The sequence below is a fragment of the Shewanella sp. UCD-FRSSP16_17 genome, from assembly GCF_001675935.1.
Taxonomy (GTDB): domain Bacteria; phylum Pseudomonadota; class Gammaproteobacteria; order Enterobacterales; family Shewanellaceae; genus Shewanella; species Shewanella japonica.
In genome coordinates, this window is record NZ_LZFV01000001.1 from 173015 (window position 1) to 1095760 (window position 922746).

753 protein-coding genes, 24 tRNA genes, 4 pseudogenes and 2 riboswitches (2 of these 783 only partly in view) are annotated in these 922746 nt (G+C 39.6%); of the genes and pseudogenes, 350 read left to right on the forward strand and 431 right to left on the reverse strand.

Going from position 1 to position 922746, the window contains the following annotated elements; genetic code table 11:
* The 11 genes from A9267_RS00735 to A9267_RS00785 form a co-directional block, all read left to right on the forward strand.
* A protein-coding gene (locus A9267_RS00735) for an O-antigen ligase family protein (RefSeq protein WP_156669074.1) crosses the window boundary here: on the forward strand, positions 1 to 662 show its 3' portion. Its footprint begins 583 nt before the window's first position; only the last 662 of its 1245 coding nucleotides appear in the window; the start codon falls outside the window, past its left edge; its stop codon occupies positions 660 to 662.
* A gap of 10 nt (positions 663 to 672) precedes the next feature.
* Positions 673 to 2073, forward strand: coding sequence for an undecaprenyl-phosphate glucose phosphotransferase (locus tag A9267_RS00740; protein ID WP_065107882.1), 1401 nt, complete (start codon positions 673 to 675; stop codon positions 2071 to 2073).
* Positions 2074 to 2114: 41 nt separating this feature from the next.
* Positions 2115 to 3314 (forward strand): outer membrane beta-barrel protein, encoded by a 1200-nt coding sequence (locus A9267_RS00745; protein ID WP_065107883.1) that lies wholly within the window; start codon positions 2115 to 2117, stop codon positions 3312 to 3314.
* An 11-nt stretch (positions 3315 to 3325) separates the two neighbouring features.
* A complete protein-coding gene (locus A9267_RS00750) occupies positions 3326 to 3847 on the forward strand; it encodes a polysaccharide biosynthesis/export family protein (protein WP_065107884.1) in 522 nt (173 codons plus the stop codon).
* Positions 3847 to 6063, forward strand: a complete 2217-nt coding sequence (locus A9267_RS00755; RefSeq protein ID WP_055023306.1) for a GumC family protein — start codon at positions 3847 to 3849, stop codon at positions 6061 to 6063. The genes A9267_RS00750 and A9267_RS00755 overlap by 1 nt, the downstream gene beginning before the upstream one ends.
* On the forward strand, positions 6060 to 6791 hold the full coding sequence (locus tag A9267_RS00760; RefSeq protein ID WP_065107885.1) for a tyrosine-protein phosphatase: 732 nt from the start codon (positions 6060 to 6062) through the stop codon (positions 6789 to 6791). Before A9267_RS00755 ends, A9267_RS00760 begins: the two co-directional genes overlap by 4 nt.
* An 89-nt stretch (positions 6792 to 6880) precedes the next feature.
* A complete protein-coding gene (locus tag A9267_RS00765) occupies positions 6881 to 7510 on the forward strand; it encodes a hypothetical protein (protein ID WP_156669075.1) in 630 nt (209 codons plus the stop codon).
* Between the two features lie 2 nt (positions 7511 to 7512).
* Positions 7513 to 8853, forward strand: coding sequence for an O-antigen ligase family protein (locus A9267_RS00770; RefSeq protein ID WP_065107887.1), 1341 nt, complete (start codon positions 7513 to 7515; stop codon positions 8851 to 8853).
* A gap of 20 nt (positions 8854 to 8873) precedes the next feature.
* Positions 8874 to 9761, forward strand: a complete 888-nt coding sequence (gene galU, locus A9267_RS00775) for a UTP--glucose-1-phosphate uridylyltransferase GalU (protein WP_055023303.1) — start codon at positions 8874 to 8876, stop codon at positions 9759 to 9761.
* Positions 9762 to 10063: 302 nt separating this feature from the next.
* Positions 10064 to 12973 carry an ExeM/NucH family extracellular endonuclease gene (locus tag A9267_RS00780; protein ID WP_065107888.1) on the forward strand — a complete coding sequence of 970 codons (2910 nt, stop codon included), beginning with the start codon at positions 10064 to 10066 and terminating at the stop codon, positions 12971 to 12973.
* 151 nt (positions 12974 to 13124) lie between these two features.
* Positions 13125 to 13823, forward strand: a complete 699-nt coding sequence (locus tag A9267_RS00785; protein WP_065107889.1) for an RluA family pseudouridine synthase — start codon at positions 13125 to 13127, stop codon at positions 13821 to 13823.
* Positions 13824 to 14025: 202 nt separating this feature from the next.
* On the opposite strand, the gene hppD is transcribed toward A9267_RS00785, so the two are convergent.
* A complete protein-coding gene (hppD, locus tag A9267_RS00790) occupies positions 14026 to 15066 on the reverse strand; it encodes a 4-hydroxyphenylpyruvate dioxygenase (protein WP_065107890.1) in 1041 nt (346 codons plus the stop codon).
* A gap of 75 nt (positions 15067 to 15141) precedes the next feature.
* The gene (locus tag A9267_RS00795; RefSeq protein ID WP_055023299.1) at positions 15142 to 16302 is read right to left on the reverse strand and encodes a homogentisate 1,2-dioxygenase; all 1161 of its coding nucleotides are present in this window, start codon (positions 16300 to 16302) and stop codon (positions 15142 to 15144) included.
* 276 nt (positions 16303 to 16578) lie between these two features.
* Between A9267_RS00795 and A9267_RS00800 the strand changes: the two genes are divergently transcribed.
* The 3 genes from A9267_RS00800 (at position 16579) to A9267_RS00810 (ending at position 19189) form a co-directional block, all read left to right on the forward strand.
* Positions 16579 to 17493, forward strand: coding sequence for a LysR family transcriptional regulator (locus tag A9267_RS00800; RefSeq protein ID WP_065107891.1), 915 nt, complete (start codon positions 16579 to 16581; stop codon positions 17491 to 17493).
* 269 nt (positions 17494 to 17762) lie between these two features.
* Positions 17763 to 18674 (forward strand): sulfurtransferase, encoded by a 912-nt coding sequence (locus A9267_RS00805; protein WP_197495493.1) that lies wholly within the window; start codon positions 17763 to 17765, stop codon positions 18672 to 18674.
* 56 nt (positions 18675 to 18730) lie between these two features.
* Positions 18731 to 19189 carry an EVE domain-containing protein gene (locus A9267_RS00810; RefSeq protein WP_065107892.1) on the forward strand — a complete coding sequence of 153 codons (459 nt, stop codon included), beginning with the start codon at positions 18731 to 18733 and terminating at the stop codon, positions 19187 to 19189.
* A 226-nt stretch (positions 19190 to 19415) separates the two neighbouring features.
* On the opposite strand, the gene A9267_RS00815 is transcribed toward A9267_RS00810, so the two are convergent.
* On the reverse strand, positions 19416 to 19829 hold the full coding sequence (locus A9267_RS00815; protein WP_055023294.1) for a YccF domain-containing protein: 414 nt from the start codon (positions 19827 to 19829) through the stop codon (positions 19416 to 19418).
* A 279-nt stretch (positions 19830 to 20108) separates the two neighbouring features.
* Between A9267_RS00815 and A9267_RS00820 the strand changes: the two genes are divergently transcribed.
* The gene (locus A9267_RS00820; RefSeq protein ID WP_065107893.1) at positions 20109 to 21092 is read left to right on the forward strand and encodes a 1-aminocyclopropane-1-carboxylate deaminase; all 984 of its coding nucleotides are present in this window, start codon (positions 20109 to 20111) and stop codon (positions 21090 to 21092) included.
* 1027 nt (positions 21093 to 22119) lie between these two features.
* On the opposite strand, the gene A9267_RS00825 is transcribed toward A9267_RS00820, so the two are convergent.
* From A9267_RS00825 to A9267_RS00840, 4 genes are all read right to left on the reverse strand, one after another.
* A complete protein-coding gene (locus A9267_RS00825; protein ID WP_055023292.1) occupies positions 22120 to 22815 on the reverse strand; it encodes a ChrR family anti-sigma-E factor in 696 nt (231 codons plus the stop codon).
* Positions 22808 to 23488, reverse strand: a complete 681-nt coding sequence (locus tag A9267_RS00830) for a sigma-70 family RNA polymerase sigma factor (protein ID WP_065107894.1) — start codon at positions 23486 to 23488, stop codon at positions 22808 to 22810. Before A9267_RS00830 ends, A9267_RS00825 begins: the two co-directional genes overlap by 8 nt.
* Positions 23489 to 23675: 187 nt before the next feature.
* Positions 23676 to 24224 (reverse strand): LON peptidase substrate-binding domain-containing protein, encoded by a 549-nt coding sequence (locus A9267_RS00835; protein WP_055023290.1) that lies wholly within the window; start codon positions 24222 to 24224, stop codon positions 23676 to 23678.
* A 101-nt stretch (positions 24225 to 24325) separates the two neighbouring features.
* Complete coding sequence (locus A9267_RS00840) at positions 24326 to 24862, reverse strand: lipocalin family protein (protein WP_065107895.1); 537 nt, start codon at positions 24860 to 24862, stop codon at positions 24326 to 24328.
* 248 nt (positions 24863 to 25110) lie between these two features.
* Between A9267_RS00840 and A9267_RS00845 the strand changes: the two genes are divergently transcribed.
* Positions 25111 to 26052, forward strand: coding sequence for a chemotaxis protein CheV (locus tag A9267_RS00845; protein ID WP_065107896.1), 942 nt, complete (start codon positions 25111 to 25113; stop codon positions 26050 to 26052).
* A gap of 136 nt (positions 26053 to 26188) precedes the next feature.
* Here the strand turns inward: A9267_RS00845 and A9267_RS00850 are convergent, their stop codons facing one another.
* Positions 26189 to 26830 (reverse strand): hypothetical protein, encoded by a 642-nt coding sequence (locus A9267_RS00850; RefSeq protein WP_231919020.1) that lies wholly within the window; start codon positions 26828 to 26830, stop codon positions 26189 to 26191.
* A gap of 105 nt (positions 26831 to 26935) precedes the next feature.
* Positions 26936 to 27295: a DUF2750 domain-containing protein gene (locus A9267_RS00855; protein WP_055023286.1), complete on the reverse strand. Its 360-nt coding sequence runs from the start codon at positions 27293 to 27295 to the stop codon at positions 26936 to 26938.
* Positions 27296 to 27513: 218 nt separating this feature from the next.
* Between A9267_RS00855 and A9267_RS00860 the strand changes: the two genes are divergently transcribed.
* The 3 genes from A9267_RS00860 to A9267_RS00870 all read left to right on the forward strand — a co-directional run bounded on the left by A9267_RS00860 (position 27514) and on the right by A9267_RS00870 (position 29768).
* Positions 27514 to 28731: a lytic murein transglycosylase gene (locus tag A9267_RS00860; protein WP_065107898.1), complete on the forward strand. Its 1218-nt coding sequence runs from the start codon at positions 27514 to 27516 to the stop codon at positions 28729 to 28731.
* A gap of 207 nt (positions 28732 to 28938) precedes the next feature.
* A complete protein-coding gene (locus A9267_RS00865; protein ID WP_055023284.1) occupies positions 28939 to 29421 on the forward strand; it encodes an FKBP-type peptidyl-prolyl cis-trans isomerase in 483 nt (160 codons plus the stop codon).
* A 119-nt stretch (positions 29422 to 29540) separates the two neighbouring features.
* On the forward strand, positions 29541 to 29768 hold the full coding sequence (locus tag A9267_RS00870; protein ID WP_065107899.1) for a DUF3389 family protein: 228 nt from the start codon (positions 29541 to 29543) through the stop codon (positions 29766 to 29768).
* A 137-nt stretch (positions 29769 to 29905) separates the two neighbouring features.
* Here the strand turns inward: A9267_RS00870 and A9267_RS00875 are convergent, their stop codons facing one another.
* The gene (locus tag A9267_RS00875) at positions 29906 to 30934 is read right to left on the reverse strand and encodes a glutathione S-transferase family protein (RefSeq protein WP_065107900.1); all 1029 of its coding nucleotides are present in this window, start codon (positions 30932 to 30934) and stop codon (positions 29906 to 29908) included.
* A 477-nt stretch (positions 30935 to 31411) separates the two neighbouring features.
* Here A9267_RS00875 and ushA (A9267_RS00880) point away from each other — a divergent pair, with 477 nt between their 5' ends.
* The 4 genes from ushA (A9267_RS00880) (at position 31412) to A9267_RS00895 (ending at position 36823) form a co-directional block, all read left to right on the forward strand.
* Positions 31412 to 33124 carry a bifunctional UDP-sugar hydrolase/5'-nucleotidase UshA gene (gene ushA / locus A9267_RS00880; RefSeq protein ID WP_065107901.1) on the forward strand — a complete coding sequence of 571 codons (1713 nt, stop codon included), beginning with the start codon at positions 31412 to 31414 and terminating at the stop codon, positions 33122 to 33124.
* 152 nt (positions 33125 to 33276) lie between these two features.
* On the forward strand, positions 33277 to 33957 hold the full coding sequence (locus A9267_RS00885) for an alpha/beta hydrolase (protein ID WP_065107902.1): 681 nt from the start codon (positions 33277 to 33279) through the stop codon (positions 33955 to 33957).
* Between the two features lie 408 nt (positions 33958 to 34365).
* The gene (ushA, locus tag A9267_RS00890) at positions 34366 to 36042 is read left to right on the forward strand and encodes a bifunctional UDP-sugar hydrolase/5'-nucleotidase UshA (RefSeq protein ID WP_065108413.1); all 1677 of its coding nucleotides are present in this window, start codon (positions 34366 to 34368) and stop codon (positions 36040 to 36042) included.
* A gap of 322 nt (positions 36043 to 36364) precedes the next feature.
* Positions 36365 to 36823 carry an Hsp20 family protein gene (locus A9267_RS00895; protein WP_055023279.1) on the forward strand — a complete coding sequence of 153 codons (459 nt, stop codon included), beginning with the start codon at positions 36365 to 36367 and terminating at the stop codon, positions 36821 to 36823.
* Between the two features lie 139 nt (positions 36824 to 36962).
* On the opposite strand, the gene soxR is transcribed toward A9267_RS00895, so the two are convergent.
* The gene (gene soxR, locus A9267_RS00900; protein WP_065107903.1) at positions 36963 to 37418 is read right to left on the reverse strand and encodes a redox-sensitive transcriptional activator SoxR; all 456 of its coding nucleotides are present in this window, start codon (positions 37416 to 37418) and stop codon (positions 36963 to 36965) included.
* Positions 37419 to 37628: 210 nt separating this feature from the next.
* Here soxR and A9267_RS00905 point away from each other — a divergent pair, with 210 nt between their 5' ends.
* The 3 genes from A9267_RS00905 (at position 37629) to A9267_RS00915 (ending at position 38716) form a co-directional block, all read left to right on the forward strand.
* On the forward strand, positions 37629 to 37820 hold the full coding sequence (locus tag A9267_RS00905) for a hypothetical protein (RefSeq protein WP_065107904.1): 192 nt from the start codon (positions 37629 to 37631) through the stop codon (positions 37818 to 37820).
* A 66-nt stretch (positions 37821 to 37886) separates the two neighbouring features.
* Complete coding sequence (locus A9267_RS00910; RefSeq protein WP_065107905.1) at positions 37887 to 38300, forward strand: VOC family protein; 414 nt, start codon at positions 37887 to 37889, stop codon at positions 38298 to 38300.
* Between the two features lie 20 nt (positions 38301 to 38320).
* Positions 38321 to 38716 carry a VOC family protein gene (locus tag A9267_RS00915; RefSeq protein WP_065107906.1) on the forward strand — a complete coding sequence of 132 codons (396 nt, stop codon included), beginning with the start codon at positions 38321 to 38323 and terminating at the stop codon, positions 38714 to 38716.
* A gap of 90 nt (positions 38717 to 38806) precedes the next feature.
* Here A9267_RS00915 and A9267_RS00920 read toward each other — a convergent pair whose 3' ends face one another.
* The 7 genes from A9267_RS00920 to A9267_RS00950 form a co-directional block, all read right to left on the reverse strand.
* Complete coding sequence (locus A9267_RS00920; RefSeq protein ID WP_082972149.1) at positions 38807 to 40246, reverse strand: DEAD/DEAH box helicase; 1440 nt, start codon at positions 40244 to 40246, stop codon at positions 38807 to 38809.
* Positions 40247 to 40432: 186 nt separating this feature from the next.
* Positions 40433 to 40927 carry an acetolactate synthase small subunit gene (gene ilvN, locus A9267_RS00925; RefSeq protein ID WP_055023273.1) on the reverse strand — a complete coding sequence of 165 codons (495 nt, stop codon included), beginning with the start codon at positions 40925 to 40927 and terminating at the stop codon, positions 40433 to 40435.
* Complete coding sequence (locus tag A9267_RS00930; protein ID WP_065107907.1) at positions 40927 to 42645, reverse strand: acetolactate synthase 3 large subunit; 1719 nt, start codon at positions 42643 to 42645, stop codon at positions 40927 to 40929. Before A9267_RS00930 ends, ilvN begins: the two co-directional genes overlap by 1 nt.
* 410 nt (positions 42646 to 43055) lie before the next feature.
* Complete coding sequence (locus A9267_RS00935; RefSeq protein ID WP_065107908.1) at positions 43056 to 44693, reverse strand: GGDEF domain-containing protein; 1638 nt, start codon at positions 44691 to 44693, stop codon at positions 43056 to 43058.
* A gap of 3 nt (positions 44694 to 44696) precedes the next feature.
* Entirely contained in the window at positions 44697 to 45296 is a 600-nt protein-coding gene (locus A9267_RS00940; RefSeq protein WP_082972150.1) for a cytochrome P460 family protein, read from the reverse strand.
* 6 nt (positions 45297 to 45302) lie between these two features.
* Positions 45303 to 45953, reverse strand: coding sequence for a hypothetical protein (locus tag A9267_RS00945; protein ID WP_065107910.1), 651 nt, complete (start codon positions 45951 to 45953; stop codon positions 45303 to 45305).
* The gene (locus A9267_RS00950) at positions 45944 to 46921 is read right to left on the reverse strand and encodes a cytochrome-c peroxidase (protein ID WP_197495496.1); all 978 of its coding nucleotides are present in this window, start codon (positions 46919 to 46921) and stop codon (positions 45944 to 45946) included. The genes A9267_RS00945 and A9267_RS00950 overlap by 10 nt, the downstream gene beginning before the upstream one ends.
* A 16-nt stretch (positions 46922 to 46937) precedes the next feature.
* On the opposite strand from A9267_RS00950, the gene A9267_RS21705 reads away from it, so the two are divergent.
* Complete coding sequence (locus A9267_RS21705) at positions 46938 to 47084, forward strand: hypothetical protein (protein WP_197495497.1); 147 nt, start codon at positions 46938 to 46940, stop codon at positions 47082 to 47084.
* Positions 47085 to 47520: 436 nt separating this feature from the next.
* Here A9267_RS21705 and A9267_RS00955 read toward each other — a convergent pair whose 3' ends face one another.
* Positions 47521 to 48681: a multidrug effflux MFS transporter gene (locus A9267_RS00955; protein ID WP_065108414.1), complete on the reverse strand. Its 1161-nt coding sequence runs from the start codon at positions 48679 to 48681 to the stop codon at positions 47521 to 47523.
* A 299-nt stretch (positions 48682 to 48980) separates the two neighbouring features.
* On the opposite strand from A9267_RS00955, the gene A9267_RS00960 reads away from it, so the two are divergent.
* The 3 genes from A9267_RS00960 to A9267_RS00970 all read left to right on the forward strand — a co-directional run bounded on the left by A9267_RS00960 (position 48981) and on the right by A9267_RS00970 (position 52264).
* A complete protein-coding gene (locus A9267_RS00960; RefSeq protein ID WP_065107912.1) occupies positions 48981 to 50879 on the forward strand; it encodes a choice-of-anchor I family protein in 1899 nt (632 codons plus the stop codon).
* Between the two features lie 256 nt (positions 50880 to 51135).
* The gene (locus tag A9267_RS00965; RefSeq protein WP_065107913.1) at positions 51136 to 51774 is read left to right on the forward strand and encodes a GNAT family N-acetyltransferase; all 639 of its coding nucleotides are present in this window, start codon (positions 51136 to 51138) and stop codon (positions 51772 to 51774) included.
* A gap of 85 nt (positions 51775 to 51859) precedes the next feature.
* Positions 51860 to 52264 carry a hypothetical protein gene (locus A9267_RS00970; protein WP_065107914.1) on the forward strand — a complete coding sequence of 135 codons (405 nt, stop codon included), beginning with the start codon at positions 51860 to 51862 and terminating at the stop codon, positions 52262 to 52264.
* A gap of 83 nt (positions 52265 to 52347) precedes the next feature.
* Here A9267_RS00970 and A9267_RS00975 read toward each other — a convergent pair whose 3' ends face one another.
* From A9267_RS00975 to A9267_RS01025, 11 genes are all read right to left on the reverse strand, one after another.
* Positions 52348 to 53076 carry a substrate-binding periplasmic protein gene (locus A9267_RS00975; protein WP_231919021.1) on the reverse strand — a complete coding sequence of 243 codons (729 nt, stop codon included), beginning with the start codon at positions 53074 to 53076 and terminating at the stop codon, positions 52348 to 52350.
* A 303-nt stretch (positions 53077 to 53379) separates the two neighbouring features.
* A complete protein-coding gene (locus tag A9267_RS00980) occupies positions 53380 to 53700 on the reverse strand; it encodes a YdbL family protein (RefSeq protein WP_065107916.1) in 321 nt (106 codons plus the stop codon).
* An 18-nt stretch (positions 53701 to 53718) separates the two neighbouring features.
* Positions 53719 to 53892, reverse strand: a complete 174-nt coding sequence (locus A9267_RS00985) for a YnbE family lipoprotein (protein ID WP_225442272.1) — start codon at positions 53890 to 53892, stop codon at positions 53719 to 53721.
* A 36-nt stretch (positions 53893 to 53928) separates the two neighbouring features.
* The gene (locus A9267_RS00990; protein WP_082972152.1) at positions 53929 to 57021 is read right to left on the reverse strand and encodes a YdbH domain-containing protein; all 3093 of its coding nucleotides are present in this window, start codon (positions 57019 to 57021) and stop codon (positions 53929 to 53931) included.
* A gap of 285 nt (positions 57022 to 57306) precedes the next feature.
* Positions 57307 to 58152, reverse strand: a complete 846-nt coding sequence (locus tag A9267_RS00995) for a D-hexose-6-phosphate mutarotase (protein WP_065107919.1) — start codon at positions 58150 to 58152, stop codon at positions 57307 to 57309.
* Between the two features lie 182 nt (positions 58153 to 58334).
* On the reverse strand, positions 58335 to 58973 hold the full coding sequence (locus A9267_RS01000; protein ID WP_331711996.1) for a DUF938 domain-containing protein: 639 nt from the start codon (positions 58971 to 58973) through the stop codon (positions 58335 to 58337).
* The gene (locus A9267_RS01005) at positions 58943 to 59605 is read right to left on the reverse strand and encodes a response regulator transcription factor (RefSeq protein WP_055023258.1); all 663 of its coding nucleotides are present in this window, start codon (positions 59603 to 59605) and stop codon (positions 58943 to 58945) included. Before A9267_RS01005 ends, A9267_RS01000 begins: the two co-directional genes overlap by 31 nt.
* Before the next feature lie 285 nt (positions 59606 to 59890).
* Positions 59891 to 60340: an acyl-CoA thioesterase gene (locus A9267_RS01010; protein WP_065107921.1), complete on the reverse strand. Its 450-nt coding sequence runs from the start codon at positions 60338 to 60340 to the stop codon at positions 59891 to 59893.
* Between the two features lie 143 nt (positions 60341 to 60483).
* On the reverse strand, positions 60484 to 61062 hold the full coding sequence (locus tag A9267_RS01015; protein ID WP_082972153.1) for a SixA phosphatase family protein: 579 nt from the start codon (positions 61060 to 61062) through the stop codon (positions 60484 to 60486).
* 25 nt (positions 61063 to 61087) lie between these two features.
* Complete coding sequence (locus tag A9267_RS01020) at positions 61088 to 61804, reverse strand: SIMPL domain-containing protein (protein ID WP_372036833.1); 717 nt, start codon at positions 61802 to 61804, stop codon at positions 61088 to 61090.
* Between the two features lie 310 nt (positions 61805 to 62114).
* Positions 62115 to 63194: a TonB family protein gene (locus A9267_RS01025; RefSeq protein WP_065107923.1), complete on the reverse strand. Its 1080-nt coding sequence runs from the start codon at positions 63192 to 63194 to the stop codon at positions 62115 to 62117.
* Between the two features lie 207 nt (positions 63195 to 63401).
* On the opposite strand from A9267_RS01025, the gene A9267_RS01030 reads away from it, so the two are divergent.
* Positions 63402 to 64655 carry an HD-GYP domain-containing protein gene (locus tag A9267_RS01030; RefSeq protein ID WP_065107924.1) on the forward strand — a complete coding sequence of 418 codons (1254 nt, stop codon included), beginning with the start codon at positions 63402 to 63404 and terminating at the stop codon, positions 64653 to 64655.
* A 160-nt stretch (positions 64656 to 64815) separates the two neighbouring features.
* Here A9267_RS01030 and A9267_RS01035 read toward each other — a convergent pair whose 3' ends face one another.
* Positions 64816 to 65880, reverse strand: a complete 1065-nt coding sequence (locus A9267_RS01035) for a 3-deoxy-7-phosphoheptulonate synthase (RefSeq protein ID WP_065107925.1) — start codon at positions 65878 to 65880, stop codon at positions 64816 to 64818.
* Between the two features lie 213 nt (positions 65881 to 66093).
* Entirely contained in the window at positions 66094 to 66906 is an 813-nt protein-coding gene (ppsR, locus tag A9267_RS01040) for a posphoenolpyruvate synthetase regulatory kinase/phosphorylase PpsR (protein WP_055023251.1), read from the reverse strand.
* 124 nt (positions 66907 to 67030) lie between these two features.
* Here ppsR and ppsA point away from each other — a divergent pair, with 124 nt between their 5' ends.
* The 4 genes from ppsA (at position 67031) to A9267_RS01060 (ending at position 71645) form a co-directional block, all read left to right on the forward strand.
* Positions 67031 to 69400 carry a phosphoenolpyruvate synthase gene (gene ppsA / locus A9267_RS01045; RefSeq protein WP_065107926.1) on the forward strand — a complete coding sequence of 790 codons (2370 nt, stop codon included), beginning with the start codon at positions 67031 to 67033 and terminating at the stop codon, positions 69398 to 69400.
* 185 nt (positions 69401 to 69585) lie between these two features.
* Complete coding sequence (locus tag A9267_RS01050) at positions 69586 to 70401, forward strand: regulatory protein RecX (protein WP_065107927.1); 816 nt, start codon at positions 69586 to 69588, stop codon at positions 70399 to 70401.
* A gap of 168 nt (positions 70402 to 70569) precedes the next feature.
* Positions 70570 to 70860, forward strand: a complete 291-nt coding sequence (locus A9267_RS01055; RefSeq protein ID WP_065107928.1) for a putative quinol monooxygenase — start codon at positions 70570 to 70572, stop codon at positions 70858 to 70860.
* A gap of 44 nt (positions 70861 to 70904) precedes the next feature.
* Positions 70905 to 71645: a sulfite exporter TauE/SafE family protein gene (locus A9267_RS01060; RefSeq protein ID WP_065107929.1), complete on the forward strand. Its 741-nt coding sequence runs from the start codon at positions 70905 to 70907 to the stop codon at positions 71643 to 71645.
* A 41-nt stretch (positions 71646 to 71686) separates the two neighbouring features.
* On the opposite strand, the gene A9267_RS01065 is transcribed toward A9267_RS01060, so the two are convergent.
* A complete protein-coding gene (locus A9267_RS01065; RefSeq protein WP_065107930.1) occupies positions 71687 to 72613 on the reverse strand; it encodes a LysR family transcriptional regulator in 927 nt (308 codons plus the stop codon).
* 220 nt (positions 72614 to 72833) lie between these two features.
* Between A9267_RS01065 and A9267_RS01070 the strand changes: the two genes are divergently transcribed.
* Entirely contained in the window at positions 72834 to 73529 is a 696-nt protein-coding gene (locus tag A9267_RS01070; RefSeq protein ID WP_065107931.1) for an aspartate/glutamate racemase family protein, read from the forward strand.
* 98 nt (positions 73530 to 73627) lie between these two features.
* On the opposite strand, the gene A9267_RS01075 is transcribed toward A9267_RS01070, so the two are convergent.
* The 7 genes from A9267_RS01075 to A9267_RS01105 form a co-directional block, all read right to left on the reverse strand.
* Positions 73628 to 73879 (reverse strand): hypothetical protein, encoded by a 252-nt coding sequence (locus A9267_RS01075; RefSeq protein WP_055023244.1) that lies wholly within the window; start codon positions 73877 to 73879, stop codon positions 73628 to 73630.
* 1 nt (position 73880) lies between these two features.
* On the reverse strand, positions 73881 to 75506 hold the full coding sequence (locus A9267_RS01080; protein WP_065107932.1) for a PepSY-associated TM helix domain-containing protein: 1626 nt from the start codon (positions 75504 to 75506) through the stop codon (positions 73881 to 73883).
* Between the two features lie 10 nt (positions 75507 to 75516).
* On the reverse strand, positions 75517 to 75813 hold the full coding sequence (locus A9267_RS01085; RefSeq protein ID WP_065107933.1) for a hypothetical protein: 297 nt from the start codon (positions 75811 to 75813) through the stop codon (positions 75517 to 75519).
* A 373-nt stretch (positions 75814 to 76186) separates the two neighbouring features.
* Positions 76187 to 76564: a hypothetical protein gene (locus A9267_RS01090; protein WP_065107934.1), complete on the reverse strand. Its 378-nt coding sequence runs from the start codon at positions 76562 to 76564 to the stop codon at positions 76187 to 76189.
* Positions 76565 to 77029: 465 nt separating this feature from the next.
* Positions 77030 to 77566 carry a GNAT family N-acetyltransferase gene (locus A9267_RS01095; protein ID WP_065107935.1) on the reverse strand — a complete coding sequence of 179 codons (537 nt, stop codon included), beginning with the start codon at positions 77564 to 77566 and terminating at the stop codon, positions 77030 to 77032.
* A gap of 168 nt (positions 77567 to 77734) precedes the next feature.
* Positions 77735 to 78400, reverse strand: a complete 666-nt coding sequence (locus tag A9267_RS01100; RefSeq protein ID WP_065107936.1) for a tRNA (adenine(22)-N(1))-methyltransferase — start codon at positions 78398 to 78400, stop codon at positions 77735 to 77737.
* Positions 78401 to 78504: 104 nt separating this feature from the next.
* Entirely contained in the window at positions 78505 to 79503 is a 999-nt protein-coding gene (locus A9267_RS01105; RefSeq protein WP_065107937.1) for a LacI family DNA-binding transcriptional regulator, read from the reverse strand.
* A gap of 200 nt (positions 79504 to 79703) precedes the next feature.
* Here A9267_RS01105 and A9267_RS01110 point away from each other — a divergent pair, with 200 nt between their 5' ends.
* From A9267_RS01110 to A9267_RS01135, 6 genes are all read left to right on the forward strand, one after another.
* Positions 79704 to 80738, forward strand: a complete 1035-nt coding sequence (locus A9267_RS01110) for a UDP-glucose--hexose-1-phosphate uridylyltransferase (RefSeq protein ID WP_231919022.1) — start codon at positions 79704 to 79706, stop codon at positions 80736 to 80738.
* A 99-nt stretch (positions 80739 to 80837) separates the two neighbouring features.
* Positions 80838 to 81995, forward strand: a complete 1158-nt coding sequence (gene galK, locus A9267_RS01115) for a galactokinase (protein ID WP_065107939.1) — start codon at positions 80838 to 80840, stop codon at positions 81993 to 81995.
* Positions 81996 to 82423: 428 nt separating this feature from the next.
* Complete coding sequence (locus A9267_RS01120; protein ID WP_231919023.1) at positions 82424 to 82903, forward strand: cupin domain-containing protein; 480 nt, start codon at positions 82424 to 82426, stop codon at positions 82901 to 82903.
* A 346-nt stretch (positions 82904 to 83249) separates the two neighbouring features.
* Positions 83250 to 86327 (forward strand): D-2-hydroxyglutarate dehydrogenase YdiJ, encoded by a 3078-nt coding sequence (ydiJ, locus tag A9267_RS01125; protein ID WP_065107940.1) that lies wholly within the window; start codon positions 83250 to 83252, stop codon positions 86325 to 86327.
* Entirely contained in the window at positions 86320 to 86778 is a 459-nt protein-coding gene (locus A9267_RS01130; RefSeq protein ID WP_065107941.1) for a DUF1285 domain-containing protein, read from the forward strand. The genes ydiJ and A9267_RS01130 overlap by 8 nt, the downstream gene beginning before the upstream one ends.
* Positions 86779 to 86932: 154 nt before the next feature.
* The gene (locus A9267_RS01135) at positions 86933 to 87343 is read left to right on the forward strand and encodes a MarR family winged helix-turn-helix transcriptional regulator (RefSeq protein ID WP_065107942.1); all 411 of its coding nucleotides are present in this window, start codon (positions 86933 to 86935) and stop codon (positions 87341 to 87343) included.
* A 122-nt stretch (positions 87344 to 87465) separates the two neighbouring features.
* Here the strand turns inward: A9267_RS01135 and A9267_RS01140 are convergent, their stop codons facing one another.
* The 5 genes from A9267_RS01140 to A9267_RS01160 form a co-directional block, all read right to left on the reverse strand.
* Positions 87466 to 90573, reverse strand: coding sequence for an efflux RND transporter permease subunit (locus tag A9267_RS01140; RefSeq protein ID WP_065107943.1), 3108 nt, complete (start codon positions 90571 to 90573; stop codon positions 87466 to 87468).
* A complete protein-coding gene (locus A9267_RS01145; protein ID WP_065107944.1) occupies positions 90570 to 91910 on the reverse strand; it encodes an efflux RND transporter periplasmic adaptor subunit in 1341 nt (446 codons plus the stop codon). The genes A9267_RS01140 and A9267_RS01145 overlap by 4 nt, the downstream gene beginning before the upstream one ends.
* Positions 91907 to 92569, reverse strand: a complete 663-nt coding sequence (locus A9267_RS01150) for a TetR family transcriptional regulator (RefSeq protein ID WP_065107945.1) — start codon at positions 92567 to 92569, stop codon at positions 91907 to 91909. Before A9267_RS01150 ends, A9267_RS01145 begins: the two co-directional genes overlap by 4 nt.
* Positions 92570 to 92815: 246 nt before the next feature.
* A complete protein-coding gene (locus A9267_RS01155) occupies positions 92816 to 93973 on the reverse strand; it encodes an iron-containing alcohol dehydrogenase (RefSeq protein ID WP_065107946.1) in 1158 nt (385 codons plus the stop codon).
* Between the two features lie 64 nt (positions 93974 to 94037).
* Positions 94038 to 94742 carry a type 1 glutamine amidotransferase domain-containing protein gene (locus A9267_RS01160; RefSeq protein WP_065107947.1) on the reverse strand — a complete coding sequence of 235 codons (705 nt, stop codon included), beginning with the start codon at positions 94740 to 94742 and terminating at the stop codon, positions 94038 to 94040.
* Between the two features lie 152 nt (positions 94743 to 94894).
* Between A9267_RS01160 and A9267_RS01165 the strand changes: the two genes are divergently transcribed.
* From A9267_RS01165 to A9267_RS01180, 4 genes are all read left to right on the forward strand, one after another.
* Complete coding sequence (locus A9267_RS01165) at positions 94895 to 95827, forward strand: LysR family transcriptional regulator (RefSeq protein WP_065107948.1); 933 nt, start codon at positions 94895 to 94897, stop codon at positions 95825 to 95827.
* A 710-nt stretch (positions 95828 to 96537) separates the two neighbouring features.
* Positions 96538 to 96963, forward strand: coding sequence for a DUF2057 family protein (locus tag A9267_RS01170; RefSeq protein WP_055023226.1), 426 nt, complete (start codon positions 96538 to 96540; stop codon positions 96961 to 96963).
* A gap of 322 nt (positions 96964 to 97285) precedes the next feature.
* Positions 97286 to 98476 carry a class I SAM-dependent rRNA methyltransferase gene (locus A9267_RS01175; protein ID WP_065107949.1) on the forward strand — a complete coding sequence of 397 codons (1191 nt, stop codon included), beginning with the start codon at positions 97286 to 97288 and terminating at the stop codon, positions 98474 to 98476.
* Between the two features lie 160 nt (positions 98477 to 98636).
* Complete coding sequence (locus tag A9267_RS01180) at positions 98637 to 99065, forward strand: PliI family lysozyme inhibitor of I-type lysozyme (RefSeq protein WP_231919024.1); 429 nt, start codon at positions 98637 to 98639, stop codon at positions 99063 to 99065.
* Between the two features lie 86 nt (positions 99066 to 99151).
* On the opposite strand, the gene A9267_RS01185 is transcribed toward A9267_RS01180, so the two are convergent.
* The 5 genes from A9267_RS01185 to A9267_RS01205 all read right to left on the reverse strand — a co-directional run bounded on the left by A9267_RS01185 (position 99152) and on the right by A9267_RS01205 (position 104399).
* On the reverse strand, positions 99152 to 99496 hold the full coding sequence (locus tag A9267_RS01185; protein ID WP_055023223.1) for a hypothetical protein: 345 nt from the start codon (positions 99494 to 99496) through the stop codon (positions 99152 to 99154).
* A gap of 225 nt (positions 99497 to 99721) precedes the next feature.
* Entirely contained in the window at positions 99722 to 100147 is a 426-nt protein-coding gene (locus A9267_RS01190; RefSeq protein WP_065107950.1) for a CBS domain-containing protein, read from the reverse strand.
* 116 nt (positions 100148 to 100263) lie between these two features.
* On the reverse strand, positions 100264 to 101991 hold the full coding sequence (locus tag A9267_RS01195) for a GNAT family N-acyltransferase (RefSeq protein ID WP_065107951.1): 1728 nt from the start codon (positions 101989 to 101991) through the stop codon (positions 100264 to 100266).
* A gap of 40 nt (positions 101992 to 102031) precedes the next feature.
* Complete coding sequence (locus A9267_RS01200) at positions 102032 to 102964, reverse strand: UDP-2,3-diacylglucosamine diphosphatase (RefSeq protein ID WP_082972154.1); 933 nt, start codon at positions 102962 to 102964, stop codon at positions 102032 to 102034.
* 403 nt (positions 102965 to 103367) lie between these two features.
* Complete coding sequence (locus A9267_RS01205; RefSeq protein ID WP_055023220.1) at positions 103368 to 104399, reverse strand: Glu/Leu/Phe/Val dehydrogenase dimerization domain-containing protein; 1032 nt, start codon at positions 104397 to 104399, stop codon at positions 103368 to 103370.
* 264 nt (positions 104400 to 104663) lie between these two features.
* Here A9267_RS01205 and A9267_RS01210 point away from each other — a divergent pair, with 264 nt between their 5' ends.
* Positions 104664 to 105110 carry a DUF4826 family protein gene (locus A9267_RS01210; protein WP_055023219.1) on the forward strand — a complete coding sequence of 149 codons (447 nt, stop codon included), beginning with the start codon at positions 104664 to 104666 and terminating at the stop codon, positions 105108 to 105110.
* Positions 105111 to 105204: 94 nt separating this feature from the next.
* Here A9267_RS01210 and hisIE read toward each other — a convergent pair whose 3' ends face one another.
* From hisIE to hisG, 8 genes are read right to left on the reverse strand one after another with little or no spacing between them, the layout of a single operon-like run.
* Entirely contained in the window at positions 105205 to 105834 is a 630-nt protein-coding gene (gene hisIE / locus A9267_RS01215; RefSeq protein WP_065107952.1) for a bifunctional phosphoribosyl-AMP cyclohydrolase/phosphoribosyl-ATP diphosphatase HisIE, read from the reverse strand.
* 36 nt (positions 105835 to 105870) lie between these two features.
* Complete coding sequence (gene hisF / locus A9267_RS01220) at positions 105871 to 106644, reverse strand: imidazole glycerol phosphate synthase subunit HisF (protein WP_055023217.1); 774 nt, start codon at positions 106642 to 106644, stop codon at positions 105871 to 105873.
* The gene (gene hisA, locus A9267_RS01225) at positions 106626 to 107363 is read right to left on the reverse strand and encodes a 1-(5-phosphoribosyl)-5-[(5-phosphoribosylamino)methylideneamino]imidazole-4-carboxamide isomerase (protein WP_065107953.1); all 738 of its coding nucleotides are present in this window, start codon (positions 107361 to 107363) and stop codon (positions 106626 to 106628) included. Before hisA ends, hisF begins: the two co-directional genes overlap by 19 nt.
* Positions 107360 to 107986 (reverse strand): imidazole glycerol phosphate synthase subunit HisH, encoded by a 627-nt coding sequence (gene hisH / locus A9267_RS01230; protein ID WP_065107954.1) that lies wholly within the window; start codon positions 107984 to 107986, stop codon positions 107360 to 107362. The genes hisA and hisH overlap by 4 nt, the downstream gene beginning before the upstream one ends.
* Positions 107987 to 107998: 12 nt before the next feature.
* Positions 107999 to 109066, reverse strand: coding sequence for a bifunctional histidinol-phosphatase/imidazoleglycerol-phosphate dehydratase HisB (gene hisB, locus A9267_RS01235; RefSeq protein WP_065107955.1), 1068 nt, complete (start codon positions 109064 to 109066; stop codon positions 107999 to 108001).
* Positions 109067 to 109113: 47 nt separating this feature from the next.
* Positions 109114 to 110196, reverse strand: a complete 1083-nt coding sequence (gene hisC / locus A9267_RS01240) for a histidinol-phosphate transaminase (protein WP_065107956.1) — start codon at positions 110194 to 110196, stop codon at positions 109114 to 109116.
* A gap of 13 nt (positions 110197 to 110209) precedes the next feature.
* Complete coding sequence (gene hisD / locus A9267_RS01245; protein WP_065108419.1) at positions 110210 to 111496, reverse strand: histidinol dehydrogenase; 1287 nt, start codon at positions 111494 to 111496, stop codon at positions 110210 to 110212.
* 47 nt (positions 111497 to 111543) lie between these two features.
* Complete coding sequence (gene hisG / locus A9267_RS01250) at positions 111544 to 112443, reverse strand: ATP phosphoribosyltransferase (RefSeq protein ID WP_055023212.1); 900 nt, start codon at positions 112441 to 112443, stop codon at positions 111544 to 111546.
* Between the two features lie 542 nt (positions 112444 to 112985).
* Between hisG and A9267_RS01255 the strand changes: the two genes are divergently transcribed.
* The 8 genes from A9267_RS01255 (at position 112986) to rnd (ending at position 121915) form a co-directional block, all read left to right on the forward strand.
* Entirely contained in the window at positions 112986 to 114911 is a 1926-nt protein-coding gene (locus A9267_RS01255; protein ID WP_231919025.1) for an ATP-dependent DNA helicase, read from the forward strand.
* Between the two features lie 53 nt (positions 114912 to 114964).
* Positions 114965 to 115672, forward strand: a complete 708-nt coding sequence (tsaB, locus tag A9267_RS01260) for a tRNA (adenosine(37)-N6)-threonylcarbamoyltransferase complex dimerization subunit type 1 TsaB (protein WP_065107958.1) — start codon at positions 114965 to 114967, stop codon at positions 115670 to 115672.
* Positions 115673 to 115814: 142 nt separating this feature from the next.
* Positions 115815 to 116246, forward strand: coding sequence for a hypothetical protein (locus tag A9267_RS01265; protein WP_156669077.1), 432 nt, complete (start codon positions 115815 to 115817; stop codon positions 116244 to 116246).
* Positions 116239 to 116925 carry a M50 family metallopeptidase gene (locus A9267_RS01270; protein ID WP_055023208.1) on the forward strand — a complete coding sequence of 229 codons (687 nt, stop codon included), beginning with the start codon at positions 116239 to 116241 and terminating at the stop codon, positions 116923 to 116925. Before A9267_RS01265 ends, A9267_RS01270 begins: the two co-directional genes overlap by 8 nt.
* Positions 116926 to 116995: 70 nt before the next feature.
* Positions 116996 to 117871: a class I SAM-dependent methyltransferase gene (locus A9267_RS01275; protein WP_055023207.1), complete on the forward strand. Its 876-nt coding sequence runs from the start codon at positions 116996 to 116998 to the stop codon at positions 117869 to 117871.
* Between the two features lie 29 nt (positions 117872 to 117900).
* Positions 117901 to 118815: an alpha/beta hydrolase gene (locus A9267_RS01280; RefSeq protein ID WP_156669078.1), complete on the forward strand. Its 915-nt coding sequence runs from the start codon at positions 117901 to 117903 to the stop codon at positions 118813 to 118815.
* Between the two features lie 233 nt (positions 118816 to 119048).
* Entirely contained in the window at positions 119049 to 120722 is a 1674-nt protein-coding gene (gene fadD / locus A9267_RS01285; RefSeq protein WP_065107961.1) for a long-chain-fatty-acid--CoA ligase FadD, read from the forward strand.
* 80 nt (positions 120723 to 120802) lie between these two features.
* Positions 120803 to 121915 (forward strand): ribonuclease D, encoded by a 1113-nt coding sequence (gene rnd, locus A9267_RS01290; protein WP_055023204.1) that lies wholly within the window; start codon positions 120803 to 120805, stop codon positions 121913 to 121915.
* A 125-nt stretch (positions 121916 to 122040) separates the two neighbouring features.
* Here rnd and minE read toward each other — a convergent pair whose 3' ends face one another.
* Genes minE through minC form a run of 3 tightly spaced genes read right to left on the reverse strand, consistent with a single transcriptional unit; the run spans position 122041 to position 123807 of the window.
* Complete coding sequence (minE, locus tag A9267_RS01295) at positions 122041 to 122301, reverse strand: cell division topological specificity factor MinE (protein ID WP_055023203.1); 261 nt, start codon at positions 122299 to 122301, stop codon at positions 122041 to 122043.
* A 2-nt stretch (positions 122302 to 122303) separates the two neighbouring features.
* Positions 122304 to 123113 (reverse strand): septum site-determining protein MinD, encoded by an 810-nt coding sequence (gene minD / locus A9267_RS01300; protein ID WP_055023202.1) that lies wholly within the window; start codon positions 123111 to 123113, stop codon positions 122304 to 122306.
* Between the two features lie 28 nt (positions 123114 to 123141).
* Positions 123142 to 123807: a septum site-determining protein MinC gene (gene minC, locus A9267_RS01305; protein WP_065107962.1), complete on the reverse strand. Its 666-nt coding sequence runs from the start codon at positions 123805 to 123807 to the stop codon at positions 123142 to 123144.
* A gap of 120 nt (positions 123808 to 123927) precedes the next feature.
* Here minC and A9267_RS01310 point away from each other — a divergent pair, with 120 nt between their 5' ends.
* From A9267_RS01310 to A9267_RS01320, 3 genes are all read left to right on the forward strand, one after another.
* Positions 123928 to 124206, forward strand: a complete 279-nt coding sequence (locus tag A9267_RS01310) for a YcgL domain-containing protein (protein WP_055023200.1) — start codon at positions 123928 to 123930, stop codon at positions 124204 to 124206.
* A gap of 183 nt (positions 124207 to 124389) precedes the next feature.
* A complete protein-coding gene (locus A9267_RS01315; RefSeq protein ID WP_065107963.1) occupies positions 124390 to 125364 on the forward strand; it encodes a lytic murein transglycosylase in 975 nt (324 codons plus the stop codon).
* 41 nt (positions 125365 to 125405) lie between these two features.
* Complete coding sequence (locus A9267_RS01320; protein ID WP_065107964.1) at positions 125406 to 125846, forward strand: YcgN family cysteine cluster protein; 441 nt, start codon at positions 125406 to 125408, stop codon at positions 125844 to 125846.
* Positions 125847 to 125945: 99 nt separating this feature from the next.
* On the opposite strand, the gene dsbB is transcribed toward A9267_RS01320, so the two are convergent.
* Entirely contained in the window at positions 125946 to 126461 is a 516-nt protein-coding gene (gene dsbB, locus A9267_RS01325; RefSeq protein ID WP_065107965.1) for a disulfide bond formation protein DsbB, read from the reverse strand.
* Between the two features lie 82 nt (positions 126462 to 126543).
* A complete protein-coding gene (gene nhaB / locus A9267_RS01330; protein WP_065107966.1) occupies positions 126544 to 128136 on the reverse strand; it encodes a sodium/proton antiporter NhaB in 1593 nt (530 codons plus the stop codon).
* A 459-nt stretch (positions 128137 to 128595) separates the two neighbouring features.
* On the opposite strand from nhaB, the gene fadR reads away from it, so the two are divergent.
* Positions 128596 to 129312: a fatty acid metabolism transcriptional regulator FadR gene (gene fadR, locus A9267_RS01335; protein WP_372036970.1), complete on the forward strand. Its 717-nt coding sequence runs from the start codon at positions 128596 to 128598 to the stop codon at positions 129310 to 129312.
* A gap of 77 nt (positions 129313 to 129389) precedes the next feature.
* Here the strand turns inward: fadR and A9267_RS01340 are convergent, their stop codons facing one another.
* The 4 genes from A9267_RS01340 to sodB all read right to left on the reverse strand — a co-directional run bounded on the left by A9267_RS01340 (position 129390) and on the right by sodB (position 135160).
* A complete protein-coding gene (locus A9267_RS01340; RefSeq protein ID WP_065107967.1) occupies positions 129390 to 130931 on the reverse strand; it encodes a SpoVR family protein in 1542 nt (513 codons plus the stop codon).
* A gap of 10 nt (positions 130932 to 130941) precedes the next feature.
* A complete protein-coding gene (locus A9267_RS01345) occupies positions 130942 to 132213 on the reverse strand; it encodes a YeaH/YhbH family protein (RefSeq protein ID WP_065107968.1) in 1272 nt (423 codons plus the stop codon).
* Between the two features lie 94 nt (positions 132214 to 132307).
* Positions 132308 to 134242 carry a PrkA family serine protein kinase gene (locus A9267_RS01350; protein ID WP_055023194.1) on the reverse strand — a complete coding sequence of 645 codons (1935 nt, stop codon included), beginning with the start codon at positions 134240 to 134242 and terminating at the stop codon, positions 132308 to 132310.
* 333 nt (positions 134243 to 134575) lie between these two features.
* Complete coding sequence (gene sodB, locus A9267_RS01355; protein ID WP_065107969.1) at positions 134576 to 135160, reverse strand: superoxide dismutase [Fe]; 585 nt, start codon at positions 135158 to 135160, stop codon at positions 134576 to 134578.
* A gap of 237 nt (positions 135161 to 135397) precedes the next feature.
* Between sodB and A9267_RS01360 the strand changes: the two genes are divergently transcribed.
* Complete coding sequence (locus A9267_RS01360) at positions 135398 to 135739, forward strand: Grx4 family monothiol glutaredoxin (RefSeq protein WP_065107970.1); 342 nt, start codon at positions 135398 to 135400, stop codon at positions 135737 to 135739.
* A gap of 151 nt (positions 135740 to 135890) precedes the next feature.
* Here A9267_RS01360 and A9267_RS01365 read toward each other — a convergent pair whose 3' ends face one another.
* The gene (locus tag A9267_RS01365; RefSeq protein WP_055023191.1) at positions 135891 to 137120 is read right to left on the reverse strand and encodes a uracil-xanthine permease family protein; all 1230 of its coding nucleotides are present in this window, start codon (positions 137118 to 137120) and stop codon (positions 135891 to 135893) included.
* Positions 137121 to 137325: 205 nt separating this feature from the next.
* On the opposite strand from A9267_RS01365, the gene A9267_RS01370 reads away from it, so the two are divergent.
* Together A9267_RS01370 and hda are read left to right on the forward strand one after the other, a co-directional pair.
* Entirely contained in the window at positions 137326 to 138444 is a 1119-nt protein-coding gene (locus A9267_RS01370; RefSeq protein WP_065107971.1) for a DUF2066 domain-containing protein, read from the forward strand.
* A gap of 152 nt (positions 138445 to 138596) precedes the next feature.
* Positions 138597 to 139307 carry a DnaA inactivator Hda gene (gene hda / locus A9267_RS01375; RefSeq protein ID WP_055023189.1) on the forward strand — a complete coding sequence of 237 codons (711 nt, stop codon included), beginning with the start codon at positions 138597 to 138599 and terminating at the stop codon, positions 139305 to 139307.
* A 113-nt stretch (positions 139308 to 139420) separates the two neighbouring features.
* On the opposite strand, the gene A9267_RS01380 is transcribed toward hda, so the two are convergent.
* From A9267_RS01380 to A9267_RS01395, 4 genes are all read right to left on the reverse strand, one after another.
* Positions 139421 to 141376, reverse strand: a complete 1956-nt coding sequence (locus A9267_RS01380; protein ID WP_156669079.1) for a hypothetical protein — start codon at positions 141374 to 141376, stop codon at positions 139421 to 139423.
* A gap of 233 nt (positions 141377 to 141609) precedes the next feature.
* Positions 141610 to 141990 (reverse strand): DUF2069 domain-containing protein, encoded by a 381-nt coding sequence (locus tag A9267_RS01385; protein ID WP_065107972.1) that lies wholly within the window; start codon positions 141988 to 141990, stop codon positions 141610 to 141612.
* 7 nt (positions 141991 to 141997) lie between these two features.
* Positions 141998 to 142348, reverse strand: coding sequence for an arsenate reductase (glutaredoxin) (gene arsC, locus A9267_RS01390; RefSeq protein WP_055025990.1), 351 nt, complete (start codon positions 142346 to 142348; stop codon positions 141998 to 142000).
* Positions 142349 to 142443: 95 nt separating this feature from the next.
* Positions 142444 to 143913, reverse strand: coding sequence for a M48 family metalloprotease (locus A9267_RS01395; protein WP_065107973.1), 1470 nt, complete (start codon positions 143911 to 143913; stop codon positions 142444 to 142446).
* 128 nt (positions 143914 to 144041) lie between these two features.
* Between A9267_RS01395 and A9267_RS01400 the strand changes: the two genes are divergently transcribed.
* Positions 144042 to 144269, forward strand: a complete 228-nt coding sequence (locus tag A9267_RS01400) for a sulfurtransferase TusA family protein (RefSeq protein WP_055025992.1) — start codon at positions 144042 to 144044, stop codon at positions 144267 to 144269.
* A gap of 75 nt (positions 144270 to 144344) precedes the next feature.
* A complete protein-coding gene (locus A9267_RS01405) occupies positions 144345 to 145430 on the forward strand; it encodes an AI-2E family transporter (protein WP_055025993.1) in 1086 nt (361 codons plus the stop codon).
* 101 nt (positions 145431 to 145531) lie between these two features.
* On the opposite strand, the gene A9267_RS01410 is transcribed toward A9267_RS01405, so the two are convergent.
* The 13 genes from A9267_RS01410 to A9267_RS01470 form a co-directional block, all read right to left on the reverse strand.
* The gene (locus tag A9267_RS01410; RefSeq protein WP_065107974.1) at positions 145532 to 145729 is read right to left on the reverse strand and encodes a DUF2897 family protein; all 198 of its coding nucleotides are present in this window, start codon (positions 145727 to 145729) and stop codon (positions 145532 to 145534) included.
* A 25-nt stretch (positions 145730 to 145754) separates the two neighbouring features.
* Positions 145755 to 146492 (reverse strand): 8-amino-3,8-dideoxy-manno-octulosonate cytidylyltransferase KdsB, encoded by a 738-nt coding sequence (gene kdsB, locus A9267_RS01415; protein ID WP_055025995.1) that lies wholly within the window; start codon positions 146490 to 146492, stop codon positions 145755 to 145757.
* A 74-nt stretch (positions 146493 to 146566) separates the two neighbouring features.
* Positions 146567 to 147637 carry a 3-deoxy-alpha-D-manno-octulosonate 8-oxidase KdnB gene (kdnB, locus tag A9267_RS01420; RefSeq protein WP_055025996.1) on the reverse strand — a complete coding sequence of 357 codons (1071 nt, stop codon included), beginning with the start codon at positions 147635 to 147637 and terminating at the stop codon, positions 146567 to 146569.
* A 94-nt stretch (positions 147638 to 147731) separates the two neighbouring features.
* Positions 147732 to 148916: an 8-amino-3,8-dideoxy-alpha-D-manno-octulosonate transaminase KdnA gene (kdnA, locus tag A9267_RS01425; protein ID WP_055025997.1), complete on the reverse strand. Its 1185-nt coding sequence runs from the start codon at positions 148914 to 148916 to the stop codon at positions 147732 to 147734.
* Positions 148917 to 149273: 357 nt separating this feature from the next.
* Positions 149274 to 149888, reverse strand: coding sequence for a carbonate dehydratase (can, locus tag A9267_RS01430; RefSeq protein ID WP_055025998.1), 615 nt, complete (start codon positions 149886 to 149888; stop codon positions 149274 to 149276).
* A 233-nt stretch (positions 149889 to 150121) separates the two neighbouring features.
* Entirely contained in the window at positions 150122 to 151009 is an 888-nt protein-coding gene (locus A9267_RS01435; RefSeq protein ID WP_065107975.1) for an alpha/beta fold hydrolase, read from the reverse strand.
* A 92-nt stretch (positions 151010 to 151101) separates the two neighbouring features.
* Positions 151102 to 151800, reverse strand: coding sequence for a M15 family metallopeptidase (locus A9267_RS01440; protein WP_065107976.1), 699 nt, complete (start codon positions 151798 to 151800; stop codon positions 151102 to 151104).
* Complete coding sequence (dapE, locus tag A9267_RS01445) at positions 151794 to 152924, reverse strand: succinyl-diaminopimelate desuccinylase (protein ID WP_065107977.1); 1131 nt, start codon at positions 152922 to 152924, stop codon at positions 151794 to 151796. Before dapE ends, A9267_RS01440 begins: the two co-directional genes overlap by 7 nt.
* Positions 152924 to 153274 (reverse strand): ArsC family reductase, encoded by a 351-nt coding sequence (locus A9267_RS01450; protein WP_065107978.1) that lies wholly within the window; start codon positions 153272 to 153274, stop codon positions 152924 to 152926. Before A9267_RS01450 ends, dapE begins: the two co-directional genes overlap by 1 nt.
* A 150-nt stretch (positions 153275 to 153424) precedes the next feature.
* Positions 153425 to 153934 (reverse strand): PTS glucose transporter subunit IIA, encoded by a 510-nt coding sequence (crr, locus tag A9267_RS01455; RefSeq protein WP_065107979.1) that lies wholly within the window; start codon positions 153932 to 153934, stop codon positions 153425 to 153427.
* Positions 153935 to 154033: 99 nt separating this feature from the next.
* Positions 154034 to 155728 (reverse strand): phosphoenolpyruvate--protein phosphotransferase, encoded by a 1695-nt coding sequence (gene ptsP, locus A9267_RS01460; RefSeq protein WP_065107980.1) that lies wholly within the window; start codon positions 155726 to 155728, stop codon positions 154034 to 154036.
* Between the two features lie 11 nt (positions 155729 to 155739).
* A complete protein-coding gene (locus A9267_RS01465; RefSeq protein WP_055026005.1) occupies positions 155740 to 155997 on the reverse strand; it encodes an HPr family phosphocarrier protein in 258 nt (85 codons plus the stop codon).
* 223 nt (positions 155998 to 156220) lie between these two features.
* The gene (locus tag A9267_RS01470) at positions 156221 to 157855 is read right to left on the reverse strand and encodes a methyl-accepting chemotaxis protein (RefSeq protein WP_065107981.1); all 1635 of its coding nucleotides are present in this window, start codon (positions 157853 to 157855) and stop codon (positions 156221 to 156223) included.
* Between the two features lie 295 nt (positions 157856 to 158150).
* On the opposite strand from A9267_RS01470, the gene A9267_RS01475 reads away from it, so the two are divergent.
* The 4 genes from A9267_RS01475 to A9267_RS01490 all read left to right on the forward strand — a co-directional run bounded on the left by A9267_RS01475 (position 158151) and on the right by A9267_RS01490 (position 162196).
* Positions 158151 to 158849, forward strand: coding sequence for a DUF3334 family protein (locus tag A9267_RS01475; RefSeq protein ID WP_055026007.1), 699 nt, complete (start codon positions 158151 to 158153; stop codon positions 158847 to 158849).
* A gap of 87 nt (positions 158850 to 158936) precedes the next feature.
* Positions 158937 to 159971, forward strand: a complete 1035-nt coding sequence (locus A9267_RS01480) for a LacI family DNA-binding transcriptional regulator (RefSeq protein WP_055026008.1) — start codon at positions 158937 to 158939, stop codon at positions 159969 to 159971.
* A gap of 263 nt (positions 159972 to 160234) precedes the next feature.
* A complete protein-coding gene (locus A9267_RS01485) occupies positions 160235 to 161113 on the forward strand; it encodes a transporter (protein ID WP_231919026.1) in 879 nt (292 codons plus the stop codon).
* 144 nt (positions 161114 to 161257) lie between these two features.
* Positions 161258 to 162196 (forward strand): DUF808 domain-containing protein, encoded by a 939-nt coding sequence (locus tag A9267_RS01490; protein ID WP_065107982.1) that lies wholly within the window; start codon positions 161258 to 161260, stop codon positions 162194 to 162196.
* A gap of 193 nt (positions 162197 to 162389) precedes the next feature.
* On the opposite strand, the gene A9267_RS01495 is transcribed toward A9267_RS01490, so the two are convergent.
* The 3 genes from A9267_RS01495 to A9267_RS01505 all read right to left on the reverse strand — a co-directional run bounded on the left by A9267_RS01495 (position 162390) and on the right by A9267_RS01505 (position 169161).
* Positions 162390 to 164882, reverse strand: a complete 2493-nt coding sequence (locus tag A9267_RS01495; protein ID WP_065107983.1) for a glycoside hydrolase family 15 protein — start codon at positions 164880 to 164882, stop codon at positions 162390 to 162392.
* Between the two features lie 81 nt (positions 164883 to 164963).
* Positions 164964 to 166541, reverse strand: a complete 1578-nt coding sequence (locus A9267_RS01500) for an MFS transporter (RefSeq protein WP_065107984.1) — start codon at positions 166539 to 166541, stop codon at positions 164964 to 164966.
* A 523-nt stretch (positions 166542 to 167064) separates the two neighbouring features.
* Entirely contained in the window at positions 167065 to 169161 is a 2097-nt protein-coding gene (locus tag A9267_RS01505; RefSeq protein ID WP_231919027.1) for a glycoside hydrolase family 97 protein, read from the reverse strand.
* Between the two features lie 468 nt (positions 169162 to 169629).
* Between A9267_RS01505 and A9267_RS01510 the strand changes: the two genes are divergently transcribed.
* Together A9267_RS01510 and A9267_RS01515 are read left to right on the forward strand one after the other, a co-directional pair.
* Positions 169630 to 171888: a molybdopterin-containing oxidoreductase family protein gene (locus tag A9267_RS01510; RefSeq protein WP_065107986.1), complete on the forward strand. Its 2259-nt coding sequence runs from the start codon at positions 169630 to 169632 to the stop codon at positions 171886 to 171888.
* A gap of 24 nt (positions 171889 to 171912) precedes the next feature.
* Positions 171913 to 172455 (forward strand): 4Fe-4S dicluster domain-containing protein, encoded by a 543-nt coding sequence (locus A9267_RS01515; RefSeq protein ID WP_065107987.1) that lies wholly within the window; start codon positions 171913 to 171915, stop codon positions 172453 to 172455.
* Positions 172456 to 172667: 212 nt separating this feature from the next.
* Here A9267_RS01515 and A9267_RS01520 read toward each other — a convergent pair whose 3' ends face one another.
* Positions 172668 to 173111, reverse strand: a complete 444-nt coding sequence (locus tag A9267_RS01520) for a hypothetical protein (protein ID WP_065107988.1) — start codon at positions 173109 to 173111, stop codon at positions 172668 to 172670.
* Between the two features lie 180 nt (positions 173112 to 173291).
* Between A9267_RS01520 and A9267_RS01525 the strand changes: the two genes are divergently transcribed.
* Positions 173292 to 173951 (forward strand): TorD/DmsD family molecular chaperone, encoded by a 660-nt coding sequence (locus A9267_RS01525; protein ID WP_065107989.1) that lies wholly within the window; start codon positions 173292 to 173294, stop codon positions 173949 to 173951.
* A gap of 73 nt (positions 173952 to 174024) precedes the next feature.
* On the opposite strand, the gene A9267_RS01530 is transcribed toward A9267_RS01525, so the two are convergent.
* From A9267_RS01530 to A9267_RS01545, 4 genes are all read right to left on the reverse strand, one after another.
* On the reverse strand, positions 174025 to 176001 hold the full coding sequence (locus tag A9267_RS01530; protein WP_082972157.1) for an alpha-amylase family glycosyl hydrolase: 1977 nt from the start codon (positions 175999 to 176001) through the stop codon (positions 174025 to 174027).
* Positions 176002 to 176064: 63 nt separating this feature from the next.
* Positions 176065 to 177960 carry a glycoside hydrolase family 13 protein gene (locus tag A9267_RS01535; protein ID WP_065107990.1) on the reverse strand — a complete coding sequence of 632 codons (1896 nt, stop codon included), beginning with the start codon at positions 177958 to 177960 and terminating at the stop codon, positions 176065 to 176067.
* A 56-nt stretch (positions 177961 to 178016) separates the two neighbouring features.
* On the reverse strand, positions 178017 to 179513 hold the full coding sequence (locus A9267_RS01540; RefSeq protein WP_065107991.1) for a tryptophan halogenase family protein: 1497 nt from the start codon (positions 179511 to 179513) through the stop codon (positions 178017 to 178019).
* A gap of 114 nt (positions 179514 to 179627) precedes the next feature.
* Positions 179628 to 182348 (reverse strand): TonB-dependent receptor, encoded by a 2721-nt coding sequence (locus A9267_RS01545; protein WP_065107992.1) that lies wholly within the window; start codon positions 182346 to 182348, stop codon positions 179628 to 179630.
* A 504-nt stretch (positions 182349 to 182852) separates the two neighbouring features.
* On the opposite strand from A9267_RS01545, the gene A9267_RS01550 reads away from it, so the two are divergent.
* The 4 genes from A9267_RS01550 to A9267_RS01565 all read left to right on the forward strand — a co-directional run bounded on the left by A9267_RS01550 (position 182853) and on the right by A9267_RS01565 (position 189752).
* Entirely contained in the window at positions 182853 to 184481 is a 1629-nt protein-coding gene (locus A9267_RS01550; RefSeq protein ID WP_065107993.1) for an alpha-glucosidase family protein, read from the forward strand.
* Between the two features lie 78 nt (positions 184482 to 184559).
* Positions 184560 to 185828 carry a sugar MFS transporter gene (locus A9267_RS01555; RefSeq protein WP_065107994.1) on the forward strand — a complete coding sequence of 423 codons (1269 nt, stop codon included), beginning with the start codon at positions 184560 to 184562 and terminating at the stop codon, positions 185826 to 185828.
* 191 nt (positions 185829 to 186019) lie between these two features.
* Entirely contained in the window at positions 186020 to 187237 is a 1218-nt protein-coding gene (locus A9267_RS01560; RefSeq protein WP_055026021.1) for an RsmB/NOP family class I SAM-dependent RNA methyltransferase, read from the forward strand.
* A gap of 259 nt (positions 187238 to 187496) precedes the next feature.
* On the forward strand, positions 187497 to 189752 hold the full coding sequence (locus A9267_RS01565; protein ID WP_065107995.1) for an EAL domain-containing protein: 2256 nt from the start codon (positions 187497 to 187499) through the stop codon (positions 189750 to 189752).
* A 123-nt stretch (positions 189753 to 189875) separates the two neighbouring features.
* On the opposite strand, the gene A9267_RS01570 is transcribed toward A9267_RS01565, so the two are convergent.
* Both A9267_RS01570 and ald read right to left on the reverse strand, forming a co-directional pair.
* Entirely contained in the window at positions 189876 to 190295 is a 420-nt protein-coding gene (locus tag A9267_RS01570) for a secondary thiamine-phosphate synthase enzyme YjbQ (RefSeq protein ID WP_065107996.1), read from the reverse strand.
* A 550-nt stretch (positions 190296 to 190845) separates the two neighbouring features.
* Positions 190846 to 191961, reverse strand: a complete 1116-nt coding sequence (ald, locus tag A9267_RS01575) for an alanine dehydrogenase (protein ID WP_055026024.1) — start codon at positions 191959 to 191961, stop codon at positions 190846 to 190848.
* A 177-nt stretch (positions 191962 to 192138) separates the two neighbouring features.
* On the opposite strand from ald, the gene lrp reads away from it, so the two are divergent.
* The 8 genes from lrp (at position 192139) to A9267_RS01615 (ending at position 201269) form a co-directional block, all read left to right on the forward strand.
* Positions 192139 to 192645 carry a leucine-responsive transcriptional regulator Lrp gene (gene lrp / locus A9267_RS01580; protein WP_055026025.1) on the forward strand — a complete coding sequence of 169 codons (507 nt, stop codon included), beginning with the start codon at positions 192139 to 192141 and terminating at the stop codon, positions 192643 to 192645.
* A 255-nt stretch (positions 192646 to 192900) separates the two neighbouring features.
* A complete protein-coding gene (locus A9267_RS01585; RefSeq protein ID WP_065107997.1) occupies positions 192901 to 195732 on the forward strand; it encodes a DNA translocase FtsK in 2832 nt (943 codons plus the stop codon).
* Between the two features lie 85 nt (positions 195733 to 195817).
* On the forward strand, positions 195818 to 196453 hold the full coding sequence (lolA, locus tag A9267_RS01590) for an outer membrane lipoprotein chaperone LolA (RefSeq protein ID WP_065107998.1): 636 nt from the start codon (positions 195818 to 195820) through the stop codon (positions 196451 to 196453).
* A gap of 60 nt (positions 196454 to 196513) precedes the next feature.
* Positions 196514 to 197791 carry a replication-associated recombination protein A gene (locus A9267_RS01595; RefSeq protein WP_443018782.1) on the forward strand — a complete coding sequence of 426 codons (1278 nt, stop codon included), beginning with the start codon at positions 196514 to 196516 and terminating at the stop codon, positions 197789 to 197791.
* Complete coding sequence (crcB, locus tag A9267_RS01600) at positions 197784 to 198170, forward strand: fluoride efflux transporter CrcB (RefSeq protein WP_372036725.1); 387 nt, start codon at positions 197784 to 197786, stop codon at positions 198168 to 198170. The genes A9267_RS01595 and crcB overlap by 8 nt, the downstream gene beginning before the upstream one ends.
* Before the next feature lie 18 nt (positions 198171 to 198188).
* On the forward strand, positions 198189 to 199475 hold the full coding sequence (gene serS / locus A9267_RS01605) for a serine--tRNA ligase (RefSeq protein ID WP_065108000.1): 1287 nt from the start codon (positions 198189 to 198191) through the stop codon (positions 199473 to 199475).
* 433 nt (positions 199476 to 199908) lie between these two features.
* The gene (locus A9267_RS01610; protein ID WP_065108001.1) at positions 199909 to 200250 is read left to right on the forward strand and encodes a hypothetical protein; all 342 of its coding nucleotides are present in this window, start codon (positions 199909 to 199911) and stop codon (positions 200248 to 200250) included.
* A 314-nt stretch (positions 200251 to 200564) separates the two neighbouring features.
* Positions 200565 to 201269 carry a hypothetical protein gene (locus A9267_RS01615; RefSeq protein WP_065108002.1) on the forward strand — a complete coding sequence of 235 codons (705 nt, stop codon included), beginning with the start codon at positions 200565 to 200567 and terminating at the stop codon, positions 201267 to 201269.
* Positions 201270 to 201394: 125 nt separating this feature from the next.
* On the opposite strand, the gene A9267_RS01620 is transcribed toward A9267_RS01615, so the two are convergent.
* The 6 genes from A9267_RS01620 to punR all read right to left on the reverse strand — a co-directional run bounded on the left by A9267_RS01620 (position 201395) and on the right by punR (position 204708).
* Positions 201395 to 201733, reverse strand: coding sequence for a TusE/DsrC/DsvC family sulfur relay protein (locus tag A9267_RS01620; protein ID WP_065108003.1), 339 nt, complete (start codon positions 201731 to 201733; stop codon positions 201395 to 201397).
* Positions 201727 to 202017: a sulfurtransferase complex subunit TusB gene (tusB, locus tag A9267_RS01625; RefSeq protein ID WP_055026033.1), complete on the reverse strand. Its 291-nt coding sequence runs from the start codon at positions 202015 to 202017 to the stop codon at positions 201727 to 201729. The genes A9267_RS01620 and tusB overlap by 7 nt, the downstream gene beginning before the upstream one ends.
* Positions 202017 to 202373 carry a sulfurtransferase complex subunit TusC gene (gene tusC, locus A9267_RS01630; protein WP_065108004.1) on the reverse strand — a complete coding sequence of 119 codons (357 nt, stop codon included), beginning with the start codon at positions 202371 to 202373 and terminating at the stop codon, positions 202017 to 202019. Before tusC ends, tusB begins: the two co-directional genes overlap by 1 nt.
* Before the next feature lie 20 nt (positions 202374 to 202393).
* Positions 202394 to 202783 carry a sulfurtransferase complex subunit TusD gene (tusD, locus tag A9267_RS01635; RefSeq protein ID WP_065108005.1) on the reverse strand — a complete coding sequence of 130 codons (390 nt, stop codon included), beginning with the start codon at positions 202781 to 202783 and terminating at the stop codon, positions 202394 to 202396.
* Positions 202784 to 202882: 99 nt separating this feature from the next.
* Positions 202883 to 203545: a Bax inhibitor-1 family protein gene (locus tag A9267_RS01640; protein ID WP_055026036.1), complete on the reverse strand. Its 663-nt coding sequence runs from the start codon at positions 203543 to 203545 to the stop codon at positions 202883 to 202885.
* A 260-nt stretch (positions 203546 to 203805) separates the two neighbouring features.
* Positions 203806 to 204708 carry a DNA-binding transcriptional activator PunR gene (punR, locus tag A9267_RS01645; protein ID WP_065108006.1) on the reverse strand — a complete coding sequence of 301 codons (903 nt, stop codon included), beginning with the start codon at positions 204706 to 204708 and terminating at the stop codon, positions 203806 to 203808.
* 128 nt (positions 204709 to 204836) lie between these two features.
* Between punR and punC the strand changes: the two genes are divergently transcribed.
* From punC to A9267_RS01660, 3 genes are all read left to right on the forward strand, one after another.
* A complete protein-coding gene (gene punC, locus A9267_RS01650) occupies positions 204837 to 206099 on the forward strand; it encodes a purine nucleoside transporter PunC (RefSeq protein WP_065108423.1) in 1263 nt (420 codons plus the stop codon).
* An 81-nt stretch (positions 206100 to 206180) separates the two neighbouring features.
* A tRNA-Ser gene (locus A9267_RS01655) sits at positions 206181 to 206271 on the forward strand.
* 378 nt (positions 206272 to 206649) lie between these two features.
* Positions 206650 to 206740, forward strand: a tRNA-Ser gene (locus tag A9267_RS01660).
* 584 nt (positions 206741 to 207324) lie between these two features.
* On the opposite strand, the gene A9267_RS01665 is transcribed toward A9267_RS01660, so the two are convergent.
* The gene (locus A9267_RS01665; protein ID WP_065108424.1) at positions 207325 to 209358 is read right to left on the reverse strand and encodes a S9 family peptidase; all 2034 of its coding nucleotides are present in this window, start codon (positions 209356 to 209358) and stop codon (positions 207325 to 207327) included.
* A gap of 349 nt (positions 209359 to 209707) precedes the next feature.
* Here A9267_RS01665 and A9267_RS01670 point away from each other — a divergent pair, with 349 nt between their 5' ends.
* The 4 genes from A9267_RS01670 (at position 209708) to A9267_RS01680 (ending at position 212379) form a co-directional block, all read left to right on the forward strand.
* Positions 209708 to 210955 carry a metal-dependent hydrolase family protein gene (locus A9267_RS01670; RefSeq protein WP_065108007.1) on the forward strand — a complete coding sequence of 416 codons (1248 nt, stop codon included), beginning with the start codon at positions 209708 to 209710 and terminating at the stop codon, positions 210953 to 210955.
* Positions 210956 to 211128: 173 nt separating this feature from the next.
* Complete coding sequence (locus A9267_RS01675; RefSeq protein ID WP_055024612.1) at positions 211129 to 211719, forward strand: hypothetical protein; 591 nt, start codon at positions 211129 to 211131, stop codon at positions 211717 to 211719.
* Positions 211720 to 211801: 82 nt separating this feature from the next.
* Positions 211802 to 211942 carry a hypothetical protein gene (locus A9267_RS21710; protein ID WP_156669081.1) on the forward strand — a complete coding sequence of 47 codons (141 nt, stop codon included), beginning with the start codon at positions 211802 to 211804 and terminating at the stop codon, positions 211940 to 211942.
* 140 nt (positions 211943 to 212082) lie between these two features.
* The gene (locus A9267_RS01680; protein WP_065108008.1) at positions 212083 to 212379 is read left to right on the forward strand and encodes a hypothetical protein; all 297 of its coding nucleotides are present in this window, start codon (positions 212083 to 212085) and stop codon (positions 212377 to 212379) included.
* 58 nt (positions 212380 to 212437) lie between these two features.
* On the opposite strand, the gene asnS is transcribed toward A9267_RS01680, so the two are convergent.
* Complete coding sequence (asnS, locus tag A9267_RS01685) at positions 212438 to 213838, reverse strand: asparagine--tRNA ligase (RefSeq protein ID WP_065108009.1); 1401 nt, start codon at positions 213836 to 213838, stop codon at positions 212438 to 212440.
* 237 nt (positions 213839 to 214075) lie between these two features.
* Between asnS and A9267_RS01690 the strand changes: the two genes are divergently transcribed.
* The gene (locus A9267_RS01690; RefSeq protein WP_055024609.1) at positions 214076 to 214411 is read left to right on the forward strand and encodes a hypothetical protein; all 336 of its coding nucleotides are present in this window, start codon (positions 214076 to 214078) and stop codon (positions 214409 to 214411) included.
* Here A9267_RS01690 and A9267_RS01695 read toward each other — a convergent pair.
* A complete protein-coding gene (locus A9267_RS01695) occupies positions 214408 to 214992 on the reverse strand; it encodes a CoA pyrophosphatase (protein WP_065108010.1) in 585 nt (194 codons plus the stop codon). The two genes, A9267_RS01690 and A9267_RS01695, sit on opposite strands and share 4 nt — an antisense overlap.
* 374 nt (positions 214993 to 215366) lie before the next feature.
* On the opposite strand from A9267_RS01695, the gene malQ reads away from it, so the two are divergent.
* The 6 genes from malQ (at position 215367) to A9267_RS01725 (ending at position 227754) form a co-directional block, all read left to right on the forward strand.
* Positions 215367 to 217562: a 4-alpha-glucanotransferase gene (malQ, locus tag A9267_RS01700; protein WP_065108011.1), complete on the forward strand. Its 2196-nt coding sequence runs from the start codon at positions 215367 to 215369 to the stop codon at positions 217560 to 217562.
* A gap of 35 nt (positions 217563 to 217597) precedes the next feature.
* A complete protein-coding gene (gene glgB, locus A9267_RS01705) occupies positions 217598 to 219826 on the forward strand; it encodes a 1,4-alpha-glucan branching protein GlgB (RefSeq protein ID WP_065108012.1) in 2229 nt (742 codons plus the stop codon).
* A gap of 2 nt (positions 219827 to 219828) precedes the next feature.
* Positions 219829 to 221976, forward strand: a complete 2148-nt coding sequence (glgX, locus tag A9267_RS01710) for a glycogen debranching protein GlgX (protein WP_065108013.1) — start codon at positions 219829 to 219831, stop codon at positions 221974 to 221976.
* A 128-nt stretch (positions 221977 to 222104) separates the two neighbouring features.
* Positions 222105 to 224702 (forward strand): glycogen/starch/alpha-glucan phosphorylase, encoded by a 2598-nt coding sequence (locus A9267_RS01715; protein ID WP_082972158.1) that lies wholly within the window; start codon positions 222105 to 222107, stop codon positions 224700 to 224702.
* A gap of 52 nt (positions 224703 to 224754) precedes the next feature.
* Positions 224755 to 226017, forward strand: a complete 1263-nt coding sequence (gene glgC / locus A9267_RS01720; protein ID WP_065108014.1) for a glucose-1-phosphate adenylyltransferase — start codon at positions 224755 to 224757, stop codon at positions 226015 to 226017.
* A 108-nt stretch (positions 226018 to 226125) separates the two neighbouring features.
* On the forward strand, positions 226126 to 227754 hold the full coding sequence (locus A9267_RS01725) for a glycogen synthase (protein ID WP_065108426.1): 1629 nt from the start codon (positions 226126 to 226128) through the stop codon (positions 227752 to 227754).
* A 196-nt stretch (positions 227755 to 227950) separates the two neighbouring features.
* Here A9267_RS01725 and pabB read toward each other — a convergent pair whose 3' ends face one another.
* Entirely contained in the window at positions 227951 to 229414 is a 1464-nt protein-coding gene (gene pabB / locus A9267_RS01730; protein WP_065108015.1) for an aminodeoxychorismate synthase component I, read from the reverse strand.
* Positions 229415 to 229567: 153 nt separating this feature from the next.
* Between pabB and A9267_RS01735 the strand changes: the two genes are divergently transcribed.
* The 5 genes from A9267_RS01735 to A9267_RS01755 all read left to right on the forward strand — a co-directional run bounded on the left by A9267_RS01735 (position 229568) and on the right by A9267_RS01755 (position 235451).
* Positions 229568 to 231103 (forward strand): fumarate hydratase, encoded by a 1536-nt coding sequence (locus A9267_RS01735; protein ID WP_065108016.1) that lies wholly within the window; start codon positions 229568 to 229570, stop codon positions 231101 to 231103.
* Between the two features lie 290 nt (positions 231104 to 231393).
* Positions 231394 to 233454, forward strand: coding sequence for a dipeptidyl-peptidase 5 (locus tag A9267_RS01740; RefSeq protein ID WP_065108017.1), 2061 nt, complete (start codon positions 231394 to 231396; stop codon positions 233452 to 233454).
* A 665-nt stretch (positions 233455 to 234119) separates the two neighbouring features.
* Positions 234120 to 234752 carry a YchE family NAAT transporter gene (locus A9267_RS01745; protein ID WP_055024600.1) on the forward strand — a complete coding sequence of 211 codons (633 nt, stop codon included), beginning with the start codon at positions 234120 to 234122 and terminating at the stop codon, positions 234750 to 234752.
* 188 nt (positions 234753 to 234940) lie between these two features.
* Positions 234941 to 235028: transfer RNA gene (locus A9267_RS01750), tRNA-Ser, on the forward strand.
* A 192-nt stretch (positions 235029 to 235220) separates the two neighbouring features.
* The gene (locus tag A9267_RS01755) at positions 235221 to 235451 is read left to right on the forward strand and encodes a hypothetical protein (RefSeq protein WP_055024599.1); all 231 of its coding nucleotides are present in this window, start codon (positions 235221 to 235223) and stop codon (positions 235449 to 235451) included.
* A gap of 78 nt (positions 235452 to 235529) precedes the next feature.
* On the opposite strand, the gene yegS is transcribed toward A9267_RS01755, so the two are convergent.
* A complete protein-coding gene (yegS, locus tag A9267_RS01760; protein WP_065108018.1) occupies positions 235530 to 236432 on the reverse strand; it encodes a lipid kinase YegS in 903 nt (300 codons plus the stop codon).
* Between the two features lie 257 nt (positions 236433 to 236689).
* On the opposite strand from yegS, the gene A9267_RS01765 reads away from it, so the two are divergent.
* The gene (locus A9267_RS01765) at positions 236690 to 238477 is read left to right on the forward strand and encodes a DUF885 domain-containing protein (RefSeq protein WP_065108019.1); all 1788 of its coding nucleotides are present in this window, start codon (positions 236690 to 236692) and stop codon (positions 238475 to 238477) included.
* A gap of 163 nt (positions 238478 to 238640) precedes the next feature.
* On the opposite strand, the gene A9267_RS01770 is transcribed toward A9267_RS01765, so the two are convergent.
* From A9267_RS01770 to A9267_RS01780, 4 genes and pseudogenes are all read right to left on the reverse strand, one after another.
* Complete coding sequence (locus A9267_RS01770; protein ID WP_065108020.1) at positions 238641 to 238964, reverse strand: hypothetical protein; 324 nt, start codon at positions 238962 to 238964, stop codon at positions 238641 to 238643.
* 310 nt (positions 238965 to 239274) lie between these two features.
* A pseudogene (locus tag A9267_RS22240) lies at positions 239275 to 239789 on the reverse strand (arsenic resistance protein).
* Positions 239771 to 239980 carry a hypothetical protein gene (locus A9267_RS22245; protein ID WP_269454708.1) on the reverse strand — a complete coding sequence of 70 codons (210 nt, stop codon included), beginning with the start codon at positions 239978 to 239980 and terminating at the stop codon, positions 239771 to 239773. Before A9267_RS22245 ends, A9267_RS22240 begins: the two are co-directional and overlap by 19 nt.
* Before the next feature lie 180 nt (positions 239981 to 240160).
* Positions 240161 to 240499, reverse strand: coding sequence for an ArsR/SmtB family transcription factor (locus A9267_RS01780; protein WP_065108021.1), 339 nt, complete (start codon positions 240497 to 240499; stop codon positions 240161 to 240163).
* Between the two features lie 278 nt (positions 240500 to 240777).
* On the opposite strand from A9267_RS01780, the gene A9267_RS01785 reads away from it, so the two are divergent.
* The 4 genes from A9267_RS01785 (at position 240778) to A9267_RS01800 (ending at position 243468) form a co-directional block, all read left to right on the forward strand.
* Positions 240778 to 241449: a response regulator transcription factor gene (locus tag A9267_RS01785; RefSeq protein WP_065108022.1), complete on the forward strand. Its 672-nt coding sequence runs from the start codon at positions 240778 to 240780 to the stop codon at positions 241447 to 241449.
* A gap of 286 nt (positions 241450 to 241735) precedes the next feature.
* Positions 241736 to 242866, forward strand: coding sequence for a M14 family metallopeptidase (locus tag A9267_RS01790; RefSeq protein ID WP_055024592.1), 1131 nt, complete (start codon positions 241736 to 241738; stop codon positions 242864 to 242866).
* A gap of 6 nt (positions 242867 to 242872) precedes the next feature.
* Entirely contained in the window at positions 242873 to 243190 is a 318-nt protein-coding gene (locus A9267_RS01795; protein ID WP_055024591.1) for a hypothetical protein, read from the forward strand.
* Entirely contained in the window at positions 243187 to 243468 is a 282-nt protein-coding gene (locus A9267_RS01800) for a YeaC family protein (RefSeq protein WP_055024590.1), read from the forward strand. The genes A9267_RS01795 and A9267_RS01800 overlap by 4 nt, the downstream gene beginning before the upstream one ends.
* A gap of 144 nt (positions 243469 to 243612) precedes the next feature.
* Here the strand turns inward: A9267_RS01800 and ansA are convergent, their stop codons facing one another.
* Both ansA and sppA read right to left on the reverse strand, forming a co-directional pair.
* Complete coding sequence (gene ansA / locus A9267_RS01805; RefSeq protein WP_055024621.1) at positions 243613 to 244623, reverse strand: asparaginase; 1011 nt, start codon at positions 244621 to 244623, stop codon at positions 243613 to 243615.
* A 169-nt stretch (positions 244624 to 244792) separates the two neighbouring features.
* Positions 244793 to 246634, reverse strand: a complete 1842-nt coding sequence (gene sppA, locus A9267_RS01810) for a signal peptide peptidase SppA (RefSeq protein WP_065108023.1) — start codon at positions 246632 to 246634, stop codon at positions 244793 to 244795.
* Between the two features lie 164 nt (positions 246635 to 246798).
* Between sppA and A9267_RS01815 the strand changes: the two genes are divergently transcribed.
* The 6 genes from A9267_RS01815 (at position 246799) to A9267_RS01840 (ending at position 253931) form a co-directional block, all read left to right on the forward strand.
* Positions 246799 to 248814 (forward strand): oxidoreductase, encoded by a 2016-nt coding sequence (locus A9267_RS01815; RefSeq protein ID WP_065108024.1) that lies wholly within the window; start codon positions 246799 to 246801, stop codon positions 248812 to 248814.
* A 106-nt stretch (positions 248815 to 248920) separates the two neighbouring features.
* Complete coding sequence (locus A9267_RS01820; RefSeq protein WP_082972159.1) at positions 248921 to 249385, forward strand: GNAT family N-acetyltransferase; 465 nt, start codon at positions 248921 to 248923, stop codon at positions 249383 to 249385.
* Positions 249386 to 249433: 48 nt separating this feature from the next.
* Positions 249434 to 250099: an SDR family oxidoreductase gene (locus A9267_RS01825; RefSeq protein WP_065108025.1), complete on the forward strand. Its 666-nt coding sequence runs from the start codon at positions 249434 to 249436 to the stop codon at positions 250097 to 250099.
* 229 nt (positions 250100 to 250328) lie between these two features.
* Positions 250329 to 251879, forward strand: coding sequence for an AbgT family transporter (locus tag A9267_RS01830; protein WP_065108026.1), 1551 nt, complete (start codon positions 250329 to 250331; stop codon positions 251877 to 251879).
* Between the two features lie 195 nt (positions 251880 to 252074).
* Positions 252075 to 253313, forward strand: a complete 1239-nt coding sequence (locus A9267_RS01835; protein WP_197495499.1) for a sensor domain-containing diguanylate cyclase — start codon at positions 252075 to 252077, stop codon at positions 253311 to 253313.
* Positions 253314 to 253412: 99 nt separating this feature from the next.
* Positions 253413 to 253931: a YciI family protein gene (locus A9267_RS01840; protein WP_082972160.1), complete on the forward strand. Its 519-nt coding sequence runs from the start codon at positions 253413 to 253415 to the stop codon at positions 253929 to 253931.
* A 14-nt stretch (positions 253932 to 253945) separates the two neighbouring features.
* Here the strand turns inward: A9267_RS01840 and A9267_RS01845 are convergent, their stop codons facing one another.
* Positions 253946 to 255295 carry an MATE family efflux transporter gene (locus A9267_RS01845; RefSeq protein WP_156669083.1) on the reverse strand — a complete coding sequence of 450 codons (1350 nt, stop codon included), beginning with the start codon at positions 255293 to 255295 and terminating at the stop codon, positions 253946 to 253948.
* 134 nt (positions 255296 to 255429) lie between these two features.
* On the opposite strand from A9267_RS01845, the gene A9267_RS01850 reads away from it, so the two are divergent.
* A complete protein-coding gene (locus A9267_RS01850) occupies positions 255430 to 256320 on the forward strand; it encodes a LysR family transcriptional regulator (RefSeq protein ID WP_065108028.1) in 891 nt (296 codons plus the stop codon).
* Between the two features lie 124 nt (positions 256321 to 256444).
* On the opposite strand, the gene yfaE is transcribed toward A9267_RS01850, so the two are convergent.
* The 5 genes from yfaE to ubiG all read right to left on the reverse strand — a co-directional run bounded on the left by yfaE (position 256445) and on the right by ubiG (position 262704).
* A complete protein-coding gene (yfaE, locus tag A9267_RS01855; protein ID WP_065108029.1) occupies positions 256445 to 256798 on the reverse strand; it encodes a class I ribonucleotide reductase maintenance protein YfaE in 354 nt (117 codons plus the stop codon).
* A complete protein-coding gene (gene nrdB / locus A9267_RS01860; protein WP_055024580.1) occupies positions 256773 to 257903 on the reverse strand; it encodes a class Ia ribonucleoside-diphosphate reductase subunit beta in 1131 nt (376 codons plus the stop codon). The genes yfaE and nrdB overlap by 26 nt, the downstream gene beginning before the upstream one ends.
* 56 nt (positions 257904 to 257959) lie before the next feature.
* Positions 257960 to 260248, reverse strand: coding sequence for a class 1a ribonucleoside-diphosphate reductase subunit alpha (gene nrdA, locus A9267_RS01865; RefSeq protein WP_065108030.1), 2289 nt, complete (start codon positions 260246 to 260248; stop codon positions 257960 to 257962).
* A gap of 808 nt (positions 260249 to 261056) precedes the next feature.
* Positions 261057 to 261728 (reverse strand): HAD family hydrolase, encoded by a 672-nt coding sequence (locus A9267_RS01870; protein ID WP_065108031.1) that lies wholly within the window; start codon positions 261726 to 261728, stop codon positions 261057 to 261059.
* Positions 261729 to 261978: 250 nt separating this feature from the next.
* On the reverse strand, positions 261979 to 262704 hold the full coding sequence (ubiG, locus tag A9267_RS01875; RefSeq protein ID WP_065108430.1) for a bifunctional 2-polyprenyl-6-hydroxyphenol methylase/3-demethylubiquinol 3-O-methyltransferase UbiG: 726 nt from the start codon (positions 262702 to 262704) through the stop codon (positions 261979 to 261981).
* Between the two features lie 355 nt (positions 262705 to 263059).
* On the opposite strand from ubiG, the gene gyrA reads away from it, so the two are divergent.
* On the forward strand, positions 263060 to 265741 hold the full coding sequence (gene gyrA, locus A9267_RS01880) for a DNA gyrase subunit A (RefSeq protein ID WP_065108032.1): 2682 nt from the start codon (positions 263060 to 263062) through the stop codon (positions 265739 to 265741).
* Between the two features lie 107 nt (positions 265742 to 265848).
* Here the strand turns inward: gyrA and A9267_RS01885 are convergent, their stop codons facing one another.
* A complete protein-coding gene (locus A9267_RS01885; RefSeq protein WP_065108033.1) occupies positions 265849 to 267000 on the reverse strand; it encodes a serine hydrolase domain-containing protein in 1152 nt (383 codons plus the stop codon).
* A gap of 376 nt (positions 267001 to 267376) precedes the next feature.
* Between A9267_RS01885 and serC the strand changes: the two genes are divergently transcribed.
* On the forward strand, positions 267377 to 268468 hold the full coding sequence (serC, locus tag A9267_RS01890) for a 3-phosphoserine/phosphohydroxythreonine transaminase (RefSeq protein WP_065108034.1): 1092 nt from the start codon (positions 267377 to 267379) through the stop codon (positions 268466 to 268468).
* A gap of 255 nt (positions 268469 to 268723) precedes the next feature.
* Here serC and A9267_RS01895 read toward each other — a convergent pair whose 3' ends face one another.
* On the reverse strand, positions 268724 to 269914 hold the full coding sequence (locus A9267_RS01895) for an amino acid aminotransferase (protein WP_065108035.1): 1191 nt from the start codon (positions 269912 to 269914) through the stop codon (positions 268724 to 268726).
* A 394-nt stretch (positions 269915 to 270308) separates the two neighbouring features.
* On the opposite strand from A9267_RS01895, the gene aroA reads away from it, so the two are divergent.
* From aroA to A9267_RS01950, 11 genes are all read left to right on the forward strand, one after another.
* Complete coding sequence (gene aroA / locus A9267_RS01900; protein WP_065108036.1) at positions 270309 to 271589, forward strand: 3-phosphoshikimate 1-carboxyvinyltransferase; 1281 nt, start codon at positions 270309 to 270311, stop codon at positions 271587 to 271589.
* Positions 271590 to 271769: 180 nt separating this feature from the next.
* The gene (gene cmk / locus A9267_RS01905) at positions 271770 to 272447 is read left to right on the forward strand and encodes a (d)CMP kinase (protein WP_055024572.1); all 678 of its coding nucleotides are present in this window, start codon (positions 271770 to 271772) and stop codon (positions 272445 to 272447) included.
* A 92-nt stretch (positions 272448 to 272539) separates the two neighbouring features.
* Positions 272540 to 274228 carry a 30S ribosomal protein S1 gene (gene rpsA / locus A9267_RS01910; RefSeq protein WP_263863673.1) on the forward strand — a complete coding sequence of 563 codons (1689 nt, stop codon included), beginning with the start codon at positions 272540 to 272542 and terminating at the stop codon, positions 274226 to 274228.
* A 78-nt stretch (positions 274229 to 274306) separates the two neighbouring features.
* Positions 274307 to 274594 (forward strand): integration host factor subunit beta, encoded by a 288-nt coding sequence (gene ihfB, locus A9267_RS01915; RefSeq protein WP_055024570.1) that lies wholly within the window; start codon positions 274307 to 274309, stop codon positions 274592 to 274594.
* A 133-nt stretch (positions 274595 to 274727) separates the two neighbouring features.
* A complete protein-coding gene (locus A9267_RS01920; RefSeq protein ID WP_247663178.1) occupies positions 274728 to 275027 on the forward strand; it encodes a LapA family protein in 300 nt (99 codons plus the stop codon).
* Position 275028: 1 nt separating this feature from the next.
* Entirely contained in the window at positions 275029 to 276189 is a 1161-nt protein-coding gene (lapB, locus tag A9267_RS01925; RefSeq protein WP_055024568.1) for a lipopolysaccharide assembly protein LapB, read from the forward strand.
* 96 nt (positions 276190 to 276285) lie between these two features.
* The gene (pyrF, locus tag A9267_RS01930) at positions 276286 to 276981 is read left to right on the forward strand and encodes an orotidine-5'-phosphate decarboxylase (protein ID WP_065108037.1); all 696 of its coding nucleotides are present in this window, start codon (positions 276286 to 276288) and stop codon (positions 276979 to 276981) included.
* A gap of 94 nt (positions 276982 to 277075) precedes the next feature.
* On the forward strand, positions 277076 to 277903 hold the full coding sequence (locus A9267_RS01935; RefSeq protein ID WP_065108038.1) for an SDR family oxidoreductase: 828 nt from the start codon (positions 277076 to 277078) through the stop codon (positions 277901 to 277903).
* 23 nt (positions 277904 to 277926) lie between these two features.
* Complete coding sequence (locus tag A9267_RS01940; protein WP_065108039.1) at positions 277927 to 278478, forward strand: DUF2058 domain-containing protein; 552 nt, start codon at positions 277927 to 277929, stop codon at positions 278476 to 278478.
* 89 nt (positions 278479 to 278567) lie between these two features.
* On the forward strand, positions 278568 to 279356 hold the full coding sequence (locus A9267_RS01945; protein ID WP_065108040.1) for a CLCA_X family protein: 789 nt from the start codon (positions 278568 to 278570) through the stop codon (positions 279354 to 279356).
* 271 nt (positions 279357 to 279627) lie between these two features.
* Positions 279628 to 281385, forward strand: coding sequence for an acyl-CoA dehydrogenase family protein (locus A9267_RS01950; RefSeq protein WP_065108041.1), 1758 nt, complete (start codon positions 279628 to 279630; stop codon positions 281383 to 281385).
* Positions 281386 to 281504: 119 nt separating this feature from the next.
* Here A9267_RS01950 and dacB read toward each other — a convergent pair whose 3' ends face one another.
* Positions 281505 to 282947, reverse strand: a complete 1443-nt coding sequence (gene dacB, locus A9267_RS01955; protein ID WP_065108042.1) for a D-alanyl-D-alanine carboxypeptidase/D-alanyl-D-alanine endopeptidase — start codon at positions 282945 to 282947, stop codon at positions 281505 to 281507.
* A 468-nt stretch (positions 282948 to 283415) separates the two neighbouring features.
* Between dacB and pssA the strand changes: the two genes are divergently transcribed.
* The 5 genes from pssA (at position 283416) to A9267_RS01980 (ending at position 288424) form a co-directional block, all read left to right on the forward strand.
* The gene (gene pssA, locus A9267_RS01960; protein WP_065108043.1) at positions 283416 to 284729 is read left to right on the forward strand and encodes a CDP-diacylglycerol--serine O-phosphatidyltransferase; all 1314 of its coding nucleotides are present in this window, start codon (positions 283416 to 283418) and stop codon (positions 284727 to 284729) included.
* A gap of 171 nt (positions 284730 to 284900) precedes the next feature.
* On the forward strand, positions 284901 to 285716 hold the full coding sequence (locus A9267_RS01965; RefSeq protein WP_065108044.1) for a tRNA-uridine aminocarboxypropyltransferase: 816 nt from the start codon (positions 284901 to 284903) through the stop codon (positions 285714 to 285716).
* Positions 285717 to 285784: 68 nt separating this feature from the next.
* Complete coding sequence (locus tag A9267_RS01970; protein ID WP_055024559.1) at positions 285785 to 286108, forward strand: hypothetical protein; 324 nt, start codon at positions 285785 to 285787, stop codon at positions 286106 to 286108.
* Positions 286109 to 286157: 49 nt separating this feature from the next.
* Entirely contained in the window at positions 286158 to 288128 is a 1971-nt protein-coding gene (locus A9267_RS01975; protein WP_065108431.1) for a RecQ family ATP-dependent DNA helicase, read from the forward strand.
* A 17-nt stretch (positions 288129 to 288145) separates the two neighbouring features.
* A complete protein-coding gene (locus A9267_RS01980) occupies positions 288146 to 288424 on the forward strand; it encodes a hypothetical protein (RefSeq protein ID WP_065108045.1) in 279 nt (92 codons plus the stop codon).
* A 92-nt stretch (positions 288425 to 288516) separates the two neighbouring features.
* Here the strand turns inward: A9267_RS01980 and eco are convergent, their stop codons facing one another.
* The gene (eco, locus tag A9267_RS01985) at positions 288517 to 289083 is read right to left on the reverse strand and encodes a serine protease inhibitor ecotin (protein ID WP_082972162.1); all 567 of its coding nucleotides are present in this window, start codon (positions 289081 to 289083) and stop codon (positions 288517 to 288519) included.
* A 350-nt stretch (positions 289084 to 289433) separates the two neighbouring features.
* On the opposite strand from eco, the gene A9267_RS01990 reads away from it, so the two are divergent.
* Entirely contained in the window at positions 289434 to 290408 is a 975-nt protein-coding gene (locus A9267_RS01990; protein ID WP_065108433.1) for a GGDEF domain-containing protein, read from the forward strand.
* 176 nt (positions 290409 to 290584) lie between these two features.
* On the opposite strand, the gene A9267_RS01995 is transcribed toward A9267_RS01990, so the two are convergent.
* Complete coding sequence (locus tag A9267_RS01995) at positions 290585 to 293293, reverse strand: bifunctional acetate--CoA ligase family protein/GNAT family N-acetyltransferase (protein WP_065108046.1); 2709 nt, start codon at positions 293291 to 293293, stop codon at positions 290585 to 290587.
* Positions 293294 to 293353: 60 nt separating this feature from the next.
* On the reverse strand, positions 293354 to 294160 hold the full coding sequence (locus A9267_RS02000) for a LysR family transcriptional regulator (RefSeq protein WP_082972163.1): 807 nt from the start codon (positions 294158 to 294160) through the stop codon (positions 293354 to 293356).
* Between the two features lie 167 nt (positions 294161 to 294327).
* Between A9267_RS02000 and A9267_RS02005 the strand changes: the two genes are divergently transcribed.
* Entirely contained in the window at positions 294328 to 294810 is a 483-nt protein-coding gene (locus A9267_RS02005; protein WP_065108048.1) for a magnesium transporter, read from the forward strand.
* The gene (locus tag A9267_RS02010) at positions 294811 to 295884 is read left to right on the forward strand and encodes an HlyD family secretion protein (RefSeq protein WP_065108049.1); all 1074 of its coding nucleotides are present in this window, start codon (positions 294811 to 294813) and stop codon (positions 295882 to 295884) included. It begins immediately after the preceding gene.
* Between the two features lie 114 nt (positions 295885 to 295998).
* Here A9267_RS02010 and A9267_RS02015 read toward each other — a convergent pair whose 3' ends face one another.
* The 3 genes from A9267_RS02015 to A9267_RS02025 form a co-directional block, all read right to left on the reverse strand.
* The gene (locus A9267_RS02015) at positions 295999 to 296595 is read right to left on the reverse strand and encodes a YgjV family protein (protein ID WP_065108050.1); all 597 of its coding nucleotides are present in this window, start codon (positions 296593 to 296595) and stop codon (positions 295999 to 296001) included.
* A 269-nt stretch (positions 296596 to 296864) separates the two neighbouring features.
* On the reverse strand, positions 296865 to 298121 hold the full coding sequence (locus A9267_RS02020) for a Y-family DNA polymerase (protein ID WP_065108051.1): 1257 nt from the start codon (positions 298119 to 298121) through the stop codon (positions 296865 to 296867).
* A gap of 3 nt (positions 298122 to 298124) precedes the next feature.
* The gene (locus A9267_RS02025) at positions 298125 to 298532 is read right to left on the reverse strand and encodes a LexA family protein (protein WP_065108052.1); all 408 of its coding nucleotides are present in this window, start codon (positions 298530 to 298532) and stop codon (positions 298125 to 298127) included.
* Between the two features lie 431 nt (positions 298533 to 298963).
* On the opposite strand from A9267_RS02025, the gene A9267_RS02030 reads away from it, so the two are divergent.
* A complete protein-coding gene (locus tag A9267_RS02030) occupies positions 298964 to 299383 on the forward strand; it encodes a hypothetical protein (protein ID WP_055024549.1) in 420 nt (139 codons plus the stop codon).
* Positions 299384 to 299508: 125 nt separating this feature from the next.
* Here A9267_RS02030 and A9267_RS02035 read toward each other — a convergent pair whose 3' ends face one another.
* Complete coding sequence (locus tag A9267_RS02035; protein ID WP_055024548.1) at positions 299509 to 299829, reverse strand: glutaredoxin family protein; 321 nt, start codon at positions 299827 to 299829, stop codon at positions 299509 to 299511.
* Between the two features lie 352 nt (positions 299830 to 300181).
* Between A9267_RS02035 and A9267_RS02040 the strand changes: the two genes are divergently transcribed.
* Positions 300182 to 302176: a TonB-dependent copper receptor gene (locus tag A9267_RS02040; RefSeq protein WP_065108053.1), complete on the forward strand. Its 1995-nt coding sequence runs from the start codon at positions 300182 to 300184 to the stop codon at positions 302174 to 302176.
* Positions 302177 to 302258: 82 nt separating this feature from the next.
* On the opposite strand, the gene A9267_RS02045 is transcribed toward A9267_RS02040, so the two are convergent.
* Positions 302259 to 303107: an enoyl-CoA hydratase/isomerase family protein gene (locus tag A9267_RS02045; RefSeq protein ID WP_065108054.1), complete on the reverse strand. Its 849-nt coding sequence runs from the start codon at positions 303105 to 303107 to the stop codon at positions 302259 to 302261.
* A gap of 268 nt (positions 303108 to 303375) precedes the next feature.
* Between A9267_RS02045 and A9267_RS02050 the strand changes: the two genes are divergently transcribed.
* Positions 303376 to 304290: a LysR family transcriptional regulator gene (locus tag A9267_RS02050; RefSeq protein WP_065108055.1), complete on the forward strand. Its 915-nt coding sequence runs from the start codon at positions 303376 to 303378 to the stop codon at positions 304288 to 304290.
* A gap of 180 nt (positions 304291 to 304470) precedes the next feature.
* Here the strand turns inward: A9267_RS02050 and A9267_RS02055 are convergent, their stop codons facing one another.
* Complete coding sequence (locus tag A9267_RS02055) at positions 304471 to 305553, reverse strand: hypothetical protein (RefSeq protein WP_055024544.1); 1083 nt, start codon at positions 305551 to 305553, stop codon at positions 304471 to 304473.
* 153 nt (positions 305554 to 305706) lie between these two features.
* Between A9267_RS02055 and A9267_RS02060 the strand changes: the two genes are divergently transcribed.
* The 6 genes from A9267_RS02060 to A9267_RS02085 all read left to right on the forward strand — a co-directional run bounded on the left by A9267_RS02060 (position 305707) and on the right by A9267_RS02085 (position 312165).
* Positions 305707 to 306576, forward strand: a complete 870-nt coding sequence (locus A9267_RS02060) for a helix-turn-helix domain-containing protein (RefSeq protein WP_065108056.1) — start codon at positions 305707 to 305709, stop codon at positions 306574 to 306576.
* A gap of 240 nt (positions 306577 to 306816) precedes the next feature.
* Entirely contained in the window at positions 306817 to 307926 is a 1110-nt protein-coding gene (locus A9267_RS02065; protein ID WP_055024542.1) for a mandelate racemase/muconate lactonizing enzyme family protein, read from the forward strand.
* Positions 307927 to 307936: 10 nt separating this feature from the next.
* Complete coding sequence (locus A9267_RS02070) at positions 307937 to 308959, forward strand: zinc-dependent alcohol dehydrogenase (protein ID WP_065108057.1); 1023 nt, start codon at positions 307937 to 307939, stop codon at positions 308957 to 308959.
* 10 nt (positions 308960 to 308969) lie between these two features.
* The gene (locus A9267_RS02075) at positions 308970 to 309746 is read left to right on the forward strand and encodes an SDR family oxidoreductase (protein WP_065108058.1); all 777 of its coding nucleotides are present in this window, start codon (positions 308970 to 308972) and stop codon (positions 309744 to 309746) included.
* A gap of 4 nt (positions 309747 to 309750) precedes the next feature.
* Positions 309751 to 311199 carry an aldehyde dehydrogenase gene (gene aldA, locus A9267_RS02080; RefSeq protein WP_156669084.1) on the forward strand — a complete coding sequence of 483 codons (1449 nt, stop codon included), beginning with the start codon at positions 309751 to 309753 and terminating at the stop codon, positions 311197 to 311199.
* A 330-nt stretch (positions 311200 to 311529) separates the two neighbouring features.
* The gene (locus tag A9267_RS02085) at positions 311530 to 312165 is read left to right on the forward strand and encodes an HAD family hydrolase (protein WP_065108060.1); all 636 of its coding nucleotides are present in this window, start codon (positions 311530 to 311532) and stop codon (positions 312163 to 312165) included.
* Positions 312166 to 312249: 84 nt separating this feature from the next.
* Here the strand turns inward: A9267_RS02085 and A9267_RS02090 are convergent, their stop codons facing one another.
* On the reverse strand, positions 312250 to 314598 hold the full coding sequence (locus tag A9267_RS02090) for a CRTAC1 family protein (RefSeq protein WP_065108061.1): 2349 nt from the start codon (positions 314596 to 314598) through the stop codon (positions 312250 to 312252).
* Between the two features lie 464 nt (positions 314599 to 315062).
* On the opposite strand from A9267_RS02090, the gene A9267_RS02095 reads away from it, so the two are divergent.
* From A9267_RS02095 to A9267_RS02105, 3 genes are all read left to right on the forward strand, one after another.
* Positions 315063 to 317837, forward strand: a complete 2775-nt coding sequence (locus tag A9267_RS02095) for a TonB-dependent receptor (RefSeq protein ID WP_055024536.1) — start codon at positions 315063 to 315065, stop codon at positions 317835 to 317837.
* Between the two features lie 207 nt (positions 317838 to 318044).
* Complete coding sequence (locus A9267_RS02100) at positions 318045 to 319646, forward strand: tryptophan halogenase family protein (RefSeq protein ID WP_065108062.1); 1602 nt, start codon at positions 318045 to 318047, stop codon at positions 319644 to 319646.
* An 18-nt stretch (positions 319647 to 319664) separates the two neighbouring features.
* On the forward strand, positions 319665 to 320423 hold the full coding sequence (locus tag A9267_RS02105; RefSeq protein WP_065108063.1) for a SapC family protein: 759 nt from the start codon (positions 319665 to 319667) through the stop codon (positions 320421 to 320423).
* Positions 320424 to 320525: 102 nt separating this feature from the next.
* On the opposite strand, the gene A9267_RS02110 is transcribed toward A9267_RS02105, so the two are convergent.
* A complete protein-coding gene (locus A9267_RS02110; protein WP_055024533.1) occupies positions 320526 to 320954 on the reverse strand; it encodes a hypothetical protein in 429 nt (142 codons plus the stop codon).
* Between the two features lie 364 nt (positions 320955 to 321318).
* Here A9267_RS02110 and A9267_RS02115 point away from each other — a divergent pair, with 364 nt between their 5' ends.
* The 4 genes from A9267_RS02115 (at position 321319) to A9267_RS02130 (ending at position 323908) form a co-directional block, all read left to right on the forward strand.
* Entirely contained in the window at positions 321319 to 322065 is a 747-nt protein-coding gene (locus A9267_RS02115) for a hypothetical protein (protein ID WP_065108064.1), read from the forward strand.
* 94 nt (positions 322066 to 322159) lie between these two features.
* Positions 322160 to 322864, forward strand: coding sequence for a pseudouridine synthase (locus A9267_RS02120; protein ID WP_065108065.1), 705 nt, complete (start codon positions 322160 to 322162; stop codon positions 322862 to 322864).
* Positions 322865 to 322973: 109 nt separating this feature from the next.
* Complete coding sequence (locus A9267_RS02125) at positions 322974 to 323294, forward strand: YkgJ family cysteine cluster protein (protein ID WP_065108066.1); 321 nt, start codon at positions 322974 to 322976, stop codon at positions 323292 to 323294.
* A 68-nt stretch (positions 323295 to 323362) separates the two neighbouring features.
* Complete coding sequence (locus A9267_RS02130; RefSeq protein WP_231919029.1) at positions 323363 to 323908, forward strand: HEPN domain-containing protein; 546 nt, start codon at positions 323363 to 323365, stop codon at positions 323906 to 323908.
* Positions 323909 to 324065: 157 nt separating this feature from the next.
* On the opposite strand, the gene A9267_RS02135 is transcribed toward A9267_RS02130, so the two are convergent.
* The 4 genes from A9267_RS02135 to A9267_RS02150 all read right to left on the reverse strand — a co-directional run bounded on the left by A9267_RS02135 (position 324066) and on the right by A9267_RS02150 (position 332018).
* Positions 324066 to 325439, reverse strand: a complete 1374-nt coding sequence (locus tag A9267_RS02135) for an RICIN domain-containing protein (RefSeq protein ID WP_231919030.1) — start codon at positions 325437 to 325439, stop codon at positions 324066 to 324068.
* Between the two features lie 197 nt (positions 325440 to 325636).
* Positions 325637 to 328036 carry a hypothetical protein gene (locus tag A9267_RS02140; RefSeq protein ID WP_065108068.1) on the reverse strand — a complete coding sequence of 800 codons (2400 nt, stop codon included), beginning with the start codon at positions 328034 to 328036 and terminating at the stop codon, positions 325637 to 325639.
* 682 nt (positions 328037 to 328718) lie between these two features.
* Entirely contained in the window at positions 328719 to 329336 is a 618-nt protein-coding gene (locus tag A9267_RS02145) for a GntR family transcriptional regulator (RefSeq protein ID WP_065108069.1), read from the reverse strand.
* Between the two features lie 315 nt (positions 329337 to 329651).
* A complete protein-coding gene (locus A9267_RS02150; protein WP_065108070.1) occupies positions 329652 to 332018 on the reverse strand; it encodes a beta-galactosidase in 2367 nt (788 codons plus the stop codon).
* 440 nt (positions 332019 to 332458) lie between these two features.
* On the opposite strand from A9267_RS02150, the gene A9267_RS02155 reads away from it, so the two are divergent.
* The 9 genes from A9267_RS02155 to A9267_RS02195 all read left to right on the forward strand — a co-directional run bounded on the left by A9267_RS02155 (position 332459) and on the right by A9267_RS02195 (position 351354).
* Positions 332459 to 334072 (forward strand): sugar porter family MFS transporter, encoded by a 1614-nt coding sequence (locus tag A9267_RS02155; protein ID WP_065108071.1) that lies wholly within the window; start codon positions 332459 to 332461, stop codon positions 334070 to 334072.
* 2 nt (positions 334073 to 334074) lie between these two features.
* Entirely contained in the window at positions 334075 to 335025 is a 951-nt protein-coding gene (locus A9267_RS02160; RefSeq protein WP_065108072.1) for a sugar kinase, read from the forward strand.
* A 76-nt stretch (positions 335026 to 335101) separates the two neighbouring features.
* On the forward strand, positions 335102 to 336178 hold the full coding sequence (locus tag A9267_RS02165) for a glycoside hydrolase family 117 protein (RefSeq protein WP_065108073.1): 1077 nt from the start codon (positions 335102 to 335104) through the stop codon (positions 336176 to 336178).
* A gap of 82 nt (positions 336179 to 336260) precedes the next feature.
* Positions 336261 to 338624 (forward strand): alkaline phosphatase D family protein, encoded by a 2364-nt coding sequence (locus A9267_RS02170; protein ID WP_065108074.1) that lies wholly within the window; start codon positions 336261 to 336263, stop codon positions 338622 to 338624.
* Positions 338625 to 339164: 540 nt separating this feature from the next.
* Positions 339165 to 342623, forward strand: a complete 3459-nt coding sequence (locus A9267_RS02175) for a TonB-dependent receptor (RefSeq protein WP_065108075.1) — start codon at positions 339165 to 339167, stop codon at positions 342621 to 342623.
* A gap of 195 nt (positions 342624 to 342818) precedes the next feature.
* Positions 342819 to 344033, forward strand: coding sequence for an EAL domain-containing response regulator (locus tag A9267_RS02180; RefSeq protein ID WP_065108076.1), 1215 nt, complete (start codon positions 342819 to 342821; stop codon positions 344031 to 344033).
* The gene (locus tag A9267_RS02185; RefSeq protein WP_065108077.1) at positions 344030 to 348817 is read left to right on the forward strand and encodes a PAS domain-containing hybrid sensor histidine kinase/response regulator; all 4788 of its coding nucleotides are present in this window, start codon (positions 344030 to 344032) and stop codon (positions 348815 to 348817) included. The genes A9267_RS02180 and A9267_RS02185 overlap by 4 nt, the downstream gene beginning before the upstream one ends.
* Positions 348818 to 348870: 53 nt before the next feature.
* Positions 348871 to 349956, forward strand: coding sequence for a response regulator (locus tag A9267_RS02190; protein WP_065108078.1), 1086 nt, complete (start codon positions 348871 to 348873; stop codon positions 349954 to 349956).
* 114 nt (positions 349957 to 350070) lie between these two features.
* The gene (locus tag A9267_RS02195) at positions 350071 to 351354 is read left to right on the forward strand and encodes a tyrosine-type recombinase/integrase (RefSeq protein ID WP_065108079.1); all 1284 of its coding nucleotides are present in this window, start codon (positions 350071 to 350073) and stop codon (positions 351352 to 351354) included.
* A gap of 803 nt (positions 351355 to 352157) precedes the next feature.
* On the opposite strand, the gene A9267_RS02200 is transcribed toward A9267_RS02195, so the two are convergent.
* Positions 352158 to 352397, reverse strand: coding sequence for a hypothetical protein (locus tag A9267_RS02200; RefSeq protein WP_065108080.1), 240 nt, complete (start codon positions 352395 to 352397; stop codon positions 352158 to 352160).
* Positions 352398 to 352525: 128 nt separating this feature from the next.
* A complete protein-coding gene (locus tag A9267_RS22000; RefSeq protein ID WP_231919031.1) occupies positions 352526 to 352807 on the reverse strand; it encodes a hypothetical protein in 282 nt (93 codons plus the stop codon).
* Positions 352808 to 353249: 442 nt separating this feature from the next.
* Between A9267_RS22000 and ccoN the strand changes: the two genes are divergently transcribed.
* The 11 genes from ccoN (at position 353250) to ttcA (ending at position 363226) form a co-directional block, all read left to right on the forward strand.
* Entirely contained in the window at positions 353250 to 354683 is a 1434-nt protein-coding gene (gene ccoN, locus A9267_RS02210; protein WP_055024514.1) for a cytochrome-c oxidase, cbb3-type subunit I, read from the forward strand.
* Between the two features lie 11 nt (positions 354684 to 354694).
* The gene (ccoO, locus tag A9267_RS02215) at positions 354695 to 355309 is read left to right on the forward strand and encodes a cytochrome-c oxidase, cbb3-type subunit II (protein WP_055024513.1); all 615 of its coding nucleotides are present in this window, start codon (positions 354695 to 354697) and stop codon (positions 355307 to 355309) included.
* A gap of 10 nt (positions 355310 to 355319) precedes the next feature.
* Positions 355320 to 355496, forward strand: a complete 177-nt coding sequence (locus tag A9267_RS02220; protein WP_055024512.1) for a cbb3-type cytochrome oxidase subunit 3 — start codon at positions 355320 to 355322, stop codon at positions 355494 to 355496.
* Complete coding sequence (gene ccoP / locus A9267_RS02225; protein WP_065108082.1) at positions 355496 to 356464, forward strand: cytochrome-c oxidase, cbb3-type subunit III; 969 nt, start codon at positions 355496 to 355498, stop codon at positions 356462 to 356464. The genes A9267_RS02220 and ccoP overlap by 1 nt, the downstream gene beginning before the upstream one ends.
* Positions 356465 to 356578: 114 nt before the next feature.
* On the forward strand, positions 356579 to 357058 hold the full coding sequence (locus A9267_RS02230; RefSeq protein ID WP_065108083.1) for a FixH family protein: 480 nt from the start codon (positions 356579 to 356581) through the stop codon (positions 357056 to 357058).
* 5 nt (positions 357059 to 357063) lie between these two features.
* Positions 357064 to 359457, forward strand: coding sequence for a heavy metal translocating P-type ATPase (locus tag A9267_RS02235; protein ID WP_065108084.1), 2394 nt, complete (start codon positions 357064 to 357066; stop codon positions 359455 to 359457).
* Complete coding sequence (gene ccoS / locus A9267_RS02240) at positions 359454 to 359717, forward strand: cbb3-type cytochrome oxidase assembly protein CcoS (RefSeq protein WP_065108085.1); 264 nt, start codon at positions 359454 to 359456, stop codon at positions 359715 to 359717. Before A9267_RS02235 ends, ccoS begins: the two co-directional genes overlap by 4 nt.
* Positions 359710 to 360399 (forward strand): sulfite exporter TauE/SafE family protein, encoded by a 690-nt coding sequence (locus tag A9267_RS02245; RefSeq protein ID WP_065108086.1) that lies wholly within the window; start codon positions 359710 to 359712, stop codon positions 360397 to 360399. The genes ccoS and A9267_RS02245 overlap by 8 nt, the downstream gene beginning before the upstream one ends.
* Positions 360400 to 360454: 55 nt before the next feature.
* Positions 360455 to 361207, forward strand: a complete 753-nt coding sequence (gene etrA / locus A9267_RS02250) for an electron transport transcriptional regulator EtrA (protein ID WP_055024506.1) — start codon at positions 360455 to 360457, stop codon at positions 361205 to 361207.
* 81 nt (positions 361208 to 361288) lie between these two features.
* On the forward strand, positions 361289 to 362218 hold the full coding sequence (gene uspE, locus A9267_RS02255) for a universal stress protein UspE (protein ID WP_065108087.1): 930 nt from the start codon (positions 361289 to 361291) through the stop codon (positions 362216 to 362218).
* A 69-nt stretch (positions 362219 to 362287) separates the two neighbouring features.
* Entirely contained in the window at positions 362288 to 363226 is a 939-nt protein-coding gene (gene ttcA, locus A9267_RS02260; protein WP_065108088.1) for a tRNA 2-thiocytidine(32) synthetase TtcA, read from the forward strand.
* Positions 363227 to 363303: 77 nt separating this feature from the next.
* On the opposite strand, the gene A9267_RS02265 is transcribed toward ttcA, so the two are convergent.
* Complete coding sequence (locus tag A9267_RS02265) at positions 363304 to 363939, reverse strand: DUF2987 domain-containing protein (protein WP_065108089.1); 636 nt, start codon at positions 363937 to 363939, stop codon at positions 363304 to 363306.
* A complete protein-coding gene (locus A9267_RS02270; RefSeq protein ID WP_055024502.1) occupies positions 363940 to 364746 on the reverse strand; it encodes a glucosaminidase domain-containing protein in 807 nt (268 codons plus the stop codon). It lies immediately after the preceding gene.
* 173 nt (positions 364747 to 364919) lie between these two features.
* On the opposite strand from A9267_RS02270, the gene yvcK reads away from it, so the two are divergent.
* The gene (yvcK, locus tag A9267_RS02275) at positions 364920 to 365816 is read left to right on the forward strand and encodes a uridine diphosphate-N-acetylglucosamine-binding protein YvcK (protein ID WP_443018779.1); all 897 of its coding nucleotides are present in this window, start codon (positions 364920 to 364922) and stop codon (positions 365814 to 365816) included.
* Between the two features lie 141 nt (positions 365817 to 365957).
* Here yvcK and A9267_RS02280 read toward each other — a convergent pair whose 3' ends face one another.
* The 5 genes from A9267_RS02280 to A9267_RS02300 form a co-directional block, all read right to left on the reverse strand.
* Positions 365958 to 367151 carry an amino acid aminotransferase gene (locus tag A9267_RS02280; RefSeq protein ID WP_065108090.1) on the reverse strand — a complete coding sequence of 398 codons (1194 nt, stop codon included), beginning with the start codon at positions 367149 to 367151 and terminating at the stop codon, positions 365958 to 365960.
* A gap of 794 nt (positions 367152 to 367945) precedes the next feature.
* Positions 367946 to 368031 (reverse strand) — tRNA-Leu (locus A9267_RS02285).
* A 50-nt stretch (positions 368032 to 368081) separates the two neighbouring features.
* Positions 368082 to 368155 (reverse strand) — tRNA-Cys (locus A9267_RS02290).
* 17 nt (positions 368156 to 368172) lie between these two features.
* Positions 368173 to 368248 (reverse strand) — tRNA-Gly (locus tag A9267_RS02295).
* Between the two features lie 248 nt (positions 368249 to 368496).
* Positions 368497 to 369933, reverse strand: a complete 1437-nt coding sequence (locus tag A9267_RS02300) for a glyceraldehyde-3-phosphate dehydrogenase (RefSeq protein ID WP_055023938.1) — start codon at positions 369931 to 369933, stop codon at positions 368497 to 368499.
* Positions 369934 to 370135: 202 nt separating this feature from the next.
* Here A9267_RS02300 and A9267_RS02305 point away from each other — a divergent pair, with 202 nt between their 5' ends.
* Positions 370136 to 370966: a DUF2989 domain-containing protein gene (locus A9267_RS02305; RefSeq protein WP_065108091.1), complete on the forward strand. Its 831-nt coding sequence runs from the start codon at positions 370136 to 370138 to the stop codon at positions 370964 to 370966.
* Between the two features lie 236 nt (positions 370967 to 371202).
* A complete protein-coding gene (gene gap, locus A9267_RS02310) occupies positions 371203 to 372213 on the forward strand; it encodes a type I glyceraldehyde-3-phosphate dehydrogenase (RefSeq protein WP_055023940.1) in 1011 nt (336 codons plus the stop codon).
* Between the two features lie 68 nt (positions 372214 to 372281).
* Here gap and nadA read toward each other — a convergent pair whose 3' ends face one another.
* The 6 genes and pseudogenes from nadA to astE form a co-directional block, all read right to left on the reverse strand.
* Positions 372282 to 373349, reverse strand: coding sequence for a quinolinate synthase NadA (nadA, locus tag A9267_RS02315; RefSeq protein WP_065108092.1), 1068 nt, complete (start codon positions 373347 to 373349; stop codon positions 372282 to 372284).
* A 107-nt stretch (positions 373350 to 373456) separates the two neighbouring features.
* A pseudogene (locus A9267_RS02320) lies at positions 373457 to 374695 on the reverse strand (dihydrolipoyllysine-residue acetyltransferase); the annotation flags it as partial.
* 93 nt (positions 374696 to 374788) lie between these two features.
* Positions 374789 to 375055: pseudogene (locus A9267_RS22250) on the reverse strand (biotin/lipoyl-containing protein); the annotation flags it as partial.
* Between the two features lie 9 nt (positions 375056 to 375064).
* Positions 375065 to 376042 carry an alpha-ketoacid dehydrogenase subunit beta gene (locus A9267_RS02325; protein WP_065108094.1) on the reverse strand — a complete coding sequence of 326 codons (978 nt, stop codon included), beginning with the start codon at positions 376040 to 376042 and terminating at the stop codon, positions 375065 to 375067.
* A 2-nt stretch (positions 376043 to 376044) separates the two neighbouring features.
* Positions 376045 to 377223: a thiamine pyrophosphate-dependent dehydrogenase E1 component subunit alpha gene (locus A9267_RS02330; protein WP_055023944.1), complete on the reverse strand. Its 1179-nt coding sequence runs from the start codon at positions 377221 to 377223 to the stop codon at positions 376045 to 376047.
* Between the two features lie 150 nt (positions 377224 to 377373).
* Positions 377374 to 378405, reverse strand: a complete 1032-nt coding sequence (gene astE, locus A9267_RS02335; RefSeq protein WP_065108095.1) for a succinylglutamate desuccinylase — start codon at positions 378403 to 378405, stop codon at positions 377374 to 377376.
* Positions 378406 to 378576: 171 nt separating this feature from the next.
* Between astE and msrA the strand changes: the two genes are divergently transcribed.
* A complete protein-coding gene (gene msrA / locus A9267_RS02340) occupies positions 378577 to 379056 on the forward strand; it encodes a peptide-methionine (S)-S-oxide reductase MsrA (RefSeq protein WP_065108096.1) in 480 nt (159 codons plus the stop codon).
* 169 nt (positions 379057 to 379225) lie between these two features.
* Positions 379226 to 380179 carry a thioredoxin-disulfide reductase gene (gene trxB / locus A9267_RS02345; protein ID WP_055023947.1) on the forward strand — a complete coding sequence of 318 codons (954 nt, stop codon included), beginning with the start codon at positions 379226 to 379228 and terminating at the stop codon, positions 380177 to 380179.
* Positions 380180 to 380207: 28 nt separating this feature from the next.
* On the opposite strand, the gene A9267_RS02350 is transcribed toward trxB, so the two are convergent.
* The 5 genes from A9267_RS02350 to thrS form a co-directional block, all read right to left on the reverse strand.
* Positions 380208 to 380762, reverse strand: a complete 555-nt coding sequence (locus tag A9267_RS02350) for a GNAT family N-acetyltransferase (RefSeq protein ID WP_065108097.1) — start codon at positions 380760 to 380762, stop codon at positions 380208 to 380210.
* A 122-nt stretch (positions 380763 to 380884) separates the two neighbouring features.
* Positions 380885 to 381244 carry a 50S ribosomal protein L20 gene (gene rplT, locus A9267_RS02355; protein WP_012325107.1) on the reverse strand — a complete coding sequence of 120 codons (360 nt, stop codon included), beginning with the start codon at positions 381242 to 381244 and terminating at the stop codon, positions 380885 to 380887.
* An 18-nt stretch (positions 381245 to 381262) separates the two neighbouring features.
* Positions 381263 to 381457, reverse strand: a complete 195-nt coding sequence (gene rpmI / locus A9267_RS02360; protein ID WP_055023949.1) for a 50S ribosomal protein L35 — start codon at positions 381455 to 381457, stop codon at positions 381263 to 381265.
* An 88-nt stretch (positions 381458 to 381545) separates the two neighbouring features.
* On the reverse strand, positions 381546 to 382088 hold the full coding sequence (infC, locus tag A9267_RS21440; protein ID WP_080915702.1) for a translation initiation factor IF-3: 543 nt from the start codon (positions 382086 to 382088) through the stop codon (positions 381546 to 381548).
* 3 nt (positions 382089 to 382091) lie between these two features.
* On the reverse strand, positions 382092 to 384020 hold the full coding sequence (gene thrS, locus A9267_RS02370; protein WP_055023951.1) for a threonine--tRNA ligase: 1929 nt from the start codon (positions 384018 to 384020) through the stop codon (positions 382092 to 382094).
* Positions 384021 to 384380: 360 nt separating this feature from the next.
* On the opposite strand from thrS, the gene A9267_RS02375 reads away from it, so the two are divergent.
* Positions 384381 to 384581: a CPXCG motif-containing cysteine-rich protein gene (locus A9267_RS02375; protein WP_055023952.1), complete on the forward strand. Its 201-nt coding sequence runs from the start codon at positions 384381 to 384383 to the stop codon at positions 384579 to 384581.
* A 63-nt stretch (positions 384582 to 384644) separates the two neighbouring features.
* On the opposite strand, the gene A9267_RS02380 is transcribed toward A9267_RS02375, so the two are convergent.
* Positions 384645 to 385259, reverse strand: a complete 615-nt coding sequence (locus A9267_RS02380) for a riboflavin synthase (RefSeq protein WP_065108098.1) — start codon at positions 385257 to 385259, stop codon at positions 384645 to 384647.
* A 30-nt stretch (positions 385260 to 385289) separates the two neighbouring features.
* On the opposite strand from A9267_RS02380, the gene A9267_RS02385 reads away from it, so the two are divergent.
* The 3 genes from A9267_RS02385 to A9267_RS02395 all read left to right on the forward strand — a co-directional run bounded on the left by A9267_RS02385 (position 385290) and on the right by A9267_RS02395 (position 387038).
* On the forward strand, positions 385290 to 386660 hold the full coding sequence (locus A9267_RS02385) for an MATE family efflux transporter (RefSeq protein ID WP_065108099.1): 1371 nt from the start codon (positions 385290 to 385292) through the stop codon (positions 386658 to 386660).
* Between the two features lie 209 nt (positions 386661 to 386869).
* Positions 386870 to 386946, forward strand: a tRNA-Val gene (locus A9267_RS02390).
* A 15-nt stretch (positions 386947 to 386961) separates the two neighbouring features.
* Positions 386962 to 387038: transfer RNA gene (locus tag A9267_RS02395), tRNA-Val, on the forward strand.
* A 100-nt stretch (positions 387039 to 387138) separates the two neighbouring features.
* On the opposite strand, the gene A9267_RS02400 is transcribed toward A9267_RS02395, so the two are convergent.
* On the reverse strand, positions 387139 to 390075 hold the full coding sequence (locus A9267_RS02400) for an endo-1,4-beta-xylanase (protein WP_065108100.1): 2937 nt from the start codon (positions 390073 to 390075) through the stop codon (positions 387139 to 387141).
* Positions 390076 to 390566: 491 nt separating this feature from the next.
* Positions 390567 to 391667, reverse strand: coding sequence for an endo-1,4-beta-xylanase (locus A9267_RS02405; protein WP_231919032.1), 1101 nt, complete (start codon positions 391665 to 391667; stop codon positions 390567 to 390569).
* 289 nt (positions 391668 to 391956) lie between these two features.
* Between A9267_RS02405 and A9267_RS02410 the strand changes: the two genes are divergently transcribed.
* Positions 391957 to 393009, forward strand: a complete 1053-nt coding sequence (locus A9267_RS02410; RefSeq protein ID WP_082972165.1) for an SMP-30/gluconolactonase/LRE family protein — start codon at positions 391957 to 391959, stop codon at positions 393007 to 393009.
* Between the two features lie 8 nt (positions 393010 to 393017).
* Here A9267_RS02410 and A9267_RS02415 read toward each other — a convergent pair whose 3' ends face one another.
* The 9 genes from A9267_RS02415 to galE all read right to left on the reverse strand — a co-directional run bounded on the left by A9267_RS02415 (position 393018) and on the right by galE (position 406459).
* Positions 393018 to 393866 carry a ThuA domain-containing protein gene (locus tag A9267_RS02415; protein ID WP_065108102.1) on the reverse strand — a complete coding sequence of 283 codons (849 nt, stop codon included), beginning with the start codon at positions 393864 to 393866 and terminating at the stop codon, positions 393018 to 393020.
* 135 nt (positions 393867 to 394001) lie between these two features.
* The gene (locus A9267_RS02420; RefSeq protein WP_065108103.1) at positions 394002 to 395492 is read right to left on the reverse strand and encodes a tryptophan halogenase family protein; all 1491 of its coding nucleotides are present in this window, start codon (positions 395490 to 395492) and stop codon (positions 394002 to 394004) included.
* Positions 395493 to 395550: 58 nt separating this feature from the next.
* Positions 395551 to 396567: a cupin-like domain-containing protein gene (locus A9267_RS02425; RefSeq protein WP_065108104.1), complete on the reverse strand. Its 1017-nt coding sequence runs from the start codon at positions 396565 to 396567 to the stop codon at positions 395551 to 395553.
* Between the two features lie 62 nt (positions 396568 to 396629).
* Positions 396630 to 397355, reverse strand: coding sequence for a SapC family protein (locus A9267_RS02430; protein ID WP_065108105.1), 726 nt, complete (start codon positions 397353 to 397355; stop codon positions 396630 to 396632).
* Positions 397356 to 397428: 73 nt separating this feature from the next.
* Entirely contained in the window at positions 397429 to 399114 is a 1686-nt protein-coding gene (locus A9267_RS02435; RefSeq protein ID WP_065108106.1) for a tryptophan halogenase family protein, read from the reverse strand.
* 77 nt (positions 399115 to 399191) lie between these two features.
* Positions 399192 to 402203: a TonB-dependent receptor gene (locus tag A9267_RS02440; protein ID WP_065108107.1), complete on the reverse strand. Its 3012-nt coding sequence runs from the start codon at positions 402201 to 402203 to the stop codon at positions 399192 to 399194.
* 317 nt (positions 402204 to 402520) lie between these two features.
* Complete coding sequence (locus A9267_RS02445; protein ID WP_065108108.1) at positions 402521 to 403573, reverse strand: glycoside hydrolase family 43 protein; 1053 nt, start codon at positions 403571 to 403573, stop codon at positions 402521 to 402523.
* A 98-nt stretch (positions 403574 to 403671) separates the two neighbouring features.
* A complete protein-coding gene (locus A9267_RS02450; protein ID WP_065108109.1) occupies positions 403672 to 405015 on the reverse strand; it encodes an MFS transporter in 1344 nt (447 codons plus the stop codon).
* Between the two features lie 415 nt (positions 405016 to 405430).
* Complete coding sequence (galE, locus tag A9267_RS02455) at positions 405431 to 406459, reverse strand: UDP-glucose 4-epimerase GalE (RefSeq protein ID WP_065108110.1); 1029 nt, start codon at positions 406457 to 406459, stop codon at positions 405431 to 405433.
* Positions 406460 to 406956: 497 nt separating this feature from the next.
* Between galE and A9267_RS02460 the strand changes: the two genes are divergently transcribed.
* The 3 genes from A9267_RS02460 to A9267_RS02470 all read left to right on the forward strand — a co-directional run bounded on the left by A9267_RS02460 (position 406957) and on the right by A9267_RS02470 (position 412841).
* Complete coding sequence (locus tag A9267_RS02460; protein ID WP_065108111.1) at positions 406957 to 408153, forward strand: efflux RND transporter periplasmic adaptor subunit; 1197 nt, start codon at positions 406957 to 406959, stop codon at positions 408151 to 408153.
* A 3-nt stretch (positions 408154 to 408156) separates the two neighbouring features.
* The gene (locus tag A9267_RS02465) at positions 408157 to 411360 is read left to right on the forward strand and encodes an efflux RND transporter permease subunit (RefSeq protein WP_065108112.1); all 3204 of its coding nucleotides are present in this window, start codon (positions 408157 to 408159) and stop codon (positions 411358 to 411360) included.
* Positions 411361 to 411578: 218 nt separating this feature from the next.
* The gene (locus A9267_RS02470; RefSeq protein WP_065108113.1) at positions 411579 to 412841 is read left to right on the forward strand and encodes an alkaline phosphatase family protein; all 1263 of its coding nucleotides are present in this window, start codon (positions 411579 to 411581) and stop codon (positions 412839 to 412841) included.
* Positions 412842 to 412937: 96 nt separating this feature from the next.
* Here A9267_RS02470 and A9267_RS02475 read toward each other — a convergent pair whose 3' ends face one another.
* A complete protein-coding gene (locus A9267_RS02475; protein ID WP_055023969.1) occupies positions 412938 to 413186 on the reverse strand; it encodes a YdcH family protein in 249 nt (82 codons plus the stop codon).
* 293 nt (positions 413187 to 413479) lie between these two features.
* On the opposite strand from A9267_RS02475, the gene A9267_RS02480 reads away from it, so the two are divergent.
* The 15 genes from A9267_RS02480 to A9267_RS21880 all read left to right on the forward strand — a co-directional run bounded on the left by A9267_RS02480 (position 413480) and on the right by A9267_RS21880 (position 431417).
* Positions 413480 to 414295 carry a hypothetical protein gene (locus A9267_RS02480; protein ID WP_065108114.1) on the forward strand — a complete coding sequence of 272 codons (816 nt, stop codon included), beginning with the start codon at positions 413480 to 413482 and terminating at the stop codon, positions 414293 to 414295.
* Positions 414296 to 414410: 115 nt separating this feature from the next.
* Positions 414411 to 416099: an alkaline phosphatase family protein gene (locus A9267_RS02485; protein WP_065108115.1), complete on the forward strand. Its 1689-nt coding sequence runs from the start codon at positions 414411 to 414413 to the stop codon at positions 416097 to 416099.
* 155 nt (positions 416100 to 416254) lie between these two features.
* Positions 416255 to 418561 carry a tetratricopeptide repeat protein gene (locus A9267_RS02490; protein ID WP_065108116.1) on the forward strand — a complete coding sequence of 769 codons (2307 nt, stop codon included), beginning with the start codon at positions 416255 to 416257 and terminating at the stop codon, positions 418559 to 418561.
* A 455-nt stretch (positions 418562 to 419016) separates the two neighbouring features.
* Positions 419017 to 420153 carry a nickel-dependent hydrogenase small subunit gene (hyaA, locus tag A9267_RS02495; protein ID WP_065108117.1) on the forward strand — a complete coding sequence of 379 codons (1137 nt, stop codon included), beginning with the start codon at positions 419017 to 419019 and terminating at the stop codon, positions 420151 to 420153.
* 3 nt (positions 420154 to 420156) lie between these two features.
* Positions 420157 to 421860: a nickel-dependent hydrogenase large subunit gene (hyaB, locus tag A9267_RS02500; protein WP_065108118.1), complete on the forward strand. Its 1704-nt coding sequence runs from the start codon at positions 420157 to 420159 to the stop codon at positions 421858 to 421860.
* Positions 421861 to 421908: 48 nt separating this feature from the next.
* Complete coding sequence (cybH, locus tag A9267_RS02505) at positions 421909 to 422574, forward strand: Ni/Fe-hydrogenase, b-type cytochrome subunit (protein ID WP_065108119.1); 666 nt, start codon at positions 421909 to 421911, stop codon at positions 422572 to 422574.
* Between the two features lie 3 nt (positions 422575 to 422577).
* Positions 422578 to 423132 carry a HyaD/HybD family hydrogenase maturation endopeptidase gene (locus A9267_RS02510; protein WP_065108120.1) on the forward strand — a complete coding sequence of 185 codons (555 nt, stop codon included), beginning with the start codon at positions 422578 to 422580 and terminating at the stop codon, positions 423130 to 423132.
* The gene (locus tag A9267_RS02515) at positions 423125 to 425110 is read left to right on the forward strand and encodes a hypothetical protein (protein WP_065108121.1); all 1986 of its coding nucleotides are present in this window, start codon (positions 423125 to 423127) and stop codon (positions 425108 to 425110) included. Before A9267_RS02510 ends, A9267_RS02515 begins: the two co-directional genes overlap by 8 nt.
* 10 nt (positions 425111 to 425120) lie before the next feature.
* Entirely contained in the window at positions 425121 to 427649 is a 2529-nt protein-coding gene (gene hypF, locus A9267_RS02520) for a carbamoyltransferase HypF (RefSeq protein ID WP_065108122.1), read from the forward strand.
* A 104-nt stretch (positions 427650 to 427753) separates the two neighbouring features.
* Positions 427754 to 428467 carry a hydrogenase nickel incorporation protein HypB gene (hypB, locus tag A9267_RS02525; protein WP_065108123.1) on the forward strand — a complete coding sequence of 238 codons (714 nt, stop codon included), beginning with the start codon at positions 427754 to 427756 and terminating at the stop codon, positions 428465 to 428467.
* Positions 428468 to 428471: 4 nt separating this feature from the next.
* Entirely contained in the window at positions 428472 to 428708 is a 237-nt protein-coding gene (locus A9267_RS02530; protein WP_065108124.1) for a HypC/HybG/HupF family hydrogenase formation chaperone, read from the forward strand.
* A 2-nt stretch (positions 428709 to 428710) separates the two neighbouring features.
* Positions 428711 to 429841, forward strand: a complete 1131-nt coding sequence (gene hypD / locus A9267_RS02535) for a hydrogenase formation protein HypD (protein ID WP_065108125.1) — start codon at positions 428711 to 428713, stop codon at positions 429839 to 429841.
* The gene (gene hypE / locus A9267_RS02540) at positions 429828 to 430841 is read left to right on the forward strand and encodes a hydrogenase expression/formation protein HypE (protein WP_065108126.1); all 1014 of its coding nucleotides are present in this window, start codon (positions 429828 to 429830) and stop codon (positions 430839 to 430841) included. The genes hypD and hypE overlap by 14 nt, the downstream gene beginning before the upstream one ends.
* A complete protein-coding gene (hypA, locus tag A9267_RS02545; RefSeq protein ID WP_055023982.1) occupies positions 430841 to 431188 on the forward strand; it encodes a hydrogenase maturation nickel metallochaperone HypA in 348 nt (115 codons plus the stop codon). Before hypE ends, hypA begins: the two co-directional genes overlap by 1 nt.
* 64 nt (positions 431189 to 431252) lie before the next feature.
* Positions 431253 to 431417: a hypothetical protein gene (locus tag A9267_RS21880; RefSeq protein WP_167692912.1), complete on the forward strand. Its 165-nt coding sequence runs from the start codon at positions 431253 to 431255 to the stop codon at positions 431415 to 431417.
* A gap of 71 nt (positions 431418 to 431488) precedes the next feature.
* Here A9267_RS21880 and pgm read toward each other — a convergent pair whose 3' ends face one another.
* Both pgm and seqA read right to left on the reverse strand, forming a co-directional pair.
* On the reverse strand, positions 431489 to 433129 hold the full coding sequence (gene pgm, locus A9267_RS02550; RefSeq protein WP_065108127.1) for a phosphoglucomutase (alpha-D-glucose-1,6-bisphosphate-dependent): 1641 nt from the start codon (positions 433127 to 433129) through the stop codon (positions 431489 to 431491).
* Between the two features lie 20 nt (positions 433130 to 433149).
* Entirely contained in the window at positions 433150 to 433818 is a 669-nt protein-coding gene (seqA, locus tag A9267_RS02555) for a replication initiation negative regulator SeqA (protein WP_065108128.1), read from the reverse strand.
* A gap of 340 nt (positions 433819 to 434158) precedes the next feature.
* Between seqA and A9267_RS02560 the strand changes: the two genes are divergently transcribed.
* From A9267_RS02560 to A9267_RS02590, 7 genes are all read left to right on the forward strand, one after another.
* The gene (locus tag A9267_RS02560; protein WP_065108129.1) at positions 434159 to 434923 is read left to right on the forward strand and encodes an alpha/beta fold hydrolase; all 765 of its coding nucleotides are present in this window, start codon (positions 434159 to 434161) and stop codon (positions 434921 to 434923) included.
* A 112-nt stretch (positions 434924 to 435035) separates the two neighbouring features.
* Positions 435036 to 435257, forward strand: coding sequence for a DUF2788 domain-containing protein (locus A9267_RS02565; RefSeq protein WP_055023986.1), 222 nt, complete (start codon positions 435036 to 435038; stop codon positions 435255 to 435257).
* Positions 435258 to 435265: 8 nt separating this feature from the next.
* The gene (ybfE, locus tag A9267_RS02570; protein ID WP_055023987.1) at positions 435266 to 435538 is read left to right on the forward strand and encodes a LexA regulated protein; all 273 of its coding nucleotides are present in this window, start codon (positions 435266 to 435268) and stop codon (positions 435536 to 435538) included.
* A gap of 49 nt (positions 435539 to 435587) precedes the next feature.
* Positions 435588 to 436115, forward strand: a complete 528-nt coding sequence (gene fldA / locus A9267_RS02575; RefSeq protein WP_065108130.1) for a flavodoxin FldA — start codon at positions 435588 to 435590, stop codon at positions 436113 to 436115.
* Positions 436116 to 436238: 123 nt separating this feature from the next.
* A complete protein-coding gene (earP, locus tag A9267_RS02580) occupies positions 436239 to 437462 on the forward strand; it encodes an elongation factor P maturation arginine rhamnosyltransferase EarP (protein WP_065108131.1) in 1224 nt (407 codons plus the stop codon).
* Positions 437463 to 437509: 47 nt separating this feature from the next.
* Positions 437510 to 438070, forward strand: coding sequence for an elongation factor P (gene efp, locus A9267_RS02585; RefSeq protein ID WP_055023990.1), 561 nt, complete (start codon positions 437510 to 437512; stop codon positions 438068 to 438070).
* Between the two features lie 324 nt (positions 438071 to 438394).
* Positions 438395 to 439609 carry a pyridoxal phosphate-dependent aminotransferase gene (locus A9267_RS02590; protein WP_065108132.1) on the forward strand — a complete coding sequence of 405 codons (1215 nt, stop codon included), beginning with the start codon at positions 438395 to 438397 and terminating at the stop codon, positions 439607 to 439609.
* 104 nt (positions 439610 to 439713) lie between these two features.
* Here the strand turns inward: A9267_RS02590 and cls are convergent, their stop codons facing one another.
* On the reverse strand, positions 439714 to 441165 hold the full coding sequence (gene cls, locus A9267_RS02595) for a cardiolipin synthase (RefSeq protein WP_055023992.1): 1452 nt from the start codon (positions 441163 to 441165) through the stop codon (positions 439714 to 439716).
* 153 nt (positions 441166 to 441318) lie between these two features.
* On the opposite strand from cls, the gene A9267_RS02600 reads away from it, so the two are divergent.
* Positions 441319 to 442167, forward strand: coding sequence for an endonuclease/exonuclease/phosphatase family protein (locus A9267_RS02600; protein WP_055024061.1), 849 nt, complete (start codon positions 441319 to 441321; stop codon positions 442165 to 442167).
* Between the two features lie 56 nt (positions 442168 to 442223).
* On the opposite strand, the gene A9267_RS02605 is transcribed toward A9267_RS02600, so the two are convergent.
* Entirely contained in the window at positions 442224 to 443132 is a 909-nt protein-coding gene (locus A9267_RS02605; protein WP_065108133.1) for a hypothetical protein, read from the reverse strand.
* Between the two features lie 223 nt (positions 443133 to 443355).
* On the opposite strand from A9267_RS02605, the gene yfbR reads away from it, so the two are divergent.
* From yfbR to A9267_RS02625, 4 genes are all read left to right on the forward strand, one after another.
* Positions 443356 to 443964: a 5'-deoxynucleotidase gene (yfbR, locus tag A9267_RS02610; protein ID WP_055023994.1), complete on the forward strand. Its 609-nt coding sequence runs from the start codon at positions 443356 to 443358 to the stop codon at positions 443962 to 443964.
* Between the two features lie 66 nt (positions 443965 to 444030).
* A complete protein-coding gene (locus A9267_RS02615) occupies positions 444031 to 445401 on the forward strand; it encodes an anti-phage deoxyguanosine triphosphatase (RefSeq protein WP_065108134.1) in 1371 nt (456 codons plus the stop codon).
* 436 nt (positions 445402 to 445837) lie between these two features.
* On the forward strand, positions 445838 to 448450 hold the full coding sequence (gene adhE / locus A9267_RS02620; protein WP_065108135.1) for a bifunctional acetaldehyde-CoA/alcohol dehydrogenase: 2613 nt from the start codon (positions 445838 to 445840) through the stop codon (positions 448448 to 448450).
* A gap of 181 nt (positions 448451 to 448631) precedes the next feature.
* A complete protein-coding gene (locus A9267_RS02625; RefSeq protein WP_065108136.1) occupies positions 448632 to 449204 on the forward strand; it encodes a DUF1569 domain-containing protein in 573 nt (190 codons plus the stop codon).
* Positions 449205 to 449222: 18 nt separating this feature from the next.
* Here A9267_RS02625 and A9267_RS02630 read toward each other — a convergent pair whose 3' ends face one another.
* The 7 genes from A9267_RS02630 to zwf form a co-directional block, all read right to left on the reverse strand.
* Complete coding sequence (locus A9267_RS02630) at positions 449223 to 449684, reverse strand: GNAT family N-acetyltransferase (protein WP_065108137.1); 462 nt, start codon at positions 449682 to 449684, stop codon at positions 449223 to 449225.
* A 124-nt stretch (positions 449685 to 449808) separates the two neighbouring features.
* The gene (locus tag A9267_RS02635) at positions 449809 to 450804 is read right to left on the reverse strand and encodes a PH domain-containing protein (protein WP_065108138.1); all 996 of its coding nucleotides are present in this window, start codon (positions 450802 to 450804) and stop codon (positions 449809 to 449811) included.
* A gap of 44 nt (positions 450805 to 450848) precedes the next feature.
* The gene (locus tag A9267_RS02640; protein ID WP_065108139.1) at positions 450849 to 451586 is read right to left on the reverse strand and encodes a class I SAM-dependent DNA methyltransferase; all 738 of its coding nucleotides are present in this window, start codon (positions 451584 to 451586) and stop codon (positions 450849 to 450851) included.
* A 235-nt stretch (positions 451587 to 451821) separates the two neighbouring features.
* Positions 451822 to 452463, reverse strand: a complete 642-nt coding sequence (locus A9267_RS02645; RefSeq protein WP_055024001.1) for a bifunctional 4-hydroxy-2-oxoglutarate aldolase/2-dehydro-3-deoxy-phosphogluconate aldolase — start codon at positions 452461 to 452463, stop codon at positions 451822 to 451824.
* 19 nt (positions 452464 to 452482) lie between these two features.
* Positions 452483 to 454309, reverse strand: a complete 1827-nt coding sequence (gene edd / locus A9267_RS02650; RefSeq protein WP_065108140.1) for a phosphogluconate dehydratase — start codon at positions 454307 to 454309, stop codon at positions 452483 to 452485.
* Positions 454310 to 454319: 10 nt separating this feature from the next.
* Positions 454320 to 455018, reverse strand: coding sequence for a 6-phosphogluconolactonase (gene pgl / locus A9267_RS02655; RefSeq protein WP_055024003.1), 699 nt, complete (start codon positions 455016 to 455018; stop codon positions 454320 to 454322).
* A gap of 10 nt (positions 455019 to 455028) precedes the next feature.
* Positions 455029 to 456501: a glucose-6-phosphate dehydrogenase gene (zwf, locus tag A9267_RS02660; protein WP_055024004.1), complete on the reverse strand. Its 1473-nt coding sequence runs from the start codon at positions 456499 to 456501 to the stop codon at positions 455029 to 455031.
* 330 nt (positions 456502 to 456831) lie between these two features.
* Between zwf and A9267_RS02665 the strand changes: the two genes are divergently transcribed.
* The gene (locus tag A9267_RS02665) at positions 456832 to 457686 is read left to right on the forward strand and encodes a MurR/RpiR family transcriptional regulator (protein WP_055024005.1); all 855 of its coding nucleotides are present in this window, start codon (positions 456832 to 456834) and stop codon (positions 457684 to 457686) included.
* 205 nt (positions 457687 to 457891) lie between these two features.
* Positions 457892 to 459331, forward strand: a complete 1440-nt coding sequence (gene pyk / locus A9267_RS02670) for a pyruvate kinase (RefSeq protein ID WP_055024006.1) — start codon at positions 457892 to 457894, stop codon at positions 459329 to 459331.
* 140 nt (positions 459332 to 459471) lie between these two features.
* On the opposite strand, the gene A9267_RS02675 is transcribed toward pyk, so the two are convergent.
* Together A9267_RS02675 and A9267_RS02680 are read right to left on the reverse strand one after the other, a co-directional pair.
* Complete coding sequence (locus tag A9267_RS02675) at positions 459472 to 461748, reverse strand: acyl-CoA dehydrogenase (RefSeq protein WP_065108141.1); 2277 nt, start codon at positions 461746 to 461748, stop codon at positions 459472 to 459474.
* 9 nt (positions 461749 to 461757) lie between these two features.
* Positions 461758 to 462402, reverse strand: coding sequence for a TetR/AcrR family transcriptional regulator (locus tag A9267_RS02680; protein ID WP_055024008.1), 645 nt, complete (start codon positions 462400 to 462402; stop codon positions 461758 to 461760).
* A gap of 194 nt (positions 462403 to 462596) precedes the next feature.
* On the opposite strand from A9267_RS02680, the gene A9267_RS02685 reads away from it, so the two are divergent.
* Both A9267_RS02685 and A9267_RS21715 read left to right on the forward strand, forming a co-directional pair.
* Positions 462597 to 464459, forward strand: coding sequence for a M2 family metallopeptidase (locus A9267_RS02685; RefSeq protein WP_065108142.1), 1863 nt, complete (start codon positions 462597 to 462599; stop codon positions 464457 to 464459).
* Positions 464460 to 465289: 830 nt separating this feature from the next.
* Positions 465290 to 465430 carry a hypothetical protein gene (locus tag A9267_RS21715; RefSeq protein WP_156003214.1) on the forward strand — a complete coding sequence of 47 codons (141 nt, stop codon included), beginning with the start codon at positions 465290 to 465292 and terminating at the stop codon, positions 465428 to 465430.
* A 99-nt stretch (positions 465431 to 465529) separates the two neighbouring features.
* Here A9267_RS21715 and smrA read toward each other — a convergent pair whose 3' ends face one another.
* Complete coding sequence (smrA, locus tag A9267_RS02690; protein WP_065108143.1) at positions 465530 to 466120, reverse strand: DNA endonuclease SmrA; 591 nt, start codon at positions 466118 to 466120, stop codon at positions 465530 to 465532.
* A gap of 130 nt (positions 466121 to 466250) precedes the next feature.
* On the opposite strand from smrA, the gene A9267_RS02695 reads away from it, so the two are divergent.
* The gene (locus A9267_RS02695; protein WP_065108144.1) at positions 466251 to 466892 is read left to right on the forward strand and encodes a YybH family protein; all 642 of its coding nucleotides are present in this window, start codon (positions 466251 to 466253) and stop codon (positions 466890 to 466892) included.
* Between the two features lie 11 nt (positions 466893 to 466903).
* Positions 466904 to 467419: a YchJ family protein gene (locus tag A9267_RS02700; protein WP_156669086.1), complete on the forward strand. Its 516-nt coding sequence runs from the start codon at positions 466904 to 466906 to the stop codon at positions 467417 to 467419.
* 305 nt (positions 467420 to 467724) lie between these two features.
* Here A9267_RS02700 and A9267_RS02705 read toward each other — a convergent pair whose 3' ends face one another.
* From A9267_RS02705 to A9267_RS02715, 3 genes are all read right to left on the reverse strand, one after another.
* Complete coding sequence (locus A9267_RS02705; RefSeq protein ID WP_065108145.1) at positions 467725 to 469902, reverse strand: sensor domain-containing phosphodiesterase; 2178 nt, start codon at positions 469900 to 469902, stop codon at positions 467725 to 467727.
* Positions 469903 to 470149: 247 nt separating this feature from the next.
* Positions 470150 to 470437: a DUF406 family protein gene (locus A9267_RS02710; protein WP_065108146.1), complete on the reverse strand. Its 288-nt coding sequence runs from the start codon at positions 470435 to 470437 to the stop codon at positions 470150 to 470152.
* Positions 470438 to 470579: 142 nt separating this feature from the next.
* Complete coding sequence (locus A9267_RS02715) at positions 470580 to 471083, reverse strand: VC2046/SO_2500 family protein (protein ID WP_065108147.1); 504 nt, start codon at positions 471081 to 471083, stop codon at positions 470580 to 470582.
* A 124-nt stretch (positions 471084 to 471207) separates the two neighbouring features.
* Between A9267_RS02715 and A9267_RS02720 the strand changes: the two genes are divergently transcribed.
* From A9267_RS02720 to A9267_RS02735, 4 genes are all read left to right on the forward strand, one after another.
* Positions 471208 to 471292: transfer RNA gene (locus tag A9267_RS02720), tRNA-Tyr, on the forward strand.
* 30 nt (positions 471293 to 471322) lie between these two features.
* A tRNA-Tyr gene (locus A9267_RS02725) sits at positions 471323 to 471407 on the forward strand.
* A gap of 70 nt (positions 471408 to 471477) precedes the next feature.
* Positions 471478 to 471562 (forward strand) — tRNA-Tyr (locus A9267_RS02730).
* 213 nt (positions 471563 to 471775) lie between these two features.
* Positions 471776 to 472840, forward strand: coding sequence for a PLP-dependent cysteine synthase family protein (locus A9267_RS02735; protein ID WP_065108148.1), 1065 nt, complete (start codon positions 471776 to 471778; stop codon positions 472838 to 472840).
* Positions 472841 to 472887: 47 nt separating this feature from the next.
* Here the strand turns inward: A9267_RS02735 and queE are convergent, their stop codons facing one another.
* On the reverse strand, positions 472888 to 473556 hold the full coding sequence (gene queE, locus A9267_RS02740) for a 7-carboxy-7-deazaguanine synthase QueE (RefSeq protein WP_065108149.1): 669 nt from the start codon (positions 473554 to 473556) through the stop codon (positions 472888 to 472890).
* 181 nt (positions 473557 to 473737) lie between these two features.
* Here queE and queC point away from each other — a divergent pair, with 181 nt between their 5' ends.
* Both queC and rrtA read left to right on the forward strand, forming a co-directional pair.
* Complete coding sequence (gene queC, locus A9267_RS02745; RefSeq protein ID WP_082972166.1) at positions 473738 to 474427, forward strand: 7-cyano-7-deazaguanine synthase QueC; 690 nt, start codon at positions 473738 to 473740, stop codon at positions 474425 to 474427.
* 165 nt (positions 474428 to 474592) lie between these two features.
* Entirely contained in the window at positions 474593 to 475228 is a 636-nt protein-coding gene (gene rrtA, locus A9267_RS02750; RefSeq protein WP_065108150.1) for a rhombosortase, read from the forward strand.
* Between the two features lie 38 nt (positions 475229 to 475266).
* Here the strand turns inward: rrtA and A9267_RS02755 are convergent, their stop codons facing one another.
* The 19 genes from A9267_RS02755 to A9267_RS02845 form a co-directional block, all read right to left on the reverse strand.
* Positions 475267 to 476640, reverse strand: coding sequence for a hypothetical protein (locus tag A9267_RS02755; RefSeq protein WP_065108151.1), 1374 nt, complete (start codon positions 476638 to 476640; stop codon positions 475267 to 475269).
* 15 nt (positions 476641 to 476655) lie between these two features.
* On the reverse strand, positions 476656 to 477129 hold the full coding sequence (locus A9267_RS02760; RefSeq protein WP_055024018.1) for an SET domain-containing protein: 474 nt from the start codon (positions 477127 to 477129) through the stop codon (positions 476656 to 476658).
* A 164-nt stretch (positions 477130 to 477293) separates the two neighbouring features.
* Positions 477294 to 477770 carry a GNAT family N-acetyltransferase gene (locus A9267_RS02765; RefSeq protein WP_065108152.1) on the reverse strand — a complete coding sequence of 159 codons (477 nt, stop codon included), beginning with the start codon at positions 477768 to 477770 and terminating at the stop codon, positions 477294 to 477296.
* Between the two features lie 85 nt (positions 477771 to 477855).
* Positions 477856 to 478482, reverse strand: coding sequence for an FMN-binding negative transcriptional regulator (locus A9267_RS02770; protein ID WP_065108153.1), 627 nt, complete (start codon positions 478480 to 478482; stop codon positions 477856 to 477858).
* A gap of 39 nt (positions 478483 to 478521) precedes the next feature.
* Positions 478522 to 478953 carry an NUDIX hydrolase gene (locus A9267_RS02775; protein ID WP_065108154.1) on the reverse strand — a complete coding sequence of 144 codons (432 nt, stop codon included), beginning with the start codon at positions 478951 to 478953 and terminating at the stop codon, positions 478522 to 478524.
* Between the two features lie 99 nt (positions 478954 to 479052).
* Complete coding sequence (locus tag A9267_RS02780; RefSeq protein WP_065108155.1) at positions 479053 to 480432, reverse strand: Na+/H+ antiporter NhaC family protein; 1380 nt, start codon at positions 480430 to 480432, stop codon at positions 479053 to 479055.
* A gap of 235 nt (positions 480433 to 480667) precedes the next feature.
* Positions 480668 to 481498 carry a 2-keto-4-pentenoate hydratase gene (locus A9267_RS02785; RefSeq protein WP_156669087.1) on the reverse strand — a complete coding sequence of 277 codons (831 nt, stop codon included), beginning with the start codon at positions 481496 to 481498 and terminating at the stop codon, positions 480668 to 480670.
* A 200-nt stretch (positions 481499 to 481698) separates the two neighbouring features.
* Positions 481699 to 482430 (reverse strand): FadR/GntR family transcriptional regulator, encoded by a 732-nt coding sequence (locus A9267_RS02790; RefSeq protein ID WP_065108156.1) that lies wholly within the window; start codon positions 482428 to 482430, stop codon positions 481699 to 481701.
* Between the two features lie 75 nt (positions 482431 to 482505).
* Positions 482506 to 483243, reverse strand: coding sequence for a FadR/GntR family transcriptional regulator (locus A9267_RS02795; protein WP_065108157.1), 738 nt, complete (start codon positions 483241 to 483243; stop codon positions 482506 to 482508).
* A gap of 226 nt (positions 483244 to 483469) precedes the next feature.
* Positions 483470 to 484108: a 2-dehydro-3-deoxy-6-phosphogalactonate aldolase gene (locus A9267_RS02800; protein ID WP_231919033.1), complete on the reverse strand. Its 639-nt coding sequence runs from the start codon at positions 484106 to 484108 to the stop codon at positions 483470 to 483472.
* Entirely contained in the window at positions 484108 to 485142 is a 1035-nt protein-coding gene (locus A9267_RS02805; protein WP_065108159.1) for a 2-dehydro-3-deoxygalactonokinase, read from the reverse strand. Before A9267_RS02805 ends, A9267_RS02800 begins: the two co-directional genes overlap by 1 nt.
* A 21-nt stretch (positions 485143 to 485163) precedes the next feature.
* Positions 485164 to 486324 carry a mandelate racemase/muconate lactonizing enzyme family protein gene (locus A9267_RS02810; protein WP_065108160.1) on the reverse strand — a complete coding sequence of 387 codons (1161 nt, stop codon included), beginning with the start codon at positions 486322 to 486324 and terminating at the stop codon, positions 485164 to 485166.
* A 22-nt stretch (positions 486325 to 486346) separates the two neighbouring features.
* Positions 486347 to 487771, reverse strand: coding sequence for an aldehyde dehydrogenase family protein (locus tag A9267_RS02815; protein WP_065108161.1), 1425 nt, complete (start codon positions 487769 to 487771; stop codon positions 486347 to 486349).
* Between the two features lie 258 nt (positions 487772 to 488029).
* Positions 488030 to 489145, reverse strand: coding sequence for an aldose epimerase family protein (locus A9267_RS02820; protein WP_065108162.1), 1116 nt, complete (start codon positions 489143 to 489145; stop codon positions 488030 to 488032).
* Between the two features lie 9 nt (positions 489146 to 489154).
* A complete protein-coding gene (locus A9267_RS02825; RefSeq protein ID WP_055024030.1) occupies positions 489155 to 489934 on the reverse strand; it encodes an SDR family NAD(P)-dependent oxidoreductase in 780 nt (259 codons plus the stop codon).
* Positions 489935 to 490016: 82 nt separating this feature from the next.
* Positions 490017 to 491606 (reverse strand): MFS transporter, encoded by a 1590-nt coding sequence (locus A9267_RS02830; RefSeq protein WP_231919034.1) that lies wholly within the window; start codon positions 491604 to 491606, stop codon positions 490017 to 490019.
* 291 nt (positions 491607 to 491897) lie between these two features.
* Positions 491898 to 492764, reverse strand: coding sequence for an SMP-30/gluconolactonase/LRE family protein (locus A9267_RS02835; RefSeq protein WP_065108163.1), 867 nt, complete (start codon positions 492762 to 492764; stop codon positions 491898 to 491900).
* 57 nt (positions 492765 to 492821) lie between these two features.
* Positions 492822 to 493985 carry a mandelate racemase/muconate lactonizing enzyme family protein gene (locus tag A9267_RS02840; protein WP_065108164.1) on the reverse strand — a complete coding sequence of 388 codons (1164 nt, stop codon included), beginning with the start codon at positions 493983 to 493985 and terminating at the stop codon, positions 492822 to 492824.
* Between the two features lie 34 nt (positions 493986 to 494019).
* Complete coding sequence (locus A9267_RS02845) at positions 494020 to 495438, reverse strand: sulfatase-like hydrolase/transferase (protein WP_065108165.1); 1419 nt, start codon at positions 495436 to 495438, stop codon at positions 494020 to 494022.
* 768 nt (positions 495439 to 496206) lie between these two features.
* Here A9267_RS02845 and A9267_RS02850 point away from each other — a divergent pair.
* The 3 genes from A9267_RS02850 (at position 496207) to A9267_RS02860 (ending at position 501455) form a co-directional block, all read left to right on the forward strand.
* Positions 496207 to 498753: a TonB-dependent receptor gene (locus A9267_RS02850; protein ID WP_065108166.1), complete on the forward strand. Its 2547-nt coding sequence runs from the start codon at positions 496207 to 496209 to the stop codon at positions 498751 to 498753.
* Between the two features lie 612 nt (positions 498754 to 499365).
* Positions 499366 to 499839 carry an Lrp/AsnC family transcriptional regulator gene (locus tag A9267_RS02855; RefSeq protein WP_055024035.1) on the forward strand — a complete coding sequence of 158 codons (474 nt, stop codon included), beginning with the start codon at positions 499366 to 499368 and terminating at the stop codon, positions 499837 to 499839.
* A 260-nt stretch (positions 499840 to 500099) separates the two neighbouring features.
* Positions 500100 to 501455 carry a sodium-dependent transporter gene (locus A9267_RS02860; protein ID WP_065108167.1) on the forward strand — a complete coding sequence of 452 codons (1356 nt, stop codon included), beginning with the start codon at positions 500100 to 500102 and terminating at the stop codon, positions 501453 to 501455.
* 73 nt (positions 501456 to 501528) lie between these two features.
* Here the strand turns inward: A9267_RS02860 and A9267_RS02865 are convergent, their stop codons facing one another.
* The 7 genes from A9267_RS02865 to A9267_RS02895 form a co-directional block, all read right to left on the reverse strand.
* Positions 501529 to 502722, reverse strand: coding sequence for a cation:proton antiporter (locus A9267_RS02865; RefSeq protein ID WP_055024037.1), 1194 nt, complete (start codon positions 502720 to 502722; stop codon positions 501529 to 501531).
* A 235-nt stretch (positions 502723 to 502957) separates the two neighbouring features.
* On the reverse strand, positions 502958 to 504853 hold the full coding sequence (locus A9267_RS02870) for a CRTAC1 family protein (protein ID WP_065108168.1): 1896 nt from the start codon (positions 504851 to 504853) through the stop codon (positions 502958 to 502960).
* A 75-nt stretch (positions 504854 to 504928) separates the two neighbouring features.
* Complete coding sequence (locus tag A9267_RS02875) at positions 504929 to 506413, reverse strand: sulfatase family protein (protein ID WP_231919035.1); 1485 nt, start codon at positions 506411 to 506413, stop codon at positions 504929 to 504931.
* Between the two features lie 172 nt (positions 506414 to 506585).
* Positions 506586 to 507533, reverse strand: a complete 948-nt coding sequence (locus tag A9267_RS02880) for a HEAT repeat domain-containing protein (protein WP_065108169.1) — start codon at positions 507531 to 507533, stop codon at positions 506586 to 506588.
* Positions 507534 to 507634: 101 nt separating this feature from the next.
* Positions 507635 to 509002 carry a hypothetical protein gene (locus A9267_RS02885; protein WP_065108170.1) on the reverse strand — a complete coding sequence of 456 codons (1368 nt, stop codon included), beginning with the start codon at positions 509000 to 509002 and terminating at the stop codon, positions 507635 to 507637.
* 176 nt (positions 509003 to 509178) lie between these two features.
* Entirely contained in the window at positions 509179 to 510699 is a 1521-nt protein-coding gene (locus A9267_RS02890) for a sulfatase-like hydrolase/transferase (RefSeq protein ID WP_065108171.1), read from the reverse strand.
* Positions 510700 to 510853: 154 nt separating this feature from the next.
* Positions 510854 to 512392: a family 16 glycosylhydrolase gene (locus A9267_RS02895; RefSeq protein ID WP_197495500.1), complete on the reverse strand. Its 1539-nt coding sequence runs from the start codon at positions 512390 to 512392 to the stop codon at positions 510854 to 510856.
* A 712-nt stretch (positions 512393 to 513104) separates the two neighbouring features.
* Here A9267_RS02895 and rsgA point away from each other — a divergent pair.
* The gene (gene rsgA, locus A9267_RS02900) at positions 513105 to 514202 is read left to right on the forward strand and encodes a ribosome small subunit-dependent GTPase A (RefSeq protein WP_065108172.1); all 1098 of its coding nucleotides are present in this window, start codon (positions 513105 to 513107) and stop codon (positions 514200 to 514202) included.
* Positions 514203 to 514337: 135 nt separating this feature from the next.
* Here rsgA and A9267_RS02905 read toward each other — a convergent pair whose 3' ends face one another.
* From A9267_RS02905 to A9267_RS03000, 20 genes are all read right to left on the reverse strand, one after another.
* Entirely contained in the window at positions 514338 to 514754 is a 417-nt protein-coding gene (locus tag A9267_RS02905) for a GNAT family N-acetyltransferase (protein ID WP_065108173.1), read from the reverse strand.
* Positions 514755 to 515154: 400 nt separating this feature from the next.
* A complete protein-coding gene (locus A9267_RS02910; protein ID WP_065108174.1) occupies positions 515155 to 517068 on the reverse strand; it encodes a S9 family peptidase in 1914 nt (637 codons plus the stop codon).
* 113 nt (positions 517069 to 517181) lie between these two features.
* Positions 517182 to 517619 (reverse strand): hypothetical protein, encoded by a 438-nt coding sequence (locus A9267_RS02915; protein WP_231919036.1) that lies wholly within the window; start codon positions 517617 to 517619, stop codon positions 517182 to 517184.
* Between the two features lie 9 nt (positions 517620 to 517628).
* The gene (locus A9267_RS02920) at positions 517629 to 517838 is read right to left on the reverse strand and encodes a hypothetical protein (protein WP_065108175.1); all 210 of its coding nucleotides are present in this window, start codon (positions 517836 to 517838) and stop codon (positions 517629 to 517631) included.
* 501 nt (positions 517839 to 518339) lie between these two features.
* The gene (locus A9267_RS02925; protein ID WP_197495501.1) at positions 518340 to 519776 is read right to left on the reverse strand and encodes a BatD family protein; all 1437 of its coding nucleotides are present in this window, start codon (positions 519774 to 519776) and stop codon (positions 518340 to 518342) included.
* Between the two features lie 86 nt (positions 519777 to 519862).
* Positions 519863 to 520519 carry a hypothetical protein gene (locus A9267_RS02930; protein ID WP_156669088.1) on the reverse strand — a complete coding sequence of 219 codons (657 nt, stop codon included), beginning with the start codon at positions 520517 to 520519 and terminating at the stop codon, positions 519863 to 519865.
* Positions 520520 to 520617: 98 nt separating this feature from the next.
* A complete protein-coding gene (locus tag A9267_RS02935; RefSeq protein ID WP_065108177.1) occupies positions 520618 to 521586 on the reverse strand; it encodes a VWA domain-containing protein in 969 nt (322 codons plus the stop codon).
* Positions 521586 to 522581 carry a vWA domain-containing protein gene (locus A9267_RS02940; protein WP_065108178.1) on the reverse strand — a complete coding sequence of 332 codons (996 nt, stop codon included), beginning with the start codon at positions 522579 to 522581 and terminating at the stop codon, positions 521586 to 521588. The genes A9267_RS02935 and A9267_RS02940 overlap by 1 nt, the downstream gene beginning before the upstream one ends.
* Complete coding sequence (locus A9267_RS02945; protein ID WP_065108179.1) at positions 522574 to 523077, reverse strand: DUF4381 domain-containing protein; 504 nt, start codon at positions 523075 to 523077, stop codon at positions 522574 to 522576. Before A9267_RS02945 ends, A9267_RS02940 begins: the two co-directional genes overlap by 8 nt.
* Positions 523074 to 524003 (reverse strand): DUF58 domain-containing protein, encoded by a 930-nt coding sequence (locus A9267_RS02950; RefSeq protein WP_082972168.1) that lies wholly within the window; start codon positions 524001 to 524003, stop codon positions 523074 to 523076. The genes A9267_RS02945 and A9267_RS02950 overlap by 4 nt, the downstream gene beginning before the upstream one ends.
* 9 nt (positions 524004 to 524012) lie before the next feature.
* Complete coding sequence (locus tag A9267_RS02955; protein ID WP_065108181.1) at positions 524013 to 524981, reverse strand: AAA family ATPase; 969 nt, start codon at positions 524979 to 524981, stop codon at positions 524013 to 524015.
* A gap of 425 nt (positions 524982 to 525406) precedes the next feature.
* Complete coding sequence (locus A9267_RS02960) at positions 525407 to 526030, reverse strand: VanZ family protein (RefSeq protein WP_231919037.1); 624 nt, start codon at positions 526028 to 526030, stop codon at positions 525407 to 525409.
* A gap of 120 nt (positions 526031 to 526150) precedes the next feature.
* Entirely contained in the window at positions 526151 to 528718 is a 2568-nt protein-coding gene (locus A9267_RS02965) for an agarase (protein ID WP_197495502.1), read from the reverse strand.
* 45 nt (positions 528719 to 528763) lie between these two features.
* A complete protein-coding gene (locus tag A9267_RS02970) occupies positions 528764 to 529951 on the reverse strand; it encodes an SMP-30/gluconolactonase/LRE family protein (protein ID WP_197495503.1) in 1188 nt (395 codons plus the stop codon).
* Complete coding sequence (locus A9267_RS02975; RefSeq protein WP_231919038.1) at positions 529935 to 532340, reverse strand: beta-galactosidase; 2406 nt, start codon at positions 532338 to 532340, stop codon at positions 529935 to 529937. The genes A9267_RS02970 and A9267_RS02975 overlap by 17 nt, the downstream gene beginning before the upstream one ends.
* The gene (locus A9267_RS02980) at positions 532340 to 532993 is read right to left on the reverse strand and encodes a bifunctional 4-hydroxy-2-oxoglutarate aldolase/2-dehydro-3-deoxy-phosphogluconate aldolase (RefSeq protein ID WP_065108182.1); all 654 of its coding nucleotides are present in this window, start codon (positions 532991 to 532993) and stop codon (positions 532340 to 532342) included. The genes A9267_RS02975 and A9267_RS02980 overlap by 1 nt, the downstream gene beginning before the upstream one ends.
* A 50-nt stretch (positions 532994 to 533043) precedes the next feature.
* Complete coding sequence (locus A9267_RS02985; RefSeq protein WP_065108183.1) at positions 533044 to 534114, reverse strand: sugar kinase; 1071 nt, start codon at positions 534112 to 534114, stop codon at positions 533044 to 533046.
* Positions 534111 to 535463, reverse strand: coding sequence for an MFS transporter (locus A9267_RS02990; RefSeq protein WP_065108184.1), 1353 nt, complete (start codon positions 535461 to 535463; stop codon positions 534111 to 534113). Before A9267_RS02990 ends, A9267_RS02985 begins: the two co-directional genes overlap by 4 nt.
* A gap of 110 nt (positions 535464 to 535573) precedes the next feature.
* Positions 535574 to 536728, reverse strand: coding sequence for a mandelate racemase/muconate lactonizing enzyme family protein (locus tag A9267_RS02995; protein WP_065108185.1), 1155 nt, complete (start codon positions 536726 to 536728; stop codon positions 535574 to 535576).
* A gap of 43 nt (positions 536729 to 536771) precedes the next feature.
* Positions 536772 to 537482, reverse strand: coding sequence for a GntR family transcriptional regulator (locus A9267_RS03000; protein ID WP_082972169.1), 711 nt, complete (start codon positions 537480 to 537482; stop codon positions 536772 to 536774).
* Positions 537483 to 538425: 943 nt separating this feature from the next.
* On the opposite strand from A9267_RS03000, the gene A9267_RS03005 reads away from it, so the two are divergent.
* The 3 genes from A9267_RS03005 (at position 538426) to A9267_RS03015 (ending at position 539960) form a co-directional block, all read left to right on the forward strand.
* Entirely contained in the window at positions 538426 to 538818 is a 393-nt protein-coding gene (locus tag A9267_RS03005) for an SMI1/KNR4 family protein (protein ID WP_065108187.1), read from the forward strand.
* 107 nt (positions 538819 to 538925) lie between these two features.
* Entirely contained in the window at positions 538926 to 539297 is a 372-nt protein-coding gene (locus tag A9267_RS03010; protein ID WP_065108188.1) for a hypothetical protein, read from the forward strand.
* A gap of 57 nt (positions 539298 to 539354) precedes the next feature.
* Positions 539355 to 539960 carry a DUF998 domain-containing protein gene (locus A9267_RS03015; RefSeq protein ID WP_065108450.1) on the forward strand — a complete coding sequence of 202 codons (606 nt, stop codon included), beginning with the start codon at positions 539355 to 539357 and terminating at the stop codon, positions 539958 to 539960.
* 260 nt (positions 539961 to 540220) lie between these two features.
* Here the strand turns inward: A9267_RS03015 and A9267_RS21720 are convergent, their stop codons facing one another.
* Both A9267_RS21720 and A9267_RS03020 read right to left on the reverse strand, forming a co-directional pair.
* Complete coding sequence (locus A9267_RS21720; protein ID WP_156669090.1) at positions 540221 to 540364, reverse strand: hypothetical protein; 144 nt, start codon at positions 540362 to 540364, stop codon at positions 540221 to 540223.
* Between the two features lie 184 nt (positions 540365 to 540548).
* Positions 540549 to 541138, reverse strand: a pseudogene (locus tag A9267_RS03020) (transposase).
* 117 nt (positions 541139 to 541255) lie between these two features.
* Between A9267_RS03020 and A9267_RS03025 the strand changes: the two are divergent.
* Positions 541256 to 541726, forward strand: coding sequence for a GNAT family N-acetyltransferase (locus A9267_RS03025; protein WP_065108189.1), 471 nt, complete (start codon positions 541256 to 541258; stop codon positions 541724 to 541726).
* 165 nt (positions 541727 to 541891) lie between these two features.
* Here the strand turns inward: A9267_RS03025 and A9267_RS03030 are convergent, their stop codons facing one another.
* Positions 541892 to 542212: an antibiotic biosynthesis monooxygenase family protein gene (locus tag A9267_RS03030; protein ID WP_055025927.1), complete on the reverse strand. Its 321-nt coding sequence runs from the start codon at positions 542210 to 542212 to the stop codon at positions 541892 to 541894.
* A gap of 195 nt (positions 542213 to 542407) precedes the next feature.
* Here A9267_RS03030 and A9267_RS03035 point away from each other — a divergent pair, with 195 nt between their 5' ends.
* Together A9267_RS03035 and A9267_RS03040 are read left to right on the forward strand one after the other, a co-directional pair.
* Positions 542408 to 544291 carry a DUF294 nucleotidyltransferase-like domain-containing protein gene (locus tag A9267_RS03035; RefSeq protein ID WP_065108190.1) on the forward strand — a complete coding sequence of 628 codons (1884 nt, stop codon included), beginning with the start codon at positions 542408 to 542410 and terminating at the stop codon, positions 544289 to 544291.
* Positions 544292 to 544293: 2 nt separating this feature from the next.
* Entirely contained in the window at positions 544294 to 545010 is a 717-nt protein-coding gene (locus A9267_RS03040) for a 3'-5' exonuclease (protein ID WP_065108191.1), read from the forward strand.
* Between the two features lie 203 nt (positions 545011 to 545213).
* On the opposite strand, the gene A9267_RS03045 is transcribed toward A9267_RS03040, so the two are convergent.
* Entirely contained in the window at positions 545214 to 546785 is a 1572-nt protein-coding gene (locus tag A9267_RS03045) for a BCCT family transporter (protein WP_055025924.1), read from the reverse strand.
* A gap of 319 nt (positions 546786 to 547104) precedes the next feature.
* Complete coding sequence (gene uvrB / locus A9267_RS03050) at positions 547105 to 549144, reverse strand: excinuclease ABC subunit UvrB (RefSeq protein ID WP_055025923.1); 2040 nt, start codon at positions 549142 to 549144, stop codon at positions 547105 to 547107.
* Positions 549145 to 550835: 1691 nt separating this feature from the next.
* Here uvrB and A9267_RS03055 point away from each other — a divergent pair.
* From A9267_RS03055 to A9267_RS03120, 14 genes are all read left to right on the forward strand, one after another.
* Positions 550836 to 550911, forward strand: a tRNA-Asn gene (locus A9267_RS03055).
* Positions 550912 to 550950: 39 nt separating this feature from the next.
* Positions 550951 to 551026: transfer RNA gene (locus A9267_RS03060), tRNA-Asn, on the forward strand.
* Positions 551027 to 551049: 23 nt separating this feature from the next.
* A tRNA-Asn gene (locus A9267_RS03065) sits at positions 551050 to 551125 on the forward strand.
* Positions 551126 to 551152: 27 nt separating this feature from the next.
* Positions 551153 to 551228, forward strand: a tRNA-Asn gene (locus A9267_RS03070).
* Positions 551229 to 551248: 20 nt separating this feature from the next.
* Positions 551249 to 551324: transfer RNA gene (locus A9267_RS03075), tRNA-Asn, on the forward strand.
* Between the two features lie 186 nt (positions 551325 to 551510).
* Positions 551511 to 553412 carry an EAL domain-containing protein gene (locus A9267_RS03080; protein WP_055025922.1) on the forward strand — a complete coding sequence of 634 codons (1902 nt, stop codon included), beginning with the start codon at positions 551511 to 551513 and terminating at the stop codon, positions 553410 to 553412.
* Positions 553413 to 553537: 125 nt separating this feature from the next.
* Positions 553538 to 554116, forward strand: coding sequence for an electron transport complex subunit RsxA (gene rsxA, locus A9267_RS03085; protein WP_055025921.1), 579 nt, complete (start codon positions 553538 to 553540; stop codon positions 554114 to 554116).
* Between the two features lie 2 nt (positions 554117 to 554118).
* A complete protein-coding gene (rsxB, locus tag A9267_RS03090) occupies positions 554119 to 554718 on the forward strand; it encodes an electron transport complex subunit RsxB (RefSeq protein ID WP_065108192.1) in 600 nt (199 codons plus the stop codon).
* Complete coding sequence (gene rsxC / locus A9267_RS03095) at positions 554712 to 557498, forward strand: electron transport complex subunit RsxC (protein WP_065108193.1); 2787 nt, start codon at positions 554712 to 554714, stop codon at positions 557496 to 557498. Before rsxB ends, rsxC begins: the two co-directional genes overlap by 7 nt.
* Positions 557499 to 557500: 2 nt before the next feature.
* Entirely contained in the window at positions 557501 to 558550 is a 1050-nt protein-coding gene (gene rsxD / locus A9267_RS03100; RefSeq protein WP_065108194.1) for an electron transport complex subunit RsxD, read from the forward strand.
* 23 nt (positions 558551 to 558573) lie between these two features.
* A complete protein-coding gene (gene rsxG, locus A9267_RS03105; RefSeq protein ID WP_156669091.1) occupies positions 558574 to 559209 on the forward strand; it encodes an electron transport complex subunit RsxG in 636 nt (211 codons plus the stop codon).
* A complete protein-coding gene (locus A9267_RS03110; protein ID WP_055025917.1) occupies positions 559202 to 559897 on the forward strand; it encodes an electron transport complex subunit E in 696 nt (231 codons plus the stop codon). The genes rsxG and A9267_RS03110 overlap by 8 nt, the downstream gene beginning before the upstream one ends.
* A 3-nt stretch (positions 559898 to 559900) precedes the next feature.
* Entirely contained in the window at positions 559901 to 560533 is a 633-nt protein-coding gene (nth, locus tag A9267_RS03115; protein ID WP_055025916.1) for an endonuclease III, read from the forward strand.
* 269 nt (positions 560534 to 560802) lie between these two features.
* The gene (locus A9267_RS03120; protein WP_065108195.1) at positions 560803 to 562041 is read left to right on the forward strand and encodes a Vgb family protein; all 1239 of its coding nucleotides are present in this window, start codon (positions 560803 to 560805) and stop codon (positions 562039 to 562041) included.
* A 243-nt stretch (positions 562042 to 562284) separates the two neighbouring features.
* Here A9267_RS03120 and A9267_RS03125 read toward each other — a convergent pair whose 3' ends face one another.
* Together A9267_RS03125 and A9267_RS03130 are read right to left on the reverse strand one after the other, a co-directional pair.
* Positions 562285 to 562650: a DUF4345 family protein gene (locus A9267_RS03125; protein ID WP_065108196.1), complete on the reverse strand. Its 366-nt coding sequence runs from the start codon at positions 562648 to 562650 to the stop codon at positions 562285 to 562287.
* Positions 562651 to 562688: 38 nt separating this feature from the next.
* On the reverse strand, positions 562689 to 563579 hold the full coding sequence (locus tag A9267_RS03130) for an AraC family transcriptional regulator (RefSeq protein WP_065108452.1): 891 nt from the start codon (positions 563577 to 563579) through the stop codon (positions 562689 to 562691).
* A 287-nt stretch (positions 563580 to 563866) separates the two neighbouring features.
* Here A9267_RS03130 and A9267_RS03135 point away from each other — a divergent pair, with 287 nt between their 5' ends.
* The gene (locus tag A9267_RS03135) at positions 563867 to 564817 is read left to right on the forward strand and encodes an SDR family oxidoreductase (protein ID WP_065108197.1); all 951 of its coding nucleotides are present in this window, start codon (positions 563867 to 563869) and stop codon (positions 564815 to 564817) included.
* Positions 564818 to 565168: 351 nt separating this feature from the next.
* Entirely contained in the window at positions 565169 to 565579 is a 411-nt protein-coding gene (gene gloA, locus A9267_RS03140) for a lactoylglutathione lyase (RefSeq protein ID WP_055025912.1), read from the forward strand.
* A 74-nt stretch (positions 565580 to 565653) separates the two neighbouring features.
* Here gloA and A9267_RS03145 read toward each other — a convergent pair whose 3' ends face one another.
* The 7 genes from A9267_RS03145 to A9267_RS03180 all read right to left on the reverse strand — a co-directional run bounded on the left by A9267_RS03145 (position 565654) and on the right by A9267_RS03180 (position 576807).
* The gene (locus A9267_RS03145; RefSeq protein ID WP_065108198.1) at positions 565654 to 568167 is read right to left on the reverse strand and encodes a TonB-dependent receptor; all 2514 of its coding nucleotides are present in this window, start codon (positions 568165 to 568167) and stop codon (positions 565654 to 565656) included.
* A gap of 735 nt (positions 568168 to 568902) precedes the next feature.
* Positions 568903 to 569910, reverse strand: coding sequence for a Holliday junction branch migration DNA helicase RuvB (gene ruvB / locus A9267_RS03155; protein ID WP_055025909.1), 1008 nt, complete (start codon positions 569908 to 569910; stop codon positions 568903 to 568905).
* 10 nt (positions 569911 to 569920) lie between these two features.
* Positions 569921 to 570538 (reverse strand): Holliday junction branch migration protein RuvA, encoded by a 618-nt coding sequence (ruvA, locus tag A9267_RS03160; protein WP_065108200.1) that lies wholly within the window; start codon positions 570536 to 570538, stop codon positions 569921 to 569923.
* Positions 570535 to 571056: a crossover junction endodeoxyribonuclease RuvC gene (gene ruvC / locus A9267_RS03165; RefSeq protein ID WP_065108201.1), complete on the reverse strand. Its 522-nt coding sequence runs from the start codon at positions 571054 to 571056 to the stop codon at positions 570535 to 570537. Before ruvC ends, ruvA begins: the two co-directional genes overlap by 4 nt.
* Positions 571057 to 571079: 23 nt before the next feature.
* Positions 571080 to 571826, reverse strand: a complete 747-nt coding sequence (locus A9267_RS03170) for a YebC/PmpR family DNA-binding transcriptional regulator (RefSeq protein ID WP_055025906.1) — start codon at positions 571824 to 571826, stop codon at positions 571080 to 571082.
* 112 nt (positions 571827 to 571938) lie between these two features.
* On the reverse strand, positions 571939 to 573720 hold the full coding sequence (gene aspS / locus A9267_RS03175) for an aspartate--tRNA ligase (RefSeq protein ID WP_065108202.1): 1782 nt from the start codon (positions 573718 to 573720) through the stop codon (positions 571939 to 571941).
* 261 nt (positions 573721 to 573981) lie between these two features.
* On the reverse strand, positions 573982 to 576807 hold the full coding sequence (locus A9267_RS03180) for a diguanylate cyclase domain-containing protein (RefSeq protein ID WP_065108203.1): 2826 nt from the start codon (positions 576805 to 576807) through the stop codon (positions 573982 to 573984).
* A gap of 292 nt (positions 576808 to 577099) precedes the next feature.
* Here A9267_RS03180 and cmoA point away from each other — a divergent pair, with 292 nt between their 5' ends.
* The 8 genes from cmoA to A9267_RS03220 all read left to right on the forward strand — a co-directional run bounded on the left by cmoA (position 577100) and on the right by A9267_RS03220 (position 585998).
* Positions 577100 to 577831 (forward strand): carboxy-S-adenosyl-L-methionine synthase CmoA, encoded by a 732-nt coding sequence (gene cmoA, locus A9267_RS03185; protein ID WP_065108204.1) that lies wholly within the window; start codon positions 577100 to 577102, stop codon positions 577829 to 577831.
* A complete protein-coding gene (cmoB, locus tag A9267_RS03190) occupies positions 577828 to 578820 on the forward strand; it encodes a tRNA 5-methoxyuridine(34)/uridine 5-oxyacetic acid(34) synthase CmoB (protein WP_055025902.1) in 993 nt (330 codons plus the stop codon). The genes cmoA and cmoB overlap by 4 nt, the downstream gene beginning before the upstream one ends.
* A gap of 69 nt (positions 578821 to 578889) precedes the next feature.
* Positions 578890 to 579654 (forward strand): ATP-dependent zinc protease family protein, encoded by a 765-nt coding sequence (locus tag A9267_RS03195; RefSeq protein ID WP_055025901.1) that lies wholly within the window; start codon positions 578890 to 578892, stop codon positions 579652 to 579654.
* An 8-nt stretch (positions 579655 to 579662) separates the two neighbouring features.
* Positions 579663 to 581168 (forward strand): inactive transglutaminase family protein, encoded by a 1506-nt coding sequence (locus A9267_RS03200; RefSeq protein WP_065108205.1) that lies wholly within the window; start codon positions 579663 to 579665, stop codon positions 581166 to 581168.
* Entirely contained in the window at positions 581168 to 582124 is a 957-nt protein-coding gene (locus tag A9267_RS03205) for an alpha-L-glutamate ligase-like protein (RefSeq protein WP_055025899.1), read from the forward strand. The genes A9267_RS03200 and A9267_RS03205 overlap by 1 nt, the downstream gene beginning before the upstream one ends.
* A gap of 4 nt (positions 582125 to 582128) precedes the next feature.
* Positions 582129 to 583925: a hypothetical protein gene (locus A9267_RS03210; protein WP_065108206.1), complete on the forward strand. Its 1797-nt coding sequence runs from the start codon at positions 582129 to 582131 to the stop codon at positions 583923 to 583925.
* Complete coding sequence (locus A9267_RS03215; protein WP_065108207.1) at positions 583903 to 585027, forward strand: DUF3541 domain-containing protein; 1125 nt, start codon at positions 583903 to 583905, stop codon at positions 585025 to 585027. The genes A9267_RS03210 and A9267_RS03215 overlap by 23 nt, the downstream gene beginning before the upstream one ends.
* 74 nt (positions 585028 to 585101) lie before the next feature.
* Positions 585102 to 585998: a LysR family transcriptional regulator gene (locus tag A9267_RS03220; RefSeq protein WP_065108208.1), complete on the forward strand. Its 897-nt coding sequence runs from the start codon at positions 585102 to 585104 to the stop codon at positions 585996 to 585998.
* A gap of 48 nt (positions 585999 to 586046) precedes the next feature.
* On the opposite strand, the gene A9267_RS03225 is transcribed toward A9267_RS03220, so the two are convergent.
* The 9 genes from A9267_RS03225 to A9267_RS03265 form a co-directional block, all read right to left on the reverse strand.
* Positions 586047 to 587294 carry a putative metalloprotease CJM1_0395 family protein gene (locus tag A9267_RS03225; RefSeq protein WP_197495504.1) on the reverse strand — a complete coding sequence of 416 codons (1248 nt, stop codon included), beginning with the start codon at positions 587292 to 587294 and terminating at the stop codon, positions 586047 to 586049.
* A 38-nt stretch (positions 587295 to 587332) separates the two neighbouring features.
* The gene (locus tag A9267_RS03230; protein WP_065108210.1) at positions 587333 to 587617 is read right to left on the reverse strand and encodes a hypothetical protein; all 285 of its coding nucleotides are present in this window, start codon (positions 587615 to 587617) and stop codon (positions 587333 to 587335) included.
* A 130-nt stretch (positions 587618 to 587747) separates the two neighbouring features.
* Complete coding sequence (gene thiH / locus A9267_RS03235; RefSeq protein WP_065108211.1) at positions 587748 to 588857, reverse strand: 2-iminoacetate synthase ThiH; 1110 nt, start codon at positions 588855 to 588857, stop codon at positions 587748 to 587750.
* A 72-nt stretch (positions 588858 to 588929) separates the two neighbouring features.
* Complete coding sequence (locus A9267_RS03240; RefSeq protein ID WP_065108212.1) at positions 588930 to 589694, reverse strand: thiazole synthase; 765 nt, start codon at positions 589692 to 589694, stop codon at positions 588930 to 588932.
* Position 589695: 1 nt separating this feature from the next.
* Complete coding sequence (thiS, locus tag A9267_RS03245; protein ID WP_065108213.1) at positions 589696 to 589899, reverse strand: sulfur carrier protein ThiS; 204 nt, start codon at positions 589897 to 589899, stop codon at positions 589696 to 589698.
* Between the two features lie 29 nt (positions 589900 to 589928).
* A complete protein-coding gene (locus A9267_RS03250; RefSeq protein WP_065108214.1) occupies positions 589929 to 590813 on the reverse strand; it encodes a HesA/MoeB/ThiF family protein in 885 nt (294 codons plus the stop codon).
* Positions 590806 to 592488, reverse strand: coding sequence for a bifunctional hydroxymethylpyrimidine kinase/phosphomethylpyrimidine kinase (gene thiD, locus A9267_RS03255; RefSeq protein ID WP_065108215.1), 1683 nt, complete (start codon positions 592486 to 592488; stop codon positions 590806 to 590808). The genes A9267_RS03250 and thiD overlap by 8 nt, the downstream gene beginning before the upstream one ends.
* A gap of 3 nt (positions 592489 to 592491) precedes the next feature.
* Positions 592492 to 594510, reverse strand: coding sequence for a phosphomethylpyrimidine synthase ThiC (gene thiC, locus A9267_RS03260; RefSeq protein ID WP_065108216.1), 2019 nt, complete (start codon positions 594508 to 594510; stop codon positions 592492 to 592494).
* A gap of 218 nt (positions 594511 to 594728) precedes the next feature.
* A riboswitch (TPP riboswitch) is annotated at positions 594729 to 594827 on the reverse strand.
* A gap of 197 nt (positions 594828 to 595024) precedes the next feature.
* The gene (locus tag A9267_RS03265) at positions 595025 to 596332 is read right to left on the reverse strand and encodes a hypothetical protein (protein WP_065108217.1); all 1308 of its coding nucleotides are present in this window, start codon (positions 596330 to 596332) and stop codon (positions 595025 to 595027) included.
* Positions 596333 to 596668: 336 nt separating this feature from the next.
* On the opposite strand from A9267_RS03265, the gene trhA reads away from it, so the two are divergent.
* The 3 genes from trhA (at position 596669) to A9267_RS03280 (ending at position 598595) form a co-directional block, all read left to right on the forward strand.
* Positions 596669 to 597349 (forward strand): PAQR family membrane homeostasis protein TrhA, encoded by a 681-nt coding sequence (trhA, locus tag A9267_RS03270; RefSeq protein WP_065108218.1) that lies wholly within the window; start codon positions 596669 to 596671, stop codon positions 597347 to 597349.
* A gap of 98 nt (positions 597350 to 597447) precedes the next feature.
* Positions 597448 to 597792: an MGMT family protein gene (locus A9267_RS03275; RefSeq protein WP_055025886.1), complete on the forward strand. Its 345-nt coding sequence runs from the start codon at positions 597448 to 597450 to the stop codon at positions 597790 to 597792.
* Positions 597793 to 597812: 20 nt separating this feature from the next.
* Positions 597813 to 598595 (forward strand): DUF3108 domain-containing protein, encoded by a 783-nt coding sequence (locus A9267_RS03280; protein WP_231919039.1) that lies wholly within the window; start codon positions 597813 to 597815, stop codon positions 598593 to 598595.
* A gap of 193 nt (positions 598596 to 598788) precedes the next feature.
* On the opposite strand, the gene A9267_RS03285 is transcribed toward A9267_RS03280, so the two are convergent.
* Positions 598789 to 599565 (reverse strand): class II glutamine amidotransferase, encoded by a 777-nt coding sequence (locus tag A9267_RS03285; protein ID WP_055025884.1) that lies wholly within the window; start codon positions 599563 to 599565, stop codon positions 598789 to 598791.
* Between the two features lie 241 nt (positions 599566 to 599806).
* Here A9267_RS03285 and fadE point away from each other — a divergent pair, with 241 nt between their 5' ends.
* Both fadE and A9267_RS03295 read left to right on the forward strand, forming a co-directional pair.
* Positions 599807 to 602254, forward strand: coding sequence for an acyl-CoA dehydrogenase FadE (gene fadE, locus A9267_RS03290; protein ID WP_065108220.1), 2448 nt, complete (start codon positions 599807 to 599809; stop codon positions 602252 to 602254).
* Positions 602255 to 602558: 304 nt separating this feature from the next.
* Complete coding sequence (locus tag A9267_RS03295; RefSeq protein ID WP_065108221.1) at positions 602559 to 603539, forward strand: DUF1254 domain-containing protein; 981 nt, start codon at positions 602559 to 602561, stop codon at positions 603537 to 603539.
* 55 nt (positions 603540 to 603594) lie between these two features.
* Here A9267_RS03295 and A9267_RS03300 read toward each other — a convergent pair whose 3' ends face one another.
* The 5 genes from A9267_RS03300 to dapA form a co-directional block, all read right to left on the reverse strand.
* On the reverse strand, positions 603595 to 603930 hold the full coding sequence (locus tag A9267_RS03300) for a hypothetical protein (protein ID WP_065108222.1): 336 nt from the start codon (positions 603928 to 603930) through the stop codon (positions 603595 to 603597).
* Positions 603931 to 604063: 133 nt separating this feature from the next.
* On the reverse strand, positions 604064 to 607156 hold the full coding sequence (locus A9267_RS03305; protein ID WP_065108223.1) for an efflux RND transporter permease subunit: 3093 nt from the start codon (positions 607154 to 607156) through the stop codon (positions 604064 to 604066).
* Positions 607153 to 608235 (reverse strand): efflux RND transporter periplasmic adaptor subunit, encoded by a 1083-nt coding sequence (locus A9267_RS03310; RefSeq protein WP_065108224.1) that lies wholly within the window; start codon positions 608233 to 608235, stop codon positions 607153 to 607155. The genes A9267_RS03305 and A9267_RS03310 overlap by 4 nt, the downstream gene beginning before the upstream one ends.
* 322 nt (positions 608236 to 608557) lie before the next feature.
* Positions 608558 to 609658, reverse strand: a complete 1101-nt coding sequence (gene bamC / locus A9267_RS03315; protein WP_055025878.1) for an outer membrane protein assembly factor BamC — start codon at positions 609656 to 609658, stop codon at positions 608558 to 608560.
* Positions 609659 to 610546: a 4-hydroxy-tetrahydrodipicolinate synthase gene (gene dapA, locus A9267_RS03320; RefSeq protein WP_065108225.1), complete on the reverse strand. Its 888-nt coding sequence runs from the start codon at positions 610544 to 610546 to the stop codon at positions 609659 to 609661. It lies immediately after the preceding gene.
* 355 nt (positions 610547 to 610901) lie between these two features.
* Here dapA and A9267_RS03325 point away from each other — a divergent pair, with 355 nt between their 5' ends.
* Both A9267_RS03325 and bcp read left to right on the forward strand, forming a co-directional pair.
* Complete coding sequence (locus tag A9267_RS03325; protein WP_055025876.1) at positions 610902 to 611429, forward strand: glycine cleavage system protein R; 528 nt, start codon at positions 610902 to 610904, stop codon at positions 611427 to 611429.
* Positions 611430 to 611451: 22 nt separating this feature from the next.
* Positions 611452 to 611922, forward strand: coding sequence for a thioredoxin-dependent thiol peroxidase (gene bcp / locus A9267_RS03330; protein WP_065108226.1), 471 nt, complete (start codon positions 611452 to 611454; stop codon positions 611920 to 611922).
* A gap of 89 nt (positions 611923 to 612011) precedes the next feature.
* On the opposite strand, the gene A9267_RS03335 is transcribed toward bcp, so the two are convergent.
* The 5 genes from A9267_RS03335 to dnaQ form a co-directional block, all read right to left on the reverse strand.
* A complete protein-coding gene (locus A9267_RS03335) occupies positions 612012 to 614018 on the reverse strand; it encodes a cation:proton antiporter (RefSeq protein ID WP_065108227.1) in 2007 nt (668 codons plus the stop codon).
* Positions 614019 to 614254: 236 nt separating this feature from the next.
* Positions 614255 to 614331 (reverse strand) — tRNA-Asp (locus tag A9267_RS03340).
* 50 nt (positions 614332 to 614381) lie between these two features.
* Positions 614382 to 614458 (reverse strand) — tRNA-Asp (locus tag A9267_RS03345).
* 469 nt (positions 614459 to 614927) lie between these two features.
* Positions 614928 to 616223 carry a TIGR03503 family protein gene (locus A9267_RS03350; RefSeq protein ID WP_065108228.1) on the reverse strand — a complete coding sequence of 432 codons (1296 nt, stop codon included), beginning with the start codon at positions 616221 to 616223 and terminating at the stop codon, positions 614928 to 614930.
* Between the two features lie 3 nt (positions 616224 to 616226).
* Positions 616227 to 616961, reverse strand: coding sequence for a DNA polymerase III subunit epsilon (dnaQ, locus tag A9267_RS03355; protein WP_055024489.1), 735 nt, complete (start codon positions 616959 to 616961; stop codon positions 616227 to 616229).
* 68 nt (positions 616962 to 617029) lie between these two features.
* On the opposite strand from dnaQ, the gene rnhA reads away from it, so the two are divergent.
* Positions 617030 to 617503: a ribonuclease HI gene (rnhA, locus tag A9267_RS03360; protein ID WP_065108229.1), complete on the forward strand. Its 474-nt coding sequence runs from the start codon at positions 617030 to 617032 to the stop codon at positions 617501 to 617503.
* A 5-nt stretch (positions 617504 to 617508) separates the two neighbouring features.
* On the opposite strand, the gene A9267_RS03365 is transcribed toward rnhA, so the two are convergent.
* Complete coding sequence (locus A9267_RS03365; protein WP_055024487.1) at positions 617509 to 618234, reverse strand: class I SAM-dependent methyltransferase; 726 nt, start codon at positions 618232 to 618234, stop codon at positions 617509 to 617511.
* Between the two features lie 315 nt (positions 618235 to 618549).
* Between A9267_RS03365 and gloB the strand changes: the two genes are divergently transcribed.
* Positions 618550 to 619326 (forward strand): hydroxyacylglutathione hydrolase, encoded by a 777-nt coding sequence (gene gloB / locus A9267_RS03370; RefSeq protein ID WP_065108230.1) that lies wholly within the window; start codon positions 618550 to 618552, stop codon positions 619324 to 619326.
* A 143-nt stretch (positions 619327 to 619469) separates the two neighbouring features.
* Positions 619470 to 620987, forward strand: coding sequence for a LysM peptidoglycan-binding domain-containing protein (locus tag A9267_RS03375; protein WP_065108231.1), 1518 nt, complete (start codon positions 619470 to 619472; stop codon positions 620985 to 620987).
* Between the two features lie 176 nt (positions 620988 to 621163).
* On the opposite strand, the gene A9267_RS03380 is transcribed toward A9267_RS03375, so the two are convergent.
* The 3 genes from A9267_RS03380 to A9267_RS03390 all read right to left on the reverse strand — a co-directional run bounded on the left by A9267_RS03380 (position 621164) and on the right by A9267_RS03390 (position 624086).
* Positions 621164 to 621709 carry a BsuPI-related putative proteinase inhibitor gene (locus A9267_RS03380; RefSeq protein WP_055024484.1) on the reverse strand — a complete coding sequence of 182 codons (546 nt, stop codon included), beginning with the start codon at positions 621707 to 621709 and terminating at the stop codon, positions 621164 to 621166.
* Positions 621709 to 623529, reverse strand: coding sequence for an AsmA family protein (locus A9267_RS03385; protein ID WP_065108232.1), 1821 nt, complete (start codon positions 623527 to 623529; stop codon positions 621709 to 621711). Before A9267_RS03385 ends, A9267_RS03380 begins: the two co-directional genes overlap by 1 nt.
* A 62-nt stretch (positions 623530 to 623591) precedes the next feature.
* On the reverse strand, positions 623592 to 624086 hold the full coding sequence (locus A9267_RS03390; RefSeq protein ID WP_065108233.1) for a putative 4-hydroxy-4-methyl-2-oxoglutarate aldolase: 495 nt from the start codon (positions 624084 to 624086) through the stop codon (positions 623592 to 623594).
* Between the two features lie 184 nt (positions 624087 to 624270).
* On the opposite strand from A9267_RS03390, the gene A9267_RS03395 reads away from it, so the two are divergent.
* Complete coding sequence (locus A9267_RS03395; protein ID WP_055024481.1) at positions 624271 to 624585, forward strand: hypothetical protein; 315 nt, start codon at positions 624271 to 624273, stop codon at positions 624583 to 624585.
* A gap of 363 nt (positions 624586 to 624948) precedes the next feature.
* Here A9267_RS03395 and A9267_RS03400 read toward each other — a convergent pair whose 3' ends face one another.
* From A9267_RS03400 to A9267_RS03500, 21 genes are all read right to left on the reverse strand, one after another.
* Positions 624949 to 626595, reverse strand: a complete 1647-nt coding sequence (locus A9267_RS03400) for a methyl-accepting chemotaxis protein (protein ID WP_065108234.1) — start codon at positions 626593 to 626595, stop codon at positions 624949 to 624951.
* Positions 626596 to 626962: 367 nt separating this feature from the next.
* On the reverse strand, positions 626963 to 628111 hold the full coding sequence (locus A9267_RS03405; protein ID WP_065108235.1) for a GGDEF domain-containing protein: 1149 nt from the start codon (positions 628109 to 628111) through the stop codon (positions 626963 to 626965).
* A gap of 228 nt (positions 628112 to 628339) precedes the next feature.
* Positions 628340 to 629947 (reverse strand): glycoside hydrolase family 43 protein, encoded by a 1608-nt coding sequence (locus tag A9267_RS03410; RefSeq protein WP_065108236.1) that lies wholly within the window; start codon positions 629945 to 629947, stop codon positions 628340 to 628342.
* A gap of 260 nt (positions 629948 to 630207) precedes the next feature.
* A complete protein-coding gene (locus A9267_RS03415) occupies positions 630208 to 631266 on the reverse strand; it encodes a LacI family DNA-binding transcriptional regulator (RefSeq protein ID WP_065108237.1) in 1059 nt (352 codons plus the stop codon).
* Positions 631267 to 631535: 269 nt separating this feature from the next.
* Complete coding sequence (locus A9267_RS03420) at positions 631536 to 632018, reverse strand: GNAT family N-acetyltransferase (protein WP_065108238.1); 483 nt, start codon at positions 632016 to 632018, stop codon at positions 631536 to 631538.
* A 63-nt stretch (positions 632019 to 632081) separates the two neighbouring features.
* Positions 632082 to 633065 (reverse strand): Gfo/Idh/MocA family protein, encoded by a 984-nt coding sequence (locus A9267_RS03425; RefSeq protein WP_231919040.1) that lies wholly within the window; start codon positions 633063 to 633065, stop codon positions 632082 to 632084.
* A gap of 339 nt (positions 633066 to 633404) precedes the next feature.
* Positions 633405 to 634721 (reverse strand): xylose isomerase, encoded by a 1317-nt coding sequence (gene xylA, locus A9267_RS03430; RefSeq protein WP_065108239.1) that lies wholly within the window; start codon positions 634719 to 634721, stop codon positions 633405 to 633407.
* Between the two features lie 73 nt (positions 634722 to 634794).
* Positions 634795 to 636249, reverse strand: coding sequence for a xylulokinase (xylB, locus tag A9267_RS03435; protein WP_065108240.1), 1455 nt, complete (start codon positions 636247 to 636249; stop codon positions 634795 to 634797).
* Between the two features lie 1073 nt (positions 636250 to 637322).
* Entirely contained in the window at positions 637323 to 637856 is a 534-nt protein-coding gene (locus A9267_RS03440) for a cell division protein ZapC (protein ID WP_065108241.1), read from the reverse strand.
* A 187-nt stretch (positions 637857 to 638043) separates the two neighbouring features.
* Entirely contained in the window at positions 638044 to 639066 is a 1023-nt protein-coding gene (gene pyrD, locus A9267_RS03445) for a quinone-dependent dihydroorotate dehydrogenase (protein WP_055024472.1), read from the reverse strand.
* 65 nt (positions 639067 to 639131) lie between these two features.
* Positions 639132 to 643976 carry an NAD-glutamate dehydrogenase gene (locus A9267_RS03450; protein WP_065108242.1) on the reverse strand — a complete coding sequence of 1615 codons (4845 nt, stop codon included), beginning with the start codon at positions 643974 to 643976 and terminating at the stop codon, positions 639132 to 639134.
* 267 nt (positions 643977 to 644243) lie between these two features.
* Positions 644244 to 646598 carry an efflux RND transporter permease subunit gene (locus A9267_RS03455; protein ID WP_065108243.1) on the reverse strand — a complete coding sequence of 785 codons (2355 nt, stop codon included), beginning with the start codon at positions 646596 to 646598 and terminating at the stop codon, positions 644244 to 644246.
* Positions 646599 to 646730: 132 nt separating this feature from the next.
* Positions 646731 to 647741: a YCF48-related protein gene (locus tag A9267_RS03460; protein ID WP_065108244.1), complete on the reverse strand. Its 1011-nt coding sequence runs from the start codon at positions 647739 to 647741 to the stop codon at positions 646731 to 646733.
* A 48-nt stretch (positions 647742 to 647789) separates the two neighbouring features.
* Entirely contained in the window at positions 647790 to 649154 is a 1365-nt protein-coding gene (locus tag A9267_RS03465; protein ID WP_055024468.1) for a DUF1329 domain-containing protein, read from the reverse strand.
* A 13-nt stretch (positions 649155 to 649167) separates the two neighbouring features.
* Positions 649168 to 651276, reverse strand: coding sequence for a DUF1302 domain-containing protein (locus A9267_RS03470; RefSeq protein WP_065108245.1), 2109 nt, complete (start codon positions 651274 to 651276; stop codon positions 649168 to 649170).
* A 315-nt stretch (positions 651277 to 651591) separates the two neighbouring features.
* A complete protein-coding gene (locus A9267_RS03475) occupies positions 651592 to 651807 on the reverse strand; it encodes a DUF2835 family protein (RefSeq protein WP_065108246.1) in 216 nt (71 codons plus the stop codon).
* 140 nt (positions 651808 to 651947) lie between these two features.
* Positions 651948 to 654503 (reverse strand): aminopeptidase N, encoded by a 2556-nt coding sequence (gene pepN, locus A9267_RS03480; protein WP_065108247.1) that lies wholly within the window; start codon positions 654501 to 654503, stop codon positions 651948 to 651950.
* A 94-nt stretch (positions 654504 to 654597) separates the two neighbouring features.
* Positions 654598 to 656712, reverse strand: coding sequence for a carboxy terminal-processing peptidase (gene prc, locus A9267_RS03485; RefSeq protein WP_065108248.1), 2115 nt, complete (start codon positions 656710 to 656712; stop codon positions 654598 to 654600).
* Between the two features lie 22 nt (positions 656713 to 656734).
* Positions 656735 to 657370: an RNA chaperone ProQ gene (proQ, locus tag A9267_RS03490; RefSeq protein ID WP_065108249.1), complete on the reverse strand. Its 636-nt coding sequence runs from the start codon at positions 657368 to 657370 to the stop codon at positions 656735 to 656737.
* A gap of 268 nt (positions 657371 to 657638) precedes the next feature.
* Complete coding sequence (locus A9267_RS03495) at positions 657639 to 658097, reverse strand: GAF domain-containing protein (RefSeq protein WP_065108250.1); 459 nt, start codon at positions 658095 to 658097, stop codon at positions 657639 to 657641.
* Positions 658098 to 658115: 18 nt separating this feature from the next.
* Positions 658116 to 658409 carry a YebG family protein gene (locus A9267_RS03500; protein ID WP_065108251.1) on the reverse strand — a complete coding sequence of 98 codons (294 nt, stop codon included), beginning with the start codon at positions 658407 to 658409 and terminating at the stop codon, positions 658116 to 658118.
* A gap of 214 nt (positions 658410 to 658623) precedes the next feature.
* Here A9267_RS03500 and A9267_RS03505 point away from each other — a divergent pair, with 214 nt between their 5' ends.
* From A9267_RS03505 to A9267_RS03515, 3 genes are read left to right on the forward strand one after another with little or no spacing between them, the layout of a single operon-like run.
* Positions 658624 to 659253 carry a paraquat-inducible protein A gene (locus tag A9267_RS03505; protein ID WP_065108252.1) on the forward strand — a complete coding sequence of 210 codons (630 nt, stop codon included), beginning with the start codon at positions 658624 to 658626 and terminating at the stop codon, positions 659251 to 659253.
* Positions 659243 to 659893, forward strand: coding sequence for a paraquat-inducible protein A (locus A9267_RS03510; protein ID WP_055024459.1), 651 nt, complete (start codon positions 659243 to 659245; stop codon positions 659891 to 659893). Before A9267_RS03505 ends, A9267_RS03510 begins: the two co-directional genes overlap by 11 nt.
* Positions 659880 to 662519: an MlaD family protein gene (locus tag A9267_RS03515; protein WP_065108253.1), complete on the forward strand. Its 2640-nt coding sequence runs from the start codon at positions 659880 to 659882 to the stop codon at positions 662517 to 662519. The genes A9267_RS03510 and A9267_RS03515 overlap by 14 nt, the downstream gene beginning before the upstream one ends.
* A 191-nt stretch (positions 662520 to 662710) precedes the next feature.
* Here the strand turns inward: A9267_RS03515 and A9267_RS03520 are convergent, their stop codons facing one another.
* Complete coding sequence (locus A9267_RS03520; protein ID WP_065108254.1) at positions 662711 to 663937, reverse strand: nucleoside recognition domain-containing protein; 1227 nt, start codon at positions 663935 to 663937, stop codon at positions 662711 to 662713.
* A gap of 98 nt (positions 663938 to 664035) precedes the next feature.
* Between A9267_RS03520 and rsmF the strand changes: the two genes are divergently transcribed.
* A complete protein-coding gene (gene rsmF, locus A9267_RS03525; RefSeq protein ID WP_065108255.1) occupies positions 664036 to 665478 on the forward strand; it encodes a 16S rRNA (cytosine(1407)-C(5))-methyltransferase RsmF in 1443 nt (480 codons plus the stop codon).
* 344 nt (positions 665479 to 665822) lie between these two features.
* On the opposite strand, the gene A9267_RS03530 is transcribed toward rsmF, so the two are convergent.
* The 8 genes from A9267_RS03530 to apbC all read right to left on the reverse strand — a co-directional run bounded on the left by A9267_RS03530 (position 665823) and on the right by apbC (position 672488).
* Positions 665823 to 666611 (reverse strand): TatD family hydrolase, encoded by a 789-nt coding sequence (locus A9267_RS03530; protein WP_065108256.1) that lies wholly within the window; start codon positions 666609 to 666611, stop codon positions 665823 to 665825.
* Between the two features lie 44 nt (positions 666612 to 666655).
* Positions 666656 to 666982: a PilZ domain-containing protein gene (locus A9267_RS03535; RefSeq protein ID WP_055024454.1), complete on the reverse strand. Its 327-nt coding sequence runs from the start codon at positions 666980 to 666982 to the stop codon at positions 666656 to 666658.
* Between the two features lie 12 nt (positions 666983 to 666994).
* Complete coding sequence (holB, locus tag A9267_RS03540; protein ID WP_055024453.1) at positions 666995 to 667954, reverse strand: DNA polymerase III subunit delta'; 960 nt, start codon at positions 667952 to 667954, stop codon at positions 666995 to 666997.
* Between the two features lie 34 nt (positions 667955 to 667988).
* Positions 667989 to 668618: a dTMP kinase gene (gene tmk, locus A9267_RS03545; protein WP_065108257.1), complete on the reverse strand. Its 630-nt coding sequence runs from the start codon at positions 668616 to 668618 to the stop codon at positions 667989 to 667991.
* Complete coding sequence (gene mltG, locus A9267_RS03550) at positions 668615 to 669625, reverse strand: endolytic transglycosylase MltG (RefSeq protein WP_065108258.1); 1011 nt, start codon at positions 669623 to 669625, stop codon at positions 668615 to 668617. Before mltG ends, tmk begins: the two co-directional genes overlap by 4 nt.
* Positions 669626 to 669631: 6 nt before the next feature.
* Entirely contained in the window at positions 669632 to 670477 is an 846-nt protein-coding gene (gene pabC / locus A9267_RS03555; protein WP_065108259.1) for an aminodeoxychorismate lyase, read from the reverse strand.
* A gap of 247 nt (positions 670478 to 670724) precedes the next feature.
* Positions 670725 to 671363, reverse strand: a complete 639-nt coding sequence (gene udk / locus A9267_RS03560) for a uridine kinase (protein ID WP_055024449.1) — start codon at positions 671361 to 671363, stop codon at positions 670725 to 670727.
* A 9-nt stretch (positions 671364 to 671372) separates the two neighbouring features.
* Complete coding sequence (gene apbC, locus A9267_RS03565; protein WP_055024448.1) at positions 671373 to 672488, reverse strand: iron-sulfur cluster carrier protein ApbC; 1116 nt, start codon at positions 672486 to 672488, stop codon at positions 671373 to 671375.
* Positions 672489 to 672643: 155 nt separating this feature from the next.
* Here apbC and metG point away from each other — a divergent pair, with 155 nt between their 5' ends.
* Positions 672644 to 674686 carry a methionine--tRNA ligase gene (gene metG, locus A9267_RS03570; RefSeq protein WP_065108260.1) on the forward strand — a complete coding sequence of 681 codons (2043 nt, stop codon included), beginning with the start codon at positions 672644 to 672646 and terminating at the stop codon, positions 674684 to 674686.
* Between the two features lie 83 nt (positions 674687 to 674769).
* Here metG and A9267_RS03575 read toward each other — a convergent pair whose 3' ends face one another.
* Entirely contained in the window at positions 674770 to 676707 is a 1938-nt protein-coding gene (locus A9267_RS03575; protein ID WP_082972172.1) for a monovalent cation:proton antiporter-2 (CPA2) family protein, read from the reverse strand.
* Positions 676708 to 676734: 27 nt separating this feature from the next.
* Positions 676735 to 677502 carry a Nif3-like dinuclear metal center hexameric protein gene (locus tag A9267_RS03580; protein WP_065108261.1) on the reverse strand — a complete coding sequence of 256 codons (768 nt, stop codon included), beginning with the start codon at positions 677500 to 677502 and terminating at the stop codon, positions 676735 to 676737.
* Between the two features lie 198 nt (positions 677503 to 677700).
* Here A9267_RS03580 and A9267_RS03585 point away from each other — a divergent pair, with 198 nt between their 5' ends.
* Positions 677701 to 678063: a hypothetical protein gene (locus tag A9267_RS03585; RefSeq protein ID WP_065108262.1), complete on the forward strand. Its 363-nt coding sequence runs from the start codon at positions 677701 to 677703 to the stop codon at positions 678061 to 678063.
* A 106-nt stretch (positions 678064 to 678169) separates the two neighbouring features.
* Here A9267_RS03585 and A9267_RS03590 read toward each other — a convergent pair whose 3' ends face one another.
* The gene (locus A9267_RS03590; protein WP_055024444.1) at positions 678170 to 678661 is read right to left on the reverse strand and encodes a glycine zipper 2TM domain-containing protein; all 492 of its coding nucleotides are present in this window, start codon (positions 678659 to 678661) and stop codon (positions 678170 to 678172) included.
* Between the two features lie 53 nt (positions 678662 to 678714).
* On the opposite strand from A9267_RS03590, the gene aat reads away from it, so the two are divergent.
* The 3 genes from aat (at position 678715) to infA (ending at position 680429) form a co-directional block, all read left to right on the forward strand.
* Positions 678715 to 679422 (forward strand): leucyl/phenylalanyl-tRNA--protein transferase, encoded by a 708-nt coding sequence (gene aat / locus A9267_RS03595; protein ID WP_065108263.1) that lies wholly within the window; start codon positions 678715 to 678717, stop codon positions 679420 to 679422.
* Entirely contained in the window at positions 679412 to 680125 is a 714-nt protein-coding gene (locus A9267_RS03600; RefSeq protein WP_065108264.1) for an arginyltransferase, read from the forward strand. The genes aat and A9267_RS03600 overlap by 11 nt, the downstream gene beginning before the upstream one ends.
* An 85-nt stretch (positions 680126 to 680210) precedes the next feature.
* Positions 680211 to 680429 carry a translation initiation factor IF-1 gene (infA, locus tag A9267_RS03605; protein WP_011496276.1) on the forward strand — a complete coding sequence of 73 codons (219 nt, stop codon included), beginning with the start codon at positions 680211 to 680213 and terminating at the stop codon, positions 680427 to 680429.
* 133 nt (positions 680430 to 680562) lie between these two features.
* On the opposite strand, the gene clpA is transcribed toward infA, so the two are convergent.
* Together clpA and clpS are read right to left on the reverse strand one after the other, a co-directional pair.
* Positions 680563 to 682821, reverse strand: coding sequence for an ATP-dependent Clp protease ATP-binding subunit ClpA (clpA, locus tag A9267_RS03610; protein ID WP_055024441.1), 2259 nt, complete (start codon positions 682819 to 682821; stop codon positions 680563 to 680565).
* 59 nt (positions 682822 to 682880) lie between these two features.
* Positions 682881 to 683189: an ATP-dependent Clp protease adapter ClpS gene (gene clpS, locus A9267_RS03615; RefSeq protein ID WP_055024440.1), complete on the reverse strand. Its 309-nt coding sequence runs from the start codon at positions 683187 to 683189 to the stop codon at positions 682881 to 682883.
* Positions 683190 to 683385: 196 nt separating this feature from the next.
* Here clpS and cspD point away from each other — a divergent pair, with 196 nt between their 5' ends.
* On the forward strand, positions 683386 to 683592 hold the full coding sequence (cspD, locus tag A9267_RS03620; RefSeq protein WP_055024439.1) for a cold shock domain-containing protein CspD: 207 nt from the start codon (positions 683386 to 683388) through the stop codon (positions 683590 to 683592).
* A gap of 247 nt (positions 683593 to 683839) precedes the next feature.
* Here cspD and A9267_RS03625 read toward each other — a convergent pair whose 3' ends face one another.
* Complete coding sequence (locus A9267_RS03625; protein WP_065108265.1) at positions 683840 to 686065, reverse strand: NADP-dependent isocitrate dehydrogenase; 2226 nt, start codon at positions 686063 to 686065, stop codon at positions 683840 to 683842.
* A 284-nt stretch (positions 686066 to 686349) separates the two neighbouring features.
* Here A9267_RS03625 and A9267_RS03630 point away from each other — a divergent pair, with 284 nt between their 5' ends.
* From A9267_RS03630 to A9267_RS03655, 6 genes are all read left to right on the forward strand, one after another.
* Positions 686350 to 686997: an rRNA large subunit pseudouridine synthase E gene (locus A9267_RS03630; protein WP_065108266.1), complete on the forward strand. Its 648-nt coding sequence runs from the start codon at positions 686350 to 686352 to the stop codon at positions 686995 to 686997.
* A 35-nt stretch (positions 686998 to 687032) separates the two neighbouring features.
* The gene (locus A9267_RS03635) at positions 687033 to 687512 is read left to right on the forward strand and encodes an NUDIX hydrolase (RefSeq protein ID WP_065108267.1); all 480 of its coding nucleotides are present in this window, start codon (positions 687033 to 687035) and stop codon (positions 687510 to 687512) included.
* Positions 687513 to 687652: 140 nt separating this feature from the next.
* Positions 687653 to 688771, forward strand: a complete 1119-nt coding sequence (gene mnmA / locus A9267_RS03640; protein WP_065108268.1) for a tRNA 2-thiouridine(34) synthase MnmA — start codon at positions 687653 to 687655, stop codon at positions 688769 to 688771.
* Positions 688772 to 688774: 3 nt separating this feature from the next.
* Positions 688775 to 689395, forward strand: a complete 621-nt coding sequence (gene hflD / locus A9267_RS03645; RefSeq protein WP_055024434.1) for a high frequency lysogenization protein HflD — start codon at positions 688775 to 688777, stop codon at positions 689393 to 689395.
* A 40-nt stretch (positions 689396 to 689435) separates the two neighbouring features.
* The gene (gene purB, locus A9267_RS03650; RefSeq protein ID WP_065108269.1) at positions 689436 to 690806 is read left to right on the forward strand and encodes an adenylosuccinate lyase; all 1371 of its coding nucleotides are present in this window, start codon (positions 689436 to 689438) and stop codon (positions 690804 to 690806) included.
* 71 nt (positions 690807 to 690877) lie between these two features.
* On the forward strand, positions 690878 to 692008 hold the full coding sequence (locus A9267_RS03655) for a ribosomal protein uL16 3-hydroxylase (protein ID WP_065108270.1): 1131 nt from the start codon (positions 690878 to 690880) through the stop codon (positions 692006 to 692008).
* Positions 692009 to 692092: 84 nt separating this feature from the next.
* On the opposite strand, the gene lpxM is transcribed toward A9267_RS03655, so the two are convergent.
* The 4 genes from lpxM to pheS all read right to left on the reverse strand — a co-directional run bounded on the left by lpxM (position 692093) and on the right by pheS (position 696913).
* Positions 692093 to 693028 carry a lauroyl-Kdo(2)-lipid IV(A) myristoyltransferase gene (lpxM, locus tag A9267_RS03660; protein WP_065108271.1) on the reverse strand — a complete coding sequence of 312 codons (936 nt, stop codon included), beginning with the start codon at positions 693026 to 693028 and terminating at the stop codon, positions 692093 to 692095.
* Between the two features lie 194 nt (positions 693029 to 693222).
* Complete coding sequence (gene ihfA, locus A9267_RS03665; protein WP_055024430.1) at positions 693223 to 693522, reverse strand: integration host factor subunit alpha; 300 nt, start codon at positions 693520 to 693522, stop codon at positions 693223 to 693225.
* Between the two features lie 4 nt (positions 693523 to 693526).
* A complete protein-coding gene (pheT, locus tag A9267_RS03670; RefSeq protein WP_065108272.1) occupies positions 693527 to 695914 on the reverse strand; it encodes a phenylalanine--tRNA ligase subunit beta in 2388 nt (795 codons plus the stop codon).
* A gap of 15 nt (positions 695915 to 695929) precedes the next feature.
* Positions 695930 to 696913, reverse strand: coding sequence for a phenylalanine--tRNA ligase subunit alpha (gene pheS / locus A9267_RS03675; RefSeq protein ID WP_055024428.1), 984 nt, complete (start codon positions 696911 to 696913; stop codon positions 695930 to 695932).
* Positions 696914 to 697313: 400 nt separating this feature from the next.
* On the opposite strand from pheS, the gene A9267_RS03680 reads away from it, so the two are divergent.
* The gene (locus tag A9267_RS03680; RefSeq protein ID WP_065108273.1) at positions 697314 to 698822 is read left to right on the forward strand and encodes a methyl-accepting chemotaxis protein; all 1509 of its coding nucleotides are present in this window, start codon (positions 697314 to 697316) and stop codon (positions 698820 to 698822) included.
* A gap of 133 nt (positions 698823 to 698955) precedes the next feature.
* On the opposite strand, the gene A9267_RS03685 is transcribed toward A9267_RS03680, so the two are convergent.
* From A9267_RS03685 to yceD, 10 genes are all read right to left on the reverse strand, one after another.
* Positions 698956 to 699828: an NAD(P)-dependent oxidoreductase gene (locus A9267_RS03685; protein ID WP_065108274.1), complete on the reverse strand. Its 873-nt coding sequence runs from the start codon at positions 699826 to 699828 to the stop codon at positions 698956 to 698958.
* 53 nt (positions 699829 to 699881) lie between these two features.
* Complete coding sequence (locus tag A9267_RS03690) at positions 699882 to 700367, reverse strand: acyl-CoA thioesterase (RefSeq protein ID WP_055024425.1); 486 nt, start codon at positions 700365 to 700367, stop codon at positions 699882 to 699884.
* Positions 700368 to 700646: 279 nt separating this feature from the next.
* Positions 700647 to 701891: a beta-ketoacyl-ACP synthase II gene (gene fabF / locus A9267_RS03695; protein ID WP_065108275.1), complete on the reverse strand. Its 1245-nt coding sequence runs from the start codon at positions 701889 to 701891 to the stop codon at positions 700647 to 700649.
* A gap of 197 nt (positions 701892 to 702088) precedes the next feature.
* Entirely contained in the window at positions 702089 to 702322 is a 234-nt protein-coding gene (gene acpP / locus A9267_RS03700) for an acyl carrier protein (RefSeq protein ID WP_011496723.1), read from the reverse strand.
* A 159-nt stretch (positions 702323 to 702481) separates the two neighbouring features.
* The gene (fabG, locus tag A9267_RS03705; protein ID WP_065108276.1) at positions 702482 to 703228 is read right to left on the reverse strand and encodes a 3-oxoacyl-ACP reductase FabG; all 747 of its coding nucleotides are present in this window, start codon (positions 703226 to 703228) and stop codon (positions 702482 to 702484) included.
* Positions 703229 to 703237: 9 nt separating this feature from the next.
* Positions 703238 to 704164 carry an ACP S-malonyltransferase gene (gene fabD, locus A9267_RS03710; protein ID WP_055024422.1) on the reverse strand — a complete coding sequence of 309 codons (927 nt, stop codon included), beginning with the start codon at positions 704162 to 704164 and terminating at the stop codon, positions 703238 to 703240.
* Positions 704165 to 704288: 124 nt separating this feature from the next.
* Positions 704289 to 705248 (reverse strand): beta-ketoacyl-ACP synthase III, encoded by a 960-nt coding sequence (locus A9267_RS03715; protein ID WP_055024421.1) that lies wholly within the window; start codon positions 705246 to 705248, stop codon positions 704289 to 704291.
* A 9-nt stretch (positions 705249 to 705257) separates the two neighbouring features.
* Complete coding sequence (gene plsX, locus A9267_RS03720) at positions 705258 to 706286, reverse strand: phosphate acyltransferase PlsX (RefSeq protein WP_055024420.1); 1029 nt, start codon at positions 706284 to 706286, stop codon at positions 705258 to 705260.
* 15 nt (positions 706287 to 706301) lie between these two features.
* Positions 706302 to 706472 carry a 50S ribosomal protein L32 gene (gene rpmF, locus A9267_RS03725; RefSeq protein ID WP_011496728.1) on the reverse strand — a complete coding sequence of 57 codons (171 nt, stop codon included), beginning with the start codon at positions 706470 to 706472 and terminating at the stop codon, positions 706302 to 706304.
* 17 nt (positions 706473 to 706489) lie between these two features.
* Positions 706490 to 707014: a 23S rRNA accumulation protein YceD gene (gene yceD, locus A9267_RS03730; protein ID WP_055024419.1), complete on the reverse strand. Its 525-nt coding sequence runs from the start codon at positions 707012 to 707014 to the stop codon at positions 706490 to 706492.
* Between the two features lie 240 nt (positions 707015 to 707254).
* Between yceD and A9267_RS03735 the strand changes: the two genes are divergently transcribed.
* Positions 707255 to 707866 carry a Maf family protein gene (locus tag A9267_RS03735; protein ID WP_065108277.1) on the forward strand — a complete coding sequence of 204 codons (612 nt, stop codon included), beginning with the start codon at positions 707255 to 707257 and terminating at the stop codon, positions 707864 to 707866.
* 168 nt (positions 707867 to 708034) lie between these two features.
* Here the strand turns inward: A9267_RS03735 and A9267_RS03740 are convergent, their stop codons facing one another.
* Both A9267_RS03740 and rluC read right to left on the reverse strand, forming a co-directional pair.
* Entirely contained in the window at positions 708035 to 708691 is a 657-nt protein-coding gene (locus tag A9267_RS03740) for an HAD-IA family hydrolase (RefSeq protein WP_065108278.1), read from the reverse strand.
* The gene (rluC, locus tag A9267_RS03745) at positions 708688 to 709644 is read right to left on the reverse strand and encodes a 23S rRNA pseudouridine(955/2504/2580) synthase RluC (RefSeq protein ID WP_065108279.1); all 957 of its coding nucleotides are present in this window, start codon (positions 709642 to 709644) and stop codon (positions 708688 to 708690) included. Before rluC ends, A9267_RS03740 begins: the two co-directional genes overlap by 4 nt.
* A gap of 605 nt (positions 709645 to 710249) precedes the next feature.
* Here rluC and rne point away from each other — a divergent pair.
* Both rne and A9267_RS03755 read left to right on the forward strand, forming a co-directional pair.
* Positions 710250 to 713576, forward strand: coding sequence for a ribonuclease E (rne, locus tag A9267_RS03750; protein ID WP_065108280.1), 3327 nt, complete (start codon positions 710250 to 710252; stop codon positions 713574 to 713576).
* A 191-nt stretch (positions 713577 to 713767) separates the two neighbouring features.
* The gene (locus A9267_RS03755; RefSeq protein WP_065108281.1) at positions 713768 to 715327 is read left to right on the forward strand and encodes a SulP family inorganic anion transporter; all 1560 of its coding nucleotides are present in this window, start codon (positions 713768 to 713770) and stop codon (positions 715325 to 715327) included.
* A 107-nt stretch (positions 715328 to 715434) separates the two neighbouring features.
* Here A9267_RS03755 and A9267_RS03760 read toward each other — a convergent pair whose 3' ends face one another.
* Positions 715435 to 716355 (reverse strand): bifunctional methionine sulfoxide reductase B/A protein, encoded by a 921-nt coding sequence (locus A9267_RS03760; protein WP_065108282.1) that lies wholly within the window; start codon positions 716353 to 716355, stop codon positions 715435 to 715437.
* A gap of 181 nt (positions 716356 to 716536) precedes the next feature.
* Here A9267_RS03760 and A9267_RS03765 point away from each other — a divergent pair, with 181 nt between their 5' ends.
* On the forward strand, positions 716537 to 717376 hold the full coding sequence (locus A9267_RS03765; protein ID WP_055024413.1) for an isopenicillin N synthase family dioxygenase: 840 nt from the start codon (positions 716537 to 716539) through the stop codon (positions 717374 to 717376).
* 118 nt (positions 717377 to 717494) lie between these two features.
* Complete coding sequence (gene ylqF / locus A9267_RS03770) at positions 717495 to 718439, forward strand: ribosome biogenesis GTPase YlqF (RefSeq protein WP_065108283.1); 945 nt, start codon at positions 717495 to 717497, stop codon at positions 718437 to 718439.
* Positions 718440 to 718490: 51 nt separating this feature from the next.
* Here the strand turns inward: ylqF and A9267_RS03775 are convergent, their stop codons facing one another.
* On the reverse strand, positions 718491 to 718964 hold the full coding sequence (locus A9267_RS03775; protein ID WP_065108454.1) for a low molecular weight protein-tyrosine-phosphatase: 474 nt from the start codon (positions 718962 to 718964) through the stop codon (positions 718491 to 718493).
* 199 nt (positions 718965 to 719163) lie between these two features.
* Positions 719164 to 720003, reverse strand: a complete 840-nt coding sequence (locus tag A9267_RS03780; RefSeq protein ID WP_065108284.1) for a DNA ligase — start codon at positions 720001 to 720003, stop codon at positions 719164 to 719166.
* A gap of 215 nt (positions 720004 to 720218) precedes the next feature.
* Between A9267_RS03780 and A9267_RS03785 the strand changes: the two genes are divergently transcribed.
* Positions 720219 to 720593, forward strand: coding sequence for a diacylglycerol kinase (locus A9267_RS03785; RefSeq protein ID WP_065108285.1), 375 nt, complete (start codon positions 720219 to 720221; stop codon positions 720591 to 720593).
* A gap of 43 nt (positions 720594 to 720636) precedes the next feature.
* On the opposite strand, the gene A9267_RS03790 is transcribed toward A9267_RS03785, so the two are convergent.
* Positions 720637 to 721482: a LysR family transcriptional regulator gene (locus tag A9267_RS03790; protein ID WP_065108286.1), complete on the reverse strand. Its 846-nt coding sequence runs from the start codon at positions 721480 to 721482 to the stop codon at positions 720637 to 720639.
* A gap of 544 nt (positions 721483 to 722026) precedes the next feature.
* Between A9267_RS03790 and A9267_RS03795 the strand changes: the two genes are divergently transcribed.
* On the forward strand, positions 722027 to 722914 hold the full coding sequence (locus A9267_RS03795; RefSeq protein WP_055024409.1) for a hypothetical protein: 888 nt from the start codon (positions 722027 to 722029) through the stop codon (positions 722912 to 722914).
* A 193-nt stretch (positions 722915 to 723107) separates the two neighbouring features.
* Complete coding sequence (locus A9267_RS03800) at positions 723108 to 724133, forward strand: GGDEF domain-containing protein (protein WP_065108287.1); 1026 nt, start codon at positions 723108 to 723110, stop codon at positions 724131 to 724133.
* On the opposite strand, the gene A9267_RS03805 is transcribed toward A9267_RS03800, so the two are convergent.
* The 3 genes from A9267_RS03805 to pdsO all read right to left on the reverse strand — a co-directional run bounded on the left by A9267_RS03805 (position 724125) and on the right by pdsO (position 728136).
* Positions 724125 to 724736: a class GN sortase gene (locus A9267_RS03805; protein ID WP_065108288.1), complete on the reverse strand. Its 612-nt coding sequence runs from the start codon at positions 724734 to 724736 to the stop codon at positions 724125 to 724127. The two genes, A9267_RS03800 and A9267_RS03805, sit on opposite strands and share 9 nt — an antisense overlap.
* Complete coding sequence (locus tag A9267_RS03810) at positions 724733 to 727240, reverse strand: marine proteobacterial sortase target protein (RefSeq protein ID WP_065108289.1); 2508 nt, start codon at positions 727238 to 727240, stop codon at positions 724733 to 724735. The genes A9267_RS03805 and A9267_RS03810 overlap by 4 nt, the downstream gene beginning before the upstream one ends.
* An 80-nt stretch (positions 727241 to 727320) precedes the next feature.
* Positions 727321 to 728136 carry a sortase-associated OmpA-like protein PdsO gene (gene pdsO / locus A9267_RS03815; protein ID WP_197495505.1) on the reverse strand — a complete coding sequence of 272 codons (816 nt, stop codon included), beginning with the start codon at positions 728134 to 728136 and terminating at the stop codon, positions 727321 to 727323.
* A 230-nt stretch (positions 728137 to 728366) separates the two neighbouring features.
* On the opposite strand from pdsO, the gene pdsR reads away from it, so the two are divergent.
* The 3 genes from pdsR to A9267_RS03830 all read left to right on the forward strand — a co-directional run bounded on the left by pdsR (position 728367) and on the right by A9267_RS03830 (position 732501).
* Positions 728367 to 729059: a proteobacterial dedicated sortase system response regulator gene (gene pdsR / locus A9267_RS03820; protein WP_065108291.1), complete on the forward strand. Its 693-nt coding sequence runs from the start codon at positions 728367 to 728369 to the stop codon at positions 729057 to 729059.
* A complete protein-coding gene (gene pdsS, locus A9267_RS03825) occupies positions 729059 to 731224 on the forward strand; it encodes a proteobacterial dedicated sortase system histidine kinase (protein ID WP_065108292.1) in 2166 nt (721 codons plus the stop codon). The genes pdsR and pdsS overlap by 1 nt, the downstream gene beginning before the upstream one ends.
* 80 nt (positions 731225 to 731304) lie before the next feature.
* Positions 731305 to 732501, forward strand: a complete 1197-nt coding sequence (locus A9267_RS03830) for a cystathionine beta-lyase (protein ID WP_065108293.1) — start codon at positions 731305 to 731307, stop codon at positions 732499 to 732501.
* A gap of 144 nt (positions 732502 to 732645) precedes the next feature.
* Here the strand turns inward: A9267_RS03830 and A9267_RS03835 are convergent, their stop codons facing one another.
* The 4 genes from A9267_RS03835 to yegD all read right to left on the reverse strand — a co-directional run bounded on the left by A9267_RS03835 (position 732646) and on the right by yegD (position 736181).
* Positions 732646 to 733290 (reverse strand): CatB-related O-acetyltransferase, encoded by a 645-nt coding sequence (locus A9267_RS03835; protein WP_065108294.1) that lies wholly within the window; start codon positions 733288 to 733290, stop codon positions 732646 to 732648.
* 268 nt (positions 733291 to 733558) lie between these two features.
* On the reverse strand, positions 733559 to 734041 hold the full coding sequence (locus A9267_RS21730; protein WP_156669092.1) for a PH domain-containing protein: 483 nt from the start codon (positions 734039 to 734041) through the stop codon (positions 733559 to 733561).
* Between the two features lie 260 nt (positions 734042 to 734301).
* Positions 734302 to 734724, reverse strand: a complete 423-nt coding sequence (locus A9267_RS03845) for a CreA family protein (RefSeq protein WP_055024496.1) — start codon at positions 734722 to 734724, stop codon at positions 734302 to 734304.
* Positions 734725 to 734816: 92 nt separating this feature from the next.
* Entirely contained in the window at positions 734817 to 736181 is a 1365-nt protein-coding gene (yegD, locus tag A9267_RS03850) for a molecular chaperone (RefSeq protein WP_065108296.1), read from the reverse strand.
* Between the two features lie 328 nt (positions 736182 to 736509).
* On the opposite strand from yegD, the gene ppk1 reads away from it, so the two are divergent.
* The gene (gene ppk1 / locus A9267_RS03855; RefSeq protein ID WP_065108297.1) at positions 736510 to 738636 is read left to right on the forward strand and encodes a polyphosphate kinase 1; all 2127 of its coding nucleotides are present in this window, start codon (positions 736510 to 736512) and stop codon (positions 738634 to 738636) included.
* Between the two features lies 1 nt (position 738637).
* Positions 738638 to 740152: a Ppx/GppA phosphatase family protein gene (locus A9267_RS03860; protein WP_231919041.1), complete on the forward strand. Its 1515-nt coding sequence runs from the start codon at positions 738638 to 738640 to the stop codon at positions 740150 to 740152.
* A 152-nt stretch (positions 740153 to 740304) separates the two neighbouring features.
* Here A9267_RS03860 and trhO read toward each other — a convergent pair whose 3' ends face one another.
* A complete protein-coding gene (trhO, locus tag A9267_RS03865; RefSeq protein WP_065108298.1) occupies positions 740305 to 741282 on the reverse strand; it encodes an oxygen-dependent tRNA uridine(34) hydroxylase TrhO in 978 nt (325 codons plus the stop codon).
* Positions 741283 to 741560: 278 nt separating this feature from the next.
* Here trhO and A9267_RS03870 point away from each other — a divergent pair, with 278 nt between their 5' ends.
* A complete protein-coding gene (locus tag A9267_RS03870) occupies positions 741561 to 742286 on the forward strand; it encodes a glutathione S-transferase (protein ID WP_065108299.1) in 726 nt (241 codons plus the stop codon).
* A 210-nt stretch (positions 742287 to 742496) separates the two neighbouring features.
* Positions 742497 to 742703: a hypothetical protein gene (locus A9267_RS03875; protein ID WP_055024395.1), complete on the forward strand. Its 207-nt coding sequence runs from the start codon at positions 742497 to 742499 to the stop codon at positions 742701 to 742703.
* 56 nt (positions 742704 to 742759) lie between these two features.
* On the opposite strand, the gene A9267_RS03880 is transcribed toward A9267_RS03875, so the two are convergent.
* From A9267_RS03880 to hinT, 10 genes are all read right to left on the reverse strand, one after another.
* A complete protein-coding gene (locus A9267_RS03880; protein ID WP_055024394.1) occupies positions 742760 to 743308 on the reverse strand; it encodes an NAD(P)H nitroreductase in 549 nt (182 codons plus the stop codon).
* 95 nt (positions 743309 to 743403) lie between these two features.
* Positions 743404 to 743994 carry an HvfX family Cu-binding RiPP maturation protein gene (locus tag A9267_RS03885; protein ID WP_055024393.1) on the reverse strand — a complete coding sequence of 197 codons (591 nt, stop codon included), beginning with the start codon at positions 743992 to 743994 and terminating at the stop codon, positions 743404 to 743406.
* A 93-nt stretch (positions 743995 to 744087) separates the two neighbouring features.
* On the reverse strand, positions 744088 to 744933 hold the full coding sequence (locus A9267_RS03890; RefSeq protein WP_065108300.1) for a DUF6279 family lipoprotein: 846 nt from the start codon (positions 744931 to 744933) through the stop codon (positions 744088 to 744090).
* 45 nt (positions 744934 to 744978) lie between these two features.
* Positions 744979 to 745983 carry a phosphotransferase gene (locus A9267_RS03895; protein WP_065108301.1) on the reverse strand — a complete coding sequence of 335 codons (1005 nt, stop codon included), beginning with the start codon at positions 745981 to 745983 and terminating at the stop codon, positions 744979 to 744981.
* Between the two features lie 8 nt (positions 745984 to 745991).
* Positions 745992 to 746651, reverse strand: a complete 660-nt coding sequence (pnuC, locus tag A9267_RS03900; protein WP_065108302.1) for a nicotinamide riboside transporter PnuC — start codon at positions 746649 to 746651, stop codon at positions 745992 to 745994.
* A 42-nt stretch (positions 746652 to 746693) separates the two neighbouring features.
* Positions 746694 to 746954: a YkoF family thiamine/hydroxymethylpyrimidine-binding protein gene (locus A9267_RS03905; protein WP_055024389.1), complete on the reverse strand. Its 261-nt coding sequence runs from the start codon at positions 746952 to 746954 to the stop codon at positions 746694 to 746696.
* A gap of 132 nt (positions 746955 to 747086) precedes the next feature.
* Positions 747087 to 749273, reverse strand: a complete 2187-nt coding sequence (locus A9267_RS03910; RefSeq protein ID WP_065108303.1) for a TonB-dependent receptor — start codon at positions 749271 to 749273, stop codon at positions 747087 to 747089.
* A 74-nt stretch (positions 749274 to 749347) separates the two neighbouring features.
* Positions 749348 to 749457, reverse strand: a riboswitch (TPP riboswitch).
* Positions 749458 to 749773: 316 nt separating this feature from the next.
* Entirely contained in the window at positions 749774 to 750166 is a 393-nt protein-coding gene (locus tag A9267_RS03915) for a YcfL family protein (protein ID WP_080915507.1), read from the reverse strand.
* 60 nt (positions 750167 to 750226) lie between these two features.
* Positions 750227 to 751249, reverse strand: a complete 1023-nt coding sequence (locus A9267_RS22255; protein WP_080915506.1) for a PaaI family thioesterase — start codon at positions 751247 to 751249, stop codon at positions 750227 to 750229.
* Positions 751250 to 751259: 10 nt separating this feature from the next.
* A complete protein-coding gene (gene hinT, locus A9267_RS03930; RefSeq protein ID WP_065108304.1) occupies positions 751260 to 751616 on the reverse strand; it encodes a purine nucleoside phosphoramidase in 357 nt (118 codons plus the stop codon).
* A gap of 226 nt (positions 751617 to 751842) precedes the next feature.
* Here hinT and A9267_RS03935 point away from each other — a divergent pair, with 226 nt between their 5' ends.
* Positions 751843 to 753600 carry a M61 family metallopeptidase gene (locus A9267_RS03935; RefSeq protein WP_065108305.1) on the forward strand — a complete coding sequence of 586 codons (1758 nt, stop codon included), beginning with the start codon at positions 751843 to 751845 and terminating at the stop codon, positions 753598 to 753600.
* A gap of 76 nt (positions 753601 to 753676) precedes the next feature.
* Here the strand turns inward: A9267_RS03935 and A9267_RS03940 are convergent, their stop codons facing one another.
* The 16 genes from A9267_RS03940 to htpX all read right to left on the reverse strand — a co-directional run bounded on the left by A9267_RS03940 (position 753677) and on the right by htpX (position 773115).
* The gene (locus A9267_RS03940; protein WP_055024384.1) at positions 753677 to 754528 is read right to left on the reverse strand and encodes a CsgG/HfaB family protein; all 852 of its coding nucleotides are present in this window, start codon (positions 754526 to 754528) and stop codon (positions 753677 to 753679) included.
* A 1-nt stretch (position 754529) separates the two neighbouring features.
* Positions 754530 to 754937 (reverse strand): curli assembly protein CsgF, encoded by a 408-nt coding sequence (locus A9267_RS03945; protein WP_055024383.1) that lies wholly within the window; start codon positions 754935 to 754937, stop codon positions 754530 to 754532.
* 15 nt (positions 754938 to 754952) lie between these two features.
* Positions 754953 to 755540 (reverse strand): curli production assembly/transport protein CsgE, encoded by a 588-nt coding sequence (locus A9267_RS03950; RefSeq protein WP_231919042.1) that lies wholly within the window; start codon positions 755538 to 755540, stop codon positions 754953 to 754955.
* Complete coding sequence (locus A9267_RS03955) at positions 755537 to 756169, reverse strand: LuxR C-terminal-related transcriptional regulator (RefSeq protein ID WP_055024382.1); 633 nt, start codon at positions 756167 to 756169, stop codon at positions 755537 to 755539. The genes A9267_RS03950 and A9267_RS03955 overlap by 4 nt, the downstream gene beginning before the upstream one ends.
* 142 nt (positions 756170 to 756311) lie before the next feature.
* Positions 756312 to 757898, reverse strand: a complete 1587-nt coding sequence (locus A9267_RS03960) for a beta strand repeat-containing protein (RefSeq protein ID WP_065108306.1) — start codon at positions 757896 to 757898, stop codon at positions 756312 to 756314.
* Positions 757899 to 757944: 46 nt separating this feature from the next.
* Complete coding sequence (locus A9267_RS03965; protein WP_055024380.1) at positions 757945 to 758484, reverse strand: hypothetical protein; 540 nt, start codon at positions 758482 to 758484, stop codon at positions 757945 to 757947.
* A gap of 343 nt (positions 758485 to 758827) precedes the next feature.
* Positions 758828 to 760702 carry a bifunctional protein-serine/threonine kinase/phosphatase gene (locus A9267_RS03970; RefSeq protein WP_082972173.1) on the reverse strand — a complete coding sequence of 625 codons (1875 nt, stop codon included), beginning with the start codon at positions 760700 to 760702 and terminating at the stop codon, positions 758828 to 758830.
* Between the two features lie 69 nt (positions 760703 to 760771).
* The gene (locus A9267_RS03975) at positions 760772 to 762238 is read right to left on the reverse strand and encodes a NarK family nitrate/nitrite MFS transporter (RefSeq protein ID WP_055024379.1); all 1467 of its coding nucleotides are present in this window, start codon (positions 762236 to 762238) and stop codon (positions 760772 to 760774) included.
* Between the two features lie 11 nt (positions 762239 to 762249).
* Positions 762250 to 762576, reverse strand: coding sequence for a nitrite reductase small subunit NirD (gene nirD / locus A9267_RS03980; RefSeq protein ID WP_065108307.1), 327 nt, complete (start codon positions 762574 to 762576; stop codon positions 762250 to 762252).
* The gene (gene nirB, locus A9267_RS03985) at positions 762573 to 765230 is read right to left on the reverse strand and encodes a nitrite reductase large subunit NirB (protein ID WP_065108308.1); all 2658 of its coding nucleotides are present in this window, start codon (positions 765228 to 765230) and stop codon (positions 762573 to 762575) included. Before nirB ends, nirD begins: the two co-directional genes overlap by 4 nt.
* A 329-nt stretch (positions 765231 to 765559) precedes the next feature.
* Positions 765560 to 766189 (reverse strand): ANTAR domain-containing response regulator, encoded by a 630-nt coding sequence (locus tag A9267_RS03990; protein ID WP_065108309.1) that lies wholly within the window; start codon positions 766187 to 766189, stop codon positions 765560 to 765562.
* A gap of 2 nt (positions 766190 to 766191) precedes the next feature.
* The gene (locus A9267_RS03995; RefSeq protein WP_065108310.1) at positions 766192 to 767532 is read right to left on the reverse strand and encodes a hypothetical protein; all 1341 of its coding nucleotides are present in this window, start codon (positions 767530 to 767532) and stop codon (positions 766192 to 766194) included.
* On the reverse strand, positions 767525 to 768379 hold the full coding sequence (cobA, locus tag A9267_RS04000; protein WP_082972175.1) for a uroporphyrinogen-III C-methyltransferase: 855 nt from the start codon (positions 768377 to 768379) through the stop codon (positions 767525 to 767527). Before cobA ends, A9267_RS03995 begins: the two co-directional genes overlap by 8 nt.
* Positions 768379 to 771261, reverse strand: a complete 2883-nt coding sequence (locus tag A9267_RS04005) for a nitrate reductase (RefSeq protein WP_065108311.1) — start codon at positions 771259 to 771261, stop codon at positions 768379 to 768381. The genes cobA and A9267_RS04005 overlap by 1 nt, the downstream gene beginning before the upstream one ends.
* A gap of 342 nt (positions 771262 to 771603) precedes the next feature.
* Complete coding sequence (gene cctA, locus A9267_RS04010; RefSeq protein ID WP_055026312.1) at positions 771604 to 771939, reverse strand: tetraheme c-type cytochrome CctA; 336 nt, start codon at positions 771937 to 771939, stop codon at positions 771604 to 771606.
* A 312-nt stretch (positions 771940 to 772251) separates the two neighbouring features.
* Complete coding sequence (gene htpX, locus A9267_RS04015) at positions 772252 to 773115, reverse strand: protease HtpX (RefSeq protein WP_055026313.1); 864 nt, start codon at positions 773113 to 773115, stop codon at positions 772252 to 772254.
* A 440-nt stretch (positions 773116 to 773555) separates the two neighbouring features.
* Here htpX and pepE point away from each other — a divergent pair, with 440 nt between their 5' ends.
* Positions 773556 to 774266, forward strand: a complete 711-nt coding sequence (gene pepE, locus A9267_RS04020; RefSeq protein ID WP_065108312.1) for a dipeptidase PepE — start codon at positions 773556 to 773558, stop codon at positions 774264 to 774266.
* A gap of 129 nt (positions 774267 to 774395) precedes the next feature.
* Here the strand turns inward: pepE and A9267_RS04025 are convergent, their stop codons facing one another.
* From A9267_RS04025 to bioB, 9 genes are all read right to left on the reverse strand, one after another.
* The gene (locus A9267_RS04025; RefSeq protein WP_065108313.1) at positions 774396 to 776651 is read right to left on the reverse strand and encodes a TonB-dependent hemoglobin/transferrin/lactoferrin family receptor; all 2256 of its coding nucleotides are present in this window, start codon (positions 776649 to 776651) and stop codon (positions 774396 to 774398) included.
* Between the two features lie 473 nt (positions 776652 to 777124).
* Positions 777125 to 778633, reverse strand: coding sequence for an efflux transporter outer membrane subunit (locus tag A9267_RS04030; RefSeq protein WP_082972176.1), 1509 nt, complete (start codon positions 778631 to 778633; stop codon positions 777125 to 777127).
* Positions 778626 to 781793, reverse strand: coding sequence for an efflux RND transporter permease subunit (locus A9267_RS04035; RefSeq protein WP_065108314.1), 3168 nt, complete (start codon positions 781791 to 781793; stop codon positions 778626 to 778628). Before A9267_RS04035 ends, A9267_RS04030 begins: the two co-directional genes overlap by 8 nt.
* Positions 781793 to 782953 carry an efflux RND transporter periplasmic adaptor subunit gene (locus tag A9267_RS04040; protein WP_167692953.1) on the reverse strand — a complete coding sequence of 387 codons (1161 nt, stop codon included), beginning with the start codon at positions 782951 to 782953 and terminating at the stop codon, positions 781793 to 781795. The genes A9267_RS04035 and A9267_RS04040 overlap by 1 nt, the downstream gene beginning before the upstream one ends.
* A 405-nt stretch (positions 782954 to 783358) precedes the next feature.
* Complete coding sequence (locus tag A9267_RS04045) at positions 783359 to 783868, reverse strand: AAA family ATPase (protein WP_065108315.1); 510 nt, start codon at positions 783866 to 783868, stop codon at positions 783359 to 783361.
* A gap of 118 nt (positions 783869 to 783986) precedes the next feature.
* Positions 783987 to 784664, reverse strand: a complete 678-nt coding sequence (gene bioD / locus A9267_RS04050; protein WP_065108316.1) for a dethiobiotin synthase — start codon at positions 784662 to 784664, stop codon at positions 783987 to 783989.
* A gap of 11 nt (positions 784665 to 784675) precedes the next feature.
* Positions 784676 to 785449 (reverse strand): methyltransferase domain-containing protein, encoded by a 774-nt coding sequence (locus A9267_RS04055; protein ID WP_065108317.1) that lies wholly within the window; start codon positions 785447 to 785449, stop codon positions 784676 to 784678.
* A gap of 53 nt (positions 785450 to 785502) precedes the next feature.
* Positions 785503 to 786621, reverse strand: coding sequence for an aminotransferase class I/II-fold pyridoxal phosphate-dependent enzyme (locus A9267_RS04060; protein WP_065108318.1), 1119 nt, complete (start codon positions 786619 to 786621; stop codon positions 785503 to 785505).
* Positions 786622 to 786664: 43 nt separating this feature from the next.
* On the reverse strand, positions 786665 to 787717 hold the full coding sequence (bioB, locus tag A9267_RS04065) for a biotin synthase BioB (RefSeq protein WP_055026322.1): 1053 nt from the start codon (positions 787715 to 787717) through the stop codon (positions 786665 to 786667).
* 109 nt (positions 787718 to 787826) lie between these two features.
* On the opposite strand from bioB, the gene bioA reads away from it, so the two are divergent.
* The 3 genes from bioA (at position 787827) to A9267_RS04080 (ending at position 794068) form a co-directional block, all read left to right on the forward strand.
* A complete protein-coding gene (gene bioA, locus A9267_RS04070) occupies positions 787827 to 789167 on the forward strand; it encodes an adenosylmethionine--8-amino-7-oxononanoate transaminase (RefSeq protein WP_065108319.1) in 1341 nt (446 codons plus the stop codon).
* Positions 789168 to 789833: 666 nt separating this feature from the next.
* On the forward strand, positions 789834 to 792812 hold the full coding sequence (locus A9267_RS04075) for a TonB-dependent receptor (protein ID WP_055026324.1): 2979 nt from the start codon (positions 789834 to 789836) through the stop codon (positions 792810 to 792812).
* Between the two features lie 374 nt (positions 792813 to 793186).
* Positions 793187 to 794068: an NAD(P)-dependent oxidoreductase gene (locus A9267_RS04080; RefSeq protein WP_055026325.1), complete on the forward strand. Its 882-nt coding sequence runs from the start codon at positions 793187 to 793189 to the stop codon at positions 794066 to 794068.
* A 131-nt stretch (positions 794069 to 794199) separates the two neighbouring features.
* Here the strand turns inward: A9267_RS04080 and A9267_RS04085 are convergent, their stop codons facing one another.
* Both A9267_RS04085 and A9267_RS04090 read right to left on the reverse strand, forming a co-directional pair.
* Complete coding sequence (locus tag A9267_RS04085; RefSeq protein WP_065108320.1) at positions 794200 to 794802, reverse strand: glutathione S-transferase family protein; 603 nt, start codon at positions 794800 to 794802, stop codon at positions 794200 to 794202.
* A 41-nt stretch (positions 794803 to 794843) separates the two neighbouring features.
* Positions 794844 to 798269, reverse strand: coding sequence for a hybrid sensor histidine kinase/response regulator (locus tag A9267_RS04090; RefSeq protein WP_055026327.1), 3426 nt, complete (start codon positions 798267 to 798269; stop codon positions 794844 to 794846).
* A 187-nt stretch (positions 798270 to 798456) separates the two neighbouring features.
* Here A9267_RS04090 and acs point away from each other — a divergent pair, with 187 nt between their 5' ends.
* The 3 genes from acs (at position 798457) to A9267_RS04105 (ending at position 802718) form a co-directional block, all read left to right on the forward strand.
* Entirely contained in the window at positions 798457 to 800409 is a 1953-nt protein-coding gene (gene acs / locus A9267_RS04095) for an acetate--CoA ligase (protein ID WP_065108321.1), read from the forward strand.
* A 223-nt stretch (positions 800410 to 800632) separates the two neighbouring features.
* Positions 800633 to 802390 carry a DEAD/DEAH box helicase gene (locus tag A9267_RS04100; RefSeq protein ID WP_065108322.1) on the forward strand — a complete coding sequence of 586 codons (1758 nt, stop codon included), beginning with the start codon at positions 800633 to 800635 and terminating at the stop codon, positions 802388 to 802390.
* Positions 802391 to 802457: 67 nt separating this feature from the next.
* A complete protein-coding gene (locus A9267_RS04105; protein WP_055026330.1) occupies positions 802458 to 802718 on the forward strand; it encodes a GrxA family glutaredoxin in 261 nt (86 codons plus the stop codon).
* Positions 802719 to 802818: 100 nt separating this feature from the next.
* Here the strand turns inward: A9267_RS04105 and A9267_RS04110 are convergent, their stop codons facing one another.
* The 14 genes from A9267_RS04110 to A9267_RS04175 all read right to left on the reverse strand — a co-directional run bounded on the left by A9267_RS04110 (position 802819) and on the right by A9267_RS04175 (position 812861).
* Entirely contained in the window at positions 802819 to 803970 is a 1152-nt protein-coding gene (locus A9267_RS04110) for a DcaP family trimeric outer membrane transporter (RefSeq protein WP_065108323.1), read from the reverse strand.
* Positions 803971 to 804353: 383 nt separating this feature from the next.
* Positions 804354 to 804429: transfer RNA gene (locus A9267_RS04115), tRNA-Lys, on the reverse strand.
* 159 nt (positions 804430 to 804588) lie between these two features.
* A tRNA-Lys gene (locus tag A9267_RS04120) sits at positions 804589 to 804664 on the reverse strand.
* Between the two features lie 66 nt (positions 804665 to 804730).
* Positions 804731 to 804806 (reverse strand) — tRNA-Lys (locus A9267_RS04125).
* 134 nt (positions 804807 to 804940) lie between these two features.
* Positions 804941 to 805016, reverse strand: a tRNA-Lys gene (locus tag A9267_RS04130).
* A 151-nt stretch (positions 805017 to 805167) separates the two neighbouring features.
* Positions 805168 to 805243 (reverse strand) — tRNA-Lys (locus tag A9267_RS04135).
* A gap of 217 nt (positions 805244 to 805460) precedes the next feature.
* Positions 805461 to 806186: a tol-pal system protein YbgF gene (ybgF, locus tag A9267_RS04140; protein ID WP_055023790.1), complete on the reverse strand. Its 726-nt coding sequence runs from the start codon at positions 806184 to 806186 to the stop codon at positions 805461 to 805463.
* 61 nt (positions 806187 to 806247) lie between these two features.
* Positions 806248 to 806799: a peptidoglycan-associated lipoprotein Pal gene (gene pal, locus A9267_RS04145; protein ID WP_055023791.1), complete on the reverse strand. Its 552-nt coding sequence runs from the start codon at positions 806797 to 806799 to the stop codon at positions 806248 to 806250.
* 20 nt (positions 806800 to 806819) lie between these two features.
* Positions 806820 to 808148 (reverse strand): Tol-Pal system beta propeller repeat protein TolB, encoded by a 1329-nt coding sequence (gene tolB, locus A9267_RS04150; RefSeq protein WP_055023792.1) that lies wholly within the window; start codon positions 808146 to 808148, stop codon positions 806820 to 806822.
* Positions 808149 to 808157: 9 nt separating this feature from the next.
* Positions 808158 to 809093: a cell envelope integrity protein TolA gene (gene tolA / locus A9267_RS04155; protein ID WP_055023793.1), complete on the reverse strand. Its 936-nt coding sequence runs from the start codon at positions 809091 to 809093 to the stop codon at positions 808158 to 808160.
* A 4-nt stretch (positions 809094 to 809097) separates the two neighbouring features.
* Positions 809098 to 809523: a protein TolR gene (gene tolR, locus A9267_RS04160; RefSeq protein ID WP_055023794.1), complete on the reverse strand. Its 426-nt coding sequence runs from the start codon at positions 809521 to 809523 to the stop codon at positions 809098 to 809100.
* Positions 809523 to 810212 (reverse strand): protein TolQ, encoded by a 690-nt coding sequence (gene tolQ / locus A9267_RS04165; RefSeq protein ID WP_055023795.1) that lies wholly within the window; start codon positions 810210 to 810212, stop codon positions 809523 to 809525. Before tolQ ends, tolR begins: the two co-directional genes overlap by 1 nt.
* The gene (gene ybgC / locus A9267_RS04170; protein ID WP_119968336.1) at positions 810202 to 810603 is read right to left on the reverse strand and encodes a tol-pal system-associated acyl-CoA thioesterase; all 402 of its coding nucleotides are present in this window, start codon (positions 810601 to 810603) and stop codon (positions 810202 to 810204) included. The genes tolQ and ybgC overlap by 11 nt, the downstream gene beginning before the upstream one ends.
* A gap of 1388 nt (positions 810604 to 811991) precedes the next feature.
* The gene (locus A9267_RS04175) at positions 811992 to 812861 is read right to left on the reverse strand and encodes a flagellar protein MotY (RefSeq protein ID WP_055023797.1); all 870 of its coding nucleotides are present in this window, start codon (positions 812859 to 812861) and stop codon (positions 811992 to 811994) included.
* Positions 812862 to 813000: 139 nt separating this feature from the next.
* Between A9267_RS04175 and rnt the strand changes: the two genes are divergently transcribed.
* Positions 813001 to 813678 (forward strand): ribonuclease T, encoded by a 678-nt coding sequence (gene rnt / locus A9267_RS04180; RefSeq protein ID WP_055023798.1) that lies wholly within the window; start codon positions 813001 to 813003, stop codon positions 813676 to 813678.
* A gap of 58 nt (positions 813679 to 813736) precedes the next feature.
* On the opposite strand, the gene A9267_RS04185 is transcribed toward rnt, so the two are convergent.
* Positions 813737 to 814342, reverse strand: coding sequence for a peroxiredoxin (locus tag A9267_RS04185; RefSeq protein WP_055023799.1), 606 nt, complete (start codon positions 814340 to 814342; stop codon positions 813737 to 813739).
* 409 nt (positions 814343 to 814751) lie between these two features.
* On the opposite strand from A9267_RS04185, the gene A9267_RS04190 reads away from it, so the two are divergent.
* On the forward strand, positions 814752 to 816071 hold the full coding sequence (locus A9267_RS04190; protein WP_065108324.1) for a Na+/H+ antiporter family protein: 1320 nt from the start codon (positions 814752 to 814754) through the stop codon (positions 816069 to 816071).
* Positions 816072 to 816141: 70 nt separating this feature from the next.
* Here A9267_RS04190 and upp read toward each other — a convergent pair whose 3' ends face one another.
* Positions 816142 to 816768: a uracil phosphoribosyltransferase gene (gene upp / locus A9267_RS04195; protein WP_055023801.1), complete on the reverse strand. Its 627-nt coding sequence runs from the start codon at positions 816766 to 816768 to the stop codon at positions 816142 to 816144.
* Between the two features lie 240 nt (positions 816769 to 817008).
* Between upp and purM the strand changes: the two genes are divergently transcribed.
* Both purM and purN read left to right on the forward strand, forming a co-directional pair.
* Positions 817009 to 818046, forward strand: a complete 1038-nt coding sequence (gene purM / locus A9267_RS04200; RefSeq protein ID WP_055023802.1) for a phosphoribosylformylglycinamidine cyclo-ligase — start codon at positions 817009 to 817011, stop codon at positions 818044 to 818046.
* Positions 818047 to 818691 (forward strand): phosphoribosylglycinamide formyltransferase, encoded by a 645-nt coding sequence (purN, locus tag A9267_RS04205; RefSeq protein ID WP_055023803.1) that lies wholly within the window; start codon positions 818047 to 818049, stop codon positions 818689 to 818691.
* Between the two features lie 68 nt (positions 818692 to 818759).
* Here purN and cysB read toward each other — a convergent pair whose 3' ends face one another.
* Entirely contained in the window at positions 818760 to 819734 is a 975-nt protein-coding gene (gene cysB, locus A9267_RS04210; protein WP_055023804.1) for an HTH-type transcriptional regulator CysB, read from the reverse strand.
* Positions 819735 to 820036: 302 nt separating this feature from the next.
* On the opposite strand from cysB, the gene A9267_RS04215 reads away from it, so the two are divergent.
* Positions 820037 to 820822: a hypothetical protein gene (locus A9267_RS04215; RefSeq protein WP_055023805.1), complete on the forward strand. Its 786-nt coding sequence runs from the start codon at positions 820037 to 820039 to the stop codon at positions 820820 to 820822.
* Positions 820823 to 821198: 376 nt separating this feature from the next.
* Here the strand turns inward: A9267_RS04215 and topA are convergent, their stop codons facing one another.
* Complete coding sequence (gene topA, locus A9267_RS04220) at positions 821199 to 823862, reverse strand: type I DNA topoisomerase (RefSeq protein ID WP_065108325.1); 2664 nt, start codon at positions 823860 to 823862, stop codon at positions 821199 to 821201.
* 343 nt (positions 823863 to 824205) lie between these two features.
* On the opposite strand from topA, the gene astB reads away from it, so the two are divergent.
* On the forward strand, positions 824206 to 825540 hold the full coding sequence (gene astB, locus A9267_RS04225) for an N-succinylarginine dihydrolase (RefSeq protein WP_065108326.1): 1335 nt from the start codon (positions 824206 to 824208) through the stop codon (positions 825538 to 825540).
* Positions 825541 to 825606: 66 nt separating this feature from the next.
* Here the strand turns inward: astB and A9267_RS04230 are convergent, their stop codons facing one another.
* Positions 825607 to 828513: a hypothetical protein gene (locus tag A9267_RS04230; protein ID WP_231919043.1), complete on the reverse strand. Its 2907-nt coding sequence runs from the start codon at positions 828511 to 828513 to the stop codon at positions 825607 to 825609.
* A gap of 234 nt (positions 828514 to 828747) precedes the next feature.
* Between A9267_RS04230 and A9267_RS04235 the strand changes: the two genes are divergently transcribed.
* The 4 genes from A9267_RS04235 (at position 828748) to A9267_RS04250 (ending at position 833190) form a co-directional block, all read left to right on the forward strand.
* Positions 828748 to 830052: a dicarboxylate/amino acid:cation symporter gene (locus A9267_RS04235; protein ID WP_282098390.1), complete on the forward strand. Its 1305-nt coding sequence runs from the start codon at positions 828748 to 828750 to the stop codon at positions 830050 to 830052.
* A gap of 261 nt (positions 830053 to 830313) precedes the next feature.
* Positions 830314 to 831036 (forward strand): LysE family translocator, encoded by a 723-nt coding sequence (locus A9267_RS04240; protein WP_065108327.1) that lies wholly within the window; start codon positions 830314 to 830316, stop codon positions 831034 to 831036.
* 136 nt (positions 831037 to 831172) lie between these two features.
* On the forward strand, positions 831173 to 831847 hold the full coding sequence (locus A9267_RS04245) for a response regulator (protein WP_055023810.1): 675 nt from the start codon (positions 831173 to 831175) through the stop codon (positions 831845 to 831847).
* A complete protein-coding gene (locus A9267_RS04250) occupies positions 831838 to 833190 on the forward strand; it encodes an ATP-binding protein (protein ID WP_065108328.1) in 1353 nt (450 codons plus the stop codon). The genes A9267_RS04245 and A9267_RS04250 overlap by 10 nt, the downstream gene beginning before the upstream one ends.
* Before the next feature lie 9 nt (positions 833191 to 833199).
* Here the strand turns inward: A9267_RS04250 and A9267_RS04255 are convergent, their stop codons facing one another.
* Entirely contained in the window at positions 833200 to 833901 is a 702-nt protein-coding gene (locus A9267_RS04255; protein WP_065108329.1) for a 2OG-Fe(II) oxygenase, read from the reverse strand.
* Positions 833902 to 834029: 128 nt separating this feature from the next.
* On the opposite strand from A9267_RS04255, the gene A9267_RS04260 reads away from it, so the two are divergent.
* On the forward strand, positions 834030 to 835286 hold the full coding sequence (locus A9267_RS04260; RefSeq protein ID WP_065108330.1) for an HD-GYP domain-containing protein: 1257 nt from the start codon (positions 834030 to 834032) through the stop codon (positions 835284 to 835286).
* 106 nt (positions 835287 to 835392) lie between these two features.
* On the opposite strand, the gene corA is transcribed toward A9267_RS04260, so the two are convergent.
* The gene (gene corA / locus A9267_RS04265) at positions 835393 to 836340 is read right to left on the reverse strand and encodes a magnesium/cobalt transporter CorA (protein ID WP_055023814.1); all 948 of its coding nucleotides are present in this window, start codon (positions 836338 to 836340) and stop codon (positions 835393 to 835395) included.
* Between the two features lie 201 nt (positions 836341 to 836541).
* Positions 836542 to 837570, reverse strand: coding sequence for a nucleoid-associated protein YejK (yejK, locus tag A9267_RS04270; RefSeq protein ID WP_065108331.1), 1029 nt, complete (start codon positions 837568 to 837570; stop codon positions 836542 to 836544).
* Between the two features lie 276 nt (positions 837571 to 837846).
* Here yejK and A9267_RS04275 point away from each other — a divergent pair, with 276 nt between their 5' ends.
* The 4 genes from A9267_RS04275 to A9267_RS04290 all read left to right on the forward strand — a co-directional run bounded on the left by A9267_RS04275 (position 837847) and on the right by A9267_RS04290 (position 840756).
* The gene (locus A9267_RS04275) at positions 837847 to 838065 is read left to right on the forward strand and encodes a YejL family protein (protein ID WP_055023816.1); all 219 of its coding nucleotides are present in this window, start codon (positions 837847 to 837849) and stop codon (positions 838063 to 838065) included.
* Positions 838066 to 838154: 89 nt separating this feature from the next.
* Complete coding sequence (locus A9267_RS04280; RefSeq protein ID WP_065108332.1) at positions 838155 to 839957, forward strand: DUF3413 domain-containing protein; 1803 nt, start codon at positions 838155 to 838157, stop codon at positions 839955 to 839957.
* Positions 839958 to 840114: 157 nt separating this feature from the next.
* Positions 840115 to 840191, forward strand: a tRNA-Pro gene (locus A9267_RS04285).
* A 217-nt stretch (positions 840192 to 840408) separates the two neighbouring features.
* Positions 840409 to 840756, forward strand: coding sequence for a hypothetical protein (locus A9267_RS04290; RefSeq protein ID WP_065108333.1), 348 nt, complete (start codon positions 840409 to 840411; stop codon positions 840754 to 840756).
* A gap of 208 nt (positions 840757 to 840964) precedes the next feature.
* On the opposite strand, the gene msrQ is transcribed toward A9267_RS04290, so the two are convergent.
* Together msrQ and msrP are read right to left on the reverse strand one after the other, a co-directional pair.
* On the reverse strand, positions 840965 to 841570 hold the full coding sequence (gene msrQ / locus A9267_RS04295; RefSeq protein WP_065108334.1) for a protein-methionine-sulfoxide reductase heme-binding subunit MsrQ: 606 nt from the start codon (positions 841568 to 841570) through the stop codon (positions 840965 to 840967).
* Complete coding sequence (gene msrP / locus A9267_RS04300) at positions 841567 to 842601, reverse strand: protein-methionine-sulfoxide reductase catalytic subunit MsrP (RefSeq protein ID WP_055023820.1); 1035 nt, start codon at positions 842599 to 842601, stop codon at positions 841567 to 841569. Before msrP ends, msrQ begins: the two co-directional genes overlap by 4 nt.
* Positions 842602 to 842812: 211 nt before the next feature.
* Here msrP and rmuC point away from each other — a divergent pair, with 211 nt between their 5' ends.
* From rmuC to A9267_RS04325, 5 genes are all read left to right on the forward strand, one after another.
* Positions 842813 to 844291 (forward strand): DNA recombination protein RmuC, encoded by a 1479-nt coding sequence (gene rmuC, locus A9267_RS04305; protein WP_065108335.1) that lies wholly within the window; start codon positions 842813 to 842815, stop codon positions 844289 to 844291.
* Positions 844292 to 844565: 274 nt separating this feature from the next.
* Positions 844566 to 846506: a transglycosylase SLT domain-containing protein gene (locus A9267_RS04310; protein ID WP_065108336.1), complete on the forward strand. Its 1941-nt coding sequence runs from the start codon at positions 844566 to 844568 to the stop codon at positions 846504 to 846506.
* A gap of 129 nt (positions 846507 to 846635) precedes the next feature.
* On the forward strand, positions 846636 to 847547 hold the full coding sequence (locus tag A9267_RS04315) for an AAA family ATPase (protein ID WP_055023823.1): 912 nt from the start codon (positions 846636 to 846638) through the stop codon (positions 847545 to 847547).
* A gap of 5 nt (positions 847548 to 847552) precedes the next feature.
* Positions 847553 to 848626, forward strand: coding sequence for a DUF58 domain-containing protein (locus tag A9267_RS04320; protein WP_082972177.1), 1074 nt, complete (start codon positions 847553 to 847555; stop codon positions 848624 to 848626).
* The gene (locus tag A9267_RS04325) at positions 848616 to 850667 is read left to right on the forward strand and encodes a transglutaminase family protein (protein ID WP_065108337.1); all 2052 of its coding nucleotides are present in this window, start codon (positions 848616 to 848618) and stop codon (positions 850665 to 850667) included. The genes A9267_RS04320 and A9267_RS04325 overlap by 11 nt, the downstream gene beginning before the upstream one ends.
* 157 nt (positions 850668 to 850824) lie before the next feature.
* Here the strand turns inward: A9267_RS04325 and A9267_RS04330 are convergent, their stop codons facing one another.
* Positions 850825 to 851799: a linear amide C-N hydrolase gene (locus tag A9267_RS04330; protein WP_065108338.1), complete on the reverse strand. Its 975-nt coding sequence runs from the start codon at positions 851797 to 851799 to the stop codon at positions 850825 to 850827.
* A 610-nt stretch (positions 851800 to 852409) separates the two neighbouring features.
* Here A9267_RS04330 and recC point away from each other — a divergent pair.
* Genes recC through recD form a run of 3 tightly spaced genes read left to right on the forward strand, consistent with a single transcriptional unit; the run spans position 852410 to position 861983 of the window.
* Positions 852410 to 856054, forward strand: coding sequence for an exodeoxyribonuclease V subunit gamma (gene recC / locus A9267_RS04335; protein ID WP_065108339.1), 3645 nt, complete (start codon positions 852410 to 852412; stop codon positions 856052 to 856054).
* A complete protein-coding gene (recB, locus tag A9267_RS04340; RefSeq protein ID WP_065108340.1) occupies positions 856054 to 859893 on the forward strand; it encodes an exodeoxyribonuclease V subunit beta in 3840 nt (1279 codons plus the stop codon). Before recC ends, recB begins: the two co-directional genes overlap by 1 nt.
* A complete protein-coding gene (recD, locus tag A9267_RS04345; RefSeq protein WP_082972178.1) occupies positions 859890 to 861983 on the forward strand; it encodes an exodeoxyribonuclease V subunit alpha in 2094 nt (697 codons plus the stop codon). Before recB ends, recD begins: the two co-directional genes overlap by 4 nt.
* A 117-nt stretch (positions 861984 to 862100) precedes the next feature.
* Here recD and A9267_RS04350 read toward each other — a convergent pair whose 3' ends face one another.
* The 7 genes from A9267_RS04350 to A9267_RS04380 form a co-directional block, all read right to left on the reverse strand.
* A complete protein-coding gene (locus A9267_RS04350; protein ID WP_231919044.1) occupies positions 862101 to 863075 on the reverse strand; it encodes a DMT family transporter in 975 nt (324 codons plus the stop codon).
* 181 nt (positions 863076 to 863256) lie between these two features.
* A complete protein-coding gene (locus A9267_RS04355) occupies positions 863257 to 863859 on the reverse strand; it encodes a LysE family translocator (RefSeq protein ID WP_065108341.1) in 603 nt (200 codons plus the stop codon).
* 197 nt (positions 863860 to 864056) lie between these two features.
* Positions 864057 to 865274: a 2-methylaconitate cis-trans isomerase PrpF gene (gene prpF, locus A9267_RS04360; RefSeq protein WP_065108342.1), complete on the reverse strand. Its 1218-nt coding sequence runs from the start codon at positions 865272 to 865274 to the stop codon at positions 864057 to 864059.
* 119 nt (positions 865275 to 865393) lie between these two features.
* A complete protein-coding gene (gene acnD, locus A9267_RS04365; RefSeq protein WP_065108343.1) occupies positions 865394 to 868006 on the reverse strand; it encodes a Fe/S-dependent 2-methylisocitrate dehydratase AcnD in 2613 nt (870 codons plus the stop codon).
* A 111-nt stretch (positions 868007 to 868117) separates the two neighbouring features.
* Positions 868118 to 869242, reverse strand: coding sequence for a bifunctional 2-methylcitrate synthase/citrate synthase (prpC, locus tag A9267_RS04370; RefSeq protein WP_065108344.1), 1125 nt, complete (start codon positions 869240 to 869242; stop codon positions 868118 to 868120).
* A gap of 161 nt (positions 869243 to 869403) precedes the next feature.
* Positions 869404 to 870282, reverse strand: coding sequence for a methylisocitrate lyase (gene prpB, locus A9267_RS04375; RefSeq protein WP_065108345.1), 879 nt, complete (start codon positions 870280 to 870282; stop codon positions 869404 to 869406).
* 76 nt (positions 870283 to 870358) lie between these two features.
* A complete protein-coding gene (locus A9267_RS04380; RefSeq protein WP_065108346.1) occupies positions 870359 to 871024 on the reverse strand; it encodes a GntR family transcriptional regulator in 666 nt (221 codons plus the stop codon).
* A gap of 246 nt (positions 871025 to 871270) precedes the next feature.
* Here A9267_RS04380 and A9267_RS04385 point away from each other — a divergent pair, with 246 nt between their 5' ends.
* Together A9267_RS04385 and A9267_RS04390 are read left to right on the forward strand one after the other, a co-directional pair.
* Entirely contained in the window at positions 871271 to 872356 is a 1086-nt protein-coding gene (locus A9267_RS04385; RefSeq protein WP_065108347.1) for an acyltransferase family protein, read from the forward strand.
* 223 nt (positions 872357 to 872579) lie between these two features.
* Entirely contained in the window at positions 872580 to 873602 is a 1023-nt protein-coding gene (locus A9267_RS04390; RefSeq protein ID WP_065108348.1) for a D-alanine--D-alanine ligase, read from the forward strand.
* A gap of 12 nt (positions 873603 to 873614) precedes the next feature.
* Here the strand turns inward: A9267_RS04390 and A9267_RS04395 are convergent, their stop codons facing one another.
* Positions 873615 to 873920 carry a hypothetical protein gene (locus A9267_RS04395; RefSeq protein ID WP_055023836.1) on the reverse strand — a complete coding sequence of 102 codons (306 nt, stop codon included), beginning with the start codon at positions 873918 to 873920 and terminating at the stop codon, positions 873615 to 873617.
* Positions 873921 to 874364: 444 nt separating this feature from the next.
* Here A9267_RS04395 and A9267_RS04400 point away from each other — a divergent pair, with 444 nt between their 5' ends.
* Positions 874365 to 874766 (forward strand): hypothetical protein, encoded by a 402-nt coding sequence (locus tag A9267_RS04400; protein ID WP_055023837.1) that lies wholly within the window; start codon positions 874365 to 874367, stop codon positions 874764 to 874766.
* A 26-nt stretch (positions 874767 to 874792) separates the two neighbouring features.
* Here the strand turns inward: A9267_RS04400 and A9267_RS04405 are convergent, their stop codons facing one another.
* From A9267_RS04405 to A9267_RS04445, 9 genes are all read right to left on the reverse strand, one after another.
* A complete protein-coding gene (locus A9267_RS04405) occupies positions 874793 to 875518 on the reverse strand; it encodes a substrate-binding periplasmic protein (protein ID WP_065108349.1) in 726 nt (241 codons plus the stop codon).
* Positions 875508 to 877352 (reverse strand): ABC transporter substrate-binding protein, encoded by a 1845-nt coding sequence (locus A9267_RS04410; RefSeq protein WP_156669093.1) that lies wholly within the window; start codon positions 877350 to 877352, stop codon positions 875508 to 875510. Before A9267_RS04410 ends, A9267_RS04405 begins: the two co-directional genes overlap by 11 nt.
* A gap of 170 nt (positions 877353 to 877522) precedes the next feature.
* Entirely contained in the window at positions 877523 to 878122 is a 600-nt protein-coding gene (locus A9267_RS04415) for a cytochrome c3 family protein (RefSeq protein WP_055023840.1), read from the reverse strand.
* An 8-nt stretch (positions 878123 to 878130) separates the two neighbouring features.
* Entirely contained in the window at positions 878131 to 878607 is a 477-nt protein-coding gene (locus A9267_RS04420; protein ID WP_055023841.1) for a nitrate reductase cytochrome c-type subunit, read from the reverse strand.
* Positions 878608 to 878618: 11 nt separating this feature from the next.
* On the reverse strand, positions 878619 to 881108 hold the full coding sequence (napA, locus tag A9267_RS04425; RefSeq protein WP_065108466.1) for a nitrate reductase catalytic subunit NapA: 2490 nt from the start codon (positions 881106 to 881108) through the stop codon (positions 878619 to 878621).
* A gap of 2 nt (positions 881109 to 881110) precedes the next feature.
* Positions 881111 to 881371: a chaperone NapD gene (locus A9267_RS04430; protein WP_055023842.1), complete on the reverse strand. Its 261-nt coding sequence runs from the start codon at positions 881369 to 881371 to the stop codon at positions 881111 to 881113.
* A 40-nt stretch (positions 881372 to 881411) separates the two neighbouring features.
* Positions 881412 to 881570: a periplasmic nitrate reductase, NapE protein gene (locus A9267_RS04435; protein WP_055023843.1), complete on the reverse strand. Its 159-nt coding sequence runs from the start codon at positions 881568 to 881570 to the stop codon at positions 881412 to 881414.
* 455 nt (positions 881571 to 882025) lie between these two features.
* On the reverse strand, positions 882026 to 882955 hold the full coding sequence (locus A9267_RS04440) for a class I SAM-dependent methyltransferase (RefSeq protein ID WP_065108350.1): 930 nt from the start codon (positions 882953 to 882955) through the stop codon (positions 882026 to 882028).
* Positions 882956 to 883052: 97 nt separating this feature from the next.
* Positions 883053 to 884156 carry an AI-2E family transporter gene (locus A9267_RS04445; protein WP_065108351.1) on the reverse strand — a complete coding sequence of 368 codons (1104 nt, stop codon included), beginning with the start codon at positions 884154 to 884156 and terminating at the stop codon, positions 883053 to 883055.
* 422 nt (positions 884157 to 884578) lie between these two features.
* Between A9267_RS04445 and A9267_RS04450 the strand changes: the two genes are divergently transcribed.
* Positions 884579 to 885484, forward strand: coding sequence for a TIGR01777 family oxidoreductase (locus A9267_RS04450; protein ID WP_065108352.1), 906 nt, complete (start codon positions 884579 to 884581; stop codon positions 885482 to 885484).
* 21 nt (positions 885485 to 885505) lie between these two features.
* On the opposite strand, the gene A9267_RS04455 is transcribed toward A9267_RS04450, so the two are convergent.
* The 3 genes from A9267_RS04455 to A9267_RS04465 all read right to left on the reverse strand — a co-directional run bounded on the left by A9267_RS04455 (position 885506) and on the right by A9267_RS04465 (position 889748).
* Entirely contained in the window at positions 885506 to 886384 is an 879-nt protein-coding gene (locus tag A9267_RS04455) for a LysR family transcriptional regulator (RefSeq protein ID WP_082972202.1), read from the reverse strand.
* Between the two features lie 122 nt (positions 886385 to 886506).
* Positions 886507 to 888990 carry an ABC transporter permease gene (locus tag A9267_RS04460; RefSeq protein ID WP_065108353.1) on the reverse strand — a complete coding sequence of 828 codons (2484 nt, stop codon included), beginning with the start codon at positions 888988 to 888990 and terminating at the stop codon, positions 886507 to 886509.
* Entirely contained in the window at positions 888990 to 889748 is a 759-nt protein-coding gene (locus A9267_RS04465; protein WP_065108354.1) for an ABC transporter ATP-binding protein, read from the reverse strand. The genes A9267_RS04460 and A9267_RS04465 overlap by 1 nt, the downstream gene beginning before the upstream one ends.
* A gap of 49 nt (positions 889749 to 889797) precedes the next feature.
* Here A9267_RS04465 and A9267_RS04470 point away from each other — a divergent pair, with 49 nt between their 5' ends.
* From A9267_RS04470 to A9267_RS04485, 4 genes are all read left to right on the forward strand, one after another.
* Positions 889798 to 890379: an arylesterase gene (locus A9267_RS04470; RefSeq protein WP_065108355.1), complete on the forward strand. Its 582-nt coding sequence runs from the start codon at positions 889798 to 889800 to the stop codon at positions 890377 to 890379.
* 185 nt (positions 890380 to 890564) lie between these two features.
* On the forward strand, positions 890565 to 891632 hold the full coding sequence (locus A9267_RS04475; RefSeq protein ID WP_065108356.1) for a DUF3083 family protein: 1068 nt from the start codon (positions 890565 to 890567) through the stop codon (positions 891630 to 891632).
* A 283-nt stretch (positions 891633 to 891915) separates the two neighbouring features.
* The gene (locus tag A9267_RS04480) at positions 891916 to 894564 is read left to right on the forward strand and encodes a parallel beta-helix domain-containing protein (RefSeq protein ID WP_065108357.1); all 2649 of its coding nucleotides are present in this window, start codon (positions 891916 to 891918) and stop codon (positions 894562 to 894564) included.
* Positions 894565 to 894759: 195 nt separating this feature from the next.
* A complete protein-coding gene (locus A9267_RS04485) occupies positions 894760 to 895929 on the forward strand; it encodes an SO2930 family diheme c-type cytochrome (protein ID WP_231919045.1) in 1170 nt (389 codons plus the stop codon).
* Positions 895930 to 895936: 7 nt separating this feature from the next.
* Here the strand turns inward: A9267_RS04485 and A9267_RS04490 are convergent, their stop codons facing one another.
* The 3 genes from A9267_RS04490 to A9267_RS04500 all read right to left on the reverse strand — a co-directional run bounded on the left by A9267_RS04490 (position 895937) and on the right by A9267_RS04500 (position 900597).
* The gene (locus A9267_RS04490) at positions 895937 to 896962 is read right to left on the reverse strand and encodes an AraC family transcriptional regulator (RefSeq protein ID WP_065108359.1); all 1026 of its coding nucleotides are present in this window, start codon (positions 896960 to 896962) and stop codon (positions 895937 to 895939) included.
* Between the two features lie 11 nt (positions 896963 to 896973).
* Entirely contained in the window at positions 896974 to 897987 is a 1014-nt protein-coding gene (gene sohB / locus A9267_RS04495; protein WP_065108360.1) for a protease SohB, read from the reverse strand.
* Between the two features lie 120 nt (positions 897988 to 898107).
* On the reverse strand, positions 898108 to 900597 hold the full coding sequence (locus tag A9267_RS04500) for a VolA/Pla-1 family phospholipase (RefSeq protein WP_065108361.1): 2490 nt from the start codon (positions 900595 to 900597) through the stop codon (positions 898108 to 898110).
* Between the two features lie 259 nt (positions 900598 to 900856).
* Here A9267_RS04500 and A9267_RS04505 point away from each other — a divergent pair, with 259 nt between their 5' ends.
* Positions 900857 to 901594 carry a YciK family oxidoreductase gene (locus A9267_RS04505; protein ID WP_065108362.1) on the forward strand — a complete coding sequence of 246 codons (738 nt, stop codon included), beginning with the start codon at positions 900857 to 900859 and terminating at the stop codon, positions 901592 to 901594.
* Between the two features lie 103 nt (positions 901595 to 901697).
* On the opposite strand, the gene A9267_RS04510 is transcribed toward A9267_RS04505, so the two are convergent.
* The 6 genes from A9267_RS04510 to pspA form a co-directional block, all read right to left on the reverse strand.
* Entirely contained in the window at positions 901698 to 902036 is a 339-nt protein-coding gene (locus A9267_RS04510; protein ID WP_065108363.1) for a ComEA family DNA-binding protein, read from the reverse strand.
* A 157-nt stretch (positions 902037 to 902193) separates the two neighbouring features.
* Positions 902194 to 903264 carry a TIGR01620 family protein gene (locus tag A9267_RS04515; RefSeq protein ID WP_065108364.1) on the reverse strand — a complete coding sequence of 357 codons (1071 nt, stop codon included), beginning with the start codon at positions 903262 to 903264 and terminating at the stop codon, positions 902194 to 902196.
* Positions 903264 to 904706, reverse strand: a complete 1443-nt coding sequence (locus tag A9267_RS04520; RefSeq protein WP_065108365.1) for a YcjX family protein — start codon at positions 904704 to 904706, stop codon at positions 903264 to 903266. Before A9267_RS04520 ends, A9267_RS04515 begins: the two co-directional genes overlap by 1 nt.
* 211 nt (positions 904707 to 904917) lie before the next feature.
* Positions 904918 to 905313, reverse strand: coding sequence for an envelope stress response membrane protein PspC (pspC, locus tag A9267_RS04525; RefSeq protein WP_055023860.1), 396 nt, complete (start codon positions 905311 to 905313; stop codon positions 904918 to 904920).
* A complete protein-coding gene (gene pspB, locus A9267_RS04530; RefSeq protein ID WP_119968372.1) occupies positions 905300 to 905539 on the reverse strand; it encodes an envelope stress response membrane protein PspB in 240 nt (79 codons plus the stop codon). Before pspB ends, pspC begins: the two co-directional genes overlap by 14 nt.
* Before the next feature lie 20 nt (positions 905540 to 905559).
* On the reverse strand, positions 905560 to 906255 hold the full coding sequence (gene pspA / locus A9267_RS04535; RefSeq protein ID WP_055023861.1) for a phage shock protein PspA: 696 nt from the start codon (positions 906253 to 906255) through the stop codon (positions 905560 to 905562).
* Between the two features lie 178 nt (positions 906256 to 906433).
* On the opposite strand from pspA, the gene pspF reads away from it, so the two are divergent.
* From pspF to fabV, 7 genes are all read left to right on the forward strand, one after another.
* Entirely contained in the window at positions 906434 to 907534 is a 1101-nt protein-coding gene (gene pspF / locus A9267_RS04540; protein ID WP_065108366.1) for a phage shock protein operon transcriptional activator, read from the forward strand.
* Positions 907535 to 907605: 71 nt separating this feature from the next.
* Positions 907606 to 909234 (forward strand): ABC transporter substrate-binding protein, encoded by a 1629-nt coding sequence (locus tag A9267_RS04545; protein WP_065108367.1) that lies wholly within the window; start codon positions 907606 to 907608, stop codon positions 909232 to 909234.
* Positions 909234 to 910262: an ABC transporter permease gene (locus A9267_RS04550; RefSeq protein ID WP_065108368.1), complete on the forward strand. Its 1029-nt coding sequence runs from the start codon at positions 909234 to 909236 to the stop codon at positions 910260 to 910262. Before A9267_RS04545 ends, A9267_RS04550 begins: the two co-directional genes overlap by 1 nt.
* The gene (locus tag A9267_RS04555; RefSeq protein ID WP_065108369.1) at positions 910252 to 911142 is read left to right on the forward strand and encodes an ABC transporter permease subunit; all 891 of its coding nucleotides are present in this window, start codon (positions 910252 to 910254) and stop codon (positions 911140 to 911142) included. The genes A9267_RS04550 and A9267_RS04555 overlap by 11 nt, the downstream gene beginning before the upstream one ends.
* Before the next feature lie 4 nt (positions 911143 to 911146).
* Positions 911147 to 912154, forward strand: a complete 1008-nt coding sequence (locus tag A9267_RS04560; RefSeq protein WP_055023866.1) for an oligopeptide/dipeptide ABC transporter ATP-binding protein — start codon at positions 911147 to 911149, stop codon at positions 912152 to 912154.
* Positions 912135 to 912920, forward strand: coding sequence for a peptide ABC transporter ATP-binding protein (locus tag A9267_RS04565; protein WP_065108370.1), 786 nt, complete (start codon positions 912135 to 912137; stop codon positions 912918 to 912920). The genes A9267_RS04560 and A9267_RS04565 overlap by 20 nt, the downstream gene beginning before the upstream one ends.
* A gap of 105 nt (positions 912921 to 913025) precedes the next feature.
* Positions 913026 to 914228 carry an enoyl-ACP reductase FabV gene (fabV, locus tag A9267_RS04570; protein WP_065108371.1) on the forward strand — a complete coding sequence of 401 codons (1203 nt, stop codon included), beginning with the start codon at positions 913026 to 913028 and terminating at the stop codon, positions 914226 to 914228.
* Between the two features lie 86 nt (positions 914229 to 914314).
* On the opposite strand, the gene A9267_RS04575 is transcribed toward fabV, so the two are convergent.
* Together A9267_RS04575 and A9267_RS04580 are read right to left on the reverse strand one after the other, a co-directional pair.
* A complete protein-coding gene (locus A9267_RS04575; protein ID WP_065108372.1) occupies positions 914315 to 915049 on the reverse strand; it encodes a hypothetical protein in 735 nt (244 codons plus the stop codon).
* A 249-nt stretch (positions 915050 to 915298) separates the two neighbouring features.
* Positions 915299 to 917074, reverse strand: a complete 1776-nt coding sequence (locus A9267_RS04580; protein ID WP_065108373.1) for a flavocytochrome c — start codon at positions 917072 to 917074, stop codon at positions 915299 to 915301.
* Positions 917075 to 917460: 386 nt separating this feature from the next.
* Between A9267_RS04580 and A9267_RS04585 the strand changes: the two genes are divergently transcribed.
* From A9267_RS04585 to A9267_RS04595, 3 genes are all read left to right on the forward strand, one after another.
* On the forward strand, positions 917461 to 918525 hold the full coding sequence (locus A9267_RS04585) for a porin (RefSeq protein ID WP_065108374.1): 1065 nt from the start codon (positions 917461 to 917463) through the stop codon (positions 918523 to 918525).
* Between the two features lie 173 nt (positions 918526 to 918698).
* On the forward strand, positions 918699 to 919574 hold the full coding sequence (locus A9267_RS04590; RefSeq protein WP_065108375.1) for a LysR family transcriptional regulator: 876 nt from the start codon (positions 918699 to 918701) through the stop codon (positions 919572 to 919574).
* Positions 919575 to 919604: 30 nt separating this feature from the next.
* Positions 919605 to 920837 (forward strand): DUF819 family protein, encoded by a 1233-nt coding sequence (locus tag A9267_RS04595; RefSeq protein ID WP_065108376.1) that lies wholly within the window; start codon positions 919605 to 919607, stop codon positions 920835 to 920837.
* 17 nt (positions 920838 to 920854) lie between these two features.
* Here A9267_RS04595 and A9267_RS04600 read toward each other — a convergent pair whose 3' ends face one another.
* From A9267_RS04600 to A9267_RS04610, 3 genes are all read right to left on the reverse strand, one after another.
* Positions 920855 to 921733, reverse strand: a complete 879-nt coding sequence (locus tag A9267_RS04600) for an AraC family transcriptional regulator (protein ID WP_065108377.1) — start codon at positions 921731 to 921733, stop codon at positions 920855 to 920857.
* Positions 921734 to 921796: 63 nt separating this feature from the next.
* A complete protein-coding gene (locus A9267_RS04605) occupies positions 921797 to 922387 on the reverse strand; it encodes an HAD-IB family phosphatase (RefSeq protein WP_065108378.1) in 591 nt (196 codons plus the stop codon).
* A gap of 108 nt (positions 922388 to 922495) precedes the next feature.
* Positions 922496 to 922746: the final stretch of a SurA N-terminal domain-containing protein gene (locus A9267_RS04610; protein WP_065108379.1), read on the reverse strand. 1621 nt of this gene lie beyond the right edge of the window; the window shows 251 of its 1872 coding nt (coding positions 1622-1872); its start codon lies beyond the right edge, outside the window; it ends in the stop codon at positions 922496 to 922498.

Below are 922746 nucleotides of genomic sequence, written 5' to 3' on the forward strand. Positions count from 1 at the left end.
TATATGCATTTATTTATTTTTTAAGCTTTATCGGTGTTGCAAAGTCACAATCTACAACGTCTTTAGTTTTATTTGGTTTAGGATTGATTTGTTTTGTCTTTTTTACATTTATTCTAAGTTTGTCCAACCCTAAAGTCAGAGTCATTCTTTACTATTTATTTCTCGCCATTGTGTTTGTTAGTACGTTCACTTTTTCAGTGTACTTTGAGCAAATTACCTATGCTTTAGGTAAAGATCCTACGTTAACTGGCAGAACGGAGTTGTGGGAAATACTGTTTTATGTCGGTATGGATAAACCTTTATTTGGTCATGGCCTAGGCCTATTTTCAAGACCAGAGATTATGCATCAGTTTTCATTGGATTTTGGTTGGGAAGCAAAGTCTGCACATAATTCGTTTTTAGATGTTTTTCTAGGGATAGGATTTGTCGGTTTATTTGCCTTTCTATCGCTTGTTTTAACTAACATATTCAAGTTTCCATTTAGTCATTATGCATCAGCAAATAGAGTGCTTTCCGCTTCAGGAATTGTCACTATTTTGTGTTTTGGTTTTTCTGAAAGTGGTGCATTTATGGGAGTTGGCTTTATTTGGCTTACTTTCATTATATTTTTATTTTTAAGTTCGAATACCTCATTTAGTCGTAATCAACTAAATCAACATTAAGGTTTTTATAATGTTAGCTAATAACTCTTTCTCATTAGAAACTGATGGATATAGTTTTCTATATCGTTTGGTAGATATATTTATAATTATTACAACATTTGTTATAGCTGCATTATCATATGGTATTGAATTCTCGCAGGACTATTTTACTTTAATCATAAGTACACTATTAATTTACGCTTACTTGTCAGAGTCAATGCAATTATATCGCTCTTGGCGAGTAGGCAAGTTTTCAAAAATGATTTTGTTATTAAGCTGTATTGTGTCGCTTACTTTTATGTGCTTATCGGCAATTCTTTTTATTTTTAAACTTGGTGACTCATTTTCTAGGGTTGTTATTGTTGGTTGGTTTTTCTCTGCATTTATTTTATTAATCAGTTGGCGAGTCGTTACGAAAGTTATTAAAAGTAACAGACGTAAAAGTGGTCGGAATAATCAAGATATTGCAATCATTGGCCTAACAAAAAGTGGGCATCAACTTTACGATGAAATCGAGCAGCACTTTGAATTAGGTTTTCGTTTTGCAGGTTTTTACGATGACAGACAGCCGGATAGAATGACTGGTCTACCAATTAATTTGTTAGAAGGAAATATCGATAAAGCGATTGATCTAGCAAAAGCTGGTCGCATTCAAAAGTTGTATATTTGCTTACCTATGGTGGCTGAAAAAAGAATTGCCGAAATCATCAAAAAAACCGGTGATACCACAGTGGACGTTTTCATTATCCCTGACTTCATGCTTAAAAACTTGATGCAAGCAAGGATTGGCAGTGTGGGCTCAATCGATACTATTAGTGTATTTGAGTCGCCACTAAATGGAATGAAACATTTTTATAAACGTACGTTCGACATTATTTTCAGTGCCGTTGCTATTACTGCGCTTTCTCCATTATTAATCGCGATTAGTATCGCTATTATGCTGAATTCGAAAGGGGCTGTGATATTTAAACAAGACAGATACGGCTTAGATGGTCGCAAGATTAAAGTATGGAAGTTTCGTTCCATGACTGTGGTGGAAAACGCATCAGTGGTCACGCAAGCAACAAAAGGCGACGCTCGTATCACCAGTGTTGGCAGGTTTTTAAGAAGAACATCTTTGGATGAATTACCTCAGTTTTTTAATGTGTTATTTGGTGATATGTCAGTTGTTGGTCCTCGTCCGCATGCAGTAGCCCACAATGAAGAATATAGAAGCCTTGTTTCGTATTATATGCTCCGCCATAAAGTCGTGCCAGGAATTACAGGATGGGCTCAAATCAATGGTTGGCGTGGTGAAACCGATACCCTAGATAAGATGGAAAAAAGAGTTGAGTTCGATTTAGCGTACATACGAAATTGGTCCTTAATGTGGGACTTCAAAATTGTATTTATGACTATTTTTAAAGGTTTTGTTGGAAAAAACGCTTACTAACAGTTTATTTAATTAATGATTAATTATTAAGGTCAAAGGAAATGAATCCTAAGTTTAAAGTAAAAGCATTAGCATTGGTTGTTACAAGTTTTATGAGTCATTCTGCTTTTTCTGCGAATGAAAATGCGAGTGTTATTAGAACGGAATCTGGCGTTGATATCACACCAGGTTTAAATACGGCTCTGAAATACGATGATAACATTGCTAGTTCAAATGATAATAAACAAGACAGTTGGATACTAACTGTTACGCCTGCTGTTAAAGCCGAATTACTTGATGGTAATAATGCTTATTCAGTAGAAGCGGGTCTTGAGTATGCTGAATATTTTGATAGTTCAGATGATAATTATCTAGATTTCTTATTAAAAGCTAATGGCGATGTTGAGATAAATCAATCTAATAAATTTAACCTTAATGCTATGTATATTAATGGTCATGACGATCGAGGTACGGGGATTTTTGCTGGTGCTGGTGGTGTACAAGATGAGCCTAATACATATGAATTGTATTCGGTAGGGGGGTACTACGAATATGGTGCTCGTGGGACGCCAGCACGAGTTCAACTTAACGCTAAGTATTTTGAGAAACAATATACCAACTTTAAGTCAGTGACGCAGTACCGTAATTATAATGATGTCATTTTAGGGGCGACATTTTTTTATGATACTCAATCATCAAGTAGCTTTTTCCTTGAATTGAAGAACATCGATACGAGTTATGATGAACTTGACCCTACAGGGGATCGCGATAGTCAAACTCAAAATGCCAAACTTGGTATGAGCTGGGAAGCCACATCAACGACAGAAGGTCACGTTAAGGTTGGTTATCAAAATAAATCGTTTGATAATAGTGACAGAGAAGATTTTAGTGGTATTGCATGGGATGCGAAATTAACTTGGAAACCATTAACATACAGCCAATTTGATTTCACAACAGGCCGTGATAGTAAAGATCCTAATAGCTTTGGTGACTACGTTAAAGAAACCAACTATGGGGTAAAATGGAAACATGAATGGTCTGACTTTTTAGCAAGTACAGTTGCGTATACATTCACAAATGAAGAATACACAGGGGTTGCTCGAGAAGACGACACTAGCTCAGTAAGAATTGCCTTAGAGTACGCAGTTACTCGTTGGTTATTGATAAAACCAGGAGTCGACTTTAATCAAAATTCTTCAACTGAAGATAGATTCGATTATGATCGCAATGTTTATTTCATCCGTGCTGAAATGACAATGTAAAGGAGAGGTCGTTGAAAACTATAATTTGTTCACTTGTTATTTTTTTATTTGCCATAACTGGAAATGCTTATGCCAATGAAAGTTATCGTTTAGGTTCTGGCGATACCATTATTATTCAAATTTACGGTGAAGAAGCATTAACGTTAGAAACACAAATAACAAATAGCGGTAAAATTAATTACCCTTTTCTAGGTTCTTTAAATGTCAAAGGGTTAACGATTAAAGAAGTTGAACACTTAGTTTACAACGGCCTTAAAGGCGACTATTTCGTTAAACCAAATGTATATGTTGGCATGATTGAGTATCGTCCATTTTATATTCATGGTGAAGTTAATAAACCTGGTGGTTATCCTTACAATCCTGGAATGACAATTAACCAAGCTATTGCGTTAGCTGGTGGATTAACGGAAAGAGCATCGAGAGATAAAATATTCATATCTCGAGAAAACAGTAAAATCGACTCAGAAAAAGGGTCAATTAACAGCAAAATAAATGCTGGCGATACTATTACAATTGAACAGAGATTCTTTTAATGATTCAAAACGATAATCAAGCAACTTCTTTTCTTCAGCAACCTATGGATCAGATTGTTGATTTTAAGAAAATGTTTAAGCCACTTTTTCGATATAAATGGCGAATACTGACGTTCTCAGTTTTGGTATCTGTATTAGTTTCGTTTTTTCTATTAAGTATGACACCGATTTTCAGTGCGACTTCAACGTTATTAATAGAATCAGAGCAAGCGAAAGCGATTAAAATTGATGAAGTGTATGGTATAAACTCTGGTCAACAAGAGTATTATTTAACCCAATTTGAAATAATAAAATCTCGCACTATCGCAGAAAGAGTTTTTAATGATTTAGATTTAATTAATCATCCCACTTTTAATCAACCGCCTAGTTTACTTTCTCAGCTAAAATCGAATTTAAAGTTTGTCCCCAAAGAACAAGCTGGGGAGTTTAATGTCGATGAAAACGCGGTAAAACAACGTTTGATAGAAGGCTTTTCAAAGAATATTTCAGTTTCACCTGTCAGAAATACGCAATTAGTTAAAATCAGTTACGAAAGCCCTGATGCTAATCTTGCTGCACTGGTTTCGAATGCTATTGGTGATACCTATATATTAAGTCAACTCGAAGCTAAATCTGGCATGACTCATAAAGCGAACGTCTGGTTAGGTGGTCGTTTAGAAGAGTTGAGGCTTAAGCTCGATGAATCTGAAAATCGCCTTGAAGAGTTTAAAATCAATAATGGACTTATTGACGTTGAAGGTGTTACAGCACTAGATGCTAAAGAACTCGAAAGCCTGCGTGACGAAATAACGTTAGCACGGTCACGAAAAGCCCAAGCTGATAGTTTCATGTCTGTGGTACAACGATATGGTGCAACTGATATCAGTAGGCTCGAAAGCTTGCCAGAAGTGACGTCACATCAATCAATTCAAAATGTGAAACGGGAAGTCGTTTTAGTCGAAAGAAAAGTGTCTGAGTTAGAACAAGTTTACGGCCCTAAACACCCTAAAATGATTGCAGCTTATGCAGAACTCGCTACCGTTGAGAAAAACCTACATCGACAAATTACACGCCTTGTTCAAGGCATTGAGGATGAAGCAAAAACTGCCGCGCAAAAGCTACAAGATCTACAAGCACAGTTCAATGATTCAAAAGGCTCTTATCAAAATTTGAGTAGTATTGACACTGACTATCGCCGTTTGGTCCGTGAAATTGATACAAATCAGCAATTGTTTGAAAGCTTTCTTGCTCGTCAAAAAGAAACCGAAGTGACAGGGGATTTTGACTCGCCGATTGCAAGGTTTACCGATAGAGCTGTTGTCCCGTTATTACCGGTTAAACCTAAGAAGAAAGTGCTGGTTTTATTAACCTTCTTTGCAAGTTTAGTTTTTGGTGGCGTTGTGGTGCTTTTACTTGAGGCCTTAAATGACACGGTAAAGAGTAATGAAGATGTAGAAAAGCTATTGGCTCAACGTGCATTAGGTTACATTCCGAAAGCAAATAAAAAAGCCTCTTTCGAAGATATTAATTTTGCATTCTATGACAAGAACCTTCCCTTACATTCAGAAGCTGTACGTACAATTAGAACTTCTATTTCTTTGATGAGCATTGGTAGTGATTTAAATACCATTGAAGTCACTTCTTCTGTGCCCAACGAAGGCAAGACAAATGTCTCAATGAATTTAGCGTTTGCTTATTCGACGATGGAGAAGGTTCTGCTTATAGATGCGGATTTACGTAAATCAAGTTTGGGTGTGCGATTTGGTTTACCAACATATCAACCGGGTTTGGCTAATTTACTGGCTAAAACGGACACAGTTGAAAACTGTATTATTAGCGACATTAAGCCAAATGTAGACATCATGCCAGCTGGTGCAATTCCGCTAAATCCACAAGAACTTTTATCTTCTGAAACGTTTGCTGATCTATTAGCTGAGCTGAAAAAGTCTTATACAAAAATCATCATCGATACACCACCTGTGCATGCAGTCAGTGATGCATTGGTTATATCTTCGAAATGTGATGCGGTAGTTGTCGTTGTAAAATCTGCTAATACACGGATTGATGCTATTAAAATGACCTTAGCGAAAATCAATCAAGCACGTGGAAAAGTGGTTGGTGTTGTGCTTAATCAGTTTAATACTAAAGAAGCGAAGCATTACAACGGTGATTATGGTTATTATCAAGCATATGGCCAAGACTATGCCATTAAACAAGATAACGAAAAAGCATCATGATAGATCTGCATTGTCACATTTTGCCTGGTATTGATGATGGGGCTAAGTCAATAGATAAATCGATTGCTCTGCTGCAGCTTGCAGCAGAGCAAGGTATAACCCATGTTATTGCTACGCCACATATCCATTTGGGAATTTTCGACAATACGTTGGCGTCCATCAATGCCGCATACGAATTGCTGGTGAATGACACTCGATTTAGCCAGTTAAACCTTGCCCTTAATACAGCTGCAGAAGTGAGAATTTGCCCAGAAATAATCCCATTTATTGAAAACAGTCAAATTCCTTTTCTCGGAAAATACCAAGATAAAGACGTGTTATTGTTAGAGCTTCCAAGTAGTCATATACCGCCTGGTGCTGATAAATTAGTTCGCTGGTTAGTTGCTCGCAATATTATTCCTATGATTGCTCATCCTGAAAGAAATAGGGAACTTCAAACTCACCCTGAACGAATTCAAATGTTTCAAAGGTTGGGTTGTTTATTTCAATTAACTGCATCTTCACTTCTTGGTGATATGGGAGAAAAGCCGCTGCAATTAAGTCAGTCATTTTTAGAACAAAATCTTTATACTATTATTGCTTCTGACTCTCATTCGATAAACCGTCGTCCGCCTAAATTAAAACAGGCATATCAAGTCGCTGAAAAACTCGTAGGTCAACATCGCGCTGATGCATTGGTGCTTGATAATCCTAGAGCCATTTCTGAGTCATTATTTTTAAAATCATGATGAAATTTAATCTAACTATCAGAAATGGCATATATTGCATTTTAATTATATCAATGCTGGTTTCATTGCCGTTTTTAGGGCAAAAAATATTGGCGAGTGCATATCATTTTAAGTCATCGTTTTATGTTGATAAATGGCAAAATGAGCCCATTAATCAAGAACAATATTCCAATGCTTATCTTGCTGCTGAGTTTGCCGCTAATATTGAACCTGCCAACCCTCATTATTTGCTAACATTTGCCAAAGTGATGGAGTGGGGAGTGTTTGAAGGTTACTCCGTTGCCAATAATGAGTTGTTTAATCATTTATACATGCGCGCAATAGAGAACCGTCCCACCTGGCCAAATGCTTATGCTGATTACGCCTACAACTTAGCCTTTATTCAGCATGATTTTCCAAAAGCTTGGCAATACAGTGAGCAAAGTTTTGAATACGGACCTTATATTACTGAAAATATTGAACAGGCCTTGGCGATTGGACTGGCTTATTGGCCAAATCTATCTGCAACGCAAAAGAGTCGTATTTTTGATTTATCACTTTTAGCGGTTAATTCAAATTGGCGTTTACGCAAAAAATTAGAATACTTATCAACAAAATATAACAGGCAGAACACTCTTTGTTCTTTTTTTCGTTATCAACAAAAACCTTTATCAGAAGAAAATATTGATTGGCTAAATCGTGCGCTTTGTTCTGAAAACCTAATTAAAGAAGTGCATTAATAATGGCGAAAACCACTTTCTTTTCGATGCTGATGACTTGGTGCCTTTGCGCTCTAGTGATCTGGGCACCCATTCCTCTAGGTAGTAATCGTATTTGGGCACTGTCCTTACTTGAAATATTTATTGTCATATTAGGGTTAATTCACTTACTTAACTGTGTTAAGCATGATCGATTATTTCTGACGTTTAAGTGGCAAAAAAAACTGCTATTACCTGTTGGGATTTTTGTTGCCTATCAATGCCTTCAAATTGTGGGCTGGATACCTAGCATATCAACAGTTGACAGTTATCAATCAATTCAACAGCTGATAAAAACGTGCTGTTTTGTCATTTATATTGTGTTGTTATCGGAGTATTTTCAAACCCCAAAAACACTCAAGTTATTGTTGATTGCTATTGTTATTTCAGGATGTTTTCAAGCCACTTATGGTACAGGATTAAGCTTAGTAAACTTAGATGCTTCACCGGTATTTGGTTTTAATGATGGCTCACAAGCAAGAGGATCATTTGTATATCAAAATCATTTCGCTAATTATCTTGGTATGTGCCTATGTATTGCATTTGGTTGGTTAGTGTCTGAGTTAAAAACATCAAGTGCTAAATTTGATGTTAGAGAGTTTGTTGTTTCTGTCTTATCCACTTTATTTAGCCGCAAGTTAATATTGCGCTTATCCATAGTCATCATGGTGATAGGCTTAGTGCTAAGCCGGTCTAGAATGGGAAATGCAGGTTTTTTTACTGCCTTAGGTTTGACGTCATTAATCGCGATTTTTATTTATAAACGCCAGCCTAGGTTCTTTAAACCTTTGGTGATGAGTATCTTTATCCTTGATTTAATTATCATAGGTTCGATGTTTGGTGTCGATAAAGTTAAACAACGAATTCAAGATACAAGCTTTGCTTCTGAGACTCGAGACCAAGTTGTTATAGACAGTTTACCTATCATTAAAGAACACCTTTTAACAGGCACAGGTGGGGGGAGCTTTTATACGGTTTTTCCAGCTTATCAACCCCAGTTTTACAGTGGTTTTTATGACCATGCTCATAATGAATATATTCAGTTCTCAATTGAGTATGGTGTGATTATCACGGGTTTTTTAGGGCTTTGGGTATTGTATGCACTGTGGTTAGCGTGCCGAACTATGTATCTAAGAAACAATAAACTATATAAGGGAATCGCCTTTGGTTGTGCAATGGCCATCGTGTTTATGCTGATTCATATTTCGGTCGACTTTAACTTACAGTCACCTGCAAATACATTGCTATTTCTCACCATTATTACGTTGTGTTGGCAGGTTCGTTATCTGCCATCAGACAAAAAATCTCATCGACAAAAATCTTAATCTTTAACAAGGACATTGATATGAAAGTTGTAATACCAGTCGCAGGGCTTGGAACACGTATGTTGCCCGCTACCAAAGCGATCCCAAAAGAAATGCTACCTATTGTCGATAAACCATTGATTCAATACATTGTTGATGAATGTGTTAGCGCTGGTGTCACTGAAATTGTTTTAGTGACTCATGCGAGTAAAAACGCTATCGAGAACCACTTTGATAAATCTTACGAGCTTGAATCTACGTTAGAGAAGCGTGTTAAGCGCCAATTATTACACGAAGTTCAGTCTATTTGCCCTAAAAACGTAACGATTATGCATGTTCGTCAAGGTGAGGCAAAGGGACTAGGCCATGCGATTTTATGTGCGAAACCGTGTATTGGCGAAAACCCATTTGCCGTTGTGCTTCCTGATGTGATTCTTGATGGTTACAGTGCTGATCAACGAACTGAAAACTTGTCTACGATGATCAGTCGCTATAACGAAACAACGGCTAGTCAGATTATGGTAGCGCCAGTTGATGAGAAAGAAGTTAACAAATACGGTATTGCTGATTGTAATGGCGAAGCAATTTTACCGGGTCAGTCATCTCCGATCGTTAAAATGGTTGAAAAACCGAAAGTAGAAGAAGCGCCATCTAACTTAGCTGTTGTAGGTCGTTACGTACTTTCTGAAAAAATTTGGGATTTACTGGCTAAAACACCACCAGGTGCAGGCGATGAAATTCAATTAACAGATGCTATTGATATGTTGATTGAGTCAGACACGGTTGAAGCATTTAATATGTCGGGTAAATCTCATGATTGTGGTGATAAGTTGGGCTATATGAAGGCGTTTGTTGAGTACGGTTTAAGAGATCCAAAACTTGGCGCAGACTTCTTAAAAGAAATTAAAAAGACGCTGTCAGAATTTTAACCGAAAACTTTAGCGCTTAAACGTCGTGTTATATTTTAGTTGTTAGGCGTACATCAAGCTAAAAAGCCGCTCTATGAGCGGTTTTTTTGTGTCTGGCATTTAACCTAAAGCAGGTTTATAAGACTGGCAAACTACCTATCAAGTTTTATAAGTCGAAAGTGTTATTTTCAATTAATTCAGATAATTGAAACCTGAATTTAACATTTTTGCAACCGACGCTCATTATAGTCGATTGGTTTTTAGATTTACCAAAACGCAAAAAGGCGAATACATAACGAAAGAAAAAATCTAGGGGTCTCGACATGTTTTTAAATGCTAAACCAAATGACGTTAAGCAATACATTAAGCAGTACATTAAGCCAAGCCAAGTCGCATTATCGCTGGGGCTATTATCTTGTGCGGCGATAACTTCAGCATCCTTTGCAGATGATCTTATTATTTCTGAATATATTGAAGGTAGCAGTAACAATAAAGCAATTGAGCTTTATAACCCGACAGAAAGCGACATTGATTTAACGGGTTATCAGTTACAGTTTTACTTTAATGGAAATACAACCAGTGGCACTAGTATCGACTTAGTCGGCCAAGTGCAAGCTGGGGCGACGTTTGTTCTTGCTGATAATGATGCTAGCGGCGAAATACTAGACAAGGCACAGCAAACGTCAACGAGTAGTTTTTTTAATGGCGATGATGCCATTGTATTACTTAATCAATCAGAGATTATCGACTCGCTCGGTCAAGTTGGGGTTGATCCCGGTTCGCAATGGGGAGAAGGTGAGTTATCAACTAAAGACAATACGTTAAGACGTGATCATGATGGCGTAGTGGCTGATGTTGTTGTAGACGACGAGGTGACGTTAGCCAATTGGTTCGGTTTTGCTCAAAATGACTTTTCAGACTTAGGGAGCTTTAATGGCTCAGTTACTGACCCAACAGATCCAACAGACCCTGTTGATCCCGTGGAGCTAATTTGCGGCGAGACAGCAACAGCTATTCATGCGATTCAAGGTGCAACCGATATTAGCCCACTACTGGGTGAGACTGTCGTGGTTGAGGCGATTGTTACGGCTGATATGCAAGCTGGTTTAAATGGCTTTTACTTACAAATGGCAGATGCTGAATCTGATGCCGATCCGATGACGTCAGAAGGCATATTTGTCTATACCGAAAATGCATCGATTGCGGTGAATGCAGGTGCCCGTGTCCGCCTTCAGGCAGAAGTGAAAGAGTATAATAACCTAACTGAGCTCGCGGATGTCTCAGCATGGACAATTTGCCAAACCCAACAAAATTTACCGACGCCAGCAATGGTGACATTACCCACATTAGAAGGTGTGGGACTGGAACCGTACGAAGGTATGCGAGTGCGTTTTGAGCAGAGCTTAGTGGTTAATTCAGTTAGTAATTTAGGTAAATATGGTGAAGCTCAATTAGGTAGCAGCAGGCATTTTATTGGGACACAAATAATGAGTCCAGGCGCTGATGCGCTTGCACTAGAAGCTAGCTACCAATATGACCGTGTGATAGTTGACGATGGAACAACGGCTTCAAACCCTGATGTCGTCCCTTATCCTGCACCGCAATTATCCGCTACAAATACATTACGTGCAGGTGATTCTGTATCGAGCTTAACGGGTGTACTTCATTTTGGTTTTAATGAATACCGAGTGATGCCGACTGAAATGGTCAATGTCGTGTCGACTAACCCTCGTACAGTATCGCCTGTGCGCTCTTTGGCGGCTGATGTCACAATAGCCAGTTATAACGTATTGAATTATTTTAACGGTGATGGCGCAGGCCAAGGATTTCCAACCAGCCGTGGCGCTGATAGCGTCAGTGAGTTTGAGCGTCAGCAAGCTAAAATTGTCAGTGCGTTATTAAATATTGATGCAGATATTGTTGGCTTAATGGAAATTGAAAATGATGGCTTTGGCGCAAACTCAGCTATCTCTACCTTAGTTGCTGAGCTTAATGCTGCAGTGGGGGAAGCAAAATATCAATTCATTAGCGCAACTAACTCTATTATTGGTACTGATCAAATTGCAGTAGGGCTGTTGTATCAAGCGGATAAGGTAAGTCCTGTTGGTGAGGCGAAAATCCTTTCAAGTGCTAATTCGCCGTTAGATGAAAATGGCGCTGTATTTTTTGATAGTAGCAAAAACCGTCCAATGTTAGCGCAAGTATTTGTTGATGATGCATCTGGCGAATCGTTCGTGGTTGCAGTGAATCATTTAAAATCTAAAGGGGGCAGCTGCAGTAGTATTGGCGATCCAGATATGAATGACGGTCAAGGCAATTGCAATGTAACTCGTACTCGTGCCGCTCAAGGTTTAGCTATTTGGTTAGCACAAGAGTTTGCGGACAATGGTGAAGAGTTAAAGGCATTAGTGATAGGCGATTTAAATGCTTACGCTAAAGAAGATCCTATTACGGCATTGAAACAAGCTGGTTATATTGAGTTGTTTGAACACGCTGGCCAATCAAACGCTTATTCGTATCTATATAATGGTAAAGCAGGGCAATTAGATCATGCATTAGCAAATAGTGCATTAATTGAACATGTGCTAAATGTGTCAGAGTGGCATATAAATGCCGATGAACCTGTTGTGATTGATTACAATGAAGAGAACAAATCACAAGCGCAACTAAGTGATTATTATCAAGCTGATGCATATCGCTCTTCGGATCATGATCCTATGATTGTTGAGTTACAGTTTTTACCCAGCAATCAAGCGCCAATAGCTGATTTTACTTGGGCTCTGGCAGGTGGTGTTGTCAATGTTGTTTCTACATCAACTGACGATAATGATGAGCAACTAACGCATGAATGGTCATGGGGGGATGGAGCGACATCTTCAGGTAATGTGGCTGGTTATGAGTACAGGAGTAATGGCACGTATACCATCACGTTGACAGTGACAGATTCTCAAGGGTTACTTAGCAGCAAAAGCCAAGTTGTCGAGGTGGTAGATCTTATCGAGAATATTCCACCAGTTGCGAATATTCGTCATATCGACCTTTGGTTCGTTGATCTGTTCATTTCAGTTAGTACAGACGAGGATGGCTATATCACATCTCAGCAGTGGCTATTTAATGATGGCTATATGGTTAATCGTCGCTTGGTGTTAAAGCGTGCAGGAACAGCGAATAGTGTGCAACTAACGGTAACTGATAACCAAGGTGCTACTGACAGTCAATCAACTGCTTTTTAGTGAGTTGATTCGATTTAAGTTAGCTGACTCTCAATAAGAGTGGGTTTAATGTTGTAATTTCACGGTTGGCTTAATGCAAGTTAAGTACAAAAGGTGGCCTATTGGCCACCTTTTTATTACTATGCAACCTTGATTGACGGTTTAGGTAACCATGACTGAATTTATTGCCCCACCTTGCGCTGAGCAAATCTCAATTCTGTATCAAGACGAACATTTACTGCTAATCAATAAGCCCAGTGGTTTATTGAGTTTATCTGGCAAGAACCCATTGAATAAAGACTCGGTTCATTATCGGCTTGTGCAAGACTTTCCAAGTGCAACCTTAGTGCATAGGTTAGATTTTGGTACATCTGGCATTATGCTGGTGGCATTAAATAAATCCATCAATGGACTACTGACGAAACAGTTTCAAGATAAAACCATTGATAAAACATACCATGCAACCTTGCATGGTCACGTATCGAGTGCGCTCGCTCAATATGGAGAGATTAATGCCGCAATTGCGAAAGATACTGAAAACTTTCCTTACATGAAGATTTGCCCTGATTCTGGCAAACAAGCGAAATCAGAGTTTGAAGTACTTGAGCGAACTATGCTGACAATAGTAGATAGCGCCAGCACTCAACAAATACCAATCACAAAAGTGAAGTTCACTCCAATAACAGGGCGTACTCATCAATTAAGAATTCATAGCCAATATATACGCCATCCCATTTTAGGGTGTGACTTATATTGCAATAGTGAGTCACATGCTCTTGCGTCAAGGTTACTATTGCATGCTAGCTATTTAAGCTTTATCCATCCAGTTACCAAACAATTGATGAATATTGAATGTGAAGTGCCGTTTTAATTTGGTAAAAGCCAGCCGCTTGTGTCGATGAAAACTTTAGTCATCTCCTTTGCACATCAGTTAATCTTTGATAAATATTTCCTGACCCCTTTAATGTAAAAAGCCCGCTGTTAATAACAGCGGGCTTTTGCTTTAGCCTTAACATGCGCTTAAGGGCGTAATTCGGGGAGAGGATTAAGCCTTAATTCGCATGACAAATAGGTTAAAGCACACCACGTTTCATTTGATCTCGCTCGATAGATTCAAACAAAGCTTTAAAGTTACCTTCACCAAAGCCTAGATTGTTCTTACGTTGAATGATCTCAATGAAGATAGGGCCAAATAAGTTTTTGGTGAAGATTTGCAGTAAATAACCTTCATCATCGCCATCAACTAAAATTTGGTGATGTTTAATGCGTTCACGATCTTCAGTCACTTGTGGCAACTTATCAAAAATCGTGTCGTAATACTCTGGAATAATATCTAGCGTTTTAATCGCAGTGCCTTCCATCGCATCAAGTGAGCCAACAATATCACGGCTTCTGAATGCTAAATGCTGCACACCTGGTCCATTGTACTCACCTAAGTATTCATCAATCTGGTTATTGTTGTTGCCTTTACCTTCGTTGATTGGAATACAGAAGCTACCGTCTGGTGAACGCAAAGCATAAGACACCAATGCCGTTTGTGCGCCGCTGATGTCAAAGTAACGAACTTCAGTGAAAGCAAAAATGTCTTTATAAAAGTTTGCCCATTTTTCCATGGTGCCTTTATAAACATTGTTGGTTAAGTGGTCGACTTCCATGAAGCCTTTTTCTTCAACAATCATTGGCTCGGCTAAATCTTCAAAATCATTTTTGTATATGTTTTGCGCTTCACCAAACACATCAATAAAGTAAATTAAGCTGTCGCCAATACCGTAAATAGCAGGGTAAGCCATATCTTTAGCTGCATCGTCAGCTGGTTTTGCACCACGTGCAACAGCTTCGTTAAAAGCAAATTCTGCATCTTCTACGCGCCAACCCATAGAACAAATAGCAGGGCCATGTGACTTAGCAAAGTCCGCCGAGAAGCCTTGCTTAGACTTGTTCAGTAAAAAGTTAATGTCATTTTGCTTGTAGTAAACAATATCGTTCGCTTTTGCTTTTTTAAGCATAGAAAAACCAAAGTCAATAAACACTTGATGCATAAAATCAGTGTCAGGGCTGGCAAATTCTGTAAATTCAATGCCTAAAAGACCAAGTGGGTTTGTTTCGCTCGCCATTGTGTTTTCCTTAATTTATTTTGCTTTTAGCGCCACTCTTTGGTGACGTTTGATTATGTAAAGGTGAATCAGTGTTTATGATTCAATCCAAGAACGGTTGTAATCGTCGCTCATGCAGTTTTTTACATGGGCGGTTAAATTCAGTGGTGCAAAAGTGTCGACCATAACGGCGTACTCATAAGTCTCAGTTTTACCTATTGAGGCTTCGGTTTTACCTGGTTGCGGTCCGTGGGGGACACCTTTTTGATGTAAAGTCATATAACCCGCTTCAATGCCTGTGCGGCTCATAAAGTCACCGTCGACGTAATACAACACTTCGTCGCTGTCGATGTTGTTGTGGTAATAAGGTGCAGGAATCGATTGCGGATGAAAGTCATACAGGCGTGGTACAAAGTTACATACGACAAAGTTATTAGCAGTAAAAACGATGTGATCAGACGGCGGTAAATGAATTTTACCAACCTTAGGTGCATATTCGGTGATGTTAAATGCCCAAGGGTAGACGCAGCCATCCCAGCCCACTAAATCAAATGGGTGCCACTCTAAAGTGGTGACTTGGTATTTATCACCAAACTTACTGACTAATGGGAATTCGCCTTGTTCAACTATTGCATCTTTAAGTAGTGGCGTGCGAATATCTCGCTCACAATAAGGAGCAGACTCAAGCATTTGGCCGTATTCATTTCTAAAATGCTTCGGTACTTCCACCATCGAGTAAGCTTCAATGACAAACAAACGGACATTCGTTAAATCATTAAATTTAAGCTGGTAGGTGGTACCACGAGGAATGACTAAATAGTCCCATTGTTTAACGGCTAACTCGCCGTATTCACTTAGGAGTGTGCCTTCTCCATTGTGCACAAATACAATTTCGTCCGCGTAAGCATTGCGGTAAAACTCGTGAGTATCTTGGGTTACCTTAGCGGTATACATCGCCACGTCAGCGTTATAAAAAATTTTGTTACGGGCACTAAAGAAGTTACCGTCACAATCTGCTTGGCGCGAATCTAATTTGTAGTTTTGGATTAACGAATCTTGCCAAGCTTCACCGTGATCTAATGCATAAGGCGCAACAGCCAAGGCTTTAGTTGGCATGTTGTGGTGATACTTATTGGAGTAAATATTTGAAAAACCATGAGTTGAAAAAAGCTCCTCACGGTAAAGCTCGCCTGATTCTTTTTCAAAAGCGATATGGCGTTTAGCAGGTATCTGACCTTGCTGAACATAAACCGGCATACTGACTCCTTAAATTCAAATATAAGCGATCGATTTCGTCATTGGCGCATTCTTTTTTGTTATTTGTATGTGCTAAATACATGCTTTACGCATCTGCAACATGGGTTTTCTAGCGCAATTAAATCAACCACTTTGTGATCTAGTTATCAATTTAGTTGCTAGTATGAACAAAAAAAAGAATAATAAAGCGTGTAACCCCATCAGATTTTTAGATGGTATTATTTTGTTTACAAGAGTGTCACGGCAACTGAACAGCAACTGAGCTTGGGGCGTACGATGAAAATTGATGTTGAAGCGTTTAATGTACTGCAAGTACTTGTTGAGGAAGGAAGTTTTGCTAAAGCATCCGAAAAACTACACAAGGCGCAATCTGCAGTGAGCTATCAAGTTAAAAAGCTCGAGCAGCATTTAGGCGTCGAATTATTTAATCGAGATCAGTATCGTGCAGAGCTCACACCAGAAGGACGCGTGATTTTGGCCGAAGGCCAGCGTTTGCTGCAGCATTTATCCAATATCGAGCATTTAGCCAGCCGCTTTAGCGAAGGTTGGGAGCCGAAACTTGAGCTCGTGATTGATGGCGCATTACCAATGGAGCCAATCATGACTGCCCTAAAACGCATGTCAGAGAATAATGTGCCGACGAAAGTGCAACTTAATATGGAATTTTTAGGTGGGGTGCAACATAGATTTGAGCAAGATAAAGCCGATTTAATGCTAGTGAAAGACTATATCGCAGCGCCGTATTTTTCTGCCACCACATTGCCCACTGTCACCAGTTTATTGGTGTGTTCAACCCAACATGCGCTAGCTAATAAAAGTAATGTGAGCTTGTCAGAGCTGCAGCAACATGTTGAATTAACCATTGAAGATTCATCACCCACAAAGCAGCGAGACGAACTGCAATTTGGCGGTGATAAAGTATTTTACCTATCTGGCTTTATCATGAAGAAAAACGCCTTATTAAAAGGTTTAGGTTTTGGTTGGATGCCAGAGTTTTTAATCAGTGAGTTAATTGAAACTCAGCAATTAGCCATTGTCGATTTTGTTGGTGGTCACCGCTTTCGATTTACCCCACAATTGGTGTCTACACTGGAGCGGCCGTTAGGGCGAGCGGGGCAATTATTTACCGATCTTATTTTAGAAGAGTTCGCATTGTTTGATAGTAAACAACATCAATCGACAGTCGTTTAACTTAGCATTCAAGTATCTACAGTCTCTCAATAAAAGCTTGTGAATAGCACGTCTTTATCGTGTTTTTGTATCCAATGACGTTAGGGAGCTGAAAGGCCGAAGTCGTGGCGTTTTGTTGCCATCTTTTGTGAAGCATATTGATTGGGAAGCAACTGCATATCCCAATTAAAAAATCTTTTGCAAGCCAGCTTAAACCTCACCTTTTCATTGTGTTAATGTATCAAAAACAATGAGTAGCAATTAGCTAATTAAAGCATGGTTGAAAATACATGAATCGAAAACCAATTAATTACCCGTTAATGTCCGTTAGCTGCTTGTATGAAAAATGCAATGATGACGCTGTGATGATTATTGATGTCAGTATGGATAAGGTGATTGGCAAAGAACCAATTATTTATGATGAATTAGTGACGATACCTAATAGTCATTTTCTTGATATTAACGTAGATTTAGTCGATACCGATAGTGCAGGTGTGTACTCATTTCCGAGCCAAAGCCAAGTGAATAAGGTTATCAATAAACTGGGTATTTCAGAACATTTAACCCTCGTTTTATATGATAATCAGGGAATATATTCGTCTCCACGTGCGTGGTGGATATTTAACACGTTTGGTTTGAGTAATGTGTTTATTTTAGATGGCGGTCTGCCTGAATGGATTAAACAGGGCTATCCAACTTCATCTGAATATCTAACTATTGATACGAAAAACGTAGAAGGCCCAGTTAATGTAGGCAGTGATGTGATCTCATTTATGGACTCTTGTTTTGATGCCCGTCAGCTTGTGTCAAAGCAAGAAGTGTTACTCAACCTCACTGATAAACAATTTAGTGTGATTGATGTTCGAGCTACTGCGCGTTTTAATGGCTTGGTTGATGAACCAAGACAAGGGGTGAGAAGCGGCCATATTCCTGACTCAATAAATCTTCCTTTTGCCAATGTGCTAAATGGTAATACATACAAGCGTCCTGCTGAATTGCGCCATTTATTTTCCAGCATATTACCTGAAGATAGTAAGCGGGTTGTATTTAGCTGTGGCTCAGGGATTACTGCTTGTATTGGCTTGGTAGCGCTTATATCAAGTGGTACAGATACAAGGTTATATGATGCTGCCTTATATGATGGATCGTGGAGTGAGTGGGGCAGTGATGCATCTCTGCCGATTGCAAAATCAAAGTTCTAAAAAAAGAAATTTACTACAACACTCATCAAAAGTAGTTTAAACAATAGGATTGCAAAATGGCGTATTGGTTAATGAAGTCTGAGCCAGACGAGTTCAGTATTGACGATTTACAGCAATGTGAAAACCAAACTGAACCTTGGGAAGGGATCCGTAATTACCAAGCGCGTAACTTTTTACGCGATGCGGTAAAAGTGGGCGATACGGTATTGTTTTATCATTCCAGTTGCAAAGTGCCGGGTATTGTTGGCCTGGCGACAGTATCATCTGAGCCTTATCCCGACCAGAGCGCTTTTGATAATGAGTCAAGTTATTATGATCCTAAATCAGATATTGAAAATCCGCGCTGGGTTGCTGTGGATTTAACTTATCGGCAAACCTTTAAGCAGATTATTACCTTAAAAACGCTTAAAGCTGATCCTCATCTTGCTGATATGGTATTAGTGAGTAAAGGGGCAAGGTTGAGTGTTCAACCTGTGACTGAAGCTGAGTTTAAGTACATTGTTAACTTGGCGTAAGTGCGCCAGTTTAATAAGTTTGTATTTAATAAAGAAAAACACCTTATATCTAAAAATATAAGGTGTTTTCGTTATAGCGCTTTTTATTACAGTGCTGTTATAACAGCAGTTTTTATTTCAGAGCTTTTCCTGAATTTTGCAAGGCGGCATGTTTCAATACGCTAGTTTTAAATAGGGCACTTTGTAATCGGGCGCTTTGTAATAAGTCATGTGTTAGCCACTCGTGTTAGTAGCTTTCTTTTGCCACAACGGTTTGGCCAATTGGTGTTAAGCTCAGTAGAGCGAGTTTTACGTGTTGTATTGCAAACGGAATACCGATAATGGTAACAAAACAAGCTACAGCATGGGTTAAGTGACCAATCGCGAGCCAAATACCACAGAATAAGAACCAAATAACGTTGCCAATCATGCCCAATGGACCAGTACCAATATCTTCAAATCCTTTTAAATGTTTACGGTTAACGTTTTCTTGTCCAAATGGCCAGAACGCCATTTCACCAATCACGAAGCAAGCACGGCCAAATGGAATACCAATAATACTGATAAAACACAATAAGCCTGCTAGCCACCATGCTAGACCCATTACAAATCCGCCCATGATGAACCATGCGATATTAAAAATTAATCTCAAGACTGACATTGGTGCTCCCTAAGTCATACAAAACTGGTTAATGAAATGACCAATATTCCATTGGTGATAATAATCACTAGAAAGCCAAAACTATGCCAATATTTTTATTAGCTTTTTCGTTTGTTTTAAGTGGTTGATAATTATTGATTTTATTTTGATTTGTTTAGAGGGTTAGAAGACATTACTTGACTTAGTTTGGGCTGTCGACAATTGATGATAGCGAAAATCGCTAATAGTTAGTTAAAATACCACTACAGACCATAACTCTTTATTTAAGCGACGTTACTTATGTTTGCAGCTGGCTCTAATGTATCTCTTGCGGATATCTCAATCGACACGCCCGTTGATAAAATGAGATTTGCTGAACGTGAGGTTTTTGTTAAGCGAGATGACTTGATTCATCCTGATTTTAGCGGAAACAAAGCCCGTAAGTTTCAATTCTTCTTGACCCAGGACTTTCCTCATATCAATAAGGTTATTGGATACGGTTCACCTCAAGCTAATTCATTACATTCACTTGCAGTGCTGGCTAAGTTGCGCGGATGGCTGTTAGATTATCATGTGGATCATATCGCTGATTATCTTAAACAAAACCCTCAGGGGAACTACCTAGCAGCGCTTAATAATGGCGCCAATATTGTCGAGAAACCTAAACATGTAAGCGGCAATCTTGATAGCTATGTGTCTGACTTAGCGACGCAAGCATCTGCGAATGAGATCTATATTCCTGAAGGTGGACGATGTGAGTATGCTGCAGAAGGGCTTGAAACATTAGGCATGCAAATTTTGAGTTGGATGCATCAGCAGAATATGACTAGATTAAATCTGTTTTTGCCTTCAGGTACGGGCACAACAGCATTATTCTTGCAACGATTTTTTAAGCGCTACCTTCCGCAGGCGAGTCAGCCTACTGTAACAGTTAATGTAATAACCTGTAGTTGCGTGGGGGGAGACAAGTACCTAACGCATCAGTTTAGTCAGTTAACATCACAGAGTGAGTTTCACCCGCATATTGTATCAAATGGCACTAAGTATCACTTTGGAAAACTTAATCGACAGTGTTATGACATGTGGCGTCGTGTGTGTGATTCTGGCATTGAGTTTGAGCTACTTTATGATCCTGTGGGATTTATTATGCTGGAGCACTTTTTAAATAAAGATTATAAAGCGGAAACTGTCGATAATACTTGGCCTGTTATGTATTTACACCAAGGTGGTTTATTGGGTAATCCAAGTATGCTAGCTAGGTATATACGCAAATATGGTCAATAAGTTAACTGTAGCTAAAGAAAGTTGTTTAAGTATTAGTGCTGGAAGTGAAGCGAATGGGGTTGTTTCATGTTGCTCAGTTCTAATAAACGTCCGGTAAAGTGTGAGAGGAAATACCGAGAAGCGATGTTTATTGAGTAACTGAGCAAATGAATAACGCAAGCGTTATGGAAGGTGTTACTTGTTAGCCGTTATCAACCATTTCATAAACTTTAACGCTTCAGTGCGCTTTGAAAAAGTTGTTTTAGTTTTACCTTGGCTGTCAGTAAAAGCTATTGAGTTTTTGTTTGATGATATTGAATTTACAGGGAAATTGACTGTAATTTCGTGACCATTAATGTTGTATGACATATGCCACACTCCTTTTTTTAATTTTCACCTATCTGGTGAGTAAGTAATAACAATAAATATCCTTAAGCAGTTGTGTTGCGTAAGTTTGGGCTTATTGAAGCTAATGTGTGTGCTTAAGTTAACTGTGCTTATTACACTGACAAGTCGTGTTGATTATTTATTTTAATCGCCAACTTACTTGCTTTGTCTAGTTGAACACAGGCATATGACAAACAAATGACAATGTTTAACCAAAAGGCGTGACTTGTAGTGTGGGTTTACGAGTGCAGTTATGAATAACAGAAGGGTAAACAGTTAAATACAAGTTAACTTAATAACATTGTGGATAATATGCGTATATTTTTAATATAGCAATACATAWTTTACAAAATAGAACAGTTTAAGACTAAAAGGTAAGCGATACGTCTTTTTGTCGTATAAAAACCAAGCTAAAACTGAAAGGGTGTTGATAAAGTTACACTAATTCAGTGTGCTAATGAGTGGTTAACTTCGCTATTTTGTTAAATGGTATCCCTCAATTATGTCATTTCGTATCGAGTTTACGAACGTTTAAACATAAGGTTTGAGCATTGTTATTAAGAAGCCTACTTTAAAAGCTGATTACCTAGTATTAATTCGTTAATTATCAAAATAGAACAGCCTGAAATACAGGCTGTTTATGAACATTTTGATAGGCTATTTAGTAAATTAGTTCACCGATTGGATTAAGCAATTTACTGATACCTTTAGTAAAGTATAAAGGTGCATCGACGACGGTATAACATAAACAACCATCAATGGTTTTAGGACTATGTTCATGCTCAGAATCAAGCATGATAAAGTCACCGGCTGTATAGGTATTGTACTCGTCACTAAATTCACCAGCGAGTAACAAGGTTAGCTCTTGACCTTTGTGGCTGTGCTGTGGGATTTCACCATTTTCAGCAATGTGCAGCAGGCTCGCCCTCGCTTGCTTTTCACCTGTGTCTAATCGTATCCGGTTGACCTTACCGATACCTTGCCAGCTGTTGTTAATTTGCTGGCTAAATGCTCGAGGTAAGGTGTATTCATGTCCTTTAATCGATACGTTAACATGGCTAGCAACATGAGTTTGATTACTTGCTTCAACTTCTTTTGCTTCAAGTACGTCATCTTGCATCATGTCAGCGAGTAGGGCATCTAAGTCTGCGTCTAAATCAGAACTATCAGTGTCGATAGAGGACATCGGCGCGAGTGAAAAGCTGTCGTCTGAGGCTTTTAAAGTTAACGCCATTAATTGCTCAGTGCATTGGGGGCACAGCTCACAATGTGCTGATACCGCGATAGATAAAGATAACGGTAATTGACCCTTCGCATGGAGCGATAACAATTCCTGATTTGGGTGGTACTTAATCATAATGTTTCTCCATGAAGCCTTTTAACTTTTCTAAACCTAAACGTAATCTTGATTTGACTGTACCAATGGGCACTTTTAATTTGTCAGCGAGCTCTTGCTGCGTTRATTCTTGCATGTAGATGCCTTGAACCACTTGCTTTTGTAACGGAGGTAAGTCATCAACATGTTTTAGTAATGTGGCTGATAATTTGAAGTCGTTATCGGTTTCGTCACTCTCATCAGATTCAAATAGTGGCCAAATGTCATCACCGTACGCATCTTCACGATTATTTTGTACTTTACGAAGCATGTCGAAGCATTGATTTCGCATAACGGTAAACACCCAGGTGCTCACAGCGGCTTTATCGGCGTTGTATAAATGCGCTTTGGTCCACACTCGTGTCATGGTTTCTTGAACGAGATCCATTGCTAAACCTTGTTGGCTTAAACGCTGAACCCCAAAAGCACGAATTTTGGGAGAAAAATGAGCAAATAACTTGGCGAAAGCAGCTTTACTACGCTGGTTGGCCACTTGCATCATCAAATCTGCAAGGTACTTGGCTTCATCGTTGCTGGCTTGATTATCAATTGCGTTATTGTCACTGGAATCATTTGTCGTCATGGCATTATTATTTTTAGATAACATGCCTTTATCATAACGACTTTGAACAGTTTGTGATTGAAAATTTTCCATTTATTTTCGCTCGAATATTCTGACGTTGGTGATGTACATAAATGACGAAAGGTTTTGTATTAGCTGTATTAGCATTTGTTTTACCAATCAATCATGCACTTGTTATTTACCATTACGTGAGACAGCAGGAATGGATCAAAAAATTTCTAGAAAGAGTAAAAGTCAGTGTTTGTGGTATTGGCTTGGGTTACTTAATGATGCTTGTAAGTAATTCTTCGGTCATTTTATGGTTATGACTATTAATGCATTGATATTTTTCTTCTGCGGTAATCGGCATTATTTCTAACCAACGCTGGCATACCCAGGACATGTTATCGAAATCTTGTTTATTGTAATGGGACAGCTGAGCTGGGTATTGTTCAAGTATTTGCTGCAAGGTTTCGCTCAAGAATTTCTGATTGGGGACGATGTCAGAATTTGGCCAATCAGGTAATAGGCTTACGTTGCCACGTTTAAGGCCATCATCTTCGATGTTGAAATCATTGATTTTGAATCGCTGCTGCCCTTGGATACTGATCCCGAGCAAACCATCATCTAACGTTTCAAAATCAATAATGTGTACCCAAGTACCGATTGGCATTAGTTCGTTTTTGCTGTTTAGCATGCACAATCCAAAACCTTCGCCAGACTTTAATGATTCAGTCACTAGACGCTTGTAGCGTTGTTCAAAAATTCTAAGTTGCGTAAACCCCTGAGGTAGTAAGCAAATCGAAAGCGGAAACAAAGGTAGTATCATAACAGCACCTATATGATGAAAGTGTTATTTGTCGGCTAAGGTTTATTTTTAAATCAACTATATATACGCATACGAATAACACTATGATCATTATTTTTTGGTTAGTTTTGGCTTACCCATATAAGGTCTTGTTCGTTAATGCCCAATGTGCGCATTTTAGACACAAAACGCTGCTTAACATCATCAGAAATCACGGTGTCACGGGCTAAAATCCACGCATATTCGTTATTGGGACCAATGACTAACGATGCTTGATAGTCTCCGTTATCGTCTTTAACTAAATCGTGGATTTGATATGCACCATAAAACGGGCCGAAGAAAGAGACTTTTAAGCGACCTATTTTGTCAGATTCAATGAAGTAGGCTTTACCTTCTGCTTCTTTCCATTTTTGTGTGTCTGTTAAGTACCCTTTATTGATCACTATGACTTTGTCGCCTTCTACACTGTAATTAGCGGTGACTTGGTTCATACCTCGCTCAAAGGAGTGATCAAGTCTCGCTATTTCGTGCCATGTGCCTAAGTAATTGGTTAGCTGAAAATCATCCACAACGTCAACTTTAGTGTCGAGCATGGTGCAAGCACTGGTAGATAAAAGTAATACAGCAGAGGCGATAGTTTTAATGAATTGTTTACGCATCATATTTCCTTTATGTCTGTAGCAAGGGGGCTTTTTCTGATGTCAGCCAAAGACTTCAGTAATTTAAACTAATGATACGTCGATTTTGGCCGATAAGATCTTATTCAAAATGTGATTGTTTAATTTACATGCAAATTGGTATGTTTTTCTGCAAAACACTGAGTAATTACGATGAAGTCAGCAGTTTTTTGATGTAAATCATTTTATAATTTACGTGAAGCCGATGTTGAGTTAACTGAGAAATAATAATGAAGAAAGTTCTTGATACTGTAGATCAACGCACCCAGCTAGTGGGTGAGAACCGGTTGGAATTACTACTGTTCAAAATAAGCGCAACTCAATTATTCGCAATTAATGTCTTTAAAGTCAAAGAAGTCGTTAAGTTACCAGCACTCAGCGCCTTACCAGGTAGTAACAGCAATATTAGTGGTGTAGCCAACATACGTGGTATGTCGATACCTGTGATAAATCTGCGAGGAGCGATTGGGTTTAGCCCGATGCCTGTATCTGAAGATTGTAACCTAATTATTACTGAATATAATCGCAGTGTGCAGGGCTTTTTAGTAGGCAAAGTTGAGCATATCGTTAACATGACCTGGAGCGACATTATGCCGCCGCCAAAGTCAGCGGGCGCGAACAACTACCTCACTGCAATAACCAAGTTAACTGAGAATGATGTTGAGCGATTGGTGTCTATCATTGATGTCGAAAAGGTGCTTGCTGAAATTATTGATTACGATATTAGTTTGTCAGATGGCGTATTAGATGAACAACTTGCAGAGCATATGCCGGGTAAAAAAGTGCTTATTGTTGATGACTCCTCTACGGCAAGAAAACAAGTCAGAGATACATTAAGTCAGTTAGGTATTGAAATTATTGAAGCGTCAGATGGCTTACAAGCGTTACACTATTTACAAAAGTTAACTGCAGAAGGCATTGATGTCACTACTGAGTTTTTGATGATGATTACCGATGCGGAAATGCCTGAAATGGACGGTTATAAGCTTACCTCAGAAATTCGCGCTGATGAGAAAATGAACGCCTTATATATCACTTTAAACACTTCTCTCAGTGGTAGTTTTAACCATGCAATGGTTGAAAAAGTGGGCTGTGATGAGTTTATTTCAAAATTTCAACCTGATTTATTGGTTGATGTTGTGCAAAAACGATTAAAGACCTTATTGGGTTAATGATTATCGGAATTAGATAATTAAAGTAACAATGAGAGAGTTAACGATTTAAAACGCAAACTATTAAAAAATGTCAAAAAATAAAGGTTAATCATTGTTGATTAGCCTTTATTTTTGCCACTGGATTCAAGCAAGATTATTGTTCAAACTCTTCTTTTACCTGTTGTAACAATAGCTTTTGATGCTCACGGGTAATACCAATGTTCATGCGGCATAACCTGATAGCGTAAGCAAATTTCTCTTTGCCGACAATGTTGAGGAGTTCGCAAAGTAAATGCTTATTCAATGATAGTGTGTCGCAGTAATGAGTAATGGCTTTGGTTAATGAATTAAAACTAAGTCCGTCAAACTCAAACTGGGGTTGGTAGCCTTGCTCAATATCAATACCATTAAGTACTAACGGCCAACCTTTGGCGTTGATGCGTCCTTTGGCTATTTGATACATCATCCACGCACTTTCTTTAAAGCCTGATAAAATACGGCAGTCAAATCCAGATTCTGCAAGCTCTTCTTCAGTCCAATTAATACCAATAGCCAAGTCTTTGTGGTAAATCTTCATTAAATCGTCTTTAACGGCATCACGGCAATCCCAGATCGACGTTAAGAGGTGCTTTTTAGCAAGTCGACTGCATTCAGTGCATGCGGGTAGTGTTAGCGAAGGATGTGGCGTGCTTGGTTTTGCATAATAGCTGAACACATCATTGCATGGCTCTGCACAAAACCAACATTGATGTCTGAGCTCAAAAGGAATGTCGACTAAAGGAGGTAAATGATTCACTACTGGCCTATATGACATGACGTTATATAAAAAAGCTGCCAAGCATCACAGGTTTGCGATGACATCTAGCAGCTTTGTATTATGTGGCTGTTAACAGCGCAGTACTTATTCCGCTTCTACGTCTACAAGCTCTTTAGCAAGGACGATAGGGTCAACTTCTACACAATCTTCGTTAGCAACCCAATCAATACCGACTAATACGCCGTCTTCATTTAAGTCACCAACCCAATACTCTAAAAACTCATTTAAACTGATTTGTACCGCTTTATAGTCTGCCCATTCTTCAGTACAGTGGCCAGCAGCTTGTGCTTCAGTTGACCATAATGGCATCACATCAGTTTCTTCAAATTCAGAAGAGTCACAGACAACCCAACCTTCGCCCGTTTCATCGGCTAAGCCCCAAAGGACTTGGTGTTCTTTAACGTTCTCAATAAAGCTTGCAACAGCAGGGGTTTGTTCAATCATGATTAGTCTCTTTGATGAATTCAATTAACGTGTCGATTATACGGTAACTCTATTCAATACAAAACACTATTAATCTAATGTGACAAAAGCTGATGAAACATGAAGCTTAATTAACCAGATAAACACATAATTTCGATATTTAAGCCGTATAGGCTCTTGTTTCCTGTATCGCTATCAGTCACGATGTGGACAGTCATTATTTGTAGAAGTATTCATTTATGGTGAGTTCACAGTATTCTTCCGTTTTAAAGTCAGCGTTATTCTTTTCTAGCTGTTTTGTTAGTCTTCAATCTATTGCAGCTGTTGACGATTTTTCCCAATGTGTCGATAAACTCAAAGTTACAGCACGCAGTGAGGGTTTGTCTGAGCAAACTATCAATACTAGCGTGGCTAACCTGAAGTTTATTCCTCGTGTTATTGAGCTTGATAACCAGCAACCAGAATTTAGCCAAACCTTTGGTAATTACTTTAATAAACGCGTAACTGATTGGCGTGTAAAAGAAGGTCGTCGGTTACTGGCTGAAAACCGTGAATTACTTAATAAGTTAACTAAAGAGTATGGCGTTCCTGGGCAATACATTATTTCGTTCTGGGGGTTAGAAACTAACTTTGGTGGCTATAAAGGTAAAATGTCGGTGCTCAATTCGCTAGCAACATTAGCGTGCGATCCTCGACGCAGTGACTACTTTACTAATGAATTGATGCAAGCATTAAAGTTAAAAGAAAAGTATAACTTTGACGATGCGACCATGGTTGGCTCATGGGCTGGCGCTATGGGGCATACCCAATTTATGCCGACAAACTATGCCAAATATGCTGTAGACGGCGATGGCGATGGTAAAGTGGATTTATGGAACAGCACCGCAGATGCACTAACGTCAGCGGCGAATTTTTTACAGCAATTAGGTTGGAAAGCTAACGAGCGCTGGGGTCGAGAAGTGACCTTGCCCGAGAATTATGATTATCAATACCTTGGGCGAAAACACTCACAGCCTTTAACCCAGTGGGCTGCATTGAATATCACCCAAACTAGCGGCAAGCCGTTATCAACTCCTAACATGAAAGCCTCTTTGTATGTTCCATCTGGTCATACAGGGCCTGCGTTTTTAGGGTATGACAATTTTGATGTGATTATGCGTTGGAATCGTTCAGAGTTTTATGCCATTGCAGTCGGTCATTTGGCAGATCGCATCAATGGCGCTGCCCCTTTACATGTTAGTGCGCCAGAGCATGGTATGTTCAATCGTAGTGATATTAAAGTAATGCAAGTCAAATTAAATGAACTTGGTTTTGATGTGGGTAAACCAGACGGTGTGCTGGGGCGCAATTCAATTGCGGGTGTACAGGCATTTCAGCGCAGCAAAAATTTAATTGCTGATGGTTTTCCTGATGAGAAAACCTTTGCCGCATTGGGAATGGATATTGGTAACCAATAACCCAGAGTCCATTTAACGGTCAGTAACGCAGCGAAGTGAGCGATAAGTAAGATAGGTATCAAAAAGTCATGAGTCGTGTTGTTTGCTGACCAGATAATCGCTAAATCATTACCAAAGCCGATTAACATCGGCTTTTTGCTGGCAGCTTGTTAGTCGATTTGTTAAGCTGCGGCAACTATTGAAATCGAAGTGAATTAAGGATATTCGATGACAGCTCAAGATAATATGGTAGTGCGCTTTAACTACACATTACGCGATGAACAAGGCGAAGTAATTGAAACCAACGAAGGTGGTTCGCCAATCGCTTATTTACACGGCCATGACAACATGATGCCGGGTATTGAAGATGCCATTGCTGGCAAAGAAGCTGGCGCGAAATTCAGCGTGACACCGCCTGCAGCAGATACGTATGGTGAACGTATGGAATCGGCTGAGCAGCGAGTTTCGGTTAAGCATTTACAAGGTGCGAAAGTCTGGAAAGCGGGCATGCCTGCGATTGTTAACACTGAGCAAGGTCAACGCCAAGTCACAGTTGTTAAAGTGGGTAAGTTTATGGCGACGATTGATACCAATCATCCTCTATCAGGCCGTGAATTAACTTTTGACATTGAAGTGGTTGATATCCGTGAAGCCACTGATGAAGAGATTGCTCATGGCCATTCACATGGTGAAGGCGGTCATCAGCACTAATCTACACAATATCAACGCCGAGCTAATGCTTTAATAGAGCATTAATGCCAATCCCAAGTGAGTTAATCACTTGGGATTTTTATTTCCAGTATTATGCTGGTAGAGATTGGATTGTATAAATGATTATTGAGTTTTCTCAAGGTAAATTAGTCGTCACCCCATTTGAAATACAATGTCGTTTAAATGTCAGCAAGGTCGTATTGACCGCTATGGTTGATGACATCAAATGCATTGCTGAACGTTTACTTATTATCGCTGATGCTGGCGCTGTGCGCTGGAGTATACAGCTTGATAATAATCAGCAGTTTTACGAAGCCATTGACGTTCTGGGCATAGCTCCTGAATAAATGGCTTCTGAATAAATGGCTTCTGAATAAATGGCTCCTGAATAAAAATCCCTTGAATAAATGTCCCTGAATAAGTGGTTTTTAATCATTTATTCGATGAGATAAACCCAAAAGCAGCAACTGGGTTGCTGCATTTTTTATCGCTCATTTTCTAGCCTATTATTTAACTCATCACGAAAATGTGGCGTCATATAGTCAATGATAGGCCCTGCTGGCACAACTTGGGTGGGATTAATATGCTGGTGGCTATAGTAATAGTGCTGCTTTATATGTTCTTGATTGACGGTTGCTGCAATACCAGGTTGTTGGTATAAGTCTCGTAAATAGCCTGATAGTTGTGGGTAGGATTCAATAGTACGCAAATTGGTTTTAAAATGACCGACATAGACACTATCAAAACGGATCAAGGTGGTGAATAGTCGCCAGTCGGCTTCGGTGATTGTTGAACCAGTCAAATAGCGTTGTGTCGTAAGGCGTTTTTCTAACGTGTCTAAAGCATCAAACAGCGGGAACACGGCATCATGATACGCTTGCTGTGTCGTGGCAAAACCTGCTCGATAAACACCATTGTTAATCTTGTGATAAACCAGTTCATTAATAGTATCGATTTCACTACGTAAGCGCTGCGGGTAATAATCTTCTTGATTGCCAGTTATCAAATTAAACTCACTGTTAAACATACGAATAATTTCAGACGATTCATTACTGACAATGGTTTTATGTTTTTTATCCCAAAGCAGCGGCACTGTGACACGCCCGTTATAATTGGGCTTAGCTTCTTGATAAACTTGATATAAATAGTCTTTTTGCATTAATGGGTCAGAAACTGCACCGCTAATGCTTTTTGCCATAGGTGATTGGTTTTTGCCGCTAAACTCCCATCCGTTACTGAGCATGTGAGGCTCGACCACTGAAACGCTGATATGGTCTGCCAATTGCTTTAATTGCAGAAAAATTAAGGTGCGATGAGCCCACGGACAGGCAAGGGATACATATAAATGGTAACGATTTGATTCCGCTTTAAACCCTGCTTCACCAGTTGGGCCAGCCGAACCATCTTGAGTGATCCAGTTTCTAAGTTGGGCGTCTTCTCTGACAAATGTTCCACCGTTTTCTTTAGTTTCATACCATTGATCGACCCATTGACCGTTTTGTAGTAACCCCATATTACGCACCTAAAATTGATAGTGAATCATTGAGTATAATGGTCGATTAAGTAGAGCATAAGCGCAAAAATATAACCCTATCTATCGATTTTGTAGAAGGGTTAAGTTAATCGGTTCCATTGCTATCGTAATTTACTGAAATGTCAACCTGCTAATTTTGACGTTTAATTGGTCATTGGAGCGTGCGTTTTTGTTTATGCATAATTGAACCAAGCAGATGTTTTGTATAAACCTTCATGAAATTAGCAGTTTATCGGGTTTGTTTTTTCAATGTTCTTAATTCGGAACTGGTTTTTATTTACGGCATTGTTATTGTTGCTAAGTTCGATGTAATGCCCTTTGTAAGATATTGTTATTGTTGAGTTAAATGTCACGTTTTGTCATGTGGATGACATATTACTTTGTCAGTGTTTGATACCATTCAATCAGAGCTGGGTAGCTCGTAAATATAACAATATATTGATTAGGGGTTAGATCATGAAAAACACGTTATACAAAGGATTAGTGGCAACAGCAGTGATTGCTGCCTTATCAGGTTGTAGTAGCGACGACGATAAAGACCAAACAGCATGTGAAGCAGCGGGTGATGCTTGTACTAGCTTTACGGTTATTCATACCAACGACAACCATGGTCGCTTTTGGGAAAACAGCGACGGCGAATATGGCATGGCAGCACGTAAAACCGTGATTGACCAAATTCGTGCAGAGGTAGAAGGCCGTGGTGATGAAACGATTTTATTATCAGGTGGTGACATCAACACTGGTGTACCAGAGTCTGATATGCAAGAAGCGATTCCTGACTTTGTAGGGATGAACTTACTCGGTTATGACGCAATGGCGGTCGGCAACCATGAGTTTGATAACCCGCTAAGTACTTTGAATATGCAATCTACTTTAGCAAACTTCCCAATGCTTGCGGCTAACATTTACGATAAAAATGCGGATGAGCGTTACTTTGAACCTTACCGTGTATTCGATATCAATGGCCTTAAAGTTGCGATTATCGGTTTTACGACTGTAGATACGCCTAAAATCGTGAATCCTGAAAACGTTGAAGACTTAACGTTCACAGATCCTCAAGTTGAGCTACCAAAAGTCTTAGCTGAAATTGAAGCTAACGAAGAAGTCGACATGGTGTTCGCTGTAACACACATGGGTCACTATGCTGATGGCAACCACGGTACAGAGGCACCGGGCGATGTGATGCTCGCTCGCTCAGTAGAAGAAGGGCAGTTGCATGCGATTATCGGTGGTCACTCTCAAAATCCAGTGTGTATGGAAGGGGATGAGTACGCAGATTTTGCACCAGGTGATGAATGTAAACCTGATCAGCAAAACGGCACTTACATCATGCAAGCGCATGAGTGGGGTAAATACGTAGGCCGCGCTGACTTTGAATACATGGACGGTGAGCTAACGTTAGCCAACTACTCATTAATACCAATTAACTTGAAAGAAGAAGATGATAACGGTGAATTAGTCTTTATCACTGAAGAAATCGAAAAAGATAAAACGGTTTACGATATGTTAAAACCATATCAAGAACGTGGCCAAGAATTACTTGATGTCGTGATTTCATACACTGACGGTAAGTTAGAAGGCGACCGTGAAGTGGTGCGTGTTGAGCAAACTAACTTAGGTAACTTACTCACTGCGGCTTACTCAGAATTTGTGACGAATAACTTCAATGTTACAGCTGATTTTGGTGTAATGAACTCAGGTGGTATTCGCGCATCAATTGCTGAAGGTGATATCTCTTACCGTGACGTATTAACTGTACAACCATTTGGTAACTTTGTCGCTTACGTGACAATGACAGGTAGCGAAGTAAAAGATTACTTAGCTAACGTAGCAGTTAAAACTGGTGGTGGTTACCCACAATTGAATAATGTTGCTATGGATGTTCAATGTACTGAAGGTACTGTCGAAATTGCTTCACTAGGTGGCCGTGCATTTGACGAACAAGAAAACTATACATTCTCTGTGATTCATTTCAGTGCTGCTGGTGGTGATGATTACCCAATTATCAATCAACACCCTAATTATATTGATACTCAGTTAACCGATGCTGCAGTATTCCGTGAGTACTTTGTAGCTAATCCTGAGATATCAGCAGAAGATTATGCGCCAGTAGAAGGTCAATTAAACTTTTACCGTGACGGTACACTAGTTAAAAGTTGTGCTGAATAATAGGTGCTGATAGCAGCTCTTTATTTAAAGAAACTCAGTTAATCAAAAAGGTAGCTTAGGCTACCTTTTTTGTTTTTCATTATTAAGTTTCCGGTTAACGGACTAGATTGTTTAAGTTAAGATAGCCGCAAAAAATTAAAAGGGAATAAATCATGTCGTCTGCAACTACTGAACTTGAACGTATTACTGTTGAACCTACTACTGCAGCCACTGCTTGTGTCATTTGGTTACATGGCTTAGGTGATTCGGGAGCTGGCTTTGCACCAGTGGTGCCTTTATTGGGGTTACCACAAGATCACAGCATTCGATTTGTTTTTCCACATGCTCCGGAACAACCCGTAACCATTAACGGTGGTTACATCATGCGCTCATGGTATGACATTAAAAGTATGGACTTACATGATCGTGCAGATATTAACGGTGTATTAGCATCAGAAAAATCGGTTAAAGCGCTGATTAATGAACAAATTGAGTCGGGTATTGCTGCTGAAAATATTGTTTTGGCTGGCTTTAGCCAAGGTGGCGTGATGAGTTTATTTACTGGTTTGCGTTTTGAGCAAACATTAGCTGGCATTATGGCGCTGTCTTGTTATTTGCCTGCTGGCGAGGCATTACCTGAAGGTTTACATCCATCAAATAGCCAAACCCCTTTATTACAACACCATGGTGAGCAAGATGAGGTCGTCCCTTTGTTTGCAGGTAAGATGGCCTATGATGCCTTAAATAAAGCTGGTTATGCGTCGACTTGGAAAACGTTCCCTATGCCGCACAGTGTTATTCCTGAACAATTAACAGAAATCGGCCAATGGATCGCAGGGCGATTAATTAACTAGTTGTTTCAGTAAAAAGATAATGCCTCTGTTATAGCAGAAGTATCAGTTAGAGTAATAAATAGCGTTAAATAAAAGGCTTAAGTGAAGCGACTTAAATAAGTTAGCTAGCTTAAGCTTTTTTTATTTTTAATGGGTAATAGTCACTTTAATTGTTGTTCTTAAATAAAGATAATCTACTTCAAAATATATAACTAAATATTTGTTATTTAAGGTTTTGATTTAAAAAAACTGACATGAATTGATGGTAATTTGTTATTATATTCTGCGAATTTTGTAATCAATATACGTTTACTGTTAATACCAAGGTTTAAACGATTGCGCTTTATAGTGCTAATGACCTGACTCTTTACGGATAAAATAATGAAAAAAACGATTCCGACGTTTTTGGCTTCCGCTTTGAAAACCAAAATGAGTAAGACAATACTGCCGTTACTTATTGCCACGAGTGGGTTGGTGGCTTTATCGGGCTGTGAACAACGGCCACAATGTGACGATAACAACTGTACTAAATTTACTGTGCTACATACCAATGATAATCACGGTCGCTTTTGGCACAATAAAGCGGGCGAAGCAGGAATGGCTGCACGATTTACTGTGATTGACGGTATTCGTAAAGAAGTGGCTGCGCAAGGTGGTCATACACTGGTGTTATCAGGCGGTGATATTAACACCGGTGTACCAGAATCTGATTTACAAAAAGCAGTACCTGATTTTATTGGTATGAACATGATTGGTTACGATGCCATGGCCGTTGGTAATCATGAATTTGATAACCCTTTATCTGTTTTAGATGAGCAAGCAAAGCTGGCTAACTTTCCAATGTTAGCGGCAAATATTTATCATAAAGATACTCAAGAGCGCTATTTTGAGCCTTACAAGATGTTTACCTTGGGGGATTTGAATATTGCGGTAGTGGGTCTGACGACAGATGATACCCCTAAGTTGACCAATCCTTTACATACCGAAACGCTGACCTTCACTAATCCTATTGCAGAAATGAAGCAGCTTATTCCACAAATAAAGGCAAATGAACAAGTCGATCTTGTTTTTGCTGCAACGCACATGGGCCATTATGAAAATGGCGAATTTGGTAGTAATGCACCAGGTGATGTCACGATGGCTCGTGAGCTTGAAGAAGGCATGCTTGATGCGATTATCGGTGGACACTCCCAAAACCCTGTGTGTATGAGTGGTCGCAACAGTGAGTATGATAAACGCTTTATGCCGGGGGACTCATGTCGCCCAGATAAGCAAAATGGCACGTATATAATGCAAGCTCACGAATGGGGACGTTATGTAGGCCGTGCAGATTTTGAGTACATTAATGGCAAACTTTATTTAGTCGACTATCAATTAATTCCTATTAACCTTAAGCGTATGGCTTTTGGTAAAAAGTTAGCTTGGCCAGTTGCTGAGCCAATTGAACGAAATGCGGAAGTTGAAGCTGTGCTTAAACCTTACCAAGATAAAGGCAGTGCTGAACTCGATGTTGTTATTGGTCGCGTAAATGGTTTATTGCAAGGTGAGCGCAAAGTTGTACGTTCTCAGCAAACCAACCTTGGTCGTTTGATTGCAAAAGTGCACAGTGAAAAAGTGCGTGCTGATTTTGGCATTATGAATTCAGGTGGTGTAAGGGCATCCATTCAAGCAGGCGAGGTCGCATATCGTGATGTATTAACGGTACAACCTTTTTCAAATACCATAGGTTTTGCTGAAATGACTGGTGAAAAGCTGGTTAAATACTTATCAAAAGTAGCGTCCAATACGCGTACTAGCGGCGCTTATGCACAGTTTTATGGTATTGATATGACAGTGAAATGTCGCGATAAAGATGTTGAGATCCATAGCATAAACAACAAGCCTTTTGATATTAACGAAACTTATACCTTCTCGATCCCAAGCTTTAGCGCCGCAGGCGGTGATAACTATCCTAAGATTAATATTTTAGAAGCAGGCTATGTGGATGCTATTGAGCTTTATGATTATATTAAGACGCAACAGCAAATTAATATTGAAGATTATGAGCCAAATGGTGAAGTTAAGTTTGTTCAGTCTAAGAGTAGTTTAGGGTGCAGTATTTATTAATACTCACCTTTATAAGCCTCTAATGATGGCTGTAAAGTGACGCTGCAATACTCAATATAGTTAAAGGCAACCGTAAGGTTGCCTTTTTTTATTAAATAAAATAATTTTTAAGTTATTGAATTTTATTGATTAAAATTTATTTATGAAATAAAAATGAAATTAATTTATCAAGTTTACTTGAAAACAAAAATAACGTTCTCATATCTAGTTATAAGTTAGGCACGCTCAATAGAGGTACTAACTGCCATTACGCCGCAAGGGTAATGATAAACGCCAATAATGGTATATTTTTTCACATATTGCTTTAGACAAGGATATGAACATGCGTAAATTTAATGTAACTCCAGACTTAACTCCTCTTTACCGCAGTGCGATTGGTTTTGATCGTTTAGCTAAAATGGCTGAGCACGCTGCAGTGCAAAATGGTAACACTGGTTACCCTCCTTACAACATCGAATTGCTCGGTGAAAACCGTTACCGTATCACGATGGCTGTTGCTGGCTTTAGTATGCAAGAGCTTGATATTACAAGTGAAGGTGACAAGTTATTGGTTAAGGGCAACAAGGTTGCTAACGTCAATGACGAACGAAAATATTTACACCAAGGTATTGCAGAGCGTGGTTTTGAGCGCACTTTCCAGCTTGCAGATCATGTCAATGTTGTTGGTGCAGACTTAGAAAATGGTTTGTTGAATATTGATTTAGTAAGAGAAATACCTGAAGCGTTAAAAGCGCGTAAGATTAAAATCAACACAGCAAACAATACTATTGATAGTGAGTAAATTTCAACAATCTAGCGCATAAGTTTTCCCCTATTGCACTTATGCGCAAGTTTCATCTTCCCTGATTATTTTGCCCAACAAGAATCTATTTCCTTGTTGGGCTTTTTACGTTATAAGTCGAGTTTAAATTAACTGGCTGTTAATCATCATTAAAGGCTTTATCAAGAATGACAGAGCCAACACCGTCAATACCCAAATTGTCTTCAGGGTTGTAAATAGGGCAAGACTTCATAGATAGACAACCACAACCGATACAAGCATTTAGAGAGTCCCTTAAATTGGTCAAATAATGAATCCGTTGAGTTAACTGCTTGTGCCATGACTCAGACAATTTAGCCCAATCATCTTTATTCGGTGTCCGTTCATTGGGTAAATAACTAAATGCATGTTTAATTTCTTGTAAACTCACCCCCATTTTTTGTGCAGCTTTAATCACCGATATTCTTCTGATCACGTCTCGATGGTAACGGCGCTGGTTCCCTTGATTACGTAGGCTTTTAATCAAACCTTTTTTTTCGTAAAAGTGCAGGCTAGATACCCTAACACCACAACGCTTAGCTACTTGACCGACACTTAAATCCATTTCATTGAGCATCTGTTATCCCTTATATCTTTTACAAACTCTTCGCTACTAATTTCATTATTTTGTTTAAGATTCTGAAATTTAAGGTATTAAAAGTGGATTTCAAAAATATATTTCGAAAACTCAAAATATCGCTTTACCTCAACTTAGGTTGAGGTTTTATAGTAGCTTCATCTTATATAGCAAGCAAGTTAGCCCTTATATCAAGACAAGGAGGCAAGCATGATTCAGGTGATAATCAATCAACAAATGATGGATCAAGTTGTAAAAAATAAAGCCAATAAAAGAGCTAATAACAATCAGGTGCTGGATAGAGGTGATAGCTCTGCAGCATTAAAAGCCAATCAACAAGACATTGCTGCTGTGATAGCCAGAAGTCGCGTTTTGTTTCACAACACGATGGCACTGAAATAAGCCAAGTAGAACGAAGTGAAATAAAAAACGTACACAAACTAATTAATAATATTAAAGGAATAAACTATGCGATTAGAACATTTAAATTTAGTGGTGAATGACTTAACTGAGACGTTGGCTTTTTATCAAGCTGCTTTTCCTCATTGGACTGTTCGTGGTGGCGGTGAGGGCGAGTGGCATGGAGTGCAGCGTAAATGGATTCATTTTGGCGATGATAATAACTATTTGTCACTTAACGATAACGGTAAAGGAACAATGAGGCCAATAGAAGGATACGATCTCGGCCTTGCTCATTTTGCTTATGAGGTGTCAGATCTCGACGGTTTACGAAACAGAATGGAAAAAGCAGGGTTTGAAATCGCTATCGTTGGTGGAAAAGGTGCTAACTACGACAGTGTTTATTATAACGATCCCAACGGTTATGAAGTTGAGTTTGTTCAATATACAACAGATATTCCGAGTGAAAGAAACCAATACTAAGCCAAATAAATGGAGGCATTATGCGATTAAACCAAGTCACTTTACCAGTGAATGATTTGTCGCTTGCTTGCGATTTTTATCTAACGCTGGGCTTTATTCAAATTGTTAGTAGCAGTCATTATGCTCGTTTTATGTGTCCAGACGGCGACGCAACATTTTCGCTTTTTAAGCAAGATAAGCCACAGTTAGTGGATGATGCGGTAAATTCCAGTGTCATTTACTTTGAGCATGAAGCGTTAGATGAATGGGTTAATGATTTATTGACGAAAGGGGTTGAGTTTTATCAGCTACCTGTTGATGCCGGCTATTTGTGGCGCGAAGCGATTTTATTTGACCCGTCTGGTAATAAAATTAAATTGTACTGGGCTGGAGAAAATCGGCTTAACCCGCCATGGCGAGTTACTATAAAAAAGTAGTCTGGGTACTGCTTTAATCGCAACAACTAAAAAGCCTGCGAAATATAACGCAGGCTTTATCGTATTGACACCACTATACAAACGAAGCGCTTATTGCTTCCAAGGGTTAACTGCGCCAGTGCCATTTGGGACTGAAGATGTAGGTGCTGAGTCAGATCTTGTCTGTTTACGAGCATTACTTTTTGAATTCTCGTAGGGTTTTTTATTGTCTTCTTGGTTAAATTTCTTTGCTTTATTTTTATTGTAATGATTGTTCTTGGGCTTATCTGATTTACCCCGTGACAAGCGTGGTTTGTCATCCTCTGTTTTGGCCCCAGCGTTTGCTGACTTAGGTTTGGAAGAGTTTGGCATTTTAGGGTTTTTAGGGACAAAATCTAAAATTGAAATAGGCACTTCTTTACGAGGTGCAAAGCCGTCTACTTCTTTACGCTCGATGATATGGCCTAAACGACGTTCAATAGCGCATAAATTTTTAAAGTCATCCTTTGAGACTAAAGAAACAGCCAAGCCTTTTGCGCCAGCACGTCCCGTACGACCAATGCGATGAACATAGTCGTCAGCAGGAAATGGCAGGTCGTAGTTAATCACTAACGGTAGTTCATCAATATCAATGCCTCGAGATGCGACCCCAGTTGCGATTAAATAGCTGATTTTGCCAGCTTTAAAGTCCGCTAAAATTTGTTCTCGGATTGGCTGGCTACGACCGCTATGGAATGATTCAGCAATAATGCCACGCTTTTCGAGTTGAGTGACAAGCTTTGCTGCACCATGTTTAGTTTCGATAAAAATTAAGGCTTGTTGCCAATCATTTTCTTTAATTAAATGGCTTAACAATGCTGATTTTTTATCTTTATCAACCGTGGTTAACCATTGCTCGATTTTTGGCTGTGCATCTGTGTCAGCTTCGACTGATATTTGCACTGGTTTTTTCATCGCTGATTTAGCTAAAGCGCGTACTTGATTAGAAAGCGTTGCCGAAAACAACATATTTTGGCGGTCATCAGGTAAAAGTTCGATAATGCGGTTAATGTCTTCAATAAAGCCCATATCAAGCATTCTGTCGGCTTCATCTAGGACTAAAACTTCTAACTCATCAAAATTAACAGCACGTTGGGTATACATATCAAGTAAACGACCAGGAGTGGCGACTAAGATATCGATACCTTCAATTAAACGCTGCTTTTGTTGTTTACTGTCTACGCCACCATACATCACCATCGAATTGATGGATAAATTTTGACTGTACAGTTTTATATTTTGCTCAACTTGCACAACAAGTTCACGCGTTGGAGCTAGTACCAAAGCTTTAACTCGTTTCCCTCGTACTTTTTGACCCGCTTTAAAGCGCTCTAAAATGGGTAAAATAAAACTGGCGGTTTTACCTGTACCTGTTTGCGCTGCAGCAATGATATTCTTACCCGATAGAGCAACAGGAATGGCTTTAGCTTGAATAGGGCTTGGCTCGGTATAGCCTAACTTATTCAACGCACTAGTGATTGGATCGCTTAATCCCAGTTTTGCAAATGGCATGTATTTTCTCGGGTAATGTTCAACAGTTAACTGTCGCAACAGTGACTTTATGACTGCTGCAGTAAAGAATAGACGGTAAGTATACCAGAGTGCGAAAAACTTAGGCTAGTGAAGTGAGGTCAGTGTAAAAAATAGGTGTAATAAAAAAGGAGCACTAGGCTCCTTTGGTTTTTCGGCTAATGCCAATTAAGCTTTCATGGCCTTATCACCGCGTGCTAGACCCACAACGCCTGAGCGTGAAACTTCAATGACTTTAGTGACTTCGGCAAGTGCACTGATAAAAGCATCAATTTTCTCACTGGTACCCGCCATTTGAATGGTATATAAGCTTGAAGTTACGTCAACAATCTGTCCGCGGAAGATATCAGCTGTGCGTTTTACTTCTTCACGCAGCTCACCTTGTGCTTTGACTTTGACTAATGCTAACTCACGTTCAATATGCGCATTTTCAGTAATGTTGGATACTTTTAATATATCAATGAGCTTATGCAGTTGTTTCTCAATTTGCTCATGAACATTGGCTTCAGCATTGACTGTGATATTCAATCTAGAAAGTGTGGTGTCCTCTGTCGGCGCCACGGTTAAACTTTCAATGTTGTAGCCACGTTGAGAGAATAAGCCAACCACACGAGACAATGCACCTGGTTGGTTTTCAAGTAATACAGAAATAATACGACGCATTAGCTTCTCTCCGTTTTGCTTAACCACATATCTTTCATTGATTCACCACGAATTAGCATTGGGTAAACGTGCTCTGTTTCGTCGACACTGATATCAACAAACACAAGTTTGTCTTTCATTGCGAGTGCTTCAGCTAATTTTGATTCAAGCTCATTTGGATCGCTAATAGTCATACCTACATGACCATAGGCTTCTGCAATCTTGGCAAAGTTAGGCACAGAGTCCATGTATGAATGTGAATGACGGCCTGAATAAATCATATCTTGCCATTGCTTCACCATACCTAAAAAGCGGTTATTTAGGTTGATGATTTTTACGGGCGTATCGTATTGAAGTGCTGTTGAAAGCTCTTGAATGTTCATTTGGATTGAGCCATCACCAGTGACACAAACTACGGTTTCATCTGGCATCGCCATTTTAACGCCCATAGCTGCAGGTAAACCAAAGCCCATGGTGCCTAGACCACCTGAGTTAATCCAACGACGTGGTTTATCAAATGGATAGTAGAGTGCTGCAAACATTTGATGCTGGCCGACATCTGATGTGACGTAAGCATCGCCATCAGTTAATTTATGTAATGTTTCAATGACCTGCTGAGGCTTAATTCTATCGGATGACTTGTCATAAGCTAAACTATCTCGTTGACGCCACTGATTGATTTCTTCCCACCATTCGTTAATGGCTTCTGCGTCATTAGATTTTTGTGTTTCATCAAGTAGGTTGAGCATACTGTCGAGAATGTTTTCAGCAGAACCAACAATGGGGATATCGACACGCACTGTTTTAGAAATCGATGATGGATCGATATCAATATGTAAGATTTTTGCGTTAGGGCAATACTTTTCAACGTTATTGGTTGTCCGATCATCAAAACGAACCCCAATGCCAAATATTAAGTCACTATTATGCATCGCCATGTTTGCTTCATAGCGACCATGCATCCCTAACATGCCTAAACATTGTGAGTGAGTCCCAGGAAATGCGCCTAATCCCATTAAGGTATTAATAACAGGAATATTGAGGCGTTCAGCAAGTTGTAGAATTTGCTTGTCGCACTCAGAGATAATTGCGCCGCCGCCAACATATAATACGGGTTTTTTAGCCGCGAGAAGGGCGTGTAAGCCTCGGCGGATCTGGCCTTTATGCCCTGCGGTTGTTGGGCTGTAAGAGCGCATGTTTATGCTTTCTGGATAAACATAGTCATGTAAAATTTCAGGATTTAAGCAGTCTTTTGGTAAATCGACCACCACAGGACCTGGTCGACCTGTTGAGGCTATATAAAAGGCTTTTTTAATGATCTCTGGGATTTCCTGAGGATCYTTCACTAAAAAGCTGTGTTTAACGATTGGGCGTGAGATACCAATCATGTCACATTCTTGGAATGCATCATTACCAATCAAGTTACTATGAACTTGACCAGATAATACCACCATTGGAATGGAGTCCATGTAGGCGGTAGCGATTCCGGTAATAGCATTAGTTGCCCCAGGACCAGATGTTACAAGAACAACACCAACATCACCCGTGGCACGGGCATAACCATCAGCCATGTGTACAGCGGCTTGTTCGTGTCTTACAAGGATGTGTTCGACACCTGCGATTTCATGCAGTGCATCGTAGATATCGAGAACTGAGCCACCTGGGTAGCCAAAGATGTGTTTTACGCCTTCATCGATTAACGAGCGCACAATCATACTTGCGCCGGATAATTTTTCCATTGCTAAATCCTCTTAAGTTACCGTTGTGGGTAAACAGTATCTTGTTACAACGACGGTAATCGTTCTAAAAGTGAAGTTTGAACGGTAATTCAAACTCGTTTATCTCAGTGGTCAATAACCACATTTAGATAATGGACTTATTTTAGGTTGAAACTTTTCTAAGATTCAATGAAATAAGATAATTTCATCATATTTATTTTTGGCGTTGATACAAGAGGATTTTAAAAATAGTTTGCTAAACTTGAATGAAATTCATGATTATTTAATAAAATTGATTTTTTAGTCATATTAACGCGATATAACCTTAATAAATTACATTTTATTGAATAGTGTCAGAAGAGGTAACCTCGACTAGAACCATTGACGTAAGCAAATTTGTTCGTTGAAGCTTAACATCATAAGGTCAGGCTTTATTTAAATTGTGCGTATTGGTTTTTGCCATTCTCTTTAGCGTGGTACATGGCCGTATCAGCTTGTTTAATGATTGCTTCCATTCTAAATTTAACTTTTTTGTGTAATGGCAGTTGCGGATGTTTAGAATATGAAAAACCAATACTGGCACTGACGTTTAATACTTGCTCTTTATAGTGGTAAGGTTGACTGATTGTTTTGCATAAGTTTTCAGAGATTTTCTCAATACTATTAATATGATTAATGTCATTAAGTAACACTGCGAATTCATCACCACCAAGGCGACAAACAATGTCTGAATTACGCACCACATTTTTCATTCTTTTTGCAACTTCAATTAAAATAAAGTCACCCGCATCATGGCCAACATTGTCGTTTACGGCTTTAAAACCATCAAGGTCGATATACAGTAAACCAAAAAAATGACTGTTTTCATCAAGGTTATCTTTTCTTTTTGAGCGGCGATTAGAACGGGTTTCTTGATCTAAAAACATTTTAAATAGTCGATCATCAAAAAATGCCCGATTGGCCAGTTTTGTTAAAGTATCATGGTGCGCTTTATGGAACAGTTTACGCTCACTTTCTTTATGAATTAAGATATCACTCAATAAGCGTTTATTTTTAAAAGATAAGAATATCACCAAAAGTGCAATCGCTAACGCGACTTGTATTGAGAAACGAATAGTATTTTCCGCTTCACTAATTTGCTTCGACAAGGCGAGGTTACTTTCATGTATTCGACGTTGTTGCTTGGTGACGAGAACCTCTAATTCTTTTGTGAGCTCTTTGAGTGTTGGTGTGATGTTCTGCTTCATTAATTGACGATCGGCTCGCCAATTATTGCCTGCATGAATATTAATTGCTTGAACAAGCGCAGCCTGATACGCCGCGGTATTTGCTTCGAATTCATCCAATAGGTCGAGTTGATCGTCATCCATTTCATAGCGACGTTTTTCTAATGCTTCAAATGACTGATTAACGCCTGTTTTAAATAGCGCAATTTCATCTATGGTTGGTAATTGCCTAAAGGCAAGGTAGTTTCTGACTTCACTGACGAGCATTATCCAGTTATACCTAAGGTCTTCAATCAAAGGTAAGATGCTTTGCTGTTCATTAATTGCAGTTGCCAGTAATAAGTCATTAACGATCTGATTCATATTGATGGCAATAGGCTCAAGTTTTGACGATGCGATCCCAATTGCAGGCATATTTTTATTGTTGTTTTGAGCTAACTCCAGCATTGATAAATTATGAGTTATGATTTTGTCTACTAATTGCCTAATTCGTAATAGTTGTTCAGAATCATCCAGTTCGGGGTTTAAGTTTGTTAAGTTGACCAGTTCAGTTAATGTGGAATTGATGTCATTTACCTTTTCCCTATATAGGTTCATGTTGTAATCATCTTTCTCAATGAGGTAATTCCCTAAAACACTCAAGCTATGGTAAAAATGCGAGGTTAATTGCATTGCGCTGAGCATTTTAGGTTGATATTGCGATGTGACCTTGGTGAGTTTTTCTTGGGTTGAAGAAAAACTCACAAGTGAAACTAACGTGATAGAAAGTAGCACTAAGACAAGAACAATTGTGGCTGCTATGGCTTTTTGTTTGAGACTAAATCGAGTTAACATATTCATCATGGATTAGTTTGTGCCACTGTAAAAATTTGAAAATATAAAGTCTCTATCTGCAACGTTTTGGTGACAACCAGCACATTGTTGCTTCACCGTTTTATCTTTACGGCTTCCCTTGATCATTTGTTGCCCATTGACTGAAAATTGCATGTACTCCCAGTTTCCCCCTTCAGCGTCGTATCCTTGGGGGTGCTTAACCATTACTGTGATGGATTTGGGATCCGCAGGTTTGCCATTAAGCATTTGATAATTTTCTTTAATAAAAATGGTGCCAACTGGATAAGTGAAATATTCAGGCTGGTTATCTTCATCTTCTGGGTCGTCAAACCAGGCACTGAATTCTAGAAAGTTATTGCGATAAGCACGTTCTCCATGATTAGTGTAAATCACTACGAACTGTTCCCAATGCAAACCTGAGTGTTCAAAACCTGTCAGTCTCCGCCATTGCTGTTGATAATTTTCTGAATCAGGAATGAGTTGGTGATCGAAGTTAAATATATCGACTTGATAAGCTTGAGTGTTGGCTATTTCAGTTTGTGAAGCGACCCAAGTCGAAGTGGTAAGCGTCAACAATATTAGGGAAACCTTTATAAATTGATATGATTTCATGGTGGCCTACTTTTGATTAATGGTAAGAAGACCACGGACTTTACCTTTTTTGGTAATCTCAGCTGTCCAAATAGAACCTGATGTTAACTCGACGGTAAGTAAGTCATATTTGGGAATGCTAAAGACGACTTTGTTTGAGTCTGCTGGCACATTTTTGATGCTAAAGGTATATTCTTGTGTCCCTTTTTGAAATTCAAGTATTTGATGAAAGGGCGTATCTATTGCTGCTAGGTAAGTTCTCATTTTAGGGTGAATTTTACAGCCAACTCTCACAATACTGTTTTTATCCCAATCGACTTTTATTTTCTTTTCTCCTCCAGGCGACATTAATCCAACATCAAACTTTGCGGATTGACTTGTGTCATTGGCAAATACGTTGTGTTCAACATCATCTGAATTTTTAAAGGTCACTAGGTTACCCGCATTAACTACAGCCATCTTGCTAGTGAATTGTTTATCAACTTGATCGATAACCGGCGCATATTGGTCTGATTGGCTTGATGGCACATACACAATTCCTACCATTGGCGGCTTTTTTATAAATGATATTGTGCCAGTAATTTCAGTCGCGAAAGCGGCTGGCAAGGCAAACATATTGGCGAGTAGAAAAGTTAACAAGCATTTCGTCTTTGCCGTTTTTGAAGGGTTCATTTCCATATGTTTTCTCCCTTATGCTTCTCATTGGGTGATATCTGAGCCTGTGTCATGCTTGGCGGACGCGCTATAAGAACTGGATCAGTTAAGGCTGATAAAAAAGCAATTAAGTCACGAATTTCTGATTGAGACAGATTTAATGGTTCCATTAGCTTGTCTTTATTTGGACCAGAGCCGCCGCCATCATTATAAAAAGTCATTACGGACTCTAAATCAGGCAACGATCCATCATGCATATAAGGCGCGGTTAAGGTGATATTGCGAAGAGTCGGTGTTTTAAATCGGTATGCCAGAGAGTTATCTTTAATGACATTGGCTCTGCCTTTATCCTCAAATGCAATACCTAAACTATGAAAACTGTCGTCGGTAAAATTTGCACCGTCATGACACTCAATACATTTCGCTTTTCCTTCAAATAAAGCTAATCCGTTTTTTGCTTGAGGACTTAGTGCGTTTTCTGCTCCCGCGAGGTATTCATCAAATGGAGAGTTGTTGGTAATGATGTTGCGCATAAACGCCGCTAAAGCTTGGCTAATCAAATGAGGAGTGATGTCAGTTTGCTGATAAACCTGTTTAAATTTTGATTGATAGAATTGGCTCTCAGCGATTCTTTTTAATAAAACTTTCTCTGACAAATTCATTTCTGAAGGGTTATAAATTGGCATAAGCACTTGATGTTCAAGTGATGATGCTCGTCCATCCCAAAATAGGCTGCTCGACCAAGCTAAATTGTATAAAGGAGGGGTGTGTCGCGTTAATGGTTTTTCGTCATGACCTGCACTTAATTTTAATCCGTCACCAAATCCGTTATCTGGGTTATGGCAGGTTGCACATGAAATGGTGTGGTTTCCCGATAACTGTGGGTCAAAAAAAAGGTACTTGCCAAGCGTGATCTCTTCGGCACTTGGAGGCATATCGACTGGGTATTCAATATCATCAATATCAGGTGTTGATAAAGGCTCAGCGAACACGCTAGCACTCGTCAGCATGGATAGTGTGATTAAACAAATTGTTGAAGCTGACAAACGTCTTTCAAGCTTATCAGTTAATAGCCGTTTTAGTACCGAATGTATGATGGTTATTACTCCGTTAATGTCATCATGGGCTGACGTGCTTACTTTGTGTCATCCTTAAATGTTATTAGCAGCTCTGCACTAGCGTTCGCACTTCAATGTCACTATGAAATGACTGTCATTTTGACAATAGCGTGATCCATTCTATGGTGTGCAATTCACTGCCGTTTCTTGTTCATTCATTAACATATCAATAGTCAGTCTAGTAGAGTTCTGTGAATTAGCTAAAGATATGATAGTTTTTTTTACTTCAAGACAAATCTCGATATTTGAGTGCGTTAGGCTCGATTTGAATGACGAATACATGGCAGGTGACAGGCAAATGACGGGGTAAAACATGATGGCTTTGTAAGGCCAATTAGGTAAATGACTTCCTCTACAGTTCCAATGAAAGTAGAGGAAGTTAATTGAAGCGTATGATTGTTTAGCGAGTCTCAGTATGAGCTAAGGTTTTATTCTAAGTCGTTAGCTTATTAACTGTCGTTTTCGCAAGTCGTTTATGGGTTATAAGGTTGCGTGCGTTGATATAGCAAACAGGCCATGACCATCACCACTGAAATCAACATCAATGCAGAGAATGGAACAGCGGTGCCAGTATAAAAGAACGCAAGTAAAGGACCAGCTAAAGATCCAAACCCAAAACGTAATGTTCCAATAACCGCAGTGGCAGTACCCGTTTCTTTTTTAAACTTCATCAATACAATGGCATCAGCATTGACAGACATGATACCTAAACAGCCCATTAAAGGGATCAGCATTGCAACAGTGTAGTGATAACTTAAATCGACAATATTGACGATTAATAATCCTGTGGCAGCTAATGAGCCAAAAACTGTTGCCACAAATAACATACGGCTTGAACCATATCGAGTTACGATTCTAGAATTGATTATATTTGCCAGCATGAGTGCACCGACATTGGTACTAAATAAAACGGCAAATAAGGTTTTATCGAGTCCGAATACTTCCATATAAATAAATGGTGAAGCAGTTAAATAACAAAAAAACGCAAATGAGGTTAATACACCACACGTGATGTTTACTTTGACGCCTTGGCGAGTTAATACGGTTTTATAGGCAGCAAAGAAAGATTGCTTACTTCGTGTATCAGCCGCTTTATCACTGGGCATTTTTAGCTTGAACAAGACAATCATTAGCAAGGCAATTGCATAGCAACTTTGACTGAGAAAAATTAACGGCCATTCACCCAGCTCCAGTATCAAGCTACCTAAAGAGGGAGCTAATAATGGTGCGAGCATCATGATTAAGCTGACGTATGACATCCCTTTAGCGGTGTTATCACCATATACCTCTTTGATATAACCCGGAACCACCACTGTGGCAGCTGCGCCAATAAATGCTTGCACAAAACGCAATGCTAAAAACACTTCGATTGAGCTACATATTGAAATACAGAAACTGATTACGGTAAATCCGCTGAGACCAAAAATGACTAGCGGTCTGCGGCCAAAACGATCTGCAAGCGGGCCGAATGTAAGCATACCTAATGCATAGCCAGCAAGATAGATACTCAATGACTGCTGCACAGTGGTTACGTGCGTTGAGTACGTTTGAGCGATATTCGACATGGCAGGTAGATACATGTCGATAGCGAGTGGCGTAATGGCCACGATGGCAGCAAGCATTGGAATTAGCATTGCTAAATTCGGCACATTTGGCGGAGTAGTATTGTGATGCGTGTTTAAAGACTGGCTCACTCTAACCTCAGTTTATTGAAAGAATAGGGAAATATGAAGTAGATGAAGAATTAAGTGTTTAAATTTTATCATGAGAACTTGCTAATAGAGCGAAATAATTTTTATGAACTTGTATCAATTTATTTACTGGTTAACCCAAGGTTTTTGTCACAATACCTTAACAGTCTCGTCGTTTGATTGTCATTGAGTTTGCGTAGCTTACTTGAAATTTTTATAACAAGTACGCAACAGGAACAAACATGAAAACAGCAGTTTTACCTTTAGTCGCAATGATGTCTGTAATGACTTTATCAGGGTGTGATGGCGATGATGGCAGTAATGGACAGGACGGCAGTAATGGAATCAATGGTCAAAGTTCATTATTACTAGCAAGTGAGCTACTGACTGGACATGCACAATGTCCTTTTGGCGGACAACAAATTGAGACTGGCTTGGATGTCAACGGTAATGGAATACTGGACATTGACGAAATTGATTCTTCACAAACTCAAATCATGTGTCATGAGCAACAAGGTGCATTATCAGCAGAATTAGTTGGACGTTATCAGTCTGGTATTTTTGGACAAAGTGCTGCTGAAATTGTTGATTACCATACACAAAGTAGACTTGTTTTTGTGGTTAATGCACATAGCGGCCAGGTTGATGCGTTAGATATTTCAGTGCTATCTACAGAAGGTGATAACACTGTAATGACAGCTGATGATATAGCAGCGACTAATTTAGATAATCTAACTAAGGTGTTTAGTTTAGATGTGGCTACCGATGCCGAAATAACAGGCTTAGGTAATGTAAATAGCATCAGTATATATGACGACTTGTTAGCTGTTGCAGTTGAAAGGGCCGATGAGTTAGGGAATGCGACTCAAGGCAATGGCGTTATAGCCTTTTATCGATTATCAGCAACAGGTGAAGCCAGTTATATTAAAGCGGTTACCGTTGGTGCTTTGCCAGACAACCTTGTATTTAGTCATGACGGCGCTCTCGTCATCGTAGCGAACGAAGGTGAGCCCAATAGTGATTATAGTGTTGATCCAAAAGGTTCAGTTGCCGTGATTACAATTGCTGATAATAGTCCTGCTGATAGTGCGACAATCATTGATTTTAATGACTTTGATGCTGGTGGTACGCGCCATGATGAAATGAGCGACTTGATTAAGTTAAATGGTCCCGGCGCTTCGGTATCACAAGATCTTGAGCCTGAATATATTGCTGTTTCATTAGATAATAAATATGCCTATGTTAGCTTGCAGGAAAATAATGCCATTGCGGTAATTAATTTGACTGATAATACTGTTGAGCAGATTAATGCCCTAGGTCTTAAGCATTATGGTGATGTAGGAAATGAAATTGATGCAAGTGATAAAGATGATGCTATCAATATCCAAGCTTATGAAGGTGTTTATGGTATGTATCAACCAGATACGATCGCTTCTTATCAATGGAATGAACAAACATTTGTGGTCAGTGCTAATGAAGGAGATGCCCGTGATTATGATGGCTTTTCTGAAGAGGCACGAGCGGAAGATTTACTCTTAGATGCTAATCATCCTCAAGTCGCTGCAGCTCAAGATAAAACACAATTGGGTCGACTAAAGGTAACAACGACAATGGGGGATGATGATGGCGATGGAGATATGGATAGAATCGTGTCTTATGGTGCTCGTTCATTTTCTATTTGGACTCATGATGGTCAATTAGTCTTTGATAGTGGTAGTCAATTTGAGCGTATTACCGCTGCAATTTTAGCTGACAACTTCAATAATCATAATGAAGAAAGTAAAGGTGATAGCCGAAGCGATGATAAAGGACCTGAGCCAGAAGCATTAGCTATTGGTCAAATTGCAGGTAAACAATATGCATTTATCGGCCTTGAGCGTACGTCTGGTTTTATGATTTACGATATCAGTAACCCTTTTGATGTTCGATTTGTCGATTATGTTGTTAATCGTGATTTTGGCATTGAATTTGAAATAGACGGCAGCGACATTTCTGGTCAACCAGAATTAGCAGGCGATCTTGGTCCTGAAGGAATGAAATTTGTTAACCCAGAAAACAGTCCAAATGGTTTGCCATTATTGATCGTTGGCAATGAAGTGAGCGGAACGACGAGTGTTTATCAACTATCTTTTGCGCAATAAGTATCTAAAAGCATTGGTATTAAAGTCGTTAACGACTATGCCGTAATTGAGGCGTCCATTAGGTTACTCAAAGGCCAATATTGATTTATTGGCCTTTTTACGTTTCAACTTAGTAAATCTTGTCCTTTTAGGTCGCTAACACACTAATCGAAAACAATAATTATGTTTCTGTACTGATAAAGATGATTTTTTTCTGATTCAGATCATGTATTCTGTCATTGTGTGACTAAGTTAACTATTTGGTAAGGGAGTAAGAATGGCAAACATAGACAGTCATAGTGTGCTAACCGGCGACCATGTCATTTTAGAACCGCTAAGTATCGATCATGTAGCTGCTCTTAGTTTAGCAAGTACAGATGGCAACCTTTGGGAGTTATGGTTTACCTCGGTTCCACACCCAGACGAAATGAAAGCTTATGTAGAGAAAGCGCTACAACAAGAAAAACAAGGTGAGTCATTAGCGTTTGTGGTCAGGGATAAAACTTCAGGTGAAATTATTGGCTGTACTCGAATTTGTCATTGGGATCAGCCTAATCGTCGTCTAGAGATTGGCTACACTTGGTATGCTAAACGTGCCCAACGAACGTCAGCCAATACCGAAACCAAGTTATTGTTACTGGATTATGCTTTTAATACGTTAGATGTCATGGCTGTGGAGTTTAGAACACACTGGCATAACCAAGCATCAAGACAAGCCATTATGCGCTTAGGTGCTAAACAAGACGGTGTGCTGAGAAACCATAAAATTCTTAAAGATGGCACAGTAAGAGATACGGTTGTGTATTCCATTATTGATACTGAGTGGACAACGGTTCAAAAGCATTTAAAGCACCGTTTAGATTATTATCGTCAGCAATATGCTAATGCGATGCTTAATACAGAAATAAACTACTAACTAAAACAAGTCATTAAATATCGTTAGCCTTGTGAATCTAAGGTAATGATTGTCTTGTAGAAATAAAATACGTAAAGGAAATTTCATGGGCAAAAAAGGATATATGTTATCTGCCGCTGTGTTGATGACAGCAAGTTTTCAGGCAAGTGCGCAAGATAAGGCTGAAGCGGCGTTTAGTAATGAGTTAGTTCAATGTGCAGCTTATTATGAAATTGCCTCTGGGGTGATCATGGGAATGGATGCGCCGCAGATGCAAGCTGTGGGTTCTCGATTAAAAACCTCAGGTGAAGAAGCTGAAAAATTAGCTGGGCAATATATGGCTGCAGATGCTGTGACAACCGCAGTCGCTGAAGCCAAAGAGCAACAGATTGCAAGTTTAGGTGGCTCAAGTGGTTTAGGCCCTTTAATGGGAAAATATAAAGATCTATGTAAAAAAATCGTCTTAGATCCGCAATCACGCCTAGAATATTGGGCTATGGTTACTATGTAATATCAAATATAAAGCCGAACGAAATACGTTTGGTTTTTTTTACCATTAACCCCATTAATTGAACAATTAATGGGGTTAATTTTTTATCTGGGTTTTATCGCTAAATCATATTTTTTTGCTATTCGATTGAGCCGACCAGATTTCTGCAAATCAGATAACCATTTTTGCAATTTCGCTTTAGAAATTACAGCTTTGGGGTTTAACAAAATACTATGAGAATATGTTTGATCTAATTTCTCTGAAATTAACAGGTTATCTCTGACTTTTGGATACATTTTAATGTAATGCTGCAGGTAAGATAAGGTGACAGGGGCAATGTCAGCTCTGCCTTTTAATACGCTTTCAATTGATGCTCGGTTAGTATGAACAAATTGAATATCAAAATCGCTCATTAGTTCTTGTTCATTGTTATTCCACTGGGCAAATTGATAATGATAACCGCTGACTAAACTGAGTGATTTATTTCCAAAACTATCAAAGTACTGCTGATCTTTTACCCCATCTCTAAGTGTTATAAACACTTCGCCATCAACAATGTCTAGAGGAATAAATTCGGCAATGAAGCTTTTCCAGCCCCAAATAGGACTTTCAAAAAACATCATATCAAACCGTCTTATATCATAGGCTTGGTAGCGATTCTCAATACTTGTATTAACAAATTGAAACTCAACTTCAGTTTGTAGTTGATTAAAGGCAGCAATGAGATCAATAGTAAAACCTTGAAATAAGCCGTCTTCGGATACATCAACATAAGGAGCAAACAAATAGCCCCCGACGTTTACTACGGGTTTTGCTTGCAGTGGGCTTGCCACGAAAAGACAAATTGTAATTATTATAGTGAGTGTCTTATTCATATAATTTTAGCGGTTGGATGTGTGGTTATTTGGCACCAGACAAAAAATTGACATGTTACAAATGTAACACTTTTGAACTAGAAAAAATACCATTAAAAAATGTATGGTTTAAGCTTTACTTTGTAAAATACCAGAGAGGAAATGACAGGTTGCGCTTATGGTGGGGTTAAGGGCTAGCAAGAACGTTAATTAAAGACTAAATAGGTCTATTGCTGAAATCTTTGCTTGATCAGTAACCAAGCAAAGATGAGTTAACTGGCATTACTTTTGTTGCCACTTACCAGAAACCGTTTGAATATAATGATCCTTTTTTGCAGCTGCTATGGCTTTTTTTGCTGCGAGCATAGCTACATCATCAGTCGATAACTTATTCTTTTTAGCTATTTTTTGGTAGTGTAGTTTCCGTTTTGCATTGACATCATTCATGACTTGTTTGGCTTGCTCATTGTTGACGACTAACCCTAAGTATCCGTTAGTTTGTTCGCCAAGTAAGCCCTGACTCTTAGCCTGCTGTAAGGTCAATGCAAGTGCAGAACTTGAAAACAATAGTCCGGTTAGTAAAGCAATTAATTGAACTTTCATTGGTATTGCTCCCTATAACTAAAATAATTCGTCATCTTCGAGCAATACATCGAGCTCTTTATCTATTTTGATAATAATTTCGTGCTCGATTTTCACGTTTAGATTAATTTCGATGGGTTTATCTGGTGGCGCTATTTTTACCGTAGGCGAGCATGCCACAGCAGCCAAGCAACAGAAACTGATAAAAATAATATTAACAACGTAAGGTGTTTTCACTGAGTGGTCCTTTTACTTCACGGAACGTTCGATGTCATTTTGCAGTTGATTGCCAATCTGCGTACTTTTATACAGTTGAAATAAGTTCTCTTCATGAGAATAGTTCAAATGTATTGGCCTTTCAATGTCTTGGCTTTTACCTTTTACTTGCACTTTCAAACTCGCATCACCGTTATCTTTCATATCGAATGTACTGCTTAGTTGGCTATATTCGAGATGTTCTAGAGCTTGCACCACAAAATCAAGATGGGGTTGTGAATCCCTTATTTGTTCAAGTGCTGGGTTATTAGATACTTGAATTAACCCGCCAGGTTTTCTCGCGGCAAGATGACCGCCCGCTATGGTGACTTTACCATCCACTAACGTGGCGGGAAGTACACCATCAAAAATCCCATTTGCATAAACACCGACTTGGGGCTGCGCTGCTAATAAGGCTTCTAGACTGATCCCATTTAGGACAAAGTAGCCCTCTGAAATATCGTGTAACCTTAAATAAAACTCAGGAATTAGAAACTCACCATCAAGTAAGTCGCCGCTGGCAGTCAAATTGACGTCAGTGTCACTAAGGCCGCTGATTTCTTGCAACCAATTTTTTGCAGGTACTTGTTCGTTTTTACCTAAGGATAAATTGGCTGATAAGTTAATGTTGTCTAGGTTTATCCCTGCGTATGCCTCGGGAATATCTATTTGTGCTTGTTGGCATAGCAATCGACTTTGGCTGAATGTTTCGGGTCGTTCAGGTGTACTATGTGCTTGTTGCCAATTAAACTGGCAATTAGCTTGAGCTGTCGCATCATACATCACATTTTCGTGGTATTTTGCGTCGATATTGGTCAGCTGTTGCTCGAACTTCATTTCAAAAAGTGACACACCTTGGGCCTCTATTAATGCAAAGCCAGCGTTTAATTTACCGCGGCCATCTATTTTCATGTTATCAGGCAGCATCTGAGTATGTTCAAATGTCGAAAGAATATCTGCCAGCTCAGTGTCAAATGACCATTGTCCAGCGAGTGAGGCAGGCTGGTGCTTTTGGGGTAATTTTAATAAGTGATAGCTAGATAGTGAAAGGGCGTCAAGTTGCCATTGCTCAGTTCCCGTCAGTAATTGTTGTTTTAATGATAGTGTTTGATCTAAATTTATTTGATCGAATCTTAATGCCTTATAACGGCGTGTTCTCGACTTACTCGGGATAAGCTTATCAAGTTTAATATTATTCAGTTGCCAACTAAGAGTTGACTGATTGGTTTGGGATAAGGCTTGCGATAGTAGGTCAATGCTAGGCTTAGTTTCGTTCAATGTTAATTCAATGTTCTGTTTAGCTTCAATTCGAAACTTGCCTAATTGAGCCTCATAACTTGGTTTATTAAATGCTAAAGGCGTTGGCTGAGTAAATGAAAAGGAATCGAAGCCTAACGCAAAACCATTTACGTTAAACTTTATTACTGAATTCAATGGTACAGGTGAGTTCGAGGGATTAAGGTTAGATGGCTGCAAAGTAGCATTAGAAGATGTTATAGAAGGCGTTTGAGATAATGTAAAACTTGACGGCTCTGTTAGCTGCCAATATACATTTTCTGTATTTAGGTTTTTATGATTAATGGTGGCATCGAGTTTATCTGAATATATTGACGCGCTATTAATAACCATCTCGGCAGTATTATTTGTTGCCTTGATTGAAATATCCGTTGTTAGTTCACTATTTTCGAAACTGATCTCATGGGGGATAAAATCCATAGCGGTTAGGTTGATGTGTTGTTTCTGCTTAAGGTGGCTTAATACTTCTGCGTCAAAGCTGATATCTGAATTATCTTTTACGATATGATTATTTATTAGAGTGATATCAGCTGACAAAACAGGATGAGAAATGTTAATAGCGGCATCATAATTCGCTGTAATAGTTGCTTGATCATCCAATCTTGTTTGTATAGTCAGAGGTTTGGTAAGAGCGAGTTGCCAAAGAATAGGGTGCTCAAGCTGTTTTATTAATTCATGTTTCTCTGTTGGCAACACTATTGAAGGCTGCAGTAGTTGGATCAATTGTTCCAACTGGCGTTTGTCTGTACTTTGTTGCCAGCTTATTGGGGCAAGTTTAACGTTTAGGTTTGGCGAAACCGTATCTTCTTCAGGCTTGTAGTTTATTTCTACCTGAATTGGCGATGCAGGATTAAAAGCAACGTTTTTAACTGCTGATGAGCTGATAGTTAACTCATTAATTATTTGCTTGCTTTGGATTGCCCCAGTAATTAAATCTATTGAAGTTGTACTATTCCAAAGCCCCTTAATTGTCAGCATATGCGTGCTTATGGCACTTTGTAATGAGTCTAATGTTGATAAAAAAGAGGGTTGTTCTAAATAAGAACTGGCTCGCTCCTTATCCTGTATACCGTCTTTCTGAGTCTGTAAGGCATATTCGTTTAGGGTGAGGCTCAGCTGTTCCAATCCTTCACGGAGTGAGTTAAGTTCTGTGTAGTGAGTAAGCTGCCATTGAGTGGAATCGAGTGTTAGAGACAGGTTTGCAACAGCCTGTTGCATGAGTAAAAATTCACCGCTTAACGTTTTACGTATAGAAGGACTTGGTTGTGCTTGACTGAGTTTAGGTGTCAGCAAATTCAGGTGCTTAGCTTGAATAATTGCACGATCATTATTTTGAAATGGTAAATAGATATTTATTGCTGCTAATTTTATTTCGGGAATGTGCGATAAACTTAATCCTATACTCCCAGCGTTATCTGTTTGCTGTTGGGGCTGAAAAAAACTATCTCCCAAGTTAACATCAATTTTATTCACACTGAAATCACTAATATCTTCTAGTGATAACTTCATATTTTTTAAGACATTATACCCATTGTTGAGTTGGATTTTAACTTCATGAAGGGCGATTTCACTATCTTGATAACGAACTAATATGAAAGGGAAATGCCATTGATTAGCACTATCAATACTAACCTTGGCATCCAAAACTCTTACACTGTATGGCTCTGCTAACGAGTTCACGATATTCAGTGCAATCGTCCGAAAATTTTGTTGGATGAACACAGCAAATATTGTGGCCAATGTGAGACACACAATGAGAAGTCGTTTAACAGTGAAAATTCGAACTGTCATGTCAAAGTTTTGTCTTAAGGTATTGATTTATGAAGTGCGGTAAAGAATAGCATAGCTAAAAATTGATGGCTGTAGTTAGTCATATACATCAGCAACATAAAAAGGCTAATCTGATTTTTCGTGTCTTGTCTATTTGACCGTATTGTCTTTTGTGTGAAGAAAACATGGCCAATCACAGCGCATAAATCTATGTTGGCCAAGTATTTGCGACTAATAAAGCTTGGTTTTAAGCTTTAAGCTTTAAGCAAAAATCTAAACGTAGCTTCGTGAAGACTGATAGTAATGTTAAACCCAGCGGATATGAGTTGTTAATGTATGGCTTGCTCCCGGTGCTAGTCTGACTTGGTCTTCAAGTACGTTAGCCGCTTCATGGCACACCATAGTGAGGTAATCTTCATCGTTAAAGCGAGATAATCGCTGAGACTTGTCAATCCATGGGTTCCATAGCACTGCAGACTGGCTGTTCTCTCTTGCTACTTCAATTGTCCCTTCTGGTGTGTGTAAATGTTGAACAGGGGCTAAATCGGTATAGACACGATCTGTTTCACGAGTAAAGTTAACTTCATCGCCTTCTTGCGGGTAAGGGCCTTTTGCAAATTCGATGTATTTAGCCCCAGTAAAACCAGTTGCTTTAAGCTGATGAATATCACCGATAGGAAAATAAGTGTGTAATGCTTGAGTTAGATTAACATCGTAGTCACAGTTATTTTTATTAACAATGCTGACTGAAAGGGTTTCACCTAAGGTAAATAATACGCTAACTTCCGTATCATGAGGCCAGTATTGTTTATTGTCCTCTGTAATAGCCAAGGTAAAAACTAAATCGACAACTTGATTACGCATTTTTACAGAGGCGAGTGACCAAAGACTGGTTCTAGCAAAGCCATGTTGTGGGAATCCGGGGATGTCACTTGCGCCAAACCAAGGCCAGCAAACAGGGATCCCGCCGCGTATGCCATTACCAGGTTGATAATCATCAGCGCTTGATACCCATATAAGAGGTGCTTTGTCTTTTGGCTTGAAGAAATCAATTTGTGCGCCTTGAAGAAAAATGCTGGCTTGGCACAAATCGGTATTTATTTCGACATAATCTAAACCGTTAGGGTGTTTTTTAGTGGTAACCGAACCCATAATGCGCTGTCCTTGTATTGGTGAGGATCATTTAATTTCAAAATTCTAATGGTTAGCTTACAAAGTTTTTACGATAAAAAAAGCATTTCACTAATTGTTTTTACGGATTAAGTTTTTAGCGTTTAACTTAACTCTAATATCCATTTCAACTGAGTTTGTAACTCAATTACTTGCTTTTGAATTTACCGGCTGAAATGCAGTAAGCGATTATTTGCGGGCATAGCGAAGTCATGTTGAAGCTTAAACCCTTGCTCAGTGGCCAGGGTTTCTATCCATTCTATATCGCGAATACCACTCTCACGATTATTTTCTTTTAACCATTGATCGAATGACTCATTACTTTCACTGGTGTAGCGGCCTTTATAATTAAAAGGGCCATAGATAATCAGCGCTGCATCTTGTGAGATATGCTTCCCAATTTGGTTAAAAAAGGCGTTAACCATAGCTTGGCTCATAATATGTAATGTATTGGCCGTAAAGACTGCATCAATCTCACTCTCATTCAGCGCCTGAGGCCACGATTGCATGACATCTAAAGCGATTGCAGGTATTAGATTAACTGACCCTTCGAGCGTAATACGGCGATTTAAATCAGCCAGGTAGCTAGGTTGATCGCTCGCTTGCCATTGTAAGTGGGGTAATTGAGAAGAAAAGAATACGCAATGTTGCCCAGTGCCACTGCCAATTTCTAAAACCTGTTGGCGAGTGGCTAAAATCTGTTGTAACTCTTTAATGATTGCATGCTTGTTGTTCTCACAGGCTTGTGAAAACGGTAATTGAGAGAGTGAGGTTATGATAAATCTACCTTTTCCATTTCTAATTGTTGAAGTGCTATTACCGCTTGAGTGCGATTTCTGACGCCGAGTTTGCGGAAAATGGCTGTAGCATGGGCTTTAATCGTGGCTTCAGATACACCAAAGTCATAGGCAATTTGTTTATTCAGTAAACCTTCAGCAAACATTTGTAATACTCGGTATTGCTGCGGCGTTAAATCAGATAACTTGCTTGCCATTTGGCTAGTCGGGTCGTCATCAACTTCAAGGATTTCCGTGCCTTCAGGTAGCCAAATATCACCATATAACACAGCATCTAATGCTTCTTTTAGTGTATCCATAGATGCAGATTTGGGAATAAACCCTGAGCTTCCATAATGAATAGCACGGCTGATTGTTTGCACGTCTTCGTGGGCTGAAATGACGACAACTGGGATATCAGGGTAATGACCTCGAAGATGGATAAGGGTCGAGTAGCCATGTGAGCCAGGCATCTGCAAATCGAGTAAGATTAAGTCTAGATCTGCTGCTTTGTCATCAAGCACTTGCTGTAAGGCATCGGCACTGTCAGCTTCAAACCAATTAGTACCTTGAAAAGCATTATTTAATGCTTGTCGTAAGGCATTACGAAATAAGGGATGGTCATCGGCGATAATAATATTTAAGTTTTGAAGCTTCATGGCTTTTTAGTTGTCTTGGTTGCACGTGAAGGTAATTTTAATGTAACAGATAATTGGGCAATCGATCCACGATAAAGTGAAACAGTATATCGAAAACAATGATTTTAAAACTGGCTTTAGACCTTTGTCTAATAAGCAGGGTGTTTGAGTAAGAAAAGCTACCACTTTTAGGTGGTTGCAGTGTCAAAGTTAAGCTAATTGATTAGTCGAAATTATAAACAGTGTAAGCAATCATTGGGAAAAATGAATACATTCGCCAATGATTGCTATGGGATAATGAAATGACTAAGCAGGGTGTTGGACTGGCCAAACTGGAATTGGGTGACGTTCATTATCGACTGCCACGAATGTGAATACACCTCTAATAGCGTGCTCTCGAAGATCTTGATACATATCCTCAACGTAGATATTTACTTCCACTTTTAAAGATGTATTCCCAACATGAATGACTCGAGCTACGAGCTCAGCAAGGCTCCCAGCAGGAATGGCTTTTTTGAAGTCAATTCGGTCAGAACTCACCGTGACTAATGCTTTACGGCAAAATCGGGTAGCAGCAATAAACGCCGTTTCGTCCATCCATGCAAGGGCATCGCCACCAAAAAGCGTATTATGATGATTGGTATTTGAAGGGAAAATAGCTTTAATGACTTTGGCTTCAGATTGTTCGATTCTGGCTAAAATATCATCGGAGTACTGTGGTGTTTCTTCGTTTTGTTCTTTTTGGGTAAAGGGCATACAACTACCTAATTAATTGCTTAGTACATCTAGTTGGAGGCAGGATTATACGGATAAGTGATTTAAATAGGTAGGTTTGTTAACAATAACAATATTTAACGAGAGTGATGCAAAAAGTGAGTCATCTTGAGTCGCTTGAAGATTTAGTAGCGAAGAACTAATGTCGACACACTCGTTGAATGTGTGTTGTCTTGACTTTCAATAGTAAGAATATAAACACGATCATACTCTGTCGCTTCATCAATATCTTTACCTGATTCGCCTCCAAGTAAATCGACTAACGCAGGCGTGGTGTTACTGTGGCCGACGATTAAAATATGATTATCGTGTGATGATGTGAGTAATTGTGAAAACGAAGCAAGCTCTTTCGGATCGTAAGAAGTGATAGGTAATTTTTGACTATCTGCAGTTGGTTTTGCTGTGAGCTGAGTACGTTTGTAATTTGTGCTGTAAATTGCGGATAAAGAAACAGAGGATAGTAAATGGGCCAATTGCTGGGCTCGTTGTTGACCAGCTTTTGATAACTGAGGGTCTTTACCTGATAATTTTTCAGCGTGTCTAACTAATATCAATGTTTTGGTTTTTGACTCATTTACCGTGGTTTCAGCTGCAATTAAACCGCTTGAAAATACCATTAATGTTAAAATGACCAATAAGCCAAAGGTCATGAGTAAACCAGTTATATACCTTCGATTCAGTTCTTTTTTATAGTTATTATCCATTATCTGCCTTCCTTTTTTATTTTTATTAGTCAGCTAAGTAATATTCTATTGTTGATACAACTCGAACCCGTTTTATGTGAGGGTTATTTTTATCTCTATTTGTAATACTGAATTGCCCTTGAGATGCACGTTTGATTTTTCCAAGTTGGCTTTGTGAGTCGGTCGCAAATTTTTCAGCAACTAAACGTGCATTGTTGGTTGATTGCTCAATCATTTGTGGTTTCACATCATTCAATCGAGTGAAAATGTACTCGATTTGCGCATCATAGTTATTCTGCGAAAATACAATCCCTTGTTTACCGAGCTGAGATATTTCTGGCATGACTTGTCGAACGGTGTCAATCTCTGAAGAGTACACAGTCATTGTTTGTAACGCGGTATAGCGAAACTCAACTGCTTGATTGCCACCATACTGCTGAGCAAGTTTGTCGGTAATCATGGGAGCCGATATTGTAATTTCGTCTGTTTTGATTGAGTGTGAAATTAAAAAATCATTGATAAGTTTGTTCTGCTTTTCAACTTCAACATATAAATCTTCGAGCTGATTACTGGCTGCGGTAAATTGTATCGGCCAAATGACGACATCTGCAGAATATTCGTTTTCTGCTAGACCTTTAACCGTGACACTCCTATCCAGTAACTTGTATTCAATTATGGCTTGTTTTAGTAATACACCGAGCACTGCCATACCGATAAATAATAAAAGGCCAAGAATGGTGGCACTGGTTTTAGATTGTGTCATCAAGCGGTTCTCCTTAGCAGCCGGTATTGGTTTAAAATGTAAAGTTACAGTGCAAATAAAATGTGAATTAACCGAACTGCAACAATTATCTGTTTAAGACCTTAGCCGTAAGTTGACGTGCTCGTCAACTTTTTAACCTAGCGTCGTTGATAATTGACCTGTAAAAGAAGAGGTAGGGTGGAAAGGATCGGATACAATACTTTGTTATTCTGGTAATAAACAGTGGTTGGCTTAGCTAATTCTATGGATACAAAAAAGCCTTGAGTAGCGTATCATCAAGGCTTTTAAAAACAGATATTTATCAGGGTTGTTAGCCTAAAGTGAAATCGAGCCTAACCCGTGTTTCAGCCTTAACGGGTTTGCCATCTTCAAACTTAGGGGCATAGCGCCATTGTTCAAGAACTTTAATGCTTTCATCTTCAAATGCTTTACCACCTGTTGAGTTGACTATTTCAGGTTCAGATACAAAGCCTTGCTCATTAACAGTAAAGCTTAGTACCACCATTCCCTCAACGCCACTTCTTGCTTTACTTATTGGGTAGTTTGGATTGACACGGTAAATTGGAGTTTGTTGTTGCTCTTGGCTCCAAGGTTTCATGCTACCTATGGCAAGGCAATGTTCGGTAGCTTGTTCAGCTTTATTTTTTTGACTATAAAGTGTTACTAATCTCGCATGGGCTGCTAGTTCATATGGGTGAGAATAATCCAACATTTGATATTGTTTGATTACTTCCAGTAATTCTATTTCTGCTTGGTCATATTTTTTATTAGCAAGATATACCGCTGAACTTTCAAATCTTGAGTTAACTAAAACAGTTGAGTCCATTGGCAGGAGTTCGCTGTATATTTCTTTCGCTTGGAGTATATATTTACGTACTTGCTTTTTATCATATTTCGTTTGTACAAGCTTGCTATAAGATGCTGAAAGGGTGTGAGCATATAATATTGGCTGTTCGCTATCTGAAGCAATTTTTCGAGCTTTAGAAAGTAAACCTTTAGCAAGTTTCAAATCCTTAGTTTTATCAGCATAGGTTAAGAGAGGATCAACCAATTGGACACTATCTTCGCCGTAATGATTTTTATACTGCTCTAATGTTTGTTCATAATATGGCGCAGCGTCTTCATGCTGCTTATTATTGCTAAGCGCTATGGCTAAATTAAAACCTAGATTGGTCGTATCGATACTGGTTTCACCGTAGATATGTTGACCTAAGTCATAAGCTTGTTGGGCCGCGTGAGCAGCTTGTTGGGTATTCCCTGCTTTAAATGCGACATTATAAGCTTCGTAAGCTTGTTTGAATTCTTCCGGAGTTGCATTTACTTGTGAAGAAAGTAATAAGGTGCTTAAAAGTATGCTGGTAAAACTGACATTATTTGTACTACGACTCATTCCAATTCCTTTGAATATTACTCATCATTCCATGTTGTATTAGAGGAGTGTAGCCTTTGCCTTATTTCATAACAATATAATTTACTCATCAAAGTAATTGATGTGCTGATGATAGGTGCTGTCTGTTGCGTTATTGAAAAACTCGACAATAATTACTTGAAGGAAAGCGGGGTAATCGAAATACTCATGCTACTTCAGGGAAGAAATATGTCACTAGCAGATAACGTACTCATTGAAAAAACGGCTAAAGGGGATTCGCTTACATTTTGGCGCCGGGTTATCTTTTATCGTATTTTTACCTTGTTAGCTATTGCCTGTGTACCAGTCTATTTCACTAGTGTTTATCTTTGTATTCAAGCTGACTTATTTTCAATGGCTGTGTTCGATACCATAGTTTACGCTATTTTACTGTTCATCATTTACGATAAAAACCTCAGTGATAGGACTCGTTTTTCTATCGGCAGCTTATTAGCTTTTAGCATAGGTTTTGGTTTTTTAGTGGCGATAGGACCAAGTGGGGCAGGTTTTTTTTGGTTATTCATTTTTCCACCATTAACATGTATTTTGTTGGGAAAAAAAGCCAGTAACCTTGCACAGGTAATCAATGCTGTATCACTGGTCATTCTTGGTTTTGCATATCATTTTGATTTACATATATGGCCTAGTATTGATGGCTATAATTGGGTTATTTGGGCCGTTGTGGTTGTCAATTTTATTGTGACCAATGCCATTGTTACCATTTCAACCGCTTACTTGTTAGGTAAGTTATCAAGTTCACTAGAAAGCACTTCAACATCAAGGCGAGCAACCGTCATTGGGTTAGCTAAATTGGCAGAGTATAGAGACAACGAAACTGGCGCTCATATACTGAGAATGCAGCAGTATGCATCCATGTTAGCCAAACAACGTTATGTAGATCATGATGCGCCAGAAGAGCTGACTAAAGCGTTTATTACTGAGATAACCTTATCCTCGGTACTGCACGATATCGGTAAAGTTGGCATTGCCGATGCGATTTTATTAAAGCCAGGCAAGTTAACGGCTGATGAGTTTGAACATATTAAAGCGCATCCTGTCATTGGAGCCCAAGTGCTTGAAAGCATCACTCAATTTGCTCCTGAGTGTGGCTATATTAAAATGGGTCGTGATATTGCCGGTGGTCATCATGAAAAGTGGGATGGCAGTGGTTACCCAAAAGGTCTATCTGGGCTTGAGATCCCTTTATCTGCACGAATTGTAGCCTTAGTGGATGTTTACGATGCACTCACTTCACCACGCTGTTATAAAAAGCCTTTTACCCATCAACAAGCGGTTTCACTAATTTTAGAAGGTAAAGGTAAGCACTTTGATCCTAAACTCGTGGAGAGTTTTATGGCTATTAATACATTGTTTGAAAAGTTATCTCTACAATCTCTGGATGAAGATACAAGCCCGCTTAGTGTTACATTTCTGCCCAGCTAGTTAATCGGGCTTCATAAAAGGCTCAGTTATTTGGCTTTAGAAACAAAAATACCAATCATATGATTGGTATTTTGAAATATAACTCATGTTATTGTTTAAGCCATTATTATTACTATCACATTGCAGTAAATAGTCTATTTAGCATTACCCAATATTATTGTTATTTTGCTAGTAGAGCACGGCGATCTTTCGATGCTTGGGCTAGATTTCTAAGTAATTTTTCAGAATCTTCCCAGTGCAGACAGGCATCGGTGATGCTTTGACCATAGGTTAATGGCTGGCCGTCAACGACTTTCTGATTACCTTCAACCATAAAACTCTCTGCCATAATACCGGCAACAGCAGTGCTACCGTTACGCATTTGTTCCATAATACTATCGGCAACGTTGAGTTGATTTTTATGTTTCTTTTCACTATTGCCATGACTGAAATCAACAACGATACGCTGAGTTACATCCACTTTTTCAAGTTGCGCTCGAACTGATTCAATATCTTCGGCTGAGTAGTTCGGCTTTTTGCCACCACGTAAAATGATATGGCCGTATGGGTTCCCGTGGGTACGGTAAACAGCCATTGCTCCATCTTTATCTGGAGAATAAAAAATATGTGGCACTTGTGCTGCACGTACTGCATCAACCGCTATGTTGATATTGCCATCTGTCCCATTTTTAAATCCGACAGGGCATGATAATGCTGATGCCATTTCACGGTGAATTTGGCTTTCAGTTGTGCGGGCACCGATCGCACCCCAAGTGATTAAATCAGCAATATATTGGCCATTGACCATGTCTAAGAATTCAGTTGCGATTGGCAATTTAAGTTCAGTGATTTGCTGTAATAAATGGCGAGCCATTCTTAAGCCTTTGTTAGGGCTAAAACTACCGTCTAGATCAGGATCTGAAATTAATCCTTTCCAACCAACAATAGTACGAGGTTTCTCAAAATAGACACGCATAACAATGCATAAGTCTTCTTTTAACTCGTGATGTAATTTCGCTAAACGTTGAGCGTAATCTAAAGCAGCTTCCGTATCGTGAATGGAGCAAGGGCCAATAATGACTAAAAGTCTTTGATCTTCGCCTGCTATGATGGCTTCGACTTCACGACGTTGCTCAACCAAATAGTCAGCAGCATCTTGGGTTAATGGGTATTCAGATGCGAGTTGCGCAGGTGAAATTACCTTACATAAAAGAGAGGTACGTAGTTCGTCAGTTTTAATTGTCATTCATTTTACCGAGCATGTTTGCGATGAATTAACATCATATTGCTCGGGATTATAACGAATTAGCAGGCGATAGACACGTTGAAATCGACGAAGTTATTGAACAAAAGTGGATAATTTGAACTAAGTTAGCTGAAAATGCTGTTAGTTCAGCATTTTCGCTAACATGAATAATACGTTAAATTAGATTTAAGGCATTAAATAGCATAATAAAACTTAAAACATGTGGCGTTTTAAGCCTGTGACATCAAGAATTTTTGCTGAAATTTCTTCAACAGAGTGGAAGGTGGTGTTCACAAACGGGATACGTTCTTTTTTATACAACATTTCAACTTCTTTCACTTCGATTCGACACTGCCTTAAAGAAGAGTAGCGGCTATTTTCCATTCTGCCTTGACGGATCTCATGCAGGCGGTTGGGATCAATGGTTAAACCAAACAGTTTAGATTTATTACGTTTTAACGCCTCGGGTAACTTTAAGTTATCCATATCATCTTCAGTGAACGGATAGTTAGCAGCTTTAATACCAAATTGCATCGATAAATATAAACTTGAAGGGGTTTTACCACAGCGTGAAACACCCAATAAAATGATGTCGGCTTTGTCCATATGCTTCATGGTTTGGCCATCATCGTTCTCCATTGTGTAATTTATCGCTTCTATCCGAGAGTCATAGCCCAAGTTACTTTTACCATGGGTACGGTTCATCACCGGCTGGGCTTCGATACCTAATTGTTTTTCTAACGGGCTAACGAAAGTGTTTAAAAAATCATAATCCAACCCTTCGCTGGAATAAATGATGTCCCGAATTTCTGGTTTAACGATTGAGTGGAAAAGTATTGGTCTTTCGCCTGTTGTAATAAAACAATCATTTATTTGTTGCTTAACCTTCTCTGCTTTTTGAATCGTTTCGACAAACGGAATTGTAAATGTCTCAAATTCCACAGGAAATTGTGAGAGTACGGCATGACCAAAGACTTCTGCTGTGATTGCTGTGCCATCTGATATATAAAATACTTTTGGTGCCATTATGACCTCTTGTAGTAATAAAATTACAAATAAAATTATAGATTTACGTCACTTGTGTGGGAGTGTAGAATGCCGCTGCCCTCGTGTGAAGGGGCCATTGAAATAAACTTGTGGAGAGATAACTGTGCAGCAATACATACTCTGGTATCAAGAACTAGGCATGGGTGATGTAAACAAGGTTGGCGGTAAGAATGCGTCACTTGGTGAAATGATCAGTAACCTAGCAAACGCTGGTGTTCAAGTCCCTGGTGGATTTGCTACAACCTCTCATGCGTTTAATGAGTTTCTAGAGCAAAGTGGTGTTAACCAGAAAATTTTCGATATTCTAGCAACATTGGATGTTGATGACGTAAATGAATTAGCGAAAGTTGGTGCACAGATCAGACAATGGGTAATCGATACCCCATTTCAACCAGAACTAGAAGATGCGATTCGTGAAGCTTACGAGCAACTTTCTAGCGAGACCCAAGAAGCATCATTTGCAGTACGTTCATCAGCAACAGCTGAAGATATGCCAGATGCTTCTTTTGCTGGTCAACAAGAAACTTTCCTAAACGTTAAAGGCTTTGACGCTGTATTACTTGCGATTAAGCATGTATACGCTTCGCTATTTAACGACCGTGCAATTTCTTATCGTGTCCACCAAGGTTACGAGCATCAAGGTGTCGCATTATCTGCTGGCGTACAACGAATGGTACGTTCAGATAAAGCATCATCAGGTGTGATGTTCACTATGGACACTGAGTCAGGTAATAACGACGTTGTCTTTATCACTTCATCATTTGGTTTAGGTGAAATGGTTGTTCAAGGCGCGGTTAACCCTGATGAATTCTACGTGCACAAACCAATTTTAGCGCAAGGGCATCAAGCCGTTGTGCGCCGTAATATCGGCAGCAAGTTAATTCAGATGGTTTACTCTGATGATGCTTCACATGGCAAACAAGTTAAAATCGAAGATATCCCAGCTGAGCAACGTGGCGTATTCTCAATTAACGATGAAGAAGTCATGGAGCTGGCGAAACAAGCGGTTATCATTGAGCAGCATTACGGACGTCCAATGGACATCGAGTGGGCTAAAGATGGTAACGACGGCAAACTTTATATCGTTCAAGCACGCCCTGAAACAGTTCGCAGCCGTGAAGATGTACAGCTGATTGAGCGTTACCACCTTAAAACTAAAGGTGACGTAGTTTCTGAAGGTCGTGCAATCGGTCATAAAATCGGTACAGGTGTGGCTAAAGTGCTTGCTTCTATCGACGATATGGATCAAATCGAGCCTGGTGATGTATTAGTTACCGACATGACTGACCCAGATTGGGAACCAATCATGAAGCGTGCTAGTGCGATTGTTACTAACCGTGGTGGCCGTACTTGTCACGCAGCAATTATTGCGCGTGAACTAGGTGTTCCAGCTGTTGTAGGTTGTGGTGATGTGACTGACCATATTAAGAACGGTCAAACAGTGACGGTTTCTTGTGCTGAAGGTGACACTGGTTTCATTTACGATGGTAAGCAAGAATTTGAAGTTGTGACCAATCGTGTTGATTCATTACCTGAATTACCAATGAAGATCATGATGAACGTGGGTAACCCAGATCGTGCATTCGATTTTGCCCGCTTACCAAATGAAGGTGTTGGTCTAGCGCGTCTAGAATTCATCATCAACCGTATGATCGGTATTCACCCTAAAGCATTACTTGAATTCAACTCACAACCAGCTGAGCTTCAGCAAGAAATCAACGAGATGATTGCAGGTTATGAGTCTCCAGTTGAATACTATGTTGCTCGCTTAGTTGAAGGTATCGCAACGATTGGTAGTGCGTTCTATCCTAAGAAAGTTATCGTACGTATGTCAGACTTTAAGTCTAACGAATACGCTAACCTTGTTGGTGGTGACCGTTATGAGCCAGAAGAAGAAAACCCAATGTTGGGCTTCCGTGGTGCTAGCCGTTACATTTCTGAGTCATTCCGTGACTGTTTTGCACTAGAGTGTGAAGCAATTAAGCGTGTGCGCAATGAAATGGGCCTTAAAAACGTTGAAATCATGATCCCATTCGTTCGTACAGTTGACGAAGCGGCGCAAGTGATTGAACTATTGAAAGAGCAAGGCCTAGAGCGTGGTAAAGATGGTTTACGCGTTATCATGATGTGTGAGTTACCTTCAAACGCATTGCTTGCAGACCAGTTCTTAGAGCACTTTGATGGCTTCTCAATTGGTTCAAATGACTTAACTCAGTTAACGTTAGGTCTAGACCGTGACTCTGGCATCATCAGTCATCTATTTGATGAGCGTAATGATGCTGTTAAAGCATTATTATCGTTAGCGATTAAAGCGGCTAAAGCGAAAGGTGCATATGTTGGTATTTGTGGGCAAGGCCCATCAGACCATGCCGACTTTGCTCAATGGTTAGTTGAACAAGGTATTGATACTGTATCACTTAACCCTGATACCGTAATCGACACTTGGTTATACCTAGCAGAAGAACATGCATAATCGATTGTTTGAAACGTCTTCATGACGTTACAAAAAAGCCGCTTAATAGCGGCTTTTTTTTGTCTTTAAGATCAGTATTAGCGCTAAATTTACAAATGACTTGAGTGTCACTCGACAATCTATTCATTTGAATAACGTATATCTGCTAGACTCAGTAGGTTTTTGGTTATTAAAGAAATTCAACTATGAATCGGACTCCGTTAAAGCAAGCGAAAACAATTGATAATGTATTCAATAGTGCATATTGGCATCTTAGCCAACAAGATTTCACTATTGAAGAAATTCGTCAAAAGCTGCTGCGAAAAACAGACAAGATTGAATGGGTTGATAAAGTGTTGGCACACCTAATTGAAAGAGGTTACCTAAAAACAAATTACGAGTTTGCAGTACGCTTTTGTGAGCTTGCTTATAGTAACGAACAAGGTAATGGAGCGATTAAAGGTAGATTACAACAACGTGGAGTTGAACTAACCGATATTGAACGTGCAATTGAGCATGTTATGTTTGAGCAAAATATTGATCTTAATATTCTTGCTTCTGCTAGGTTGAGTAATAAGTATGATAACTTTTTAAGTACCACTAAAGAAAAAGTGTATAGCCAAATGACCACTAAAGGCTTTACGCGTGCGCAAATCGATTACGCTTTATCAATTCACCCACAAAAAGACACTTTACGCTCAAAGCTCTCTATTAAAGCTGAGAAAGCTGATTTAAAGATAGAAATCATAAAACTATATAACAAAGGCAAAGGTAAGAAAGTTATTTTACAAGAACTAACACAACGTTTAATTGATGTCAGTGACTTTGAGAACGTGGTTTATCAGTTAACCTTGTCTCAAGAGGTTGATTTTTATGAGAGCTGTCAAAAGCAACTTGCTAAAAAGAGATATGTTCTTAGTGATTACAACGAGAAATCCAAAGCTTATGCCTACTTAATGCGAAGGGGCTTTAATAGCGACGAAATTAAAGAAGCCTTCTCTGCAGCTGTCGACTCCGAATAAAAAACAACTATTTGTGTTTAGCAAACATCTCTATTTGTGATGTTAGTTGTCAATTAAAATTTGAAAATGTTTCAATCATTAGCGTGTTTTTGTTGTTTAAAAATAGCGATATTATGTATTCATCAACACGGTTCACAAAGATCCAAATACATTATTAAGGGCTAAATTATGAGTAAATTAACGATTGTTGCCAACATTATTGCAAAAGCAGACAAAGTCGAATTGGTTAAAGCAGAACTAGTAAAATTGATTGATGTAACTCGAGCTGAAGAAGGTTGTATTAATTATGACTTACATCAAGATAATGAAAATCCTGCTCATTTTTTATTTTATGAAAACTGGCAGTCACGTGAGTTATGGCAAACACATATGAACAATACACATTTAGCTGACTACATGGCTGCGACAGAAGGCGCTGTCGACTCGTTTGTATTGAATGAAATGACTCATATCGGTTAATTATTTAATAAAAGCCTTTTTGAACAAGGCTTTTTTGGCGTTTTATGATTTCAGATGTTAACTTTTATCTAGCCGCTATACCCGCAGTGTTTTTTTATGGCATGGGCAAAGGGGGCGTAGGAGGTATTTTGGGAATGCTGTCAGTACCGCTGATGGCATTAACCGTTTCGCCTATACAAGCCGCAGCAATACTATTACCTCTGTTATGCGTTATGGACTTGATTGCCCTTTATTACCATCGAAAAAATTGTAACTACCATGAGTTAAAGCAAATGCTGCCTTTTGCCATCATAGGTATTATTGTTGCTGCTTATTTTATGGGAAGTCTGCCTGCACATATCGTGGAGTTTATAATTGGTGGCTTAGCAATGGCTTTTCTAGCGCAAAAATGTCTATGTAAAAAAAGCCAGGCTCCTTCAAAAGTTAATAATCACCTGTTAATGCTGACGTCAGGTTTTGCTAGCACGATTGCCCATGCTGGTGGTCCACCAGTGAGTATGGCGTTATTACCTAAAAATTTACCTAAAGCGCAATTAATTGGTACAAGTGTGGTGTTTTTTGCCCTGATTAACTTTATAAAGCTTATTCCATATACCTATATGGGGCAGTTTGATGCAGCAAACCTGAATACCTCATTATTGTTAGTGCCAATAGCTTTTTTAGGTGTAAGAACAGGTGTTTGGCTGGTGAATCGCATTTCACAGCAGTTGATTTATACCTTTAGTTATTGGGTATTATTTCTAGTTGGCATAAAAATGATCTATTCAGGAGTCACTGGTGGATAAACTAAAAACAGAGGTTAGGGCACGTCCGTGAACACTTGATTTTAATCATTGACAATTATGCCTTTATTTACCAGTTGAGTTTTCAGTCCTGCGACTTTATCCCTAAATAAATCACGTAATCGTCTCACTGTAGGGGTGATTGACTGGCGGCTTGGACAAATTAACCACAGCTCTGTCGGGGTAGCTTGATAATCTAATAACAGTGGCGTGACGCGTTCATTGAGTAAATCATCAGCCATATCTAAGCATGATTTTATCGCTATACCTTGCCCCGAAACACACCAACGTCTCACTAAATCGCCATCATTGGAACTTCGGTTACCGACAAGTTTAGTTTTAATCGTGTCCTGCTGTTGGGTAAACGTCCACTCATCTTGAACGACCTCACGCAGTTGATACAAAAGTGCATTGTGATTTTTTAACTCGTGCGGATGCTGCGGTTTACCTTGCTTTTTAAGGTATTCGGGCGCTGCGCATACGACACGTGGAATATCGCAGATTTTAAACCCATAAGTACTGGCATCAGTGGGGGAGCCATACCTTAGCGCCATATCAACTGAGTCACGATAAAAATCGATATTACTATCGCTGATATTGCTACGTACGCTAACGTCAGGATTAGAAATAAGGAATTCATCAATCCAAGGGATGACAACATTTCGACCTAAATCTGATGATAGTGCTATTCGGATTTCTCCTTGCAGTACATCAGAGTCATCTCGTACGTTTTGTTGGGCGTTGTCGAGTAATTGAACGGCTTGTTGACAGTGTGGAAGGTAACGCTCACCCGCTGGTGATAACCTCAGCTGTCGTGTGGTTCTTATGAATAGTTCAACCCCTAAATGTGTCTCGACGCGTTTGACTGCAGCACTGGCTGTTGCAACTCGCATATCAAGGCTGTTTGCAGCAGCAGTTATACTGCGAAACTCTGCTACTTTTAATATCACTTGTAAATCTTGAATCAGCATAATATCAACTTAATTTTGAAAATCTTTTACACATTATAGTGTTGTTAATGATGACATATTGAGGCAATTGTAAAAGAAACCTGATAACAATTTGAGCCTTATTCGATAGGGTTATGAGCATATTGAATGACTGTATGAAAGAGTGGCGTATTAATGGCAGTATGTACAACAAATTGAATTGGATGAATCATGTTTTTCGCATGTAAGATGGGATGACACAATGAAAACAATAGGCTTGTTAGGCGGAATGAGCTGGGAGTCAACCAGCAACTATTACAAGGCAATCAATCAAGGAATCAAGGCGTCATTAGGTGGCTTACATTCAGCCAAAGTATGTCTGTTTAGTGTTAACTTTGCTGAGATTGAGTCACTACAGCACCAAGGTGATTGGCAACAAACTGCTGAAATTTTATCAAATGCAGCTAAATCGGTTGAAGCGGGTGGTGCTGATTGTTTACTTATTTGCACTAATACCATGCATAAAGTGGCAGAAGAAGTACAGCGAGCTATCTCTATTCCCTTGCTGCATATAGCCGATGCTACAGCTAGCACTCTGCTTCTAGATGGTATTCGTACCGTGGGTTTACTTGGCACTCAATTTACCATGTCACAAAATTTTTATAAGGGAAGGTTAACCGAACATCATGGTATTGATGTCATTGTCCCGAATGAAACACAACAAGAGGTGATTCATCACATTATTTATTCAGAGTTATGTCTTGGTGAGATTAAGGAGTCATCTCGTCACCAATATCTTGAAATAATCGATGATCTTTACCAGCAGGGGGCTCAAGCAGTCATCTTGGGCTGTACTGAAATTGCCTTATTGGTACAGCAACAAGATACTCAGGTGCCACTTTATGATACGACACAGATTCACGCAGCGTGTGCGGTGAAATTTGCCTTGCATAAGTAAGCGGCTAGCTTATTCGTCACCTATCAATAACTGCTATTAATTAACAGTTAACTCAAGAAAAAGGTGTTTTTGACCTACTCACTATTGATGCTAACAAGTTAGCTTATATCGTTGGCTGAAATTGTTGTATTACGATTGAAAAAACTCAATATAATCCCGAATAGTGCGACAACAGCAAGGTATACAAAAACGCCTCGCGCGGTACCGTATACGGTAATAAACATCACCACAGAAGTAATATTTAATAATGCCGAAAAACCTTTACGGATGTTGTTATTAGTAAATGTACCTGCCGCATTTAATAATAATGTCGCAAAATATGCCGTCATTAACGCGAATAATAATGTCATGCTAAATTCCTTCTTTAAGTTGCAGTGTTGAAGTTTGATACGTTTCATTCAACGATAAAGTGCTATTTAATTTTTGAAACATTAGTAATAAGGCAATACCCATGATGCATAATACTAAATCGACGCCAACAGAGACGTAATGACCTGTTACAAAGACATTAATAAGGTGACTGTTGGTTAAGATGGCGTCCATTGGCATGATGAGAATCAATAACCAAGATGTGGAAAGAGTGAGGCATTGCATGGCCTTTTTGGCACTCATAACAAAAGGCAGACAGCAAGCCAGAAACCAAGTTATGAAGAACACGTAAAATAATAAGCTGGTGGCATCAATACCTGGAAACCATTTATTGATAATCAATTGAGTTGGGAACAACACTACGGTAGCTAAAACTAGTCCTGCACAACTACCTATCAGTAATTTATTGAATCTAATATACGTTTCTCGACTATGTGCAGGGTGCTTGGCATTCATACCTCTTTCTATCCATAACATAATGCCTGATATTGGTATCAGTGCAGTACTCAGGCCTAATATCGCCCAAATCGCTTTAATGAAAACGCCGCCAAAATTTCCGAAATGTAATGGAAACATCGCGTCTAGGATTTTTCCTGTTATGCCTTCAAGCCGACCGAAATTTGCTTGGGTGTTAATATACTCAGCATTGCTACCTTGATAAATTAAGGTCTCACCGCCAAGCTGTTCACCACCAGTTCCGAATAAGTAGACTAAAGCATTTTTATCGCCGTAGCCCATTATTGCTACACGATTAAATGTTAAGTCTGGTCTTTGTTGTTCACTAGCTTGTAAAATTGTTGCAAGCTTTGTTGGTGCTACGACCTCAGCCATGATAGGTGGCTTTATTGCGGTAAAGGTTTCAATTAATTTTTCTTGGTCGCCATTAAAGCTGACGTAAGCTGCTGCAGGCACTAAAATGACAGTTGCTAAGCCTAAAAAAGCACCTGTAAATGCAATCATAGAGTGGAAAAGCACAGCCCAAACACTCATTACTTTATGGCCATCATTTAATGCAAGTGAAAAACTTTTACTGAGTCTAAAAGTAAATAATTGAGCCAAAATTTTTCTATGAATAACTATCCCTGTGGCGATCGACACCATTAGTGTTAAGCCTAATAATCCGGTGAGAATTAACCCAATAGGTCGCCCTAAATGTAAGTCTGCATGAAAATGAGCAATGAACGTGGCCATATTGAGTTTAATATGACTAAAAAAGCTCTCCATATCGGTTTTATTGGTGATCTTAAGTGAATTGGGTTCTAACTCATAAACTACGCCTTTGTGTTCTTCCTTGCCATTTTCATCAATAAAGTGACCTTCATAAACAAGCCTAACCGTGGCCGAGTTTTTAGCGTCAGGTAGTTGGATATGAACTTCTTCTAAATATTCAGGACCAACTTCAGCGGCATGTTGATGCACTTTTTCTGCTAATTGTGCAGAGGTACTTTCTATTGGGCCTCGAATTGCGTTATTTGCCCATACAGTTAATTCTGGTTTTGCAAAAACAGCAACGGCACCTGTAAAGGCAATAATGAACAGTAATATTCCAGTAATGATGCCAACCCAGGAATGGAGTTTATATAGTTTTTTTATTGTTAGACTTTTCATTACTTTACCGTTAACCGACTAATGAGAAATAGGCTAGAAGAGAGTGAGAAATAATTAGCGTCAACATAATTAAATACACGTACTTTACTGAGGTCGCCATATAGCTGTAGATGAAAAGAGCTGTCCAAATAAAAGAAAACAGTAAAATCGGGATACCAATAGCATCATTTTGATGAAAAGGAAGGTAAGTTGTCATCCCTGGGATCATGACAGTCGCAGTTATTAATGCCAGCACAATAGCGGCAAAGCTTCGGGCTTTTAAATGTGTGAATGTGGCATTACCTTGGTAACTATCAGTTTTATCCATAAAAGTAATTTGTCTAATCCGAGGTTAACTTAATCTAAATTCTAATGTTAATGATAATTGTTATCATTACTTATGTAAAGTGAACTTCCTATCTATTTCGGATTTGGTTTTAATCAGATGTTGTGATTCGAGTAAGGTCAGGGAGCAGTTGAGGTTTTATTGTGAGGTACTTATTCGTTGGCAAGTAAAAGTATAACGAGTTTACAGGATTGAAGTTAACTAGGCATATTAAAACAGTGGTAGCTTTTTCAGTCACACAACTTTGATTACTTGTTGACTTATACTATATATCGAATATTATTTTTAAAACAATACTAATTAAAACAGTATATTACAAGCGGTTCTCACACTTATAATATACTGGTAAACAAAATTATTCAGCAGTTTTACTCACCTTATTGTCAACATACTCGTTAATTGAAATTGCTCTTTGATTAATTCTTCCACATCCACGAGCTAGTTGTGTTCGCTCAACACTATTAACCCCTAAAGCCATGGCTTGGTAAAATCGGCTATTGTATTTATTAATTGATACACGAACTTGTTGTTGATCATATAGACTGAGCACACTTTCAATAGCACTAGTATCTTTACCAATAAAATCATATTTTACATAGCAGTCAGAAAGGTCTTTTAATAATTCGTTTGCAACGTAGTCTTTATGGTTTGGAGCTGATATGTCATCACTTGCAACTGCGCTAAAACTCAATAGGATTCCTAAAGTCGTTAATATCGATTTATATGTTTTCATGTTTAACATCCCAAAATAGTTAATGTCTAGATAAAGGTAATACAATCAAACATTTGCTCAGAAGCTTAAAAGGGGTCGTATTGCACTCCTTCCTTGAGCTATTGCATCCTCTCCTTGGTTAAATCAATAAATAATTCAGTAACTTGTATTATTACTTGGAAATAATACAATCTAAAGCTAAATTAACATTGATGAATTAATACTAGCATAAGTATATTTTCTGTCTAACCAGAATTGATTTCAGTTAACATTGAGCAATTATGTGGTTGTGTACTTATAACAATTCGCAGAATAGTTACAATAGAAATGAAAACATGAGGGAAGTCGTGCCAGCTTGCAGGGGTAGGTTATGTAATTAAGTCATAAGTTCTTGCAAGCAGGCTTAATCGGACAATTAAATCCTTATTAAATTTCATATATCAGCGTTTATTCAAAGAACGGGTAATTGAAATTATTTACAATAAATTACCAATATTTTTGTTTGTTCAGCGCATCAACACAGCTTATAACGCTGTCTTGTTTGCTAATCTCTTTCTCATTAAGCGTTTGTGCGATCCAGCCTTCTGGATACGTTAATGTGAAGGGGGCAGTAATAATGGCATCGTTAATCTGCTTAAAACCAACCTTATTGTAGTAGTTAGGGTCGCCATAACTAAACACACGTTCAACACCAGTTGCTTTAAGATAAGACAAACCTTCAAGAATCAGTTTCTGCCCGATTCCCTGACCTTGGTTCTCGGTATTAATCGCAACAGGAGACAAGATAAATGCGTTTGCGTTATTCGCAGTAACAAGTCGACTGAAGAAGATGCAACCAATAACAAACTCGTTTTCAGTGGCAACAAAACCAATGAGATCTTTTGAGTCAGTTGTTGTGATTAAATCATCAACAAGTGTGGCAATAACTTGTCCTTCATCGGCTCCCTCTGAGTCGGAAAATACATTAGCAAAAAGCTCTATAACGGTTTCTGCTTGACTTGCTCGGTACTGTGCGATTTTCATGGGTGCCTTTTTTATTTAAATGAGAACGTAATAACATCGTTAGAATTAAACTGATTAAATGTCGATTAACAGTGTAGCCAAATTTGCTTAATAGGGGCTGAATAAAATTGAACGTACAAAGATAATTATGCCAATAATTTGTGCTTTTATGTACTTACGATCATAAGCTTATAGTAACTGTTCATAAGCGTTAATGACGTTTTTGACCAGCAAGGGTTGTCCTTTTTGAATTCGCTGATAATGCGCTAACGTTTTATGCAGGTATTGCTGATTTATCAATTTTTGCTTTTCGCAATCTGTTTGCCAAAAAAGCTCACCAGTTAAACTAATTGGTCTCATCTTGTCAGCGTTATTGGTGACATGAATGACTTCATAGTAGCGGCCATTTTCTTCAATCAATACTTCCGCTTTTAACGATAAATGTAGATTTGAAAGATTTTGGCGCAGTTCAAATTGGTGATGAACAGGACACAGGAGAATATCTATTACTTGATCAGGATGAGCATGAAGTATGTTAGTGACTAAATCACTCATTAAGTCGCCGCCAATGCCTGCAATGATTACCAAGTGATGGCCTTGGTATTGAGTTAACGGTAATAAGGAAACATCGATACAGTGGGTTTGCCAAGTGTTGGTATCAGCAAAGAAATGGTTCAATTTGTGGCTTAAATTTGACATCAATTCTGGCACAATATCAACAAAATGGACCTTAGCAGATTGTTGTTTTAATAGTGCAGCGCCGAGGTAACCATGATCGCAGCAACAATCCCAAATATGATCAAACCCTGGTTCTACCATATGACATATTTGTAATAAGCGTTTACTGAGTTTCATTAGCCAGATCCTAAAAAGGCGCTATTTTAGTCGGTTTCAATGCTTTTTGCTGCAATATTTACAGCACGTACTTCAATTTTTTTACAATGAAAATGATCGATAATTTATAAGGCTTGAGTAGACTCTCTTATCACTAACTCTGGTGAATAAGATGATACTTGCGCTGTTGGATTAATAGTAGCTGACAGGGCTAATAAGGCCGCATTTTTAGCCATGGAATCAATAGGGTAACGTAAGGTTGTTAGCTTAGGTCTTGAATAACGTGATAATAACACGTCATCAAAGCCGATGACGGAAACATCATTAGGTACTGACAAGCCTTTATCTTCAAGGGTTGAGATAACACCAATGGCCATAGCGTCGTTATATACAAATATGGCACTGAAGGGAGTATTTTGTTTAAGTAAATCTTGAGCCGCTTGTTCTCCACCTTGCAGGCTAGGTGATGCATAGGTGATTAATTTATCATTGAGTGTTAAGCCATGACTTGCTAAACCACGTTGAAATCCTGCCAAACGTTCTTTTGGATCATCAATATCCAGATTACTGTTTACACACGCAATATTGCAATGATTTAACTCGGAGAAATAGTCAGCCGCTTTTTGACCACCAATGTGGTTATCAAGCCAAATACAGCGGTGACTGATTGCTTCAATATAGCGATCAATTAATACAAACTTTGGGTTATCGTTAAACAAAGCGATTAATGTTTCATCAGGTATTTTTTTGCTATGAATCACGATTGATTCACAGCGCTGTTGCATCAAAGACGTTATCGCTTTCATTTCTGATTCAGCACTCACTTGGCCAGTACTGATAAGTAGCTGCACTTTATTTTCTCGCGCAATTTGGTCGACTCCTTTGGCGAGTGCTGCAAAAAATGGGTCAGCAACATCAGGAATAACCACACCAATGGTAGCTGCTTTTTTCATGACCAATGAACGAGCATTAACATTGGGCTGATACCCCATAGTGTTAATTAGGTGTTGAATACGTTCTCGGGTTTTAGCGCCCACTTTGGGTCCATTATTAACGACACGTGATACAGTAGCCACAGATACATTGGCGGCTCTAGCGATATCTTTAATGGTTGCTTTTGACACAACATATCCTGAATGAAAATTATTAGTAGCAGTAAATTACCTTTCTAACTCGGGTTTAGCAAACAAATAGTCCAATTAAAAATAGCTATTGCACAAAAGGGGGTAAACGTTTACCCTTTTGTTATTGTATTGTTTTTAAACAGCACGTGTGACATCGAGTTATTAGCATTATTGTTTATAAAATTGAAATGGAAAGCATCATGACGTTTGATCCTACTGAGCATCCTCATCGCCGATTTAATCCATTGATAAATGAGTGGATACTTGTTTCACCACATCGAGCAAAGCGGCCTTGGCAAGGCCAAGTTGAAAGCATTGATAATGACGTTAAGCCTAGTTATGACGAGTCTTGCTTTTTGTGCTCGGGTAATACGCGAATTAATGGAGAAGTGAATCCTGAGTATCAAGATACTTTTGTATTTCAAAATGATTTTGCTGCATTAAAACCAGACACCCCTAAACACAGTGAAAACGATCCTTTATTTAAAATGGAAACAGAGCAAGGTGAAAGTCGTGTTATTTGTTTTTCGCCTGATCACAGTAAAAGCTTGCCGCAGTTATCTGTTGCTGCCATCACAAAAGTCGTGGCCTGTTGGCAAGAGCAAACTCGAGAATTAAGCGAGCAGTATCAGTGGGTACAAGTATTTGAGAATAAAGGGGCGGTTATGGGCTGCTCAAATCCTCATCCACATGGCCAAGTTTGGGCGCAAAATCATTTACCAACGTTAGTGCAAAAAAAACAATTGGCATTGTCTTCGTATTATGAGGCCCATCAATCAAGCCTTTTAAATGACTACGTTGGCAGAGAACTGGACAATGCAGAACGCATTGTAGTGGCTAATGAAGATTGGGTCGTTGTGGTGCCTTATTGGGCGGCTTGGCCATTTGAAACATTAGTCTTACCGCGTTTTAGTGTAACTCGCATGACAGAACTCAGCTGTGCACAACAGTCGACACTCGCCGATATTATTAAAAAAATTACCATTAAATACGACAACCTTTTTAATTGTTCTTTCCCGTATTCAATGGGGTGGCATGGTGCGCCATTTGATGGCAAAAACCACCCTGAATGGACATTACATGCCAGCTTTTTACCACCACTTTTACGTTCTGCCAGTGTACGAAAGTTTATGGTGGGATATGAAATGATGGCCGAATCTCWACGGGATCTCACCCCAGAACAAGCTACCACAATGCTTCGTCAGCAAAGTGATGTGCATTATAAATCAGAATAAGCGGCCATTTGGGCAAGTATAAAGACTACGAAATATAGCCAGTAGCTGGCGCATCGAAGCGCTTTATTTAAAGAGATAATACAGATAACGGATTGAATAATGAGTGAGCAATTGATAAAGAATGTAAAACACGCTTTCGAAGCGCAATTTGGTTATGCCTCTAGTCATGTCGTTACGGCGCCAGGCAGAGTCAACTTAATTGGCGAGCACACTGATTATAATGATGGTTTTGTGTTGCCATGCGCCATTAATTACAACGCAGCAGTAGCTGCAAGTCGTCGTGATGACAATGTCGTACGAGTTATTTCGTTAGATTATGGCTTAGCTGTTGATGAGTTTAGTGTAAGTGAAGAAATAACTCATGCAGAGCATGATTGGGCTAATTACATTCGTGGCGTGGTAAAGCACTTATTATTACGTGGTTATCATTTTAATGGCGCCGATATCGTTATTAGTGGAAATGTCCCACAAGGCGCGGGGTTAAGCTCATCTGCGGCATTAGAAGTGGTGATAGGTCAAACCTTTAAAACCTTATATCACTTAGCTATATCGCAACAAGAAATCGCCCTAAATGGCCAAGAAGCTGAGAATAAGTTTGTTGGGTGTAATTGCGGCATTATGGATCAGCTTATTTCGGCGCAGGCCAAAAAAGGCCATGCGTTATTAATTGATTGCCGCTCATTAAAAACTCAGCCAGTAAAACTGCCTGCTGGTTTCAGCGTATTAATTGTAAACTCCAATAAAAAACGTGGTTTAGTCGACAGTGAGTACAATACTCGCAGGCAGCAATGTGAAGATGCAGCAGCTTATTTTAATGTTCAGGCACTGCGTGATGTTGATATCGCAAGATTTAATGATCAACAAAGTGAACTTTCATCAGTTATTGCTAAGCGAGCAAGGCATATTATCACCGAAAATCAACGTACCATAGATGCTGCTGAGGCAATGAGAAATAATGACATCAAAACATTACAACGACTTATGGCAGAATCGCATGCATCTATGCGAGATGATTTTGAAATAACGGTATCGGAAATCGATATTTTAGTGGAGATCATTAAAGCTGAGATAGGAGAGGCTGGTGGAGTAAGAATGACCGGTGGAGGCTTTGGAGGTTGTGTGGTTTCACTCGTACCTGATGAGATGGTTGAGCAAGTGATTAAAGCGGTTAATGCACAATACGAGCAGCAAACAGGCCTGGCTCCAAGTATCTTCATATGCAGTGCGGAAGAGGGAGCGACTGCGGTAGATGAGTAAGTGTTATTTATTGTTATTTTTTCTTAATAAGCCATATCGTCTGTAATACCGTCTATTGTGTTATACGACAGATGTAATTTAGTATTCTGATCAACACACTTTATCACCTATCTAGTTTGCATGATGACTCGATAGGTGTTTTTTTATTGATATCTTTTCACAGGTTTTTCATAAGCTTGGCATATAAGCTGTATATAATAAGAATCTGATAAAAACAGATGGCAATCCAGCTATTGCTAGTTAGCGCTTCTGATTAAGTACTTTGGATTAAGTATTTCTGATTAAATACGTTGGATTAAGTACTTCTGATTAAATACGTTGGATTTAGCATCTCAAATTAGTGCTTCAGATAGATTTGTATAAAACAGATTTTGACTCTGCATTAATATTCATCACTGATTTAAAATCATCGACTATAAGGAAATAACATGATTTACCACTTTACAGCTAAGAAGATACCGTGCCTAGCAAGCGCTTTACGTTCAGTCATGTTTTTAGGCCTAAGCCTGACTTTCGTTTCTAGTTTTTTGAGCACAGCTGTCGCCATAGAGCCAACCGATGATATTGCAGTTGAGCAACTCCTTAAAACAACCAAAAGTTGGGATGGTCGTACACTACCTAGTTACCCAACAGGTCAACCAGAAGTCACTATTTTAAAAATAACCATTGCCCCCGGTGCGACCTTGCCATATCACCAGCATCCGGTCATTAATGCTGGCATATTAACGAAAGGACATTTAACTGTAACGACAAAAGCCGGTAAACAACTCGTTATGAAAGCGGGTGATGCAATAGCTGAAGTCGTTGATAAATGGCATTACGGTACTAACTCAGGAGTAGAACCAGTCGAGATAATTGTTTTTTATGCAGGAATAGAAGGTAAACCGTTAACAATCAAGCAGAAATAAGCGCTATTTAAATCTTGAACATTTCTCTAAAACCGATATCAACTCACTCTGTAGGAATTAACAGGTCGTTTATTGTTAGGCTCGGTTATCAATTTGGCCAATTAATTTTTGCCAATTATTGTCTACCAATTAATTACAGACATTACAATTGTGCCAATGATGCTCAATGATAAGTCATCATATTCATTAGGATGAGACAGATATTTATCAATTGATGAAATATGCAGCCATGATTTTGTAGAATATTCAATCGATATCAAAATTTAATGAATTTTACTAACTCAACTACTTAGCTGTTATTTTTTTGTTTATAATGATGACAAAATTACTATAACAGAAGTCGACTATGCTGCCGCTGCTATCTCATCATCAAACATTAGAACCTATCTATTTACGCTTTTTAGAAGCGCTTGAAGCCTCTTCGTTTGCAGGTGAAATAGATAAACGTTACAGCGCAAGGCTAATCCAAGCGACCGATAATTCTGTTTACCAGTTTTTACCTCAAGCTGTAATTTATCCGCTAAATCAAACTGATGTTGAACTGGTGTTAACACTGGCTTCAGATCCTCAATATAAGCAAGTCACTTTTAGTGCCCGTGGCGGTGGTACAGGTACTAACGGTCAGTCTTTAACTCATGGCTTTATTCTTGATGTTTCAAGGCATATGAATCAAGTGCTTGAAGTCAACGCTGAAGAAGGTTGGGTCAGAGTACAAGCCGGTGTCGTTAAAGATGCATTGAACGATGCACTGCGGCCACATGGATACTTTTTTAGTCCTGACTTATCAACCTCTAACCGTGCCACTGTTGGCGGGATGATTAATACTGATGCTTCTGGTGCGGGTTCTCTTGTCTATGGTAAAACCTCAGATCATGTATTAGGACTAACCAGCGTGCTGGTAGATGGCAGTGTACTGGCAACTTCACCAATGCAAGGTGATATTGCACTGGGTAAACAAGGTGATTTACACCAACAAGTTAATCAAAACTCCTTTGCTCAACATATTGTCAGTCATATAGCGAGTCGTTGTCATGAAAAGCGAGACTTGATTGTTAAGCAATTCCCTGCGTTAAATCGTTTTTTAACGGGGTATGATTTACGCCATGTCTGGAATGATGATCTGACTCAATTTGATTTATCGCGGATATTAGCAGGCTCTGAAGGCACGCTAGCGGTCTTAGCCGAAGCTAAACTTAATATTACACCGCTTCCTAACACGCGAATGATGCTTAATATCAAATATGATTCGTTTGAGTCAGCATTACGGCATGCACCTTCTTTGGTTGCAGCGAGTGCCACAGTGGTTGAAACGATCGATTCAAAAGTGCTTAACCTTGCCCGCGAAGATATCATCTGGCATTCAGTTTCGCATTTGATTGAAGCTGTACCTGATAAAGTCATCGAGGGGCTTAACATGGTTGAGTTTGCGGGTGATGAAGAGGATGTCAAAGCTCGTATTAGCAAACTGGAATCTGTGTTGGCAAGCCAACTTGCCAATGAAGAAGCTGGTGTTGTGGGTTATCAAATCACTTCAGATAAACCGAGTATCAATAAAATTTATGCGATGCGTAAAAAAGCAGTAGGTCTGCTAGGTGCAACAAAAGGACGCCGAAAACCACTTGCATTTGCCGAAGACACCGCAGTGCCGCCTGAAAACCTAGCGGACTTTATTATGGAGTTTCGTGATTTATTAGACGGGCATAAGCTGCAATATGGCATGTTTGGTCATGTTGATGCTGGTGTGTTACATGTTCGTCCTGCACTAGATATGTGTGATGAAGCAGATGAAAAGTTATTGAAAACCATTTCAGATCAAGTGGCAGAGTTAACGCTTAAATATGGCGGCTTGATGTGGGGTGAACATGGTAAAGGTGTTCGCGGAGAATACGGTCCAGCGGTATTTGGCGATGAACTGTACGGTGAGCTTGAAGAAATTAAAGGTTTATTCGATCCGCAAAACCGTTTAAACCCAGGTAAATTGGTTGCTCCAAAAGACAGTGGCCCTATGATGTTTAACGTTGACAGTGTTAAACGTGGCACATTCGACCGTCAAATCCCAATCCAAGTACGTGATGCGTTTCCTGATGTGATGAACTGCAATGGTAATGGCCTTTGCTTTAACTACAGCAGTTATTCTTTTATGTGTCCGTCATTTAAAGCAACGGGTGACCGTATCCATTCGCCAAAGGGGCGCAGTGGCTTAATGAGAGAATGGCTACGTTTACTAGAAGCTGAAGGTGTTGATGTTGATGCCCTAGCTAAGTCAAAACCATTAAGTTTTTTACAACGTGCTCAGAATAGCTATAACGCAGAGCGTGACTACGATTATTCCCATGAAGTGATGGAGTCTTTGAAAGGATGTTTAGCCTGTAAAGCATGCTCTGGACAATGCCCAGTTAAAGTCGATGTGCCTAAATTCAGAGCGCAATTTTTTAATATCTATTACAAGCGTTACATGCGCCCAGCAAAAGACTATTTGGTCGCAGGTATTGAAGATATGTTACCTATTATGGCCGCAATGCCAAAGGTGACTAACTTTGCATCGCAAAATAAACTCAGCCAATGGGTGATTAAAAAATCGATTGGTTATGTCGATGCGCCAGCATTATCGGTGCCGACACTCAAACAACGCTTAGATGGGCACGAAAGTCGTGGCTATGATTTAGAAGCGCTACAGGGTATTCCTGAGTCAGAGCGTGCTCAATATGTGTTAGTAGTTCAAGATCCTTTTAACAGCTTTTATGATGCGGATCTGGTGTATCGCTTTATTCAGCTAATAAAAGAAATGGGCTTAAAGCCGGTATTATTGCCATTTAAACCTAATGGTAAGCCTACCCACATAAAAGGTTTTTTAGATAAGTTTGCAAAAACAGCGCAATCCAGTGCTGATTTTTTGAATCAAGTGTACGCGCTTAATATGCCAATGGTAGGGTTAGACCCAGCCTTAGTCTTATGTTACCGAGATGAATATCAGCAAGTATTAGGCAATAGTCGTGGAAATTTTGAAGTATTATTAGCAAATGAATGGCTAACGGATGCCATCAATTCAATACCAAAACTGAATAACACGCAGCAAAAATTTAGTTGGTTCAGCCATTGTACTGAATCTACGGCAAAACCTGCCACGCCAGCAGAATGGAAAACCATATTTAGTCACTTTGGGGCTGAATTCGATGTGATAAACGTTGGCTGCTGCGGTATGGCAGGCACCTACGGTCACGAACAAGATAATTTAGGTCGTTCCACTAAATTGTTTGCTATGTCTTGGCAGCCGACCTTAGATAAGATTGACGATAAAACGCAAATTTTAGTGTCAGGCTATTCATGTCGAAGCCAAGTTAAACGTTTTGCAGGCTTCAAACCAAAACATCCAATTGAAGCCTTATTGCAATTGTTAGTTCAAGCGAAACAAGATAATGGCTGACCCCATTAACATTGCCGAAAAATTGGGGCAATTAAGCCCCAATAATAACGAAAGCCAACAATCGTCTACACGGTTATGCAGTGATGAGCCACTATTTAATATTAATAAGCAAGGCGACTGGACGTATTTGGGCAGTCCACTGCCGAAAAAGTTTGCTAAGTTATTTGCGAGTGTACTCAATGGTATTGATGGGAAGTATTTCTTGATTACGCCAGTGGAAAAGGTGCAGGTGACAGTTGAACGTCACGCTTTCGTGATTGTTGATTATATTGAAAATGATGATAACAGCTTATCCCTAATTAGCAGTATTGGTACTGAGCATATAATCAACAACCCTTCATTGGTGAGATTGTTAGAAGATGCTATTGAATTTCCAGTAGAAAGAGGCGTCATTGCAGGGTTAGGGCGTGCTTGTTACTACCGCTATATTAATCAATTTGTAACAGACTGACTAAAATAGCGGTCTTATACGTATCTTACCTAGCTTAAGGTGTTAACCTGAGTATATGATGGTAATCTAAAATACAACTCAGAAATCTGCATTCTTGGCTTGATTCGTTAATTTACCTAGTAGCTAAGGATTGCTGAGCATGTAGGAGGGTTTTATGAAGCGGTACGAAAGTCTTTATTATCAAATCTCTCACCTCAACATCACGCTACAAAATGAGCTTGATGAACGCTTAAAACGTTATGAATTAGACGTTAAGCTTTGGCCAGTGCTGTTTTCTTTATGGCAAGAAGAGGGCATAAGCCAAACTGAACTATCAAAGCTATGTGATGTGGCTAACTACACCATGACGCGTCTGCTAGACCAATTACAAGTACAAGGCTATATCACTCGCCACCAAGAGTCAGACAATCGCCGTGCATTCCAAATTTTCTTAACTGACGCGGGCAAAGCGCTAGAGCAAGACTTGATCCATGAAGCGCAGTGGGTCAATGAGAAGTGTCTGGACGCTCTCGATGAGCAAGAACAGCAAACTTTATTGCAATTGTTGAATAAAATAAATACATAGCCTGAGCATGAGTAAGAGGGAGTCTATTTACAGTTTCAGTTATATTGAACTACCAATTAAAAGGCCGTTAATGTTGTCATTAACGGCCTTTTGTTTCTTGTCAGTTTGAGCTTATGGTTTGTTTAGGCTGACAATTCTTCATGCTTATGCACGAGGTTAAAGTCAGCTAATACGGCATATGCACTTGGTATAATAAATAATACCAATAAGGTAGAGGTGAAAATACCGAACACAATAGAGATTACAATCGGTTTTACGACTTGTGCCTGTAATGAGGTTTCCATCAGTAATGGCAGTAACCCAGCAGCTGTAGTAAGCGATGTTAAAAATACCGCTCTAAATCTATCTCGGCTCGCTTTGACTACTGCTTCTTGAATGTCATCACCTATATCAACGTGGTGCCTTATGTATTGCACCAATAAGATGGAGTCGTTGACGACAATACCAGCTAATGAAACAAAGCCTAAAATTGATGGCATTGATAGGCTGTGACCTGTTAATAAGTGTCCCCAGAATACCCCAATTAAGGCAAGTGGGATGGCTAACATCACCACAAATGGTTCTAAGTAACTTCTGAATTGAAAACTTAAAATGGCGAACAAGCCAAATAAGCCAATGATGAAACCTTGCATGAAGGAGGCACCGGTTTTAGCGGTTTCTTTAGCCGCACCTTCATAGTCCACTCGTAAACCTGGGTATTTTTCTCGTAATTCATTGGCATATTCATTACGTACTTTACTGACAATCTCACTACCATTGGCTTTAGCATTATCAATATCAGCCATTACGGTTACGGTGCGCTGACTTTCAATTCGCTGTATACGTACGTAAGAGCGTTCATAATTCAATGTAGCGACAGCATTAAGTGGCAGCTGACTCCCATCACTAAGCATAATAGGAAAGTTGGCTAATGCCTGTAAATTCCCTGCTTGTTGTTTATTTAGGCGTACTTGAATTTCAATATTTTCGGGTCCTGCTTGCACGTCATCGGCAGTTTGCCCAAAGTAAGCTGCGCGCAGTTGTGATGCGATCATCTCGCCATCGACACCGAAATTTTCAGCGCCGTCACGCAATTTAACGAGCACTTCCTCTTTGCCAGGGCGCATGTCGTCCAAAATACCATTTACACCTGAGAACTGGCTTAAATAAGATTGCAGATCGACTGAGGCCATTTTGAGTAATTCTAAGTCATCATGTTGAAGTCTGACTTCCACATCACGCCCAGCAGGCCCCATACTTGGTTGCTTAAAGACGAGCGATAATGGCTCAGCAATGTCTCCACTTTCTAGACGCCAATCTCGAATAAAGTCATCGATTAAGCTTTCTCGAGTCTCCGCTGACAATAAATCTAACCTGACTGTTGCAACGTGGGGACCTGATTCACCTGCATCGGCGTTTATGTTGTATTGTTCGGTGATATAGCGAATCAAATTTGAGTCTTCTTGATTCTCTTTGGTATAACGGTCACCCACTTTATTCGCACTGGCAACTAACTTTTCGACCACTTGTTTGGTTTGATCCAGTGTTGAGCCTGGCGGCAATATAATGCGCGCTTCAGCGATATCACCATCAAGTTCAGGGAAGCCAACAAATTTCACAGCGCCGCCGGCAACTAGGGCAATAGAGACAAAGAGTAAACCTAAGGTTGCCCCCAGGCTTGCATAACGCCACTTAACCACGAAGCTGACAGCTTCAACTAAATTGTTATTACGAAAATGCTCAAATTTTTCTAAAAAGACACGCTTAAATTTAAGTGGTGGTTTTTCTTGTTTATTTGATTTTAATGAGTGGCTTAAATGGTTCGGTAAAATCAAAAAAGCTTCAATCAAACTGACGCTGAGCACCATAATTAAGACGAGTGGTACAACAGATAGTACATCGCCCATTTGGCCGTCGAGCCACAACAAACTGCCAAAAATAAATACTGTCGTTAAAAAGGATGAGAATACCCCTGGTGCGACCTTTTTAACTCCTTGAGTGACAGCATCATTAATGGGTAAGCCTTTTTCTACATGGGCAGCAACTGACTCTGCAATCACAATGGCATCATCCATCATGATACCAATGGCCATTAACAAACCGACTAGGCTCATGATGTTAATGGATACGCCAAACACCCACATTAAAAATAACCCGCCCATGAAGGCGACAGGCAGACCTGCGGACACCCAAAAAGAATAACGTAACGAGAAAAACAGCCACATTGAAAAGAACACTAAGATGATCCCTTGCCAGCCATTTTTAAGCAGCATGGATAATCTGTCTTGTAGCAATGATGACATATCATTTGTCAGCGTGAGCGTTACGCCATCAGGGGCGACGAGTTGCTCTTGGGCAACAAACTCGGTGACTCGCTCTTTAATGCGCAAAGCATCATCAGCTTTATTTTTTTGAACTTTTAATACCGCTGCAGCTTTACCATTAAATATGGTGTGCTCTTCTTCTAGTTCAAATAAGTCTTCAATTTTAGCGATATCACGTAAGCGAACCACACCGCCTTCAGGGTTTGATGATACGATTATTTTACCCAAATTTTCTGGGGTAATTTGCCGCTCATCAAAACGGATCAATAAGTTTTTATCTGATAACTCTACGCTGCCTGCTGGCATTTGAACGTTCTGACGGCCAACTTTATCGGCGACTTCTGCCACGGTAAGTCCTAAACGTCTTATGTCAGCCTCGTTTAGCTCGACTCGGATTTGATGATCTGAAAAGCCTGATACTGTGACTAAATTAACCCCTGCATCAATCTTTAATCGTCGCTTTAAATCTTCAGCGTAAGACTTTAAGTGAGGCAAACTGGCATCGGCTGCAATAGCAATATCGACGACAGGTTCTGCCCAATCAAGCTCTTTGACGGTTGGTGGGTCAATTTGTGATGGGAAGTCCTTAATGGCATTAATTTCAGTCTGAATATCGACTAAACTACGGCCCATATCGGCATCACCTGTGAGCTTAACGGTAAGCGAGGCAAAGCCTTCTTGTGCATCACATTTGGTTTCTTCAATATCGCTTAGGCCATCAATGGCATCTTCCATTCTCAAACATAAGCTTTCTTCAACCTCTGCAGGAGAGGCGCCTGGATAAACGACACTGGCAATAATGTAAGGCGGGCTAAACTCTGGGAATGTTTCTCGCTTAATTTTGCCAATACTACTTAGGCCGACAACAAAAAACGCCAGCATCATCAAGTTTGCGATGGTTGGATGTCGAGTGAAAAAATTAATCACTGGTTTGACTCCTCATCACTTTGACTTTTTTGCTGTGCCACTTTTAAACTCATGCCTGCAATGGCAGGAATAAGATCGTTAGTAACGATTTGCATGTTTTGCGTTAATGGTGCAGTTGTTGACAGGCTTTCGATTGCGACGCCCTTATCAGTGCGATATACCACTTTTACCTTAATAATCTGTAGTTTTTCTTCAAGATCCATGACATAGATTTGGTCGCCGTGGAGGGCTTTTTCAGGAATAACAAATTGCTCTGACGGGTAGCCATGGATATAAGCTGTAACAAACATGCCATTGGTTAATGGTGGGCGTTTTACCAGATCCATATCCTTAAAGTCTTGTTCAACTTCAAGGTAAAAGCCTATGGTTGCCTGATCCGGATTAATGGTATCGGCTATACGAGTGAGTTTTGCTTGCCACTGGTGATGATTTTGTCCCATGTTGATTTTAACATAAGCATCAAAGTTGACTTTTTCGATTGATGGCAATGATGCTGGATCACGTGGGATCCCAGAGATGCTGCTAATCAGTGTTTCAGCATCTTGCAAAGAGAGCTCGGCTTTGATTTCTACAGCGCCGAGCTGGTGAGCTTCAAATAACACCGAACCATTCGTCACCGCTTGAGCTCGCTCTATGTTCACCTCAGCAATACGGGCGTCAAAGGGCAGGGTAAAGCGGGTATTATTGAGTTGTCGCTGTGCATCATTCAGTAAGGCTTGATTAACTTTGACTTGAGCTTGGGTCACTTTTCTATCATCGGGCAGTAAACTCAAGCTGCTGTTTAAGTCTTGAACTAGGTTACGCTGGGCAAGTAATGCTTGCTTTTGGGTTTCGAGTTCTGACTTAGATATAAGATTTTTAACATTTAGCGCTTGTTTACGCTGGTACTCTTGATCCACTAACGTGAGCTTTTGCTTTTCAATTTGCAAACTGGTTTCAAGGTTAACTTCTTTTTGGTTTAACTGAATTAACTGCGCCTCTGCGGCATTCACATTAGCTTCAGCTTGCGCCAATTTAAGTTCGTATTCGAGTGGATCAATAGCCAATACTAAGGTGCCAGCTTTAATTAAGCGGCCAGTTTCAAGTTCTGGGTGACGATAAATAATCTTACCACCAACCTCAGCAATACCTTGCCAACTGTGCTTTGGCGCGACTCTGCCATACGCTTTAATCACTGGCATACTTTGTTGTTTGTCGAGATTAATGACTTCAACTAAACGAGATTTGTCATGACCTGCTTCCAGTTCAGGCGATGAGCGCATTGCAATAGCGATAAATAAAATAATAAATCCGGCAGCAATCCCCGGGAAAACATAACGTCTTTTTAAGCTGGTCATTTTTTGCAGTCCTGGCTTGGTTGGTTGTCATCGGCAAAAAGCCCATGACGTAAAAGTGATGCATTGTGCTTCGCAAGCTTTTGCATAAATTCAGGTGAGGTTTCGATACCAACGGCTTTTTTAAATAGCTCAGGCATCAAAAAAGGGAAAATCAGTAAGCTAATAAAACTCATTTTGGCGCACATTACATCAACATCCGCTTTTAAAATATCGGCATCTTTAATTTTGTCTATGATGGCGAATTTAGGTGATGGCATTAAGGTTAATAGCCTTGCTTGTAGCTCACGATTTTGCGGTGAGTCAGGCAAACTTGCAGTGCGATAAATGAGCTTCGGAAAATCTGGGTTTTGACTCATCATACTGTAATAAGTGCTAAGTATTTCTTCTGGTGAGTTGTGGATCATTGCTTTGTTAGTTTGAGATATTTTTTGCGTCAGTGGTGCTAATGTTTCTTTTAGCATTTCACTGAATAAGCCCAATTTGGATTGGAAATAATAACGGATCAGACTGGCGTCAACATTCGCTTGCTGTGCAATCGCACGTACAGATACTTTGTCGTAATCACTTTCAACAAAGAGTACGCGAGCAGCTTCGATTAATGCATTGCGATTATCGACCTGAGTTAACGGTCTACCAGCAGTTTTTTTAAGAATGGGCATCGGTAAGCACTAATGTATGAATAATTCTTCAAGTGTAGAATATAGTAAGCCAACCTGAGTCTTTCGTTTACTATTTAAATTCATCAATATTCCACATTTGATGAATTAATTGAAAAATTCAACACTAGATCACACTTCTTGTAGTGGTGACCAAAATATTAAAACAGTATAAAAAACAAAAGCTAGCAAGATGCTAGCTTTTAGTCACAACAGAGTAAAAATCTGTGTTCAATTAAGTTAAATCATTTATAACGCTGTTGTTAGTATTTCTCGGCTGACAGTTAAATCAATATCACCATGTTCACCTAGTTTTGTCATACCGTGTTTTTCAAGGGCATTAACCATGACATCGACTTGATCTGTACCTAAATCAATATCTCCTAAACGAATTGGCACTTGCATTCGTTTAAAGAACGCTTCTGTTGCAAGAATCGCTTGATCAATTTTTTGCTCATCAGTGCCTGTAGTGATGCCAAATACACGTTCAGCATATTGAACTAGCTTGTCATGTTTTTGTTCACGGCGCACTTTCATTACCGCAGGTAACACAATTGATAAAGTACGTGCATGATCAATACCGTGGCTGGCTGTTAATTCATGACCAATCATGTGAGTCGACCAATCTTGTGGTACGCCGGCACCAATTAAGCCATTTAGTGCCATGGTGGCTGACCACATGATATTAGCTCTGACTTCAAGATCTTGTTTTGTCTCGGCAGCCAGAGCTTTAGGGCCTTCTTCAATTAAGGTTTGCAGTAAACCTTCACTGAATCTGTCTTGTACTTTACCGTTGACGCTGTAAGTTAAGTATTGCTCCATAATATGAATGTAAGCATCAATAACCCCATTACTAATTTGTCGATCTGACAGTGATAGCGTCACAGAAGGATCGAGTACTGCAAATAATGGTCTGACTAATGGGCTACCAAATGGCAGTTTATTACCATCACGAGTAATAACGGAGCCACCATTAGACTCTGAACCTGTCGCTGGCAGTGTTAAGACTGCACCGATTGGCAGTGCTTGTTTAACACTGGCCCCTTTTGCAACGATATCCCAAGGATCTTGGCCTTCAAATTTTGCTGCAGCGGCTATAAATTTAACGCCATCAACAACTGAACCACCGCCTACTGCTAGGAGGTAATCAATATTTTCCGCTTCAATGATGGCTTGCGCTTTCATTAATGTATCGTATTGCGGGTTAGGCTCAACACCAGAGAACTCAAACCAAGTATGGTCTTTAAGTGCTTCGGTGACTTGTTGGTATACGCCATTTGACTTAATCGACCCGCCACCATAAACCATTAATACTTTGGCATCTGTTGGGATTTCTTGGCTGATTGCGCTGATTTGGTTTTCACCAAATAAAATTTTTGTATTGTTTTGAAAAGAAAAATTTAACATGTGTCGTTCCTGATAATAAAGTGATGCACTGTGTTACACAGTGGGGATCAAGACTAATTGACTGTTATGCATTGAGCTGGCTAATCAACTTTTGTGCTGTTAATGATGAGCTAGCAGGATTTTGACCTGTAATGAGTAAGCCATCTTGTACGGAGAAAGCATGCCAATCTGCCGCTTTTTGGTAATCAGCGCCACGGGCGATAAGTTCATCTTCTAATAAAAATGGCACAATATCCGTTAATTGGACAGCGTCTTCTTCTGAGTTCGTGAAGCCTGTTACGGCTTTATCAGCGACAATATGCTTACCGTTTTGGTCTTTGACATTTAATAACACTGCTGTGGCGTGGCAAACTGCTGCGATAGGTTTATTTTGAACCACAAATTGGTTAATCAGTGAGATTGAATCTGCATTGTCAGCTAAATCCCATAATGGCCCATGTCCGCCCGGATAAAATACGCCATCAAACTTTGCTGGATGTATGCTAGATAATACACGAGTGTTAGCCAGCAATGATTTAAGCTGCTCGTCGTTGTCAAAACGGTGAGTGTCCTCTGTTTGAAAATCAGCTAATTCACTTTTGGGATCAATAGGCGGCTGTCCACCAAGAGGAGAGGCTAAAACAACTTCATAGCCAGCATCGGCAAATACATAATAAGGTGCTGCAAACTCTTCAATCCAAAATCCGGTTTTTTCACCTGTATTGCCTAACTTGTCATGTGAAGTTAGCACCATTAATACTTTTTTGGTGGTTTGTGTTGCTTGAGTCATGATATTCCCTTAAACAAGTTTGTGTAATGAGGCTCTGAATAATGCTACACAGTATAGAAATACATTTAGATTCGTACAATGCAGATATTTTTGACTTCATTGTTTAATTAATTGATACAATGGCCGGAAGGTTTTAAGCGGAGTATTGTTAAGTGAACGTATCGTTTGAACAGTTAAAGAGCATGGTGGTTTTTTCACAAGTAGTGGAGCAAGGTAGCTTGAGTGGCGCGGCAAAGCACATCGGCTTATCTCGTGCTGTGGTGAGCTACCATTTAAAAAAGCTTGAAGCGCATTTATCAGTAAAGTTACTTAACCGTTCAACAAGAAGCATCAGCCTAACCGAAGAGGGCAAAGCCTATTATCAGTCATGTAAAGTGATTGCTGAGCAAGCTTTTAATGCGAATCGACAAATTGAAAATATGAAAAGTGAACCCGTAGGGCTAATTCGTATTACTTGTCCGGTTAATGCTGGGCTTGAAACCATAGTGCCAGCCTTGAATGAATTTAAAGTGATGTACCCCAAAATTGAACTTGATGTCATGTTGACTGATGAAATTGTCAATATCATAAATCAAGGGTTTGATTTAGCGATTAGAGGTGCGCCATTAGTTGATTCAAGTTTACAAGCTACAAAACTCTGTGTATTAACGACTTGTTTGTGCGGTTCTCCAGATTACTTTGAGCGTAACGGTCGTCCGAGTTCGCCGGCTGATCTTAGCTCACATGATTGGGTTATCTATAAACCTCTTAAAAAAGTGTTGGAGCTGAAGAAAGGTGCTCGCTCGTTCAGTATTGAAATGAAAGGCTCGATAACCACAAATAATGCTTCAGCACGAACAGCCTTTATTGAAGGAGGACATGGTATAGGAAGGGTGCCGACTTATGATGCTTGGCCTAAGGTTAAGCAAGGAACCCTTGAAACCGTGCTCGATGATTACCATTTATCCGATATTAATATTTATGGTGTATTCCCGCCTGGGGCGGCTGACTCAAAAAAATTGCGATTATTACTCGATTTTTTAAAGGTGTATTTTGATAAACAGATTAGTCAAATGAGCTTATCTAAAACACATTTTAATCAGTAGATGAAACGTTTTGTAAAGCAGACTTCACTGTCAGTTTAAGACGATCTTTTGGCCGTTTTAATTGTGTCTTTACACCATCTAAGACAGCAGTACCAACTAACCAAAAAACAACCTGCAGCTAATACATAAGTGATTGAATTGTGCTCAGGAAAGCTAAAAGGATGGTAAATTACATCAAGCCAAAAAAGGCTTGTGGAAATAGCCATGAGTACACTCAATGTGCCCAGTACGGTAATAGTCAGTTTGGAAAACATGATATGACGTTTTTTGCAATGACACATGGATGAAAAATCCACAATTTCTGCGTCACAATGAATGCAAGTTATTCTTTTTTTGTATGACTTACTCATCTGATTTCGAACCTGCTACACGTGAACCTGCTGTCGTGTGATTACTTAACATCAACAACTTACCTATATCAATCTTGAATATTTGTTACCTAGATAACTTTAGTGTTAATGCTTGTTGATTTCTTTGCATTAAATCAAAGAATACTGGATTAGAATTAAATTTTAAAAAAATAAAAAAATATTTTTTGATTTTTACTCATATAGATAGATGGTTTTTATAATATCTTTTTCCTCATATTTTATAGATTTAAAAAATAATTCTAAAAAATGAAATTTTAATTTTCATTTTAAGGTCTCTTTATTTAACCGGTGCAGTGTTTTGTGCCAAGTGGGATAAGAAGATATTAATTGGAGTGAAATATGAATACCAAAATAATGATTTTGACCGCTTTTAGTTTTATGCTAACCAGTTTTACGGCTCAGTCATCAAGCATTACGTTTCATGATGATTTAGATGTTGATAGTGTGAATGGTGTTGTTATCGAATTTCAGCGTGAAGTGGATCTTATCCCTGGCGAGCAATTAATTGAAGTGAGCTATAGCGATCTGTTTCAAGATAACGCCGATGACTCAGGGCATTGGGTTAAGTCTGAACCACTTTATCTTAAGCTAAATGTCGAAGGTAATGAGCAGTATCATTTAGATTTACCTGAGTTGTACTCAGCTGATGATGCAAAAGACTTTTTACAAAATCCAGTACTATCTTTGTCAGTTGATGGCGAGCCTCAAGATATTACATTATTGAGTCAATCACAGTTATTTACTTTACTATTATTAAAACAATAGCCATTGATTTTAATAAAATAATGCTTATAAGGTTATTTACATATCATCCTTAATTATTTCACTGTTTGAGATAGTTAACTCGTGAAATATTTCTTTAGAATGCTACTCAATTATGAGTAGCATTTTTATATTTAATTACCCACCACGTTAAAATAACCATTTGATTTGGATTTTTAGTTAACTTCAAATTAATGTTACTGATTCTCGATGAGTTACCTCGAGTGTATGACATTCAATTTCAAGCTATAATTTTTAGATTCTAACTTGCGTTCCCTATACAGGATCCTTATTATCCTTATCCCAATTTTAAAAAGGCACCATCATGGCAATCAGAATCAAGCTTAGACCTAAGCGTGAAAAATCACTTGAACGTAAGCACCCTTGGGTATTTGCAAGTGGTATACATAACATAAAAGGTAAACCACAAGCAGGTGAAACCGTTGATGTTGTCGCTCATGATGGTCATTGGTTAGGCCGTGGTGCTTGGTCTCCTGAATCACAAATTCAAGTGCGTGTGTGGACGTTTGATAAAGAAGAGCAAATCGATAAAGACTTTTTTGTTCGTCGTATTCAGCGTGCTCAATTGGGGCGTGATGCATTAATTGAAGAACAAGGCCTTACCGGCTATCGTCTTATTGCTGCGGAATCAGATGGCTTACCGGGTATTACCATTGATAAGTACGCGAATGTTTTAGTCTGTCAATTACTGAGCACAGGGGCTGATTACTGGCGTGATACTTTAGTTGAGGTATTAGCAGAACTCTATCCTGATTGTGCCATTTACGAGCGTTCTGATGTCGACTCTCGTAAGAAAGAAGGTTTAAAGCCTGTCACCGGTTTATTGCACGGTGAATTACCAGTAATGCCAGTGGTAATTGAAGAAAATGGTATAAAAATTTCTGTTGATGTGACAAAAGGGCATAAAACGGGTTTTTATTTAGATCAACGTGATAACCGCGCTATTGCAGCACGCTTCGTAAAAAATAAGTCAGTGCTTAATTGCTTTTGCTATACAGGTACCTTCGGTTTGTATGCTGCAAAAGGCGGCGCAGCGAGCATTGAAAATGTCGATGTCTCTAAACTTGCGTTAGATACCGCGCGATTAAATATGGAAATAAACGGCTTTAATGATGATCACGTTAATTATCATGAAGCTGATGTCTTTAAGTTACTGCGCCAGTATCGTGATGAAGGTAAAACCTTTGACGTCATTGTGCTAGATCCACCTAAGTTTGCTGACAATAAAGCACAACTGAATGGTGCTTGCCGTGGTTACAAAGACATCAATATGATTGCGATGCAGTTATTAAATCCTGGTGGAACATTACTAACGTTCTCTTGTTCAGGGTTAATGGCCGCTGATTTATTCCAAAAAGTGGTTGCTGATGCGGCGCTTGATGCAAAGCGTGACGTTCAATTTATTGATAGATTGAGCCAAGCAAGTGATCATCCTATTGGTAGTGCATTTCCAGAAGGATTTTACCTTAAAGGCTTGGTTGCAAGAGTCTTTTAAAGACTATTGCCACTGACGCTCGTGATTAAGGCTGCCATATGGCAGCCTTTTTAATGCTTAAAATTCGCGAACTGTAATAATATGAACAATGCTTAAGCTAAGGTTTTGTTGATAGTTAACTTGATGTACTTTTAAGTATCATGGATAGGAAGGGCTAATAATGAAAAATATGAAAAAGACTTCTCGAGTAAACAATATGCTGTCGTTTTTTATGATTGCGCCTTTGTTATATGGCAGCGCAAGTATGGTTAACGCCCACGAAATACACGAGTTAACTACATCAAATGGTGGCACTTATGTTAAAGCATTTTCTTTTTCTAACCAGCAAAGTGTGGTGATTGCTGAAGGCCGTATCGAGCCACGTTCTATTGGTACCATAAGCATTAAGCTATATAAAAACTTGGATGTAGGTGATTTTGCTGATGGGATAATTATTCCTAGAGATGGCACAATTTTATCGGTAGAAGTCCTTAAAGATAATAGTGATGGCCAACAACTTACTATTACTACGGTAACCGCTGGAAGTGGAAACTATCAAACAAGCCAGTTGGTGTGTATTGCAGAAAACGCTGTCAGTTTATGCGACTAAAAAACAGTAAAACAATATAATGGCTACGCTAAGGCTGCATATAGCAGCCTTTTTTAATGTGTATCTTCAATGTAATTTCGGTAGCGTTAACTAAACCAATAAAGACCTAAAACACTCATAAACGTAACCATGACACTGGCTTCAAATACTTTCTTACTGCTCAATAAGCTTTGTTTACCTTGTTTTAAACTCCCAATTAATTGGTTTTGTTTGTATAAACGACAGGTTAATTGCTCTGTTTGTGGGTCAATGAGTAACTGAAGTTGGCAAGGTTTGCCATTTTTAAGCTCAATACGGTGAGTACTTCTTTGGCTAAAGTTGATTTTACTTGATACAAGCTGATCATTAACTAAAACACGCTCTAATCCAAACCAATCACTGGCAAGCAATTCGATTTTTTCATGATTTAAATGATATTTAAAACTTGTCATTAATCTCTCCTTGGCGTGTAAACCTACCTTAAGATAAGCAGACAAATGTGACGTTTTCCACCAAGATAAATGAAGTTTTTTTGAATGGATTAGTATGTGATTGTTGAGATTGAAGAAAATTTTTTATTTTATTTTTGGAGCAAGTAATTGTTAGACAGAAACGCATAAAATAGTTTTTGCCATTAATTATATGGTTTTATTTATATATAAAACAGTTGGTTACGGTTATTCGCCATTCAGGGGCTCTAAACCACAATAATGAGCAAGTAAATCACGCCAACTCACAATACCGACAATTTCCTTATCCACTAATACAGGCAAGCAGGTGATCCCTTTAGATAAGATAAGTTCTGAAGCACTGTTAACATCCAACTCTGGAGGAATAGTGATAGGGTGGTGAGCCATCACTTGATGGACACGTTTTTGTAGCGTTTCAATATCTCGAGTTAGTTCTGCGGCCGTGCCAAGATTTGGACTGATAGCATTAACCAGATCGGCACGCGCCAAGATACCGGAGACTTGATTATGTTCATCTAACACCACAAGGTGATGAAATGGTACATTGTCAAAAATATCTTTAGCCGTGGCTAACCGATCATCCATTTCAACAGTGACTACTCTGTGGCTCATTATTTGCTCAACAGTAACCATCTTGTTCTCCTTTTCAATTAATCTATTTATATCAGACAATTGAAAAGCCGACAAATGATGAATAATTGAGTCATGTATCGTGATTGATCAGTTCATTGCTTATTTCAACAGTTATTTTATGGTTTAGTTAAGTGGTAATTAATGTATCGTTGCTGCTTTTTAGGTTTCAATGCATGCATATCAACAAGTACCAGTCCATCAATACAGTTGCCAAAATCAGTATCGATACCAAAGTCGAGAAACGATACGCCATTTTGTTCGCACAATTCGCCATATTGTTTAAACAGTGGCGGTACTGCCGCCCCCATATTCGCCATTGTGTGTTTTAACACTTTGAAATTAGATGCGTAATCGTCAGCGGAATAAAGTGCATCGAGTTGTTGGCGTTTATCTTGGGTAAAGCGGTAAGGGCAATTTGAGATTGCTAACACCTCAGGGTTACTGAATTGCTTCTGATAGAAATGGACAAGCATTTCTTTCGCTTGTTCGGGGATTTGGTCACTAATAGACACAGGACCAAATAAATAGCGAAATTGTGGATTCTTAGCTAAATAAGCGCCAATACCAAGCCATAAGTAGTCTAGGCTTCGTTTTCCCCAATACTTTGGCTGCACGAAGCTACGGCCAAGCTCTAAGCCATTTTCAAAGTAGGGGGCAAACTCATCGTTATATTGAAACAATGATTGGCTATATAAGGCCGTTTTACCTTGATGCTCGTGAACCCACTTAGCACTTGCAAAACGATAGGATCCTACAATTTCTAAATCATCCTTATCCCATAACACCAGGTGCTGATAATAAGGATCATATTGATCGTTATCTCGCCTGTTGCCGCTACCTTCCCCCACGGCACGAAATGCGATTTCTCTTAATCGGCCAATTTCTCGCATGATTGGATTGCAGCCTTGGTGCTGATATAAAAAGATTTGTTTATTGTCATTAGTCTCACCGAGCATCTCACATTGTTGCAAAGCTGATTGCAGTTCGCTTCGTGACTCTGGATGGGCAATGGCTTTTTGTGTAGCAAATAATGGCCGACGATTCTTTCCAATTCGATAAAGGTGATTCTTAAGTAACTGAACCTTGGTTTTGACATTAAAATCATGGCCAGTAATAGCTTCTTTAGGAATTAACTGTCCAATTCGTACTGGCATGGTGCGCTTTTGCTGTTTAAACATTTCTTTGACGAGCAATAAACTAGCGAGTGGCTTATAAATCATTGAAGCGCCATAGAATGAAAGTGAGTTTTTAGCATCAACAAACATTGGCAGTAGCGGAGCATTGCAGGAGTTGGCCATTTTTAAAAAGCCAGAATGCCACTTTAAATCAGTGACACCTGAGGGTCTGAGTCTTGATACTTCTCCTGAAGGAAAAATTAATACAGCGCCTTCATTTTTTAGGTGCAAGTGAATATTTTCTAAGTGCTGTCTTGGTGTACCACCGGACATGTTATTCACGGGAAGCAGCAGTGAATGTAGTGGTTCAAGTGCCATCAGCAGTTCATTCGCGACGACTTTGATATCAGGTCGAACTTGGCTAATAAGTTTGATGAGAGCGAGTGCATCAAGGGAACCAATAGGGTGATTGGCATAAATAACCACTCTTCCTTCGATGGGAATATTTTCAATTTCATTACTAGGCACTGAGTAATTGAAATCAAAACAATCTAGTACATGCTCGACAAAATCTACCCCTTTCAAATAAGCGAATTCTGCCGCGATATCATTACATTGTTTTTCGTTTAATAAATAACGCAACATGGCTTTTGTTGGTGTTGCTAGCCAAGGTGTTTGGTGGATTTTGGGTAAGTTTTTTTCTACCACATTATCTACTGTAAAAATCATGTCCATAGCCTTTATTGTTATAAGAAGTGAATAGTCAGTGCTAAGCGACTTTTTGCTTTATTGGAGTAGCACTGGCTTCACTCAATGTGATTTGATTGATGACTTTGGTCGTGCACGCTTCATCACTCCAGCGAAGCAGCTGTAACTCACCACTGTGGGTTTCAGCAATCAGCGTACAATTTTCGACCCAGTCACCGTCGTTGGCATAAATGATATTCTTGTGTTGGGATAATTCTGGTTGGTGAATATGACCGCAAACCACTGCTTGTACTTGCTGTGTTTGTGCGTAGCGCAATACTGCATCTCGATACATGCTGATGGCATGTTGTGCTTTATTGACTCGGAGTTTCACGTAACTGGCTAAAGACCAATACGAAAAGCCTAAGCTGTGTCTAATACGATGTAATTTACGATTGAGTAATAACAAAACATCATATAAGTGGTCGCCAAGTTTGGCGTAGGTGCGACTTATACACACTTCTGAATCAAATTGATCGCCATGTAACATTAAAATTTTATCGCCAGTTATGCATTCATGTATATATTGGCGGGTGATGGTAATGCCCCATATTTGGAAATTACTATAAGCTTTAAACTCTTCATCATGGTTGCCTGGTATAAACTTGATTTCGATGCCGCTTTGCGCCAGTTGGATTAACTTTTGTAGGACTAGGTTATGACTTTCAGGCCAATAAACTTTACGTTTTAGTGCCCAGATATCAATGATGTCGCCAACTAAATAAAGCTTATTAGTGTGAGTTTGATTAAGCAGATCCAATAAATATTCTGCTTTGCAATCGACACTGCCTAGGTGAACATCTGAAATCCATAAAGCATTGAAAGTTTGTTTTACTTTGCCATTAGATTTAGGGGATTTGCTGGTTGTAATCGCATGTTCAAAAGGGCTGAAGTGAGAAGTGGGATTAGATGTAAGTTCATGTAAACCGGTCTTATCTTTAGCATTTTGAGTCATTGATATATCGCTCAACGATGAATGTCTAAACTAGCATAGGAGCGGTTTTTGAACTCAAGATGACGCCAATATGTCAAAGGGATGACAATTTACAGTGAACGGAGCCGAGTTAAACGAATGCAAGTCTAAAGAAGGCAATGCTACTTTGGATAAGATTTAGTAAGGCTCTAAGAGACAATAAGAGACAAAATTTGGTCATTGGCAGTAAACAAATATAGGTAACTAATATAAGTAACTAATATAAAAACTAATATAAGAAACGAATATAAGAAACTAAAGCAAAGTTAACGCTGGATTACTAGCGATTCAATTCCAATAAAAAAGGAGCCTGATGGCTCCCTTTAGTGAGGACTTAACCGTAACTCATTTTATAAAAAATAGGTTTATAAAATGAGTGCGTTGATTATTTAGCGGCGTTAATGATCTCACGCGCCATTTCGTCAGCAACATCACCGGTGGTGCGGTTGTCTTTTTCGGCTTGCTCGAAGATTTTGATTAACGTGTTATAGATTTCTTCGACTTTGGCAGTGGCTTTAGCTACATCATAGTCACTTTCGAAAGAAACATTGATGATACCGCCAGCATTGATGACATAATCAGGCGCATACAAAATGCCTAGCTCTTTTAATACTTCACCGTGACGAACTTCAGCTAGCTGGTTATTTGCACAACCCGCAACAATTGTTGCTTTAAGCAACGGGATAGTCGTGTCGTTGATCGTTGCGCCAAGTGCACATGGTGCGTAAACATCAACATCTTGGGTATAGATATCTTGTGGTGCAACAACTGTAGCGCCAAATTCCGTGGCCACACGGTCTAAAGAAGCTTGGTGGATGTCAGTCACGATCAGTTCAGCGCCATCTTCATGAAGGTGCTTACATAAGTAATAACCAACATGTCCAACGCCTTGAACCGAAATTTTTAAGCCTTTTAAGCTATCTAGACCACGCTGATGTTTTACCGCGGCTTTAATACCTAAATACGTTCCTAAAGCAGTGAATGGAGATGGATCGCCACTTTTGCCCTCAAGACCAGCCATATAGGGTGTTTCTTCATGAGCAATCATAATATCAGCTGTGGTAGTACCCACATCTTCAGCAGAGTAGTACTTACCACCTAAAGTGTGAATAAAACGACCAAATGAGCGGAATAAGGCTTCACGATCGGTAGTTTTAGGGTCTGCGATGATAACTGACTTGCCGCCACCCATTGTTAAACCAGCAAGTGCGTTTTTATAAGTCATTCCACGAGATAGACGCAACACGTCATTGATTGCCTCGTCGTCTGAGTCATAATTCCACATACGACAACCGCCCACTGCAGGGCCTAGGTTAGTATTATGGATAGCGATAATTGCTTTTAAGCCACTTTCTTTGTCGTGACAAAATACGACTTGTTCGTGGTCATCAAACGATACATGATTAAATAGAGCCACTTGTGATCTCCGCTGTGCGATTAAATAGTCGTCAGAATAAAAGTGAATAACGACTGCTTGTTATTATTTATTGCAGAACGATAGCATTTAGCGATACTCTCAACAAAGTTAGATTCATATAATTTTGTGATCTACGTGGCAATTTAGCTTGCCACTTTACGTAAACGTAAACTTTTTTTGCGTTTCGTTGCATTTGTCACACAAATTGATATAAAGATGTAAGTGTTATGATGACGACATATAACAATAAAATAGGAAGAAAGAATGACTGAATCAGTGGCTGAGCCTAAAACAGAACAACAAGATCCAGAAGTATTAAGACAACAATGGGTCCAAGCACAATTTCAAAAAGCCAATCGATTCCTTGCCGAAAAAGGCGTTATCCCGTCAAAAGTCCTTGCTGATGAAAGCCGCTATTTAGTGCCATATTTAGCAATTTGGAAAATGGAATCGAAACAACCTACCAAGCAAACTTTTTGGGTAATGTCAGGCGATTTACCTTCTGACTATGTCGATGTAAAAGTTGCTGGTACTGCGCGTGAGGCGATTCGTCACTTTTCAATGATGTGGCAAATTAAAGCTGAAAACTTACATAAGTCTGGCGCAACTCGCGATGAGACCCAACTTAAATTTGCTAACTTATTGGTGTCTCGCGCTGAGAGCTTATATAACATGCAAAACGATGAAAAGCTGTGGCAAGACCAAGCGTAATCAAATAGATATCAGTTTTGTAAAAATTAAAGGCACCGAGTAGGTGCCTTTTTTATTGGATGCAATGTGCTTACATGGCCGGTTTAGATTAACGCTATTGACTGTTTAAATGACGTTGCATTAGGTTTTGATTAACATCAGCCATGGATAATTGTTGATCTTCAAGTAGCACAATTAAGTGATACATAAGATCCGAAGCTTCATTAATTAACTCTTCTTTATCATGTGTTGCAGCAGCTAGCGCCGTTTCTAATCCTTCTTCACCAACTTTTTGTGCAATTCTTTTTGTACCACGTTCAAAAAGCGATGCCGTGTAGCTTGAATCTGCGCTTTGGCCTTTTCGAGAAATGATCACATTGGTGAGGTTGTCAATGAAACTGTGAGCATTGCCATTTGGCCAGCAGCTTTCAGTTCCTGTGTGGCAGGTAGGGCCATTTGGAATAACCTGAACCAGTAAACTGTCATTGTCACAGTCTTTATCAATGGCAACTAAATCTAATGTGTTGCCTGACGTTTCACCTTTAGTCCATAGGCGTTGTTTTGAGCGACTGAAAAAAGTTACTTTGCCTGTTTCTAAGGTATGTTCTAATGCCGCTTTATTCATATAACCCAGCATAAGCACTTTACCGGTTAAGTGGTTTTGAACCACGGCTGGTAATAAATCGTTTTGTTTATCCCATGCTAGTGCTGAGGTATCAAATGTCATAGTTGCAGATAATGTCATAATTCAGTTTCACTTCTTATTCAGTTTCTTTGCCTGTTAAATACGAATCGCAATGTTTTCATTGGCTAAATATTGCTTTAATTCAGCGATATCGATAATTCCCTTATGAAACACACTGGCTGCTAGGGCAGCATCAACATTCGCTTGCTGAAACACTTCCTTGAAATGTGCCATTGTGCCTGCACCGCCAGAAGCAATTAATGGGACATCACAAATTGCTCTTACCATGCTGAGCTGTTTAATATCATAACCGCCTCGCACGCCATCTTGGTTCATGACGTTCAGTACAATTTCGCCACAACCTCTAGTTTGAACTTCTTCAACCCAATCTTGAGTAAACCATTGCGTATCTTTAGTTGCAGCTTCGTCACCAGTAAATTGCTTTACTTTGTAGCTATCTGATTCGTCATCATAGAATGAGTCAATACCAATCACGATGCATTGGCGGCCAAATTCATCCTGTAATCGTGAAATTAAACTCGGGTCGCTGAGTGCTGGTGAGTTAATTGAAATTTTATCGGCACCGTAAGCTAACATTTGTCGTGCTTGTTCGATGGTTTTAATTCCACCAGCGACGCAAAAAGGAATATCGATTTGCGCTGCGACTCGACTTACCCAAGACTTATCAATCACTCTATCATGGGCACTGGCGGTAATATCATAAAAGACTAACTCATCAGCACCTTCGGCCGCATATCTTGCTGCTAATGGTTCAATATCACCAATGATTTCATGGTTACGAAATTGAACCCCTTTTACGACTTGTCCATCACGAACATCGAGGCAGGGGACTAGGCGTTTGGCCAACATGTGATTGCCTCCTCAACGGTAAAATTATTTATCAGTAATGCTTTACCAATGATAATACCATTGGCGTTACTGTCTCTTACTGCCGCTACATCATCAAGGCTTGCTATACCGCCAGAGGCTTGCCAAGTAATGTTTGGGTATTTACTTGCAAGCTCAGCATAAAGAACTGTATTAGCGCCTTGTAAAGTGCCATCACGGCTAATATCGGTGACCAATGCATGTTTAAGTCCAACTGTGCTGTATTCTGACACTAATGATTCTAACGACTTTCCACCACCAGTTTGCCAGCCTGACACTGCAACCATTTTTTCGCCTTGCTCGTTAATATTGACATCTAACGCTAAACAAATGGCATCACTGCCGTATTTTACAAACCAGCTTTTGACTAATTCGGGCTCTTTGACTGCTAATGAACCAATGACGACACGTTTAACGCCACTATCTAATAATTCTTTTACTTGCTGTTCACTACGGATCCCGCCGCCGACTTGGATATCGGTGTTTAAGCCTGCAACCAATTGTGAAATCAATGCTATTTGGCGCTTTTCGGGATCCTTAGCACCTGTTAAATCTACGATATGAAGGAGCTTAGCTCCTTGGGATTCATAAGACTGAAGTTGAGCTAATGGACTTAAATCAAAAGTCGTTTTTTGTTGGTAGTCGCCTTGATATAAACGTACAACTTGGCCGTCGATTAAATCAATTGCTGGAATGATCATGCTTGGTTCCCCATATTTAGGAAATTTTGTAATATCTGCGAGCCTATTGCTGCACTTTTTTCTGGGTGAAATTGCACACCAAAAAAGTTATCTTTTGCAATGGCGGCACTAAATGCTTCACCGTATTGTGATGATGCGATGGTGTACTGACTGAGTGGCGCCTTAAAGCTATGGACAAAATACACATAACTACCGTCTTCAATCCCTTTAAACAACGGATGATCAGATACTGTTATTTGGTTCCAGCCCATGTGTGGTAATGGCAAGCCTTGGCTGTCTAATTCATTAATTTGAGTAGGAATTAATCCCAAACAGGCTATGTCTTGTTCTGTGCGCCCACCGTGCTCATTGGATTTCTCCGTGAGCATTTGCATCCCTAAACATACCCCCATGACAGGTTGGGTTAGGTTGTTAATAATGGACACTAAATCACGGCTCACAAGCGCATCCATCGCCGCGCCAGCAGTGCCGACACCAGGCAAAACGACTCTTGCGGCGGACTTAATCACTTGATGGTCAGCAGATACAATGACATCAGCGTTTAGGCGCTCAAATGCAAATCGTACCGAGCTTAGGTTGGCACAGCCAGTATCAAGAATGACGGTTGTGTTGTTATCTGACATGAATTGCGCTCCTTACAGTACACCTTTACTTGAAGGCAGCAAATCACCTTCGACTTTCACTGCTTGGCGTAACGTGCGGCCTAAAACTTTGAATAGCGCTTCAACTTTGTGGTGATCATTATCGCCATCGGTGCTGATGTGTAACGTACAACGCAGGCCATCGGCAAATGAGCGGAAAAAGTGTGGCACCATTTCAGTGGCCATTTCACCGACCATTTCACGATCGAACTGAGCATTGAATTTAATAAATGGACGACCAGAAATATCCATTAAACACTCTCCATTTGCTTCATCCATAGGCAGACTGAAGCCGAAACGGGCAATACCACGTTTATCGCCTAGTGCTTGGCGTAATGCGTCGCCTATGGCTAAGGCGGTATCTTCAACACTGTGGTGATCGTCTATTTCTAAATCGCCATCAACAGTCACATCCATTCTGAAATTTCCGTGAGTTTGAATTTGATCTAGCATGTGGTCAAAAAAGCCAATACCTGTATCAATTTTGCCTTTGCTAGTATCATCAAGGTTAATATTAACTTTAATATCCGTCTCTTTTGTTGTGCGAACAACTTCACTGATACGGCCTTGATTTAAGATTGCATCTGTAATGGCAGCCCAATCGAGTGTTTCACGTTGATATTGAAAACTACGGATCCCCATAGCACTWGCAAGTTCTACATCAGTATAACGATCGCCAATGACCGCTGAGGTCGTAAAATCGACTTTACCTTGTGTTAAGTATTCTTTGACCAAGCCTAATTTGGGCTTACGACAACTGCAATTATCAGCGTCAAAGTGTGGGCAAATGACGACATCATCAAATTTGACACCTTGGCTTTCAAAGATTTGCATCATCATATTGTGCGGTGCGTCAAAGTCTGCTTGTGGGAATGAATCTGTGCCTAAACCATCTTGGTTGGACACCATCACTAAACGGTAACCCGCTTTTTGTAGTTTCAGTAAAGAGGGAATGACTTGTGGTTCAAACACTAGCTTATCAAGTCTATCTAACTGCTTATCAATTGCAGGTTCCTCAACTAAGGTGCCATCTCTGTCGATAAATAAAATGTTTTGTTTCATCTCTTTTCCTTCAAAATATTTTTATTCTTTAAATTAGGTAATATCTATCAAACGGGTGAGTTTAGGTTGTTGATTGCATCGATAAGTCTGTCTGTGTCAGATGCATGGCTAAAACTAAATCGAATTCGACTTTGTAAACGTGGGTCTTTATAAGCCCGTGCAACTATCCCAGCTTGCTGCAAAGCGTTACTGACCGTATCAGGTTGAGTAAACTCAGCTAATACAAAATTGCCGTGGGCAGGTAATACTTTAGCGCCAGCTTGTTGCAGCGCATTGGATAATCGCTGCCCTTGAGTGCTGAGCTGTGCAACTTGCTGCTGCATTAACTCAATACCCGTTATCGACAGTGCTTTTTGCGCTAATTCTGCAACGGGAAGAGGCACTGGGTAAGGCGCAATAACCCGCATAATTAAACTGATAATATCGCTGTTGGCCATTAAAAAGCCGCAGCGAGCTCCTGCTAATGCAAATGCTTTTGAAAGGGTTCTTAACACGACCAGGTTAGGATACTGAGTCACTAAGTCAGCCACTGAGTATTGCGGAGAAAACTCAATATATGCTTCATCAACCACCACAATGGCATTTGGCATAGCTTCAACGGCCGCTGTAATATCCTGCTTTTGAATAATCGTGCCAGTTGGATTATTGGGGTTGCAAATAAAGACGACTTTTGCGCCATCAATTTGCGAGGCATAATTTTCTGGGAGTTGATAGCTATCAGTTAGGTTTAAATTGTTGACACCTACATTGTATGTTTGTGCGCTGATCGCATACATACCGTAAGTCGGCCCAAAGCAAGCTATTTTATCAACGCCTGGGGTGCAGAAGGTTCTAATAAGTAGCTCAATCCCCTCATCAGCTCCACGAGTTGAAACGATATTTTCAACAGGCACCTTAGCATATTGACTGTAAGCATTAATTAATGGCTCAGGCTGACATTCAGGGTAACGATTTAATGTATCTAAATCGCTATTATTAAAAGGCGACTCATTGGCGTTTATCCAAATATCGCCGCGACCACCAATGCGTCTCGCACTTTCATAGGGAACAAGGCTTAACAGCTCTGGTCTAGCTAACGATTCTGCTAACGTTAGCGCAGATTTTGATGAGGATTCACTGTTATTTGTCATCTATCTTTACTCTTTATAAGCTATTTAAGCGAATGGCTACGGCATTTTTATGAGCATCAAGTAACTCATTTTCTGCTAGTACCATGACTGTTTCTCCAAGACCTTGTAAGCCTTGTGGAGTTAATTCTTGTACGGTAAATCGGCGAGAAAAATCAGCTAATGACAAACTAGAAACGCTGCGACTATATCCGTAAGTTGGTAATACATGGTTGGTTCCACTCGCGTAATCGCCAACTGATTCTGGCGTATATGCCCCTAGAAAAACACTACCTGCGGCTCGAATATTGGTTAATACATCACGAGGTTTTTCAGATTGTATGATTAAGTGCTCAGGACCATAAAGGTTAGATACCATGGCTGCTTGAGACATATCATCAACAATGATAGACCGGCTGCAACTGAGTGCTTGTGCGGCTATATCTTGTCGAGATAAGACGTTAAGTTGCTTACTGAGCTCTCGGTTGACTTCATTAGCCACTGATTCAGAATCTGTGACTAACATAACCTGTGAATCAGGCCCGTGTTCTGCTTGTGATAACAAATCAGCCGCGATGAAGGCTGGATTTGCGAGTTTGTCTGCAATGACAAGTACTTCCGATGGGCCCGCTGGCATATCAATTGCGACGCTGCAGCGGCCATCTTGTGAAACTAAACGTTTAGCTTCAGTGACAAAGCGATTACCGGGACCAAAGATTTTATCAACACTTGGCACCGATTCTGTACCAAAGGCGAGGGCAGCGATAGCTTGTGCACCACCAACCTGATAAATTTCTGTGATGCCACAGACCTTTGCAGCATAAACAATTGCGTCATTAATTGGTGGAGGACTGACTAAAACACGTTGCTCACAGCCTGCAATTTTAGCTGGTAAAGCCAGCATCATTACCGTAGAAATTAGCGGCGCACTGCCGCCTGGTATGTATAAACCGACTTTCTGAATTGGCTCAGAGCGAAGCTCACAGCGAACACCGGGTTGCGTTTCTACATCAATTGCTTGGAATGTTTGTGCTTGGTGAAACGTTTCAATATTATTCACTGCATTAGCAACAGCAGACTTAACCTCTTCAGATACTCTGGTACAAGCTAGTGAGATATCATCATCAGACATAGTAATGGAATCGATACTAACCCCATCGAATTGCTGACTATATTTGACTAAAGCGCTATCACCATCAGCCACAACGGTGTTGATGATGTCTCTAACTGAACGCTCAACACTATTGTCACCAACTAATGGCGAGCGATTTAGCGCAGTTTGTTGCTTTGTTGAACTTAATTCATTCCAATCTAGAATTTGCATTGTTTGCTGTGTTTGCATGTGCTGCTCCACTACGACAAATGTGTTAGTTAACCGGCCATTTTTTCGATAGGCATAACAAGGATTGAACTCGCACCCAGTGCGGTTAACTCTTCCATTGTGTCCCAGAATAAATCTTCAGTGCTAACGGCGTGGATTGCGACCCGATCAGTATCATCATTGAGTGGTAATACGGTTGGGTTTTCAGCACCCGGTAATAGTGCAACAATTTGATCAAGAGTTTCTCTTGGTGCGTGCAGTAGAATGTACTTGCTTTCACGAGCTCGTACGACGCCGTTCATGCGCGAAAGGATTTTATCGATGAGTGCTTGTTTTGCAGGTACTTGCTCCTCAGCTGATTGAATAATGCATGCCATTGATTGATAGATGATATCTGTTTCGTATAAACCATTCGCTTCAAGAGTTGCACCTGTTGAAACTAAATCACAGATACCGTCAGCTAATCCTGCACGTGGGGCAACTTCAACCGAACCTTTTAACATACAGTCGCTATAGTTAATGCCTTTTTGTTGCATGTAACGACGTAGAAGGTTTGGATAAGAAGTCGCAATACGTAAACCTTCTAGTGAGCTTGCATCTTCATAGCTAAATTCATTTGGAACAGCGAGTGAAAGGCGACATGCTCCGAAATCTAATTCACGTAATTTTACACAGTCAGCTGGCTTACCAAGTGTTTGACGTTCTATTTGTTCTTCTTCAAGAACATTCTCGCCAATAATACCTAAATCAACGACACCATCCATAACCAAGCCAGGGATATCATCATCACGTACACGCAGTAAATCGATAGGCATGTTGTCAGCGTGTACAATTAAACGTTGTTCGTTTACGTTGAACTTTACGCCACAACTTTTAAGTAATTTCTGTGATTCTTTTGAAAGGCGACCTGATTTTTGAATTGCAATACGCAGTCTGTTATTTTCGCTCATGATGTAATTCCTATTAAATTTGATATAAAAACAATTATTTAAAGCCTAAAACTAAAAAACCCCTGAAATTTCTTTCAGGGGTTTATGTATGTTTTTACAACCGCCTGAAGGAAATAGTCCTCCGGCAGTAAGCATCCGAAGGCTACCGCAAATGGTGATGATGATGGTTTGTATTGATTCGGATGAACATAATAAATTCTCTATTAAATTAGCTTGTGTAATTTCATTACAAATAATCTAACCCCTTTTAATTTTGTTTGCAATACAGAATAAACACTATTTGCATTTTTTTGCTAAATAAAAAATATATCTTATATCAGTATGATTTTTAGGCTTATTTTTGCTCTGTTTGTATATACAAGTAAGGTGTTTAATTCAGATAAATCAATGTTTATCGTCGAAATCATCAATGAAGAGCCTTAACTCAAAGAAACTTTATTTCATTGTTTACTGTTGTAAATCATTGGATAATGAAAAGCTTGATAGATGACCGAGTACGGTTATCTGTTTTTTCCACTAAAAAGGCAAGATTAAGCATCATAGTGAGCAGCAAATTACGCAAAGAAGTCGACTTGGCTTTTTCTCCTCAGGGCGCTTTAGCAAAAAGTGTTCATCAATATCGACCAAGGCAAAGTCAGTATGACATGGCTTTGGCTGTGACGAGTGCCATCAGTGATAAACACAATTTAATTTTAGAAGCAGGTACAGGTGTAGGTAAAACGTTTGCCTATCTGATCCCAGCATTATTAAGTGGTAAGCAAGTCATCATTAGTACAGGGAGTAAAAACCTGCAAGAACAGCTTTTCTTCAAAGACTTACCACTATTATTAACCATGTTTTCTGTCGCGCCCAAAACGGCGCTACTAAAAGGTCGCAGTAATTACTTATGTCAACTTAGGTTGGAAAAGAACTTACAAAAAATAAGTCAAATGTCACCGCAAGTGGTTGATGAGCTGATCAAGATAAATCAATGGGCTAGTATGACCAAAGATGGTGATACTGGTAACTTAACCTCAGTAGCAGAACATTCGGCCACCATTGCCACAGTCACCAGCACCAAAGAAAGCTGCACTGGTAAAAAGTGCAGTTATTACGATGCCTGTTTTAGTCGTAAAGCCAAGATTAAAGCGCAAGATGCGAAAATTGTTGTGGTTAATCATCATTTATTCTTTGCCGACCGATTACTAAAAGACACAGGATTTGCAGAATTATTACCAGAAGCCGATGTCGTCGTTTTTGATGAGGCTCACTTGGTTCCTGATGTTTGCATTAACTATTTTGGTCAACAAATTGCGACGCGTGATATCGACAGAGTGCTAAATCAAATTATTGATGTGTATCGAACAGAGCTAAGAGACAGCATTCAATTGGAGCAGCTGAGTCAACGACTATTAGTGAAGTTATCTCGTTGGCAAAATGCATTACTTGAGGGGGATGTCACAGATTGGCGCCACGTTATTTCAAATAAAGATTTAGCCACACAATCTTGGGATTTATTGAATGAACTAACGACGTTGCTTGCTGTGACAACAGAACATGTTGGCCGCAGTGAAACGTTAGATAATGTAGTAGGTCAACTCTCTTCAATCGTTGCACAGCTTCAACTGTACTTTGAATGTAATGATCAAAATGCCGCTTACAGTGTTGAACCTAGTGGTCGATTTACTATGTTAAGAATGGCACCGATTAATATCGCAAAGCAATGTCAGCAATTGTTTGATAAACAAACTCAATGGATTTTTACCTCGGCGACGTTACAAGTGAACCGACAGCTTAAACATTTTGCTGACGAGTTAGGGCTGGGTAAAGCAAAGCAAATTATCTTAGATAGTCCGTTTGATTATCCAAACCAAGCATTATTTTGTGTGCCAAGACATCTTGCTAAGTCAGGCCAAACTGAAGCTAATGTTAATCAACTCGTAGATGTCTGTACTCAAGCAATTAATGCAGCTCAAGGACGGACTTTTATTTTATTTACCAGTCATCATATGCTGCAGCAAGTTGCGATAATGCTTCAACGTAAAGTGAATTATCCTTTGTTGGTACAAGGACAGGCGAGTAAGCAAAGCTTGTTAAATAAATTTCGCCAACTCGGTAATGGTGTATTGCTGGGGACAAGTAGCTTTTGGGAAGGTATTGATGTAAGAGGGCGGTTACTTAGCTGCGTAATCATCGACAAACTGCCTTTTGTTTCTCCTGATGACACGTTATATCGGGCTAGAGCGGCAAACGCTGAGAGAAGTCATAACGATCCTTTTACGTCTATATCATTACCTCAAGCCGTTATTAGCTTAAAGCAAGGTGTGGGTCGTCTCATTAGGGACGAGAAAGACAGAGGGGTATTAATACTGTGTGATAACCGTATTGTAAATAGACCCTATGGCGAAGCATTCATCAATTCATTACCGCCAATGAGCAGGACTCGTGATTTAGATACTGCGTTACGCTTTTTAAAAAGTATCCCATAAGTTATTATAGCGACCATTATTTACCGAATTACTCTAGGGTTAACACGTCTTACATGGCTCACATTGATTCAGATTTAACAATACTTGCATTAGATACTTGCACAGAATCTTGTTCGGCAGCGTTGTTGCATAACCAAGATTTACATTGTCGTTCAGCAAATGCACCAAGAGAACATAGCCAGCGTTTATTGCCAATGGTTGATGAAGTATTGAAAGAAGCAAATATTAAGATTGCAGATGTAAACTTGATTGCATATGGGCGTGGGCCAGGTAGTTTTACTGGAATTCGAATCTGTACAAGTATGACTCAAGGCTTAGCACTAGGACATGATATACCTGTTATCGGTATTTCTACTTTGGCAGCAATGGCACAAATGGCTATTGACGCTGACAGTGCTAAACAAGTATTTGTAGCCATTGATGCAAGAATGAATGAAATATACTGGGGACAGTTTACTAATTCAGATGGAATTGCGACGTTAGTTGGCGAAGAACATGTATCTACTCCCGAACAAGTAAATATACTGTTAGATACTGAGCAAACGATCACACTGTGTGGCACTGGGTTTGATGCATATCCTGATTTATTGTCAAATCTTGATTCTACACAAATGAGTGATATCAAATTACCCGATGCCAAAGCGATGTTAAAACTCGCGCAATTGGGATATAAGCAAGGTTTATCGACTCCTGTGGATGAGCTTGCTCCCGTGTATTTGCGTGATACGGTGACTTGGAAAAAATTACCAGGGCGCGAATAAAAGGTTAGCTTTATTTGCTTGATGAGTTTGTGTTTAACTCTTGGCTTATCATTAGCTAAGTATGGGCTTAATATTAGCTTTCTAATAATGTAGTTAAGTATGTGTTTAGTTAAGTATTTGTTTAGTTAAATAGGAGGACAATTTGCTTCATACAATGCAATCATCAATTCAGCCTTTGTCTTCTTATAATCCATTTACATTAAGAACTGACACAAACAAGATTGCTGATAATAATAGTCAAAATAACCAAGCGGTAAGTAATCAACAATCGACAGTTGATAGGTTAACTCGTGCTCGCCAAGTCTCTGAAGTGAATCATACTTCTGCGGCAAAACAAGAAACCTTGACCAAGGCAGCTGAACCGACTAATGCGCACGTTGTCTTTGTTGAGCAATCTGTTATTAACGATGCCGTCGATGCAAAATTGCAGTACGACAAGCAAACGCATTTTAACGCATCACAGCAACAGCATGTTCAAGGAAGTGGAGGTGCGATTAAAGAATACTTATTAAACCAACATGCTGCCCAACGAGAGCAAATTCAACAAATGGTGGGTATTGATTTATATGCATGATCCTAAGCCTGCTCGCTTATCCGCTATTCCTTCTAAAGGGCTTTTCTTTTTTGAACTACTGATTGCTTTTCTGATTACTAAACTGCCTATTATCAGCATCCCTTTCAAATGGTTTGAAAGCTATTTTCATGAGATTTCCCACGGATTAGCGGCTATAGCCAGTGGTGGCATTGTCACTCAAATTCAACTATTTCCGAATGGTGCGGGCTTATGTTTTACCCAAGGGGGCTTTGCACCTTTCATCACTTTTAGTGGCTATTTCGGTGCTGCGCTGTGGGGGTATATCATCTTCTTATTGGCGACTTGGCGAGCGGGCATTAAATTTACCTTAGGCATTCTTGGTACAACAGTCCTGGCATCATTAATTTTCTGGGCGAGAGATTTATTAACCATATTCATTTTAATTTCGTTAGCCGTTGTGTTTCTAATGCCGCTTAAATTTAATAATTTTGCATGGCTTAACAGTTTGTTACGAACACTGGGTTTGATGATTGTGCTTAATGCTATGGCGAGCCCGACAATTCTTTTTGGTTTATCAACTCAAGGAGATGCGGCTAAGCTATCACAGTTAACATGGCTACCAGCTTGGCTTTGGGTAATAATCTGGTTAGTGTTTAGCTGCACTATGTTATGGATGTGTTGGCGAAGAGTAGACGACAAAAAGCCAGAAACAGTTTAGAGTGATCAACTTAGCAATTTTTGTCGTATCAGTTGCTGTTTTTTAAAACAATTTCTTCAGGGAGAAGACAATGAAACGTACGTTATTGTTAACCACAATGTTAGGTTTAAGTTCGATTGGTCTATCGACCATCAGTACAAATGTGGTTGCACATGAGCACGGTCATTCAACAAGTGACAAAGCACAAGCTGTTAAAGTTAACCCTCAACTCGCAGAAGCTGTAGCAAGTAGCTTCAGAAGCGAAAAAAATTCAGCCCGTGATGGATATCGTCATCCTGCTGAAACCTTAGCTTTTTTAGGTGTTCAAGCGGATGATACCGTTATTGAGCTTTGGCCTGGCGGCGGTTGGTATGCCGAAATCTTGGCACCTTACCTTGCAGAAAAAGGTCAGTACATTGGTGGTATTTTTGAAACCAATCCAAAAGAAGATACTAAGCGCACTCAATATTACGCTAAAGCAGGTAAAAAGTTTCAAAGCTGGTTAGCTGATAACAAAGATGCTGTAGGTAATGCTAAAACGGTGACTTTTCAGCCACCTGCATCTGTTGTTTTAGGTGAAGATAACAGTGCTGACTATGTATTAACATTCCGTAACTTACATAATTGGGCTGGCCAGAAACAACTTGAAAATGCTTTTACAGCTTCTTTTAATGTACTAAAAGATGGCGGCGTTTTTGGTGTGGTTGAACATCGTGCAAACCCTGGTATGTCATTTGATAGCGGCTATATGGATCAGGCTGAAATGATTGCACTGGCTGAAAAAGTCGGCTTTACATTAGCGGCGTCATCGGAAGTGAATGCCAACCCTAAGGATACAAAAGATTATCCAAAAGGTGTTTGGACATTACCGCCACGTTTAGCCCTTGAAGATCAGGACAAAGATAAATATCTCGCGATTGGTGAAAGTGATCGTATGACTTTAAAATTTGTTAAAAAAGCGAAATAACCACGCTATAACTGATAAAGAAGACAATGATGAATGAGCCAATTGATGCGGCATTAGAATTTGAAGATGTTGATTTTCAATTGGCTCATATTCGTTTAGCAGCAAAGCGATATGGAAGTAGTAACAAACCCGTTTTACTGGCTTTACATGGTTGGTTAGATAATGCCGACAGCTTCGTACCGTTAGTTAATGCGCTATCTGAGCAGCAAGTACTTACAGATTATCAAATTATTGCCGTAGATTGGCCTGGTCATGGCTTATCTCAACATCGTCCAGGGCAATATCCTTTGCATTGGATTGATTACCTCTACGATTTGCACGAACTCGTTTTATTACTTAAGCAGGACCAGCCTGTAACCGTTATCGGACACTCTTTAGGTGGGATAGTTGCGGCAGCTTATAATGCGGCTTTCCCTGATAGCTTAAAGCAACTCATATTAATTGAAGCTTTATCGCCATTATTTGAAGATGTGTCGAAATTTAAAGCAAGAGTCAATAGAAGCTTTCAGCAGCATATCAGATTCAATCAAGCTGGGATTCAGGGACAGAAGATACCTGAGTCTTCATCAAACTTAATGCTTGAGCGGGCCGTAAATGCCCGTCATAAGCTCACTGGTATGGATCCTAAGTGGTGTGAGTTAATTATAAAGCGAAATCTTGAAATCAAAGATCATCAATATTGTTGGAAAAGTGATCCTCGTTTGAAACTGGATTCTCCTTATAGATTAACCTTTGAACAGGTTGATGTTTTAATGAGCGTCAGTGATACCCCTTGTTTATTAATATTAGCCGAAGAGGGCTATAAACAGTTAAAATTAGCAATACCGCAAGCTAAGCTGTGGTTTACACAGCTTACGAATGTGCAGATTAAAGGCGATCACCATTTACATATGGGAAGCGCAGCACAAGTTGCTAACACGATTAGAACATTTATTCTAAATTAAGCTTTCTTTGTTTTAAAATCACTAGGATTTTTAATTTATTTATGTGATTATGGTCTGAATTAAAACGGTCGTATGATTTTTTGCGGCTCAAGAATAATAACTATCAATAACGTTTTTACTGCAACTCATAACAATAATAAAAATATCAGCTAGTTTTAAGTGCAGTGATCTTCGACCTTGTAAAAATTGAAGCCCGTCTTCTTAGCAATGGTCAGGATAAATAGGAGAATTTTGTGGACCAGCCTTGGATTAATAATTTACCAGAACACGTACCGGCAGAAATTGACTCAGCGCAATTTTCAACGCTTGTCGATATGTTTGAATCTGCGGTAGCTAAATATGCTGACCAACCTGCGTTTATCAATATGGGGGCGACACTGACTTATAGGAAGTTAGAAGAAAGAAGTCGTGCATTTGCAGCCTATTTACAAAATGAACTCAAGTTAGAAAAAGGCGACAGAGTTGCCTTGATGATGCCTAATTTACTGCAATACCCAATTGCATTATTTGGTGTATTACGTGCGGGCATGGTCGTGGTTAATGTTAACCCTCTATATACCCCAAGAGAATTAAAACATCAGTTAGTTGATTCTGGTGCTAAAGCCATTGTCGTTGTGTCGAATTTTGCACGTACATTGGAAGAAGTGGTTTCAGAAACGCCTGTAGAATCGGTGATCATCACTGGGTTAGGTGATCAACTGAGTGCACCAAAAAGAACCTTAGTCAACTTCGTGGTTAAGTACATCAAGAAGATGGTGCCTAAATACAACTTGCCTCATGCATTGTCTTTTAGGCAGTCTTTAAGTAAAGGCCGTCGTTTACAATACGTAAAACCTGAGATTTCACCAGAGGATTTGTCTTTCTTGCAATATACCGGTGGTACTACGGGTGTTTCAAAAGGCGCGATGTTGAGTCATAAAAACGTTGTGAGTAATGTTTTGCAAGCCAATGGTGCATATTCGCCAGCTTTGAAAGATGGTACCGAATTTGTCGTTACTGCATTGCCGCTTTATCACATCTTCGCACTCACTGTTAACTGTTTGCTGTTTTTACATAAAGGCAGTAAAAACTTATTAATTACTAATCCTCGTGATTTACCAGCGTTCGTTGGCGAGTTAAAGAAGTATCCTTTTACAGCGTTGACAGGGGTTAACACGTTATTCAACGCCCTAGTTAATGATGAAGACTTTAATAGTCTTGATTTCAGCCGCTTAAAGCTTTCTATTGGCGGCGGAATGGCCGTACAAAAAGCCGTTGCTGACAAATGGCAAAGCATTACTAAGACGCGATTACTTGAAGGTTATGGGTTAACTGAAGCATCGCCACTGGTGACGTGTTGTCCTTATAACCTTGATGGTTATAACGGATCGATTGGTTTCCCTGCGCCGTCAACTGACATACAAGTGCGTGATGATGAAGGTAATGTATTAGCTCAAGGTGAAACTGGTGAGCTATTTGCGAAAGGCCCGCAAGTTATGCAAGGCTACTGGCAGCGTCCAGAGGAAACTGCAAAAGTCATCGACAAAGAAGGTTGGCTAGCGACTGGTGATATTGGCTATATGGATGAAAAAGGATTCTTTTTCATTGTTGACCGTAAAAAAGACATGATTTTGGTATCAGGTTTTAATGTATTTCCAAATGAAGTTGAAGATGTCATTGCACTGCATCCTAAAGTTATTGAGGTTGCGGCTGTTGGTGTTCCAAATGAAGCCAGCGGTGAATTAGTTAAAGTATTTGTCGTCGCAAAAGATAACAGCTTAACTGATAGCGATATTATTAAACATTGTCGTCATCATTTAACAGGATATAAGGTACCAAAGCTGGTAGAATTCAGAGATGAGTTACCAAAATCCAATGTAGGTAAGATTTTACGACGAGAGCTTCGAGACGAAGTTAAATCAGCGTAAAGTAAAGCCGGCAGTTGCCGGCTTTTTAATGCATCCTATTTAGACCTTTCATTGGCGATAAGTTAATACTGGAGTGAATTTTGTTATCGTTCGAATACATTAGTGACCAAGCAAGTTTAGAAGCGTTAGTGGCACAATATCAACAAAGTGAATTACTGGTCTTAGACACTGAATTCGTAAGAACAAGAACCTACTACGCGAAGTTGGGTCTTATTCAAGCCTATGATGGCAAAACATTGGCGCTAATCGATCCCGTTGCTCTGCCTGATTTATCGTGTTTTTGGGAGTTATTAACAAATACTTCAATTACTAAACTTGTGCATTCTTGTAGTGAAGATTTAGAAGTGTTCGCACGTTACGGACAATGTCAGCCAAGTCCTTTATTTGATAGCCAAATTGCCGCTAGCTTATGTGGTTTGGGACATGGGGTTGGTTACGCAAAATTAGTTAATATGTTTTTAGACATTGAGATTGATAAAGGCGAGTCACGAACTGATTGGATGAAACGTCCGTTAACCGATGCACAATTACAATACGCCGCGAATGATGTTTACTATTTATATAACCTTTACCCACAATTACTTGAAAAAGTTAATCAAGCCAGCCGCATGGATTGGTTGCTGGAAGAGGGTGAGCGGATGACAGAAGGGCGTTTAACGCCGCCTGATGAAGAGTTTGCTTATTTAAAGGTGAAAAATGCGTTTCAGTTATTCCCAAAACAATTGGCTTACTTGAAAGTATTGGCCACTTGGCGTTTACAAAAAGCATTAAAGAAAGATTCTGCACTTGGCTTTATCATTAAAGATCATGCCTTGATTGCTTTAGCAAAAAAACAGCCGAAAACGGTAGTTGAGTTGAATCAATTAAATGACTTAACCGATCATGAAAAGCGTTTCCATGGTAAAGAGATCATCAAACTGCTTCAAACAGCAGATTTAGAAAATTTACCAGAAGCTGTGGACGTGATAGCCCTTAAAAATGGTTATAAAGCCTCATTTAAAGAAGTTAAAGTCATCCTCACGCAACTGGCTGAGCAACATGATGTCGCGATTGAGTTTATTGGCTCTAAACGTCTCATTCATGAATTTTTACTGTGGCTTTATCATAAAAAACAAACAGACACGCCATTATTATTAACTGGCTGGCGAGCGAGCATCATTAAAGATAGCCTAGAAGAAATAAAGTTTGGTTAACACGAAAGGAACTTTTATACAGTCAGCAAGGCTATTGAGTTAACGATATTAAAAAAGCCAAGATACGTTTTATCTTGGCTTTTTTATAGTGAGGTTCAGCTTAGTAAGCTATGACCTGAAAAACGTTATTTACCATCAGGTAAAGTGACGTTTAACTCAAGTACCGACAGCTTGTCATCATTTTGGTCAAGCTGAACTGATACCTGATCCTCAGAGATATGAACGTATTTGCGGATAACTTCAATGATCTCTTGTTTCATTTTTGGGAAGTAATCAGGTGCATCACGTTCACCACGTTGATGAGCAACGATAATTTGCAGGCGCTCTTTGGCTGTCACCGCTGTGTTGGTTTTTTTATTGCTTCTAAAATAATCAAGTATAGACATAGTTAGCTACCAAATATCCTTTTTAAGAATCCCTTTTTCTCTTCTGTCAGAAAACGAAATGGTACTTCATCACCAAGTAAACGCGCCACAGTGTCAGCGTACGCTAAACCTGCATCACTTTCTTCATCGTTAATGACTGGAATACCAGAGTTTGATGCTTTTAATACTGCTTGTGATTCAGGAATTACACCGACTAACTTAATGGCTAAAATTTCTGATACGTCTTCGACACTTAACATTTCACCTGTTTTAACTCTAGCAGGTGAATAGCGAGTTAATAATAAAAACTCTTGAATTGGTTCAAGATTTTGTTCTGCACGACGAGAGCGACTTTGTAACATACCAAGAATACGGTCTGAATCTCGTACAGAACTCACTTCTGGGTTAGTCGTTACAATAGCGATGTCTGCAAAATACAAGGCCATCATTGCACCTTGTTCAATACCCGCTGGTGAGTCACAAACAATATAGTCAAAGTCTTTGCTGAGTTCATCAAGCACTCCGCCTACACCTTCTTTAGTCAGTGCATCTTTATCACGGGTTTGTGACGCTGGTAAAATAAATAGCTTATCACAACGTTTATCTTTAATTAGTGCTTGATTGAGATTAGCTTCACCGTTGATAACGTTGACGAAGTCATAAACAACTCTGCGCTCACAACCCATAATTAAATCAAGATTACGTAAACCGATATCGAAATCGATAACAACAGTCTTTTTCCCTTTAAGTGCTAAACCAGTCGCAATAGCTGCACTTGACGTTGTTTTACCTACGCCACCTTTACCTGATGTGACAACAATTATTTGTGCCATTTGTTATTATATCCTTTTATGTTGCCAACTATTGAGGCAATGATTCAACCATGAGTGTTTCGTCATTAAGACGAACACAACCGCGTTGATCGCTACAATGCTGCTGCAAATGTTCTGCTAGCCAATATTGTCCAGCAATTGATACTAATTCGGCGTCAAGGCTATTGGCTATGATGATGCTATTGCGATCACCTGAAGCTCCCGCCATTGCTTTACCTCGTAAAGCGCCATATATATGAATGCTACCATCCGCAATCACTTCTGCGCCATTACCAACCGCACCAAAAATGATTAAGTCAGCATTTTTTGCATAAATTTGCTGCCCTGAACGTACATTTTGTTTAATGATTTTGGTTTCTTTGGTTGGGGCTGGCATATTCTTGGCTTGTTTGCCCGATTTAACGACCGCAAGGCCTAACGATTTTGCTTGTTTACTAATATCATCGTTTGCAGATGTTACACCAACGATGATTAATTGGTTATCAGTAAGAAGTTGTTTTAATGCAGCAAGATTAACGTCGTGTTGTTCTATCGTACTTAAATTTAAAATTAATGGTGCGCCGATAAAGAATTGCGGTGCTTGGGATAGCTTTCTGTCTAAATCAGCAGCTATCGCACTTATATCGTGTGTATTGATATGAAGAACTGAAAGAGTAAAAGAGGTCGCTTTGAGCTCAAGACTTTGTGTGGCCATCCAGGCGTTAATCTCCAAAAATTTCAGTGTGTGAACTGATTTGCAATTAAATTATGACTGTCCATGTTATAGTGTGCGTTGTTGACTATCAAGCAAGAAACATAGGAATTTAACTTCAAAATGATATGCGCAGTATATAAAAGCAGCCGAAAAATTGATACTTACTTATTCGTTGAAAAACGTGATGTTTTTGACGCTGTACCTGAAGCATTAATGCAAATGTTTGGCACTCCCAAATTGGTTATGATGGTGCCTTTATCCAAACGTACTGAGTTAGCGATGGCTGATATTGAGAAGGTCAAATCAGAATTAGCAGATAAAGGCTTTTATTTACAAATCCCGCCACCAGTCACGAATTTGTTAGATGAACACAGAAAAAGTTTAGGGATAAAAGACTAGCGTCGCCTGTTATTACAGTGATAGTTTATTGGCCTGAAAAGCGTTTTTTTAAATGATATTAAATTTACAATAGCTTGTTTTTAATACAGTTATCAATTTTAGTATTTCGACGTTAACACAAATGTGTTAACGTTTAGTTAATAAGAACAAAAACAGCAGTAATGAGTTAACTTAGGACATTTTATGATTGGGAAGATCATTTCATCAGTAGTCATCTCTCTGATTACTTTTAACATTGCTCATGCACAGCAAACCGTTACTTTCGATGATTATTTAGCTTCATTAAAAAACAAAGCAATACAGGCTGGTGTTTCACAAAATACTATTAATAAACACTTTTCTAAAATAAAAGTGTTTAAACGTGCCACTGTTAACGGCGCTGATAAGAGCATTAATCTAGAAAGTTATATTCCACAAAATGCACCTGAAATAACAGTCAGCACTGCTAGGGCAATGTTTAAAGAACAAGAAGATGCGTTAATTGCGCTGGGTGACCGTTACGGTGTTCAGCCTCGTTTTCTCGTCGCCTTATGGGGAATGACTTCAGAATTTGGTGAACAGAAGGGGAATTTTCCTATTTTATCTGTCACTGCTTCTAATGCCTATTCAGGTGTAAAAGAACAGTTTTACATCGATGAGTTTATCGCAGCGCTGCAAATCATCGATAGCCAACAAGTTACCTATGAGCAATTAATTGGTTCCTCAACAGGTGCTATGGGCCATATGCAGTTAATGCCATCTCAATATCTAGCCTATGCCCAGGATGGCAATGGAGATGGAAACAAAGACATTTGGAACAACCAATTTGACGCTTTTGCTACTGCAGCTGCAATGCTTAAAGATACCGGATGGAAAAACGATGAAACTTGGGGAAGACAAGTTAGTTCAGTTAATCCAGTTCCGCAGTATCTGATTGGTGCTGACCACACTCAAACATTTAATGAGTGGCAAGATCTGGGCGTTCGTCGATACAACGGCAATGATTTACCTAAACGTGATGACATGCAAGTGTCTTTCTTAATGCCTGATGGCGAAAAAGGCCGAGAGTATCTGGTTTATAATAATTTCCGACTGCTGCAAGCTTGGTCAAAAAAAGAACATTTCTTACTGACTGTGACCTATCTATCTGAACGAATCAAAAATCCTCCTATTAAATAATGATACAATACTGGTATTGTAAGTTATTACCGTATTGAATTATGTCTTTTTGGGTTGAAAAAAAGCTTAACCAACTTACCACCGTGCAATGGGAATCATTGTGCGATGGTTGTGGTAAGTGTTGTCTGAATAAGTTAATTGATGATGAAACCGAGGATCTGTATTACACAGATGCTGCTTGTCATCTACTCGATGATGAAACGTGCGCCTGTCGTCATTATCCTGAACGATTTAAATATGTGCCAGCTTGTACAGCGATTACCGTCGATAATATTGCAGAGTTAACTTGGTTGCCTGACTCTTGTGCTTATAAGCGTCTGCATGATGGCAGGGAGCTTCCTTCTTGGCATCCATTATTAACCGGTTCGAAAGAGGCAATGCACGCAGCGGGTATCTCAGTTAAAGGGAAAACCATTAACGAGAAACGAGTTAAAGATGTTTTTGACCATATTGTTCTATGGCCCTTGAAAGACCTAGATTAACGCTACGGGTTAGAACAAGTGAAGTTAGATTTGATTGACCACAAAAAAGCACTCTGATTGAGTGCTTTTTTCTTTTATAAACGAATCAACTTCGTGGTGTTAGCTGCGCTTTAACGGTTTTATTGCTGGAAGTAGCATCACCGCCAGAACGAGTAGATAGATAACAAAAGTGACAACCATCCACTGCGCCATACTCACTGACAAAAATGTCCAAGGATCATCGCTACACATACCCGTTGGAGAAAAGACCGAAGGCAGCCACTGATCTAATGGCATCCAAGTTGGAAACTCTGGGAAAAACGAACAAGTAGAAAAGGGTGATGGATTAACTTGTAATTCATTTAACTCAAGCGATAACGATAAGCCCCAAACGCCGCTGACTCCCCAACCAATGAGACCAAGAAAGCGAGTTAACCAGAATTTAGGTGCTAAGGCGCCTATAATTCCTGCAATAATTAACCCTAATACAGCCACACGTACATAGATACACATGACACAAGGGTCTAATTCCATTACGTACTGAAAGAATAATGCAGCTGCTTCTAGGCCTATTGCGGATAAAAGTAGCAATAGCCATGCAGTACGAGAACGAGTAAATTCCTGTAAACCAGTCAAATCAATCTCCTGTCGATTTATGACGATAAAAAAACACCCTCGATTGAGGGTGTTTTCAGGTCAAACTTAATTCAAATTGGCATTAATGTCCAACCGAAATTCCACCAATATCTTTGGCTGAATGGTGAATAATGATTTGATTATCATAATAGTATTGCGTCATATCGGTTAAGAAACCTGATTCAATTGCAATAATACCGACGATAGATAACACAATCGTATAAGGCAAAGCCATCCAAACCATACGGCCGTATGACAATCTAACTAATGGTGCTAATGCAGACGTTAATAAGAACAAGAATGCGGCTTGGCCGTTTGGTGTTGCCACTGAAGGTAAATTAGTACCTGTGTTAATTGCAACGGCAAGTAAGTCAAATTGATCGCGGGTGATTTGACCATTGATGAGAGCGGCTTTAACTTCGTTAATATAAACTGTTCCGACAAAGACGTTATCACTCACCATGGACAGTAAGCCGTTGGCAATATAGAAGATAACCAGTTGCGCGTTTCCTTCAAAGCTTAATGCCCATTGAATCACTGGCGCGAATAAGTGTTGGTCAATGATTACGCCGACAACAGCAAAAAACACGGCTAATAGTGCAGTAAAGGGTAAGGCTTCTTCAAATGCTTTACCCAATGCATGTTCATCTGTAACGCCATTAAATGCTGTGGTTAAAATAATCACAGATAAACCAATCAGTCCGACAGAAGCTAAATGGAATGCAAGACCAATAACTAGCCAAACCCCTACCAATGCTTGAACAAGTAACTTCACTTTATCCGCTTTAGTACGATTTTGATCTTCGTAATCTGAATAGTCACTTAGAATTTTATGAACAGCATCTGGTAATTKTGCACCATAGCTGAATAATTTAAATTTCTCGACCAAGAAACAGGTTGTTATCCCAGCAATAAACACAGGCATAGTGACTGGTGACATGCGAAGGAAAAACTCACTAAACTGCCAGTGCGCTTGCGCTGCAATGATCAAGTTTTGTGGTTCACCAACCATAGTACATACACCACCAAGTGCTGTACCAACACCTGAATGCATCAGCAAGTTACGTAGAAAACCACGGAAAGCTTCAAGTTCTTCATCGTTAAGTTGTTCACGCTCTTCTGAAGTATGGTCATGTTCTTTGTCACAGCTAAAGTCTTTGCCTGAGGCAACTTTATGATAAATAGAGTAGAACCCGACTGCGACCGCAATGATGACGGCAATAACAGTTAAAGCGTCTAAAAATGCTGAAAGGAAAGCGGAAGATACGCAAAACATCAATGAAACAATAATTTTAGAGCGTACTTTAGTGATCATTTTGGTGAATACAAAAAGAAGCAACTGCTTCATGAAGTAAATACCAGCAACCATAAATATGAGTAGCAATAAAACTTCTAAGTTTGCTTCTATCTCATGCAGTACCTGTGTTGGGGAAGTCATGCCAATCATGACTGCCTGTATCGCTAGTAAACCACCAGGCTGAAGTGGGTAGCACTTCAATGCCATAGCTAAGGTAAAAATAAATTCTATTACTAATACCCACCCGGCAACGAACGGACTGACTAAAAAGAATAAAAGGGGATTTATTACAAGAAACGATAATATTGCGTATTTGTACCATTTTGGGGAGTTACCCAAAAAGTTACTAAAAAACGCAGCACCAGTGGTTGACGGCATAATAGCCTCTCCAGTTATGAATTTACGATAGTGAATTTTTGAGGAAGGAATTTTGTAGACCAATTTAAGCCAAAACAAAAACTGCTGTTATGGTTGGTGATTTTGCCCCTAAACTATTTTGTCTAATGATTGCAAAATGACAAAGCTTAACTCTATTTATGTTGTTGTTTTATATTGCTTTTGTTTGATATTTCAAAATTCGTTAGTTGTACCACTAACTTACATCCATTAATTTTGGCGCTAGTTTAGCGCAAACGGTTTCTATTGTAATGCGAATTAATTTTTGGGACGAAAAAAAATAACGAATATAACTCCTATCTCACATTCTTTACCTGTATCGTCTGTTTATTCACCAATAACGTTGTAGAACAGTGTGTTTGACCTTTATCAATAGTGCCTATTTGGAATACCTCTGGTATGATCAGTTCATTGAGTAATCACAGGATGTTCAAGTTGACAATTATCAATGCAAAAGGTCCTGCAAGTTTTGCAGAGAAGTATATCGTCCGTTCTATTTGGGAAAATAAATTCCCACCAGGTTCAATTTTACCTGCTGAGCGAGAACTATCAGAGTTAATTGGTGTCACTAGAACCACGTTACGTGAAGTACTTCAACGATTAGCACGTGATGGCTGGCTTAAGATTCAGCATGGTAAACCAACCCAAGTCAATAACTTTTGGGAAACATCAGGGCTTAATATCCTAGAAACTATTGCTGATCTTAATCCTGACGGATTTCCACTATTGGTGGATCAATTGTTATCAGCAAGGGCGAACGTCAGTGCGATTTATTTTCGTGGTGCTGTTCGAAATAACCCTGAAAAAGCGCAGGAAGTATTAGCCAAAATTCATGAGTTAGAAGAAACAGCTGAAGCGTATGCTGATTATGACTATGAATTACATCATGCTTTGGCTTTTTCATCCGGAAACCCACTTTATGTATTAATTCTTAACGGCTTTAAAGGCTTATACAGTCGTGTTGGTCGTTATTACTTTTCAAGCCAAGAAGCACGCACTATTGCGCTGGATTTTTATAAAGCGCTAGAAAAATTAGCTCAGGAAGGTAAATATACTGAAGTGCCTGCGCTGATGAAGTCCAACGGCATTAACAGTGGCATAATGTGGCAAAAGCTACGTGATGACATGCCTGCAGAAATTGCAAAAAACGATAAATAAAAACAGCAATTAAAAAACCAACCGAGAGGTTGGTTTTTTGTTGGTGTCGAAAAAGGTGAACCATCAACCATTGCTATCTATAGTGTAGTCATTTTTTGCTGTTCTTCCTTTGTGGGACATTGAGCTAAGACTGTTGTTTTACCACTTGCATCAACTTGTTCAATGCTGACATCGAAACCCCATAAACGATGTAAATGTTTTAACACTTCTTCATGACTCCCGGCTAGCGGTATTCGATTGTTTGGCACATACCGTAATGTTAATGACCGATCACCATTTATATCTACTCGTTGAACTTGGATGTTTGGTTCAAGATTGGATAGATTGTACTGCTGCGATAGTTTTTCACGAATGAGATGGTAACCTCGATCATCGTGAATAGCTGATACTGATAATCGATTACAGCTGTCATCATCAAGAATACTGAATAATTTAAAATCACGGATCACTTTAGGCGAAAGGTATTGGCTGATAAAACTTTCATCTTTAAAGTTTTCCATCGCAAAGGTAACGGTTGTAAGCCAGTCACTGCCAGCGATATCAGGAAACCACTTTATATCTTCTTCAGTAGGGGATTCACATATTCGTCGGATATCTATAAACATGTTAAAACCTAAAGCATAAGGGTTTATCCCACTATAATACGGACTGTTATACGCAGGTTGTGCGACAACTCCTGTGTGGCTTTGTAAGAACTCAAGCATGAACCTATCGGTAACAGTACCTTCATCAAACATGTGATTTAGGATGGTGTAATGCCAGAACGTTGCCCAGCCTTCATTCATGACTTGGGTTTGTTTTTGTGGGTAAAAATATTGCGCCATTTTTCTAACTATTCTTACAATTTCTCGCTGCCAAGGCTCAAGCAGCGGCGCATTTTTTTCAATAAAATAGAGAATATTTTCCTGTGGTTCATCAGGAAAGGAGGCACTGTTTTCTTGTTGGTTTTCATCGAGGTTTTTAGGTACCGTTCGCCATAAGTCATTCACCTGACTTTGTAAGTAGCTCTCACGATCTTTTTGACGCATTTGCTCTTCTTTAAACGATACCTCTGCGGGTCGCTTATATCGGTCCACACCATAATTCATTAGTGCATGGCAAGAATCTACAGTTAACTCGACTTGTTCCACTCCATATTTAAGCTCGCATTCATGAATGTAGTTTTTAGCAAAAACTAAATAGTCGATAATTGAACTTGCATCAGTCCAAGTTTTGAACAAATAGTTATTCTTAAAAAAACTGTTATGTCCAAAGCTTGCATGAGCCATCACTAAAGCTTGCATTGTGATGGTGTTTTCTTCCATCAAATAAGCAATACAAGGATCTGAGTTAATCACAATTTCATAGGCCAATCCCATTTGGCCACGACGGTAACCTTGTTCAGTTTCTATAAAACGTTTACCAAAAGACCAATGAGTGTAACCAATGGGCATACCAATACCTGCATATGCATCCATCATTTGCTCAGCAGTGATCACTTCAATTTGATTTGGGTAGCTATCGAGTTTATAAAAAGCAGCCACTTTTTCAATTTCAGTCATGTAAGCTTCAAGTAAATCAAAGCTCCAATCTGGCCCATCACTTAATGGCTGTTTTGCTTTGGTTTTATGATTCGTCATCATGTTCTCCTTAGCTAGGCTGCTTTTTAAATAACTCACGGAAAACAGGGTAGATATCATCCACCTCACGGATATGTTGCACTGCAATATTTGCATAATCTTGTTGTAGGTTTTCGTATTCGCGCCAAAGGGTTTGGTGGGCGCGTCGGGTAATTTCTATGTAACTGAAATAACGAGATACTGGTAATATCTTTTCTGCTAACACTTGTTTACAGACAGGGGAGTCATCAGCCCAATTGTCGCCGTCTGATGCCTGTGCTGCATAGATATTCCATTCATCGGCAGGGTAACGTTTCTGTTGGATTTCATGCATTAAATTCAATGCACTTGATACAATTGTGCCGCCTGTTTCTTGTGAATAAAAAAACTCATGCTCATCGACTTCTTTAGCTTGAGTATGATGGCGTATATAAACGACTTCTAAGTTTTTGTATGTTTGCGTTAGAAAAAGATATAACAAGATATAAAATCGCTTTGCCATGTCTTTTGTTGCTTGATCCATAGAACCTGAGACATCCATTAGACAGAACATTACTGCTTGGCTTGAAGGTTTTTCACGCTTAGCAAAATTATTAAAACGTAAATCAAAACTATCGATAAAAGGAACGCTATCAATTTTTTTCTGTAAGTCGTCAATTTGTTGTTTTAAATCGATTATAACTTCAGCTTGGGTACCGGGAGTGTTTTCAAGATTTGATAACTCAGCTTTTAATTGTGCGAGTTTTTTCTTTTTTCCTGCGGTCATTGCAATGCGTCTTGCATGTGAAGACCGTAAAGAACGAACGATGTTTATATTGGCAGGTACACCGACATTGGTAAAACCAGCGCGGTAGGTTTCAAATTCCACCATTTGTTTGGCGTTGGTTTGCTGTAAGTCAGGCAGAGCCAAATCTTCAAATAGCAATTCTAGGTATTCATCATTTGATATCTCAAATAAAAACTCATCTTTACCTTCACCAGAATTTGATGCATCACCTTCGCCACTTCCGTCACCTGCACCACCACCTTTAGGGCGCTCGATTTGATCGCCTTGATTAAATTGGTCGTTGCCTGGGTGGACTCTTTCTCTTATACCACCTTGTCCTTGATGAAAAATGGGCTCACTGATATCTCGTGTCGGAATACTGATCTTCTCGCCTTTATCAATGTCGGTCACGCTGCGGCGTGTCACTGCTTCACTGACAGACTTTTTGATTTGTTTTTTATATCGTTCAATAAATCGTTGACGGTTTACAGTGCTTTTACCTTTAGCGTTTAGGCGTCTATCAATAAAATTTGCCATACACAGCTCCTAATGTAGCTCGTTAAAAGATGGCCTAATGAGGGCAATTTTCAAATGAAAATCGCCCACAACGACTAGGCTCACTAAGCGACATTTATGATGACTTACGGACTCTTAAGTACCATTCTGATAGCAGTCTTACTTGTTTTTGGGTATAGCCTTTTTCCATCATTCGGTTGATAAAATCATCATGCTTACGTTGATCGTCAGCAGATGTTTTCGCATTAAATGAAATAACGGGGAGTAAATCTTCGGTGTTAGAAAACATTTTTTTCTCAATCACCACTCGCAGTTTTTCGTAACTTGTCCAAAGTGGGTTGTTGCCTTCATTATTGGCACGTGCACGAAGAACAAAGTTAACGATTTCATTTCGAAAATCTTTAGGGTTACTTATTCCTGCAGGCTTTTCAATTTTCTCAAGTTCGGCATTTAAAGCTGATCTATCGAACAGTTGGCCTGTTTCTGGGTCTCTGAACTCTTGATCTTGAATCCAGAAATCAGCATAGGTGACGTACCTATCGAAAATATTTTGGCCATATTCGGAATAGGATTCTAAATAGGCAGTTTGAATTTCTTTTCCGATAAATTCGACATATTTAGGGATTAGATATCCTTTTAAAAACTCTAAGTACTTTTCACTGATTTCGTTAGGGAATTGTTCTTGCTCGATTTGTTTTTCAAGGACATAAAACAGATGCACAGGGTTAGCTGCAATTTCTGTATCGTCGAAGTTGAATACTCGAGATAGTATCTTGAACGCAAAGCGGGTTGATAACCCGTTCATGCCCTCGTCGACGCCAGCATAATCACGATACTCTTGAAAGGATTTTGCTTTGGGATCGGTATCTTTCAATGTCTCGCCGTTATACACGCGCATTTTTGAATAGATTGATGAGTTCTCTGGTGCTTTTAGACGGGATAAAATACTAAATTGCGCTAAGGTTTCTAGTGTACCAGGTGCACAAGGCGCTTTAGATAGCTCGGAGTTTGATAACAGTTTTTGGTAAATTTCAATTTCTTCGGATACACGTAAACAATATGGCACTTTAACGATATAAACCCTATCTAAAAATGCTTCATTATTTTTATTGTTCCTAAATGTTGTCCACTCTGACTCGTTCGAATGAGCCAATATCATGCCGTTGTAGGGAAGGGCCGATAATCCTTCTGTTCCGTTATAATTACCTTCTTGAGTGGCTGTTAATAGTGGATGCAGTACCTTTATCGGTGCTTTAAACATCTCAACAAACTCCATCACACCTTGGTTTGCTCGACATAAAGCCCCTGAATAGGCATAGGCATCGGCATCATCTTGTGAGAAGTGTTCAAGCTGACGAATATCTACTTTACCGACTAGTGCCGATATATCTTGGTTATTTTCATCTCCTGGTTCAGTTTTAGCGATTGCAGTTTGATCAAGAATAGAAGGATATACTTTAACGACTTTAAATTTAGTAATATCGCCACCAAACTCATGTAACCGTTTCACTGCCCAAGGTGACATGATGGTTTTAATGTATCGAGTAGGAATATTATATTCTTTGCTTAGTAGTTCTCCGTCTTCTTCTGCGTCAAATAAACACAGTGGACTATCGTTAACAGGACTACGCACGCCATTGGCTGTTAAAATAAAAATTGGTACCTTTTGCATGAGTGACTTAAGTTTTTCTGCTAAAGATGACTTACCGCCGCCAACTGGCCCTAGTAGATAAAGTATTTGTTTAGACTCTTCTAACCCTTGAGCTGAATGTTTTAAGTAAGAAACAATTTGTTCAATTGATTCTTCCATCCCATAGAAATCTTTAAAACTTGGATAGTGAGTAATAAGTCGGTTTGAAAAAATACGACTTAAAACAGGATCTTTTGATGTATCAATTGTTTCAGACTCACCAATTGCCATTAGCATTCTTTCGGCGGCTGAAACATATGCACTTCTGTCTTCCTTACAGATTTCAAGAAACTGTTGTAATGAATATTCTTCATCTAGCTTTTGTTCATAACGTTGTTGGTAATGTTCGAATATGCCCATAAGAAACCCCTTGAAACTTAGCTGAAAGAAAGTATGTGATAGCGCATGTTTGGTTTGTTTTTACGGTGACATTTGACTGTCTTAAATGAGTAAATAAACCCACTTGCTAAATTAAGTCTAGGCTAGAGATTTGAACTTGGCGAGAAATTAGAAATAAAAATTATCAATAAAAACAATGATAAACAGTTGCAATTGCAACTGTTGCAAAAGTTTTATTTAACTATAAATGCGTTTGGTATTAGATGGGTAAATGAAAAATATCTCATTTTGAGTAATAAAAAAGGAGCCATTAGGCTCCTTTTACTTCATCTCAATTGTTACTTTGTGGGTAGATTAACCGGCGAAGTTTGCGTTAACGAAATCCCAGTTAACAAGTTCCCAGAACGCAGCCATGTAGTTAGGGCGAACGTTACGGTAATCGATGTAGTAAGCATGTTCCCAAACATCAACTGTTAGTAGTGATGTTACTGACTCGTCAGTTAACGGAGTAGCAGCATTGCTAGTGTTAACAATAGAAACAGTACCGTCAGCATTTTTTACTAACCAAGTCCAAGCGCTACCGAAGTTGTTTACAGCAGAATCTGTAAACTTAGCTTTGAACTCTTCGAAAGAACCGAAAGCTGCGTTAATTGCATCAGCGATAGGACCAGTAGGTGCGCCGCCAGCATTTGGAGCTAAACAGTTCCAGTAGAAAGTGTGGTTCCAGATTTGAGCAGCGTTGTTGAACATGCCACCAGTAGAAGTTTTAACAACTTCTTCTAATGTTTTGTTAGCAAATTCAGTACCTTCAACAAGACCATTAAGCTTAACAACGTAAGTGTTGTGATGCTTACCGTAGTGATATTCAATAGTCTCTTCAGAAATGTGTGGTGCAAGTGCGTTCTTAGCATATGGTAATGCTGGTAATTCGAAAGCCATTATTATCTCTCCATGGACATAGGTTATCGTTATTGTATGAGTACCACTTAGGCATCATTGCTCTGCCGACATTGTACTTAAAATTTTTGTGATGTGAATCATTGTTTGATGAATAATGTCGATAGTGACCATCTAAAAAAGCGTTTTTTATTATAACCCTACAAACTGTGGGATTTTGTTATGGCTCAGGGTCGAGTACAATGGGTCAAGATTATTAAGTTGCACTTAGGAATTACAATGGAAACAGTAGACAAGATTAAACAGCAAATCAGTGAAAACCCAATTATTTTATATATGAAAGGTTCTCCAAAGTTACCAAGCTGTGGTTTTTCATCTCAAGTCGCTCAAGTTATGATTAACTGTGGAGAGCAGTTTGCATTCGTTGATATTTTACAGCATCCAGATATCCGTGCTGAATTACCAAAATTTGCTAACTGGCCAACATTTCCACAATTGTGGGTTGAAGGTGAATTAATTGGTGGTTGTGACATCATCACTGAAATGTACCAAAAAGGCGAATTACAGCCAATTATCAAAGAAACTGCTGATAAGTTCCGTACTGAAGAAGGCGCTGAGTAAGCTTCAGATTATGCTATAGCCCGCACTATTGCATAAATTATAGTTTCTATGCTTGGTTCATATCGGTTGCCGTTATTAACCAGATACAAAAAAACCTAAAGTGTTTTCACTTTAGGTTTTTTATTGTCTATTTTACTGTTTGTTTTCTCTTTTATGACGCTTTAGTTGTTTCGGGGGTTTTAGGTAAAATTAAGTTCATTACAATGGCAACTAAGCCACATAAACTTATCCCAGTTAAACTAAATTCTCCGATACCGAAAGCCATACCACCAATACCAAATACTAATGTCACTCCCACAATACTTAAATTACGTGGTTCGTTTAAGTCAACTTGGTTACGAATTAACGTACCGAGTCCCACGGCTGCAATAGAACCGAAAAGCAAACACATGATGCCGCCCATCACGGGTAATGGAATGGTTTGCATGAGCGCACCTAATTTTCCTATAAAGGCTAAACAGATAGCGGTAATCGCTGTCCAAGTCATAATTCTAGGATCGAAGTTTTTAGTAAGCGTCACTGCACCAGTCACTTCTGAGTAGGTTGTATTCGGTGGTCCACCAAATGCAGACGCTGCCATTGTTGCAACACCATCGCCAGTAAGCGTGCGATGTAACCCAGGTTTCTTCATGTAATCTTTGCCAGTTACGTTAGATATAGCTAACAGATCACCGATATGTTCAACCGCAGGAGCAATAGCAACTGGGATCATAAAGAGGATGGCTTGCCAGTGAAACTCTGGTGCGACAAAATTTGGCATGGCAAGCCAGGCAGCTTGATGAACCGGGGAGAAGTCAACAATTCCGAAAAATAAACTAAGACCATAACCAACAAGAATACCTGCTAGGATTGGCATTAATTTCAATACCCCTTTGGCAAATACTGCTACTGCGACTGTGGTTGCCAATGACATTAATGCAATAAACAGTGCGATGTTAGGCTCGACCAGCACTGTACTCCCATCGCCCGTTTTACCCAATGCCATATTCACAGCCATAGGTGCAAGGCCTAAACCGATAATAATAATCACTGGACCGACAACGACAGGCGGTAAGAGTTTATGAATAAAACCGCTGCCTTTCACTTTAACTAAAGCACCTAAAATGACATAAACAAAACCTGCTACCATCAGCCCGCCCATGGTTGCAGGTATTCCCCAGGTTTGTACGCCGTACATAATCGGGGCGATAAAGGCAAAGGATGATGCGAGAAATATTGGAACTTGTCTTTTAGTGATGACCTGAAAGATTAGGGTACCGATACCCGCAGTGAAAAGGGCAACACTCGTATCTAAACCACTCAGTAATGGCATCAATACTAATGCACCAAAGGCCACAAATAACATTTGCGCACCTTGTAAAGGAATGAATAAACGGTTCATAAGCCGGTAGGTATCCTGTCTCGTTTTAATTATTCAGTAAGATAGGCCATAAAGGGGTAAATGTCTGTAATACAAATCAAGTTTAATCAGAGTTATTCGAATAATTTCAATAATAAATCTGCTTATATTGTCTTGGTTATCTCATTCTAGTCATAAAAATAATATGCTACACTTCTGATCATTATTACTTTTTTATGATTTTTATATGCCAAAATTTTTATTACAAATTTTGTTATTTGTCCTGCTTTCAGTAGGATTAACAACAAGTAGCATGTCTGCTGAAGTCGGCTTATTAGATGAAGCGGATATTGTTGTCTCTTCACGTGCTAAATCTGAACGTCAACAAGCATTAAAAACGGCACTTTCCGCTGTATTTGTAAAAAATTCCGGTTTACCTTCTGCAGTTTCACATCCATTAGTAAAGGCTCAGATTAACCAGCCTGAAGTGTTATTGACTCAATATGGTTACAGTGAAATTGACGATGAGTTAGTCCTAAAAGCTAACTTTGATCATAAAAGAATTATTTCAACACTTCGCCAGGCTGAGTTACCTGTTTGGGGCAAGCAACGTCCTTTAACCCTATTGTGGGTGTCAATCGAAGACAATGGCGAGCGTCATATCTTGTCTGACATTTCTGATATGGATACTCGTACTCAAATTGAGCTTGAATCAAGCAATAAAGGCATTCCAGTCATTTTGCCTTTGATGGACTTAGATGATGTGATGAAAATCAATGTTTCTGACGTCCGAGGTATGTTTACTGATGTTGTCTCTGAAGCCTCAAAGCGTTACCGCGCAGACTATTTTGCTATTGCGGATATGGATCAAGTCGGTGGATTTGTTCGCTTTCAAGTTTCGTTATTTGATAAAGAAAGTGACTCTGCTGTAATGCAACCGCTTATTCACCATCAGGCTGAAGTGCTTGATTATGAAACGGCTACTAATCAAATATTATCAACACTTGCCGAGTACTTTGTTAGCCAATATGCCTTTGCTGATAGTGGTAATAGTGCAACGACACATTTGTCGTTAGTTGGTGTCCAAAATATGGCTCAGTTAGTCGAGATTGAAGCTTATTTAAACCAATTAAGTGCAATAAAATCTGTCAGTTTACATCAGTTTAAAGCTGATACAGTGACTTATAAATTATCACTATTTGGTACTGCTGATGATTTACAGAAATTACTGAATATCAATAAAAGATTGACCCAACTTGATACACTAAATCAGTCTGAACCCGTTGACGCTGTGTTACCAAACCCAGAATCAGAGGAAGACTTTAAGACGGAACTAACAGAAACATTGATTTATCAGTGGCATTAAGCGTTAACAATTGCTGATTTATTCAGCGTTGAAGTGGGAAAGTTGATCTTAGTGTGTTTAGGGAACCTTTAACGCTTAGTTATTCAACAGCAGTTATTAACTTGGCTGTGTTATACTTTACTTTGCTTGTTTTATTATTAGAGAATTTTTGAGTGACCCAAAACTCACCAAAACAATTATCATTGCCTGTATATTTACCTGACGATGAAACTTTTCAAAGTTATTACCCCGCAGTGGGGAATGATGAATTGATTCAAAAACTGCAAGCGACTGCAGAGGGCAGTTTATCGTCAAGTATGTATTTGTTTGGACCGGTTAAGTCAGGTCGTACACATTTGATGCACGCTGCTTGTGCCCATGCCAATGAGCTTGATAGACGAACCCTGTATATTCCCTTAGGTATTCATGCCAGTATTTCTCCTGCTTTGTTCGAAGGTGTGGAATCGCTACAATTAATTTGTATTGATGACATCGATGCTATTGCGGGTCACCCTATCTGGGAAGAAGCGTTATTTCATTTATACAATCGTGTCGCCGAGCAGCCTGACTGTCGATTAATTGTTAGCGGCAGTTCATCTCCCACAGAAGCTGGCTTTGCATTACCAGATTTAATATCTCGAATGCAGTGGGGGCTTATTTATCAATTACAGCCCATGGCTGATGAAGAAAAGTTAGTCGCACTCCAACGCCGTGCTGCAATGCGTGGATTGCAATTATCTGATGAAGTCGGGCGTTTTTTGTTAACTAGAATGGCACGCGATTTACGTACCTTGTTTGATGTATTAGATAAGTTAGATAAAGCCTCGATGGTACATCAAAGAAAATTAACGATTCCATTTATCAAAGAAATGCTGAGACTATAATAAAAAATTTCAGCCACTAGCTTGTCATTGTCGATGTCATTTTTTACGTAAAAAAGCCACCATTTAGGTGGCTTTTTATCATTGTATTGATTTTAAATTAACTCGTAACATATTTATTGACGAATGAGTGGTGGCAGTTTTTTATGCTCTCTGCCCATTTGAACTGGACGACGTTCAACTTCAGTCGATATTGCCTCAAAGCCGCTCACTCTTGCTGGGTTACTGGAATTTACTGGCGTAATGGCAATATTATCATACCAATTTATACCAGCAGTCATATTAATGGGTTCAGGTAGTGCATTAAGCAGTGTTTTACCGTCAACCTCTGGCATGATTTCATCAATAACGAAGGCTGCTCTATTTAACAGTTCAGCTGAGCCAACTCTGCCACGTTGTCCCCAATCAACGATTAAGTCCGTTGCATCAGTTACTGCAACATCACGTTGGATTTGATATCTATGACTCATGAAGGATTCTTCAAACAGCATTGCTGCATCCTCACGAGTTGAAGAGTATGCATAAAAGTCATTTGCATGATCTGTTAAAAAGAAGCTGGTAATGTCGCTCGGTAAATAGGCTTTTTGGGTTGCATTAGCGTCAGTGCCTTGAAAGCTAACACTGGCTAAACCATACATTTCACTGCTGGTGAGTGGGTCGACATTTTGAAGTTGGTCTGACACCAATGAATTACTATCGGTTCTTCGATAAAAGTCATCAATGAGAGTTGGCCCTATTAAAGTATCATGTACTGAGCGAGGGAAAAAATCATTCGCATGAGCTAATTCATGATATAGCAAACTGGCTAGACTGGGGGTGATATCTGCAATGCTACGTGTTTGGCGCTTTGTTCGCTCAACACTGGAGTATGCGTAATCATTATCCTTTACATATCGCCAAGGCATTCTAAATTGTAACTCATTACCAAAATCACTACGGTAATCTGGTGCTTCGTTAATTGAATCTCGTTGCTCTGGTGTTAACCATAAATATTCAGGATCTAGGTAAATAGCGCCTGTCGCAACCCAATAAAATGACGGTCTAACATCGTAGCTTATTACGACGGCTGTGACTGATTGTAACAGTTTAATAAAATCACTATTGGGGTCAGCTTGAGTTAAAAATGTTTCGAAATTTTTACCCATCCAATCGTGTGAAACAACAACACGATCCATCACAGAACTGATGTTTTCAGCATTATTCATTTGGCCAATTAAAGGTAAATCTACAATCTCACAAGTTTGCTGTAATTGAGTTGAGTAAACACATGAACTGGCAATATCTGCATAACTTGATTCAGTATTATATGAATAAGTTCGTGCTACAGGTTGATCAAAGTAAGGCGAGGTAATTGATGGTTCATTGGTTACCAAAACAAACACTTCATCAGATAAACTCTGACCAGAAACTTGACCCGTTGCTTTTAAACCAATAATGCTGTCGGTGCTGACAGTTGGAGCGGTAAACAGTGGACGTTCTTCGTTGGTTAAATCAAGGTTGATTTCTTGTCCAGAGAAGTAACACCACTCAATATCATTTGCGACTTGGCCATTGATCCGCTGTAGTCTCAAACTCACGCCGTTACCTTCTACGACTTGATGGTCGCTATTGATGTTTAATTGGGCAATAGCAACGCCTGCATCAATATTGACAGTTTCAGTAAGCTCGGTTTGATTGCCTGTAACAGTAACTGAAAAAGAATAACTGCCTGGTTCAGGTATAACAAATGATAGCAAAGGGCTGTTTTCAGAAACCGTACTAATGATAGGGCCTGATAGTTGTTGCCACTTGAAGTTCATTCCAGATGACTGACCAGCGCTCATGCCTGCGATAATTGTTGCTGATTGCCCAGCCGTGTATTGCTGCTCAACATTAAAAATCRGATTTGATGCCGTTTCGACTTGAACTAAGCCTAAACTGGTTTCACAAGCGTTAATTGGCAGTGAATTGTCAGGGGTTCCATTACTTTCTGAGTCACTAGATGAACCTCCACAGGCGGATAAAACTAATGCTGTCATACTCACAGCGAGTGTTGAAGATATTGAAAGCGAATTAATAGGGCCAAGTTTCATGCACAATCTCCGTTGCTTATTACTACTTACTTCGACGACCTTTTAAGCGCTAAAGGCTAGTGCAAAGTTATTATAATTCACTATAGCATGGGAATTAAGTTACCTAAAGATTGTGTTAACCCATTGGTAACTTTAGTGTAAATATATATTCACTTATAAAATAAACCGAGATACTTGGAATAAAAATAATAAAAAAGCGCCATGAGGCGCTTTAAAAATCAACTATGACGATGTTATTTGTCTTGTTGGGATTTTTTCTTTAAGCCTAAGCCTAACTCTCTACCGCGTTTACGGGCATAAAACGGAAAGCCTATGAGTAGGGCACTAATTAGTAATGACTCAATAATGGCAAAGTATAATGCGTCTTCTGTGACCCAGACTAAAGTTAACCCATGTAATAGGTATAAGCAGAGAATGAAACTCGCCCAAGCATAAGTATAAGGCTTGCCTGTTAGGATCCCTTTAATAGGGAGCAATAGAGGAACAATCCATAATAAGCTAAACGCCATTGAATATACGCCACTAAGACCTTGTTGAATAAACCAACCTGTTAATAGCATTAGCAATGCAACATATCCTAGCCGGCACAGCTGAAACAAAGAATGTGTGCTCATGGTGATCCTATAAAATCGCTAGTACATTTTCAGGCGGTCTGCCTATTGCCGCTTTGCCATTTGCAAGCGCGATAGGACGTTCAATCAGTTTTGGTGTTGCAACCATCGCTTGAATTAGTTCTGCTTCAGTGAGCGCTGAGTCTGCTAAATTCTGTTCTTTATACTCTGTTTCTTTAGTTCGCATCAATTCGCGCGGAGTAAGATTCAGTAATGAGAGAATTTGTTGGATATCTTCAACTGTCGGCGCTTGTTTTAAATATTCAACAATTTGAATAGAGGCATTATTTTCTTCAAGTAATGCAAGCGTTTGACGGCTTTTTGAACAGCGAGGGTTATGGTACAAAGTCACAGTAGTCATGGGCTTCACTTCTATTTATATTTTGGCGACAGTCTAGCAAAGAATCTTTCAAAAAGTTAGCCACTTCTAATGGAAGTGGCTAATTCATTTAGCGGTTATTTTAATGCGTCTAATGAGCGTTTAGCTTGTCTAAATTGCCTAATGCGAGCTTCAATTCTGGCAATCTGTAAAGCTTGCCCCTCTGAATGACGATAAGCATAATTAAGCTGGTCTATGGCGCCATCATAATTTGCTGCAAGTGCCATGGCTTCTGCGTTGCTGTAGTGCTCTAGGGCTTTATTACCTAATTTACGATAAGCCTGTGTCATGATTTGATAAGGCAAGGTATTTTGTTTGTCGAGGAAAATTAAATCTTCCAACAAAGGAATTGCTTTTCTAGGTTGATCGGCTTCTACATAAATATTCGCTAAATTGGCAGCAATGACTGACGATGTTGGTTTTAATTTAAGGTGATGATTAAGCATTGCAATGGCTTCATCATAATCGTCTTTTTGGGCCAATAAATCGGTTTTGGTATCGATATAGAACAAGTTATTTTTATCTTGTTCTAATAATTTATCAATGATCTGCTCTGCTTCGTCAAAACGTTTAACTCTGAATAAAGCCAGTGCTTTACCATACTCAGCAGCACTCTTAAATGTGTAGGTCTTTTTACGCAATTGATCATCAAATAAAGACATTGCGGCTTGGTCGCTGTAATTTGAAAATCTAACCTGTATTCTTGCTTTTGCTAGTTGGTAATTAAGCTGATCTGGAATATAGCGATGAGGATATTGCGCTGCACGATTTCGAGCATCCGTGATCCGAGATTCAGGTAATGGGTGAGTAAGCAACATTTGTGGTGGCGTACTCGTAAAACGATATCGAATGGCCAGCTTTGAGAAAAAATCAGAAGCGCCGTTAGGATCAAAGCCTGCATCAGCTAAAATTTGCATGCCGATTCTATCTGCTTCACGCTCATGTAATCGAGTAAAGTTAATTCGAGCTTGAGTCGATAATGCTTGCGTGGTTGCTAGTGCTGCCATACCAGCTTGTGGGGCTGCAATTGTTAACAAAATAGCGCCTAACATACCAACAATTGTTGCTGTTGAGCTTTTGTCTTGGGCTTCTAATGACCGAGCTAAATGTCGTTGGGTTACGTGAGTAATTTCATGGGCAAGAACCGAGGCTAGCTCACTTTCTGTATCGGCATGTAAAAATAGTCCTGTATGAACCCCAACATGACCACCAAAAAAAGCGAACGCGTTAATTTCATCATTTCTCAGTAAAAAGAAATAGAAAGGGGTTTTTACCCCTGTTGCGTGCGCAACTAGCTTATTTCCTAGCTCTGATAGGTATTGATTTAAGACAGGATCACTAATAACTGGCGCCGAAGAACGAATGACACGCATGTAGGCATCGCCATATATCATTTCTTTTTCAAGGCTGAAGGTATTAACTGCGGCAGTGCCAAGATCTGGAAGGTCATTATTGGCGAAACTTTTCGCAACTCCTGCCGTCAGTATTAAGGAGACTGCAGTAGTGATAACACCTTTGGAAAACTGAGAAAACGATAATTTGCGCAAATGAAACCTTTATTATAATTATTTCAATAGGGTGGTGTGTAAAATGATAATAATACTCACACAGTTTGGCTTGTGGTTTATCTTCCTTGCTAGGATAATAGCCAGAGAATATGTAAAGCAAGTTTAGAATGAAAATTATTGATTTAACTGCTCATCATTGTCCTTATCCTTTAGTGCAAATCAAGCTCGCATTAAAAAAAATGCAGCCTGGAGAATTGCTCGGGATTAGTATCTCTGACTCTGGTTCACGTCGAGATGTTCCGCCATTTTTAAAAAAAATTGGTCATCAGGTTGAGATTACTGATGATAACCCAAAAAAGCTATCGATGGTCATTACGAAAGGTAACACTTTCTAAGTTTAATTATGTGTATAGTTAACTTAATATCATTAAATAGTGAATTCAAAGTGCGACATTTTTTAGGTATTTTACATGCTCTCTTATTTAGGCGATTGGTATAAAGCGAGATTCAGCGACCCACAAGCTATCACGCTTTTGTTTATCTTACTCGGAATTGGATTACTACTGTATTTTGCTGGTGGCTTGCTAGCGCCTTTATTGGTGGCATTAGTTTTAGCGTTTTTGCTTGAGTGGCCAGTGGCTCAAATTTCTCGTTTTGGCATTAATCGAAGTGTTGGCGCCTCGTTAATTTTAGTTTTATTTATCGGCTTGATGGTGCTGATTGCATTTGGTTTAGTGCCAAGTCTATGGCGACAAGGTATCGCTTTAGCCACTGATTTACCCGTAATGATTGATACAGGCATGCAATCTTTAGTGTCACTGAGTGAAAAATACCCACAATACATCAGTATTGAACAAATTGATGCGATGGTGATTGAGCTTAAAAAGCTACTGGATACTCAGCACTTGCTGGATATCGGTAAGCAACTTTTGGGCTATTCAGCATCTTTACTTGTGTTGATGGTGTACGTCATTTTAGTTCCTTTACTTGTGTTCTTCTTTTTAAAAGATAAAGAACAACTGATTAAAAGCAGCAAACGATTTTTCCCTAATAACCGCGATTTAGCACGTAAAGTCTGGTTTGAAATGGATCAGCAAATCTTTAATTATATCCGCGGTAAAGTGATTGAAATCGTTATTGTTGGGGCAGTGAGTTATATCTTTTTTGCCGTTATGGGCTTGAGGTATTCAGCACTTTTAGGTGTGTTAACAGGATTGTCAGTGTTAATTCCCTACGTTGGCGCCACTTTAGTGACTTTACCCATTGCACTTGTCGCTTTTGTTCAGTGGGGGGTGAGCCCTGAATTTGGCTATGTGATGATTGGTTATGGAATTATTCAGGCGCTTGATGGTAATGTCTTAGTACCTATATTGTTCTCAGATGCTGTTGATTTACATCCTGTACTTATTATTGCCGCTGTGTTGGTTTTTGGAGGCTTATGGGGCGTTTGGGGAGTCTTTTTTGCGATTCCATTAGCATCGCTAGTTAAAGCGGTTATTAATGCTTGGCCAGACAGCCAGCCTGCTGAAAGCGAACCCATAGTCAAGGCCGATTGAGCCAACGTGTTTGCACTCACAATGGCCTTAACAATCGAATATAAAAGGTGACATAATGTCACCTTTTTCTTGGGGTACTTTTACTGATAGTGAAGATAATATTACTTATCTTTTTGAGTCTCTGAATCTGATGCTGAATGCTCAGTGTTAGATTTGCCTTGGCTGTCAGAAGGCTTTTTAGGATCGCCAAACTGCGGCATTTTAAATTTAGCACTGTATTTCAATACGGCTAAATTACTCGCAATAATACCAACCACCAAAATGATAATGATCCACACTTCTAATCCAGATAAATCCATAGTTGCCTCAAATTTTGATGTTCAGTTAATCAACAGCTAAACGTTGTTCACATTTACGAATATCTTCAGGCGTATCTACTTCAGGCGAATCAAATGCACTGATTGCAACCTTAATCTTGTGACCGTACTCAAGCGCTCGAAGTTGCTCTAATTTCTCTAAGTCTTCTAATCTACCTAGAGGAAGCTTCGCAAAAGCATTTACAAAACGGCGAGTGTAAGCATATACGCCTAAATGCTTGTATACTGGATAGTCGTCTGTATCTCGACCAAACGGAATACAAGATCGAGAGAAATACAAGGCATTAAACTCATTGTCGAATACCATCTTCACGTGAAGTGGGTCATCTCTTTCTTGCTTATCGATGATTTCAAAACCTAAAGTCGCCATTTCAAACTCACCTGGGTGACGTTCAAACAAGCTAATGATTTGTTCAATTGAAATAGGATCAATTAGCGGTTGATCACCTTGTAGGTTAATGACTAAATCGTCATCATCAAGACCCAATTGACTAATGGCATCATTGATACGGTCAGTACCCGACGCAGCTTCTGGGCTTGTCATGACGACTTGTCCACCAAATGATTCAACCGCTTCTTTTATACGGTCGTCATCTGTCGCAACGTAAATATTATCTAATCCTTTGGCTAATGATGCTCGCTCAAAAACGTGCTGGATCATTGGCTTACCATTAATAGGTGCTAGTGGTTTGCCAGGAAAACGGCTAGAACCATATCTAGCAGGGATTAAAAGGGTAACTTTCATTAAAAAAACCTACTTATCATTATTCGATAAACAAAAGGGCTCAAAAGAGCCCTTAATTATAGCGAGGGGGGCGATTAAATACGACGGAAAAGTTTAGTCAGCATTTCGTCTGTTACTTTCTCTTCCCAGCCTTCGCCATAAACATTGTCCCATAATGGACCCATGCTCTTAGTTACAGCAACCATTTTAGCAATGGTTTCATCTGGTAAGTCTTTACAGATATTCTTAGGTAAAGTGATGTTGTGAACTTCCATCATTTTACGGAACTCTTTAACGCCTTCAGGGTAAAACTCTTCAAGTACGTCAAATGCTAAACAGTTACCTATACCGTGATGGTAACCCAACACGTAACCTAGACCATATGATACCGCATGACATGCACCTACTTGGCTGTATGCGATGCTCATGCCACCCATGTATGAAGCCATCATGAGTTTGTCATCTTTTTCTTCATGATTGTCTAAGAACACTTCGCGGCATAAATCCATTGATTTTTCAGCAAATGCTTTAGCAAATTCATTTAAGTAAGTGCCTTCTAATGACTCAACACAATGGATATAACAATCCATGCCTGTGTAGAACCATTGATCAGTTGGTACACCAGCAATTAACTCTGAATCCATGATAATTTGGTCAAACACAGTGTAATCTGAGTTCAAACCTAACTTACGTACTGGACCACAAAGTACAGCTGTACGTGATGCTTCTGCACCAGTACCTGATACAGTTGGAATACCAATATGATGAATAGCAGGGTTCTTAATTAAATCCCAACCTTGGTATTCAGCACTACCGCCTTCATTGGTCAGCATAAGTGACACAGCTTTAGCTAAATCAAGTGTTGAACCACCACCTAAACCAATCACACTTACAGGTGCTTTCGAATTAAATGCTTGAACTTGTGCGGTTAAGTCATCAACTTGTTTCGTTGTCGGTTCATCATCTACATTCACGTAGATTAATAAATCATGGTCCTTTGCAGGGACACGGCCTGCAAGTGGCTTATCTTGATGCACATCATCAACTAAAAAAACCACGAAATCGTTAGCTTCTTTACGCTCTTCTGCAAGTACGGCATCAAGTTGAGCAAAAGAACCGCGACCAAAAATCATTTTTGGCACACACTTAAAATTTTTGAAACTCATTACAACATTCTCCGTTGAGATTAGTACTGTAAAAAGTACTATTGAGCTATTACTTGCTTGGTAAGCTTTAGCTCAATAGAAAGAGTAGGATTAATTAAGCAAAAGCACGCTTGATGTTTTCAATACGTTGAGCAATTTCTTCTTCTGTCCAAGATAATTTGATTAACATAGAGATAGTACGGCTCATGATTGCATCAGACTTTGGCGTTTCCACTTTAGTGTAATCTGGACGATCTTGAATTAATGTGATCGGTAAAGCAGCTGGCGATTTAAGCTCTTGAATATGTTTCCAGTTGTTTAAGTAGTGCCAGTTGTTAACATACCAATAGAAACAACCATCGACGCCGTTCTCTGCTAACTTCTTGTTGATTTCAATTGTGCGCTCTTCGGTCGGCATTAAGAAGGTTAAGAAACCTGCTGAGTCACCTTCAGGATCAGGGATTTCACGGAATGTGACTTCAGGAATTTCGGCCATTGCATCTTTGATTAGCTTTTTATTAGTACGCTGGATATCAATAATTTTATCAAGCTTACGAAGCTGTGCCAGACCCATCGCTGAGTTCATTTCTGAGATGCGGAAGTTCAGTCCCATGATAGGGTGGCCTTCAGCGCCACGATCATTACCAACATGGTCATGACCGTGATCTGAGAACATGTGCGCATGGTTATAGATGGTTTCATTGTTAGTCATGATAGCGCCGCCTTCACCACAGGTGATGGTTTTAACAGAATCAAATGAATAACAACCAACATCTCCGATTGTGCCTAATGCTTTACCTTTGTAGCTGCCGCCGATAGCTTGACATGCATCTTCAAGGATCACTAGGTTATGTTTTTTACATACCGCTAAAATTTCATCCATTTTAGCCATAGAACCACACATATGAACAAGGTTAATTGCTTTAGTGCGTGGAGTAATTGCAGCTTCAATGCCTTCTGGTGATAGACATAGTGTTTCATCAATTTCAGCGAAAATAGGTACGGCACCAGCCATAAATACTGCTTCTACAGATGCAACAAAAGTAAACGGTGGAACAATAACTTCGTCGCCTGCGCCAATACCTGCAGCAGCCATTGCCGTTTGTAATGCAGCGGTACCACTAGAAACAAGATGCGCATGTTTTGCGTTCATCTTTTCACAAAGAAGCGCTTCCATTTCACGTGTTTTCCAACGATCATTACGCATGTGATCGAAGTTGTAGCGAAAGGTAAAACCGTTTTCCATCACGTCAGCGACTTCTTGCTTTTCCTCTGGTCCAAATAATTCAAAACCTGGCATGGAAATTATCTCCTAAAAAATGCAGTGCGCGAGGTCGCGCTAAATAAACCCGAAGATTATAACTGTGTTAGGCAACTAAATGCATTAACAATATGACCTTATCTGAGCGAAGTAGGTGAGTTTACTTGCCCAAGAATGCATAAACAGCTAAACCTTCTCTATTTCGATTAATATTTAACCGGCGTTATTAAAGATTGATGTTGTTCAATAATAGCTAAAGATGACAAATTTGAAGGGGTTTATTGAGTATCTAGCGATACGAGAGGGTTAAATACGAGGCAAACAAGTCCATATACCTATTATTGTAAATGTGTAAATGGACGTTGAGTTTGCTCTATGATTGATTATTACTGGTTATTACGCTTTATTGTCAGCATGCTCACTTGATACCGTGACATCTAAATCAGTCAATAATCCATTATTAATGCCGTAGATCCAGCCGTGAATAGCCAGTTCTTGACCACGATCCCATGCATCTTGAACAATTGAGGTGCTACTGACATTGGCGACTTGTTCCATCACATTTAATTCGCACAATCTGTCGAATCGTTTTTCGTCATCAAGCTGCTCTAAATCGCTACGGTGAATACGATAAATATCTTTTAAATGTCCCAGCCAGTTATCAATTAAACCAAAGCGCTCAGTAGTCATTGATGCTTTAACACCACCACAACCGTAATGACCTACCACCATGATATGTTTGACTTTTAGTACTTCAACCGCATATTGAATAACTGACAAACAGTTTAAGTCGGTGTGAATGACCATGTTAGCGATATTACGATGAACAAAGACTTCGCCTGGCATTAGGTCAATAATTTGATTTGATGGAACACGGCTATCAGAACAACCTATCCACAAATATTCAGGGCTCTGTTGTTGTGCTAGCTGTTTAAAGAATTCAGGGTCTTCTTCGTTAATGCGTTCGGCCCAGCGGCGGTTATTATCAAAAAGTGGTTTAAGTAATTTCATCGTGTTTGGTAGACCCTAATAAATAAAAGTATGCTAATTCAGACTCGTAAACTGTCTGATTAATATCATTTTTAGAGTATATCAGTATTTATTGTTATGCTGGTCTATCCATTCGTAATAGATTGAGAATACTGATTTAGAAATAGCGAACTCAGCCACTACAGCTGAGTTCTTAAGCGTATTTTTCATTGATTGACGAGTGTGAGGCACAGCGTACAAGACTAACCGTTAGGTTAGCTTTCGAAAAAATTGATCAAATGTTGATTAACCATGGCAGCCTGTTCAACATTTGCTAAGTGGCCTGCTGCAGTAAGTTGTTTTAAGGTACTTCCTGTAATGCAATCCTGCATCAAGTAAGCTTCTAAAACTGTTCTTAACTTGTTTTGCTCGCCAACTAAAATGAGGCAAGGCAAAGTTAATTGCTCCGCTAACTCGAGTGTGTCTCGCTTGTATAAAAAAAGTGGCGCCATCAATGCAAGTTCAGCAATGTTATTTGGGCTGAGATTTTGAAGCGCTTGAGAAAACCTTTCTGGGGTTAATGAGTTATTCGTGTTTGCATCACTGCTATTATCCGAATGACTCGCTTTATTGTTATGGCTCTCAATTGCAAGATTAGCGAAATACTGCTCTGTAATAAGGTCAGCCATCTCTTTAGAGCAGCTTTGTTGTTGACTAATTTGATCAATCCATTGCTGATATTTGATGCAGTTAACTTGTGGCTCAAAACCAATAAAGCCGTTCGCCATCACCATTTTTGTAACTGATGTGGGCGATATCAATGCCATCTCTGCGGCAATTGCACAACCTGAACCGTTAGCAACTAATCTGAACTGGTTAAGGCCAAGTGATGATAACAGTGATAAACATTGCTCAGCGATGGTGACCAGTGATGTTGTTCCCTTAGGCATAGGATCTGATTGACCATGTGACCATAAATCAATGGCGATACACCGATGTTGTGATTTAAGCGCATCGATTTGAGCTTGCCACATACTACTGTCTGTTAAAAAGCCATGAATGAATACAATAGGTTGTGAATCTGTATTGTGTTTATCACTATCTGAGTAATACATAGATTGGCCATCAATTGTGGCAGTTAAGTCATGTAGCGGCTTTGTCATGTGGTTCTCGATGTTTTTAGCGATAGTGTTTGATTATTTGAATACGGCCATGAGCAGCTATCGTTACTGGAATCAATAAACATTATCAATGGTTATTGATTTGGCGGCTGCGCAACGTAAAAAACATATTCTTCTACAAGTTTATCTAGTCTTTTAAGTAGCGCAGATTGTAAAGCGATTTCTGATTGAGACAAGAGCTGTCTTAAAGATTCTACCTGATAATGTGACATAAATTGCGACGATTCTGGATAATAACTTAAATGCCAAGGCTCTGGGCTAACACCACTCTTATTAGGCTGGTACGGTAGGTAGAAACCAAACTCATGGGCTTGTTGCGTTAACCAACTGGCTAACTGAGCACATGGTCCATTGCCCGTATATTCATCCGTAATCAAAGCTAAGTCAGCTTTTTGGATATTGTTGGCATCAAATATATCGATATCAGTCCCCCAATGATGGCGGGAGGCACCAGGCAAGGCTGACCAGGTTAAAATACAATCTATGAGTTCATTTTCTGAAAGACATTTGCTATCAATAGGTTGGTTATTAATATCGAGTAGTACTCGTTTACCATGAGCTTTAGCATTCCAAATTGCCATTTGCCTATTAAAATCACGATAGGCGGAGCAGATTTGAATATTAATACCTGAATCTGCCGCATGCTTTTGTAACCGCTGAAAAGCTGCAGCTGTTTTTTGAGTTAGCAGAAATTGATCAAAAGAGACAAGATGCTCAGCATCCAGCCCATAAAGAGCCGGATGAGCAATACTTTTGAGCGAAGAGGTTAGCAAAGGAGCTTTTCCAGAATAGACTCGTAACATTTGGCCAATAGTTCAAGATCTGAGATTTTTACACACTCATTCACTTTATGAATTGTCGCATTTACCGGGCCTAATTCAATAACTTGAGCACCAGTGGGGGCGATGAATCGGCCATCTGACGTGCCACCTGAAGTTTGCGGGTCGGTTTCATAGCCTGTGACTTCAAAAATGGCGTCTTTCGTTGCGTCCAGCAATGGGCCATCCCCAGTAAGGAAAGGAAGACCATTAAATACCCAATCGATATCATAATCGAGCCCATGGGCGTCAAGTATGTTTAGTACACGTTTGATTAATTCATCGGCTGTGACTTCAGTTGAGTATCTGAAGTTAAACATCACCTGTAAATCACCAGGGATAACATTAGATGCGCCTGTACCGCCGTTAATATTTGCTATTTGAAAACTGGTTGGTGGGAAAAATTCATTACCGTTATCCCAATGCATTTGCGCGAGTTCAGCAAGTGCTGGTGAGGCTTTATGAATAGGGTTATCAGCAAGGTGAGGGTAGGCAACGTGTCCTTGAATCCCTTTCACCGTTAAATTACCGGTTAAACTACCACGACGACCGTTTTTAACCACATCACCTAACTTATGAGTCGATGAAGGCTCACCGACCAGTGACCAAGTAATTTTTTCATTACGAGCTTCAAGGGTATCAATGACACGAGTTGTACCATTAATAAATGGACCTTCTTCGTCGCTGGTAATTAAAAAAGCTATGGAGCCATTATGATCTGGGTGTTTTGCCACAAAGCGTTCTGTAGCAATAACCATAGCTGCTAATGATCCTTTCATATCGGCTGCGCCGCGACCATGAACATAATCATCGATGACAGTTGGTTCAAATGGTGGAGTGTGCCATTTATTTAAATCGCCTGTGGGAACAACATCAGTGTGTCCAGCAAAACAAAAAACGGGGCTTTTAGTGCCTTTTCTTGCCCACATGTTGGTGGTGTCTTCAAATATCATTGATTCAATGTTGAAACCAACAGCAGATAACCTATCGGCCATCAAAGTTTGACAGCCTTCATCAAGTGGCGTTACTGACGGGCGTGCGAGTAAATCTTTAGTGAGCTCAAGTACTTCCTGGGTCATTAGTTAAACCACGCTTGATAGTCTGCAGCTTTAAAACCGATTAATATTTTATTATTTGTTATTAATACAGGACGTTTAATTAGCGTTGGAAACTCCAGCATCAGCTCGAGCGCCTTTTGCTGATCAATATCGGCTTTTTGATCATCGGTTAAATTTCTAAAACTCGTGCTACGTTTATTAAACAGTAGCTCCCAATCACTTAGCTCAAACCACTGGTTGATAATATCAGCTGTGATACCATCTTCGCGAAAGTCATGGAAGGTGAATGGCTGATTTTCTGCTTCTAGCCATTTACGTGCTTTACGCACTGTATCGCAGTTTTTAATACCATAAATAACACTGTTGCTCATGGGGTAATGTATTCCTTGAATTAAGTTATTGTTACGCAATGCAATTATTGCTTTTCATCTATAGCTGGATATTGCACTACGCTCTGTTCAATGATGGGTTAAAGCAAGCCTGTTTTTAGCTATAACCCATATCTACAATGTAAATCGAATTTAAAGCTCAACGGTAAAAATGACACTTTTACCAGCTGTTACAGGACCTTGAGCTTTCACTAAGTATTGAATATCTTCCATGTTGGCAAGTACAACTGGGGTAAGTAGACTCTCTACTTGATCGGTTAAGTAGTCTAAATCGAATTGTAATATCGGATCGCCAACTTTAACTTGTTGTCCTTCTTCAGCGAGTCGCTTAAAGCCATTGCCTCTAAGCTCTACTGTGCCGACACCAAAATGAACAAATAATTCGAGCCCTTGAGGGGACTCAATACTGAAAGCATGATTAGTTTCAAAAATTTTGCCAATTGTGCCATCAATAGGCGCTAGAATAAGCTCGCCTGTTGGGTTAATTGCTAATCCATCACCGACAATCTTTTCAGCGAATACTACGTCGGGTACTTTTTCAATGTCTACTAGGTCGCCAGAAACAGGCGCAAAAATTTCAATGCCGCCAGTTAAGGTCGGCTGCCCAGATATAAGTCGGCGAATACGGCTTAAAAATCCCATGAGATATAGCCTCTTTTTGTAATGTTATTATGGTTTTATTCTAGTGCTGTCTGATTTTTTTATAAACAATAATTATTGTTTTCAAGTAAATTAGTCAAATTAGCTGAATAATTGATTAAGTTGTTCAATATGGCTAAACCCTAATGCTTGTTGGGCTTGCTGATAAAATTGTTGGTATTGACCATTACAAATGGTCGCTTTTACATCCAATAAGCTGGCAGTATTAACACTGAGCTCATCAATTCCTAGACCGACGAGTAAACTAATTAATTTCGTGTCACTGGCTAATTCGCCGCAAAGGCACACTTTTGTTTGGTGTATTTTACAGGTGTCTACAGCCATTTTTATGAACTTTATCATTGCTGGAGAAACTGGCGGATAATCATTAACTAGCACGGGATTACCGCGATCAGCTGCTAGAGTATATTGGGTTAAGTCATTACTACCGATACTAACAAAATCAAGTCGTGGCAGTAGATGCGGTAAATTTAACACTGCTGCTGGTGTTTCAACCATGATGCCGATATTAAGATCACCAAAGCCTTTTTCTTCTTCAATTAACTGTTGTTTGCACCAATCAATTAATTCTAGCGCGAACTCCAACTCTTCAATTTGATTAACCATTGGGAATAGTAATCGAATACGTCCATGATTCGCTGCGCGAAGTACTGCTTTAATTTGAGTCGTAAAAAGGTGTTGGTGCTGTAAGCTATACCGAATACCACGCACGCCTAATGCCGGGTTATCTTCATATTGTTGAGTAAGGCAAGGGATTTCTTTGTCCGCTCCGATATCAAAGGTACGTATGGTAAGGACCTTGCCATTTAAGCTATGTAATGCATCGCAGTATTGTTTGAACTGCTGCTTTTCATCTGGAACTGAGTCGACTTGCATAAGTAAAAACTCAGTCCTAAATAACCCAACTCCAGCAGCGCCACTGCCCTCTATCTGAGTGAAATCACTCATGCTACTTACGTTGGCAAGCAAACAGACAGGGTGCCCGTCACGGGTGACACTGGGTTTATCGACATAATGTAAAAGTGCTTCTCGGCGTTCTTTTTCTGCGGTGGCTTTTTGCTCTAGTTGCAGCTGTGTTTCAGCAACGGGATTAACATGCAATTCACCACTAAAGGCGTCTAAAATTAGCGGGGCACCATCTTGAATGTCATAGTCATCGAATTGACAACTTAATAACGCAGGTATCCCAGCAGCTTTGGCCAAAATAGCGGTGTGGCTAGTGAGCCCGCCAGTTTTAAGCACAATGCCTTTTATTTTGTTAAGCGGAATGGTGGCAAATTCTGCAGGTGTTATATCCTCAGCCAACAAAATACTATTATCAGTGAGTTTTGATACATCCCATTGAAGCGTACCATTGACGGCAGACATTAATCGCTTACCTAAACACATAACATCATTACTACGGTTAGCGAGATAAGGATCGTCTAGCTTGGCTAGCTCTTCAGCATGTTGCGCAAAAATCCGTTCAATGGAGACAACGGCAGAGAAACGAAATCGAGTAATATATTGGGTGAGTTCATCAGCTAAATCTTCATCTTCTAATAGCATGATATCAGCATCAATTAGATGAAAATGGTCGCTTTCAGTATCAAGGTTAACTTGGCAATGCTTGAGGTGTTTTGCCAAAAAGTCTATGGCTTTAATGGCTTTGTCACATTCACTTTTAATTGACGCAACAGGCAGTAATCGGTAATCAACATGTTGATGATGCAAATTGATATGAACTGCTTGTCCAAAAGCAATTCCTGGTGACACTACGATTCCTGTTAAAGCCATAAACTATCCTGTTAACTGAGTGTAATTAGCAATTCAGACACGGTTTCTACCGCTTTTTCTGCCTGTTCTCCTTCAGCAAATACCTTAACCGATTGGCCTTGATATAAGCCAAGAGTTTGCAATTTAAATAGACTTTTGGCGCTTGCTTGTTTTCCATTACATTCGACAATGACGTCACAGTCAAAGTTTTTTGCTGCTTTGACTAATAATGCAGCAGGTCGTGTGTGAATTCCGTGAGGGGCAATAATGGTAACAGTCTTTTCGTACATCAACAGGTAACTCTTAATAATGGGCTTGCGAAGCATGATACCGCAAAGCTTTTTAGGCTGACAGAGACTTTACGTGTTAAGGCTTATTTGAAGATGAATTTTACGAGGTCATTTAGGAGAGCGACTAAGAGATATACCAGCATTAACGCCACAAGATGGCGCTTGCTGGTATAGAAAGGTGACTTATTTATTACTAATACATTAGGCTTTAGCTGTCATTACATTAGCTGGTTTTAAATTGACCTAGTGTCTCGGTAACAGTTTGGCTAATCGTTTGTAAAGATTGCGCTGCTTCAGAGTTTGTTTCATTGGTTTTTACAGCTATTTCGGTCAATTCAGAAATTCGGGTAATGTTACGGTTTATTTCTTCAGTGACTTGAGATTGCTCTTCTGTTGCACTGGCAAGCTGAGTATTCATGTCACTGATATTAGCAATAACGGCGAGTATCTCAGTCATGGCATCTTGTGACTGTAACGCCTTAGATTGCAATTGAATTGATTGTTCCTGGGTTTCAGTATTACTTTTGATAACAGACTCAACGCCGTTATGAATATCAGTAATGATTTTATTAATTTCATTGGTAGATGCTTGGGTACGTGTTGCTAACGCTCTTACTTCGTCAGCAACCACAGCAAAACCTCGGCCATATTCACCTGCTCGTGCGGCTTCAATTGCTGCATTTAGTGCTAATAAGTTGGTTTGATCTGCAATACCACCAATGGTATCTAGTATTGTACTAATTTCTACAGAAGACTTGCCTAGGTCATGGGTGGCGCTTTCTGCGTTTTTCAACTCATTTACTAACTGATCTGTTTCATGCACAGTCTGCTGCATAAATGCGTGTGATTGCTCGGCTTGCTGTTTAACATTGTTAGCACCATCAGCGGCTTGATAGGTGTTTTGCGCCATATCATGGGTAGTCGCTAACATTTCATTAACCGCAGTAGCAACACTTTGAGTTTCACTATGGATCAACTCAGAGCTTTGATTCGACTCTTCTACAGCCACTAATAAATGTTGTGCATCATTATCTAGATCACGGCCAAGTGGTTTTAAATCCGACACCATGGCTGAAATTTTGATCACAAAGTCATTGAACGCATCGGCCATTTTAGCCACTTCATCCTTACCACTGTTATCAAGTCGCTGTGATAAATCGCCTTCGCCTTTAGCAATATTCTCCATTGCTGCAATTGCTGCATTAATCGGGGAGGTAATCGATACATTCAGTAATAAGAAGAAAGTAAAGATAGGAATAGAAATCAACATCATAATAATCAGATAATTGATAACAACACTTCCCATGCTATCCATGACGTCGGTCGCACTGGCATGGGCAATAATTGTCCAGCCCCATTCTGGGTAGAACTGGGCGCCTGCGAGAATAGTTTCAACGCCAGATGTTGATGCAATATTATCTTTATATTCAACGTGACTTGTCGTTGTCGATTTAGCTTGTCTGGTCAGTTGCGCAAACGGTTTACTGCCATCAGCGGCAATATATTGCTCAAAAGAGCGGCCTTCTAGGTTTGGACTTTCAGGAAAGCTAATAATGACATTTTGATCATTGATAACAATATAAGCGTCGTTGGAGCCATAACGCAGTTGAGAAATAATATTAAGAATGTCTTGTTGTTGCTGTTGATCAGCAGATTGGGGTAAATCAGCTGATAGCGCGCTAAGCATTGAGGTAGCGGTGCTAACTTGCGCAGCAATTTGAACTTGCTTCTGTGCAATTAAATTATTGTATTGTTCGTTAATTGAAAAGCTGGCAAAGCAAACGGTTCCTATTGCTGCCAGGGCGAGCATTATGATCAGGCGCTTTAAGATAGTTAACTGTCTGAGGAAAGCGATCATGTTCGTCCTTAAAGAGAGTAAGTTCAATGTATTGCGCAAATATAGACAGAAACAGTTCCAGAAAGAACTGTTTAATAGTTGATATGTGATCTATTGAAAGGTTTTTACAAAAAGATACATATGTTGAGTGGAGTTGGCCCACAAATAAACGGCAAAGAATATACGCAATATCAGCTTGTTAGTGTAACGCTTATTAGCTTGTTTGTTTATTTTTGATAATGAGATGTTTAGTCTTTGATTTATTACTCGTTAAGCCTCAGAATGAGGGAAAAGTAAAAACTAGGTATACATTGTTATGGATTCAGTTCAAGTTGTTACAACAGATGATATTTTACTCAAATTATGTCACTCGGTTTCCCACGTTCTTTCAAGCACTAGCGACAGTCAAGTTACCCATGCCGGTATGGTGCAAAACATTACACGTACATGTTTAAAGCCTGATTTAGGGTGTTTTTCAATTTTTGATGGCGGGTTTTCTGGTTTAGTGGTGATTAACTTTTCCAAAGAAGCTGCAATAGAAATATACCGTCGATACATGATAAATATGGGGATGCCAGAGTCAGAGCTTGCTTTCTCACACACCTCTGATGACGTTGGTAATGTCATGGGGGAGTTAATGAATCAAATATTAGGTGATTTCATTAAAACGGTGTCTAAAGAATTACAAACATCTATCAGTCAAAGTCAGCCGAAAATGTTGACTATTAATAAAGAGTTAACCATATCGATTGATACTAATTTAGATGAAGCTGTATCAAGAAGAGTGTCGTTCAAAACGGCAGATAATCATATCTTTTACTTAGAATTTGCGATGGATAAAACTGAATTTATTAAATTAAAAGAGTTTGAATTAGATGAAGAATTTGACCCAGACTCATTAATTGAAGCACACAGAAATACTCAAGGCGAAGCTGATAAATCAACTGCAAAAAAAGACCCAGCAGTCGTGGTTGCTGATGATGCTGACGACTTACTGAGTGAGTTAGGATTATAAAAGAAATTAAACGGTGAAAAGAAGCGTTATTTTAGGTATAAACAATACGTGAGTATCTAAAATAACTATAAAAAGGCCTGATGCAAAATGACATCTAAAGCTACCTCAATTGATATCGCATACCGTGCTGGCGTATCTCAATCTACTGTTTCTAGAGCGTTGAGAAATAGTCCACTTGTAAACTTGGAAACGCGGCAACGCATTCAAGCTATTGCCAAAGAGTTAAATTACAAAGTCGATAAAAACGCCAGTAATCTTCGTACCCAGAATAGCCATACTTTAGCGCTGTTAATATGTGAAGATCCCACAAACGATGAGTCGTTAATTAATCCTTTCTTTTTATCTATGCTTGGTTCAATCACCCGTGCAACAGCACAGCAAGGGTATGACTTACTCGTTTCATTTCAACAGCTTTCGAGTGATTGGCATGCAGATTACGAAGACAGTAATAAAGCTGATGGGATTATTTTATTAGGTTACGGAGACTACGTAGACTATGAACATAAGCTGCAAAAGTTATTAGAACAAAATACCCACTTTATTATTTGGGGGGCAGAACATAATAACAAAGAAGTGCTGTCCATCGGTTGTGATAATCACCAAGGCGGTGTTATCGCCACAGAGCACATTCTCTCATTAAACTTAAAGAATATTGCCTTTTTAGGGGATGCATCAGAGCATAGCCCTGAGTTTCGAGACCGTTATTTAGGTCACGCCGAAGCGCTAAAAAAAGCGGGTATTAAACTCAATAAAAAATGTCAATTTGATGCCATTAGCACTGAAAGCTCAGGTTTTGATGCTGCAATGAAATTATTAGATAGCGGGCATCAATTCGATTCAATCTTTGCTGCCAGTGATTTAATCGCCATTGGTGCAATAAGAGCACTTAAACAGCGCGGCGTTAATGTACCAGAAGACATTGCCGTTGTTGGTTATGATGACATTCCGGTTGCAAGTTTTGCAAACCCTGCGCTCACCACGGTCAAACAAAATACTAAACTGGCAGGTGAAATTTTAGTTGAAAGTCTTTTGAAATTAATTCGTGGTAAGGACGTTGGACCGCAGTTAATTCCGACTAATTTAGTGGTTAGGCAGTCGTGCGGTGGCGTTGATAAGTCGTAACAAATAATGACTTTGGTTTATGTTAGCCACCTTATGATAGTCACTTTATGTTAGCCACGCTATGTTATTAAAAGTGCGGTAATCAGTGCCGCATTTTGTTTTAGTGACATTTGCCACGCTAATGACTATCGCTTAAGTCTTTGTTTCTTGTGTAAGTCCGTTTTATATCAGTCATTATGGAAAATGCTTTGTAATTTATGAAGGAATTAACCCGATTTAATCGATGTGCATTCGCATTGCTCACAAGGTTTAGCAAAATAAGTTTGTTAGGCATTACAGCGCTGTTTTGGCATACCCATGTGTATAGCCAAGATCTTGAACCTCGCAGTTATACCAATATCCCTATCGACATGCATTTTCTAGCCCTGGGCTATCTGCACTCCGAAGGGGCCTTATCGCCATCACCTTCAGTCCCACTCAAAGATGCACATTTAGCGTTAGATGCTGCCGTGCTTGGTTATGCGCACTCATTTGCGCTAGCGGGTAGTTCATCAAAATTTGATATGTCCTTATCTCGCATTTGTATGGCAGGCTCAGCGAATTATCAAAACGACATTGTTGAAGCTGACAGATGTGGTTATGGCGATCCTAAAATGCGTCTGACTTGGAACTTTTATGGTGCACAAGCATTACAAAGGAAAGATTTTGCCAAATCTAAAGATGGATTAGTTGTTGGCTCAAGTTTGCAACTTAGCTTGCCATTAGGAACCTATGATGAAGATAAACTGATCAACGCTGGTGCCAATCAATGGGTATTTAGACCAGGAATAGGGATGTCGTACCGAGTGGGTAATTGGTATTACGATGCCATGACGTCAATTCGAATCTATAGTGATAATGATGAGTTTTACAATCAAGTGTCACTTGAGAAACAAGCACAATACACGTTTCAAGCTCATGTCATATACAGTATAGGACCAGGGCAATGGGTGTCATTGAGTGGAAATTACTTTGTTGGCGGAGAAACCAGCAAAAATGGAATTGACGCTGATGATGCTGAGGACAATTCACGTTTTGGACTGACGTATTCACTTGCCTTTAATCAACATCATAGTATGAAGCTTTATGCCAGTACGGGCGTGATCACACGCATAGGGAATGATTTCGATACACTGGGATTAGTCTGGCAATACGCTTTTTAATCGCTTTGACGAAAGTAAAACGTCGACTTGAGCTATCGTTAAGCAATATTAAGCTTAGGTTTTAACCTTAAAAATACGATTAACATCATTAATCGCAACCCGATTAGTCAAAACAAGAACATTGACGACAAACAAGGACGAGATATGGCTGGCGCAAGTTTATTAATGTTATTGGATGACATTGCTGCAATTTTGGATGATGTTGCTGCTATGAGTAAAGTTGCTGCCAGAAAAACAGCAGGTGTGTTGGGAGACGATTTAGCGCTAAATGCTCAGCAAGTATCAGGTGTTGCCTCTGAACGTGAATTACCTGTTGTGTGGGCCGTTGCTAAGGGATCTTTTCTCAATAAATTAATTCTTGTTCCAGCTGCTTTATTAATCAGTGCTTTTATTCCTTGGGCAATAACACCGCTGCTCATGTTTGGTGGGTTATTTTTATGCTTTGAAGGATTTGAAAAAGTCCATCATTGGTATGTTCATCGTAAAGATCGGCAAACTGACTTGACAGAGCAGGCTGTTGTTGAAAAATCAGTAGAAGATATTGCGGCTTTTGAAAAGACAAAAGTGAAGGGGGCAATTAGAACTGATTTTGTATTATCAGCAGAGATCATTGCGATTAGCTTGGGTGTTGTGGCTCAAAGTAGTTTGTTAAGTCAGTTTTTAACCTTAAGTGTCATTGCGATTATTATGACTGTTGGCGTTTATGGATTAGTAGCAGGCATTGTTAAGATTGATGATTTAGGGTTGTACTTAACAAAACGACAAGGCAAAGGGGCCTTAGTTGCTTTTTGGCATAAGCTTGGTTTTGGTTTATTAACCTCTGCACCGTACTTAATGAAAGGACTCACAATTGTCGGCACGATAGCAATGTTCATGGTAGGTGGAGGTATTCTGACACATGGTATTCATCAAGTTAGCGGCTTAATTACACAAACAGCGCTATGGATTGCTGAAGTCGAATATGTGGGCTATGTACTGGCATTTATAACTCCAAGCATACTCAATGCGATTTTTGGTTTGATTGCCGGTGCCATTGCCGTATCGATATTTTCGTTATTTGCTAAACTAAAGCAAGGACAATAAACGACAAAACGCTTAGGTAATCGCTAGATTTGTTTTAGCAAACTCCAAAATAAAAATGCCACTCATTGAGTGGCATTTTTCGATTTGTAGGTGTTGAACAGAAGATTGTTAATTTTCTGAATTCAATAACTCACTCTTTTAGCGATAGTTAATAATATGCTTTAAAAGCAAGCCAACTATCTAAATCTACCAGTTATTCAGCCAGTTTATCCGCAACAACAGGATAGAAATCCCATACTGCCTTATCAGTCATCGAGCGTACTAACTTAACGTATTCAGCATGTGTCCACGCAAGTGGTGTTGCTGAGTTAGTGCCTTGACCCATCGCGTAGTTATAACGAGTTGGATTACCAACACCATCCCAAGCTTGTTCTGGCAACATTAAGCCTTCATTAGCAAATGTTTCCATACCTTGAACGTAGGTATTAATTAATTGCTGGTGGACTTCTGGCGTTAAACTATCGGTCGATTTGGCAAGTGCCAACTCATAATGACCACGTTCACCGGTAAAGAATGGCCATACTCTGCCTCGTTGATCGGCGGTATTACCTTGCTCAGCATAGCTGAAACCAGTTGTGATATCTTCGCCATAACCATCATTACCATATCGACGGTAACCTGGAATTTTGCTGCCATCTTTGGCAGTAAATTCATATTTAACACGTAGATTATGCTCAAGAGTTGTATCGTCAATCAGCATGACGCTGTTCTGAATGATACCATCTGTAGCATCCTTAACACCGTAACGAACTAATTCAAGAAAACCGCCGTCTAGAATCTGGCGCTGATCTAACCCTGGCTTACCATTATTATCCAGTAATTTATCAGCATTATTTGGGTTTCCGTTTGGACTGATACGCACATAGTAAGGTTTACCTTCTTTGGCAAGTTCGCCATTGTTAGTCACCATAGTGGTTTCAAGGCTTGCTTCTAGTTCTTTGGCTAACGTTAGATATTCGCCTGCTTTTTTATCGTTAACTAGTTGGGCAATATCACTGGCTGCCACTAATCCTGCAATGACTGCTGCAGTTGTCGAAGGTGAGAATCCCGCTTGTTCTTCCCAGCGCTCTTGTTGGGTATTTGGCGGGGTTATTTCAGTATCGTTCCAGTCTAATTTAACTTTACCGCCAGTGACTAAAAAGTCTGCAGCGGGTTTTAACATGTCTTGGTACCACTGAGTGATTTCAGCATCAGTTAATACGCCAGCTTGCCATAACTTCCACCCCAACATAATTGGCATAGCTGTTTGGTCTAACTGCACGCCCACCCATTCAATTTGACCGTCAACATGCGTTTTTTGTAAGAACCAACCAGGCGTGCCAACATATTCAGGCGTTTGCTGACTAACTTGCACTTTTTTCAAGTATTCAAAAGCCACTTTTGGCGTTTCAAGATCGCCCATAGCAAGAAAGGCCATTGCACATTGATAAAAGTCACGTGGCCAAACTGCTTTATAGCCTGTACTACCGACTTTAGCTGAGACTGAGTCACCCCATGGGTTTGATAGCGAAGCAATTAATGCTCCGGCATGGGTTTTATCTTCTTGCGCTTTTAGCACTAACGCACTGGTATAAAGTAATTTGCCATCATCAGTAGTATTGCTGCTCATGGCATTAAGTGCGGGTAAACCAGTTAAGTAGTCTTTCCAGCCAAGGTGTTTATCATCACCTAAATAAGCACTTAATACTTTGTCGTAACCTGCAGAAAGCGTGGCTTCAACATTAGCTAAGCTTTGGGCTTTGTCTGCACCAAAACCAATAGCCACATTCATTTCTAAGGTGTTTTCACCAGTGGCTTTGTTGAGCGTCTTGTACTGAGCAGTTAACGCAACGTTACCGACAGTTTCTGTTGCTTTACTGGTAGATTGATAGATGTTGTCCAGTACGCCATTATCTGCCAAATCCACTAAGCCGTCTGACTGACCAACAAATCCTGCTGAAGCTTTTGTAAAGGCTACATCGGATTTAATCGTCATCACAGATGAGTCTTTAGCATTGGTGTAAGCAACAAGTGCTTGCTCTTCAATACTCGCAATATCGTTAGCACCGCTATTATCCACATGCGGGTTAGCGTATAAATGAGGGGTTATTCCATCAGCAAAAGCAGTAAAAATAACCTTCATCATCATACTGTCACGGTTTGGATCAGTGAAAAAATGTTTTTCTATCTGATATTGACCGTTTTTAGCTTTATTAATGACTTTGTATGCCAATGAAAGTGGGCGACCTTGTTCATCCTGATGTAGGTATTCGATGGTGCTGATCGTGTCATCTTTTTCTGTATCGACAAACCCTTCACCAGTGATGATAAATTGCATTTCTTTTAGTTGTGCATTGTGGATCATGCCATACATGGTTTCGGTTAAGATCCCTTGTGCGAGTGAAAACCACACTTTACTGACAGGGTTCTCAGCTGTTCCTTGGTAATGACCGTCAATGTAAGGCTCATAAGATGTACCGATACCTGTCTTACCAGAAAAAGCCCATGTAGGCGCAGCACCTGGCGCGCCCGGTGCTATTTGCACTTGAGTCACTACTGAACTGGTGTCTGTTGATGCTGGAACATCTTTATTGGCTGTTGTTTCTGAACAAGCCGATAAAGCGAAAATAGAGGCACCAATCATTGCAATATTGATCGCACTTGCCAGTGTAGTTTTTTTATAACTGTTAATGCTTTTACCCATCATGTGTAACTTTCCCCAATCAAGATCCGCGTATAGTCACGAAACGTTTTATAATTTGAATAATCAGAAATATGACTCAATAAGTTATTGTTTTGGTTGGTCTACAAACAACACTGCGATACCCGCAATAATCATAAACACACCGCCAGTAATTAATGCAAAGATTGGCTCTCCATCAAATAATGTATTAAGAATTACGCCTAAAACACTGGCCGCAAGCAATTGAGGGATAACAATGAAAAAGTTAAATATTCCCATAAACACCCCCATTTTCTTAGGTGGTAAGATCCCAGATAGCATTGCGTACGGTACTGATAAGATTGACGCCCACGCGATGCCGACTCCAATCATAGGTATCCAAAGTAGGGCAGGATCGCTAATGAAATAAAAGCTGATAAGCCCCAAACCACCCAATGTTAAATTGATGGTATGTGTGAATCTTATTCCGACTGCTTTTGCTAGAAACGGTATTGCAATCGCAGCAACAGCAGCAAAACCATTATATGAAGCGAATAGCATACCGACCCAATCAGCGCCATCATTGTAGGCTTTGGTCAGTACATCACTGGTACCATAATGGTAAGAGGTGACTGCTGAAGTGGTATAAATCCACATTGCGAATAAGGCAAACCATGAAAAGAATTGTACGATGGCCAGTTGGTGCATGGCTTTTGGCATATGGAATAAATTATCAACTACGTTAAATACCATGCCTAGACTTTCGCGCTCAGCGATGTCATTTGGATTAACTTTTGCGAGGGCTTTGGCGCAGTAAAATTGCAAAGGGCCAAATACAAAAATACCGATGGTCAATATATAAAGCTGCTTATCTAACGAAAGGCCAAAAACTAAACCTGTTAAACCACCACCAATCGCCATCCAAAGCATAGAAGCAAATTGATATTGCTTAGCTGTTCTAGTGCGGCTATCGCTATTGTTTTCAGTTATTAATTCTTCATCATTTTCTTGATGAAAAGAGGCCAGTTCTTCAGGTGAATATTCTTTAGAGGTTACGATGGTCCACCCAACCGCGAGGAACAAAACGGCGCCACCAAAATAAAATGCGTAACGTACCGAGTCGGCAATTTCGCCTTCAGGAGCAGTATTCGCCACATCAAAATAGTTGGTTAATAAATACGGCAAGGCTGATGCTACAACGGCGCCGATTCCAATAAAGAAGCTTTGCATCGCATAGCCTTGAGTACGCTGAGACTTCGGTAGGTTATCTCCAACAAATGCACGAAATGGCTCCATGGCAATGTTAATTGAGGCATCCATGATCCAAAGCATGCCCGCTGCTACCCATAAAACTGGAGAATGCGGCATGATAAATAATGCGAGTGTGGTACAAACTGCGCCAATTAAAAAATACGGGCGACGGCGACCCAGTCCATTCCATGTATTATCACTTAAGTAGCCAATAATGGGCTGAACGATAAGTCCTGTTAACGGAGCAGCAATCCATAAGATTGGAATTTCATCAATCTCAGCGCCTAGCGTTTGAAATATACGGCTGACATTGGCGTTTTGAAGTGCAAAGCCAAATTGGATCCCCAAAAATCCAAAACACATATTGAAAATTTGCCAGAAGTTTAATTCTGGTTGCTGACGTAGCGGTTGTTTATTCGGTGTACCCTGATGCGATGTATTATCGGCAGACATGTATCTTCCTTTATCTTCCATTATAAATGGGCTGTTCAGCATCATGGCTGAATTCTTATTGTTACTTGTTATTTTGCTAGGTATTCATTTCGGCTTGAATAGACGATAGTTAAAAAAATGGCGAATACACATCTCCCTAAGACGGGTATTCGCCAAAGACCTCGTATTCTGACTTCGATTGATAAAGAAGTTAGAAAGGTTCTTAAACCTGACACAATCCGATGAAGGTGATGCGCCAGTAACGACCTAGCCCATTTCATCCCCACAAGCAGAGGAAGAAATTTAGCAGGTTTTATATTAGCCTTGTGGTGGATTTTGGCACAACTAATTACATACGTATTCATCATTTATGCACAACGAAAACCGATCATATTTGTAACAAGATTGTGGGGTGTATTCTTAAATGTCATAGCGTCTTTGGTGTTGTTTTTATTGTGAGCTAAGGCAATGTAAATGAAGAAAAACCTGATGGCAACAATCACTTTGCGCATCAGGTTTTTGGGGGGAGACTTAAAGTTGAGTGTTAATCGACTGGGATAAAACGAATCGCTACACCGCCGCTGGTGGCAAGGGCTAATGTTAAGGTATCTTTCGCTGTCACTTGCTTGTTTTCAATAACATAGTCGTATGGATTGGTCTTCCAATCAGCTTCGGCTCCATCACGATATATTTGTGCTTGATAGGATTTATCAGCTGATAAAAAGTCTAACTTGATTGTTAACTCCCGCTCAGATTCGTCGGTTAGCGCGCCTAAATACCAATCCTCTGAAGCGCGGTCTTTTCGTGCAAAGGCAACAAAATCGCCAATCTCGCCAGCGACCGCAATAGTCTCGCTCCAATCCGTTGGTACATCTCGAATGAATTGAAATGCATCTAATCGTTCAACGTAATTTCTTGGTAAATCAGCTGCCATTTGAATTGGACTGTACAGTACAACATACAAAGCCAGTTGCTTTGCGAGGGTTGTTTGGACGCGGTTAACGGCATCAAGTCCCTCAGGGGCAAGATTAAAAATACCCGGAGTGAAGTCCATCGGTCCTGATAGCATGCGTGTATATGGCAATATTGCGGTATGCTCTGGACTGTTAGGAGGCGTTCCCCATGCATTAAATTCTTGACCGCGAGCGCCTTCACGAGAAATCCAGTTAGGGTAGGTTCGTCTTAAACCAGTGTCTTTTATTGGCTCGTGAGTATTAATGCTAATTTGACGTTTAGCAGCTTCTGTAATGCTATGAAGATACTCATTAACCATAAATTGACCATCATGCCATTCATGGCGAACAATACCTTGCGAGTCGACTCGCTTAATGTCGCCACCAYCAGCAACATAACCTGTTTTGATTTGTGTTACGCCGTGTTGCTTATATAAATCATAAGCGTCACTCATTTGATTGCGGTAGTTGGTCACAGAACCTGAAGTTTCATGATGGCCAATTAAACGCACATTGTTGTTTGCTCCATGTGCACTGACAGCATCAATATCAAAATCATCATAAGACTGAGTAAAACTGAATACATCACCGTTATGGAACCAGCTTCCATCCCAACCAAGATTCCAGCCTTCAACGAGAACACCATCAAAACCGTACTTAGCTGCAAAATCCATATAACGTTTCGTTTCTGAGGTGGTTGCACCGTGTTTTTCGCCAGAACCCCAAGTGTTTTCATTAATGTGCATCCCCCACCAAATACCGACGTATTTACCAGGTTCAACCCATGAAACATCACCGAGTTTGTTCGGTTCATTCAGGTTAAGGATTAAATCAGAATTGAGAAGTCCAGTTGCTGCATCAGCAATTTGAATAGTGCGCCAAGGGGTACTGAAACCAGGTTGAGTTTTGACTAAGGTGCCATCAGACCAAGGGGTGAGATCGGCTTTAAGCGTGCCATCTCGGCGCTGATCTAACACCATCGCTGCATAATCTGTTAGAGCCGCTTCATGAATACTTAAGTGAAGCCCTGAAGTTAATTTGTAAGTGAAAGGTGTGTGGGCACGGTCGACTTTGTTAACCGATGTTGTTTGATATAAATACTCATAACGGTTCCAGCCTCGGCCAGGGATCCACCACGCAGTTGCTTGATGCGCATCAGGAACGGAAAACTCTGTCAGCTCATTGGTGATATTAAGGTGAGTCACTTTATCAAATGACGCTTGCTTCGGGACGAGATATCTAAATCCGATACCGTCATCAAATACTTTGAACTCCAGCGCAAATTGATGCCGACCATTAGAAAAAGTCGCTGTCAGCTTATTATGGTTGTCGTCTATCCATTCACGCTCGCCCCAAGGTTGTTGCCATCGAGAAGAGTGCGTTGACTTACTGGACTCTGTAATATCAAAACCGCTACCAAATTCACCAAATGTTTCAAAAACCAAGCCTAGTCTTGAATTAAGTACGGCTTCTTTACCGCTAAAAGTTACTTTATATTCCGGTCTGTCACCGTCATCGGTCAAGCTAACTGAAATACGCTTATCAGGAGAATTTACGGTTACTGTTTTTGCAAGGGTCGGTTGGTGGGTGCCAAGCAAAACAAGACTAATTAATAGCGGTAGACGAGCTAAATTTCTTTTGGGTAACAGCGAGACATTAGGTTGAGACTTCCTTGAAACCGGCGACATTAACAACTCCATTATAGATTTAATTATTTTTGTTACTTCATACTAGAGCTGTTCATATTTTTGCCGCAATTGACTGCATACGTATTCAAACCAAAAATTCGCAATGCTGCTTTCAAAAATTAGAATTTGTTGTTTTTAAGTACACTTTGCTGAGTGATAAATTTTGGTAAGTCATAGTTAGCACTTTTTAGGAAAATAACTGGATGTAACAGTGAATGTTTGATACTGACAATGTAAATATTGATCGCGCTGATACATTTGTTTTTATTTTTACAGCTTTAAATTTTTAATGAGATGTTTACTAACAATCACTTTTGATATGTGAAAACTTGATATCCAAAAGATGAAACTGTGATAGCGTTAAATGATTTTCTAAATGTTTGAACAGATTATATTTTTTAATCTTTTTTTGTTAACAAAACACGGTTATTTGCTATGGTTTTTTTGAATAACAATAAGGATTAAATGATGGCAATGAATAGACGTAGTTTTTTAAAAGGCAGTAGTGCTTTTGCATTTTCTGCGAGTATCATGGGGTGTTCTAGTAGCGATGATGACAATACAACAGAACCACCTGTAACAGAGCCGCCAACACCTGAACCCGACGGTGTTTTTCATACAACATGTCCAAGAAACTGTGGTGATAGATGTAGCCTGCTAGTTTCAACTAAAGATGGGGTTGCCGTTTCTGTTAGTGGCGATCCGTCGCATCCTGTGACTGCAGGTACGCCATGTGTAAAAGGCCATGCGTATCTCGAATCTATATACAGTCCTGACCGCATACAGCAACCAATGAAACGCGTAGGTCCACGTGGTCCTGGCGCAACCTTCGAGCCAATTAGTTGGGAACAAGCTAATAGCGAAATTGCTGCAAAATTAAATGAAGTTATTGATACCTATTCTGGTAATGCCATTGTGCCTTATTTCTATTCAGGCTACAGCGGCATTGGTGCTAGTTCTGGTGCTAACCGTTTCTTTAACCGAATTGCGAGTCGTAATTTACAACGAAACATCTGTGCTAGTGCGGGTTATTCTGGCATGAGCTCAATTTTAGGCGAGTTCTCCGGTCCGAGCCCAGAAGATTACGTCAATACCAAGTGTTTTGTGTCGTGGGGAACAAACGAACAAGCGACCAATATTCATCACTTAAAATTTATCAATGAAGCGCGTGATAAAGGGGCAAAAGTACTGGTAGTTAACCCAGCAAGAACGCCGCTAGCATCACAGGCCGATATCTGGTTACAACCGACACCTGGGACAGATGCAACCTTGGTTATTGGTATTGCTAAGATATTGATTGAAGAAAGCTTGCATGATACTGGGTTTATTGAATCGTATACCCAAGACTATGATGCGTTATTGGCAAGATTAGAAGAATTTACCCATGAGCAAATTGAAGCTGAAACAGGGGTGAGCAAGTCACAGTATCAGTCTTTTGCAAGAGCTTATGCTGGCGCTGAATGTGCAATGATCCGTATTGGTTATGGCTTACAACGTACACTAAATGGTGGACGTATGGTAAAAGCTATTCCAACATTAGCCGCTTTAACAGGTAATATTGGTAAAGTCGGTGCAGGCGTTGTGTATCTGAACACTCAAGCAGGTGGAATGTTTGACTGGGCATATTGTGGCGGTAATCATTTAACACCAGAAGATGCAGTAAGAGATACTGTCAATATTAGTGAAATTGGTAAATCACTTCTGCCAGAAGATTATCAGCATGAAGATGGTCAAGTCGGCCCATTAGCGTTTGATGAACCATGCGATCCGATTAAAGCGATGATTGTATATTCAAGTAACCCGATGGCTATTGCTCCTGATGCTGATTTAATTGAAATTGGGTTAATGCGGGATGACTTATTTTTAGTCGGGATTGATCTATTCCAAACCGATACCATGGACTACGTTGATTATTTACTGCCAACCTCAAGTTACATTGAGCAAGCTAATATGATTGATAGTTACCACTGTTATTATGCTAAACACAGCACCCAAGCGATTAGCCCGTTATATCAATCAAAACCAGATACCATTATTTTCCAAGATTTAGCAAAAGCCATGGGTTACAGCGACCCTGAGTTTAGTGAAAGTATTGAGGATATTTTACGTGGTACGTGGAAGGGCAACATTAGCTACGATGAACTCTGTGTTCAAAATTGGGATAGCCCAGTGGTTGATTACCCATTCCGTAAAAATTATGACTTCCCAACGCCTAGCGGAAAAATTGAATTTAAAGACACCAGTGGTACTTATTTCGATCCTGAAAAATTCAATCCTGTTATCGATACTGGTACGCCAGAGTCAGATGACTTTGCCACCAAAGGCATGACAGATGATGAAAAATCACGTGAATTCCGTTTACTTTCTCCAGCGCATCCCAAGCTGAGTAATTCGCAATGGGCAAACGTTAAATATATTGAAGGCACTTTCCCGCAGCATAGGGTTTATATTCACCCCGATGATGCTATGCGCAAAGGGATCAGTGATGGCGACCAAGTTAAGTTAACGGCGAGTCGTTATGGTCAGCGTGATGTGGTGATTCAATACACTGCAAGAGTTGAAGCTATGACACCAGCAGGAACAATTTTTGCTTGGAAAAATGCATGGAAAAAACTCAATGAAAACGGCAGTGGCACTGCTATTAATCAGCTTACCAATAGTGAATTAACCGATATGAACTTTGGTTCAACTTTCCACTCAACTCGTGTTGATATCGCTTTGGCGTAATCCATTACATTAAGGAAAAAACAAATGTCTGAACAAAAATGTTTTGTATTTCGCCAAGAAAACTGTGTCGGCTGTGAAGCATGTACCGTCGCTTGCCAAGCAGGTAACGACGTCAATGAATTCGTTACTTTGCGCGATATTAGCCAAGGCGAAAAAATAAATAGTGAAGGTAGAGAAGTCTCGGTATTTTTATCTCAGTCTTGTCACCATTGTGAGTCACCGGTTTGTGTCGAGAAATGTCCACAAGGTGCGATGATCCAACGAGATGATGGCATTGTATACATAGATGAATCTACTTGTATTGGTTGCGGTGTTTGCCATTATGCGTGTCCTTATGATGCGCCTAAGATCGACCCAAGTCGAGGTGTGCTAACCAAATGTGATATGTGCAAAGATAGGCTTGATGTCGGTGAAAAACCTTTCTGTGTAACGGGATGTCCTGTACAGGTTCTAGATGTGATGGATCTCAGTGAGGCGTTAGCGTTACCTGGTGCGAGTATGTCAGGTGATGGTCATCAAGATTTAGGTACGGCCCCAAGTACAGTCTTTATTAAATTAAGAGGTTAGTGACTGGCAAAGCGTTAATATTATGAGCATTTAAAATATTAATGTCCTTTTTAAAGCTCAAAATGAAATGCTGTTATGTAAAAGCCTGTTAATTTAACAGGCTTTTTTAATACTAAAGTATAGTTTTTTTAGACGTAAAAATAATAAATAAAGATTTGTTATTTAGGTAACAAAGTTTTTAATGTTTATTTATACACTAGCTTTAAAAATCATTACACAGTAAATCGAGTATTACGTCTTTGATTTAAATTTCTGATATGCTTATCCCAGTTATTTGCAACTTGAATAACTGAGCTTGCTTGATCTAATAATGCTTGTTCATGGGATAAATCAATATCCAATGCAAAACCTCTCGCTAAAGCAATGATAGAGTAGTCGGTTTTTGTAATGGTTTCTTGATTAATACTTTTATTAATTACTACGCTGAAGCCGTTAAAAAAAGCGCTTAATAATTCAGACTCCGTTAAGGTTTCAGGAAAGGTTTCCACACGTCTGAAGTCATTAATTACCATACTTGAAAGCTTTCTGCTGATAGCATCTATCGATTTTGCTGGGTTAGATGATGCTAACCACACAGCTTCATTCTTTAAGGTGTTTTCGATAGCACTGGCCAATTCGGCTGCTCGCCATCTTTCTTTAAAGCTCATGACTAACATAGTTTACCTATTATTAATAAACCGCATTGAAACATCATACGAATTTTTTAAGCATTGAATAATGATCTAAATCACTGTGCTTACAAATCATCGCTATTACTTTTTATAACTGGAAATGCATCACAGATATTAATAATAACCTGAAATAATATGGTGTAAATTAAATAATAAGGAATAAACATGAGTAATTCAGATAACGTTAAATCTATAGCGTTAATGTTTAATATTTTAGCTGAAATTTTTTATCGAAATCCTGATGAAGAATTTAAAAATACCTTATCTGAACTCGATACATCAATATTCATAACAAATAAAACGAATTTGCAAGATCTAGCTTTATTAAAAATAGATGAAATTAAACAGCTAGCATCACAACTGCCATTATTAGCGCTTAAACAAGATTTTAATGCCTTATTTGTGAGGCCGAAGGGCAAGTTAGCGTATCCTTGGGGGTCAGTCTATTTAAATAAACAAAATCGTTTATTTGACCATACAACGCTTGCCTTTATGGACTTTTGTAAGCTCCAAGATCTTAATTTTAATCTTGAACATAATGAACCGACAGATCACTTTAGCCTGATGTTAGTTGCTTTGGTGCATTGTTTAGAGCTTGATAGTGTCTCAGGCTCAGCATCTAGCCAAGGTGAAGAGGGGACAAGTCGAACAGAGGTGCTACTGAGCCAACATCTTTTACCTTGGAGTGAACGGTTTTTAACCTTGGTTATAGATAATGATAATAGTGGCTTATACAGTGCAGCAGCGCAGTTAAGCAAGCTATTGTTGACTGAGTTAACTGCCGAGCTGAGTATTACCGTTGTTGAAGTTGAGTTATATAAATAAGTCGTTGTAATAAATATAAATAAAAAGCCAGATAACATGGCTATCTGGCTTATACGATTAATGATGAAAGACGTTATAGTTCAATCATTAACACACTAGATTGTAATGGTTTTAGCGTTATCGATATTGTGCCAATATCTTGATTAACCGTCATCTCAGTCTGTTCTTCAGTCGTTAGCAAATCTGTCATCTTATAAACACCATCAGTTAAGCTTACTGCTTTAAGCAAGGCTTTAGGTAAACTTAACGTTAAGTCAGTTGCTTCTTGTTGACTAAAATTGCTGATGACAACGATAAATTGGTTTTCATCATAACGGCTAAATGCAAACAGCTTGTCTGAGTAACCATTTTTTGTTGCTACAGATGCATCACGGTTATGTGTATCTAGTTCAAAATATTCGCCATTGAGTGCAGATGCAGTATGGCTTAAATTTAACAATGTTTGATAGTAAGCACGAAGAGATTTCTCTGCTTCAGTTGATTGTCCGCCATCAAATTTCCCATTGTTCATCCAGCGTTGATGCGCTGGTACGCCCACATAATCAAAGATACTAGTACGTGTGGCTTGACCGAAACCTGCGTTTTCAGCGCCTTTTTCACCGACATCTTGACCGAAATACAAAAGAGTAGGTGAACGGCTAATCGTGGTCGATACGACCATAGCTGGTAAGGCTGCTTCAGGACTACCAGCAAAATCATTGGTATTAATCCTTTGTTCGTCATGGTTCTCTAAAAAGTGCAGCATATGCTCTTCAATATCAGCGACTTTTGCCTGATCAACAGCTATTTGAGATGTAGCAGTTTTATCATGAATAATGTCTTTTAATGTGTCGTATAAATCGACCTTATCATAAAGGTAATCCATCTTTCCTAGGTGAATATAGTCACGATACAGACTCGGGTTATAGACTTCGGCTAATAAAAAAGCGTCTGGATTGATGTGTTTAATATTACTGTTCAAATAGCTCCAGAATTCTACAGGAACCATCTCTGCCATATCATAGCGAAAACCATCAACCCCTTTTGCTAACCAAAACTCGGTGATGTCTTTAAACTTAATCCATGAATCAGGTATGGCTGTTGGCAGTTGAGATTGCCAAAACAAATAATGCTCAGCAAGGGTCTTTTTATTGAACCCTTCAGGAAGTGTAGGGAAGTCATAGCTACCGTCAGGTTTGACACCATAGTTAACTTTTACAGTTTCATACCAATCATTCGCATCTGGCTTTGCTAATCGCGATCCATTCCCGGTCCATTTAGCAGGGCTTTCTTCAAATATTTTATCTGAAAGTGGATGTCGTTCGCCGCCTAAAGGCTGCTTTCCTTGATGACTGTCAGGCACTTGAAATGCTTGATCTACAATATAGTAAAAGTTGTTATTTTTAGCGTATTCAACATTAGTGTCATCGTTTTGGCCAAAATTACGATGACTAGGTAAGCTAGATGATTGATCAATCGACTCATAGCGTCTTGCAACGTGATTCGGCACGATATCGATAACCACTTTCATACCATTGTTGTGAGTGCGCAATATAAGTGATTCAAACTCATTTAAGCGATTAGCAGGATCACTAGCTAAATCAGGGTTAACGTTATAATAGTCTTTTACTGCATAGGGAGAACCTGCACGGCCTTTTACAACGTCAGGATCATCATTACTGATCCCATAATCAGTGTAGTCATTGATCAAAGCATGATGGGGCACACCTGTGTACCAAACGTGCGTGGTGCCAAGTGATTTTATGTCTTGTAAGGCAACATCAGTAAAATCACTAAACTTACCGACACCATTTTCATCTATGGTTCCCCAGGGTTTATTGGTTGTATTGGTATTACCATATAAACGCGTGAAGACTTGATATATGACTGGCTTTCCAGTCAAAGCACTTGTGTTGTGTAGTGCTGTATCGTGAAGCTTATCTTCTGATTCTGCAATGTGATTATCAATCGATGTGCTGGAGTGACTACACCCTGCAGCAAAAAATACGAGTGCGCTGGCGAGTACAGAAGTCCGCAGTTGTGGTTTATTAATACTTGATAGGGGATGCATAATTATCTCTTATTATTGAAGCGGTTAAGTTGAATAATTTAATCGCTGCAGTCATTTTTGTTTTTAGTTAGATAAGCTTAAGATAATGACACCTTTTTCTTGTAAAGTGAGTGGCTTATCTAATGAATACGAATGTTGACTGAACAGTTCAACGCCTGAGGTATGCTGACTGAGCACTTCACTAAATCGATTTAAATCAAGCTCAACAGCGTTTTCATTCTTGTTGTATATGATCAGAATATCTTCATTTTTATCAGATTTTTGATAACGTCTTACTTGCACGTAAACACCGTCTTTAGGCACGTAATGAGACAGGGTACCTTGTTGGATAGCAAGTGAGTTTTTACGAAAGTTTAATAAGGTCTTATTAAACGTTAGCGCATCTAATTGATCTGGCGTTAAGTTTGTTTGCTCAAATACATTGGCTTTATCCGTTGGCCAGCCGCCAGGGAAATCACTGCGCACTAACCCATCATTTCGGTCTTTGGTTGGGCTAGTCATTAATACTTCTGTTCCATAAAACATTTGTGGAATACGGTTACTTGTCATTACATAAGTCATCGCCATTTTATATGTCGCTAAATCTTCACCCATCAAACTGTATAGGCGGTTGGTATCATGGTTGCCCTCAAATAAGACTAAATCCGTCGGTTTGGCATAAATCACATCATTGGCAAGCATTTCATATAAAGTGATTAAGCCGCTTCCCCAGTCCTCTTTATCGGTAAAGCTTATAATCATTTCTTCATATAGCGGAAAGTCCATCATGCTAGGAGTATGTGAGAAATAACCATCAGCATTTTGTTTTCCCGCTTGCCAGTAACTGACTGTAATCGGGTTTGCAGTCCATTCTTCACCGACAATATTGAAGTTTGGATATTCATCCATAATCGCTTTCGACCAGCGAGTTAAAAATGTTTTGTCGGCGTATGAATAGGTGTCTTCACGGATCCCACTTAACCCTGCATATTCCACCCACCAAATGCTATTTTGAATCAGGTAATTTGCCATAAACTGATCATGCTGATTCATGTCAGGCATGGTGTCAGTAAACCATCCGTTTTCGAACTCGGCTCTGTCACTTTTCAGTGCGTAAGGGTCTTGTACTGTTGTTCGTCGATGGCTGGTATATAAGATATCAGATGGATTTTGTTGCCATTGTTGCTGGCCGTTTATCCAAGTTGAAGTTGGAAAATCTGCCATCCAGCGATGTCCTGAACCCATATGATTGACAATAACATCTTTAATAATTCCAATTCCGAACTGCTTCGCTTCTTCGACTAATGACTTGTATTCTTCGTTACTGCCAAAGCGGGGATCTATGTTGTAAAAGTCAGTGGTGGAATAACCATGATATGAATATTTTTGCTGATTATTTTCTAAAAGCGGGTTAATCCATAACTGGGTAACACCTAATTCGCTCAAGTAAGGAAGTGATTTACGGATCCCCATAATATCGCCGCCATGTCGACCATCTTTGTCTGCGCGATTAACTTTTTCGAGCATATCTGGATGGTTATCATTATCAGGGTTACCATTAACGAAACGGTCGGGTGTTATCAGATAAATGACATCTTTATTGCTGAAGCCTTGTCTGTCTCGTGATCCTGGCTCACGTGCAAGGATAGGATAATCAAAATGCTGCACTAGTTTATCGTTATCATAAATGGCGAACGTTAAGGTTTGTGGAGTGGCGTTAGCTAGGTCAAGATCGACAAATAAGTGGTTAGCGCTACTAGATTGATGAACGTCAATTAATTTAACCCCATTAGCTTGGGTGAGTCTGATTTGTTTGTTGGCGATATTGTCACCATAAACCAGTAATTGGAGTTGGTTGTTATGCATGCCAGCCCACCATGACTCTGGCTCAACTGAAAATGATGATACTTCTGAAGCAACTGGCGCTGAAAACAGCAAACTTATTAGTAGTGGGTAAGCTAATTTAAACTGATCCGTCATATTATAAACCTTGCTTTATATATTTTATTTGGGGATGAGATTACTGGTGATAGCGTTTAAAGCCGCTGAATATAGTCATTATGTGTTGGCATATTAGTAACTGCACCAGAAATGATCTGTTTTACATTACTTAAAAACTCAGTGAGATCATTTTGGTTAATATTGTTAGCGAGTGGGTTATAATCTTTTGGTGTCACCCCTTGGCCAAGTAAGACCTGGATCCAAGCCGCTTCTGTAAACAGTTCATCTTGATATCGAGTGACTGTTCCCGTTGTTCTGAAACAGTCAATTTTTTGCTGTAATGATGCAGGTATTGGCATATCACGACATTGTTGCCATAAGTCAGTTTTATTGGATGAACTGCTTCGTTGATTCACGTGATAATGTAAAATGATAAAGTCACGAATCTGTTCAAACTCCAACTTTGATTGACGGTTATATTCGTCAACGCTGGATTGTTGAATACCTTGATGTGGGAAGAACTTTGTTAATCGAATTATTGCAGACTGAACTAAATGTAAACTGGTTGATTCAAGGGGCTCAAGGAACCCACTGGAAAGACCAATAGCAACACAGTTTTTATGCCACTGCTTTTCACGCCTTCCTGTTGTAAAGCTTATCTTTTTGGGCTCAGCAAGTGTTTTTCCATCTAAATTGTTGAGCAATAACGATTTAGCTTCATCATCTGTTATATGCTGACTGCTATAAACCAACCCATTTCCGGTTCGATGTTGTAATGGTATGCGCCATTGCCATCCTGCTTTATGAGCTATTGAGCGAGTGTAGGGGACTAATGGCTCACTGCGCTCACATGGCACTGCGTAAGCACTATCACACGGCAGCCAATGTTGCCAATTCTCGTAACCGACATTTAATTGCTGTGCTATCAATAGTGCTGCAAACCCGGAACAATCAATGAACAAATCGCCGTTAATGACCTGGTCATCTTTAAGAGTAACCGATTGAATGTCGCCTTCTTGCTTAAGCTGTACTGAGCTAATGAATCCTTCAAGACGTTTTACTGATAAGTTTTCACTATATTGCCTTAGCATTTGGGCATAAAGAGATGCATCAAAATGATACGCATGCGTTATTCCAGCAAGAGGAGAGCCCTTAATTGTGTCTATAGGAGCAAATTTATTCTCAGTAGCAGCTTGATAGTTGAGTGAGTAATCCCAAAATGAATGAGCATTTTGAGGCGAGGACTTTAACCAATAATGATGAAATTGAGTGTAGCCAATATCCTTGCCAATATTGCCAAAAGCATGCATGTAGCTGTCTTTATCCTTACCCCAATTCTCAAATTGGATTCCTAGTTTAAAACTCGCTTGGGTTTGCTTAATAAAGTCAGCCTCGTTGATTCCAAGGACGCTATTGAATATTTGAAGAGGAGGGATGGTCGCTTCACCGACACCAATGGTGCCAATGGACTCTGACTCAATCAATGTGATGTTAAGTTGAGCCTTAAATAGTTTGATTAACATGGCTGCGGTCATCCAACCAGAAGTACCGCCTCCAACAATTACAATGTCTTTTATTTTATTTTTATTCATAGTAATCGCCTTTTATTTGCCGGTTGTAATAAACAGATTATGGAATAATAAAGAGCCCCTGTAACAGGTTACAGGGGCTCTTTCAATGTTACTAACGAGACAAAAGCGCCTTAATTAGAACTTATAGTTAGCGCCTAGCATGTAGTTACGACCGTAATTTTGATAATCACGAACATGACGTGCATCTTCACCTGTATAAGATGTGAATGGCTCATTGGTTAAGTTATTCACTTGGAAAAGTACAGATAAACCATAAAGGGCATCAATACCGCTTTCAGAGAAGTCATAACCCACTTGAGCATCAACCACAGTTTCAGCTTTGATGTTCACGTTTTGACGCGTCAAACTAATTGCGGTGACTTCACCTAAGAAGTCACTACGGTAGCGAGAGCTAACACGTGCTTCAAATCCAGAGTTTTCGTAGTACACAGTCGCATTAAATGTTTTCTCAGAAAGACCTGGTAAAGTAGTAGGATCGCTGTCTGGTGTTTCTTTTACTTCACTGTCGTTATAAGAACCACTCATAACCGTACCAAAACCTGTTAATGCATCAGCAAAGAAGCCAAAATCTAGTGAGAAAGAAGCCTCGATACCTTGTACATAACCGCCGTCACCATTTTGTGGCTGAGTTACGATGCCAATAGGGTTATCGCCTGGGTTTTGCGGCAAGATAGTACTGAAATCAAATGCTGACTGTTGGTCATAGACATAGTTTTCTAAATCTTTATAGAATACTGCTATGGCAAAGTAACCTTGATCACTGAAGTAGTTTTCATAACTCAAATCGTACTGACGAGCTAACCATGGACGAAGTTCAGGATTACCTGCACCACCAGACCAGTTTACTCCGTCATTAGGGTTTTCATTGTAGCTAAAGTTAACGTTTGCATTCATTTTGTCCATTCGTGCACGAGTTAATGTACGTGCAGCTGCAAAACGAAGCATTTGTCCTTCAGCAACTTCTAAACCTAAGTTGACGCTTGGTAACCATTCTAAATAATCGTCACCTGCCGTACGTGGAGTAACGACTACTTCACCGTTTTCAACTGTTGCAACAGTACCGTCTGAAGTTTGATCTGTATGTACCGCTTGAATACCAAAGTTACCTGTTAGTGGTAGGTCAAATAACTCGCTTTCAATATTAGCCATAATGTAAGCAGTAGAAATCTCTTCGTAAACGCCCCAAGAGTTAGTGGCACGAGATAAGTCAACATTTGCTACATCAGTTTCTGTGTAATTACCGTCGTTATAAAAAGCTAGAGAATCATAGCTTAATACGTCGCCCATACCGAAGAAATCAAGAGAAGTAGGGCTCAGTAAATACTGATCAGGTACTGTCATTACATAGTTTGGGTCTGTACCGTCATAACCTTTTAAGGTTAAGTAGTAACCTTTATCTAACTTGGTTTTATCACGATCTGTACGGTTTACACCAAATTCAATACTACGGAATGCACCATCATCAAATACATATTCAGCACTCAAACGGAAAGATTTTAATTCATCTTCAATCTCTGGTTTGTTAATAAAGCCGTCTTGAGTGTTTGCGCCTAACGGGCTACCCCAACCAAGTGGATCACCTAGTTTGATAACGTTTGGATCTGAGTAATCTAAATTGTGAGTGAAGTTATAACCACCACTGCCATTGTAGGCGAAGCCTAAATCATCAACGGCACCAACACCAGTACCACGACCTGTACCACTGTAGCTTTCCATACCGATATCAGTACGTTCTGCTTTTGACAAAGCAACATCAGCTTCAACAGACCAGTTATCATTTAGGAAAAATTTATTATTCCACCCTACAGATAAAGATTCAGCATCACGCTTATTGACGTCATTACGAACAACAACTTCAGCGCCACGAATAATGCCTTCAGTTACCAAACCATCTTCAGTATTAGTGGCTTCCACACCGCCATTAGCGCCCCATGCTGCTGGGATCTCAATACCACGTAATCGCTGATCATCAGTAAATTTTGAGTAATAAAGATCAACCGTTGTGTGGTAAAAATCATTTGGAGCATATTCGAATACCGCTAGAACACCATCACGCTCAAGCTCTGATGAACGAACAAATGGCTTAGCACCACCTAACACACTATCACCAGCATCATTTTCAGGGTAACCCCAAGCCTGCCAGCGTTCTTCTTGGTTAGGTGACATCATACGAGCATAACCTAATGCAATACCGATAGTATCATCTGCAAATTGGTCAATGTATGAAATGCTGCCACGGTAACCAGTGTCATCTGAGCCGCTATTTAATGCGCCTAGATCGTTCATTTCGCCACGTAAACCAATTGCGAATGTTTGCTCGCCGTGTGCTAGCGGACTAATGGTTTGCATATCGACTGTACCACCGATAGCCTGAGCCATTACTGATGCATCTGGCGTTTTATAAACCACAACACGATTTAATAATTCAGAAGGGTATTGGTCGAATTCAACTCCACGGTTGTCGTTAACAGAAGCCTGTTCACGGCCATTTAATGTTGCAGTTGTGAAGTCAGGGCCCATACCACGAATAGAGATAACGTTAGCACGGCCATCAAGACGCTGTGCTGATACACCAGGCAGACGTGCAAGTGATTCTGCAATACTGACATCAGGTAATTTACCGATATCTTCAGCTGAAATCGCTTCAACAATTGATGAAGAAGACATTTTTAATGATTGAGATTCTTGTAAGCTTCGACGAATACCGGTGACTTTTAACACCTCAATTGATTCATCTGCAGTAGCGGCTTCTTCTGCTTCAGCTGCGTAACCGTACATACTTGTACTGGCAGCAACCATTGCTAACGTTAGTAAGCTTGGTTTAAATAGCGACATCCATCTTTCCCCTTCTGAATGGCCAGCAGCCCTTAATTAATGTGTAAGGTTGGGCTGCTAGATTTCTATTATTTATATTTACAGTCTTTATAGTATTTCCTTCAGCTTGCTTAAATGACTGCATAAGCGCTGAGGTATATGTCCGTTTTGTTGCGGAACAGTGAAGATACTACTCCTAGCATTCTTTCTACGACAACGTTATGCATACGTATTCAAAGGTTATGCAGGCTAAAAAAGGCCGTTTTTTTACTTTTAATTAACATTCAAAAGTCTTGTTGCTGATTAATTAAGTTGTTGAATTGTAGCACTTAACTTGTGGTTTTGTATTTTTAAAATTTGTATTAATTCTTTGCATACGTATGCAGCTCTATTGAACCTGATTTCCATATTCACGTATCCTCGAGTCAATTAAATAATAATGACGGCTCGTTACTGGGTCGCAACAAAGAGTTAACTATGTCTAAGTTGTTTAATAGTTAATTCTCTTATTACAGAGGGTGTGCAATGAGTCAGTTATCATGGTGGCGCGGTGGAGTGATATACCAGGTATATCCACGAAGCTTAATGGATTCCAATGGCGACGGAGTAGGCGATTTACAGGGAATTATTGCGAAACTTGATTACATTGCTAGCTTAAATGTTGATGCGATATGGATATCTCCTTTTTTTAAGTCTCCAATGAAAGACTTTGGTTACGATATTAGTGATTATCTCGATGTTGATCCTATGTTTGGCACCATGAATGACTTTGATGAGTTAATCGCCAAAGCGCACAAATTAAATATTAAAGTGGTTATTGATCAAGTATTGAGTCATACCTCAGATGAACATGCGTGGTTTAAGCAAAGTAAATTAAGCCGTGATAATGATAAATCGGATTGGTATGTTTGGGCAGATCCACAAGAGGATGGAACGGCACCTAATAACTGGCTAGCTATCTTTGGTGGTTGTGCTTGGGAGTGGGAACCACGTCGTCAGCAGTATTATTTGCATAACTTTCTTAAAAGTCAGCCAGATCTTAACTTTCATAACACAGAAGTGAGAAAAGCGGTTCTAGATAATGTGGAGTTTTGGCTTAAAAAAGGCGTCGATGGTTTCCGTTTAGATGCCATTACCTTCTGTTACCATGATGAACAGCTTCGTGATAACCCTGCAAAACCTAAAGATCAACGCCAAGGCCGAGGCTTCAGCGAAGATAACCCTTACGCGTATCAGTACCATTATTATAATAATACTCGCCCACAAACGGTTGGTTTTATCGAAGACTTACGTGCATTGATCAATAAGTATCCTGGTGCAGTGACCTTAGGTGAAGTCTCATCTGAAGATTCACTTGCGACGATGGCAGAATATACTCAAGGTGACGATCGTTTACACATGGCATATAGCTTTGAATTACTCACCAATGATTTCAGTGCTGCTTATATACGTCAAACAGTTGAAGAATTAGAAGCCAGTATTGGAAATGGGTGGCCTTGTTGGGCTATTGGTAATCATGACGTTCAACGTGTTGCGACACGATGGGGCAAAGGTGAAGCGAACCCTGACTTAGTCAAAATGCTAAATGGCTTGTTGTTTTCACTTCGCGGCAGTGTGTGTAGTTACCAAGGTGAAGAACTGGGCTTAACTGAAGCGCCTATTGAATATGAGCAATTACAAGACCCGTTCGGTATTACATTCTGGCCAATGTTTAAAGGTCGAGATGGTTGTCGTACGCCTATGCCTTGGGATCATGCCCATTTGCAAGCAGGGTTCAGTCAAAGTAAGCAAACATGGTTACCCATACCTGATGTCCACAAACAGTTAGCTGTCGATGTTCAGGAACAAAATAGCAATTCAACTTTACACGCATATCGTCATTTCTTAGCTTGGCGCAAAGATTTCCCTGCATTAATTGCAGGTGACATTAAGTTTATTGATAGCAGTGAACCTATTCTTGCTTTCACACGTCATTTCGAAACACAAACCTTGTTAGTGGTATTTAACCTGGCAAATAAAACTCACGAGTTTGATGTTTCGAACTTTACAATTAACCAAGTCATTACTGACCATGGTTTGGCGAGTGCAGTTGTAGATAAAAACAATCGCGTTTTTCTCGATGCATTTAACTGTTTCTTCGCTGTGATTGATTAAATCTTAAATAGCGATCTCACGATCGCTGTTCATATATTCAATTTACAACCATTACACAATAACAAGAGTAACAAGAATATGGCCTCTACTATCTCTAGTTCTAATACGACCGTTAGCCATTCAGGTGATGGAAAATACCGGTTTGCATTGGTTTCGCTGACCTCACTCTTTTTCATGTGGGGATTTATCACGTGTCTTAACGACATTTTAATCCCGCACTTAAAGGCTGTATTTTCATTAAGCTATACCGAAGCTATGCTGATTCAATTCTGTTTTTTTGGTGCTTACTTTTTAGTGTCTTTACCTGCGGGTAAGTTAGTCAAAAAACTCGGCTACCAGCGCGGTATCGTTACTGGATTAGTTATTGCAAGCTTCGGTTGTGCGTTGTTTTACCCTGCAGCTGATTTAGCCGTTTATGGTTTGTTTTTAGGGGCACTTTTTGTATTGGCATCAGGGATTACTATTTTACAAGTTGCTGCTAATCCTTATGTAAATGCACTTGGGAGCGAAGAAACAGCTTCTAGCCGTCTTAATTTAACCCAAGCTTTCAATGCGCTAGGCACGACAGTTGCGCCATACTTTGGCGCTATCTTGATTTTATCGGTCGCTACAGGTGCCGTTGGGGAAATGAGTCATGCTCAAGCCGAAGCTGAAGTCGTTAAAATGCCGTATCTGTTTCTTTCGGCCACTCTAGCCATTTTAGCAATTATTTTTGCCAAACTGTCTTTACCCGTTATTGAAGAGCACGTAGAACAAGAAACCACAGGTGAAGTGAGCTATAAAGGCAAAACCAGTGCGGTACAAAGCTTACATCTAGTATTAGGTGCAGTGGGTATTTTTGTTTATGTTGGTGCTGAAGTCTCTATTGGTAGCTTTTTAGTTAACTTTTTAGGTGAAGAGCACATTGTTGGCTTACAAGAAGCCGATGCTGCTAAATACATTACCTATTATTGGGGCGGAGCTATGGTAGGGCGCTTTATCGGTTCTGCTGTAATGCAAAAAATTGCTGCAGGTAAAGTATTAGCCTTTAATGGTTTGGTTGCCGCAATATTGGTGTTAGTGRCAATGTATACCAGCGGTGAAGTTGCTATGTATGCCATTTTAGCCGTGGGGTTATTTAATTCAATTATGTTCCCGACCATTTTCAGTTTAGCACTAAGAGATTTAGGGCCGCACACGTCACAAGGCAGTGGTATATTGTGTTTAGCTATTGTTGGTGGTGCAATCATTCCTTTATTGCAAGGTGTCATGGCTGATTCAATGGGCATTCAACCAGCATTTATATTGCCTGTTGTTTGTTATGCTTTTATCGTATTTTACGGTGCTAAAGGCGCTCAGATGTCATAATTCAGTTAGATAATTATGTCGTAACTAACAAGCAGCCTTATGGCTGCTTTTTAGTTTTCTACTTAGGCCTTGTTAATTCGGCTTAAAGCCTGATAAATCATAATCAATACTTGCGCTACAGCCTGATAGCTCCTATGATCCATCCGCTTTTCCTATATAAATTTCTTTTCCATAATTCTGTGAGATTTTCAATGCTGACTTTTCCACTTTCTGGCAGTTCTTCTGAGCTGGTAATCGATGTGCTAACCATGGTGTTAACTGATGGTAAACCATTAGATAGAGCATACTCTCACAATTTCTCAGGCCGCCAATTACCGCCAGCAGAGCTTGCGCGAATTACAACGGTAACGGGCGATATCCTGCGTCGATTAAACTTATATTGTGAACTTGTAGATATACAAGCTTCTGATATCGAACGTATGGGCTCGAAATTATTAAATGGCTGGCATTTGTTTCATGAATTAGATCTACCGAAAATGGAATATGCTTTACCCGTTGATCAAGACGATTTTGCGCAGAAACTCGCTGAAGCGAAAACTAAACCAGCATTGTGGGACGGTTGTCCTGAATGGTTAGATGATATTGGCGCTGCGCAACTTGGCGAAAAATGGCCAGCTGAGCGTGCTGCATTAGCAATGCCTCCAAAACGTTATATTCGAGCGAATAGTTTAAAAGCGAGTCGTGAAGAGTTAAAGCAACGTTTAACAAAAGAGCTGGTAGCAACCAACGAAGTCGAAGGTGTTGAGAGTGCATTAGAAGTGCGATCTGATTCAGCATTATTTAAAACGGCAGCGTTCAAAGAAGGTTTTTTTGAGCAACAAGATGCGGGTTCTCAATTAGTTGCAGCAGCAGTCGACGCTAAACCGGGGATGCGTGTTGTAGATGCTTGCGCTGGCGCTGGTGGTAAAACCTTACATATTGCAGCGCAAATGCAAGGTAAAGGCCGTTTGCTAGCAATGGACGTTGAACAATGGAAACTCGACAATTTAAAAGCACGTGCGAGAAGAGCAGGTGCTCACAATGTTGAGACTCGAATTATTGCCAGCAGTAAAACAATTAAACGCCTAAAGTTAACGGCTGATCGCGTACTGTTAGACGTACCATGCTCTGGTTTAGGTGTGTTAAAACGTAATCCAGATGCAAAATGGCGAGATACGCCTGAACGTTTACCTATTCTAATGGAATTACAGAAAGATATTTTGCAAAGCTACAGCAGAATGGTGAAAGTTGGCGGTATATTGGTTTATGCAACTTGCTCAATTATGCCTGATGAAAATCGTAATCAAGTCGATGCATTTTTAGCCGCTAACCCGCATTTTAGCTTTATCGATGATGAAGAAATTTTAGTTTCAGAGCACGGGTTTGATGGTTTTTACTTAGCGAGAATGGAACGCGTTAGCGAAGCGTAAACTCAGTTGTTTTAATTTAAAACAAGTTATCAAAGCAGTCATGTTAGCAGACATTACTGCTTTTTTTGTTCTTCTAAGAACAAAATATACCAAAGCATATTTTTGTAAGAGAATCATACTAGCTAGGTGTTTGTCCCAGATAGAGATGTTAAATTTTAGTAATACTTTGGTTGATCTTCTTTGTTTTTATGAATAATCTCAACAGTAAATTAAAAATAAAAACTAGTATTGTAGGCTAGCTGTAATGCTAAGGAGCTCTATGGAAAGTGCCCAATTTCAACCAATGAATATTGAAGAACATGCCGTACTAAGTCATCGTTCATCAAGTATCGTGCGTTATAGTACGATACTTTCTATGGTTTTAGATGGGTCACCACTCAGAGAAATCCTCCATTCATTAGTCCTTTCCATAGAAGCGCAAAAAATCGGTACTAAAGCCTCAGTATTATTGCTAAGCAATGATAAAAAAAGATTACTGACTGGTGCTGCTCCAAGTTTACCTGAAGAATATAACCAAGCAATTCATGGTGTTGAAATCGGTATTGATGTTGGTTCATGCGGCGCTGCTGCTGCAACCAAAAAACGTGTCATTGTTGAAGATATTGCAAATCACCCCAATTGGGCCGCCTATAAAGAACTACCGCTTAAAGCAGGGTTAAAAGCGTGTTGGTCAGAGCCTATTATCGATACCCATGGCAATGTACTTGGTACTTTTGCCATGTATTACGATACGATTAAATCTCCTGCTGGCGTTGATCTTGAGTTAATACAAGAAGCTGCAAAGCTTGGAAGCCTTGCCATAGAGCGTAGTCAGGGGCTGCATTTACAACGATTAACTAGCCGTATATTTAATAAACTGCCAATGGGCTTGATTATCACCAATGATGAACATTCAATTTTGTCCGTTAACCCTATGTTCAAAACCATCACGAGAGACTTTACTGCTGACAAGCAATGTTTCGATCCTAATGTTTTTTTTGAGCAATCCGATCCGGTAGTACTGGAGTCAATGCTGAAGAACATTCATCGTGGCAATACTTGGCAAGGTGAGTTACTTGCTTATAAGCGAAATGGGCAAACCTTTGATGCTGATGTTACGGTCACCACTTTCAGGGATTATCATGGTGAACAGAATTGTTTTTCTTGGCTTATTACTGATATTAGCGAGCACAAAAATGCAAATCGTTTGATCCATTTTCAAGCAAATAACGATGCATTAACGAGTTTAGCTAATCGTCGTTGTTTCTTAGATAAAATCTATGACTATGTTTGGCAAATAGAGCGTACCCATCAAAAAGGGGCGGCTTGTAGTGTTCTATTAATGGATATTGATAATTTCAAACAGATTAACGATAGTTTGGGACATGAAAATGGCGACGTATTACTAAAAGAAGTATCAAACCGTTTAGCCAATGTCGCTCCTTCAAATGGCTTATTAGCTAGAATCGCGGGTGATGAATTTGGTTTATTCATTCCTGGCAAAATCTCTACCTCAGATCTAATCAGCATTGCCAAAGATATCAACCAAGTGGTGACTGATAAAATTAATATAGATAATCAACAAGTTCACCCCTCTATTAGTATTGGTATTTCTCGATACCCTGAAGACTCTACCATTGTTGAATCTTTGGTCAATTGTGCCAGCCAAGCGATGTATGACGTTAAGTTAACCGGTCGTAACGGTTATCAGTTTTTTAATAAGACAATGCAGCAAAATGCTGAACGTACCGCTTATTTGCAAATGGAGATGACTAAGGCATTAAATGAGCAAGGGTTTGAATTGTACTTTCAGCCAATAGTGTCGACTCAAAATACTCATATTGCTAAGGCTGAGATTCTATTGCGCTGGAAGCTTCACGGTGAGTTTGTGTCACCTGAGGAGTTTATTCCCATAGCTGAGCATTCGGGTTTAATCGTACCAATTGGAAAGTGGGTTAGAGAAAAAGCCATCAAGCTGATTAATCAATTTGTTGAACAAAATACGCCTATTGCACTGTCGGTCAATGTATCGACCTGCGAATTCTTAAATGATGAGTTACAACATCAATTTATTGATTCAATCAAATCCTGCAGTGAACAATCATGCAAGACCGCATTTCCGTTTGAGTTATTAACCTTGGAAATTACCGAGTCGCTAATGATGGACCAGCATCAAAATATTGAAACCTTACTCATACGATTAAGGGAGTGGGGAATTAAAATATCGGTCGATGACTTCGGCACTGGTTACTCATCGTTATCTTATCTTGCCAACTTCCCAGTTGATCAGATAAAAATTGATAAAGCGTTTATCCAAAAAATTGAACAGGGCGCACGGCATAAAGCATTAGTAGAAGCCATTGCGAGTATGAGTAATGCTTTAGAGTTAACTGTTACAGCTGAAGGCGTTGAAACACAAACTCAGTTAGATTTCGTTAAAACGCAAAAAGTCGACGATATTCAAGGTTACTTTTTTTATAAACCAATGCCGCAACAGGAGTTTTTAGCATTAGTTGAAAAACAATTTTGCTCTTAAGCTAACTAAATAAATACTGAAATAAACTAAGCTTAGATAACCCTTAATACTTGATGTTATTTAACTGTGATATGTCGCCTTATAAAATCGATATAACACCGCTTTCGATGACTATCAGACATCTTACTCACCATTTATAGTAACCAGTAAACGCCGACGTCCGCCATGGTTACGATGTTCTCCAAGATATATTCCTTGCCAGGTGCCTAGCTCAAGTTGGCCATTTTTAATCGGTATGGTTACTTGGCAACCTAATAAGCTAGACTTTAAATGAGCGGGCATGTCGTCACTGCCTTCATAGGTATGAATATAATAAGGCTCATTTTCTGCAGCGACACGGTTGAAGTAAGATTCAAAATCTTGCCTTACACTTGGATCTGCATTTTCATTGATTGTGATGGAAGCGGAAGTGTGTTGTAAAAAGACATGCATTAAACCAACTTTTAGCTGATTAAGTTCGGGGATTTGATTGAGAATTTCGTCTGTGACGATATGAAATCCACGTGTTTTTGATGCGAGTTGTACTTGCTTTTGTAGCCACATAACTTAATCACTGAAATGGTAAAAATGAGTCCAAATTGTAGTTAAAATCAGTCATTTTTCCAACAGTTTAAAATTCTGTTCAAAAAAACTAACTCAGTAGAAAACACTATTAGGATGATTAACGTGATGATTTGGCGTGTTTTATTTGTTGTATTTTTTGAAACCCTTACCAGCATTGACTTACAAGGCTTCCTTTAAACGCTTAATCAAAAAACACTAAAAATGCTGTCAAGAGCAGAATTATCAAATTGTTTACTTAAGCAATAGCTAATAAAAAGATTAACACGTGTTAGCTGAGTGTAAAACAAACGATTGATACAAATTGATGCACTTTATGTTGCGTATTAAAGCCGTGTTTTTTGTGTACGTGGAGTGCATTAAACGCGCTTTTCAATGGCATTTAATGTGTTTAAAAATTGAGAAGTTTATGCATTTTGGAATAAAAAGTAAGACGTGTTTAGCTTAGGAATAACCGGAAAGGGAATAAAAAAAGCCGCTTAATTAGCGGCTTTTAAATATGATTTAATCAACTAAATCAAGCTGATATTGTTTACGCTAGCATGCTTTTAGGCTCAGTAAATTCAAGTTCTAATGCTTCTGCAACTTCTTTGCAGACAAGCTTGCCATGAATAACGTTTAAGCCATTTAATAAATGCTTGTCGTCTAATAACGCTGCTTTGTAACCTAAGTTCGCTAACTTAATGATATAAGGCAGTGTAGCGTTATTGAGTGCGAAAGTTGATGTACGTGCAACGGCACCAGGCATGTTGGCAACACAGTAATGAACAACATCATCAACAATGTAAGTTGGCTCTTGGTGAGTTGTTGCGTACGACGTTTCAACACAACCACCTTGGTCAATAGCTACATCGACAATCGCACTACCTGTTTTCATGCGTGAAATCATGTCGCGAGTCACTAATTTAGGGGCTGCAGCGCCAGGAACTAGGACACCACCAATAACAAGATCCGCTTCTAGAACATGACGTTCAATTGCATCAGCTGTTGAGTAAATCGCTTTAACTGAAGAGCCAAATTGAACGTTTAAACGACGTAAGGCATCGATACTTCTATCAAGCACAACAACGTCTGCGCCCATACCCACAGCCATTTGCGCAGCATTAGTGCCGACCATACCGCCGCCAATTATCACGACTTTAGCTGGCTCAACACCTGGAACACCACCAAGTAACATACCGCGACCACCTAAAGACTTTTCAAGTGCGCGTGCACCAGCTTGAATCGACATACGTCCAGCAACTTCTGACATTGGAGCAAGTAACGGTAAGCCGCCACGATCATCAGTGACAGTTTCATATGCGATACAGACAGACTTACTCTTAATTAAGTCTTCTGTTTGCGGCATATCCGGAGCTAAATGCAAGTAAGTAAATAGGATTTGATCTTCACGAAGCATAGCGCGTTCAACAGCTTGCGGCTCTTTTACTTTGACAATCATGTCTGACTGAGCAAAGACTTCTGCAGCTGTTTCTAAGATAGAAGCACCAGCGTCAATATAATCTTGGTTGGTAAAGCCAATGCCCATACCGGCATTAGATTGAACGAATACATCATGGCCTTTAATCGTTAATTCACGAACGCTTGAAGGAACCATACCTACACGGTACTCGTGGTTTTTGATTTCAGTAGGGATACCAATAATCATTTTGTGCCTCTATTTAAATTTGTCGGTGTCGACATCTCAATTGTTATTATATTCGGTCGCCTGAACGTGCTTATTTCAGGGAAGTCTAGTATAGTGCCCTAGACGCAGTTTATGCTGCTAAACTTTACACATTAAAAGATGAATATGTTGTTTTTGTGCTAAAGCAAGGTTAATAATATGGCAAATAATAAAAAAAATTCTGTAAAAGATTTAGATCGGATTGACCGTAATATCCTCAATGAACTTCAAGTTGATGGTCGCATATCAAACGTGGAGTTATCCAAGCGAGTTGGGTTAAGTCCGACTCCTTGTTTAGAGCGAGTTAAGCGTCTTGAAAAACAAGGTTACATTAATGGCTATACAGCATTAGTTAACCCGCATTATCTTGGTGCATCTTTACTTGTCTTTGTGGAAATCACGTTAACACGAGATACGCCCGATATTTTTGAGCGCTTCAACAAAGCAGTTCAGTTGTTAGATGATATTCAAGAGTGTCATCTAGTTTCTGGTGACTTTGATTATTTATTGAAGACTCGAGTATCTGACATGTCGGCATATCGTCGTTTATTAGGTGAGACACTACTTAAGTTGCCATCAGTTTCTGATACTCGTACTTACGTGGTCATGGAAGAAGTCAAACAAACTAATAAAGTCGCATTAAATTTATTAGCAGATAGCTACTAAACTTTCTGACCAAATAAAATAAAGGGCGTTGCCCTTTATTTTTTTATCTAAAATCCCACTTTTTGGCTTTTTTACCGCCTAAATTGCTTACTTTTTACTCCAAAACCCCTTTGTTAATTAAATATTGGTTATGCAGGCATCTATATGAAAACATTAGGTTGAGCTTGGCTTTCAAGCATTGCATAATCACTGCAACGTCAATGATATTCTGTTATTGTTATCATTCTTATTTAATTCATATTCAGGTGTTTTCGTTTGTCTCAGGGAAATAGTCTTCAAACACTTAGTGGCCTACAGCGTCTTCTTGAAGGTGGCCTAATCATTTGTTGCATGACAGCAACATATATCCTTTTAGCTTTAAGTAGCTTTGACCCAAATGATCCAGGCTGGAGCCAGTCCCATTATCAAGGGGAAATCAGTAATTTAACTGGTGCTGTGGGCGCGTGGACTGCAGATGTCTTGTTCTACTTCTTTGGCTTTATTGCTTACCTTATTCCCATCATTATTGCGGCAACAGGTTGGTTCATATTTAACCGAACTCATAAATTGTTTGAAATTGACTACTTTTCGGTTGGATTAAGAATTATTGGATTCATGCTTATGGTATTAGCCTTAGCTGCGTTAGCGAGTATGAATGCTGATGATATTTATGTTTTTTCAGCTGGTGGTGTTGCGGGAGATGTCATTGGCCAAGCTATGCTGCCTTACTTTAATAATCTTGGCACGACTCTCTTGTTGCTTTGCTTTATTGGTGCAGGCTTTACATTAGCGACAGGTATTAGCTGGCTCACGGTCATTGAAGGCACAGGTTACGGCACGATATGGTGTGTCAAAAAAATTATAAGTTTGCCTACCTACTTTTCTGGAAATACAGAAACAGAAGACACGCGAGGTTTCTTGTCTGTTGTCGATAAATTCAAGCAGGGTCGTGACAATGCCAATGTAACTGCTGACACTAATACAGAATTCAGTGCACCACAACATGATGAAAGTCAGGGCGACAATCAAATTACCCCTGCAACGACACGTGAATATGGCGGAAAACTAGAACCTCAGTTCACCGCCGACAACGAAGAATCAAACCATGATTCCGTTTACGTTGATGAAGATAATAGCGTAGATAAACCTTCGGTTTTCTCGCGTTTAAAATCTAAACTTTCACCACGTCGTCAACAAGTAAATGATGCTTTGGATGACGAATATATGAATGACTCAGAGCAGGCTCAGGCAAATATAAATGAGCAGGGCAGAGTCGAACCTCAATTAAACACAAATGACGCTATTGTAGCTGATGACACGCCCGCGTGGGCCGCAACAGGTGATGCTCCAGCGGTTGATCTTACTCAACAGAACCAACAAAACAGTGTTGCTGAGTTTGGCGATGAGTTTGAACGTACGACGTCTATTGGTGCAACGGTTATGGCTGCTGCGGTTAAAAACCAGCAATCAGACTCGGTATCAGATTCTGTGGCTTCTACTGAAAGCGAACCCGTTCAAGCAAGTGCAGCTGAAAAACCGTATGTTGCCGAGGGGATCATTGTTATTCCTGGTCAAGAGCCGCAAGTGGTCACGAGTCAGCCAAGAGTGGCAATGCCGCCATTACCGAGTATCAGTTTATTAGATGTACCTGATCGTAAAGAAAACCCAATAACTAAAGATGAGCTAGACATAGTTGCAAGGCTTGTTGAAACTAAATTAGCTGATTTTAACATTGTCGCAAACGTGGTTGGCGTATTCCCAGGACCGGTTGTGACAAGGTTTGAACTTGAACTTGCACCAGGTGTTAAAGCCTCGAAAATTACAAACCTTTCTAAGGATTTAGCGCGCTCTCTACTTGCTGAAAGTGTTCGTGTTGTAGAGGTCATTCCAGGAAAAGCCTATGTTGGCTTAGAGTTACCTAACAAATTCCGTGAAACGGTCTTTATGCGAGATGTGCTTGACAGTAAAACCTTTGATGAAAGCCAGTCGAACTTATCTATGGTGCTGGGTGAAGACATCGCGGGCGACCCTGTTGTTGTTGACTTAGGTAAAATGCCGCATTTATTAGTAGCGGGTACTACAGGCTCGGGTAAGTCTGTCGGTGTGAACGTCATGATCACCAGTATCCTTTATAAATCTGGTCCTGATGATGTTCGCTTTATCATGATTGACCCGAAAATGTTGGAACTGTCGGTTTATGAAGGTATTCCGCACTTACTTTGTGAAGTTGTCACCGACATGAAAGAAGCAGCCAATGCGCTGCGTTGGTGTGTTGGGGAAATGGAACGCCGTTATAAATTAATGTCGGCGCTGGGTGTACGTAACCTTAAAGGCTACAACACCAAGATTAAACTGGCTAAAGAAGCTGGCACACCGATCGTTGACCCGTTGTGGAAATCATCGGAAAGCATGGATGAACAAGCGCCTGAATTAGATAAATTACCTTCAATTGTCGTTGTGGTTGATGAGTTTGCCGACATGATTATGATTGTTGGTAAAAAGGTAGAAGAGTTGATTGCTCGTATTGCCCAAAAAGCGCGAGCTGCGGGTATCCATTTGATACTAGCAACCCAAAGACCTTCTGTGGATGTGATTACTGGTTTGATTAAAGCCAACGTTCCAACACGGATAGCTTTCCAAGTTTCTTCAAGAATTGACTCTCGAACCATTTTAGATCAACAAGGTGCAGAAACCTTACTTGGCATGGGTGACATGCTTTATTTACCACCAGGAACAAGCGTTCCTATTCGTGTTCACGGCGCGTTTATTGACGATCACGAAGTGCACAAAGTGGTTGCTGATTGGCATGCACGAGGTAAACCACAATATGTTGATGAAATTCTAAATGGCGTAAGCGAAGGTGAACAAGTATTACTGCCAGGTGAAACAGCTGAGACTGATGATGATACCGATCAACTTTATGACGAGGCTGTGGCATTTGTTACTGAAACGCGTCGTGGCTCAATATCTAGTGTGCAACGTAAGTTTAAAATTGGATATAACCGAGCCGCTAGAATCATCGAGATGATGGAAGCGCAGGGGATTGTTAGTACACAAGGCCATAACGGAAATCGTGAAGTATTAGCGCCACCGCCGCCTAGAGGCTAACATTAACCTGATTGGCAATGGCACCTCAGATATGAGGTAGTGTGTAATAAGCGTTCTGCACCTCAAACAAGTAGTAGGAAACAATATGACAAAAAGTGTTGGTGTAATTTCAATGGTAGCCTTGTTGCTATCTGCTAACGTGATGGCAGATGATTCACAAGCATTGCGTAGCAAATTGGAACAACTTGATTCATTAAAAGCGAATTTTACACAAGAAGTCACAGATATTAACGACAAAGTTATTCAAAGTGGTAGTGGCATCTTTGCATTAGCATACCCCAATAAATTCTTTTGGCATTTGACTGAACCTGATGAGTCATTAATCGTGGCTGATGGCTCTGATTTATGGATATATAACCCGTTTGCAGAAGAGGTGACGGTAATGGATTTTGCTGATGCAGTTGAAGCATCGCCAATCGCATTATTGGTACATCGAGATGAGAGTACATGGCAACAATACCATGTTAGCCAAGTGCAACCAGAGTCTGGTAAAGCGTGTTATTTGATTAAGCCTAAATCATTGGATACGTCTGTTGTGACTGTCACTGTGTGCTTTAACGATTCAGGCATTAGTGATTTTAGCTTACTTGATCAGCAAGGTAATCATAGTCAATTTGCTTTAAGCGAGCAGACTAATGTATCAACAGAAGAAAAGGGGTTGTTTGAGTTTGTTATCCCAACAGATGTCGATATTGATGATCAGCGTCAATCAGAGCGATAAATCATAGTGGCTAATTTAGGATTTGACTTTGCCCCTGACTTTCGCCCATTGGCTGCTAGAATGCGTCCAAGGGATATCAGTGAGTATGTCGGGCAGTCTCATCTATTAGGTAAAGGTCAACCTTTAAGGCAAGCTCTTGAAGCCAACCGTGCTCACTCAATGTTACTTTGGGGGCCTCCAGGAACGGGTAAAACTACCCTAGCAGAGCTCGTTGCCCATTATGCGAACGCACATGTTGAGCGAATTTCTGCTGTAACGTCTGGTGTAAAAGAAATTCGAGCAGCTATAGAACAAGCTCAAGCCGTGGCACAAAGCAGAGGCCAACGTACTTTATTGTTTGTTGATGAAGTACACCGTTTTAATAAAAGCCAACAAGATGCATTTTTACCCTTTATTGAAGATGGCACGGTTATTTTTGTTGGTGCCACCACGGAAAATCCTTCATTTGAGTTAAACAACGCGTTGTTATCTCGAGCAAGAGTCTATTTAATCAAACCACTTTCTGACCAAGACATTGCTACAATTATCCAGCAAGCCTTAACGGACGAAGAGCGTGGCTTTGGTACTCGTCATTTTGTTATGCCAGATGACGTGATGCAGCAATTAGCCAGTATTTCAGATGGCGATGCGAGAAAAGCATTAAACTTATTAGAGTTAATGAGTGACTTGGTTGACGAAAACGGCAGTTTTACACCTGACATGTTGACGCAAGTTGCCGGGCATCAAATGGCAGCTTATGACAAAAATGGCGATCAATTTTACGATTTAATCTCGGCAGTGCATAAATCAGTTCGCGGTTCTGCTCCCGATGCCGCTTTATACTGGTATTGCCGTATATTGGAAGGTGGCGGCGATCCGCTATATGTTGCAAGACGATTGCTAGCTATCGCTTCAGAAGATATCGGCAATGCAGATCCAACGGCAATGAATATTGCGCTAAATGCTTGGGATTGCTTCCACCGAGTGGGACCTGCAGAAGGTGAAAGAGCAATTGCACAAGCGATAGTGTATATGGCAAGTGCCCCAAAAAGTAATGCCGTTTATACTGCTTTTAAAGCCGCAAGAGCATTAGCACGTGAGTCAGGCCATGAATCAGTGCCAGATCATCTACGAAATGCACCAACTCAACTAATGAAAAATATGGGATTGGGGGCAGAATATCGCTACGCTCATGATGAACCTGGCGCGTATGCTCCAGGGGAAAACTACTTCCCAGAATCATTACAAGACAGCCAATTTTACTATCCAACAGAACGTGGTTTTGAAAAACGGATAAAAGATAAATTGGTCCATTTGGCTGAACTTGACAGAACAAGTGAGGTAAAACGATATGATTAGCTTGACCAATATCATGTTTGTGGCACTCGGCGGCTCTATTGGAGCAGTTTTTCGCTATGTTATTTCAATTTTAATGCTTCAGCTATTTGGAAGCAGTTTTCCTTTTGGTACACTGTTGGTCAATATATTGGGATCATTCATAATGGGCATTGTATATGCCATTAGTCTCGAAACCTCGCATTTAAGCCCAGAGCTAAAAGCGATGGTCGGAGTTGGCCTTTTAGGTGCTTTAACCACATTCTCGACTTTTTCCAATGAAACATTATTGCTAATGCAAGAGGGACTCTTCATTAAAGCAATTCTCAACGTGTTGTTGAATGTCATCCTATGTATATTCATGGTGTATGTCGGTCAGCAGCTAGTATTTTCTCGCATTTAACTATTAAGAATATATAACATGTTAGATCCAAAATTTTTGCGTAACGAACTTGAAGTCACAGCTGAGCTTTTAGCACGACGTGGCTTTATCCTTGATGTTAGCCGCTTAACTGCTTTAGAAGAAACACGTAAGTCGCTACAAGTGGAAACAGAAGAATTACAAGCATCCCGTAATGCAATCTCTAAATCCATTGGTCAAGCAAAGTCTCGTGGCGAAGATGTTAGTGAAATCATGGCGAAAGTGGGTGACTTAGGTTCTCAGCTCGATGCGAAGAAATCAGAACTAGCAGCGTTATTAGCAGAGCTAAATGGTATTGCGATGAGCATGCCTAACTTACCTGATGATGAAGTACCAGCAGGCGCTGACGAAAATGATAACGTTGAAGTTCGCACTTGGGGTGAGCCGACTAAATTTGATTTTGAAATCAAGGATCACTTAGATCTTGGCGAAGGCTTAGATGGTTTAGACTTTAAAAGTGCCGTTAAAATTACCGGTTCTCGTTTCATTGTCATGAAAGGTCAAATCGCTCGTTTAACTCGAGCTGTCGGTCAGTACATGCTAGATCTTCATACTGAAAAGCATGGTTATACTGAAATGTATGTACCACTTCTAGTCAATGAAGAAAGCTTATTAGGTACAGGTCAGCTACCAAAATTTGGTGAAGACTTATTCCACACAAAACCTGCTACTGAAGAAGGCCAAGGACTAAGCTTAATTCCTACTGCTGAAGTTCCATTAACTAACATGGTTCGTGACACGATTATCGATGAAGCGGATTTACCATTAAAAATGACGGCATTAACATCATGTTTCCGTAGTGAAGCAGGGTCATATGGCCGTGATACACGTGGCCTTATACGTCAACATCAGTTTGACAAGGTAGAACTGGTTCAAATTGTTAAGCCTGAAGATTCTATGGCAGCACTTGAAGAGTTAACAGGCCATGCTGAAAAAGTATTACAAGGGTTAGGCTTACCTTACCGCACAATGATTTTATGTACTGGCGACATGGGTTTTGGCGCTGCTAAAACCTACGATCTAGAAGTTTGGCTTCCTGCACAAAATACTTATCGTGAAATTTCTTCTTGTTCTAACATGAAGGATTTCCAAGCTCGTCGCATGCAAGCTCGCTACCGTGGCGTTAATGATAAAAAGCCGACATTACTGCATACATTAAATGGGTCGGGTTTAGCTGTTGGACGTACTGTCGTTGCGATTCTTGAAAACTACCAAAATGCGGACGGTTCAATCACGATCCCTGAAGTATTGCGCCCTTATATGCGTGGCTTAGAGAAGATTGGCTAATGCAATTAGCTAATAAAGTGGCTTAACATTCTGTAAGCCAGTTTTCTTTGCAAAAAAAACCAAACCCTGTGTTTGGTTTTTTTATGCCATAAATAAAATAGCGCAAAGTAAAATCTGATTTAATGAAGTTAACACGTGCTGAAATAACAAATTTCAATATGAACACTGTGATTTATTGGATTTACATAGCATGAATGGATAAGTGAAATGCACAAATTCGTCAATCTCTGCAAACAATAAGGAGAAAATGTGGAATTGCAACGACGCGCTTCATTTGACCATTGTTAAGGAGTATAAAGGAGATTCTCATAAAAGGTTATTAGTGCCTAAAGCATACAATTTATGACTTTATCGAGGCCGCTGCTTAATTTAAGTCAGTTTTTCGAATAGCCAGATTCTCCTTTTTATTACGGATCAAAAATAAGTGAAAAGAATGTCGTTATTGGTTGTTTTTGTATGCGGATACGGATTAGCAAGTTTTCAAGCAACCCGAGCTCAACTTCAAGATGAGATAAATGATTACCCGAATGAAATTGCTATCGCATCTAAGCTATTAACGCTTTATTCCGAGCAATGTGAAGGTGCTGAGCAGACAAGTTTGTCTCCGTATGTGCAACATGCCACTACGCGTTATCAGTTATTGGTTAATAAAGCTGATAAGTTTCCATATTTTTTAGATCAACATTTTGTAGAGAACCATCTTCAATCAGCATCTGAGTTTAATCAATTAATTCAATCTTCACGTAACCATTTATTTGCTTGTTCTAAATCCTAATCGAGGTAAAGGACACGCAAAATTGGTATTGATCCTTGTATTTATCTTTACTGGACTTTTAGTGTGTTTCTCATTGCCAGCGCTTGGCTCATTCAGTGATTTAGATTCAGCTTATTGTAAGTGATAGTGATGATAGTGATAGTTTTTGCGCTTTGTTAGGCGGTAAGGATGTGCAATGTACTTGTCATCAAAAGTGGTTTAATTTGATTCGCTTGTATTGATTCACTCTTGTTTATTAGTGCAGGTAAACGCTGTCGAGTTTTTAATGCTAAAATGCTTTTCAGCATTTAACACTAAACTTAATCAACGAGTTCATGCTAGAAATTAAATACACCATAGATGACATCACCACCCTAATGTATGTCGATCAAGTTCATATCTTCAGTAATTTCAACAAACAATGGATCACTGCAGCATCATTAAAAACGGGTGACAAAATAATCGCCCGTAATGGTAGCCAAGCAAGTATATTACGAATTGTTGAAGTCGATACTCGTAAACCCAATACAGAACTAGTGGCTAAATTACGTGACGTTAAGTTAAGTCATAACCATCACTTCTTCGTTACACAACAGCCTCAATCGGCTCTTGAAGTTAGCTGTGAGCAACCACCTGATGACCCACTTGAATTAATTCCATATCAACTTGCCAATAAACCTTCTTACTTACCTAATGGAGAGCCAACAGGTCATCATAGTGGGCCATGGGTTGCTGCAAAGTATGTTGATGAAGTGGGTAGTGAGTTTATTGGTTGGGGACGAGCTAATGATCGGCATTGTGCTGAGGATGCAGCTGTTATTGATCTAAAAGATAAAGTTGCAGATATCAGTTTATTAACTCAACAAAATGTCACTATTTCTCATGCCTATATTCGTAAGTACAGTAAGCGTGGTCGGTTAATTAACACCATGAGCCCATGCCAGTATTGTCGTGACAATTATGGTATGGCCCTTAACGACAGTCGAGTAGGGGATAGTAATGTGGTTAAACCTGGACGTGATCATTTGCCAATTGCTTAGTTTATTTAAGCTTATATTGAAGATATTTACCCGTTAACCCGTTAACCCGTTAGCTTGTGCGATAACGACACAATTAAAAAAGCCTGAAAGAATAAGTGTCAGGCTTGTTGAAGTCACCTAGTAGGTTAAATGCATTTCGCGGGTTTTGGTAAGCCGGCAATTTTGGTGGCTTGTTTTGCGGGGCCAATAGGGAATAATGTGTAAAGGTATTTAGAATTACCTTTGTCTGGGCCTAATGCTTGACCTATCGCTTTTACTAAAACACGAATAGCTGGGCTAGTTTTGTATTCTAAGTAAAAATTACGAACGAAGTTTATGACTTCCCAATGTTGCTCTGTAAGGACAATGTCTTCTGTGGCCGCTAGAATAGGCGCCATATCAGCTTTCCAATCGGTATAATTTTTTAAATAACCTTTAGCATCAACTTCGATTTGCTGACCGTTAAAGTCAAATGAGTTTACCAAGTGATCACCTTCGTATGTTCCAATGTGGCCAGTACAAACTGGTCATAATCGATAACCTTAATATTGTTTGTCTGAGGTAGGCGAGCGCCTAATCCTCTTGCGTCAATATCTTCAATTAACACGTAAATTTTGATGTTTGATAATCGCTGTTGCCACTCATGATTAAGTAAGCAGTTTATAGCATCGTCTGATAACAAGATGCTGTCTTGCTCTGCGATGTATCGTAAACAGCAGGTTAGTGCGTTATCTGTCGTTGCTGAGTGTTGTATTAGGTGCAATATCATTAGTACACCACCACTTCATTTGCTTGCTGAATTAAAGTTTGGATATGTTTTTCTGAGGCTAATTCAGCTTCAAAGTTAAAATCTTTAGCTGTAATACCAAATTGTACTGCTGAATCTCGGCAGACTAAAACAGTATCAATATCGTATAAACTTAATGCTTTGAAAGTCGACAGGTAATCTTTACTTCCCACAAGTTCAGGTTGTTGTTCAGGCAGTAAATGCAGTACAGCTTCATCGGTAAATATAATACTGACTTCTTGCTCGAAACTTGCACTGAGCATAGCAAAGTCTAAGCCTTCACGACTGGATGTATTTCCAATAGGGCTTTTTCTGAAGATGACGCAGATTTTTTTCATATCCATTCCTGTATGCATCACTAAAAGCAAAGCAATCTGTCTGATTGCTCAATACCCGTGACTAACTCACCTAAACCACCCATAGTAAATTGTTCACTAGCATTATATTGCTGCTTGTCATTTTCTAATGCATCTTGTGCCGATAGAACTCCACGCCTTAATGCAGCAGAGACGCAATTGACTAATTTGACATTATGTTCTGATGCCAGTTTAGTCCAAGCTCGGTGTAAATCATGCTCATCAGATGCTGGGCAAACGAGGCTATTACTGTTGAATACACCTTGCTGATAAAAGAAGATATGGCTGACTTGATGACCTAGTGATAAAACACTTTCAGTAAAACGAAGCGCTCTAAAACTGGCAGTAGACCCATAAACTGTGCCATTAACTTGGATAATAAATTTACTCATAACAATAAAAAATGGCTCCTGAATGAGGAGCCATTTTAGCCTAGTTAACTGATTAATCACAGTGGATTTATAAAGTGACTGACCCGTTACTTGACGCTATTAATCATCATTTCCCATACCAAGCAGGTGAAGAAGTGCCATGAATAGGTTGATGAAGTTTAAGAATAACGAAATTGTAGCGCGGATATAGTTTGTTTCGCCGCCATTTACGATACGACTTGTATCGTAAAGGATTAAACCAACCATAATCATAGCGACAGCAGCTTGTAATGCCATGAACATAGCACCGCTATTAACAAAGAACATATTGATTAATGAAAGGCCAATAACAACAAGTAGGCCGGCGAATAAGAAGCCACCCATAAAGTTAAAGTCTTTCTTCGTCGTTATTGCGTAAGCTGATAAAGATACAAAAATAACAGACGTTAAACCAAATGCTTGCATGATAAGCTCTGGGCCATTATTCAAACCAACATAGTGATTTAGAATATAGCCTAATGAAGCACCTTGCATACCTGTAAAGGCAAATATCCACGCTAATCCTGAAGCATTGTCAGCTTTTTTTAAGGTGACCATCATGACGACAATACTACCAAGAGATAAACCGATAGACATGAATGGGCCGATATTTAACGCCATTGCAACACCCGCCATTACAGCAGCAAATGCTAATGTCATAGACAGCAGCATATAAGTGTTTTTAATGAGTTTGTTGGTTTCCATCGTCGTGGCTTGTTGGCCCGACAAAGTTTGTTGATTCATAACAGTCTCCGAGACGTTAAAAAGAGTGTAATTTAACAAAATGCTCTCTCAGCACATGGTAAATTACTGATAACTTAACTTGATGATACAACAGCTTTGCTACAGCTTAAAGTCATCATGATGAACTAGTTGATTTTGCGCCATTAATTTATCTTCAATGTCGCAAAATCAGACAATATGTTGCGCATTAACCTTATTGTTGAAAACAATACTTAAATGAACATTAAATTGGTCAATCTTAAAGGACGACAAAGCCGTGTTTACGCTAACCATTCACGATGGAGCTTGTCTGTATCACCAAGATAGTCGAGCACCCATTCAAGTGCTGGGGACATTTTTTCTTGATTCCAAGCAAGACAACATGGGCTTGCATTTTTAGGGTTTTCTAAGGTTTTCGCAATCAATGAACCCGATTGGATAAAAGGCTTAGCGAGATTAAGTGGCATATAACCAATACCTGAACCGTCTCTAAAGCAATTAATGGCTCGAATCCAATCAGGCACAACTAGACGGCGTTGATTGTCGAGTAGCCATGTGGTTCGTTTAGGGATCTCTCTTGACGTATCTTCAAGACAAATAGAAGGGTAGATACGTAATTCATCATCAGTTAAAGGACGATCGATGTCTGCTAATGGGTGATTTTTACTGACTAAAAACGCCCATTCAATGTCTCGCATATCTTTATACTGAAAAACACCACCGACAGGTATCGCAGTGGTTGCACCAATGGCAATATCACTTCTGCCTGTAGCTAACGCTTCCCAAACTCCATTAAACACTTCAATGCGAATAATTAATTCTACATCACTAAAGTGGCGGTAAAAATCTGAGATCAGCACACTGATTCGGTCTGCTCTAACAATGTTATCTAACGCAATAGAAAGTGTAGGTTGCCAACCGTTTGCGACACGTTGAGTGCTTCGTTTTAGGTCATTCATTTCAGCCAGCAACTCTCTTGCATGTTGGACAAAATGTTTACCTGGCTCTGTTAAGCTAACACTGCGATGATGCCTTTCAAACAAAATGACACCAAGTTCATCTTCAATTTGTTTTACTGCGTAACTAACGGCTGATGGAACTTTATGCAATTGATTAGCTGCAGCGGTGAAACTACCTACACGAGCGACAATATCAATCATTTCCAATGCTTGTTCTGAAAGCATAGAGGGCGATCCTTTGCTGTGAAAAAATATGAATGCAGTCATCAAAAGTAAACGTTTCACAAACATTTTGCAAGTCATTAGACTGCACGCTGATTTTTAACAGCCCTTTATTTGGAATTATTTTTAAGATGACTAATGCGTCTTCAAACACTGCCAATGTGCAGTATTTTATTTTATTAGCCTATTTAGCTTTGTTAAGTATGTTAGGTTTTATTGCAACTGATATGTACTTGCCTGCATTTCAGAATATTGCTGATTCTTTTTCAACAAGCTTGAATAACGTCGCTTTTTCATTGACTACATTCTTAGCAGGTCTTGCCATAGGCCAATTATTATATGGTCCTTTAGTTGAAAAAATTGGTAAGCAAAACGCATTAATTGCGGGTTTAACGTTATTTGCCGCAGCAAGTGGCGTTATTGTGGCAAGTGATTCAATTATGATGTTAAATATTGCCCGTTTTTTTCAAGCATTAGGAGCATGTAGTGCTGGTGTCATTTGGCAAGCCATCGTCGTTGAAAAATACGATGCTGACAAAGCGCAAAAAGTGTTCTCGAATATTATGCCGCTAGTCGCTTTATCTCCAGCTGTTGCGCCGTTAATTGGAGCTGCGATTGTTAATTCATTTGGCTGGCGTGCGGTATTTGTTACTTTAGTTATTGTGGCCGTTTTACTTATCGTACTCACTAAATGGTTAGTGGCAAGTGAATCAAAACAAGCTGAAGTGCAGCAAGGCATCAGCTATAAAAGCATTGTGAAAAACACACGTTATTTAGGAAACGTGGTTATTTTTGGAGCGTGTTCGGCTGCATTTTTTAGTTACTTAACTGTGTGGCCAAGTGTCATGATTAAGTTTGGCTACGAAGCGCAGGCGATTGGACTCAGTTTTATTCCTCAAACCATCATGTTTATCGTAGGTGGTTATATGAGTAAGGTATTAGTTAAAAAGTGCGGAGCACAATCAGCCCTTAAATACTTACTAGGTTTATTCTTTGCTTGTGTTGCTGTAATTGCGTTAGTCACTTTAGTTATGACTATGGAAACTATATATCCATTGCTGATTTCTTTCTCTGTTTTAGCGGCGGCCAACGGTGCGATTTATCCTATTGTGGTCAATAACGCATTACAGCAGTTTAGTCAGAATGCGACTAAAGCAGCTGGCTTACAAAACTTTATTCAAATCGGAATGGCCTTTGGGGCTTCGAGCATTGTTGCTATGCTGGCTCAATATGCTGAAATGACGATTGGGTTAGGCATTTTACTAAGCGCTGTTGGAGTCTATTTAGGTTACTTGTTATCTAAGCAAGATAGTTGGGCGAGTATGTCGAATAATTTTGTAGCGCCAGATCCAGCAAGAGTAGGGCTCTATTCAGATAAAAAATCGACAGATTGATTGTAAGTCAAGCAATCGATTAGTTTTATTAGTTTTAGTACTTTACAGTAAACGTAGAGAGCATTATTATTCTCGTCGTTCGGAGAGATGGCAGAGTGGTCGAATGCACCGGTCTTGAAAACCGGCATGGGTTTGTAGCCCATCTAGGGTTCAAATCCCTAWCTCTSCGCCATATTTATCGAAAGAGCCCGCTAGCAATAGCGGGCTTTTTTGTTTCTAGATTCTAACTTTTAATGAAATGGTTTGTAGGGTGCCAATGTAGGGTTCAAACCCTAACTCTGCGCCATATTTAGAAAAGCCCGTTACTGCAAAGTAGCTGGCTTTTGGCTTTTTGTAATTTGAAATTTTGGCAATGGGTTTGTAGCGCAATAAAGGCAAGAGTAGAATCTGAGTTCCATATGTTTATTTTTTGCAGATTCTAGTATTGATTTGCTCAGCCTACGCAACTGCTCACTAAACTCACTATTTGATGCATAGTTAGCCAAACAATCATTATCTTTAAATTAATACTTTACACTAACCAGAGTGATAGCTATTATCTTGCTCGTTCGGAGAGATGGCAGAGTGGTCGAATGCACCGGTCTTGAAAACCGGCATGGGTTTGTAGCCCATCTAGGGTTCAAATCCCTATCTCTCCGCCATATTTAGAAAAGCCCGTTACTGCAAAGTAACGGGCTTTTTGCTTTCTTTATTTTGAAATATTGGCAATGGGTTTGTAGCGTCATCGATGTAGGGTTAAAACCTTATCTATCCGCCATATTTATCGAAAGAGCCTGCTAGTAATAGCGGTTTTTTTTGTGTCTGGATTCGAACTTTTATTGAAATGGTTTGTAGCGTAATCGATGTAGGGTTAAAACCTTATCTCTCCCGTCATATTTATCGAAAGAGCCTGCTAGTAATAGCGGTTTTTTTGTGTCTGGATTCGAACTTTTATTGAAATGGTTTGTAGCGCAATCGATGTAGGGGTCAAACCCTATCTCTCCGCCATATTTAGAGAAGCCCGCTATTTTATAGCGGGCTTTTTGCTTTCTATATATAGAAATTTTAGCAATAGGGTTGTAGCGTAATCAATGTAGCTTCATATTCCTTTCTCTTTGCCATATTCAGAAAGCCTATAGCGATGGGTGAGTAACCTATTGATACGATGATCTAATAAGCACCTCACACACTTTAATGAAAAAGCCAGAGCATGGCTCTGGCTTAGAAAGGGCATAATACTATTTAGCTATTGGTATTTCTCGAACCACCAAAGAATATGAGCGACTTTAGACAATAAGTTACTTGGGCGTTTATAAATCCCATGTGGCGCATCTGGAATTCTAACCATTGCTGTATCGATATTGCGAAGTTTTAGTGCTTGGTAGTATTGCTCTGTTTCTGCAATAGGCGTTCGCTGATCGGCATCACCAGTTAATAGCATAGTTGGAGTTGTAACGTTTCCTACATAGCTTATTGGTGAAAGTTTCATGTAGTGAGCTGTATCTTCCCATGGCATTTTTTTAAACCAGTTTTTGATAACAAATGGATAAATATCTGTTGTTAATGCGAAGCTGTACCAGTTAATGACAGGCTTAGCGACAACAGCTGCTTTAAATCTATCGGTGTGACCAATGATCCATGCTGTTAATACGCCTCCGCCCGAGCCACCAGTGACAAATAGTGCGTCCTCATTAATTGCCTCTTGGGCGATGACACCGTCTACCACAGACATTAAGTCATCATAATCTTGGCTTGGGTAATTGTTATGTATAGTTTGGGCAAACTCCTTACCGTAACTATCACTTCCTCGAGGGTTTGCATAAACAACAACATATCCGCTCGCTGCCATTAATTGCACTTCTGCTGAAAAATGAGGACCGTAATTTGTGACTGGGCCACCGTGAATTTCTAAAATCAATGGAAACTGTTTGCCAGCCTCTTTTGCGGCTTTGTAACCAGGAGGGTAGGCAATCCATGCTTGAATATTACGATCATCATAAGACGACTTGACGTTGATTTCTTTTATATCGGCTAATGTTTTGTAATCGAGAGCATCACTGTTGAGATCTGTTAACTGTTGAGTTTTGCCTTTTCGAGTGATTGCAATATCTGCTGGGCGTTGTGGATCAGAGTAAGTGAAAGCAATAGTACCATTCTCAGCTACATCAAAATCACTGCCTGTATAAGGTCGGCCAAATGCGAGGCCTCCAAGGTTCTTAGCTACTATCTTACGTTTACCATTTAATGGTTGATAAGCGACATAAGTTTCACCTTTATCGTGATAGCTCATATACACAGCTTTACTATTGTCAGCCCATTGGATGCTATTGATTGAGCGATCTAAATCAGTCGTGATTGCACGTTTATTGCTGCCATCAATATCCATGACATACAATAAAGTGTTCTCATAATTCATATGATGTTGATCGTAGCCTAAATAAGCAATGTAATTACCGTTAGGTGATACATGAGGTGCATTGTCAGGCCCAAGTCGGTCAGTGAGTTGGCTAACTTTTTGAGTCTGGATATCAACACTAAATATATTGCTATCAGTCCATTCTAATTCTTTATCTTCACGGGTGTTCGTTGCATAAATTATCTGTTTGCCGTCTTTTGTCCAACTGAGGTTGCTGCGATGATCAAATTGACCTTGGGTAATTTGTCGAGCAGAGCCACCATCAGCAGACATGACAAAAATATGGCTATGACCAGGTTTCGTAAAACCAGCACCGTCAAAACGGTAGTACATATCATCAATATAAACTGCTGGTTTAGCCCACTTCGCGTTATGTGGTTTACCGGGTAAAGATACAACTGACTTTGGTTTGCTTGGAACAAAACGAGTAAAGGCTATTTTTGTGCCATCTGGTGACCAAGTAAGGTTACTAGGCGCATGACTAAAATGACTCATTTGGCCTACATCACCGCTTTCTAACCATTTAATATGTATTTGAGGTGAACCACTCGCGGTTGATACATAAGCAAGCTTGCTGTTATCGGGTGATAAAGTTGGAGAAAAGTCCACATGCAAGCCATTAGTTACAGGGGTTAAACGCTTTTTGTTGTCGACCTTCCAGATATTGCCGAGCTTTTTATCACTTTGAATATCCATGTAGTTTCTAACGAAGTAAACCTCATCTCCGTCGTTATTGATTTCAAGGTTTGAGGCATATTCGAGGGTAAAAATATCCTCAAGTTGCAATGTATTGTCGGGGCTAGCTTGCGTAACCGCTGATTGAGTATCCGCAATTGCCATTGTTGAGCTAATAGCAACGGCCATAGGCGTCAGCATTAACACCAGATATATGCCTTTGTTCATGTGTATTCCTTGACGAGTAAAATTAAGCATTGGAGAAGTATGAATCTTTAGCTTTTGTATAAGCCTTTATATACTGATTTGACGAATAAAATTAGTCTTTACTGTAAATTAGCATATAAAGAATTAATATTAAAGGGATGTGAATCCTAGTTTACATTTGTGTTTTGTTAGGTATATTACCCGTATAAATAACTTATAAAAGACGCTATTCATGTTTACTCATTCCCTGATAAATCATCATAAACACTCATTTAAACCTACTATTATTCGCAGTTCTGTTAGCCTAGTATCCTTGTTATTAAGCGGCGTTATGGCTCAATCAGCATTCGCAGCAACTCAAGTTATTCATGCAGGCGAGCTACTTGCCATACCAGGGAAGTCGCCATTAACTCAGCAAACTATTGTGGTTAAAGATGGTAAAATCCTTGATGTCAGGAAAGGCTATATTTCAGCTAACTTAATTGCAAAAGACGCTAAGTTAATCGATTTATCAAACAGTTTCGTTATGCCAGGTTTAATGGACATGCACGTGCATTTACAAATGGAACTTGGTCCAGATAACACGAAAGATACAGTAAAGTTATCTGATGCTGATATCGCAATGAAAAGTGTTCATTACGCCAAAACAACGTTGTTAGCTGGCTTTACAACAGTACGTGATTTACTGAGTGAATCAGAGCAAATGTACGCTTTACGAGATGGTGTTGAAAAGGGCTGGATAGAAGGGCCTCGAATTATTGCCGCTGCAGGTATTTCTATCACAGGAGGACATTTAGATGCAGATGGAATGGCGCCAGATTTATTAGCAATGAAGTCTCCTAAAACGCTTTGTGATGGACCTTATGAGTGTCGAAAAATGACGAGGCACGCAATTAAATACGGCGCCGATGCGATTAAAGTCGCGTCAACTGGTGGAGTATTATCGGATACCAATACGGGTACGGGTCAACAAATGACTGATTTAGAGCTAAAAGAGATTGTGCAAACAGCACATGATCTTGGCCGAAAAGTAGCCAGTCATGCCCATGCAACAGCAGGGATTAATGCCGCATTGCGTGCAGGTGTCGACAGTATCGAGCATGGTAGTTATGCAGACGACGAAACCATCAAATTATTTAAGCAAACTGGTGCGTATTTAGTGCCCACATTATTGGCTGGTGCGACGGTTGTAGATATGGCTGAAACATCTGATTTTATGTCTAAACCTATCAAAGCGAAAGCGATCCGTGTTGGTGCTGATATGTTAGCTAACTTCGAAAAGTCATATAAGGCGGGCGTCAAGATTGCGTTTGGTACTGATAGTGGCGTATCAAAGCATGGTATTAATGCACAAGAAGCGGTGTTAATGCACCAAGCTGGTATGTCCAATAGTGATATTTTACAGTCTGCAACAGTGAATGCGGCTGATTTAATCGATATGTCTGATAAATTAGGTACCATTGAAACCGGTAAATTTGCCGATATTATTGCGACTAATAAGAGTCCACTTAAGGATATTTCAGCTTTATTGAGCGTCAGTTTTGTCATGAAAGATGGCAAGGTTTATAAAGATCTTTAGTTCGCTCCAAATATTAATCCATTGGTGTTTTAAAAAAGAGGCGTTAGCCTCTTTTTTTTGAATAAAACTGTCATTGTTAATGCCTTGTTATCTCGTTTTGTGCATAATAACGCCATTATAAGTAATAGACACCGCACTTTTAGCATGAATCAGACACTTTATGGGAATTAGAGATGGAAGCAGTAGCGTTTGAGCAGGTTCTTAGTAGCAATACTGCTGATAACATGACGCTGTCTGAAGCTCAGTCTTATTTTTCCTCGCAGCAAAATGCGCTTAATCTTCATGAGTTTATTGAGCCAAGTTATCTCAGTTCAAAAGAATTTAGAAAACAGGGTGTAGAACGATTAGATCATTTGTCTTTGTTATTATCTCAATACAAACGTTTTTATTGTCAGTACGTACTTAATTCTGGTAGCGATTTTTTAAATACATTAGTAAATAATAAACAGAAGGGCTTGAGTCAATCTATTCATAGCGGCGTTTCTAAAATTGAGAAAAAAGCGATAGAACAAGCAATGTTTTTTAATGCTCGTGCATCATGGATAGCCAATACACGTTTGTTGATATCTATCCTTGATGATAACGAACATTGTATCCAATTTGATGGAGAGGTTTTCGTGTTTACTGACGATAATCTCAAAACACATTTTGATGATTGCATTCTTGCAATGGAAGTCGCTGCAGATTTCGAACATTTATTTTTAAATAGTAGGAAGTCTACGCTGGGCACTTGGTTCGAAAGTGTTGTTGCACGATTTAAGTAACAACTTAAATGCTAATTAAAGCAGTGATAATGCACAATTGCATCCAATCTTCTTCTATTAGACATGTTGAAAAGGAAAAAATATGGACGTTTTGTACTTTGCATTTTCTTGGGGTTCGCCTGTTGGATTGGGTTTATTCTTTTTTCTTTCTTGTAGTGGCACGGGTATTTTATTTTGGGGATTATCTAAGTTTAAGAAGGGGAGTGAAAAAGCCAACAATTAAACGAGCTTGATATGAGTAGTTAATCATAGAGATGAATACTTAGGTTGAGGATTCATCATTTGTTACTAAAAACACAATACAAGATAACACTGAAGCTTCAAGGGATAAGAAGCTGTCATTCTATAAGGAAATATAAATCTATGGGTTTAGTAATATTGGCTTCAGCCATTCAGTTTTTGGTCGGTGGAGCGCTTGCAATGAGGCTGATATTCGGATTAAGCGCGTTAACAGGCTATAAAATTACTGAAACAAACAACTCTGTCATTATTGCCCTGTGGTTAACCTATTGCGCGAGCATTTTTGCCAGCATTATCTTGCTTATATATCAATATTCTAAAGAAGCCGCTAGCACACATTATTTATGGTTACTGCTACCTTGGATGGTACTTGTTGCTATTTATGGATATATTGAACTGTGCGTAGAGAAAATTAATTAGTTGTTTCTTATGCACAAAAAAAACGCGCATATAGCGCGTTTTTTTATAAAGCCAACGATTAAAAATTAGCTGATTTAGGTGAACGTGGGAATGGGATTACATCACGGATGTTGCTTACACCAGTAACATAAGATACCAAACGCTCAAAACCTAAACCGAAACCTGCATGCGGTACAGTGCCGTAACGACGTAAATCGCGGTACCACCAGTAATCTTCTTGATCTAATTTCATTTCTGCTAAGCGAGCATCAAGCACATCTAAACGTTCTTCACGTTGTGCTCCACCGATGATTTCACCAATACCAGGTGCTAATACATCCATCGCAGCCACTGTTTTACCATCATCATTCAAGCGCATGTAGAATGCTTTGATATCTTTCGGATAGTTTTTAACAACCACAGGTGCTTTAAAATGCTCTTCAGCAAGGTAACGTTCGTGTTCTGAGTGTAAGTCGATACCCCATTCAACATCGAATTCAAAGTCTTTATCGCAGGCTTTTAAAATTTCGATTGCATCTGTGTAATCAATTTGCGCGAAGTCACTTGTTACAAATGCTTCTAAACGTTCAATTGCTGTTTTCTCAACACGTTGTGCGAAGAACTCTAAATCGTCACGACGTTCTTCTAATACTGCACGGAAACAATATTTAAGCATGTCTTCAGCGAGTTTAGCTGCATCATCTAAGTCAGCGTAAGCAACCTCAGGTTCAACCATCCAGAACTCAGCTAAGTGACGGCTAGTGTTAGAGTTTTCAGCACGGAAAGTCGGACCAAATGTATATACTTTAGATAAAGCACATGCATAAGTTTCAGCATTCAATTGGCCTGATACAGTCAAAAATGATTCTTTACCGAAAAAGTCTTCAGCAAAGTCAACATCGCCTTTATCTGTGCGAGGTAAGTTTTCCATGTCTAGGGTTGATACACGGAACATTTCACCAGCACCTTCTGTGTCAGAAGCCGTGATTAAAGGGGTTGATACCCAAATGTAACCTTGTTCGTTATAGAAGCGGTGAATGGCTTGCGATAAACAGTTACGAACACGTGCAACCGCACCAATGATGTTAGTACGTGGACGAAGGTGTGCTAATTCACGTAAATGCTCAATCGAATGACGTTTTGCAGCCATAGGGTAAGTGTCTGGATCTTCAACAAACCCAGCTACTTCAACCTGAGTAACTTGCATTTCGAATGCTTGACCTTTACCTGGAGATTCCACGACTTCACCAGTCATGATAACTGAACAACCAGCAGTAAGCTTTAGCACTTCATCAGTATAATTATCTAAATTATTTGGTACTACGCCTTGAATAGGGTCAAAACATGAACCGTCATAAACAGCAAGGAATGAAATACCAGCTTTAGAATCGCGGCGAGATCTAACCCAACCACGAACTGTAACTTGCGAACCAATCGCGAAGTCACCTTTAAATACAGAAGCGACAGATGTAATGCTCATTGTTGCTTAGTTCTCCAATGAATCAATGATAAAAATAAGTGCTTTATATTACCTTGATATCGGCGTTTAACAAGCCGAAAACGCCCTTAGACGCAGATAAATGCGTAAGTTTTACTAATAAATGCCTCAATTGAGCCAATTTCCTGTCATATACGTACAATAGGCTGTAAAAATTATCTTGTAACCATATGAACAAAAGCGCTATTTTAATAAAACACTTGGTAGTGGGGTGAATTAGTGACCAAAACAAAATTTTTGCAAATCATATTAACCATTTTGTCTGTGGCCGGTTGGTCGTTGGCCGTATATGCGCTGCTCGTTTTTGGCGACGCAAGACCTGATCGTGCGGTAGGTTATTTTATGAGTAAAGGTGTTGAAGTCAGATTAAATTGGGATCCAGAATTAACTGTGAGACTGGAGTATGTTATCTGGGCTTGTGCTGCGATAAGTTTTGTTAACCTTGGGGTTAATTTTTATGCTCAAACGTCGAAGAAAATAGGTTTTTGGGTCAATATACCATTGCTACTGATGGTCTCTATTGCTGCTGGCTTGTATATTCGTTACGTAATTTAGCTCTTATCAGCGGTACTGATGTGTTTGCACAACAAATCAATAATTGCCGCAGTAACACCCCAAATGAATTTGCCTTTATAAGGCATGTAATGCACATCAAACGTTTGTCCATCACGCATATACCTTAATTGATATCGATTGCTGGCGGTTGTGAAAAAGCTTAGTGGCACCCAAAAAGTCTCAGACACTTCTCCTGGATCGATTTTGATCTCAAATGGTTGTTTTATTATGCCTACAATAGGGGTGATTCGAAACCCTGTGAATGTCGCATGGGCGGGGAACTGACCAATCACGTCGACATTACTTTGTTTTAAGCCAATTTCTTCTTCTGCCTCCCTAAGGGCTGTTTCGATAATGGAGTTATCTTGTTTATCGACTTTTCCGCCGGGGAAACTGTACTGTCCAGGATGTGCTCTTAAATGCAGCGCTCTGCGTGTGATGAGCATATGTAGCTGGCCATCAACCTCCATCAGCGGGATTAACACTGCAGCTTTACGTAATGCCTGTTGAATAGGGATATCGCTGGAATTGTCGCTGAGGTTTTGAAGTGCAAAATGGACATTAAACTGTTGAGCGTTCATTTACCTTCCTAACTTTAAAGTCGCATCATGGATTAATCAGTTATAACTAAATTATCATATTGCCACCAATAAGGTGTAACTTTTGCCAATGAGGTTTGATTAAACATTTACTTATGACTCCTGTAGTTGTTTATTTAACTGCACGTTATTTGTGCGTAAATTGCACCAAAACTATTGAAATATCGTGAATTATCCATTGAGTTTTAAACAAAGGCGTATTGTGCCTCTTTTACCTCTTTAGAGTAAGTTACTGAAAAGTTGTAAATATATTCTGTCATCCTGATGAAATATCACTGTAGTTAAACTGTGATGTTTGACTGGCATGGTAACTGCTGAGTTATTAACCAGGCATGTTATTTGCGAGGATGACAAATATGGGACTGGAAAAGTTACTGTATTTGCAAGGCGTAGGCGCAGAGTTTATTGATTGCTTTGGCAATCATGTTCATATTTCGCCTAATGATAGAAAAGGAATTCTAACGTCAATGTGTTTGGCGCCACATCAATCTGATGTCGACGGCGCATTGTCAGTACTCAATGATAAGTTCATCGAGCAGCGCATCCACGAATTAGACGTGGCACCCTGGCTTAAACCCATAGGGGCATTTCAGTGGACTTACGTCGATGAGCCATATGTAGAGTTATGTTTGACTGAAAATTTTGTTGGTTATATACGTTTACATCTTTTTAGTGAGCAAAATGAATCATTTAGATTTCAAATACACAGTAGTCAGTTAACTGCTATTGGTGACTATAAAACAAACGATTGCCTCTATATCAAGTATCACTTTTTATTAAATGAGCATCAAAATAATGCAATTGGGCTTGGTTATCATCAACTGACGTGTTCATTAGACTCAGATAATCATGTCACTGAGTATTTGTGTCAGCTGATGCTCGCACCAAGACAGGCCTACTCAGGATCGCTTTCTGAGCCATTACCAAGTGTCAGGCATCATCAACAAGCTACTACTGGCAACTTTTCCCTAAGTAAAAAAGCCAATCCTTGGGGGATTTCTACGCAGTTATATAGCATTAAAAGTGAGAGCCAGTGGGGCGTAGGTGACTTTAATGATTTACAAAAGTTAATTGTATTCAGTGCCGAGCAAGGTGCTGACTTTATTCTGCTCAATCCCCTTCATGCTCTAGACTTACCTAGCCATATTAGTCCGTACAGTCCTGATGACCGACGTAGACTGAATCCACTTTATATTCATATTGAATCAGTAAAAGAATATGACAGCGTTAAACATGTTTTATCAACGCCTGATTGGCAAATAAATAAACACAAACTATCTGAGAATTCACTGTTAGATTACGCAGAAGTTTATACATTAAAACAGCGGGTTTTCTGTTTATTGTTTGATACCTTTATTGAAGAAAATCAATCGACTTTAACAGATCGATTTAAAGCATTTAGTGACTTCAAAAAACAGCATGAACAAGCATTACAACAATATGCTGACTGGCAGGTAGGTCATCATAAAGAAGATAGCAGTCAGGGGACATTTTCTAACCCCGACTTTTGGTGCTACTTACAATTTGTCGCAACAAGTCAGCTTAGTTTATGCCAATTAACGGCGAAATCTGTGGGAATGTCCATTGGTTTAATCCGAGATATGGCCGTAGGGGCTTCTCCCACAGGATCAGAAGTGCAGCAAAATGCTGATTACTTTTGTGCTAACGCTAATATTGGCGCCCCGCCAGATCCTTTTGCACCCCAAGGTCAGAATTGGGGACTTGCCCCGATGGATCCGATTAAATTACAGCAATTAAATTTTCTCCACTTTAAAGACCTAATTAGAAGCAACATGCAATCTTGTGGTGGTTTACGAATTGATCATGTCATGGGATTGCTTCGTCTTTGGTGGTGGCCTAAAAACTTAAGCTTAGGTGATGGGGCTTATGTGTATTACCCACTTGATGCGTTACTTGCAATTTTGTCGTTAGAAAGTCAGCGAGCTCAATGCATCGTAATAGGTGAAGATCTTGGCATTGTTCCGCCAGAAATAGTTCAAAACCTTTCTAATGCCAACATTTTTTCAAATGAGTTGTTTTATTTTTCAAAGCAAAATAATGGGTTTACATCACCAGAGCATTACAAACGCCAGAGTTTGATGATGCTGGCGAATCATGATGTGCCGACATTATCAGCTTGGTGGCACGGTAATGATATCGAATTAAGACACCAACTAAACCTAATTAATCATCAGCAACAGCAAGAGATGCTAAATGAACGTGACCATGAAAAGCATCAATTGATCCATCTATTTTGTCAGAAAGGAATATTGCTGTTTGAAGGCGATATAAACCGTATTGAGTTTGATGAAGTTTTAAAGGCTTGGCTTCAACTTTCAGCATCAGGAAACTCATCTTTATACAGCGTACAACTTGAAGATCTTATTTGTGAAACCATGCCTGTCAATATCCCTGGCACATGGAAAGAATACCCTAACTGGCGCCGTCGTTTATCAATGTCACTTGAACATATAACAACATCAGATGCGATAAAACAGCGCCTTAGTGTGATTAATCATTCCAGAATGACTGATGCACAATTCGATCAGTAGTTAGAACAGTTATTAATTTTATGGAGCAATACACAATGACGAATAATGCGCCTTTATTTAATCAAGGATCGGATATTGCCATCTTGAAAGGAGATTATACGGATGTCTTTTCTTTATTAGGCATGCACAAGGCACCCAATGGTAAATCACTGATTGTGAGATGTTTTATCAAGGGGGCAGTCAGTGTTGAAGTTATTGCTATAAAAGACGGTAAAAAAGTGGCTGAATTATCACAGGTAGATGAACAAGGTTTATTTGCAGGCGTAATGGGGCGAAGGGTTAAGCCATTTTTATATCGTCTTAAAGTGACATATCCATTAAGCGTAGAAACCATAATTGACCCATATCAATTCGAAAGCTTGTTAGACGCGGATGATGTGTACTTATTTGCTGAAGGGAAACAACAAACCAGTTATCAATTTTTAGGTGCTAATTGGAAACAAGTTAATAAGGTAAATGGTGTGCTTTTTTGTGTATGGGCACCCAATGCACAGCGTGTATCCGTTGTAGGGGATTTTAATCATTGGGATCCTAGACAACATGTAATGAGATTTCATCCAAGCAATGGCATATGGGAGATATTTTTGCCCAATGCCAAAGCAGGGGATTTTTATAAATTTTATATTGTTAATCAATATGGTGAATCGATCGAAAAATCAGACCCTTATGCAAAAGCGATGGAAGCTGCGCCGGGTAACTCATCTATCGTTCCCGCGAATAGCCAGTATCAATGGAAAGACAGCAAATGGTTAACTAAACGGGCTAAAACTCAATTACATCAAGCGCCAATGTCGACTTATGAAGTGCACCTTGCCTCATGGAAGCGAAAAGGTGAATGGGGCGAATCTTACCTTAGCTACGACGATCTAATTAACGAGTTAATTCCTTACATCGTTGAAATGGGCTTTACGCATCTGCAACTGATGCCCATTTGTGAATACCCTTTTGATGGATCTTGGGGCTATCAACCTGTGGGCTTGTATGCTGCAACATATCGTTTTGGTGATCCTGATGGCTTAAAGGCGTTTGTCGATGCTTGCCACAAACATCAGATTGCTGTGCTGTTGGACTGGGTTCCGGCACACTTTCCTAAAGATCCCCACGGCTTGTCTAAATTTGATGGCAGTTGTTTATATGAACATGAAGATCCTCGACAAGGTGAGCACCCTGACTGGGATACGCTTATCTTTAATTATGGCCGTGGTGAAGTACAAAGCTTCTTACTGAGTAATGCTTGTTATTGGTTATCTGAATTTCATTTTGATGGATTACGTTTAGATGCTGTTTCATCAATGCTTTACCTAGATTACAGCCGTCAATCTGGTCAATGGTTACCCAATGAATATGGCGGTCGTGAAAATATTAAAGCCATAGCGTTTTTAAAACTACTCAATGAGCGTATTTATGCCAGCTTTGCTGGCGCAACAATGATTGCTGAAGAATCCACTGCATGGCCAGGGGTGACTAACTCTACGGAAAAAGGGGGCTTAGGATTTGGTTTTAAATGGAATATGGGCTGGATGAATGACAGTTTACGTTATTTAGCACGGGATCCTATCTACCGTTCACATCATCACCATGAAATGACATTTGCTCTAGTTTATGCCTATACCGAGCAATTTATATTGTCTATTAGCCATGATGAAGTCGTACACGGAAAAGGCTCAGTTTTACATAAAATTCCCGGAGACGATTGGCAAAAGTTTGCCACGTTACGTGCTTACATCGGGATGATGTGGGGACAACCTGGTAAAAAATTATTGTTTATGGGAACTGAGTTTGGTCAGCGTGATGAATGGAATCATAACCAAAGTTTAGATTGGCATTTACTGCAGTTTGCACCTCATCAAGGCATACAAGACTGGGTAAAGGCGCTTAATGGTCTGTATATATCTCATCCTTGTTTATATGAATTAGATCATCAATCAACAGGTTTTCAGTGGCTTGATTGTGATAACAGTCAAGACAGTGTCTTCTCATTTATTCGTTATGCGCAATCTTCTGATGACGCACTCATTTTCATCATCAATATGACCCCGCAAGTACATCATCATTTCCGAATTGGCTTACCGACCCCAAATCACTACGAAGAACTGCTTAACAGTGATGCGAGCCAGTTCGGAGGCAGTAATGTGATTAATCAAACTGTTATTAATGACGAGGTACCTTGGCAAGGCATGGAGCAAAGCGGACTTATCACTGTGCCGCCTCTAGGCTGTGTTGTGTTAGCAGCAAGTCAACTTGTAACAAATAACGAGGCGTAAAGATGAACAACGGCGCTGAAAATAACCTCAATGTTCTTGTTACCAAAGGACAATCATATCCACTTGGTGCAACGGTGATTGCTGGTGGGGTGAACTTTGCTATTTTTTCAGCGAATGCAACACAAGTTGTGTTATGCCTGTTTGATCATAACGGTAATAACGAAAAACAAATTTGTTTGGTACATAAAACCAAACAAATTTGGCACGGTTTTGTGCCTGGTGTAAAAGCGGGGGATTTATATGGTTATCGTGTTTACGGTCCGTATCAACCTCACTTGGGTCATAGGTTTAATCACAATAAATTGTTACTCGATCCTTATTCAAAACAACTTAAAGGCAACTTAGCACCCAACGATGCAAATTATGGTTATGACATTACGCGTAATGATGTTGATGCAGACTTGTCGTTTTGTGAAATCGATAACGCACAATATATGCCTAAATGTGTCGTGATTGATGATTCAGTACTGAAATCTACACCTGTAAAAAGACTTAACATTCCTCTTGAAAGCACCGTTATATATGAAATGCACGTTAAAGGATTCAGTGTACTGAATCCCGAAGTTAATACAGCTCATCAAGGAAAGTTTGCAGGTTTAGCCTCAAAAAGCTCATTGCAATATTTAACTCAGTTGGGCGTGAACTGTGTTGAGCTATTACCAGTTCAATCATTTTTAAATGAGCCATTTTTAATTGAAAAAAATCTAAACAACTATTGGGGCTATAACTCGATTGGTTTTTTTGCGCCAAATCCCAGTTATTTAAGTAGCGAGGATATTGGTGAGTTTAGAAAGATGGTTGATCGTTTTCATGATGCAGGTATCGAAGTTATTTTAGACGTAGTTTATAACCATACTGCAGAAGGAAACCGCCTAGGGCCAACACTTAGTTTCCGAGGTATTGATAACGCCAGTTATTACCGATTAGTGTCAAACGATCAGCGTTTGTATATCAATGATACTGGCTGCGGAAATACGGTTAACTCTAACCATCCTCAGGTTCTGAGGTTAATTATGGACTCATTACGCTACTGGGTTGAGGTCATGGGGGTAGATGGCTTTAGGTTTGATTTAGCAAGTTGTCTTGGTCGTGAAGTATATGGGTTTGATCCGGGCTGCGGTTTTTTTGATGCATTAAGTCAAGACCCTGTATTGTGTCAGGTTAAGTTAATAGCCGAACCTTGGGACATTGGACCAGGCGGTTATCAACTCGGTAATTATCCCATTGCATTCAGTGAATGGAATGACAGGTATCGTGACACCATGAGACGTTTTTGGCGGGGCGATAAAGGCATGTTGCCAGAGTTTGCTCGACGATTTCATGGTTCTGGTGACTTTTTTGAACATCATGGTCGAGCACCTTCTGCCAGTATTAACTTCATTACCAGCCACGATGGTTTTACTCTCCGTGATGTTGTGAGTTATCAACACAGGCACAATTTAGCCAATGGCGAAGACAACCGAGACGGCCATCATGAAAACCTAAGTCATAACTATGGCGTTGAAGGCCATACTAGCAACGAAAATATTATTAAGATTCGAGCTAGGCAGCAAAGAAATTTCATCACTACGTTAATGCTATCTCAGGGCGTACCAATGCTGCTCAGTGGTGATGAAATGGGCCACAGTCAGCAAGGTAATAACAATGCATATTGCCAAGACAATTCCATCTGTTGGATAGACTGGCAGCAAATTGACTGGCCATTAGTCGAATTTACGTCTGAACTTATTAAACTGCGGCAGCGTTTTCCGATTCTTTGTCATGCCGAGTTCATTCATGAACCAGAAGATCAATACGCAAACGGCTTTACTTGGTATAGCCGTCATGGCGAGCCTATGGTCAAACAACAGTGGAGCGAAGCTGAAACTCGCACTTTAGCAGTTGTGATCACCTCAGAAGTGATACCACCTTATCAATACCCACAAGCCTTATTACTCCTATTGAATGCTTGTGAAGAATCAAAGCCGTTTCAATTACCCGAAGTTGAGGGATATCAAGGTTGGCAACTATTAGTTGATACGCAATTAACCCATCAAAAATTTCAAACTAAACCCAATGAAAAAGAAAAATCAGAGGCAGTTTTACTTTGTGGGCGAAGCTTAAAATTATTTCATGCACATCATCAGCTTAACAACAAGGTAGCCAATTGAAAATGCGCTTTGTAGTCGTCATTTCAGTCGTCAAAAGACGATGTAAAACGCGTTGTTTAACAAATTAGCTAACCGAGTCAGATCCGGTTTATTGAACGATTAACATTGTAAGGTGCTAAGGAGTCTATATGACAGTAACGAAAGGGAAATCGACTACTGAAAAACCATCTATTAAAGATAAGTCTTCAGTAAAAAAACCAGCCAAGACGGCAAAGTCAGGTAAAGCCAAACAGGTGAAGCCTGATGAATTAGATACCAATTCAGCAGTAAATCAATCAACATTGGAAGTCGTGGGCAGTAATCATTATTGCGATCCGTGCGAGACGTTGGCAGCTACATTTAAGCGTCAAATACATGGGTCGTTATGCCGTGATGAGCATGCCATTAACGATATGTATAGTGCACTTGCTTCTACAGTTAAAAATCAACTTTTAAACCAATGGCGAGAGACACGCCTCAAAGACAATCAGTACCAAGAAAAACAAGTTGCTTATTTGTCGTTAGAGTTTTTGATGGGCAGATCATTAGGTAATGCGCTGTTAAGTCTTGATTTGACCAAAGAAACACATGAGGCACTGGCGGAGTATGCTGCAGACCTCGAATCGCTACAAGAAGCTGAACTAGATGCTGGACTTGGAAACGGAGGCTTAGGGCGTTTAGCTGCATGCTTTTTAGACAGCTGTGCAAGTTTAGACTTGTCTGTTGTTGGCTATGGTATTCGTTATGAGTACGGCATGTTTAAACAAAAGCTGGTGGATGGTTATCAAGTCGAACAACCTGATCGCTGGCTACGTGAAGGCAACCCTTGGGAAGTCAGGATGGCCAACCATGCCATTACTGTCCCGTTCTTTGGTCATACAGAAACTTATGTCGACCCAAGTGGCGATCGCCATTATGTCTGGGTTGATACACAAGATGTACAAGCGATTCCACATGATATGCCAGTACCAGGTTTTCGTAATGGCCGAATTAATACATTAAGGTTATGGAAAGCTGAAGCAACTGATGATTTTGATTTAGCAGAATTCAATGATGGTGATTATACAGAAGCCGTTGCTCGTAAAAATTTAGCTGAACAAATTACGATGGTACTGTACCCAAATGATGCCAGTGAAAATGGTAAAGAACTCAGGTTAAGGCAGCAATACTTTTTATCATCAGCAAGCTTACAAGATATTTTACAGCGTTATACCGCCGTTTACGGTGCAGACTTTAGCCAATTTAGTCAGCGCAATGTGATGCAGCTAAACGATACTCATCCGAGTATTGCTGTACCCGAATTAATGCGTCTTTTAATGGATAGCTATGGCCTAGGTTGGGATGAAGCTTGGCAAGTCACCACAGAATCGATGGCCTATACCAACCACACGTTATTACCAGAAGCGCTAGAACGCTGGCCTGTAAGAATGTTAGGTAATATGCTGCCACGGATATTAGATATCATCTATGAAATAAATGCGCGCTATCTTGAGCATGTAGCACATCATTGGCCAGGTGATACACATAAATTGGCATCGATGTCGATAATTGAAGAAGGGGCGCATCCACACGTACGTATGGCATATCTAGCAATTGTGGCAAGCTTTTCTGTCAATGGCGTTGCAGGGCTTCATACACAATTACTTAAGCAAGGGCTGTTTAAAGACTTTTATTCATTATGGCCTCATAAGTTTAATAATAAGACCAATGGCGTTACCCCAAGACGTTGGCTTGTGCATTGTAACCCAAGATTAACCCAGCTTATTAATCGCCGTTTAGGAGAGAGTTGGTTAACCGATCTCACTCAACTTACCGCGCTTAATGCTTTCACTGACGACAAAACATTTGTCAAACAGTGGCAACAAGTGAAATACGATAACAAAGTCGAATTAGCTAAATTGGTTCTTGATGAATGTGAAGTGGCGTTTGATCCGAACATGATGTTCGATGTTCAAGTGAAACGGATACATGAATATAAACGTCAACTGTTAAACATTTTACACGTCATTCATTTGTATCAGCGAATTTTGTCGGGTGACACAAAAGATTTGCAGCCAAGATGTGTGTTGATAGGAGGCAAGGCTGCTCCTGGATATGCCATGGCCAAACAAATAATAAAATTGGCGAACAATGTGGCGCACATGGTGAATTCTGACCCTATTGTATCTCCATACCTACGTTTTGCCTTCTTACCGAATTACAACGTCAGCGCAATGGAAAAAATATGCCCAGGTACTGACTTATCTGAGCAAATATCAACTGCAGGTAAAGAAGCATCGGGTACTGGCAACATGAAATTTATGATGAATGGCGCCATGACTATCGGTACGTTCGATGGCGCTAACATTGAAATGTTAGAAGAAGTTGGAGAAGAAAACTTCTTCCTATTTGGTTTACGCGCTGATGAAGTCAGTGAGCTTAAATCTCACTATAACCCCCATGATTTTATTCAGCAATCCCCCGCATTAGCGAATGTCATCAACATGCTTAAAAGTGGCCACTTTAACTTAGTGGAACCTGGCATATTCGATAATATTATTGCTGCAATAGAAGATCCTTTCGATCAATGGATGATCGCCGCAGATTTTGAAGCTTATAAACAAGCTCAAGAAAAAGTCTCTTTGGCGTATGCCGATCAACAAAGTTGGACCCAAATGAGCATCCGAAATACCGCATCAAGTGGCCGTTTCTCTAGTGACAATACCATCAGTGCTTATCGTGATGATATTTGGCTTGCTAAACAATGAGCAATTTATCGCTTTAATCGATCTACGTTGTGAAGTTAGGAGTTAATTTTATATGTCAAACGTTCGATATATCAGTAATCTTACAAGGGATACATACGCCATCATATTAGCAGGAGGAAGGGGCTCTCGTTTACATGAGTTGACTGACTGGCGTGCGAAACCGGCGTTATATTTTGGGGGTAAATTTCGCATCATCGATTTCCCTTTATCAAATTGTATAAATTCAGGCATACGCAGAGTTGGGGTTGTTACTCAATATAAGTCACATTCACTGATCCGCCATGTCAGTCGGGGCTGGGGCCACTTTAAAAAGGAATTAGGCGAGTCAGTTGAAATACTACCTGCATCACAACAAACCTCAGGTAATTGGTATGAAGGTACAGCCGATGCGGTATTTCAAAATATCGATATTATTAGACATGAATTACCCAAATACATCATGATTTTATCTGGAGATCATGTCTATCGCATGGATTATGCTGGGCTGTTAGCTGCACATGCAGAGTCAGGCGCAGATATGACAGTATGTTGCCTTGAAACGCCGATACCTGAAGCAGCGGGTTCGTTTGGCGTCATGGAAGTGGATCAAGATAAACGTGTAATAGGTTTTGAAGAAAAGCCTGAAGTGCCTAAGTCTATTCCCGGTAATGAAGAATTTTGTTTAGCGTCAATGGGTAACTATGTGTTTAACACTAAATTCCTATTCGATCAGTTACGCAAAGATGCTGACAATGATCAATCTGATAGAGACTTTGGTAAAGACATTATTCCTTCAATTATCAAAGATGCGAATGTATTTGCATTTCCTTTCACGAGTGCAGTACCTGACGAGCCGGCTTATTGGCGTGATGTTGGTACCTTAGACTCTTTCTTTCAAGCAAATATGGAATTGCTGTCACCGACGCCAGCCCTCAATTTATATGATGCGAAGTGGCCAATTTGGACATATCAAGAACAGTTGCCACCCGCTAAGTTCGTGTTTGATGACGATGACCGAAGAGGGATGGCGGTAGATTCTATCGTTTCTGGTGGATGTATCATTTCGGGTGCGAAGGTTAAACGTAGCGTGCTTTTTGATGAAGTACGCGTATGTTCATACTCGTTTGTGAAAGACTCAGTGCTATTGCCAGATGTTGTCGTGTTGAAAAATTGCAAAATTCAAAATGCGATTATCGATCGTGGCTGCATCATTCCTGAGGGGATGGAGATTGGCTATAACAAACAACAAGATTTAGACCGCGGCTTTCGAGTATCTGAAAAGGGCATCACTTTAGTCACTCGCAATATGCTTGGACTGCCGGTTGGATATGAGTAATCGCTAAAGTTTACTGCCATTGAAGCCACAGAGCTTGTGGCTTCAATGTTGAGTGAGTTTGTTGAATAGAAAAACTACAAGCAAGGAGATGTTTTGAAAAAAGTGCTGATGATTGCTGCTGAAAATGATGCCATAAAGGGGGCCAAAGTTGGCGGGATGGCAGATGTCATTCGTGATCTTCCTTTGGCTTTGGCGGGTGTTGATATTAACGTTGATGTGGCCATGCCTAATTATGGCTTTATCGCAAAACAGCAGCAGGCAACACTCGTTGGCGAGGTCGTTGTTAAGTTTGGTGCTAATAGCGAAAAAGTGGTTTTATGGCAGCTGTCACTACCGATTAAGGCACCCAATTCAACCAAAATAAATAACCAGGTTTTTTTGTTTGATCACCCGTTATTTAATGGGCCTAACAATCAAGTTTACTGTAACGGCAGTAGTGAAAGGCCGTTTGCTGAAGATGCCAGTAAGTTTGCCTTGTTTAATCTTGCAGTTGCCCAAGCGTATGTTGATGGTTTGCTTGGCCGAGTTGATTATTTACATATGCATGACTGGCATACTGGCTTTTTAGTGATGTTAAGAGCATTCGCAACAGAATATAAAACGTTAAAGGATATTCGTTGTGTTTTTTCAATTCACAATCTGGCGATACAAGGTATACGACCTATTCGAGATGACGTTTCATCCTTTTGTGCTTGGTATCCTGATTTAGCAAGACAATTAACCCACGAACAGAAGCTGCAAATTACCGACCCTCGTTATCCTGAGTGCATTAATCCAATGAGAATGGGCATAGAATTGAGTGATAAAGTACATTTAGTGTCGCCAAGCTATGCAACAGAAGTATTATTGCCATCCGATCATCAAAATGGATTTTTTGGTGGAGAAGGCTTGGAGCAATCACTTCAAGATAAACATCAACGTGGCGATGTTGTAGGTATTCTAAATGGCTGTGTTTATGACGATTCATCAGTTAAACCTGACTCACAACAAGCATTTATTCAGATCGAAGCGTCAGCGCAACGCGCGTTAATTCGTTGGATGGGACAAAGTCTGTGGGTAAAAAGCGTGGATCAAATTGCACTATCGCGATTGCAATTGCTGTCGATGAAAAACTCATATGACCATCGCGCTATTACGACTAGCTCTGGTGCTGAAACGGTTGATTTTGTTATGACCTCTGTTGGCCGTCTAACCGACCAAAAGGTATTACTCTTAAGGCAGCCACATCATGAGTATGGTTCGACGCTAGAAGCAATCTTGACTCAACTAAATATTCAAAAACCAAATGGTTTATTTGTATTACTAGGCAGTGGAGATGAACAAATAGCACAAGAGTTTCAGGTCATTGCAGCCAAATATGACAACTTTGTCTTTTTAAACGGCTATGATGATGCATTATCACAAGTCTTATATAAGCAAGGGGACTTATTCATCATGCCTAGTAGCTTTGAGCCATGCGGTATAAGTCAGTTACTTGCGATGAAATCAGCTCAAGTTTGCATAGCCCACAGTGTAGGTGGTTTAAAAGACACCATAATCCATCAAAAAAATGGTTGGTTATTTGAGGGGCAAGGATTAGCTGAACAATCACAGCAATTGATTGAAGTAGTGGTCAGTGCATTATCACTACATACTAATGATTTATTACAATACCAAAAAATGCGACAGTCGGCGGCGGATGTGCGTTTTGATTGGCATAGTGTAGCGCAACAATACAAAGATAAATTGTATCAATAGACTATTATTAATAGCCTGGTATTAATAGTCTGGTATTAATAGCCAGGTATCAATAGTCTGGTATCAAGACCCTTGAATTAATCGCTTTGTGTCAAAAGGCTCATATTAAAAGGCAGTGATTAATAGTCTTAGCGTAAAACTTAAGGTATGGAAATTGACGCATTATTGTTGGTTAATTTCCATAACGTTTGATGATTTAGCTTTGTTTAAGGTTAGATTTTTTAACGTTGGATTGATTAACGTTAGTAAGTATTGGCAAAATTTTACTGACTTTATCAAATGATTCTTGATATTCAGCATCAACATTCGAATCAGCAACGATTCCGCCGCCGGCCCAGCAATAAAGCTTATTATCTTCAGTGACAAGGGTACGAATGGTGATACTGGTATCCATACGACCATCCTGACTGATATAGCCAATACTGCCACAATAAATGTTGCGTCTTGAAGGCTCTAATTCTTCGATAATTTCCATTGAACGGATTTTGGGCGCGCCAGTGATTGAGCCACCAGGAAAAGCCGCTTTAAGTAAATCTACCGCATCATATTGGCTGTCGAGTGTCGCTTCTACTGTACTGACTAAATGATGTACTGCAGGAAAACTCTCAATCTCAAATAATTTCGGTACATTCACGGAACCTGCTGTAGCCACTTTGCTGATGTCATTTCTAAGTAAATCAACAATCATGACGTTTTCAGCTAAGTCTTTTTCTGAGTGACGTAACTGCTCTGCAAACAGAGAATCTTGATCTGATGTGGCGCCGCGAGGCATGGTGCCTTTAATTGGTTTGGTGGATATTTTATTGTCGTGAAGCTGAATAAATCGTTCAGGTGAAATAGATAAAATGCAGTGATTCTTTAACCGTATAAAGGCTGAAAAGGGGGCTTTGTTAGCATCTGAAAGCGCGCAATATGCCTGCCATTCATCACCTTTATAACTTGCACTAAATCTTTGGGTTAAATTAATTTGATAGCAATCACCTTGATGAAGATATTGCTGAACCTTGTTAAATCTTTCTGTATATTGCTGTTTTGTAGTTTGATTTTGCCAAGAAGAAGTTAATGTGAACTTTTGAGTTTCGTGAACACTATCTTTTTTTGATATTAAGTTATCAATTTTATTCAATTTAATATTGAGTGCTTCTTCACCTAAATAATGGACAGCGAACCATTGATGTTGCTGATGACAATAAAGTAAGGCAAAGTCATAAAAACCAAGGTTTACATCGTTAAGCTGAATATCTTTCAGTGCTTGTTGAGGTAGCTTTTCGATTATTCTACCCAAGTCATAATTAAAACTGCCAACCACGCCACCGCTAAAAGGTAGCTGGCTTGATTGTTTTACTGGGTAAAGATAGGTTTGTAATTGTTGAATAACATCAAAAACAGTTAATGAAACTCGTGTTTTGCTCTTTGGGGCAAAATCATGATTTTTAGTGATTTTTTGATGAAATTTCCATTGAATATTGTCAGCTATGCTTTCTATTGTTGCCACTGGATTGAATACGATAATATCGTAATTGGCATCTTGATGTCCGGTATGGGATGAGTCTAATAACATTGCCCATGGTTGCTGCGCAACAGCACTAAAGACAGTATGACTATCTTGAGCCCAATCGAGTGATTTGACAGCTAATGATGGGGAGTTAATTAAACGCATTACTAAACCTATTTAAAAAGTGATGTAGCCCAAAAAGGTTGGAAAGAGTATCATATTGTCCTTGCAAGGATTAATAGCTAAATGAATACAATTTAGAGTATTCAAATAAAAATAAAACAAGTTATGCCGCAACGGCTGCTGGAGCGCCCCTATATGTCTACACATTCTGCTAGTGTTGTAATTAAGCAAGCTGACTTTATCGAAAGCATTGCAGATTCATTACAGTATATTTCTTATTATCATCCAAAAGACTTTGTTGATGCGATGGCTAAAGCCTATGATCGCGAAGAAAGTGCAGCGGCGAAAGACGCGATTGCACAAATTCTTATCAACTCTCGTATGTCTGCTGAAGGCAAGCGTCCTTTATGTCAAGACACGGGTATTGTGACGACGTTTGTTAAAATCGGCATGGGTGTACAGTGGGATAAAACGGATATGACCGTGCAGCAAATGGTCGATGAAGGTGTACGTCAAGCATACACCAATCCAGATAACCCGTTACGTGCGTCTATTGTTGCCGATCCTGCTGGTACTCGAAAAAACACCCGTGATAACACGCCTTCGGTCGTTCATATCGACATGGTTCCTGGTAATCATGTTGAAGTGATGATCGCAGCGAAAGGCGGTGGGTCAGAAAATAAATCTAAGATGGTGATGTTAAACCCATCAGATGATATTGCTGCTTGGGTTGAAAAAACCTTACCGACGATGGGGGCAGGTTGGTGTCCTCCAGGAATGTTAGGCATAGGTATTGGTGGCACTGCTGAAAAAGCCGCAGTATTAGCGAAAGAATCATTGATGGATCCAGTCGATATCCATGAATTGATGGAACGAGGCGCTGAAACAACTGAAGAAAAATTACGTTTAGACATTTTTGAGCGTGCCAATAATACGGGTATCGGTGCTCAAGGACTCGGTGGTTTAACCACTGTGCTAGATATTAAAGTTAAATCAGTACCAACACATGCTGCCTCTAAACCGGTTGTGATGATCCCGAACTGTGCTGCGACACGACATGTCCACTTTCACTTAGATGGAACAGGTCCAGCTGATTTATCTCCACCTTCATTGTCTGACTGGCCTGAAATTACCCGCGAAGCAGGTGAAAACACGCACAGAGTTGATTTAGACAATGTCACTCAAGCTGAAATTGAAACTTGGAAGAGTGGCGATACCTTATTACTTAACGGAAAAATGTTAACGGGCCGTGATGCTGCGCATAAGCGAATTCAAACCCTTATCGAATCAGGTGAAGGCTTACCTGAAGGGGTAGACTTTACTGGTAAGTTTATTTACTACGTAGGCCCAGTCGATCCTGTTGGCAATGAAGTGGTTGGCCCAGCAGGCCCTACAACTGCAACACGAATGGATAAGTTCACTGACCTAATGCTTGAAAAGACTGGGCTAATGGGCATGATTGGTAAGTCAGAACGTGGCCCGCAAACCGTTGAGTCAATTAAGAAACATAAAGCGGTTTACTTAATGGCTGTGGGTGGCGCTGCATACTTAGTCTCTAAAGCAATCAAAAAGTCTCGTGTTGTTGCATTTGAAGATTTAGGTATGGAAGCCATTTACGAGTTCGATGTTAAAGATATGCCTGTTACTGTGGCGGTGGATACTCAAGGCGTGAATGCACATGAAACCGGTCCTGCAATCTGGAAAGTGAACATTGCTAACGCAAAAAGCTAATTAACGCTTGCGATGCTAGATAATACGGTCCATTTGTGGCGTAAATTTAGCCAAATTGGATAAAAATTAACGCTCAGAAATAGAATGCTTCATTTTTTTGAACTGCTCTATTGCCTGAGCGTTTTTGTTTGGGTACTGTGCTAATCAGCTTTTTAAACATAGCGGTTGCAGAACAACAACGAGAATCTAACAGGCCATCGCTAGACGGCGTCAATGTTTAAAGTTGAACCGAATTATATCGGCAATGCTATTGCTATAAACAACAAAAAATAACAAGAGAACATCATCAAATGAGAAAATCATCGCTTTTACTTGCGCTAACTGCCGCAGGTTTTGCGTTAACTGCACAAGCTGCAGAAACAAGCAAAACACCATTTAATGTTCAACAGCTGGTTAATTTAAATAAGCTTCATTCTGCTGCTGTGTCAAATGACGGTAGTAAATTGGTTTATGCGGTCAAACAAATTGATGAACAGGGTGAAAGCCGTTCTGATTTGTATTTATTGGACTTAACAAATAAAGACGCTAAACCAAAACAAATTACTTCACACAGTGGCACCGAACATGATGTTAATTTCAGTGTTGATGATAAATCAATTTACTTCTTAGCGGCTCGTAATGGTACCAGTCAGCTTTTTAATCTGCCGTTAACTGGCGGTGAAGCAATGCAAGTCACCGATTTACCACTTGATGTCAATGGCTACAAGCTTTCAAACGATAGCAAACAAGTTGTCATGAATATGCGTGTTTTCCCAGACTGTAAAGATTTAACTTGCACAGTCGATCGCATTGAAGCTGAAGAAAATAAGAAAACAACTGGCCGTGAATATAAGCAATTAATGGTTCGCCATTGGGATACTTGGGAAGATCATGCCCGTAGCCATTTATTTGTAGGCCAGCTACATGGTAAGCCTGTAACTGAAGTTGTTGACGTCACATTTGGTTTAGATACTGAAACGCCGCCAAAGCCATTTTCAGGAATGGAAGAAGTCACTTTTACAGCTGATGGTAAACACATCGTTTATAGCGCTAAAGCGCCAAGCAAAGATCAGGCTTGGACAACGAATTATGATTTATGGAAAGTGCCAGTAACTGGTGGTGATGCAGAAAACCTTACTGAGAAAAACTTAGCATGGGATGCACAACCGACTTATTCAAAAGATGGTCGTCAATTAGCCTATTTAGCGATGAGCAAACCAGGTTTTGAAGCCGATCGCTACCGTATTATGCTACGTGACACTGTAACAGGCGCGGAAAAAGAAGTTGCACCGTTATGGGATCGCAGCCCACATTCACTGACTTTTAGTGATGATGGACGCACATTGTATGTGACAGCTCAAGACGTTGGTCAAGTCAGTATCTTCGAGGTCAACACACAGTTTGGTGATGTTCGACCAATCTATAATGATGGCAGCAACAGTTTAGTTGCTGTGACTGATTCAAGCATTATTTTCAGTAACAAGTCATTGGTTGAACCTGGTGATTTATACAAAATTAGTTTAGAAGGCGAAAATTTAACACGCCTAACGAATGTCAACGAAGATAAGTTAGCCAAAATTCAATTTGGTGAATTCCAACAGTTTAACTTTAAAGGCTGGAACAACGAGACTGTACATGGTTACTGGATTAAACCTGCTAACTACGAGTCTGGTAAAAAGTACCCAGTTGCATATTTAGTTCACGGTGGGCCGCAAGGTTCATTTGGCAACTCATTTAGTGGTCGCTGGAATGCACAACTATGGGCTGGTGCTGGCTACGGTGTGGTGATGGTAGATTTCCATGGTTCAACAGGTTATGGCCAAGCCTTTACTGATTCAATATCTAAAGATTGGGGCGGTAAACCTTTAGAAGATTTACAAAAAGGCTTAGCTGCAGTAGGCCAGCAACAAAAGTGGTTAGATACTGAAAACGCATGTGCCTTAGGTGGTTCATACGGTGGTTACATGATGAACTGGTTCCAAGGTAATTGGAGCGACGGTTTTAAGTGTTTAGTTAACCATGCTGGTTTGTTTGACATGCGCTCTATGTATCACGTAACAGAAGAACTATGGTTCCCTGAGTACGAGTTTGGCGGTACGTATACAGAAAACAAAGACTTATACGAGAAATTTAACCCAGTTAATTACGTTGAAAACTGGAAAACGCCGATGCTAGTTATTCATGGCGAAAAGGATTTCCGTGTTCCATATGGTCAAGGCTTAGCGGCATTTACCTATATGCAGCGTAACGGTATCCCATCAGAGTTATTAATGTTCCCAGACGAAAATCACTGGATTCTTAATCAAGATAATCTACAGCAGTGGTACAAAAATGTTTTAGGCTGGATGGATCGCTGGACTGAAAATAAATAAACTGTCATTACAGTTAACCAATAAAAAAGAGATGCCAATGGCATCTCTTTTTTTTGTGTCACTTTAGCTAGTCTGTGTTGATAATATTAAAAAATCACTACGAATAAAGTGGCGGTAACTCAGTGTCAAAGCGCAATTTATAGTAATGACCTAGTCTTTATCAGCAAGTTTGAGTTCTGTTGGAGGACATTTATGGCCTGTTTTTGTTATCCACAAAAAATAAGCTAATCTTCTTCTTGAGCAGGTAAATTTTCGCTGCCCATTTTTTTGACTAATTCGGTTACGTTTACCCATTGAAAACCTTAACTTAGCTTTTTTATGCTGTTTATTATTATCATAAAAGTTATCGAAATAACTCAGCGTAATTGAAATTCAGAACTATGGTTATTATAACAAATATTATTCTTTTAAGGCTTAAAATTATTCATAATAACTGAATTTTGAAACTTAATTTCAATAATGTGTTTTTATGATTCAAAACGAGCGAACGTCGGTGGTCAATGTGACGGCGACGATGTCGTTACTAAAGAGTATTAAGCAAGTGTAAAATTACTATTAACTAAGTCAAACTTTTGAGAAAACACGATTGAAAAAGAAACAAAAAACAGTAAAGTTGCGCGACTATTTTTTCAGCCACAAAACTAACGATATTTGAGGGTATAAATGTGGATTTAATGCTTTATGTTAAGTTCTTTTTAGGCTTAGTAGCGATTATCAACCCTGTGGGCTTATTGCCTGTATTTGTCAGCTTAACAAGTCATCAAACAGAAGAAGAACGTAATCATACTGGTAAAGTTGCTAATTTTGCTGTGGTAGTGATATTGCTTGTTACTATTTTCATTGGTCAGCATATATTAAATATGTTTAGCATCTCTTTATCAGCATTTAGAATTGCAGGTGGTAGTTTGATTGCCATTATTGCGATGTCAATGTTGCAAGGTAAATTGAGTCCAGTTAAACGTAACCAAGAAGAAGATCGTGAAGCATCAGGTATGGAATCAGTAGCTGTTGTTCCGTTAGCGTTACCTTTAATGGCAGGTCCTGGTGCCATTAGTTCGGTCATTGTTTTTGCTTCTGATCATAATAAACTGATCGATTTAATCGGTATGTCGATTACTGTTGTCGTTTTTGGTTTAATGAGTTTCGCCTTATTCAGAATGGCGCCAATCATCTTCAAAATTCTGGGCACAACAGGCATTAATGTTATCACTCGTCTAATGGGTCTATTAATGCTATCCATTGGTATTGAAGTTGTCGCTGCAGGATTAAAGGGGTTGTTCCCGACATTAATGGCTTAATATCCGTAGTGTTAGTGAATTTTATCGACTTTTTGAACAGCAAATGCGCAATAGGAACACAAGAGGGGATTTTCCCTTGACCCTCCTAGCGCATTTGCGTAAAGTACCGTCCGTTCACAGGATATTGAAATCATTATTCACTTTGTTTCATTGACAGTGGCGGTGCTTTTAGCACAATAAATTGAAAAGGTGACGTGTCCGAGTGGCTGAAGGAGCACGCCTGGAAAGTGTGTAAAGGGCAACCTTTCGAGAGTTCGAATCTCTCCGTCACCGCCAATTTATGTTCTGATATGTCTTCTTTATCTCCAGTTTGCCTTTCCAACTGACATCATTTTGTTCGTATTTTTACCTGTACTATTCTTATATATTTTATGCTTTGGCGTGAAATGATAACTATTAATACCCCTAATATTTAATAATTCTTCGACTAGATTAACTCTGATTATTGATTCAATTTTTAGGAAGAGTATGAAACCGAATAGATTGTCTGAGCAGTGGAATGCGGGTGAAGTATTAATGTTGTTTTACGGCAATGCCACCATCATGGCCTCATTAATGTTATGTGTCGCTTCATTTATGACTGCAACTCATTTAGCGCCAGATCATGACAGCTTGGGTACATGTCAATTAGAAGTCTCTTACGGGACACAGGGAGCAGGGTTAAAGTTTCCTTATAAACTTCAAGAAGATTGTTTATAAAATGATAAACAGACATAAACCTCAGGGTGTCATGCTTACATCTCTAACTGCAAGCATTACACTGGTGTTGTCGTTAATCTATATGAGAGGGCTGTTTTCTGGTAATACAAATCGAATCGCATTTGGTTTCACTTCAAATCGCACTTTTTCACTGCGGTAAGGCTCACCATCTAAGTTGAGCGGTAAGCTTAATGGGAAATCAATTTCTAGCCACTGAGTTTGAAAGTGAAAGCAAAACTCGCCTTTAGCCGTTTCAGATTGTATTTCTTCTAACACCTGAGGCAGTTCTAATGGTGTAAATCCTTTAAGCAAAGTGACGTCCATTAAACCATCATTTATTTTTGCATTAGGTGCGAGAATCTGTCCGCCACCAGCTTGGCGCCCATTACACATGGCTCCGACTACGATATTACCAGTAAACTTACCTTCATCAGTCGTTATGCTACCTTCGTACGGTTTAAAACCGATGGCTTTTGCTAAGCCAGTAAGGGTATACGCACCGCCGCCTAAAAAGTCTTTTAATTCCACTGGTGTTTCTGCAGTAACTTGCGCACCGAAGCCAGCGGCTGCGATATTAATAAAGTGTCGATCGTTTGCAGCAATCAAATCAATTTCTATCGCCTTATTATGAATAGCAAAGGTGAGGGCATCTGTAATGCTGTTTGGTATATTACAGGCGGTAGCAAAATCATTTGCCGTACCCAAAGGCAACACAGCTACTTCAGGTAACGAGACATTGTCTTTTAAATGCATTAATGCAGTGACAGCTTCATTGAGTGAGCCATCACCACCTCCAATAATGACTCGTTCAACACCTGACTCGATTGATTCTTTAATTAACCTTTCCATGTCAGGCCCTTCCCAAGTGACCTTAACATCTAATTTTATTCCACTTTCTCTTAGTGCATAAACCGCAGTTCTAATTTCTGGTATACCGGCTTTTTTTCCATTAAGTATTAAACTGAAATATTTGGCTGTCATGGATATTTCCTGATTGATGTCAGTAAAGCGAATGTGCTCGTCCCGATTGTTGATAAGGCAGCTTTGTGATTCTTTATTCACAAAAAGATGTCACAAAAGATGTCAAATACGTTTATTGTGCTGCAAAGTCATAACGTTCATGATTTACTTATGCCATAAAAATAATAACAACTAAACGTAAATCCGCTTTTATATTAAAAATTAACCTTTTAAAACAATAAAAATATCGTTTTGATGAATAAAAAGGACTTATTAAGATGCAAAAATCAGCGCTTACCTTAGCAATTTCATTGGGCCTAGCCAGTTTAGTCGGTTGTAATTCAATGACTAATGAAACCAAAACAGCCCAAAATGTTCAACAATCTGAGTTACAGCAGTCTGCAGTTTCATTTCAGCAATACTCTGACGAGTTTATCAACGCATTATGGCAATGGTCCCCAACTTGGGCGTTATACAGTGGGAAACACGTTAATGATGGCTATCTAGAAGTGCCAAATGATCAGGCTCGCGCTAAAACTTTAACATTTGTAGCCAAGCAACAAGCTAAGTTAACTGCTTTTGATAAAACCGCTTTAACCACGAGTGAATTAATTGATTTTGAGCTGATTTCGAACCTTCTGGCGAGTATTAAATGGCAACAGGAAAGGTTTAAAGCATGGCAATGGAATCCTTCGCAATACAATGTGGCAGGCGGGTTCGCTCAAATCATTAATGAAGATTTTGCCCCTTTAGATGAAAGACTGCAGTCTGTTATTGCGCGCCTTGAAAATGTGCCTGCATATTACTTAGCTGCGCAAGCGAATATTGAGAATCCGACGATAGAACATACTCAACTTGCCATAATGCAAAATAAAGGCGCGTTTTCAGTTTTATCTGATGACTTAGCGAATAAAGTGGCTGAATCTGGTTTATCTTCAACTGAAAAAGCACTGTTTAATACACGTTTTGAATTAGCTAAAACAGCGATTAATCAACATATTGATTGGTTAACAGCACTAGAAGCTAAACTTGAAAAAGAAGGTGCACGTAGCTTTAGAATTGGTGAAGAGCTTTACGAAGAAAAGTTTGCATTAGATATTCAAGCTGGTATGTCAGGGAAAGCATTGTTTGAAAAAGCGACAGCTGACAAACTTCGTGTTCAAAGTGAGATGGCTAAAATAACACATGATATTTGGTCTAAATATATCGATACACCTATCCCTAAAGATGACAATGTCGCGATCAAACAGTTAATTGATGTGTTATCAGTTAAGCATGTAAAACGAGATGATTTTGTCGATGAAGTCAGAGCTCAAATTCCGGAGCTAGTGAAGTTTGTTAATGAAAAACAATTGATGACTTTAGATCCTTCAAAGCCGTTAGTTGTTAGAGAAACACCGGAATATATGCGTGGTTTTGCTGGAGCCTCAATCAGTGCCCCCGGTCCATACGAAAAATCTGCTAATACTTACTATAATGTCACACCTCTTGATGGTATGAGCGATGAATCTGCAGAAAGTTATTTACGTGAATACAATCATTGGATTCTACAAGTATTAAATATCCATGAAGCGATTCCAGGACATTATACTCAGCTTGTATATTCAAACGAATCGCCTAGCTTGATAAAAAGTTTATTTGGTAACGGTGCCATGGTTGAAGGATGGGCAGTGTACACCGAACGGATGATGCTGGAAGAAGGGTACGGTAATTTCGAACCTGAAATGTGGTTGATGTACTACAAGTGGAATTTACGTGTTATCGCAAATACCATTTTGGATTACAGCATTCAGGTCAATGGGATGACTGAAGAGCAAGCCATTGAGCTTATGACTAAGGAAGCGTTCCAGCAGCAAGCAGAAGCGGAAGGAAAGTGGCGCCGTGCAACATTAAGCCAAGTACAATTAACCAGTTATTACTCTGGATATCGTGAAATTTATGATTTACGTGAAGAGTTGAAACAAGCTCAAAGTGAAGAGTTTGATTTAAAATCATTCCATGAACAGTTTCTAAGTTACGGAAGTGCACCGGTTAAATACATTAAGCAACTAATGACTAGCCAATAGTTTGCATGACTTAATTTGTTTATCGGAACTTGCGATACCGTTCTCATAGTAGAGCACAACAATTAAAAGCCGACAGCATGTGTCGGCTTTTTTATACGTATCTTAATATTTCCAAGGTTTAAACGATAAGGTGTAAATAATAAAGTGCAAACGCGATTTTTCTTTACATTTGAGTGCTAGGTTTAGCTTTAAATATGATAAGGCTTAATGCAGAGCATACAGCAGCGCAAGCTGTCCAAAACAAAGTAATAGCAAACCAAACAATGGTAGGGGCTTCATTTAGCCCAAAAGATCCATAACTCAATTGTGTTGTATCGACGATTAACTGTACCCCGAATAACTGAGGTATACTTACCCAAACACCTAGAGACATGATAAGCAATGTGGGCTCAAGACCGATTAATAAAATCAGTGGTGTGATAATGGGCGGTAGGTTTAATATTACCGCTAATATCAATAAACGCTTTATAAACACGTTAAATATCACTCTTCAAATCCTTTGAATATTATTTGCTTATGCAGTTCACTTTATTGATTAAGTAAAAACAAGTAAATCTACATTAGCCAATTATAGATTAATTTGTGTTCATCGTTTTATTTGTCAATTTAGCCTCTGATTTAGCTTTCATTCTTAAGGCAATATTCACTAATGCGATTAAAACAGGCACTTCAATCAATGGGCCAATCACGCCTGCAAAAGCTTGAACTGAATGAATAACGAACACTGCGATTGAAACAGCGATGGCTAATTCGAAGTTGTTACCAGTGGCAGTAAATGCAATTGAAGCATTTTTATCTTAAGGAAGTCCCATTTTTTGGCCGATAAAAAAGCTTATGAAAAACATAAGTATAAAATAGATCCCTAATGGCAACGCAACTCTTAATACATCCATAGGCAATTCTAAAATCATGTCACCTTTTAAACTGAACATTAAGACAATCGTTGCTAGTAAAGCGATTAACGTCACAGGGGAAATTTTAGGAATAAAGACATCGTTATACCATTGCTCTCCTTTTTTTCCGACTAGGATTTTACGCGTTAAAAACCAGCTAAAAATGGGATACCCAGATATATCAAAACACTTTGAGCAATGTCGGCCATTGAAATGTCGACAACAAAACCTTCGTATCCGAACACGGGTGGAAGTACAGTGATAAACAACCAAGCCATGAAGCTGTAAGTTAAAATTTGAAATACACTGTTAATGGCGACGAGTGCTGCACCAAGTTCTTTATTTCCACCGCCAATATCATTCCACACCAATACCATAGCGATACAACGAGCAATACCAATTAAGATAATGCCAACCATATAACCTGGGTAATCACTTGTTTATCTTTAGTGACTTTACCTAATAATTTGTAATCCACTTTTGCAAGAGGCGGATACATCATAAGAATAAGGCCAATTGCTAAGGGGATATTGGTACTACCGACATTCATAGATTGTGTAAGCGGTTCTACTTGTGGAAATAATGCGCCAATTGACACGCCAATTGCCATGGCTACAAAAATCTAAACCGTTAAATAACGATCAAGAAAGCTCATTTTTTTACTGGCCATTTCTGGAATTGGTTCATTCATAGTAACTATCTCTTATATTGACTTTAATCGTATATCGTCGAATAACGATGGTGTGGTGTATGTTGCTACATACTCCGTTATTCAACAATCAGTGTCTGGTTAAAATAAATCGTTAAACTGCTGCTGATAATCTGCCAGTGCAGTGCGGTTTATGCGGTAACAAATTTTAGGAGGCTTAGGTTCAGCGGCTATAAAACCGGCTTGTTTTAAAATACGTATATGTTCCGATACCGTAGATTGAGCAAGTCCAACTTCTGAAACAAGGTCACTACTTAAACAGCCACCAATTTCATCAAGATTAAACAATATCTTCAGAATTTGGATCCGAGCAGGGTGTGACATGGCTTTCGCTTGTGCTGCGAATGTTTTTTCGATGAGTAATTGCTGCTCATTGACTTCAAAAGCTGATACAGAACTTTGTTTACAATTTTGTACCATGGTCATTCCTTAAAGTAATTGTTACACGTCTTAACTATAAACCTGTCTATACTTGTCTAGGTACTTAACTTCTGCTAGATCAATAGTTAATCGTCGATTAACGATGTGGTATGCCTAATTGTTGCTTTCTGCAATAAATATGGAGAACTGACCGTCAAAATTGTTAATAAATTAACTAAAAGCTAACTTAGGTCTCAAATTTACATAAATTCGGTAGTAATATCATATTCTCAGTGATAATCTAAATGGTAATTGTTATCGTTTAGATTAAGACCGTTATGAAAAAAATTCTCCTAATTGACCAGCAACTCACACACAGTCTTCGCCTTTGTCAGCAAATGGAATCGATGGGCTACAGCATTGAAATCGTGGATAATGGTTTTAATGCACTAGTAGAATTAGAGCGTAATGAATTTGAGGTTATTCTATTAGACTATTGTGTACCTAAAATGGAATCATTTTGGTTACTGATGGCTAAGCATTGCCATACGCCGGTTATCGTATTGGCAAATGATAATAATGACTTAGAACGAATCCATGCATTTGAACTTGGTGCTGACGATTACATAGCATCACCGTTTAACGTGAAAGAATTATTATTGCGTGTGAACGTACTGCGCCGTCGAAGTGAAAAGGTTGTTCATCAATCAGACTTTGATGACATCTTATTCGATGATACAAACAATACTGTAATGCTCAATACACAGCATTTAAAACTGACTCAAACTGAGTATCGATTATTTAAATATTTGTTTCAGCGAAAAGGCGAGGTTGTCACTAAAGCTGAATTGCAAATGCGTGTTTTACACAAAGAGCTCGGTGAGTTTGATCGCAACCTAGATATGCATATCAGTAATACGCGGCGTAAGATGGCTAACAAATGTTTACCTCGTGAGCTGATTAATACTGTTCGTGGTAAAGGTTATTGCTTTAGTCCAATCCTTATATAGATTTGTAGACTGTGCTCAATGATTTTGTCTATATGTGTATTAGGTTTGTTTCCTTTACACATTTTCAAGTGATACCGAATATTGTTATTCGGTATTTTTATGTCTTCAATAAACGTGACATTCCCTGTTTGTGTAGGAGTTTACCTTTGTGATGACGCGAGGGGCTGCAATAGCGATAAATTGAGCAGATGATTATCAGTTAATCAGCAATAGATTTTATTGAGTGACAGCATTTGATAAGATATGGCCATAAAAAATCGATAATTACCTTACATAAGGAAGTCCTATGCGTATTAGCGCGAATTTTGATGGCGGCAACATTGAGACTATCAATTTAGACAAACACGATGACATTCAACTTGCTATTCGACCAGATGAAGGTGGTGAGTTTTATCAATGGTTTAACTTCCGTATGGAAGGTGAAATCGGTCAAACTTACACATTGAATATTATGAATGCGGGTACTGCATCTTATCCAAAAGGTTGGGAAGATTATCAAGCGGTAGCCAGTTACGATCGTCAACATTGGTTCCGTCTGCCAACGAGTTATCAAGATGGAAAGCTTTCTATTCAAGTTGATTTAGATTGTGAAGCGATTCAAATTGCTTACTTTGCACCATACAGTTACGAGCGTCATCTAGATCTGATTAGCTCTGTACAATTACATCCAGCTGTTAGCCTCGAAAACCTGGGCTTAACGCTAGATGGCCGTGACATGAGCCTATTAAAAATTGGCGATAACGATCCAGCTAAAAAGAACATTTGGATTACGGCCAGACAGCATCCAGGCGAAACAATGGCAGAATGGTTAATAGAAGGGCTATTAAACCAATTATTAGACAGCGATTGCCCAACGGCCAAGCTGTTACTTGATAAAGCTAATTTCTATATAGTGCCAAACATGAATCCAGATGGAAGCGTCAGAGGCCATTTACGTACGAATGCTGTTGGTACTAACTTAAACCGCGAGTGGGAGTCACCTAGTCTAGAGCGAAGCCCTGAGGTTTATTATGTTACCAATAAGATGAAAGAGACGGGTGTCGATTTATTCTATGATGTTCACGGTGATGAAGGTTTACCTTACGTGTTCGTTGCTGGCTGTGAAGGCGCACCAAATTACACTCCACATATGGCCAAGTTACAAGAACAGTTCCTTGCAGCGTTAGGCATGGCAAGTGCTGATTTCCAAACTAAATATGGTTATGACAAAGATGAGCCAGGAAAAGCGAACTTAACCGTTGGTTCTAACTGGGTCGGTAACACCTTTAAGTGTCTTGCTAATACGTTAGAAATGCCATTTAAAGATAATGATAACTTACCTGATCCTGTTGTTGGTTGGTCTCCTGCGCGATGCGAATACCTTGGTGAAGCTTCGTTAGTGGCGATGCTTGCCGTAGTAGACAATTTAAGCGAGTAATCATTTATGGCGTTAATTGAATGTCCTTCGTGCCAAAAACGTATTTCTAGCAAAGCGAAAGAGTGTCAGCATTGCAAAGTGAAAGTCGATGGTGATAATCAATCTGCCCGTGTGATAAGTCATATACAACAATCTAATAAGTTAATGACACATAGTTTTGTGTTTTTAACGTTATTTATAGCAGGTGTTGTTATTTGGTTTTGGGGTGGTGAACCAGCAACCGGAATGACGTCGTATATTGCTGTGGGTTGTTTCGTGTTTGGCTTCGTAGGCTATACGATTACGCGAGCTAGAATTGTCTTACATAAACGGAAAAGTGTATGAACGATATCAACAAAGTGATTGATGAAATGCCAGATGAAGTTTATCAGCGTCTTCGCTCTGCTGCGGAAACAGGTAAATGGGAAGATGGCACGGCATTATCGCCAGAACAAAAAGAATCAACATTACAGGTAGTCATGTTATATCAAGCGCGTAAACTTGAACAAACTGATCACTTTACTATTGGTGCTGGTGGCAAGATAAATGAGTTGTCTAAATCTGAACTTAAAAAACAATTCCGTGGTGAATCAATCGCTGAATTCAAAGAATCAGATATTTAAAGGCATTATTACATCGCTCAATATGTGAATTTGATATTTTACCTATAAATCTATCACATTTGATGAGAATATTTGATTCACAAAAAAAGCCACTGTTTTCAGTGGCTTTTTTATTATCTATTGATTTTCTTTAGTAATCTGTCTTTACTCGGTTAATTCACCTAGCAGATTCTGCTTCATTGCAAATTTTACTTCTGCAGCGGTCAAATCTTTTGATAGCAAATAATGCAGTTTTGCTAATGCCGCTTCAATGGTCATATCTGCGCCGCTAATGACTCCGGCTTGAGCTAATGCATTGCCTGTTGCATAACCTCCCATGTTGACTTTACCTTGAAAACACTGAGTCAAGTTAACAATGACAATGCCACGTTCGTCGGCTTGTTTTAACGTATCTAATAAAGCGTTATCTTGTGGTGCATTTCCTACACCAAATGTCAGCAAAATAAGCGCTTTAACAGGTTGCATTAATATGTTGTTGAATATCTCAGTCGAAATACCAGGATAAAGGGTTATGACGCCAACAGGTTGGGGACTGATTTCAATAACATCTAAGGCTTGCGTTGTAGGTTCAGATATTTTGCCTGCACGTAAGTTAATTTTAATCCCAGCTTCTAGCAGTATTGGAAAATTCGGTGAAGCAAAAGCGTCAAAGCCATCAGCGTGAGCTTTTGTAGAGCGATTACCTCTAAACAGTTTGTTATTAAAGAATAAACAAACTTCAGCAACAGGGTAGTTGGCTGCAATATAGAGCGAGTTTAATAAGTTTGTTTGTCCATCTGAACGTAGCTGAGCTAAAGGAATTTGAGAGCCTGTTACAATAACTGGTTTAGATAGCCCTTGTAGCATAAAAGAGAGAGCAGATGCCGTGTATGCCATGGTATCTGTGCCATGTAGAATGACAAAGCCATCATATTTATCATAATTAGCTTTAATGTCATTTGCGATCAACTGCCAATCAGTCGGTGCCATATTTGAAGAGTCTATTAATGGCGAATATTCGTTTATGACAAAGTCGGGCATTTCTTCATGATAAAACTCAGGCATAGATTTAACGCAATCTGTTAGAAATCCAGCAACAGGGGCGAATCCATTGTCGGTTTTTCGCATACCAATAGTACCGCCAGTATAAGCGACGTAAATTGAACGTTTAATCATGCTTGTTGTCATGTTCGTGCATTTCTCAGGGCTGATATTTGATGAATCGTTAAATTATACGTGTCTAACTGAATAAAACCCAATAAAAAAGCCCGTAAAACGGGCTTTTTTGAATATTCTATATTTTAAAGGTTTTGCCAGTCTTCTGGCTGTTTAAGGCAAAAACTGATCAAAGATTACAATTTTCGCAATACAAATACATGCCTTTAGGATCATCAAACATGCTGAATTCATCAACTACAGTTTGCCATTCACCTAGCATTTGATTTAGAACAGGTGATTGAGTTGATGCTTCTGGTAGATAGGTTGCTACTGAGGCAAGCATTTGTTGTACAAACTCTTGTTCTGCAGTTAACTCTTGTTCGATAACTTTTGTATCAAATACCTCAATTTGTGCCATTTCAGCTGCTTTAGCAATGGCGCTGTCCATATCACCTAGTGCATCAACAAGTCCTAATTCGACAGCTCTTGTACCAGACCAAACTCGGCCCTGAGCAATTCTGTCTACTTGATCTAGGCTCATATTTCTTTCTTTAGCAACTAACGAAATAAATTCTTGATACCCATGTTCAATATGTCGTTGAACGACTGCTGCTACATTAGGATCTAAAGCTCGGGTTGCTGATATACCAGCCCAATCTGAAGTCGAAACCCCATCTGAATGGATCCCCCAGTTAGATAGGACATTTTCAAATGTGGCAAACATACCGAAGATACCTATTGAACCTGTTAAGGTTGTTGGTGTTGCATAGATATAATCAGCACTTGCAGAAATCCAGTAACCGCCCGATGCCGCTAAACTGCCCATACTGACAACAACAGGCTTGCCTGCTTGCTTTAATGCGATAACTTCTTGACGAATTTTCTCAGAAGCAAAAGCACTGCCGCCAGGACTATCAATTCGTAATACAACCGCTTTTACTTTCTCATCAAAGCGCGCTTTGCGCAGAAGAGCTGAAGTACTTTCGCCCCCTATCTGGCCAGCTTGTTGGGTACCATTTAAAATATTACCTTTCGCAACAATAATACCAACTGAGTCTTTCTCGATAAGGGCTGGAAGCGGTTTTACAGCGTTATAGTATTCGGTAAAAGAAACTTGTTTGAAGTTATCGCCGTCACTATCAGCGCCCACTTTTTCAACCATGGCAAGTCTGAAAGATTCATCAGATGCCAGTTCATCTACCCAGTTTAATTTTATTGCAAGTTGAGCTGAGTCGCCGGATACACTGTCTAGTTCTGTTAGATAACGATTGGGACTTAGTACAATATTGTCTGGAGCGATGTTACGGTTTGTCGCTACGATTGATTCGTAACTTTGCCAAATATCGCCTAATAACGCCTGACTTGCTTCTTTAGCTGGCGCTGACATGTCATCACGAATAAAAGGTTCTACAGCAGACTTAAATGTACCAACACGGAAAACATGGGTGCTGACATTTAATTTTTCTAATGCTGATTTATAAAACAAGCGATAACTGCTTAAACCTTCAAGAGAAACAGCCCCTTTGTTATTAAGATAAATGGTGTCCGCGTAACTTGCTAAGAAATATTGGTTCTGTTCATAGTAGTTACCAAAAGCGACGACAGACTTGCCAGCTTGTTTAAATTTATTCAATGCATCGCCAATAGCCGTCATCTTACTGATACCAGCAGAGCGCAAGTGCTGCATGTTAATGACGATGGTATTGATACGAGGATCTTGAATAGCACTCTCTATGACGTAAATGATGTCGGATAACAACATTTCGCCCTCTGGATCATTGCCTTTACTTTGTTTAAATACCGCTTCAATAGGATCAACATGACGCTTTTGGTCAACGATAGTGCCAGCAAGATTGAGCATAAGTGCAGATTGTTTTTCGATGACAATTTCTTCTTCAGCACTTAACGCGACAACGATAATAGCAATTAAACCAAAAAAGATAAGATTGAGAATGACTTTACGTATCCCGTTGATGGTTTTCCAAATCAAAGAGAAAATTCGTTTAATCAGTGAGGGTTTAGCGGACATTAAGCCACTCCTATAGCATTTCATTACTATTATGCTAACTGAAAAAGCTTGGCTATGGGAAATTGAATTGTAACGGTTTTTAACAATAGCAAAGCGAAAGCATTGAGCTTAACAAAATCTCGTTGTATGCTAGTTTAAATCACTTGTTTAAAAAGGATGTTTGAATGTCGTTTCCACATTTACTAGAACCCTTAGATTTAGGCTTCACTCAATTAAAAAATCGAGTGTTAATGGGCTCCATGCATACTGGCTTAGAAGAAGAAAAGGGCGGATTTGAGAAACTGGCTGCGTTTTATAAAGAACGTGCAGCAGGTGGCTGTGGGCTAATTGTAACTGGCGGTATCGCGCCTAACTTTCGTGGACGCCTAGCACCTCATGCTTGCCAATTAAGTTTTCCTTGGCAAGTTAAGAAGCATCGCATTGTCACAAAGGCTGTCCATGAAGCTGATGGTAAAATCTGTATGCAGATCCTCCATGCTGGTCGTTATGGTTATCATCCTTTTTCTCAAGCACCGAGTAAAATTAAATCGCCAATTACACCGTTTACGCCTTCAAAAATGTCATCTAGACAAGTTGCTGGAACAATTAAAGATTATGCATCCAGTGCTGCGCTTGCTAAAAAAGCGGGCTATGACGGTGTAGAAGTCATGGGCTCAGAAGGCTATCTCATTAATCAATTCATTAGCTCTCGTACCAATAAACGTACTGATGAATGGGGTGGCAGTTTTGTTCAACGTGCACGTTTCCCATTAGAGATAGTCAAAGCTATCCGTGAGAAGGTGGGCAAAGAATTTATTATAATTTTCAGACTATCAATGCTGGATTTAGTTGATAACGGTTCGACATGGGATGAAGTCGTTAAATTAGCAAAATGGTTAGAGCGTGAAGGTGTTTCAATTATCAATACTGGTATTGGCTGGCATGAAGCGCGTGTACCTACAATTGCGACAAGTGTTCCAAGAGGGGCATTTTCTTGGGTGACTGAGAAACTCAAATCTGAAGTGTCAGTTCCTTTGATTGCAACTAACCGTATCAATACGCCTGAAATTGGCGAATCAATCATTGCTTCTGGGCAAGCAGATATGGTTTCAATGGCAAGACCTTTCCTTGCGGATGCAGAGTTTGTTAATAAAGCCGCTGCTGGGCAAAGTGAACTAATCAATACTTGTATTGGTTGTAACCAAGCTTGTTTAGATCATACGTTTTCAATGAAGCGTGCTACTTGCCTTGTTAATCCTCGCGCTTGCTATGAAACAGAACTCAATTTCACCCCTACGCAACACAAAAAACGTTTAGCAGTTATGGGAGCAGGTCCTGCTGGCATGGCATTTTCGGTATATGCAGCGTCACGTGGGCATGAAGTGGTTTTATTTGAAGCTAAAAATGAAGTTGGCGGCCAGTTTAATTTGGCACGTAAGATCCCAGGTAAGGAAGAGTTTGACGAAACCATCCGTTATTTCAACAACCAAATGAAGCTACACAAGGTTGAATTACGTTTAAATACTCGTTTAGATTTAGATGTTTTAGCGAATGAAAAATTTGATGAAGTGATCGTCGCTTCAGGTGTTGTCCCGCGTGCGCTTGATCTACCTGGTTTTGATAGCCCTAAAGTTGTCGATTATCAGCAAGTCCTGAAAGGAGAAGTCTATATTGGCGAGAAAGTGGCGCTGATTGGAGCGGGCGGTATCGGATTTGATATGGCACATTTTTTATGTGAACGTGAGTCGAGCACATTACAACCGGACAAATGGCTTGAGCAGTGGGGCATTGATAAAACCTATCAACATCCAGGCGGCTTAACTGAGGAGTCTGAACATAAACCAGATCGCGAAGTTTACTTATTGCAACGTAAGACGACTAAGATGGGGAAAGGCCTCGGTAAAACAACCGGCTGGATCCACAGAAGTGTTCTTAAACAGCATAAAGTGAACATGAAAACAGGTGTCAGCTATGAGAAATTTGACACTGAAGGCTTACACATCAAGGTAGGGGAAGAATCCGAAGTACTGCGAGTTGATAATGTTGTACTGTGTGCAGGTCAAGAGTCTAACCGCACGCTTGTAGACGATATGAAATCAACTGGCTTACCAGTGCATTTGATTGGCGGTGTTGATGTTGCTGCTGAACTGGATGCTAAACGAGCAATTAGACAAGGTGCTGAACTAGCAATGGCTATTTAACCACTGAATCTAATAAGGTCTTAATCGTTACCTTAATAAAACCTAGCAAATTGCTAGGTTTTTTGTTTTTATTAAACGCCATATTTTATTAATGATACAAATTTAAATGGACGAAATAAAAGGTATTTTCAAGTCTTGGCATAATGAGGTTGATACCAAGCTAGTGTTTAACTTTACGCTCAATGCCCCTAGTGCCGAGGAATTTAACCGGTTAAGAGCAGAAACGGGTTGGGGTACGGCTCCTGTCGATACAGTAAACAATAGCCTAAATAATTCTTTATTTTTCGTTTGTGTCTTCCATGAAACTAGATTGATTGCCACCGGCAGAGTGATTGGTGATGATGGGCTGTTTTTCTATATTCAAGATGTCATTGTGGCTAAAGCATACCAAGGTAATGGCTTGGGACATTTTATTATGCAAGCTATCGAAATGTATTTAACTCAACAAGTCACACAAGGCACTACAGTGGGTCTATTTTGCGCACAAGGTAAAGAAGGGTTTTATAAAAAATATCAATATTTAGTAAGAGATGGCTCAGAATTAGGGTTTGGTATGTGTAAGTTTTATTGATACTTTTTATGATGTGTTTTCAATATGATTTTAAATAAAGGAACGACGATGGCTAAAAATGTTGTTATTACCGGTGCGAACAGAGGGATTGGTTTAGCATTGGCTAAATTATTTAAGCAACAGGGTGATAAAGTGTTTGCTTTATGCCGCCACACTTCAGATGAGCTTGAGCTGCTAGACGTGAATGTTATCACTCAAATTGATGTTGCAACTGATGAAGGCATACATAATATGCAAACTTCTTTAGCGGGAGTGAATATTGATGTTTTGATATGTAATGCAGGCATTTTACGTGATGAGCAATTAACACACTTAAACCTTGATACCATTAGGCAGCAATTTGAAATTAATGCATTGGCACCACTTCGCATTGTTGCCGCACTAAATCATCAACTGAATGCTGGCGGCAAAGTCGCTATGATCACTTCACGTATGGGATCAATCGAGGATAATACCTCTGGAGGGCGATATGGGTATCGTATGTCTAAAGCTGCTCTTAATGCCGCATCGATGTCGCTAAGCCATGATTTATCTCCAAAACAAATAGCGGTTGGCATATACCACCCAGGTTATGTTCAAACCGATATGGTAAATCACGGAGGCGATATTTCGGCCTTAGAGTCAGCAAGTCGACTGGTGGGGCTAATTAACTCACTGGATATGACAACAACTGGTGTATTCAAACATTCAAACGGACAAACATTACCTTGGTAAAATTTGTATGCTCTGTTTTTATCTTTTCTATGGTATTGGGCATCACACTTTTTGAGTATTTAGATTAAAACAAGCTTAACCGCTCGTTTTGTATGCAATATGTCGTAAATTTTAAGTTTAGTTACAGACTGTATATTTAATATGTAATGCTAATAATTATATCAAGGTGCTATTGAATAAAACTGTGATAGTTAGATTCAATCAGTGCCATAGTGAGGAATAGGGAATCATGACGACGAAAACAGAATCTGGGGATAATGCACCCGGATTGCTCGGTAGAGCGCTAGACAGTATTGAAAGGGTTGGTAATAAACTACCAGATCCTGCAATGCTATTCTTAATTTTAATGTTTGCTGTTTGGGTGATATCAGCCTTGTTATCTGGCGTCAGTTTTGATGCGATAGATCCAAGAACCGATAGCCCAATTGTTATTAATAACTTATTAAGTGCAACTGCGTTAACTGAATTTTTAACTTCTATGGTGAAAACATTCACCGCATTTGCACCGTTAGGTGTTGTACTGGTTGCAATGCTAGGTGTAGGGATTGCTGAGCAGTCAGGTTTTATCAATACAGCATTAAAACAAATGCTTAAAGTCACACCTGCTAAACTTTTAACGCCTGCAGTTGTTGTAGTCGGTATTATTTCGCATACCGCAACAGATGCGGGCTATGTTGTAGTGATACCACTTGCGGGTGTTATATTCTTTACCGTTGGTCGCCACCCACTTGCTGGTATTGCAGCGGCTTTTGCTGGTGTTTCTGGTGGATTCTGTGCCAACTTTATTCCATCAGGTATCGATCCTTTATTACAAAGCTTTACCCAGTCGGCAGCCCAGATCGTCGATCCTGACATTCAAATTAACCCATTGAATAATTGGTTTTTCGCGGCATCTTCGTGTATTCCGATTACCTTAGTGATTTGGTATTTAACCGATAAAATTTTAGAGCCAAGATTAAATAAAACGCACAAAGTAGAACGTGACCAAGTTGACTTACCAGCAATGGAAGAAGCAACACCAAAAGAAATGCGTGCATTTAGTGTCGCTTCTCTTGTTATGTTCGTTGCAATCATTGGTTTTTTCTCGCTTACCATTCCTGAAACTTCAACACTGCGAGATGAGCATGGTTCACTGACTAGCTTTGGTGCGCCGTTAATGCAATCTATTGTGCCATTGATTTTCATATTCTTTATGCTTCCGGGGGTAGTATATGGTTATATGACTGGCAGCTTTAAGTCGTCTGCAGACATCGTGCAAGCAATGTCTAAATCCATGAGCGGTATGTCGCATTACATCGTAATGGCATTTTTCTGTGCTCAGTTTGTTGCTGCTTTTTCGGCGTCTAATTTAGGTGCATTAATTGCTGTTGAAGGAGCTGGTGGCCTTAAGGCGCTCAACCTGCCAGCAGAAGTGACCGTGGTCGGGATGATTATTTTAGTTGGCTTTGTTAACTTATTCGTTGGATCATCTTCTGCAAAATGGGCGTTGATTGGCCCAGTACTTGTCCCAATGTTAATGCAGCTGAACATTAGTCCAGACTTGTCGCAAGCGGCTTACCGTATTGGTGACTCAAGTTCAAACATCATTACGCCATTAATGCCTTATTTCCCACTTGTCGTCGTATATTGTCAGCGCTATGTCAAAGGTATTGGGATAGGAACCTTAATCTCGATGATGTTGCCATTTAGTTTGGCACTTTTATCAATATGGAGTACATGGCTACTCATATACTGGTCCATTGGTTTACCTTTAGGACTGGGTGCAAGTTACACTTATTAACTGATTTTAAAATGAAAGTAGCGATATTATTCGCTACTTTTTTTTTGGGGCCAGCAAAAAGTCTTTTCATAAAACTAAAAGATTTAGAGGTCATTACAGTTAACATTTTTAACTTCGCAAGCTAGTGCAGTTAAGTTGTTTCTGCCTATAATTGTTGTATATCAATTAAAAGATTAATTTTATTAAAATTCATTTATGCCAAAGATCAATATTGATTCAAGTTATGGAGTTATCATTATTCAGGACATGAATGCTGTTCATGTTGATGAACGATATGCTCAAATATATGGTTATAATTCAGCCAAAGAACTACTTACCAGCATCGATTCCTTTCTTGACCTTTTACCTGCAGAAAACCATCAAATTGCCACTCAAAACTACCATGACATAGTCAATGGAACACTTTATCCACGTGGTCATACATTCGTTAATATTGACAGAAATGGTCGAGAGTTCACGGTTTTTTCAGTGGATCATTTAATTGAATGGCAAGGACGTCCAGCATTACAGGTGACAGTGATTGATCTTTCAGTGTTAGTCGAAGCTAATAAACGCATACGTGAAAAAGACCTAATGTATAAGCGGCTCATTACACGATCAGGTCAAGGTATTATGGTGCATCGGGAATTTAAGCCACTGATGGTAAACCAAGCCTGTGTAAAGCATTTACACGCAGACTCAATAGAGCAAGTGATGAGTTTGAGCTCGCTACTCACACTCATTCCTAAAACAGTTCAACAACAGGCCAAGCAGCATTATCAAGATATTGTTAATGGCGTGGCTGTTGGCAGTAACAGTGTGGTCGAAAATATCTGCTTTGATGGCATAAATCGATTTTTTAATATTTATGACAACCTTATTGAGTGGGACGGAGAACCTGCAGTACAAGTCGTAATGGAAGATGTAACCGAGAAAGTACAATTAGAAAAAGAACTGGCATTTAAAGCAAGTCATGATGGTTTGACGCACCTTTTAAATCGCAGTGCAGTGCAAGAATGGTTACAGAAACATATTGAAATCAGTGAACAGTTGACCTGTGTTTTACTTGATATTGATAATTTCAAATTAGTTAATGATACTCATGGTCATCACAATGGCGATCTCGTCATTCAAGTTCTTGCTGAAATTATACGTGATGCGTTTGCAGATCACAGTGGGGCTGTTGGTCGTTGGGGGGGAGAAGAGTTTATTGCATTCTTACCTTCAGCAAACCAACAAGCTGCATTACAAACAGCTGAAGTGATAAGAAGTCGTTTTGCTGAAAGGCATTTTAACGATTCTACTCATTCATTTTCTGTTTCAGTGAGCATCGGTTTAGCTGAGTCAAGTGACTGCCGCATGATGAACGATGTTGAGAATTTAATAAAACTCACTGATAAACGTTTATATATTGCTAAATCTCAAGGCAAAAACACAATTTGTAGCGAAGGGTAATTTATACCATAACAGCTTATCCTTACCACATTGAGTCGAATTTACATCTTAATTTAAATGCTCCATGATATTCATTTTTGATAATGATTGGAGCAAACAATGACTTTCTTCGCATCAAACACATCACAATCTCAGTTCATATCAAGGTGTCGCTTATTGTGCCTTCTGACTTTGTTCTTGTCGATTTCGTCATTATGGGCTTCAGAAACCGTTACCAAGGTCAAAGATAACCCGAAATTTGATCCTGCATTAGCTAACGAAGTTGGCGCCGATGAGTATGGCATGAAGCAATACGTAGTTGCATTCTTGAAACGAGGACCCAATCGCGAACGAAGTGAGGAGGATGCCTTAGCTTTGCAAAAATCTCATATGGACAATATTACTAAGTTAGCAAATGAAGGCAAATTAGTTCTGGCTGGGCCTTTTCTTGGTAACGATGATTTACGTGGAATTTATATTTTTGATGTAAAAACGGTTGCTGAAGCCAAATTACTCACTGAATCAGATCCCGCCATTAAAGCAGGTAGCCTTACTATGGAATTAAAGCCTTGGTATGGCAGCGCTGCATTAATGAAAGTAAATCAATTACATCAGCAAATGTCTAAAAAGCTGATGTAATGACACATTGCTGATTAGTTATGTAGTGCGTTTATCCGTTTATTTTCTGACAAAATTAATGGCGTCAGAATAAGACATAAGGCGACATTAGAAAGTGGCACAGATAGCCATATACCGTTGACGCCAATCAAGTTGGGCAACGTGAGTAAAAATGGAATTTGTATTGCCATATTAGCCATCGAAATAAACAATGACTTATTCCCTTGATTGACCGCCATAAAATACATGGTTGCGATAAAAATAAACCCATCCAGTACTAACGCAAATAAATGTAGACGCATACCGATTAAAGTTTCAGCCATAAGAGCATTATCATGATTACTGAAAAAACCTATGACAAAGTTAGGAAAAATATTTATAAATAAAACGGTAAAAACGCCCAGAATAGCGACAACTTTTACGGTCAGTTTCACTGTTTGTTTGATCTGTGGGACCTGCTTTGCACCGTAATAGTAACTAACAGGGGGCTGCATACCGCCAGCTATACCTTCTGCTAATAAATAAAAAGTCGTTGCAACGTAACCTACAATTGCAAAAGCAGCGACATGAACTGCCGAGCCATATTGCATAAAAAGGAAATTATGAAGTGCAATAATGAAGCTAAAGTACATAAACATAATCAAACTCGAACTGCCCAACACGAGTATTTTTTGTAGCTGTTTAAATTTAATATCTTTATAAGAAAACTTAAACCTGGTGTTAGCTTTCCTCGAAAAGAAGTAGTAAAAACCGAGTAGCATCACAATGGCTTGAGAAATCAATGTCGCAATTGCTGCGCCTGTTAGTCCTAAAGGATAAACAGCGATTAATAAGTAATCCAACGCGATATTCATGACTGCGCCAATCATTAACAACATAGTGGCAAAACCGGGCTGTTCATCATTTCTCACGAGTAAAGGCATTGCTGTAGCTGCAGTTGTAAAAAAAGCGCCATAGGCAAATACTTCGATATAATCTGATGCCATGGTAAAGCTTTGTCCATCTGCTGCTTGCAGGAGCAATAACGTCTCACCGAAGAAGTGAATGAAAATTGCTGATGCGATACTCATTATGCCAATTAATACTATGGCATGGCTAAGTACTTTTTGTCCTTCTAAAGGCTTTTTCTCGCCACGGGTGATGGATAGTAAACTACCAGCGCCCATACCGATCATCATGCCAACACCCACAACACAGCATATAATTGGCCAAGCCATGTTAATGCCTGCTAAGCCCTCAAATCCTACATAATGACCAACGAAAATCCCATCAATGATTTGATATAAGCCACTCACCAACATTGCTGCAATGGAAGGAATAGCGTATTTCCAAAAATGCTGTTTAACGGTTAATTGATCAATTGACGCTGTTGATATTGCTAACATGATTTTCTCAATACTATCGGGATACAAAATAATATTGTTTATTATAATCTGATTTTAGATAGGAAAAAGTTAGTATCCATCCGATATTCGGATAGTTATAATGATTGGAAATGAGCCATTACGGTTGGAAAAAGATGAACTGGTCTATAGAACAATTAAAAGCATTTGTCGCCGCTGCCAATACTGGTTCGTTTTCAGCTGCGTCACGTGATTTAGGTAAAGCGCAATCAAGAGTCAGTACGGCAATTTCAAATTTAGAAATTGATTTAGGCTTTAAGCTATTCGATCGTAGCCACCGTTTACCTGTGCTAACAGAGCAGGGGGAACAGTTATTAATTGAAGCTAAAGCCGTGATTGCACAGTGTGAACGTTTAAACTCAAGAGCAATGTCAGTTCAAACAAATAACGAATTAGCATTAACCATTGCGATTGACGAAGCTGTCCCAATATCTACTTTCGAAGTTTTTTTTGATAAAACGGCCGAGACCTTTCCATTGTTGAAACTCACAATTTTAAATGGTTCAAGGGATGATATTGCCCATTGGGTAGATATTGGAAAAGCGGACTTAGGTGTGTTATTTCAAGGCGAGCAACTTTGTGAACGTCTAGAGTTTTTTACTATTGATAGCTTTCATCAATCTCTTATCGTATCGGTTGATCATCCATTAGCAGATATCTCGGTTCCGAACATATCGCAGCTAAATGAATATCGACAACTGGTTATTTGTGACTTGCAAACTGCAAGTAAACCCATATCTGCAAATTGTTGGCATGTTGATAGTTACTACTACATGACGTCACTTGTTACTCGTGGCTTGGGTTGGGCGTTGGTTCCAGAACATATTGCCGGTTCTCAGTGGTATTCAGGTGAAATAAAAGAGTTGAGCACTTACCATATACCAGAATCATTGTTGATTGAAATGGGGTTAGTTAAACGACGAGACAAAGGTGCTGGCAATATTATGAATTGGATGTTTGCAGAACTTGAAGCTATGTTTCTTGAGGCTAAAAAGAACAAAAATTAGGGTTAACTATTTATCTTAGCGACTTATTTTTGTTGAAATTTGGATTATTGCGGCGATGAGATAATCGGTAAAAACGAATACTCGCTATTGAAAAGGGAAACGAGCGAGAAGGCTCGTTTCATATTTAATCGATTGTAATCAGTGTTTTGTTATGCTGAACATAAAGGTTACTTGGTTCATCTGTAGTGAGATCGAGATCTAGGTTCGTCTCAGGTACACAGCAACAAGGCAAGCATTCATCAGCTTCTAATTCGACCAAAGGTTCAGAGATATAAGTCACTGAACCTTTATTGATTCGAGTTTTACACGAACCGCAAAAACCATTTCTGCACTCAGAAAAGATATTTACTTTTTTTATCTCGAGTACATCTAGTAAGGTGTGTTGCTGTTGATTAAACAACAACACTGGCTCACCATTTAAACTGACAATAGGTGCTTTTTTGAAGTTGGGCTTATAGGTCAAAGTCAGAAAACTCATCGCTGTCAACGGCCGAATCAATTTGACCAACTAAGTAAGATGAGACTTCAACTTCTTGTGGTGCCACTTGTACAGCATCACTTTCAAGCCAGTTTTTCATCCATGGTAACGGGTTAGTTTGTTCTGCATAGGGTTGAGGCAAGTTAACGGCTTTCATACGTTGGTTAGTAATGTATTCAACGTACTGACATAAAATTTGCTCATTTAAGCCGATCATTGAACCGTCTTTGAATAAGTATTTAGCCCATTCTTTCTCTTGCTCTGCTGCTTTATAAAAAATATCGTAGGCTTGATCGTGACACTCTTTGGCAATTTCACCCATTTCAGGATCATCTTTGCCGCCTTGCATAATATTAAGAATATGCTGAGTGCTATTTAAATGTAAGGCTTCATCACGAGCAATTAAACGAATAATTTTCGCATTGCCTTCCATTAATTTACGTTCAGCGAAAGCAAATGAACATGCAAAACTGACATAAAAACGAATCGCTTCTAATGCATTTACAGACATCATGCATAAATACAGAGACTTTTTAAGGATACGTGGACTAACAGTGATTTCTTTACCGTTAACCAAATGTGTTCCTTCACCATGTAAATTAAGCACTTGAGTCAGTTCAATTAAATCATCGTAGTATTGAGCAATATCACCAGCACGTTTTAAAATTTCTTTATTCACCACTATATCATCGAATACGACAGACGGGTCATTAACAATATTACGAATAATGTGGGTATAAGAACGCGAGTGAATTGTTTCTGAAAAAGACCAAGTTTCAATCCATGTTTCTAATTCAGGTAACGATACTAACGGTAATAACGCCACATTCGGTGAGCGACCTTGAATAGAATCTAATAATGTCTGGTACTTAAGGTTTGAAATGAAAATGTGTTTTTCATGTTCTGGTAAACCTTGGTAATCAATTTTGTCTTTGCTTACGTCTACTTCTTCTGGGCGCCAGAAAAAAGATAATTGCTTTTCAATTAGCTTTTCAAAAACTTCATATTTTTGTTGATCATAACGAGCAACGTTAACTGACTGTCCCATGAACATAGGTTCGTTCATCGGATTATTTGGTGTTTGACAAAAAGTAGAATAAGCCATTTATATATCCTAAAAAAGCGGGGATAAGTCCCCGCATTTAAATGCAAATTGTTGAATTAAATCTTACAAGCGCCGCCTGCACAGCCATCATCTTCTTTCTCAACGACGGTAATGTCGTCAAGGTTGTCGGATGCTCCATCACGGGTGTTGTGATAGTAAAGTGTTTTAACACCAAGTTTATAGGCTGTTAATAGATCTTTCAGCAAGGTTTTCATCGGTACTTTTTGACCGTCAAAACGTGTTGGATCGTAGTTAGTGTTAGCCGAAATTGCTTGGTCGACGAATTTTTGCATGATACCAACGAGCTGTAAATAACCATCATTATTTGGCATATTCCACAGCAATTCATATTGATGTTTTAGCTCATCAAAGTCAGGTACGACTTGCTTTAGTTGCCCATCTTTACTTGCTTTAACGCTGATTAAGCCACGTGGTGGCTCGATGCCATTTGTTGCGTTAGAAATTTGCGAAGACGTTTCTGATGGCATTAATGCTGATAGAGTAGAGTTACGTAAGCCGTGAGCTTTAATGTCACCACGTAATCCTTCCCAATCCATATGTAATGGTTCATCACAGATTTTGTCTAAATCACGCTTATATGTGTCAATTGGTAAAACACCTTCAGCGTAAGTAGTTTCATTAAATAAAGGACATGCACCTTGCTCTTTTGCTAGGTTCATAGAAGCTTTAAGTAAGTAGAACTGAATCGCTTCAAACGTCTTATGGGTCAGGTTATTACCAGAGCCATCAGAATATTTCATGCCATTTTTCGCAAGGTAATTTGCGAAGTTAATAACGCCTATACCTAGTGTTCTACGGTTCATAGAACCCAGTTGAGCAGAGATAATTGGGTAATCTTGATAATCAAGTAAATTATCTAATGCACGAACGGCAAGATCTGCAAGCGGTTCTAATTCTGATAAGTCTTTGATAGCACCCAAGTTAAGCGCTGATAAAGTACATAATGCAATTTCACCATTAGGATCTTCGATGTTACGCATCGGCTTAGTTGGTAAAGCGATTTCTAAACAAAGGTTAGACTGTTTAATTGGTGCGACTTGCGGGTCAAATGGACTATGAGTATTACAGTGATCAACATTTTGAATATAGATTCGGCCAGTTGATGCTCGTTCTTGCATCATTAATGAAAATAATTCAACGGCTTTAATCTCTTTACGACGAATGCTGCTATCCGCTTCGTATTGAAGATATAGGCGCTCAAACTCTACTTGGTCAGCGAAGAATGCATCGTATAAACCAGGAACATCAGATGGGCTAAATAAGCTAATATTTTCAGACTTAATTAAACGTTGGTACATCAATTTGTTTAATTGCACGCCGTAATCTAAATGACGAACACGGTTATCTTCTACACCACGGTTATTTTTAAGCACAAGAAGTGATTCAACCTCTAGGTGCCATAATGGGTAAAATAAAGTCGCTGCGCCGCCACGAACTCCGCCTTGTGAGCAAGACTTTACCGCAGTTTGGAAATATTTATAAAACGGTAAGCAACCAGTGTGGAATGCTTCACCGCCTCGGATTGGGCTACCTAAAGCTCGAATACGGCCTGCGTTAATACCAATACCCGCACGTTGACTTACGTATTTTACAATTGAAGATGCAGTCGCATTGATTGAATCAAGGCTATCGTCACATTCAATTAATACGCACGAACTAAATTGACGAGTAGGGGTGCGCACACCAGCCATGATTGGCGTTGGAAGTGAAATTTTAAATGTCGATACGGCATCGTAGAAACGCTTAATGTAGTCAAGACGTGTTTCTTTTGGATACTTAGCAAATAAGCAAGCAGCTACCAAGATATAGAGAAACTGTGCACTTTCGTAAATTTCATTAGTCACACGGTTTTGAACTAGGTATTTCCCTTCGAGTTGCTTAACAGCAGCATATGAGAAGTCCATGTCACGCCAGTGGTCGATGTAGCTATCTAAGATAGTTAACTCTTCTGCTGTGTAGTCTTCGATAATGTGCTTGTCGTACTTACCCAACTCAACTAAACGATTGACTTGATCAATTAATTTTGGAGGCTCGAATTGACCGAAGGCTTTTTTACGCAGATGAAAAACAGCTAAACGCGCAGCAAGAAATTGGTAATCTGGTGACTCTGGAGAGATTAAGTCAGCTGCTGCTTTGATGATTGTTTCGTGAATAGCCTCTGTAGGAATGCCTTCAAAAAACTGTAAGTGAGAACGTAATTCTACTTCTGAAACTGATACGTTGTTTAAGCCTTTGGCTGCCCACTCGATTACGCGATGGATCTTATCTAAATCGATTGTTTCGCGTTCGCCACTGCGTTTAGTGACTGTCATATTGCTGTTCATTAAAAAGAGGCCTTGATTCGATATTTATTGGTGTAATTTATTCATTGGATCTTTTTTTATCGACTACGTTACGATCGCCAATAAATCACAATACGTCCCTTGTAAGTTGATCATCCAAATTCAATTAACAAACTAATATTGATAAAAATACTAGTGTTACAGCGAGATACTGCGCTTTTATCGCTAGTGCCTCGTATTGATGTCACACACAAGATATGGTGTTTTATAAAAACTAACATACAAGATAGTGAGGTTGGTCACCATTTGCAAGTAGGATTTTAATTAATAAGTTGTGGATATCTTATGGATAGTCATTCAAGTTAGTAAAAGCTAACCTGCTAACGCAAAATAGCCTTTGAATTTCTCGTGACGTTGTTTTTTTAGACAGTTAACGTGATTAGATTGATCGCTAAAATATTCAGCGATCGATTGTTTTTATATAAAAATAGTTTGATTTTTTTTGTGATGTTTGAGTGTGAAATGAAACAATGAGTTTTCATTTGGCTTTATGAGTCAAAGTACAGTGTTACTGATGAGTTTATTGCACTAAATTGACTACTGTTATCCTTAGAACAGTGAGATAAAAAGTGAAGTGACAGCAATGGCGTTAGTGCAGAAAAGTCGTTAGTAAAGAAACTCTATAGTGAGAGCATTAAAGGCTTGCTGATATCTATCGAAAGTGAGTCATTGAAATGATACTTCAATTATGAAATTTGAAGCAGCAATTTACTAATCACTTTTGCATCATTACCTTAAGATTTACATATCAGCATTGAATTTATGAAGAGTACTATTTTAGTTGCTCTTATTATTCAAAAAAATGGTGTAAATCGTTAACTGTGTTAAATACAATTTTACTTGGCCATAAGTCTGGCTGGTCATCGTCCGAAAGGTATCCCCACATGGCAGTGCCGCCAATCATGCCGGCATTATTGGCGGCGACTAGATCGCGCTCAGCATCACCTAGGTACAATATATTTGCAGGCGCACAGTTAATTTGCTGAGCTGCTAATAACATGGGGGCAGTGTGAGGTTTAGGGTGAAGGGTAGAGTCGCCACTAACGATACTCGTTAAACGTTCAGTTAGCCCTAAAGCATCAATTAACGGACGAGTAAACTTTGCTTGTTTATTTGTAACCACCCCAAACGGTATTGCTTTTGTTTCAAGTAAAGTGAGAAATGAGGCTAAACCTTCAAATAAAGAGGCTTTTTGACCATTCACTTTTTTATAGTGTTCAAGCAGACTCTGTTGAATGCTTACTTGCTCTGATTCATTTAACTCTGGTACAGCAGCATTTACTAAGGCCAAACTTCCGTGTGAAGCTGAATAGCGTAGTGCTTCGACGGACTTAGGGGCGATTTCGCGCTCTTGCAAAGCTAAATTTAATGCATATACCAGATCGGGTGCGGTATCAGCCAAGGTTCCATCCAAATCAAATAATACTGCTTTGATCTGATCCGTCGCACTAATTTGATTCATTGTACTACCTTAGGTTTTAATTCGTTTATCAATAATGGAAAGAGTAACGCACGTTATATTGGGTTAAGTAATCAAACGAATAAATAGGTTAACTAAGCAAACTAAGTAAACAGACTAATAATGACATTACATAAAAGTGTAGAACATCAACTAGCCTGGTTTTGAATACTGCTAATAGGCAATAAGTGGTCATGTCCTTTAATCATTAACCATTAACTATGAATCAATGACATGACCTGAATTCTGCGTTTTATTCAGCTTTTTGAGTCGCTATCATATAGTTTACGTCAAGTTTATTTGTATATTTATACACACCTGTTAACGGGTTATGAGTGATGCCTAAGGCGTCTCTACAGATTAAATCAGTTTGATCGACCAAATTGATTAATTCTGACGGCTTAATAAACTTACTGTGATCATGGGTACCAACAGGCAGCATCTTTAATACATATTCTGCGCCTACTATCGCTTGTATGTAAGACATCATATTTCTATTAATGGTAGAAAAGAAAACAAAGCCATCTGGCTTTACCATATCGCAGCATGCACGAATCACTGATAATGGATCCGGTACGTGCTCAAGCATTTCCATACACGTTACGACGTCATATTTTTCGCTATTGTTAGCAGCGTGTTCTTCTGCAGTCATAGTGTCATAGTGAATATCGATACCAGTTTCGAGCGCATGAAGCTTGGCCACTTCAATTTGCGCATCACCCATATCAAGACCGGTAACTTTAGCGCCAACTTTTGCCATGCTCTCAGATAAAATACCGCCGCCACAACCGATATCAATAACGTGTTTATCAAACAAACCGCCGCAAGTTTGATCGATATAATTTAACCTTAAAGGATTAAGTTGGTGTAGTGGTTTGAAATCACCATTTGGATCCCACCAAGACTGTGCCATTTGAGCAAACTTTTCGATTTCTTTGTGATCAACATTTTGTTGATTTTGGTTTTCGTGATTAGACATAACAGGACCCATAATATATTTATGATTATTGCAGGTATTATAACCATCCGTTTCAATAAACAAAGTGAGATAAAACAAGATTAATTTTCAATTGATTATATAAGCAGCAATCATTGCCGATAAAAAACACATTAATTCTCAAAACACGTATATCAGGAAATTAAAAAGTAGAACTTACGAATCAAATTAGGTGAACTATCGCTGTTTTTATTAAGTTTTTCACTTGCATTCACTTATTGTTGTTCTAGGGTCTAGCCACTTTATATATCTGTGTTAGAATGCCAAATCACGTTTTTGAGCTACACAATAAAATGGAATAATTATTGTGCGCTAATTTTAGGGGAACGAGCAGTTTATGACTGATCTGGCAACATCAATTTCGCCAATTAACATCGAAGACGAACTAAAGAATTCTTATTTAGATTATGCGATGAGTGTAATCGTAGGTCGTGCATTACCCGACGTTCGTGACGGGTTAAAACCTGTTCACCGTCGTGTTCTATTCGCAATGAACGAATTAAAGAACGACTACAATAAGCCTTATAAAAAATCAGCTCGTGTTGTTGGTGACGTAATCGGTAAGTATCACCCACATGGTGATACAGCTGTATATGACACAATCGTTCGTTTGGCGCAGCCATTCTCAATGCGTTATACGCTTGTTGACGGCCAAGGTAACTTTGGTTCAGTAGATGGTGATTCTGCTGCGGCAATGCGTTATACCGAAATCCGTATGGAAAAATTGGCTCATTCACTTTTAGCCGATTTAGAAAAAGAAACAGTAGATTTTGTACCTAACTATGATGGTACAGAGTTTATTCCAGCAGTATTACCAACACGCGTACCAACCTTATTAATTAATGGTTCATCCGGTATTGCTGTGGGTATGGCGACCAATATCCCGCCTCATAATATCACTGAAGTGATTAATGGCTGTTTAGCATTGATTGCTGAACCAAGTCTTTCAATCGAACAGTTAATGGAACATATTCCAGGACCTGATTTCCCAACAGCTGCAACAATTAATGGCCGTAAAGGTATTATTGATGCTTACAAAACGGGTCGTGGCCGTGCCGTCATGCGCTCTAAAGCTGAGATTGAAGAAGATAACGGTCGTGAACGTATTATCGTTACCGAAATTCCTTATCAAGTTAACAAAGCACGTTTGATTGAAAAAATCGCCGAGCTTGTTAAGGATAAGAAAATTGAAGGTATTACAGGCTTACGTGATGAGTCTGACAAAGACGGTATGCGTATCGTTGTTGAGATTAAACGTGGTGAAGTAGGCGAAGTTGTTCTGAACAACTTATACGCTCAAACTCAGATGCAATGTTCTTTTGGTATCAACATGGTGGCATTGACTAACGGTCAGCCTAAATTGTTCAACCTTAAAGAAATGCTTGAGTGCTTTATTCTTCATCGCCGTGAAGTTGTTACTCGTCGTACTGTTTTTGAATTACGTAAAGCGCGTGACCGTGCTCATATCCTTGAAGCACTTGCGATTGCATTAGCGAATATCGATCCGATTATTGCGCTGATTAAGAACTCACCAACGCCAGCTGAAGCAAAAGTGAAATTAGTTGAGCAAGGGTGGGATCTAGGCCACGTACAAGGCATGCTAGAAAAAGCAGGTGATGATGCAGCTCGTCCAGAATGGTTAGAACCAGACTTTGGTATCCGCGATGGCAAATACTATTTAACTGAGCAACAAGCGCAAGCCATTCTTGAACTACGTCTTCATCGCTTAACAGGCCTTGAACACGAGAAAATTCTTAACGAATACGAAGAATTACTTGAGTTCATTGCAAGCTTGCTGTTCATTCTTCGTAGCCCTGAACGCTTAATGGAAGTGATCAAAGAAGAGCTCGAAGAAATGCTTGAGCAGTATGGTGATGAACGCCGCACTGTGATTAATCAAAATGAAGTTGATATGAGTCTTGAGGACTTAATCAATGAAGAAGATGTTGTTGTAACGCTATCTCATATGGGATATGCGAAGTATCAGCCTCTAACTGATTACCAAGCTCAACGTCGTGGTGGTAAGGGTAAAGCGGCAACGAAAGTGAAAGACGAAGATTTCGTTGAAAAACTGCTTGTTGCGAATACTCACGATACGATTTTATGTTTCTCTGACTTTGGCAAAATGTACTGGCTTAAAGTGTACCAGTTACCACTTGCAAGTCGAACAGCTCGTGGCCGTCCGATTATTAACTTATTACCTCTTGCTGATGGTGAGCGCATTACTGCTATCTTACCTGTACGCGAATACGCTGATGATAAGTTTATTGTTATGGCAACAGCGCACGGTACGGTTAAGAAAACGGCATTGACTGCATACAGTAATCCACGTGCAAACGGCATTATTGCAGTAAACCTTAAAGATGATGACCAATTAATTGGCGTCGATATTACTAACGGTAGTGACGACATTATGTTGTTCTCTAACGAAGGTAAAGTGGTTCGCTTCAACGAAAAAGTACGTGATTCAGAAACGGGTGAAGTGAAAAAAGACCCTGAAACTGGTGAAGACTTAATTGCTATTCGTCCAATGGGCCGAACGGCTACTGGTGTTCGCGGTATTAAACTTGAAGATGGTCAAAAAGTTGTTTCCATGATCATTCCTAAAGAAGAAGGTGCAATTCTTACTGTTACCGAAAACGGTTACGGTAAACGTACCGACTTATCAGAGTATCCTGCGAAGAGTCGTGGCACGAAAGGTGTTGTTTCTATCAAAGTCAGTGAACGTAATGGTGCCGTAGTTGGCGCAGTTCAAGTTACTGAATCAGAAGAAATCATGCTCATTAGTAACAAAGGTACGCTTGTACGTACTCCTTCAAATGGTGTTTCACTGATTGGTCGTAACACGCAAGGTGTCACCATTATTCGAACAGCTGACGATGAGAAAGTGGTTGGCTTGCAGCGTCTTGATGAAATTGAAGAAGATGAGCAAATCGAAGAAGGTACAGAAGGCGAAAGCGTTGAGAGCATTGAAACGAATGCTGCTGACGATTCAGCTACACCAGAATCAGATGCTTAATCACCAATAACATTCTGATAGTGCGATACAAAAAAGGATGCCAAATGGCATCCTTTTTTACGCTTGAATGTTTATAAAGATAACAGGTGGATAGGGCGAGTTACGCACTAAGATTTATTTTTATTCGCTTGTTCGAAAGCATTTTTCCAAAAGGTAGAGCTTAATTTAGCAATCACTCTTGATTCACCGTTTAACAACATCGCCATACCAATATTCAACTCGGGTGAGTACGATATTTCTGCAACGTAACCTGCGACCCAACCAGCATGATAAATTAATGGACGGCCTTCAAATTCATATACTCGCCAGCCTTTACCGTAATGTGCATTATCAAGGTGTGCTCGCCAGTCACGGCGGCGTAACTCTTTGGTTGTTCTAACGCCTGGCGTCGTGACATCTCTAATCACACTGTTTGCAATGACACCAGGATTCTCACCTAAATTGGCAATTAGCCATTTCGATATGTCATTGATACTGGCATTGACGCCTGCAGCGGATGGTAATTTATAGTAATTAGGCTTTACCGTGACTTTACGAAAACCCGATTTTGTTTTTACATGAGGTTCTGCACGGTTTTCTCTTGCCATGAAAGCATCATAGCCGACTGTTGCAGTATTCATATCTAGAGGCGAAAAAATCTTTTGTTGCAATAAATCTTCATAAGCCATTCCAGATTGCTGCTCTATGGCCGTTTCAATAAATGAAAATGCCACGTTCTGATAGCCATAACAAACTCCGGGGCTGCACATTGGGGTTAGCTCAGAGAACTTGTTGATAATTTTGTCCATTTTAACATTGGCATTAATTAAATTATCGTAACTATTAGGCATCAAACCAGTACTTTGACCAATTACATGCGCTAAGGTTATTTCTTCAGCGTTAGCTTTATTGGCGAGGGTGAATTCTGGTAAGTACTTAACAATAGGCTGTTGCCAGCTTAGCTTTCGCTCATTGACTAACATACTCGCTAAGGTACCGGCGAAGGTTTTTGATACCGATGCCAAACGAAATACAGTGTCTTGATTTACATTGAGTTTGCCACCTTTTTTACGTTTGCCGAAGGTACTTAGAGATAAAACTTCATTTCCTTCAACAATAACGAAGGCCCCACCAGGTACTTTGCTTTGTTTCAATTGCTGGTGAAAGTGTTGTTTAAACTGATCTGCGACGGTTATGTAGTCAGATTGTTTTGCATTGGCTTGTGAGCAGATACTGGCAATTGTTACAGTGCCAAACAGCAAAAAGGGTTTTAAATACATCAATCGATCCAATTTCCGTTAAAACGGATTATTCATTATTGTTACAGTCTCAGTTTAGTACTAAGACCATATTTTACTGACTTATTTGCGATTACGCTTGTGTAATCATAAGTGGTTTACCCGTTATCAATTTTTATTTATTCATTGAGTTTGATTATAAGGTCAGCTCAGTAAGTACATAAAAATTAAAAACAGCAGTGAATTCTATCAAAAAAAGTGTACAAAAAGTTAATTCAGTTCAAGTTTATATAAACAAGTTTCTAATACAAAATTTAAATGATTTTTTTTCATTTTAGCAAGCAAACAGTTGCTATATACTGCATATCAAATTGCTATAAAAAGAAAGTTTTACCATCAAACGATAAAGGATACTGCTGTGAGCGATATTTTCAATTTTTGTGCCGGACCTGCCATGTTACCTCAAGCTGTGATGCAAAAAGCTCAGCAGGAATTAATCGATTGGAATGGTCTTGGCGTGTCCGTGATGGAAATAAGCCACCGAAGTAAAGAATTTATTGCCCTGACTCAGCATGCTGAAAAAACATTACGTGAACTAATGAACATACCTTCTAACTATCATGTTCTGTTTATGCATGGCGGTGGAAGAGGGCAATTTACTAATGTTGTTAACAATTTTCTTGGTGACAACGGTAAAGCGCTCTATCTAGTTAATGGACAATGGTCTTCGGCTGCGGTAAAAGAAGCCGTCAAGATAGTCGGTGAAAACCACGTTGATCAAATCAACATTGTCGAAAAACAAGATGGCTTAAATCAAGTGGTCTTGCCTGACTTACATAAACTGGATGATGATTATCGTTATGTTCACTTTTGTGCCAATGAAACCGTAGATGGAATTGAAATTTTTGATGACTTAGACAGTCCATGGCCTGTAGTTGTCGACTTATCATCAACCATAATGTCTCGTGATATCGATGTCAGTAAATACGCGGTTATCTATGCTGGTGCACAAAAAAATATCGGTCCATCAGGGTTATCAATTGTAATTGTTCGAGATGATATGTTGAAATTACCGAGTCTAACTCAATCATCAATAATGGATTACTCAGTCGCACAAGCGAATGACTCAATGTTTAATACCCCACCAACATTTGCATGGTACCTAGCTGCTGAAGTGTTTGATTGGTTATCTGCGCAAGGGGGCGTTAAAGCTATGGAGGACCTTAATAAGCAAAAAGCAGCCTTACTTTATCAATGCATTGACAATAATCCATTTTATACTAATGGGGTTGCAATTCAGAATCGCTCTCGAATGAATGTGACTTTTCAATTAGTGGATAGCTCGCTCGATAGTGAATTTTTAAAACAAGCTGAACAGGCAGGCTTAGTCGCATTAAAAGGTCATAGAATTGTTGGCGGTATGCGTGCCAGTATCTACAATGCAATGCCATTAGACGGCGTAAAAGCCTTAGTGACATTTATGGAAGCTTTTGCGAGTCAGTACAAATAATGACTCAGTTTTCGTCCAATTAAACCATTGTCTTAAAAAAAAGCCACTTTATGAGTGGCTTTTTTATTAATGTCAGTTCGTTTGAGATGCAATCAAGTTGTAAGATTTAACCTTATGTTAGCTGATTAAAAACATGACTCATAATGCTCAGTTAACAAGTAAGGCTGAGCAAAATGTAAACCCGAATAAGTCTAAACTTAAAAAAAGCGAATTGATGAAAACAATTCGCTTTTACATTTTTGAATAAGAGAAAGCTTACAGAATTTTAGCAATAGACTTAGCCAGATAATCTACATTTGATTCGCTAATACCAGCGATACTCATTCTGCTTGAATCGACCATATAGATACTGTGCTCTTGTTTCAATTGCTCCACTTGTGCAGGATTAATACCCAGGAATGAAAACATCCCTTTTTGTTTGGCAATGAAGCTAAAGTCCTGTGTTACGCCATTTTCAATTAGCTTATCCACTAACATTTGACGATTACCGTTTATGCGATCACGCATTACAGTCAGTTCACTTAGCCATTGCTGTTTAAGCTCAGCAGTTCCGAGAATGGTTTCAACTAGCGCTGCACCATGGGCAGGCGGCATTGAGTAAATACAGCGAACTACATACAAAAGCACAGAAAAAGCGATGTTTGCAGTTTGGCTATTGTCAGCAACAAGCGTACACGCCCCAATTCTTTCGCGGTAAAGACCAAAGTTTTTAGAGCAAGAGCTACATAAAATCATTTCCTCTACTGCAGCAGCCATTTGGCGTACACCATAAGCATCTTCATCAACGCCATCCCCAAAACCTTGATATGCCATATCAATTAATGGAGTAAATCCTTGTTTTGCAGTAATTGCAATGACTTCATCCCACTGCTCGGTGGATAAATCCATACCACTCGGGTTATGGCAACAGGCATGAAGTAAAACGACATCATCCGGACCAATTTGACTGAGAGCCGCTTTCATTTCATCAAATTTTAAGGTTTTAGTGTCGTAATCATAATAAGGATAGGTGTTAACTGTTAAGCCTGCAGCTTCAAACAATCCAGTATGATTTGCCCATGTTGGATCGCTTACCCAAATAACAGCATTCGGTTTACAGCTTTTAATAAACTCAGCTGCAACTCTTAATGCGCCAGTGCCACCTGGTGTTGAAACCGTTTTTACACGATTAGCAAGTAAAGCGGGGTGGGTTTTTCCGAATGCAAGTTCAGACATTAACTGATTAAAGTTTTCAGAGCCTGTAGGGCCGATATAGACTTTGGTTGTTTCGGTGTCTGTGCGTTGTTGCTCTGCTATTTTTACGCAGTCTAAAATGGGCGTATGGCCAGCAGGATCTTTATAAACGCCAACACCTAAGTCGATTTTTTGTGGGTGAGAGTCTTGTCGATATTGTGTCAGCAAACCAAGAATTGGATCTGCTGGCATGGCTGTTAATGTTTTGAACATGGTCATTGACCTTATAAATATCAAATAATGGTAGGATTCGCTTTAGGATAACGTGGTTTAATTGCGGATTGAAATGTAAAAAAATAACTAATTTTAAAATTAACTGTTTTTCTAAATGAAGGTTTACAGTGCAAGGTTAATTTTTGTCATTTAAGCTAAATCGATAAGCAAAATAGTGGTTTTTTCATTCATTTTATTCAAGTTCGACATAAATCCGTCATTTTTTTACTAAAAGCCCTTGTATCGTGGGCTGCAATGAGTAAATTTGTAGTCAAGAATAATTATTATCTAACTATCAATCAGAATCGTATAGATAAATTGACATAGACGTCGCTTTGTCTTTAATCATATCCATTCTTGCATTTTGCTAGAACTCATTTAAGAAGAATTTTTCATGAAACAGTTGCGTCTTGAACCCGTAGAAAAAGTCAGTGGTGTTGTTAACATTCCAGGCTCAAAAAGTATCTCTAACAGAGCCTTACTATTGGCGACTCTTGCTAAAGGTAAAACAACCTTAACGAATTTACTGGACTCTGATGATATTCGATACATGTTAGCCTCGCTTAAACAGCTAGGCGTTCAATATGAGTTATCAGATAATAATACCGTTTGCGAACTTGAAGGTTTAGGAAACCCTATCACTGCAAAGCAAGCTGAAACGCTATTTTTAGGTAATGCAGGTACAGCAATGAGACCGCTTTGCGCTGCGTTAACACTTGGTTCTGGGGAATTTACATTAACAGGTGAGCCGAGAATGGAAGAAAGACCAATTGGCGATTTGGTTGATTCTTTGCGTCAGTTAGGCGCTAGTGTGACTTATTTAAAAAATGATGGTTTTCCCCCTTTAACCATTAATGCTGATGGATTAAATGGTGGAGAAGTTGAGATAGCTGGCGATTTGTCGAGCCAGTTCTTAACTGCATTACTCATGGTTGCGCCATTAACTAAAGACTCAGTCAATATTAATATTAAAGGTGAGTTAGTTTCTAAACCGTATATTGATATCACTATAGCCTTAATGGCTCAATTTGGGGTTGAAGTCATAAACCACGACTACCGCAGATTTGAAATTAAATCCGGCCAGCAATATGTATCACCAGGTAAAGTGTTAGTTGAAGGTGACGCTTCATCGGCATCGTATTTTCTTGCTGCAGGTGCAATTCAAGGCGGTGAAGTCAAAGTAACAGGTGTTGGTAAATTAAGCATACAAGGTGATGTCAAATTTGCAGATGTCCTTGAGAAAATGGGCGCTGATATCGAGTGGGGTGATGATTATATTATTTCACGTCAAGCGAAACTAACTGCGGTTGATTTAGATATGAATCATATTCCTGATGCTGCAATGACAATTGCAACAGCAGCATTATTTGCAGAAGGTACAACCAGAATAACCAATATTTACAATTGGCGTATTAAAGAAACCGATCGTTTAGCAGCTATGGCTACAGAACTTAGAAAGGTTGGAGCAACAGTAGAAGAGGGCCATGATTATATTTCAGTCACGCCTCCTGCTGTATTGAATACTGCTGATATCGATACCTATAACGACCATCGTATGGCGATGTGTTTTTCAATGATGGCCTTTGCGCCTTGTGGAATTACGATTAACGATCCTGATTGTACTTCTAAAACCTTCCCGACATATTTCAGTGAGTTCGCACGTTTAGCTTGCTAATTTAATCTTACCAAGCATAAAAATAATGACGGCAGTCAATTAACTGCCGTTGTTATGATCTTCTTTATGAACTTACAAAATTCTCCAGTTTTTTGGTTCAAATTGTTATACAATGCCGCCCGCTCATTTTGATGAACCTTTTTTACATTCATGGAAGATTGTTTTTTTTCGGAGGAATTTATGTCTGAACGTGCTCCAGTAGTCACAATCGACGGACCAAGCGGTGCAGGAAAAGGGACAATATGCCAACTCGTTGCTGAACGATTAGATTGGCATTTACTAGATAGCGGCGCTATTTATCGTGTTTTAGCCCTTGCAGCCATTCATCACGATGTTGAATTAGAAAATGAAGAAGCCATTACCTTGTTAGCTTCACATTTAGACGTGCAGTTTTTAGCCGGAAATGATTTAGTGAAAGTCATTTTAGAAGGTGAAGATGTATCAACCAGTATTCGTACTCAAGAATGTGGTAATGCAGCTTCTAAGATAGCCGCTTTTCCACGTGTTAGAGAAGCACTACTTAGACGCCAACGTGCTTTTAGTGCTGAACCTGGATTAGTAGCTGATGGCCGTGACATGGGAACCGTCGTTTTTCCTAATGCACCAGCCAAAATCTTCCTTACTGCATCAGCAGAGGAAAGGGCGCAGCGACGCTATAAACAGTTGCAGGACAAGGGGTTCGATGTTAATATCGATCGCCTTTTATCTGAAATCATTGAACGTGATGACCGCGATATTAATCGTTCAGTCTCGCCTTTAGTGCCTGCGGATGATGCGCTAGTGATTGATACTAGTGGCATAGGTATTAATGAAGTGCTTGAGCTAGTGCTTGAACACATCAATAAAAACTTAACGTAATTTCTTAATTCTGAGAAGTTATGAAACAACATTTATGTCACGGATGATGTAAATAAATTAATTGACTCCACATCTAGGATGGATGGTGGTTTATAAAAGAAAGTAATCATAAAATGACTGAATCTTTTGCTGATCTATTTGAACAATCCCTAAATGAACTTGAGTTCCGTCCTGGTTCTATCGTACGTGGTGTAGTTGTTCGCATCGAAAACGGTACTGTACTAGTTGACGCTGGTCTTAAGTCTGAAAGCCCAATTTCTGCTGACGAATTCAAAAACGCTCAAGGTGTTTTAGAAATCGCTGTTGGCGACGAAGTTGATGTTGCACTTGACTCTGTTGAAGACGGTTTCGGTGAAACTCAATTATCTCGTGAGAAAGCGAAACGTCACGAAGCTTGGATTGTTCTAGAAAAAGCTTATGAAGATGCTGAAACTGTAATCGGTATCATCAATGGTAAAGTTAAAGGTGGTTTCACTGTTGAATTAAACGGTATCCGTGCCTTCTTACCAGGTTCTCTAGTAGACGTTCGCCCAGTTCGCGATACTGCTCACCTAGAGTACAAAGAATTAGAATTCAAAGTTATCAAACTTGACCAGAAGCGTAACAACGTTGTTGTTTCTCGTCGTGCTGTTATCGAATCAGAAAGCAGTGCAGAACGTGATGCTCTTCTTGAGAACCTTCAAGAAGGTCAAGCAGTTAAAGGTATCGTTAAGAACCTTACTGACTACGGTGCATTCGTAGACTTAGGTGGCGTTGACGGTCTTCTACATATCACTGATATGGCTTGGAAGCGCGTTAAGCACCCATCTGAAATCGTTAATGTTGGTGACGAAATCAACGTTAAAGTTCTTAAGTATGACCGTGAGCGTACTCGCGTATCACTAGGTCTTAAGCAACTTGGCGAAGATCCATGGTTAGAAATCAGCAAGCGCTACCCAGAAAACACACGTTTAACTGGTCGCGTAACGAACTTAACTGACTACGGTTGTTTCGTTGAAATCGAAGAAGGCGTTGAAGGTCTTGTTCACGTTTCTGAAATGGATTGGACTAACAAGAACATCCACCCATCTAAAGTTGTTAACTTAGGTGATGAAGTAGAAGTTCTAGTTCTAGACATCGATGAAGAACGTCGTCGTATTTCTCTAGGTCTTAAGCAATGTAAGACTAACCCATGGGATGATTTCGCTACTCGTTTCAACAAGGGCGATAAAGTTTCTGGTAAGATCAAGTCTATCACTGACTTCGGTATCTTCATTGGTCTTGACGGTGGCATCGACGGTCTTGTTCACTTATCTGACATTTCTTGGAACGGTACTGGCGAAGACGCTGTATCTGAGTACAAGAAAGGTGACGAAATCCACGCAGTAGTTCTTTCTGTTGACCCTGAGCGTGAGCGTATCAGCTTAGGCGTTAAGCAAACTGAAGACGATCCTTTCAATGCTTACTTGGCAGACAAGAAGAAAGGTACTATTGTAAATGGTGTAGTTACTGCTGTTGACGCTAAAGGCGTTACAATTGAACTAGCTGAAACTGTTGAAGGTTACCTTCGCGTTGCAGATATCTCTCGCGAGCGTATCGAAGACGCATCTACAGTATTCTCTGTAGGTGACAAAGTTGAATCTAAGTTCATGGGCGTAGATCGTAAGAACCGTTCTATCAGCTTATCTATCCGTGCGAAAGATGAAGCAGATGAGAAAGAAGCAATGGCAACTATTAACAAGCAAGATGATGCTGTTATTAGTAATGCTATGGCTGAAGCGTTTAAAGCAGCTCGTAAGTAATAAATCGCCTGTAGTGTGGGAAACACCTGGTGTTTCCCTTTAGGCGACTGTGTTTGGCTTGATAATAGAGGGTATAGGATGACAAAATCCGAACTGATCGAAAAACTTGCCACTAGGCAGTCGCAGTTGTCGGCAAAAGAAGTGGAAAGTGCTATTAAAGAAATGTTGGAGCAAATGGCAACAACATTAGAAGGCGGTGATCGTATTGAGATCCGTGGATTTGGTAGTTTTTCTCTTCACTATCGTGCACCGCGTGTTGGCCGTAATCCAAAAACTGGTACCTCAGTTGAATTGGAAGGCAAATACGTACCGCACTTTAAGCCTGGCAAAGAACTGCGCGAACGTGTCGATGCGGTTAATCATTGATTAACGCTTGATTAAAAAGCCTCCTTTTGGAGGCTTTTTTGTATCTATTGCTTTTCAAAGCTGGTTACTTGGCTAAATATCTTGGATAATCAGTTGTATTGATAAGATTGAATTTTTATCACTCACAGATTGAATGGAGCTGCATGTGAAATCGTTTATTGCCATTATCATTGTTGGATTATTTTTTGTTCTCGCCTTATTGTTTGGTGCCAAAAACGAACAAATTGTGACGGTCAGCTATTTTGTTGCAGAAGGCCAATATCGTTTACCTGTTGTTTTGGCCATTGTGTTTTTAGCAGGTTTTTTGATTAGCTGGTTATTTGCCGGTTACTATATTCTCAAAATGAAAATGGTCATTCGTAAGCGAAATAAAACCATTGCTCAGCTAACTGATAAAGTGTCTGATCCAATAGCACAGGATACCACTGCATAATATGCTAGAAATCCTCTTTCTGTTGTTACCTATAGCAGCCGGTTACGGTTGGTATATGGGGCGTAGAAGTATACGGCAGAATCAAAAGCAACAAAGTAAGAAACTCAGTAGAGACTATTTCACTGGGCTTAATTTTTTGCTTTCAAATGAATCAGACAAAGCAGTTGACCTCTTTATTACTATGTTAGATGTCGATGATGAAACAATCGACACACATTTATCTTTAGGTTCATTATTTCGTAAACGTGGTGAAGTTGATCGCTCAATTCGTATCCATCAAAACCTCATCGCAAGGCCCAGTCTCACCACCGAGCAACGTGACATTGCCATGATGGAACTGGGAAAAGATTATTTAGCAGCGGGCTTTTATGATCGTGCAGAAGAAATTTTTCTCAATCTCGTTAGTCAAGATGAACATAGCGAAGAAGCAGAAAGTGAATTAATCTCGATTTATCAAGTGACCAAAGAATGGCAAAACGCCATTAACATCACTAAAGGCTTAAGTCGCAAACGTCAGCAAGCACTCAAATCCATCACTGCACATTTTTATTGCCAGTTATCTGATGAAGCGACTGAAAGCGATGAAAAAATCAAATTACTTCAACAAGCCATTAAGCTTGATGAGCATTGTGGCAGAGCTTGGTTAACCCTCGCAAAAATCTATCTTGATTCAAATCAAGTCTCCCAATGTAAAAAAGCCATCTTAGAATTAAAGCTTGCAGATATCGAATTGTTTGCCGACGCTATTGGTGTTGCTAGACAAGTTTACCGAGACAGTAATGACTTAGAAGGCTATCAATCTCTTTTACAGCAAGCACTAGAGTCCGGCGGTGGAGCCAGTGTAATTATTGCCCTTGCTAAACACAAAATTGAGCAAGGAAATACTAAGAATGCTGAAAAAATGGTGTTAGACCACTTGTATCGTCATCCTACGATGAAGGGGTTTCAACATCTAATGCAGTTACATATCAAGCAGGCTGAAGACGGACAAGCAAAACAAAGCTTATCGATGCTTGAAAAGTTAGTAGAGCAACAAATTAAATTTAGACCAAGTTACCGCTGTTGTTCATGTGGGTTCCCAGCGCATAGCTTGTATTGGCATTGCCCATCTTGCAAAGAGTGGGGCAGCATTAAGCGTGTTAAAGGACTTGATGGTGAGTAAACCAAGACATCAACAATCTAGCGTTACAAAACGAACACCCATACGTCATTACGTATTCATTGTGAATATGCTTAATGATTATCTTACGGAGTAAACATGACTGATAAACCAATTGTAGTAGCCTTAGATTACGATAATAAAAATGAAGCGTTATCATTAATCGACAAGCTTGATCCAACGATGTGCCGTTTAAAAGTGGGTAAAGAAATGTTCACTTTATTTGGGCCACAATTGGTTAAAGACATACATGACCGTGACTTTGATTTATTTCTAGATTTAAAATTTCATGATATTCCAAATACCGTTGCTAAGGCAGTGTCAGCTGCTGCAGATTTAGGGGTATGGATGACCAACGTTCATGCAAGTGGTGGGCTAGCTATGATGGAAGCTGCCAAGAAAGCACTTGTTAACTACGGCAATGATGCGCCATTACTTATCGCCGTTACCGTTTTAACATCGATGAGCGATGAAGACTTAGCGCTTTTGGGCATTAATGTGCCTGCACAAGAGCACGTTAAACGCTTAGCAGCGCTTACACATAGAGCTGGCCTTGACGGGGTTGTTTGTTCTGCACAAGAAGCGACGATGTTAAAGTCATCTTTTGGCCAATCGTTTAATTTAGTGACTCCAGGTATTAGGCCTGTTGGCGCTGATGTAGGCGATCAGCATCGAGTGATGACACCACCTAAAGCAGTAGCGGCAGGCTCTGACTTTTTAGTGATTGGAAGACCGATAACTAAAGCGGCAGATCCACTGGCTTCATTGCACCAAATTGTAGATTCACTTAAATAGAGTCGATTACAGCTGAGACTAAAAGTAAACCTGTGAAGCGTTTAACTAGTGTCAATACGGTTTACTTTACAACACAACAAATCAGGAGCGTTTAATGTTTGATTATCAAGGAAAGAATGTTGTTGTTATAGGCGGAACCAGTGGAATTAACCTTGGCATAGCATGCGCTTTTGCTAAGCAAGGAGCCAATGTTGCTGTAGCGAGTCGTAGTGTTGAAAAAGTTAACTCAGCTGTAAATGAACTTAAATTAGTAAACCCAAATGGAAAGCATCTTGGGGTTAGTTTTGATGTCCGTGACATTGAGGCTGTTAGTCAAGGTTTTACCAATATAGAACAAGCATTTGGCCATATCGATGTTCTGGTAAGCGGCGCCGCAGGGAATTTTCCTTCGCGCGCTAAAGATCTATCAGCGAATGGATTTAAATCAGTAATGGACATTGACCTGCTTGGAAGTTTCCAAGTTATTAAGCAAGCTTATCCACTGCTGACAAAAGCTATTAGTCAAGCTGACGGTAAAACCAGTGCCAATGTTATTCAGATTTCTGCGCCACAGGCTTATGTGCCAATGGCGCTGCAAGTACATGTTTGTGCAGCCAAAGCCGGTGTAGATATGCTAACTCGCACGTTAGCAATAGAATGGGGCGTAGATGGGATTAGAGTCAATTCGATAGTACCAGGACCAATTGACGAAACAGAAGGTTTTGATCGCTTAGCACCAAGTAAAGCATTAAAATCAATGATAGCTGACAGTGTGCCATTGAAACGCAATGGAGTTAAATCAGATATTGCAAACGCAGCATTATTTTTAGCATCGGATATGGCGTCTTACATCACTGGAACAATCTTACCCGTTGATGGTGGTTGGTCTTTAGGTGGTGCAGGCGCGGCAATGGATGCATTAGCGAAACACATGCCAGAATAGTAAATAATTTTAAGGTGATTTAAATGGCAAACGCATTACAAGAGCAATTGCTTAAAGCAGGGTTAGCGAGCAAACAAAAAGCGCGTGATGTTAAAACTCAAAAACGTAAGCAGAAGAAAGCCAAGATAGATGATGGTAGTGCAGATTTAAAGCAACAAATTGCACAGCAAAAACTTGAGCAAGCTGAGAAAGATCGTGCATTAAATGAAAAACGTTTTGCAGAAGCTGAAGAAAAAGGCCAAGTGCGTGGACTCATCACTGAGTTTACCAAGTTCGCTATTTCAATTCCTACTGATGCTGAAATTAAATTTAACTTCACGGTTAATAATAAAATCTTATCAGTTTATGTGAATGAGAAATTACAAGGTCAGTTACTTTCTGGTGCAGTTGGTATTATCCGTTACGAAGATAAAAGCTATCTAGTACCGCATAAATTAGCTGAACGCGTCAATTTATTGGTACCAGAATGGTGTGGTTATCTTTGGACTGATACTGATGATAATCAAACTGAGCAAGTGACTAAAGAAGATGATCCATATGCGGATTATGCTATCCCTGATGACCTTATGTGGTAATTCATTATCTTAAAAAATGCCTCATATTGAGGCATTTTTTATGACTGTTTTATCGTTTGAAAATTTAGCCACGAATAGGTTATTCCGTTTTGCTGCAACATACACAATATTTTCGCAATGGACTAGATTATCGCCTTGGCGAGCAAGCCAATTTTAATGATATCAAACAAACGTTTGGCTTAAGGCATATCAGTGTGGGTAAATGGGTGACTGCTGATGAGTCAAAAATTGCAGCAAATTTAATTTTTGATTCTTTAGCAGATCTTTCTCAGATACTGAATGTTCCCACCGAACTTATTGGTCTTAGAAAGACATTAAATATGCTATTTGGTCGTGGTGGCCAAAAAGGTGTGCAAGCACATTATTCCCCAAGCACAAGAGAGTTAGCATTAGCTAAAAATGCCGGTGCTGGTGCGTTAGCGCATGAGTTTTGGCATGCATTTGATCATTATATAGTGGCGAAAGCCTTTGAAGATCGTCACAGCAAGTATGCTTGTGCATCAGATTTATGGCTTAATGATCATCTATTAAAACCACATGCGCTTAACGATAAGCTATCACACTTGTTTAAACTTGTTTTATTAAGTGAAGATGGTCAGTCTGCTAGTGAGTTTGTGACCAATGCAATTAAGGTTGATAAGCTACAAGGCAGTTATTATTTCTCTAAGCCTACAGAACTAATGGCGCGTGCTTTTGAATCTTCAATAGAATCGTTTGGATCTTTAAGCAATAATTATCTTGTGTCAGGAACGACTAAATCAGATCAAGCAACTCGGTTAATATATCCAAATGTCGGCCATAGAGAGCAAATTATGGCTGCTATTTTAGATTACTTTTCTCTACTTGGTGCAGCATTCGAACGTTCATCGGCTCAATAACATGTTTAAGCCGTTATCTCACTCAACTGCGTTTTTAATTTCTTTAGCAAGTATGTAGTTGTTCCTTTTATACTCACTTCGAATTCAAAACCTTGTCTAATTTCCGCTATTTTAGGCGTATTTATGCGACTCATAACCAAGTAGTGAGTGGGATGTTTATTTGTAAAATTTATTCATTATTTATGCTTTTTACTACAGATACAGCTTGTGTTTCATAGTCCTTTTGTATAAATTGAAACAACTGTTTTAATTATCTGTTTAAGAGTGTGATATGAATCCTTACCAAGCTCCTTTGAAAGACATGCAATTCTTATTAGAAAACGTCTTTGATGCCAATACCACATGGCAAAACATGCCAGCTATGGCTGAAATGGTCGATATGGACACCGCAGTCGCTATTCTAGATGAAGCTAGCAAGATTAGCCGTGACTTGATTCAACCTATTAACAGAAATGGTGACGAGCAAGAAGTAAGGCACGAAGGTAGCAAGGTTATTACGCCAGATGGATTTAAAGAAGCTTATCAACAATTTTCCGATGGTGGCTGGGTTGGCTTATGTGGCGAGCCAGACTTTGGCGGTATGGGAATGCCAAAAATGTTAGGCGTTTTAGTTGATGAAATGAACTACAGCGCATGTAACTCTTTCACTTTATACAGCTCACTGACTGCTGGTGCTGCTTTATGTATCAATGCCCACGCTACAGAAGAATTAAAAGAGAAATATTTACCAAATCTATATTCAGGCCAATGGTCTGGTGCCATGGACATGACAGAGCCGCAAGCAGGTTCAGATCTTCGTAATATTCGTACTAAAGCTGAACCACAAGAAGATGGCAGTTACTTAATTTCTGGTAGTAAAATTTTCATTACTGGCGGCGATCATGATTTAACTGAAAACGTTATTCATTTAGTGCTTGCTAAACTGCCGAACTCTAAAGGTATTTCGTTATTTTTAGTTCCAAAGATTTCAGTCAACGATGATGGGACTTTGGGCGAGCCTAACGGCGTATCTGTTGGCTCAATTGAACACAAAATGGGGCTTAAAGCGTCAGCGACTTGTGTTATGAATTATGATAATGCACAAGGCTACTTAGTTGGTAGAGTCGACCGTGGTTTAGTGTGTATGTTCACTATGATGAACTATGAGCGTCTAGCGATAGGTATTCAAGGCTTAGGCAGTGCTCAGGGGGCGTATCAAATGGCTGCTGATTATGCCAAAGAACGTGTTCAAGGTGTTGCTGCTGGTGGTTCACCTACAGGCGCTGCAGCTGACCCCATTATCGTTCACGGTGATGTCCGTAGAATGTTACTGACTATTAAATCAATCACAGATGCGGGTAGAGCACTTTCAGTATTCACTGGCAAGCAATTAGATTTAGCTAAACATGGCGAAGGTGACGTTCAAACAAAGGCTGCAAAATACGTTGGACTACTCACGCCAGTATCTAAAGCATTTCTAACTGATCGTGGTTTAGATGCAACAATTATGGCTCAGCAAGTATTTGGCGGTCATGGTTATATTCGCGAAACAGGCATTGAGCAATTTGTACGTGACACACGGATCGCACAAATTTATGAAGGGACTAATGGTATTCAAGCCATTGATTTCTTAGGCCGCAAAGTGACAGGTGACAACCTAGCAACATTGAGTCAATTTGTAGCAGAAATTACTGCTGAGCTAAATGAGTTACAGCACGTTTCAGCTGAAGATAAATCTGCTATTAGCACTCGATTTGATAACCTACTTAGCATTGCGAGTCACATCAATGATAATAAGCTAACTCAGCCTGCATTAATCAATGCAAGCGCTGTAGATTTCTTAGATGCCTTTGGCTACATACTTTATGGTTACTATTCATTACTGCTAGCTGACAAAGCGGTAGGGCATGACGATGCAAACTTTACCGAACAAAAAAGCTACGTCGCTAAGTTTTATATGGAAAAAGTATTACCTAAAGCTGACTTCCATCTAGCACAGGTATCTCGAGGCGATAGCGCTATTATGGATATGCCAGCAGAGTTATTTTAGGGAACAATCTCGTTTACTAAAACCGTTTGGCTTGTATGCGAGCAAAAAAGTAAATTAAAAGCACTTTGAGTTATTCAAAGTGCTTTTTTATGTCGTTTTAAAAGGTTAAATCTTTATTGTTAATTTGGTAAGTCATTTATCGTTTGCAGAAAAAGGGCACTAAATGGCGCCAGGCGAGCTTTTTTTGCCTTAGCACTTAGGCCATTTTCGATGATGACAAAAGCATATTGTTTACCATTACTCGCAGTGATATAACCCGCTAAATTCTCAACCCCCATCATAGTCCCTGTTTTTGCTTGAACCACATTTTTTAGCGGTGGCTGATTATAATAAGCTTTGTGTTTTAAAGTGCCAGAGCGACCTGATACAGGTAATAACTGCTCAATATACTGAGTGTCTTTATCTTGTTTAATGAACTGCAATAAGGACATCATTTGTTGTGCGGTCAATAAGTTATAGCGAGACAAACCCGAGCCGTCAGTTATATTAGCTTCAATGAACGGGAGACCAAGCTCTAGCATGATACTTTCAATCGCTTTTGCGCCTAGAGTAAAGCTATCACTGCGAGCAGATTGAGTAATATCATCATGGTAATTAACTTTATGCTTTTTTTGATGGAAATAGCTTAGGCCAATTTGTTTTAATAAACTATCAGCGATTAAATTATCTGATTTTTGCAACATGATTTTAAGTAAATCAGGTAGAGGCTTTGAATAATGGGTTGCGATTACTGTTTGTGTAGTCGGGGCATTTTCGGCCGTTTTAACCTCAGTAAACTGGATGCCTTTTTGGGTTAATAAATCACTGATGACCTGTTGGCTATATAATTTAGGATCATTGACTGCGATAGCGAGTCTGATTGGTTTCTTTCCTGGATAACAGCCCTCGATTTTATAATGGTTGCCGTCAAAGCGTTGCATGTGTAATTCACAAAAATGCATTTGCGCATCTTTGACCGGAATTGTTGGATCAAACTCTGCTGTCGTTTTGATGTTTATAGGGTAAATTGATTTTACTTTAACAGTTGAACGTTCTTCAGTTGGGCTTAATGTCGCTTTGGCACAGTTTCTATCAATAATAAAATTTGATACTGGCGCCGCATAACAAATACCTAAATCGTCCCACGCCCAACCAGGTGCTCTGGTTTGATTAGATGCATGAGCAATCAAGATTACATCACCTGAAATCTGGCTGATTTTTAATTCAGTGAGTTGGTTGATTAACGTCGTTAAGTGGGCGCGTTTTAAGGTTGGATCACCTTGAAAGTGCAGATACAGATTCCCATTTAATGCGTCATCATTGATAGCGCCGTCATAGGTAAGGCTTGTTTCATATTGAAAAGTTTTGCCTAACTGCTTACTTGCAGCAACGGCAGTGATTACCTTTTGAATGCTGGCAGGTAACATTAATGTTTGATCATTAATGCGATACACGGTTTTACCATTAGATACATCCCAAATATTCACGGCAATTTGAGATTGCGCAGGGCTAATGATTTTCATCATGTTATCGATGTACTCATTAGCTTTGACAGGTAAACTCAAGCCAAGTAAGAGTATCATTGGCGTTGGCTTGAAGGAGGTTAGCCAAGATTTTTTTATAAAAGACATAAGCAGCTAAGGAAGGTTGTGTTATCGATAAAATACGCCATTTAGCTTAGGTTTACACCTAATGAATCTATAATCAGTTAAAATTTCGATTTTTTAACCTTTGATGCCTGTAAATACTTGCGTTATTTCGTGAGAAATTCGTTAGGTTTTATTCTTAATTGTATTAATTGCCTCTCATAAACTAACCAAACAGTTGTTTGAATGCAGAAAAACCTTGCCCCGCAGCCTATTAGTAGGTAATTTCTATTTCCAAATATTTTGTTAATTAGTTTTTACGACGCGTTATATTTACAAACAGAATGAGTACCACATCAAAACGTTTAGTACTTCTTCAAAGAAATACTTTCTGTAATAGGTATTCGTAAAATTGCGCGTACGTTTGCTCAATGACGTCATTGAGGAACATTTAAGGAGGTTGCCTTGCTGGATAAGCTAGGTGGTATCGCATTACAAGCGGATTCATTAAAATGGTTGCTAGAACCGCTTCAGTTTAAAACTGAGTTATTATCACGTATTGCGACGGCAAAGAATGCCATTTATATCGCAGCCCTCTATCTTGAAGATGATGAGGCTGGCCGTGAAGTTTTAACTGCGTTACTTGCTGCCAAAGCAGCAAACCCTGATTTAGACATTGTCGTGTTAGTTGATTATCACCGCGCTCGCCGTGGACTTATTGGTCATAAAGGTGATAGTGGCAATTATATTATGTACCGAAAAGCTATGTTAGAGGCAGAGGTACCGTTTGATATCCTTGGGGTACCTGTAAAATCTCGCGAATTTATGGGGGTTCTGCACCTTAAAGGTTTTATTATCGATGATGCCGTAATTTTTAGTGGCGCCAGTATCAATAATATTTACTTCCAACAGTTTGAAAAATATCGTTTCGATCGCTATCACTTAATTGAGTCTGCTGAGTTAGCTCAAAGCATGCGTCAATACATTCATCAGTTCTTAGTCAGCGATCCCGCTGTATGTTCATTAACTCAAGATAAAGACGTTGAGCAATGTCCTGAGAAAAATGATGTTCGTACTTTTAAAGTGCGTTTAGGTCGTTCTAAATATGAATTTGAAAGCACACGTATTGGTAACCGGGTTACACCGCTAGTTGGCTTGGGCCGAAAAAAGAATAAGTTAAATGAGGTAGTAGTAAAGCTTGTTGACGAATCACAAGAGTCACTATTTATTTGTACGCCTTACTTTAATCCGCCGAATGCATTGGTTAGGGCACTAACTCGTCATTTAAGAAATGGCAAAAGTATTGATATTGTTGTCGGTGATAAAACGGCAAATGACTTTTATATTCCGCCAGAAAAAGAATTTTCAACCATTGGTGCGCTTCCGTATATGTATGAGCAATCATTACGAAAGTTTGTTAAACGCCAACAGTGGGCAGTTGAAAGTGGCCAACTACGCATCCACCTTTGGAAAAGTGGTATTAATAGTTACCATTTAAAAGGGATCAGCGCTGATGGTAAAAAGCATCTGATTACTGGTTCAAATTTAAATCCAAGAGCTTGGGCGTTAGATTTAGAAAACGGTCTGTTGTTGCATGATGAATCTGGCGCTTGGAAAGAAAAGTTTGAGCAAGAACAAGACTATATTCTGACGCATACTGAAAAGCTGTTCCATTATAGCCAAATTGAAACGTTACAGAAGTATCCTGTTCCTGTGAAAAAAATTATGACTAGAATTAAGCGGCTTAAAGCAGATTTCTTGCTTCGCAGAATACTTTAGTTCTAAGTTTATAATTCATCACCTTCGGGTGATGAATTATTTTAACAGCATTAATCGCGTGTTATAATCTGAATTAAGCCATAATGGCTATGTGATTGCTGTCCGTTATTCATTTCCAAATACTAGCTGACATCATCATGATGCTATAGTCATTTTCAAAGAGAGCCTTGCATGTTGGCGTTACCTAAAGAGCAGCAACATGCTGTTCATCGTCTTTATCAATATCGTAAATCCATTTCAACTAAACCTTTTGCAGCAAGAGGCAAAAAGTTAGTCCGTTGCCCATGGTGTTTATTAGGCGAACTTTTTTGCACTTGCTTGCATAGAGAGTATCTTAAAACGTCTGCTAACTTCATGTTGATAATGTACGATGATGAAGTACTAAAACCTACCAATAGTGGCAGGCTAATAGCTGATCTTGTCCCTAATACCAGTGCTTTTCTGTGGTCTCGTACTGAGCCGAGTAAGCAGATGGTCGATATGATAAATGATCCTAAATATCAACCTATGTTGATATTTCCAGAACAGTATGCACAAGAGGGTCAGCCAGTGATTGAACATATTAATCAACTGAACTGCTCGACTGAGAATCCCCATATTATCCCGCAGGCTAAGCATGGTTCATCTGCTCCAAAGATACCTTTATTGATTTTATTGGATGGTAGCTGGCGCCAAGCAATTAAAATGTTCAAAAAAAGCCCGTACCTTCATAAACTGCCTTTGTTATCCTTCACACCGGAAACGTTAGCCACTTATGAGTTAAGAAAAGGCAGCCATGATTTTCAATTATCTACTGCAGAAGTAGCTGCATTAGCATTTCACGCAATTGATGAACCATTACAGGGCTTGGCATTATCAGCATGGTTTGATTTATTCGTTGAATCATCATTGCTTGGGCGTAATCGTCGACTTAAAGAAGATATCGTTCCAATTCAGCACTATATTGATAACTTTAAACAGGCTATGATTAACGCCAATCAGCTATAAATTTATGATTGTTATTTTTCATAAATGTTATAAGAATTCTTGTTTACGCATAGGATGCGACGCTTAACATGTTTGATAATAAATTAATCGTGCTGTATCGCCTTGAGCCAGGATGCTTAGGGCCAGATGGAATAGAGCACATCGACACGTTCTGCCAACTAGCACAACAAACATTAGCGAATTTAGATACAGAAACATGCCAATGGTTTCTTGAACCGCGATTTGATAAAAAGCGCGATGAAATGGCTTATTGTTTAGCCAATAAGATGTTAACTCGTGCACAAGCCGCAAAGTATCTTCATCGTTTCGGACAAGATTTAGAGCTTGTACAGGAAACGTTTGAAGATAAATTAACGTTATTAATCAACCAGTATATTGCTCGAAAATCATAACAGTTTGACTGTTCTTCTTCTTTTTCCATAAGGTATTCAAATGAATCCTATGCATGACTCAACTCAAGTTTTACAAGCCGCTGATAGTGAATTTCTACATCAGCAACTTAAACAACAATTTGGGTTTGATGGATTTCGTGAAGGACAACAAGCTGTTATTGAACATATCCTTTTAGGACGTTCCTCTTTAGCTATTTTCCCTACTGGCTCAGGTAAATCTTTGTGTTATCAATTTAGTGCCTTACAGCTAGCTAACGTTACTTTGGTTATCTCACCTTTATTAGCATTAATGAAAGATCAAATTGCTTTTCTCAAGGATAAAGGGATCAATGCCGCCAGTATTGATTCGAGTCAGAGTTACGATCAAAGTCAGCAAGTGATGCGAGACGTTCGAAGTGGCCATACTAAAATTTTAATGGTATCAGTTGAACGATTCAAAAATGAACGTTTTAGACAATTTCTCGCTTCTATTCAGATTTCTTTACTAGTGGTTGATGAGGCGCACTGTATTTCTGAGTGGGGTCATAACTTTCGACCTGACTACTTAAAAATACCGGTTTACTGCCAATCCTTTGCTATCCCTCAGGTATTGTTACTTACCGCTACGGCAACGGCTAAAGTCAAACAGGATATTGCTAAACACTTTGCTATTTCAGCGGAGCAAATTGTACAGACGGGGTTTTATCGACCCAATCTTGATATCAGTGTTAAGGCAACATTAGAACAAGATAAAAACATTGAATTATTGAATGCCATTCACCATCATCAAGGTGCTGGGATTATTTATGTGACGTTGCAAAAAACGGCAGAAGATGTGGCGCTGTATCTACGCTCACAGGGAGTTAATTGTACTGCATACCATGCAGGGTTAGATGCTGAAACCCGCCATCGGATCCAACAGCAATTTATGACAGGTCAAATCCCGATTATTGTCGCGACAATTGCATTTGGTATGGGAATAGACAAAAGCGATATTCGATTTGTCATTCACTACGATTTGCCAAAGTCTATTGAAAATTACAGCCAAGAGATTGGACGAGCAGGGCGAGATGGCCAGCTGTCTCATTGTGTCACTTTAGCTAACAAAGATGGTTTAAATACCATCGAGAATTTTGTTTATGGCGACACGCCTGAAGCTAGTGCAATACAAAAGCTTATCCAACATATTAGCCAAGAAACTGATAATGGTCAGTGGGAAATGCAAGAGTCTGCTATTTCAACCAGTACCAATATAAAGCTTTTACCGTTAAAGACCTTGCTTGTACAACTTGAGTTGGCGAATGTGTTAAAACCTAGCTTTGCTTACTTTGCTGAATTTAAATATCAATTTGTTCAAGATAAAGCGGCTGTCTTAGCGCAGTTTGATGAATCTAGACAAGCATTTTTAACTCAAATTTTTGCCCATACTCACTTTAAAAAAATATGGGGCCAGTTAAATTTTGACTCTCTTTATCAAGAGTTTGGTGCTGAAAGACAACGAGTTGTTGCTGCATTAGATTATTTGGCTGACAAGCAGATGATTCTTCTTGAAACTAAAAAAATTACCCAAGTTTTTGAAGTTAACAGCAGTAGGCTAGTTCACGCAGATCTTGTTGCTCAACTCTCTCAATATTTTCAAAGCAATGAAGTAAAAGAAATCTCACGTCTTAATCAGTTGTTAAATTTTTTCGAATCAAAGACGTGTATCACAGCTCGTTTGAACCATTATTTTGATGATAATAGAGCCCCGCAGCAGTGTGGACATTGTAGCGTTTGTCGTGGTGAAGTTGCGATTTTGCCCCAAAAAAGTCATATAGCGTTAAATCAGTTAGCGAACGTTGAGCAGTATCTATCTGAATTTGTGTTGCATATGAACGCAAAAGGGCACTCAAGTATCTCTACTGCTGTAAAAGCTAAATTTCTTGCTGGTATGACATTGCCAATATTCGCTCGTATACGAGTGAAACAATTACCAGGATTTGGCTATTGTGGCGAGTATCGTTATCAAGAAATCATTCAGCTTATTGAAGAGCGTCGTTAATCTTAAAAGAAGCCAATATGAAGAATAAAGCCGTTGATGGTTTGCTCAAAAAACATGAAAAATTAAACCACCTTGAGGGGGTAAAAGTTGTTTCGCACACCCAACGCGATAAAGACGAATGGGTATTACATACTTTAATGATCGACGGTTATGACGTGGCTTTCACTTTTAAGCGACCTAAAAAATATAAGTCGCTAAAAGATCAATTCGTTAGTTTAACGTATTATAAAGAAGAAAAGATGCTTGCAGGCTTTTCGATTGAAGTGATGCAAGTTGTTCGTGTCAAACGATTTTAACAACATAGCATCGTAGCCTGTCATACTGCTCCTGACTTAAAACATATATGACGCTAAGCTTATATAAATTAAAGTAACCATCACAGAGTCGATTATTGCCCTGCAAATTGATAAGTGTCTTTAACTTGCCAAACTCGATAACGTAGTTCAGCACCTTCAGGTAAATAGAATACCTTTGGCAGTCTGCTGTCATAATCAATCATCAAACTTTTGCCCATAGTGACGAATTTCATGGTTTTAGGATCTGGGCACATCATCATAGTTGTTGGACCGTCAGTGAGTTGCTCAACGCTATAATATTGATAACCCCAACCTTGTAAGCTAATTTTGTCTAATTTGCCTGATAAATGATGGCGATTACAATCCACCAGCTTATTTTGACCGATTTGTATCTCAATTTTATAGTCTGCTTCATTCTCAAGCGTGTCTAAAGACAGTATGTGTTGTACTTGATTCGCTGAAGGTTTAGGAAACATTTTTGCGGCGTCAACCACTTGGTAATTGTCCTGACTATATTTATAGGTGGTTATCATTTGTGGTTTCTCAAATTGATTTGGTACTGGACTTGTTGCAGCTGCCGAGAAAGTCATGGCTGTTAATAAACTGAGTGCAGAAAGTTTAGTTAGACTTTTTAATGTAGTATTCAGAATATTTTTCATATGGATTCTCACCTCTAAAATGCTAATGTAATACGATAGATTGATTCGATTGTTATTGATATAAACGGATGCTTTTTGAAAAAGGGTTTTATTTTTTCAATTTTTTTTCAATAACGTTTCACTCTCTGCTTTTTATAATGTTATGGTTGAATAAATAGTCTTAATTTTCAATATCTTTTATGTTGGATTAGGCTGTTAAGTATGATATTAATTTTATTAATATGCAGCATATAGCGTCAAAATAAAGCGCACTTGCTAGGATGTCGGTTCACATTTAAGTATGTAAGACACTAATGACATAGGATGTTAAATTGAATACTAACCTTGAAAACTCAGCGCAAATTTTACGCATGGCTGTTCCACAAATGTCAGCGCTAAATATTCCTGTTACGCCTGAAAACTATGCTATTTGGTATCAATATTATGCTGAAACCAACCTCAGTTTAAAACGTGCTATTGACGGTTTATTGGCTAACGAAGTTGAGTTTACTGCGTCAGTGAATCAAGGTCTTTACAATAATTTTATTCAAGAGCAATCTCCAGAGGTGATTGAGAATGTTCAGATAGAAACTCAAATCTTAATTAACAGCTTGCTGAATAAAATGGGCCAAATCTCAACTGGCACAGATGACTTTTCTACTCACTTATCTGAGTTTAGTCATGAATTACAGTCTGAACCTACGCCACAATTACTCAATACATTAGTGAATAACATCAGTGCTGAAGTCGAAAAGGTCGTTAGCTTAAATCATTCAATGAAAGCAGACTTAGCAACCTTAGGTGATGAATTAACTCAATTAAAAATGGACATGGATAATTTAAGCAAAGTGGCGATGACAGATGAGTTAACCTCATTAAATAACCGCCGAGCTTATGAAATATTTTCAACTGAGCAAGTGAGCTTATTTACTCAAAGCCAAATTCCATGTTGTTTGTTAATGGTAGATATTGACCACTTTAAGACTTTTAATGATACGCACGGACACTTAGTTGGTGACAAGGTATTGGCTTTTGTTGGCTTTGCTTTAAAGCAATCCGTTAAAGGAAATGATTTTGTTGCTCGTTACGGCGGGGAAGAGTTCGTGGTTATGCTTCCTAACACTGAATTTAAAGATGCGATGACAGTAGCAGAGAGTATCCGTGAACGTATTGCTATGAGGCAGCTCACCATAGGAAAAGAAAACAAACAGCAGTTAGGCCATATTACCGTGTCTATTGGTCTTGCTAATATTCAACCTGGTGATGACTCAGAAACGTTATTAAAACGTGCAGATGACATGCTTTATCAAGCTAAGTCATCAGGAAGGAATTGTGTAAAAGGTTAACTGTATGCAGGCGTTTAAGCTTGGATTCTTTTAGCACGCTTTCGGCAGTTTCTAAGCGATTATTTTGCTATCACTAGCGATCTCTTGCGATCAACTAGTGATAGCCGGTCTTTACTTGGTGCTAAACAGACAAGAGCAAAGCATTAACTGGTTCATCGCCCAGGTTTTATTGTCTTCTATGTTTTATCATTTTCAGGCTTAAGTGCCATATGCATTTTTATTAAATGCTCCTCCATATCAAAAGACACGGTAAAGCCTAGGTTTTTCGCTAAATTCGCCATACTGCGATTTTCAAACATTGTAAAACCAGCAAGGACTGGGGTATCTGAATCCTTGTAATAATTCACAAGTTTTTCAAGTAATAATCTGCCAAGACCAATACCTTGATAGTCGCCTCTGACGGCCATAGCAAACTCTGCTTCTGTATTATCAGGATCTGTTGATGCTCTAACGGCCCCCAAGGTTATTGATTCTCCATTTTCATCCATTGCGGTTGCAATAAAGGCCATTTCTCGAGCGTAATCGATTTGAGTTAGCACTGCCATTTCTTCATGGGTCATACGTGAGCGCACCCCAAAGTAACGTTTATAGCGGTCTTCGTCACTTAATGAGTTATCAAAGGCTAAATGCTTTGGTTCATCCTCGGGTAATATTGGTCTTAACATGACCTCTTGACCATTTTTTAGTATCGCGGTTTGTTCAAGCTCTTTAGGGTAAGGCATGATGGCTAAACGTGTTTTTGGATCAATATCCATACTATTTAGCTTCATGTTTACATCAAGTAAGGTAATGGTTTCACCTGCCGCTAATACAGGGTTCAAATCCAGTGAAGCGATTTCTGGGCAATCAATGATTAAATGTGAAATTTGCGTAAGCATGACACATAGTGCATGCATATCTAGACCGAGTGGAAGATGCCGATCGCGCAGTTTATTGGATTTTAACGCCTGAATAACCATATAACGAGCGAGTGTCATATTTAAAGGTGGTAGGGCAACTGCGGCATCACGGGTGGGATCCCACTCAGAGCCTCCTTCACCTAAACAAATAGCAGGGCCAAAAACAGGGTCATTGATCACTGACACTCTGACTTCTTGTGCGCCTGCTGTCAGTGCCATTTTCTGCACTATCATGCCATCAATTTTGGCATCAGGATTGATTTCTTTAACACGGCTAACAATAGACTGCGCTGCTTGACGGACCTCATCATCGTTAGTTAGGTTTAGCATGACACCATGAACATCTGACTTATACATGAGATCCGGTGATTGTACTTTCAATGCCACTGGATAACCCACGTCATTGGCTAATTTGACGGCTGATTCAGCATTGTCAGCAAAACAGGTTTTAATGGTGTTAAGCCCATAAGCTTTTAAAATATCGCGTGTTTCATGGGTTTCTAATATGAATCTTTGTTCTTGCTGCGCCTTTTGCAGTAATCCACGAGCCACATTAACATTTGCAGGAATATTATCAGGAATAGATTGAGGTACCTCTTGGAGTAATCGTTGGTTACGACGATACTCAACCATATGCATAAAGGCTTTCACTGCGCCTTCAGGTGTTCGATAAGTTGGAATTCCCGCTTTATTAAAGATCTTTCTTGCCACATAGGCAGAGTCTTCACCACTCCAGTTAGTTAAGATGTTTAATTTATTGCGGTTTGTATGATTGCTGATTGTTGTTACTAAACTTTGTGCGATTTCATCGCTTTCTTCTAATGCAGACGGCGAATGTAGTACTAAAATAGCATCCATTTCTTGACTATCCATCAAGACTTCTAACACCTGAGTGTACCGCTTGCTATTGGCATCGCCAACAATATCTATGGGGTTTTGGCCTGACCATGTTGTGGGTAATAATGTGTTCAGCTTATCGACTGTTTCAGGCGATAGCTTGGCAAGCTTGCCACCTTTAATAATTAACTCATCTGCAGCAAGGACTGCAGGGCCTCCGCCATTACTGATGATCGCAACACGCTCACCTTTAAGCGGGGTTGAATGAGCTAAACTTTCAACTGCGGCAAATAATTCAATTAAGTCATTAACTCTTAACATACCCGCACGTCTAAACGCGGCTTCATATACAGCATCATTGCCTCCCATGCCTCCAGTATGAAGCATGGCTGCTTTTATGCCTTCTTGGCTGCGTCCTGACTTAATCACAAATATTGGTTTATTACGTGCAGCGGCTCGCGCCGCGGAAAGAAAGTGTCTTTTTTCACTGATAGAGTCGATATAGAGCATGATGGCACTGGTACGGCTATCTCGTCCTAAATAATCGAGTAATTCGTCAAAATCAATATCTGTCGCATCACCAAGGGAGATAAATGATGAAAAGCCAATATCTTTATTGTTGGCCCAATCCAGTACAGTGGTACATATTGCAGCGGACTGAGAGACAAAGGCTATTTTACCTTTTTTAGCACCACTGTGAGCTAAACTTGCATTTAACCCTATTGTAGGGATGATCATACCTAGGCTATTGGAGCCTAATATGCGCATGCCAAACCGTTTCGCATTTTGTAATGTGACTGAAAGTAAACTTTCGCCATTTTCATCATATTCATCAGCCATGCCAGAAGCCATGATGATGACGACTTTACAGCCGAATTGGGCTAAGGTTTCAACGATATTGGGTACTCTGCTTGCCCTAGTACAGATAATGGCAAGATCAGGTTTTATCGGTAAGGATTCAATATTAGGGTAAGCCAAAACGCCCATAACAGCGTCATATTTTGGGGTGACAGGCATTATCGGCCCAGAAAAACCGCTTCCGAGTAAGTTTTTCATTAATACTCGACCAGCACGTTTTTCGGTATTGGAGGCACCTATGACAGCGATTGATTTAGGCTTAAACAAGGTGTGAATACTTCGTTGACTCATATTGCCTCACTATCGAATTTATTGACTAACGTAACCCTAAAGCTGAATGGCGATTAGGCGTTAAATTTTGTTTTTATTATTTACCGCTTCTAATATCACTTTTTGACAAAGCTCAGACAGCCAGACAATTTTTGCTTCATGTCTTCTTGCTGCACTGGTAATGATAGCTAAGTCAACGGCCAAATTCTTATGTGCACCGTTCGATTCTAAATTAAATTGATACGAGTAATTATTTTTCAATAATTCCTGCTGAACCATATAGTTATCTACAATTATAGTAGGGTTGCGTTTCTCATCAAAGGCACGATATAGCTCTACGTATTCGTTTAAGTCATCGACGATTAATTTAACGAACTCCCCGTCCAAATTCCCACCTAATGATCCATAACCTGAAGCTATTTTTTTCTGATATAGCTGCTGGGGGCGATCTTTCAGTGTTTGTATACCAATATCGATTGAGCCTTCAATCAAACCATCATTACTGGTTTTACGCCATTGCCTTAATTCAATTACTGCGTTGGTTTCACGGCGAATGGTTTCGATTAACGCTTTACCCATCATCACCGCTAATGGCTCTCCGATATGGACTGTGATGTATTGCAGGTTTTTGGGATCAAAATATTCAGGCTCTAAAGCAATATTGATTTGTTCTATTGAGCTTTGAATCTTAGGCGCAATTTTATCGGCGTAACTGGTGGGCTGCAGACCGTTTGCTGTTCGGATAAACAAAGGGTCGTTTAGTTCTTCACGTAATTGTGCAAGTACTTTTGAAACAAACGACTGTGATCGTCCAAGTAGTTTGGCAGCACGTTGGGTTGAACCTGATTTATACAGGGTAATAAACACATTAAGTGCATTAAGATCCATAATATACCGATAAATAAGAACATCTTAATTTCATATTACATCATTAAAACATCAAACACAGTAGTGGCATTCGCTAATTTGTACATATGGAATATGCCTTATTCCAAATTTACATATAGAGGTTGTTAATATTCCATTTAGTTATCTTATTACCCCTTGGAGAATACATGTCAGAACAGCACGAACTTGCCACCATTCCAGAAGAAAAACCAAGCATAGCGCTTGTTATTGCTAAAAAAAGTATGTGGCTCATTATCGCCGTAGCAACAATCGGTTTGTTGAGTTATCTGTTTTCATTATTAACAGCTATTCACGGGAAATCATTACCCGAAAGTTACTTTGTTAATGGTTATCCATCCATTTTAGCACTTCTGGATTCTGAGTTATTTATGGGGTTTGTGTTTGTCGTGACCGTCTCGATCATTTGCTACACATTACTTTTATTTTGGCGATTGCATGAAGTTGCAGTACACAAGGCTGAAGCCATGTCGAGTGCACACACGCAAATTGTATTTGCTTTGTCACTGTGTGGATTATTCATCGATAAAGCCTGGTGGGTTCTTGCCATAATCATTGCATTTGGTCGTTGGGATGTACTTGCCAATAGACTTTCAAGCATTATCAGCAACGGCATTAAAGGAGATAAGTAAATGAAAGAGATTATGCTCCCTTATGTATTAATCATTTGGTTACTGGTTAAACTTGGTGTTATACAGTGGAATCTAGCGAATGCTGTTCGCTCAGTTGGTTTAGGGTTCTTTATTGCCTTCATTCTATTTACGGCTCATCGTTTTTGGTCCCCAGCAGACTTAACTGACAGCTCAACGGTTAAAGCTCCTCATGCAGTGCTTAGTCCTTTGTTTGGTCAAGAAATCGAAGAGATTTTTGTTACTCATAACCAAATGGTTAAAAAAGGCGATTTGATTTACAAATTGGTGTCAGTCGACAGTGAAAAAGAAATCAGATCGTTAAAAGCGCAAAAAGCTGCTGAGCTTGCTAAGAAAGAAGCACTTAAACTGCGTATGGAAGCGCTAGAAGTGACGCTTAACAATGACAAACGCAACTTTGTTCGTGTCACAGACTTACGTGATTATGCCAGTGAAATGACACGAGATGACTTAGAAGCAAAAATACAATCTACGGAAGCTGAAATCGCATCAGTGGTTGCTGAGCTTGAAACTCATCGTGCGCAGTTACGCTCGTTTGATGCACAGATTGGTTCTGCTCAGTGGAATGATGAACGTCGTGAAATTAGAGCTCAATTTGACGGTCAACTTTCTATTACGAATGTGGCAGTAGGCAGTCGTATTGGTAACATGCACCTTTATGATACCTCTAAGAAGTTTTTAGAAATGCGAATTGCAGATCAATCGTATCGTTATATTAAGCCTGGCCAATTTGCCGAGTTTTACGTTGATGCTTTTCCTGGTGAGATATTTCGAGGTCGAGTGCACAGTGTGACTTCAGGTACAGGTGAGTCGATGATCAGCCCATTAGCAGGAACTCAGCAAGTCAGGCAACATGTTGGTAATAACGCTGGAAGTCATGGGCGTACAGTGGTTATTGAATTTGAAGAGCCAGAAGGCTATTCAATCCCGATTGGCGCGACAGGTTCAGGCTGGATATCGGCAGAAAAGCCAGCGAGTTTCTTAGGCTTCATGGATATTATTGGCGCTGCAACAGTCAGACTTAAAGCCCTTAAAGCTTACCTAAGCGCTTTGTAATAAGAAGTAATAATAATTGCGGAAATATAAAAGGGAGCTTTGGCTCCCTTTTTTATGTGTATTACTTAGCGTGCTTACAATAAGATTCCCTAGAGCGTTAAAACAAATAACACCTTATTGACTTAATGCTTGATTTGAGGAAATGGTGTCATTATTAGTCGCCAATTTAATTTGCTTGTATTGCAGAAACACACTTTGAGCTAGAATTGTTATTGTCATCACTTGATATAATATTCCAGACCATGACATCAAATATATTGAAAGCATTAAGTTCAATGCATTACTCACTAGCATAGCGGCGCGAAGTGCCATTCCTTTACAATAAAATAGACTTATACTCATTATCACTGCTGCAAAAACTGCGCACCATTCACTCCAATGTTCGGCCCACATTACTCCCTGTAAAATCGCTACAGTAGAAAAGGTGACACTCATCATTAATGGCACGAATTCCGATTTCTTTGTATGGCCGAGTTGCTGGCAACAACGGAATCGAACCACATTTACAAGTTGATTCGCCATTCCAAGAAAGCTGCCTAGTAAGCCTAAGTGAATGGCTGTAAGAATGGATGCAAGCATATTGCCATGAATAAATTTGCAATCTTGTTTTTGGCTATTTGCCCACCAGCCGATAGCCATTGAAATGAAGCCTAGTAATTGCACAAAGAACAGTTGATTAAACGCAAACTCAGACACGCAGATGATACTCACTAAAAAATCGAAGGGCGTATTGTCTATATTTTCAGCAGCATTAATTTGATCTGAACGAGGTTTTCAGCTTTAGCTTTAATATTCAGCCTAAAAATAGTTATTTTTTGATTTAGTGTGCTTCAAAGGTGTAAGGTTTGTTCTTGATGGGTAATGGCTTTGTTTGTTATTTGTTGCGCCTGTCGGGTTTGTGGTCGCTGTATATTATCCCGTTTTAATAACTACTCACGTTACTTCTTAATTGTTTTTCAACATTTCATTTAAACACTCACTTAACGACAACTGACCTTTGGGATATCTTGCCAACAGGTTGTGTATTGTGGGGTCAGTAGTTCTCTGCGCATATGCCATTTTCCAGTAATCCCTTGGGCGGCAACAAATATTGAGTCAGTGCCATAGCGCTGGTTAAGCTTATCGCAAACCTGCATGAGTGTCGGATCTTTGGCTGGAGTAAATAAATCTCCCTGTAAATGCTGTACCGGAGAAAGGTCAATAAGACCAATGCCAATTTTATAATACCGTGTATTTGGATTAAATAACTGACTCCCTATGGCTGTTGCATAACTAATGAGTTCGCATGTGTCATTGGTCGGAAATGCACAACGATAATGGTATTTAAAACCGGAAGGTTGCTCATCGTATGGAGAGTTTTTGGCAAAAATAAGGAGACTACTGGCTGCTGAACCTTGCAGCCTTGCTTTGGCGGCAGCGATGGCTGCATGTTTACTCAGGGCTTGCAGCAAAGATTCTCTATCAGTGATCCGCTGGCCAACACTGCGGGTGGAAAAAATTTGCTGCTTATCAGCTCTTGCGCTATCCCATCCTTTACATTGCTCGCCATTGAGCTCTCGCACCGTACGTTCTATTTCAATACTAAAATTTTTACGGGCGATCCCAGGCTGTAAGTTCGCTAATGCTAAAGCAGTATGAATCCCCATTGCCTGGAGTTTCTTACCTATTCTTGAGCCGATCCCCCAGACATCGGTGGCTTTCATGTTTGCTAGAATAGCGCGGCGCTCTTCATCGGACTCGATGCAGCAAACACCGTCATACCCAGCAAGCTTTTTGGCTGCGTGGTTGGCTACTTTAGCGAGTGTTAAGGTTTCGCCAATGCCAACACAAACCGCTAAACGCGTTTCTTTCCATACCGCTCTGCGAATAAGAGAGGCGTGATGGCTTAAACATGGAATTGCTGGGTAACTACGCTTAAAAGAGAGAAAAGATTCATCAATACTGTATATGTGCTGTTCGGGGGCGAAGCGACCAATGACATCCATCATGTTATGAGACAAAGAGGCATAAAGCTCATAATTAGAAGAAAGTGCAATAATCCCTAGTTTTTCACATTGATGTTTAACTTCAAAGTAAGGGCCAAATTTACCAATGCCTAATGCTTTAGCTTGACGGTTGGCCGCGACAATACAGCCGTCATTATTGGATAGGACAACAATAGGGCGTCCACGCCATTCAGGCCTAAACACTTGCTCTGCGCTGCAATAAAAAGAGTTGGCATCGACTAAGGCATACATGGGTTAACGACCCGACAATATTGGACTTTGACGATGACAACGTATTGAACGGATCACCACACCTTCAACAGTAAAGCTGTCATGTTCTTGAATCAGTACACTATGGTGATTGTCATTCGCTGATAATAATAATCGCCGCTGAGTATCAATTAATTTGCAGACGAAGCAGCCATTATAATTCGCCACAATAACATCGTGATTTTCCACAGTAACATGACGATCGACTATCAAAATGTCTTTATCAAAAATCCCTATCTTTTCCATTGAGTCGCCGCTGGCTTGACCAATAAATGTTGCGCTTGGGTGTTCAATCAGTAGCTCATCTAAACTGAGTGGTAGCTGTCGATATTCAGCAGCTGGGGACTCAAAACCTGTAATGCCAGCACTGGCAAAAATAGGGATCACATTCATAAATTTCACATCACAAAGATAACTGTATATTTATACAGTATTATAGTGCTCCCCGTAAAATTGGCAATAATTTATGTGGTTTTGGCGGCTTTTTGAACGAAGTGTGCGTTTTGCGAACGGATTTTAGCTAGGAGCGACAGAGGTCATATTGATAAGTGAGTAATAGGTATAGCGACTTGATAAATAAACAGGTCAAGTTGTAGAAAATACTGACAGCTTGAGAAGTTAACTTTCTGTTCAGCTTAGGTTTAGCAAAATTCATTACTATAACAGTCAGATAATGATTATTTACTGTCGCTTCATAATATGAAATATGTGCCTTCTAGTTATTCTTTGTCTCAATGAGGCGCGAAATGGTAACTAATGAGTCAGTGAGATGGATAAGATAGTGTCAATTAACCGGGCACATAATTGATTAAATCGGAGTGAGTATGAAAAAGTTAAAAACGATTACTGCATTTATTGCATTCAGTTTATTTTCAGTGGCTGCTAATGCCAGTTTTTCAACTCAGCAATCTGTGGTCATTCAAATAGACCAATCTATTGCCAATATCGATAGCGCTGTAAGCTGCTCAATAATTTACTCGCATACACCGTTAGCGTCAGAAGCAGACTTTTATAAAGGCATGGTTTACGAGAACTATTCTAACCTAGTTGAGCAATTAGTATTAACAGGTCAGACAGAACAACAAGCAAGGCAAATTGCGATGGAAAAGGTTGTGAGCCAAGCTACGCATATGGAAACCTTAATAAAAGAGCAAAAAGCCGATGGCAACAAGGCGCAATTCACTCAGTTATTAAAAACCACAGCAGTGCAAAACCAGTGTGTTCACTATGCTAGTAATAACTAGTTAACGGTTTATTATCAATATCGGTAGTAATAACCGTACGAATAAAATATACCCGGTCATCACAATTGGTGACCGGGTATATTTTTTTAGCAATGCCCTTATTTAACAAGGTGCTAAGTAAATCGTTAATGCAGTGAAGAGACTATTTTATCCTGATTAAAGCCCCTGATAAGCGTGCCATTAACTTGCAACAAAGGGATCCCTTGGCCGTTTAATGCTTGATAACGTTCATTAGCAGCGAAAGATTTCTCAATATCAAACTCTTGATAAGCAATGCCATTATCGTCAAAAAAGATACGTGCCTTTTGGCAGTACTTGCACCAAGCTGTTGCATACATAATAACTTCATTACTGGCGGCATAGGTGGCACGGATAGGCTCGACCGGTGATTGATTCCAGTGTTGGTAAGCGGCGTAAAGGACCAACAACACAAATAGCTTTTTCAATGAATACCTTCCATGGGCTCAATGGGCTTAAAAAATAATCGTAATTATATAAATATCGGGATGAAAATTAAACCGCTATTTCAATATGTCTAAATAAGCGATTACGAATAAATAAAGTGGGGATAAGGCAGTATTTATCTAGTGAATGTAAGCAATTAAATCATGCCGGATTCATATCTCTTTTAAGGATATTTTTTGCGGCAACGATATCAAATAAAAGCACTTTAAAATCAGTAGTGTGATTCGCATCAAATTAGCCTGTGACAGATTGTCGCACTGTCTACGCTTCTGATTGAGCAAAGCGAATTAATCTGCGAAAACGTTCATAGATAAATAATAAATGGACGTTGTAATGAAATTTAATACTTCAATTTTAGCTGCGCTGATTGCGGCATCTTTAACGCCAAACTTGGCAATAGCAGATCATACTACAAAGACCTGTGATGGTGAGCAATGCGATGATTATCTCGTTGTCACGGGTGAATTAATGAAAGAGCCATCTAAGGTTACTACCGATCCCAAAAAACCTCGCTTACCTTTACCTGCATACGATGGCGCAGGTTTCTTGAAAACGATACCAGGCTTTAGCATTAGTCGTAAGGGCGGCGCTGGTGGCGACCCTTCTTTGCGAGGAATGGGAGGATCACGGGTCAGTATTGTTGATGACGGCCAACATGTTTACGGTACCTGCGGTGGCCGTATGGATCCTCCAACCGCATATATTTATCCTGAAGCCTATGACGCCATTACTGTCATTAAAGGACCGCAAACGGTTAAATATGGTCCAGTGGGCTCAGCCGGAACCGTTTTATTTGAAAAAGAGCGCCATAGCTTTGTAGAAAAAGACATGGAAGGCCGATTAAGTATGACAGGAGGCAGCTTTGGCCGAGAAGACTATTTGGTTGAAATGAAAGCCGGCACTGAGACGCATTATATTGACTTTGATATGAATAAATCCAAAAGCGATCACTATGAAGATGGCGATGGAAACACAATACAATCAAGTTATGATCGCAGTAATGTCAATGTGGCGCTTGGATGGACACCAGATGAAGATACCGTTGTTGAATTGGCCTATGGCAGTTCAAGTGGTGAAGCTGAATATGCAGACAGAGCAAATAAAGCACGCCAAATTGACAATGAAAACCTAACACTTTTGGCGAAACGAGACGTTAACTCATCATGGTTAAACAACGTCGAATTTCAATTTTATTCCAATGAAAACGATCACATCATGGATCAATTTGATCAAGGAGTAAATGCTGGTACCAATGTGCGCCGTGAGACCACAGGAGGGCATCTTTGGTTGGATCTAGCGTTGAGTGATAAGTGGGAAACCCTAATCGGTATCGATTATATGGACAGTGCGCATGAAGGCAGAAGCATAGACAAAGAGTTGGATAACGGCCTTGATGATCTATTGGCTAAGCCTTTTAACAAAAACATGAGCTATGAAAATATCGGCGTGTTTGTTGAAGCCAATTACCATATCAATTATGCGACAAGCCAAGGAAAAATTTTAACAGGGTTAAGATTGGATCAATGGGATACCGAGTTACATGTGGGCCAAAAAGGTCAGCGAGAGGATGATCTTGTCAGTGGTTTTATTCGTTACGAGCACATGTCTGGTCACAGTCAGTACTATGCAGGTGTTGGACGCGCTGAGCGCATTCCTGATTACTGGGAGTTTATGAAAGCTGATGATAGCAATATGGCCATTAAGGCATTTGATTTAGAACCTGAAAAAACAACCCAGCTTGATGTCGGTTGGATATATCAAAATGATTATGAAATCTCGACGGCATTTTATTATGGCAAGGTCGACGATTATATTTTAATTGATTCAAATGGGGCTAAAACATCTGCCTACAATGTTGATGCGACCATTTGGGGTGGTGAACTTGGTGTAATGTACCCCTTTAATGAACAATGGTCTGCACAAACGACGGTTAGCTACAGCCATGGCGACAATGACACCGCTGATACACCTCTTGGACAAATCTCGCCATTAGAAGGGCGTATATCAGTTAACTATGAATCGAATAATTGGACTGCTGGACTATTTTGGCGTCTTGTTGCAGCGCAAGATAGAGTTGCAGTAGGACAAGGCAATATATCGGGCCAAGATTTAGGGGAAAGTAGTGGCTTTGGCACTTTGTCGGTAAATGGATCGTGGAAGCATGATGACCTATTAGTCAGCTTTGGTGTTGAGAACCTGTTTGATCTAACCTACGCAGAACATATTAGTCGCTCAGGTGCAGGTAATGATATTCCCGGCAGTGAACCATTGTTTCAAGTTAATGAACCAGGTCGGACAGCTTGGGTTAAAGTGGATTACACTTTTTAAACGAAAGTCGCCTTAACCAAAGATAAAAAGGTTCAGCATAAGCAGAACCTTTTTGTTACTACATCTATTATTAAGTCATTGTTTAGTCATTCACTTCTTGGACATTGATAACAAGTTGCTCCCAGTTACGTTGGTTATCAATGTCAAACTGTGCGCCTTGTTCATCAGCCCAAGTAAATCGAGTAATTGCAGAAGTTTTACTGGTTGCTTGATATAACCAATAAGCTTCGGCCTTGAGTGCGTCTTCAATTGGTTTATCAATAGACTCATACACAGTTTGCTTACATGCATTGATAGACTCTGCAGGAAACTGTGCAATACGTCTTGCAAGATTTTCTACGTATTCACCTATCTCATCTGGCTCAAGCGCTTTATTGATAGTGCCGTATGCTTCTGCTTCATCTGCAGTAAAATCACGTGCGCTAAGAATGATTTCAAGGGCTCTGCCAAGTCCTGCTTGTCTTGCCATTCGAGAAGCGCCACCACCACAAGGCAAAATACCCATGCCAACTTCCATTTGCATAAACTTGTATTTGCCGCGGGCAGCAAAACGCATATCACAAGCTAATGCAAACTCATGACCGCCACCACGAGCAAAGCCTTCTAATTTCGCGATGGTTGCTTGTGGTAAACGACTGATACGCTCTAATACAGATTGTAGATCGAGTAATTTCGCTTCGTCACGCGATACAGCATCCTTAGACATGTCTCTAAGTAAGTTGGTATCGTAATGACATACCCAAATTTCAGGATGAGCAGATTGAAACACCACGACTTTTATTTCTCTATCACGTTCAAGACGCAACGCTAAACTGTTTAAATCTGCTAGCATCTCTTGCCCTTGAACATTCACAGGGGGAAAATCGATAGTAACCCATGCAATTCCATTGTCTTTTTTCACATTAAAAGTTGTAAAGTTCTTATATTCCATTGTTGATGTCCTTGTAATGTCCTAGCATGAATGAATTATGTGGCTGAATAACACTTGGTTATCATCTGGTTCACATTCATAAAAAGTAGGCGATTGACTCTGCTAAGTGAATCCGAATTATTGATAAAGAGAATTTAGTATTTCTATTAACTAAATTAGGGCTATCTGGTGTTGTATTTGCTTAATCGGTCATTTAAGAATAAAAGTTTGGGATGGGCAGCTGTCATATGGCGAGTTGTAGAAGAAGGTTAAATAGGAACAAATAAATATGGACACAGAGAGCTTACGTCTATTTGTTAAGGTTGCAGAGTCATTAAGTATTAGTGCTGCTGGCAGAACCTTAGGAATATCCCCAGCCATTGCGTCTGCAAGGTTATCAAAACTTGAGAATCAATTAGGTACAGACCTATTACATCGCTCTACAAGGAAAGTGTCGTTATCAACAGAAGGCGAAGGCTTCTTGCCATATGCGAAAGAGATTTTAGTACAGCAAGATGCAGCCATGGCTGCCATTGGCAGTGAAATTAATGAAGTGAAAGGGCTACTAAGATTTACCGCATCAAATACCTTTGCACAATTGTATATTTTACCGGTTCTACCTGAGTTTTTAGCTAAGTATCCAGAGTTAGATTTAGAGCTGAGGTTGAGTGATACTGAAGTGAATCTGATAGAGCATGGCATAGACTTAGCGCTAAGAAACACAGAGGCGAAAGACAGTGGCTTAAGAGCACGCAAGTTAGCCGATGACCAACGTATTTTATGTGCATCACCCGACTATATCGCGGCGCATGGCACATTAGACACGCCCAAAGATTTAGTAGACCATCAGTTAATTGTATTTAAAGATGCTAAAGGCCGTAAACTGATTAGTGCCGCACAAGACGACCAGAACGAATATGTATTTCCGCCGGTAAATGGCAGAATTAGATTGAATTGCGATGACGGTACCAGTATGAAGTTAGCGACTGTGGCAGGAGCTGGGATATCAATGAATTCTTATTGGAGCGTTGCTGAAGATATAAAGCAAGGAAGCTTGATTAGAATATTGCCCGATTATAACGTCGATGATCATACTGCTATATGGCTGGTATACCCTAAGGCCAATGCGTTAAGCGCTAAGGTGAGGGTATTTATTGACTTTTTAGTTGAAAAACTAGGAGCGGCGGACTGGGATAATAGTTAATACAGATCCTATCTCTGCAATTACGTCAGCGACTAAGTCAACGCGAACCTAAACTCAGTTAAACTCAGTCAAAACCGGTACACCGCTTGTAAAAAGCGATGCCGACCTATTTTAACGAAAGTGTCATTAATCGTTTTTTATAAAATCAAAAATGTTTTCAATAAACCTTTAAAACGGTTATTACACTCTGACTAATTGTATTGGAAAACTTTGATTTGCATTCCATTGTCCAACATAAATATTGTCATCATCGTCGATACATAAGCCATGACAATGACGAAACACATCCCAGCTGGTATGCATAGGTTGAAGTTCACCGTTTACATACTCAGGCTGAGCACCGCCAAGATTAGCGACGACTTGATTGTGTTTATCAAATACACTGATGAAACCTGAGTTATCTGCATTTGTACCATTAATATGTGACCAACATACAGGCGCGAAAAAATGCTCTCCCTTAAAAACGGGTCCGCCTATATAGGCGCCTGGAACACTGATCGTATTAAGGTAATCTCCAGATAGAGAATATTGTTTTAATGCATGTTCAGCCCTAGAACTTATCAGCAGTGTCGGAGAAGCATCAGTAGGAGAGCTTGATACGAGTCGCTTATCAATGGCAATGCCATGGGTGTTTTGTAAATTTAGACGTGTATCAAGATTATCATGTCCGCCCCAATACCGAATAAACTGACCATTGCTGTCATATTGAAGTACATAATCAGAGCCATAGCCGTCAGTAATATATAAATCGCCATTATCAGCGATCGCGATATCAGTGGGACGAAAGGCTTGGTTAGGCTGATAAACGCCAATGGTTTGAGGATGGCTAATGGTATAAACGACTTGCCCTGTTAACGTCAGTTTGGCAATAAAACCAGTCTGAGGGATCACTCTTTCTAAGCCATTGGTTGGCGTCCATTGACGGTTAATGACCCAGCCACAATCAACAACATATAAAAAGTCTTCACCATTTTCATGGTTTATCTTTATTGCATGAGCTCCCGGAAATTGTCCGCCCCAAGCATCAATTAATTTGCCGTCTTTATTGTAAATAATAATATTATTTTGCGGATGATCGCTGACCATAATAATTCTGCCTTGTGAGTCAAACGCTAAGTCATGGCAGTTCTCAATAGGTAACTGTGAAGCGGTCATTTTATTCCATTGAGTATTAACTCGATAAGTGAACTCCCCCTGACCAATGATTAACCCATGAGGGTCAAACCTTGCATTATCACGGGAAGCTGGAATAGCTGTATTCATATTTTATCCTTGTAATATGCACCAAGTAGTTTTAGTTAATTGTTAACAATGATAAATGTGTATAAGATAAAAACTGTTAGATATTTGCACTTATGTGTGCAGGACATTTGTTGAATAGTTCGATCTATTTAGCCAGATAAAACAGGGAGTCAAATGCACACGCGTAATAAAGCAGGCATACATTGCGAACCAATTTCCATTAAACCGGGATATCAATTTGAAGTTCATCGAGTGGCTTACCAACGAAATGAAGTGTATGCATGTATGATGCATTTTCATCAAGTTCATGAGTTTATTATTTTTGAAAATGTGCAAGGAATGTACTATCACTCACAAGGTCAGTCAGCGATCCAAAAAGGCGATGTGATATTTACCCCAGCACTAGAGACCCATGACTATGAGTTAACGGATCATGCAAAAGCTTGGTGTATTATCCAGTTTATGCCGCAATTTTTAATTGATAATGGCTTGCTGTATGAAGAGGCGATACTAAGGCGTGGTTTACAACTACGTTTTAGTCAGCAAGATTGGCAAAGCATTCAACAACAAGTTAATTGGCTAGAGCAAAGCTATTTAGACGACCCACACAGCGTAAAAAGTGCAACCTTATTAAAATTAATCATTATTTGGCTTGTCGCCCAAGGTAAAGCGGTTTTACCCAATGCGGAGCGTGCTTTAGTGACCGACGCCTCGTACAAAAAACTCAGTCCTATTTTAAGCTTATTTAGAGAACAAGATGTGGTAGAGCTTACTTTAGTTGAAGCCGCAGCAATGTGTCACATTTCTACCTCGTACTTTTCTAGAATGTTTAAACGAACCTTTAACTGTAACTACTCGCAGTTTGTTGTACAGCATAAGCTGTATACCAGCGCACGTTGGTTAGGACAAAGTGAAAAAAGCATTACCCAAATAAGTTACGATCTTAACTTTTCAAACCCATCTCATTTTATTTCTATGTTTAAACGCTACTTCTCAAAGACACCAAATCAATATCGAAAAGCGCTCAGGAAACAGCTTAGTTAACAGCGATACTGACAAAATTAAACATAGTGTCAATTGTCACTTAAATGGTAAGTGTTGGATATTAGGGCATGTAACCGCTGTCATTGTCAGATAATTTAAACAGGTAGAACACTCGATTTTTGCAAACTTGAGTTTGACTCAATAAACAAATTAGCGCTAACAATTACTTTACATTTAAAAACCTCTTGTGTAGATTGTTAACAATAAACTGTTTTGTAAGCTTCATTTAAAGGTGAGTCAATGACAAAGGAAGCCAATAAGATTGAGTCGGTTAAGGTTGAGTACTATCAAGTCCCTTTGGCTGAAGTCTTGTCTGATGCTAAGCATGGTGATCACACTCATTTTGAGTTGATTTTAACACGCATTAAAACGTCGAATGGTATAGAGGGCGTGGGATACACTTATACAGGAGGCAAGGGCGGAAGAGCTATCTATTCTTTACTAAATGATGAAATGAAGCCATTACTCATAGGTAAAGATGCGTCAGATATTATGGCGATATGGGATGAGCTTCAATGGCACTTTCACTATGTTGGCCGAGGTGGGTTATTAAGCTTTGCTATTTCTGCTGTAGATATTGCACTGTGGGACATTAAATGTAAAAACCTAGGTTTACCTCTGTGGAAAGTTGCTGGTGGCGCGAGTAACCAAGTTAATTGCTACGCTGGTGGCATTGATCTTAATTTTGACCATCAAAAGTTACTGAGCAATATTCAAACTTATTTAGATCGTGGCTTTGAAGCGGTAAAAATTAAAGTCGGTAAAAGCGATTACAAAGAAGACGTCAGACGTGTTGAAGCTGTACGGGAATTAATTGGACCTGATCGTATCTTCATGGTTGATGCAAATTATTCGATGACCAAAGAGCAAGCTATTCGTTTTGCTAATGCAATTGCCCATTGCGATATTAAGTGGTTTGAAGAGCCAACAATTCCAGATGACTATTTAGGCTATGCAGATATTGCAGATGCTATTGATATTCCATTGGCTATGGGTGAAAACCTACATACCATTCATGAGTTTACCTATGCAATTTCGCAATCTAAGTTAGGTTTTTTGCAACCTGACGCCTCAAATATTGGCGGCATAACGGGCTTTTTAATGGTGGCGCAACTGGCATACGCTAATAACATTCCAGTGTGTAGCCATGGTATGCATGAATTACACGTTAGTTTACTTGCCTCGCAGCCACATTCTGGTTACCTCGAAGTACATTCGTTTCCAATTGATGAATACACCACAACCCCTTTAAAAATCATTAATGGCAAAGCGGTCGCACCTGATATTCCAGGTACTGGCGTTGTTTTTGATGATGCATTATTAACTCCTCATTTAAAAATGAGCTCATAAGGTCAAGATTATGCAAGCTGCTCAATATATAGGTAATAAATCGTTTAGAGTTGTTGAATCACAAGCAATTAGTCCTGGTGATGATGAGGTACGTTTAAACGTAGGCTATGTTGGTATTTGTGGCACAGATATGCACATATACCATGGTGTAATGGACACTCGAGTGAATCCGCCGCACACGATAGGCCATGAAATTTCAGGCACCATTGCTGAAATTGGCAAAAATGTAACGGGGTTTGAGGTTGGCGAGCGTGTTGTAGTGAGACCATTAGACTGGTGCGGAGAATGTCCAGCCTGTGATGCAGGGCATTCGCATGTTTGTCAAAACCTTAAATTTATGGGAATTGATACACCAGGCGCCTTTCAAAACTCGTGGACTGTAAAGTCTCGCACTTTACATAAACTGCCCGCAAACGTTAGCTTACAACAAGGTGCTTTGATAGAGCCTTTGTCTGTTGCCTGCCATGATGTCGCACGTTCACGTTTAACTGCGGGTGAAAAAGCCGTTGTTATTGGTGGCGGGCCAATTGGCCAGCTAGTTGCTTTAGTTGCAAAATCAGTTGGGGCAGAAGTGATTATTTCTGAGCCAAATGAAAGCCGTCGTGATTTTTCTAATAAGTTTGCTATTCCAACGGTGAACCCTATTGAGCAAGATCTTAAGGATTTTGTAGATACATGGACGCAAGGTAAAGGGGCTGATGTGGTGTTTGAAGTTTCTGGGGTACAACCTGCAGTTGATGCAATGGTCGATATCGCCTCAGTTCGTGGCCGTATATGTATGGTCGCAATACATGCACAAAAACCACAAGTCGATTTGTTTCAATTTTTTTGGAAAGAACTCGAGTTACTCGGTGCGAGAGTTTACGAACACGCAGATTTCGATATGGCAATTGATTTAGTTGCTTCAGGCAGCATAGATCTGGCGCCATTTATTACCTCTGTGAGCAAGTTAAGCCATATCAGTAATGCATTCGAGAATATGGATAACAACCCAACAGGAATGAAAGCACTTGTGTCATGTGCAGTAGAGTAAAGGAAGCATCATGCAAAATAATGTACTAAGTAAATTCGATTTAACTGGCAAGCTGGCCTTAGTGACCGGTTGTAGTCGTGGTATTGGTAAAGCCATGGCGGTTGCCTTAGCTGAAGCTGGTGCTGACATCATTGGTGTATCTGCTTCTTTAGCGGCGTCAGGTTCCGATGTTGAATCTGAAGTTACCGCTTTAGGTCGTCAATTCTATGCCTACCAGTGTGATTTTTCAGACCGAAAAAGCCTGTATCAATTTGTGGAAACAGTTAACGCCCAACATGACACCATTGATATTCTTGTGAATAATGCAGGTTCGATATTGCGTGAGCCAGCCATTGAACATCGCGATGAATACTGGGATAAAATCATGGAGATAAACTTAAACTCTCAGTTTATCCTCAGTCGTGAAATCGGCAAAAAAATGGTAGCACGTGGTGAAGGGAAGATTATTTTTACGGCTTCATTGCTCACATTTCAGGGTGGAATTACTGTTCCTGGTTACGCAGCGAGCAAGGGCGCAATTGGGCAACTGGCTAAGGCGCTTGCAAATGAATGGGCTGGCAAAGGCGTCAATGTAAATGCAATAGCACCTGGTTATATTGCCACTGATAATACTGAAGCTCTCAGAGATGATCCCGTTCGTTCTAAATCAATATTAGAGCGTATTCCGCAAGGCCGTTGGGGGACACCTGAAGACTTTAAAGGGCCTACGGTATTTTTAGCATCCGCTGCATCAGATTATATGAATGGCGGTATTTTATTGGTTGATGGCGGTTGGATGGGGAGATAGTCCAATGGAAATTAGAAATAAGGTAAACTTTATTAACGGTGAGTATGTGCCATCAAAAGCGGATGGCACTATTTCAGTGTTTTCACCGAGTACAGGTGAGCTTGTTGGTGTCATTCCCAAAGGCTGCGTTGATGATGCACAAGATGCATTAGAAATTGCCCAGCAAGCACAAAAAGGCTGGGCTAAAAAAACACCAAGAGCCCGGGCAACCATCCTGAGAAAATTTGCCAGTGGTATTCGCCAAAGTGCCGAAGCGTTAGCGGTGTTGCTTGTAAAAGAGCAAGGCAAATTAATTGATGTTGCACGCATGGAAGTTGAAGCAACAGCCACATTCGTTGAATATGCTTGCGATAATGCTTTGACGCTACAAGGTGATATTTTACCGTCAGATAATGAAAACGAAAAAATTTATATTCATAAAGTTCCCAAAGGGGTTGTGGTCGCAATTACAGCGTGGAATTTTCCATTAGCATTAGCAGGTCGTAAAATCGGTCCTGCATTAATTACTGGTAATGCCATTGTTGTTAAGCCTACACAAGAAACACCACTGGCTACGATGGAACTTGGCCGTATTGCTAACGAAGCAGGGATCCCCGCTGGTGTGCTGAATATTATAAATGGGAGTGGTTCCATTGTTGGTCAGCATTTATGTGAAAGCCCAATTACAGAGTTAATTACAATGACTGGCAGTACTCGAGCAGGTCAAATTATCTATCAAGCCAGTGGTAAGCACTTAACGCCAGTGATGTTAGAACTCGGCGGTAAAGCGCCCTTTATTGTGATGGAAGATGCTGATTTAGATAAAGCGGTAGATGATGCGCTGATTGCTCGCTTTGCTAATTGTGGTCAAGTGTGCACGTGTGCTGAACGTTTATATGTGCATGCGGATGTGTACGATACATTTATTGAAAAGTTTGTACCAAAGGTGAATGCGCTGAAAGTTGGTGATCCTATGGATTCAAATTCAGATATGGGCCCAAAAGTTAACCAGAGTGAAATCAAAAATATTCATACATTGGTAGAGAAGAGTCTTGAACAAGGGGCAAAACTGGTGACAGGTGGCCAAGTCGCATCAGTTGCAGGTTTTGAAGGTGGTAATTGGTATGAGCCAACTGTGTTAGTGGATGTAGAGCAAGACAACATTTTAGTCCATGAAGAAACCTTTGGACCAGTACTTCCTATCATTAAAATTCACAGCATTGAAGATGCTATTACTTATACTAACGATAGTGAGTATGGATTATCAGCTTACTTGTACACCAAAAACCTTGATTATATTCATCAATCCATTGCAGAAATGGAAGTAGGTGAAGTGTATGTAAACCGTGGTTTGGGTGAGCAGCACCAGGGTTTTCACAATGGCTGGAAAATGAGTGGTGTCGGCGGTGAAGATGGTAAATATGGTCTTGAGCAATATGTAGAGAAAAAGACGGTATATTTTAACGAAGCCTAATATCTTCTAAATCAGAGTCCTAATATTGAGATTCAATAGAAATTATAGTGTTAACCAAAGCCAACTGTATCCCCTCCAGCAGTTGGTTTTTTTTGGGCTAGGTAAAGGTGTTACAGCCTGTTATCTTGGTTTTCGTAAATCTAGCCATGTTTACCCACAACCTAAGACCGTAAGCAGTATAATTAATAAAATAACTGATTAAATAGTTATTGAATATCAATTCAAACTAACAGTGAGCGCCAAAATCAACCCTAATCAGCCCCAAATCAACGTGCGTATAAGGGATTAATCGTAGTAAAGTAATCAAAAGTAGTCACCGCTGGAGAAAACGTGAAAGATTATCAACTATTTCTATTTGATATGGATGGCACCTTAGTCAACTCTGAGCCACTCAAAGGTCAAGCTATAGCGAAGGCCTGTGCTGTATACGGTGCAAAAGTTGATTATCATCATTATCAAGAAGTGATGGGACAAAACTGGGGGATTGTGACTCAGTTCTTCTTCGATAAAGCGAATATTTCTCCAGATATTAATGAATTCAATGAGATATTTAAAAAACACTATCAAGCTTTGCTACTGCAGGCGTTGCAGTTAACTCCTGGTGCACTTCAATATTTAACCTATCTACAATTACAAGGTAGAACTTGTGGGCTAGTGACGTCAGCTGCCAAGTGGATGGTCAATGATATTCTTCAAGCCCTCAATTTAACTGCCATGTTTGAAGTTATTATTACTAAAGAAGATGTTAGTAAGCATAAACCTGAACCAGCTGCTTATTTATTAGCCCTTAATAAATTATCAATGTCGCCAAACAATACCGTGATATTTGAAGATTCATTCGCCGGTATTAGTGCTGGAATCGCCAGTGGGTGTGATGTTATCGCGATACAACATGAATTTAATATTAACAATAATTTATTGGTGGCAAGCAAAGTGATAAGTGACTTTAGAGAATTGATTTTATAGCTTTTATAATTCATACAGATTTTTTAAATAGAGTGTGCAGCTGGACTGATAAAACCAAACTGCACCTGAACCTAAACTTTCACATTAACGTTTCATTTTACCCATTGTAATTAATTGGTTTGCGTTAACGTTATTCATTGTTTGCTCCGAACCATCTCGCCAGCGCACTTGTATCTTATCAATACGATCTTGGTTACCTAAACCAAAATGCACAATATTTTTCAAACTTTGTGAATGACTCGCACTGTCAGAACCGATCCATTTAAACTGAACTGTATTTGCGCTTGTCATGGTTTTGTTGTTTGAGAAGCGCTGCGGCGTGTCTTTGTTGCTTGTAAATATCCTTACCTCAGCTGCATGCGGGTCAATTCCAGACTTTGAATAGCCAACATGCATGAGTAAATATTGATGATGAATAGAATGAGTTGTTTGTTCGGTGTGATTGTCAGTAAGGAGTTGATCATTTAAACGGTTTTGATAAAGGTACCAACGGCCATTGTCATCGTCACCACTGAGTATATCGACATAACCATCTTGATTGTGATCAAATGCACTCCCCATATCGCCATGAGCATGACGGTTTACCATGGTTGCGTTGTGACTTTCATGTGCTACAAAGCCCCTTGATTGTGTTGCATTATCGTCTATAGCTTGTATATGAGCCTTGTGGTGAGTGGGTAAATTGTTTTCGCTGAGGTTACTGTTTGGGGTGTTATCTAGTTCACTGAGATGAAGCGTGTTGAGCAACATAACATCATTGACTCGTTGTGTTAGCTCGCCAAAGCGATAAATAAAGAAATCATTGTAGCTATCGTTATTAAAATCAGCTGTGATAACGCCCCAATTGTTGTCATGGTGCTGCGCAGGAAGTAGGTGGTTTAGGTAAGTAAAGTGATCGCCATCGTTTCTAAGTAAAATATCGCTGACGCCTAAATCTTGTGGTATCCAATCAAGTTCAACACTATCGACACCTATGATAGATGCTCGTAAATCCCAAGCAAGATTATCAGTTAATAACCATTCTAATCGCCATTGATCATCACCTAAATAACCTAAGTACCAGCCACTTTGAGATACAGATGAAGGAAACCCTAACGCTTGCTGATGAGAAACGCTAATTTGCTTGTCAGGAAACCCTGTTGTGAGTCTTTCTGATGGGGTTTTATCTGCGCCTAAAAATAATGGAATAGTGATTTTATCTGCGCCACGGGGAAAATGATAAAAATCCGTTAATAAGATATCACTGCTTGCTTTAAAGCTTAATCCATCATGGCTTTTATTACCTTCATCACGTAAATCTAATCGTTGTTTTTGTTCGTTAAAAGACACCGCATTATTGGCAATTTGATAATGAACTTTACCTCTGGATAAGTAGTAATCCATATCGCCGTCGTTATCGATATCAGCTTGTGCAATTGCCGTTACATGTGTCGTATCTGGATCTTTCCCTAAGTATTGGCTGGTGACATCTTTAAACGAAAAATCTATTTGTCCTAAAAGGACTGTTACAGGAGAATAGGGTGAAAATGCGATTAAATCTGCGATATGATCTTTGTTGATGTCAGTAACAATGACTCGTTCAGCATCAACTTGTTCAAAAGTAGGGCTCGATTTATAGATAAACTGGCCGTTGCTAATGTTTTCAAAAATAATGTTTCTGGGGATAGTTTCTCCCATCATTTGCGCCGCGTTAATTTGTAAAAAATCTAAATCACCGTCTAAATCCAGATCAACCCAACGTACTGAACGGCCTCTAGCCCCCATTTGACTTAACCCTGATTGCTCAGTGACGTCAACAAACAAGCCGTTATCGTTTCGAAGCAGTCGCTGCGGCTGTGGTTGTGTTCCATTACCGCCCCCTAAAGCTAATAATAGGTCATTGTCACCATCATTATCATAATCACCTAATGCAACACCATGGGCGTCAGCTTTTGCAAAAGGACTAGGCTGTTTGGCATATTGAACATGTGCCATCGGAGCAGGTGTTGCAGCGAGGCTTGATGTAAAAATTGCTATGGGTGTCGTATCATGGTTAGTCAAAACCATGTCGTAAAAGCCATCGTTATTGATATCTGCAATACTGGGGCCGCCATATTTCCAAGCATCAGTGGTATGTAAATTAACCGCTTGGGTGACATTACTGAATCTGGGTTTGGTTAAGGTAATTGGAACTGGTAAGCCCGAGACCAAGTCAGTGTCTCTGTTATTCATAATGCCTAAGTCATTATCCAGTTGTTTGATGGAGGATGCCTGAGCAGGAAGATGTGCAACATCATTATCAGTGTTTTTAAATGAACCCGTTTCTGTTACTTGCTGACATCCCGTAATGAAAATAAAAGCCATAGGGTAGAGATAAGTCTTAATTGTCGCGCTAATAGTATTCAGTTGTTCCCAAGAATTACCGATAAGGTATTCTTCGTTCTGTGCAAACATATTCCATCCTTAGTGTTTATTTGTCATCAAAAAGTACGATTCAACACAGCAAAAAGTAGGTAACCAATTAGTCTAATAAACCTTAAAGATAGTTTTCTGATCAGAATAATACTTAAAAGCAAAAAATTGTTATCTTGACTGTCAGGTATTTGAACCTTTTTATCTCGAATAATGGTAAGTAGTTGTATATAAATCTAAAAAAATTCATTTTAGTAGAATTTATTAGATAATTAGTTGTATTAATTACTCACTTTTTTGTGTGTAAATTCACCACTTACGAACACCATATTGCACGCAATTGATAATTGTCAACAATTAACTAACTCCAAAAAACAGTTGACACAATGTTTAAAAAGTAGCTAGATTGTTAACAGGGTCAGGCTTCGCTATGCCGTTGGCAATGTCATTTACATTGTTCTTGTGAGCAAGACACCTTTTAAACCAAATAATAAGAAGGTTTTAAGATGAAACAGTGTAAGTTCAAACTCAACGCGTTATCTGCAGCAATGATCATTGCTACCAGTACAGGCGTACAGGCTGATGACCTAGCCGCTGACACACAAGCACAAGAAACTGAAGTCATTCAGGTCAAAGGGATCAGAAGCTCGTTGACCAAATCCGCGTCAACTAAACGTTATTCAGATGGTGTTGTAGATGCCATTAGTGCAGAAGATATAGGTAAGTTACCCGATACTAACTTAGCAGAATCTTTACAACGGATAGCGGGTGTATCTATTGACCGAGCAAACAACGAAGGTAACAAGGTTACGGTTCGTGGTTTTGGTCCAGAATTTAATTTGGTGACGCTAAATGGTCGTCAAATGCCAAACTCGTCAGCATTACAATCAGAAGGGGTGTCTCGTAGCTTTAACTTCCGTGAAATCGCGGCTGAAAGCGTTTCTGGAGTGAATGTTTATAAGACAGGTAAAGCTGACATCACGTCAGGTGGTATTGGGGCAACAATAGATATTACCACTGCAAGACCGTTTGATTATGACGGCTTTAAAGCATTTGTGAGTGCGAAAGGTATTTACGATACTAGTGTTGAAACTGGTGATTCTGTGACGCCCGAAATTTCGGGCATGATTAGCCAAACCTTTGCAGATGACAAGGTTGGCTTTTTATTATCTGCCTCTCATGCTGAGCGTGACAGTCATACTGATATAGTGGGTACAGATGGCTGGGTAAGAAACCGCAGCAGAGATAATGTTGATTTGTCTGCAATTGATACCAATAAAAACCCTGAACAAGCCATTTGGACACCTTGGACAGCTAAAACTGAATTACTTGATACAGAGCGAACTCGCCAAAATGCACAAGCTGTGCTGCAAATTCAGCCTGTAGATTCTGTCATTGCGACGGTTGATTACACTATTTCTCGATTCGAGCAAACCAGTTATACCAATCGTTCAGCATTTTGGTTTGATAACCCAAGCGGGGCAGCAAATGCAAATGGCACACTTTGGAACCCTCGAGATCAAGACGATGAATTAAACTTCTGGGCTTGGGAATATTATGAAGAAAAAGAAAATGATTCGTTAGGTCTAAACATAGAATGGCAAGCAACAGATACATTAAAGTTTGAACTTGATGTTCATGATTCAACATCTAAATCAAATCCTGATGGTCAAACAGCTGAAACCCTTGCGAACCTTAAAAATCCTTCGGGTTCAGTTGCATTAATTGGTGCCAACTTCATTGGTGATATTCCAGAAGTCATTGTTGATGATTCAAATTTACCAGGCGGCGCATATAACAAAGACAATATTGTCTCTGATTTATATCAAAAGCGTGGTTATTCAATGGATAACAACATTAAGCAATATCGTTTTTCTGGTACATGGGAAAACGAAGCGTCTGACAGTGCGTTAACCAAAATCAACTTTGGTATTATGAATACGGACTATACGATTGATACACGCTTAAGTGAGGTGTTTTCTTTTGTCGATGTTCCTCTTGACGACCTTGATTTAGGTTTCATTCCTTTAGGTGACACTGCTGATCAATTCCCTGGGGCGAATAACCTTTTCCCATATATCTCTCAATATGATGTTCACCAATTTATCGATATTGTCAAAGCAGAAGGTTTATTTGCTGAACCGAATATCAAAACAAACGGAGTTAATGAAGAAACGTTAGCAGCATATTTATCATTTGATTTTGATACTGAGTTTAATGATATGCCTGTCAAAATGAATGTAGGTGTACGTTACGAAGATACTGACGTTACAGCATACTCAGTACAAAATGGCATCATTGCAATGAATTATCGCCATGCACAGGAGTTGCGACCTGTATATGATGATACGCCTACGGCTGAAGAGCTAACCGGTAGCTATACTCGCATCTTGCCGAATTTTGACTTTAATATGTCAGTCACAGATGAACTCGTAACACGCTTCTCATATAGCCGAACCTTATCTCGTGCTGGTATCAGTGCAATGTTCCCTGCGACCAATGTATCAGCAAGACCTGGTGGGCCATTTAATGCCTCACAAGGTAACCCGAATTTGCTGCCAATTACCTCTGACAACTTTGATTTGTCGTTGGAGTGGTACTTTGATGATGGCAGTTTTGCCTCTGCAGGTTACTTTAAAAAATACGTAGAAAACTTCATCGGTGCTGGCACAGAAAACAGATCGATCAATGACGTTAACGGTCAAGCGTTAACAGATCCAAGTGTTAACCCAAGAGCGGGTTGTCCTGATGCCTCTGATACGCCGAACCCTAACTGTTTAGGTCAGGCTACCGATCCAGTGATTACTTGGGAAGTGGCAACACCAGATAACCTACAAAATCGTGAAGTAGACGGTTGGGAGCTTAATGCTCAATACATGTTCTGGGATAGTGGTTTTGGCGCAGTTGCTAACTACACCATTGTTAACAGTGATGAATCGTTTGACCCTTATAATTTTGATCAAACCATTGCATTAACAGGCTTAAGTGACTCGGGTAACTTGGTCGCATTTTATGAAAATGATAGTTTCCAAGCGCGTATCGCTTATAACTGGCGTGATGAGTTCTTACTCGCTTTAGGTAATGAGCCAACATTTACTGAGGCGTATGGTCAACTTGATTTAAGTCTCAGCTACGATATCAATGATACATTCACTGTATCGTTTGATGGTTTAAACTTAACTGACGAAACAGTAAGACGCTATGGTCGTTTTGAAGAGCAGTTATTAGCTGCAGAACAATACGGTCCACGTTATACCGTTGGCATCAGTGCTAAGTTTTAATCAGTATCTCAACGCTTATGTCAATTTTATATAAGCAAGGTATCAGTCCAAATCATCAAGACAACATCTTGCTGACTTGGGCTGATATTCTAAGTCCGATGATTAAAATTGTTCGCTAAAATCTAATGTGGTTGCCATATGTATGGTAACCACATTTTTATTTATAAATAACAGTTAAAAGTTTTCACAACAAGAATTGGAGTTAATATGCCTAATCCAATCGACTCGGTTAACACCGCGAATGCGGCCAATGAACAGTCTAAAAATATTCAACATATTGTCGTTGTTGGTGGTGGTAGTGCTGGTTGGATAACCGCTGGAACCATAGCAGCTAAACTTAACAATACCTTTGTTGGTCAGTACTCTGTCACCTTGGTTGAATCTGCTAACGTTGCGCCAATTGGGGTCGGCGAGGGAACGTGGCCAACAATGAGAACGACGTTAAAAAAAATGGGGATCCGAGAAACAGACTTTATTAAACAATGTCATGTATCTTTCAAACAGGGGGCAAAGTTTGCTAAATGGGTGACAGGTAAACAGGATGACTATTATTATCATCCATTGATGTTGCCAGAAGGGAATAACGCTGAAAACACTATTCGTCAGTGGTTTACTACCGATTATAGCCATTCACTTTCTACATCCTTGAGTCCACAGGAATCACTGTGTGAAGCCGGCCTTGCTCCTAAATACATAACAACGGCTGAATATGATGCTGAAGCTAATTATGCCTATCATTTGGATGCTGGTAAGTTTTCTGAGTTTTTAAAAAACCATTGTGTGAATAAACTGAATGTACATCACCTCGTAACAGATGTGGTTGCCATAAATAATGATGATTATGGTTTTATTGATTCGTTAACCACTGAAGACGAAGGTGATATTCATGGCGATTTGTTCATTGATTGTACAGGTTTTAACTCATTATTACTGGGCAAGCATTTTGATGTGCCATTTAAAAGCTGCAAAGACATTTTGTTTGTGGATTCTGCTATAGCTGTTCAAGTTCCTTATGAAAGTGAGCAATCGTCTATTGCTTCACATACCATTTCAACTGCGCAGTCTTGTGGGTGGATTTGGGATATTGGTCTGTCAAATAGACGGGGGGTTGGCCATGTTTATGCTAGTCAATATATTAGCGAGCAAGAAGCTTTAAATGAGTTAAAAACGTATTTAGCTGACTCAGTAGATGACGTTGAGTCATTATCGTTTAGAAAAATTCCAATCAACCCTGGTCATAGGGAAAAGTTCTGGCATAAAAACTGTGTCGCTGTGGGTTTATCTGCTGGTTTTTTAGAACCGTTAGAGGCGTCAGCTTTACTATTAGTAGAAATATCAGCGGCAATGATTGCAGAACAATTACCTGCTAACCGTGAAGCGATGGAAATTGTTGCCCAACGTTTTAATGATACATTTTTATATCGATGGGAACGAATTATTGATTTTCTAAAATTGCATTACATGTTGAATCAGCGCAATGACAGTGCTTTTTGGATAGATAACCGTAAGGCTGCGTCAATTCCAGACAGTTTACAGACCCTATTAACGTTATGGCAGACGCAAGTGCCGTCTGATAATGATTTTATTCATGCTACAGAGATTTTCCCTGCAGCGAGTTATCAATATGTGCTTTATGGCATGGGCTTTAATACACAAAGTTCTCCCTGGGCACTTAATGAAAAACAACAAGACTTAGCGCGAACTCAATTCAACCTAACAAAGCAAAAAACGCAGCAGTTAATGAATACATTACCGAGTAATCGGGCACTGCTTAATTTAATTCATCAGTATGGTTTACAAAAAATATAATTAACCCGAGGGATCATAATGAATAATGTAATAGTCGACCCTAAACAACATCTTAATACCGCCGTGCTAACCCAATATGGCAAACAATTTGGCGATAATGTCCATTATGTGCCAGTTATTGCTGATGAATTAAGAAAGCTTGTGATTGAATACCCCTGTTGTTTACTTAAAAACAATCAAACAGGTCAATTTGGATTACATGCTTTATTGGGGTTTGAGCCAGGTGAAAATCTGTTTCTAACTAAGGATAATTGGGATGCAACTATGATCCCTATGCATGTGAAACGACAGCCTTTCATGCTTGCCCGATTACGAGGCACTGACAACGAGTCACTAAACACCGACAATACCGCATTAACTATCGATATGAACGCGAAACGCGTTGTTGAAATACCGTGCTCTAATGTCGATGCGAAGCGATTGTTTGAGAATGATGGTTCAGCCAGTGCCTATTTAAAGGACATGCATCAGCTAGTGTATCAATTGGCACAAGGGATCATAAAAACAGATGCGTTTATTACAACACTGATTGAACTCGACTTAATTGAGGCTGTTGAAGTTTCTGTAAAACTCATTGATGGACAACAGCATACGTTTAATGGCTTATATGTCATTAATGAGACTGAGTTAATCAACTTAACACCCGCAGCATTGACTGAGTTAACTAAGCAAGGGTACTTGCAAGCATGTTATTTAATGATTGCGTCGATGGGAAATATACAAAAGTTGATAAAGTTAAAAAACCAACAATTACAACAGGCTAAATCTGAAGGATAGTTTTCAGTAACAGCTGACAAAAGGCTATTAAAAAGAGCTGAACACCTAGTGTCAGCTCTGTAGTAAATTCCTATTCAAACTTATCATTAACAAGCGTAATGATTATTTATACTCTATAACACGGGCTATGAAGGTAAATTTACCAGAGTCATTACGATAATCACGATACAAATCAACAGAAAAAGCGGTTGGTTTGTCAGCATCTATCCTTGCCGCTATTTTATGACTCAATGCATCAATATCAACTTCATTATAGATATAGAATTTTTTAACTTTTTCTAAACCGTGTTCTTTGGCCTCGTGGCTAGTTACGTAGATTTCACTGTAGATGTCAGTAATAAATCCCTGATAAGTGACGCTTTCAAAACTTGCATCTTCATCTACCGTAATAAAAATATCCGTTTGCTCATCGACAACGGTAAGTTGTTCCATAGCAGAATTAAGTTTATCGGTTGATGCTTGATTAGATTCTGCTTGCGCACCTGCACTTAACGTCATCATTGTTAGCGCTATTATTGTTTTCTTCATCATTTAAATACCTAGTCATTCAGCTTCAAAAGTGCTGTAGTTCGAATATCGGTATGTTACAAACAATAAAGGGCTTAGCAGAATCAGTTATGTAGGATTGAACCCTTCAAAAAGCAACATGTAATCCATTAAAATAGTTTAGTTGTTTGTTGTCTTATTTGTTAACCGAGGTTAAACGAGAACAGCAATTTTAAAATATTGTCATGTTTTTTAAAAATAGGTTTGTATCTGGTTTTACTTTGACAGTTACCGATTAATGGTTTTGCTGCGACGGTCAAAGGCCTGATAATTAGTCAATAATCTCCATTGACTAAGATTTTTATTTAGCCTACGGTGTACTCTTATTTTGTAAGGGTGGGGCGTTTAAATGTATAAAGCAGTGGCTATTTGTATCATTGGGTTAAGTTTATCCGGTTGTGATATTTTAGAAGAGTTAGTTCATCCATCGCCTACAGATCCAGAAGCCAAAATTGATTCTGGCTTTAAAGACCAAGCTGCACAACTCGGTTTAAGTGAAGCTGTTATTAATCGCTTATGTACTGCAACTAAAAAAATAGAAACTCATTGTATAAATGTCGTTAATGCGAATAACGTGAGAGAAGTAAAAGTTGAGTACACCATGGAAGAAGCCGTTATCAGTAATGGTAATGCTAAATCGTATAATGTCAGTCGTGTTGTTTTTCACCTTGAAACAGATGACAGTGCTTCGAAAGTCTTTTTTGAAAATAGCCGTACTTACAAACAAGATAATGGTTACAGCTACACTTGGACAGAGCCTGAAGGTTATGACGTAGCGAACTTAGTGCTCAGTAGTGATTCAGAGAATCCAATTGCGTTAGCTAACATGACAACAATCGACGCCATTTCAACTTCTGAACTATCAGAAATCGCCTACACTGAGTTAAGTAATGATGAGTATAAATTAGTGGCTGGGGCTGAGATTATGGATGATATCAGTATCGTAGAGTTCCCTTCATTGACCTATGTGTTAACAGCTGATGGTGAAACCGAAGAGGAAGATACTAGCTTCGCTATGTACACTGGTGGTCACGCGAATATACTTGGTAATTTCGCGCCAGTAATTGCAGATGCAATTGAACAAGTTTGGTATTAACTTAGTTAGCATAGTTGTTTTTATCATTTTAAGCGGCCGCAAGGCCGTTTTTCATTTTCATTAACGCCCGAAAATAAAAGGCTATATAAATCCGATGCGGTTAGATAAGTTTGTGCTTCGTAGTACACAATTGAATAAACAACAGGTAGTGAATGTCATTGAGTCGGGATTAGTCGAGGTTAATCAACAAGTCATTACTGACTGTGCAATTCAAGTACACGAAAACAATCATATAACTTACACTGATAAACGGTTAACGCCACGGCCTTTTAGGTATCTTTTACTGCACAAAACACCTGATACATTGTGCTCAAATGTTGATGGTGAATACCCATCTGTATTTAATGACATCGATATCGAAAATAAAGATGAGCTACACATTGTGGGTCGCTTGGATGCTGACACATCTGGTTTGGTATTAATTACTGACGATGGCCGTTGGTCCTTTAATATTACTCGACCAGATATGCATTGCCCCAAAGTGTATCGGGTTACATTAGCAAAACCGATCGCTGAAGAAGCGATAACTAAATTAGAACAAGGACTGTTATTACAGGGGGAGTCAACTAGCACAAGACCCGCTAAGATAATTAAAATTGATGACTTACACGTGCTATTAACGATTACTGAAGGGCGCTACCATCAAGTTAAACGAATGTTTTTTGCTGTAGGAAACAGAGTCAATCAACTACATCGTGAAAAAATTGGTGCCGTATCATTGGATGTTGAACCAAAGCAATGGCGTCATTTAACGGCCTCTGAAATTAGTTCCTTCGGAATGTATAGCCAACAAGCATAATGCGTCAATATGGGTTTATTAAACTCTCCGTTATCTAATATCTACCCAATCAGTTATTATGGTGTTCTTCTTATCCAGGTGTTGATGCTAATCAATATCAAGTGAGCACATGAAAATAGACATCAACGAAATTCCGAGCCAATCCCTAAATGAGATTGATCCCAACGCAACGTGCATCACTTGCAAGGCTTGCTGCTGTAGATTAGAAGTAATGATAATTTCTGATACCGGCGTACCCGATGAATACATCAGTGAAGATAGTTGGGGAGGGCAAGTAATGAAGCGTCTGGATGATGGTTGGTGCGCAGCTGTTGATCGAGGCACATTGATGTGCACGATTTATGAAAATAGGCCTTGGATATGCAGAGAGTTTGAAATGGGTTCTTTTGAATGTGTTGAAGAGCGAAAACAGTTAACAGTTGAAGATTAAAAGCGTTTTAGGCTATTCTCTTGCTGCGCCAAACTTAATAACAAAGGATATGTATCTTAATGAATGGTATGCAATTTATTATAGAGTTATTGGATAAACTCGCTTGGCCTTTAGTGTTTGTATTTTGCGTTTTGATGTTACAAAAACCCATCGCTCGTTTAATCCCTTTGGCTAGAAAACTAAAGTTTAAAGACTTTGAAGTTGAATTTGGACAAGAATTAAAGGCTGTATCAAAACATGCACAAGGGGCTTTTCCTGAGCTTAAACAAAATAAAAAAGCAATTTTGATTGCCTCTGTAGATAACTTACCTAGCTCCTCAATTCTAGAAGCTTGGCGAGAGGTTGATGATGCAGCTGAAAACCTGATAGTAGCAAAGCTCGATAACGTGGATCTTGAATCTAGTACTCGCTACAAATTAATTGAAGAAACCCTGATTTCACAGCATTTAGTTGATACTAAAAAAGCTAAACTATTTAATGAATTACGCCAGTTACGTAACAAAGTTGCCCATGCAAAAGATTATCAGGTTGGTAAGTTAGAAGCGGTACAGTATATCGAGCTGTGTTTTGTATTGGTTGATCACTTTAATCAACTTTTAAACCAAGAATCCTGAGCTCATAATAACGTTAAATAAACACTTTATATTAATGGCACTTAACACTCATGATTTAAAAGCGCCCATACTTCGCTAACCTGTGATTATTATGCTTTTAGCATGGCAGTCACGACCTTGTTAGCATTGGGTGCTGTCGGTTAAATCACTTTTGCTATTACTCTACTTTAAATTGTTGATTGGTTCCGTTATAGCAGCTCCACTGAGTCAGAGAAGCGCCATCATTGGTAGACTTACCGGCGATATCAAGACACTTATTACTGACTTTGCTGATTATCTCGTAATATCCATCACCTTTATCTGCTAAATTCCACATTTGGTTTTGATTACTACTATTACACACCCACTGTTGAATTTTAGCGCCATTACTTGTGCTACCGGCAGATAAATCTAAACATAAATTGCTAACGTTTGATTTTATCGTGTAAAAGCCATTACTTAATTGGTTAAGAGTGAATTTCTGAGCATTGGTGTTAGTACATGAAGCTTGCTGATACTGAGAGCCGTTATAGGTTTGACTATTGATAACATCAATACACTTATTACTGTGCTTAGCGACAAGGTTGTACTGAGTATTTGGTTCTATACTGCCATCATTGCCACCATTATCGCCTCCAGAGTCGCCATTACTAACTGGTTGATAAACTCGTATCCAATCAACATACATTTTGTTTTTGCTTTGATCGGCAAGATCAGCATCCGTTGCCACGTTGCCAGCTTCTGAGCGCCATGAATGATCTTCAGTATCCAATATAATGAACATCTCTTCATTCATCGTATATTGGTTTTTGTCCATGATGGCACCAGTATAATCTTTATCCTTCATTACGACTTCAGCCCATGAGCCTTGAGGGGTTTCTTGTCCATCAATATAAAAAGTTACATCGGTAGGGCTTTTCCAATAAGCGCCAAAGCGATGGAACCCTTCACGCCAATAGTTTCCCCAAGTGGGAGTATTATGGGTTTGGTCGTTAAAGTCACTGCGTATGCTGTTATCACTATTGCGTAAAAAGACATGAAAGTTGGTTGACATATTTTGAGTAAACCAGGTTTCACGAGACCCACCATATACTTCTAGAATATCAATTTCCCGTTCGTCATTTTCACTCAGGAGCCAGAAATTGGAAGATAACTCTAAGTTGCTAACCTTGATGTTAGCTTCAAGGAATATAGGATACTTAACTTTTGTTTTAGAGGTAATCACACCCGCATTAACTAAGTTTGGCGCTTTACGTGAGGCACTAATAATTAAATTACCATCAGAAACCCATGATTCGTTTTGACTCCATCGAGTTAAACCAGGGCCTTCCCAATTATTAAAGTAGGTATCATTCCATTTACTGTTAAAAGTGGCATTTTTACCTTGATAATTAAATGAATCAGAATATTGTTCATTTAGTTGCCAAACTAAACCGTTACCAGGATCCGCAGGTAATGGAATATTATCCCAATCAGCTGCAATACAAACACTGGTTAATGCACTGGTGGCCATCAAAGTAGTAGCATAGATAACATTCATACTAGGTTTCATAAATTTCCCTTTCTTATGAAGAACACTTTCTTGTAAAAAGTGTTTAACTAATGGCTATTTTTGATTAAACAAAAATAGATCCAGCCAGATTGAATACCACTTACAAACTGACAAGATGTGTTCAGCTCCTGCTTGCTATAAAAGCAAGAGCATGATTACTCAGAAATAAACTGAACGAATAAAAATAGTCTTATCAGTTATTCAAAATGATTCAGTGGTTTTGATTGAGCAAAATATTGCATTGAAATTGAGGTAATGAACCCGCCGTCATCTTCGAACTTAACGTCGATATCATTGTTTATATCTAGGTAGGTATTTGGGATTGGGATTTCAATAACCCCAAAATATTGCAGTCTTCCTTGACCTTGATTGTATTGATCATACCCGCGGTAATCGGGGTTTACACTGATAGGGTTGCCATTCACGGTTACCGTTGGTTGTAATGATTTACCATGCTCACGACCAAGTCCTAGGCGAAGTAAGGCTTCACCTGTTTCAGCAATCACAACATTATTTATTGAAAATATTTCAGCCTTGTTAGCCGTAATCGACCGCTTATAAGTCTCAGCATAATATTTGGTTTCAATTTGCTGGTGAGCTAACTCAACGGCGTCAAGTAGTTCGAGTTTTATGATTACCGTGCTTTCACTCTCAATCGTATATTCGGCTAATTCATCAAGTGTTATTAAGTCGGTTTCGTTTAGTGATGTTTGGTTGTTATTATGCGTTAACTGTTTGATACTAATTTTATTTATCTTATCTTTATCTATTCCTAGTACAGACACATCGACCATTTTGTGCGTTTTTTCAAGACTGTTAATTATTAAAAAAGCATTATTGCCATCAACATAAGCATCTAATTGGAAATCACTGTCGTTTGAGTAACTGTCGACCCTAGTGCCATTCACTTCTGACCAAAGTTGATAAAACTTAACCATGTCGGTATAAACATATTCATCGCCACTTTGACCTTCAATCTCCTTCTTTTGTCGCATTAAACGTGTGTAATAGGGAACAGTTTCGCTTTCTCGTCCCCATTCAGCTTTTACTGGAATGAAGGGAATGGCCATTTCAATGTTATCTGCACGTTCTAAAAATGACATTAATTGGCTGTTGATGGCTCTTAAATGATACCAATCCCGTTCAGCTAACCATGGTTGATTAAATAGCCCATGTACTTGAGCACCATATTCTGAAACTAAAAATGGTTTTACTTCTCCTAATGTCAGGTACATGTAATGTTCAAGCATATCAAACGTCGCTTCAATGTTACTTCCAGAGCGTAATTCTTCACGATTTTGAAATGAAGGGAAGTCATAAAGATGAAGCGATATAAAATCCATATCGTCACCTGCCAAATCTATAAACGCTTTATCTCGTTGCTCCCAGCGAGCAAAATCTTGTTTATCAAAATCAGGAAAGGCGACGGTATATCCGCCTACGAGTACGTCACTATTAACTTGTTCATTGTCTATCTTTATTGACTTTATGGCTTTGGCAATATTGATATGAAATTGAAATATCTGAGCAATATCACTGGGTTGTTCTGCTATATCCACTAATTCAAATAGCGGCTCATTCATAACTTCTACATATTTTGGCTTGGGTTGACCGTAGATATCTACGCCATCATTTTTATTAAAATACTTAGCAATATATTGGCCCATGTAATCACCTGTTGCCGTGCCAAAAGGCTCATCAGGTGTATCTTGTTGAGAAAATGCCCAGCCTTGACCTGTATCTTTTCCATCAGGCCAATAAGGGTGTTGTTGTGCCGCAATCACCATATTTAGATTACGGTGCTCGTGCTGTCTTTGGCTTTTTGCCCTTGAATCTAACGCCGTTTTATAACTCCAACGAATATTACCGCCAATATCAGTCATCGTATTTGCATTAGCATAACCAGATTGAACTGCCGATTCGTTAAGTAAACTTAATTGATAGCGCATACCGCCAGTATCCCGTCCAAAATAGACGTCATAACCCTCAATAAATTCGCTAATTAGGTCGCTTGATTCATTTACCCCAACGTTGTACCAATCGTTTTCTGTATGAGATGCATGGATAGTAATAAATTTTTCACGTTGAAACTGGCTAACATTATTAATGCTATGGATTGTATCTAAGTTAAACATGAGCTTTGTCGCTGAAGCCATTATGTTAGGCGTCGTAGTTACTGCAAATTCAGTAGTAAAGTCACCAACAGTGATTTGAGCTGTGAGAGTTGTACCGACTGTGTTGGCAGCAATCAACTGAACAGCAATTGAATCACCATCTGATACACTTTGGGTGGATTGAGTAAAGTCCTCATCATTGATTGAAATAAAGCCACCAATGACATTGACATCTACCGAGGTATTTATTCCTGAAATTTGGATAACCTCAGAGGCATTCTTGCTCGCTAATGGCGCATTTGTTATTGGCGTAAAATGAAATGGATCTGGAGTGCTGTCAGGTACAATAACATTGTCAATTTTGGGGTCATTTACTTCATTGTTATCTGCAGTTGAAGAACCACAACCTAACAAAGTTATAAACATAGCAATGATAATAATAGCGTTGAGACGTTGTTTATCGCCTAGATTATTCGAGGTCATATATGTTCACTTTTATTTATTTAACATAACAGGACACAATAACTTCGTAGACAACAAGGTGACGATTTACGGATCACCTTCAAACATATCTATCCTTAATTAAGATATCGCTAACCTAGCATTGTTTAATGAATATTGTTAACAAAATTTATTAAAGTTAATTTTTACTATTTTAGTCGTTGAATTAAATTGCTAGTGTAAACAACTGTATTTTAATGCTAAAAATAGCAATTGATAACCATTTGGTTTTTAAATGCAATTTAATTCACGGGTAAATACTGTAAAGAATCCCTAATCAATATAAAAACAAGCATCAAGATAGAGTTATTCATGTGATTCGATGTATTGTTAATAACTTATCTAAGTAAAAAATTGAAAGTAATAACGTCTGATCTAAAAGTTCGAAAAGACGAGTATCAAGACTACTTTGAATTAACCATTGAGTTAATTAATGAGCTTGAAGCCAAAGTTTTGGAGTGTTTGTTGTTCAAGGGATTCGAATTTACCTAGGGAACAAGGATTAATCCTTGTTAGTTAATCGATTCTAGTTAATTGTTGGCTGTTAAGTTTAATGGTTGAGCGTTTCACGAAAAAAACATTCATTTTAAAAAACATTCAATTTTAAAAAGGCAAAAGGGCAGTGAAAACTGCCCTTGATAATAGATAAGAGAAACTTGCTGATTTATTTAATATTAGCTTTTATCGCTTTAGATGCTCGACTAATGTCACCTTCACGTAAGGCCTGTAATATTCCTCTGTGCTCTTCAACACACTCAGAACTTGATGTAATACGTTTATAATTTAAACGCATACGCATTACATATGGATACCAAATATTCACCAAATCTTCGCCACCGGCTTTATAAATTAGGTAATTATGGAAGGAAATATCAACCTTAGTGACTTCTGTGAAATCTTCTCTATCAAACGCCGCTTGTAGTTCATCTAGAATCGACTCTAATTGAACAACATCATCATCTGTTAATGGGTTTTGCTTGAGATTTTCAATCGCATAAACCTCTATATTTTGACGAAGATTTATCATTAATTTTTGCAGCTTAGGTTCTAATATACTGTTAACTGAAGCGCCGCAATTGTTCTTAGAAATTAACAAGCCTTCTTTGGTTAACTGCAGGATAACATCACGGATTGGCCCACGAGAAAGCCCAAATCTTTTAGCAAGTTCTTGTTCATTTAATTTGGTATTCGGGGCCAAATCTCCCGAGATAATATCTGAACGTAATTGATCAGCAATTTGGTCTTTTACCGATAAGATTTTGGTAGGTTTAGCTGCAGCCATGATATATCCAATTTATTCATATTATTTAACATTCTAGACATTGAGCTATTTTATTACAATTGTCAAATGTCATATTGTTAAAAATATACACTTTAATTTTTTATAAGTATCTGAATTTAAAGTGCAAGATTTATATCCTACTTTTAAAAATGCAAAAAAATGCCCATTTACCATTATATTGTTAACAAATTACATGGCTAACTAACGGTAAAATGGGCAATCTGAAGACCTGTTCAGATGACAAACAACCTTACTAGGTTGGAGCAAAATGAAGTACTCACTGGGGAGAGAAATACTTCTATAAATTGAATCTGTTTATTTTTCCTTAAAACGTTGTTGATACATTGTTTTGTTGATTGCTTTTGCAGCTTCCACCATATAGGGATAAGGCGTATCAGTTACCGAAACGAAACCCACATTGTAGTTTTCGCCATCATAGGCACGTCCGGTAATAGGTGAGTCAATATATTGGAACCAATGAGCACCGACAAAATAGGGATTATCGATGACAGACTTCATGTAGTCTTTGTACATAACAGCTCTGTCTTGTTGGTCTGATGCGAGAATAAGCCCAGGATGATATAAACCTGAATCTTTAGCACCAATATGGAATTCACCAATTATGCTCGGCATATCAATTTCTTGTAAGAATGCCCAAGACTTTTTGGTTAAGCCTTCTTTATAAGAATTAAAGCTTATAACATCTACATGCTTAGCTGATGCATTAACGACTTCTCGTGGCATTCCCCAATCTGGAAAACGAGATCCTAAATACAGATGATTTGGCATGTAATGCTTTACTGCTTTATTAACAGTGCTGAAATATTTGTCAGCATAGGCTGTTAGCAATAATCCATAATCATTGATTTGTTCAGCGTTGTTTATACTCGAATCAATACCGCTATCAAATTCTGCCCAATCAGTAATCGATTTGTTCCACGCCTGATTTAGCTTATTTATATCCACATATTTTTGTTGCATCAGACGAGTAAATTCGGCTTTGGTTGGTACTTCAGCACCGTTTTTAGTTAACGTATTGACGACAATGCCATAGCGGCTTTCTGTACTATCCGAACGGCCAAAGCTTTTTTCATTATCAACGAAAATACCTACGCACCATGGATTGCCTTTTACTTCATCGTATATGACCTTAGCGGTAGCATAGGCACGTTTTTCAAATTCAGGGTCAAATACATCTGGCATTGGCGCCCAAAAATCATCACCGCTAGAAACCGTTTTATAATTTCCAATGATCCAACCATTAGCAAAATAGGGGATTTTGTTGCTAYCGTAAAACCTAGGGTCGGTCCAATTCCCTAAGGACGTAAAACCCCAATCTAGCATTCGATTTACTGTGGTATCTTCCCATGCCTGCATATAGCCTTTAGCTTGTTGACCGTATTTACGTTCTAAGTTTGCCGAATAAAAACTGAACGTTTCTCCATGCTTTAATGGACCAGAATGTGCGCTGCGACGATAACCAAAATGTTTACCTAAAGGTGCATCGTAGTCGGGCAACCAACTGAACATGTTTGTGCGTGTGTTAGATGCGATAAATCGACTCGCTATTGCCTCATCAGACACGCGGTTTAACTTTTGAGAATCCTCTGGTGTGACGTTATCTTTAGGTGGTTGGACAATATACGCTTGCTTAAAGTCATATCCGGTTAATGTTGAGGAATTAGATAAACGGATAATATCAATGCCTGTGGCTAAATATAGATATCCATCAGGGTCAACTAATGACCATTTACCGTTCACTTTTTCTGTTCTAAAAAAGCCTGTCGCCTTTAACTTAGGACCTGATAACCATCCACCATAACGACTTCTATCTTCTGCGACTTTACCGGTAAATGTTTTAGCCTCATCGACACGTTGTTGTTCTAACTCTAGATCATTATGAACTTTCCCAATAAAGTCCTGTTTTTTGTTTTGTCCGTATTGATCAACGATATCAGTTAGAAAGAGGGGATCAAATTTTGGATTTTGCCTAATTTGCACTCGACTAATATCGATAGATTTGTCATGCAGATTGCTTTGAACACTTAAACTAATTTTGGCGATGCCAGCCGTATTGAGATTCTTCTTCCCCCACATAGAGGTAAATTGATGTTCATTACTTTGCCAAGTATCAGGATTCGAACGTAAACCTGAGGAGAAGTTGAGTTCTACTTTATGATCGCTATCCATCACACCTAAGTCATGGCCAGCCATTTTTGCGTAATAGGTTTGAATGTTATCTCCAACAGGGACATTTACCGTTCGTGTATAAGTAAACCCATCAATATCACTGATATCAAGATACAACTGCACACTATGATTACTGGTATTAACGATATCAAAAGCTAAGTTAAAGTCATTCAAATCACTCCAGTCCCAAGCTTTTTCTGGAACAAAACTGACACCGCTATAATTATTATCTTTTGAGTTAAAAGCGACATGTAATTTGCCATCAGAGATACTCGTCTGAGCGGCAACAGGTTTAATTATGTTGTTACTTTGGCTATTGAAGTTAATCAAATCCATCGCTTGTTTGCTGTTAACTACCAATGGCACGCTTTCGGCTGGTGTTGCGTTTTGGCCTATATTTTGTGTGTCATGTTGACAAGCGATAGTGGACAAAATTGTTGTCGCTATGAAGCTATACCTAAGCGCATTTCGAGTATCTAATTTTATTTTCATCTTTTTCCCAAAGCATTTTGACTTAGCTAAACAGTTAATAATTATTGTTAACAATCTACATTGTTAATTTTTTATTAGCAATACGTTAATGACGAAACAAGGTAAAAATCTAAAAATTTTGAATGTTGAATTAAGCAGGACTGTTATGGATTAACGCTCTATAGATTTTTAAGTAATTATTAAATATAACCTTTTAAGGTTATGGGGTAATTTGTTTACTTTGTTTTAGCAGAATAACTAAATTGATTTTGGTAAATTGTTAACAATAGTTGCTATCTATTTATTGTTAGTGCTAATGTAATGTTAATTGCATTGTTGGTCGCGGGATGAAGTTAAAGTCTGAAGAGCCAATAAGTGTGCTGTTAAATCATACCAAAAATTTGGGTTACATTGCTCAGCACAAATATAAGTAGATAATTAAATAGATAGTGGATGTTAATATGATTATTAAAAGTCACAGTGTTTTATATTGTGCGCTGGTTGTGGCATTGGGCGGTTTTATTTTTGGCTTAGATGCAGCGTTGATATCTGGCACAGTGCGTTTTGTCACTACAGAATTTGATTTAACGGATCTTCAAATTGGAACTGTTGTCAGTGCACCTGGCTTCGGAGTCATATTTGCTTTGATGATCACAGGGTTTATATGCGACAAGATTGGACGTAAAAAAACCTTAGTTATTATCTCATTTATCTACATTATTTCAGCGGTGCTATCAGTCATGGCCACCAGCTTTGAATCATTGGTTGTCGCTAGGTTTATTGGCGGGCTCGCATTTACCTCTTTATCCGTAGCTGCAATGTATATTGGTGAAATCGCACCATCACATTTACGCGGTAAGTTAGTCTCTATAATTCAAATCAACATCGTAGTGGGTTTATCCATAGCTTACTTTGCAAACTTTGCCATATTAGAAATATCAGAAAGCGCGTACCCTTGGGTTTCATCATTGCATATCGATACTCATACATGGCGTTGGATGTTAGGTATCGAAATTTTACCCGCTATAGTGTGGTTTTTATTACTACTTAACATCCCGCAAAGCCCACGCTGGCTAATCATGAAGCGAAAAGAAGACAAAGCTAAACTAATTATTAATCAATTTAACAATACGACTCAGTGCGAAGATGAAGTCGCCCAGATCAAACAAAGCCTTAAAAGTCATAATGAAAAAGAATCTTTTTGGGTACTCTTTAAAAGTCTTTTTGATAGTAAAGTCCGGGGCGTGGTGATGCTTGGATTAACCATAGGTATTGTGCAACAAATCACTGGGATCAATGCGATTATGTTTTACGCACCCACAGTATTTGAACAGCTCGGAATAGGCACTGATGCTGCTTTTTTTCAAGCTGTTGTAGTCGGACTCGTTAGTATTATCTTTACTGTGGTCGCTATTTTATTAATCGATAAGCTTGGTCGAAGACCTTTAGTTATTTGGGGACTCGCTACAGCCACCATAAGTTTATTTGCTTGTTACTGGGGCTTTAGTCAGGCTACTTATTCATTAACAGAACAATCATTAGTGTCTCTAGCAGAACAAGTAAACATTGAGCCTTTAACATCTATGTTAAACGTTGTTTTTCAAAGTGACGTTGAATTTAAGACAGCCTTGATTAGTGTGCTAGGTGAGTCGGATGCTAAGCAATATGAAAGTGTGCTGCTGCAAAGTGCTGCAACTATCAATGCTAACTTAATTATCGCGGGTATCATTGGCTTCATTGCAGCTTTTCATTTTTCAATTGGCCCAATAATGTGGGTGTTATTTTCTGAAATATTCCCAACACATATTCGTGGTGTTGCGATTCCTGTTTTTGCGTTCATCACAAGCTTCGTAAGTTATTTAGTGCAGCAGTTTTTCCCTTGGCAATTAAGTGTGTTTGGTGCTGATGAAATATTCTTGTTTTATGCTATTTGTGGTGCAATTGGATTTATTTTGTTATTCAAAATCATGCCAGAGACGAAAAACAAAAGTATTGAAGAAATAGAAATTTTGCTCTCAGGCAAACACACAGATAACAAAGACAATAGTATCCCACTCGCTAAAAGAGAGGCATAAACATGACGTCTATGTTAGCCATTGGCGAGTGCATGATGGAACTATCTGAACATTCTACGTCATTGTTACACCGTGCTTTTGCTGGTGACACATACAATGCTTTGGTCTACGCCAAACAATATGAGCCAAAAATTGACTGTCAATTCTTTAGTGCAATTGGTCATGATCAACCTAGTAAAGCAATGAGAGCGGCGTGGGGAAAAAACGGTATTAACAGTCAATCGGCGTTAAGTATTGAGCAAGCAACAATTGGTATTTATGCCATCTCTACTGATAATCAAGGTGAACGCAGTTTCAGCTATTGGCGTAATCAGTCTGCAGCCACTCAGATGATGAAAGTACTAACGACGGATAAATTATTAAACCGTATTGGTAAAGTTGATCTCGTGTTTTTTAGTGGTATTTCGTTAGGGATTCTCACTGATGAAGATAAACATTTACTGCTTAATCTCATACAGAAATTTCGCCAACAGGGTGCATTAATCGCCTTTGATCCTAATTACCGCACCGCAATGTGGCAGTCTGTTGAACATGCAAAAACGTGGTTTGATTTAGCTTACCAGCACTGCGATATTGCCTTACCTGGTGTAGAAGAACATCAGATTATTTATAACCATAACACCGCTAGCGAAGTCGCTTTGTATTGCCAATCCTTAGCGGTATCTGAGATTGTAGTAAAGAGTGGCCTTGATGGTACTTATATATATGACTCTAATTCGTTAATAGACCATCAAGCATTTAATCCAGCTCCTCAACAAGTTGATTCAACAGCTGCAGGTGACTCATTTGCTGGTACGTATCTCTCCAGTAGGTTAGCTGGCAACAGTATTTCTCTCGCACTTGCAGACGCTTGTTTTGTTGCTCGTGAAGTTGTGCAGCACAAAGGCGCTTTACTCCCTGGTGATGTTTATCAACAAATGATGACTTCTAAAATCAACAATAATTGTGCATAAACGTGATTAGTGATTACGACTTTAAAAATTAATAGCCGCATTAACTAGAAAAACAAAATATATTTTAGGAACCCGAATGAACCCTAATAAACCGTTGAGCCTTGCTAGTAAACGAGCAATCGAAAGAGGATATGACCAAACAACGTCTGATTGGTTAGTTGAGTTTGATGTAACCCCTTTAAAAGGCGATTTTGCCTATGAAGAAGGTGTAATTAGACGGGATCCTTCATCTGTAATTAGTGTCGATGGGGTTTTACATTGCTGGTATACCAAAGGTATCGGTGAAACGGTCGGTTTTGGTTCAGACAACGTAGACGACAAAGTGTTTCCTTGGGATTTAACGGAAGTCTGGCATGCAACGTCGACAGATGGTGAAACATGGAAAGAACAAGGTGTAGCCATTGAGCGGGGCCAAAATGGCCAATATGATGATCGCGCTATTTTTACACCTGAAGTATTAGCTCACCAAGGTCGTTATTACCTTGTCTATCAAACAGTGACGACACCTTACACCAACAGACAATATGAAGAAATTGCATTGGCTAGTTCAGATAGCCCTTATGGCCCTTGGCATAAATCAGCTTCTCCTATCTTAAGTCCAAGTAAAGATGGGCAATGGCGAGGAGATGAAGATAATCGCTTTCATGTTACCAGCAAAGGGAGTTTTGACAGCCATAAAGTACATGATCCGTGTTTACTGTTTTTCGATAACAAGTTCTACCTTTATTACAAAGGTGAAACTATGGGTGAAGAAATGAATTTTGGCGGACGTGAAATTAAGCATGGTGTGGCAGTTGCAGACAATATTCAAGGACCGTATATCAAATCTGAGTTAAACCCAATTTCAAATAGTGGACACGAAGTGGTTGTTTGGAATTTTGAAGGTGGCATAGCGTCATTATTAACAACAGACGGACCAGAAAAAAATACCATACAGTTCGCTGAAGATGGCCAAAATTTTGAAATTAAAGCCCATATTAAAGGCGCACCTGAAGCTATTGGCTTGTTTCGTAGCGGCTCTGAAATAGCTAAACCAGGTTTAGATTGGGGCTTATGTCATAAGTATGATGCAAGCTGGAATTGGAATTATATTTGTCGCTTTAGCATAAAACGACAAATCCTTGATGCAGGTACATTTCAAAACAGTAACTAAACACCGTTTAATTACTAAGTCTAATTGTTGAAAGTATAACTATCTAAGTCATGTCAGTGACTAATTAAAAAATGAGGCGCTTATGGATAGGCGAAGTTTTATAAAGCTGTCGGCGTTAGCTACAGGAAGCATGCTGTTTCCGACACAAGCAGCAAGAGCTGCAGCTAGTAGACGCTCATTAACGAAAACCACCCCCGTTGAATTATTGCCAAGCAATGTTCAACGCCCTTGGCTTGGGAAAGCGTTTTGGGGTAATCGTTTGCAAGATTGGCGCTTGAATGCGGGTAAAATTGAATGTATTCGCGGTGAACGTGGTTTTGAAATGCGCACAGTGTCTATTTTAACTCGCCAACTCAACAACACACCAAAGCCGGCACGTATCAAAGCTAAAGTCAGTAACTTAACGCCGACTAAAGCCGGTTTTTGTGGTTTTTTATTAGCAGCAGGCGCAGACCAACTTGATTACCGTGCTAGTGCGTTAATTCAACGCGCATCGGGTAAAAATGGCGGCTTTATGGCTGTCATTAATGACAAAGGTGAACTAAGTTTTAGAGGTTTTTCTGACACCAATAAGCCGCTGGCTTTCGAAAAAGTGGTTAGAACTAATACAGTGAACATCGGCCAACTTCATGACCGTGAAATCATTTTAGATTGCCATATTGACCCAGTATCAAATAATAACTTTGATGTACGTTTGATCGCCATAGACAGTAAAACTAACAAAGAATTAGGTTTTATTGTTCGTACTGGTGTACCTAGTTCTGAATTACTTGGCGGCGTGATGTTGTTGTCATCAATGCCATCTAAACAAAGCGGCGCAAGATGGGCGTTTGAAGATATTCAGTCCGGTGGTGACAAACTGTCTCAATTTGATGATAGAGGATTAGGGCCAGTTATTGGCTGTATGCATAGCTTGAATAAGTCGGTATTAAAGCTAAGTGCACAATTTATGCCTGTTGCTGAGAATGAATATCGCAAGGTTTCACTTGAATATCGTCAATCATCAAACAGCGAATGGCAATCTACTACTTCGCAAATTGAACCCGGTTATGTCATTCAATTTCGAGTTGAAGGGTGGGATAATACACAACAATATGATTACCGGGTTGTTAACCAAGATAACGGTAACGCAGATGTGCTCTATCAAGGTCAAATATTAAAAGATCCTGGTCAGTCTAAGACGTTGTCGATAGCGTTATATTCTTGTTTAGTTCCGACCAACTTGTCATTAGATATTGAACACTACAAAACGCGTTTGAAACAAGAAAAGCTATTGGGTCGTTTTGGTCCTAAAAACATTTTATTTCCGCATACTAAGTTAGTCGGTAATTGTGATAGTCATGAACCCGATATGTATGTGTTTTGTGGTGATCAATATTATGAAGCAACGCCCACGCAAGTATGGCGGGGCAGACCTGATTCTCATTTAGATATGTTGTATCGCTGGTACTTATGGTATTGGACATTTAGAGATTCAATTCGTAATAAACCGTCTATATTGCTAGCCGATGACCATGATGTATTACAAGGCAATTTGTGGGGAGTCGGCGGTAGGGATCCTGTGGTACTAGAAGGAGACAAACGCACTGAAGAAGACGGCGGCTATATGGAAACCAAAGCGCTGGTTAAAATGGTTTACCGTATGCAGCATGGTCATAATCCGGATGCGTATGATCCTACGCCAATAGATCATGATATTCCAGTAACTTATGGTGCCTTTGTTTATGGTGGCGTGAGTTTTGCGCTGGTTGAAGATAGGAAGTTTAAATCAAGGCGTAATACTAATATCAATCCATTACATACTCAGGGAGAGTTGTTAGGTCATCGTCAAGAGCAGTTTTTGCGTGCATGGGCCGATATGGACAAAGGCTTACCTAAAGTGTGTATTGCCTCCTCAATTTGGGGTTCACCTCAAACTAAAAGCAACTTAGAGCCGCTATTAGATTATGACTCAAACGGCTATCCACCTGATGGTAGAACCCGTGCAGTTAAGCTGATTAAAGACGCCGGTGCCGTGGTGATCTGTGGCGACCAACATTTACCAATGATGGCCAAACAAGGGCTTGATACCTTTGATGATGGACCGCTATTTTTCGCTGGCCCTGCAGCAGCTGCATTCTGGCAGCGTTGGTTTGAAGGTTTAGGCAAACTTGATAACCCGTTCAATAATGATCCTAATACTGGCAACTTTACCGACATATTTGGTAATAAAATGCGCGTATTGGCCGTTGCCAACCCGAAAGTAACTTATGATGACTTTAAGCAACAAACCAAAAATTCATGGAGTAACTTTTTGGCAGACCGATCATTGAAGAGCGAAGGCTATGGTATTGTGAAGGTTGACCACAAAGCCCAACAATTTGAATTTGAATGTTGGGAATGGAATACCGATCCAAACAAAGGTAAGCAATTTCCAGGTTGGCCTTTTTTGCACAAATGGTCTTAAACCATTTTCAAGCGACAATTCATAAAATGATATATGCCGGCTAAAGTCAAACACTAAGATTTACCGGCATACTTTATCAAAAAATTAACATTTCACGCCTATCAACTCATAAAAGCACTCTTTTATTTTCCGCAATTTGAACAAACATTCAATAACAAATACTGCATTTTTGTGGCGTATTTATCTAGATATTAACTCAATACAGTAGATAATGCTGTTGCGCTTGATTTCAAAATTCTAACTATACCGCTAATGATTATTAGATGCATATTGTCAATAAAATCAGCAACTAATAGATTAGTGTCAGTAATTTATTTCTTACGAAATACACGTTAATATATTGTAAAAACAACGTTTGATATAAAATAAACCTTAATTATAAATGGCATTGTTTAGGAATATGATTAATTGAAGATTGTTAACAAAATTATGTTGACAGTTATTTTATTGATCAGTAATGTCTACAAACAGAGTTGCAACATTATTTTAACTTTTGCAGCTCAATGAGGCAGAAACATAAACGCTCTTGGGGGAGTAGACATGCCATTTAAAAACAAAACTTATAAATACAGCTCAGTGTATCTGGCCTTGCTAACTGCGATGTCATTACAGGTATCTGCAGAAGAAGGGAATAATGACTCCACAGAAGAAATGGAAGTTATCCAAGTAAAAGGATTAAAAGGGAGTTTAAAAAAATCCATCAACGATAAACGCTTTGCGGAAAATTTAACAGATTCAATCAATGCTGAAGATATTGGTAAATCAACGGATCAAAATATTGCTGATGCATTATCTCGTGTTACCGGTGTGACTGTTCAATCAGTTGATGGTGAAGGGTCGAGAATTACTGTTCGTGGTGCAAATTCACAACAAAATAATATTAGCTTAAATGGTGTTCAGTTAGGTTCAACAGACTTTAGCCAAAGTGTCGATTTATCGCAGTATTCATCAGATATTTTATCGAAAATCGAGGTAGTAAAAACACCGAGTGCAGATCATGAAGAAGGCGCTTTAGGTGCAAACATTAATTTAATAACCAATAAGCCCTTAGATTTAAATTATGAAATCCGCAATTTGACTGTTGAAGGCCGTTATAACGATTTACTGGAAGATGAAAATTATCGTTTATCTGGGACGATTTCAGAAAAATTCTTAGATGACACGTTTGGTCTTATATTTACCGCAGTATCCGAAACAAATTCATATCGTCGTGATCAATATGCCGCTGATCAATGGGTTTCAGAATTTTCACACCTTGCAACAGACACACAAGGCAACCAAGTACAAGATGTGTGGGGCATCACCAACAAGAACAGCCGATACGAATTAAGTCATAATGATGTTGAACGCCTTAATTTTAATTTAGGTCTGCAATGGGCACCAACCAGTGCAACTGAATTTAACCTCAACACCAATTATACTAAACAAGATTTCGAAAGCTCGATGCATGGTGTACAAGTAAGAAGTGGCCAGCAAGGTAATATGATCGAGGGTGTCGATCCAGGATTAGGTGGTGGCCCATCTGCTTGGAGTGATCCACAAGAAAATTGGCATACGATTGATACCAAAACCAATACGTTCACAAAGTATCTAAATCGATTTGGCGACGGTGGTTTAATTCAGTCTGAAAACAAATATGAAGAAGAAAACACTTTAATCTCATTTGACGTTCGCCATGACATTTCAGATAACTTCATTATGGAAGCGGGTTTAGGTTACTCAAAGTCTGAGCGTATCCCAGACAATCAAGTGTATATTGCCATGCAAAACTACGGCAACATCAATCGCTGGTTGATTAAGAATGTACCAGCAACAGATATTGAACCTGTTGGTTATGACTGTACTAACGGACCTTGTACGCTAGTAGGTGGTCAGGGCTTAATTGATTACGGTGCGAATAACGAATTTGGCGACCCGTTAAATGTTTGGGATAACTATAGCACCACAGGCTTTAATCCTGATGAATTAGATGCGCAGCATTTAACCTTTTTAAATCGATCCGTTGTTGCTGTGGAAGATGTTCAAAAATCAGCATTTGTAGATTTTGATTGGGTGTTAGATGCTGGGCCTATCACCAGCGTTGAATTTGGCGCTAAATACACTGAACGCGAAAAATATGTTGATGATCAACAAAATGCATTCAACAGCGTTGGAGAAGGTATTGTGGTTAACAACCCTTATACCGGTAATCCTGCTGTGCTCAATGATGGCTTGATATCCCTTAGTGGTGATTTATTTGCAACAGACACCGATTTTCCTGTTGACGATTTTATGTCAAGCAATGGCTATGGCCGTGATGCATTTACAGATGGTTGGGCCACGTTCTCTGCCTTTAAAGCATTCGATGTCGCCTTGGGTTCTCCATCTGTTGGCTTTTCGCCCGATGATTCTAATACCCGCTCAGCTGAACTTGAAAATTTTGCTACTTATTTAAAAGCAAACTTTGACTTATTTGAAGGCCGATTGTCAGGTGATCTTGGTGTGCGTTATGTAAAAACAGAAGTATCAACAGCAGGATCATCAGGGGTGCAATTTGCTTTTGACCCAGGAARCGTTGGCCGTTTAATGGATCCCTTTAAACTTGCTGAACTACGGGATTCAAGTTTACCTGAATGTGGTGGTATTCCATTTTATGGTACAGACTGGAATGCTGAAGCGCGTTGGGGACGAGTTGATGGACAAGGTTATGATACAGTTGGAACAAATGATCTAACCGATGATATTTTAATTGCTGATCAAGGCCCATGTTTCGACCCAAATACCGTGCGTGGCAATCCTAACGAGACTGATTGGTGGTTATGGCGTCACAGTGATGTCTCTACTGAAAAATTCTATGTATATGGGGATCGTCAGTTTGATGAGAATGGTCAATTAGTTGCTACAGAAGATCGAAGTCGTCGAACTTTTGATGTTACTGGTACACATGACTATGACGTGTTTTTACCGAGTTTAAATCTAAATTACATGCTTTTAGACGATACGATTTTACGTTTTGCAGCATCTAAAACCATGTCTAGACCACAAATAGACTCATTACGTCCTGGTTTTAAAGTGAGTGAAACACAATGGGGTGGTTACAACCGTAATAATACAATCACATTAACCTCACCAAAGCTTGACCCACTTGAGTCAGTCAACTTAGATTTATCATATGAATGGTATTTCAATGAAACCAGTATGCTTTCAGCAGGATTATTCTACAAAGATATGACTAACTTTGAAGAATCAGAAACCGTTGTTACCTACATGGATGATTTACGTGATGTTGGTTTAACTGAAGGTGAGTCATATAATCCTGATGATCTCGTGTTAGTTGCAGGACAAGACAGTCTTGAACAATGTATGCCTAAACGCTTTCAAGGCAGTGATGAATTCCGTGAAGACTGGATGTACTCAGGTGATTTAGAACAAATGTGTGCGCAATTTAAAACCACACGAATTAAAAATGGTAAAGGTGCGACGATTAAAGGCGTTGAATTACAATATATTCAAACCTTTGACATGTTGCCTGGTTGGTTATCTGGTTTAGGTGTTCAAACAAACTATACATACCAAGATAGTGAATATGACCAAGAGGTGTCATCGATTGATGATTCAGTGAAATTACCTGCTTTACAAGTCGCCTACACACCAGAGCACAGTTATAATGTCACCGCATTTTGGGAAAAGAATGGTCATCAACTTAGGTTGTCATACCGAGGTAATAGTGATCAATTAGCTAAACGTTCTTGGGAGTCAGGCTCTTTATGGGAAGAAGGACGTCAAACCCTCGATTTCTCAGCAAGTTATAAACTAAATGATTTTGTTACCTTTTCATTCCAAGCAGTGAATTTAACTGATGAAGGCATTCGCCAATACTATACAAGCCGATTCTTAAATGTGAATGGCAATGTGTTAGATGAGGGAAGCCCAATTAGTGGAGATGCAACAGATTCGCGTACCGTTTATCAATATCAAACGGGTCGTACATTCCGTTTAAATGCTCGAATGAATTTCTAATCAAATTCTTTATTCGAAAAAAGCCGCCTTTGGCGGCTTTTTTTGTTTTTAAAATAGCGCTTCGCGGTTTAAACGAATAAGCAAAACATAACATTCATCAGATACAAGGACTTATACTTTTAGTTAGCTACCCGTTTTTAATATTCCTGACTATACTCATATTTAAGAAAGGGATATTCGCATAACGGAGGGACGGTGACGAAGGAAATACGCTCTGTATTAATAGTTGATGACCAAGCTGTCATCCGAAAAATTTTCTCGAAAAGTCTTGGCCTATTAGGTCAATACACTATTGCAGAAGCTGCCGATGGATTAGAGGCCTTCGAATTAATAAAAACAAATCATTTCGACCTGATATTTTGTGATTTAAATATGCCAGTGAAGGATGGCTTATACCTTTTACAAAGACTCATCGAGTTACAGTATGCTACCCCAATAGTATTATTTAGTGGAGAAGATCAGAGCTTACTTAACTCTGCTAAAGTGCTCGCAACCCATTATCACCTTAATATTCTAGGTATTGTCCCTAAACCAATCACCTCCGATATGCTTCAGTCGTTTATTAAGCAAGCAGCATCAATAAACATGAAGCAGTACCAAACTCCATTGCCAGATATTACCGAGCATGATCTCAAGGATTATATTGTTAATGGACATGTAAAAGCGTTTTTTCAACCACAATATAATCTACTGACCAATGAAATATGTGGTTTTGAAGCATTAGCAAGAATTGTAGACAATGGTCAAATTATCTTGCCTTCACAGTTTATTAATAAAGCCGAAGAAACTGATTTAATCATGCCGTTGACTAAAGCCGTTATCAATGATGCGTTTCAGTATTTTGCAATGTTAAAACCTGAATATAAAAAACTAAACTTATCGATTAATTTATCTGGCAAGTTGTTAGATGATGAGACTATTCCACATTGGCTTGAAGAAACAGCGGCAACACACGGCATAAACAATGATTCAATAACCTGCGAATTAACTGAAACAGCGATTCCTTCTAATCCGTCAGTGATGATTGTTGCCTTACTGCGCCTTAGAATGATGAAGTTTAAATTATCTATAGATGATTTTGGAACAGGGTTCGCTTCGCTTGAACAACTTCACATGTTGCCTTTTAACGAACTTAAAATAGATCGTTGCTTCGTTGCTGACATACTAAACAACGATAAATCTAAAGCCTTGTTTAGACGCAGTATTTCATTAGCAAAAGACTTGGATCTGTTGGCCGTGGCAGAGGGGGTTGAAGATTTTGAAACCAAGCAATTAATCATAAAGCTCGGTTGTAAAGTTGCACAAGGTTTCTATTTTAGTCAACCGCTAGCCGCTCATGACATTGTTAATGAGATAAATGAAAGCGGTTTGAGCTATGGGGTAAACTCGTTAGAGGAATCAAAACTTTGAAACTTTCTAAGCCTATTCCTACGATATTTTTTATATCTATATGCATCTTGTTTGTGGGTGTACTGGTCTTTTCAATTTCGATAAATAATTTGTTAAAAGAGCAGACGATTTCCTTCTATGAACGTGAAGCAAAATTACTCACAAGCTTAATAGAAAAGAGCCTTTATCAAAGTTATCTAGATGCTAAGTTTTTGCCATTATTCTTAGGTGAGATTGATCAAACGAGTTTCAATACAAAGGTAATATCTGAACTGTTCCAACAAGAATTAAATAATCTAGCTAAAAGTCGTAATACATTAACTAAAATTGCTGTACTTGATCTACAGGGTAAAATTCTTGTCGAAAACACAGAGAATTACAATTCAATTTCTATACTGCCATCTAATATAGACCAAGTTACCATCGCTAATTCCCAATGGTTTAAAGCCATTAAAAATCATAAAAACAATAGAAGTAATCAAGTTTATTTATTCGGTCCACAACGAAGCTTTATTGATAAGTATGAAAATAGATTTGATCTACTTATTGGCACACCTTTACTAAGCACTGAAGGAGAAATGATAGGCATCTGGGTCAATATCATCGACTTTTATGTGGTAGAAGAAGTATTTAAAAGTATCTATAACCAGCTTGCAAAAAAAGATCTTCATCACGTAGAACTGTCCTTAATTGATGCCAAAGGTGTATTGATAGTTGAATATGATCCAATTGGTTTTAAACAATCAAAATATGTACGTAACTTTGACCGTATCAGCAAAACTAACCTTGTTAAAGAGGGTGTTATTGGTGCAGATAGAGCAATAGCAGGTTTTTCTGGAACTGAAATATCATCCCATGATCAAAAAGATGAGCAGCAAATAACTATTTATAATCACTTTGAGGGTTACAATGAATTACAAGGAATAGGTTGGTCCACACTTGTCAGAATTGATCATGATGAGGCCTTTTCAGCATCGGTTGTGATGATACAAAACGCCAGTATCTTTTTATTTTTCTTATTTATTGTCTTTTTCATATTAATGAATTCGGTATTTAAGAACTTATTGAATCCTTTGAACGAACTTTCTAATTTTATCAGTGATTTAGCTACAGATTCTTCAACCAGTATTAATAGTAAATATATTTCAGCAGATTTACATGTCGCGTTAAAAGAGCTTGAAAGTAAATTTATAGAAAGAACAAAGCTAATTAATAAAAATGTAGAACAACGAGAGTTACTCGAGTTACAACGTAGTGCGATTAATTCTACGTCAACAGGTATTGTCGTTTCAGATGTGCGTTTACCCGATCAACCTATCATCTTTATTAATCGAGCTTTTACCCAAATTACTGGCTATAGACCCGAAGAGGTTTTAGGTAAAAACTGCCGTTTTTTACAAGGGGCTAAAACAGAAAAAGACAAAGTTAAACATCTGGCTCATGCTATTAATAAAGGAGTCTCATGCAATGTGGTTATTACTAATTACACCAAAACAGGTGAGACCTTTATTAATAATTTGTCTATAGGTCCTGTATATAATAAAAACAAAGAGTTAACTCACTTTATTGGCGTGCAAAATGACATAACCGAAGACAAAAGAAAAGAAGAAGAAACGATGACAGAAATGTCATTAATACTAGAAGAGCGAACTAAAGAGTCAAAAGATTCTGCTGATAGATTAAGAGCCGTTTTTGATGCGGCGCTAGATGGTACAATCGTATTAAATCAAAATGGTATTATTCAAGATGCTAATCGCTCCTTAGAATTAATATTCGGCCGAAACCGTAACGACTTACTCGATAAAAACATTAATATACTATTAGCTGGTTTACAGCCAACACAATTGGAACAAGCAAACAATATTCCATTCAACTCATGGATAAAAGATTACATTGGCGAACCTAAAAAACTGTTTGGACTCCATAAAGCTGGGCACCAGATACCAATTGAAATGTCAGTTGGCGAGACAACATTAGATGCTAAAGCTATGTATGTCGCCATAATCAGAGATATTTCATTCCAAGAACAAATTAAGCAAAGAGAATTAGCATTACAAACAAAATTGTATGAACAAGAATTGATTTATAGAACAGCATTTAACCAAGCAGCCGTTGGTATCGGTCGGATTGGGGTAGATACTAAGTTTGTCGAAGTTAATACTAAAATGTGCGAAATATTAGGTTATGACGAAGATACACTGCTTAGTAAAAGTATCAAAGATGTGACTTACAAAGATGATTTAGAGCAATCTTATCAATACATTAAGCAGTTATTAGCAGATGAAATAACGTATTTTAATACCGACAAACGCTATATAAGAAATGATGGTTCTTTTTTCTGGGCTAATTTATCTGTGTCATTAGTAAGAGATGCAGACAGTAACGAACCTAAATTCTTTATTGCTGTAGTGGAAGATATTACTGAGCGTCAACAGTCTGCAGAAGAGCTACATCGTGCAAATTCTGAACGTGATAAGTTATTGAGTGGTTTAAATTTAGCATCAGAAGCTGGCGGCGTTTGTAATTGGTCATTTGATATAAAAACAGGTCAGTTAAATTGGGATTCAAGAATGTACCGCTTATACGGAGTTGAAGACGGTAAGAGTATTGAATACAACGATTGGCGAGATAATGTGCACCCTGATGACGTAGAACAGGCTGAACAAGAAGTCAGCGATGCTATTTCTAACATAACATCATTAAAGACCGAATTTAGAATCATAAATCGAAAAGATAAAACCATTCATTGGCTGCAGTGTGCTGCAAACCTATCACTGGATGAAAATAATTTACCTGTGACGATGTACGGAATTAATGTCGATCTGACCCATGAAAAACAAGTTCAACAAAAATTAGAAAAAGAAACAGAGTCAGCGCGTCAGGCGAGTAAAGCTAAATCTCGTTTCTTAGCGACCATGAGCCACGAAATTAGAACGCCGATGAATGGTGTTATTGGTATGATTGATCTGCTTAAAAATACGCCATTAAATGCAGACCAAAAACGAATGGCCACGACTATTCGTGATTCGTCTTTTTCACTGTTAGATATTATTAATGATATTTTGGATTTTTCTAAAATTGAATCGGGACAAATAGAGTTAGATATAAACCCATGTAACGTACTGTCTATTATAGAAAAAACTATCGATAGCCTTTGGATTAATGCTTCAAACAATAATGTAGAAATTTATATTTACCCGGATTTATCAATACCGAAAGAATTGTTATTTGACTCAGTTAGGTTGAGACAAATTATTTTAAATCTAACGGGCAACGCCGTTAAGTTTTCGAAAAGCCTTAATTCAAAAGGTGTAGTGGTTATCAGGACTCAATTAACTAATGAGAATCTTATTTTAGAAGTCATAGATAACGGTGTTGGAATATCACAGTCCCAACAAGAAACCTTATTTGTTCCATTCACACAGGCTGATACCTCAACGACGCGTAAATTTGGCGGAACAGGTTTGGGGCTAAGTATTACTAAGTCATTTACTGAACTAATGAATGGAAACATTGATATTGAAAGTGAAGTAGGTCAGGGAAGTAACTTTACGGTCACTTTGCCCTCAATAGAAAAGCTAACGCAACTTGATAACGGCGCTTTTTCACAATTTGATTTTAAAAAGTTCAATGTTTTAGTATCGATAAGTAATGAAGAACGTAAACATGCGTGTTTGATGATTCTAAATCAATTGTGTTGTAATCGAGTATCAAGTGTTGAGTTCGATGAACTTGAAAGTCTAGCTCAGGGTACCTCTAATGCTTTACTGATTACCGATAACAATAGTGTATCTTTTACTGAAATAAGTCAGTCAATTAAAACACTTATTCTTAATGATGATCCTATTGCAACAAAGGGACATTTAGATCCTTATACTTATGTTTGTGCCGCTCATCCTTACAAACCCACAGAGTTTATATTCGGAATGGCGGTATTGTGCGGCCTTGAAAGCCCTGCATTAGATTGGTCAACTGAAAACAGTCAATCGTTTGAGAAAGTCATTACGCAAACAATTGAAGAAGCAGAACAAACTAATAGCTTAATATTGGTTGCGGAAGACCAGCCAACAAATCGCCTCGTACTAGGTAAACAATTAGAAAGCCTGGGTTATGCATATGAAATGTCAAATGATGGTGTTGAAGCTCTTGAAAAATGGCAGTCTGGTCGATTCAATTTATTACTTACTGATTGTCATATGCCTAATATGGACGGTCTTGAATTGACTAGAACCATTAGAGAGCAAGAATTAAAACAAAATTGTTCACCAATAACCATCATTGCAGTAACAGCAAACGCAATGGTAGGCGAATCAGAAAACTGTCTAGAAGCTGGTATGGATGACTATTTAGCTAAACCGATAGAAATAGAACTTCTTCAAGAAAAGCTAGTTCAATATTTACCGCTTACTGGTATTCACCAACAGCCAGAAAGTGTTTCTTACTCAATGACAAATGGTGTTGAGCAACACAATAATGCAATTGATTTTGAAAAATTAAAAGCGGTCATTGGAACGGATGATGAAAGTATCACTAATGAAATTTTAGCCATGTTTTGGACTAGCGTGAATGAAGACTATGAAGCACTAAAACAACATTGCGCCGAAAGAAACTCAGAAATCATTCGCAGTAAAAGTCATGCAGCGAAAGGCGCATCAGTTTCTAGTGGCGCGATTGAGTTAAGTGATATTTTTAAATGGATAGAAAAAAATAACACTGACTTTGATGGTATTGAAAGTAAGTATCCTGAAATAGATAAAGAACTCAACGCAATTAATCAAATACTAAAACAAAGAGAAGTTGTATAACTGCGCCTTGTGTTAAACGATATGGTCGATAACTCATATAAGAAGGACAACCTATGGACAATTTGGTAAATGTCGTTGTGTTTTATCAATCTATAGAGATAAAAAAAGTGATACAAGAAATACTTAGGAATAAGTATCAAAAGATATTGTATTGCGAAATAAACACAAACCAAGACCAATTTATAAAATTTACCGAAGATAAGACCCGACCTTTGCTGTTCATTTATGCATTTGAAGAGCCGAAAGAGGCGGTAGAATTTAATGAAATTATTGAAAAACTGAACGATTCAAAAAATTTATTCAATAAGGAGCATTTGTCTTTATTAATTTGCTGTCGAGAGCATCGTGAAGCAGCATATTTTGAGTGTTCAAAAGGGCGGTTCTACAGTTACGAAACGTTTAAACCAATATATGATATGAACCGAATTCGACTTTCAATAGCCCAGATGTGCGATTTGCTTACAAGTCAGGATAAAGTGCACTTATACGAAGAAGACAAAAAAACGATTATTAATAAATTGCAAAACGTCTCTATACAATTGCATGAAGTTGAAACTTCAATCAGCGATGAGAAGGGGATTCAACATGAATTGTTAAATGAGCTCATCGCTGAGATCGATAAACTCTGTAGCCTTGAACCTACTGATTCAATTGAAAAAATGAATGGCCATGTATCAAAAATAAAACCTAAAGTTGAAAATTTCAAGGCACATAACCAAAGCTATTTCAAAGAGATAGGCAGTAAAGTGAAGGGGGCTACACCAAGTTTTAAAAAGAAAATGCCGTTAGTTCTTGTGGTTGATGATCAGAATGTGATGTTAAAAATCATTACTACGATTTTAAAACCCAAAGGGTTTGATGTAGAAGTCGCCACTAATGGAGCAGAGGCCATCAATAAACTAAAAAACTGTAAACCTGAACTAGTATTGCTCGATATCGACATGCCGGTTTTAAATGGCATAGATACCTTAAAAACAATGAACAAAATGAACATACTCGACAAACTGCCTGTTATTATGCTGACAAGTAATTCCGATAAAGAAAGTTTTATTGAATGCAGAGAACTTGGCGCTATTGATTACATTGTAAAACCTACTAATGCGGAAACCTTGTTGAAAAAAGTACTCGCAGTAATCTAATTATCATTTAATTTCTGGTATTTTAATGCCGATAAATAACGTTATCGGCATTAATCATTTGGGAACAAACTTGTTATAATCAACGCCTTATTGAGTTTATATTGCAGATGAACTATGTCGCAAGAATTTCCCCCTGTATATCCGTTGTTTGATAAATCTGAATTTATATTAACTGGAAATAGTTATGTTAATCAGTATATTACTCAGGTTTCCTTAACCAAAGTTCCTGATGCGGGTTTAATTATTGAGCACTGTTCAGATTGGTTGTTTGAACAAAGACAATCAGAAAATAACTATAAAACCTATCGTAGTGAACTCACTACATTTCTACACTGGTGTTTTGATGTAGCCTCATTATCACCAATTCAACTCACTAGAAAAGATATCAGTCGTTATATTAGTTATTGTGAAAAACCACCTGAGCAGCTTATTGGCTACTTCAATGTTGCCCAATTTAAGCAAGATAAAGCATTGGATGAGCGAGTGCCGAATGCGCAATGGCGCCCATTTGTTGGCAAAAAACAGTACGGTGAAAAACAACCTTATGTATTGAGTGACAATGCACTTAAAACAAAAATCGCTATTCTTTCTTCATTTTATGGATATTTAAGTAGTGAAGAATACACAGAAAGAAACCCAGCTCAACTATGGCTTAAGCATAGCCGTTTTGCGATTAACCATAAATATGTAAAGAATGAAGATGATAACAATCATGCATTCACGAAGTTACAATGGTCTTATGTTGTCAGTACCGTAAACAATATGGCTGAACACGAACCTGAAAAACATCAACGTAGTTTGTTTCTCATTAATCTGATGTATTGCTGTTATTTACGTATATCAGAAATCAGTGCCAGAGCTGGTTTTTCACCAATGATGTCGCAATTTAGACAAGACAGTCATATTCAAACTTGGTACTTCCATGTGCCATTTTCTAAAAGTGGCAAAGCCAGAAATATTGCCGTCTCAAAAAGTTTATTAAAAAGTTTAACTCAATACCGAGCTTACTTAGGGTTAACAGACTTACCAAGTATCACTGAACAACATCCATTGTTTACTAGGCATAAAGCGGCAGCACATGGTCGAGAAGCTGGACAAATTAGCGCGAACCTAGGCATAAGACAAATTAGAGACGAGCTGGATAAAATCATTGGCCTGGCTGCAGATAAAGCACTTGAAGATGGGTTTGAACAAGATAGCTTATTAATGAGAAAACTAACTGCGCATAATATCCGCCATACTGGGATAACACATGATATTAATATAAACCAAAGGCCATTGTCGCACGTTCAAGCTGATGCGGGTCATGAAAGCATTGATACCACATCCCAGTATTTACACACCACACAAATAGAAAGACACCAAAGTGCAGCAAACAAACCGCTAGATCACATCTAGTTTATCGCGTCGCTACGTAAAATCTGAAAAGGTTATCAAGGGCAATACCCATAGAATTTACACAGCGACGCGTGATATTTCATCAATTTTACAAAAATGGGTAAGGATACGCTCTATAAAGGTAGTGAGTTCGTTTACGTGATTGAGTATGTATATTGACAATTATCCTATTTAACATAATATACATTGTGCGAAGTTGTGTGTGATTGTTTGTTCAATGAGAGTTTGTGGTCTTAAATGTTTATATCCATAGATTTACTTGCCTTTGACAGATATCGAGTTTATCAGTCAGTTGTTTTCCAAAGACAATGATTCGTTCTTGAGACAATCATTGGTCTAGTTAGAACTTCGTCAGTTATTAAACCATTATGGTTATTGGTTTTAACTATGACTATAGATTGTGACTTTAAATAATACTTGTGAGATGTAAATGCGAGTTATGAAGCATCTCATTGGAGACATTCATGCTTGATTGTTTTAGCTAATGCAGCGCGTATATTCAATGGCTGTTGTCTTGAACACGGTTATGCCACATTCAGATATTTTATGGCCGGTATTCATATTTGAAGAATAGCCAGCAGATTAAAAGACAACTCAGAAGTCAAAGCTATCGCCAAGTATGCATAGCCTATAATATACATAGCCTATAAAATGAAAGTTATAAGCCAGATATACTCTTTAATTACCGAGTTATTGCTAATCTATTGTTAAGGGATTTTGATACCAACCTGCACAACGAAACTAATTATCCTATTGAATATAAACAAGTCCTTTAAGCTAAATTAGCTCTATCACGCTGAAACTCAAGTAAGGTCGGCTATGTCAATCCTGTCAGTTTCAAGCTGACTTTCATGATCAATCAGATCCATAAATTGGCTTGCGTTAGTACAATTAACCCTTTTTTTACATGATAATAAACACAGTTGCCAAAGCTTTTGTTTTGTTTGTTGATCCAAACTTTTAAAGTCTGCTACACATAAATGTCCGCTTTGAATAAGTAAAGCCATTTTTTCTAATGGGATAGATATGTTTAAATTAGCCATAATGTTAATCTCTAATTGAACCTAGACTAATTATAGCTTAATGATAATGATTATCAATAGCGTTTGTTCTTTTTTAAATACAGATTGAAACAATCCCTCCTATATCAGTCAAGCTAACAACGAACACATTAACCGGAGTTGTCGGCTAAGAAGTCAAACCAAGTAGATTGAGTTTGACCTTGATATGAATAGCTGACAAATGCTCGCCATACCATGTAATCACTGCTGCATGAACCATAAATACCAGTGCCAGTGTAATTAACTTCATCAACAGATTGAAGATTAACAGGGATGACTCCCATAAACATATCTCGCCCTTCAATTCGCATCTGAACATCTGAAACAGGCGCAGAAAAGTGTAATTTAATCTGTAATGGTTTTTCACTTGGCGCAAAAACCGGGTTAATCATAAGCCCCACTACAAGCTCATTAACATCTTGATTACAAACTTCACGATGAAACTGACATAAAGTCTTATCGATCGATTGTATTACTTTGTGTTCTTCATGCGTTTGTGAATCGCATCCTACTAAATTAGTAATAAAAAATAACAAGAAAACGGCTTTTGTTAAAAACTGCACAAATAATAACCTCACGACTCATTTTGATAACATTATCTTTAGGAAATTGATCTGGATCAAGTTTACTCATGGCCAGTGAGTATCTTTTTTGACGCAGCTCAAGTATCATTGCATTGCCTCGTGATAGATATTAAAAACATGAGGTAATACCTTGACATAGCGGTAAAAACCAACTTCAAAACAGTTTGTTTTTTCGTCAAGTGTCACCTGAACAGGTAAAGCACCGTCTTTACTATAATTAAAAGTAAAAGTAATAAGCCGTGGAAGCATTATGATGAATCATTCCCAGCCTACAGGCGCTGATTACAACTACACTATTGTTCGCCAATTTGCATTAACCACAGTATTGTGGGGAATCGTTGGTATGGCAGTAGGTGTATTGATTGCGGCCCAGTTAATCTGGCCTCAACTAAACTTCGAAACACCATGGTTAACGTATAGTCGTCTTAGACCGCTTCATACGAATGCCGTGATTTTCGCGTTTGGTACTTCAGCCCTATTCGCAACATCCTACTATATCGTACAACGCACCTGTCAAACCCGTTTATTTGCACCTAAATTAGCTGCATTTACATTCTGGGGATGGCAAGCCATTATTCTCTCAGCTGCAATCACGCTACCAATGGGTTTTACCTCTGGTAAAGAATATGCAGAACTTGAGTGGCCTATTGATATTGCAATCACCGTTGTGTGGGTAGCATATGCAGTAGTGTTCTTTGGCACAATCATTAAACGAACGACGTCGCACATTTATGTTGCAAACTGGTTCTTTGGTGCTTTCATTATCACGGTAGCAGTACTTCATATTGTGAATTCAATGGCAGTACCTGTCAGCTTATTCAAATCGTATTCTATGTACTCTGGCGCAGTCGATGCCATGGTGCAATGGTGGTATGGCCATAACGCGGTAGGTTTCCTACTGACTGCTGGTTTCTTGGGTATGATGTATTACTTTGTTCCTAAGCAAGCTGGACGTCCTGTCTACTCATACAGACTGTCTATTGTTCACTTCTGGGCATTGATTGCACTGTATATTTGGGCAGGTCCTCACCACTTACATTACACAGCTTTACCTGATTGGACACAAACGTTAGGTATGGTAATGTCGTTGATTTTATTCGCTCCTTCTTGGGGTGGCATGATCAACGGTATTATGACCTTATCAGGCGCTTGGCATAAGCTACGTACCGATCCTGTGTTACGTTTCTTAGTTGTTTCATTATCTTTCTATGGTATGTCTACCTTCGAAGGACCAATGATGGCAATTAAAACTGTAAACGCCCTTTCCCATTACACAGACTGGACTGTAGGTCACGTGCATTCAGGTGCGTTAGGCTGGGTTGCAATGGTATCTATTGGTTCTTTATATCACCTTATCCCTGTATTGTTCGGTCACGGCCGTATGTACAGCACTAACCTTGTTAATGTTCATTTCTGGTTAGCAACAATTGGTACTGTGTTATACATCGTAGCAATGTGGATCTCTGGTGTTATGCAAGGTCTTATGTGGCGTGCTGTTAACTCTGATGGAACATTAACTTATAGTTTCGTTGAGAGTTTAGAAGCCTCTTACCCATTCTACTTTGTACGCTTTATTGGTGGTGTGTTCTTCTTAACTGGTATGTTCATTATGGCGTACAACGTTATGCGTACAGTGAATGCCCCTAAAGATTCTTTACCAGCATTAGCTGAAGAAAAAGCATAAGGAGCAGAACGATGAAATTTAATCATGAAATAATCGAGAAAAACATCGGTCTGCTAGGTATCTTTACCGTTATTGCTATCAGTTTTGGTGGTTTGGTACAGATTACTCCGCTTTTATTTGCTAAAGATACGACTGAACCAGTTGAAGGGTTAAAGCCGTATAATGCTTTAGAAATTGAAGGTCGCGACATTTATGTTCGTGAAGGCTGCTATAACTGTCACAGTCAAATGATCCGCCCTTTACGTGCTGAAACTGAACGTTATGGTCACTACTCTGTAGCTGGCGAATCTGTATGGGATCACCCGTTCCAATGGGGTTCTAAACGAACAGGTCCAGATTTAGCTCGTGTTGGTGGTCGTTACAGTGACAAATGGCATGAAGTGCATTTAATTAATCCACGTGATGTTGTACCACAGTCAAATATGCCAGCTTACCCATGGTTAGCTGACAACCGACTAGATGGCAAACTTACTGGTAATAAGATGCAAATCTTAAGTAATTTCCACCCGGATCATAATTTGTATACCGAAGAAGAAATTGCTGGCGCACAAGCGGCTGTTGAAGGCAAAACGGAATTAGAAGCGTTAATCGCTTATCTTCAGTCTTTAGGCCACGCGCTTAAATAAGGAGGCAATTATGGATTATGGAACGTTACAAGGCATTCTAACCATTATTGTTATGGTCGTTTTTGCCGGCATATTTTACTGGGCCTATAGCTCTAAAAGTAAAGCTGGCTTTGATGAAGCCGCAAACTTAATTTTTTCAGAAGAAGAAATTGCAAAACAAACTCAACATTCAGGAGATAATAAGTAATGAGTATCTTTTGGAATGTTTGGATTATTTTCCCAACACTGTTAGTTATTGCAGGTTGTTTCTTACTTCTTCGTGCTTGTTCAAAGAACAAAACAGGTATTGAAGAAGGTGAATCAATGGGGCATAAGTTTGATGGTATTGAAGAACTCAATAACCCACTCCCTAAGTGGTGGGCTTATATGTTCTACATCAGTATTGTATTTGGCTTAATTTACTTGGCTTTATATCCTGGTCTTGGTAGTTACCAGGGGTTATTTGGTTGGACAAGCTCTAATCAAAGTGTTGGTTATGAAGAAGGTATTAAAGTTGATTCAAAAAAGGCTGTTGAACTTGCTAAAAATGAAAACCGTCTTTCACAATACGACCGTGAAGTTGCCGCTGCAGATGAAAAATACGGCCCAATCTTTGCTGCATACTTAGCGACTCCTTTAGAAGAGTTAGTTAAAGATGAAGAAGCACTAAAGGTTGGTGGACGTTTATTCCTGCAAAACTGTGCTCAGTGTCATGGCTCTGATGCTAGAGGTAGCATTGGATTCCCTAACTTAACTGATAATAATTGGTTATACGGTGGTGAGTTAGCTACGATCAAAACATCTATTATGAACGGACGTAACGGTATGATGCCGCCTAAAGGTGGATTACCAATTGAAGACAGCGAAATTCAAGGTTTAGCTGAATATGTCTTCAAACTTTCCGGCCGTGATCATGACGCCACACTTGCTGCGCAAGGTCAGGCATCATTCATGAAAGGTTGTTTTGCCTGTCACGGTATGGATGGAACTGGTAATAAGTTCATGGGTGCACCAAACTTAACTGACGATGCTTGGTTATATGGAAGCAGCCGTTTACAAGTTATGCAATCTATTGCTAATGGCCGTTCAGGTGTAATGCCTGCGTGGAATGATATTCTAGGCGAAGAAAAAGTCCATGTGATTTCTGCTTACGTTTATAGCTTATCAAACAAATAGTTACAGCTTGATAACATAAAGGCTTCGTGAAAACGAAGCCTTTTTTTTAAGTGATTATTAAGGCTTTTCGAGTTAAAATAATCCCATAATAATTCTTATTTTTAGGACCGTTTTATGTCTGCCCCTCTCCCTTGGTATAAGCATTTTTGGCCATGGTTCATCATTATACTTTTGCTTGTCGTTGTACTTAAAAGTATGGTTGCAATGAGCATTGCCATCGACAATGCAGATTCGCTAGTTTCAGATGATTATTACAAAGAAGGCAAAGCCATTAATATGGATTTGCGTAAAATAAAGCAAGCCAAAAATCTTGGTATGCAATACTTGGTTGAAGTTGATGATCACGAATTAAAAATTTCTCAACATGGCGGACCAGCATATACAGCAGCACTTAAAGTAAGCTTTATTCATCCAACTATTGAAGAAAAAGATTTTAATATCAATGCTACAGCTGATGGCGAAGGTAACTACCGAATAGGTTTATCTAATGCTATATCTGGACCGTGGAATGTTCGACTAGAAGGCTTCGATGCAAGTTGGAGAATTCAGCAACGAATTGAAATTACAGACGATGTTGAATATTGGTTGAACTAATTTAAATGCAGAATTGTTTTCATTGCAACGAGCCCGTAATCACAAAAGACGAGTTTATAACGGTTATCGACAATCAACCACGCCAGATGTGTTGCCCAGGTTGTCAGGCTGTTTCTCAAGCGATTATTGATTCAGGTTTAAGCAGTTATTATCAGTATCGAAGCGAACCAGGAAGTCGTCAAACGGCCTTGGTTCCAACTGAATTATTACAATATTCAGCGTATGATTTGCCAGAAATTCAGCAGGATTTGGTTCATGCGGTCGAAAACAATAGTTCCCTATCATTATCAATAGACGGTATTACATGTGCAGCTTGTGCTTGGTTAATTGAACATAAATTAAAGCAGCTCAATGGCATCATCAGCATCTCAGTAAACTCCACCACCCAACGTGCTTTAGTCTCATGGGATAATCAATGCGTCAAACTCAGTGAAATCCTCGCTGAGATAAGTCGTATCGGTTACCAAGCTGCCCCGTATCAAGTTGATGAACAAGAAAAACAAAGTAAGAATGAAGGAAAAAAGTTCCTGTTAAGACTGGGTCTCGCTGGCTTTGCGACGATGCAAGTCATGATGTTTGCACTGGCGCTTTATTCAGATTATTTTGTAACCTACGATACTGAAATGCGAGATTATTTTCGCTGGGTCAGTATGACATTAGCCGCTCCCGTTGTGTTTTACTCAGCTCAACCTTTTTATTTTAGTGCAGTAAGAAGTTTGCTTGGCGCTCGAGTCAACATGGATTTATCTGTTTCGATTGCCATTATTGGTGCTTATATTGCGAGTTGTATTGCCACAATTAATGGAACAGGTGAAGTCTATTTTGAATCAGTTTCTATGTTCACTTTCTTTTTGTTACTTGGAAGATACTTTGAACAAAAAGCCAAGCAGACAGCATCAGAAAGTTCGAGTAATTTACATAAACTCATACCGCTAACAGCGCACCGAATTACCGTCGATGAAAATGGTACTGAAAGTATTGAAGAAATACCTGCTAAAAGGCTCAATATTGGTGATAAAATACTGATTAAACCTGGCGATGTTGTAGCTGCTGATGGCGTCATTATTTCTGGTAAGTCCGGCCTCAATGAAGCGATGCTAACGGGAGAGCAACAGCCTGTCTTAAAAGCCAATGATGACAGTGTATTTGCAGGCACTATCAATATCGACCAACCCATCACAATTACTGTTACGGCACTGGGTCAAGACCAGCTAGTAGCTGAAATAATTCGGCTGCAAGAAATCGCATCAAACAACAAGCCTAGAATTGCGTTAATGGTCGATAAATCCGCAAGTTACTTTTCAACAGCCATTATTGCTATTGCTGCTTTAACCTATGTTTTTTGGCATTTTATTTCACCAGAAGATGCGTTTTGGGTCATGTTGTCAGTGTTGGTCGCTACATGTCCTTGTGCCCTAGCCTTAGCAACACCAACAGCTATAACATGTTCGACAGCGATTTTGACTAAACTTGGGATAATCATTCGCAAACCTGGTGTATTTGAAAAACTTCCTTTAATTGAACATGTTGTTTTTGATAAAACTGGAACATTAACTTGTGGTTCAGTGTCAATTAACCATATTGTTGTCACCGATAACATAAATGAGTTAACTGCAAGCCGCTATGCAGCTGCAATGGAAGTCGGTTCATTGCACCCAATAGCGAAAGCATTCGCAAATATCAAGCTTGATGGGATTACAGCTCAAAATATTACCAATCATGTTGGTTTGGGGCTTTCTGCTGTTATTAATGATTCAACCGTGAAGTTAGGCAACGCACAATTCGTTGGCGTTGATGCAAGCTTATGTCACGGCCAGCTACTCTGGCTATCAGTAGATGATTTAATATGTGCATGTTTTGTTCTCCAAGATGCGATAAGAGAAAACAGTTATACCGCTGTGAATGGATTAATTAGCGCAAATATAGACGTCAGTATTGCGAGTGGTGATACTTCAGAGCATGTATTAGCTATTGCGAAAAAACTTAACATTAAAAATAGCTATGCGGGATTAAGTCCAAAAGATAAACTTGACTTAGTCAACAAGTTACAACAAAAGCAAAACGTCGCTATGTTTGGTGATGGAATCAATGACGCACCGGTTCTTGCTGGGGCAAACTTATCTGTTGCAATGGGAAGTGGTAGTGCTATTGCTAAAAATAGCGCAGATGTCATTCTTCTTGGCGACCAATTATCTAAATTTAGCCAAGCAATAACCGTGGCTAAAAAAACTAATCAAATCATAAAGCAAAATTTAATTTGGGCGTTTGCCTATAATATAATTATTTTACCGCTTGCGGTAACTGGTCATGTTGTTCCCTATATTGCTGCTTTAGGGATGTCATTAAGCTCTATTATTGTTGTTTCAAATAGCCTTCGTTTGCTAAGGATAAAACCATGAGCATCATTTATGTATTAATTCCAATAGCAATGTTATTTGTTGCCGTCGCTGTCGCCGTATTTTTTTGGGCTGTAAAATCTGAACAGTTTGATGATCTCGATAGACAAAGTGTTTCAATTTTATTTGATGAAGACAATGCAACGCAAACAATTAAGAAAAACACCGAACAACAGAATAATCAACAAGAAACTGATTCAGCATCAGAACCTACAACAGCGATAAAATCTACAAAAGCAACCGAGTCTACACAAGGTGATTGAGTACAATGTTTGGGGAGCATTTCTAGTAGGGCTAATGGGAGCTGCGCATTGTTTCGGCATGTGTGGTGGCTTGATTGGTGCCTTTGCGAGTAATTTACCTAATACTAGCGGTAATAGACTCGCAAACCAGTTAAGCTTTTTAATTAGCTACAATGCAGGTCGAATTATAAGTTATGGATTAGCTGGTGCGTTAGCTGGCGCCAGTACTGCAGCTTTAGGCTACATGTTTGATGTTGACAGTTATTTGATCGCCCTACGATTATTCGCTGGCATTATGATGATAGCAACGGGTTTGTATATCGCTCAGTTTTGGTTTGGCATTGTACAGATAGAAAAACTCGGCCAAGGGTTATGGCGTGTGCTTAAGCCGATAGCTAATCGATTATTGCCAATTAAGAATCGATATCAAGCTGTTATTGCAGGCATGATTTGGGGATGGCTTCCCTGTGGCTTAGTTTATAGCACATTAACTTGGTCAGTGGCGTCAGGGGATGCTTTAACTGGTGCATTAATTATGTTGGCATTCGGTGCGGGTACCCTACCTGCTTTATTAAGTGCCGGCGTTGCTGCAAAAACATTATCGACTTGGGTTCAAAAAAAGAACGTAAGGCGCTTAAGTGGGATCCTTATTGTAGTATTTGGATTACAGACTATTTATATCGCAATCATGCAGCTAAACTAGCTCAAGTAATGTTATTAGTTTAACATGGTGATGTAGTAATTAATTGAGAATATATATGCCTACAGATCAAACAAAACAACTTCGCGCATCAACAGGTGGTTGTGCCATTCATTGTCATGATTGCAGTATGGAGTCGCTTTGTATTCCTTTTACGCTAGATAACAACGAGCTAGATAAGCTCGATGAGATAATTGAGCGTAAAAAGCCCGTTCAAAAAGGCGATCAAATTTTCAAATCTGGTGATCCTCTTAAATCTCTTTTTGCAATCCGTTCAGGCACAATTAAAAGTTTCACGATCACTGAACAAGGTGATGAACAAATTACTGGCTTTCACCTTGCAGGTGATGTTATTGGATTTGATGGTATTCATTCTCAAACTCATCAAAGTTTCGCACAAGCCCTTGAAACTGCAATGGTATGTGAAATTCCTTTTGAAACGCTCGATACTTTATCTGGCACGATGCCAAAGTTAAGACAGCAAATCATGCGCCTAATGAGTAATGAAATTATGGGCGATCAGGAAATGATTTTATTACTTTCTAAGAAGAATGCAGAAGAACGTTTAGCAGCCTTTATTAACAATCTAGCTAATCGATTTGGTAGCCGCGGCTTCTCGCCACATGAGTTTAGATTAACCATGACACGTGGTGATATTGGTAATTATTTAGGGTTAACTGTCGAAACAATCAGCCGTTTATTGGGTCGTTTTCAAAAGTCTGGCTTAATTGAGGTTAAAGGTAAATACATTACAATTATTGATCATGTCGCATTAAGTCAACTTGCTGGTAATGCACGGATTGCCACCTAATAAATTTTCCGTTTTATGATCTGACGCAACGACTTAAAACGCAATAACAGTGATAGTGATATAAAACAGCTTGGAGGTTTTATGAAGGATTATAATAAGATATTAGTTGTCATTAACCCAATGACCGACCATCAACCTGCATTGGCTCGAGCCGTTGAACTAGCTTCAAAATCCAATGCCACTATTACTGCTTTCCTTACAATATTTGATTTTTCTTATGAAATGACCTCCATTCTTTCTAGTCAAGAAAGAGAAGCAATGCGTCAAGGTGTGATAGATCAAAGAGAAAGCTGGTTAGCTGAAGCTATTACTCCGTATGCCCAAACAGGCTTAAATATTGACACCAAAGTTGTTTGGCATAACCGCCCTTTTGAAAGCGTTATTAAATTTGCCATAGAACAAAATTATGATTTGCTTGTTAAAAGCACTCATGAACATGATAAGCTAAAATCAATTATCTTCACTCCTACGGATTGGCATTTATTACGTAAAGCGCCTATCCCAGTTTTAATGGTCAAAGAACATGATTGGCCAGTTGCTGGTAAGATTTTATGTGCAGTGAATGTAGCAACTGAAGATGAAGAACATTCTACATTAAACACAAAAATAATTGAAAACGCACTTAACCTAGCAGCTAAATTCTCTGCACAAATTCACTTAGTTAATGGATACCCTGGTACTCCAGTCAATTTAGCGATTGAGTTACCAGAGTTTGATGCAGTTAGTTATAACGATACCGTTAGAATGCAGCACGAGCAACGCATTCAATATTTAGCCAATAACTTTAATATTCCGCTTGAAAATTGCCACGTTGAAGAAGGTTTACCAGAAGACGTAATACCTGAACTTTCACAACAATTAGATGCTGAGCTGGTTATTTTAGGCACCGTTGGTCGTACTGGTTTTTCGGCAGCACTGATTGGTAATACAGCTGAACATGTGATTGATAGCATTAATTGTGATTTACTCGCTGTAAAACCTGACGGTTATAAATCACCTCTCGAAGACTAAAGGCTTTACCATAAGCCAGAATGCTGGAATAATACGCGCCCTGAAACGATAGTTACTGGGCGCTTTTTAATGTCTGAATTGCAACAACAAGAAAAACAATTGGCAGACCGCCAATCTAAATTACAAAAAAAATTACGTCATGAAGTTGGACGTGCCATCGGCGATTACCAAATGATCGAACATGGTGACGTAGTAATGTGTTGTCTGTCTGGCGGTAAAGACAGTTATGCAATGCTAGATATCTTATTAAACCTTCAAAAACGAGCGCCAATTAAGTTCGATATTGTTGCGGTTAATTTAGATCAGAAACAGCCTGGTTTCCCTGAAGATATCTTGCCTGCTTATCTTGATACTCTTGATGTTGCGTACCACATTTTAGAAAAAGATACCTATTCAATCGTAAAAGATAAAATCCCTGAAGGTAAAACGACCTGCTCATTATGTTCTCGTTTACGCCGTGGCACACTTTATGGGTTTGCACAAAAAATTGGAGCGACTAAGATAGCTTTGGGTCATCACCGCGACGATATTATCGAAACATTATTTTTGAATATGTTTTTTGGTGGAAAAATGAAAGCTATGCCGCCAAAGTTATTATCTGATGACGGCGCTAACATGGTTATACGCCCATTAGCGTACTGTAAAGAAAAAGACATTGCTGAATATGCGGAATTAAAACAATTCCCTATCATTCCATGTAACTTATGCGGTTCTCAAGAAAATCTTAAACGTGGTGCAGTTAAAGATATGCTTAACCAGTGGGATAGAGATTACCCTGGACGTATTGAAACCATATTTACAGCTATGCAAAATACTTCACCATCTCAAGGCGTTGATAGAAATGTGTTTGATTTCTTATCACTACAACGTGATGCAGATGCGCCACTTTCAGGTGATGTCGCTGAATCAGATTTACCCGCTTTTGATTTTTTAGATACGACCAATAATGGTCACATTAATCTAGATGAAGCAGCTAAGATTGATATTGTAACGACTTATAAACCGTAAAAACATACATTACGACCCACAATAAAAAGCCCTCGAATGAGGGCTTTTTTGTCTTTACTCGATTCAAACGCAAACTGTTAATTTACGTATGGGCTTAAAATTATTGGCTGTTTTGAAAAAGAGAGCTGCTTTATAGTTTCAATTTCTGCAGAGGTAAGCTGTAATTTATCGCTAACAATGCTGACTTTACCATCTATGTTCGCCTCTACAGGTAAGTCAGTTGAATCAAATGAAAACGTTAATCCAGTAATCGGTTTACGAAAATACTTCATAGGAAATCCTTGTTGACCATCAAGCAAGGCATCCATGTCATTTTTTACAGCAACTAATTCGCCTTGATTATAAACAGATTGTACTTTCTTAGCTCTTACTTGCATGGCCACACCACATTGACTCGCGTCACCAGATACTTGCAAATTTATTAAGCCTCTATCTGATTTCAATTGAGCATCATAGGGTAAGTAAAGACGCTGCTGTTTGTCATAAGTTAATGGATATTGATGTTTCTCAGTGGTGATATTCCCTGAGATAATTTTACAATTTTCATTTCTAGGGACACTAAATACAACTTCAACTAGTTGGTAGTTATTTTTGTTAACTTGCTTGAGCCGCTCGTAAAACCCTGCATAAGGAATTGATACTGAATCTGCTAAAACTGCTGGTGATAATAAAAATAGCGCTAAACAAGAAGCTAATTTTCTTATTTTTTTCATTTATAATCCTGCTAAATAAGCTTTGTTATGACGAAGCATTTCTAATAGCTCGTCTATATAGGCATCTTTTCTTTCTGAGTAATGTAATAATCCGTAAACGAGATCTTCAGCTGCAGGCTCTTTTCCTTGGCTTCGAAGATCCGCTCGAATAGAACGTAATAAGCGATATGCTGAATTAGTGTTTAAATTCAGCATGTATGCAGCAATGGAGTCCTCTGGCGTTTCGAAGGAGGCAACCTCATGATTCATCCCTGCTTTTCTAGATAAAGGAACCAATCCACAGCCTTTTGAAAAGCACCACTGGCCAAAATAATTATTACCTTCTTTGGCGAAACGAGAACTTCCCCAACCGGTTTCATTGGCGGCTTGGATAAGTACCATTCTTGCAGGTACTGTATCAACTCGCTCTAATAAAGGAGTCAATGTAACGAGATCAAACTTTTTAACTGTATATTTATATTTTTGAGTTAATTTTTCTAAATTAAAAATCTCTGCGTTAGTTAATGGCTGCTCGTTAGCAAGGTTGGCTAAAACCACCTTCAGAAAATTTCGCTCTTTTTCTATCAGCGCATTTTGATGGTTAACCGCTGGAGACATATAATCGAAAAAGGCAGACTTTTTGGTAGGTATATCTGCGATTGCTGTAAAGTCAGGTACAGTTTCTTCATCGACTTGATTTTGTTCGATCTCAGGTGTTTCAACCAGAATGTTCTCAATTGTAGGAACTAACCACACTCTGATTAGCATTATGCTGATGATTACAAACCCTAAACCAAGGGTAAACTTTCCAATTCTACCGGTTCTCAAAAAAAATCCTTAAAAAATAATTTGCTTAATTATACCGAGAAACAAGATTAATAGCAGCGAAGTATTTATGCTAATATTAATGATGATTCTATTTTAGCATCTTGTGATAGCTTAAATAAATCAATCAGTACAATAGCTTAAAAAATCATCATTACTGTATGAAAGGAATCAATATGATGAAACATGAATTAAATAGTGTCGATAGTATCGTGGCTATTGGAGGAGGACATGGCTTAGGTCGAGTGTTATCTTCACTCTCTTTCCTTGGTCCTAAGTTAACAGGTATTGTAACGACTACTGATAATGGTGGTTCAACCGGGCGGATCCGACAAGATGAAACAACCATTGCCTGGGGTGATTTAAGAAACTGCCTTTCGCAACTTGCACATAGGCCAGCCATTGGCACAATGCTATTTGATCATCGATTTAATGGAGATAATGAGTTAAACGGTCATAATCTCGGGAATATTATTTTATATGCCCTAGAGCAGCTATGTGTTCGCCCTCTTGAAGCAATCAAGCTAATTAGAACCATTTTAAAAATTGAAACTCGTGTCATTCCTATGTCTGAATCACCAACTAACCTAAGTGCGCTTAATGCGCAAGGTGAAACCGTTTTTGGTGAAATGAATGTTGACGATATGAAAGAGATACCAAGTCAACTGACTTTAGCTCCTAACGTTGCTGCAACTTGTGAAGCACTACAAGCAATCAATAAAGCTGACATTATCATTATTGCGCCAGGCAGTTTTTTTACGAGTGTAATGCCACCCTTACTTATCCCAAGTATTGCTAATGCGATTAAAGACTCATCTGCAAAAGTGATTCTAATCGACAATTTAACGTCAGAGCCTTCGTGTGCATCGTCTTTAACATTGGATGACAAAATAGAATGGATCAATCAATCAGTATCGACAAATAGAATTAATAAAATTATTAGAAACTCTGATGCTATTGATATTGGTGAATTAGTAAGTTATTTCCCTTTAGTCAGTGACCATCATTTAGGTTTGCATCACAAAGAAGCATTAGCAGAAGCGATAGCAACGGTCGTTAGCCTGAAAGCATAATGTAATGTTTAAAGTTATAGAAAAGCCCTTAAACACTGTCTAATGGCTTTTGCATTTTTACCTAATAATTTAAGACTGTTTTGCTCAACTAATTTAACTTACAAGAAAAACAATCTCTAAACTAAAAATAGGTTAATGTACTTATAAAACCTGAGCTATAGCTTTACAAATTACAGGAATATTTTGTTTAGTCATGCCCGCAACACTGATGCGTCCAGAACCAACAATATATACTCCGAATTCGTCTTTTAAACGATTAACTTGTTCTTTGCTTAAACCTGAAAAGCTAAACATACCATTTTGACGAGAGATAAAGCTAAAGTCTTGCTTAACACCTTCGCTTTTTAACGTTTCTACAAATAGAACTCGCATTTCTGCAATACGTTGGCGCATTTCAGCCAACTCTACTTCCCACTCTTGGCGTAAAGTCTCATCAGAAAGTATGGTACTTACAATTAAACCACCGTGCGCAGGGGGATTAGAATAAGTAGCACGAATTGTTTTTTTAATCTGACTAAAACTTTTTTGTGCTGTTTCTTCATTTGCAGCAACAACAGTAATAGCACCAATACGTTCGTTATATAAACCAAAGTTTTTAGAGAAAGAGTTAGCGACTAATAGTTCTGGCACTTTAGCAGCAACAATCCGTAAGCCTTGCGCATCTTCTTCGATACCAGCGCCAAAGCCCTGGTAGGCAAAATCAAATAAAGGGACTAATTCTTTGTCAACACACAATTGACCTACTGTCTCCCATTGAGATGAACTTAAATCAATCCCAGTAGGGTTATGGCAGCAACCATGAAGCAAAATAAGATCACCAGGTTGAGCAGCTTGTAAATCAGTTATCATTGCATCGAAATCCATATCGTGGGTTTCTGCTTTGTAATAACCGTACTCTTTTATTGTTAAACCAGCAGTTTGGAAAATATTTTGATGGTTTGCCCAGGTAGGATTACTGACCCATAATGTTTTTGAATCAGTGTTACGAACTAAAAATTCAGCGGCTACACGTAATGAACCCGTTCCGCCTGGTGCTTGAGCTGTATATGCTCGTTTCGCATTAATAATGTCATTTTTAGCACCAAATAATAATGTTTGAACAGCTGTGTTGTATAGCTCTACACCTTCAATGCCAAGATAGTTTTTTGTTTTCTCAGCGTCTAATAAAATGGCTTCAGCTTTTTTAACTGTTTTGAGTACCGGGGTTTGTCCGGCTTCATCTTTATAAATACCAACACCAAGGTTAACTTTATCGGCACGTGGATCTTTTTTAAATGCGTCTGTTAAACCTAAAATGGGATCTGCTGGAGCTTGAGGGATTTGAGAAAATATCATTACTTCTTTCCTACTTATAAAGTGAACCACAATTTTTAGTATTTATACCATTGTATTGGCATTGGAAATAGTGACATTTAATCAACTAATCAGAAATTGTTCACACTTTAAGGATTTATCATTTTTTATCAGTATAAAATAAATAAAATACAATAAAGGTTCTGTTCTCTTAGAAAACTTCAGTAGATATCTCATATTAAATAGACATTCATGCGAGACACGGTGAGTTTTTCAATTTCGCTAGCGTACGTGTTTTAAGATGCGGGTAGAATCGTTTTTTTGCTGAGTATAATGAGTTTTTATATTGATGTTTACACACTGTATTTTATTTAATGCAGCCCTTCTGATCCTGCATTCACTAACTTAGCAACAATCTTGAACCTAAAAACTTTCCCCCTTTTAACTCGTATGCTGAACAAATATCCGCATATGCATTTAATACTTTTAGACCTAGAAGGATTTGAATCTCTAAAGGCTGGAATTACACGTACGCCTTAATACTCAGTCGTATGCAATGAAGGCATCCGAGGCCAAACTTGAACTGGTACGCCCTATCTTAACAGGACGAGAGGATTTATCTTTCGCCAAAGCACGATTTACAGGCACAAAAAAGCCCCGACTAATGTCGAGGCTTTCTTATAATGGTACCCGAGGCCAGACTCGAACTCGTACGCCCTATCTTAAAACGACGAGGGATTTATTATTTCCCCTAGAAGCAAGTTTCAAATTTTAGATACAAAAAAGCCTCAACTTTCGTTGAGGCTTTTTTGTATCATACTTACGTATGTAAATAATGGTACCCGAGGCCAGACTTGAACTGGCACGCCTATTAAGCGAGGGATTTTAAATCCCTTGTGTCTACCGATTCCACCACTCGGGCAAAAGTGTTGTTTTAATTGTATGTAAATCAATACAATTAAACAAAATTTGTGGAGGCGCGACCCGGAGTCGAACCGAGGTCGACGGATTTGCAATCCGCAGCATAGCCATTCTGCCATCGCGCCGAAACTTGTTATTGAATTGGAGCGACATATCGGGTTCGAACCGATGACCTATACCTTGGCAAGGTATCGCTCTACCAACTGAGCTAATGTCGCTTTTCAATGCAAGTAATCAATAAGGAGTTAATCTCCGTTGTTGATTTCGAAATGGATTTTACCGTTTTACGCATGACTGTCAATGCAGATTTTTTAAATAATAGCAGTTTTGAATTTGTTTGATGTTTAAATCTACGTATTGAGTGAATAATTAACAATGCGAATAAAACTCAAGCAATAAAAAAGCACTTCAATTGAAGTGCTTTTTTCAAAGTGCCTTTTAGATAATTAAAGACAGATTAAAAATCTTAAGCTTCTGGTAAAGATAACGTCGTTAATCCGAGCATTTTTTGCATAACACCGACAACCTGGCAGCTATAACCAAATTCGTTGTCATACCAAACATATAGTATCGCACGTTTGCCATCAGCAATTGTCGCTTGTGAATCAACAACACCAGCATAGCGAGAACCGACTAAATCACTCGAAACAATTTCAGTTGAATCGGTGTAATCTACTTGGTTTTTAAGATCTGAAGTTAATGCAATATCCTTAAGATATTCATTTAATTCTTCGCGATTAGTCTCACCATTTAAATTAACACTGATAATTGCCATTGAAACATTTGGTGTCGGAACGCGAATAGCGTTACCTGTTAATTTACCTTCCATAACGGGTAATGCTTTTGCAACAGCTTTTGCTGCACCCGTTTCAGTTATAACCATGTTTAATGGTGCACTGCGGCCACGACGATCAGCACTATGGTAATTATCAATTAGGTTTTGGTCATTGGTATAAGAGTGAATCGTTTCTACGTGACCGTTTTCAATACCATACTTATCGTTAACAGCTTTCAGTACTGGCGTAATTGCATTAGTAGTACAGCTTGCTGCTGAAACAATCATGTCTTCAGGTAAAATATCGTTTTCGTTAACACCGTAAACAACATTTTTAATCGCGCCTTTAGCAGGTGCAGTTAATAATACTTTGCTTGCACCCTTGCTCTTAAGGTGAAGACCTAAACCATCTTCGTCTTTCCAAATACCTGTATTATCAACTACTAGCGCATTGTTAATACCATATTGTGTGTAGTCGACTTGATCAGGTGAATTGGCATAGATGATTTGAATGTACGTACCATTGGCAATGATAGCGTTGTTCTCTTCATCAACTTCAACAGAACCGTTGAACGGCCCATGAACTGAATCACGACGTAATAAGCTCGCGCGCTTTTCTAAATCGCCTTTTTTACCACCACGTAAAACAATGGCTCGTAAACAAAGTTTATTACTCTTACCTGTTTTTTCGATCATTAATCGTGCTAATAAACGACCGATACGTCCAAAGCCATATAAAACTACGTCTTTTGATTCAACATCATCGCCAAAATTAAGACCTGCTTCCAGCTCACGAGTCATGTAAGCTTGAATTTGAGAAGCGTCTTTATTATCACGCCAGTAATTAATCGCTAGTTTACCGATATCAACTTTACAGTGTTTTACTGACAACTTACTTAATGCTTCAACAAACGGGAAGCTTTCACGTAGACGTAATTTTTCACCAATATGGCGACGAACAAGTCGATGCGCTTTAATAATTTCAATTGTAGATGCGTTTAGTAGAGGTTTACCATACACTAAGACTTCAACGCCTTGATTGCGGTATAGTTTTCCTAATAAAGGCTGCATTGCTTCAGCCATTTCGAAACGTTCTTGCCAACTTTGTAGGTGTTTATCAGCGCTCATTAAAAAGATCCTTTATCTCATATTTCAGCTTTTTGTCGCAGAAAGAATTGAGTAACGAAAAGAAAAGACCAATAATCATTATTTGGTAGGGTTAACCCCTTTTGGTCGGCGACATTGTAATGAAATTTATGCGTTTTCGCCAGTAAGAAATTTTTAGTAAACCTGTAATTTTATTAGATAATTTCCTGTTTTGGAGCTAGTTTTGAACAAAAGTTTAGTAATAATTACATCATTTTCAATTTTTGCTGCTTTATTCGGCTTATTTGGTTGTGATGTTGGCCGAAATAGTGGCAGCATTTGTAAAAAAAATCCTGAACTTTGTGCCGATTTACACAAGGATAGTTGGTGTTTAATAGAAAAAGGAGACTTAATCCGTAGTCGTTATCAATTAAAGATCACTGAAAATCCGTCGGGTAAGCAACTATATGATCAATTAATTAAACTTGAATCTTATAGTAACTGCATTGAACTCGCAGCCGGCGTTAAACATATAATAAACACACATCGAACAGAAGACAGAGAACGTGCTTATGCTGTTAGCACTCAAAACTTAGCCCAATTACAAGAGTACACCAAAGACAATCCTGATATTTACCTTGCGTATTATCGTTGGACTAAATTTAATGACTTCCCCTCTCGCGATATTGTTATTAAAGCCGAACAAGCCGGTGAGCTCACTGAGACCTTTATGCTCGCTCAAGTTGCCTCTCACTATATAAAAACAGATGTCGCTAGAGCCAAATTACTTTATTTGCATTTACTCTCCCATGTTAAGGCGAGCAATATTGATTCAGATTGGCTCCTCGCTCTAGCAACCATATATAGAAGAGAACAAAATGTACAAAACGAGTATTTGTTAACTAAGGCGAATACATTAATAAGTGATAACACTGCCTCAGAAGAAAAATTATTAGCGTTAATAGCAAACAATTCAGACTTAGCGGTGCAACTCGATGCGGAAGCGAAAGAGCTAGTAAAGGACATCAAGCAAGGAAAGTTTGCAAGCAGTCAGATAAAACATCGTTTTGAATAACCAAATGTAAAATTATTAGCTACACTAAAACACAAATCATTTACAGCACTCGCTGTATTGGACTTTCATAAAAAAGCTCAAAACCGCTTTTATTTTGAATTCTGTAAATAAAATACAGACATATTCACGATAAATGTCGCTTTTTGGGCTTTTTTACTTGACGAAATGCTCTAATTTGGTAATTTTACTACCATACGATTTACGTAACAGATTTATAATCACTTGAGGGATATGCGATGACTATCCGTGTTGCAATTAACGGCTATGGCCGTATCGGTAGAAATGTTTTACGTGCGCTTTATGAAAGCGAAAAGGATTATCCAATCGAAATCGTTGCTTTAAACGATTTGGGTGATGCTTCAATTAATGCTCACCTTACTAAATACGACTCAGTTCATGGCCGTTTCAATGCTAAAGTTGATCACGATGACGAAGCTATTTATGTCAACGGCGACAAAATCTTAACTTTCCAAGAACGTGACCCTTCTAAATTACCATGGGCAGAATTAAACGTTGATGTTGTTTATGAATGTACAGGTATTTTCACATCTAAAGACGCTGTTAAACCTCATTTAGATGCGGGTGCTAAAAAGGTCATCATTTCTGCACCAGGTAAACAAGTGGACGCTACCGTTGTTTATGGTGTTAATAATGAAGTATTAACTTCAGATATGACAGTTATCTCAAACGCTTCTTGTACTACCAACTGTCTAGCACCTTTTGCTAAGCCATTAAACGACTCTATCGGTATTGAGTCTGGTTTAATGACGACTATTCATGCATACACAAACGATCAACGTTTATCAGATGTTTATCACACTGACTTACGTCGTGCTCGTGCCGCTGCAATGTCGATGATCCCGACTCAAACTGGTGCGGCAGCCGCTGTTGGACTTGTTGTTCCTGAACTACAAGGTAAATTTGACGGTTTAGCCGTTCGTGTACCTACAGTAAACGTGTCATTAGTTGACCTAACGTTTGTTGCAGGTAGAGATACTAGCGTGGAAGAGATTAACGAGATCATCACTAAAGCTGCTCAAGTTGCGCCATTGAGTGAAGTGCTTGCTGTCAATGAAGAACCATTAGTCTCTATTGACTTCAATCACAATCCTTACTCATCTAACTTTGATGCGACACAAACTCGTGTTAATGGTCGTTTAGTTAAAGTAATGGCTTGGTACGATAACGAATGGGGTTTCAGTAACCGCATGCTAGATAATACTGTCGCATTAATGAATGCTAAGTAATGATAGATAATAAAAAGCCCTGTTAATACAGGGCTTTTTTGTATCTGAAATAAAATTAAAGTGAGATACTAAGCATTACCTTTAACTTTCATATTCAAGGTTTTTGCAAAATCCAACATTTTATTTAATGGAATAAGCGCTTCATCACGTAGCGCGTCAGCAACAAAAACTTCATGCTGCGTTTTATCTTCAGCACTTAACGAAGCTTCAATTGCTTGTAAACCATTCATTGCCATCCAAGGACAATGAGCACAACTTTTACAAGTTGCTCCATTACCACCAGTCGGTGCTTCAATTAATGTTTTACCAGGCGCAGCTTGCTGCATTTTGTAGAAAATGCCGCGATCAGTAGCAACAATGAACTCTTGATTAGCCATTGTTTGCGCAGCTTTAATTAACTGGCTAGTTGACCCAACAGCATCTGCTAGAGCAACCACATTTGCTGGTGATTCAGGGTGGACAAGAATTGCTGCGTTGGGATGTTGAATCTTTAGTTCTCTTAACGCTTTGGCTTTAAATTCATCATGGACAATACAATCACCCTGCCACATTAACATGTCAGCGCCGGTTTCTTTGGCAATATAACTACCTAAGTGACGGTCTGGCCCCCAGATAATTTTTTTACCTTCGGCGTCTAAATGTTCAACAATTTCTAAGGCAATACTTGATGTCACGACCCAGTCAGCTCTTGCTTTTACTGCTGCAGATGTATTAGCGTAAACCACAACAGTATGATCAGGATGTGCGTCACAGAACTCAGAAAATTTATCGATTGGACAGCCGATATCTAGCGAACATGTTGCTTCTAAAGTCGGCATCAAAACTGTTTTTTCAGGGCTTAAGATTTTAGACGTTTCGCCCATAAACTTAACGCCAGCTACGATGAGTTTCTTTGCAGGATGATCACGACCAAAACGAGCCATTTCAAGAGAATCAGATACACAACCTCCTGTTTCTTCTGCCAGAGCTTGTATTTCAGGATCGGTATAATAGTGTGCAACTAAAACAGCATCTTGTTCGATTAATAACTGTTTAATTCTTGCTTTGTAATCTGCTTTTTCAGCGTCTGACAACACAGCAGGTTTAGCAGGAAAAGGATATTCAATAGAGTCAATATTCGGTGCCGAGGTGATCATTATGGTTCCGAGAAGTTACAACGTCCGAGGATTATACAAAAACACTTAACAAAATTAAAGGACGCATTAGCGTCCTTTATTTTGATTATGCTGAAAAACAATGATGACTACTTCATCGCTAATAGCATTTCTTGTGGTTGTTCAAGATATTGTTTCCACAAATTACAAAAACGAGCAATGGTGCCACCATCGATAACACGATGATCGCCAGACCAACTCACTTGCATAATCTTACGTGCTTCAACTTCACCTTTAGCATTAAATCGAGGCAATACCTGTAGTTTACCTAAAGCAACAATTGCAACTTCTGGTTTATTGATAATTGGCGTGGCTACTGTGCCACCTAAAGCGCCAATATTAGAAATTGAAATCGTGCCACCTTTTAAATCCGCTGGGCTGACTCGTCCACTTCTAGCGGCGTTAGTTAGTCGCGTAATTTCTGCGGCAACATCAAGAATAGATTTATCTTGTACGTCTTTGACATTTGGTACGAGCAAACCCACTTTTGAATCAACGGCCATACCAATATTATGACTTGCCTTGTATGTTAACTCGCTACAATCTGAATTAACTTGGCTGTTCATCACTGGGAATGAATTGATTGCTAAAGACATTGCCTTCATAAAGAAAGGCATCATGGTTAGTTTTACTTCATCTGATGAATAACGTTCTTTCATCTCTGTACGAAGTGCAACTAATTCTGTTAAATCAAACTCTTCACAATAAGTAAAATGAGGAATAGTTGAAACTGACTCAACCATCATCTTAGCCATAACCGCTTTTACGCCTTTAATTGGCTCTACTGTATCTGCAGCTTGTTTGACAATAGACTGAGAAACCGTGTCGTTAACAGGTGATTGTGTCGGAGTCGTAACAGGTTGAGCCTGAGCATTCGATGAACTGCCATTGGCAAAGTTTTCTACATCTTCTTTATATACTCGACCATTCTTACCACTGCCGGGTACATTAGCAATGTTGATATCTAACGTTCTCGCTAAGCGACGAACGGCAGGACTTGCTAATGCTTTTCCTTGTGGTACTGAAGAAGTCGTTGAAGCCACTGTTGTCGTTGCCGTTTCTACTTGCGTAGATCCCACCACTGAACTAGTTGATTCGACTTCAATAGCGAATAAAGGTTCATGAACTTTAGCAAGTTGACCCTTTCGATAATGCAGCTTAACAATTTTACCATTTTTAATTGCTGGTATTTGTACTAACGCTTTATCAGTCATGACATCGGCGATGGGTTGATCTTCAACGACTTGATCACCCTCTTCTACAAGCCACTCAACTAATTCACATTCAACAATACCTTCACCTATATCCGGTAAAAGGAATTCTTCAACAGCTTTACCAGATACGGTTACTGAATCAGTCGTTGAGCTAATTTCTACATTCTGCTGTTCAGTCGATACTTGATCATCGTGATTCTGTGATGAACTTTCTTCTGTTTTCTCGGCTGACGTTGCTTCAATATCAACGGCGTATAAAGGCTCATGTACTTTAGCTATTTCACCTTTTGCATAGTATAACTTAGTCACAACGCCACCATGTGGTGCTGGAATTTGTACTAATGCTTTATCTGTCATAACGTCAGCGATAGGTTGATCTTCAACGATAACATCGCCTTCTTTGACCATCCAATCAACTAACTCACATTCAACTACACCTTCGCCAATATCAGGCAAAATAAAATCTTTAATCATATCTTGCTCCTAAAAATTGACAGAAGCTTTAATAGCTTCATAAGTTTTTAGCTCATCAGGCATGTATTCTTTTTCAAGAATCAAAGGATATGGTGTATCAAGACCACAAACACGACTGATTGGCGACTCTAGGTGTAAAAAACATTCTTGTTGGATTTGCGCAGCAATTTCACCAGCAAAACCACCTGTTAAAGGTGCTTCGTGGTTTATCAGAAGTCTTCCTGTTTTCTTAACCGATGCAGCTACGGTATCAACATCCCATGGAGACAAAGTACGTAAATCGACAATTTCACAAGAAATACCGTCTTTTTCTGCCATTTTGGCCGCTTTTTCTAAAATTTCCATCTGAGCGCCCCAACCTAATAAGGTTATATCGCTACCTACTTTAACGACTTCAGCTTTACCGAGTTCGATAACAAAATCACCAGCAGGTACTTCGCCAACAGATGCACGATACAAACGTTTAGGTTCAAAAAAGATAACAGGGTTAGGATCGCGAATTGATGCTAACAATAACCCTTTAGCTTGTTCTGGGTTACGGGGTACTACAACCTTTAATCCTGGAGTTTGTGTGAAGTAAGCCTCAGGAGATTGTGAATGATAATGACCACCTGCAATACCACCACCGTAAGGTGTTCTAAAGGTTAAACCACCGACATTAAACTGATTGCCACTGCGGTATCTGAATTTGGCAGTTTCATTCACGATTTGATCAAAGGCTGGAAAAATGTAATCAGCAAATTGAATTTCAGCAACTGCTGTCATGCCGTTAGAGGCAAGACCATTGGCAAAACCTGCAATGCCTTGTTCTGTTAACGGTGTATTGAAACAACGTTCACGACCAAATTTTTCTTGTAAACCAGAAGTTGCACGGAAAACGCCACCAAAATGGCCAACATCTTCGCCAAATACTACCATGCGCTCATCATCAGTCATTGCGATTGATAACGCATCGTTGATGGCGTGTAACATATTCATTTCAGCCACGATTAAATTCTCCCTGCACTTTTTGGATATGACTTTGGATATTTCTTAATATGTTGTTTTAGCTCTGCCAATTGCTTTTCAAGGGCTGGCGTTGGCTTATCCAATACATCTGTAATCAATGAGTCAAGGTGCGGTAATGGCACTTTCTCTGCGACTTTTACTGCGTTTAACACTTCTTCTCGGTAATGTTCATACTGAGCAGCGTCATCTTTTTCGTTTAGCCAATCTTTATTGATCATCCAAAGCTTAAAGCGTTTTACGGGATCATGTTGTTCCCACTTGGCTTCTTCTTCTTTAGAGCGATAACCTGAAGGATCATCCGATGATGAATGCGCACCAAGACGATATGTCATCGCTTCAATCAACACTGGAGCATTATGTTCAAGTGCATAAGCTCTAGCTTGTTGTGTTGCAGCTAATACTGCAAGCATGTCATTACCATCAACTCTAATAGTATGCATACCATAACCAACACCACGACTCGCAATACCATTACCAGCAAATTGCTCTTCGGTTGGAGTAGAAATGGCATAACCGTTGTTACGGCAGAAAAAGATAGTCGGAGACTTAAGCACTGCGGCCATATTTAAGCCAGCATGAAAATCACCTTCTGAAGCTGCACCTTCACCAAAGTAGCAAATTGCTACGTTACGTTTACCTTGTAACTTGAATGCATGAGCAACACCTGTTGCTTGCGGAATTTGCGTCGCTAGAGGTGAAGAGATGGTTTGATAATTAAGTTCATTACTGCCGTAATGAATAGGCATTTGACGTCCTTTGCCTAGATCTTTCTCATTACTGAACATTTGATTCATGAACTGCTCTGTGGTGAAACCACGATAGCGTAAAGAAGCATGCTCACGGTACTGGGCAAGTATTACATCGCCATCATCAAGCGCAGCTGTACTACCAATAATTGAGGCTTCTTCACCAGTACAGGTCATGTAAAAACTAATCCGACCTTGACGCTGCGCACTTAACATACGTTCGTCTAAAACACGGGTAAATACACAAGTGTCGTAAATACGTTCAGCGAGTGCTTGATCAATGACAGGCATCACCGCATTTTCATATGTGGTACCGTCTGCTTGCAGAATTTTTAAAATAGGAATGTGCAATGACGCTTTGTCTAAGAAGCTGACACGATGCACTGTTTCATTATTCAGCGGTGCGTTGCTCATATTATGCTCTTGTTATCTGAGGCCTTATAAAATAAAGCTTAATTTATTATATGCGAAAGCACATTACGTTAACGTAAACTTACTATCAACTAATGTGCTTTCTTGTTGGTAAATAACCTTGCAAAAAATTTGTATATCTAACTTTACAAGTTATTGAATATCTTCATTGGGCGCTGGTACTAAACATAATACCGTGCGTTGCCCGACAGGTACATTTTCATTTGGAAAAACGATAGCTTCGTAGGGCTCTATAACCTTTATCTGTTGATTGTTTTCAATTGCTAAAGTCTGGCCTTGCTCAAACCCAGTAAAGTTTTCAGTCGTCTTAGAAAATGAAAAAGAAAAATCATCAAAATGCTTATTGATTGAACGTGATACTTTATACAAGTTGAGTTTATTGCTATCGAATACGGCTAATTCTGGTTCTGTTTGAGTAATAAGCGCCGCTAACATTTTGTGGGTATTTGCAAATTTATGCATATCATTTTCACCAAATGGCATAACTTTACCTAGCTCAACGGTAAACGCATCAGCTTTAAATTGCTCTGATGAAAAATAACTAAATGTTGTTGTGGGTTCGTGATGAAACAAAATCGTATCTACATCGCAGCCTGCTAAAAACATTATTTGTTTCGCACTGAATGCTCTGCCTGGTCTGTAGGGATATATCGCAAACTTTTCATGCTTTGAAGGCTTGATAGCTGTGTGCAAATCGTAATGAATACGCTGCGAGTTATCATTGTCATTGAAAAAATCACTGACGTATTGTTCAAGCGCTTTAGCTCTCACTCGCTCTTTATTTATCAGCCCTTCCCCATCTGAATGAGCACCTGAAAACAAACGGTTCATGTTCTCTTCAACAAAGCGTGTTTGAGTCAATATAGAATCAGGGTTACCAATAATGAATAAAACGCGATGCAGCGTTTCTATTTTACAGGTAAGTAAATCACTGATGAGTTTGTTACATATTTCTATAGGCGCGGTTTCATTACCATGAATGGCACATGATAAAACCACATCCTTTGTAGAGCCAGATGCGGGGCTAAAGCTGATTACACCATTATCTAAGATTGTGACTGTTGTTTGATTTGATAATGTGAATGCTTGGCTTTTTAAAGGCTTATCAATATTGGCCAAAGTAAAAGCGAGAAAGTCATGATCGTCCATTAATTGCTGAAACACAAAGACTCCTTGAAAGACGTTTAAACGAATAGGTTTCATAATCGTGTTGATTCTAACACATTCAATGGACGCTAACGTTAAGTGTCATTTAACAAAATGTAAATCTTTGCTTGCATTCCTGCTGTGAACAAATATACTTTTAGCCATCTAGACTTCTTTATGGGTATAACTATGACATTAGCAACATTTGGTGCAGGCTGTTTTTGGGGCGTCGAATACTTCTTTAAACAAGTAGAAGGTGTTTTAGATGCCAAATGCGGTTATATGGGCGGGAATGATCAATACCAAACTTATGCTGAAGTTAAAGCGGGCAACACTGGCCATGCCGAAGTCGTTCAAGTTGAATTTGACGAAACAATCGTCTCGTACGAAACCTTAGTCGCTGTTTTTTGGCAAAATCACAATCCGACGACCTTGAATCAACAAGGCAAAGATATTGGATCTCAGTATAGAAGCACTATCTTTTTCCATGATGATCAACAAAAAGAAATAGCTGAGTCAGCAAAACAACAATTAATCGCCAGTGGCAAATGGGGAAACCGTCAAATTGTTACAGAAATTGTACCATTAAAGCGGTTCCACATTGCTGAAGAATACCACCAAAATTATCTAGAAAAGAATGACTTGCCGAGCTGTCATATTTCGTTTTAACAAGTAAGCGCTGAAAATAAGTATAAAAAGGCACCACTTTGGTGTCTTTTGTGTACATAGTCGATTAAAGCAATCTATAAGTTAGACCGAACTGCGCTTTACCCGCCCCGTTAAATTCCCTACAATCCATTCAAATTGCTTAGGCATATGAATACGGAGATATACAACAATGAGTCAAGCACGTCATATTAACCTACTGATATTAGGTTCTGGCCCTGCTGGTTACACGGCTGCAGTTTATGCTGCACGCGCAAATTTAAAACCAGTTATGATCACTGGTATGCAACAAGGTGGACAGCTTACGACAACGACTGAAGTTGAAAACTGGCCTGGTGACGCGAATGATCTTACTGGCCCTGCATTAATGGAAAGAATGCAGCAGCATGCTGAGAAGTTTGATACAGAGATTATCTTCGACCATATTAACGAAGTTGATTTCAGTGAGCGCCCATTTAAATTGAAAGGTGACAATGGTGAATTCACTTGTGATGCCTTAATTATCGCAACAGGTGCATCGGCTAAATATCTAGGTTTGCCTTCTGAAGAGGCATTCATGGGACGTGGTGTGTCTGCTTGTGCAACGTGTGACGGATTCTTTTATCGAAATCAAAAAGTGGCCGTTGTAGGCGGTGGTAATACTGCCGTTGAAGAAGCACTATATTTAAGTAATATCGCATCAGAAGTTCATTTGATTCATCGTAGAGATAGTTTCCGCTCTGAAAAAATCTTAATCAACCGATTAATGGATAAAGTAGCGAGTGGCAACATTATTCTACATTTAGATCAAACTCTCGATGAAGTTGTTGGCGATAATATGGGTGTTACGGGTCTAAAGATGAAGAGTACTAAAGATGGTGCGATTTCAGATTTAGACGTTGCGGGTGTATTTATTGCTATTGGTCATAGTCCAAATACCGGTATTTTTGATGGTCAATTAACCATGAATCATGGTTATATTACTGTAAATAGTGGACTACAAGGAAATGCTACGCAAACGAGTATTGAAGGTATTTATGCTTGTGGTGACGTTATGGATCAACATTATCGTCAAGCTATTACATCGGCCGGTTCTGGTTGTATGGCAGCGTTAGATGCTGAACGTTTCTTAGACGCTCAAAAATAAATTGCTATTATAGAAAAAAGCCAACTATTTAGTTGGCTTTTTTTGTGTCTTTTGAATATAAAACAACGTCTACATCGCCTTCCACATCTGGATGCGACAGTTTTTCAATATATTTCATACCCAGTTTTTTCATTATATTAATTGAAGCTAGGTTTTCTTCATCTGCAATGGCGGAAAAATGCTTTATGTTTTGCTGAGTTGCAAGCAAATGCTCCATCACAGCTTTTGCACTTTCAGTCGCTATTCCTCTTCCCCATGTTGATTGTTTAAAACGCCAGCCAATTTCTAAATCAGAATATGAAGGAGACAGAGTGAAGAAATGCATAGGTCGAATGAGTATCCAACCAAGAAAAGAACTAGGATGCTCTTTAAGAGATACTTTCCAAAGTCCCCAACCTCGTTCTGGGTTGATGTATTTAGCTAACCTCGGAATATAAATGTCTTCTATTTCTTGCGCTGAAGTAACTTTGCCACCGTTTATGTATTGCATCACAGCAGGGTCTTGATCTAACTCAAACAACAAGTCGCCATCGTTGAGTGTCATTAAACTAATTTGCAATCGTTCAGTGTGTAACTGTTCCATGTAAGTACACCTATTCTCTAAAGTATTAACACAACATTTTATTCGGTGTTTTTACTATCCTATAAGAATTTTGGGCATAAAAAAAGGAACCCGAAGGCTCCTTCTTTAAGCATAATAGCTAATTACTTAGCTAAAGCTTCTTTTGCTTTTTCAACTAAAGTAGTGAAAACTACTTTGTCGAATACAGCGATGTCAGCCAAAATCTTACGATCGATTTCGATTGATGCTTTTTTAAGGCCATTAATGAAACGGCTATAAGAAAGACCATTTTGACGAGAAGCCGCATTGATACGTGCAATCCAAAGTTGACGGAATTGACGTTTCTTCTGACGACGGTCACGGTAAGCATATTGACCAGCTTTAGTTACTGCTTGAACAGCAACGCGGTAAGTACGTGAGCGAGCTCCGTAATAACCTTTGGCTAATTTAAGTACTTTCTTGTGACGAGCACGAGCGGTTACACCACGCTTAACTCTAGGCATTGTTCATATCTCCTTTAATTAAGCGTATGGTAGTTGACGTGCGATTGCTGGCACATCAGACTTTGCAACTAAACATTTAGCACGTAAGTGACGTTTACGCTTAGTGCTCTTCTTTGTCAAAATATGACGTAAGTGTGCTTGTTTACGCTTGAAACCATTAGCGGTTTTTCTGAAGCGCTTTTGAACACCCTTATCTGTTTTCATTTTAGGCATTGCTAAAACTCCGCATTGGGACATTAATAAAACGTAAGGCGAGCAAAACCCTCAAAAGGACTTTGCTACTTTTTAGTGGGTTGCCCTACTATTTCTTTTTAGGTGCGAGGACCATAACTGCTTGTCGACCTTCCATTTTAGGGAAAGATTCAACTACAGCATATGTTTCCAAATCACCTTTGATACGGTTCAAAAGATCCATACCTAGGCTTTGGTGTGCCATTTCGCGACCACGGAAACGCAGCGTAATTTTCGCTTTGTCCCCATCTTCAAGAAAACGAATCAGGTTGCGTAGTTTTACCTGATAGTCGTTTTCATCAGTGCCAGGACGGAATTTTATTTCCTTCAGCTGGACCTGTTTCTGCTTCTTCTTTTGTTCCTTTTGTGCTTTCGCTTTATCAAAAAGGAACTTACCGTAGTCCATTATGCGACAGACAGGTGGCTCAGCATTAGGGCTGATTTCAACTAGGTCTACACCTGCTTCGTCAGCTAATTCCTGTGCCTGTGAAATACTAACGATTCCAACTGCCTCACCATTGATATCCGATAAACGAACTTCTGGTACGCCAGTGATTTCATCGTTAATACGATTAGGGGCTGGCTGTCGCCCTGCTGCTCTCTTGATCTTTATGACCTATTCCTCCAACAATAATAGACTACGGCTAGAAATTTGTTCTTGTATCTTGGCAGCGAAATCATTGATTTTCATCTTACCTAAATCGATACCGTCACGTGTTCTTACCGCAACTTCCTTATTTTCCATTTCTTGATCGCCTACGACCAATAAATAAGGTACACGCTTAAGCGTATGTTCACGTATTTTAAAGCCTATTTTCTCATTCCTCAAGTCTTTAGATGCACGAATGCCACTTTCTTTGAAAGTTTTAACAATTTCGTCAACATAATCAGACTGTTTATCAGTAATATTCATAACAATTACTTGCACAGGTGCGAGCCATGTTGGGAATTTACCTGCATATTCTTCAATAAGAATACCTAAGAAACGTTCAAGAGACCCTAAAATAGCTCTATGGATCATAACAGGTGTCTGGCGAGTGTTATCTTCAGCAACGTAAGTTGCACCAAGACGCGCTGGTAATGCGTAATCTAATTGGACAGTACCACACTGCCAAGCACGGTCTAAGCAGTCATGTAATGTAAATTCGATTTTCGGGCCGTAGAATGCACCTTCACCTGGTAACACTTCAAATTCAATGTTATTTGCATCTAAAGCTTGCTTAAGTGCCTCTTCTGCTCTATCCCACATATCATCATCACCGATACGCTTTTCTGGGCGTGTCGATAATTTAACAACGATATTGTTGAAGCCAAAGCTACCATAAGTATCGTAAACCATTTGGATACATTCACTTACCTGCTCTTGTACTTGCTCATCAGTACAGAAAACATGTGCATCATCTTGGGTAAAGCCACGTACGCGCATTAAGCCGTGAAGTGAACCAGATGGTTCATTACGATGACAACAACCAAATTCAGCCATCTTCAATGGTAAGTCGCGGTAAGATTTTAGTCCTTGATTAAAGATTTGAACGTGGCCAGGACAGTTCATTGGTTTAATCGCATACTCACGATTTTCACTGTTTGTGGTAAACATCGCGTCAGCATATTTGTCCCAGTGGCCTGAACGTTCCCATAAGTTACGATCCATCATCAACGGACCTTTAACTTCTTGGTAAGTATATTGGCCTAGCTTTTGACGAATAAACTTCTCAAGCTCTAGATATAAACTCCACCCGTCGTTATGCCAGAACACCATACCTGGTGCTTCTTCTTGCATATGGTATAGATCAAGTTGCTTACCAATTTTACGGTGATCACGTTTTGCCGCTTCTTCAAGACGGTTCAAATGCACTTTTAATGCTTTTTTGTCTGCCCAAGCTGTACCATAAACACGCTGCAACATCTTGTTATCAGAGTTACCGCGCCAGTATGCACCTGCAACACTCATTAATTTAAAGTGATGACAGAATTTCATGTTTGGCACATGCGGACCACGACACATGTCAGTATATTCTTCATGGTGATATAAAGCAGGTGTTGAATCCTTGCTAATATTTTCATCAAGAATTGCAATTTTGTATTCTTCGCCACGTGACTCAAAAGTGTCACGAGCTTCTTGCCAAGAAACAACTTTCTTAACAACACTATAATTTGTTTTTGCTAATGCCAACATACGCTTTTCAAGCGCATCAATATCTTCTTGCGTTAGCTTGTGGTCTAAATCGATGTCGTAGTAAAAACCGTTATCGATAACAGGACCAATCGCCATTTTGGTTTCAGGCCACATTTGCTTAATAGCATGCCCTAATAAATGCGCACAAGAATGGCGAAGGATTTCAACACCTTCTTCGTCTTTAGCCGTAATGATAGACAATTCTGAGTCTGTTGTAATCAAGTCACAAGCGTCTACTAGCTCGCCATTAACGCGGCCAGCGATACAAGCTTTAGCTAAACCAGGACCAATGTCGGCTGCGACATCTAATGTTGATACAGAATCTGCAAACTCGCGTTTGCTGCCATCAGGCAATGTAATAATAGGCATTGTATTTCCTTATCCAGTGGTGACCCACACGTAGGGCCACTTGGTAATAATAAATAAAAAAGAAATGCCACCAAACTACAGACATTACAGGAGCCTGAGTTAATAGCGGCATGAGTTTGCATTCTAATTGAAAAGCCCTTTTGCAATCAAGTAATGCGGAGTAATAGAGCTTGTTATCGATAAATTAATTGATATGAACAGCATAATAGATGATCAATACAGAAAAATGCTGATAGATAATCCCATACTAAGATTTTATATCCTTACTTTGACACTCAACTATAATTTAATCGTAAAGTGTAATTTTGACCCAATTACACAGGTTTCGGACAATGTTGAAGCTATATAAAGGAGTATGTTATGAATTTAGTCAGCAGAGTGATCAGTTGCCCACATTGTGGACATAATCAGCATGTTCATATAGATACGAGTTGCGGAGATCAAGAATATTATGACGATTGCAGAGTATGCTGTAACCCAATTCACATGACCTTATTAGTGAATGATGCCAATCGCACCATTCAACTATTTATAGATACCGATGATGAGCAACTATATTAAATAATAAACGCTAGTGCTTGGTGTAACACTATACGATGAAGGAAGCTCATCGTTTTGGTTAGACTAACCTAGCGCTTTTTTAGCTAATATACGTTCTACAGTGTCGACAATAACTTGAGTTTGGCTATCGATTTCTATATTGATTCGCTCGCCAATAGTAATATCACTCAAATTAGTCAATTTTAATGTTTCAGGGATCAAGTGCAGCTTAAAGCTGTTATCACTTAATTCACCAACGGTTAAACTACAACCATTAACACCTATAAATCCTTTATAAAAAATATAGTCCATCCACCGTGCAGGTACAGTAAGTGTTATGTTGTAATGTTTATCCGTTTGACTAATTTCTGTCACTTCTGCCATTGTGTGTACGTGACCAGACAAAATATGTCCGCCAATCTCTTTACCGAACGTTAATGAACGCTCAATATTAACTTTGTTACCTGGCTCAACAAAATTCAGGTTTGTCACTTGTAAGGTCTCTTCCATTACATCGAAATAAACACTATTATTCTCAAGTTTAGTGACAGTCAAACAAACTCCATTATTGGCAACACTTGCACCTGTCTCAAGTCCTTGTTGTAGTTCTTCTGGAATATTAACTTCAAATGTTTTTAAACCACTTTGCTCTATAATTGAAACCACTTCACAAGTGGCTTGAACGATACCAGTAAACATATTTTCACTCGTTAGTTATAAGGTTTCTTAATGAATCACACAGGCTTTCAAGCCAAAAAGTTAATCCAATTAGCTTTGCCCGTTTTAATTGCCCAAGTTACACAAACCATGATGGGCTTTATTGACACTGTAATGGCAGGTCGAGTTAGTGCTGTTGATATGGCAGCAGTTGCTATTGGTACTAGTCTTTGGTTACCAGCACTGTTATTTGTGCAAGGACTTATTCTCGCATTTACGCCTGTATTTGCCCATCATCATGGTGCAAATAATCCTAAAGCGATTCAACCTCTCATGTCACAAGCTTTCTATATTGCCATAATTGGTAGTCTGGGTGTGTTGCTGTTCCTCTCATTTGCGCAAACTATTTTCGACATGATGGAATTAGAACCAGAACTTGCTGAGTTAAGTGCTGGATATTTACATGGATTTATGTGGGGTGTTCCAGCGTTTATTTTGTATCAGATACTTAGAGGTTGCTCTGAAGGTATTTCCTATACACTACCGACTATGATCATCGGCTTTGTTGGTTTAGCTGTGAATATTCCTGCTAATTATATTTTTATTTATGGACATTTTGGTGTTCCGGCGATGGGCGGCGCAGGTTGTGGTATTGCAACAGCACTCGTATTTTGGGCCATGATGATTGCTATGATGATTTACATGCAATTTCATCAAAAATTCGCCGAAATCGAACCTTTTAAACGGCTTAATAAACCTAACTGGAAAACCATTTGGGAAATGTTGAAGCATGGTATGCCGATCGCAATGGCATTATTTTTTGAAGTCAGTTTATTTGCCGTCATAGCATTATTGTTAGCTCCACTAGGTGCAACTGTTGTCGCTGGACATCAGATAGCGCTAAATTTTTCATCTATCGTATTTATGTTGCCATTATCTATTGGTATTGCAGTGTCTATCCGCGTGGGTTATTACTTAGGACAAGACAAACTCGACATATCTAACTTAGTTACTAAGATAGGGTTATTCATTGCTTTTTCATTAGCCGTCATTACGGCCGTGATTACAGTGTTATTTAAAACCCAAATTGCCCTACTGTATAACAACAATCCTGAAGTGGTCGCGTTAGCTGGTAGCTTAATGTTCCTAGCGGCACTGTATCAGCTATCTGACTCAATCCAAGTAGTTGCTGCAGGTGCATTACGTGGTTATAAAGATACTCAAAGTGCCTTTTATATTACCCTTGTGTCTTATTGGGCTATCGGAATGACGTTAGGTTACTTATTAGCAAGAACCGATATCATTGTACCTGCCATGGGAGCACACGGTTTTTGGATTGGTCTTATTGCAGGCCTAACTAGTGCTGCAATATTATTTGCCCTGCGTCTAAGGTACATACAAAAATCTGGGAAATTGAAAGCAGTCATTGAAGAACGCAGTTAATAGCGACTATGGATTTGAATTAACCAAATAAAATCTTAGTTTTGCAGAGGAAATTAAATAAATCTTAGCCTTTGTGCTGTAATAAGATTCAATTTGAACAGCAATTCACCATTCAAACAATTTTTTTGTTTTTTTACTTGCATCAAGCGACGTATACCGTAATATATCGCTCGTTCCAAAGATTACATGATATGTAGTCTTTAAAAGATACAACTGTAGCTCAGCTGGTTAGAGCACCACCTTGACATGGTGGGGGTCGGTGGTTCGAATCCACTCAGTTGTACCATTTAAAAGATATTATACAACTGTAGCTCAGCTGGTTAGAGCACCACCTTGACATGGTGGGGGTCGGTGGTTCGAATCCACTCAGTTGTACCATCTTTAACTTCTAAACCAGCGAAAGCTGGTTTTTTTGTACCTCAAAAAAAAACACCATCAATAATCAATGGTGTTTTGTTGGGGGAGATAAAAATGTTAGTTATGGATTAACTGATACGTCATCTAATAAGTAATCCACTCCTATAGGTAATCCATCAAAATACATAAATAACTCCGCTAATGTACATTCTGGTACCACTAATTCACCGGTGACTTGTTGCCAATCAAGATTATTGATCAATCCAGCACCTACGCCGTTATACAGTTCACTGTCACCTTCACAACGTGATTTAACTGTAATAGAGATATTATGCTCAATAGTGCTCATGCTGCTGATTTTTGACCAAGCCGTGATTTGATAAGTCTGACCAGCTGTTGCCGTAGGTAATAAATCATATACAGCGCCCTGCCATTCTGCAGTCCTATTTTGAACCAATGCACTAAAATTTCCTGAATGAGCATCGATATCAGTTTGGCTAATATTTGCATCTCCCCATGTTACCCAACCTTGTGTATCCTGTTCAAAATGAGGGTTTGTGATGAGATTATTTGGGTCTTCAACCAATTCTGTACTGATAGTCACTTCATCTAGATAGATATTTGCATCAATAACAGGTCCATCAAAGTAAACAAATACCTCTTCCAATTGGCAATTTGGTAAGGTTAACGAACCATTTATAGCTGTCCAACCATCATTAGTTGCTTGAACACTGGCTAATTGTTGATATTGCTCTGTTTCACCAACACAGAGTGTTTTAACTGTAATGTTAACAGGATTAGATTCAATACCTTCAATGCGTGTATATCCATTAATATTTATCAATTGTCCCGCTTGAACACGTGATAATAAGTCAATTAACGGTCCTTGCCATGTGCCAGTTCTATTAGATAATAATGCACTTTGAGTCCCTTGATATGCCTGCGCTGAAGTAACTTGTAAATCTCCACCCCACGCACTCCAGGTATCAAGACCATTTTCAAAATCACTAAATTGTATAACCGCGTTAATGGGTTGCGTGATGGCTTCATGTAATACCACGTCATCTAAGTATATATTTGTCTCAGGGGATGGCCCTTCAAAATACAATACAGCTTCAATGAAGTTACAATTAGGAATAGTGACTAAGCCGCCAAGTAATCGCCACTCAGTGTTGCTGGCTGTCGTCCCTCCTACACCAATATATTGATCTCCAGCAGGACAAGTTACTCGAATAGTCGCTTTTACGGTGGCTTGAGAGGCTGAAATTAAACTCTGTGCAAATAACTGATATGAATTACCCGCTGTTACTATGTTGGTTAGATCTAATGCAGGTCCCTGCCAGGTTTCTGTTCTGTCGACAGCAAGCAGGCTTTGCGACCCCGAATAGGCATTATCAGTTGTTATTGTTAAGACAGAATCACCAAATGGAAACCATTCATGATTAACCTGCTCAAAATCACTATTATCAATTAGATTAGGCCCAAATCCTTCAGTATTTGGCACTAAGCGTTTAGGTCTCAGGGTTAAGCCATCAACAAATAAGTCTATACCTGCTTGTGGGCCTTCTATATATAAAGATGCCGTTAATGAATCGCAATCAGGTGCTGTAAAGCTTGCCGTAATTTGAGACCAACGAAAAAGTCGAGGAGAGACTGTATCTAAGGATTGGTATATCGCACCTTCACTATCACACTGTGTCATTAAACTTAATGATACTTGTTGATTTCGTGCAATTACGCGAGTCCAAACACTAGTATCGTACTCTTGAGCGGGTTTTATAACTTCACTGATATCGTAAACTGCACCATGCCAATTTTCAGTACGGTTCTTAACTCTTAATCCACCACGGCCATTTTTTGCAAAAAAAGCGGTTCGCTTAAGTTCACCAGCCCAGGTCGACCAGCCATCAAGGCCGATTTCTAAATTACCGTTAGCGATTAAATTGGGTAGTTGCCCTGCTTCATCAGCTTCAATTCTTAATAAACCATCTGCAACACCAAAATATGCCGGTTTACGTTGATATTCATCATCATAGATGAGTGGATCATCTTCACCAAACTCTCCATCAATCCAGGTGTATTTGTCAGTGAATCCCCAAAGCGTAAACGCATCACATTGACGTACATTCATACATGCATTCACAGCACGATGATAAACTTGTTGTTGTATCGCTAGATTGGTGACGTCGTCCCAAGGAAGTGAAGATATTCTAACGTCAATCTCACTAATGTTGACTGACAAGCCAAGATCCGCAAAACGTTGTAAATTTGCAGTCATCTCTTCAGTACTAGGTGCAGAAGCGGCATCTAGGTGCATTTGAAACCCTATTCCATCAATAGGTACACCATCAGCAATTAATTCAGCCATCATAGTATAAACGGCATCTGATTTAGCATTGATGGAATCAATACCATAATCGTTGTAAAATAATTTCGCTCTTGGATCAGCAGCCCTTGCTGAAATATAGGCATCAGCAATATAAGATTTTCCTAATTTTTTGTAAAAAACAGATTGTCTATAGTTAGCATCATCACCCATAACCTCATTAACAACATCCCAGGCATAAATTTCACCTGCATAATATTGCATTGTGGTGGTGATATGATTATCAATCATTTGTGCTAGCGTTGCTGCATCAACTTGGTCATTGACAAAATTTGGTGCCTGTCTGTGCCAAACTAATGCGTGCCCTTTAACTTTTTGTTTGTTGTCTTGGGAAATTGCCAACATGGAATCAAAAGCACTAAAATCCCATTCTTTAGCGCTAACAGGTTGCAAAGGTCCCCACTTTGCTACGTTCTCCGGAGTAATATAGTTAAACTCAGATGCAAGTAGTGATAAATAATCTTCTTCACCTGAAGCCATGACACCATAACTTGGTGCCGTCCCCACTTTTTTACGTGCTTTTTTACTTGCATCTGCAAGAGTTTCGACATGACTGAAAAAATTAAACTTTTTCCAATCCGATTTTTTTTGCGGAGCAGCCTCCGCAATATTTATTGTTAACGTGGCTAACGCTAACGCGCATAACCCACCGTTTTTTACATGCTTGTTCATTAACTAATCCTTAAATAGATTCAGTTTTAAGGCAAAGAAAGCCCAAATAATTTTTTGATTGTTTTAGCTCTTATTCAGTGACTGCTTTTTAAACCGAATAACAAAAAACTAACATATGGTCTTTTTGACAACAAGATGAATTTTTAATCTATCTATTTTAAAGAGCACAATACCGATACGGGTAATACACACAAATGATAAGCAATTTGGGCTTGATAAAATTTATTTGTTTATTTTTTCTAATGTGATTTTTTAAGCAAATAAATTCACTTAACACTGTTTCAATAAACAATCATTTTTGAAAGATACCCTTGATGCCCATTACAAAAGGCTTCAAGGATAAAATTTAGATCATTTGTTGGCGATTTTGGGTCAACTTATAAATCAGTTGTCATGTATCTATTTACAATAATTCAGATAGTTACTAAAAATATTGTTTTATCAAATATTGCGAAACTTAGAACTAGCTACACAATACTAGATTTAGCCCGTTATTGAATTTTCGGTATGTTCAAGATTGAAGTTAGAGCAGGTTTATAGCTTAAATCGCGATTCCATAACAATGGATAGTTAGTTCTTTGTGGAATAGGATAATCATTTTTCCAAGACATCGTGTCATGTACTCCCCAAAACGTGACTCGGTCAATTTTATCCTTCTTACGGTAAAACAATTCGAACAAAGCCTGATATCTTTTAGTAAGTTGCACTTGAACAGAATCAGGTAAACCATCACGATATGGGTCTAAATATGCTTTAAACTCTGACAGTTGAAATTGTGGGTGCGAGAAAGCCTGTCCAATGACTTGCCCATGCTTGGTAAATGGTAGTACGTCTATATCTAATTCTGTAATCATTACCTTTAACCCGAGCGCTGCATATGCATCAATTGCCGCTTCAATTTGCTCAATTTCAGGATAATTAAGTCCCCAATGGGCTTGAATACCGATACCATCAATTCTAATGCCTTCATCCTGTAGTAACTTGACCATTCGGATGATGCCATCACGTTTATTTGGCCTCCATGCATTAAAATCGTTGTAATATAGTTCTGTATCGGGTGCATATACAGCTGCAAACTGATATGCATATTTCACAAGTTTATCCCCATCACCCACGGCCTTAACCCAATTCGTTTGGCGATAATATCCATCCTCACCAATCACTTCATTAACAACATCCCATGCATCGACTTTGCCAGCATATCTTCCTGCAACAAGTTTAATGTGCTGTTTCATTCTGTCTAATTGCTGCTCAGAAGAATTTGCTGAGTTGTCAGGTTGTAAGAAAAACCAATCAGGTGTTTGGTTATGCCAAACTAATGTATGCCCAATAATGAACATCTTATGTTGTAAACCGAACTCAACAAAATTGTCAGCTTCAGTGAAGTCATAATATGAACGAGTAGGATTAACAACCTCTGCTTTCATGGCATTTTCTAACGTTATGCTGTTGAACTGAGTCGTTACAATATCGGTTAATTTAGGCGAATTACCGTTGATAATTGATTCATTTATCGCAACTCCAACTTTAAAGTGGCCATTATAGTGACTTTTTAAAGTCTCTAAAGTTTTGGTTTGTTCATTATTCGCCACTGTATACGCTGAAAAGAAACACAGACTTGTAAAAATACAAATAATTATTGGCTTAAGATAAACTCCGTATAGTGAACTGGTAATATTCTTGTATCTTTTTCCCTTGGAACACCTTTGACTATTCAATTTACCCCTCCTTTTGTAATTAGCTTTTCCTCATGAGTGATTTAATTATCCTCACATTTTTAAGCATATATAACGACGCACCTAAGTGTCAATTTGACTATTAGGTGCGAGATAATTATGATGTTAAGCAATCGTTAATAGGGAATATTGGGAAAAGGATCAAATGGGCAGCAAACATCTTCGTTTCATAAATATGGTTTTGCTTTTTAGCATGATCTTTTATTTTACTTCTCCTGTTTTCGCTAACCCTGTTCAGCCTAATAAGGCCACTCAACAAGAATTTATTGAAAGCTCAAGTGATACAAGGGCTATCAACTCTCATTCGAATAACAAGGTAAATGTTGCGATAGATACAAAAGCGCAATGTTATTCAGATATTCCACCTTTACCTGTTAATCCCACACCAACATTAATTACTAAAGATCTTGGATTTCTCGAAGGACCAACCTGGTCATCAGTAAAACAACAGTTTTATTTTTCAGAAATGGATTTTGACGGGCCTCAGACATCAGGACCTATTTCAACAATTTATACATGGAGTCATCAAGACGGTGTCAATAAACTAATCAATGATGTTGGTACGAATGGGTTATACGCTAAAGGTAATGAGTTATACCTGCTTGATCATGCTAACCGTGGTATCAGCAAGATGAATTTGTCGTCATTAAATCAACACGTCATTACAAACCAATTTCAAGGCCAACATTTTAATTCTCCTAATGATGCCGTCATGGATAAAGATGAAATACTGTATTTTACTGATCCTGATTGGCAGCTAGGGCCACGAGAGCAGGAAACTCCTTTTACTGGTGTTTATACGTTAAACAAGCAGGGTCATGTCCAGCTTATTAATAAGTCACTTAATAAACCTAATGGAATCGCTTTATCAAAGGATGAAAAGCATATTTATATCGGGGATTACTCGCATCATATATATGTTTATCGCTTAACAGCGGATAAAACAATAGCAGAAATTACGCAGAAAATTAGCATAGATACACCAGATGGAATGGCTATTGATTGTGCTGGCAATTTATATGCTACAAGTCATAACGAGGGTTTTATAAAAATTTATAATAAAAAAGGAAATTTGATTCAGTCAGTGTTCATTGCACCCAAATTGACTAATGTTGCTTTTGGTGGAAAAGATATGAAAACACTGCTCATTACAACGGGTAATGGGCTATTCCAACTGACAACAAAAGTTCCTGGTTAAAGAACACTTTACTGACGATAACCAAGACCTGTTGCCGCCCAATAAATGCCCCCGTATAAATGGGCTAAAAACAACGGGTCTTGATACACTGCCCCCAGATGACCTAAGCCTGTATAAAAAGAGCGACCACCATCATAATATTGAAACCACGCAATGGGGTGAAAATCTCCCATCCCATCACCCTGTTTGACTTCCCAATCAGATTGCGTTTGATAAGTCTGCTCGTCCACAGTTAATAAGTATTGCAAAGACGGTGTATTGGCCTCACTAAAGTCGTACCACTCGTCTGTAAACCAAAAAGAAGCAGGTAATTGTTCAGATCCGACAAAATCAATGGCAGTTTTATTAACGAGCGCAGTTTGCACTGTTGGATGAATGATAAATGTATGGCCAATTAATTTTTGGTACCACTCCCAACTGTATTCTGTATCAGCAGCGCTGTGAATACCTACAAAACCTTTACCGCTTTGAACATATGTTTCGAGTGCTTGCTTTTGCTTTTCATTTAAAATGTCGCCACTTGTGGCCAAGAAAATAACCACATCAACATCTGCAAGGTACTGGGTATTAATATAATGTGCTTCCTGATGCCAGATAACATTAAAGAAATGTCTCTCGGCCAATTCTTCTATTGCCTTCACTCCATTTAATATAGATTTATGATGCCAACCAGAAGTTTTACTAAAAACCAATACGTTAAATTGCTTTTTAGGCAACGTATCAAACCCCGTTGCATTAACTTGTTTAATTGTACAACACCAAGCTGAAATAAATAATAGAAGCAAAAAACCAAGTAATTTTGATTGATAAAAACTAGATACGAAAACACGAGTTAACTGATAATTTTTACTGATCATAATCTGTTATTCCTAATAGAATTATCTGAAAAGTTAGCAGTTAACTATCAGCTACTAGCAAGCTTACAAAAATTTAGCCCTACTTTATTATTCAAAGCCACGTTAAATAACAAATGGCAGAAGTTTAAAATTAACTTACCTCATTTCAGCAGAGCGGCAATAATTTTGAATAAAATCTACATGGTTAGGTAAGCTGTTTACCCTTCTCTGAATTGTTGATTTTATGGTGTTTAGAAAACCAGCTAACTCCTCGTCAGACATGTTATCGACGATTGGATGATATTCTTTGGGCATGAGTCCTTGACCAATCATCACTTGTAACCATGACGCTTCGCCAAACAATTCTTGATCTGTTTTATATACTTGTGCACTTTGTACAAACAAATCAATTCTATCTTGTAAGCTTTTTGGTATTTCCATCGATTTACAATAGCGCCAAAACTCACTGTCATCTCGCTGAGTTACATGATAGTGCAGCACAATAAAGTCGCGAACATTTTCGATTTCAAGTCGCATCTTTCGATTAAAATCATCAACTACAGCTGGTTCCATTTCTGTAGAAGGTAAGCTTTGCATCAATCTAACGACACTTTGTTGAATTAAATGAATACTCGTGGACTCTAGTGGCTCAATAAAGCCACTAGCAAGACCAATTGCTACACAGTTTTTGTTCCAGTGTTTACGGCGAGTACCAGTTTTAAACTTCAGCACTCTAGGTTCATTAAGTTTGTCACCTTCAATGTTTTCAAGCAGCAGCTCTATTGCTTGCTGGTCTGTCATGTATTTACTACAAAACACTAAGCCATTACCCATTCTATTTTGAAGTGGTATTTGCCATTGCCAACCCGATGGATGCGCTATTGAGCGTGTGTACGGGACTAACGGTTTAGTTTGCCTTGTTTGCACAGCAATAGCGCTATCACAAGGTAACCAGTGACGCCAATCTTCGTAACCAGTATGAAGTGCTTCTTCAATGAGTAATCCTTTAAATCCTGTGCAATCAATAAATAAATCGCCGTTGATCTGTTGACCATCAGCTAAGGTCAGCGATTTTATAAAACCGTTTGAATGATTAAGGTTAACTTTCGAAATTGTACCTTCAATCCGTTTGGCACCATGTTGTTCAGAAATGGCACGTAAAAACTTTGCATATAAACCGGCATCGGTATGAAAAGCATGGTTGCGGTCTTGATTAGGTAAAGCGGCGAATTTACCTAATCGACTGGCTAAATATTCCGGGCAATAGTCACCAATTTCACTCGCTATCCCCTGTTGATAACCTTTGAGCCAAAAATGCTGGAAACCTGCAGCCCAGCAACTTTGGCCAATATAGCCAAACGAGTGCATATAATCTTCATTCACTTGTTTCCAATTCTCAAAAGAAATCCCAAGCTTGAATGTCGCATTCGTTGCCGCCATAAAATCTGACTCTTTAATTTTTAACAGGTCATGAAATAAATGAAGCGTGGGGATTGTCGCTTCACCAACACCAACGGTAGGAATCTTATCAGATTCAATTAAAGTGACTGAAATATGCTTTCCTAACAATTTAGAGAAAGCCGCAGCAGCCATCCAACCTGCTGTTCCGCCACCAGCTATAACTACATTTTTAATTTTATTGGACATTGTAATCCCCACTTGTACCTAGATTGTTAGGTTATTGTTTTTATTCTATATTAAAACTTTAACGCCTTAACTGATTTTGAATTTGCGCACGTAATTTTCTTGCCGTTATTTCATTTAATGGAGATCGCAAAACACCTTGTGCAGATGGTTGGATATGTTCAAAATTACTGTATTCATCGTTAAAAACATAATGATCGAACAATTTTTTCCAAGCATCTTTTTGCACTTTAGGTAAGTCACGGAGACTTAAAATACCGTGCATTAAAGCGTTACTCGGTTGACCTAAATGCCCCAAGCCCGAAGTAAACCAATAGTTAATTAACACATTAAATGGTGCTAAGGCTTCAACTTGATGCCACCACATGCTAGGAATAATCAACGCATCCCCCACTTCTAATTCGACAACTTGAGAAGCGTTAAATGCATGTTTAAGCTTTGGATATCGCTCAAAATCAGGATTTGTTAAATCAGCTAAGCTAATTGGCTGACCTCCAGGAGCAAGATCTATTGGACCAATATAAAGGTTATCTATTTGCTCAGGCGGAAATAAAGTAAAACGACGCCTTCCAACGACTGAACATGCTAGGTTTTGCGCAACATCATAATGGGCTGATATGTTTGTTTGATTACCCATCCAGATATTCGTTAATGCATCATCTGGCATGGTATCGATTGTAATTTCTTCCAATAATTCAGGGAAATAGTGCTTAATGCTCGTTGAACCTACATAAATAGTATCGGGATGCGGTTTTGAGATTTGGTCAATGAGTTGTGCTAACACATCATTTAAAGGCAACTGCAAAGGATCAAAATTAAATCCTGACAAATCTTCATTATAAAAAACTCGCCCTTGATGGTCGTTGTGTAGATAACAAGCATTAACACTATCACCATCAAATTTTTTACGTAAATAATCCATGGCTTTAAGTAATGACTTTTTACCATGGTGAACAAGTGTCCAGTCACTGGCAAAGTTTTTTAATATGACTGGTTGCTCTGAATATAGCAGTGTTCTGTCGATATTCTGGGTCGTGACACTAGTATATTCACTAATTACTAATTTTTTATTGGCCATATCATTCTCTTCAATCAACTCTGTGAGGGGGTAAGTCAACCTTTGCTGTTAACACTCTGAAGTTAATTGTTTAGCTGTTTATTTTTTCGTTCAATCAGCTTATTAATGTGAGCTTGAGACGCGATAATCATGTAAATAACTTCTAAATAACCTGCATGGTGAAGTCCTAGAAGTTCTGCATCTTCTAATTTGGCTAGTCGTTCTTCATTAATGATATAAAATCCAATTAATTGATGATGAGAGCTATCATTTAATTTAATGTCCATCGACACCGATTCTAATAAATCACAATGGATTAACGCTGCAATAAATTGCTGATTTTCTTGTAAACCTAGGTGTAGGGTTTCAAGCACACTGCCAATATGTTCTAGATAATCACTGTTACCACCTAGCGGAAGAAACAAAGCTGTTCCTTGGTTGCTACTCACTCTCGGAGAGTCTGTATCTAAAGTAATGACACGTTGCATATCAGTAACACCGTCTTGCGCTGTTTTTTGATAGCCAATATAAAAAGGCATCCTTTGAACTGATAGTGGGATATAGCTCGCATCCCAGCCGTTTTCAGTTAAAAATAGATTTTCTTGGTTTTTAAAGCCGAATAAGGTGACAGGGCTAAACTCGCCAGTATCAGAATGCTTCTGAAATAAGATGGGATAATGGGCTTGCGCAGTTTTAATCTCTGCTAAAAAAGTCGCAGCAAACCATAAATCATCGCCAAGTTCTGCTGAACGCTGTGTATTGATACGTAATTCTTTGTGTTCTACATTGTTAAGTAGTACATGATTCATCTTATTCTCCCGACAAGATTGCCCTTACCCACAATCTCATATTATTTTGTTTATCTTGGTTAGTTTGTTTTAGTTAGATAGCAGAAAAGCCTTGTTGCCTAACAAGATCTAACAGTTCCCGATTAGATTTCATTCGTTGAGATAATGTTTGTCGTTTACTCATCACATCTTCTAAAAAGGCGATATAACGAGGAGTGATGCCTGAGTTTGGACTCAATAAATTAGCCTTTGGATCAGGTGTATTCGCTGTTGTCGTCTCCTTCATCCCCATATAAACATATTGGTAACTCGCACTAGGAAAGAGAGGATTCACGTGAGTAATATCCGCTGCACTTGGTAATTGGTGTTGCCACAGATTGAGTAATGTTTTTAGTGAATCAGGTATTGAGCTTAATGTTTGATGATCGCACCAATATTGGCTATCTCGTCGCTTGGATAAGACATAGTGCAATTTTAAAAATTCGATAATTTGCTGCCAATGTAACTTCATGCGCTCATTAAAACGCTCAGTAACGATTGGAAGAATTGCCAGATCTGTTGGAAATTGTTGTGCAATTTCAATTGCAGACTGTTCAACAAGCGCAATGGCAGACGCTTCAAGTGGTTCTATAAATCCCGCAGACATCCCTACTGCAACACAGTTTTTATGCCAGAATTGGCGACGAAAACCTGGTGAAAAAGCAAGATGTTTAAATGACAAATTTTCACGTTGCTGCTCAGATAAATTAGGCGTACTTGTCGCGATATAGCGCTTAATTTCAGTTAAGGCCTCATCCTTTGTTTGATGTAAAGAGGAATATACATGACCTACACCTCTTCTTGTTTGTAGCCCAATATCCCAAATCCATCCCGCACTTACAGCTGTTGATAACGTACTTGAGTTTATGCTGGCTGTAGTGTCGTTAGGGATTTGAACCGCTATTGCACTGTCATTAAATAATATTGATTTTTGACACACTAATGGGATCTTGTAATGCTGGCCTAATAACAATGAATGCTGACCGCTGCAGTCAATGAACAAATCACCTTGAATCTTTCTATCCCTGTTACTTGAATCTTTAATCGTCACTGATTCAATATGCCCATGGCGGCAAGTAGCGCTATTATTTTCAGAATACTCGGTATCTGAAATTTGAACATCTACGCATTGGTTTACGTTATTTATACCAATCACATTAGCAGCGATATGACTCACCTTAAGTCTATTCACGCAATGTTGTTTTAATAAGTTTGCAAATTTTGCTGCATCTAAATGGTATCCATAATTACAAACGAATTGGTACTCTGGGGTTGATATTAGCTTAGGTGCGAGATTTTGCTGACATAACTGGGTTTGATATCCCATAGCATCAGCAAACTTGATATCAAACGGTAAATTATTTTTTACCGTATGATATTGCTTAAAAGCATCGGTAAATGGGAAGCTAATCAGTGAAAATGGATGGTAATAACTATGAGTGACAGAATTATCACTACAACTAGTATCACTCACATTCCAATTAATAAACTTCGAGGCTTGTTTGAAACTTGCATCGCACTCAGTTAAAAACTCAGCCTCACTAATACCTATATCTTGTAAAGTTTGACGCATTGAAGGCCACGTCCCTTCACCGACACCGATTGTCGCGATATCGGGCGATTCGATTAAGGTAATAGTGACAGCATAATGAGTTATTTTAGTAGCCAAAATTGCAGCGGTTAACCAACCCGCAGTTCCGCCCCCAACAATAACGATATTTTTAATGGCTGTTGAAGTCATGTTGTGATCCACCAGATAAACATTCAAATTAATCGTACTGGCTCATCTACCGAAATAGATGAGCCAGTGACGCATTGTTAGAATGTATATCTAACTCCTAAGCCATAACGTGCTCCTGTTTGAGTTATTTTATACACTAACTGATCAACTCGACCGTATTCTTTAACGTACTCTTCAGTCACGTTAATACCTTCTAAGAATACTGTTAGGCCTTCTACAGCAGGGATGTCATAACTTACGTTGAAATCTATCTGATAATACTCGTCAGTATAAATAGGCGCAGTTAGATCACCATTTACACGACGCTCATTTAAAAATGCATCACGCCAGTTATAAGCAACGCGCGCTTGTAAACCATAATTATCGTAGAATAAAACTAAGTTGGCCGTATCACTTAACCCAACTAATGCTTCAGTGTCTTCTAGCGAATTATTATCGTATTCAAGATCTGAGTTAACCATGGTGTAGTTAACGATACCGCCAAAGCCAGTTTCGCCAAATAAATGCTGAACATTAAATTCGAAGCCATCAATGGTGTGTTCTTCATCGCCATTAACAGGAACATTCAAGTTAAATGTGACTTCGTCGTCGGTAGCAGGATCACCAATAATTGTTCCGCCATCTAAGTTACCGTCAGCATCATAGTTTGGTTGAACATTCGGATCATTTTCATAATTCTCGAAAATATACTCGCGAATTTCCTCGTTCGTTGCACCAGCACCCAATTCAGCCACTGCTGAATCAAACTTTTGTCCACTTAATGGATTTGATAAATTGAAAATATTAGAGGTGGTTGTTCCGGTACGGATCCAATTCGAAACATCTTTTCTAAAGTAACCAACAGAGGCATAGCTGCCTTCATCGTAATACCACTCACCGGTGAAGTCGTAGTTAATTGATTCTAAAGGTTCAAGTCCTGGATTTCCTGAACTACCAGAGTAACCACTTAAACTGCCACCAGTATTAATTGAAGTTCCACCTAGCAAATCATTGTAACTTGCACGTGAGATGGTTTTACTTGCAGCAGCACGCACCATAAGATCATCAGTGACTGATAAATTGAAGTTTAAATTAGGCAAGAATTGGTCGTAATCAGCTGATTGATTCAAAGATTCAATACCTGTGATACCTGTTACGGAAGTTGAGGTTGCTTCAGTCCATTCAACACGGCTATAACCTGGAGCAGACGCTTGTGAGAACACATCTGTTTGTTCATAGCGTAATCCTACGTGAACACTAAAAGGCATATCCGAGATTTCGCCAAAGTAGTTGGCTTGCAAATAAGCAGCTGTGGTTTTCTCTTCTGTAAAACGATTTGTTCCCGCATCCCATTGCGTTGACGCACAGAATTGACCTTCTCCATTAGGGCCAGATGCCGCGCCAGGGGCAGCCTGACAATCACCGTATAAACCATCAACATTCGCTTCAGGATCAGCAAGTTCTGCAGCATTAACAATCTGGTCAAAATCGGCATAAAAGATTTTGTTGAATAGATCATAATCTTCTTGCGTAGGCGTTCCTTCGAAATTGCCAGGTGTACCAGAAAATTTATCTAAGATAGTGTCTTCAGTCCAATCAATACCAGCGAAGTCACCTACCTCACCAACACCACCCCAATCTGGGCGCTGAACTTGAGTATGACGATAATGGTTATTCACTTTATTGTAAGCGACACCAAAGTCGATATTTAAATCTTCATTTAAATGATATTTACCACTTAATTGAGTTTGCTCAATATCAGAAGAATATTTGTCATTAGCAAACCAACTACCCGATAAACGCATCGTGCTAGGATTAAAGTTTTCGATATTACCAGTCGCAATCCCCGGAAGACTGCCGGTTAAGTCGAGACCTGTACGGCTACGGGTATAAGAAGGAAGTTGTACGTTATTACGTGTTCCGTGCCTAGGATCACTCGCTTCCATCGCCGCTGAGGAGTTATGATAATCTAACGTTAAAGACAAATCGTCAGTCACATCCCAATCTAAGTTAATACCAATAGAATCTGTTGTTTCTTCACGGCCCCAAGCACCGACAGTTAATGACGTATCTTGTAAATCTGCAGGACTATTGATGTTATAAATTTCAGAGTAAATCTCAGGCCATGCGTTAGGTTCACCGCTCCAAACAGATTCACTTCTATCACCAGCATAGTTGAACCATACAGATGCATCAGTATGCTGTTCTTCGATGTTATTTCTAAACGTAGTGTAATCGACTGTTGCAGTGAAGTTTTCAACTGGGCGATATTGTAGAGTTACTTGACCGTTTATGCGTTCGCGTTGACGCTCTTCAAAGATATAACGAGGTTGTTGTGCATTTGAGTAAATACCGGAAGTTGGACGGTTTGTACCACCTTCAGCACCTGCAGGAACACCACCCCAGCCAGTATTAGTATAGTCACTTGCACGATAGCCTTGATCTTGAAGGAATTGCTGCATGCCACTTTCACGTTCCTGATAACTGCCTGAAATGGCAATACCAAATTTATCATCAGCAAAAGTTTGTGAATAAAGACCACTTAGCTCTGGTGTTGTACTGGCTTTATCTGATGACTTATCTTCAATTGCTTTACCATTGATAGTGGCTTTTAATCCTGGATTATCAAGTGGTTTAAAAGTAGTAAGATTAATCGTTGCACCAATACCACCTGATGTAACACTGGCATTAGAGGTTTTATAAACTTGTACCCCATTAACACTTTCAGCTGCAACATTGGCAAAATCAAACGTTCTGTCGCCTGTTGTATTTGGTAATTGACGGCCATTTAAAGTTATTAAGTTATTCGCTGCGCCAAAACCACGTACAGTGACACGACTGCCTTCCCCACTAGCTCGGTCAATAGATACACCAGTAATACGCTGTAATGATTCTGCTAAGTTGGTATCAGGAAATTTACCGATATCTTCTGCAGAAATTGCATCAACAACACCTTCTGATTCACGTTTAATATCCATGGCTCTTTCTAAGCCACCACGAATACCCGTAACGGTAATGACTTCAACTTCTTCATCAGCGTAGCTGTTATTAGCAGCCATTGAACTTAATGCTGCTAGAATCGAAGTTGTTATAATCGTTTTGTTAAACATCTAACTCTCCCCTTTTCTTCATTATTGCCAAATCGGCAATGACTCCTTTTTGGTTTACACAAGCCAATAAAAAACTTGAAAACCTAATTATCATTATCAATAAAGAGTGCTAACAAAGACTGCTATCGGTTTAGATGTTATTAAATAGTTAAAAGCATTAACTATCAAGTCCTTACCGATACTCTGTACATTTATTGCTTCATAGACTGTAAAAAATTGACTACAGCTTTAATTCTCATTGACATCGTCTGTATTGACTTAACAATTTAATGTCAACTTGACCATAACTAAAGTAAGCAAAAAAATTTGCTCTAATGCTAGTTATACGCGGTTATTGGCAAAATCTTGCCATTTATATCGTGTATTAATTCTGTTTTCTTTACGCATCTCAGATGGGTTTTACCTGATGACAAACTAGAGTCATGATAAAACAACCACCATTTTTCTTGATGAAATACAATTGAATGATGATTCGTCCATCCTAAAACTGGATTTAAAATCACACCTTGATAAACAAATGGTCCATAAGGGTTATCTGCTATGCCATAAGCAATTTTATGGGTATCACCTGTCGAATATGAAAAGTAATACTTGCCTTGATATTTATGTAGCCACGATGCTTCAAAAAAGCGCCTCTCGTTATCACCTGTTGTTATTGGAGCGCCTGATTCATCAACAATCACAATATCTTTTACAGGCTCAGCAAGCGTTAACATATCGTCTGATAATTTAGCCATTTTTGCTGGTAACGCAGGCTCATTATCAGCTGGGTAGCTATATTGAATACTAAATTTACCATCACGCCAGTTTTGTAGCTGACCGCCCCATAAACCACCAAAATAAAGGTAATAACTGCCATCATCATCTTTAAACACGGCGGGATCGATACTGAAGCTCCCTTCGATATAGTTTTCCTGTGCTTTAAAAGGCCCAGATGGCCTGTCACTAATCGCAACACCAATTCTAAAAATACCGTCATAATCACGAGCTGGAAAATAGAAATAAAATTGACCAGATTTTTCTGCGGCATCAGGTGCCCATAGTTGCTTTGAAGCCCATTTAATGTCTTCTAAACTTAATGCCACGCCGTGATCTGTCACTTCTTCACTATGGTTATCTATCGAAAGAACATGATAATCACGCATAGCAAAATGGTCGCCATCATCATTTATCGCACTGTCGGTTTCGATATCATGTGAAGGGTAAATATAAATTTTTTCATTAAATACATGAGCCGAAGGATCTGCTGTATAAATATTGGTGACTAATGGCGGATTCTTTGGCTTAAAAGATCTCGCTTTCTTTAAGTCAAGTTGTTGTTTACGCTCGGCATCACTCATTTCAGCTTCTGGTTTCTTTTCCGATTCCATGTTGTTTACATCTCATCCATTATTAAACGTTGGCAAACTTGTTATAGAAACAATCCTTACCGTCCATATTCTGTAGCGATTAGCAAGTCTTTGCCTTATTACTGCTCAGTCCCTATCAATTTGAGTTGAATTTTTTTAACTTCAACTTCTGTGAGCTTGTATTTCGCAATCACAATTAAACAAATGACAGTGCAAATCACAGGTATGCCGGCAAAGGCTAATAATATGCCAGACAAGGTTTCATCTGTTTGCTGCTGATTGGGTATATAGTTATAAGCCGACAGCAACCATCCTGCTAATGCTCCGCCTATTGCGAAACCAAATTTGATAGCTAATAAATGGCCCGAAAAAGTAATTGCAGTCAGGCGTCTACCTATCTTTTCAACACCATAGTCAACGGTGTCTGCAACCATTGAGAACATAATGGGCGTAATAATCATGTGTGCAAAATTAGCAATAAAATAGATGATAAATATCAGCAGTATTTGATCGTTAGCAATCACGTAAAATAAACTATGAGAGATAATGACAACAACTAAAGCAACCTGAAACAACACCTTTTTTTCAAAGTATTTAGATAAGAAATTTGTCGAAATTGCACCTAGAACAGAGCCAATAGCTGCTACTGTTAAAAAATTTGATAGAAGGCTCTCGTCACCCACATAATATTTAATGTAATGCGGTGCGACAGATGCACGGATCCCTATGAGTGTTAACGTCGCTAAGCTTATAATGGCTATCACTAGCCATTGGTCATTCTTAAATAATTCAAAGAAGTCTTTATAAATGTGTCTAAAGCTTTTTCTCTCTGATACCTGAATAGTTTCTTTCGTCATTTTAAAGCATAACAAGAAGCAGCTTGCAGCTAATGCTCCCATGAACACCATTGCTAATGGATAGCCTTTGGTATCAGAACCTTGACCAAAAAACTCAACTAGTCTCGGAATTGCCCACACAATAATGACTAACGCAGCCATAGCCATTGCAAATCGGTAAGACTGTAATGACGTTCTTTCCTTAGGATCATTAACCATGACACCGCCAAGAGCACCATAAGGAATATTGATTGCGGTATAACAGGTCATCAATAGTCCATAAGTGATATAGGCATAGATAAGTTTTCCAGTGGTATCAAAATCAGGAGTAATGAAGGCTAAACACGCTAAAACACCATAAGGAATCGCAAGAAACAAAATATATGGACGATACGATCCCCAACGGGTTCTCGTTCTATCAGCAATGCCGCCCATGACTGGATCAGTAAAACCATCAAATAACCTGACCGACAGCAATAAGGTACCGGCTGCAGCTGCAGACAGGCCATAAACATCGGTATAGAAAATCAACATGAAATTAGCGACCATTTGAAACACGATATTACTGGCAGTATCACCTAACCCATACCCCATTTTTTCTTTGATGGTCAGCTTTGCGTTTTCCATTTATTCCCCAGCCAAATGTAATTAACCTGTTATAGTCAAAAATACTATATGGTTAAAATTAGATTGTAAATACCTTTTAATGGAAATTTATCCATTTAGTAACAACAAGCTTGATGTGGGGTAATATAAAGAGACATTGTCGCCTAAATAGAATGTGTTCAGCGTTATTGACTAGTCACGACATTGATAAGAAGACATTGATAAGAAGACATTGATAAGAAGACTTTCATTTTTTCGTGTTCAAGATTTGAAGCGGCTGATTAAGGATGGTTAACTTAACAAAGTTTAACATACTCGTATAAGGACATTATTATGAGTAAAAGCATTCAAGGGTCTGATTTAACGGTTCCTGATAAAACAGACGTTTATAAGCAATAAAAAAGGCGATGTATTCATCGCCCTTATAATTAGAAACTTATTCTTTGTCGTAGCCATTTGGATTGGCAGATTGCCAACGCCATGTATCTTCCATCATTTGTTGCAATGTACGAGTGGCTTTCCAATTAAGCTGTTTATTGGCTTTCTCAGCATTGGCCCAGAAAGCCGGTAAATCACCAGCACGTCTTGGACTAACTTCATAAGGAATGGCTTTTTTTACCGCTAATTCGAAAGCGCTAACAATTTCAAATACTGAAACGCCATTTCCTGTACCTAAATTGAACGCTTCAACCCCGGTAAATGCAGGATGACGTGTTAACCAATTCATCGCTGCTACATGACCTTCAGCAAGATCCATTACGTGTAAATAATCTCTCTCACAAGTACCATCTTTAGTTGGATAATCATCGCCGAATACACTTAACTTTTCTCTTTTCCCAACCATAACTTGTGCGACATATGGCAGTAAATTGTTTGGTATTCCTTTAGGCGACTCACCAATCTGACCACTCTCATGTGCGCCGATCGGATTAAAGTACCTGAGTGACACCCCTCTAAAATCGGGATTTGATGAAGCGGTATCGGCCATAATGCGCTCAACCATTACTTTAGTGGCACCATACGGACTTGAAGGCGTACCTAATTTCATCGTTTCAACATACGGAACATCATTTTCTTCTCCGTATACTGTAGCCGATGAACTAAAAATAAAATTATGCACATTATGTTCAGCCATCACTTCCAGTAAGCAAACAGAACCATGCACATTATTTTGATAATAAGCCAATGGAATTTGTCCTGATTCACCAACCGCTTTTAATGCAGCAAAGTGAATGACTGTATCAATATTATTTTCACTAAATAATGATTTAAGCTGCGACTTATCTCTGATATCACCTTCAATAAAATGAACAGACTTTCCAGTTAGGTTTTCAACTCGCTTAATCGATTCTAGGTTTGAGTTAAATAAATTATCAAAAACAATTACATTACAATCATTTTCGAGTAACGATAAAACCGTATGCGAACCAATATAACCCGCACCACCAGTGACTAAAACGTTCATTTCTATTCCTTGTGAAATACTTTTACTTAAATGTGCTATTTGCTGAGCGTAATTTTGAACGTTAATGACAAAATTAGCTAATGAAATTAAGTCTATCGTAAAAATGAACCTTTATACAGATTGTTTTTTGTTAACGATATGCAGTATTCACCAAGAAATGATTAACAATAAAATGCTTGCTGAGGCCTACCGCCCTCGTTACGAGTAACAAAATGGTTACAAAGTGAACTATGTAAACCTTTGAACTTCGCCTTAAATATGTACTTTGTCGTACTTAACAAACCTTAGAAATTCTAACAATCAAATTTAAACTATTGATTATTAAAAGCAATAAGTGATCTAAAACGCAGCGTATTATGTATACCTAATTGACACAAAAAATTACACATTGAAACAGTCACCTTTTAACAAAGCGTGTAACATACTCGTATAATATCTATAACCATAATATTTAAGCGGGCATTTGGCCTGTATAAGCTTCAACAAGAGGAAGTGTCGTGGCTACAGCAAAACAAATTTTATTCCCATTAGGGATCATTGGTGTAGGTCTTTTGATTTCAGGCGTGTTTATTTCAATGCAAAAACCACCTGAAGAAAAGCCACCAATTGATAATACGCCTCTCGTATCAATTGAAAAAATACAATACCAACCAATGACGTTTACCGTCAGCTCTTACGGGGTTGTCAATGCGAAATACCATACTGAAATAGTCGCTCAAGTCAGTGGTGAAATTACCTATCTATCAGATAACTTTGTTAAAGGCGGCTTCATCAAAAAAGGAGATGTCCTAGCCAGAATTGATCCAAGTGACTATGAATCAGCGCTGTTAGATGCACAAGCCAATCTTGCATCAGCAAAAGCGACATTAGTACAAGAAAAAGCAAACGCTCAAGTAGCCGAACGTGAATGGGCAGAAATTACTGATAGCAAACCCAGTGACTTAAGTCTTCGTAAACCACAACTGGCACAAGAGATTGCTAAACTGAAAAGCGCTGAAGCTGGACTATTACGGGCTAAACGCAACCTTGAACGTGCCATCATTAAAGCCCCATACGATGCGCTTATTGGCAGTCGTAACATAGGTCTTGGTACTTATGTCAGTAATGGCGCTTCAATTGGGTTGGTTTATAGCACAGACAAAGCGGAAGTGAGATTACCTCTCGCAGATAAAGAAATGCAATATCTTGACCGTAAAGGTGCCAATGCTGAAGTTAAACTTGTTGGTAATTTTGCCGGTGAAAAACAAGAGTGGATAGGCACTATTGTCCGTAGTGAAGGCATTATTGATAGTAAAAGTAGAATGACTTACCTCGTTGCTGAAGTCGACGATCCTTATGGTCTTAAAGGGGAGCATAAAGAGTTACGTTACGGCACTTATGTTACTGCACATATTGGTGGAACCCATGCTGGTGAAGTTGCTGTGGTTCCAAGGCACCTTATTGTAAATGGTCTTGTCGCCACTATGGATAAAGAAAATAAGCTGCGTTATTTACCCGTTAACATAATTCGACAAGATGGCAGTAACGTCATTATTTCGAGTGGATTAGAAAATGGTATGAACATTATCACTTCAGCCCTAGATTATCCTGTTGAAGGGATGTCAGTTGCTTTACCACAGGATAAAGTTTTACAAACTGAGCCAACAATTGGGGTGAATTCTGACACCGCTGTAGCCATGGAAGACAAGGAATAATTCATGGAAGATACAAATAAAGGCTTAATTGCTTGGTTTGCTCGTAACAGTGTTGCTGCAAACTTACTGATGATCATTATATTACTTGGTGGTTTACTGACTGCTAATACGATTCGTAAGCAGTTCTTCCCTGCCGTTGAAATTAACTGGATTGAATTTAGTGCAGTTTACCCTGGCGCAGCACCGCAAGAAGTTGAAGAAGGTATAACAGTAAAAATTGAACAAGCACTTGAAACCGTTCAAGGTTTACAACGTGTCATCACCTACTCTAACCGCAACCAAGCAAACGGCTATTTCAGGATTGAAGACTCTTATGATCCACAGATTGTTTTAGATGAAGTAAAATCTGAAATTGGTTCTGTATCAACCTTTCCTGCGGGGATGGAATTTCCAAAAGTTGAGCGAATTAAAATTCGTCAAGAAGTCATGTATTTAAGTTTGTATGGCGATCTATCTCAGCGACAACTAAAAGATTTAGGCGAAAAAATCCATAAAGAGATCATGCAATTACCGAATGTAAATATTTCGGAGTTTTATGGTGGTTTAAATTACGAAATCAGTGTCGAGGTAAGTAAAGACCGTTTGCGTGAATTTGGTCTTAACTTTAATGATGTTGCAGAAGCTGTGCGTGGCTACTCACGTAATATGTCTGCTGGACAAATCAAAGCTGAAAACGGCTATATTAACTTACGTGTTGAAAACCAAGCTTATGTTGGTTATGAATTTGAAGATTTGCCACTGTTAACCTTAGATGATGGTACTAACCTTTTATTAGGCGATGTTGCCACGGTTAATGATGGATTTGAAGAAGGTATTCAATACTCAAAATTTAATGGACAAAATGCCGTCACATTTTTTGTCGGAGCAGCAAAAAATCAAAGCATCACCGATGTTGCTGACACAATGAAGGAATACATTGCAAAGAAACAAGCGCTGTTACCAGAAGGTGTAACATTAGAGCCCTGGGTAGATATGACCTATTACCTAGATGGTCGGTTAGATTTGATGCTAGACAGTATGAAAACAGGTGCTGTTCTTGTGTTTTTCATGTTAGCGCTATTTTTACGTGTCAGGCTCGCTTTTTGGGTAATGATGGGACTACCTGTTTGTTTCCTTGGTACCCTATTATTTATGCCAATGGGATTTATTGACGTGACAATCAACGTCATTAGTTTATTCGCATTTATTCTCGTCCTCGGTATCGTGGTAGATGATGCCATCGTCATGGGCGAAAGTGCTCACACAGAATGTGAAGAAAATGGCCAAAACATAGATAGTGTTATTAAAGGGGTTAAACGAGTTGCTATGCCTGCGACATTCGGCGTACTGACCACCATTGCCGCGTTTTTACCTATTACTTTAGATGACGGACCTTCATCCGCCTTTGGCCAAGCAATCGGCTATGTCGTCATATTGTGTCTATTATTTTCTTTAGTTGAGTCAAAGCTGATTTTACCTTCTCACTTAGCCCATATGAACAAACCCAAAGTTGTTCAACCAGGTTCAAAGAATCCGTTGGATTGGCTGCGAAATGGGGTCAATTTCATTCAGAAGAAAATCGAAACTAATCTGACTTGGTTCATAAAAAACGTTTATAAACCAAGCCTTACTGTTGCGGTTAAATACCGTTATGCGGTTATTGCAACCTTTTTGATGTTAATTGTTATATGCGCATCATTATATATCAGTGGATTAGTTAGGTTTATTGGCCAACCTAAAATCCCACATGATTTCCCTCGCATCAGCTTGGAAATGAATGTCGATGCTGCGGAAACAGCAACATTAGATGCAGCTCACTCAATCGAAAAAGCCTTACGTACCGTTGAAAAGCAACTAGAGGATCAATATGGTCAAGGCATGATTGCAGAGCTACAAGTTGAATTACAAGGTCGTACTCGGGCGGAAGTAAGAACTAAGCTTGTTGATCCATCTTTACGACCTATCAATACATTTGAAGTCGCAGAAATGTGGCGCCAAGCAATGCCTAAAATCCCAGGAGTCAAATCGTTCACTGTTCAAGATAGTTTATTTGGCGGTGGACGTGATGACGGTGATATTAGCTTTAGGTTGGAAGGAAATGATGAACAACAACTGTTAGCTGCTTCTCAAGCATTAAAAGACAAACTAAACACCTTAAAAGGTGTCAGTGACGTCAATGACAGCCGCCAATCTTCAGCCAAAGAAGTTCAATTTGATTTAAAGCCGTTAGCCCATAGTTTAGGTCTTACCTTAGCCAACATTGCATCGCAAGTTGGTAACAGTTTTTATGGTCTTGAGGCACAACGTATTATTCGCAACGGTGAAGAAATTAAAGTGATGCTTCGTTACCCTGAGGAACAACGTAATTCTATCGCCTTGGTTCAAGATGTTTTAATCAAAACTCCACAAGGCGCAGAACTGCCTTTATCTGAAGTGGCTAACATTACTGTCGTACAAGGTGTGAGTAGTATTCGTCGTGAAAATGGTAATCGCACCATCAATGTATGGGCTTCAGTTGATGCAGAGCAAGCAGAGCCTTTCAAACTGGCTAAAGATATCCGCGATAACTTTATGCCAGAATTGTTAGCCAAATATCCTCGTGTAAAAAGTGAAGTCTCAGGCAGTATTCAAGAGCAGCTTGATAGTGCTGATACGCAAATGCGTGATTTTATTATTTCAATGCTAGTGATATATAGTTTGTTAGCGATTCCGCTTAAATCCTATGTGCAACCTTTTATGATCATGTCAGTGATCCCGTTTGGTGTGATTGGCTCTATGTTAGGACATATCATATTAGGCATTGATTTAAGTGCCCTATCGGTATTCGGGATCATCGCCGCTGCAGGTGTTGTAGTCAATGACTCCCTCGTTATGGTCGATTATGTCAATAATTCCCGTAAACAAGGCATTAGGCTGAATGAAGCTGTTATTAATGCAGGTTGTCGCCGTTTTAGAGCGATAATGTTAACGTCATTAACCACATTTATTGGGCTTGTACCTATTATGACGGAAACAAGCATGCAAGCTCAGATGGTTATTCCCATGGCTGTTTCATTAGCGTTTGGCGTGTTATTTGCGACTGTGGTTACCTTATGTTTAATCCCATGTTTGTATATTGCGATAGAAGATATGCGACGTATTGCACGTAAGATTTATCATCTTTACGTACCACAAACAAAGGAACAAGCATTAGCAGAGCTTAATTCGTTAACGAATAGTTCAAGCTAGCAAGGGATTAACTTCTGAATTGGCCATACAAAGAATTAACGGCTAACGATTAAAAAAGCGAAACTTAGGTTTCGCTTTTTTTATTACTTTTAAGCCAGTCTTTGTCGATTTGTCATATAACTAGGCTATATTAACTCGCGTAAAGCATTATTAGTGTTAATGAAAACGAAAATTTAATCTCAACAGTGCTTCAGTTCTTTCAAAGGAAAATTATCACAATGCAAGCAAGTGTTCCCTTCAAAAATAGGTTGTTCATAGTCGTACTTTTAACCTGGTGCGTATTACTTTCCGCCAATGTTAACGCAGACAGTCAAAAAGCAGCTAAACAGCAAAATGTTCTATTAATCTCTATTGACGGTTATCGATACGATTACAATCAGCTACATAACCCTCAAGCACTTAATCAATTTGCTAAGGATGCCGCAACGGTTGAGTTATTCACTCCGGCTTTTCCTACAGTAACTTTTCCTAATCACTTAACTTTAGTGACCGGTCTGTATCCGGCAAATCACGGTATTGTGTCGAATCGTTTTTATAATCCAGTATTAAAACGTGATTATGCAATGAATATTCATGAAGCAGTCACCGATGGCCAGTTCTATCAAGGTGTGCCTTTATGGTCTTTGGCGCGTCAACAAGGATTAAAATCTGCCACTTATTTCTGGCCAGGGTCTGAAGCTAAAATTGCTGGCTTTAGACCTAATTACTGGCTTAAATATGATGGCCGAACCCCAAATGAGCAACGCATTCAACAAGTCGTTGAGTGGTTTTCATTACCAGAAAGCGAAAGACCACAATTCGTTACCTTATATTTTTCGGATGTTGATAGCGCAGGCCATCATCACGGCCCAGAGTCAACACAGACATACAACGCAGTGCAATACATTGATAAACTTATTGCGAGTTTACTTAAACAAATAAATGACTTACCGATTGATATCAATGTCATCATCACTTCAGATCACGGCATGGCTAAAGTAGATGAATTTGATAGAATTTACACAGATAAATTAGTGGGTAAAGTCGCTGATTTAAAGGATAAGTTTATCTTTAATAATGATGCTGCCTTCTCATTAGTCACAGCCATAGGTGAAAATAAAAAGCAAGATTTAGCTAGGCTGAAAGCGCTTGTGGAAGAGGTAGACGGTTTAGCGTTTTAYTTACAAGCTGAAATGCCAGAACGCCTCCATTTTAGTGGAAACCCTTCAATTGGTGATGCCGTTATTATTAGTAACAATCACTATATTACTTCCACAGATGCAAAACCTGGTGTGATTGGAAAGCATGGCTATGATCCACAAACTATTCACGATATGAATACGGTTTTATACGCCAAAGGGCCTGCATTTAATCAGGCAACAATTGATCAAGCAGATAATATTCATCTCTACCCTTTGATTGCCAATATTTTAGGGCTAACGATACCCGATGATATTGATGGTGAGCTACGTTTTTTGTCGCCTTTGCTGCGCAAACCGTAACGCTATGACTTAACGGATCCCCTATTTGGTGATAAAAAAGCCTGTTGTCATCAACAGGCTTTTATAACAACCAAGGAGTAGACAATATAGCGATAGTTACTTAGCTTCAGATTCCATTATTTTATGATAAAGCGCATCTTTCATTTCAACGCGTTGTTGTTTTAAATCATGGATTGCATCATCGGCAATTGGCGAGTCTTTGAGCTCTAAATCACGTATTTGTTTATCGAGTTCATCATAACGCTTTAAAATCTCAGCAAAGTTCGCATCACTACTGTTTAGTGCAGTGATTGTGTCTAAATGATCTGGAAATTCATTTCTAAGAGAGTGATTTTCACCTAACATAAAAGCCTCATTTGATTATTAAATAAACCATGTTCGTTCTTTATAAATTTACAAGAATAAATCTAATGTATTTAGAATGTAGATCACACAGTTTAAAATTCAATCAAATAATGCCACTTTTGACGCTAAGGTTTACAAGAAAGTGTTTTTAATTAAATACAGTAATTCAAAAGAACATATTTTTTGCCTATAAAGCAGGCGTTTGCAAGGCAATTTTTAGCGCTATTTCTGGATTACTGTTAAGCTTACTGGTAAATATTTCTCTTTTTCTCATCCGTCGTTATGGTTCTAACATGCAATTATTTGAGTCGCCACATTTTGGCCAAGTGACAATTATTGGCAATGCCAACGGAGATTGGCAAGCATCTAAAAAAGGCTACTCGATAATTTTTAATGGAACTGTTGCTGAAGGAGAGCATATCATTAATATTTGTAATGGCCCTTTTGCAGGTTCAACAGAAGATTTTGTCGTTACCGGCCACCATAATAAATGGTTAAGCACTCAACTCTCTGCTATTGCTCATGAACTTCAAAGCAGATTGAATTGCTGGCCTTCCTCTGGACTGGCATGTTTTATCTTATTTAGTCGTTTAACGATTCCCCTTTCATTAACAAGAATGTCGTTATTGCCTAATTTAGCCCGTAATAATACCATGGCAAAAAACGAGCACCTGCCTTGCGTTGTTCATAACTGGCTTGGAGAAAGAAGAATCGCACTAAGCCAAATTAAAGAGTCACCAAGATCACAGATTAATTGGCCTGCTTTATTGTTATCATCAGATAACGATAAAACCCTCTATCGTGCAGTAGACGTCACATCAGAGCAAAGCTTTAACGACTCTCCTTTTAGCCTACTAGCTAAAATTGCGAACTTACAATCAAGCACACCTGAAGGTGTTATAGCGCTAGAGAAACTAGCGAATTTACCGTTATCACACTGGTTAGCATGTTCTACACAATCTAACTTATTAGACGTAGAACCCCTTTTCTTTAACCAACAACCTGAAAAAAACGCAGGCATATGGTATTTGTCTGATAATCACGCATCACAATATCTTGACTCAATTCGCTTATCGTTAGCACTCTGTCAGCAAGCATTATTGAAATAAACAGCGTTACAACACCATTGTCTTATTTATCATTTTAAGGATCTCTGTTAAACATATCTAAGTACGTATCAATATTGAGTACACACTTCGACCACTATGTTGAAAAGGATATCAAATGAAATGGATGCCAATCGTTGCCGCTTTATCAGTTTGTCTTGTAAATCAGGTTGATGCTAAAGAGCCTAAATTAATCTTACAGATCACTGTTGACCAATTACGCGCTGATTTACTCAACCGCTATCAGCATCACTTTACCGATGAAGGATTCAACTACCTTATTGATGAAGGCGTGTATTATACCGAAGCCCATCACCAACATGCCATTACAGAAACAGTTGTTGGCCACACCACTTTGGCGACAGGCGCACATCCTTCGAGTCATGGTATGGTGAGTAATTTATGGTTTGATAAACAATTACAGCAGCCCATCTATAACGTTCAAGATAAAACTCACCCTTTGATCAGTGCCAATGCCGCTGTTGATGCTGAAAATGAAATAGACCCCACGCAAAAAGCCAGTAAAGTTGAAGGCCGCTCACCTAAAAATATCTTAGCGACCACCTTTAGTGATGAGCTCACTGCCAGTAACAATGGTAAATCCAAAATATTTGCAGTGTCAGTAAAAGACAGAGGTGCAATTACACTTGCAGGTCACACAGGAAAAGCTTTTTGGTTCTCTAAATCAGCGGGTGAGTTTGTCAGTAGTCAATATTATTTTGATCAATATCCACAATGGGTTAACGAATTCAATAAACAAAATGATATTGCAAAATATGCAAATACGTCTTGGACATTATCTAAAGAATCAACTGAATATTTGTTTGGTGATAATGCGGCTCATGACTGGAAAACTAAATTACCAGGTTACGGTATTACATTCCCACATCAATTTGGAAAGCGAGACAATCCGTATTTCAGTACGTTTTTAACTGTCAGCCCAGTCGGTGACGAAATGACGGCCAATTTTGCTAAATCAGTCATAGAACATAATCAATTAGGTCAAAACAAAGTCACTGATTATTTATCTGTTAGTTTTTCATCTACGGATTATGTTGGCCATATTTTTGGGCCATCTAGTTTAGAAGCAGAAGATAATTTACTTCGTCTTGATAGAACGCTAGCCAGTTTATTTTCTTATGTCGATGACAAAGTAGGTTTAGATAATACCTTAATTGTATTATCAGCAGATCATGGCGCACCTGAAGCACCGGGCTATTTAACCCAATTTGGCACCAAAGCCACTCATTTTGATTTAGCCTCTCTAGAAAAACAACAAGATATCGTTAAACTAAAAAAAGACTTGAAGATTAGCGGTAATTTGTTTGCCAATGCTTGGCAACCTTATGTCAATTTAGATCACGATGCCCTCAAAAAAAGTGGAATTAAATTGAAAGATGCAACGTCTGTAGTCGCTGACGTTCTAAATAATGTTGCAGGCATACATCGTGCCTACAGTTATCATCATTTACTAGAAGGTGCAGTACCTAAAGATGAGATAACTCAAAAGGTCATTAATAGTTTTTACCMCAGCCGCTCAGGTGATATCTACATCGTATTTGAGCCAAATGTATTCGTAGCAGATTTCGATGGCCTCAATGTCGCATCTGTACATGGTTCCCCATGGCGTTACGACACTCATGTTCCAATAATCTTTGCTGGATTAAAACTCGATGGGCAACAGATTGAACGGCCTGTCGCCACCGTTGATGTGGCCACTACCTTAAGTGCCATTCTTGGTATTAATGCGCCATCGAGTGCTGCTGGGTTTCCATTAAAAGAAGTGATTAAACAATTTAAAGATTAATCACTTTTACAAAATATCGACGTTTCGTGGTTATATCTATTGCAAACAAAAAGCCAAACTTATGTTTGGCTTTTTCAATTAGACATCAGTTAGTGTTGGTAAATTGTAAAATTGGCTTTACTATAAAAGTCCTTTTGATAAATAGCAGTTTTAATATGAAATTCAATCAGCTAGTTTTGTTTGCCAGCATTCTTATTACTTCTTATTGTTACCACTCAATAACACAAGCCGCTGAGTTCGTCGGGACAGATCAATGTATAGATTGCCATCAAACTGAATATAAAGACTGGCAAGGTTCACATCATGATATGTCAATGCGTCATGCAAATGCCGAATCGGTATTAGGAAATTTCGACAATACCTCTCTCACAGTCAAAGGTGAAGTATATCGATTATTTAAAATTGATGACCAATACTGGGTGAATACAAAAGGGCCTAACGGCAAGTTTAATGATTATCAAATAAGCTACACGTTTGGCTACCATCCATTACAACAATATATGGTTGAGTTCCCTGATGGTCGGCTACAACTTATTCCATTAGCATGGGATGCCCGAGATCAAGACCAAGGTGGGCAAAGATGGTTTCACCTTTACCCTGATATGGAACCCTATGATGAATTCTTCTGGACTAATAATGGCCAGAACTGGAATTACATGTGCGCTGATTGTCATTCTACAAACATCAGCAAAAATTATGATGCTGAAAAAAATCAATACAATACCTCTTGGTCCGAGATTAATGTCGGTTGCGAGGCTTGCCATGGCCCCGCCAGCGACCACTTGTATTGGGCTAACCAACAACCCAACACCTCAAATGTAAAAGCTAAAATCAAAGGCAATAGCCAAGCGACACACCAAGATGATAGTAATACGAAAATAAATGATGCGACTTTCGGGTTTGAGCGTACTTTATCGCCGAAAGTAGGAAAGTGGGTCTATAAAAAAGGTCAGAAAATATTAACCCCAACTGAAGTTCAGGGATCTGATCAATTAGCCACTTGTGGTCAATGTCATAGCCGTAGAGCGCAAATAAGTGACCAAAATGATCACATTAAAGGCAACTTTTATGATAAATACATTTTGAATGCTGTCACTTCAGATCTGTATTATCCAGATGGCCAAATCTATGATGAAGTGTTTGTTTTAGGTTCATTTAAACAATCCAAAATGCATCAAGCTGGGGTCGTCTGCAGTGATTGCCATAACCCTCATAGTAATAAACTTAATGCGCCAATCGAGTCGATTTGTTTTAAATGCCACTTACCTAGTGAATATACCGCTGACACTCATAGCCAACATAAATCAGGCACAGACGCAGCGCAGTGTGTGACCTGTCATATGCCTAAAACGACGTATATGGACGTTGACCCTCGAGCCGATCATAGTTTTAAGGTTCCTAGACCAGATATCAGTTTAAAAATCGGCACTCCTAACGTTTGCACATCTTGTCATACCGATAAAGACAACCAATGGGCTGATAATGCAATTAAGCAGCGTTACCCACAATCAAATTATCGACAAACTGACTCTTTTGCTACAGTGTTTGCTCAAGCTGCTGTAGGCGTACCGACGAGCGGAGATAGCTTATCGTATATTGCTCAAAATAATGCTAACCCAGATATCATAAGAGCATCAGCATTAAGTAGATTAAGTGATTACCCTGGACAAAATGCACTAGTTGCAATAATGCGCGGTGTAAAACATGAAGATCCACAAATCAAGCTGGGCGCTATTGCTGGTGTGACCTCATATCCATTTTCTGACCGTTGGCAAATCATAAGTCCTTTACTTGATGACCCTGTACTTGCAGTAAGAACAGAAACGGCAAGTTCTCTCATTAATGACTGGGCAAGTATGACTCATACCCAACAAGAAAAACTTCGCCCCGCTTTGGATGAGTATCTAGCAATTCAATCCTTTAATGCAGATCGAGGTTTTGGTTTGATGAATACAGCTAACGTATATTTAGCCCAAGGAAAAATACAACAAGCAGAGAAGAGCTATTTAAAAGCAATTGAAATTGAACCTATCTTTGCCACAAGTTATGCCAATTTAGCTGATTTATATCGACAAACCGGTGATGATGACAAGTCCTTAGCTATTTTAAAACAAGGAATAACTAATCAACCTAAAGCGGGGTTACTAAGGTATAGCGCAGGACTTAATTTATATCGACAACAGCAACTTGCAGAAGCAATTGACTACTTCGAACAAGCAACGAAAGTAGAACCAAGAAATCCTCAATACTGGTATGTATTAGGACTCGCGCAAGAGAAAATAGATATAAAAAAAGCAATGAACTCAATCGAACAAGCTTATAAAGTGGGTAATAACCCACAACATTTGTATGCGTTATGCGAGTTTAAAATAAAACATCGTGACCCAACAACGAATGCTTGTATTAATCGACTGTCAAAAATTGTTCCTCCACAGGTAATTAAGCAATTAACTAGACGTTAAGCATGAATGACTATTATTAGATTAACGTACGCGCCTTACAGTGCACTCAAGGTTACAATAAACTCTGTAATCTTGAGTCACTAGTCTGAGTGAGCGCTTTTTATCTGAAAAAGTTAATTATATTTATATCGAATTAAGAACAACCTCTAAAACTCCAAATCCCCCCTTCTAAAGCAGATATCCAAAAATTGCATTTTCAATAAATAGAAACGCAATTATATTTATTGCAACTTACTCTGTTTTTACTAGGAAAAAGGGGTTTATTCTGCAATTTTATACTTAAACCCCAGCTGTCTAAATTAGCTTCAATTGATTAAAATCAAATCAAACCTCATTGTTCGCCAATTAAATCAATCAAGTGTTTTAAAGTTGATTTATATCAATATGCCTCAGTTCAAGCCTCTTTATATTGTGTCCATATAGTTTGATCCTTCACCACGGAATAAGGTTGATTCATGGATACACACTCAGCTCTCTATAACCGCAGCAAGACACGATTGGCACAGCTTCGTGAAATTGCACCTCGCCAAACCGTTACCCTAGAAGAAAAATTAAAGGAAAATGGCATCACTCGTCGTGAATTTATGACTWGGAGTGCGTCAGTAACGGCTTTATTAGCACTGCCCTTGCCTTTTACGACTTTAGTTTCTGAAGCTGCTGAACTGGCCGATCGTGTGCCACTTATATGGCTACATATGGCTGAGTGCACTGGTTGTTCAGAATCACTTATACGAACTGATACACCCAACTTAGACAGTTTAATATTTGATCATATCTCCCTTGAATATCATGAAACCCTTATGGCGGCATCAGGCTGGCAAGCTGAAGAAAATTTAGAACATGCACTGGAAGCTTATAAAGGTAACTATTTACTCGCAGTTGAAGGGGCTATTCCGACCGCAAATAATGGCGCCTATTTAACCGTTGGCTGTAAAGGACATACAGGGCTTCATATCGTTAAAGAAGCAGCTGAAGGTGCTGCTGCAATTATTTCAGTTGGCACTTGTGCTGCCTTTGGTGGTGTTCAAGCAGCAGCGCCAAATCCAACGGGTGCTAAAGGGGTACAAGATGTCATTAACAAACCTGTTATTAACTTAGGAGGCTGCCCACCAAGTGAAAAAAACATCGTCGGCACTCTGATGTATTTCATTATGTTTGGCAAACTTCCCGCTTTAGATATGTTTAACCGTCCTAAGTGGGCATATGGCGCACGCGTTCACGACAATTGTGAAAGACGTGGTCGCTTTGATGCCGGTGAGTTTGTTGAAACCTTTGGTGACGAAGGTGCAAAAGATGGCTATTGCTTGTATAAAGTCGGCTGTAAAGGCCCATACACCTACAACAATTGCCCAACAGAACGATTTAACCACCACACCAGTTGGCCAGTGCTTGCAGGGCACGGCTGTATTGGCTGCTCAGAACCGAACTTCTGGGATGACATGGCTGATTTTGAAAAACCACTCGGGAGGCAATTACTTCACGGAGTTGATGCAACAGCAGACACTATCGGCGCAGTTATTTTAGGCGCAACCGTTGTAGGAATCGGTGCACATGCCGTCGCTAGCCTTTTTGCCAAGCCTTTAGAGGAATAACTCATGAACAAACGTGTCGTAATCGATCCTATTACTCGTATTGAAGGTCACCTTCGTGTTGAAGTCGAAGTTGATGAAAATAATGTCATTCAAAAAGCATGGTCATCTTCAACTTTATGGCGTGGCATAGAAGTCATTTTAAAAGGCAGAACGCCAATGGATGTTGGCCTGATTGTGCAACGGATCTGTGGTGTGTGTACCTATTCTCACTACCGTTGCGGAACCGAGGCTGTTGAAAATGCGCTTGGCGTTAAAATACCACTGAATGCAAAGTATTTACGCTCATTAATGCAAACCTCGCTCTATATGCATGATCACATTGTTCACTTTTATCATTTACACGGTTTGGATTGGGTTGATGTGGTTTCTGCATTATCAGCTGATCCCGCGCTCGCTGCACAAGAGGCATTAAAATATACAGCAAATCCCATTGCTGCTGGTGAAGGTGACTTACGTGCCGCTCAAGAGCGTGTTAAAGGCTTAGTTGATACCGGTAAACTAGGTCCGTTTGCAAATGCTTACTGGGGGAATAGAACCTATAAATTTACGCCAGAGCAAAATCTAATAGCCCTATCTCACTATCTCAAAGCATTAGAAGTACAACGAGTAGCAGCTGAAATGCTGGCGATATTCGGGGGTAAATCCCCTCACCCGCAATCATTAGTAGTTGGTGGAGTGACATCTGTTCGAGATATGTTAAGCCCTGCTCGCTTACAAGAATGGAAACAAAAACACGCAATCGTACAGGATTTTATATTACGTGCTTATAAAGCCGATATCGTCATGGCAGCGGCAGCATTTGGTTCAGAACCGAGTGTGTTAGGCGGCGTTAATGTCAAAAACTTTATGGCCACCAATGATTTTGTATTAGCTGATGGTCAATACATGTTTGACCAAGGCGTCATTATGAATGGTGATTTAGCAGGTGTAACTGATATCGATCCTGATTCAATTAAAGAAGATGTGACTCATGCTTGGTATGAAGCAGATAATGCGCAACATCCATACGAAGGCACTACTGTCCCTAACTATACCGGTTTTGTTGAACGAGACACGGTTTACGGCAAATTACCAACGGTCGATGGTGATGGTAAATACTCTTGGGTTAAATCACCACGATACAAAGATGAACCCGTTGAGGTTGGGCCGCTCGCATCATTACTTGTGAGTTATGCCCGTGGTAATAAGGTCGTTGTTAATTCAGTTAATGGTTTACTTGAAGCAACTGGATTACCTATTGAAGCTTTATTTACCACATTAGGACGCACAGCGGCTCGCATGCTTCAAACCGTAATTGTTGCTGAAGAAGGATTAAAAACCTTTGATGCGATGCTAGTCAATATGCAATCAGACGAAAGCACCTTTGTTACACCAGAAATAGATTCTTCTAAGGATTATGTTGGTCACGCAATGATTGAAGCCCCTAGAGGAATGCTAAGTCATTGGATCCGCATTAAAGGCGGAAAAATTGAAAACTATCAGGCGATTGTACCAACGACTTGGAATGCGGGCCCCGTAGATGTAAATGGTAAAGTAGGCCCCTATGAAGCGTCTTTAATTGGGCTTGAACTTGAAGATCCTAGTAAACCTTTAGAAGTGATTCGTATCATCCACTCGTTTGATCCTTGCATGGCATGTGCTGTACATGTGATGGACTTTAAAGGTACCAGTTTAGGCGAGTTTCGTATCGACCCTAATGGACTCTAATGGACTCTAATGGACTATAACGAGACGACTGTCGAAGAGGATTGAATTATGACTCAGGTTGCTACGCATCACAGAGAACTCATATTTTCACCAGCAATAAGGATATTTCATTGGCTTAGAGCATTAGCCATTGTTGTGTTAGTTGTGACAGGCTTTTACATTTCTTGGCCTTTTTTAGTGGCACCAGAGTCATCTGATGTATTGGTACAAGGCTGGATCAGGTTTGCTCACATTGTTTTTGGCTTTGTATTAACTAGTGTCACGCTTATTCGTTTTTATTTGTTCTTTTTTGGAAAAAGCAGTATCGAAAGACGTTCTATAAAAGATGTACTCAGTGTTAAAAGCTGGATTGTTCAAATTAAATCCTACATTTGGATGGGACACCTTGATAAAGCGGGTGTTTACGGGCCACTGCAGTTTGTCACTTATGTTGCCATTTCACTGGTAGCGTTATTTATGTGCATTACTGGCTTGGTACTTTACGCCAACGTTTATCATGAAGGTTTAGGTGGCTTACTGTGGGATGTGTCTGCATGGTTCACTGCAATAATGGGTGGTTTAGCACAAGTCAGAATATGGCATCACATTCTGACTTGGGTATTTATCGTCTTTGTGGTCATTCATGTCTATATGGCTGTGTGGTCTGGTATTCGCTTCAAACATAACGCTGTGGACTCTATCGTGTCAGGTTATGACTACCATAAGGATCATTAAGCCTTGACCTCTACCTTACTTATAGGAATAGGTAACGTATTGTACGCCGATGAAGGTATCGGCGTACATTTCGTTAATTATATCCAAGAGAAATATCAATTTTATCATCCTAATATCACACTCGATTTATTAGATGGCGGTACCCTAGCCCAAGGGTTAATTCCAATATTATGCCGTTATGATAATTTGATTGTCGTCGATACCGTCAACAGTCCTGGGGTTCAACCAGGCGAAGTTTACTCGTTTAACTTTGATCAAGCTCCACCAGAAATTGATTGGCAAGGTAGTGCTCATGAAGTTGAAATGCTGCAAACCTTAATCATGATGGAAATGGTGGGCGACCGCCCAAATACCCATGTTATTGGTGTAACACCAACTGTGATTGAACCAATGACATTAGGTTTAACCTCTCAAATACAGGCCGCAGTGCCAGTGATGGAACAAGCCTTACTTAAGCATCTCAGTCTTCAGGGCTTTAGCTCAAAATGTATTGCAGAGGTCGACATCAATTCATTAATCCCTGATTCTTATAAGCGTGGAGCAAACATGTATGCCTAAAATCAGGTTTAACTTTTTTTGCCATCAACCAATCGCGCTGTACGCAAAGTTGTGTAATCAGTACATCAATGATAATCGGTATTTTTTCACTACAATCCACCAGCTGCATCGGGAGCAACAATTTGATGTGTTGCACCAATATTGTATTGAAGTTGAAGCTGAAGAAAATCAGCTAACTGTAATTGCAGACGAGATAGCCGAGCGTTTTTTATATTCAGTTTGGCTTGAACGAGCCGAAGTTATTCGTATTACAGAAAGAATCGGCTCACAGGAGCAAATCCTACATTCAAAGCTCAATCAATATTTTTGTCATGCTTGCAGTAAGCCCATAGCAGACCATACAATTCCAGCTGATATCTCATTCGCTTGCCAACAATGCCATGGTGAAAATAATCTTAAACCTTATGAGATAGGTTATAGTCATCATGATATTGCTCAACTTGCGACAAAACTGATTAAGGGCGACACGGTTGAGTTAACTTCTGATCTGAAAGCAAGCGGTATAGATAAAGCCAATGGCATCAGGTTATCTTTACTTCCTTTAGCAGCCCAGCAGCTTGACAAAAAAGCGTGGCATCAACAAATTTGTCCACATATCTTAGTGACAAACCCTGAGCGTATCAGTCGTTATTTCCATATTGCGCCACATCAAGTCCATGCTTTATCAAGCCTTGAAAAACCATCAATAACATTACTTGCTAACAAGCAGCCTTCAGAGTCTGAATCGAGATTAAGTGAAACCTATTATCAAGTGTGTTTTGCAGATTCACGGCTACTATTGCAACTATCAACACACTTACAACAACAAGGCATTGATTGGCTTTATATTGATAAACAACAAGATGACCTCGCATTAAGCTGGGTAAACCTTGCCTGGGTCGCAAACAAAACTAATGTTGCAGAGGTTAACATCCCTGCACCTATGCCAAGACATGATATTCATACTTATGGTCAATATCAGGCTACATATCTAAAAGAGATGATTACTTGTAAATCAACGCTATTACCTAGCGGTATAACAAGCAGTCCACATGTAAAAATTCCAGATATTGTTACTCCGATAGCAAAGGTATTTCCCGGGTTTGAGGCCGCGAGCAGTGCTTTACATGCAGGAATACTAGCGAATTCTTTCTCTGCATCTCAGTATAAAGCTAATAAACGTCATATAAACAAACAAACAGCAACGAGTACAGTCTGTATCTACTTATCCAATCAACACCCTAGTTGTGTGATCACTCAAGATACATCAGCAAAGCATGATTGCTTTTTAATGATGCCCGATATTGCTAAATCAGGCGCAAGCATTCTCACTGAACTAGATAAAAACAAGCATCAAATTAGCGATAAGTTTCAACAAAAATATAGTCAACGATGCCAAATCATTAAATCTGTTTCTTTTAGCTCACACAATACTAGCAATAGCTTAGAGCGATTTATCGCAGTAGTGGCCTTGTTTGTATTATCTGAAGCGGACATACGGGCAATTACGCCGTGTAACTTAACGACTGTTGCTGAGACTCAACCGCTAACTTGCAAGCACATCGCCCAGTTAGCCGCTAAATTTCATCAATTAGCTCAATCATACAATGTAAACAATGCCCCACGTATCGACTTCCCGTTATGTGCATATAACGGAGCAAACACTTCCGAATCACAAACACGTTCGATTAACTGGCAGCAAACGCTTTCATCAGTAATGAGTTTTATACTTGCTGATGCCAACCCTGCAATAGTGGCCTTTGGTTTTTTTGACTCTTTAGCTGACTATTTAAGTAACTGGATGGATCATCTAGACCAGGAAATGGGTCTTGATGCTGTTGTCTTAGCCGGAAGTGATTTCAGGTACTCAGTGTTAGCAGATAGGCTGTGTTTGCGCTTAGGGAAAAATTATCCCATTGTCGTCAATCGACTACTTGATTTAGACGGTGCAAACCTCGCAGTGGGTGGTTTATTCCTCGCTAAACGTCGACGTTACTAAGGAGTCTTTTATGACCATACACCAAGGTTACCGTCAACAAGTCAGACTTAACATCAATGGAATTGTTCAAGGGGTTGGATTTAGGCCCTTTGTTTACCGGTTAGCGACTGAATTGAACCTCGTCGGTTCAGTATTGAATAATCAGCAAGGCGTTTGTATTCATTTACAAGGGTTAAACACCGATATTAACCGTGTTGTGCATCAATTAAAGGTGAACCCGCCTCCTCTGGCTAGAATTGATAAATTGATGATCAAAGAAGAAGCGATTGATCGCGATTTAACCCAATTTGAAATAAAAACCAGTCACAGTGAGGACGTCGCAGTCGTTTCAATATCCGCAGACAAAAGCACTTGTGGAGATTGTTTACTGGAAATGCGCGATCCTAACAACAGACATTATTTGTATCCTTTTACCAACTGCACCAATTGCGGGCCACGCTATAGTATCGTTAAACAATTGCCGTATGATCGCGTAAATACCTCAATGGCAACGTTTGAAATGTGTGATGATTGCGCACATGCCTATCATGACCCATTAAATCGGCGTTACCATGCTCAACCTGTGAGTTGTCCTAATTGTGGTCCGCAGATACGTTACTCTCAAATCAACTCAGATAAAACAATCACATCAAATGCCCATGCCCAATCTCACAACAGTCAACATGTATTGCAAGCAGTGGTTAACGATCTTAACCAAGGTAAAATTATCGCAATAAAAGGCTTAGGGGGATTTCATTTAATATGTGATGCAACAAACGCCAAAGCAGTGAACACTTTACGCCTTCGTAAACAACGTAAAACTAAACCTTTTGCAGTTATGGCTGTTGATATTAACCAAGCTAAACAAATAGTTTCGGGTTCATTAAAAGAGTGGCAAATCCTTAACTCAGCTGAAAAGCCTATAACATTATTAAAAAAACGTGATGATGTTGCATCTATAATATGCGACGACATTGCACCGGGTATTGATACTTTAGGGGTATTTTTACCCTACACACCATTACATTACTTACTGTTAGATTTATTTAAAAAACCTATTGTTGCAACCAGTGCCAATAAGTCTTCTATGCCAATCATCACGGACTCACAAAACATCATAAGTCAACTAGGCGATGTAATTGATGGAATACTCGACCATAACCGAGATATCGTCAATGCGTGTGATGACAGTGTCGTGCAGGTCATAAATGATGAGTTACAAGTTATAAGGCTTGCTCGGGGTTACGCACCGTTGAGTATTCCATTACCTCACTCTTTAAACCATGCCCTACTGGGTGTGGGTGCACAGCAAAAAAATACCCAATGCTACGCTTTTAATGAGAACGCGTTTGTTAGCCCTTATATTGGTGATTTATTTAATTTAGAAACTGATCAGCACTTCATTAAAACCTTATCAACATTCAACCGACTCTATCAATTTAACCCTGAACAGATTATTACTGATAAACACCCGACTTATTCTTCAAGCCAGTGGGCTGCAAAACAAGCTGATTTACATCAACTCCCCCTAGCTAAAGTTCAGCACCACTATGCACATGTATTAAGTGTTTTAGCGGCTAACAATTATCAGCATAACGTAATTGCATTTAGTTTTGACGGCACAGGTTTGGGAGATGATGAACAGCTCTGGGGCAGCGAGTGTATGGTTGCTGATACTGACGGCTTTGAACTTAAAGCACATCTTAACTCGTTTAAATTAATTGGCGGTGAACAAGCTATCAAGCAACCAGTAAGAATTTTACTGGCTTTGTTATTTGAGAGTATGACAATTGAACAAGTCATGTCATTACCCATTAATGCAATACAACAAATGGACAAAAGCACGATTACCAATTTACATACCATGTGGCGTAATGACACGGCATGTATCCATAGTCGCTCTATGGGGCGACTGTTTGATGCCGTCGCTGTAGCACTTGATTTAATTGTACAAAATGATTTTGAAGCTCAATCAGGCATGTTAATTGAAACTTATGCAAATGAAGCCATTAAATCGCTGCAATCCCCTCAAAATCGAGTTAATGCTTTAGATCTGCTTACACTACAGCCCTTAGACCAGACACTGCCTGACGCTTGTCCTGTTCCCCATTTGAGTATGGAAGCAAATACAAGTAAAGATCAGGTACTAAATAAAAATCCGGCCGTATTTAACACGGCTTTATTAATACAGCAGCTAGTTAAGGCATTACCTGAAACCTCGTCAGATAATAAGCAAGCGCACCTTTGCTTAGCATTTATCAATAGTATCGCTGACATGGTGTGTGACATAGCCAATCAGTCTTCACATCTTAAAGTCGTTCTCTGCGGCGGCGTTTTTCAAAATAAACTTTTGAATGAACTCGTAAGAATTAAGCTCACGTCCCATGACAATAGCCTTGTTAGTAACCTTAAAACCTATGCCAACCGCTCAGAAATAAATGCGATGAAAAACACACGTATTTTACCTTGTCACAAAGTACCCATTAATGATTCGGGAATTTCAGTTGGGCAAGTTTGGTACGCGTATCAGCAACTTAATAGATCACAAACTCAGCATTAAGTCATGATAAGAGATAAATAGCTGATATGAATCAAAGAAGTATTACCAACGCTTATTGATACTGGTTTGTACTAGATTCAGGGCGTTTTAAAGGAGTAAATAATATGTGCCAAGATTGCGGATGCTCACTGACAGATCATAATCATCTTCATAGTAACCCACAGCTGAATGACACGAAAACCTTGTCGGTTATTCATAAAATACTCGACAAAAATGATCATGAAGCTCAGCATAATCGTGAGCATTTTGAGGCTAATCAGGTTCGTGCTTTTAATTTAATGAGTAGCCCTGGTAGTGGCAAAACAACATTACTCGAACACTTACACGAATATTTAGCTAAAAAGTACGCTGTCATTGAAGGCGATTTAGAAACCTCACGCGATGCGGATCGTCTTATTGCTAAAGGCATAGAAGCATACCAAGTACAAACGGGTTCAGCTTGCCACTTAGACGCATTTATGGTTCATCAAGCATTACATCATATCGATCTTGCGCCTATTGATATCTGTTTTATTGAAAACGTTGGTAATCTGGTCTGCCCTGCTAGCTATGATGTGGGTACCCATCGAAATATCATTTTACTGTCAGTACCCGAAGGTGACGATAAAATTGAAAAATACCCTGTCATGTTTAGACGTGCAGATCTGGTATTAATCACCAAAATGGATTTAGCAGAACACTTTGATTTTTCATTACTAGAGTGCCGTAAACAACTTCAAAAGCTCAATCCAGACGTCACCCTCATGCCAATATCTATTAAGGACCCACAATCTATCACTGCCGTAGCAAATTGGCTTAATAAGCAATTAGAGGAATAACATTATGTGCTTGTCTGTGCCTTCTCAAGTAACGCAAGTGCATGCTGACGCCACAGTAACTGTCGATACCTTAGGTGTAAAACGACGTGTTAGTTCTCATCTAATGTCTGAGCCTCTATTAATCGGTGATTTTGTGTTAATACACATCGGATTTGTAATGAATAAAATTGATGAGGAAGATGCAAAACTGAGCTTAGCGTTATACAGAGAAATCGTTGAAAAACTTGAGCAAGAGGAATAAGCATAATGGAATTATCCAACTTGTATAAAGAATTTCGCGATCCGAAAACCATTAGAGCACTTGCTAATGCTGTTAAATCTTATGCTAAGACGGTTAATCAAGATATTAACATAATGGAAGTGTGTGGTGGGCATACACACACCATTATGAAATACGGTTTAAATCAACTACTACCATCTAATATCAAATTTATTCATGGGCCTGGCTGCCCTGTATGTATCATGCCAAAAGAACGCATTGACCATGCCGCCACGTTAGCAATGCAGCCTAATGTCATTTTACTCACATTAGGCGACATGATCAGAGTGCCCGGTTCAAAAGGCAGTTTAGCCAAAATTCGCTCACAAGGTGCAGATATTAGGCCTTTATATGATCCAATGGATGCCTTGAATATTGCAAAACAGCACCCTGATAAACAGGTGATATTTTTTGCAATTGGCTTTGAAACCTCTACACCCATGACTGCGGTACTGATTGATCAAGCTGAAAAGCAGCAAATCAATAACTTATTATTTCATATAAACCATGTACTTGTTCCACCAGCCATTGATGCTGTTATGGCTGATAAAAGAACCCAAGTAAATGCCTTTATTGGACCCGCGCATGTGAGTGTTATAAGCGGAGCTAAAATATATCGTCCAGCTGTAGACCAATATCAAACCCCAGTCGTGGTTTCAGGCTTCGAACCTGTCGATGTTATGGAGTCGATTCTTAATATTGTTAAACAAAAGGCCCAGCAAAAATCAGAATTACAAATTCAATATAGCCGCGCAGTAACTGAAGATGGCAATGTCGCAGCACAAGCACTCATCCATCAATATCTGACAACTAAAACGTCTTTTCGTTGGCGTGGCCTAGGACCTATACCCAATTCAGYGCTTACTTTAAAACATGAATATGCTCACCGAGATGCTGAAGTCATTTTTCAATCACAATTACCCCGTGAAGAAATTGATGACCATAAAGCCTGCCAGTGCGGTGACATACTGCGGGGATTATCTAATCCGCCAGATTGTAAAGTGTTTGGTAAAGGCTGCACGCCAGACAACCCATTAGGTAGCTGTATGGTCAGCTCAGAAGGAGCGTGTAACGCTTATTATCGCTACGCAGGAGTCGCACATGCCAATACGTAAAAACGATCGGATCCAACTGAGTCACGGCGGTGGCGGTAAAGAAATGAATGTTTTGATCCATGACATGTTTTTTAAAGCTTTTGCCAATCCAATTTTGGCCGCTGAAGAAGATGCCGCACAACTGCAGCTATGTGGTACGACAGCTTTTACAACAGACTCTTTTACTGTAGACCCGTTATTTTTTGCGGGTGGAAATATTGGCAAACTCGCAATTGCCGGTACTGTTAACGACTTAGCCATGATGGGTGCCATACCAGAATACTTAAGTTGCAGCTTTATCATTGAAGAAGGCTTTGCAATAACAGATCTGCAAACAATAGTGACGAGTATGGCTGACGAGATGCAGCACTGCGGTGCACATATCGTGTGCGGTGACACTAAAGTTGTGCCTAAAGGGTGTGCTGATGGTATTTTTATCAATACCTCAGGCATTGGCCAAATTGTTAAACCTGATATTTCCGTGAAAAACTTACAACAAGACGATGTGATAATCGTTTCTCGCGATATAGGAAGACATGGCGCTGCAATTCTAATGGCAAGAGACAGTTTAACGTTGGAATCGGCACTCACAAGCGACTGTGCGACATTGTGGCCGATAGTTGAGCAACTTATTGCATCAAATGTAGACATTCATGCGATGCGTGATGCTACTCGAGGTGGCCTTTCAGCTGTGCTTAATGAATGGGCGCAAGCATCTAATGTTGGTATCAATATCAATGAAACCGCCATTCCAGTCTCTTCGGAAGTACAAGGGCTGTGTGAACTGTATGGATTTGAACCCTTTGATTTGGCCAATGAAGGCACGTTTATTATTGCCCTGCCACGCAGTGCAGCAGATAAAGCACTAGAAGTCATGGCTCAGTATTGTCATTGCGATCAAGCAGCCATTATTGGCAATGTAACAGATAAGAATCCAGGTAAAGTCGTGCTCAATACACCTTGGGGTAGTAGCCGATATTTAGATATCCCTCAGGGTGAATTACTACCAAGGATTTGCTAATGCACGAATACTCGATTGTGATGTCTCTAATGGAACAAATTACTCAGCTCGCTAAAGATAATAATGCAACTGACATCATAAGGGTCGATATAAAAGTCGGTGTATTGAGTGGCGTTGAACCACAGTTACTTCAAACGGCTTTCGATACCTTTAAGCTGGGCACTATTTGTAATGATGCTGAATTAAATCTGCAACAACAGGCATTAGTTATCAAGTGTCGGCAATGTAATCAACAAACTGAATTAACTCAGCGAAATATTGTTTGCCCACACTGTTTAAGCTATGAGACACAAGTCATTGATGGCGAAGATATGATGCTCATGCAACTTGAAATGAATTCGATTTGAAAGAGTTAACACTGTTCAAAATTGATTGTTTAACATAACCAACTTAATGATAAAGGACACGACTATGAAAACTAAAATCGCAGCGGTACTCATGGCTATCACACCGTCACTCGCTATGGCACATGAAGGTCATGGCGGTGTTGGCCTTTTCCATCACATGTATGAAGTGGTGCCAGCGATAGTATTAGTCGCTATCGTTGCTTTTATTTTCTACAAGAAATCTAAGTAGCAATGACAACCTCAAAACAAAAAGCCCTCTACTGAGGGCTTTGAAGTCACTATTTATTAATTAATAAATAGCTATGCTTTTAAGGCAGTATCAATCATCACCTGAGCTTGACTGATTATGTCTTGCAGATGGGTTTCGCTTACAAAGCTTTCTGCATATATTTTGAAAAGTGCTTCAGTTCCTGAAGGACGTGCGGCAAACCAGCCATTTTCGGTGGTCACCTTAATACCGCCAATCGCAGCGTTATTACCTGGAGCGTGAGACAATATAGCGGTAATGTCTTCGCCTGCTAGGGTTTTATCGGTAAAACTATCTGATGATAATTGCTCAAACTTAGCTTTTTTCTTTAAGCTAATTGGACTGTCGATTCGGGTATAAAAACTTTCACCGAATTTGTCGGTTAACTCAGCGTATCGCTGTGCTGGCGTTTTGCCAGTTACCGCGATGATTTCAGCAGCAAGCAAAGCTAAAATAAAGCCATCTTTATCTGTACACCAAGTGCTACCATCTTTATTCAAAAAGGCTGCACCTGCACTTTCTTCTCCGCCAAACGCAATCGTACTTTGAGCCAATCCATCAACAAACCATTTAAATCCGACAGGCACTTCTAGACATTGACGCTCATGGGATTGGCAGATTCGGTCGATAATTGCACTCGAAACCAACGTTTTGCCGATAGCTAAGTCAGCAGACCAATCTTTTCGGTAAGTTAGTAAGTAGTCGATTGCTACAGCTAAATAATGATTTGGATTCATTAAGCCAAAACCGGGACAAACAATGCCATGTCTGTCGTAATCAGGATCATTACCGACACAAACATCAAAGTTTTCACTGTGTGCTAATAAGCCAGCCATAGCGTAAGGAGAAGAACAATCCATACGAATTTTGCCATCTTTATCTAATGGCATGAAGCTAAATGACGGATCAACTTTGTCATTAATGACGGTAATATCTAACCCATGTGCTTGTGCAATATGGGACCAGTAATAGATACCAGATCCGCCTAATGGATCGACACCAATACGAATGTTAGCTTTTGCAATAGCTTCAAGGTCAATAACACTGCTTAAGGCATTGACATATGGAGCGATAAAATCAACGTGATCAATCCAACCTGAATCTACTGCAACACCATAATTAACCTTGTTAACACCAGAGAGTTGTTTGGCAAGATATTCATTGGCTTTAGCTTCAATTTGTTTAGTAATCTCAGCTTCAGCAGGCCCGCCATGTGGTGGATTATATTTAATCCCGCCATCTTGCGGAGGATTATGAGAAGGAGTAATAATTAAACCATCAGTTAAATCGGTGCTGTTTCGATTAGCTGCAACGATAGCTTGAGAAACCACAGGAGTCGGGGTAAATCCATCATCCTTTTGAACGCAGACTTTGACTTGATTTGCTGTTAGAACTTCAAGTACTGACATGTACGCTGCATAAGATAATGCATGAGTATCAAAGCCAACAATCATTGGGCCTTTGATGCCGGCTTGTTGACGGTAATCAACGACAGCTTGGGTGATTGCCCAAATATGGTTCTGGTTAAAGCTCGCTTTTAATGCGCTACCACGATGGCCAGAAGTCCCAAAAGTCACCTTTTGCTGAACATCGTCAACATTCGGGATGATGCGATAATAATGGCTCATTAATTTAGGTAAATTGATTAAATCTGACTGTTGAGCCACAGTCCCTGCTCTTTGATGAATCGCCACCCGTAATCTCCCTATCGTAATTAAATGTTATCTGCTATCGATTTTGCCTGAGATTCATTACAACCTAATTGCAATAATACTTCCGATAAAATCGTACGCTTTTTCGCCGTATTATTGTTGGTTGTTACCCAATAACCGCTGTCACCAATTTCCTTTGGATTAGCAGATTGACTTGCTGATAATAATTCAGCTTTTGAACGTGCGAAATACAAACGACCGCGACCTTGAATTTTAAGGATTTGGTCAAATGTTGAAGGTGTTAAAACTGATAGTGATTCAAGCAAGTACATAAAGCGACCTACGGCCCCTTTTTGCTGAGCTAGCATATGTTCATGAACCAAGGTACTAAAATCAACAGGTGTGTTTGGTGTCGCAATATTTGCCTCATTACCTGAAAGTGCAGCCGTGTTACTGACGGTGCTAACTTCTGCAGAGCTGGTTTCTATTTCTGCTTCAACGGCTGACTGATCATTTTCTATTGAAGTAGCTTCAGATGAAACGGCAACAGATTGCGTATTTGCTGAAGCTTCTAGACTTGGGTGACTAATATCAAGCGGCTCTGCGTGCTCAACAGCTTCTACAGATAACTCTAACAAACGACGTAAAATATCAGATGCACTTTCGCCAATACGTTCTGTTTTGCTAGCAATATAACGATAGAGCTCTTCATCTACCTCAATATATTTCATATTAGTCTTATTCCTTTTGGCTTAAACGAATGCCGCCAAATGCATTGCCTTGTAAAACGTCATACTCTTAATCATTATGATAGTTATAAACAAGTTAAGGGCGGCTAAAGGATCGATTTTGATCGATCTTAATCATGTTCACAGTCTACCCATGTGTGGCAAAACGATAAAGAGCTAATGTCACTTAATCTCTTAAAAATGAGTCGATTTCATCAGTTAATCTTGCTGGTGGATTGATTAATGAACATTTTAGATTTTTTTAATCTGATAACTCACTTGAAATCCAGCTAGGTTTACAGGCAAAATCACGCCTCATTAATCATCATATAGAGAAAAGTGAATGCATTACGTTTCGACAGGACAAGGACCAGCAGTGGTATTAATCCACGGCTTATTCGGTAATTTAGACAACCTAAAGAATCTAGCGAATGCATTAGAGCCTCATTATCAAGTTATTCGTGTTGACTTGCCAAACCATGGACAAAGTCAGCACTGGCAACAAATGGATTACCCTCAATTAGCACAAGAATGTGTGAACCTATTGTCTACATTAGCAATACCAGAAGCCCACTTTGTTGGTCACTCGATGGGTGGCAAAGTCGCAATGGCTTTGGCGCTTCTTCATCCAGAAAAAGTAACCAGTTTGGTGGTCGCTGATATTGCGCCTGTGAGTTACTCACCAAGGCATCAAAAAGTGTTTGCTGGATTAACAAGCTTACCTCTTGATAGCAAAACCACCCGTAAAACGGCTTTAGAACATCTTTTAGCTGCTGACATTGATGTCGGCACTGCACAGTTTTTACTTAAGAATCTACAACGCACAGATACGGGTTTTGAATGGAAAATGAATCTTGCTGGTCTCATTGAAAATTACCCGCAAATCATTGGTTGGGATATGCCTAACACCAGCTTCAATAAACCTTGTTTTTTCATTAGAGGTGGAGAATCTGAATACGTTACAGCAGAACATACAGACGCTATTATGCAACAGTTTCCAAAGGTGAGTGCTAAAACGATAAACGGTACTGGCCATTGGTTACATGCACAAAAGCCAGAGATTTTTAATCGTTTAGTTGTTGAGTTTATTGACAAGCATTCGGTATAAATCTTTACGTAAATTTTAATCAATTGAACTAAGCAGATATAGCCCACGTATCATCAATGTGATATATTCCTGCCCTCTTTTTAGCCTTAAAGCAAAACGAATGGTAAAAAACATGTTGAATCAATACATGGATCAAATTGAGACCTTAGGTCTAAACTTGTTTTTTGCTTTAATCTTTTTCTTTATAGGCATGGCGATTCACGATGTGCTCAAACAAGGTAAAGTACCTAAGTTTGGTCGTTATATCGTTTGGTTAGTATTATTCCTTGGCTGTGCCGGGTTTGTAGCAAAAGGTATTATTCAGATGACCTGGGAAGGCTCAGGCGTCGGTTAAACAAAACGATGGCAAAAGAATCAACAGACAGAACAACGATTGACCTGTTTGCTTCTGAAAAACGTCGTGGACGTCCAAGAAGCAATCCCTTAAGTCGGGAACAACAGCTAAAAATCAATAAGCGTAATCAGATCCAACGTGATCGCGCTAACGGATTAAAACGAATAGAGTTAAAGGTGTCACAAGTTTTGTATGACGCCTTGAACGAACAAGCATTGGCCAGTAACATCAGCCGTAGCCAGTTAATCGAATTAATCCTGCAACAACAAATCGACAACTGAACCGTTTTTTACAATTCGCAAGACGAACTAGATATTTAAAGGATAGACAATGGCAACTGTAGGTCTTTTTTTCGGTAGTGACACGGGTAACACCGAGGCTGTAGCCAAAATGATCCAGAAAAAACTGGGTAAGCAAATGGTTGATGTTAAAGACATCGCCAAAAGCACCAAGGAGCAAATCGCTGAATTCGATTTACTATTATTCGGTATCCCGACTTGGTATTACGGTGAAGCACAATGTGACTGGGATGATTTCTTTCCAGATCTAGAGCAAGTTGATTTCACAGATAAGCTAGTTGCTATCTTTGGTTGTGGTGACCAAGAAGATTACGCAGAGTACTTCCTGGATGCAATGGGCATGGTTGGTGATATTGTGTCTGCACGTGGTGGTATCATCATTGGCCATTGGCCAACCGAAGGTTATGACTTTGAAGCTTCTAAAGGCTTAGTTGATGACAAACATTTCATCGGCTTAGGTATTGACGAAGATCGTCAACCTGAATTAACTGAAGAACGTGTTGATGCATGGGTTAAGCAAATTTACGAAGAAATGTGCTTAGCAGAATTGGAAGACTAATCTCGTCACAATTCTCCTAATAAAAAGCGGCTTAAGCCGCTTTTTTTGAGTCCGCAACAAACTCATTAGAATAAGTCATAATTTCAACATGATAATCTAGCTAATTAAAGTGATGCCAACGCCGTGAATAAACAAGTTAATTATAATGCTCCTCACTGGGACGTCTTTTGTGCTGTTGTTGATAACTACGGTGATATCGGTGTCACTTGGCGATTAGCAAAACAGTTACATGCAGAATATGGCATTACGATTAACTTATGGGTTGATGATCTCAAAAGTTTCTCACATATTTTACCCAAGCTTGACCCGTTGGCTTCAATTCAATGTTTTTATGGTGTGAATATTTATCAATGGAACCAGCCACTAGATATTACTTTTACACCAGGAGAGTTATTAATTGAGGCATTTGCCTGTGAACTTCCCTCACAGGTAATTGAAGTAATTGAAGCTCAACATCAAACGTATAAGCAATCAAACGGTCATGCTATCGCACCGCCAAAGTGGATTAATCTTGAATACTTATCGGCAGAAGATTGGGTAAACGGCTGTCATGGCCTTCCATCTATGCAGCCTAGTGGCATCAAGAAGCATTTCTATTTCCCAGGTTTTACCCGAGAGTCTGGCGGCTTAATATGTGAATCTTCATTATTTGATGAACGGGATCAATGGCAATCAGATGTTTCTAATAAAATGGCCTTGTTTAGCCAACTAAATCTTAAAGGTATCGAGTCATCTGATACTGTAATTAGTGTATTTAGTTACGAATCCACTGCATTAACTCAGTTATGTAAGCATTGGACAAAGGGTACATTTGATCAAACTAGTAATGTTATTACTCCTATTCATGCTTTGATACCCAAAGGTAAAAGTTTATCGAGTCTTGCGTCATTTTTAGATATCCCAATCGACTCTATCAACAGCGGTCAATCATTTACTGTAGACCATTTAACTATTCACGTTTTACCCATGACAGATCAAACTCAGTTTGACCGCCTATTATGGAGCTGTGACCTCAATATTGTACGAGGGGAAGACTCGTTTTTACGTGCTCAATGGGCTGCAAAACCATTTATTTGGCACATATACCCGCAAGAAGATGATTATCATCTAGTAAAATTGCAGGCTTTTGTTAATATCTACATTCAGAAACTTGATGATGACATTGCAACTAATTGGTCTAAAACCAATTTTGCGTTCAATCAGCAAGATGCTGATGTCGTTAAACATTGGCAAAAACTAATTTCAGCGCAATTGCCGTTATTGCAGCATGCAAAACAATGGGCAATTGATGCTAAAACAGGTGCAGATCTTGCGTCTCGACTGGTTCAATTCGTTAAAACCAGCTAAGATACTGCACAATTAAAATTACTACCTAAACATATAGGAATAATGCAATGAAAACTGCTCATGAACTCCGTCCTGGAAACGTGATCATGTTAGATGGCAGCCCATGGGTTGTTCAAAAAACTGAAACAACTCGCTCTGGCCGTAACGCTGCTATCGTTAAAATGAAGCTTAAAAACGTACTTTTAGACTCTACTACTGAAACCACCTTTAAAGGTGAAGATAAGATGGAAGACATCATCTTAGAGCGTTTAGACTGTACTTATTCTTACTATGCTGATCCTATGTATGTATTCATGGATGCAGAATATAACCAATACGATGTTGAAGCTGACAACCTAGGTGACGCTGCTGCATATATCGTTGATGGTATGGAAGAACAATGCTCTGTTACTTTCTACGAAGGTAAAGCGATTTCAGTTGAATTACCTGTCACTATCGTACGTGAAGTCACTTACACTGAGCCTGCTGCTCGTGGCGATACTTCTGGTAAAGTAATGAAGCCTGCAACTATCACTGGTGGCGGGACTGTTACTGTTGCTGAATTCGTTAAAATCGGCGATAAAATCGAAATCGATACTCGCACTAACGAATTCAAAAAACGCGTATAATCGCCAGCATAATTGATCATTGTTAATACAATGATAATTAAGTGAATCAAAGGCCAGCAATTGCTGGCTTTTTTATTGGGTACATTGAAATTATTAAGACTTTATTTCACTAGCGTCTTTACCTTCCCTACCCCTCACAAACAAGCAAAAAAACTTTAAACCGCACCCTTACCAGAATAATACTTCAACAATCTCACTTAACAACCTACTCGTTAGAATAAAACGCTAAAAATATACTCTCAAAAATTAAATAGTGCTTTTATATCCCTATTAAATTCGTTATTGTTCGCTGACTTAAGTCGTATTTAGTAAGGTTAAGCAAGTATGCGTCCCATTATCAAATCCAATAAACTCGATAGCGTTTGCTACGATATTCGAGGCCCTGTTCACAAAGAAGCGCGTCGACTAGAAGACGAAGGCCATCGTATTTTAAAGTTAAACATTGGCAACCCTGCCCCATTTGGATTTGAAGCACCTGAAGAAATTGTTCGTGATGTCATTTTGAACCTGCCTAGTGCACAAGGGTATTGTGAATCAAAAGGGTTATTCTCTGCTCGAAAGGCGATTGTTCAGCACTATCAAGCCCATGGTATTCAAGGGATCGATATTGAAGACGTTTACATTGGAAATGGCGCATCTGAATTAATTTGTATGGCGTTACAAGGATTACTCAATACCGATGATGAAGTCCTTATTCCATCGCCTGATTATCCGCTCTGGACAGCTGCTGCAAACCTTGCAGGCGGTAAAGCGGTTCATTATCGCTGTGACGAAGAATCTGATTGGTTTCCTGACTTAGATGATATTAAAAGCAAAATCACTTCTAGAACTCGTGGCATTGTGATCATTAATCCTAACAACCCGACAGGCGCTGTTTACAGCAAAGCGTTGTTATTAGAAGTCATTGAGTTATGTCGTCAACATGACATTATTTTATTCGCCGATGAAATTTATGACAAAATCTTATATGACGAAGCTGTTCATACCCATGCAGCGTCCCTGTCAGATGATATTTTAACCGTTACGTTTAATGGCTTATCTAAGGCTTATCGAGCTGCAGGTTTCCGAGTCGGTTGGATGGTACTCAGTGGCAATTTAAAATCGGCCAAAAACTATATTGAAGGTTTAGACATGTTGGCTTCAATGCGTTTATGCTCAAATGTGCCCAATCAACATGCAATTCAAACCGCATTAGGTGGATATCAGAGTATTAATGAATTAATCCTACCCAATGGTCGCTTAACGGCGCAGCGTGATGTCTGTTATGAAGTATTAAACAGTATTCCTGGTGTTAGTGTTAAAAAGCCTAAAGGAGCGCTCTACGCTTTCCCTAAGCTCGATATGAAGAAATTCAATCTACGAGATGATGAACGCCTAGTACTTGATTTGTTGAAGTCACAAAAAATCTTATTAGTGCAAGGTACCGCTTTTAATTGGCCAGAACCCGATCATGTTCGTGTTGTCTTTCTACCTCATAAAGAAGATTTGCATAAAGCATTATCAGACTTTGGTAATTTCTTGGAAGATTATTCTCAATAAATAAAGCTAACGATGCTTGTACTCAAACAAGATAAACATCAAAAGCTTGAAGATTAACTAGCCACTGCTTAAACAGTGGCTTTTTTATGCCTCTGAATAAAGGCTTATAGTAAGGGGCTAAATAGATAAAACACTTGCTCAATGACTCGGCGATACATCGGACGCTTCTGCCATTCATCATGCGATAACCTGTCAGAATTATCCATGTAAGTCTGTAACAACCCCTTTAGCTTTGTGGCAAATTTAATGTCATCAACCGCAAGCGTCAATTCGAAGTTAAGCCATAAACTGCGCATATCCATATTAACAGTGCCAATCAAACAATGTTCGTCATCAATTAACACCGATTTGGTATGCAATAAACCACCATTAAATTGATATATATTGACATTAGCAGCTAACAGCTCACTAAAGAACGAACTGCTGGCCCATTTCACCATTGTCGAGTCATTGCGCCTAGGAATAATAATGTTCACTTCAACCCCACGTAGTGAGGCAGTAACTAACGCATCTAACAACTGTTCACTTGGTACAAAATATGGTGTGGTGATAACAATTTTCTTTTGCGCTTGATACAAACTTTGCAGTAAAACTTGATGAATGACTTCTTCAGGCATACCTGGGCCAGATGGAATTGCCTGTACTAAAGATGATGTGTCAGTACATTGTGCTTTGTCTGGGAACGCTGGCAACAAACGTTCGTTCGTTTCAACTTCCCAGTCCCAAGCACTAACGGTATTGATAACAGGAACAACTGGTCCAGTAATCCGAACCATCATATCGATCCACTCACCAACACCATCTCCCTGTTTGAAGTATTTAGGGTCAACTAAATTCATCGAACCTGTATAACCAATATGGTTGTCAATAACCACTATTTTACGGTGAAGTCGCAGGTCCATCCTTCTAAAAAACATCCGTATAGGACTAACAATTAACGCTTGAACTACGTTGATATCAGATTTTTTCATCGCTTTAGGCCATTCAGACTTAAAGAATTGTCTACTGCCAGCGGCATCTAATAATAAGTTAACTTTTACACCTCGATTCGCAGCGCTAATTAACGCCTTAGCAACTTCATCCGCTAATCCACCGGGATGCCAAATATAAAACTCCATATTGATGGTCGTTTTAGCGTGATTAATATCGTTAATTATCGCGTGTAATATTTGCTCGGGCGTGTGCTGTAACTCTAATTCATTTGAAGTGAGTGAAGGAATATTAAGCTGTGAGTCGCACAACTTACTGATTGAAGCGGCATAATCACTTTGCTTATCTGGTTGGTGTGAATTATGGCTATACAGCGTACTAAACCACTTCCCATAGGGTTCATACATTGCTTTTGAGCGGCTTGAGCGAGCTTTGCCTAGATGCAATTCGCCAAAAAGCATATAGGCAAATACACCGACAAAAGGCAGAAAATAAATGATCAGTAACCAAGAAAAAGATACGCCAATACTGCGACGTTTAATGACAATACGGGTCGCTACGGCGCCTAATATCAGCCAATATAAAAAGACACCAAGGACCGCAATGATTTGAGTTAACTGATCCATTTTTAAAAATGTTATCCTTGGTGCTAGAGAATAGTAGAATAATTAATAGTAAAGTTTGATTGTACTCAATTCTTTATAAATCGTCACAAATGGCATTAATCTTCGTTAATAAATTGCATTCTAGTGACTAAACTTCGCTATTGTGAGGCTCAATTGCAGACAAGAAGTATTCAATATTGGCTGTTATTTACGTTTGTAACGATTTTAGGGATTTATATCGTTGCTATTTGCTATTTTAACGGTAATCCCGAGATCATGATGACGGAATCAAAACCCTATTTTTCTAGCCAATGCCTTTCCCAAGACACCACTTCACCACTCGATAGAAATGGACGGTTGAGTATTGCGGTTTGGAATATATACAAGCAAAAAAAGCAAGATTGGCAACCCGTACTTAAGCAGTTAACAGATCATAATGATCTCGTATTATTACAAGAAGCCAAACTTAATCATACATTTGCCACTTATCTTGAAGAGATTCAGCATCACGTTGTGATGGCTAAAGGCTTTAAGTTATTGAATGTACCTATGGGTGTCATGAACATTTCATCACAGCCAGCCAATCAGGCTTGTGCTTATCAAACCACTGAGCCTTTAATACGGTTTGCAAAATCAACGCTTGTCGCATCTTATCCATTATCAACCGGTGAAACGCTTATGGTAGTTAATCTCCATGGAGTCAATTTTGACATTCGATTAAATCGTTTCGAAGCTCAATTTAAACAAGTCATCCACAAAATTAGCTCACACCGTGGGCCTATTATTCTTGCTGGTGATTTTAATACATGGCGTGATGGCAGGCTTAACATCGTAAAGCATCTGACACAGGGAATAAGACTACAAGAAGCGCACTATAGAACTGATTTTAGAAAACGCGTATTTGGCTTGCCATTAGATCATTTATATTACCGTGGGCTTACTTTGGTTGAGGCTAATTCTGATAGAACGACAGCATCAGATCATAACCCGATCAAAACACAATTTATGCTGATGAATGAATAACGGGGCCCCTTAGAGAGCCTAATTCGTATTGTATTTCAATCTGTCACAATGCTGAGCTAGAAGACTTTGAGGCTAATTAAACGTGGCTCATTACAAGTAAAGCGATAAAAATCAGTTTCTCTGTCTTGCCTACCAACAAACACGATCGCAGCCTTTTTATCAGTGCCTTTGACCAGTTGTTGTATGTGTTTTAATCGTTCGATCAAGTGATTAATGCTTGTTTGGGTCCAACTAGCAATATTAATTTCGATATAATATGGCTTTAGATTTTGCTTTTTACCGTCCACTTCTTGCCACCAGCCAGCCGAAAGTTTTACTGTTATGGTATTTTCTGTAATGGCAGGTTTCTCCCAAGATAATGTGGAATAGAACACTTTATTTTCATCATCTTTGCTTTGAAATCGAAATTTTTGTTTACCCACAGGGTTTAAGATTTTTTGGAAAACATCTCGATATTCAGCACCAGTTATTCCTTCAAAGTTAAGCTTTCTATCTCGGTCGTAAGGAAAATTAAAATATTGATCAACTACTGTTTGAAATGAACTCGTCACATAGTTATTTTTCTGACGAACTCCCAAATCTGCTTTAGCAGCCCTTTTAGAATGAGACGTGTCAGTCCCCTTTTCATCTGACACTTCAGGACTATGTTTTACCGATTTTGCTGCAGTTAGATTAAAACAATTAGGATAAGATAATGGAAAGCCTTCTTCAGTAGTAATCCTAGACTTCTTGGCTTGTTCTCTAATTTTAGACACGGCTTTAGCAAAACAATGTGGCTTATGTTCTTTATTCTTACCGGTTTTGAAATAAGGTTTACGTAAGTTAATGGCTTTTTTATAAGAACATGGGATTAATTCAACGCCGCATTCATCGCATATAAAGGTATGGGATTTAACGTTTTCAAGTAGGTACAAATCTTCATTAGTCATGCGTTTATTTAACTCAACGCAGTGGGCATCATCCATGTCAATACTCTATGATTAGATCAATAAGTCAGAGTAAATCTATCACATCCTAAATTCAACAATATCGACAAATATCATTAAATTAATGAATAAAAACAAGGTAATGTTCTGGCAGTTACTGAATAACTGCAGTAATGTTAACCAACAAAAAGGCTTATTTATAATCACGTTTAAGCCTGAGGCTTTTTGAATTCAGCGAGTCATTACTCACTAAGGGGCGAACATGAAACCAAGTACCTTTATGGCATGGATAACACGTATGCCATTATTAGAACGCTGGGCATTGATGCATTGCTTTCAAAAAGAAAATGTATCTGAACATTGTCACCAAGTCGCTGTCATTGCACACCTTTTGGTCGTGATTAAAAACAAACGCTTTGGTGGTCAACTCAATCCAGAAAAAGCCGCTACCATAGCCTTGTATCACGAAGTATCAGAAACCAAATTACAAGATATCAATTCAAACACTAAATACCACAGCCCTGAATTTACTAAAGCATTTAAAAAACTTGAAGATTTAGCTGAAAAGGAATGCTTAGCATCCCTTCCTGACGATCTTAGAGATGAAATGGAACCTTTACTGGTGCAATCAGAGGTCGATCCTGAGTATAAGGCCATAGTCAAAGCCGCTGATATATTACAAGCATACGTTAAAACTATGAACGAATTGAGATTTAACAATGATGAATTTCACCATGTTAAAGATAACTTAGATCGTAAATTAAGTGAGATCCAACAGGCTTTACCTGAAGTAAAATGCTTTATAGATATATTTTTAGATAGCTGCACTTCAACACTCGATAAACTAACCCAAGATGATCCCCATCTATAGTTAGTTCAACAATAAAAATGTTTTGTTTAATGAACGACCCAATTGCAAGCACGAAAAGGAAGCGCCATGTCAGATACCATTTCTTTTAATACCGCATCAAATGAAACTCCTTGGCATGCAAGACGATTAGGTGAAGATAAAGCCCGACGCAATGATCATCGCAGCCCTTTTCAACGAGATAGAGCTCGTATATTACATTCCGCAGCATTTAGAAGACTACAAGCTAAAACCCAGGTTCATGGTATTGGTATGAATGACTTTTTTCGTACTCGGTTAACCCATTCATTAGAAGTATCGCAAATAGGCACTGGTATTGCGGCTCAATTAAAACGTAAATACCCACACATAAGCCATTTATTAGATTCAATGAGTTTAATAGAATCATTATGTTTAGCACATGATATTGGCCACCCGCCTTTTGGTCATGGTGGTGAAGTCGCATTAAATTATATGATGCGAAATCACGGAGGATTTGAAGGAAACGGGCAAACATTTCGGATTTTAGCTCGTCTTGAGCCTTACACTGAGTATTGGGGAATGAACTTAACCCGCAGAACATTACTCGGTATTTTAAAATACCCAGCCCTTTATCATCAGCTTCATATTGATCTAGGACAGCAAGAAATTAAAAACCATCGTCAACTTAAACCATCCGAGTGGCCGCCAGTCAAAGGCTTATTCGATGATGATAAAGATATCTATGATTGGGTATTATCAGCCCTGTCTACCCAAGACAGAAACCGGTTTGTCAGTTACAAAAACACTGGCGTATCTGTTTACCCTCATCTTAAAACGCAATATAAATCTTTTGACTGTTCCATTATGGAATTAGCTGATGATATTGCATATGCAGTCCATGATTTAGAAGATGCTATCGTGATGGGTGTTGTGTCACCAAAACAATGGCAACAAGATGTTGCTTCTCATTTATCACTGAGTGAGGATGAATGGCTTAGCAATGAGTTTACTCATATCGCAGAGAAGTTGTTTTCACATCAACATCACCTCCGTAAAGATGCCATTGGTACCCTAGTTAATGGGTTTGTCACTGCGATTGTCATTGATGAAGACCCCCTGTTTGATGAACCCTTGCTGCGTTTTAATGCCAAACTAGAGCCAGCATTTGCTGATGCCTTAACGACACTGAAAAATTTCGTATTCAAGTTCGTTATTCGAAAACCCGAAATTCAAATGCTCGAATACAAAGGACAACAAATCATTATGGAGTTATTCGAAGCATTTGAATCCGACCCACAACGTTTATTACCGTTAAATACTCAAGAGCGTTGGCAACATGCCAAGGATAATAATTTGAACGAAATGCGTGTGATTGCCGATTATATTTCGGGAATGACAGATGAATTTGCTGGACGATTACATCAGCAACTGTTCGGTCCAAAGTCAGCGGGTATTTTTGAAATCAGTTTAGAGCGCTAACCCGACATATACGGCAGTCGACCTATTAAGTAGCACTGCCGTATGCCCCTTATTAAACTATAATCCCTTTAAGCTAACTTTTAGCGTTATCGCTCGTTATCTATATAATCCTAACTGTGAATCCATAAGTAAATTAGCCTAGTGGCAATCTGCTAATGAACTGAGATTATTCATCAATTGACCTGCTAAGTTAACACTAAAGTGCACTATTCAATGACTGTCATTTTTAGTTCAATAAATCAGCATATGATTAGCAACCGCTACCTTTATTCCTCTCTCGTTAAAATGTAATAAAATTACACTTAACTTGAATCTGTGGGCTTGATCACGACATAAATGCCTCTAAAGGGGTAATTTTATAACAGAGACACAAATTAAGAATTTGAAAGAGTCGTTAACTAAACTGATTTAGTTAACTATTTTTAAGGGAGTGATTATGACTGTCACCAATTCTGAACAACTTAACCAATTAGTCGATCGTGTTGCCAAGGCGCAAAAAGAATTTGCTAATTTCAGCCAAGAACAAGTCGATAATATATTTAGAGCTGCTGCACTCGCTGCAACTGATGCTCGTATTTCACTGGCCAAAATGGCAGCAAGTGAAACCGGTATGGGGTTACTTGAAGATAAAGTCATCAAAAATCACTTTGCATCAGAGTACATCTATAACAAGTACAAAGATGACAAAACCTGCGGCATTATCGATGAAGATGTCACATTCGGTACAATAACAATTGCAGAACCTGTCGGTATTATCTGTGGCATAGTCCCGACCACTAACCCAACCTCAACAGCAATTTTTAAAGCGCTAATTAGCCTTAAAACGCGAAATGGGATTATTTTTTCACCCCATCCTCGAGCAAAAGAGTCAACCACAACAGCTGCAAGAATTGTACTTGAAGCCGCCATTGAAGCTGGCGCTCCTAAAGATATCATTGGTTGGATTGACGAACCTTCAGTTGCGCTTTCAAATCAGTTAATGACTCATGAGAGAATTAATCTCATTTTAGCAACTGGTGGTCCTGGTATGGTAAAAGCGGCTTATTCTTCTGGTAAGCCAGCAATTGGTGTCGGTGCGGGTAACACCCCTATCGTGATTGACGAAACAGCTGACATCAAACGTGCCGTGAGTTCGATTCTCATGTCTAAAACGTTCGATTACGGTGTTGTGTGTGCTTCTGAACAAGCCGTTGTGGTTGTTGATAGTATTTACGATCAAGTCAAAGAGCGTTTTGCTAGCCATGGTGGCTACATGCTATCTAAAAAAGAAACAAAGGCTATGCAAGGTGTCATTCTTAAAAATGGCGGCTTAAACGCAGATATCGTTGGTCAAAGCGCCGCGACGATTGCTGCTATGGCAGATATTACTGTCCCAAGCTGGACCAAGGTATTAATTGGCGAAGTCTCTGACATTTCTGATGCAGAAGCATTCGCCCATGAAAAACTATCGCCATTACTAGGTATGTACCGAGCAGCCGACTTTAACGACGCAATGGATAAAGCTGAAGCATTAGTCACCCTAGGCGGTATAGGCCATACATCAGGTCTATATACCGATCAAGATAGTCAAAGCGATCGAGTTAAAGCGTTTGGTTTTAGAATGAAAACCGCCCGTATCTTAATTAATACTCCAGCCTCTCAAGGTGGAATTGGTGATTTATATAACTTTAAACTCGCACCATCATTAACCTTAGGTTGTGGTTCATGGGGCGGCAACTCTATCTCAGAAAATGTGGGTCCTAGTCATTTAATTAATAAGAAAACCGTCGCGAAAAGGGCTGAAAATATGTTGTGGCATAAACTTCCATCTTCAATTTATTTCCGCCGTGGCAGTTTACCTATCGCACTTGAAGAACTTGAAACTAAAAAACGAGCCTTGATCGTTACCGACAAGTTCCTGTTCAATAACGGTTATTGCGACGAAACCATMAAGATTTTAAAAGCTCAAGGACTTGAAACTGAAGTATTTTATGAAGTAGAAGCGGATCCGACCTTAGCGATTGTTAAACAAGGTGCAAAGGTCGCTCAAAGTTTTCAACCTGATGTCATAATTGCACTAGGTGGCGGTTCACCAATGGATGCGGCTAAAATCATTTGGGTTTTATATGAGCATCCTGACGTTGATTTTGCAGATTTAGCACTACGCTTTATGGATATCCGTAAGCGTATCTATAAATTCCCTAAACTGGGCGTAAAAGCTCAAATGGTGGCCATCCCAACCACGTCAGGAACAGGCTCTGAAGTGACCCCGTTTGCAGTTGTAACTGATGAAGTATCTGGGATGAAATACCCTATTGCGGATTACCAGTTAACACCCAATATCGCCATTGTCGATCCTAACTTAGTAATGGATATGCCAAAATCATTAACCGCTTTTGGTGGAATTGATGCGGTTACTCACGCATTAGAAGCCTATGTTAGTGTGATGGCAAATGAGTTTAGCGATGGTCAAGCACTACAAGCACTAGATTTACTGGTTGAGTATCTACCAGCAGCTTACGAGCAAGGATCGAATGCACCTGTTGCCAGAGAGAAAGTTCACAATGGCGCCACGATTGCTGGTATTGCATTTGCTAACGCTTTCTTAGGAATTTGCCACTCTCTTGCTCATAAACTTGGCGCTGAATTCCACTTAGCCCACGGTCTTGCAAATGCATTATTAATCAGTAATGTCATTCGCTTTAACGCGACTGACATGCCAACTAAACAAGCCTCTTTCAGCCAATATGATCGTCCAAAAGCCCTGTGTCGTTATGCAACGATTGCAGATCACCTAAAACTTGACGGTGTGGAAAAAGCTAAAACTGATAATGACAAAGTTGAACTACTAATTGCAAAAATTGATGAACTAAAATCGGTTGTCGGTATACCCGCTTCAATTCAAGAAGCAGGTGTTAATGAAGCAGACTTTTTAGCAAAACTCGATGAATTAGCAGAACATGCATTTGATGATCAATGTACAGGTGCCAACCCACGTTATCCTTTGATCAAAGAGTTAAAGCAAATATTGCTCGATAGCTTTTATGGTAAGGCGTATCAAGATAGCTAAACATTTCCCCTTTAGTTTTTATTACGCATAAAGAAAAACGCTAACAATGTTGAATTTTGTTAGCGTTTTTTTATATAGCATTTCGATGATTAGATAATTAGCAAAGCAAGCTATTTGCTGAAATCGTTCACATCTGATTTACTAGTCTACAAATTAAACATAAGACGGTAACTCACAAGCGATGCAACGTAGATTGGTTTTGAAATCATTAATTGCAGGTGGTGCAGTGTTCAGTGCAGCGGGTATAACTTGGTTTTCTATTTCGCCAGAAAACCAACCTCTGACAATCAAGCAGACGATTAACACCTTAAATACACTCCATATGATTTTAGTCACCCAGAGTGAATCCAATTCCGAGTACATATCATCAGCAGGACAATGGAAATTGGGGCAAATATTTGAGCACTGCGCCCAGAGTGTTGAATATTCGATGACAGGTTACCCTGAACATAAATCAGCACTATTTAAAAGCACCTTAGGCCATATCGCTTTTTCGGCATTCTCAGCTAAAGGAAAAATGACTCATAGTCTTCATGAAACAATACCAGGAGCACCTCAGCTTTCATTAAATCAAGACGTTAGCTATTATTTATCGGCTTTATCGAGACTAAGAAAATCACTAACCGATTTTGAATCTTACGTCGGAACGTTAAAGCCCCACTTTGCTTATGGCGCATTAACAAAAGCAGAATATGAACTCGCCCATGTCATGCACATTAATAACCACCTAAGTGAAATTATCACTCGAATATGAGACGAACTTTGGTACTGTCTACAAGTTTAACTTCATTTCTACTAAGGTTTTTGTAAAGCCTACTTTCTCATAGGCTCGAATTGCTGCATCGTTAGCATCATAAACATCTAGATAAAAATCCAAAACACCTTGTTCCTTGCTCCAGTGAACAAGTTTGTCTATCAGACATTTATTAATGCCTTGGCCTCTGTATTCAGACTCAACAAACATAAAGCCTAAATAACAGTGTTTAGTATGATTCAAAGATATTTTAGACTGTCTGATTTGTGCATAACCTGTTGCGATAATGTCATTTTGTATTTCGCCAACTAAAACACAACTAAGTGGGTCTATCAGTAATGATTCTAAATCATAATAAATAGTGTTTTCGGGTTTAATACTCGAATTATAAGGCCTTTCCGCTTGAACCACCTTCTGTTCAAACTCTCGCAAAATGGCTATATCTGCCAGTGACGCAGTTCTAAAAGTAATATTATCCAATCTTTTTTCTCATCATTTAACCAGTGTCTATTAATTCATTGTGATAAAACCATTAAGCTCACCGCGTAGCTTTATTGATAGTCTACGCAATAAAAAAATGGGAAACCGATATTGGTTAACTAAGTTAGTTTATCCGATGCTGAATTAGCGAAATCATTTTTTGTGGGCTATCAACACCAATATAAATCTGTTTTGCATCATCAATTTCAGTCTTCAAAACGATGTGGATATTGGGTGTACCACTAAAATTATATCGCTTAACGCCTTTTTGCCTTCTTATCACACTCTGATTAAATTCTATTGTTTTAATATTATCCAACGCAATGGTAAACACGTTAAACACCCCGTAACGTAAATATATCTGGCGATCATCAATCGAGATAGGTCGTCTAGACATGGCTAGATACTCTGCGACAAAGAAAACTAAACTGAGTGCAGTTAACAATGTCACTATATTAGCTGCTAAGGGTGACCAAATAAAATGTAATACTAGGTGCATGAGTGGGATTTCGAATGCAATCATCAATATAAATCCTAGGGAATTAGATTGATTTGCATCTTTTAAATGATAACTGAATTGTTCATCTCCTTCATAAGCACTTGAATGAATCAATCGACTGCAAAAAATAAAGCTCCACACTCTCGTTTCAAAAATAATTAACTTACTGATAGCACTATCACCAATAAAACGTTTTATTGGCTTTTCGGTAGCAAAGTCGGGATCAAGCCCCTTGGTTAACGCCTGTTTAATTGCAAATATTACGCAAGCAATAACGCTCAATTCAACGACAATAAAGCCAAATAAAATAAGGTAACGTAGGTCGGTCAGGTAAGGCCAGACAACTTGATACTGATTGGGAATAATGTAGCTACCTGCAGCCACCAACAATGCAAAATAACCAATTGATTTCATTAAAGCTATCTTTTTAGGTTTAATACAAATAAAACACAGCAAAGGTAAGGTAACGCCAATATCAATCAACAATAACCAATCACTTTTTGACTGGCCGAAATCATTTAGCCAGGTGTCATAATTAAAAAAATGCCACCAGCTTGCAGCCATCAATATCAGAAATACCAGTGGTAGTTTTTCAATAACGTGTACGCGCTGTATATTCATGAATGTCCATTTCAATCAGTAAAACTGTCAGTAAATCAATTTATTTACCCTAATCGCTTAAGATACATAAAACAATCTGTAGCTTGTTTCACACCATCAATAAAATAGTCTTTTTCGTATTGTTCAATAACCTCAAAGCCATTCTCACGAAATAAGTTTGCGACATATTTTGACGGGTAAAAATACATATGTACTTTATTTCCTTGGGTTGAGGTTTGAGTTTGTGAATAGAACTTATTTGAGGTCATAAAACTGACAAACAAGATGCTGTTATTGGCCATAAACTGAGGCAAGTCAGCAATAAATTGCTTCAGTTCGTGTTGATTTAAATATGGAAAACAAAAAGCACAAATAGCAAAGTGATACTTATTAGATAATAACGCAGTAGAGGCATTACGTACCTTACGCATATCCAACACTTCATAATGAAAAAGTGGATTGTTAGCTGTTGCTAAAGCAACCATTTGTTCAGCAAGATCGAAACCATAGACACAAATATCTATGCTTATTTGTCGAGTCGCTTCCCAAGTTTTACACTGCTGGTATAAATACAAACTCACATTACCTGGGCCGCAACCTATATCCAATATGAATATGGGTTTTGTATAAGTGACTGAGTCAACATCCAAAACTTGATTAACATCGGGAGATAAAGCCATTTCGAGAATATAGTCGCACAACTTATCAATACTATGGCTATATAAACTGCAATCCATGTATTTATCTTGATATTGTTGTGCCATTCTATTAAATGTTGCCACACTTTGCGCTGATTTATCCATATGACCTTTATAAGGAATAAAAGAGTAAAACGATGGCTAAGATGCTAACAATTAAACTCTTCCCTAACTCCTAACGCCTAACGCCTAACGCCTAACGCCTAACCAAATGATATCAACCATTTCAATTTTGAAGATTATTTTAATTAATGTGCATTTTAAACATTAGTCTATTTTAACCAATAAAAAACCACCCGAAGGTGGTTTAATTTAACGAATGCTCACTTAAAGAGAGTAATTAAAGCGCACTAATCGCATCTTTACATAACTGGGTAATTCGGTCCCAATCGCCTTGCTCCATAGCATCAGTTGGTGCTATCCAGCTACCACCAATACAATCAACATTGGGTAAAGCCAAATAGTTTTTGTAACTAGTTGGAGTAATACCGCCTGTTGGGCAAAAACGAATATTTGCCAAAGGACCTGAAAATGCTTTTAACGCACCTACACCACCAGAGGCTTCTGCAGGGAAGAATTTGAAATGAGTGTAACCTAATTCCATGCCGACCATGACTTCAGAAATACTCGCAACACCAGGAATTAAAGGTACAGTGCCTTTCATAGCCGCCTTCAATAACCCTTCTGTTGCACCAGGGGTGATGATGAATTGCGAACCTGCATCTATTGCTTGCTGAAGATGTTGTTCGTTTAAAATTGTACCTGCACCCACAATGGCTTCTGGCACTTCTTTAGCAATTAATTTAATTGCTTCTAAAGCGCACTCTGTGCGTAAAGTTATCTCTAAAACACTGATACCGCCCGCAACTAATGCTTTCGCTAACGGTACTGCATGCTCAATTTTATTGATAACCATTACAGGAACAATCGGACTGCGTTTAAAAATATCTTGTGGCTGTATCGTCCAGTTATTCTCAAGCATTCGTTATTCTTCCTTACAATTAGTATTTTTCATCAATGGCACTGGTACAGCGAGCGCCGGTTTCAGGACCACTTAAATTACTTCGTAAAGCACCAAATAATTCACGTCCCATGCCAAAACTTGAATGATGTAAATCGACTTTAGCAGCTGTCCTCGCGGCTAATGTTGCATCGTCAACTAAAAGTGTTAGTTCACCAGTATCAGAATTAACACGAATTACATCGCCGTTTTCAATTTTTGCAATCATGCCACCGTCTAACGCTTCTGGTGTTAGATGAATAGCGGCAGGCACCTTGCCTGACGCACCTGACATGCGGCCATCAGTCACAAGTGCAACTTTAAAGCCTTTATCTTGTAGCGTACCTAAGTAAGGGGTTAACTTATGAAGTTCTGGCATGCCGTTGGCTTTAGGTCCTTGACCTTTAACCACGACAACACAGTCCTTATCTAACTCACCCGCTTTAAAGATAGCGTCTAACTTATTTTGATCGTCAATAACAACTGCTGGCGCTTCAACAACACGATTAGCAACTGGCACTGCCGATACTTTAATTACTGCTCGTCCGATATTACCTTTGAGCAATGTTAAGCCACCATTTGATTGGAATGGTGTATCAATATGGGTTAACACTTCTTTGTCTAAACTTTCTGTTGGGCCTTCAACCCAAATCAGTTCGCCGTCGACCAATCGAGGCTCTTGGGTATATTTACGTAAACCAAAACCTGCAACTGTATTAACGTCTTCGTGTAACAGACCGGCATCCAATAGTTCTTTAACCAATAACGCCATACCGCCTGCTGCATGAAAATGGTTAATATCAGCGTGGCCATTAGGGTAGACACGAGCAAGTAAAGGCACGTTTGCAGAAAGTTCTGAAAAATCATCCCAATTGACAATGATCCCTGCAGCACGAGCAGCAGCGACAATATGCATGGTTAAGTTGGTAGAGCCACCTGTTGCCAATAGTGCAACGATGCCGTTAACAACTGATTTTTCATTAACGATTTCACCAATTGGGCTGTATTGCGTTCCCATTGAAGTTAAACGACATACCTGTTTAGCTGCCATTGACGTTAATGCATCACGCAACGGATCATCTGGGTTAACAAATGACGAACCAGGTAATTGAAGCCCCATAACTTCGAGCATTAATTGATTTGAATTTGCAGTACCATAGAAAGTACATGTACCAGCACTGTGGTAAGAGCTAGATTCAGCTTCTAACAATGCTTCTCTATCAACTTTGCCTTGAGCGAAAAGTTGGCGTACTCGCGCTTTTTCTTTATTAGGAATACCAGATTTCATTGGGCCAGCTGGCACAAATAACATCGGTAAGTGACCAAAACTTAACGCACCGATCAATAGACCCGGCACGATTTTGTCACAGATACCTAATAATAAAGCGCCATCAAACATATTGTGAGATAACCCTACAGCAGTCGACATCGCAATGACTTCACGGCTAAGTAGACTGAGTTCCATACCAGGTTGACCTTGAGTCACACCGTCACACATCGCAGGTACACCTGCGGCAACTTGAGCAACACTGCCTACTTCCTGACAGGCTTTCTTTAAGAAGTTCGGATAATCTTCATATGGCTGATGCGCCGACAGCATGTCATTAAATGCTGTAACAATACCAATGTTAGCTTTAGTAAATTGACGTAATGATTCTTTATCTGCAGGCTGACAAGCAGCAAACCCATGGGCTAAGTTACCGCAGCTTAAAGCACTGCGGTGTACGCCTTTTGCATTAGCATCGTTAAGGGCTTCAAGGTATTTCTTACGTGTATCTTTGCTTCGTTCGATTATTCTATCGGTAACAGCTTGAACTACTGAGTGCATAATTGACTCCTTAAGCGCTATAGAACACATCAACGGGCGTTTTACGCTGCGCTAATACGGCTCTAATAGGCATTTCGTTCACATCGTCATTTTGTAATGCTTGGCGATATACGGATAATTTAGATTCACCAACAAGATGAAGATAAATCTGACGACTGTTTAAGATTGCCCCTTTTGATAATGTGATGCGGGGATGCGGTGCGGTTGTCGGGTTGACAGCTGCGCATAACAAATCAGTCGTAAAAGCGTTTTCTAGTTCGGTACTGCATGGGAACCATGAACATGTATGCCCGTCTGTTCCCATACCTAATACCACCACATCGAAAGGCTTTGGAAAGTTAGCTAATGATTCAATGGTCATTTCGCAGCCCTTTTCTGGACTATCGAACATGTTTTTCAAACCACGAAACTTAGCACTAGCAGCACGGTTTTGTAGAAGGTGCTCACGGACTAGGCGCTCATTAGAATCAGCTTCTTCAGCATCAACCCAACGTTCGTCAGCTAATGTAATGTAAACATCACTCCAATCGATTGCTTTATTACTAAGTAATTTAAACAGTTTTAACGGTGTGGAACCGCCTGATACTACAAGACTGGCTTTACCACGACTATCAACAGCATCTTGTAGTTGATTAGAAATTTTCTCTGCTAATTTAGCTTCTAAATCAGCAGGAGTATCAAATGATTTAAATACAGATTCTTTAATCATGACTCATTCCTTATTCGTCCCAAGAGCGGCCGTCTTTAGTGATCAGTGCAACTGAAGCAACTGGGCCCCAAGTCCCAGCTGGATAAGGCTTAGGTTTTTCACCGCCTTTTTCCCAAGAGTTCATGATGCCATCAACCCATGTCCACGCTTCTTCAACTTCATCACGACGAACAAATAAGGCTTGATTACCTATCATGGCTTCAAGTAACAAACGCTCATAAGCATCAGCAATACGTTCATTTTTGAAAGTATCGGTAAAACTTAAATCAAGTTTAGTAGTTTGAATGCGCTGCTTCTCTTCAAGACCAGGCACTTTATTCATCATTTGGATCTCTACACCCTCATGAGGCTGCAGACGAATGGTTAATTTATTTGGTGGCAGATTGCGCATACTGTCACGGTATAGATTCAATGGTGGGTTTTTAAAATAAACCACAATTTCAGAACTCTTGAACGGCATACGTTTACCGCTGCGCAAGTAAAATGGCACCCCAGCCCAACGCCAGTTATCTATATCAACACGCAGTGCGACAAACGTTTCAGTATTAGACTTAACATTAGCGCCCTCTTCTTCAAGGTAACCAGGAACAGGGCTGCCTTTTAAGAAACCTGCAGTATATTGACCACGTACGGTATTTTCAAAAACATTGTATGGCGTAATTGGACGAAGAGATTTAAGTACTTTTACTTTTTCATCACGGATGCTGTCAGCATCAAGATTGACAGGCGGATCCATTGCAACCAGTGTCAGCACTTGTAATAAATGGTTTTGAATCATGTCACGCATTTGACCAGCAGTATCAAAGTAGCCCCAACGCCCTTCGATGCCCACTTCTTCAGCAACTGTAATTTGTACATGATCAATTGTTCGATTATCCCACTTTGACGCAAATAGCGAGTTAGCAAATCGAAGTGCAATTAGGTTTTGAACGGTTTCTTTACCAAGATAATGGTCAATACGATAAACTTGGTTTTCGTTGAAGTATTCAGAAACTTTGTCGTTAATGACTTTTGATGATGCTAAACACGTACCGATTGGTTTTTCTAAAACGATACGAGTGTCAGGATGGATGAGGTTTTGTTCATTTAAACAGCGACAGATATCGCCAAAAATAGAAGGAGGCGTTGCGAAGTAACTAACCATGACACGTTTTGTTGGTTCTAATAGGTCATGGAATGCTTTGTAACCTTCAGCTTCTGTAAAATTAGTCCCTATATAATGACAACGCCCAATAAAGCGTTCTAAGGTCTCTTCACATAATTCATCTTTTACAAAGGTATTTAATGCTTTTTGTACTAACGCGATAAATTCTTCTTGAGTGAAGGCATCTTTTGCAACGCCAATCACTTTAGTGTCTGTATCTAACAGGTTAGCTTTATCTAGTTGATAAAGCGAAGGCAACAATTTACGTCTCGCGAGATCGCCCTTTGTACCAAAAAGCACAAAATCGCAAGCTTTAGCCCCTGAAGTTGAGTTACTCATTGCTCTACATACTCCTTTATTTTGTGTGATTCACCTTACGAAATTTAAGTATCCGACGATTTAAACCACACTTTTGTTGTAATATAACAACAGAATTCGTTTTATGCATCTATAATTTGAAAATAATCCTTTGTTTTGTATCTAGCATTATTAACATAAAACCTGATAGTATTTTGGTGATTAAATTACTTTACTATCTTAGTCTAGTTACAAAACAACGATGAAAAGTGACTACATTTTGTTTTCAGAGGGATAAAAATTACTTCATTTCCTCTCAAATTGTAATTTATGATATAAAATTACATCATCCATTTTAGCGGACAATTGCTTATGAATACCCTTGAAAAGGTGCAAAAGAGCCTGACACAGTTTAGTAAGTCAGAGCGTAAAGTGGCAGAAGTTATTTTAGCTTCTCCTCAAACAGCTATCCACTCAAGTATCGCTACCCTTGCCAAAATGGCTGACGTCAGTGAGCCGACCGTAAACCGCTTTTGCCGACGACTGGATACTAAAGGGTTCCCTGATTTTAAATTACATCTTGCTCAAAGTCTTGCTAATGGTACGCCATACGTAAGTCGACATGTAGAAGAAGATGACTCACCTGAGTCGTACACAACAAAAATCTTTGAGTCTTCAATGGCATCCCTTGATACCGCACGTCAAAGCCTTGATGTGGTTGCTGTCAACAAAGCCGTCGATATTCTCACTCAAGCAAAAACAATCTCGTTCTTTGGTCTTGGTGCCTCATCATCTGTTGCACATGACGCTCAAAATAAATTCTTTCGTTTTAACGTCCCAGTAATTTGTTTTGATGATGTTCTCATGCAACGTATGAGCTGCATTGGTTGTAATGAAGGTGATGTTGTTGTGTTGATATCCCATACAGGCCGTACTAAATCATTGATTGAAATTGCACGTATCGCACGTGAAAATGGTGCTGCAGTGATTGGGATTACAGCACGTAATTCTCCACTGTCCCATGAATGCACTTTGCCTGTAACCATGGAAGTACCAGAAGATACCGATATGTACCTACCCATGGCATCTCGTCTAGCTCAGTTGGTCACTATCGATGTTCTCGCAACTGGATTTACCCTAAGACGTGGACCTCGATTCCGTGACAATTTGAAGCGAGTTAAGGAAGTATTGAAAGAATCACGAGTTAATAAAGATCTTACTATCTAAATATTTCTGTTGAATGACACTTCCAAAAGGCCGAACAGTCTTGACTGTTTGGCCTTTATTTTCTGTAAATATCGAATCTGTCACAAAAATAAAACATTAAAAATGACCTTTTTGTTCGTAACTTTCCTACAAAATACTAAAATCTCTGTTAATATAGTTTCATATTTGTACCGAATTCTTTTTCTTAATATTAACGGAGTATCTTATGTTCCGCAGAACTAAAATCGTTACAACACTTGGTCCAGCAACAGATCGTGATGACAACCTACGTAAAATCATCGCAGCCGGCGCAAATGTTGTACGTCTTAACTTCTCACATGGCTCACCAGAAGATCATTTAAAACGTGCTACAGACGCTCGTAACATCGCTAAAGAGTTAGGTGTTCATGTTGCAGTTCTTGGTGACTTACAAGGCCCGAAAATCCGCGTTTCTACATTTAAAGATAACAAAAAAATTCAATTGAATTTAGGTGATACCTTTATCTTAGATGCTGATTTAGCAAAAGGCGAAGGTGACGAAAAGCAAGTCGGCATTGATTACAAAGAATTACCAAAAGATGTCACAATTGGTGATATTTTGATGCTGGATGACGGTCGCGTTCAACTTAAAGTTGAATCAGTTGAAGGTAACAAGGTATTTACCTCTGTCACTGTGGCCGGTCCCCTTTCAAATAATAAAGGCATCAACAAACAAGGTGGCGGTTTAACAGCCCCTGCACTAACTGATAAAGATAAAGCTGATATTTTAACTGCTGCTCAAATTCAAGTTGATTACTTAGCTGTATCTTTCCCACGTACAGGTGCTGATTTAGATTATGCTCGTAAATTAGCAGAAGAAGCTGGCAGTTTTGCATTGATCGTTTCAAAAGTTGAACGTGCTGAAGCAGTTGGCACTGACGAAGCAATGGATGACGTTATCAAAGCATCAGATGCTGTAATGGTTGCACGTGGTGACTTAGGTGTTGAAATCGGTGATGCTGCCCTTGTTGCTGTTCAAAAGAAACTAATTAAACGTTCTCGTCAGTTGAACAAAGTGGTTATTACTGCAACTCAAATGATGGAATCTATGATTTCAAGTCCAATGCCAACACGTGCAGAAGTCATGGACGTTGCTAATGCTGTTTTAGATGGTACTGATGCAGTTATGTTATCAGCAGAAACTGCAGCAGGTGATTTCCCAGAAGAAACAGTACTCGCAATGGGTAATGTTTGCGCTGGCGCAGAAAAACACCCTTCAGTGATGTCTTCTAAGCATAGATTAGACCAGAAGTTCAATTCTATTGAAGAGACGATTGCACTTTCGACTATGTATGCAGCGAACCACCTTGAAGGTGTTAAAGCGATTATTAGTTTAACGGAATCTGGTGAGACAACTAAGTTGATGTCGCGCATTAGTTCTTCTTTACCTATCTTTGCTCTGTCTCGTCACGAAAAGACATTAGCTAAATTAGCTTTGTTCCGTGGTGTATTGCCCGTTAAATTTGATTCAACAGCTGTACCTGCTGATGCATTAGCATCAGAAGCGTTAAAAGCAGTTGCTAAAGCGGGTTACTTAAAATCAGGTGATATGGTATTGATGACTAAAGGCGATGCGATGGAAACTGTCGGTGGCACCAATACATGTAAAGTGCTGGTTGTTGCATAATTCTGGCATCGCAAATATGAGTTAAGTTGGTCTGTTATAAAATTAACTTAGCAAATATAAAGTATAAAAAAACCACCTCAATGAGGTGGTTTTCTATTTGTGCTTAAATCGTTTTTTAGCAGGCTAGTTTCATCAGCAAGCTATAGACTTTCAAAGTCATCAACATTGATAGCAGCTAAGCGTTTGGTATCTGCATCAACAAGTTGAGCATGCTCTTCATCATTGATAACCCCTTTCTCTAATGCTTGAGCAAATAACGTTAATGCAGGCAGTTTAGGCGTTAACTCTCCGGCCTTTTGCGCTTTCTTTAATCGTTTAAATAACTGCGTGCAAGCATATTTAGCTAAAAATGCTTGTTCGACTTCTGCTATGCCGCTCTTATCACCTTCAAATTCAGCACATAAGAAAGTAATTCGATCACGAGCAGGAGAAGGTTGTAAAAAGTTATCAGCTAACACTGTCGCTTGCTTATCCGTTGGCGCATTAAAATGATTGCCTAATGGGAATATCACTAGCTTTAATAAAATGCCCACAAACTTACTTGGGAAGTTACGGATAGCTTGTTGCAATGCTTCAGCAGCTAAATGGAGGCGCTGTGTCATCACATAATGAACAATCGGCAAATCATCTTGTTGACGACCATTATCTTCAAATTGCTTCAACGTCGCTGACGCTAAATACAACTGACTTAATACATCGCCCATTCGTGCAGAAATCATTTCTTTACGTTTCAGATCGCCACCCATGATCAACATAGATAAATCAGTCATGATAGCTAAACCAGAAGATAAACGGCTCATATCACGGTAATACTGCTGCGTTGTACCACTCACTGGCGCTGAATTCGTTTTACTTGCTGTTAGTGCGTTAAAAAACGCCATAAAGCCATTACGAGCAGCATAGCCCATATGTCCCATGAGTAAAGCGTCAAATCGGTTGATAGCCGCTTTTTGATCTTCCATTGCTGCTGTTTCCATTTCAGCGAGCACATATGGATGACAACGCGTTGCACCTTGACCAAATATCATTAACGAACGCGTTAAAATATTTGCCCCTTCAACCGTAATTGAAATGGGACTTGCCATGTATGCATGACCAAGATAGTTTTTAGTACCCAGCTGGATCCCTTTACCTGATTGAATGTCCATTGCATCTTCAACTACATCACGACCTAACTCAGTCATATGGTATTTAGCAATTGCTGTAACAACTGAAGGTTTAACTTTTAAATCAATTCCTGTCGTAGTCAAACAACGTGCAGCTTCCAATTGATATGTATTGGCAATAATACGTGCTAAAGCTTCTTGTACACCTTCAAACTTACCAATAGGCATGCCAAATTGTTGTCTTACAAAACTATAAGCTGTTGTCGTTTTAGTGGCCATATGACCAGAAGCGGTCGCCAGCGCAGGCAAAGAAATACCACGCCCAGCAGATAAACACTCAACAAGCATTCGCCAGCCTTTACCTGCAAATTGAGGCCCACCAATAATCCAATCAAGCGGAATAAAGACATCTTCGCCACTCGTCGTTCCGTTCATAAATGCCATCATTAACGGGTTATGACGACGACCAATTTCTACACCTTCGTGATCAGTCGGAATTAACGCACAAGTTATACCTAAGTTAACTGTATCACCAAGTAACCCATCAGGATCGCGCATTTGGAATGCTAAACCAAGCACTGTCGCTACAGGGGCTAGTGTGATGTATCGTTTATTCCAAGTTAGGCTTAAGCCAAGTGTTTCTTCACCATTAAACTCACGACGACAAACAATTCCAGTATCAGGAATAGCACCAGCATCCGAGCCTGCCTCAGGACCCGTTAATGCAAAACAGGGTAACTCTTCACCTTTAGCAAGCGCTGGTAACCAACGCTCTTTTTGCTCTTGAGTACCATAATGCGTTAGTAATTCACCTGGGCCTAATGAGTTTGGCACCATAACGGTTACGGCAGCACTAATACTGCGCGTGGCAATTTTACTGACAATGGTCGAATTGGCGTATGCAGAAAACTCTCGACCACCAAACTTTTTAGGAATGATAAGCGCAAAGAAGCCTTCTTTCTTAAAGTAATCCCATAATTCAGGAGGTAAATCTTTACGGTTATTAACAATGTCATGATCATCAATCATGGTGAGCGCTGTCATCACTTGATTGTCGATAAAGTCTTGTTCATCTGCCGTTAATTGAGGTTTGCCATAATTGTGAAGCATATTCCAATCAGGTTTACCGCGGAATAACTCTCCTTCCCACCAAACATCTCCAGCTTCCATGGCTTCTTTCTCTGTACTGGACAAAGGGGGTAGCACTTTTTTAAAGAAGCTAAATACAGGTCGCGTGATAAAACGCATACGTAAATTTCGAACACCAAATAGCACTAGCAGTGCTATTAATACGAGTATGAGGACAGTCATGTTAATCCCTTATTCCTTTCCTAAAATCGGTACAGATACACCAGCTGCCATATATGGAATAACCTTACGAATAATCGCTTCAGTATCATTATGTTCACCGTAGTCAGCCTCTGCGATTTCATTTAATGCATCAGCTGATGCCATAGTGAAAACGATGGTGCCTAAGGTAAAGTGTAGTCGCCAAAACATCTCAGCAGGCGGAATATGTGGCGCACTAGCTGAAACAGCTTTAACAAACACTTGTAAGTATTCACCGTAATGCGTAGTGATAAACCATCTTAAATGACCTTGGCTTTCTATATATCCACGACCCAGTAATTGAAGAAAGATGGTTGTACCACCTTGCCTAACTTGATTTAATTCTAACAGCGGTTTTATTAGCGATGAAAAAATTTCATTCAAATTCGCCAGCTCTGGATTCTTAAAAAGTCTTTTAATTTCAGATGCTGCGCTAGGCATAAACACATCTAAATACCGTGCTAAAACAGCGCGAATTAACTCTTTCTTTGAACCAAAATGATAGTTCACAGAGGCCAAATTTACTTCAGCTTTGCTGGTAATTAGCCTCAAAGATGTTTCAGAAAAACCTCTTTCTGCAAAAAGTTTTTCAGCAGCATCGAGAATTCTTGTTTTTGTATCAGTTCTGCTTGCCATTCCGTGACCCAATTCAATTTAAAACACCCGTTTAAATTAAACACTGAGCGCACACTTGTCAATGTTAAATCAGATTATATGTTCAAGCTTACGCCGTCTTTAGTACTCTTCTGGCACTGTTTATTAACTAAAATGCAATATTTACCCTAATTATGTAAACTGTCGACGACAATAAAAATAAGGAAACCTGTAAGATGAACCAGCCTTTTAAACAGCCGTCTAAAATTGCAATCGTCATTTCAGTCGTATTGGGATTATCAGCATGCCAGCAAGCTGAAGAAGAAATCGTTACATCAACCACAAAAGTCACTCAACAATCAGCAAGCATTTCAACGGAATCTGCTATTGCATTTATAAATGAAGCAGAAGCTGAATTAGCTCAATTATCCGTTGAAGGTGCACGAACCGAATGGGTTTACAGTAATTTTATTACTGAAGATACTGCAGCAATGTCGGCAGCTATTGGTGAAAAGCTGACATCTCGATCTGTATACTTTGCTACAGAAGCAGCTAAGTATGCCAATGTAAAACTTGATCCAATCAATGCGCGCAAACTTCACATCCTTCGCAGTAGCTTAGTACTACCGGCCCCATTAGATCCTGCTAAAAATGCAGAGCTTGCGCAAATTAGTTCAGAATTAAATGGCTTATATGGTAAAGGTAAATATTGTTTCACTGATGGTCGTTGCATGACTCAGCCAGAGCTATCAGCGTTGATGGCAGATTCTAAAGATCCTGCAGTGTTACTAGAAGCATGGCAAGGCTGGCGTGAAATTGCCAAACCAATGCGACCTTTATTCAAACGCGAGGTTGAGCTAGCTAATGAAGGCGCACGCGATCTCGGCTTTACCGACCTCTCAGAGCTTTGGCGTAGCCAATATGATATGAAACCTGATGATTTTTCAAATGAACTTGATAGGTTATGGGGAGATATTAAACCACTTTATGATTCACTACATTGTTATGTACGTGGTGAGTTAAACGAACAATATGGCGATACTATTGTACCAAATCAAGGGCCAATCCCAGCGCATTTATTAGGCAATATGTGGGCTCAGCAATGGGGCACAATATATGATTCTGTTGCGCCGCAAGATGCAGATCCAGGCTATGATGTCACCGCATTGCTGGCAGAGAATCAATATGATGAAATTAAGATGGTCAAACAAGCTGAAGGCTTCTTCTCTTCACTAGGTTTTAGTCCATTGCCTGATACTTTCTGGACTCGGTCGTTGTTTGTTCAACCAAAAGACCGTGATGTCGTTTGCCACGCTTCTGCTTGGGATTTAGATAACGAAGATGATATCCGCATTAAAATGTGTATTCAAAAAACAGCGGAAGACTTTACAGTCATTCACCATGAACTGGGTCATAACTATTATCAACGTGCCTACAAAAACCAACCACATTTGTTTAAAGGCTCTGCTAATGATGGCTTTCATGAAGCAATTGGTGACACTATTGCCCTCTCCATTACACCCAGTTATTTAAAACAAATTGGCTTACTAGAACAAGTACCTGACGAATCGAAAGATATCGGTTTATTGCTTAAACAAGCGTTGGATAAAATTGCCTTTATGCCATTTGGCCTAATGATAGATCAATGGCGTTGGAAAGTGTTCAACGGTGAAATTTCACCAGAGCAATACAACCAAGCATGGTGGGAGCTGCGTGAAAAGTACCAAGGTGTAGCTGCACCAATAGCACGAACTGAGGCCGACTTTGACCCTGGCGCCAAATATCATGTACCTGGTAATGTGCCATATACACGTTATTTTTTAGCTCACGTATTACAGTTCCAATTCCATCAATCATTGTGTGAAATAGCGGGTAACGAAGGACCAGTTCACCGTTGTAGTATTTACGGTAATAAAGATGCGGGTCATAAGTTAAATGAAATGCTAGAAGCTGGATTAAGCCAACCTTGGCCTGAAGCACTTAATATCGTGACTGGCACTAAAGCAATGGATGCAAACGCTGTTTTAGACTATTTTGCGCCATTACATGTATGGCTCGACAAACAAAACCAATCTAAAAACCGTCAATGTGGTTGGTAATGTATCGACTCAAAATACATTAAAATCAATAGCAATATAAAGATAAATATAAAGCACCTTAGGGTGCTTTATATTTTGGCTTCAATCATCGTAAATCTCAGTTAATATATACACCCGCCAAGAATTAACACTAATACAACAGAGTAAAAACATCCCCAAAACACAAAGCGCCACATGCTTTAACGACAATAATATGACACCTGTCAATTTGCACCGATGCGTGATCAGGATCACATAAAAAACCATTCTCACCCCTGTCGTTTATGATAATTTTACGCGGTACACAAAGTGAATGGAGTTACTTGTACACGTCATTATGACAAGTGTAATAAAAGCCAAAAGTCACATTAAGTATCAATACGACTTGCCGTTATATCTACGCTTATCAAGTATTAAAACCTTCTATATTTTGAGTATAACGATACAGATTCATTTCTGTTTTGTCGTTTGATATTGCTAATGAAAAAAAGAAACTACGTAAAATTAAGAAATGGCCGTGCTAAGCGGATCCGTAAAGGTTCAACCCTTAATTATAGTAATCATAAGAGTAGTATTCATTTATTGTTTATTACCATCGCTATTTTATATTTTGTGCTGAATTAGCGATACCTAAAATAACGTTAACATGATAACGAGATTAACAAATTCACTAAAGTACACTTACATTTCTAACAAGGTTCTTTAGCATCTCTAGAATGAAAAGCAGTCATTTTCTGCAAAGATCACAAATCTAACCCAAACAAGGTTATTAGCATGCTTGAAAGTGACAAAGTCTAGCGTCACTGCTTGTGTGAATTACACTTGTTGTTGTTTGTTAGCCTAGGTGTAGCATGAAGAAAAGTCATTACCAAAAATTAAGAAATGAACGTTCAAAACGATTAAATAATGAAGAGACGCCAAGAGAAACGAATCCTAAAATGATAGTGGCTGTTATTGTACTCCTTGCCATCCTAGCTTTCTTACTCGTTTAACTTGCAAGCATCTTTTTAAGAATTGTTTTATAACGATGTTTGATAAGGGCTTTATTAAAAGCCCTTATGAATATGTCATATACCAACCATATACAAGCGTTACCGAAAGCCACTGCCTTTTCTATTCGTTTCTCCTGATACAATGCGTTGCTCATCAGACTTAACCAACATCACAAACAATGCACCAGTTCCGCCTTGTTCACGGGTCGCACTGTGAAATGCTTGCACTTGTTCAAACTGCATCAACCAATCGTTGACCGCAGATTTCATGAGCGCTGGATAGGGTTTATTATTCACTCCTTTACCATGAATGATTAATAAATTTCGTTCGCCTCTTTCATGTGCTTGAATAATCGTTTCAACAAGCAACTCTCTGGCTTGACTCAATCGATAGGCATGCAAATCTAACACTGTTTGCTTTTTGTATTTGCCTAAACGCAAATGGCGGAACACTTCTTCTTGGACACCATTTCGTTTGTAACTCAAAATCTCATCAGGAGCTATTGGAGTTAATAACCTTGGTTCAATGGGTAATTTCGCCAAATACTCATTTTGCATTGCTGCTTTACGTCTTGCTCGATGTGCATCCGTATCGAGTTGTTGTGATGAGACAAATACCTTGTCATTAGTGGTTAATGGTTTAACGTCGCCCATTTCAGCTAAAAATAATGCTGTATCATCAACGCTCATAATCAACTCCTACACACTTTGTAAAGATTACTTACTGTTGCTAATTAATAGAATAATTTATAGTGTCATGCATTATTAAAATCTGCACCTGAAATTATTCATTAGCCAGAGTAAAGAGTAAAAAATCTTGATGACTTATATCAAATTGTTGTTTTGTTGTACTTTTATGCTTCTCAGCATCAATGCCTTAGCGGGAAAAACACCTGAAACAACTTTATCAGACAACGACATCATTAATAATAATTATAAAACCTTCCACGCAGGTTTCGAGAGTCTAGATCTGGACTTTATTAATAAAATATACACGGATGATGCCACATATATATCTGAGGTGTTAGATCAAGAAATCGTCATTGGTAAACAAAACATCCTCGACCTCTATACGGTATTTTTCAAGAAAATAGCCAAAAAAGATGCTCATATTGAAGTTGATTTCAGGGTGATTAACCGTGAGTTAACTGAATCAAGTGCCACAGATGTAGGTTACTACCTAGTGAGGTTTCACCCTCGTAAAGAAACAGGCGATCCTACAAGTGTTTTCTCTGGTAAGTTTGTTTTAGTATCGCGAAAGACAGCGAAAGATCAGTGGCAATTTATTGTTGATTCAAACACTAAAACAGATCCTAAGTACTATTTTACCGCCAAACCTGTTTCAAACTTATATTACGGCAGACAATTCAACCAAGCCCCCAAACCAGACATCATCGTTGAAACTGAATCAGAACCTAATACGCAGCAGCCTATTGATTCGACAGATGCCCATAATCATTAAAGCGACCTGTAATGAATACTCGTTTAATCAATACTCAAACAGCTAAGACCCAGATGGCCAATACAATGTGCCCTTGCGGTCGAAATCAACACTATTCTGAGTGCTGTGAGCCTTATCACTTAAACGTAAATACAGCAGCTGACGTAGAGACATTAATGCGCTCACGTTACTGCGCTTTTGTATTACAAGAATTTCAATATTTACTCGATACCCATCACCCTGATTTTCTGAACGGGCTTAGCATTGCGTTACTGGCTGAAAATGCGTCATCAACAACTTGGCTGGGATTAACTGTCGATGAGGCCAATCAAACCGCTAACCATGGCACTGTCACCTTTAAAGCATGGTTTTTACATGATGGTGTTATTGATGCCATTTTTGAAGCATCACAATTTGAGTGTGTAGGTGGACAATGGTTTTATACTACTGGCGAGCAAAAACAAGCTAAATTACCAAAACGTAATGAAACGTGTATCTGTCACAGCGGCAAAAAGTTTAAGGCCTGTTGTTTAAAGAAAATAAGTTAGTTTGCAAACTGAATGAATTAGTTGAAAAGTGAATGAGTCAGATAACACCTAGGTTGTCGTTTCAAACACTCACCTATTTCCACACTGGGGTATGCATCATCACCGTAACCATTATCGCTTTATAAAAGCACTGTGATTATAGAGATTTAATTTAAGAGGTTTGATTTAACTGATTTAACTAACTTAACCAGTTAGGTCAAAATAATCAGACTTAACTAATTTGGTTTAGCAAAAAGGTTTTAGATTTGCTGGCTGTTATGAATGAACAGTTACGAGTGTGCAGTTATGAGTAGAGAGTTTCGAATTTAATGTACCGTTTCATTTTGCTCAGAAATGAACCGAGAGAATTCATTTTCTCTTATAGCGGGACTGTATAAATAGCCTTGAGCGTGATTACAAAGACTATCTTCTAAAAACAACTCTTGTTCTTTTGTCTCTACTCCTTCAGCCGTCAGTGAAATATTTAATGCTTTCGCCATTGCGATAATCGCACTTACAATTTCTCTGCTTTGATGACTGGTCGTTAAATCTGAAATAAATGAACGGTCGATTTTTAATTTGCTGATTGGGAACTGTTTTAAATAACGCATTGAACTGTAACCCGTACCAAAATCATCAATGGCCAAGCCTACCCCTAAATCAGCCAACTCTTGACACAAACAAGTCGCATGACGCACATCACCCATTAATTCAGTTTCAGTGATTTCTAATATCAAGCTTTGTGGCTTTAAACGGTAGCGAGTCACTAAATTCCAAACTTGCTCAAATAAATTCCCGCTAAAGAATTGTCTTGCCGCTACGTTAACATGCATAACAATATCGACATTTTTACGTTGCCATAAGTTAAGTTGTTTACAGGCAGCTTCTAATACCCAATCTCCGATGGCATTGATCATGCCCGTTTGTTCGGCAATATCAATGAATGCGCCTGGGTAGAGCACTCCTTTCTTAGGGTGATGCCAACGTATTAAGGCTTCTGCGCCAATGAACTTATGGTTCTTTAAATCCATTAAAGGTTGGTAATAAAGCTCGAACTGACGCCCACGTATTGCTGTTTGTAAGTCACGTTCAATTTCTGCATTATTTTTAAAGGTCGCTAATAAATCATCATTGAAAATTTGATAATTCATCATAGCTTTCTTTTTTGCATATTGAAGCGCAATATCAGCGCAAGAAAGCGGTGAAAACTCCCCAACAACAGGCGCAATATCAACCACAGCAATCGCGGCTTTCGGGTCAACCTTTTCTCTTCCGATCACAGATGGGACACTAAGTTTTTGATATAGCTTAACAATCGTTTCTTCTAAAATGTCACTTGAATGTATCGCCGGTAAAATCAAGGCAAACTCATCGCTGCCAACTCGGGCAACATCAATTGCTCCGTTACTTTCAGCAAAATGCTTGAGCCTTCTTGCCACTTCAGTGAGCAAGGAATCCCCTTGCTCGTGACCACTTGTGTCATTGAAACGCTTAAAGCCCATTAAATCGATTAGTATCAGAACACCTTCAGACGTGACGTCGAGCTGTTGAGTAAAATGAAGTCGATTGTGTAAACCCGTTAACGTGCAGTTCCATGCGAGCTTTTCAAGTTCATCTTTATGACGTCGCTGTTCTGAAACATCTAAACACGACACCAATGCGTAATAGTTGCCTTGCTCGGTAACGAAACGACTAGCTTGATATTGTACCCAATAATTTGTGCCGTCGATTCGTTGTAATTCGGTTTCGCCTTGAACGGTTTTGCCCGCTATTAACTCTTGTGTTAATTCATTAGCAAGTTCACGCTTACCTCTAAAGAAATCCAAGGTAATGAGTTCATTGTTTTGCACAACGTCACGAGACAGCCCTGTCATTTTTTCATGTGCAGGATTGATATACTCAATAATTTGATTTTTTAAGTTAACCAACATCAACACATGTTTAGCTTGCTCTGTTGCACTATGGAACAAGGTTAAACGTTCGTCTTTGTCATAAGCGTAACGGGTGGCAAGTGTCAGTGCTAATTGGTCTGCAAATTGACAAGCAAATTCAATCGACTGTTTTGGCAGTTCAATTTGGTGATCAAATTCAATGCACAGTAGTCCTTCAATATGACCATTGATTCGAATTGCGACATCTAAATTTGATTGGATTCCAGACTGGAGATAATACTCAGAAAAGCAAGTAAGGCGTTTATCTGTAGAAGAAATATTACTGACAACGTGTCGATAACGTCGTATTTCATCAAAATACAGCTCTGATGCAAAGTGTTTATGACGGAATTTCTTGGTGACTTCAACCATAGCTGTGTTGGGTGAGGCGCAAGCAACAACTTTTTGCTCAAGTGCTTTATTTCGTAGCGAAATAACTGATACACAAGTCGCATTAAAGTATTTCAATAACAATTTACAGGCAAGTTCAGAGGTCGCAGTAAAGTCGCCCTTTTCTTTTGCTTTTGAGTTAACAATTAACTCTAATAAATGTTGTTGCTCATTTTGCTTCATTATTGTTCCCAAAAAGACAGCATAACAGTCGGGTCACCTCATTCTTTGGAGGCTTTTTCCAGCTAAAATAAGGGGTGACTTGACAAAAATCAACATCCCTCATGTACCAAAGCAAATGTAAAATGGCCTTGGCGCTTATGACATATGTCTAAGCATAAAGTAGTAATGTAACGATGGTTACACTCACTGAATTAAATTGCAAGTTGTTAGCGCAAAAATCATTATATATTTGATATATTTTAGCTATTTACAAGCCATTCTCTAATTGAAAGATCATTTTTTCAGCAGTGAATTCAAAATCTATAATGACAGTAATATCTGCTTCCGCTTGCTCGCTATTAACCTTAACTGAGTCAAAACGAATTTTTGCTTTAGTAATGATATCTTCTGCTTCTTCGGCAACTGCATCACCAGTAATTTTCAAAATAAGGCGTGTATCCTGCTCGTCAATTACAGTGCCAATATCGACAAATGATCCACAATCATTACAGCTATCGCTTACCTGAACTTCTTGCTGGGTAATTGTTTTAATCATAATTAGTCACCTATCACAATGATAAAGAAAGCGTCAGCTTAACGTAAAAACTGAGATTAATTTTATAACTAGTTCACACTATTAGCGGTTTATGTTATTTCATTCTGAATCGGGTGGTTATTTGTCGATACTCTATATTGTGTTATGCAACTGCATACAGCTGATTAGCAATTGTTTCGCTAATTTTTCGCTGTACTGATAACTGATCTAAAAAGTGCATTTTATCTAACTCAGATACTTCAGGTAGTTTTTGTTGATGCTTTAATTTTGTTAATAGATCACAGTTTGCTAGTGCTATTTGCATGTCATCATCAAACTCACCACGAGTCACTATGGCCTCAGGATGTAATGCTTGAGTCAACTGAAATTGAGATGAACCGCTTTGATGAAATGCACTAGCATTATCTATTGCTTGTTGTTTCGATAAATCACAAACCAATTGTTGCTGCTTGGGTAAGTCAAAGGCTTTATACAGCTTTTGATTATCATCGAGTTCTTTATCAAGCTGAAATTGCGACATATCTCTAGCGTCTGCTGATAGCATTGATAATAGTAAGCCAAATTCGCCGCGGCGGTCATGTTCGATTGCGTCATTTAAACGACGACCTAACTGCAGTTCATTGACTAAAGGAAACTCGATTTGCATATAAAAACATCATTAATTACTAGGATTGATATTTTATCGACCACTTAAACAAATACTTGAGAGTTATTTTCGATTTTGGCTTTACTTATATTTAATTCGTGACTATCATTGCCGCCGCAATTGAGGAGGGGTTCCCGAGTGGCCAAAGGGATCAGACTGTAAATCTGACGGCTCAGCCTTCGAAGGTTCGAATCCTTCTCCCTCCACCATTTGCACCAATGATAAATATACCGTTTCGTGGAGGGGTTCCCGAGTGGCCAAAGGGATCAGACTGTAAATCTGACGGCTCAGCCTTCGAAGGTTCGAATCCTTCTCCCTCCACCATTTATCGGTTTATTGATTATTAAAAAATATTGTTGTGGCCAACAATACTGCAAGACAAGTAAGAAAATGTGGAGGGGTTCCCGAGTGGCCAAAGGGATCAGACTGTAAATCTGACGGCTCAGCCTTCGAAGGTTCGAATCCTTCTCCCTCCACCACTTCTTATTTTATATATCTCGTTTCAAATATCTCCCATTATCTCTCTATTCAAGACTATTCTCTTTAAAGCAGTAAATATGTCGAATAAACTTTATATATACCCGTTTGATGCGCCAATTAATGTTATTTAATCGATAAAGTGATCTGTATACCTTTTAGCGTTGCCACTTTGAGTCTATGATGATTTTTTATTTGTTAATCGGGATCTCATCATGTCAAAGCAATGGGTAAATCAAGCAATCGCCAAAATTGAAGCAGATTTTCAGCGAAGTGCCGATACTCACCTTATCAAACTCGATTTACCGCAGCTCTCCGGTATTGATATATACCTTAAAGACGAGAGTACCCATCCTACAGGCAGTTTAAAACATCGTTTAGCACGTTCACTGTTCTTATATGCGCTTTCAAACGGATGGGTAAACGAGAACACTACCATAATCGAATCTTCATCAGGCAGCACCGCCGTGTCCGAAGCCTATTTTTCAAGATTATTAGGCTTACCATTTATTGCCGTTATGCCATCTTCAACTGCAAAAACTAAGATTGAACAAATTGAGTTTTATGGTGGTCAGTGCCACTTTGTCGATCACAGCAGTAAAATTTATGCTGAATCTCAAAAGTTAGCCACTGAGCTTAATGGCCATTATATGGATCAGTTTACTTATGCAGAGCGAGCAACCGACTGGCGTGGTAATAATAATATTGCTGACTCTATTTTTAACCAAATGCTGAAAGAGCCGTACCCTACTCCTGCTTGGATAGTCATGAGTCCTGGCACTGGCGGTACATCTGCAACCATAGGCCGTTACTTAAATTACCAACAATTACCAACACAGTTATGTGTAGTCGACCCTGAGAATTCGGTGTTTTACGATTATTACCACAAAAGAGATCTCACCATTACGTGTGAAAACGGCAGTAAAATTGAAGGGATTGGTAGACCAAGAGTCGAACCTTCTTTTATCGCTGGGGTTGTGGACGATATGAAAAAAATACCTGATGCTGCGTCATTAGCAACAATGAATTGGCTAGCCAAACTGATAGGACGCAAAGTGGGTCCATCAACAGGAACTAACCTTTATGGCGTTCTTCAGCTAGCTTGTGAAATGAAACAGCACAATCAGCAAGGCTCGTTAGTCACCTTATTATGTGACTCTGGGGATCGGTATTTAGACACCTATTACAACCCTGAGTGGATAAGTAAAAACATCGGCGATACTGCATTTTTCGACCAGCAACTTACACAATTTAATCGTAGTGGTTCGTTAAAACCTTAAGCGATTAACCGTACCAATAAAAAACCGCTCAATGAGCGGTTTTTTATTTAATCAATATCTAAATATTTATGTGTTTGAATCGAAAGGCGCCAATTTCTAGCAATACATGTTTTCATCGCAAGTTCAGTCGCTCTAGGTTTTTGACTAATTGGCTGTAAACACACCACTTTATCTTGCGTATCGATATTTGCTAATAAGGCATCTAATTCATCAATGTGTTTTTGTGTTGCTATGGGATGCTTAATCTCATTCGCGCGTGTTAACGCCTGCTCAAGCACCTCATATCCGCCTTTCATGTTTACCTTAGGTGAAACCGTCACAAAGACCTTGTCGTGGCACAGCACTTCAAAAGTGCCACTGGTTTCAATCTGCACAGCATAACCTGCAGCAATAAACTCACTGGTTAAATCAGTGACATCGTACATACATGGCTCGCCGCCAGTCAGTACAATGTGCTTTGCGGTATATCCTTTGGCTTGAAAAGCTTGAATTAAACTACTTGCATCATGCTCGGCCCAACGTCCAATAGTGCCATCAACTTGAATGACATCAGCTTGGTTTACCTTGTTTTGAGCTAACACTTCCCAGGTCTGCTGAGTATCACACCAAGCACAACCCACAGGACAGCCTTGTAAACGGACAAAAATGGCAGGTACTCCGGTAAAGCTACCTTCACCTTGAATTGTTTCAAATACTTCGTTTACAGGATAATTCATTTGCAAGCCTTATTAATTTCAAGGGCGCATTTATAGATGATTTTGTTTCTAGCTGCAAGTTTTTGCCAACTTTATGCTGGATAAGATAAAATGCACTTTTGTTATTAATAAACAGACAAACATGTGCATAGTAATGATGACTTTCGTCCATTACCTTATATTTGTCTTTCCGGTGATTTTAATGTCCAAAGCAATTGTAGTTTTTTCAGGTGGTCAAGACTCCACCACATGCCTTATTCAAGCCTTGACTCAATACGATGAAGTCCATGCCATTACCTTTGACTATGGTCAACGCCATAGAGAAGAAATCGACATTGCCCAAGCGCTTGCAAAAAAGCTTAAAGTAGCAAGCCATAAAGTCATGGATGTCAGTTTATTAAATGAATTAGCCATTTCTTCATTAACACGAGATGCGATTCCGGTTTCACATGAATTAATGGACAATGGCCTACCGAGTACCTTCGTTCCTGGTCGCAATATATTGTTTCTAACATTAGCAGGGATTTATGCCTATCAATTAGGCTGCGATGCAATCATCACTGGGGTATGTGAAACCGATTTTTCAGGATATCCGGATTGCAGAAATGATTTTGTAAAATCAATGCAACAAGCATTAGAGCTTGGTATGGACAAACCGCTCAATATTGTTACCCCCCTTATGTGGCTGAATAAAGCTGAAACATGGGCATTGGCTGATAAGTACCACTCACTCACTCTCGTTAAAGATGACACCTTAACCTGTTACAACGGCATTAAAGGCAGCGGTTGTGGAGATTGCCCAGCTTGTTTATTGAGACAAAGAGGTTTAGAGGATTACCTTAATAATCGTCAAAGCGTTATGGCTGATTTAAATCGTAAGTCAGCACGTTAAAACGCGTGTCACTTTATCAAATCAATTTACCAACAAATCGCTAGGTGATTTGAAACGTCAGCCATAAACCTCTATTGCCTGACTGTGTTTAACAGCATTTAGTTAAGCAAAGTGTTAACGATTCACTATAATAAACAATATTATAAGGTAAAACGGACTTAAAACATGGCAAGAAGAAGTCGTAACAGTGCAAGTGCCTATTACTTTGCAATTTTGGTCAGTATTACATGCTGTGTATTCTTTGTTTTGTCGATGAACCCATTGGGAACAATTGATGTCGATAACCTATTAAGTTATCGCTACGATAACATCGCTCAAGGTGAGTACTGGCGTATCATCACAGGTAATTTGTTACACACAAACTTGTGGCACTTATTAATGAACCTTGCAGGCTTTTGGGTTATTTTATTTTTACATGAATCTCATTACAAAGGCCATATAAGTCAGTTTGCTTCGTTGTTTATCAGTTTGTGTGTATTAGAAGGATTAGGTCTTTACTGGTTTTTTCCAGAGCTTAAAGGTTATGTCGGACTCAGCGGGTTATTACATGGCCTATTTACCTTTGGTGCCCTATTAGATATACGTAAAGGCTATAATTCAGGTTATTTATTATTGCTAGGTGTGTTTGCCAAAGTGGGATACGAAATGTACTTTGGTGCCAGCGAAAGTGTCAGCGCTATTATCAATGCACGTGTCGCGACCGAATCTCATTTTATTGGCGTACTCGGTGGGTTATTTTGTGGCTTTATCTGGCTGCCATTAACGCGTTTTTTTAAACACCAAAAATTACAAAGCCAATAAAAAAAGGAGCAATTGCTCCCTTTTCTTTTCTAAGATGATTAGTCTCGGCGCATATAAGCCAACATCATCAACAAAACCAATACTGCAATAAGGCCAAGTGGTAACCAAGTGTTGATTTGCAAAACGGTATCGACGTTGGAACCAGTATGAATACCTGTTGAGTTAATAAAGCGCTCTATTTTACTTAACCCTAGGTAATCACTCCAAATACTAATCAACCCCAATATTTGGATACAGGATATGATGAACAATATTTGATTTTGGCGACGATTAGATTGCTCTGCTTTACGAGCGTAAGCACGTTCTAAATAGTCTTTAAAAAAACTAACGTAAGTTTTAGCATGCTCTAGGCTGCTTTCTACATTCCATTTAGACTCAATTTTTTGATAAACATCTTCGTTGTCTGACTCAATTGCTAATTTGAAATTTTCGTTATTCATTCGTAGCAACTCAATCTTATTAATATATTCATCAATAACATTACGTTTTGAGTTAAGGGTTTTCTTCGAGTCATTTGCAAGAATATGACTATTTAGTTTATCTAAGACACGGCTATAAAAACTGACGTAATACCAAGTTGATTGAATATGATGCTGAATCGGCGCAAATCGGTAATATCGTCCTATATCTAACGTCATAATCGTATGAAAACGACTGAAAAAGGCATAATGCACACAATCATTATCGATAATTGTCGTATTATTACCTTTAACACGCTCAGCTTTGGCATTACAGGCTAGAAACTGCTGCTTCATTTGTTTATCTTGCGGGCTAGCTTCGACAAAGAAAGTGAAATTACCTGAATTATTACCGATATAAGCTAATGGTCTGTGGCTACTTTTTAACGGAATATGGCTAATAGCCTGAATTCTTTTACACACTTCTAAACGTACTGCATTACCCCATTGACTGAGTGCGCTAGTGTCATGTTCTTTTACTAATAAATTTCTCAGATTATTATAGAAATCAGCACCTTGACTTTCTGCAAGTTCATCTGCTGTCAGCTCTGTTGATAACAGTTCAGCTGTTTTGTCATCAGGTAAGTTTAAGTGTATTTCAACAACCAAAACAAAATTAAAAAATCGTTGATCGAAAACCAATTCATAGGTTGTATTTTCAAGATCAAGATACTCACTGATGTCATGCAAACCATTTACATGAAAGTCTGTAGACTGTAGATCTTGCTTTAATAAAAGATTTGAAACCTTGCTTTCTTCACTGCGATAAATACATTTAAAATTTGATAAATCACGATGTAATGCGTTGAATTGTTTAAGCCATTCTATTTTGAAATGGTTTCTGTCAAATGTCCCAATTAACTTGCCAATACGACTTTTCTTACTGATGAGTTGTTCATATTGTTCTGAATCAACCTCAATAGGCTGTACACACATAACGCGAATTTTCGGCATAAGGATTTCTTATTATTATAAAAATTGTTTTTCTGGGTTAGTTAGATAGTCGTCAGAAAGTTGCTCTTTGCGATAATCAATCGTTAGTTCTTCACCAACTTGAATCTCTTTGATAGCCACTAGACGCATTGGGTGATACCTGATTTCAGTATTCGGCGTTCTTGAGTGGTTAATATAACTGTATTTAGTTCTGAAATTTCTGACTAATAAGGTTTCATTATTGAGGTAATTACATTCCATGAAAATGTAATTCGAATAAGGGGCAATGTCTTTTGCCATAAGCGACTCGATTTTTTCATAGTCTGCAATTGATACCACTTGGCCATCAAATAAATAAAGAATTTGCTCATCTTTAATGGCATCTGTAGCAAACAAACCAAACCCATGTAATTCACTTGAGTGAATCATGGTCTTTGCGATCGTATCTAGCGTTGCTTTACGGACAAAATCTAAATCTTGTGTCTTATCAATTTGTTGAGAATTCGACATACCAAACCCAAAGTAATGAACAAAATAGTAAAATATTAAGTAATTACTTTAACTTATCAATGCTGGGTTGAAAATAAATAAACAGCTGAAAATGTCACAGAATGTGCAAATTGATTACATTTATCTTGTTCGATATATGGATTATTACATCGCTTTAACGCCTTTTAGTCATCATTTTGAGAGCTTAAATAGATTGAAGGACGCCAAATTTGCATTAAAATTTCTGGATTTTCTATTGGGAGGAAACCAAACTGAGCATACAAACCATGGGCATCTCTAGTTGCTAGCAACATTCTCCGTAACCCAACAATTTCAGGGTGAGTCACAATCTCATTTATTAACCATTTGCTTAAACCTTTACCGCGATGCTGCTCAAGAATAAACACGTCAGCGAGATAGGCAAAAGAGGCTTTATCAGTAATAAGGCGGGCAAAACCAACTTGTTGATCATCCACGGTATACACAGCAAAACATAATGAATTGGCAATGGCTTTGGTCAGCACTTCAATTGGGATATCTTTCGCCCAGTAAGAATTGGAAATATACCCATAGACGACATTTATATCGATTTTAGTTTTATCCGTATCGATATAATACCCGTCTACCGGTTGAACAGACTCAAACTTATTATGCTGATTCACTGTCGCTCCCTACTGTGCGATTTACTGTATGTGCTTATAGACTTCTGATTACTGGTGCTTCATGTTGATTTTTTAAATGGGCGGCTTACTCATGTTGTTGGTAGTACAGTTTGGTATATGCCAGTAACGCCTGATCGTCTAATCGACTTGATTCGCTTAGTCCAGCAAGCACTCCCTTTTGATCGGCCAGAGAGCGATGCTGGCCTAATTTATTTTTGCCTTCAATTGAATCGATTTTTACTTTAAAGCCCACTATCGCTTTGGCTAACTTCAATTTATAGTCAGGCGGTATAAAACCATCATGACCATGGGTTTCACTACTCAGTAAACTGGGTTCATATTTCGCAATAGTGTCGTTAAGTATAGACAAGGTTGTTTCATCGTCTGTCAATGTGACAGTCCCTTTTACATGTACAGCCGCATGATTCCATGTGGGTACAGCGGGACTGCTCTCATACCATGTTGGTGAGATATAGCCATGTGGGCCTGAAAAAACAGTTAAAACTGACTGCCCATCGGCTATCTTCCAGTGCTGATTAGCTCGAGCCATATGGCCATAGAGTGTGCCCAATTCACCTTCATCTGCTTTAAGTAATAAGGGTAAATGGGATGCGGTTAAATCCGCAGTTGTGATGACAGCAAAACCATAATCAGCAACAAACATATGGAGTGATGTTAAATCATTAATTCTTAGATTTTTTGGAATATACAAAACAAATCCTTGTTTTAGTTGATGTCATTATAGTATTCATCAATAATCTATTTCGGCTAGATATCGTTTAAGTCTCTGCTGTAAAGAGTTAATAGCTTGTGGGTGATTCAGGTAATCTTCAATATCCATCAGCCTCCAATACTGGCCTTCATTTCCGAACCTAATCTTATCAAGCTGTTCATTATCAATATGAGCTGCAAAAAAATAAGCGTTGCCATTACCAGTTTGATTAATGTCGATTTGTTTATATATCAAACACGCTTTAGTTAAAACAAGTGAAAACTCTTCATTCAATTCACGAAGCACACACTCTTCAGCTGTTTCGTTCCCCTCACGCCCACCACCTGGAAAGTCCCAACAATTGGGATAAGGAATGGTTGCAAGGTTATCTCTTAAATACACAACCAACTGACGGCCTGAAATTAACGCCATTTTACAACCCGTAAACTTCTCAGTGTTCTTGTCATTCATTAGGCTGAACTCCAGATAATATAAAACCAGTGACAAGCACTGGTTTTAACATTATTAGCCACGACAGATAAGTCGCGTCGACTTCATGTGGTCACATTATTACGCTATCACAATAAAACCTATCACGGTGATGCTTGCCGCAATCAAAGTGTATGGCAACTGAGTGATGGCATGGCTGACTAAGTTACACCCTGCACCTTGCGCTGCTAACACTGTAGAATCACTGTAAAAGCAAGCTTGACTCCCAAAGGATGATGCAGAAAGTAATGCACCGATCACTAACGGAATATCCGCGCCGACCGCTTGAGCAAGCGGCATAACAATAGGAATCGATACGGCAAAAATCCCCCAGCTTGACCCCGTAGCAAAGGCTAATAATGCCATTGCAACAAACACGACTGCAGGTAAAAACTGTGCTGTCATGTAGGGACTTAAGCTCTCAATTACATATTGAGGTAACAGCAACTTATCGCATACATCTTTAAAAATAAATGCTGCAATCACTGTCCCAATTGCGGGTAACATACTTTTAAAGCCATCAATCATTTGCTCCATCATTTCAGCAAAAGGCATTAAACGCTGCACAGCATAATAAGGGATCGTAATTGTCATGGTCGCTAACAAACCAAGCCACACATCAATATCAAAATATACGGTAAAACCAACAAGCATTATAATTGGCACAAGGAAATTATGTAATTTCCCTTGATGATCAGCCGTTTTAAATTCATCTTCCATCGCCTTAACGGCATAGTCATTACTGGTTTGAATATCAGCTGACTCATCAACCGGTATCCCAATACCTTGCTTTGCTTTTAACTCAGCCTTTTTCATCGGACCAATAAGCGGCATCACCCCTAAAATGACTAAAGGAACCATAATCACAGCAACCCATGCATAAAGCATATATGGAATGGCTTGCATATAAACTGAGATTGCTTGCCCAGGTTCTGCTATACCGTTATCAACAAGTAAGCCGCCAAAAAACACAGCCCACGTCGATAAAGGGACGAGAACACAAATAGGTGCGGCTGTGGAATCGACAACATACGCCAGCATTTCACGAGAAATACGAAATTTATCCGTCACTCGCTTCATGGTTTCACCCACAGTTAATGCATTAAGATAGTCATCAATAAAAATGGCAACACCTAAAACAAATGTCATCATTAACGATGATTTAGGGCCTTTAGCTACCTTCAGTGCATTTTTCCCAAATGCGAATGCCCCGCCCGTTCGAACGAGTAAAGCGATTAGCGCACCAAACGTGCCACATACTAAGATTAACCAACCAATGGTTTCATCAGCCATGACACTTAACGATATTTCCGAAAAATTATTTAATGCTTCAACAGGATCAAGCATTAATAAACCCACAACAGCACCTATTACTAACGCTAAAATAGGTCTTCTTAATACAATTGCTAATATCAAAACAACCACTGGCGGGATCAAACTGATCGCTGATGGCTCTGTCATGATTTTTTTCCTTGTTGGTAATGTAAGTCAAAAATGGAGATGCAAAATAATGTCGTTATGTCACTGAGTCAACATAATTTATACAATAATAGAAAATAAAATAAGAATTTTTGACAGAGAAATCAAATTAGATTCATTCAAGTAAACACCTAGACTAATATGACGACATAAAAAACTGAGTTATAGTAAAATCGACTTATAACTCAGTTTGTTTAAACAAATTGCTGCCATAGCCTTAGCCAGTAAAATTCACTGAAAATTGGCCTATCCCTTGGTAATTAATGTTAACAGGACTATTCATCGCTACCTTTACAACACCACAATAGGAACCTGTAATAATAACTTGCCCCGCTCTCAATGAAATTCCTCTTGCTGTTAAGTGATTAACAAGCCAATAAAGTGGGTTCTGAGGTAACTCACATGGATGAACACCTGCAAAGACTTGCTCAGTTTTTTCTTGGCTAATATTAATGTCAATTTTTGCAGCTTTATAAGCAATAGGTTTGTCAATAACTGGGCCTAAATACAAGCCTTGATTACTTAAGCCATCAGCTAAGCGTTCAAAATGATTAGCATCGTAGTCTTTAGAAAATCGTGGTTCAATTAATTCTAATGCTAAGCGTGTTTCCCCTACTGCATCATCGATTTCATCATTACTGTATGTTTGACCTGCAGATAAATCATTAGCTAATACAAATGCAATTTCAGGTTCAATTAGGGCATAACCTTTTATTGATTTTATTGAACAATCTTGCTGCTCTGTGGCTAATTGGGATAATAATGGCGCAACGATCACATTCCCGTTTTGTTGTGGAATTAAGCATTTCCACCCAATATGCTCACTGGAGGTTTGAGCCATCATGATTTGTTGAATAGCAAACGCATCATCAAGTGTCTTGGGCGCATTGTTTCGTAAATCAGAAACAGGTATAGCTTGTTGTCGCTGCTTTAATAAATGCGTTGCAGCATCTAATTGAGATTGACTGTATTCTTGTTTGTCCTCGTTCATGTGCAAATCTTGATGTTCTTGCACATCGCCCTGTTTTGTTTGATTAAACTCGCTCACAATAATTCCTTTAATAACATCAATTGATTTTTAACTGATTGAGCAACACGTTGCCTTGATTTCTATTAAATAAATTTAAACATATGATGTTTATATAAACAATGTAAATATATTCACTAAGTTTTTAGTCAGCACAAAAAAGCCCAACTATTGTTGGGCTTATGTTTTACAACTTAACAATGATTGCTAGTAAGAGAAACTTACTTCATTAACTGCGTCAGTCGTGCTTTAGCATCACTTAATAGTGTTTCAGTTAACGATTGCGCTAACTCACCATTACGGTCTTTAATGGCATCGAAGACTTCTTGGTGAAATGGAATTGAGCTTTTATTTTCTGCATCATTTTGGTTAGTGACTCGAATACTGACCAAAAGTGATGAAAAAATCACACACTCCATAGAAATAAATAATTCATTGTGAGATGCGCGTAGAATTGCGCCATGATAGTGGGCATCGGCTACAACGAAGCGATCAACATCATTGGTTGAAGAAGCCATCTCTTCAAGGGCAGCCGCTATTGCTTGAATATCTTCATCGGTCGCATTCATGGCCGCTAGTGACGCAGCTTTGGGCTCAAATGCGAGTCGAAACTCCATCAATTGAGTTAGGAATTCTGGATTCAGTGGTGCTGAAAGGTGCCAAGCCAGTACATCATCGTCAAGTAAAGCCCAATGATTTCTCGCTTTAACTTTCGTACCAATACCACGGCGAACATCTAATAAGCCTTTACCTACCAGAATTTTAACGGCATCACGTACTACAACACGGCTAACTTTGAAGCGCTCAGCTAGCTTGTTTTCGTCATCAATTAACGTCCCAGGAGTATAGGTGCCGGCAACAATTCTACGACCCAGTTCTTTCGCTACTTGAACAGGTAAACTCGGTGACATCGAATTTGTTCGTCTTAAATCGTAGTATGTTAATTCACTCATGTAATTATATTGTCCATAAAAATAACTACATACTATTTATCTGATTTTAGGACAATAGACAACCGCCAGAGACGATTAATTGCTGTTTTGAGTCAAAGAAAGTCGAATACTGGCATCATTCAGCAATTTTTCAGTGAGCTTTTCTGCTTTATCACCATCTTTAGCTGCAATAGCTTCATAAACTTCTCGATGAAAAGGCACCGACGCCCCATTTTCACGAGGGTCTTTATTCGTGACTTTAATACTCACTAATAACGCAGAGTAAATCACTCCTTCCATTGACGCTAAAAAGCCATTGTTGGCGGCTTTCATCACTGACTTATGAAACAGTGAATCGGCAATAATAAAATCTTCTGCGGTATTATTAGCTTGAGCCATTCTCTCAACAGCTGATTCGATGTCGGCTAAATCTTCTGCAGTAGCACGCTCAGCAGCCCACCTAGCCGCTTTAGGCTCAAAAGCCAATCGCACATCCATCAATTGTTTTAAAAAGCTAAGATTTGGTGGCGCAGATAAATGCCATGCAAGAATATCGTCATCCAGCATATTCCATTTATCTCTAGATTGAACACGAGTACCAATTCCACGTCGAACTTCTAACAGTCCTTTACTTACGAGGATTTTAACTGCGTCACGAACAACAACTCGGCTAACTTGATAACGGGCAGCTAATGCATTTTCATCATCAATTAGACTATGGGCTTCAAAAGCGCCTGACACAATTCTGCGACCAAGCTCTTTCGCGACTTGCACCGATAGACTTGGAGACATTCCTTGGGTGCATTTTAAATCGTAATATATTAATTCACTCATAAGTCCTATAGAAACATAGTATGTTTAAAGTGTCAATTGAAAACAATCAACACCTTGGTCTTTATTCTATATTTTTAGCCATTTGTTATAGGTCATAAAAATTAATAGCGGTTAAGTAGCATAAAAAACTAAAAAAAATGCAGCCTTACGGCTGCTAAAGATACAGAAGTGAAATAGGAAACTAACAAGGTAAAATAAAAAGGTAATTAATTTAGCAATTTATTACTTAATGAATGTTAACGGCGGCTTGATACCCCTCAACATAAGACAATGCATTTTGCTTCGTTTGCTCAGCTGACATGCCCGCTTTGTATAACCCGCTACCTAAACCAAAACCACTGGCTCCAGCATCTAAAAACGCTTTCATTGTACTTGGGGATACGCCACCTACCGGTAAAATCGGCATCTCTTTTGGTAGCACAACTGACATCGCTTTTAACCCTTTAGGGCCAACTGTATCAGCAGGAAATAACTTTAAGGAATCTGCACCTGCATTAATTGCGGCGTAAGCTTCAGTCGGGTTCAAGAAACCAGGAACGCTATATAAAGACAGCTTTTTACTGTATTGAATAATGTCGATATCTGCATGAGGCGATATAATAATTCTCCCACCCGCCTCTTTGACTAAATCAACCTGCTCCTTCGATACTACCGTCCCTGCACCTATTACAACAGATTCACCATACTTTTCACTTAAGCGTTTGATGCTTTCATAAGGATTAGGAGAATTCAGTGGCACTTCAATTACACGATATCCTGCTGCTACAAGTACATCAGCTATAGCGATCACTTCTTCAGGAGTCACGCCACGTAAAATTGCCACTAAAGGTAATTCTTTTAATGCATCTGTTAATGAAATAGTCATTATCCTTTGTCCTTTGATGTTACAAGTTTTGCTTGTTTTGCGATATTTAACATGCCAACGGCAGACGCTTTCGAACTACTAACCGTCGTTGATAAATACCCCAATTCTTTTAATGCTTCGCTGTATAAATAATTAAGTTGTGAACCACCAATAAGATAAATATGTTCAAGATTAGGCGATGATGTCAGTACTGCATTGAGTTCTGCCCCAATGAGTACACCAGAAATATAACTTGTGACATCTGATTCAGTTAAGCGCTGTTCTAACCTTAATGTTCTTGCGCTAAATAAATGATGTAATAATCCACCTTCACGTTGACTGGTATGAACGCCTTGCAAGAAGCTCGCAATATCAAAAGCCATTTCGTTATTGGTGTTGGCTAGACCTTTACCTAAAATGCTATGTTCAACAATCAGGTTATAAACCTCACCAGTCATATGCGTCGATAAATCATCAATTACTGCGTCACCCGCATCACTTTTTGCCATTCTGATCCACTTTGAGTGTGTACCAGGTAAACAAAACACGAGTTTTTCAAGTTGTGCGTTATTTAATAAGCCTAACTCTTGCTCCAATAAAGCCACTGCGCCAAATGCCTGTACTTCTTCACCGCGCATGACATCGGGTTGTAAATGACTCGTCTGGCATTTTACTCCTGGCACAATGTGAATATTAAGTTGTGCTTGATTAGTGACTTTATGTAACTGTTCAGCCGCTTGCATGGCATCTGCTGGACAGCTGATATAACCTGCATCACACCAGCCTTGCGCACTGCCGACCATTCCGGCCATGAGTATTGGCAAGCGGCTTTTGGTATTTGAACTGTTTTCCGTTTTGCCTTGATCATTTATCCAAGGACTTATCTGTTGAAATAAGGTTGATTCGAATTGCTCTTTGTCTAAATTAAGCATGCCTTTTGCTGCACTTACTTCAGATAATATTTGACCCCGTTGATCCAATAAGAAGGATCTAAAGTTACTACTTCCCCAGTCAACCGCGATTAACGCAGGTTGAGACGATGATTTTTCTATCATGAGAATGTTCTCGATATGCTATTAAGAGACTTCGTAATGCTTAATAAAGTCAGGATCTGGCTCGACTCCGATCCCTGGACCTTGAGGTAAAGCAACACTTCCTTGATTTTCTTTAACTTGTTTAAGAATGTTTAATGGCTCTTTTAACAAGTCTTCACGAAATCTATTTGGCGTTGTGTCATATTCGAGCATAGGTTGAACGGGATGGGCTGCACCAGGCAAATCGGGTAAGGCAGCCAAAAGGTGTAAGTTTGTGCCTACCGCAATGGCAGAGCCCCAAACATGGTTAATCACTGGAATAAAATGTGCGTGCGCCATTGCGAGCACTTTTTGATACTCAGTAATGCCACCGAGTGCACAGACTTCTGGCTGTAATAAGTCTACGCAGCGATTTTCAATGAGATCTCTAAAGCCCCAACGAGTAAATTCAGCTTCGCCACCAGCAATAGTCATATCTAAGGCTTCACATAAATCGCGATATCCTTGTTTATCTTCTGGTGCGACAGGTTCTTCAAACCAATAAACGCCGAGGTTTTGTAACTCACGTCCTAATGGAATCGCTTCTCTTGCGGTGTAAGCATGATTAGCATCAACCATTAAACGCATGTCATCGCCAATGCCATTTCGTACCGCTTCGACTAATTTAATATCGCGCTCAGGGCTTAATCCAATTTTCATCTTGGTTGCGTTAAAGCCCATCGCTTTTATTCTCGCACTTTCATCAGTAAATCGAGCTTCCAGATCATCGTAACGCTGTAACATCATCCCATAACCATATGCAGGAATACGTTCTCTAAACGCACCGCCAAGTAGCTTATAAACGGGTTGATTGTGGAATTTTCCTGCAATGTCCCACAAGGCAATATCGACACCTGATAAGGATTGGATTGGCATCCCTTTCTGACCATGATCTCGCATCAAGTTATAGACTTTGTGCCAAATCACTTCTCTGTCTAATGGATCCATCCCCAAGATCATTGGTTGGATAACTTTCTCGACTATGGTTTTGTTTGCAAAAGCGATCCCGCCGCCACCAAAACATTCACCCCAACCTGTAATCCCAGCATCTGTTATAACCTCAACAAGGTGGGTTGTTCTTTGGGCGTAATATTGCTGTGAGTAACCCAATTCTTCTTCAAGATCGTATTGCAGTACGTGACTTTTTATTTCAATAATTTTCATGAGTAACTATCCTAGATACTGATTAAAGAGCACGTGAAATACGTTTGTAGCTAAGGTAATCGTCGAGCGCTAGCAACGAACAATCTACCCCAACTCCTGACTGTTTGATCCCAAAGTGTGGCAGATTAATCGCATATTTAATGCCGTTAACTTGCACTTCGGCAAACCTCAGTTCACTCGAAAAATGGGCAATTCTGGTTTCATCTTGGGTGAAAATATATGAGGTTAAGCCCGCATCAGTATCATTAGCATCAGCTAGCACAGCCTCATCGTTTGAGAAGGTTGAAATACAAATAACGGGACCGAAGATTTCTTCCTGATATATCGCCATCTTTGGTGTGACACCCGTTAAAATGGTCGGACTATAGTAGTAGCCAGTCTCTAATCCTTTTGGCTTTCCGCCACCTGTAAGTAGTGTTGCACCTTGTTTGATTGCATCCTTAACGAGATTATCAATGCGAATCCAAGAAGCCTCATCCATTAAAGGTCCCATATCGATGTCTGCATTTTTATCGAAGCCGACCTTAACGTTGCTTGCTTTAATCAGTAGCATGTCGATAAATTGTGCAACGATCGTTTCATCCACAAATACACGGTTTGGAGTTACACAAATTTGACCCGCATTACTGAATTTAACACCACTAATGACATCAGCAGCAGTATTTAAATCTGCATCTGCAAACACAATAGCGGGCGCATTACCACCTAGTTCCATTGAATATCGTTTGATTGATGTCGCACCGGTTCCAATAACATGTTTACCTACATTCGTTGAACCGATTAATGTTAAAAGTGCTGGAATAGTGGATGACGAAATAGCATCTCCGACTTTATGATCAGGACCCGATATGATGTTAACAACACCTGCAGGCAAACCAATTTGAGCGCAAAGTTCACCTACTGCATAAGCTGATAATGGTGTTTTTACCGATGGTTTAATGACAATGGGACAGCCTGCAGCCATCGCAGGACCTATTTTGTAAGCCAAATTAAGTAAAGGAAAGTTCCAAGCTAAAAAAGCGGCAGCAACCCCTAACGGTTCACGTCTTAACTCATGTGAATGGGTGCCCTCTTTGTCTTCGAGCGGCTCTTGCTCCATGGTTAACATCGCATCAGCATAAAACTCTAAACTATCGACTAACATTTGGAAATCATCTTTCGTTGATGACCAAGGCTTTGCCATTTCTAGCTGAATACAATCTCGTAAATGCTGCTCATTTTCTACTACCGCATCACGGAGTTTAAACATCCAATCAGTACGCTCTTTAATCGATGTTTTCGACCAAATCGGAAATGCATTTTGTGCTGCCACTAATGCTTGCTCAGCATGTGGAATATCTGCAGCGGCGATACTGCCTACAGGTTGCAATGTTGCTGGATTAACAACATCTGTCGTTACATTGCTTGTAACAAGCTCGCCACCGATATAAAGTTTTTTATAAAGCATTAGTACAGCTCCATTTGTATCATTCTAAAACATTACTCGTTGTTAACTGCTTGCCTAGTTAGCGCAAAGCTAAGTCACCTATTAATAGGTCTCATCACAAGTAAAAATTCACAACCACATAACATGATAACTATTTAAACATATGATGTTTAAAATAACAATCCTATCGGCAGAGATTCTCTTAAAATTGTTAAAAAAATGTTTTACCCTCGATATGGGTTTTAAAGCAAGATTGGTTAATAGCGTAAATTCAGACAGTTATTCAATAAAACAGCTAACACTCCAGCTGTGCTTGCCGCTCGAAGGAACCTGCGCATATTCATTTTTGGTAATAGCCTGTTGCAGTGAGTCATGCCCGCCTATACAGGGTTCCAGCCCAACAACATAGGCTGGCGCTAATGCACTTCCTGACCATCCTTGATAATTGAGCCAGAGCCCGACATGACTCACTTCATCGGAATAATACGAAAAGCCACAGCGCTGCACACCGTTATCACGAGTCAGTGCAACTGTGATCAAGTTATTTCGAGCATTGTTATTCATGGGCTTACTAAAGAGCTTTGATGCAAAATGGCTTTGTTTGTCCATTACGTAAGATAAACAACAATATTGAGAATATCGCTGATTATCGCAAGACTGACTCGCGAAGGGCTGATTTAAAGACTGAGCACCTGCTTTAAAGGTATGGTTTTCAATTAGGCTATCGATATTGGAAGGAGCGTAAGTGTATGGCCAATGAATTACTGACTCTGAATGATTAAAAAACCGATTAAAGCCATTATCTGTATAAAATTGTTTTATGTTGTCACTAAGTTGTATTTGCATGCCAGGTTGCGCAGCAAATATTGGATGCATTGACCACATATAAGGCAGTGGATTCAGACCAAGATTGACCAGTTGATAGTGAATAACAAATTCATGACTGTCTTTATGTAAAGTAATACTGCGAGTAAATTGATATGGCAGCTGCCTACCTTGGCAACATAAAGACAATGTCACAAAGTTATCTGTTTCGATGATTTTAGTAATCTTCCAAGGTAAGCACCATAGTTCACCGTGATCTGGCAGCGCTAAATCCTTATAACCTTCTGCTGAGTAAATCACTTGCTTAATACTTGGAAAACATTCATCCCAACCTCCCGTATCGAATCCATTAATAAAGGAGTCGCCATATTCTGGCACTGACATCTTGGAATAAGGTGACTGCTGCAACCATTCATATTGATTCGTTAACGACTTTAACGAGATAATCTTAGCCCCTAATTCAGGTACAATGCTCATAGATACACGTGCATTAGCTAAGGTAATCACTTCAACATTGGTTTCTTTCTTGCCTGATAAAGCCTTTACGAAAGAACGAGTCAGCGTCAACATCAATGATAATTAATCGTGATAAATAACAGAACGTCCACCGTCAACAACTAAGCTTTGGCCAGTCATAAAACTTGAATCGTCTGAGGCTAAAAATAATGCAGGCTTGGCAATTTCAGCTGTCGTGCCATTACGTTTCAATGGATGTACATCGCCCATTGCTTTACGTGAGCCTTGTGGGTCATCGGTATTATCCCATGACTTGAATGCCATAGGCGTCTCAATCATACCTGGACATAACGCATTTACGCGGATATTAAACTGGGCAAACTCAACCGCCATATTTCTTGTTAACCCGATAACGGCATGCTTTGTCACTGCGTAAGGAAAGTAACCCGGTACAATTTTAAAAGAATGAACCGAGCCCACATTGACTATGCTACCTCGTTGATGCTTTTTCATGTATGGGTACACGGCTTTACTGCAAAACCACATTCCATCTACATTAACTGAAAAACTTTTTTTCCACGCATCTACGCCCACAGCATCTATATCATTGCCTGGACTTATTAATGCAGCATTATTGATGAGTATACTTGGCTCACCTAACTCTGCGACTGTATGAGCAACCATGGCATTGACTAATGTTTCATCTGAGATATCCACGGCAAAAAAAGTGGCATCAAATCCTTGAGCAACAAGTTGACTTGCCACTTGCATACCTAGTGCTTCGTTCCTATCAGCAATACACACTTTAGCACCTTGCAGGCAAAACTCCTGTGCAATAGCAGCTCCAATACCATCTGCGCCGCCTGTAACAATCGCAACTTCACCTAATAAACGTTCAGACATAGTTATCTCTATTATTGTTTTGTGTTATTGATATTTCTTGTATGAGCCAGTTTTAGGATTAATGTAGCTCATTTCTTTGCCACTATTTTTCAGTGACCAAGTCACGTTCAATCGCTTCAATCGTTTTACCTTTTGTTTCTGGCAAGATTAACCACATTACAATGCAGCCAATAAACGCCACGCCACCATAATACAAAAACGTATTGGCAGCGCCCATATTTTCTAATTGCCACGGGAAAAACTGCTGAATACTCCAACTTGATATACTTTGCACTAATGCTGCGAAAGGTAAAGCGACACTCCGTACTCGACTAGAGAAAATTTCTGAGAATATGACCCACATGATCGGGCCAATTGACATGTTAAAAGCAGCTAGAAATGCAAATAAACCGAACAATACAAAAGCTGGATTAATATTAATTGATGCGTTAATCACAGCGCCACTCACTAACGGCAACTCTTTTTTGGTATATACACTCGCTAAGTCAGCTTTGAGTTCAACGTCTGTTTGGTAGTGTTTACCTAATAACGGTAACAATTTATCGGCATCAACTTGCTGCTCTGCAACCTTTTCAATCACAGGTTGGTTAATCACGTAGCTTGCATTATCAAAACCATACCAAATAGAGACATGGGCTAAGGTAATTAGCAACAAGCCAATCACGGTCAGCGCTTTTCGACCCAGTTTTTCAACGGTAAAAATAGCCACTAAGGTAAACAACACCGACACACTACCTAATACAATGGTCTGCAAAAAGGTGTTTTCTACACTCATGCCTATTTGTTCAAATACGGTAGGCGCATAAAATAGCACAGCATTCATACCCGTTGCCCCTTGAACCACCGCATAACACACGGCTATTAACACTAAAAACCGCATTGGCTTACTGAATAATAATTTAAGTTGCTGCATCACTGACTGGCTACTGTCTTGCTTAACAGTTTGTTTAATCTGAGCCATCAAAGGGGCAACTTCACCCTGCTCAGTAATTCTTTCAAAGACTGTTTGGGCTTCTTGATCACGTTGTTTACTGATTAACCACCGAGGAGACTCTGGGATGGTCAATAATAGTGAGAACCATATGATGTTAGGAATAATTTCGAAACCTAACATTAATCGCCAAATATTTTCATCTGTTAATGATTCAATGTTTCCAATTGATTTTACAAGGAAGTAATTAATAATAAATGCACAGAGGCTGCCTAAGGTAATTAATAACTGATTGACCGACACAAACTGACCACGCTGTTTAGCTGGCGCTATTTCGCCGATATACATGGCGGACACTGTGATGGAGGCAAAAGCAACCCCACCGATAAATCGGCCTACCACCAACATTTCATAACTTACTGCAAATGCCGATATAACTGTTGATAGTGAATACGTAAGCGAAATCCCAATCAGCACCTTTTTACGCCCAAAACGTTGACATAAACTGCCTGTAAAAAATAACGCTAGAATAACCCCAACAATCGCACAGCCCACAACATTGCCCGTTTGCAGACTGGTCAACTCAAATTGAGAACTCACATAACGAAGTGCGCCAGAAATGTTTGCAGCATCAAGTCCAAATACAAATCCACCGAAAGCGGCAATCATCGAAAATTTAATGGCTTGAATATGTTTATTCGTTTTTGTTATAGCGTTGTCTGCGGTTGATGTCTCTATCACGGTGAAATCCCCAGTTTTTTGCAGTCAGTTAACCTTGCTTATGTCTGGTAAATTCACTTGAGTTTCACCAAGGTACAATTTACTGATAAGAGGGTTTAGTTATAATTTATTAACAAGATTTAAACATATGATGTTTCAATAGGCAATATGTTTATGAGAATGTTAATAAAATTATTCCTGAGCTTAGAAAGTCCGGATTTACTCAGAGATGAAGGAATTCATCCAGGATGAGAATGACGAGATAAAAAAAACGGAGTCAGTGACTCCGTTCAATGAAAAAACAACAATAATCTAGGCAATGATCACAGCTGGCTCATATACGCCCTTGATCTGCTCAGAGACTAACAGTGTTGTGCCATGTTCATGCGGTAATACAGGCTCTTGTTCAAGTCCACATTGCGCTGTCGTCGTATATAGTTGATGGGCATTAGCGCCTCCGAAACCAGGACAAGTTGGCCGCAGAGTCCCCACATCAATGCGTGATAACTCTTCACCTGATGGTGAAATACACACCACACAAGCGCCATCCCATAGTGCTATCCACACATTGCCACTTGCATCAACAACAGCCCCGTCGGGTGAAAATTTTGTTGAAGAAAAATCTGCAAATAACGTCGGCTTAACGCCCGCTAGCGGTGCACCATTTTCAGGGTCTAGTTCAAGACTAAACATTTTCTGCGACTGTGAATCTGCGTAATATGCTCGGCAACGAGACTTATCAAAGCACATCCCATTAGGAATAGTCAGTTCTGAAATATATTGAGTCAGATCACCTTGATAGTAACGATAAAAACTGCCTTTATTGAGGGTTGCCTCGTTATCCATGGTGCCGATCCAAAAGCCGCCCCAAGGATCTGCCCTTCCATCATTACTGCGATTCGTTGTTAATGTATGTTCTACATTAATAATTAACACTGTTTTTTGAGTTAATAAGTGAAATTGATATAAGCCTGTTTCTGTGGCAATTAATAAATGGGCTTCATCAATCCAGCCAATGGCCGTGGCCATTTCGGCTAACTGATATTCCACAGTTTGTGTAGCACTCTTGCCTCTGATTAATTTATTGGGAAAATCAACCCAATAAAGCGTTTGCGTAAGTGGATGCCACAACGGGCTTTCACCAACATAGTTAATTCTTGCATCAAAAAGCTTACTCATAACATCCCTTGTAACACATGCTGTTATTTTGCAACATTCAATCAGTCCCTAGTCAAACTACCAATTGGTATGTGAGCCATCACGTTTGCTTAAATGCGGCGCTTCAACTTCAATCGGCGTCGCTTTTCTAAACGCGGCTTCATTCACTTCGACACCTAAGCCGGGTAATTCAGGTACCGTAAATTGAGGGCCAGATAAAGTATGCTGCACAGGAAATAGTGCCTTATCATGGGCTCCAAATGGGCTGAATGGCCCTTGATGGGTTTCCATTAAACTAAAGTTAGGTAAAGCTGCTGCAAAATGGTTGGTTGCTGCAGTACAAACTGGCCCTAGGGGGTTATGAGGCATGACATCAATATAATGCGCTTCTGCCCAGCCTGAAACTTTCATCGCCTCAGTGAGACCACCAATATTACACACATCCACACGCAAATATTGCGTCAAACCTTGCTCAATATAAGGCTTGGCGGCCCATTTAGAGCTAAATTCTTCGCCGATAGCAAATGGAATGTTTGTCATGGTTCTTAAAGTTTTGTAGGCATCAGGTGATTCATGACGGATAGGCTCTTCAATAAAATCTAAGGTGTCTGGGGCTAAACGCTGACAAAAAGAGGCGGTTTCAGCCACACTCAACCTATGATGATAATCAATACCTAAGGTAATATCCGGCCCCAGTATTTTACGTAAGTCATTTAAACAGCGAGCTGTGCGAGTGATAGACTCTTGTGGTTCAAAGTAAACTGGATCATCAAAACGACTCGGTATCACTCGAATGGTCGTCCAACCTAACTCAGCTAAGGCCAAAGCCTCTTTGGCAAGCTCGTCAAGTTTATCGGGGTCAGCCTCTGTGTAACAGCATGCAAAACAAGGAATAGTGTCACGCTGTTTACCACCGAGTAATTGAAATACAGGTACATTTAACTTTTTACCCAGTATGTCATACAAGGCGATATCAATTGCAGAGATGGCAGCGGTGACAACACGGCCACCTTCGAAGTAATGGCTGCGGTATAATTCTTGCCAAATACGGCCAATTTGTCGTGCGTCCTTACCTTTAAGGAAAGACGCAAAGTGTTTAACAGCTCCCATCACTGCATATTCACGATTGGATAAACCTGATTCGCCCCACCCAACGATGCCGCATTCAGTCACGACTTTAACAAGTAACTGATTTCTTGCGCCAACGCAGCCCAACAAGGCTTCTACTGATTCAATTTTCATTTGTATTCACCGGCTTATTATTTTGTTTTTATACTTATTGAGTTGCAGGCTCACGATATTTATCCATTCTGTCTAAATCGTATTTTTCAAACTTACGCTTTAATAACCATCTTGGGCGTTCAAGCGTTAACTCCCAATCGAATAATGACTTAAACATTGCTCTCACACGCTCTGGGTGTTTCGCTGCTAGATCGTGTTGCTCGCCTGTGTCAGATGCTAGATTGTATAACTCTGCAGGTCTATCTGGATAACGAATAAGTTTCCAGTCTTCGTCACGGATAACGGCTCTGGTTTCCTTTTTCCAGTACATGACTGGATGTGGTCGTGAAGTATTTTCACCATTAATGTACGGAACTAAATCCACACCATCTGTATCAGTAACAGTATCTAAACCACCCGCCGCAGCGACAAAAGTAGGCAGTAAGTCGATTGTGCTTACAGGATAAGTATAACGCTGATTTTCTTTAATTTTCGCAGGCCAACTCATAATAAATGGCACACGGATACCGCCTTCTAAGTGATTTGATTTTGTGCCAGCTAAAGGGGCATTGTTTGATGCATTCTTATCTGATGGCCCACCATTATCATTCGTGAAAACAACAATAGTGTTATCAGTTAAATTCAATGCATCTAGTTTGTCCATGACGACACCTGTTGCACGATCCATTGCTAATGTCATAGCAGCGAGTTCTTGATGTTTTCCTGTTAAATGAGGAAATTGCTTTAAATCTTCAGGCTTTGACTCAAGTGGAGTGTGCACAGCATTAAATGCTAGGTAAATAAAGAAAGGATCAGATTGGTTTCTTTCGATGAAGTCAGCCGCGGCATCACCCAAAATATCAGTTAAGTAACCTTCTCGTTCTTCAAAGTTACCCATGCCCTTTTCAAGTTGTTTATCGTACATAATGTCATTGATATCACTATGTGTAGTGTCAGGGTAAGGAAAATAACTGCGGTCGCCACCTCTGAAACCTAAAAACTCATCAAAACCACGATTTAATGGATGAAATCTATCTGCACTACCAAGATGCCATTTACCAAACACAGCGGTTTTATAACCTTGCTTTTTAAGATAATCAGCCATGGTTAATTGATCTAGTGGTAACCCCATTTCAGTACCATCTAAAGCCGAGTTATCACTCATAAAGCCAGGCACATTGATTTCTTCATAACCAAATCGTTGTTGATACTTACCTGTCATAAGCCCAGCTCTTGAAGGGCCGCAAGTTGCATCGCTGACATAACCTTGCTCAAAAATAACCCCTTGCTGTGCAATATCATCCAAATGTGGCGTTTGCATAACCTTACTGCCCTGAAAACCAAAGTCTCCATAACCTGCATCATCGGCAAAGATTAAAATGATATTAGGTTGTTCAGTGACTTCTTCGGCAAAGGTATTAAAAGACAAGGTACTCGATAACAATACCAGACTGCCTATTATTGATGCTTTCATTTAGAAAATACTCCATTTCATATACACGATGATTTACAACTTCATGCTGACAATCGTGACTTACAAGCTAAGGTCTTTACGCCATAAACACTAATAAGGACTAATTACATGCCCAGCGACTATATAAAACATGCTTAGGAAACATGACATTAATACCGACATCACTGTTAAAGGATTGGCGACCTCATATACTCAGCCAAGCCGCAACATATTGTTAACCTACCTTAAATCAACACTAAAACATAGCAATTTAACAAACATATGATGTTTGTATTTATAAACAATGTTTTTGAGGTTAGCCAACAACTAGCAATATTGAACAACAGTAAATCGATTTCGCATGATGATGAAAAGTAACGTTAATCATTGAGCTTACTGTAAAAAGACATCAACAACCTGTCCTAAATTCTATCTCTTTTATTGATAAACCATCCTTTTTGAAACCTTTGCTTTTGGTTCTTATCACCACAATAAATTGATTTTTTTATTTACAAAAATACCACAAGCAAGGACAATTTCACCAATAAATAACAGAAAATCAATGCGATAGACCGTGAAAATAACAAAAGTTTAACATGTTGCACATTTAAACATCATATGTTTAAATACTTCATATGAACTGTATTACCTGTTTTTTATACATATACCAACAAGCAGGTTTTAATACATCGTGAACAGTTAGTCGTCGTTTACTCGGTTCATTTTGTATGGGGGGGGAAGTCACATTCCCGCAATGAGACATAAATAATAAATACACGGAGTAAGAAAATGCCGAAATATAGTAAATTGCACAAAGCAATATTGCTGGCTGGTTGTTCTTTTGCAGCCACATCAAGCAATCTATATGCGCAGGATGGAACGGATAATGCTGAACAGGCCGCTTCAACAAAAGATATTGAAGTCATCATGGTCAGCGCGCAAAAGCGTGAGCAAGCATTAAAAGATGTTCCTGTTTCTATTGAAGTACTCGATGGCGACTTAGTTCAAGAGTTAGGCGTACAAAATGGCTTTGATCTTGTTAAATACCTACCAGGTTTTGGTATTGATGAAAGCAGTGAAATCCGAACAACTACACTAAAATCACGTGGTATTGGAACATTCACTAACTCTATTGGTTTGCAATCATCAAATTTAGTAGTCATTGATGGTGAAGTTTTACCTCGACAGTCAATGCTTAACCTTGCGGTCGCCGATGTCGAACGTGTTGAAGCTTTACGTGGTCCACAAGGTACCCTATTCGGCCAAAATACCTCGACGGGTATGCTGCATTATGTCACCAAAAAACCAAACTTAAATGCTGTTGGCGGCAATATCCGAACTGAAGTCACTCAAGATAACGGTATTGATGTTAGTGGTGTAGTAAATGTACCGATCGGTGATAATTGGGCATTCAGAATGAATGCACAATGGAGTGAAGTTGATGGTTGGATCGACAATACCATGCCAGGTCATGAAGACTACAAAATCGGTGAACAAGATAAATCAGGACTTCGTGGTCAACTGTTATATGACGACGGCGAAGACTTTAATATTTTATTCCGTGCAGAATATGCTGAAACAGATACCAACTGTTGTTCTATGACTCAAATTGGACCTGTAAACCCAGATTACGGGCCAAGACCTATTATTAACGTGAAAGATGACGGTACTATCGAAGGGACAACCTACAACCGTATTAATTCATCTAAATCATTTGATGATGTTGGAAAACCAGTTACTGCACGTAACCCAGAAGCGAACTATGGTTCTACTGAAAATTTAGGTTTTTCTATCGCAGCTGACTATTATCTGAATGACGATCTTACCTTATCGTATAACGGTAGCTACCGTGATTTTGACTTATATAATAGCTCTGGATTCTTCACTCTAAACTTCCCATTAGAGCGCTCAGCCTTTGGTGGTAATGAATCTGTCGATGTGAGCCAACACGAAATACGCTTAAGCTCTTTTGATAATGAAAAGTTTGATTGGATTGTCGGTTTGTTCTACCACAATACTGAAGGTCAACGTTCTGAAAACCGTGATGGCTGTATTGCAGGTAACTTCGGTTTTATTAACGGTGGAGAGTTATCTGGTTGTTATGACCGTCAATCTACCCGTAACTTCTTAAGTATGTATGAAGGCCAAGTATTCGATGAAAGCATGATGGCTGACTTAACCCCAGGGCGTTTATTATCTGGTGGTAACTTCACAACGAATTTCGAAAACTACGCAATTTTTGGTCAATTTGAATATCAAATTACTGACCAGCTTGATGCAACTTTTGGTTTCCGTGCATTACATGAAAACGGTGAAGCAACATTCGAGCGTACAGACTTGTTCACTCCTGCTGATGGTATCGGAATGGATACATACGCCGATGTATTAGCCATGTCGCAAACTGACCCATCATTAATTAAACGTCAAACTGAAAAAACAACGTTTTCTGATTCAGATGATGCCTTTATCTATAAAGCAGTTATCGGCTACGACTTTACTCGCTCTATCCGAGGTTACGTCAACTATTCGACTGGTTACAAAGGTGCATCTTACTTTGTAACAACGAATACGAATCCAGCTGATGCCGATCAATTCCCAACTAAACCCGAACAATCTACCAACTTTGAAGTTGGTTTACGTTCAGGCTTCTTCGATAATGATGTGTTATTTAACATCACCTACTTTGATATGACTGTTGAAGACTATCAAGTTCGTGCAACACGTGTTATTGACGAAGAAAACGGCGTTGTGTTTGCAGGTTATGTTAATGCGAATGAAGCACGCTCTACTGGTTTTGAAGCCGATGCTATTGTCGATATCACCGAAGATCTTCGTTGGACAGCAAGTTACGCTATCTTTGATGCACGTTATGAAGACTTTTCTGATACGCCAATCAACTGTCCTGCTGGTGACGGTGGAGAGTTAGCAGATCGTTGTACTACTGATCCAGTAACAGGTTTACAACGCTTCGATCAAACCGGTCTTTCATTCCCGAATAATGCCGAGCAGCAATTGTTCAGTACGCTTAAATACTCTACCGAGTTCGGTAATACTGGTTGGAACGGGAGCTTACAAGCTAACTGGCGTTATAACGGTGCACATACTCAATCAATTAATGAATTAGCACTAAACCAAAGTGCTAACCCATCATCAAGTATTTGGGATCTGTACTTTAACTTTGGCCAAGAGAATTTACGTTTCAGTTTATACGTGAAAAACTTATTTGACCAAGCTTACACTACACGTCAAAACACCAACCAAGAAGGTTACGGTCAAGGGTTCTACCCACGTGATTGGAATCGCTTTTATGGTGGCAGTGTTCAGTATATTTTCTAAGTTGACACTGATTTAACTAAAGTCACATTTGCTACATAGCTAACTTTGTGGAGGCTGCCCCAACAGCCTCCAAATAATAAGGTTACATTCCTTATTAAAGGGGCCAGCTAAATGATGACAACTGAGTTATTTAACCGCTGTATTTAAGCAATCGACAATGTATTTTGCATTCCTTTCTGCAACTTTCGTTGTCGATTTTTCTTTAAATATCATAATGTAATTTTAATATTCAACCTTCTGGTGTATTACCTTCATTAAGACTTGTATTTATTCTTTACCGTCTTAAATTAATAGGTTTTACTCGATAGCWTCACGTTATTGTTTGCCAGTATGGGGATCACTCGGTATCCGCCCTTCTGTTCAGTTTTAACGAATAAGCATGTAAGCTTTCTGAGCGACTCCCCGCGTAAAGTCAGCTTCATGCTTATTGGTTACTGGTTCGGTTTTAATTATTGAAAAACCGAGTTAATGAGTCACAGTATTTACTGGCTAAATTCAGTTAATTACAATGAGTCCTAACCCGCTTATAATTAACCTTTACTAGTTTTAATGAACATGACGTTTTCACATTAACCCATGCTGTTATTTCTTAACGAGAGTGCTGAATAGACTATGACCAACTTAGTATTAGATCCCACAGATTTTGCCATATTATCGTTATTACAAACCCATGGCAGGCTCTCAAATCAAGATCTAGCTGCAAAGGTTAATTTGTCACCTTCTCCTTGCTCAAGGCGAGTTAAATCTCTTGAAGAGGCGGGTTATATCAATGGTTATGCAACATTACTCAATCCTGAACAATTTAACCTAAAACTCACCGTTTATATCCAAGTCAGACTTGCCAAACATGCGAGTGACGTATTAAACGCATTTGAGTTATTCATTAGTGAGTATGATGAAGTGCAAGAATGCTGTCTGATCACGGGCAGTGAGGCTGACTATCAACTCAAAGTCTTAGTTAAGGATATGGAAGATTATAAAGAGTTCTTACTTAATAAGTTGACCACAAACCCGCATATTGTGGGTATTCAATCCAGTTTTGTACTCAAAAAAGTAAAAAGTACCACTGCAATTCCTATGGGTTGACCCTGCCCTTTGTGAAGTAACTCTCACTTTGCCTAAGTCACTTAACTCAAATTAAATTGCGTCAGTTAACGCAATTGATAAAAACATAACAACAAATTGCTAGGGTTAGCCAAATAAAAGAATTTTATTTCAAAAAATAGAATCTAAACATATCATTTATTGCTCGTTAACTTATCGACCAAGCTATTTTATTCATTGACCCATTATTGATTTTCACTATGATGCGCTCTCTTTTTTAACATATAGAGTTAAGCGTAAGCATGAGCGTGAATACAAGCGGACAATTTAGTTCAAGAATCGGTTTTATTATGGCTGCAGCAGGTTCAGCTGTAGGAGTTGGCAATATCTGGGGGTTTCCAACACAAGCGGCGACCTACGGCGGTGGTGCATTTTTGTTAGTTTACGCGTTACTGATCGTATTGCTGGGTTACCCGATGTTGATGGCGGAATTAATGGTCGGTCGTCATGGTCAAACTAACCCAGCTGATGCAATGGCAACACTTGGCTCAAATGCCCTTTCAAGAAAAATAGGTAAAGCCATTGGCTTTGTTTCCATCATTACCGCTACGCTCATTTGTACTTTTTACAGTATTTTATCTGGTTGGTTTGTTAGTTTTGCATTAGCCCCCGTTGCAGAACTCACTCAACAGCAATCACTTTCTGCTTGGCTCACCGAATTTTCAGTATCACGTAATTTAGTGTTCACATTAGTGTTTATTGCATTAGTTATCTTAGTCATCAGACAAGGTGTACAACAGGGTATTGAACGCTGGTCAAAAAGATTAATGCCACTACTGTTAATCATGCTTATTGCTGGTGCAATGTATATCTTGAGTCAGCCTGGTGCAATTGAGGGATTAAAAGCCTTATTGGTACCCGATTTTACTATGGTATTTCATACTGCTGTTTTGGTTAGCGCACTAGGACAAACCTTTTTTTCATTATCTGTGGGTACGGGTGCGATGATGGTTTATGGCGCTTATTTAAATAAACAAGAAAATTTAGCCAAGCTTACTGCATACGTGACTCTCACGGACACCTCAGTAGCATTTCTGGCCGCGCTGATGATTATTCCAGCAATGTATGTCGCACAACATAATGGGGTTCAAATATTTGCAGAAAACGGCACTTTACTTAATTCTGATACATTAGTGTTCACAGTATTACCGGCATTATTCGACTCAATTGGCGGGTATAGTCAATATATACTGGCTATTATATTCTTCGCCTTAATGACCATAGCAGGCTTAACGTCAGCGATATCTATTGTTGAAGTACCTACCAGTTACATAGTAGAAAAAACCACTATCAGCCGAAATAAGGCGACATTATTGGTCGGCGGGGTTATTGCAATCCTTGCCTCATTAATCGTGTTTAACTTTTCTAGTTTATTTGGTTTTATTATTACCATGACAACTGAAAGAGCTCAGCCATTAATTGCTTTGGGTATTGCGGTATTTGTTGGCTGGGTATGGCATAGAAATGATTTATTAAAAGATATTGCTAATCAAGAAGGCGTAGATGCGGATAGCTTGTTCTGGCGAGTATGGCCTGTATACGTCAAATTTATTTGTCCACTGCTCATTATCGTTATCATTATGCAGCTAGTTAACTAACGCAATCATTCGCGGCATAGGCATCAGTCTCAGATTTACATGCAGACTCATGTCTATGCCGCTTTGTCTTGGCCTAATTCACTCGGCTGCTTATCCATTTCGATAATGGTTTTGCCGTCATACCGTGTAAAATTAAACTAATAAACACAGTACAGATTACTGTCATTGCCATGAACTCTCCGCCCGGTAAATCTCGCTCGAGCATGATGACAACAAACACGATTGATGCAAGCCCTCTAGGACCAAACCAGCCTAAGAATAACCGTGACGCCACGTTTTCCCCTTTAAGGCCTAGGGATAAGAATATTGGCAACATTCGCACTACCGTTAAGCTTAGCAACGCATAAATCAACATAGTCCAGGTAAACGCTTCAAACGCACGACTGATAATCACCGCCCCAAAGAGCATCCAAGTTAGTAGCGCTAAAATCTCGCCAATGCCTTCAGTAGGCAATATCATTTTATGTTTGTGTTCTTTCATTAAGTAGCCAAATAATAATCCGCCCGAAAACGCTGCGATATAACCACTTCCCTCTAATGATTGCGCAATAGCAAAACAACAAAGCGCTAAGCTAAGAACAATATTTTGGCTCCAAATTTCAGTAATCCAATTTTTGCTATAACAGTAATGAATCAGTTTACTGGCCAAATAACTTGCAGATAACCCAACGATTAAGCCAATACCTAGTTCTTCTAATAAAAACTCAAATGCAATATGGGTCACTTGCCCTTCTACAACGCTGCCCGCTGCTAACGCAAGAAATACGAACAGAATAGGCACACATATGCCGTCGTTAAGGCCACTTTCAATATTTAAGCCTTCACGCAACTTTGATGGCACTATTGGGCTCGTCACTACGGCTTTACCTAACGCAGCATCTGTCGCTGCCAGCATAGTCGCAAGGGCTGCCACTTCGTAAACACTCAAATTAGGAAATAATAAGTATCCAACAGCAAAGCCCATTAAAATAGCACCAGGTAACCCGTAAAGCAGCATTCTTGATGGAATCGCAATATGGCGCTTTAAAATGGATAAATTACTGTTTGACGCATCACAAAATAACACGACTGCTAAGGTTAAATCTGCGAATACTCTCATGCCTGAACCATCAACGCTTTTGCCTAACCAGCCAAGCATCTCAGGCCCTAATACAAAACCAACAACCACAAACACCATAGGCCCGGAAATCATCGAGTTTTCGACTCGGCCAGCGATTAAACAATAACTGAAAGCAAAAATAGTTAAAATTGCTAACTCTTCGTACATAACTCAATCTCCATATTGAGGTCATTAAGGCAAAAAGTCCGAGGCTTAAGCCAATCAATATTGTGTTTATTACCATTGAATACTGCGTCGCAATCATATAAGCCATAACTTCTTAGATTGAAAAACAGTGACTTATATCATCCTAAGCTATGATGATTATTTCACCAACCCTTATTACCAATAAAAACGCCCCGATATTATCGAGGCGTTGTTAACTTAGTCGTATTGATAAGGTTTAGTTGACGACATTGATTTGATTCAGGTTGATATTGGTTTGTTTTAGATTTTCACCATTAGTCCATTTAACATGAGCAGAATCCACTTTTTCACAACTGCCTAGACCAAAGTGTAAATGCTTATTATAAGACTGAGTATACGGCGCTCCTGTTGCACCAACTTTACGTGAAAGAGTTTGGCCACATGCCTTCAATAACACCACAGCTCCCATAGCTGTGGCATCGTTTGATGGCGAATTGCCAATGTCTAGCACAACATAATTGGTATTGTCTTTTGTTAGCGACTCATTTTTAAATAGGTGCCATTGACCCCGTTCATTAGCATAAATGATATCGACAAAACCATCCTTGTTATAATCAAAGCTATCACTGCCAGCACCTAGCGCGCCTAATTCTTTCGAGACGACTCCATGCCCTTTTGCAAGGGTAAACTGTCCTTGACCATTATTGAGCCATAACAATTGACTTGTTTCAGTTGATAAATCACCTTGTTTTATGACTAATAAATCTTGATGTCCCGAATTAGTGAAATCGGCAACGGTCACACTTGAAGTATGCTCGTTGATCGCTAAGTTAGCTTTTTGAGTCACATCAACAAAACGTCCGTGTTTATTTTCTAATAGTAAATCAGTCGGTGCACTAGGTTGCACATTCGCATCATACTGTTTTACCCCTTTTATAACACCAGTGGTCGGCGAAAATGTATTACCAGCAATACGCCAAGTGTCATTGCCTATATATCCGACATACATGCCTTTATTAGGCAGTTTATCGGGCCAACCTAAGGCATTACTGCTAACAAGTTTGACATTTTGGCCACGATGACGCTCACCTTCAAATTGATATTTATAAGTGCCTTCACCCACAAAAATATCTTGGCTTGGATAAGGTGATTGATAATTTTCTAACTCGAAAATGTCGCCAATGACCAAGTCTTTAAACCGAAATTTGCCACGTTTTGTATAAAACGCAAAAGTGTTAGATTTTTCATCGAAAAAGGTGTCACCCGCTTCTAATGGCCTTGCTCTTGTCAGGTATAAATCAACGTCGCCATCATTGTCATAATCTATTTCAGCAATGCCAGTAACATGCCTAATATCCTGTTCAAATAACGTATCGGTGACATCTTGGTATTGATAATCCCCTGTGCCTTTAAGGGCAATCAGCCTGTTATGACCATAAATTAATAAGTCATCTATCTGATCTTGATTAAAGTCCGTGATAAGTACCTTTTGTCCATCTTGATAGGTTTGAGGCAAATTTGTCACATGTACAATATTGCCTTTACCGTCATTTTTGTAGACAAAGTTTTCAGAATCGCTTTTAGGCTTAGGCCCTTTTGCTCGTGAAGGAAAACCCATTAAGAGCAGGTCTAGGTCGCCATTATTATTAGCATCAAAAAACTTACTGGTTCGGCCTCGTAAATTTTGTAGCGGTGGTTTAAATTCATTTCCCTCGATGATTTCACGGCCATTAAAATGGTAAAGCTTTGCATTGCGAGCATTAGAACCCGAGCCACCGCCACGTGAAATGAGTACGTCTAATTTGCCATCATTGTTGTAGTCACTTACACCAATACCATGCATATCACCGACAATCAGATCATAACCTTTGTCGTAAACGCCATTATTGTTCCAATATAGTTTGACGCTATATCCATGATCAGTCAGTAATAAATCCTGAAAGCCATCTTGATCAAAATCGGCAATGACTGGGTTATCCCATTTACGGCGATTCACTTTCTCAAGTTTGATGTCTTCATGAGTGTCGCTAAATGACACCAAAGGCTTCACATTATCGATGTTATTATTATCGTGGGTGGATTGACAGCCGCCTATAGCCATCATAACGGCAAGGCTAACAAGTGAAAGCGATCGCTTTGATAAATTATGCATTTGAACATCCTGCTGCAATGCATCACCGTAAGGGCTTACGATGATGACTTAACTAAACATGGAAAAGCGTGATGATTACTTTTCGGTAGAGTAAGTTTTGTCAAAACGTGGCATGCCATGTAGACGCCATTCCGCTCCTTCAAAGTTTTCGTGAAACCACAAAGGCTGTTTATTATCCCAGCTCCACTTTTCCATCTCACGAACCATATCATTCAATTTATTGCGATGCTTTGAACTGAGATCTTCAGTTTCGTTGGCATCAGTTTCGACGTTAAACAGTTTCCAGGGTTGTTGACTGTGTTTAACCGCTTTCCACTCATTACGTCTCACTGCCGCATCGCTATAGCCTTTGCGATGACGAAGGACATAAAATAATTCATCTTGATGAGGGTTTTTATTGGCACTGAATGCTGGCCAGATGTTCTTACCGTCTAAACGTTTCTGTTGCGGGACGTCTGCGCCAGCAAGCGCTGCAAAAGTGGGATACAAATCCAATGCTAAAACAGGATGTTCAAAACGTTGCCCTGATGCCACCTTGTCAGGCCAATGGAATAACATCGGCGTTCTGTAACCACCTTCATAAACACTGCCTTTACCTTCTTTTAAAGGATAGTTATTGGCGCCTTTACTTAACTTGCCGCCGTTATCACTCATAAAAACGATTAAAGTATTATTAAGTTGATCAGTTTTATCGAGCGTTTCAACAATTTGACCGACACCACGGTCAACGGCGTACACCATGCCAGCATAGGTTTTACGTTTTTGGTCTTTGATAGTTGGAAACTGATCCATATCAGATTGTTTCGCCTCAAGTGGCACATGCGGTGCGTTATAAGCAAGATACAAGAAGAAAGGTTTATCATGCTTGGCGGCGTCAGCGACAAAACGGCTCGCTTCACGTGAAAGAGCATCTGTAATGTATTCGTTTTCGTCTACTTCTTTACCATTATGCTCAAGAGGTAAAATGTAGTGATTGATATTCGTATTCCCCTGCTTTATCTGCTCTGCATATTGCGCTTTGAATTGTTGTGGGAAATAATTGTGACCGCCTCCTGTGAATCCATAAAAGTCATCAAAACCACGAGCATTTGGATGAAATTCAGGCGCTTCGCCAAGATGCCACTTTCCAACAGCCCCAGTGTTATAGCCATTACTTTGTAATAGTTTACTAATAAACTGTTCTTCTAACGGCACCCCAACAAACGAGCCTTTAGTCGGTAAATTAAATTGAGAACCTATTTTATGCGGGTATCGCCCAGTCATGAGTGCTGCTCGACTTGGGCCACAAAATGGATGCGCGACATATGCCTGTGAAAAAGATGTCCCATTCGCTGCCAGTTGATCTAAATTAGGCGTTTTAATTTCCTTTGAGCCATTAAAACCAACATCGTTGTACCCAAGATCGTCAGTTAATATCAATAAAATATTAGGCTGTTTACCCTTCGTTATTTCAGTATTAGCATCAACCGATAACGCTGGTGCAGCTTCTGCTGATACAGAAATGGCCAGCATTGCCGTTGTTAACAGTGCAGTCATATTTTTAGTTGTGATATTACGCATTAACGACTCCCCCATTAGCGCACCACGCCAATGACTCACAGCCTCAACTATATTATTTATCCGTATATTATTCATAACATCCATTTCTCTATCGCTAAGTTATTATTTATATTTAATATTTTTGCCAAATTTTCTCTGTGATGACACAAGGTATTACTGATAATTACTTCATTTAAATGACACCAAACTCATACAATAAAGCTTCAATATGTTGTTGATGCTCGGTAGATAAACTATGCCCATTTTGTGCGTGTAACATTGTTAAGGCATTAATTAATTGAGGATCATTCAATTGTCTTTGGCCTATCACTGTTAAGGCTGCATTACTGACATCGTTATCAAGGTCAAACAAAGCTTGTTCAAGTAATTCAATCTCATCTTCTCGCTGTACAAGCCCAATCACTTCTATTGCCGCGGCTCTTACTTCAGCATAGGGAGAGTCGTAAAAAGGCTGATATTCCAGATTAAAAGACTGTGTTTCAGCGTCTGTCATTGCCCCTGTTTGACTAGTGAGTTGAATAGCACGCTTAATGTATTCAGGCTGTGTCATTGCATGTAATTGACGTCTTAACGCTTGTCGCTGCTCTGCGGTTATTTTATGTGAAAATTTTTGTTCCAATATTTCGAATGCGATTTCATCATCCGGGTTATCTAGTACAAAATTATATAAACCCTTGGCCACGCCCTCTTTAAAATCAGAGCTTTCATCAACTACCATGTTAATTGCTAAGCTTTTAGCTTGAGCGTTTTTTATTGAATTTATTTCACCCATTAACTCAATAAGATTTAATTCCGTATTTAAATTGTTCAGTTTATTGTCTAATCCGACCAATAATTGGCAGCTTGTTGTAAATTCATTTATGGCATTATTTGGCAATGTATTAACATCGAACTTCGCGAAAGATCTGCTCTGTAAAGCGCGTTTGTATTCTTTGCTATTACCAAGATGCAATTCACTAGCTAAATGATGCGATTCTTCAGCAGCGGTAATAAACTGATTTCCCTTTAAAGAAATAACGGCATATCGGTATCCCGCAATACTTGAAAATAAGCTGGCAACTAGGATGAGCAAAACCACAGTGAATGCACTTAGCTGAACTCGCTTGTTTGTGATATCCATATAGCCCCATCAAATATCAACAGTGCGGTAAAGTTAATTACCGCACTGGGTTATGTATTAATAACAAGCCAATATATGGTTTGCTTCACGGCAATTAAGCATTATTTATTAATCCAGGCTGTTGCAGGCTTATTGTTCAGCTTTATTGCATCTTCACGATAAAATACGTTCGTTGAACGCTCATAGTTGCCAGTTTTAATAATATTGGCATTTGAAATATCTATCCCAAAACGACCTTTAGCAGAGGTACCAACCGTATTGCGATTTAACGCCGAAGCTATTAACACTGGTGCCATTGGCTTGGTATGCCAACGACGTCCTGATGGATCATTTGGAAAATCTGCAATTTTCGTTCTGCCAACACTTTCACTTGGTTCAACAAAATATTGTGAAGAGGCTCCAATATCTGCCAATGGTGTATTTTTGGTTTTAGTTAACGAAATACGCCCAGTAAACTTTGTTCTTTCAAAATAACCACGACTGAATGTATTAGAGTCGCTGGAATTGCTCATAATAGTAAAAGCACTATTCACGCCGCGAATGTTTGAGCCGGTAATGTCTGAACATATCTTTTGATGAGGTTTGAGGAACAAAGCTGCCATTCCTTCAGTGTTTTCAATATCAATCATCTTAATATCAGCGATGTTACCCACTCTTGGCCCAGCCTGATTTAAATAATCAGAAGGACGGCCACTACCAGGTTCTAACCTAATCGTTAACCCACCCTCAGCGTCTAAGTTTTTAAGACGCATTTTCTTGCCACTAAATAGCTGAATTAAGGCATAGCCTGCTGCTACTTTGGTTGCAGAAATATTTTCTACTACGCCTTTTTCGGGGATCCGGCCATAAGTTGCGTTATTAGCCACCGTTCTTGCGTCACTGTCTGCCACCATAAATAACGAAGGGAAAATAGAATAGTTATCTTTGATGTTAAAGTTTGATAATGCGAAGTTTTTGACATAGCCCACTCTCACAGGAATAGCATTAGAGAAGATGGCACTTTTATTTACGTCTATATTAAAACGACCGCTACCCGTTGAGGTTATTTCCACATTCTGCATTAACGGCGCACGGGGACCTTGGCCATTGCGGTTTAAGTTAAATAGCACTTTATCTGCCATTTTAATGGTTTTGCCTGACTGAATTTCTAACCTTACATTCGCTTTAAGATCGATTTGAGCTAATTTGATGTCGTTGCCCATAACTTTAACAACACCGCCATTTACTTTATTACTCGCACGGTTAATTGCAGCCTGCAGTTGACTCGTTTGCTGCGATGCGTTTCCTGATAAATTGACTGTTTCTGACGTTCCAGTCACTTTGTTAGTGAAATATCTTCCTTGATTACCAATACTTGCAGCTTCTGTTGACGTGCTATAAGTCATTGATGCAATAGAAAGCGTTAACATAGTTCCCATTAAACAATGCTGAATTGTTTTACCTATGCTTTGATTAATAACGCTATTCATAATGTCTCCTAATTGAAATTATTTTTACTGCTTTGCCAACATTGGAGCCGCAAAAACCCAGCTTTTAGCCATTGGCCAAAAGCTGTTTCCAATCTAAAACAGGGGTTAGTGGCAATGAATGCCGTGGTTTACGGTGAGCAGTTTTGTTATGTCAAACCGACCAGCGTAAATTCTGTTTACAACATTTCTTTCATATGTTGTTTAAATTTGGTGATAGCAGGATCATCGACTCTCACAAGCTCGTCATGCATATACTTAACCATCTGTTTCAGTTGTTTTTTGTACTTAGGGTCGTTAATTGAATTTGTCATTTCATAGGGATCGTTTTTTAAGTCGTATAACTCATCTCGACTATCCCCTGGGTTCCATACAAACTTCATCTCTGGTGTTCTAATCGCTCGAATACCAAACCAGCCGCCGTTGTACCATTCGTAAGCATACAAAGCGATGTCGGCTTTGTTACTATCAGCAATATCACCTTGTTCCATAAGGGGAACTAATGAACGGCCATCGACGTCCCCATCATTGGGTAATGTCATCCAATCAGCCAACGTAGGCGCGATATCTAACATAGACACTTGGCGTTCAATGATTTTAGGTTCGACATTCGGATCACGAATAATAAGTGGCATTCTCATGAGTTCGTCATAAGCATATGGGCCTTTATCGTATAGGTTATGCTCGCCTAACATACTGCCTTGATCGCCAATAACGATAATGCGTAAATCATCATACATACCAACTTCTTTTGCGGTTTTAATTAACTCACCAACCGCATGATCTATCATGGCAATCGCGCCATAATAAAAGGTGCGTGACTTGCGCCAATCTTCATCGGTCATATGACTTACATCATGCCAAGGCCACCAAATATCATCTTGTGACATTGGTTTATTAACGCGTTCAACACCATGGTTTTTAGGAAGTTTTACGGTTTTAGGATCAAACATACTCGCGTAAGGTTCTGGCACACGGTATGGTGGATGAGGTTGTTCGAAACTGATAATGCCAAAAAATGGTTCATCTTTTTTAGCCGCTGCTTTAAGCATTTTTTGCCCTTCTCGGACTTCCTTACCCGCTTTGGTATCCTCAAAAGTGCCTGGCATTGTGCGGTAATATTCGTGCTTTTCACCATTAGCATCGCGTTCGCCACGTTTGAATTTAGCGATATTTTCTTTCGTTTCGTAAGGCGCCCATTGGCGACCATGACGCTCTACATCTTTATCATGACCATAAACAAACTCAGCCCCTCTTAACGCAGGGCCTTGTGCGCCAATATGCCATTTGCCAACATAGCCCACTTTATATCCGGCATCGACGGCACGTCTGATGACTCCACCTTCTTCGACACGCAGTTCGTCTAAACGAGAATGATATAGGCCAACGTTGTCATCAAGCCCCGTTTTATGTCCCCAGCGACCAGTAAACATTGCGGCTCTTGAAGGTGAACATAATCCCGTACTCGTCATTGCATTATCGAATCTAATGCCTTCGTGCGCTAATGCATCAATATTAGGGGTATTAACCGGGCCATCACGATAAGAGAATGTATCAAAGCGCATATCATCAAACATCAAAATCAACACGTCGGGCTGATTCTCGCTATCCTTTGCGCTGACTTGTATCGGTAACACACTCAATGCCATGGCAGTGACACATGCAAGTGCTAGTGCTGTCGTTTTATTGTGAAATATCATAATCACTCTCTTGAGACCGCTCGATACATCAGACTTCAGTCAATCTCGTATATTACTGCGCCAACATACATTTTCATCTGCTATTAACGCGGTTTAAATCCATTAAAATTAGCCACATAACTAAATCATTATGTGGCTTTCCTTTTAGCTTAACTTATTGTTTAACAACTGAAATGTCGTCGATATAAAACAATGCAGATACATCTTTAATCTGGCTTGGATCAACCGTGATTGTTAACTTAGCGTCATTGGCTACAGGCGCGTTAAGGCTTATATCTTGGCTTACTGTAATCCATTGTGCTTTGTGCGCATGGTCAATTTCGCTTAGATTGAATGGCGCTAAAACAAAGCCTGCATCATCACCATTTGCATTATTAACAGTCACGTTAAACTCACTAAGAGAGTTACTAGTATCAACCCAAAGACGCATTGAGAAACGATAATCACCTTTGTCTAATCTCACTGCTTTTTCAGGTGAACTAACCTTGATTAGCTCATCTGTAGCATCTTTGTCTGCGGCAATTTTAAGGCTGCGTAAACCTGTGATTCGCTGTTCTTTAGTGATGGTTGCATAGTTTGCTGAGTTAGCATCAATATCCCAAAACTTTTGATATTGATTATTTTCAGAATTTTCAGGTACCAATTTAAGCGGACGTTTATTTTCTTGAAACAGTATAGGCCCTTCAAATCCGAAGAATGCACGGTCGAGTAGTTCTGGGTTAGGCTTTTGCCATACTCGCATATAGTCAACTTCAAAATCAGCTGGAAGTTCTTCTTTATTAGGCATACCTAACCAAGCAAAAATTTCAGAATCCAACCAAATTTCTAGCGGGTTATTAAGCACCCAACGATCGCCTAGCTCTTTTTGAGTAAAGCGTTGCAGTAATTTTCCATCAAGATATAAGTTTAAGTAATCTTCGCCCCACTCTGCTGCGTAAATATGAAACTCGTCAGCAACGCGATATGGTAAATTTTCCTTGTGATGGAATACACGAGTTGGACGTTTTGCTGGTGGACTCCAATCATGAACAGTTGACTTAGATTGATCAGGTTTGATATCGCCAATGATTTTCGGATTACCGATTTGTTCATAGATATCTAACTCAGACTGATAACCAATGGCCCAGAACGCACTGGTCATTGAAACGTTAACCGCTTTGGAACGTATTTCCATGTAGCCATTTAAAAAGCGTTTATTACTGACAATGGCAGCTGTTGTTATTGGCATAGGATCGCCATTAGCCAATGAACCATATTTCGCATCGACTTTGCCGTCTGCGTAGTTTTCATTAGCAAATTCAAAATCAGGTTCCCACTGACTACGTAATTTTAAAAAGCCGTCTTCAACAATCACATTATGAGGAGCAAACTGAGACGGTGCTCGACCTTTCCAAATGTAGTAATCACCGTTTTCCCCTTGGACAAACCACTTTTCTTGGTCAATTTCAGTGCCATCAAATTCATCACTGATTTCAGTATTAAGCACCCAACCACCTGAATTGGTTGGATCAGAGAAAGGCAAAATTTGAGTAGATGTTTCTTGTTCTACTGTTGCGCTATTTACAACAGACTCAACCTCTGCATTAGTTTCTTTATTTTGGCAAGCCATCAAGCTTTGAGATATACAAAGTACTAATGCAGTTTTTTTAAACATCGATTTGACCAATAGTGGCTTGGCAACGATAGACTTCATTGAAGGACGTCCTTTTAATTCAACCTTAATCATCTGAATAAATTAAGGAAATACTAGCTAATAATCATTCCACAGTTGCAACCTGTTATTACTAACGATTTTGTTTACAGATTTGTGAAACTTGTTAAATTAACCACTATGTAAACATATGATGTTTGCATTTGCAATATCTATTTGGGTCATTTTTATTCAATTTGTTAAAGCAGAATAAAACATTTTTTCAAAATCATAGCACTGCAAAGATAAAATATCCCATGCTCAAAGCATAAAGATAAGATATTGTAATTAAAGCTTTTATAAACTTAGATTTTGCTTAGAAGGATATGTTTTAAAAGATACTAACCGTAAATTTATTGCCTAAAAACAAAGCATGTTCAGTTTTTTATCCTGAGTGGGGTTATGACATGTCAAATCACACTTGTGCCATTGTAGTGCAATTAATTAACACTACAGAGCAAAATACCAATAACTCGTCAGTTTGACATTTTAGGCTTCAATCAGGCTACAAATTGAGCCGTCGTACTGATAACGTGTAGTATATTTGCTGCTCGCCCTGTATCGCTAGTTAAATTAGCTACCATAGTCACAAGTCGTTAATTCATAATCTGATAACATGCTATTTATCGCTAGTAATGACTCACGTAATAAGTAAAGTTAAGCTGATGACTATACTTAACGTTACACCACATAAGACGCCTTATTAGGACAGTAAATGAGTGAATCCCCTTCAATAATACAACTCGGTTGGCAGCCTTTTTTTCAGCAACAATTATCGCTGGAAGAGATGGAATTAATTAGCGATGACAACGCAGATGATAGGCTAATTATTGGCCGAGTTATTGAACAACACCGTAGTGGCGTGATCGTACTCACCCCAAGCGGTCAATGGGCAATGTCGCAAACCGCACATCAAGCCAGTGTCACTGATAGATTGTGTGTTGGAGACTGGGTGTTATGTGATCAACAGCATAAGTTTGTTCGATTACTTGAACGCAAATCAGTATTTCAACGAAAAGCGCCTGGAAGTAAGGTTGAGTCGCAGCTTATTTCAGCTAATGTCGACAGTTTGTTCATTGTCTGCTCATTAAATAATGACTTTAATCTAAGTCGAATTGAACGATATTTATCGCTGGCCAATGAGTCACAAGTCACGCCTATTGTTATATTAACTAAAGCAGATCAGTGTGACGATGTAGCAGATAAAACTCAGTTAGTTCAATCATTGAATCCTTTAATGATGGTGCATTCAGTCAATGCTCTTGATGAAACCGAAATAATACCGCTACTCGATTATTGCAAACAAGGACAGACTATCGCTTTGTTAGGCTCTTCTGGCGTAGGGAAATCAACCTTAGTCAATGGATTATTGGGAAGTTCAACTCAGCTCACTAGCGCAATACGAGAAGATGACAGTAAAGGTCGTCATACAACCACATCAAGAGCACTTAAATGGATGTCTCGAGGTGAGCAAAGTGGTGGATTAATACTCGATACCCCCGGGATGCGTGAATTACAGCTAGGTGCCTGTGAGCAAGGCGTCAGTGAAACATTCAGTGAAATAACACAACTTGCATCGCAGTGCCGTTTTTCAGATTGCCAACATCAAGCGGAGCCAGGCTGTGCAATTCAAGCCGCGCTTGCTTCAGGTGAGTTAACTGAAAGACGACTTATTAGTTACCAAAAACTAATGCGAGAACAAGCATTAAACGGGGCAACATTAGCGCAAAAACGCGCTAAAGATAAAGCCTTAGGGAAAATGATCAATTCAGTACAGACAGCATCCCGCTCTCGTAAAAAAGGCGATTATTAACTCGCTCAATACTGATTTTTACTTAGGCCGTGTTTAATTAATAATTTACGGACCGATTATTGACTTACCAAAACGAAAAATCAGTATTTTATCGACAAGTATCAATGTTTACTTGATGCCTTTAACGCTGAGTAGTTAGCCGTAATGCTTAAAAAGAAAATATTGTGCAGGACTTTTACCAAATGCAGGTGCAGAACCAATGACTTCAAATCCATGTCGTTGGTAAAACCCTGACGCTTGAAATGCTAAGGTATCTACTTGAGCAGCTAGGCAACCACGTTCAATAGCAGCGTTTTCTGCCAGTATCATTAATTTATGGCCTAATCCCTCGCTGCGCATAGACTCATCTACCCATAACACATTGATTAAAAATTTTTGATATATCGTTCTACCTGCAATACCAGCAATGATCTTGTCATTTCCATCTCGCATTACGATAGTTAATGGCTTTGATAGCTCACTTCCCATATTCATTATGTTAAACGCTCTTACCCCATCAACCAGTTGATCGACAATATCTGGGGCTTCAGAATAAATGATCTCTGTGTTCAATTGACATCCTTACTCTATAAGTGTGAGTGACTTAATACCGATTTTAGCTTTAATTTATTAAAAAGCATCCTGTATAGCAACTAGGGCCTGTTGATCTTTGCTGGTTAAGTTTTGTTTGAAATAAAAGCGTTTTAATTGAGGCGGATGGATTGATGCTTAGTCATCTAAGCAAAATTCATCCAACAAAGAGTAAAACGCTTTTACTCGAACCCTTTGGGCAGCGTTTGTTGGCCATTTTTACTGCGTTATTGACTTTTTATGTAGAATAACCACACCACAAAGTCTCTTCCATGTATAAATGGCCAACAATTCGCTGCAAAAACAACCTTGAAAGATCTACAGGCCCTAATAAAAAGCCATTTGATAATCAAATGGCTTTCTAATCACTTACAACAATAGGCTATAAATACTGCTGTAAAAAGACTAAATATTTATTAGATGCACTAATACGGTTGTCTTTCTTACTAAAACCATGGCCTTCATCATCGAATACTAAGTAATCAACGTGTGTACCGCCAGCTCGAATAGATTCAACCATTTCATCACTCTCAATCTTCAACACTCTTGGATCATTTGCCCCCTGAACCACTAAAACAGGGCTTTTGACTTGATGACCAAAGAACACGGGTGAAATATTATGTAAGCGTTCTTTATCAGTGGCAGGATCGCCTAATTCATCATAAAGACTTTTTCTAAATGCTTCCCAGTAAGGCGGAATACTCTCTAAGGTTCTTACCCAATTAGTCACGCCGAAAATATTAATACCTACTTTAAACTCGTCGGTAAACGCCATTGCCGCCATAGTAAGGTAGCCACCATAGCTCCCTCCCATAACGCCAATTTTGTCAGCATCGACCCAATTTAAAGTTTGTAAGTATTTTTTGTTGAAAACCACATCTTGTAAATCATCTTCACCATGTCGTTTATCATCTAAATGAAAAAAGGTTTTACCATAACCACTTGAACCACGGTTATTAATTTTGATAATGGCGTAACCATTATTAACCAAATGCTGAACGGTTGCAGAGTAGCCCTTGCGAGATTGACCGCCGGGCCCGCCATGAATATAGATTAACGCAGGTACCTTTTTAAACTCAGCTTGTTTGGGCTTATATAAAATTGCTGGTATCTCAAGTCCATCAAAGCTTTTAAACCTCACCACCTCACCAGTCACAAGGTTTTGCTCCAAAATAGCTGGATTACCAGAATTGGTCAGACGTTTTACAGATGAAGAACCAATGGTATGGCTGTATAAATTGGATGGTGAGGTATCAGAATTGATATAAAACACCATTGATTTAGAATCCTGTGAAAAGTTAACGCCACGTAAATCGCCGCTTGGAAGCTTAGGTAATGACAGCTCTTTTTGCTCAACAAGATCAGTGATGGTTAATTGCGTTTGTGCGTCAGCATTAATCCCAGTAACTTGGTATCGACCATCATTTGAGAAATAACTAAAACTAACATCCCAATCCGCTTTGTAATTAACTTTATGGGAACCCGTTGCAATGTCATATGCCCACGCTTGCTTAAACTCACCAAATTCGTTAGTTGAATATAATAGTTGCTCGTTATCTTTAGTAAACGTGTAGGCGGAATAAGAAACGTTACCTTGGTGCTCGGTAATTAAACGAGGTTTGGCCATCTTCAAGCGTAAATCAACGAGATACAAGTCAGTATTACTGTTTGAATGGTCTTTACTCAATACAATAAATCGGCCATTTGGACTCATGGTTTCAACGGTATAACCTAAGTCGTTTTTGTACACTAAGTTACGGCTGTAGTCGTCAGTGTTGTATTGATAAATATCAAAGTATTTAGCATCACGTTCATTGGTCAACGCAAAGAAAGACTCATCATTTTCATGCCAAGATAACATCACGGCTTTGAGGCCCTCACCTGGAGTGAGATCGATTTGATTCCCTTCGACATCTTGTACAAACAAATGATCTAACTCATCCCCTCCTTTATCAGCACTAAACAAAAAGCGATTGTCATTGGGAAACCAAGATTTTACAAATACTGACTCTTCTGTGGAAAATGTTAATTGAGTGATTTCAGAGCCGTCTACAGGCACTTTGTAAGCATTAAATATCCCTGTTTTATCATTACTTACCAGTACTGCAGTGCCATCATGGTTGATAGAAGAGCCGAACACACTGGTGGTTTTATAAAAGTCCTCAGCAGTATAAGTTTTAAAAACACTTTGCGCTGGTGGGGATATTTGTGGGGTGACTTGCACTTGCTTATCAGCAGTCGAGCAGCCAGTGAGCATTAGCGTTATCACTGCACTACTAATCAATGTTTTCAGCATAATATGTCCTTATTTTGCGTGAAAAAGGGTTAACTTACTAACGTAACGACTCTGAACGTTAATATACTGTTAGTTAACCTAGCACTGAGTTACTGCTATAGCGAATATTTTACTTATTTCTGATTATTTAGGACTCGTTGAATTTGTTGTTTCTCTTGTTTTGACAGGGCTTGATAATCTCTTGGGTAAGGCCAGCCGTAGCCCCAACGATAGGTTGTCGGAAAATATGGACTGCCACCAACTCTCACCCCTGCAAGCATAAGGCTAGCTATATGCGGTTGGCCAAGGTTGGCGACGCATTGCTTTAAGCGTTGATCTGATTCAAGGCGTTCCTTGGCCGTACCGCCCTGCCAATAGTCAAAATCATGTGCAGTACAACATGCAAGCCATAATTGATTGTCGGCCAAAGTGCCATCGGGGAAAACACTACAACCATCAGAGGTAAATGGCACGATATCATCCGCATGAGCATAATTTACGAGGGGTTGAGCGATAAAAATAGAACTTAACAACAGGTAAGCCCAAGCGCGATAATGGTGTTGTCTAAACATATAACGGCCTTACAAAATCATTAAAAGCTGTGCGGCTGAACTGTTCGCTAAAGAATTAGCATAAGAATCAGCATAAGAATCAGCATTTGAATCAAGAACGAGTTGGGCTGTTTGCTCTGGAATATGGAATTCAATTAACGCCGCAATGACAAAAAACACTAAAAACGTCACTGCCAATGCTGCAAAAATAACCACAATAAATCGTAAAACGCTAGACATACATTCTCAGTTAACATCATGTTTCATACTGTACTGTCAAAACTAAACGACAATAAGCATCAATTAAAAGTAAGTGTTTCACTCACACCAATCAATCTCAGCAATCAATCTCAGCAATCAATCTCAGCAATCAATCAGGCCAGTTAATCACGCCAATCATAATTGAAGATAATGCATCATTGTCGGTGAGATGAGACAGCCTAAAAACTCAATATATCACAGTTAATGAATCAGTTGAGCGTTGCAGTTAGTCGCTTATTTAGACCAAGACTGTTCGTATGGATTGATATTCACAACTTTTAAAAGTACTGACAATGATAGAGATACTTAACATTCTGAATAAGTGAAAAAGTGTAGCTTGATTTTTGATTCAAAAAAATTGATTTCAGAATGGATACTTCATTAAAAAAACCGTATCAAAACAAGCATCACTTACCTTACTTGCCCCGAGCACTCATCTATAACTTTAAATAATCAAATAATCCGCTACTTCTATTGTGATTAATTCAATTTTATTGCACTAGCAGAAATATCGACACTTCCCTTACTTTGGTTATATTTTAGCAATGCTGTCACTTGTAATAAGGTATTAAACTGTTCATCTGTTAGCGGTGCAGCAGTATCTATTGAGTATGTTTGAGTTAATAACCGCTCTAATAGTGAATATTTTTCACTGTCAGATTTGTAAAACTGTTTGAGACTCAGAATAATGTCATTATTTAAATGACTATTATCTAAGCCTCTTTCATTTGAGTGATGATGATTTAACAATGAAACTGCTGTACCCGTTTTTGATAATTGCGCATCTTGATATTCAATATAGCGGTACAACAATTGACACACTTTAGCGTAATTTCCTTGCTCATATTCCTGTCGTAAGCTTACTTGTAATTGCTTAATTTCATACTGAGATAAAGATAAATATAACGCCTTAAGATTAGTGCGATTCTGGGCAAGTCGCGTTAGCAAGTAAATCAGAATGAATAGGCTGACAATCACTAAACTATATTTACTCAACCACGCTTTAAATGATGAAGCGGTGCCATCACTGCTCGCGCTTATAGCACCACCTTTGACGACCCAAGTTACTGAAGGCACAGTGAGTTCTGTTACCTCATTTTGTTGTAAGTTATACCAATACAAAACTTGCTTGGGCGTAGTAAACTCACCCGCTTGTTCAAATATATAACTCGTCGTTTGCGACATTATGCCAGTTAATTCACCTCGGTTAGATTGATCACTGAGTTTACTGGGTTGCTGGTAAACACTTAACCCACTCAATTGTGTTTGTGCTAAAACTGGTAACATCATTGCAGGGACACCTTTTGCGGTGATAGAAACCGTTTGGGTAACTGCATCCCCGACATTAAACGTTCTCGCTACGTCTGTTATATCGAGTACTTCATTGCCGATATCATGCTTTACAGACAGTGTGACAGAAGGTGAAACAATTAAGTTATCTTCAATCTCAGTTGTAAAACCTACACCTGTATCCAGTTCTGTAACCACTTGTGGCATTCTAGCTTCAATTTGAAAGTCGTCAGTTTTAAGTACGCCTTCAACAATGCCATATTCTGTATTAACCGATGCAAATACATCAAAAGCTGGCAGCTCATAAACGCCCTCTTGCATGGGATATAAGGTTATTTCTCGAATAATGTATGTCCATGTTTGTCCATTAATCTTTTTTGTTCCAGTAATCGATGAACTCGAAGTAGGTAAAAAGACAATATCTTTATAAGCAGGAGGCGTTACCTGAACACCTTTTGAAAACCAGCGATCGCTTGACACTTCAACTTGAACAATAATAGGTTGTTTAACGACAAAAGGAGCTTTACTTTGAACACGAATCTCGATGCTTAATTGGTTCTTATCTATCAAGGACTCAAGTGTGATACTTGAGTCTGCAGATTCAACAGCTTGGCTAAGTTTAGCCACGCTCAAGCTAAAAAGGACTAAAACTAGCAAAACTAAGAGTTTAAACAGCAATATCTGCCTTGTAAAAACATCGCAGAGAAAAGACATCATTGACTCTCCTCATTGGTGGTTAACGGTCGCGAGTTTAGCGATGTTGGGGCTGTTTGCATTTGAAATTTATTCGCTAGGAACCGCGCAGGATCTTTTTGAACTTGTCTTAACCACATTTCATTTAACTTAGGGTCAAGCAACAACTGACTTGCGTCATAATGCTCAGCTACCTTTAGCACCATTTCTTTTTTCTTTGCACCATCACCAGTTTGCGGATCGTCACCTAGCTCTTGTGGCGAGTCTCCTGCTTCACCCTGCTGGCTTTCAGCTATGCGATTCACTTCATCAATAATACCTTGAACAAGGGCTAAATTATGCATCGCTTGCTTATTATTTGGCGCAGTTTGTAATACTTGTTGATAGATATTTTTAGCTGCTACATATCGCCTTGCGTGCGCTAAAGCATTGGCGCGAGCAATTTGATCTATTTCATCTTCAAACTGGTCATATAAAATAGCAGATTGATCAAATTCTTCTGCGCCATACAAACTGAATGCTTGCCAGCGAACAAGACTAAAATGATTACTAGCTTGCTGGTAATACCCCATATTAAACAGCAACATTCCTTGTTGATCTCGAGTCAGCCATAAATCAGCAAAAGATTGAGGTTTTAATATAGCGAATAACGCGCCAATGATGATAACAAAAATCATTATTCGAGTGCGCCACTTTGTATACCATGCAGATATTTTCGACAACGAACTCACAATCACCATGGTGAGTTCATTTACAATAAATTTGATCGACGAATTTACCATTGCAGTGTCCACCCTCGTCTAAACCAGAGTAAATATATTGCTGCAATGATATACACCAACCAATAACCAGCATCTAACCAAGGCCGGCTTTCATCTTCACTAATAACGAGATTGTTATTTATATACCCATTTACCTTTTCGATATCTTGTTTATCATCAGTCAATATAACTATCCGTCCACCAGCCTTATCTGTAAGGGTTTCTAATCGTTCTTGCTGCATTGGAATAATGGTTGAGCCAGATTCGAGCGAGCTTGCATTATCACGCCCAATCGCCCAAACCACTAACTGATGTTGTGCCTTTGAAAAATAGGTGCCAAAAGCGCTAAATGCATTATCACTGGTGCCATCGGTAATGAATAAAATGGTTCCAGGGGTTTGAGTTGCTTCAAGTAATCCGTTGGCAATCGGTAAAACAGTCTGTGGTTGCTTCCCTGAATTAGGCATTATCTTAAAACTCAGTGAATCTAAAAACTGCTTTATCATCTTGCTGTCATTAGTTATCGGCATCACTGTATGTGCCGAGCCTGTGTAAGCAATCAGTGCTGTGTTGGCATCACCGCGAACAGCCAATAACTCAATTACTTTCTGTTTCGCACGTGTTAAGCGTGTAGGTAATACATCCGTTTGCTCCATCGTTTCAGATAAATCTAACGCAATAATCAGCGCTGACTTATCTTCTGTAAATGGGCTTGGTTGCTGTTTCCATGTTGGACCTACTAAAACCAATACACTGATAATGCCTAAAACTATGGTCAAATTTAAAGGTGAAATAACCCGTTGATTATCTCCTTTGACTGTCAATGTCTGTAAAATTTTAGCTGACATATGCTCATGCCAATTCACTAAATTATCCTGACGGTACTTTAAACGATAAACAATATATGCCAGTGGTAATAAGGCTAATAGCCACCAAGGTCGGAGTAAATGAAAGTGCTGTAATTGAATTAACCATTGCTCCATTAGTTAGCCCCTTTTTTCACATTAGGGAAACGCAAGGTGACGATTAACAACGACACTAGATACAAACCTAAAAACAGTGCGATCGGAATATAATGAATACTGGTTTTTGGCCTAAAGGTTTGCGACTCGAATAACTCTGGCTCTAAGTCATTAATCGCTTCATAAACATTTTCAAGCGCTTGTGTATCAATAGCTTGATAACTTTGCCCGCCTGTTATTGAGGCAATGTTTTCTAGTACAGCTATATCAACTTTTTCTTCACCAACAGCGATAGGATCGCCAATGGCAATGGTGTAAATTTTGATGTTAGAGGCCGCAGCAACCTTTGCAGCTTCAACAGGGGGGACTTTCGAAGCGGTATCATTTCCGTCGGTAAGCACAATAAGCACTCTATTTTGTGTCTCATGGCTGTTAAACACGCTAATGGATAACCCAATGGCATCTCCAAAAGCGGTACTTTGTCCAGCCATCCCAACTTGCGTGTCATTCAACAGTGTTAACCATGTATCTAAATCATTGGTAAATGGCGCTTGAAGGTATGGCGCATCGCCAAAAAGAATCAACCCTAGCCTGTCACTGTCGCGCTGACTGACAAACTTACGTAAAACCTGTTTTACTGCCGTTAATCTATCAACCTCGTTAGACTGATTTTCTGGCAATACAAAATCTTCTACCGCCATAGATCCTGATAGATCCACTGCAATCATTAAGTCTCTAGCCGACTTTTGCTGGGTGACGGGTGTACCGATAACTTCAGGTTTGGCCATAGCGACAACAATGCATAGCCAAGCAAGTATTAACAGCAATTTTTGAATATGCTTTCTTGACAGTATTACCGCCCCTTTTTGCGGTTTCTCACCTGTAATATCAACTAGCTGTTCAAAGTACGGCACTTGAATAGAGCTGCGTTTTTCTTTATAAGCAGGCGCAATAAAATACATAATGACTGGGGCAAGCAGCAAAACAAAACATAGTGGGTAAGCAAACTCAATCATACTCACCTCGATGTTGTTCTATCCAAATTCGTATCTGGTTAATTAACTTCGTCATCTGTGCAGTATTCACTTCTAAAGCAGAATCATAAGCTAACTCATGTAATGTAAAGCCGATATCTTCAAACTTGGCTTGAGGACACTGTTTACTCAACCACTGTGTCCATTCATCAGCTGATAATGTTGCAATTTCGGTGCGCTTATAACCACCTAAAGCGGTTTTACGAACAAGATTCGGTAATTGACGATAGATAGGTTGAGCAGATAATTGTTCAAAGGGAGGTAATAAGTTTAACCATGCTATCGCATCACGACGATACTGATTATGCTGGTATAAACGCCAAGCAAAATACAGTCTACGACAAACAAGCGTAAGGCCGATTAGTGCAACAACCTGCCAGCCAAAAGTTTGTGGCCACCAGCTAATGGCATTGGGCGCATCTGTTTCAATTAAGTCTTTTACAATACTACTGCCCCACGTATCACCAAATTGAGTCATTCACCACCTCGGCGAAACGCATTGATCAACTGCGTGCTAACAGGGTCAATGGTATTAATGGTCAATAAGGGTACGCGATATTTACGGGCGGTTTGCGCATATAAAGTCAATTTTGACTCTATTTGTTGTTGATATTGCTGTTGATTTTTGCCTAAAGCATCAAATTGGATTTGAAGTTTTCCATCACTGACGACCATTTGCGCCATACTCGGTAATTTTTGCTCTAACGCATCAATAATGTTGCAGGCGATCACTTCATTATGGCGTCTAATATTCTTCATTAAATGCGTTGTTTTATCGTTCCAACCATTACCATCACCAATATAAATAATTAACGAGTCGTGACCACAAACTTGTGCAGTTTTATGCCAGCTTTGATTCAAGCTGTCACTCGCACGAGTGCTATTGTTGCTCGCACCTAATTGATGATTTTGTTTTACTATCGATTTAAAAATTTGCGCAAGATGCTGACCGCCTCTTTTGGCAGGAATAACCGACGCAGAATCATCATTAAATACCAACGCGCCAATGCGATCGCCTGCACCAACAATGCGCCAACCAATCAGTGCTGCTAACTCGGCACAAATTACTGATTTCATTTTGCCTTTACTTCCAAAAAACATCGCAGCACGTTGATCGACAATCAAATATACGTTGCGTTCTCGCTCTTCGGTATAGACTTTTATATGGGGTTTACCTGTGCGTTTAGTGATTTTCCAATCCATGCAGCGGATATCATCACCTGGACGATAATGCCGAAGTTCTTCAAAATTTAATCCACGACCACGTAACTTAGATGAATAGCGCCCATTTAAGACACTGTTTACTGCTTGGCGTGGAGAAAAATTAACCCCTACAGCTTGGTATTGCAGCTTTCTAAGTTGCTCAATAGAAACATAAATATCACTGTCAGATTTATCCATCATAAAGCTCGACTAGGCCGCTATCACTTGACGTAATATTTCATCGATAACCTGATCAGGCGTTACCCCATCAGCAATTGCATCGTAGCTAAGTACCAAACGATGACGCAATACACTATGCACTATGGAGCGAACATCGTCAGGATCCACAAAGGTTTTACCAGCAAGCCATGCCGAGGCACGAGCACATTTATCTAACGCAATACTGGCTCTAGGACTTGAACCGACGGATAACCATTGAGCCAAGGGAGAATCTGGATAACGAGAAGGTTGACGAGTGGCCATCACAATAGCAACTATATAAGCGGTTATTGCATCACTCATATGAATTTGATGAATAAGATCTCGTGCAGAAAAGATATGAGTAGGATCTATCGGTGCCGGTTTGTCCACTGATAAGGCTTCTTCAGCACGCACTAACTCAATAATTTTTACTTCAGTCTCATCATCAGGATAATCCAACAAGACTTTCATCATAAAGCGATCCATTTGCGCTTCAGGCAAAGGATAAGTTCCTTCTTGCTCAATTGGGTTTTGAGTCGCAAGCACCATAAACAGTTTAGGTAGCACATGGGTTTTACCTGCCACAGTGATTTGCCTTTCTTCCATTGCTTCAAGCAGTGCCGCTTGCACTTTAGCTGGGGAACGATTGATTTCGTCAGCCAATAGTAAGTTGTTAAATACTGGTCCAGGTTGAAAAGTCAGCGTGGATTTTCCCTCAACCTCTTGATAAATCTCAGTCCCTGTCACATCAGATGGCAATAAGTCGGGTGTAAATTGCACACGCCCTAAGCTCACTTCTAACGCATTTGAAAGCGCTTTGATTGAACGAGTTTTAGCCGTGCCAGGTAAGCCTTCTAGCAACACATTACCATTCGTTAATAAGGATAATATGAGCGCATCAACAACATGTTCTTGTCCAATGACTGATGCTTGAATACTTTGCTTTAAGCGTTGAATTTCATCAAAACAAACAGTCATAAATCACCTTTGTAAATTGTCGTTGAGTTAGCGAGTAATGTCGTTGAAATTTGAATGTACAACTGGATAGTGAGCCACAGCTTTAAGCCCATGGACTGTAGTGAACACAATGAAGAAACGATAAAGAAGACCATTCAAAATCCTTATGAAAGTTCTTGTATCTAGAAAGGAAAAATAAAACTCGTGCAACTTATTAACGAGTGCAACCTAATGAAATTGAAAAGCTAGCCATTCGGCGTTAGCAAGACACAGCTTGATACTTGCGCCTTAGTCTAGTCCATATTTAACACATTATCATAAGTCACTTATATAAAACCTATTATACTTGTGGCGATAGTGTCAATCAGTCAAACAAAGGATAGCTTTTCAGATTGAAGACTTTACTTATTAAATCTTGATGAGTCCTATGTCATTTTCCCGCTCAACTATCGGTTGCGGTTAATCCATTTAATGGTGCTCACACTAAATAAAGTGATGCCTACTGCATCAGCCGTTAAATCGCCAATATCAAAGGTACGTGTCGCGATAAAACCCTGACTGACTTCTTCAATAAACACTAAGGTACTGATTGCGACAATGGCGTAATAAATTTTACGATCAAATAAGTAAAAATATGCCGCTCGCGATGCAATCAAGGCCAGTGATGTCAGCATGCCAAACAGCATCATATGGCCAACTTTATCGCCGTAAGGAACGACTCTCACTAAATCAAAAAATATGTTATTGCCACCAGTATTGGCTTGATAAATTATCCAGCCAATAAAAATAGCAAAACTGACCAATGCCAAACTCAATAAAGGTACTTGGGTTCGCACACGGCTTTTAACGCCATGCTGTTCTGATGAAACTGGCGCTGTTGCTCCCGACTGAGACTCAATATCTTGGGTACGTTGTTGAGGCGTTTGTTGGAGATTTGATTGGAGATTTTGTTGGGGTATGTCCATATCAGCTATTACATAAGTTTTGCAATGCGCTTTGGTATCAGTATTGATGAGGTTGCAAGTCGCCTTATTACTCTGTTGCTTTGTATCCTTAACAGCCTTGTTCATTCAGATAATCCATTAATATCATGTATATTTCTTCATATTACAGTAACTAAAAACACGCAATCAATGAAAGATGAACAAAAATAAATCCAGCCTAAGGCTGGATTTATATAGGGCTAATCACTATTGACCATATCGCTGTTGGTACATAGTAGAGGTGACTTGTTTAACAGCTTGAATCATTTCAGGATAAGGTACGTCAGTGACCGTTACAAAACCTATGTTGGCATTTTCGCCATCAAACGCCCTGCCAGTAATGGGTTCATCAATGTATTGAAACCAATGTGCGCCAACCATATACGGTTTTTCTAGCACACTTTTCATATAAGCTTTATACATACGCGCTCGATCGACTTGATTCGCAGCATGGACAATACCTGGGCTATACATACCTGAGTCGGTTGCAGTCCCAATATGGAATTCTCCTACTACAACAGGTAAATCCACTTTTTCTAAAAACTGCCAATAATCAGTTTGTAACCCTTCTTCATAAATATTGAAGCTGAGTACATCTGAGTATTTAAGCGATGCTTTAATGATTTCATCAGGCATCCCCCAGTTTGCCATTCTTGCCCCCATATATAAATGATTCGGCAATACCTTCTCTAGCGTGTTGTGAACAACGTTAAAATATTGCTCGCCAAGTTTTTCTAACAGCAGCGATAAATCGGCAATTAACTCAGGAGTATGGTCTGCAAACTCAAGTCCAAGGTTTAGATCGCTCCACTGAGTATATTGCGCTCCCCACGCTGCATTAATGTTATCGATAGCGCCATATTGCTCTTGCAGCACCTTAACAAAGGCTTTTTTAGCTGGGCTTTGGCTAGCGGGTTTTGAAAGTGCATCGAGAATCACACCATAACGCGCTTCAACTGAGCCTTCTCTCTCACCCCAACTTTTCTCATTATCAATAAAAATACCGGCACACCAAGGTGAAGATTGAATATCCTTTGCAATGGCGTCAATGGTAATTTTTGCTCGCTCGGCGAACACGGGATCGAACGGATCTGGCATTAAGCCCCAATGATTAGTTTTACCTGACAAGGTTTTAAAATCACCAATTATCCAGCCATTGGCAAAGTAAGGAACCTGATTGGATTGATAAAAACCAGGGTCAACCCAGTTGCCAAATGAAGTAAAGCCCCAATCATGCATGCGTTTTGCTGTGACATCCTGCCAAGCTTGTAAGTATTTAGCTTGCGAAGAATGTTGTGTTTTTTGTTCCAGATGTTGATTTTCTTCTAGATAGTTTGATGGCTTAAATACCGCAGGATAAGAAGCAATATCCATCTCATTATATCTACGCTCTAAATTAGCGCGGTAAAAGCTGTATGTTTCGCCATAAGGTATTGGCCCTTTATGAGTTGTTCTGCGATAACTGTAATGTTTAGCTAGTGGCGCATCATAGTCGGGTAACCAAGTGAACATGTCATGCCTTAATGATGAAATAACGTAGCGTTTTTCTTTCACCTCTTTAGGAACATCCACAATCCCCATCGAATCTTCAGGTGTAATTTCATCACTGGTTCTTACCCTTATCTGAGGTTCATCATAATCAATCCCTGTTAACGTACTCATGTTAGCCATTCGTACATTAGCTGGCCCATGAGAGAAAAACAGATTGCCCTCTGGATCGACCATCCACCACTTACCATCGACTTTTTCAGTTCGAAAATACCCTGTCGCGTTTAATTTAGGCCCTTGGGTAAACCCACCGTATTGTGAACGGTTAGGCATGCCACTAGACGCTTGTAACTGACTGAGCTCGTTATCTGCCAGCGCTTTTAATTGCGTTTCTGAATTGATATGTAGCGCCGTGGGTTGTTTATTATTTTGACCGAAGCGATCAATTAAGCCAACGAGATAGTCAAAGGGGTTACCTGTCTTTACAGGCGGGTTTTGACGGATACGAATGTCATCAATTATCACCGACTTAGCGCGTAAATTGCCAATAGTAAAAAATGATAATGACGACAGTTCAGTAAATGAGGCGCCTTTTTCACGCCATGAACGCCACACCATCATATCGTCATTGGTATTCCAAGGTCTTACGTCACCCCATACACCGGTATCGGTTTGCGCCTCAATTCCACTCAGTGGAAAATATATCGTGCCATTATATCCAGCAACTAAACTGATTGAGCGACTTTGATACTGTCCAAGAGGGTTTGTAATGTCCACATAAAGCTGAATAGATTCATCACTGGTATTCGTGACATTCAATGCTAAATTTGCACGAGGAAACTCAGCAACATTCCAAGGTGAATCAGGTTTGATGGTTAATTTGGGAATATTGGCTGTTTGCGGGAAATCCACTTTTAAACTTTGGCTATTATTACTGGAATTGTGAACAACTGCGGTTTGCGTATCAGTAAGTTTGAGCCAACTGAGCTGCTCATCATTATTAAAATCAACCAAGTGTTTAAGGACGACTTCGTCAGCAAACACATCATCAGCTTGATGGTTTTGCGTATTAACGATTTGCCCCTTACTTGCTTTATCGACACTTGCCTCCTGCGAATGGCAAGCTGTTAACGCAACCAAAACGCCTAGCAATAGCGCACTCAATTTTGTTTTAGATTGACTAAAAGTAATAGGTAAAGTGCTTGAATTTTCCGCACAGTGATCTGCTGAACGAATAACAGATGCTTGAAATGCTTGCGTATTAGTAAGATAAAACTTCCTTTTCATTTTTATCATCCTTTTAATGAACCAAGGTAATATCAACCACAAGTGCTATTGCGGTTGTTTGACCAAATCGAGCGAATAAAGATGTTGATGTGCAGTAACAAACACCGTGGAGTAGTCATCGTTAAAGGCAAGGTTGGCAGCAATACTGGGTAAATGTACTTTGGCTAGTAACTTTCCCGAATAATCAAATAGCCATAGTCCATCTGGGCCTGTGGCGAGAACATCTCCAGAAGGCAGGACTTTTAATCCATCGGGTAAACCACGTCCTTCGTCTTTCACTGGCGGTAATTGATGAAATACCTGACGCTGTATCACTTGCCAATCAGTATTCAAGGTATATTGATACCAGGCAGGCTTTTGTGGATTTGAAGCTGCAACGTACAAGGTATAGGTATTGTCGCTCGACGGCACGGATGCAGCCAATGCAATCCCATTGGGATAGCGTAAACTGTCATCAATTAGGCTTAATTCATGTTGCTTAGATAGCCGATATACCCCTTGAAATGACAATTCCTTTTCAGGATCGTTAAGCTGCTGCGCTAGTCCATAAGGCGGATCAGTAAACAGTAAACTACCATCTTGGCTTAACACACCATCATTAGGACTATTTAAGCGCTTACCGTTGAACTGACTAACCACTCTTTGATAGTTAGCCTTAGGTTTATCAAGTGGGGCCTGCATCACTGCAACCCGACGAGAGCGAGACTGTAGCAATATTAATTGCTCAGCCTCACTATCAGATGTGTTAATCACCAGCCCATTAGAAAAGCCGCTTACAGGTAAATACTCATTAAGCCCCTGATCGGGATGAAATTGAAACACTTTGCCTGCAGGGATATCTGAAAACAGCAAATACTGGCCAGCAGAAGACCAAACAGGTCCTTCTGCCCACTGAAACCCTGAGGCTAACGTATGAAGCGGCGCAGATGTGTTTAACACTTCATACGCTCTATCGTCAAAGATCTCATATCGAATATTACGTAAGCTTGGTTTTTCTTGCTCTGGTAAATTCAGCACCGGCGCAGCTTGGCTGTGATGACTCACAGATAAAGTGTAATACATCACTAACAGCGCCAATAACTGTGACCCGAAACGGCGAGTTATGTTACTGCACGAATTGCTATAAATACTATAATCACTACTGTAATCACTACTGTTATAAACACTGTTATAGCCAGCGGCAGAAATAGTGTTGCAATTTGGCCGAGACATCATTTTATTTAACGTGAACATCACCAAAACGCCTCGTATAAATTTGCTGATTGACCGCTTTTGCTGCATCAACTAATGGCTGATAAGGAATATCTGTCACACTCACGAACCCAACGTTATAGTTTTCACCATCGTAGGCACGACCTGTCAGAGGTGAATCAATATATTGGAACCAATGCGAGCCAACTAAATACGGATTATCTAATACGCTGTTAACGTATTCTTGGTATTTAGCGCCTCGGTCGGCTTGTGAAGAAGCATGAATAAGTCCAGGGTTTAGTAAACCAGAATCCATTGAACCATTATGGAACTCACCTATGATACTTGGCATATCAATGCCTTCAAGAAATGACCAGAAGGAGTCATTCACCGATTCTTTGTAATAGTTATAACTCATTACATCGACATGTTTAGCCGCGGCCGATCGCACTTCGGGTGTCATCCCCCAACTGGCAAAGCGAGCACCTAAGTACAAATGATTTGGTAAGTATTGCGCAACTGCATCGCTCACCACCGCAAAATACTCGCTGGTATAATGCTCAAGTAATAACGATAAATCCGTTACCACTTCATCCTTAAAATCAGCAATCTCTATACCGGTTTCAACTCGCTTCCATGTAGCAAAATTTGTTCCCCATTGGCGGTTTAATTCGCCGATGTCGGTATATTTTGTCTTTAATACCTTAACGAACTCAGCTTTAGTTGGGCTATCGCTTGCGTCTATACCTAGCGTGTTGATGACAAGACCATATTGAGACTCTATGCTGCCCATTTGTCCCCAGCTTTTCTCGTTATCGATAAATATACCAACACACCAAGGATTATTTTGAACTTCAGCGGCAATTTGTTTAGCAGTGAAATGAGCCCGTTTTACAAATTCGGGATCAAAAGGGTCAGGCAGTGGGCTCCAATAATCATTACCACTACTGACAGTTTTAAAGTCGCCGATAATCCAACCATTAGCAAAGTATGGAATTCGATTAAGTTGGTAAAAGCTGGGATCGACCCAATTACCAAATGACGTAAAGCCCCAGCTAAGCATGCGATCGACTGTGGTATCTCGCCATTTAGGCATAAACACATCAGCGTCGTTAGATTGATATTTACGCGCAAGATTTGCTTGATAAAAACTAAAGGTTTCGCCCTTTTCTACTGCACCAGTATGCACTTCACGACGATATCCAAAGTGTTCAGATAACGGCTCGCCATATTTAGGCATCCAACTGAACATCTTAGCTCTTAACTCGGAACTGACATACCTTGTATCCCAAGCAGATTCAGGTGCCCTATTTAATCCAATTGAATCCTCAGGCGTGAAATCGCCTTCAGCTCTTGGTGTTATATGCGTGGTATTAAAATCATACCCTGTGATGGTAGAAGTATTTGCCATGCGTATATTGGCAATACCATTTGAGAAAAATAAATAACCTTCAGGATCAACAAGGCTCCATTTTCCTTGATACTTCTCAACTCTAAAATATCCTGTTGCATCAAGCTTAGGTCCAGCCTTCCAGCCATTAAAAGTTGAGCGTCCCTCTGGTACGGTCTTACGTAAACTCGCTTGTTCTTTTGCAGAAATGGCAATTAATTCATCTGTAGATTTCACTTTATTGATAAAATCAATCTTGGTGCTTTGGCCAAATTCATCCACTAAATTCTCTAAATATTGGTCATTAAGTTTTGTCGCTTTAATCAATTGTAAATTGCTTAATAAGATTTGCTTGTCTTCTGGTACACCATGGACACTAAACTCAATTTCAGCGACATTTTTAAGGTCAATATTTTTCACACCATAACGCCAAATTATAGGCGTATAATCCGTTAACCAAGGATTAGGATTACTTCTAATGCCTGTTTCAATTGATAAGTCTTTACCAGATAACGCCATAAAATAGTTATCTTGGCTTTTAGCTGGTAACACAATATTTCGATTATGACTTAAGCCAGCACTGTCTTTTACTTTGACATGAATAAAGACTGACGTTGACTTCGGGTTAGCCAATGAAACAGCAAACCCTATTGGCTCATTCGATTGCCAATTAAAACTTTTATCAGGTTTAACACTAAAGCTAGCGCTATGGTGCTGCTTTGAATCAAGATGAACAACTAATTGCTCTTTACCATCAATTTTTTTAATCTCACCACGAGAATGTTCAAAATCAAACTGATTTAGTATTCCCGGTTTACTTAACTCTTCGTAACCTGTTAACGGCGACAATAAAACTGATGCTTGCGTTTTTTGCTGTTCGATACTGTTTACAGCCTCAGTTTCACCCCTTGCTTCCATGTCTTTTTCGGTGATTTGATTATTGCCGTTATCATTAACACCATCACTGCAAGCAAGTAATAAACTGGATATCAGTAAAGATGAATAAAAACGTTTGTGCCTTGAGCTAGGTTTAATTGTCATTAGCTTGCCTTCCTTGTTAATTCTTTTGCATTAATTTTTGCGACTATTTCACTGACATTTTTGGTCAATTGTTCGGCTTGTTGCGGACTGTAAACGGGCTGCGCCAAACTCCCGCCGATACCAACACCTGACGCTCCACTATCAAACCAAGCGTCGATATTGGAGGCATCGATACCACCAACGGGAAAAAAGTAGGTATCAAGAAAAGGACCATGAGCTAATGCTTGTAAATAGTTTGCTCCCATAGGTCCTGCGGGAAATAACTTAATAATGTCAGCGTTAAATTGAGAGGCATCAACGATATCTGTCGGGGTCATAGCGCCCATGACCACAGGCACATCTAACGCGTGGGCATGTCGCACAATCGCCTCGTTAGTATTAGGCGTTACCAAAAACTGAGCACCTGCTTTAATTGCCCGTTTTGCAATTCGATGATCGGTCACCGTTCCTACGCCAATTAACATGTGTGGGAATTGCTGCCTGAGCTGAGTTATTGCCATTTCATAACCTGGAGTATTGCTGGTGACTTCTACCGCCAGTACGCCAGCATCAGACATACATTGAACAATGCCTTCAATGTCACTGGGGTCTTTTACTCTAATAATGACAATTAATTTTTGACTGATTAATTGCTCAACCACCTCGTGTCTCATGTCGTCTCCCTTTGTCTATTTTTCCTAAATGACTGAACTGATAACCTTGTTCATCGAATAATGTGGCCAGATAGATTACCGTCCGCAATGTATTGAATCTCAGCTTCATTTGACCAATTTTGATCGCCAATGCCCGTATGAGCTAGAGCAAATGCAGCATTGGCAAATTGCGCAATTTGCTGCCCATGCCAACCACGTTCTAACCCGTGCAATACCCCAGCAGCAAAGGCATCACCTGTGCCTAAACGGTCTTTAATTTCTACGGTAATCGGTGCTGAAAAACTGCATGTTGTCGAAGTAATATAAAAACCAGTTAAGGTATTTTGATTAGCGCTATGATGCACTCGCTCAGTCATTGCAAAATCAACATCAAATTTAGCCCGTAAAAATTCAGCCAAATCATTAGCTTGATACCAGCTGCGCTGGCTAGTTTTGCCCAATCGTTCAAGAGAATGCTGAGAAATAACCTGGGCGAGTTCTTTTTCAGAGATATCTGGCGTCTGATAATCAAACACGTCACTTATAACGCCAGCATTTCCAAAGGCTAGATTGGAATAGGTTAGGATTTCGCTGAAATAATCACGTGCCTTTTGGCTGTCATCCCAAAGCGAACGTCGATAGTTAAGATCAAAACTGACTTTTACCCCAAGAGACTTGGCAATTTTGACCGCTTTAATCGTTTCTGCTGCGCATTGGGCCGATAATGCTGGTGAAATACCACTAACATGCAACCAACGCTTACCAGACAAAATACTTGGCCAATCAAACTCGTCATTAGAGATTTGCGAAAAAGCGGAATAAGCGCGGTCATAAACCACTTTAGATGGCCTAATAGACATGCCCATTTCAATAAAATAACTGCCAATACGTTGTCCACCTCGACAGATATAATCAGTTTGAATCCCGTATTTTTTAAGGCTTGCAATGCCATGATCGCCAAGTGCATTACTTGGCAGCTTAGTAACAAAATGGCATTCATGGCCCATTAATGCCAAGGAACTGGCCACATTCGATTCAGCACCGGCAAAATCTACAGATAGCTGTTCTGCACACACCAGTTGCTGTTGTGCAATTGAAGGCGTTAAACGCAGCATCATTTCACCAAAAAAGAGCAAACTCATTTTGATTTGCCCTCAATGATTGACGCTTCAACTAGTTCAGCCGTTGAATCAAGCTCCATGTCAGATGGCACAGTTATCTGCTCGACTTTACCGACCAAGAACAAGTACGAGCACAAACCACACATACCCAAGGCTGCGATTAACATTAATGCAGGTTTAAAGTCGCCATCTTGTGCTAGGTATCCAATGGCAATGGGGACGATCACGGCAGATAATCCACCAATGAAATTAAAACACCCTCCCACTAAACCAACCATATGTTTAGGCGCGAGTAATGAAACAAACACCCAATTGATAGACGCTAACCCATTTCCAAAAAATGTCACTGACAGGAAGAATGTCATCCAAGCCGTACTATCGACATAATTTGCGAAAATTACACAACTAGAAAGCAGCAACCCTATAATAATCGGTGCTTTTCGAGCAACTTCATTTGAAATGCCTTTTCGCACCAACCAATCAGAAACAAAGCCAGACACCAAAACACCGGCAAAAGCACACAAAAATGGAATAGCGGCAAGAAATCCGGTATTGATATCGCTTAATCCACGATATTCAGCCAGATAGGTAGGAAACCAAGTTAAAAAGAAAATCAAAGTCCCGCCTAAACAAAACTGACCTATGTAAATGCCCCATAACTTGCGACTGGTAAAAGCGACTTTTAGATTTGACCAGTTGATTACAGCTTGTTGAACAGGCTTTTGAGATTGCTTTGATAATGGCTTATCTGACAGCGTCTTTTCTGTCTCAGCAGAGACAGCCTCATCAGGATCTTTATAAAGCCAATACCATATTCCAGCCCAAATAATGCCGATGGCACCTGAAACATAAAACAAACCACGCCAACCAAAATACTCCTGAATAACCGCCAGCACAGGCATTAAAAATGCCAAACCGATGAATTGACCTGAGGTATACACAGCAATCGCGCTCGCTCTTTCTTGTTCTTTAAACCATTGCGTCACGATTTTATTATTAGCAGGATATGAAGGCGCTTCGAAAAAACCAATCGCCATTCGACAACCGATTAACGCTGCTAATGAACTGACCATCCCCTGCACTATGGTGGCTAACGACCATGCCACTAATATAAAGGGATATAAAACACGGATCTTGATTGCATCGACCACCATGCCGCCAGGAATTTGCATAATGGAATACGTCCATGCAAATGCAGAAAATATCATCCCCATTTCTAATTTACTGATGTCGAGATCAGCAGAAATTGCCTGCGCTGCAACCGAAATGTTGGTGCGATCCATGTAATTAATAACCACACTACAAAATATCAGCGCCAGTACAGCAAACTTTTGTTTAGGCTGATGAGGTGTAACTTGTTCTTGTTTCATTTTCTATCCATGAAAGCGTTAGCATTGTTAATAACAGCTTCATACAAGCCTCTAAAATGAGTCATACACGATGCTGTTGGCTAGATTGACTTAATTCGTTATGTTGCCTGTTACCAGTTGGTGTAGGAGCCATCCGGTTTGTGTAATCTTGGCGGCTCCCAAAACTTGAAAGCCTGCTTAGGTAATGAGGCCTCATCAACATCAATGCCTAAACCAGGCAAGTCAGAAACGGGATATGCATTGTGAGAGACACGAGGCCGATGAGTAAAAATGGCGTCATATTCAGATAAATCACCATCATAAGGCGGTAACTCCAGCCAGCTTAAATTACTTATTGCAGCGCAATAATGAATCGAAGCTGCGGTACAAATCGGACTCAATGGATTGTGTGGCATCATGTCGATATATTTGGTTTCACACATCGCGGCCACTTTCATAGCCTCGGTAAAGCCACCAGCATTACAGATATCAATTCGGGCAAAATTGGTAAGCGCAGTATCGACATAAGGAGCAAAATCCCATTTACTGGAAAACTCCTCTCCAATAGCAAATGGAACGTCCGTCATTGAGCGTAGATTTTGATAACTCGTTAATGACTGATCGCGAATAGGCTCCTCAATAAAATCTAAGGTACCTACAGGCATTTTTTGGCAAAAAGATACGGTCTCAGCAACTGTTAACCTATGGTGATAATCAATACCTAAAACAATCTCTCGGCCAATACTCTCTCGAGTTTTAGTTAGCCACTCAGCGGCGATTGAAATTGATTTTCGTGCATCAAACAAGCTTGATTTTTCTGCACAGCCATGTTCGCCTGTGGTGGCTCTAATAGCTTGCCAACCCTGTTGTTTTAGTCTTTTTACTTCATCAACAAAGTCGTCATTAAAGGCTAACGTAGAAGTGACAAATAGCGGGATCTGTTTTCGCTGTTTACCCCCTAATAGTTGATAAACAGGCACATTAAAATGCTTTCCTGCAATGTCATGTAACGCGATATCGATAGCTGAAATCGCAGCGGCAAGCACTCGACCGCCTTCAAAATACTGACTTCGGTAAAGCTCTTGCCAAATATGAGAAATATTTAACGCAGATTGACCAATTAAAAACTGTTTGAAGTGTTCAATTGCACCAGTAACCGCAAGCTCACGACCAGAAAGACCAGATTCTCCCCAACCATAAACGCCGGAATCGGTTTCAACTTTAACCAGGCAAACATTTCTAAAACCCAACCAGAAGTTATAGGTATAAATATCCGTTATGATCATCTGTCATTCCCTATACATAATTAAACCTAAGCCGTTTCACTTTTCAGCTTTCAAGTGCAACATTGCTCTGCCAGTAATCACCGCCACTTTTAACGTGTTTTGTTAACGTTCTAACCGCAGACTCTTCATCTTTTGCGTTTATCAAATACAGTAAATGGCTGTGCTCACGTAAAATAGCCTCGTATCGACTTGGTTTTACTGCCAAATTCCCCAATAAAGCCTGTAACATTAACTTCTTGTTTTTCCACAACACTAAAGCACTTTGGTTATAGTGATGGCGATACATTTCCCAATGAAACTCTGTATCAAGTTGCCTAAGTTGACTCGCTTCATGCTTAGGTAATAACGTCATTTTTTGATGTATTCTTGCTAACTTGTCTAAACTTTCTTGGCTTGCGTTACTGACATACCAAGACAAAAAATATGGCTCTAACAATTGCAAAATTTCAAAAACATCCCTCATGCTTGAATAAGCAAAATTAGCGACCCTAGCACCGCTATTTTTTTTAAAGGTGACAAACCCTTCGCCCTCTAACAGCTTTAGCGCCTCACGGACGGGATTAACGCTAGAGTCATAGCGTTTAGCTAACAAGGTCGTAATCAATCTATCGCCACTGACTAATTCGCCCTGCGCAATATCAGCTAAAATCCTGCTATAAATATCAGTTTCTAATTGCATAACGTCCCATTTGGCAGACAGATATTGTTTAGTGCCGCAGCTTGATTGCACATAATCCTGAGTTAGTAACAGCATTTTTTGCGTCAAAAACCAGCAAGCAAGTTCAAAAAAGCAGCAAATACTGTTGGATTACACAATCTATCAATTAGCCACTATTGTCAACAATTAACATTAAATAATTTATCATTTAATAAACAGCAGATAAGATTCAGCGATGGTAATAGAGAAAAAATATCAACAAGAAGGCGTAAACAGCATGACTTAAGTAATTGAAAAAATTGTATATAAAATCCTGTTAAAACTGTTGTCATACAGCTTTGGCATAAAATGATGAGTCTAATAAATATTTAACATTCACTAGCAGGTTTGAGCACACAAGCAGTCATAGATATACCTGCATACAAAGCAGCTGGAATACATAGATATGAGAAAGGTAGTGACAATCGCCCTGTCACCTACAGCAGGCAGAGGATTACAATTCAATAAGTGAAATGAATGAAGTGAGTGAAGTGAGTGAAGTGACTAAAGTGAAGTGAAGTGAAGTGAAGTGAAGTGAAGTGAATTTAAAAAAAGAAGTATCTTTTTATCAAATTAACTAAATGATTTATCAAGAAGTTAGCCGTTCATCATCCTAGCTCGAAGTAAATTGGCAAGAGCTGTGGTTGTCCAATAACTAGAATAGAGAGCAGTGAGCAAAGTGAGCAAAGTGAGCAAAGTGAGCAAAGTGAGCAAAGTGAGCAAAGTGAGCAAAGAAACGATATTTTATGCTCGATAAACATCTACTTTCCTGATAACTTATTGAATTTGCGATGATTGATAAAAGGTTAAAGAGACCTCTACATTATTATTGCACTCACTTTATACGGGCTTAATATTGATAATATCGGTCTTAATTTTTATTTTTATCATTATTAAACAGTCGGTTAGCTTGGTAAGGTTACTGCTAAATTTGATTTTAGCCAGAAGATTATCGAGCAGCTATATAATACGCTGTTATATGCACTTGGAGTATTGAAGTATGCCTTTTAACTTAGATGAAAAATATGTACTTGAAGCTGAAGAACAGTTGAAAGCTAAATTACCCTCTGAATATAAAAAGGCGATGGTTAGTAATAATGGTGGGGATATTGATATCAACGATGAAATTTGGGAACAGTACCCAATCTTTGATAAATCTGATCGCAAACGTTTATCTAGAACTTGCAACCACATTATTACCGAAACAGATTCGTGTAAAGACTTTGGAAACTTTGGCGAAAACTTATTGGCTATAGCATCAAATGGTTGCGGTGATCAGCTTGTTTTTGTTAAAGAGGGTAAAAAGTATTTACCTGCTGTTCATATCTGGTCGCATGAAACAGGTAAATTAACCCAAGTATCAAATAGTTTTAACGCGGTAATGTGCATATAACAAGTTACTCAAACGGACGCTAAACTGTTGGCTAGCTTCGTTCCTCGCAATTTTAGCCAACAATTTCGCGCCGCTTAGTAAGGCGTTATGTTTACAGGGAAGGTTCGGTGATTCTGTTTAATTCTGATATCGTTGAAATTTTACAAAAGGCTCTCAGTGAGCAATACCTAGATTCAACTTTATTGTCTTCTTGTGGGATCGGGTTTAAATTCTGCGATGTCAATATTCATTGTAATGAGCGCGTTATTGCTCGTATCAATGGAAACATTTATGAATGGGATGATTCACCCAATAGTGCACCATGGGGGAACTTGGTCAGGCAACAATTCTCAAGTGTTTGTTTATCCTCACCGAGTTTGCTTAAAATCACTCTGCAATCTGGCGACTATATCGAAATTGAAAGTGTAGAAAGCCAATATGAATCGGTCATTATTAACTTCCCATCTAAAGGTAAAGAAATAATAATGGAAACGTTTTAGTAAATGTAAACATAACAAGCTGTTAACAGGGCGTTAGTTTACAAAGGGAGTTTGGTGGTGTTTGAGAGTATTGCGATCTATTCAGGATTAATTGCAACAATCTGGATTTTCATTGGTGTTTATGTCGCAAGTCGGTTTTATGCTGGGTATAGCCATTCTAAGCAATTTTGTAGCGAGTTAGGTGCGACTGGTAGCCCAACTGAAAAATTGTCTCCTTTAATTAATAATTATCCTCTTGGTTTTCTATTTTGTTTTTTCGGCTGGTATCTGGCTCAACTCTCAAATGTTTCAACTTTAGTGAATGTAGCGGGTTGGTTAGTTATAGCTCATGGTGTTGGTACATGGGTCGCTGGTTACTTCCCAATGGACGCCGATCCATTTACTAAAAATCCAACTTTTAATTGTAAGGTACATTCTTGGGCAGGTTTTATCATGTTGCTTTCATTAGTTGTAGCACCAATATTAATTGCTATAAGTCCAACAACTGAAATTATCCCATTATATTTCCGTATTTTTTCATTGGTTTCTGTTGTAGCTGCTGTTTATTATCTTTTCGCAATGGCTAAAGCTGTAAAATCCCAAAGCAATCCTGGAATCCATCAGCGTATTTCATATGGCTTTCAGCTAATTTGGCTAAGCGCTTTTTCACTAGTATTGGTGTAATTGTAAACTAACACATATGAGCCTTCCGCTAGTCAATAGGCAAGCCTAACTTATTTGACTGCTTTTGCAGTCAAATTAAAATCAATCAACAAATTCATCTACTTCGTCTGTCAGTTAGCTGTCAAATCATCGTGCCTTTAGTAACAACAGCATGCAAACACATATAGAGGCTTTTCTAGTGCGATTTCTTTAAAAATAAAGAGTGCTGCCTGACGCTTTTCAATCCTTTGAAATATCAGGGGCACTACGACTAAATGGATTTAGGAGATAGAGTGACGCAGGAAGCCAAAACCGAGACATTTATCGGTTAACCCTAAGATGGCACTATTCAAGTCAGAGGTGCTTGTTGCACAGTTAGTTTCAGGCTCATTTAAGGTGTAAACGACTTTGGTGATTGTACTCATTAATGCGCGCCAATAAGGTGTCATTCTTTATAAAATCAAGTGCAGTCGATGTAGCTTAAATAGCATTTGGCATAGTGATGATGGTGTGAAGTCATTGCTTCATTAGCCACATCATTCACGGTCATGCTCGCTTCTCTTTTTCAAGAGTATCTAGTTAGGTGTTCAGCTCACCTTATTGCGCGACTTATCCTTTTAAGAATCGTTGTTCATCAAACACCGTTTTGTTCTTTAGCATGAAATAGACACAGCGACCAAGCTTGTGTGCCCGTGCTGACAAGGCTTTGGCCTTACTCATTCTTTTTTGTAATTTATTAAGATAATTACGGGCATTATCATTACCTCGAAGGTAAAGCACAGCCGCTTCAGAGAATGCCCATTTTAAATGAGCATTACCGATTTTATTGCCATTAGTGCCATAGGTTTTTCCGGCGGATTCGGCTTTGCATTTCACTAATCTAGAGTAAGAAGCGAACTTTTGTACAGATTCAAATCGGGCGACATCACCGATTTCATATAAAGGGCATGACCTAGAATAAAGTCGATGCCGAGTTCAGCGCACCAATCAGACACCCAATACCAACAATGCATGCACTCAACTCCGACAATGACATTGCCGATATAGGGTTCGAGTATGAGTAATAAATCATCTTTGTCAGCCCCAATCTTTTTATGGACGACAACTTCCCCTTTAGAATCAATGATGCAGACATAAAGTAAGCGTGCATGTAAATCGATTCCACAGTAGTATGGATGTGAGTTATTATAAAATCTCATTGAGCTTTCTCCTGTTGGTTTGGTCACCTTAAGCATACCGCTGATGCGGCTTGCTAGGGAGGGGGCTCAATGATTATCAAGCCAATCAAGGTGGACGCGTAAAGCTTAAGGAAATATATGCGTATACGTAAAGCAAATACAAGCGACATTGATGTTGCGTGGGAAATTCGTAAAGAATCAATCAAAGCTGAATGCGTTGATTATTACCCTAACGAAGTAATCGAACCTTGGCTTAATGGTGCCCTACCTGAAGGTTTCGCATCTGAGATTGAAAGTCATTTCTATGTTGCCTTGCAAGGCAATAACATCATAGGATTAGGTGCATTCAGTTATAGCGAAAATAAAATTTACGCAATTTTTGTTAAGCCTGAATTTATGGGTAAAGGTGTCGGTAAACAGATTATGGCTTTTCTTGAAGCTTTAGCTCTCGAAAGTAACATTAAAACCGTTTACCTAGACTCAACTTTAAATGCTGCGCCGTTTTATCGTTCACTTGGCTATGTTGGTGATACCGTCATCAAGTACAACAACCCACGAGGTTTTGTAATGGATTGCGTGGCAATGCAGAAGTCGTTAACCGGCCTATGAAAAGGCATTAACCACCCACTGACAAAGCACTCAACAGGTCGTTTGAGGCTAGATTTTTCTTGCTGTGCTGATTATTTTAGCCGAGGTTCAGCCGCCCGTTAACAGGGCTACTTGGACTTACCTTTGCCAAACAATTTTCCGTTTAACAATGTAAGGCTTGTCGCACTATAACGTGCCATAATCCCGTTCAACTTTCGCGATACGAACTTTAAAATCACTATACCATTTGGTTCGGCCATGCTGCTGGGCTAACATGTGTTCTGAATTGGCTTTCCATTGTTTAATCGCATTAATATCACTCCAATAAGACACCGTTATACCAATATTTTCTCTTGCTGATTCTATTCCTAAAAAACCAGGTTGTTGTGCTGCTAACGCTACCATTTGGGTCGCAACTTCACTGTAACCTTCATCAACGTCGGAACGTGTTGATGAAAATACCACAGCGTAATATGGCGGCTTAGGGGTATTAGCAATATTGGTCATCATCACTCCGTATTAACTGTTTGAAGAAACATTATGATAGCGATAGTTAACATCAATCCTTCGCCCCACTTTGTCAATAAAATATCAATTAAACCTTAACGAATCCTTTAATTTAGGCTTGGCTAAGCTGCATATATATCATTGATATCATATACTGTATTAACAAAATCAATTCTTAAAAATATCGAGCGAATAATGGAAGTCGAACTATTAGAAATTCGTAACTTCATCCGCCAATATCCTCCTTTTGATCAGCTACCTGAACAGGCGTTAGAAGAAGTCTCGCAAAGCGTTGAAATTTCTTACTATCGTGCTGATAGTATGATCATTGAATTTGCAGACAAAATACACGATTTATTTATGATCCGAAGTGGCGTTGTAGAAGTGTATCGACGCAACGGTGAGTTATACAATCGTTTAGATCAAGGCGGTTTATTCGGTCAAATGGGCTTATTGACCAATAATAAAGTCCGTTACCCTGCTAAGTCGATTAAAGACACCTTATTGTATTGTATTCCTGAAAAATTGTTTGAAGCATTTTGCGAGCGTTATGACGTTTTTGCGGATTTTGTAGAAGTTGAAGGCAGTATTAGATTACAGCAAGCAGTTGAAGATAATAACGACGATGCAAACTCGTTAACCACCTCAAAAGTTAAAACATTAGTCAGTGGTGAGCCCGTCATGTTTGCGACAACCACCAGCATTCAGCAAGTGGCTAAAATCATGTCTGATGAGAATGTATCAGCAGCCATGATCCATGATCCTAACCTGCCAAGTGAAGGCGGGAATAGTTTTGTGGGTATCATCACTGAACGAGACTTATGTGCCAAGGTTATCGCTCAAGGGCTAGATGTAAACACCCAAGTCGATGAGATCATGTCGACAGAATTAATTTCACTTGATCACAACGCTTATATTTTTGAAGCCATGTTAATGATGCTTCGTTATAACGTGCATCACTTACCTATCCTCAAGAATAAACAACCAATAGGTTTAATTGAAGTCACTGACATCATTCGCTATGAATCACAAAACAGCCTGTTAATCGTTAGCAGTATTTTTCAGCAAAACAGTATTGATGATTTGATCGTACTTTCAAGCCAAATTAAAGATTGCTTTGTTCGGATGGTGAATGAGGATGCAAACTCCCACATGGTGGGTCGCGCTATGTCTGAAATTGGCAGGAGCTTTAAACAAAGGTTACTTGAACTTGCCGAAGAAAAATTAGGCCCCCCGCCAATTCCCTATTGTTTTCTTGCATTAGGTTCTATGGCGCGTGACGAGCAGTTGATTGTAACAGACCAAGATAACGCCATTATTCTAGATAACGATTATCAAGAAGCGCTTCATGGTGAATACTTTACATCCTTAGCCACATTTGTATGTGATGGACTAGCATCATGTGGATATTCGTATTGTACTGGCAATATTATGGCCACTAACCCTGAATACCGAAAAACCCAAACAGAGTGGGAAGAATGCTTTACTGATTGGATTGAACACCCTAATGCACAAGCGTTACTTAACTGTTCGATATTTTTTGATTTATACGGGGTGTATGGTCGTCCTAAATGGGCTGAGCAACTCAATGCGTTCATATTACGTAAAGCCAAAAAGAATAACCGCTTTCTTGCATGTTTAGCCAGAAATGCCCTTAATCGCACCCCACCGCTGGGGTTTTTCAAAGATTTTGTAATGGAAAAAGATGGACGCCATAATAACTCTATAAATTTAAAACGCCGTGGCACAGCGCCCTTGGCTGATTTAATACGTGTGCATGCGTTAGCAATTGGTTCACAATCTCAAAATTCATTTGATCGATTAGAAGATATTATTGAAGCTGGTATTTTACCGCCAACCAAAGGTAAAGATTTGCAGCATGCAATGGAGCTTATCTCGCTTGTGCGTATTCGTCATCAAGCACTGGATATTGAGGCAGATCAAGAACCCGATAACAATATTGAGCCTGAAAACATGTCTGGTTTTGAACGCCGTAACTTAAAAGATGCTTTTTTGGTGTTAAGTAGCGCGCAAAACTTTTTGAAATTCCGTTATAGCGCTAATAGCATGCAAGGGTAATTATGCGTAATTTTGCTAATCAAGAAGTGCTTAACTGGAAGGTTTTTCTACAAAACAAAGCCTTAAAAAGCAAAGATGCCCGCTTAACTCACTTTTACGAAGCTAACACCTACCATGGTGAGACTCAGTTGAAAGATATTGAGTTCGTGGCATTAGATTTTGAAACAACAGGATTAGATGCCCAGCAAAATAGCATTATTAGCATTGGACTCGTTCCCTTTACCCTTAACCGAATAGCATGTCGGCAAGCTAAGCATTGGTTTATTACCCCTGAAGATAAACTGCAAGAAGAGTCAATTATCATTCACGGTATTACCCACTCAGATTTAAAAGGTGCACCTGATTTACTCAGGATACTTGAGCAATTATTAGATCAATTAGCAGGTAAAATTGTGGTAGTGCATTACCGCCGTATTGAACGTGACTTCTTTGATGCTGCACTTCGCAGTTTAATTAACGAAGGCATAGTGTTTCCTGTGATTGATACGATGCAAATTGAAGCTGATATTTATCAAGCTAGACCTAAGCAGTTTCTTGATTGGATTATTAAACCTAAACCTCACTCTATTCGTTTAGCCAATAGCCGCACACGCTATAATTTACCAACTTACCCACCCCATGATGCACTCACCGATGCGATTGCTACAGCTGAATTATTACAAGCGCAAATTAGGCATCATTTCAGCCCCGAAACACCGATTAAAAAGTTATGGCTCTAATTTTGTTTGTTTAACTGGCTCACCCAGTAACCTTATTGTGTTTAAGCTATTATTCACAAACCACAAATGAAAAGCCGATGAGTGCAACACACTCATCGGCTTTTTCTATTGTTTGGATTATTAGCGTTAGCGAACATTACTAGCGTTAACGAACATTACTGGCGTTAGCACACATTAATATTGCTAGCACAGCGAATCCTTAATTAGCGCTTCTCGGTTCTAAGCCCCATGATTAAACTCACACACATCACCAGTAAAATGATGGTAAAAGGTAATGCGGTGGATATGGCGCCAGCTTGTAGTGCTTCGATAGCTTCTGTGCCGCCGACCCAAACAAGTGCTGCAGCAATTGCCCCCTCAACCAGTGCCCAGAAAACACGTTGTGGTGCTGGCGCATCAACTTTACCGCCCGAGGTAATACTATCAATAACCAGTGAACCTGAGTCTGAAGAGGTAACAAAGAACACCAAAACAAGCACCACAGCTAATAGCGAAATGATGTTACCAATAGGTAACTCATCAAATACCTGGAACATGGCTAATGGCACTTCTGTTAAGCCCTTTTCACCTAATGCCCCTACGCCATTGACCACTTGGTCAATACCCACACCGCCAAATACTGACATCCATATGATGGTAACAACTGTTGGAGCGATTAACACCGCAGTCATAAACTCACGAATGGTTCTACCACGTGAAATACGTGCGATAAACATGCCCACAAATGGGGACCAAGATATCCACCAAGCCCAGTAGAAAACAGTCCAACCGTGCATCCAAGCTTCATCTTCTCGTCCAATAGGATTACTGAGGGGAATGATATTTTCGATATAACCCATGACCGTTGTCGGGATGGTGCCCATTGAAACTGCAAACGTCACTAACGCGACAAACACCAATAAGGCTAACGCCATTAACATATTAATGTTACTAATGACCTTAACACCACCATCAATCCCCCTCATCACTGACACAACTGCGACTAAGGTGACGGCAAAAATAATGGTAATTTGTAGCGTTAACCCGTTAGCAATGCCAAAGATATGATGAAAACCACTTGCCGCTTGTTGAGCCCCTAAGCCCAGTGAAGTAGCAAGTCCAAATAAAGTGGCTAATACTGCTAGAATATCCACAATATGACCAGGCCAGCCCCAGGTTCTATCACCTAAAATAGGATAGAAAACCGATCTCATCGATAAAGGTAAGCCTTTATTGTAAGCAAAAAATGCTAGCGATAATGACACCACACCGTAGATAGCCCAAGGATGCAGTCCCCAATGGAACATGGTTGCGCCCATTGCTAATTTAGCTGCTTCAGGCGTATTCGCTTCAACGCCTAGCGGGGTTTCATACCAGCCTGTGAAGTAAGCAACAGGCTCTGCAACCGCCCAAAACATCAAACCAATTCCCATACCGGCAGCAAATAACATTGCCACCCATGATAATCTTGAATAGTCAGTTTTCGCCTCTTCTCCTCCTAAACGCACTTTACCAAAAGGAGAAATAATCATTAGCAGGCAGAACAAAACAAAAATGTTGGCAGACCACATAAACAAGCCGTCAAATGCACCGATGATTTTCCATTTAATTCCATCAAGTACGGCTTTGGAGGTGGCAGGGTCTAAAACGAGTAAGGCAATGATAAATATGCCGATGAGAGAAGCGCTGATCCCAAAAACAGGGTTGTGGACATCAAAGCCCCATTTTTGAATATTATCCTGACCGACTGTGTAATCGGTATTATCTATACTGTACTTATCTTTATTCTTTTTCATTGTTCCTCAATTAGAAGAAATTTTCATTCGAAAATTGTATTTATATTTTACGTTATAAGGTGAGCTTTTGCTGAGAAATGACCAGAACAATCTTGTTTCATGTCACTATTTACACCAAAAGTTAGATATTTTTAACAAAATGAATGCGTAAAATGGCAAATCGGCGGGTTATTGTTTCGATGAGTTGAGTTTTTCATCAAAATAATTTTTAGTTAAATATCAATTGTTTTTGTCTTGCCCCGGTTTACATAAGCCAAAAACAAACAAGCTCAGCAAAGGCTGAGCTTGTTTCATACTAAAGCGATGTGATCAAACCTTGTTAACTGTTTAAGATGATTTGCTCTCTTAACTGCTTAACTTGATCTCTGAGCGCCGCTGCTTGTTCAAATTCAAGATCCCTTGCATGTTGATGCATTTGTTTTTCAAGCTCGTCGATTTGCTGTGATAGCTCAGCAACGCTTTGTACTTTACTGGTAGCGGTATCGTATTGAGGCTCAGACTCTGCAACTTTACCAAATGCGGTATATTTATGTTTGCTGTTACCCCGATGTGGATCGCCTAAATCCATCACATCAGTGATCTTTTTAGTCACACCTTTTGGCGTTTGTCCCAATTTAACATTATGAGCGTGCTGTTTCTCACGACGCCTTTCAGTTTCACCTATCGCTTTTTCCATCGATTTAGTCACCGTATCGGCATACAAGATAACTTTGCCGTTAACGTTTCGTGCAGCGCGGCCAATGGTTTGAATTAGTGAACGTTCTGAGCGTAAAAATCCTTCTTTATCCGCATCTAAAATACACACCAGTGAGACTTCTGGCATGTCTAATCCTTCACGAAGTAAGTTAATCCCTACCAGCACATCAAAATGACCGAGTCGTAAATCTCGTATCACTTCCACCCGCTCTACTGTATCAATATCTGAGTGCAAGTAGCGCACTTTAACCCCATGTTCATCAAGGTATTCGGTTAAATCTTCAGACATTCGTTTTGTCAGGGTCGTGATTAACACCCTTTCATTAGCAGCGACTCGCTTAGGAATTTCAGATAATAAATCATCGACTTGTATCGCCACTGGACGAATTTCAATTTCAGGGTCAAGTAATCCTGTAGGTCTAACGACTTGCTCTGCGACTTCGCCGTCGCTTTGGTCAAGTTCGTAATCACTTGGGGTTGCCGACACAAATACCGTTTGTGGCATTAGTTGCTCAAATTCTTCAAACTTTAATGGTCTGTTATCTAATGCAGAGGGTAAACGAAAACCATATTCTACAAGCGTCGTTTTACGGCTACGATCACCTTTATACATGGCTCCTATTTGCGGTACGGTAACATGTGACTCATCAATAATTAATAACCCATTGGCAGGCAAGTAATCAAGCAAGGTTGGCGGCCCGTCCCCCTCAGCTCTACCAGAAAGATAGCGAGAGTAATTTTCGATACCTGAGCAATACCCAAGCTCAACCATCATCTCGATATCATATTGTACTCGCTCAGAGATACGCTGCGCTTCAATCAGCTTATTGTTATCCAATAATTCCTGACGTCGCTCTCTTAATTCTTCTTTAATATGCTCTGTCGCTTCGATGATTTTTTCTCTTGGCGTCACATAATGGCTTTTAGGATATACCGTGGTGCGCGCTAATCTTCGAGTGACTTGACCTGTTAACGGGTCAAACTCACTTAACTGTTCAATTTCGTCATCAAACAATTCAACTCTGACAGCATCTCTTTCTGACTCTGCTGGGAAAATATCGATTACTTCACCACGAACACGGAAAGTACCACGCTGCAAATCTATGTCGTTGCGAGTATATTGCAATTCACCAAGGCGGGTAATGATGTCACGTTGCCCCATAAAGTCGCCTTGACGAAGATGCAATAACATCTTCATATAAAGTTCAGGATCACCTAGACCGTAAATGGCAGAAACTGAAGCAATCAATACTACATCTTTGCGCTCTAACAAGGCCTTAGTTGCAGACAAACGCATTTGTTCAATATGGGCGTTTACGGAAGCATCTTTTTCGATAAAGGTATTGGAAGCAGGCACATAAGCTTCAGGCTGATAATAGTCATAATATGAAACGAAATACTCAACCGCGTTATGTGGGAAAAACTCTTTCATTTCACCATATAATTGTGCAGCTAAGGTTTTATTAGGCGCCATGATAATCGTTGGGCGGCCTAAGGTTTGAATTAAGTTAGCAACCGTAAAGGTTTTACCAGACCCCGTCACCCCAAGCAGCGTTTGTTTAGCCACTCCCGCTTCTAAGCCATCAACAAGTTGTTTAATCGCAGTCGGTTGATCACCCGCGGGTGAATAATCTGAAACGAGGTTGAATACTGTGTCAGTCAAAGCAAATACCCTTTATATAACGTCATGCTATTTTATACTGAACCCGATAAATTTAGCTAACCGTTCGATTAAATTTCCCAAAACAAAAAACAAAGTGTATTCAATTGATGAGCTAAAGTGATGAGTTAGATGCGTAAATACCCACCCCTTATAAACTTTAATCAAGTCGCTAACGGATAGAGCACCCCACTTCCTTATCAAGAGATTATTACAATATAAAGAAAGAAAGATGAAATAATGCTACAACAGTTACACACTATGTTATTTGTACGTAAAACCGCCAAAAACCCCGTTTATTAGGCAATTTAATACACAATCTGGTGCAATAACTGAATACTTTACCCATCCCTAAATAACAAGTGCTAAAAAATAGTTATTGCTTTTTTCAACATGCTGAAAAATATATAAAAAATAATCTTGTTGAATATCAGCCAAATTTAAGTCTGTTTCAATAAAAATAAGGGTTACAGAGCATATTTAAGGAGTAACTCACAGGCTTATCCACAGATTTAGTGGATAAGTGCTTCAAACCCATTAATCGTGGGCTATCGACGTAAACAGAAATTAATAAAACCGTAAGAAAAGCAACATGAAATAAAATTACATTTGTAAGTTGATTAAATTAGTGCCCTATTTTAGCGCATACAAGACTAGTACAATGGTTTGATGAAAACCTATGATTTAGGTTCAATAATACATTGCCATTTACAGCACATTTCTTGATGCTTTTGAGTAAAGGCTGCAGAACAGGTTTACTGCTTAGTAGCAAAAACGACGGTGTTTTTTGAATACTCCCGCAGCTCAATTGAAAGCCGTTCTATAGGATGATGCTCTAACGCTACTTTACTCAAAGCGCTATTGTTAATTACCCAGCAGTATTAACCAATGCGAATTACACACGTTGAAATGCTCGATACTCAGCATGCTCTTCTAGTACACGCTTGCAAGCGCTCTTCTATAGTGCTTTTCTTTTAGCGCCCTTCTTTACCGCTCTACACAAAATGTTTTGTACAAATTGCTTTTATATTAAGTGCTTTTATACGAAGAGCTTTATATAAGAAGTGCTTTTATAGCTAACGTGAACCTTCTACCTATATAGGTAATAATGTCGGTTTGTCATTTCTGCCACCTCTTTATTGACTAAAGATTTCTCATTACTTGATCAGTTCTAGTGAACCTTATCTTTAATCTGCTATTCATTTGCCGCTAAGCGCCTTCCATTCTATGCGCTGTTCGCTAAAGGTTATCAGCTGTACATTAATTGACGTGCATTGTTTGTTCATTAACTCAATACTTAGTGCTTGATGCTTAGTTCAAAACAAGCTTAGTGGCAGTCCAAATCGTTAAACGACATAACATACTCGTCTTGAATCAATCCTAAAAAGCAAAAAGACAACCGAAAATCGGCGCTGATAGCAGTTAAAACCTTATTTTGCCGTGGTTGATACTTGAATTAACCCATTAAAGTGGAGATGATGAGTTAAATGACACGATTCATTGCCGTTGAGTAAAAGTGTTACTTTTCAAATTGATTAGTAAAAAATAGCCATTATGGGCATTTATAAGCCACGATGGGTATTAGATGAGCAGTTAACATCAATTTTTCACTTTTTTTTATATCTCGAGTTGACTCATTGATCAGGGCGTTTTACTATGCGCTCCGTTCTCAGCAATACATTGCTAAAAACGATTCCCCTGTAGTTCAGTTGGTAGAACGGCGGACTGTTAATCCGTATGTCACTGGTTCGAGTCCAGTCTGGGGAGCCAATTTAGTTTAGTTTGTTGAAAATAAAGATAAAATGCGATTCCCCTGTAGTTCAGTTGGTAGAACGGCGGACTGTTAATCCGTATGTCACTGGTTCGAGTCCAGTCTGGGGAGCCAATTTTATCTTAGTTTTAATCGATTCCCCTGTAGTTCAGTTGGTAGAACGGCGGACTGTTAATCCGTATGTCACTGGTTCGAGTCCAGTCTGGGGAGCCAATTAAAACACAATTAAGAAATAGCGATTCCCCTGTAGTTCAGTTGGTAGAACGGCGGACTGTTAATCCGTATGTCACTGGTTCGAGTCCAGTCTGGGGAGCCAATTCTTATATATTCTTCAATTCCCCTGTAGTTCAGTTGGTAGAACGGCGGACTGTTAATCCGTATGTCACTGGTTCGAGTCCAGTCTGGGGAGCCAAGAAGAATTCAATCGTTAAAATTACTACCTTCCTCCTATTACTATCTTTTTTAAATTCCCTTATATTTTTTTGTAAATTACACTACAATTCTATTCGTTAACTCCTTTATTTGTTGTAGCTTTTTATTTTTCCGCTATACCAAAATTGAATGAAGACAACTGTGTATTATAGGAAATGGACTATTCATGGGTTTATCAAAATCTTTCCAATTAGTTTTATTTGTCATTTTCGGATTATTACTTTATCGGATTTACGATCTAGAAAATAAAGAAATGCAGCGCCAAGGTTCTATAGCGACCGAAAAGTACGCTGAATATGTTAATCAAATGTCTGATTGGACAGGTGACGGCAAATCACTATATGAATTACTTTCTCAACAGTTTACTTTTCAATTTTTTCAATACATACATGAAAGTGACAGTGATAAGAACTTCACGTTTGGTTCACTCGCTAAAGCTGAAGGCAATTTTGAAGATACCATTTTTAAAATTGAACTTGGCCATACAAAAGCATTCTCACAAGGCCGACTGCAAGTCAGACTGAGTACGAGTTCGGTAATTTCAGCAAGTTTTGTCAACCTTGAAAAAGCAGCAACCTTAACAATTGTTGCTTACTTGTTGATAATGATTAGCTTTGCAATACTTATGGCCATTCATCGCCGTGGCATAAAATATATTTGTGATTACGTAGATAATATCCCCAACCTGTCTTTTCAGGCTGTTGAGACTTCACGCTTACGAGGTTCATTAAAACCCATTGGCGTTGCTCTTGAGAAAAGCCGAATTGAGCTGAAAACCAGTATTGGTAACTTCCATAAAGAAAACGACTTATTAACCAAAGCCGCATATCAAGATCCTGTAACTGGCTTCTCTACTCGTCGTCGATTTAATGATTATTTAAAAACGATTACTGATTCAGATAAACAACAATTTGGGGTGCTTTGCATTATTAAAGCCGCCGAATTATCAAGTATTAATCAGCTTCATGGCCGTGAAGCTGGCGATGATTATCTAAGTAAAATTGCCACGTGCATACGTCAAGCAGCAGCCAAAACAGGGGTCAATGAATATTATCGCGTATCGAGCAGTGATTTTGCGTTATTTATTAACGATATTACCGTTAAAGAAGGCGAACAGTTTTTAGTCAGCTTAAAACGTTACCTCGATGAATATGCTCAAACGGTTGATACCGATAGCATCGCCCATAGCGGAATGGTGCCGTTTGAACAAAACTGTGACTCTCATGCCCTGCTGACACTTGCAGATACTGCAGTTAGCATTGCTCAAACATCAGGGCCTAATCGTTACCATATACTCGAGAAGTTTTCTGGTAATCAGCAATTGGGCGACGATCACTGGAAAGTGACCATTAATGAATTAATTAATCGTAAAGGCATCAAGTTTTTCCAGCAGCCTATTTTACCTTGTAACAATCAAGTGGATGTTTATCGAGAATTATTTGCTCGCTTTTATAATAGTGAAGGCTCAAACTTGCCCACTGCCAGTGTCATTGCCATGTCAGAACGTCATGGACTAAATGTGGATTTAGATAAAATGATTGTGGTGCACACGCTACAACTATTAAATTCAAACCCAAGCCTAACGGGTAACTTCGGTATTAACATCAGTGCCTCATCAGCCTTACAAGAAGTGTTTGTGTCATGGTTACGCGATATATTGTCGAGTCACCGCTCTACCTCTGCAAGAATCGTATTTGAGCTTAATGAATCTGGCATGCAAAAAAATGTCACTGCCAGTCGCCGTTTCGTCAACGAAATGCATAAAGTGGGCGCAAAAGTGGCCATTCAACATTTCGGATTAGGCTTTTCTTCGTTTAAATTTTTCCGCGAAGTAAAACCAGATGTCATTAAATTAGACAGCAGTTACAGCGAAAACATTGATCAAGATAATAACAACAAATTCTTTGTCAGAATGATTGTTGATATTTCACGCAGAATTGGGATTAAAGTCATAGCCACAGGCGTTGAAAAACAAGATGAGAAACTCACATTAGAAAAAATGTTAGTTGACGGATTACAAGGTTATTATATTGCTAGGCCAGAAATTATCGCTAAAACAGATAAATAATCGACCAATGTCAGTCCAATCTTACAAATTAGGGTTATTATTTACATAACCCTTTTTTTTATCCGTTGTTTCTCAAGCCTAAACCTTAGATAATACAACTAATATCTGAATTAAAAAGTGTAGTAATGACAGACTATCTCTTACTGTTAATTGGCACCGTGTTAGTCAATAACTTTGTGTTAGTAAAATTCCTTGGTTTGTGCCCTTTTATGGGAGTATCAAGCAAGCTCGCCTCAGCCATTGGTATGTCCATGGCGACAACGTTTGTGTTGACCCTAGCTAGTATTCTCAGCTTTTTAACCAATGAGTTCTTATTAAAGCCTTTCGACCTCAACTATCTAAGAACCATGAGTTTTATCTTGGTCATTGCTGTCGTCGTGCAGTTTACTGAGATGATGGTTCAAAAAACCAGTGCATCATTACATCGAGCTTTAGGTATTTACCTGCCACTTATCACAACCAATTGTGCTGTATTAGGTGTTGCCCTATTGAACGTCAATGAAGACCATAACTTTATTCAATCTGCAGTTTATGGCTTTGGCGCCGCTATTGGTTTTTCATTAGTGCTTGTTTTATTTTCAGCCATGAGAGAACGTCTTGCTGCAGCAGATGTCCCACTACCTTTCAAAGGCGGGGCTATCGCCATGATCACAGCGGGTTTAATGTCTCTTGCCTTCATGGGATTTGCGGGGCTGGTTAAATAATCATGTCTAGTATTGTAATCGCAGTTATCGTGCTCACCGTATTAGCACTCATATTCGGACTCATTTTAGGTTATGCCTCCATCAAGTTTAAAGTTGAAGGCAACCCCATTGTTGAACAAGTTGAAGCGCTGCTACCGCAAACACAATGTGGCCAATGTGGCTACCCTGGCTGTCGCCCATACGCAGAAGCAATTGCCAATGGCGATAATGTCAATAAATGCCCACCAGGCGGCACTGCGACAATGGAAAAAATTGCCAGTTTGATGGGCGTTGATCCTGAGCCGTTAAATGAAGTCGCTCAAGAAAATATTAAAAAGGTCGCCTTTATTCGCGAAGACGAATGTATTGGTTGCACTAAGTGTATTCAAGCCTGTCCAGTGGATGCCATATTAGGCGCTGGTAAGTTAATGCATACCGTTATCGCTAAAGACTGTACAGGCTGTGATTTGTGTGTCGAGCCCTGCCCGGTAGATTGCATTGACATGATACCTGTTGAACAAAACCTTAAAAATTGGGATTGGAAGTTAAGCCGTATCCCAGTAACCATTGTAGAAGGTGTTCAAGCGCCTAACCGTGAAGTAAAAGAGGAATCTCAGTGCTAACTTTATTAGAACAAATTGATAAAGGGACGTTATGGCACTCTCCAGGCGGGATCCATCCACCACAATTAAAAAGCGTATCCAATCAAGTTAATAGCGCTCGACTACCGTTATCGCGTTATTATTCTGTACCTGTCCCGCAAGTGGGTGACAGCGCACGCTTACAAGTAAAGGTTGGCGACAAAGTATTAAAAGGCCAAATGCTGACTGAAGGTGAAGGCTTTATTTACTTACCAGTGCATGCGCCAACATCAGGCATTATTGCTGATATTGCGTTAAAGCCAAGTAATCATGCATCAGGCTTACCCGTATTGACATGTGTGATACAAGCCGATGGCAAAGACGACAGCATTGATTATCAGAGCAGTGAATTAGCAACCCTATCTAATCAACAAATTCTAGATAAAATCATGCAAGCTGGCATTGCGGGTATGGGGGGAGCAAGTTTTCCTAGCCATATAAAATTAAACCCAGCCAGTGAAATCGATTTAGTTATCATTAATGGTGTGGAATGCGAACCTTACATTACCTCAGATGATGTAATTATGCGTGAAAACGCTACCGAGATCCTCTCAGGCATTAACATCATTAATACTTTGCTCTCTCCTCAGCGCATTATTATTGCTATTGAAGATAATAAACCAGAAGCTGTCAGTGCAATGCGTAGTGCACTTGATAACGCTACTGAATTACAAGGGATTGTCAAAGTGACAGTCATCCCTACTAAGTATCCTTCTGGTGGTGAAAAACAGCTTATACAAATCATTACTGGCCGTGAAGTACCAACTGGCAGCATTCCAGCTCAGCAAGGCATTGTTGTTCATAACGTCGGTACGGCTTACGCTATTCAAGATGCCGTGCTACATGGGAAACCGTTAATTGAGCGCCTAGTGACTTTAACTGGTGAGCAAGTCTCAACACCAGGTAACTACTGGTTACCCATAGGTTCAAGTGTTAAAGATATACTTGAACAAGTTGGTTTTGATGAGGCGCCTTTACAAAAAGTGATTATTGGTGGCCCAATGATGGGTTACGCACTACCAGATTTTGATGTACCAGTGCTAAAAGGCACCAACTGTATATTGACCCCAAGTCAAAATGAAATAGCGCCTGATACTGAAGAAAAAGCATGTATACGCTGCGGAGAATGCGCCATTGCATGCCCTGCACTATTATTGCCTCAGCAGTTATTTTGGCATGCAAAAGCAGAAGAGTATGACAAAGCAGCCAGCTTTAATTTAAAAGACTGTATCGAATGCGGCTGTTGCAGTTACGTTTGTCCAAGCGATATCCCCTTAGTTGAATATTATCGTATTGCAAAATCTGCTCTTAAAAACGAAGCTGAAGAAAAAAGACAAGCAGAACAAGCAAAAGTCCGATTTGAGGCAAGACTGCAGCGTTTAGAAGATGAAAAACGTGCACGAGAAGAAAAGTCACGCTTAGCCGCAGAAAAACGTAAAGCTGCGATGGAAAATAGTGATAAGAAAAACGCGGTTGCTGAAGCAATGGCTAGAGTGGCTGCGAAAAAGAAAATGGCAGAACAAAACACTCAAGCAGATAGTAAACCTGCCGCTTCCACAGATAAGTCATCAGCAGTTAGCGCTGCCATTGCACGTGCTAAAGCGAAAAAGCTCGCGCAACAGGCAGAAAATCAAGCATCAATTCAGGAACCATCAGCACAGTTAGATCAAACAACAGAACACGCTTCACCTGTTGATGACAAGAAAGCACAAATAGCTGCGGCAGTTGCACGAGCAAAAGCCAAAAAACGTCCGCAACAGAGCGATAATAAGGTTTCTGAGCAAGCACCCGATAACACTAATGAATCTGTACCTGTTGATGATAAAAAAGCCCAGATAGCTGCTGCAGTTGCACGAGCAAAAGCCAAAAAGCTTGCGCAACAAAGCGATAATAAGGTTTCTGAGCAAGCACCCGATAACACTAAGGAATCTGTGCCTGTTGATGATAAAAAAGCCCAGATAGCTGCTGCAGTAGCCAGAGCTAAAGCTAAAAAACTGGCTAAACAAGCTGATACTCAATCAGAAGATCAACAGCAAACAATAGAATCGTCTTCAGTTAACGAGCAATCGTCAGTGCAAGCGTCGTTATCTCCTGCAGATGAGAAAAAAGCAAGAATTGCCGCAGCTGTCGCTAAAGCAAAAGCGAAAAGGCTGGCTCAAAGTGCTGGACAACCGCAGCAAGATGATGAACACCTTGCACAAGCACAAGCAATTGACACTTCCGTTACCGTTACCCCAGAAACAGAATCAGGTTCAGTAGCGGAAACACTCACTTTGTCTCCTGCAGATGAGAAAAAAGCAAGAGTTGCCGCTGCTGTCGCTAAAGCAAAAGCGAAAAAGCTCGCACAAAGTGCTGGTCAAAGTGCTAGTCAAAGTGCTGGTCAACGTGCTGGTCAACCGCAGCAAGATGATGATCACCTTGTTCAATCACAAGCAATTGACACTCCCGTTACCGTTAAGACAGAAACACAATCAGATTCGGTACCTGAAACAGCCACTTTGTCTCCTGCTGATGAGAAAAAAGCAAGAATTGCCGCTGCTGTCGCTAAAGCAAAAGCGAAAAAGCTCGCACTAGGCGCAACTCAGCCACTGCAAAGTGAAGCAAAAGCAGTTGAAACCGACATTAGCGACACCCAATTTGATCAAACCTCAATTGAGCCAATAAAATCGGCTGCTGAGGTAAAAAAAGCAAGAATCGCCGCTGCTGTAGCCAAAGCTAAAGCGAAAAAATTAGCGAATCAACAGAGCAGTGAAAAGGAATAAACATGGCATTTAAAATTGCTTCTTCACCCCATGTGAGTACCAATTTGCAAACCAATAAGGTGATGCAAAGAGTCGCGCTATGCCTTATTCCAGGTATTGCAGCGCAAGTTTACTTTTTTGGCATGGGCACCTTGGTGCAAATATTAATTGCCGTTTTGGTTTCATTATCCGCTGAAGCTGCAGTGATGAAATTGAGAAACAAGTCGATAAAAAGTGCGTTATCAGATAACAGCGCCCTAGTTACCGCACTACTTATTGCTGTTGCCATTCCTCCGCTAACGCCTTGGTGGATGACCGTGATTGGCTGTTTATTTGCCATCGTGATCGTTAAACATCTATATGGCGGATTGGGCAATAATATTTTCAACCCTGCAATGGCTGCTTATGTATTGCTGCTTGTTTCATTTCCACTGCAAATGACCAATTGGGTAGCACCTGCAGAACTGACTGCCAACCATGTTGGAATAACAGCGGCTTTAAGCCAAATTTTTGAAATCAGCCCAGCGAGTCTAGATTACTTCAAAATCACGGTTGATGGACACACTATGGCCACGCCATTAGATACGTTTAAAACAGATTTATCTATGGGAATGACCAGTACAGAAAGTCTGCAGCGTAACGTATTTGACGGTATGACAGGTATCGGCTGGTTTTGGGTAAACATGGCTTACCTTCTTGGTGGCTTGGTGATGTTGAAGCTCAAGGTCATTCGCTGGCATATCAGTAGTGCAATATTACTCAGTATTTTTATTTGTTCAGGTTTTGCGTTTTTACTTAACCCTGACACCCATGCAAGCCCGATTCTGCATTTGTTTTCTGGTGGCACAATGTTATGTGCATTTTTCATCGCTACAGATCCTGTAACAGCAGCAACGAGCCCAAAAGGCAGATTACTGTTCGGCGCAATAATTGGCGTGTTAATTTTTGTCATACGCACTTATGGTGGTTACCCTGATGCCGTAGCATTTGCCGTATTATTGGCCAACATGTGCGCACCATTTATTGACTATTACATTCGTCCTCGTTCATATGGCCACCGTGCAGGTAATTAACCTGCGAGCTAACTGGATTATCAATGTTAAAAATTATTTCTAAAAATGGATTATTACTCGGGCTATTTGCGCTGTGTTGTACAGGCCTTGTAGCGTCGGTTAATTTTCTAACTAAAGATACGATTATCGAACAACAACGCAAGCAACTTGTCAGTGTGTTAGAGCAAATCATTCCTAACTCAATGCACAACAATCAACTTACTGATGATTGTATCCTAGTGGCCAATGCTGAATATTTAGGCACAGATGAGCCATTACCCGTTTATATCGCTAAAATGGATCAGCAAGCTGTTGCTCTTGCCATAGAAGCAGTGGCTCCAGATGGCTACAATGGGGATATAAAAATTATTCTTGGTATCAGTAATGACAACGAATTACTGGGTGTTCGTACATTAACTCATCAAGAAACACCTGGCCTTGGCGATAAAATTGAATTTAGAAAATCTGATTGGGTTCTTGGTTTTAGCGGTATGACTTATGACTCTAATTCCAAACCAATGGCAGTTAAAAAAGACGGTGGCGACATTGACCAATTTACAGGTGCGACAATTACTCCTCGTGCTTATGTAGGCGCTATCAATAAAGCACTTGAATTTGTTGAACAACATCGTGATGAGTTGTTATCAACCGTCAATCATTGTGGACGTGAACATGACTAATTATCGTGAAATAGCTTGGCAAGGCTTATGGAAAAATAACCCAGGTTTAGTACAACTATTAGGCTTATGTCCACTGCTGGCAGTCACTGCCACTGTGACAAATGCGTTAGGACTCGGTTTAGCGACGCTATTGGTATTAGTGGGCTCTAACATCTTAGTCTCGTTAGTAAGGGACTATGTACCAAAAGAAATTCGTATACCGGTATTTGTTATGATCATTGCAGCGCTCGTCACCTGCGTGCAATTACTTATCAATGCTTACGCCTATGGTTTGTACCTTTCATTAGGTATATTCTTGCCACTGATTGTCACTAACTGCGTCATTATCGGCCGTGCTGAAGCATTTGCTTCACGTAATAATGTCACCAGTGCTGCATTTGACGGACTCATGATGGGTGTGGGTTTCACAGGTATTCTAGTGGTGCTAGGTGGAATGCGGGAACTACTGGGTCAAGGCACATTATTTGATGGTGCTGAACTCTTACTTGGCGATTGGGCTAGCTCATTAACCATTCAAGTATTTAATGTCGAAAGCCCTTTCCTCTTGGCGATGTTACCACCAGGTGCATTTATCGCCATGGGATTATTGATTGCATTAAAAAATGTCATCGACGCGCAAATTGAAAATAGAAAACCACAACAAGAAACAGAGACAATTGCACGTGCTCGGATAACAAAGGTTAGCTAAGTCATGAACAAACAAAAACGCCATGAAATTTTAACTCGCTTACGGGCAAACAACCCTAAGCCGGAAACAGAACTCAACTTTTCATCACCGTTTGAATTGTTAGTTGCTGTGACTTTGTCGGCACAAGCAACTGATGTCAGTGTTAACAAAGCCACTGACAAACTGTTTCCTGTAGCAAATACTGCCCAGCAAATATACGATCTTGGCGTAGAAGGATTAAAAACCTACATCAAAACTATCGGTCTTTATAATAATAAAGCGATTAATGTCATTAAAGCGTGTGAAATGTTGATAAACCTTCATGGCGGTGAAGTGCCAGAGAACCGTGAAGCATTAGAAGCACTACCTGGTGTCGGTCGTAAAACCGCTAATGTTGTACTCAATACTGCATTTGGCTGGCCTACTATCGCAGTTGATACCCATATTTTCAGAATGGCAAACCGCACTAAGTTTGCCATGGGTAAAAATGTCGACCAAGTAGAAGAAAAAATGCTTAAGGTGACACCTGCTGAATTTAAAGTTGATGTGCATCATTGGTTTATCTTACATGGAAGATATACCTGTATTGCCCGTAAACCTCGTTGCGGCAGTTGCATTATTGAAGATTTATGCGAATTTAAAGATAAAACAGACTAAGGTTTACCAACGTCTTTCAACTATATCGCCTTTGAACGAACAGTATTTTAAACTTTTCAAAGGCGCCCTTCCTCTTAGCCTCCTCTCCACTCAACGATAATTACAAACGCCCTCGATAACGCACCTGTGACTTAATATCACTTGACCAACATAATCAGTCTGTGTGTAAATTAGTGATTGTTTAAACCATCACCGAATATGTTGGCTTAATAAGCAGTTACATTTTGGGTGCATAGTGGATACTCAATCAACGTGATTAGGGGGCTTCAGTGGGACATCAGCAAAGCAATTTACAGCGACTAGCTTCATTAACTGCATTATTTACCTTAACGTTAAGCTCAGCGCCGGTGTTAAGTGATGATCAAGCAAAAATGGTTAACCAGCTATGCTCGAGCTGCCATGGCATTAACAATATTGATCGCAGTGCTGGGTATTCACAAGTTCATTGGCAGTCACTTATATCATCCATGGTTAAACTAGATCCTAATTCTGTCAGTCAAATTAGTAAATATCTTGCCAATAACAACCCGCCTAGTGACAAACGAGCTTCGACAGTAGTCGATGGTGACATTGAGTTACAATTTACCTACTGGCAAGTCCCCACACTGGGCCAGCGAGCAAGGGATCCAATTCAAGGAAAAAATGGCATTATTTGGTGGGTCGGACAATGGGGGAATATCCTTGGGCGACTGGATCCCAAAACAGGTGAAATGAAGGAATACCCTCTGCCTGAAGGCACCTTCCCCCACAGCGTATCCTTAGATAAAAACCTAACGCCTTGGTTTCTTGGGAATAAAAATGGCACAGTGGGTTATTTAGACCTCGAAACAGAAAAGTTTACCGTGTTTAACATGCCTGACAAAAACGCTCGCGATCCTCATACTGGTGTATTCGATGATAACGGCATTTTTTGGTTTACCCTCCAACACAGTAATATGATTGGCCAATTAAATCCTATAAATGGCGACATTAAGCTTGTTTCATTGCCAAGTAAAAAATCTCGCCCCTATGGCATTAAACTCGACTCGACAGGTACACCTTGGGTCTCATGTAATGGCTCAAACTGTCTGATTAAAGTAGACAAGCAATCTATGGCTTTAGATGAAATTCGCTTGCCTGGTGATCAGACTCATACGCGTCGTCTCGCAATTACTCCTGATGATATGGTGTTTTATGTCAATTCAGGCATGGGAAAACTCGGCAGGTATAACCCTAAAACAGGGGAAATAACACAATGGGATACGCCTAGTGGTCAATATAGTCATCCTTATGCAATAGAGTATGCAAATGATGCAATTTGGTTTAATGAATCCGCTAAAAGACCAGAGACACTAGTCAGATTTGATCTTAAAAATGAAACCATGCAAAGCTGGCAAATTCCTAGTAAGGATGGGGTTTATTCAGGACTTATCCGGCACATGAGGATGGGAGAAAATGGTCTAATTATTCATCAAACAGCGACTAATCAAATAGCCGAAGTGACTTGGACTCAAGCTAATAAAGACTAAAGTGAATAAGGCTAAAGCGAACGAGATTAATGTTAATAGCACTAAAGTTAATAGCACTAAAGTTAATGGTGCTAACTAGCCTTAAATAAAAGCTTCAAACCTGAAAGCTATTATTCTTATTATTAGCAGAAAATAGCTTTAGGTTTAGGCTTGTTTTATGTCTTTATAGGACCATTAAGATAAACTTAGCCTTGCCGCTCCATGCGCTTAAGCGACTGATTTATTTCAGCTACAATAAATTATTTAACTTCGTGTTTTAATCGTCCACCAAACTAAAGGCACTAACATCACAAGTTCTATTGCGACATTGACCCATTGTTTAGGTACAGAGCCATCAAGCACAATACCAATAAGCCTTGCTATTAACAAACCAATGAGTAGCGAGGTTAGTGTTGCAGAAACAGTCGCTTGCCATGGCGTTAATTGAAAATGAAACTGAAGCAAAAGCCCTGCACCAATAAATAACCCCCACCAGATCCGTCGCTCAACAGCGTTAAACGTATCGTTTGGAATAGGTTTATTACTCACTAACTCTGGGTTAGCTGACAGCACTAACCCAATCAAAAGGAGTATAAAACCCAGCCCTCTGATAAGTATTCTATCTTCCATCATGACTCCTGATTAGATGCAGCAAGGCATCAAACTCATTACACTATTGCCCCTTGTGGTAGCTCTGTAGTTTGGCTCCACTGTTTAGGTGATTGTCCGTACAATCGTTTAAACTCACGACTGAATTGCGAAGAACTTTGATAGCCAACAGCCATTGCTGCAACATTTACACTCACTCCTGTAGCAATTTTCATTGCAGCGGTATTCAACCGCATTGTTTTTACAAATTGAATCGGCGACATGGCAGTTGCTTGCTTAAATTTTCGATGTAACACTGCGCGGCTCATACCTACCTGTTCAGCCATCTCTTCAATCGTGACAGATTCATGTAAACGTGATGAAAGGTATTCGATTGAACGTGCTATCTCATTTCCGACTCCGAATGCTGCTCGCGCAGCTTCGCCTGCATCGCCTTTTAGTACCGCAAAATATAATTCTCTCAGTCGGCTTGCAGCCAGAACCGCAATATCAAGTTCACTACCTTGTAGTTGTAGAAGACGCAGTAACGCATCTGTAAACGTGTCATCCCAACGCGCTAAAGATAAGCCTTGAGAGCCTGTTTTATATTTATTTTTGTGCCCCCCACTCGCTGCCATTTCAATGCTAAGTTCAGTCATCGTTTTTGTATCTAGTGATATCATCACTCCTAATAACGGATTATCAGGTGATGCTGTTGGGGTTCCTGCTTCAACTGGCATAGATATAGGGCAACACATATAACGATTTTCATCATATATAATATGTTTACCATCTAATATGGCTTGTTTAGCACCACTAATAATCGCAATAACGCAAGGTTCGTAGACAGCAGGTGCACAGCGCATAGATTCAGTCACGCGAAACAGTTGCACGCCTTTTATCCCAGTCTCTATTACACCATCTTGCGTGATTTTAGCTTCTATTAATCGTTTAATTTCTGATTTACTCATAAATGTCTTCTTAGTGGCACAAACTACAATCGCTAAGCTGCTAATTGCCACAGCTACAATAAATAAAGCCATGTTTTGCTTGTTTTCATGTAACTCAAAAGTAGCACTGAAAAACAGCCAACTCAACAAGGTGATACAAATAGGCATATTTTAGAGACTATATCGCCTAGTTAGCGCCAAAAGTGAGAGTTATAGTAGCGTCATCAGTTCATTAAACAGACACCTTAATGAACAAGAAACTCATTTTACTATTCACGATGCACACGCCATCGCCTTAGGAGAAACACATGTCACACAACAATCCATTTGGTGCTATGGGCTGGACACCAACACAGTTAGGTTCACTTTTAGGTAAAACCTATCTCATCACAGGCGCTAATGCAGGAGCAGGATTTCAAGCTTCTAGAATACTATTATCTAAAGGCGCTAAAGTGATAATGCTTAATCGTAACCCAGAAAAATCCTCTGCAGCGATAGCAAAATTAAAGCAAGAATTTAGCTCAGAAGCCGATGTTAGTTTTATCAAACTTGATCTCGCTGAACTTAAATCTGTTCGAGGTGCAGCTCAAAGCATCCTTGAAACAGTAACAAAGATAGATGCCCTCATTTGTAATGGCGCCATAGCACAGATTGCTAAGCAAGAATTCACTAAAGACGGTTTTGAGAGTCAGTTGGGTGTAAATCATTACGGTCATTTTTTACTGTGCGGCTTACTGTTTAACAAAATTGAAGCATCTAAAGGACGCATTGTGGTTGTTGCGAGTGAAGGATATAAGATGGGGCTTAAAACAATTCAGTTTAATGATATGAATTGGGATAAAAACTATCATCCAAACAAAACTTATTGTCATAGTAAATTAGCGCAGATGATGTTTGCGTATGAATTACAAAACAAAATCGCCGCCGCGAATAAGCATGTTGAAGTATATGTTTGCCACCCTGGTGCATCAAATACTTCACTGATTAACGAAAAAGTAAACCTGTTTACTCGCGCATCATGGTCGATGATGGTCAAACTTGGCTTAGTTCAAACCGCTGAGCAAGGTGCTTATCCTGAAGTCATGTGTGCCACTGAACAATCCATTGCGCAACGTGCATACTATGGGCCTTCAGGAAGGTGGAATTGGGTTGGCCCTGTTGGCGAGTGTAAGCTTGAATCCTTTGCTACAGATGCATCTGTTTTAAGCAAGCTGTGGACAGTATCAGAACAACAAACTGCTTTCAATTGGGAATTTTAGCGTTAGTAAGCTCTTCATAAAATATTAACACTCACTTGAAATTCAGCCACAAAAAAACCGCGTTAAGCGGTTTCTTTTGGCTACTTGAATAATGCTCTTAAAACATTGAAACAAAGAAAGCACTAAAACAAATTACGATTACCACTGAGGTACCAAGAGCCATTTTTATTTCTGTTGTCATTATCTTGTCTCCAAATGAATATAAATTAATTTTAGCGTGTCTAAACATTTTTCCTACCTTTTAGAGGTAATTATGTGAACTCAAACAGTAAAATGGCACGCTAAATCAATTTTTTAACAGGCTTAAAATTTGTTACCCTAAACAAAACAACTAACTACAAAGAGTTTATTATGTCGCAATTGCTCCACACCATGATAAGAGTCGGTAATCTTGAACGCAGTATTGAGTTTTATACCCAGGTTATGGGGATGACATTACTGAGAAAATCTGAAAATGCCCAATATGAATATACCCTCGCCTTTGTTGGTTTTGGTGAAGAATCTACTGGTCAAGCGGTGATCGAATTAACTTATAATTGGGGCACTGATAGCTATGATTTAGGTAATGGCTTTGGTCACCTTGCTATTGGTGAAGAAGATATTTATGAACGCTGTAAAGCAATTGAAGCTGCTGGCGGAAAAATCACTCGTGCACCTGGCCCTGTAGCCGGTGGCACAACTGAAATCGCGTTCGTTGAAGATCCAGATGGTTATAAAATTGAACTGATTCAAAAGAAAGCCATGAGCGAAGGATTAGGTTAATTCGTTAATGATTTAGCTTTATATTCAACAAAAAAGCCAGCAAATGCTGGCTTTTTTGATGGAATAAACTTCGATTAGAAGTTCATTGTTACTCCAACAAAGTATGTACGACCGATAGTGTCGTAAACTTCTGGTACTGTACCACCGTCACTACCGTTAGACACTCTTGATGGTTCTTCATCAGTTAAGTTTTTAACACCACCACTTAACATCCAAGAATCATTGATAAAGTAGCTAGCTGAAATGTTGTGATAAAGAATTGAATCAACTTTAGTGCCAGCACTTAAGTCATCCATTTCACCGATATAACGGTTGAAGTACATTACACTCCAATCATCTTGACCTGCTTTGATACTAAAGTTGTTACGTACTTGAGCGTATGCGCCGAAGTTACCGTCGATAGTATTAGTGTAGTCAATGCCATCTTGCTCAAAGTTTAACAAGTAAGTTGTATCGTTACTGACTGTCCAATCTAAGTTTAGCGCGTCAAAGCGGTAAGCTAAGTTGAAATCAATACCACTTGTGTCTTGGTAACCTACGTTGGTTAATGAGTTTGTTAAGTTAGACAAATCTCCATTTGAACCAATGTTGAATAGCTCACAAGTTGCTTGGTCGCCGTTGTAACATGCATTAAGACCTGCTTGAGTATCTAAACGCGTAATTGCGTTTTTAACTTTAAAGCGCCAGTAATCTAACGTTAATGACATGCCATCGATGTAGCTAGGCGAGTAAACTAGACCTGCTGTGTAAGACTCTGATTCTTCTGGTTGTAGATCTTCATCTGATGTGTAGTTAACCAAGATTTGCTCATCTTGCTCATTACCCCATGGATCTTCTAAGTAATCGTAAGAACCTGAGTTACCACCGTATAGCTCGCTCACACTTGGAGCACGGAAACCGGTTGCCGCAACGGTACGGATCATTAAGTCGTCTGTTGCTTCGTAGGTTAAACCAATTTTCCAAGTTGATGCATTACCAAATGTAGAGTAATCATCAAAGCGTAATGCGAATTCACCGGTTAGTTTTTCAGTAAACGGTACGCTCACTTCTTGGAAGATAGAGAAAACATTGTAGCTGCCATCTGTTGGATCTTGCTGGGCTGCTGTACCTTCACCAGCAACGATAATTGGATCAGGATTGTAATAGCCGCTTTCATAGCGGTATTCAGCACCAACTGCGAAAGCTACTGGACCTGCATCTAAGTCAAATAACTCACCGTTTAAGCCCGCAGAGAATACATGCTGCTCGTTACCACCATTAGCTTTTTCTGTGTACGCAACACTGTCTAATAACGCTTGGTCAGTCATCGGTTGACCTGTTAACCACGCATCTTGATCAGCATAAATAGCATCAGCCATTAATGTTGCATTAATCGAGTTTTCTACAGAGGTATCTGCTTTGTTATTACCATAGGTATAAGATACATCCCAGTTCATACCAGTGTTGATATCTAAAGAACCTTCAAGGCCAGCAGAAACTCTCCAAGTATCAGTATCTTGACTGTAAATACGTGGACCAACATCATTCATACGCTTACGGTAGTCGATTTGACCGTCATCATTAGGAGCCATACCAGCATCAATCATGTCTTGATCAAGTTCAAAACACTTAGCTGGATCATCACCCGGCTGACAAACATCTAATGCTAAAATTGCAGGTTGAGCTGCTAGCTGCTGATTCGACTTACGTTTAGTGTAAAGAATATCACCAGTTAAAATAATGTCATTACCTAGCTCTTGCGTCATGTTTGCAAATAAGCTGTAACGTTTGCTTGGTGTTTGATAGAAACTGTCTTGAGTGAAGTCATAGCCTTCTTCACGATCAACCCAGTTACCATCAGCATCTTTAACCATGCCATCTAAAGAACCATTTGGCGTAGTAGAACTGTTACCTGGATCGGTCCAATCACGATCCGATTGAATAACACCTCTACGCTCAGAGTATGCAGCACCAAACGTATAGTTACCTGTATCGGTGTTAAAACCATATAGTGCACTGATTTCGCCGTTTTCACCGTCGCTCTTATCAGTCATGCCGCCTTGAACGTCTACTTGGAAACCTTCAAAGTCTTTCTTAGTGATAATGTTAACTACACCAGCAATCGCATCAGAACCATAAACAGCTGAAGCGCCATCTTTTAGAATCTCGACACGCGAAATCATTGCAACTGGAATTGCGTTTAAGTCAACTGAGCTATCAGCACCAGAACCTGAGTTAACCATACGACGGCCGTTAAGCAATACTAATGTACGTTGTGAGCCCATACCACGAAGGTCGACTTGAGCAACACCGTCAGAACCGTTGTTGGTGCTTGAACCAACTGCAGCACCAGCCATTGACGTTTGAGCCTGAAGTAGCTCATCGACTGTTGTAAAACCTTCTGAACGAATCGCAGCAGCATCAATCACAGTGACTGGAGAAGCAGTTTCCATGTCTTGACGTTGAATACGGGAGCCAGTAACTGCAATTCTTTCTACGTTAGCTGATTCTTCTTCAGCATAAGCACTTACCGATACGGCTGAAGCAGCGGAAACTGAGGCTAATAAAGCCACGTTTATGCTGTTTGATAGTTTTGATCTTTTAATCATTTGTTGCTCCCTGGTGATATCTTTTCTTATTCTGTTTACGCAAATAAATAAATATTTAAAATTGCGTTGGCCTAGATACTGAATAACCAGAGATATTTCGTCAAACCACGAAGTTGTAACTTTTAAGCCATTTTTTGTTAATAAATATGCACTACGATTGTAATCAAAAATAAGTGATCTACATCCCAAAACACCTTCAATTTAAATAAGCAGGATAAAAAACTATTTAATTGCAAATTGTTCAGCATTAATCACTGGTGTCGTTATAACATTTTTTAAACTTACTTCTAACCAAAAGTGTGACCTAGATCACACAAATATATTGAACCATGATTGGAGAATCGTTAATTAATTCAGAATTGGTTCAGCTACTGGATAGTTTTACTCAGAAAACGCTGAAAGCACCGCCACAACTAGCATTCAAGGATTATCAAATAATGATGTCTATTTCATCAGCATTATTATTAACAATGGAGGGTAATTATTTTGAGTTAGTTGTACTAATTACGAATTGATATATTGGCACAATCAATAAGATATTTTTACATTGGAGATATATACTGCCTAGGTATAACAAATCAGCAACAACATGCTGAAGAAAAATATTTTTTGAATGAATTTTACACAGTAGCAATTGTTATAAAATTGATAACAATCACTTTTGAATAGTTATTCACTTTTTAAAAACATAAAAAAAGGAAAGCTAATGCTTTCCCTTTTAAAAATGTTAACACTTTATTCTGCTGGTTTTATTATATCAAAGTGTTGATAAGCTCTATCTGTTGCAATACGACCTCGAGGTGTTCGTTGAATAAAGCCTTGTTGAATCAAAAATGGTTCTAATACATCTTCAATTGTTTCTCTGTCCTCACCAATAGCAGCTGCAAGGTTGTCTAAACCAACAGGCCCGCCCATGAACTTATCAATAATGGCTAACAATAGCTTTCTGTCTAAATAGTCAAAGCCCTCTAAATCGACATCGAGTAAGTCCAGCGCTTTTTTAGCCACATCTTCAGTAACAAAACCATTATGTTTAACTTCAGCGTAATCTCTAACGCGTCTTAATAAACGATTGGCAATTCGAGGGGTACCTCTAGAGCGTTTGGCTATTTCAAAAGCGCCAGCTTCATCAATCGGTAACTCCATCACCTTGGCAGAGCGAGTCACAATGGTGCACAAATCTTTGACGTTATAAAACTCTAGCCTTAACGGTATACCGAAACGCGCTCTTAATGGCGATGTTAATGCCCCTGCTCTAGTTGTCGCACCAATTAAAGAAAATGGCGGTAAATCCAGTTTAATTGAACGAGCCGCGGGCCCTTCACCAATCATAATATCCAGTTGATAATCTTCCATAGCAGGATATAAGATTTCTTCAACAACTGGACTTAAACGATGAATTTCATCGATAAACAACACATCGCCATGCTCAAGGTTAGTTAGTAGAGCGGCTAAATCGCCTGCTTTTTCAAGAACCGGCCCAGAAGTTGATTTGATATTAACGCCCATTTCATTGGCAACAATCATTGCTAACGTCGTCTTACCCAATCCTGGAGGACCGAATATCAACATATGATCCAGCGCTTCTTCACGTTTCAGTGCAGCCTCAATAAAAACTTTAAGCTGCGCACGAGTATCATCTTGCCCTGTGTAATCATCGAGCATTTTCGGCCGCATAGCACGGTCAATATGCACTTCTTGCTCAAACTCTTGTGGCTGAATTAAACGATCCGCTTCTATCATTGTTGCCTCTTTATAGCATTGACTTTAATGCAGCCTTAATCAGGACTTCGCTGCTCATACCGTCAGTGTATGCACTTAATACAGCTTTACTCGCTTGTGCTGGTTTATAGCCTAGAGAAACAAGTGCTGCAATGGCATCTTCTTCTGCATTGTTTTCAACAACTGCTGGCTTATAGTTACTCTGTAAAGCAAACTCGCGCTCAGATCCAACAGAGGCCTCTAGTAAGCTTTTAAGCTTATCTCGCATCTCAACCACTAAACGCTCTGCCGTTTTTTTACCGACTCCAGGTAACTTAACTAAAGTGACTATATCATCTCGTTCGACACAATTAACAAACTCCGCCGCCGTCATACCGGACAATATTGTTAAGGCGAGTTTAGGACCAACACCGTTAGTTTTAATTAATAACCTAAATAACGCCCGCTCTTGCTTGGTTATAAAACCATACAAAAGCTGTGCATCTTCACGCACCACAAAGTGGGTGAATAACATTGCTTGTTGATTTAACTCAGGGAGCTCATAGAAACTGGTCATAGGTACCTGTAACTCATAACCTACACCATTTACATCCAACACGATTTCCGGTGCTTGTTTCTCAACAACCAACCCACTTAATCTTCCTATCATTTATAACGTCCGTATGTTCGGCTATGGGCTTTACCGCCCATTGCAATTAAACTTTGAAAAGTATGATGATGGCAAACGGCAACACCCAATGCATCAGCGGCATCTGCTTGCGGGGCAGCTGGCAATTTGAAAATTTGTTGGATCATGTGCTGAACTTGCTCTTTTTGGGCGCGTCCAGTACCAACAACTGCACTTTTGATCTGAGTTGCACTGTATTCAGCAACGGGTAAGTTGGCGTTCATAGCTGCAACAATTGCTACTCCTCTCGCCTGGCCGAGTTTGAGTGCTGAATCGGCATTTTTAGCCATAAACACACGTTCAATGGCAAATTGATCTGGCTGATACTGTTTAATGATTTCTGTTATACCATCAAAAACTTGCTTGAGTCTTGTGGGTAAATCATCGGCAGAAGTTCGAATACAGCCACTACCAAGATAGCGTTGTTGGCGACCTTGGCATTGAATAACGCCGTAACCTGTGATCCTAGAGCCTGGGTCAATGCCCAATATAATTGTCATGGTTTACCCATTGCTTGAGCGTGTTAACCCAAGGTCTCCATTACTTCATCTGAAATTTCAGCATTATGATATACCTCTTGAACATCATCATGATCTTCAAGGTTATCAATTAAGCGCATAAATTTAGCAGCTGTATCCGCATCTAATTCAGCTTTAGTTCCTGCAATCATAGTCACTTCAGCATTAATCGCTTCAAAGCCTGCTGCATCTAATGCATCTTTTACCACACCAAAAGCATCCGGCGTAGTCATGACATCAAATGCGCCATTGTCATGGGTGATAACATCTTCCGCACCCGCTTCTAATGCAGCATCCATCAATTCATCTTCGTCGATATTTGCATCATAAGAAATGACACCGGACTTAGTAAACATATAAGCAACTGAACCATCAGTACCTAAGTTACCACCCGATTTACTGAACGCATTACGCACACCTGATACGGTTCGGTTTTTATTATCAGTCATGGTTTCAACCATCACTGCAGTACCGCCTGGTCCATAACCTTCATAAATGATGGTATCGAGTTGTTGCCCATCCAGCTCACCAGCCCCACGTTTAACAGCACGTTCGACTGTATCACGGGTCATGTTATTGGATAAGGCTTTATCAATCGCGGCTCGCAGTCTCGGGTTTGCATCAGGATCTGAACCACCTTCACGTGCCGATACTGTTAACTCTCGGATAAATTTACTGAAAAGTTTTCCTCGTTTTGCATCTTGCGCTGCTTTACGATGTTTAATGTTGTCCCATTTACTGTGACCTGCCATTACGACTCCTTCAGTTATTTTGTTCTATATAAAAACAGACCGAGGCAATTGCCTCGGTTTGTCATTTAATGCTTGATGTCGACATACAAAAAAATCGACTTAATCATTAAGCTTACTCGTCAGCAGCAGGTTTCTCTTGAGGAATGACACTCACACCTAACTCAACCAGTTGTTGTGGATTGGCAAATCCTGGAGCATTGGTTAGTGGGCATGCTGCCGTTGTTGTTTTAGGGAATGCCATCACATCACGAATTGAGCTTGCTCCGGTCATCAACATAATAATGCGATCTAAACCAAAGGCTAAACCAGCATGTGGTGGTGTACCGTAACGTAACGCTTCTAATAAGAAACCAAACTTCTCGTTTGCTTCTTCGTCTGAAATACCTAAGATGCGGAATACTGCACTTTGCATTTCTGCATTGTGGATACGGACTGAACCGCCACCTAATTCGCAACCATTAAGTACCATGTCATAAGCATCAGAAACAGTACCAGCTGGATCGGCTTCTAATTGCTCAGGCGAAACACCACGTGGTGCGGTAAATGGATGGTGAACAGCATGGAAGCCACCATTTATTTTTTCGAACATAGGGAAATCGACAACCCATAATGGACGCCATTCACCTTCTAACAACTCAAAGTCTTCACCGGCTTTAAGACGTAATGCGCCCATGGCTTCCGCAACTACGTTAGCTTTATCTGCACCAAATAAAATAATGTCACCAGTTTGTGCATTAGTGCGAGCAATAATTTCATTAACGATGTCTTCGTTCAAGAATTTAAGCACAGGAGATTGGATACCTTCCATACCAGCACTTAAATCATTGATTTTCATCCACGCTAAACCTTTAGCACCGTAAATGCCGACATATTTAGTGTAGTTATCAATCTGTTTACGAGACAGTGATGCACCTGTTGGAATACGTAATGCTGCTACACGGCCTTCTTCATCATTTGCAGGACCACTGAATACTGCAAATTCAACGTCTTTTAATACGTCAGCAACGTCCACTAATTCAAGCGGGTTACGTAAATCAGGCTTATCTGAACCATATCTTGTCATTGCTTCTGCATATGACATTCTTGGAAATTCGCCCAAATCTACATTCAGTAAATCGTTAAATAAACCGCGAACCATTTCTTCCGTTTTTGCCATCACTTGCTCAGATGACATAAATGACGTTTCGATATCAATTTGAGTAAATTCAGGCTGACGATCAGCACGTAAATCTTCGTCACGGAAACATTTTACGATTTGGTAATATCTATCAAAGCCCGACATCATTAACAATTGCTTAAACAATTGTGGAGACTGAGGCAAAGCAAAGAACTGACCTTTATAAGTACGACTAGGTACTAAATAATCACGCGCACCTTCAGGTGTGGCTTTGGTTAATATTGGTGTTTCAATATCTAAAAAGCCACTGTCATCTAAAAAGCGACGAACAGCGCTAGTCACTTTTGAGCGGAAAACCAAACGATCAGCCATTTCTGGGCGACGTAAATCTAGGTAGCGATATTTTAAGCGTTGTTCTTCACTATTGTTTTGGTGATTATCCATGCTCAGTGGTAATGGCGCTGAAGTATTGATAATGGTTAGGTCTTTACCTAATACTTCAATTTCCCCAGTTTTCATCTGCGCATTGATTTGGCTATCAGGACGCGCACGTACTAAGCCTTTAACTTGCACACAGAATTCACCGCGTAGACTGCTGGCCACCTTGAACACATCTTCTAAGTCAGGATCGTATACAACCTGAACAATCCCTTCTCTGTCACGAAGGTCTAAAAATATAACACCGCCTAAATCACGGCTACGGTTAACCCAACCGACTAAGGTGACTTCTTGACCAAGATGAGACTTATTGACGTCTCCACAATAATGACTGCGCATTTAACTCTACCCTTTATTCGGAAATAGGTGTCTAAAAGAATGTATTTTTGCATTATATTAAAATAATGCTGGCAACTATAGCACTTATAATACGCCAATTTAGCGTTTAATAAATGAGTGCGTAATTTTTGCTAGGAAGTATCAATCAGTTTACTGCAATTGGCTAGAGTTTAGGAAAAACTTAGCAGCATAAGCGTGCAAAAAAGCAGCAAACAATAATGTTTTGGCTGCTTTTGGCCATTTTTGAGCCAATGGCAACGATTAGCTGTGTTTATCACCACCCTGCTTTTTCACTGTATACATTTTTTTATCAGCGAACTGTAACAATGAAATCGGGTCATCACCATCATCTGGATAAACGGCAATGCCAATACTTGCAGATGCGGTTAACGAAATCTCTCCCACCTTAATTGGCTCACTGAGCACGTTTAAAATGTTGTCGGCGACTTTGGCTGCACATTGAGCACTTTCAATTTTATTAAGTAAGATAACGAACTCATCACCGCCAAATCGCGACACGGTATCCGACTTTCTCACCACCGTCTTAAGCAAGTCAGCAATGCCTATCAATAGCGCATCACCAATATGATGACCATATTGATCGTTCACCATTTTAAATTTATCTAAATCGATAAATAACAACGCAAATTTCACCTGCTCTCGGTGATGGCTATTGATTGCGCAAGCCAAACGGTCATCTAATAATCCTCTATTAGGTAACTTGGTCACAGGATCATGTTCTGCAATAAATTTTATTTTCTTTTCAGCATTCTTGCGACGAGAAATCTCAAGTTTAAGGCGCTTATTACCTAAGAACACAACAAACGTAATCACACTGATAATCAGCAAGCCAAATAGCACAATGTTGAACCACTTTTGGTACTTGTCAGCTTCTGACCGTAAATCGACTGCGACCCAGTCTTGGTATAATTGCTGCTGTTTAGTTTCATCAATGGTTTCAATTGCTCGATTTAATATCGGTACCAGTTCTTTTAATTTTGGATAGACACCAATGTGACTTTTTTGCTCAGTTAAATCAGCAACCAAGGCCATTTTCAAATCAGGAAAGCCCCCTTCATTAAGGGCGTAAGCCAGTGTAACAACCTGTTCAATGAACAAGTCTACGTGACCGGAAGACACTGCACTCAAGCCACTTTTCGTGCTTTCTACTTGCACAATTTCAAGGCCTGGAAATTGCTGCCTTAAAATATTTATCACATTGTAATCTTTAACCACAGCAATGCGCTTACCATTATATTGGCTTAGGTTAAACAATGGTTGCTGGGTTAATGTAGTGGCAATTGCCCAAGGTGACGGCCAATAGCCCTCAGTGAATTCAAGGTTTGGTTCACGATGGCTATTTTTCGCCATACTCCCGACAAGGTGAATTTTCCCCATTTTTAAATCTTGATTGAGCATGCTCCAGTTCTGATACGCTACTGGAATAATGTCGATACCAAGCTGATGGGTAATAATGTTGACGACATCTTTATTAATACCAGAAAATTCACCTAGTTCATTTTGATATTCCATTGGAGCCCATTCGGTTAAGTAACCTAACTTAATGGCACCTAGTGAAGCTAAGTATTGCTTTTCCTTATTACTGATATAGATTTTTTTATCAATAGTAGAAAACGTCCTATCGGCTTTATTGAGTAGCCATTTTTGCTCTATTTTCGCCATTTCATACTGACTAATCAGCTTAAAACCATTGGCAATTCGCTCTGCAAGCTCAACATCTTCTAAATTTGTGAGGTTATAAATATTGGTATCAAAGTCTACGGCATTAAACTGATAAAACTCAGACCAAGATTTATGGTTAAGTAAATAGTGTGAGGTATACGCGCTCGATGCAACGAATCCAACAATATCGCCGTCGCGACTGGCCTTTATTAATTGGTCGATTGAGTCGTAATAACGAATTTGCGCATTAGGAACTAATTTTCTTAATTCGATGATGTAAGGCGATGTCGCAAATAAACCGATACGCTTTCCATCAACTTCGCTAATGTCTTTTATTTCTTTTTCATAGCTAAAAAATCGACTTTTGACAGAATAGATATGATTAGCCCTATTAAGCCCCGTATTGATTTGATCGCTTTCCGGGTAGCCAATATGCACATCAGCATGACCTTGCTTAATCAACTCGATACTGCCGTTCATATCACTTGGAATAAAATCAATAGCAATGCCTGTTTTTTCAGACCATAAACGCCAAAGATCAACAAACAAACCATGGGGTAGACCATCTAATCCAATATCAACGAAAGGTTCGACATTCATCTGCATCGCAATGACAACACCACTTGATTCACGACGATAACCAAACCAACGCTTTTCAATTTCATCAACTAACTGCGTGGGTATTTGCTCAAAACCTTGATTAATCGCAGGTAACCAAGCTGCATTTTTTATCTTTACTGCAGGAGACAAATCAATTTCTTTGATCAGTAATCTTGATGAAATATGAAAGTTATTAGCTAATTCAAAATTGATTGGAATGCCATTGTAATAACCCTGTATAGCAGCAAAAGCATATAACTCACCTGCTACCACAGCATCATATAGCGCTTGTTTGGTTTTAAAATATTTAAAGGTTAATTTAGGTTCTATGGCTAATAAATCGGCTTCGTGAGAAGTGCCTTCAATGATGCCAATTTTAAAAGGCTTAATTTCAGTAATGGATTTTTTATTTGCGATATCTTTATGCAGGTATAAATAGGAATGAAGTGACGAAACTTTATCAGCGTAGGAGAATTGTCGCAGTCGCTCTTCTGTCACCGCCATACCAATATGTAAATCAACATGTCCATCTGTTAAGGCTTGTAAAGACTGATGCCATTGCATGGGTTTAAATGTCACTTTGGTGCCTGTGACTATTGACCACTCGCGCCATAAATCAACCATGACCCCTGCAGCGTTACCTTTAGCGTCGACAAATTGATAGGGATAAGCATCCTCACTCATAGATAATGTCATACTACTTGGTAGCGATTCAGCAACAGAAGAAGTGCCTTCATTGGCTGAAACGAAGAAGAAAAAAGGGATAACCAGTACTATTACTAATAATGTTCTAATTAACTTCAAGCGCATTCCTTTGTAAATTGTCCCAACTCTACAATGATTTATAATGAGGTTTACCACTTTATCAGTGATTCCCTTCTGTAAAAAATTTATTAAGAACTTCTGCTAACAATGTAAAAGTTTTTACATTTATGTTCATCATACCGATTTATATCGACCATTTGACCTCTTACATTAAAAAATTATGCAAAATTAGCTAAATAAATAAAAAAATACAAAAAATACCAATAGGATACTTGCTGCTATTTGCTAGGATTAGCTAAAATGAAATTACGATTTTTTCAAGTTACTGCAGATGAATTCTCAACAAGACACAATTTATGCTTCCGCTAGCGAACAAATATCAGATTTTCAGTTTGATAATCGTGTAGCAGGTGTTTTTAACGACATGATCCGTCGCTCTGTTCCTGGTTATACCCAAATCATTAGCACCATAGGTGATTTTGCTAATCGTTACGTAACACCAAAATCTAACGTTTACGATTTAGGAAGTTCATTAGGTTCAGCTACGCTAAGTATTCGTCGTCAAATTGAGCAGCGTCAATGCCGTATCATTGCCGTTGATAATAGCGAATCAATGGTGTCTCGTTGCCAAGAGAATCTATCAGCCTACGTTAGCGATACCGAAGTCGAATTAATTTGTGGTGATATAAGAGACATCGAAATATCAAACGCATCAATGGTGGTGCTTAACTTTACATTACAGTTTTTGCCTGTAACGGATAGAGACGCAATCATCGCCAAAATTTATCAAGGACTATTGCCAGGTGGTATATTAGTCATATCAGAAAAATTACGCTTTGAAGATGCTACTATTCAGACATTACTGGATGAGCAACACTTAGACTTTAAACGTGCCAATGGATATAGCGAATTAGAAATTAGCCAAAAGCGCAGTGCATTAGAAAATGTCATGCGCCCTGATAACTTATCTATGCATCAACAGCGTTTTGCCGATAATGGTTTTAGCCATTCGACAGTGTGGTTTCAATGTTTTAACTTTGCATCTATGGTGGCAATAAAGTGATTAGTTTTAGTTCTTTTTATCAGCAAATAGCAGACTCGAATCTTCAACATTGGTTAGAAGAACTTCCAGCAATATTAGGTAAATGGCAACGTGAACATAAACACGGCAATTTACCTAAATGGGAAAAAGTACTCAATAAGCTACATTACCCAGCGCCAACTACAATAGACCTCTTCAATGGTGTACAAATTGGAGATGGCTCGCAATTAACTACGGGACAAGCTGAAAAGCTAAAGAATTTACTCGGATTATTTCAACCTTGGCGTAAAGGACCATTTCAAATCCATGGTATCGACATTGACACTGAATGGCGAAGCGATTGGAAATGGGACCGAGTAAAAGAACATATTTCACCACTTGAAAACCGCACGGTTTTAGATGTGGGTTGTGGCAGTGGTTACCATATGTGGCGAATGCTTGGTGCTGGTGCTAAACGTGTGGTTGGTATTGACCCTTCACCACTATTTTTATGCCAGTTTGAAGCGGTTAAACGCCTAGCAGGTAATGAGCACCCTGTTCATTTATTACCGCTAGGCATTGAAGAGTTACCTCCACTCGACGCCTTTGATACCGTGTTTTCAATGGGAGTCCTTTACCACCGCCGTTCACCTATAGATCACTTGCTTCAATTACGCGACCAATTAAGAATGGGTGGCGAACTTGTGCTTGAAACGTTAGTCATAGATGGTGATGAAAATGCCGTTCTTGTACCAGAAGATAGATATGGCAAGATGAATAACGTGTGGTTTTTACCCTCTGTAGATGCACTCATGCTATGGTTAAAGAAATGCGACTTTACCGATATTAGATGTGTAGACGTAGATATTACATCTATGGCAGAACAACGTTCTACGCAGTGGATGAAGAATGAATCTTTAGTGGATTATCTTGACCCTAATGATGTGAGCTTAACAGTAGAGGGTTATCCTGCTCCTAAAAGAGCCACAATCATAGCAATAAAAAATCAACCCAATCATGATTTAGTCTAACCTTACACTGGTTAGTAATAACAAATAGTAAAAACAATAAATTCAGATGTATTAATAACAGGAATTGTCATGTTAAAGCAGGTAATCGTTTTATCAATCACCGCTACTTTAATGGCCGGTTGTGCAAGTAAAGACAAAATCACGCCAGTTGGAAGTGATGAGTTAAATGCAAATTTAGCTTCGTCTCAAACTGCCATCATTGAAGCCATTAATGCACAATGCGCCCACTCTACCGCCGAGATGCAAAGCTTAAGCGCTGAAGTAAACGATCTAAAATTACAGATTACCGATGCACTAGCAAAACAATCTAAAAAAATGAATGATGATGCAGCAGCACTTGCTCAGCTCAGTGAAGCTCCGCAATGTCCTGAATCTGCAGTGTCTGACAAAATCATGCTTGGTGAAGTTGAACATGTTTATGTCGATGAACTTAAGGCGTCATTTGAAACACGTATTGATACCGGTGCAGAGTCTTCATCATTAGATGCCAGAAATATCGTTCTTTTTGAGCGAAACGGTGTTCAGTGGGTTCGTTTTGATGTGATGACCAATGGAAAAGATCAACCAGGTAATACATTCGAGCATAAAGTTGAGCGATTTGTACGTATTAAACAAGATGCAGATGCGCCAGACGATAGACGCCCAGTGATCCATGCTCATCTAAAAATTGGCAAATATGCAGCTGAAACAGATTTAAACTTAACCGACCGAAGCCATCTTGAATATCCATTACTGCTTGGTCGTAAGTTTATGAAAGACATTGCAGTTGTTGATGTCGGCCAAATTTATATTCACGGTAAAAAACCGCAACAAGCAGCGACTAACAGCCAATAGGACTTAAAATGCATTCTCGTAAACCGTTTTTTATCTTTGTCGCCCTACTTTTTATATTTGGCATTAGTACCAGTATTTATCGAAGTGTTGAGCATAACGTACCGTTTTTTCCGGGCAAACAAGTTCAAAGCTGGTCAGTTGAAGCCAAAGTGATGTTCAATGGCACAGACAAACCTGCTGAAGCATCTTTGTCTTTACCACAAGATCCCGCATTTGACGTGCTTGCTGAAAATGCCACATCTGCGGGTTATGGCCTAAACATCTCTGAAGGTGAAGATCGCCGTGCCGTGTGGTCAATACGTGAAGCTTCAGGCCGCCAATCTCTATACTACCGCGTCACATTAGTGCCTACGGGTCAGTTATCAGTCGATGCAGAAGAAGAACCTGTGACTCCTGAACCATACCTTTGGCAAGTTACAGAGCGCGGTGCTGCTGAACAAATTATCAATGATGTATGGGAACGAAGCGCCAGTAATCTGTCTTACGCGCAACAGCTTATGTCTGTGATTAATGACAGTAATCAATCTCAAAATCTCGCTCTGTTGTTATCGGTAAACACTCGTACCCAACTATTTTTACATATGATGCAATCTAAAGGGGTTCCTGCTAAACAAGTTAGCGGCTTAATGCTTGAAGATCAGCGTCGTCGTCAACAATTAAATCCCTATGTTCAAGTCTACCAAGATGGTGAGTGGGTATTATTTGACGTTGAAAATAATAAACAAGGCCGTCCTGAAAACTTGGTTCTTTGGCAGCACAATGGCTTATCAGTACTCGATGTAACTGGGGGGAGTAATTCACAAGTTAACTTCTCAATGTTACAAGAGACTCGCTCAGCCTTAGCGACTTCTATCGATATGATGATGAATAGCGATAGCTTAGACTTCTCTTTGTATCAATTACCACTTGAAGAGCAAAGCACCTTTAAAGGCATCCTATTAATTCCTATTGGTGTGTTAGTCGTCGTATTCTTACGCGTCATTATCGGGATTAAAACGTCTGGTACGTTTATGCCAGTATTAATCGCCCTCGCCTTTATACAAACTACATTATTGACAGGTCTAATCGGCTTCTTGCTAATTGTGGCGTTTGGTTTGATGATTCGTTCTTACTTATCGCAGCTCAACTTACTGCTAATATCCCGAATATCGGCCGTCATCATTGTGGTTATTTTCATTATTGGCTTATTTACCCTTATCTCTTATAAGGTTGGGCTTAGTGAAGGATTAACTATTACCTTCTTCCCGATGATTATTCTTGCTTGGACGATTGAAAGAATGTCGATTTTATGGGAAGAAGAAGGCCCTAAATCAGTCATGATGGCAGGTGGCGGCAGTCTATTTGTCGCAACCTTAGCTTATTTGGCAATGAGTAACACGCTAATCCAACATTGGGTATTTAACTTCTTAGGTATTCACTTGGTGATTTTAGCCTTAGTTCTTGTGATGGGACAATACACAGGATATCGCTTAACAGAGCTTAAACGCTTTAAGCCTTTGGCTGGAGATAAGTAATGAACTTTGCTTGGCCTTGGGAGTTACGCCGAAATGGCGTGTTAAACATGAATAAGCGCAATATCGATTATATTGGCAAATATAATCCACGTAAGTTTTACAAGCGTGTTGATGATAAATTGATTACAAAGCAGCTTGCGCTAGCTAACGATATTGCGGTGCCTGACTTAATTGGTGTTGTTGAAGAACAACATAAAATTAATGAAATCCCACAAATGGTTTTAGGACGAAGTGGCTTTGTTATCAAACCCGCTAAAGGATCTGGTGGTAAAGGGATTTTAGTTATTACCCATGTAGAAAATGGACGTTACTACAAACCTAATGGTGATGAAGTTACCCCTAATGAAGTCTACCGTCATGTATCAAACATATTGAGTGGCTTATTCTCCTTAGGCGGCAAGCCAGATGTCGGTATTGTTGAAGGCTTAATTCAATTTGACCCGGTTTTTGACGGTTTCAGTTATGAGGGCGTTCCAGATATTCGGTTGATTATTTTCAAAGGCTACCCCGTCATGGGAATGCTTCGATGTTCTACAGCAGCCTCAGACGGCAAAGCTAATTTGCACCAAGGCGCAGTTGGGGTTGGTTTAGATATCGCGACAGGTAAAAGCCTGCATGCTGTTCAATTTGATAAACCAGTGCTTAAACACCCAGACACCAACTTTGAATTATCAAAAATTCAAGTACCCAATTGGGACACACTGTTACATACCGCATCAAGCGCTTATGAGATGTGTGAACTGGGTTATTTAGGTACCGATATGGTATTAGATAAAGAACGTGGGCCTTTATTACTTGAGCTCAATGCACGTCCCGGACTTGCTATTCAAACAGCAAATGGAAAAGGGATTGTAGGAAGACTTAAACATGTCGAAGGTCTAAAAGGACCGACGTTATCAGTGGAAGAACGCGTCGCTTATGCAAAAGAACACTTTTGTAGTAATCCTAGTTTTTAGTCTTATGGCAACTGCTCCGGCAGTTGCCAGTCCTTTAAACCTCTTCATTCAGCAATGTTTGCAATTTAAGCCAACATTATCTCAGCTTGATACTCAAGCCAGTGCTTCAACTCAAGCAGTTCAATTTGAGCAGCTCACCCTGGGCTTTAATAACATCAATGATAGGTTAAATTACTATCGTGACTTAGCCCAAGATAATCAACGTGAAAGCATCTTAATGTGTCAGCTACATCTTGCTGATGAATTACAAGCCATGCTCAATTCTCCTAACTTAACGAAGTTGATCAGTAAGCTTGATAATGATGAGCCTACCTACGCCAAATTATCGTTAAGACTGGCCACATTAAAAGCCACACAGTTAGATATTAACCTCAAGTCGCAACTCCATAATGCGCAAGCAACAATTAGGCGAAACTTACAAAGCCAACATCTCTCAATGGTATTTAATCAATCTGGCTGTGAATTACCTCAACCAATTAACTCAGCGACAGCGGGAATCAAGTCAAAAGAAACGCTCGGCTTGAGTAACGTAGAAACTAACGCAAGAAATAAGAAAGATTTTGATATCAGTTTAGCAAAATACCTTATTTTACAACCTGATGAACAATGCAGAAAAAGTGCTTGGATTGCTTACCAAACAAGAGCGAAAGACAAAAATAAAACGCCACTTGCTGCAGTTAAAACAATTAAAATGGCATCTAATGCCGCTAAGCCATCAATATACTCAGCGCAATATTACGACAGCAATTTAACCTCTGCACAAATCACAAGATTTTTAAACTCTCGAACAAACAACATCAATGTAGCCCCATGGAATATTGGCCAGTATCTCGCAACGCTGCCTCATCAAGCATATCAGGGCACAACGTCAGCGTTAACGTTAATCGAACAAAGCATGGACGTGCTAAGTGACTTTGGCGTTACATTCGACGTGATTAAACCTTATGCTCATAAGCTCGATAATAATCTATCCTCGCAACAAACTAATAATGTCAACGTTACCGGTACAGATACTGATACTGATACTGATACTGATACAGAAAGTCTCACGTTAAATGCAAATCAAAATACGACTATACGTGTTTGGCATAACAAGCGTTTATTAGGCGAGTTATTTATCCACCCTAGCGAAAAAACAGCGACCCACATCATACGTTACCCGGTGATCGGCCATCAATTTGCGCAGGTTAGTATCAGTTATCGAGAAAAAATCAAAAATAGAAGACAAGCATTAAGTGTCATTGACGCGATAGCGCAAGCTATTTCGGGACTTGCTAGAGGCAGCCAATTTTACTTAAACAATAAATTTGGTGCTTCAGCGGACCACCATCAACTTGGTCAGCATTGGTTAAGCCAATATATACAACTGCGTGTCCCACACTTGCAAGCCTCGGCGCGTGAGCAAGCAGCTAGCGTTTATCAGCAGCAATTAAGAGTGTTTAGAAGTCAGTTAATAATGCAGTTCTATTCAACATCTCATTTAGACACAGCAAGATTACACAACACTTTTTATAATAGTTTTAATTCACACTGGTATGAAGCGGCAGATTTAACCTATAGTTTTAACGGCATTGCTAACGAAGGCATCGAGTATTATTTACCGCTATGGTATCAAGCACTTGTTAATGTCATTATTCACTCTCGTAAATCGTCAGTAACAGCGCGTCAAGTTTTTGAAATTTTTATTGTTAACGAAGATAATTTAATTCTCAGCGAGCAATTGGCCATTATACTAGCGCCACCCACTGATATTTCATCCATCATCAGGAGAACCATAAATGACGGCAATTCGAAAGATTAAATCATTTGCTTGTTTAGCTAGTTTTTCTTTGTTACTCACCTCTGGTGCAAGTTTCGCTAAAACTGGTGAATCCAACGATCACCAGCTCACACATGAACAAGTACGAAGTGCAATTCAAGTGAACCTAGAACAAAACATGTATTCTTTGCCGCCAAGAATTCAAGGGCATTATGGTTTAAGAATGTATCGAATGACAGGTGATGAAAAGTATTCTAATGCTGCCTTAATTGATCTTATTACCATTACTGAGCGCCAAAACTTCTTTGCTTGTAACGTAGATAAACCTAATTTTATCAATGAACAAAGCCAACAAGCGATTAGCGTGTTAGGTAAAGGCCCTCGTGCTAAAGCTCGTAAAAAAGCACTAGCTCCCTTCCCTGAATTCATTTTCTACAGTGATATTTTATTACGTTATGCAAGTAGAACTGATGAATTAGGCTTTATGGGACCTTGTCATCAGCAAATGGTTAAGGCAGTAAAATCATACGATTTAGCGCCAGCATTAACTGATCCTGCAATGATAAAAGCATGGGCAGCACAACTGGTAAACTATGTCTATTGGGCTAAACAGCTTAATGTTGGCGATTATGTCGCAGAATATAAAAAAGCGTTTATCGAGACTTACCCAAATGAGCAGGATTCTGAATTAGATAAAAAGCAATTTAGAAACAAACTCTACGGTATGACGCACTTTATTTTTGCTGCAAGCGGCTATTATCAACAAGAAGTGAGTCAAAAAGAATTCCAATGGATTTTAGACTATTTCGATAGCAATATTGAACGAATTTTAACTGACGCCACTGACGATATTATTGCCGAAGTAGGTATTAGTTTCTTACTTACAGGCCAGCGAGAGCATCCTGTGGTGAAGAAAACTCAAGATCACATAACCTCATCGTTTAATCCTGAGTATCAGCTTATTCCATCACCAAGAGGAAATCCTGATATGGTCATGGGAGAACATCGAAATGTGCTGGCAATGATGCTATTAGATTGGCCAAAAACGCTGCATAAAGGCCCATACTTAGCAAATATCAAAGCAACTCAAAAGTATTTGCCAGTGCAAGTCACTTCAAAAGAGAAGATTAAACCAAACAAGTAAGCTTAACTTGTTATATGGCGCGTTATACAACGCGCCATTTTTATATAAATAGTAAAATACAAATAGAGAAAAAAATGAGTAGAGCTAAATCCACCCTAGAACAATGGCGAATAATACAATCAGTTGTGGATTACGGTGGATACGCGCAAGCGGCTGAAAAACTGAATAAAAGTCAATCTTCACTAAATCATGCAGTCGCTAAATTACAATCGCAGCTCGGTATTCAGTTACTTGAAGTTAAAGGCAGAAAAGCCTACCTAACTGAGCAAGGCGAAGTATTACTAAGACGCTCCCGTCATTTAACTCAAACTGTGGATGATTTAGAGTTACTTGCCAGTAATTTAGGACAAGGTTGGGAGCCAAATTTAACCATTGCTCGAGAACTCATCTATCCGATGCACTATTTAGTCGGTGCATTGCAAGCCTTCTTACCACATAGTCGGGGCACTCGAGTCACTATTATCGATTCTGTCATTTCTGGTACTCATGAGTTAATTACGCAACAACAAGCAGATATCGCTATTTGTGGTGTCCCCCCGAAAGGCTTTATTGCAGAATCTATCTGTGAATCAGAAATGATATTAGTATGCGCCCCTGAACACGCATTAGCACAACAATCAGTGATTAATGACGATCAAGAATTAGCGCAACATTTGCAAATCGTTATTAAAGATACTGCGAAAGAAAAAACCATCGAGACAGGTTGGCTCAAGTCAGAACAACGCTGGACGGTAACTAATTTTCATGAGGCCATTACCATTTTAAAAAATGGGTTGGGATTTTGTTGGTTACCCGCTTATTTAGTCAGTGAAGACATTGCTAATAAGTCACTACATAGATTGTCATTAATCGGCAGCACAAGTCGGAAAATCCAACTTTCACTGGTTGTACCCAACCGCGATAGACAAGGTCCTGCTAGCCAATTATTGGAATCGCTGATTCTACACCAGCATGGGCTTACTCGACTTTAGGCTTTTATTAAATAGACGATAACGCTGTAGCATATTGCTGATAATTGATTAAACAGCGATATCAATGGCTGATAAACGTGTATTGGTTTCACGTTCTGATTGAGGGTTTGGTTGAAAGTTTGATTGATCAGACAATGTGGAATTAAGCTGTTCAAGCTCTAGTCCACTATTGAGGCTGTCACCATCAACATTGTTAAAAATCTGACCTAAGTCATTAATATGTTGAGTTTCCTCTGTCGACATTACTTTTTCTTGTCGCTCGACTATAAGCTCTTTTTTGGCTTCATTTAATTTTCGAGTTGCTTCTGCAGCGACTTGTAAATCTGCTGATGAAGGCTGAACGGGTGCCATTGCTGCAGCGTAAACTTTCTGCATCTTAGTAACCGTAGCTTGAGCATCCCCTTCTATCACTCCGACATCAATGTTTACCTTACCTTCTACTGCATAACGCTTACCATCCGGACCTTTTTCGTAGGTATATTCAGGAGAGTTAGCATAATTGCCACCGACTGCTGCATGAGCTTGTTCGTGAGTTTTAACTTCAAGATCTCTTGCTGCAAGTGCCTTGATAATTGCTTCATCTTTTTGTTGTTGAACCTTTTCCTGAGCAGCTTGTTCTTTTTCTGCCTGCTCTACTTGGTCTTGCTTTTCTAATTTATCTTTCTCTGCAGATTGTTCTTGTTCAGTCGGCTCTTGCTGGCTAGAACTTGTGACCGCTTGTTCTGAGTTCACAGATTGAGAAGTGTCAGCATTAGGATTAATGATGGGATCCTGTTCCGTTGATTTTTCATTCTTTAGCATGACAGTAGCGGCTTGATTGATATCACTCGCTCCCATTAGCCCCGCAACATTGACTGCACCGGTTTTTAAATTGTAGGTCGCGCTATTTTCTGATGAAGTTTGAGAAATAGCAGTCTGTGATGAGGCCCCCATAGGAATTATCGTTTGAAATGCTAGCTTATCAGCATGGCTTGAACCATCCATCTGACGAATTTGAGAAGGTGGTATTTCAAGCGCATGTAACGCTGTAGGTTCACTCTTACTTGACGTCAGTAGTGCAGTCTTTGAAGATGCGACTAGGGTTGATGGTGCAATAAACGTTGGCGTTTTTGGACTTGATGCTTGGATTGTTGATTGAGTTAATACTTGAGCAGATTGACTTGAAGCTTGAGTTGAAACCAGGCTTGATGAGATCGTGGTCTTTTCGGAATTTGAAACTGCCGTTAACGGCGTTACAGTATTCCTAGCTATAGCTGATTGGCTATATTGAGTGACAGATTGTTCAGTTTGAATCATTTTAGGATTCAAACTGTGGCTAACCGCATTAATCATAATCAAACAGATAAATCGATAATTGTGCCAACATTTTCATTGGCGACATTAATGACCTCTGCAGATGCTTGACCATGATTAACCGCTTGTTGAGCATCAATTAGTGCTGACACTTTATCTGTCGAATTTGATTGACTGCTCAAGCTAACTGTATCTTCAGCTAAATAGGCCGAAGATGAAGTTTGAACCGGTTCTGGTTTAGCCACTGTAGTGGTTGCCTGAGCAAGGTCATTCTGAGCCCCTTGAAGGCCTTGAACACCTGAACTCATTGCTGAAGGTATTTGCATACTCGTTGCCCCCTAATTTGTAGACAATCAAACTAACAACAATTATCAAACAAAATTTGCACTTTGTACAGTGAGAGCGAGCTTCAATTTTCTTCCCTTGCACAAAGAATATTGTTTATCAATCTTACTTCTAGCACCAAGCTTTTTCCCAATCTTTCCAAACGGGGTTTAAGCCTATAGTACGCATAGTATTTGCCATTTCACTGGCGCTACGCTCATCACTTATTTCAAACTGATCCAATTGTGTATTAGGGTTTTGATACCCCCCAGGCTCTGTTGAGCTCCCTGCACTGATATTGGTGACGCCAAGCGGCAGTAAATTGTTCCTAAAGCTGGGTTCTTCACGTGTTGACAAGCTAATCTCAAGTTGTGCATTGAATAATCTGAATGCACAAATCATTTGCACTAAGCCTTTATCAGTTAACTCAACTTTCGGGGGCACACCACCAGTACAAGGTCTTAACCTTGGTAGAGAAATACTATAACGAGAACGCCAGAAGCGACGTTCTAAATACGATAAATGATACCCCATTAACAGTGCATCTAAACGCCAATCATCCAAACCAAGTAATACTCCGAGACCAATTTTATCGACACCAGCACTAGCTACACGCTCAGGTGTCGTTAACCGATAGACGAAGTCTTGTTTTTTACCACGCGTATGATGCTTAGCATAGGTTATGGGTTGATACGTTTCTTGATAGACCATAACAGCATCTAAGCCTAATGCTACAAGCGCTTGATACTCTTCTGTTTTCAATGGCTGCACTTCAATAGCAACATAACTAAAATGTTGCTTAACTATTGGTAAAACATGGCTAAAATAGTCAATTCCAACTTTGGTTTCGTGTTCACCTGACACCAATAAGATTGAATCAAAACCACGTTGTTTAATGATCGAAATTTCTGCTAATAACTCATCATCAGACAATGTTTTTCTTTTCAATTTATTACTCATTGAAAAGCCGCAATAATCACACTCGTTAGCACATAAATTAGATAGATATAGAGGTAAGTACATACCAATATTGGCACCAAAGCGTTGTCTTGTTATCTGATATGCTTGCTGCGCCATTTGCTCTAAATATGCAGATGCCGCTGGTGATAACAGCGCCATTAAGTGGTCGATATCACGCTGCGGGGCAGCAAGTGCACGTTCAACATCATTTGCTGTGCAGGAATATAACTGCATGGACAACTTATCGAGGTCTAATTGTTTAAAATAATCACTAAAACTCATCGTTTCATCCTGATAAAAAATCTACCGTCCATCAAATAACCTCTAAGGTTGATGAAAAACTTCTCAGTTTGATCAGTTCTCTAAAAACTGTGTCAATGGACTGGTATGTTCAGCATGTTTTGTCACACTACCAAGACCTGCAAGATAAGCCATACGCCCAGTGTTAACAGCATCTTTAAAACATGTCGCCATATGTTGAGGATTGGCACTACTCGCAATTGCTGTGTTAACTAACACAGCATCAGCTCCCATTTCCATTGCCCGACACGCTTGTGAAGGCGCACCTATCCCAGCATCGATAACGACTGGAATATTAGCTTGCTCTATGATGATTTCTAAAAATGGTTCTGTCGCTAACCCCTGATTGCTGCCTATTGGGCTACCCAGTGGCATCACAGCAGCGCAGCCAACTTCTTCAAGTCGACGACATAACACTGGATCTGCGTGAACATATGGCAACACCGTAAAGCCTTTTTCACATAACACTGAGGCAGCAGCAAGCGTTTCTATAGCATCAGGCATCAGGTATTTAGGGTCTGGGTGAATTTCAAGTTTAACCCAATTAGTACCAAGCATTTCTCTAGCTAACTCAGCAGCAAAAATGGCTTCTTTCGCTGTACGAGCGCCAGCGGTGTTAGGCAATAGTTTTACCCCCATTTCTTGTAAAGGCGTGAGTAAGTCATCAAAGTTCTTGCTGAGATCGATACGTTTCATGGCTAATGTGACCAGCTGCGATTGCGAAGTCGATAATGCAGCTAACATGGTTTGAGTATCAGAAAACTTGCCAGTTCCGGTAAATAACCGAGATTCAAATTGGTGATCGGCAATAGTTAACATGTCAGCCTCCTGCTACCGCTGAAAAAATATCTATTTTATCGCTATCTTGACACTCAATTTGAGCCCAGCGACTTCTTGGTACCACTTGTTCATTCAGCACTAAAGCCACTGTTTTAGGATTAATTTCCTTTGACTCAATTAACTGCAACAAACTCGGGTTATGACCTACTTCTTCTTGTAATCCATTAAATTTTATCGTAATCATATATTCCAGCCTTACCTAGCTCAGTTAGGTTAACTTGTATAACAAACGGGACATTCAGCATCTTGACTCAGCGTAACTTGACGCCATTGCAAACTGCGAGCATCAAAAAGATGTAGCAGCCCTATTAATGATTGTTTCGCGTCATCGTCACCACTAAGCCATTGCAATCCCATCAGTGTTTGCATTGATGCGACACTAAGCACTGTTGCATTTAATACACCGAGAACAGAACACTTTTGAGCCATTAAGGTATCTTCTGGGAACAGACATTGAAAACAGCCACTACGGTTATTTGACAGTGCTTTTGCTGACTTAGTTTGTGTTGAATTAGCTCGTATTGAATTAGCTTGTGTTGAACTTGCTAGTGACGTGTCATGCATAGATGCGGTTACTGATAAAGGCTCATAAGCCGGCGCAACACACAATAATTGCCCCTGGTAACCACTAATAGCAGCACTGATTAAGGGTATTTGATACTTAACCGCGACTTTATTATTCAGCAATCTAGACTCGAAATTATCAGTACAATCGAAAATGATATCGACACTTTGCAGTACATCAGCATCCTGTTCAGTGAAGCGTTTTTGGCGGGCTGTTATTGTGCAGTCTTCATAAGCTAACGATAGTTTTTGCGCGGCAACGGTTACTTTAGCTTTACCAATATCCGAATCTGTAAATAACAGCTGCCGAGGTAAGTTAGAAAGTTCAACCTTGTCATCATCAAATAATATTAATTCAGCGATACCTGCAGCAGCGAGTTGTTGAGCCACAGCATGGCCTAAGCCACCGACTCCAATGACTACCGCCTTACTCATTTGCAGTGTTTGCTGCCCCAACTCACCAAATTCAGGCAGTAATATTTGCGCAGAAAAGCGCATAAATTGCTGGTCACTCAGTTCATAAGCCTTACTCATCGCACACCTCTTCTAACTGAGGTCTACGAGTGACTAGATCTATAGGGCTATCACTCGCACGATGAGGACTAAACTCTGGTGCTAACCATTGTTTATACAGCTTTAAATAGGCGCTAGCTGGCTCATCTGCGGTTGTTACGGCTCTTACTACAGCAGCACTGTCTACACCTGTGTGCTTAATTTGTGCGAGTACCGATTCATTGATCCCACCTATTGCTACGGTTGGACAAACATGTTTTAACAACTCAGCATAAATCGAAAGCTTTTCTAAACCTTGCGGTTTTGAAGGCATCACTTTGGTTGTGGTGGCAAAGATATGCCCCAGTGCGATATACGAAGGTTTTAATTGATTGGCCAATAAAATTTCGAACACACTGTGGCTAGAAAGACCTAATGCAATGCCTGCACTTTTAAGGGCTGGTAAATCAGCGAGAATCGCATCTTCTTGCCCTAAATGCACCCCGAACGCATTATGTTTTAGAGCCAGTTGCCAATGATCATTGATAAATACTTGCGCATTGTATTGTCTACCTAATGCAATAGCTTGCTTAATATCTCGCTCAAGCTGCTCGCTAGAAACAGGACCGTCGGCTTTAATTCGTAATTGTACGGTCGTGCAATTCGCTTGCAGTAACTGCGCTAGCATCGCTATGTCATCAACAACAGGATAAATGCCGATATCACGTTGCAAACGCACAAACTCATTAGCTTGTGCATCATGGTTTAACGCGCTATCGAGCAATAATGTATTATTGATATAATATGCAATCTTAGGATAAAAACTAATATCACTTGGCCATCCTGTTTTTGCTACAGGTCCTGCGCCTTTCCCATAACTAACACTATAGGTTAAGCCTTTTAAAACATATGCTTTTGCCATGACAATCGCATCATGCAAAACAAAACCTTTGGCCATAAAGGCAGCTATTGCACTTGAAAGCGTGCAACCAGTACCATGATTATTTGTTGTTAATACTCGTGGTGCGGTTAGCCAATATCGCTGAAATTGGTGTTCTTCACTGACACCTAAAACAGCCTCACAGACAAATAAATCAATGGCATTATCACCTTGCCAACCATGAGTATCACCACCTTTAGCCAACACATGACAATCTAGATATTCACTTAACCAACATGACGCTTGATAAAAGCCATGCTGAGCATCAATATCAATATTCGATTGGGTTAGCTTTATAAGTTCATGGGCATTGGGGGTAATCAAATCCACTAGCCCTTTGAATGGAGTAAAATCTAACTCAGACTCACTATTGAGGCTGTCTCCAGAGCTTGCGACCATAACCGGATCTAAAACGATAGGGATAGTCTTAAAGGCCAATGAACGACATTTAAATGATTTTATCCAACGGGCTATTAATTCAAGCTGTTTTTGATTGGCAATTAAGCCAATTTTTATTGCTGATGGCGCTAAATCCTCGGCCAAAGCATTTAGCTGGCCGAGTAACATTTCTTGAGAAACAGCGTCAACCAGCGCAACAGTCACGGAATTTTGCGCCGTCAATGCTGTGATAACACTGCAACCAAAGCATGACAAATCATTAATTGTCGCTAAATCGGTTTGTATACCAGCGCCTCCACCACTATCAGAGCCAGCAATCGTCCAAACGATAGGCTTGGCACTTAGTGGTTGTTGACGCTGTTGATGAAATTGGTCCATGAATCACCCCTCAACAGACTCAGATTCCAATTCCATTTCAAGCTTATCGCTCGTCTTATTGAGTGGTTGATAGATTTCTGAGCCTGTGGCTTTAAATTCAGCTGACTTTTGTGCCATTGCCGCTTCAATATGCTGAGGATCATTAACCTGAGAAGCACTAAATGCAGTTGCATCTACCACTGAAATAGTTTGAGAAACCCCAGTATTACCTGCTTCGCGTTCTTGTTTGGCAGCGTAATCACGTACTTCTTGCGTGATTTTCATCGAGCAGAATTTAGGGCCACACATTGAGCAAAAGTGCGCAACTTTAGCGGATTCTTGTGGCAATGATTCATCGTGGTACGCTCTTGCTGTATCAGGGTCTAAACCTAGGTTATATTGATCTTCCCAACGAAACTCAAAACGGGCTTTAGATAAGGCATTATCACGAATTTGTGCGCCAGGGTGCCCCTTGGCAACATCCGCAGCATGAGCCGCAATTTTATAAGCGATTAACCCTTGCTTAACGTCTTCTTTATTTGGCAGACCTAAATGCTCTTTAGGCGTGACATAACACAGCATTGCAACGCCATACCAGGCCATTTGCGCAGCACCAATACCTGACGTAAAGTGATCATATCCAGGAGCTATATCTGTAGTTTGAGGGCCTAACGTATAAAACGGCGCTTCATCACAGTGAGCCAATTGTTTTTCCATATTCACTTTAATGAGCTGCATTGGTACATGCCCAGGACCTTCGATTATGGTTTGAACATCATACTCCCACGCCACTTTAACCAATTCGCCTAATGTTTCTAATTCTGCAAATTGCGCTTCATCATTGGCATCAGCAATACTGCCTGGGCGCATGCCATCACCTAGTGACAGTGACACGTCATATGCGGCGCAAATCTCACAAATTTCTCTAAAATGCTCGTATAAAAAACTTTCTTTATGATGACTTAAACACCATTTCGCCATGATCGAACCGCCACGAGAAACAATGCCAGTCAGTCGTTTTGCAGTCATTGGCACATAGCGAAGCAATACTCCAGCATGAATCGTGAAATAATCAACCCCTTGCTCTGCTTGCTCAATCAAAGTATCTCTAAACACTTCCCATGTTAAATCTTCAGCAACGCCATTAACTTTTTCAAGCGCTTGATAAATGGGTACAGTTCCAATCGGCACAGGCGAATTACGGATGATCCATTCACGGGTTTCATGAATATAACGACCAGTGGATAAATCCATCACCGTATCGGCGCCCCATCGAGTTGACCAGACAAGTTTTTCTACTTCTTCTTCAATAGACGAGGTCACCGCTGAGTTGCCAATATTGGCATTCACTTTAACCAAAAAATTTCGGCCAATGATCATTGGTTCAGCTTCAGGATGATTGATGTTAAGCGGGATAATTGCTCTACCACGAGCCACTTCTGAACGAACAAATTCAGCAGTTATTGGCTGACCTATACTTGCCCCAAAGGCTTCACCTTGAGCTTTTTGAGTTAAGATCTTATCGGTAACCTGCTCCCGAGCCATGTTTTCACGAATCGCGATGTATTCCATTTCAGGAGTAATAATCCCCTGTCGAGCATAATGCATCTGTGTAACACACTTGCCCGTTTTGGCGCGTTTAGGAGACACTAAAGCCTCAAAACGTAAATGATCTAACCCATCGTCAGCTAATCTTTGCTGAGTAAAATTAGAACTAACCCCTTTAAGCTGCTCAGTATCTTCACGCTCTTCAATCCATGCTTGTCTAAATTTGTTTAAACCTAGACGGACATTAATTTTGGCTTTAGGATCTGAATAAGCCCCCGCGCAATCATAAACTTTTATTGGTGGGTTTGACTCGGTAACCGGATTCTCGTCATTGCCACCAATAATGGTGTCCGTTTGATGAATTTGGCGCATGCCGACTCGCAAATCATCTCGAGAGCCTGTCAGATAAATTTTTTCAGAGTTAGGATGTTGTAGTGGTTTTAGCGTATCAATAAACGCTTGGGCTTGTTCACGGGTTTGACGACGATTTGACATTAGCAACCTCAAAATTAATTAAATAGAGTTGCTTGTCTGGAGAATGATGTTGATGACGAGCGAGTTATAAAAACTCTGTAATTTGCTGATGACGTTTACTCAAAAATGATCCTTGAGCGTAAACTTTCTATGCTTTTACATTAGAAATAATTTGCTAGAAACAAAGCATAAACGGCTTTATTTTGAAGCGAATCATTTACACGCTAAGCAAAAAACGAGCAAATTAACTGCTTGTTTCCTTCGCAGGTTTTAACCTGATCAGGTTCAACGGATCCCGAATAAACGGTCTCAGCCATAAGGCACTCCGACAAGATGTCAGCAGTATACTCAGCTTAAATAACAAATTACAAGTGAATTTATATAAAGTTAATTCGCCTTACGTTCAAAAACTGCGCTGAGCTAAATGACTGATATTATTATTTATATTTCAAAACCAACTTACTAAAGTATAAGTTGAATGAATATTAATGACAGCAAATAACTTAAATAAACCTCCAACAAACGAATAAATCATTTAGGGAAGTCGAATTTTAGCTAACCTTTTCTCAATTGACTTTGAAATGGCTTTCTTCATTTTGGCACTATCACAGGGCTCTGCATAACCTAACCCTTCAGCATGAGGATTTATTTGCGTAGGCAGTTTAACAACACGATAGCAGGTATCACCTTGACGCATAATTCGATTCGGATCTAAACGGTGATCAAATGTTGTTGCTTGACGAGTATCTTCAATAATAATGAGTTCAATATCTTTCATCTCCGGTGTCATTTCACTCACACTTGCACCACTTTTTGATGTTGCATTGTGTGCTTGATTACCGATTAATAAATCCAGCGATTGCTGATTCAAGTTTTTTAACATGTCATGGCTCGCTTGATTAATAATGGCGAGCTTGTCATTACTACCAATCCCTATTGCCTTTGATTCGGACGAAAACAAATCACTGTCAAAAAGATGATTATCGCTATTCACTTGCTCAATATCTTGCAAGTACATACTTTCAACGTTATTCCAATTAAACGCTTGTTCTGGTTCACCTTGTTGTAACAGTGAAGATTCCGCTTTAACGGTATCACTTAATTTAACCACCGCTTTGAGTTCAGAGTCCTGTTGTGATTGAATGTGTTGCGTTGTCACTTCAACAACAGGTGCTTTTTCTGGTTCAGGCGCCATTGTTTTTTCTTGACTGGCAGTTGCAGCATTCTCATCTAGCTCAGGTGCTGATTTTTGCAAATCATTTTCTTTTATCGATGCTTCTTCAGCTTTATGTTCTCGCTGCTTATCTGATGCCTCATCAATCGCTGGTAGTTCTGTGGCAACATCTTGAGTATTTTGTTTTGGCGTTTCATCTTCTTGCTGCAAAGATGCCTGTATTGCGGCGAGCTGCTCTGCCGTCATAAAGTAGGCGTTAATTTCTTTTTTACTTGGAGTTTCTGCCACATTTTCCTGTGACTCAACAACCTCGACAAATGCATCAACCGTTTTGTCTGCGACTTGCATTAATAACCAAAAACCTACTATGTGAACGGCTGAAATTCCAATGATCATCAGAGCCATTTTCCAATGATTTATTGGATTAACAGCTTTATTATGACGTTCATGTTGAGATGAAATAACAGGGGGTAATACAGGGGTGACAATCGCGTTCTCATCTTGAGCAAGAGTCAAAGACGACTTAATAGGGTCAGCTTTATTCGAGATAACTGCCAATTCATATTGATTAAACTCAATTGGCACAACCTCTTCACTACGAGACTCTACTTTAAAAGCTTTATCAACATGTGCTTTAGATTCAACAGAGTTGTCTCGAGGTTGTTTCATTAGCGCTTCCTATCGCATTATGATGGTTAACATTTAGCAGGTCACTTACTCTATATACTGGCAGCATGAATACGGCTTAATGAAATATTAGCCCTATGAATTCAATCATAAAATAACCTATATAAATCATTTAACATACTCAGTTAACCTCAGATACTAAAGATTAAATTTAGTTCAATTCTTATCCGTATTTCCGACTATTTCTACTTATAATTAACTAAGCTACTGAAAATAAACACCATAAATAAGCTTACACGTGTAAGCTAAAATGGTGGTTTTTTCAGATTTAAGCTGTTACTCTAATTTCCTATTTGCTTATCTAGGTCGTATGCAACAATGTCAATTGAGTTAAGAGCGCAACAACAATTAAATCAAACAAGCAGTCATCAGGCTGACTATTGTGCTACTGAAGAAATGGCTAATAGTCTCACTCATGGGCTTGGTGTTGTTGCAGGTATCGCAGCATTTTCCGCAATGTTAATAAAGGGATATGGGCAATTAACGACTTTTGAATTACTTGGTGTTGCTATATATGGTTTAAGTATTGTATTGCTGTTTCTTGCATCAACCCTATATCACTCTAGTACCAGCCCAATTTGGAGAAAACGATTCAAAATGGCGGACCATTGTGCAATTTATACCTTGATTGCAGGTACATACACACCTTTAATGCTCATTAGCCTCGATGGTGAACAAGCCAATATTGTTTTAGCATCCATTTGGCTATTAGCGCTAGGGGGTATCATTTTTAAAACCCTGTTTATAGGAAAATTTAAAGCCTTTTCAGTCATTCTATATCTCATCATGGGCTGGTTGTGTGTCACCGTAATGAGTGATTTGATAAAAGGTATGACAGATTTAGGTTTCAATTTGCTCCTTGCAGGTGGTGCATTTTATAGCGTTGGCGTGGTATTTTACGTAAATAAACGTATTCCTTACAATCACGCTATTTGGCATCTCTTTGTCCTTGCTGGTGCGCTATCGCATTTCTTGTGTATTTACTTAACTGTCATTTAATTATCATTTACTTTGTATTAAAAATATAATCATCTCAGGGTTTCCTATAACGAATTGAATGATTTATGCTGTTGTTTTTACTGCTATAGAACATAGTTATGACCACCCTATCCCCGAAACAACGAATTTGGTTTATCGTTAACATGATCCCATCTGGAAATGTGTTAGCCTATGGTAAAGTAGCCGATCTCGCAGGACTTCCAGGTCGTGCCCGATATGTATCTAAAGCATTAAAAGAAGCACCTGAGCATCTAAACCTTCCTTGGCACCGTGTCATCAATAGCCAAGGCAAAATTTCATTTAAACTCAATACCCTTCATTTCCAAAATCAACAAGAACGACTAAGATCAGAAGGAATAGAAGTGAACAAAGGCAAGATTTCATTGTCGAAATTTGAGTGGAAACCAGACATGGCAACCTTGGTTTTGTCCTTACCTTTTTAACATCATGTATAGGTCTAATTTTGATTAAGATATGTTCTGTAATACTCACAGGTATGATGACTTTTTCAAGCCCCGTAATCGCTGCAGAGCCTGCTGAAACAAGTTCACATCAAGACTTTTTAAAGCCATTGACTCCACATAATGCGGAATACAAAGTCTATTATGGCAGTATTGAATTAGGTAAAGCACGCTATCAATTACCTGCAAGTAGTGACGGCTATTATGAATATCGTTTTGATAGTGATGTCAGTTTGTTAATGCTCTCCGATGTACGCAATATTAAAAGTGAATTTCAGTTAGTAGAGGGAAAAATAAAACCCATTCGCTATATGAGTGAACGCTCGGGTACTGGCAGCGACTACAGTGAGCAAACTGCATTTGCAGCGTCACAAGGTGTCATTCATACAATATATAAAGAAGAGAGAGAAAAACTTGAATACGCAGAAAATGTGCTTGATCCATTAACCGCACAACTGCAATTTAGAATGGATATGTACTCAAACCCTAAAACATTACATTACGATATGGTCAAAGAAAAAGAGTTTGATGACTACGAATTTAAAATTGTGGGTAAAGAGCAAGTCATTATTGATAGTGGTACATATCAAACGGTCAAAATTGAAGTGGTTCGTAACAGTAAAAAGCGACAAACGTTTTTTTGGATGGCACCTGATTTAAATTATTTACCTGTTCGATTAAGCCATTTTTCTAAAGGCAGTAAACAACTGGATATCCAATTAGACAATTACCATTTTTTTGAATCACAAAAAATGGAAGCCCCAACGGTACATTCTAAGGAATAAGGATATGCTGACTTAAGAGATAATTGCTTTTCGTCAGTAATATTCACTGAAGCAACTATCTCTTAAAAGCTATCTCTTAAAAGCTATTTCTTAAAACAGCCTCTTAGAAACAATGCTTGTTAAACAATCTCTGTTAAATCATTCGCCCTATATAGCAGACTATTTTAGGTTCAGTATAAAACCATAAGTATTGTTAACAGACTTGTAGTTCACCTTGTCTAAACAACTTCCATTCGCCTGGCGATAATATATGCCATTGCTCGTTATTGGTCAGTGGTCTTGTCGCAATAACCGTAACAACATCATTCGGTGTGGTTTCTTTATCAAAATCGATTACGACGTCTGTATCAATCAAAGTAGCTTTACCAAACGGTGCTCGACGAGTGATATAACATAAGTTGTTGCTGCAATAGGTCATCAAATCAACCCCATCACTTAAAATCATGTTAAATACACCTAAGGCACGTATCTCATCCGCAAGCCCTGAAATAAAACTAAAGACCTTTTTCATGTCTTCTGGTTGCTTATGGCCAAATTCAGCTAACACCTGTTCCATAATCCAACAAAAAGCTAATTCACTGTCGGTATCCCCAACAGGCTGAAAACGTTCAACAACAAACTTATCTTGATAGTCTGAAAGCTGACCATTATGAGCATAAGTCCAATACTTCCCCCATAATTCACGTGTAAAAGGATGGGTATTTTCTAAAGAAACACATCCACGATTTGCTTGACGAATATGGCTTACAACTATTTCACTTTTAATAGGGTATGATTTAATTAACTTCGCAATATGCGACTCGCTACTTGGGCAAGCATCTTTAAAAGTTCGACTGCCCTTACCTTCATAAAAAGTAATTCCCCAGCCATCAACATGTGGGCCAGTCACCCCACCTCTTTCAGCTAAACCTGTGAAACTAAACACAATATCAGTTGGAACATTAGCGCTCATCGCTAGTAATTCACACATGAAACACGCCTTAAAAATGTTTTAAAAGTCAAAAAATTACCTAATGACTATTGTACCTAGTGAAAAACTTTTTGTGGATATTTATTGCTTAAAATATTTTAAACAATTGTTTGAAAAAACTTGTAATCGTGGTCAGTAAGGTTTAATTTTATGTGATACAGGTCTGACCACGTTCAGTTCTGTGAATAGGATCATTAATTTGTAAGTGCTCAATTTTTTGAGGGCTTTAAGGAGAAAGACTTTGACTACCCTTACCTGGATCATCGCCATGATCGCAGTTCTTGGCGCCGCAACTTACATGCGGGTGTCGTTATTAACGGCAACAATCGCTGCAGCTGCTGTCATGTTCATTGGCAGCGTATTAGATATTGTTGGTGGTGTAACATGGATAGTATTTTTAGCCCTCGCATTACCACTGAATATAAAGTCTTTTCGTCAAAACTTTATCTCTCGTCCACTACTTAAAGTTTATCAAGGCATCATGCCTGAAATGTCTTCTACTGAAAAAGAAGCCATCGAAGCGGGAACAACTTGGTGGGAAGCAGATCTGTTTGCTGGTAACCCAAACTGGAACAAGCTTCATAACTACCCTAAAGGACGATTAACCGCAGAAGAGCAAGCCTTCCTCAATGGGCCAGTTGAAACCGTTTGTAAAATGGTTAATCAACATCAAGTTTCACACGAACTTGCTGATTTACCACAAGATGTATGGCAATACCTTAAAGATGAAGGCTTCTTTGCCATGATCATTAAGAAAAAATACGGTGGTCTTGAGTTTTCTGCGTACGCACAATCACGTGTATTACAAAAATTAGCCGGTCTGAGCAGTGAACTTGCGTCAACTGTCGGCGTGCCAAATTCATTAGGGCCTGGTGAGCTATTACAGCACTATGGTACCCCTGAACAACAAGATCATTACTTACCTCGTCTCGCTAAAGGACTGGAAGTTCCTTGTTTTGCATTAACAAGCCCTGAAGCTGGTAGTGATGCGGGTGCAATTCCTGATTTTGGTATTGTATGTAAAGGTGAGTTTGAAGGCGAAGAAGTGTTAGGCATGAAGCTTACATGGAACAAACGCTACATTACCCTAGCCCCTGTTGCCACGGTTCTGGGTTTAGCATTTAAACTTCGAGATCCAGATGGACTGTTAGGTGATACTGAAGATCTAGGTATTACCTGTGCGTTAATCCCGACAGATATTCCAGGCGTAGAAACAGGTCGTCGTCACTTCCCTCTAAACTGTATGTTCCAAAATGGTCCAACACGCGGTAATGAAGTATTTGTACCACTTAGTTTTATTATTGGTGGTCCAGAAATGGCCGGCCAAGGCTGGCGCATGCTAGTTGAGTGTTTATCTGTAGGTCGTGGTATTACCCTACCATCTAATTCTGCAGGTGGTGTTAAAACTGCAGCGTTAGCAACTGGTGCATATGCACGTATTCGTCGTCAGTTTAAATTACCGATTGGTAAGCTTGAAGGTATTGAAGAGCCAATGGCACGCATTGGTGGTAACGCTTATCTGATGGATGCTGTGAGTTCGTTAACGACTGTTGGTATTGGTTTAGGTGAGAAACCTTCGGTTATTTCAGCCATTGTTAAATACCATTTAACCGACAGAATGCAAAAGTGCGTTATTGACGCTATGGATATTCATGGTGGTAAAGGTGTTTGTCTCGGCCCCAATAACTATTTAGGCCGTGGTTATCAAGCTGCACCCATTGCCATTACCGTTGAAGGTGCAAACATTTTAACCCGCTCAATGATCATTTATGGTCAAGGTGCAATCCGTTGTCATCCATATGTATTAGCTGAAATGGAATCTGCTTTTGATACCACTTCAGGAAAAGGATTAAGTAACTTTGATAATGCCATTTTCGGTCATATTGGGTTTGCTATGTCTAACTTTGTTAGAAGCTTTTGGATGGGGTTAACGTCAAGTCGACTATCTAAATCACCTTATAGCGATAAAACAAAACGTTATTATCAACATATGAACCGCTTTAGTGCCAACCTAGCTTTGCTATCTGATTTAGCGATGGCAACCTTAGGCGGTAACCTGAAACGTAAAGAACGTATTTCTGCTCGATTAGGTGATTTGTTAAGTGAACTATATCTCGCATCTGCAACTTTAAAACGTTATGAAGACGAAGGACGTTTAACTGAAGACTTACCTTTAGTTCAATGGGCAGTAGAAGATTCACTGTATAAACTACAAAGCTCACTTGATGATTTATTAGATAATTTCCCTATGGGTCTTGGCATTGCACTTCGTGCTGTTATCTTCCCATTCGGTCGCCCATTAAAACGTCCTAGCGATGTGCTTGATCATAAAGTTTCTAAGATCATGCAAACGCCATGTGCGAGTCGTGACCGTTTAGGTCAAGGCCAATTCTGGACTCCTTCAGAGCACAACGTTGTGGGCATTCAAGAACAAACCTTACTTGATATCCTGGCTTCTGAGCCTGTGTATGACAAGGTATGTAAAGCAGCTGGCAAACGTCTACCATTTATGTGGTTAGATAAGGTTGCCGCAGAAGGTAAAGCACTAGGCGTGTTAAGCGATGCTGAAGTAGCCTTACTCGAAAGAGCTGAAGTTGGGCGTTTGAAAACCATCAATGTGGATGATTTTGACCCAGAAGAACTTGAAGCAAAAACTGCTGCCGTAGCTAATCAAATACAAGCAGCGTAATGCTAGTTAATTTGTTTTAGTCTATTAAAGCCAAAGGGAAAGCATCTGCTTTCCCTTTTTTATACCTAAAAATGCCCCGCTAACGTGCATAGAGTCATTCATTTTGCACCCGAATACAGTGTATTCAATCGAAACCATTCTATTAAGCTGTGCTTTGACAGCACCTGTTAAATTAACTCTATTACAAATAGACAAATTTCCCTTGTTGTCAGCCAATTAGTACTAGCTTAATTGTCATTTGTTATAACTGCGCCAATGAGTTAGCTTAGATTATAAACAGATCACTTACTCTCAAGGAAGAACTATGAAAATTGTATCCAAACTTGCTGCTATTGCGATATTAACCTCAACCAGCGTGAGCGCTGAACCTATCATCGTCAATCAAGATAACTTCCCTCAGGCTTACACCAACCTTAGATTTGCTGCGATAATTGAAAAAGCGGGTGGCTTAAACACGTTCTTAAAGATGCCAGTTCCAAGTAGTGATCCGACACAGCAATTCGTTGTAAGAATGAACAGAGATACAGCTTATTCAACTTCTGTTTTCGATTTATCTAGCAGGAAGGTTTATATCACCATCCCGAAAACGGATAAATATGTCACCATACAAATCGTCGATGAAAACCATGAAACACAACGAATGATATATGGGCCTGGCAGACACTTAATCACCGCTAAGACAGATCATGCATTCGTCATAGTCCGTACTCTTGATAGTGAATTACGTGACAATATTGTGGTAGAGGCGCCGAAACCAAAGCCATTCAAAACAAAAAACTGGGATAAACCATCTTTCCAAAAAACTGAAGAAGAAGGTAATGCTGATTTCAGTGATGGTTATTACCAAGCTGGTGCTTTTAGTAATGTTGAAAGCGGTCAAACTCCATACATGAACTATGTTGGAGTTGCAGGTGGCTGGGGCGGCGCAATGGTCATGGATAACATTTATCAAACCAGCCCCTATTTTGACGCTAATGGATGTTATGAAACCACATTCGTCAATCCAGAAGCAAAATACTTTTGGTCAGCGACTGTTTATAACGGTGACGGATATATGTTTAATGACGTAGCCAATATATCAAGTGAAATGAACCCAAAGCAAAATAAAGATGGAACTTACACCTTGCGTTTTGGTTGTAAAGGCCAGCCAAATAATATTCCAGTATTAGAAGGAAATACCACTGGCAAATTCAATGTCTTGATGCGCCATTATGGCCCAAGTGACATGGTGAGCAACGGTGAGTATGGCTACAACATGACTCAGTTTATTAGAAAGGCAGATTAATGTTAATTACCTAATCAAAAGATTAATTATTACGAACTGAATTAAGCAAAGAAAATTACTTCAATCGCTTTGCCCATTTGCCATTATGCTGCGCCTCACAACGTGTTTCGCTATCAAACACAATTTGTTTGGTTTGCAGCTTAATGCCCTGCTGCTGTAACTGATGGATAATCAAATTCTGGATATAAACATCTTCCTTGTTTAACACTAAATCTGTCAGTTGAGCATCATTTTCAAAAATACAGACGACTTTTAATGAGGTCGGAAATGCATTGAAATTAACCGTATGAGTTAGCCATTCAAAACCTGGATATAGCTCAAGTAGCCTATCGCAAACTTCTGTCAGTGTTTGAATAATTTGTTTTTCTATTTTCTTATCTGTTTTTTTCATATCATCACTTCTCCGTTGCCAACCTTTCCGACAATCATCGAGTAACTTTCCTTTTAGCTTTATGAATTAGCAATAAAAAAGCCAGTTTTATATAACTGGCTTTTACCGAATGAACCGAAAGCTAAATGGCTAATTAATTTTTTAATTCTTCATCTAACAGTTTAGCGATAGCTTCAGGTGAGCTACTGTTTCGAGCAAAAATACTATAAGCTACAGGTATCACCAATAAGGTGAAGAAGGTTGCTAATAAAATGCCTGAAAGCACAACAACACCAATCACAAAACGAGTTTCAGCTCCTGCACCACTTGATAACACCAAAGGAATTGCGCCTGCAGCTGTGGTAATACCCGTCATTAAAATAGGTCTTAGACGCTGCGCCGATGCTTGAACAATCGCTTCATCAAAAGCAATCCCTTTATCTCGCAATTGGTTAGCAAACTCAACAATCAAAATACCATTTTTAGCAGCCAGTCCCACCAGCATAATAATACCAATCTGACTGTAGATATTGATGCTTTGACCTGTAAACCATAAACCGATTAACGCCCCTAAGGTAGCTAATGGCACAGTTAACATAATCACCATTGGATGCACATAGCTTTCAAATTGCGCCGCTAATACAAGGAACACAATACCGAGTGCTAAAACAAATACAAAGTACATAGAATTACCAGAACTTTGATAATCTAACGATTGTCCTTTGTAGCTGATGACAGCTTCAGCTGGCAAATAAGTATGGGCAATATCGTTTAAGTAATCTAACGCTTCGCCTAAACTGTATCCATCCGCTAAATTCGCTTCAATGGTGATTGCTCGCATTCGGTTATATCGATTTAACGAACTTGCATCAGCATATTCTTCGACCTTAACTAGGTTAGATAACGGCACTAACTCACTGGTTCTATCCGAGCGAACATAGATATTTTCAAGATCAGAGGCTGTATTTTGATTGTCACGATTACCTTCAATAATGACATCATACTCTTCACCGTCACGCATAAAGGTTGTCACCAAACGTGACCCTAGCATTGACTCTAAAGTACGACCAATATGTGAAATAGACACGCCTAAATCTGCAGCACGATCTTTATCTATCGCCACTCTTAACTGCGGTTTGGTTTCTTTATAATCATGGTCAAGCCCAACGAGCATCTGATTTTCAGAGGCTTTTTCTAATAACATATCTCGCCAAAGTGCAAGCTCTTCGTAGCTCGGGCCACCTAATACAAATTGCACAGGTTTACCGACACCACGCCCAAACGCTTGTCTCATGATCGGGAATGCTCTCACCCCAGCTAAATCAGAAATTCGACTACGGATATCGACAATAATTTCATTCGCAGCTCGTCTAACAGACCAATCTTCTAAAACAATAATCGCCATGCCGTTAGAAAAGTCAGCCGCGGTTCCAAAGCCCCTTGGTGCACGAATTAACAGACGCTTAATATCACCAGACTCAACTAAAGGCATCAACCTACCTTCAATTTCATCCATGTACTTTTCAATATACTCAAAACTTGCACCTTGAGGGCCGTTAACGACTAGGAACATTGAGCCCCTATCTTCACTTGGTGCAAATTCTTGCGGAATTTTATTAAGCAAATAACCACTGACAGCAAAGGCAACGACCACAATCAGACCAATTAAATACGGCTGCTTAATCGCGGAGTTAAGGTTCGACTGATAAATTGATGACAGATAATCCATTAAGGCATCAACTTTTTTGACTAACCATGAGCTCTCACCAGCAGGCTTTAATAGTTTAGAGCACATCATTGGGCTTAAGGTTAATGCCACTAAGCTCGAGAATATGACCGCTGCGCTCATCGTCACAGCAAACTCTTTAAATAGTTTGCCTAAATCACCGTCCAAAAAACTTATCGGCATAAATACCGCAATCAAAACAAGAGTTGTAGCAACAACGGCAAACGCAACTTCTCGACCACCAAGGTAAGCCGCCTTCAACGGTGAGTCGCCAAGTTCAATACGGCGGTGAATGTTTTCAAGCATCACGATGGCATCATCAACCACCATACCAATCGCAAGGATCATCGCTAACAGCGTTAACAGATTAATTGTGTAGCCAAGACTATAAAGAACAATAAATGTTCCCATGAGCGATACAGGCACGGTTAGCGCTGGAATTAACATCGCCCGCACGCTACCCAAGAACAGATAGATCACGATAATGACCAAGATCATAGCAATAAAGAGTGTCTGATAAACTTCTTTAATTGAAGCTTCGATAAACACTGAGCTATCGTATGAGCGTTTAATTTCCATTCCAGCTGGTAGAGTTGGATTAATTACATCCACTAGTGCATTAGCCGCACGCGCCACTTCTAACGTGTTAGATGTTGACTGCTTAGATACACCGAGTCCAATCATTGATTCAGTGTTACCACGGAACATAATACGCTCTTCTTCAGAGCCGATTGCAACCTTGGCGACATCACCCAACTTAACTAAGTAACCATCGTCACCTTGGGTAATCACTAAATTGGCAAAGTCCTGTTCGGTTCTAAAACTTCTATCAACTCGCACTGTAAAGTGACGCTCTTTTGATTCAATAGAACCAGCAGGCAACTCAACGTTTTCTGAGCGAAGCGCGGATTCAACGTCCGCTACCGTCAAGTTTCGAGATGCCAATGCTTGGCGATCAATCCAAATGCGCATGGCATACACTTTACCGCCACCTAAACGAATATTGGCGACACCGTCTACGACTGAAAAGCGATCAACTAAATAACGACGTGCGTAATCGGTGAGCTGCAACGTTGTCATTTGATCAGAGACAAGGTTTAGCCACATGATCACTTCATCACCACCGTTAGCTTTCTCAACCTCTGGCGGATCGGCTTCTTCAGGTAAATTGTCTAATAATCCAGAGATTCGATCACGTACATCGTTAGCTGCCGCTTCAATATCTCGACCAACATCGAACTCTAACGTCACTGAAGAGCGACCGTCACGGCTTGTTGAGCTAACATGCTTAATCCCTTCGACCCCACTAATCCTATCTTCAATAAGTTGGGTAATACGACTCTCAACTACCGTGGCACTCGCACCACGATAACGGGTATCAATAGACACAACTGGCGGGTCAATATTGGGATATTCTCGTAAGGGTAGCTTTTCAAAAGACACTAAACCCAAAATGATAATCAAAATACTAATTACAGAAGCTAATACCGGTCTTTTTACTGAAATATCAGTTAATATCATGCGGCGTTCTCCGCTCCGGCGACCTTAGCAAAGTTAAATGCTTCAGCTGCTTCTGTTTTTACCTCATCGCCAGGTCTCACCTTTAATAGGCCGCGAATAATCACAGGTTCATCAATCACAAGTCCATCAATGATTTCTACCCAGCCACGATTTCTAATACCTAAAGAAACTTGTTTACGTTCAACAATATTTTCATCATTCACTATGTATACATAGTGCTTTGATTGAATGGGAATAATGGCTGACTCAGGTAATAGCAAGGTTTCACGGTTTTGCTTGATTAGTTTCACCTTCATCAACATACCCGGTAACAATGCAGAATCTGCGTTATCTATAATCGCACGAACAATAACAGCACGGGTTGATGGATTAACTCGGCTATCTATCGATGTGACTTCGCCTTTAAAAATACGATCAGGAAACGCAATCGCTTTTGCCTCAACACTCTTGCCTAACTGTAACTCTTGAATAAATCGCTCAGGTACAGAAAAGTCGAGTTTAATTTTACTGACATCATCTAACGTGGTTATTTGTGTGCCAGGAGAAACTAAACTACCTACGCTCACTTGCTTTAAACCAAGGCGCCCAGAAAATGGGGCATGAATGGCTCTGTCTTCTAATGCCGCTTTAGCTTGTTCAAGTTCCGCTCTGGTGGTGTCAATTAATGTTTGAAGTCTGTCTCTTTCAAGCTCAGCAACCGTTTTACTGGTTACTAGGCTTCTAATACGGTCAAGTTCACGAAGGTTATCAGTAACTTTGACTTCAGCAGCTCTTACTTTTGCAACTTGCTCACGATTTCTTAGTTGTACTAACAAATCACCTTTAGAAACAATATCACCATCATTAAAATTAATGCTTGCGACCTGCTCAGTGACTTTCGGGGTAATGGTTATTGATTCAAACGCTTTGTTTGTTCCAATCGCTTCAACTTCGTCACGGACAGGAAGCATGGCAACTTTAGCCACAACGACATTAGGGATAGGTTTGACACGTTGATTAGATTTTTCAGGAGCCATGGTTGATTGATAACCAAACCAAGCCAGAGCTAATGCTACGAGTAATATAATTGTTTTTTTCATCGTTATTCCGTTCATCCCTCTATCGAAAGAGGTTTGATGTTAGCGAGTATCAGTTTTGTGGCAAACGTTAGTTTACCTAGCGGTAACTCGGTATCAAGGCGTTTTACCTTTACTTACAAATTACACATTTAATTAACATTCAACTTCAGTACGAAATAACCTGAATCTAAGTTCACTTTTGGTGAATTATCCTAACCTGTCATGTAAACCTAGCGTTTTCGCCAACTCAATTGGCATTTCTAGCATAAAAAAAAAGAGACACATAAATGTGTCTCTTTGTAAGTATGTATGTCTGTGAAGCAAAACAAACAATAATGGGTGATTATCTCACCTTACGGTCAGCTTCCATGGCATCGCTAAGTACTCGGTATACTTCAGTGATGACTTCATTTGATAATGGATCACCTACCGCATTTTTAGCAAAAATCTTAGTTTGCTGTTTATCTTCTGTAGGCTCTAGTTCAACACGGTAATTACCGCGCTCTAAAGGTAACTTTTCATCACCCCATAATGAGCTCCAGAATCCTCCGCTTTCTTCAAGCACGATATAAAATAAGCCTTCAGCATTATTCATATCGACTATATCAAAACCAAGCTCTGGTAAAACTATTCGTAGACGGTCCCAAGTTTTACTGTAATCCGCTTCAGCAATCCAATAAGCACCTTTATCTTCAGTTTCTGCCACTAAATCTAAAGTAATACCTAGACTCTGCTCGATACGGTCAGCTTTAATTTGCTTATCACGAGTAATACTCATGTAAGCAATAGAATTATTCAGCATATCTATTGTGTAGCGACGTTTATCTTCACCACTTAAGAATACTTCTTGGTCTTCACCGTCGTAAGATTCTTCATGTTCGATAAGATCTATGCTCATACTACCTGAACGGCCATGAGGACTAACATCAACATCGTAACGGTAGCGTTGGCGTAATAAGTAAACTTTATCTTCACCAAACCAACTTGAATCAATCACCTCACGGTTTTCAATCCAGCCTGTTTCTATAACGCCTTCTTCGTAATCTTCTTTTTCAATTGGCACTTCGTACTTATTTAAGAAGCCTTTTAAGTTTTCAAACACTTCTTGTTTTAAGTCTTTAGTTGTTGCGATAGATTCAACGATAACTTTAATATTATCGCTGCCCTCTTCCACACGTGTGCCTTCAGACATCGGCAATACAAGTAATGGAGGACGAATATCTAAACGCTTACCAACCAGTTCTTTATTAACTTCACTACCTGGCTCAGGAATATCATACTCTTTACCATAAGTTGGTGTTTTAAGCCCTTCAGGTATGATTAATAACGGCGCAGCTTTGGCATTAACAAAGTCATCATTGCCATTTGCAATACGTCGATCTGTCGGAGTGCTACATGCAGATAGTGCTGCTATAACGAGAATTGGGGTGACTTGCTTCAACATTTATTGGTTTACCTCTATCAGGGCTTGCTTCATCGCTTCTAACAACAGACCATGAAACTGCTCAGAAAGTTCAGTTAAAGGTAAACGAATATGTCCTTGGCTAATTAAACCCATTTGATGAGCGGCCCATTTCACAGGAATTGGGTTTGCTTCACAGAACAAGTGTTCATATAAACCTTTCATTGGCTGGTTTATACTTTCTGATAACGCTAAATCGCCAGCCAGTGCAGCTTCGCACATAGCCTTAAAGGATTTTGGAACGATATTGTTGGCAACGGAAATGACCCCATCACCACCAAGTAATAAGAAATCTCTAGCCGTAGCATCATCGCCACTGTAAAGCTTAAAATCATTACCACATAATTCACGCAATTTAGCGACACGGGTTAAATCGCCAGTGGCTTCTTTAACACCGATAATATTTGGTACTGAGACTAATTCAGCGACGGTTTCAGGTAACATATCAACAGAAGTTCTGCCGGGTACATTATATAAAATCTGAGGAATATCTGTGCAAGCTGCAACGGCTTTATAATGTGCAATAAGCCCTTTTGGCGTTGGCTTATTGTAATATGGGGTCACGCCTAACATGCCTACGATGCCTGAATCGGCCATAGATTGAGTCAGCTCAATAGCTTCGGCAGTGGCGTTGGCGCCATTTCCGCCAATAACAGGAATGCGTCCTGCTGCAAACTTAACCGTTTGCGCTACAACTTGTGCATGTTCTTTCATCGGTAAAGTCGCTGACTCACCTGTTGTCCCAACGGCGACAATCGCATCTGTGCCTTGGTCAATATGAAACTCTACCAGCCTTTCAAGACTCGCGTAATCTACTGTGCCATCACTATTCATTGGTGTGATTAAGGCAACGATGCTTCCGTTTATCATCTAAATTCCCCAAGGTTTCAGGATTCGCTATGTTACTTATGCCTACTACTAATGACAAGCATTAACGGGGCTCTTAAATGCATTTATCTAAAACGTTTCACTATTCGCCAAAAATAGGCTAATAATTTGCGTAAATATCAACGTTGTTTACAGAAGAAATAAACTTTATTTCCTTATAAATCAACAGTTATTAAAATATATTCACTAAACTAGTCATAATTCAAACAGATTAAAGGCAAATACACACATACTTATGTGGTTTTCTTTTAGTTATGGTAGCATTACAACCCGCAAAAAAACTTTGCGTTAGCTCGCTAGTTTACGCTCTATGATATCGAAAAAGTGAGGAAAATCCATGACCAACTATCTGGTCGTTACTGCTATGGGTGCTGATCGCCCAGGTTTAGTCAGTCGTCTATCCCGTTTAGCCAGTGAATGTGAATGTGACATCGTTGATAGCCGCATGGCTTTATTCGGAAACGAATTCACCTTAATCATGATGATTTCTGGCTCGTGGGCTGCCATCACTAAGATAGAAACTCTATTACCTGGTTTAAGTGTTGAGCTTGAATTATTGATGGTAATGAAGCGTACCTCTAAGCACACCCCTAAGAATTTCATTTCACGAATTGAAGTTAGTGTAAATGGGCAAGATCAGCGCGGTACCATGAAGCGTATAACCGAGTTTCTTGCCGACCGCTCACTGGATTTAGCCGCAGTTCGTTCTCACGCTGATGACGATAATCTCACTCAGACAATTTTATTCACCATCAATGTGCCTGAAAAAGTTGATCTGGTTAAGCTTGAAAACAGTATCCATGAACTCGCAGCAGAACTTTCGCTAGATTGTTCAATCAATCACATGCAAGCAAGTGAAAAATAAGTAATCAAAATAAGGACTATTAATGAATACCCTAACCGTTGGTGATTCAGCACCGCAATTTAGCTTACAAAATCAGTTTGATGAAACCGTATCGTTAAGTGATGCATTAAAAAATGGGCCAGTATTAGTTTATTTTTACCCAAAAGCATCAACACCTGGTTGCACAGTACAGGCACAAGGCTTACGTGACAGTAAAGCTGAGTTAGCAAATCACAATGTTACGGTTTTCGGTTTAAGTCCAGATCCCGTGGCCAAGCTGCTTAAATTTAATGACAAGCAAGAATTAAACTTCTCACTACTTAGCGATGAAGACCACGCTGTTGCCGATGCATTTGGTGTATGGGGTGAAAAGAAATTTATGGGTAAAATTTACGACGGTATCCATCGTTTAAGCTTTTTGATTGGCCAAGATGGCAAAGTTGCCCATGTATTCGACAAGTTCAAAACTAAAAATCACCATGAAGTGGTCCTTTCGGTATTAGCTCAGCAATAACACTAAGATATCGAGTGAAAACCTCAATAAAAAAGCTTCGTTTCGACGAAGCTTTTTTTGTTGGTAATAATGACGTTTAATCTACAAAACTATTGCTTTGTTGCGTCCTTTTCATTAATTGCATTATTCACTGTAGTGTTAGCTTCTGCATCACCTTCTGAATCAACTGCAGTTAACGTTTGAGAAGTTGGTGCTTCTTCATTGTTTAGCTCTACTGTTTGCTCTTGTGAGTCAAGGGTCTTTTGAGCAGCTTTATTGGCTTGTTCTTCTGCTTCGGCTAAATTACGTTGAATAATCGCTTGCTCTTGCGCGTCTTGTGGCAACAAGCTAATTAACTCAATTCCAACGGGTAAGTCAGTGTCTTCACCTGTGACAATTTTAACTTTTTGCTCTTTGGTTAAATATATCAGTGGCATTGCGGTTTCACCGTAACGCTCCCTAAAGTGGGTCAAGGTGAAATTTTCGGTAATGTTAGTCACTTTAATTACTGCGCCTTTTGACATATAGCTCGCAATGCGAGCATATGAGACTGACTCCCCAAATAAACATAATCGTTTTAAATACGATTCTGACAATTGGTGTCTTGCGCTACCACCTTCGGCGTTATTTAGGCCGTATACTTTTTTAACGCCAAATAAATCCTGAAAATGAAAGCTTACCAATGGGTTTAATTGTCGATAAGGCGATAGAATTAGCACTCTGCCTATACCACTTAAATCCATAAAGTTTTCAGCATGTTCTGATGCAGGGTTACCAAAGTACACCGGAATATTTGCCATTCTTGCTTGGCGAATGTTGTCCCAGTTATTATCTGCCAATACCACTTTAACATTTTTATCAGTCAGAACTTTTGCTAGTTCTCGAGAAAACTTAGACGCGCCAAATAATAGCAATCCCTGAGATGAGTCAGCCTTAACCCCCAAAAACTTAGCCCAAGGGCTCGCAGTAAGACTTTGAATAACCACAGTGCCAATAATGATCAAGAACACTAACGGTACGATTGAACTTGCTCCGTTAACGCCAATGGCTTCCAATTTAATAGCAAAGAGTGATGATATGGCAGCTGCCACAATACCTCTTGGTGCTACCCAACTTAAGAACCATTTATCAGCCCGAGATAAACTTGTCCCAATTCCTGAAATCCAAATACTCAGCGGACGGGCAATAAATAAAACGACCAATAATACACCGACGCCTCCCCATCCTAGATCCAACATCGCTGTCGAATTTAATCGTGCGGCGAGTAAAATAAACAGTGCCGAAATCAACAGTACAGTAAGTGTTTCTTTAAACTCTAAAATATCGGCAATGTCGACGCCACGCATATTGGCAAGCCATATCCCCATGACCGTCACCGTCAATAACCCCGATTCTTCTTGAAGCAAGTTCGATCCAACAAACATACCCAGCATGATGGTTAATACTGCGGTATTTTTTAGATAATGGGGAAATACATTGGTTCTTAGCGCAATACCGATGAGGTAGCCTGCAATGGCGCCCATGCCAAAACCAAGTAAAAGTGTCATTCCTAAAGCTGACAAAACATGCGTCGTAGGATCTGCTGCAGCGGCGACAGCAATATACTCATAAACCAGAACAGCGAGAATCGCCCCAATAGGATCAATAACGATACCTTCCCAGCGTAATATGCTGGCAAGGTTTGATTTAGGTCGTACGGTGCGCAGCATGGGAACAATCACTGTTGGGCCCGTAACAACAACTAATGCGCCAAACAACATAGCCATAGGCCACTCAAAACCTAATAACCAATGTGCTGCTGGTGCAATACAAGCCCATGTAATAAAAGCGCCAAAAGTCACTAAATTGGTCACCATTCTGCCGTGATCTTTTATTTCTTTAAAATTAAGTGTCAGTGCGCCTTCAAATAAAATGACCGCCACACCTAACGAAATGATAGGGAAAAGTAAATCACCAAAAATGGCATCTGGATTTAATATATCTAGACCTGGGCCAAGTAATAACCCGCAAAGAAGTAGCGGTAAAATAGCGGGTAAACGAAACTTCCAACCTAACCATTGACACAATAGAGACAAGACGCCAATTAACGCAAGCATGCCTGTGATGTGTTCTACCATGTTATTTCCTTATAAAGACACTAAATACTTATGCCATCAAATGTTGACGCTAATACCTTTAATAAAATACTAAATGTGATTATAGAGCAAGCGGTAATTGACAGTTTGATAGCATTTTATCGAATTTGATTAACATTGAAGAGCTAGTATTAAGAGTGGCAATAAATATTGTATATTCAGTAGGTTAAATTGAAGACACAAAAAAGCCCTTGTCATACGACAAGGGCTAATCTGTTTGGCGGAGCGGACGGGACTCGAACCCGCGACCCCCGGCGTGACAGGCCGGTATTCTAACCAACTGAACTACCGCTCCTAAACTGTGTCACCTGTATATACAGATAAACAAAATTTAAGTAACTTAACTGGCGGAGCGGACGGGACTCGAACCCGCGACCCCCGGCGTGACAGGCCGGTATTCTAACCAACTGAACTACCGCTCCACTTAAGTTGCGAAGAATAATAAAGTTGTCGTGAAAAACCGTCAACCATTTTTTTGAACTTTTTGTCTGTTTAGTTAAAAAATGCGCAGTAAAGGCTAAAAGATACACTTATTGATGATAAAACTGGCAAATCAAATAGCGTTAATATTTCAAGCGGGACAGGATTCTAACGACAAGCAGGCCTGATGGACTAAAAAACTTACTGTTAAATTAACTAAAATCAGTTTTAGTTTTAGTTTTAGTTTTAGTTTTAGTTTTAGTTTTAGTTTTATGAGTATAGTAGAAACATAACGCATGAAAATACAAAGGGTAAAAAACCCTGTGGACAAAGCATCAATAAAGAGTCGGTGTTGTTAAGGTGGTTATTGCTGAATTAGCTAGCCGCTTTGCAGCGGCTATCTGTAAAGTCGTTTACGACTCAAGTCATCCTCCTTATAAAGAGGATTTAAATCCAACCATCAAAATAACACTACTTTTCATCTGGCATTGTTAAATCAAGATCATCAAGAGAAGGGACATCTTCCTTCTCGTCTCCCTCTTGCTCTAATCGCAGCTTAGTCGCAGCTAATGCTTTATTAAGCGCTTGTTTTTTCCGCCAAATGATTAAGCCTAGAATACCAATGACTAATAAAGTGCCATTAACGACAAGGATCCAGAAGATAGCTTCTTCCTTAGCTGCAGCTTCTTCATTTGCAGCTTGTATCGCTGCTCGTCTAGCGAGCTCTTCAGCTGAAGGTGGCGGCGCTGGCGGTTCGATGAGATTAAAAAACTGCTCGGGTAAATCGAGTACTATTTCTCGTCCTTCGACTGTTGTAGATACCGCAGTGCCTTTAATTCGGTAACTACCAAAGTCAGTCACTTGAGGAATCGAAATCAATGTTTCAGTACTCGTCACTTCATTAAAACTTAACGGTAATTTAAGCCCTGCGGGACCAACAATATCAAAGTGAAAATGCGTTTGTTCCAGTTTTAATGCTTCTTCATTGACCAGCGCTTGAATCTGCCAAATACCATTGAGCTTATCTTCTGGCTCAATAATGTCGACTTCAATTGGCTTTTCAGACAAATAGAACGGATAACTGACTTCTCGCTGAAAGATATTATTACGAGCTTCAACTGTTAAAGTGTAATTACCCCAAGGCTGATTTAAATTCTTTTTACCAGTGAACACACCATCATCAGGTGCATCATCTAATCCTTCGCCATTGTCTTTATAGGAACCGACAATGATTGTGCCCGTTGTAAAGTTGGCATCGGTGTTTTTATGATGGCTTGCAAATTTTGTGGTCCACTCCACCATAAAATCTAAGCCAGGTAATCTAACGGTTAACCCGTCACCTAATAATCGTGCAGTGACTTTTAGACGTTCACCTTGATATAAAGGCTGCGGAATGGGTTCAACTTCGATTTCCAGTTCTGAAACTTTCTGAATACTTGAGCCTTCAGCAAGACTACCCAACAATTGCCAAGGGCCAGGCATAGGCTTGGTGATTTTAATCATATCGCCAGTTAAGCCATCAACCCACTTAACTGATTCAGGGTGACGGTCTGAATACCATTTTGAGCCGTCAGGTAAAATGACAATGACAGGCGCTGTGCCGTATTCTCGCTGTACTAACAAGGTTAACTCATCAACCATATGATCAATTCGAAAACGGTTTTTGAGTTCACTCGCTTGAGTGTATGGAACAGCAAAAGCCGATTGAGAAATCAAATTCCCAATCAGCAAAATGAACAATAAACAATACGGCTTTAATGCGGTCATCGGCTACGCTTCACCTCTCCAGAGGCACTTTCCTGACTTTTGAACTAAATCAAGACGTTGATCATGTGATACTAGTTCATCGGCCGTTGCAGAGATCACTTTAAGATTAAACTCATTTTGATCGATAAGCTGAATGCCACCCGCCTCTTGACCCGCTTTTTCATTGGACAAATTAAACTTAATTTGTCCACCCGTCATGATTAAATAAACATCTGCGAGGATTTCAGCATCGAGTAATGCACCGTGATAGGTTCTTCTTGAATTATCAATGCCATAGCGCTTACATAAGGCATCCAAGTTGTTCTTTTGACCAGGATGTAAATGCTTAGCAACGGTTAATGAATCGAGAATGCCACAGATGTCGGCAGTTTTCGGTCCGTTAGGCTGCAAGTTAGCAAATTCATGATCCATAAAGCTGATATCGAAGGGAGCGTTGTGTGCAACAATTTCAGCTCCATCAATAAAGTCGATAAACTCTTGAGCAATTTGATGAAAACGCGGCTCTTTGGCAACCCTTTCGTCAGTGATACCATGAACTTCAATTGCTTCAGGGTCAATTGCTTGACCTGGGTTGATGTATTGGTGATATGTACGGCCCGTGAGTTTTCTATCTATGACTTCTACACAACCAATTTCAATAATGCGATGTCCAATATATACAGGGCCACCAGCTTGGTTCATACCTGTTGTTTCGGTATCTAAAATAACCTGACGGCTTGCGCTCGAAATAATATTCATAGGTAACTCATTAATAAATGTTTAGGTATAATTGCCAAAAATAAGGTCAAACGTATGGTAACAATTCAATGTCAGAACTAAAACTTATCACAATCTATACTGACGGCTCATGTTTAGGAAACCCAGGTCCTGGCGGATACGGTATTGTAATGAAATATAAGCGCCAAACCAAAGAAATGTCTGACGGATTTAAGCTTACCACCAATAATAGAATGGAGCTGCTCGCGCCAATCATCGCATTAGAAGCCTTGTATGAGCCCTGCCAAGTCATATTAACCAGTGATAGCCAATATATGCGACAGGGTATCACGCAATGGATCCACGGTTGGAAAAAAAAGGGCTGGATAACCTCAACGAAGACCCCAGTAAAAAATGTCGATTTATGGAAACGTTTAGATAAGGTCAGCCAAATCCATCAAATGGATTGGCGTTGGGTTAAAGGTCATGCTGGCCATGCAGAAAACGAACGTTGTGATGATTTAGCTCGATGGGCTGCTGAAGCGAAGCCTGAGCAAGAAGATGTCAATTATAATGCAGACTAGCCATATTATTGGTTAGTCTGTTTAGAATGACCCGTTCGCCCCGCTGTTGATGCTTGGGCCCATTGCGGCGCTCGAGCTTTTTTCTTTTCTCGTATAGGTGTTAATGGCGAGTCCATTTTACGTGCAACGATTAAATAGACGCTGCCGATTCCTGGTAGCCATCGCTCTAAGCGGTTTTGCCACCAACTACCTTGATTGATATCGCCTATTAAAGGGTGATAAATAAACCGTTCATCTTGAAGTATTTGATAACCGAGCAATCCTAACCAATCTTTGACTCGAGCAGGCATAAAAAATTGCCCAGACCAAGGAATTTGAGTTTGGTACTTAGGTAACAATTTACCCGCAAACGCCGTGCTTACCGGGTTTAGGCCACAAATGAAAATATAACCACCACAAATCATTACCCTATCGACTTCACGTAGTAGTCGATAAGGATCTTGTTCAAACTCAATTAAGAAACTCATTAAAACCGCATCCATTGAGCCACTTTGTAAAGGTAAGTGATGTGGATCAGCAATAATCGAAGCACCTTCTTCCTCATGAATAGAAAAATGGCGAGAGATATTACAATTTAAGCTGGAGATTTGATGACTTAAAGGACCTAATTTTAATAAATGGTAGCCGAATATTCTTGGCCACCAACTTGCTAAGCGCTGTTCTACAGCCAATTGTATTTCATCACCACAGGGTAATTGATGCCACTGTTGCGGTTTGTGGTGAATCGACATAAACGCCCAACCCCTTATAAATACATATCGATAATTGAGTATAACGATTTATAACCCAAAGTCGTCAAGGGATAACAAAATATTTATTGTTTTGAGATCAATAAGTAAAATTGATGACATTCTTTATTCTAGTGGCAATAACGTCGCCTTTATTTCTTGTTAAATGACAGTGTTTAATCAAAGTCAACATATAGAGTGCACTGTTTATTGAGAGAGTGTATTCACCCAACAAGGCCCATCATACTGTTGATCAACATTTGGCGAGCTTCCAATAATCCGTTACTCTGTATCGACATATTTTACTAAGGTTAAATCATGCTTTCTGTTAACGCTATTCCCGCATTTAATGATAACTATATCTGGTTAATTCATCAGCAAGGAACCAATAAAGCTTACGTTGTCGATCCTGGATGTAGTCAAAGTGTGTTAGATCATATCAATGACACAGACCTTGAATTAGTCGGTATTCTAATCACACATCACCATGCAGATCATACTGGCGGTATCGCAGGTTTACAGCAAGCTTACAACGAACAACTGAGCGTATATGGTCCTCAAAAAGAAAACATCGCAGGATTAACTCATCCTATTGAATGCGAACAAGCCCTGACGTTACCTTTTATCAAATCGTCAGTGCAGGTACTTATGGTACCAGGACATACACTCGGCCATATCGCCTACTGCATTGATGATGCTCTCTTTTGCGGAGATACCTTATTTAGTGGCGGCTGTGGTCGATTATTTGAAGGAACGCCTGAGCAAATGGCAGCGTCATTGGCAAAATTGACCAAACTAAATGGCAACACAAAAGTCTACTGTGCACATGAATACACCCAAGCTAACATCACTTTTGCGGTCGCGGTAGAGCCTAATAACACAGCTTTACTGCAATACGATCAAAAAGTTGCAGCAGCAAGACAGAACAATATTTCAACAATCCCGTCTACCATTGCAACAGAATTAGCAATTAATCCATTTTTACGAAGTGATAGTACAGAAATCAAACAATCTATTTCAAAGCAGTTTAATCAACAAAATTTGACTGAACTACAAACATTTACTCTTCTCAGAGAATGGAAGAATCACTTTTAGTTTAGGGTTGATATCCCACGCAGGTTAACTTAACAAAGACAATTAGCGCATTTTGCTCTACAATGCCGCTTCAATTTTGACCAATACTTTAGGCTGACGTACTAAACATGTCAGTTTTGCAAGACTTAGGAATTTCGTTTTTGATGCATAAATCTTTATATTTTATCGTTGGTGGTGTGGCCTTTTTAAGTGGCTGTCAAACACTAACAACACCTAAGCCGGCTAAAGAGCCTATTACCATTCAAAAGCCAGTAGAGTCTGAAGAAACGGTCGTTAAAGTTGAAAAGCCCGTCGAGATCACAGATGTATGGCAACGCATTAGCCTACAGATGAAAATGCCGATTGATGACCAAAAGCTCGTCAATCAATATCGTGACTGGTATTTGGCGAACCCAAGGCATTTGGAAATCGTTTCACAACGGGCTGAGCCATACTTACATTACATTGTAGAAGAGCTTGAAAAGCGTGACATGCCAATTGAAATTGCGCTATTGCCCATCGTTGAAAGCTCATTTGACCCATCTGCTTATTCAGCAAGTGCAGCTTCGGGGCTTTGGCAGCTCACGACCCCAATATCGAATCATTTTGGGGTAAAAAGTGATTGGTGGTACGACGGACGCAGAGATGTACCTGCGGCGACGACTGCTGCGTTAGATTTTCTAGAATATCTTTACGACAGAACTGGCGAAAACTGGTTGTATGCCATAGCAGCGTATAACACTGGTGAAGGCAGAGTAAATAATGCCGTTCGCAGAAATAAAGCCGCAGGTAAAAGCACTGAATTTTGGGCATTATCATTACCTCGAGAAACCCGACGTTACGTCCCGCAGCTCATCGCTTTATCCGATGTCATCAAAAATGCCGATAAATACGGCATTACCTTAACACCTATCGCTAATGAGCCACATATCGCCGTTGTCGATACCCAAAGCCAAATTGATTTAAAACTGGCTGCTGATTTAGCGGACATGAACATAAACCAACTTAAAGCACTTAACCCAGGTCTTGATCGCTGGGCCACGTCACCAGAAGGCCCGCACACTCTAGTGCTGCCTTATGACAAAAGAGATGTATTTGAGCAAAAACTGGCGCAACTTGACCCAAAAGACAAGCTCAATTGGCATCGTTATAAGATTCAATCAGGTGATACTGTCAGTCATATCGCCAAACGCTTCGATACGTCAGCATCGTTTATTCGCTCAAGTAACAATCTTAAAAACAACAATATTCGAGCTGGCAGATATTTAATTATCCCAGTGCCACCTGAAGGCGCTGATTTAACAACAGATCAGTTATTAGCGCAAAATCAATTAACACCTAAGAATATCACTTATACAGTGAAGTCTGGCGATTCACTGTGGGTTATCGCAAAGCGTTACAATGTCTCGGTCGATGATTTAATTCGCTGGAACCGTCTGCCTAAAAATGGCGCGTTAAGTATTGGAAAAGAACTGACAATTGGTAGCCGTGCATCAACAAATGCAACTGAGCGAACAGTTAACTACAAAGTTCGCTCAGGTGATTCACTTGCCCGTATTGCCAATAAATTTAACGTATCTGTAGATGACTTAATCAAGTGGAATAAGTTACATAACACCAAATATATTCAGCCTGGACAGATGTTACGTTTAATTGTTGATGTATCAAAAGTGAACGCTTAATTGAGTTACGCTATTCATTACTGATTACAACAGTGCTGATTCGTTAAGCTTGAATCGGTTACTTAAACCAAAAATGATTGGTTTTATTTACCTACTTAAATACCACCAATAAAAATGGCAAGTGATAATATCACTTGCCATTTTTTACGCTGATTAGTGCTAATGGAAACGAAATGCTAGTTAACAACCAAAGGTGTTGAACCTGCATTTATCACTGGCATTGCACTTTCTTCAGCTTTACCGGCAAACTTGACACTGAATCGATATCCCGGTCCTGACACTTTTGCCATCACAGCAGCAGGGACACTAAAACGAGTTTCGATTGTTTGTGCTGGTGCTAACGTAACAGTACGCAATGCTTGGGTATACATCATATCCTGAGAAGAAGACCAAATTTGTTGACCTTTAGGATCATAAAGTCCTAAATCAGCGGTCATCCCTGAATTAAACATCAAGCTAACAGGATAACTCTGACTGTTAGTTGCCGTATGTTTTACCGACATTGCTTTAGTAGAGTCTGTATAGGTTTCAGCTTCTAAAAAGCCGACTAATAAGGTTTCTGCCATTGTTGATACTCCAGCACCAAGCGAAATTGATTTTGCTTTTACGACACTTTTAGTCTCTTTCGCAGTATCGACATCCGTGTTTTGTGCAGTGACATCTGTACTTGTTGTACTACAGCCCACTAACAGCAAACTTAAGCAACCTATAAAACGTTTCATTAAAACCCTCCTAATTTTTTGAACAAGCTATCTTTAAGCTTATCGGTTTCACCTTTTATTTTGGCATCAAATAACGCACTCGTGTCGATACCAAATTTAGGGTCTTGCATGCTACCTGTAATCGTTAACGGAATATCAACGCCCGCTAATGCATCTTTTTCTCCACCCTGTCCTGCTAAAGAACCCACTAAAGACGTAGTTAATTTATAATCTACTGTTTGTGAGTCTATATTGGCATTACCATTACCGCTTAAACGTATAAGTGGTGATGACATCGCTAAATCAGGGTTGGTCAGTACTGCATTATTTAAATCAAAGCTACCTGTCAGACTTGTAAAATCTGTTTTTAACTCTTCAGTATTTTTCGCAGAAAGATCACCTTTGAGTTTATCTTGCGCACTGCGGATCATTTGCGGAATATTAACCCCATAAAGTGAACCATCAGCGATTTCAAAATCCCCTTTCGCTAATAGGTTTTTCTTTATATTGTCAGGGATTAAACTTTTACCAGAGCCTTTAACTTTGAAGTTTGCTGCACCTGAAATTAAATCCACATCAGCAGCGTCTTTTAGTAGCGGTCTGAATTGTACGCCAGTCAATGATTCTTCAAAGTGATAACTTGCGACTTTTTGGCGTGCATCAAGTTTTGCCGTTGCTTGAATACTACCTTCATATAGGTTTGCAGAAAATTCACTCAAATTGGCGATACCATCTTTAACTGTGGCGTTCACTTTCCAATTTTGAGTCAGTAAATTAGCCACTTTAATTGACTTAATAGTGACGCCCATAGTCACATCAATGGTTTTCAATGCGGATAAGTCAGGCTCTGTTGCAGGTGCCGTGCTCGCCACCTTTTCTGTTTCTGCTGGAGTTTGCTCATCAGAAGCGGGCATTAACTTATCCACATCGATATCGCCAAAGTCCATTTGCATGTTTATTTTCGGGATTTTTGCACCATAGTTGACACTTAGCTTACCTGTAGCATCAATTTCCATTGCAGATAATTTGCTAATAATGACTTCTACGTTTTGTGAATCAAGTGCAACGGCTATATCTGTCACTAATTGCGTGGATACTTGATTATTAGGAATGCCCTTACCGCTGACATCAGTATTAACCGTGAAGCCGTTAATGGCTAATTTAGACAAGTCTTTACTGACATTTAGCTTACCTTCACCATTACTGTTAACCGTCATATCAGGAAGCTGTGCTGAAAAGTCATATGCAAAGTCAGCGTCATTACCCAATGAAAACTCACCCAATGTTAAGCTATTAAGCTTGAAGACTTGAGTCGTATCTGTCGTTTCATCAATCAGATTAATAGTGGTATTGGTGATTGCTACTCCGCCAATTTGTAAGCTTTGTAGTTCAACACTTGTTTTAGTTGTTGAATCAGTCGTTTTGTCTTCTGCCACAGCTGCCGAACTGTCACCACTCAAACCATCGATACTCGTGGTACCGTCCTTTTGCGTTATCATATTGACCGTTAAGCCATCTAATGAAAGCATCGCAATTTCAACTTCTTGGCTTAATAACGGCATTAATTCTACGTTGGCAACAGCTTCATTCACTTCAACAAAGTTGTTAGCAGAAAAATTTTCTGGATTTGATAATGATATCCCACCCAATTTTATGCCAATCGATGGGAATACACTCCAGCTCAAATCATCCTTAATGACAAATGTACGTCCAGTTTGATTTTCAACCGCCTCAACAATTTGCGGCTTAAAACTATTCAAATCAAAAAATACCGTTAAGTACACTGCGAGTATTAATATTACCCCAGCCACGATACCTAACAGCCATTTAAGTGCCTTCATGTTTGCTTCCTTGTCAGTAAATTGGTTCTCAATTTAGCGTTACTATGTTGTTATGTAACAGTTTAGCTCAAAACCGTTAAATCTAAAGGTTTTTCAGCAATGGCAATACCATTGATATCAGCATAGATCATCATCTTGGGTTTAATATCGACACCAGCAATATTGATGGCAGCATCAATTAAACCGACATCTTTTTTCTCAGTTTTAATTGGGTTTGTCGCAAGTGCCTGCACACCAATATCTATGGTAGCGATAGTACCTGCATCTCTGATTGCGCCATAAATGATTATCCCTTCCCATTCATTATTAAATGCAGACTCCGCAATCATATCGCCCAATAAGGCCCGTCGACAGACGCCACCACCATCAACCACTAGCACTTTACCTTTTCCCGGTGTAGCTAATACTGACTTAACTTTAGAGTTATCTTCAAAACATTTAACGGTGACCACTTCGCCATAAAAAATAGTTTTACCACCATAAGAGTTCCAATTCGATTGAACTAAAGTCAGTTTATTTTCGTAATGGTCAAATAAGTCGGGTAATAAATCTAACATCTCACACTCCATGTACTAAAATGAATAGGTTACCTCATAATATAAACGTCCATAGCTATTGAAACAATTCATTAATCTGAATAAACTGTCGCCTATACTTTACTTGTTCATGGATGAAAACATTGCAGTATTTGAATTTCTCATTTATTGCGAAATACCAATTAACTTTTAAGTAGTTTTCAATATGACTGATATCAATTTACAAAATGTAATAAATGCGTTCGATGAATTAGATTTTGAAAATAGAACAACTAAAAATCTTGAGAATGCACGTAATAGAATGCAAATGAAGACGTATTTATCTTCTTTGGATTACAGTTTACGACGCTTAAAAATCTTAGAAGAAGTGGTTTCTGAAATTGTCGAAGAAAAACAAACTGAATTGGTAAAGCAAGAACATATTCAAACCTACAAAGCAAAAATCATCCAGTTATCAAGAGAGTATAAAATCTCGTATCAAGACGTTATCAACATAATGAATAAGTTGAAACACCAGTAATGACTGGGCTTACTAATTAATTGGCTTAATACCGATTCATCTTCCTCGATAACTACCCTTTGCTAACTACTATCGACCATCGTTGATTTATATGTGCTGTATTATATATGCAGCATTAAATCTCCACTCCAGTCTAGCACTCATTTCTAACCCCATAAGTGGTCTATCAGATAGCTTATGTTATTTTTAATGTGTTTAACGCAAATATCAATTAGTCAGCTATGTAAATTAACCATAAACAGTTAACAAAAATGAAATAAATTTGCATTTACAAGTTCGAATAAAAAAACCTTGTTGAATATTTCCAACAAGGCTTTATTAGTTTATAAATGCGAGGTGTTCATCAATAAGACTATTTATGGTTTACACTTTAAACTGCCCTACTATGTTTTCAAGCTCATTTGAGCCTTTTGCTATATTGTCACTACTATCCAGTAATTTCTCGTTATGATTTTTATTCTCTACCGACATATCATTAATGCGGGTAATATTCATATTTAATTCTGAAATCACTGCACTTTGCTCTTCTGTTGCACCTGCTATTTGAATATTCATTTGAGAAATATCCCCAATCGCTGACTTAATTGAATGAAGTGCTTGTTCTACTTTTTGCGTTTCACCAACGGTTTCATCTGATTGTGTTAAAGCCCGTTCTACTGAATGGTTTACATCTTCAATAGCCTCTCTAATAGCGTCAATAATGCCATTGATTTCACGGGTTGAATCTTGCGTTCTACTAGCAAGCGTTCTAACCTCATCGGCAACCACAGCAAAGCCTCGACCCGCTTCACCAGCACGAGCGGCTTCAATAGCAGCATTCAATGCCAATAAATTGGTTTGCTCAGCAATACCAACAATAACATCTAATATTTGCCCAATCTGGCTTGAGCTAACTTTCAGGCCTTTTGCAACAGATTCGGTTTGTTGTAGCTCAGAAGACAAATCACCAATTTTTGACATTGCCTTATCTACAATCATGGCAGTATTGTCGGCTTCAGTGTCGGCAATATTTGCACTCTGTGCAGCAGCTTGTGCATTTGACGCAACTTCTGCGGCTGTCATCGACATTTCATTTATCGCAGTAGCAACATTTTCGGTTTCCATTTGAACATTACTCGACACTTGATTCGCATCAGATGATATAGATGCAAGCTGTTGAGCAAGAGCTTGGCTTTGAGTGACATTTCCCGCAACTGAAGATACTAGATTTTGGATCTTGTCTGTAAAAATATTAAAATTATGGGCAATTTGGTTAAGTTCATCTTGACCATCTTCGGCTAATCTCAGTGTCAAATCCCCTTCACCTTTAGCAATATTCTCAAAAGCTGAAATAGTCTGTTGCATCGGCTTTGAAATACTTTTAGTGATAACAAACAAAATAATCAGGATCGGTAACCAAACCAATAAGAGTAAAAATAAATATTGCATCAAAAATTCAGTTTTTTGCGTTTGGATATCGTCGATATAAATCCCCGTACCAACGACCCATCCCCATGGAGTAAAACGTTCGACAACACTCATTTTAGGGCTAGGAGTATCTTGATTGGGTTTATTCCACATGTAGTTAACCGTGGCGTTTTTGGCATTATGAGTACGTTCAATCATTAATTGAAATAACGGCACATTATCAGGGTCACGCATTGATAACACATTTGTATTGATAAGTTTTTTCGCAAATGCGTGTTGTACCATGACCCCACTGGTATCAACGGTAAAAAAATATTCATTACCAGAATAACGTAAATTATCTAAGGCATTAATAGCAGCAAGTTTCGCTTCTGCCTCCGACATATCACCTTGCTCAGAAGCCAAATAAAACTGATTGATGACAGAGCTTGCGACCTCAATAATACCAGTAAGTTTGGCCTGCTTTTCTTGCACCAATACATTTTCGATACGGTTAAAAGCGAACAAAAACATGAGCACAGTTGCAAAAGCTGCAACCATAATCATGGCCATCAAGCGGTTAGAAATACTCGTTTTACGAAAAAAATGATCTATAGCATTCATTGTCGTTCACCGTATTATTAGAATAAATATCGAGACAAACTAGACTATGGTTAAAGCTAATGAATAAGTAATGAATTGATTGTTACTTCCCCAAACAATCATCATTCAAATTTAGCTTATCAACATACCTTATTCCTTATAATCGACCGATTAAAGAAATTATTTAGCAAAGCACATGAATAAAAATCAATCAATAAACTCAGCAACTATGCGTAAGCCGCAAATGATTCGTGGTGAATAGAATAATTAAATATAGAATAGTGAGAGGTGTTTGCGATGTAATAACGCTTGTCGAAAAGGTGTTCATCAAAAAATAATAGCAAACATTAAGCAAAAGTTAACTAAGGTCATCACTAGATGACGTGCATTACTGCGTTATCAATTGAATCTGATTTTTACCATTCTGTTTTGCACGATATAAGGCTTTATCACCATGAGAAATCAACTCGTTCAAATCCCAACGTTGTTTTACATCTATTGACGCTCCAATAGAAATCGTGACCCTGAGGTTGGTATTCGGCCAATACAATTTGGGAACATCATCTAAGATTTTCTCTGCAATCTGACATAACTGTTGCTCATTGAAGCACTGAAAAACAGATAAAAACTCTTCTCCTCCGTATCGTACATTCATTCCAGTATACCGACCGCAATGTTGACGTATAATTTGCGCTACTCCATAAATCACATTGTCGCCTACTTGGTGGCCATAGGTATCATTAATTGATTTGAAGTTATCAATATCTATCATTAACACGCTTAATGGTTTATTCGTGTGTTGTGCGCTTTGTTCAATTTGCGGACCATTTTTAGTTAAATACAAACGGTTTTTAAGCTCGGTTAATGGATCCGTAACTGTTTGCAACGCTAATTTTTTCTGACTTGCTCTAAGCCGTAACTGTTGGCTTCTAATTTGGCTAAACTGCTGGAAGCTTTTACGAGTTTCAGAATCTCGGCGTAAGCTAGCCACTAAACTAATTAGGAACACAGCAAAAAAGATAGATATTCTATCGAGCTCTTCACCATAATCTTGTCCAATTCTATCTGGTGCGATTACCAGTAAATAACTCAACAACATCAGTGACAAACCAAATAGGCTCAGCTTAAATGGCATTCGAGATAATGCCCCGATGTAAACCATGACTAACACGCCACCTGATTGATAATCAAAATTACCTTGGGTCATCGCCAATTTTCCGATAGTAATAATCGACATGTATACCGTTAACACTAAAAACAGCTCGGCGAGCTCTAAATACTTGGATGCATAACGCCGCAAAGTAATTAACACCACGATGCAAAGTATCGATAAGAAGACTCTGCTGAGCGTCGCAACCCAAGCATGCTCAGTTAAGTGCTGGTAATCTAAAAGGCCAAACAAAAGATAAATAGGAATGACAGATAACAAAAAACCGGAATACGGCAACATGACTTGATGGACGTGATAATGCTTAAAACGCAATAACGAAAAGCCGGTTAGTTTTTGATGAAAAGGCCGTAAAATAAAGTCGAACATAGACTACCCATTTTTCCTAAATTTTGCTTAAAAGCAGCAAAAACAGGTAAAACATTATTAATATTATGTCTTTATATATAGCAAAGTTTTCAAATACTAGCTACGAAATCATCCTCCATATGATTGAATAAATATGACATAAATTTACCACACCACTCAATAATGTGAATAACACAAATTCTATCGCCATGTTATTCACATTAAGTCAGAAAGTATGTATGTCCATTCCTATTGGTGGCGTTCTTTGTAGTCAAAGTAGCTAAACTCTGCAACTGTGTTTTGCCCAGTTAAATCTTGAGCACATAAACCAACAAATGCACCAGTAAAACTGGAACCTTCTCCTTTGCCTGCTTCATCAGAAATTAAACTGTAATCTAAAGACGCAATGTGAAACCAGTCAGCTCCATTTAATGAGTATTCAAATTTAAGTGTTTCATAGTGCACATCTGCTCGTAGATAAACCGATGACTGTAACAAGGGAATACGCTGTTCAAATATTGGAAATACAAGATCTAAACTTTGCTCACCTTCACAGCTCATAATATCTAGGTTTAGCCCAATTTTTTCATCATAAGATAAATATAAATAATGAAATTTATGAGCGTTGTAATAACAAATTAATCCTGCGGTTTGCTGAAAGTGGTTAGATTCAAACATGATTTTGGTTTGAGCAACAAATGAAAAATGACGCTGCCTTGTCGCAACCAACGCTTGCTCAAATGTGCTACCTAATGAATGCATTCCTGTCAGCAATAAGCTACCTGGTTTACGGGTTGTGCTTACAAAGTTTTCAGGGGTTGGACTTCTAAGCCATTGAAATTGATCCGCGATAAATCTATCTGTGAACTCATCTCTAAACGAGAAATCTCGCTGCGGTTTAGCTGTTAATCCAATTGGATTTAATTGTGCCTGCGATGAGTTAGTCGCTAACCTAAACCAACCATCATCGGTATATTGAACAGATTCTATTGCTGTTTCTCTGCCCATAGGACTGCGACGCTGTGATGTAGGTTGTTCAATATCAAGTGGTCTAGAAGTCAGATGGGCTAAATACCATTCCCCTTCTTTACTTTCTACTAAGCTACCATGACCATTACGTTGCAATTTGTGCTGTAAATGAGGAACCGTTGCTACGATAGGACCTTGAGGATCAACGTCATAAGGGCCATCGATATGTTTTGAACGGGCCATAGTACAAACATGTTCGTACCCAGTCCCCCCCTCAGCAGTTAATAAATAATAGTAACCATTTTTTTTATATAAATGAGGCCCTTCAGTTAACCCGAACTCTGTACCCGTAAAAATAATTTTCGATTCGCCAATTAATCTTTCTGTTTTATCGCAATATTGTTGTAAAGCGATACCGCCGAAGAAACTTCTATCTGGCCGATAATCCCAAACCATATTCAATAGCCACTTTTTCCCATCGTCATCGTGAAATAAAGATGGATCAAAGCCACTACTATTGAGATAAACCGGACGAGTCCACTCTCCATCGATTGTTTCACAGGTAGTTAAATAATTAGGTGAATCTTTAAAGTTGCCATCAAATCGTTTGACGTTGGTATAAATAAGATAGAACTTACCATTATTGTGTGTAAGACATGGTGCCCAAATACCACATGAGTCTGGAACACCAGTCATATCTAATAAATCAGCTCGATTTAACGGTCGATGGACTAAGGTCCAATTAACCAAATCTGTTGAATGATAGATTTGTACGCCTGGATACCACTCAAATGTTGATACAGCGATATAGTAATCATCATTCACACGTACAATACTTGGATCTGGATTAAACCCTGGCAGTATGGGATTAATATCGGGTAAATTCATAGCTCACCTTTTCAGTTTGATAAGTTAAATGCTTTCACACTCTTTTAATCGCCAATATAAAACAACTGGATGTTAACAGTATGATACAACTTGCATATGTTAACGATAACATATTACCAAATTAGCTTAGTGTCAATTTGACAAATAAAAGCATTGTAAATGATGAAGAGGGACAACAGACGAGGTGACACAAAAAAGCAGCAAATAATTGCTGCTAATAAAATTCACTTGGTGTGGTGTGGTCAGGCGTTAGGAATGAGCTATGACTTAACCCGGCTCGTTGAATCACGCTGTTTTAATTCAAAATCAAGCACGTGGCGTAAGTCAGACAATTTATCACTCAAGCCTTGATCAAACTTTCCTGTCGTCAACATTGCTATTGCAGCTTCTGCCATGGCTTCAATTGGTTGCTTAACCGTTGTAATGTTGGGCCAAATCGTCGTCGCTATTGGCGTATCATCATAACCTACGACACTAAGCTGCTGAGGGACTTGTATCCCTAAAGAATTTGCCACAGAGATAACCGCTGCCGCCATATCATCATTACTTGCGAAAATAGCTGTTGGCATATTATTACAAGTTAACAACGCCTTAGCCGCGCTTAATCCAGATTTATAACTGAACAAACCTTGCTCGATGTATTCTGGCGGTATAGTTAACTTATTTGAACGCATTGCATCTAAGAAGCCTTGATAACGTAATCGACTTGCTCCTACATCTGGATGGCCAATAATAAACGCTATATCTCTATGCCCTTGCTCTATCAATAGATTCGTCATTTCAAAAGCGGCTTGATAATCATCCATACAAACAAATGGGGATTGAGTCAGCTCGACATCAGGTGAAACACGAATGTAAGGAACGTTCAATGCTTTAAGCTCATTTAGAATTTCAATATTATTGCAAAATGGCGGCAATAAAATGACGCCATCGACACGGGTTTCTTCAACGAGATCACGAGTAATAGTCAGTTTTTCTACCTGAGTCCCTTCACATTCATCGACGACTAAATGATAACCACGCTGCCGACAGCTTTTTAACGCTGACATCATAAACTGACTGACATAACCACCTTGGCTAGGGTTTTCGTACAGTAATCCAATGAAGTAAGATTTTGCACTGGCTAAGCGACGAGCCGAAATATTTGGTCTGTAATGTAATTTATTAGCCGCCTCTTTAACTTTTAAACGCGTTTTATCACTGACCTTTTCATCATTGTTCAACACTCGAGAAACTGTCATTTTTGATACACCAGCTAATTCAGCAACATCCTGAATCGTGGACTTTGTTTTTGAATTACTCTTACTTATTGGACTCATTACAGACTCGTCAGCAGCTTAAAAATGTTACGAAATTCAAATGTAACAATACGAAGGAAAAAATAACAGGATTACTCAACAAATAACCCAGTTTGAACATATTAAAATTATCTGTTTATGCTTTATTAAGACAAAACATACCAATATAAAACGAATAGAAACATAGCAATAAGTAACATTAATCTTATAAAGTGCCAAACAAGAATAATTATGATACCGATAACTTACAAAAACGATTAATCATTGCTTGCGTCTTAAGCACCATGTTATTAAAAACGCTTAAGCATCCATATATCACAGCCACCATGAATAGTTCCTGTAAGAGGCTTATCTAAATGTGTAAATCCCATAGATTCATATAAAGAAATAGCAGCTTTCATTGATGCCAAGGTATCTAAATAGCACTGCTCGTATCCTTGAGATTGCGCAAAATCCAAACACACTTTAGTAAGTTTTCTACCAATGCCAAAGCCTCTTGATTCTGGTAACAGGAACAATTTTCGTAATTCACAAGTCTGCTCACTATCATTAAACTTTGCTATTCCACCGCATCCCACAATTTGGCCATTTAATGTTGCTACATAATATTGGCTTTTATTTTCTAAAGAATAATAACGGCTCATTTGACTTACTTCAGGATCTGAAGGACCAAACCCCTCCCCAATTGCACCAAATTCTGTACCTACTTTTGCAATAATATCTGCAACGGTCTGATCTTGATTTGGTGTGATCGGTTTGATTTCAATATTCATTTTTACTCCACTCCAAATTAACTAGCACTTTGTCAAACTCAAAAGGTATCTTCGAGTCAAAAACTATTGGTTTATTTGGGATTTGATCCATTCCATCCGTGCTTGAAATGCTAATGACATTTGCTCAGTCACTATATTAGATGAGAGTTTACCTGCCAAAATATCGTTTGCAGCAGCTTCTATTTCAAAATTAAAACCGATACTTTTACGTTTATCAGTAAACTCCGAGATTAATTCATCTCCCTGATATAAAAAGCACTCACTTGCTCGCCAAAAATCTGGAATAGCAATATAACCTTTGTCACCAATGATGTAAGCCCAATTTTGTAATTTACATCTAAAAGATGTGGCTAAGGTGGCCGTTACATTTTCATATTCAAATATGAAAGCTGCATCATTTTCGATTCCATTAGGTGCCAGATGTGAGGTAACAAATCCTGATATTGGCGTTTCATTAATGAAAAGTTGAGTAATGGCAATAGGATATACTCCCATATCATATACACAGCCACCAGCAAGCTCTTTGGCATACTCTCTTGAGTTAGGTTCATAAGGCTGCGGATAACCAAAATCAGCTTTAATGTGCATTAAATTGCCAATATGTCCTTCTTTAACCCATTGCTTTGCTTGCTGAATCGCTGGTAAAAAATACGTCCACATTCCTTCTAACAAATAAACTTTTTTTTGCTTTGCTAATTGATAAAGTGCCTTTGCTTCTTCAGTAGAGATGGTTATTGGCTTTTCACACAGTACGGCCTTTCCTGCCAGAATTGCAGCCTTTGCTTGCTCGAAATGAAAATTGTGTGGGGTCGCAATATAAATAGCATCGACATTTTCATCATTGAATAAACTGTCATAATCTCCGTAAGATTGACAAATATCATATTGCGTCTTAAAAGCTTCAGCTCTTTTAGAGTCACGTGCTGCGATGGCATATAATCTGCTATTGTCGACATATGACATATCTGCAGCAAATTGATGAGCAATCCTACCTGCCCCAATAATTCCCCAGCTAACTTGCTTCATTTCTAATCCTTGTTTGTTCATTATTTATCCCACTCTGATTGTTCTGAGTCCCATGGATAAAATATAATCAATAATCTTCCGTAACTTTTTAAACCCAAATAATAGTCCAAGCTTATCCATTTAATGAAAGGCATGAGCAAGATTAACTTTTATCATTATCTATTTTTATACTATTGGCGATTAACGGTCACGACAATAAAAAAGCCGTTAATTAGTATTAACGGCGGTTTATCAATACGACAACCAAAGTTATCGCAACTCTTATTAAGCAAGCATTGCATTGATAAGAGCCAATAAAAAGTAATCAATATTCACAAGCGACCTTCTTGTAGAATGAGATTACGTGAAAAAGTATGAACATTAAAAAATAATGCGATTAACATAATTTTCTAATAATTCTTGCTGACCACTCTGTGGTTTAGGGTCAAGCTGCTTAGCTTGGGCAAATTCACTTAACCCTGCTAAATCTAGCTTACCATGTAAAATGTTTTGACCTAGTTCACCATCCCAACCTGCATAGCGTTGCGTAACCTTTTTCTCTAAGGTTGCATCTGTAAACATGTCAGCCGCTTTAAGCAATGCCACAGCAATCGTATCCATACCACCAATATGGCCGTGGAATAAATCATTTGGATCAATACTTTGACGGCGAATTTTAGTATCAAAGTTAAAGCCACCAGATTTAAAACCACCACCTTTCAAAATTTCATGCATGATTAATGTCATTTCTTCGACACTATTTGGGAACTGATCCGTATCCCAACCCAGTTGAGGATCGCCACGGTTAGCGTCGATAGAGCCAAACACATCGAGTGCAAAGGCATTAGCAATTTCGTGATGGAATGAATGTCCTGCTAGCGTTGCGTGGTTAGCTTCGATGTTCACTTGGAACTCTTTTTCTAAACCGTACTGAGATAAGAAGCCATGCACCGTTGCTGTATCGTAATCATACTGATGCTTAGTCGGCTCTTGTGGTTTAGGTTCGATTAATAAAGAACCTTTAAATCCAATTTTATGCTTATGCTCAACAACCATGGTAAGGAATCGAGCAAACTGTTCACGTTCACGCTTTAAATCAGTATTTAATAGTGTTTCGTAACCTTCACGACCACCCCATAATACGTAATTCTCACCGCCTAAACGTTGTGTTGCATTCATTGCAGTACAAACCTGGGTTGCGCCATAAGCAAACACTTCAGGGTCTGGATTCGTCGCACCACCTGACATATAACGCTTATTACTGAATAAATTTGCAGTACCCCAAAGTAACTTCATGCCGGTCTCTTCTTGCTTTTGTGCAAGCACATCCGTCATTTCGGCAAAGTTATTCAAATATTCACGAATGCTGGCACCTTCAGGAGAAACGTCCACATCATGAAAACAGTAATAAGGAACACCAAGCTTTTGGAAAAACTCAAATGCGACATCGGCTTTTTGCTTTGCCATTGCTAAAGGTTCGCCAGATTCTAACCAAGGACGGTCAAAGGTATTAGCACCAAAAATATCAAAACCATTCCAACAAAAGTTATGCCAGTAACATGCTGCAAAACGCAGATGCTCTTTCATTGTTTTACCTAATACGACTTTATTTTCATCGTAATAACGAAAAGCCAAAGGATTAGTTGATTCTGGGCCTTCATATTTTATTTTGCTGACGCCACTAAAGAATTCACTCATAGTTCTCTCCAAACAGTAAGGTAAATACGCATGTAAAAAATCACTACTTTTTCAATACGCTTATTATTAATCATTAAAATAATGAATTTAGGTTTTGATAAATTTGGCTGAATTTTTCACGACGCTCTTTGTGATGGTTAAATTCGGCTTGATTGGGTTCATATGACTCAACTAATGTTGGTACAGGACAAATATCTTCAATATTGGCATTGGGTGTTACCGCGAGTTGTGCAAGTCGTGCAGCGCCAAGCGCGGGACCAACATCGCCGCCTTGTCGATAAACGAGATTTTGGCCAAGAATATTTGCCAATAATATGCGCCAATATTCACTTTTAGCACCACCACCTATCAAGGACACTTCATCAGGCTTTACGCCCGATGCATGCAATGCATCGCAGCCATCAGCAAATGCATAGCCCACTCCTTCTAACACGGCTTTAGTCATGTCAGCTCGTTCAGTTGAATGAGTAAGCCCAAAGAAAACACCTTTAGCGTGTGGATTATTGTGTGGCGTGCGTTCGCCACTTAAATAAGGTAAGAAAATAAGATCTGATTGATTATCTGATTGTTGCTGTGCTAATTCATTTAATAACTCAGGTACACTGACATTACCGACTAAATTTGCTAACCAACTCAAACAAGAAGCAGCACTCAATACCACAGACATTAAATGCCATGTACCAGGAAGCGCATGACAAAAACTGTGTACAGCACTATCAGGATTTGATTTATAGCCGTCAGTTACTGCAAAATAAACACCGGAAGTACCAAGAGACAACATAGCTTGACCCGATTTAATAATGCCTACACCTACCGCACCAGCAGCATTATCACCGCCACCGGCAACCACTGGCACTTGTTTAATACCCCAGCGTTTGGCTAATTCTGGTTTAATGTAACCAGTGATTTCAGACCCTTCATAAAGAGTTGGCATGTGGTCACGAGAAAGGCCAGTAGCAGCCAGTAAATTGTCATCCCAATCTCGCTTCGCCACATCAGTCCATACTGTGCCTGTTGCATCGGATAAATCAGATGCAAAGTCACCTGTGAGAAGGTAACGAACATAATCTTTTGGTAATAATACTTTTGCGACCTTATCGAAAATCGCAGGCTCGTTTTCTTTAACCCACAATAACTTTGGCGCGGTAAAACCTGGCATAATCATGTTACCGGTAAGCTGACGAGCATTAGGCACTGATTCCTCAATACTAGAGCACTGCATTGCACTTCGACCATCATTCCATAACATTGTAGGACGAAGTACGTCACCATGATTATCAAGTAATGTTGCGCCATGCATTTGGCCTGAAAGTCCAATTGCTTTTAAATCTGCGAGTTGACCATTAGCAGCAAGTTTGTCCATTGCTGTCATCGCTGCCTGACCCCAAGACTCAGCAGATTGTTCTGACCATAATGGTTGTGGACGAGAAACGGTGAGCGACACACTCGCTGTATCTACAACAGTGCCGCCTTCAGTTAACAATACTAGCTTTATACAAGATGTTCCTAAATCAATCCCTAAGTACACAGTCTCTTCCTCGAACAGTTCTTAATTAAGGCTCATTGGAGAACAATACTTCGCCAAATGAAAGTAACATAAACATTACATTAAAATGTTACCGCTCACAATTAAAAAGTTACTTTTTCAAATAATTTTTGCAATAGGTTATAAAAACAGTAACTTGAAGAACATCCAACTGAGGTAAGCAGTCATTAAAAACTGAAACGTAGCAAAAGACATGAAATATGAGATTGTAGAACAGCGAGAAATATCAAAAATAATATCAATTCGTCATCCTTGACATATCTCCCCCTGTTTATTCATTTTTAGATTTAAGAACAAATAACTAAAGCTAAACACTGCATAATGGCTCGATTTAGTTAAGTGTATTTTAAACAGAGAGCTATGCTTTGCATCAAATATGTAAATGGTTCTTTATTCGGGTTTAGATAATAAGAGTGTTTAACAGCATTCAAGGTTAATAGAATTATTTTAAAGGCCAGTGTTAACTGTTAATGAAAGCTTTAGTGAAAGGAAGAGGGAAAGGGATACGCGTAGTAATAATATTAGCGCCGAAATTGACTGTAAGTTTTTAATGATGACAACATATCAGTCAGCTCAAGAGCTACTCACGATTTAACAGGCTTTCAATTAAAAGATAATTCATAAACAAAATAACCATTCGCTATGAGAAATATATCATGAGCTAAAAACCAAATTATGAGTAACACTGTCTATAACTATCAACCTCATTAACTGGCAGCCTCACTAACTAACAATGCAAATGAAAACGCATCGAAGCTATAGCTTAATAATTAACTTAACGAGCAATTTATCAGCAATATACAGTGACTAATTATCAGGTGATACTGAGCTTTTATTAATCAATATGTCTAGAGTTGCAACTGAAACCAAGATTGTGGGATAGGAAATAAAAGCTTAAATAAAGTAGGAGATATCGAAAAATGGAACAAAGAATATGAATTTATAAGTAAAATATAGCTAGCTAAAAAGAAATTAATCTATAGCATCTAGATTTTCATGCATGTAATGCATTCATTGAGAGATAAACTTGAATTAACTACCCTACTCTATAGCGGTTACGCAGCAACAACCTGTGCAATCTTCTTCAGCGGGTTTAATCGATTATGCATCACTTTAATCGTTTCAAATTGCTGTAAAACTTTAGTTTCGGTTAATGGGCACTCTTTAGATAGCACCATAACTAAAGCTGCTTGCAAACTATTTTCTACCACTAATACCAGTACGTTATTACCACTAGCATTTAACAGAAATAGTTTACCAACTTCGCAATAAACACATTCTTGGCTTATTTCAAAAAACCATGATTTCGGCATTTGTGGTTTAAGCAAAAAATGTGAGGCGGTAGCATTTAATGCAGTTTGAACAATCGCCGCATCAGACATATTGACAATTTTAGGTAAGGTTTCAAGCATGTGAATATAGAATTTAGCGTGCTCGACACTAAATTCTGATGTTATTAACGCATCAGGGATGAGAGATTTACTTTTATATGGAGTTAAGAACTCCATGTCAGGACCCAATGAAATACTTAATTGCTTATAGCATTCATTAAATTCCCACTGCCAGTCCTTATTTGGCATTAATAACATTTTTAGTACCTAATTATAAGAATACAGTCTGATAATAGATTATATTTCCAACAATATCAAAAGTTATTTAAAATAATTGATATAGAGATCAGAAAGTTATAACGATCGAAAGATCAAAAACGCGATCGTTATAACTCACTAAGATCTATTATTTAGATCTTAGTATGGTTTTTAAGCTATTAAGATCTTATTTCGCTTTATAAGCATTAACAATATCATTAATTAAACCAGGCCCTTGATAAATAAAGCCTGTATATATTTGAACCAATTGCGATCCTGCATCGAATTTAGCTAATGCATCTTCTGCACTATTAATTCCACCGACGCCAATAATTGGGATCTCACCGTTCAAAAATTCAGCTAATTGTTTGATCACTTTAGTTGAAAGATCAGTTAATGGCTTACCGCTTAACCCACCCATCTCATTTGCATTATCTAAACCAACGACTGCATCACGAGTTAATGTGGTGTTTGTGGCAATAGCACCATCAAATTTACTCTTTAATAAAGACTGAGCAATTTTTTCAATCTCTTCTGTTGTTAAATCTGGCGCAATTTTAAGCGCAATAGGAACATACTTATTATGTTTTTCAGCTAATTCAGCTTGCTTTGCTTTTAATGAACTTAATAAGTCATCTAAAAGCTCACCATACTGTAAAGTACGTAAACCTGGTGTGTTTGGTGAAGAAATATTTACTGCAATATAATCTGAATGCTGATAAACCTTCTCCATACAAATTAGGTAATCATTTTTACCTTCATCAACTGGGGTATCTTTATTTTTACCGATATTAACACCCACAATAATGTCAGTTTTCTTAGCCATTAAATTTCTAACTAAGTTATCAACACCTTTATTGTTAAAACCCATTCGATTGATAATCGCTTTAGCAGGTTTAAGTCTAAATAAACGTGGTTGTTCGTTACCAGGTTGAGGACGTGGTGTTACAGTCCCTACTTCAACGTGACCGAAGCCCATTGCATGAAATGCATCAATTGATTCGCCATCTTTGTCTAAGCCCGCAGCAAGCCCTACAGGGTTATTAAATGTAATTCCCATGCATGTGACTGGAGCAGCACTTACATTTTGACTATAAAATAGGTTTAAAGGGTTGTTTCCAGTGTTTTTTAAACTTCCAATAGCGATGTTATGCGCTACTTCTGGATCCATTTGAAACATTACTTTTTGTGCCACTTTGTAAAAAAACATGCTTTCTCCTAAACCTAAAAAAAGCCCCGGCTATTTGCCAGGGCTTGTTCACTTATTATAAATAATTATCTTGGGCCTTCGCAATGAAGGATCAATAAATTAAGTTCACGTAACGCCACCGAGAATTTTGCGAAATCATGGCTTTGAGACACTTTAAAGTCCGCTAGTAGATGGAACCAACGTTCCAATAGCTTCTCATTATTATCAATCCACTGCTGAATGATTGTGTCTGCATTACACGTATCAGTACATGCTCTAAGTACTGTTGAGCTCAATGCTCGTTGCTGCCAATCAAGCTCTTCTCTGAAGGCTGCACGTGCTAAAGCTTGCCAATGATTCGATACTGGTTGATTGCTGATTTGTTCAAGGAACCAATGTAATTCAACTTTCGCACCCAATCTGAAGTAAGTTTCTGCTACTAATTGAACAGTCTTTCCTTCGAGTTCAGCAATCTGAGCAATATCTAACGCTGAGAATAATGTACTCATTTTAGCAACAACTTGCGCTAATGACTCAGGTACACCTTGTTCTGTTAATGATTTTATTTCACTTGAAATCGCAATCACTTCTGCAGCAATCATATATTGATCAACATTGGCTTTTAACTCTTCAAATACTGGTTTGAAGAATGCCACTGTTTGCTCAATGTTCTCACCTTTATTGCGGTGACGAATAAACCAACGACAGGCTCTACGCATATTACGACGTAGTTGATGTAGCATCTCACTTTGCACATCAGCCGATACGACGCCATTGAGCTCAGTGATTGACTGAGTTAACTCTGCTAGACCAAAAACTTCGCGGGCCATAGTATAGCAAATAGCAGCCTCTGCGACTGTGGCACCTGTCTCATCTTGCATGCGTTGAACGAAATTAAAGCCCATGTCATTAACTAATTCATTGGCTAATGATGTTGCGATAATTTCACCACGCAGTGGATGTGCAATCATTTTGTCAGCATATTTAGCTTGTAATTGCTGCGGGAAATAATCCGTAAGTAACTTACTTAAGAAAGTATCTTCGGTAATTTCTTCAGTCACTAACTGCTCTTTCAGCACCATTTTACCGTAAGCCACCAATACTGATAACTCAGGTCTAGTCAGTGGGCGATTATTCGCTAAACGCTCGGCAAGCTCATCATCGGTCGGTAAGAATTCAAGCGCTCTATCTAATTTGCCTTCTTTTTCGAGGTATTGGATATAGCGTATGTGCTCTTTTAACTGAGAAATACCATGGGCTTGAGTGACTGAAATAGTACGAGTTTGGTCGTTACAATCTTGAAGTACAATTTCACCAACTTCATCGGTCATGTCTTCAAGTAAACGGTTACGTTGCTTAACAGTCAGTTCGCCGTCAGCAACCAATGTATTAAGTAAAATCTTAATGTTAACTTCGTTATCTGAGCAGTCTACGCCGCCAACGTTATCAACAAAGTCGGTATTGACTCGGCCGCCATTGGCTGCAAATTCAATACGACCTAATTGTGTCGCACCTAAGTTACCGCCTTCACCAATGATTTTAGCTTTCAGTTCATTACCATTTACTCGAATAGCATCATTAGCACGATCACCAACTTCAGCATGTGTTTCTGAAGTTGCTTTAACGTAAGTTCCGATACCACCATTCCAAATTAAATCGACACGCATTTTCAGTAATGCTTGCATCAATTGATTTGGCGTCATGGTGTCTAAATCAGTTTCAAGCATCGCTTTAATTTCTTTAGTCAGCTTCAATGATTTGGCTGAACGTTGGAAAATAGCACTGCCCTTAGACATTAACTTGGTGTTGTAATCTTCCCAGCTTGAACGCGGTAAGTTAAATAAGCGTTCACGCTCAAGATAACTTTTCTCCACATCCGGATTTGGGTCAACGAAGATATGCATATGGTTAAATGCAGCCACTAATTTAGTGTGACGCGATAACAGCATACCGTTACCAAATACGTCGCCCGCCATGTCGCCAACCGCTAAGCAGGTAAAGTCTGTGGTTTGACAGTCAATGCCTTCTTCACGGAAGTGACGTTTAACCGACTCCCATGCCCCTTTTGCAGTAATGCCCATTTTTTTATGGTCATAACCATTACTACCACCCGATGCAAAGGCATCACCAAGCCAGAAATCGTATTCGATAGCAATTTCATTAGCAATGTCAGAGAAAGTCGCTGTGCCTTTATCTGCTGCAACAACAAGGTAAGCATCATCTTCATCGTGTCGAACAACATCTTTTGGTGGCACGACATTACCTTCGATAATGTTATCGCTTATATCGAGTAAGCCACGAATAAATAGACGGTAACATGCTTGACCTTCATTAAAGAACGCTTCACGTCCCCCATCAGTAGGGAGTTGTTTACAAACAAAACCACCTTTAGCTCCCACTGGCACAATGACGGTGTTTTTAACTTGTTGTGCTTTTACAAGGCCGAGTACTTCGGTACGGAAATCTTCTCGTCTATCAGACCAACGTAATCCACCACGTGCGACTTTACCTCCACGTAAATGAACACCTTCAACACGCGGCGAATACACAAAGATTTCAAACTTTGGTAATGGGCGTGGCATCTCTGGGATATCTTCTGGCGAAAACTTAAACGAGATATAAGGCTTATTGATACCTGTTTCTAAAGTTTGATAGAAGTTAGTACGCAATGTGGCATTAATTAAATCTAAATAACGACGAATAATACGATCGTCATCCAAACTTGAAACATCTTCAAGACGTAAATCAACTTGCTCTAGGAACTTGCTCAAGGTACGAGTTTTAAGCTTAGGATTGAATTTACGAATAAACATTTTAACCAACAAATCAGCAATTTGTGGGTAACGATTGAATGTTTCTTCAATGTAAGACTGACTGAAAGTCGCATCAATTTGGCGCATATATTTTGCATATGCACGTAAAATAGACACTTCGCGACCGGTTAAGCTAGTCGCTAAAATCATCCGGTTAAATCCATCGTCTTCCAGCTCTTTATCCCAAACTTGAGATAATGCATTTTGGAAGCGATCTTGACTGTCTGCCAAATTATCGACTGCAGCACCTTGAACTGTCATTAAGAAATCTAAAATCCAGTATGTATGACCATCAGCTGTTTTCACTTCATATGGGCGCTCGTTAATCACACGCAAACCGAAGTTTTCAAGCATAGGTAACACATCAGAAAGATGAATTGGCTCATCTTTATGGAACAGTTTTAACCTAACTTTATTGTCATTTAATGCCGTTTCTTGAGGCTGATAGAACAACATTCCTAACTTATGTTCATCATTTAATGCTTCAAGGTGTTGAATATCAACCACAGCTGAACTTGGTAGAACATCTTCTTTATAGCTTGGTGAAAATGCATTTAAGTAACGCTTGGTTAATCCAGTACCAGACTGTTCACCTAAGGCATTATTTAAAGAACTGTGTAATTTATCTTCCCAAGAGCGAGCAGCTTCAATTAGGTTTTTCTCAATAGCTGCCACATCGACATCCATATTATTATTATCAACTTTGATGATGTAATGCGTACGCGCTAAAGTTGATTCAGAAAAGTAAGTAGTAAATTCAACATCTTCACTACTGTTAAAATGCTGAGCTAAAATACGTTGTGTATCTTGACGTAACTTAGTGTTGTAGCGGTCTTTTGACACATACACTAAACAAGATAAGAAACGACCAAAGCCATCTTTACGGACAAATAATTTTAATTTGTCACGATCTTGCATTTCCAGAACACCACGAGCTATATCAGCGAGCTGATTTTCTTTAGCTTGTATTAGCTCATCACGTGGTAAGTTCTCAAGGATATTCATCAAGGCTTTATAGTCATGGGAGCGAGGCGCTAAACCTGATTGCTCCATAACACGCTCAACTTTACCCGCAAGCAAAGGAATTTCGCGAGGGCTACGGTTATATAAGTTAGATGCATATAAACCTAAGAAGCGATCTTCACCAATCACGTTTCCGGCTTTATCAAAGCGTTTAATCCCGACATAATCGACATATGCTGGGCGGTGAACACGACTTTTAGTCGAGCTTTTCGTTAATACGAGTAAGCTAGAATCTAATGCTTCTTTACGGGCAGATGCTGAGAACGTTGACAGTAATAAGCCACGGTCACTATGTTGATTGCTTGAACGTCCCATCAAACCAAGGCTTGATTCTAAATCTGGAACAAGCTCAACATCACCTTCTACTCGCTTAAGCTCATAATAACGATAACCTAGCAGTGTGAAATGATGATTATTCAAGTAGGTCAAAAAGTTAGTCGCTTCTTCCATTTCGGCTTTTTCACCAGGAAATGGCTGCTTAGGTAACTTTTTAATGGTTTCTGATAATTTGTCAGACATCTGTTGCCAATCATCAACAGATGAGACGACATCGGCAAAAACTGACTCAAGTTCTTTACCAATGGCTTTAATATCTTTTTCACTGCTTTGACGGTCAATTTCAATTAAAAATACCGCAACATTTTCAGTTGCTTCTGGCGCATCTTTAATAAATGACACTTCTTTAACCAATTCCTCATCACGTTGTAAAGCAAGTGGTGTATGTAACACCATATGCGCCGTAATGCCCATGCGGTTTAATGCCATAGTCACTGAATCAACCAAAAATGGCATATCAGGTTGAATAATTTCAATAATACTATGGGTAGACTGCCAGCCATGTTTTGACTGACTTGGGTTAAACACACGGATGTGGCTGTTGGTTTTAGCTGATTTGTTTAGCGCATTCCAAAGGCTTAATACTGCACCATAAAGGTCGCTGTCATTACGAGCATTTAAGTCGTCTTTAGACATATGTGCATATATACAATTGGCAAATTGCTCAACTTGTTTAGCTTGAGAATTAGGGATTTTTTTATGAATTAAATTGACTACATTTTCTAGTAGTACTGAAGGCATTGCATCTTTAAAGGCCATGTTGCAGTTTCCTTAAGCGTTTATGGCAGCGCTTTTATCATTATATTGGATGCTTCGGCTTGTTGATTCAGTTTTAGAACTGAGATCTGGAGCAAAGTTTATTACTAATTTAATGCTATTTCGAGCACTATTTTAGTGGTAGATCCTCTAAAATCCTTGTTAACACAGCAATTATAGTCACTATTTGACCAATCAAGCGTTTAGATAGAGTAAGTATGCAAAAAAAAAGAGGAGCTAAGCTCCTCTTTATAATTCTAAACCGTTTACCTACTTGGGTTTGCGCCAAAATACTGCTGATAATGCAGGTAAAATAATTATCGCCCCCAACATATTCACTAAAAACATGAAAGTTAACAAAATACCCATGTCCATTTGGAACTTAAGTGCCGAGAAGAACCAAGTACTTACACCGATGGCTAATGTTAAGCCAGTAAAGATAACCGCACTACCTCGTTCAACAAGTGCTTCGAAATACGCTTGTTGAACTGCCATTCCTTGGGTTAATTTGCCGGACATGGTCGATAAAATATAAATACCATAATCAACACCAATCCCGACACCTAACGCAATAACAGGTAACGTACTCACTGCAAGACCAATATCTAACCAAGTCATTAATGCTTGAGCTAAAGTCGACACGACATACAAAGGCACGATGACTGCTATGGTGGCTTTAATTGAACGGAAACTTATCAAACAAAGAACAAATACAGCGCCATACACATAAATCATCATAGGCAATTGCGCTTCACTGACAGCTTCATTAGTGGCAGCCATTACTCCTACAGGTCCTGATGCCAATTTAAATTGCAAGGTATCAGTGTTTAGTTGTGCTGCAACTTGTTTAACTTTTGCAGTGACAACTTCAATCGTTTCTGCTTTATGATCCTTTAAGAAAAGAAACACTGGCATGACCGAACAGTTACCATTAAGCAAACCAGATGTAGTTGGCACCCGCCCTACAGCTTGAACCAAACTTGCTGTAGTACGTGGAAGCACCTGCCATTTAGGGTTACCTTCATTAAAACCAGCATTCACCTGCTTAGACACCGACGCAAGACTTGCTGTTGACTCAACACCTGGCGTATTACCAACCATCCATTCAAATTGGTCTATTTCATTAAGAATCGAATGATAAGTACACGCTTCAGGTGTCGCCTCAACAATTACCGTCATGTAATCGGTAGTAATTGAGTAATTATCGGTAATATGAAAAGTATCTTGGTTATAACGCGAATCAAGGTGCAATGCTGGCGCTCCGCCTTGTAAGTCACCAATTTTCATATTGCTAGCTTGCTGAAAACCAAAGGCATAAAGCAGTGCCGTACAGACTAATACTACACTGGCATATTTTGGCGTTGCAAAACGTGATAGCGATTTCCACAAACCTTCAATTTTTGCTTTTTTTACTGGGTCTTCTTTTTCTGGCTTTATCGTGGTGTATGAAATGACCAGAGGCAATAAAATGAGATTGGTTAAAATAATAACCGCAACACCTAGCGATGCTGAAATAGCAAGCTCACGGATAATGCCGATATCAATCGCTAATAAGGTTAAAAAGCCCACGGTGTCAGATAATAATGCGACGCCACCTGGAACTAATAAACTGCGAAAAGCTGACGCTGAAGCGGCTTTTGTATTTTGACCATCAATAACACGACGTCTAACAGCATTAATCATTTGTACGCCATGACTTACACCAATAGCAAATACCAAGAAAGGGACAAGAATTGACATAGGGTCAAGACCGAAACCCACTACCGTTAATAATCCCAATTGCCAGCAAACCGCAACCAAGCTACAAATCAAAGGCAATAAAGTTAACATTAATGATTTAGAAAAAAGGTAAACCATGACGGCGGTGATTAAAATCGCAATCAAGAAGAAAAGTAAAACGCCTTTTGCACCTTCAGCGACATCACCAGCCATTTTAGCAAAACCAATAATATGAATTTTTATCGTATCAGTTTCGTATTTACCCCGTAGCTCTTCTTCAAGTTGCTTAGCAAATTGAATGGTATTCAATGGTTTGGTGGTAATATCTTTTTCTGCGCCTTCAGACTCTGCCATTTCTTCGTCAGTTTTGGCCACAAAATCCATTAACTGAGCCGTTAACATGGCTGATGAGTAGTCATTTGATACTAAACGTCCAACAATCCCCGCCTTTTCAACGTTATCGCGGACTACATTTAAGCCGTATTCATCATTACGAAAGTCTGCTGGAATGACAGGGCCGCCAGCAAAACCGTCTTCAACGACTTCAGTAAAGCGAGTTGATGGCGAATAAAGTGATTTAACTTGAGACCGTTCAACTCCAGGAATGAAAAATAATTGATCGTGAACGTTTTTAAGTGTTTCGAAGTATTCAGGGTTAAAAATATTGCCACTGGTATCTTCAACAGACACCATAATCCTATTCGCCCCACCAAAATCTTTTTGATGTTTGGTATACGTTTTCATGTACTCATGATTCAGCGGAATATTTTTGCTGAACGCCGCATCCATTTTTAATTGGCTAGCTTGGTAACCCAAAAAAATTGTAATGAGTATGAATGACAAAATCACCCACATACGGTTTCTGAAAAGATGGGTTTCAAATCCATTGACCAGTTTTTCTAACATCTTATCGGCCCTATTATTGTTGTTTTATTTTTATGTTTATCTAACGTAAATCAAATATCAGTCTAAAATGAATTTCAATGTCAAAGCTTAGAACTTATCTTGAATAACTCGATTAAACTTAGCCTAAATTATCTATTTAAGCTGAAATAACCCTTTAGAACCTGCAAACCAAAGTTCACCTTTAGCGTCACTTTCGATTGCTACAATGTTTTCGCCTTGTCTTCGAGTGACAATGTTAGCGGCATCGTTAGAATCAAGCTCAATCACCACCCCAGCGTTACCCACTAAATAGACTAAGTTATCTTTAATATAGGCATTATTAATGGATGACTTAACAGGCAGTGCGATTTCATTCCACTGAGTAAATTGTTTATCAGTTTTAAACACGTGACCACGAAGCCCCATGACATAAATAGCATCGTTTGTTTCAATAGCATTAAACATAGACCCCTCATAATAAAAATCTTTGGTCTCAAATGTTTGGCCATTATTATTTGAAGTTGCTACTAACCCAAGTTCACCAACCATGAGCAGTTGAGTATCACTTAATTGAATAACACGGTTAAAATGCGGTAATAATGCAGCTCGCTCTGATAAATACAATGCTTCATCTTCTGCTTTTAAATCTGCTAAATAGGAAACATCTTCCGGAAATAGTAGCTCTTCATGAAACTCTTCCTGCCATTGCTTACCACCATCGGTTGTGCGATAAAACAAACCATAAGCACCCACTGCGATGCCTTCATTTTCATTGAAGAATAAAATATCAAGTAATGGCTTTTCTACTTCGATAGACTGAAACTGTACTCGCCAAGTCAACCCGCCATCTTCGGTGTGAATAATGGTGGCATCATGGCCAACTGCCCATCCCTTTTTATCATCAAGGAAAAACACTTTAGTTAACTGTGAGATGACTGGCGTAGCAACTTGTTGCCATTGATTATCTTGCTTAACAAGCACATGCCCTCTTTCTCCCACGGCAACAAGGCTGTTGCCTGCTTTGGCTAAATCAAGAACAAGAGAAGATTGCGCTAAAGGTTGGAGCTGAACAGAAAGTGGATCGAATTGAGCATGGACTGGCGCTTGAGCTAAAAAACAACTGGCACTAAAAGCGACAACATTGCGAAGTGTGCGGAACGACATACAAACTTCCTTAGAAATTGTAGGGGCGCATTGCGCCCCTATTTGGTCTTAACGAATACCTGCACGGCGAAGCGCATCAGGCGTGAAGTTAGCTTCAGAAAGGTTTGCATCAAAATCGTACATGCGCCCTTCGTTGTCTAACCCCATCGCTAAGTAACGACGAGATTGTAAATCATGGAAGATTTCTAACGTGCTCCAATGGGTCGGAACTTCATAGTAGTTAATCGAGTGCGCAGTACCTACACGGTATAACTCATCACGGTTATCGTACATATCCGTTAGTGAAACCTGCCAAGAATCTTCATCGATGTAGAAAACACGTGTTTTATAGATATGGCGCATACCATCTTTAAGGGTCGCTTTAACTTCCCATACACGGTGTTTTTCCCAGCGCGCAAACTCTGGATTAATATGGCCAGGCGTTAAGATTTGATCGTATTCAAGTGCGTCAGAATGAAGCTTGTAATCATTATATGGGATATAAAGCTCTTTCTTGCCGACTAATTCCCAGTTATAACGCACTGGAGATCCGTTAAACATATCAAAGTCATCAGTGGTTCTTAAACCATCTGAAACAGTACCTGGAGTATCAAAGGCAACGTTTGGTGCTTTACGTACACGACGTTGTCCTGTGTTATAGGTCCAAGCCTGACGTGGAAGCGCTTCTTGATCCATCGTTTCTTTTACAAGTAGTGCCGTACCCGCTAGACGCGCAGGTTGACGTACAACTTGCTTGAAGAAGAACAAGGTGTTCGACTCTTTTAATTGATCTAACGTCACTTCTGGACGACTGTAACTGAAACGAATTTCTTCAGCAGTTTCAATTAATGTGTACGAACCACTTGCTGTTGGAGCCGCTTGGCTACGTGCAGTTTTAATATCAACACCACGATAGCGAAGAATATGGTTCCAAATGACCTCTAACCCGTTATTTGGAATTGGAAACGGTACACTTATCGACGCACCACTTACACCATTACCATTTGCTACAAGTTCAGCATTTAATGCATTAGCCTTAGTTGCATCATAAACATACTGAGGCAACGAGGCAGTACGGCGAGTCTCGTAAACATTCATTTTGTATGTATCAGGATACAGTTCAAAAAGCTTGTTTTGGCCCGGCGTTAAAAATTCAGCATATTGCGCTTTATTTGCATTAGTAATGGTGAATAAAATTTTATCTGAAGGAAAAGGATCTGGATGATGCATTCCTTTTTCATATCCAGCAACTGGAGATGTAATGCCGTTATCCCAAGCAGGGATAGAACCATCAGCATTACCTGCTTTAACAGCACCTACTGGAGTAAGCTCGTTACCCAATTTCGCTGCTTCAGCTTCAGATACTTTCGCCATCGCTGCAGGAGCGCTAAACGCCATGATTACTGCAGCCGATAATATCGTCAGTTTCTTCATTATTATTGTCCTTCTAGATAGAATACTTGACGTTAAACGAGACATAATCTCGGTCAGTCATTGCATTAGTTGTTCCTACACCACCAAAGAAGCTGTTGTAAGAAATATCAGCGCCCCAACGACTGCGGTAATCAAAGTTAACACCGACAGCGACAGACTTACGACCTTCAGTAAATAAGAACATTGGATCGGGTGTAATACCGTCAACATCATGTGAGAAAATCACACGTGGTGACATATTTACACCTGCGAAGATATTATTGTAGTCGGCTTTAGCCACTAAGCGATAACCCCAAGCAAAATCAGTTGGGAATGGATTGGTTTCAGGACCATCGTGCAGAGCTTCGATAATACCTGGCATATCAGGATTACCACCAGAACGAGCGGTACCAGGCCCATTTAGGCGAAGCTCATCAAAGCCAGGCATGTCATGGATCCAGACACCACCAATCTCAGCTAACATTGTTAAGTTATCTGTACCTAATGTTGGTCCAAATAAATGAGTAAATGTTACTTGAGCTTGAGTTGTGTCTGATAGGATAAAACCATCTATAGATTCGCCAGGTTTAACACCTTCAATTTGTGAGATACCATCTAAGTCATTTCTAGGCAAACCAGCTTCATCGCTTTCAATATCAGTATTAGCTAGTTGCTGAGGCATACCAGCGAAGAGTAATTCAACATCATCGATTTGTAATGGTTCATCAATACGATGTGCAATTTCACCTGCAACTGAAGTATCACCCACTAAAGTGTTAAAGCTGAAACCATAAAGCTGAATATCTTCAGGGTAAACAATTTGCGCTTTAGTGAAGGTTTCCATGCTTAACAGCAATTCGCGGTCAATTTCACCGCCACTTGCCATTAGTTTGCCAAAATCACTTGACACAGCTGCCGCATTAAAGTTTGAAGCGGTACCACTGATCAGCGGTCGACGGCTATGGTAATTCATGTAATACAAACCAAATTCTGTTTCGCCTAAACTTGGTGCGTAATAACCTAACTTGATACCGTATTGACCATCATCACTTGGTTTTTCTTCATCTTGCACAAGCGCGACTTTAGTTGCGTAAGGCACCATAAGAGTTGCATATGAATTTGCAATTTCCTGATACTCCTCAGGACTAGTTGCAGCAGCTAAAGCTGCACCTGCTGCACCATATAATTCGGTATATTCAGACATTAAAAATTCAAGGTTAATATCTGGGTTAGCATTGAAACCTAATTGTGCGTTTTGGGCATAACCACCAAAACCTGCAAAATCATTGGTTGCAAAATTAGAACCTGGTGTAGGTACCCAAATAGGCTCCCAGTCATATTGGTAATAAGCTTCAACCGATAAATTATCGGTAATACCCAAAGAAGCCCACACCATACCTTGTGGACGGAACGCTTCTTTAAGCTCTGCACCTGGTGCATTCAAAATGTTTAAATCCACAGCATTAATAACACCAATGCCATGAGGAATTAGGGTACTTTCGCCCCAAGAAACCACTTGGTTACCAACACGAACAGATAATGGGTTTTGGCCATCATTAAAGTCCCAGTTAGCGTAAACAAAGGCATCTAATAAGCGAACATCTTTACACTGAACTTCTGATGCGCGGTCATCTTCACATGGATCAAATTCGTTACCAGTAAGAGGATCGTTAAAATCATAATCACCATCGTTTAATTTACGATCGTAAAAATACATTCCACGAACGAATAAACCATAATTTTTGTATTCCAACGATAACTCGTGTAAGCCTTTAAAAATTTCTGAGGTGGTATCACCTTGAGAATAAAGTAGATTACTTAAGTCATTGTTACTTGAATATGAGCCTGGTTGGCTCCAGATTTGAGAAGTGGTGTACTTTGGTGTTTGGCCAAAAGGCGCACCAAAAGCAGAATAACCAGACCAATCAAATTGTGGCTGGTTAACTTTACCGATTTGCCCTTCCCAATCACGCTCAGACACACGCCAGCTAGCCCCGACTGTCCAAGTAGAATCGAAAGTGCCTCGTACTTCACCCCAATCAAATGAAACAGCACTAGCGCTACTGCTCATCCCTAAAGTCAATGCCGACATCACCCCCAAAGCGAGTGCCGACTTGTTAAAGCGTCTTTTAACAATATTCATTTTTGCTTCTCTCCGTAACCTGCCGGATTCGTTGTTATAGGATTTGAACCAACATTTTGTTAGCCTGCAGGCAACACCATTGTTACAGCAATTAACATCATTGAGCAAGTTCAAAAAACAGAAAATTTGTTAACGAATTGGTGTAGTTAGGAGATTTTTTGAGAGATTAAACTGAACTTTATTTGAATTAGATCACACGAATTGACTACTAGATGATATTAGTTAATAAATAACAAATAAAATCATAAAGTTAATTGAAACAAGACTTAGCTAATTTACTTTTTTAAAATCAATTGAACGTTTGAAGTATTTACTCTAAATTTTATTTAGAGAAATAAATTTTCCAGAGGCATCCAGTTGCAAAACGAACTGACCTTGAATACCAGAAGTGGTAACAAATGGTCTGAAATATTTACCATTAATGTGTAATAGTTTGCCTCTTACATCCCTCACCTCAACATTTTTTACATAGCCTCGGTAATAAGGAAGGAAGTCTTCAAAACTAATATACATGGTAAAAGTAAATTGCATGGTGTGAAACAAACTCTATGCGCTGTGATATGAAAGGTAATGCTAATTAATTTGGCAGGTATTGTCACTCGGTAATTGAAGTAATTAATATGAAGATTACCACTGATAACATCACATTATCAGTGGTAATTTATTAAGGGTTAAGCGAGGGCTTTTTCAACTTTTTCAAATAAATCTTTTGATAAATTAGGTAAGCCTTTTAAGCGAAGTAAGCACTGTTTCATTTTTTGCTGACGTTCGAGATCAAACTTACTGAATTGAATCAGTGGCGTTATCATTCTTGCTGCCGTTTGTGGATTCAGCTCATTTAACTTAATTAAAATATCAGTCAAATACTCATACCCAGAGCCATTTGCCTCATGGAATTGATAAGTGTTTGCCGCCACGAAGAAACCAATCAAAGAACGAACACGATTTGGGTTATTAAAACTAAAGCTTTCATGCTTGGTCAGTGATTTGATAACCTCGAGTACCTCAGGTGTATTTTGAGATGCTTGTAAGCTAAACCACTTATCCATCACTAACGGAGTCGATAACCATTTTTGTTCGAAATCTTGCATTAATGCATCTTTGCAGCTTAATTGACCAGAAACAGCGGCTTTAAGTGCTGCTAAGCTATCGGTCATATTGGCTGCTGCTTTATATTGTTCAGTCACTAACTCTTCATATTCAGAAGACACTCGAGACAACAAGACTAAACAGATGTTTTTAAATGCACGTGCTGCAGGGTTATCTTCAGTAATTAATGAACGATAACGCGTGACTAATTCATCTAAGCAAGCTTCAGCAAGCTCATCTACAACAAATTCTCTAGCAGCTTGTAAAGCATCTAAGTTTACCGTATCAACTTGTTCAATAAGCGCCGCAGCTGTTGGGAAAGCAAGTATTTCAGCAACTAGCGCTTTATCGATATTCTCATCTAAAATTACGCCTCGAATCGCTTCAATCACTCTTGGGTCAAGATGCATTGATTCTTTTGCTGAAAGGCTTTCCACATTTTGCCAAACCGCTTGGCTGAATAAACCAACAGATGCTTCCCAACGAGCGACTTCACTGGTTGCAAATCGAGTTAAGTGCACTAATTGATCGACATTAAATTCATAATCTAGACGCACTGGCGCTGAAAAATCTTGCAGTAATGAAGGCACTGGCATTGACTCAATACCATCAAAGGTGAAGGTTTGCTCAGCTTGCTTGACTGCCAACACTTGATTATTTATCGACTGACCTTCGGCATCTAATAATTCTACGCTGAAAGGTATATGCAACAACTTGCCTTTCTCGCCTTGTGATTGCACTGATTGTTTAACTGTTAACTGATATTGCTTTTTATCGGCATCAAAGCTGTCTGTCACGCTAACAACGGGGGTACCTGCTTGGCTGTACCAATTTCTAAATAAACCTAAATCGATACCGCTCGCTGATTCCATAGCGTTAACAAAGTCATCGCAAGTCACAGCTTGTCCATCGTGACGTTCGAAATAGCACTTCATGCCTAATTGGAAATTTTTCTCACCTAAAATGGTGTGCATCATGCGAATGACTTCAGCACCTTTGTTGTAAACAGTCACGGTGTAAAAGTTATTCATCTCAATGACTGATTCTGGACGAATTGGATGCGACATTGGGCCTGCATCTTCAGCAAACTGCTGATTTTTCATAACGCGGATTGCTTGAATACGATTAACCGCACGGGAACCTAAGTCAGAGCTAAACTCTTGATCTCTAAATACAGTTAAGCCTTCTTTCAGGCTTAGTTGGAACCAATCACGACATGTGACACGGTTACCCGTCCAGTTATGGAAATACTCATGACCCACGACAGACTCGATACCATGATAATCTTCATCGGTAGCGCTTGCAGTGTCAGCTAATACGTATTTGGTGTTAAAGACATTCAAGCCTTTATTTTCCATGGCGCCCATGTTGAAAAAGTCAACAGCAACAATCATGTAGATGTCTAAGTCATATTCTAAATCAAAACGGCTTTCATCCCATGCCATCGACTTTTGCAGTGATACCATTGCATGATTAGCTTTGTGTAAATTACCTTTATCGACAAACACCTGTAACTTGACTTCGCGGCCGCTACGAGTCACAAACTTATCTTCTAATAAGTCAAAATCACCCGCAACTAGCGCAAAAAGGTAGCTTGGTTTTGGAAATGGATCTTCCCAGCGGACATAATGACGGCCTGCAGTTGTTTCCCCCTTCTCGACAAGGTTGCCGTTACTTAACAAAAAAGGAAATGCAGTTTTGTCCGCTTCAACTCTCACAGTATAAATAGCAAGGACATCTGGACGGTCTAAGAAATAAGTAATTCTTCTGAAGCCTTCGGCTTCACACTGGGTACAGTATGCGCCATCAGACATATACAAGCCCTCTAGGCTAGAATTAGCCTCAGGATCTTGTAAGGTCACTAGGGTTAATTCAAAGTCATCAAGGCTCGTTTGAATCACTAATTCATTATTTGCTTCTTGATATTGAGCTTTGTCACCGTTTATCAAAACAGACTGTAAATTTATTTGCTCACCAACCAAGATTAAATTTTCGGTATGTTGACCAACACGTTGCACCTTACTGGTGGCTACAACTGTGGTTTCATTGCCCTTTAAATCGAAATTTAAATCAATATGGCTAATGGTATAAGCGGGTGCTTGGTAATCTTTTAGGTGTTTTGCTTGAGCTTGAGTCATAAATAATCCTTGAATAACACTTAGCAAATTATGCGATAAATTTTACTTAATAAAAAACGCGCTTAAAGCGCGTTTTTTTCTGGCGAAATAATGATTACTTCGCAGCTAGTTTTTTAGCATCAACCATATCTAAAGTGATTAATGCTGTTTCTTCTAAGAACGCATCTGGCACTTCTAATTCATCTTCATCTGACGCATCTGTTTCACTTTCAGCGGCTTCGCTTTCTGCAACTTCAGTTGTTTCAGTCTCAGTTGATTCTTCATCTTCATCATCTAAAGACGCAAGAGGCTCTAGTCCATTCTTAACGCGGCGTTCATTGGTACGATCAAGAATACGTTTTTCGTCTTCTTCACGTGATGCAATACGCTCACTTTCAACTAATGAAATCGTCTTATCGTTATGATGCTTTTTAAATTCTGCTATATCATCAAAAATATAACCAAATTCGACATCCGTTTTAATACGTTGCTGATGCTTAGTATCAAGCTTGGTAATCAGCTCAGGATAGATATTGCCAAGTGTTCCGTATTGCGCAACTGGCACTTTATCCCAAGGTAAGGCGTTTTTCTCTTCAGATTCACCATATTCGCCCGGCTCTAAGGCACTTGGGAATTTAATGTCAGGTGTTACACCTTTAAGCTGAGTACTGCCACCATTAATACGATAGAACTTTGCGATAGTGTATTGAACATGACCAATTGGTTTTTCATACATGTCGTAAATGCGGCCAAGGCTCTTGTGTTGTTGCACAGTACCTTTACCAAAACTTGCTTCACCAACAATGAGTGCACGCTCGTAATCTTGCAGTGCTGCAGCAAAAATTTCTGAAGCTGAAGCGCTATAGCGATCGACCATTACTGTTAGTGGACCGTTATAAGCACTCTTACCGTCGTTATCACGATTTTGAGTTACGCGGCCATTGGCATCACGAATTTGAACCACTGGGCCCATATCGATGAATAGTCCGGTAAGCAAAGTAGCCTCGGTTAACGCACCGCCGCCATTGCCACGTAAATCGATGATAATGCCTTCTACGTTATCTTCTTTCAGTTTGGCAATTTCTTTTTCTACATCTACAGATAAGTTCATGTAGAAACCAGGAATTTGAATAACCCCGACCTTACGGTTGGCATACTCACCTTCTGTTGGTTCAACAACTTTAGATGTTGCAGCTCGGTCTTCTAAGCGAATTTTATCTCGAATGATAGTTACTTCGAAAGTTTTCGCATTAGCGCCACCTTTTTTAGGTAGTATTTGTAAATTAACCTCACTGCCTTTTGGCCCTTTGATTAATTCAACTACATCATCTAATCGCCAGCCGATAACATCAACAATTTCACCGTCTTTTTGGCCTACACCAATGATTTTATCTTCAGGTGATAGTTTTTCACTACTAGCCGCAGGGCCACCAGCAACAAGACTTTTAATGACAGTGTAATCGTCATCCATCTGTAATACAGCACCAATGCCTTCGAGGCTTAGGTTCATTTCCATTTGGAAACGTTCAGCATTACGAGGAGATAAATAACTTGTATGAGGTTCTACTGTACGCGCAAAGGCGTTCATCACACCTTGGAATACATCTTCACTGTGAGTTTGGCTCAGACGCTTGATAGCATTGTTATAACGCTTACCGAGTACTTCGACTGTTTCTTCCCAGTCTTTACCAGCAAGTTTAAGATTCAATGCATCGTATTTAACACGCTGACGCCAAAGCTCATTAAGTTCAGCTTCATCTTTTGGCCAAGCAGCTTCTTCACGATCGAACTCATAAGCATCACCAGCTTCGGTAAAGTCGAATTCTTTATCAAGTAAAGTTAACGCATAGGCAAAACGTTCATAGCGACGTTTTTGCAATAAAGAGAACATATCAAAGGCAGGAGCGATATTGCCCGTTTTGACCATATCGTCAAACTGAGTTTGATACTGCTTGAAGCTATTTACATCAGCTTGGGTAAGCACATTACGTCTGAAATCTAACTGTTGCAGATAACGGTCATAAATGAGCTTAGAAAAAGCATCATCAAGTTCAAAGCGATGGTAATGAGAACGGGTAAATAAATTCGTTACTCTTTTACTCGCAACCTTATGTTGAGGCTCTTGCTCAAGTTTGGGTAACTCGTTGATTTGAATAGTGGGTGAAATTGCCCAAGCCGAAAAACCGACAAATAAAGTGGCAATCGACGCAGCCAAAGTGAGTTTTCGCATCAACAAGTTACTCCTTAAATGATCACGATAATAAAATATGCTCGGCACGTACTTTAACGACTAAACCAGAATCAAGCTGTACATGGACATCTTCTTTCTTGATATCAGTGATAACGCCGGCAACTGGGTTTTGCCCTAACTTCACACTAACACGTTGTTTTTGTTTAAGCTCGTCAAATTTTGCTGGCACATAATTAACTTTTGGTTCAGCAGGCTTTTTCGCTTTTGCTGGACGGTCTTTCTTAACTGGAGCAGCTTTTGCTGAAGGTGCTTTTCTAGCAGGCTTCTTCGGATTTGCTTTTGCAGCTTGTGCTTGGCGTTTCGCCTTTGCTTTCTCTTGGCCTTCTTTTAGGGTTTGCTGAGCGTGATCAATATGCTCTTGCTCAAGCTCACCACAATCTTGGCCATCTAAGTCGATACGCTGTACGCCAGCTTTAACGCCTTTAAGGTAGCGCCAGCTACTTGTATAACGTCTAAGTGCAACACGTAATTGTGTCTTACTTACTTTAGAATCATCAGCCAACCTTTCAGCTAAATCTTGAAACAAACCAATTTTTAATGGCTTAGTTTCACCTTCTGCAATAAAGCATGAAGGAAAAGTTTCATATAAATACGCTAAAACTGCGTTGGTGTCGGTCAACTTGTCTGTTGATTCCATTTTTACTTCCACGTTATATAAGGGGACTGGTTAATAGCTTTCTTGGCTAGTACAGTCGTTTGTCTTTCGTTAAACAGAGTCTTGCTTAACGTTCAAATTAGCACTTCCTACATGATTGCTAAAGCAATTGAAACATGCCTTAACAAATTAACTTAGTTAGCTGCAATTTTACAGTAAATAAATTTTCCAGTAGTTAATGCGTGCAGCTCAGTATTATAAAGCGCATCACAGCGATTGCGACCTGCAATTTAGATTATTTGTTCGCAAATTAAGCAAATAAGCAAGATTCGAAGCTTTTTACTAAGATTTCGAGACCTTTTTGATCGTCTGTATCAAAACGATTCAACAATGGACTGTCAATATCGAGCACGGCAACCACATCATTTCCGTTATGAACCGGCACAACGATTTCTGAATTACTGGCTGCATCACAAGCAATATGCCCTTCAAATTGGTGTACATCTTCAACAAGTTGAGTCTGATCTAGTGCCGCAGCTGTCCCACAAACTCCTTTGCCTATCACAATGCGAGTACAGGCAACTTTACCTTGAAACGGACCTAAGACTAATTGGTCTGCTTTTTTAATGTAAAAGCCGACCCAATTTATATTGTCTAAATTATCGTTTAACAAGGCCGAAAAGTTTGCCATACCAGCAATCAGATCATCTTCGCCTTCCATTAATGCTAATACTTGACGGTTCAATGTGTCATAAAACTCAGCTTTCATTCTACTTCCTAAAATATTTTATTCTGTTGGCGCTTTTTTATTAGTTTTTTTCGTGGCTGCTTTATTGGCAGCTGGCTTAGGTTTTACTACGCCTTTTAATAAATTAGCTAGCTCATCTTTATTAGAAGCTAAGTAAAAAGCAAGCTTCTCCACACTATTCTCGTCAATTTCGAGTTCAGCGCTAGTAATAAAAGGAACTAAGTTATCAGCAATGTCGAGCATTTTGTCATAGGCATCGGCTTCCTTTTTAGATGTAAATGTCATCTTTTCCACCCCTTCTCTTACCACGACAAACTTTGTAATTACCGCCATGATTAACCTCTTACTGTTTTTATATACAGTGCATAGAGTGTCATAGAACTAACTTCTGATGCAAGTATTCTGATTATTCTGGTATTATCTGGTTTTATTGTATCTTGAATAATTGACGTTTTGACTATTTAAAGCCATATTTTGTGCACTTTAGTCAGATATTGTTCAGTAATTTAGAGCTCTTAATTATATAGATGGATGGTTTGCGCTTTATATGCCAAAAAATGTAGATCAAGAGAGCATCGTTTTATGTCGCTCTTGTGACTTAGCAGTTCAGCGCCGTGCGCTACCTTCGAATGTCAGAGCCCTATGTCCTCGCTGCCATACGGCACTCTATGATGTGCCATATTGCTCTATTAACGGCATGCTAGCTTTGTGTATTACCGCGCTACTTTTTTTTATCCCAGCTAATTTTTTACCCGTTTTAGAAATCCATTTTTTGGGTAGCATCCGTGCAACGACTGTCTACGAGACAGCCATCGCAGTTTGGGCACAAGGTTATTGGATTGTCGCTGTTGCAGTTATTGCCTCAGCAGTGATTGCTCCTGGCTTATTGATACTGTCGATATTGCTACAAATCATTATCGTAAAAAACAAATTACACAGCTACTTTTGGCAACGAACCTATCGGCGTTTGCTGAAAAACCAAGCCTTACTCACCCAATTATCAATGTTAGAAATTTATGTCATTTCTTTCTTGGTGGCCGCATTCAATTTATCTGACTTTGCGGATATCTATTTAGGCATGGGAACTTTTTGTTTCGGAATGTTATTTTTGGTTATTTTGTTTTTGCAACGTGAGTATAATCTGGAACATATGTGGAAGCTGACTCATGACGAATAAAATAGAACAAGCTAAAAGCAATGATTACCAGCAAGGTAAAGATATCGGTATGACCTTGTGTGGGGTATGTCGCAACATTAACCCTATTGAGCAAGGGTATTGCAGCCGCTGCGAATCAAAAATACAACCTCGTAATGAACAGAGTTTGCAACAAAGCTGGGCGTTATTAATTACTGCAGCGATTTTATTAATACCAGCCAATATTTATCCGATCACAATGCTCACAAACCAAGGCAAAGTGACTTACGATACTATTTTTACTGGGATAGTACATTTAGTGCATTCGGATATGATCCCTATTGCCATTATCGTATTCACCGCCAGTATTTTAGTACCATGGCTAAAAATTGCAGGACTAGCGATATATTTAACTGCGATTAGTTTTAACTTACCAGTTTCAAAAAAGAAGCTCATGGTGGGGTTTCATATTATTGAATGGATTGGCCGCTGGTCTATGTTGGATTTATTCGTTATTGCGCTGACAGTTGCGGTAGTCAATATGGGCCAACTTTTAGATGCTAAACCCGCTCCGGCAGCAACCGCATTTGCACTCGTTATCTTACTGACTCAATTGGCAGCTAAGGTGCTTGATACACGTTTACTTTGGGATCGCTTGGACAAAAAAAATGACACGAATTGAATCACCAAAAGTCGTTAAAAAGAAACTTTTCTCTCCGATTTGGTTACTTCCTATTGTTGCCCTGGTATTAGGGGCTTGGCTAGGTGTTAAAAGTATCAAAGAGTCGGGAATTGAAGTTCAAGTGCACTTCCCTAGTGCTATCGGTATCGATATCGGTAAAACCCTAGTTAAATATCAGGGATTAACGGTCGGTAAAGTCACCGATATCAGCATTGATAAAGACCTTTCTGGCGTCAATGTTAAAATCATTATGGATTATCGCTCTGATCCATTTTTAAACAAAAATACCCAGTTTTGGCTTGTTACTCCAAAAGCAAGTATCACCGGGATAGAAGGATTAGATACCTTATTTTCAGGTAACTATATTGCTATTCAGCCAGGAGATGGCAGTTCGGCTTCAGAGTTTGTTGCTTTAACAGAAGCCCCTACGATGATCCCCAATGATGAAGAAGGCATTGTTGTAAACCTTACCACTTCAACACTAGGCTCCCTTGATGTCGGCTCAATGGTATTTTACCGCCAAGTGCCAGTTGGCAAGGTGGTTAACTACCGCTTAATCGATAGTGATACCATTACTATCAGTACCTTTATCGAGCAGCAATACGCACACTTGGTCAATCAAGAGTCACAATTTTGGAATGTCTCTGGGCTCAAAATCGATGCCTCTATGTCAGGAATTAAGGTGAATACCGAAAGTTTGGCATCATTACTTGCTGGCGGGATCAGTTTCAACTCAGATACAAAAGCGGACAAAGCAGTTAGCGGCGATACCTACGTACTTTACCCTGATGAAGAAAGTGCAGTTAAAGGGATTGAATTTGTACTTACCGCCGAGAATGCAGATGAGATAAACCAAGGTTCAGCGCTGGTTTATCGTGGCGTTCAGGTGGGTAAAGTTCATCAAACTCAATTGACTGAATCCGGCGTTAAATTTTTAGCCAAGTTTGATGTGCAATATCAGCACTTATTAAATGCCGATAGCCAATTCTGGATTGCTGGTGCCGACATTTCGCTTGAAGGTGTGAAACATGCAGCACGTTTATTAACTGGGAGTGTCGTCAATGTGCTCCCAGGCACCAGTGACCAAGCGTTACCAGAGCTATTTACTTTACAACCTGAAGCGCCAGATTTGCTTCAAGCGCAAAAGCTCACCATACAACTCACTTCTGATGAGCACAGTGGCTTAACTGCAGGCGCAGAAGTTAGATTTAAACAGATGCCTATTGGTACTATCACTGAAGTGACATTAACCGAAGACTTTACCGGTGTTCTGTACCAAGTCGAAATTTTACCTGAGTTCGCCTCACTATTAACAACTGATAGTTATTTTGTCACAGAGTCAGCGTTAAGTATTGACGCATCTTTAGACGGCGTATCTGTAACAACAAGAGATTTAAACACTGTTATTGAAGGTGCGATTTCCTTAGTTCAAGGAAAAAATAAAGCATTAGTTACCCCGAAGGCAAAATTTGCCTTGTATCGTTCTAATGATGATGCACTTGTCGCCCTTAATAAAAATAACATCACCACATTAACACTCGACAGTATCGATGGCGCGGGGTTATCTGCAGGTTCTCCTATTTATTACAAAAAAATGCAAATCGGTAGTGTTAAAGAAGTTTATTGGAACAGCAATACAGACCAATTCTCGATTCGTATCGCAATACAAAATAAGTTTAAACAGTTGATTAAAGACTCAAGTGTATTTTGGCGTAACGATGCAGCAAATATCAATGCAAGCTTGTCTGGTATCGAAGTCGATGTGGCACCTTTAGAAGGTGCACTCAAAGGCAGTATTAGCCTTGGTTTACTTGATAATGACCAACCAGGCAATGTATCTCGCTTGTATGACTCTAAAGCCTTAGCGCTTAAACAGGCTAAAGCCATTACCTTAATCTTGCCTGCCGAAGCAAAAGTTTCTGAAAAAGCAGCGATTCGCTATCAAGGCCATCAAATTGGTGTAGTGCAGCAGGTGAAGTTAAATCAAAACCTCGATACGTTAACAGCAAGTGCCTATTTATACGGTGAATATGCTGATCACTTTACTAAAGCGGACAGTGAATATTTTGTGGTTGATGCGCAAATATCTTTAACGGGTATAACAGCCCCAGAAACCCTAATCACCGGCCCTTACATCGGTGTTTTACCGGGCAATCAAACTGATATTAGCGATAACTTTACCGCACATTTGTCAGCCCGATATGATGCAAATATCGATGCTGATGCAGTCACGTTAGTCCTTGAAGATAGTCAACTGGGTTCTATCAAAGTGGGTACCCCTATTTTCTTCAGAGGTATTTCTATTGGCCAAGTTGATGGTTATTCATTATCAGAAAACGGCAACAAGGTATTGATGTACTCGCATATCGAAAAGCAATACACGCACTTAGTTAATCAAAGCAGCCGCTTCTGGGACGCATCCGGTATCAAACTTGAGGTTGGGATTTTCTCTGGTGCACAAATCGAAACCGGTTCACTAGAAACACTGCTTTCAGGGGGGATTTCTGTTGTTACCGAAGACATCACTACCCCAGCAAATCAAATCGCTTCAGGTGCGAGATTTAACCTTTACAACAAGATGAAAGAAGAGTGGCGTAGATGGCAGCCAGAACAAGTGAAGCCGTAATCATTAAAATGACACTATGTAAACTGAACTAGGTTGGTTTTCGAGTTACATTAGATTAAGTGACGTTAGCTTCAAGGAACATTTAAAAAGTCGGCATTTGCCGACTTTTGTCTAATCAAACATCAATAAGCTCATAAAAACCTGAATTCACAATAAACGCTTAAATAAATGGGTAAATATCTGACGTTCACTTAACCATAGAACCAATAGCACACTGCAATAGCAGCAATTATTCCGCCGACATCGGCAGCCAAACCACAGCCCAGTGCATGGCGGCTATTACGGATCCCTACAGAACCAAAGTAAACAGCTAACACATAAAAAGTGGTTTCTGTGCTACCTTGGAAAATTGCCGATAATCGACCAGCAAAAGAGTCAACACCATGATGTTCCATCGTTTCTAACATCATGGCCCGTGCGCCGGAACCACTAAAAGGCTTCATTAACGCAGTAGGCATGGCATCAACAAAACGATTATCAAACCCCATCATGGACACAAGACCAGCAAGCCCCTGTAATGCATAATCTAGCGCACCGGATGCCCTTAACATGCCAATCGCTAACAACATCGCTAATAAATAAGGGATTAACGTTATAGCTTGAGAAAAACCTCCTTTGGCACCTTCTACAAACTCATCGTATATTGCGACTTTCCGGTAGCCTGCAATTAAGATAAAACTCAAAATTAATAATAATAAAATCCCGTTACCGAGCGCAGTAGAAATGGTACCAATGGCTGATGCTGATAAGGTTAGCAGATAGAATACACTTGCGGTTAATCCACTAAATAGAACTGCGCCATACCCCAGCACCACGGTATTTAGCAATGATAACCGCTGTACTATCGCCACCACAGTCAAGCCGACAACGGTTGATGCAACCGTTGCTAATAATATCGGTAAGAAAACGTCAGCCGGCGCTGCCGCGCCCTGCTGCGCTCGATATAGAAAAACGGTTACAGGTACTAAAGTCACAGATGAAGTATTTAATACCAAGAAAAGAATTTGTGCATTGGTCGCGACAGTTTTATCTGGGTTCAAGCTTTGTAAGTCGTGCATGGCTTTTAAGCCAAGTGGAGTTGCTGCGTTATCTAGACCAAGCATATTAGCTGTCAGGTTCATCGTCATACTGCCATAAGCGGGATGACCTCGAGGTACCTCTGGCATTAATTTAGATAATAACGGTTCAAATAATTTGGCGAAAACACCAACTACACCGGCTTTCTCTCCTACTTGCATTAGCCCCATCCACAGAGCAAGCACTCCGATTAAGCCAATAGATATCTCAGCGGCGAGTTTCGCACTACTAAATATGCCATTTACAGCATCACTCAATACTCCGACATGACCATTGAATAGTTGAATAACAATCGCAATAGCAGCCGTTACAAAAAAGAACAACCAAACTCGATTCAGCACTTAATACTCCATCATTATTGCCCGAGGAACTCACGGTGATAAATGCATGATATAATCTAATCCATAATTACACAGTTGTTTTATCGAATTTTTTTACTATGGCGCAAATTAACCCAAATTACCTCACTCACATTTCTTCAGAACTACCTGAACATCTTGATCTAGATGAGTTTATTGCAGCGTGTCAGCGCCCACTTAGAAAGTCCATTAGAGTCAACACTCTCAAAATTTCTGTGGCTGCTTTTATCGACATAATGAAGCAAAAAAACTGGAGTTATGAACCTATCCCTTGGTGTAGTGAAGGTTTTTGGATTACTCACTCTGAAGATCAGCAACCAGGTAACATGGTAGAACATATACAAGGGCTATTTTATATTCAAGAAGCTAGCTCTATGTTGCCGCCCGTAGCACTATTTGATAGCACAGATAGCAACATACTTGAGACGGTACTCGACGTTGCCTCTGCACCCGGTTCTAAAACCACACAACTCGCTGCCCTAATGAATAACCATGGCTTACTCATAGCAAATGAATACTCATCAAGCCGAGTTAAAATATTACATGCTAATGTGCAGCGTATGGGAGTGAATCAATGTGCCCTTACCCATTTTGACGGTAAAGTGTTCGGTGAATACTTATATGAAAAGTTTGATGCTATTTTACTTGATGCCCCGTGCGGCGGTGAAGGCACAGTACGTAAGGACCCGAACGCCCTAAAGCATTGGCAATTAGATGACGTTACTGACATAGCTGAAACACAGAAAGTCCTTATAGAATCAGCATTATTAGCGCTCAAGCCTGGTGGAACTTTAGTGTATTCCACTTGTACACTCAGCCAAATCGAAAATCAGCAGATTTGTCACTATATTCAGCAACAGTATCCAGATGCGGTTGAGTTTATGCCACTTAATGGTTTATTTCCTGGTGCTGAAAAAGCATGTACTGAAGAAGGCTTTTTACATGTTTGGCCACAGATTTTCGACAGTGAAGGTTTTTTTGTCGCTAAAATAAAAAAAATAACCTCAGTACCAAGATTGAAAAAATGCCCCAAACCACAACGCAACTTCCCGTTTGTATCGGCTAATAGCAAACAAGTAATGGCTATCAAAGCCTACTTCAGCCAACAATTCAATATCCAGCTTCCTGAAAATTATACTGTGATGCTGCGTGATGATGAGTACTGGCTATTCCCTACTAAGTTCAACGAGTTTATTGGTTTGATGCGCTTCCAACGTATCGGGTTTAAGCTCGCAGATGTGATGAAGAAAGGCTTTAAAGTTAAGCACGAAGCTATCATGGCGTTAAGTCATTATATCCAAAATACAGAGCGAGTCATTGAACTGAGCCGCGCTCAAGCCATTGAGTTTTTGATGGGCAGAGACATTTCAACTCTAGAGATTGATGGGATTGAACAGTCGGCAATGGGAGAAATGTTGGTTAGTTTTAATCAAACACCATTAGGTGTCGTCAAGCATTTAGGCCATAGATTAAAAAACAATCTACCACGTGACTTGGTTAAAGACAAAATAGATAAAGTTTAATAAAATCAAACAAATATAAGCAAAATTCGAATTAAGCTGTGGCTCGTTTTATACACTAGCGTCATCCCAAAGTAGGTTATTTGCATAATTATCGTTCAATAAATGTGCAATATGACAAATGATAACTATAATTTGTGAATCAAGTTGTGCTAGCGAAACATTCCTTAATGTAGACCACAATGCAACTTAACTGAATGCAACTTAACTGAATACAACTTAACTGAATACAACTTAACTGATTTACTGAGAATAGCCTCTCAACAGTAGCGCAAGGCTCTTTTATGAAGAGCCATTCCCCTAGACCCAGAACAATTGGATAGTTTTGGGTCTTTTTTTGTCTGAAACTAGCGACCAATGAGTTTCGCTGCATCTGTGAAAAGGTTAAAGAAGTTCTCAGAGGTATAACGAGCTAACTCTTCATATTTCTCACCACGAAGTTCAGCGACAAATTCAGCGACATCACGCACATAAGCTGGTTGATTCTCCTGACCTCTGTGCGGTACGGGCGCTAAATACGGTGAGTCAGTTTCAACAAGTAATCTATCTTGCGGCACTTGTCGAATAACACTGCGTAATTCACCAGCATTTTTAAACGTCACAATACCAGACACTGAGATATAAAAACCTAAGTCAATCGCCGCCTTCGCCATCTCCCAGTTTTCAGTAAAGCAATGTAATACACCACCAACTTTATCAGCGCCGCCTGCTTTTAACATTGAAATAGTGTCTTCACGGGCATCACGTGTATGGACAATCAGCGGTTTATTCACTTCAACAGCCAAGGCAATTTGCTGCTCGAAACATTGTTGTTGCAGCGTTTTCGTTTCTGGTGCGTAAAAATAATCTAAACCAGTTTCACCAATTGCAACCACCTTTTTATCAGTCGCAAATTGTTTGATTTCAGCTAGATTTAGCCCTTCTTGAACATCTAATGGGTGCACACCAGAAGAAAGGAATACGTTATCGAATTGCGCCATTTTCTCACGCATTGATTCGAAACCTTGTTGGCGTACATTAACGCATAACAGGTAATCTACACCGCGAGATTTAGCAGCGTCGATGATAGCTTGTAAACTAGGTTGATCTGGCGCCGCTTTTAAACGGTCCAAGTGGCAATGAGAGTCAATTAACATGGGTATTTTATCTAAAACGAAAATAAGCCAGCAAGAATACCTAGCTACATAGTGCAGGTCAAATCACTTGAAGAAAGTTCACTTGAAAGCAATTTTTCAATATGGTGTTTATGGCTTTCAGGATCGGTTTTAATTTTGACACCAATACCTGCTGGCCTGCCACCTGATGCGCCTAAAGGGTTAATCCAAACCACAACACCTTTAAAGTCGGTCATTTGAGATGTACCAGGTAATTTATATGAAATAGACAACTCTTGCCCTAAAAAATGGCTTTCAGTCGTTGAAATAAATAAACCCGCAGGTTTAATAAAAGGCATATAAGCTCTGTACAATTGGTGCAGAGTATCAAAATTTACCACAAGATCGGTCATAGTCTCAGTCTATTATTTAAGATGAATAAGTTGTCTAAATTCGAGTATATAGTCTTGGCATAATGCTGGGGCATTAATACTCGCCATTGTCGTTAATCGCTGACACATTTGTGCCACTTTCGAAGACAAACCAATAATGTTACTTGTCGCTAATGGATCTATCTTTTTACTTTTTAACACATATTGTCGCAAGTACAAATATAAAACATTAAGTGCGTCAACAATTTGCTGTTCAGAAACCTTGATTAAACTACCACTAAGATGACCTGACTGAATACTTTTAGCCCAATCTTGTCGAAAAGTTAATAGCTTATGATAATGCTCATTTTCTAAACTCTCAGCCAATTTTAACGGTCCACCCATCATACCTAAACACCACGTGACATCATGTGTTTTTTGGCCTTCTGGTGCAGGAGGCAGTAGTTGGAATTGATTTAACCAATCAAGTACTTGTTGCTTGTTAGGTTTAAGGTAAGCCACCTGTTGGCAACGACTTTTAATTGTAGCAAGTAATCGAGACGGCACATCAGTTTGTAAAATAATTAAAATATTATTCCCAGGCTCTTCCAATGTTTTTAATAGTGCATTTGCTGAAGCAAGGTTGAATTGCTCACTATTTTGAATAATTGCAACCCGTTGACCACCTTGCTGCGCTGTCACCGTGAGTTTTTGGCACAAGTCACGTATTTGATCCACTTTAATCTGTGTACCATCAGCTTTAATAACATGACAATCTGGGTGTGTTCCTGCTTTAAACAATAAACAACTTTTGCATTGCCCACATGCGCCAACAGGTGTTAGTTGAGTGCACATTGCAGCTTCAGCCATTTCCCTAGCAAGAATATGCCCGCCATACCCTTGTTCAATGCTTACCAGTTGCGCATGAGCACTATGACCACTTAGTCGCTCGTTAACAAAACGCGTAAATGGCGCATCTAACCACGGAAGTTGGTTCAAATAAAATGCCTGCATTATTGGCTCACTGTTTGTCGTGAAGTGGTGCTATTCAAGATAATCTTGCCGTTAATTCTGTCGTAATTTGTTGATGCACTTCTTCAAGGGTTTTACTGGCATCAATAACAATAATAGAGTCATCTTTTGCAGCAAAATCTAAAAATGTTGCTCGTGCGCGTTCAAAAAATTCGATTTTTTGAACTTCAATTCTATCCAGTGCACCACGATTTGCAGCTCGCTCAAGCCCAAGTTTTGGCTCAATATCCAAGTACAAGGTCAAATCCGGTTTAAACCCTTTTAAGGTAATATCACTGATTGATTTTACAAGCGGCATCAACCCTCTTCCACCGCCTTGATAGGCTAAAGATGACAAGTTATGGCGATCGCCTAATACCCATGTATTGTCAGCAAGTGCAGGCTTAATTACATTGGCAATAAGCTGAGCCCTTGCAGCATAAAAAAGTAGGCATTCTGCTTCATCACATAAAGGATCGGTTTCATCAGCAACTTTTACTAAATCGCGCATTTTCTCAGCTAATGGTGTTCCACCAGGCTCACGAGTACACACCGGCGCTTTTCCGGTATGGGAGGTAATGAGTGTTTTTACAAGTTCAATCGCACTTGATTTTCCTGCGCCTTCGAGGCCTTCAATTACGACAAACTTCACTTTTTGTTCGATCATTTTCTGTTTCTCTGATACTCGTTAACGGCACGATTATGTTGTGCTAATGTCTCTGAAAATACATGACTACCGTCATTTCTTGATACAAAGTATAAATACTTCACGTCAGCTGGTTTCGCAGCGGCAAAAATAGCAGCCTTACTTGGGGCAGCGATTGGTGTAGGCGGTAGCCCATTTATTCGATAGGTATTAAATGCTGTTTTCTCGCGTAAATCAGCGCGCGTGATATTTCCGTTATAGCGCTCACCCATGCCATAAATCACTGTTGGATCGGTTTGCAAGCGCATCCCAAGTTTCAATCTGTTATTAAACACTGCGGCAACCCAATCACGCTCTGATGGCTTACCTGTTTCTTTCTCAATAATAGATGCAATTGTTAGTAATTCATAAGGCGTCTTGAGTTTAAGTTCCTTATCTCGCTCTTCCCAAGCTTGCTCTAAGGTCTTTTGCATCATCTGATAGCTGCGATTTAAAATTGACTCAAGTGATTCGTTGGCTTGATATTGATAAGTTTCGGGAAAAAACTTTCCTTCAGGTAATCCTGAATCATCACCATTTTTTAGCAGAACTCGATTAAATACGTCCTCATCAAACGTTAAATGCGGCAAATCAGTTAATGCTTCATGCCATTCTTTAATGGTTTTACCTTCAATTAAGGTCAACGAAAAAGTCATTTCGTCGCCTCGGTTTAGTTTTGTTAACAATGACTCGATATTGTCTCCAGGATTAATTTGATATAACCCTGTTCTTATATGCGCATATTCAGGCTTAATTTTTAATAAATATTTAAATTTCCAACTATCAGAAAGCGTTCCATTTGTTTCAAGTTCTTTTCCTAGTTTAGTAATATTCATACCTTGGGCAATCACTAATTCGGTCGGCTCTTCAAGCTTGAGTGCTTGTTTGGGGTAGGCCAAAATCTGTTGGTAGGCCCAAAACCCAACCACACACGCAACCGTAGTCAGTGTCATCAAAGATGTAAGAAGTATCGTGAGTGTTTTTTTCATATTATTTTATAGTGACAATGTTAGCTGGGTTAATAATGGTGTGGTGTACTGCCAAGGTTTATAGTGAGTGGTCGAGCTTAAGCTGGCATTAACTTGGCGATCAATAATTGAATTAATATTTACCATACCCAATAAACTATTGGTGATAAAGACATGGTCAGCGTTTTTAATATCATCCATTGTCACCTTTGTCGCCATGACAGCAAAATGATTATCTAGCAATGTGTTGATGACTTGCTCTCGCATTACGCCCGCCACACCGCTATCAGAAAGTTTTGGGGTAATCACTTGGTTACCTATGACCAAAAATATATTAGCCATTGAAGTTTCAACAACATGATTATCAGTATCCAAAATAAGCCAATCATCTGCTTTAGCTGTTAATTCATACTGTTTAATCAACACTTGTTCGAGGCGATTTAAATGCTTCATTCCCGCTAATAATGGCTGTTTAGCCAACTGTACGGATGAAACTGACAAACTAATACCTTGCTGCTGCCAACCTTGGTAATGCTTTGGTATCTCATGCAGAGATATCATTTCAGTTATGGTCGGATTCGATGGGGCGGTATAACCGCGTCCACCAACACCACGACTAATTAAGAGCTTTATACATCCCTCACCGAGTGATTGTGCATGCTTTTGCAAACGGGACTGTAAATCAGATAAAACTGGAGGTTGGAAACCTAATCTAAGGCAAGCTTGGTTTAACCGAGACAGGTGCGCTTCAATAAACATCAACTGACTATTGGAAACTCGCATAGTTGCAAATACGCCATCGCCATATGCAAGCCCCCTGTCGAGCGCTTGAATAGTATTATCAGATTGTCCGTTCACAAATACTAAAGCCATGTTTTATCCTGAATCTATCCCTGCGGGTGAAAACTACTTTTTTACTTAATCTGTTATCAATTTACATCGATGAGTTATTGCAAGACATTTGTAACACCCCGCCGCAACGCCATATTTACGTATCTTGTAGGTGATAATTAAAATAACAAGCGGTGTAATACTATTTAAAAGCGTCATTAAAAAATAGGCTCTGAATTAGAGCCTATAATTTATCACTTAAACAAGCATCTGTATAAAGCGAAAAATATTATCTTGCTAATAGATGTTGAATTCGAGCTTTTAAAATATCCGTCGCAATTCTGTTTTTACCACCACGAGGTACAATGATATCAGCATGCTGTTTTGACGGTTCAATAAACTGTAAGAACATTGGGCGCACTGTTGCTTTATATTGCGCAATAACCGATTCCATTGTACGGCCACGCTCTGCAACGTCACGAGTTAAACGACGTAAGAAACAAATATCCAACGGTGTGTCCATGAATACACTCGCATCCATAAGTTCACGTAATTTAGGATCAGTTAACAATAAAATACCTTCTAAGATAATGACCTTTTTAGGCTGCATATCCAGAGTTTTACTCATGCGAGTATGTTCTTTGTAGCTATAACAAGGAATATTTACCTGCTCACCCTTCTTTAATTGTTTAAGGTGTTCAGCTAATAGTTGATGATCCAGTGCTTTAGGATGATCATAATTGGTTTTAACACGGTCTTCCATTGTCATATGACTTTGGTCACGGTAATACGCATCTTCATTAATCACACCGATTTGATCGGTGCCTAGGTCGCGTTTTAGTTCTTCAAAAATCGTTTGGGCAATTAAACTTTTGCCTGATGCTGAAGCACCTGCGATACCAATAATGACACATTGCTGAGAATTCATTACTTAACCTTACTCGTCGTCTGAAATACTGATTGAAACTGTGTTTTTGTTTTGCTGCTTGGCAAGTTGTGCACCCACTTTACGGGCAATTTCACGATAAATAGCAGCAACTTCTGAGTCTGGCTTACTGGCAACCGCAGGGTTACCTTCATCCATTGACTCACGAATATTAATATTAAGCGGCAATGCGCCCAATAATGGCACTTCATAACGTTCAGCAATCTTGCTGCCGCCATGGGTACCAAAAGGATGTTCTTTATGACCACATTCAGGACATAAATGAAAGCTCATGTTCTCGATGATACCTAAAACTGGAATATCCACTTTTTGGAACATGGTGATGCCTTTTTTAGCATCTTCAAGTGCGATATCTTGTGGTGTTGTAACAACAACCGTGCCACTGACTGGAAACTTTTGTGACAGTGTTAATTGTATGTCACCAGTTCCTGGTGGCAAATCAATCACTAAATAATCTAATTCTGGCCACTGAGTTTCAGTTAATAACTGGTTCAATGCACCTGCTGCCATTGGACCGCGCCAAACAGCGGCTTCTCCATCACCTAGCATAAAGCCAATTGATTGAGCTGAAATGCCATGTGCAGAAGCTGCTGTCATCATTTTGCCATCTGGTGATGTCGGTTTAAAACCTTGAAGCCCCAACATCATTGGGATTGATGGGCCATAAATATCAGCATCTAAAATACCGACTTCAGCGCCTTCTGCTTTTAATGCCAACGCAAGGTTGACAGCGGTTGTAGATTTACCGACACCACCTTTACCAGAAGCCACAGCAATCACTTGCTTGATATTTGGAATAGGTTCTACTGAAGCAATGGCTGAAAATACGCGAGGCTGGAAATCAATTTCGCATTCGACTTCGTCGATGGCGTCTAACACGGCGAGCTTTTTTGTCACATCCATAACCGTATCGCGATATTGCGTCATACAAGGGTAAGGATATACCAAGCCAAGAAGCAGTCGTTTGCCTTCTATCGCAAGCTTATTAACACAACCTGCAGACACTAACCCTTCGGCTAAATATGGATCTTGATATGCATCTAAAATACTCAATACTGGACCAAGAAGGTCATCACTTAATTGATAATCTGTATGCGAAGTAGACAAAAGCAGAACTCCCAGCGAAAAATTTGCCCAAGTGTACCAGAATTAGAGAAAAATGAGCGCTAATTTAGCCGTTTTTGTTGTTGTTTGATGAAATAATCACTTTGATCGGTTAGTATCTTGACCATATATTTAGTGTAATCGATTGTTGAGACAAAATGACAAATTCACAACGTAAAATCCTGGTGACAAGTGCCCTCCCATATGCCAATGGTCCTATCCATTTAGGTCATATGCTTGAGTATATTCAAACTGATATTTGGTCTCGTTACCAAAAGCTTCGTGGACATGAATGTCACTATATTTGTGCTGATGATGCCCATGGCACCCCAATCATGCTCAAAGCTCAACAAATGGGAATTACCCCAGAAGAAATGATTGCTCAAGTACAAAAAGAGCATGAACAAGATTTCGCGGACTTTAATATTCAATTTGATAACTTTCACAGTACTCACAGTGATGAGAACCGTGAATTAGCCAGTGATATTTACTTAAAATTACGCGATGGCGGTTACATCAAAACCAAAACCATCTCGCAATTATATGATCCTGAAAAAGAAATGTTTTTACCGGATCGTTTCGTTAAAGGCACCTGCCCTAAATGTAAAAGCGAAGATCAATACGGTGATAACTGTGATAACTGCGGTGCAACTTACAGCACAACAGATTTAATCAATCCTTACTCTGTTGTATCAGGTGCAACTCCAGTCATGAAAGACAGTGAACACTTCTTTTTTGACTTACCAGCATTTGAAACCATGTTAGGCGAATGGCTTTCATCAGGTTCTTTACAACCTGAAATTGCTAACAAATTAAGAGAATGGTTCGACCAAGGATTACAACAGTGGGATATCTCACGCGATGCGCCTTATTTTGGATTCGAAATTCCAGAGCAACCTGGCAAGTTTTTCTATGTGTGGCTAGATGCCCCAATTGGTTACATGGGTTCATTCAAAAACTTATGTGATAAACGTGATGATCTGAACTTTGACGAATACTGGAATAAAGATTCAAGCACCGAGCTTTATCACTTTATCGGTAAAGATATCGTAAACTTCCACGGTTTATTCTGGCCTGCAATGCTTGATGGCGCAGGAGTGCGTAAACCTACGAGTGTTTTTGCTCATGGTTACGTCACAGTGAACGGCGCAAAGATGTCTAAATCAAAAGGCACCTTCATCAAAGCCCGTACCTACTTAGATAACTTAAACCCTGAGTACCTTCGTTATTACTATGCCGCAAAATTAAATAGCCGTGTTGATGACTTAGATTTAAACCTTGAAGACTTCGCTCAACGTGTAAACTCAGATCTAGTCGGTAAATTGGTAAACTTAGCATCTCGCACGGCTGGTTTTATCAGTAAACGATTTGAAGGTAAGTTAGCTAAAATTAACGATATGTCGTTAACAGAAGCCTTCTTAGCTAAACAAGATCTTATTGCTGATTTATATGAAACCCGTGAATTCGGTAAAGCAATGCGTGAAATCATGGCACTTGCCGATATGGCGAACGCTTATGTTGCCGATGCTGCACCTTGGCAGTTAATCAAAGACGAAGCAAAACAAGAAGAAGCGCATCAAGTTTGTAGTAATGCACTTAACTTGTTCCGTATTTTGGTGACTTACCTAAAACCAGTGTTGCCTCAGTTAGCTGAAAAAGTTGAAAGCTTCCTACAGTTAACCTTAACTTGGGACAATTTAAACCAAGATTTAGCAGGCCACGAAATTGCTAAGTTTAAAGCGTTAATGCAACGTATTGAAATGAAGAGTATTGAGGCGATTATTGAAGCGTCAACTGAAAATCTTCAAGTTGCAGAAACCAAAGCCCCTAAAGCTGAGCAAGTGCAAACAGAACTTGAAAAAGAGCCGTTAGCACCTGAAATCACTTTTGATGATTTTGCTAAGGTCGATTTACGTATTGCACTCATTGCTAAAGCCGAGCACATTGAAAAAGCGAATAAACTGCTTCGTTTAGAGCTTGATTTAGGCGGTGAAACGAAACAAGTATTTGCTGGCATTAAATCGGCTTATGCGCCAGAAGATTTAATTGGTAAACACACTGTCATGGTTGCAAACCTTGCACCGCGTAAGATGAAGTTTGGCGAGTCTGAAGGCATGGTGTTAGCAGCAGGCCCTGGTGGCAAAGATATCTGGATTTTAGAACCACATGCTGGCGCTAAACCAGGCATGCGAGTGATGTAGTCTCTCGTGAGTGAATACAAAAAAGGCCGTCAATTGACGGCCTTTTTATTTATCAGTCAGCTTCTAGCTAGCCAGAAAACATATTATGACATCACCTTTGGATTAGCATCTTCGCAAGCGTTCGCATTTTCAGGGTCACATGGGGCTTCTTGAGCAAAACGCTGACTTTTATAAGCCTCAGTATCAGCTTCAATTGCTTCTTTTAAACGCTCTTCATATTCAATAAATAGATTAATGAAATCTCCGCCAAACTTCTCACCGTCAGTGCGACTAGCCCATTCGTTATACAGTACTTCAGAAGCTTCTTTTTCCACTCTCATATACGTTTGTTTTTGTCGCTCGACCAACTCTGAAGAGAACCCCATTGCTTTCATTGATTCAGCGCCTACTTTCAATGCCGACCTGAATGTTTCAGATTCAACATAGTCGGCTCCAGCTTGACGTAACAAATGACCATGTCCCCGATCAAATGCACGGCTGATCACTTTTAAGTGAGGATACTTGTACTTAAGGTGCTTGACGAGCTCAACGCTACTTTGTGGGTTATCAATCGCGACAACAAATGCCGACGCAGTGGCAACGCCAGCCGTCTCAAGTAAATCAGGACGAGTTGCATCACCATAGTAAGCTTTCGTATTGATTTTACGTAAGTTGTCTACTTGGGTCGCTTGGTGATCCAGCACGACGGTTTTAACACCATTAGACAGCAGTAAACGATTCACAATCTGTCCGAAACGACCAATACCTGCAATGATGACTGTTCCCTGCTCATCGACTTCATCTTGCTCGCGATCATTCGAGGTTTTCTCGTATTTAGGCAAAATGACTTTTTCGTAAAAAATGAATAACCCAGGGGTAAAGAACATAGATAACGCAACGACTATCGATAATGGCTGCGCAATTTCTTGCGAAATCACATGGTTTTGCTGACTAAAACTTAACAATACAAAGCCAAACTCACCTGCTTGCGCCAAGCTAAGAGTATATAACCATCTATCACTTCCTTTGATACGAAATATAAAGCTCAGCACTAATAATACCAACGCTTTCAATAGCATCACAGCAGCTGTGACGCCTAATATCACTCCGAGATAATTCCAAAGGATTTCAAAGTCGATACCTGCGCCGACCGTAATGAAAAACAAGCCTAGCAATAACCCTTTAAATGGACCAATATGTGTTTCAAGCTCATGTTTAAATTCACTGTTTGCAAGTACGACACCCGCTAAGAATGTACCAAGTGCAGGTGATACCCCTACTAAGCTCATTAGCGTTGCAATCCCAATCACCAAAAGTAAAGCCGCCGCAGTTGAAATCTCACGCACCCCTGAATCTGCAATAAACCTGAATACAGGCCGACTCAAGTAATGTCCCCCAAATACAACCAAGCCGATTGAAAGCACTAATACCAGCGCATATAAACCACCATGTAAGTCTGCAACCAAAGAAAGTTCTTCGTGGTGCTCAGCAGCAGCTGCCACTGAGTATTGCGCAGCTTCAACTAATTCAGGAAGCGCTAGGAGCGGAATAAGCGCAAGCATAGGAATTACCGCGATGTCTTGAAATAACAACACGCCAAATGCATTCTTGCCAGCCGTTGTTTTGGTTAAGCCTTTTTCATTTAATGTTTGTAAAACAATCGCTGTGGAAGATAAGGAGAAAATTAAGCCAATAGTTAACGCGACCGTCCATGACATTTCAAACATCATAGCAATAGCCATCACAATACCCGCCGATAAGCCGACTTGCAGGCCACCCATGCCCACTAATCGATGTCTCATCGACCAGAGCATTTTAGGTTCAAGCTCCAGACCGACTAAAAATAGCATCATGACGACGCCAAATTCTGCAAAATGCTGAATGGTGTTGGTTTCACTTCCGACTAACCCAACAATCGGTCCAATGACAACCCCTGCGATCAAATAGCCAAGTACGGAACCTAAGCCCATGCGTTGAGCAATAGGCACTGCGATAACCGCTGCTGATAAATAAATAAATGCTTGAATAAAATATTCAGTCATGGCGTTAACCTTTGGTTTTTCTATTGATTAAACAGGATTAACAATGTCAATAAACTGATGTGTCAAACCAAATTTTTCAGCTAAATGTTCACCTAATGCTTGAATACCAAATTGCTCAGTTGCATGGTGACCAGCAGCAAAATAATGGATTCCCTGCTCCATTGCACAGTGATACGTGCGCTCAGAAACTTCACCACTTATAAATGCATCAACTCCCAGAGCCGCAGCATGATCAATATAATCTTGCGCTCCACCAGTACACCATGCCAACGATGAAATTATTTGCTCATCATCGCCTATATGAAGTGGTTGGCGATATAATTTTTGATTCAATAACTCACTTAATTGTAGAGGCGAAAGTGGCGTTGCAAGTTTTCCTTTCCAAAGTAAATTTTGTGGAATATCTGCACACACTTCAACATCGACTAATCCCAACTTTTTAGCAAGTTCTGCATTATTTCCAATAGTTTCATGGGCATCTAGTGGTAAATGATAGCCGAATAAATTCATATCGTGACTCATAAGCGTTTTAATTCGCTTATATTTCATCCCTGTAAGCACTTCTGGTTCATTTTTCCAAAAAAATCCATGATGAACCAATATGGCATCAGCATTCACTGCAGCCGCTTGGTCAATGAGCGCTTGGCAAGCTGTTACCCCAGTGACTATGGTACTAATCGTATCTGTGCCCTGAACCTGCAGTCCATTAGGTGCATAATCTTTAAATTGGCTAACGCTAAGGAAATCATTTAGATAGTTGGATAATTGCTCGCGAGATACAGACGTTAATGACATAAAACTAACCCTAAAATTTTTGATATTAATAGTGTAACGCAGACCAATACTTATTGAAAAACCCTTGTTAACATTGCTTATTTGCTAAGCGATTTTGGCTTAAATTGGACTTTTGGGTACTTTAAACACTAAAATTAGCGCTAAGGGATGTTGAAAACATTAAATAAAACTATTCATTACAGAAAAATAGGTCTCAATATGTCAAACTTGACTAAAGAAGCGCTTATCGCCGAACTTAAAGCTGCTCTTGAAAAACAAACTTCAAAAACTGTTGAAATCGAGCAGAAAGGCAGCTGGTATAAAATTGATGGCGGCAAGTCTTTACGCTTTAGCGATCTTGAGAAAATGCACCTTGAAGTGACTCAAGGTCAAACAGAAGCACCTGTTGCAGAAAAAGTTGTCGCTAAAAAGCCTGCAGCTAAAAAAGCTGTTGCAGCCAAAACTGAAGCGAAAAAGCCTACTGCTAAAAAAGCCGACACTTCAGGCGGTAAAACACCTAAAGAACTATGGCGTGAAAAATTAGCAAATGCAGGTAAAAATACCTTACCTCGCGGTTTCTAATACAAGCTTACTGTTACTGAGCTAGCGACCAATCAAAAAAGGAGCCACTGAGGCTCCTTTTTTATTGCGCGAATCACACAAAAAATGTGATTTTACTATCCGTTCATTACATGGCTAAATCCACACGAACATAACCGGTTAAATACACAACACGCACTTCGTCACCTGCAACAAATGACATTCCAGGATCTAAGTCTTGTATCACCATAACTTGTGTTCCATCGTCTAAATTAATCATCATTTCAATTAGTTTATATTCAAGTGTACGAGTTGAGTTGCCGTATTGGTTGGCTGCAGCGCCACCAAGTAATGCGCCTAATACGGTTGCGACATCCTGTCCTGAGCCACCACCAAACTGATGCCCAATAACGCCACCTATTAATGCACCGCCAAAGGTTTTCCAGCCAAGGTTACGATCTTCGACTAATTGCGTTTGTGTAACGTGTTTAATTGATTCGACTTGGCCATAGATTACCTTTTCAACTGGCACTGCCTGATTACGCTCATATGCCGCTAGTGCTGTGCTACTCATTACCCCTGATAATATGACCAAAAGTGCACTAAAAACCATCACTGAGCTGTTTGTGAGTTTCAACATAAGCAAAATTCCGCTAACGTATAGATAAGACCTATTTAATAATATACTTAATTGTGAACTCACTGTCTTATTTAAATCACCTTCCTCAATTTCCTGATCCCATGCAAGCACTTGACGAACCAAATGGCTTACTGGCGGTTGGCGGTGATTTATCACCAACTCGATTAGTCGAAGCCTATTATCAAGGCATTTTCCCCTGGTTTAACGATGATGATCCCATCCTATGGTGGTCACCTCACCCAAGAGCGGTATTTACTCCACAAACTCAGCCGCTAAACAAAACAATGCGAAAATGCCTAAAAAAATCAACGTGGCGATTTACCATTAATCATGCCTTTGCAGAGGTAATCAAAGCATGTTCAGAACCAAGAGCCAGTGAGCAAGGCACTTGGATTTCAACCGATATTCAAAATGCCTATATTAAATTGCACTCTTTAGGTAAAGCTCACTCTATTGAAGTGTGGGATGATAAAACACTTGTTGGCGGTTTATATGGAATAGCGGTAGGCAGTGTATTTTGTGGAGAATCAATGTTTCATCGCCAAACCAATGCATCAAAAGCTGCATTTGCAATGCTTAATCAGCATATTGCCAAACATGGTTTTAAGCTGATTGATGCACAAATTATGAACCCACATTTAGAAAACTTAGGTGCGAAACCTGTACCTAGAAATGAGTTTTTACAAACCTTAAAACAATTACGTAATCAAGTTATTGATAATCAAGCTTGGGTTACTCAAGAGGTATATTTTGACATCTAGAAGCATCAGTGTCGGCATTAGTCACCCTTTTGATTGTAGCTATATTGATGGACTTCAAGAGCAGCTATTAATTATTCAAGAGCCACAGTTGGACAGCGCGCTATTTGAACAATTACTTGGCATGGGCTTTAGACGAAATGGCAACTCTATTTATAAACCACGCTGTCCGAGTTGCTCAGCATGTCAATCTATACGCGTTGTGGTGCCTGAATTTAAACTTTCTAAACGACAAAAACGCACCATCAAAAACAATCAGGACTTAACATGGCAAGTCACAGATGAGTGTTCAGCTGAACACTACGCATTATACGAACGTTATATCAGTGGCCGCCATTCTGATGGGCCAATGTATCCTCCGAGTGAAGCTCAATATAATGACTTCCTGCTGTGCAGCTGGCTTAAACCCACTTACATTGAAGTTTTTGACCAAGATAAACTCATTGGAGTGGCTGTAACGGATCAACTCAATAATAGTTTGTCAGCCATTTATAGTTATTTTGATCCTGACTATGCTAAACGCTCACTCGGCAGCTTCATGATCTTGTTGCAGTGTGATTTAGCCCTGCAACTAGGTAAGCAATTTGTTTATCTGGGCTATCAAATTGATGAAAATAGAAAAATGAATTACAAACGTTTATATCGTCCATATCAAATATTAACAGCGAATGGATGGCAACATATTGAAAAAGAACCCACGCTTTAGTGTTTCAATCCTTTACAGCAAGCGCTTTTTGGGGCATGATACTGCGAATTTTTTTTATATTTGAAGGCATAAAGGTAACCAATTAATGGCGAAAGAAGACAACATTGAAATGCAGGGCACAATCCTTGAGACCTTGCCAAATACAATGTTCCGCGTAGAACTTGAAAATGGTCATGTCGTGATTGCACACATTTCTGGCAAGATGCGCAAAAACTACATCCGTATTTTAACGGGTGATAAAGTCACGGTTCAATTGACTCCTTACGATTTAAGTAAAGGTCGTATCGTCTTCCGCGCACGTTAATTCTGCCTCATCTATTTAAAAACCCGGCTTGATTGTCGGGTTTTTTGTTGGCTAATGATTAACGTTGATGCAAACAAAAATGGCTATCTGTTTTCAGATAGCCATTTTTATTACCAGAATCAACACGATTAAGTTATGACACTTTTTCTTCGCATTCACAGCTAATAACAATTTCATTATCTTTAGCGTCGACTTTGGCAATACCGCCAGCCTCTAACTTACCGAAGAGTATTTCATCAGCTAATGGTCGCTTGATTAGCTCAGTGACAACGCGACCCATTGGTCTTGCGCCCATATTCTTATCGTAGCCTTTTTCAGCCAGTAAAGTACGAGCTTCATCAGTGACCTCTAGAGTAACGCGTTTTTCATCCAATTGAGCTTGTAACTCAATTAAGAACTTATCTACGACCTTGGCAATTATCGTCATATCTAAATGATTAAACCAAATAATTGAATCTAAACGGTTACGGAACTCCGGTGAGAAGACTTTATTGATTTCTGACATCGCATTTAAGCTATTGTCTTGCTGTTTAAAGCCAATCGAAGTACGAATAGACTCTTGGACACCAGCATTGGTGGTCATCACTAAGGTGACATTTCTAAAGTCTGCTTTACGGCCGTTATTGTCAGTTAACGTACCATGATCCATCACTTGCAATAGCAAGTTATAAACATCAGGGTGCGCTTTTTCAATTTCATCCAACAATACAACGCAATGCGGGTTTTTAATGACGGCGTCAGTTAATAGACCACCTTGCTCGTAACCAACATAACCAGGAGGCGAGCCGATTAAACGAGATACAGTATGACGCTCCATATATTCAGACATATCAAAGCGAATCAGCTTCATATTTAAACATGCGGCTAATTGATTGGTAACTTCGGTTTTACCAACACCAGTAGGACCTGCAAATAAGAAACTACCAACCGGCTTTTTCTCCGCACCTAAACCACTTCGAGATAATCGAATAGCAGAACTCAGCCCCTCAATGGCTTTGTCTTGACCAAACACTAACATCTTAAGGTTACGCTCTAGGTTTTTGAGTAAATCCTTGTCAGTTGATGATACGGACTTCTCAGGTATGCGCGCAATTTTAGCGATGATCGCTTCAATTTCAGGTTGACCAATGGTTTTCTTACGTTTGCTTTGCGGTAACATCACCATTCTCGCACCCGCTTCATCAATCACATCAATGGCTTTGTCTGGTAAGTGACGATCATTAATGTGCTTCGCTGATAAACTCGCTGCAGAACTGATTGCCGCTTGAGTATAACGAACACCATGGTGCTCCTCATACTTAGATTTAAGCCCCAATAAGATTTTAGTGGTTTCAGCCACTGACGGCTCATTGATATCGATTTTTTGGAAACGTCTTGCTAACGCTCGGTCTTTTTCAAAAATGCTTTGATATTCTTGGAAAGTCGTTGAGCCCATACAACGTAATGTCCCGTTAGATAATAACGGTTTAAGCAAGTTAGACGCATCCATTACGCCACCTGAAGCGGCACCTGCTCCAATGATGGTATGGATTTCATCAATAAACAGAATCGCATGTTCATTTTTACCCAGTTCTTTAAGCAAGCCTTTAAAGCGTTTCTCAAAATCACCACGGTATTTTGTGCCAGCAAGTAATGAACCTAAATCTAACGAATACACGGTTGCATCTTTAATCACATCGGGGACTTGCTCATTAACGATTCGATAAGCTAACCCTTCAGCAATAGCCGTTTTACCCACACCAGCTTCACCAACAAGTAGTGGATTGTTTTTACGTCGACGACATAAGGTTTGAATTGCACGTTCAACTTCATCATCACGGCCAATGAGTGGGTCAATCACACCATCCTTAGACATTTGATTTAAATCGGTCGCAAACTGCGACAATAAACTTCTGTCTTCAGCCTGTTCAGTTCCTTCTTCTGATGCTTCAGGGTTATTCATTTCCTGATTATCATCATCTTTAGGCAAACCATGTGAGATAAAATTGACCACATCTAAGCGGGTAATTTCACAGCGACGTAATAAGTAAACAGCTTGTGATTCTTGCTCGCTAAAAATTGCCACCAGCACATTTGCGCCAGTGACTTCATTGCGACCTGAAGACTGCACATGAAACACTGCGCGTTGCAGAACACGTTGGAATCCTAATGTTGGTTGAGTTTCTCGCTCTTCAGTGCTTTCAGCGATTAACGGGGTTGTTTGTTGAATGAAGTTAGATACTTCCTCGTGAAGACGAGTAATATCAGCGCCACAAGCCAGTAGTGCTTCTTTGGCCGATGGATTATTGATTAATGCTAATAATAAATGTTCTACCGTCATATATTCATGACGTGAATCTCTAGCTTGTTGAAACGCTAGGTTCAAGGTGACTTCAAGATCTTTGTTTAGCATAAGCACCCCCTAAAAATACTCATAAACTGCAGAGTTACCGATGGAGAAACAACTGTTCACTATGCGGCTTCTAATGTACACAGTAACGGATGTTGGTTTTCTCTGGCAAATTGATTTACTTGTAACACTTTCGTTTCAGCAATGCCAAACGAATAAACACCACATATTCCCTTACCTTGGTGATGGATAGCCAACATAATGTCCGTGGCCTGTTGTTCATCCTTATTAAAAAAACGTTGTAGCACTTCAATCACGAAATCCATCGGAGTGTAATCATCGTTATTTAACACGACTTTATACATTGAAGGTGGTTGTAGCTCCGATTCAACACGCTCTTCTGTGTGCTCTACGCTGCCTAATCTACCCATGTGTTAATACTAGCCTCTAGTTTGGTACAAGACCAATTGATATTATTAAATTAATTAAATGTTGTCATTTTGTTAATTTTTACTTGACATCTTTTCGTACAAATTTCATTCTGTTCTGAGGCGGCAATAAAAGACCGCTGATTAAAATAAGTTTTACTATCTTACTGGTAAGTAGACAACAGAAGGAAGTGGAAGTATGGCAAGCGGAACTGTTAAATGGTTCAACAACGCCAAAGGATTCGGGTTTATTTGCCCAGATCAGGGTGGCGAAGATGTATTTGCACATTATTCAACAATCGAAATGGAAGGTTATAGAACGCTTAAAGCGGGCCAACCTGTAGATTTCGAAACTGAGCAGGGCCCTAAAGGGATGCATGCTTCAGCCATTTCACCGACTAAATAGTCGTTGAAACTATAAAACAAAAAGGCAGAGATTTTAATCTCTGCCTTTTTTATTTCACATAAATAATGTAAATAATTTATCGTTTGCTTATAAATCAAACAAAAACGACCACATCACCTTCAACTTAGCCTCAACTTTTACTTTGTCCATCTTAGATTTTAGCTCAGGTATAAAGCTGCAGAGATAAAAAAAGCAGAGACGTTCATCTCTGCTTTTTAATTAATCGCTCTTTTAAACCGATTATCGCTTAGCCTGTAATAAATGAATTAAGCAATTGGCTAGGACGCATCGCTTTCTCAGCTTTAACAGCGTCTAAACGGAAATAACCGCCTAAATCAACCGCTGGGCCTTGCGAGTCATTTAATTCAGCAACAATTGCAGCTTCATTAGTCGTTAATGATTCAGCAAGTGCGCTAAATTCAGAGGCTAAATCAGCATCTTTCGCTTGAGCCGCTAATGCTTGAGCCCAGTACATCGCTAAATAGAAATGACTACCACGGTTATCAAGCTCACCGACACGACGTGAAGGTGACTTGTTGCTATCTAAGAACTGACCAATGGCAGCATCAAGCGTATCGGCTAATACTTGTGCTTTCGGGTTATTTTGTGTTTGGCTTAAATGCTCAAGCGATGCCGCTAACGCAAGGAACTCACCTAATGAATCCCAACGTAAGTGACCTTCTTTCTCAACTTGTTGAACATGCTTAGGCGCACTACCACCCGCACCTGTCTCGAATAAACCACCGCCATTCATTAGTGGCACGATAGATAGCATTTTCGCACTGGTACCCAGCTCAAGAATTGGGAACAAGTCAGTTAAGTAATCTCGTAAAACGTTACCCGTTACTGAAATGGTATCTAAACCTTCATGTACACGTGCGAGTGTCGCACGGGTTGCAGCTACAGGCGCTAGAATTTGTAAATCTAATCCGTCTGTATCGTGATCTTTTAAGTAACGCTCAACCTTAGCGATTAACTGCGCATCGTGCGCACGGTTACTGTCTAACCAGAAAATTGCAGGTGTATTACTTAAACGTGAACGATTTACAGCAAGTTTTACCCAATCACGGATTGGTGCATCTTTAACTTGGCACATTCTGAAAATATCGCCAGTTTCAACATTATGGCTCATTAATACATTGCCATTACTGTCGATAACTTTCACTAAACCAGCAGTCTCAATTTCAAATGTTTTATCATGGCTGCCGTATTCTTCAGCTTTTTGCGCCATCAAACCAACATTTGGCACACTGCCCATTGTTGTTGGATTGAACGCACCATTGGCTTTACAGAATGCAATTGTTTCTTGGTAAACACCGGCATAACAACGATCTGGGATCATAGCCTTAGTGTCTTTCAACTGACCATCAGGGCCCCACATTTTTCCTGATGAACGAATAGCAGCTGGCATTGATGCATCAATAATGATGTCACTAGGAACATGTAAGTTAGTGATTCCTTTATCAGAATCAACCATAGCAAGTGCAGGACGCTTTGCGTAAACAGCTGCAATATCAGCTTCTACTTCAGCGCGTTTTGCTTCTGGTAATGTTGCAATTTTTGCGTAGACATCACCAAAGCCATTGTTAACATCAACACCGAGTTCATCAAACAATGCTTGGTGTTTAGTGAACACATCTTTAAAGAACACTTTAACTGCATGACCAAATAGAATTGGGTCTGATACTTTCATCATGGTTGCTTTTAAATGCAGTGATAATAAAACATCTTCTGACTTAGCAGCTTCAATTTCACGTTCGTAGAAAGCAACAAGCGCTTTGTTACTCATCACAGCAGTGTCGATGACTTCACCGGCTTGTAAAGGCAAGTCCTGCTTAAGCACAACATCTTGACCATCAGCTTTAGTTAATACAATGCTAACTTTATCTGCTTCGGCAACGGTGACAGATTGCTCGCTACCGTAAAAGTCACCTTCTTGCATGTGAGCAACGTGAGAAGCTGAATTACTTTCCCATTTACCCATTGAATGCGGGTTTTTCTTAGCATAATTTTTTACTGAGCCTGGCGCACGACGATCAGAGTTACCTTCACGTAAAACAGGGTTTACTGCACTGCCCTTAATTTTGTCATAACGGCTTTGAACTTCACGTTCAGCATCTGTCGTAGGCTCATCTGGATAGTTTGGAATATCATAACCTTTGGCTTGTAGCTCAGCGATACAGGCTTTTAGTTGTGGAATTGAGGCACTGATATTCGGTAATTTGATAATATTTGCTTCAGGCGTCCCCGCCATCACACCAAGCTCTGTTAACGCATCAGAAATTGTCTGTTCTGCTGTTAACTTTTCAGGAAAGTTGGCGATAACACGGCCTGATAAAGATATATCTCGGGTTTCTACCTTAACACCAGCAGCATTGGTAAATGTACGGATGATTGGGAGTAATGAAAGCGTCGCTAAAGCGGGTGCTTCATCAGTTTCAGTATAAATGATCGTTGGAGAATTATCTTTCATGCTTTTTCCTACATTATTGAAATAAAAAGTTTTTATAATTTTATTATTGTAATAACTATCTACCTTTCAACTGCATCAATCTATAAGCCGATGTCAGTTGTATATGGCACAAATCCCTATGAAATTAGAAAAATAATGTGTGGCTGCTTGTGTAAAAACGGGCACAGATCACATTTTTTAGGCCAACATCATAGACCATTATCTGTAAGATTCAAATTCCACTAAGGCCCAATGCCAAGTAAACTATACAAAATGAATCAATTTCATCCTAAATAGGCTTATGTATGTCAGCAAATGACAAACCCAAACGTTTTAGCACTAAACCTGCATTTTCCAAAGTAAATAAAAAACACCGTAAGCCGACTAAGCGCACGGTAAGTAAACCTGTTGAAAATCCGATAATAGTGTTATTTAACAAACCTTTTGATGTTCTATGTCAATTTACTGATGAATCAGGAAGACAAACTTTAAAAGATTTTATTCCGGTAAAAGATGTCTATGCCGCTGGCAGATTAGATAGAGACAGCGAAGGATTATTACTGCTGACCAATGACGGTAAATTACAGGCAAAATTAACCCAACCGAATAAAAAGACTTTCAAGACATATTGGGTGCAAGTTGAGGGTGAACCTAGCGAACTCTCAATTACTGCACTACAGCAAGGTGTTGAATTAAAAGATGGAATGACATTACCAGCGAACGTTAAGGTGATTGAAGAGCCCACAGTTTGGGAACGTGTTCCGCCAGTTAGGGAAAGAAAGTCGATCCCCACTACATGGTTAGAAATACAAATTTGTGAAGGCCGCAATCGTCAAGTTAGAAGAATGACCGCTCATGTTGGCCACCCCACTCTAAGATTAATTCGCTATAAAATAGGTCAATGGAGTTTAGATGACTTGCCTAATGGTGCTTATAAAACCATTAAGCAGTAACACATTAATAATAAAAATGATGAGAGGACGACACCATGTCAACACTTCGCTATAAGCCTAATACGACTGTCGCCTGCGTAATCCATAGTCAGGGAAAATTTTTATTCGTTGAAGAACTCATTGATAACCAACTACGTCTAAATCAACCCGCTGGCCATATTGAAGCCCATGAAACACTCGAGCAGGCCTGTAGAAGAGAAGTTAGAGAAGAAACTGGGCTGGATGTTACATTAACTGGCCTTATAAGCATTTATCAATATAGTGCCAGTGAAGAATTAGCTTTTGTGCGTTTTACTTTTGCAGCTGAATGGCAAGATAACGACCAATGCATACCACTAGACAACGACATTATCGCGTGTCACTGGTTAACTTTAGATGAAATTAAACAACGTAAAGCGGTCCTTCGCAGCCCGTTAGTCATTAAATCCATAGATGACTTTTTACATAAAGCTCACAGCCCATTATCACTGATTAATAGTGACTTACAGGTGATAGCCGACAACAATAATGCATGATAGAATATGCGCCGCACAATTTAGAGATTTTCGTAAGGTATTTATCTACGAATAAAGACTGGGTTTGTTGACTTGAAAAGCACTCGACTCGACCACATGTTCATCTCTTGTATCCGTAATTTCACTGGTTTTTAGGTTTTATGACATCAATCAATCCCGATTCAAATGGTAAAAAAGTCATCGTAGGCATGTCCGGCGGTGTAGATTCTTCAGTTTCTGCATACTTGCTCCAACAGCAAGGATATCAGGTTGAGGGATTGTTTATGAAGAACTGGGAAGAAGATGACACGGATGAATATTGTCTTGCAGCTGAAGATTTAAAAGATGCGCAGGCAGTATGTGACAAGCTAGGCATTAAGCTTCACACAGTTAACTTCGCCTCTGAATACTGGGACAATGTATTTGAGCACTTTCTTGCTGAATATAAAGCAGGTCGTACTCCTAACCCAGATATTATGTGCAACAAAGAAATCAAATTTAAAGCATTTTTAGAATTTGCAGATGAAATTTTAGATGCTGACTTTATTGCGATGGGCCATTATGTCCGCCGCCGCGACAACGAAGACGGTACCACTCAAATGCTACGTGGTATTGATAACAACAAAGATCAAAGCTACTTCTTGTATACCTTAAGTGACAAACAAGTCGCTAAAAGTTTATTTCCCGTCGGCGAACTAGAAAAATTTCAAGTTCGTGATATCGCCAAAGAAATGGGCTTAATTACCCATGATAAAAAAGACAGTACAGGTATCTGTTTTATCGGTGAAAGAAAGTTCACTGACTTTTTAGGTACATATTTACCAGCGCAACCTGGTGATATTGAAACCGCTGAAGGCGAAGTCATCGGAACCCACCAAGGTTTGATGTATCACACGCTAGGTCAACGTAAAGGGCTTGGCATTGGTGGCATGAAAAACAGTAATGATGATCCTTGGTACGTAGTTGAAAAAGACTTATTGCGTAATGTTTTAATTGTCGGCCAAGGTGGAAACCACCCTCGCCTGATGTCAAATGGCATGACAGTAAGTCAACTTCATTGGGTTGACCGCAAAGGCCCATGTTCACCCGCTAAGATTACCGTGAAAACACGTTACCGTCAGCAAGATGTTAACTGCACCGTGACGACTGAAGGTGATGACAAAATTAGCGTGATATTTGATGAGCCTGTAGCTGCTGTGACACCTGGTCAGTCTGCTGTTTTTTATGATGGTGAAGTCTGCTTAGGCGGCGGTATTATCGATACACTAATTAGAGGATAGAGCGTGAGCCAAGTATTATTTGAACGCACTATGGCGTTTGCAGGTATTTTACAAGCGATTGCTCAAGTTCAACATCTCGCGCGTCATGGCGATTCAGACGAAACAGCTCTTGCTGCGAGTTTGAACACCATTATGGTGACTGACCCAGATTCTGTTTCAGAAATTTATCAAGATAAACAAGCACTCAATAAAGGGTACCAACTGATTGAGAATCAGTTAGGTGATGGCAACAGCAAAGATGTTGAAACCACTCGCTACCTAGTTGGGATGCTTGCATTAGAACGTAAGCTCGCTCGCTCAGCAAATGGGTTAGGTATGCTAGCCGAACGTATCAACCAAGTGCACCGTCAATTACATCACTTCGCCATTACCGATGAACAAATCATTGCGAGTTTAGCGAGCATATACAGCGATGTGATCAGTGAGCTTGGCCCCAAATTACAAATTTCTGGTAATCCAGCTTGCTTGCAACAACCGCAAGTACAACAAAAAATCCGTGCTTTACTTTTATCAGCTATGCGTAGTGCAGTTTTATGGCGCCAACTCGGAGGCAAACGTCGCCACCTCGTTTTTGCTCGTAAAGCCATTGTGGATACTGCTATTAGTAGCCGTAAAAATAATTAATCGTATCACCCTACAACAAAAGTTCATCAAGGAGCTTCAAATGGATCTTTCTGCACTGACTGCTATCTCTCCGATAGACGGTCGTTATGGTAGCAAAACCACCTCTTTACGAGGCATTTTCAGCGAATTCGGTTTAACTAAATACCGTGTTCAAGTTGAAATTAACTGGTTAAAACTACTTTCTAGTTGCCCAGAGATTGAAGAAGTTCCGCCATTCAGCGAAGAAGCATTAACTTTACTGGATAGCATCAAGGATAACTTCAGCGAAGAAGACGCGTTACGCGTTAAAACAATTGAAAGAACCACCAACCACGACGTTAAAGCGGTTGAATATTTCATTAAAGAAAAAATTGCAGACAACGCTGAGTTAGTTGCAATTGACGAATTTGTTCACTTCGCTTGTACTTCTGAAGACATTAACAATCTATCTCATGCGTTAATGCTTAAAGAAGCACGTGATTTAGTATTAGCACCTCAGTGTCTTGAAATTGTTGATGCAATCAAAAAATTAGCGGCAGAAAACAAATCTGTACCGTTAATGTCACGTACACACGGTCAACCAGCATCACCTTCTACATTAGGTAAAGAAATGGCAAACGTGGCAGTTCGTTTAGAACGCCAACTTAACCAAATCAACGCTGTTGAAATCATGGGGAAAATCAATGGTGCTGTTGGTAACTACAACGCACACATCTCTGCTTACCCTGAAGTTAACTGGCATGAATTGTCACAACGCTTTGTAACAAGCCTTGGTATTAACTGGAACCCATACACCACTCAAATCGAACCGCATGATTACATTGCAGAACTATTTGATGCTGTTGCTCGTTTCAATACTATTCTTATCGATTTCGATCGTGATATCTGGGGCTACATTGCATTAGGTCACTTTAAGCAACGTACTATTGCTGGCGAAATTGGTTCTTCTACGATGCCACATAAAGTTAACCCTATCGATTTTGAAAACTCAGAGGGTAACCTTGGTATTGCTAACGCACTTATGCAACATCTTGCTGCTAAGTTACCTGTTTCAAGATGGCAGCGTGACTTAACGGACTCAACCGTATTGCGAAACCTTGGTGTCGGTATGGCTCATTCATTAATTGCTTATCAAGCAACAATGAAAGGGATCAGTAAGCTTGAAGTGAATGAAGAAAACTTACGTGCCGAATTAGACAAGAACTGGGAAGTACTGGCTGAACCAGTACAAACTGTGATGCGTCGTTACGGTATCGAAAAGCCATATGAAAAATTAAAAGAGTTAACACGTGGTAAGCGTATTGATGGCGAACAACTTGCTACATTCATTGATGGTTTAGCGCTGCCTGACAGTGTTAAAGCTGAACTTAAAACAATGACACCAGCTAACTACATCGGCCGCGCTGAAGCGTTTGTTGATGAGTTAAAGTAATTTATAAACAGCTATCTGTTTAAATTAAGGAATGGCGACATCTCAGCAGAGCTGTCGCCTTTTTATTGACTATGTATACATTAAATTTTGATACTGCGGCGTTTGTCAAAGACACTTGGCAAAAAAAGCCTATTGTCATTAAAAATGCTTTTAATGCCTTTGAAGATCCGATTTCTGCCGATGAATTAGCAGGCTTGGCAATGGAAGAAGATATTTCTTCTCGTATTGTCCAAACGAAATCGGATGGTTGGAATGTCATACAAGGTCCCTTTGAGGATTATGACGAATACGGCGAAGACGGATGGCAATTATTAGTACAAGCAGTTAACCATTGGTATCCTGAGTCACAAGCTTTTGTTGAAGCATTCCGGTTTTTACCAGATTGGCGCTTTGATGATTTGATGGTGTCTTTTGCAACACCTAAAGGCGGTGTAGGACCTCATATCGATAATTATGATGTATTCATTATTCAAGGCGAAGGCGAACGTCGCTGGAAAGTCGGCGATAGAGGCGACCATAAACAACGTGGCGGCGATATAAATAGCCCATTAGTTGATGACTTTGAGCCAATTATCGATGTGGTTTTAACTAAAGGTGACATCCTTTACATTCCACCAGGTTTTCCCCACTGCGGCGAAACATTGTCACTGGCATTGAGTTACTCAATCGGTTTTAGAGCACCAAGCCAACAAGAACTGTTAACAGAATTAGCTGATGCATTGATTGACAATAATTGTGGCCAACACCGTTTTACTTCGAATGAAGAAGTCGCAAATAAAGGCCAAGTAAGCCAAGTACAACAACAAGGGATTATGGATTTATTAGCCCAACTGGCAAACGATCCAAACCAATATCAAACAATGCTTGGGAAAATGTTAAGCCAAAGCCGTTTTGAGCTAGACATAAATCCATTTGAACAAGCGATTAGTTCAGCAGATGTGATTGAAGCCATTGAAGACGGTGCAAGCTTACAACGCGTCGGCGGACTCAAAATTCTGTCACTAGAAAACGATAAACAAGCACAAATCTATATCAATGGTGAAGCTGTAAACGTTGACAATATAGAGAGTGAGATTATCGATATCGTCAGTAACGAGCATCTCATCTGTCAGTCAGTTTTACTGAACTGGAAAGATTTACCCGCAGTCATCACAATACTCACATTATGTGTAAATCAAGGTTGGTTATACTTCGCTGAATAGCGTGTAAAGGTCTTGAAGTATTAATACAAAAAAGGCGCTTACCCATTGGGTTAAGCGCCTGTTGTATAATAGCGATTGTTACTGCTAATACAATTCAGACTGACCATTTGGCCTTGTTTTTAAAAACTTCAAAAACCACATGTATTGCTCAGGGTAAGCAATAATGACTTGCTCCACCATCTTATTAAGCGCGATGGCCTCATTATCCTTGCCCACCATATCTTGCTCATCAACTGCAGGCATTAATGTTAAGTTGAATTGATATTTCTCGGTGTCATAGCCAATCTTTACAGGAATAACCCTCGCCTTACCCGCCTGTGCAAGACGGCCAACCACTGGCAAAGTAGCTTTCTCCGTTCCAAGTAAAGGCGCAAAAACACTTTGTTCGGGTCCTAAATCTTCATCTGGTAAGTAAAAGAAACTGTTATCTTGACGTAATTCACTGATTAACGCGCGTATACCCGCTTCTCGCATGTAAACCCGCCCTTTTTGACTACTACGTAGGCGATTACTAAACCAGTTAAACAAACCGTTTCTGTGGGCTTTCGCCATGGTTACCATTGGTAATGCTAAATTTAACCTGATCCCAGCATAATCAATCGGCCAAACATGAGGCATAATAAAGATAATGGGTTGGCCCGCGTCCCTCGCAGCTTGCACATGTTCATAACCCGCTATCGTCACTCGACGTTTAATATGCTCATTCGACCTAATCAAAAGCTCAGCTTGTGACAACAAGGCTAAAACAAACATATCCACGTTTGCTTTAATTAGCGACTCAACTTCATCAGCAGACTTTTCAGGAAAACACGTTTGAATATTCATCCGTGCAACTTGAATAGGTTTTTTAGCAATTCGCATCACTAACTTTGCCAGTAAACGAGAAATGGGATCACGTACTCTGGCAGGTAAGATGCCAAAAATAAATAAAACAGCAATTGCTAACCATGAGCCCCAATATCTTGGGTGAAGTAAGGAAAGAGTGAACCGACGATCGAAATGTTTTGCTTGTCTAGCCAAAAGAAACCTCAGAGATTACAACAACACGAACAAAAAACGATATAAACAAAAGGAATGTTTCAACGTCATATAATACCAATTATATGATTCCAACGGCACACATTTTAACGCCATTCACGACAATCGTTGATGTTTTGCTAAATATACAAACAAAAAAGCCACTCTTCAGAGTGGCTTTTACAACGAAAGCGAAATTATTTCTTAGCCGAGTTAGATTCTTCTACTCGAGTTTTCAGCTTTTGTCCTGGACGGAAAGTCACAACACGACGGGCTGAAATCGGAATATCTTCACCAGTTTTTGGGTTCCTTCCCGGTCTTTGATTCTTATCGCGCAGATCAAAGTTTCCAAAGCCAGATAACTTGACCTGCTCACCACTTTCAAGAGCTTCTCTAATTTCTTCAAAGAAAGACTCAACCATCTCTTTGGCAACACGTTTGTTAATGCCCAGCGTTTCAAAAAGATGTTCTGCCATTTCGGCTTTGGTAAGTGCCATACTTTTAATCCCTCAACGATGCGTTGAACTCGGTCTTAAGTGCAGAGACAACTGAATCAACTGTTTCAGTAATGTCTTTTTCTTCAAGTGTACGAGTAATGTCTTGTAATGTAAGTGCGATTGCTAAGCTCTTTTTGCCAGCCTCTACACCTTTACCTCGGTATACGTCGAACAAGTTTAAGCCAACCAACTGATTTTCGCCAACTTTTCTTATCAAATTCATAACATTAGTTGCAGAAACTTCTTCATCAACAACAACAGCAATATCACGTCGATTTGCAGGAAACTTAGATACAGTCTGGGCTAGCGGCAAACTGGCATGCAGTAAAGCGTCCAGTTCTAACTCAAAAATAATTGTTTTGCCATTGAGTCCAAAAGGCTTTTCCAAACTAGGATGGACAGCACCAATGATACCAATAACTTGATTATTTCGTAGTATTTCAGCACATTGCCCTGGGTGAAGAGCAGAATGTGTTGCACTTCTAAAAGTAAATTCAGAAGTTGAAACTGTCAAGCCGATAATTGATTCTAAATCACCTTTTAAATCAAAGAAGTCGACAGTTTTTGAGTCCATAGACCAATGTTCGTCATTTTGAACACCAGAAATTACCGCACCAATCATTGGTTCTTGTCTAACACCAGAATCTGCTTTGGCATCAGGTACAAAGCGTAAACCCGTCTCGAATAAACGCACTCGACCTTGTTGACGACTTTGGTTATAGCCTACTGACGTTAATAGTCCAGTGAACATAGATAAACGCATTGCTGACATTTCTATTGAAATAGGGTTCGGTAGAATCATCGCTGGCGCGTCAGGATGAACAAGGTTTTGCTGTTTAGGATCAACAAAGCTATACGTCACTGCCTCTTGGAAACCACGAGCGACTAGCACATTACGTACTTTACGTAATGAAATATCAGCTTCTTTGTGATCAGACATGGTTAATGAAGCAACAGGCGCAATATTCGGGATATTGTTATATCCATAAATCCGCGCAACTTCTTCAATCAAATCTTCTTCAATCGCCATATCGAAACGGTAAGTTGCAGTAACAACGTCCCATGTATCTGCTTTGGCAGTCACGGTGAAGCCTAAACGTTCAAGGATTTCAGTCACATCAGTATCAGGGATATGATGACCTAAAATCTTATCTAGTTTGCTACGACGAAGCGTTAAGTTAACCGGCTTAGGTAAATTTGCTTCTGTAACAGCTTCTTCCACAGGGCCTGCTTCGCCGCCACAAATATCTAATACAAGGCGAGTAGCACGATCCATTACTTTGTGTTGTAGTTCTGGGTCAACACCACGCTCAAAACGATGTGAAGCATCGGTATGTAGCCCTAAGCGGCGTGATTTACCCATGATCGCAAGCGGAGCAAAGAATGCACACTCTAACAAGATATCTTGAGTCTTCTCAGTCACACCTGTTTTTTCGCCGCCAAACACACCAGCTAAGGCAATTGAGCCAGTGTCATCTGCGATAACTAACGTGTCATCAGGTACAGTCACTTCATTGCCATCAAGCAATGTCAGCTTTTCTACACCATCACTTAAACGTACTTGAATCGCACCAGTTAGCGTTGCTAAATCAAACGCATGCATTGGCTGACCGTACTCAATCAAGACGTAGTTGGTGATATCAACGATTGGATCAATTGAGCGAATACCACTACGGCGTAATTTTTCTTGCATCCATAATGGGGTTGCGGCAGCAAGGTTAACATTCTTAACCACACGACCTAAGTATCGAGGACATGCTTCATCAGCAATAACATTAATTGCCACTTTATCGTCGATTGTAGCTGTCACAGCTTCCCATGTAGGCTCTGTCACAGTCTCACGATTTAATACACCAACTTCACGAGCAAGACCTGCCATACCAAGACAGTCAGCACGGTTAGCCGTTAAATCTACATCAATAACCGCATCGTTAAGATCTAGGTATTCACGTACATCTTTGCCAATAGGTGCATCTGTTGGTAATTCGATAATGCCATCACTTTCGATGTCGATACCTAATTCACCGTACGAACACAACATACCAAATGATGGTTGGCCACGTAATTTAGCTTTTTTAATTTTGAAATCGCCAGGAAGCACTGCGCCTACCATAGCAACCGCAACTTTTAATCCTAAGCGGCAATTAGGTGCGCCACAGACGATGTCGATAAGTTCTTCATCACCTACGTTAATTTTTGTTACACGTAATTTGTCTGCATCTGGGTGTTGGCCACATTCAACCACTTCACCCACAACGACACCACTAAACTCACCCGCTACTGCATCTACGCCATCTACTTCAAGACCTGCCATAGTGATTTGGTGAGATAAGTCTTCACGGCTTACTGATGGGTTAACCCATTCACGAAGCCAAGATTCACTGAATTTCATCTGTTTATTGCTCCGTTATTTGAATTGCTTAAGAAAACGTAAATCGTTTTCGAAGAAGGCACGTAGGTCGTTAACGCCGTAACGCAGCATCGTTAAACGCTCAACACCCATACCAAAAGCAAAACCAGAGTATTTTTCAGGGTCGATACCGACACTGCGAAGCACATTAGGATGTACCATGCCACAACCTAATACTTCTAACCATTTACCGTTTTTACCCATTACATCAACTTCAGCTGATGGCTCAGTGAACGGGAAGTAAGATGGGCGGAAACGAACTTGCAAATCTTCCTCGAAAAAGTTGCGTAAAAAGTCATGTAAAATGCCTTTTAGCTCCGCAAAGTTAACTTTTTCATCCACTAACAAGCCTTCAACTTGGTGGAACATTGGCGTATGAGTCTGATCGTAGTCATTACGATAAACACGACCTGGAGAAATAATACGTAATGGTGGTTTTTCATGTTCCATCGTGCGAATTTGAACACCTGAAGTCTGCGTGCGTAGCATGACTTTAGGGTTAAAATAAAAGGTATCGTGATCGGCACGTGCAGGATGATGTTCTGAAATATTTAGTGCATCGAAGTTATGGAAGTCATCTTCAATTTCAGGACCATTCTTAACTGAGAAACCAAGTTCACCAAAGAAAGTTTCGATACGTTCTATAGTACGTGTGACAGGATGAAGTCCACCCATCTCAATTGTACGACCGGGTAACGTCACATCGATTTTTTCAGCGATAAGTTGTGCTTCTAATTCCGCAGATTTTAAGCCTTCAATGCGTGCAGAAAGTTCTTTCTGTACAGCTTGTTTAGCTTGGTTGACTGCTTGTCCAAAAGCAGGCTTTTCTGCTGGGCTTAAGCTGCCCATTAATTTCATCATGTCAGTGATTTTACCTTTCTTACCAAGGTAATCGACACGGATATCATCCAATGCCTTTAGATCACTGGCCTTACCTATCACTTCTAAGGCTTGTTCTACGATCTCAGTTAACTGCTGCATTATATCTTCCACTGCATTCTTGCATATCAAATGCGTTAGGGCGCCTAAGGTTCAGGCGACATTATTAGTCTTAGTGTTAAAGCACGCTTTACACTTAGAGCATGGGGTTAAAACAAAAGATGGAATTTTACGTGAGCTAGGTTAATTTTACTAGCATTTATTACAATTTAAGCCAGTAAAATTGAGTATTTATACGCTTTTAGCTCATCAAGTCATGTATATGTTTAATGGATTGTAATGACACATAAATCTCACATCAAACTTAAGCAATACACAACAGCTTCTATCTTGACTCCACCATAAAATATGAGCAAAAAGTCAGCAATTTATAATCCAACTAAAGTTTACCGAACAAGATCCGATATACATTAGTAGCGAGTCATATTATGTAGAGGCGTACATGAAAGAAGTAAAATTTAGATGGATTGACCAATTTTTAATAAAACTAACAATAAAGGCAAAATTCACCATTTTGGCTATGGTGCCAATTTTACTGATTTTGTTACTTACGATAGCGTTAACCACTAGTTTTAAAACGACGTTAGCAGAAGCAGAAATATATGAAGCTATCGCGCTCAATAACAATTATAACCACGCTGTAGAAGTCGCACTAGACTTGCTTAATGAAGAACAAAAACAAACCTTTTTATCAAATATCAACGGCAATAGTAGCGCTGTCAATGTTTCATCATTAGGCCACCAAGCTCAACAAATGGCGCGTCAAGGTGGTGGCTCTATTGAAACAGCAGCTGGATTTGAAGTGCTGAGTAACATTAATAATCACGATATTGTCATCACCACATTAATCCCTCATAGCAATATAGAAGAAAAAGCAGGTAAAAATAATAGCTTAGCCTATGCTTTAACCGCTGTAATCATCATCATCATTTTGCTTTTTTCTTACTATATTTCAACCTTCATTGGTGGTGCATTGTATACCACAGTAATGGCATTGAGACGCGCAGCAGACGGTGACTTGAGTAGTCGATTAAACTTTTTTGAAGTACCTGATGAGTTTAGTTTATTAGCAATTAGTGTCGATACCTTAGTAGACAGACAACATAAACTTGTCCTACAAATGTCGCAGGCAACAGAGCAAATAAGGCAAGTTGTACAATCGTTTAGAGCCACTGCTGAGGACGGTCAAACAGTTGCAGTGAATCAGCGTCAACATTTAGATTCATTAGCGACTGCGATGGAAGAAATGACAGCAGCAGTAAAAGAAGTTGCCCGTAACGCAGAGCAATCGTCATCAGAGACACAAGAAGCAAATAATCAAGTTACCGCAGGCTCTGAAGACATTGCCACAACGGTGCAAGCCATTGATTTATTGTCAACAGAAATTGCTGACGCATCTGATGCTGTTAATGTATTAAATGATAACGCCAGTAAGATTGATGCTGTTGTTACAACAATTAATGCTATTTCTGAGCAAACCAACCTACTCGCTCTGAATGCCGCAATTGAAGCAGCAAGAGCCGGAGAGCAAGGAAGAGGCTTTGCTGTCGTTGCTGATGAAGTCAGAACACTTGCTGGTCGCACGCAATCTGCAACAGTTGAAATCAAAACCATGATTGAAGCATTACAGTCTGGCTCACAAAACCTGACTCAAGTGATGTCTCGCACCGTTGAGCAGGCTGAAGAAGGCAAGAAACATGTACTTCAAACAGGTGAGGATTTAGCAAGTATTGCTCATCACAGTGGTAAGGTATTTGAAATGAGTGTGTTAATTGCCACTTCTGCAGAGGAACAATCAGCAGTAGCAAACGAAATTGCATCAAACTTGATGGAAATCAGGAACCAGTCTCATAACGTTGAAGAAGCGGCCAATATGTCCGTTTCTGGTTGTGATGAACTTAATCGCACCGCAGAAGCGTTAGATAAGTTGATGATAGGTTTGAAGGTTTAACACCTCATAATTTGATAATACGTCTTTAACAAAGCCTTTAATTAAAAAGAGCTTTATAAAAAGCACCATAAACAAAAAAGCGCATTAACAATTCAGTTAACGCGCTTTTTATTTCACACATAAATAATGACCGTTAACGGTTTTTTTCAAGTCTTGCTAACAAACTTGAGGTATCCCAACGGTTACCTTTCATTGCTTGTACTTCTGAGTAGAATTGATCAACTAATGCAGTCACTGGTAAATGGCTGCCATTTTTACGCCCTTCAGCAAGTGCAATGCCTAAATCTTTACGCATCCAATCAATAGCAAAGCCAAAATCATATTCACCCTGCCACATGGTTTGGTAACGATTTTCCATTTGCCAGCTTTGCGCAGCGCCTTTGCTGATCACCTCTACAACTTTTAATCCATCAAGCCCTGCACTTTTAGCAAAATGTAATCCTTCAGCTAAGCCCTGAACCACACCCGCAATACAAATTTGATTAACCATTTTTGTTAATTGACCGGCCCCGACTTCACCTAAAAGCTCAGCACAACGACTGTAGGCATCAATAACAGGTTTGACTTGTTCGAATACGTTTTGTTTTCCACCCATCATCACAGTCAACACGCCATTCTCAGCGCCAGCTTGACCGCCAGATACAGGTGCATCCATAAACTCGATATTTTTACTTGCTAATATGGCCGAAATCTCTCGAGCAACATCAGCTGAAGCTGTCGTGTGATCAACTAAAATAGCGCCATCAGCAATACCATGAATAACACCATTTTCGCCAAGAATAACTTGTTTTAAGTCATCGTCATTGCCTACACAAGTAAATACGATGTCTTGATCTTCTGCGGCTAACTTGGGTGTCAACGCTAATTGGCCATTGTAATCTTTAGTCCATTGCTCTGCTTTGGCCGTAGTACGATTATAAACCGTCACTTGATGCCCCTGTTTTACCAGATGCCCCGCCATTGGATAACCCATTACACCTAAACCAATAAAAGCGACCTTTGCCATACCTTTCCCTTATCATTGTTATTTATGAGATGAAAACGTATTGATTGTAACCTTTAAAGCGCTGGTTTTACATGGGCTTCCATTTCTGCGCCAATGCGTTTACGCATGTCCATCAATCTTAGTGCAGAATCTCGTAACCGAATGTCATCCTCAGTTTCCGGGATCCATTCAGGTACGGAAGTCGGTTTACCGTCATCGTCTACTGCAACCATAATCACAATACAATGAGTCGTTAAGTGACGTTCAGGTTCTTTAGGATCGCCAGCTTTTACATCAATACCTAAATGCATAGAAGATGTGCCGGTATAAATAACTTTGGCGCTGACTTCAACAATATTACCCACATGAATCGGTTTTACGAACCTGATACCGCCTGCATAAACAGTAATACAGTATTTACCGCTCCAACCTGCTGCGCCTGCATAGGCTGCCAAATCAATCCATTTCATCACGGCGCCACCATGGACTTTGCCGCCAAAATTGACATCTGCTGGCTCTGCTAAAAATCGTAATGTAATTTCTCTGTCTACTCCGGCCATTATGCCTCCTAAATTTATGCACTGTCGCCAGTTTACGATATTTCTAATCAGAAGTGGTTAAAAACGCCTAAGTTTAAATAAATATCTCGATTGAATGAATAATTATAATTTAAACCGCAATAAATCAAACATTCTTCATTTTAATTCAGAAACTGAGGCCTATCAGTAAAATAAACTTAAAAACGGTCGTTATAGTAAAAAGCAGGCCAAAAAAAGCAGTAACCTGAGTTACTGCTTATTCACACTTTTAATTAAAGTAACACACTCACTTTGCACGCTTTACGCATCGCCTTTTTTAAATAAAAGCGAACCGTTGGTGCCGCCAAAGCCAAATGAATTACATAATGCATAGTTAAAACGATGCGCTTTAGCAGTGTGAGGCACAAAATCTAAATCACAACCTTCATCCGGATTATCAAGATTAATGGTTGGCGGTACGATTTGATCTCGTAAAGCAAGAATGGTCACAATGGCTTCTACAGAACCCGCAGCACCGAGCAAGTGTCCTGTCATAGATTTAGTGGAGCTGACTAATAAATTATAAGCATGTTCACCAAATACTGACTTAACCGCTGCAGCTTCTGCTTTATCTCCAGCAGGAGTTGAAGTGCCATGGGCATTGATGTAGCCCACTTTTTCATTGTCAATTTGCGCATCATTGATGGCATTTTCCATTGCTGCTGCAGCGCCTGCACCATCAGCTGGAGGTGATGTCATGTGGAATGCATCACCACTCATACCAAAACCAACTAACTCAGCATAGATTTTTGCACCACGTGCTTTGGCATGTTCGTATTCTTCCATAACCATTACACCAGCGCCGTCACCAATAACAAAACCGTCACGGTCTTTATCCCATGGACGACTTGCTGCCGTTGGGTCATCATTGCGTGTTGATAATGCTTTTGCTGAACCAAACCCGGCAACGGCTAATGGACAAGTCACATCCTCTGCGCCGCCAGCAACCATGACATCTGCATCACCGTAGGCGATTGTACGCGCTGCAAAACCGATATTGTGGACACCTGTCGTACAAGCTGTTGTTACAGCAAAGTTCGGGCCTGTCATACCATATTTTATTGATAAGTGACCTGAAATCATATTGATAATGGTACTCGGCACAAAAAATGGAGACACTTTACGAGGACCAGACTTTAATAATGCGGCATGGTTTTGTTCGATTAATGGCATTCCGCCCATTCCCGCACCAATGGCGGTACCCACTCTTGCAGGGTTTTCTTGTGACATATCCAAACCGGCATCGTTCATGGCTTGAATACCAGCAGCCATACCGTATTGGATAAATAAATCCATTTTGCGCGCATCTTTGCGTGATAAGTACTGTTCGATGTCAAAGTCTTTTACTGAACCGCTGAAACGAGTTCCGTATTCAGATGCATCAAATTTAGTTATGGGTGCAATACCACTTTTACCCGCTAATAAAGACTGCCAAGAAGTATCAACATCGTTACCCACTGGAGTAACTAGTCCTAGGCCTGTAATCACGACACGACGTTTAGACACAGTATTCACCTTTGAAATAAATAGGCATAAGCCAAATAAAGATAATTGGTTAATCCATCACCAACAAACAAGGTTAATTGGGCAGATAAGAATCGAGCAGAAGGATTAACGCGTTGAAAATAAGTCTAGTCGAAAAAAATCGACTTCAGAAACAAAAACAGGCGGCATAAATGCCACCTGTTTTTGTAAATCTGGGATTACTGATTCTTTGAAACGTAATCGATCGCTGCTTGAACAGTAGTGATCTTTTCAGCTTCTTCATCAGGGATCTCGGTGTCAAACTCTTCTTCTAGAGCCATAACCAATTCAACAGTGTCCAGAGAATCTGCACCTAAATCGTCTACGAATGATGCAGCTGATTTAACGTCTTCTTCTTTAACGCCAAGTTGCTCAATGATGATTTTCTTTACACGTTCTTCGATGTTGCTCATTAGTTTTCTTTCCTATTCAAATTACACACTTGCGTAAGATTGCGAGTAGTTTATTCGATCCAGCTGACAATGCAAGCTTAGTTTTCGTGGTCTAACCACGAAAATTATCATACTTTGATATCAAACGAGATTCAATAAAGTCGTTGCCATAAAAGGCGATTAAACCATGTACATTCCGCCATTTACATGCAGGGTTTCACCTGTTATGTAAGCAGCTGAGTCAGATGCCAAGAATAAAACAGCATTAGCAATTTCTTGTGCTTGTCCTAAACGTTCCATTGGAACTTGAGACATAATGGCTTGTTGTTGCTCTTCATTTAGCTCATCAGTCATATCAGTTTGAATGAAACCTGGTGCAATAGCATTAACTGTTATTTGACGAGATGCAACCTCTCTAGCAAGAGATTTTGTAAATCCGATCAATCCAGCTTTTGCCGCAGAGTAATTTACTTGCCCTGCATTGCCCATTGTACCTACAACTGAGCCAATATTAATAATGCGGCCATTACGTTTTTTCATCATAGAACGCATAACAGGTTTAGATAATCTAAACAGTGAAGTCAAATTGGTGTCAACGATATCTTGCCACTCATCATCTTTCATTCTCATCAATAAATTATCACGAGTAATACCCGCATTGTTAATCAGAATATCAACATCACCGGCTTTTTCTTTGATCTGGGTGAATAATTGCGCAACTGACTCACTATCGGTGACGTTTAAAACTAAACCATGACCTTTATCACCAAGGTAATCTTGAATTGCTGCAGCACCTTTCTCACTTGTTGCTGTACCAATAACTACAGCGCCAGCTTCAACCAGAGTTTCTGATATAGCGCGGCCGATACCACGGCTTGCACCTGTAACTAAAGCTACTTTGCCTGTTAAATTCATGCTAATGCTCATGTCTTTTCCTTATTGGATTAAAGCAGATAAAGACGCAGCATTATTCACAGCTTGCCCCTTTAACGATTTATTTATTCTTTTTGTTAACCCTGTTAGTACCTTTCCAGGTCCCATTTCAACAAGTTCAGTAACACCTTGAGAAGCAATAAACTCAATTGTTTCGCTCCAGCGCACTGGGCAATATAATTGGCGTACTAACGCATCTTTTATATCTGACTCTGATGTAGGAGCAGCAACATCAACGTTATTGATAACATTGATCGTTGGCTCATTAAACGTAATAGCTTCAAGTGCAGCAGCAAGCTTTTCTGCCGCAGGTTTCATAAGTGCACAATGTGAAGGCACACTCACAGGTAGTGCAACAGCCATTTTAGCACCAGCAGCTTTACATGCTGCAGCTGCTCTTTCAGTTGCTTCTTTTTCACCAGCAATAACCACTTGGCCAGGGCTGTTAAAGTTTACCGGACTGACGACTGCACCATTGGCAGACTCTTCACAGGCTTTTGCAATTGAATCGTTATCTAGACCAATTACAGCAAACATTGCCCCTGTTCCCGCAGGAACCGCTTGTTGCATTAATTGGCCACGCAGCTCAACTAATTTCACTGCGTCTTCAAATGCTATTACGCCACCGCAAACTAGTGCTGAGTACTCACCCAAACTATGACCTGCTAGTAATGCAGGCTTAGCTGCACCACTTTCTTCATACGCACGCCAAATAGCAACACTTGCTGTTAATAATGCAGGTTGAGTTTTATCTGTTTCATTAAGTTTTTCAGCAGGACCATCTTGTGTTAACGCCCATAAGTCGTAACCTAAAACCGCACTTGCTTGAGAAAAAGTTTCTGTGACAATGGGAAATTCAACCGCAAGATCAGCTAACATGCCAACAGCTTGTGAACCTTGTCCAGGAAAAACGAAAGCCATATTTTCCATTATAATTATTACCTTTTTTCGTTCATGAAAAATGAAATAGAACTTCACCAATACTATAAATAAAAAGACACAGAAATCTATGTCTTTAGGTGTCTAGTAGCTTACTGGTGATATTACAAAAAATCTAGAATCTTACTAATGCACTACCCCAAGCAAATCCGCCACCGAATGCTTCAAGTAATATAAGCTGACCACGTTGAATTCGACCATCTCTTACTGCTTCATCCAATGCAATAGGCACTGATGCAGCAGAAGTATTGCCATGCTTTGCTAAGGTCAATACGACTTTGTCTAAACTCATATCCAACTTTTTAGCTGTTGCTTTGATAATTCTGAAGTTAGCTTGATGAGGTACTAACCAATCAATCTCAGATTTATCGATATTGTTAATTCGCAAGGTTTCAGTTACAACATGTGATAGCTGAGTGACAGCAAATTTGAATACATCATTCCCTTTCATTGTCATGAAGCTAACGGCTTCTGACGACTCTGCTGCTCTTGGTGGGAATGAACACTTTAATAAATCGCCCTGACGGCCATCTGCATATATGTGCGTTGAAATAATACCGGGTTGTTCACTTGCACCAATCACGGCTGCACCAGCGCCGTCACCAAATAAAATCACTGTGGTCCTATCTTCAGGATCACACAAACGTGATAACACATCAGCACCTATGACCAATACTTTCTTTGCTGCACCGGTTTTAACAAACTGATCAGCTACAGATAATGCATAAACAAAGCCTGAACACGCAGCGGCAATATCAAAAGCAGGAATGGTGTGAATGCCTAATAATTTTTGTATTTCACATGCGGCAGCAGGAAAAGCATTACTTGCGCTCGTAGTACCACAAACAATCATATCAAGCTCACTGGCCTCAACACCGGCCATTTCTAATGCCTGTAATGCTGCTTGATACCCCATCGTGGTCACAGTTTCATCTTCAGCGGCAATGCGGCGTTCAGATATTCCTGTACGCTCCACAATCCATTGATCTGAAGTTTCAACCATTTTTTCTAGATCGTGATTACTACGAACTTGCACCGGTAGATAACTACCAGTTCCGAGAATTTTTGTATGCATATAATGAGATCAGTTATTGATGTCTAAAAGAATCGTCTCCAAACGATCTTTAATCATTTCTGGAAGACGACGTTTCGCTTCTGTAGCAGCTAAATTAATTGCTTGTAAATATGCTGCTTCATCTGCATTTCCGTGACTCTTTACTACTATTCCGCGCAATCCTATCAGACTTGCACCATTATAGTGGTCGGGGTTCATCTTACTAAGCACAGATTGTATACGTGGAGCGAGGAGTTTAGACAACATCCGAACGAATAAACCTTGCGTTAAGCCTCGTTTTAACTGATGTACGAGTAACTTCGCTATTCCTTCAGAAGTTTTTAAAGTGATATTGCCGACAAATCCATCACAAACAATGACATCAACATTTCCAGTGAATATTTCATCACCTTCAATAAATCCTGTGTAATTGACTTGCTCGGTATCAATTAAGTATTGAGCGGCTTGTTGAACTTGATCATTTCCCTTAACGTCTTCTATTCCGACATTAAGTAATGCAATTTTGGGTTTGGCACGTTTATGGACAGCTTCACATAAAACAGAGCCCATGACAGCAAACTGAAAAAGGGTTTCAGAATCACAGGACACATTAGCGCCAAGATCTAATAGATATACAGGCTTACCTGTAACAGCAGGCAAACAACTCACTAAAGCAGGTCTATCAACACCCGGTAAGGTTTTGAGTAATATTTTAGCGAGTGCCATTAAAGCACCTGTATTACCCGCACTCACACACGCTTGTGCCTTGCCGTCTTTAACAAGCTCTAATGCAAGACGCATAGAACTTTGCTTACGAGAACGAATGGCATGAATAGGCCTATCACCCATGGTGATAACTTCAGTGGTATGAACAATTTGAATGCGTGCACGAATGGCACTGTCAATCTCAACTAAAAAGGGATCAATCTCGGCTTGATTGCCTACAAGAATTAATGATAGTTGGGAATTGAATTTAAGTGCCTGCAAGGCTGCAGGCACTGTGACGGAAGGGCCATTATCGCCCCCCATCACATCCAACGCGAGCGTCAGATCCGTCATAAGATTAGCAACAAATTACTTGTTGATAACCTTTTTACCGCGGTAGAAACCATCAGCAGTCACGTTGTGACGTAGATGTAATTCACCGCTAGTAGCGTCTACAGATAATTGAGCTGTGCTCAATGCATCGTGTGAACGGCGCATGCCGCGCTTTGAACGTGATTTTTTATTCTGTTGTACAGCCATTTGACTTGTCTCCTAGATTACTTGCTCTTCAGTTTTTCTAACACTGCAAACGGATTTGGACGCTCCTCTTGAGAGGGCTCGATTTCGCCTACAGCTATGTCACTTGTTCCTAGATTGCAATCAGCATTCTGATGCATAGGAATAATTGGCATAGCGATTATCAATTCATCTTCAATCAACTGATGCAGACGAACTTCACCAATTTCATTGCACTCAATCGGCTCATACGCATCCGGGAGCTCATCGATTTCTTCTTGAGTCTTACAAGGACTAAAGGAGAAGTCGACCGTAACCTCTGTGGTATATGGTGTCATGCAACGTTGACATAGCAGAGTGAGCTCCGTCACAGCCTTCCCGCTAAGGTAGACTATCCCCTGAATATCGACGCCACATTCTAACGACACTGTCACATCGGAACAATCGCCAGCACATAACTCGTTTAATCGCTTATTCTGTCTGCCTGGAACAATGCCTTCATAACGAAGACCACTGGCAGCAGTTCGAATAGGATCAATTGATACTGGTATCTTTACTGTTTGCATAAGGCGCGCATATTATAGTTTGAAAACGCTAGAGTCAAAGGAAATTTATCCAAATTGCGGTTAAATACATAACCAAACAAAATGAACGATTAACTAAAACGCCAACATTAAAATTGATCGAAGCGAAATATTACCTGTGACCGCGAGCGATCACAAGCGTGATCCGACTAAATTTACTGCATTTGAACGCAATTTTGACTTAATATAGTCGCAATTGGACAAATAGACGAATCGCACCCCATGAATACAAAAATCATCTTAGCTTCAACATCCATTTATCGCAAAGAAATCCTCAGTAAATTGCAGCTTCCATTTGACTGTATTTCACCTGAAACAGACGAGACAGCACTAGAGAATGAAACCGCTGAAGAGTTGGTATTAAGACTAGCAAAAGCCAAGGCTCTCGCAGGGGCTAAACTATATCAGCAAACAAGTCAGACAAACGATGAGGCACTGGTCATTGGTTCAGATCAAGTAGCCGTTATTAATGGCAATATTATCGGTAAACCACTGACACAAGACAATGCAATCAAACAATTACAACAAGCTTCAGGTCAAGCTATCACCTTTTATACTGGCCTTAGTGTCATTAATAGCGATAGTTTACAAGCCCATTCCATCGTAGAACCCTTTACTGTTCACTTTAGGCAGTTAACCCTTGAAGAAATCACTCGTTACGTAGAGCTTGAGCAACCGTTATATTGTGCAGGAAGTTTTAAGTCTGAAGGCTTAGGAATTGCACTGTTTGACAAATTAGCTGGTGATGACCCAAATACATTAATTGGTTTACCACTGATTAAGCTTATCGCTTTGTTAAAACGCCATGGATTAGACGTTCTGACATCTCAATAAAATACACAAATTATTTTTTACTAGAAAACCTAACCCCTTCCAGAAGTTTACAAGGCCCGTTTAAAAGCTTAATTAACCAAGAAATAGATAATAAAAAGCCGCAGATTGAGCTGCGGCTGATAGAAGCATGTTTTGCAACCGTCAACGAATATTTGTGAAAGAGTCGACTTATATATGCAACAGAATATCTTGCGGCGAATTAACTGTATTTGTCGGTGACTGGGTTAGTAAATCTTCTAGGCTATGGGCGCCATAAGTCACTCCAATACTATTCACGCCAGCATTATTAGCCATCGCAATATCTAATTTTGAATCACCTATCATTACCGTTTTACTTGGACAAATGTCCAATTCTTCAAGCAATGAAGTAATCATAGATGGATGCGGTTTAGATTCCGCCTCATCAGCCGAACGTGTTGCAATAAAATAATGACCTAAGCCTGTCTCAGTAAGCATACGGTCAAGGCCTGCTCGGCGTTTACCTGTCGCGATAGCAAGCGTCTGCCCATTGGCTTGAATCTGTGAAAGCACTGACTCAATACCATCAAATAAAGGCGAAGGCGTCGCGTTAATATTCATATAATAGTTTTTATAAGCTTCAAGCAATGCATCATATTGTTCAGGATTGTCAGGAAATAATTTTTCCATCGCAGGTAATATAGACAATCCAATGATGTCTCGAACTTGTTGCTCTGACGGCACAAGTAAATTCAATTCTTTGGCAACACATTGCATGCAATCAACAATCTTACCAATTGAATCCATTAATGTGCCATCCCAATCAAAAATCACTAACTCATACTGCTTAATTGTGTCTTGATTCATGCGCGTTTCAGCTTTTCCAATGTTGATTGTAATACGTCATCTAATGGCGCTTTCACTATTTTGACTTCATCATTTTCTGGATGAATGAATTTAAGTTCTGCCGCATGCAAAAATAGGCGATTTAACCCTTTTTCGCGCATTGCATCATCAAATTTTTGCTCACTATATTTATCATCACAAGCGATAGCATGATCCGCAAATTGACAATGAACACGGATTTGATGAGTACGGCCAGTGACAGGGCTTGCCTTTACAAGGGTACAACCTTGATAACGCTGCATGATTTTATAACGAGTTTCAGAAGGCTTCCCCTCTTGATTCACACGAACAATACGTTCACCAGACTTTAGAGTAATTTTCAACAGCGGCGCTTTAACGACTTTATCTTTCGCTTGCCAATCACCACGCACCAACGCCAAATAATCTTTTTGCATGGTTTTTTTACGTAATTGATCATGCAAATGCTTTAATGCACTTCGCTTTTTAGCGATGAGGAGAACCCCTGAGGTATCTTTATCCAGACGATGTACTAGTTCTAAAAACTTTTGTTGTGGACGCAAAGAGCGTAAGCCCTCAATCACACCAAAATCCACACCACTGCCACCGTGAACTGCAATTCCAGCCGGCTTATTTAATACGATTAAGTGATTATCTTCATGAATAATGCGTTGTTCTAGCTGAGTCACTTTAGATAATTTAGGTGACGGCGCTGTTCGATAATCTTTCTCAGCCATTCTGACTGGTGGAATACGAACCACATCATCAATTTGTAATTTGTACTCAGGTTTAATGCGTTTTTTGTTAACTCTAACCTCGCCCTTTCGCACAATACGATAAATCATGCTTTTAGGGACACCTTTAAGTTTGGTGAGTAAAAAATTATCAATGCGTTGCTCAAAATGATCTTCATCAATGGTGACCAACTGAACTTTCGTGGGAGTTTCTGTATTCATGATGCGCCTATAGTAATTACGAGGCACATTGTACCCTAAGTTTTGCTTGGATGGGACAATAAGAATGTGTGGTTTTTATTGCTGTATAAATTGTTTATTGCTATATTTGCGCTGTGATTGAGGATAAACAGTGAATAAATTGTTCACAAGCTCAAATCATTACGGTGTTTTTTCAGTAGAATTCATGAGCACGACAGGTAGCAAGTCATTGATTTGCAAATTGTAAACATCACAATTCGATTAGTATCGTTTTTACAGTTAAACCGTCTGCTTAATCATTATTTACTAAGTTTTCCTGAAAACCTACGCCCCCCTATTCGAACAAATTTTAGCTTGTTATCAAACAGACAGATTCGTCTTGGGCATTACCGGAAAAGAAATTTAAATTTATGGGGTTTGTTGGCGATTAACAACGAATTCCTTGTTTTTGTAATTATTAAAAAATAAGCCATAAATAGGTCGCGACACGCAGCGAATGCGTCTTACAGCAATGCGCACCTAACTTGCCTAAAAACCAGCCGTGAGGCTTAGTGAACAACAATTTTAGGCCCGTAATGCAACGAAATCTCGACGTTTGATGACCTTATTAGAAGAATTAAGTCATCATGAAACGTATGTTAATTAATGCAACTCAATCGGAAGAGTTGCGTGTTGCCCTAGTAGATGGGCAACAATTGTATGATCTGGATATCGAAAGCCCAGGCCATGAACAAAAAAAATCAAATATCTATAAAGGCACCATTACTCGCGTAGAACCTTCATTAGAAGCTGCGTTTGTTGATTACGGCGCTGACCGTCACGGTTTCCTTCCATTAAAAGAAATCGCTCGCGAATACTTCCCTAAAGGATACTCTTTCCAAGGCCGCCCAAATATCAAAGAAGTGGTATCTGAAGGCCAAGAAGTTATCGTCCAAATCGATAAAGAAGAACGTGGTAATAAAGGCGCTGCCTTAACAACGTTTATCTCTCTTGCTGGCTCTTATTTAGTTCTGATGCCAAATAATCCTCGTGCTGGCGGCATTTCGCGTCGTATCGAAGGTGATGAGCGTACTGAGCTTAAAGCGGCTATGTCAGAGTTAACTGTACCAAATGGTATGGGTCTGATTGTACGTACTGCTGGTGTTGGTAAAGATGCTGCTGAATTAAAGTGGGACTTAAAAGTTTTACAACACCACTGGGAAGCAATTCAAGAAGCAGCTCAGAGTAAACCTGCGCCATTTTTGATTCATCAAGAAAGTAACGTGATTGTTCGTGCAATCCGTGATTACTTACGTCGTGACGTGGGCGAAATACTCATTGACCATCCACGAATCTATGAAGAAGCAAAACAGCATATTGGTTTAGTACGCCCTGATTTCGTTGAACGTGTTAAGCGTTACGAGTCTGAAGTACCATTGTTCACACACTTCCAAATCGAATCTCAAATTGAGTCAGCATTCCAACGTGAAGTGCGCTTGCCGTCTGGTGGTTCAATCGTAATTGACCCAACGGAAGCACTAACTTCAATCGATATCAACTCAGCCCGTGCAACAAAAGGCGGCGATATCGAAGAAACAGCGTTAAACACCAACTTAGAAGCGGCAGACGAAATTGCGCGTCAATTACGTTTACGTGATTTAGGCGGTTTAGTCGTCATCGATTTCATTGATATGACGCCAGTTAGACACCAACGTGAAGTTGAGAATAGAATGCGTGATGCGGTTCATTTAGACCGCGCTCGTGTTCAGCTTGGCCGTATTTCACGTTTTGGTTTAATGGAAATGTCTCGTCAACGTCTACGCCCTTCTCTTGGCGAATCAGCAGCGCATTTATGTCCCCGCTGTCATGGCCAAGGTACAATTCGTAGTACTGAGTCATTAGCGCTTTCTATTCTTCGTTTAATGGAAGAAGAAGCCATTAAAGAGAACACGTCTCAAATTGAAGCTGTTGTTCCTGTTGATGTTGCTGCGTTCTTATTAAATGAAAAACGTAAAGCAATTCGCATTACAGAAGAACGTCACAATGTTGAAGTGTATGTCATTCCTGATTCTCACATGACAACACCTGACTACCGTGTATCTCGTTTAAGAAGCGACGATGAAGTCGTTGAATCAAGCTACAAGCGTGTAGAAAAGCCTGAAGCTAAATTATACGAGCCTCGCAAACTTGAACGTGCTGAAGCGCCTCAACCTGCGATTAAAGGTTTCGGTACGCCGAAAGCTGCAGCAAAGCCTGCTGTAGAAGCAAAACCAAAAGCAACGGAATCAGCGCCGTCAGAGCCCGGTTTCTTCGCTAAAATGGTTTCTGCTATCAGCAAGCTATTCTCATCAGATGAACCTGCTAAGAAAGAATCGAAGCAGTCTGATAAGAATCGCAAAGAAGGTCAAAATAATCGCCGTAACCGTCGTAATGACTCTCGCCGAAATGACAACCGTCGCAACCGTAACGATAACCGCAGTGATAATCGTAATGATGCTGACAACAAAGGCAGAGACAACAAAGGCCGTAATAAGAAGGCTGACAGAGATGTTGCAAATAAAGAACAACAAGAAAAACGTCAGTCTAAAAACGACCAACGTAACAAGGCTAACAAGTCTGCAGATAAGTCTCGCCCAGAAGGAGAGAAGTCTCCTAAGCAAGAAGCTGCAAGAGAGCGTCGTCAACGTCGTAACATGCGTCGTAAAGTTCGTATCGAAAACGAACAAAGTGAAGCAAAACTAAATGAAGTTGAAGTAGCTGAAAATGCTAAATCTGCTGATGTAACTGCAAAGCCAAATGCGGAGCAATCAGCTAAACCAACACGCACTCGTCGCCCAAGAAAAGACAACAAGGCGAAAGTTGAAACTGAAGCGAATGCTGAATCTGTAGCAGTTAAACCCTCATTAGATGCCACGGTATCTAAAGTTGAAGCCAGCGCAGAAGTTCCAACTGAAACCACTATTGAAACTAAGGTTGAGCCAAAAGCTGAAACTGTTGTTGAAACAACTGACGCTGTAGCTGCAACAAATAATGCAGCCTCTGAAGCAACTGCTCCTGCTAAAGTTGAATCATCGGACGCTTCAGATGAAGCAACCTCAGAAGACAACGAAGAGAAACAAGGTCAACGTCGTAGCCGTCGTAGCCCACGCCATCTTCGTGCAGCTGGACAACGTCGCCGCCGTGATGAAGATGAAACAGCACCTTCTGCAGCCGTATTTACGCCTGTAGATGAACTAGAAAAGCAACTTGATGCTGAACAAGCTGCAGTAGAAGTCACTACAGAGCCAGCTCCTGCTGTTGAAGCTCCTACTTCTCAAACTGTAGAAACTGAAACACCAGCTGTGACTGACGATAAAGTTGAAGTTACGCAAGAAGTAACGTCAACTGACACTCAAAAAGTTGTCGAGGCTTCAGAGAAGGTTGAGACGCCTGTTGAGTCAGCTCGTGAAGTTGAAGCGCCAGTCGAAGCACCTGTAGCTGAAACTGCAGACGTTATCGAAACAGCACCGCAAGCAGAGACATCAAACAATGTAGTTAAACCTGCCGAAGTTGAAGCTAAGGTTGAAGTTGAAGCTAAGGTTGAAGCTACGGTTGAAGTTAAGGCTGAGCCTGCAAAAGCTGAGGCTGTAAAAACTGAACCAGTAAAAGCTGAAACAGTAACTAAAGATAATTCAATTGCATCAGCACCAATGGCTAAGCCAGCTGCAATCGAACGTAAAGTGGTTACTGCACCAGTTGCTGCCGAAACTAAAACAGAAACTAAAACAGAAGCGAAAACTGATGCACCGGCTAAAAAGCCTGCTGCTAGTCGCTTTGGTTCAATGGTCATGTCAGAAACAACTAAACCTGTATCTGAAGTGCGTCAGCAGCAAGCTGTACCAAAAGGTCGTGAATACCAAAAATCACAACCTGATGCTGAAACGGTAAAATCAAAAGTAGCTAACAGCGCATCTTCTGATACCACTAAAGCATAAACTCAAATACTGAGCCTAATATAGACTCCTAAAAAACCACGCTAAATAGCGTGGTTTTTTTTTGAGTCTACGTTGGTCAAATATAGTAATTAAACTGAATTAAGCTTAAATTCAGGTTTAGTGAAGCATTAAATTTTGTTAACATACGCACACTTTAATTTTCAAACACTTCAATTGTTTTCAGAGGCTAAATGTTCGATCTACTACGTCATAAAACCAGCAGTAGCAAAGCAGATATACTATCAGGTTTAACTGTTGCTCTTGCGCTTATTCCAGAAGCTGTTGCTTTTGCATTCGTCGCACAAGTTGAACCTATGGTAGGTTTATACGCAGCCTTTATTATGGGGTTAATCACTGCTGTAATTGGTGGTCGTCCAGGAATGATTTCTGGTGCAACCGGTGCAATGGCTGTTGTCATGGTATCACTAGTTGTTGAACATGGCGTTCAATACCTATTTGCGGCGGTCGTGCTGGCGGGGATAATTCAAATATCTGCAGGTATATTTAAACTCGGTAAATTTATCCGTATTGTACCGTACCCAGTGATGATCGGATTTGTTAATGGTCTCGCGATTGTGATTTTCTTAGCACAACTTGGTCAATTCCAAGTTAAAGATGCTGCAGGCAACATGGTATGGCTAGGTCAAGAGCCGTTAATGATAATGCTTGGCTTAGTTGCTTTGACCATGGCAATTATTCATTTTTTACCCAAAATAACCACAGCTATCCCCTCTTCATTGGTGGCAATTTTAACAGTAACCGCATTAGTTGTTGGACTAGACTTAGATACACGCAATGTACTCGACTTTTTGAAAACAATGAGTGGTGATGAGCAAGCCACTATTGCTGGCAGCTTACCAAGCTTCTCAATTCCGAGTGTGCCGTTTACCTTAGAAACCCTTTATATCATTTTACCTTATGCCTGTATTTTAGCGGCAGTTGGCTTAATCGAATCGTTACTAACCTTAACGGTAATCGATGAAATGACAAACAGCCGTGGTCGAGGTAACAAAGAATGTGTTGGTCAAGGTGTGGGTAACATTACCAGTGGCTTCTTTGGCGCAATGGGCGGCTGTGCGATGATTGGTCAATCAATGATTAACATCAACTCTGGTGGTCGTGGCCGTTTATCTGGTATCACAGCTGCACTAGCTTTACTTGCGTTTATTCTGTTTGGTGCTGCGTTCATCGAAATCATTCCACTTGCCGCATTGGTCGGTGTAATGTTCATCGTGGTATTAGGCACGTTCGAGTGGGCAAGTTTTAAAGTCATGCGTAAAGTACCTAAGCATGATGCTTTTGTTATTGTGTTAGTGACAACGGTAACCGTATTTACTGACTTAGCCTTTGCTGTGTTTGTTGGTGTTATTGTGTCTGCACTTGTATTTGCATGGGAGCACGCTAAACACATCAACGTTGAAACTAGTACCGATGCTAACGATTGGAAAGTTTATAAACTGAATGGCCCGCTGTTTTTCGGCTCAGTTTCAAACTTCCTAGAGTTATTTGATGCTGCTGACGATCCTGAAGATGTGATTGTGGATTTCCAAAACTCACGTGTTGCTGACCATTCAGCATTAGATGCTATTGATACCTTGGCTGAGCGCTATGTTGCTGCGGGTAAACGACTGCATTTAAGACATTTAAGCCCTGACTGTAAAGAGTTACTACATAAAGCTCGTGACTTAGTTGAGATTAATGTTATCGAAGATCCACATTACAAAGTCGCAGATGATGCACTTGACTCATAAAATACATTAGCCTTTTAAAGCTAATTTATACATAAAAAAGGCGAACTATTCAGTTCGCCTTTTTTATGTTAATACGTTATTGATATATTAAAAACCGGCATCTTTACTTAGTTTTTTAATATAGCCTCAAACTGTTTCATCGCTTGTTCGAACTTAGGCTTAATTAAAATTTGGCAATACGGCTGCTCTGCATTATTGGCAAAATAATTTTCATGAAAACTCTCTGCTTGATAAAACGCTTCAAACATTGTTACTTCTGTCACAATAGGTTTAGGCCAAATACCTTGCTGAATCAGTTTACTGATAGCAATAGTCGCAGCATCAACTTGTTTGGCATCATGAGTAAAAATAACCGAACGATATTGAGGGCCTTTATCATTGCCTTGACGATTTAATGTCGTCGGATCATGAATCGCAAAAAATACCGCAAGTAATGTTTGATAACTTATCACGCTAGGATCATAAGTCACTTGAACAACTTCTGCGTGGCCAGTCGTTCCACTGGTGACCGCTTCGTAATGCGCATCTTCAGTTCCACCGCCGCTATAGCCAGAAATTACAGATTCAACACCGTCTAGACGTTGAAATATCGCTTCGATACACCAAAAACAGCCAGCACCGAAAGTTGCTAACTCCATCGACTTTGCTTTTGCTGAACGTTCATTTTCAATTTCTTCTATGCTTTTAAACACCATCGAAGTTGAATTGACACAATGACGTGTATTTTTACCCGTTAACATTTCGCCTTTAAAAACATGGCCAAGATGGCCACCGCATTCGTGGCAGGTAATTTCTGTGCGTTGACCATCAGCATCCAGCGTTCTATCTATAGCACCGTGAATTTCGTCATCAAATGCTGGCCATCCACAGTAAGCATTAAATTTAAATTCGCTTTTATATAATGGGTTTAAGCATTTTTTACATAAGTACAAGCCTTCTGCATCATGATTGACGTACTCTCCACTAAATGGACGTTCAGTTCCTTTTTGCTCAATGACATACTTTTCAAACTCAGTTAATTCGTTCATTTGCATCGTCCTAACTTCAATCTAGACCTTCATACTTTAAAGCAATTTTTCAGATATGGCAGTATGCCGAATAAAGATCACTAATTCGACTTATTAGACCTGTTTTTACTTCAAAAAATTGCGACAAAGTGTGACCAAGGTTAAAATCAGCATGGGTCAAATAAAACAATAAGTAGAAAATATGAAATTAGAAACCATTGATTACCGTTCAGAAGATTGCGCAAAGCAATTTGTTGAGTCATTACGTGAGACCGGATTTGGTGTTTTATCAAATCACCCTATTAGCAAAGAGCTCGTAGAAACCATCTATAAAGAATGGTATGAGTTTTTTCAATCAGAACAAAAACAGGATTTTCTGTTTAAACCTGAAACCCAAGATGGCTTTTTCCCAGCATCAATATCTGAAACGGCAAAAGGACATACAGTAAAAGATATCAAAGAATATTTTCACGTATACCCTTGGGGTCGTATTCCTGAATCATTAAAACAGAATATTCTTGCTTATTATAAACATGCAAATCAACTCGCCGCTGAACTACTCGGCTGGATTGAACAGTATGCGCCCGAGGACGTCGCCAAGCACTTCTCTATTCCTTTACCTAAAATGATTGAAGATAGTCAAAAGACATTATTAAGAGTGTTGCACTATCCACCAATGTTAGGTGATGAAGAACTGGGTGCAATCCGAGCAGCAGCTCATGAAGATATTAACCTTATCACTGTCTTACCAGCAGCGAATGAACCAGGATTGCAGGTTCAAACCAAGGACGATACTTGGATTGATGTCCCAAGTGACTTTGGAAATATCATTATTAATATCGGCGACATGCTACAAGAAGCCTCTGGTGGTTATTACCCTTCGACATCGCATCGTGTGATCAATCCAGAAGGCACTGATAAAACTAAATCAAGGATCTCTTTGCCACTTTTTTTACATCCTAATCCTGAAGTTGTGCTTTCTGAACGCTATACTGCAGACAGTTATTTAATGGAAAGATTAAGAGAACTTGGTGTAATTTAAGTTTGTTAACGTTTCCAAGTAGTTTAAAGCGTCTTTTGGCGCTTTTTTTTATCTTTTAGAGGCATAACAAGGTAGAATATGCCCCCCTTGTAAGTAGTGGTTTAAAAAAGGCAAACTCATGGCAATTCAATGGTACCCAGGACACATGCACAAAGCTCGTAAAGAGATTGAAGAGGCAATGCCTCAAGTCGATCTTGTCATCGAGGTTTTAGATGCACGTATTCCATATAGTAGCGAAAACCCTATGGTGTCAACGTTAAGGGGCGATAAGCCATGTATCAAATTACTCAATAAATCTGACTTAGCCGATCCTGAAGTCACTGCACGCTGGATTGAATACCTTGAACAAGAGCAAGGCGTTAAAGCAACAGCCATTACCACGCTTCAACCTGGGCAAGTTAAGAGCATTCCTGATATTTGTCGTAAATTAGTACCAACTCGAGACAAAGTAGAAAAAGATATACGTACGATGATTATGGGGATCCCAAACGTCGGAAAATCAACCATTATCAACACACTGGCAGGCAGAACTATCGCTAAAACCGGTAATGAGCCCGCTGTGACTAAACGTCAGCAGCGTATTAATCTCAAAAATGGCATTGTACTATCAGACACGCCAGGCATCTTATGGCCAAAAGTTGACAATGAATCAAGTAGTTACCGCTTGGCAGTAACCGGTGCCATTAAAGATACCGCAATGGAATACGAAGATGTTGCTATGTTTGCGGCAGAATATTTCTTACAAGCTTATCCTAAAGCGATTTGCGAGCGATACAAGCTCGCCGAGCTTCCGGAAACCGATATAGAATTACTCGAAGCGATTGGCCGTAAACGTGGTGCACTTAGACCAGGTGGCCGTATCGATTTACATAAGGCGTCTGAATTATTACTGCATGAATTCCGCTCAGGAAAAACAGGCTTACTAACACTAGAAACGCCTGAAATGGCAGAAATTGAAAAAGCCGAAGTCGCTAGGCTATTAGCTGAGAAAGAGGCTTTAAAGCAACAAAAACTTGAACAAGAAAAGCTGAAACGCTCAGGCAAGCGACACCAGCAAGGCTAAAGAACAAAAAAGGCTTACCACGCGGTAAGCCTTTATTTTGAGAAATCTTGTTTACGACATTTTCTTTGCCAACTGACTTAAACTCGCTTCAAGCAAATCAAGAACTAATTCAAAACCTTGCTCGCCACCATAGTAAGGATCAGGCACTTCCCTTGCTTCCCCTTCCGTATCTATAAAAGATAATATCAACTGCAGTTTATGTTGATATTGAGCAGGACAACGCCTCAGTAAGTCATTAAGATTATTCTTGTCTGCCGCAAGTATTAAATCAAAATGTTCAAAGTCGCTATCGAGTACTTGCCGCGCCTGCATGTTGGTAAAATCTAATCCTCTCCTCTCACCTGCTGCTATAGAGCGAGGATCTGGTGGGTTGCCTTGATGATATGCAGCTGTCCCCGCCGAATCAATTTCTACCGCTAATGAAAATGATTTGGCCTGCGAACGAAACACCGCTTCAGCGCTGGGTGAGCGGCAAATATTACCTAAGCAGACAAACAATACCGATTTTATCTTACTGAAATCCACTTTACTGGTAACGTTACGTGTATTAGTCAAGCTCACTAAATTACTCCTCACCGTGTTAACGGCTCAATTCTATATAAATCTAGACATAAACTCTATTGCTCATACTTATTCATTACTCTTGTTATTCTTATTGTTATTGTTATTGTTATTGTTATTGTTATTGTTATTGTTATTGTTATTGTTATTGTTATTGTTATTGTTATTGCGACTCTCTAACACGCAGAAAATGAGCGAACCGTGGAATGCCATTTTTAGTGAGTCCTAAATATTGATAAGTAATAATAGCGCCCAAAGGAGGCGGATTACGTCGTAGCTCATTAGAAAAACCAGAACCAAGATTGAACTGTTTTCCATTTGGCATTTCAACCTTAAGTGACCCCATCAAGCCTTCGAACTTTCCTTTGCCTTCATTAAAACCAATAACTCGCGCTTCAGCATCATATTTAGGTTTTAACTTTACAATATTCTGACTGCGGCCGATTTGATAATACCCAGATTTAAGATGAAGCATTAACCCTTCACCATTGTTTGCAATAACATGATCAAGTTGAGCCATTAATTGCGCTGTAGAGACAAGCTCCTGTTGCTCTATCGCCTCAATATATCTACTTTCTAAGGCTATTTGTTGCATTGCTTTTACGCGATCAACAAACATCCCCCCATGCTCTGGCAAGTCAAAAATCATATATTTTACCAACTTCCACTCTGCATGATGTGAATGTGAACTGCGAGCTAACGCTGATACCGCATCAAACTCACCTTGCTTAATCCAAAGTTCTCCATCTAATGCTGTTTTGGGGAAATCTGCAGTAAACCAATCGGGTAAAATCATGACTCTTCCCGAACGCGACAGCATTTGATTTCCATCCCAATAGCCTCTTACTCCATCAAGCTTTTCACTGATCAAGTATTGAGTAACATCGGTGTCGGTTTGGTAACGCATAGCGAGTTGGAGCGCGGGCTTATTATTAGCATCTACGGCAGCTGAAATCAGCAAAGCCATAAACACAATTAAGACTGACAATATAAATCGAAACATAGTAGCATCCTTGCTAATTTGAGTGATGGCAATATCCTATCGCACTTATTTTACGGTTCTTTATTTATTGAACTCATTGATTATACTAACCATTTTAAAAACCAATATTTAAAATGATTAATGATTCAAATACAGTTTAGTCAAATATGGCTGATTTGCTTATTTAGCTTACAATGCTAAAGGTTTAGGACATATCATCAATAATTAGGTCACCTATGAAACCCACTAATAATCACGGTATTAAACGCATCATACGAGCAACAGGTTTTTCATTTAAAGGATTAACCAGTGCTTGGAGAAATGAAGCTGCTTTTAGGCAAGAACTAATATTATGTCTTTTCCTTGTTCCCATCGCTTTAATAATCGATGTCAGTGTGATTGAAAAAGTCCTCATGATCATGACACTATTTATTGTACTGATAACTGAACTACTTAACTCAGCGATAGAAGCCGTTGTCGATCGCATTGGCGATGAAATTCACCCACTAAGCGGCCAAGCAAAAGATGTTGCCTCTGCAGCAGTATTTCTCAGTTTATTATTATGTGGACTGACTTGGATAGGGATTTTAACTCATGCTTACCTGCTTTAACCTCTTCACAATTTAGCGGTTAAGCCTGAATATGTTCAGGCTTTCATGCAATACGGTTTAATGAACTAATAACTTTTTCAATTTCATTCATTCGCTCACTTGTTAGCGCATAGGATGCATAAACGTGGCGCCGGATTTCTTTCACATCACAAACTCGATGCAATTTGCCGCAGGCAATATCCTCTGTCACCATAACTTCAGGTAAAAATGCACACCCTTTATTTTGGATAATAAAGTCATGGGCAATTTGCGCTGAACTCGTATGCAAAACGGGTAATGGAAGTGCTGTTAACTCTTGTGCATGAGTAATATTAAAAGCAGTGCCCCAATCCACTTTGACATAGTGCGAAAGAGCCAAATCAGAGATATGCAAATTAGCTTGAGTGGAAACAAGTAATAAATTTACTTGGCTTAAGGTAATTGTATCAATGCCATCAATATGGAAAGGATCGAAGCTTAATGCGATGTCCAGTGTCGTTTCTGCCATCTTTTTTGCCATCACAGCTGAAGTAATCACATCAGTACGAAGTGACAGGCCGTGTTCAGTTTTATATAAAGGTTGTATTGCCCTTTTTAAATAACTTTCCCAAATGTTATGGCCCATGCCTATCGACAACTGAACACTGTGCTGCTCTATTAAGGAAACATCTTGCTTGGCGCGTTCCAGAGCAGTTAATACGGCATTAGCATGGGCTAACATTCGCTCACCCGCAGGAGTTGGTTTGATATTATTGCGTTCACGATCAAATAAAATAACACCTAGCAATGATTCAAGCTGTTTAAGCCTAAAACTGACTGCACTGCGGGTGATATATAAGTTATCAGCAGCCTTGCCAAAGTGACGAGTACGATAAACTTCAAGAAACGTTTTTAATAAATCAGTATCCATAATGGATTTTTACTCAATGTCTAACAAAACATAAACAGTCTAATCGCGATTTATAGCAAAATTATGGCAGCGTGTAATCAAGTTTAATTTACGCATACGAATTAAGTATAGGACTTAGCTGAAGCAGCTTTTCTTTAACCATTTGGGGAATATTTCTCCACACATTACTCGTTACATATTTGTTAACATACAGTCAAAAAGATGACATTCGAAGTTCTTCTGACACATTAAATAGTGCTAATTTAAAGATGAATAAAACGTGCTAGCTAAATAAATACCAACGACAAGAAACCGATAACAACCACTATAAGCAATTGAAATTGAACAACTTTAAATAGACTTGTAGTCCAATAGTTTTACCGCCAAATGTTTAATACGAATAAATCGTGATCTTAGTTCTCATTTTTACAATTCCACAGCAACAAAAGCTTCACATTTAGTTACATAATGTTAGTATGACTACATAATAAGATGTAACCCTGATCAACAATAACAATAAAAGCACAGTTTACTGATTTAAGTAATTTTAAAGTGCGGAGAATAAATGTTAAAGCAAGCCTTCGTAGGACTTTTAGCTGCAGCCAGTTTTTCTGGCCATGTTAATGCAGATGAGTATAAATTCACCATAGGTGCTTTTTATGCCAGTTCCGACTCCACAATGCTTGTTAAAAGCGCCAAAGATACTAATAGTTATTATCTATTAGATTTCGAAGATGATCTGCTACTTACTGAAGATCAATTCCTGCCTTTTTTTGAATTCACATATAGTTTTAACGACCGCCACAATATCTATCTTGACTGGAAGTCACTGCACCGTAACGCTGATACACCTCAATTAGGGTTTGATATCGAAATCCCTGAGTTTGGTGATAACGATGATAATTTTTTAATTGATGGTGAAGCCAAAATTTCGACAACCTTAAATATTGATATTCTTCGTTTAGGCTATGGCTACGACATTTGGGAAGGTGATAATTATACAGTGGGTGCTTCAATCGGCTTACATACAATGTTTGTTGAAACCGTATTTGAAGGCAATATAGGCTTATGTGAAAGCCGAAGCGATCCAAATGCCTTGTGTGACACAGCGACTTTTACCCCTCGTATTGTTGATAATGCCCTTACCGCTCCGTTACCTGATGTAGGTGTTTACGGAAGTTATGAGTTTTACCCTGGCTGGGTATTTAATGCTCATGCACAATACTTTGCGATAAAATATGACAATGTAAAAGGTTCTTTAGTTGATATTCGAGCTGGGGTTCAAGCTATTATTTGTGAGAACTGGCATTTATCATTAGCCTATAATTATTATGATGTTGATGTTGATATTGAGCAATCTCGTAGTATCTTAGACACTGAATTTAGAACCTTTGATTATAATATTAATTACAGTTTCACTGGCCCAATGTTTGCGGTATCTTATTCTTTTTAATATAAATTGAGCATCCTATCTTATGGTGCTGAGTTTGACGTTATTTTTAAATCATTTAGCAAGTTTAACGCGTTCAAGAAAACTAAGCCCTCATTGGTCAAATTGTATTTAATTCAGCTTGGCCTAAAATTAGTACAACGTTTAAAACTCCTGCCTTAATTCGCTAAGTGATGTATCAGAGATGAGGGATTAAATGTCTAACGAGCTACTGAAAACAGCGGCATTAAATTTAAAAAAAGCTGTCCCATTGATGCTAAAACATAGCATTCCTACCACGCCAACCAATTATGCTCTCTGGTATGCTTACGTTTCAGAGTCTAATCCAAAATTAAACATTGCGCTTGATGCTACGATTGCACAAAACCAACAGTATTCTCCGACTTCGAGCGAGTTACTATATCGACAACATATTGCCGATCCTGTTGAATTAGACGTAAGAAGCATGCGCCAGAACCTAGATGCAATGGTTTGCGAACTGTCTCAATCTCTTAAAGACACCAACCACGATACAACCACTTTTCAAACCAAAATCCAAAAAGAATTCAGCAAATTAGCAGAACTGGAAAATCAAGGCTTTTCGTTGGAACAAGTGATAAAAGTTGTCAAAAATATCGTCAGCGAATCTGCAAACATTCATTCAAGTACAACCAGTTTTACCCAGCAGCTTGATAAAGCACAATCAGAAATCAATGCCTTAAAACAACGTCTAGCGGAAACCGAAAAAGATGTGCTTTATGACGCATTAACAGAAGCATTAAATCGGCGTGCATTTGATGATGACATTTCTGCGTTGGTCAATCAGTCGCCTAATGGAGCTTGTTTAATCCTAATTGATATTGATCACTTCAAGCAGTTTAATGACACTTACGGCCACCAGCTAGGGGATTTAGTACTTAAAGTGGTCGCTAAACGCTTACAAGAATCTTGTCGAGATGGTGTAAAACTCTATCGATTTGGCGGTGAAGAATTTGCAGTAATTATCCCCAATAGCCAACAACGCGTAGCAAGACAACTTGCAGAAGCAATGCGCCGATCAATAGAAAAACTCAGTGTAAAAGACCGCCGTAGTGAAACTCGCATTGATAACATTAATGCGTCTTTTGGGGTTAGCGAGTGGAAGCACCAGCAAACAAGTAGTCAACTGATTGAAAGTGCAGACACTCTACTATATGAAGCTAAAAGGCTAGGTAGAAACAGGGTCATGCCAATCTCAAATTAGGCGATGACTGCCGTTGACTTTTTTAGCCGTCACCACATAACGATAATCACTGTTGGCTGATAAATCATCAAATGGATAGCATGTAATCAAGGTTAATTGATTATCCGTTGTCATATCTAACACCTCGGTTTGTGTTTCGTGAACAATATCGGTACTTACAATAAGGTATTGCTGTAACACGCCTTGGGATGTTTGTAGCTCAACAATGTCGCCTCTTTTAACATTTTGTAAAGGCAGAAAGTGGGTATCTCTATGCCCCGCAATGATGGTATTACCCTGCTCGCCAATCCCAGCTCCATTAAGCAATAAACTAGGACCAAAAGCGAGATTTCTGCCAGAAGCACCAGCTAGTACAAACATAGGCTGACCAATTGGGTAAAAATCATGTTCTTTATCAGCAAAGAGTTTAAGCTTCCCAACTGGATGTGTGTCAGCCCAGCGCCAAGGTTTATGAGGACGTTGATCGGCTAAGGTTTTAGTCCACGCTTGTTCAATAAGAAATTGCGCAAAGTTTGCTTTAATTTGCATATACGCTCCATGTGATAAAAAACTCATTCCAATCAAGGCAACACTGCAAGGAATAATCCATTTCATAGAAATCATAAGCAAGCCTCCTCATTAGGTTTCTTCGGTAAAATCAATTTCTGACCTGGTAAATACCCTTTTAACCAACAAGCATTTAATAAGGCTATCAGTAACAAACTAAGCCCAATTAGCACATTCAAACGACTTGAGGTTGCGGTTTGTGGAAGCACTCCTACTGATTGATTTCTTCCTGCAGGCAGATGTCTCTTCACTTGTTTTTGCACGGCCATCTCTGCCATAGGTTTAACCGGTGTAGTATCAATGGCAACCAAACTCGTTTGTGAAGTCACTAAGTGATACTTCATACCAAGCGCTTCAACTTGTTTTTTAATCCGCTGCTGATTCGCTTGTGTGCGAGTTGCTTCAATAGCCTGAATTTGTGCATTAGCCCACAGCAAATCTAGCCCACTAGCATTGTGACTTGCAGAGGTATTGTCCTGACGTTTAATCTGTTTTTTCCAGTACTGACCTTGGGTATAACCCGATAAAATAAAGTCTTGTTGATTGTAAGCTGGCGACTTAACACTGACYAATATGGGCTCATTTGTGTACAAATCAGGAATTTGTGCTGGCCAATAATCCGGTATTGTCCCATCGGCATACGTCAAAGAGACATTGGTGGCAACTGGTTTTTCAATTTTTGCCATTAACTTAGTTATTTTTTGGTTCACTTCTGATGTATTACCAATATAAGTAAACGTACCTCGACCAAATAAAGCCGCGCGCTCCATAAAGTAAGAATTAGGAGCAGCGCCAATACCAACTGTAAATAAACGGCTTTGTCCTAACTCCGCTTCAATCTGTTGAAAAATGCCATGTTCATTACTCACTGCGCCATCGGTAATAAAAATAACTTGTCTTAAAAAGTGGCTTATATCAGATACTGCTTGTGCTTGCTCAACCTGTAACGCCGCAGATAAGGCTTTACCAATTTCAGTTCCGCCATTGGCTTGCAACCCTTTTACAAACTGATGCGCACGGCCAATATTACTACTTGTGCCAGCGAGAGACTGCTGAGATAACCGGTTAACATTATGATTAAACTCATAAATATTAAACTTATCTTGAGCCCTTAACCCAGCTAATGCATAGAGGATAGATTGTTTAGCTTGTGAAAGCGCAGCACCCTGCATCGAACCAGAGGTATCAATCACTAGAATTAACTCTCTGGGTGTATGTGAGGTATCTTCAGTATGCTTTTCACTTATCAGTGGCGGCGATAGCATCACAAGATCATATTGAACATCTTTCAGTCCAGATACATGAGTTGAATTATCATTTTTTGAGTTAGCCGAATCTGTCTTCTTCTGATGGGTTTGGCCCTGCTGAGAAAATACTGCAGCGATTGGTTGATAAGACTCTTGATGCTCTGCCCGCCATTGAAGCACAAAATCTTTATTCGCTTTTTCTGGCTTGGCAAACGAAACAAGCCATTGCTGATGGTTCGAAAACGACTGAAGTGGCGCAGCTTGACGTACTTTATCTATCTTGTGGTAGGGACTTGTTATCGCCTCAGCTTTCACATCAAAACCCGCATCTAAATTTACCGTCATATTCACCATTAATGCGTTATGATTTGACTCTTTCAGCCCCACATTCAAGTCTTGATGCAAGTATGGGTCGGACAATATTTCAGACTGAGTTTCGTCAATGAAATATTCAGGTAAGTAACGAGTGACGGTATCGGGTAACTTGCTCGAAAGAGATTGATAAGACAAATAAGAATGCTGTTTAATGTCCGCGTTACTTTTTTCAGCTGATGACGCCAAGCCCTGTTGGCTATCTTGTCGTTGTAAATGCGCCGGTGTATAACGGGGGGTAATCGTCATAGGAAAGCGTAAGCTAAACATGCCTTCTTTATAATTCAGCTTCTCTTGATAAATGATCTCCACAATTGCAGTTTCACTAGGGCCCAAATTAGCGATCTCAGTGGTAAAAATATTGAGCCGTTGCTGGCTCACTAAACTTGCTCTTTTACCTTGAGATTTTGCCTTTTCAAAATTAGCTTTTGCTTGCTTTTTAGGCTGAATAACACCTTCAATACTACGATCGCCAATAATTAAGCGCATACTGTCTACGGCACTGTTATGAGATAAAGGAAACACATAACTGCCATTTATCCACTCAGACGAATTATTCATAAAGGTTTGCTTAACACTGACCCGATTTGTCCAGCCAGAAACATTCATTGTTACATCCGTGCTTAACGGCAAGCTTTCATACTGTTGACCACCTTGCTGATAACGTAGTACTCCCTGGGTGACTTCTTGATACCGATTTTCAATCGGAATCACCGTTTCGAGCTCAGTTGTAACCGATGAAGTCATGGCATAAACAGGAAATAATACACTTAATACCATTAGCCCAAGTAACACAGATGCAGATAAACTGTAGCCGAGTATTGATTGACCACAGTTGTTACAACTTCTATCACTAGGAGTTGGCTTATTAGATTTATAACCTGTCAGGCATGCCTTATCGGCAATGGCGTAGCAGTGTGCTTTTGAGTTGATACCTTTCATTTGCTCTCTCCATGAATTCAATATCGCCCTAAACCAATACCTAATGGCAACTTGCTCAAGGCGATAATGAAGTAGGTAAATTAGTTGGCAGCTAATGCTTCACCTACAGGCATAACTTTTAATGTCACTCTTCGGTCAAAAAAGTCATTTTCAAAGCTTTGTTGCTCATGTAATGGCGCTGAAGCACCATATGCTTGAGAATGTAATCGCTCTGCTGACACACCTTGACTCACTAAGTAACTTGTCACTTCTATTAATCGCTGCTCTGACAGAGCTTGATTAAATTTACTGTCTCCACGTCTATCGGCATACCCGGTTAAATCCAGTTTTAATTCCGGTGATAACGCCATCAAATACGCCACATCATCAAGTTGTTGCTCAAAATGAGGTTCAATGGTCGAAGAGCCCGTTTTAAACTGAACATTTAAGCCAATCGCTAACTCTTGTAATTGCTGCTGTTGCGCCGCTTTTAAGTCAGAGAGCTGAGCTTGAACATGAAGGTATTCATCTGTCACCTCAGCAAGCGACTGCTGCTTTTCATGTAATGCAGTAAGCTCTGAGGTTTGCATTTCGATAGATAATTTCTGTTGAGCTAATAACTCTTTTTGCGACTGAATTTCGGTATCGTCACCGACAGTTTTACCAATTAACGTACCTGCGAATGCTCCAATGATGGCGCCAACGGGTCCACCAACGACAGCACCAAGTACAGCACCAGATGTGAGACCAACCAATTCTTCTGTGTGCTCTCTTTCCTCATCCTGCACTACCAACTCAGTATTATCGTTATCATTGTCATAGGCGCTTGCATCGAAATGATTAACATCATCTGCTCGTGACACATTTGAAAAAGAAAGACTGCTGATGATAGCGATGGCGATTAGTTGTTTTTTCATGATATTTTCCTTTCAGTGTTTTAATGTGATTAATGAACTCAACAACTTGTTTACTGCGTGTCGTTAAGTTGATGTCACTATTAAACACCTCAGAAATGGCAACCTCAGGGCATAAAAGTGGCAATGTGCAGATGAAATGTGGCAACAATATGGCAATGTGTCTGAGGCGATTTTTTTGCAGTTAAAATCATGTATAGTCAGCCATATAAGCCAAAACAAAGATTAAATAGATGAAAAGAATCGCCATCGTTGAAGATGAAGTCGCTATTAGAGAAAACTACAAAGAGTTATTGCAGCAACAGGGCTACAGCGTACAGGGATATGCCAACCGACCTGCTGCGATGCTGGCATTTAATGCTCGATTACCAGATCTTGCCATCATTGATATTGGCCTAGAAAGTGAAATCGACGGTGGCTTTACTTTATGTCAGTCACTACGTTCAATGTCTAGTAGTTTACCGATCATTTTTTTAACCGCTAGAGACAGCGATTTTGATACTGTCTGTGGTTTACGTTTAGGTGCTGATGATTATTTATCAAAAGATGTTAGCTTCCCGCATTTAATCGCACGTATTGCTGCATTGTTTAGACGTTCAGAACTTATCGGCGCAGCCAACGTAGAAGATAATTTAATTGAACACGGCGCGTTAACCATTGATGGTAATCGTATTCAAGTGTATTGGAATCAACAACCGATTGAGCTCACGGTGACTGAATTTTGGATGGTACACGCCATGGCGAAACACCCAGGTCATGTCAGAAGTCGCCAAGATTTAATGCAAGAAGCTAAGATATTTGTAGATGACAGTACAATTACTTCTCACGTTAAACGGATCCGTAAAAAATTTATTAGTGCCGACAAAAACTTTGATTGTATTGATACGGTTTACGGCATGGGCTATCGCTGGGACAGTGTCAATTAATGTTTAATATTCCCATTGGACTAAGGGCCAAAGTTGTCATTTTATCGCTATTTTTGCTGTGCTTACCTTGGCTTGGGTACGAGTATGTATGGGAAATGGAAAAGTACTTACGTCACGGCCAGGAAAAAACCCTTGAAGGTACAACTCAAGCTTTAGCCACCGCCTTACATGAACGGCCAAAACTGTTTAATCATCAAGCCAGCTTTTTAAGTCAGGTTGAAAAAGGTCGTGACTTATACGCCTACCCGCTTTCTGGCCCAATCCAATTAGATGGTAAGCTGCACGATTGGCAGCAATACCAACATCGAATGATTAACTACTCTAATGAGCACGTGATCTTTAATCGAAATGAAAACCAACCAGTCGATATTCACTTTACGCACATGGTGGGTAAATATGCCGGGTATTTATATGGCTTTTTTCAAGTCAATGACAAACAGCTCGTTTATCGCAGTAAAAACAGCTTACGTGTCGATAAAAACGATCACTTAGTTATCGCCACACAAGCCCCAGATGGGCAATTTAGGCGCTATATTGTTGCTAACACACAAGATGGCTGGTTAAGCGCATTTGAACTACCTCAAGACCCTACGCAATCAATGCCTGTCACGCCTGAAATACGTATTCAAGGACAGTGGCTAGCCACTCAAGATGGTTACAATATCGAGTTCAGAATGCCGCTTTCTATGGTGGGCAGTAAGCTTGGTTTTGCCATCTATAATGTCGATGATATTCAAACTCGCACAGTTAATACAATAATTGGTACCTCAGCCATCGACTCAGTTGCCCATCTTGGTACGGTACTGGTGCCATCACCAGAAATTGAAAACATCATTAAAGGCATGAGCCACAACAGTTCACGTATTTGGGTTGTCGATAATCATGGTCGAGTGTTAGCAAAATCAGGGGATATTCGCGCCAATAATAATGTCTGGTCTTCGAGCTTAAATGAAACCGAAACTCGTAGTGCTTGGAGTCAGTTTAAAAGCGATCATTTACTCCCTCTGTACTATAAAATTCTGACAAAACCTCCGCAGGACTTTGTTGATTCGCTGCAAGATTCAACCGAGTTAAGTGGTAGTCATATTCAACAAGCATTAAATGGCAAACGCGGCTCAACATGGCGCTTAACCCCGGACAATAAAGCGGTCGTTTTAGCGGCAGCAAGCCCTATTTGGATTGATGATAAAGTGATGGGCGCTGTTATAGCAGAAGAGACCACCCATGGTATTCGTACTCTTCGTAACCGAGCCCTTGAAAAGTTATTTAATGTCATTTTAACGATTATGAGTATGGGCACCCTTGCCTTATTTATTTTCGCCTCGAGTATTTCTAGTCGCATCCGTAAATTGCGTGATCAATCTGAGCAAGCCATTGATAGCCAAGGACGAGTCAGGCAACAAATAGTGCCGTCTAAAACACGGGACGAAATTGGTGATTTATCTCGAAGTTTTGCCAGTATCGTTGGCAGACTTGGTCAGTATACTCATTACCTTGAAAACATGTCATCGCGCTTGTCACATGAGCTTAGAACCCCTGTTGCCGTGGTGCGTTCGTCACTTGAACACCTAAGCCTTCAACCGCTTGAACCTGCAAGTGAAAAATACGTTAATCGTGCTCAAGAAGGCGTTAGCCGCCTACATTTAATCTTAAATAACTTAAGCGAAGCTACGCGGCTAGAAGCAAGTTTGTCCCACGCCGAGCGCAGTGAATTTCCGCTGCAACAGGTTGTCAGTGGTTGTATGCAAGGCTATCAATACACTTATCCAGACAACGAATTTGCAATCGACATTGCGACTAACCAAATGATGATGAATGGCGTGCCCGAGTACATAGCGCAATTGATGGATAAATTAATTAATAATGCTATTGAGTTTAGTACTCAAGATCCCATACAAGTATCGTTAACTTTATCTGGCAAAATCGCTACCTTAAAAGTCACCAATAGAGGACCGTTACTGCCAGTCAACATGAGTGAGCAAATTTTCGAATCAATGGTATCGATCCGTCCTCAAGGCGTGCAAAGTAAGCCACACTTAGGATTAGGCCTATACATTGGCAGACTAATTACTGAGTTCCATAAAGGGACAATAAAAGCTGATAACCTTGCAGATGGAACGGGAGTTACTTTCACGCTCACCTTCCCTGTAACTGAAGTAAAATAACTTTATTTTAGCCGTATAGATGTTAGGATGGCTAAAATATCAAATACGCCTATCACCTTGTAAAGATTGGGAATGCATTTATGAGTCACCAGCAAGATAAATTAGCCACTCAAATTGTCAGTGTTGGCCGAGACAAAAAGTACACTAAGGGCATTATTAATTCGCCCGTATTTCGTGCATCTACTGTTGTTTTTGACACGATGGATGACATGCGTTTTGCGATAAAAAACAAAACTAATGGTGAAATGTTTTATGGTAGACGTGGAACACCGACTCACTTCTCATTCCAGCAAGCAATAAGTGAGCTTGAAGGCGGTGTCGGCACTGCATTATACCCTTCTGGTTCAGGCGCTATTAGTGGTGCTTTATTATCATTTCTAAAAAGTGGCGATCACTTACTTATGGTCGACAGTGCTTATGAGCCAACACGAGACCTGTGTAATAAGTTACTGGCAGGCTTTGGAATTGAGACCACCTACTACGATCCATTAATTGGCGAAGGCATCAAAGAACTTATTCAGCCTAATACCAAGGTTTTGTTCTTAGAATCTCCTGGATCAATCACTATGGAGATTCAAGATGTACCGACATTAAGTCGTATAGCCCATGAACATGATATTGTGGTAATGCTTGATAATACTTGGGCATCACCAATCAACTCACGTCCATTTGAGATGGGCGTCGATATTTCAATCCAAGCTGCAACCAAGTACATTGTTGGCCACTCTGATGTCATGATGGGAACAGCGACAGCTAATGAAGCACATTGGGAACAATTGCGTGAAAATAGCTATTTGATGGGACAAACCACCTCGCCAGATGATGTTTATATGGCTGCACGAGGATTACGTACTTTGGGCGTACGTATGGCGCAACATGATAAAAATGCACGCATAGTCGCTAATTGGTTAGTAAGCCGTCCAGAAGTGGATCACCTCCGTCATCCTGCCTTTGATACTTGTCCTGGCCATGAATTTTTTGAACGTGATTTTAGTGGTGGTAACGGTTTGTTCTCGTTCGTATTAAAACAAGGTAACTTAGCTTCGGTCACTGCATTTGTAGAAAATATGCGCCACTTTAAAATGGGCTTTTCATGGGGAGGTTATGAAAGCCTCATCCTTGGTGTTTTTGGTATTAATAAACTGAGAACCGCCACTCAATGGGATAGCAGCAAACCACTTATCAGGTTGCATATTGGTTTAGAAGATCCTGAAGATTTAATTGCAGACTTAACCGCCGCTTTTGAGCGTTATGCAGAAGTGGAAGCCAAACGTTAACTCGTCAATTTAGTTTAAAAACGTTAGCGAAAATACAAAAAGGCCAAACATACTTGTTTGGCCTTTTTATTAAATGAGTGAAGATTTACCGGTTTCAACCATTATTCCACCAGCAATATGGCAGCACTTCAACCAGCAAGTATCTTAGGAAATACTTTTATTAGCATCATAATCTAGTGCTTTCGCCTTTAATTGCTGTATATCTGATGCGCATAAATACCTTTTTAACGTTTCAAACTTTTCAGCAGGCCAATCATAAATGTTGAGCAGTGTCAGCGCTTCGATGATAGCAGGCTCAAAACGATATTTAACTAATCTGGCAGGAGAACCACCAACAATACTATAAGGAGCAACATCTTTAGTTACTACGCTATTCGCAGCAACGACAGCACCTTCACCAATGGTGACACCTGGCATTATCATGGCTCGCATACCGATCCATACACCATCATGAATATAAGTATCGCCTTTACCAATGTAAGCTTCATCGATGTAATCCATTAATGGGTACAAGCAAAACCAATCAGTTCGATGAGTGTGATTTCCTCCCATCAAAATGACGGCCTCAGCGCCAATACAAACGTAATCACCAATATGGAGCTTATCAATTTCCCATCTAGGCTCCCAATGACGACTGATTTCATCACCGTGTAAATACCTGACAACCGATTCTTCAAAACCATTATCCCAACTATCACTATAATAGCTATGTGTTCCCTTTATTGTGATATTGGAGTTAGTCACGACATCATGTAACAACTGAAATCTAGACCAGTGTCTTTCATGCATATATAACCTCAAGCTAATATTAAATAATAAAATGATTTACTTAACATTGAGCTCGTCAATGGATTCGAGGTTGATTTAATAACGGGATAAGTTGCATTGTGATACTCTACGATAGATACAGCTTACAATAACACACATGTATAGTAACTTGTAGAATATATTTGTTATTCTAACTTTGACATCGTTTAACTTTGACATCGTTTAACTTTGACATCGTTTTGGGTAAGTAACTGCCCGTACTAAACCTGATAGACAAAGATCAATTTGGCTAATTTGCATTCACAATTGATTGCAAGACCTTACGTAACTCATCACTATTTTGTTTCGATAACCCAAGAATGATACTCGGTTTTTGGCCACGTGTTTCTATTTCAATTTTATCCCAGATGATCCCACTTCGATAATTGAATCCAGCAATCTTATTCCAAGGCACTTCGTCAGTATTATTCCAAAGACGAAATATCCCCGGTGAGTTAATGGTAATTTTATCTTCATCGGTAATGATTTCTTGCGGCAACAAACGGAAACGAAACAATAATGAAGCAAGCACTTCTGCAGTAAAATGCATGGATATTTGTGTCACATCAACACTTATTTGGCTAAAACGATAATGACAATACCCGCATACTTTTGCCCCTTCAGGCAAGGTATGGCAGCAGTCTGGACACGTATGCCCTGATAAAAAAGATAAACAGGCAGCGCATTTTACTGCGCCGCTAGCAATGCTCGTTTTGCAATAGGGACAGTCCATATACCCTCACTCATGTATTTAACAGAAAACAGATTCATGCCTTAGGTTTGAGTATAGAAGCTTCGCCTTAAGCATGTTATTTGATATTTACTCATTAGCGACTATCAGATAATGCTTAATAGCTCATTGCTAGTCGTTAATGTTTATATCTAACAATGAGTGTCTAATAGCCATCATCGACGCTATTTATCTGAATGTTATTTTCAAATTCCGACACTAAATCGAGTCAATACAAGCAGTTAATGCTATACAAAGCTAGACTAAATAGCAGGTTGTGCTTGCCTGTACGCTTTGGTTCCCCATAAAGGTACTGTAGATAGACTGTGCTTATAACTACCTGATGTCTCTTTGGTTGAGTACGACACATACATTAACGTTTGGTTTTCTTTATCAAAGATACGACGTATTTTCATCGTCTTAAAAAAGATACTTTTCGACTTTTTAAAAACAATTTCACCCGATGCTGACATATCAATACCGGCAATCATTTCCGGTGTAATTTCACCCGTTTGGCGGCATGAAATAGCTGAATCTGATGGGTCTGAAAAGCTTAAATCAGCTTCAATACTTGCCACATGACAAGTCACCCCAGTCACAATGGGATCAACCATCATATTGAGCTTAATATCTTTAGTGGTAAACACCCCTAAACTGACTTTACCCACATCATCACTACAGCTCATTGTGAGGAAACTTGTTGCAACAATCAGTAAGGCTGACGATAGTTTTTTGTTTAAAAATAAGCTTGATTGAGAAAACATAAAGCGACTTTTCCTTAAGAGTTAAATTCTTTGCTTGCCCAGCGCACTAATCCACTGGTTACACTACCAAAGTGATCGCCAACAACAATATCTGCACCAGTAAACTGATCAGCAATGCATTGATGTATCACCGGACTTTTTGCCGTCCCGCCTGTTACATAAACAACATCAGGTAACACACCAGCTTCACCTACCGCTTGCTTCATAATAGTGACTAACTTAGCAACGGGTTGCTCAACAGCGATTTCAAACTCATTTTGATCAACAGTGACGTCAAATTCTGGCTCTATAAACGTTAAGTCTGCAGCATACGTTGATGCTGAGGATAACCCAATTTTTGATTGCTCAGCTTGACGCACAAACTGATAACTCATTTGGTGCAACCTTAAGGATTTTAGTCGAGTCAGTAATTGTGGCTGTTGTGCATCCTTGATTAGTTCATCAATCAACTTAGCAGTAGACAATGCGCTAAATTCACGCTGCGCACTAATGTCATTCACAGCAACCCCATTCCAAAATGGTTGGCGAGGCACTGTTAAGTTATTTTTTAGTTTCGAGCCTAAACCAAGATGCGGCATAAAACAGTTCATGGCAACGGCAATATCTAAATCATTACCGCCAACACGCTGACCACTGTGACCAAGAACATCATCTGAGCGATCGGTTTTATGCTGACGCTCTGGTCCCATTTTCACCATAGAGCAATCAGTCGTACCGCCCCCCACATCCACAACTAACACGGTTTGATTGCTATCCATAGAGGCTTCATAATCCATCGCTGCAGCCATTGGCTCAAACAAAAAACGTACTTCGGTGAATCCAGCTCGTTTTGCGGCCGTTTCTAATATCGTTTGTGCTTGCTGATTACTTTGCTCACCACCAATACCTTGAAAGTTAACAGGTCGTCCAATAACGGCTTGCGTAATCGGTTCATTAATTAATTTGTTTGCACGGGACATAACCTCTAGCATCATCAATGTCACGATATCTTCAAACAAAGCAACTTGTTCTGGACGTAAACCACTGGCGCCAAGAAATGATTTTGGCGACCGGACATAAAAACCTTCATCAGGTAATTCCAGGTATGCGTCAATCGCTTCAGGCCCAACAAAAACCACTTGTTCGTCAGGGTAAATATCTAATTCATGGCGAACTTGGCGTGCACGGCTTAATTGTGATGAACGTAACTGGGCAAATTCTGGCTGAAGTTCTGGTGCAATGCGTTGATATACCGCTTCTGCGATTAACTCTCTATCCATTGCATATAAGGTAGAGGATAAAAAATGACTATCACCATTTATTGGAATTAAACTCACTTCACCATTTTTTTCTACACCAACAGAACAGTTTGCACTGCCATAATCAAACCCAATAAACATTTCTTACCACTCAAAATTTCAAATCAATGCTAAAAATAACACAAGCTTTATATCGGATCTTATAAAGTTTTGTGTTCACTGTTATTTAGCTGACAATTTCATCAATTGGTTTAATTTGCTTAATCAATTTGTTGCACTATTGAATTTACTGAAAACAGTGTTCGCCTCAATAACATCACAAAATTGTCATATTACTGCCTTAAAATACCTTTTGAACTTTATTCATATTAAACAGTGAATTAGCTATTCCACCCTACCGTATTATTTTCGCACCATTCGATTATGGCTTTTATGAAAGTATTACCGCAATGCTTTGCAGGAGCAAAATGTGACTGAATCCCGTCATCTAAAATTCGTTGATAAAGAACTATCTTGGTTGTCATTTAATGAACGTGTATTACAGGAAGCTTATGATGTTTCTGTACCTCTCATTGAGCGAGTGAGGTTCTTAGGGATTTTTTCAAGTAACATGGATGAGTTTTTTCAGGTCAGAGTCGCTGCAGTGAGACGAGCGATACTCGTTTCTGGTATCAGTTCTAAACAAATTAAGTACCAGCAATTAATGAACAAAATTCAGGAAAAAGTATTCGACTTACAAGAGAAGTTTGATCAAATTTATCCTGTATTAATGAAAGAGTTAGCCCGCTGTAATATCTTTTTAATTAACGAGACTCAACTGAGTGAGTTTCACAGTGCCTGGCTTAAGAAGTACTTTAAAAATCAATTAAAGCGTCATATAGCCCCCCATATCGTCACCGATGAAAGTGATTTAGTGCAGCACTTAGTTGATGGGACTACCTACTTAGTCGCTAGCCTGCAATCGGGCGATAATAAAGAGTACGCTTTGGTGGAAGTGCCCAATAAGAATGTACCGCGATTTTTAGAACTACCAACTGAAAAAACATCAAAAATTAAACACTTAATATTGCTAGATAATATTATACGTCACTGTATTGATGATTTATTTAGACCTTTTTTTGAGTTCGATACCATTCAAGTTCTCTCAATGAAAATGACCCGAGATGCGGATTACAACATCAGTAATGAGCTTGAACAGACAACACTTGAACGAATGACAAAAGGGATTAAAAAACGTTTAAATGCTCAACCCGTGAGGCTAGTATATGACCGCAATATGCCTGTAGATATGCTAGAAATGCTAAAGTCACACTTGCATATCAGCTCTACAGAGTGTCTTGTGCCGGGCGGCCGATATCATAGCTTCAAAGACTTTATGGACTTCCCCAATCCAAGTCGAAAAAAACTGGTAAACGAGAAGCTTCATCCTATTGATAGCAGTCAATTTTTAGCGTTTGACAACAGTTTTGATGCAATTAGGCATAAAGATATTATGCTTAATTACCCGTATCATAAGTTTTCTCATTTTACTGAATTAGTCAGACAAGCCGCTTACGATCCAGCTGTTAAATTCATTAAAATTAACCTTTATCGAGTGGCGAAGAAAAGCCACATTATGCAGTCACTGATTGATGCGGTTAAAAATGGTAAACAAGTGACCGCAATCATTGAGCTTAGAGCCCGTTTTGATGAGGAATCAAACATTAACTGGACTCGGCGCTTAGCTGAAGCTGGAGTGACTGTGCATCATGGTATTCCGAGTTTAAAAGTCCATTCAAAATTATGCCTCATAGGCCGTAAAGAGCATGGTCAAACCCAGTATTATTGCCACATAGGTTCAGGTAACTTTAACGAAGGAACAGCCCGTTTTTATACTGACTTTTCGTTGTTTACCGCCAATCAAGATATTGCAGGTGAAGTCAAACAAGTTTTTGATTTAATTGAAAGACCTTACCGTAAAGATGAATTTAATCATCTCATCGTCTCGCCTTATAACTCGCGAACACGCTTTTTAAGCTTAATCGATGATGAAATTGCACAAGCTAAACAAAACAAGCCTGCCAGTATTCAGCTAAAACTGAATAATTTGGTGGATGACATCATGATTAATAAGCTATATGAAGCCTCGAATGCCGGTGTCAAAATCACTATGCTTATCCGTGGTATGTGCAGTTTGATCCCGCAAATAACTGGGCAAAGCGACAACATCAAGGTTTATAGTATTATCGATCGTTATTTAGAGCATTCACGGGTGATGTTGTTCCATGCTGGCGGCGAACAAAAACTGTTTATTGGATCCTCTGACTGGATGACGCGTAATATTGACGAACGAATTGAAGTCTCAACCCCAGTATATGATAAGCAGTTAAAACAAATGGTTATTGCTATACTTTCATTGCAATTTAAAGATAATACTAAGTCTAGGGTGATTAATCAGCAGCATGATAATCGCTATAACCCTAGAGGAAACAAACGCAAACTTCGTAGTCAAGTTGCTATTCATCAATACCTTAATAGCTACGAAAAGAAAGTAAAAACTGCATTAGCAGTCAAACATAACAATAAGAACCAAGCAGAATTACCACAAGAGGCTTAAATTGGCTGATGTTATTGCACAAGACTCGCAACATTTTGTCGCTATCGACATGGGGTCAAATAGTTTTCACTTAGTTATTGCACGTGAACAAGACGGGCTTTTGCAAGTGTTGCATAAAGAAAAACGCCAAGTGCAGCTAGCCAAATACCTTGATAATCACAATGTGTTAGCAGAAGTTGCAATCGAAAATGGTGTTCAATGTCTTAAAGACTTTAGTCAGCGTTTTTCAAACTTAGCGAAAGCTCAAGTCAAAATTGTCGCCACACACACCTTACGGGTAGCCAAAAATCGCCAATCTTTTTTAACCGCAGCCCGCAAAGTACTGCCCTACCCAATTAATGTTGTTTCAGGTCATGAAGAAGCGCGATTAATTTATACCGGTATCGCCCACAGCCAAGTGCTTGAACAAAAAAATATAGTTATCGATATTGGTGGTGGCTCAACAGAAGTGATTGTGGGTAATGAAAAACGCGCTAAACACTTAGCCAGTTTAAAATGTGGCTGCGTTAGCTATAACAAACGCTTTTTTGTAAATGGACACCTTACAAAAGAAGCGTTTAAACAAGCTATTCAAGCTGCAGATAAGCAATTTTCAGGCTTAAGCCAAGTTTACTTTAATCAAGATTGGTCACTCGTGTTAGGGAGTTCAGGCTCAGCAAAAGCCATCACGCTCGCCATCAGTGAAGTAACTGATAATGGCAAAGGTATAACCAGTAAAAACCTTTTAGCGTTAAAGAAACACCTCATCAATGTCGGTAGTATCGACAAGCTTGAATTCGAGCTACTAGATGAAAGAAGGATCCCTCTTCTTGCTGCAGGTTTAGCTATCTTAATCAGTTTTTTTCGGCAATTGGGAATTGAACATTTGCAAGCTGCAAAAGGTGCCCTTCGAGAAGGTGTCCTCTATGAGCTTGCCAAGATTGAACAACAAGATGATATTAGGCAACGCACATTATCGAGTTTGGCTCAGCTATATCATGCTGATGTTAACCAAGCATCTAAGGTGACTAAAACTGCTTTAACCTTATTTGAGCAAGTCAGTAATTCATGGCAATTAGCAGATTATCGTTGGTTACTGGAAGGCGCTTGTCAGCTCCACGAAATTGGCATTTCGATTAATTCAAAATCACATCACAAGCACGGAAGTTACATTCTCGAAAATAGTGACTTACCGGGTTTTAACCAGCAACAACAGCAAATGTTAGCCTTGCTGGTAGGCAATCATCGAAAAAAACTAAACTATCCTGCAATGACGATAGCTGATGAGATTCAGCGCCAAGCTTTTACGCGCTTATTAACCCTTCTGCGTCTCGCTGTATTGTTTAATTTAGGCCGAACATCCAGCAGCAACCAACAAATAAAAGTTAAAGCGCAACAAGCAGATTTGACGATTAAGTTTTCGCAGCGCAAAGAGCAGGATAAAGAAGCAATTCAACGCAGCGAGTTATTAATACAAGACTTATATGCCGAACAAAAGAAGTTAGCCACTATAGGGATTAATTTGAGCTTTAAGTAGGTTAAACTTTAACTCATAAGAATGCCCAAAAAAAGTACACGCTATTATTCATAACGTGTACTTAAATAGTTCTTGAATCTTGTTAGGCCTAATTAAAGAGCAGTAATTTGTTAATGCTTAGTAAAAGCAAACTGATATAAAGAGCGCTTTAACTAGCTTTCGTTTTGCGCTTGTTTTTGGGTTTCTTTTTGTTTCCGGCGCTGTGCAATGACTTGTTTTACTTCACTACCAATATGCGCCTCACCACGTTGTTTTGCTAGTTGAACTTGACGTTCACGTTCAATAAAGCGCTGACGTTGCTCATCTGAAATTTTATCAATACAGTGCGGGCAACTTACCCCTTGAACATACGCGTCTGTTTGCATTTCTTCTTGGGTGATTGGCATACGACACGCATTACATTGGTCATAAACCCCTTTTTCAAGCTGATGGTTAACTGCAACGCGGTTATCAAAAACAAAGCACTCACCTTCCCATAAACTTTGTTCAGGCTTGACTTCTTCTAGATATTTTAGGATGCCACCTTCAAGATGATAAACTTCATCAAAGCCTTGCTCTTTTAGATAAGCTGTCGATTTTTCGCAGCGGATACCACCGGTACAAAACATGGCGACTTTTTTGTGTTTATTTGGGTCAAGGTTTTCTTTTACGTACTCAGGAAACTCTCTAAACGTCTCGGTAACCGGATTAACAGCATTTTTGAAGGTGCCAATTTGTACTTCATAGTCATTTCGGGTATCGACTAATAGCACTTCAGGATCAGATATAAGTTGATTCCAATCTTTTGGTTTAACGTAAGTGCCAACCACTTCACGGGGATCAATACCTTCTACACCCATGGTGACAATTTCTTTTTTTAATTTCACTTTGGTGCGATAAAACGGCATGTTGTCATCAAAAGATAACTTGTAAACAATATCAGCTAACCCGTCTTGTGTTGCCAACCATTCAAGAAGCCTATCTATAGCTTGTTGCGAACCAGCTACGGTCCCGTTGATACCTTCTTTTGCCAGCAGTAAAGTACCACGGATTTCAGAGGATTCCATTTTATCTAATAAAGGAGCACGAATCGCTTCGTAATGGGGTAAGGCTACAAATTTATATAAGGCACATACGACAACTTGTGACATGTTTTTCTCCGCTAGCTGAAACTTAATTTCCAGTGCATGTTTAGTGAATAATTAACCGAATTATTGATTCCAATACCGTCTGGCAACCGCAAGATGGTGATCGTCATCAAATAAAAGCGCAGAATTGTACCTTGCTCACAGCATCAAAGCCAAATAAATAAGACTTAGATCACAAATAAAAAATCGCCATCGCAGATTTTAACTAACAATTATCGCCATAAGGACTTAAAATACTGCCAAATGACTCAATACTATGCCCTATAAAGAAGTCTACCCTCATGATTTTATACAGTTTCAGACGTTGTCCTTATGCAATGAGAGCCAGATTAGGCTTGCATTTATCTGCACTCAACCCAGATGTAAGAGAAATTGAACTGCGTAATAAACCCGAAGCCATGCTGGCTGTTTCGCCTAAAGGAACAGTCCCTGTGTTGGTAATTAATGCACATCACGATGTTTCAGCTGGGGAAAGTGAGGACAAAAGTGCTAAACGCGCTGAAAATATATTGGAAGAAAGTCTTGATATTGCCCGTTTTTCTTTATCTAACTACCCTAATAAGTGCTCTGAATACTTATGCGACAATGCTTATATCTCGCTACTTGAATCATTAGATGATGAAAGTACTGAAAAACTGATCAACAAAAATGACATTGAGTTCAAACCTTGGTTAGATAAATATAAATATGCTGACAGGCATCCAGAGTTTGATGAAATATATTATCGCGATCGGGCTTGCGAATTTATTCAGTGCCTAGAAGAACATTTAACTGATAAAAATCAATTAATGGCAGATACACCGACATTTGCTGATTTCGCTATTTTTCCATTTATTAGACAGTTTGCTCACGTCAATAAACCTTGGTTTGAGCAAAGTCCATATCAACACGTTAGACGTTGGCTGACTGCCCACATGGAAAGTGAGTTGTTTAAAGCTGTGATGGTGAAGTATCCATTATGGCTTGATGACACCAATAAACAGACAAGATTAAAATCAGATAGTTAGCTCCATTATTCCAAAAACTCGATAGATTGGTTATTTAATCAACGATAAATCAACCTTTTGTATATATATGCACAAACATCCTTGAATTATGAATAATGACTGCAGTAGTTTATGTCATCTATAAGATGGATTTTATATTGAAATAGCTGCTAAATAGTAAAATAGGATTAAGCTTAAGTTAGTCTTTTTGCAGCGCTCAAGGATGTAGACATGGAACAAATGGATTTGGTTGTACTACTGATCATATTACTGATCATGTTGCACATTATGTTTTGCTATCGCGCAATCACTACTGGGGCTCATATTGACGACGTTAAACGTTATGTATGGGGCACCATAAGCCTATTTTTTGGGCCTCTAGGTTATTACCTGTTTCAAAACCTACTGCCGCTAGACTCGTTAGATCCGAGAGAATAACTTAATAAGTGGCTAACCATCTGTTGAGCCACTTATTATTCACAATTTACTTTCACCTATAAATAACGGGTAAATTGACGGCCTGGTTTTAATGGCTTAACCGGTGCTTTAACTGCTGGTGTACCTATATATAAAAAACCTACGATTTGATCATCAGCATTTAAGCCAAGCGCTTTATTCACAATGTCACTAAATGCAAAACTCCCCGTTCGCCACACAGCACCTAACCCCAACGAAAATGCAGCTTGCTGCATAGCCATCGTGGCGCAACCTGCTGCTATATGCTGCTCTAATACCGGAACTTTAGGATGCTCATGCTGTTTGGTGGCAACCGTAATGACCATTGGTGCGCGATGCGGCATTACTTTTGCCTTCGCTATATAAGCTTCATCTTTGTTTTTAGCTATTGCATCTTCTACAAACGCTTCGGCCAGTTTATCCAAACCATCACCGGTAGCAATAATAAACTCCCAAGGCGTCAATGCTGCATGATCGGGAACCCGAGCCGCTGCGTTAAGGATAAAATCAAGCTGAGATTCACTCGGTGCTGGTAGGGTTAATCGTGGTGTAGATTGACGAGTAAGTAATAATTCTGATGCGTCCAATGGAGTGTCCTTTTTACTGAATTCAGGAAGATATTAACAAAAATCCCACATTAACGTGGAATTTTTTAATCGCATTGTTTTTCAGAAAAGGCAGATTAAGATAAAAATCGTTTGCCAATAAAGTGATCAACACTGGTGTAGCGACCACCGCCAAGCATAAGTAATGCAAGCAACATGAACAAATACGTAATGGCAAACTCAATACCGTTATTAAGTATGACGAAGTTACCTGAGCTCGTCAGCCAGTCATAATTACCATGCTGCTGAAGAATCGACTTGGCTGCCGCCAGCTTTTCTGCGGACGCAGCAACATTATCATTCGCTAACCATGAACTCGCATCCGCTATAGCAAGCCAGCCATTATCAATATGTACAGCAAACGCCGCCACAAACATAGTGAACATCATTGGAATCGCAACTAATCGCGTCGCCAGACCTATTAACAATAAAAATCCACCAAAAAACTCTGTCCCTGCTGCCAACGCAGTCATCACTTCAGGAAAAGGTAAACCCAAGCCCCAGTCTGGGTTACCGAACCAAGCTGCTGTATCGCTAAAGTGTGATAGTTTGTTATAACCGGCTTGCATTAGCACTGGCGCTAAATAAATTCTAAGTGCTAATGGGGCCAAGCCTTCAATATGCTTCAAAAACCCTAAAAATTGTTGGTATAAATTTACCATGTTCATTCCCTTAAATAGTATCTTCTGTCTCACTAGACCTAATACGTAGAAAAAAACTTTCAACTACCACGACTAAAAATGCATTTCACATAGTGGGGTTTATTTAATTTCTTTAGATAAGTCACTAAAATCTTCAATTAATTCAGACATCTTACGAGTAAAATGTTTACGCTGTTTAGCACTTAAACTTTGGTTGATTTTAATAATAAGTTGGCCAAATAATTGGGTATTTTGTTCCACATGTTGTTGATAAGCTGCAGATTTTAATTCATCAGGATTGGTCATTAATAGACGCATTCTTTGTTCAAGTAATGCCGTTTCATCCCGCTGCTCGATTGCAACTTGAAATTGCCTTAACCAATCTAAACGGTACTCTAACCACATATCCAAGGTCGCCACACGTTGTTGATTATATTCAGCAACTAAAGCTGCTTGTTCATCAGATACTGAACCTAACCAATCATCCATACGGTCTTGAAGCTTTTCATTTGATTCGTTAACTAATTGTAGTTGAGTTTTACCTGCATACTTTTGGTTAAGTTCTTGGTTATCTTTCTTGAGCTGAGCAATTAGCTCATCTGCTTGTTCATCACTAAAGCTGGATAAAATCGGTAATAAATCAGGTAACACAAAATTAAAAATACGAAACCAATGTGCTTTAGCGTCAACAACTTGTTGCTGCCACATTTCGGGCGTTAAGGTTTGATTTTCGATGGCAACTGATAAGGATGTTAATTGACTACTGTATCGAACTAACTCATCTTTTTGATGCCAAACCAGAAATTTATCCAGTAATACATCAAACTTTTCTTGCTGCTCATCATCGAAGGTAACGTATTCTTCAACTCGCCACTCGATAGCCCAATCAAGAAAAAAATAACTAAATTTGGTGGAACAACCCGCCAGAAACATCACCAGCAACAATGGAATCAATGACTTTTTCAACTTGCATTCTCCCTAATTAGCGATACTAAATTAAGAATAATAGGCTTATGAGATTAAAGATAGGTATTTGTTGAACAAGATAAAATATGATGCAATTTCTTCATCGTGCTCTTTGGCATCTAACAAGCTCCTGCCTGCCATCATTAACGCCCAAGCTGCAGAATACATCCAAAATATGTTCATCATTTGGAGCATGAATTTTGGCGCATCAACCGATAAATTACGGTGTAATGACAAGTATTGTGATGTTAGTTCGTCCGTTTGTTGTGGTGTTAAAGGATGAGAAGCAATCACCGAGGCGAGATCAAACATCGGATGACTGGTCGCGCAATATTCAAAATCGATGCAAACCAGTTTGTCTTGCTTAAGTAAAAGATTAAAAGGCGTTAAATCACGATGACAAAATTGTGGTGAAATTAAACAAGACTCGGCATCATTAACCCAAACATCCATTTGTGGTTGCATGGCTAATAATTGCTGAAAGTTAGCGCGCCAATCAGCATGATATTGGGTTAATAATCCTGCCTGCTGAGATTGTGCTAGACGAAGTAAATCATCAAGATATATTTGCCACTGCCCTGACAAGCTCACCACTTTGTCGGGTAATGGTAGTGTTATAAGCTGATTGAGTAATTGCAATAGTAATGGGACGGGATCGACGGGGTAAATTGACTGAGTAGGTCTTACAGGCTGGTTAAAACCAAACTCATCGTAAACGGTTGACCAGTCAAATTGCACCTGCTGAATAAACTCACTGATATAAAAACGTTTGTCGTCACTGATCCATAATAATGTGGGCGCAATGGACATCGCCGCGACATTTTTCCAGCAATCGACTTCATTATTTCTATCACACCACTGCGCTATAGATAGGTTATCTCTAACAACCCAATCTTTGCCATCCATGTGCAAATGATAATTCGTGTTACTGAGTCCAGTAGATAACTTTTCAACCCGAGTACATTGTTGGCTAATCAATAATGCTAATGCTGGCGGTAAGGCCTGCTTTAGTGCATTTGGTAGATATTCCCAAGGTTCATCCTTGTTCATAACAATGATTAACAGGCACTTTTATTAAGTGATATGGATGTGACACCATTATCTTGCTGCATTTTTTTACGCCACATGAAGTAACCGCTAATGGCCATAAAGAGATATAAAATCAATAAACCAGACGTTAGCATTAAGCCTTTTTGCAAATATAAATAAATCGACAGCGAGTTAATCACCATCCAGTAATACCAGTTTTCAATCACTTTTTTAGCCACTAAGTAAGTCGTCATTACTGCAAAGCATGTTGTTAATGCATCAAGGTAAGGAAACGATGCTGAGGTGTTATTTGCCATAAGGTAGCCGACAACCAAAGCTATAACAGTAGTCACACCAATAATTATTAGGTGAGTTTGTAATGACCAACTGACAATAGGTAGCTCGGTATTGTCAGTCTCTTTTTGACCGTATCGCCATAGCCAAAAACCATAAACCGCCATCGCCATATAATAAACGTTTAACACCGACTCCATTAATAATGAGACTTTCCAAAACAACACTGTGTATATTGCCGTGCTGACAAACGCCGCAGCCCAGCACCAGATATTCGTTCTCATGGCCAGGACTAAATAGGCGATCGCCAATATAACCGCAATAGCCTCCCATCCGGTCATTGCTGACGCTTCAGATATCGCCGTTTGTATTGGTTGTAAAATCTCATCAAGCATAGTGTTAACTTCTTATTATTTGCTAATACAGCAGTTTTTTAGTTATTCAGTGTGACTTAAATCCAGCTCACCACCGATGAACTTACACACAAATACCGCTTTGCCCCACTTTTGGTGAGCAGCTTCCATTTCTACAGCGAGCATAGACATCACATCTGCATATTCACCACATACTTGGGTGGCCATCGCATTGGTTTTTCTTTCTATATTGCTATAACTGTCTACACGGCCGATAAACCATTTAATGGGATCCAAGTAGTTTTCGTTAAATGGGTACATACTGATTTCAGCAGTTAATTTCATTCTACATTCCTCGATATTACACTAAATTAAATACCGCCATAGTTTAGCAAACTATGGCGGTATTTTACTGTTACATAGCGTAAAACTGTTGTAATTATTAAAGAAATTATCTTCAATAATGACTTATCATTTCTACATAAACTTCACATCTAATGTAATGCCTAATTGACGAGGGTCACCATATCTTACGTATYGCTTGTCGGCCCAATCAAGATCAGGTTCGTTACCGAAGTAAAAACCCCTGACGCCATATTGCTCATCAAATAGATTTCTGCCCCATAAGTATGCTGACCACATTTGAGATTCATAACCAATTCGAGCATTGAAAATAGTATAGGCATCTGACTTAGATTCATTACTATCTGAGTAATAAAAGTCACTTTTACCACTCGCATTTAGGTTAGTAAACCAGCCAGAATCGCTCACATAGCTCATGCCTGCACTGTAAGTAAATTTAGGTGCATGTGCTTGATCTCGGCCCGTTAAATCAATAACGTTGCCATATTTATCATTATATTGATAATCACCATACTCAGTTTCTAACCAACCGACGCTACCATAAAATTGTATATTTTCAGTAGCATAGTAATTAAAGTCAGCCTCGGCGCCATAGTTTTTAGCACTGCCAGCATTTTCTGTGTATAGAATAAAGCGCTGCTGATCATCAGGATCTTGTTGAGATGCTGAAACTTGTTGGTTTTGACGATCCATATAGAACACTGCAACATTGGTTGCTACATCGCCATCAAACCATGTCGATTTCAAACCTAGTTCATAGTTATATAAGGTTTCAGCATCGAACTCTTTTTTGTCGGACAATTCAGGCGGCAATGTCATGTTAAAGCCACCCGCTTTGTAACCTCGAGCAATTCTAAAGTAAGCGTTATGATCATCAGTTAACACTTTAGAAATGGCTAAATGTCCGCCCCACATGTTCTCACTTGGGCTAAACTCATCGCCGTTACTGTCACTGTATTCGCTTTCTCTGCGTTCTAAACGAAGACCTGCAGAAAATACATAACCGTCACCAAACTGAGTGTCGGTTTGTCCAAAAATGGCATAGTTAGTTGCTTCATACTCTGACACTAAGACTTCATCTGGCCAGCCATTGTATTCAGAATATAAGTCATTATCTTCTTGAAGGTTCATGCCATATAAACCCACTAACCAGTCTGTAGAATCATTAAAGATTCGACCTGCATCATTTGAGCTAATGCGGAATTCTTGAGAAATGGTTTTACGATCGCCTTGTTTGTCCCAAGTGTAATCATAAACACATGGTTCAGTACCAATCACAGCCCAATTCTCGTCATAAGCTGGACATTCTTTTGATGCCCAGTAATCAGGGTTAGCCCAGTCACCATCGTAATTATGATGATGGTCTGTTTGTGCATATGAGGTCAATGAGGTTAATTCAAACGTATCGAATTGAGAGAAAATCGCTTTAAAGCCTACACCTGTGGTTTTTTGGCTGTCTACACCAGGTTTGTCAGTAATGGTTTCAAAACCATTATTGTCTAATGTCCATGCATCATAGCCATTGTCAAAATTTGCATGCAGTAAAGTTAAGTCTAATTGGACATTTTCAGCAGCATACCAGCGTAATTTTGCACGAGCGGTAAACTCATCACGGGCATTGGTATCTTCACGCTCAAGATATGTATTATCGCGGTAGCCATTTTGTGAGTGCTGCTCAAGCGATACGCGATATAATAATTTGCCTGAATCACTCAGTGGGCCAGAGCTAAAACCAGAAAATGTTTGTAAGTCATCATCACCAAGTGACACTTGGGCGCCATGCTCAAACACATCCGTCGGATCGTTACTTTTTAAATAAATTAAACCCGCTAATGCATTAGCACCGTATTGGGTACCTTGAGGTCCACGAAGGACTTCAACTTGTTGCATATCGTACATGCTAGAAACCATGCCGATACCCGAGAGGTCGATATCATCAACAATAAAACCAACCGATGAATTAGGGGCACCTTGATATTCTTCTTGCTCACCGACACCACGAATTTGAAAATATTTAGGACGCGAGCTGCCACCAGACCAGTTAAAATTGGCGATTGAATTTAATACGTCTTCGAAATGTTGAGCACCTTCATCTTGTAATTGTTGGCTATCAATGACAGTGACACTCGATGGAACTTTTTCAAGTTCAACACCACTAAAGTCAGCGTTAACAACAATCACTTCCATTTTTTCGGCATTAGGTGCAACACGTTCAATATTTTCAGTTTGAGCGACAGCTGAAGTAGATAAAGCGGCGAGAATGGCAACCGCCAAAGGCGATTTTGATTTAAATAAAGACATAGGACCTCAAATATTCATTTTGAGATCCGGCAAGCATAGTGAATTAGTTTGTGCATCCATGACAAAAATAGCAAGTAAAGCATGCAGCCCATTCCTACGCCGGTATTAGCCGGATCAGGTTCTAAGGGTTTGTCATAAGACATCTCAGTTTACGAAAAAAACGCAAACACCCCTTGGCGAGGCGGATTATAAACGATTCAACTAAAGTGCGACACTATTAGTGAACACTTTTCATTAACTAAATCAATACAAGCTGGCTTCAGAAACAATTGAATGATTAATAAGAGCACAAAATGCGTGATACTAGCACGAAGGCATGTAATAAATTGTGGTATTTAAACCATAAAAAAAACACCCTATTATTGGGTGTTTTATTATGAGTTTATTTAGCGGCCAAATTGGACTCAGTGAGAAGAAAACCAACGGCTAATGAATCACTAAATCATCACCAATTATGCACGGTATGATGCACGTAACGCTCTAAATAAGTGACGTTAGGATTAATTTGAAAACGCTTTTCTCACATACACTTCAAACCGGGTAGCATTGGCATTTGGCGCTAACGCACTCACCTGCATTTGCTGCTTACCGTGTAGTTTTAATGATTTCCAACTCACGCCTTCATCTTCAATAGTAAAGTCGTTTGCATCGTACCAAGTAAATTTATACTGCAGTCTTAAATCAGTAGACACTTTACTTAAAATCAGTGCGGAGCCTTGCAGTAAATCAGCTTGAGTGCGGACTCTGACTTGCTCAATACCAACTTCTCGGGAAAATGAATTATTGTCGACTCGAACAACACCATTAGATCCTGCTGATAATCCAGCGGTGTGATTTGCACAACCAGTCATCAACAAAAATAAGGTTACTATTACGATTGAAATCTTCATCATTTATCCTTTTAACACTGTGAATGTGAATCCCATAGGTATTAAAGCGCTTCACTCATCTTATTATTGATCTAACAAGAAGTGCGCTCTTGCTGTCGCAATAAGCTGTTTTCTGTTTGTTTGCCAACAATTAATACTCACATTTGCAACTCTGCGACCTTGGCGAGTAATTTTACACTCTGCAAACGTATCTTGATGCAAACCTGCTCGTAAATAATCAATTGAAAAATCGATTATTTTTGGCACTTTTTTAGCTTGCATAAACACCATTAGTTGCACGATGGCAGACATTTCCATAAAGCCAGCAATCACACCACCATGAATGGCAGGTAAAATAGGATTACCGATATTGTCGTCTTTAGCGGGTAATTTAAACACCATTTCATCACCAAAGCGATTAACACTCATGCCGATGAATTGTGTATAAGGCACTTTCGCCAGTAAATAACTGTAATCGTTTAAGTCTATTGCTCGTTTTACAATATCATGGACATTAATTTCTGCCGCCACAATATCAGTAAGACTTGCCTGAGTAGTTGCTTCTTTAGTAAGTGTAGTCCCATTCTCAGTCGCTAACTCATTGACCTTGATATCTGATTCCCCCATTAATGCCTGACGAAACTCTTCCCCCACCATTTCAGGGCTAATACGCATAAAGGAACCAACAGCATGAGCAATGGGATCATCAATACTGTCTTGATAAGCAATTGCACGAGTAAAAGCAACATTAGAGGATAAACGATAGCACTCTGCAAAAGCGAAAATAGGCTTATCTGGCTCTGCAGGTTTCATATAATCAACCCGCAAATCTAACGTGGGTGATATTTCTAATGATTGATATTTTTCTAAAATCGCACTGACCACTGCCGTACCAGACGCAGTATCAATTAACGTAGTGACGACACCACCATGAATAACACCAGTATCAGGATCGCCAATAATGTCCTGACTATATGGCAACTCTAACAGTACATGGTGCTCACTGGCTTCAAGAACCGAGATTTGTAAACGACGACAATGTGCTAACTGGCCAACAAAACGCGTGGCCACTTCAGTTAACGGGAAAAACTCACTGTTTATTTTCATTAATGGCTACTTAGTCTTTACGGCTTAACATTGGGCCAAGTGGCTTACCGCCCACCAAATGCATATGAATATGGTAGACCTCTTGGCCACCATGCTTATTACAATTCATAATTAACCGATACCCGTCTTCGGCGATACCAGCTTCTGCAGCTAGTTTGGCTGCAACAGTCATCATACGTCCGAGTGCAAGCTCATCTGACGCTTTAATGTCATTAGCTGTCGGAATTAAGTGATTTGGAATGATTAAAATATGCGTTGGCGCTTGAGGGGAAATATCACAAAATGCAGTGACCAACTCGTCTTGGAATAAAATATCCGCTGGGATTTCACGACGAATAATCTTACTAAAAATGGTTTCTTCGGCCATGTGTCATCATCCTTTTATTATGCGTTAGTTAACGTGGGTAATCGCAATGCTTGGCTAGATTATCTTATAGTATCAACTGCAGTGTTTGTCACTCCAGTCAAAACCATAAACAGTTGTTACTATTCATGTACAGATGGATTTGCACATTAGTAATGAATTTGGCAGCATTGGGTTTCTTCTCGTTCTTATTTCTTTTCAGCAACACCTACTTACTTGGAAATTGCTCATGCATTATCACATCATTGCTATCGATCCTAAAGCACATTTGTTTGAAGTCACTCAAACTATTCAAGATGCAAAACCACAACAGATATTGTCTTTACCTTCTTGGCTTCCAGGCAGTTATATGATCCGTGATTTTGCCAGAAATCTAATTGAAATAACCGCAGTGGATGAGCAAAACACGCCAATTGAAATCGAACAACTCGATAAGCAAACTTGGCAATGTAAAAACAGTCAGTCATTTATTAAAATTTCATATCAGGTTTATGCTTGGGATTTATCTGTGCGCTCTGCTCATTTAGACACAACCCATGGTTTTTTTAATGGCAGTAGCGTGTTTTTAAGTGCCAAAGGCTTAGAGCATACCAAGCACACACTAACGATAGCCAAACCAGCCCTTGATGAACTTAAAGACTGGAAACTTGCCACCAGCATGAAAAGAACCGCTGGTGAACAATACGGTTTCGGTGAGTTTTACGCAGATAATTATGATGATTTTATCGACCATCCCGTAGAAATGGGCCCACTTGCAATAGCCAGTTTCGAAGCCTGCGGTGTGCCCCATGATGTTGTGTTAAGTGGTAAACATGATGCTTCATTGCCTCGTTTATGCCAGGATTTAAAAGCCATATGCGAATATCAAATCAACTTATTTGGCGGTCAAGCTCCTTTTGATCGCTACGTATTTTTAACGACTGTTTTAGGTAATGGCTTTGGTGGATTAGAACATCGTGCAAGCACCGCATTAATGTGCTCAAGAAAAGATTTGCCAACAAACATGACCCATGAGGTCAACAAAGATTATCGCGTTTATCTATCGTTATGCAGTCATGAGTATTTTCATAGCTGGAACGTAAAACGTATAAAGCCTGCTGAGTTTACCCCATTTGATTTATCTAAAGAGGCTTATACTGAGCAATTATGGGCTTATGAGGGCATTACCTCATATTTCGATGATCTATTAACTTATCGCAGTGGTTGTGTCAGCCAGAACCAATATCTAACCATGTTAAGTGAAATTATGACACGGGTTTACCGTTCACAAGGTCGCTTTAAACAAACACTGTCATCCTCAAGCTTTAATGCATGGACCAAGTTTTATAAGCAAGATGAAAATGCCAACAATGCCATTGTTAGTTACTACACAAAAGGGGCTTTATTCGCTTTATACCTTGATTTAACTATTCGCATTGAAACCAAGGGAAAACACAGTTTAAACGATGTCATGTTGGCGCTTTGGCATGACTATGGAGCTAAAGGCATTGGCACTCAGGGTGATACACATCAGCGTATTATTGAGAAGCTACTAAACCGTAACTGTGATGATTTATTTGTTTATTTAAATAATACCCAAGATATTCCACTTGAACCTTTATTGAATAAAGTTGGTATCACCATGACGTTGCGTACCAGTGCCGGGGCTACTGATTTAGGTGGCGGTGAAACTAAAGGGCTTAATATTGCATTTGGCGCTAAAACCAAAGCAGAGGCATTCGGTCTCAAAGTACTAACCGTTACCAACGACAGCCCAGCGCATCAAGCAGGCTTAAGTGCTGGTGACTTACTCATTGCAGCCAATGACTTACAGGTTGATAGCCAATTTGAACAGCAATTACAATCTAAAGAATTGGACACAGAGTTAGCACTACATTGGTTTAGACGAGATGAGTTAATGCAAGGCACAATGCCAATTAAACTTGCTATAAAAGATACAATTAGTTTATCTATCAATGATGAGAAAAAACTCAAAATATGGCTATAAACCTTCGCTAGTTCAATAAAAAAGGTGCCCTATGGCACCTTTTTAGTGTTAGCTTAACGATTAAAAAATACGGGGTTTAACCACGTTTAATTCTTTCGCTTACTCGGGCTTCACTATGCGCTTCTAACCAATATTTTTGTAAGGTTTCATTTTGCATACCTGTTGCAGAATCACCTAAACTCCATGCGCCTTTCCAGATACCATCTGCAATTAAATGTACTACTGCACTTTCGATTGCTGATGCTACACATAAACTGACAGGTTCGTTAGACGTGTAACCCGCTTCTGCTTCCAGCAATTCTTGCGCATCGATAAATTTAAAAACCCCTGCGGTGATTTCTTTTGAAATAACCGATTTAGTTGTAGTCACACTACTTAATAATCTACCCGTTCGAATATCAACTGCTCTTAGGTTAACGGTAATGCTATCAACACGATATTGGCCTGATGCTCCTATACCCAAGTAGCGCGCACCTGCACCACCTGTTTTAATATTGGTATCATAAGCCACAATACCGCCTTCCATTAAAACTTGTGCACTATTCAGTTGAGGTAACTTGCTTGCATCGCCTTTGAGTCCTGCTCTAACAATTTTTCGCTCTGTTAACAGGTTTTGTAGCCCTTCACGTTCAACTGGAATAAACCACGAAGAATCATTAAGAGATTGAGCTAGAAAAGCGGTCCCCGATTGCGGTACAGCAGTCGAAAAGTTACTGGATGGAATCGGCTTATATTGCCCAGTTTGATCACGAAAATCATAAACTGCCGCAACCATCGCACCTTGTGGAAAAGGTAAGCTAATTAAATCGTAATAAGTTTCACTTTTCGGCATTAAACTGGTTGTTGCATCAATATTCTCGAACTCTTCATCCACTGATGAACAAGCTGATAGCATAACCACAAGAGCCGATATAATAATCTTGTTCATATTAGCCTCCGGTACCAGTATCAACGATACCGCCGACTTCAATGATGGTTGTTTCGCCTGTTAAAATATCCGTGATGTGAACAATCAATGCGCCATCTTCATTCACAACGTTTATTTCAAAGTCATCTGTTAACAAGTAGCCTTCGCCACCATTTGCGGCGTCATTAAATAACTGTGACATTAACCGAGACTCTAAAGAACTGGCTAAACGCTCTAATGCCGTGGGCGGCGTATATCCTGAACCAGAGCTGCTTTGATGATCATTTTGCGCTGCAGCATTTGCTAATAAGTATGAGCCGTTTAAATAACTACCACCAAAAGCGGGGTTAACAGGCTGATATATCAATTGAGTTGCTAAACACTCAACTGAAAATAATAATAAAATTGAGCTAAATAGTATTTTTTTCATTTTGGCGTTCCCTGCTTAGAATTCGTCAGGAGCAAGGTCAGGATCTAAAAGAGCCCCTAACACTGCTTGTTCATTTTGTTTTATTACCGCGGTATTCACTCTTTTAGCGGCATAATTAACTTGTTGTTCCAAATTTCGACTAATAGGCGAAATAAAAGTGACAAAGATTGTTTTTCGATTTTGTTGGATTAAAATTTTACTACCACTTCGCGCGGTAGCTTGCTCAATAACCGTAATTCCCGAATGCTTAGTCGCACCGCCAATATCCCGATAAGCACTCACAAATTCACGATAAAACTGATGCCCTATTCGTGTCATCGCTCTATTAAGGATCAAGCCCTCAATCAAGTCCGATTCACGTTTAGGTTTGGCATCACTGACAACGACTGTTTCGGTGTTTGATTTTTTTAAAGAGTTTTCTTGCGCAACAGACGCTTTAGATTCTGGGACAACTTCATCAGAAGCGGGTTTAATCTCAGGATTTGTTAACCCTGAGGTTTCAGATATCGCTTCCAATTTCTTATCTTCAGCCGCACTTACCTGGTTTGCAGTAAACACAAACGCACAAGCTAAACACAATAGAATCGGAAGCGTTATCTTCACACTCTCACCTCATGCATATGAGTTTGGGCCCACGCAATGGCTTGGCCACGGCTAGATACCCCAATTTTGCGAAATGCGCGGTATAAATGAGTTTTAATCGTTGATTCACTCACAAATAATTGGTTTGCGATATCAAGATTAGTGCTACCGGTCAATAAAGCTTGTAATACTTCTCTTTCTCGAATGGTAAGGTGTTCGCTTTCATCTTCATTCTCAAAGCCCATTAATGATTTATGTAAATCATTTGGAATAACACTTCTTCCTTTAAGGATCTCATTAAAGCCGCTACTAATTTCAGCTAAATCTGCATCGGTATAAAATGCGCCAGAAGTAGTTGCTGGATGAATTAAAAATTTAGCGTCAACCTGTTTAGGAAAATTGATAAAGACGGTTTTGACAACATAGTGCTCTCTCTCAATGAGCCTTTGTAATTGATAAGCTTGTTGTAAATCGATGGTGGCTAAATCAAAAACCACAAGAGAGATTTGCTGTTCAGACAGCTGCGAGCTCATCGTCGCAGGGGTTGCTTTCGCTAGTTTGACCAAGAACTCTTGTGGCCAACGACAATCAAGTAAATCAACAAGTAACCGCGAACGTGAAACAATCATCCAATTGATAACTTTAAACATCACTTACACTCCATGTGATTAAACAAACAAAGTAACTTACATCTGATACTGTACCTGTATCATTAAAGCCAGATTAGCAAGCTAATCTGGCTTTAACAATTAGCCTAAAGGGTGTTTAAAATCCCTTTTGTATACTTTAGTACTACATACCTTGAGTAACAGTTGCCATGTTGTTTGAACCCACTTGAGTCACAACTGCACTGTTGCCCATGTCAGTTTGAGTAACTAAGGTAGTATTCATGCTTCCATTGGCATAAACATCAGCAAAATGATCTGAACCTGTTTGCAAGATATCGATATCATTGCCAGAACCAAGCCATGACTCACCAATCGCTTCGTTCATATCACCTGTTTGTACGATATCGACCATTGAACCATTACTTGAACCGTCAGCATATGCACTGTTATCGTTACCAGTTTGAGTAATATTAACGGTATTATTGCTACCCCATGTTCCAGCACCATATCCTGTGCCATAGAAACTTGAAGAATTAGCGTTATCCGTTACAGAATTCCCATTACCAGTTTGAGTGATAGTAATAGTGTTATCTGCGTTATAACCAGTTTTTGCACCAGCATAGTTGTCTGCGCCAGTTTGGTAAACATTAATATCATTTGAAACACTAGAACCAGTTTGGCTAACTAAAGCCGTGTTAGAGTCACCACTTTGCATAACGATTGCAGTATCATCAGTACCCGCTTGATCAACTGTGGCAGAGTTCCCCATACCAGCTGCTGAACCACTTTGAGTAACTGTTGCAGAGTTACCAGAGTTACTTTGAGTTACATTTGCCATTTGATCATAATCAGATTGCGTTACAGTGGCAGTTTGACTAAATCCTGATTGAGCGACCATTGCTTGGCCATTCTCACCGTCCTGAGTTACAGTCGCTAAGCCACTATCACCCGTTTGATCAACATCTGCCATATTATTTAAATTAGATTGAGTAACATATGCTTGGTTGTCGTTACCCATTTGCATTACATTTGCATCGTTAGATAAACCAGTTTGAGTCGTATTTGCTATATTGTTGTCACCTTCTTGACTAACAGCAGCAACAGTATCATCAGAACTAGCTATATAACCAAAGTTCAATGTCGTTTGACTAACAACTGATTGGTTACCAGTACCATTTTGATCAATCGAAGCAACTGCACCATCTGAAGATTCTTGAATAATTGAAGCATTATTCAAAGGTCCACCTGCTTGAGTAATTGTGGCATCTGCATAATCAGACCAATGGTTATAAATGTCCGCAATATCACCTGAACCATTTTGATTAATTGTAGAGTTAGCTGCATCCCCATTATCCTGTAAAATATTAGCGTTATTGTTATCGCCATTTTGATTTACAAGTGAGGCCGCATTTGCACCATTATTGAAGCGCTGTTCGATAGCAGCTACGTTTTCATTACCAGTTGTGCTGATAATACCTGTCGCAGACTGTGTATCATCATGCTGAAAAATACTACCTTGGTTTAGATTACCTGTTTGAGTAATAGAGCCCATTGTTTCAGAAGTATCTTCTTGTGTTACTGACGCGGTATTCGTATCACCTGATTGAGTAATAAATGCATCATTATTTTCGCTGTTCAAAACTTGAGTAACAGTGGCACCATTGCCATTACCGGTTTGATCAACGGTTGCTTCATTATCAGAACTTGCATATGCACTGCTTGACGCTAAAATCGCAGCTGACACTAATATTGCTAATTTAGAATGTTTCATTATCGTATTTCCCTTTACTGTGTATTATTAATTAATTTAATCAAGGTTAATTACTGCAACATTGCTGAGTTACCTCAACGTGTTGCGAATTACCCCACTGGAGTACACCTACTGCATTCCCAGATCCGTACTGCTGGATCTCGATTGAATTCTCGTAACCACTTTGTTGTATTAAAGCTACGTTTCCTGTTCCTGTTTGCATCACATCTAAAAGTAGGTTTTCACCCTGCTGAGCAGATAAAACGACATTTCCAACACCGACTTGCAATATTTCAGCTTCTACATTGGCACCAAATTGCGATGCCAAGACATAATGTTGTGAACCTTGCTGGTCAATATTTATCGTATTTGTGAAACCGTTTTGAAATGTTCTAGATTGATTATCTACACCAGATTGATTTAAATTTAATGAGTTATCGCTACCATCCTGAACAGCTCGAGCAATATTGGTCCCACTTGCGAGTTCATCAAAATCACTTAAATCTGACTGACTGAAACTAGGAAAAGAAGCTAGACATACAGCAACAGATAACATCCCTGCTATTGTTTTAACGCGATGTAATTGTTCACGCTTGAATAAGTCCATGCTTCCTGCCCTTCACTTTGTAAAAGAGTTATTCCCTTTACATTTCCAGTGAATTTAGTATTACTCGATATAATGTGTTCTGAATCCACCCCGAGTATTAAAGGAACTTAGACCAATAGACTAAAATGTATCCTAACCCCCACTTTTGTACTATATGGAATTATCAAACTAAACAAGCTAAGACATTGATAAGTAATTAAAATATTAAAAAGCGCCATTAAAATGACATATAACGAAAGGTTGAGCTGCAAAGCAGGAATGGAAAACAAGATTAAGTATTGGACAAACAAGATTGACTAAAATGGATTACGAATTTGAGCAGAATAAACTTGATTTATACTCATCACACAAGTGATAAATACAGTGTCCAGATAAGCAAAATTACACTGACTGTTTGCCAAAACTTTACAGGGTTTCGCTCAATAAAAGGAATGGTTGTTCTAGGCTTAGCCTTTGCTGGCGTGGTTAAAGCATGAATAAATTCATTCGTATCAACAAAACGAAATGAAGGCTCTATAGACAAGGCTTTTTCTAATGCGGTATCCATCCACTCCGGAACCATAGGATTTGTTTTGAAAACAGGTACATAATTTAGCTTTAAGAAGTCGCTGCGCTGATGGCATTTTGCCAACTGACCTTTAAAAGGTTGCTCACCTGCTAACATTTCATACGCTATCACAGCAAATGAAAACAAGTCAGCACGCCCGTCAGCTTGATACCCTAAAATCACTTCAGGTGATGTGTAATCTGCAGTACCAAGAATTTGATCGCGTTTTAGCGGCGTTGTTATTTCGGCAATACCTTTAATATGGCAAGCGCCGAAATCAATTATTTTCACCACCCCTTCACGAGTAATAAAAATATTATCTGGCTTTAAATCTTGATGTAATGTTTCTTTACGATGAAACGCGCGAATGCCTGTTTCAATTTGTTTGAGTAATTGTAATACTTCTTCAACTGGACCTCGTTGATGTTGTGCCATCCAGTCAGCCAAACTTAAGCCTTCTAAATATTCTGTTAAATAATAGAGCGCCGACTTATTAAGGTGGTGATCAACGACTTTAACTACATGTTGACTATTGATTCGGTGGCCAATCCAGCTCTCAAGCATAAATCTCTCTATATATGCACCATCATCAATATAATTAACTGATGGAGTTTTCATACAACGTACTTCGCCTTGACTATTTTTGACAACATACACCTGGCTGCGCTGACTTTGGTGAATCACTTTTATAATTTCGTAATCATCTAAACGCATTCCTACTTCCATTGGAGGCGGAAAAGGACGGCTAGCGAGCTTGTGATAAACATCGTCTATCGCTTGAGTGGGTAATTGTGAAACTGAAATTAATTGAGCACTAAGGTTGTCTTTACTATCAAACTTGAAAGCTTTGTCAGTGAGTTGCTGACAGAAGTGCTCGCAAGCTTGATCTGAGATCGTGATATTATTTTCTTGAAATACAGCTAACATCTTTTTTAATTCATGATCAGTCAACACATCATGAACACCATCAGTTGTTAGTAAATATAAGTCACCAACCTCGACATTCAGCTGCTTATAATCAACCTCAAGGTTTACATCCATACCTAAAGCTCGGGTTAAATAGCTTGTATATTCATTTACTGATGTGCTGTGATCTCGGGTTATTTTAACTAATTCGCCTTGCCTGAATCGGTATATTCTAGAGTCTCCAGCATGCAACATGTGCGCAGAACAAGACTTAAATACCAAAGCACTAAAAGTGCAAACATAGCCTTTACGAGCATCTCTATAGTCTTGACCAAGACCATACAACCAACGGTTAAGTGCAGTTAATACTCGTGTACTTGACGTTAAAACACTCCAAGACTCGGGTGTTGAGTAGTAATCAGCGATGAAGTTAGATACGCTAATAGCCGATGCTTTCGCACCACCTTCAGCCGCACTCACCCCATCGCTGATAACACTCACAATACCTTTAGTGGTTAACATTAATCCGGTTGGAATTTTTATACCGATTGCGTCTTCATTTTCTGATTTTCGGCCTTTATCTGAATATTGCCCCGCATGCACTTCAAGAGCACCCGATATTGGTAATTGTTCTTGCTTATTGTTCGACAAAGTTAAACCAGTGTCTGATGATGACAATATAATGTCTTGTTCAACGTCGGTTTCTTTATCATGTCCTGTGTTAGTGACATGACTCAATGCTTGGTTTTTTAGATGTGATTGCATAAAACCCTTTAAACACCAACACCGTATCGCTCTAGTGATACGGTGTTAGTGATTGAGATAAATAAAAATCTAATTAACACTAATTAGTGTGACTTCACCTTTTTCATTCACCTCAGCCATATGACCTTTGGGCTCTGTCATAAAGAATAATGTGATGAAACCAATCACAGCGCTAATAGCAATAACGTAAAAGAATACAGAGGTTGAAACCATTGAGTAAACCGTTAAGAAAAACACCGCCCCAACATTACCATAAGCTCCTGTCATACCAGCAATTTGTCCAGTTAAACGACGCTTAATTAATGGCACGGCAGCAAATACTGCCCCTTCACCACCTTGAACAAAGAATGAACATGCCATAACCACAACAACAGCAAGCGGTAATGCCCAACTACCGTCTATTTGGCCTACCGCAAAGTATCCAACAGCCAAACCAGCGGTTAAAATGAGTAAGGTATTCTTACGTCCGAATTTATCACTTAACCAGCCACCACCAGGTCGAGACATTAGATTCATAAAGGCATAACTTGAAGCGACCATACCAGCTTGCGCCATGCCTAGGCCGAATGTTTCAGCAAAAAATAACGGCAGCATTGATACAACGGCTAACTCAGAACCAAAAGTGGTGAAATACAGCACATTTAATACGGCCACTTGTTTAAAAGGATACCGCTCAAACTCTGGCACCTCGTTAACAAAAATATCTTTGTTAACTTGATAAGTTTGATAAATGTCCACCAGTAATATAAGTACTAAACCAGCATAAATTAACTGGGTTGTTTGCTCTGCTAACATACTCACGCCAGCAGGCGACAATTTCCATGCTAACAAGGCTAACGTAGCGTACATAGGAAGCTTCATAAATATCAATAAAGCAAAATCCCCTTTACTGGTGACTTCTAATCCACCTGCTTTTTTGGGTTTAAAATAAGTCGACCCCTTTGGTGTATCGGTGACATTAAAATAGTAAACAAATGCAAAAATTAAGCTAATTAACCCTGTTAAGCCAATCGCGTATCGCCATCCGTCTTCGCCCCCAAAAAAGATGGCTAATCCAGGTAAAGTAAATGCTGCTGCAGCTGAACCAAAATTACCCCAGCCGCCATAAATGCCTTCTGCTGTACCTAACTCTTTCGCTGGAAACCACTCACTGACGATGCGAATACCAATCACAAAACCAGCACCAATAAAGCCAATTAAAAAGCGCGCTAATGCCAATTGTTCAAATGAATTAGCCACTGCAAACATAAAACAAGGTATAGAACAAACACCTAAAAGCACAGAATAAGTTAACCTTGGGCCATACTTATCTGTCACCATTCCAATGATAATCCGTGCAGGAATGGTTAATGCAACGTTCAAAATCAATAAGGTTTTAATCTGTGATTTAGTTAATCCCAAACTATCAGCAATAACACTTAACAAGGGTGCCGCATTAAACCAAACCACAAAGGTAATAAAAAATGCAATCCAGCTTAAATGCAGCGTTTTCATCTTCCCCGAAAACGACAATAAATTAAATTTCTCAGAACTCATACGACATGTCCCTATGACTTAGCCAAAACCAATACTTGGCCAGCTTCCTTTTTAATTTCGTAAGGTGAAGCAACGAGTGCTTCATCTTCTAAACACACACCTGTCTCTAGGCTGTAATGTTGCTTATATAATGGCGATGCAACACAAAGCACTCCTTCCATATCGCAAATTAACCCACGGGCAAGTAGACTTATCCCAGTTGCAGGATCAACATTATCAATAGCATATAAACCATGCTTACCTAAATCAAAAATGGCAACTGCTTTGCCAGCAACCCAAGCTGCTACACCTGTTCCTTGAGGCAAAGTTGACTCATTACATACCGTTACCCAACTCATACTAGTTCCTCCACAGCTTCTTGCTCATTTTGTTCAGCAGTAATATCTTTAATCGCAATATTGCCAGCGCCAGATGATGCTGTATCGACTGGGAATCGTTGTTCGCGCACACGATGATATAGATGAGTTTCTCCCTCAGGTTTAGCTTCTGGGTTAACAAACTCATTGAAGCGAGCCAAAAACTCCGGTTTTTCAAGACTTGTTTTCCATTCACATTGATAGGCATCAACAACTCGACTCATTTGAGCATCTAATTCACTAGCAATCCCTAAACTGTCTTCAATTACTACAGATTGTAGATACTCAAGACCACCTTCTAGTGACTCCATCCACACTGAAGTACGCTGTAACTTGTCTGCTGTTTTAATATAGAACATCAATACTCTATCGATATATTGTATTAGTGTAGGCGTATCTAAATCAGTGGCAAATAAGTCACCATGACGAGGTCGCATGCCGCCGTTACCAGCCACATATAAGTTCCAACCTTTATCAGTGGCTATCACACCTATATCTTTACTTTGCGCCTCTGCACACTCGCGAGTACACCCCGACACAGCAAACTTAATTTTGTGCGGACTACGTAACCCTTTGTAGCGATTTTCTAAATCAATGGCTGTTCCAACAGAATCTTGTACGCCATATCGACACCAAGTGCTACCCACACAAGATTTAACCGTACGAAGTGACTTACCGTAGGCATGACCAGTTTCAAAACCTGCTTCAATCAACTTCTGCCAAATGACTGGTAACTCTGATAATTTAGCACCGAACAAATCGATACGTTGTCCGCCAGTAATTTTGGTATATAAATCGTGCTCTTTGGCCACCGCACCAATCGCAATTAAGCCATCTGGAGTAATTTCACCACCTGCAATACGAGGCACCACTGAATAGGTGCCATCTTTTTGCAAGTTACCTAAATAAGCGTCATTAGTATCTTGTAATTGCACATGACTGCTGTCTTGGTTAAGCACATATTTGTTTTGTAGCGATGCAAAAATGGAAGCTGCAGCAGGTTTACAAAGATCACAACCAAATGTTGAAGCCTCACCTGTTGCTGAGCGTTTACCGTGCTTAGAAATTAACGTATCAAAATCTTCAATACCTTCTACCTGGCACAAGTGATATAGAGATTGTCTATCATGCTCAAAATGGTCGCAAATGCCGGTATTACACTCAACACCTTCTGCAATAAGCGCTTCATCCATGACTTGCTTCACAAGTGCAGAACAACCTCCACAACCTGAAGCTGCTCGGGTACAAGACTTGATTTCTGCAATTGTGTGATTGCCTTCTTTTACAGAACTCACAATGTCCGCTTTTGTGACTTGGTGACATGAACAGATAATTGATGTGTCTTTCAAATCTGCAGCTGACTCTTCACCTGTCATTAATAAATCAACGGCATTACCTTCAATTTCATCCTGAGATAAATAACAATCAAGCAAACGGTTATAGTCACTATTGTCGCCAACTAACACAGCTCCTTTTAAGAATTTACCCGTTTCATCTAACCAAAGCTTTTTATAAATGCCCGATTGGTTGTCCGATAATTCCACAAACTGGGCATTTTCAAAGCCACGGCTTTCACCGATTGCAGCAACGTCGACACCAAGTAATTTAAGCTTGGTACTCATGTCTGCACCAGTAAAGGCAGTTGATGATGTTGCCGTATCAGTTAAGCTAGCCACGAGACTTGCTACTGCTACACGTGCCATTTGATATCCAGGTGCCACTAAACCAAAAATGCGGTTTTGCCATAATGCACATTCACCAATAGCGTAAACATCTACTGCTGAAGTCAAACAATTATCGTCGATTGTGATACCGCCACGTTCTCCCATTTGCAATCCACTTGAACGAGCAAGCGCATCTTGAGGACGGATACCCGCAGAGAAAACAATCATGTCAGTTTCAAGAAAACTGTCATCATTAAAAGTCATACGATGCATCGCTGACTCGCCATCAATAATAGCGGTAGTGGCTTTTGAGGTATGAACGGTAACCCCTAGATCATTGATTTTACTCTTTAATAAATCACCCGCTTTATCATTTAACTGAACAGGCATTAATTGTGGAGCAAATTCAACGACATGAGTCTGCACACCAAGTGCCATCAAAGCATTAGCAGCTTCAAGGCCTAGCAGGCCACCACCGACGACGACGCCCACTTTAGATTGACTAGCCGCAGCTTCAATATCTTGCAAATCTTCAATGGTACGGTAAACAACACAACGTTCTCTGTCATTACCATTAATGGGTGGTACAAAAGGATAAGAGCCTGTGGCTAACACTAAGCTGTCATAATGACTCGTGACACCATCTTCGGTGGTAATGCTTTTAGATTGTGTATCTAATTCAGTTATTCGGCTATCAAGATGCAGCTTGATACCCCAATCTAGATAATCTTGCGCACTTGTTAACATCAGCTCATCAGCGCTGCCTGTTTCAAAGTATTTAGATAGTTGCACCCTGTCATAAGCTGGGCGTGGTTCTTCACCAAAAACCTCAACATCAAACTGCTTTTGAAGCCCTTGACTGCATAATTGCTCGATAAAATGGTGCCCGACCATACCGTTACCGATCACAACCAACTTAGGTTTTTTGTTGACCGTTGTCGGTGAATTCGACGTTCCTGTAGAATTAGCCATCGTTGGCTCCTTTTTTATTTTTGAAATCAAAAAACAAAAAGGCGCCGATCTCCGCAAGCAGAGATGGCGCCATTGCCTTTATTCCAATTTTTAAATTAAAACTTTATATACTTTGTTATTCTCATTGACTCTAAAACGGATGATAGTAAAGACGCCATTGCCTGCTATATCGTTTATCACGTTTTAAGTCATTCGAGCGTTAACGAATGCGTTTGAGTTAATTTCGGTATTATTCATTTATGATTATGTGTTGCATTGACTATGCCAATTACAATGTAAATATAAGTACATAAAAACAAAGGATTATATTTACAAAAGACTTACCAACACTAGGCTTTGCTGTTCGCACCATGGGCACACGCACCAATTTGATGCACACGCTTTGCTTCAAGTTGTTGCGCCGCTAAAATGATTTCATTGGCCATTTCAGCAAAACTGATCGACTTGTCCATTGCTTGTTTCTGAATCATTTTATGTGCTTGAGCCTCTGTCACTCCCTGACGTTGTAATAATGATTTAGCCCTTGATACACGTTTTAAGTCAGTGCACTTTTCATCTAACTCTTTGACTTTCTCAAGCATAGTTGAAGCACTATTAARGCGAATTTTAGCCAAGCCAACTAATGACTTTAATCGTTTAGGTGTCAGTTTTTCTGGTACAAATGTCACTCGCCCACACTGTAATAAACTCTTTAATAATTCTTCATCCCATGCGTACGCATTAACAATAATTGGCAGTGCCGTTACCATTAATAAACGCTCAATGAATACCTGTTGCAGTGGCGTCAAAGACTCAGTAAAAAACACCAAACAAAGAGCATTGCCTTTTATAATTTGGCGCTCTAACTGACTCAAAGAACTTGCTTCCATACACGGGTCGATACTACTCAACTCCGACATACAATCGATAAACACGTTTTCATTGGTAAATGAAGGATCACGATATACTAAGTTAACCACGACTAAGTCCTCACTTCACGCTGCTTACTTTGATACTCTCTTGATGAAGAGTGATCGTATGCAGTTTCACAAATAGGATTAAAATCTGAATTACCAGAGATAAATTCTTGTTGAATATCATTTTGTTGTTCGTCAGCCCAGTCAACTTGATTACTACACGTTAACTGTTGATTATTAATGCTATTTTCAGACGTATCAAATTGGTGAGCATTATGAATAGATAGCTTATTTAATTGAGTGACATTATTTCTACATAACCAACTTTTACTTGCGTATGTTAAGGCTGTGTCAATTGCTAAATTCGGTGTTGATAGCATTTTCACTAATGCGACAGTCGCAGTAATACTGGCCATAGCTTGTTGTAATTGCCCATCAGTAAGTTCGCTTTCAGCAATATCTTCACCGTGCCAAAGTTGTGCAAGCAAATAAGCTGGCAAGTCCGACTGCCCTACTTTAGCGCCAACAAATGCTTCAAGCTGAGTAGGAAGATCAACATGGTTCAATTCAAGTGTTTGCTTATCGCCACTTGCACCAAATCTAAGCAATTTTACACTTGTACTCACTCTTGGATTGATTTCTGTTTCACCTTGTAACCCCTTAAAAATCGCAATGTCGGCGTGTTGCTTTGCTAAAGTATCGCCAGCTTGCTGCTCTGCTAGTAACATTGCGACTTGTTGGTGCTGCTCATCTAAACCTGGGTGAAAATAACTACGTAAACTGAATGGTGCATTGGTAGGATTGATACAGCGAACTGACATTTGAATTAAACTACGTAGGCCTAACTCCTGGTGCAAGCGGCGACAATCATTGAGCACAGGAACGATATCGGCAGAATTGACATAAATAATCCCTGTTTTTGCTAAATTAACTTTAGCTTGCTCTGCAGTAAAACACCGTGGAATGTCTAACGCCGAAATAAAAGACTCTACATGTCTTCGGTGAGGAAGAGACTGGCTGTCACCATGTAAAATAATCGTTTGGCCTTTGCGCGCGATGGTTTTAGCGGCTAATAATAACCATGGTAATTGCTCTCGCTTTCCAGCATATACTGGCCAATCTATGTCCGCATTAAGGTCTTGCCATTCTTTGCCAACAAGCTGTTTTAGCCCAGAAGCAACGCCTGCAAGCTCTTCAACTGACTCTCCTCTGACTCGCATTAGCATCATTGCAGCTGCCATTTGAGCAGATGATAGCTCCCCATTAGCGAAAGCCCTAATGAGATGAGATGCTTCGGCAAAGTTTAAACTTCGGCTACCTTTCACGCCTTTGCCTAATGCTTTAACCAGCTTGCGGTTATCAAAGTCATCAGCATCAAGCTGTGTTTTTGAATGTTGTTCAACCATTGACGACCTCGGCCATTGATGTCGCACTGACATCAGCAAGTAAAGCAGCTAGCTCTTGCCCAACAGCAACCACTTCACCAATAATAATCAGTGTCGGGCCAGAGTCTTTAATTGTTTCAGCTTGTTCTGCCATCGTTGAGACATTGGCGTAAGTCACTAATTGATTGGGTCTGCCGCCATTTGTGATAAAAGCAACGGGTAAATCAGCTGGCGCATCAACAGCGAGTAGCCCAGATGAAATAGCCTTGGCCTGCTCTTTACCCATATAAAATACCAGTGTCGACTCAGCTGCGAGTAATGCTTTCCAATGTGTTGGGGCTTGGTCAAACTTAGTTCCCGTCACTAAAGTCACTGAACGTGCGGTTCCTCGAAAAGTAAGCGGGATACCTGTATTCGATGCGCAACCTAATGCCGCTGTTACTCCCGGTGTAAATCGGCTTATCAGGCCATTTTTTGCTAAAAATAGCGACTCTTCAGCACCGCGACCAAAGATATGCGGATCGCCCCCTTTTAGACGAACAACTTTTTTTCCTTGAAAGGCTAATTTGGCCAACAAGGAGTTAATATCATCTTGCTTATAACTAGGTTGGCCACAACGTTTTCCGACAAAGTGTCGTTCACAATCAACTGAAACGAGAGATAAAATATCACTGCTTACTAGGCTGTCGTAAACTAATGCGTCAGCTTGAGAAATAATTCTAGCGGCTTTAATGGTCAACAAATCAAGTTGGCCACAACCTGCGCCAACAATCTCAACCTCACCAGCAACTAACTCGCTGCTAGTAACTTTAGAAGGATTACTCCCAGCAACACTATGGTTCACTAATTGACTGATTGAATGACTCATCACGCCACCTCCTCTTGAGTTGATTTAGATTGTTTTTTATTTTTTACTGCCACAGTCTCTATAGCCATATCTTCAAGACCAAGTAGCCAAATATCACTTGCACATTGCACCACTTCACTATGGCAACTGCCGCATTGCTTGCCACAACCCAATTCTGACTGTGTCTGTTCAAGCGCTTGTTCAAAATCACCTTGGCTCAATATCGCTTCATTACCACTTGTTCGATGAGCAAACACCAAATTATCTAACGCTTGCAGCATCGAATCCTGAATTTTGGCCTCTGTGACACCAGTACATGCACAAATAAGCGGACTGTTACCAGCTTTAATCAGTTGATGTAATCGGTTCATTAGCCCTGTATCTACTGTTTCACCGATAAGAAGATGCATCGGCTCAAGGGCGACTTCAACTTGCTGCTTACTTAGCAATTTAAGCGACACTAATTGGCCCTGATTCATATTGCACTGCACATGAATAACTTGCTTATTCAGTAAGCTCACCGTCCATTTTAAAGAGTAACTAGTAGACTGAAAATTAAAGCCTTTTTCCGCATCATCAAAAGCGATGTGATAACACTCACCCGCTGACAAACTTTGCTGAACATTCCAACATGTGCCGGTAAATAACGGGTCATGCTCGCCAAAGATAATCCCTTGTAATGCCAGCTCTACTTTAGTAACGGTTGTTGCTTGGCATTTAAAGCCAGGTTGCTTCGATATTGGGTCTAACTGACTATTTAGTGTTTGATTCACTCCTTTACCAAGGGAGAACTGCGAAGACCAATGCATTGACATGAAAGCCATATCGGGAGATTGATTGTCGTCGGCAACAACCCTTGCCGTAGCTTGAACACTCGATGTACTCTGTTCGCAACTTACTTGAGCACGTTCAGCATCAGGCGTTGCAAAACACACTAAATCACCATCATTTAACTCAAGCTGTTGAATTTTGATTGGATGTAACGCGACAAATGGTTCAGGAATACTCGCCCTAAGGCTGGCAATGTGGCCAGTGCGAGTCATGGTATGCCACTGATCTCGATTGCGGCCACTATTGAGCAATACTTGATGTTGACCGACACTCAACTCTGACTTGAGCGGCTGTGTTGCAATAAACTGCGCTTTAGTAGAAGGCGTTGAAAATAGCCCACCTTGATATAATCGACGCTCAGTTTGTCCAAGCATTGCGGCACTTGTTACTGGCCATTGAGTTGGCGCTAATCCGTCGTATTCAGCATCAGTTAATTCACTCATGCCAGAGATATCAAATTGTTTTTCAGGAAATTGTGCTTTTACTGCTTTTGAAAGCTGAGCAAACTCTTTAAACACAGCCGCACTATTTGAGAATGTAAATGCTGCGCTATACCCCATGCGTTTTGCAACTTCAGCAAGTGCCCACCAATCAGGTTTTGCATTGCCTTTAACGGGTATAAAGCCACGTTGACGAGTGATAACACGTTCGCTGTTAGTGACAGTGCCACACTTTTCTGACCAACCTAAAGCAGGTAATAATATGTCGGCTTGTTTTGCGGTTGCGGCATCTTGGGTGATATCTGATACCACCACAAATGGGCAAGCATCAAGTGCCTGCTGTACTTTTGCAGTGTTCGGTAATGAAACTAACGGGTTTGTTCCCATGATCCATACGGCTTTAATTTTGCCATCAGCCATCGCATCAAATAATTCAACTGCAGTTAACCCTTTATCTTTAGCAATGGATTCGGTTTGCCATACATCTGCTAATAACTGTCGTTCAGGAGCAGAGAATCCCATATGGCAAGCAAGCTGTGTGGCAAGTCCACCGACTTCTCGCCCGCCCATCGCATTAGGCTGACCAGTTAAAGAAAAGAAACCACAGCCAACTTTACCAATATGACCAAGCGCGAGATGGCAATTGATGATTGCATTCGTCGAATCGGTACCTGAAGTAGACTGATTCACTCCCTGACAACTGGCAGTAATGACTTTCTCATGGGCAATAAATAACTGATAAAATTGGGTTAATTCGCTTACCGTTAAGCCTAAAGACGATGCAAGCTGGTCAGTTTTAACAAGATCAGTTTGTGAAGATAGGGTGTGAAGTACATCATCAAAACCTTCTGTGTGCTCATCAATGTACGTCTTATCTTGAGCCTCATTTTCAGAAATAAATTGCAATAAACCATTAAACAACAGACTGTCAGTGCCAGGCGTAATTTGTAAATGAAAATCTGCTTGAGCCGAAGTGGCCGTTTTAGCTGGGTCAACCACAATGATTTTTGTACCAGATTGCTCGCGCGCTTTAATCATTCGTTGAAATAAAACAGGGTGAGTCCAAGCGCTATTCGCCCCAACTAACACAATAACATCCGCTTGCTCAAAATCGTCATAACAGCCCGGCACAACATCTTCACCAAAGGCACGCATATGCCCACTCACTGCAGATGACATACATAAACGTGAATTGGTATCTACATTGGCTGTACCAATAAAGCCTTTAGCAAGCTTGTTTGCAACGTAATAGTCTTCAGTTAGCAACTGACCTGATAAATAAAAAGCCACAGAGTCTGGCCCGAACTCAGCAATTGTCTTTGTAAAAGTGTCTGCAATTGTTGTTAACGCCACATCCCAGTCAATTGGCTTACCTGACTTACGTTTGGGATAACGCAGTGTATTAGGCTGAACCAAGCTTTCTAGTAACCGTTCGCCTTTAGCACATAACTGTCCTTTATTAGCTGGATGTTGCAGATCACCCTCAAGGTTATACATGGGTGCACTTGCTTTTGAGTTTTTCTGCTCATCGTTAACATGCGGCGTTACCTCTGCAAGAGGCGAAACACTAACACCACAGCCTACTCCACAATAAGCACAACTTGTTTGGATACTAGACCGGATATGAGACATGCAACTTCCTTTTACTGACAAAATTCTATGTCAATAACATCGCAAAAGTTGTGCCAATAGCCAAAGTGATGATTTTAAAGATGTTTTAAATTTGAGGGTAAGGTTTCAATCAAAAACTGTTCTAGATAAGTGCATTATTTTGCACCAATTAAGCGCAAACCATTGAAAACACAGCAATTTAAATACCTCTTTAGGGGTAGTTTAATTATAAGTCACTGAACATGCAGTGGGTTTTTGATATACAAATATCAGTCAATTTAAGGCGCTTGAATCAAAGCAAAAAAAAGCACCGTCATTAACGGTGCTTTATTCATCAGTTGTTACACAGTTCAACTAGCTCAATTACTGAGCAGAACGACCATCATCATGACAACTATCACAAGTTGGTACGTCACCCACATTCATATCATGTGGCGCGTGACAATCGGCACACATTAACATGCCGTCATGCGGTGCATGATTATCATCCATTTCAGCTAATGTGCCATGACAGCTTTGACACTGTTCAAACTCATACTCACCATCAGCAGATGGTTCACCATCAGCGTGACAGCTTTCACAGCCACCCATTTCGGCATGGAAATCAGCTAAGTTTTCATCTGACGCAAACGCGTTTGTTGACAATGTCAGTACAGCTAAAGCTGCTGCAAACAAAGCCACAAGAATTTTATTGCTCACTATAATACCCTCCATTTGTGATAATAAAGAAAACGATCATCAATTAGCTTTCTTAGTTATCGGTTATCAGCACGACATTTTGACTCAATATTTTGGCTCAATACTTTGACTCTACAATAAACTTAGCTAACACTGCTTAATTTAGCAACAGTAAATACAACTACCCAAGCCTAACATTGAACCTTCTCCCTTAACATGCGTCACGCGATGTAACCACAAGATTAAAGTGGTCATCATTCTACTCGCACAATTTCAAAAAGAAAGTATTAAAAAAGGAGCCCTTGGGCTCCTTTTCGCAATCTTATTAATGTATTAGCTGTTTTTAAGTGCGCTAATGCGTTTGTCTAACGGCGGGTGACTCATTAAGAATTCAGCCATTGAACGCTTACCATTAATACCTAATGCAGCCATTTGTGCTGGCATTGCACCTGTTTCTGGCCCTGTTTTTAAACGCTCTAATGCAGCAATCATTTTATGCTTACCTGCAAGTTTAGCTGCGCCTTCGTCGGCTTTAAATTCACGAATACGTGAGAAGTAAGCCACAATCATTGACGCTAAAATACCGAATAGCATGTCCATGACAAAAACTACGGCCATGTACGCAAACATACCTAAACCTTCACCATCTTCGCTGTTATTAGCAACGACGTTGTTAACAATGCCAGCAACAACACGAGCGGCAAAAATAACGAAGGTATTAACAACACCTTGAATTAAGGTCAATGTCACCATGTCGCCATTGGCAACGTGGCTAACTTCGTGCGCTAATACGCCTTCAATTTCGTCTTGAGTCATACCATAAAGTAGACCAGAACTCACCGCGACCAATGCATTGTCTTTACTTGGACCTGTGGCAAAAGCATTCATTTCTGGTGATTGGTAAATCGCCACTTCTGGCATTTTGATACCCGCTTGCTCAGCTTGACGGGCAACGGTTTCAACTAACCAACGTTCAGTGTTATCACGTGGTGTTGTAATGACTTCACACCCCATGGTCTTTTTAGCCATCCACTTAGAAATCGCTAAACTGATGAATGCACCACCAAAACCGAACATGGCAGCAAAAATTAATAACCCGCTCATGCTTGAGGTACTCACCCCAAGTAACGACATCACAATCGAAGCAACTAGCAAAATTGCTAAGTTGGTGCCAATCAATAACATAATACGTAACATTACAACTCCTATCTGGCACTAACGCCGCTTAAAACTTTCTAATAACGTACAACCATGTCTTCATGCATGATTGTTTAAATCTTTTGCCAATTCTACTTTTTACATTGAGTGTATGGCGATAGCTCAATGCATAATGACATAATATGTCCTATTAGGTTATTTTCAAGGTGTCATCGAAAAAAATGACATAAAATGACAAGTTCTTGAAAATATCACATCAAGCCTAATCTCAGCTGAATGGTCTTCGTTAAATTATGACTTAATCGCTATCAGAGATAAGAAGAGCGCAAAGTCTAGGTAGATAAGATTAATCCAAGCTTAAATTTATCCTCCATTAATCATTTTCCATCCACTTAGGTTATGGTTTGTAATTAATCTTTGTTAATATCCAATAAATATAAGAATAACTAGCGATTAATTAAACAGTTAAGGAAATCGAAATGGCCGTAAATGCATTAATGCTCAGCAGTTCACGTGAAGGCAATACTCCCTATTTAGCCCATGCCATTGAGTTCATCAAACCGCTTACTACTCACGCAAAAAAATGGGTGTTTATTCCCTACGCAGGCGTGAGTGTCGATTATGATAAATACCTTGCAATGGTCACCGAAGGTTTAGCCCCACTGAATATTGAAGTCAGTAGCATTCATCAATACAGTGACCCAAAACAAGCGATAAAAGATGCAGATGGAATTTTAGTTGGCGGCGGTAATACTTTCCAATTATTAAACGAGTTATACCGTTACGATTTGGTGCATTTATTAAATGAGCAAGTGAGCAATGGTAAGCCATATATCGGCTGGAGTGCTGGCTCAAATATTACAGGGCTGAGTATTCGCACCACAAATGATATGCCAATTGTAGAGCCTGCTTCATTTACTGGCTTAAAACTGTTGCCATTTCAACTAAACCCGCACTACACCAACTATCAAGCACCTGGTCATAACGGTGAAACTCGAGCGCAGCGATTACTTGAATTTACGATTGTCGATCCTATTACGCCAGTTATTGGTATTCAGGAAGGTACAGCCCTTTGGCGTCAAGGTGATACTCTCTCACTTGTCGGTGAAAAAGACGCATATTTATTCCATGGTAAAGAACAAGAGGTCGTCATTCCTGTTGGCAGTGATTTAAGCCATTACTTGGATTAATCCCTCATTAATACTGGGTAGGTTCTGCATAAAACCTTGCGATTGAATCATACCTAACCAAAAAAGCCTTAAATTCATATTGAATCTAAGGCTTTTTAACGCTTTTAACCGCTAAGTTAACTCAGCGATTTAGAAAGTATAATTGACTTTAAGACTGAAATAACGGCCCGGTTGCGTGTAATTATCTTCTGTCACACCTAAATTAGACATTAAAAATTTAGATTGGCCAGCCACATCAGCGTAATCAATGTACTCAGTGTCAAATACGTTGAATACCCCGCCACGTAATGTCCAATTATCACTTAGCATGACATTAGCCGTGATATCAAATACTGCGTAACCAGCTGTATTGTAAACTTCGTTAAAGCCCATATCTGGCATGCCCGGAATTGGAGGGAAGATATCTAAGTCAGTTGTTCTGTCCATGTTATCAGCAAAACGAACCGTCAACCCAAAATCCACTTCCTTATTAGCAAGGTAAGTGTAGTAATTCATCCCAACATTACCTTTGAGCGGACTAACTGAATTTAAATAATCACCGTTTTGATCTTCACCATGGGTATAAGCAATGTTACCCCATAGTTCAATTTCATTTGTAAACCAGTGGCTAAATGACGCTTCAGCACCGTATAAAGTCACTTCATCGTAGTTGATATATTGATACTCAAGTGACTGAGGTAGTGCGCAGCCGAAAATACCGCCACACCCAACAAATTCCCAATCAATATAGTCTTTGGCTTGAGTGTAGAATGTGGTCAATTCGTAACGTGTATCACCATGATGACCACGAACCCCTATCTCAACAGTATGGCTTGATTCTGACTCTAAATCGTAGTTTGCTTGAATCAATACAGGGAATGGCATTTTGCCATCTTTAACCTCAAGCTCACCCCATTTTTGATCAGGTGTTGGCATTTTATAACCGTACGCATACTGAGCGTATACGTTGACGTTATCGGTCATATGGTACACAAGACCTAACTTAGGTGACCAAAAGCCATCGCTCATCTCTTCAAAATCTGCAGGATCACGACCAGCATCTTCAGCTTGTTGTTGATCAGGTGTATTGCTGAAGTAATCGTAACGCAAACCTAAAATGGCATTTAACTTACCATCGTAAAAAGTAATATCATCTTGAATGAAAGCACCAACTCGTAAGCTTTTAGTATCTGCAAATGAGAAGGTATCCGTATCAGATGGCGACCAGCTACCATTGTCATCAATCACTTGATAATCACGAGGGCGGCTCATTTCTGATTGTTCAACATCGAGGCCATAAATAATATTGTGATCGTGACCCGTTAGCGATAATGATTTAGCAAACGTACTTGCAAATCCAACACGGTACTCATCAAATTGGTAATCTCTTTTCTCGGTAATGTCACGAATACCGCCTTGGGCGCCATCATAATAATCACGTTTTTCAGTTTGATCAGTTTTACCGTAATACAAAACAAAATCGACACTATCGTGGATACCACGGTCTTTAGTCGAACGAAGACGCAAAGAGGTATTTAACGCCTGTGTTTGACGGTCGTAGTCAATTGAACTTAAGTTATCTAAGCTGTTTTCCCAGCGATCTAATTGCTGGTTCATGTAATCCACGGTTAACTGTAAGTTAGTGTCATCATTGAAGTGATATTTGCTTTTTACGATAAAGCTATCAGTGACAAGATCACTATCAGGCAAAGTACCATCGTAGTTTTGCTGCTCTTCACCTTCACGGCGTTGATACGTTACTAAGTTATCAAAATTTCCTGCAGAAAATGCACTAGTAAAACCCGCAGTGTACTCATCATTCATACCTGTGTAACCAGCATTCGCCGAGAAGTAGTAATCTTCACCACGTAAATAGTCATCAGCATCTTTAGTGGTCATCACAAGAACACCACCTAATGCATCTGAGCCATACATCGTTGATGCAGCTGCTTTTAATACTTCAACTTGTTTTAAGCCTTCGACTTCTGTCAGGCCACGACCTGTACCTTCAGCACCTGGGCCTAATGGTGATGCGTATTGATTATTTACACGAACACCATCTTTAACCATCATCACACGGTTTCCGCCGATACCGCGAATAGTCACTGAGCTAGGTTTGCCTGCACCACCTTTAACATCAACAGCGGCTTCATTTTTGAACAGCGTTGCGAAATCTGAACTCATGTTGCGGGCAATAGCTTCTTCATCAATTACAACAACTGAGCCAGCAACTTGATCTAATGTTTGCTCAACACGTGAGCCAGAGATAACAATCACTTCATGGAAGTTAGAGATAGATTGTTTAATGTCTTCTTTAGATACAACTTCATCGGTATCTGCCATAACCTGAGGGGATAATGCAGCAGCAATTGCAGCACTAATTAATTTAACTGAAAGTGGTTTCATCAACGCTATCCTTAATTAAAACTTAATAGGAATTAATCTCATCTCGAATTGCGCAGGAGTCTACCATGAAGTATTTTTCACATAGCGATCTCGATCCCAATATCCATTTATCGTGAATAAACTCATTGAGAATTTTCGCTTATGTTTCATTGATGTAAAAACTTTTCAGAATAATATTTACCAATATGAGTCAAAGCTAATTTAAAAAATAACATTTGTCACTTTTTGCATCTAACATCAGTCGTCAAAGCAACACCATCTAAGTTAAGCTTTGGGTTTACATGCCTTTAATAGCCATGAATGTTGACTCAATAATGGTGATTGAAGAGGACTAAAGTCACTTTCAGTAAAATATGGAGTGAAATATGGAATGAGTACGTTGGCTCGCCAATATAATAGCGAAAGTATGACTCTGTATTTACTAGCATAAAACAGGTTTAGACAATGCTTACCTAAACCTGCTTTAGCAAGCATTAATCAGCGTTTTCTTGGTCAGTGATCTGGGCTAACTCTTCTTGAGTTAATACTCCTCCGCCAAGCGAGCGGTAAAGCGTAATCAGCGATAATAAGCGATCACGCTTAACTTGGCTTAAGGTTAACTCAGCACTAAATAAACTGCGCTGTGCATCCATCAAGTCCAAAGAACTTGAAACTCCATTTCGATAACGCAAAGTGGCTAAGCGAGTGTACTCTTTTGACGCTTCAACCAATTCTTGCTGTGCTTCAATCGCTAACTCTGAACGGCGAAAACTATTCATAGCGTCATTGACCTCAAAGTAAGCTTTGAGCACTGTGCTTCGATAATTTAAGTGTGCTTGATTAAATGCTTCTTGTGAGATGTCATATTGCGCAGCGATACGACCGGCATTAAATATAGGCGCAGTAATGCCACCAAGTAATGACCAAGTAACACCTTGGCTATCAAATATACTGCTAAGATCATCGGTTTCAGTGCCATAACTGCCTGTTATAGTAAATTGTGGAAAAAAGGCAGTTTTCGCCACGCCGACATTCGCATTAGCGGCAATAAGTTCTTGCTCTGCCGCCTTGACATCTGGTCGCTGAGATAACATTTGAGATGGCACCCCCACAGTAAAGCTGGTCGGGAACAACTGGCGATAAGCTGTAATCTCCTGCTGAGTTTTAAGCACTAAAGGATAGTCAAACTCACCCAAGAGTATTTTTAATTGGTTAGCTTTTGCTTTACGCTCGAAATCTAAGTCAGGTAAAGTGACTTTGGCACTTTGATACTCAACTTCAGCCTGACGAACCTGTAAACCTGAAATCACACCATTTTGTTTACGAAGTCTTGCTAGATCGCGCTCTTTTAAGCGTATTTCAACGGTATTGAGAGAAATTAAATATCGCTGTTCAATATCCAACCATTCATAGTATCGAGATGCGACATCACTAATCAGGCTAATAACCGCTAAATTTAACGCTTCTTGCGCAGATAGGAAGTTTGCATATTCAGCTTCACTGCGACGACGGTTCGCTCCCCAAACATCTAGCTCCCACGATACCGTGCCATCTAAAGTAAACTCGTTACCATGTTCAGGATCGGTATTGGTAATCGCACTATCAATAGAGCGCTCTGCATCTGCATTAATGCCAAAAGCTGGATATAARGCTGAGTCTGTTACCGTGACTTCTCTTCGTGCAGCAATTAATCTTGAGCGTACAGTTTCTAAGTCTAGATTCTGCGCAAGCGCATGACTGATAAGCACTTGTAAATCTTCATCAAGATAAAACGCTTTCCAATTAGCAAGCCCCAAATTTTCTTGAGACTCTTGTGCTAAATCATCATGATACTGAGCTGGGACTTCAATTTCAGGCCGCTGGTAGTCAGGCCCCATAGCGCAACTGGATAACAGTAACGTTACACTCGCCCCAAAAAGGATAGACAGATAACTTTTTCCTTTGACTCTAATCCCATCAACATCACCTTGTGTCGGGGCAGATAAGCTGGAAAATTTAAGCATGGTTGCCCTCCTCATTCGTGTCCGTATTTTGCACTTTTTGCACAGGATTTGACTTGGTTTCATTTGAGACTTTAGATTTAAACCAACCCACTGTCGTCACGAAAAATAACGGCACCATGACAATACCTATGGTTGTCGCAAACACCATCCCACATAAAATTGGAATAGAAATGCTTTGCCTACTCACAGCTCCTGGGCCAACAGACAGAACCAAAGGTAATACCCCTAGAATAAATGCCATTGAGGTCATTAAGATTGGTCTAAAGCGCATATTGGCAGCCTCTAACGCTGCATCAATTCGACTTTTGCCCTCTTTATGTAATTGATTCGCAAATTCCACAATTAAGATTGAGTTTTTAGCTGCCATACCAATCAAGGCGATAAAGGCCACTTGGAAAAACAAGTTACTTTCCATACCACTCACTAAGGTGCCCAGTGCCGCTCCCAACATTGCAATGGGGGCAATTAGCAGTACAGCAATCGGGATTGTCCAGCTTTCATACAGTGCTGCTAAAAACAAAAAGACAAATAACATGGCCAAGGCGACCGCAATACTCGTTTGATTTGCAGATTGTACTTCTTGGAACGTAATACCAGTCCATTCATAACTAAACTCATTTGGCAGCATTGGTTTTGCTACTCGTTCAATCGCTTTAATCACATCGCCCGAGGCATATCCTTGTGCAGGCGTAGCATTAATCGAGACACTACTGAATAAGTTATAATGGGTCACTGCAGCAGGTCCAACTGAGTACTCATATTTGGCTAACACACCAATGGGCACCATAGCGCCAGATGCCGAGCGTACATAGTAATCTTTAATTTGCTCTGGAAACTGACGATATTGCTCTTCTGCCTGAACCTTCACTCGGTAGACTCTGCCAAATAAATTAAAGTCATTTACGGTAGATGAATCAGTAAATGTTTTAATCGTACTGTAGATATCTGCCACATTCACGCCAATGGCCATCGCTTTTGCTTCATCAACAGTTAAATGCAGTTGTGGGATTGCACTTTGTAGTGACAAACTAGCTTTAGCGATTTCTGGTTGAAGTTTTAATGCTTCTATCAGTTCATCTGCTGTTTCAGTTAACCCTTTAAAATTGGTACCAGATGTATCTTGCAGCTCCATTTCAACTCCTGAGCCGTTACCTAAGCCCGGAACAGCAGAAGGAAGATAAATATTAAAGTCCGCCTCTAAGATATCTTGAAGTGAACCTTGAATGTCTTTCATCACTTTTTGGACTGTAGCATCTGACTCTGCTCTTTCTGCCCAAGGTTTAAGAATAATTTCAAATTGTCCATTCGCCTGATTTGAGCCTGAACGTTTATTTTCCCCTGCTAGCGTAAATGAATATGCCACCGCGGGATGAGCTAAAACATGAGATTCAGCTTTTTTAAGAACAGCTTGAGAGCGATTAACTGTTGCACCGTCAGGCAATGACATATCAATGAAAAAGCGCCCTTGATCTTCATCAGGCATAAAGCTTGACGGTAAAGACGTCATAATGAAATAAACCCCGCCAACCATCAATGCAAACAGTAAATAACTGCGTTTAGCATGCTTGGTTGTCAACGCCACCAGCGATACGTATTTGGTGGTACTCATATCTAGTTTATCGTTCATCCACTTGAAAAAACCAGAGCTCGGCTTATCGCCAGGTTTTAACAATAACGCACATAATGCAGGTGACAGTGTTAAGGCAACCACTGTAGAAATCAGTACTGCGACCGTAATCGCAACCGCAAACTCGCGATACATGATCCCTGTGATTCCAGATAAAAATGAAACAGGCACAAAAACGGCAGCCAGCACAAGACTCGTAGCCACCAGCGCCCCTGATAATTCCTTCATCGCAACGCGAGTCGCTTCAACCGATGATAGGCCCTTCTCATTCATTAACCGCTCAACATTTTCAACCACCACAATGGCATCATCCACCACAATACCGATGGCCAGTACCAGCGCTAATAAACTCACCGTATTTATCGTAAAACCAAAAGCTAACATTGCTGCCAATGTGCCAATCAAGGACACAGGTACAGCAATCGCAGGAATTAAAGTGGCTCGCACATTTTGTAAGAATAAAAACACCACTAAGATAACCAGAATAAGCGCTTCTACTAGGGTTTTAACCACTTCATCAATTGAGTTTTCAATAAAGACAGACGCATCAAAAAAGACTTCCCAATTCATACCTTGAGGGAATTTTTCGGCCAGTTTCGCCATTTCTTTTTTAACGTTTTTAGTGACCTCTAGCGCATTGGCTCCTGGTAATAAATACACTTGTAAAATGGTCGCGTTAGCGCCATTTAATTGAGATTGTAATGTATAAGCAGAGGAGCCAAGTTCAATATCGGCAATATCCCGCAATCGAACGATAGAGCCATCATTATTAGCTCTTACTATGATTTCTTTAAACTGAGGAACGCTACTCATACGGCCCGCAGCGGTAATAGGTAATGTCATACTCAGCGCATCACTATTAGGCTGAGAACCAATAGTGCCAGCTGGCGACTCTTTGTTTTGCGCTTTTATTGCACTAATAACATCAGCAGTCGTTAACCCATAGCCTGCCATAGTGTCAGGTCGTAACCACACCCGCATTGAATAACTGCGCGAACCAGTATTACGAACACGACCGACACCTGGAATACGTTTTAATGCAGACTCAATGTTAATTGTGCCGTAGTTACTGAGGTAAATTTCGTCAAAGCGTTCATCAGTTGAGGTTAACGCAAGCTTTAATAATTCAACAGAGGCTTCTTTTGACACTGAAACGCCTTCCGTTTGCACATCAATTGGCAAACTACCTGTAGCTTGTTGAGTCGAATTTTGAACATCAACAGCTGCCAAGTCAGGATTGGTTCCAACATCAAAAGTTATTGTGACATTGGCACTTCCTGAATTAGTACTTTTTGAACTCATATAAATCATGTTAGGTAAGCCATTGAGTTCTTGCTCAAGTGGCGTGGCAACAGATTCTGCAGCGGTAGTAGACGTTGCACCGGGGTAAGATGCCGATACTTTCACCTGAGGCGGCGTAATATAAGGGTATTGGTCAATAGGCAATTGAAACATGGAAATAAGGCCAAGCAACACAATAACGATTGATATTACGCATGCATAAACGGGGCGATTAACAAAAAACTGAGCCATTATTTTTGCTCCTGTTCTTGTTCCAATATCTGTTGCTGAAGCGCTTGCTCTTTTTCAATTGCATCTTCTTTTTTTAGATATTGTTCTGCAGTTAACGGCTCTGCGAGTTGGCCATGTCGAACACGATGCATGCCTTCGACAATGACTAATTCACCCGCTTTTAAGCCACTCTTAACCACTACACCTAGTTGGCTTTGGTGTTCAATCACAATGAATCTGCGTTCGACTTTATTATTTGGTAATACCACCATGACATACACGCCTCCTTGCTCAACTTGCGTTGCTTTTTGAGGGATCACGATGGCATCTTTCATTTCATTCAACTTGATGCGCACATTGGTGTATTGGCCGGGTAGAAGCTCTCTATTGGGGTTTGGTAACTCTGCTCGCACTTCAAAAGTGCCCGTTTCAGGGTTTACTGATGGGTCAGTAAAGCGAACATTACCTAAGTATCGATATTCACTGTCATCAGGCAAGGTGATAGTGACAAAACCTTCAACCGCTTTACCTTCTGCTTCTGCTTCTTGTTGCTCAGAATAACTGGTCATGCGTCGGCGAGCATTGAGGTAATCTAATGCTGACATATTAAAAGTCACATAGATTGGATCAACTTGTTTAACACGGGTCAATAAAGACTGGCCATTACTGCCAACCAATGCCCCGATATCAACTTCGGAGCGGCTCACTAATCCTGAAATTGGTGAGGTGATTTGGGTATAACTTAACTCAAGCTCAGCTTCTTCAAGCTCTGCTTTACTTGCTGCAAGACTTGAACGAGCCTGAGACAATATCGAAATCGCATTATCAAAATCTAATTGGCTAGCAGCATCTTGCTCATACAAAGGCTTTAAACGTTCAACATCTCGTTGTGACTTATCTAAAACAGACTGCTGAGACTCCACATTCGCTTTTAAACGGTTTACCACAGCCAAATAAGGTCGATTATCAATACTGTAAAGTAAGTCGCCTTCTTTAATGGCGCTCCCTTCAATAAAGCTTTTATCCTGCACAAAACCATCGACACGCGCCCTAACCTCAACATCGAGTGATGCCTTGGTTACACCGACATAATTACCGAATAAAGGCACCGTTGCCGTATCCACTTGTTCAACCACAACCAATTTGGGTGTGATAACAGGTTCTGGGGTTTCACAACCCATTAATAAGGTTACTGCTGCGAATAAAGAAAATGTCGCACGAGTTGCAGAGTTAAATTTTGCCATATCTATAACCTAAACCTTTTGTAGTGAACCGACGCTTCATTGTTTAAATTTTGTTAGTAAGATATTACTACATGTGATTGGGAAATGTTTGAAAAATCGGAGTTTTATTTAGAATTAAACATAGCAGAAAAATAGTCATCGTTTTTACTTATTGCGCTAATACCTCTGTTAAATAAAATAGAAGCGAGTCTCATTAATGACTTCGCTTTATATTAGTTAGAACCAATTAACGCTTAAGTCATATATCATCGCCAAAATTCAACCTTCTTTATTAACAGAAACAATCACGCAAACTCTTGCTCAATTGAAAAGATATCGTTGAATTTTAGACAGGCCAAACTATCAAGTCATATTGTCGAGTAACACGCGAGCGCTCACATTGGATTTAAACATCATTTTCGTGGCTTTCACGTCACGATATAAACGCTCGTGCGCTGACAGTGAAAAGGTATCTTCTCGAGTCGTATATTGGCGAATCCAATCAATTAACATTGGCAAATTAGCATCTTGTGCTTGTTTGTCGGGATATTTGTGCGGCTCCCATGGACGTCGCTTTGCATTATCAACACATTCACTAACTGGCAGGTTTAGAAAAATAGCTTCTTCAGCAACAGGTGCGACTAATGCTAATAAGTCAGCATAGCAGCCTTCAATCACCCAATTTGTATTCTTGTCTAAAAATGATTGAATATGAAGCTGAGATTGTTCGAGGGGTAATCGAGTGGGTGGATGAGATGCTTGCCACGCAATTGTGTCTAAATCTAAGTGAGAAAGCTGGTGACGCTTTGCTAAGGCACAAGCCAACGTCGATTTACCTGAGCCTGAATTACCGAAAATAATAACTTTGTTCATATCTCACCCTAGAAACGGTTCAATCACATTGACGTAAAACAAAAATTAAGTGGCGTTTTTACTACCTCATTCAATAAACTCATTCAATAAACTGATGAATTAACCTGACTTTATAAACTTACAATAAATTAGTGAGTGTAATAAATTTTGCTGCCTGTGCTGCACTTGGCTGACTTAAATGAGGAATATAGCCCAGAAATGGAGCCGACATTATTTGCTGTAAACTGGCTAAATTTTCTTGCTGATTAGACATGTTAGGATCGACTTGATTCGCAACCCAACCCGCTATCTTTAACCCATCAGCCACCACAGCTTCTTGAGTTAACAATGCATGGTTCAAACAGCCTAATTTCATCCCAACCACCAAAATAACACCTAACTCGTTGTTAGAGTGTAATCGCTTAACTGAGTCTGACAAGAACTCACCATTGCCAAGGGGTAATCGCCAACCACCCGCACCTTCAATCAAGCTAAAGTCTGCACTCAATAGCGCCGCCAAAGGTAATGACTCCACAACCCCTTGCGCGGTTAACTTGACCCCTTGCGCGTTTGCTGCAATGTGTGGCGCGATGGCAGGTTCAAATGAAACAGGATTAATCTGCGAATATTCAAGTTTAATACTGGACTGAGCGATTAACGCTAATGCGTCGCTATTTCTTAGCCCTTGGGACGTTTGTTCACAACCTGAAGCTATCGGTTTTACACCTATGGTTGAGCCATTAGCGGCATGCAGCAATGCTGAAGAAACTAATGTTTTACCACTATCAGTATCTGTACCTGTGACAAAATAGAGCATCGCAATTCGCCTTATTTTTTAATCAAATGTAAGTAGGTAATTTGGTATGTCAGTGGAATACCTTGCTCAACTCTCAGTGATTCCGCTTTCTCAGTCAGTGCAAGCCAGTCTTGGCGGCCTCGTAAACTCACTGAGCCTTGCTTTTCTTTAGACTGAGTTTGCTGATGTGACTTAACTGACGCCCCAACTCCTTTGATGGAATACAATAAAGTGCGTAAGTCTGTAAAATATAAACTCTCACTGCAATGCTCAGCGTTTTCAATCTGCCAGTGGTGCTTATTTGCTTGAGCGACGATGTCATCAAAATGAGAAAAATCATTGTGCCCCAGCCCCAATTTGCTTAATTCAGGTAAACTGCCCGCAGACACAATACTAATTAAGCAATGAGCACCTGGCTTTAATATACGATAAAACTCACTTAGCACTGCGGGTAAGTCTTCACACCACTGCAATACTAAGTTTGAATACAAACCATTAAATTGATTGGCACTAAGCGGTAATGCTGCAGCATCGGCACATAGCGTATGGTAATCAGGAAAATCTTGCTTCACCATAGCTAGCATTTCCGATGACAAGTCAACCGCCATTACCTGCTTGATTTGATTTTGCTGTGGATTAACTAAAGTAAAATCAGTACCAGGACCACAGCCGATATCAACAATATCTCCAGATAAAATTTGGTGTTTCAGTAATTTTTCTGCTGTTCTTCTTTGCAACACATCATGCTGTTTATAACATTTGGCCGCTTGAGAAAACTTTTCAGCTACTGGATTTTTAAAAGTCATCGATACTCTCAGATAGGAGATAACTGCAAATTGGCAGTGTATAAAATATAATTTTAATTGTGTGGATGGATTAATCTAGATAATGCCATGACCAACTGATTTATCTGTGTTTTTGTGTGCTGTGTATTAAGTGTAATTCGAAGCCTTGCTTGACCTTTTGGCACGGTGGGCGGTCTAATCGCACCAACAAGTAACCCTACCGCCCTCAATTGCTCCGCAACCATAACAGTCTGCTCACTGCTGCCGATAATAACGGGTTGAATAGCGGTTTCAGACTCTGTTAAATCGATTTTTTCTTGCGCGCAAGCCTGTTTAAAATAGTGAATATTGTCTTGAAGCGAATTAAGCCGATGAGGTGAACTTTGGGTGAGTTTCACTGCCGCGAGCGCTAAGTGTGCATTAGCAGGCGATAGTGCTGTTGAATATATATAGTGACGAGATTGAGCAACCATGTAATCAATCACAGCTTGACTGCCTAATATCGCAGCACCTTGACAACCTAATGCTTTACCGAAAGTCACAACTTGTATATCACAATATTGGCTAACGGAGCTGGCAGCCAATACCCCAAAACCATGCGCATCATCAACAACTAACCACGTATTATACTGTTGGCACAAGCCTTTTAACTCAGCTAACGGCGCTTTGTCACCGTCCATACTAAACACACTTTCAGTCAGTAATATTGATTCGGGATGACGAGTTAACAACTGCTCAGCATGCTGTAAATCATTATGCTTAAAGCGTTTAAGGCTTGCACCTGAATCCTTTACGCCGTCAATCATTGAAGCGTGGATTAACTTATCCGCTATGACGACATCATTGCCATCGACAAGTGTTTTAAGTAATGCTTGATTTGCACTGAATCCAGAGCAAAACAATAACCCAGCTTCATGTCCTGTGACCTCACACAAGTGTTTCTCTAAATCATGATGCGCTTGACTGTAACCTGAAACTAAAGGTGATGCCTTACTGCCCACGCCATAACGATTTGCACCTTGATTTAAAGCGGAAATCATTTCAGCACTAGTGGCTAAACCTAAATAGTCATTGTGACTAAAGTCAATAATATGTGAAGAAACGCCTGTCTGATTACGCTTTCTAAGCAAGCCATCTTGATCCAGCTGTTGCATGCGCTGATTGATCTTATCGAGTAACGGATGACTTGCCATAAATACAGCCTGCTTTTATAACGAACAATTCTCTTGAAAATTCTTAAATCGCACCAGCGTCAAAGAACTGCTTAGTCGCCTTATCTTTTTTAGCATTGGCCTTAGCTAATAAAGCGCTATCAGATTCTATATTGGCAGAGGGGCCTTGTTCAGGATGAAGACCTAAACGCTTAAATAACGTCATGTCATCATTTTCTTCTGGATTCGGTGTGGTTAATAACTTGCAACCATAGAATATCGAATTGGCGCCTGCAAAAAAGCACATAGATTGCAGTTCATCAGTCATGTTTTCACGACCTGCCGATAAGCGAACTCGTGATTTAGGCATAATGATCCTAGCCACAGCGATGGTGCGTACAAACTCAAGTGGATCGAGATCATCAATTTTTTCAAACGGAGTTCCAGCTACCTTAACTAACATATTAATTGGCACTGAATCAGGGTGCTGCTCAAGATTCGCTAACTGTTGTAAAAGCCCTGCACGGTCAGTCGCTTTCTCGCCCATGCCAACAATCCCGCCAGAACACACTTTCATGCCTGAAGCACGTACATTAGATAAAGTATCAATACGGTTTTGGTAAGTACGCGTGGTAATAACATCACCATAGTATTCTGGCGATGTATCTAGGTTATGGTTGTAGTAATCAAGACCCGCATCAGCAAGTTCATCTGACTGCTCTTTTGACAACATACCAAGTGTCATGCAGGTTTCCATGCCTAATGCTTTTACATCCTTAACCATTTGCGTTAAATAAGGCATGTCACGTTCTCGTGGGTTTCGCCAAGCTGCGCCCATACAAAAACGAGAAGCGCCAGCGGCTTTAGCACTTTTAGCCTCAGTCAACACCTTTTCAATCTCTAATAAACGCTCTTTTTCAAGACCCGTATCATAACGAGCACTTTGAGGGCAATATTTACAATCTTCTGGGCATGCGCCGGTTTTTATCGATAATAAACGACTAATTTGTACTTCGTTAGGATCAAAAGTTTCACGATGAATACTGTGTGCTTTGAACAGTAAATCATTCATAGGTAAAGCAAATAATGCTTCAATTTCTGCTTTGCTCCAATCGTGACGGATCGCTGACGATGACATGGTTAATCCTTTTTATTCATTTTATATTCGCTTGTTGTTGGGTTAGGATACCTTGAGCATGTAAACTGTCAATGCTATCAAGCAACACAACTTGACTAACGGTTAAAATATGAACAACCCATTACAACAATCTCCAGCTAATATTGATTTCGAATTTGATAAAAAGCATATATGGCACCCTTATACTTCTATGCATAACGCGGCAAAAGTAACCGGTGTGGTTAGTGCTGAGGGATGTGAGTTAACCCTAAGCGATGGCCAAGTTGTTATTGATGGCACCAGTTCTTGGTGGGCTTGTATCCATGGCTATAATCGTCCTGAAATTATTGAAGCCATGCAGTATCAATTAACCACATTAAGCCATGTGATGTTTGGCGGTATTACCCACGCACCTGCAGTTAACTTGTGTAAACGCCTTGTGGATATGACGAGCCCTAATCTGACTAAAGTATTTTTAGCTGATTCAGGATCAATTGCAGTTGAAGTTGCGATGAAAATGGCAATGCAATATTGGCAAGGTAAAAACCAATTCAAAAAACAACGAATATTAACGGTTAAACGCGGCTATCACGGCGACACGTTTGCCGCGATGAGCGTATGCGATCCAGATAACGGTATGCACACCATGTTTGGTGACGCAGTCACCGAGCAATTGTTTGCCCCAGCGCCGACGTCTTCTTTTGGAGAAACTTTAGCAGATAATGATACTGCTGCACTCGAAGCCATATTACAGCAACATCACCACAATATTGCTGCACTGATTATTGAGCCTATTATGCAGGCAGCGGGTGGGATGCACTTTTATTCTGCTGAGTATTTAAAAGCAATTCGACAACTTTGTGATCAATACAATGTACTTTTAATCCTGGATGAAATAGCCACAGGTTTCGGCAGAATTGGAAAGTTATTCGCATATGAATATGCCGAAATCGAAGCTGATATTTTATGCTTAGGCAAGGCGTTGACAGGGGGGTACATCAGTTTAGCTGCGACAATTTGCAGCGATGAAGTCGCTAATGGCGTTAGTGACTCCCCTGCCGGTGTTTTTATGCATGGTCCAACTTTTATGGGTAATCCACTCGCTTGCTCTGCTGCAGATGCCAGCTTAAAAATATTACAAACGGGTCAATGGCAACATCAAGTGGATGCCATCGAAAAGCAAATGAAGCAAGAACTAGCCGAAGCAATTGAATTTGAACATGTCATAGATGTACGAGTACTTGGCTCAGTTGGCGTAATAGAAATGAACAGTGCCATTAACACCGGGGCACTACAGCAAGCATTTATTAAGCTTGGCGTATGGATAAGACCTTTTGGTCATGTACTGTATATCACTCCGCCATACACGATTAGCTCGGAGCAATTAACCACATTGACCCAAGCTTTGAAAACCATCGCTAAAAACATCACATTAGAGCAAGCTACAGCTGATACATTCAGTAATGGCTAATTATTTATCTGTGCAGCAACTCGCTGCACTTAATCATATTTTAACTGCTATAACCACTATCGTTAGACTTTTAAATTGATTAGAGCCAGAAATATATAAAGTCGCCAGACCTAGAAACAATTTCTAGTTTGGCTACTTAGCCTCTGCAATCATGCGCCGCATACCATAAAAGCGACTCATTAAGCTGATTGATACTAACTCCATGTTTGAGTTATGACTTCATAATCAGTGTTACCCTGTAAATTTTTCGAATACAATTAGCAAATACGATTAACATGTGCATATTGCAAGACACCACACCAACCAATATTACCAAAAAACATTACCAAGTAGACTTACCAATTAAGACTCATCTGTAGAAAAAACCAAAAAAGTTACATTGTTTTAATATAATCAAATCAACAATCTGATGATTAATTCAGCACTAATCGCTACTTTTAGCGACTAACACCTAACCAATCAACTTAAAATCTGACATAAACAAGCAGCCAACACTTTTATCCCAATTTAGCTGTCATTGAACACCGCCACCAATCATTACCAGATTGGTAATAACATGTTGCATTAATTGGTAACGTGTTATATAAATGTTTCTGTTGTTTAAAATAACAACAATTGGTCATACCAAAAAAGGTAAGACCAAAGGGAATAATTTTCGGGGGAATTATGAAGCTCAACAAAATAAGTGCAATGTTTAGTGCGACTAAAAATAAATCAACTAATATAACGATTTTTGGTGCGACACTAACAGCTCTACTGTCTATGCCGACCTTCGCTGCTGATGCTGAAACTCAAAATGCAGAAACAGACGAAATTGAAGTCATTGCAGTTAAAGGGATATTTGGCAGTTTAAAAGCAGCTAATTTACTAAAGCGAGCCGATGATCGTATTGTCGATGCTATTGTTGCAGAAGACATTGGTAAATTACCTGATAATAACATTGCAGAAGCCCTGCAACGAATTACAGGTGTTTCTATTGGAACTGACTTCGGGGTGGGTGAGTCAGTAACAATTCGAGGCGTATCTGAAAACTTGATACTACTTAATGGTCGCTCTACTGCAGGTGCTGGTCGTGGCGGTATTGGATTGGATGACTTTCCTTCAAGCTTTTTGAAAACAGTTGAAGTCATTAAATCACCTACACCTGACATGATTGAGGGTGCTTTAGGTGGTACGGTAAACATGCAAACTATTCGTCCATTAGAGCTGTCAGAACCGCTTGTGGCAATTACGCTTGATGGCGAATATTCAGATAAAACAGAAAATACTGCACCAAATTTTTCAGCTGGTATTGGTAATAACTGGGATTTAGGTGATGCAGGTACATTTGGTGCTTCAGCTAACCTTGCTTATTTAGACCGTGAACTACGCCGTGATGAATATTTCAACAAAGTTGATTTGCTCGATAACATCGATATTAACGGTGACGGCGTTGTTGATGACTCAGGTGGACCTAATGGCAAATACTTACGTAGAACGCAAAGCACGTTAGAGCAAAAAACAGAAGAACGTGAACGTACAGCTTATGGTATTTCACTACAATGGGAACCTGTTAGTGCTGAAGCCAACATTTATCTTGATTTGAATGCAACTAAACTTGATGGTGGCCAATCTGCATACTCTATCTTAGATGTGGGTGGTAGCTCTGTAGCAAGAAGTGATTCTTACTATGACGCTAACGGTCAGCTACATAATTACGATTTAGATGGTGTCCTTGTAATTCCAAAAACTTGGAGTGACTTTACAACATCAGATACCACCTCTCATGCCCTCGGTGGTGAGTGGTTTATCACTGATAACATTGAATTATCTGCTGAATACTCAATATCAAAATCTAAAGAAAAACAAACAGCAAATGAATTTAACTTACGACCAATTGAGCGTACAGATCCTACCCTTGATCTTGTAACACATACCAGTACAGGTAGTTCGTTTACGGGCAGTGGCATTCCTGGTTACACATATGCTGATTCAGGTATGTTAACTAACCCTGATAACTTAGTATTTCGTGAATTCTTCCATAAAACACTTGAAACTGACAATGAAGAACAAGCATTACGCTTTGACTTCAAAATCTCTGACATTGGTGTAGATTGGGTATCAGCGGTAAAAGCTGGTGTGCGCTTTACTGACCGAGATTATAGTGCCAACCGCTATGACCTAAAACCTATCAACGGCAACACTACCCTTAAAGATTCTTATAAAAAAGCAACCAATGCTGACGGACTCTATAGCCCTATTTGGATTGATAATCCTGTACTGGCTGACAGCATGAAAATCGTTAACATGAGTAATTCATTTGACCAAACAGGTGTAAATGGTCAAAACGATTTAATGACTTACAATGTTTATGATGCTGATTTACTACAGAACACTGAAGCCACTTACGCATTAGTTCAACAAATGCTGCAAGGTACTTCTTATGCCATGAACGGCTCATTAGCTGACAATATGGTAGAAGATAATGGTGCATATAAAGAAATTAACGAGAAAACCAGCGCTATCTATGCTCAATTCCATTTGGATTTTGATGATTTAACTGCTGTATTTGGTGGTCGTTATATTCAAACAGAATTAGAGTCTAGCGTTGTTGCTTCTGTTGATGCCAATGGCAACAAAATTCTTGATACTGGCGAAAACGATTATTCAGATTTTCTCCCTAGCTTGAATGTGACCTATACCCTTACAGATGAAACCTTAATGCGCTTTGCTGCTGCAAAAGTTATGCGTCGTGCAGACTTTGATGAGCTAAGCCCAGCATTATCAATTGATAACTCATTAGTGACGGGTACTCAAGGTTCTTACCAACTAGAACCATACCGTGTGACTCAATATGACTTATCTGTTGAACACTATTTTGGTGATGGTGGCATTGTTTCAGCTGCACTTTTCTATAAAGACGTCAATTCATTTACACAAACAGACAGCAGCTGTTTAGCTGACCCAAGTACTGTAGATGGCCAAAACACGACTGAATGGGGCAACGTTTGTTTACTGGATACTGCAGGTCAAAGCCAAGGTGACGTAAACTTTGCGACCGAGGCACAAGGTTTAGCCTACGTTGACTCAGAAAAAGCTGCGGGCAGAACAGGTATTGTTGTTGATACTGACGTTAATGGTGGCAGCGGTGAAGTAAAAGGGGTTGAGCTAGCTTATCAACAACAGTTTACCTTCTTACCAGGTTTCTGGTCTGGGTTTGGTGTCAATGCCAACTATACCTATGCTGATAGTGAGCAACCTGACGGCAACCCGCTGCTAAATATTTCTGAAAATACAGCTAACGGTCAAGTGTACTGGGAAAATGACGACCTTCAATTCCGTCTAGCATATAACTGGCGAGATCGTTACTTATATTCTCAAGCAGAGAAACGCGTTCAAACAGTTGGTGCATTAGGTTATAACGTATTTAACCAAAATGACCCATCAGCAGATAACTTTGATGCGACTGTGGGTAACAACTACCGTGAAGCTCGAGGTCAATTCGACTTCTCTGCAAGTTGGGATATCAATGAACACTTCACTGTTGTTGGTAATGTTGTGAATTTAACTGGGGAACCAATTGAATACACTACAGAGCTAGATTCGGTATGGAAGTACAGTGAATCAGATCGTCGCTATACTGTTGGAGTTCGCGCTAGATTCTAATAAGCCACACTTAATAAGAGCCTTCCGCTACGGGTAGGCTCTTTCTTCAACAATCACCTTTCCATTAATGACAATAAATTTAGCGAAATTACATAACAACACAACTTAGCTTCACAGGTTAACTTACCAATTTAACTTTTGGTAAACCAAAACCCAACAAATTGGTTGACAATAAATTTATTATTAACTAATATTGGTAATAAGCTCGATTTAGATAATATTTACAAATACTTAATAGAATAGAGCATGTAAAACAATTAATTGCATATTCAAAAATGGACAGTTAATCCATGCAGCTAATTGACTAGCACTATTAAGCGTTGAGCAATCTTTGTTACTCAGATAAACATATATAAAAATTTTAGGAGTTAGATATGACAAAGCCAATCATTGGTTTCATCGGCCTTGGTCTTATGGGCGGCAACATGGTTGAGAACCTACAAAAGAGAGGTTATCAAGTCAATGTAATGGATCTAAGCGCTGAAGCTGTTGCACGTGTTATTGACCGTGGCAATGCAACTGCTTTTACATCAGCAAAAGAGTTAGCTGCTGCCAGTGATGTTGTTCAGTTTTGTTTAACGACATCAGCAGTGGTAGAAAAAATTGTATACGGCGATGATGGCGTATTAGAAGGTATTAAACCTGGCTCTGTGCTAGTTGACTTTGGTACATCTATCCCCTCTTCGACTAAAAAAATTGGTGCTGCACTTGCTGAAAAAGGTGTCGGCATGATTGATGCGCCTTTAGGCAGAACACCTGCACATGCTAAAGACGGCCTACTTAACATTATGGCTGCTGGTGACATGGATACTTTTAATAAAGTGAAACCATTACTAGAAGAGCAAGGCGAAAATGTATTCCACCTAGGCGCTTTAGGTGCAGGACATACAACTAAATTAATTAATAACTTCATGGGTATGACAACGGTAGCAACCATGTCGCAAGCATTTGCGGTGGCAAAACTTGCAGGTGTTGATGGACAGCAGTTATTTGACATCATGTCAGCAGGTCCTTCTAACTCGCCGTTCATGCAATTCTGTAAGTTCTATGCTGTCGACGGTGAAGAAAAACTTGGCTTCTCAGTTGCAAATGCCAATAAAGACTTAGGTTATTTCCTTGCAATGTGCGAAGACTTAGGGACTAAATCTCTTATTGCTCAGGGCACTTCTACTAGCTTACAAGAAGCGGTAGATGCAGGTTTAGGTCAAAATGATGTTCCTGTCATTTTTGATTATTTCAGTAAGTTAGAAAAATAATATCGGCATCGATATTCCTAAAAGATTGATTGTTTTATTAGATACACCGTTTAACTGAGTTTTAAAAGCCCCTTATCTAGTTTGATACGGGGCTTTATTTTTCTAGTCGCATGTTCTCAAAATCAATGTAATTAATCTTGCATACCGACAAAGCCTGGCTGTTGTTCAACATTACTCAACCACTGCCTTATATTCTCAAAGGGCGTTATATCAAAGCCACCTTCATGGGCGACATGGGTATAAGCAAATAAGGCGATATCGGCTAAACTGAATTGTTCTCCTAAGATAAAGGCTTTGTTGGCTAACTGTTCATCTAGTAATCTCAACACTTGTCTACCCTTAACATGTAAAGCATCATATTCAGCTTGCCGCTCAATCGGCATGTTCTGATAAAGGCGAATAAAGCGAGCAACGGCTATACAAGGTTCGTGGGTGTATTGCTCAAAGAAAAGCCATTGATACATTAATGCTTTATCAAACTCATCAGTCGGTATCAGCCCAGACCCTTCAGCTAAATACCCTATAATGGCATTTGACTCTGCCAGCACCCTTCCATCATCAAGCTCAATAATAGGCAGCTTCCCTTGAGGTGATTTTTTCAAAAATGTTGCCGTTTTAGTTTCACCAGCCATTATATCGATATCTCGCCAACGATAAGCTTGATTTAGTAACCTTAACGTTAACTTTACCTTGTAACAATTTCCCGACTTTACGTCACCATATACAGTTATCATCTTCATCCTTGCTTTGGTTAAATCTCTCACTATTTCATCRTCTATTTTACTAGGCTTGAAATCAACGCTCTTAATGCAGCAGGTTTCACCATTTTAGCCATGTAGTGATAGCCACGCTTTTGTACATCATCAATGAGATCTTTATTGGTATTAGCAGTGATTAAAATACCCGGCAAATGCTCACCGTATCGAGAGCGAATTCCATCCATTGCATCCACACCGTTTTGATCATTATCTAAATGATAATCAGCTAAAACGATATCTGGAGCTACCCCTTTGAGGCCTAATTTAATGCGTGCATCAGCCAAATCCGTGGCACAAACAACATCACATTTCCAACGAGTCAGTAAACTTTCAAGTCCCGCTAAAATGGCTTCTTCATTATCAATACATAGCACTTTCACCCCTGCTAGAGGCTGAGTTGGCGTCGGTACCGGTTTCACGACCTTCTCTGTCACCGTTTTGCCCAACGGCACCATTATAGAAAATACCGATCCTTGTCCTAACTTTGATGTCACTAAGATTTGATGGTCCAGCACTTTACTGATTCTGTCAGCAATAGCTAAGCCGAGCCCTAGTCCACTAACGTTGCGACTACTTGGATGATTTAAACGTTTAAACTCTTTAAAGATTTCTTGCGTTTCATGTTCATCAATACCGCAACCAGTATCAAGAACTTGAATTTCAATAAAATCACCACGATGACGACAACCAAGTAATACTCTTCCGCCTTTTGCATAGCGATAGGCATTGGTTAAAAAGTTTTGTAACACCCGTCTTAATAGGGATAAATCAGAATTAATCGTTGCATTACACGGCATCATATTAAATTTGATTTGATTGTCAGCAGACATGGCTTCAAATTCAACGGCTAAGCCATTTAGTAATTCTCCAAGAGAAAAATCTCGACGATTCACCTCTACCATATCTGAATCTAATTTAGAAATATCCAGCAAGTCAGTTAATAATTCGCCAGCGGTGCGAAGTGAATTATTAATATGAGAAAGCGTGGTTTTTCCTTCCAAATCCAAATTCGGATATTGTGCAAGCGATGCTGTAAACAAACGAGCAGCATTTAAAGGCTGCATTAAATCATGCCCAACAGCGGCTAAAAAACGACTTTTAGAGGCATTCGCCATTTCTTCCTGGGCTTTTGCTTCAAGGAGTTCACTATTGAGCATCGCGAGCTCATAAGTACGCTCTTGTACTCGAGATTCTAATGTTTCATTCGCTTCTAATAAGGCTTTCTCTTGCTTGCGATATTGGGTAATGTCGGTAAAGGTCATCACAAAACCGCCATCAGGCATTGGGTTGCCCTGAATTTTGATCACTTTCCCGTCTTTTCGCTGCCGCTCAGATGTGTGCTCAGTACCATTACGCATATGTTGCACGCGTATATCGACTTGCAACTCTATGTCTCCCTCACCACAGTAGCCTCTGGCAGCATTAAAACGGATCACCTCGCTAATTGGCATGCCCTGTTGTAAAAAACCTTCAGGGTAATCGTACAGCTCAGCATATTTAAAGTTCCAAGCAACTAAATTCAAATCTTTATCGACCACACTCATGCCTTCATAAGCGTGCTCAATTGCGCCTCTAAGCATATCTTGGCTTAAAATAATCTTAGATGATGCTTCATCTACCAAACTGAATACTTCATCAAGGGCTAAGTCACGACCTTGTAATACTGAATCCATTACCAAAGAGGCACTAGAGGCACCTAATACCCCAGCAAGCATATGCTCTGTGTGTGACACTAAAGATTGGTCAGCCATTTTATGCCATGAATCACTACGCACAGCATCTGGGGAGAACTTACTAAAGCTTTCATATGCTCTAGTTGGGCTGACAAATCGACTGGCGAGAATTAACAAGTCTTGCTGGGAAATGGCAGTGTGTTTTCTGTTAGCGTCTTTTTTGTTTGAATCAGATTGAAGTGAGCCCGGATTGATAAAATGGCTAGCTTGAATACGCTCAGCGACACCCGCTCTAAACCATAATGAGCCTAATATATAACAAATAATATTAGCTAATAGGGCAATAAGCGTATCGTCAACCTCTGGGCTAATTGAGGCTAATAAGCCTGTTTCTTGCCCTAAACCAACACTGCCTTCAAATAAGATATAACACCATAAAGAAAACCCAACCGCTAAGCCTAAGAATACCCCAGAGCGATTACCGTACTTCCAATACAATCCACCGAGCAAAGCTGGTGCAAGCTGAGCGAAAGCACCGAATGACAATTGTCCTAAATGAGATAATGACTCACTATTACCGAACAATAAGTAACTTAAATAGCCTAATGAAAGAATAATAACGATGGCAAGACGGCGAGCATTAAGTAAAAAACGAGCAAATTGATTAAAATTAGTTCCACTCACTTTATTTGTGCGTAGCATGAACGGAACAATCCACTCATTACTGATCATAATACTTATCGTTACCACAGCAACAATTACCATACCCGTTGCCGCAGATAATGTACCTAACAACGCAATCACCGCCAGTACCGGTTGATCTAGTGCTAAAGGAAGATTAATCACGTAAGTGTCGGCGGCCACACTGTCGCCGAGCAATAATGTGCCAGCTAAGGCTAATGGCGCCACAAACAAGCCAAACATGGCGAGATATAATGGGAATATCCAACGTGCTTTTTTAAGTACAGACTCTTCAGCACATTCCACCACCATGACATGGAATTGCCTTGGCATACATAAAAATGCGGCAACACCCACAAACATCTCAGGCAAGAAAGAAGTAATATTTAATGAGCCATGTTTAATAATGTCTTTTTCTGCCGCCTGTTGCCAAATATCACCAAACCCATCAAAAAAGCCAAAAGTAATCACAAAGCCAACAATTAAAAAAGCAGCTAGCTTCACTAATGACTCGAAAGCAATAGCGACCATCATTCCAGGGTTATGCTCTGTTGCATCAAGCTTTCGTGTACCAAATAAGATAGCAAAGATTGCTAAAATAAATGTCATGACCATGGGGACGCTGACATCATTTAATGGCATGTTTTCAGGTTGAAATAAATTCAAGCTAAAGACCATCGCTTTTAACTGCAAAGCGATATAAGGCATGATCCCAAATAAAGCAATAAGTGTCACAATTGCAGCAAGGGTTTGAGATTTTCCATAGCGAGCGGCAATAAAATCTGCAACAGAAGTGATATTTTGCGCTTTTGATATGGCGACTATCTTACGAAGCATGCCAAAGCCTAAAGTAAAAACCAAAATAGGCCCTAAATAAATCGGTAAAAAAGACCACAAATCATTAGCAGACTGCCCCACCGTGCCTAAAAAACTCCACGACGAACAGTAAACCGCTAGACTTAAGCCGTATATCCACACTTGCACCTTTTTGGTGATTTTACTAAACCAGCGTTCAGCTCCCCACGCTAAGATAAACAGCAAGGAAACATAGCAAATTGCAATTACAGCAACGACTAAGGTCAAATTCATAGCATTCTCTTTAATTATTTTTATGCTTAATATTTGTGCAATAAAACCGTTTCACGAATATGTCATGCTAACATGCGCAACAGGTTAAATATTAAGGATATTTTAAAACTAGACCAAGGTCTAATAGTGTTAACCTCACCTTGCAGACAATACTCTCGTAACGCTAATTTTGACAAAGGGAAGCCCTATGAGCTCGCAGTCTCTCTATAAAGTACCAGCAGATTTCGCCAACAATGCACTGGTAGATAACGATAAATATAAAAAAATGTACCAAGAATCAGTGGTAAATCCAGAAGGATTTTGGAGAGAACATGGTAAGCGTATCGATTGGATTAAGCCTTACACCAAAATCAAAAAGACCTCTTTTGATGATCATAACCTGTCTATCAATTGGTTTTATGATGGCACATTAAACGCCTCTGCAAACTGTTTAGATCGCCATCTTGAAAAAAATGGCGATAGAGTTGCCATTATATGGGAAGGCGATGATGCAAATGAGCAGCGTAAAATTACTTACCGTGAGTTACATACTGATGTGTGTAAATTTGCCAATGCACTTCGCAGCCAAGGCGTTTGTAAAGGCGATGTCGTCACGATTTATATGCCAATGGTGCCAGAAGCTGCTGTAGCCATGTTAGCTTGTGCTCGCATTGGTGCTATTCACTCAGTGGTATTTGGAGGTTTCTCTCCAGACTCCATTGCATCTCGTGTTATTGATGGCAACTCAAAAGTATTGATTACTGCCGACGAAGGTATTCGTGGTGGTCGTAAAATTCCTCTTAAACGTAGTATTGATGATGCACTGAATAATCCAGATGTTGATTGCGTAGAAAAAGTTATCGTACTCAACCGCACAGGCGGAGATATCGATTGGGTTGAAGGTCGTGATATTTGGTGGAGCGATGTAATGGCAACAGCTTCAGAGCATTGCCAAGCCGAAGAAATGGGCGCTGAAGACCCGCTTTTCCTGCTTTATACATCAGGCTCAACTGGTAACCCTAAAGGTGTGCTGCACACAACCGGTGGTTACATGGTTTATGCATCAATGACACACGAATATGTATTTGATTACAAAGAAGGCGAGGTTTATTGGTGTACTGCCGATGTCGGTTGGATTACTGGCCATTCCTATATGGTTTATGGCCCACTGGCTAATGGTGCAACGATTCTTATTCATGAAGGTGTACCTAATTCTCCAGGTCCATCGCGTTTAGGTGAAATGATTGATCGCCATAAAGTGAATATTCTTTATACCGCACCGACATTAATCCGTGCACTGATGGCTGAAGGCAAAGAGCAATTTGACGGCTTTGATGGCAGTTCGCTTCGTGTAATGGGCTCAGTAGGTGAACCTATCAACCCTGAAGCTTGGCGCTGGTATCACGAAGTCATTGGCCATGAGTCTTGCCCAATTGTTGATACTTGGTGGCAGACAGAAACTGGCGGTATCTTAATTAGCCCACTTCCTGGAGCAACCGATGCTAAACCAGGCTCTGCGACTCGCCCATTCTTTGGTGTGCAGCCAGCCCTAGTTGATAACATGGGTAATATTTTAGATGGTGCAGTTGAAGGTAATTTGGTCATTCTCGATTCTTGGCCAGGCCAAATGCGCACGGTTTATGGCGATCATGACCGTTTTGCATTAACGTATTTTAAAACTTTCCGAGGCATGTACTTTACTGGTGATGGTGCCCGTCGTGACGAAGACGGTTATTACTGGATCACGGGTCGTGTGGATGACGTTATTAACGTATCCGGTCATCGTTTAGGTACCGCCGAAGTTGAAAGTGCCCTTGTTTCACATGAGCTAGTTGCTGAGGCCGCAGTAGTTGGTTACCCCCATGACATCAAAGGTCAAGGTATCTACGCTTATGTGACCTTAACTAAAGGTATTGAAGAAACGGAAGAACTTCGTCAAAACTTACGACAATGGGTTCGTAAAGAAATCGGCGCGTTAGCTACCCCAGATTTGATTCAATGGGCTGGTGGTTTACCTAAGACTCGCTCTGGCAAAATCATGCGCCGTTTCTTGCGTAAGATTGCAGCAAACGAGGTAACAAACTTAGGTGATTCTTCAACACTTGCAGATCCTGCGGTAATCGATACCTTGATAGAATCACGCTTGAATAAAGCGGAATAATATCCTACATCAATTAACTGTCCTACCCACCTTGAGAAATCCTAACCAGATTCTCGTTGCCCCCTCAATTGAGGGGGCTTTTTTATATCAATTTTTTATACCGCCTAAATTAAGGGCTTTATTTCATGCTAGAGTAACCATTTATATCACTAGCAATGTATGCTCCGTGAATGCGATGAATTTCATTATTACTTTGAACATTATTCAATAACGATAAAAACCTATGACAGCTGTAATATCCCTTCGTGATTACCAACAAGATTCTGTTGATGCCGCTATAAAACACTTTAAGCAAAGTAATGACTCCGCTGTATTAGTATTACCAACAGGTGCTGGTAAAAGTATCGTGATAGCAGAACTTGCAAGAATAGCTAGAGGCAATGTTTTGATATTGACTCATGTTAAAGAGCTAGTCGCTCAAAATGCAGAAAAAGTGGGATTACTGACTCAAAATGCCAGTATCTATTCAGCTGGATTAAACCAAAAAAAAGCGGTAGGTAAAACGGTTGTGGCTAGCGTTCAATCAGCTGCTAGGGCACCTGAAAAATTTAACCAAACTTTCTCTTTGGTTATTATTGATGAATGTCATCGTGTTAGTAACGATGAAAATAGTCAGTATTGGCAGTTATTGAATCATCTGAAAAAAAATAACCCGCAACTAAAATTACTAGGCTTAACGGCAACACCATACAGATTAGGACTAGGCTGGATATTTCGCCATCATTATCACGGTAAAGTCGGCAACACAGAAAAACCTATTTTTGAACAATGTATTTTTGAATTGCCCATGCGGCCACTCATTAAACGTGGGTATTTAACAGCACCTAAGATATTCGATGGCTTAAGCGCACAATATGATTTTAGCCAGGTAACCCCTTCAGAGACAGGCGAATATCCACAAAAAGAAGTCGATGATTTATTAGATCATCAAGGCCGAGCTACCACAGCAATAATTAAGCAGGTTGTGCAACTAGCAGAACACCGTAAAGGCGTGCTCATATTTGCGGCAACAGTGCGTCATGCAAAAGAAATAATGAAGTTACTCGATGATAGTGCAGCTTTAATTACCGCTGACACCCCTCATACAGTGCGTGATGATATTATTTCACGGTTTAAGCAGCAAAGTCTTAAATACATTGTCAACGTAGCGGTACTTACTACAGGCTTTGATGCTCCCCATGTAGATTTAATTGCTATCTTAAGGCCTACGGCCTCTGTGAGCTTATTTCAGCAAATGATTGGCAGAGGCTTACGCTTAGCAAAAGACAAAGAGGATTGCCTAGTCATTGATTATGCGGCTAATGGATATGATCTTTATTTTCCTGAAGTTGGCCAAGTCAAACCCAACAGTAAATCTGTCCCAGTACAAGTACACTGCCCCGTTTGCCAGTTTGCTAATACTTTTTGGGGTATTGTCGATGCCGACGGTGATATTGTTGAACACTTCGGACGACGCTGCCAAGGGTTAGTCGATACAAAACAGGATACACATCAGCAATGTGATTTCAGGTTTCGCTCTAAATCCTGCCCTGATTGTGGCGCTGAAAATGATATTGCAGCGCGCATTTGCCAAACATGCCAGTCAACACTCATTGATCCAGATAAACGATTGAAACAAGTTTTATCCTCTCAACATCATCATTTATTCAAATGCCAAGAGATGCATCTCATCGAAGATGATAAAAAGCTGATAGTGAAATATTTCGATATTGACGCTAATGAATTTAAAGAAAGCTTTAGAATGGAAACACCTGCTCAGCGGCGCGCCTTATATGCAATTTTTATTGCTCCACACTCGCGCACGCCTGGGATGAAACATCCACAATTCTCAACACCTCAACAAGTTGTTGAACACCAGAAACATTTTAAAACGCCTGATTTGCTGTTACTAAAAAAACAAAAGCATAAATGGGAATTAGTGGAAAAGTTTTTTGATTATAAAGGACGATTTAAAACCATTAATGAAAACAGTTTTGTTTGAATTGAATGAAATTATCAATTCGATAAAACTTATGGTATAAATCGTCAAATCAAAAAAAGGAGTCACTATGTTTGTTGTAATTTTTGGCCGTCCAGGCTGCCCTTATTGTGTTCGTGCTGTTGAACTATCAGAAAAATTAACTGAACAGCGTGACGGATTTAAGTTCAAGTATGTCGACATTCACGCTGAAGGCATTTCAAAAGCTGATTTAGAGAAAACGGTCGGCAAGCCTGTTGAAACAGTGCCGCAAATCTTTGTCGATGAAGTGCATGTTGGTGGTTACACTGAATTTGAACAATATGTACGTTCAAACAACTTATTGGGCTAATTAGATTAATAAATCAATTATGCACAAATGAAAAAAGGGTTAATTCAATGAATTAACCCTTTTTTGATGTCGTAATGCTACCTTAGAAAATCATTAGCTTTTAAAGCACGTATTTAGCAGAGAACAAAATACGGCTTAGGTCACCATCACTTCCATTTTCACGTTCGTTTTTCGCGTACATATACTCAACACCAAAGGTCAAAGGCTTGGTTGGTGAATACAATAAGTTAATATAACTTGAGTAAGACTCAGCATTTACTAAGCTACTCGATAGCATGGTATCGTTATCAGCTTTAAATGCTGACACAGTGACACTCGTACGCCACTTGTCATTCCACCAATGGCGGTAAGCGGCATAGCCACCGTAAGAGCTTATCGCTTGTATTTCGCCGTTAGCATCAAGATTACCAGCATTGGCATAATTCAACGCCATATAACGCCCTAGGCCTTCACCGTAGGTTGCTGAGAATTTAAAGTCATCGTTTCCGACCGGGATAATACCGGCAATACTCGCACCGTAACCCATTTCAGTTGAATCTACCGCCTGCCCATCAACATTTTCTTCAACATTCAATTGACGTAAAATACCAGCCACAGAAATAGCAGTCCCGCCTTCTGTCTTAAAGTTATAACGAGCAACAACATCTGGCACAATGCCACTACCACTGGTGAGTCGTGTTGCCGTACCAAATTTATTTACAGTCGTTTCCGGGTTTTCGACTGCTATTTGAAATCCACCATTTGTATAGCGAATCATCGCTTGTCTAACAAAAGGTGTACCTTCGGCTGCACCAACAAAATCTAAGTTTTCAGGCAATGCGCCAGGATTTTGGAACGTTGTCCATGTTTGACCGACTGTCCAGTTATCATAACTAATAAAAGCTTGTCGAATACGTGGTGAATAACTGTTAGATACACGTTCATTACCGTCAGTATGAGTCATGAAATCTAATTCAATAAAACCTGTTAACTTATGACCATCAAAATCTGAAACCGTTTTAAAATTAAAACGAGTCTCTCGCGCCTGAAAATCGACAACTTGTTTACCATTACCCTCTTCGCCATAAATAGTACCAGGCACATAAAATTGACGAGATAAACTTCCTGAATCGGGTGCGCCATTACCATAGTCACTGAACATCACATCAGCTTTTACGTAGCCCCCAAACTGCATATCAGTATCTGCATAACTAACATTACTTAATGCCAGCATTGAACAACCGATTAATAAACCATATTTTGCTTGTTTCATCATGCTCTCCCTGTTCTTATCATCTAAAGCAATATGACCCACTTAACAAACAAGCAACATTAGCAATAGGTCTATTAGACAAAAGTAGATGAGAGAAAGCTAAAATGATTAGCAGGTTTGCAATTAAATGGTAGATAACATTAGCAATTTGAATACGTTAAGACTGCCCAGTAAAATTAATAGCTAAGCAGTATTCTTGTGAACAAAAGAATACTTATTCATGAGGCGATAAAGTTGACAAAAAGTACAACATCAACATACAAGAGTTGAGTTTATAGTAAGGCTGAATAAATTAAAAAAGCTTGAATATGAATAGATTAAAAACGGTAGGACAATAGAAGAACTGAATTAAAGCCGAACAGGCAATCTCACTTTCAGAAAAGTGGTGGGTCGTGAAGGATTCGAACCTTCGACCAATTGGTTAAAAGCCAACTGCTCTACCAACTGAGCTAACGACCCATCTAGTTTTCATTAAAACTTATGTCTTAATTGGAGAGAAAGCCAACTGCCTAATCTTGTTAACAAGAGGACAAACAACTGAGCTAACGACCCGTCTAGTTTTACGTAACGATTCATTACGTCTAAATTTATGCCTAACTGGCAACACTTTTAGAAAAGTGGTGGGTCGTGAAGGATTCGAACCTTCGACCAATTGGTTAAAAGCCAACTGCTCTACCAACTGAGCTAACGACCCATCTAGTTTTACGTAACGATTCATTACGTCTAAATTTATGCCTAACTGGCAACACTTTTAGAAAAGTGGTGGGTCGTGAAGGATTCGAACCTTCGACCAATTGGTTAAAAGCCAACTGCTCTACCAACTGAGCTAACGACCCATCTGTATTTCATTAAAACCTATGTTTTAATTGGAGAGAAAGCCAACTGCCTGATTAAACTAAACAACTGAGCTAAAGACCCATCTAGATTTTGCTTCTAAATCTATGCCTGACTGGCAACACTTTTAGAAAAGTGGTGGGTCGTGAAGGATTCGAACCTTCGACCAATTGGTTAAAAGCCAACTGCTCTACCAACTGAGCTAACGACCCATCTGTATTTCATTAAAACCTATGTTTTAATTGGAGAGAAAGCCAACTGCCTAATTAAACTAAACAACTGAGCTAACAACCCATCTGGTTTCACGTAACGATTCATTACGTCTGAATTAAAGCCTGACTGGCAATCTCACTTTCAGAAAAGTGGTGGGTCGTGAAGGATTCGAACCTTCGACCAATTGGTTAAAAGCCAACTGCTCTACCAACTGAGCTAACGACCCATTTCTGTTTCTTAGATTAAGTGAAGACTATAAATAGAGTTCAATCAATCTGTCATCTAACTAAGTTAATCTAACCTGTTTAATGACCTCAGAACGTCGCTCCGTTCTGAGGGCGCCTATAATACCTTTTTCATCTTCGCATGCAAGTGCAATTTATGGTTTTTTTGCCGTTTGCACTAAAAATAAACTAAGAGGCTGTTTTTTAGTTAAATTAGGCTTACAAAGCCGACAATTGTTGTTGGGCAAGTCTTGCTGAGGCACTATTAGCGTATTCTTTCAACACTCGGTTATAGAATGTCTTCGCTGTCGCACTGTCACCTTCTTTTTCAGCGATCATGCCTAACTTAACTAAACTATCACCACGTTTATTAGAGTTAGGATATTTATTGACCACGGTATTAAATGCAACTTTAGCTTCAGCAAAAGTACCTTTATTGAATAACAACTGGCCTAACCAATAGTTGGCATTGGCAGCATATGTGGAATCTGGGTATTGTTTAATGAAGTCACTAAAGGCCGGAATGGCTTCATCGTACTTACGCTCTTTCAATACAAGGTTCACGGCTTGCTCATAGCTTGCAGTTTCCCCTAGAGTAGACTGAGTGCCAGCAGATGTAGCAGTATCAGCGACAGAGACAGTGGTCGACGCCGCACTCGCTGATAAATTAGCAATTTCTTCATAAAGCTGGCGTTGGCGCTGCAACATTTGACTAATTTGATAATCTTGCTGTTCAGTAATACCACGTAACTCAAGAACTTCACGTTGTAATGCATCTAAACGTTGTTGCGCTTCAAATTCAGATTGTTGTTTTGCTTTAATAATACGTTCTAAACGAGATAGTCGATCATCATTTGACCCGCCTGCAATATCTTGAACAGGTGCAGGGGCAGCGTTAGCACCTGCAGCTACAAACATCGCAGCAACTAAAACAGCATGTTTCATCAATAAACTCCTAAACTGGCCGGCATAGCCGGCCTTCCGTTATCGCTTTTACTCTTCGCGATTAATAAACTAAAACACCGCGGCGGTTTTTTGCAAAACCACTTTCACTGCGTGAAAAATCTAATGGCTTTTCTTCACCATAACTAACAACACTCATTTGGCTAGCTTGAACACCCATACCTTGTAAGTATTTAGCAATAGCTTTAGCACGACGTTCACCTAACGCAATATTGTATTCAGGCGTGCCACGCTCATCAGCATGACCTTCAATTAATACACGTACATTTGGGTGCTCAACTAAATAGTTTCCGTGAGCTTGAATAATTGCAGCATTTTCACTTTGTACTTCACTACGGTCAAAATCAAAATAAATAATATTTTGAGCACGTAATTCTTCTTGCTCAATACGTTGCTGCTCTTCTGGAGTTAAGATTGGCGCTGCGCCACCTGTTTCAACACCACCAGAACCATATTCACCGCCAGTGGTTGTAGTAGTAGAACCACTAGTTGAACCACTTGCGTCAGTTTCAGATTCTGAAGTTGTGCTACATGCACCTAATGCCATTACAGGTACAACAACTAACATAGCTTTAAACAACTTATTCAGATTCATGGGTAATCCTTAATTAAAATTTATAGAAATGGAGACCAGGCTGGCGATTTCACTTCACCTTGGCCTGCTGGTAGTCTTGCTTTAAAACGTCCATCCATAGATACCGCTGCTAATACTTGCTTACCGCGATAGGTTGTACCATAGATAACCATGGTTCCATTAGGTGCAATACTTGGTGACTCATCAAGTTGAGTTGAAGTAAGCACTTGCATAAAGCGAGTTTGAAGATCCATTCTCGCAATATTAAATTTACCATTAGTACGATTTACAAAAATCATACTACGTCCATCAGGAGTGATAGTACCGCCGAGGTTCCACTCACCTTCAAACGTTACACGTGAGATTTTTCCAGTACTCAATTTAACTTGATAAATTTGAGGTCTGCCGCCACGTTCTGAAGTAAAAATCAATGACTCTCCATCAGGCATCCAAGATGCTTCTGTATCAATAGCGTAGTGATTTGTCACACGTTTAAGTGCCTTTGTCGCTATATCAATCACGTAAATTTCAGGTTGTCCATCTTTTGATAATGTAACAGCTAACTTTTTACCATCAGGCGAAAAGCTTGGTGCACCATTAATACCTTTATGGGAGCTCACCTTAATACGTTCTTGAGTATAGATATCTTGAACAAATATTTCTGCTTTACGATTCTCAAAACTCACATAAGCGAGACGACGTCCGTCAGGAGACCAAGTCGGTGACATTAACGGTTCAGGCGAACGCAATAACATTTGCTCGTTATATCCGTCATAATCAGCGATCATCAAGTGATACGGTGATTTCTCACCCTGTTTCACAACCACATAAGCAATACGACTTAAGAAGGCACCACGTATTCCAGTTAGCTTTTCATACACGATGTCACTGATGCGATGACCATACTGTCTAAATTGCGACTCACTGATTACCGTTTCACGGCTTTCCAATAATAAGTCACTTGCAGGTACTGGACCTTTGTCTGACTGCAATTGCGCTTTGACTAAGTCGATTAAGTCAAAACTCACTAAGTACTGATTAGTACCATAAGGTTTAATCGAACCGACTAAGAGTGCATCTGAAGCCGTTTGCTCCCAACCTGTTGCAATAAATTCGTTAACAGTACTGATATTCGCTTGCGGTAGACTGCGAGCATCCAATGGGCTAAATGTACCACTACGAGCTAAATCACTTGTAACAACATCACTAATTTGTGTTGGCGCTGGCCCTGTTCCTTGCCATACAAAAGGCATGACCGCAATGGGCCTTGCGGCATCAACACCTTCAGTAATAACAATATCTAGCGCAGCATTTGCCGTGGTACTGGTTAAAAATACAAAAACTGTTAACCATTTTGCCAAAATCTTCATGTGACTCCTTTAATTAAATTCCGGTGATACGGTTAAATTAATTTCTTTCATTTTATTGTAAACATCTTCTTCAGAAGAAACGGGTAAACGCCCCGCTTTATTAATTGCAGCTTTCGCAGCACGGCAAACGACTTGATCGCCACTTAACGTTTGGCTTGCCGTCACAAACCCATCTTTTGCGAGTCGAATAAGTACTTGGCAACTTTTACCACGCATTGACTCATCAACCACCAAATTGCGTTGAATCGTTGATTTAATCATTGCTGTATATTTATTGACTTCTGACGTAATTTGCTTTGAACGTGTTGCCGATAAAGCGACTTGCTCAGCTGCCATTGCTTCAGCCATTTCACGTTCTTGACGAGCACGTTCTGCCTCTTCAGCTTTGCGTTTCCGTTCAGCTTCTTCTTTACGTTTACGTTCTTCTTCACGCTTTTTCGCTGCCGCTGCTTCTTCAGCTTTACGTTTTTCAGCGGCTTTTTTCTCCGCAGCTTTACGCTCAGCTTCTTTTTGCTTTCTTAATTCAGCTGCTTTTTCAGCTTTTGCTTTTTCTTCAGCTTCTTTTAGTTTTGCAGCCTTAGCTGCATTATTCGCTTTTAATGTCTCTTGTTCTTTTATTCTGCGTTGGTTCTCAAGCTGCTTTATTCGCTCCTGCTCTTTTCTAACTTCTTCCTTCGCTTTGCGGGCTTGCCTATCTAACTCTTCTTGACGCTCACGCTCTTTACGTTGCGTTTCAATTCGCTGTTTTTTGAGTTTTTCAGCATGCTCATTAATACGTTGTTGATCAACGACAACTGCTTGCACAACTGGCTCAGATGATTGCGCTTGAGGCAGGTGCTTTGGCTTGTCTTCAAAACTGATACCAAGAGCTAACGCAACAATAACACCAATATGAATGCCAGCTGAAATAGTAATAGGTAAGGTTAATTCTGATTTTACAGCCACTGAATTACTCCTTAGGTGAATCAGTCATTAGGCCAACAGCAGGCACACCTGCGCCCTGTAGACTGACCATTAACTGAATCACATTTTCATAAGGAATTCTTCTATCAGCCTTAACAACGACTGGCCTTTCTGGCTCTAGCTGGATCATCGCACCAACTTGGATAGAGATCTCATCCAAAGACAGCGGATCATCACTTGAACCACTCCCCACATTTAAGAAGTACTCACCAAACTCATCGATAGAAGCAACGATTGGTGGTTTACTTTCTGCAGGTAAAGGTTCAGCTTCGCCTTGTGGCAATTCTACTTTTACGCCTTGCGACACGATAGGCGCTGTGACCATAAAGATGATCAGCAACACCAGCATGACGTCAATATAAGGAACAACATTGATTTCGGCGACCGGACGACGGCGCTTACGTTGATACATTACACCGCTTCCTTCTCACTGTAGGCTTGGCGTTGCAATATGTTAGAGAACTCTTCCATAAAGTTTACATGCGCCATTTCTAGTTTTTCAACTTGTGTCGAAAAGCGGTTATAACCAATTACGGCAGGGATCGCTGCAAATAAACCCATTGCAGTTGCAATTAATGCTTCAGCAATACCTGGTGCGACCATAGCTAAGGTTGCGTTTTCAACTGCACCTAAGGCAATAAACGAATTCATAATGCCCCATACCGTTCCAAATAAACCAATATATGGGCTGGTTGAGCCAATGGTAGCTAATAAAGGTAGATGGGTTTCTAGTCTTTCAACTTCACGAGATAAACTCACACGCATCGCTCTAGATGTACCATCCATGACGGCTTCCGGTGACTTACTATTTGCTTGACTCAAACGAGAATACTCTTTAAATCCTGCAACGAATAACGCTTCCAGTCCCGAAACCCCTTCACTTCGCGCAGATAATTCTTTGTAGAGTTTATTTAAATCCACACCTGACCAAAATGTGTCTTCAAACTTAATTGATTTAGCACGAGCTGAGTTTAATAACTTCCTGCGCTGAATAATAACAGCCCATGATGCTATTGATAGACAAAGTAAGGTCAGCATTACCAGTTTGACGAGGACACTTGCCTCTAAAAAAAGACCTATAAAAGAAATTTCAGCTTGCACGATTAAACTCCTGCACAATATTTAATGGGATAGCTCTTGGGCGCATACGAGATAGCGCGATACAAGCAACAATAATGGTTCCTTCACAATAACAGTCACCGTTATCGTCAAGCAAACGCTGCTTAAATACCAAAGAGGCTTTTTTTAATTCTATGACCTTTGATTCAACAAATAAGTTCTGTTCAAACCTAGCTGCAATTCGAAAATCTAACTCAGCATGCTTAACCACAAAAGCAATATCATCAGCTAAAAGTGTGCTTTGTACTACTCCCATCGATTTAAGCCATTCAGTTCTTGCTCGTTCAAAGAAATTTAAATAATTAGAATGATACACAACGCCACCGGCATCCGTGTCTTCATAATAAATTGAAATTGGCCATGTAAACATAATTAGCGATTGTGAATTTTGCGTAATAAAAGATGGCTTACTATACCGAGTACCACCACGCTTGTGAATAAAAGGACACAGCTATAAAAGGTTTATTTTAAAGAGCGATGATTAATTTGCCATTAAACTTAGGGCTTTTGCAGCGATATGCCTAATAAATGAAGAATGTTTAATGTTAGCTATTGATTCATTTACAAACATTTAACTTTTAAGCGTTCCTCATTCGAGTTAACCATTGAAGGAGGTTCACTACATAAAGGGGATGTTTAACAAAGTAACTAGAGAACAAACATAAACGTTTTCCAGTGTGTTTATTAGTCAAATTTATAAGTCATTCATATAAAATCGTTAAGTCACAGTAAACAGCAAGAATGATTAATTTTCATTTTTAGAAAAAGTCATGAGTAATGAGTAATGAGAGTTTATCAATAGTGATGCGTAAATAATTTGATGGGTAATTAGTTAAAGAAGTCCTAAAAAGTCTATACACACATAGGTCATTCAATCGGTTATTTCTGCGATGACTTTCCCAAAAGAGCATTTGGATAAGAATATATAGTGCTAAAAGTTACTTATGCTGTTGTTTGTGGATATAGCGATAAAGGATACAAAGTCATACAGGTGGTTAATATCCGCACAAAAAGCGGGTTAATTATACAGGACGACCTCAACTTTGTTCCCTGTATAGCAAAAAATTATAAAAAGATTAACGAAGACATCAATTCTAGCTAGTCACTAAAGATACGATTTCCCTATCCCTTACCAAAGCACTAAAAACCCTATTAACAAGGGAATTCAGCAGTATTTCTTATTATTAAATTTTTTTGTATTGTTAGTAGAATTGTAAATTTAACATTTATACATCAATTGAAATAAGCACAAAAACAATTAAATATGCATAACGAATGAATATAAACGGCCATTTTAGGTATTCTGATTTAATTATTGTGATTAGTAAAAATTTAACGACATTGTAATGAATTAGAAATACTAATCTGAAGCTGTAATTTTTCTAGTTTGTCACCTTAGAGTAAACTCTCTAAAATTCATCTTGTTTTCAGGACATAGCTTATTTAGTTATTGAAAACCAAGAACTCCTAGTTGATGTACCCCAATACCTCAACTTATCCCTGGTTCTTATGCTTGACTTCCTTCCTTGAATTTGTGAATACAAATTGTTTGGCCCACTTATTTTAAGTGGGCTTTTTTTTACCTTAAATTTATCATCGACTTTATTCTAATGAGTCTCAGTTCATTAAAATGCAACTTACTTTGTGGTGCTGCCATCATGATGTTCAATCAATGGCTTAGAAAACTAAAAAGGCTTAACGCTGAGTTAAGCCTTGAAAGAGATTGGGGCTGCTAGAGTCGTGATAGGCAGAAATTGAAATTTAAATGCTCTTGGAAATTTTGATCACTACGCGGCGGTTACGTGCTCTTTCTTCAACAAGATCGTTAGATGCAACATGACGACGTTCACCATGACCCGTCTTATGAATACGACTTTCTTCAATGCCACTTGCAACAAGAAGATCTGCAACTGTGTCTGCACGACGCTGTGACACCCTTTGATTCACAGAGCGACCACCATAACTGTCAGTATAAGCATCAACAAACACTAACTCTACATCAGAATCATAGGATAAATACTCTTGAACACGTTTCAGCTGCTGTTTTGAAAAACGGGTTAAATTAGTTCCACCCTCTTCATAATTGAGCACGGTAAACGCTATATCATCAAAACCGTAAGGTAACAGCGTCGCTAAACAAGAACGAAACTGACGGTACTCACCACCAAAATTTGCCGAAGATAAGCCTACAGCGACTTTGTCAGATTGATTATACCAATCTGCGTAGTAAAAAGTCGGTTGCATGCCTTTACTTAATTCTGACAACATTGACCAAGCCGCTTTCTTTGGAACTTCGCCATTAAATTGTTTTTGATATTTAAGTTTAGTGATCGCTTTTTCATTTACGCCAGGACGCCACTGAGGTGCTTTACTAATTAACTCAGCATTAGTCACTTGATCGGGCTTGTTCCACATATCTAAGGTAAAATTAAGGTTTAAATCTTTACCTGCTTTGCTAGTAAAAATGGCTTTGCCATAATCAGGGATATCATGTTCTAAACGGCATTCAATTGGGCTGTTTTCACTAATGCGCCACATAGAGTTATCTAATGATGCAACATAATGCTGTAAGTCTGCTTGTGCAGAACTTACTAAACAAAAGCTTGATACTAGAATTGCCTTACGCCACATAAAAAACACCCTGTTTGCTAGTCACAATACTCTATCGGCATCGTTTTATGTTTCTTTAGCGTAGAATTTACTCATTCACACATGACACTGGCTCTCTCTTTTAGCATAATAGCCACCATATTAAAGAAAGAGGTTTTTAATGAGCGATATCTGCGACGCAAATAAATTCAAACACCGTTTTAGAGGCTACTTCCCTGTTGTTATTGATGTTGAAACAGCTGGATTTAATGCCGCCACTGATGCGTTGCTAGAAATAGCGGTTACCACCCTTAAAATGAATGATGATGGTTTTATCGAACTAGATAAAACACTTCACTTTCATATTGAACCATTTGAAGGCGCTAACCTAGAACCCGAAGCACTTGCTTTTAATGGCATTGATCCAACAAATCCATTGCGTGGAGCCGTTGAAGAGAAGCAAGCTTTTCTAGAAATATTTAAGCATGTCAAAAAAGCACAGAAAGCCGCTGATTGTCATCGCTGTATTATTGTGGCCCATAATGCTGCATTTGATATTGGCTTTGTTAATAAAGCCATAGAACGAAACGATTTAAAACGCTCACCTTTCCACCCGTTTGCCACTTTCGACACCGCCACGCTTGCAGGGCTCGCAATAGGTCATACTGTGTTGGCAAAGGCCTGTAAAATGGCAGGAATTGAATTTGACAATAAAGAGGCTCATTCAGCCTTGTACGATACAGAGCGCACTGCTGAGTTATTTTGCTACATCGTCAATAAATGGAAGACTTTAGGCGGCTGGCCAATGGTAAGCGAAGAGCACGAAGAAGAATCAATTAAAGAAACATCAGAAAGCTGATTGATATAAATAAAAAAAAGCTGCCGAGGCAGCTTTTTTTATGTCTAACAAACGAATATTAAAGCTTGTCAGAGTTATCTTTTAGGTAAGAAGCAACACCTTCAGTTGTTGCAGTCATGCCTTTGTCACCTTTTTCCCAACCAGCAGGACATACTTCACCGTGCTCTTCGTGGAATTGTAATGCGTCAATCATACGTAGCATTTCATCAACATTACGACCTAGTGGTAAGTCGTTAACCACTTGGTGACGAACTTGACCTTCTTTGTCAATTAGGAATGATGCACGGAAAGCAACACCAGCTTCTGGATGCTCAACGTCATATGCTTTACAGATTTCATGTTTTACGTCAGCTACTAATGTGTAGTTAACTTCACCGATACCGCCTTTTTCAACGGCAGTTTTTCTCCAAGCGTGATGAGAGAATTGAGAATCGATTGAAACACCGATAACTTCAACACCACGTTTAGTGAACTCTTCAATGCGGTGATCAAAAGCAATCAGCTCTGAAGGACAAACAAAAGTGAAGTCTAGCGGGTAAAAGAAAACAACTGCTGGCTTACCTTTAATCGCGGTAGATAGATTGAAACTATCAACGATTTCACCAGTACCAAGAACCGCTGCGGCAGTAAAATCTGGGGCCGGACGGCCTACTAATACGCTCATTTTAAATCTCCATCTATGGATTGAAAAAAATTAACACAATACCTGTTTAAAACTGATAAGCATTATACCCAAACAAATACAATATGCGAGATAGCTCACATACGTGTTAACGATTAACACGACGAATGTAGGATAATTGCGCTATACCTTACCGCTAATTGAATAAAGACATAAGCCTTTTAAGATGAAATATGGTTTACTTGATGAAAAATACTCCATATCAATCCTTTTTTATTCCTAAAAAAATTTTCAACATCCTTACACGCCTTGTTACATCAATGATAAACCCTACTTACAAGCATTCAGTTTTCGTAAACTCAACCGAGATAAACTGGACATGAGGTTTTATACAGACAAGAATGATTGCACTATGTCTATCTAAATAAAAATTAAATAAGAAAACTTAAATATGAATGCAGTCGTAATTGCTGTCACCTTAATGCTTGCATTAAGTCTCATGCGTGTGAATGTTGTTATTGCACTAACGGTTAGCGCCTTGGTAGCGGGTTTAGTTGGTGGACTTGATATTCACCAAACAATAGGAGCCTTTAATGATGGCTTAGGAGGCGGAGCGCAAATCGCCTTGAGTTATGCTTTGCTAGGGGCTTTTGCTGCTGCGTTATCGCATTCTGGTTTAACGACCCTTATTTCGCATAATATTATTAAAAAAGTAGGTAAAGAGCCAAACAGCACCAATACTTTGGTCGTTCGTTGGTTATTACTTGCCTCAATTTTATTAATGGCGATTAGCTCGCAAAATATTTTGCCGATTCATATTGCCTTTATCCCGATCCTTATCCCGCCGCTACTTCATGTGCTTAGTAAACTGCAAATTGATAGACGCCTTGTCGCTTGTATTATCACATTTGGTTTAGTGACGACCTATATGATTCTACCAATTGGTTTTGGTGGCATATTTTTAAATGACATACTATTAGCCAATTTAAACAATAATGGCCTAGAAGCCGTAAAAGAACAGATCCCTGCAGCTATGCTACTACCTGCACTTGGAATGATTGCTGGTTTATTGACTGCGGTATTCATCACTTATCGAAAACCAAGAATATACGAAGCAAAAGATATTACTGTTGAGCAAGAAGAAATCAGTATTAATAAGAAAACCATTTTAATATCGTTAGTAGCGATAGTTGCAACACTGGTTGTGCAACTTCAAACTGACTCAATGATTTTCGGTGCCTTAACAGGTTTTATCATTTTTCGTTTCTCTGGAATTATCAAACCTGACGTTAGACAAGACATGTTTAATCAAGGTGTGCTAATGATGGCCAACATTGGTTTTATTATGATTGCAGCTGCAGGTTTTGCTGCAGTTGTAAAATCAACGGGTGAAGTGAGTACTCTTGTTGCTTCGCTTGGTGACATTATTGGAGATAATAAAGCATTAGCTGCATTATTGATGTTAGTAGTAGGCTTGTTAATTACTATGGGTATTGGTTCTTCATTCTCAACCATCCCTATCATCGCCACGATTTATGTGCCACTAGCATTAACATTTGGATTTTCTGTAGCTGCAACTATTGCACTTGTAGGCACAGCTGCCGCATTGGGCGATGCGGGTTCACCAGCTTCAGACTCTACATTAGGCCCTACCGCTGGCTTAAATGCGGATGGTCAACACGATCATATTCGTGACAGTGTTATTCCGACCTTTATTCACTACAACATTCCCTTAATCGCCTTTGGCTGGATTGCTGCAATGGTATTGTAGTAGATAGAATATAAATACAAAAAAGGGAGCCAATGGCTCCCTTTTTACAACACATCAAATGACTCTTTGATTATTTAGTGCCGAAAATCTTATCTCCAGCATCACCTAAACCAGGTAAAATGTAACCTTGTTCATTCAAACAATCATCAATAGATGCAGTAAATAACTCAATATCTGGATGCGCAGCTTCTAATGCTTTAATCCCTTCTGGCGCAGCAACCAGTACAAGTGCTTTAATCGAAACACAACCACGTTTCTTAAGTAAATCGATAGTCGCAATCATCGAGCCGCCTGTTGCAAGCATCGGGTCAACAACAATCGCAACACGCTCATCTACATTACTAACAAGTTTATCAAAGTAAGGAACCGGCTCTAACGTCTCTTCATCGCGGTAAATCCCTACCACAGAGATTTTGGCACTGGGCATATGCTCTAGCACGCCGTCCATCATGCCAAGTCCAGCTCTTAGAATTGGTACAACCGTGACCTTTTTACCTTTAATTTGTTCTATCTCAACAGGGCCATTCCAACCATTAATCGTAACTGTTTCAGTTTCAAAATCCGCAGTAGCTTCGTAAGTTAATAAACTACCCACTTCCGTTGCTAGCTCACGAAAACGTTTAGTACTAATGTCAGCTTCGCGCATTAAACCCACTTTGTGACGAATTAACGGATGTTTTACTTCAACGACTTTCATTTTGCACTCCTAGTGATGAGATATTTTTTGCAAATTGTTCAAATCTTAGTTTATTTATCCTCGATATAAAACATAAAGTTTCATAATTGCAAACAATCTCACGCTAACCAGCTAAAACCATTACAGAAAACTGTTTTCATAAACGTATAAATCCAAATGATGACTTTCGACGGCATTCACAAGCTGATAGAATACCGCCGCATAAAATCCCATAAAACGATGTACCCTAGAGGATCCTCCGTGAGCACTCCTACACCACTTAGTTACAAAGACGCTGGCGTTGATATCGATGCTGGTAATGCATTAGTAGACAACATTAAAACTGCGGTTAAACGCACTCATCGTCCTGAAGTCATGGGCAATTTAGGCGGTTTTGGCGCTTTATGCGAACTACCGACTAAATACAAGCACCCTGTACTGGTTTCCGGCACTGATGGTGTTGGTACTAAATTACGTTTAGCGATTGATTATAAAAAGCATGACACTGTTGGTGTTGATTTAGTTGCTATGTGTGTCAATGATTTAATCGTATCTGGTGCAGAGCCTTTATTCTTCCTCGATTACTACGCTACAGGTAAGCTCGACGTTGAAACAGCGACTTCTGTTGTCAATGGTATTGCTGAAGGTTGTCATCAATCTGGTTGTGCGTTAATTGGTGGTGAAACGGCTGAAATGCCAGGCATGTACGAAGGCGAAGACTACGACTTAGCAGGTTTTTGTGTTGGTGTTGCTGAAAAAGAAGCAATCATCGATGGTACAAAAGTACAATCTGGCGATGCACTTATTGCGCTAGGTTCAACAGGGCCTCATTCAAATGGCTACTCGTTAATACGTAAAGTATTAGAAGTGAGCAAAGCCGATCCGCAGCAAGATCTAGCCGGTAAGCCACTTATCGAGCACTTATTAGAACCAACTAAAATCTATGTTAAGCCATTACTGAAATTGCTTGAGCAAACTGAAGTTCATGCAATGGCACACATTACTGGTGGTGGTTTCTGGGAAAATATCCCACGCGTATTGCCAGATGACTGCAAAGCCGTCGTTAAAGGTGACTCATGGCAATGGCCTGTCGTTTTTGACTGGCTAATGGAAAACGGCAACATTGAACAATTTGAAATGTACCGTACCTTTAACTGTGGTGTGGGTATGATTATCGCTCTTCCTGCAGAAAAAGTTGAATCAGCTTTAGCGTTACTTAAAGCTGAAGGCGAAAATGCTTGGTTAATCGGTGAAATTGCTAATCGTCAAGGTGACGAAGAGCAAGTGGAGATTAATTAAATGTCTGAATGCTGTCGCGTTCTTGTTCTTATTTCAGGCAATGGAAGTAACTTACAAGCCATCATTGATGGTTGTGATGATAACGTCAATGCTGAAGTCGTCGGTGTTATTAGTAATAAAGCCGATGCTTACGGTTTAGTTCGAGCTCACCATAGTGAGATTGATACTAGTTGCGTTATAGCCCGTAAAGATGAATCGCGTCAGCAATATGACTTGCGCTTGCAAACTGTTATTGAGCGCTATCAGCCTGACTTAATTGTACTTGCTGGTTTCATGCGGATCTTATCAGATGAGTTTGTTAGCCAGTATTTAGGTAAAATGATTAATATCCATCCTTCATTATTGCCTAAATATGCTGGTTTACATACGCATCAAAGAGCGATTGATGCGAAAGATACTGAGCACGGCGCGAGTGTTCACTTTGTGATACCAGAACTTGATGCTGGCCCTGTGATATTACAAGCTAAGGTACCTGTATATGATGAAGATACTGTTGAAACATTATCTAGTCGAGTACATGAACAAGAACATGCCATTTATCCGTTAGTCGTTAAATGGTTTAGCTTAAAGCGGTTAACAATGCATGATAACTGCGCTTTCCTTGATGGTGAGAAAATTGGCCTTCATGGATACGCGCCTGATTAACCCTGTATTTGCATCAAGATGCCATAAAAAAATCTCGCTATTGCGAGATTTTTTTATGGCAAATATCATTACCTCACAGGCAACTCCATTCCTGCGAACATCTCATCAATTAATTGCTGATCTCTCAATGCTACTGCTTTTTCAACAACATCTCGGGTCAAATGAGGCGCGAAGTTATACATAAAGTCATACATGTAGCTTCGTAAAAAACTCCCACGTCTAAAGCCTATTTTAGTCGTACTATGGGCAAATAGGTGTCTCGCATCAATAGCAACTAAATCTTTATCTATCACGGGATCAATCGCCATAGAAGCAATCACTCCGACGCCTAAGCCAAGCCTCACATAGGTTTTTAATACATCAGCACTGGTGGCACTGAATACGACTCTTGGCTCTAGTTCAGCTCGTTTAAACGACTTTTCAATCTCAGAGGCTTTATCGAAACCAAACACATAAGTGACTAAAGGAAACTCTGCTAAGTCTTCTATTGAAAGTGTTTTACGATTAGCCAAAGGATGATCACGCGTTACTACAATCGAACGATTCCAATGATAGCAAGGCAACATAATTAAATCTGAGTATAAATGCATTGCTTCGGTCGCAATGGCGAAATCCGCATCACCTCTTGCTGCCTGCTCACTGATCTGAGATGGCGTGCCTTGATGCATATGGAGATTAACTTTTGGGTAGCGCTTAATGAAAGGTTTAATCACTTGCGGCAACGCGTAACGGGCTTGAGTATCAGTTGTCGCAATGTTGAGCTCACCTTGATTCGGTTGTGTGTACTCTTCAGAAACCTTTTTGATACTCTCGACTTTTCCTAGGATATCATTTGAGATATCAATCACTAGCTGCCCAGCAGGTGTGACGTGAGTTAAATGTTTACCACTACGTCCGAATATCTGAATACCAAGTTCATCTTCTAACATACGAACTTGTTTGCTTATCCCAGGTTGCGAGGTATAAAGGTCTTCAGCTGTCGCTGATACATTTAAATTATGCTTCACCACTTCTGCGATATATCTTAATTGCTGTAACTTCATAATACGACCTTCACTCTGATCTGAGACTAAACAACATTGATACAAGCCAACACACTGTTATAGCTAAATGTTATAGTCCATCTAGTTTATTAATGCAAATAGTAATAACGAGATTGAGAATTTTGCATGTTCTCAGCCTGTAATGTTACCCTTGCTCACAGAGTCGACACATCTCGCAATTATCAACAGATTGAATGACTTTTTGTACGACACAAGCGATGACATGCGCTAAGATATAATCAATTAATTAAATAAAAGTGGTAACCAGCCACTCTGCTTTCAGACAATTGAACGGAAACCATATGACCTTTACTTTGGTATTGATCCTTCTAGGCGCACTATTTATCCTCATTATCGGGATTAGCGTCATTCAGCAACAAAAAGAACGCGCTGAAGCTGAACGAAGAATGGAGCTTAAACGCCAACGTGCCATTATTGATGAAACAGAAACCGTATTATCAAATACTGGGCTCGCTTCTTTTCCTAGCAGTGTAATCCTTGTGCTCTATAAGCGTATTAATGAAGCCTTAGAAGTCTCGCTAACACATTTGGAAAATCAGCCGCAGCAACTTGACTATCAGCGTCGTCTATCTGATATTCAAGCTCAAATAACCACATTAAGTGCTAGCCCTTCTCAAGCGCTGGCAATTGAAAATTTCCGTCTGCCTGATAATGACAAACAAATTTTAGAATTGGTGCAGATGCTGAAAAAATTAAAAGCGATTGTGAGAGCTGAAAATAACAAAGGGAAACTTGAACCTCAGGTATTTACTGATGCAGAGAACCGAATAGACAGCTATCAGCTTCGCATTAATGTCGAATCAATGCTATCAAGAGCAAGAGCTTCTAATTCTCTAAAGCAATTTGGCTCTTCAAAACAAATGGTTTCTAAAGCGCTCGCAACCCTACAAGCGATTAAAGCCAAAACACCAAACGACCCATTTATTAGTCGTAAAGTGGATGAAGCAAAAGAGCTATTAGAAGAAATAAATTCGCAGCAAAAACAAGTCACTCCAGAAACGGTCAATACACCTAAGAATGACGAAGATGATATTGATATGTTATTCCAGCCAAAGAAAAAATGGTAAGTAGTTGGTGAGCTAACAAAGCAGTTGGTGAGATAACAAATCCGCCGCCCTTATTTAAAGCCTCGCCAGAGGCTTTTTTTATATCTGCGTGTAATTAATACTAACCACTACGTTAATATAGAGTGACTCACAACATACCCTATTACCAAGCCTACCTCCCACCTCATTTAAAACTAACCCTAGTTGACTTAAAAGCGTTGGAATAACTGACTTTCAAGGCTTTAATATGCTCCTAAGCGGGAACAAATCTCCTTGATCTAAGGTATTCATTTTATATTTAACCATAAGCTGTGATTGCTGCTCACATAAAAAATGGAACCCGAAGGTTCCATTTATATAAAAGTGATTGAAACAAGCTTAGCGATTAACGCCTTAGCTATGAAGCTTTTTTCTTGACTGCTTTTTTAGTTGGCTTTTTCTTGGTAGATTCACTCACCCACTTGCCACCGATAAACTTAGATGTCCATCCAGTCGCTTTGCCATCCACTTCAGTAGCAACGTATTGCTCTTTCGTTTTGCGGCTAAACTTAACGGCAGCTTTATTACCGTCATCATCAGTGACTGGCGCATCAGCCAAAAACTGATACTTAGGCCAAAGTTGTTCACGATAGCGAACCAACTCTTCAACTAATGGCGCACGTGTTTCCCGAGATTTAGGAAATGTACTTGCCGCAAGGAAAATACCAGCAGCACCATCACGTAAAACAAAGTGCGCATCTGATTTAGTACATTTTAAATCAGGTAAGAAGATTGGATCTTCTTTTGGTGGTGCCGCTTCACCACTTTTCAGCAGTTTACGGGTATTCTTACACTCGGTATTTGTACAACCAAAATACTTACCAAATCGGCCGTTTTTAAGTTCCATATCATTGCCGCATTTATCGCACTCAATGATCGGCCCTTCATAGCCTTTAATTTTGAATTGTCCCGCTTCGATTTCATAACCGTCACACGTTGGGTTATTACCACAGACATGCAATTTACGGCCTTCGTCAATTAAATAGCTGTCCATCGCTGTGCCACATTTACCACAGCGATGTTTAGCGCGTAATGCATCCGTTTCAGCATCTTCATTATCGCTAACGGCTTCTTCACCAGGTGTTAAATTCATGGTGGTCTTACAGCGCTCTTTTGGCGGTAAAGCATAGCCTGAACAACCTAGGAATACACCTGTTGTACCAGTGCGAATTCCCATAGGACGACCACAAGTTGGACACTTAATATCTTCAGCAAGTACCATCTCATTAAGGCGCATTCCGCCTTCTTCAGGATCGAGTTCAGCTTGTTTAAGCTGTTTAGTTAATTCAGCATAAAACCCATCAAGCACTTTTTTCCACTCTAACTTACCTTGGGCAACATCATCGAGCGTTTGCTCCATGCTGGCGGTAAAATCAAAGTTCATGATGTCACTGAAGCTTTCGACTAAACGGTCACTAACAATTTCACCCATTTTTTCAGCAAAGAAGCGACGGTTTTCAACTTTAACGTAACCACGATCTTGAATGGTAGAAATAATCGTCGCATAAGTCGATGGTCGACCAATGCCACGTTTTTCAAGTTCTTTTACTAATGATGCTTCACTAAAGCGTGCAGGCGGCTTTGTGAAGTGTTGTTTAGGTAATAAGTCCTTAAGGTCTAATACATCCCCTTTAGCAACTACTGGTAACGTATTATCTTCCTCGTTCTTTTTACCCATTGGCGGTTGCACTTTTGTCCAACCATCAAATCTCAATGTACGACCACTGGCTTTTAATTCGTAATCACCCGCAGTGACCGTTAAACGAGTTGCATCATATTTAGCTGGAGTCATCTGACATGCTACGAATTGGCGCCAAATAAGCTCATAAAGACGCTGAGCGTCTCTTTCCATATCTGTTAAGGATGCGGACTGAACTATCACATTAGACGGTCTGATAGCCTCATGCGCCTCTTGAGCGCCTTCTTTACTACCATAACGAATAGGTTGTTCAGGTAAATACTTGTTGCCGTAATCATTGGCAATCATATCTCGTACACCATCAACCGCTTCTTTACTCAAGTTCGTTGAGTCGGTACGCATATAAGTAATATGACCAGCTTCATATAATCGCTGTGCCATCATCATGGTCTTTTTAACACCAAAACCAAGACGAGTACTCGCGGCTTGCTGTAATGTCGACGTTATATACGGCGCAGATGGTTTGCTTGATGTGGCTTTGTCATCACGGCCAGTAACAACAAACTTAGCACCTTTTAGCGCATCCAAAGCAACTTGCGCTTGCGCTTCATTGATTGGACTAAAAGCGGCCGACTGGAATTTAGCCACTTGCATTTTAAGCTTCTGAGCTTGAGATGTCGCTAAATCCGCATGTACATCCCAAAACTCTTCAGGAACAAATGCTTTAATCTCGCCTTCACGTTCAACGACTAATCGAACAGCTACCGATTGAACTCGACCAGCTGACAAACCACGAGCCACTTTTTTCCAAAGTAGCGGGGAGACCATAAAGCCTACAACACGATCGAGGAAACGACGTGCTTGTTGGGCATTAACCATATTGGTGTCAAGAGCAGAAGGTTCACTGAATGCATCTTGAATCGCTGATTTAGTAATCTCGTTAAAAACAACACGTTGGTAACGAGATTCATCGCCACCAATGATTTCTTGTAAGTGCCATGCAATCGCCTCTCCCTCTCTATCCAAATCGGTTGCGAGATAGATATGGTCAGCTTTTTCTGCAAGGGCTTTTAATTCTTTAACGACTTTTTCTTTGCCAGGCAAAATTTGATATTTGGCGTCCCAGCCTTTTTCAGGGTTAATCCCCATACGAGCCACTAGCGCACGTTTATCACGTTGCTGCTTATATTTGGCTTTTTCTTCAGGCGACATTTTCCTGACTTCAGCTGGCGTTTTAGTTGCCACTTTGCTGTCAGGCGATGATGATGTAGGCAAATCACGGATGTGACCTACACTCGATTTAACGATAAATTCTTTACCAAGGTATTTATTAATAGTCTTGGCTTTGGCCGGCGATTCGACAATAACTAGCGATTTACCCATAGTTTTATTTGCGCCAAAAAGTCTCTGATAGATATAAATTGGTTCCATATATAGAGTGTTGAGACGAATGTTTCAAGTAAATAACTCTAATATGTGTCCAGCGAGCCATTTTTTAATCAATTATAAAAAAGGAGAAAAAATAATATTGCGTTAATAAAAAGTAATATTTCATTATTTAGGGTCTAGCAAGTAAAACTTGTGCATGTTTAGTCACTTTTTCATTTTTTGAGACAATTGTCACTGCTTGTTAACCCCTATTTCATCAGTATACTGGCAATATTCTTGCTGTAGCTATCAGCAAATCACGCGATAATTACAATAATAAATATTTTAAGGATAATAAATGAAGCACTACGAAGCGAACTTTGACGGACTAGTCGGACCAACGCACAACTATGCAGGTTTATCTTTTGGTAATGTAGCCTCTTATAGTAACGCAGCGCAAGCATCAGATCCTAAGGCAGCGGCAAAACAAGGCTTATTAAAAGCTAAATCATTAGCTGATTTAGGTATGGTGCAAGGTGTTTTAGCACCTCAAGAACGTCCTGATATCTATTCGCTTCGACGCATGGGATTCTCTGGCTCTGATGCAGAAGTGCTAAATCAAGCAGCTAAGCAAGCACCTGCATTACTCAACGCATGTTGCAGTGCATCTTCTATGTGGACAGCAAACGCCGCAACTGTTTCACCTAGTGCCGATACCCGAGACGGTAAAGTGCACTTCACTCCAGCAAATCTCGTTGATAAGCTTCATCGCAGCATTGAACCTGTTACAACTGGTAATATTCTAAAAGCAACTTTTAAAGATGAACGTTTTTTTAAGCATCATCAACATTTACCTGAGCACGCAAGCTTCGGTGACGAAGGAGCTGCAAACCATACTCGTCTGTGTAATGATTACGGTCATTCAGGGGTTGAGTTGTTTGTATATGGCCAAGAGTCAACCAAGCCTAATGCAGTAAAACCGGTTAAATTCCCAGCAAGACAAACACTTGAAGCATCACAAGCTGTAGCTCGCCTTCATCAACTAGATGAAGAAAGTTGTGTATTCATGCAGCAAAACCCTCACGTTATTGACCAAGGTGTTTTTCATAATGATGTGATTTCAGTAGGAAACCAAAATGTTCTTTTTTACCATGAACAAGCATTTTTAAATACTGATGTTAAGTTTGATGAAATACGTAAAAAAATGAATACTGATGTTCATTTCGTAAAAGTGGCAACAGAACAAGTTTCTATCAATGATGCTGTTAAAAGCTATTTATTTAATACGCAAATCATCACCTTACCCAATGGTGAAATGGCGATTATCGCGCCAACAAATTGTCAAGAAAACCCTGCTGTGCACGCGTATTTGAATGAGTTAGTCACCTTAGGAACCCCAATTAAGCAGGTCCAATATTATGACGTGAAGCAAAGCATGCAAAATGGTGGTGGGCCAGCCTGTTTAAGATTACGCGTAGCAATGAGTGAATTAGAAATATCTGCCGTCAATCAAAACACATTAATGAACGATGCATTATTTAATAAATTAAATAACTGGGTTGAGAAACATTATCGCGACCGTCTAGAAGTTAAAGACTTAGCTGACCCACAACTTATTATAGAATCTCGTACCGCATTAGATGAATTAACACAGATATTAAAACTTGGCAGTGTTTATCAGTTCCAAAAATAATTCATAGTTTGAATAACGCCATAAAAAATGCCGCTCAATGAGCGGCATTTTTTTAACTAGTGCTTGCTAAATAATATTGATTGGTATCGAGATAACCTCAGTAACAGTTCCTAAAGGTGTTTCAACTGTAACGCTGAATGTTCCGTTATTAGGCTCATCTTCACCTTTTAATGATACAGAGAACGAACGGCCACCATTATAGTTAGAGCTAGGCCAAGTATATTCGGTTGTACTTGTTACGGAACCAGCTGAAGCAGCAAACTTGACTGTTGAACCTGCTGGAAGCTGCTGGTTATGGATGTCTGACAAAGTAAAGTGAACACTTGCTGCACCTTTTCCTATTATTTGAATAGGGAAGCTAACTAATGAACCATCAGCATCATAATAAGCAGATACATGTTCTCTGATAACTTTAATAGGATTACCATCTTCGTCTTCACCCATTATTTCGTCTTCAATTTCGACTTCAGTAGGCAAAGTAGCGATAGCTTCACTGCCAGACATAACAATCACTATACTGCGTCTAACAAAAAGAGACTTAGAGTTACTGACACCATCTGCACAGCCGGCATGAACAGGATCTGAACATAATACGCCATTATATAAGCCATCAGCCGTATCAAAAAGAGTATTAACATTGAAGTCAATCAACTCTTCAAGCGCACCACCATCAAGGCCTTTCATTGCATCTTCAGCCTGTGGATTAAATACGGTATCTTCATTGTAATCATTAAATGCATCATCTAAATCAAATTTTTCACCAGTTACATCTGTACCAGTTAAAAACTCATTCATTTCGTCAGCATCAAAGCGACCATTACCATTTAAATCAGGAAAAGACTCTTCGCCAATAGCGGTCGCAGTAATTGTTGCGCGGCCGCCATAAGGTTGACCATAATAGTTTCCGTAAACAATATTGTCTTCTTCACAAGTCGCATCTTCTGACTTATCTGTCAATTTATAACACTTTAACTTTGCTTGAGGACTACGTATCTGTTCTCCCAAAGCATTAAAGAAACTATTTCCTTCAGGCCTTGGCAGCTGTGATGTCCAAGTTACTGAACAAGCTCCGTTTATAGTCTGACAAGCATCTTCTATTGAACCACCTTCCGTAGTAAATGAAACCGTCGTTCCATCTGGCACTGGGTTGTTAAAAGCATCTGCCATACGAGCTGTCACTTCTACTTCAGTTCCTTCATGATTCCAACCTTCTGCATTACGAATAGTTGAAGATAATGAAAAACTGTCTTGATCTGGTATCCCTGTTGAGATAATCAGTTGCTTAGACTGACTTGAAATAGCTGGAACAGCCCCGTTATCAACTGTAGCTGTTACACGAACAGAAGTAGATACTGAACCTGTAGTTACAACAGTCTGCACAATGCCTTCATTATTTGTAGTTGCAGTTATTGGGTCAATCGATATTCCACCCACAACAGTATTTAAAGAGAAATCTACTGCCTGGTTGGCAACGACATTACTGTTTTTGTCTAATACTTGGAATTTAACAACTGAAGACTCAATACCGCCAGTTCCAAGAATACCGATATTTTCAGGTTCTGCCGAAACGAATACGATACTACCAATATCCGATTGAAGAACATTAATCGTCGCAACAGCAGATAAGCTTATACCGCCTGCATTTGCGGTTACATTAATTTGATCTTCACCTACACAGCCTTGCGCAAGGTATGTTGACGTCGCCATACCGTTAGAGGAAGAAACTGGTGTACTTAATTGTGCTTGAGCAGGATTACTTGTAGCGCAAGTCGATGAAAAGTTAACATCAATAGGTTGATTAAAAGGATTTCCATCTTCATCTTGAATAAGAACACTAACTGTTGCTGTTCCACCTGCAGATAAATCAGTAGTACTAACTTCTGCAACACCTTCTTCAAATGGTGAGCCACTACCCATTTCTACATTTGTCGCACCGACAACAACGATGACTTCACCTTTTTCACCTGATGCTAAAGATGCAGTTACAGTACCTGCTCCCAATGAGCTTCCTGCATAAATGTCTACAGATGCTTTACCTTCTTCATTAGTGACAGCAGATGTAATTGGTAAATCGCCTATTTCAGAAGAAAAAGAAACAATTGTCGGCTTATTAATACCTGTTACAGTTGCCACTAATACACCAGGAACTAGAGTACTAATAGTATCGACTTCATCACCATTAGAATTAAATAACTGTAAGGTAACTAAAGCACCACCTCCTGCTTCACCACCGTCACCTACCATGGTAAATGCAGCACTATCAGACTCACCTGATTCAATTGTCGCAGATACTGAGCCCGAACCTGCAATCTCAGCAGAAAACAACTTAATTGTAGCAATACCATCAGCATTAGTAACAGCTGTAGCTGTTGTTACATCAAAGCTACCTAAATTTGCGTCGTTCAAAGCAAATGTAACTAATTCACCCTCGAGTGCACCAGTTAGTGAGTTTGAAACTAACGCAGTTATAGTCGCCCCTTCAATTGCTGAAATAACATTAGTAGACAAAGACAATTCAACAGTCGTGACATTTGCTCCTCCACCACCATTACCATCCCCTTTCATCGTTATCGCTAACGCATTAGAGTCCCCATCTGCTGTAGAAGCAACGACACTACCCGATCCTGCAATATTTGCTGAAAAAATGGAGATAGTAGCAACACCATCAGAGTTAGTTACAGCTGTCGCTGTTTCGTTACTAAATGTCCCTAAGTCTGTATTGTTTAATACAAAGCTGACCAATGTCCCAGAGACTGCGCCTTGAGTTGAACTTGTCACGGTTGCAGTTAAAACTGCACCAGTTGTTGCATCAACTTCAGCTCCATCTGCCACAGATGATGTTAATTCTACACTGATGACTTCAACTGGATCTGTTCCCCCGCCGCCATCATCTGAAATACTTCCCCCACCACTACAAGCAAAAAGAAAAATCGAACTTAAAAGCGCTAAAAATAGTCTTTGTGCTGACCTCATTGTCAGTCTCCCTGTTACATTAAAATCGTACTTATGATTTATAATAGTTACTTACTGGTCGATATTACATAAAAATATCGTAACTTTCTTGTTACTCTAATGTTTTCTTCGGCATTTTTCCTTAAAAACTTTAACTTTTATGCCGTTTCATATGATTTATTTTCCTGCTACGCTTTAAAAGATAAAAAATAATAATCATCAAAAAATTGATGATAAAGATTGAAGGAAGTGGTTTTGAATAAAAATAGTAAGCTTGGTTTAACAAGCAAAATACTTATCGGTATGGGTGCGGGTATTCTTCTCGGATTAATTTTGAGAAATTTATTTCCTGAAAGCTTATTCGTTAAGGATTATATTACCGAAGGCATTTTACATGTCGTTGGTACGATATTTATCTCCAGTTTAAAAATGTTAGTTGTCCCATTAGTGTTTGTATCACTAGTATGCGGAACCAGTTCATTAAGCGACCCTTCCAAACTGGGTCGTTTAGGTGGTAAAACTATCGCTTTTTATATGTTCACTACCGCTATTGCGCTGACAGTCGCTATAACGTTAGCGATTATTATCCATCCAGGTAATGCGTCCCTTGCATCCTCAGCAATGGAATTTAGCGCAAAAGATGCACCTAGCCTGTCTGAAGTTGTCATCAACATTGTGCCAACTAACCCAATTGAAGCCATGAGCCAAGGTAACATGCTGCAAATCATTATTTTTGCCGTTATCTTTGGTTTCGCAATTTCACATATTGGTGAACGCGGCGCTCGAGTATCAGCGTTATTTAATGACTTAAACGAAGTGATTATGCGCGTGGTAACTTTAATCATGCAGCTTGCGCCTTATGGTGTATTTGCCCTCATGGCGAAATTAAGTCTGACCTTAGGATTAGAAACCTTAGGCAGTGTTGTTCAATATTTCTTCTTAGTTATATTTGTACTGCTGGTTCAAGCATTAGTCGTTTACCCGACCTTATTAAAAACATTTACTGGTCTTAATCCGTTTATGTTTTTACGCAAGATGCGTGACGTGCAATTATTTGCATTCAGTACAGCGAGTTCCAATGCTACGCTACCTGTTACCATTGAAACCTGTGAACACCGTTTAGGTGCTGATAATAAAGTCGCTTCATTTACCTTGCCTTTGGGTGCAACCATCAACATGGATGGCACCGCGATTATGCAAGGTGTCGCGACGGTGTTTATTGCACAGGTATTTGGTATCGAATTAAGTTTAATGGATTATGTCACTGTGGTTGTAACGGCAACCTTAGCGTCTATTGGTACTGCTGGTGTTCCTGGTGTTGGTTTAATTATGCTTGCGATGGTACTGAACCAAGTTGGCTTACCAGTTGAAGGCATCGCGTTAATTATTGGTGTTGACCGTTTACTCGACATGATAAGAACTGCGGTAAACGTAACAGGTGATTCCGTAGCGACTGTAGTCATAGCGAAATCTGAAGGCGAATTCAGCGAAGAAACTTTCAATGATTCTCAAGCAGGTAAAGTTGGCTCTAGTTTTGAAGATCAAGTTAAAAACGCTTAATGAGTAATTTACTTTTGCTTTGACTTCATACAAAGTAAGCTTAATTTTGCATACGAAAAGGGTGCCTTAGAGGCGCCCTTTTTATTGTTTAAAAATAGAAACAAAACAATCAATACCAAATAACTCATATTTGACTCGTATATGGCTCGTACAATAGACACCTTGCCTTTTTTATCGTTAATCTATGACCATATAAACTATTTTCAGATAAAAATGCGTTCATATAAAACCTGGTTTAACAAATACTCAAATGGAATTTAAATGGATTTTGCTCTTCTCTCGACTCTCGCTGTTATACACAGCCTAGCTCTTATCAGCCCTGGACCAGACTTTGCTATCATAGTCAAAACAGCAACACAGCAACCACGACGTATTGCATTAATGTGTGCCTTTGGTATTAGCCTCGCCATACTAATACATAGTCTACTTTCACTATTAGGTATCAGCTTAATGATCCGTCAATCTGAGTTTGCCTATTTTGCAGTGCAAATTATTGGAGCCTGTTACCTTGCATGGATGGGATTTGGTGCTTTATCTTCTGCATTATCATCATTCAAAAAAAACACTAAAAACGAAGAAAAAAATTTCAGTGAACCATCATCTTTTGAGCATAAAACCCAAGACAAAGCCGCCAATCAACCTAATAATAACGATTTAGAACATTTAACATTTTCATCAGCTAAAGGATTCAAAATTGGGCTTTATACAAATTTGCTTAACCCTAAGGCTTTGATCTTTTTCATCACAATCTTTACTGTTCTAGTCACACCACAGGTTACACTAGCTACAAAAGTAGCTTCAGCAAGTCTATTATTCACGCTTTCCCTTTGTTGGTTTAGTTTTCTTGCTATCATTCTTACAAAACCGCAGATACAACATAAAATGGCTAAAGGCAGCCTGCTCATTGATGCTATAACAGGCATTATATTTATGGGTGTCTCAATCACTATTTTAACGAATTTAATCAATCAACTTATTGTCTGATAAACAATTACAGATTACAGTCAGTTAAGGTTAAGTATCGTCGGGCTAAGATACCACTATGCCTATCGCCTTGTACTTTTCTTAAGCGATCATTTAATGCAAAGAAATATTACGATTTCACCAAAGAGTATTTGTTATGAGAATTTTGGTAATAGAAGATGACCCAATTTTATCCCACCACTTAAATGTGCAATTATCTGAATTAGGTAATCAAGTACAAGTGGCACTGACTGCGAAAGAAGGGTTTTATCAAGCAACCAATTACCCTATTGATATCGCTATTGTTGATTTAGGCCTGCCTGATAAAGACGGTATGACACTCATATCAGATATCCGTAATGCCGATGTTAAAGCGCCTATTCTTATTCTAACGGCCCGAGTTAACTGGCAAGATAAGGTTGAAGGATTAAATGCAGGTGCAGATGATTACTTAGTCAAACCATTCCAAAAAGAAGAGTTAGTTGCTCGACTTGACGCATTGGTAAGACGGAGCGCTGGGTTTGTAAAACCGACCATAAGTAGTGGGCCACTACAATTAGATTTAGCAGCAAAACAAGTCACGCTAAATGCTGAGGTCATGGAAGTTACTGCATTTGAATATTTAATTCTTGAATACCTCATGCGTCACTGCCATGAAGTTGTAGCCAAGCAACGTTTACTTGATGTCGTTTACGGTGACAAAGAAGGCGACCCGAATACCATTGAAGTCATGGTCAGCCGTATACGAAAAAAACTTAATAAAGGCGGTATGGATAATCCAATCGCTACCATCCGCGGTCAAGGATATAAATTTAATCTACCATGCAGCTAAGGTTTAAGCCCAAAAAACGCCTACTCACGAGGATGTTTATTACCTCGTTAACTATCATCGCACTGGTAGGCTTTGGCCTTGCATGGTCAGTAACCATTCTTCATGCGCAAAACAGTTATAATAAAGAAACGGCTCAACTTATCGCTGAAATGCCGCAAATTGCAGCAGAGCTGCGTGAACACGACCTTATTCCAGCCAATAATAATTGGTTAATGGAAAACAATAAGCAAAAACGCTATATGATGGCCAGCTGTAGTCAAGACTTTGCAGACGTATGGACGTCATCACTCGCTACCGATGCTGGGTTAACCAATATATGTGAACGATTTGAATCTATTGTCGACTCCAATCCCCCTTACTTTCTAAACATGTCAGATAATCGTTCCTACTTTGCCTATTTACTGCCCGTTGAACTCAATCAAACCCAATACAATATGGTGGTATTAAAAGAAGCTGACACCGTAGAGAACGACTTTAAACGTTTTAAAAAGTTGACTTATTTGCGTCTTGGCGTCGTCATGTTACTTGCATTTATATTACTGATTAGTGCAGCCTATTGGGGAATGCGCCCACTGACGAGGCTCAAGAGTGAATTACAAGCAATTGGTGACGGCAACAAAAAGTCACTATCAGATGGTTACCCACAAGAATTAGAAGGGGTAACTCAAGCATTAAACCAACTATTATCGCAATCGAGTGCGCAACAAGAGCGTTACCAGAATGCCATGAATGACTTAGCCCATAGTTTAAAAACGCGCCTTGCCGCTGTTCATGCAATAACTGATGACGCGACGTTGTCAAAATCAGATGCCAGTGAAAAAATCATGCAGCAAGTGGGACAGATGGATCAGTTGGTAAAATATCAATTAAAACGCGCTTTAGTCGGTCGTCAAGGGCTTGTTCAAGAACAAACACCGGTTCAACCTATGGTTGAGCAATTGTCGCAAATGTTGTTCAAGATTTATCAAGAAAAAAACGTCAAATTTAGCAGTCACATCGATTCTGATATTAACTTTCCTATTAATAAAGGGGATTTAATGGAGCTGTGTGGCAACCTAATGGAAAATGCATTCAGGCTTTGTATTAGTGAAGTTATTGTTACTGCGACAATTGATAGTGAGGGGCATTCAATCCTTTGTGTTGAAGATGATGGACCTGGCGTTGATGAATCATTAAAAGCACGCATCATTCAACGAGGAGTGCGCGCCGATACCCAATCACCAGGTCAAGGCATCGGTTTAGCTGTGTGTAACGAAATTGTCAGTAGTTACCATGGTCTATTATCAATCACCGAAAGTGAGCTTGAAGGGGCTAAATTTACTATCAAAATCCCCCCTCAATAACAATAAACACTATTTACTGTTTAATGGTGCATAGAGCTGCTCTGCCCGATTAAACATAATCCAAGAGGTGGCGATATATTTATCACCACTGATTGGCTTATTACCTTTATGGGTGTGAGTGAAACCCGCCGGGGCAATAACCATGGTCCCTTTTTTAGGTTTAATGCTTTTCTGTTGGTAAAAAAACTCCGTCTCTCCGCCCTCTTCTACATCGTTTAAATAAAACATATAAAGTAGTACTCGATGTAAAGCTTCATATGAACCAGATTGCGGAAAATGCTCAGAATGCCAATGAGGGTAGCCCCCTAGCCCCATAGGATACTTTTGCAAATTTACATTACCACTTCGATACAAATACTTGGTTAACGCTTCTGCTCGAGGCGCACCTAAAGCATCAAAATTGTTGGGTTGTAAAGTCACTGCTTGACCATGCTCATCAGCGACAGCCACAGATACCGCGCCCATTAACGCCATCGAATATTGAGTAAAGTATGAAGCCGCATGCTTAAGCGTTAATTGTAAAATTTCATTTCTTAGCGGCGCTAAATCAGCATGAATGTCTAAGGTTAAATCTAAACTATGTTTTTTAGCCTTATCAACACCTTGACCAGTTTTACCTTCAATGACTCCTGGGTGCTGTTCAAAAGCGGCAATCAATCGATCGCATAAATCTTCATCTAACGCATTTGGTATGACTTCAATAAAATCCATATTAAATAAGCACTTTTTATATCTGTTTGGTAATATGCTGCCATGGAAACTGTCGATTAGCAAAAGGGATGAGTACAGATGGTTAGCTACATAATAACAAAAATAAATTTAGGTACCTGTTTTAACCTATGAAAAACACAGTAAAAGTTTCGATCGATGAAATCCAAGTCGGCAATTTTATTTGCTTGCCAGTATCTTGGAAGGATCACCCATTTCTATTTAGTCGTTTCAAGGTTAAAAGTCAGTCTCAAATCGATTTAATTAAAAGTTTAGGTATAGAAACCGTTTTATTCGTTCCCACTAAAAGCGACACTGAGTTACGTGATAAACCTACTAAAGATGCAGAAAAAGCACTCACAGATACTGCTTCTCTCGATAAGCTCAAGCTTGAAATGGATCAGTACAAACATGATCAAATTGAAACGCAAAAGAAGCTTAGAAGAGGACTTAAAAAGACTGAGCAACAGTTTGACCGTTCATTATCAATTATGCGTTCTAGTATCTCAAAACTCGGTAGTCGACCATTAAACGCTGTCAACGATGCTAAAGACATGGTGAGCTCGATGACCACTATGCTGCTTAATTCTGATGATTTAGTGTTACATCTTATGGGTGATGTCAAACCTGGCGATTTAATATATCACCATTCACTGAATGTCTCAGTGCTTTGCATGATGTTAGCAAAAAGCTTGAATTGGTCACGAGAAGAGATTGAGCAGATTGGCTTAGGTGCCCTATTTCATGATATTGGCAAACTTAAAATTCCTAGCAATGTACTGAATAAACAAGCTCCTTTAAATAAACCGGAACAAAACCTTATAAAGCAGCACCCTTTAATGAGTCTCAACTTCCTTAAAATTGCCGATACTTTTCCTGAAGAAGCTAACCCCATGATAGCCAATCATCATGAGTTTCTAGACGGTTCTGGCTACCCCAAAGGACTTAAAGGAGATGAGTTAGATAAATACTCCCAACTTATCACGGTAGTCAATGAGTATGATGATTTGTGTAACGGCACTAAGACTACAAAAGCGAAAACGCCTTATGCTTCTTTAGGTTATATTTATAAAAACTATAAAGATAAGCTCAATCAAGAATATGTCGGCACCTTAATCAAAACCATTGGTATTTACCCACCTGGTAGTGTTGTAGAGCTTTCAAGCGGTCAATTTGGCATGGTGATGTCTGTAAATATAAATAAGATTTTATACCCTCAAATCATGCTATACGACGCACTCGTTCCAAAAGAACAAGCACCAATCATTGACTTAGAACGCGAAGAAATCAGTATTGCACGATGTTTGCCGATATCTGCATTACCCGAAAATATTCTAAAATATTTAAGCCCAAGAGAGCGCATAAGCTATGGTATTGGCCAAGGGTAATCCTTATTTAAACAAGCATAAAAATCTATTTAACAGATACAAAAAAGCCATTAATAACTTAACGTTACTAATGGCTTTTAATATTAACAAAGGACTTAAATAGGTTTTATAACCAGCCTTTTCGCTTGAAGAATAAATATGTACCACCGGCACTGGCTAACATCAATCCTATCGCCATTGGGTAACCGAAACGCCAATCTAACTCTGGCATATTAACAAAGTTCATTCCGTAACTACTTGCAATTACCGTTGGTGGTAAAAACACCACGGCGGCAACCGAGAATATTTTAATAATCTTGGTTTGTTGAATGCCACTGAAGCCCATGGCTGCGTCGAGCAAAAAATTCAACTTATCAAAGATGAATTGGCTATGAGGCATTAACGACTCAATATCCGACAACATCTCACGAATATCCTTGATATTTTCTTCAGATAAATGATCGCGGTAGTAACGTTGGATATATCGTAATGAACGCTGAGTATCGAGCAAACTTAGACGGATTTTACCGTTTGAGTCTTCTTGCAGCGTGATCATTTTGAATACTTCATCTAACTCTTCATCATCAAACACTTTTTCGCTTACATCATCAAGAACAGAGTAAACGTCTTCAATTAAATCAGACAGGTAATCCACTTTTAGATGGAATAGCTCTAGCATTAATCCTTGAGGCGTGGTGGCATCCAAACGGCCAAGACGTAAATAGTTGCGTAATAAACGGATCAAACCGACATCATCTTCACGAATAGTCAGTAAGAAATCCTTTCTCAAGTTAAACGATACGTTAATCGCTCGCACATCCGAGCCAACACGTTGCGGGAATAACGAATTAATATGCAATCCATCTTTACTTTGGAAAAAACGAGCCGAGGCTTCAATTTCGTTGATGTCTTCTTCGTCGGGAACTTCCTCGACCGAAAACCGACTCAACCATTCCCTTTCATCATCATTGGGTTTGAACATGTCTAACCATAATGTTTGTTCGGGTATACTGTCTTGAACATTCAGTTCGTGAACAGTTAACTTGCGATTTTTATAAACATAGGCAGTAATCATGTATCCCCCACATAGTTAGATTTTCATAACTATCAATATTAGGTTTAAATTTGTCGGCTAGTGTACTTAAATAAATTCAAATTTAAATCTTTAAATGTATTTATGCCTAAATTAGCTCTTATATGTACCGAAATCGTTAAATGCATATAATAAATGCAAAAAAAAACGCCCATATGGGCGCTTTAATTGAATATTGTTTCTTTATTCACCTTTAAGACGGCGATCTAACTGATCTTTCAAGTTAGCAGGAACACCCTTAATAAGAATGGTGTCAGAAATAGGATCGTAGATAACTCTCTCACCTAAATGGCCGCCATCAAAGCTCAATGTAACGCCACCACCAGTACCCGAAAACTTCTTTAAGGTGCGTAAACTGGCTTTATCGGCAGGAAACTCCTCATCTAACTCGTAAGCGCCGCCACAAGCAAAATCGTAAAACGAATCCATACCAGAATCGGCCAATTCATCAGCCAAATTTTTTACTTCGATATCCGCGCCTTCATCGGCACGCTCACTGCAGTAATCAAACACTTTATCACGACATTGTTGACGCTCATCTTTAGTCAATTCACTACTGGCGACAAAGTCTTCAACAGCGTGCATTAATGTTTTATTCTGCGCCTTAGTATTTACGCCTTCAACACAGCCCATGAAATCCAAGAAAAAGTCTGCCACTTTACGGCCCGCACGGCCACGTACAAACGAAATATATTTACGTGAATCTTTATCTGCTTGCCATTCTGTTAAATCAATTCGAGCTGCCAACTGAACATTCGTTAAATCAAGATGGTTGTTTTGCGATAATTCCATATCATCTAACACCGTCATTGACGATTTTGCGTTTAACAATGCCACGAATAAATAATCACTTGTCATGCTGGTATAGCAAGACATCAACAAAAAGCCGCCTTGACTAAAGTCATATTTCGCAAGTTCTTCCTGAAGTAACTTACTTGCAGCACTACTAAACTCAACAAATCCTAGTTCGCCGCTTCGATATTCATTTAATGCGTCAGAAAAAGCAGGGTTGGCTTCACCATCTTCACCGTGTGTGCCAAAAAAGCCAAAGCCTTTACCAGCTTTACCCGTATAGGTTTGATGCAACTCTTCTAGCATCGCTTCTACAGCGCTGCTATTTAGTAGAGGTTGTGGTCTTAAACGACAACTGAGTTGACCCTGACTGTCTTGGGAAATTTCGTGGATAATTGCTTGTTCGATATTGATGCTCATAAGCCCTAACTGAATCTGTAATATATGGAAGCGAAATAGCGCTGAATATCATAACAGACACGTTAAAAAAGTCTCAAAAAATATTACGAAAAGTGCCAATAGCTTCAAGTGCCAATTTTAGTTAACTCAACCGCTATATTTATTTCAATTTGTACTTAACAAGGCCATTAAATTGCTAAATTTCGACGCTATTTTCACCACAATAAACTACAGCAAGATAATATGAAATCCGATATAATAGGCGGCTAATTCATTACTTTTTGAACTTTTCTGATTATGGCTATCCAATCTAAATATACCAACACCCAAGTTGAAGCGTTAATTACTGAGTTATTAGCAGTACTCAACAAGCATCAAGCACCGACTGATTTAAGTCTGATGGTATTAGGTAATTGTGTTTCACATTTACTAGAGAACAAAGTACCTAGCGAATCTCGTCAACAGGTTGCTGAACAATTTGCAAAAGCATTGGCGCAATCAGTAAAGGCTGACTAAGCCATATTAAAAGGTATTTTAATTTATCAAGGATATGTTAGCTTTGAAGCATATCTTTGATAAAGATAGGATTAGGAAAACAACTCCGCATGGTTGAGCGCAAAAAACAAATGACTCGCGATAAAGTATCGCGCCTCGTTAATTGGGGTCACTGGTTTGCCTTCTTTAATGGCTTTTTAGCTATGATAGTCGGTGCCCGTTACCTCAGTAGTGTGGGTTACCCTGAAACCTTTATTGGTTGGGGCTATCTTGCCGTTAGCACCATTGGTCACTTCAGTTTTTTAGCTTTCATTGTTTATGTAGTCTTTCTTTTTCCTGTCACGTTACTATTACCTTATTCTAAAATTTTACGAGGCTACGCCGCCCTCGTCGCGAGCCTAGGCTTATGTATCTTATTGTATGACACAATTGTCTATGACGATTATGGTATTCATCTAAGCCCCTTCGCATTTGATTTAGCTTGGACAGATCTGAATGCATTATTAAAAAGTACCTCCTATATAGTGACTCCCATCTCGATTATATTAATCGAGCTAACAGCAGCTAACTTCATATGGAAACGCATCGAAAAGCTGGAGAAGAAACAGCTTGGTAATAAAGCGATTGCTTTTGTCGGTATTTGCTTTATCAGTAGCCATTTAGTTCATATTTGGGCTGATGCATCTGACGTAACACAAATTACCCGTTTTGATGATACGTACCCTTTATCATACCCAGCCACTGCACGGTCATTCATGGAAAGCCATGGTATTGAAGGCACCAATATAGAAGATAATCGCTACCAAACTAAGTCACGTAAACTGAGTTACCCTGTTAAGCCATTACAATGTAAAACGCCATTAATCCAAGAGCAGCAACCTAATGTATTGATAGTCTCTGTCGATGGTTTACGTGCAGATATGGTGAATGAACAAACCATGCCGTTTCTGACGCAATATCAGACTGATAACAAACAATTCATTGACCATTTTAGTGGTGGGAATCAGTTTAAGACGGGAATTTTTTCAATACTGTATGGCCTTCAGGGCAACTATGGTGACAGAAAAGAGTTTTATCATACTGCACCTGTTATGACACAAACCCTTGCCAAAGCAGGTTATCAGCAAGCTATTTTCTTACCGCAAGATAATGCTAATCCGTTTATCGGACGCGCTATTTTTGATGAGCTAACACCGTTTATCAACCATAGCGATGAAGGCAGTGCTAAAACAGATAGTAAAAATGTGGCCCAGTTCGTCAATTGGCAAGCATCGCAGCAGTCACATTGGTTTTCAATTGTGAACCTCACGGCTCCAAAACATTATGACACGCCTATTGGTTTTTTAGGTATCGAAACCGTTAAGCCTCACATAATGTTGAAACCTGCAGAAAAAGTACTTTATAACCAATACCGACAGTCATTGTATTTTATCGACCAGCAACTCAATCAACTAATTGATAGCGTTGATAAAGATACGGTCGTGATGATTACAGGTACCCATGGCCAAGTGTTTAGTAGTAATCCATCTGAGGTTAACCAGAATTTATCCCCTGGCAACGTAAAAGTACCTTTTGTTATGCATTGGCCAAAAGCCGCTGCAGACACAGTCACATACCGCACCAGTCATTACGGCATAGTGCCGACTATTATGAGCCAAATCTTACATTGTAATAATCCATCTACAGATTACAGTTCTGGCTACAGCTTATTGCAGCCAAGTGAACAAAGCTGGGTCTATATTGGAGATAGTCGTACATTTGCCATCTATCAAGATGCTGAAATCACAGTTTTAGATCGTCACGGTAAATATCAAATATATGATATTAATTATGACAAACGACTTAAGCGCAAGTTGAGCGCACCTGAGTTAATTCAAGTCATGCGTGAAGGCCGCCGGCTATATAATCAATAACTCGTGATAAAAATACGCTATAAATTGAGTGATTAAGAGATGACTTAACAAAAGGTTAATTGACTATATATCAGTCAATTAACCTTTTTTATTTAAAAATAAGTTGCGCCTAAAATGACGAGTTGTTAGTTTATTTACGCATCAGAAGTAAAGTCATCGGGATATGGCCTAGTCCGGTAAGGCGCTTGTCTGGGGGACAAGAGATCACAGGTTCAAATCCTGTTATCCCGACCAATTTTCACACTTAATACCATTCATAGTAAGTCTTCATATTAATAAAATATTGACGACCCACACGCTGTTTTTCTCGTTAGCTCTGACTAAGAAGATTGCTGTTTTTTGAACTGTATCACCCACGCTGCGATATTATGTGACCACTTCGACAGAACAACCTAAATTGATTGCGATATATTGCGTCAGCAAAAATCAAAATAGTTAGGAGAACAGAACCATGTGGTGGCGAATTATATTCATTTCATTAGCGTATGTATTACTTGCAGCGCATTTTCTTCGATTTGGACAAATGCCACTTGCAATCACTTGCGTCATGCTACCTTGGTTATTATTGCTTAAGAACAATATTATTACCCGAGTCATTCAATTAGGCTTAATCGTAGCGACTGTGATGGTTTGGGGCGTATCAACTTACCAATATATTGATATGCGAATAACAATGCATGAACCTTGGTATACACTCGCCATTATCATGGGTTCAGTTATCGCCTTTAGCCTTTTTGCAAGTTACTGTTTCAATGGGCTGGTTAACCCACCCAGAGCCAAGAACTGTTTATTTCGCTAAAGTCCGCACAAGTCACATTCAAGCTTAATCTGACTATGATTATTTAAATAACCAGCTTGGCACAAAAGGTTTAAACTACACCGCGCCTATAGCGCCAATAGCAAACAGGGATTGCTATATAAAACAACACCGGCAATGCCGGTGTTGTATCTTTAAAAATCAGTTGGCTACATTAGTTAATAAACCACCCATTAAACCGTTGATATAACTAACGTTTTAACAGCCATATTTTAATCTGACGTCTTCTTAGCCACAATAAAGCCGCAAAGAGAACGAAATAAATACTCGGCTCGATGATTTCTGATTTTACAGACCAATAGAAGTGTATTGGCGCTAAAATCGCGACAACATAAATCCAATTGTGTAATTGCTGCCAACCTTTTCCCATTTTACGTTTTATTGCTTGAAACGAGGTCAAAGCTAAAAGCGCTACAATAATCAACGCCACCGCGCCGACTAAAATATACGGCCTTTTAACCACTTCTTGTAACAAATAACCCCATGCAAAAAGTAAATCAAGGCTAATAAAAGCAGCAATATGTAAGCTCGCATATACAAAAACATACAAGCCAATTAATCGCCGAGTTTGCAGTAACACCCCTTGCTTCAAAAATTTAGCTAATGGTGAAACTACTAAGGTAATGATTAACGAATTAATTGCACCCATCCCAGTAAAATGGATGATGTATTGCACTGGATCGCCACCAGCATTGTCAGTCATAACTAATAAAACTAAATACACTATTGGAGATAAAAAGCTCACATGCAGTAAGCCTTTTATCCAAAATAAACCTTTAGGTGTTAACCGCTTCAATAGAACTTCCTTAAATCTAAATCTTTATATAAGTCAGCCACCTGTTCTGCGTAGCCATTAAACATTTGCGTCGGAATCCGTTTTGCAGAGAATAAACCGCCTTCACCAATGCTGCGCTCTGTCGCTTGTGACCATCTAGGGTGATCAACCTGTGGATTCACGTTGGCATAAAAGCCATATTCATGGGGTGCTAGTTGGTTCCAACTGGTAGGAGGCTGCTTATCTGTTACTCGAATTTTCACTACAGACTTAATGCTTTTAAACCCGTATTTCCAAGGTAGAACTAAACGAACTGGAGCACCATTTTGTGGCGGTAAAGTTTTTCCATATAAACCAACAGCAAGGAATGGTAACTCGTTCATTGCTTCTGCAATGGTTAAACCTTCTACATATGGGTAGTGGATCCCACCTCCCATTAGGCGATTTTTCTGACCGGGCATTTGAACTGGGTCAAATAAAGTTTCAAATGCAACATGCGTTGCCTTATTTGACACTCCAGCCATGGTCAATAGTTCAGCTAACGAAAAACCAACCCAAGGCACCACCATTGACCAAGCTTCTACACAACGAAGACGGTAAATGCGCTCTTCTAAATCAAACTTGGTCGTCAGGTCATTTAAGTCAAGTGTTAATGGTTTATCCACTAAACCTTCAATTCGCAGCTCCCAAGGATTGACCTGAAAACCTTGTGCATTTTCAAATGGGTCCTGTTTACTGGTACCGAATTCGTAAAAGTTATTATGGCGAGTAATTTTATCTTCTGGCGTCAGTATGTCGCTGATTTGAAATTGGCTTGGCTTGCTGTAATCAAGCCCTTGAACAGCAAAAGCAGGTTTATCTTCGCTGCCGAATAAGTCAAATAATCCAGCTTGAACCTGCCCAGGTAGACTTGCTCCTAACGCGCCTAAACCAAGTGCTTTTACAATGTTGCGTCTATCAGCAAATACGCGCTCTGGTGTTACTTGATTTTCTTTTAATGCCCAACTTGGCGTGTTGGCAATGCCTTTTGTAAACCCTTTTTTTGCGACCATAACGCCTCCTAAAGCAAACCTATTCTACAAAGTCATTCTACTGTTAAACTATTAGACATGCTTATACGGCAATTAATTTCAACTAGTTTACAGTTTTTAAGCTATTGAGTTTATTAATTAAGCGCTTAAGTATGAAATCACTCGATGTTGGCTTGCGCCATGTGCACTGCCATGAGAATCTTAAGCATTCATTTTTAAGCTGGCCGTATTCATGACGCTTCCTACCTCTTTATCCATTGCTGAAATCATCGCCCTCTGTGCTGTCGCCTTTTTAGGGTTATTAATTGGTGCGCTACTTAACCAACGTTTGACCCGCCAACGATGGGAGCAACATCGAGACAAACTCCAAGCTGAAATGGCGCAGTTTGAATCAGATATGGCGATAAAACAGCAATTACTTCAACAACAAATCGACGACAAAGAACTCGCGCTGCATAGCGCTAGAGAAAAAGCAGAACTTTTAATTGCTCAACTTTCAAAACTTGAAGCCCAAGCTGAAAGGTTACCACTTCTAGAGCAGCAGCTTAGCGACGGCCAACGTAAGTTTATGGAGACTCAACTGGCTCTGTCTAAATCAAATGCGATGCAACAAAGCATCCAATCACAAGCTAACACTGAAAAAGCGGCGCTCAATGACAAAATAGCTTTACTAGAAAGTGCAGAAGAACGATTAAAGTTACAATTTGAAAACCTTGCTAACCGCATATTTGAAGAAAGAAGTGAAAACTTCAAACAACAGAATGTGACACAAATTGATGGGGTTTTAGGGCCGCTAAAACAACAGTTAGAAGGATTTAGGCAGCAAATCCGAGAGTCATATACTCAAGAGCAAACTGAGCGAAGTGCGTTAAAGCACCAACTCGATCACCTCAAAGATCTTAATCTTAAAATGAGCCAAGACGCGATTAATTTAACTAAGGCTTTAAAAGGCGATAATAAGCAGCAAGGCAATTGGGGGGAAGTCATATTAGAGCGTGTTCTGCAAGAAAGTGGCTTACGTGAAGGACACGAGTACGACACTCAGCAAGACTTAAAAGATGATGGCGGAAAGCGATTTAAACCGGATGTTATCGTTCACCTGCCTGAACAAAAAGATGTCGTTATTGATGCAAAAATGTCATTAGTAGCCTATGAACGTTTCTTTAATAGCGAGGATGAATTAGTACAGCAACAGGCAATTAAAGAGCTTGCGCTATCAGTTCGCCAACATATAAAAGGTTTAAGTCAAAAGGATTACCACAAGCTGCATGGCTTAAAAAGCCTCGACTATGTGTTGATGTTTATTCCAATTGAGCCTGCGTTTTTACTGGCGTTAGAGTCAGATCCGAGTTTAGTCAGCTTTGCACTCGATCATAATATTATGCTGGTCAGCCCAACTAATTTACTCGTCGCACTTCGAACGATTAACAATATTTGGCGTTATGAATATCAGAATCAAAATGCCCAGGCTATCGCTTCGCAAGCCGCGAAAATATATGACAAATTATGTGGCTATGTAGAAGACATGGATAAACTTGGCCGCGCATTAGACACTGCAGATAAAACTTATCAGCAAGCCATGAGTAAGTTGTCACAAGGTAAAGGTAACCTAATTAGACAAGCTCACGTAATGCAAAAATTAGGTGTTGAAACCAGTAAAAATCTTGACCCGCAATTAATTAATAAAGCGTTAGATGAGTCAAAAGAGTAGCGAGTAATTGAATAAATGAGCAGCACTTTATAACAGCAGCTCACAGCGACTCAAAAGTGAATATTATCATGCAGGTTTATAATGATGAGCTAGTATTTAAAGGCTCATCATCGTTACTAATATAACCTTTAAGCATGATATAAATACCATGTACAAACATGCTCTAATATCCGATGAGTAGATGAAGTCATTGAGTAAGAAAAGTTTAATTAAAATACGTTCGTAACAATTGGTTTCGCAACAATGTCGTACTGGGACGGAGGTTCTCATTATTATGCGTAACAGTGTGTTTTTTTTAGTTAGTGTATTTATTTGTCTGTTAATGGCAGGGCTTAGCTTGCCGGTTTCGGCTGCAAAAACAACTTATACCACTGAGCAACAACTTTATCTTGATGCCCGTAAAGCACTCGATAAAAAACAAATGAAAACCTACCAGGTGCTGCGGAAAAAACTTGGTGAATATCCATTAAATGTCTATCTTGACTACCATGAAACTGGAAGTGACATCCTGTCGCTAAACGGCGAAGATGCCCATATCGCTATTGAGAAATATAAGAAAACGCCCCTCTATAACACCCTACGCTACCGTTATCTAAAAAATGCAGGGAAACGAAAGCAATGGCAGAATTTTTTAACCATTTCTCCAAACACGCCTAACGATATTGCATTGCAATGCTATTACTATCGAGCGCAACTTTCTCAAGGCAATAAAAAATCCGCCTTGGATGGTGCTGAGCGCATGTGGCTTTATGGCCGTTCACGACCAAAAGAGTGTGACGTCCTCTTTAGTGAATGGACTAAAGCAGGAAAACGGACTCAGGCATTAATTTGGTCAAGAATGCTATTGAGCTTCAACGAAAATCAATATGGTTTAACGCAATACCTTGCCAGAAAAATAACCAAAAACAAGAAAAAAGCTGACTTACTGATTTCAGTTTATCGAGATCCCAATAGCTTACGCTATACAAAAAAGTTTTCATCAAACTCACCTATCGTTGGTGATATTGTCAATGTAGGCCTTAGAAAGCTTGCTCGAAAAGATCTCAAGCAAGCCGTAAAACTGTATAACAAATATGATAAAGCTAATCGCTTTACTGCCATCAAGGGTCAGCAACTTAACCGATACATCGTAAGAAGAGCACTAATCCGTAAAGAGGCTGATTTACTTGAACACATTGATGCCAGTTTGCCCATATTAGATTCAGATGATCTATTCCAAATACGTTTACGATGGGCCATCAGTGAACAAGATAATGACAGCATAAAACGTTACCTTGCCTTACTCAGTGATGATGTGATTGATGACAGCCGTTGGCAATATTGGTCTGCCAGAATGGCATCTATTGATACAAACAACACCCCCAAAAAAAACACCACAATAGAACAACTCAGCAAAGCTCGTAATTTTTATGGTTTCCATGCGGCGCAATCAATCAACTCACCGCTTGCGATGAACGATGATAAGTTACAGTCCAATCCTAAGCTTGCCGCTAAAATCAATGATGACCCAGCAATGGCCAGAATAGTTGAACTCATTGCAATTGATAAAACCCGAGATGCTCGAGGTGAATGGGTAAGCATGTTACGACGACATGACAATGCCATGCGAGCTGAATATGGTTTATATGCCTTACAGCAAGGTTGGTTTGATTATAGTGTCGAGGCCAGTATTCAAGCGAAACAATGGAACAGCTTGCAACTTAGGTTCCCTAATGCAGCACAAGACTCATTTGAAAAAGCCAGTAAACTGTACCAAGTCGATATTGATGAGATACGTGCCATAGCCAGGCGTGAAAGTGCATTTTACCCTTATGCGACATCCGGTGTAGGAGCAAGAGGATTAATGCAACTCATGCCTGCAACTGCAAAAGAAACCGCTCGTAAAAACAAACTCAGTTTTAAGAACAAAATTCAGCTTTATCAAGTTGATTATAATGTGCAGTTAGGGAGTGCCTATTACAGCCAATTACTAAAACAGTTTGACCAAAATCGAGTACTAGCCACTGCCGCATACAATGCAGGACCGCATCGAGTGACTCGGTGGCTTAAAGAATCCAATGGGACGCTGGATGTTATGAGCTTTATTGAAACGATTCCATTTAAAGAAACTCGAGAGTATGTTCAGGCTGTTTTAAGTTACCGAATGATTTATCAGCATAATAAAAACATTAACGCCAGTATGTTTAGTGAACAAGAAATGGCATTTGCATACTAAATTACACTTTTTCAGTCTTAAAACTTGTTAAATCCTTTCCTTATATTTAACGACAAGGTAACGTAATCAATTCGATGTATTTGTTACTGGCAGTATAATGTTACTGCCAATTAACTAATGGAGTAATGCGTGCCTGCGTCAAAACTACAACAATTATTATCGCAATTAGAAACGGTATTATTAGGAAAACCTCAGCAAATAAAATTGGCCGTCGCCTGTATACTTGCAAAAGGTCACTTACTCATTGAAGATTTACCTGGCATGGGCAAAACCAGTTTGTCTCAAGCGCTTGCGACCTCACTTGGTATGAGCTATCAACGAATTCAATTTACCAGTGATATGTTACCTGCTGATATCCTTGGTGTTTCTATCTATCAGCAACAAACACAAGAATTTCAGTTTCATCCTGGGCCAATCTTCAATCAAATGCTATTAGCTGATGAAATCAACCGAGCAAGCCCTAAAACACAAAGTGCTTTACTTGAGGCGATGGCTGAAAGGCAAATTACTTTAGATGGCGCAACCCATGCCCTTCCCCAACCCTTTTTTGTTATCGCAACGCAAAATCCCATTGAGCAATCAGGAACATTCCCGTTACCAGAGTCGCAATTAGATCGCTTCATGATGCGCATTTCAATTGGCTACCCAAATGAACAAGCTGAACTTGAAATGTTAAAAAGTGATACGGCCAAAAACACCGCTACCACTATGCCGCAATGTTTTACGCCGGATGAACTCATTACTCTTCAATCACTCGTGCAAAAAGTCAGTGCATCGGATGCTGTACTTAAATATTTAATTCATTTAGCACAATATTCTCGAGAACAAGCAGACGGAAATGGCCTATCACCCCGTGCCAGCATCGCTTTACTTGATGCAGCCAAAGCGTGGGCATTTATGCATCAAAGAAACTACGTGGTACCGGAAGATATTCAAGCAGTATTTCATTGTGTAGCCGAGCATCGAATTCGTAATAATAACCCAATACAAGGCCAAGCTATCTCAGATCAAATATTGGCTAACGTTAATCCAATTAGTTAGTGATAATGAACAAGAACATCGGTAATACTGCTCATTATCAAACTCCGCCCAAGTGGTATTCTCGCTTTATTCCTAAAATGATAAAGCAGCGTTGGGCGCGTTGGTTAACACGTCGAATCCCACCCAACCAACAAGTGACGTTAAGCCATAAAAGCATTTTTATCCTACCGAGTGCCTTTGGTATCGCATGGTTTATGTTAATCGTCGTACTTTATTTATTCGGCACCAATTATCAAAACAACCTAGTCATTGGCTTAAGCTTATTACTCGCAAGTGTGCTGCATACGTGTATCATTTACAGTTATAAAAACCTGGCAGGGTTAACATTAACAGCTCCTATGCCGCCAGAGAGTATCGCGTACACCAGTTTGGCATTTCCGGTTGTACTTTCGAGTAAACAAAAAAAGGATTTAAGCCACACAAACCACCAGCAAATTTGTTTAAACTTTGCTCAGCAGCGCCATATTCGTATTGGTGATGTCGGTGAATCCTTCAACGCAACGGTCGGATATTCGCCTCAAAATAGAGGACCATTCAATCCAGGTCGTATTCAAGTTTCTTCTAACTTCCCATTGGGTTTATTTCGCGCTTGGTCCTATGTTGATTTAAACATCGAGCAGCTCATTTTCGCAGAGCCATTGCAAACAACCGTTTCGCTTACCAGTTTAGATGATGACAATAATACCGAGTTTGAACACGGTAAATTACAACCAGGGGTTGATGATTACAAAGGGTTGAAAACTTATGTTGAAGGTGAACCCTTAAAGCAAGTGGCATGGAAACAATGGGCGCAAGGGCGTGGTATGCTCAGTAAAGAGTTCGCTCAGCCAGAAGGTAAACCCGTATGGTTAAGCCTAGCTGACACACAAGGTGATGACCTTGAACATAAGCTCAGTAAATTAGCTTGGCAGGTCAATGCGTTATCACAAGCCAATCAAGTATTTGGTTTAGCATTAGATAATCAAATCATCGAACAAGACAGCGGCGAGTCACACCGAAAACAATGCCAGCAATTGATAGCAAGTTATGGTTATCGAGATATTACCCGCTCAACACAAGGTGAACTCGATGAAAATTAGCGATGATTTTAATGAGAATATTAGCCGTAACACCTTATTTTGGCTGTTACTGACTAATGCCTTGGTATTATCACCACTATACCAAGACGCCACACTGTGGAGCATTGGTATTTGCTGTATATGCTTTGTTTGGCGCATCGGCATTTATTTTGGCAAAGTCGCGGCCCCGCCTAAATTGCTGGTCACCAGTCTAGCTATTGGCGCAGCGATAACATTAGGTTTAGTGTCAAAAGAAATCGGTATGCTCAATGCACTCGTTAATTTATTGATACTTGGTTACGCCTTAAAATACATCGAGATGCGCCAAATACGTGATGTGAAAGTAGTTGTTTTAGTCGGGTATTTTCTTATTGCTTTCGCTTTATTAGAGCGTCAAAGCATGCTTGATACGGTGCACTTACTCTTTGTTTCGCTAATCAATACCTGTGTACTTATCAGTGTTTATCAACATGCGACTCGTAAAATAAACTTCAGCCTTGGCGCTAAAGTGTTACTCCAAAGCCTTCCTTTGGCTATCTTGCTTTTTATTGTTTTTCCTCGCCTTGGCCCTCTTTGGTTAGCGCCCAGCATGAAAAATGCGACAACTGGCTTATCTGATGAAGTGTCATTGGGCGATATCAGTAAACTGACGCGCTCACCTGATTTGGCATTTAGAGTGGGTTTTGACAACGAAGCATCCAATGCCAGCAAGATCCAACTTATCCCTAATGAGGCGTTATATTGGCGTGCCCTTGTAATGGAGAATTACGATGGTAAAACGTGGAAACAAGCAAACTTGCGTAAAAATACGCAGCAGCGAGCTTACCGCGAGCGCAACCAAAGAGCGATGCCAGCTCAAGTCGATCAATCCAATTCGCTTAATTATCAAGTGATCACTGAGCCGACTTATCAGAAATGGTTATTTGGCTTAGATCAGGCATTTTCAGAAACGGATCACGTTGTTGAAATGGATGACTTTCGCTTATATTCCGTCAGGAATATTGACCAACGTTTCAGTTACCGCGTGACATCTTATCCTTTGAGTATGCTTGAGCCTGTGCTAACACCACTGACCAAACGGATAAATCTATCACTGCCGAAAGAAACCAACCCTCAGACTCAAGCTTTAGCTCAGCAGTTCGTAAAAGATTACCCTGAACCACTGCCTCGAATTAACGCTATGATGCAGTATTTTAATCAACAGTCTTATTTTTATACCTTGAGTCCACCGCCTCTGGGCAACAATCAAGTGGATGATTTTTTATTTAAAAACAAAGCAGGATTTTGTTCTCACTACGCATCTGCGTTAGTGTTTATGGCTCGCTCCAGCGGAATACCTGCACGTATGGTGGCAGGTTACCAAGGTGGTGAATACAACCCCAAAGCCGGTTATTACAGTATTTATCAATATATGGCACATGCTTGGACTGAAGTATGGATTGAAGGCAGAGGTTGGATAAGGTTAGACCCGACTGCGATGATTGCACCTGAGCGGATCTTGGATGGGTTCGATGCCATGTTTACAGGTCAAGACAGTTACCTTCAAGATAGTCTTTTTACCAGCTTGCGAGTAAAAGAAATACCTTGGTTAAATGACATTCGTCTACAGTTAGCCAGCTTAGACTTTTACTGGAGTGTTTGGGTTTTAGGTTTCGATGAGGAACGTCAACAGCAAGTGCTAAGTGAACTACTAGGTGAGGTCAATACCAGTAAAATCATTATCTTAATGATTGTGAGCTTTAGTATCATCGCACTGGTTATTGCGTATTATGCAGGCGTATTTGCATTAAAGCCTAAACAAGATCCATTAATTAAACGCTATAGCCATATTTGCTCAAAATTTGCTGACAAGGGCTACCCAAGAGAAACAATGCCTCCACAAGCATTTGCAAACTTTATTCATCAAGCTATTCATCAAGAGCAACCACAACTAGCTGCTGACTTTAATAAAATGACCGAACACTTTATCGCACTGCAATATCAAGTATTAAATGATAAGCAAGCCCAGCAACATCAGAAATTGTTTAAACGCTACTTTCGTAAAGTAAAAATTGGATTATAAGTGAGTTGGCAGATTAGAGCATCAAACAACATCTACCAAGATAAACTTATATTTAATAATTTAGCTTTACATTTTTGACCTGAATTTAGAAATTTAAAATTCAGGCCAAATTAAGATGCAATAGGTCACTTATGACATTTTTAGAATAAAAGTATTTTTACACCATCCAAGAAATCATTTGCATAGGTTGTAGATCTTTACTCACATCACCGGAGCTATTATCAGCTGAGTCCAAAACAACACCAACAATTGGTGCACCTTCATTAAGGTTTAACTGCTTTAAATCTACCCAAAATAAACCTAGTTGAGATGAAGACTCCATATAGTACTTTTTATTACTATGATCAGCTAATGAACGCCACAAGGTCGCAGAAATATTGGGATGGTCAGGATCTTCCATGCCTAGCGGTACCCCTATAGAGCGCATAATTGACATTGCAGCAGCTATAGCGCTTTTTCCATCTTCAAACTTTGGAGTACTTTTCAGGAAATAATCTACTCTTACGAAACGGTCAGCAGCATTAATTGTTCCAGGGATCATTCGATTACCGCCAACCGTTTTCCAATATTTGTTAATTGCTAATTGCTCTTCAAACGTAGGAGAGTTGGTCATCACGGTATATTTAGGATGATGATGAATCGTCAACTCACCATCTATGTACTCAAAAATTGCAGAATCACCGCTTTCGTCTGTCAGAGAAATATGTGCCGTAGCTGGGCGACCATTTGCAAGTAATGGTGCGTATATTACAAAAGCTGGCTCATGCATCGCTAAAACCGCTTCATCAACAGTAGCAAAATTGTCAAGAAAATATTGGGCCCAAGCTCCAACCGAAATAACAGGCTTTTCAGTTTTGGTGTAATCACCATAATCTGCTTCAGTGAAATAAAGTGCGTTCACAGCTAAACCAGCTTCATTTAAACCGTCTGAGGAAGATGAATCATACATTGCAGTAAACACTGAACCGTATTTCGATGTCCAAGATAGCGCGTTCGCAACATCTCCACCCGTTTGTGCTGTTCCTCTAGGCATTGCTATCACAGCAAACTTTGATTTAGGATCATTCCAGTCCATACCACGCCCAGTAATGAATTTACCTGATTTAGTTTGATAAATAATACGAGTACACATTCTTAATCTCCCACATGATAATTACATGAAATAAAAATACTTCACCATAAAACTAAGATTAATATATGCCACTAATTTCCTATCAACCAATGCAATATGACGTATCAAACCCTCACTTAACAGCTATTAGTCACGTCGTCTTATAAACGTTTAATCTAGTGACTAACTCCTGTTGACTTTTCAAGGTTGTATTAGCTTTGATTTGATAGCCATTTATATGAGAGAGACATTACGGTGTCGTTATTCTACATAGAAAGTCGATAACACAGTAAAATAGCCAAGAAAAAATCAACAAACACTAATAAACGTCATAATTTAAAAACTTAAACTTCGATATATAAGTTACTCCATAACTGATACATAAGTATAAAAATGAATTAACTGCCATATTTAATTAAGTGAAAGTTGATGTAGGTCCTCGTTTTCATAAACTGGTAGCCCATATAATCCATTAGTATAGGAAAATACAGTTTAAACCACATACTAATGACATCAAGAACAAAGATATTAGTGTAATTATTTAGCTTTTAAATATCCGCAGCTATAAAAGCCTTTCAAACCTAATAACAACCTCTTAGAATGGTTTTTATCATCAGCTTTCGAGTCAGTTATGCTTAGATTAATTCAATCAAATCAGATGGAAGTGTTATCGGAACAACTTTCTAAAATGTTGGCAATTCCACTTGATTCAACGCATTTACTGGCCAGTGAACATATCTTGGTACAAAGCCCAGGTATGTCGACTTGGTTAAGGCTTGAAGTCGCTAAATACAATGGCATTGCTGCAGCGCTTTCATTCCCATTGCCTTCAAGTTTTACTTGGCAATTATGCCACGAACTCTTACCGGATGTTCCAAAAGACAATGCTTTTACTAAAGCAGCAATGACGTGGAAGTTAATGGACTTGTTACCCAAGTTATTAACGGATGAAGATTTTGCGCCATTAAAAGCTTACCTTGAGCAGCAAGCGAGTACATTAGTCGAACCCACTACGACTAGCAATGAACTCTCACCTTTATATGCTCAACATCAACAACATTTTGATGCGATGAAACTATACCAATTATGTGGTCGAATAGCCGATATATTCGATCAATATTTAGTATACCGTCCACACTGGATACTTGGCTGGGAGCAAAATGAGCATCCTTTGTCTCTTGAAGATAATCAGTTATGGCAACCTAAACTATGGCGAGCATTAATTGAATACAACCAACATCAAGTTAATGCCAGTTTGTATCACAGAGCTAACTTGCATCAAGATTTAATTACAGCACTGCAAAACCCAAATACGGTAATCGAATCTCTACCTGAACGTTTATTTGTATTTGGTATTTCATCTATGCCTCCGCAAACGTTAGAAGTGCTATATCACCTTGCAGAACGTATTGAAGTTATTATGTTCTCACTCAGCCCTTGCCAGCATTACTGGGGGGATATTGTTGACCCGAAAGCCCGTGCTCGCATGGCGCTTCAGTATGCCAATAAAAAGCAGCTAGGCGAGCAATGGGAAGAAAAACTTGAAGTCGGTAACCCTATCTTAGCGAACAACGGAAAAATGGGCCGTGAGCTATTAGATTTAATGCTCGCGCTACCTGCAGAGCACACTGATTTTAGTTATGATTGTTATGTTGAACCCAGCCAATCCACCGATGAGTTAAGCCTACTACATGGTTTGCAATATGATATTTTGCAAATGGAAACCTTAGGTGAGCCATTAGGGCCAGATGCGCATTTTTATCAAAACACCGAAGCTCGAAGAACATTGCACTCAAGCGACGATTCCATCACATTGCGCAGCTGTCATAGTCCATTGCGAGAAGTTGAAACGCTGCACGACCACCTTTTACATTTATTATCAAATGATGCCGACTTATTATCAAAAGACATTGTGATCATGATGCCAGATGTGGCCGCTTACGCCCCCTACATCGACGCTGTTTTTGGCACAGGAAACAGTCAGCAACAACATGGCAATCGCTATATTCCTTATGCCATAGCTGACCGAGGTGCTGCGCAAGAATCTCCATTAATCAATAGTTTTTTAAACTTACTCAATATTAATCAAAGCCGCTTTGGCTTAACTGAGATTGTTAGCATTCTTGAAGTGCCAGCCATTTTACGTAAATTTCAACTCGACGATGACGGATTACAGCTTATTAGGCGCTGGTTAGATGATGCTAACGTTCGCTGGGGGCGTGATGAACACACCCGCGTTCAACAGGGCGTGCCAGGCTTTAATCAAAACTCTTGGGCTTTTGGTATTACACGGTTAATTCAAGGCTACGCGTTTAATGATGAGTCCTCCATTTATCATGACACTTTGCTGGTTAAAGGGGTTGAAGGACAGTCAGCGCAAACGTTAGGGTTTTTACTCAACTTTTTAGAAGCCATTGACGAATACCAACTTCAACTTGCAACCCCTTGCCCTACGCTTGAGCGTATTGAGCAACTCTATCAACTGCTGGAAGTATTCTTTGAAGCTGATGATGACGAACGTGAACAAGTACAAACCATTCGCGAAGCACTCACCGCCTTAAAAGATGAGTTAGAAGCTGCAGGCCATCAAGGTTCGCTCGATATTGAAGTATTAAAGCAATGGTTTAATCAGCGTCTTAACGAATCTCGTGTGGGTCAGCGTTATCTAGCGGGCAGCGTTAACTTCTGCACCCTTATGCCAATGCGCTCCATTCCATTTAAAGTCGTTTGTTTACTTGGTATGAACGATGGGGTTTACCCACGAGTTCAACACCCTGTTGGCTTTGACTTAATGGCGCATAACGGCGCAATGAAAGGTGACCGCTCTCGTCGTTTAGATGACAGATACCTATTTTTAGAAGCCTTATTATCAGCTCGACAACAGCTTTATATTAGTTACATTGGCCATTCTGAACGTGATAACGCTGAGCGTATTCCGTCAATGTTAGTCTCTGAATTAATTGAATATTATCAGCTTTGTTATTTTGCGGATTATCGTTTACTCACGAATAATAAACAGCGCAGAGATATCAATAACGATGACGCTAACCTCGCCATTATTGAACATCTAATTATTCAGCAGCCATTACAGCCTTTCGACGCTAAGTTATTTTCCCCAAGCGAACAGCTCACGACAAATAGCTCGCCAGCATTAATGCAAAGTTATAATCATCAATGGTGTCCGCCACAACATGATCCCTGCGCAGAAAGTCAACGCCCTTTTATTGCAGCTAAACAAACCATCGATATTGATTGGCAGCTTGAAGAAGCAATGCCTGCCCAAGTAACAGTGGACGTACCTAATGCAGATATTGGCCGACACACACTTGAGCTTTCAGCCTTGCTTCGGTTTTATCGTAGCCCAGCACAATTTTTTTTAAATCGCAGCTTAAAAGTAGATTTCAATCTTCGTATTCAAGCTGATGATAATGATGAGCCGTTTAATTTAGATTCACTCGAGCGATATAAACTGCAATCGTCCCTGCTAGACAGTGCGATTAGTCACCAGTTAGAGCACGCAGATATGGAATTTATCGCCCAATTAAAAGCCAGCGGCGAGCTTCCGATGCGTCCTTTTGATGACTTGTTGCTTAACCAATATCAGCGAGATATCGCTCCATTAATTGGTCGAATTCAATTTTTAACCGCAGAGCAAGAAAACACGCGAGAAGTTGATGTTGATTTGTGCTTTAACCACATGCCGTTGAATCAACAGCAAAACATTCAAGTCAATGTCGTCGGTCGTATCGATAATATTTATCCTAAAGGTCAAATTAATTACCGACCTGGCACAGCCCATGGTCGTGACTTTTTACGAGTGTACTTACGTCATCTTTGTATCAACGCTTCTGGCATTGAAAAAAACAGTTACCTATTAGATATCGGTCATTTTCATGCCTTTACTGCCATAAAGCAGGCTCAAGCCCACACACTGCTACAGCAATTTGTGCAAGGTTACCTTAATGGTCAAAACAAACCATTATGCTTTATGCCTCGCACCGCCCTTGCCTACGTTGAAGCCGAAGGCGAGCATGCTGACAAGTTATTAGCAGCTCAAAGCCAATGGATAGATGAGCAAACTGAATTTGGCGAAGGCAACGATCCCCATAACAAACGATTATTTCATTTTCCAGATGACTTTACCGAAGTTGAGTTTGGCCACACAGCGATGCAATTATTGAGTCCTATGCTGAGTGTGTATCACAAAGGGACATTAGCAGAGTTAGATGAATACATTAGCGAGATCACCAGTGTTAACACAGAGGGTAGCCACTAATGACCAACGTCACTAAGCTTGACCCGCTCACTTTACCTTTTGCAGGCAGTAGTTTAATCGAAGCCAGTGCTGGTACGGGTAAGACCTACACAATATCGGGTTTGTACTTACGCTTGCTATTAGGTGATAGAGACAAAGCGCCATTAACTTGTGAACAAATTTTGGTGGTGACTTTTACCAATGCGGCAACAGAAGAACTTCGTGACCGAATTCGTAAGCGTATTCAAGTGGCGTTTAAATGCTTTCTTGGTCTTGAAACCGACGATGCTTTCGTCAATGCCCTTTATCAACAAATGCCTGTCGATGAACATTCAATGGCATTAAGGCGATTAGATTTAGCCTTAAAATCATTAGATGAAGCAGCCATTTTTACCATTCATGGTTTCTGTCAGCGCATTCTATCGGATATGGCATTCGAGTCATCTTTACTGTTTGAGTCTGAATTTACTCTGGATGACAGTGAATTTTTACATCATGCCGTTCGAGATTTCTGGCGTGAGGCCTGTTACCCACTACCGCCAATATTAGCCCAAGTCATTGCAAATGAGTTTGGTAGCCCTGATGAACTAGCGAAGCAATTACGGCAATTATTAGGTGCAACCCAAGCCAATACTTCTCTTGTTACTAAAGACTTTAACAAGCTCACCGCAGAGCTAAGTCAAAGCTTATCTCGTTTTAAAATGCGCTGGAAAGCTGATAGTGAAGCAGAACTTGAATTACTACATAGCTTGCCTTTAAACGGCGCAAGGTTTGGTAAAAAAGCCGATGATTACCCCAAGCTTGCAGCCATGTTTGATAAACTAACTCATTGGGCTAGTGCTGAGCACGCGAGTTTGCCGCCAATTAAAGAACTTGAAATGCTGGCATTATCAGGACTTAAACTCAATAAAGGCGGCGAAATACCCACACCTTCTGAAGCACCATTATTGGATCATATCGAGCGCTTATTCGACTTAATTAACCAAATTAAACCGGCTTTTTTAGTTAAAGCCAAAGAGGGTATTAAGTTACGATTTGCTATGCAAAAAGCGCAGCGCAACTTAATGACACCAGATGACTTACTGATGACTTTAGCTGGGGCGCTTCATTCTGTAGCCACTAACGAAACTAACTCTGAAATTAACTTAGAAACTAGCTCAGAAGCTAATTCAGAAAATGACCCAGAATCTGACGACATGGCGTTGGCATCAAATACACAAACTGCACAGCAATTAGCAAAAGCGATTTCAACACGCTTTCCTGTCGCATTAATTGATGAATTCCAAGATACTGACCCGCTTCAATTTGCGATATTTTCAGCGATTTATCAGCAACAGACTCAACTAGAAAAACTGAGTTTACTCATGATTGGCGATCCTAAGCAGGCCATTTATGCTTTTCGTGGTGCCGATATTCATACCTATATTAGTGCAAGAAAACAAACTCAATCGCATTACAACCTTGAAACGAATTATCGCTCATCAACCGCTTTGGTTAATGGGGTGAATCAATTATTTAGCCAGCACGATGATCCTTTTATCAGCGATGCGATTCCTTATGATGTCGTTAACACGCCAAAAAGCGCCGATACAAAAATACTTACTGAAGCGAGTAATGACCGCTCAGCCCTTCGGATAAAGTTATTATCTGAAAATGAAAGCGGGTTAAACAAAACTACCGCTAGAAAACAACTCGCTGGTGATGCAGCCAGTGAAATTAAACGACTGCTCACTGAGTCTCAAGCAGGACAATGCCATCATAATGGTAAAGCACTCGTGGCTAAAGATATTGCTGTATTAGTGAGAGACAGAAATGAAGCGGCCGTAATGAAACAGGCATTAAGTCAGCGTAATATTGGCGCAGTTTTTTTAAGTCGTGATAGTGTTTTTAAAACCCAAGAAGCTTTTGAACTCGCTATCATTCTGCGAGCCCTTGCCACGCCAAAAGATGAACGCTGTTTGCGAGCCGCAATGGCGACTGAACTCATGGGTTATAACGCCTTGCAAATTCATCAGTTCAATCAAGATGAAGAGCAGCGACAAACCTTATTAGACACCTTTGCACAATGGCACCAATTATGGTCTAGGCATGGGATCATGCCTGCACTGTTATCTTTGGCTAATGAAACTCAGCTTATTCGACGCTTTTTGTCTCAAAGTCATAGTCATAGTCATAGTCATTCAAAAATTGACAACAAAATTGAGTCTGAGAATGATATCAGTCAACTTCATGAGAGTGGTGAGCGACGCTTAACCGATTTTCGTCATCTCTCTGAGCTATTGCAGCAAAAAGCCACTGAACTTGATGGCAGTAGCGCACTGATTAATTGGTTTGAGCAACAATTAATTGAAGCTCAAGGCAGTGATGAGCAACAGTTAAGATTAGAAAGCGAGCAGAATCTTGTTCAAATTGTCACGATTCATAAGAGCAAAGGCCTTGAGTACCCTGTTTGTTTTGTACCTTTTATCAGTTTAGCCCGTGACAATCGCAGAAAGCCGACACCAATGCTGTATCACCAAGATGATCAACTCATTTGGGATGTAGAAGGCACCAAAGAAGGTTGGGAGCAATACAAACAAGAAAACCTCGCTGAAGATTTACGCTTGTTATACGTCGCCCTAACCCGCCCTGTGTATGTATGCTATCTCTATATAGCCAATCACAGCCGTATGTTAAAAGCAGGCATTAGTAGCCAATTATTTGAGACTGCAATCGGTTATTTACTTGGCATCACCAGCAAAGATTGCGATTTTGAACAGCTAGAACAGCAAGCACAAAAATTACTGCATCTGGAGTCGGATGATGAACTATACCGCTGTGCAATCAGTATCACTGAAATTAATCAAATCGATGAGTCCGTATTTGTTGACAGCCAAACGTCTTTAGAAGCCTTAGCTGCCAATACACTCAATCGAGGTTACGATACGCCTTGGCGTGTCGGAAGCTATTCAGGTTTAGTAAAACACTTAGCTCATGAGAAAGTGTCACCTGGCGCTGACGATGAAGATTTCAGCCAAGAGCTACAAGTTGCATTTGAACCCAGTAATGACATCAACCCATTTGATACTGAAGCAGAAGTTAATGCCATTAATCGCTTCACCTTTGAGCGTGGCGCCAATGCGGGTAGCTTTATGCATTTAGTAATGGAATTATTTGACTTCACCAAAGCCGATATTGAACTTGCTCCTGCACTAGAAAAAGCCATGGAGCAATACGGTTTTGATAAAGAGACATGGACGAATACCTTAACCGAATGGTACCAGCAAATACTGCATACTCCATTACTCACCGGCTTTATCGACAATGATCAACAACTGCTGAACTCAGATGGAAATATCATTAGCTTAAGTGAGCTAACGCCAAAACAAACATTGGTTGAAATGGAGTTTTATCTACCAATTACTCGTCTTAAAGCCCAAGGGTTAAATACAATATTATCTCAATTTGGCTACGATGCTGGCTTTGAGTTTGATGAATTACAAGGCATGCTTAAAGGCTTTATTGATTTAACTTTCGAGTACCAGGGACGTTTTTATATTGCCGATTACAAATCGAATCATTTAGGTGAAAATTTTAGTGATTACGATACTCATGCAATGGCAAAAGCCATCAGCAGTCATCGTTATAATCTGCAATATATTTTGTACACCTTAGCGCTGCACCGTTACTTAGCATTAAGGCTTCCGCAGTATGATTACAATACACATATTGGCGGTTGCTTCTATCTATTTTTACGTGGAATGACACCACATGAGCCTCAAACTGGCGTCTTTTTTGATAAGCCTTCTCAAGCGCTTATAGACGCATTAGACAGGTTATTTCAACAAGGTGATGACGCCTACTTGGAGTCGCTAAAATGAATTCAATACTCCAATTACAAGCCCCCATTCAACAATTACTGAAACACTGGCAACAACAGGGTCTTATAACGCCTCTTGACCGACATTTTGCGTTAGAAATGGTAAAAATGCAGCGTAGCTATGTTGATGCCAGTCATAGACAGCAAGATGAAGCCTTTTTACTGTTTATATGCGCCTTATTAAGCCAGCAACTGTCTAGCCAACACAGTTGTTTAGTGATCAGTGATATCAACCTCGAAAACCCGTTATGTGAACAACTGGCTTTATGCCAAATAAAAATTAATCATGGGCAGTTAGAGGATGAAATCAAACAACTAAGTTGTGTTGGTGAGCCCGAAGATAATTTGCCATTAATCATTGAATATGGACGCCTGTATCTAAACAAATACTATCATTTCGAGGCTGAAGTTGCTCAACGGCTTAATCAAATGACAGCTATCAACTTAGTGGCCAATACTGAGTTACTGCCAGCCTACCTGGATGATTTGTTTGATGAGCAAGTAAATAATAAACAGAACAACACGAATGAACCTATCATCAATTGGCAAAAAGTGGCTACAGCAACCGCATTAACTAAATCTTTAGCGGTAATTACTGGCGGGCCTGGAACCGGTAAAACCACCACAGTCACCAAACTATTATTATTGCTATTAACTCAGTCTTCATTAACCATCAAGTTAGTGGCGCCAACAGGCAAAGCTGCCGCGAGATTAAGTGAATCAATTAAAGCGTCAAAAACAAGGCTAGCAAGTCAGGTAGAACAGACTGGTAAACAAGAGCTTAAAGATGCGCTAACACGTATCCCTGAAGAAGCAGCGACTTTGCACCGGTTATTAGGCGTGATTCCGAATTCTCACACCTTTCGCCATAATAAAGCCAATCCATTGCGATTAGATTTATTAGTCGTAGATGAAGCGTCCATGGTGGACTTACCCATGATGCATAAATTGCTCAGTGCATTACCACTCAATGCACGGCTAATTTTATTGGGCGATCAAGATCAATTAGCCTCTGTTGAAGCTGGCGCAGTCCTTGCTGATATCTGTTCTGGCCTTCAACAGCATCAAGTAAATGCAAACACTGCGACTCAGCCTTGGCAAATGCGTTACTCTGCCGAGCAAGCTCAGTTGCTTGAAAAACTGACCCATCAACCCACCAGCCAATTCGTTCACCCCCAACCTATGATTGGTGACAACCTTTGTATGTTAATGCACAGCCACAGGTTTAAAGGCGATGCAGGTATTGGTTTATTAGCGAGTGCTGTTAATTATGTCGATATTGCGGGTATTCGCCGAGAATGGCAGCATGGTCACCAAGAGCTCACTTGGATTGAACATCAGGCTCAAGCTACAACTCAGGGACATTCACCTGTAGCAAGCACGAGTAAAACCCAAGCAAATACGCAAAGTCTGCAACTGCTACAGGTATCTGTTGCAGCTTATGGTCAGTACTTGCAAATGATCCTTGATAACCAATATGCCTATACGCAACTTGAATCTAGCTCAGCGGCGTTGGGAAACTTACATAGCCCAACAGCCATTATCGACAGTTTTAACCAATACCGCATTTTATGTGCGATGCGTTCAGGCGAGTTTGGCGTAGATGGGATGAACCTTGCGATGACCAATGTGCTTAAAGAAAATCAATGGATCAAGCCAAGCCAAGAGTTTTACTTAGGTCGCCCAATCATCATTCAAAGTAATGATTACAACTTAGGCTTATTTAACGGTGATATCGGGCTTATTTTACAAGACGAGCAAAAACCAGAACGCTTAATGGCTTATTTTGTTAAAGCCGACGGTAGCTTATTAAAAGTACAGCCAGCTCGCTTACCTAACCACGACACCTGCTTTGCGATGACCGTACATAAAAGCCAAGGCAGTGAGTTTGAACAAGTGGCTTTTGTATTACCGCAAAAGCCCAGCAACGCTCAATGGCAATTGCTTACAAAAGAACTTGTTTACACCGCAATCACTCGTGCTAAAGAACACTTTATTTGTTTAGGCTCGCCTTATGTTTTTGAAAAAGCATGTCAGCAAGTCACTTCAAGGGCATCAGGTTTAGCAATAAGATTATGGGGCACTCATTAATACTGAGTCGTTAATATCGAAATAGTTAATATCGAGATAGTTAATCACGAATAGCCTCATTTAAACCCATTTAGCAGCCTATATCGCATCACAGGCTGCTTGTTAATTAGATTGTGGCTACCTTGTCTCGTTTGTGGTTTTAGTTGCTGCATTTATTGAATAGTATCGACCTATTACCACTGCCAGAATGCCACCTAACACCACTAAAGATGAAATCATTAGACGATAAGTTATCGGCTCTGCCACAAATATCACCCCGCCTATCGCAGCAATTATCGGCACTGATAATTGGATCACTGCAGCTTGGGTAGCACTTAACCCCTTTAGCGCAATATACCAAATACTGTAACCTATCGCTGAAGTTAACCCACCAGCTATGGCAGCCAATATTATCCCCTGATAAGTTAAATTTAAGCTATCAAAGGCCACGATGATTAGCACTAAAACCAAAGGTAATGTACGAGCAAAGTTATAAGCTGTATCCATAATTGGCGCTTGAGAATGTCGCCCTTTAAGGGTGTAAACTCCCCATGCAACACCTGACAGAGTCATCAAAATAAAGCCATTAAATGACGGTGAACTGACGTCAGGTAACACAAGATAAATTAATCCTGAAAACGCCATCAAAATACCAACCCACTCGGCAAGATATAAACGTGTACCAACTAAAAGCGATATGGCTATCATCGTTAATTGCACTGAACCAAAAAGGATTAGGGCGCCAGTGCCAGTATCCACAGAGATGTACGCATACGAAAAGGTCACTGCATAAATGAATAACATAATACTGGCAAACCAACTGCCCGAAACAGGTTTAACGACCTTTTTAACGACCTTTGACAGATTAATTGATTGCCCATGACTGAGTGATTTAACACTAACAATAATTAACAGCACTAAAGCCCCAGTAATCAATCTTACCGCGGTAAAGCTTGCTGCATCTATCGCCTCTTCAGCTAGGGCCAGTCGACTTAAAACAGAGTTAGCCGCAAAGGCAATGATTGCTAGCACGGTTAACAAACAAGTCTTTAAAAGAGAATCGGCAGCTTTAGACGTCGATGAGCGTAAAGTTGACTGAGAAATAGCAAACACCTTAAATCGTAAGTTATTTTGTTCGATATTAGTTATATAGACACGATTCTATCTTTAAAATTATATCGTTAAGATTATCAGCATTAGTATTCGCTATTTTTCCTTTATGGTAAAAGCACTAAAAAGCATTATTTAGATAACATTACAGCAGAATCAATACTGTCCATTTAAACTTTGATGCTCAAGTACTCATGCTCAAAGAGGCTATGACAGTCACGACAAGTAATGAGCCAAATAAAACACGAATGATTCGAGCATGCTTTGGATGAGTAAATACAGGTTTCAATAAACTTCCGCACATTAGCCACAGGCTATCAACTACAATGGCCACGACCAGACAAACGATACCTGTTATCAGGTAGCTTAATTCAATAAAAGAATGAGGTAGCAAAAACTGAGAAAATATCGCAAGAAATGCAGCATAAGCTTTAGGGTTAAGTAGATTTAATACAAAACCATCTCGGAAATTGGGTGCCTTTTGTAAAGTGTCATCGGACTGAATTGGCGCTGTAGCAATCTTAAAGGCGATATAGCACATATAGCCTGCGGCAATGATCTGACAAACAATTCCGATAGTTGGGTAATGAATTAACAGTACAGATAAACCCAATATCGACCCAGTTATCGCAAAAGTGAGTCCAACTAATATACCCAGTAAAAATGGTAAACCTTGCTTAAGTCCATAGGTAGCACCTGTGGCAGCAAGTGCGATAGGCACAGGACCTGGCGAACCTAACAATAAGCCTGTGACGATAAGAAGCGTTAACAATGACTCCAATGACATAATTTCCTTATTATTTTTAGATACTTAACTTAACAAGCTGGTTACTGCAGCTTATTTTCCCAAATGGTTGATGCTAATTAGCCTACATAAGTAAAAGTACTGCTGATAACAGATGGACATTAAAAAGGCTTACAACAGATACCGTTATAAGCCTTTTATTGAGTATGAAGTCCACCATAGAGCCAAAAAGCGTGGCGCTAAAAACTATCACCTGGTATGCGTACCCAACCTTCCATTAACACCCGTGCACTTCGGCTCATACTGGCTTTATCAACTTGCCAGTTCCCATTATCTACACTGGCCTGCGCACCAACTTTTAGTGTGCCTGATGGGTGACCGAAGACCACTGACGTTGGCGGTTTCCCGCCAGCCGCTAAATTAACCAATGTACCTTCCACTGCCGCCGCGGTACCGATTGCAACAGCAGCGGTGCCCATCATCGCATGGTGCAACTTCCCCATAGATAATGCCCTTACCTGCAGATCAATATCGGCTGCACTGATCGCTTTTCCGCTAGACGACGTGTAATCGCTAGGTGGAGATACAAAGGCTATTTTAGGCGTATGTTGTCTTGCTTGAGCCTCATCTATATGGTCAATCAAGCCCATTTTTACTGCGCCATGGGCACGAAGCATTTCGAAAAAATCGAGCGCCCCTTCATCATTGTTTATCGCATCTTGTAGCTCATTGCCGACATAACCGATATCAGCAGCATTAACAAAAATGGTAGGAATACCAGCATTGATCATCGTTGCCTTAATGGATGAATTAGCAGATGAGATTCCTTTAGCGCTAAACTCAGCAATTGATTGTGGCAAAACTAATTCATCAACGACATTCCCAGTTGGAAACATTGCTGCATCTGCATCAGCTGGGGCAAGAAAGTCCACCAAAACTTCAGCAGCCGGAAACGTCACACCGTCAAGTTCAAAGTCGCCAGTCTCTTGAACTTCACCGTTAACCATAGGTACATGGGCGATAATGGTTTTGCTGATATTAGCCTGCCATATTCTCACCACGGCAATACCGTTTTGAGGTATACGACTCTTATCAACCAAACCATTAGAAATGGCGAATGATCCAACGGCTGCGGTTAAGTTTCCGCAGTTACCGCTCCAATCAACAAAGGGTTTATCAATGGCAATTTGGCCAAATAAGTAATCAACATCATGATCAGCTTGCTCGCTCTTAGACAAGATAACCGTTTTACTGGTACTGGATGTTGCGCCCCCCATACCATCAGTTTGCTTGCCGTAAGGGTCTGGACTGCCGATGACTCGCAGTAATAAGTTATCGCGAGCTTGACCTGCAACTTGAGCCACTTGGGGTAAATCAGTAAGGTTAAAGAAAACACCTTTACTGGTCCCCCCGCGCATATAAGTTGCTGGAATTTTAATTTGTGCAATAGTAGACATCTTTTATCCTAAGATGAATTAGCTGAAATAAAGCAAACGTTAATCAGTTAATGCTTTAATCAGCTAATGTTAAAGCTATATGTCAACATTAAGAAGTAGCGACATGTTAGCTCAAAGCGTTAATGAGTTGCCTCTAAGAAGTCCTTGGCAAAGCGTTGTAATATCCCGCCCGCCTCGTAAATAGACACTTCTTCAGCCGTATCTAAACGACACTTCACAGCAACAGTCACTTGCTCACCATTGGCACGTGTGATGATGAGTTCAAGCGCAGCGCCAGGAGTTCGCTCACCAACAACATCATAGGTTTCAGTGCCATCAATGTGATAAGTATGACGATTGTCACCTTGGGTGAATTCAAGTGGTAATACACCCATGCCCACTAAGTTAGTGCGATGAATACGCTCAAACCCTTCAGCAACAATAACTTCAACTCCAGCAAGGCGCACACCTTTTGCCGCCCAGTCACGACTAGACCCTTGGCCGTAATCAGCGCCTGCAATAATAATCAACGGCTGTTTACGATCCATATAGGTTTCAATTGCTTCCCACATGCGAGACTCTTGTCCTTCAGGTTCAATACGAGCCAGTGAGCCCTGCTTAACCACTGACTTGCCATCTTTGCCTATTGTCGTCACCATTTCGTTAAATAGTTTAGGGTTAGCAAAGGTGGCACGCTGTGCAGTAAGGTGATCCCCTCGATGCGTTGCATAAGAGTTAAAGTCAACTTCAGGTAAACCCATTTTAGCAAGGTATGCACCTGCAGCACTGTCGAGCATAATGGCATTTGAAGGGGATAAATGGTCAGTTGTGATATTATCGCCAAGTACAGCTAATGGTCGCATTCCTTTCATGGTGCGCTCACCAGCTAATGCCCCTTCCCAATAGGGAGGACGACGAATATAAGTACTTTGTGGGCGCCAATCATATTGCGGATCAATTTTTGCTGAGCCTGTGCCATATTCAACTTTGACATCAAACATTGGCTCATAGACTTGACGGAACTGTTCAGGTTTAACACTTTTAGCGATAACCGCATCAATTTCAGCATCTGAAGGCCATAAATCTTTCAGGCGAATATCATTACCTTCGCTGTCTTTTCCTAGCACATCTTTCTCAATATCAAACCGGATTGTCCCAGCGATAGCATAAGCGACAACGAGCGGCGGCGATGCCAAAAACGCTTGTTTTGCATAGGGGTGAATACGGCCATCAAAGTTGCGGTTACCAGATAATACGGCTGTTGCGTATAGATCTCGGTCAATCACTTCTTGCTGGATAACAGGGTCAAGTGCGCCACTCATGCCGTTACAAGTTGTACAAGCAAAACCCACAATACCAAAACCAAGCGCTTCAAGTTCTGGCAACAAATTGGCATCTTCAAGGTAGAGTTGCACCGCTTTCGAGCCTGGAGCTAATGATGTTTTCACCCAAGGTTTACGCGTTAGCCCTTTCGCATTGGCGTTGCGAGCAAGTAAGCCTGCTGCAATCACATTACGAGGGTTAGACGTATTAGTACAGCTGGTAATTGCTGCAATAATACAGGCCCCATCAGGCATTAAACCCGCTTCATTTTCGACTTCGCCACTGATACCTTTTGCTGCAAGATCTGTCGTTGAGACTCGGCGGTGCGGATTTGAAGGCCCAGCGATATTACGCCCGACTGTCGAAATATCAAATTTCAGAACCCGTTCATATTCAGCATGTTTAAGTGAATCAGCCCATAAGCCATTGGCTTTTGCATATGTTTCAACCAGTTCAACTTGCTCTGCGTCACGACCGGTTAATCTAAGATAGTCGAGCGTTTTATCGTCGATATAGAACATCGCGGCTGTCGCGCCAAACTCAGGCGTCATGTTTGAAATAGTCGCGCGATCGCCTAGTGTGAGATTTTCAGCGCCTTCACCATAAAACTCAAGGTAAGTAGAGACCACTTTTTGTTCACGTAAAAACTCAGTAATTGCCAGCACAATATCAGTTGCGGTAATACCGGGTTGGCGCTCGCCAATAAGCTCGACGCCCACAATATCAGGAAGGCGCATATAAGATGGACGACCCAGCATCACGCTTTCAGCTTCTAAGCCACCGACACCAATAGCAATAACACCTAATGCATCAACATGCGGTGTATGACTATCAGTCCCAACAAGTGTATCCGGAAAAGCAACGCCTTCACGGGATTGCACAACTGGTGACATTTTTTCAAGGTTAATTTGATGCATAATGCCGTTACCTGGCTGAATAACATCAATATTTTCAAAAGCCGTTTTGGTCCAGTTAATAAAGTGGAATCGATCGTCATTACGTCGATCTTCAATAGCACGATTTTTCTCAAAAGCATCTTTTTCAAAACCTGCATGCTCGACAGCTAAAGAGTGATCCACAATAAGCTGCGTTGGCACAACAGGGTTTACTTTGGATGGGTCTCCCCCCTTTTCAGCAATCGCATCGCGTAGTCCTGCTAAATCCACTAATGCAGTTTGACCTAAAATATCATGACAAACTACACGCGCAGGATACCAAGGAAAATCTAAATCGCGCTTGCGTTCAATAATTTGTTTAAGTGAATCTGTTAAAGTTTCAGGAGAGCAACGTCTAACTAAATTTTCAGCATAAACGCGTGATGAGTAAGGTAGTTTTGCAAAAGCACCAGGGGAAATAGCATCTACCGCAGCTTGAGTATCAAAATAATCTAGTTGGGTGCCTGCAAGGTTTTTTCTATATAAGGTATTCATGTTAGCTTCCATGATCCACGCACTATGGCGTTAGCTGGAACAAAGTAAAAAGGTTAACGTGTCGCATAAATCAAAAGTGCTGACAAAGGACAACACGTTAACCTTCCACCATTATCTTTGTGCAATCGGTGTTACAGTGCGAGGTTCTGAACCAGTATAATCAGCACTTGGGCGAATAATACGGTTATTTGAACGTTGCTCCATCACATGTGCAGCCCAGCCTGTTAGGCGTGAACAAACAAAGATTGGCGTGAATAACTTCGTTGGGATCCCCATGAAGTGATAAGCTGAAGCGTGGAAGAAATCTGCATTACAAAAAAGCTTTTTGGTGTCCCACATGAACTCTTCACAGGCAACAGAAATATCATATAAGCTAGTATCACCAAATTCATGGGCTAACTTTTCTGACCACGCTTTAATGATGACATTACGTGGATCCGACGTGCGGTAAATCGCATGGCCAAAGCCCATAATTTTTTCTTTACGTTCAAGCATGCCAGCCATTTGTGTTTTAGCATCTTCTGGCGAAGTGAACTTTTGGATCATATCCATTGCAGCTTCATTTGCTCCACCATGCAGTGGACCACGTAAAGTACCAATTGCACCTGTGATACACGAGAACATATCTGATAATGTTGACGCACAAACACGTGCTGTGAAAGTTGATGCATTAAACTCATGCTCTGCATAAAGAATTAACGACACGTCCATCACTTTACGGTGCTGCTCCGAAGGTGTCTCGCCACGTAATAACTTTAAGAAGTGACCGCCAATTGAATCTTCATCAGTGACACAGTCAATCTCAACGCCTTCATGGCTGAATTTGTACCAATAGCACATGATTGCAGGAAAGGCTGCTAACAAGCGATTTGCAGCAGTGTTTTGTTGGCTAAAGTCAGCTTCCGGTTCAAGATTACCAAGGAATGAACAGCCTGTACGCATAACATCCATTGGGTGTGCATCGGCTGGAATACGCTGCAATACTTCTTTTAACGCCTGTGGTAAATCACGCTGCTCCATTAACGCCGCTTTGTAACTTGCTAATTGATCTACCGTAGGTAATTCACCGTTAAAAAGTAAATATGCGACTTCCTCAAAAGTAGCATTTTCAGATAAATCAGCAACATCGTAACCGCAATAAGTTAACCCTGAACCCGATTTACCTACGGTGCATAATGCTGTTTCACCTGCGCTTTGACCACGAAGTCCTGCGCCACTTAATTTCTTGTCTACCATAATGATGTCCTATTCTTTTATGTTTTTAATTGTTATCTGTAGGGGCTAAGCCGCTTTATCTAATTTATCTATTTACCAGAAACTTACTTTGTCCCAAAACAAGATTTGTATATTTTTTAAGCAAACCTTGCGTTCTGACAGGTCAAGATAAACGCGTAAAATTACTTGTTTTTACCTTCAGCAAATAAGCTATCTAACTTTTGCTCGTAATCGTGATAACCCAAGTAATCGTATAAATCCATACGAGTCTGCATCGTGTCGACAACCGCTTTCTGATCGCCATCAGTCAAAATAGTGCTATAAACTGTTTCAGCTGCTTTATTCATCGCTCTGAATGCACTTAATGGGTAAAGCACCATGTCTGCGCCCCATTCGCCTAATTGCTCTTTATTCCACAGTTCTGTTTGGCCAAACTCAGTAATATTGGCCAAAATAGGCACATCTAGTGCTTCAGAAAAAGCACGATAATGCGCTTCGGTCTTAACCGCTTCAGCAAAAATACCGTCCGCGCCTGCTGCTACATAAGCCTTTGCGCGTTCAATCGCCGCCTCTAATCCCTCTTGGGCGAACGAGTCTGTGCGTGCCATGATGAAAAAATCTGGGTCGGTTCTAGCATCGACTGCCGCCTTGATTCGGTCGACCATTTCTTCAGTTGATACAATCTCTTTATTTGGACGATGACCACAGCGCTTTTGAGCCACTTGGTCTTCCATATGCACGGCTGCGGCGCCGGCTTTCTCCATATCACGGATAGTTTTCGCAATATTAAATGCGCCACCCCATCCCGTATCGATGTCGACCATTAAAGGTAAATCACACGCGGAGGTGATTCGTTGTACGTCAACTATCACATCATTTAATGATGTCATGCCTAAATCCGGTAAACCGTATGATGCATTAGCAACCCCGCCACCAGATAGGTAAATAGCTTGATGACCAATTTGTTTTGCCATCATGGCAGCATAAGCATTAATGGTACCGACGATTTGTAATGGTTTATTGTCAACTAAAGCTTGACGGAACTTTTTACCTGCACTCATGATTTCCCTCTCTATTGTTATTGTTTGTACTTGGGCTGTCTTAGCCCACAAATATTGATACTTTCTAGCGATTGTTTTACTTGTCGTTATCGAGCTTATTTTCGATATTGGCTTTTGAATACATAATGTGTCGGCGCATCAGCATTTCAGCTAATTCTTCATCACGGTTCGCAATGGCTTTAACGATATGTTTATGCTCATCAAATGCTGTTGTCACCCGTGGCCCAGCCATGCCTAATTGCACTCGATACATACGAATAAGGTGGTACATACCATCAATCAGTACTGAAATAAGATGCTTGTTTTTGCTACCTAGAATGATGCGATAGTGGAAATCCACGTCTCCCGCTTCTTGATAGTAAGACTCGCCTGATTGAACTTCGTCGAAATGATGATTTAGTAAACCATTCAAGTCGGCAATTTCTGCGTCAGTCATGTTTTTTGCGGCAAGTCTTGCAGCCATTCCTTCAAGCGATTCACGTACTTGATACAGTTCAAGTAATCCTTCTGGCGACAATGCAACAACTCGAGCCCCTACATTGGCTTTTCGTTCAACCAAATGACATGACTCTAAGCGATTAATCGCTTCACGAATGACAGCTCGGCTTACTTGATAGTTTGTCGACAATTCCGTTTCACTCAGCTTTGAGCCTGCAGCAATTTCACCTTCAACAATATCCTTTCTTAATTCAAAAAAAGTTTTGTCCGCTGCGGTAATGGGGTGTTCGTTGAAAAATGTCATCGTTACTCTACTGTCAAATTATGACCAATTGTCGACAATATAGTCTTATTAGATTGTAAACTCAATATAAAACCCACACATTGTCGACAAAGGTCTAACGTAAACGTCAATTAATCAGTACATTTTGTTGTTAGACAAAGTTACTTCAAACAGAATGGGAAAGCATGTTGTCATTTATTAACAATATAAGCACAATAGGAATACAGTCGAGGGCGATAGTTAATTACAATAATATCAAGGCTTAATATGGAAACTAATGCTGCAACACCTAAGGTTAACCCTGCGGAGAAAAAAGGCTTTTTAAACAGCATTAATCATTTTCGCGGGATTGCGATTATTTTTATTGTGATGGCACATTGTTACCGCCCCGCAGGTTGGCAATTAGAGACTTTAGCGGATAAAGCATGCTTCAACTTGATGATGAATGGCACAGTCTTTTTTGTCTTTATCTCAGGCTTTTTGTTTCATCACGTGTTTTACCATCGCTGGGACTATAAAAAATACATGAAGAGCAAGACCAAGTTTGTATTTGTTCCTTATCTACTTTTATCTTTACCTTGGATTATTTGGCACATAACTGCAGGAACAGATCCTGCTTTGCATGTTTTATATGCCGATATAGACAAACCTGCCGTAGCAGCAAGTTGGTACGTTATAACAGGCAGAACGTTAACTGCTTATTGGTATATCCCTATGGGAATGATGCTATTTGCGCTTTCACCTTGGGTGATGCATTTGATTAAACGTCAGCATTTGTTAATCGTCGCGATTCCCCTCTTTATTATTGCGATGATTATTCATCGACCCGAATCGAACCTTAATGCAATTCAGTCGTTGTTTTACTTTTTACCTGTATATCTGTTTGGTGTTTGGGGATCGGCACACCGAGATAAGCTATTTCCGTTTATCGATAAATACTGGTTAGTGATGTTGGTATTAGCCATCTTGCTTGCTGTCGGTCAAGCCTACTGGTTTGGCGCTGGGGTATTAAATAAAGCCGCGTTTGAGTTCACTGTGCCGGACTTAATGTTGCCGCAAAAAATACTACTTACCTTAGTCATTTTGGCGATTTTAAATAAATTTGAACATATCAGTATTAAGCCACTGCAAAAACTCGCCGAAGTCAGTTTTGCGATTTACTTTATTCACCCTTGGCTCACAACACCTTGGTGGATGATTTACGAAAGTCCCGACTTATTTGGTTTTAATGGACAAGGAAACATTCTCACAACCTTGATTGTGACCATGGGCGTTATCTTCATTTCTTATTTTATTGCTGTTGCCCTTAAAAAGGTGCTCAGCAAAAAAAGTCGTTACTTAATTGGTTGGTAATACTATATAAACCGACAATAATCGCTTAAAAACATAAAGCCTTATTCACAGTAATAAGGCTTTTTTATGTAAATTTGCTTAACGTATTAGTTTGATTAAAAATTAATAATGCTTATTGATGAATAGATAAGCAGTTACCACAAACCTTTCTTGCGTTGAACCTTGCCAGTTCATTATCATGAACCTATTAAACTGGTAACGACTTTTTTCTTCACGAGGCATTATGACGACTTTTAACGTTCTCCTTATTTGCGGTGGTGGCAGCGCTGAACATGATGTATCTGTGTTATCGGCTAACTTTTTTGAATCGTCATTATTGCAATCTAATAAAATCAATCTGTTAAGAGTTGAGTTAGATAGCAAGGGTCATTATTTTGATAGTGAAGGTCATAGTTGTGAATTAACTAATCGGCGTGAAGTACGATTTGATAATGATGTCAAAGCGCCATGGGTAGTGGATTACGTCATTCCTTGTATTCATGGTTTCCCTGGTGAAACAGGCGATATTCAATCTTATTTTAACTTAATTCAATTACCTTACTTTGGTTGTGAGTCAGAAGCATCGAGTAATTGTTTTAATAAAATCACCGCCAAAATGTGGTTTAGTGCACTGGGCATCCCGAACACGCCTTACATTTTTTTGAATGACTATAATCAATCAGCTATTGAGCAAACCCAAGCAGCACTATCTAAATGGGGCTCAGTGTTTGTAAAAGCAGCTTCCCAAGGCTCATCTGTTGGGTGTTACAAAGTCGATAGCCAAGAGCAAATAGCACAAGTGTTAAAAGATGCATTTAGTTTTGCACCTTCAGTTGTGGTTGAAAAAACCATCATAGCGCGTGAGTTAGAAGTCGCAGTATATGAATATCAAGGTAACGTCATCGCCACGTTACCAGGCGAAATTATTTGCGCCGACAATACTTTTTATACTTTCGATGAAAAATACAATGCTTCAAGCAAAGCTCGAACTGATGTAGTTGCAGGAAATTTATCACAACAAAATATCGATAAGATCAGAGAATACGCCTTAAAAGCATTTACAGGTATGAAGTTACGTCATTTGTCGAGAATTGACTTCTTCTTAACGGATGACGGTGAAATTTTATTAAATGAAATTAATACCTTCCCTGGTTCTACACCCATCTCAATGTTTCCAAAAATGATGCAAAATCATGGTGAAAACTTTACCGACTATCTCGTTGGCAATATTGAAACACAGTTAACATCTCTTAATACCATTCGTTAATTTGATTAACTGTTACCGGGACATATTAATCGAAATAATATTGGAGAATGTTTGCTGTTGGCCAGCATTTTCCAATTCATCACGCCATGGGTTCTCTTGAACTTTCACCATGTAAAAATGTTCTCTATAGGTATCAGTCACAAAGGCGATGCCATGCTGCATTAACTCATAATGTATATCGTGAACAAACACCAAAGAAAAATTTTGTCTCCCAGTTAATTGATTAATATCTTCACGGGTTAAACTCACCCCAGTTTCCAACTGCTCAAATTGTAATTTAAGCCAATTAGCAAAGTCTTTAGAACTTACCATCGACATAGTCACCTCCAAACAAAGCCCAAATATATTTCAGCGGATATCTCATCCGTTGAGAGCTAGCTGAATAGTCAAAGTATAGTTTGTTATGGAAATGTTGTTTTGAAAGCAGACAATTTATAGACTAAAAGGACATGAGAGTAATACTTTAGTGCTCAATCATTTCAAGTTCAGTGACACTACGCTTAATGGGTTAATGCCGAAATGTTCAACCAATTCATCCGATATCCCATTGTTATTTATTAATAATAGGCCTTTAAAAATTTTGATTTATGTAATTACTGGTCATATATCTGCGTCAATTATCACATTATTGTCAAATTAATGACTAAAAGGGTTGATTTAAACGTACTGTAATAAGATTATTGAGGTTGCTACTTTAGTAGTAAAATTTTCACATTCAAAGCATATTATTAAACATAAGATTACATTAATAGGAATAAACAAATGCTCAAACAACTCTGTGTGATTATGTTGTTGGCTCTAGCAGGATGCAGCTCTAATAACCATTTCAGTGATATCGCAACTTCTAATGTCGCTGGACAATACTTCAACGATGATGGTTTCGGCAACCAAACTAACCTGATTTTACATGAGAATGGTCGCTACGAATCTACTATAGAAGGAGTGGCTGGAGTTACAAGTTATTCACAAGGAACTTGGTCAAACATAGGTAATAAGATTTCTTTTTCACCAGAAAGTAATTCAGATAAATTAAAGTTATCCATACAACCTATGGAAGTTGTTGAGCAAAACCATGAGCTATTACTAGTACCTGTTAGAAAAGTTAACCTTCATCAGCAATTAATGGCAAACTTTGGAAAATCTACTTATACATATAATCGCTAAAACTTTAAAATATTGTATTAGCCTACCTACAAGGAAGCACCGTAGGCTTCATTAATCCTCACCATAAAACCATCTTGATACATTGAATTCAGAGCCTCAACTAATGCATCATGCTTTGACTCTTCTAATTCTCGATTACACGCCATAGCTCTCAGTGCAGTATAAAAAATCAATTCAGGCTCACCCAATTGCACTTTAGATTGATCCATAATGGTTTTGGCACTAATGATTTCAGATGCCCAAAGTTGAATCCTATCTCTTTGTAGCTTTTTAATATTGAGATTATCATCGTTGGTCAGTTGTACTTGATATTCAAAAGACGTTAAGTATTCTCCAATCCCACTTCCTAAAAAGGTGCCAATTGAATAGGATTTTGCATCTTGTAAGGTAATTAATGGTAAGGATTTATCCTTGGCACTAAACAAACCGTAACGTGAAATTAATATTGGTCCTACCCAGCGAAACTCACTCTCTCTTTGCTGGGTTCTATCAATGGGTAACACACAAACACCTTGGCTGCGTGACGTCATGGTCAATCCTCTTTTCAAAGGATTAAAAATAATCTTATAGTCAATATCTGCCCGAGAGAATAATTCATCAATGATTTCTATAATCATACCTTTATGAGTAGTATCGGTTTGCTCTGCATAAGGTAAGTGTTGATAGGTATAAATGGTAATCTCTTCTGCCTCGACCCATTTAGGAAAACAGAACAATAATGAAAGTAAAACCCATGTTTTTCTACCAAACATTGATTGCCTCCTCAAACGGTAAGGTTTTACCTTTTACTGACGTTTCCTTGACTGGTTTCGGGGAGCCTGGTTGATTTAGCCAGAAAGAAGGTGAAACTTTAGGGTTCACTTTAGGACCACATGTCATCTTGCTTGATTGGAGCTTAATAAGATGCTCATCAATTTTTTCAGCTAAGTTATTCATGCCTTGGGCAACACTGACTTCGCCCGTCAAAATGTGGCTTACGGCTTGCCACCAGTAACCTGCCATCCCAGGATAATCAGGTACATTGGTTCCCGTAGGAGTCCACACATTGCGTGCTTGACTACGATAAAACTCAACGAGCCCGCCTAAATACTTTGCCTTATCAGTCATATAATCAGAATCAATATCCGATTGACGGATTGGTGTTGACCCAACAATTGTTTTTCTTAATGATACCGTTTTAGATACAACAAATTGCGCATATAACCACGCCGCAAGTTGTTGCTCTTTTGGTGTATGATTTAAAAATGTCCAAGCTCCGGTATCTTGATAGCCAGACTTCATACCTTGTTGCCAATACTGCCCTACCGGTGATGGTGCAACTCGCCATTTGGGCGTGCCATCTTGATTCATCACAGGTAAACCAGCTTGGGTGAAATCAGATACAAATGCGGTGTACCAAAATATTTGTTGAGCAATATTGCCTTTTGCCGCCCAATCTCCAGATTCTGAAAACGTCAATTGCTGCGCTTCAGGTGGTGCATACTCTATTAACCAATCTTTGTATTTTTCGACCGCATAAATAGCTGCTGGGCTATTTAGGGCGCCACCTCGTTCAATACTTGCACCAACTGGATGGCAATCTTCAACTCTGATCCCCCACTCATCCACAGGTAATCCATTAGGCAGGCCTTTATCACCCACCCCTGCCATAGAAAGCCACGCATCCGACATACGCCAACCTAGAGATGGATCTGATTTACCGTAATCCATGTGGCCATAAACCTTCACTCCATCAATAGAATGAATATCATGGGTAAAAAAATGAGCAATATCTTCATAGGCCTGCCAATTTTGTGGAACACCCAATTTATAACCGTATTTGGATTCGAATAATGCTTGATAAGTTGGATCTGCAAACCAGTCACTGCGGTACCAATATAAGTTGGCAAACTGCTGATCTGGTAATTGATAAATTTTACCATCAGGGCCTGTGGTAAATGCCAGCCCTATGAAATCATTCAGTGCAAGAGTCGGCAGAGTATACTTCGCAGCGTGATCGTTCATTAATTCAGTGACAGACTTAATATTTTGCTGTCGGAAATGACTACCAATTAAGTCACTGTCACTGATATAGGCATCATACAAACGCTGACCAGTCATTAGCTGAGCTGATAGCTTCTTAATCACGTCATCTTCATTAGTTAACTCATGGATGACATGAATACCCGTAATGTCATAAAACGCTTTTGCTAATACGTTAGATTCATATTGATGAGTTTTAATACGTTCTGAGATGACACGTATTGTCTTGCCCTTAAACGGCGCAGCAGTATCTCTAAACCACAATAATTCTCGTTTTTGCTGTTCGATTGATAATGTTGATGGTTGAAACTCAGATTCGAGCCAAGTGAGAGATTTAAAGTTCAGCGTGTCATTTGCAACATGACTACTGGCAGTATTGCTTGTTAGCTCAGATAAGTCAGTCTGAAGTACAACAGGGGTAACAGGTTTTTCTTCTGTCCCCTCAATTAACGCTAATAGGTTTACTTGAGACTCAGCATACAAAGGGGTAATTGACATCAGAGCTAATAAACCCAACAGGCTAATTAACCATTTAAAGGAGGATCGAGAAATGTTTCTTTGCATGCTTCCTCTTCAGTTATTGATGTCAAAAATAGAAGGTGTGATTAACTACAACTACGACTGCAATTACAACTGAATCATTAATATATTTAATATACGTTAACCAAATAAAAAGGCCAGCATATGCTGACCTTTATTAGTGAATTTAATGATTTATTCAAATCAAATAATCATTAAAACCCTTCAACTCCAGCCATGTCAGGCAATTGGTGAGCAATCCCTTTATGACAATCAATACAGGTTTTTTCACCACTGGCTAATGACGTCGAATGCATTGCTGACGCACGCTTAGACTGACGAGTAAAGTCCATATAATCAAAGTTATGACAGTTACGACACTCTAGTGAATCGTTAGCTTTTAAACGATCCCATTCATGCTCAGCTAGCTCTCTTCGCTTAGCTTCAAATTTTTCCCGAGTGTTTATCGTACCAAAAACTTTACCCCAAACTTCCTTAGAAGCCTGCATTTTACGGGCAATTTTATCCGTCCAGTTATGAGGGACGTGACAGTCAGGGCACGTCGCACGTACACCACTACGGTTAGTGAAATGAATGGTTGTTTTCAACTCTTCATAGACGTTATTTTCCATTTCATGGCAGCTAATACAGAAAGCTTCAGTATTTGATACCGATAACGCCGTATTAAAACCACCCCAGAAAATAACACCAGCAACGAAGCCACCAAGAGTCAGAAAACCAAGACTATAGTGAACACTTGGACGGCGAATAACCTTCCAAATCACTTTAAGATTTTCTAGTAGTTTTGCAATCATACTTGCTCCTAGTGCTCGTTCTTAGCAGCGTTTTTCATTAAATGTTTTACATCAATGAAATCATTTTCTACCAATAACTTGGCATCTAATTGCGATACATGACACTGGGTACAGTAGTAACGACGAGGCGATAAAGATGCCAAGAAGTTATTTTCTCTATCCATGTAATGCGTCACACTCACCATAGGTGCTTGGGAATGTCCTGTGCTATTCCTAGCATGACATTGCATACATTTGTTGACCTTCAAATCAATCTGGTAACCGTCAATACGATGTGGAATGATCGGAGGTTGCATTGGGTAATTACGCACCTGCTTAACATCAGAGTTAATCACCTTCTGCATAGCAGGAGGTGTTGGCTCAACATCAATTGGGGCAAGGCGCAAAGTAGCAACTTTATCTTCTGGTATTGGTGCAGTTTCAGCTAATGAGCTAAAAGAAAGACCCAACAAGACAATTACTGATAAAACGTTACGTGTTTTCATGGTCATTCTCCTTAAGCTTTGACAATCTTAACCGCACATTTCTTAAAGTCTGTTTGCTTTGACAATGGATCTGTCGCATCAAGCGTTACTTTATTAATGAGCTGGCTAGCATCAAACCAAGGAACAAACACTAAGCCCATTGGTGGCTTATTACGACCTCTGGTTTCAACACGAGTCTTAATTTCACCACGGCGAGAAATCACTTTAACTTCATCACCTCGACGTAACCCACGCTTCTTAGCATCATCAGGATGCATAAAACACACTGCATCAGGGAAGGCTTTGTAAAGTTCAGGGACACGCTGAGTCATAGAGCCTGAATGCCAATGCTCTAAAACACGACCGGTCGATAGCCAAATATCAAACTCTTCATCTGGCATCTCTGGTGCGGGCTCATAAGGTAATGCAAAGATAATAGCTTTGCCATCAGGCTTACCATAAAACTCGAACCCTTTACCTGCCTTAACATAGGGATCCGCACCTTCACGATAACGCCATTTGGTTTCTTTGCCGTCAACAACAGGCCAACGTAAACCATGCTCTTCGTGATAACGATCAAAGTCAGCTAAATCATGTCCATGACCACGACCAAATTCAGCGTATTCTTCAAACAAGCCTTTTTGAACATAGAAACCAAAATGTTTTGCTTCATTGTTCATGTATTTAGGATCGGTATCGCTTAATGGGAACTTCTCAACATTGCCATTTTGGAACAAGACTTCGAACAATGTTTTACCCTTATATTGAGGGTTAGCAGCAAGTACGTCATTTGACCATACTTCATCAGTCGTAAAGCGTTTTGAGAACTCCATTAACTGCCATAAGTCAGACATCGACTCACCCGGTGCTTGTACCATTTGATGCCAAAACTGAGTACGTCGTTCAGCGTTACCGTAAGCACCTTCTTTTTCAACCCACATCGCTGAAGGTAATATCAAATCAGCTGCTTGGGTTGTCACAGTTGGATAAGCATCCGATACAACGATGAAGTTTTCAGGATTACGATAACCTGGTAGCCCTTCCTCGTTCATGTTGGCTGCAGCCTGCATGTTGTTGTTCACTTGCACCCAGTAGCAATTTAAATCACCATCTTTAAGACGACGATTTTGCTCAACTGCGTGATAGCCAGGTTTAGGCGGAATAATCCCGCTTGGAATATTCCAAATGTCTTCAGCAAGTTTACGATGCTTAGGATTTGTGACCACCATGTCAGCAGGTAAACGATGTGAGAAAGTACCCACTTCACGTGCAGTACCACACGCAGAAGGTTGACCAGTCAACGAGAAAGGACTGTTACCTGGGGTTGAAATTTTTCCGACCAGTAAGTGAATGTTGTAGATTAAGTTATTACACCACACACCACGAGTATGTTGGTTAAAGCCCATGGTCCAGAATGATGTAACCTTCTTTTTAGGGTCGGCATACAGCTCGGCAAGCTCAATCAACTTGTGCTCTGGCACACCGGATAGCTTACTGACACTTTCAACATCATAATCTGCAACAAACTTAGCAAACTCTGCAAAATCAATTGGAGTTGAATCACCTGCAGTATCGACGTTTTTAGCTTTCTTTTGCAGTGGATGAGATGCACGTAGACCATAACCAATATCCGTTTCACCTTTACGGAAATTAACGTGTTTATTGATAAAGTCTTGGTTCACTTTGCCGTTTTGAATAATGTAATTAGCAACAAAGTTAAGAATGGCCAAATCGGTTTGCGGAGTAAACACAATAGGCAAATCAGCTAAATCAAATGATCTATGCTCAAAGGTAGATAGAACAGCAACTTTCACATGGGGAGCGCTTAGACGTCTATCTGTCACACGAGTCCAGAGAATAGGATGCATCTCAGCCATGTTTGAGCCCCATAATACGAATGCATCAGCCGCTTCCATATCATCGTAGCAGCCCATTGGCTCATCAATACCAAAGGTACGCATGAAACCACCTACAGCAGATGCCATACAGTGGCGCGCGTTAGGGTCGATGTTATTTGAACCAAAGCCCGCTTTCATCAGTTTAACTGCAGCATAACCTTCCCAAACAGTCCACTGACCTGAACCGAACATACCAACAGCAGTAGGCCCTTTAGCTTTAATGGTTTTTTTCCATTTTTCAGCCATGGTATCGAAAGCGGTATCCCAGCTTACTGGTGTGAACTCGCCATTCTTATCATATTGACCATTTGTCATACGCAGCATTGGCGTCTGCAGACGATCGCGGCCATACATAATTTTCGATAAAAAATAACCTTTAATACAGTTTAAACCACGGTTAACTTCACTTTTAGCATCACCATGAGTAGCAACCACCTTACCGTCTCTAGTAGCAACAATGACTGAACAGCCCGTACCACAAAAACGACATGGCGCTTTATTCCACTCTAACTTTGTTTGCTCAGAACTCGTTATTAAATTACTTGCTGTCGCAGGTAAAGCCATTCCAGCAACGCCAGCAGCGGCAATCGCGGCATTGGCTTTCATAAACTCACGTCTGTTCATACTCATTCTTCACCCTCTTCTAGCTCTTCGCTTTGGTGATAAACCATAGTGGCACTTAACACACCAGGGATTGCGTTAATGGTCGAGATATCATCCATTAAAGAACGCTGAGTCGGTCCTTCAATTACCACGACAATTTTCATCTCATTGTTTACTGACAATTCAGCATTTTCCATCGCCATAATTTTTTGGCGAACTTCAGCCATTTGCTCTGGTTGAACTTGCACAATCAAACTGGTTACATGGATTTCTTTTTTGCTCATTAGCACTCATTCTCTATTATTTTTTGTTATTAATTAAAGACTAACCGGCACCTGGCGGGCCTGAAAGGATTTGACTAAACCAAATGGTAAAGCCAAGTGCACTGACTAAAAGTGCCGATAAAATAGGCGCTAAAAAAACCGTTAGGAAAATAAAGATTTTCAACTCTAAGCTTTTTTCGCTTTGTGGATCTGTACTCATGGAGCCTCCAGCAGAGGTTTCAAATGAAAGATATGTAACCTAGTTGTTACTGATCATGATTCGGAAGAATTTTATCTTTAATCAATGACTAAACTATATACTCACAAATTGGTAAAACGAATTTAAGTTGATCTAGATCATAAAATTCACCAAACATTGACCTGCATAGGTTTATATTGACCAAAATAATTAAACGGAAAGATGATGTTAGCGTTGTTAAATGCCAGTTTACGTTTTACACATTGTTTAGCACTTTAGTATATATAGCTGCTACACATAAAGTTATCAACTTGTTAATAGTATTTCGATGTAATTAAAATGACAGGTGAAAGGCATTCAGATAATGATATTTACATCACGTAAAAAGATTTGAAGGTGCTTTAATCAGCATAAATGAATACAAAAGAATCAATGACAACTGAATGAATATTCAATTGTCATTAATCAAAGTCCGTTTACACTAATTTATAGCGTAAAACTTTAAGGGATTTTTGCTCATCAATATCAGCAAAAATAGTCGGGTTATCTAGACGCTCGATAAATTGTAATGAAGGCGCCGTTTCAGATACTTGCTCCATTAAAAAATCGCATCCTAATTCAGGCGCATTCAAACAAAGCAATACTTCGCCGTTTTTGGCTAGCAGTTCAGGTAAACGGCGTAAAAGCCTTACATAATCTTTAGTTGCTACAAAACTGCCTTTTTGATTACTTGGCGGATCTGCAATAATTAAATCATAAGGGCCTAATTTAGTCAGTTTTCCCCACGATCTAAAAATGTCATGACCTAAGTAACGTGCCCCCGAATCAAAACCATTCAATAAATGATTCTGTTTACCAATACTTAAAGCACCTTTACTCATGTCCATATTAACAACGTCAGTCGCTCCCCCCTGTAAAGCCACAACAGAAAAAGCACAAGTATATGCAAATAAATTCAATACTTTTTTATCTTTACTTTGTGTCTTTACCCAGCGTCGTCCGTTAGCCATATCAAGGAAGATTCCGTGATTTTGGCCTCTTAATAAATGCACTAAAAATTGAGCACCATTTTCAGTGACAACATGTTTTTCTGGCACTTTACCTGCGACAACTTCCGTTATCGTTTGGCCAGCGTTGCGATATTGAAATACTAAATTAAACGCAAGATCACTATGATATTTCTGCCATACCAGAGTAATACACTCAATTAGCTCATTACGGTCAGTTTCATTTAACTCTTTAAAGCTAGTTAACAATAAAACAGGGTTAAACCAATCTAAGCATAAGTGCTCTAGACCTTCAAAACGGCCACCTCTGCCGTGAAAAATACGGCATAACTCATCGCTAAGTTGCACTTGTGCTAACGCTTGAGTAAGCGGAAAGTCTTCTACTGAATTTATCTTCATTATCACTATTAATTTCTTTTACTGTATTTAGATGCAACACGTATTATTCGCATACGCATTGCCTTTAAAGTCCGGTCTCTACCTAAAAAGTAAGGCTTTATGCTTTATCAATTGGCTCGGATGTAAGCTTATCTGATGAGTCAATATCAATTTGCGGCGGATTATCTTCGTCTGAATCAACATCGGATAATAAAATAGCAAACCATTTGCCACTTTCACTCGACTCAAGTGCGATTTTTACAATCATGGTCAGTGGAACGGACAGCAACATACCGACTGAGCCTAATAGCCACCCCCAGAATATCAATGACAAGAAAACCACTAAAGTTGATAAGCCTAAACCACGCCCCATAAAGCGAGGTTCAACCACATTACCCATAATGGTATTCGTGCCCAAATATAGTAAAGCTGTCATCCCAGCAGCACCTGGGCCGATTTGGATAAAGGCGAGTAACACTGCAGGAATAGCAGCAATGATTGAGCCGATATTTGGAATGTAATTTAATAGAAAAGCCAGCACTGCCCACAATAACGCGTAATCAACGCCGATAATGCTTAAACCAATACCAACAATAATACCGGTGCCAATACTGACTAAGGTTTTGATGACCATATACTGATTAACTGAATGCAGGAACTTATCAATCTGTTTTAAGCGCATATCTGGATCATCAACCGCTAAATGAAACTTCTTCGGTAATGACTGTGCTTCAAACAACATAAAGATAACGGTCAAAATAATTAAGAATAAGTTAGCCATAACATTACCAAGCCCTGACAGCATATTCGTTGTCATGCTTAATGCCATACCTGGATCAAAATACTCCAGCACTTTATCTTTTGAAATATTGATATTTAACGCATTAAGTTTTTCAAGTACCCATGAAAACTGCTCAATAAGTTGTTGACGGTACATCGGCATTTGATTTGAGAATTCATTTATCGAACTGCCGACTAAGCTGGCTAACCACAACCCCATTAATACAATAAATATCATTAATAAAATGACCGAAAGCCATTTAGGCACTTTATATTGCGTCATAAAGTTGATTGCTGGATTACAAATTACCGCTAAAAATGCCGACAGTACAAACGGAACCACAATAGGACTAGCTGTTTTTATGCCTGCTAAAATGACCACGAGGCAAGCCATAACAGCAAAGCCGCGCAATGCCATTGATGAAGAGTTACCGCCACTCATAATGTAAATCCTTTCTATTGTCAGTATTGATGGTGAAGTTGGATCATCAGTTTGCTGCGCTACAAAAACGACTAAACATGAAAATAATGCTTAGTTCCATCTCGTTCAAAATCAATAACACAGCTTAATTGAATAAGGTTTAACCAGTAAACTGGCTTAATTATAATTACTTAGCATTATACTCATTATGCTTTATCAGGATATGAATAAATGAAAGCTAATTAATCCAATGGATAAAAATAGATTATCAAACTCAAGCTGTACCAAAGCTAAATATTCAATGAAAATATGTTTGATCTAGGAGCTTGATAAAGTCGTAAATATCTATGAGGTCTGCTTTTTTTGCGCTAAATTAACTATAGCCTGAATAACAGATTAGTTAACTATCAATGTAAATCTACACGACAAGTAATGGTGAGTATATGAACATATTAATGACTGGAGCAACAGGGTTTGTTGGGCAACAATTAGTGAAACTATTGAGCCAAAGTTCTGAATCCCATCAGCTCACCATTATTACCCGAAACAGTCAAAATGCTAAAAACATATTAGGCAACAACCACCAATACCTCAATAACCTAGACAGCCTTCAACATCTAAATGAATTTGATTGTGTCATTAATCTTGCCGGTGAGCCCATTGTCGGTAAGCGTTGGAGCCACCAGCAAAAACAACAAATTTGTAATAGTCGCTGGAATATTACCGCTAAACTAAGTCATCTCATTAAACAAAGTGATACGCCACCAGAATGTTTCATTAGTGCATCAGCGATTGGCTATTATGGCAGGCAAGGTTCAACGGCTGTTGATGAGCATAGCAAAGCTCACGACGAGTTTAGCCACCAAGTGTGCAATGAATGGGAACATTTAGCCTTACAAGCACAATCTGAATCAACTCGAGTTTGTGTCCTTAGAATAGGTATCGTCTTGGGCAAAAACGGTGGGGCCTTAGCCAAAATGCTACCGCCATTTAAACTTGGGCTGGGGGGGCCAATTGGTAAAGGAGTACATGGTGTAAGCTGGATCCATATCGATGACTTAACTGCACTGATATGGCATTTCATGTCGACGAAATCAGCCAAAGGGGTGTTTAATGCCACTGCACCAAACCCTATAAGCCATAAACAATTTGCACACTCTATCGGCCAGAGTTTAGGCAGACCCGCAATAATCCCAACACCGGTTTTGGCTTTAAGATTGGCCATGGGTGAAATGGCAGACTTAATTGTTGAAGGCCAATTTGTGATACCTAAAAGGACATTAGAAAGTGGTTTTCATTATCAGTACCCTGATATTAACCCTGCTTTAGATTCCATCCTTAAAACATAATCCTTGTAAAACAGTTATGCTTTAGCTTTTTACCAAGGTTTTAATTCTATTAATAAACCAGTCATACCTTTTGGGTTGTGGTCGGTGTTTTTTGCGGATCATAAATAAAGGCTCTTTTACGACCTTTGGTAAATTAGCCACGGTAATATTACCTTGCTCATAAACACTGTTTACTGCAAATTCAGGTAATACAGTAAACCCTAGCCCTTTTGTTATAGGCATCAATATTTGATTTAACTGATTAACATAACTGGTTAACGGTATATCATCTGCTGAATAATCATCAAAATTACAGCTCATCACTTGCTGTAAATAATGCTTAGCATCTGGATGTGAAACCAAGCCTAATGATAATAACGTCTCAAAAGATAAGTCATCGGCATCAACAGACTTAGGTAACACCATGAGCAACTTCTCAAACCCAACTGGCGTGACTTCAAGCTCTGGATTTGACACAAATTGAGTAACGATGCCAATTTCTATGTCATTGTTTAGCACTTGTTCAACAATGCGTTTATTCGGCGCAGCTTCAATGGAAACATGTAGTTGAGGATGTAATAACTGGTAATCAATAAAGTCTGGATAAAGCCACATGGCTAGTGAGCCTGAACAAGCAAACCTGCACTCCCCGATAAATGCTGAATCAAGCTGTATATCACTTAATAATTGCTCTTGTTGCTTTAATAGCTGTTCACCATATTTCTGCAATTGCATTCCGGCATCGGTGAGTTCGAAACGTTTACCAAAACGTTGGATCAACTGCGTATTAAGTTGATTTTCTAACTTCTGAATATGCTGACTAACACCAGGTTGAGTCATAAACAATTTGTCAGCAGTTTGTGTAAAGTGACCTGTTTCGGCTAACTTTAAAAACGTTGTTAACCATTTTTGATTTATCATGATGATTCCATTAAACATTACCGGCATTGTCTATTGCCTTAAGCTATTAAGATACCATAATCATTAAAAAAGGAGAGCATCAGCTCTCCTTAAAATTAACGTGCATAAGAATAAAAGGGACATCAGCCCGCTTTTAGTAAATCACTGCACGAGCGATTCAATAGCTGCCTACAACGCCACATACCTAAAGTGGCAACCACAGCTGCACCGGATAAAGGTGCAATTGCCCACCAAGGCCAGTGCATGTATACAACTAATTCAAAAACTTGTGTTTTAAGCATATAAAGGGTGAATTCAGCAACAATCACCGCCAATATACCCGCTATTGCGCCCAATAAGGCAAACTCCAAACCGGTTGCAGAGCGCAGTAACCATCCAGATGCACCAAATGTTCTTAACACCGCTAATTCACGCTGTCTAGTGGCCATTCCCGCTTCTGTTTGCGCGATTAGCACCAAGGCACTTGCCAATAATACTAACGCAAGCACTAAAGATAAGGATAGCGACACTTGCTCAATGATTTGACGTAACTGCCCCACCATAGCCCCGACATCAATCACTGATATCGTAGGGAATTGCTGGATTAATTGCAGCACGACTCCATTCGCCGTTAATTCACTGCCATTCGCTTGCAAATCTTCATCATTAAGATGAAAACTTGCCATAGAAGTATAAGAAAACGGCTCTAAGGCTTTAGGCCTGAAAATCATAAAGAAATTTGGCTGTAAAGTTTCCCATTGCACTTGCCTAAAACTGGCGACCTTAACACTAAACTCTTGATTATCAATCGTATAAGTCATAGTGTCACCAAGGGATAAACCTAGGCGTTCAGCAACTTCGGCCTCAACTGACACCTCATCATCAGCTTGGTTAAACGTCCCTTCAATGATTTCATTATTAGGCGGAAGTGTTTCACGATACGTCAGGTTCAGTTCACGTGAAATCCCAACACGTCCTTCAACTCCGTCTTTCTCTTCTTGACGAGAAATCAGTTCCTCATCGTTGATATGGGTTAAACGGCCACGGATCACAGGATAAATATCAGTTGCATTAATATTGTGCGTTGTTAAAAAATCATCCAATGGTTTAGTGTCTTCAGGAGCAATATTGACCAAAAAGTAATTAGGTGCATTTTCAGGCAACTGCTTTTGCCATTCATTTAACAAATCTTGTCTGAGAGCCAAAATTGTTAATAACAAAACAAGCGCACTACTAAAACCGACTAATTGAACCGCATTTTGTCTTGCTCGACGTCTAAGGCCTGCAAGTGCTAACTGAAACGGGTTGGTGGTTTTCATACCAACACTATGGCCTAAACGGATCATCACAAATCCAAGCACACTGAGTAACACACCTAAAAGTAATACCGCCAGCACTACGGTCATAGTTAACGCAATGCTTTTTGAATATAAATATCCCAGTAAGGCCATCGCACCAAGGCTCAATAGCAAGTGGAGCCACATGCCAAATTGTAACCCTTCTAATTGACGCTGAAGCACCCGTAAAGGTGGAATGGCTAATAGTCGCATTAATGGGTAGGCAGAGAACATAAATGCGCTGATCAATCCGGTACTCACGCCAAGTAACAAGGGTCTTGAATAGGGGGGAGAGTAAGCAGCAATTTCAGCAGGCAAGAATTGATTGATGGCTAAATCTAACATTACGCCACCAATTAACCCTAATACGATCCCCACTACAGTAACCAGCAATAGATGGGCACCAAACAGCATTCGAATTTGCTTTGCAGATGCGCCAAACGTTTTTAGCATCGCAACAACGTCATAATGACGTTGGCAATAACGCTGTGCAGCAATACCAATAGCTGCACAGGCAAGCGCAATACCTAATAAACTCGCTAATAATAAAAATCGCTCAGCACGTTTAACGGCTGATGCAATAGGTGAATCCCCAGATTGCACATCAGTCCAGCGCTGACTGTTATTCAGCAGTGGTTTAGCTTGGGTTTCAAATTGGGTTAACGCCGCGGCCTCACCAGAAAATTGGTATACATAACTGACACGGCTACCAGGTTGAATAATACCAGTAGCTTCAACATCATCTAAACGCATTAACAGCACTGGTGAAGAGGCAAAGGGATTAAAGCCAGCATCGGGTAATCGGCTGATTTCGGCAGATAAATTAAGTTCAGTATTACCCAGCTCCAGTGTGGTCGGATAGCCCAATAAGCCACCTAATCTATTTTCATACCATGCTTCACCAGTCTTTGGCAGTCCTTGGGTAACGCCTGATGATAATTCTATTTCTCCACGCAATGGATACCCGTCACCCACCGCTTTAATTGTCACCAGTTGAAAATTATCACCCGAATACACCATCGAGTTGAATTTCATGTTTGTCACATGTTGAATATTCAGTGATTCAGCCATGTTGAGCACTTGCTCAGACAGAGGCACAGGAGAATCAATAATACGATCTGCAGCAATAAAATTAGCCGCTTCACCATTAATAGCGACTTGTAAACGCTCACTGACTCTTGCTAAACCGCTCACCGATAACACGGCCAAGGTTATCGCCAATACAATGAGTACTAGTTGCCCTTGCATCAATTCTCGTTTAAATAAGCGCCAAGCTAATTGTAATTCCATTAGCTAACCTCCTCAGAAATCTCGTCAGCATGATTAACATGGCTCCCAGAGGTATCTGACTCAGCATTTGGTTCTGATAAATGACCGCTTTCCATCACTAATTGTCGCTTACAACGCTTGGCTAACTCCAAATCATGAGTCACTAGTACCAGCGTGGTATCACTTTCTTGGTTTAAGGCAAATAACATGTCTGCGATTTTGTCGCCATTAGCACTATCCAGGTTTCCTGTCGGCTCATCTGCAAATAATACTTTGGGCTCACAAATAAACGCACGAGCGATCGCTACACGTTGTTGCTCACCGCCAGATAATTGTTTTGGTAAATGTGTCAAACGATGAGAAAGCCCTACCCGCTCGAGCATCTGCTCGGCTTTTTCACGAGCTTGAGTCACGCCAGCAAGTTCTGCTGGTAGCATGACATTTTCTAACGCTGTGAGTGTGTCGACTAACATGAAAGACTGGAAAATAAAGCTGACTTTTTGTTTTCTAAGTGCCGCTTTTTGTTCTTCGTTTAATCCCGACAACGCCTGTCCATCAAGGAGTATTTCTCCAGATGTAGGTGTATCAAGCGCTGCAAGCAAACCTAATAAGGTTGATTTCCCTGAACCTGATGGGCCGAGAATCGCAATACTGTCACCTTGCTTGACATCCATATTAATGCCATTGAGGATAGTAAGCTCTCCCTCTTGGGTCACCACTGTTTTTTTGAGGTTAGTAACGTTAATGGCACTGGAATTATTTGCAAAAGTAGTCGACATACGATCCTTCTTATTTTTATCGGCTAAACGCCTGCGTTCTGCGGCGTTAATGGTTGTTGTTTCAACAATGTTTATTTCAACTTCTAGCTATGCTGCCACGATTTTAATCTTAGGTGATAGTCTAAGCGCAGGTTATGGCATGTCGGAAGATCAAGGTTGGGTACAATTGTTACGTAAACAATACCCTGAACATGACATTATTAACGGCTCAGTTAGCGGAGAAACCACCGCAGGCGGTTTGCGTAGACTCCCAAGCTTACTGGACTCTAGCGCATTTGACCTTGTTGTCGTAGAGCTTGGAGGCAATGATGGCCTTCGAGGTTTCCCTCCAAATAAACTGAAATCAAATCTTACAAAAATCATTGAGTTGTCTCAAGATAACGGGGCAAAGGTTTTATTAACAGAGATTATGGTGCCACCTAATTACGGTCCAAGATATACCAGCATGTTCAATGATGTCTATCATCAATTAGCTGATGAATTCGATATCGAATTAGTGCCTTTTTTCATGTTAGAAATAGCACCAAACCCTGACTTAATGCAACGTGATGGCATTCATCCAAATGTTGAAGCTCAACCTCGAATTACGCAATGGATGCAACCCTGGATCATTAATGCACTTAAAAAGTAACAAAGGTTAAAATATTTCATTCAAAATCACTTAAAAAGTCTAAAAAAGTAATTTTATTTTAAGCTTTAATGATTAAACTGGATGTTAAATGGATTTGTTTAAAACGTTATAAATACCAATGATGCAAAGCACTTACTTTGCTTGTCATCCAAATTGGTAACACCCTATGGCTAAAAGGAAACATTATGTCCGTCAGTCGTCAAAAGAAAGTGTATTTACCGACCGCCACCCGTAAAAATCAATATATTACTGTTGGCTTTACCCTAACTGATGAATTATTAGCGTCATATAGTGATTTAACTAATTGCTATCAAGAGTTTAGTAAATTGGTTTTTCAAGTCGCTGATAAATATGAACTGTTTAATGTTCATGTGGTTGCAAGCGATAAACTCCCTATGGTGCGTTTTCACAGTGAGGCTTATTGCTTAACAACAGAAGAGCAATTACGCTTTTTCTACAACCCTGCACATCATGAAGCAAATCGTCTTCATACTTTGCCTGGTTACCGAGCTAAAAAGCTAAAAGTGGTTTTTCTTGCAACAGGTACCGAATTACGTAGTCATTCAGCTGAGTTCCACGCTAAAGTTCAGCAATTTTTAGCTGAGATCAAGCCGCTATTACCAGTTCAAGGTGTACCAACAAAAATACGAGACCACCAGCACATCTCTTATGATTTTTTTGCCAAAGCAAAAGGCTTAAAAGAATCCTATGCTTACAAACTACGTGCTGTAGATAGTCGCTATAAACGCCGTGAGTGTAACCTACCTGAGTCGGTTAGCGCGCTTAACTACGTCACGGTCAGCTTACCAATGGGACGTCGAATCAAAAAGCAATTAGCAGCAGAAAATGCGACTAGCTTTGGTGAAAAATATCAACGTGTTGCTGACCACTTCATCAAAGCAACCAGCGATAATAAATTAAACCGTGTTGCCATGGTCGCTAATGGTAAAGTGCCTCTCGTCAGAAACAGTAAATACGAGCAGCTAAACAGCACTACAGAATTCCAAATGGTTGGCTTTGACCCAAGTAATGCAGCACCAGACCCTATTTGCCATTGGGATGACACTAAGCTTGCCGAAGCTATCCGCTTTGTTATTGTCGCAGCTAAAGAAGACCAAAAAGATGAAGGCTATGGCCGCTTTATGAATCAAGTTCAAGATGCGATTCGTCAGTTCACCAATCAATTTGATATGGATAAAGAACACATTGATGTGATTGTTCGCTTCCATCAGCATTTAAGTTATAAAGCGTAATATCGGCAACCTTAATTGCTGATTGCTGCTATCTAACTTAAAAGTAAGCTAATTAGTAAATTATTTAAAACGACAGCATTGGCTGTCGTTTTTGTTGAATAATCCATTTTCACAACAAGTCATTCATAGAACCAAAAAACATATGTTATAAAAATGTGGCCAGATCTCACATTGATTAACAAATAACAAACAAGGCATGTTGGAGTCATACGAATCTAATCGTATCCACTCCATCGGCGGAACAGATAGGAGTAGGAAGACATAATAAAAAGCAGGAGATGCTATGTTCAACAAGAAAATGCCTTGGCTGGTACCTACCCTTGTAGCAACAGCCGTTACGCTAAACCTAAGTGGTTGCGGTTCAGATGATGATGAACCAACCGTTACCGAAACCCCACCCGTAGTTCAGCCTCCAGCAGAAACAGGCCCCACTTTCCCAGAAGGGGCAATAATGGTTGAAGCAGGTGATAATCTCACCATCAGTATTCAAGAAGCCTTAATTAATGCCCAGAGTAACGATGTCATTGTCCTTCCAAAAGGTAATTTTAAAATAGAATCAACATTATTGTTTGATGGTGATGTCGACGGCGATGGCAGTTTTGCTAAAAACATTACCATCATGGGCTATGGGCAAGACGAAACCGTTTTAGATTTTTCAGAAGCCAATTCGGGTGATGGCATATTCGTTCAAAATGCCGTCAACATCATTATTCAAGACTTATCAGTAAATGAAGCAAAAAATAACGGTATTAAACTCAAAAATACCAACGGCATAATTTTACGTCGCCTTGCAACAGTATGGGAAGGTGAGTTAGATGAGGGAAATGGTGCTTATGGCCTTTACCCTGTTGAGTGTGAAAACATTTTAATCGAAGACACTTATGTACGAGGTAGTGCCGATGCCGGTATTTATGTCGGGCAATCACAGTACATCGTTGTCCGTCGAAACATAGCAAAAGAAAACGTTGCCGGTATTGAAATTGAAAACTCAAAATATGCTGATGTTTATGACAATGAAGCTATGGGCAACACAGGCGGTATTTTAGTATTTGATCTACCAATTAATAACCACCGCTATGGGTCAAGTGTTCGTATTTTTAACAACAAAGTATACGATAATAATACCTTAAACTTTGCTAATGCATCCTCTAATCCAGCTGGTGTTCATATCGTACCACCCGGCACAGGGGTGATTGTGTTGTCCACCGATGATGTCGAAATTTTCAATAACGAAATCACTAACCACGACACTGTTGGTCTCACCATTTCAAGCTTTTTCATTGCCGAGCCCGATATCAGTACCTTTGTCGGAAATTACGGTCAACCGGGCCAAGCCATTGATGATGGTTGGCGCCCTACTCCTCGAAATATTTCAATCCATGACAATGTCATCACAGATTATGGCCAAAAACCAAAAGGTTATTTAATTGAAGACATTATCAAAGCTTATGTACTAACCCATGGCGCATTACCGGGTATTTTATATGATGGTTTGGGTGAAATGTTGTCAAATAATGGCACCGCTGCATACCTAGGGCTACAAGAAACGCCATTCAACCCTGATGGAAGCGATAATGTCTGTGCCCAAAATAATGGTGATGTCAGTTTAGGACGGTTATTTGCCAATAGTAATACAGACATGAACATCGCTGACGTCTTATATGAAAAAACACAAACTGACTTAATGAATTGTGCCCAAATCAGTCTACCGGTTCACACTGTGACTTTCGGCGATGAAATATTTGGTTGTGGTGTGGATGATGATACTGAAGGCTGTGATGGCGGAAACTTAATCGGTGGAGGCGGCTCTATTGGCGAAGGTGAAGGTGGCCTTGAAGGCGATGGGGATCTGAGCCTATGTACTGCATCTGGTGATAACGTCAGCTGGGATGCTTTACTAAAAGCTAACTGCCCTAAGTTATCGGACTACAACTTATTTGCAGATATGACCAACCCAACAGCGTCGCCAAACTCGAACGGTTTACCGTACGATCTTAACACGCCTTTATTTACTGACCATGCCACTAAATATCGCTTTGTATATTTACCTGATGGCACCAAAGCCGATTACACAGAGAATGAGTCTTTTGACTTCCCTGTAGGGACAGTCATCAGTAAAACGTTTGCCTTACCGCAAAACACCAATAACCGCGGCTTTGCGAATGAAGACGTGATTGAAACCCGTTTGCTTATCCATCGCGAAACAGGTTGGAGCGCCCTACCTTATGTATGGAAAGCCGATAAATCTGATGCCATGTTGGCAAAAGCTGGTGCTATCCAAGGTAAGCAAGTCACGCATAATGGAGAAATGTTAAACTTTGATTATGTAGTACCAAGCATGAATCAATGTAAGCAATGCCACCAATTCAAACCTGATGCCGACAGTAATGCGGTGTTCATGCCTATTGGTCCAAAAGCTCGTCACTTAAATCGTGATTATACCTACAGTGATGGCGTCATGAACCAACTATCTAAATGGCAAGCAGCAGGAATATTACAAGGGGTACCTAACTTAGCCGATGTAGATAAAGTTCCAGAATATCAAGATGGCGATGAATTAAATATTGCATCAATGTCAGATACTGAACTCATGGCAGCAGCCAAAGGTTACTTAGATATTAACTGTGCGCATTGTCATCGCCCCGAAGGTAATGCATCTAATACAGGTCTTAAATTAGAGTATTGGAGAAGTTATGACGATGACGCAGGTTTCTCGCACGGCACGTGTAAGTCTCCTGTTGCCTATGGCGGTGGCAGTTTAGGCTATGATGTTGTGCCAGGTAAGCCTGAAGAGAGTATCTTGCACTTCCGTATGGAGACCAATGACCCAGGTGATAGAATGCCAGAAATTGGTCGTAGCTTGTCCCATGATGAAGGTGTGGCACTTATTAGCGAATGGATCAAGCGACTACCTGCTGCGTCTTGTTCTTAGACTAGCAGTAATCTATAGAGGATGAGCGAGTTTCATCCTCTTCTTTTCATCCGCAATTTATTAACCCACTGCATTAAACCAGCAACATTGAACCAGCAACATCCAATTCAAGCCACCGCTAACACTAGGATACTCTCGATGCCGCATTGTCCTTTATTCATTCAGAAAAAATTATTCATAAAGCTGTTAATCATAATGACCGCTTTCACATTAATTGCATGTGGCGGCTCAAACTCAAGTGACACAGATACCAGCTCAACAACCCCATCACTCCCAGATACAACACCAACGACTCCCGCTCAGCCAGATGATTCTAATGATGTGTGTTTGCAAACCAGTACTGAGGTCAATTGGGCGGCGTTAATGGCTAAAGACTGCCCTCAATTAAGTGATTACGGCTTGTTTACCGACCCCAGTATCCCCACTCAATCACCGACAGAACCTGGAATAGCATATCAATTATCAACGGAATTATTCTCCAATTATGCCAGTAAATACCGTTTCCTATTCGTACCTGACAACCTGCAATTAACTTACATGCCAGAGCAGGTTTTTGATTTGCCAATAGGCAGCGTGTTAGTTAAAACATTCGCTTTGCCTTTTGATACACAAGCAACAGGCGAAGATAACGAAAAGTTAATCGAAACAAGACTATTAATCCACCGAGAAACAGGCTGGACTGCCCTTGCTTACCAATGGCAGGCCAATGATAAAGCTGAATTAATTATTGCAGGCGCTAAAGTGGCACATACCCTCAATAATCAAGGTGAGTCCATTAGCTTTGACTACGCTATCCCCAGTAAAGTTGAGTGTAAAATTTGTCATCAAACAACACATATGGACACCAGTATTATTCGTCCTATCGGTCTTAAAGCTCACTTACTCAACCGAGAAATAGCAACACAAACGGGTATACAAAATCAATTAATCTTATGGGTTGAAAAAGAGTTACTCAGTAGTATGCCGGCACTCGACACAGTCGATAAGTCTTACCCTTTGCATGATAGTTCCGCCTCTTTAACAAATCGTGCCAAAGGTTATTTAGATATCAATTGTGCTCATTGTCATCACGAGGGCGGCTTTGCCAGTATTTCTGGTTTAAGACTGAATTATAGCGTCGACCATACTTCATTCGAATACGGTGTATGTAAGCAACCTCCAGGCTGGGATGGTGGGCCAAATGGTTTGGCTTACGATATTGTTCCCGGAAATGGAGAGCGCTCAATTGTTCATTATCGCCAGCGCTTAAATGCGCCAAAAGATAGGATGCCACCAATAGGAAGAGAAATCATTCATACCGAGGGAACAGAGTTAATCAAACGTTGGATAGATAGTATGTCGCCGACCATTGGGCTTTGTGAGTAAAACGGGATTACTCCATGTGTAACTGGTTAAGCCTTAAAAAATGTCCAGGAGGATAACCTAACCAATGCTTAAAACTCTGCCTAAAATGACTAACATCGCCATAACCAAGGGTTTCAGCAATATCTTCAATAGGCAGTTCATCAGCTAAAATAAGGTTAATTGCTGCTTGGCATCTCACTTGATCGACTAATTTTTGATAAGTCGTGCCAGCAGCGGATAGCTTTCGCCTTAGGCTTCGATCACTCATATGCATGGTTGATGCAAAGGGGTCTAATTTGGGGGGAGTCGGCATACAAGCTCGTATATGAGTTAACACCTCGTCAATGAAAGAAATACCATCAGGTACCGCTATTTGAGAAAGTTGATCAAATTGATAATCAAGCGGCGTTTTCAACACATCAAGATTGATCCCCCATTCAAAAAAATCACAATCAAACGTCATTTGGGCCCCAGTAATTTGGCTCAAAAAAACTGTGGCATGCGGCGCAGAGGCAAAATGAATTTCGTCAATATTTACTGACGCTTTAACGAGTTGCCTTGCAGCACCCAATAACGCACATACGCTATGTTGAAACTGAAAAGAAAATTTATCTGCAGAGACTTTACCCGTGTTAAGCCAGCGTACCCAAAGTGTTGAGTCTTCTACTCGTATAAGTGTATCGGCAAAACTGCCAGCAAGATCGGGATTTTTAATGACAAACGTTAAGCATTCACCCAAGGTAGTGAACTGGTCAAAGAAAGGAAGTAATACATCGAGCGTTGAAACTTGGTAACTTGCCCCTAGTCTAGCGCCGATTTCATGATCTGGGCTTAAAGTGCGTAATTGCTCCATCGCAAACTCAACTTGCCATACATAAACAAACTGCATAGCGCTGAGTTCCGATGGCCCTAAGCCCAGTTGCTGGTAAATTTCATTAGCAACACTCTCACCGAGGTGAGTTTCAATAAAGTTCAGTAAATTTCTCAATTCAAAAGCGGGATAACATTGGTCACCCACCATCATATTGGCTTTATATCCTGACTCTTGTTGCATTTATACCCTTGTTATTTAATTGTGCTTTCGCGTTCCATCAAACGATTAATAACACCATCAACCGATAATGACGCTCCATGTGCGATTTTATCAGCGAGCTTTTTCTTCATTTGATATTTAATTTTAATAACTTGATGCTCTTTAACTAAACTCAAAATAACGTCATCACTGGTAGAAATAGCATCAATTAATCCTAGCTCAATAGCTTGCTGACCATACCAATGCTCACCAGTTGCGACCTTAGCAATATCCATTTCGGGGCGATATTTGCTCACAAACTCTTTGAATAAAACATGGGTTTCTTCAAGCTCTTCTTGAAACTTCTCACGACCCTCATCTGTATTCTCACCAAACACAGTTAATGTGCGTTTAAAGTCACCTGCTGTATGCTGCTCATAGTCGATATCATGTTTTTTAAGTAAACGACTAAAGTTTGGTAATTGCGCAACAACGCCAATAGAACCAACGATAGCAAAAGGAGCGGCATAAACTTTATCTGCAACACATGCCATCATGTAACCACCACTGGCAGCCACTTTATCAATACAAATTGTCAGTGGAATATTGGCTTGTTTTAATCTATCTAGCTGACTTGATGCCAACCCATAGCCATGGACCATGCCACCGCCACTTTCGACATTCACTAATACTTGGTCATCTTTTTCTGCTATGGTTAAAATCGCAGTGACTTCCTCACGTAAAGCAGCAACTTCCCCAGCATCAATGCTGCCTTTAAAGTCGATAACAAACACCTTTGACGGCGTTGTTTCATCTTTTTCAGCCGCTTTTTCGTCAGCTTTTAATTGCTTTTCGTAAGCCTTGTATTGTTTTTTAGAGAGCAGTTCTTCCTTTAACTCTTTTTCTAGCTGTTTAAGCTCATCGGTCATGTTCGTTAACTTTAGCTCACCTTTGTCTGCTTTTTGTTTCATACTGCTAGCTAAAACAACAATGACAACTGCAAGGATGGCGACAACGATAGTGACGGCTTTAGCGAGAAACATGCCGTACTCAGATAAAAACTCCAAAATACACTCCATAAAGAAAAACGTTATTAGCGCTATCTTAGCAGGAACTTAAACCATGTAGACAATAAAAAACCCAGCTGGTGCTGGGTTTTTAATCAATTAACGATGAAATATCATTAATTAGCTACAAGGTACAAGCACATCAGGATTATCAACTAGAATCGTCGCAGCCCCTAAGCCTGCAGTCTTGGCAAAAGCAGCAACTTGAGATTGCATTTCAACTGTTGCTAGTGCAGCCATGCCATCGGTAACGCCATCAATTTCATCAGGGCTCACTAGCGAGCTGTGATGACCTTTAGCGAAACGAACAACACCAGAACCTGCATTAGTTGAACTGACACAACCTAGACCTAAACCAGAGATTAACGGCTCACTACCTGATAATGGGAAACCTTCAACCATATTAGGTAATACTTGATCAGGTAAGTTACCCGCACCATCTCCTGCGACTTCAATAAGGTGCACAGGTAATTGTGTATCAGCAAGTGCTGCTGCATGGTTTAATGGGTCTGCTGAGTCAACCGCCGTTTGTACTGCGAAAGCGAATGTTGGAATGAAGGCAGAGTAAACGGCTTGAACTAGTGCTTCATACTCAGGTGTACCAGGCTCATAGCCCGCTTCATTAGCTTCTTCAACTAACTCCATGAATGCTTCAGTACCTGTCACAGTATCAAATAATACTGGTCCAAAAGTAGCTGAACCAGCAAATGAACCTGCTAGACCACCTGCTGGTGCCACTAATGATGCCGCATTAATACCATAAGCATTAGGTAATTCAGTACCCGTTGTAGGGTCAACTAAACCAGTTGAAGCGTACGTTGATAACGTCGTACCTACAATGCCACCTAAGCTTAAGCCTTGAGCACTGATTTTACTGATATCAAATACTTGCTGGCCACCCGCTTGAGCAATTTCTGTATACATACCTGTTAACAGTAGACGTAAACTTAAATGATCAAGGGTTGCTTGACGGAAGTTATCACGCACAGTAAGCGTACTCGCCACATTGACAAAAACTAATGGGTTACCGTTGGCATACTGAGGACCAAACAACTCGCTCGTTGCCGAGATGTCATAAACGCCATTACCTGTTGCATCGTATGAGCGATCGCCATGAAGTGGCATATCAATCGCAATCGTCGCAACACCAGCTGCAGCATAAGTACCAGCGTACGCTAATGCCATTTGCTTAGTTCCACCAAGACCATGTAAAGCCATAACCGTTGGCCAACCATTCGTCGGTGCAGCAAAAGGTAATCCAGCTTGTGCACTAAATGCCGCCAATTTAGCCGCATTTGGTAAGGTGATCTGAACTGTAACGTCTTCATAGCCCATTATCGCTGGGATAGGGTTAAACTTGGTTAAATGTTTAGTTGGATCGGCATCAGTACCGTCGTCTAACTTCCAAATTTTACCTGCCATAAGCGCAGGATTTTGCAGCGCAGCAGCTGGATCAACGCCTTGAGCGACAGCTTGAGAACTAAAGTTAGCAACACTCATTGAGCCAGAATCAAGTGCTAATAATACTGAAACAGGACTATCACCATAAGCATGCCAACGACCATTTGGCGCTGTAGGTGCACCATCAACAATCGGAATTGTACAACTAGCAGAAGAACAATCACCGTAAATAGGCATACGAACTACTGCGGTATAAATTTCTGCTATGTCAGAAACGACATAAGCAAGGCCATCTTCAACCGTTAAACCTGCCGCTTGCGCCACAGTAACCACACCACCGAATCCGTTATCCATTGGCATTGGAGGCTGAACAAATGCAGGCTTGTATGGATCGCTTGAAGCCATTAACAATTTAGTTGTCTCGTAAACATCTGCAACAGACTGCGTAGTGAATAAACCTGAATAAGAAACAGTTTCAGCATCTACACCGTGTTCAGCAGCTAACCCTTTCTCGTAGCTATTCACTAAACCTTGAAGTAAAAGTTGCTCATCAGTTTCTAACGGCTTAGTGTCAATATCGAGTTTCAGTAATGTATAAGTACTCGATGGCTCAATAGAACGACCTGCAGAATCTTGAATAAGATCCGTCGTTGCATAAATATATGATTGATTAGGTTTTAAGGCTTTAAGCGGCACAATGGCAATTGTGTTACCTGAAGCTTGCGCGATGAAGTCAACGCCAAACTGAAGTTCTGCGCCAATCTTACATGCTGAAAGTGTTAACGCATCTGTACACTCTGGATCAGTTGATAATGCGCCACCAACAGTTGCTTCAAATAGGCGTACAGCGCCAGCTTGGAAAACTGAAGCTGCATCGATTGTTAACATCTCACCTGAATTATCAGTCGCAAGATCAACTGTGATTGAAATTGGAGATGTTGTAGACCAACCATCTAATGCACCTAAGGCAAGAGTTGGGTCAACATAGTCAATACCGTCTTCACCAGGAATCGCTAACGTACCATCTGTTGTACCGTTAAATAAAAGGTCATTTGGTAATGGCACTTCACCTGCTGCAGGATCAAATACCATTTGAGAGAATGGAATGAGTGGCTCGACAGAATCTTTTGCTTCATTTGTACTATCTTCACTACAGCCGCTGAGCCCAAGAGCAGATGCAATAGCAACACCCAATATGAGTCTTTTCATCTTTTTTCCCCAAATCTTGTTGTAATAATTTTAATTTCCCCAAAAATTGGTCACAATAGCGTAAACACATGACCATAAGGACATATTTTTGTCCTTAACTCATCTCAAGTTAACGTAAAATTATTGAGTTAGCTACATATTTGTTACATGCGAAAGTGCTACACGTTAACATTTATCAGTCATTTGTTTAAAACGAACGTTTATCTTTTGTTCGAATCTAGATTTGACGTGCTTTTGCGGCCGAAGGAAAAATTGAACCATGTTGGAATATCAAGCTAAAAAAGATTTACTAAAAAATAAAACAATTCTTGTTACTGGCGCTGGTGCTGGGATAGGTCGTGTTGCAGCAATTAATTTTGCAAAACATGGTGCTACTGTCATATTACTAGGTAAAACAGTCAAAAAATTAGAAGCCGTTTATGATGAAATAGAACAAGCTGGTTATCCAAAACCTGCCATCGTCCCTTTAGACTTAAAAGGAGCCACAGAGCAAAACTATAAAGATATGGCTGATACCATCGCTGAACAATTTGGTCACCTTGATGGCGTACTACATAATGCCAGCTTACTGGGCGCTTTAGGTCCGTTTGAGCACATTGACTTAGCGTCTCTTGAAGATGTGATGAAAATTAACGTTATATCCCAAGTGATTATGACTAAAGCATTACTGCCAATTATGCGCTCTGCCCCTTCTGCTTCATTGGTGTTTACTTCTAGTAGTGTTGGCCGTAAAGGACGAGCTTATTGGGGGCCATATGCTTTTTCAAAATTTGCCACTGAAGGCATGATGGAAGTTTTAGCACATGAGTGTGAAGGTACCAATGTTCGTGTTAATAGTATTAACCCTGGTGCAACTCGCACAGAAATGAGAGCAAAAGCTTATCCTGGGGAAGATCCATTAACCTTAAAAACAGCTCAAGACATCATGCCAGTATATTTATATTTAATGGGCGATGATGCAAAGGATGTTAATGGTCAGCAGCTTAACGCTCAATAAGTCAGCCCTTTCAGCGACAACAAACAAATTAAATTGGTTATAAATTAACGATAAAAAAAGGGAGCAAACGCTCCCTTTTACTTTTGTGCTTTTTTAAAGCGAGTTAAAAACTGATTTGTTTCGCATTTTGTTCCACCAGCTTGTCACCAATACCCGCTACTTGAGTCAATTGATTAAGATTACTGAACTTACCATTTTTAGCACGGTAATCGACAATGGCCTTTGCCTTAGATTCGCCAATCCCTTTCAACTGCTGTAATTCAGCCGCGCTGGCTTTATTGATATTAACCTTAGCCATTTTTGAACTAGTCTGCTTAACAGTGTCATGTTGAGCTGCAACCTGTTTAGCAGTGCTATCCACTTGCTTTGCATGTAAGGGGGATTGGTACATCACAGAAATTGCGCAGKCGCATACAACGCCCACTAAAAATGAGTGTTTCATGTTGAACTCCTTTAGTCCTATATTAAGTCGATCTGCTTCCTTAATTCCTTGATCGACACTGCAGCTACTTAAGTAACAACTAAATAACTGTCATAAAACTGTAGTCAAAATTCACAACAGGTCAAATTTTACTCAACTCAACCCTATTTTTGTACCGTTAACGTGGCTCTGATTCGACTTTGTCTTTCGAAGAGCTGAGAACCGAAGTCGAAAAACGCTTCAATTCACCCAGAAGCTGCTGATGTATCTGCCCGAGCTTAGGTCGGTTAGACTCTTTAAATTTAAGAGGACGACATAGGTTCATCGCCTGATAGCCCAATCTAGCGGTTAACAAGCCCCCCCCTAAACCTTGTGCAAGTCTTGCTGAGAGTTTTCCGGTCATTTCAACGGATAGTAGCTGTGTACCTAAATCCGTTACGACTTCTGTTGTACCCGCATACACAATATTGACGATGATACTTCTGATAAGTTTTATTCTGCTCCAGTAGCCAAGTTCGATACCGTAAATATCTGCGATTGCATTAATCATTCGTTGATTACGCCACAATATTATTGCCATATCCAAAACGGCAAGTGGGCTTGCAGCTAGCAACAGTGCAGATTCAGCAGCAAAACGGCTCACGACTTGTTTTGCTTGCTCATCACGCTCAATCACCACTAAGTCATCAAACAGCATGACCATTTCAGCGTCATTATGTTCCTGAGAATTTATCGCAAGGTATTGTTGCTTACCTTTAGAGTCAGGGTATTGCTGAATCAAGGGGTCGATGAACCCCTTAGCTTCACCTCTTTGCATACTTTGACCCAGACGCTCACCGACTTCTTGAGCATCTGCAACCCCTCGCAGTGCTGTCAGTTTTCGCCATTCCGACAGCGTAATGCTCAGAGCCCACGCACAAATAACGCCCGTAACAGACATATAAAACCCAAATAGCCATGGGCTTTGTGTAAGCGCATTATTCAAGCCTAAAATTGTTTGAACAATCACCATAGCTAACATGCCGACTAAAGAAAGCTTTGCAAGTAACGACCAGCGCTTGGGCGATGACTTAGCCTCAAGGATATCAATATCTTCTGCCAATTCCGTCAGTGCACTTTCACAGATAAACTCAACTTCTTCAAAGGATTGACTTGGCTTAACATCAGTTTGCCCTTCAACAGAATCAGTACTAAAAACCTGCTGCTTTTTTAATGGTGTGTTCGATTGCGTCTCGTTTGACTGGTTCATTATTGTAATTTGTCCCCAAGTAAAAACTGCAGCAAGTGATCTAAACGAATATGCTCAAAACGCGGGTCTGAGATTGATGACTGAGTAGTTTTAGGTGGATTAAATGACACAAAGTTAAACCCTTGCTGGTGCCAAAAATTATCATCTGGTAGGGTTTGTGGCACTTCACCTGGGAATATTGTTAGCAGCTTATTGTCTTGATCCAATCCCCTAACCACTTCTTGCTCGCCACTTGCTGTTGTGACCATGCCATGTTGTGTGGCTTTAATTGCACTAATCGCCATAGTTTCGACTTCGCAGCCCTCATAATTGGCAAAATGTTGGCTGTGTTTTAATAAGTCACCCAATAAGTTAAGCACATGACCTTGTTGATCACGTGTCACTCTATCCACTTTACTCGCAGCAAATAATAACTTATCAATTTTAGGGGAAAACAACCGCTTCAGCAGGCTTGATTGACCAAAATGAAAGCTTTCAACAATACTATTTAGCGCATTGCCCATATCTTTAAATTGAGCTTTACCACTGTTTAAGCCATTAAAACAATCCACCAACACTAATTGGCGATCGAAGCTAGCAAAATAATCACGATAAAATGGCTTTACAACAACGGATACATACTCTTGATATCGGTTTTTTAACACTTGGAAATAGCTGTTTTCTGGAGCAGATTCAAGTATCGCTAATTGATCCGAGCTTAAATTAATCAATGGGAAAAATGCCAGCAGCGGAGTGTCAGCAAACTCACCTGGCAGTAACATACGACCAGGCTGCGCAAGATAAAAACCATGTTGATGAACCAAATCAAGTAATAGTTTTTGATATAAATCAGAAATTTGCTTTAATTTATGCTCGTCAGCTGTCTCGGTGAGCGCTAGAGCATTGAGCGCAACTTCAAAATCTGCAAAATGTTCAGAATGTTGCAAACGACTCTTTACTTGAATTTGTGATTCTACCCATTGCGAATACGATTGCTTAAGCATAGGTAAATCGAGTAGCCACTCTCCAGGATAATCAACAATATCCACGTATAAGGTGGCGGTTTCGGTTAACTTAGCAAGTAACCCTTTTCTTGGGCGATATTTAATCGCTAACCTAAGCTCGGAGATATTTCTGGTTGATGCAGGCCACTGGGCTGGTGATTGCGTGAGCGCATTTATCGCTCCTTGATAATCAAAACTAGCAATCGCAAGATCAGGCTGCATTGCTCGCTTAATACCAATCAACCTATTTTCTCGAGACACTTGCCATAAAGGTAATGGGTTATTTTTAACATTACTGCCCGCATGCAACATCTGATTGACTAAGCCAGTAATAAACGCTGTTTTACCTGCACCAGATAATCCCGTGACAGCGAGACGTACATGCCTATCTGTGCTTCGGTGAACAATTTGCTGGGTCTTTTTAGAAATTTTACTGATAGAACGATCAATAAAGCTCATATTGTCTCTCAAAATTCAATGAAATAGCATTCATCAGCTGCAAGAAGTGGTTAAGAATTAATATAACATTAAGGTAAAAGCAGAAAAACTCAAGGGCGGTAAACCGCCCATTGGAATGATTAGTCGAGGCCAATAATGATGAACTTAATTACCAATATTTTAAAACACGCCTCACGACTAGATTAAACTAAAACAACCTTGATACAGCAAACTACAAGTTATTGATTTCTCTTTTTAAATCAAAATTATCAGAAGTCACATGGCGTTCTAGTCGTTGCAGTCTTATTTCTAAAGCATAAAACTGACTATTCACTTCATGTAAAGCTCGTTTAGCGGGTTCTCCAGCCTGCCAAACCTTCTTTTTCACTCCAATATCCTTGTGGTTTTTCGCATGTGTTGTGTCTTCTGGTTTAATGTCCAAAATCATCCATAGTGCTATGTATATGACGATTACCGGACCTCCGCCACCCAATAAGAATATTGAGATAGCCAACACACGCACCAACCAGGTTTCAAAGTTAAAGTAATCGGCAATCCCTGCACATACACCTGAAACCTTACCAGTTTTGGGAATACGGTATAAAGTACGACCGTTAGCTTTGCTCATCTTTTCCCCTCCATTCTGGTGCTTCTGTATCTAAAATAGCTTCCAATGTTTCGATTCGCTGGCCCATTTTATCTGCTTGGGCAATTAAATCATTTAGTTGAGTAAACTCCGCCTCAGTGAGCCCCTGGCTCACTTGTCGCTTACTGCGATAATGAAGAACCAACCAGATAGGTGCCACAATTACTAAAAAAATGATAATTGGGGCAATAAGAAGATCCATATCCATAACTCACCTCTGAAAAAAGTTTACTTGTCTGATTTAGTTTTTGATTTAGGCGCTGACTTTGCTTTAACTTTCGCTTTTAACGCTTCAAGCTCTTCATTAACAGAGTCTTCAGCTTCTAATGCTGCGAATTCATCAGCCAGATTACCTTTTTTACCTAGGTCATAAGCTTCTACTTGTGACTCTAAGCCTTCTACACGGCGCTCGTAGTTTTCAAACTTCGCCATCGCATCGTCAATTTTGCTTGAATCAAGCTGCTTTTTCACTTCTAGGCGTGAAGAGGCAGTTTGCTTGCGCATAATAATCGTTTTTTGACGCGCTCTTGCATCATTAAGCTTCTCTTGAAGTTGTTCAACTTCTTGCTTAAGACGGGCAATATGCTCTTCAACTACTTGAAGCTCCATTTCAAGTGTTTCTAGCATGGTCACTGTTTTTTGTTTCTCAACCAGTGCCGCTTTAGCAAGGTCTTCTCTATCTTTAGATAAAGCAAGTTCTGCTTTTGCTTGCCAGTCGATAACTTGTTCTTGTACTCGGCTGATACGGCGGAGTAATTCTTTCTTTTCTGCTAATACTTTTGCAGACGTTGAACGAACCTCTACCAGCGTGTCTTCCATTTCCTGAATAATCAGGCGTACCATTTTTTCTGGATCTTCTGCTTTATCTAATAAAGCGCTGATGTTTGAATTAATGATATCTGCAAAGCGTGAGAAGATTCCCATAATGTTTCCCTCAAATATTTTGTTAGTGTCGAAGTTTATTATTCACAACCTGTGCCAACTTTACAAAAACATTATATTTCAATGATATAACCAAAAAATTAACTTTTTCTTTATTTTAGTGCGTTAGCCAACTATTATGATTTTCACCACTTGTTAGCGTATTAGACTAAAAATTACAGTGACTAGACAATTTGAGCAAGACAATCTTATCGGACAATCTAATGCTTTGTTAGAAGTTTTAGAACACGTGTCTAAAGTTGCCCCACTTTCTAAACCCGTATTAATCATCGGTGAACGTGGTACAGGTAAAGAGTTAATTGCCGAGCGATTACATTACCTATCTGCGCGCTGGGATCAAGAGTTCATTAAACTAAACTGTTCTTCTTTAAGTGAATCTTTATTAGAGAGTGAGTTGTTTGGCCATGAATCTGGTGCTTTTACTGGGGCTAAAGGAAAACATGAAGGCCGATTTGAACGTGCGGATGATGGTACGTTATTTTTAGATGAGCTTGCTAATACCTCTGGTCTTATTCAAGAAAAGCTATTACGTGTAATTGAGTATGGTGAATTTGAACGTGTTGGTGGCAGTAAAACGGTACAAACCAATGTTCGTTTAATTTGTGCTGCAAATGAAGATTTACCAACCTTGGCAGAAAATGGTGAGTTTCGCGCAGATTTACTCGATAGACTGGCGTTTGACGTCATTACCTTACCTCCGCTTCGCTGTCGTACAGAAGATATTATGCCGTTAGCGGAATATTTTGCTGTCAGTATGGCAAGACAACTAGATTTAGACTTTTTTGGTGGTTTTAGTCCTGTGGCTATTGAACAACTAATGAGTCACCGATGGCCAGGTAATATTCGCGAGCTTAAAAACGTGGTCGAGCGAAGCGTTTATCGTCGTGGCTCAGAAGGGGATGAAATTGACCATATTATTTTAGACCCATTTGCTTCCCCTTACCGCCCGACAAAACGTGTTAGAACACGAGAACGTCAGCAAGAGCCTGTCGCTAAGCCAAATATGATTGATGATGCATCAACATCATCTGAACAAGATACTAATGTGGAGCCTAGTACTTCAAACAATAATGCTGCAGACAATAAAGTAACCTTCCCGATTAATTTTAAGGAACACACAGAAAACTACGAAGTTGAATTATTAAAAAGTGCTCTTTCTGAAAGCCAATTTAATCAAAAGAAAACAGCTGAGTTACTAGGCTTAAGCTATCATCAACTACGTGGGATATTAAAAAAATATAATCTGTTGGAGAAGGCTTAATATGATATTTGCTCCCAAGTTATTAACACTGCTAAAATAGACACTTATAGTCTAAATAAAATGATGAAAAAATGCGTGTAAATACAGAACGCTGGAATCCATTAGCATTTCTCTGTGTACTATCTTTTTTAGTCACAGCTTGTGGTGAGCTTAATGTTCCGTCAGGGATAGTTTATTGCTCAGAAGGAAATCCAGAAACATTTAACCCGCAACTAATTACATCAGGCACGACGATTGATGCAAGTTCACATCAGCTATATAACCGCCTAATTGAATACAACAATGACTCTTCTGATTACATCCCATCTCTTGCCACTGACTGGCGCGTATCAGAAGATGGTTTACGTTATCACTTCACTTTACGTGAAAACGTACAGTTTCAATATAATGAACTGTTTAACCCGTCTCGCAACATGAATGCGGATGATGTCATTTTCTCTTTTGAGCGAATCATCAATATTGAACATCCCTACCATCTCGTCAGTCGTACCGGTTATCCTTTTTTCCAAAGTATCGACTTTACCACCTTAGTGACTGACATTGAAAAAGTGAATGACCATGAAGTCATCTTTCACCTTGCCTATAAAGATGCCTCTTTTTTATCTAATCTTGCGACGGACTTTGCCGTAATTTTATCTGCTGAATATGCTGAGCAACAACTCGAGGCTGGCACCCCTGAAAATCTAGATTATTTTGCCATTGGAACTGGGCCGTTTTATTTAGCTGAATACGTCAAAAATGATTACATTCGCTTTAAACGCAATCAGTATTACTGGGGAAAAAATGCAGAAATAGATTTACTTGTATTTGATATTACTCCTAAAAGCGAAGCCAGATTAGCCAAAATTATTACTCAAGACTGCCAAGTCTCAGCCCTGCCTAAAGCCAATGAACTTAAAGTCATAAGCAAACATAAGCACCTAGAGGTCAGTACAAAACCGGGGCTTAATGTTGCATTTTGGGCATTTAACACCCAAAAGCCTCCTTTAGATGATGTCAGAGTTCGCCAGGCTTTAGCCCATGCTGTAGATAAACAGAATATCCTTAATGTGGTGTACCATGACACAGCTGTTGCCGCGACAGGTATTTTACCACCAGCATCATGGGCTTATTCAGAAATTGAAGATGCTAATGATTTTGACCCAGAAAAAGCCAAATATTTACTGGATGAAGCAGGAGTAACGGACTTAACATTTGATATTTGGGCGATGCCAGTGGTGCGGATTTACAATCCTAATGCGCTAAAAACAGCCGAGTTGATTCAAGCAGACCTTGCCAATATCGGTGTTAAAGTCAATATTGTCAGCTATGACTGGAGTGTATTTACCCAGAAGTTAATTTCCAGTGATTATGATTCCGTACTGATTGGCTGGAATGCCGATAATACTGACCCAGATAACTTTTTTACCCCTCTATTAAGTTGCAGCGCATTAGAATCGAACAATAACCGTTCTCGCTGGTGTTCTGCAGAACTAGATAATATATTAGCCAAAGCAAAAGAAACACGTGTGATGTCAGAGCGTAAACGGCTTTATAGACAAGCTGAAACGTTAATCACCAAGAATGTTCCTATGGTAAATCTTGCTCATGCACAAAAGCTACTGCTTAAGAATACCGACGTTGCGGTTAAAAATGTCAACCCATACGGCGGAATGTCTTTCTCCAATGTGCAGTTAATTAATGAGGAGAAAACTCGCTAATGTGGCGCTACCTACTCCGACGAATTAATCTATTTTTTGCCACTTCATTAGTCATGATGGCAGTGCTATTTTTTGCCACAGGTATGTTCCCTGTAGACAAAAGTTATGCATTAACAGGTATTCAAACCCCGACTGCCGAGCAACAAATTCAGGCCACTGAAGATTATAATCTCGATGGTAACCAACTGAGTCAATTTATTGCTTACCTAAGTCAGCGCTTAAGTGGTAATTTCGGTATATCTATCAACTCTCAACAAAGTGTCGCAGACGAATTGAGTGCCGTTTTGCCCGCCTCGTTTGAGCTGTCTATGTTTGCTGGAGTCATTGCGATCTGCTTTGGCGTCCCTTTAGGGGTATTGGCATCTTTAAGTAAAAGTAAGTCGATTCAACGTAGTATTTTAGCCGTAACACTTACAGGCTATTCAATTCCTGTGTTCTGGTTAGGTTTGACATTATCTCTATGGTTTGGGGTGCAGCTTGAGTGGTTACCCATTTCCGGGCAGATAAATTTATTATATGAAATAGAACCCGTTACTCGGATCATGTTGATTGATATTTTATTGTCAGATGAAAGCTATCGTATGTCTGCTTTTAAAGATGCACTTTTACATATCATATTACCTGCAGTGACGTTAGCAGTCTTACCCTTTACTGTCGTCATTCGCATTACTCGCCAAGCAATGATGACTGTTATGACTCAAACGTATATCCGCGCAGCTGAGGCTCGTGGGTTAAATACTTACCGTATTTTAATTAAGCACGCCCTTCCCAATGCGCTTATTCCTGTTCTGAAAGCCTTTGGGTTAATGCTCGGTTCATTTGCCAGCTATGGTATCGTTGTTGAAGTTATATTCTCATGGCCTGGTGTAGGTTCTTGGCTTATCAATGGTATTTACCAGCGTGATTACACAGTGATACAAGCTGGGATTTTATCGGTTTCGTTATTGATTATCTTTTTAAGTATTATGATCGAACTTGTGCATACCTCTATTAACCCAATTAATAGGAAAGAAATGTATGCCAATTAATCACCTCTATAAAGAGGAACAGATCACTTCCCCCTTAAGGGAGTTATGGCGTTCATTCGCAAGTAACCCCTTTGCTGTTGCAGGTTTGTGGGCTGTTATTTTCTTATTGATACTCGTCGTCCTTGGCCCTTTGCTGGCTCCTTTTCAGCCTGAGATGCAAAATCCAAATGCGATATTACTACCTCCGTCTTGGGATCCAACAGGCCATGTTTCTCATTTTCTGGGCACTGACGACTTAGGCAGGGACTTATTCAGCCGAATTTTACATGGCGTTCGACTGACTTTTGGTATGTCGCTTATCGTTGTTGTCTGCGCATTAGTCGTGGGTTTTATTATTGGCTCTTTGTCAGGCATGATGCGTGGATTAAAATCCAGTATCCTTGGCCATCTATTTGATGCACTACTGTCCATCCCATCACTCCTACTTGCAATCTTGGTGGTGGCAGTTACAGGCCCAGGTTTAAACAATGTTTTTTGGGCTGTTGGCATCGCATTAACACCACAGTTTGTAAGAGCTATTCACCAGGCGGTTCATGAAGAACTGCAAAAAGAGTACGTCACTGCTGCAAGATTGGATGGTGCGAGTTCACTGCAAATTTTCTGGTATGTCATTATGCCCAATGTATGGGAAGTGGTGATCATACAAACCACCATTGCGATATCGGTGGCGATTCTTGATATTGCTGCCTTAGGCTTTTTAAATCTTGGTGCACAAGCCCCAAGCTCTGAATGGGGCTCAATGATTTTTCAAGGGTTAAGCAGTTTGCTCATTGCACCTTGGACAATCACCATTCCAGGCCTTGCCATTTTGTTTACCGTTTTATCCATCAACTTAGTGGGTGACGGACTACGCTCGGCACTAGCGCCGATAAGAAACTAAGCTTATGCCATTACTCGATATCAGAAATCTCACCATTGAGCTTGATACGCCACAGGGCAAAGTCAAAGTCCTTGAAAAGGTCAGTTTAACCATTAACCCTGGTGAAATTCATGGTTTAGTTGGAGAGTCTGGCTCTGGCCGAAGCTTGTTAGCAAAAGCCGTACTCGGAGTACTTGGTCCGAACTGGAACATCATTGCAGATCGTATGATGTGGGATGGGCAAAACCTCATGGAAATGTCGACAAAACAGCGCCGCAACCTAATGGGCTCTGATATGACGATGATATTTCAAGACCCATCAGGTAGCTTAGATCCGGTGAAAACCATTGGCAGTCAATTAATCGAGTCGTTAACCCCCAATAAAGCGGTGCCCTTTTGGCGACGTGCTAAAGACACGCGATTAACGGCGCAAAAGTGGCTGCATAAAGTGGGGATAAAACACCCTAAACGTATTATGAAAAGCTACCCTTGGGAGCTATCGGAAGGTGAATGCCAAAAAGTCATGATTGCAATGGCTGTCGCAAATCATCCACGTTTGTTAATTGCCGACGAACCTACAAACTCGATGGAGCTTAGTACTCAAGCGCAAATATTCCGTTTATTGTCCCAGCTTAACCAATTGCAAAACGTTTCAATTCTACTGGTTAGCCATGAATTAGAAACGCTAGTTAAATGGTGTGATCGCATCAGTATTTTGTATAGTGGTCAAATTATGGAAACGGGGCCGGTAGCTGAGTTAGTTACCTCCCCTTATCATCCATATACAAAGGCTTTATTCAAAAACTTGCCTGAACATACTGGCAAGTTAAAACACAAATCATATTTACCTTCTATGCCTGGTTCATCCCCTTCATTGCAGCACTTACCTGCCGGTTGTCGGCTCGGACCTAGGTGTCCAGATGCTGAGCGCCAATGTGTAATACAGCCGAGTCTTACTCACGAAAAAGACCGCTATTATGCCTGCCACTTTCCATACAAGAATGAGATAGAAGATGACAACGCCATTACTTAAAGTAACCGAACTAAGTAAGCGCTATTTTACGGGCTACAAGCGCTTTAAAGCTCAGTACAACCATGCGCTGTCCCCTGTCTCATTTGAATTAGAACGAGGCCAAACACTCGCCATTGTTGGTGAGGTCAGCTCAGGCAAGAGCACCTTGGCTCGTATGTTAGTTGGAGCAGAATCACGTTCTGGCGGAACCATAGAGTTTGAAGGCGAAGCGTTAGAAGCTAAAAACCTAAAACAGCGTTGTAGATTGATTCGAATGATTTTTCAAGACCCTAATACATCACTCAACCCGAGGTTGACCATTGGTGAGCTACTTGAAGAACCACTTAGATTTAATACGGCAATGCCAAGAGCAGAACGAATCGCTCAGGTCGTCGATACGTTACGAAAAGTCGGTTTATTGCCAGAGCACGCCAGTTTTTACCCTCATATGGTATCGGAAGGACAAAAACAGCGGGTTGCAGTTGCTAGGGCATTAATGCTTAATCCTAAAATTATTATTGCTGATGAAGCATTAACCTCACTCGATTTATCGGTGCGTTCGCAAATTTTAAACCTGCTGTTAAAGCTACAAAAAGAGATGGGGTTATCTTATATTTTCGTGACTCACAACCTCAATGTCGTCCGACACTTTAGCGACAAGGTGATGGTGCTCAATAAAGGGGTATTGATTGAAAAAAATACCACTGCAGAATTATTTGAAAACCCGCAAGAAGAATACACTCGAAGACTCATTGCTGAGCAAGCTCAGTTAACCGCAAAGCGATAAACTGCTCCAACCACTGAGTTATTTTGGCTTTTTTACTAAAAATAAGTGCCATTTCGATGGCTAACTATTTATCCTAAGGCCAATGTTAAAGGAAAAAGAAAAATTATGATTATTAAACCAAAAACACGCGGCTTTATTTGCACCACAACTCACCCACTAGGATGTGAAGCAAACGTCAAAGAACAAATTGAACTAACCAAAGCCAAAGGTAAAATTGCCAACGGCCCTAAAAAAGTATTAGTTGTTGGTTCTTCAAGTGGTTATGGCTTATCATCACGTATTGCCTCAGCTTTTGGTAGTGACGCAGCCACCATCGGTGTATTCTTTGAAAAACCAAGCACCGAAACGAAACCAGGTACAGCTGGTTGGTATAATTCAGCTTATTTCGATAAATTTGCTAAAGCTGAAGGCCTGTATTCAAAAAGCATTAACTGTGATGCGTTCAGTCACGAAGCTAAGCAAAAAGTCATTGAGCTTATCAAACAAGACTTAGGCCAAATTGATATGGTCGTTTATTCACTGGCATCACCAGTTCGTAAACTACCTGATACTGGCGAAGTCATCCGTTCAAGCCTTAAACCAATTGGTGAGACTTATACAGCAACGGCTGTAGACACCAATAAAAACACCATTATTGAAACATCTGTAGAGCCAGCTACTGAGCAAGAAATTGCCGACACCGTTACGGTAATGGGTGGAGAAGACTGGGAATTATGGATGAATGCACTTAGCGAAGCTGGTGTATTAACCGATAATTGTAAAACAGTTGCTTACAGCTATATCGGCACTGAAATCACATGGCCTATATACTGGCACGGTGCATTGGGTAAAGCCAAAATGGATTTAGATAGAGCTGCACATGCACTGAATACAAAGTTATCTGCGACTGGCGGTTCTGCTAATGTTGCAGTACTTAAAAGTGTCGTGACTCAAGCAAGTTCTGCAATTCCTGTCATGCCGCTTTATATTGCCATGGTCTTTAAAAAGATGCGTGAAGAAGGTGTGCATGAAGGCTGTATGGATCAAATTTATCGCATGTTTAGCGAACGCTTATTCCGTGAAGACGGGCAAGCTGCAGCAACAGATGACAGTAATCGCTTACGTCTTGATGATTGGGAATTACGCGAAGAGATTCAAAAACATTGCCGCGACTTATGGGCTGATGTAACCACTGAAAATTTAGCTGAATTAACAGATTATAACGAATATAAAGAAGAGTTCTTGAAACTGTTCGGCTTCGGTATAGACGGTATTGATTATGATGCAGACGTAAACCCTAACGTAACGTTTGATGTCATCAGCTTATAATTTAACGTCGAGAGAATGTTAAATACCAGCAGGGGTTAACCTAATGCTGACAATTAAAAAATCAGCCTCAAATGAGGCTGATTTTTTTAAAATAACTGGCTAATAAACATCACTAGTTTAACGAGCACACACCCACCCGCTCCCATCATAAATAAATACATATAGAAAAAACCAACGCCCCCCATTGAAGGATCGTTATGAGCTTCTATCGACACTTTAGATACAGCAAATATAAAACAAAAGTTGAGTAGTAAACTGATAATAAAATAGTCACCGAATACAGGACTAAACCCACCTAATGCCGCAAAAGGCATGATCAACAAATCTGAAAATTCAGTTTCATTGGTTTTATACACTTCTAACGCTCGACTCAAGGTCCAAATGATGACCCCGATAAACATGCATAGCGAAACACCTAGTGCGCTAAATACGCTATCTAGAGACAATAAAGGCGTTGCGACTTCCGAAGAGTTTGAAGTATCTGAAGCACCAGAAAAAAAACTTATTATTGTGTATCCGATACCAAAGTTACAAAACCAAGCTGTACCAAAAACAAGCAGACTTTTTACTTCTACAGCGTTACCTGCCGTTTTACGTATGATTTGACTTAGTGCGATACCTAACAGCGCCACAACAGTTAATATGGCAAACGCATAACCAAATTGCTCAAAATAAAAGAATGAAAAACTGGGAGGAATGGTAATAAAGGATTGATGAAACTCATTATCAGACTTTGATTTTTCGCTTGGTTTGTAGACAGTGTAATAAATAATGAAAGGTTGCAAAGCCATCAATAGCATTGCTAAATAGTTAATATCCATATCGTACTTCATTCCATTTAATCGATTATAATCTTATCAAGGTAGTCAATTACCTTAAAATTATTATACTCATTTACACCTACTTGTATAACGCAGTTAACTTAAAAACAAACAAATCACAAAACACTTTCTGAAACAATAATAGAAGTCATTAGCCGATGACACTCAAGTTTACGCTCTTAAATAAAAAGGCCAAGCTGATGAGACTTGGCCTTGTGGGGATTTAGGGATGATGAATCTAGTTAATTGCTATTTCTTTTCAAGTGCGTGTTTAGCTGCATTTTCGCCAGCTTTACGTCCAAATACCACAGTTTCAGCAATAGCGTTACCGCCTAAACGGTTATGGCCGTGTAAACCACCAGTCACCTCACCAGCAGCAAATAAACCATCCATTTTCCAGCTTTGCAAGTTAAGCACGTTTGCATCAGTATCGACCGCAACGCCCCCCATAGTGTGATGGATGCCAGGTGCAACTTTAACAGCGTAAAATGGTGCTTTAGTTAAGTTAATTGGCATATCTTCACGACCAAAAGCCTCGTCTTTACCACTCGCTTGATACTTGTTGTAATCAGCTGCTGTTTTAGGTAAATCTTTCATACCTGTTATTTTCGCAAGTTCTTCAATGGTATTGGCTTTACTTAGCATTCCTAAATGCTCGTAACCACGCACCATTTTCTTTTTCTCAACTAACTGCTCGTCAAATACCAACCAAGCATACTGATCTTTTTGCTTCAAAATCGCATCAGATGCACGGTCGCGAGTTGTTAATTCACTGATAAAGCGTTGTCCATCAGTATTCACCATAATAGCGCCCACACCACGTACGGTTTCTGAGATAAGAATACGGCTATCTTTACCAATGGTAGGATGCGCCTGAACCCAGTCAATGTCAGTCATCGATGCGCCAATTTCTTTAGCCAGTAATACACCGTCACCCGTCGCGGTCACGTTGTTTGAGCTGGTCATGTCTTTCATGGTTGGACGATAGTAAGCCACCATTTGTTTGTTCATACCGTAACCACCTGTTGCTAACACAACAGAATCCGCAGCGACCATGTTATAACCAGAATGACGGCCATGCACTACCACACCAGCGACTGATTTATCGTCATTTAACACAATTTTTTCTATACGAGAGTTCACACGTACAGGAATATCACGCTCTTTTGCTGCAACGCGTAAAGTATCAATAATATGTGGGCCAACAGATGCACCACCTGAAGGACGATGAGTACGTTCAACACGTGCGCCTCCAGAACGTTTTAAGTCATCCATATTTGCACCTAAAGACTCGAGCCAAGCAACGGCACCAGCAGACTCTTCAGCTAAGATTTGTACCAGTTTAGGGTCGTTTTTATAGCGACCACCTTTCATTGCATCTTCTGCATACCAATCAACAGAATCTTCGATGCCTTTCGCTTTTTGTTGAGGAGTACCGACAGCATTGATACCACCAGCTGCTAACATTGAGTTCCCCCCTGTATAAGGTGCTTTTTCAAACAATACGACATTCGCGCCTGCCATTTTGGCTGAAATTGCAGCGTTAAATCCAGCAGAACCACCGCCAACAACAATCACATCAACCGTTTCTACTGGGCCTTTATCAATGGCTTTTTGGATTTTGTCTTGGTTCCAATCGCCATCCCACTTTTTCTTCTCTTTAGCATCGGCAAATGGCATTTCCATTTCAAAGTTATGGCAGTTATTACAAGTTAGTTCAGGTTTAGCGTGCCCAGTGTGACAAGACGTACAGTTAATGTCGCCAAGATGAGATGCATGAGGATCAAACTCTAACTTGTCATTGACTAAATCAGCATAGCTACCATGGCAGTCCTGACATTGTGCATTTTCATGAGTCTGGCTATCCGTCATTGATTTCTTAATGTCTTTCATTTTTCCAGTGACGTGACAAGTTTGACAATCACCCATTTCAGTATGAAAAGAGGCTAAATCATTTTTTGCAATTGCACTACCAGACGTAAGCATCATCACTGCTACTGCCGAAGCTAAGTATTTAAGTTTCATGTGTCGTTCCTTTATGAGTTTTTTATATCTCGCTTTTTGTTGCAGCAAGATTACTCACTAAGAGGTAGCAAAACTTCGATCTTCATCAAATTTAATATTTGGTTAAGTTTTTATGAAAACCTGTTCAGTTCTCCTTAAACCGCAACAAAAAATAAACAGCTGTGACCCACGTTCAAATAAATAAAATTTGAAATCTCTACGATATTAATCAGCAAATTTAGCAAGCCAAAGTCCGAAAATCTTTTTAATTATTTATACAAATAGAAAAACAGATTAGGCACTTAACAAGAATCACATAATAAAAATTTAATTCACTAATTAACTAAGTCATAACGTTTAAAAAATAAGACTTATATAAAATTTATTTATAGAACATGGGATTGAACATGAAAAAATCGACATTATCACTCGCACTATTAACAATGTTATCTGCAAGCTCATCAGCAGCACTGGCTGATTCTCCACAATTTTATGGCCGTTTAGAAATGGCACTGACAGAATCGGATAACGGTGCAACAACGCAGAATGGAAAATCTGGCACTGTGCTTGAAAATAATTTTTCTAGATTAGGCGTTCATGGCAGTGAAACAATTGCTAATGATATTGAGTTACTTTATCGCGTCGAGTTACAAGTTAACGCAGCAACAAATGAAGGTAATGATGACTTATTCAAACCAAGAAATACCTATTTAGGTTTAAAAACAAATCTAGGTACAGTGTTAGTTGGTCGAAACGATACGGTCATGAAAACCTCCAAAGGCACTGCAGAAGCATTTGCACTAACCAACGCAGCATATAACCGTATGATTGCAGGCCAAGTTCGTAAAGCTGATGGAATAACTTATTACTCACCAAAAGTCGCCGATTTAATTACTTTTAATGCAACTTATTTAATGGATGATAATTATGCTGAATATGATGAAAACGGTGCTCGGACTGATTATAACGAGCAACAGTATGCAATAAGTCTTATCGCAGGTGACAAGAAACTCAAAAAGCAGGCTTATTACCTCGCAGCAGCATATAACACTATTGGCGGCGTAGACGCTTATCGAGGCGTGGCGCAGGTTAAATTTGGCAACGTGAAATTAGGTGGATTATTCCAAAATACTCAAAGCCAAGCTTACAGTTATAAAGAAGGTAACTCTTACTTCCTTAGTGCCATTTATAATCTCAATGGCGTTAATCTAAAAGCTGAAATTGGCAAAGATGAAGCTGGTTTCGGTAAGTATTTTAAAAATAGTGCGGCTTCTTCAAGTGAATATAACCGTGCTACTGATGTCGATATTAGTTCGTTTGTAATTGGTGCAGACTACCGCTTCGCGAAGTCAACAATGGTATTTGCTCATTACGCTAAATATGAAGGTGAATATCGGGTTGAAAATACAGGTCCCGTTATTGATTTAGAAGACGACAATATTTTCACAGTCGGTATTAGATACGACTTTTAATGACTTTTAGCAGCGCTGGAACCTCTCCCTTTTCTAGCGCTGCATTTTAAGTTAAAAGTTTTTACGAAAACTTGAGCGAGGTTACAAAAAAGACATGCTAATGTCTGATTTTAGGATGGTTTTTAAATACTCAGTTATAATCACTTATATCATTTAAAGACGGTGCATAATTGATGAAAATCACCCTCAAACAATTAACCATTTTTAAAGCTATTCATAGTAATGGACAGATCTCGAAAGCAGCACAAATGCTACATATGTCTGTCCCTGCGGTGAGCATGGCGTTAAAAGAGCTTGAAAGCTCTCTTGGGACTCGATTATTTGAGCGTAGCAGTAACGGACTGACTATTAATGATAATGGTGAGGTCATTTTGCCCTATGCCAATGAGATGCTGTCTAAAGGGACGCAGTTAGAACAAATGTTTGCAGAACGTAATGCAGTCGGTGGCACAATTAAAGTCGGCAGTAGTAAAACCGCCGGTAACTATATTTTATCTCGTAAAATTCCGCAGTTTAAAAAGCTACATCCTTTGGTTGATATAAAACTGGTTATTAATAACAGTTTAACGATTGAAAAAATGGTCTCAGAAAAAGAGCTAGATTTAGGATTTGTAGATGCCAAACCTGGCCTTAATAACCTTCAGTATGACCAATGGATTAAAGATAAAATTTGCCTAGTAACAAGTTGTGATAATCCTATTATTAATGAAAATATCACGGCAGAGTTGCTATCAGAACAATTATGGATTCTGGATGAAACCATGTCAGTATCGAGATTACGTAATACACAACTACTAAAAAGCGCTAGAATCAACATTCAGCACGAATTATCAATGAATACGATGGGAGCGATAAAACGCGCGATAGGTACAGGTATTGGCGTCAGCGTCTTGCCATATCTGGCTGTTAAAGAAGAAATAAAGCGTGGTGAAATTGTTGAATTACAATTAGCGAATTGGGATTTTCAACGTAAGTATTGGTCAACATACCGCAACGAAGAACCCCTAACTGCTTTATTGGAAGAGTTTATTAGATTCTGTAACCAATAAGCCTCACTTTTAAAGGTTGCCAGCACGATAATGATCACTCAAGACCCCGTTATTTTTGGCTTATTGGCAACCATTATTGGCTTGGTATTTTTTACCAGTACTTCGTCACATCCTGTATGGCGTCAAGTATATCGATTTATCCCTGTGATGGTGATGTGTTATGTCCTCCCTTCACTACTTAATACCCTCAATATTGTTGATGCTAGCCACAGTCAACTCAACTCCATTTCATCTAATTATCTTATGCCAGCTTGTTTAGCCTTGTTGATAATAAGTGTCGACATTAAAGCAATTTTATTGCTTGGGCCTAAGATTGTTATCTTGTTTTTATTAGGCAGCTTTGGCGTCATTATTGGCGGTCCATTAACCTTATTGTTGTTTTCTTATATCGCCCCTGAGAGTATTAATTGGGTTGGTGCAGATGCGGCTTGGCGCGGTATGGCAACACTTGCTGGAAACTGGGTAGGCGGAACAGCTAATCAACTGGCGATGAAAGAAGTGTACGAAGTCGATGATAATCTATTCGCCATTATGATTTCTGTCAATGTGGTTTACTCAGCAATATGGATGTCATTTTTATTAATTTGTGCCAATCACGCTAAAGCCATTGATAAAACGATAGGTGCTGATGCCAGTCAATTTAATCAACTAGTCAATGTCACTGAAAACGCTTCAAAGACTAAACTGCAACTCCCAAGTTTACATAGCTATATGCAAATTTTTTGTGTTGCTTTTGGTGTAACTGGACTCGCACATTTTGGGGCAGATATACTCGCCCCATTTTTCGCTGAACATTATCCTGCAACTGAAAAATACAGTTTTACCTCTAGCTTTTTTTGGGTTGTTATTTTAGTGACCACTGTGAGCGTCATATTATCTCATACTCGAATCCGTCATCTAGAAGATCTAGGCGCCTCTAAAATATCCACTGTGATGCTTTACTTTCTGATAGCCAATATGGGACTACAAATGGATTTAACCATGATTGATGACTTCCCAATCTATTTTGCTATCGGGTTCATATGGTTAACCATCCATGCACTGGTGGTCATTATTGCGGGGGTATTGATGAAAGCTCCGGTTGCTTATATGGCGATGGCAAGCCAATGCTGTATCGGTGGAGCAGCCTCTTCACCTGTGGTTGCAATGGCATTTCATCGTTCGCTAGCACCCGTTGCCATCATGTTTTCAGTATTTGGCTATGCTTGGGCAACATACATGGCGTGGATTTGTGCCGAAATGATGAGAATCACGGCACATTAAATTCATCTGAATAGCAGTTAATCAAGACCTAAATAAACTCGTGTGGCCTGTTTTGAAGGCTCTGTGATATTAAGTTGTTCAAATATCAACGGCACATTTTTTAATCGTTGATTTGTTGAACTCAACCATGCTCCATAAAGATACTTTAATTTACGCTCTAGCTCTTTATCAGACCCGACATGCATAAAAGAAGCATACTTTCCTTCAGGTATGCAAGAGTAATAAAAATACTCAGAGTCATTGATAGCAGGCTCTATGCGTTGCTTCTCTAGTGTGTTGATACTCACTGCAATATCAATATGCAATTGCTCTGTTAATTTCGGTTTGCTTTGATATACAAAATTGAATGTTCTACTGCTTGTAGGAGACAGTTTATTGGCTTGACGAAATGCTCTCATCGCCTGAATAGTTTGCGGTAAATACTGTGCTTCAGCCTGATGGCTAATCATTGCGAGATCAATCTTATCAAGTTTACAGTTGTCGATATTCACATCAGCAGCAGTTAAATCATTATGCCCTTCAGATAAGGTTTTTAGCGGTTGCTGCTTTTGAAAAAATTGCCCCCAATCAGGCTGACGTTGAAAAGCTTGTGGTGATTGACCAATGGCTTGTGTAAAGTCTGTAATAAAGGCTGTTTCACTTTGATAGCCCACAGACACAGCGACCTCTTTAATTGAAATTGATTTATCAAAGCCTAATTGTTGTCCTGCCTCTAGGTTTCTAAGTAAAGCAATATAATCTGTTACTGATGTATGAAACAAACTTAAAAAAATAAAATTAAAATGGTATTCAGGTACTTTGGCAATATCAGACAATACAGATAATGAAAGCGGCTTTGATAGGTTTTCATCAATGTGAGTTAACACCGCTTCAAACCTTTGGTTAATTGATTCCATTAACTTAAATTGACCTCTTTAGGTTATGTTTTCCATCACTGAATTACAGTATTACAAAATTATTTATTGGATCTGTTGCCAATTCAAAAAGCCAACGTCTGCCAATGCAAGTAATTGTTTATCTTCGTCTGTGTCACCATAGGCATAAACAGTATCGAAGGAGTCTAAATTAAATTCAGCACTGACACGCCTTGCTTTTTCAGCGCCTGAACAGTCTCCGTTTTTGTACGTACCCGTCAAACGTTGGCCTTTGGTGTTCAGGGTTGCACAAATCAATTGAAATTGATGTTTATCGCACCAAGGGGTTAAATATGTATCCAGTGAAGCTGAAACAATAACGATGATATCACCTTGAGCCCTATGCCACTGGAGACGCTTATTAGCTTGTGTCATAACAAGTTGATCAAGAGTTTGTGCATAGTCCTTTCCCTGCGTGTAAACCGCTTTTTTATTGCGCCCACAAAAAGCAAAAAAACTGACAATAGAACGCGTTGTTGAGCCACCGATTAATTTACATTTATACAATACAATCACTGGCAACAGTAGTATTGTGCATACTATGCGACGCCATTTAGGCACACTAAAATGGATAAAAGGCGTATAGGTATCTTTTTCGGTGATCGTGCCATCAAAATCAAATAGCGCAATGTTCATGAGCATCCTTCTCATCTAGTTGTAAAATAAATACATACCAAAAATAATTGAATAAAAACCAAAAAAAAGCCAAGGATAACCTTGGCTTTTTAATGTTAATACCCGGTTTTATTCAGCAACTGGGTACTCAATTTTTGCTTTTGATTTAAGCGCGGCAATGACAGAGCGGTAATCCGCTTCACTGTATTGCGGAGCTAAACGTTGCTTAATTGAATCAATAACATTGCTATCAATCCCCTCAGCTTCGTTCACTTTATCCACTGCAATGACCGCAAAGCCATTTGCTAACGCTGCGGTATCAAACGATACACCGCTTGCTTCAGGAGCAGGCATTTGGAACGCTTTAGTCGTAATCGCTT

Coding starts and splice junctions, on each gene's coding strand:
- A9267_RS00740 (WP_065107882.1), top strand. CDS start 673: ATGTTAGCTAATAACTCTTTCTCATTAGAAACTGATGGATATAGTTTT.
- A9267_RS00745 (WP_065107883.1), top strand. CDS start 2,115: ATGAATCCTAAGTTTAAAGTAAAAGCATTAGCATTGGTTGTTACAAGT.
- A9267_RS00755 (WP_055023306.1), top strand. CDS start 3,847: ATGATTCAAAACGATAATCAAGCAACTTCTTTTCTTCAGCAACCTATG.
- A9267_RS00760 (WP_065107885.1), top strand. CDS start 6,060: ATGATAGATCTGCATTGTCACATTTTGCCTGGTATTGATGATGGGGCT.
- A9267_RS00770 (WP_065107887.1), top strand. CDS start 7,513: ATGGCGAAAACCACTTTCTTTTCGATGCTGATGACTTGGTGCCTTTGC.
- galU (WP_055023303.1), top strand. CDS start 8,874: ATGAAAGTTGTAATACCAGTCGCAGGGCTTGGAACACGTATGTTGCCC.
- A9267_RS00780 (WP_065107888.1), top strand. CDS start 10,064: ATGTTTTTAAATGCTAAACCAAATGACGTTAAGCAATACATTAAGCAG.
- A9267_RS00785 (WP_065107889.1), top strand. CDS start 13,125: ATGACTGAATTTATTGCCCCACCTTGCGCTGAGCAAATCTCAATTCTG.
- hppD (WP_065107890.1), bottom strand. CDS start 15,066: ATGGCGAGCGAAACAAACCCACTTGGTCTTTTAGGCATTGAATTTACA.
- A9267_RS00795 (WP_055023299.1), bottom strand. CDS start 16,302: ATGCCGGTTTATGTTCAGCAAGGTCAGATACCTGCTAAACGCCATATC.
- A9267_RS00800 (WP_065107891.1), top strand. CDS start 16,579: ATGAAAATTGATGTTGAAGCGTTTAATGTACTGCAAGTACTTGTTGAG.
- A9267_RS00805 (WP_197495493.1), top strand. CDS start 17,763: ATGAATCGAAAACCAATTAATTACCCGTTAATGTCCGTTAGCTGCTTG.
- A9267_RS00810 (WP_065107892.1), top strand. CDS start 18,731: ATGGCGTATTGGTTAATGAAGTCTGAGCCAGACGAGTTCAGTATTGAC.
- A9267_RS00815 (WP_055023294.1), bottom strand. CDS start 19,829: ATGTCAGTCTTGAGATTAATTTTTAATATCGCATGGTTCATCATGGGC.
- A9267_RS00820 (WP_065107893.1), top strand. CDS start 20,109: ATGTTTGCAGCTGGCTCTAATGTATCTCTTGCGGATATCTCAATCGAC.
- A9267_RS00825 (WP_055023292.1), bottom strand. CDS start 22,815: ATGATTAAGTACCACCCAAATCAGGAATTGTTATCGCTCCATGCGAAG.
- A9267_RS00835 (WP_055023290.1), bottom strand. CDS start 24,224: ATGATACTACCTTTGTTTCCGCTTTCGATTTGCTTACTACCTCAGGGG.
- A9267_RS00840 (WP_065107895.1), bottom strand. CDS start 24,862: ATGCGTAAACAATTCATTAAAACTATCGCCTCTGCTGTATTACTTTTA.
- A9267_RS00845 (WP_065107896.1), top strand. CDS start 25,111: ATGAAGAAAGTTCTTGATACTGTAGATCAACGCACCCAGCTAGTGGGT.
- A9267_RS00855 (WP_055023286.1), bottom strand. CDS start 27,295: ATGATTGAACAAACCCCTGCTGTTGCAAGCTTTATTGAGAACGTTAAA.
- A9267_RS00860 (WP_065107898.1), top strand. CDS start 27,514: ATGGTGAGTTCACAGTATTCTTCCGTTTTAAAGTCAGCGTTATTCTTT.
- A9267_RS00865 (WP_055023284.1), top strand. CDS start 28,939: ATGACAGCTCAAGATAATATGGTAGTGCGCTTTAACTACACATTACGC.
- A9267_RS00870 (WP_065107899.1), top strand. CDS start 29,541: ATGATTATTGAGTTTTCTCAAGGTAAATTAGTCGTCACCCCATTTGAA.
- A9267_RS00875 (WP_065107900.1), bottom strand. CDS start 30,934: ATGGGGTTACTACAAAACGGTCAATGGGTCGATCAATGGTATGAAACT.
- ushA (WP_065107901.1), top strand. CDS start 31,412: ATGAAAAACACGTTATACAAAGGATTAGTGGCAACAGCAGTGATTGCT.
- A9267_RS00885 (WP_065107902.1), top strand. CDS start 33,277: ATGTCGTCTGCAACTACTGAACTTGAACGTATTACTGTTGAACCTACT.
- ushA (WP_065108413.1), top strand. CDS start 34,366: ATGAGTAAGACAATACTGCCGTTACTTATTGCCACGAGTGGGTTGGTG.
- A9267_RS00895 (WP_055023279.1), top strand. CDS start 36,365: ATGCGTAAATTTAATGTAACTCCAGACTTAACTCCTCTTTACCGCAGT.
- soxR (WP_065107903.1), bottom strand. CDS start 37,418: ATGCTCAATGAAATGGATTTAAGTGTCGGTCAAGTAGCTAAGCGTTGT.
- A9267_RS00905 (WP_065107904.1), top strand. CDS start 37,629: ATGATTCAGGTGATAATCAATCAACAAATGATGGATCAAGTTGTAAAA.
- A9267_RS00910 (WP_065107905.1), top strand. CDS start 37,887: ATGCGATTAGAACATTTAAATTTAGTGGTGAATGACTTAACTGAGACG.
- A9267_RS00915 (WP_065107906.1), top strand. CDS start 38,321: ATGCGATTAAACCAAGTCACTTTACCAGTGAATGATTTGTCGCTTGCT.
- A9267_RS00920 (WP_082972149.1), bottom strand. CDS start 40,246: ATGCCATTTGCAAAACTGGGATTAAGCGATCCAATCACTAGTGCGTTG.
- ilvN (WP_055023273.1), bottom strand. CDS start 40,927: ATGCGTCGTATTATTTCTGTATTACTTGAAAACCAACCAGGTGCATTG.
- A9267_RS00935 (WP_065107908.1), bottom strand. CDS start 44,693: ATGATGAATATGTTAACTCGATTTAGTCTCAAACAAAAAGCCATAGCA.
- A9267_RS00940 (WP_082972150.1), bottom strand. CDS start 45,296: ATGAAATCATATCAATTTATAAAGGTTTCCCTAATATTGTTGACGCTT.
- A9267_RS00945 (WP_065107910.1), bottom strand. CDS start 45,953: ATGGAAATGAACCCTTCAAAAACGGCAAAGACGAAATGCTTGTTAACT.
- A9267_RS21705 (WP_197495497.1), top strand. CDS start 46,938: ATGGATAGTGTGATTAAACAAATTGTTGAAGCTGACAAACGTCTTTCA.
- A9267_RS00955 (WP_065108414.1), bottom strand. CDS start 48,681: ATGCTAATTCCAATGCTTGCTGCCATCGTGGCCATTACGCCACTCGCT.
- A9267_RS00960 (WP_065107912.1), top strand. CDS start 48,981: ATGAAAACAGCAGTTTTACCTTTAGTCGCAATGATGTCTGTAATGACT.
- A9267_RS00965 (WP_065107913.1), top strand. CDS start 51,136: ATGGCAAACATAGACAGTCATAGTGTGCTAACCGGCGACCATGTCATT.
- A9267_RS00970 (WP_065107914.1), top strand. CDS start 51,860: ATGGGCAAAAAAGGATATATGTTATCTGCCGCTGTGTTGATGACAGCA.
- A9267_RS00980 (WP_065107916.1), bottom strand. CDS start 53,700: ATGAAAGTTCAATTAATTGCTTTACTAACCGGACTATTGTTTTCAAGT.
- A9267_RS00990 (WP_082972152.1), bottom strand. CDS start 57,021: ATGACAGTTCGAATTTTCACTGTTAAACGACTTCTCATTGTGTGTCTC.
- A9267_RS00995 (WP_065107919.1), bottom strand. CDS start 58,152: ATGGGTTCGGTTACCACTAAAAAACACCCTAACGGTTTAGATTATGTC.
- A9267_RS01005 (WP_055023258.1), bottom strand. CDS start 59,605: ATGAAGCTTCAAAACTTAAATATTATTATCGCCGATGACCATCCCTTA.
- A9267_RS01010 (WP_065107921.1), bottom strand. CDS start 60,340: ATGCCCTTTACCCAAAAAGAACAAAACGAAGAAACACCACAGTACTCC.
- A9267_RS01015 (WP_082972153.1), bottom strand. CDS start 61,062: ATGGATAATAACTATAAAAAAGAACTGAATCGAAGGTATATAACTGGT.
- A9267_RS01020 (WP_372036833.1), bottom strand. CDS start 61,804: ATGACACAATCTAAAACCAGTGCCACCATTCTTGGCCTTTTATTATTT.
- A9267_RS01025 (WP_065107923.1), bottom strand. CDS start 63,194: ATGAGTCGTAGTACAAATAATGTCAGTTTTACCAGCATACTTTTAAGC.
- A9267_RS01030 (WP_065107924.1), top strand. CDS start 63,402: ATGTCACTAGCAGATAACGTACTCATTGAAAAAACGGCTAAAGGGGAT.
- A9267_RS01035 (WP_065107925.1), bottom strand. CDS start 65,880: ATGACAATTAAAACTGACGAACTACGTACCTCTCTTTTATGTAAGGTA.
- ppsR (WP_055023251.1), bottom strand. CDS start 66,906: ATGGCACCAAAAGTATTTTATATATCAGATGGCACAGCAATCACAGCA.
- A9267_RS01050 (WP_065107927.1), top strand. CDS start 69,586: ATGAATCGGACTCCGTTAAAGCAAGCGAAAACAATTGATAATGTATTC.
- A9267_RS01055 (WP_065107928.1), top strand. CDS start 70,570: ATGAGTAAATTAACGATTGTTGCCAACATTATTGCAAAAGCAGACAAA.
- A9267_RS01060 (WP_065107929.1), top strand. CDS start 70,905: ATGATTTCAGATGTTAACTTTTATCTAGCCGCTATACCCGCAGTGTTT.
- A9267_RS01065 (WP_065107930.1), bottom strand. CDS start 72,613: ATGCTGATTCAAGATTTACAAGTGATATTAAAAGTAGCAGAGTTTCGC.
- A9267_RS01070 (WP_065107931.1), top strand. CDS start 72,834: ATGAAAACAATAGGCTTGTTAGGCGGAATGAGCTGGGAGTCAACCAGC.
- A9267_RS01075 (WP_055023244.1), bottom strand. CDS start 73,879: ATGACATTATTATTCGCGTTAATGACGGCATATTTTGCGACATTATTA.
- A9267_RS01080 (WP_065107932.1), bottom strand. CDS start 75,506: ATGAAAAGTCTAACAATAAAAAAACTATATAAACTCCATTCCTGGGTT.
- A9267_RS01085 (WP_065107933.1), bottom strand. CDS start 75,813: ATGGATAAAACTGATAGTTACCAAGGTAATGCCACATTCACACATTTA.
- A9267_RS01090 (WP_065107934.1), bottom strand. CDS start 76,564: ATGAAAACATATAAATCGATATTAACGACTTTAGGAATCCTATTGAGT.
- A9267_RS01095 (WP_065107935.1), bottom strand. CDS start 77,566: ATGAAAATCGCACAGTACCGAGCAAGTCAAGCAGAAACCGTTATAGAG.
- A9267_RS01100 (WP_065107936.1), bottom strand. CDS start 78,400: ATGAAACTCAGTAAACGCTTATTACAAATATGTCATATGGTAGAACCA.
- galK (WP_065107939.1), top strand. CDS start 80,838: ATGAGTGAGCAATTGATAAAGAATGTAAAACACGCTTTCGAAGCGCAA.
- A9267_RS01120 (WP_231919023.1), top strand. CDS start 82,424: ATGATTTACCACTTTACAGCTAAGAAGATACCGTGCCTAGCAAGCGCT.
- ydiJ (WP_065107940.1), top strand. CDS start 83,250: ATGCTGCCGCTGCTATCTCATCATCAAACATTAGAACCTATCTATTTA.
- A9267_RS01130 (WP_065107941.1), top strand. CDS start 86,320: ATGGCTGACCCCATTAACATTGCCGAAAAATTGGGGCAATTAAGCCCC.
- A9267_RS01135 (WP_065107942.1), top strand. CDS start 86,933: ATGAAGCGGTACGAAAGTCTTTATTATCAAATCTCTCACCTCAACATC.
- A9267_RS01145 (WP_065107944.1), bottom strand. CDS start 91,910: ATGACCAGCTTAAAAAGACGTTATGTTTTCCCGGGGATTGCTGCCGGA.
- A9267_RS01150 (WP_065107945.1), bottom strand. CDS start 92,569: ATGCCCATTCTTAAAAAAACTGCTGGTAGACCGTTAACTCAGGTCGAT.
- A9267_RS01155 (WP_065107946.1), bottom strand. CDS start 93,973: ATGTTAAATTTTTCTTTTCAAAACAATACAAAAATTTTATTTGGTGAA.
- A9267_RS01160 (WP_065107947.1), bottom strand. CDS start 94,742: ATGACTCAAGCAACACAAACCACCAAAAAAGTATTAATGGTGCTAACT.
- A9267_RS01170 (WP_055023226.1), top strand. CDS start 96,538: ATGAATACCAAAATAATGATTTTGACCGCTTTTAGTTTTATGCTAACC.
- A9267_RS01175 (WP_065107949.1), top strand. CDS start 97,286: ATGGCAATCAGAATCAAGCTTAGACCTAAGCGTGAAAAATCACTTGAA.
- A9267_RS01180 (WP_231919024.1), top strand. CDS start 98,637: ATGAAAAATATGAAAAAGACTTCTCGAGTAAACAATATGCTGTCGTTT.
- A9267_RS01185 (WP_055023223.1), bottom strand. CDS start 99,496: ATGACAAGTTTTAAATATCATTTAAATCATGAAAAAATCGAATTGCTT.
- A9267_RS01190 (WP_065107950.1), bottom strand. CDS start 100,147: ATGGTTACTGTTGAGCAAATAATGAGCCACAGAGTAGTCACTGTTGAA.
- A9267_RS01195 (WP_065107951.1), bottom strand. CDS start 101,991: ATGATTTTTACAGTAGATAATGTGGTAGAAAAAAACTTACCCAAAATC.
- A9267_RS01200 (WP_082972154.1), bottom strand. CDS start 102,964: ATGACTCAAAATGCTAAAGATAAGACCGGTTTACATGAACTTACATCT.
- A9267_RS01210 (WP_055023219.1), top strand. CDS start 104,664: ATGACTGAATCAGTGGCTGAGCCTAAAACAGAACAACAAGATCCAGAA.
- hisIE (WP_065107952.1), bottom strand. CDS start 105,834: ATGACATTATCTGCAACTATGACATTTGATACCTCAGCACTAGCATGG.
- hisF (WP_055023217.1), bottom strand. CDS start 106,644: ATGTTGGCCAAACGCCTAGTCCCCTGCCTCGATGTTCGTGATGGACAA.
- hisA (WP_065107953.1), bottom strand. CDS start 107,363: ATGATCATTCCAGCAATTGATTTAATCGACGGCCAAGTTGTACGTTTA.
- hisH (WP_065107954.1), bottom strand. CDS start 107,986: ATGTCAGATAACAACACAACCGTCATTCTTGATACTGGCTGTGCCAAC.
- hisC (WP_065107956.1), bottom strand. CDS start 110,196: ATGACAAATAACAGTGAATCCTCATCAAAATCTGCGCTAACGTTAGCA.
- hisD (WP_065108419.1), bottom strand. CDS start 111,496: ATGCAAATTCTAGATTGGAATGAATTAAGTTCAACAAAGCAACAAACT.
- hisG (WP_055023212.1), bottom strand. CDS start 112,443: ATGAGCGAAAATAACAGACTGCGTATTGCAATTCAAAAATCAGGTCGC.
- tsaB (WP_065107958.1), top strand. CDS start 114,965: ATGGCTCACATTGATTCAGATTTAACAATACTTGCATTAGATACTTGC.
- A9267_RS01270 (WP_055023208.1), top strand. CDS start 116,239: ATGCATGATCCTAAGCCTGCTCGCTTATCCGCTATTCCTTCTAAAGGG.
- A9267_RS01275 (WP_055023207.1), top strand. CDS start 116,996: ATGAAACGTACGTTATTGTTAACCACAATGTTAGGTTTAAGTTCGATT.
- A9267_RS01280 (WP_156669078.1), top strand. CDS start 117,901: ATGAATGAGCCAATTGATGCGGCATTAGAATTTGAAGATGTTGATTTT.
- minE (WP_055023203.1), bottom strand. CDS start 122,301: ATGTCTATACTTGATTATTTTAGAAGCAATAAAAAAACCAACACAGCG.
- minD (WP_055023202.1), bottom strand. CDS start 123,113: ATGGCACAAATAATTGTTGTCACATCAGGTAAAGGTGGCGTAGGTAAA.
- minC (WP_065107962.1), bottom strand. CDS start 123,807: ATGGCCACACAAAGTCTTGAGCTCAAAGCGACCTCTTTTACTCTTTCA.
- A9267_RS01310 (WP_055023200.1), top strand. CDS start 123,928: ATGATATGCGCAGTATATAAAAGCAGCCGAAAAATTGATACTTACTTA.
- A9267_RS01315 (WP_065107963.1), top strand. CDS start 124,390: ATGATTGGGAAGATCATTTCATCAGTAGTCATCTCTCTGATTACTTTT.
- A9267_RS01320 (WP_065107964.1), top strand. CDS start 125,406: ATGTCTTTTTGGGTTGAAAAAAAGCTTAACCAACTTACCACCGTGCAA.
- A9267_RS01340 (WP_065107967.1), bottom strand. CDS start 130,931: ATGACGAATCATAAAACCAAAGCAAAACAGCCATTAAGTGATGGGCCA.
- A9267_RS01345 (WP_065107968.1), bottom strand. CDS start 132,213: ATGGCAAATTTTATTGATAGACGCCTAAACGCTAAAGGTAAAAGCACT.
- A9267_RS01350 (WP_055023194.1), bottom strand. CDS start 134,242: ATGGGCATATTCGAACATTACCAACAACGTTATGAACAAAAGCTAGAT.
- sodB (WP_065107969.1), bottom strand. CDS start 135,160: ATGGCTTTCGAATTACCAGCATTACCATATGCTAAGAACGCACTTGCA.
- A9267_RS01360 (WP_065107970.1), top strand. CDS start 135,398: ATGGAAACAGTAGACAAGATTAAACAGCAAATCAGTGAAAACCCAATT.
- A9267_RS01365 (WP_055023191.1), bottom strand. CDS start 137,120: ATGAACCGTTTATTCATTCCTTTACAAGGTGCGCAAATGTTATTTGTG.
- A9267_RS01370 (WP_065107971.1), top strand. CDS start 137,326: ATGCCAAAATTTTTATTACAAATTTTGTTATTTGTCCTGCTTTCAGTA.
- A9267_RS01385 (WP_065107972.1), bottom strand. CDS start 141,990: ATGAGCACACATTCTTTGTTTCAGCTGTGCCGGCTAGGATATGTTGCA.
- arsC (WP_055025990.1), bottom strand. CDS start 142,348: ATGACTACTGTGACTTTGTACCATAACCCTCGCTGTTCAAAAAGCCGT.
- A9267_RS01400 (WP_055025992.1), top strand. CDS start 144,042: ATGAAAATTATTGATTTAACTGCTCATCATTGTCCTTATCCTTTAGTG.
- A9267_RS01405 (WP_055025993.1), top strand. CDS start 144,345: ATGCTCTCTTATTTAGGCGATTGGTATAAAGCGAGATTCAGCGACCCA.
- A9267_RS01410 (WP_065107974.1), bottom strand. CDS start 145,729: ATGGATTTATCTGGATTAGAAGTGTGGATCATTATCATTTTGGTGGTT.
- kdsB (WP_055025995.1), bottom strand. CDS start 146,492: ATGAAAGTTACCCTTTTAATCCCTGCTAGATATGGTTCTAGCCGTTTT.
- kdnB (WP_055025996.1), bottom strand. CDS start 147,637: ATGAGTTTCAAAAATTTTAAGTGTGTGCCAAAAATGATTTTTGGTCGC.
- kdnA (WP_055025997.1), bottom strand. CDS start 148,916: ATGCCAGGTTTTGAATTATTTGGACCAGAGGAAAAGCAAGAAGTCGCT.
- can (WP_055025998.1), bottom strand. CDS start 149,888: ATGAAATTACTTAAACCACTTTTTGATAATAACCGCCGCTGGGCCGAA.
- A9267_RS01435 (WP_065107975.1), bottom strand. CDS start 151,009: ATGACAAAGCCGCTACATGACTTAACTGCCACAATTGATGGCCAATCT.
- dapE (WP_065107977.1), bottom strand. CDS start 152,924: ATGACCCAGGAAGTACTTGAGCTCACTAAAGATTTACTCGCACGCCCG.
- A9267_RS01450 (WP_065107978.1), bottom strand. CDS start 153,274: ATGAGCAACAGTGTTATTTATGGTATTAAAAACTGCGATACAGTGCGT.
- crr (WP_065107979.1), bottom strand. CDS start 153,934: ATGGGATTTTTAAGCCGTATTCGCCGACTTATATCTGGGCAGCCGACC.
- ptsP (WP_065107980.1), bottom strand. CDS start 155,728: ATGGCTTTAACAGGAATCGTAGTGTCACCAGGAATTGCTTTTGGACAA.
- A9267_RS01465 (WP_055026005.1), bottom strand. CDS start 155,997: ATGTACGAAAAGACTGTTACCATTATTGCCCCTCACGGAATTCACACA.
- A9267_RS01470 (WP_065107981.1), bottom strand. CDS start 157,855: ATGATCGCTTTCCTCAGACAGTTAACTATCTTAAAGCGCCTGATCATA.
- A9267_RS01475 (WP_055026007.1), top strand. CDS start 158,151: ATGGATTCAGTTCAAGTTGTTACAACAGATGATATTTTACTCAAATTA.
- A9267_RS01480 (WP_055026008.1), top strand. CDS start 158,937: ATGACATCTAAAGCTACCTCAATTGATATCGCATACCGTGCTGGCGTA.
- A9267_RS01490 (WP_065107982.1), top strand. CDS start 161,258: ATGGCTGGCGCAAGTTTATTAATGTTATTGGATGACATTGCTGCAATT.
- A9267_RS01495 (WP_065107983.1), bottom strand. CDS start 164,882: ATGATGGGTAAAAGCATTAACAGTTATAAAAAAACTACACTGGCAAGT.
- A9267_RS01500 (WP_065107984.1), bottom strand. CDS start 166,541: ATGTCTGCCGATAATACATCGCATCAGGGTACACCGAATAAACAACCG.
- A9267_RS01510 (WP_065107986.1), top strand. CDS start 169,630: ATGGCAATGAATAGACGTAGTTTTTTAAAAGGCAGTAGTGCTTTTGCA.
- A9267_RS01515 (WP_065107987.1), top strand. CDS start 171,913: ATGTCTGAACAAAAATGTTTTGTATTTCGCCAAGAAAACTGTGTCGGC.
- A9267_RS01520 (WP_065107988.1), bottom strand. CDS start 173,111: ATGTTAGTCATGAGCTTTAAAGAAAGATGGCGAGCAGCCGAATTGGCC.
- A9267_RS01525 (WP_065107989.1), top strand. CDS start 173,292: ATGAGTAATTCAGATAACGTTAAATCTATAGCGTTAATGTTTAATATT.
- A9267_RS01530 (WP_082972157.1), bottom strand. CDS start 176,001: ATGCATCCCCTATCAAGTATTAATAAACCACAACTGCGGACTTCTGTA.
- A9267_RS01535 (WP_065107990.1), bottom strand. CDS start 177,960: ATGACGGATCAGTTTAAATTAGCTTACCCACTACTAATAAGTTTGCTG.
- A9267_RS01540 (WP_065107991.1), bottom strand. CDS start 179,513: ATGAATAAAAATAAAATAAAAGACATTGTAATTGTTGGAGGCGGTACT.
- A9267_RS01545 (WP_065107992.1), bottom strand. CDS start 182,348: ATGTCGCTATTTAAACCAAGCTTACTAACGTTAGCAATGGTTGCTGCC.
- A9267_RS01550 (WP_065107993.1), top strand. CDS start 182,853: ATGAGTCAGTTATCATGGTGGCGCGGTGGAGTGATATACCAGGTATAT.
- A9267_RS01560 (WP_055026021.1), top strand. CDS start 186,020: ATGCTGACTTTTCCACTTTCTGGCAGTTCTTCTGAGCTGGTAATCGAT.
- A9267_RS01565 (WP_065107995.1), top strand. CDS start 187,497: ATGGAAAGTGCCCAATTTCAACCAATGAATATTGAAGAACATGCCGTA.
- A9267_RS01570 (WP_065107996.1), bottom strand. CDS start 190,295: ATGTGGCTACAAAAGCAAGTACAACTCGCATCAAAAACACGTGGATTT.
- ald (WP_055026024.1), bottom strand. CDS start 191,961: ATGATTATTGGTATCCCTACTGAAATCAAAAACCACGAGTACCGTGTA.
- lrp (WP_055026025.1), top strand. CDS start 192,139: ATGGCAAATAATAAAAAAAATTCTGTAAAAGATTTAGATCGGATTGAC.
- lolA (WP_065107998.1), top strand. CDS start 195,818: ATGACAAAAAGTGTTGGTGTAATTTCAATGGTAGCCTTGTTGCTATCT.
- A9267_RS01595 (WP_443018782.1), top strand. CDS start 196,514: ATGCGTCCAAGGGATATCAGTGAGTATGTCGGGCAGTCTCATCTATTA.
- crcB (WP_372036725.1), top strand. CDS start 197,784: ATGATTAGCTTGACCAATATCATGTTTGTGGCACTCGGCGGCTCTATT.
- serS (WP_065108000.1), top strand. CDS start 198,189: ATGTTAGATCCAAAATTTTTGCGTAACGAACTTGAAGTCACAGCTGAG.
- A9267_RS01610 (WP_065108001.1), top strand. CDS start 199,909: ATGTCGTTATTGGTTGTTTTTGTATGCGGATACGGATTAGCAAGTTTT.
- A9267_RS01615 (WP_065108002.1), top strand. CDS start 200,565: ATGCTAGAAATTAAATACACCATAGATGACATCACCACCCTAATGTAT.
- tusB (WP_055026033.1), bottom strand. CDS start 202,017: ATGATATTGCACCTAATACAACACTCAGCAACGACAGATAACGCACTA.
- tusC (WP_065108004.1), bottom strand. CDS start 202,373: ATGAAAAAAATCTGCGTCATCTTCAGAAAAAGCCCTATTGGAAATACA.
- tusD (WP_065108005.1), bottom strand. CDS start 202,783: ATGAGTAAATTTATTATCCAAGTTAATGGCACAGTTTATGGGTCTACT.
- A9267_RS01640 (WP_055026036.1), bottom strand. CDS start 203,545: ATGAATCAACAAACTTTGTCGGGCCAACAAGCCACGACGATGGAAACC.
- punR (WP_065108006.1), bottom strand. CDS start 204,708: ATGCTTTCAGAACAAGCATTGGAAATGATTGATATTGTCGCTCGTGTA.
- punC (WP_065108423.1), top strand. CDS start 204,837: ATGACTAATGCGTCTTCAAACACTGCCAATGTGCAGTATTTTATTTTA.
- A9267_RS01665 (WP_065108424.1), bottom strand. CDS start 209,358: ATGGCCGTTGCTATTAGCTCAACAATGGCAATTGCGGATACTCAATCA.
- A9267_RS01670 (WP_065108007.1), top strand. CDS start 209,708: ATGGCTCAATCAGCATTCGCAGCAACTCAAGTTATTCATGCAGGCGAG.
- A9267_RS01675 (WP_055024612.1), top strand. CDS start 211,129: ATGGAAGCAGTAGCGTTTGAGCAGGTTCTTAGTAGCAATACTGCTGAT.
- A9267_RS21710 (WP_156669081.1), top strand. CDS start 211,802: ATGGACGTTTTGTACTTTGCATTTTCTTGGGGTTCGCCTGTTGGATTG.
- A9267_RS01680 (WP_065108008.1), top strand. CDS start 212,083: ATGGGTTTAGTAATATTGGCTTCAGCCATTCAGTTTTTGGTCGGTGGA.
- asnS (WP_065108009.1), bottom strand. CDS start 213,838: ATGAGCATTACATCTGTCGCTTCTGTATTTAAAGGTGACTTCGCGATT.
- A9267_RS01695 (WP_065108010.1), bottom strand. CDS start 214,992: ATGAACGCTCAACAGTTTAATGTCCATTTTGCACTTCAAAACCTCAGC.
- malQ (WP_065108011.1), top strand. CDS start 215,367: ATGGGACTGGAAAAGTTACTGTATTTGCAAGGCGTAGGCGCAGAGTTT.
- glgB (WP_065108012.1), top strand. CDS start 217,598: ATGACGAATAATGCGCCTTTATTTAATCAAGGATCGGATATTGCCATC.
- glgX (WP_065108013.1), top strand. CDS start 219,829: ATGAACAACGGCGCTGAAAATAACCTCAATGTTCTTGTTACCAAAGGA.
- A9267_RS01715 (WP_082972158.1), top strand. CDS start 222,105: ATGACAGTAACGAAAGGGAAATCGACTACTGAAAAACCATCTATTAAA.
- glgC (WP_065108014.1), top strand. CDS start 224,755: ATGTCAAACGTTCGATATATCAGTAATCTTACAAGGGATACATACGCC.
- A9267_RS01725 (WP_065108426.1), top strand. CDS start 226,126: ATGATTGCTGCTGAAAATGATGCCATAAAGGGGGCCAAAGTTGGCGGG.
- pabB (WP_065108015.1), bottom strand. CDS start 229,414: ATGCGTTTAATTAACTCCCCATCATTAGCTGTCAAATCACTCGATTGG.
- A9267_RS01735 (WP_065108016.1), top strand. CDS start 229,568: ATGTCTACACATTCTGCTAGTGTTGTAATTAAGCAAGCTGACTTTATC.
- A9267_RS01740 (WP_065108017.1), top strand. CDS start 231,394: ATGAGAAAATCATCGCTTTTACTTGCGCTAACTGCCGCAGGTTTTGCG.
- A9267_RS01755 (WP_055024599.1), top strand. CDS start 235,221: ATGAAACCGAATAGATTGTCTGAGCAGTGGAATGCGGGTGAAGTATTA.
- yegS (WP_065108018.1), bottom strand. CDS start 236,432: ATGACAGCCAAATATTTCAGTTTAATACTTAATGGAAAAAAAGCCGGT.
- A9267_RS01765 (WP_065108019.1), top strand. CDS start 236,690: ATGCAAAAATCAGCGCTTACCTTAGCAATTTCATTGGGCCTAGCCAGT.
- A9267_RS22245 (WP_269454708.1), bottom strand. CDS start 239,980: ATGGCAATTGGCGTGTCAATTGGCGCATTATTTCCACAAGTAGAACCG.
- A9267_RS01780 (WP_065108021.1), bottom strand. CDS start 240,499: ATGGTACAAAATTGTAAACAAAGTTCTGTATCAGCTTTTGAAGTCAAT.
- A9267_RS01785 (WP_065108022.1), top strand. CDS start 240,778: ATGAAAAAAATTCTCCTAATTGACCAGCAACTCACACACAGTCTTCGC.
- A9267_RS01790 (WP_055024592.1), top strand. CDS start 241,736: ATGCGTATTAGCGCGAATTTTGATGGCGGCAACATTGAGACTATCAAT.
- A9267_RS01795 (WP_055024591.1), top strand. CDS start 242,873: ATGGCGTTAATTGAATGTCCTTCGTGCCAAAAACGTATTTCTAGCAAA.
- A9267_RS01800 (WP_055024590.1), top strand. CDS start 243,187: ATGAACGATATCAACAAAGTGATTGATGAAATGCCAGATGAAGTTTAT.
- ansA (WP_055024621.1), bottom strand. CDS start 244,623: ATGATTAAACGTTCAATTTACGTCGCTTATACTGGCGGTACTATTGGT.
- sppA (WP_065108023.1), bottom strand. CDS start 246,634: ATGTCCGCTAAACCCTCACTGATTAAACGAATTTTCTCTTTGATTTGG.
- A9267_RS01815 (WP_065108024.1), top strand. CDS start 246,799: ATGTCGTTTCCACATTTACTAGAACCCTTAGATTTAGGCTTCACTCAA.
- A9267_RS01820 (WP_082972159.1), top strand. CDS start 248,921: ATGGACGAAATAAAAGGTATTTTCAAGTCTTGGCATAATGAGGTTGAT.
- A9267_RS01825 (WP_065108025.1), top strand. CDS start 249,434: ATGGCTAAAAATGTTGTTATTACCGGTGCGAACAGAGGGATTGGTTTA.
- A9267_RS01830 (WP_065108026.1), top strand. CDS start 250,329: ATGACGACGAAAACAGAATCTGGGGATAATGCACCCGGATTGCTCGGT.
- A9267_RS01835 (WP_197495499.1), top strand. CDS start 252,075: ATGCCAAAGATCAATATTGATTCAAGTTATGGAGTTATCATTATTCAG.
- A9267_RS01840 (WP_082972160.1), top strand. CDS start 253,413: ATGACTTTCTTCGCATCAAACACATCACAATCTCAGTTCATATCAAGG.
- A9267_RS01845 (WP_156669083.1), bottom strand. CDS start 255,295: ATGTTAGCAATATCAACAGCGTCAATTGATCAATTAACCGTTAAACAG.
- A9267_RS01850 (WP_065108028.1), top strand. CDS start 255,430: ATGAACTGGTCTATAGAACAATTAAAAGCATTTGTCGCCGCTGCCAAT.
- yfaE (WP_065108029.1), bottom strand. CDS start 256,798: ATGAGTTTTCTGACTTTGACCTATAAGCCCAACTTCAAAAAAGCACCT.
- nrdB (WP_055024580.1), bottom strand. CDS start 257,903: ATGGCTTATTCTACTTTTTGTCAAACACCAAATAATCCGATGAACGAA.
- nrdA (WP_065108030.1), bottom strand. CDS start 260,248: ATGAACAGCAATATGACAGTCACTAAACGCAGTGGCGAACGCGAAACA.
- A9267_RS01870 (WP_065108031.1), bottom strand. CDS start 261,728: ATGAATCAAATTAGTGCGACGGATCAGATCAAAGCAGTATTATTTGAT.
- ubiG (WP_065108430.1), bottom strand. CDS start 262,704: ATGTCTAATCACGAAAACCAAAATCAACAAAATGTTGATCACAAAGAA.
- gyrA (WP_065108032.1), top strand. CDS start 263,060: ATGACTGATCTGGCAACATCAATTTCGCCAATTAACATCGAAGACGAA.
- A9267_RS01885 (WP_065108033.1), bottom strand. CDS start 267,000: ATGTATTTAAAACCCTTTTTGCTGTTTGGCACTGTAACAATTGCCAGT.
- A9267_RS01895 (WP_065108035.1), bottom strand. CDS start 269,914: ATGTTCAAAACATTAACAGCCATGCCAGCAGATCCAATTCTTGGTTTG.
- aroA (WP_065108036.1), top strand. CDS start 270,309: ATGAAACAGTTGCGTCTTGAACCCGTAGAAAAAGTCAGTGGTGTTGTT.
- cmk (WP_055024572.1), top strand. CDS start 271,770: ATGTCTGAACGTGCTCCAGTAGTCACAATCGACGGACCAAGCGGTGCA.
- ihfB (WP_055024570.1), top strand. CDS start 274,307: ATGACAAAATCCGAACTGATCGAAAAACTTGCCACTAGGCAGTCGCAG.
- A9267_RS01920 (WP_247663178.1), top strand. CDS start 274,728: ATGGAGCTGCATGTGAAATCGTTTATTGCCATTATCATTGTTGGATTA.
- lapB (WP_055024568.1), top strand. CDS start 275,029: ATGCTAGAAATCCTCTTTCTGTTGTTACCTATAGCAGCCGGTTACGGT.
- pyrF (WP_065108037.1), top strand. CDS start 276,286: ATGACTGATAAACCAATTGTAGTAGCCTTAGATTACGATAATAAAAAT.
- A9267_RS01935 (WP_065108038.1), top strand. CDS start 277,076: ATGTTTGATTATCAAGGAAAGAATGTTGTTGTTATAGGCGGAACCAGT.
- A9267_RS01940 (WP_065108039.1), top strand. CDS start 277,927: ATGGCAAACGCATTACAAGAGCAATTGCTTAAAGCAGGGTTAGCGAGC.
- A9267_RS01950 (WP_065108041.1), top strand. CDS start 279,628: ATGAATCCTTACCAAGCTCCTTTGAAAGACATGCAATTCTTATTAGAA.
- dacB (WP_065108042.1), bottom strand. CDS start 282,947: ATGATACTCTTACTTGGCTTGAGTTTACCTGTCAAAGCTAATGAGTAC.
- A9267_RS01965 (WP_065108044.1), top strand. CDS start 284,901: ATGTTGGCGTTACCTAAAGAGCAGCAACATGCTGTTCATCGTCTTTAT.
- A9267_RS01970 (WP_055024559.1), top strand. CDS start 285,785: ATGTTTGATAATAAATTAATCGTGCTGTATCGCCTTGAGCCAGGATGC.
- A9267_RS01975 (WP_065108431.1), top strand. CDS start 286,158: ATGCATGACTCAACTCAAGTTTTACAAGCCGCTGATAGTGAATTTCTA.
- A9267_RS01980 (WP_065108045.1), top strand. CDS start 288,146: ATGAAGAATAAAGCCGTTGATGGTTTGCTCAAAAAACATGAAAAATTA.
- eco (WP_082972162.1), bottom strand. CDS start 289,083: ATGAAAAATATTCTGAATACTACATTAAAAAGTCTAACTAAACTTTCT.
- A9267_RS01990 (WP_065108433.1), top strand. CDS start 289,434: ATGGCTGTTCCACAAATGTCAGCGCTAAATATTCCTGTTACGCCTGAA.
- A9267_RS01995 (WP_065108046.1), bottom strand. CDS start 293,293: ATGAGTCAACGAAGTATTCACACCTTGTTTAAGCCTAAATCAATCGCT.
- A9267_RS02000 (WP_082972163.1), bottom strand. CDS start 294,160: ATGGATCTTAATGCACTTAATGTGTTTATTACCCTGTATAAATCAGGT.
- A9267_RS02005 (WP_065108048.1), top strand. CDS start 294,328: ATGTCAGAACAGCACGAACTTGCCACCATTCCAGAAGAAAAACCAAGC.
- A9267_RS02010 (WP_065108049.1), top strand. CDS start 294,811: ATGAAAGAGATTATGCTCCCTTATGTATTAATCATTTGGTTACTGGTT.
- A9267_RS02020 (WP_065108051.1), bottom strand. CDS start 298,121: ATGTATGCCTTAGTCGATGCCAACTCTTTTTATTGCAGCGCAGAGCAA.
- A9267_RS02025 (WP_065108052.1), bottom strand. CDS start 298,532: ATGAATGTGATCCCTATTTTTGCCAGTGCTGGCATTACAGGTTTTGAG.
- A9267_RS02030 (WP_055024549.1), top strand. CDS start 298,964: ATGAAAAAGTTAAAAACGATTACTGCATTTATTGCATTCAGTTTATTT.
- A9267_RS02040 (WP_065108053.1), top strand. CDS start 300,182: ATGAAATTTAATACTTCAATTTTAGCTGCGCTGATTGCGGCATCTTTA.
- A9267_RS02045 (WP_065108054.1), bottom strand. CDS start 303,107: ATGGAATATAAGAACTTTACAACTTTTAATGTGAAAAAAGACAATGGA.
- A9267_RS02050 (WP_065108055.1), top strand. CDS start 303,376: ATGGACACAGAGAGCTTACGTCTATTTGTTAAGGTTGCAGAGTCATTA.
- A9267_RS02055 (WP_055024544.1), bottom strand. CDS start 305,553: ATGAATACAGCTATTCCAGCTTCCCGTGATAATGCAAGGTTTGACCCT.
- A9267_RS02060 (WP_065108056.1), top strand. CDS start 305,707: ATGCACACGCGTAATAAAGCAGGCATACATTGCGAACCAATTTCCATT.
- A9267_RS02065 (WP_055024542.1), top strand. CDS start 306,817: ATGACAAAGGAAGCCAATAAGATTGAGTCGGTTAAGGTTGAGTACTAT.
- A9267_RS02070 (WP_065108057.1), top strand. CDS start 307,937: ATGCAAGCTGCTCAATATATAGGTAATAAATCGTTTAGAGTTGTTGAA.
- A9267_RS02075 (WP_065108058.1), top strand. CDS start 308,970: ATGCAAAATAATGTACTAAGTAAATTCGATTTAACTGGCAAGCTGGCC.
- aldA (WP_156669084.1), top strand. CDS start 309,751: ATGGAAATTAGAAATAAGGTAAACTTTATTAACGGTGAGTATGTGCCA.
- A9267_RS02090 (WP_065108061.1), bottom strand. CDS start 314,598: ATGTTTGCACAGAACGAAGAATACCTTATCGGTAATTCTTGGGAACAA.
- A9267_RS02095 (WP_055024536.1), top strand. CDS start 315,063: ATGAAACAGTGTAAGTTCAAACTCAACGCGTTATCTGCAGCAATGATC.
- A9267_RS02100 (WP_065108062.1), top strand. CDS start 318,045: ATGCCTAATCCAATCGACTCGGTTAACACCGCGAATGCGGCCAATGAA.
- A9267_RS02105 (WP_065108063.1), top strand. CDS start 319,665: ATGAATAATGTAATAGTCGACCCTAAACAACATCTTAATACCGCCGTG.
- A9267_RS02110 (WP_055024533.1), bottom strand. CDS start 320,954: ATGATGAAGAAAACAATAATAGCGCTAACAATGATGACGTTAAGTGCA.
- A9267_RS02115 (WP_065108064.1), top strand. CDS start 321,319: ATGTATAAAGCAGTGGCTATTTGTATCATTGGGTTAAGTTTATCCGGT.
- A9267_RS02120 (WP_065108065.1), top strand. CDS start 322,160: ATGCGGTTAGATAAGTTTGTGCTTCGTAGTACACAATTGAATAAACAA.
- A9267_RS02125 (WP_065108066.1), top strand. CDS start 322,974: ATGAAAATAGACATCAACGAAATTCCGAGCCAATCCCTAAATGAGATT.
- A9267_RS02130 (WP_231919029.1), top strand. CDS start 323,363: ATGCAATTTATTATAGAGTTATTGGATAAACTCGCTTGGCCTTTAGTG.
- A9267_RS02135 (WP_231919030.1), bottom strand. CDS start 325,439: ATGAAACCTAGTATGAATGTTATCTATGCTACTACTTTGATGGCCACC.
- A9267_RS02140 (WP_065108068.1), bottom strand. CDS start 328,036: ATGACCTCGAATAATCTAGGCGATAAACAACGTCTCAACGCTATTATT.
- A9267_RS02145 (WP_065108069.1), bottom strand. CDS start 329,336: ATGGCTGCAGCTAAACCTACCAAAATCTTATCGGTAAAAGACCAAATT.
- A9267_RS02155 (WP_065108071.1), top strand. CDS start 332,459: ATGATTATTAAAAGTCACAGTGTTTTATATTGTGCGCTGGTTGTGGCA.
- A9267_RS02160 (WP_065108072.1), top strand. CDS start 334,075: ATGACGTCTATGTTAGCCATTGGCGAGTGCATGATGGAACTATCTGAA.
- A9267_RS02165 (WP_065108073.1), top strand. CDS start 335,102: ATGAACCCTAATAAACCGTTGAGCCTTGCTAGTAAACGAGCAATCGAA.
- A9267_RS02170 (WP_065108074.1), top strand. CDS start 336,261: ATGGATAGGCGAAGTTTTATAAAGCTGTCGGCGTTAGCTACAGGAAGC.
- A9267_RS02190 (WP_065108078.1), top strand. CDS start 348,871: ATGGACAATTTGGTAAATGTCGTTGTGTTTTATCAATCTATAGAGATA.
- A9267_RS02195 (WP_065108079.1), top strand. CDS start 350,071: ATGTCGCAAGAATTTCCCCCTGTATATCCGTTGTTTGATAAATCTGAA.
- A9267_RS02200 (WP_065108080.1), bottom strand. CDS start 352,397: ATGGCTAATTTAAACATATCTATCCCATTAGAAAAAATGGCTTTACTT.
- A9267_RS22000 (WP_231919031.1), bottom strand. CDS start 352,807: ATGATTAACCCGGTTTTTGCGCCAAGTGAAAAACCATTACAGATTAAA.
- ccoN (WP_055024514.1), top strand. CDS start 353,250: ATGATGAATCATTCCCAGCCTACAGGCGCTGATTACAACTACACTATT.
- ccoO (WP_055024513.1), top strand. CDS start 354,695: ATGAAATTTAATCATGAAATAATCGAGAAAAACATCGGTCTGCTAGGT.
- A9267_RS02220 (WP_055024512.1), top strand. CDS start 355,320: ATGGATTATGGAACGTTACAAGGCATTCTAACCATTATTGTTATGGTC.
- ccoP (WP_065108082.1), top strand. CDS start 355,496: ATGAGTATCTTTTGGAATGTTTGGATTATTTTCCCAACACTGTTAGTT.
- A9267_RS02230 (WP_065108083.1), top strand. CDS start 356,579: ATGTCTGCCCCTCTCCCTTGGTATAAGCATTTTTGGCCATGGTTCATC.
- A9267_RS02235 (WP_065108084.1), top strand. CDS start 357,064: ATGCAGAATTGTTTTCATTGCAACGAGCCCGTAATCACAAAAGACGAG.
- ccoS (WP_065108085.1), top strand. CDS start 359,454: ATGAGCATCATTTATGTATTAATTCCAATAGCAATGTTATTTGTTGCC.
- etrA (WP_055024506.1), top strand. CDS start 360,455: ATGCCTACAGATCAAACAAAACAACTTCGCGCATCAACAGGTGGTTGT.
- uspE (WP_065108087.1), top strand. CDS start 361,289: ATGAAGGATTATAATAAGATATTAGTTGTCATTAACCCAATGACCGAC.
- ttcA (WP_065108088.1), top strand. CDS start 362,288: ATGTCTGAATTGCAACAACAAGAAAAACAATTGGCAGACCGCCAATCT.
- A9267_RS02265 (WP_065108089.1), bottom strand. CDS start 363,939: ATGAAAAAAATAAGAAAATTAGCTTCTTGTTTAGCGCTATTTTTATTA.
- yvcK (WP_443018779.1), top strand. CDS start 364,920: ATGATGAAACATGAATTAAATAGTGTCGATAGTATCGTGGCTATTGGA.
- A9267_RS02280 (WP_065108090.1), bottom strand. CDS start 367,151: ATGATATTTTCTCAAATCCCTCAAGCTCCAGCAGATCCCATTTTAGGT.
- A9267_RS02300 (WP_055023938.1), bottom strand. CDS start 369,933: ATGAGCGCTGATAAACACCTACAAAGTTGGCAAGAACGTTTCGAAATG.
- gap (WP_055023940.1), top strand. CDS start 371,203: ATGACTATCCGTGTTGCAATTAACGGCTATGGCCGTATCGGTAGAAAT.
- nadA (WP_065108092.1), bottom strand. CDS start 373,349: ATGATCACCTCGGCACCGAATATTGACTCTATTGAATATCCTTTTCCT.
- A9267_RS02330 (WP_055023944.1), bottom strand. CDS start 377,223: ATGAGCAACGCACCGCTGAATAATGAAACAGTGCATCGTGTCAGCTTC.
- msrA (WP_065108096.1), top strand. CDS start 378,577: ATGACATTAGCAACATTTGGTGCAGGCTGTTTTTGGGGCGTCGAATAC.
- trxB (WP_055023947.1), top strand. CDS start 379,226: ATGAGTCAAGCACGTCATATTAACCTACTGATATTAGGTTCTGGCCCT.
- A9267_RS02350 (WP_065108097.1), bottom strand. CDS start 380,762: ATGGAACAGTTACACACTGAACGATTGCAAATTAGTTTAATGACACTC.
- rplT (WP_012325107.1), bottom strand. CDS start 381,244: ATGCCTAGAGTTAAGCGTGGTGTAACCGCTCGTGCTCGTCACAAGAAA.
- rpmI (WP_055023949.1), bottom strand. CDS start 381,457: ATGCCTAAAATGAAAACAGATAAGGGTGTTCAAAAGCGCTTCAGAAAA.
- thrS (WP_055023951.1), bottom strand. CDS start 384,020: ATGCCTATTATTACATTGCCTGATGGCAGCAAACGCGAGTTTGCAGAT.
- A9267_RS02375 (WP_055023952.1), top strand. CDS start 384,381: ATGAATTTAGTCAGCAGAGTGATCAGTTGCCCACATTGTGGACATAAT.
- A9267_RS02380 (WP_065108098.1), bottom strand. CDS start 385,259: ATGTTTACTGGTATCGTTCAAGCCACTTGTGAAGTGGTTTCAATTATA.
- A9267_RS02385 (WP_065108099.1), top strand. CDS start 385,290: ATGAATCACACAGGCTTTCAAGCCAAAAAGTTAATCCAATTAGCTTTG.
- A9267_RS02400 (WP_065108100.1), bottom strand. CDS start 390,075: ATGAACAAGCATGTAAAAAACGGTGGGTTATGCGCGTTAGCGTTAGCC.
- A9267_RS02410 (WP_082972165.1), top strand. CDS start 391,957: ATGGGCAGCAAACATCTTCGTTTCATAAATATGGTTTTGCTTTTTAGC.
- A9267_RS02415 (WP_065108102.1), bottom strand. CDS start 393,866: ATGATCAGTAAAAATTATCAGTTAACTCGTGTTTTCGTATCTAGTTTT.
- A9267_RS02420 (WP_065108103.1), bottom strand. CDS start 395,492: ATGTCCAATAAAATTAAAAATGTAGTTATAGCTGGTGGCGGAACAGCA.
- A9267_RS02425 (WP_065108104.1), bottom strand. CDS start 396,567: ATGGCCAATAAAAAATTAGTAATTAGTGAATATACTAGTGTCACGACC.
- A9267_RS02430 (WP_065108105.1), bottom strand. CDS start 397,355: ATGAATCATGTACTACTTAACAATGTAGAACACAAAGAATTACGTATC.
- A9267_RS02435 (WP_065108106.1), bottom strand. CDS start 399,114: ATGACTTCAACAGCCATTAAAAATATCGTTATTGTTGGGGGCGGAACT.
- A9267_RS02440 (WP_065108107.1), bottom strand. CDS start 402,203: ATGTTTAACAAAACGATTATAACAACTTCGATTCTAGCAGCATTAAGT.
- A9267_RS02445 (WP_065108108.1), bottom strand. CDS start 403,573: ATGGAATCGGAAAAGAAACCAGAAGCTGAAATGAGTGATGCCGAGCGT.
- A9267_RS02450 (WP_065108109.1), bottom strand. CDS start 405,015: ATGGAAAACGCAAAGCTGACCATCAAAGAAAAAATGGGGTATGGGTTA.
- galE (WP_065108110.1), bottom strand. CDS start 406,459: ATGAACGTTTTAGTCACTGGTGGTGCGGGTTATATTGGTTCGCATACG.
- A9267_RS02465 (WP_065108112.1), top strand. CDS start 408,157: ATGGAAGATACAAATAAAGGCTTAATTGCTTGGTTTGCTCGTAACAGT.
- A9267_RS02475 (WP_055023969.1), bottom strand. CDS start 413,186: ATGTTAGGTGAAAATCACTCTCTTAGAAATGAATTTCCAGATCATTTA.
- A9267_RS02480 (WP_065108114.1), top strand. CDS start 413,480: ATGCAATTATTTGAGTCGCCACATTTTGGCCAAGTGACAATTATTGGC.
- A9267_RS02490 (WP_065108116.1), top strand. CDS start 416,255: ATGAAATTCAATCAGCTAGTTTTGTTTGCCAGCATTCTTATTACTTCT.
- hyaB (WP_065108118.1), top strand. CDS start 420,157: ATGAACAAACGTGTCGTAATCGATCCTATTACTCGTATTGAAGGTCAC.
- cybH (WP_065108119.1), top strand. CDS start 421,909: ATGACTCAGGTTGCTACGCATCACAGAGAACTCATATTTTCACCAGCA.
- A9267_RS02515 (WP_065108121.1), top strand. CDS start 423,125: ATGCCTAAAATCAGGTTTAACTTTTTTTGCCATCAACCAATCGCGCTG.
- hypF (WP_065108122.1), top strand. CDS start 425,121: ATGACCATACACCAAGGTTACCGTCAACAAGTCAGACTTAACATCAAT.
- hypB (WP_065108123.1), top strand. CDS start 427,754: ATGTGCCAAGATTGCGGATGCTCACTGACAGATCATAATCATCTTCAT.
- A9267_RS02530 (WP_065108124.1), top strand. CDS start 428,472: ATGTGCTTGTCTGTGCCTTCTCAAGTAACGCAAGTGCATGCTGACGCC.
- hypE (WP_065108126.1), top strand. CDS start 429,828: ATGCCAATACGTAAAAACGATCGGATCCAACTGAGTCACGGCGGTGGC.
- hypA (WP_055023982.1), top strand. CDS start 430,841: ATGCACGAATACTCGATTGTGATGTCTCTAATGGAACAAATTACTCAG.
- A9267_RS21880 (WP_167692912.1), top strand. CDS start 431,253: ATGAAAACTAAAATCGCAGCGGTACTCATGGCTATCACACCGTCACTC.
- seqA (WP_065108128.1), bottom strand. CDS start 433,818: ATGAAATATATTGAGGTAGATGAAGAGCTCTATCGTTATATTGCTAGC.
- A9267_RS02560 (WP_065108129.1), top strand. CDS start 434,159: ATGCATTACGTTTCGACAGGACAAGGACCAGCAGTGGTATTAATCCAC.
- A9267_RS02565 (WP_055023986.1), top strand. CDS start 435,036: ATGTTGAATCAATACATGGATCAAATTGAGACCTTAGGTCTAAACTTG.
- ybfE (WP_055023987.1), top strand. CDS start 435,266: ATGGCAAAAGAATCAACAGACAGAACAACGATTGACCTGTTTGCTTCT.
- fldA (WP_065108130.1), top strand. CDS start 435,588: ATGGCAACTGTAGGTCTTTTTTTCGGTAGTGACACGGGTAACACCGAG.
- efp (WP_055023990.1), top strand. CDS start 437,510: ATGAAAACTGCTCATGAACTCCGTCCTGGAAACGTGATCATGTTAGAT.
- A9267_RS02590 (WP_065108132.1), top strand. CDS start 438,395: ATGCGTCCCATTATCAAATCCAATAAACTCGATAGCGTTTGCTACGAT.
- cls (WP_055023992.1), bottom strand. CDS start 441,165: ATGGATCAGTTAACTCAAATCATTGCGGTCCTTGGTGTCTTTTTATAT.
- A9267_RS02605 (WP_065108133.1), bottom strand. CDS start 443,132: ATGGATGATGCCCACTGCGTTGAGTTAAATAAACGCATGACTAATGAA.
- yfbR (WP_055023994.1), top strand. CDS start 443,356: ATGAAACCAAGTACCTTTATGGCATGGATAACACGTATGCCATTATTA.
- A9267_RS02615 (WP_065108134.1), top strand. CDS start 444,031: ATGTCAGATACCATTTCTTTTAATACCGCATCAAATGAAACTCCTTGG.
- A9267_RS02625 (WP_065108136.1), top strand. CDS start 448,632: ATGCAACGTAGATTGGTTTTGAAATCATTAATTGCAGGTGGTGCAGTG.
- A9267_RS02635 (WP_065108138.1), bottom strand. CDS start 450,804: ATGAATATACAGCGCGTACACGTTATTGAAAAACTACCACTGGTATTT.
- A9267_RS02640 (WP_065108139.1), bottom strand. CDS start 451,586: ATGGATAAATCAGCGCAAAGTGTGGCAACATTTAATAGAATGGCACAA.
- A9267_RS02645 (WP_055024001.1), bottom strand. CDS start 452,463: ATGCTTGAGAATAACTGGACGATACAGCCACAAGATATTTTTAAACGC.
- edd (WP_065108140.1), bottom strand. CDS start 454,309: ATGCACTCAGTAGTTCAAGCTGTTACCGATAGAATAATCGAACGAAGC.
- pgl (WP_055024003.1), bottom strand. CDS start 455,018: ATGATTAAAGAATCTGTATTTAAATCATTTGATACTCCTGCTGATTTA.
- zwf (WP_055024004.1), bottom strand. CDS start 456,501: ATGAGTAACTCAACTTCAGGGGCTAAAGCTTGCGATTTTGTGCTTTTT.
- A9267_RS02665 (WP_055024005.1), top strand. CDS start 456,832: ATGAATACCCTTGAAAAGGTGCAAAAGAGCCTGACACAGTTTAGTAAG.
- pyk (WP_055024006.1), top strand. CDS start 457,892: ATGTTCCGCAGAACTAAAATCGTTACAACACTTGGTCCAGCAACAGAT.
- A9267_RS02675 (WP_065108141.1), bottom strand. CDS start 461,748: ATGACTGTCCTCATACTCGTATTAATAGCACTGCTAGTGCTATTTGGT.
- A9267_RS02680 (WP_055024008.1), bottom strand. CDS start 462,402: ATGGCAAGCAGAACTGATACAAAAACAAGAATTCTCGATGCTGCTGAA.
- A9267_RS02685 (WP_065108142.1), top strand. CDS start 462,597: ATGAACCAGCCTTTTAAACAGCCGTCTAAAATTGCAATCGTCATTTCA.
- A9267_RS21715 (WP_156003214.1), top strand. CDS start 465,290: ATGAAGAAAAGTCATTACCAAAAATTAAGAAATGAACGTTCAAAACGA.
- smrA (WP_065108143.1), bottom strand. CDS start 466,120: ATGAGCGTTGATGATACAGCATTATTTTTAGCTGAAATGGGCGACGTT.
- A9267_RS02695 (WP_065108144.1), top strand. CDS start 466,251: ATGACTTATATCAAATTGTTGTTTTGTTGTACTTTTATGCTTCTCAGC.
- A9267_RS02700 (WP_156669086.1), top strand. CDS start 466,904: ATGAATACTCGTTTAATCAATACTCAAACAGCTAAGACCCAGATGGCC.
- A9267_RS02705 (WP_065108145.1), bottom strand. CDS start 469,902: ATGAAGCAAAATGAGCAACAACATTTATTAGAGTTAATTGTTAACTCA.
- A9267_RS02710 (WP_065108146.1), bottom strand. CDS start 470,437: ATGATTAAAACAATTACCCAGCAAGAAGTTCAGGTAAGCGATAGCTGT.
- A9267_RS02715 (WP_065108147.1), bottom strand. CDS start 471,083: ATGCAAATCGAGTTTCCTTTAGTCAATGAACTGCAGTTAGGTCGTCGT.
- A9267_RS02735 (WP_065108148.1), top strand. CDS start 471,776: ATGTCAAAGCAATGGGTAAATCAAGCAATCGCCAAAATTGAAGCAGAT.
- queE (WP_065108149.1), bottom strand. CDS start 473,556: ATGAATTATCCTGTAAACGAAGTATTTGAAACAATTCAAGGTGAAGGT.
- queC (WP_082972166.1), top strand. CDS start 473,738: ATGTCCAAAGCAATTGTAGTTTTTTCAGGTGGTCAAGACTCCACCACA.
- rrtA (WP_065108150.1), top strand. CDS start 474,593: ATGGCAAGAAGAAGTCGTAACAGTGCAAGTGCCTATTACTTTGCAATT.
- A9267_RS02755 (WP_065108151.1), bottom strand. CDS start 476,640: ATGCCGAAAATTCGCGTTATGTGTGTACAGCCTATTGAGGTTGATTCA.
- A9267_RS02760 (WP_055024018.1), bottom strand. CDS start 477,129: ATGTCGAATTCTCAACAAATTGATAAGACACAAGATTTAGATTTTGTC.
- A9267_RS02775 (WP_065108154.1), bottom strand. CDS start 478,953: ATGAATGACAAGAACACTGAGAAGTTTACGGGTTGTAAAATGGCGTTA.
- A9267_RS02780 (WP_065108155.1), bottom strand. CDS start 480,432: ATGACAGAGCCATCAGCGATCAGTTTGATCCCGCCAGTGGTTGTTTTG.
- A9267_RS02790 (WP_065108156.1), bottom strand. CDS start 482,430: ATGAGTGAATTAACATACTACGATTTAAGACGAACAAATTCGATGTCA.
- A9267_RS02795 (WP_065108157.1), bottom strand. CDS start 483,243: ATGAGTGAATTAATATATTACGATTTAAAATGCACCCAAGGAATGTCT.
- A9267_RS02800 (WP_231919033.1), bottom strand. CDS start 484,108: ATGACTATTTCATTAACAGATGCATTAAAAGAATTACCTTTAGTGGCA.
- A9267_RS02805 (WP_065108159.1), bottom strand. CDS start 485,142: ATGATAGAAAAATCATCGTCTCAACCTGCGTTAATCGCGGTTGACTGG.
- A9267_RS02810 (WP_065108160.1), bottom strand. CDS start 486,324: ATGAAAATTATTGAAATAAAAAGTCACGTACTGCAATACGATCTTGAA.
- A9267_RS02815 (WP_065108161.1), bottom strand. CDS start 487,771: ATGCTTTATAAAAAACTTTATATCGGTGGCGAGCTTGTTACAAGCAAT.
- A9267_RS02820 (WP_065108162.1), bottom strand. CDS start 489,145: ATGTTGACGCTGACTCGTTCTTTCGTAAAGGCTTTATCAGGCAAGAAA.
- A9267_RS02825 (WP_055024030.1), bottom strand. CDS start 489,934: ATGTCTGAACGTTTATTAGGTGAAGTTGCGATTGTTACAGGCGGCGCA.
- A9267_RS02835 (WP_065108163.1), bottom strand. CDS start 492,764: ATGAGTAAGCTTTTTGATGCAAGAATTAACTATGTTGGTGAAAGCCCG.
- A9267_RS02840 (WP_065108164.1), bottom strand. CDS start 493,985: ATGAAAATTGAATCAGTAGAAGCCTTGTTGGGCTGCGTTGGCGCAAGA.
- A9267_RS02845 (WP_065108165.1), bottom strand. CDS start 495,438: ATGAAAGCATCAATAATAGGCAGTCTGGTATTGTTATCGAGTACCTTG.
- A9267_RS02850 (WP_065108166.1), top strand. CDS start 496,207: ATGCCGAAATATAGTAAATTGCACAAAGCAATATTGCTGGCTGGTTGT.
- A9267_RS02855 (WP_055024035.1), top strand. CDS start 499,366: ATGACCAACTTAGTATTAGATCCCACAGATTTTGCCATATTATCGTTA.
- A9267_RS02860 (WP_065108167.1), top strand. CDS start 500,100: ATGAGCGTGAATACAAGCGGACAATTTAGTTCAAGAATCGGTTTTATT.
- A9267_RS02865 (WP_055024037.1), bottom strand. CDS start 502,722: ATGTACGAAGAGTTAGCAATTTTAACTATTTTTGCTTTCAGTTATTGT.
- A9267_RS02870 (WP_065108168.1), bottom strand. CDS start 504,853: ATGCATAATTTATCAAAGCGATCGCTTTCACTTGTTAGCCTTGCCGTT.
- A9267_RS02875 (WP_231919035.1), bottom strand. CDS start 506,413: ATGCGTAATATCACAACTAAAAATATGACTGCACTGTTAACAACGGCA.
- A9267_RS02880 (WP_065108169.1), bottom strand. CDS start 507,533: ATGGATATCACAAACAAGCGAGTTCAGCTAAGTGCATTCACTGTGGTT.
- A9267_RS02885 (WP_065108170.1), bottom strand. CDS start 509,002: ATGAATAGCGTTATTAATCAAAGCATAGGTAAAACAATTCAGCATTGT.
- A9267_RS02890 (WP_065108171.1), bottom strand. CDS start 510,699: ATGATATTTCACAATAAAACGACAGCACTAGCACTTGCATGTGTCACT.
- A9267_RS02895 (WP_197495500.1), bottom strand. CDS start 512,392: ATGAAGTCTATCGTTGCCAAGCCACTATTGGTCAAATCGATGTTTAAA.
- rsgA (WP_065108172.1), top strand. CDS start 513,105: ATGAGTGAATCCCCTTCAATAATACAACTCGGTTGGCAGCCTTTTTTT.
- A9267_RS02910 (WP_065108174.1), bottom strand. CDS start 517,068: ATGCTGAAAACATTGATTAGTAGTGCAGTGATAACGCTAATGCTCACT.
- A9267_RS02915 (WP_231919036.1), bottom strand. CDS start 517,619: ATGTTTAGACAACACCATTATCGCGCTTGGGCTTACCTGTTGTTAAGT.
- A9267_RS02920 (WP_065108175.1), bottom strand. CDS start 517,838: ATGTCTAGCGTTTTACGATTTATTGTGGTTATTTTTGCAGCATTGGCA.
- A9267_RS02930 (WP_156669088.1), bottom strand. CDS start 520,519: ATGATTTTTGTTATCATCATTGGCGCGTTATTCGCTATATTAAAACCT.
- A9267_RS02935 (WP_065108177.1), bottom strand. CDS start 521,586: ATGGAGCAATGGTTAATTCAATTACAGCACTTTCATTTACTCCGACCT.
- A9267_RS02940 (WP_065108178.1), bottom strand. CDS start 522,581: ATGATTGAGTTTGCTTACCCACTATGTTTTGTTTTGCTGCTTGCCCCA.
- A9267_RS02945 (WP_065108179.1), bottom strand. CDS start 523,077: ATGACTCAATTTGGTGATACGTGGGGCAGTAGTATTGTAAAAGACTTA.
- A9267_RS02950 (WP_082972168.1), bottom strand. CDS start 524,003: ATGATGGATAAATCTGACAGTGATATTTATGTTTCTATTGAGCAACTT.
- A9267_RS02955 (WP_065108181.1), bottom strand. CDS start 524,981: ATGACTGTTTGTTTTGATGAAATTCAACGCTTAAAGCAAAGTATTCAA.
- A9267_RS02960 (WP_231919037.1), bottom strand. CDS start 526,030: ATGAACAAGGCTGTTAAGGATACAAAGCAACAGAGTAATAAGGCGACT.
- A9267_RS02965 (WP_197495502.1), bottom strand. CDS start 528,718: ATGAAAAGGAAGTTTTATCTTACTAATACGCAAGCATTTCAAGCATCT.
- A9267_RS02970 (WP_197495503.1), bottom strand. CDS start 529,951: ATGTTCACGTTAAATAAAATGATGTCTCGGCCAAATTGCAACACTATT.
- A9267_RS02975 (WP_231919038.1), bottom strand. CDS start 532,340: ATGACAATTAAACCTAGCTCAAGGCACAAACGTTTTTATTCATCTTTA.
- A9267_RS02980 (WP_065108182.1), bottom strand. CDS start 532,993: ATGAGACACGAGGTGGTTGAGCAATTAATCAGTCAAAAATTAATTGTC.
- A9267_RS02985 (WP_065108183.1), bottom strand. CDS start 534,114: ATGAGTTTGCTCTTTTTTGGTGAAATGATGCTGCGTTTAACGCCTTCA.
- A9267_RS02990 (WP_065108184.1), bottom strand. CDS start 535,463: ATGAAACAAGAACAAGTTACACCTCATCAGCCTAAACAAAAGTTTGCT.
- A9267_RS02995 (WP_065108185.1), bottom strand. CDS start 536,728: ATGATCATAACGGATATTTATACCTATAACTTCTGGTTGGGTTTTAGA.
- A9267_RS03000 (WP_082972169.1), bottom strand. CDS start 537,482: ATGCTGTTACTAACTCAGGATTATGTGCAATCAAGCTGCGGCACTAAA.
- A9267_RS03005 (WP_065108187.1), top strand. CDS start 538,426: ATGCCTTTTAACTTAGATGAAAAATATGTACTTGAAGCTGAAGAACAG.
- A9267_RS21720 (WP_156669090.1), bottom strand. CDS start 540,364: ATGAGTACAATCACCAAAGTCGTTTACACCTTAAATGAGCCTGAAACT.
- A9267_RS03025 (WP_065108189.1), top strand. CDS start 541,256: ATGCGTATACGTAAAGCAAATACAAGCGACATTGATGTTGCGTGGGAA.
- A9267_RS03030 (WP_055025927.1), bottom strand. CDS start 542,212: ATGACCAATATTGCTAATACCCCTAAGCCGCCATATTACGCTGTGGTA.
- A9267_RS03035 (WP_065108190.1), top strand. CDS start 542,408: ATGGAAGTCGAACTATTAGAAATTCGTAACTTCATCCGCCAATATCCT.
- A9267_RS03040 (WP_065108191.1), top strand. CDS start 544,294: ATGCGTAATTTTGCTAATCAAGAAGTGCTTAACTGGAAGGTTTTTCTA.
- A9267_RS03045 (WP_055025924.1), bottom strand. CDS start 546,785: ATGAAAAAGAATAAAGATAAGTACAGTATAGATAATACCGATTACACA.
- A9267_RS03080 (WP_055025922.1), top strand. CDS start 551,511: ATGGGTTTATCAAAATCTTTCCAATTAGTTTTATTTGTCATTTTCGGA.
- rsxA (WP_055025921.1), top strand. CDS start 553,538: ATGACAGACTATCTCTTACTGTTAATTGGCACCGTGTTAGTCAATAAC.
- rsxB (WP_065108192.1), top strand. CDS start 554,119: ATGTCTAGTATTGTAATCGCAGTTATCGTGCTCACCGTATTAGCACTC.
- rsxD (WP_065108194.1), top strand. CDS start 557,501: ATGGCATTTAAAATTGCTTCTTCACCCCATGTGAGTACCAATTTGCAA.
- rsxG (WP_156669091.1), top strand. CDS start 558,574: ATGTTAAAAATTATTTCTAAAAATGGATTATTACTCGGGCTATTTGCG.
- A9267_RS03110 (WP_055025917.1), top strand. CDS start 559,202: ATGACTAATTATCGTGAAATAGCTTGGCAAGGCTTATGGAAAAATAAC.
- nth (WP_055025916.1), top strand. CDS start 559,901: ATGAACAAACAAAAACGCCATGAAATTTTAACTCGCTTACGGGCAAAC.
- A9267_RS03125 (WP_065108196.1), bottom strand. CDS start 562,650: ATGGAAGATAGAATACTTATCAGAGGGCTGGGTTTTATACTCCTTTTG.
- A9267_RS03130 (WP_065108452.1), bottom strand. CDS start 563,579: ATGAGTAAATCAGAAATTAAACGATTAATAGAAGCTAAAATCACGCAA.
- A9267_RS03135 (WP_065108197.1), top strand. CDS start 563,867: ATGTCACACAACAATCCATTTGGTGCTATGGGCTGGACACCAACACAG.
- gloA (WP_055025912.1), top strand. CDS start 565,169: ATGTCGCAATTGCTCCACACCATGATAAGAGTCGGTAATCTTGAACGC.
- A9267_RS03145 (WP_065108198.1), bottom strand. CDS start 568,167: ATGATTAAAAGATCAAAACTATCAAACAGCATAAACGTGGCTTTATTA.
- ruvB (WP_055025909.1), bottom strand. CDS start 569,910: ATGATAGAAGCGGATCGTTTAATTCAGCCACAAGAGTTTGAGCAAGAA.
- ruvA (WP_065108200.1), bottom strand. CDS start 570,538: ATGATAGGAAGATTAAGTGGGTTGGTTGTTGAGAAACAAGCACCGGAA.
- ruvC (WP_065108201.1), bottom strand. CDS start 571,056: ATGACAATTATATTGGGCATTGACCCAGGCTCTAGGATCACAGGTTAC.
- A9267_RS03170 (WP_055025906.1), bottom strand. CDS start 571,826: ATGGCAGGTCACAGTAAATGGGACAACATTAAACATCGTAAAGCAGCG.
- aspS (WP_065108202.1), bottom strand. CDS start 573,720: ATGCGCAGTCATTATTGTGGAGACGTCAATAAGTCTCATCTTGGTCAA.
- cmoA (WP_065108204.1), top strand. CDS start 577,100: ATGAATTCTCAACAAGACACAATTTATGCTTCCGCTAGCGAACAAATA.
- A9267_RS03195 (WP_055025901.1), top strand. CDS start 578,890: ATGTTAAAGCAGGTAATCGTTTTATCAATCACCGCTACTTTAATGGCC.
- A9267_RS03200 (WP_065108205.1), top strand. CDS start 579,663: ATGCATTCTCGTAAACCGTTTTTTATCTTTGTCGCCCTACTTTTTATA.
- A9267_RS03205 (WP_055025899.1), top strand. CDS start 581,168: ATGAACTTTGCTTGGCCTTGGGAGTTACGCCGAAATGGCGTGTTAAAC.
- A9267_RS03210 (WP_065108206.1), top strand. CDS start 582,129: ATGGCAACTGCTCCGGCAGTTGCCAGTCCTTTAAACCTCTTCATTCAG.
- A9267_RS03215 (WP_065108207.1), top strand. CDS start 583,903: ATGACGGCAATTCGAAAGATTAAATCATTTGCTTGTTTAGCTAGTTTT.
- A9267_RS03220 (WP_065108208.1), top strand. CDS start 585,102: ATGAGTAGAGCTAAATCCACCCTAGAACAATGGCGAATAATACAATCA.
- A9267_RS03225 (WP_197495504.1), bottom strand. CDS start 587,294: ATGATTCAAACTGAACAATCTGTCACTCAATATAGCCAATCAGCTATA.
- A9267_RS03230 (WP_065108210.1), bottom strand. CDS start 587,617: ATGCAAATACCTTCAGCAATGAGTTCAGGTGTTCAAGGCCTTCAAGGG.
- thiH (WP_065108211.1), bottom strand. CDS start 588,857: ATGAGTTTTAGTGATTATTTTAAACAATTAGACCTCGATAAGTTGTCC.
- A9267_RS03240 (WP_065108212.1), bottom strand. CDS start 589,694: ATGTTAACTATTGCCGATCACCAATTTGAATCTCGGTTATTTACCGGA.
- thiS (WP_065108213.1), bottom strand. CDS start 589,899: ATGATTACGATAAAATTTAATGGATTACAAGAAGAAGTAGGTCATAAC.
- A9267_RS03250 (WP_065108214.1), bottom strand. CDS start 590,813: ATGAGTAAGGCTTATGAACTGAGTGACCAGCAATTTATGCGCTTTTCT.
- thiD (WP_065108215.1), bottom strand. CDS start 592,488: ATGGACCAATTTCATCAACAGCGTCAACAACCACTAAGTGCCAAGCCT.
- thiC (WP_065108216.1), bottom strand. CDS start 594,510: ATGTCAAATCGTCGTCAAACCCGTGAACAAGCCCAAGCGTTTATTGAT.
- A9267_RS03265 (WP_065108217.1), bottom strand. CDS start 596,332: ATGAAACAACCTCGAGACAACTCTGTTGAATCTAAAGCACATGTTGAT.
- trhA (WP_065108218.1), top strand. CDS start 596,669: ATGTCAATTGAGTTAAGAGCGCAACAACAATTAAATCAAACAAGCAGT.
- A9267_RS03275 (WP_055025886.1), top strand. CDS start 597,448: ATGACCACCCTATCCCCGAAACAACGAATTTGGTTTATCGTTAACATG.
- A9267_RS03285 (WP_055025884.1), bottom strand. CDS start 599,565: ATGTGTGAATTACTAGCGATGAGCGCTAATGTTCCAACTGATATTGTG.
- A9267_RS03295 (WP_065108221.1), top strand. CDS start 602,559: ATGAAAATTGTATCCAAACTTGCTGCTATTGCGATATTAACCTCAACC.
- A9267_RS03300 (WP_065108222.1), bottom strand. CDS start 603,930: ATGAAAAAAACAGATAAGAAAATAGAAAAACAAATTATTCAAACACTG.
- A9267_RS03305 (WP_065108223.1), bottom strand. CDS start 607,156: ATGATATTAACTGATATTTCAGTAAAAAGACCGGTATTAGCTTCTGTA.
- A9267_RS03310 (WP_065108224.1), bottom strand. CDS start 608,235: ATGAAAAAAACAATTATATTACTCGTAGCATTAGCTCTGGCTTGGTTT.
- bamC (WP_055025878.1), bottom strand. CDS start 609,658: ATGTTGAAGCAAGTCACCCCAATTCTCGTTATAGCAGCACTATCTGCA.
- dapA (WP_065108225.1), bottom strand. CDS start 610,546: ATGATAAACGGAAGCATCGTTGCCTTAATCACACCAATGAATAGTGAT.
- A9267_RS03325 (WP_055025876.1), top strand. CDS start 610,902: ATGACCAACTATCTGGTCGTTACTGCTATGGGTGCTGATCGCCCAGGT.
- bcp (WP_065108226.1), top strand. CDS start 611,452: ATGAATACCCTAACCGTTGGTGATTCAGCACCGCAATTTAGCTTACAA.
- A9267_RS03335 (WP_065108227.1), bottom strand. CDS start 614,018: ATGGTAGAACACATCACAGGCATGCTTGCGTTAATTGGCGTCTTGTCT.
- A9267_RS03350 (WP_065108228.1), bottom strand. CDS start 616,223: ATGACCGCATTAAAGCCGTATTGTTTATTGTTCATTTTGCTGATTGGG.
- dnaQ (WP_055024489.1), bottom strand. CDS start 616,961: ATGAATATTATTTCGAGCGCAAGCCGTCAGGTTATTTTAGATACCGAA.
- rnhA (WP_065108229.1), top strand. CDS start 617,030: ATGTCAGAACTAAAACTTATCACAATCTATACTGACGGCTCATGTTTA.
- A9267_RS03365 (WP_055024487.1), bottom strand. CDS start 618,234: ATGTCGATTCACCACAAACCGCAACAGTGGCATCAATTACCCTGTGGT.
- gloB (WP_065108230.1), top strand. CDS start 618,550: ATGCTTTCTGTTAACGCTATTCCCGCATTTAATGATAACTATATCTGG.
- A9267_RS03375 (WP_065108231.1), top strand. CDS start 619,470: ATGCATAAATCTTTATATTTTATCGTTGGTGGTGTGGCCTTTTTAAGT.
- A9267_RS03380 (WP_055024484.1), bottom strand. CDS start 621,709: ATGAAACGTTTTATAGGTTGCTTAAGTTTGCTGTTAGTGGGCTGTAGT.
- A9267_RS03385 (WP_065108232.1), bottom strand. CDS start 623,529: ATGAAGGCACTTAAATGGCTGTTAGGTATCGTGGCTGGGGTAATATTA.
- A9267_RS03390 (WP_065108233.1), bottom strand. CDS start 624,086: ATGTTAGATTTATTACCCGACTTATTTGACCATTACGAAAATAAACTG.
- A9267_RS03395 (WP_055024481.1), top strand. CDS start 624,271: ATGACTGATATCAATTTACAAAATGTAATAAATGCGTTCGATGAATTA.
- A9267_RS03400 (WP_065108234.1), bottom strand. CDS start 626,595: ATGAATGCTATAGATCATTTTTTTCGTAAAACGAGTATTTCTAACCGC.
- A9267_RS03405 (WP_065108235.1), bottom strand. CDS start 628,111: ATGTTCGACTTTATTTTACGGCCTTTTCATCAAAAACTAACCGGCTTT.
- A9267_RS03410 (WP_065108236.1), bottom strand. CDS start 629,947: ATGAATTTACCCGATATTAATCCCATACTGCCAGGGTTTAATCCAGAT.
- A9267_RS03415 (WP_065108237.1), bottom strand. CDS start 631,266: ATGAGTCCAATAAGTAAGAGTAATTCAAAAACAAAGTCCACGATTCAG.
- A9267_RS03420 (WP_065108238.1), bottom strand. CDS start 632,018: ATGAATATTGAAATCAAACCGATCACACCAAATCAAGATCAGACCGTT.
- A9267_RS03425 (WP_231919040.1), bottom strand. CDS start 633,065: ATGAACAAACAAGGATTAGAAATGAAGCAAGTTAGCTGGGGAATTATT.
- xylA (WP_065108239.1), bottom strand. CDS start 634,721: ATGAGTGAATTCTTTAGTGGCGTCAGCAAAATAAAATATGAAGGCCCA.
- A9267_RS03440 (WP_065108241.1), bottom strand. CDS start 637,856: ATGTTATTAATGCCAAATAAGGACTGGCAGTGGGAATTTAATGAATGC.
- pyrD (WP_055024472.1), bottom strand. CDS start 639,066: ATGTTTTTTTACAAAGTGGCACAAAAAGTAATGTTTCAAATGGATCCA.
- A9267_RS03450 (WP_065108242.1), bottom strand. CDS start 643,976: ATGGCCTTTAAAGATGCAATGCCTTCAGTACTACTAGAAAATGTAGTC.
- A9267_RS03455 (WP_065108243.1), bottom strand. CDS start 646,598: ATGTTAGAAAAACTGGTCAATGGATTTGAAACCCATCTTTTCAGAAAC.
- A9267_RS03460 (WP_065108244.1), bottom strand. CDS start 647,741: ATGTCGTTCCGCACACTTCGCAATGTTGTCGCTTTTAGTGCCAGTTGT.
- A9267_RS03465 (WP_055024468.1), bottom strand. CDS start 649,154: ATGAAGAAACTGACGATATTATCGGCTGCAGTAATCATGGCGTTTAGC.
- A9267_RS03470 (WP_065108245.1), bottom strand. CDS start 651,276: ATGAATATTGTTAAAAGACGCTTTAACAAGTCGGCACTCGCTTTGGGG.
- A9267_RS03475 (WP_065108246.1), bottom strand. CDS start 651,807: ATGCAATTTACTTTTACCATGTATATTAGTTTTGAAGACTTCCTTCCT.
- pepN (WP_065108247.1), bottom strand. CDS start 654,503: ATGACTCAAGCTCAAGCAAAACACCTAAAAGATTACCAAGCACCCGCT.
- prc (WP_065108248.1), bottom strand. CDS start 656,712: ATGCGAAAACTCACTTTGGCTGCGTCGATTGCCACTTTATTTGTCGGT.
- proQ (WP_065108249.1), bottom strand. CDS start 657,370: ATGGAATCAACAGACAAGTTGACCGACACCAACGCAGTTTTAGCGTAT.
- A9267_RS03495 (WP_065108250.1), bottom strand. CDS start 658,097: ATGAAAGCTGAGTTTTATGACACATTGAACCGTCAAGTATTAGCATTA.
- A9267_RS03500 (WP_065108251.1), bottom strand. CDS start 658,409: ATGGCGGTAATTACAAAGTTTGTCGTGGTAAGAGAAGGGGTGGAAAAG.
- A9267_RS03505 (WP_065108252.1), top strand. CDS start 658,624: ATGCCAAAAAATGTAGATCAAGAGAGCATCGTTTTATGTCGCTCTTGT.
- A9267_RS03510 (WP_055024459.1), top strand. CDS start 659,243: ATGACGAATAAAATAGAACAAGCTAAAAGCAATGATTACCAGCAAGGT.
- A9267_RS03515 (WP_065108253.1), top strand. CDS start 659,880: ATGACACGAATTGAATCACCAAAAGTCGTTAAAAAGAAACTTTTCTCT.
- rsmF (WP_065108255.1), top strand. CDS start 664,036: ATGGCGCAAATTAACCCAAATTACCTCACTCACATTTCTTCAGAACTA.
- A9267_RS03530 (WP_065108256.1), bottom strand. CDS start 666,611: ATGTTAATTGACTCTCATTGCCACTTGGACCGTTTAAAAGCGGCGCCA.
- A9267_RS03535 (WP_055024454.1), bottom strand. CDS start 666,982: ATGACCGATCTTGTGGTAAATTTTGATACTCTGCACCAATTGTACAGA.
- holB (WP_055024453.1), bottom strand. CDS start 667,954: ATGCAGGCATTTTATTTGAACCAACTTCCGTGGTTAGATGCGCCATTT.
- tmk (WP_065108257.1), bottom strand. CDS start 668,618: ATGATCGAACAAAAAGTGAAGTTTGTCGTAATTGAAGGCCTCGAAGGC.
- mltG (WP_065108258.1), bottom strand. CDS start 669,625: ATGAAAAAAACACTCACGATACTTCTTACATCTTTGATGACACTGACT.
- pabC (WP_065108259.1), bottom strand. CDS start 670,477: ATGGCTTTAGTATTTGTGAACGGACAATCTGATAATACTATTCAAGCG.
- udk (WP_055024449.1), bottom strand. CDS start 671,363: ATGAATTCTCAGCAATGTGTCATTATTGGTATCGCAGGTGCTTCAGCA.
- metG (WP_065108260.1), top strand. CDS start 672,644: ATGACAAATTCACAACGTAAAATCCTGGTGACAAGTGCCCTCCCATAT.
- A9267_RS03575 (WP_082972172.1), bottom strand. CDS start 676,707: ATGACTGAATATTTTATTCAAGCATTTATTTATTTATCAGCAGCGGTT.
- A9267_RS03580 (WP_065108261.1), bottom strand. CDS start 677,502: ATGTCATTAACGTCTGTATCTCGCGAGCAATTATCCAACTATCTAAAT.
- A9267_RS03585 (WP_065108262.1), top strand. CDS start 677,701: ATGTCAAACTTGACTAAAGAAGCGCTTATCGCCGAACTTAAAGCTGCT.
- A9267_RS03590 (WP_055024444.1), bottom strand. CDS start 678,661: ATGTTGAAACTCACAAACAGCTCAGTGATGGTTTTTAGTGCACTTTTG.
- infA (WP_011496276.1), top strand. CDS start 680,211: ATGGCGAAAGAAGACAACATTGAAATGCAGGGCACAATCCTTGAGACC.
- clpA (WP_055024441.1), bottom strand. CDS start 682,821: ATGCTAAACAAAGATCTTGAAGTCACCTTGAACCTAGCGTTTCAACAA.
- clpS (WP_055024440.1), bottom strand. CDS start 683,189: ATGGGTAGATTAGGCAGCGTAGAGCACACAGAAGAGCGTGTTGAATCG.
- cspD (WP_055024439.1), top strand. CDS start 683,386: ATGGCAAGCGGAACTGTTAAATGGTTCAACAACGCCAAAGGATTCGGG.
- A9267_RS03625 (WP_065108265.1), bottom strand. CDS start 686,065: ATGAAAGATAATTCTCCAACGATCATTTATACTGAAACTGATGAAGCA.
- A9267_RS03630 (WP_065108266.1), top strand. CDS start 686,350: ATGTCAGCAAATGACAAACCCAAACGTTTTAGCACTAAACCTGCATTT.
- A9267_RS03635 (WP_065108267.1), top strand. CDS start 687,033: ATGTCAACACTTCGCTATAAGCCTAATACGACTGTCGCCTGCGTAATC.
- mnmA (WP_065108268.1), top strand. CDS start 687,653: ATGACATCAATCAATCCCGATTCAAATGGTAAAAAAGTCATCGTAGGC.
- purB (WP_065108269.1), top strand. CDS start 689,436: ATGGATCTTTCTGCACTGACTGCTATCTCTCCGATAGACGGTCGTTAT.
- A9267_RS03655 (WP_065108270.1), top strand. CDS start 690,878: ATGTATACATTAAATTTTGATACTGCGGCGTTTGTCAAAGACACTTGG.
- ihfA (WP_055024430.1), bottom strand. CDS start 693,522: ATGGCACTTACCAAAGCCGAAATGGCAGAACATCTTTTTGAAACGCTG.
- pheT (WP_065108272.1), bottom strand. CDS start 695,914: ATGAAATTCAGTGAATCTTGGCTTCGTGAATGGGTTAACCCATCAGTA.
- pheS (WP_055024428.1), bottom strand. CDS start 696,913: ATGCAGCAGTTAACTGAGATCGTAGAACAAGCCTTAGAAGTGATAGGT.
- A9267_RS03680 (WP_065108273.1), top strand. CDS start 697,314: ATGAAAGAAGTAAAATTTAGATGGATTGACCAATTTTTAATAAAACTA.
- A9267_RS03685 (WP_065108274.1), bottom strand. CDS start 699,828: ATGGCAAAGGTCGCTTTTATTGGTTTAGGTGTAATGGGTTATCCAATG.
- A9267_RS03690 (WP_055024425.1), bottom strand. CDS start 700,367: ATGGCCGGAGTAGACAGAGAAATTACATTACGATTTTTAGCAGAGCCA.
- acpP (WP_011496723.1), bottom strand. CDS start 702,322: ATGAGCAACATCGAAGAACGTGTAAAGAAAATCATCATTGAGCAACTT.
- fabG (WP_065108276.1), bottom strand. CDS start 703,228: ATGAGCATTAGCATGAATTTAACAGGCAAAGTAGCTTTAGTTACAGGT.
- fabD (WP_055024422.1), bottom strand. CDS start 704,164: ATGGAAAATATGGCTTTCGTTTTTCCTGGACAAGGTTCACAAGCTGTT.
- A9267_RS03715 (WP_055024421.1), bottom strand. CDS start 705,248: ATGCATACAAAAATTCTCGGAACTGGTAGTTATCTACCGGTGCAAGTT.
- plsX (WP_055024420.1), bottom strand. CDS start 706,286: ATGACGGATCTGACGCTCGCGTTGGATGTGATGGGGGGCGATAATGGC.
- rpmF (WP_011496728.1), bottom strand. CDS start 706,472: ATGGCTGTACAACAGAATAAAAAATCACGTTCAAAGCGCGGCATGCGC.
- yceD (WP_055024419.1), bottom strand. CDS start 707,014: ATGCAAACAGTAAAGATACCAGTATCAATTGATCCTATTCGAACTGCT.
- A9267_RS03735 (WP_065108277.1), top strand. CDS start 707,255: ATGAATACAAAAATCATCTTAGCTTCAACATCCATTTATCGCAAAGAA.
- A9267_RS03740 (WP_065108278.1), bottom strand. CDS start 708,691: ATGAATCAAGACACAATTAAGCAGTATGAGTTAGTGATTTTTGATTGG.
- rluC (WP_065108279.1), bottom strand. CDS start 709,644: ATGAATACAGAAACTCCCACGAAAGTTCAGTTGGTCACCATTGATGAA.
- rne (WP_065108280.1), top strand. CDS start 710,250: ATGAAACGTATGTTAATTAATGCAACTCAATCGGAAGAGTTGCGTGTT.
- A9267_RS03755 (WP_065108281.1), top strand. CDS start 713,768: ATGTTCGATCTACTACGTCATAAAACCAGCAGTAGCAAAGCAGATATA.
- A9267_RS03760 (WP_065108282.1), bottom strand. CDS start 716,355: ATGAACGAATTAACTGAGTTTGAAAAGTATGTCATTGAGCAAAAAGGA.
- A9267_RS03765 (WP_055024413.1), top strand. CDS start 716,537: ATGAAATTAGAAACCATTGATTACCGTTCAGAAGATTGCGCAAAGCAA.
- ylqF (WP_065108283.1), top strand. CDS start 717,495: ATGGCAATTCAATGGTACCCAGGACACATGCACAAAGCTCGTAAAGAG.
- A9267_RS03780 (WP_065108284.1), bottom strand. CDS start 720,003: ATGTTTCGATTTATATTGTCAGTCTTAATTGTGTTTATGGCTTTGCTG.
- A9267_RS03785 (WP_065108285.1), top strand. CDS start 720,219: ATGAAACCCACTAATAATCACGGTATTAAACGCATCATACGAGCAACA.
- A9267_RS03790 (WP_065108286.1), bottom strand. CDS start 721,482: ATGGATACTGATTTATTAAAAACGTTTCTTGAAGTTTATCGTACTCGT.
- A9267_RS03795 (WP_055024409.1), top strand. CDS start 722,027: ATGTTAAAGCAAGCCTTCGTAGGACTTTTAGCTGCAGCCAGTTTTTCT.
- A9267_RS03800 (WP_065108287.1), top strand. CDS start 723,108: ATGTCTAACGAGCTACTGAAAACAGCGGCATTAAATTTAAAAAAAGCT.
- A9267_RS03805 (WP_065108288.1), bottom strand. CDS start 724,736: ATGATTTCTATGAAATGGATTATTCCTTGCAGTGTTGCCTTGATTGGA.
- pdsO (WP_197495505.1), bottom strand. CDS start 728,136: ATGAAAAAACAACTAATCGCCATCGCTATCATCAGCAGTCTTTCTTTT.
- pdsR (WP_065108291.1), top strand. CDS start 728,367: ATGAAAAGAATCGCCATCGTTGAAGATGAAGTCGCTATTAGAGAAAAC.
- pdsS (WP_065108292.1), top strand. CDS start 729,059: ATGTTTAATATTCCCATTGGACTAAGGGCCAAAGTTGTCATTTTATCG.
- A9267_RS03830 (WP_065108293.1), top strand. CDS start 731,305: ATGAGTCACCAGCAAGATAAATTAGCCACTCAAATTGTCAGTGTTGGC.
- A9267_RS03835 (WP_065108294.1), bottom strand. CDS start 733,290: ATGCATGAAAGACACTGGTCTAGATTTCAGTTGTTACATGATGTCGTG.
- A9267_RS21730 (WP_156669092.1), bottom strand. CDS start 734,041: ATGGACTGTCCCTATTGCAAAACGAGCATTGCTAGCGGCGCAGTAAAA.
- A9267_RS03845 (WP_055024496.1), bottom strand. CDS start 734,724: ATGAGCTGTAGTGATGATGTGGGTAAAGTCAGTTTAGGGGTGTTTACC.
- yegD (WP_065108296.1), bottom strand. CDS start 736,181: ATGTTTATTGGGTTTGATTATGGCAGTGCAAACTGTTCTGTTGGTGTA.
- trhO (WP_065108298.1), bottom strand. CDS start 741,282: ATGTCACAAGTTGTCGTATGTGCCTTATATAAATTTGTAGCCTTACCC.
- A9267_RS03870 (WP_065108299.1), top strand. CDS start 741,561: ATGATTTTATACAGTTTCAGACGTTGTCCTTATGCAATGAGAGCCAGA.
- A9267_RS03875 (WP_055024395.1), top strand. CDS start 742,497: ATGGAACAAATGGATTTGGTTGTACTACTGATCATATTACTGATCATG.
- A9267_RS03885 (WP_055024393.1), bottom strand. CDS start 743,994: ATGAACATGGTAAATTTATACCAACAATTTTTAGGGTTTTTGAAGCAT.
- A9267_RS03895 (WP_065108301.1), bottom strand. CDS start 745,983: ATGAACAAGGATGAACCTTGGGAATATCTACCAAATGCACTAAAGCAG.
- pnuC (WP_065108302.1), bottom strand. CDS start 746,651: ATGCTTGATGAGATTTTACAACCAATACAAACGGCGATATCTGAAGCG.
- A9267_RS03905 (WP_055024389.1), bottom strand. CDS start 746,954: ATGAAATTAACTGCTGAAATCAGTATGTACCCATTTAACGAAAACTAC.
- A9267_RS03915 (WP_080915507.1), bottom strand. CDS start 750,166: ATGATGAAGATTTCAATCGTAATAGTAACCTTATTTTTGTTGATGACT.
- A9267_RS22255 (WP_080915506.1), bottom strand. CDS start 751,249: ATGAAAATAAACAGTGAGTTTTTCCCGTTAACTGAAGTGGCCACGCGT.
- hinT (WP_065108304.1), bottom strand. CDS start 751,616: ATGGCCGAAGAAACCATTTTTAGTAAGATTATTCGTCGTGAAATCCCA.
- A9267_RS03935 (WP_065108305.1), top strand. CDS start 751,843: ATGCATTATCACATCATTGCTATCGATCCTAAAGCACATTTGTTTGAA.
- A9267_RS03940 (WP_055024384.1), bottom strand. CDS start 754,528: ATGAACAAGATTATTATATCGGCTCTTGTGGTTATGCTATCAGCTTGT.
- A9267_RS03945 (WP_055024383.1), bottom strand. CDS start 754,937: ATGAAAAAAATACTATTTAGCTCAATTTTATTATTATTTTCAGTTGAG.
- A9267_RS03955 (WP_055024382.1), bottom strand. CDS start 756,169: ATGTTTAAAGTTATCAATTGGATGATTGTTTCACGTTCGCGGTTACTT.
- A9267_RS03960 (WP_065108306.1), bottom strand. CDS start 757,898: ATGAAACATTCTAAATTAGCAATATTAGTGTCAGCTGCGATTTTAGCG.
- A9267_RS03965 (WP_055024380.1), bottom strand. CDS start 758,484: ATGGACTTATTCAAGCGTGAACAATTACATCGCGTTAAAACAATAGCA.
- A9267_RS03970 (WP_082972173.1), bottom strand. CDS start 760,702: ATGCAATCACATCTAAAAAACCAAGCATTGAGTCATGTCACTAACACA.
- A9267_RS03975 (WP_055024379.1), bottom strand. CDS start 762,238: ATGAGTTCTGAGAAATTTAATTTATTGTCGTTTTCGGGGAAGATGAAA.
- nirD (WP_065108307.1), bottom strand. CDS start 762,576: ATGAGTTGGGTAACGGTATGTAATGAGTCAACTTTGCCTCAAGGAACA.
- nirB (WP_065108308.1), bottom strand. CDS start 765,230: ATGGCTAATTCTACAGGAACGTCGAATTCACCGACAACGGTCAACAAA.
- A9267_RS03995 (WP_065108310.1), bottom strand. CDS start 767,532: ATGGTTGAACAACATTCAAAAACACAGCTTGATGCTGATGACTTTGAT.
- cobA (WP_082972175.1), bottom strand. CDS start 768,379: ATGAGTCATTCAATCAGTCAATTAGTGAACCATAGTGTTGCTGGGAGT.
- A9267_RS04005 (WP_065108311.1), bottom strand. CDS start 771,261: ATGTCTCATATCCGGTCTAGTATCCAAACAAGTTGTGCTTATTGTGGA.
- htpX (WP_055026313.1), bottom strand. CDS start 773,115: ATGTTACGTATTATGTTATTGATTGGCACCAACTTAGCAATTTTGCTA.
- pepE (WP_065108312.1), top strand. CDS start 773,556: ATGGCCGTAAATGCATTAATGCTCAGCAGTTCACGTGAAGGCAATACT.
- A9267_RS04025 (WP_065108313.1), bottom strand. CDS start 776,651: ATGAAACCACTTTCAGTTAAATTAATTAGTGCTGCAATTGCTGCTGCA.
- A9267_RS04035 (WP_065108314.1), bottom strand. CDS start 781,793: ATGGCTCAGTTTTTTGTTAATCGCCCCGTTTATGCATGCGTAATATCA.
- A9267_RS04040 (WP_167692953.1), bottom strand. CDS start 782,953: ATGGGTTGTGAAACCCCAGAACCTGTTATCACACCCAAATTGGTTGTG.
- A9267_RS04045 (WP_065108315.1), bottom strand. CDS start 783,868: ATGAACAAAGTTATTATTTTCGGTAATTCAGGCTCAGGTAAATCGACG.
- bioD (WP_065108316.1), bottom strand. CDS start 784,664: ATGCTCTATTTTGTCACAGGTACAGATACTGATAGTGGTAAAACATTA.
- A9267_RS04055 (WP_065108317.1), bottom strand. CDS start 785,449: ATGACTTTTAAAAATCCAGTAGCTGAAAAGTTTTCTCAAGCGGCCAAA.
- A9267_RS04060 (WP_065108318.1), bottom strand. CDS start 786,621: ATGGCAAGTCATCCGTTACTCGATAAGATCAATCAGCGCATGCAACAG.
- bioB (WP_055026322.1), bottom strand. CDS start 787,717: ATGTCATCGTCAGCGATCCGTCACGATTGGAGCAAAGCAGAAATTGAA.
- bioA (WP_065108319.1), top strand. CDS start 787,827: ATGAACAACCCATTACAACAATCTCCAGCTAATATTGATTTCGAATTT.
- A9267_RS04075 (WP_055026324.1), top strand. CDS start 789,834: ATGAAGCTCAACAAAATAAGTGCAATGTTTAGTGCGACTAAAAATAAA.
- A9267_RS04080 (WP_055026325.1), top strand. CDS start 793,187: ATGACAAAGCCAATCATTGGTTTCATCGGCCTTGGTCTTATGGGCGGC.
- A9267_RS04085 (WP_065108320.1), bottom strand. CDS start 794,802: ATGATAACTGTATATGGTGACGTAAAGTCGGGAAATTGTTACAAGGTA.
- A9267_RS04090 (WP_055026327.1), bottom strand. CDS start 798,269: ATGAATTTGACCTTAGTCGTTGCTGTAATTGCAATTTGCTATGTTTCC.
- acs (WP_065108321.1), top strand. CDS start 798,457: ATGAGCTCGCAGTCTCTCTATAAAGTACCAGCAGATTTCGCCAACAAT.
- A9267_RS04100 (WP_065108322.1), top strand. CDS start 800,633: ATGACAGCTGTAATATCCCTTCGTGATTACCAACAAGATTCTGTTGAT.
- A9267_RS04105 (WP_055026330.1), top strand. CDS start 802,458: ATGTTTGTTGTAATTTTTGGCCGTCCAGGCTGCCCTTATTGTGTTCGT.
- A9267_RS04110 (WP_065108323.1), bottom strand. CDS start 803,970: ATGAAACAAGCAAAATATGGTTTATTAATCGGTTGTTCAATGCTGGCA.
- ybgF (WP_055023790.1), bottom strand. CDS start 806,186: ATGAAACATGCTGTTTTAGTTGCTGCGATGTTTGTAGCTGCAGGTGCT.
- pal (WP_055023791.1), bottom strand. CDS start 806,799: ATGAATCTGAATAAGTTGTTTAAAGCTATGTTAGTTGTTGTACCTGTA.
- tolB (WP_055023792.1), bottom strand. CDS start 808,148: ATGAAGATTTTGGCAAAATGGTTAACAGTTTTTGTATTTTTAACCAGT.
- tolR (WP_055023794.1), bottom strand. CDS start 809,523: ATGTATCAACGTAAGCGCCGTCGTCCGGTCGCCGAAATCAATGTTGTT.
- A9267_RS04175 (WP_055023797.1), bottom strand. CDS start 812,861: ATGTGGCGTAAGGCAATTCTAGTATCAAGCTTTTGTTTAGTAAGTTCT.
- rnt (WP_055023798.1), top strand. CDS start 813,001: ATGAGCGATATCTGCGACGCAAATAAATTCAAACACCGTTTTAGAGGC.
- A9267_RS04185 (WP_055023799.1), bottom strand. CDS start 814,342: ATGAGCGTATTAGTAGGCCGTCCGGCCCCAGATTTTACTGCCGCAGCG.
- A9267_RS04190 (WP_065108324.1), top strand. CDS start 814,752: ATGAATGCAGTCGTAATTGCTGTCACCTTAATGCTTGCATTAAGTCTC.
- upp (WP_055023801.1), bottom strand. CDS start 816,768: ATGAAAGTCGTTGAAGTAAAACATCCGTTAATTCGTCACAAAGTGGGT.
- purN (WP_055023803.1), top strand. CDS start 818,047: ATGTCTGAATGCTGTCGCGTTCTTGTTCTTATTTCAGGCAATGGAAGT.
- cysB (WP_055023804.1), bottom strand. CDS start 819,734: ATGAAGTTACAGCAATTAAGATATATCGCAGAAGTGGTGAAGCATAAT.
- A9267_RS04215 (WP_055023805.1), top strand. CDS start 820,037: ATGACCTTTACTTTGGTATTGATCCTTCTAGGCGCACTATTTATCCTC.
- topA (WP_065108325.1), bottom strand. CDS start 823,862: ATGGGTAAATCGCTAGTTATTGTCGAATCGCCGGCCAAAGCCAAGACT.
- astB (WP_065108326.1), top strand. CDS start 824,206: ATGAAGCACTACGAAGCGAACTTTGACGGACTAGTCGGACCAACGCAC.
- A9267_RS04230 (WP_231919043.1), bottom strand. CDS start 828,513: ATGAGGTCAGCACAAAGACTATTTTTAGCGCTTTTAAGTTCGATTTTT.
- A9267_RS04240 (WP_065108327.1), top strand. CDS start 830,314: ATGGATTTTGCTCTTCTCTCGACTCTCGCTGTTATACACAGCCTAGCT.
- A9267_RS04245 (WP_055023810.1), top strand. CDS start 831,173: ATGAGAATTTTGGTAATAGAAGATGACCCAATTTTATCCCACCACTTA.
- A9267_RS04250 (WP_065108328.1), top strand. CDS start 831,838: ATGCAGCTAAGGTTTAAGCCCAAAAAACGCCTACTCACGAGGATGTTT.
- A9267_RS04255 (WP_065108329.1), bottom strand. CDS start 833,901: ATGGATTTTATTGAAGTCATACCAAATGCGTTAGATGAAGATTTATGC.
- A9267_RS04260 (WP_065108330.1), top strand. CDS start 834,030: ATGAAAAACACAGTAAAAGTTTCGATCGATGAAATCCAAGTCGGCAAT.
- corA (WP_055023814.1), bottom strand. CDS start 836,340: ATGATTACTGCCTATGTTTATAAAAATCGCAAGTTAACTGTTCACGAA.
- yejK (WP_065108331.1), bottom strand. CDS start 837,570: ATGAGCATCAATATCGAACAAGCAATTATCCACGAAATTTCCCAAGAC.
- A9267_RS04275 (WP_055023816.1), top strand. CDS start 837,847: ATGGCTATCCAATCTAAATATACCAACACCCAAGTTGAAGCGTTAATT.
- A9267_RS04280 (WP_065108332.1), top strand. CDS start 838,155: ATGGTTGAGCGCAAAAAACAAATGACTCGCGATAAAGTATCGCGCCTC.
- A9267_RS04290 (WP_065108333.1), top strand. CDS start 840,409: ATGTGGTGGCGAATTATATTCATTTCATTAGCGTATGTATTACTTGCA.
- msrP (WP_055023820.1), bottom strand. CDS start 842,601: ATGGTCGCAAAAAAAGGGTTTACAAAAGGCATTGCCAACACGCCAAGT.
- rmuC (WP_065108335.1), top strand. CDS start 842,813: ATGACGCTTCCTACCTCTTTATCCATTGCTGAAATCATCGCCCTCTGT.
- A9267_RS04310 (WP_065108336.1), top strand. CDS start 844,566: ATGCGTAACAGTGTGTTTTTTTTAGTTAGTGTATTTATTTGTCTGTTA.
- A9267_RS04320 (WP_082972177.1), top strand. CDS start 847,553: ATGAACAAGAACATCGGTAATACTGCTCATTATCAAACTCCGCCCAAG.
- A9267_RS04325 (WP_065108337.1), top strand. CDS start 848,616: ATGAAAATTAGCGATGATTTTAATGAGAATATTAGCCGTAACACCTTA.
- A9267_RS04330 (WP_065108338.1), bottom strand. CDS start 851,799: ATGTGTACTCGTATTATTTATCAAACTAAATCAGGTAAATTCATTACT.
- recC (WP_065108339.1), top strand. CDS start 852,410: ATGCTTAGATTAATTCAATCAAATCAGATGGAAGTGTTATCGGAACAA.
- recB (WP_065108340.1), top strand. CDS start 856,054: ATGACCAACGTCACTAAGCTTGACCCGCTCACTTTACCTTTTGCAGGC.
- recD (WP_082972178.1), top strand. CDS start 859,890: ATGAATTCAATACTCCAATTACAAGCCCCCATTCAACAATTACTGAAA.
- A9267_RS04355 (WP_065108341.1), bottom strand. CDS start 863,859: ATGTCATTGGAGTCATTGTTAACGCTTCTTATCGTCACAGGCTTATTG.
- prpF (WP_065108342.1), bottom strand. CDS start 865,274: ATGTCTACTATTGCACAAATTAAAATTCCAGCAACTTATATGCGCGGG.
- acnD (WP_065108343.1), bottom strand. CDS start 868,006: ATGAATACCTTATATAGAAAAAACCTTGCAGGCACCCAACTAGATTAT.
- prpC (WP_065108344.1), bottom strand. CDS start 869,242: ATGGTAGACAAGAAATTAAGTGGCGCAGGACTTCGTGGTCAAAGCGCA.
- prpB (WP_065108345.1), bottom strand. CDS start 870,282: ATGAGTGCAGGTAAAAAGTTCCGTCAAGCTTTAGTTGACAATAAACCA.
- A9267_RS04380 (WP_065108346.1), bottom strand. CDS start 871,024: ATGACATTTTTCAACGAACACCCCATTACCGCAGCGGACAAAACTTTT.
- A9267_RS04385 (WP_065108347.1), top strand. CDS start 871,271: ATGGAAACTAATGCTGCAACACCTAAGGTTAACCCTGCGGAGAAAAAA.
- A9267_RS04390 (WP_065108348.1), top strand. CDS start 872,580: ATGACGACTTTTAACGTTCTCCTTATTTGCGGTGGTGGCAGCGCTGAA.
- A9267_RS04395 (WP_055023836.1), bottom strand. CDS start 873,920: ATGTCGATGGTAAGTTCTAAAGACTTTGCTAATTGGCTTAAATTACAA.
- A9267_RS04400 (WP_055023837.1), top strand. CDS start 874,365: ATGCTCAAACAACTCTGTGTGATTATGTTGTTGGCTCTAGCAGGATGC.
- A9267_RS04405 (WP_065108349.1), bottom strand. CDS start 875,518: ATGTTTGGTAGAAAAACATGGGTTTTACTTTCATTATTGTTCTGTTTT.
- A9267_RS04410 (WP_156669093.1), bottom strand. CDS start 877,352: ATGCAAAGAAACATTTCTCGATCCTCCTTTAAATGGTTAATTAGCCTG.
- A9267_RS04415 (WP_055023840.1), bottom strand. CDS start 878,122: ATGATTGCAAAACTACTAGAAAATCTTAAAGTGATTTGGAAGGTTATT.
- A9267_RS04420 (WP_055023841.1), bottom strand. CDS start 878,607: ATGAAAACACGTAACGTTTTATCAGTAATTGTCTTGTTGGGTCTTTCT.
- napA (WP_065108466.1), bottom strand. CDS start 881,108: ATGAACAGACGTGAGTTTATGAAAGCCAATGCCGCGATTGCCGCTGCT.
- A9267_RS04430 (WP_055023842.1), bottom strand. CDS start 881,371: ATGAGCAAAAAAGAAATCCATGTAACCAGTTTGATTGTGCAAGTTCAA.
- A9267_RS04435 (WP_055023843.1), bottom strand. CDS start 881,570: ATGAGTACAGATCCACAAAGCGAAAAAAGCTTAGAGTTGAAAATCTTT.
- A9267_RS04440 (WP_065108350.1), bottom strand. CDS start 882,955: ATGAAGATAAATTCAGTAGAAGACTTTCCGCTTACTCAAGCGTTAGCA.
- A9267_RS04445 (WP_065108351.1), bottom strand. CDS start 884,156: ATGAGTGGCGGTAACTCTTCATCAATGGCATTGCGCGGCTTTGCTGTT.
- A9267_RS04450 (WP_065108352.1), top strand. CDS start 884,579: ATGAACATATTAATGACTGGAGCAACAGGGTTTGTTGGGCAACAATTA.
- A9267_RS04455 (WP_082972202.1), bottom strand. CDS start 886,384: ATGATAAATCAAAAATGGTTAACAACGTTTTTAAAGTTAGCCGAAACA.
- A9267_RS04460 (WP_065108353.1), bottom strand. CDS start 888,990: ATGGAATTACAATTAGCTTGGCGCTTATTTAAACGAGAATTGATGCAA.
- A9267_RS04465 (WP_065108354.1), bottom strand. CDS start 889,748: ATGTCGACTACTTTTGCAAATAATTCCAGTGCCATTAACGTTACTAAC.
- A9267_RS04470 (WP_065108355.1), top strand. CDS start 889,798: ATGGTTGTTGTTTCAACAATGTTTATTTCAACTTCTAGCTATGCTGCC.
- A9267_RS04475 (WP_065108356.1), top strand. CDS start 890,565: ATGTCCGTCAGTCGTCAAAAGAAAGTGTATTTACCGACCGCCACCCGT.
- A9267_RS04480 (WP_065108357.1), top strand. CDS start 891,916: ATGTTCAACAAGAAAATGCCTTGGCTGGTACCTACCCTTGTAGCAACA.
- A9267_RS04485 (WP_231919045.1), top strand. CDS start 894,760: ATGACCGCTTTCACATTAATTGCATGTGGCGGCTCAAACTCAAGTGAC.
- A9267_RS04490 (WP_065108359.1), bottom strand. CDS start 896,962: ATGCAACAAGAGTCAGGATATAAAGCCAATATGATGGTGGGTGACCAA.
- A9267_RS04500 (WP_065108361.1), bottom strand. CDS start 900,597: ATGAAAAGACTCATATTGGGTGTTGCTATTGCATCTGCTCTTGGGCTC.
- A9267_RS04505 (WP_065108362.1), top strand. CDS start 900,857: ATGTTGGAATATCAAGCTAAAAAAGATTTACTAAAAAATAAAACAATT.
- A9267_RS04515 (WP_065108364.1), bottom strand. CDS start 903,264: ATGAACCAGTCAAACGAGACGCAATCGAACACACCATTAAAAAAGCAG.
- A9267_RS04520 (WP_065108365.1), bottom strand. CDS start 904,706: ATGAGCTTTATTGATCGTTCTATCAGTAAAATTTCTAAAAAGACCCAG.
- pspC (WP_055023860.1), bottom strand. CDS start 905,313: ATGAGCAAAGCTAACGGTCGTACTTTATACCGTATTCCCAAAACTGGT.
- pspB (WP_119968372.1), bottom strand. CDS start 905,539: ATGGATATGGATCTTCTTATTGCCCCAATTATCATTTTTTTAGTAATT.
- pspA (WP_055023861.1), bottom strand. CDS start 906,255: ATGGGAATCTTCTCACGCTTTGCAGATATCATTAATTCAAACATCAGC.
- A9267_RS04545 (WP_065108367.1), top strand. CDS start 907,606: ATGCGTGTAAATACAGAACGCTGGAATCCATTAGCATTTCTCTGTGTA.
- A9267_RS04550 (WP_065108368.1), top strand. CDS start 909,234: ATGTGGCGCTACCTACTCCGACGAATTAATCTATTTTTTGCCACTTCA.
- A9267_RS04555 (WP_065108369.1), top strand. CDS start 910,252: ATGCCAATTAATCACCTCTATAAAGAGGAACAGATCACTTCCCCCTTA.
- A9267_RS04560 (WP_055023866.1), top strand. CDS start 911,147: ATGCCATTACTCGATATCAGAAATCTCACCATTGAGCTTGATACGCCA.
- A9267_RS04565 (WP_065108370.1), top strand. CDS start 912,135: ATGACAACGCCATTACTTAAAGTAACCGAACTAAGTAAGCGCTATTTT.
- fabV (WP_065108371.1), top strand. CDS start 913,026: ATGATTATTAAACCAAAAACACGCGGCTTTATTTGCACCACAACTCAC.
- A9267_RS04575 (WP_065108372.1), bottom strand. CDS start 915,049: ATGGATATTAACTATTTAGCAATGCTATTGATGGCTTTGCAACCTTTC.
- A9267_RS04580 (WP_065108373.1), bottom strand. CDS start 917,074: ATGAAACTTAAATACTTAGCTTCGGCAGTAGCAGTGATGATGCTTACG.
- A9267_RS04585 (WP_065108374.1), top strand. CDS start 917,461: ATGAAAAAATCGACATTATCACTCGCACTATTAACAATGTTATCTGCA.
- A9267_RS04590 (WP_065108375.1), top strand. CDS start 918,699: ATGAAAATCACCCTCAAACAATTAACCATTTTTAAAGCTATTCATAGT.
- A9267_RS04595 (WP_065108376.1), top strand. CDS start 919,605: ATGATCACTCAAGACCCCGTTATTTTTGGCTTATTGGCAACCATTATT.
- A9267_RS04600 (WP_065108377.1), bottom strand. CDS start 921,733: ATGGAATCAATTAACCAAAGGTTTGAAGCGGTGTTAACTCACATTGAT.
- A9267_RS04605 (WP_065108378.1), bottom strand. CDS start 922,387: ATGAACATTGCGCTATTTGATTTTGATGGCACGATCACCGAAAAAGAT.